At 65.0% G+C, this 922,746-nt stretch carries 797 protein-coding genes, 16 tRNA genes, 6 pseudogenes and 2 riboswitches (2 of these 821 running past the window's edge); of the genes and pseudogenes, 454 read left to right on the plus strand and 365 right to left on the minus strand.

Going from position 1 to position 922,746, the window contains the following annotated elements:
- Both prpB and prpC read left to right on the plus strand, forming a co-directional pair.
- On the plus strand, positions 1-26 hold the 3' portion of the coding sequence (gene prpB, locus FA87_RS04430) for a methylisocitrate lyase (RefSeq protein WP_043692643.1). It extends 862 nt beyond the left edge of the window; only the last 26 of its 888 coding nucleotides appear in the window; its start codon lies off the left edge, out of view; the stop codon is at positions 24-26.
- 12 nt (positions 27-38) lie between these two features.
- On the plus strand, positions 39-1,193 hold the full coding sequence (prpC, locus tag FA87_RS04435; protein WP_036115388.1) for a 2-methylcitrate synthase: 1,155 nt from the start codon (positions 39-41) through the stop codon (positions 1,191-1,193).
- Positions 1,194-1,352: 159 nt separating this feature from the next.
- Here the strand turns inward: prpC and FA87_RS04440 are convergent, their stop codons facing one another.
- The gene (locus tag FA87_RS04440) at positions 1,353-3,371 is read right to left on the minus strand and encodes an NADPH-dependent 2,4-dienoyl-CoA reductase (RefSeq protein WP_043692646.1); all 2,019 of its coding nucleotides are present in this window, start codon (positions 3,369-3,371) and stop codon (positions 1,353-1,355) included.
- A gap of 307 nt (positions 3,372-3,678) precedes the next feature.
- On the opposite strand from FA87_RS04440, the gene FA87_RS04445 reads away from it, so the two are divergent.
- The 6 genes from FA87_RS04445 to FA87_RS04470 all read left to right on the plus strand — a co-directional run bounded on the left by FA87_RS04445 (position 3,679) and on the right by FA87_RS04470 (position 8,695).
- Positions 3,679-4,626 carry a hypothetical protein gene (locus FA87_RS04445; protein WP_036115382.1) on the plus strand — a complete coding sequence of 316 codons (948 nt, stop codon included), beginning with the start codon at positions 3,679-3,681 and terminating at the stop codon, positions 4,624-4,626.
- Between the two features lie 120 nt (positions 4,627-4,746).
- On the plus strand, positions 4,747-5,079 hold the full coding sequence (locus FA87_RS21085; protein ID WP_239708979.1) for a hypothetical protein: 333 nt from the start codon (positions 4,747-4,749) through the stop codon (positions 5,077-5,079).
- The gene (locus FA87_RS04455) at positions 5,076-5,759 is read left to right on the plus strand and encodes a C39 family peptidase (RefSeq protein WP_043692648.1); all 684 of its coding nucleotides are present in this window, start codon (positions 5,076-5,078) and stop codon (positions 5,757-5,759) included. Before FA87_RS21085 ends, FA87_RS04455 begins: the two co-directional genes overlap by 4 nt.
- Positions 5,756-6,292, plus strand: a complete 537-nt coding sequence (locus tag FA87_RS04460) for a hypothetical protein (RefSeq protein WP_043692651.1) — start codon at positions 5,756-5,758, stop codon at positions 6,290-6,292. Before FA87_RS04455 ends, FA87_RS04460 begins: the two co-directional genes overlap by 4 nt.
- 3 nt (positions 6,293-6,295) lie before the next feature.
- Entirely contained in the window at positions 6,296-7,687 is a 1,392-nt protein-coding gene (locus FA87_RS04465; RefSeq protein ID WP_197062361.1) for an acetate kinase, read from the plus strand.
- A gap of 153 nt (positions 7,688-7,840) precedes the next feature.
- On the plus strand, positions 7,841-8,695 hold the full coding sequence (locus tag FA87_RS04470; RefSeq protein ID WP_239708983.1) for a hypothetical protein: 855 nt from the start codon (positions 7,841-7,843) through the stop codon (positions 8,693-8,695).
- An 87-nt stretch (positions 8,696-8,782) separates the two neighbouring features.
- On the opposite strand, the gene FA87_RS04475 is transcribed toward FA87_RS04470, so the two are convergent.
- Positions 8,783-9,460, minus strand: coding sequence for a TerC family protein (locus tag FA87_RS04475; RefSeq protein WP_036115371.1), 678 nt, complete (start codon positions 9,458-9,460; stop codon positions 8,783-8,785).
- Positions 9,461-9,751: 291 nt separating this feature from the next.
- Between FA87_RS04475 and FA87_RS04480 the strand changes: the two genes are divergently transcribed.
- Positions 9,752-11,203 carry a bifunctional 2-methylcitrate dehydratase/aconitate hydratase gene (locus FA87_RS04480; RefSeq protein WP_036115368.1) on the plus strand — a complete coding sequence of 484 codons (1,452 nt, stop codon included), beginning with the start codon at positions 9,752-9,754 and terminating at the stop codon, positions 11,201-11,203.
- Positions 11,204-11,400: 197 nt separating this feature from the next.
- Positions 11,401-12,498, plus strand: coding sequence for an OmpA family protein (locus FA87_RS04485; RefSeq protein WP_043692654.1), 1,098 nt, complete (start codon positions 11,401-11,403; stop codon positions 12,496-12,498).
- A gap of 69 nt (positions 12,499-12,567) precedes the next feature.
- On the opposite strand, the gene FA87_RS04490 is transcribed toward FA87_RS04485, so the two are convergent.
- Positions 12,568-15,000, minus strand: coding sequence for a TonB-dependent receptor (locus FA87_RS04490; protein WP_043692657.1), 2,433 nt, complete (start codon positions 14,998-15,000; stop codon positions 12,568-12,570).
- A 302-nt stretch (positions 15,001-15,302) separates the two neighbouring features.
- Between FA87_RS04490 and FA87_RS04495 the strand changes: the two genes are divergently transcribed.
- The 4 genes from FA87_RS04495 to FA87_RS04510 all read left to right on the plus strand — a co-directional run bounded on the left by FA87_RS04495 (position 15,303) and on the right by FA87_RS04510 (position 18,643).
- Positions 15,303-15,764 (plus strand): DUF3574 domain-containing protein, encoded by a 462-nt coding sequence (locus tag FA87_RS04495; RefSeq protein WP_036115360.1) that lies wholly within the window; start codon positions 15,303-15,305, stop codon positions 15,762-15,764.
- A complete protein-coding gene (locus FA87_RS04500) occupies positions 15,764-17,365 on the plus strand; it encodes a hypothetical protein (RefSeq protein WP_036115358.1) in 1,602 nt (533 codons plus the stop codon). The genes FA87_RS04495 and FA87_RS04500 overlap by 1 nt, the downstream gene beginning before the upstream one ends.
- A 77-nt stretch (positions 17,366-17,442) precedes the next feature.
- The gene (gloA, locus tag FA87_RS04505; protein ID WP_043692661.1) at positions 17,443-17,973 is read left to right on the plus strand and encodes a lactoylglutathione lyase; all 531 of its coding nucleotides are present in this window, start codon (positions 17,443-17,445) and stop codon (positions 17,971-17,973) included.
- Between the two features lie 13 nt (positions 17,974-17,986).
- Positions 17,987-18,643 carry a rhomboid family intramembrane serine protease gene (locus tag FA87_RS04510; RefSeq protein ID WP_043692664.1) on the plus strand — a complete coding sequence of 219 codons (657 nt, stop codon included), beginning with the start codon at positions 17,987-17,989 and terminating at the stop codon, positions 18,641-18,643.
- A 494-nt stretch (positions 18,644-19,137) separates the two neighbouring features.
- Here FA87_RS04510 and rapA read toward each other — a convergent pair whose 3' ends face one another.
- From rapA to FA87_RS04535, 5 genes are all read right to left on the minus strand, one after another.
- Positions 19,138-21,969: an RNA polymerase-associated protein RapA gene (gene rapA / locus FA87_RS04515; RefSeq protein WP_043692667.1), complete on the minus strand. Its 2,832-nt coding sequence runs from the start codon at positions 21,967-21,969 to the stop codon at positions 19,138-19,140.
- A 73-nt stretch (positions 21,970-22,042) separates the two neighbouring features.
- Complete coding sequence (locus FA87_RS04520) at positions 22,043-22,723, minus strand: Fe2+-dependent dioxygenase (protein WP_036115351.1); 681 nt, start codon at positions 22,721-22,723, stop codon at positions 22,043-22,045.
- Between the two features lie 18 nt (positions 22,724-22,741).
- Entirely contained in the window at positions 22,742-25,057 is a 2,316-nt protein-coding gene (locus FA87_RS04525) for a catecholate siderophore receptor Fiu (protein WP_043692670.1), read from the minus strand.
- 187 nt (positions 25,058-25,244) lie between these two features.
- Positions 25,245-26,036, minus strand: coding sequence for an iron export ABC transporter permease subunit FetB (fetB, locus tag FA87_RS04530; protein WP_043692673.1), 792 nt, complete (start codon positions 26,034-26,036; stop codon positions 25,245-25,247).
- Positions 26,033-26,632 (minus strand): ABC transporter ATP-binding protein, encoded by a 600-nt coding sequence (locus FA87_RS04535; protein WP_043692675.1) that lies wholly within the window; start codon positions 26,630-26,632, stop codon positions 26,033-26,035. The genes fetB and FA87_RS04535 overlap by 4 nt, the downstream gene beginning before the upstream one ends.
- Before the next feature lie 194 nt (positions 26,633-26,826).
- Here FA87_RS04535 and FA87_RS04540 point away from each other — a divergent pair, with 194 nt between their 5' ends.
- From FA87_RS04540 to FA87_RS04550, 3 genes are all read left to right on the plus strand, one after another.
- The gene (locus FA87_RS04540; RefSeq protein WP_036118228.1) at positions 26,827-27,492 is read left to right on the plus strand and encodes a response regulator; all 666 of its coding nucleotides are present in this window, start codon (positions 26,827-26,829) and stop codon (positions 27,490-27,492) included.
- A complete protein-coding gene (locus FA87_RS04545) occupies positions 27,489-28,865 on the plus strand; it encodes an ATP-binding protein (protein WP_043692678.1) in 1,377 nt (458 codons plus the stop codon). Before FA87_RS04540 ends, FA87_RS04545 begins: the two co-directional genes overlap by 4 nt.
- Before the next feature lie 167 nt (positions 28,866-29,032).
- A complete protein-coding gene (locus tag FA87_RS04550) occupies positions 29,033-30,136 on the plus strand; it encodes a glycosyltransferase family 9 protein (RefSeq protein ID WP_081996459.1) in 1,104 nt (367 codons plus the stop codon).
- A gap of 58 nt (positions 30,137-30,194) precedes the next feature.
- Here FA87_RS04550 and FA87_RS04555 read toward each other — a convergent pair whose 3' ends face one another.
- On the minus strand, positions 30,195-32,342 hold the full coding sequence (locus FA87_RS04555; RefSeq protein ID WP_043692681.1) for a M13 family metallopeptidase: 2,148 nt from the start codon (positions 32,340-32,342) through the stop codon (positions 30,195-30,197).
- Between the two features lie 241 nt (positions 32,343-32,583).
- Here FA87_RS04555 and FA87_RS04560 point away from each other — a divergent pair, with 241 nt between their 5' ends.
- Entirely contained in the window at positions 32,584-34,299 is a 1,716-nt protein-coding gene (locus FA87_RS04560; protein WP_081996460.1) for an alkaline phosphatase family protein, read from the plus strand.
- Complete coding sequence (locus tag FA87_RS04565) at positions 34,292-35,914, plus strand: multicopper oxidase domain-containing protein (RefSeq protein WP_239708986.1); 1,623 nt, start codon at positions 34,292-34,294, stop codon at positions 35,912-35,914. The genes FA87_RS04560 and FA87_RS04565 overlap by 8 nt, the downstream gene beginning before the upstream one ends.
- A gap of 62 nt (positions 35,915-35,976) precedes the next feature.
- Here FA87_RS04565 and FA87_RS21360 read toward each other — a convergent pair whose 3' ends face one another.
- Positions 35,977-37,041, minus strand: a complete 1,065-nt coding sequence (locus tag FA87_RS21360; protein ID WP_342633149.1) for a hypothetical protein — start codon at positions 37,039-37,041, stop codon at positions 35,977-35,979.
- Between the two features lie 147 nt (positions 37,042-37,188).
- Positions 37,189-37,767, minus strand: coding sequence for a M14 family zinc carboxypeptidase (locus tag FA87_RS21365; RefSeq protein ID WP_342633150.1), 579 nt, complete (start codon positions 37,765-37,767; stop codon positions 37,189-37,191).
- 86 nt (positions 37,768-37,853) lie between these two features.
- Between FA87_RS21365 and FA87_RS04575 the strand changes: the two genes are divergently transcribed.
- From FA87_RS04575 to FA87_RS04595, 5 genes are all read left to right on the plus strand, one after another.
- A complete protein-coding gene (locus FA87_RS04575; protein WP_043692684.1) occupies positions 37,854-38,369 on the plus strand; it encodes a sigma-70 family RNA polymerase sigma factor in 516 nt (171 codons plus the stop codon).
- 2 nt (positions 38,370-38,371) lie between these two features.
- On the plus strand, positions 38,372-38,980 hold the full coding sequence (locus tag FA87_RS19725) for a hypothetical protein (protein WP_052191141.1): 609 nt from the start codon (positions 38,372-38,374) through the stop codon (positions 38,978-38,980).
- Positions 38,981-39,070: 90 nt separating this feature from the next.
- Complete coding sequence (locus FA87_RS04585) at positions 39,071-39,736, plus strand: response regulator (protein WP_036115329.1); 666 nt, start codon at positions 39,071-39,073, stop codon at positions 39,734-39,736.
- Positions 39,733-41,127 (plus strand): ATP-binding protein, encoded by a 1,395-nt coding sequence (locus FA87_RS04590; protein ID WP_043692687.1) that lies wholly within the window; start codon positions 39,733-39,735, stop codon positions 41,125-41,127. Before FA87_RS04585 ends, FA87_RS04590 begins: the two co-directional genes overlap by 4 nt.
- Positions 41,128-41,201: 74 nt before the next feature.
- Positions 41,202-41,720 (plus strand): DNA starvation/stationary phase protection protein, encoded by a 519-nt coding sequence (locus FA87_RS04595; protein WP_036115320.1) that lies wholly within the window; start codon positions 41,202-41,204, stop codon positions 41,718-41,720.
- Between the two features lie 937 nt (positions 41,721-42,657).
- Here FA87_RS04595 and FA87_RS04600 read toward each other — a convergent pair.
- Complete coding sequence (locus tag FA87_RS04600) at positions 42,658-44,553, minus strand: M61 family metallopeptidase (RefSeq protein ID WP_043692691.1); 1,896 nt, start codon at positions 44,551-44,553, stop codon at positions 42,658-42,660.
- 139 nt (positions 44,554-44,692) lie between these two features.
- On the opposite strand from FA87_RS04600, the gene FA87_RS04605 reads away from it, so the two are divergent.
- Positions 44,693-45,136, plus strand: a complete 444-nt coding sequence (locus FA87_RS04605; RefSeq protein WP_043692694.1) for a DUF4442 domain-containing protein — start codon at positions 44,693-44,695, stop codon at positions 45,134-45,136.
- Positions 45,137-45,173: 37 nt separating this feature from the next.
- Positions 45,174-45,500: pseudogene (locus FA87_RS20190) on the plus strand (ester cyclase); the annotation flags it as partial.
- Between the two features lie 96 nt (positions 45,501-45,596).
- Here the strand turns inward: FA87_RS20190 and trxA are convergent.
- A complete protein-coding gene (gene trxA, locus FA87_RS04615; protein ID WP_043692700.1) occupies positions 45,597-46,472 on the minus strand; it encodes a thioredoxin in 876 nt (291 codons plus the stop codon).
- A gap of 171 nt (positions 46,473-46,643) precedes the next feature.
- Between trxA and FA87_RS04620 the strand changes: the two genes are divergently transcribed.
- The 13 genes from FA87_RS04620 to FA87_RS04680 all read left to right on the plus strand — a co-directional run bounded on the left by FA87_RS04620 (position 46,644) and on the right by FA87_RS04680 (position 62,619).
- Positions 46,644-47,255: a paraquat-inducible protein A gene (locus FA87_RS04620; protein WP_043692701.1), complete on the plus strand. Its 612-nt coding sequence runs from the start codon at positions 46,644-46,646 to the stop codon at positions 47,253-47,255.
- A complete protein-coding gene (locus FA87_RS04625) occupies positions 47,252-47,872 on the plus strand; it encodes a paraquat-inducible protein A (RefSeq protein WP_036115302.1) in 621 nt (206 codons plus the stop codon). Before FA87_RS04620 ends, FA87_RS04625 begins: the two co-directional genes overlap by 4 nt.
- Entirely contained in the window at positions 47,869-49,548 is a 1,680-nt protein-coding gene (locus FA87_RS04630) for an MlaD family protein (RefSeq protein WP_036115299.1), read from the plus strand. Before FA87_RS04625 ends, FA87_RS04630 begins: the two co-directional genes overlap by 4 nt.
- Positions 49,545-50,135, plus strand: a complete 591-nt coding sequence (locus tag FA87_RS04635) for a PqiC family protein (RefSeq protein ID WP_036115296.1) — start codon at positions 49,545-49,547, stop codon at positions 50,133-50,135. Before FA87_RS04630 ends, FA87_RS04635 begins: the two co-directional genes overlap by 4 nt.
- 514 nt (positions 50,136-50,649) lie before the next feature.
- Positions 50,650-53,397: a leucine--tRNA ligase gene (leuS, locus tag FA87_RS04640; protein WP_043692705.1), complete on the plus strand. Its 2,748-nt coding sequence runs from the start codon at positions 50,650-50,652 to the stop codon at positions 53,395-53,397.
- A gap of 2 nt (positions 53,398-53,399) precedes the next feature.
- Positions 53,400-53,957: an LPS assembly lipoprotein LptE gene (lptE, locus tag FA87_RS04645; protein ID WP_036115282.1), complete on the plus strand. Its 558-nt coding sequence runs from the start codon at positions 53,400-53,402 to the stop codon at positions 53,955-53,957.
- A gap of 12 nt (positions 53,958-53,969) precedes the next feature.
- A complete protein-coding gene (gene holA / locus FA87_RS04650) occupies positions 53,970-54,980 on the plus strand; it encodes a DNA polymerase III subunit delta (RefSeq protein ID WP_036115275.1) in 1,011 nt (336 codons plus the stop codon).
- Positions 54,977-55,618 (plus strand): nicotinate-nucleotide adenylyltransferase, encoded by a 642-nt coding sequence (gene nadD, locus FA87_RS04655; RefSeq protein WP_043692708.1) that lies wholly within the window; start codon positions 54,977-54,979, stop codon positions 55,616-55,618. Before holA ends, nadD begins: the two co-directional genes overlap by 4 nt.
- A gap of 122 nt (positions 55,619-55,740) precedes the next feature.
- The gene (rsfS, locus tag FA87_RS04660; RefSeq protein ID WP_036115271.1) at positions 55,741-56,130 is read left to right on the plus strand and encodes a ribosome silencing factor; all 390 of its coding nucleotides are present in this window, start codon (positions 55,741-55,743) and stop codon (positions 56,128-56,130) included.
- A gap of 7 nt (positions 56,131-56,137) precedes the next feature.
- Positions 56,138-56,608, plus strand: coding sequence for a 23S rRNA (pseudouridine(1915)-N(3))-methyltransferase RlmH (gene rlmH / locus FA87_RS04665; RefSeq protein ID WP_043692711.1), 471 nt, complete (start codon positions 56,138-56,140; stop codon positions 56,606-56,608).
- 10 nt (positions 56,609-56,618) lie between these two features.
- Positions 56,619-57,176: a Maf family protein gene (locus FA87_RS04670; RefSeq protein ID WP_043692713.1), complete on the plus strand. Its 558-nt coding sequence runs from the start codon at positions 56,619-56,621 to the stop codon at positions 57,174-57,176.
- A 55-nt stretch (positions 57,177-57,231) separates the two neighbouring features.
- A complete protein-coding gene (rng, locus tag FA87_RS04675) occupies positions 57,232-58,716 on the plus strand; it encodes a ribonuclease G (protein ID WP_036115267.1) in 1,485 nt (494 codons plus the stop codon).
- A gap of 30 nt (positions 58,717-58,746) precedes the next feature.
- Positions 58,747-62,619: a YhdP family protein gene (locus FA87_RS04680; RefSeq protein WP_156128492.1), complete on the plus strand. Its 3,873-nt coding sequence runs from the start codon at positions 58,747-58,749 to the stop codon at positions 62,617-62,619.
- Between the two features lie 44 nt (positions 62,620-62,663).
- Here the strand turns inward: FA87_RS04680 and FA87_RS04685 are convergent, their stop codons facing one another.
- Complete coding sequence (locus tag FA87_RS04685) at positions 62,664-63,857, minus strand: sterol desaturase family protein (RefSeq protein WP_052191142.1); 1,194 nt, start codon at positions 63,855-63,857, stop codon at positions 62,664-62,666.
- A 154-nt stretch (positions 63,858-64,011) separates the two neighbouring features.
- On the opposite strand from FA87_RS04685, the gene tldD reads away from it, so the two are divergent.
- Together tldD and FA87_RS04695 are read left to right on the plus strand one after the other, a co-directional pair.
- On the plus strand, positions 64,012-65,454 hold the full coding sequence (tldD, locus tag FA87_RS04690) for a metalloprotease TldD (RefSeq protein ID WP_176167742.1): 1,443 nt from the start codon (positions 64,012-64,014) through the stop codon (positions 65,452-65,454).
- 393 nt (positions 65,455-65,847) lie between these two features.
- Positions 65,848-72,990: a beta-1,3-glucanase family protein gene (locus tag FA87_RS04695; protein ID WP_197062362.1), complete on the plus strand. Its 7,143-nt coding sequence runs from the start codon at positions 65,848-65,850 to the stop codon at positions 72,988-72,990.
- A 481-nt stretch (positions 72,991-73,471) separates the two neighbouring features.
- On the opposite strand, the gene yjgA is transcribed toward FA87_RS04695, so the two are convergent.
- Positions 73,472-74,026, minus strand: coding sequence for a ribosome biogenesis factor YjgA (gene yjgA / locus FA87_RS04700; protein ID WP_043692717.1), 555 nt, complete (start codon positions 74,024-74,026; stop codon positions 73,472-73,474).
- Entirely contained in the window at positions 74,023-74,271 is a 249-nt protein-coding gene (locus FA87_RS04705) for a DUF1653 domain-containing protein (RefSeq protein WP_036115254.1), read from the minus strand. The genes yjgA and FA87_RS04705 overlap by 4 nt, the downstream gene beginning before the upstream one ends.
- A gap of 123 nt (positions 74,272-74,394) precedes the next feature.
- On the opposite strand from FA87_RS04705, the gene pmbA reads away from it, so the two are divergent.
- Positions 74,395-75,744, plus strand: a complete 1,350-nt coding sequence (gene pmbA / locus FA87_RS04710; protein WP_036115253.1) for a metalloprotease PmbA — start codon at positions 74,395-74,397, stop codon at positions 75,742-75,744.
- Between the two features lie 105 nt (positions 75,745-75,849).
- Positions 75,850-76,290 (plus strand): DUF4870 domain-containing protein, encoded by a 441-nt coding sequence (locus FA87_RS04715; RefSeq protein ID WP_081996462.1) that lies wholly within the window; start codon positions 75,850-75,852, stop codon positions 76,288-76,290.
- Positions 76,291-76,393: 103 nt separating this feature from the next.
- On the opposite strand, the gene ispA is transcribed toward FA87_RS04715, so the two are convergent.
- From ispA to FA87_RS04740, 5 genes are read right to left on the minus strand one after another with little or no spacing between them, the layout of a single operon-like run.
- Entirely contained in the window at positions 76,394-77,278 is an 885-nt protein-coding gene (gene ispA / locus FA87_RS04720) for a (2E,6E)-farnesyl diphosphate synthase (protein WP_139382664.1), read from the minus strand.
- Between the two features lies 1 nt (position 77,279).
- Positions 77,280-77,540 (minus strand): exodeoxyribonuclease VII small subunit, encoded by a 261-nt coding sequence (locus tag FA87_RS04725; protein ID WP_036115247.1) that lies wholly within the window; start codon positions 77,538-77,540, stop codon positions 77,280-77,282.
- Positions 77,541-77,588: 48 nt separating this feature from the next.
- Positions 77,589-78,878, minus strand: a complete 1,290-nt coding sequence (gene tilS, locus FA87_RS04730; RefSeq protein WP_052191144.1) for a tRNA lysidine(34) synthetase TilS — start codon at positions 78,876-78,878, stop codon at positions 77,589-77,591.
- Complete coding sequence (locus tag FA87_RS04735; protein WP_036115245.1) at positions 78,875-79,615, minus strand: NYN domain-containing protein; 741 nt, start codon at positions 79,613-79,615, stop codon at positions 78,875-78,877. Before FA87_RS04735 ends, tilS begins: the two co-directional genes overlap by 4 nt.
- Positions 79,616-79,667: 52 nt before the next feature.
- On the minus strand, positions 79,668-80,627 hold the full coding sequence (locus FA87_RS04740) for an acetyl-CoA carboxylase carboxyltransferase subunit alpha (protein WP_043692721.1): 960 nt from the start codon (positions 80,625-80,627) through the stop codon (positions 79,668-79,670).
- Positions 80,628-80,877: 250 nt separating this feature from the next.
- Between FA87_RS04740 and FA87_RS04745 the strand changes: the two genes are divergently transcribed.
- A complete protein-coding gene (locus FA87_RS04745; RefSeq protein ID WP_043692723.1) occupies positions 80,878-81,630 on the plus strand; it encodes a hypothetical protein in 753 nt (250 codons plus the stop codon).
- A 36-nt stretch (positions 81,631-81,666) separates the two neighbouring features.
- Here FA87_RS04745 and dnaE read toward each other — a convergent pair whose 3' ends face one another.
- Positions 81,667-85,212, minus strand: coding sequence for a DNA polymerase III subunit alpha (gene dnaE / locus FA87_RS04750; RefSeq protein ID WP_043692726.1), 3,546 nt, complete (start codon positions 85,210-85,212; stop codon positions 81,667-81,669).
- A 298-nt stretch (positions 85,213-85,510) separates the two neighbouring features.
- Here dnaE and FA87_RS04755 point away from each other — a divergent pair, with 298 nt between their 5' ends.
- Positions 85,511-86,152, plus strand: a complete 642-nt coding sequence (locus FA87_RS04755) for a hypothetical protein (protein ID WP_043692728.1) — start codon at positions 85,511-85,513, stop codon at positions 86,150-86,152.
- Positions 86,153-86,200: 48 nt separating this feature from the next.
- On the opposite strand, the gene FA87_RS04760 is transcribed toward FA87_RS04755, so the two are convergent.
- The 7 genes from FA87_RS04760 to FA87_RS04790 all read right to left on the minus strand — a co-directional run bounded on the left by FA87_RS04760 (position 86,201) and on the right by FA87_RS04790 (position 90,448).
- Complete coding sequence (locus FA87_RS04760; protein WP_036115229.1) at positions 86,201-86,785, minus strand: NUDIX hydrolase; 585 nt, start codon at positions 86,783-86,785, stop codon at positions 86,201-86,203.
- A 61-nt stretch (positions 86,786-86,846) separates the two neighbouring features.
- On the minus strand, positions 86,847-87,737 hold the full coding sequence (locus FA87_RS04765) for a 5'-3' exonuclease H3TH domain-containing protein (protein ID WP_255349731.1): 891 nt from the start codon (positions 87,735-87,737) through the stop codon (positions 86,847-86,849).
- The gene (locus FA87_RS04770) at positions 87,734-88,306 is read right to left on the minus strand and encodes a nitroreductase (protein ID WP_036115224.1); all 573 of its coding nucleotides are present in this window, start codon (positions 88,304-88,306) and stop codon (positions 87,734-87,736) included. The genes FA87_RS04765 and FA87_RS04770 overlap by 4 nt, the downstream gene beginning before the upstream one ends.
- A 14-nt stretch (positions 88,307-88,320) precedes the next feature.
- Entirely contained in the window at positions 88,321-88,899 is a 579-nt protein-coding gene (locus tag FA87_RS04775) for a DUF3106 domain-containing protein (RefSeq protein ID WP_052191145.1), read from the minus strand.
- A 5-nt stretch (positions 88,900-88,904) separates the two neighbouring features.
- Positions 88,905-89,282 carry a hypothetical protein gene (locus FA87_RS04780; protein ID WP_036115221.1) on the minus strand — a complete coding sequence of 126 codons (378 nt, stop codon included), beginning with the start codon at positions 89,280-89,282 and terminating at the stop codon, positions 88,905-88,907.
- Entirely contained in the window at positions 89,279-89,860 is a 582-nt protein-coding gene (locus FA87_RS04785) for an RNA polymerase sigma factor (RefSeq protein ID WP_036118197.1), read from the minus strand. The genes FA87_RS04780 and FA87_RS04785 overlap by 4 nt, the downstream gene beginning before the upstream one ends.
- A 141-nt stretch (positions 89,861-90,001) precedes the next feature.
- On the minus strand, positions 90,002-90,448 hold the full coding sequence (locus FA87_RS04790) for a hypothetical protein (protein ID WP_043692731.1): 447 nt from the start codon (positions 90,446-90,448) through the stop codon (positions 90,002-90,004).
- A 194-nt stretch (positions 90,449-90,642) separates the two neighbouring features.
- On the opposite strand from FA87_RS04790, the gene sufT reads away from it, so the two are divergent.
- On the plus strand, positions 90,643-91,200 hold the full coding sequence (gene sufT / locus FA87_RS04795) for a putative Fe-S cluster assembly protein SufT (RefSeq protein WP_043692734.1): 558 nt from the start codon (positions 90,643-90,645) through the stop codon (positions 91,198-91,200).
- A gap of 17 nt (positions 91,201-91,217) precedes the next feature.
- Here sufT and FA87_RS04800 read toward each other — a convergent pair whose 3' ends face one another.
- Positions 91,218-91,667, minus strand: a complete 450-nt coding sequence (locus FA87_RS04800; protein WP_043692736.1) for a DUF4279 domain-containing protein — start codon at positions 91,665-91,667, stop codon at positions 91,218-91,220.
- 248 nt (positions 91,668-91,915) lie between these two features.
- On the opposite strand from FA87_RS04800, the gene FA87_RS04805 reads away from it, so the two are divergent.
- Positions 91,916-93,769, plus strand: coding sequence for a M4 family metallopeptidase (locus tag FA87_RS04805; RefSeq protein WP_079520773.1), 1,854 nt, complete (start codon positions 91,916-91,918; stop codon positions 93,767-93,769).
- Positions 93,770-94,007: 238 nt separating this feature from the next.
- The gene (locus tag FA87_RS04810) at positions 94,008-95,345 is read left to right on the plus strand and encodes a S8 family peptidase (protein WP_197062363.1); all 1,338 of its coding nucleotides are present in this window, start codon (positions 94,008-94,010) and stop codon (positions 95,343-95,345) included.
- Positions 95,346-95,382: 37 nt separating this feature from the next.
- On the opposite strand, the gene FA87_RS04815 is transcribed toward FA87_RS04810, so the two are convergent.
- From FA87_RS04815 to wrbA, 4 genes are all read right to left on the minus strand, one after another.
- A complete protein-coding gene (locus tag FA87_RS04815; protein ID WP_043692738.1) occupies positions 95,383-95,868 on the minus strand; it encodes an asparaginase domain-containing protein in 486 nt (161 codons plus the stop codon).
- 37 nt (positions 95,869-95,905) lie between these two features.
- The gene (locus FA87_RS04820; protein WP_043692740.1) at positions 95,906-97,546 is read right to left on the minus strand and encodes an acyl-CoA dehydrogenase family protein; all 1,641 of its coding nucleotides are present in this window, start codon (positions 97,544-97,546) and stop codon (positions 95,906-95,908) included.
- A gap of 93 nt (positions 97,547-97,639) precedes the next feature.
- Positions 97,640-98,038: a DUF2069 domain-containing protein gene (locus FA87_RS04825; protein WP_308847161.1), complete on the minus strand. Its 399-nt coding sequence runs from the start codon at positions 98,036-98,038 to the stop codon at positions 97,640-97,642.
- Positions 98,035-98,637 (minus strand): NAD(P)H:quinone oxidoreductase, encoded by a 603-nt coding sequence (gene wrbA / locus FA87_RS04830; RefSeq protein WP_036115205.1) that lies wholly within the window; start codon positions 98,635-98,637, stop codon positions 98,035-98,037. The genes FA87_RS04825 and wrbA overlap by 4 nt, the downstream gene beginning before the upstream one ends.
- A gap of 82 nt (positions 98,638-98,719) precedes the next feature.
- On the opposite strand from wrbA, the gene FA87_RS04835 reads away from it, so the two are divergent.
- The 3 genes from FA87_RS04835 to FA87_RS04845 are packed head-to-tail and all read left to right on the plus strand — an operon-like array spanning position 98,720 to position 100,726.
- Complete coding sequence (locus tag FA87_RS04835; RefSeq protein WP_036115203.1) at positions 98,720-99,991, plus strand: YihY family inner membrane protein; 1,272 nt, start codon at positions 98,720-98,722, stop codon at positions 99,989-99,991.
- Positions 99,988-100,455 carry a TlpA disulfide reductase family protein gene (locus FA87_RS04840; protein WP_052191147.1) on the plus strand — a complete coding sequence of 156 codons (468 nt, stop codon included), beginning with the start codon at positions 99,988-99,990 and terminating at the stop codon, positions 100,453-100,455. Before FA87_RS04835 ends, FA87_RS04840 begins: the two co-directional genes overlap by 4 nt.
- A 1-nt stretch (position 100,456) precedes the next feature.
- The gene (locus FA87_RS04845; protein ID WP_036115200.1) at positions 100,457-100,726 is read left to right on the plus strand and encodes an acylphosphatase; all 270 of its coding nucleotides are present in this window, start codon (positions 100,457-100,459) and stop codon (positions 100,724-100,726) included.
- A gap of 9 nt (positions 100,727-100,735) precedes the next feature.
- Here FA87_RS04845 and FA87_RS04850 read toward each other — a convergent pair whose 3' ends face one another.
- On the minus strand, positions 100,736-101,185 hold the full coding sequence (locus FA87_RS04850; protein ID WP_036115198.1) for a copper chaperone PCu(A)C: 450 nt from the start codon (positions 101,183-101,185) through the stop codon (positions 100,736-100,738).
- Positions 101,182-101,799 (minus strand): SCO family protein, encoded by a 618-nt coding sequence (locus FA87_RS04855; RefSeq protein WP_036115195.1) that lies wholly within the window; start codon positions 101,797-101,799, stop codon positions 101,182-101,184. Before FA87_RS04855 ends, FA87_RS04850 begins: the two co-directional genes overlap by 4 nt.
- 80 nt (positions 101,800-101,879) lie before the next feature.
- Here FA87_RS04855 and FA87_RS04860 point away from each other — a divergent pair, with 80 nt between their 5' ends.
- Entirely contained in the window at positions 101,880-102,257 is a 378-nt protein-coding gene (locus FA87_RS04860) for a DUF423 domain-containing protein (protein ID WP_036115192.1), read from the plus strand.
- Positions 102,258-102,296: 39 nt separating this feature from the next.
- Here the strand turns inward: FA87_RS04860 and FA87_RS04865 are convergent, their stop codons facing one another.
- Together FA87_RS04865 and FA87_RS04870 are read right to left on the minus strand one after the other, a co-directional pair.
- Positions 102,297-103,787: a transglutaminase-like domain-containing protein gene (locus FA87_RS04865; RefSeq protein ID WP_081996464.1), complete on the minus strand. Its 1,491-nt coding sequence runs from the start codon at positions 103,785-103,787 to the stop codon at positions 102,297-102,299.
- Between the two features lie 89 nt (positions 103,788-103,876).
- The gene (locus FA87_RS04870) at positions 103,877-105,403 is read right to left on the minus strand and encodes a transglutaminase-like domain-containing protein (RefSeq protein WP_043692745.1); all 1,527 of its coding nucleotides are present in this window, start codon (positions 105,401-105,403) and stop codon (positions 103,877-103,879) included.
- A gap of 147 nt (positions 105,404-105,550) precedes the next feature.
- On the opposite strand from FA87_RS04870, the gene purT reads away from it, so the two are divergent.
- From purT to FA87_RS04895, 5 genes are all read left to right on the plus strand, one after another.
- Entirely contained in the window at positions 105,551-106,732 is a 1,182-nt protein-coding gene (gene purT, locus FA87_RS04875; RefSeq protein WP_043692748.1) for a formate-dependent phosphoribosylglycinamide formyltransferase, read from the plus strand.
- Positions 106,733-106,803: 71 nt separating this feature from the next.
- On the plus strand, positions 106,804-108,519 hold the full coding sequence (locus tag FA87_RS04880) for a hypothetical protein (protein WP_043692750.1): 1,716 nt from the start codon (positions 106,804-106,806) through the stop codon (positions 108,517-108,519).
- A gap of 20 nt (positions 108,520-108,539) precedes the next feature.
- Positions 108,540-109,358 carry an NAD-dependent epimerase/dehydratase family protein gene (locus tag FA87_RS04885; RefSeq protein WP_342633151.1) on the plus strand — a complete coding sequence of 273 codons (819 nt, stop codon included), beginning with the start codon at positions 108,540-108,542 and terminating at the stop codon, positions 109,356-109,358.
- A 97-nt stretch (positions 109,359-109,455) separates the two neighbouring features.
- Positions 109,456-111,789 carry a penicillin-binding protein 1B gene (gene mrcB, locus FA87_RS04890; RefSeq protein ID WP_043692756.1) on the plus strand — a complete coding sequence of 778 codons (2,334 nt, stop codon included), beginning with the start codon at positions 109,456-109,458 and terminating at the stop codon, positions 111,787-111,789.
- A 3-nt stretch (positions 111,790-111,792) separates the two neighbouring features.
- Positions 111,793-112,305, plus strand: a complete 513-nt coding sequence (locus FA87_RS04895; RefSeq protein WP_043692760.1) for a tetratricopeptide repeat protein — start codon at positions 111,793-111,795, stop codon at positions 112,303-112,305.
- Between the two features lie 109 nt (positions 112,306-112,414).
- Here the strand turns inward: FA87_RS04895 and hemE are convergent, their stop codons facing one another.
- The 4 genes from hemE to FA87_RS04915 form a co-directional block, all read right to left on the minus strand.
- The gene (gene hemE / locus FA87_RS04900) at positions 112,415-113,488 is read right to left on the minus strand and encodes a uroporphyrinogen decarboxylase (protein WP_043692762.1); all 1,074 of its coding nucleotides are present in this window, start codon (positions 113,486-113,488) and stop codon (positions 112,415-112,417) included.
- Positions 113,478-113,741 (minus strand): WGR domain-containing protein, encoded by a 264-nt coding sequence (locus FA87_RS04905; protein ID WP_036115167.1) that lies wholly within the window; start codon positions 113,739-113,741, stop codon positions 113,478-113,480. The genes hemE and FA87_RS04905 overlap by 11 nt, the downstream gene beginning before the upstream one ends.
- A gap of 67 nt (positions 113,742-113,808) precedes the next feature.
- A complete protein-coding gene (gene aroB / locus FA87_RS04910) occupies positions 113,809-114,882 on the minus strand; it encodes a 3-dehydroquinate synthase (RefSeq protein WP_156128493.1) in 1,074 nt (357 codons plus the stop codon).
- Positions 114,882-115,412, minus strand: coding sequence for a shikimate kinase (locus tag FA87_RS04915; protein WP_043697416.1), 531 nt, complete (start codon positions 115,410-115,412; stop codon positions 114,882-114,884). The genes aroB and FA87_RS04915 overlap by 1 nt, the downstream gene beginning before the upstream one ends.
- A gap of 7 nt (positions 115,413-115,419) precedes the next feature.
- Between FA87_RS04915 and FA87_RS04920 the strand changes: the two genes are divergently transcribed.
- Positions 115,420-116,262, plus strand: coding sequence for an NAD-dependent epimerase/dehydratase family protein (locus FA87_RS04920; protein ID WP_043692768.1), 843 nt, complete (start codon positions 115,420-115,422; stop codon positions 116,260-116,262).
- Between the two features lie 110 nt (positions 116,263-116,372).
- Positions 116,373-116,960 carry a pyridoxamine 5'-phosphate oxidase gene (gene pdxH / locus FA87_RS04925; RefSeq protein ID WP_043692771.1) on the plus strand — a complete coding sequence of 196 codons (588 nt, stop codon included), beginning with the start codon at positions 116,373-116,375 and terminating at the stop codon, positions 116,958-116,960.
- A gap of 1 nt (position 116,961) precedes the next feature.
- Here pdxH and FA87_RS04930 read toward each other — a convergent pair whose 3' ends face one another.
- From FA87_RS04930 to FA87_RS04970, 9 genes are all read right to left on the minus strand, one after another.
- Complete coding sequence (locus FA87_RS04930) at positions 116,962-117,615, minus strand: response regulator transcription factor (RefSeq protein WP_081907558.1); 654 nt, start codon at positions 117,613-117,615, stop codon at positions 116,962-116,964.
- The gene (locus FA87_RS19730; protein WP_156128494.1) at positions 117,585-119,150 is read right to left on the minus strand and encodes a sensor histidine kinase; all 1,566 of its coding nucleotides are present in this window, start codon (positions 119,148-119,150) and stop codon (positions 117,585-117,587) included. The genes FA87_RS04930 and FA87_RS19730 overlap by 31 nt, the downstream gene beginning before the upstream one ends.
- An 81-nt stretch (positions 119,151-119,231) precedes the next feature.
- A complete protein-coding gene (locus tag FA87_RS04940) occupies positions 119,232-120,026 on the minus strand; it encodes an ABC transporter substrate-binding protein (RefSeq protein ID WP_043692775.1) in 795 nt (264 codons plus the stop codon).
- A gap of 88 nt (positions 120,027-120,114) precedes the next feature.
- Positions 120,115-121,137 carry a 3',5'-cyclic-nucleotide phosphodiesterase gene (locus FA87_RS04945; protein WP_043692776.1) on the minus strand — a complete coding sequence of 341 codons (1,023 nt, stop codon included), beginning with the start codon at positions 121,135-121,137 and terminating at the stop codon, positions 120,115-120,117.
- 17 nt (positions 121,138-121,154) lie between these two features.
- Complete coding sequence (locus tag FA87_RS20925) at positions 121,155-121,856, minus strand: arginyltransferase (RefSeq protein WP_043692778.1); 702 nt, start codon at positions 121,854-121,856, stop codon at positions 121,155-121,157.
- A 12-nt stretch (positions 121,857-121,868) separates the two neighbouring features.
- Positions 121,869-123,755 carry a PAS domain-containing sensor histidine kinase gene (locus FA87_RS04955; protein WP_036115144.1) on the minus strand — a complete coding sequence of 629 codons (1,887 nt, stop codon included), beginning with the start codon at positions 123,753-123,755 and terminating at the stop codon, positions 121,869-121,871.
- Positions 123,748-124,473 carry a biliverdin-producing heme oxygenase gene (locus FA87_RS19735; protein WP_052191149.1) on the minus strand — a complete coding sequence of 242 codons (726 nt, stop codon included), beginning with the start codon at positions 124,471-124,473 and terminating at the stop codon, positions 123,748-123,750. The genes FA87_RS04955 and FA87_RS19735 overlap by 8 nt, the downstream gene beginning before the upstream one ends.
- A complete protein-coding gene (locus FA87_RS04965) occupies positions 124,474-124,866 on the minus strand; it encodes a hypothetical protein (RefSeq protein WP_036115141.1) in 393 nt (130 codons plus the stop codon). It lies immediately after the preceding gene.
- Positions 124,867-124,902: 36 nt separating this feature from the next.
- The gene (locus FA87_RS04970) at positions 124,903-126,156 is read right to left on the minus strand and encodes an ectonucleotide pyrophosphatase/phosphodiesterase (protein ID WP_043692781.1); all 1,254 of its coding nucleotides are present in this window, start codon (positions 126,154-126,156) and stop codon (positions 124,903-124,905) included.
- Positions 126,157-126,210: 54 nt separating this feature from the next.
- Between FA87_RS04970 and FA87_RS19740 the strand changes: the two genes are divergently transcribed.
- Complete coding sequence (locus tag FA87_RS19740; RefSeq protein ID WP_052191150.1) at positions 126,211-126,639, plus strand: hypothetical protein; 429 nt, start codon at positions 126,211-126,213, stop codon at positions 126,637-126,639.
- A gap of 84 nt (positions 126,640-126,723) precedes the next feature.
- The gene (gene hutU / locus FA87_RS04980; RefSeq protein WP_043692787.1) at positions 126,724-128,394 is read left to right on the plus strand and encodes a urocanate hydratase; all 1,671 of its coding nucleotides are present in this window, start codon (positions 126,724-126,726) and stop codon (positions 128,392-128,394) included.
- A gap of 122 nt (positions 128,395-128,516) precedes the next feature.
- On the opposite strand, the gene msrA is transcribed toward hutU, so the two are convergent.
- On the minus strand, positions 128,517-129,191 hold the full coding sequence (gene msrA, locus FA87_RS04985; protein ID WP_052191151.1) for a peptide-methionine (S)-S-oxide reductase MsrA: 675 nt from the start codon (positions 129,189-129,191) through the stop codon (positions 128,517-128,519).
- A gap of 192 nt (positions 129,192-129,383) precedes the next feature.
- Between msrA and FA87_RS04990 the strand changes: the two genes are divergently transcribed.
- Both FA87_RS04990 and FA87_RS04995 read left to right on the plus strand, forming a co-directional pair.
- Positions 129,384-130,631, plus strand: a complete 1,248-nt coding sequence (locus FA87_RS04990; RefSeq protein WP_036115129.1) for an HD-GYP domain-containing protein — start codon at positions 129,384-129,386, stop codon at positions 130,629-130,631.
- The gene (locus FA87_RS04995; protein ID WP_043692790.1) at positions 130,628-131,878 is read left to right on the plus strand and encodes a GGDEF domain-containing phosphodiesterase; all 1,251 of its coding nucleotides are present in this window, start codon (positions 130,628-130,630) and stop codon (positions 131,876-131,878) included. Before FA87_RS04990 ends, FA87_RS04995 begins: the two co-directional genes overlap by 4 nt.
- Before the next feature lie 57 nt (positions 131,879-131,935).
- Here FA87_RS04995 and coaE read toward each other — a convergent pair whose 3' ends face one another.
- From coaE to pilB, 4 genes are all read right to left on the minus strand, one after another.
- Positions 131,936-132,538 carry a dephospho-CoA kinase gene (coaE, locus tag FA87_RS05000; protein WP_043692792.1) on the minus strand — a complete coding sequence of 201 codons (603 nt, stop codon included), beginning with the start codon at positions 132,536-132,538 and terminating at the stop codon, positions 131,936-131,938.
- Positions 132,535-133,404: an A24 family peptidase gene (locus FA87_RS05005; protein ID WP_043692795.1), complete on the minus strand. Its 870-nt coding sequence runs from the start codon at positions 133,402-133,404 to the stop codon at positions 132,535-132,537. The genes coaE and FA87_RS05005 overlap by 4 nt, the downstream gene beginning before the upstream one ends.
- Before the next feature lie 80 nt (positions 133,405-133,484).
- Positions 133,485-134,750, minus strand: a complete 1,266-nt coding sequence (locus FA87_RS05010; protein ID WP_043692798.1) for a type II secretion system F family protein — start codon at positions 134,748-134,750, stop codon at positions 133,485-133,487.
- A gap of 143 nt (positions 134,751-134,893) precedes the next feature.
- Entirely contained in the window at positions 134,894-136,621 is a 1,728-nt protein-coding gene (gene pilB / locus FA87_RS05015) for a type IV-A pilus assembly ATPase PilB (RefSeq protein ID WP_043692801.1), read from the minus strand.
- Positions 136,622-136,792: 171 nt separating this feature from the next.
- On the opposite strand from pilB, the gene FA87_RS05020 reads away from it, so the two are divergent.
- From FA87_RS05020 to FA87_RS05065, 10 genes are read left to right on the plus strand one after another with little or no spacing between them, the layout of a single operon-like run.
- Entirely contained in the window at positions 136,793-137,653 is an 861-nt protein-coding gene (locus tag FA87_RS05020; protein ID WP_043692804.1) for a glycosyltransferase family 2 protein, read from the plus strand.
- The gene (locus tag FA87_RS05025) at positions 137,646-138,656 is read left to right on the plus strand and encodes a glycosyltransferase family 2 protein (RefSeq protein ID WP_043692807.1); all 1,011 of its coding nucleotides are present in this window, start codon (positions 137,646-137,648) and stop codon (positions 138,654-138,656) included. The genes FA87_RS05020 and FA87_RS05025 overlap by 8 nt, the downstream gene beginning before the upstream one ends.
- Positions 138,657-138,689: 33 nt before the next feature.
- Complete coding sequence (rfbF, locus tag FA87_RS05030) at positions 138,690-139,460, plus strand: glucose-1-phosphate cytidylyltransferase (protein ID WP_043692810.1); 771 nt, start codon at positions 138,690-138,692, stop codon at positions 139,458-139,460.
- Positions 139,457-140,533, plus strand: coding sequence for a CDP-glucose 4,6-dehydratase (rfbG, locus tag FA87_RS05035; RefSeq protein ID WP_043692813.1), 1,077 nt, complete (start codon positions 139,457-139,459; stop codon positions 140,531-140,533). Before rfbF ends, rfbG begins: the two co-directional genes overlap by 4 nt.
- Positions 140,530-141,093, plus strand: coding sequence for a dTDP-4-dehydrorhamnose 3,5-epimerase family protein (locus FA87_RS05040; RefSeq protein WP_043692815.1), 564 nt, complete (start codon positions 140,530-140,532; stop codon positions 141,091-141,093). Before rfbG ends, FA87_RS05040 begins: the two co-directional genes overlap by 4 nt.
- Positions 141,090-142,322 carry a class I SAM-dependent methyltransferase gene (locus FA87_RS05045; protein WP_043692818.1) on the plus strand — a complete coding sequence of 411 codons (1,233 nt, stop codon included), beginning with the start codon at positions 141,090-141,092 and terminating at the stop codon, positions 142,320-142,322. Before FA87_RS05040 ends, FA87_RS05045 begins: the two co-directional genes overlap by 4 nt.
- Positions 142,319-142,807: an acyltransferase gene (locus tag FA87_RS05050; RefSeq protein ID WP_043692821.1), complete on the plus strand. Its 489-nt coding sequence runs from the start codon at positions 142,319-142,321 to the stop codon at positions 142,805-142,807. Before FA87_RS05045 ends, FA87_RS05050 begins: the two co-directional genes overlap by 4 nt.
- Positions 142,807-143,616: an SDR family oxidoreductase gene (locus tag FA87_RS05055; protein ID WP_043692824.1), complete on the plus strand. Its 810-nt coding sequence runs from the start codon at positions 142,807-142,809 to the stop codon at positions 143,614-143,616. Before FA87_RS05050 ends, FA87_RS05055 begins: the two co-directional genes overlap by 1 nt.
- Positions 143,617-143,638: 22 nt before the next feature.
- Positions 143,639-144,379 carry a CmcI family methyltransferase gene (locus FA87_RS05060; RefSeq protein WP_197062365.1) on the plus strand — a complete coding sequence of 247 codons (741 nt, stop codon included), beginning with the start codon at positions 143,639-143,641 and terminating at the stop codon, positions 144,377-144,379.
- Between the two features lie 28 nt (positions 144,380-144,407).
- Positions 144,408-145,895 (plus strand): oligosaccharide flippase family protein, encoded by a 1,488-nt coding sequence (locus FA87_RS05065; RefSeq protein WP_043692830.1) that lies wholly within the window; start codon positions 144,408-144,410, stop codon positions 145,893-145,895.
- Between the two features lie 10 nt (positions 145,896-145,905).
- On the opposite strand, the gene FA87_RS05070 is transcribed toward FA87_RS05065, so the two are convergent.
- The 7 genes from FA87_RS05070 to FA87_RS05100 form a co-directional block, all read right to left on the minus strand.
- The gene (locus FA87_RS05070; protein WP_052191152.1) at positions 145,906-146,955 is read right to left on the minus strand and encodes a glycosyltransferase; all 1,050 of its coding nucleotides are present in this window, start codon (positions 146,953-146,955) and stop codon (positions 145,906-145,908) included.
- Entirely contained in the window at positions 146,931-147,866 is a 936-nt protein-coding gene (locus FA87_RS20195; protein ID WP_043692833.1) for an NAD-dependent epimerase/dehydratase family protein, read from the minus strand. Before FA87_RS20195 ends, FA87_RS05070 begins: the two co-directional genes overlap by 25 nt.
- Entirely contained in the window at positions 147,856-148,968 is a 1,113-nt protein-coding gene (locus tag FA87_RS05080) for a glycosyltransferase family 4 protein (RefSeq protein WP_043692836.1), read from the minus strand. The genes FA87_RS20195 and FA87_RS05080 overlap by 11 nt, the downstream gene beginning before the upstream one ends.
- Positions 148,965-150,953: a hypothetical protein gene (locus FA87_RS05085; RefSeq protein WP_275041264.1), complete on the minus strand. Its 1,989-nt coding sequence runs from the start codon at positions 150,951-150,953 to the stop codon at positions 148,965-148,967. The genes FA87_RS05080 and FA87_RS05085 overlap by 4 nt, the downstream gene beginning before the upstream one ends.
- A complete protein-coding gene (locus tag FA87_RS05090; RefSeq protein WP_052191154.1) occupies positions 150,950-152,959 on the minus strand; it encodes a hypothetical protein in 2,010 nt (669 codons plus the stop codon). Before FA87_RS05090 ends, FA87_RS05085 begins: the two co-directional genes overlap by 4 nt.
- Before the next feature lie 94 nt (positions 152,960-153,053).
- Positions 153,054-153,494, minus strand: a complete 441-nt coding sequence (locus FA87_RS05095; RefSeq protein ID WP_043692842.1) for a pilin — start codon at positions 153,492-153,494, stop codon at positions 153,054-153,056.
- Between the two features lie 302 nt (positions 153,495-153,796).
- Positions 153,797-154,231 carry a pilin gene (locus tag FA87_RS05100; protein ID WP_043692845.1) on the minus strand — a complete coding sequence of 145 codons (435 nt, stop codon included), beginning with the start codon at positions 154,229-154,231 and terminating at the stop codon, positions 153,797-153,799.
- A gap of 223 nt (positions 154,232-154,454) precedes the next feature.
- Here FA87_RS05100 and FA87_RS05105 point away from each other — a divergent pair, with 223 nt between their 5' ends.
- The 8 genes and pseudogenes from FA87_RS05105 (at position 154,455) to FA87_RS20655 (ending at position 163,482) form a co-directional block, all read left to right on the plus strand.
- Positions 154,455-156,548 carry a S9 family peptidase gene (locus tag FA87_RS05105; RefSeq protein WP_043692847.1) on the plus strand — a complete coding sequence of 698 codons (2,094 nt, stop codon included), beginning with the start codon at positions 154,455-154,457 and terminating at the stop codon, positions 156,546-156,548.
- Positions 156,549-156,608: 60 nt separating this feature from the next.
- Positions 156,609-156,932 carry a hypothetical protein gene (locus tag FA87_RS05110; RefSeq protein ID WP_043692850.1) on the plus strand — a complete coding sequence of 108 codons (324 nt, stop codon included), beginning with the start codon at positions 156,609-156,611 and terminating at the stop codon, positions 156,930-156,932.
- A gap of 287 nt (positions 156,933-157,219) precedes the next feature.
- Positions 157,220-157,483 (plus strand): hypothetical protein, encoded by a 264-nt coding sequence (locus tag FA87_RS20640; protein ID WP_156128495.1) that lies wholly within the window; start codon positions 157,220-157,222, stop codon positions 157,481-157,483.
- A 111-nt stretch (positions 157,484-157,594) separates the two neighbouring features.
- Complete coding sequence (locus FA87_RS05120) at positions 157,595-158,098, plus strand: hypothetical protein (RefSeq protein ID WP_043692854.1); 504 nt, start codon at positions 157,595-157,597, stop codon at positions 158,096-158,098.
- Positions 158,099-159,707: 1,609 nt separating this feature from the next.
- A complete protein-coding gene (locus FA87_RS20930; RefSeq protein ID WP_197062366.1) occupies positions 159,708-160,646 on the plus strand; it encodes an RHS repeat-associated core domain-containing protein in 939 nt (312 codons plus the stop codon).
- Between the two features lie 805 nt (positions 160,647-161,451).
- Positions 161,452-161,691 carry a hypothetical protein gene (locus FA87_RS05135; protein WP_043692862.1) on the plus strand — a complete coding sequence of 80 codons (240 nt, stop codon included), beginning with the start codon at positions 161,452-161,454 and terminating at the stop codon, positions 161,689-161,691.
- A 108-nt stretch (positions 161,692-161,799) separates the two neighbouring features.
- Positions 161,800-162,843, plus strand: a pseudogene (locus FA87_RS05145) (IS3 family transposase).
- Positions 162,844-162,957: 114 nt separating this feature from the next.
- On the plus strand, positions 162,958-163,482 hold the full coding sequence (locus tag FA87_RS20655; protein ID WP_156128497.1) for a hypothetical protein: 525 nt from the start codon (positions 162,958-162,960) through the stop codon (positions 163,480-163,482).
- Positions 163,483-163,584: 102 nt separating this feature from the next.
- Here FA87_RS20655 and FA87_RS20205 read toward each other — a convergent pair.
- Positions 163,585-163,794: pseudogene (locus FA87_RS20205) on the minus strand (IS3 family transposase); the annotation flags it as partial.
- 63 nt (positions 163,795-163,857) lie between these two features.
- On the opposite strand from FA87_RS20205, the pseudogene FA87_RS20660 reads away from it, so the two are divergent.
- The 5 genes and pseudogenes from FA87_RS20660 to FA87_RS05180 all read left to right on the plus strand — a co-directional run bounded on the left by FA87_RS20660 (position 163,858) and on the right by FA87_RS05180 (position 169,826).
- A pseudogene (locus FA87_RS20660) lies at positions 163,858-164,988 on the plus strand (IS3 family transposase).
- Positions 164,989-165,102: 114 nt separating this feature from the next.
- Entirely contained in the window at positions 165,103-165,432 is a 330-nt protein-coding gene (locus tag FA87_RS20665; protein ID WP_043692872.1) for a hypothetical protein, read from the plus strand.
- A 1,385-nt stretch (positions 165,433-166,817) separates the two neighbouring features.
- A complete protein-coding gene (locus FA87_RS05165; protein WP_043692875.1) occupies positions 166,818-167,348 on the plus strand; it encodes a hypothetical protein in 531 nt (176 codons plus the stop codon).
- A 530-nt stretch (positions 167,349-167,878) separates the two neighbouring features.
- Positions 167,879-168,262, plus strand: a complete 384-nt coding sequence (locus FA87_RS05170) for a DUF2750 domain-containing protein (RefSeq protein ID WP_043692877.1) — start codon at positions 167,879-167,881, stop codon at positions 168,260-168,262.
- Between the two features lie 1,195 nt (positions 168,263-169,457).
- Complete coding sequence (locus FA87_RS05180; protein ID WP_043692880.1) at positions 169,458-169,826, plus strand: hypothetical protein; 369 nt, start codon at positions 169,458-169,460, stop codon at positions 169,824-169,826.
- A 127-nt stretch (positions 169,827-169,953) separates the two neighbouring features.
- On the opposite strand, the gene FA87_RS05185 is transcribed toward FA87_RS05180, so the two are convergent.
- The 3 genes from FA87_RS05185 to FA87_RS05195 form a co-directional block, all read right to left on the minus strand.
- On the minus strand, positions 169,954-170,784 hold the full coding sequence (locus FA87_RS05185; RefSeq protein ID WP_043692883.1) for a hypothetical protein: 831 nt from the start codon (positions 170,782-170,784) through the stop codon (positions 169,954-169,956).
- 25 nt (positions 170,785-170,809) lie between these two features.
- Positions 170,810-171,931, minus strand: coding sequence for a hypothetical protein (locus FA87_RS05190; RefSeq protein ID WP_043692885.1), 1,122 nt, complete (start codon positions 171,929-171,931; stop codon positions 170,810-170,812).
- Between the two features lie 96 nt (positions 171,932-172,027).
- Positions 172,028-173,053, minus strand: coding sequence for a magnesium and cobalt transport protein CorA (locus FA87_RS05195; RefSeq protein WP_036115060.1), 1,026 nt, complete (start codon positions 173,051-173,053; stop codon positions 172,028-172,030).
- A gap of 261 nt (positions 173,054-173,314) precedes the next feature.
- Here FA87_RS05195 and tssB point away from each other — a divergent pair, with 261 nt between their 5' ends.
- The 19 genes from tssB (at position 173,315) to FA87_RS05290 (ending at position 198,920) form a co-directional block, all read left to right on the plus strand.
- The gene (gene tssB, locus FA87_RS05200; RefSeq protein WP_036115058.1) at positions 173,315-173,830 is read left to right on the plus strand and encodes a type VI secretion system contractile sheath small subunit; all 516 of its coding nucleotides are present in this window, start codon (positions 173,315-173,317) and stop codon (positions 173,828-173,830) included.
- Positions 173,831-173,833: 3 nt separating this feature from the next.
- Entirely contained in the window at positions 173,834-175,327 is a 1,494-nt protein-coding gene (gene tssC, locus FA87_RS05205) for a type VI secretion system contractile sheath large subunit (RefSeq protein ID WP_036115055.1), read from the plus strand.
- Between the two features lie 45 nt (positions 175,328-175,372).
- On the plus strand, positions 175,373-175,879 hold the full coding sequence (locus tag FA87_RS05210) for a type VI secretion system tube protein Hcp (protein WP_036115052.1): 507 nt from the start codon (positions 175,373-175,375) through the stop codon (positions 175,877-175,879).
- 7 nt (positions 175,880-175,886) lie between these two features.
- On the plus strand, positions 175,887-176,390 hold the full coding sequence (gene tssE, locus FA87_RS05215; protein ID WP_036115049.1) for a type VI secretion system baseplate subunit TssE: 504 nt from the start codon (positions 175,887-175,889) through the stop codon (positions 176,388-176,390).
- A gap of 4 nt (positions 176,391-176,394) precedes the next feature.
- A complete protein-coding gene (gene tssF / locus FA87_RS05220) occupies positions 176,395-178,260 on the plus strand; it encodes a type VI secretion system baseplate subunit TssF (protein WP_043697432.1) in 1,866 nt (621 codons plus the stop codon).
- Positions 178,224-179,264, plus strand: coding sequence for a type VI secretion system baseplate subunit TssG (gene tssG / locus FA87_RS05225; RefSeq protein ID WP_043692890.1), 1,041 nt, complete (start codon positions 178,224-178,226; stop codon positions 179,262-179,264). Before tssF ends, tssG begins: the two co-directional genes overlap by 37 nt.
- Positions 179,261-182,032 carry a type VI secretion system ATPase TssH gene (gene tssH / locus FA87_RS05230; RefSeq protein WP_043692893.1) on the plus strand — a complete coding sequence of 924 codons (2,772 nt, stop codon included), beginning with the start codon at positions 179,261-179,263 and terminating at the stop codon, positions 182,030-182,032. Before tssG ends, tssH begins: the two co-directional genes overlap by 4 nt.
- Positions 182,033-182,283: 251 nt before the next feature.
- Complete coding sequence (locus FA87_RS05235) at positions 182,284-182,877, plus strand: hypothetical protein (protein ID WP_156128498.1); 594 nt, start codon at positions 182,284-182,286, stop codon at positions 182,875-182,877.
- 16 nt (positions 182,878-182,893) lie between these two features.
- Positions 182,894-184,450 carry a hypothetical protein gene (locus tag FA87_RS21090; RefSeq protein WP_239708988.1) on the plus strand — a complete coding sequence of 519 codons (1,557 nt, stop codon included), beginning with the start codon at positions 182,894-182,896 and terminating at the stop codon, positions 184,448-184,450.
- A gap of 4 nt (positions 184,451-184,454) precedes the next feature.
- A complete protein-coding gene (tssI, locus tag FA87_RS05245) occupies positions 184,455-186,419 on the plus strand; it encodes a type VI secretion system tip protein TssI/VgrG (RefSeq protein ID WP_043692898.1) in 1,965 nt (654 codons plus the stop codon).
- On the plus strand, positions 186,416-186,961 hold the full coding sequence (locus FA87_RS05250; RefSeq protein WP_052191155.1) for a hypothetical protein: 546 nt from the start codon (positions 186,416-186,418) through the stop codon (positions 186,959-186,961). Before tssI ends, FA87_RS05250 begins: the two co-directional genes overlap by 4 nt.
- On the plus strand, positions 186,958-188,313 hold the full coding sequence (tagH, locus tag FA87_RS05255; RefSeq protein WP_043692901.1) for a type VI secretion system-associated FHA domain protein TagH: 1,356 nt from the start codon (positions 186,958-186,960) through the stop codon (positions 188,311-188,313). The genes FA87_RS05250 and tagH overlap by 4 nt, the downstream gene beginning before the upstream one ends.
- A 12-nt stretch (positions 188,314-188,325) precedes the next feature.
- On the plus strand, positions 188,326-189,666 hold the full coding sequence (gene tssK / locus FA87_RS05260) for a type VI secretion system baseplate subunit TssK (RefSeq protein WP_036115031.1): 1,341 nt from the start codon (positions 188,326-188,328) through the stop codon (positions 189,664-189,666).
- 4 nt (positions 189,667-189,670) lie between these two features.
- The gene (gene icmH / locus FA87_RS05265; protein ID WP_043692904.1) at positions 189,671-190,978 is read left to right on the plus strand and encodes a type IVB secretion system protein IcmH/DotU; all 1,308 of its coding nucleotides are present in this window, start codon (positions 189,671-189,673) and stop codon (positions 190,976-190,978) included.
- Positions 190,975-194,526, plus strand: coding sequence for a type VI secretion system membrane subunit TssM (gene tssM, locus FA87_RS05270; RefSeq protein WP_052191156.1), 3,552 nt, complete (start codon positions 190,975-190,977; stop codon positions 194,524-194,526). The genes icmH and tssM overlap by 4 nt, the downstream gene beginning before the upstream one ends.
- A complete protein-coding gene (gene tagF, locus FA87_RS19750) occupies positions 194,523-195,107 on the plus strand; it encodes a type VI secretion system-associated protein TagF (RefSeq protein WP_052191157.1) in 585 nt (194 codons plus the stop codon). The genes tssM and tagF overlap by 4 nt, the downstream gene beginning before the upstream one ends.
- Positions 195,104-195,835 (plus strand): PP2C family serine/threonine-protein phosphatase, encoded by a 732-nt coding sequence (locus FA87_RS05280; RefSeq protein WP_036115027.1) that lies wholly within the window; start codon positions 195,104-195,106, stop codon positions 195,833-195,835. Before tagF ends, FA87_RS05280 begins: the two co-directional genes overlap by 4 nt.
- Complete coding sequence (locus tag FA87_RS05285) at positions 195,832-198,600, plus strand: bifunctional serine/threonine-protein kinase/formylglycine-generating enzyme family protein (protein ID WP_052191158.1); 2,769 nt, start codon at positions 195,832-195,834, stop codon at positions 198,598-198,600. The genes FA87_RS05280 and FA87_RS05285 overlap by 4 nt, the downstream gene beginning before the upstream one ends.
- Positions 198,597-198,920 carry a hypothetical protein gene (locus FA87_RS05290; protein ID WP_036115023.1) on the plus strand — a complete coding sequence of 108 codons (324 nt, stop codon included), beginning with the start codon at positions 198,597-198,599 and terminating at the stop codon, positions 198,918-198,920. The genes FA87_RS05285 and FA87_RS05290 overlap by 4 nt, the downstream gene beginning before the upstream one ends.
- Positions 198,921-198,937: 17 nt before the next feature.
- On the opposite strand, the gene tssA is transcribed toward FA87_RS05290, so the two are convergent.
- The 7 genes from tssA to miaB all read right to left on the minus strand — a co-directional run bounded on the left by tssA (position 198,938) and on the right by miaB (position 206,427).
- Positions 198,938-199,975 (minus strand): type VI secretion system protein TssA, encoded by a 1,038-nt coding sequence (gene tssA, locus FA87_RS05295; RefSeq protein ID WP_051943878.1) that lies wholly within the window; start codon positions 199,973-199,975, stop codon positions 198,938-198,940.
- The gene (locus FA87_RS05300; protein ID WP_081907554.1) at positions 199,959-200,942 is read right to left on the minus strand and encodes a LysR family transcriptional regulator; all 984 of its coding nucleotides are present in this window, start codon (positions 200,940-200,942) and stop codon (positions 199,959-199,961) included. Before FA87_RS05300 ends, tssA begins: the two co-directional genes overlap by 17 nt.
- A gap of 491 nt (positions 200,943-201,433) precedes the next feature.
- Complete coding sequence (locus FA87_RS05305; RefSeq protein ID WP_043692907.1) at positions 201,434-202,642, minus strand: DUF4105 domain-containing protein; 1,209 nt, start codon at positions 202,640-202,642, stop codon at positions 201,434-201,436.
- Positions 202,643-202,711: 69 nt separating this feature from the next.
- Complete coding sequence (locus FA87_RS05310; protein ID WP_036115017.1) at positions 202,712-203,563, minus strand: transporter associated domain-containing protein; 852 nt, start codon at positions 203,561-203,563, stop codon at positions 202,712-202,714.
- A gap of 76 nt (positions 203,564-203,639) precedes the next feature.
- Positions 203,640-204,104 carry an rRNA maturation RNase YbeY gene (gene ybeY / locus FA87_RS05315; protein WP_043692908.1) on the minus strand — a complete coding sequence of 155 codons (465 nt, stop codon included), beginning with the start codon at positions 204,102-204,104 and terminating at the stop codon, positions 203,640-203,642.
- Positions 204,101-205,084: a PhoH family protein gene (locus tag FA87_RS05320; RefSeq protein ID WP_036115013.1), complete on the minus strand. Its 984-nt coding sequence runs from the start codon at positions 205,082-205,084 to the stop codon at positions 204,101-204,103. The genes ybeY and FA87_RS05320 overlap by 4 nt, the downstream gene beginning before the upstream one ends.
- A complete protein-coding gene (gene miaB, locus FA87_RS05325; RefSeq protein WP_036115011.1) occupies positions 205,081-206,427 on the minus strand; it encodes a tRNA (N6-isopentenyl adenosine(37)-C2)-methylthiotransferase MiaB in 1,347 nt (448 codons plus the stop codon). Before miaB ends, FA87_RS05320 begins: the two co-directional genes overlap by 4 nt.
- Before the next feature lie 159 nt (positions 206,428-206,586).
- Here miaB and FA87_RS05330 point away from each other — a divergent pair, with 159 nt between their 5' ends.
- A complete protein-coding gene (locus tag FA87_RS05330) occupies positions 206,587-207,732 on the plus strand; it encodes a lytic transglycosylase domain-containing protein (RefSeq protein ID WP_052191159.1) in 1,146 nt (381 codons plus the stop codon).
- Positions 207,733-207,742: 10 nt separating this feature from the next.
- Here FA87_RS05330 and FA87_RS05335 read toward each other — a convergent pair whose 3' ends face one another.
- A complete protein-coding gene (locus tag FA87_RS05335; RefSeq protein WP_043692910.1) occupies positions 207,743-208,942 on the minus strand; it encodes a trypsin-like peptidase domain-containing protein in 1,200 nt (399 codons plus the stop codon).
- 217 nt (positions 208,943-209,159) lie between these two features.
- On the opposite strand from FA87_RS05335, the gene petA reads away from it, so the two are divergent.
- From petA to FA87_RS05360, 5 genes are read left to right on the plus strand one after another with little or no spacing between them, the layout of a single operon-like run.
- On the plus strand, positions 209,160-209,759 hold the full coding sequence (petA, locus tag FA87_RS05340) for a ubiquinol-cytochrome c reductase iron-sulfur subunit (RefSeq protein WP_043692912.1): 600 nt from the start codon (positions 209,160-209,162) through the stop codon (positions 209,757-209,759).
- The gene (locus tag FA87_RS05345; protein WP_043692915.1) at positions 209,759-211,048 is read left to right on the plus strand and encodes a cytochrome bc complex cytochrome b subunit; all 1,290 of its coding nucleotides are present in this window, start codon (positions 209,759-209,761) and stop codon (positions 211,046-211,048) included. Before petA ends, FA87_RS05345 begins: the two co-directional genes overlap by 1 nt.
- Entirely contained in the window at positions 211,041-211,796 is a 756-nt protein-coding gene (locus FA87_RS05350) for a cytochrome c1 (RefSeq protein ID WP_176167731.1), read from the plus strand. The genes FA87_RS05345 and FA87_RS05350 overlap by 8 nt, the downstream gene beginning before the upstream one ends.
- A 17-nt stretch (positions 211,797-211,813) precedes the next feature.
- Positions 211,814-212,458, plus strand: coding sequence for a glutathione S-transferase N-terminal domain-containing protein (locus FA87_RS05355; protein WP_036114998.1), 645 nt, complete (start codon positions 211,814-211,816; stop codon positions 212,456-212,458).
- 57 nt (positions 212,459-212,515) lie between these two features.
- Positions 212,516-212,944, plus strand: a complete 429-nt coding sequence (locus FA87_RS05360) for a ClpXP protease specificity-enhancing factor (protein WP_079520840.1) — start codon at positions 212,516-212,518, stop codon at positions 212,942-212,944.
- Positions 212,945-213,030: 86 nt separating this feature from the next.
- On the opposite strand, the gene FA87_RS05365 is transcribed toward FA87_RS05360, so the two are convergent.
- The 4 genes from FA87_RS05365 to FA87_RS05380 all read right to left on the minus strand — a co-directional run bounded on the left by FA87_RS05365 (position 213,031) and on the right by FA87_RS05380 (position 217,143).
- Positions 213,031-213,426 (minus strand): DUF3301 domain-containing protein, encoded by a 396-nt coding sequence (locus FA87_RS05365; RefSeq protein ID WP_036114991.1) that lies wholly within the window; start codon positions 213,424-213,426, stop codon positions 213,031-213,033.
- A gap of 117 nt (positions 213,427-213,543) precedes the next feature.
- Positions 213,544-214,425, minus strand: a complete 882-nt coding sequence (nadC, locus tag FA87_RS05370) for a carboxylating nicotinate-nucleotide diphosphorylase (protein WP_036114988.1) — start codon at positions 214,423-214,425, stop codon at positions 213,544-213,546.
- An 89-nt stretch (positions 214,426-214,514) separates the two neighbouring features.
- On the minus strand, positions 214,515-216,776 hold the full coding sequence (locus tag FA87_RS05375; RefSeq protein WP_036114986.1) for a DUF1631 domain-containing protein: 2,262 nt from the start codon (positions 216,774-216,776) through the stop codon (positions 214,515-214,517).
- A gap of 76 nt (positions 216,777-216,852) precedes the next feature.
- Positions 216,853-217,143, minus strand: a complete 291-nt coding sequence (locus FA87_RS05380; RefSeq protein ID WP_036114983.1) for a Trm112 family protein — start codon at positions 217,141-217,143, stop codon at positions 216,853-216,855.
- Positions 217,144-217,214: 71 nt separating this feature from the next.
- Here FA87_RS05380 and purE point away from each other — a divergent pair, with 71 nt between their 5' ends.
- Positions 217,215-217,730 (plus strand): 5-(carboxyamino)imidazole ribonucleotide mutase, encoded by a 516-nt coding sequence (purE, locus tag FA87_RS05385; RefSeq protein WP_036114980.1) that lies wholly within the window; start codon positions 217,215-217,217, stop codon positions 217,728-217,730.
- Complete coding sequence (locus tag FA87_RS05390; protein ID WP_036114978.1) at positions 217,727-218,881, plus strand: 5-(carboxyamino)imidazole ribonucleotide synthase; 1,155 nt, start codon at positions 217,727-217,729, stop codon at positions 218,879-218,881. Before purE ends, FA87_RS05390 begins: the two co-directional genes overlap by 4 nt.
- A gap of 117 nt (positions 218,882-218,998) precedes the next feature.
- Here FA87_RS05390 and FA87_RS05395 read toward each other — a convergent pair whose 3' ends face one another.
- The gene (locus FA87_RS05395; RefSeq protein ID WP_036114975.1) at positions 218,999-219,577 is read right to left on the minus strand and encodes a Fe-Mn family superoxide dismutase; all 579 of its coding nucleotides are present in this window, start codon (positions 219,575-219,577) and stop codon (positions 218,999-219,001) included.
- Positions 219,578-219,684: 107 nt separating this feature from the next.
- On the opposite strand from FA87_RS05395, the gene grxD reads away from it, so the two are divergent.
- The 4 genes from grxD (at position 219,685) to FA87_RS05415 (ending at position 223,326) form a co-directional block, all read left to right on the plus strand.
- The gene (gene grxD / locus FA87_RS05400; protein WP_036114973.1) at positions 219,685-220,008 is read left to right on the plus strand and encodes a Grx4 family monothiol glutaredoxin; all 324 of its coding nucleotides are present in this window, start codon (positions 219,685-219,687) and stop codon (positions 220,006-220,008) included.
- Positions 220,005-220,778: an SDR family NAD(P)-dependent oxidoreductase gene (locus FA87_RS05405; protein ID WP_043692920.1), complete on the plus strand. Its 774-nt coding sequence runs from the start codon at positions 220,005-220,007 to the stop codon at positions 220,776-220,778. The genes grxD and FA87_RS05405 overlap by 4 nt, the downstream gene beginning before the upstream one ends.
- A gap of 33 nt (positions 220,779-220,811) precedes the next feature.
- Positions 220,812-221,408 (plus strand): YhgN family NAAT transporter, encoded by a 597-nt coding sequence (locus tag FA87_RS05410; protein WP_036118129.1) that lies wholly within the window; start codon positions 220,812-220,814, stop codon positions 221,406-221,408.
- Positions 221,409-221,619: 211 nt separating this feature from the next.
- Positions 221,620-223,326 carry a lysophospholipid acyltransferase family protein gene (locus FA87_RS05415; protein ID WP_043692923.1) on the plus strand — a complete coding sequence of 569 codons (1,707 nt, stop codon included), beginning with the start codon at positions 221,620-221,622 and terminating at the stop codon, positions 223,324-223,326.
- 229 nt (positions 223,327-223,555) lie between these two features.
- Here the strand turns inward: FA87_RS05415 and FA87_RS20670 are convergent, their stop codons facing one another.
- On the minus strand, positions 223,556-223,867 hold the full coding sequence (locus FA87_RS20670) for a hypothetical protein (protein WP_156128499.1): 312 nt from the start codon (positions 223,865-223,867) through the stop codon (positions 223,556-223,558).
- A 39-nt stretch (positions 223,868-223,906) separates the two neighbouring features.
- On the opposite strand from FA87_RS20670, the gene FA87_RS05420 reads away from it, so the two are divergent.
- The 7 genes from FA87_RS05420 to FA87_RS05440 all read left to right on the plus strand — a co-directional run bounded on the left by FA87_RS05420 (position 223,907) and on the right by FA87_RS05440 (position 233,277).
- Positions 223,907-226,369, plus strand: coding sequence for a TonB-dependent receptor (locus tag FA87_RS05420; protein WP_036114967.1), 2,463 nt, complete (start codon positions 223,907-223,909; stop codon positions 226,367-226,369).
- Between the two features lie 699 nt (positions 226,370-227,068).
- On the plus strand, positions 227,069-230,419 hold the full coding sequence (locus FA87_RS05425) for a carboxypeptidase regulatory-like domain-containing protein (protein WP_043692926.1): 3,351 nt from the start codon (positions 227,069-227,071) through the stop codon (positions 230,417-230,419).
- Positions 230,420-230,593: 174 nt separating this feature from the next.
- On the plus strand, positions 230,594-231,991 hold the full coding sequence (gene ppnN / locus FA87_RS05430) for a nucleotide 5'-monophosphate nucleosidase PpnN (protein ID WP_051943872.1): 1,398 nt from the start codon (positions 230,594-230,596) through the stop codon (positions 231,989-231,991).
- A 155-nt stretch (positions 231,992-232,146) separates the two neighbouring features.
- Entirely contained in the window at positions 232,147-232,302 is a 156-nt protein-coding gene (locus FA87_RS20220) for a DUF3309 family protein (RefSeq protein ID WP_079520847.1), read from the plus strand.
- 57 nt (positions 232,303-232,359) lie between these two features.
- Positions 232,360-232,494, plus strand: coding sequence for a hypothetical protein (locus FA87_RS21265; protein WP_255349733.1), 135 nt, complete (start codon positions 232,360-232,362; stop codon positions 232,492-232,494).
- Positions 232,495-232,496: 2 nt separating this feature from the next.
- Positions 232,497-233,099: a DNA-3-methyladenine glycosylase gene (locus FA87_RS05435; RefSeq protein ID WP_036114963.1), complete on the plus strand. Its 603-nt coding sequence runs from the start codon at positions 232,497-232,499 to the stop codon at positions 233,097-233,099.
- Positions 233,077-233,277, plus strand: a complete 201-nt coding sequence (locus tag FA87_RS05440; protein WP_197062368.1) for a hypothetical protein — start codon at positions 233,077-233,079, stop codon at positions 233,275-233,277. Before FA87_RS05435 ends, FA87_RS05440 begins: the two co-directional genes overlap by 23 nt.
- A 12-nt stretch (positions 233,278-233,289) precedes the next feature.
- Here FA87_RS05440 and FA87_RS05445 read toward each other — a convergent pair whose 3' ends face one another.
- On the minus strand, positions 233,290-234,177 hold the full coding sequence (locus FA87_RS05445) for an AraC family transcriptional regulator (RefSeq protein ID WP_043692932.1): 888 nt from the start codon (positions 234,175-234,177) through the stop codon (positions 233,290-233,292).
- A 115-nt stretch (positions 234,178-234,292) separates the two neighbouring features.
- On the opposite strand from FA87_RS05445, the gene FA87_RS05450 reads away from it, so the two are divergent.
- Positions 234,293-235,069: an SDR family oxidoreductase gene (locus tag FA87_RS05450; protein WP_043692934.1), complete on the plus strand. Its 777-nt coding sequence runs from the start codon at positions 234,293-234,295 to the stop codon at positions 235,067-235,069.
- Between the two features lie 170 nt (positions 235,070-235,239).
- On the opposite strand, the gene FA87_RS19755 is transcribed toward FA87_RS05450, so the two are convergent.
- The 3 genes from FA87_RS19755 to FA87_RS05465 all read right to left on the minus strand — a co-directional run bounded on the left by FA87_RS19755 (position 235,240) and on the right by FA87_RS05465 (position 236,355).
- On the minus strand, positions 235,240-235,572 hold the full coding sequence (locus FA87_RS19755) for a hypothetical protein (RefSeq protein ID WP_052191160.1): 333 nt from the start codon (positions 235,570-235,572) through the stop codon (positions 235,240-235,242).
- Positions 235,573-235,697: 125 nt separating this feature from the next.
- Positions 235,698-235,774 (minus strand) — tRNA-Asn (locus FA87_RS05460).
- A 47-nt stretch (positions 235,775-235,821) separates the two neighbouring features.
- Positions 235,822-236,355: a GspH/FimT family pseudopilin gene (locus FA87_RS05465; RefSeq protein WP_081996471.1), complete on the minus strand. Its 534-nt coding sequence runs from the start codon at positions 236,353-236,355 to the stop codon at positions 235,822-235,824.
- Positions 236,356-236,487: 132 nt separating this feature from the next.
- Here FA87_RS05465 and uvrB point away from each other — a divergent pair, with 132 nt between their 5' ends.
- From uvrB to recD, 6 genes are all read left to right on the plus strand, one after another.
- On the plus strand, positions 236,488-238,512 hold the full coding sequence (gene uvrB / locus FA87_RS05470; protein ID WP_036114946.1) for an excinuclease ABC subunit UvrB: 2,025 nt from the start codon (positions 236,488-236,490) through the stop codon (positions 238,510-238,512).
- A gap of 82 nt (positions 238,513-238,594) precedes the next feature.
- A tRNA-Val gene (locus FA87_RS05475) sits at positions 238,595-238,669 on the plus strand.
- A gap of 235 nt (positions 238,670-238,904) precedes the next feature.
- Positions 238,905-239,324 (plus strand): CopD family protein, encoded by a 420-nt coding sequence (locus tag FA87_RS05480; protein WP_036114943.1) that lies wholly within the window; start codon positions 238,905-238,907, stop codon positions 239,322-239,324.
- 37 nt (positions 239,325-239,361) lie between these two features.
- On the plus strand, positions 239,362-242,787 hold the full coding sequence (gene recC / locus FA87_RS05485) for an exodeoxyribonuclease V subunit gamma (RefSeq protein WP_239708991.1): 3,426 nt from the start codon (positions 239,362-239,364) through the stop codon (positions 242,785-242,787).
- Entirely contained in the window at positions 242,784-246,443 is a 3,660-nt protein-coding gene (recB, locus tag FA87_RS05490) for an exodeoxyribonuclease V subunit beta (RefSeq protein WP_239708992.1), read from the plus strand. The genes recC and recB overlap by 4 nt, the downstream gene beginning before the upstream one ends.
- Positions 246,440-248,332 (plus strand): exodeoxyribonuclease V subunit alpha, encoded by a 1,893-nt coding sequence (gene recD / locus FA87_RS05495; RefSeq protein WP_036114938.1) that lies wholly within the window; start codon positions 246,440-246,442, stop codon positions 248,330-248,332. Before recB ends, recD begins: the two co-directional genes overlap by 4 nt.
- Here the strand turns inward: recD and FA87_RS05500 are convergent, their stop codons facing one another.
- Positions 248,333-249,343, minus strand: a complete 1,011-nt coding sequence (locus FA87_RS05500; protein ID WP_043697456.1) for an NAD-dependent epimerase — start codon at positions 249,341-249,343, stop codon at positions 248,333-248,335.
- Between the two features lie 231 nt (positions 249,344-249,574).
- Between FA87_RS05500 and thrS the strand changes: the two genes are divergently transcribed.
- The 10 genes from thrS (at position 249,575) to FA87_RS05550 (ending at position 258,273) form a co-directional block, all read left to right on the plus strand.
- Complete coding sequence (gene thrS / locus FA87_RS05505; protein ID WP_036114935.1) at positions 249,575-251,476, plus strand: threonine--tRNA ligase; 1,902 nt, start codon at positions 249,575-249,577, stop codon at positions 251,474-251,476.
- A gap of 43 nt (positions 251,477-251,519) precedes the next feature.
- Entirely contained in the window at positions 251,520-252,047 is a 528-nt protein-coding gene (gene infC, locus FA87_RS05510) for a translation initiation factor IF-3 (protein WP_303048752.1), read from the plus strand.
- A 166-nt stretch (positions 252,048-252,213) separates the two neighbouring features.
- Positions 252,214-252,411 carry a 50S ribosomal protein L35 gene (gene rpmI / locus FA87_RS05515; RefSeq protein WP_036114929.1) on the plus strand — a complete coding sequence of 66 codons (198 nt, stop codon included), beginning with the start codon at positions 252,214-252,216 and terminating at the stop codon, positions 252,409-252,411.
- Positions 252,412-252,425: 14 nt separating this feature from the next.
- Entirely contained in the window at positions 252,426-252,785 is a 360-nt protein-coding gene (gene rplT / locus FA87_RS05520) for a 50S ribosomal protein L20 (protein ID WP_036114926.1), read from the plus strand.
- 110 nt (positions 252,786-252,895) lie between these two features.
- The gene (gene pheS / locus FA87_RS05525; protein WP_043692939.1) at positions 252,896-253,888 is read left to right on the plus strand and encodes a phenylalanine--tRNA ligase subunit alpha; all 993 of its coding nucleotides are present in this window, start codon (positions 252,896-252,898) and stop codon (positions 253,886-253,888) included.
- A 28-nt stretch (positions 253,889-253,916) separates the two neighbouring features.
- Entirely contained in the window at positions 253,917-256,298 is a 2,382-nt protein-coding gene (pheT, locus tag FA87_RS05530) for a phenylalanine--tRNA ligase subunit beta (protein ID WP_043692942.1), read from the plus strand.
- A gap of 1 nt (position 256,299) precedes the next feature.
- Positions 256,300-256,599 carry an integration host factor subunit alpha gene (gene ihfA, locus FA87_RS05535; RefSeq protein ID WP_036114917.1) on the plus strand — a complete coding sequence of 100 codons (300 nt, stop codon included), beginning with the start codon at positions 256,300-256,302 and terminating at the stop codon, positions 256,597-256,599.
- Positions 256,580-256,936, plus strand: coding sequence for a MerR family transcriptional regulator (locus tag FA87_RS05540; protein WP_036114913.1), 357 nt, complete (start codon positions 256,580-256,582; stop codon positions 256,934-256,936). Before ihfA ends, FA87_RS05540 begins: the two co-directional genes overlap by 20 nt.
- A 46-nt stretch (positions 256,937-256,982) precedes the next feature.
- Positions 256,983-257,059 (plus strand) — tRNA-Pro (locus tag FA87_RS05545).
- Between the two features lie 242 nt (positions 257,060-257,301).
- Entirely contained in the window at positions 257,302-258,273 is a 972-nt protein-coding gene (locus FA87_RS05550; protein ID WP_081996472.1) for a LysR substrate-binding domain-containing protein, read from the plus strand.
- Between the two features lie 127 nt (positions 258,274-258,400).
- On the opposite strand, the gene FA87_RS05555 is transcribed toward FA87_RS05550, so the two are convergent.
- From FA87_RS05555 to FA87_RS05565, 3 genes are read right to left on the minus strand one after another with little or no spacing between them, the layout of a single operon-like run.
- On the minus strand, positions 258,401-260,572 hold the full coding sequence (locus FA87_RS05555; protein WP_043692944.1) for a PQQ-dependent dehydrogenase, methanol/ethanol family: 2,172 nt from the start codon (positions 260,570-260,572) through the stop codon (positions 258,401-258,403).
- A 26-nt stretch (positions 260,573-260,598) separates the two neighbouring features.
- The gene (aldA, locus tag FA87_RS05560; protein ID WP_043692954.1) at positions 260,599-262,038 is read right to left on the minus strand and encodes an aldehyde dehydrogenase; all 1,440 of its coding nucleotides are present in this window, start codon (positions 262,036-262,038) and stop codon (positions 260,599-260,601) included.
- Between the two features lie 40 nt (positions 262,039-262,078).
- On the minus strand, positions 262,079-263,257 hold the full coding sequence (locus tag FA87_RS05565; RefSeq protein WP_043692956.1) for an alpha-hydroxy acid oxidase: 1,179 nt from the start codon (positions 263,255-263,257) through the stop codon (positions 262,079-262,081).
- 274 nt (positions 263,258-263,531) lie between these two features.
- Between FA87_RS05565 and FA87_RS05570 the strand changes: the two genes are divergently transcribed.
- Both FA87_RS05570 and FA87_RS05575 read left to right on the plus strand, forming a co-directional pair.
- Complete coding sequence (locus tag FA87_RS05570; RefSeq protein ID WP_043692959.1) at positions 263,532-264,275, plus strand: hypothetical protein; 744 nt, start codon at positions 263,532-263,534, stop codon at positions 264,273-264,275.
- Between the two features lie 152 nt (positions 264,276-264,427).
- On the plus strand, positions 264,428-265,378 hold the full coding sequence (locus FA87_RS05575) for a sensor domain-containing diguanylate cyclase (protein ID WP_043692961.1): 951 nt from the start codon (positions 264,428-264,430) through the stop codon (positions 265,376-265,378).
- A 44-nt stretch (positions 265,379-265,422) separates the two neighbouring features.
- Here the strand turns inward: FA87_RS05575 and serA are convergent, their stop codons facing one another.
- On the minus strand, positions 265,423-266,658 hold the full coding sequence (gene serA / locus FA87_RS05580; protein ID WP_036114897.1) for a phosphoglycerate dehydrogenase: 1,236 nt from the start codon (positions 266,656-266,658) through the stop codon (positions 265,423-265,425).
- A 115-nt stretch (positions 266,659-266,773) separates the two neighbouring features.
- Here serA and FA87_RS05585 point away from each other — a divergent pair, with 115 nt between their 5' ends.
- On the plus strand, positions 266,774-268,156 hold the full coding sequence (locus FA87_RS05585) for an FAD-binding oxidoreductase (RefSeq protein WP_036114895.1): 1,383 nt from the start codon (positions 266,774-266,776) through the stop codon (positions 268,154-268,156).
- A gap of 18 nt (positions 268,157-268,174) precedes the next feature.
- On the opposite strand, the gene FA87_RS05590 is transcribed toward FA87_RS05585, so the two are convergent.
- Genes FA87_RS05590 through FA87_RS05600 form a run of 3 tightly spaced genes read right to left on the minus strand, consistent with a single transcriptional unit; the run spans position 268,175 to position 271,199 of the window.
- Entirely contained in the window at positions 268,175-269,194 is a 1,020-nt protein-coding gene (locus FA87_RS05590; protein ID WP_081996474.1) for an acyltransferase family protein, read from the minus strand.
- Positions 269,191-270,483 carry an MFS transporter gene (locus FA87_RS05595; protein WP_043692967.1) on the minus strand — a complete coding sequence of 431 codons (1,293 nt, stop codon included), beginning with the start codon at positions 270,481-270,483 and terminating at the stop codon, positions 269,191-269,193. The genes FA87_RS05590 and FA87_RS05595 overlap by 4 nt, the downstream gene beginning before the upstream one ends.
- Positions 270,484-270,485: 2 nt before the next feature.
- Positions 270,486-271,199, minus strand: a complete 714-nt coding sequence (locus FA87_RS05600) for a methyltransferase domain-containing protein (protein WP_043692970.1) — start codon at positions 271,197-271,199, stop codon at positions 270,486-270,488.
- Positions 271,200-271,369: 170 nt separating this feature from the next.
- Here FA87_RS05600 and FA87_RS05605 point away from each other — a divergent pair, with 170 nt between their 5' ends.
- The 3 genes from FA87_RS05605 to pip all read left to right on the plus strand — a co-directional run bounded on the left by FA87_RS05605 (position 271,370) and on the right by pip (position 274,318).
- Entirely contained in the window at positions 271,370-272,566 is a 1,197-nt protein-coding gene (locus tag FA87_RS05605; protein WP_052191161.1) for a glycosyltransferase family 2 protein, read from the plus strand.
- Positions 272,567-272,624: 58 nt separating this feature from the next.
- Positions 272,625-273,284: a polysaccharide deacetylase family protein gene (locus tag FA87_RS05610; RefSeq protein WP_043692973.1), complete on the plus strand. Its 660-nt coding sequence runs from the start codon at positions 272,625-272,627 to the stop codon at positions 273,282-273,284.
- Positions 273,285-273,361: 77 nt separating this feature from the next.
- On the plus strand, positions 273,362-274,318 hold the full coding sequence (gene pip, locus FA87_RS05615) for a prolyl aminopeptidase (protein WP_043692978.1): 957 nt from the start codon (positions 273,362-273,364) through the stop codon (positions 274,316-274,318).
- Positions 274,319-274,415: 97 nt separating this feature from the next.
- On the opposite strand, the gene FA87_RS05620 is transcribed toward pip, so the two are convergent.
- Entirely contained in the window at positions 274,416-277,151 is a 2,736-nt protein-coding gene (locus FA87_RS05620) for a lamin tail domain-containing protein (RefSeq protein WP_081996476.1), read from the minus strand.
- Positions 277,152-277,383: 232 nt separating this feature from the next.
- Between FA87_RS05620 and FA87_RS05625 the strand changes: the two genes are divergently transcribed.
- The 3 genes from FA87_RS05625 to FA87_RS20935 are packed head-to-tail and all read left to right on the plus strand — an operon-like array spanning position 277,384 to position 278,992.
- Positions 277,384-278,040 (plus strand): hypothetical protein, encoded by a 657-nt coding sequence (locus FA87_RS05625; protein WP_156128500.1) that lies wholly within the window; start codon positions 277,384-277,386, stop codon positions 278,038-278,040.
- Positions 278,041-278,045: 5 nt separating this feature from the next.
- Positions 278,046-278,585, plus strand: coding sequence for an ATP/GTP-binding protein (locus FA87_RS05630; RefSeq protein ID WP_036114875.1), 540 nt, complete (start codon positions 278,046-278,048; stop codon positions 278,583-278,585).
- A complete protein-coding gene (locus FA87_RS20935; protein WP_052191162.1) occupies positions 278,579-278,992 on the plus strand; it encodes a roadblock/LC7 domain-containing protein in 414 nt (137 codons plus the stop codon). The genes FA87_RS05630 and FA87_RS20935 overlap by 7 nt, the downstream gene beginning before the upstream one ends.
- A 25-nt stretch (positions 278,993-279,017) precedes the next feature.
- Here FA87_RS20935 and upp read toward each other — a convergent pair whose 3' ends face one another.
- From upp to FA87_RS05650, 3 genes are all read right to left on the minus strand, one after another.
- Positions 279,018-279,653, minus strand: a complete 636-nt coding sequence (gene upp, locus FA87_RS05640; RefSeq protein WP_036114872.1) for a uracil phosphoribosyltransferase — start codon at positions 279,651-279,653, stop codon at positions 279,018-279,020.
- Positions 279,654-279,712: 59 nt separating this feature from the next.
- Positions 279,713-280,027, minus strand: a complete 315-nt coding sequence (locus FA87_RS05645) for a PsiF family protein (protein ID WP_043692984.1) — start codon at positions 280,025-280,027, stop codon at positions 279,713-279,715.
- 151 nt (positions 280,028-280,178) lie between these two features.
- Positions 280,179-281,681 carry an aminotransferase class III-fold pyridoxal phosphate-dependent enzyme gene (locus tag FA87_RS05650; protein ID WP_043692987.1) on the minus strand — a complete coding sequence of 501 codons (1,503 nt, stop codon included), beginning with the start codon at positions 281,679-281,681 and terminating at the stop codon, positions 280,179-280,181.
- Positions 281,682-281,856: 175 nt separating this feature from the next.
- Here FA87_RS05650 and FA87_RS05655 point away from each other — a divergent pair, with 175 nt between their 5' ends.
- The 21 genes from FA87_RS05655 to FA87_RS05755 all read left to right on the plus strand — a co-directional run bounded on the left by FA87_RS05655 (position 281,857) and on the right by FA87_RS05755 (position 306,021).
- Positions 281,857-282,777, plus strand: a complete 921-nt coding sequence (locus tag FA87_RS05655) for an ABC transporter ATP-binding protein (RefSeq protein WP_043692989.1) — start codon at positions 281,857-281,859, stop codon at positions 282,775-282,777.
- Positions 282,774-283,553 carry an ABC transporter permease gene (locus FA87_RS05660; RefSeq protein WP_043692992.1) on the plus strand — a complete coding sequence of 260 codons (780 nt, stop codon included), beginning with the start codon at positions 282,774-282,776 and terminating at the stop codon, positions 283,551-283,553. Before FA87_RS05655 ends, FA87_RS05660 begins: the two co-directional genes overlap by 4 nt.
- 6 nt (positions 283,554-283,559) lie before the next feature.
- On the plus strand, positions 283,560-284,783 hold the full coding sequence (locus FA87_RS05665; protein WP_081996477.1) for a sensor histidine kinase: 1,224 nt from the start codon (positions 283,560-283,562) through the stop codon (positions 284,781-284,783).
- Complete coding sequence (locus tag FA87_RS05670) at positions 284,780-285,916, plus strand: sensor histidine kinase (protein WP_051943865.1); 1,137 nt, start codon at positions 284,780-284,782, stop codon at positions 285,914-285,916. Before FA87_RS05665 ends, FA87_RS05670 begins: the two co-directional genes overlap by 4 nt.
- Complete coding sequence (locus FA87_RS05675) at positions 285,913-286,515, plus strand: response regulator transcription factor (RefSeq protein ID WP_036114856.1); 603 nt, start codon at positions 285,913-285,915, stop codon at positions 286,513-286,515. Before FA87_RS05670 ends, FA87_RS05675 begins: the two co-directional genes overlap by 4 nt.
- 117 nt (positions 286,516-286,632) lie before the next feature.
- Entirely contained in the window at positions 286,633-287,853 is a 1,221-nt protein-coding gene (locus tag FA87_RS05680) for a DUF3142 domain-containing protein (RefSeq protein WP_052191164.1), read from the plus strand.
- Complete coding sequence (locus FA87_RS05685; RefSeq protein WP_052191165.1) at positions 287,850-290,228, plus strand: hypothetical protein; 2,379 nt, start codon at positions 287,850-287,852, stop codon at positions 290,226-290,228. Before FA87_RS05680 ends, FA87_RS05685 begins: the two co-directional genes overlap by 4 nt.
- A 64-nt stretch (positions 290,229-290,292) precedes the next feature.
- On the plus strand, positions 290,293-291,330 hold the full coding sequence (gene queA / locus FA87_RS05690) for a tRNA preQ1(34) S-adenosylmethionine ribosyltransferase-isomerase QueA (protein WP_036118098.1): 1,038 nt from the start codon (positions 290,293-290,295) through the stop codon (positions 291,328-291,330).
- Between the two features lie 82 nt (positions 291,331-291,412).
- Positions 291,413-291,730: an STAS domain-containing protein gene (locus FA87_RS05695; protein WP_043692994.1), complete on the plus strand. Its 318-nt coding sequence runs from the start codon at positions 291,413-291,415 to the stop codon at positions 291,728-291,730.
- A gap of 10 nt (positions 291,731-291,740) precedes the next feature.
- Positions 291,741-292,103: a response regulator gene (locus FA87_RS05700; protein WP_036114852.1), complete on the plus strand. Its 363-nt coding sequence runs from the start codon at positions 291,741-291,743 to the stop codon at positions 292,101-292,103.
- 50 nt (positions 292,104-292,153) lie between these two features.
- Positions 292,154-294,121 (plus strand): chemotaxis protein CheA, encoded by a 1,968-nt coding sequence (locus tag FA87_RS05705; protein WP_043692997.1) that lies wholly within the window; start codon positions 292,154-292,156, stop codon positions 294,119-294,121.
- Between the two features lie 377 nt (positions 294,122-294,498).
- On the plus strand, positions 294,499-295,014 hold the full coding sequence (locus tag FA87_RS05710; RefSeq protein WP_036114845.1) for a chemotaxis protein CheW: 516 nt from the start codon (positions 294,499-294,501) through the stop codon (positions 295,012-295,014).
- An 84-nt stretch (positions 295,015-295,098) separates the two neighbouring features.
- Positions 295,099-296,817 (plus strand): methyl-accepting chemotaxis protein, encoded by a 1,719-nt coding sequence (locus tag FA87_RS05715; protein WP_043693000.1) that lies wholly within the window; start codon positions 295,099-295,101, stop codon positions 296,815-296,817.
- A gap of 3 nt (positions 296,818-296,820) precedes the next feature.
- Positions 296,821-297,696, plus strand: a complete 876-nt coding sequence (locus FA87_RS05720; RefSeq protein ID WP_036114839.1) for a protein-glutamate O-methyltransferase — start codon at positions 296,821-296,823, stop codon at positions 297,694-297,696.
- Positions 297,693-298,352, plus strand: coding sequence for a chemoreceptor glutamine deamidase CheD (gene cheD / locus FA87_RS05725; RefSeq protein WP_051943858.1), 660 nt, complete (start codon positions 297,693-297,695; stop codon positions 298,350-298,352). Before FA87_RS05720 ends, cheD begins: the two co-directional genes overlap by 4 nt.
- A gap of 87 nt (positions 298,353-298,439) precedes the next feature.
- Positions 298,440-299,579, plus strand: coding sequence for a chemotaxis response regulator protein-glutamate methylesterase (locus FA87_RS05730; RefSeq protein ID WP_043693003.1), 1,140 nt, complete (start codon positions 298,440-298,442; stop codon positions 299,577-299,579).
- A 16-nt stretch (positions 299,580-299,595) separates the two neighbouring features.
- Positions 299,596-300,777, plus strand: a complete 1,182-nt coding sequence (locus FA87_RS05735) for a methyl-accepting chemotaxis protein (protein ID WP_036114832.1) — start codon at positions 299,596-299,598, stop codon at positions 300,775-300,777.
- 11 nt (positions 300,778-300,788) lie between these two features.
- On the plus strand, positions 300,789-301,094 hold the full coding sequence (locus FA87_RS05740; protein ID WP_176167735.1) for an STAS domain-containing protein: 306 nt from the start codon (positions 300,789-300,791) through the stop codon (positions 301,092-301,094).
- A 387-nt stretch (positions 301,095-301,481) separates the two neighbouring features.
- Complete coding sequence (locus FA87_RS05745; RefSeq protein WP_052191166.1) at positions 301,482-303,071, plus strand: collagen-like triple helix repeat-containing protein; 1,590 nt, start codon at positions 301,482-301,484, stop codon at positions 303,069-303,071.
- A gap of 82 nt (positions 303,072-303,153) precedes the next feature.
- On the plus strand, positions 303,154-304,815 hold the full coding sequence (locus tag FA87_RS05750) for a ShlB/FhaC/HecB family hemolysin secretion/activation protein (protein ID WP_197062369.1): 1,662 nt from the start codon (positions 303,154-303,156) through the stop codon (positions 304,813-304,815).
- 99 nt (positions 304,816-304,914) lie between these two features.
- Entirely contained in the window at positions 304,915-306,021 is a 1,107-nt protein-coding gene (locus tag FA87_RS05755) for a catalase family protein (RefSeq protein WP_197062370.1), read from the plus strand.
- Positions 306,022-306,024: 3 nt separating this feature from the next.
- On the opposite strand, the gene phbB is transcribed toward FA87_RS05755, so the two are convergent.
- Complete coding sequence (gene phbB / locus FA87_RS05760) at positions 306,025-306,765, minus strand: acetoacetyl-CoA reductase (RefSeq protein ID WP_036118085.1); 741 nt, start codon at positions 306,763-306,765, stop codon at positions 306,025-306,027.
- Between the two features lie 57 nt (positions 306,766-306,822).
- The gene (gene gluQRS / locus FA87_RS05765; protein WP_043693009.1) at positions 306,823-307,710 is read right to left on the minus strand and encodes a tRNA glutamyl-Q(34) synthetase GluQRS; all 888 of its coding nucleotides are present in this window, start codon (positions 307,708-307,710) and stop codon (positions 306,823-306,825) included.
- 192 nt (positions 307,711-307,902) lie between these two features.
- Between gluQRS and htpX the strand changes: the two genes are divergently transcribed.
- The 5 genes from htpX to FA87_RS05790 all read left to right on the plus strand — a co-directional run bounded on the left by htpX (position 307,903) and on the right by FA87_RS05790 (position 314,410).
- Positions 307,903-308,793: a protease HtpX gene (htpX, locus tag FA87_RS05770; RefSeq protein WP_036114822.1), complete on the plus strand. Its 891-nt coding sequence runs from the start codon at positions 307,903-307,905 to the stop codon at positions 308,791-308,793.
- Between the two features lie 65 nt (positions 308,794-308,858).
- Positions 308,859-310,727, plus strand: a complete 1,869-nt coding sequence (gene htpG / locus FA87_RS05775; RefSeq protein ID WP_239708994.1) for a molecular chaperone HtpG — start codon at positions 308,859-308,861, stop codon at positions 310,725-310,727.
- 124 nt (positions 310,728-310,851) lie between these two features.
- On the plus strand, positions 310,852-311,757 hold the full coding sequence (locus FA87_RS05780; protein ID WP_197062371.1) for an AEC family transporter: 906 nt from the start codon (positions 310,852-310,854) through the stop codon (positions 311,755-311,757).
- 39 nt (positions 311,758-311,796) lie between these two features.
- Positions 311,797-312,195 (plus strand): S4 domain-containing protein, encoded by a 399-nt coding sequence (locus tag FA87_RS05785; protein ID WP_036114816.1) that lies wholly within the window; start codon positions 311,797-311,799, stop codon positions 312,193-312,195.
- A gap of 379 nt (positions 312,196-312,574) precedes the next feature.
- Positions 312,575-314,410, plus strand: a complete 1,836-nt coding sequence (locus FA87_RS05790; RefSeq protein ID WP_156128502.1) for a hypothetical protein — start codon at positions 312,575-312,577, stop codon at positions 314,408-314,410.
- 182 nt (positions 314,411-314,592) lie between these two features.
- On the opposite strand, the gene mutS is transcribed toward FA87_RS05790, so the two are convergent.
- The gene (gene mutS, locus FA87_RS05795) at positions 314,593-317,178 is read right to left on the minus strand and encodes a DNA mismatch repair protein MutS (protein ID WP_043693013.1); all 2,586 of its coding nucleotides are present in this window, start codon (positions 317,176-317,178) and stop codon (positions 314,593-314,595) included.
- Between the two features lie 176 nt (positions 317,179-317,354).
- Here mutS and FA87_RS05800 point away from each other — a divergent pair, with 176 nt between their 5' ends.
- A complete protein-coding gene (locus FA87_RS05800; RefSeq protein WP_043693015.1) occupies positions 317,355-318,149 on the plus strand; it encodes a lysozyme inhibitor LprI family protein in 795 nt (264 codons plus the stop codon).
- A 65-nt stretch (positions 318,150-318,214) separates the two neighbouring features.
- Here the strand turns inward: FA87_RS05800 and FA87_RS05805 are convergent, their stop codons facing one another.
- The 37 genes and pseudogenes from FA87_RS05805 to FA87_RS05995 form a co-directional block, all read right to left on the minus strand.
- The gene (locus tag FA87_RS05805) at positions 318,215-318,580 is read right to left on the minus strand and encodes a hypothetical protein (RefSeq protein ID WP_036114807.1); all 366 of its coding nucleotides are present in this window, start codon (positions 318,578-318,580) and stop codon (positions 318,215-318,217) included.
- A gap of 37 nt (positions 318,581-318,617) precedes the next feature.
- Positions 318,618-319,040, minus strand: a complete 423-nt coding sequence (locus FA87_RS05810) for a roadblock/LC7 domain-containing protein (protein ID WP_043693017.1) — start codon at positions 319,038-319,040, stop codon at positions 318,618-318,620.
- Positions 319,037-319,597, minus strand: coding sequence for a hypothetical protein (locus FA87_RS05815; RefSeq protein ID WP_036114803.1), 561 nt, complete (start codon positions 319,595-319,597; stop codon positions 319,037-319,039). The genes FA87_RS05810 and FA87_RS05815 overlap by 4 nt, the downstream gene beginning before the upstream one ends.
- Entirely contained in the window at positions 319,594-320,541 is a 948-nt protein-coding gene (locus FA87_RS05820; RefSeq protein ID WP_043693020.1) for a hypothetical protein, read from the minus strand. Before FA87_RS05820 ends, FA87_RS05815 begins: the two co-directional genes overlap by 4 nt.
- Positions 320,538-321,296: a PAS domain-containing protein gene (locus FA87_RS19760; protein WP_052191167.1), complete on the minus strand. Its 759-nt coding sequence runs from the start codon at positions 321,294-321,296 to the stop codon at positions 320,538-320,540. Before FA87_RS19760 ends, FA87_RS05820 begins: the two co-directional genes overlap by 4 nt.
- Positions 321,297-321,587: 291 nt before the next feature.
- Complete coding sequence (locus tag FA87_RS21270) at positions 321,588-323,165, minus strand: peptidoglycan-binding protein (protein WP_052191168.1); 1,578 nt, start codon at positions 323,163-323,165, stop codon at positions 321,588-321,590.
- A 43-nt stretch (positions 323,166-323,208) separates the two neighbouring features.
- The gene (locus tag FA87_RS05835) at positions 323,209-323,745 is read right to left on the minus strand and encodes a hypothetical protein (RefSeq protein WP_043693022.1); all 537 of its coding nucleotides are present in this window, start codon (positions 323,743-323,745) and stop codon (positions 323,209-323,211) included.
- A 72-nt stretch (positions 323,746-323,817) separates the two neighbouring features.
- Positions 323,818-324,135, minus strand: coding sequence for a hypothetical protein (locus FA87_RS05840; RefSeq protein ID WP_156128503.1), 318 nt, complete (start codon positions 324,133-324,135; stop codon positions 323,818-323,820).
- A 202-nt stretch (positions 324,136-324,337) separates the two neighbouring features.
- The gene (locus FA87_RS05845; protein ID WP_043693028.1) at positions 324,338-324,871 is read right to left on the minus strand and encodes a hypothetical protein; all 534 of its coding nucleotides are present in this window, start codon (positions 324,869-324,871) and stop codon (positions 324,338-324,340) included.
- A 50-nt stretch (positions 324,872-324,921) separates the two neighbouring features.
- The gene (locus FA87_RS05850) at positions 324,922-326,604 is read right to left on the minus strand and encodes a type IV secretory system conjugative DNA transfer family protein (protein ID WP_036114784.1); all 1,683 of its coding nucleotides are present in this window, start codon (positions 326,602-326,604) and stop codon (positions 324,922-324,924) included.
- 78 nt (positions 326,605-326,682) lie between these two features.
- On the minus strand, positions 326,683-328,125 hold the full coding sequence (locus FA87_RS19770) for an XVIPCD domain-containing protein (RefSeq protein WP_052191169.1): 1,443 nt from the start codon (positions 328,123-328,125) through the stop codon (positions 326,683-326,685).
- Positions 328,122-328,640 (minus strand): hypothetical protein, encoded by a 519-nt coding sequence (locus FA87_RS19775; RefSeq protein ID WP_156128504.1) that lies wholly within the window; start codon positions 328,638-328,640, stop codon positions 328,122-328,124. The genes FA87_RS19770 and FA87_RS19775 overlap by 4 nt, the downstream gene beginning before the upstream one ends.
- Before the next feature lie 84 nt (positions 328,641-328,724).
- A complete protein-coding gene (locus FA87_RS19780; RefSeq protein ID WP_052191171.1) occupies positions 328,725-330,215 on the minus strand; it encodes an XVIPCD domain-containing protein in 1,491 nt (496 codons plus the stop codon).
- The gene (locus FA87_RS05870; protein WP_043693029.1) at positions 330,212-330,871 is read right to left on the minus strand and encodes a hypothetical protein; all 660 of its coding nucleotides are present in this window, start codon (positions 330,869-330,871) and stop codon (positions 330,212-330,214) included. Before FA87_RS05870 ends, FA87_RS19780 begins: the two co-directional genes overlap by 4 nt.
- A 13-nt stretch (positions 330,872-330,884) precedes the next feature.
- On the minus strand, positions 330,885-331,484 hold the full coding sequence (locus tag FA87_RS05875) for a hypothetical protein (protein WP_043693031.1): 600 nt from the start codon (positions 331,482-331,484) through the stop codon (positions 330,885-330,887).
- A 30-nt stretch (positions 331,485-331,514) separates the two neighbouring features.
- The gene (locus tag FA87_RS05880) at positions 331,515-332,783 is read right to left on the minus strand and encodes an XVIPCD domain-containing protein (RefSeq protein ID WP_052191172.1); all 1,269 of its coding nucleotides are present in this window, start codon (positions 332,781-332,783) and stop codon (positions 331,515-331,517) included.
- 18 nt (positions 332,784-332,801) lie between these two features.
- Positions 332,802-333,425, minus strand: coding sequence for a hypothetical protein (locus tag FA87_RS19785; protein ID WP_052191173.1), 624 nt, complete (start codon positions 333,423-333,425; stop codon positions 332,802-332,804).
- Positions 333,426-333,466: 41 nt separating this feature from the next.
- Positions 333,467-334,495, minus strand: a complete 1,029-nt coding sequence (locus FA87_RS05890; protein ID WP_081996480.1) for an XVIPCD domain-containing protein — start codon at positions 334,493-334,495, stop codon at positions 333,467-333,469.
- 93 nt (positions 334,496-334,588) lie between these two features.
- Positions 334,589-335,785 carry a glucosaminidase domain-containing protein gene (locus FA87_RS19790; RefSeq protein ID WP_052191174.1) on the minus strand — a complete coding sequence of 399 codons (1,197 nt, stop codon included), beginning with the start codon at positions 335,783-335,785 and terminating at the stop codon, positions 334,589-334,591.
- A gap of 24 nt (positions 335,786-335,809) precedes the next feature.
- On the minus strand, positions 335,810-336,442 hold the full coding sequence (locus FA87_RS05900; RefSeq protein WP_043693034.1) for a hypothetical protein: 633 nt from the start codon (positions 336,440-336,442) through the stop codon (positions 335,810-335,812).
- 3,493 nt (positions 336,443-339,935) lie between these two features.
- A complete protein-coding gene (locus FA87_RS20675; RefSeq protein ID WP_156128505.1) occupies positions 339,936-340,265 on the minus strand; it encodes a hypothetical protein in 330 nt (109 codons plus the stop codon).
- Positions 340,266-342,323: 2,058 nt separating this feature from the next.
- Positions 342,324-342,536, minus strand: a complete 213-nt coding sequence (locus FA87_RS19795) for a hypothetical protein (protein WP_139382870.1) — start codon at positions 342,534-342,536, stop codon at positions 342,324-342,326.
- Positions 342,537-348,844: 6,308 nt separating this feature from the next.
- Positions 348,845-349,324, minus strand: a complete 480-nt coding sequence (locus FA87_RS05920; protein WP_275041281.1) for a type IV secretion system protein — start codon at positions 349,322-349,324, stop codon at positions 348,845-348,847.
- A gap of 826 nt (positions 349,325-350,150) precedes the next feature.
- Complete coding sequence (locus FA87_RS05930; protein WP_081996490.1) at positions 350,151-351,233, minus strand: type IV secretion system protein; 1,083 nt, start codon at positions 351,231-351,233, stop codon at positions 350,151-350,153.
- Positions 351,234-351,317: 84 nt separating this feature from the next.
- Positions 351,318-352,133 (minus strand): hypothetical protein, encoded by an 816-nt coding sequence (locus tag FA87_RS05935; RefSeq protein ID WP_043693042.1) that lies wholly within the window; start codon positions 352,131-352,133, stop codon positions 351,318-351,320.
- A gap of 43 nt (positions 352,134-352,176) precedes the next feature.
- On the minus strand, positions 352,177-354,648 hold the full coding sequence (locus FA87_RS05940; RefSeq protein WP_043693044.1) for a VirB4 family type IV secretion/conjugal transfer ATPase: 2,472 nt from the start codon (positions 354,646-354,648) through the stop codon (positions 352,177-352,179).
- A 63-nt stretch (positions 354,649-354,711) separates the two neighbouring features.
- Entirely contained in the window at positions 354,712-355,023 is a 312-nt protein-coding gene (locus FA87_RS05945) for a VirB3 family type IV secretion system protein (protein ID WP_043693047.1), read from the minus strand.
- Entirely contained in the window at positions 355,016-355,435 is a 420-nt protein-coding gene (locus FA87_RS05950; RefSeq protein ID WP_043693050.1) for a TrbC/VirB2 family protein, read from the minus strand. The genes FA87_RS05945 and FA87_RS05950 overlap by 8 nt, the downstream gene beginning before the upstream one ends.
- A 131-nt stretch (positions 355,436-355,566) precedes the next feature.
- Positions 355,567-356,583 (minus strand): lytic transglycosylase domain-containing protein, encoded by a 1,017-nt coding sequence (locus tag FA87_RS20290; protein ID WP_197062378.1) that lies wholly within the window; start codon positions 356,581-356,583, stop codon positions 355,567-355,569.
- 49 nt (positions 356,584-356,632) lie between these two features.
- A complete protein-coding gene (gene virB11, locus FA87_RS05960) occupies positions 356,633-357,673 on the minus strand; it encodes a P-type DNA transfer ATPase VirB11 (protein WP_043693053.1) in 1,041 nt (346 codons plus the stop codon).
- A 7-nt stretch (positions 357,674-357,680) separates the two neighbouring features.
- Positions 357,681-358,928, minus strand: coding sequence for a TrbI/VirB10 family protein (locus tag FA87_RS05965; RefSeq protein WP_043693058.1), 1,248 nt, complete (start codon positions 358,926-358,928; stop codon positions 357,681-357,683).
- A complete protein-coding gene (locus tag FA87_RS05970) occupies positions 358,925-359,734 on the minus strand; it encodes a TrbG/VirB9 family P-type conjugative transfer protein (protein ID WP_239708995.1) in 810 nt (269 codons plus the stop codon). The genes FA87_RS05965 and FA87_RS05970 overlap by 4 nt, the downstream gene beginning before the upstream one ends.
- Positions 359,734-360,771, minus strand: a complete 1,038-nt coding sequence (locus FA87_RS05975; protein ID WP_079523013.1) for a type IV secretion system protein — start codon at positions 360,769-360,771, stop codon at positions 359,734-359,736. Before FA87_RS05975 ends, FA87_RS05970 begins: the two co-directional genes overlap by 1 nt.
- A 134-nt stretch (positions 360,772-360,905) precedes the next feature.
- Positions 360,906-361,322 (minus strand): annotated as a pseudogene (locus tag FA87_RS05980) (hypothetical protein); the annotation flags it as partial.
- Positions 361,323-362,080: 758 nt separating this feature from the next.
- Positions 362,081-362,632 (minus strand): hypothetical protein, encoded by a 552-nt coding sequence (locus FA87_RS05985; protein WP_043693060.1) that lies wholly within the window; start codon positions 362,630-362,632, stop codon positions 362,081-362,083.
- A gap of 1 nt (position 362,633) precedes the next feature.
- Positions 362,634-363,803, minus strand: a complete 1,170-nt coding sequence (locus FA87_RS19805; protein ID WP_052191178.1) for a peptidoglycan-binding protein — start codon at positions 363,801-363,803, stop codon at positions 362,634-362,636.
- A 12-nt stretch (positions 363,804-363,815) separates the two neighbouring features.
- Positions 363,816-364,481, minus strand: coding sequence for a hypothetical protein (locus tag FA87_RS05995; protein ID WP_043693063.1), 666 nt, complete (start codon positions 364,479-364,481; stop codon positions 363,816-363,818).
- Between the two features lie 283 nt (positions 364,482-364,764).
- Here FA87_RS05995 and FA87_RS06000 point away from each other — a divergent pair, with 283 nt between their 5' ends.
- The 7 genes from FA87_RS06000 to FA87_RS06030 all read left to right on the plus strand — a co-directional run bounded on the left by FA87_RS06000 (position 364,765) and on the right by FA87_RS06030 (position 370,869).
- A complete protein-coding gene (locus tag FA87_RS06000; RefSeq protein ID WP_043693065.1) occupies positions 364,765-365,274 on the plus strand; it encodes a CinA family protein in 510 nt (169 codons plus the stop codon).
- A gap of 97 nt (positions 365,275-365,371) precedes the next feature.
- Positions 365,372-366,412, plus strand: a complete 1,041-nt coding sequence (gene recA / locus FA87_RS06005; protein ID WP_036114733.1) for a recombinase RecA — start codon at positions 365,372-365,374, stop codon at positions 366,410-366,412.
- The gene (locus tag FA87_RS06010; protein WP_036114731.1) at positions 366,399-366,905 is read left to right on the plus strand and encodes a regulatory protein RecX; all 507 of its coding nucleotides are present in this window, start codon (positions 366,399-366,401) and stop codon (positions 366,903-366,905) included. Before recA ends, FA87_RS06010 begins: the two co-directional genes overlap by 14 nt.
- Before the next feature lie 71 nt (positions 366,906-366,976).
- A complete protein-coding gene (alaS, locus tag FA87_RS06015) occupies positions 366,977-369,610 on the plus strand; it encodes an alanine--tRNA ligase (RefSeq protein WP_043693067.1) in 2,634 nt (877 codons plus the stop codon).
- Between the two features lie 302 nt (positions 369,611-369,912).
- Entirely contained in the window at positions 369,913-370,116 is a 204-nt protein-coding gene (gene csrA, locus FA87_RS06020) for a carbon storage regulator CsrA (RefSeq protein ID WP_036114720.1), read from the plus strand.
- Between the two features lie 77 nt (positions 370,117-370,193).
- Positions 370,194-370,286, plus strand: a tRNA-Ser gene (locus FA87_RS06025).
- A gap of 178 nt (positions 370,287-370,464) precedes the next feature.
- Positions 370,465-370,869 carry a globin gene (locus tag FA87_RS06030; RefSeq protein ID WP_043693070.1) on the plus strand — a complete coding sequence of 135 codons (405 nt, stop codon included), beginning with the start codon at positions 370,465-370,467 and terminating at the stop codon, positions 370,867-370,869.
- Positions 370,870-370,973: 104 nt separating this feature from the next.
- Here the strand turns inward: FA87_RS06030 and FA87_RS06035 are convergent.
- Positions 370,974-371,050, minus strand: a tRNA-Pro gene (locus FA87_RS06035).
- Positions 371,051-371,208: 158 nt separating this feature from the next.
- Between FA87_RS06035 and hisS the strand changes: the two genes are divergently transcribed.
- Together hisS and FA87_RS06045 are read left to right on the plus strand one after the other, a co-directional pair.
- Positions 371,209-372,600, plus strand: a complete 1,392-nt coding sequence (hisS, locus tag FA87_RS06040; RefSeq protein ID WP_043693073.1) for a histidine--tRNA ligase — start codon at positions 371,209-371,211, stop codon at positions 372,598-372,600.
- Between the two features lie 33 nt (positions 372,601-372,633).
- Positions 372,634-374,529, plus strand: coding sequence for an aromatic amino acid lyase (locus FA87_RS06045; RefSeq protein WP_043693075.1), 1,896 nt, complete (start codon positions 372,634-372,636; stop codon positions 374,527-374,529).
- On the opposite strand, the gene FA87_RS06050 is transcribed toward FA87_RS06045, so the two are convergent.
- Positions 374,530-375,231: a response regulator gene (locus tag FA87_RS06050; RefSeq protein WP_051943797.1), complete on the minus strand. Its 702-nt coding sequence runs from the start codon at positions 375,229-375,231 to the stop codon at positions 374,530-374,532.
- 149 nt (positions 375,232-375,380) lie between these two features.
- Here FA87_RS06050 and FA87_RS06055 point away from each other — a divergent pair, with 149 nt between their 5' ends.
- Genes FA87_RS06055 through hisIE form a run of 9 tightly spaced genes read left to right on the plus strand, consistent with a single transcriptional unit; the run spans position 375,381 to position 382,713 of the window.
- Positions 375,381-375,698: a YerC/YecD family TrpR-related protein gene (locus FA87_RS06055; protein ID WP_036114643.1), complete on the plus strand. Its 318-nt coding sequence runs from the start codon at positions 375,381-375,383 to the stop codon at positions 375,696-375,698.
- Positions 375,695-376,588 (plus strand): ATP phosphoribosyltransferase, encoded by an 894-nt coding sequence (gene hisG / locus FA87_RS06060; RefSeq protein ID WP_036114639.1) that lies wholly within the window; start codon positions 375,695-375,697, stop codon positions 376,586-376,588. Before FA87_RS06055 ends, hisG begins: the two co-directional genes overlap by 4 nt.
- A complete protein-coding gene (gene hisD / locus FA87_RS06065) occupies positions 376,585-377,892 on the plus strand; it encodes a histidinol dehydrogenase (RefSeq protein WP_043693078.1) in 1,308 nt (435 codons plus the stop codon). Before hisG ends, hisD begins: the two co-directional genes overlap by 4 nt.
- Positions 377,889-378,947 carry a histidinol-phosphate transaminase gene (gene hisC, locus FA87_RS06070; protein ID WP_043693081.1) on the plus strand — a complete coding sequence of 353 codons (1,059 nt, stop codon included), beginning with the start codon at positions 377,889-377,891 and terminating at the stop codon, positions 378,945-378,947. Before hisD ends, hisC (FA87_RS06070) begins: the two co-directional genes overlap by 4 nt.
- Positions 378,944-380,008 (plus strand): bifunctional histidinol-phosphatase/imidazoleglycerol-phosphate dehydratase HisB, encoded by a 1,065-nt coding sequence (gene hisB / locus FA87_RS06075; protein WP_043693084.1) that lies wholly within the window; start codon positions 378,944-378,946, stop codon positions 380,006-380,008. Before hisC (FA87_RS06070) ends, hisB begins: the two co-directional genes overlap by 4 nt.
- Complete coding sequence (gene hisH, locus FA87_RS06080) at positions 380,008-380,598, plus strand: imidazole glycerol phosphate synthase subunit HisH (RefSeq protein WP_036114628.1); 591 nt, start codon at positions 380,008-380,010, stop codon at positions 380,596-380,598. The genes hisB and hisH overlap by 1 nt, the downstream gene beginning before the upstream one ends.
- Entirely contained in the window at positions 380,595-381,347 is a 753-nt protein-coding gene (gene hisA, locus FA87_RS06085) for a 1-(5-phosphoribosyl)-5-[(5-phosphoribosylamino)methylideneamino]imidazole-4-carboxamide isomerase (protein WP_043693087.1), read from the plus strand. Before hisH ends, hisA begins: the two co-directional genes overlap by 4 nt.
- Entirely contained in the window at positions 381,341-382,111 is a 771-nt protein-coding gene (gene hisF, locus FA87_RS06090) for an imidazole glycerol phosphate synthase subunit HisF (RefSeq protein WP_036114622.1), read from the plus strand. The genes hisA and hisF overlap by 7 nt, the downstream gene beginning before the upstream one ends.
- Positions 382,108-382,713, plus strand: coding sequence for a bifunctional phosphoribosyl-AMP cyclohydrolase/phosphoribosyl-ATP diphosphatase HisIE (hisIE, locus tag FA87_RS06095; RefSeq protein ID WP_036114619.1), 606 nt, complete (start codon positions 382,108-382,110; stop codon positions 382,711-382,713). Before hisF ends, hisIE begins: the two co-directional genes overlap by 4 nt.
- Before the next feature lie 131 nt (positions 382,714-382,844).
- Here hisIE and FA87_RS06105 read toward each other — a convergent pair whose 3' ends face one another.
- The 3 genes from FA87_RS06105 to FA87_RS06115 are packed head-to-tail and all read right to left on the minus strand — an operon-like array spanning position 382,845 to position 386,149.
- The gene (locus tag FA87_RS06105) at positions 382,845-384,464 is read right to left on the minus strand and encodes a pseudouridine synthase (RefSeq protein WP_052191179.1); all 1,620 of its coding nucleotides are present in this window, start codon (positions 384,462-384,464) and stop codon (positions 382,845-382,847) included.
- Positions 384,461-385,318 (minus strand): SMC-Scp complex subunit ScpB, encoded by an 858-nt coding sequence (gene scpB / locus FA87_RS06110; RefSeq protein WP_036114613.1) that lies wholly within the window; start codon positions 385,316-385,318, stop codon positions 384,461-384,463. The genes FA87_RS06105 and scpB overlap by 4 nt, the downstream gene beginning before the upstream one ends.
- Before the next feature lie 24 nt (positions 385,319-385,342).
- Positions 385,343-386,149 carry a ScpA family protein gene (locus FA87_RS06115; RefSeq protein WP_176167901.1) on the minus strand — a complete coding sequence of 269 codons (807 nt, stop codon included), beginning with the start codon at positions 386,147-386,149 and terminating at the stop codon, positions 385,343-385,345.
- 394 nt (positions 386,150-386,543) lie between these two features.
- On the opposite strand from FA87_RS06115, the gene dinB reads away from it, so the two are divergent.
- Both dinB and FA87_RS06125 read left to right on the plus strand, forming a co-directional pair.
- Complete coding sequence (gene dinB / locus FA87_RS06120) at positions 386,544-387,731, plus strand: DNA polymerase IV (protein ID WP_043693090.1); 1,188 nt, start codon at positions 386,544-386,546, stop codon at positions 387,729-387,731.
- A 133-nt stretch (positions 387,732-387,864) separates the two neighbouring features.
- Positions 387,865-388,215: a PilZ domain-containing protein gene (locus tag FA87_RS06125; RefSeq protein ID WP_043693093.1), complete on the plus strand. Its 351-nt coding sequence runs from the start codon at positions 387,865-387,867 to the stop codon at positions 388,213-388,215.
- A 129-nt stretch (positions 388,216-388,344) separates the two neighbouring features.
- On the opposite strand, the gene FA87_RS06130 is transcribed toward FA87_RS06125, so the two are convergent.
- Positions 388,345-390,042 (minus strand): AMP-binding protein, encoded by a 1,698-nt coding sequence (locus FA87_RS06130; RefSeq protein ID WP_036114608.1) that lies wholly within the window; start codon positions 390,040-390,042, stop codon positions 388,345-388,347.
- Positions 390,043-390,164: 122 nt separating this feature from the next.
- On the opposite strand from FA87_RS06130, the gene FA87_RS06135 reads away from it, so the two are divergent.
- Positions 390,165-390,599 carry a hypothetical protein gene (locus tag FA87_RS06135; protein ID WP_043693094.1) on the plus strand — a complete coding sequence of 145 codons (435 nt, stop codon included), beginning with the start codon at positions 390,165-390,167 and terminating at the stop codon, positions 390,597-390,599.
- A 79-nt stretch (positions 390,600-390,678) separates the two neighbouring features.
- Here FA87_RS06135 and acnA read toward each other — a convergent pair whose 3' ends face one another.
- Positions 390,679-393,426 carry an aconitate hydratase AcnA gene (acnA, locus tag FA87_RS06140; protein ID WP_043693096.1) on the minus strand — a complete coding sequence of 916 codons (2,748 nt, stop codon included), beginning with the start codon at positions 393,424-393,426 and terminating at the stop codon, positions 390,679-390,681.
- A gap of 194 nt (positions 393,427-393,620) precedes the next feature.
- Here acnA and FA87_RS06145 point away from each other — a divergent pair, with 194 nt between their 5' ends.
- Entirely contained in the window at positions 393,621-394,586 is a 966-nt protein-coding gene (locus FA87_RS06145; RefSeq protein WP_052191181.1) for a LysR family transcriptional regulator, read from the plus strand.
- Between the two features lie 3 nt (positions 394,587-394,589).
- Here the strand turns inward: FA87_RS06145 and hflD are convergent, their stop codons facing one another.
- The 3 genes from hflD to FA87_RS06160 all read right to left on the minus strand — a co-directional run bounded on the left by hflD (position 394,590) and on the right by FA87_RS06160 (position 396,878).
- Positions 394,590-395,216 carry a high frequency lysogenization protein HflD gene (gene hflD / locus FA87_RS06150; protein ID WP_043693098.1) on the minus strand — a complete coding sequence of 209 codons (627 nt, stop codon included), beginning with the start codon at positions 395,214-395,216 and terminating at the stop codon, positions 394,590-394,592.
- An 82-nt stretch (positions 395,217-395,298) separates the two neighbouring features.
- Positions 395,299-396,393 carry a tRNA 2-thiouridine(34) synthase MnmA gene (gene mnmA, locus FA87_RS06155; protein WP_043693101.1) on the minus strand — a complete coding sequence of 365 codons (1,095 nt, stop codon included), beginning with the start codon at positions 396,391-396,393 and terminating at the stop codon, positions 395,299-395,301.
- Positions 396,390-396,878: an NUDIX hydrolase gene (locus tag FA87_RS06160; RefSeq protein ID WP_043693104.1), complete on the minus strand. Its 489-nt coding sequence runs from the start codon at positions 396,876-396,878 to the stop codon at positions 396,390-396,392. Before FA87_RS06160 ends, mnmA begins: the two co-directional genes overlap by 4 nt.
- Before the next feature lie 124 nt (positions 396,879-397,002).
- Here FA87_RS06160 and clpS point away from each other — a divergent pair, with 124 nt between their 5' ends.
- The 3 genes from clpS to FA87_RS06175 all read left to right on the plus strand — a co-directional run bounded on the left by clpS (position 397,003) and on the right by FA87_RS06175 (position 400,389).
- Complete coding sequence (clpS, locus tag FA87_RS06165; protein ID WP_036114597.1) at positions 397,003-397,335, plus strand: ATP-dependent Clp protease adapter ClpS; 333 nt, start codon at positions 397,003-397,005, stop codon at positions 397,333-397,335.
- An 80-nt stretch (positions 397,336-397,415) separates the two neighbouring features.
- A complete protein-coding gene (gene clpA, locus FA87_RS06170; protein ID WP_036114594.1) occupies positions 397,416-399,683 on the plus strand; it encodes an ATP-dependent Clp protease ATP-binding subunit ClpA in 2,268 nt (755 codons plus the stop codon).
- 106 nt (positions 399,684-399,789) lie between these two features.
- The gene (locus FA87_RS06175) at positions 399,790-400,389 is read left to right on the plus strand and encodes an ATP-dependent Clp protease proteolytic subunit (RefSeq protein ID WP_036114591.1); all 600 of its coding nucleotides are present in this window, start codon (positions 399,790-399,792) and stop codon (positions 400,387-400,389) included.
- Between the two features lie 88 nt (positions 400,390-400,477).
- Here the strand turns inward: FA87_RS06175 and infA are convergent, their stop codons facing one another.
- Entirely contained in the window at positions 400,478-400,696 is a 219-nt protein-coding gene (gene infA / locus FA87_RS06180; RefSeq protein ID WP_019466733.1) for a translation initiation factor IF-1, read from the minus strand.
- 88 nt (positions 400,697-400,784) lie between these two features.
- Positions 400,785-401,060, minus strand: coding sequence for a polyhydroxyalkanoic acid system family protein (locus FA87_RS06185; protein WP_036114590.1), 276 nt, complete (start codon positions 401,058-401,060; stop codon positions 400,785-400,787).
- Positions 401,061-401,186: 126 nt separating this feature from the next.
- On the opposite strand from FA87_RS06185, the gene FA87_RS06190 reads away from it, so the two are divergent.
- The gene (locus FA87_RS06190) at positions 401,187-401,960 is read left to right on the plus strand and encodes an FHA domain-containing protein (RefSeq protein ID WP_036114587.1); all 774 of its coding nucleotides are present in this window, start codon (positions 401,187-401,189) and stop codon (positions 401,958-401,960) included.
- Here the strand turns inward: FA87_RS06190 and FA87_RS19810 are convergent.
- Positions 401,950-408,243 (minus strand): neuraminidase-like domain-containing protein, encoded by a 6,294-nt coding sequence (locus FA87_RS19810; RefSeq protein WP_052191182.1) that lies wholly within the window; start codon positions 408,241-408,243, stop codon positions 401,950-401,952. The two genes, FA87_RS06190 and FA87_RS19810, sit on opposite strands and share 11 nt — an antisense overlap.
- A 167-nt stretch (positions 408,244-408,410) precedes the next feature.
- Between FA87_RS19810 and serC the strand changes: the two genes are divergently transcribed.
- The 10 genes from serC to FA87_RS06245 all read left to right on the plus strand — a co-directional run bounded on the left by serC (position 408,411) and on the right by FA87_RS06245 (position 417,102).
- Positions 408,411-409,496, plus strand: coding sequence for a 3-phosphoserine/phosphohydroxythreonine transaminase (gene serC / locus FA87_RS06200; protein ID WP_043693107.1), 1,086 nt, complete (start codon positions 408,411-408,413; stop codon positions 409,494-409,496).
- Positions 409,497-409,576: 80 nt separating this feature from the next.
- Positions 409,577-410,677, plus strand: coding sequence for a prephenate dehydratase (gene pheA / locus FA87_RS06205; RefSeq protein WP_043693110.1), 1,101 nt, complete (start codon positions 409,577-409,579; stop codon positions 410,675-410,677).
- On the plus strand, positions 410,674-411,786 hold the full coding sequence (gene hisC / locus FA87_RS06210) for a histidinol-phosphate transaminase (RefSeq protein WP_081996492.1): 1,113 nt from the start codon (positions 410,674-410,676) through the stop codon (positions 411,784-411,786). The genes pheA and hisC (FA87_RS06210) overlap by 4 nt, the downstream gene beginning before the upstream one ends.
- Positions 411,783-413,087: a 3-phosphoshikimate 1-carboxyvinyltransferase gene (gene aroA / locus FA87_RS06215; RefSeq protein WP_043693112.1), complete on the plus strand. Its 1,305-nt coding sequence runs from the start codon at positions 411,783-411,785 to the stop codon at positions 413,085-413,087. Before hisC (FA87_RS06210) ends, aroA begins: the two co-directional genes overlap by 4 nt.
- Positions 413,088-413,143: 56 nt before the next feature.
- Positions 413,144-413,929: a 3-deoxy-manno-octulosonate cytidylyltransferase gene (gene kdsB / locus FA87_RS06220; RefSeq protein ID WP_036114578.1), complete on the plus strand. Its 786-nt coding sequence runs from the start codon at positions 413,144-413,146 to the stop codon at positions 413,927-413,929.
- A gap of 279 nt (positions 413,930-414,208) precedes the next feature.
- A complete protein-coding gene (gene uvrC / locus FA87_RS06225) occupies positions 414,209-416,032 on the plus strand; it encodes an excinuclease ABC subunit UvrC (protein WP_043693115.1) in 1,824 nt (607 codons plus the stop codon).
- Between the two features lie 49 nt (positions 416,033-416,081).
- Positions 416,082-416,693, plus strand: a complete 612-nt coding sequence (pgsA, locus tag FA87_RS06230) for a CDP-diacylglycerol--glycerol-3-phosphate 3-phosphatidyltransferase (RefSeq protein WP_043693118.1) — start codon at positions 416,082-416,084, stop codon at positions 416,691-416,693.
- 42 nt (positions 416,694-416,735) lie between these two features.
- A tRNA-Gly gene (locus tag FA87_RS06235) sits at positions 416,736-416,811 on the plus strand.
- A gap of 78 nt (positions 416,812-416,889) precedes the next feature.
- Positions 416,890-416,963 (plus strand) — tRNA-Cys (locus tag FA87_RS06240).
- Positions 416,964-417,015: 52 nt separating this feature from the next.
- A tRNA-Leu gene (locus tag FA87_RS06245) sits at positions 417,016-417,102 on the plus strand.
- 57 nt (positions 417,103-417,159) lie between these two features.
- On the opposite strand, the gene FA87_RS06250 is transcribed toward FA87_RS06245, so the two are convergent.
- Positions 417,160-417,456, minus strand: coding sequence for a hypothetical protein (locus FA87_RS06250; RefSeq protein WP_036114428.1), 297 nt, complete (start codon positions 417,454-417,456; stop codon positions 417,160-417,162).
- Positions 417,457-417,556: 100 nt separating this feature from the next.
- Positions 417,557-417,790: a hypothetical protein gene (locus FA87_RS06255; RefSeq protein WP_043693123.1), complete on the minus strand. Its 234-nt coding sequence runs from the start codon at positions 417,788-417,790 to the stop codon at positions 417,557-417,559.
- A gap of 122 nt (positions 417,791-417,912) precedes the next feature.
- Here FA87_RS06255 and FA87_RS06260 point away from each other — a divergent pair, with 122 nt between their 5' ends.
- Entirely contained in the window at positions 417,913-418,176 is a 264-nt protein-coding gene (locus tag FA87_RS06260; protein ID WP_036114422.1) for a hypothetical protein, read from the plus strand.
- Between the two features lie 50 nt (positions 418,177-418,226).
- Positions 418,227-418,302, plus strand: a tRNA-Gly gene (locus FA87_RS06265).
- Positions 418,303-418,361: 59 nt separating this feature from the next.
- Here the strand turns inward: FA87_RS06265 and FA87_RS06270 are convergent.
- Both FA87_RS06270 and FA87_RS06275 read right to left on the minus strand, forming a co-directional pair.
- The gene (locus tag FA87_RS06270; protein WP_079522945.1) at positions 418,362-418,712 is read right to left on the minus strand and encodes a hypothetical protein; all 351 of its coding nucleotides are present in this window, start codon (positions 418,710-418,712) and stop codon (positions 418,362-418,364) included.
- A gap of 86 nt (positions 418,713-418,798) precedes the next feature.
- Positions 418,799-420,376, minus strand: a complete 1,578-nt coding sequence (locus FA87_RS06275; RefSeq protein ID WP_197062379.1) for an MDR family MFS transporter — start codon at positions 420,374-420,376, stop codon at positions 418,799-418,801.
- A 119-nt stretch (positions 420,377-420,495) separates the two neighbouring features.
- Here FA87_RS06275 and FA87_RS06280 point away from each other — a divergent pair, with 119 nt between their 5' ends.
- The 3 genes from FA87_RS06280 (at position 420,496) to FA87_RS06290 (ending at position 422,680) form a co-directional block, all read left to right on the plus strand.
- The gene (locus FA87_RS06280) at positions 420,496-421,158 is read left to right on the plus strand and encodes a TetR/AcrR family transcriptional regulator (RefSeq protein ID WP_051943770.1); all 663 of its coding nucleotides are present in this window, start codon (positions 420,496-420,498) and stop codon (positions 421,156-421,158) included.
- Positions 421,159-421,266: 108 nt separating this feature from the next.
- The gene (locus FA87_RS06285) at positions 421,267-421,476 is read left to right on the plus strand and encodes a hypothetical protein (RefSeq protein ID WP_043693126.1); all 210 of its coding nucleotides are present in this window, start codon (positions 421,267-421,269) and stop codon (positions 421,474-421,476) included.
- 550 nt (positions 421,477-422,026) lie between these two features.
- The gene (locus FA87_RS06290; RefSeq protein ID WP_036114414.1) at positions 422,027-422,680 is read left to right on the plus strand and encodes a response regulator; all 654 of its coding nucleotides are present in this window, start codon (positions 422,027-422,029) and stop codon (positions 422,678-422,680) included.
- Between the two features lie 114 nt (positions 422,681-422,794).
- On the opposite strand, the gene rne is transcribed toward FA87_RS06290, so the two are convergent.
- On the minus strand, positions 422,795-426,295 hold the full coding sequence (gene rne / locus FA87_RS06295) for a ribonuclease E (RefSeq protein WP_052191183.1): 3,501 nt from the start codon (positions 426,293-426,295) through the stop codon (positions 422,795-422,797).
- Positions 426,296-426,644: 349 nt separating this feature from the next.
- On the opposite strand from rne, the gene FA87_RS06300 reads away from it, so the two are divergent.
- The gene (locus tag FA87_RS06300; protein ID WP_079522942.1) at positions 426,645-427,592 is read left to right on the plus strand and encodes an RluA family pseudouridine synthase; all 948 of its coding nucleotides are present in this window, start codon (positions 426,645-426,647) and stop codon (positions 427,590-427,592) included.
- Here FA87_RS06300 and FA87_RS06305 read toward each other — a convergent pair whose 3' ends face one another.
- The gene (locus FA87_RS06305) at positions 427,593-429,068 is read right to left on the minus strand and encodes a CPBP family glutamic-type intramembrane protease (RefSeq protein ID WP_156128506.1); all 1,476 of its coding nucleotides are present in this window, start codon (positions 429,066-429,068) and stop codon (positions 427,593-427,595) included. It lies immediately after the preceding gene.
- 1 nt (position 429,069) lies between these two features.
- Positions 429,070-429,411: a 4a-hydroxytetrahydrobiopterin dehydratase gene (locus FA87_RS06310; protein WP_036114410.1), complete on the minus strand. Its 342-nt coding sequence runs from the start codon at positions 429,409-429,411 to the stop codon at positions 429,070-429,072.
- Between the two features lie 139 nt (positions 429,412-429,550).
- Between FA87_RS06310 and FA87_RS06315 the strand changes: the two genes are divergently transcribed.
- On the plus strand, positions 429,551-430,144 hold the full coding sequence (locus FA87_RS06315) for an NfuA family Fe-S biogenesis protein (RefSeq protein ID WP_036114409.1): 594 nt from the start codon (positions 429,551-429,553) through the stop codon (positions 430,142-430,144).
- Positions 430,145-430,227: 83 nt separating this feature from the next.
- Here FA87_RS06315 and FA87_RS06320 read toward each other — a convergent pair whose 3' ends face one another.
- The 6 genes from FA87_RS06320 to FA87_RS06345 form a co-directional block, all read right to left on the minus strand.
- On the minus strand, positions 430,228-430,578 hold the full coding sequence (locus tag FA87_RS06320; protein ID WP_036114408.1) for a cytochrome c: 351 nt from the start codon (positions 430,576-430,578) through the stop codon (positions 430,228-430,230).
- A 17-nt stretch (positions 430,579-430,595) separates the two neighbouring features.
- A complete protein-coding gene (locus FA87_RS06325; RefSeq protein ID WP_036114406.1) occupies positions 430,596-430,916 on the minus strand; it encodes a cytochrome c in 321 nt (106 codons plus the stop codon).
- 96 nt (positions 430,917-431,012) lie between these two features.
- Positions 431,013-432,248 (minus strand): TraB/GumN family protein, encoded by a 1,236-nt coding sequence (locus tag FA87_RS06330; RefSeq protein WP_043693133.1) that lies wholly within the window; start codon positions 432,246-432,248, stop codon positions 431,013-431,015.
- Between the two features lie 24 nt (positions 432,249-432,272).
- The gene (locus tag FA87_RS06335) at positions 432,273-433,163 is read right to left on the minus strand and encodes a carbon-nitrogen hydrolase (RefSeq protein ID WP_043693136.1); all 891 of its coding nucleotides are present in this window, start codon (positions 433,161-433,163) and stop codon (positions 432,273-432,275) included.
- A 10-nt stretch (positions 433,164-433,173) separates the two neighbouring features.
- The gene (locus FA87_RS06340; RefSeq protein WP_043693139.1) at positions 433,174-434,211 is read right to left on the minus strand and encodes an agmatine deiminase family protein; all 1,038 of its coding nucleotides are present in this window, start codon (positions 434,209-434,211) and stop codon (positions 433,174-433,176) included.
- 72 nt (positions 434,212-434,283) lie between these two features.
- A complete protein-coding gene (locus tag FA87_RS06345) occupies positions 434,284-434,568 on the minus strand; it encodes a hypothetical protein (RefSeq protein WP_239709153.1) in 285 nt (94 codons plus the stop codon).
- A gap of 233 nt (positions 434,569-434,801) precedes the next feature.
- Between FA87_RS06345 and FA87_RS06350 the strand changes: the two genes are divergently transcribed.
- The 8 genes from FA87_RS06350 (at position 434,802) to FA87_RS06385 (ending at position 443,271) form a co-directional block, all read left to right on the plus strand.
- Positions 434,802-436,691 carry an ATP-binding cassette domain-containing protein gene (locus FA87_RS06350; protein ID WP_043693142.1) on the plus strand — a complete coding sequence of 630 codons (1,890 nt, stop codon included), beginning with the start codon at positions 434,802-434,804 and terminating at the stop codon, positions 436,689-436,691.
- 2 nt (positions 436,692-436,693) lie between these two features.
- Positions 436,694-437,668 carry a hypothetical protein gene (locus tag FA87_RS06355; protein ID WP_052191184.1) on the plus strand — a complete coding sequence of 325 codons (975 nt, stop codon included), beginning with the start codon at positions 436,694-436,696 and terminating at the stop codon, positions 437,666-437,668.
- The gene (gene recJ, locus FA87_RS06360; RefSeq protein WP_043693144.1) at positions 437,665-439,374 is read left to right on the plus strand and encodes a single-stranded-DNA-specific exonuclease RecJ; all 1,710 of its coding nucleotides are present in this window, start codon (positions 437,665-437,667) and stop codon (positions 439,372-439,374) included. Before FA87_RS06355 ends, recJ begins: the two co-directional genes overlap by 4 nt.
- A gap of 185 nt (positions 439,375-439,559) precedes the next feature.
- Entirely contained in the window at positions 439,560-439,907 is a 348-nt protein-coding gene (locus FA87_RS06365) for a hypothetical protein (RefSeq protein ID WP_043693146.1), read from the plus strand.
- A 64-nt stretch (positions 439,908-439,971) separates the two neighbouring features.
- Positions 439,972-440,313: a hypothetical protein gene (locus tag FA87_RS06370; RefSeq protein ID WP_043693150.1), complete on the plus strand. Its 342-nt coding sequence runs from the start codon at positions 439,972-439,974 to the stop codon at positions 440,311-440,313.
- A gap of 52 nt (positions 440,314-440,365) precedes the next feature.
- Positions 440,366-441,343, plus strand: a complete 978-nt coding sequence (locus FA87_RS06375) for a multidrug resistance efflux transporter family protein (RefSeq protein ID WP_043693152.1) — start codon at positions 440,366-440,368, stop codon at positions 441,341-441,343.
- Positions 441,344-441,395: 52 nt separating this feature from the next.
- A complete protein-coding gene (locus FA87_RS06380; protein WP_036114384.1) occupies positions 441,396-441,857 on the plus strand; it encodes a hypothetical protein in 462 nt (153 codons plus the stop codon).
- 154 nt (positions 441,858-442,011) lie between these two features.
- Entirely contained in the window at positions 442,012-443,271 is a 1,260-nt protein-coding gene (locus FA87_RS06385; protein WP_081996494.1) for an MFS transporter, read from the plus strand.
- Here FA87_RS06385 and FA87_RS06390 read toward each other — a convergent pair.
- Genes FA87_RS06390 through FA87_RS06400 form a run of 3 tightly spaced genes read right to left on the minus strand, consistent with a single transcriptional unit; the run spans position 443,246 to position 445,616 of the window.
- Positions 443,246-444,136 (minus strand): LysR family transcriptional regulator, encoded by an 891-nt coding sequence (locus tag FA87_RS06390; protein ID WP_081996495.1) that lies wholly within the window; start codon positions 444,134-444,136, stop codon positions 443,246-443,248. The two genes, FA87_RS06385 and FA87_RS06390, sit on opposite strands and share 26 nt — an antisense overlap.
- A gap of 4 nt (positions 444,137-444,140) precedes the next feature.
- Positions 444,141-445,007 (minus strand): acyl-CoA thioesterase II, encoded by an 867-nt coding sequence (tesB, locus tag FA87_RS06395; protein WP_043693155.1) that lies wholly within the window; start codon positions 445,005-445,007, stop codon positions 444,141-444,143.
- Between the two features lie 51 nt (positions 445,008-445,058).
- The gene (locus tag FA87_RS06400) at positions 445,059-445,616 is read right to left on the minus strand and encodes an N-acetylmuramoyl-L-alanine amidase (protein ID WP_043693157.1); all 558 of its coding nucleotides are present in this window, start codon (positions 445,614-445,616) and stop codon (positions 445,059-445,061) included.
- Between the two features lie 45 nt (positions 445,617-445,661).
- On the opposite strand from FA87_RS06400, the gene FA87_RS06405 reads away from it, so the two are divergent.
- The 3 genes from FA87_RS06405 (at position 445,662) to FA87_RS06415 (ending at position 448,815) form a co-directional block, all read left to right on the plus strand.
- Entirely contained in the window at positions 445,662-446,180 is a 519-nt protein-coding gene (locus FA87_RS06405) for an alpha/beta hydrolase (protein ID WP_036114375.1), read from the plus strand.
- Positions 446,177-448,321 carry a bifunctional 23S rRNA (guanine(2069)-N(7))-methyltransferase RlmK/23S rRNA (guanine(2445)-N(2))-methyltransferase RlmL gene (gene rlmKL, locus FA87_RS06410; protein WP_043693161.1) on the plus strand — a complete coding sequence of 715 codons (2,145 nt, stop codon included), beginning with the start codon at positions 446,177-446,179 and terminating at the stop codon, positions 448,319-448,321. Before FA87_RS06405 ends, rlmKL begins: the two co-directional genes overlap by 4 nt.
- Before the next feature lie 77 nt (positions 448,322-448,398).
- Positions 448,399-448,815, plus strand: coding sequence for a hypothetical protein (locus FA87_RS06415; protein WP_036114369.1), 417 nt, complete (start codon positions 448,399-448,401; stop codon positions 448,813-448,815).
- Positions 448,816-448,952: 137 nt separating this feature from the next.
- Here the strand turns inward: FA87_RS06415 and FA87_RS06420 are convergent, their stop codons facing one another.
- Positions 448,953-449,393 (minus strand): DUF6491 family protein, encoded by a 441-nt coding sequence (locus FA87_RS06420; protein ID WP_043693165.1) that lies wholly within the window; start codon positions 449,391-449,393, stop codon positions 448,953-448,955.
- A gap of 182 nt (positions 449,394-449,575) precedes the next feature.
- Here FA87_RS06420 and egtB (FA87_RS06425) point away from each other — a divergent pair, with 182 nt between their 5' ends.
- On the plus strand, positions 449,576-450,844 hold the full coding sequence (gene egtB, locus FA87_RS06425; RefSeq protein ID WP_239708998.1) for an ergothioneine biosynthesis protein EgtB: 1,269 nt from the start codon (positions 449,576-449,578) through the stop codon (positions 450,842-450,844).
- On the plus strand, positions 450,841-451,827 hold the full coding sequence (gene egtD, locus FA87_RS06430; protein ID WP_043693167.1) for an L-histidine N(alpha)-methyltransferase: 987 nt from the start codon (positions 450,841-450,843) through the stop codon (positions 451,825-451,827). Before egtB (FA87_RS06425) ends, egtD begins: the two co-directional genes overlap by 4 nt.
- A gap of 128 nt (positions 451,828-451,955) precedes the next feature.
- Here the strand turns inward: egtD and mfd are convergent, their stop codons facing one another.
- The 5 genes from mfd to FA87_RS06455 all read right to left on the minus strand — a co-directional run bounded on the left by mfd (position 451,956) and on the right by FA87_RS06455 (position 458,593).
- Complete coding sequence (mfd, locus tag FA87_RS06435; protein WP_043693170.1) at positions 451,956-455,405, minus strand: transcription-repair coupling factor; 3,450 nt, start codon at positions 455,403-455,405, stop codon at positions 451,956-451,958.
- A 74-nt stretch (positions 455,406-455,479) separates the two neighbouring features.
- The gene (locus FA87_RS06440) at positions 455,480-456,388 is read right to left on the minus strand and encodes a cation diffusion facilitator family transporter (RefSeq protein WP_043693172.1); all 909 of its coding nucleotides are present in this window, start codon (positions 456,386-456,388) and stop codon (positions 455,480-455,482) included.
- Between the two features lie 33 nt (positions 456,389-456,421).
- Positions 456,422-456,928 carry a Slp family lipoprotein gene (locus FA87_RS06445; protein ID WP_036114354.1) on the minus strand — a complete coding sequence of 169 codons (507 nt, stop codon included), beginning with the start codon at positions 456,926-456,928 and terminating at the stop codon, positions 456,422-456,424.
- A gap of 28 nt (positions 456,929-456,956) precedes the next feature.
- Positions 456,957-457,859, minus strand: a complete 903-nt coding sequence (rlmJ, locus tag FA87_RS06450) for a 23S rRNA (adenine(2030)-N(6))-methyltransferase RlmJ (protein ID WP_043693175.1) — start codon at positions 457,857-457,859, stop codon at positions 456,957-456,959.
- Positions 457,860-457,957: 98 nt separating this feature from the next.
- Positions 457,958-458,593: an NAD(P)H-binding protein gene (locus tag FA87_RS06455; protein WP_043693178.1), complete on the minus strand. Its 636-nt coding sequence runs from the start codon at positions 458,591-458,593 to the stop codon at positions 457,958-457,960.
- Between the two features lie 115 nt (positions 458,594-458,708).
- Here FA87_RS06455 and FA87_RS06460 point away from each other — a divergent pair, with 115 nt between their 5' ends.
- Positions 458,709-459,623, plus strand: coding sequence for a LysR family transcriptional regulator (locus FA87_RS06460; RefSeq protein WP_043693182.1), 915 nt, complete (start codon positions 458,709-458,711; stop codon positions 459,621-459,623).
- 5 nt (positions 459,624-459,628) lie between these two features.
- On the opposite strand, the gene FA87_RS06465 is transcribed toward FA87_RS06460, so the two are convergent.
- The 3 genes from FA87_RS06465 to FA87_RS06475 form a co-directional block, all read right to left on the minus strand.
- The gene (locus FA87_RS06465) at positions 459,629-461,458 is read right to left on the minus strand and encodes a M3 family metallopeptidase (protein ID WP_043693186.1); all 1,830 of its coding nucleotides are present in this window, start codon (positions 461,456-461,458) and stop codon (positions 459,629-459,631) included.
- A 62-nt stretch (positions 461,459-461,520) separates the two neighbouring features.
- Positions 461,521-462,231 (minus strand): AraC family transcriptional regulator, encoded by a 711-nt coding sequence (locus tag FA87_RS19815; protein ID WP_156128507.1) that lies wholly within the window; start codon positions 462,229-462,231, stop codon positions 461,521-461,523.
- Positions 462,232-462,369: 138 nt separating this feature from the next.
- Positions 462,370-462,903 (minus strand): hypothetical protein, encoded by a 534-nt coding sequence (locus FA87_RS06475; RefSeq protein ID WP_036114338.1) that lies wholly within the window; start codon positions 462,901-462,903, stop codon positions 462,370-462,372.
- Positions 462,904-463,363: 460 nt separating this feature from the next.
- On the opposite strand from FA87_RS06475, the gene FA87_RS06480 reads away from it, so the two are divergent.
- The 4 genes from FA87_RS06480 (at position 463,364) to FA87_RS06495 (ending at position 469,287) form a co-directional block, all read left to right on the plus strand.
- Positions 463,364-465,772 (plus strand): TonB-dependent receptor, encoded by a 2,409-nt coding sequence (locus FA87_RS06480; protein WP_043693191.1) that lies wholly within the window; start codon positions 463,364-463,366, stop codon positions 465,770-465,772.
- Between the two features lie 5 nt (positions 465,773-465,777).
- Positions 465,778-468,006, plus strand: coding sequence for a transferrin receptor-like dimerization domain-containing protein (locus tag FA87_RS06485; protein ID WP_043697571.1), 2,229 nt, complete (start codon positions 465,778-465,780; stop codon positions 468,004-468,006).
- Between the two features lie 85 nt (positions 468,007-468,091).
- Positions 468,092-468,733 (plus strand): DUF1345 domain-containing protein, encoded by a 642-nt coding sequence (locus tag FA87_RS06490; protein WP_239708999.1) that lies wholly within the window; start codon positions 468,092-468,094, stop codon positions 468,731-468,733.
- A 128-nt stretch (positions 468,734-468,861) separates the two neighbouring features.
- The gene (locus FA87_RS06495) at positions 468,862-469,287 is read left to right on the plus strand and encodes a hypothetical protein (RefSeq protein ID WP_036114334.1); all 426 of its coding nucleotides are present in this window, start codon (positions 468,862-468,864) and stop codon (positions 469,285-469,287) included.
- Between the two features lie 63 nt (positions 469,288-469,350).
- Here the strand turns inward: FA87_RS06495 and FA87_RS06500 are convergent, their stop codons facing one another.
- Both FA87_RS06500 and FA87_RS06505 read right to left on the minus strand, forming a co-directional pair.
- Positions 469,351-471,984: an excinuclease ABC subunit UvrA gene (locus FA87_RS06500; RefSeq protein WP_043693197.1), complete on the minus strand. Its 2,634-nt coding sequence runs from the start codon at positions 471,982-471,984 to the stop codon at positions 469,351-469,353.
- 40 nt (positions 471,985-472,024) lie between these two features.
- A complete protein-coding gene (locus FA87_RS06505; RefSeq protein ID WP_043693200.1) occupies positions 472,025-472,438 on the minus strand; it encodes a DUF2000 family protein in 414 nt (137 codons plus the stop codon).
- Positions 472,439-472,516: 78 nt separating this feature from the next.
- On the opposite strand from FA87_RS06505, the gene FA87_RS06510 reads away from it, so the two are divergent.
- Positions 472,517-473,026, plus strand: coding sequence for an Lrp/AsnC family transcriptional regulator (locus FA87_RS06510; protein ID WP_043693203.1), 510 nt, complete (start codon positions 472,517-472,519; stop codon positions 473,024-473,026).
- A gap of 44 nt (positions 473,027-473,070) precedes the next feature.
- Here the strand turns inward: FA87_RS06510 and FA87_RS06515 are convergent, their stop codons facing one another.
- The 3 genes and pseudogenes from FA87_RS06515 to FA87_RS06525 all read right to left on the minus strand — a co-directional run bounded on the left by FA87_RS06515 (position 473,071) and on the right by FA87_RS06525 (position 474,315).
- Positions 473,071-473,259 carry a hypothetical protein gene (locus FA87_RS06515; RefSeq protein ID WP_043693206.1) on the minus strand — a complete coding sequence of 63 codons (189 nt, stop codon included), beginning with the start codon at positions 473,257-473,259 and terminating at the stop codon, positions 473,071-473,073.
- A 171-nt stretch (positions 473,260-473,430) separates the two neighbouring features.
- A pseudogene (locus FA87_RS06520) lies at positions 473,431-473,823 on the minus strand (aldo/keto reductase); the annotation flags it as partial.
- Between the two features lie 108 nt (positions 473,824-473,931).
- The gene (locus tag FA87_RS06525; protein WP_043693207.1) at positions 473,932-474,315 is read right to left on the minus strand and encodes a VOC family protein; all 384 of its coding nucleotides are present in this window, start codon (positions 474,313-474,315) and stop codon (positions 473,932-473,934) included.
- Between the two features lie 111 nt (positions 474,316-474,426).
- Positions 474,427-474,632, plus strand: a riboswitch (cobalamin riboswitch).
- 139 nt (positions 474,633-474,771) lie between these two features.
- Here FA87_RS06525 and FA87_RS06530 point away from each other — a divergent pair.
- Genes FA87_RS06530 through mmsB form a run of 5 tightly spaced genes read left to right on the plus strand, consistent with a single transcriptional unit; the run spans position 474,772 to position 480,329 of the window.
- A complete protein-coding gene (locus tag FA87_RS06530) occupies positions 474,772-476,286 on the plus strand; it encodes a CoA-acylating methylmalonate-semialdehyde dehydrogenase (RefSeq protein ID WP_043697574.1) in 1,515 nt (504 codons plus the stop codon).
- Positions 476,287-476,297: 11 nt separating this feature from the next.
- Positions 476,298-477,473 carry an acyl-CoA dehydrogenase family protein gene (locus FA87_RS06535; protein ID WP_052191494.1) on the plus strand — a complete coding sequence of 392 codons (1,176 nt, stop codon included), beginning with the start codon at positions 476,298-476,300 and terminating at the stop codon, positions 477,471-477,473.
- Positions 477,470-478,267 carry an enoyl-CoA hydratase gene (locus tag FA87_RS06540; protein WP_043693209.1) on the plus strand — a complete coding sequence of 266 codons (798 nt, stop codon included), beginning with the start codon at positions 477,470-477,472 and terminating at the stop codon, positions 478,265-478,267. Before FA87_RS06535 ends, FA87_RS06540 begins: the two co-directional genes overlap by 4 nt.
- Positions 478,264-479,409, plus strand: a complete 1,146-nt coding sequence (locus FA87_RS06545; RefSeq protein WP_043693211.1) for an enoyl-CoA hydratase/isomerase family protein — start codon at positions 478,264-478,266, stop codon at positions 479,407-479,409. The genes FA87_RS06540 and FA87_RS06545 overlap by 4 nt, the downstream gene beginning before the upstream one ends.
- Positions 479,406-480,329, plus strand: coding sequence for a 3-hydroxyisobutyrate dehydrogenase (mmsB, locus tag FA87_RS06550; RefSeq protein WP_052191187.1), 924 nt, complete (start codon positions 479,406-479,408; stop codon positions 480,327-480,329). The genes FA87_RS06545 and mmsB overlap by 4 nt, the downstream gene beginning before the upstream one ends.
- Here the strand turns inward: mmsB and FA87_RS06555 are convergent.
- Positions 480,271-481,188 (minus strand): LysR family transcriptional regulator, encoded by a 918-nt coding sequence (locus tag FA87_RS06555; protein WP_043693214.1) that lies wholly within the window; start codon positions 481,186-481,188, stop codon positions 480,271-480,273. The genes mmsB and FA87_RS06555 overlap by 59 nt on opposite strands.
- Positions 481,189-481,330: 142 nt before the next feature.
- Between FA87_RS06555 and FA87_RS06560 the strand changes: the two genes are divergently transcribed.
- The 8 genes from FA87_RS06560 (at position 481,331) to FA87_RS06595 (ending at position 487,759) form a co-directional block, all read left to right on the plus strand.
- A complete protein-coding gene (locus FA87_RS06560) occupies positions 481,331-482,035 on the plus strand; it encodes an SDR family NAD(P)-dependent oxidoreductase (protein ID WP_043693217.1) in 705 nt (234 codons plus the stop codon).
- A 150-nt stretch (positions 482,036-482,185) separates the two neighbouring features.
- Positions 482,186-482,989, plus strand: coding sequence for an alpha/beta fold hydrolase (locus FA87_RS06565; protein WP_197062380.1), 804 nt, complete (start codon positions 482,186-482,188; stop codon positions 482,987-482,989).
- A 211-nt stretch (positions 482,990-483,200) separates the two neighbouring features.
- The gene (locus tag FA87_RS06570) at positions 483,201-484,382 is read left to right on the plus strand and encodes a glycoside hydrolase family 64 protein (protein WP_052191188.1); all 1,182 of its coding nucleotides are present in this window, start codon (positions 483,201-483,203) and stop codon (positions 484,380-484,382) included.
- Between the two features lie 188 nt (positions 484,383-484,570).
- Positions 484,571-485,023 carry a MarR family transcriptional regulator gene (locus FA87_RS06575; RefSeq protein WP_043693224.1) on the plus strand — a complete coding sequence of 151 codons (453 nt, stop codon included), beginning with the start codon at positions 484,571-484,573 and terminating at the stop codon, positions 485,021-485,023.
- Positions 485,023-485,586 carry an isochorismatase family protein gene (locus FA87_RS06580; protein ID WP_043693227.1) on the plus strand — a complete coding sequence of 188 codons (564 nt, stop codon included), beginning with the start codon at positions 485,023-485,025 and terminating at the stop codon, positions 485,584-485,586. The genes FA87_RS06575 and FA87_RS06580 overlap by 1 nt, the downstream gene beginning before the upstream one ends.
- 1 nt (position 485,587) lies before the next feature.
- Positions 485,588-485,917: a hypothetical protein gene (locus FA87_RS06585; protein WP_036114301.1), complete on the plus strand. Its 330-nt coding sequence runs from the start codon at positions 485,588-485,590 to the stop codon at positions 485,915-485,917.
- Complete coding sequence (locus FA87_RS06590) at positions 485,914-487,155, plus strand: MFS transporter (RefSeq protein ID WP_239709000.1); 1,242 nt, start codon at positions 485,914-485,916, stop codon at positions 487,153-487,155. Before FA87_RS06585 ends, FA87_RS06590 begins: the two co-directional genes overlap by 4 nt.
- A 298-nt stretch (positions 487,156-487,453) precedes the next feature.
- Complete coding sequence (locus tag FA87_RS06595; RefSeq protein ID WP_275041266.1) at positions 487,454-487,759, plus strand: M24 family metallopeptidase; 306 nt, start codon at positions 487,454-487,456, stop codon at positions 487,757-487,759.
- Here FA87_RS06595 and FA87_RS06600 read toward each other — a convergent pair.
- The 10 genes from FA87_RS06600 to FA87_RS06645 all read right to left on the minus strand — a co-directional run bounded on the left by FA87_RS06600 (position 487,756) and on the right by FA87_RS06645 (position 496,882).
- Entirely contained in the window at positions 487,756-488,898 is a 1,143-nt protein-coding gene (locus FA87_RS06600) for a glycerate kinase (RefSeq protein ID WP_043693230.1), read from the minus strand. The genes FA87_RS06595 and FA87_RS06600 overlap by 4 nt on opposite strands.
- Complete coding sequence (locus FA87_RS06605) at positions 488,895-489,422, minus strand: gamma carbonic anhydrase family protein (RefSeq protein WP_043693232.1); 528 nt, start codon at positions 489,420-489,422, stop codon at positions 488,895-488,897. The genes FA87_RS06600 and FA87_RS06605 overlap by 4 nt, the downstream gene beginning before the upstream one ends.
- The gene (locus FA87_RS06610) at positions 489,419-490,063 is read right to left on the minus strand and encodes a CoA transferase subunit B (RefSeq protein ID WP_043693235.1); all 645 of its coding nucleotides are present in this window, start codon (positions 490,061-490,063) and stop codon (positions 489,419-489,421) included. The genes FA87_RS06605 and FA87_RS06610 overlap by 4 nt, the downstream gene beginning before the upstream one ends.
- Positions 490,063-490,764, minus strand: a complete 702-nt coding sequence (locus tag FA87_RS06615; protein ID WP_043693237.1) for a CoA transferase subunit A — start codon at positions 490,762-490,764, stop codon at positions 490,063-490,065. The genes FA87_RS06610 and FA87_RS06615 overlap by 1 nt, the downstream gene beginning before the upstream one ends.
- Positions 490,761-492,083, minus strand: a complete 1,323-nt coding sequence (locus FA87_RS06620) for an MFS transporter (RefSeq protein ID WP_052191190.1) — start codon at positions 492,081-492,083, stop codon at positions 490,761-490,763. Before FA87_RS06620 ends, FA87_RS06615 begins: the two co-directional genes overlap by 4 nt.
- Before the next feature lie 21 nt (positions 492,084-492,104).
- Complete coding sequence (locus FA87_RS06625) at positions 492,105-493,433, minus strand: MFS transporter (protein ID WP_043693239.1); 1,329 nt, start codon at positions 493,431-493,433, stop codon at positions 492,105-492,107.
- 73 nt (positions 493,434-493,506) lie between these two features.
- Positions 493,507-494,385 (minus strand): SMP-30/gluconolactonase/LRE family protein, encoded by an 879-nt coding sequence (locus FA87_RS06630; RefSeq protein WP_043693242.1) that lies wholly within the window; start codon positions 494,383-494,385, stop codon positions 493,507-493,509.
- 18 nt (positions 494,386-494,403) lie between these two features.
- Positions 494,404-495,336 carry a 3-keto-5-aminohexanoate cleavage protein gene (locus tag FA87_RS06635; RefSeq protein WP_043693246.1) on the minus strand — a complete coding sequence of 311 codons (933 nt, stop codon included), beginning with the start codon at positions 495,334-495,336 and terminating at the stop codon, positions 494,404-494,406.
- Positions 495,337-495,371: 35 nt separating this feature from the next.
- The gene (locus tag FA87_RS06640; RefSeq protein WP_043693249.1) at positions 495,372-496,160 is read right to left on the minus strand and encodes an SDR family oxidoreductase; all 789 of its coding nucleotides are present in this window, start codon (positions 496,158-496,160) and stop codon (positions 495,372-495,374) included.
- Complete coding sequence (locus FA87_RS06645) at positions 496,157-496,882, minus strand: GntR family transcriptional regulator (protein WP_043693252.1); 726 nt, start codon at positions 496,880-496,882, stop codon at positions 496,157-496,159. The genes FA87_RS06640 and FA87_RS06645 overlap by 4 nt, the downstream gene beginning before the upstream one ends.
- A gap of 937 nt (positions 496,883-497,819) precedes the next feature.
- Between FA87_RS06645 and FA87_RS06650 the strand changes: the two genes are divergently transcribed.
- Positions 497,820-498,761 (plus strand): hypothetical protein, encoded by a 942-nt coding sequence (locus FA87_RS06650; RefSeq protein ID WP_156128509.1) that lies wholly within the window; start codon positions 497,820-497,822, stop codon positions 498,759-498,761.
- A gap of 55 nt (positions 498,762-498,816) precedes the next feature.
- On the opposite strand, the gene FA87_RS06655 is transcribed toward FA87_RS06650, so the two are convergent.
- The 10 genes from FA87_RS06655 to FA87_RS06700 all read right to left on the minus strand — a co-directional run bounded on the left by FA87_RS06655 (position 498,817) and on the right by FA87_RS06700 (position 511,234).
- Complete coding sequence (locus tag FA87_RS06655) at positions 498,817-500,682, minus strand: sugar-binding domain-containing protein (protein WP_197062381.1); 1,866 nt, start codon at positions 500,680-500,682, stop codon at positions 498,817-498,819.
- Positions 500,682-503,060, minus strand: coding sequence for a GH92 family glycosyl hydrolase (locus FA87_RS06660; RefSeq protein WP_052191192.1), 2,379 nt, complete (start codon positions 503,058-503,060; stop codon positions 500,682-500,684). Before FA87_RS06660 ends, FA87_RS06655 begins: the two co-directional genes overlap by 1 nt.
- An 85-nt stretch (positions 503,061-503,145) precedes the next feature.
- Positions 503,146-506,328 (minus strand): TonB-dependent receptor, encoded by a 3,183-nt coding sequence (locus FA87_RS06665; RefSeq protein ID WP_043693258.1) that lies wholly within the window; start codon positions 506,326-506,328, stop codon positions 503,146-503,148.
- A gap of 594 nt (positions 506,329-506,922) precedes the next feature.
- Positions 506,923-507,672 carry a DNA-binding domain-containing protein gene (locus tag FA87_RS19820; RefSeq protein WP_052191193.1) on the minus strand — a complete coding sequence of 250 codons (750 nt, stop codon included), beginning with the start codon at positions 507,670-507,672 and terminating at the stop codon, positions 506,923-506,925.
- Positions 507,669-508,502 (minus strand): DUF692 domain-containing protein, encoded by an 834-nt coding sequence (locus tag FA87_RS06675; RefSeq protein ID WP_043693260.1) that lies wholly within the window; start codon positions 508,500-508,502, stop codon positions 507,669-507,671. Before FA87_RS06675 ends, FA87_RS19820 begins: the two co-directional genes overlap by 4 nt.
- A gap of 50 nt (positions 508,503-508,552) precedes the next feature.
- Positions 508,553-508,822 (minus strand): hypothetical protein, encoded by a 270-nt coding sequence (locus FA87_RS06680; RefSeq protein WP_036117863.1) that lies wholly within the window; start codon positions 508,820-508,822, stop codon positions 508,553-508,555.
- A gap of 91 nt (positions 508,823-508,913) precedes the next feature.
- A complete protein-coding gene (locus FA87_RS06685; protein WP_043693262.1) occupies positions 508,914-509,378 on the minus strand; it encodes a DoxX family protein in 465 nt (154 codons plus the stop codon).
- Positions 509,375-510,124, minus strand: a complete 750-nt coding sequence (locus FA87_RS06690; protein ID WP_043693264.1) for a DNA-binding domain-containing protein — start codon at positions 510,122-510,124, stop codon at positions 509,375-509,377. Before FA87_RS06690 ends, FA87_RS06685 begins: the two co-directional genes overlap by 4 nt.
- Positions 510,121-510,957 (minus strand): DUF692 domain-containing protein, encoded by an 837-nt coding sequence (locus FA87_RS06695; RefSeq protein WP_043693266.1) that lies wholly within the window; start codon positions 510,955-510,957, stop codon positions 510,121-510,123. Before FA87_RS06695 ends, FA87_RS06690 begins: the two co-directional genes overlap by 4 nt.
- Before the next feature lie 7 nt (positions 510,958-510,964).
- Positions 510,965-511,234 (minus strand): DUF2282 domain-containing protein, encoded by a 270-nt coding sequence (locus tag FA87_RS06700; protein ID WP_043693269.1) that lies wholly within the window; start codon positions 511,232-511,234, stop codon positions 510,965-510,967.
- A 188-nt stretch (positions 511,235-511,422) separates the two neighbouring features.
- Here FA87_RS06700 and FA87_RS06705 point away from each other — a divergent pair, with 188 nt between their 5' ends.
- The 4 genes from FA87_RS06705 (at position 511,423) to FA87_RS06720 (ending at position 515,427) form a co-directional block, all read left to right on the plus strand.
- Positions 511,423-511,986, plus strand: a complete 564-nt coding sequence (locus tag FA87_RS06705; RefSeq protein WP_036114244.1) for a sigma-70 family RNA polymerase sigma factor — start codon at positions 511,423-511,425, stop codon at positions 511,984-511,986.
- Complete coding sequence (locus FA87_RS06710) at positions 511,983-512,624, plus strand: DUF1109 domain-containing protein (protein WP_043693273.1); 642 nt, start codon at positions 511,983-511,985, stop codon at positions 512,622-512,624. Before FA87_RS06705 ends, FA87_RS06710 begins: the two co-directional genes overlap by 4 nt.
- A 68-nt stretch (positions 512,625-512,692) precedes the next feature.
- On the plus strand, positions 512,693-513,109 hold the full coding sequence (locus FA87_RS06715) for a heavy metal-responsive transcriptional regulator (RefSeq protein ID WP_036114224.1): 417 nt from the start codon (positions 512,693-512,695) through the stop codon (positions 513,107-513,109).
- On the plus strand, positions 513,106-515,427 hold the full coding sequence (locus FA87_RS06720) for a heavy metal translocating P-type ATPase (RefSeq protein WP_081996499.1): 2,322 nt from the start codon (positions 513,106-513,108) through the stop codon (positions 515,425-515,427). Before FA87_RS06715 ends, FA87_RS06720 begins: the two co-directional genes overlap by 4 nt.
- Positions 515,428-515,493: 66 nt before the next feature.
- On the opposite strand, the gene FA87_RS06725 is transcribed toward FA87_RS06720, so the two are convergent.
- The 4 genes from FA87_RS06725 to gcvP all read right to left on the minus strand — a co-directional run bounded on the left by FA87_RS06725 (position 515,494) and on the right by gcvP (position 522,569).
- Positions 515,494-517,902: a GH92 family glycosyl hydrolase gene (locus FA87_RS06725; RefSeq protein ID WP_239709001.1), complete on the minus strand. Its 2,409-nt coding sequence runs from the start codon at positions 517,900-517,902 to the stop codon at positions 515,494-515,496.
- A gap of 93 nt (positions 517,903-517,995) precedes the next feature.
- On the minus strand, positions 517,996-518,874 hold the full coding sequence (locus FA87_RS06730) for a bestrophin family ion channel (protein ID WP_052191194.1): 879 nt from the start codon (positions 518,872-518,874) through the stop codon (positions 517,996-517,998).
- Positions 518,871-519,536 carry a carbonic anhydrase gene (locus tag FA87_RS06735; protein WP_036114222.1) on the minus strand — a complete coding sequence of 222 codons (666 nt, stop codon included), beginning with the start codon at positions 519,534-519,536 and terminating at the stop codon, positions 518,871-518,873. The genes FA87_RS06730 and FA87_RS06735 overlap by 4 nt, the downstream gene beginning before the upstream one ends.
- A gap of 162 nt (positions 519,537-519,698) precedes the next feature.
- A complete protein-coding gene (gene gcvP / locus FA87_RS06740) occupies positions 519,699-522,569 on the minus strand; it encodes an aminomethyl-transferring glycine dehydrogenase (RefSeq protein ID WP_043693276.1) in 2,871 nt (956 codons plus the stop codon).
- A 42-nt stretch (positions 522,570-522,611) separates the two neighbouring features.
- A riboswitch (glycine riboswitch) is annotated at positions 522,612-522,706 on the minus strand.
- Positions 522,707-522,898: 192 nt separating this feature from the next.
- Here gcvP and FA87_RS06745 point away from each other — a divergent pair.
- Positions 522,899-523,810: a LysR family transcriptional regulator gene (locus FA87_RS06745; RefSeq protein WP_043693279.1), complete on the plus strand. Its 912-nt coding sequence runs from the start codon at positions 522,899-522,901 to the stop codon at positions 523,808-523,810.
- On the opposite strand, the gene FA87_RS06750 is transcribed toward FA87_RS06745, so the two are convergent.
- Positions 523,767-524,489 carry a TetR family transcriptional regulator gene (locus FA87_RS06750; RefSeq protein WP_043693282.1) on the minus strand — a complete coding sequence of 241 codons (723 nt, stop codon included), beginning with the start codon at positions 524,487-524,489 and terminating at the stop codon, positions 523,767-523,769. The two genes, FA87_RS06745 and FA87_RS06750, sit on opposite strands and share 44 nt — an antisense overlap.
- Positions 524,490-524,571: 82 nt before the next feature.
- On the opposite strand from FA87_RS06750, the gene FA87_RS06755 reads away from it, so the two are divergent.
- Positions 524,572-525,705 (plus strand): NAD(P)/FAD-dependent oxidoreductase, encoded by a 1,134-nt coding sequence (locus FA87_RS06755; protein ID WP_043693284.1) that lies wholly within the window; start codon positions 524,572-524,574, stop codon positions 525,703-525,705.
- A gap of 20 nt (positions 525,706-525,725) precedes the next feature.
- Here the strand turns inward: FA87_RS06755 and FA87_RS06760 are convergent, their stop codons facing one another.
- A complete protein-coding gene (locus tag FA87_RS06760; protein WP_043693287.1) occupies positions 525,726-526,460 on the minus strand; it encodes an SDR family oxidoreductase in 735 nt (244 codons plus the stop codon).
- A 147-nt stretch (positions 526,461-526,607) separates the two neighbouring features.
- Here FA87_RS06760 and FA87_RS06765 point away from each other — a divergent pair, with 147 nt between their 5' ends.
- A complete protein-coding gene (locus tag FA87_RS06765; RefSeq protein ID WP_239709003.1) occupies positions 526,608-527,174 on the plus strand; it encodes a TetR/AcrR family transcriptional regulator in 567 nt (188 codons plus the stop codon).
- 1 nt (position 527,175) lies between these two features.
- Positions 527,176-527,556: a DUF6869 domain-containing protein gene (locus tag FA87_RS06770; RefSeq protein WP_052191195.1), complete on the plus strand. Its 381-nt coding sequence runs from the start codon at positions 527,176-527,178 to the stop codon at positions 527,554-527,556.
- 41 nt (positions 527,557-527,597) lie between these two features.
- On the opposite strand, the gene FA87_RS06775 is transcribed toward FA87_RS06770, so the two are convergent.
- A complete protein-coding gene (locus tag FA87_RS06775; protein ID WP_043693289.1) occupies positions 527,598-528,119 on the minus strand; it encodes a YcxB family protein in 522 nt (173 codons plus the stop codon).
- 145 nt (positions 528,120-528,264) lie between these two features.
- Positions 528,265-530,517, minus strand: a complete 2,253-nt coding sequence (gene katG, locus FA87_RS06780) for a catalase/peroxidase HPI (protein WP_036114203.1) — start codon at positions 530,515-530,517, stop codon at positions 528,265-528,267.
- 478 nt (positions 530,518-530,995) lie between these two features.
- On the opposite strand from katG, the gene FA87_RS06785 reads away from it, so the two are divergent.
- Together FA87_RS06785 and FA87_RS20680 are read left to right on the plus strand one after the other, a co-directional pair.
- Positions 530,996-531,250, plus strand: a complete 255-nt coding sequence (locus FA87_RS06785) for a hypothetical protein (protein WP_043693292.1) — start codon at positions 530,996-530,998, stop codon at positions 531,248-531,250.
- 497 nt (positions 531,251-531,747) lie between these two features.
- A complete protein-coding gene (locus FA87_RS20680) occupies positions 531,748-531,900 on the plus strand; it encodes a hypothetical protein (protein WP_156128510.1) in 153 nt (50 codons plus the stop codon).
- A gap of 90 nt (positions 531,901-531,990) precedes the next feature.
- Here FA87_RS20680 and FA87_RS06795 read toward each other — a convergent pair whose 3' ends face one another.
- The 4 genes from FA87_RS06795 to FA87_RS06810 all read right to left on the minus strand — a co-directional run bounded on the left by FA87_RS06795 (position 531,991) and on the right by FA87_RS06810 (position 534,565).
- On the minus strand, positions 531,991-532,593 hold the full coding sequence (locus tag FA87_RS06795) for a pentapeptide repeat-containing protein (RefSeq protein ID WP_043693298.1): 603 nt from the start codon (positions 532,591-532,593) through the stop codon (positions 531,991-531,993).
- 59 nt (positions 532,594-532,652) lie between these two features.
- Positions 532,653-533,237 (minus strand): hypothetical protein, encoded by a 585-nt coding sequence (locus FA87_RS19825; protein WP_052191196.1) that lies wholly within the window; start codon positions 533,235-533,237, stop codon positions 532,653-532,655.
- Positions 533,234-534,316: a DUF4272 domain-containing protein gene (locus tag FA87_RS06805; protein WP_156128511.1), complete on the minus strand. Its 1,083-nt coding sequence runs from the start codon at positions 534,314-534,316 to the stop codon at positions 533,234-533,236. Before FA87_RS06805 ends, FA87_RS19825 begins: the two co-directional genes overlap by 4 nt.
- A 164-nt stretch (positions 534,317-534,480) precedes the next feature.
- Positions 534,481-534,565: transfer RNA gene (locus tag FA87_RS06810), tRNA-Leu, on the minus strand.
- 222 nt (positions 534,566-534,787) lie between these two features.
- Between FA87_RS06810 and rnr the strand changes: the two genes are divergently transcribed.
- The 4 genes from rnr to sugE all read left to right on the plus strand — a co-directional run bounded on the left by rnr (position 534,788) and on the right by sugE (position 539,025).
- Positions 534,788-537,550, plus strand: coding sequence for a ribonuclease R (rnr, locus tag FA87_RS06815; RefSeq protein ID WP_156128607.1), 2,763 nt, complete (start codon positions 534,788-534,790; stop codon positions 537,548-537,550).
- Positions 537,547-538,293: a 23S rRNA (guanosine(2251)-2'-O)-methyltransferase RlmB gene (gene rlmB, locus FA87_RS06820; RefSeq protein WP_043693301.1), complete on the plus strand. Its 747-nt coding sequence runs from the start codon at positions 537,547-537,549 to the stop codon at positions 538,291-538,293. Before rnr ends, rlmB begins: the two co-directional genes overlap by 4 nt.
- Positions 538,290-538,565, plus strand: coding sequence for a hypothetical protein (locus tag FA87_RS06825; RefSeq protein WP_043693303.1), 276 nt, complete (start codon positions 538,290-538,292; stop codon positions 538,563-538,565). The genes rlmB and FA87_RS06825 overlap by 4 nt, the downstream gene beginning before the upstream one ends.
- A 139-nt stretch (positions 538,566-538,704) precedes the next feature.
- The gene (sugE, locus tag FA87_RS06830; RefSeq protein WP_036114186.1) at positions 538,705-539,025 is read left to right on the plus strand and encodes a quaternary ammonium compound efflux SMR transporter SugE; all 321 of its coding nucleotides are present in this window, start codon (positions 538,705-538,707) and stop codon (positions 539,023-539,025) included.
- A gap of 35 nt (positions 539,026-539,060) precedes the next feature.
- Here sugE and phoU read toward each other — a convergent pair whose 3' ends face one another.
- The 6 genes from phoU to rnt all read right to left on the minus strand — a co-directional run bounded on the left by phoU (position 539,061) and on the right by rnt (position 544,473).
- The gene (gene phoU, locus FA87_RS06835) at positions 539,061-539,774 is read right to left on the minus strand and encodes a phosphate signaling complex protein PhoU (RefSeq protein ID WP_036114183.1); all 714 of its coding nucleotides are present in this window, start codon (positions 539,772-539,774) and stop codon (positions 539,061-539,063) included.
- A gap of 25 nt (positions 539,775-539,799) precedes the next feature.
- Entirely contained in the window at positions 539,800-540,543 is a 744-nt protein-coding gene (pstB, locus tag FA87_RS06840; RefSeq protein WP_239709154.1) for a phosphate ABC transporter ATP-binding protein PstB, read from the minus strand.
- An 82-nt stretch (positions 540,544-540,625) separates the two neighbouring features.
- Positions 540,626-541,495, minus strand: coding sequence for a phosphate ABC transporter permease PstA (pstA, locus tag FA87_RS06845; RefSeq protein WP_036114177.1), 870 nt, complete (start codon positions 541,493-541,495; stop codon positions 540,626-540,628).
- Positions 541,495-542,526: a phosphate ABC transporter permease subunit PstC gene (pstC, locus tag FA87_RS06850; RefSeq protein ID WP_051943743.1), complete on the minus strand. Its 1,032-nt coding sequence runs from the start codon at positions 542,524-542,526 to the stop codon at positions 541,495-541,497. Before pstC ends, pstA begins: the two co-directional genes overlap by 1 nt.
- Before the next feature lie 124 nt (positions 542,527-542,650).
- Positions 542,651-543,646, minus strand: a complete 996-nt coding sequence (gene pstS / locus FA87_RS06855) for a phosphate ABC transporter substrate-binding protein PstS (RefSeq protein WP_255349741.1) — start codon at positions 543,644-543,646, stop codon at positions 542,651-542,653.
- A gap of 167 nt (positions 543,647-543,813) precedes the next feature.
- A complete protein-coding gene (rnt, locus tag FA87_RS06860; RefSeq protein ID WP_043693306.1) occupies positions 543,814-544,473 on the minus strand; it encodes a ribonuclease T in 660 nt (219 codons plus the stop codon).
- A gap of 223 nt (positions 544,474-544,696) precedes the next feature.
- On the opposite strand from rnt, the gene FA87_RS06865 reads away from it, so the two are divergent.
- The 4 genes from FA87_RS06865 to FA87_RS06880 all read left to right on the plus strand — a co-directional run bounded on the left by FA87_RS06865 (position 544,697) and on the right by FA87_RS06880 (position 549,111).
- Positions 544,697-546,082: a hypothetical protein gene (locus tag FA87_RS06865; RefSeq protein WP_043693309.1), complete on the plus strand. Its 1,386-nt coding sequence runs from the start codon at positions 544,697-544,699 to the stop codon at positions 546,080-546,082.
- 308 nt (positions 546,083-546,390) lie between these two features.
- A complete protein-coding gene (locus FA87_RS06870) occupies positions 546,391-546,756 on the plus strand; it encodes a hypothetical protein (RefSeq protein WP_036114167.1) in 366 nt (121 codons plus the stop codon).
- A gap of 135 nt (positions 546,757-546,891) precedes the next feature.
- On the plus strand, positions 546,892-547,581 hold the full coding sequence (locus FA87_RS06875; protein WP_036114164.1) for a carbonic anhydrase: 690 nt from the start codon (positions 546,892-546,894) through the stop codon (positions 547,579-547,581).
- 12 nt (positions 547,582-547,593) lie between these two features.
- Entirely contained in the window at positions 547,594-549,111 is a 1,518-nt protein-coding gene (locus FA87_RS06880) for a SulP family inorganic anion transporter (protein ID WP_036114160.1), read from the plus strand.
- Between the two features lie 47 nt (positions 549,112-549,158).
- Here the strand turns inward: FA87_RS06880 and nth are convergent, their stop codons facing one another.
- The 4 genes from nth to FA87_RS06900 form a co-directional block, all read right to left on the minus strand.
- Positions 549,159-549,773: an endonuclease III gene (gene nth / locus FA87_RS06885; protein ID WP_156108850.1), complete on the minus strand. Its 615-nt coding sequence runs from the start codon at positions 549,771-549,773 to the stop codon at positions 549,159-549,161.
- 20 nt (positions 549,774-549,793) lie between these two features.
- A complete protein-coding gene (locus tag FA87_RS06890) occupies positions 549,794-550,402 on the minus strand; it encodes an RnfABCDGE type electron transport complex subunit B (RefSeq protein WP_043693312.1) in 609 nt (202 codons plus the stop codon).
- A gap of 24 nt (positions 550,403-550,426) precedes the next feature.
- Complete coding sequence (metG, locus tag FA87_RS06895; protein ID WP_043693315.1) at positions 550,427-552,541, minus strand: methionine--tRNA ligase; 2,115 nt, start codon at positions 552,539-552,541, stop codon at positions 550,427-550,429.
- 106 nt (positions 552,542-552,647) lie between these two features.
- Entirely contained in the window at positions 552,648-553,094 is a 447-nt protein-coding gene (locus FA87_RS06900) for a DUF2147 domain-containing protein (RefSeq protein WP_036114148.1), read from the minus strand.
- A 184-nt stretch (positions 553,095-553,278) separates the two neighbouring features.
- Between FA87_RS06900 and apbC the strand changes: the two genes are divergently transcribed.
- The 3 genes from apbC (at position 553,279) to FA87_RS06915 (ending at position 555,567) form a co-directional block, all read left to right on the plus strand.
- A complete protein-coding gene (apbC, locus tag FA87_RS06905; protein ID WP_043693318.1) occupies positions 553,279-554,364 on the plus strand; it encodes an iron-sulfur cluster carrier protein ApbC in 1,086 nt (361 codons plus the stop codon).
- A gap of 59 nt (positions 554,365-554,423) precedes the next feature.
- Positions 554,424-554,990, plus strand: a complete 567-nt coding sequence (dcd, locus tag FA87_RS06910; protein WP_036114141.1) for a dCTP deaminase — start codon at positions 554,424-554,426, stop codon at positions 554,988-554,990.
- Between the two features lie 85 nt (positions 554,991-555,075).
- Entirely contained in the window at positions 555,076-555,567 is a 492-nt protein-coding gene (locus FA87_RS06915; RefSeq protein ID WP_043693321.1) for a hypothetical protein, read from the plus strand.
- Positions 555,568-555,697: 130 nt separating this feature from the next.
- On the opposite strand, the gene FA87_RS06920 is transcribed toward FA87_RS06915, so the two are convergent.
- The gene (locus FA87_RS06920; RefSeq protein ID WP_043693325.1) at positions 555,698-556,114 is read right to left on the minus strand and encodes an HIT family protein; all 417 of its coding nucleotides are present in this window, start codon (positions 556,112-556,114) and stop codon (positions 555,698-555,700) included.
- Positions 556,111-556,782, minus strand: a complete 672-nt coding sequence (locus tag FA87_RS06925; RefSeq protein ID WP_043693328.1) for a dienelactone hydrolase family protein — start codon at positions 556,780-556,782, stop codon at positions 556,111-556,113. Before FA87_RS06925 ends, FA87_RS06920 begins: the two co-directional genes overlap by 4 nt.
- A 171-nt stretch (positions 556,783-556,953) precedes the next feature.
- Here FA87_RS06925 and FA87_RS06930 point away from each other — a divergent pair, with 171 nt between their 5' ends.
- The 4 genes from FA87_RS06930 (at position 556,954) to FA87_RS06945 (ending at position 560,768) form a co-directional block, all read left to right on the plus strand.
- On the plus strand, positions 556,954-557,295 hold the full coding sequence (locus FA87_RS06930) for a nucleotide pyrophosphohydrolase (RefSeq protein WP_239709005.1): 342 nt from the start codon (positions 556,954-556,956) through the stop codon (positions 557,293-557,295).
- 283 nt (positions 557,296-557,578) lie between these two features.
- Complete coding sequence (locus FA87_RS06935) at positions 557,579-558,067, plus strand: hypothetical protein (protein WP_156128512.1); 489 nt, start codon at positions 557,579-557,581, stop codon at positions 558,065-558,067.
- Between the two features lie 590 nt (positions 558,068-558,657).
- The gene (gene rimO / locus FA87_RS06940; RefSeq protein ID WP_043693334.1) at positions 558,658-559,974 is read left to right on the plus strand and encodes a 30S ribosomal protein S12 methylthiotransferase RimO; all 1,317 of its coding nucleotides are present in this window, start codon (positions 558,658-558,660) and stop codon (positions 559,972-559,974) included.
- Between the two features lie 5 nt (positions 559,975-559,979).
- Complete coding sequence (locus FA87_RS06945; protein WP_043693337.1) at positions 559,980-560,768, plus strand: DUF3025 domain-containing protein; 789 nt, start codon at positions 559,980-559,982, stop codon at positions 560,766-560,768.
- 10 nt (positions 560,769-560,778) lie between these two features.
- Here the strand turns inward: FA87_RS06945 and FA87_RS06950 are convergent, their stop codons facing one another.
- Positions 560,779-561,414 carry a response regulator gene (locus FA87_RS06950; protein ID WP_036114118.1) on the minus strand — a complete coding sequence of 212 codons (636 nt, stop codon included), beginning with the start codon at positions 561,412-561,414 and terminating at the stop codon, positions 560,779-560,781.
- Positions 561,415-561,498: 84 nt separating this feature from the next.
- Here FA87_RS06950 and FA87_RS06955 point away from each other — a divergent pair, with 84 nt between their 5' ends.
- A complete protein-coding gene (locus FA87_RS06955) occupies positions 561,499-565,116 on the plus strand; it encodes a transporter substrate-binding domain-containing protein (RefSeq protein ID WP_156128513.1) in 3,618 nt (1,205 codons plus the stop codon).
- A gap of 68 nt (positions 565,117-565,184) precedes the next feature.
- Here FA87_RS06955 and greB read toward each other — a convergent pair whose 3' ends face one another.
- From greB to FA87_RS06970, 3 genes are read right to left on the minus strand one after another with little or no spacing between them, the layout of a single operon-like run.
- A complete protein-coding gene (gene greB / locus FA87_RS06960; protein ID WP_036114111.1) occupies positions 565,185-565,685 on the minus strand; it encodes a transcription elongation factor GreB in 501 nt (166 codons plus the stop codon).
- The gene (locus FA87_RS06965) at positions 565,682-566,944 is read right to left on the minus strand and encodes a DUF4013 domain-containing protein (protein WP_043693343.1); all 1,263 of its coding nucleotides are present in this window, start codon (positions 566,942-566,944) and stop codon (positions 565,682-565,684) included. Before FA87_RS06965 ends, greB begins: the two co-directional genes overlap by 4 nt.
- A 2-nt stretch (positions 566,945-566,946) precedes the next feature.
- Entirely contained in the window at positions 566,947-568,467 is a 1,521-nt protein-coding gene (locus FA87_RS06970; protein WP_043693346.1) for a helicase HerA-like domain-containing protein, read from the minus strand.
- Between the two features lie 136 nt (positions 568,468-568,603).
- Here FA87_RS06970 and FA87_RS06975 point away from each other — a divergent pair, with 136 nt between their 5' ends.
- Entirely contained in the window at positions 568,604-570,139 is a 1,536-nt protein-coding gene (locus FA87_RS06975) for a transglycosylase SLT domain-containing protein (RefSeq protein WP_043693347.1), read from the plus strand.
- A gap of 15 nt (positions 570,140-570,154) precedes the next feature.
- Here FA87_RS06975 and FA87_RS06980 read toward each other — a convergent pair whose 3' ends face one another.
- Together FA87_RS06980 and asd are read right to left on the minus strand one after the other, a co-directional pair.
- A complete protein-coding gene (locus FA87_RS06980) occupies positions 570,155-570,598 on the minus strand; it encodes a hypothetical protein (protein ID WP_043693350.1) in 444 nt (147 codons plus the stop codon).
- Between the two features lie 129 nt (positions 570,599-570,727).
- Positions 570,728-571,582, minus strand: coding sequence for an archaetidylserine decarboxylase (asd, locus tag FA87_RS06985; protein WP_036114101.1), 855 nt, complete (start codon positions 571,580-571,582; stop codon positions 570,728-570,730).
- 271 nt (positions 571,583-571,853) lie between these two features.
- On the opposite strand from asd, the gene FA87_RS06990 reads away from it, so the two are divergent.
- Complete coding sequence (locus FA87_RS06990; protein WP_197062382.1) at positions 571,854-577,292, plus strand: autotransporter outer membrane beta-barrel domain-containing protein; 5,439 nt, start codon at positions 571,854-571,856, stop codon at positions 577,290-577,292.
- A 115-nt stretch (positions 577,293-577,407) separates the two neighbouring features.
- Here the strand turns inward: FA87_RS06990 and FA87_RS06995 are convergent, their stop codons facing one another.
- From FA87_RS06995 to FA87_RS07020, 6 genes are all read right to left on the minus strand, one after another.
- The gene (locus tag FA87_RS06995) at positions 577,408-579,351 is read right to left on the minus strand and encodes a CocE/NonD family hydrolase (RefSeq protein ID WP_043693353.1); all 1,944 of its coding nucleotides are present in this window, start codon (positions 579,349-579,351) and stop codon (positions 577,408-577,410) included.
- Between the two features lie 10 nt (positions 579,352-579,361).
- On the minus strand, positions 579,362-582,373 hold the full coding sequence (locus FA87_RS07000) for a TonB-dependent receptor (RefSeq protein WP_043693355.1): 3,012 nt from the start codon (positions 582,371-582,373) through the stop codon (positions 579,362-579,364).
- A gap of 64 nt (positions 582,374-582,437) precedes the next feature.
- Positions 582,438-583,193 (minus strand): DeoR/GlpR family DNA-binding transcription regulator, encoded by a 756-nt coding sequence (locus FA87_RS07005; protein WP_036114096.1) that lies wholly within the window; start codon positions 583,191-583,193, stop codon positions 582,438-582,440.
- The gene (locus FA87_RS07010) at positions 583,183-584,841 is read right to left on the minus strand and encodes an ABC transporter permease subunit (protein ID WP_052191199.1); all 1,659 of its coding nucleotides are present in this window, start codon (positions 584,839-584,841) and stop codon (positions 583,183-583,185) included. Before FA87_RS07010 ends, FA87_RS07005 begins: the two co-directional genes overlap by 11 nt.
- Positions 584,838-585,839, minus strand: a complete 1,002-nt coding sequence (locus tag FA87_RS07015) for an ABC transporter ATP-binding protein (protein ID WP_043693358.1) — start codon at positions 585,837-585,839, stop codon at positions 584,838-584,840. Before FA87_RS07015 ends, FA87_RS07010 begins: the two co-directional genes overlap by 4 nt.
- A 28-nt stretch (positions 585,840-585,867) precedes the next feature.
- Entirely contained in the window at positions 585,868-586,869 is a 1,002-nt protein-coding gene (locus FA87_RS07020; RefSeq protein WP_043693361.1) for an ABC transporter substrate-binding protein, read from the minus strand.
- Positions 586,870-587,006: 137 nt separating this feature from the next.
- Here FA87_RS07020 and hisN point away from each other — a divergent pair, with 137 nt between their 5' ends.
- The 15 genes from hisN (at position 587,007) to FA87_RS07095 (ending at position 605,307) form a co-directional block, all read left to right on the plus strand.
- On the plus strand, positions 587,007-587,798 hold the full coding sequence (gene hisN, locus FA87_RS07025) for a histidinol-phosphatase (protein ID WP_043693364.1): 792 nt from the start codon (positions 587,007-587,009) through the stop codon (positions 587,796-587,798).
- Between the two features lie 6 nt (positions 587,799-587,804).
- Entirely contained in the window at positions 587,805-589,934 is a 2,130-nt protein-coding gene (locus FA87_RS07030; RefSeq protein ID WP_043693367.1) for a phospholipase C, phosphocholine-specific, read from the plus strand.
- Between the two features lie 72 nt (positions 589,935-590,006).
- The gene (prmB, locus tag FA87_RS07035; RefSeq protein ID WP_043693369.1) at positions 590,007-590,927 is read left to right on the plus strand and encodes a 50S ribosomal protein L3 N(5)-glutamine methyltransferase; all 921 of its coding nucleotides are present in this window, start codon (positions 590,007-590,009) and stop codon (positions 590,925-590,927) included.
- 16 nt (positions 590,928-590,943) lie between these two features.
- A complete protein-coding gene (gene aroC / locus FA87_RS07040; RefSeq protein WP_043693372.1) occupies positions 590,944-592,053 on the plus strand; it encodes a chorismate synthase in 1,110 nt (369 codons plus the stop codon).
- Positions 592,050-593,048, plus strand: coding sequence for a D-glycerate dehydrogenase (locus FA87_RS07045; protein ID WP_043693375.1), 999 nt, complete (start codon positions 592,050-592,052; stop codon positions 593,046-593,048). The genes aroC and FA87_RS07045 overlap by 4 nt, the downstream gene beginning before the upstream one ends.
- A gap of 31 nt (positions 593,049-593,079) precedes the next feature.
- Entirely contained in the window at positions 593,080-594,108 is a 1,029-nt protein-coding gene (locus FA87_RS07050) for an aspartate-semialdehyde dehydrogenase (RefSeq protein ID WP_036114081.1), read from the plus strand.
- Positions 594,108-594,398, plus strand: coding sequence for a hypothetical protein (locus FA87_RS07055; RefSeq protein ID WP_043693378.1), 291 nt, complete (start codon positions 594,108-594,110; stop codon positions 594,396-594,398). The genes FA87_RS07050 and FA87_RS07055 overlap by 1 nt, the downstream gene beginning before the upstream one ends.
- Before the next feature lie 168 nt (positions 594,399-594,566).
- Positions 594,567-597,104, plus strand: coding sequence for a FimV/HubP family polar landmark protein (locus FA87_RS07060; protein ID WP_043693380.1), 2,538 nt, complete (start codon positions 594,567-594,569; stop codon positions 597,102-597,104).
- Between the two features lie 494 nt (positions 597,105-597,598).
- Positions 597,599-598,366 carry a tRNA pseudouridine(38-40) synthase TruA gene (gene truA, locus FA87_RS07065; protein ID WP_036114074.1) on the plus strand — a complete coding sequence of 256 codons (768 nt, stop codon included), beginning with the start codon at positions 597,599-597,601 and terminating at the stop codon, positions 598,364-598,366.
- On the plus strand, positions 598,363-598,974 hold the full coding sequence (locus FA87_RS07070; protein WP_043693382.1) for a phosphoribosylanthranilate isomerase: 612 nt from the start codon (positions 598,363-598,365) through the stop codon (positions 598,972-598,974). The genes truA and FA87_RS07070 overlap by 4 nt, the downstream gene beginning before the upstream one ends.
- Before the next feature lie 10 nt (positions 598,975-598,984).
- Positions 598,985-600,196 (plus strand): tryptophan synthase subunit beta, encoded by a 1,212-nt coding sequence (trpB, locus tag FA87_RS07075; protein WP_043693385.1) that lies wholly within the window; start codon positions 598,985-598,987, stop codon positions 600,194-600,196.
- Positions 600,196-600,996: a tryptophan synthase subunit alpha gene (trpA, locus tag FA87_RS07080; RefSeq protein WP_043693388.1), complete on the plus strand. Its 801-nt coding sequence runs from the start codon at positions 600,196-600,198 to the stop codon at positions 600,994-600,996. The genes trpB and trpA overlap by 1 nt, the downstream gene beginning before the upstream one ends.
- 63 nt (positions 600,997-601,059) lie before the next feature.
- A complete protein-coding gene (accD, locus tag FA87_RS07085; RefSeq protein WP_043693391.1) occupies positions 601,060-601,932 on the plus strand; it encodes an acetyl-CoA carboxylase, carboxyltransferase subunit beta in 873 nt (290 codons plus the stop codon).
- A 215-nt stretch (positions 601,933-602,147) separates the two neighbouring features.
- Entirely contained in the window at positions 602,148-602,354 is a 207-nt protein-coding gene (locus FA87_RS07090; RefSeq protein ID WP_043693394.1) for a DUF6229 family protein, read from the plus strand.
- 10 nt (positions 602,355-602,364) lie between these two features.
- Entirely contained in the window at positions 602,365-605,307 is a 2,943-nt protein-coding gene (locus FA87_RS07095) for a type 2 lanthipeptide synthetase LanM family protein (RefSeq protein ID WP_081996501.1), read from the plus strand.
- On the opposite strand, the gene FA87_RS07100 is transcribed toward FA87_RS07095, so the two are convergent.
- The 3 genes from FA87_RS07100 to FA87_RS07110 all read right to left on the minus strand — a co-directional run bounded on the left by FA87_RS07100 (position 605,223) and on the right by FA87_RS07110 (position 609,100).
- Positions 605,223-605,765, minus strand: a complete 543-nt coding sequence (locus FA87_RS07100) for a phosphatase PAP2 family protein (protein WP_043693396.1) — start codon at positions 605,763-605,765, stop codon at positions 605,223-605,225. The two genes, FA87_RS07095 and FA87_RS07100, sit on opposite strands and share 85 nt — an antisense overlap.
- On the minus strand, positions 605,737-606,897 hold the full coding sequence (locus FA87_RS07105; protein ID WP_036114057.1) for a glycosyltransferase family 1 protein: 1,161 nt from the start codon (positions 606,895-606,897) through the stop codon (positions 605,737-605,739). The genes FA87_RS07100 and FA87_RS07105 overlap by 29 nt, the downstream gene beginning before the upstream one ends.
- Positions 606,898-607,021: 124 nt before the next feature.
- Entirely contained in the window at positions 607,022-609,100 is a 2,079-nt protein-coding gene (locus FA87_RS07110; protein ID WP_043693399.1) for a ricin-type beta-trefoil lectin domain protein, read from the minus strand.
- A 204-nt stretch (positions 609,101-609,304) separates the two neighbouring features.
- Between FA87_RS07110 and gltX the strand changes: the two genes are divergently transcribed.
- Genes gltX through FA87_RS07125 form a run of 3 tightly spaced genes read left to right on the plus strand, consistent with a single transcriptional unit; the run spans position 609,305 to position 611,517 of the window.
- Positions 609,305-610,708, plus strand: a complete 1,404-nt coding sequence (gltX, locus tag FA87_RS07115; RefSeq protein ID WP_036114053.1) for a glutamate--tRNA ligase — start codon at positions 609,305-609,307, stop codon at positions 610,706-610,708.
- The gene (locus FA87_RS07120) at positions 610,701-611,003 is read left to right on the plus strand and encodes a hypothetical protein (protein WP_036117827.1); all 303 of its coding nucleotides are present in this window, start codon (positions 610,701-610,703) and stop codon (positions 611,001-611,003) included. Before gltX ends, FA87_RS07120 begins: the two co-directional genes overlap by 8 nt.
- Positions 611,004-611,043: 40 nt before the next feature.
- Positions 611,044-611,517: a transcriptional repressor gene (locus FA87_RS07125; protein ID WP_043693402.1), complete on the plus strand. Its 474-nt coding sequence runs from the start codon at positions 611,044-611,046 to the stop codon at positions 611,515-611,517.
- A 184-nt stretch (positions 611,518-611,701) separates the two neighbouring features.
- On the opposite strand, the gene FA87_RS07130 is transcribed toward FA87_RS07125, so the two are convergent.
- Positions 611,702-613,714 (minus strand): TonB-dependent receptor, encoded by a 2,013-nt coding sequence (locus FA87_RS07130; protein WP_043693404.1) that lies wholly within the window; start codon positions 613,712-613,714, stop codon positions 611,702-611,704.
- A gap of 87 nt (positions 613,715-613,801) precedes the next feature.
- Here FA87_RS07130 and FA87_RS07135 point away from each other — a divergent pair, with 87 nt between their 5' ends.
- The 3 genes from FA87_RS07135 to FA87_RS21370 all read left to right on the plus strand — a co-directional run bounded on the left by FA87_RS07135 (position 613,802) and on the right by FA87_RS21370 (position 615,523).
- Positions 613,802-614,257: a MerC domain-containing protein gene (locus FA87_RS07135; protein WP_043697621.1), complete on the plus strand. Its 456-nt coding sequence runs from the start codon at positions 613,802-613,804 to the stop codon at positions 614,255-614,257.
- Positions 614,258-614,294: 37 nt separating this feature from the next.
- Positions 614,295-615,263 (plus strand): cation diffusion facilitator family transporter, encoded by a 969-nt coding sequence (locus FA87_RS07140; RefSeq protein ID WP_043693407.1) that lies wholly within the window; start codon positions 614,295-614,297, stop codon positions 615,261-615,263.
- A gap of 95 nt (positions 615,264-615,358) precedes the next feature.
- The gene (locus tag FA87_RS21370) at positions 615,359-615,523 is read left to right on the plus strand and encodes a 30S ribosomal protein THX (RefSeq protein ID WP_079522086.1); all 165 of its coding nucleotides are present in this window, start codon (positions 615,359-615,361) and stop codon (positions 615,521-615,523) included.
- 66 nt (positions 615,524-615,589) lie between these two features.
- Here FA87_RS21370 and FA87_RS07145 read toward each other — a convergent pair whose 3' ends face one another.
- The 5 genes from FA87_RS07145 to FA87_RS07165 form a co-directional block, all read right to left on the minus strand.
- Positions 615,590-616,330 (minus strand): hypothetical protein, encoded by a 741-nt coding sequence (locus FA87_RS07145; protein ID WP_043693410.1) that lies wholly within the window; start codon positions 616,328-616,330, stop codon positions 615,590-615,592.
- Positions 616,327-617,346 carry a hypothetical protein gene (locus tag FA87_RS07150; RefSeq protein WP_043693412.1) on the minus strand — a complete coding sequence of 340 codons (1,020 nt, stop codon included), beginning with the start codon at positions 617,344-617,346 and terminating at the stop codon, positions 616,327-616,329. The genes FA87_RS07145 and FA87_RS07150 overlap by 4 nt, the downstream gene beginning before the upstream one ends.
- 116 nt (positions 617,347-617,462) lie before the next feature.
- Entirely contained in the window at positions 617,463-618,701 is a 1,239-nt protein-coding gene (gene hutI, locus FA87_RS07155; protein ID WP_043693414.1) for an imidazolonepropionase, read from the minus strand.
- Positions 618,698-620,050, minus strand: coding sequence for a chloride channel protein (locus FA87_RS07160; protein WP_156128608.1), 1,353 nt, complete (start codon positions 620,048-620,050; stop codon positions 618,698-618,700). Before FA87_RS07160 ends, hutI begins: the two co-directional genes overlap by 4 nt.
- 65 nt (positions 620,051-620,115) lie before the next feature.
- On the minus strand, positions 620,116-621,687 hold the full coding sequence (locus FA87_RS07165) for a bifunctional GNAT family N-acetyltransferase/carbon-nitrogen hydrolase family protein (RefSeq protein WP_036114014.1): 1,572 nt from the start codon (positions 621,685-621,687) through the stop codon (positions 620,116-620,118).
- Between the two features lie 121 nt (positions 621,688-621,808).
- Between FA87_RS07165 and FA87_RS07170 the strand changes: the two genes are divergently transcribed.
- Entirely contained in the window at positions 621,809-623,167 is a 1,359-nt protein-coding gene (locus FA87_RS07170; protein WP_043693416.1) for a formimidoylglutamate deiminase, read from the plus strand.
- Here FA87_RS07170 and FA87_RS07175 read toward each other — a convergent pair.
- Positions 623,131-623,559 carry a hypothetical protein gene (locus FA87_RS07175; protein ID WP_043693419.1) on the minus strand — a complete coding sequence of 143 codons (429 nt, stop codon included), beginning with the start codon at positions 623,557-623,559 and terminating at the stop codon, positions 623,131-623,133. The two genes, FA87_RS07170 and FA87_RS07175, sit on opposite strands and share 37 nt — an antisense overlap.
- A gap of 334 nt (positions 623,560-623,893) precedes the next feature.
- Between FA87_RS07175 and asnB the strand changes: the two genes are divergently transcribed.
- The 15 genes from asnB to treY all read left to right on the plus strand — a co-directional run bounded on the left by asnB (position 623,894) and on the right by treY (position 651,814).
- The gene (asnB, locus tag FA87_RS07180; protein WP_043693421.1) at positions 623,894-625,564 is read left to right on the plus strand and encodes an asparagine synthase B; all 1,671 of its coding nucleotides are present in this window, start codon (positions 623,894-623,896) and stop codon (positions 625,562-625,564) included.
- Positions 625,565-625,747: 183 nt separating this feature from the next.
- Positions 625,748-626,873 (plus strand): peptide chain release factor 2 gene (gene prfB / locus FA87_RS07185; protein WP_139382718.1). Its coding sequence is split into 2 segments (ribosomal slippage): positions 625,748-625,822 and positions 625,824-626,873, totalling 1,125 coding nucleotides; the frame shifts between segments, so codons are not numbered across the junction.
- 90 nt (positions 626,874-626,963) lie between these two features.
- Positions 626,964-628,496 (plus strand): lysine--tRNA ligase, encoded by a 1,533-nt coding sequence (gene lysS / locus FA87_RS07190; protein WP_036114006.1) that lies wholly within the window; start codon positions 626,964-626,966, stop codon positions 628,494-628,496.
- Positions 628,497-628,520: 24 nt separating this feature from the next.
- On the plus strand, positions 628,521-628,820 hold the full coding sequence (locus FA87_RS07195; protein WP_036114004.1) for a YciI family protein: 300 nt from the start codon (positions 628,521-628,523) through the stop codon (positions 628,818-628,820).
- Positions 628,817-629,080: a BolA family protein gene (locus FA87_RS07200; RefSeq protein WP_036114001.1), complete on the plus strand. Its 264-nt coding sequence runs from the start codon at positions 628,817-628,819 to the stop codon at positions 629,078-629,080. Before FA87_RS07195 ends, FA87_RS07200 begins: the two co-directional genes overlap by 4 nt.
- Before the next feature lie 7 nt (positions 629,081-629,087).
- A complete protein-coding gene (gene smc, locus FA87_RS07205; RefSeq protein WP_043693424.1) occupies positions 629,088-632,588 on the plus strand; it encodes a chromosome segregation protein SMC in 3,501 nt (1,166 codons plus the stop codon).
- A gap of 26 nt (positions 632,589-632,614) precedes the next feature.
- Entirely contained in the window at positions 632,615-633,694 is a 1,080-nt protein-coding gene (gene zipA, locus FA87_RS07210; protein ID WP_043693427.1) for a cell division protein ZipA, read from the plus strand.
- 1 nt (position 633,695) lies between these two features.
- Positions 633,696-634,334 carry an FMN-binding negative transcriptional regulator gene (locus tag FA87_RS07215; RefSeq protein WP_043693430.1) on the plus strand — a complete coding sequence of 213 codons (639 nt, stop codon included), beginning with the start codon at positions 633,696-633,698 and terminating at the stop codon, positions 634,332-634,334.
- A gap of 135 nt (positions 634,335-634,469) precedes the next feature.
- Positions 634,470-637,751 (plus strand): maltotransferase domain-containing protein, encoded by a 3,282-nt coding sequence (locus FA87_RS07220; protein ID WP_043693432.1) that lies wholly within the window; start codon positions 634,470-634,472, stop codon positions 637,749-637,751.
- A gap of 3 nt (positions 637,752-637,754) precedes the next feature.
- A complete protein-coding gene (gene treS, locus FA87_RS07225) occupies positions 637,755-641,072 on the plus strand; it encodes a maltose alpha-D-glucosyltransferase (protein WP_043693435.1) in 3,318 nt (1,105 codons plus the stop codon).
- Positions 641,069-643,255: a 1,4-alpha-glucan branching protein GlgB gene (gene glgB / locus FA87_RS07230; RefSeq protein ID WP_043693438.1), complete on the plus strand. Its 2,187-nt coding sequence runs from the start codon at positions 641,069-641,071 to the stop codon at positions 643,253-643,255. Before treS ends, glgB begins: the two co-directional genes overlap by 4 nt.
- 11 nt (positions 643,256-643,266) lie before the next feature.
- The gene (gene glgX, locus FA87_RS07235) at positions 643,267-645,375 is read left to right on the plus strand and encodes a glycogen debranching protein GlgX (protein ID WP_036113989.1); all 2,109 of its coding nucleotides are present in this window, start codon (positions 643,267-643,269) and stop codon (positions 645,373-645,375) included.
- Entirely contained in the window at positions 645,372-647,123 is a 1,752-nt protein-coding gene (gene treZ, locus FA87_RS07240) for a malto-oligosyltrehalose trehalohydrolase (protein ID WP_197062383.1), read from the plus strand. The genes glgX and treZ overlap by 4 nt, the downstream gene beginning before the upstream one ends.
- A 3-nt stretch (positions 647,124-647,126) precedes the next feature.
- Positions 647,127-649,205 carry a 4-alpha-glucanotransferase gene (malQ, locus tag FA87_RS07245; RefSeq protein WP_081996504.1) on the plus strand — a complete coding sequence of 693 codons (2,079 nt, stop codon included), beginning with the start codon at positions 647,127-647,129 and terminating at the stop codon, positions 649,203-649,205.
- Positions 649,202-651,814 (plus strand): malto-oligosyltrehalose synthase, encoded by a 2,613-nt coding sequence (treY, locus tag FA87_RS07250; protein ID WP_043693441.1) that lies wholly within the window; start codon positions 649,202-649,204, stop codon positions 651,812-651,814. The genes malQ and treY overlap by 4 nt, the downstream gene beginning before the upstream one ends.
- Positions 651,815-651,913: 99 nt before the next feature.
- Here the strand turns inward: treY and FA87_RS07255 are convergent, their stop codons facing one another.
- Positions 651,914-652,186, minus strand: coding sequence for an acyl-CoA-binding protein (locus tag FA87_RS07255; RefSeq protein WP_036117804.1), 273 nt, complete (start codon positions 652,184-652,186; stop codon positions 651,914-651,916).
- A 117-nt stretch (positions 652,187-652,303) separates the two neighbouring features.
- On the opposite strand from FA87_RS07255, the gene cmk reads away from it, so the two are divergent.
- The 9 genes from cmk to FA87_RS07300 all read left to right on the plus strand — a co-directional run bounded on the left by cmk (position 652,304) and on the right by FA87_RS07300 (position 661,115).
- Positions 652,304-652,984: a (d)CMP kinase gene (gene cmk, locus FA87_RS07260; RefSeq protein WP_079521488.1), complete on the plus strand. Its 681-nt coding sequence runs from the start codon at positions 652,304-652,306 to the stop codon at positions 652,982-652,984.
- A 171-nt stretch (positions 652,985-653,155) separates the two neighbouring features.
- Positions 653,156-654,829 carry a 30S ribosomal protein S1 gene (gene rpsA, locus FA87_RS07265; protein WP_036113984.1) on the plus strand — a complete coding sequence of 558 codons (1,674 nt, stop codon included), beginning with the start codon at positions 653,156-653,158 and terminating at the stop codon, positions 654,827-654,829.
- Positions 654,830-654,890: 61 nt separating this feature from the next.
- Positions 654,891-655,193, plus strand: coding sequence for an integration host factor subunit beta (locus FA87_RS07270; protein WP_036113981.1), 303 nt, complete (start codon positions 654,891-654,893; stop codon positions 655,191-655,193).
- Between the two features lie 145 nt (positions 655,194-655,338).
- Positions 655,339-655,599, plus strand: a complete 261-nt coding sequence (locus FA87_RS07275) for a lipopolysaccharide assembly protein LapA domain-containing protein (protein ID WP_043693444.1) — start codon at positions 655,339-655,341, stop codon at positions 655,597-655,599.
- Positions 655,596-656,768, plus strand: coding sequence for a lipopolysaccharide assembly protein LapB (gene lapB, locus FA87_RS07280; protein WP_036113976.1), 1,173 nt, complete (start codon positions 655,596-655,598; stop codon positions 656,766-656,768). The genes FA87_RS07275 and lapB overlap by 4 nt, the downstream gene beginning before the upstream one ends.
- Positions 656,765-657,799: a glycosyltransferase family 4 protein gene (locus FA87_RS07285; RefSeq protein ID WP_052191200.1), complete on the plus strand. Its 1,035-nt coding sequence runs from the start codon at positions 656,765-656,767 to the stop codon at positions 657,797-657,799. The genes lapB and FA87_RS07285 overlap by 4 nt, the downstream gene beginning before the upstream one ends.
- A complete protein-coding gene (locus FA87_RS07290; RefSeq protein ID WP_036113973.1) occupies positions 657,786-659,684 on the plus strand; it encodes a nucleoside-diphosphate sugar epimerase/dehydratase in 1,899 nt (632 codons plus the stop codon). The genes FA87_RS07285 and FA87_RS07290 overlap by 14 nt, the downstream gene beginning before the upstream one ends.
- Entirely contained in the window at positions 659,681-660,556 is an 876-nt protein-coding gene (locus FA87_RS07295) for a UTP--glucose-1-phosphate uridylyltransferase (RefSeq protein WP_036113970.1), read from the plus strand. The genes FA87_RS07290 and FA87_RS07295 overlap by 4 nt, the downstream gene beginning before the upstream one ends.
- 154 nt (positions 660,557-660,710) lie before the next feature.
- The gene (locus FA87_RS07300) at positions 660,711-661,115 is read left to right on the plus strand and encodes a DUF2628 domain-containing protein (protein WP_036113966.1); all 405 of its coding nucleotides are present in this window, start codon (positions 660,711-660,713) and stop codon (positions 661,113-661,115) included.
- A 120-nt stretch (positions 661,116-661,235) separates the two neighbouring features.
- Here FA87_RS07300 and FA87_RS07305 read toward each other — a convergent pair whose 3' ends face one another.
- Complete coding sequence (locus FA87_RS07305) at positions 661,236-662,819, minus strand: amidase (protein WP_043693447.1); 1,584 nt, start codon at positions 662,817-662,819, stop codon at positions 661,236-661,238.
- A gap of 100 nt (positions 662,820-662,919) precedes the next feature.
- On the opposite strand from FA87_RS07305, the gene FA87_RS07310 reads away from it, so the two are divergent.
- Together FA87_RS07310 and FA87_RS07315 are read left to right on the plus strand one after the other, a co-directional pair.
- Complete coding sequence (locus tag FA87_RS07310; protein WP_036113959.1) at positions 662,920-663,624, plus strand: c-type cytochrome; 705 nt, start codon at positions 662,920-662,922, stop codon at positions 663,622-663,624.
- Positions 663,625-663,628: 4 nt separating this feature from the next.
- Positions 663,629-664,849, plus strand: a complete 1,221-nt coding sequence (locus FA87_RS07315; protein ID WP_051943735.1) for a cytochrome c — start codon at positions 663,629-663,631, stop codon at positions 664,847-664,849.
- On the opposite strand, the gene FA87_RS07320 is transcribed toward FA87_RS07315, so the two are convergent.
- Positions 664,825-665,355, minus strand: coding sequence for a mismatch-specific DNA-glycosylase (locus FA87_RS07320; protein WP_036113951.1), 531 nt, complete (start codon positions 665,353-665,355; stop codon positions 664,825-664,827). The genes FA87_RS07315 and FA87_RS07320 overlap by 25 nt on opposite strands.
- Positions 665,356-665,426: 71 nt before the next feature.
- On the opposite strand from FA87_RS07320, the gene FA87_RS07325 reads away from it, so the two are divergent.
- Together FA87_RS07325 and FA87_RS07330 are read left to right on the plus strand one after the other, a co-directional pair.
- Positions 665,427-666,545: a mechanosensitive ion channel domain-containing protein gene (locus FA87_RS07325; RefSeq protein ID WP_081996505.1), complete on the plus strand. Its 1,119-nt coding sequence runs from the start codon at positions 665,427-665,429 to the stop codon at positions 666,543-666,545.
- A gap of 118 nt (positions 666,546-666,663) precedes the next feature.
- Positions 666,664-667,218, plus strand: coding sequence for a DUF1003 domain-containing protein (locus tag FA87_RS07330; protein ID WP_036113949.1), 555 nt, complete (start codon positions 666,664-666,666; stop codon positions 667,216-667,218).
- A 55-nt stretch (positions 667,219-667,273) separates the two neighbouring features.
- Here FA87_RS07330 and typA read toward each other — a convergent pair whose 3' ends face one another.
- A complete protein-coding gene (gene typA / locus FA87_RS07335; RefSeq protein ID WP_036113947.1) occupies positions 667,274-669,118 on the minus strand; it encodes a translational GTPase TypA in 1,845 nt (614 codons plus the stop codon).
- Positions 669,119-669,244: 126 nt separating this feature from the next.
- Positions 669,245-671,455: a pilin gene (locus FA87_RS21275; protein WP_275041269.1), complete on the minus strand. Its 2,211-nt coding sequence runs from the start codon at positions 671,453-671,455 to the stop codon at positions 669,245-669,247.
- A 292-nt stretch (positions 671,456-671,747) separates the two neighbouring features.
- On the opposite strand from FA87_RS21275, the gene FA87_RS20685 reads away from it, so the two are divergent.
- The 6 genes from FA87_RS20685 (at position 671,748) to FA87_RS07370 (ending at position 678,642) form a co-directional block, all read left to right on the plus strand.
- On the plus strand, positions 671,748-672,629 hold the full coding sequence (locus tag FA87_RS20685; RefSeq protein WP_156128514.1) for a hypothetical protein: 882 nt from the start codon (positions 671,748-671,750) through the stop codon (positions 672,627-672,629).
- Positions 672,630-672,779: 150 nt separating this feature from the next.
- The gene (locus tag FA87_RS07350) at positions 672,780-674,534 is read left to right on the plus strand and encodes a 3-hydroxybutyrate oligomer hydrolase family protein (protein ID WP_043693449.1); all 1,755 of its coding nucleotides are present in this window, start codon (positions 672,780-672,782) and stop codon (positions 674,532-674,534) included.
- Positions 674,535-674,660: 126 nt separating this feature from the next.
- On the plus strand, positions 674,661-675,167 hold the full coding sequence (locus FA87_RS07355) for a peptidylprolyl isomerase (protein ID WP_043693452.1): 507 nt from the start codon (positions 674,661-674,663) through the stop codon (positions 675,165-675,167).
- 105 nt (positions 675,168-675,272) lie between these two features.
- Positions 675,273-676,472, plus strand: coding sequence for an aminotransferase class I/II-fold pyridoxal phosphate-dependent enzyme (locus FA87_RS07360; protein ID WP_043693454.1), 1,200 nt, complete (start codon positions 675,273-675,275; stop codon positions 676,470-676,472).
- A gap of 37 nt (positions 676,473-676,509) precedes the next feature.
- A complete protein-coding gene (locus FA87_RS07365; RefSeq protein ID WP_036113936.1) occupies positions 676,510-677,493 on the plus strand; it encodes a malate dehydrogenase in 984 nt (327 codons plus the stop codon).
- 207 nt (positions 677,494-677,700) lie between these two features.
- Positions 677,701-678,642, plus strand: a complete 942-nt coding sequence (locus FA87_RS07370) for a cation diffusion facilitator family transporter (RefSeq protein ID WP_036113934.1) — start codon at positions 677,701-677,703, stop codon at positions 678,640-678,642.
- Positions 678,643-678,781: 139 nt separating this feature from the next.
- Here FA87_RS07370 and gnd read toward each other — a convergent pair whose 3' ends face one another.
- Positions 678,782-679,786, minus strand: coding sequence for a phosphogluconate dehydrogenase (NAD(+)-dependent, decarboxylating) (gene gnd, locus FA87_RS07375; protein ID WP_036113931.1), 1,005 nt, complete (start codon positions 679,784-679,786; stop codon positions 678,782-678,784).
- A 79-nt stretch (positions 679,787-679,865) separates the two neighbouring features.
- Positions 679,866-680,828, minus strand: coding sequence for a glutathione S-transferase family protein (locus FA87_RS07380; protein WP_043693458.1), 963 nt, complete (start codon positions 680,826-680,828; stop codon positions 679,866-679,868).
- Positions 680,829-680,986: 158 nt separating this feature from the next.
- Here FA87_RS07380 and FA87_RS07385 point away from each other — a divergent pair, with 158 nt between their 5' ends.
- The 7 genes from FA87_RS07385 (at position 680,987) to FA87_RS07415 (ending at position 691,102) form a co-directional block, all read left to right on the plus strand.
- On the plus strand, positions 680,987-681,481 hold the full coding sequence (locus FA87_RS07385; protein WP_043693460.1) for a pyridoxamine 5'-phosphate oxidase family protein: 495 nt from the start codon (positions 680,987-680,989) through the stop codon (positions 681,479-681,481).
- Between the two features lie 73 nt (positions 681,482-681,554).
- On the plus strand, positions 681,555-683,492 hold the full coding sequence (locus tag FA87_RS07390; RefSeq protein ID WP_043693463.1) for a M1 family metallopeptidase: 1,938 nt from the start codon (positions 681,555-681,557) through the stop codon (positions 683,490-683,492).
- 2 nt (positions 683,493-683,494) lie between these two features.
- Positions 683,495-684,127 (plus strand): Pr6Pr family membrane protein, encoded by a 633-nt coding sequence (locus tag FA87_RS07395; protein WP_036113922.1) that lies wholly within the window; start codon positions 683,495-683,497, stop codon positions 684,125-684,127.
- Positions 684,128-684,221: 94 nt separating this feature from the next.
- Positions 684,222-686,411 carry a catalase gene (locus FA87_RS07400; RefSeq protein ID WP_043693466.1) on the plus strand — a complete coding sequence of 730 codons (2,190 nt, stop codon included), beginning with the start codon at positions 684,222-684,224 and terminating at the stop codon, positions 686,409-686,411.
- A gap of 89 nt (positions 686,412-686,500) precedes the next feature.
- On the plus strand, positions 686,501-688,333 hold the full coding sequence (locus tag FA87_RS07405) for an ABC transporter ATP-binding protein (RefSeq protein WP_043693469.1): 1,833 nt from the start codon (positions 686,501-686,503) through the stop codon (positions 688,331-688,333).
- A 169-nt stretch (positions 688,334-688,502) separates the two neighbouring features.
- Positions 688,503-689,405: a DMT family transporter gene (locus FA87_RS07410; RefSeq protein ID WP_043693472.1), complete on the plus strand. Its 903-nt coding sequence runs from the start codon at positions 688,503-688,505 to the stop codon at positions 689,403-689,405.
- A 68-nt stretch (positions 689,406-689,473) separates the two neighbouring features.
- On the plus strand, positions 689,474-691,102 hold the full coding sequence (locus tag FA87_RS07415) for a serine hydrolase (protein ID WP_052191201.1): 1,629 nt from the start codon (positions 689,474-689,476) through the stop codon (positions 691,100-691,102).
- 56 nt (positions 691,103-691,158) lie between these two features.
- Here the strand turns inward: FA87_RS07415 and FA87_RS07420 are convergent, their stop codons facing one another.
- Positions 691,159-693,594, minus strand: a complete 2,436-nt coding sequence (locus FA87_RS07420) for a DUF3772 domain-containing protein (protein ID WP_052191202.1) — start codon at positions 693,592-693,594, stop codon at positions 691,159-691,161.
- A 159-nt stretch (positions 693,595-693,753) separates the two neighbouring features.
- Between FA87_RS07420 and tpiA the strand changes: the two genes are divergently transcribed.
- The 5 genes from tpiA (at position 693,754) to FA87_RS07445 (ending at position 697,871) form a co-directional block, all read left to right on the plus strand.
- On the plus strand, positions 693,754-694,503 hold the full coding sequence (gene tpiA / locus FA87_RS07425) for a triose-phosphate isomerase (RefSeq protein ID WP_043693476.1): 750 nt from the start codon (positions 693,754-693,756) through the stop codon (positions 694,501-694,503).
- Between the two features lie 24 nt (positions 694,504-694,527).
- Positions 694,528-694,980, plus strand: coding sequence for a preprotein translocase subunit SecG (gene secG, locus FA87_RS07430; protein ID WP_036113913.1), 453 nt, complete (start codon positions 694,528-694,530; stop codon positions 694,978-694,980).
- 33 nt (positions 694,981-695,013) lie between these two features.
- Positions 695,014-695,098 (plus strand) — tRNA-Leu (locus FA87_RS07435).
- Between the two features lie 211 nt (positions 695,099-695,309).
- Positions 695,310-697,364 carry a bifunctional diguanylate cyclase/phosphodiesterase gene (locus tag FA87_RS07440; RefSeq protein WP_043693479.1) on the plus strand — a complete coding sequence of 685 codons (2,055 nt, stop codon included), beginning with the start codon at positions 695,310-695,312 and terminating at the stop codon, positions 697,362-697,364.
- A gap of 60 nt (positions 697,365-697,424) precedes the next feature.
- Entirely contained in the window at positions 697,425-697,871 is a 447-nt protein-coding gene (locus FA87_RS07445) for a hypothetical protein (protein ID WP_043693482.1), read from the plus strand.
- On the opposite strand, the gene FA87_RS07450 is transcribed toward FA87_RS07445, so the two are convergent.
- The 7 genes from FA87_RS07450 to FA87_RS20690 all read right to left on the minus strand — a co-directional run bounded on the left by FA87_RS07450 (position 697,849) and on the right by FA87_RS20690 (position 701,826).
- Positions 697,849-698,415, minus strand: a complete 567-nt coding sequence (locus FA87_RS07450) for a hypothetical protein (protein WP_156128515.1) — start codon at positions 698,413-698,415, stop codon at positions 697,849-697,851. The two genes, FA87_RS07445 and FA87_RS07450, sit on opposite strands and share 23 nt — an antisense overlap.
- Positions 698,416-698,447: 32 nt before the next feature.
- A complete protein-coding gene (locus FA87_RS07455; protein ID WP_043693485.1) occupies positions 698,448-698,795 on the minus strand; it encodes a hypothetical protein in 348 nt (115 codons plus the stop codon).
- The gene (locus tag FA87_RS07460) at positions 698,792-699,436 is read right to left on the minus strand and encodes a sigma-70 family RNA polymerase sigma factor (protein ID WP_052191204.1); all 645 of its coding nucleotides are present in this window, start codon (positions 699,434-699,436) and stop codon (positions 698,792-698,794) included. Before FA87_RS07460 ends, FA87_RS07455 begins: the two co-directional genes overlap by 4 nt.
- A gap of 63 nt (positions 699,437-699,499) precedes the next feature.
- Positions 699,500-700,480, minus strand: coding sequence for an NAD(P)H-quinone oxidoreductase (locus tag FA87_RS07465; RefSeq protein WP_043693488.1), 981 nt, complete (start codon positions 700,478-700,480; stop codon positions 699,500-699,502).
- A gap of 5 nt (positions 700,481-700,485) precedes the next feature.
- A complete protein-coding gene (locus FA87_RS07470) occupies positions 700,486-701,088 on the minus strand; it encodes an HAD family phosphatase (RefSeq protein WP_043693491.1) in 603 nt (200 codons plus the stop codon).
- 8 nt (positions 701,089-701,096) lie between these two features.
- Positions 701,097-701,450 (minus strand): UBP-type zinc finger domain-containing protein, encoded by a 354-nt coding sequence (locus FA87_RS07475; protein WP_036113901.1) that lies wholly within the window; start codon positions 701,448-701,450, stop codon positions 701,097-701,099.
- 100 nt (positions 701,451-701,550) lie between these two features.
- Positions 701,551-701,826, minus strand: a complete 276-nt coding sequence (locus tag FA87_RS20690) for a hypothetical protein (protein WP_156128516.1) — start codon at positions 701,824-701,826, stop codon at positions 701,551-701,553.
- 234 nt (positions 701,827-702,060) lie between these two features.
- Between FA87_RS20690 and FA87_RS07485 the strand changes: the two genes are divergently transcribed.
- The 3 genes from FA87_RS07485 (at position 702,061) to FA87_RS07495 (ending at position 703,496) form a co-directional block, all read left to right on the plus strand.
- Positions 702,061-702,420, plus strand: coding sequence for a DUF1304 domain-containing protein (locus FA87_RS07485; RefSeq protein WP_043693496.1), 360 nt, complete (start codon positions 702,061-702,063; stop codon positions 702,418-702,420).
- 77 nt (positions 702,421-702,497) lie between these two features.
- Positions 702,498-703,013 carry a tetratricopeptide repeat protein gene (locus FA87_RS19830; protein WP_176167796.1) on the plus strand — a complete coding sequence of 172 codons (516 nt, stop codon included), beginning with the start codon at positions 702,498-702,500 and terminating at the stop codon, positions 703,011-703,013.
- A gap of 99 nt (positions 703,014-703,112) precedes the next feature.
- Entirely contained in the window at positions 703,113-703,496 is a 384-nt protein-coding gene (locus tag FA87_RS07495) for a response regulator (RefSeq protein ID WP_052191206.1), read from the plus strand.
- Between the two features lie 19 nt (positions 703,497-703,515).
- Here the strand turns inward: FA87_RS07495 and FA87_RS07500 are convergent, their stop codons facing one another.
- Entirely contained in the window at positions 703,516-704,214 is a 699-nt protein-coding gene (locus tag FA87_RS07500) for an HAD family phosphatase (RefSeq protein ID WP_051944255.1), read from the minus strand.
- A 186-nt stretch (positions 704,215-704,400) separates the two neighbouring features.
- Here FA87_RS07500 and FA87_RS07505 point away from each other — a divergent pair, with 186 nt between their 5' ends.
- On the plus strand, positions 704,401-705,423 hold the full coding sequence (locus FA87_RS07505) for a DUF4105 domain-containing protein (RefSeq protein WP_036113892.1): 1,023 nt from the start codon (positions 704,401-704,403) through the stop codon (positions 705,421-705,423).
- Here FA87_RS07505 and FA87_RS07510 read toward each other — a convergent pair.
- Positions 705,390-706,409 (minus strand): TraB/GumN family protein, encoded by a 1,020-nt coding sequence (locus FA87_RS07510; protein WP_043697639.1) that lies wholly within the window; start codon positions 706,407-706,409, stop codon positions 705,390-705,392. The two genes, FA87_RS07505 and FA87_RS07510, sit on opposite strands and share 34 nt — an antisense overlap.
- An 81-nt stretch (positions 706,410-706,490) precedes the next feature.
- Here FA87_RS07510 and FA87_RS07515 point away from each other — a divergent pair, with 81 nt between their 5' ends.
- The 4 genes from FA87_RS07515 to FA87_RS07530 all read left to right on the plus strand — a co-directional run bounded on the left by FA87_RS07515 (position 706,491) and on the right by FA87_RS07530 (position 708,201).
- The gene (locus FA87_RS07515; protein WP_275041282.1) at positions 706,491-707,240 is read left to right on the plus strand and encodes an NAD(P)-binding domain-containing protein; all 750 of its coding nucleotides are present in this window, start codon (positions 706,491-706,493) and stop codon (positions 707,238-707,240) included.
- Between the two features lie 130 nt (positions 707,241-707,370).
- On the plus strand, positions 707,371-707,640 hold the full coding sequence (locus FA87_RS07520; protein ID WP_036113887.1) for a hypothetical protein: 270 nt from the start codon (positions 707,371-707,373) through the stop codon (positions 707,638-707,640).
- A 66-nt stretch (positions 707,641-707,706) separates the two neighbouring features.
- Positions 707,707-707,943 carry a hypothetical protein gene (locus tag FA87_RS07525; RefSeq protein ID WP_036113884.1) on the plus strand — a complete coding sequence of 79 codons (237 nt, stop codon included), beginning with the start codon at positions 707,707-707,709 and terminating at the stop codon, positions 707,941-707,943.
- 15 nt (positions 707,944-707,958) lie between these two features.
- Positions 707,959-708,201, plus strand: coding sequence for a DUF3820 family protein (locus tag FA87_RS07530; RefSeq protein ID WP_036113881.1), 243 nt, complete (start codon positions 707,959-707,961; stop codon positions 708,199-708,201).
- Positions 708,202-708,218: 17 nt separating this feature from the next.
- Here FA87_RS07530 and FA87_RS07535 read toward each other — a convergent pair whose 3' ends face one another.
- Entirely contained in the window at positions 708,219-708,920 is a 702-nt protein-coding gene (locus FA87_RS07535) for a Crp/Fnr family transcriptional regulator (RefSeq protein ID WP_043693502.1), read from the minus strand.
- Between the two features lie 188 nt (positions 708,921-709,108).
- On the opposite strand from FA87_RS07535, the gene FA87_RS07540 reads away from it, so the two are divergent.
- On the plus strand, positions 709,109-709,291 hold the full coding sequence (locus tag FA87_RS07540; RefSeq protein WP_043693505.1) for a hypothetical protein: 183 nt from the start codon (positions 709,109-709,111) through the stop codon (positions 709,289-709,291).
- Between the two features lie 124 nt (positions 709,292-709,415).
- Here the strand turns inward: FA87_RS07540 and FA87_RS07545 are convergent, their stop codons facing one another.
- The gene (locus FA87_RS07545; RefSeq protein ID WP_043693508.1) at positions 709,416-710,780 is read right to left on the minus strand and encodes an amidohydrolase family protein; all 1,365 of its coding nucleotides are present in this window, start codon (positions 710,778-710,780) and stop codon (positions 709,416-709,418) included.
- Positions 710,781-710,929: 149 nt separating this feature from the next.
- Here FA87_RS07545 and FA87_RS21280 point away from each other — a divergent pair, with 149 nt between their 5' ends.
- Entirely contained in the window at positions 710,930-711,055 is a 126-nt protein-coding gene (locus tag FA87_RS21280; RefSeq protein ID WP_255349736.1) for a hypothetical protein, read from the plus strand.
- Positions 711,056-711,595: 540 nt separating this feature from the next.
- Here the strand turns inward: FA87_RS21280 and FA87_RS07550 are convergent.
- The gene (locus FA87_RS07550; RefSeq protein ID WP_036113872.1) at positions 711,596-711,781 is read right to left on the minus strand and encodes a CsbD family protein; all 186 of its coding nucleotides are present in this window, start codon (positions 711,779-711,781) and stop codon (positions 711,596-711,598) included.
- A 103-nt stretch (positions 711,782-711,884) separates the two neighbouring features.
- Positions 711,885-712,490, minus strand: a complete 606-nt coding sequence (locus FA87_RS07555; protein WP_036113869.1) for an NAD(P)H-dependent oxidoreductase — start codon at positions 712,488-712,490, stop codon at positions 711,885-711,887.
- Between the two features lie 371 nt (positions 712,491-712,861).
- Between FA87_RS07555 and FA87_RS20305 the strand changes: the two genes are divergently transcribed.
- Positions 712,862-713,425 carry a hypothetical protein gene (locus FA87_RS20305; RefSeq protein ID WP_081996508.1) on the plus strand — a complete coding sequence of 188 codons (564 nt, stop codon included), beginning with the start codon at positions 712,862-712,864 and terminating at the stop codon, positions 713,423-713,425.
- 66 nt (positions 713,426-713,491) lie between these two features.
- On the opposite strand, the gene FA87_RS20695 is transcribed toward FA87_RS20305, so the two are convergent.
- Both FA87_RS20695 and FA87_RS07565 read right to left on the minus strand, forming a co-directional pair.
- Positions 713,492-713,653 (minus strand): hypothetical protein, encoded by a 162-nt coding sequence (locus FA87_RS20695; protein WP_156108748.1) that lies wholly within the window; start codon positions 713,651-713,653, stop codon positions 713,492-713,494.
- A gap of 360 nt (positions 713,654-714,013) precedes the next feature.
- Positions 714,014-714,892 (minus strand): LysR family transcriptional regulator, encoded by an 879-nt coding sequence (locus FA87_RS07565; RefSeq protein WP_197062384.1) that lies wholly within the window; start codon positions 714,890-714,892, stop codon positions 714,014-714,016.
- A gap of 148 nt (positions 714,893-715,040) precedes the next feature.
- Between FA87_RS07565 and FA87_RS07570 the strand changes: the two genes are divergently transcribed.
- The 3 genes from FA87_RS07570 (at position 715,041) to FA87_RS07580 (ending at position 717,628) form a co-directional block, all read left to right on the plus strand.
- A complete protein-coding gene (locus tag FA87_RS07570; protein ID WP_036113864.1) occupies positions 715,041-716,153 on the plus strand; it encodes an S-(hydroxymethyl)glutathione dehydrogenase/class III alcohol dehydrogenase in 1,113 nt (370 codons plus the stop codon).
- Between the two features lie 9 nt (positions 716,154-716,162).
- Positions 716,163-716,579 carry a ketosteroid isomerase-related protein gene (locus FA87_RS07575; protein WP_036113861.1) on the plus strand — a complete coding sequence of 139 codons (417 nt, stop codon included), beginning with the start codon at positions 716,163-716,165 and terminating at the stop codon, positions 716,577-716,579.
- A gap of 62 nt (positions 716,580-716,641) precedes the next feature.
- The gene (locus tag FA87_RS07580; RefSeq protein ID WP_043693514.1) at positions 716,642-717,628 is read left to right on the plus strand and encodes an MBL fold metallo-hydrolase; all 987 of its coding nucleotides are present in this window, start codon (positions 716,642-716,644) and stop codon (positions 717,626-717,628) included.
- Positions 717,629-717,661: 33 nt separating this feature from the next.
- Here the strand turns inward: FA87_RS07580 and FA87_RS07585 are convergent, their stop codons facing one another.
- Positions 717,662-718,246, minus strand: coding sequence for an ABATE domain-containing protein (locus FA87_RS07585; RefSeq protein WP_043693516.1), 585 nt, complete (start codon positions 718,244-718,246; stop codon positions 717,662-717,664).
- Between the two features lie 137 nt (positions 718,247-718,383).
- Between FA87_RS07585 and FA87_RS07590 the strand changes: the two genes are divergently transcribed.
- Together FA87_RS07590 and FA87_RS07595 are read left to right on the plus strand one after the other, a co-directional pair.
- Entirely contained in the window at positions 718,384-719,340 is a 957-nt protein-coding gene (locus tag FA87_RS07590) for an alpha/beta hydrolase (protein WP_043693519.1), read from the plus strand.
- 80 nt (positions 719,341-719,420) lie between these two features.
- Entirely contained in the window at positions 719,421-719,645 is a 225-nt protein-coding gene (locus FA87_RS07595) for an RNA-binding S4 domain-containing protein (protein ID WP_036113850.1), read from the plus strand.
- Between the two features lie 69 nt (positions 719,646-719,714).
- Here the strand turns inward: FA87_RS07595 and FA87_RS07600 are convergent, their stop codons facing one another.
- The 5 genes from FA87_RS07600 to lexA form a co-directional block, all read right to left on the minus strand.
- Positions 719,715-720,005, minus strand: a complete 291-nt coding sequence (locus FA87_RS07600) for a hypothetical protein (RefSeq protein ID WP_036113849.1) — start codon at positions 720,003-720,005, stop codon at positions 719,715-719,717.
- Positions 720,006-720,223: 218 nt separating this feature from the next.
- Positions 720,224-723,361, minus strand: coding sequence for an error-prone DNA polymerase (locus FA87_RS07605; protein ID WP_239709007.1), 3,138 nt, complete (start codon positions 723,359-723,361; stop codon positions 720,224-720,226).
- Positions 723,362-723,369: 8 nt separating this feature from the next.
- Positions 723,370-724,779, minus strand: coding sequence for a DNA polymerase Y family protein (locus tag FA87_RS07610; RefSeq protein ID WP_043693522.1), 1,410 nt, complete (start codon positions 724,777-724,779; stop codon positions 723,370-723,372).
- A gap of 73 nt (positions 724,780-724,852) precedes the next feature.
- Entirely contained in the window at positions 724,853-725,482 is a 630-nt protein-coding gene (gene imuA / locus FA87_RS07615) for a translesion DNA synthesis-associated protein ImuA (RefSeq protein WP_036113845.1), read from the minus strand.
- A 2-nt stretch (positions 725,483-725,484) separates the two neighbouring features.
- On the minus strand, positions 725,485-726,111 hold the full coding sequence (lexA, locus tag FA87_RS07620) for a transcriptional repressor LexA (protein ID WP_036113842.1): 627 nt from the start codon (positions 726,109-726,111) through the stop codon (positions 725,485-725,487).
- A gap of 109 nt (positions 726,112-726,220) precedes the next feature.
- Between lexA and FA87_RS07625 the strand changes: the two genes are divergently transcribed.
- Genes FA87_RS07625 through FA87_RS07635 form a run of 3 tightly spaced genes read left to right on the plus strand, consistent with a single transcriptional unit; the run spans position 726,221 to position 728,742 of the window.
- On the plus strand, positions 726,221-727,342 hold the full coding sequence (locus tag FA87_RS07625; protein ID WP_036113839.1) for an MFS transporter: 1,122 nt from the start codon (positions 726,221-726,223) through the stop codon (positions 727,340-727,342).
- A 12-nt stretch (positions 727,343-727,354) separates the two neighbouring features.
- Positions 727,355-727,975 carry an HAD family phosphatase gene (locus FA87_RS07630; protein ID WP_036113836.1) on the plus strand — a complete coding sequence of 207 codons (621 nt, stop codon included), beginning with the start codon at positions 727,355-727,357 and terminating at the stop codon, positions 727,973-727,975.
- On the plus strand, positions 727,972-728,742 hold the full coding sequence (locus FA87_RS07635; RefSeq protein ID WP_036113833.1) for a DeoR/GlpR family DNA-binding transcription regulator: 771 nt from the start codon (positions 727,972-727,974) through the stop codon (positions 728,740-728,742). Before FA87_RS07630 ends, FA87_RS07635 begins: the two co-directional genes overlap by 4 nt.
- Positions 728,743-728,838: 96 nt before the next feature.
- On the opposite strand, the gene ppsA is transcribed toward FA87_RS07635, so the two are convergent.
- Complete coding sequence (gene ppsA, locus FA87_RS07640) at positions 728,839-731,211, minus strand: phosphoenolpyruvate synthase (RefSeq protein WP_043693525.1); 2,373 nt, start codon at positions 731,209-731,211, stop codon at positions 728,839-728,841.
- A gap of 183 nt (positions 731,212-731,394) precedes the next feature.
- Between ppsA and FA87_RS07645 the strand changes: the two genes are divergently transcribed.
- Together FA87_RS07645 and FA87_RS07650 are read left to right on the plus strand one after the other, a co-directional pair.
- On the plus strand, positions 731,395-732,210 hold the full coding sequence (locus FA87_RS07645; RefSeq protein WP_036113827.1) for a pyruvate, water dikinase regulatory protein: 816 nt from the start codon (positions 731,395-731,397) through the stop codon (positions 732,208-732,210).
- Positions 732,211-732,243: 33 nt separating this feature from the next.
- Entirely contained in the window at positions 732,244-732,717 is a 474-nt protein-coding gene (locus FA87_RS07650; protein ID WP_043693527.1) for a DUF1249 domain-containing protein, read from the plus strand.
- 153 nt (positions 732,718-732,870) lie between these two features.
- Here the strand turns inward: FA87_RS07650 and FA87_RS07655 are convergent.
- From FA87_RS07655 to FA87_RS07665, 3 genes are all read right to left on the minus strand, one after another.
- A tRNA-Asp gene (locus tag FA87_RS07655) sits at positions 732,871-732,947 on the minus strand.
- A gap of 69 nt (positions 732,948-733,016) precedes the next feature.
- Positions 733,017-733,092: transfer RNA gene (locus tag FA87_RS07660), tRNA-Glu, on the minus strand.
- Between the two features lie 11 nt (positions 733,093-733,103).
- Positions 733,104-733,179: transfer RNA gene (locus FA87_RS07665), tRNA-Ala, on the minus strand.
- Between the two features lie 205 nt (positions 733,180-733,384).
- On the opposite strand from FA87_RS07665, the gene FA87_RS07670 reads away from it, so the two are divergent.
- From FA87_RS07670 to FA87_RS07685, 4 genes are all read left to right on the plus strand, one after another.
- Complete coding sequence (locus tag FA87_RS07670) at positions 733,385-735,145, plus strand: cation:proton antiporter (protein WP_043693529.1); 1,761 nt, start codon at positions 733,385-733,387, stop codon at positions 735,143-735,145.
- 166 nt (positions 735,146-735,311) lie between these two features.
- A complete protein-coding gene (locus FA87_RS07675) occupies positions 735,312-736,088 on the plus strand; it encodes an FKBP-type peptidyl-prolyl cis-trans isomerase (protein ID WP_043693531.1) in 777 nt (258 codons plus the stop codon).
- Positions 736,089-736,273: 185 nt separating this feature from the next.
- Positions 736,274-736,489, plus strand: coding sequence for a SlyX family protein (locus FA87_RS07680; RefSeq protein WP_036113814.1), 216 nt, complete (start codon positions 736,274-736,276; stop codon positions 736,487-736,489).
- Between the two features lie 22 nt (positions 736,490-736,511).
- The gene (locus FA87_RS07685) at positions 736,512-737,204 is read left to right on the plus strand and encodes a DUF2058 family protein (RefSeq protein WP_043693534.1); all 693 of its coding nucleotides are present in this window, start codon (positions 736,512-736,514) and stop codon (positions 737,202-737,204) included.
- Positions 737,205-737,262: 58 nt separating this feature from the next.
- On the opposite strand, the gene FA87_RS07690 is transcribed toward FA87_RS07685, so the two are convergent.
- Positions 737,263-739,320 (minus strand): 3-hydroxyacyl-CoA dehydrogenase NAD-binding domain-containing protein, encoded by a 2,058-nt coding sequence (locus FA87_RS07690; protein WP_043693537.1) that lies wholly within the window; start codon positions 739,318-739,320, stop codon positions 737,263-737,265.
- A 157-nt stretch (positions 739,321-739,477) separates the two neighbouring features.
- Between FA87_RS07690 and FA87_RS07695 the strand changes: the two genes are divergently transcribed.
- The 11 genes from FA87_RS07695 to recO all read left to right on the plus strand — a co-directional run bounded on the left by FA87_RS07695 (position 739,478) and on the right by recO (position 751,167).
- Entirely contained in the window at positions 739,478-739,960 is a 483-nt protein-coding gene (locus tag FA87_RS07695) for a hypothetical protein (RefSeq protein ID WP_036113804.1), read from the plus strand.
- A 4-nt stretch (positions 739,961-739,964) separates the two neighbouring features.
- Positions 739,965-742,499: a bifunctional diguanylate cyclase/phosphodiesterase gene (locus tag FA87_RS07700; RefSeq protein ID WP_239709008.1), complete on the plus strand. Its 2,535-nt coding sequence runs from the start codon at positions 739,965-739,967 to the stop codon at positions 742,497-742,499.
- A 155-nt stretch (positions 742,500-742,654) separates the two neighbouring features.
- Entirely contained in the window at positions 742,655-743,251 is a 597-nt protein-coding gene (gene rpoE / locus FA87_RS07705; RefSeq protein ID WP_043693539.1) for an RNA polymerase sigma factor RpoE, read from the plus strand.
- The gene (locus FA87_RS07710; protein WP_036113801.1) at positions 743,248-743,886 is read left to right on the plus strand and encodes a sigma-E factor negative regulatory protein; all 639 of its coding nucleotides are present in this window, start codon (positions 743,248-743,250) and stop codon (positions 743,884-743,886) included. Before rpoE ends, FA87_RS07710 begins: the two co-directional genes overlap by 4 nt.
- 156 nt (positions 743,887-744,042) lie before the next feature.
- Positions 744,043-745,470, plus strand: coding sequence for a Do family serine endopeptidase (locus FA87_RS07715; protein ID WP_043693542.1), 1,428 nt, complete (start codon positions 744,043-744,045; stop codon positions 745,468-745,470).
- 131 nt (positions 745,471-745,601) lie between these two features.
- A complete protein-coding gene (gene lepA / locus FA87_RS07720) occupies positions 745,602-747,395 on the plus strand; it encodes a translation elongation factor 4 (protein ID WP_036113799.1) in 1,794 nt (597 codons plus the stop codon).
- Between the two features lie 99 nt (positions 747,396-747,494).
- A complete protein-coding gene (gene lepB, locus FA87_RS07725) occupies positions 747,495-748,397 on the plus strand; it encodes a signal peptidase I (protein WP_036113797.1) in 903 nt (300 codons plus the stop codon).
- Between the two features lie 89 nt (positions 748,398-748,486).
- Entirely contained in the window at positions 748,487-748,864 is a 378-nt protein-coding gene (locus tag FA87_RS07730; RefSeq protein WP_036113794.1) for a DUF4845 domain-containing protein, read from the plus strand.
- A gap of 9 nt (positions 748,865-748,873) precedes the next feature.
- Positions 748,874-749,527 carry a ribonuclease III gene (rnc, locus tag FA87_RS07735; protein WP_036113792.1) on the plus strand — a complete coding sequence of 218 codons (654 nt, stop codon included), beginning with the start codon at positions 748,874-748,876 and terminating at the stop codon, positions 749,525-749,527.
- Positions 749,524-750,453: a GTPase Era gene (era, locus tag FA87_RS07740; RefSeq protein ID WP_036113787.1), complete on the plus strand. Its 930-nt coding sequence runs from the start codon at positions 749,524-749,526 to the stop codon at positions 750,451-750,453. Before rnc ends, era begins: the two co-directional genes overlap by 4 nt.
- Before the next feature lie 21 nt (positions 750,454-750,474).
- Entirely contained in the window at positions 750,475-751,167 is a 693-nt protein-coding gene (gene recO, locus FA87_RS07745; protein ID WP_043693546.1) for a DNA repair protein RecO, read from the plus strand.
- On the opposite strand, the gene FA87_RS07750 is transcribed toward recO, so the two are convergent.
- The gene (locus FA87_RS07750) at positions 751,164-751,904 is read right to left on the minus strand and encodes a response regulator (protein ID WP_036113783.1); all 741 of its coding nucleotides are present in this window, start codon (positions 751,902-751,904) and stop codon (positions 751,164-751,166) included. The two genes, recO and FA87_RS07750, sit on opposite strands and share 4 nt — an antisense overlap.
- 45 nt (positions 751,905-751,949) lie before the next feature.
- Between FA87_RS07750 and FA87_RS07755 the strand changes: the two genes are divergently transcribed.
- From FA87_RS07755 to FA87_RS07815, 13 genes are all read left to right on the plus strand, one after another.
- Positions 751,950-753,977, plus strand: a complete 2,028-nt coding sequence (locus FA87_RS07755) for a hypothetical protein (RefSeq protein WP_043693549.1) — start codon at positions 751,950-751,952, stop codon at positions 753,975-753,977.
- Positions 753,978-753,992: 15 nt separating this feature from the next.
- Entirely contained in the window at positions 753,993-754,598 is a 606-nt protein-coding gene (locus FA87_RS07760; RefSeq protein WP_043693552.1) for a YdbL family protein, read from the plus strand.
- An 88-nt stretch (positions 754,599-754,686) separates the two neighbouring features.
- Positions 754,687-755,985 carry a 23S rRNA (uracil(1939)-C(5))-methyltransferase RlmD gene (gene rlmD, locus FA87_RS07765; RefSeq protein ID WP_043693555.1) on the plus strand — a complete coding sequence of 433 codons (1,299 nt, stop codon included), beginning with the start codon at positions 754,687-754,689 and terminating at the stop codon, positions 755,983-755,985.
- Between the two features lie 13 nt (positions 755,986-755,998).
- Entirely contained in the window at positions 755,999-756,523 is a 525-nt protein-coding gene (locus FA87_RS07770) for a CYTH domain-containing protein (protein ID WP_043693558.1), read from the plus strand.
- Positions 756,517-757,518 carry a beta-N-acetylhexosaminidase gene (gene nagZ / locus FA87_RS07775; RefSeq protein WP_043693561.1) on the plus strand — a complete coding sequence of 334 codons (1,002 nt, stop codon included), beginning with the start codon at positions 756,517-756,519 and terminating at the stop codon, positions 757,516-757,518. Before FA87_RS07770 ends, nagZ begins: the two co-directional genes overlap by 7 nt.
- A gap of 7 nt (positions 757,519-757,525) precedes the next feature.
- The gene (locus FA87_RS07780) at positions 757,526-758,074 is read left to right on the plus strand and encodes a hypoxanthine-guanine phosphoribosyltransferase (protein ID WP_036113767.1); all 549 of its coding nucleotides are present in this window, start codon (positions 757,526-757,528) and stop codon (positions 758,072-758,074) included.
- A 4-nt stretch (positions 758,075-758,078) separates the two neighbouring features.
- Positions 758,079-758,825 carry an S-methyl-5'-thioinosine phosphorylase gene (locus FA87_RS07785; protein WP_043693563.1) on the plus strand — a complete coding sequence of 249 codons (747 nt, stop codon included), beginning with the start codon at positions 758,079-758,081 and terminating at the stop codon, positions 758,823-758,825.
- Positions 758,826-758,963: 138 nt separating this feature from the next.
- The gene (locus FA87_RS07790; RefSeq protein WP_036117760.1) at positions 758,964-759,170 is read left to right on the plus strand and encodes a cold-shock protein; all 207 of its coding nucleotides are present in this window, start codon (positions 758,964-758,966) and stop codon (positions 759,168-759,170) included.
- Between the two features lie 242 nt (positions 759,171-759,412).
- Positions 759,413-759,835 (plus strand): type II secretion system protein, encoded by a 423-nt coding sequence (locus tag FA87_RS07795; RefSeq protein WP_043693564.1) that lies wholly within the window; start codon positions 759,413-759,415, stop codon positions 759,833-759,835.
- On the plus strand, positions 759,832-760,335 hold the full coding sequence (locus tag FA87_RS07800; protein ID WP_197062385.1) for a type II secretion system protein: 504 nt from the start codon (positions 759,832-759,834) through the stop codon (positions 760,333-760,335). Before FA87_RS07795 ends, FA87_RS07800 begins: the two co-directional genes overlap by 4 nt.
- The gene (locus FA87_RS07805; RefSeq protein WP_043693567.1) at positions 760,332-760,556 is read left to right on the plus strand and encodes a hypothetical protein; all 225 of its coding nucleotides are present in this window, start codon (positions 760,332-760,334) and stop codon (positions 760,554-760,556) included. The genes FA87_RS07800 and FA87_RS07805 overlap by 4 nt, the downstream gene beginning before the upstream one ends.
- 8 nt (positions 760,557-760,564) lie before the next feature.
- On the plus strand, positions 760,565-761,590 hold the full coding sequence (locus tag FA87_RS07810) for a N(4)-(beta-N-acetylglucosaminyl)-L-asparaginase (protein WP_043693570.1): 1,026 nt from the start codon (positions 760,565-760,567) through the stop codon (positions 761,588-761,590).
- 2 nt (positions 761,591-761,592) lie between these two features.
- Positions 761,593-762,309: a copper homeostasis protein CutC gene (locus FA87_RS07815; protein WP_043693573.1), complete on the plus strand. Its 717-nt coding sequence runs from the start codon at positions 761,593-761,595 to the stop codon at positions 762,307-762,309.
- A 31-nt stretch (positions 762,310-762,340) separates the two neighbouring features.
- Here FA87_RS07815 and FA87_RS07820 read toward each other — a convergent pair whose 3' ends face one another.
- The 13 genes from FA87_RS07820 to FA87_RS07880 all read right to left on the minus strand — a co-directional run bounded on the left by FA87_RS07820 (position 762,341) and on the right by FA87_RS07880 (position 777,574).
- The gene (locus FA87_RS07820; RefSeq protein WP_043693575.1) at positions 762,341-763,198 is read right to left on the minus strand and encodes a hypothetical protein; all 858 of its coding nucleotides are present in this window, start codon (positions 763,196-763,198) and stop codon (positions 762,341-762,343) included.
- 40 nt (positions 763,199-763,238) lie between these two features.
- Entirely contained in the window at positions 763,239-763,886 is a 648-nt protein-coding gene (gene pdeM, locus FA87_RS07825; protein ID WP_043693577.1) for a ligase-associated DNA damage response endonuclease PdeM, read from the minus strand.
- Positions 763,883-766,333 carry a ligase-associated DNA damage response DEXH box helicase gene (locus FA87_RS07830; protein WP_043693580.1) on the minus strand — a complete coding sequence of 817 codons (2,451 nt, stop codon included), beginning with the start codon at positions 766,331-766,333 and terminating at the stop codon, positions 763,883-763,885. The genes pdeM and FA87_RS07830 overlap by 4 nt, the downstream gene beginning before the upstream one ends.
- Positions 766,290-767,885 (minus strand): ATP-dependent DNA ligase, encoded by a 1,596-nt coding sequence (locus FA87_RS07835; RefSeq protein WP_043693583.1) that lies wholly within the window; start codon positions 767,883-767,885, stop codon positions 766,290-766,292. The genes FA87_RS07830 and FA87_RS07835 overlap by 44 nt, the downstream gene beginning before the upstream one ends.
- Positions 767,885-768,907, minus strand: coding sequence for a ligase-associated DNA damage response exonuclease (locus FA87_RS07840; protein ID WP_043693586.1), 1,023 nt, complete (start codon positions 768,905-768,907; stop codon positions 767,885-767,887). The genes FA87_RS07835 and FA87_RS07840 overlap by 1 nt, the downstream gene beginning before the upstream one ends.
- 74 nt (positions 768,908-768,981) lie before the next feature.
- A complete protein-coding gene (locus FA87_RS07845; RefSeq protein WP_043693588.1) occupies positions 768,982-770,745 on the minus strand; it encodes an ABC transporter transmembrane domain-containing protein in 1,764 nt (587 codons plus the stop codon).
- 55 nt (positions 770,746-770,800) lie between these two features.
- The gene (locus FA87_RS07850; RefSeq protein ID WP_043693591.1) at positions 770,801-771,412 is read right to left on the minus strand and encodes a YigZ family protein; all 612 of its coding nucleotides are present in this window, start codon (positions 771,410-771,412) and stop codon (positions 770,801-770,803) included.
- Complete coding sequence (locus tag FA87_RS20700) at positions 771,409-772,224, minus strand: hypothetical protein (RefSeq protein ID WP_043693594.1); 816 nt, start codon at positions 772,222-772,224, stop codon at positions 771,409-771,411. The genes FA87_RS07850 and FA87_RS20700 overlap by 4 nt, the downstream gene beginning before the upstream one ends.
- A gap of 1 nt (position 772,225) precedes the next feature.
- Complete coding sequence (locus tag FA87_RS07860) at positions 772,226-772,780, minus strand: RNA polymerase sigma factor (RefSeq protein WP_043693596.1); 555 nt, start codon at positions 772,778-772,780, stop codon at positions 772,226-772,228.
- A gap of 11 nt (positions 772,781-772,791) precedes the next feature.
- Positions 772,792-774,582: a VWA domain-containing protein gene (locus FA87_RS07865; protein ID WP_043693599.1), complete on the minus strand. Its 1,791-nt coding sequence runs from the start codon at positions 774,580-774,582 to the stop codon at positions 772,792-772,794.
- 73 nt (positions 774,583-774,655) lie between these two features.
- The gene (locus FA87_RS07870; protein ID WP_036113718.1) at positions 774,656-776,146 is read right to left on the minus strand and encodes a GGDEF domain-containing protein; all 1,491 of its coding nucleotides are present in this window, start codon (positions 776,144-776,146) and stop codon (positions 774,656-774,658) included.
- Positions 776,147-776,279: 133 nt separating this feature from the next.
- Entirely contained in the window at positions 776,280-777,017 is a 738-nt protein-coding gene (locus FA87_RS07875) for an anti-sigma factor (RefSeq protein WP_036113717.1), read from the minus strand.
- The gene (locus tag FA87_RS07880; protein ID WP_036113714.1) at positions 777,014-777,574 is read right to left on the minus strand and encodes a sigma-70 family RNA polymerase sigma factor; all 561 of its coding nucleotides are present in this window, start codon (positions 777,572-777,574) and stop codon (positions 777,014-777,016) included. The genes FA87_RS07875 and FA87_RS07880 overlap by 4 nt, the downstream gene beginning before the upstream one ends.
- A gap of 151 nt (positions 777,575-777,725) precedes the next feature.
- Here FA87_RS07880 and FA87_RS07885 point away from each other — a divergent pair, with 151 nt between their 5' ends.
- The 8 genes from FA87_RS07885 to egtB (FA87_RS07920) all read left to right on the plus strand — a co-directional run bounded on the left by FA87_RS07885 (position 777,726) and on the right by egtB (FA87_RS07920) (position 786,486).
- Positions 777,726-778,676 (plus strand): acyl-CoA desaturase, encoded by a 951-nt coding sequence (locus tag FA87_RS07885; protein WP_043693601.1) that lies wholly within the window; start codon positions 777,726-777,728, stop codon positions 778,674-778,676.
- 1 nt (position 778,677) lies between these two features.
- A complete protein-coding gene (locus FA87_RS07890) occupies positions 778,678-779,943 on the plus strand; it encodes an FAD-dependent oxidoreductase (RefSeq protein ID WP_043693604.1) in 1,266 nt (421 codons plus the stop codon).
- A complete protein-coding gene (locus FA87_RS07895) occupies positions 779,940-780,701 on the plus strand; it encodes a DUF1365 domain-containing protein (protein ID WP_036113706.1) in 762 nt (253 codons plus the stop codon). Before FA87_RS07890 ends, FA87_RS07895 begins: the two co-directional genes overlap by 4 nt.
- A 4-nt stretch (positions 780,702-780,705) precedes the next feature.
- Positions 780,706-781,941, plus strand: a complete 1,236-nt coding sequence (locus tag FA87_RS07900; RefSeq protein ID WP_052191208.1) for a cyclopropane-fatty-acyl-phospholipid synthase family protein — start codon at positions 780,706-780,708, stop codon at positions 781,939-781,941.
- Positions 781,938-782,726, plus strand: coding sequence for a DUF1295 domain-containing protein (locus tag FA87_RS07905; protein WP_043693607.1), 789 nt, complete (start codon positions 781,938-781,940; stop codon positions 782,724-782,726). The genes FA87_RS07900 and FA87_RS07905 overlap by 4 nt, the downstream gene beginning before the upstream one ends.
- Complete coding sequence (locus FA87_RS07910; protein WP_043693610.1) at positions 782,723-783,802, plus strand: cyclopropane-fatty-acyl-phospholipid synthase family protein; 1,080 nt, start codon at positions 782,723-782,725, stop codon at positions 783,800-783,802. The genes FA87_RS07905 and FA87_RS07910 overlap by 4 nt, the downstream gene beginning before the upstream one ends.
- 123 nt (positions 783,803-783,925) lie before the next feature.
- The gene (locus FA87_RS07915; protein ID WP_043693611.1) at positions 783,926-784,303 is read left to right on the plus strand and encodes a DUF427 domain-containing protein; all 378 of its coding nucleotides are present in this window, start codon (positions 783,926-783,928) and stop codon (positions 784,301-784,303) included.
- 23 nt (positions 784,304-784,326) lie between these two features.
- Positions 784,327-786,486, plus strand: a complete 2,160-nt coding sequence (gene egtB, locus FA87_RS07920) for an ergothioneine biosynthesis protein EgtB (protein ID WP_043693615.1) — start codon at positions 784,327-784,329, stop codon at positions 786,484-786,486.
- Here the strand turns inward: egtB (FA87_RS07920) and pgaD are convergent.
- From pgaD to pgaA, 4 genes are read right to left on the minus strand one after another with little or no spacing between them, the layout of a single operon-like run.
- Positions 786,483-786,926, minus strand: a complete 444-nt coding sequence (gene pgaD / locus FA87_RS07925) for a poly-beta-1,6-N-acetyl-D-glucosamine biosynthesis protein PgaD (protein WP_043693617.1) — start codon at positions 786,924-786,926, stop codon at positions 786,483-786,485. The two genes, egtB (FA87_RS07920) and pgaD, sit on opposite strands and share 4 nt — an antisense overlap.
- Entirely contained in the window at positions 786,923-788,173 is a 1,251-nt protein-coding gene (gene pgaC / locus FA87_RS07930) for a poly-beta-1,6-N-acetyl-D-glucosamine synthase (RefSeq protein WP_043693620.1), read from the minus strand. The genes pgaD and pgaC overlap by 4 nt, the downstream gene beginning before the upstream one ends.
- Positions 788,170-790,044 carry a poly-beta-1,6-N-acetyl-D-glucosamine N-deacetylase PgaB gene (gene pgaB / locus FA87_RS07935; protein WP_052191209.1) on the minus strand — a complete coding sequence of 625 codons (1,875 nt, stop codon included), beginning with the start codon at positions 790,042-790,044 and terminating at the stop codon, positions 788,170-788,172. The genes pgaC and pgaB overlap by 4 nt, the downstream gene beginning before the upstream one ends.
- A 5-nt stretch (positions 790,045-790,049) precedes the next feature.
- Positions 790,050-792,101 carry a poly-beta-1,6 N-acetyl-D-glucosamine export porin PgaA gene (pgaA, locus tag FA87_RS07940; protein WP_043693628.1) on the minus strand — a complete coding sequence of 684 codons (2,052 nt, stop codon included), beginning with the start codon at positions 792,099-792,101 and terminating at the stop codon, positions 790,050-790,052.
- A 498-nt stretch (positions 792,102-792,599) separates the two neighbouring features.
- Here pgaA and FA87_RS07945 point away from each other — a divergent pair, with 498 nt between their 5' ends.
- On the plus strand, positions 792,600-793,481 hold the full coding sequence (locus tag FA87_RS07945) for a LysR family transcriptional regulator (protein ID WP_036113692.1): 882 nt from the start codon (positions 792,600-792,602) through the stop codon (positions 793,479-793,481).
- A gap of 15 nt (positions 793,482-793,496) precedes the next feature.
- Here FA87_RS07945 and FA87_RS07950 read toward each other — a convergent pair whose 3' ends face one another.
- Genes FA87_RS07950 through FA87_RS07960 form a run of 3 tightly spaced genes read right to left on the minus strand, consistent with a single transcriptional unit; the run spans position 793,497 to position 795,598 of the window.
- Positions 793,497-794,357, minus strand: coding sequence for a fructosamine kinase family protein (locus FA87_RS07950; protein ID WP_043693632.1), 861 nt, complete (start codon positions 794,355-794,357; stop codon positions 793,497-793,499).
- On the minus strand, positions 794,354-794,821 hold the full coding sequence (locus FA87_RS07955) for a low molecular weight protein-tyrosine-phosphatase (RefSeq protein WP_043697650.1): 468 nt from the start codon (positions 794,819-794,821) through the stop codon (positions 794,354-794,356). The genes FA87_RS07950 and FA87_RS07955 overlap by 4 nt, the downstream gene beginning before the upstream one ends.
- Before the next feature lie 45 nt (positions 794,822-794,866).
- Entirely contained in the window at positions 794,867-795,598 is a 732-nt protein-coding gene (locus tag FA87_RS07960; protein WP_043693634.1) for a glucose 1-dehydrogenase, read from the minus strand.
- A gap of 98 nt (positions 795,599-795,696) precedes the next feature.
- On the opposite strand from FA87_RS07960, the gene FA87_RS07965 reads away from it, so the two are divergent.
- Complete coding sequence (locus tag FA87_RS07965) at positions 795,697-796,095, plus strand: helix-turn-helix domain-containing protein (RefSeq protein ID WP_052191211.1); 399 nt, start codon at positions 795,697-795,699, stop codon at positions 796,093-796,095.
- A gap of 54 nt (positions 796,096-796,149) precedes the next feature.
- On the opposite strand, the gene FA87_RS07970 is transcribed toward FA87_RS07965, so the two are convergent.
- Together FA87_RS07970 and FA87_RS07975 are read right to left on the minus strand one after the other, a co-directional pair.
- Positions 796,150-796,225, minus strand: a tRNA-Ala gene (locus FA87_RS07970).
- Between the two features lie 96 nt (positions 796,226-796,321).
- Complete coding sequence (locus FA87_RS07975; protein ID WP_043693636.1) at positions 796,322-797,449, minus strand: HRDC domain-containing protein; 1,128 nt, start codon at positions 797,447-797,449, stop codon at positions 796,322-796,324.
- A 111-nt stretch (positions 797,450-797,560) separates the two neighbouring features.
- Here FA87_RS07975 and FA87_RS07980 point away from each other — a divergent pair, with 111 nt between their 5' ends.
- Positions 797,561-799,516, plus strand: coding sequence for a formylglycine-generating enzyme family protein (locus tag FA87_RS07980; protein ID WP_043693639.1), 1,956 nt, complete (start codon positions 797,561-797,563; stop codon positions 799,514-799,516).
- Between the two features lie 58 nt (positions 799,517-799,574).
- Here FA87_RS07980 and FA87_RS07985 read toward each other — a convergent pair whose 3' ends face one another.
- The 18 genes from FA87_RS07985 to phaR all read right to left on the minus strand — a co-directional run bounded on the left by FA87_RS07985 (position 799,575) and on the right by phaR (position 812,991).
- On the minus strand, positions 799,575-800,891 hold the full coding sequence (locus FA87_RS07985) for a PAS domain-containing methyl-accepting chemotaxis protein (protein WP_052191212.1): 1,317 nt from the start codon (positions 800,889-800,891) through the stop codon (positions 799,575-799,577).
- Between the two features lie 103 nt (positions 800,892-800,994).
- Positions 800,995-801,621: a dTMP kinase gene (tmk, locus tag FA87_RS07990; protein WP_081996513.1), complete on the minus strand. Its 627-nt coding sequence runs from the start codon at positions 801,619-801,621 to the stop codon at positions 800,995-800,997.
- A gap of 42 nt (positions 801,622-801,663) precedes the next feature.
- The gene (locus tag FA87_RS07995) at positions 801,664-801,918 is read right to left on the minus strand and encodes a hypothetical protein (protein ID WP_036113673.1); all 255 of its coding nucleotides are present in this window, start codon (positions 801,916-801,918) and stop codon (positions 801,664-801,666) included.
- A 71-nt stretch (positions 801,919-801,989) separates the two neighbouring features.
- Positions 801,990-802,334 carry a hypothetical protein gene (locus FA87_RS20965; RefSeq protein WP_043693646.1) on the minus strand — a complete coding sequence of 115 codons (345 nt, stop codon included), beginning with the start codon at positions 802,332-802,334 and terminating at the stop codon, positions 801,990-801,992.
- A gap of 169 nt (positions 802,335-802,503) precedes the next feature.
- Positions 802,504-802,590 (minus strand) — tRNA-Leu (locus tag FA87_RS08005).
- Positions 802,591-802,613: 23 nt separating this feature from the next.
- Positions 802,614-803,192 (minus strand): cysteine dioxygenase family protein, encoded by a 579-nt coding sequence (locus FA87_RS08010; protein WP_036113666.1) that lies wholly within the window; start codon positions 803,190-803,192, stop codon positions 802,614-802,616.
- Positions 803,193-803,315: 123 nt separating this feature from the next.
- Entirely contained in the window at positions 803,316-804,419 is a 1,104-nt protein-coding gene (locus FA87_RS08015) for a homoserine O-acetyltransferase (protein ID WP_043693651.1), read from the minus strand.
- A gap of 3 nt (positions 804,420-804,422) precedes the next feature.
- On the minus strand, positions 804,423-805,094 hold the full coding sequence (locus FA87_RS08020; protein ID WP_052191213.1) for a tetratricopeptide repeat protein: 672 nt from the start codon (positions 805,092-805,094) through the stop codon (positions 804,423-804,425).
- Entirely contained in the window at positions 805,091-805,504 is a 414-nt protein-coding gene (locus FA87_RS08025; protein WP_052191499.1) for a cytochrome c-type biogenesis protein, read from the minus strand. The genes FA87_RS08020 and FA87_RS08025 overlap by 4 nt, the downstream gene beginning before the upstream one ends.
- 116 nt (positions 805,505-805,620) lie before the next feature.
- Positions 805,621-806,163 carry a DsbE family thiol:disulfide interchange protein gene (locus FA87_RS08030; protein ID WP_043693654.1) on the minus strand — a complete coding sequence of 181 codons (543 nt, stop codon included), beginning with the start codon at positions 806,161-806,163 and terminating at the stop codon, positions 805,621-805,623.
- Positions 806,160-808,124: a heme lyase CcmF/NrfE family subunit gene (locus tag FA87_RS08035; protein WP_043693657.1), complete on the minus strand. Its 1,965-nt coding sequence runs from the start codon at positions 808,122-808,124 to the stop codon at positions 806,160-806,162. The genes FA87_RS08030 and FA87_RS08035 overlap by 4 nt, the downstream gene beginning before the upstream one ends.
- The gene (gene ccmE, locus FA87_RS08040) at positions 808,121-808,621 is read right to left on the minus strand and encodes a cytochrome c maturation protein CcmE (RefSeq protein ID WP_051943718.1); all 501 of its coding nucleotides are present in this window, start codon (positions 808,619-808,621) and stop codon (positions 808,121-808,123) included. Before ccmE ends, FA87_RS08035 begins: the two co-directional genes overlap by 4 nt.
- Complete coding sequence (gene ccmD / locus FA87_RS08045) at positions 808,605-808,805, minus strand: heme exporter protein CcmD (protein ID WP_036113652.1); 201 nt, start codon at positions 808,803-808,805, stop codon at positions 808,605-808,607. Before ccmD ends, ccmE begins: the two co-directional genes overlap by 17 nt.
- A complete protein-coding gene (locus tag FA87_RS08050) occupies positions 808,802-809,569 on the minus strand; it encodes a heme ABC transporter permease (protein ID WP_043693660.1) in 768 nt (255 codons plus the stop codon). Before FA87_RS08050 ends, ccmD begins: the two co-directional genes overlap by 4 nt.
- Positions 809,570-809,635: 66 nt before the next feature.
- Positions 809,636-810,322, minus strand: coding sequence for a heme exporter protein CcmB (ccmB, locus tag FA87_RS08055; RefSeq protein ID WP_043693663.1), 687 nt, complete (start codon positions 810,320-810,322; stop codon positions 809,636-809,638).
- On the minus strand, positions 810,319-810,954 hold the full coding sequence (gene ccmA, locus FA87_RS08060; protein ID WP_043693667.1) for a cytochrome c biogenesis heme-transporting ATPase CcmA: 636 nt from the start codon (positions 810,952-810,954) through the stop codon (positions 810,319-810,321). Before ccmA ends, ccmB begins: the two co-directional genes overlap by 4 nt.
- A 59-nt stretch (positions 810,955-811,013) precedes the next feature.
- On the minus strand, positions 811,014-812,393 hold the full coding sequence (locus FA87_RS08065; RefSeq protein WP_043693671.1) for an NAD(P)/FAD-dependent oxidoreductase: 1,380 nt from the start codon (positions 812,391-812,393) through the stop codon (positions 811,014-811,016).
- Between the two features lie 88 nt (positions 812,394-812,481).
- Positions 812,482-812,991 (minus strand): polyhydroxyalkanoate synthesis repressor PhaR, encoded by a 510-nt coding sequence (gene phaR, locus FA87_RS08070; protein WP_043693675.1) that lies wholly within the window; start codon positions 812,989-812,991, stop codon positions 812,482-812,484.
- Positions 812,992-813,455: 464 nt separating this feature from the next.
- On the opposite strand from phaR, the gene FA87_RS08075 reads away from it, so the two are divergent.
- Positions 813,456-817,559, plus strand: a complete 4,104-nt coding sequence (locus FA87_RS08075; protein ID WP_156128519.1) for an AAA family ATPase — start codon at positions 813,456-813,458, stop codon at positions 817,557-817,559.
- A gap of 85 nt (positions 817,560-817,644) precedes the next feature.
- On the opposite strand, the gene FA87_RS08080 is transcribed toward FA87_RS08075, so the two are convergent.
- The 4 genes from FA87_RS08080 to FA87_RS08095 all read right to left on the minus strand — a co-directional run bounded on the left by FA87_RS08080 (position 817,645) and on the right by FA87_RS08095 (position 822,381).
- A complete protein-coding gene (locus FA87_RS08080) occupies positions 817,645-819,150 on the minus strand; it encodes a DHA2 family efflux MFS transporter permease subunit (protein ID WP_051944251.1) in 1,506 nt (501 codons plus the stop codon).
- A gap of 62 nt (positions 819,151-819,212) precedes the next feature.
- Positions 819,213-820,412, minus strand: coding sequence for an efflux RND transporter periplasmic adaptor subunit (locus tag FA87_RS08085; RefSeq protein ID WP_043693679.1), 1,200 nt, complete (start codon positions 820,410-820,412; stop codon positions 819,213-819,215).
- Complete coding sequence (locus tag FA87_RS08090; protein WP_043693682.1) at positions 820,409-821,869, minus strand: efflux transporter outer membrane subunit; 1,461 nt, start codon at positions 821,867-821,869, stop codon at positions 820,409-820,411. Before FA87_RS08090 ends, FA87_RS08085 begins: the two co-directional genes overlap by 4 nt.
- Positions 821,866-822,381: a MarR family transcriptional regulator gene (locus tag FA87_RS08095; RefSeq protein ID WP_043693685.1), complete on the minus strand. Its 516-nt coding sequence runs from the start codon at positions 822,379-822,381 to the stop codon at positions 821,866-821,868. The genes FA87_RS08090 and FA87_RS08095 overlap by 4 nt, the downstream gene beginning before the upstream one ends.
- Before the next feature lie 245 nt (positions 822,382-822,626).
- Here FA87_RS08095 and FA87_RS08100 point away from each other — a divergent pair, with 245 nt between their 5' ends.
- Positions 822,627-823,541, plus strand: a complete 915-nt coding sequence (locus FA87_RS08100; RefSeq protein WP_043693687.1) for a hypothetical protein — start codon at positions 822,627-822,629, stop codon at positions 823,539-823,541.
- Here the strand turns inward: FA87_RS08100 and FA87_RS08105 are convergent.
- The gene (locus FA87_RS08105; RefSeq protein ID WP_043693690.1) at positions 823,517-824,329 is read right to left on the minus strand and encodes a TatD family hydrolase; all 813 of its coding nucleotides are present in this window, start codon (positions 824,327-824,329) and stop codon (positions 823,517-823,519) included. The genes FA87_RS08100 and FA87_RS08105 overlap by 25 nt on opposite strands.
- Before the next feature lie 143 nt (positions 824,330-824,472).
- On the opposite strand from FA87_RS08105, the gene FA87_RS08110 reads away from it, so the two are divergent.
- The gene (locus tag FA87_RS08110) at positions 824,473-825,069 is read left to right on the plus strand and encodes a glycine zipper 2TM domain-containing protein (protein WP_036113634.1); all 597 of its coding nucleotides are present in this window, start codon (positions 824,473-824,475) and stop codon (positions 825,067-825,069) included.
- A 30-nt stretch (positions 825,070-825,099) separates the two neighbouring features.
- A complete protein-coding gene (locus FA87_RS21285) occupies positions 825,100-825,567 on the plus strand; it encodes a glycine zipper 2TM domain-containing protein (RefSeq protein ID WP_043693693.1) in 468 nt (155 codons plus the stop codon).
- Positions 825,568-825,734: 167 nt separating this feature from the next.
- On the opposite strand, the gene FA87_RS08120 is transcribed toward FA87_RS21285, so the two are convergent.
- A complete protein-coding gene (locus FA87_RS08120; RefSeq protein ID WP_036113631.1) occupies positions 825,735-826,169 on the minus strand; it encodes a cell wall hydrolase in 435 nt (144 codons plus the stop codon).
- 492 nt (positions 826,170-826,661) lie between these two features.
- Complete coding sequence (locus FA87_RS08125) at positions 826,662-827,444, minus strand: folate-binding protein YgfZ (protein ID WP_043693696.1); 783 nt, start codon at positions 827,442-827,444, stop codon at positions 826,662-826,664.
- 126 nt (positions 827,445-827,570) lie between these two features.
- Between FA87_RS08125 and FA87_RS20320 the strand changes: the two genes are divergently transcribed.
- The 9 genes from FA87_RS20320 to lolD all read left to right on the plus strand — a co-directional run bounded on the left by FA87_RS20320 (position 827,571) and on the right by lolD (position 833,981).
- Entirely contained in the window at positions 827,571-827,738 is a 168-nt protein-coding gene (locus tag FA87_RS20320; protein ID WP_081996514.1) for a DUF1674 domain-containing protein, read from the plus strand.
- A 60-nt stretch (positions 827,739-827,798) separates the two neighbouring features.
- Positions 827,799-828,191 (plus strand): succinate dehydrogenase, cytochrome b556 subunit, encoded by a 393-nt coding sequence (sdhC, locus tag FA87_RS08130; RefSeq protein WP_036113627.1) that lies wholly within the window; start codon positions 827,799-827,801, stop codon positions 828,189-828,191.
- Positions 828,188-828,574, plus strand: coding sequence for a succinate dehydrogenase, hydrophobic membrane anchor protein (sdhD, locus tag FA87_RS08135; RefSeq protein WP_036113624.1), 387 nt, complete (start codon positions 828,188-828,190; stop codon positions 828,572-828,574). The genes sdhC and sdhD overlap by 4 nt, the downstream gene beginning before the upstream one ends.
- 3 nt (positions 828,575-828,577) lie before the next feature.
- Entirely contained in the window at positions 828,578-830,362 is a 1,785-nt protein-coding gene (gene sdhA, locus FA87_RS08140; protein ID WP_036113622.1) for a succinate dehydrogenase flavoprotein subunit, read from the plus strand.
- A gap of 21 nt (positions 830,363-830,383) precedes the next feature.
- Complete coding sequence (locus FA87_RS08145) at positions 830,384-831,169, plus strand: succinate dehydrogenase iron-sulfur subunit (RefSeq protein WP_043693699.1); 786 nt, start codon at positions 830,384-830,386, stop codon at positions 831,167-831,169.
- A 110-nt stretch (positions 831,170-831,279) separates the two neighbouring features.
- Positions 831,280-831,528: a succinate dehydrogenase assembly factor 2 gene (locus tag FA87_RS08150; RefSeq protein ID WP_043693702.1), complete on the plus strand. Its 249-nt coding sequence runs from the start codon at positions 831,280-831,282 to the stop codon at positions 831,526-831,528.
- On the plus strand, positions 831,500-831,907 hold the full coding sequence (locus FA87_RS20705) for a hypothetical protein (RefSeq protein ID WP_156128520.1): 408 nt from the start codon (positions 831,500-831,502) through the stop codon (positions 831,905-831,907). Before FA87_RS08150 ends, FA87_RS20705 begins: the two co-directional genes overlap by 29 nt.
- A 147-nt stretch (positions 831,908-832,054) precedes the next feature.
- Positions 832,055-833,296: a lipoprotein-releasing ABC transporter permease subunit gene (locus tag FA87_RS08155; RefSeq protein WP_043693705.1), complete on the plus strand. Its 1,242-nt coding sequence runs from the start codon at positions 832,055-832,057 to the stop codon at positions 833,294-833,296.
- Positions 833,289-833,981 (plus strand): lipoprotein-releasing ABC transporter ATP-binding protein LolD, encoded by a 693-nt coding sequence (gene lolD, locus FA87_RS08160; protein ID WP_036113617.1) that lies wholly within the window; start codon positions 833,289-833,291, stop codon positions 833,979-833,981. The genes FA87_RS08155 and lolD overlap by 8 nt, the downstream gene beginning before the upstream one ends.
- Before the next feature lie 73 nt (positions 833,982-834,054).
- Here the strand turns inward: lolD and FA87_RS08165 are convergent, their stop codons facing one another.
- The gene (locus FA87_RS08165) at positions 834,055-834,804 is read right to left on the minus strand and encodes an anti-sigma factor (RefSeq protein WP_043693709.1); all 750 of its coding nucleotides are present in this window, start codon (positions 834,802-834,804) and stop codon (positions 834,055-834,057) included.
- On the minus strand, positions 834,801-835,313 hold the full coding sequence (locus FA87_RS08170; RefSeq protein ID WP_043693712.1) for a sigma-70 family RNA polymerase sigma factor: 513 nt from the start codon (positions 835,311-835,313) through the stop codon (positions 834,801-834,803). Before FA87_RS08170 ends, FA87_RS08165 begins: the two co-directional genes overlap by 4 nt.
- Before the next feature lie 130 nt (positions 835,314-835,443).
- Here FA87_RS08170 and FA87_RS08175 point away from each other — a divergent pair, with 130 nt between their 5' ends.
- From FA87_RS08175 to FA87_RS08185, 3 genes are all read left to right on the plus strand, one after another.
- Entirely contained in the window at positions 835,444-836,520 is a 1,077-nt protein-coding gene (locus FA87_RS08175) for a catalase family peroxidase (protein WP_043693716.1), read from the plus strand.
- On the plus strand, positions 836,520-837,062 hold the full coding sequence (locus FA87_RS08180) for a cytochrome b/b6 domain-containing protein (protein ID WP_043693719.1): 543 nt from the start codon (positions 836,520-836,522) through the stop codon (positions 837,060-837,062). Before FA87_RS08175 ends, FA87_RS08180 begins: the two co-directional genes overlap by 1 nt.
- A gap of 110 nt (positions 837,063-837,172) precedes the next feature.
- Positions 837,173-838,216 (plus strand): aminopeptidase, encoded by a 1,044-nt coding sequence (locus FA87_RS08185; RefSeq protein WP_052191215.1) that lies wholly within the window; start codon positions 837,173-837,175, stop codon positions 838,214-838,216.
- Between the two features lie 61 nt (positions 838,217-838,277).
- Here the strand turns inward: FA87_RS08185 and FA87_RS08190 are convergent, their stop codons facing one another.
- Positions 838,278-839,363, minus strand: a complete 1,086-nt coding sequence (locus FA87_RS08190) for an alkene reductase (RefSeq protein ID WP_043693722.1) — start codon at positions 839,361-839,363, stop codon at positions 838,278-838,280.
- A gap of 125 nt (positions 839,364-839,488) precedes the next feature.
- Between FA87_RS08190 and FA87_RS08195 the strand changes: the two genes are divergently transcribed.
- Together FA87_RS08195 and FA87_RS21290 are read left to right on the plus strand one after the other, a co-directional pair.
- Positions 839,489-840,760 carry a dicarboxylate/amino acid:cation symporter gene (locus FA87_RS08195; protein ID WP_043693725.1) on the plus strand — a complete coding sequence of 424 codons (1,272 nt, stop codon included), beginning with the start codon at positions 839,489-839,491 and terminating at the stop codon, positions 840,758-840,760.
- Positions 840,761-840,849: 89 nt separating this feature from the next.
- The gene (locus tag FA87_RS21290) at positions 840,850-840,975 is read left to right on the plus strand and encodes a hypothetical protein (protein ID WP_275041270.1); all 126 of its coding nucleotides are present in this window, start codon (positions 840,850-840,852) and stop codon (positions 840,973-840,975) included.
- A gap of 9 nt (positions 840,976-840,984) precedes the next feature.
- Here the strand turns inward: FA87_RS21290 and FA87_RS08200 are convergent, their stop codons facing one another.
- Complete coding sequence (locus tag FA87_RS08200; protein WP_043693728.1) at positions 840,985-841,788, minus strand: cytochrome c; 804 nt, start codon at positions 841,786-841,788, stop codon at positions 840,985-840,987.
- Between the two features lie 81 nt (positions 841,789-841,869).
- Here FA87_RS08200 and FA87_RS21125 point away from each other — a divergent pair, with 81 nt between their 5' ends.
- Both FA87_RS21125 and pncB read left to right on the plus strand, forming a co-directional pair.
- Entirely contained in the window at positions 841,870-842,253 is a 384-nt protein-coding gene (locus tag FA87_RS21125; RefSeq protein WP_036113597.1) for a thioredoxin family protein, read from the plus strand.
- Positions 842,250-843,452: a nicotinate phosphoribosyltransferase gene (gene pncB / locus FA87_RS08210; RefSeq protein WP_036113594.1), complete on the plus strand. Its 1,203-nt coding sequence runs from the start codon at positions 842,250-842,252 to the stop codon at positions 843,450-843,452. Before FA87_RS21125 ends, pncB begins: the two co-directional genes overlap by 4 nt.
- Here pncB and FA87_RS08215 read toward each other — a convergent pair.
- The 3 genes from FA87_RS08215 to FA87_RS08225 all read right to left on the minus strand — a co-directional run bounded on the left by FA87_RS08215 (position 843,422) and on the right by FA87_RS08225 (position 845,977).
- On the minus strand, positions 843,422-844,231 hold the full coding sequence (locus tag FA87_RS08215; RefSeq protein WP_043693731.1) for a MetQ/NlpA family ABC transporter substrate-binding protein: 810 nt from the start codon (positions 844,229-844,231) through the stop codon (positions 843,422-843,424). The genes pncB and FA87_RS08215 overlap by 31 nt on opposite strands.
- 70 nt (positions 844,232-844,301) lie before the next feature.
- Positions 844,302-844,976 carry a methionine ABC transporter permease gene (locus FA87_RS08220; RefSeq protein ID WP_036113583.1) on the minus strand — a complete coding sequence of 225 codons (675 nt, stop codon included), beginning with the start codon at positions 844,974-844,976 and terminating at the stop codon, positions 844,302-844,304.
- Positions 844,973-845,977 (minus strand): methionine ABC transporter ATP-binding protein, encoded by a 1,005-nt coding sequence (locus tag FA87_RS08225; protein WP_043693734.1) that lies wholly within the window; start codon positions 845,975-845,977, stop codon positions 844,973-844,975. The genes FA87_RS08220 and FA87_RS08225 overlap by 4 nt, the downstream gene beginning before the upstream one ends.
- A gap of 109 nt (positions 845,978-846,086) precedes the next feature.
- Here FA87_RS08225 and FA87_RS08230 point away from each other — a divergent pair, with 109 nt between their 5' ends.
- Positions 846,087-846,569: a glutathione peroxidase gene (locus tag FA87_RS08230; RefSeq protein ID WP_043693737.1), complete on the plus strand. Its 483-nt coding sequence runs from the start codon at positions 846,087-846,089 to the stop codon at positions 846,567-846,569.
- A gap of 82 nt (positions 846,570-846,651) precedes the next feature.
- Here FA87_RS08230 and dacB read toward each other — a convergent pair whose 3' ends face one another.
- Positions 846,652-848,151: a D-alanyl-D-alanine carboxypeptidase/D-alanyl-D-alanine-endopeptidase gene (gene dacB / locus FA87_RS08235; protein WP_052191216.1), complete on the minus strand. Its 1,500-nt coding sequence runs from the start codon at positions 848,149-848,151 to the stop codon at positions 846,652-846,654.
- Positions 848,139-848,924 (minus strand): enoyl-CoA hydratase/isomerase family protein, encoded by a 786-nt coding sequence (locus tag FA87_RS08240; protein ID WP_043693739.1) that lies wholly within the window; start codon positions 848,922-848,924, stop codon positions 848,139-848,141. The genes dacB and FA87_RS08240 overlap by 13 nt, the downstream gene beginning before the upstream one ends.
- 118 nt (positions 848,925-849,042) lie before the next feature.
- Here FA87_RS08240 and FA87_RS08245 point away from each other — a divergent pair, with 118 nt between their 5' ends.
- From FA87_RS08245 to FA87_RS08255, 3 genes are read left to right on the plus strand one after another with little or no spacing between them, the layout of a single operon-like run.
- Entirely contained in the window at positions 849,043-849,288 is a 246-nt protein-coding gene (locus tag FA87_RS08245) for a FeoA family protein (protein ID WP_043693742.1), read from the plus strand.
- Positions 849,285-851,132, plus strand: a complete 1,848-nt coding sequence (gene feoB / locus FA87_RS08250; protein WP_043693745.1) for a ferrous iron transport protein B — start codon at positions 849,285-849,287, stop codon at positions 851,130-851,132. The genes FA87_RS08245 and feoB overlap by 4 nt, the downstream gene beginning before the upstream one ends.
- Entirely contained in the window at positions 851,129-851,419 is a 291-nt protein-coding gene (locus FA87_RS08255; RefSeq protein WP_043693748.1) for a DUF6587 family protein, read from the plus strand. The genes feoB and FA87_RS08255 overlap by 4 nt, the downstream gene beginning before the upstream one ends.
- A 30-nt stretch (positions 851,420-851,449) precedes the next feature.
- Here FA87_RS08255 and FA87_RS08260 read toward each other — a convergent pair whose 3' ends face one another.
- Positions 851,450-852,922 carry a phospholipase D-like domain-containing protein gene (locus FA87_RS08260; RefSeq protein WP_036113569.1) on the minus strand — a complete coding sequence of 491 codons (1,473 nt, stop codon included), beginning with the start codon at positions 852,920-852,922 and terminating at the stop codon, positions 851,450-851,452.
- A gap of 135 nt (positions 852,923-853,057) precedes the next feature.
- Between FA87_RS08260 and ispG the strand changes: the two genes are divergently transcribed.
- A complete protein-coding gene (ispG, locus tag FA87_RS08265) occupies positions 853,058-854,317 on the plus strand; it encodes a flavodoxin-dependent (E)-4-hydroxy-3-methylbut-2-enyl-diphosphate synthase (RefSeq protein WP_036113567.1) in 1,260 nt (419 codons plus the stop codon).
- A 65-nt stretch (positions 854,318-854,382) separates the two neighbouring features.
- Entirely contained in the window at positions 854,383-855,213 is an 831-nt protein-coding gene (locus FA87_RS08270; RefSeq protein ID WP_043693751.1) for an aldo/keto reductase, read from the plus strand.
- 3 nt (positions 855,214-855,216) lie between these two features.
- Here FA87_RS08270 and FA87_RS08275 read toward each other — a convergent pair whose 3' ends face one another.
- A complete protein-coding gene (locus tag FA87_RS08275) occupies positions 855,217-855,582 on the minus strand; it encodes a hypothetical protein (protein ID WP_043693752.1) in 366 nt (121 codons plus the stop codon).
- A gap of 112 nt (positions 855,583-855,694) precedes the next feature.
- Between FA87_RS08275 and FA87_RS08280 the strand changes: the two genes are divergently transcribed.
- Together FA87_RS08280 and FA87_RS08285 are read left to right on the plus strand one after the other, a co-directional pair.
- Complete coding sequence (locus tag FA87_RS08280; protein ID WP_043693755.1) at positions 855,695-856,126, plus strand: hypothetical protein; 432 nt, start codon at positions 855,695-855,697, stop codon at positions 856,124-856,126.
- A 78-nt stretch (positions 856,127-856,204) separates the two neighbouring features.
- Positions 856,205-856,519, plus strand: coding sequence for a hypothetical protein (locus FA87_RS08285; protein ID WP_043693758.1), 315 nt, complete (start codon positions 856,205-856,207; stop codon positions 856,517-856,519).
- A gap of 20 nt (positions 856,520-856,539) precedes the next feature.
- Here the strand turns inward: FA87_RS08285 and FA87_RS19835 are convergent, their stop codons facing one another.
- Complete coding sequence (locus FA87_RS19835; protein ID WP_052191217.1) at positions 856,540-857,253, minus strand: YdcF family protein; 714 nt, start codon at positions 857,251-857,253, stop codon at positions 856,540-856,542.
- 119 nt (positions 857,254-857,372) lie between these two features.
- On the opposite strand from FA87_RS19835, the gene FA87_RS08295 reads away from it, so the two are divergent.
- Genes FA87_RS08295 through FA87_RS08340 form a run of 10 tightly spaced genes read left to right on the plus strand, consistent with a single transcriptional unit; the run spans position 857,373 to position 868,660 of the window.
- Entirely contained in the window at positions 857,373-857,996 is a 624-nt protein-coding gene (locus tag FA87_RS08295) for an XrtA/PEP-CTERM system exopolysaccharide export protein (protein WP_081996515.1), read from the plus strand.
- A gap of 10 nt (positions 857,997-858,006) precedes the next feature.
- The gene (locus FA87_RS08300; protein WP_043693761.1) at positions 858,007-859,536 is read left to right on the plus strand and encodes an XrtA system polysaccharide chain length determinant; all 1,530 of its coding nucleotides are present in this window, start codon (positions 858,007-858,009) and stop codon (positions 859,534-859,536) included.
- Between the two features lie 3 nt (positions 859,537-859,539).
- On the plus strand, positions 859,540-860,304 hold the full coding sequence (locus FA87_RS08305; RefSeq protein ID WP_239709009.1) for a polysaccharide biosynthesis protein: 765 nt from the start codon (positions 859,540-859,542) through the stop codon (positions 860,302-860,304).
- A gap of 28 nt (positions 860,305-860,332) precedes the next feature.
- Positions 860,333-861,697, plus strand: a complete 1,365-nt coding sequence (locus FA87_RS08310; RefSeq protein ID WP_043693764.1) for an outer membrane beta-barrel protein — start codon at positions 860,333-860,335, stop codon at positions 861,695-861,697.
- 2 nt (positions 861,698-861,699) lie between these two features.
- Positions 861,700-862,419 carry an alpha/beta fold hydrolase gene (locus FA87_RS19840; protein WP_052191218.1) on the plus strand — a complete coding sequence of 240 codons (720 nt, stop codon included), beginning with the start codon at positions 861,700-861,702 and terminating at the stop codon, positions 862,417-862,419.
- Complete coding sequence (locus FA87_RS08320) at positions 862,419-863,252, plus strand: alpha/beta fold hydrolase (protein ID WP_043693765.1); 834 nt, start codon at positions 862,419-862,421, stop codon at positions 863,250-863,252. Before FA87_RS19840 ends, FA87_RS08320 begins: the two co-directional genes overlap by 1 nt.
- Positions 863,249-864,253, plus strand: a complete 1,005-nt coding sequence (gene galE, locus FA87_RS08325; RefSeq protein WP_036113549.1) for a UDP-glucose 4-epimerase GalE — start codon at positions 863,249-863,251, stop codon at positions 864,251-864,253. Before FA87_RS08320 ends, galE begins: the two co-directional genes overlap by 4 nt.
- Positions 864,250-865,989: a hypothetical protein gene (locus FA87_RS20975; RefSeq protein ID WP_197062387.1), complete on the plus strand. Its 1,740-nt coding sequence runs from the start codon at positions 864,250-864,252 to the stop codon at positions 865,987-865,989. Before galE ends, FA87_RS20975 begins: the two co-directional genes overlap by 4 nt.
- Positions 865,986-867,533 carry an oligosaccharide flippase family protein gene (locus FA87_RS08335; protein WP_043693770.1) on the plus strand — a complete coding sequence of 516 codons (1,548 nt, stop codon included), beginning with the start codon at positions 865,986-865,988 and terminating at the stop codon, positions 867,531-867,533. Before FA87_RS20975 ends, FA87_RS08335 begins: the two co-directional genes overlap by 4 nt.
- Positions 867,530-868,660, plus strand: coding sequence for a GNAT family N-acetyltransferase (locus FA87_RS08340; RefSeq protein WP_043693773.1), 1,131 nt, complete (start codon positions 867,530-867,532; stop codon positions 868,658-868,660). The genes FA87_RS08335 and FA87_RS08340 overlap by 4 nt, the downstream gene beginning before the upstream one ends.
- Before the next feature lie 66 nt (positions 868,661-868,726).
- On the opposite strand, the gene FA87_RS08345 is transcribed toward FA87_RS08340, so the two are convergent.
- From FA87_RS08345 to FA87_RS08425, 17 genes are all read right to left on the minus strand, one after another.
- Complete coding sequence (locus tag FA87_RS08345; RefSeq protein WP_043693776.1) at positions 868,727-871,813, minus strand: CusA/CzcA family heavy metal efflux RND transporter; 3,087 nt, start codon at positions 871,811-871,813, stop codon at positions 868,727-868,729.
- Positions 871,813-872,901, minus strand: a complete 1,089-nt coding sequence (locus tag FA87_RS08350) for an efflux RND transporter periplasmic adaptor subunit (RefSeq protein WP_043693778.1) — start codon at positions 872,899-872,901, stop codon at positions 871,813-871,815. Before FA87_RS08350 ends, FA87_RS08345 begins: the two co-directional genes overlap by 1 nt.
- Positions 872,898-874,169 carry a TolC family protein gene (locus FA87_RS08355; RefSeq protein ID WP_081996518.1) on the minus strand — a complete coding sequence of 424 codons (1,272 nt, stop codon included), beginning with the start codon at positions 874,167-874,169 and terminating at the stop codon, positions 872,898-872,900. Before FA87_RS08355 ends, FA87_RS08350 begins: the two co-directional genes overlap by 4 nt.
- Before the next feature lie 73 nt (positions 874,170-874,242).
- Complete coding sequence (locus FA87_RS08360; RefSeq protein WP_043693781.1) at positions 874,243-874,611, minus strand: hypothetical protein; 369 nt, start codon at positions 874,609-874,611, stop codon at positions 874,243-874,245.
- Between the two features lie 105 nt (positions 874,612-874,716).
- Positions 874,717-875,901: a hypothetical protein gene (locus tag FA87_RS08365; protein WP_052191219.1), complete on the minus strand. Its 1,185-nt coding sequence runs from the start codon at positions 875,899-875,901 to the stop codon at positions 874,717-874,719.
- Between the two features lie 2 nt (positions 875,902-875,903).
- Entirely contained in the window at positions 875,904-877,064 is a 1,161-nt protein-coding gene (locus FA87_RS08370; protein ID WP_043693782.1) for a glycosyltransferase family 4 protein, read from the minus strand.
- Positions 877,061-877,642: a polysaccharide deacetylase family protein gene (locus FA87_RS08375; protein ID WP_239709010.1), complete on the minus strand. Its 582-nt coding sequence runs from the start codon at positions 877,640-877,642 to the stop codon at positions 877,061-877,063. The genes FA87_RS08370 and FA87_RS08375 overlap by 4 nt, the downstream gene beginning before the upstream one ends.
- Positions 877,643-877,695: 53 nt before the next feature.
- Complete coding sequence (locus tag FA87_RS08380) at positions 877,696-878,907, minus strand: glycosyltransferase family 4 protein (protein ID WP_081996519.1); 1,212 nt, start codon at positions 878,905-878,907, stop codon at positions 877,696-877,698.
- Positions 878,904-880,025 carry a glycosyltransferase gene (locus FA87_RS08385; RefSeq protein WP_043693788.1) on the minus strand — a complete coding sequence of 374 codons (1,122 nt, stop codon included), beginning with the start codon at positions 880,023-880,025 and terminating at the stop codon, positions 878,904-878,906. Before FA87_RS08385 ends, FA87_RS08380 begins: the two co-directional genes overlap by 4 nt.
- Positions 880,022-881,377: a phenylacetate--CoA ligase family protein gene (locus FA87_RS08390; RefSeq protein WP_043693791.1), complete on the minus strand. Its 1,356-nt coding sequence runs from the start codon at positions 881,375-881,377 to the stop codon at positions 880,022-880,024. The genes FA87_RS08385 and FA87_RS08390 overlap by 4 nt, the downstream gene beginning before the upstream one ends.
- Entirely contained in the window at positions 881,374-882,636 is a 1,263-nt protein-coding gene (locus tag FA87_RS08395; RefSeq protein WP_043693794.1) for an O-antigen ligase family protein, read from the minus strand. Before FA87_RS08395 ends, FA87_RS08390 begins: the two co-directional genes overlap by 4 nt.
- Positions 882,624-883,733: a polysaccharide deacetylase family protein gene (locus FA87_RS08400; protein ID WP_036113519.1), complete on the minus strand. Its 1,110-nt coding sequence runs from the start codon at positions 883,731-883,733 to the stop codon at positions 882,624-882,626. Before FA87_RS08400 ends, FA87_RS08395 begins: the two co-directional genes overlap by 13 nt.
- Complete coding sequence (locus FA87_RS08405; protein ID WP_043693797.1) at positions 883,727-884,857, minus strand: glycosyltransferase family 2 protein; 1,131 nt, start codon at positions 884,855-884,857, stop codon at positions 883,727-883,729. The genes FA87_RS08400 and FA87_RS08405 overlap by 7 nt, the downstream gene beginning before the upstream one ends.
- Entirely contained in the window at positions 884,854-891,231 is a 6,378-nt protein-coding gene (locus tag FA87_RS08410) for a non-ribosomal peptide synthetase (protein ID WP_052191220.1), read from the minus strand. Before FA87_RS08410 ends, FA87_RS08405 begins: the two co-directional genes overlap by 4 nt.
- Entirely contained in the window at positions 891,228-898,004 is a 6,777-nt protein-coding gene (locus FA87_RS08415) for a polyketide synthase (protein ID WP_239709012.1), read from the minus strand. The genes FA87_RS08410 and FA87_RS08415 overlap by 4 nt, the downstream gene beginning before the upstream one ends.
- Before the next feature lie 317 nt (positions 898,005-898,321).
- Complete coding sequence (locus FA87_RS08420; RefSeq protein WP_043693801.1) at positions 898,322-901,261, minus strand: hypothetical protein; 2,940 nt, start codon at positions 901,259-901,261, stop codon at positions 898,322-898,324.
- Between the two features lie 34 nt (positions 901,262-901,295).
- Positions 901,296-903,386, minus strand: a complete 2,091-nt coding sequence (locus FA87_RS08425; RefSeq protein ID WP_043693805.1) for a hypothetical protein — start codon at positions 903,384-903,386, stop codon at positions 901,296-901,298.
- 409 nt (positions 903,387-903,795) lie between these two features.
- On the opposite strand from FA87_RS08425, the gene FA87_RS08430 reads away from it, so the two are divergent.
- Positions 903,796-906,333 carry an autotransporter outer membrane beta-barrel domain-containing protein gene (locus FA87_RS08430; RefSeq protein WP_043693808.1) on the plus strand — a complete coding sequence of 846 codons (2,538 nt, stop codon included), beginning with the start codon at positions 903,796-903,798 and terminating at the stop codon, positions 906,331-906,333.
- Between the two features lie 423 nt (positions 906,334-906,756).
- On the opposite strand, the gene FA87_RS08435 is transcribed toward FA87_RS08430, so the two are convergent.
- Positions 906,757-907,485 (minus strand): hypothetical protein, encoded by a 729-nt coding sequence (locus tag FA87_RS08435; RefSeq protein ID WP_043693811.1) that lies wholly within the window; start codon positions 907,483-907,485, stop codon positions 906,757-906,759.
- An 80-nt stretch (positions 907,486-907,565) separates the two neighbouring features.
- Between FA87_RS08435 and FA87_RS08440 the strand changes: the two genes are divergently transcribed.
- A complete protein-coding gene (locus FA87_RS08440; RefSeq protein ID WP_043693814.1) occupies positions 907,566-908,255 on the plus strand; it encodes a J domain-containing protein in 690 nt (229 codons plus the stop codon).
- Here FA87_RS08440 and FA87_RS08445 read toward each other — a convergent pair.
- The 5 genes from FA87_RS08445 to tviB all read right to left on the minus strand — a co-directional run bounded on the left by FA87_RS08445 (position 908,252) and on the right by tviB (position 914,556).
- A complete protein-coding gene (locus FA87_RS08445) occupies positions 908,252-909,652 on the minus strand; it encodes a TIGR03013 family XrtA/PEP-CTERM system glycosyltransferase (protein WP_043693817.1) in 1,401 nt (466 codons plus the stop codon). The two genes, FA87_RS08440 and FA87_RS08445, sit on opposite strands and share 4 nt — an antisense overlap.
- A gap of 126 nt (positions 909,653-909,778) precedes the next feature.
- Positions 909,779-910,531 carry a 4'-phosphopantetheinyl transferase superfamily protein gene (locus tag FA87_RS19845; protein ID WP_052191222.1) on the minus strand — a complete coding sequence of 251 codons (753 nt, stop codon included), beginning with the start codon at positions 910,529-910,531 and terminating at the stop codon, positions 909,779-909,781.
- Positions 910,532-910,535: 4 nt separating this feature from the next.
- On the minus strand, positions 910,536-912,209 hold the full coding sequence (locus tag FA87_RS08455) for a GMC oxidoreductase (RefSeq protein ID WP_043693820.1): 1,674 nt from the start codon (positions 912,207-912,209) through the stop codon (positions 910,536-910,538).
- 51 nt (positions 912,210-912,260) lie between these two features.
- Positions 912,261-913,271, minus strand: coding sequence for an NAD-dependent epimerase (locus FA87_RS08460; protein WP_043693823.1), 1,011 nt, complete (start codon positions 913,269-913,271; stop codon positions 912,261-912,263).
- A gap of 16 nt (positions 913,272-913,287) precedes the next feature.
- Positions 913,288-914,556: a Vi polysaccharide biosynthesis UDP-N-acetylglucosamine C-6 dehydrogenase TviB gene (tviB, locus tag FA87_RS08465; RefSeq protein WP_036117702.1), complete on the minus strand. Its 1,269-nt coding sequence runs from the start codon at positions 914,554-914,556 to the stop codon at positions 913,288-913,290.
- Between the two features lie 358 nt (positions 914,557-914,914).
- On the opposite strand from tviB, the gene FA87_RS08470 reads away from it, so the two are divergent.
- From FA87_RS08470 to FA87_RS08480, 3 genes are all read left to right on the plus strand, one after another.
- Entirely contained in the window at positions 914,915-915,580 is a 666-nt protein-coding gene (locus FA87_RS08470; RefSeq protein WP_036113486.1) for a response regulator transcription factor, read from the plus strand.
- Complete coding sequence (locus FA87_RS08475) at positions 915,580-917,901, plus strand: ATP-binding protein (RefSeq protein WP_043693826.1); 2,322 nt, start codon at positions 915,580-915,582, stop codon at positions 917,899-917,901. The genes FA87_RS08470 and FA87_RS08475 overlap by 1 nt, the downstream gene beginning before the upstream one ends.
- Positions 917,902-917,983: 82 nt before the next feature.
- Positions 917,984-918,844, plus strand: a complete 861-nt coding sequence (locus tag FA87_RS08480; protein WP_043693829.1) for an aldo/keto reductase — start codon at positions 917,984-917,986, stop codon at positions 918,842-918,844.
- 107 nt (positions 918,845-918,951) lie between these two features.
- On the opposite strand, the gene FA87_RS08485 is transcribed toward FA87_RS08480, so the two are convergent.
- A complete protein-coding gene (locus FA87_RS08485; RefSeq protein WP_043693832.1) occupies positions 918,952-920,250 on the minus strand; it encodes an NAD(P)/FAD-dependent oxidoreductase in 1,299 nt (432 codons plus the stop codon).
- Positions 920,251-920,440: 190 nt separating this feature from the next.
- Between FA87_RS08485 and argS the strand changes: the two genes are divergently transcribed.
- Both argS and FA87_RS08495 read left to right on the plus strand, forming a co-directional pair.
- Complete coding sequence (gene argS, locus FA87_RS08490) at positions 920,441-922,201, plus strand: arginine--tRNA ligase (protein WP_043693835.1); 1,761 nt, start codon at positions 920,441-920,443, stop codon at positions 922,199-922,201.
- A gap of 93 nt (positions 922,202-922,294) precedes the next feature.
- Positions 922,295-922,746 carry the 5' portion of a cyclic nucleotide-binding domain-containing protein gene (locus FA87_RS08495; RefSeq protein ID WP_043693837.1) on the plus strand. It continues 325 nt past the right edge of the window, so the window shows 452 of its 777 coding nt (coding positions 1-452); it begins with the start codon at positions 922,295-922,297; its stop codon lies beyond the right edge, outside the window.

Raw genomic sequence — 922,746 nt, forward strand, 5'->3', positions numbered from 1 at the left:
ACGCGCTGTTCTCTAAGAAGGGTTAAGGAGAGTCACTCATGAGCGACACCGCAACCACCACCGGCCCGAAGCCGAAGAAATCCGTCGCATTGTCCGGCATCGCCGCCGGCAATACCGCGCTGTGCACGGTCGGCCGCAGCGGCAATGACCTGCACTACCGTGGTTACGATATCCATGACCTCGCCGCGAAGGGCTCGTTTGAAGAGGTGGCCTACCTTCTCGTCCATGGCGTCTTGCCGAACTGGATGGAGCTCAACGCCTATCGGGCCAAGCTGAAGCGCCTGCGCGGTTTGCCTGCGCCCGTCAAGGCCTCGCTGGAACTGCTGCCGGCGGCCACGCACCCGATGGACGTGATGCGCACCGGTGCGTCGGTGCTCGGCACCGTGCTGCCGGAGAAGGACGATCACAATGTGACGGGCGCGCGCGACATCGCCGATCGTCTCATGGCGAGCTTCGGTTCGATCCTGCTGTACTGGTACCACTTCAGCCACAACGGCAAGCGCATCGAGACGGAGACCGAAGACGACTCGATCGCCGGGCACTTCCTGCATCTGCTGCACGGTCGCAAGCCGAGCGATCTGCACTCGCACGCGCTCGACCGTTCGCTGGTGCTGTATGCCGAGCATGAGTTCAACGCCAGCACGTTCGCGGCGCGTGTCATCGCCGGCACCGGTTCGGACATGTATTCGGCCATCACCGGCGCCATCGGTGCGCTTCGCGGTCCCAAGCATGGCGGTGCCAACGAGGTCGCGATGGAAATCATCGCGCGCTACCGCGATGCCGGTGAGGCGGAAGCCGATATCCGTGCGCGCGTGGAGCGGAAGGAGATCATCATCGGATTCGGGCATCCGGTGTACACCGTGTCCGATCCGCGCAACGAAATCATCAAGGAAATCGCGCGCAAGCTCTGCACCGACGGTGGCAATCCGCGTCTGTTCGAGGTGTCGGAGAAGATCGAGAAGCTGATGTGGGATCTGAAAAAGATGTTCCCCAACCTCGACTGGTACTCGGCGTCGGCGTACCACATGATGGGTGTGCCGACGGCGATGTTCACGCCGTTGTTCGTCATCGCGCGTACGTCGGGCTGGAGCGCCCACGTGATCGAGCAGCGTCAGGACGGCAAGATCATTCGTCCGAGCGCGAATTACACGGGGCCGGAAGACCAGGTGTATACGCCGATCGAGAAGCGCTGAATCGAGGCGGCATTGCCGCGTCGTTATTGATTCGCGCGCAGGGCGCTCCTACCAAAGCCGCGTTGTCGCTCCTACGAGAGCCGCATTGTAGGAGCGCGCCCTGCGCGCGAAAGGCCGACAGCGCGATGACGCCGCGCCCCGGCTACCCCGCGGACAACCTCAGATCTCCGCCGCCATCCGCGTCGCCCGGTCGATCGCCCGCTTGGCATCCAGTTCGGCCGCGACATCCGCGCCACCGACGAGTCGCACGTCGATACCGCGCTCCAGCAACGCATCGTGCAGGGCACGGTTCGGCTCCTGCCCTGCGCATACGATGATGTTGTCCACCTCGAGCACCTGCGGCTGTCCGTCGATGATCACGTGCAGTCCGGCATCGTCGATGCGTTCATAGGTCACGCCGCCGATCATCTTCACGCGCTTGTTCTTCAGCGTCGCGCGGTGCACCCAGCCGGAGGTCTTGTTGAGACGGGCGCCGGGGCGTCCCGCACTGCGCTGCAGCAGCCACACGTCGCGTTCGGGCTTCTCAGGCTGCGCCGGCATCAATCCTCCCGGCGTCGCCATCGTCATGTCGACGCCCCACTCCTTCGTCCAGCGCGCGATGTCCGTGGTGGGGGAGGGGATTTCTTCGGTGAGAAATTCGGAGACATCGAAGCCGATACCGCCGGCTCCGATCACGGCCACTTTGCCGCCGACCGGCGCATTGCCGTGAAGCACGTCGAGGTAGCTGAGCACCTTGCGATGATCGGCTCCGGGAATCGACAAGGGGCGGGGCAACACGCCGGTAGCGAGAATCACGGTGTCGAATCCTCCGGCCGCCAGCGTGTCCACGCTGGCATCGGCGCCAAGCTGGCGCGTGACGCCCGTTTCCGTCAGGCGGTGATCGAAGTAGCGCAGGGTTTCCTGGAATTCTTCCTTGCCCGGAATGCGTTTGGCCATGTTGAACTGACCGCCGATCTCGTGGGCCCGATCGAACAGCGTGACGGCGTGTCCGCGCTCGGCCAGTGTCGTGGCGGCGGCGAGTCCCGCCGGACCGGCGCCTACCACGGCGACGCGTTTTTTCGCGGTGGTGGGGAGAATCTTCAGTTCGGTTTCATGGCAGGCACGCGGGTTGACCAGACACGACGCGCGGCGATTCTCGAACACGTGGTCGAGGCAGGCCTGGTTGCAGGCGATGCAGGTGTTGATGGTCTGCGGGCGTGAGGCGCGCGCCTTGTTCACCCACTCCGGGTCGGCGAGCAGGGGGCGTGCCATCGACACCATGTCCGCATCGCCGTCGGCAAGAATCCGTTCGGCGACATCGGGCATGTTGATGCGGTTGGTGGTCACCAGCGGAATGCCGACTTCGCCTTTCATGCGGCGCGTGACCCATGAAAAGGCGCCACGCGGCACACTGGTCACGATGGTGGGGATGCGCGCCTCGTGCCAGCCGATGCCCGTGTTGATAATGGTCGCCCCGGCGGCTTCGATGGCCTTGCCGAGCGTGACGATATCCGCCCACGGCTGCGCATCGTCGACGAGGTCGAGCATCGAGAGCCGGTAGATGATGATGAAGTCCTTCCCTACCGCCTCACGCATACGCCGAACGATCTCGATGGGGAAGCGCATGCGATTCTCCGCCGAGCCACCCCAGCGATCCGTGCGCTTGTTGGTCCGCGCGGTCAGGAACTGGTTGATGAGGTAGCCCTCGGAGCCCATGACCTCGACGCCGTCGTAGCCAGCGTCGCGGGCGAGCTTCGCGCTGCGGACGAAGGCGTCGATGGTGCGCTCGACGCCACGTGTGCCGAGCGCCCTCGGCGTGAACGGCGTGATCGGCGATTTGATCTTCGATGGCGCGACGGACAACGGCTGATAGGCGTAGCGACCGGCGTGGAGAATCTGCATGCAGATCTTGCCGCCCTCCGCGTGGACGGCGGCGGTGACCTTGCGGTGGCGCGCCACGTGCCAGGGCATCGACATCGTTCCCGACAACGGCTTCAGCCAGCCCTGGATGTTGGGCGCGATGCCGCCGGTGACGATCAGGCCGACGCCGCCACGGGCACGCTCGGCGAAAAAAGCCGCCAGCTTGTCGTAGTCGGCCGCCTTGTCCTCCAGGCCCGTATGCATCGAGCCCATCAGCACGCGGTTGCGCAGGGTGGTGAAGCCGAGGTCGAGCGGGGCGAGCAGGTGGGGATAGGACACGGTCGGATCCGGTTCAAACGATCGTTCGAATGATTACCGGATCGGGGGCGCGGAGCAAGGGCGGGCGCAGCAATGACCGACGCGGACCGGGCTAACCCATGGGCGTTACGGCGTGTATCGCGGCCGTTACAAATCGCGTCTTCCGTTCAGGTGCGAAAAGCGCCCGAAGCCGCCTCGGAACAGGGTCTCGTGCAAGCGACGACACAAGGCACGCAACTTGCTCCGCCTTATCACCCGGCGCGTTGGCAGGGCGCCCGGCGATCACGACGAAAACAGGGGTTTCGCGTCGCTCACAGGAGACTTTCCCATGCGTAAGACCTTCATTGCCACGGCGATCTGCCTCGCTCTCGGATTCGCCCTGCCGGCCGTTGCCCAGGACAGCAGCCAGACCGGAGCAGCGGGCGCCACCGCCCAACGCAACTCGACGGCGTACCAGTACTCGGACAGCTCGACCTATTCCGATAGCTCGACTCACAGCAACACGACGACGAACACCACATGGGGTTCGTACAACACGACAAATGCCATTTCCGACACCACGCTCAATGGCAGTGTGAGCGGCGTCACCGTCAGTGGCATCGGCAACAACGCCTATAACTACGGGTCCGCGGCAGGTGGACGCGGTGGATCCGGCGGCGCCGGCTACGGGGCCACGGGATATGGCGGCGACGGCGGAGCTGGCGGCAGCGGCGGCAACGCGCGTGCGCGCGGCGCGGTCGGCGGCGACGGCAGTGCGTCGTCCAGCAGTGGCGATGCGGGCTCCCTGACCGCATCGGCAGGCGGGAACGCCTCCGGCAACGGCGGCAACTCCAACGGTGACGGCGGTGCCGCGCGGTCTCGCGGCGCGGGCGGCGGTGCGCCGACGGGTGGTTCCACGGCCGGCACGGGTGGCGCGAGCGCGAGCACCGGTGGCGCGGGCACGTCGGGCGATGCCACGGCCATGGCGGCGGGTGGCGCATCGACAGGAACGGGCGGCGCGGGCGGCACGGCGACGTCCGCCGCGGGCGCCGGAGGTGCGGGCGCGGCGGCGGGTGACGGCACGGGCGGTGCGGGTTCCGGCGCGACCGGTGGCGCGGGCGGCGCGGGCGGTACGTCGATGGCGGACGCGGGCAGCTTCAGCATGGCCAATAGCATGGGCAGTGCGGGCGCGGCAGCGGCGGGCATCTCGAACTTTGCGCAGAACAGCGGCGCGGCGTCGCTGATCCAGCAGGGTGTCAACGTTCAGGCCAATCTCAGCGTGGGCTCGTCGCCCTGACGCATCGGGTGGGCAAAGGGAGCCACGGGGCGCGTGTCGCTCCGTGGCGATCCGAAGGGACATCGAACGACCTTCAGGAGAGCACCCATGTGGCAGCAATACCGGTATCGAAGGTGCGCGGTGCTGAGTTTCATCGGTATCGCGTTTGCCGGCGGAGCGGCGATGGCCGCGCCGCCAGCGGAAAAAACGCCACCGCCGGGCTTTGGCGCGGCGGTCCCCGCCGACACGCTGAAGGCGATGAGTGGCGGCAGCAACGTCACCAACAACGTCAGTCAGCAGACCCTCAACGGGACGATGAGTGACACGGAGGCACGGGACACCGTAAGCGGCGGAAACATTGTGTCCGGTAGCGCGTTCGGCAACGCGGCGGGCCTGCCCACGGTGATCCAGAACTCCGGCAACAATGTGTTGATCCAGAATGCCACGATCGTCAACGTGCGGATGAATCCATGAAGATCGTCTGCGCGCTGGCCCTGCTCGTCATGCTCCCGGCTCCCGCCGTCAGCGCGATGAAGGCCGATGTGCAGACCGGGCAGGGTACGTCGTATCCGGTCCGGCTGACGAGCCTCAAGGAAGCGCGGTTCCGCAACACCATCCGACAGAAATACGACTTCAGCTGCGGATCGGCCGCAGTGGCGACGTTGCTTACGTATCAGTACGGTTATCCGGTCGACGAGCAATCCGCGTTCGACGTGATGTACGCGAATGGCGACCGCGCGAAGATCGGTCGCGAGGGATTCTCCCTGCTGGACATCAAACGCTTCCTCGCGTCGCGCGGCTTTGAGGCGGATGGTTTCGACGTCCCGCTCGACAAACTGGACGTCGACGGCATCCCTGCCATCGTGTTGATCAACGAGCGCGGGTATCACCATTTCGTGGTGGTGAAAGGGTACAAGGCCGGACGTGTCCTGGTCGGCGACCCGGCACGCGGAACGCGCTCGATGTCCAGGCGCCGTTTCGACGCGATGTGGACCAATCACATCGTTTTCGTCATTCACAACGAACGCGACCGCGCCATCTTCAACAGTCCGCGTGACTGGGCGGTCGCTCCCGCGGCACCGATCTCCGGGGGTATCGAGCGAAACGGGCTCGCGCCGATCGTGATGCCCAAGCGCGGACCGGGGGACATATGAACACCCGACTTTTCCGGCGGCTGCCGATCGCGTGCGCACTTGCCTGCGCCAGCGCGCACGCAGTGGACTTTCCGGTAAATCGCGCCGTGGCGGACGCCGAGCTGGACCGCATCCGCGGCGGTTTCGACCTCGGGGACAACCTCAAGGTGTCGTTCGCGCTCCAGCGCACGGTACTCATCAATGGCATGGAGGCGCTGCGCACCACCATCTCGGTGCCGGACGTCGCCGCGATCACCCACGATCAGGCGACGGCGCTGCAGAGCGCGCTGCAGACGATGGTCATCACCAATGGTGCCGGTGGCATCGGGAGTCAGTCGCCGGCGGTGTCGCCTGCGCCAGCGACCGCGGCGGTCGTCACCGCGGTCCTGCCGAACTCGATAACGCCGGGTCTCGTCATCCAGAACTCGCTCGACAATCAGGCCATCACGGCCAACACGACGATCGATGCGTCCGTGAACACGGCACGCATGCTGCAGAACATGCGTGTGGCGGAGTCGGTCAACGATGCGGTGATTCAATCTCGGGGGAACTGACGCATGTATCGCAATGGCAGGGTGATGCAGGCAAAAACGTGCGCGAGCGCCCTGGCGCTTGCGGTTCTGCCGATGTGGATCGGCGCGTGCCTCGCGCAGGAATCCGCGGTGGATCCGGCGCTGCGCGAGAAGATCGAATCGCAGGGACGGAAGATCGACGCGATGCGCAGCCGCATGGCCGAGCAGCTGGCGGAGCTCGAGCAGATGAAGCGCGAGCTGGCGTCGCAGGAGGTGCAGTACAACGACCTGCGCAAGGCGATCGGCCTGAACGCACTGGAGGACGCACGCGGCGGATCGTTGGCGGTCGCTGATCCGGATGCACAGGCACCCTTGCCGCAGGACCGGTCCGGCGGGCTTCCGCCGTCGACTCCCTTGGTGGCGACATCCCCGCAGACGGTAGCGACGCAGCCGGTCGGCAAGCGACCCGAAGAGGACGAGCGGCCGCCCGAGGTCGCGCCCATCTTCGACCAGCCGGGTGTGCTCACGCCACGCGGCAAGCTCATCATCGAACCGTCCTACCAGTACGGTTATTCATCGAGCGACCGCGTGGCGCTGGTGGGCTACACCGTCATTCCCGCGATCCTCATCGGCCTGGTCGATGTGCGCCAGGTCAAGACGACCACGCAGACCGGGGCGCTGGCCTTTCGCTACGGCCTGACCAACCGCATGGAGCTGGAGATACGCGTGCCTTACGTGGACACGCACACCGACACGATCAGCCGGGAGATCTTCACCGGGATGGCGCAGGACAACCTCTTTACCACCAGCGGCAAAGGTATCGGCGACGTGGAGGCCACGTTGCGCTACCAGATCAACGACGGCGGTGCGGACAAGCCGTATTACATCGGCTGGTTCCGCGCAAAGTCGCGCACCGGCCGCGATCCGTTCGACGTCACCAGCGACTGTGTGACGCGCTGCGTACAAAATGTCACGGGCACCGGGCTTCCGTTGCAGAGTCCGACCGGGTCGGGCTTCTATTCGGCGCAGCTGGGATTGACGTGGCTGTATCCGTCCGATCCCGTCGTGTTCTTCGGTAACGTCAGCTACCTGCACAACTTCGAGCGGAAGAACGTCAGCCGCAACGTGTTGCTTGCCGGGAAGCAGTTTCTGGGCGACGTGAAAGCGGGCGATATCGCGGATATCAGCGTGGGCATGGGCCTGTCACTCAATGAAAAGGCGTCGATCAGTATCGGCTACGACCAGGCCTTCGTTGCCCGTACGGAGCGGAACGGGCATCCGCTGCCGGGATCGGCGCGCGCCACGCTGGGGTCGCTCCTGATCGGCGGTTCGTATCGCTACAACGCGAAAGAAACGCTCAACGTCACCCTCGGTGTCGGTGTTACCCGCGATACGCCGGATACGACGATTACGGTTCGCCTACCCGTCACCTTGTGACGCCGGTCGCAATTTCACCTGAATTTCATGGAAAAAAGCCTCGCGTTTCAAACACGCGAAGGTTCCCGTGCACGCCGCGCACACACAACCGTTCGTTAAGATTTCAAACGGGGGTTACTAACAATCTTGAAACATTTGCAGGGAGTTTTGTTCATGCGCACTGGTCACAATCGTTACGGCAAGTTCACCGCGGGTCTTGCCATCGCTTCGCTCGCCGCCTTCGGTGCGGCCGCGCATGCGCAGGACAGCGAGAAGAAGTCGCAGTCGCCGGCTCTCGATAACGTGAGCGTCTGGGTCGGTGGTTACTACACCAACAATGACACCACGATCGGCGCGAAGACCGGCATTCTGAACACCAGCGGCGACGTCAATCTCGAAGACGATCTCGACTTCAAGAAGCACAAGACGGTGCCGCGCGTCCGCCTCGATTTCCTCATCGGCGCCCACCAGGGCTTCGCGTTCGACTATTACGAGGTCGATCGTTCGCACTCCAAGTCGCTGGACGAGCAGATCAATTTCCTCGGCAACCCGATCAGCGCGGCCGCGCAGGTCAAGGGCGACCTGAAGTTCACCTTCGGCAGCGCCGCCTACAAGTGGTGGTTCGGCACGGGCAACGACGTGTTCGGTCTGGGTCTGGGCGCGGCGTACTACAAGATCGACGCCAGCATCGACGCGAACGCGTCGGCATTCGGCCAGAACTTCTCCAGCAGCAACTCCACCAAGACCAACGCCTGGGCGCCCAACCTGCAGATCGGCTGGCGTCACGCGTTCAGCGATCAGCTCCGCATGTACCTCAATGCGTCGGGCGTGAAGAAGAACGGTGGCTCGCTCAACGGCCATATCTATGACGTCGCGCTCGGCCTCGAATGGTTCCCGTGGCAGAACGTCGGCTTCGGTGCGGAATACGCCTATACCCGCATCAAGCTCAACCAGGACAAGAGCCGTTACGACCTGGACCTCGACATGAAGCTCAACGGACCGGCCGCTTACGTCCGCTTCCGCTTCTGACCAGCCGGTTGGCGGGCGGCGTGATGCCGTCCGCCTCGCCGGGGGGAATCCTGGGCCGCCTTCGGGCGGCCCGTTTTTTTTCAGAGCTCAGGCGTGCTTCGCCGCGTTGCGACGGGCCCGGAGCCATCCGCCGCCACAGATACCGATGACCAGCACGGCGTCGAGCAGCCACGGCGCCCAGGGGCGTGCATCGAACCAGGGGGCCACCAGACCGTCGTGGGCGATCATGCGCGCCGCCGTCCATGCGATGGCCGCGGCTCCGATGTAAATCACGACAGGGAAGCGCTCAATCAGTTTCAGAATGAGCGTCGATCCCCAGACCACCAGCGGCACGCTGATGGCCAGACCGAGCACGACCAGACCCATGTGGCCCTTGGCCGCCCCGGCGATCGCCAGGACGTTGTCCAGGCCCATCAGGGCATCGGCAACGACGATCGTGCGGATGGCGGCCCAGAAGCCCGACGCGGCGCTGACCTCGGGGTCGTGGTCGTCGTGCTTGAGCAGCTTCCACGCGATCGGGATGAGCAGGGCGCCGCCGACCAGCATCAGGCCAGGCAGCTTCAGCAGCCAGATGACCGCGAAGGTCAGCAGGATGCGCAGGGCGATGGCGCCGAAGGTGCCCCAGAACACGGCCTTCTTCTGGAGCTCTTTAGGCAGGTTGCGCGCCGCCAGGGCGATGACGATCGCGTTGTCGCCCGCCAGGACCAGGTCCAGCAGGATGATGGCGGCGAGGCCGGAGAAAAATTCGGGGGTGAGGAAATCCATGCTGGGTGGCCTTCGCGCGTGGTGAGATCGAATGCGGCGGCAACGGGTACGCGCGCCCGTCGTCACCACAAAAGTCTCGTTCCTGGCACGGAAGCCACCGCGACGACCGGGGTGCGTGGGGCACCCGTATTGACGACCGTCGCGCACGAAGCCCGGGGACTCCGTGGAACTACTCCCCTTCGGGTTGGTAGTGGGGTGCATTGTGCGGCTTGGGATGCACTGCGGCAAGACATTCCCCCGGGGGCACCGGTTAAAATCGGCGGCTAACCCAACCCCTCGCGAGTGAAATCCATGAGCGCACACGACATCCGTTCCGCCACGCGTCCCGATCCGGACCAGCCGCTGGTGGACATCGCCAACTACGTGGCCGACTACCAGATCGACTCGCAGGAGGCTTACGACACCGCGCGCTACATGCTTCTCGACTCGCTGGCCTGCTCGGCGCTCGCGATGAAGTTCCCGGACTGCGTCAAGCATCTCGGCCCGCTGGTTCCCGGTGCCGTGATGCCGGGCGGTACCCGCGTGCCTTTCACCGCGCATGAGCTGGACCCGGTGCAGGCGGCGTTCGCCATCGGCACCCAGATCCGCTACCTCGACTTCAACGACACCTGGCTCGCGGCGGAGTGGGGCCACCCCTCGGACAACCTCGGTGCCATCCTCTCGGTTGCCGACTACCTCTCGCGCAAGGCAGTGAAGGAAGGCGGCAAGCCGCTCACCGTGCGTGACGTCCTGGGCTACGCCATCAAGGCGCACGAGATCCAGGGCTGCTACGCCCTCAGAAACAGCTTCAACCGCGTCGGCCAGGACCACGTGATCCTCGTGCGCCTGGCGTCCACGGCGGTCGCCACGGCCATGCTGGGCGGCGACAAGGAGCAGATCACCACGGCGGTCTCGCACAGCTGGATCGACAACGGCGCCCTGCGCACGTATCGCCACGCTCCGAACACCGGCCCGCGCAAGAGCTGGGCCGCCGGCGATGCCTGCCGGCGCGCCGTCACGCACGCCATCAACGCGGTTTACCGCAACGTGGTGGGGTACCCGTCGGCGCTCACGGCGAAGACCTGGGGCTTCTACGACGTGGCCTTCAAGGGCAACGCGTTCGAGTTCGAGCGTCCGTTCGGCAGCTACGTCATGGAGAACGTGCTGTTCAAGATCAGCTTCCCGGCCGAATTCCACGCTCAGACGGCGGTCGAGTGCGCCATGGCGCTGCATGGCCAGGTCGCCGACCGCATCGATCAGATCGAGAAGGTGGTGATCGAGACCCAGGAGGCCGGCGTTCGCATCATCGACAAGACGGGCCCTCTGGCCAACTACGCCGACCGCGACCACTGCATCCAGTACATGACCGCCGTGCCGCTGATTTTCGGCCGTCTCACGGCCGACGACTACAACGACTCCGTCGCCGCCGATCCCCGTATCGACGCCCTGCGCGACAAAATGACCGTGGTCGAGAATCCGCAGTTCACGAAGGATTATTTCGACCCTGAAAAGCGCTACATCGGCAATTCGGTGCAGGTTTTCTTCAAGGATGGGTCGAAAACCGAAAAGGTTTCGATCGACTTTCCGATCGGACACCGTAAGCGTCGCGCCGAAGGCATTCCGGTCCTGCTGAAGAAATTCGAGTCAGCGCTGCGTGCCGAGTGGCCTGCGGAGCGGGTTGAGCGGGTTCTCGAGGTCACTTCGTCGGCCGAAAAGCTGGACGCGATGCCCATTCACGAGTTCATGACGCTCTTCACGGCTTGATAATGGCCGTGACTCAAGTATGAACGGCGGTTTTTAGCACGTGTTCAATTGTTTGATTTTTGCTAAACTGCCGCCGCCCGTTGAAGGGGTATCAAAGCGAGGGACGGCATGAAGTCCCCGGATTCGATATGAGATTTACGCGCGATTTCCGTCTGGGGTGGAGCGCGGACGCGAATACCAATAATGAGGAGACACCGATGAAACGTAAGGGCTTGTTTTTGCTGATCGGTTTGGCCCTGGGCGGCGTGGGTGCCGTTCATGCGCAGGAATCCGCTGACACCGCGGGTAACGGCTATGACGGCCGCTGGTACATCGCACCGACGGTTGGCGGTTACTACAACGACACCGACCGCAACACCAACAGCCGCCAGGTTTACTACGGCCTGGGCTTCGGCAAGTTCATCTCGAACAACGCGTCGATCGACATCTTTGCCGATCGCACCAAGCGCGATAACGATGGCAACGGCCACTGGTCGAACAACAGCTACGGCGTTGCCGCTCGTTTCTACGCTGGCGCGTGGGACAGCTGGCGTCCGTACCTGCTGGCTGGCGTGATGGGCTCGTACCACCACAACCCGGCTGACAACGGCTGGTCCCCGGCTGCCGAGCTCGGCGTCGGTGTGTCCAAGACCATCACCGACAGCTCCGACTTCCGCGTCGAAGCCGGCTACCGCTACGATTGGGACGACAAGACTGTCGAGTCCGAGAATGGCTACGGTGACTGGTTCCTCGGCTTCTCGATCGTCTCGCGCTTCGGCGAGCCGCCGGCAGCTCCGGCTCCGGTCGCCGCTGTCGCTCCGGCCGCTCCGGATTGCTCGACGCTCGACAGCGACGGCGACGGCGTGAACGATTGCGACGACAAGTGCCCGGCCACCCCGGCTGGCACGATCGTCGGTCCGGACGGTTGCCCGCAGAAGGTCGTCATCGACCTGCGCGGCGTCAACTTCAAGTTCGATCGCCCGAAGAAGGGTGAGACGAACATCGGTCCGACCCTGCAGGAGCCGACCAGCGAATCGCTGGGCGTCCTCGACCAGGCTGTCGACACCCTGCAGCGCTACCCGGCCGTCAAGGTCACGGTCGCTGGTTACACGGATAGCGTCGGTAAGGACGCTTACAACCAGGGCCTGTCCGAGCGTCGCGCGAAGATCGTGTTCGACTACCTGACCTCGCACGGTATCGGTGCGGATCGTCTGGAAGGCCCGATCGGCCACGGCGAGAACAACCCGATCGACACGAACGACACGGCCGAAGGCCGCGCTCGTAACCGTCGCACGGAACTGCAGGTTCAGCAGTAATCCTTGCAAGATCGGTAACTGTTCCATGAAAGAGCCCGGCGAAAGCCGGGCTCTTTTTTTGTGCCTCACTCACCAGGCGTAACGAACCCGCCCGTACCAGTAGGCACCATTGCTCCCGATCGGGGAGATCACGTCGTAAGGAAAATTGCCCGCATACGCGATGTCCGGGATCGACCGGTCAGGGTACTGATCGGTGATGTTCTGTCCGCCCAGCGCGATCGACAGTCGGTCGGTCGCATGCCACTCTGCCTCGGCATCGATCTGCCAGCGCGCGGCGTACGTCTGCTTCGGAACATAGCCATCGCCGAAATCGAACACGCGCGTCGTCGTCCCCTGGCGCGTGGCACGCGTCAGCAGCGACCAGCGCGCGCTGTCCCATTTCGCGGTAAATGACCCGCGCTGGCGAGGCGCCGCGTCGGTCAACGTGTTGCGTTCTTCCAGACCGAAGAGCACGGCGTCTGCGCCTAGTGCGGCAAGTTCTGCAGGCGTGTCGCGGACCTTCCGGATCGACGTACGGTTGTAGCTGTACGTCGCGGTGAGCGTCAGGTTGCCGCCGTAGACCGGCTGCCGATAGTTGGTCACCAGTTCCGCGCCGCGCGTGCGCGTGTCTACCGCATTGGTGAAAAAGGCGACGCTCTGTACGCCGGGGACGCCGAAGCGCGTGGCGATGTAGTCCTCCAGGCCATCGGGTGCGATGGTCTCCGACAGCGTGACGCGGTGATCCACGTCGATGCGATAGACATCGAGCGACGCGTCGAAGCGATCCCCGATGCGCGCCGTCAATCCGAGGCTGTAGTTGCGCGATTTCTCCGGCCTGAGGTCCTTCGCGCCGAGGCCGCGGGCCACCGGATTGTTGACCGAAAGAATACGTCCCTGCACGAGGGTGCCGTCGGCGCCGTAGCCGGTGGACGTCGACTCGAAACCGACCTGGCTCAGTGAAGGAGCACGCAGGTTGTTCGATGCGGCGCCACGAATCGCGACCGCATCGGTGATCGCATATCGCCCGCTCAGTTTCCCCGTCCAGGCGGACCCGAAGTCGTCGTAGTGCTCGTAGCGCGCGGCGGCGTCGGCGAAGAAACGGTCGGTAACGTCGCCGGAGAGGTCGACGTAGGCAGCGCTGACGTTGCGACGCAGGTCCGCCGTGTCCTGTGGCGTGAGGCCACCGCCGGCCTGGGCTCCCGTCGGGGCACCGACGATGGGTCCGACCGCGTATGAGGCAGGGTCGCCCGCATACGTCTGGAACCCTTCATGACGAAACTCCGCGCCCGTCGCCAGCGTGAACAGCTTCGAGCCCCATTCGACGGATCGACTGAGATCGAGATTGGCGGTCCCCTGGGTGTTGTCGTATTTGCCGATGTTGAAGCGGGTGGGGCTCTCATCGCCGAGCGATACATTGACCGTGTTGCGCAGGTCGTAGTCGAAGGTGTTGCGTCCCCAGGTCAGGCTGCCGTCGATATCCCATTCGCCCGCGCGGCCACGCGCCCCGGCGGTGAGGTTGACGTCGCGGTTGTAGCCCAGCGACTCCGGACGATACCCATCCGGGTAGATCGATGGCACGTTGGCGTCGCTGTCCGGATAGCGAAAGTAGTTGTCGCCGATCGTCCGTCGCTGGGTGTACGTGCCGAAGGCATAGCCACGCACGCTGTCGCCGAAGGGTAGTTCCGCGTTGAACCAGCCACTGTAGTTCTCGTTGCGCGGGTCGCCCGCGGCGTAGTTACGCCTGCCCTGGAGCGCCAGATTGGCGGGTGACGGGTTCTCCCACGAGGGGATCTGATCGGGACCGGCGCGGTTGGTCGCCTGACGGTCGTTGCCCTCGAAACCTGCCCGTAAAAAGCCGCCGTCGCCGCCGAGCTTCGTCCCGGCCTTGGCGCTCACGTAGGCGCTCTGGCCGTCCGTGATGGTGCGATCGCCGGGGCGGAAGTTCGTGTGATACGCGCCGTATGTGGCGTTGACCTCGCCACCGTCCGGCGAATCGTCCAGGATGATGTTGACCACGCCGGCGATGGCGTCGGAGCCGTACTGCGCGCCGGCGCCGTCGCGCAGCACTTCAATGCGCTTGATCGCGCTGATCGGGATCGCGTTGAAGTCGACCGGTGTCGTGCCGCGACCGATCTTGGTGTCGCTGTTGACCAGTGCGGAGGTATGGAAACGCTTGCCGTTGACCAGTACGAGGACCTGATCCGGGCTCATGCCGCGAAGCTGCGCGGCGCGTACATGGTCCGATCCGCCCGAGTTCGACTGGCGCGGGAAGTTGAACGAGGGCAGCAGCGTCGCGAGCGCCTGGCCGAGTTCCCCGTTGACCGCGCCCGCGGAACGCAGGTCTTCCGGGGTGAGCACATCGATCGGCACCGGCGAATCGAGCACGGTGCGATCCTTGGCATGGGTGCCGGTGACCACGACCTGGTCGAGGGTCGACGCGTTGGCGCGGTCGGCTTCCTGCGCGGCGACGGGCAGGGCGGCAAGGGCGATGAGAACGGCGGAGGTAAGGCGGGACGGGCGCATGGAGGGTCCTGGCGGGCACACGGGGTCGTTGCCGCCGAGGGGCGGACGACAAGAAGAGGGGGCTGACGGGTTGCGACGTCAGTCGTGCGCGGCGCGGCCCGGGCGACATCGCGGATCGGCCGCGGGGCGGCGGACGACGATGGCGGGACGGGTTGGGCGCGGGATCACGGCGGGTGGTTCCAGTGGTCGCAGGAACGTGCGAACCTTTCACTATTTGTTGCATTGCGGTGTACGCTGTGTCAATAGCTCGGACGCCTAGCCGTATGGACGTCCGTTTCAGAATGCATGTGCAAGGGGTTCTTATGAAGCTGTTCGCCGGTCTGATACTCGCCGTTTCGCTGTCCACGGCGGGGTGTGCCAGTCCCGCGCAGCGGGCGCCGGGCGCGGTGAACGCGAGCGCGACGCTCAGTGGTGACCTGGCCCATCCGGATGCGACCACGGGCTGGGTTCGCACCGAGTTGTACTTCGGTCTCGGGCTGGCGGACGGACGCGATGGCGTCGACGAAGCCGCATGGCGCGCCTTCCTGGACAAGGAAGTAACCCCGCGTTTCCCCAGCGGCCTCACGGTCATCGATGCCTACGGTCAGTGGCAGGGGAAGCAGCAGTCGCGCCCCGAGCGCCTGCGTTCCAAACTGCTGGTGCTGCTCTACCGGGACACGCCGGCGCAGCGTGAGGCCGTGGATGCCATTCGCAGCGCCTGGAAGGCAAAGACCGGTGACCAGTCGGTGCTCCGCGTCACCCAGCCTGCGGATGTGTCGTTCTGATGGCCACCACGATCGCACCGCGTCGTCGTTTCGGTGGCGGCGACCTCAATGGCGTTCTCGGCCTCGTCGTCGACAATCTCTCGCTCCTGGCGTTTCTCGCCACGGCACTCATCGGGATCTTCGGTATGCCGGCGGATCTGGTCTTCCGGAAGATGTTCCCGGGTACGGCCTTCGGCGTCCTGCTGGGCAACCTCGCTTACACCTGGATGGCACGGAGGCTCGCGGCCCGCACGGGTCGAAGTGACGTCACCGCGATGCCGCTTGGCATCGACGCACCGACGACCATCGGTATGGCCCTGCTGGTGCTCGGTCCCGCCTTCGCCGGCTACCGTCAGGCCGGTATGGACGTCGCCACCGCCGGTGAGGCGACCTGGCACCTCGGCATGGCGTCGCTGGTCGTCATGGGCGTGCTGAAGTTCGTGCTGTCGTTCTTCGGCGCGTGGGTGCAGCGTTCGGTCCCCCGTGCCGGCCTGCTCGGCTCGATCGCCGGTATCGCGCTGGTGCTGATGGGTCTGCTGCCGCTGGTTGAGATTCTTCGTGTGCCGGTGGTGGGCTTCGCCGGGCTTGGCATCGTTCTCTATGCGCTTATCGCGAAGCGCCGTCTGCCGTTCGGCCTGCCGGGTGTGCTCGGTGCCTTTGTCGTCGGTGTGGCGCTGTATTACGGGCTCGGCCCGGTCGGGCTGCTGGGTAGCGGATACCACGCGCCGGCCCCATGGACATGGCGCGTGGGCCTGCCGCTGCCGAGCCTCGGGTTTATCGATGCGCTGCCTGCCACGGTGCCGTACCTTCCGTTGATCCTGCCGTTCGGCCTGCTGATGGTGGTCGGCGGTATCAACGTGACCGAAAGTGCCCGGGCGGCGGGCGACGACTACGCAACGCGCGACATTCTTCTGGTGGAAGCCCTGGCTACGCTCGTGGCCGGTGTCTGCGGTGGCGTGGCGCAGACCACGCCGTATATCGGCCAGCCGGCCTACAAGGCGATGGGCGCGCGGTGGGGTTACACGCTCGCCACGGGCATGATCATCGGCCTCGGCGGCGTGCTCGGCTACCTGTCCAACCTCGTCGAACTGCTGCCGGTCGCGGTGCTCGCGCCCATCCTCGTTTTCGTTTCCATCAGCATCACCACGCAGGCCTTCGAAGCGACGCCGCTGCGGTACGCGGGCGCGGTCGTCTTCAGCTTCTTCCCGCCGATCGCGAGGCTGCTGGCGATCAAGCTGGGCGATCCGACCATCGTCGACCCGGCGCATTTCGGTGCCCTGTTCGCCGATAACGGTCATGGCATCTCGGCGATGGCGGTGATCGTGATCCTCGGCAACGGCTTCATCATCACCTCGATGGTCTGGGCGAGTTTTGTCGTGGCGATGATCGATGGGCAGGTGCGCAAGGCCGCGGGCATCGTGGCGCTGGGCGGTGTATTGACGGCGTTCGGCGTCATCCATTCCGTCGCGCCGATCGGCTCCGTCTACCTGCCGTGGCTGCTCGACGCCGCGTCGCAGGCGCTGGTATGGCAGTTCGTGGCGGCCTATGGCGCGCTGGCGGCGGTGTTGTTGGCGCTGTCGCTGGGCGGCGAGCAGGCGGCCTCACGTCCGGTCGCCCGATAGCGAGGCAAGTCCGCGCAGGCGCTTGAATTGGGCCGTGCGGGCAGCCACCCTTGGGTATTGTCCCAAGGAAAACTCCGATGTCCCTCTCCGACCTGACTTCGCTCCCCGGTGTCACCGCGACCCCGGACGCCGTCACCCATGGCTACGTGTTCAACCACACGATGATCCGCGTGCGCGACCTCGACGTGTCGCTCGACTTCTATACGCGCGTCCTGGGCTTCACCCCGGTGTACAGGCACGTCTACGAGGAAGCCGCGTTCACCATCGTCTACCTGGTGCTGGTCGGCGATCGCAGCCAGATTCCGGATAACGACGAAGAGCGCAAGCGCTGGGTGCTGGCACAGCCGGGCGTGCTCGAGCTGACGCATAACCATGGCACCGAGAAAGACGCGGCGTTCGCCTACCACAATGGCAACAGCGAACCGCGCGGCTTCGGTCACCTGTGCGTGAGCGTACCCGACGTCAACGCCGCATGCGCGCGTTTCGAAGAGCTCGGCGTCACCTTCCAGAAGCGCCTGAGCGATGGCCGTATGCGTCATATCGCCTTCATCCGCGATCCGGATCAGTACTGGATCGAGATCCTTCAGCCCACGCCGCTCGCCGTCTGACGAACACGCCCCGATGCCGACGAACCTGCCACCCATTACCCGCAATCTGCTGATCGCGAACGTTCTCGTCTTCATCGTGCAGACGCTGCTCGGCGACGACAACACCATGGCGGTGAGCCGATGGTTCGCGCTGTGGCCGATCGGTCACGACATCGCGGTGGACATGGGGGGCGGGGACATTGCCGGCCTCGGGTTTCGTGCGTGGCAGCTGGTGACCTACGGCTTCATGCATGGAAGCGTCATGCACATCGTGCTGAACATGTACGCCTTGTACATGTTCGGCGGGCTGATCGAGCGGGTGATGGGGAAGCGGCGCTTCGTCATCTATTACTTCACGTGCCTGATCGCGGCGGCCGTGGCGCAGCTGGCGGTGGTGTATTTCTTCGAGCCGGAGAAGATGTTCCCGACGGTGGGTGCCTCGGGCGCGGTGTTCGGTTTACTTGGCGCGTTCGCGATGCTGTTCCCGCGCGAGAAGCTGATGTTGATTCCGATCCCGGTGGGCATTCCGGCGTGGCTGTTCGTCACGCTTTACGGTGCGGCCGAGCTGATTTTTGGCGTGACCGGCACGGTGTCGGGTGTGGCGCATTTCGCCCATCTGGGTGGGCTTTTTGCGGGGCTGGTCCTGCTTTGGGCGTGGGGAGTGAGGCCGCCGCCGCGGCGGGCTTTTTAGGCTATTGAGGTCGAGGCATGGGCTCCCTTGCGTCGAGGCATGGGCGCCGTTGGGTGCCATTCTCGTCGCTAAGTCCTCCTCCGGCCTTCGCCTACGTGCGGAATCGCTCCGAGAGCGACACCCAACGGCACCCTCCGACTCATGAGGTTGCGGGCTGCAAGAGCGAGGATCACAAGCGATAGCACGAGCACGAGCACAAGCGATAAGCGCGAGCACTAGGCGCAAAGCGGTGCATCGCGCCAATGGATGTGGATTGTCGATCGCCGAGCGCTGCGCGGCCTCAGGCTCTGCTCTTCCGTCAAGTACACGGTCGCGCTGGGAGGGAGTGGTTGGCTGCCGTTCCTGGAGCGCTTCCGCACGAAGGCGAAGGCCGTAGGAGGACTTAGCGACAGGAACGGCAGCCAACCGCTCCCTCGCCCCACGGCGCCCGCCCCAACGCGATGGCGAAGCCGAGCCCTCCGCAGTGAACCTGCGAAGGACCGGCACAGACGCACTCAACGCAGCGCGAGGAAGTCCGGGCTGACCACGAACCGCACAGCATCCAGGCGGAAGCGTGCTTCGGGAATCGCCGCCAGCAACGCATCGCGTTCGGCCTCGACCGCTTCCAGCTCCGCGTCGGTGATCGACGGATTCACCGCGTGCAGCGCGACCAGGCGTGCGTACTCGCCATCGAGCTCTCGTCGCGCCGCTTCCATGGCCTCGAGCTTGATCACTTCCGCACGTGCCTCGGCGAGATCCTGCGCACGCTCGAGCATCGGCGGCACCAGCTTGGAAAGGAACTTGCGATAGCGGGCGACTTCGATGTTGCGGTCGGGCGCACGCCGCATCGCGACATCGCTGGGGCGGAAGCCGGCGCGCTCGCTGAGCTTCGTGTCGACCGTGAGTGCCAGCGGCGTGGTCGGCAGGAAACGGCCCGGATCCAGCGTGCGGTCGGCGACGATCTCGAGCACGAACACCGTCTGCAGCAGTGCGGTACGCACGGGCAGGGCGTCGTCGACGAGGAAGGCCGCGTTGCCGTTGTCGCCGGTGACCAGCAGGTCGACCGCGGCGAGCACCATCGGGTGATCCAGGCGCAGCAGCGGCAGATCTTCGCGGGCGAGAGCGAGCTCACGCGAGAAGGTCACCGAGAGCGGGCCATCGCCGAAGCCGGTGAGGCCATCCGTCGAGAGGTACTGCGGGTCGAGCAGTACGATGTCCCTGGCGAGTTCCTCGGCGTGCACGCCGTAGGTCTCGAACAGCCGCTGGATGAACGTGTCGCGTGCCTCGTCGTCGTCCTCGGCGGCGAAACTGCCGGCGAGATCGTCGGCGTGCGGATCGCGGCTGGCCGCAAGTTCGAGCAGGTGGTCGCGACCGGCGTGAATGAGGGCGGACAGCTCCTCGTGCGCGCCACGCGTTTCCGCGATCAGCGCGTCGAGCTCCTGGTCGCGGGCATCGTCTTCGCGGGCATGCTCGTCGGCCAACGTGGCCAGCAGCTTGCCGAAGCGGCGCAGCAGTTCACGGCCGTCGGCGGGGCTGGAGCGGAAGGCGTCGAGCCCTTCGTCGTACCACCGCGCGAGGATGTGCTGCGCGCTCTGCTCGACCACCGGTACGTGGATGCTGATGTCGTGTTTCTGGCCGATACGGTCCAGACGGCCGATGCGCTGTTCGAGCAGGTCCGGATCCAGCGGCAGATCCCACATCACCAGACGGTGGGCGAACTGAAAATTGCGGCCTTCGGAACCGATCTCGGAGCAGATCAGCAGGCGCGCGCCATCGGGCTGGGCGAAGAACGCGGCGTTGCGGTCGCGCTGGACGATGCCGAGGCCTTCGTGGAAACGCGCCACGCCGACGCCGCTCTTCGTACGCAGCGCCTCTTCGATCGCCAGCACCTTGGCCTGGCTGCGGCAGAGAAGGAGGAACTTGTCCGTGGGATGCGCGTCGAGCAGGCTCAGCAGCGCGGCCAGACGCGGATCGTCGTGGTAGTCGAATTCGTGCAGGGTCGGCGGCTGCTGAAGGTCCGATCGGAATTCGGCGAGCAGGGCATCGCGTCGGCCTTCGTCGAGGCTGTCCGGATCGAGCACGCGGATCTGCGGCACACGGTGCGGAAAACCGCCGATGCCGGCGCGGCGGTTGCGGAACATCGCGCGGCCGGTGCCGTGACGATCGATCAGCGCGGCAAGGAGTTCCTCATTCGCGTCGTTGCGATCGACCAGCCCGAGCAACTCACGGTCGCCCTTGAAGCGGGCCTTGAGCAGGTCGCGGTGCGCATCGCCCAGCGGCTCACCCGCGACGAGCACGTTGGCGATTTCAGACAGCGCGCCGTAGCCCTCGGCTTCGGCAAGGTAGCTGTCCAGATCGCTGTAGCGCTGCGGATCGAGCAGGCGCAGGCGGGCGAAATGCCCGGCGCGGCCCAGCTGTTCCGGTGTCGCGGTGAGCAGGATGACACCCGGCGTCGCGGCGGCCAGTTCCTCGACCAGGCGATAACGCGGGCTGGCGCCCTCCGGCGTCCACTCGAGATGGTGAGCCTCGTCGACGACGATGAGGTCCCAGCCGGCTTCCGTGAGCTGGGCGGCCCGCTTGGGTGACGTCTCGAGGAAGGCGAAGTCGGCGATGACCAGTTGCTCGTCCTCGAACGGATTGCGCCCGTCGTTCGACTGCTCGATGGCCTCGCAGCGCTCCTCGTCGAAAATCGAGAACGAGAGGTTGAAGCGGCGCAGCAGCTCGACGAACCACTGGTAGACCAGGGTCTCGGGGAGCAGCACCAGCACACGGCCGGCACGACCGGCGGCCAGCTGGCGCGAAAGGATCATGCCGGCTTCGATGGTCTTGCCCAGGCCGACTTCGTCGGCGAGCAGGACGCGTGGGGGCCGACGCGCGGCGGCGATACCGGCCACGCGCAGCTGATGCGGGACCAGGCCGATACGGGCCGATTCCAGGCCCCAGGCGGGCGAGCGGCGCGCGTCGGCGCGACGACGCAGGGCCTCGAGGCGGAGGTCGAAGCGATCGTTGGTGTCGGTACGACCGCCGATCAGCCGATCGTCGGCCTGGGAATGGGCTTGCTCGTCATCCAGCTGGCCTTCTTCGAGCTCGCGACCTTCGCCGCGATAGACGAAGAGACCTTCACGCTCGTCGATACGCTCGACCAGAAAAGCGATGCCCTTCCCGGAAACGCGTTGGCCGGCGCGGAATTCGGCGCGGATGAGGGGTGCGCTGTCCGATGCATAGGGGCGCAGGACGCCCGCCTTGGCGAACAGAACCTGCACACTGCGTCCCTCGACGCGGAGAATGGTGCCGAGGCCGAGCTCGGGCTCGGCGGTGGAAATCCAGCGTTGACCGGGTTGGAACATGCTAGGGGAGCCAAGGACTACAAGGGGGCGTTGATTATCCGCCCCCGGGGCCCCGATGCCTACCTTTTACGCCTCAGGTCTCGGCCCAGCGCCGCAAAAGGTTGTGATAAACGCCTGTCAGCTGGAGGATCGCGGCCTGATCCGCGCCCGCGGCGGAGAGAGTGCGGATGGCGGTGTCCATCTCGAGCAGCAAGCGGCGGCCACTGTCGTCACGCACGAGGCTCTGGATCCAGAAAAACGATGCGATGCGCGCTCCCCGTGTCACCGGGGTGACGCGATGAAGGCTGGACGACGGGTACACGATGGCGTCGCCGGCGGGCAGTTTGACCTCATGCTCACCGTATGTGTCGCTGACGATCAGCTCGCCACCGTCGTATTCATCGGGATCGGCCAGGAACAGGGTGCATGAGATGTCGCTGCGGACATGCTCCTCGCCGCGCCCGGTCGACATCACCGCGCCATCGATATGAAAACCGTATTCGCCGCCGCCTTCGTAGCGATTGAAGCGCGGCGAGATCGTGCGCAATGGCAAGACCGCCGCATGATAAAGCGGGTGCCGTGTCAGCGCCGCGACCACCTGGTCGCCCAGTTCGCGCCGCAAGGGCGATGCGTCGGGCAGTTGCAGGTTGCGCTTGACCTTCGCACCCTGCGGACCGACGGTCTGGCGACCGTCGGTCCATTCGGCTTCCGCCAGTGCGGCGCGCATCCCCGCGACCTGTTCCCTGGTCAGGACTTCCGGGATGTGCAGCAACATGACGGTTTCCTCGATCGATCAGAAGCGGACGTTGGCGGTGAGCATCGCCGAGCGCGGTGTACCCGGAGTGTAGCGGTAGCCGCTCTTGTTGATCGCCGCGACGTAGTTCTTGTCGAACAGGTTGTACACGTTCAGCTGCAGATCGAAGTTGCGGTTGATCGGGTAGCTGGCCATCGCGTCGAACACCCAGTAGGCCTTGGTGTATTGCGGCGTGCCGACCGCACCGTCCGTGCCGCGCTGCAGTTCGCCGGAGTAACGCGCACCGCCGCCGATCGTCAGGTTGAAGGGCAGGTGGTAGGTGGTCCACGAGGTGAAGGCTTTTTTCGGGGTGTACGCCAGATCGTCCGAGCCGTTCTGGGTGACGTTGGCACCCTTCTCGACGGTGGCGTCCATGGTCGTGAAGCCGGCACTGATCGCCCAGTTCTCGGTCAGCTTCCCGAGGGCGGAGATCTCGATGCCCTGCACGCGCTTCTTGCCGATCTGGTAATACAGCAGGTCGGTCGGATCCTGCACCAGTTCGTTGGTGACGGTGGTGCGATAAAGCGCGCCGGTCAACAGCAGCTTCGAGTCGAGCAGATCCCACTTCGTGCCGATCTCGGCGGTGCGCGCCTTCTGCGGGTCGAAGTTCGGGTTGTCCGCACTGTTCGCCGACGAAGACAGCGTGAGGGTGTTGCCACCCGGCGGCTCCTGGGACTGGGCGAAGTTGACGTAGATGCTGCCATTGGCGGCGGGCTTGTAGAGCACACCGACCTTGTAGTTGACCAGGTTGTCGCTCTTGCTGGTGTCGACGCCGGGCAAGACACTGCCGGTGGGCAGGGCACCGCAGACCGGGCCGCCACGACCGCCACAGACCACGAGACTGCTGAAGTCGGTCTTGTAGTGATCGAAGCGGACGCCTGCGTTGACCTGCCAGCTTTCGCCGAACTTCACGGTGTCAAAGACATACGCGGCCGCGGTGTTGGTCTTGCCGCCGGACGAGGCGCCCGTTTCGCCATAGCGAAGGCCACCGACGTTCGAATACGGCTTATACAGGTTCGCCGCGGGCCATGTGCTTCCCGCGCGGGCGCCCATGCCGATCGTGCGGGCTTCCTCGTTGGTGAGCTCGATGCCCGTGCTGATGTCCTGTGTCACCGCGCCGGATTCGATCATCGCCGTCAGGTTGGTCTGATTGGTCGCGATACGGTTGGTCTGGTGCTTGAACGTCGGTGTGCTGCGAGCCAGCGTCCAGGTGGAAGGATCGGCCGCGTTCGGCGTGAGCAGGTTGGCGGTCGAGCCCATGAAGGAGGTCAGCAGATAATCCTGCGTCGTGCGGCCCCAGCGTGACGTATTGTGCAGCGCGACCTTGTCGTTGAAGTCGTGCTCGACGATGACCGTGAACATGTCCTGCGTGTCATGGTCATGGTCCTGATTGGTACCGTAGTAATTGTCCTCGTCGACCTTGCCGGCGCTGGTGAGGAAAGCGCGGGTATCGGGCGAGGTATAACCGGGCAGGCCGATGGTCGGGACGCCGCCATCGGGAACGTTGTTCTGCTTGATGTGCAGGTAATCGATGTATACGCGCGTGGGGGTGCCGAGGCCGAAGGCCAGCGACGGAGCGATACCCCAGCGGTTGTTTTCGATCCGGTCGCGACCCGCCACGTGGCTCTTCTGGTCCATGACGTTCAGGCGGAACGCGCCGGTATCGCCCATCTGCTGGTTCAGGTCGGCCGTGCCACGCCGACGCTGGCCGCTGCCCATCTGCACGGAGCCGGACACGCCGTTACCGAGTACGGGCTGCTTGGTGACCAGATTCACCGCACCGGTCGGCGCCGTACGGCCGTATTCCGTGCCGTCCGGACCCTTGGTGACTTCGACCTGTTCGATATTGAACACGTCGCGCGACACGGTGCCGAGGTCGCGCACGCCGTCGACGAAGATGCTGCCCGACGTATCGAAGCCACGCATGTAGATCGAATCGCCCGTATTGGTCGAGCCGTTCTCGCCGACGTAGAACGTGCCCACGCCCGGACTGTTGCGCAGCGCTTCGGTCAGCGTGGTGGCGCCCTGCTGCTGGATCAGCTCGCGGTTGATCACCTGCACGGTCTGCGTCGTATCCAGCAACGACTGGGTGAATTTCGGCGACGAGACCTTGTCCACGCGGTAGTCGCTGGAACGATCCGCCTCGACCTGCATGCCGGGAAGCGCCTGGGCGTCGTTGACCTTGGCCTGCTGCGGCGGGGCGACATCCACGGAAGCGTCGCTGGCGATGGCGCCATGGGCGAGCGAGAGGAGAACGGCGGCGCCGACGGTTCGTGCGGCGGGAGCGGCGTGCTTGCGGCTCTTGATGAAGGCCATGATGATCCTTGCGAGGCTTGGACAAAAAAGTCCGGACCCGTCGCGCGCACGAACTCGCCCGTCGCGAGTCATGGACTCACGTGAGATGCTGGTCGTTGCCCCTGATCGGTGGCGGTGCGCGGGACTTAACCCGGTATGCGCCGCATCGTAAACTTAATGAGAACGATTCGCAATGCTAATGCGAGCTTTAGCCAAGTCGATCGAGGCGAAGCCGCATCCTGTCGTCATGGAGTCGGGCCATCGCTCCATAGGCGGTACCCACCGCGGCAAGGCAACTGGCTCCCGTTAACAGGATCAGCAGCAGAATCTGGTATTTCACCGCATCCACCGGATCGGCACCGGCCAGCAGCTGACCGGTCATCGTCCCGGGCAGGGTGATGACGCCAGCCGCGGCCATCTGGTTGATCACCGGCACCATGGCCGCGCGGATCGATCGTCGCAGCAGCGGTGCGCTGGCGGAGCGAAACGTGGCCCCAAGCATCAGCTGCGCTTCGATCGCGTCGCGCTGATGGCGGACGTTGTCCAGTACCCCGGCCAGCGCGATGCTTGCCGCATTGAGGATGCTGCCGAGCAGGATCCCCACCAGTGGAATCGCGTAGCGCGGGTCGTACCACGGCTGCGGACGAATCGCGGTGAGCAGGGCGAAGCACGTGGTGATCAGGACCACGCCTAGCACGTGAGGCAAGGCGACCACGACGTTGCCGCCGCGGAGACGCCGTACCGGCCGTACGGCCACTTCCCGGACCGCGACGAGTGACATCGCCAGCACCAGCACCGCCGTAAGCCAGGGCGAGTGTTCCGCGAACACATAGCGCAGCAGGTAACCGACGGCTACGAGCTGGACGGCCATACGCACGGAGGCGACGATCAGCGCGCGATGAAAGCGCAGGCGCAACGCGATGGACAAGGCCGCGTCCGCGACGAGCAGGAGGGAGGCCAGGGCGATATCGCCGGCATGCAGTGAGAGAGGCGACGTCATGCGGTGAGCACTCCGCCGATCTGCATTTTCAACGCGCGATCGCCCACACGTGCCGCCTGCGCGGCGTCGTGGGTGACCCAGATCACCGTAGCCCCGCCTGACATCCGTCGCGAGATGACGGTTTCCACCGCCCGGGTGGACGCGGGGTCGAGGGATGCGGTGGGTTCGTCGAGCAGGAGCAAGCGCGGCTCGGCCACCAGTGCACGGATCAGGGCGAGGCGCTGGCGCTCGCCGGTGGATGCCTCCTCGATGGGGCGTTCGAACAGGCGCTCAGGCAGGAACAGCTCCGCGGCCAGGCGGCGGTACGTCGCGTCAGCGCCAGCGGGAAAGTGCTCGCTCACGTTGTCGGCCCACCATCCGCTGCGAGCCGGAACGAATCCCGCACGCCGCCGCCACTCCGCCGCCGGCAGCGACGCCTGCTCGACCCCCTCGAAGCTGACCGCGCCCTCGTGAGGGTCGAGGTCGGCGAGCATGCGCAACAGCAGCGTTTTTCCCGACCCCGAGGCGCCGGTGATGGCGAGGCACTGCCCGGTCGGCACCTCGAACGAGAAGGGGCCAGCGTGCACGCTACGCAAGCCTTCGACGAATAAGCTCATGCGACAACCTTTGTGAACACCGTTGGTTTCGCGACCAAGGTCGCCTGCACCGCTTAGCTGAGCCTTAGGTGCCTCTACTCAGTGACGCCTAAGGTAGCCCTTCGGATAATGCGCCGGGGTTGCCGGAAACGTGGGTGCCTCGCCGCGCACGGATGCGATACCAGAATCTCAGTGCGCTACCGAGGACGTACAACGTGAACATCATCGTGGTCGAGGACGACGCCCGGCTCGGCGCAGCCATCAAGCGCGCGCTGGAGCATCTGGCGTATACGGTCACGTGGCTGCGCACGGGCGCCGAAGGCCTGGAGGCGCTGCGCAGCCAGTCCGTCGATCTGGTCCTGCTCGACCTCGGGCTGCCGGAAAAAGACGGCATCGAGGTGATCACCGAGGCCCGCCGGCTGAAGGTAAAGACGCCTATTCTCGTCATGACCGCGCGTGACAGCGTGGAATCGCGCGTGCGCGGGCTGGACGCGGGCGCCGACGACTACATGACCAAGCCGTTCCATCTCGACGAGCTGGCCGCACGGATCCGTTCGCTGGCGCGACGCGCGCAGGGCCTCGCGGACAATCAGCTTGACGCGGGTGCGTTGTCGCTCAACCTGAGCACGCTCGAGGTCACCTTTCAGGAGCGTCGTGTCGAACTCACCCGCCGCGAGTTCGCCCTGCTGCGCATCCTGATGGAGCGGCACGGCAAGATCGTCCGCCGGGAATCGATCGAGAGTTCGGTCTACGGGATGGAGTCGGACGTCAGCCCCAATGCGCTGGAAGTGCTTGTGCATTCACTGCGGCGGAAACTCAGCCCCGAGGCGATCCAGACCGTGCGTGGGTTTGGCTACATGGTGCCGCGAGACCTGACGTGAGCCAACGCGGCATCGCATCGCGGTTGCGCTGGTCGATCGGCCTGCTTGCGGTGGCGGTGCTCATTCCGATGGGCTGGTTCGCGGCACGGCGCACGCTCGCCGATGTCGACGCGCTATGCGACGCCCGGCTGGCTCAGGCGGCGCTGGGCATGGACGCGATGATCGCGCAGACGGGTCTTGCGCATATCGAGGTGGCGCACGACAGTCAGTCGTTGCCCGATGTGCCAGTCACAGGACATCTCGGAGAGACGCCGACCCATGAGGTCGAGGTGGGCTATCAGGTACTCGGCGCCGATGGCCGTGTGCTGCTGGTTACCGAGAACATGCGAAGGCTGGGTGCGCCGCCGGAAGGCGATGGTGCTTTCGGCGACGTGCACATCGATCGCCGCCACTGGCGCCTCTACACGCATCGGGATTCCGCCCGGGGCATTACGGTCACGGCGGGTGAGCGCTACGACAGCCGGCGTGACGTGCTGCGTGCTCTGTGGATCGAGCACGCCTTGCCGTTGTTGTTGGGTATTCCGTTGCTGGCAGTGGCGGTGCGCTGGTCGGTGCGACGTGCGCTGCGGCCGCTGGATACGCTGACTTCCCTGCTGACGATCCGCACGGCATGGAGTCGCGACACGCTGTTGCTCGCCGGAGCGCCCGAAGAAATACGGCCCATCGTGGAATCTCTGAACACACAGTTCCGCCGGATCGGTCATGCCCTCGAGCGTGAGCGACGTTTCAGCGCCGACGTCGCGCACGAACTACGTACGCCGCTCGCTTCGACCATGATCAATCTCGACAGCGCGATCGCGGAAAAGCGAGGCATGAGAGCGGCCGCCTCGCTTCCGGACGCCTATGCCAGCCTGCAATCGCTCGCTCGACGCACCGATCAGCTGTTGCTGCTGGCGCGACTCGACGATGCGGACGATATGCCGCGTGGCCGGGTCGACCTCTGCGCCGCCGCGCGGGCGGTCGTCGACGAGTTGCGCGCGACGGCTCGCGTGGACGCGCGGCATCTCGACGTGTCGGTACCGACCTTGCCTGTCTGGCTTGTAGCGCACGGACCCGCACTCGATGCGTTGATGCGCAATCTTGTGGAGAACGCCCTTCGGCATGCACCGGCGGGCGGACATGTATGCCTGACCGTGAAGCAGGATGCGAAGGCGACGGTGATCGAAGTCCGCGACGACGGTCCGGGTATTCCTCCGGAACGACGTGAAGCGGTGTTCGAACGGTTTCATCGTGAGGCGACCAGCCTGGGCGATGGCTTTGGTCTCGGCCTGTCGATCGTGCAGCGGGCGGCGCGGCTGCACGGCGCAAGCGTCGATCTGCTCGATCCACCGGATGGGCCCGGACTACTCGTCAGGGTCGGCTTGCCCCATTGAGCCTCGGCGAGCCGGGCGCGAAGGCGAAGCTGCCCTCGCAGCACGACATCGTGCATTCCCAATCCCATGCGCCAGGGCGCGCACGGACGTCGAATCGTCATCCCACGGACAGCAAGGCATAAGCTTGCTGCGGCATCGTTGGCGGCAGACTTCCAGAGAGTTCGCCCATGCCTCCTGTCGCGTCGCTGTCATCGACCACATCGAACGAGCCGGCTCGCACGCCCATGCACGGCAACGCCGCGCTCTGGCGTCGCCGGGTCGCGGCCTGGCTGGCGCGGCACCTGGTCGCTCCGCCGAAAAACCTCGTGGGCGCCGGCCAGCTTCCCGCCGCGGGCATCCAGCGCATTCTGGTCTGCCGCCCCAATCACCGGCTCGGCAACACCTTGCTGCTCACTCCGCTGCTGGTCGAAATCGAACGTCGTTTCCCGGGCGCGGAAGTGGATCTGCTCTCCGCCGGTCCCGCGGCGCATTCGGTGTTTCGCGGGTTCGACATCGTCGGAGACTGCATGACCCTCGATCGACGCGCGGCGCGGCGCCCCCTCGCCACGATCGGCGCGTTGCGCAAGCTGCGCTCGCGTCGCTATGACCTGGTCATCGACGCGGCGGCGGGGTCGTCATCCGGGCGTATCGCCAGTGCCATGGCGAAGGCCCGTTTTCAGTTACGTACGGACGCCATGCCGAACGAGGGTCCGGTGACGCACCTCGCGGCACGGCCGGTGCAGGCGTTGCGCTGGGCGCTGGGTGCCCGTGGTGAGGGGGAGGTTCCGTTGCTCGATGTCAGGCTGACCGATGCGGAACGTCGCTGTGGGCAGGACGCCCTCACGCGGGTGCTTCGCGATGCCAACGAACGCGGCCTGCCGGTGATAGCGATCTTCCCGAACGCGACCGGCTCGAAGCGCCTGCCGACCGACTGGTGGAGCGATTTCGCGAACGCACTGCTCGCACGCATCGGCGATGTCTGCATCGTAGAGCTCGTATCCGCCGATGGTCAGTCGCGCCTTGGTGGCGGCTATCCCACGTATTACACGAGCGATCCGCGCAAGCTCGCCAGCTTCATCGAGGCCGCCGGAACCTACATCAGTGCCGACTGCGGCGTGATGCATCTGGCAGCCGCTACGAACGCGACCACCGTCGGTTTATTCGGGCCTACCGACCCGGGGCGTTATGCGCCGTACGGGCGTAACAACGCCGCCATCGCCTGTGATGACGGGTGTCCGCGACACGCGGCGACGCGAACGGCGGCGCATCTGCAACGTCGCCGTTCGCCATAAAAAAAGCGCCGCACTCTTGTGCGGCGCTTTCGTTTTCAGATCGCGTAATCGAACCGACTTACCAGATCTTCACCTGCTTATCGCCGGCGCGGACCATCTTCGCGCCCGGCTTGCACTGGAACGCCGTGGCGAACGATTCCATGTTCGACGGAGCGCCGATGGCGCGCAGCGAGGCCGGTGCGTGCGGGTCGACGTTGAGGTACAGCATCGCCTGCTTCTCGCGGACGCTGCCGCGCCAAACACGGGCCCAGTTGAGGAAGAAGCGCTGGTCCTGGGTGTAGCCGTCGATCTTGGACTCGGCTTCCTTCGGGTTCTTCTTCAGGGCTTCCTGCAGCGCGTCGTATGCCACGGCGGTGCCGCCCAGATCGGCGATGTTCTCACCGAGGGTCAGCTTGCCGTTGACGTGCAGGTCCGGCTTGTCCTTGATCGGCGCGTACTCATTGAACTGGTTGACCAGCTTCGCGGTGCGCTCTTCAAACTTCTTCTTGTCGGCCGCGGTCCACCAGTTGCTGTTGTTGCCTTCGCCGTCGAACTGGCTGCCTTCGTCGTCGAAGCCGTGGCTGGCTTCGTGACCGATCACGGCACCGATGCCGCCGTAGTTGATCGCGTCGTCGCCGTTGGCGTCGAAGAAGGGCGGCTGCAGGATCGCGGCCGGGAAGTTGATCGTGTTGTCGGTCGGGTTGTAGTAAGCGTTGACCGTCTGCGGGGTCATGCCCCACTCGAGGCGGTCGGTCGGCTTGCCGATCTTGGCGATGTCATAGTGGTAGTTGAACTTGCTGGCGGCTTCGACGTTACCGAAGTAGTTTTCGCCGGACACGTCCAGGCCCGACCAGTCGCGCCACTTGTCCGGGTAACCGATCTTCGGCAGGAAGGTATTCCACTTGGCGATGGCCTTCTGCTTGGTTTCGTCGCTCATCCAGTCGAGCTTCTCGATGCGCGCCTTGAGGGCGTTGCGCACGTTGTCGACCAGTTCGTTGGCGCGCTGCTTGGCTTCCGGCTTGAACACCTTGGCCACATAGAGCTGGCCGAGGCCTTCGCCCATCGACGAGTTGACCGTGCCGAGCACGCGCTTCCAGCGCGGCTTCTGCTGCGGCTGACCGGCAAGGGTCTTGCCGTAGAAGTCGAACTTGTTGTCCTGGAAGGCCTTGGACAGGTACGGCGAGGCGCCGTCGATGGCGTGGAAGCGCAGGTAGGCCTGCCACGTCGACACCGGCGTGGACGCCAGCATCTTGTCGAACTCCTTGAAGAACTTCGGCTGCGACAGCGAGAAGCCCTTGTCGACCGTCACACCCTGGGCGGCGAAGAACTTCTCCCAGTTGAAGTGCGGGGTGATCTTGTCCGCGTCGGCGACGGTCACGAAGTGGTACTGGTTTTCCGGGGTACGCAGTTCGACCGGCGCGAGCGAGGCCGCGGCGAGCTGGGTTTCGAACTTCATGATCGCGTCGGCCTGGGTCTTCGCGTCGGCATCGGAGACGCCGGCGAGGGTCAGCGTCTTGAAGATGTAGTCGACGTAAGCCTTGCGGTTATCCGCCTGCTTCGGATCGGTGTAGTAGTCCTTGGTCGGCAGACCCAGGCCATCCTGCTGCGCGAAACCGATCTGCGTCTTGGCGTTCTTGAAGTCGGCGCCCGCGCCGAAGCCGAAGACGTAGCTGTTGCCATCATTGAAGCTGGCGTCGAGGAAATCGGCGATGTCCTGCGGCGACTTCAGCGCGTCGATCTTGGCCAGCTCCGGCTTGAGCGGCTCGATGCCGGCCTTCTCGATCGCGTCCTCGTTCATGCCCGAGCGATACAGCAGGCCGATCTTCTGCTCGATCGAGCCGGCGGTGGCGCTGGCGGCGCCCTTGTCCATCGCATCGACGATTTCGTGCTGCGTGTTCAGGCTGTTCTCGGCCAGCTGGTCGAAGGCGCCCCAGCGGGTGCGGTCGTCCGGAATCGGGTTGGCGGCCACCCACTTGGCATTGACGAAGCCGTTGAAGTCGTCGCAAGCGTCGATGCTGGTATCGATGTCGGCCACGTTGAACGTGGGGCCGGCCGGTGCGGCGGCGGTCGTCGCGGCCGGCGCGGGCGCGGGTGCGGCCGTGGTCGACGGGGACGGGGTGTTGCCGCCCGGGACGGCGGTATCGGCGTCGTTGTGCTTGCTGCAGGCGGTGCCGGCGAGCGCGATGGTCAGCGCCAGGGCGAGCGGCTTCAGGTACTGCTGGGTCATGGGTGTCCCTCTGTGAAAGTGGCTGCAACGGCGCCCCCGGGCACCGCACTCCCTGAGGATAACGGCTGGAGGGCGGCGGCAGGGCCAACCGTGACGAAGGTCATGGTTCAGTGAACTTCGCAAGTTCTCGCGAGCCAGTGACCCCGGACTGTCACAGGCGGTTCGCAGAATCGGCAGGACCGCATGACAGGGGATGCGGCCCACCCACGCAATTCGGACGTCTACACCGAGGAGCTACGTCATGCGCAAGTTACTGGCCGCGGGCATTGCCTGCGTGCTCACCCTGTCCGGTGCGTCGATCGTCGTCGCGCAGCAGACCGACCCCGCGGAAGCGGCCTCGGCCACGGAAGCCCTCGGCTTGGGTTTCGGTCACGGTGGCCCCGGGAGCGATCCGCGCACGGCCACCCCGATCAGGCACGTGGTCGTGATTTTTCAGGAGAATGTCTCCTTCGACCACTATTTCGGCACCTATCCGTTCGCCGCCAATGCGAAAGGCGAGCCCGCGTTCTACGCGCGGCCGTTCACGCCGCCGGTCAACGGTCTGACGCATCGCCTGTTGACCGATAATCCCAACGCCAGCAACACAGCCAACGCGGATGCCGCCATCAATCCGTTTCGCCTGACCCGCGCGCAAGCGGCGACGGCCGATCAGGACCACGGCTACACATCGGAGCAGCGGGCCTTCCACGGCGGTCGCATGGACCTGTTCCCGCTGTACACCGGTCGCGGCGAAACGCTGCCTGATGGCGATGCGGCGGAAGAGGGCAAGGGCCAGGTCATGGGCTACTACGACGGCAACACGGTCACCGCGTACTGGAACTACGCGCAGAACTTCGCGATGAGCGACAACCACTATGGCACCGGGTTTGGCCCGTCCACGCCGGGTGCGGTCAACCTCATCGCCGGCCAGACCGCCGGCGTGATCGATACGCTCAACGGTACCGGTGCCGAGACCGACGACGGGCACGGTGGTCTGACGATGATCGGCGATCCCGATCCGATCGGCGATGTCTGCTCGTCGCCCACGGCCAATCAGGTGACGATGGGCGGTCGCAACATCGGCGACCTGCTCAACGAGCGCAACATCACATGGGGCTGGTTCCAGGGCGGTTTCGACCTTACCCGGACCAACGCCGACGGCAGCACGGGTTGCACGCGCCGCCACCTGTCGAGTGTGACCCACACCACGTCCAACGATTACAGCCAGCATCACGAGCCGTTCCAGTACTACCCGTCCACCGCGAACCCGACGCATGCGCGTCCGACCTCGGTGGCGACGATCGGCAAGACCGACGCGGCCAACCATCAGTACGATATCGAAGACTTCTACGACGCGCTCGATGCGAACAACCTGCCGGCGGTGAGCTTCCTCAAGGCTCCGGCGTATCAGGACGGCCATGCGGGTTATTCCGATCCGCTCGACGAACAGGCCTTCGTCGTCCACGTGATCAATACCCTGCAGCAGAGCGCCGAGTGGAAGGACACGGCGGTCATCATCGCCTATGACGATTCCGATGGCTGGTACGACCACCAGGCGCCGCCGCACATGAACGCATCGGTCGGCAGCACCGACGCGCTGGACGGCGACGGTGTGTGCAAGGGCCATGGCACGCTGCCGGGCCTCGATGGCAAGACACCGGCGCAGGGCCGCTGCGGTTTCGGTCCGCGCCTGCCCTTGCTGGTGGTGTCCCCGTGGGCGCGCGAGAACATGGTCGATCACAGCGTTACCGACCAGAGCTCGATCACGCGCTTCATCGAAGACAACTGGCTGTCGGGCAAGCGCATCGGCGGCGGATCCACCGACGCACAGGCCGGTCGCCTGGACGGCATGTTCGATTTCTTCCTGCCGCGTCTGTTCGATCGCAAGCTGATCCTCGACGAGTCGACCGGTCAGCCGAAGCAGGCGGGCGGTGGTGGCTGGCCGCACTGGCCGTTCGGGAACGGTGGGCATGGTTGATCGCCGCCGGTTTCTGACCACGGCGGGCTGGGCGGCCGCGGCGGGGTGGATCCCGTCGCGGCTGCTCGCGCATGACATGCACGGCATGCAGGCCGCGCCCGCCGCGAAGGTGGGCAACAACCTGTGCATGCATCCCATGGGTGACACGACGCGGATGCCGGGTCTGGTCGATCCGGGCAAGCTCGCCGCCTTTGTCGATCCGCTGCCGTTGCCCCCGACATTGCACGCCGGGAAGGATAAGCCGCTGCACGTCCGCATGGCCGAGACGACGCAGAAGCTGCACCGCGATCTGCCGCCGACGACGCTATGGACGTACGGCGGCCATTATCCCGGGCCGACGATCGAAGCCCGTACGGGTCAGCCGGTGGATGTGGTCTGGGAGAACGCGCTGCCGACGAAGCATTTCCTGCCGGTGGATCACGCGATCTGCGGTGCGGAGGCGGACAAGCCCGAAGTGCGTGCCATCGTCCATCTGCACGGTGCCAGGGTGCCGCGCGCGGACGATGGTTTTCCGGAGGACTGGTACGTCCCCGGCAAGTCACGCAAGCACCATTACGCCAACGTCCAGGATGCTTCGACGCTCTGGTATCACGATCACGCGATGGGCATCAACCGGCTGAACATGTATGCCGGGCTGATGGGTCTCTACCTGTTGCGCGATGACCATGAGCTGTCGCTTGGCTTGCCCTCGGGCGAGCAGGAGTTGCCGCTGGTGCTCGCCGACCGATGGTTGCGTACGGACGGGCGGCTGTACTACCCGGATTCCGGCGATGCGAATGCGCCGTGGGTGCCCGAGGTGTTCGGCAACCTCACACTGGTCAACGGTGCGATCCTGCCCCGGGCCGACGTGCAGCCGCGTCGTTATCGCCTGCGCGTGCTCAATGCCGCCAATGGGCGGTTCTATCATCTGCGCTTTCGCGACGGCAGACCGTTTCAGGTGATCGGATCGGACCAGGGGCTGCTTGCCGCGCCGGCGACGGTGAAGTCGCTTTTTCTCGCACCGGGCGAGCGTGCGGACCTCGTCGTCGACTTCGCTTCGTTGCGCGGCGCCAGCGTCGAGCTGATGAACGATGCGCTGCCGCTGATGCGTTTTGCCGTGGGGCAGGGCGAAGTGCGGGACGTCAGTCGGGTACCGGACGTGCTGCGCGATCTGCCGCGTGTCACTGAAACCACGGCGTCGAGGTCACGCGAGCTCACGCTGGACGAATACAGCGACTGCGTCGCGACGCCGATGTTGATGCTGTTGAACGGCAAGCGCTGGCACGACCCGGTGACCGAGACAGTGAAGCTGGGCACGACGGAGATGTGGAATCTGGTGAACCTCACCGAGGACACGCATCCGATCCATCTGCACCTCGTTCGTTTCCAGATTCTCGACCGGCGGCCTTATGACGTCGACGAGTACATGGAAAAGAAGACGATCCGCTACGTCGGGCCGGCGCAGGAGCCACCGGCGCATGAACGTGGCTGGAAGGATGTGGTGCAGGTGTATCCGGGGATGATTACGCGTATCGTGGCGACCTTCGATGGCTATGCCGGGCGGTATGCATGGCATTGCCATCTGGCGGAGCACGAGGCGAATGAAATGATGCGACCGTTCGAGGTAGTGGTGTAGGAGCGCGCCTTGCGCGCGAAGCTTCTGATCAGAAGCATCGCGCGCAAGGCGCGCTCCTACAATCAATGGGCGAGTTGTTGCAACGCGGGGGCATCCAGCCGCAACACCGGATAAGCACCCACCTTCTGCACTGTGTACCACGGGCTGCGCTCGTAGAAGAAGGTCAGCCGCGCGCGTGGGCTGGCGGCAAACGCCGCGTCGCTTTTCACCTTCGCGTCGAACTCCGCCTTCAGCGAAGGATTCTCCGCCAGCATCTTCCTCGCCAGGGCCTCGAGCACACGAGGCTCGCCGTATTCCTTCTGCTCGAAGATCCCATTGAGATACCCCCAGCGCAGCACCGAGTCCGGCGCGCGCGCATCGAGCAGGTTCAGAGCGAGCACCGCATCGACGTTATCCGCGCGGACAATCACGGTACCCGGGGGTAACTCGACGGTTTCCTTCGCTGGCGTCACCACGACGTCTTTCAACATGTGATGACCCTCGAACGGCTTATCCGCCCACTTCGGCTGCGTCAGCTCGTCGCGCGTCACGGCGACCTTCGTCGCGGCGGTCGTACGCGTATAAGGGATGCCCTGCGCATCCAGCCGCTCGATGATGTCGGTCCACTGCGGCGGAATCGCCCATGCGGCAGGGATTGGTGCCGAGACATCCGGCAGCAGATCGTTCCAGCTCTGGATGTCGTAGGTCTTGTTGGTCTTCGGGTCGTACTGGACCCAGAGGTCGCCGGAGATGTCGCTCTTTGTCTGGGTGAACGCGTAACCCTTAAGCTGGAACGGTTTCGGCGTCGGGTCCAGCTTGAAGGTGACCGGCAACGAAGCACCTGGCTGCGCGGAAAGTGACGACGCCCAGCGATCCGCATCCTTCGACGCCTGCAGCAACGCGGCAGGATCGGCGTTGATCACCTCGAACATGCTGCGCACGACGTCGTACGTCGCGCGCACGCGAACTTCGTATGACTTCAGCATGTGCGTTTCGATCAGCAACCCGGCGCGATTGCGGATCGCCGCGTAACCGGTCGAGAAGCGCGGACCCGAGCCGAAGTTTTCGATGCCCTTGGTGATATCGCGCCCGTCGCGGAACTCGAGGTAGGGCGAAGCCAGATGACCGAGCTTTTCGTAGCGGGGCATGGTCTGACCGGCAAAAGCCTTCGCCTGCCAGGCGGCGATCGACGGTGGCAGCTTATGTGCATCCTCCGCGTACCACGTGAGGTCGTACTGATAGTCCGCGCCATCCGTCGTATGGATGTCGATGAGCAGGTCGGGCTTCCATGCGTTTCACAGTGTCAGCCACGCGCGGGTTTCCGGCGCGTCGGCCTTGACGTAGTCGCGGTTGAGATTGAGGTACTGCGACTGGCCACGGAAACCCATTTCCTCGGGACCGTTCTGGTTGATGCGGAAATACGGGCCGGAGTTCTCGTGCCCGTCCACGCTGTACACCGGGATGTAAACCAGCACGGCGTGATCGAGCAGATGGGGCAGGCGGCCCATGGTGGCGAAGTCGCGCAGCAGCATCAGCCCCGCGTCCTTGCCTTCGATCTCGCCCGGGTGGATGCCCGCCTGCAGCAGCACGATGGGCTTGCCCGCCGCGCGGGCGCGCTCGGGTGTGAGGTCGCCGTCCTTGCCGGCGACGACCACCGTCATCGGGCGGCCTTCCGGCGTGGTACCGAACGTCTCCAGACGGATCGTGTCCGGCGCGGCGCGGGCCAGCCGGCGCAGGAACGCCTGCGTCTCCGCATACGATGGCGTGGTCCGGAACGAGGATGCTTCGGCGGGCGTGGTCCAGGTGTCTTTCGCGTGGATCGTCATCGGGGTCACCGCGATCAGGGCGAGGAGAAGTCGTGCTTGAAGCGTCACGGTCAGGCCAGCCTTCGGAAAGGGAATCGGGTCATTGTGTGATTTTTTTCGCGCCACGGCGAATCATGGGGGAAAGAGGAGGCGTCATGGCGGATCAGGCGAGGCGGCGCGAGTGTGAGGCGCTGCTCCACACCCATCGGAAAATCCTGTTCAAGGTCGCGGCGGTGTATGCCCGCGGCGAGGAGGACCGGCGCGACCTCGCTCAGGAGATCGCATTGCAGGTCTGGCGCTCGTTCGCCAGCTATGACGTCGCCCGCCCGTTTTCCACGTGGATGTATCGCGTGGCGCTCAACGTCGGACTTTCGCATGCCCGGCGCGAACGCGAGCGGCACCAGCCGCTGGACGAAGCGCTGATCGACACCCTGGGTGGCGGTACACCCATCGATGAGCCGGACGAGCGGCTCGCGCTGCTGGCCAGGGCCATCGAAGCACTCGCGCCACTCGACCGGGCGCTGGCCATGCTTTACCTCGACGAGCTGCCGCATGCCGAGATCGCGGCGGTGCTGGGTATCGGCGAGTCCAACGTCGGCACGCGTATCGCGCGCCTGAAGCAACGCCTGCGCCGGGATATGACCGGCCGGGCATCCACGAGAGGAAGTTGATCATGGAACTCGACGAACTGAAGGCGGGATGGGCGGAGCTCGACCGGCGGCTGGATCGGATCGAGGCGGCCGTCTTGGTGTCGGGCCGGCGCCGAGGCGTGAAGTCGGAACTGCGCGCGCTCGTGGCCTGGCAGCTGATACAGCTGATCGCGGGCCTGATGCTGGCGGTAGCGGCCGGGTCGTTCTGGGTCGATCACCGGGCGCAGCCGAGCCTTCTGGTGACCGGCGTTCTGCTGCATCTTTATGGCGTCGCCATGATCGTCGCCGCCGTCCGCACTCTCGTCCTCGTAGCCCGGGTGGACGAGGCCTCGCCCGTGCTGACGCTGCAGGCGCGGATCGCCGACCTGCGGGCGTGGCGCATCCGCGAGGGCCGCTGGTTCGGTGTGGTCGGGTGTTTCATGTGGGTCGCGATGGTGATCTGGGCGTTTGGCTTGCTGGGCGTGGATGTGGTGGCGGCGAATCCGGCCTTCGTCGGCTTGCAGCTGCTCACGGCGGTGGTGTGCCTCGGCGTCTTCATCGTGGTCTCGCGACTGGACGGAAAGCCGGAAGGTTCCGCGGTACGGCGGGCGCAGGAGCGGCTGGACGAGATCGAGCGGTTTCGTTTGGGGTGACCGGGTCGTGACCCGGGCAAGGACAACGGATCCATAAGCTGGCGCTAAGCCGGGCATAGGGATAATTTGGGCCCATACGGAGGCTCTCCCTTGCACATCATCCTCGTCGAAGACGACGCCCAGCTGGGCGATGCCATCCGCCGCGCGCTGGAACGACTGGCCTATACGATCAGTTGGTACCGCGACGGCAACGAGGCGCTGTCCGCGCTGCGCGACCACGACGCGGACCTGGTCCTGCTCGATCTGGGCCTACCCGGGCGCGATGGCATGGACGTGCTCAGCGAGGCGCGTCGTCTGCGCGTCACCACACCGGTGATCGTCATGTCGGCGCGCGATGCCCTCGATTCGCGCATCCAGGTGCTCGATGCGGGTGCGGACGATTACCTGATCAAGCCGTTCCATCTCGATGAGCTGGCGGCGCGCATCCGTTCGCTGGCCCGTCGGGTGCGTGGCGCGGCGGTGAACAAACTCGAAGCCGGCGCTCTGAGCCTCGACCTGGGCACGTTCGATGTGGTCTGGCACGGACAGAAGGTGGAACTGACCCGGCGTGAGTTCGCGCTGTTACAGGCGCTGATGGAGCGGGCGGGCCGGATCGTCCGTCGCGAGTCGCTGGAGACCTCGCTGTATGGGCCGGACAGTGCGATGAGCACCAGCGCACTCGAGGTGCTCGTGCACTCCCTGCGCCGTAAGCTGAGCCACGAGGCGATCCAGACGGTGCGAGGCTTCGGTTACATGATTCCGCGGGAACCGCTTTGACGCCGCTGAGTCTCCGATCGCGGCTGCTGATCCTGATCGTCATCGTTCTGGCGGCCGTGCTGCTGCCGCTGGGTGTACTCAGCGCCAAGCGCACACTCGAAGAAGTGGACGAACTATCGGACGGTCGTCTCGCGCAGGCGGCCCGCACGCTGGAAGTTCTGGTCGGCCGCATCGGTGTCGAGCAGCTGCGCAGCCAGCGCGACGCGCGGCTGCTGGTGCCGAGCGTGTCGAATCATCCGCAGGAACTCACGGTACAGGGGCGCACGTTCGAATCCGAAGTGGGCTTCCAGGTCTTCGATCGCGACGGCCATCTTTTGCTGGGTACCGAGAATCTGGCCGGATTGCCCAACACGCATGCCGCCGATGGCGCGTTCGAGGATGTCGAGACCGGGCATCACGAATGGCGCGTCTTCACGCTGATCATGGAAAGCGAAAACATCACGATCCGTGCCGGCGAGCGCTACGACAGCCGTCACGAGATCACCCGCGCGCTGTGGATCGAGCACGGTCTGCCCACGTTGCTCGGTCTGCCGCTGCTGGCGATTCTGGTGGGCTGGGCCATCCGTCGCGGTCTGGGACCGCTGGAGGCGTTGGCCAGTGCGCTTGCCCGACGCGAGCCCGGCAGTCGCGAGCCCATTCACCTGTCCGACGCACCGACCGAACTGCAGCCGGTGCTGACGGCTCTCAACGACCAGATCAGTCGGCTCGAAAGCGCGCTGGATCGCGAACGCCGCTTCAGTGCGGACGTGGCGCACGAACTGCGTACGCCACTCGCCTCGACCATGATCAACCTCGAGGATGCGATGGCGTCCGCACAACCGGACGAGGCTACGCGCTCCGCGCTGGAGGCCGCACGCGCCTGTCTGGTCTCGCTGGCCCGGCGCACGGAGCAGCTGCTGGCGCTGGCGCGCCTGGAAGTGGGTGCCGCGTCCGGCCCGCGCAGTCGCGTGGATCTCGGCGAACTGGCCCTCGAGGTGATCGATGAACTGGCGCCCCTGGTCGGCAAGGGCAGTGTCGAGATGAGTGTCCGCGAACTGCCCGACCACCTGTTCGTCGAGGGCTACGGCGTCGCTCTGGGTGCCCTGCTGCGTAACCTGCTGGAGAATGCCTTCCGCCATGTGCCGCAGGGCGGTCATGTGGAACTGGCCATCGGTTCGGTGGACGGCATGGCGCGGATCGAGGTGGTCGACGATGGCCCCGGCATCCCGCCGGACCGCCGCGCGGCCATGTTCACCCGTTTCCAGCGGGGCGTGGACACCCACGGCGAGGGCTATGGCCTGGGCCTGTCGATCGTGCAGCGCGCCGCCGAACTCCATGGCGCGTCCATCGAACTGCTCGATCGCCATGGCGGGTCAGGCCTGCGCGTCGTTGTGACGCTGCCGGCGGCATGACCGACAGGAAATCCGTGCAATTCTGCTAACAAACCCCGGCGCATACTCGTAGTCCCTGTCCAAGGAGCGCTCCGATGAAGAACCCGCAAGCGACCAAAAACCTTCGCAAGGCCGACCTGCGCACGCCCAACGGTCTGGGTGCCGACGCGACACGTGACATTGCCGCCGAGGTGAATGCTCTGCTGGCGGATACCTTCGCGCTGTACCTGAAGACGAAGAATTTCCACTGGCACATGTCCGGCCCGCGTTTCCGCGACCTGCACCTGCTGCTGGACGAGCAGGGCGAGCAGATCTTCGCCATGACGGACGATCTTGCCGAGCGCGTGCGCAAGCTCGGCGGCACCACGCTGCATTCGATCGGGCACATCGCTCGTCTGCAACGTCTGTCCGACAACGACGCCGACTTCGTCACGCCGCAGGACATGCTGGCCGAGTTGCGTGAGGACAATCAGCGCCTCACGGGCTTCATGCGTGAGACGCATGCGCTGTGCGACGAATACAACGACGTCGCCACGGCCAGCCTGATCGAAAACTGGATCGACCAGACGGAGCGCCGCGTGTGGTTCCTCTTTGAGGCGGCGCGCGAGAGCTGAGGGCTCGGCTTTGCCATCGCATTTGGCTTTGTCGCGGCGTGCGGTGTGGTCGTTAAGAGCCGGCGGTGGTGACCCTCGAGGCCACGCCTTCGGCGACCCCTCAATGAAAGGCGGCTACCGCCGCCGTATATCAATGGCCTTCGGCCGGGTCGGGCTTCGCCTGGGGGTTTTCGAGTCGGCTGTCCCTGCCTCCCCGAAAACGGCCGGTCATCCCTGACCGGCCCCGCTTCGCGGCCTTGTCCAGTCGAAGCCCTCGCCTGCGGCTACCGGCCGCGAGGGTCACCCCCGCCGTCTCTTTGGTGTACCGAGGTGGGTTGGTGGTCGAGCGGGGTGTGGCTTCTTCGCTTCGTTGGCTTTTCGCGCGCAGGGCGCGCTCCTACAGGCCGCCATGTATCCCACCATTGCGGTCGCCGTGCGGTAGGAGCGAACCCTGTTCGCGAACCCTCAGCCTGACTAAGGCGAATGAGGCCATACACCCCAGGCAAGCGAGCGGTCCCAGCCAACGAAGCGCACCGCCGCTCGTCCCACCCGCAACCTCAGTCCCCCAAAGAGCCGGCGGGTGCCACCCTCGCGTCCGGTAGCCGCAGGCGAGGGCGCCGACTGGAAGAGGCCCGCAGGGGGCCGGTCAGGGATGACCGGCCGTTTTCGGGGAGGCAGGGACAGCCGACTCGAAAACCCCCAGTCGGAGCCCGACCCGGCCGATGGCCATTGAGATACGGCCGCGGAGCGGCCTTTCCCTGAGGGGTCGCCGCAGGCGTGGACGCGAGGGTGGCACCCGCCGGCTCTTCCATGCGACACCACACGCCGCGACAAAGCCAAACGCGAAGGCGACAGCCGAGCCCTCAATAACGCCACCAGCGGCGCAAAAAAAAGCCAGCGCGAATGGCGGAACATACGCCGCCATTCGCTCCGACCCTATGTCTCCCCGCGCGCCTCGTTACTTCTTAGGCGTAGCGATCGCGCCGATCAGGTCCTTGCCCTCACCACGCACGAGATGCGGATACTTCAGCCCCTCGTGGTAATCGACCTTGATCGTGGCGTAGTCGTCGGTGCTCTTGATCAGGAACTCGATCGGCGTGCTCGTACCCTTCGCCGCGGTCACGGCGTCCTTCAGGACCTGCGCCGAGTAATCCTTGCCGTTGATGGCGACCAGCTGCACGCCCGGCACGAGACCGGCCTTCGCGGCTACACCGTCCCACTGCGCGTCGGTAACCGAGCCTTTGTCGTTAACCACGATGCCGAGTGAGTATGCGAGGTTGACCGACTTACGGATCTTTTCCGCCGTCTTCGCGAACGCGGTCGGCTTGTCGTCGTAGACGAGTTTCCAGCCACCGCCCTCGATGCCGTGCTCGGGCAGGGTGTCGCCCGTGTAATCGAGGCGCTGGCGCAGGAAGCTCGCCCAGTCGAACGGCTGGATGCCGTTGAGTGTCGAGACGACGTCCTCGAACGTATAGGTTTTCGGCGTGTAGCTGCCGTTGTCCATGCCGTAGAAGGCCTTCGCGAATTCGTCCAGCGTGTGCTTGCCGCCGGACAGGTCGCGCATCTTCGTATCGACGTCCAGCCAGAGTAGCTGGCCTTCCGGATAGTAGTCCGAGCTGCGACGCAGATTGCCCCAGCCCGGGCTGCCGCCACGCGAGGACAGCGGGATGCCGTCGGCCGTGTCCTGCAGCGAGCGCCACGAACGGCCCGTGCGTGCGGACATGTCGGCGGCGATGCCGGCCAGCGAGTCACGCCACTGGTCGGTGGTCCAGATGCCCGAGCGGGCGGTCAGCACGCCGGCCCAGTAGTCGGTCAGGCCTTCGTAGACCCAGAGCAGGTCGTCCTGCATGGGCTCGGCGAAGGTCGGCGTCCACAGGTCCGCCGGACGACGGAACTTGCCGTTCCACGAATGGATGTACTCGTGCGGAAGCAGGGTGCCCGCGGCCACGTTGACGTCGGCGTCGGTGAGGAAGTTGGCGAAGAGGCGATCGTCGCTGGACTGGTGGTGCTCGAGCCCGAAATGGCCCGTGTGATCCGAGGTCACCAGCAGGAAGTCGTAATGACCGTAGTGGTGCGCACCGAACAGTTTGTTGGCCTGCACGATGAGGTTACGCTGTACTTCGATCTGCTTGTCGGTGGCCTTGACGCCCGCGGCGGTATCGCCGGTGATGTCGAGGTGCACCTGCGTTTCCTGGCCCGGAGCGAGGTCGATCCGGTTGAAGTACTTGCCGCTCATGACCGGCGAGTCGACCAGGTTCTCGTAGCTCACGGTCTTGAAACTGACTGTGTTGCCGCTCTGAGACGCGGTCTCCAGCGCGGATGCGTACTTCCAGCCGGCAGGCAGGGTCACGCTCGGATCGACCTTGATCTGGCTCGCGTAGTAGCCGGCCGGATAGAACGACACTTCATTGAAGGAGAGTGGCACGTAGTTCGGCGTCGCCGGGGCGAGATAAACGAACGAAAGCTCGAGCTTGTCGGTGCCTTCGGGTACGTCGACGTGGAAGGCATACATTTCCTGCAGGTCGCGACGCCACGGGATCTTCTTGCCGTTGGCGGTGACCTGGATGCCGGCGACGTTGGACAACGGGCCCGAAGGGCCGTGCACGCCCGGGATCCACTTCGGGTAGTGCAGCACCACGTGTCCGGCGGTCACCGGGATGGTTTCCTTCACCCGGAAGATGTTCTTCGCGGCGTCGGACAGGTCGACGTTGAGCGTGAGATTGCCGGCGTAAGGTTTGTCCACGGCGGCGGGAATGGCTGGCGAAACGGCCGGGGCTGCGGATGCGGCGGCGGAGATAGCCATCGCCGACAAGACGGCGGCGGCGAGGGTGGCACGACGAAGCGGCAGGCGCATGGCTCTGGGTTCCCCTTGGCGGACGAGATCGTTGTCGCCCGATAGTCGGGGCCGCGTTCCGGAGCGACCTGTGCCAAAGGTCATACCTGTTTTAAACGGGGTACTTCGCCCACCGCTCAGCCGCGGCTAGCATGGCGCCATGAAAGCATCGACCCTGCGCCGCATCTTCAATGCCTGGCCGCCCTTCCTGTTCGCCGGCATCCGCGTGGTGAAGATGGACGACTACCGCTACGTCAGGGTGAAGCTCAGGCTTGCCTGGTACAACCGCAATTACGTGCGCACACACTTTGGCGGCAACCTGTTCTCGATGACCGATCCGTTCTGGATGATCATGGTGCTCAAGTCGCTGGGGAGCGAATACATCGTCTGGGACCAGGCCGGGGAAATCCGCTTCGTCGCGCCCGGTCGGGAAGATGTCTTCGCGGAGTTCCGCGTCGACGACGCGCTGCTCGATGAGATCCGCGAGATGACCGCCGACGGCGAGAAGCACCTGCGCTGGTTCGATACCGATATCCGCACCGCGTCGGGCGAACTGGTCGCTACTGTAGGCAAGCAACTGTACGTGCGCCGCAAGCGGCGCTGAGCTACGCTCGGTCGATATTCCCATCGGCGTCGTGCTCATGAGTGAATCCGACGCGCTTCGCGACCTCTATCGCGCGTACATCGACTGCCTCAATCGGCGTGCATGGCCCGAACTCGGTCGACACGTGCATGACGACGTGCGATACAACGGCGAGTGCGTCGGCCTGCCAGGCTACCGCGCGATGCTCGAGCGCGACGTTCGCGACATCCCCGACCTGCGGTTCGACATCGCGTTCGTGATGGCGGAGCCACCGCATATCGCCTGCCGTTTGCGCTTCGACGTGACGCCCGCGGGCCGGTTCATGGGCGTCGCGGTCGATGGTCGGCGAATCGCTTTCAACGAAAACGTCTTCTATCGATTCGAGGCCGGCCGAATCGTCGAGGTCTGGTCGGTGATCGACAAGGCGGCCATCGAAGCGCAATTGGCGAGAAGCGCGCGGCGAATGCCGCGCGGGTGTCGATCAGAAGACCAGCGACGCCATCTTCCGCCGGTAGACGCTGACCAGCGCCGCGTCGTCAAGGGTGGCGAAGGCGGCGAGCAGGCGCTTCTTCGCCTGGCCGTCCTGCCAGTCGCGCTGGCGCTTGAGGATGTCGAGGAACTGGTCGAGGCCGGCGGCACTATCGCCTTCGATCAGCAGACGCACGCCGAGCAGGTCGCGGGCTTCCCAGTCGTTGTTGTTGGTCTGCACGCGCTCGCGCAGGGCCTCGAGCGGCGGGGCGCCCTCGAGCGCACGAGCCAGCTCGAGCTGGCTGCGCAGGCGGACGGCCCGGGCATCGGTGGCGAGGTTGGCGGGCAGGGCGTCGAGCTCCGCCTGTGCCGGCTGCACCTGACCGGCCCGCATCAGGGCCAGCGCGAGATCGAGCTTCAGCTCCGCGCGGTCGGGCTCGGCGGCGATCGCCTGCTGCAGGCGGTTGATCGCGTCCTCGGCGGTTTCCGGCGGGGCCACGTCCGCGGCGACGTCGTCATTGGCGGCTTCCGCCGGCTGGACGCCGTGCTTGGTCAGGAATTCGCGAATCTGGCCTTCCGGCAGCGCGCCGGCGAAACCGTCGACGACCTGCCCGCCGCTGATGAGGATCACCGTGGGGATGCTGCGCACGCCGAACATGGCGGCCAGCTGCTGCTCGGCGTCCACGTCGATCTTGGCCAGGCGGAAAGCGCCGTTGAACTCGCCCGCCAGCTTTTCGAGGATCGGGCCCAGCGACTTGCAGGGGCCGCACCATTCGGCCCAGAGGTCCACGAGGATCGGCGTTTCGAGCGAGGCCTGGATGACGTCGGTCTCGAAACCGGCGGTGGTCGCGTCGAAGACGTGTTCACTGCGGGTCGGGGCACTGCTCACGGGCTAACTCCTGGGACGGTATGTCGATGCCCCCAAGATCGGGGAAGGGCGGGAGCATATCAAGGTCGCACGCGCTTTTAGGATCAGACCTAGGGCGCTCGTCATGCGCCGTTTACGCGGATTTGCGATCATACGCCGGTGGGCCAGCCGGCCCGGAACCGCCGGGTTGGCATGCGTAAGGGTCAGGACCTCATCATCTGCGAGCATTGCGACTCCGTTTACCGGAAGCGTCCGCTGGCCCGTGGACAGGTTTCCGACTGCGTCGTCTGCGGGGCCGTGCTCGATCGCCATCAGTGGCTGAGCGTGGACGGCCAGTTCGCCCTGATCGTCGCCTCCCTTATCGTTTTCGTCATCGCCAACGTGTCGCCGATCGTTACCCTGGGTCTTTCGGGGATGACCGCCGCGACCACCTTATGGGGCGCGGTGATCGCCATGTGGCAGGATGGGGCGCAGATCGTCGCGGTGCTGACGGCGCTGACCCTGTTCTTCTTCCCGCTGGCCCAGATCACGATCTTCGGCTGGGTGCTGTTCTTCGCCCGCGACGGTCGGCGGGCGCCGGGGTTCTCCCGGGCCATGTCGTCGCTGGTCCGGGTCAAGCCCTGGAGCATGATCGAGGTCTTCATGCTCGGCACGCTGGTCGCCGTGGTCAAGGCACACACCTATTTCGACGTGGTCACGGGGCCGGGTATCTGGGCGTTTGGCTTCCTCACCCTGCTGATCACGGTCTTCTCCACCCACGATCCGCGCCACCTGTGGGATGTCACGAAGGACGCCAACGCATGAACGCGCCACCCCGGGCCGTGGACATGGGCATCATGTCCTGCCACGTCTGCCGACTGGTCACCGCCTATACCGACGACAAGCACGCCCATTGCCCTCGTTGCGGCAGCCCTTTGCACGGTCGTAAACACGCCAGCGTCTCCCGGTCATGGGCCCTGCTGCTGGCCGCCGCGATGTTCTACATCCCGGCCAACATCTTCCCGATCATGCGCACGCAGAGCCTGTCCTCGAAAGACGACAACACCATCCTCAGCGGCATCATCGAGCTGTGGCGGGCCGGGTCGCCGGGCCTGGCGGTCATCGTCTTCACGGCGAGCATCATCGTCCCCATGCTCAAGTTCATCATCATGGGCTACCTGCTCGTCTCGGTTCAGCGATCGAGCGACATGGTGGCCCGCCAGCGGTCGAAGCTGTATCGCTTCGTCGAGCTGATCGGGTACTGGTCGATGCTCGACGTCTTCGTCGTCGCGATCCTGTCCGCGCTGGTGCATTTCAAGATACTGAGCCGCGTCGAACCCCTGCCCGGCGTGGTGTATTTCGGCATCGTCGTCGTGCTGACGATGCTGGCGGCCATGAGTTTCGATCCCAGGTTGATCTGGGACAAAAGGAAATCGCAATGAGCGACACCCACGAGGGAAACACGCCGTCTCCCGACGAACTTCCGCAGCCGGAGGTGCGCAAGTCCAAGCTGGGCTTCTCGCTCATCTGGCTGGTGCCGATCGTGGCCGCCCTGGTCGGTATCTCGCTGCTGGTCAGCCACGCGCTGTCCGCCGGCCCGCAGATCACCGTGACCTTTCTGACCGCCGAAGGCATCGAAGCGGGCAAGACACAGGTCAAGTACAAGAACGTGGTGATCGGTAAGGTCACCACGATGCGCCTGTCGAAGGACCGCACGCATATCTCGGTCGTAATCGACCTCGAGAAGGATGCGAAGGCCTTCGCGACCAAGGGCACCCGCTACTGGGTCGTGCGTCCCCGTATCGGGGCCAGCGGCGTGTCGGGCATCGACACGCTGCTTTCCGGCGCGTTCATCGGCGCCGACGCGGGCGACTCCGAGGAAGACCAGGCCGATTTCACCGGCCTCGAAACGCCGCCCGCGGTGACCCATGGCGCGCCAGGCCGTCGCTTCGTGCTTCATTCCTCGGATCTGGGCTCGCTGGATATCGGTTCACCTGTCTATTACCGCCGCATCCAGGTCGGCCGCATCGTTTCCTATGAGCTCGACAAGGACGGTAAGGGCGTCTCCCTGCAGTTGTTCATCGACGGTCCCAACGATCGCTTCGTCAGCAAGGATGCCCGTTTCTGGAACGCCAGCGGTGTCGACGTGTCGCTGGGCGCCGACGGGCTCAAGCTCAACACGCAGTCGATCGCCACGGTGATCGCGGGCGGCGTGGCTTTCCAGTCCGCACCGGGTCCGCACGACGAGACGCCGGCCGACGAAATGGCCGAGTTCACCCTCTTCAACGACCAGCAGACCGCGCTGGCACCGCCCGACGGCAAGCCGCTCTACATCCGGATGACCTTCCAGCACTCCCTGCGTGGCCTCGCACCGGATGCGCCGGTGGAATTCCTCGGGGTGAAGGTCGGCCGCGTGGTGTCGGTCAATCTCGACTACGACCCGGTCAACAAGACCTTCCCGGTGGTCGTGGGTGCCCTGGTATACCCGCAGCGCCTCGGCAAGGCCGACGAGAAACTCCGCGCGGCGGTGGGCGGCAACGAGGAGCAGCAGATGCCGCGCATCCTGCACGGCATGGTCGACCACGGGCTGCGTGCGCAGGCACGCACCGGCAACCTGCTCACCGGCCAGCTCTATATCGCGATCGACTTCGACAAGAAGGCGCCGAAGGTCGCGTTCAACGAAAGCACCAAGCCGCTCGAAGTACCCACGATGGCGGGCGATTTCGATCACCTGCAGGAGCAGATATCCAGCATCGTCGACAAGGTCGAGAAGATCCCGTTCGACTCGATCGGCAAGAATCTCGACGGCAGCCTGCAGGAGCTGCACGGCACGCTGAAGCAGGTCAACGGCGAGCTGTTGCCCGAGGCGAAGAAGACCCTGCAGGGTGTGAACAAGACGGTCGGCACGGCCAACGACGCGCTGTCCGAAGACTCGCCGTTGCAGCAGAACATCGCCAATACGCTCGAGGAGTTGCAGCGCACGGTACGTTCCGTGGGCGCCCTCACCGACTACCTCGGCCGTCACCCGGAAGCGCTTCTGCGCGGACGCGGTGCCGATGCGCCGCCGAAGGTCATCCTCCCGTCGACTCCGAAGCAGGGCAAGGACGTACAGCCATGATCCGCACATTCCGCCTCGCCACCGCCGTCACCCTGCTGGGCACGCTAGCCGCGTGCTCTTCGGCGCCCACGCATTTCCATACGCTGATCCCGCCGTCCGCGGCGCTGGCGTCCGCCGCCGCACCGTTCGTCATCGACGTACAGGCGGTGGCCGTCCCGCCGCAGGTCGACCAGCCGGCCCTGGTGCTCCGTCAGGGTGCCAGCGGCATCGCCGTGCTCGACGGCGAACGCTGGGCGTCGCCACTGGGCGACGAAATCCGCGGTGCCCTCGCGGCCGACCTGTCGACGCGCCTCGGTACCCACGATGTCCATGGGCTGCCGCGCGCCAAGGACAGCAAGGTCGTCCGCGTGCAGTTCGATGTCCGTCGTTTCGATTCGGAGGTGGGCGGCAATGCCACCCTCGAGGCCAGCTGGTCGGTCCGCGCCGCCGATGCCGCCAGCACCTGCGCTTCCCGCGTCAGCGAGCCGGCCGGCAGCACCTACGACAGCCTGGTCGACGCTCACCAGCGCGCGCTGGCCAAGGCCGCCGACCAGGTCGCGGCGGCCGTCAGGGCCGTGGCGGCGGGGCAGGCGGGGGCTTGCCAGTAACGGGGGCGGTTAGCCTCGGCTGCGCCGTCGGGCTTGACGCACAGCGCGTCGAGGCATGGGCGCCGCCGGGTGCCATTCTCGTCGCTAAGTCCTCCTCCGGCCTTCGCCTACGTGCGGAAGCGCTCCGAGAACGACACCCGGCGGCACCCTCCGACCGGTGTCGTTTCGTGTTGAAAAGCGGATGGGCGCAAGGTGCTCAGGCGCTCTTAGGATTGCGACAACCTCAGGCCGGAGCCGCGCTCGTCGCCGCCGGACGAGGCACCCATCGTGCCTTGCTCGCCTCGCAACCTGCTGTAGCGCCGGAAGGGGGGCGTGGGCTGCCGTTCCTGGAGCGCTTCCGCACGAAGGCGAAGGCCGTAGGAGGACCTAGCGACAGGAATGGCAGCCCACGCCCCCCTTGCCTCAGTCCCGCCAGACGCTTTTGCCTTGAACACCCCCCGTAAGCTAGTCTCCCGCGATTGAGCGCCGCGCTTTTTCGTGCGGCCACCTGAGCATCCGACCGGTACCGAACACCATGCAGGACACCCAAGACCAGGGCACGCGCGAGCAGGGCGGTTATACGCCGGCCGCCGTCGAGACCGCCGCCCAGCACTTCTGGAATGAAACGCGTGCCTTCGAAGTCGTCGAAGACGCTGGCAAGCCGAAGTTCTACTGCCTCTCGATGCTGCCGTACCCCTCCGGCGCGCTGCACATGGGCCATGTCCGCAATTACACGATCGGCGACGTGATCAGCCGTTTCCAGCGCCAGCAGGGCAAGAACGTGCTCCAGCCCATGGGCTGGGATGCGTTCGGTCTGCCCGCTGAAAACGCCGCGATCAAGAACGACACCGCGCCGGCGAAGTGGACGTACAAGAACATCGATCACATGCGCGAGCAGCTCAAACGCATGGGCTTCGCGTACGACTGGACCCGCGAGGTCACCACCTGCCGTCCGGAGTACTACCGCTGGGAACAGCAGATGTTCACCCGGCTGATGAAGAAAGGCCTGGTGTATCGCAAGAACAGCGTCGTCAACTGGGACCCGGTCGACCAGACCGTGCTTGCCAACGAGCAGGTCATCGACGGCAAGGGCTGGCGCTCGGGCGCCGTGGTCGAGAAACGGGAGATCCCCCAGTGGTTCCTGAAGATCACCGCTTACGCGCAGGAGCTGCTGGACGGCCTGGACACGCTGCCGGGCTGGCCCGACGCGGTCAAGACGATGCAGCGCAACTGGCTGGGTCGCTCCGAAGGCCTGGAAATCACCTTCGACGTCGACGGTCAGGCTGAGCCGCTGACGGTGTTCACCACGCGTCCGGATACCCTCATGGGCGTCTCGTACCTGGCGGTCGCCGCCGAGCACGCGATCGCCACGCGCGCCGCCGAAGGCAATCCCGGCCTCGCCGAATTCATCGAAAGCTGCAAGGCCGGCGGCGTGTCCGAGGCCGAGCTGGAAACACAGGAAAAGCGCGGCTACTACACGGGCATCGATGCCACGCATCCGCTCACGGGCGAGAAGGTGCCCGTGTGGGTCGCCAACTTCGTTCTGATGGGCTACGGCACCGGCGCCGTGATGGCCGTGCCCGGTCACGACGAGCGCGACTGGGAGTTCGCCCAGAAGTATTCGCTGCCGATCAAGATGGTCGTCGTGGATCGTGGCGTCGTCGACGCCGTCGCCGAGCTCAGGCGCGACCTCGCCGCCGACGGCACCGACACCGTGCAGAACGCGCTGGACGGCGGTTCGTCGGACGCTTACCAGTCCGCGGCCGCGGTCGAGACGATCAAGACCTTCGAAACCAACATCCAGACGGCCGGCGCCTATACGGATTACGGCACGCTGATCAACTCGGGCGAGTTCGACGGCCTGGAATTCAGGGAAGCGTTCGAAGCCATCTCGGCGAAGCTGGCTGCGGCGGGTCGTGGCGAGCGCCGGGTCAACTGGCGCATCCGCGACTGGGGCGTCAGCCGCCAGCGCTACTGGGGTTGCCCGATCCCGGTGATCTACTGCCCGAACTGCGACGCCGTGCCGGTTCCCGAAGATCAGTTGCCCGTGGTCCTGCCGGAGGACGTCGCGTTCTCCGGCGTGCAGTCGCCGATCAAGGCGGACCCGGAATGGCGCAAGACCACCTGCCCGAACTGCGGCGGTCCGGCCGAGCGCGAGACGGATACGTTCGATACCTTCATGGAATCCAGCTGGTATCCGGCGCGATACACCAGCCCGGGTGCCGACGCCATGGTCGACGAACGCGTCAATTACTGGATGCCGGTCGACCAGTACATCGGCGGCATCGAGCACGCGATCCTGCATCTGCTGTATTTCCGCTTCTACCACAAGCTCATGCGTGACGAGGGCCTGGTGAACAGCGACGAGCCGGCCACCAACCTGCTCTGCCAGGGCATGGTCATCGCCGAAACCTACTTCCGCAAGGCGGACGACGGTCGCCTGACCTGGTTCAACCCGGCGGACGTGGACGTGCAGCGCGACGAGCGCGCGCGCATCGTGGGCGCGATCCTGCGCACCGATGGCGAGCCCGTGGAGATCGGCGGCATCGAGAAGATGGCCAAGTCGAAGAACAACGGTGTCGATCCGCAGTCGATGGTGGAGAAGTACGGCGCCGATACGGTGCGTCTGTTCTCGATGTTCGCCGCGCCGCCGGACCAGTCGCTGGAGTGGAACGAGGCGGGCGTGGAAGGTATGGCGCGCTTCCTGCGCCGCCTGTGGCGGGACGTCTCGGCTCACGCCGAGACCGCTGCTGGCGATCAGGGCGATAACCCGGCCGGCGAGTCGGTGCGCAAGACCGTCCGTCGTCAGCTGCACGAAACGATCCAGAAAGTCACCGACGACATCGCCCGTCGCCAGTCCTTCAACACGGCGATCGCCGCGCTGATGGAGCTGCTGAACGCCCTGAGCAAGTTCGACGATGCCAGTGTCGCCGGTCGCGCGCTTCGCCAGGAGGCCTTCACGGCCATCGTCCAGCTGATCAACCCGTTCACCCCGCATCTGTCGCATGCGCTGTGGCAGGTGCTGGGTCACGGCGAGACCCTGGTCGAGGACGCGGGCTGGCCCGCCGTCGACCCGGCCGCCCTGGTCCGCGACTCCCTGACCTACGCGGTGCAGGTCAACGGCAAACTTCGCGCTACCATCGAGGTGCCGGCTTCGGCCTCGAAGGATGAGGCCGAGACCATGGCCCGTGCCGAGCCCGCCGTGGCGCGGTTGCTGGAAGGGCTGACCGTGCGCAAGGTGATCGTCGTGCCCGGCAAGATCGTCAACATCGTCGCAGGATAATCATGAGCCCGAACCCGCTTCGCTTGCTTCGTGTCGCCGCCCTTGTCGCCATCGTGGGACCGCTCAGTGCCTGCGGTTTCCACCTGCGACAGTCCGCGGCGCTGCCGCCCGGCATGCAGAAGATCCACCTGACGGTGGCCGGTGGCGGCCGACTCGAGCGCGAACTGTCCCGCGCCCTGTCGAACGCCGACGTCACCGTAGTCGATCATGCGGCGGTCGACGCGGCCGAGCTGGCGATCACGTCGAACAACTTTCGCACGGATTCGCTCACCGTCAGCGGCACCGCGCGTGTCACGGAATACGCCGTCCGTTACCACGTCGACTTCAATGCGAAGGCGGGCGACGGCACGGTGATCATCGCGCCGCAGGGTGTCGATATGTCCCGTGAATTCAGCTACGACGCCACCAATACGATCGGCACCGCCAGCCAGACCGAAGAACTGCAGCGCAGCCTGATCGGCGACATGGTCCAGGCCATCCTGTTCCGGCTCGAAGCGGCCACCGTGCATCCGGCGGCGGCCGCCGCGGGTGCGCCGGCCGCGCCCGCATCGTCGAACTGACCGGGTAGCGACGTGCCGTTCAACCCGGCCCAGTGGCAGAAACATCTTGCAGGCGACCGGATGGCCCCGGTCTACCTGCTCGCCGGCGAAGAGCTTCTCGTCCTCGAGGCGGCCGATGCCGTGCGCGCGATGGCGCGCAGGCTGGGCTACAGCGAGCGCGAAGTGCTGGAAGCGGACAGCCGCTTCGACTGGGACGATCTGGCCCGCTCGTCCGCGGGTCTGTCCCTGTTCGCTACGCAGCGTCTGCTCGACCTGCGTCTGGCCGGCGGCCGCGCGGGCAAGGACGGCAGTGCGGCGATCAGCGAATTCGCGGGCCATCCGCCGCCGGATACGACGCTGCTCATCACGGCTACCGAGTGGAGCACCAAGCACGAGGCGGTCTGGACCAAAAACGTGGACCAGGCGGGCATCCAGGTGGTCTTCAATGCGCCCCGGCCGAACGAATGGGTGCAATGGGTGGGCCATCGTCTTGCCTCGCGAGGGGTCAAGGCCAGTCCTGACGCCGTCGCGCTGCTTGCCGAGCGTGTCGAGGGAAATCTGCTCGCCGCCGCCCAGGAGATCGACAAGCTGGTCGTCCTCGCCGGCGATCAGCGTCTCGACGCCGCCGCGCTGGAAAGCCTGGTCGCGGACAGCGCTCGTTTCGATGCCTTCAAGCTCACCGATTCGGCGTTCGCGGGCGAGGGCGGGCGCGCACTGCGCATTCTCGCCGGCCTGCATGCCGAGGGCGACGAGCTGATCGCCCTTATGGGCTGGATCGTCAATCAGCTGCAGCTGGCGCTGCGTCTGGCCAATGCCCGCGATTTCGCGGCGCAGGCCAAGGTCGAGCGCCTGTGGCCCGCGCGCGAACAACTGTTCCGCAAGGCGCTGCGTCGTGCGCCGCGCGAGCACTGGATGGCCTGCCTCGCCCGTGCCGCGCGGATCGACCGCATGGCCAAGGGTCGCGAGCAGGGCAATCCCTGGCTCGAGGCCGAGCGGCTCATCGCGGCCATCGCCGAGCCGCGTGCCGCGGTGGCGTTCGCATGAGCGAGGCGCGACCGCTCGCCATTCTCGGCGGCACGTTCGACCCGATCCATAACGGTCACCTGCGTGCCGCCTGGGAGGCCGCCGAGGCCCTGGATGCCGAGGTTCGTCTCGTGCCGGCCCGCACGCCGCCGCACCGTCCGCCGCCGGTGGCCGATGCGGCCGGCCGCGTGGCGCTGTTGCGCGCGGCCCTTTCCGGTCAGGACCGGCTGCGCATCGACACCCGCGAACTCGACCGGGACGGTCCCTCGTACAGCGTGGACACCCTGGCGTCGCTGCGCGCGGAGATCGGCCCGGATCGTCCGCTGGTGTTGCTTGTCGGCGCCGACGCCTTCGCCGGTCTGGCGTCGTGGCACCTCTGGCGCGAGTTGTTCACGCTGGCGCATGTCGGGGTGCTCAACCGGCCGGGCGTCACGCATGAGCCGTCGGCCGAACTCTCGGCGTTTATCGCCGATCGCCGCGCTCCACGGCCGCATGGGCCCGCGGGGCGGGTGCTCGATATCGCCATCACGCCGCTGGATATCGCCGCGACGGCGATCCGGGAGTCGTTCGCGGGCGGGAACGAACCGCGCTTTCTGATGCCGTCGGAGTGTTTTGCCGAAGACGCGTTGCTGGCACCTTACCGTGCCCTCGGGCGCTGATCGCCCGCCAGCTGGGCCCCGCCGGCGCCGCTTTAGCTGCCAAGGCATTTGACGCGCCCCGTGCCCGGCGGAGGTATACTCCGCCCCAGCGCCGGCATTCCGCCGTACGAGGTTTTCGCATCTTGAGTTCGTCCGCATCCCGTAAGGCCAAGTCCACCGTCAGCAACGAGCACCTCCGCCAGCGCGTGGTCGCGGCCCTGGAAGACCTCAAGGCCAAGGACGTCCGCGAAATCGACGTCCGTGGCAAGACCTCCATCGCCGACATCCTGTTCATCGCGTCGGGCACCTCGGCCCGTCACGTCAAGTCGATCGCCGACGAAGTCATCAAGTTCGCCAAGGAAGCGGGCGTCATGCCGCTGGGCGTCGAAGGCCAGACCGAGGCGGAGTGGGTCCTCGTCGACCTGGGCGACATCATCGTCCACGTCATGATGCCGCGTATCCGCGAGTTCTACGGCCTCGAGCGCCTGTGGACCGTCGGCGACGACGGCTACGAAGCCTCGCACCACGCCTGAGTCCGTCGTGCGGGCCCGCCTCATCGCCGTCGGCGAGCGCATGCCGGCCTGGGTGGCGGAGGGCTTCGCCGAATACCGCAAGCGGCTCTCCCACGAGCTGCCCCTCGATCTGACCGAGATCAAACCCGGCACGCGTGGCAAGGGCCGCGATGACGTGCGTGCCACGCTCGACGAAGGCGCGGCGATCCTCGCGGCACTGCCGCGCGACATCCACGTCGTCGCACTCGATGGCCGGGGCAGGACGTGGTCCAGCGAAGACCTCGCCCGGCAGCTCGAACAATGGCGCATGGGCGGTCGCGATCTGGCCTTCCTGATCGGCGGTCCCGACGGCCACGCGCCCGATGTGCTGGCACGGGCCGACCAGCGCTGGTCGCTCGGCCCGCTGACGCTGTCGCACATGCTCGTCCGCCTCGTGCTCGCGGAGCAGCTCTACCGCGCGACCACGCTCGTGGCCGGTCACCCTTACCACCGGGCCTGAAGGAATCGCCGTGCTGTACCTGGCTTCGCAATCCCCGCGCCGTCGGGAACTTCTCGCGCAGATCGGCGAATCCCACCGCACCCTCGACGTCGATGTCGAAGAAATCCGTCAGTCCGGCGAATCGCCCGACGATTACGTCTCCCGCGTCGCGCTGGACAAGGCCCGTGCCGGTTTCGCGCGGGTGGCCGCGGAGGCGGGCGCCCGTGTCCTGGGCGCCGACACCGAAGTGGTGCTCGGTGACGACGTCTTCGGCAAGCCCCGCGATGCGGCCGACGCGGCCGACATGCTGAGGCGGCTTTCGGGTATCGAGCACCGTGTGGTGTCCGCCGTGTGGCTCGTAGAGGCTGTCGGCGAGCGTCGGGTGGTGTCGGTATCGACGGTGCGCTTCGCGGCGCTCCCGGAGGCCGATATCGCGTCCTACATCGATACGGGCGAGTGCTTCGGCAAAGCCGGCGCGTATGCCATCCAGGGACGTGCCGCCGCTTTCGTGGAACATCTTTCCGGAAGCTACACGGGCGTCATGGGCTTGCCTTTGTTCGAAACGTCCCGACTGCTTCGCGGACCGTGACAGGCGCGGGACGCGCGGGCTATAAAGCACGATGACTCAAGGAAAAGGGCGCGCGGTGAGCGAGGAAATCCTGATTAATGTCACGCCGCGTGAGACGCGCGTGGCCGTTGTCGAAAACGGCATGTTGCAGGAAGTCCACGTCGAACGTGCGACCAAGCGCGGCTATGTGGGCAACGTCTACAAGGGCCGGGTGCAGCGCGTCATGCCCGGCATGCAGGCGGTGTTCGTCGAGATCGGACTGGAGCGCGCGGCGTTCCTGCATGCTTCCGACATCGTCCGTCCGTCGCTGCCGCCGACCGATGCCACCGAAGGCAAGTCCAACGGACACGGTCCGGTGCCGCCGATCAGCGAACTGGTGCACGAAGGCCAGGAAATCGTCGTTCAGGTGGTCAAGGATCCGATCGGCAGCAAGGGCGCGCGGCTGTCCACGCATCTCTCCATCCCGTCGCGTTACCTGGTACTGCTGCCCCATTCGCGCACGCTGGGCGTGTCCGTGCGCATCGAGGAAGAAGCCGAGCGCCAGCGGCTGAAGGACATCATCCTTCCGCTGATCGGCGAGAACCACCTCGGTTACATCGTGCGGACGAATGCGGAAGGCCAGTCGGAAGAATCGCTGGCGTTCGACGTGACCTACCTCAGCAAGGTCTGGCGCGTCGTGCAGGAGAACATTCAGAAGGCGAAGGTCGGCGAGCGCGTCTACGAGGAACTCTCGCTGCCGCTGCGTTCACTGCGCGATTCGCTCAACGACGGCATCGAGAAGGTACGCGTCGATTCACGCGAAACCTACGAGAAAACCGTCAAATTCGTGGCCAAGTTCATGCCGGTGCTGTCCGACCGCATCGAGCACTACGCGGGCGAGCGTCCCATCTTCGATCTCTACGGCGTGGAGGACGAGATCCAGCGCGCGCTGCGCAAGGAAGTCCCGCTGAAATCCGGCGGTTACCTGATCGTCGACCAGACCGAAGCGATGACCACCATCGACGTCAATACGGGCGGCTACCTCGGCAGCCGCAACCTCGAGGAAACGGTGTACCGCACCAATCTCGAGGCGGCGCAGGCGGCCTCGCGCCAGCTGCGCCTGCGCAATCTCGGCGGCATCATCATCATCGACTTCATCGACATGATCGACGACGAGCACAAGCGGCAGGTGCTGCGCATGCTCGAAAAGGGCCTGGTCAAAGACCACGCCAAGACCACGGTCTATCCGATGTCGGCGCTGGGTCTGGTCGAGATGACCCGCAAGCGCACCACGGAAAGCCTGGAGCGGCAGCTGTGCGAACCATGCCCCGCATGCAGCGGCCGCGGTACGCTGAAAACGGCCGAGACCGTGATCTACGAGATTTTCCGCGAGATCACCCGCGCCGTGCGCCAGTTCAATGCGCAGAAGCTGCTCGTCATGGCCAGCCCGAAAGTCGTCGGCCGCATTCTCGAAGAAGAATCGGCGGCGGTGGCCGAGCTCGAGGAATTCATCGCCAAGAGCATCCGCTTCCAGGCGGAAGAACACTATTCGCAGGAACAGTTCGATGTCGTTCTTCTTTAAGCCCGGCGATCGTCGCCGGAACGTCGGCCGGTGAGTGCCGGCTGGCGCCATCGCCTGAGACGCCTGCGGTTCTTCCTTCTGGGTCTGGTCGCGAGCGTGCTGGTCGTGCTCGCGCTGATCATGGCGCTTGGCCAGCTGCTGCTGCCGCTGGCGGCGCGGTATCCCGATCGTGTCGCGGCGATGCTGAGCGACGCCTTGCACAGGCCGGTTCACTTCGCGTCCCTGCAAGGGTTCTGGCGACCTTCCGGCCCGTTGTTCGTGATGCGCGATGTGACGGTGTCGCCCACCGACGGCGGTGAGCCGCTGCGTCTGCCCCAGGCGGCGGTGAAACTCGATTTCGGTGCCTTCATCCTTCCGTCGCGTCACCTGATCAACCTGCGGCTCCGCGATCTGCGACTGGGGCTGCGCCGCGCGCCCGACGGTCGCTGGAGCATCGACGGTTTCGCCACCGGCGGCGGCACGCAGAAAGTCTCGCTGGATAATCTTTCAGCGGACCTGTGGCTCAGCAACCTGCGCCTCGACATCAATGACGAGACCACGAAACGACACTACGGGCTGATCGCCGATCAGCTGCGTGTCAGTCTTGAGGACAACGCGTTGCGCATCGGCGGCACCCTGCGCCGTGAAAACGTCAGCACGGTGCTCACGGCCGCGGGGCGGTTCGCCGCCGACGGTTCGCATGGCCGGGTGTACGTGAAGGGTGCGGACGTGGATTTTGCCGCGCTCACCGGCGACTTCGAGGCCGGTGGCTACGCACTCGCCGGCGGCAAAGGAAATATCGAGACCTGGCTGGACTGGCGCGACGCCAGGGTCGTGCGCATGACGTCGCGTATCGATCTCGATGGTCTCGCGGTACGAGGCCCGGCGCGCACGGTAACCACGGCAGGCCTGCACGGTATCGTCAGCCTGCATCGCACGGCCAACGGTCAGCGCGTGGACTGGGCGGGGCGTGACGGTGGCGATCTCGCGCTGCTGCTGAACACGGTCGGCGACCGGACGGATGGCACCCTGGCGGGGCGCCGTGTCGACCTCGCGCCGCTGCTGCCGTGGGCGGGCATCCTTCCGCAGATGTCTCCTTCGCTCGCCCGATGGCTTGGCGAAGGGCACCCGCGCGGTCGCTTCGACGACCTGCGTGCCGACTGGAATTCCATCGACGGTATCGAATTCGTCCGCGCCGGCTTCTCCGGCCTGGGCATCGACGCGAGCGGTACGCTGCCCGGCATCGCATCGCTCAAGGGCGAAGTGCTTGGCGACGCCGAGGCGATGTCGCTCAGCCTGCCGACGCAGACGACGACGATCGACGCCACCGGCATCTTCCGCAAGCCCTTCGTCATGAAGTCGCTGGGCGGCGACATCGCCGTGTACAAGGATGAGGGCGACTGGCACATCGGTCTCGATCCGCTCGATTTTCGCGGCGAAGGCTTCGGCGGTCAGGCGCGGGGGGAATTCGTTCTGCCCGCCGCCGACACGGGGCCTTTCATGGATATGTACGTCGCGCTGGGCGAAGGCGACGTGGCCGCGGCGAAGCTGTTCTGGCCGATTCACTCGATGTCGGAAGGCTCGCAGAACTGGCTCAACCGCGCGATCGTTTCCGGGCGTATCGAAAGCGGTTCGGCCCTCATTCGCGGCAACCTGCGCGAGTTTCCGTTCAGGAATCACGAGGGGCGCTTCGAAGGTCGCGCCGTCATCGACGACACCGTGCTCGACTACGGCACGGGCTGGCCACGTGCCGAAGGCATTTCCGCGGTCGCGAGCTTTGTCGACAACGGCATGTCGATCGACGCCTCGGAAGGCCATTCGCTCGGCAATGCCATCAGCGCGGCATCGGCGGTGATCGCCGACTTCGGTGAGGGCGTGCTCGATCTGAAGCTGAGCGGTGCCGGGACAGGTGGCAGCTACCTCGATTTCGTGAAGAACAGTCCGGTCGGCACCAGCAGCCGCGAAACGCTGGACAAGATGAAGCTCGGTGGCACCGGTGAATTCGGATTCAACCTGCTGTTGCCGCTGAAGGACACGAAGGACTTTACCCTCGACGGCAGGGCGACCATCAAGGATGCGGATCTCGTCGCCGACGCGTGGAAGCTGCGCCTGGATAAGATTACCGGCCCCATGAGCTTCGACGGTAAGGGGTTCACGGCGCAGGGTCTGAAGACGCTGTTCCGCGGCCAGCCCGCGAACCTGGACCTTGCCATCGCGGGCGGCACCGGTGATCCGGCGAAGATCGTCGACGCGACGGTCACGGGCGCGTTCACGATGGACGAACTGGTAGGCCAGTACGAAAACCTCAAATGGCTGGCGGACATCGCCAGGGGCCGCGGCACGTTCCGGGTCGGTTTCGACCTCAGCAAGACAGGGGAGGGGGATGCCACCGCGCAGACCCTGACGGTCGACTCCGACCTGCGCGGCGTCGAGCTGCTGATGCCGACGCCGGTGAAGAAAGCCGCCAGCGTGCCCCAGCCGCTATCGGTGCGCGTCGGTCTGCCGGTCGACGGTGCGCGTCTCGATGTCGCCATCGGCGATGTCGTGCGCGGGCGCCTGCGTCTGCCCACCGACAAGGTTCCCATCGCCGCCGCCTTCAATCTCGGCACCAGTGTGCCGGCCGCCCTGCCTGCACAGGGTTACCTCATCGGTGGACATGCCGCGAAGCTCGACGTATCCGGATGGGTGCAGTACGTCGTAGGCCTGTCGACGGGCGGGACAGGGCCGGGGCTGAGTTCGCTCGATCTGGTGACCGACGACGCCGAGGTTTTCGGCCAGCATTTCGCCGACATGCATATCGTCGCCAATCCCGGTCCGCAGGCGCTGGCGCTCAAGGTCGAGAGCGACGCTCTCGCCGGCCAGATGACCGTACCTAACGAAGAAATGCGGCGCCGTGGCATCACGGCACGGATGGATCGCATCTGGTGGCCATCGGCCGACGATGCCGCGGACGCCGCGAAGAAGGGCAAGGCCGCCGCGGGTGCGGCCGCTACGGTCGCCTCCACGGCGGCCAGGGCCGAAGAAGCCAAAGACAATGCCGCTGCCGCCAGGAAGCCGGCCGATGCGAACGAGGCGGGTGTCGCTCCGTCCAGCCTGCCACCGATGCATCTGCAGGTCAGCGATATGCGTCTGGGTAAGGCGAAGCTCGGCGAAGCCCGGCTGGAAACCTGGCCGACGGACGAAGGCATGCATATCGACCAGCTGCGCGCGCAGTCGAAGAACGTACAGATCACCGCGTCGGGTGACTGGAACGGTGACGAAAAGCGCAGCAGGACGCATCTGGCGATGGACTTCGCCTCCGAGGACGTGGCGCGCATGTTCGACGCGCTCGGTTTCGCAGGCATCCTGCAGGGCGGGCGCACGTCGGCACGGCTCGACGCGACGTGGCCCGGTGGCCCTTCAGCGCTTGCGCTGGCGAACATGGACGGCACGCTGAAGGTCGACGTGGCCAAGGGCCGGATCCTCGAAGTGCAGCCCGGCGTCGGTCGTCTGTTCGGCCTGGTTTCCGTGACCGATCTGCCGCGTCGCATGGCGCTGGATTTCGGTGATGTGCTCGGCAAGGGTTTCGCGTTCGATTCGATCACCGGCGACTTCCGCTTCGCCAACAGTGACGCGAGCACCAGCAATCTCAAGATTCGCGGCCCCGCCGCGGAGATCACCATCACCGGCCGGGCGGGCCTGAAGGCACGTGATTACGATCAGGAGGTGCTGGTGGTGCCGCACCTCGGCAACAGCCTGCCGGTCGTCGGTGCGCTGGCCGGCGGTCCCGTCGGCGCCGCGGCGGGTCTCGCCGTTCAGGGCATTCTGGGCCGCGGTCTGAATCAGGCGGCGCGCAAGCGATACCACGTCACGGGCAGCTGGGATAAACCCGTGTTCACCCCGATCGAGAAGGGCGAGCCCTCCACGGCCACCAAGCCGTTGTAGGAGCGCGCCCTGCGCGCGAAAAGCATGCCGGATCCGGACGCGCTTCAGGTCTTCGTTTTGCTGAACGGAAACAGCTGCTGCCTCACGAACCCATCCGGCATGTAGTCACCCACCACGCCGTATTTCTCCGGAAACTGCTTCGTCGACTTGACGGCGGTACCGAACGCATAGTCGATGAAGGCGTAATGCGCCGCATAGTTCTTGTCGATCGCTTCGTCGTCCGACGCGTGATGCCAGTGATGGAAATCAGGTGTCACGAGGACATACTTCAAGGGACCCCACGGCAGATGCACGTTGGCGTGGTTGAACACCGCCTGGAAGCCGACCACCAGAATGTACGCGTTGGTTACCGCTTCGCTGAAACCCAGCACGTAAAGCGGAGCCAGCACGCAGACGCGGGTGAACAGCAGTTCCAGCATGTGCTGGCGTGAACCCGCCAGCCAGTCCATCGTCTTCACACTGTGGTGTACGGAATGGAAGCGCCAGAGGAAAGGCACCTCGTGATACGCACGGTGCGTTGCATACTGCGCCAGGTCGGCGACGAGAATGCACAACAACAGCTGTGGCACGAAATGGATGCTCGCGACCATGCGCTGGAAGTCGCTGTTCACCAGCCAGGTGAACGCGTGGTGGATCAGGAAGTTCACCACGAGCAGCGCGAGGCCCACCGCAAAGTGATTCACGGCGAAGTGCTTCATGTCGGTCTGCCACTCGAAGCGAAATACCGACTGGCCACGGTAAAGCGGAAACAGTTTTTCGATCACGACGAACAACACCGTCGAGCCGAGCAGGTCGAGGATTAACCAGTCGAGGCCGATGTAGGGCGTGTGGTCGGGGAATGCGCCTACCGGCACGCGCGACCCGCCGAGCGCGACGGCGGCGAGTACCATGGCGAACGCGGCGATATTGAGGTTGCGGCGGCCGAGGATGACGTTCGCCAGCGACAGGCCGCCGGCGATCAGCAGCGCACCCAGCAGTGCCTGACGCAGGACATCCACCGAATACTTGTGCCGCAGATCGGGCGTGGTCAGGTACTGGGGGAAATGAAAGGCAATGACGGCCAACAGGCAGAGGAAGCCGAGCGACAGCGCGATCGCCGTGCTGACCATGGCCTTGCGGGGGTCGAGGTGACCGCTTTTGTTCAACAGGTCCCGTGTTTCGTCGACGACCGCTTCCGCACGACGGACAGGCGCCGTCGCGACACGACGGGCGATGGCCCGCTTCTTTCCCCTGCTCATGGAGGCTCCGTTCCGGTGAGTTGGGACGAATCCTAGCACCCGGCCGGCCTGGGGGCTGCCTGGGCCGTCCGCCGCCGGTGACGCAGGAGGGACCAGGGTTTAAGCTGACCCCATCCGACCCCACCTGTGGGGTTCCCCATCTCTACCGGCGAACCTGATGGACTCCCTGATTTCCCTTGCCGAACGGCGCCTGCTCACCCCCGGCGGCCTGGCTTCCACCGACCTCGATCGCGTCTTTTCCCAGCTGATGGGGCCGTCGATCGACGCGGCGGATCTGTATTTCCAGCACTCGCGCAGCGAGTCGTGGGTACTGGAGGAAGGCATCGTCAAGGATGGCAGCCACTCGATCGAGCAGGGTGTGGGCGTGCGCGCCATCTCCGGTGAGAAGACCGGTTTCTCCTACTCGGACGAAATCGTGCTTCCGCAGCTGCTCGAAGCCTCCCGTGCCGCGCGCGCGATCGCGCAGGGCGGCGCGGGTGCCGGCAAACCGCTGGCCATCGCTACCGGGCGCGGGCTGTATCCGGCCATCGACCCGGTCGAGAGCCTGCCCAACGAAGCCAAGATCGCGCTCCTGCGCGAGGTGGATGCCTATGCGCGTTCGCGCGATCCGCGCGTCAGGCAGGTCATCGTCAGCCTGGCGGCCACGCTCGACACGATCCTCATCGCCGGCTCGGACGGCACGCTGGCCGCCGACGTACGTCCGCTCGTGCGTCTCAACGTCCAGGTCATCGCCGAGCAGAACGGCCGCCGCGAGCAGGGTCATTCCGGTGGCGGCGGTCGTTACGGCTATGGCGAACTGATCGAGAACGGTCGCGCCCACGCCTTCGCCGAGGAAGCGGTGCGCCAGGCGCTGGTCAATCTCGAAGCGGTGGATGCGCCGGCCGGCAACATGACCGTCGTGCTTGGCCCGGGCTGGCCGGGCGTGCTGCTCCACGAGGCCATCGGCCATGGTCTCGAAGGTGACTTCAACCGCAAGGGCAGTTCCGCCTTCACCGGTCGCATCGGCCAGCGTGTCGCGGCCGACGGAGTGACCATCGTCGATGACGGCACGCTGCCGGGTCGCCGTGGCTCGCTGAGCATCGACGACGAAGGCACGCCGACCGAATGCACCACGCTGATCGAGAACGGCATCCTCAAGGGTTACATGCAGGACAAGCTCAACGCGCGGCTGATGGGTGTCAGGTCCACCGGTAACGGTCGTCGCGAGTCCTTCGCGCAGCTGCCGATGCCGCGCATGACCAACACCTACATGCTCGCCGGTAACCGTGAGCCGGAGGAGATCATCCGGTCGGTCAAGCGTGGCCTCTACGCCGTGAACTTCGGCGGCGGTCAGGTCGACATCACCAACGGCAAGTTCGTCTTCTCGGCGAGCGAGGCCTACCTCATCGAAGACGGCAAGGTCACGCGTCCGGTCAAGGGTGCCACCCTGGTGGGCTCCGGCCCCGAGGTGCTCACGCGCGTCTCGATGATCGGCAACGACCTCGCGCTCGACGAAGGCGTGGGCGTGTGCGGCAAGGACGGGCAGAGCGTGCCCGTCGGTGTTGGCCAGCCGACGTTGCGTGTCGATGGCATGACCGTCGGCGGCACCGCGGCCTGACCGCCAATACGTTGACGTGGAACGTTTTCGTGACATACCTCGCAAGAGGTATGTCACCAAGGAACGCATGCAACATGCGTTCCGGTCTTGATCGAAGCTATCCTCTGCCGGGCAAACCGGACGCCCGTCACGGAATGCGAACTCACTCTGCGAAAAGTCGTGCTTCGAGCACCCTCTAGTATTGTGAGTGACATTCAGCAAGCGGAAGATCCGCGCTGACAGCGTATGGATGGCTAAAGCCCGGGGCAAGGCGGGTCCGCCTCCACTCACCGCGAAACGAACGAAGACCGCCGGCGCGACATGCGCTGGCGCAGGCGTTCGTGCGCGCCTGGGAATGTGCTGTCGATCACGCGGCTCACCTCACACGTGGCACATACAGGGGACCCCTCGTCCATGAAGCGACAACCCACATCACCCCACGGTACGCCGAGGCTGGCGAGGCTGGCGAGGCTGTCCGCCTTGCTCGTCATCGCGCTCCTGGGCGTGACCGCGACGGCGCAAGCCGTCACGCTCGCGCCCTCGGACCGGCAGGACATCAATCTCGGTGCCCGGCCCTGGAAATACACCAAGCAGGCCATCACCAACCCCAATGATCCGGTGACCTACGCGCCGCTGCCCAACGGCGACGACGGCGCCCTGGTCAACTACAACGACAGCGCGTGGCTGACCGTCGGCATCCCGCACGCGGCCAACGACTTCACCACCTTCATCAACCAGGAGTCCGGCGGTGGCCAGGGCAGCCTGGACGGCGAGACCAGCTGGTATCGCGTCAGGCTCGACGACTCGGCGAAGTTCGCCGGCAAGAAGGTCATGGTCGAGTTCGAAGGTGCGCACACGGGTGACCGTGTCTACATCAACGGCCATTTCGTTCCCGGCACCGGCGTGCTCAACCAGCCAGGCCAGAAGGACGCGCAGGCGACCCACGTCATCGGCTTCGTGCCGCACATCGTCGACCTGACGCCTTTCCTCAAATTCGACGGCACCGACGTGCTGGCCGTCAAGGTCAGCCGCAGCGGCGGCGGTTTCTTCGAGGACCCGGGTTTCTCCGGTTCCTTCCGTTTTGGCCAGGCCGAAGCGGGCCTGTTTCGCCCGGTAAAGCTGCACGTCACCAACTTCGTGCACATCCCGGAAAACGTCTACGCGGGTCAGAACACCTGGGGTACCTACGTCGGTACGCAGAGCCTGAGTGCCGACCACACCTCGGCCGTCGTACGCGTGCAGACCAACGTCGCGAACGAAACCGCCGCCGCGAAGACGGTCACGCTGACGACCCAGATCGTCGACGCCGACGGCAACGTCGTGACGTCGGACCAGCAGCAGAAGTCGCTGCCGGCAAACTACGTGCCCAGCGACCAGACACCCGTTTTCGACGAAACATTGCAGGTGAGCAACCCGCACCTGTGGTTTCCGAACAACAGCCTGGACGGCAAGCCGTACCTGTACAAGGTGCTGCACACGGTCAGTATCGACGGCGTCGTGGTCGATGCGAAGCAGAGCACGCTCGGCATTCGCGTGATCACCTGGGACAAGGACTTCCCGTACATCAACGGCAAGAAGCAATACATGTGGGGCGGCTCCGGCCGCTACGACTACCCCGCGCTCGGCTCGTCCGTGCCGGAAGAACAGCAATGGCGCGATCTGCAGCAGCTGGCCGCCGGTGGCGGCAACCTGTGGCGCCCGGGTCACTCGCCGTCCAGTCCCGAATTCGTCGAGGCGGCGGATGCGCTGGGCGTATTCATCGTGCAGCCCAGCGGCGACGGCGAGAACGGCTTCGCCACGCCCTGCGCGACCGGCGACCGGGCGTGTAACGACATGTGGACGATCAAGCGCGAGGTCCATCGTGACATCGTGATCCGCGATCGCAGCCACCCGTCGATCCTCGCGTGGGAGCACGACAATGGCGTGATGTCGACACCGTTCGCGGTGGAACTTCGCGCGCTGGCACGCACGTGGGACAGCATCGCACCGCGCGCCGCGGCCGACCGCACGCCCGATGCCGCCAATGGCGACATCCTCAGCTGCTCGAAGGCCGGTTGCGAAACCTACCTGCATTCGAACGAATTCCCGAACAAACCGGCCTGGGGCGCGGAATACTGGGGTCCGGGTACGCTGCGTCATTCGTACGACTACGAGCTGGCCTTCGCGCTCAACTACCTCGTGCCGTATTCGCAGGCGCGCAAGGTCGGTACGTTCGGCATGGCGCAGTGGTACATGTCGGATACGCCGGGCGAAGTCATCGAGATGGTCGAAGGTCTCGAGGACGCGACGCACTGGACCTACCAGCGCAACGCGGACGGAAGTATCGCGACGCACGCCGACGGCAAGCCGATCAAGGGCTTCCGCCACAACGTGCGCGGCAACAACGCATCGATGACCGATGCAAACCGCTTTCCGCGCATGCTGTACTACATCTACGAATCGGTGTGGGTACCGTACGAACTGCGGCCGGTGGTCAAGCTGGCCAATCACTGGAATCGCCCCGGCAATATCCAGGTGAATGCATTCAGTAACTGCCCGAAGGTGCGCCTGCTGGTGAATGGCGTGCCGCAGGGCAGCGATCAGGTGCCCAATACCTGGGACACCATCGACGAAGCGTCTTACGCGCTCGAGAACGGCCCGGTCGACGAAGAAACCGGCAAGATGGTCGGTGCCGACAAGGCGCAGGCCACCACCAAGCTGCCCGGCCAGGTGCACTGGAACCTCACGTGGCAGTCGGGTACCGCCACCGCGCAGTGCCTCGACGCACTGGGCAACGTGCGCACCGATGCCAACGGTCAGTCCGTGCAGGATACGCTGACCACGGCAGGCACCGCCGATCACATCGAGCTCGACGTCGTGCCGAACGTGGTCAAGCCCGATGGCTCGCGCTTCCAGGTCACCGCCAACGGCTCCGACGCCGCGTTCATCGTGGCGAAGGTCGTCGACAAGAACGGCGTCGTCGTACCGACGGCGGCGCAGAAGGTGACCTTCGAAGTCACCGGCGGCGCGTCCATCGTGACCTATCAGGGCGGTACGCAGCAGTACGTCGATTACAGCGCCGGTGAAGTGCCGGACAACAATGGCGGCATCCCCGAGCCGATTCACAGCTATCACTCACCGGGTTCGCCGGAGCTGCAGTTCGAAGGTGGCCTGCAGAAGATCGCCCTGCGCTCGAAGTTCACCGCCGGCCAGGTCACGGTCACCGCCACGGCGGCCGGCCTCACGGCAGGCACGGCGACGTTCAATATCGTCGACGTTCCCGCGGCTCCGAATGCTTCGGGTCCGCCGTCGATCATCGCGCAGCCCATCGGGCAGGACGTGACCGAGGGCGATGTGGGTCACTTCTCCGTGACCGCGTCCGGCACGCCGCCGCTCACGTTCACCTGGAAGAAGAACGGCGTCGCCATCGCGGGCGCCACCAGCGCGAGCTATGTGACACCGGCGTCGACGCGTGCGGATGACGGCAGCAGCTATACGGTGGTCGTGCACGGACAGGGCCCGGATCAGGAGTCGGCCCCCGCGCTGCTGAAGGTGTTTGCCTTCAGCCCGGTGACCATCACGACGCAGCCCATCGCGCAGAACGTCGACGAGGGCCAGCAGGCGCACTTCCAGGTGGTCGCGTCGGGTTCGCCCACGCTCAGCTACCAGTGGATGAAAGGCGCGGCGGAGATCCCGGGTGCGAATGGCCCGAGCTATGTCACGCCGAGCCTGACCGTGGCCGACAACAACGTGAACTACGCTGTCGTCATCAGGAACTTCGGCAGCAATGCGTCGTCGGTGCCCGCTCACCTCACCGTGAATGCCGCGCGTCCGCCGGTGTTTACCGGTGCGCTGGCCGATGTGCGTGCCAACCCGGGTCAGCCGGCGACGTTCGACGCGTCCACGCTCGTAGCGGGCACCTCGCCGTTCCACTACAAGTGGTCGGTCGGTGGCGTCGCGGTGGGCGACGATCTGCCCACGCTCACGTTGCCCTCCGTGCAGCAGAGCGATGTCGGCACGTATACCGTGTCGGTGACCAACATCACCGGCGTTGTCGCGACCGCCTCGGCGAAGCTCACGCTGGCGCCGCCGGGAGCCAATCTCGCCCGGGAGAAGGCGACCTCGTCCACGGAAGTGGAGAACGTCAACGGCACCGCCGCATGGCAGGCGGTGGATGGTGACGAGACCACCCGCTGGGGTTCGAAGGTCGGCGACGACAACGCGAACATCACGGTCGATCTCGGCTCGTCACGGACCTTCAACCGCGTCGTGCTGAAGTGGGAAAACGCGCACGCCAGCGAGTACAAGATCCAGTACTCCGACAGCCCCGACGGCGGCTTCCAGGACGCGTATCACACCGATACGAGCAACGGTGGCACCGAGGACTTCACCTTCGACCACCCGGTGAAGGGTCGCTATGTCCGCATGCAGGGCGTCAAGCGTGCCACGGACTACGGTTACTCGCTGTATGAGTTCGAGGTGTACAACTCGCCCGGTTGCTGCGCCATCACGGATCGCTACACGTCCGCGACGGGCTCGACGCTGGTAACGGACAACCTCAGTGGCCTGCAGTGGGATCGCGTGCAGCGAGGCTTCGCCGACCAGGGTGCGCAGTTCACGCAGTCCATCGCGATCCAGACCTGCGCGCAGGACGGCATGCGTCTGCCTACCGTCGACGAGGCGCTGGCGATCAGCGGTCAGCATTACTCCAGTGCCGCGTTCCCGGGCGCATGGAATACGTGGACCGATGGCAAGGATCCGACCGACGCGACGTTCGCCTTCCAGGTGAGTTCGCTGGGCGATATCCGTCGCGAAGTGGCCGAGAACAATCCGGGCCATGTGCTCTGCGTCAAGGGCACGAAGGTGGTCGCGCCGAACATCACTGCTCAGCCGGGCGCCCAGAAGGCCGGTGTCGGTCGTTCCGCGCACTTCGCCGTGACGGCGACGGGCGTGGGTCCGCTCAGCTACGACTGGTACACGGTGACCAGGGACGCCAACGACCAGGACGTGCTCACGTTCGTCTCGAGCACGGCTGACGGTACCTATGCCACGCGTGCCCTCACGGCCGCGCAGAATGGCACGGTGTATCGCGTCAATGTCGTCAGCGCGCAGGGCATCACCGCGGCAAGCAACAACGTCGTGCTGACGGTTGATAATTCGACGGATGGCTTCGATCCGCCGGCATGGGCCGGCCCGGTGACGCAGCCGGGTGGCGGCAACGACAACGGCGGTGGCAATCCGGCCAGCCCGGGTAAGCCGGGTGACGGCAAGGGTGGCGTGAACATCGCGCTCGCTTCCGCCGGTGCGTCCGCGTCGTCGTCCCTCGGTACCGAGCGTCCGGACCTGAGTCCGTCCGCCGCGATCGATGGGGACTTCGATACGCGCTGGGGTTCGGTGCAGCAGGTGGATCCGGTCGACCTGGTGGTCAACCTGGGGTCGGTGAAGAGCTTCGACCACGCGATCATGCGCTGGGAGAACGCGTCGTCGGCGCAGTACACCATCGATGTCTCCAGCGACGGCAAGTCGTGGAACACCATCGTGGGTCCGGTTGTGGGCAAGGGTGGCGTCGACACCCAGACGTTCCCGGTGCAGACGGCGCAGTACGTGCGCATGAACAGCCTGAAGCGCAACACCGGCTACGGTGTCTCGATGTTCGAGTTCGAGGTGTATGCCGCCGCGCCTCCGCCGTCGTTCATCACCCAGCCGCAGTCGCAGAGCGTGACGGCGGGGCAAGCGGCGAGCTTCGGCGTCAGCGTCAAGGCGAGTAGCGCGGTCAGCTATCAGTGGCGACGTAACGCCGCCTCGGTGGCCGGTGCCACATCGGCGACCTTCGGCTTCACCGCGACGACCGCGGACGCGGGTAGCTACGATGTGGTCGTCACCGATGCGTCGGGCCGCAGCGTCACCAGCAGCGCGGCGACGCTGACGGTGCAGCAGCCGGTCGCCTCGCAGGATCCGGCACCCGCCAGTGGCAACCTGGCACTGAATCGACCGGTGCTGGCATCGGATACCGAGAACGCCGTGGCATTCAAGGCAGCCAACGTCAACGACGGTGACGCCGGTACGCGCTGGTCCTCGGGCTTCACGGACGACCAATGGATCCGCGTCGACCTCGGCTCGGTGAAGTCGGTGAACAAGGTGGTACTGAACTGGGAGAACGCGCATGCCACCAAGTATCTGATCGAGGTGTCGATGGATGGCCAGTCCTGGAGCACCGCGTACGCGAAGGCCGGCAGCACCGGTGGGGTCGAAACGCTGACCTTCCCGGCCGTCTCGGCCCGATACGTGCGCATGCACGGCCAGACGCGTTCCACGCAGTACGGCTACTCGCTGTGGGAGTTCGAGGTGTACGGTGCGGACGCCGGCACGACGCCGACCGATCCGTCCAATCCGGGCACCGGCACGAACGATCCGTCCACGGGCTTCGACTACGACGTGTACCCGGGCTTCATCGGTACGCAGCTGCGCAACGCGACCAACGGCAAGTGGCCCGACGACAAGGTGTTCGTCGCCGTCATCGGCCGCGACCCGACCACCAACGTGTTCTCATGGGTGAAGCCGGACGGCACGACCGTGCCGCTCGCCGTGGAGGACAACGATGGTTCGGGTCACCTGACCAAGAACGGACAGAACTATCCGAACTACTTCTTTACGCTCGCGCAGTCGAAACTGCTCAAGCTGCCGAAGCTGAGTTCGGGGCGTATCTTCGTCTCGGTCGGCGAGCCGATGTACATCAAGGTGCTCAAGGCGGCCGATAACACCATCGGTTTTGCCGGTCCCAACCCGCTTAACGCGACGGACCCGAACATCGACGTGTACTACGACTGGTATGAGTTCACCTGGAACGACGATGCCATCTTCATCAATACGACGCAGGTGGATCAGTTCTCCATCCCGCTGTCGCTCGATGTGTACGGCGGTAACAAGACCCGTCACGTGAGCTCGGGTATCACGCAGACACGTGCGCAGATCTTCGCCGAGTACAACCAGGAGGTGCCGGCGGAGTTCCAGATCGCCGATGCCGATCCGATCCGGATCCTGGCCCCGGGTAAGGCGGCGTTCGATGTGGGCAAGCCGCAGGAGCATTACTTCGACGATTACATCGACCAGTCGTGGACGTACTACCAGTCCCACGTGCTGCAGATGAGCATCGGTGCCAAGCAGTTCGAAGGTTCCGTGGTCGATGGCGTGCTGGTGTTCAGACACACGAACTGGGCGGACACGCACGAGCCGGACGAGCCGCAGGGCATGCTCTTCAACGTGCAGAAGCCGACCACGCAGGATGTGCTCGAAGGTAAGGGCACGCTGGCGCGATCGAACGATCCGTGGGGCGTGGAAGGCCAGCTCGAGGCGCAGATCTGTGCGGCGTTCAACCGTCACGTGATGGAAGACAACAGCGAGTGGAAGGACGCCGGTGCGTTCTACCTGCAGTCGCCGGCGAACTACTACGCGCGCTTCTGGCACCTGCATGGGGTGAACGGCAAGGCGTACGGTTTTGCGTATGACGATGTGTCGGATCAGAGCTCGACGCTGATCGAGACCCAGCCGGAGCATCTGGATCTGGGGATTGGTTGGTAAGTTGAGTACGTGAAAAAGGAAAAGGGCGGCGGAGTGATCCGTCGCCCTTTTTGTTTGTCTTTCTCGGGATGGCTCGGCTTCGCCATCGCTGTTCGCTTCGAAGCGTTCGCACTGAGGGAGGGCGCCGCCGGCTGCCATTCCTGTCGCTAAGTCCTCCTACGGCCTTCGCCTTCGTGCGGAAGCGCTCCAGGAACGGCAACCGACGTCACCTCTGATCGGTGAGGTATACCGAGCTGAAAGCGACCGCTTGCTCACCCGCTGCCGTCCGCCTGCCACCGCCCGCCCGCGACCGCCCGCCACCGCGCACCCGCTACCGCTGTTGTAGGAGCGAGCCTGCTCGCGACACGGGATTACCGCAGCCCCCGAAATCAGCCGCATTTTTCGGAATTGCCCCAAAGTCAGGGCGCGGTCCATGCCGTCATGCATGAAACCAATACACGAACACCTCAAAGAAAAAGCCCGGCATCGGCCGGGCTCATCTTCATTCCGCAGCGTCGTCCGCCTGCGAAGCTTCGAGCTCTTTCAACAGCCGATAAATCTCGCGGAACGCATGCAGCGGCTTGTTCGCGTCGCGCTCGACGCGTGCCTGACGCACGATCGATCGCACGTGCTGGCGATCGAGATCGGGGTACTTGTCGAACAGCTCGCCGAGCGCTTCGTCACCGCCGGTCAGCAGTTTTTCACGCGCCGCCTCCAGGCGATGCATGTGCGCGGCTTCCTGACGCTGGCGATCACGGTCTTCACCGAGCGCGGCGCGGGCGTCGACGAAGGCGGCGTCGCCATGGCGGCGCATCTGCTTGGCCAGGTAGGCGAGCTGACGCTTGCGGGCGATGTGCGCCGTGATTTTCCGGGTGCGGCCGATCTCGTCGACGATGTCGTCGGGCAGCTTCAGCTTGGGGATGCGGCTGGGCGGCAGGTCCATCAGCTGGCCTGCGAGCTTCAGCATATCGAGCGCGTTGCGGCGCAGTTCGCTGCGGCTGGGGCCGAAGTCTTCTTCTTCCTCGTCCGTGCGCGGACGGTCGTCATGCGGCCTCATGCCTGGGTCTCCTGAATGGCGAGCGGATCGGTGGCGTCACGCTCGAAGGCGAAGCGCGGTACGGTGTTGCCGTCGTGCTGGACGGTCTCGGCGAACATGCTGGCCGGGCGTACCCAGAGGCCGTGTTCGCCATAGAGGGCCTGATAGACGACGAGTTCTTCCATCGTCTCGCTGTGCCGGGCGGTGCCCAGTACGCGATAGGGCATGCCCTTGAAGTGGCGGTAGTAGCCGACACGGATGCTCATAACGGTTCCATGGCACCATGGACGGTGCGCTGCGTTGCTTTTGATCGGGTCACGCGGCCCCATATCCGATGGGTTGGCCGCGTGCGGCCCGTCATTCTAACCCAGCCCTCCGGGAAGCCCTAAGTGAGCCTCGTTTCCACCGCCGACAGCAGCCAGCAGGACCTCGACCGCCTCGCCACCCTTGCCGAGGACACCATTCGCCGGGCCCGCGCGGCCGGCGCCAGCCAGGCGGAGGTTTCCGCCAGCATTGACACGGGACTGAGCGTCAACGTCCGTCTGGGCGAGGTCGAGACCGTCGAGCACACCCGTGACCGCGGCTTCTCGCTGACCGTGTACTTCGGCCAGCGCAAGGGCTCCGCGAGTACGGCGGACCTCAATCCGGACTCGATCCAGGCCACGATCGAGCAGGCCTGCGCCATCGCCCGGTTCACCGAGGAAGACCCGGCGGCCGGTCTGGCCGACGCCGACCGTATGGCCACGAGCTTCCCCGACCTCGACCTCTGGCACCCATGGGACCTCGACGTGGATCAGGCCATCGCGCTGGGCCAGGCCATTGAGGACGGCGGTCGCGAGGTGGCGGGCATCACCAATTCCGACGGTTCCAGTGTCAACACGGGCCGGAGCCTGTCGGTCTACGCCAACTCGCATGGCTTCCTCGGCCGCGAGCGAGGCACGCGCCATTCGCTGTCCGTCGCGCTTATTGCGGGCGAGGACGACGCCATGCAGCGCGACTACTGGTACGACAGTGGCCGCCGCGCGCAGGACTTCATGGACCCCGCCGAGATCGGTCGCAAGGCCGCCGAGCGCACGCTCTCGCGTCTGAATGCGCGTCGCCTGGGTACGCGCCAGTCGCCGGTGCTGTTCGCACCGGAAGTCGCCCGCGGCCTGCTCGGACACCTGCTCGGCGCGATCAGTGGCGGATCGCTGTACCGCCGGTCGAGCTTTCTCGTCGACCACGCGGGTAAGCAGATCCTGCCGTCGTGGTTCCGGCTCGATGAGAAACCGCTCATTCCTCGCGGTCTGGGCTCGTCCGTTTTCGATGCCGAAGGCGTCGCCACGGTCGAGTCGCCGCTGGTCGTGGATGGCGTGTTGCAGCGTTACATCCTCGGCAGCTATTCGGCACGCAAGCTGGGTCTGCAGTCCACCGGCAACGCCGGTGGCGTGCACAACCTGGTCGTGAAGACGGGTGACGACGACCTCGCCGGCATGCTGCGCCAGCTCGGTACCGGCCTGCTCGTCACCGAGGTGATGGGGCAGGGTGTGTCGATCGTGACGGGCGATTATTCCCGCGGCGCGTCGGGTTTCTGGGTAGAAAACGGCGAAATCGCCTACCCGGTCGAAGAGATCACCATCGCGGCGAATCTGCGTGACATGTACGCCGGCCTGGCGGCGGTCGGTGCCGACGTGGATCGTCGCTCGCACGTGCTGACCGGGTCCTGGCTCATCGAGAAGATGACCATCGCCGGCGAATGACCGGGTCCGGGCCGTCCTGACGGACGGCCCGCCCCTGCCGGAAGTCTGCTTGACAGGCTCACGGCGCTCTCCGACAGTGGGCGCGACATCTTACGGAGCAGCGCCATGAGTACGCCATCCGACCACATCCCGCCGACACCGCCGCCGCCTGCACCTCCGCCGCCGTCGCCGCCCCCGTATGGCGCCCCGCCGTACGAACCGGTGCCGCCCGCCTCCGCGCACACCAACGACGACAAGAACCTGGCGATGCTCACGCATCTGTCCGGGCTGATCCTCAGCATCATCGTGCCGCTCGTCGTCTGGCTGATCAACAAGGACAAGGCGGACAAGGGCTACCTGGTGACCGAGGCCAAGGAAGCGCTGAACTTTCAGCTGACCGTGCTTATCGGTTACGTGATCTGCTGGATCCTCACGGTGATCCTCATCGGTGCCTTCCTGCATCTGGTTCTGTGGATCGTCAACATCGTCTTCTGCATCCTCGCCGCGATAAAGGTGAGTCAGACGGGAACGTATCGGTATCCGTTCGCCTTGCGGCTGGTGAGCTGATTCGAACCGTTGTGACGGAAAGAAAAAAACCCGCTCAGGCGGGTTTTTTTCGTTCGGCGGCAGGGCTGGGCCTCACCGTCGCGTTGCCTCGCGCCGTGGGCGGTTAGTGGCCGCGGTTGGCGGAATAGCGGGCGAGGTCCGCCAGCCATTCGGCACGAGGACCGAGCGGGGCGATGGCGTCGAGAGCATCGTCGACCAGGGCGGTCAGGTGTGCTTTCGAGGCGTCGAGGCCGATGATCGACGGGAACGTCGGCTTGTCGGCTGCCGCGTCCTTGCCGGCGGTCTTGCCGATGACGGCGGATTCGCCCTCGATATCGAGGATGTCGTCGCGGACCTGAAACGCCAGTCCGACGGCATGGCCGTAACGGTCCAGTCGTTGCAGCAAGGCGTCATCACGGCACCCGGCCGCGAGAGCGCCGAGGCGAACCGAGGCGCGGATCAGGGCGCCGGTCTTGTAGGCGTGCATGCGCTCGAGCTCATCAAGCGACAGCCGGGTACCCACCGCCGAAAGATCGAAGGCCTGGCCGCCGGCCATACCTTCGGCACCGCAGGCTGCGCCGAGGGTGCGCAGCATGGCGATCCGTGACATGGCGTCGTCCTCGGAACCGAACGGCGTGGCCAGAATCTCGAACGCCAGCGCCTGCAGCGCATCCCCGGCGAGGATCGCCATGGCCTCGCCAAAGACGATGTGGCAGGTCGGGCGGCCGCGGCGCAGGTCGTCGTCGTCCATGGCCGGCAGGTCGTCGTGCACGAGCGAATACGCGTGGATGATCTCCACGGCACTCGCGGGCGCGTCGAGGATCCCGCCGTCGCAACCGAGGGCATGGCCCGCCGCGTAGACGAGCAGGGGGCGCAGACGCTTGCCACCGCCCAGCACCGCGTAGCGCATGGCGCGATGGAGTTCGGTGGGGGCGAGGTCCTCGGCGGGCAGCGCGCGCGCGAGCGCGTCGTCTGCACGGCCGACCAGCGCCTTGAGCGGCGCGGGCAGGTCAGTCGGTGCGGGAGTCAAAGGCTTCGGCGGTTTCGGGGGCTTCGGGATCGAGCAGGAGTCGCACGCGCAGTTCGGCCTGCTCCAGCGCCGTCTGGCAGTGGCGATAGAGGCCGATGCCGCGCTCGAAGGACTTGAGGGACTCGTCGAGACTGAGTTCGCCGCCTTCCATCCGTGTGACGAGTTGCTCGAGTTCGTCGAGCGAATGCTCGAACTCGGCGATCGAGGGAGTGGCGGCGACAGGGGCGGACGACTTCGGCATGGCCGCAAAACTAGCTCACATAGGCTTTTTGATCAATCGCGCGGCGAATCAGGCGTCCTCATCCCACGTGAGGACCCCACCCGCTTCCTGGAACAGCCGTCGGCCGCGTTCGCTCATCCAGCGGGATCCGACGGCGACCAGTTCCTTGCCTGACCACAGCAGCGGCATGCGCGGACGGCGCCACGGCGGCACCGCGCCCTGCTGGAACAGGTCACGCAGTTCGCGGGTGTGCCGGTCCCCCTCGGGACGCAAGGTTTCGCCGCCGGAGCGATAGCGCACCTGGAGCGGCTCCCGTAGTCGCGCGGAGCCCAGGGTGAGCGTGCCCCCACCGGGCAGCGCCAGCGGCTCACCCGACCATATGGCCGACCATTCGGTATCGAACGAGGGCAGGCGCCGCATGGCCCACAGGCGGCCGCGCCAGACACGCACCTCGGTATCCAGCCAGCCGACCAGCGGAAGCTTTTCGGCGCCACCTTCGCGGGCCTGACGTTCCAGTTGCAGTCGCTGTCCGGTCGTGGGGGCGGACAGGCCCTGCGTGTGCAGCCAGTGCTCGAGCAGTGGCGTCCGCCACGCCGACTGAAGCGCGAGCCAGCCTTCGGCGTCCAGTGTTCCCTCGGGGCGGCGCACGGTTTCCAGTGCATCCATCCACCCATCGCGCAGGCTGTCGGCCGCTTCCATGCATAGCCGCGCGCTGTGCGCGATGCTGGTGCCAGCCTGAGGCCAACGTTCGAGAAGCACGGGAAGCACGCTGCCGCGCAGGTAGCCACGGGCGATCGACGGGTCGTCGTTGGACGGGTCGTGAATCGTCGACAGGGCATGCGTGGCGACATGCTCGAGCAGCGCGTCGCGCGGCAGGTCGAGGAGTGGCCGCCAGAGCATCCCCGCGCCTGACGGACGCAGCGGACGCATGCCGCCCAGGCCGTCGGGCCCCGCGCCACGCAGGAGTTTCAGCAGCACGGTCTCGACCTGGTCGTCCCGATGATGTGCCAGCACCATGCGCTCGCCGGGACGCAGCGATGCAGCGAAGGCGGCGTGCCGCGCACGTCGCGCGGCGGATTCGACCCCTTCGCCGCGACTGAGATCCACGGAGACACGGGATACCTCGAGAGGTATTTCCAGACCGTCGCAGAAGCGTCGGCAGTGCGAAGCCCACGCGCCGCTTTCGGCATGCAACCCGTGGTCCACATGCAACGCACGCAACGGCGGGCGTGGCGAATGGGTCGCCAGGGCGTGCAGGAGGGCGCTCGAGTCCGGCCCGCCACTGAACGCGACGACGAGCGCAGCCCTGGGAGCGTCACTGAGAGCGCTCGCCACGTGATCGGTCAGGGAACGGCTCATTTGCCCTTGCTTCGCATGCGCACGTAAAGGTGTTTGGCATTGCCGAACTGACGCTCGTCCACGTCGAACAGGCCGATGCCGTTGATCAGGCCGCTCAGTTTGGCGTAGCCGTAATTGCGTGAATCGAAGTCGGGTGAGCGCTTGCTGAGGATGCTGCCGATGCCGCCGAGCGCGGCCCAGCCATTTTCATCGGAGGCGGCTTCCACCGCGTTGCGCAGGCGATTGACAAGCTTGGTATCGCCGCGCAGTTCGCTGGCGGACTTCGGTGCGGGCGCTTCATCGCCCTCGTTTTCGCTGGCGCCCACCAGCACCTCGGTGTAGATGAACTTGTCGCACGCGGAGACGAACGGTTTGGGCGTCTTCAGTTCGCCGAAGCCGTAAACGATCAGCCCCGCCTCGCGAATGCGCGACGCCAGCCGCGTGAAGTCACTGTCGCTGGAAACGATGCAGAAGCCATCGAAGCGTTCGGAGTACAGCAGGTCCATCGCGTCGATGATCATCGCGGAGTCCGTCGCGTTCTTGCCGGACGTATAGGCGAACTGCTGGATCGGCTGGATCGAATGATCGAGCAGGGCGGCCTTCCATCCGTTGAGGTTGGGGCCGGTCCAGTCGCCGTAGATGCGCTTCACGTGCGCGGTGCCGTACTTCGCCACTTCGGCGAGCAGGCCGTCGACGATGGCGGGGCGGGCGTTGTCGGCGTCGATCAGGACGGCGAGTTTGACGAGGACGTCGGCCATGGCGCATGTCCGCTGGGGAGATGCGCCGATGGTAACCGCAATGCCGGGACGATCAGCCCTCGGTGAAGGCGCCGTAGCCGCGCAGGCGCTTGTAGCGGTTTTCGAGCAGGGCTTCGACGGGCTGCGCTTCGAGGGCGTCCAGCTCGTTGAGCAGCACGGCCTTGAGACGAACCGCCATCGACTGCGGGCTGCGATGCGCACCGCCCAGGGGCTCGCGGACGATCTTGTCGATCAGGCCGTTCTCGAGCAGGCGCGGCGCGGTGAGGCCCATGACCTCGGCGGCATCCTTGGCCTTGTCGGCGCTCTTCCAGAGGATGGACGCGCAACCTTCGGGCGTGATGACCGAGTACGTCGAGTACTGCAGCATCAGCGTGCGGTCGCCTACGCCAATGGCCAGCGCGCCGCCGGAACCGCCTTCGCCCGTCACGGTGCAGATGATCGGCACACGCAGCTCGGCCATCTCCAGCAGATTGCGGGCGATGGCTTCGGACTGACCGCGTTCTTCCGCATTGATGCCCGGCCACGCGCCGGCCGTATCGATGAAGGTGAAGACCGGGATCCTGAACTGCTCGGCCATCTTGAACAGCCGCAGCGCCTTGCGATAGCCCTCGGGGCGCGGCATGCCGAAGTTGCGCTTCACCTTGGACTTGGTGTCGCGGCCCTTCTGGTGACCGACCACCATGACCGAGCGGCCATTGATACGGGCGAGGCCGCCCACGATGGCCTGGTCGTCCGCGAACATGCGGTCGCCCTTGAGCTCGTGGAATTCCTCGCACATCGCCTGGATGTAATCGAGGGTGTACGGACGTGCCGGGTGGCGCGATACCTGGCTGATCTGCCACGGGGTGAGATTGCGGAAGATCTCGTTGGTCTTGATCTTCAGCTTTTCACGCAGACGGCCCACTTCCTCGTCGATGTTGAAAGCCTGCCCACTGCTGGCATGACGAAGCTCTTCGATCTTCGCTTCCAGCTCGGCAATGGGTTGTTCGAAATCGAGGAAGTTGGGATTCATGAATACGAAGCATCCGGACAAGACCGCTGATTATACCCAGTGGCGCCCTGGGACGTGTGCGCGAGGGTACGGTCGGCCCGGGAGGTAAGAATTGCCCGAAATTCATGTAGGTACGACTGGCGCCGCTGTGAGGCGGTCCCCCGGGACGTGTGATCTTTGCTTCAATGCGTCGGCGGGCACGGCTGCCCGCGGCCCTGCCTCGACCTTCGCGTCGACGGGAGGATCACCTCTTCTGACGAAAGGAATCATCATGCCCGGTGCAATTCACCGTATCGCAAAACGCCGCCGCTTCTCGCTTCTGATGGTCGGCCTGGTCGCCAGCGTCTCCGGGGCGAACGTGGCGTTCGCCGAGATCCCCGGCCCCTACGCGATCCATCGCATGCCCGAGTGCGACATCGCCGCGGAAGGCCAGATCTGCCGGCTCACCGTGCCAAACGGTGACTTTGAAGGCGTAAACGACGCCTTCTGGCATGGCGAGTACCAGTGGTTCGGGTTCAACACGAAGCGCCACGCGATGGCCGATCACCTGGCGCCCTGGGTCTTCGAAGGACCTGGCGCCGACAGGTACAACGCGTCGCTGGCGCTCTACGACACGGCGAATAACCGTTATCGGACGGTGCGCCTGGCGGAGCCCGAAGACAGTGTGACCCAGTGGGTCGCCCTCCCGCCCGCCGACGCCGACGATTTCGTCTACACCGTCCACGCGCATGTCGGTGCCGAGCAGGGCGGTGCCACGGTCCTCATGGCCACCGCGTTCGACGACGGCGACAAGAAGTGGAACGCGGCGCATAAGACACAGGCCATCAAGGGCGAGTTGAACTCGGGGGGCTGGCCCTCGGGCGAACTTATCGACAGCGTCCTCGTCCCGGCAGGCTCGCATGTCCGGCATATCGGCGTGAGGATCCAGAAAGTCGACGGCGTCGGTGCGATCAAGGCGGACGATGTCGTCGTTGTCCGTTCCTACCCCGGCCAGATTCCCGTCCAGCTGTCGGCGTCCGAATAGGCGGCGTATCGCCCGGCCGGCAGGAGCGGCCGGCGCTCAGTCGGCCGGCCGTACCATGCGCAGCTCGGTCCCCAGAACACCGGGGATCGTCCGCAAGGTGCGCACGAGGTCGGGGAGGGCGCGCACGCGCCACTGATCGCCCAGCTCCAGGCTGGCCTGGCCTTCCGCGTTGCGGTAGCCGGCCAGCATCAGCGGGGTACGTCCCCCACGATAACCCATCAGGGCCTGACGCAGGTGCTGCGGGAAGTCCGGACCGACGCCGTTGAGTTTCAGCGTGAGCAGGCGGCCGAAGTGCTCCATGGCATCGGACAGCGCGTAGGCCTTGCGGGCACGCAGCTGATAGCCGCCGGCGAAGTCGTCGATACGCAGGCCCCCTTCGACCACGATCATGCTTCCGCGCGTGAGCAGGGGGGCGGCGTCGGTGAACACGTCACGAAAAAAGCTCGTCTCGAGCATGCCGGTCGCGTCCTCGATCTGGACGAACGCATCGCTCTCGCCACGCTTGCGCATGCCCACCACCATGCCGGCCACGGTCCACGGCGTATCCGGGCCGCGACGGAAGCGGTTGGCGTTTTCGTCGTCGTCGTTACGGCGCGGTTTGGGCGGCTGGTAGCGCTGCGGAATCTCGCCGATGGGACAGCTGCCCAGCTGCGCCAGTTCGGCCTTCCACGGGTCGGTGGGGTGACCGGACAGGTAATGGCCGAGCGTGTCGTGCTCGCCCTGCAGCAGCTGTTCGAGTGGCCACTCCGGCACCGAACCGGAGAGTTCGATGATGCTGGGGGCTTCCGCCTCACCGAACGCGTTGCCGAAGATATCGACCTGTCCCGAAGCGCGGTTCTTCGCTTCCTGGTCGGCGGCGCGCATCGCTTCGGGAATGTGCTTGACCAGGGTGGCGCGGTTCTCGCCGAGCGCGTCGAGCGCGCCGGACTGGACCAGCGCTTCCATGGTGCGCTTGTTGAGCTTGCTCGAGCCGACGCGCTGGCAGAAGTCGACCAGTCCGCGGAACGGCCCCTTCGCCTTGCGTTCGGCGACGATTTCCTCGCAGATACCCTGGCCGACGCCCTTGATCGCGCCAAGGCCGTAACGCACCACGCGCGGTTCCACCGCTTCGAACATCCAGTCCGACGCGTTGACGTCGGGCGGCAGCACCTTTATGCCGATCGCCCGCGTTTCTTCGAGGAAGGTGACGGCCTTCTCGGTGTTGTCCATGTCCGACGAAATCGTCGCGGCCATGAACTCGGCGGGGTAGTGCGCCTTCAGCCAGGCGGTCTGATACGACACCAGCGCATAAGCGGCGGCGTGCGACTTATTGAAGCCGTAGCCGGCGAACTTCTCCATCAGGTCGAAGATCGCGTCGGCCTTGTCGCCCACGATCCCGTCCCTGGCGGCGCCTTCGCGGAAGGTCGCGCGGTGCTTGACCATTTCCTCGGCTTTTTTCTTACCCATCGCACGGCGCAGCAGATCGGCGCCGCCGAGCGTGTAACCGCCCACGATCTGCGCCATCTGCATCACCTGCTCCTGATAGACCATGATGCCGTAGGTCTCTTTCAGGATGGGTTCGACGCGCGGATCCGGGTATTCCACCGCTTCGCGCCCATGCTTACGCGCGCAGAAGCTCGGGATCAGATCCATCGGGCCGGGGCGGTACAGCGCCACCAGCGCGATGATGTCTTCGAAACGGTCGGCCTGGGCCTCTTTCAGCATGCCCTGCATGCCGCGCGACTCGAGCTGGAAGACGGCGACGGTCTGCGCTTTCTTCAGCAGGTCGTAGACCTTGGGATCGTCCAGCGGCAGCGATTCGATCACCAGCGCGTCCGTGCCTTCCTTCGCCCGGCGCCTGTTGATCGCCTTGACCGCCCAGTCGATGATCGTGAGCGTGCGCAGGCCGAGGAAGTCGAACTTCACCAGGCCGACCGCCTCGACGTCGTCCTTGTCGTACTGCGTGACGACGCCTTCGCCGCTGGCTTCGCAGTACAGCGGGGCGAAGTCGGTCAGCGGTGTGGGCGCGATCACCACGCCACCCGCGTGCTTGCCGGCGTTGCGGGTGAGACCTTCGAGGCTGAGCGCCAGATCGATCAGCTGGCGCGGCTCTTCTTCCTGATCGTAGACGTCGCAGAATTCCTTGACGACGCGATCGGGTTCTTTCCTGGCTTTTTCCGTACGGCCGAGAGCGTCGCCGAGGGTGAGGTCGAGCGGACGGTTGGGAATGAGTTTGGCGAGACGGTCGACCTGACCGTAGCCCATGCCGAGCACGCGACCGGAGTCGCGCAGCACGGCCTTCGCCGCCATCGAGCCGTAGGTGATGATCTGACTGACGTGATCGCGACCGTACTTGCGCGCCACGTAGTCGATCACCTCGTCGCGGCGATCCATGCAGAAGTCGATGTCGAAGTCGGGCATCGACACGCGTTCGGGGTTGAGGAAGCGCTCGAAAAGCAACTCGAACTGCAGCGGATCCAGGTCGGTGATCTTCAGCACCCACGCCACGAGCGAGCCCGCACCCGAACCTCGGCCCGGGCCCACCGGAATACCGTTGTCCTTCGCCCAGCCGATGAAGTCCGCAACGATCAGGAAGTAGCCGGGAAATCCCATCCGGATGATGACGTCGACTTCGCGATCCAGGCGCGCCTGATAATCCTCCAGCGTCTTGCCGGCGGCGATGGGATGCTGGCTGAGGCGCTCTTCGAGTCCCTTCTGCGCGAGATCGCGGATGAAGGTGTCGAGCGTGTGGCCTTCGGGGACCGGGAAGTTGGGCAGGTAATACGTGCCGAACTCGAGCACGAGATTGCAGCGCTTGACCAGTTCGACCGTGTTTTCCAGCGCCTCGGGAATGTCGGCGAACAACGCCTCCATGTCCTCGGGCGACTTGAAGTACTGCTCTTCGCTGTAATCCTTCGGGCGCTTCGGATCCGCGAGGACGCGGCCCTGGTTGATGCAGGTGCGGGCTTCGTGCGCATCGAAGTCTTCGCGCAGCAGGAAGCGCACGTCGTTGCTCGCGATTACGGGCAGCTCGTTATCGCCCGCCAGCGCCATGGCGGCGCGCACCCAGTTTTCTTCGTTCTCACGGCCCGTGCGGGTCAGTTCGAGGTAAAGACGGTCGGGGAACAGGCGCTGCAGGAAGCCGAGGCGCAGGGTCGCGGCGGGAAGACCCGCCGTCAGCGCGACGCGCGCGACTTCACTCTCGCGACCGGCGATGGCGATCAGGCCGCGTACGCTCTCCGGATGCATCCAGGCGCCATCGACGAGCGCGCGGCCGGTACCCTGGCCTTCGCGCCAGGCGCGTGAAACCAGCCGGGAGAGATTGAGGTAGCCGTCGCGATCCTGACAGATCAGCGTGAGACGCCAGGGGCGCGGATCATCGGGGCTTGAGACCCAGATGTCGCAGCCACCGATCGGCTTGATGCCCGCCGCCGTGCACTGCTTGTAGAACTTCACCAGCCCGAACATGTTGTTCTCGTCCGTCAGCGCGACGGCGGGCATACCCGCCCGTGCGCAGGCGGCGACCAGCTGCTTGATGCGGATGGTCGAGTCGACCAGCGAGTACTCGCTGTGCAGGTGGAGATGGGCGAAACGAACGGACATGGGCGGCGCCGGGCAGAGCAGAGGGAAGGCTACGCCGGGAAGGGGGCGGGGACAAGAATTGACAGGACGGATTTGTCCGCCGGGCAGCCATCTGGCGGCCTCGGCACGTGATATAGCGGGTCCGTGTAGGTGGTCGCCGCGAGGTTGCTGCGGCCTATGCCGTCAGGCCTGTCAGCAGGCCACAGTTTCCTGAGCAATCGGCCGACAATCCCGTCGGCTGGCGCCTGAGCTATCCCCCTCCCTCGCCCTGGCGCCAGTGTCCGTACTACCCCTCATCACTCACAAAGGAATGTAAGTCATGCGCAAGCACTCTTCTCACCGTCGGTGGGTCGCCACGGCGGCGATCGCGACCCTGCTCTTCACCGGTCACGCGCTGGCGGCTCCGTCACTGGAAAATCTCCCCGGTTGCAGCGGCTCGATCGATGCCATGGCACAGGCAGCCTGCCGACTGAAGACCGACCACGGCTTATTCGATCGGACCTCGATGTGGCAATCGTTCGGCCACCCTGGCGAGCAGATCGACGGAGGCGTAGGCCCGGCGTGGCGCGCTCCGACCATGACGGTCCGTGGGTTTACGCCCCTCGGTACGACGTATTACGGCGGCGACGTCAGTTACACCGTCCAGTTCAACGCAGGTCTCACGCAGGTCCAGGGCGGCGCGCTCGGCAAGCTGCGAGTGAATTTCTGGCTGGGTGACGATCAGGGGCGTCACCGACTGGAGCTTGGCGAGAAAAGGGCCACGTTCGGCGGCGATGCCGTCGGCACGTTCCGCTTCACCGTGCCGGGCCAGAACGTCGGGTTCGATCCCAACTTCCTGTATGTCGACATCCAGTCGGAGGAGCGGCTCTCGACGCCGGGAGGCCATGAGATGTGGATGGAAGGCGGCTCGGTGTCGATCCAGAACGTGCACGTCAGCGTCCAGCCGACCGCGGCGAATTGATCGTCACCCACTCCGGCCACCCGGCCGGAGTGGGTTTGCCGGTCGCTGTCAGCGCATGTGCGCTTCGGGATGCTCGATGAACCAGAGCCCCGCGAACAGCTTCGCGTCGATGGAGAAACCTTCCTTCGCACGGTCGAACAGCCACTTGCCGGCTTCGGCACGTGGCACTTCGTGAACGATGATGTTTTCCGTCTCGTCACCGCCGCCCTTGCCCACCCTGGACAGGTCCCAGGCGCGTGCAAAGGCGATCATCTCCGTGCTCATGCCGGCCGACGACGGGCCCTCATGCACGAACTCGATGCTGCCGCAGGCGTAGCCGGTTTCTTCTTCCAGTTCGCGGCGAGCGGCCAGCAGTACGTCCTCGTCCTCGGCACCGGCAAGATCGCCGACGAGGCCGGCGGGCATCTCGATGGTGTTCTTCAGGATCGACACGCGGTACTGCTCGACGAAGACGACCTTGTCGTCGGGCGTCACCGCGAGAATGATTACCGCGCCACCCGGATTGTTGCGTTCGGCGTATTCCCAGCGGCCGCGCTTCTTCAGGGTCAGCCACTTCGCCTTGTGCAGGACCTCTTCCGGCGCACTGGCGTCATCGGGGATCGGCGAGGCATGGGGCAGCGGACTGGTCTGCATGGCGGGTTCCTTGGAGGGATAAGGGAATATCCGACCAAGGGTATATCGACTGGGTGACGTATTACATCAAGGCGCGCAGGCGTGACCGGGTCAGCGGTCCGAAGCGCAGGCGCTCGCACAATTCGTCGATCGTGGCGGCTTCGCCCTGACGGCGGCTCAGGGCATCGGCGGTCTCGGCGACGGCGATATCCAGCGCGATGCGGGTAAGGCGACGGCACAGCAGCGCCTGTTCCGCATGTTCACGCAGACGAGCCGCACAGGCCGCGGCGCCGCGGATGCGCAGGTACGGCACCTCGTCGATGCGATCGAGCAGGTTGTCCAGGCTGCCGAAGTGGGCAAGCAGGGCCGCCGCGGTCTTCGCGCCGATGCCAGGTACCCCGGGGATGTTGTCGACCGCGTCACCGCACAGCGCCAGATAGTCTGCGACCTGGTGTGGATGCACGCCGAGCTTGTCGAAGACGCCGGAAGGCCCCCAGCGCACGTTCTTCGCAAAGTCCCATTGCTCGTCGTGCTCGCCGAGCAACTGACCGAAGTCCTTGTCGGCGGAAACGATGACGCCGCGGAAGCCATGCGAGCGCAGGCCCCACAGCGCGCTGCCGATCAGGTCGTCGGCCTCGTACTGGTGATCGTTGAGCACGGTGAGGCCAAGGGCTGCGGAGATCTCGCGGCACAGCCCGAACTGACGGACCAGATGGGGCGGTGGCAGGTCGCGGTTGGCCTTGTACGCCGGATAGATCGTGTTGCGGAACGAGGTGGTGAGCGACGCGTCGAACGCCACCGCGATGTGCTCCGCACGGCTGCGCTCGAGCAGCTCGCAGAGGAATCGCGTGAAGCCGTGCACGGCGTTGACCGGCTCGCCTTCGTGGTCGTGAAATTCGTCGGGCATGGAGTGCCATGCCCGGAACACATACAGGCTGCCGTCGACCAGGTGGACGAGGGAGTCGTCGCTCACGGCGACCACACGCTCACGATGTCGTCGTACGACGGACGATCGCGCTCCGGCGCGTCGATGGCGGCCGTGCCGATGTGGATGAAGCCGACGATGTGTTCGCTTTTCTTCATGTCGAGCAGCTTCGCAACCTCACGGTCGTAGGCGGCCCAGCCGCTGAGCCACTGCGCTCCGTAGCCGAGCGCCTGCGCGCCGAGCAGGATGTTATAGGCGACGCAGCCGGCGGTAAGGTCCTGCTCCAGCTCGGGGACCTTGCTGTCGGTGTCGATCTTCGCCGAAACGACCAGGACCAGCGGGGCGAATTCGTAGCGGCGCTGTTCTTTCTCGCGCTTGGATTCGGACAGGCCCGGATTGGCTTCGACCGCCAGCTTAGCCAGCTTGCGGCCGAAGGCCAGTTTGGCCTCGCCGCGCAGCACGCGGATGCGGAAGGGTTCGAGTTTTCCGTGGTCGGGCACACGGATCGCGGCCTCGAGGAGGCGGCGCAGCGTGGCGTCATCGGGGGCGGGTTCGCCGAGCTGGCGCGAAGGCACCGAACGGCGGTCGTTGAGGAAAGCCAGGTCGTTTTCGGTCATTGCCCCAGTTTAGCTCACTCCCCCGGAGGGGGAGGCGGCCGGCGATCGCCCGGGCCGTCGGGGCTGCCCGGACCGCCGTGGGGCGGGGGCACGATGTCGTTCGGGCCCGCGTGGTCCACCGCGTCGCGGCGCTGATCGGGTGTCATGTTGCGCCACTTTTCGATCAGCGCATGCCGCTGGTCGGGCGTGAGGTTCCTGAAACGCTCGAAGGCGTCGTGCAGGCGGGCGCGCTGATCAGGGGAGAGGTCCTGGAACTTCTGCTGGTTCCGGCGTGCCTCCGCGCGCTCCTCCGGCGTCATGTGCTGCCAGCGTTCGATGCGGTCGCGGATTTCCGCACGACGATCCGGCGGCAGCCCGCGCCAGCGCTGGGCTTTCTCGAGCATCCGCGACTGGCGCTGCGGCGGGAACGTGTCCCAGTCATGCGCCAGCGGCGCGAGGATGTCCTTTTCGTCGGCCGACAGCGCGCTCCACGGACGGGGCGGCGGCAGCGGCATCTCACCGCCGGGCGGCGGTGGGGGGCGATCCTGCGCGCTCGCCGTCAGCGGCGCCGCGAAGGCCATGAACAGGGCGAGGACGAGCGGAAGGCGGCGCATGGGGCTCACTTGCGGGACGGGGACGAGGGCGCGTCGTTGTAGGCGAGCCAGCTGTAGAACTGCATGTCCTTGTACAGCGCGGGGTCCGCGCTGTCGGCATCGGGCGGCAGATCGCTGGGCTCCGCCTCGGCGGACTGCTGGGTGGCCACCGGCATGTCCGAGGGGGATACCCGCGGCTGCCAGATCATCAGCGAAGCGAGAGCGACCACGGCGAAGGCACCTGCGGGGAGTAGCAGGCGTCGCGTCATGGACGGTTGCGGACGGGCGAGCGCGGTGCGCCGCGCCGCGCGCAGGCGGCCCGCGGTGGCCGGATCCACGTCGCGGCTGGCCCGCAGGTACAGGTCCCGGGCGCGACGTTCGAGTTCTCGATCGTGCTGGCTCATCGCCAAGCCTCCAGTTGATCGCGCAGCGCATGCATCGCGCGCGAAAGGTGGGTTTTCACGCTGCCGTCCGAGCAGCCCATCGCGGCGGCCGTCTCGGCCACATCCAGGCCTTCCATGATGCGCAGCGTGAACGCTTCGCGCTGGCGCCGGGGCAGCTTGCGCACGGCCGTCACGATGTCGCCGTAGGCCTGCGTGTCCTGCAACCGGGCCGAGGGATCCGGCGCGTCGTCCGCCGGCTCCCACATCGGGAGTTCGTCGCCTTCGTCGTCGCGACCGCCGCCCATCCAGCTGACGACGATGGACCGGACCTTGCGGCGCCGCTGCAGATCGACGATGCGTCGGCGCAGGATGCCCCAGAACAGCGGCGTCCACTCACCGGCGGGCTTACCCGCGTAATGGTTGACGAGTCGCAGCATGGCGTCCTGGACGGCATCCATGGCGTCGTCCTTGTTGCCCAGGTGGATTTCGGCCATACGCCAGGCGCGTCGCTCGATACCCGCCAGGAAGGCGTCCATGTTCGCCGGGACCTCGCGCAGATCCTCGAGCGATGCGCTGTCGAGTGCGAGGGAGCCGTTCACGGCTTTCTCCGCATCGTCGTGTTTCGCATCCTCGTGCTCCATATCGCCAGGTTCACTCCGGTAAACGCGGTCATCGACCGCCGGTTGACTGTTACTTCCCCGCAATATCTTTCCCGTAGGGGGATTTACCGCTTATGAAAGTCAGTCGCCGCGCGGCTTCCGCCGTCCCAGCGGCCAGGCGGTAAGGGCCGCGATCAGGGCTCCGGTCAGGTAGAGCGACAGGTCGACCGGGCGCTGCGCGAGACGGGCGAGGTCCAGCAGCATGGCCGGTCCGGCGTCGGCGATGGCCTGGCCGAAGCCGATGCCCATCATCCCGGAGATCGTGGCGGCGACCACCAGGCACGCCGTGTACAGGGCCGCCAGCAGGGTTGCCGCGCCGGCCAGGACGGCGCCGACAGGACCGCGGAAGCGCAGCCAGCGGCGCACGACGAGACCCAGCGCCCAGCCCACCGGTAGCACGAGGGCCGGGAGGGCGCGGCCGAACATCATCGAGGGGAGCATCCAGACGGCGCCCGCGGCGAGGCCGAACATGGCCGCGCAGAGTGCACCGAAGAGGAAACCGGGAAGGCCTGTGCGCTCAGCCGGCATGGATTTCGGTCAGGTCGCGCATGGGATCCCGGGTGCGGCAAAAAGGGGGCCATCATAGCGGGGCAAGCGGCCGGGCGCTCTTGTGCCCCGACGCGTGCGCCCCGACGTTAAGCCGGTAGGTGCCTACCCCCGCTTCGCGGGCGGGCGCATAATCGACGACTTTGCGGCCGCGGCGCGGCCTTTACAGGACAGCAATGAGCGGTTTCAGCCTCAGCAGCGAGCCCTTCACCCTCGAACGTGACTGCCAGGCAGTCATGGTGCCGCAGGGTGAGACGGTGACGCTTCCCGCCGGGCAGATCGGCTACATCACCCAGGCCCTCGGCGGCAGTTTCACCGTTTACGTGGAAGGCAACCTGTTCCGCATCGCCGGCGACGACGCCGACGCGCTGGGCAAGGAGCCGCCGCGCCCGATCGAACTCGAGGACGGCGCGACGGACGATGACGTGGAGAAGCTGGTCTGGCAGCAGCTGCGCACCTGCTTCGATCCCGAGATTCCCATCAACGTGGTGGAGCTGGGTCTGGTCTATGACGTCAGCCTCGAATCCACCGACGAGGGCTCGCGCCGCGTTTACGTGAAGATGACGCTGACCGCGCCGGGCTGCGGCATGGGCGACATCCTCGTCGACGATGTCCGCACCAAGGTCGAGCTCATTCCCACGATCGTCGAGGCCGATGTCGATCTCGTATTCGACCCGCCCTGGAATCACTCCATGATGTCCGATGCGGCGAAGCTCGAAACCGGGATGCTCTGATCCCGGCGACGCCGTCCTCAGCCGTTCGGCTCGGCGAGATGAATCTCCGTGCCGAGCGACGCACCGTATGTCGCGATGGCTTTCACGTTGGCGGGTGACAGGTAGCCGGTCGGGATGCGGTCTTCATAGATGTCGGTGTCGAGCGCGACGTGTGCGTCGAGTTCGAGTGCTCTGGACAGCGCGACGATCTCGTCGCGATGCGGCGCAAGCGCGTGCAGCAACTCCGTCAGCGCGTCGTCCAGCATGTACGTGCGTTGCGGCGGCAGTTCGAAGCACCAGCCGTTGGTCCGCCGCTGCAACGTCGTCGAGGCGATGCTTTCGCCTTTTTGCCACGTGACGGCACCCTCGATGCCGACCTCTCTCAGCAGATGATCCAGCGTGTGCCGCTCCGACGTGAGACGGAACGCGGCGCGCACCGTCGGCGTCAGTCGACGCAGGTCAAGGTCCAGATCCGATAAACGCGCCATGCGTCGCCCCCTTCGCAAGTTCGTGTTCGCAATTCGTGCGTAGCATCGCGTTTTTTGCCGCCCTAGGGAAATCCCTAGGTAGTCGGTCGCGAATTCTTGCGCTAGGTTGATGAGGACTTCCGGTTGGGGGACCGGTCGTCGCGACAAAAAACGGGCATCGCGCCGCGGCGCGAATTCAAATCGTTCGGAGTGTGGTCCTCACGGTCCGCCATGGCGGAGTGCGGCCCATTCCTGGAGGAGGAACGTTAATGGCAACTCATGTTCGCTTGAAACTCCTGGTCGCATCCCTCGGGATCGCCGCCACCTCGGTCGCATCGGCGGCTACCGAACAGGCACTGCGTGCGCAGAGCCTGGGTGCCGTACCGGCCAACCAGCTGGCGACAAAACTGGGACTTTCCGCCGACAACGGATTCGTCGCACAAGCCTCGCTGCCCACGGTAAAGGGCACGCAGACCGTCCGCATGCAGCAGACCTTCAAGGGCGTGCCGGTCTATGGCCGCAGCATCGCCGTCGAGCAGGACACGCAGGGGAATGCGCTGGTGGCCAACGGTGCGGTCACGTCCGACCTGCAGGTCGATATCGCCTCGGTCACCCCCAGGCTGGACGGCACGCGCGCCGTCGCCTTGCTCAGCAAGCAGGCGCCGTCGCTGGCCGGCGTCGCCACCGTGAAACCGGAGAACGTCAAGGCGGATCTGTACATCTATCCGGGTGACGGCGCTCCCGCGCGCCTGGTCTATCTCACCTCGTTCTTCTCCGGCGGTGACCATCCCACCCGCCCGACCGCCCTGATCGACGCCAACACCGGCGAGATCATCGAGCAGTGGGAAGGTCTGACCTACGCCGAGATCGATGCGACCGGTCCGGGCGGCAATCAGAAAACCGGACAGTACACGTGGGGTGCCGGCGGCAAGCCCGCGCTGCGCGTGACGCAATCCGGCACGACCTGCACGGCGCAGAACGCCTACGTGAAGTCGTACAACATGAAGAAGGCGACGTCGGGTAGCGGCACGCTGTGGAGCTTCACCTGCAGCGCCGGATCGAGCGGTGACGCGGTCAACGGCGCTTACGGCCCGATCAACGATGCCCACCACTTCGGTGGCGTGGTGCACGACATGTACACCTCGTACACCGGCGCGGCGCCGCTGAACCAGGTTCTGATCATGAAGGTGCACTACGGCAGCTCCTACGAGAACGCGTTCTGGGACGGCAGCTCGATGACCTTCGGCGACGGTGCCAGCACGTTCTACCCGCTGGTCGCCCTGGACGTGACCTCGCACGAGATCAGCCATGGCTACACCGAACAGCACTCCAACCTGGCCTATAGCGGACAGTCGGGCGGCATGAACGAGGCCTACTCGGACATCGCCGGTGAAGCGGCCGAATACTACGACCGCGGCAGCAACGACTTCCTCGTCGGTGCCGACATCGTCAAGACCAGCGCCGGTATCGGTAACGCGTTGCGCTACATGTGCACGCCGTCGCAGGACGGTGGCTCGATCGACAATGCGTCCGATTACTACAGCGGTCTCGACGTGCATTACTCGTCGGGTGTCTACAACAAGGCGTTCTGCCTGCTGGCCAAGACCAGTGGCTGGGACACGGTGAAGGCATTCAAGGTGTTCGCCCGCGCCAATGCCCTGTACTGGACCGCCAGCTCCACGTTCAACTCCGGTGCCTGCGGTGTCGCCAGCGCGGCGACCGATCTCGGCTACTCCGCGACGGATGTCGCCACCGCCTTCACCGGCGTGGGTGTCAGCTGCTCGACCGGCGGCGGTGGCGGTACCGGTGGCACGGCGCTGCAGAACGGTGTGGCCAAGACCGGCCTTGCCGGCAGCTCGGGTACCGAACTCAGCTACACCGTCGTGGTGGCGGCTGGCGCGAAGAACCTCAGCATCGTGACCAGCGGTGGTACCGGTGATGCGGATCTCTACGTCAAGTTCGGTTCCGCACCGACCACCTCCAGCTACAACTGCCGTCCGTACGTTTCGGGCAACAACGAAACCTGCACCTTCGCCACCACCCAGGCGGGCACGTATTACGTGAAGGTCCGCGGTTACTCGACGTTCTCGGGCGTCTCGCTCAAGGCAACCTGGACGCCGTAAGCGACCCCTCTCGCTTGCTGCGTCGGGGCCCGGACGGAAACGTCCGGGCCCTTTTTTGTGCCCGCGTCGGGAGGATGCCTGTCTGCACACTTCGCTGCTCGCAAACCCTTTAACGTGCATCCCCATTTCGCCTACATGCCTTGATGAGCGTCGGCGCGTACTGGCCGGGAACGGATCGGCCTACGTTGTAGCGACTGCGGCGTCGCCGCGTTTTCCCAGGGTGTCCGAGATGCGATCGATGACGTATCCCCGTTTAGCTTTACTCGTCGCCGCGGCCTGCGTGCCCGTACCTGTCGCCATGGCTGGCGAGATGCCCGCCGATCGATACATCGTGCACTTCAGCGACAGGGTCAGTGCGGCAGCCGCAAGGCATCCACGTGTATCGCACGCGCGTTCCACGCGCATCGCCCAGCCCGTGCATGTGCGCACCCTTGCGGCGGGCGGCGAGGTTTTCGACGTGCACGGCCTGGATCCGGGTGTGCTCGCATCGATGGCGGGTGTCATCGATATCGAAGAAGACCGCATCGTCACGCCCGCAGGCCGCCTTACGACGTTATGGCATCGCCAGTGGTACATGCACGATCCTCGTGTCGGCATCGACGCGGAGGTGGCCTGGCGTTACACGAAAGGCGCCGGATCCGTGGTGGCCGTACTCGACACCGGCATCGCACCGCATCCGCAACTCGTCGGCCAGCTTTTGCCGGGCTACGACTTCGTCAGCGATGCCGCCGCGGCACGCGATGGTGACGGGCGCGATGCGAATCCCGCGGACGAAGGCGACTGGAGCGACGCGGGCGAGTGTGGTTCGTCAACGGCGTCCGAATCATCGTGGCACGGCACGCATGTCGCCGGTCTCGTGGCGGCGAGGTCACCCGATGGTCGCGGGATGCTGGGCGTCGCGCCCGAGGCGAAGGTGATCCCCGTGCGGGTGATGGGCAAGTGCGGGGGCCGTCTCTCGGATGTGGCGGACGCGATCGTCTGGGCGAGCGGTGGTGAACTGCCGGGTGTTCCCGCGATCGCCCGCCGCGCCGACGTCATCAACCTGAGCCTGAGGACGCCCGGTGCCTGCGGGACGGCGCTGGCGACGGCCATCGGACAGGCGCGCTCGCGTGGTGTCGCCGTCGTAGCGGCGGCAGGTAACGACGGCATCCGTGCCTCCGCGGTCTCTCCATCCAATTGCGCGGGCGTCGTGAGCGTGAATGCGCTGGCACGCGACGGATCGATGGCCTGGTACTCGAACCACGGCGACGGCGTCACCCTGGCTGCGCCGGGTGGCTCGCTGACGACGTTCGGTGCCGACGACATCCTGTCGACCGTCGATGGCGGCAAGCGCGGCAGTGAGGGCAGGCCTCTTCTCAAGTACTACGCGGGCACATCCATGGCAGCGCCCCAGGTTTCCGCGCTGGTGGCGCTGATGCGATCGGCGGATCCCGCGATCGGTGTGGAAGCGATCACGCGTCAGCTCGTCGACAATGCGCGGCCTTTACCCGGTCCCTGCCCGAAAGGCTGTGGTGCGGGCCTGATGGATGCGGGCGCCACGGTGGACGCCGTCGTCGAAGATCGTGGCAAGCCCTGACCGGCGCGTTCAGGCCGGCGTATCGGATCGCTTCGAATCAGATGGCTTCGAAGCGGTTCGCGTCGCGGTTCTTGCGGACGCTTTCCGGATTCCACACGCGGCCGTTCATGGCGATGTACACGCCATCGGTCAGCGTCTGTACCGCGCCCACCGCGCAGCCGATGTTGAACACGGCGTCCGACCCCTGAAAACGAGCCGGATTCAGGGCGCCGGTCAGCACGATCACCTTGTTGAGGATGCCGGCGAGTACACGCGCGGTTTCCACCATGGTGTCGGTGCCGTGGGTCACCAGCACATGACGATGCGGCTGGGCCTCGATGGTGCTGCGCATGAGCGCACGGTCCTCGTCCGTCACGTGCAGGCTGTCCTTGCGCAGGATCGGAATCACGTCGAAGCGGAACGCGACGCCGAGCTGGGTCAGGATGTCGCCGATTTGCGGGGAGCCGATCTGGTAATCCGACTTGTCGTCGAAGTAGACCTTGTCGATCGTGCCGCCGGTGGTGACGATGGTGAGCTGCTGCATGGTTGACCTGGGAAGCCGGGTGAAACGGGCGCCTATCTTACATGCTGCCGGCGAGCAGGCTGTCGCCCTCGTTGTCGGGAAGAGCCAGACGATCGAGGCCGCGGGCGACGAACCGGCGGAGAGCGGCTGCCGGGCGGGCGTCGCCGGCCGAATCGCCCGCCCGTGCGGCACGGGCGAGCAGGGCCGCCGCCATACAGCGTGCGAGGGTGAAGGCGATGCCTCGCGCCGACGCCTCGAGGGACGCCCGGTCGGCCGCCACGTCGCCCAGAAGGGCTTCGGTCGCATCGAGCGTCCTGTCGATGGCGCGCCGTTCGGGGCTCCCTTCGTCGGCCAGCGCGGCGACCGCGCCGCGGATCGGGGCGACGCCGACGCTGCCCAGCGCGCGCAGCATGTCTAGCGACAGCACGTTGGTGGTGCCTTCCCAGATCGCGTAGACCTGCGCGTCGCGCAGGAGCTGCGGCAGGCCGGTGTCTTCGATGTAGCCCGCGCCGCCGAAACACTCGAGCGCTTCGGAGACGACGCGGATGGACACCTTGGCCGTCCAGAGTTTGGCCAGCGGCGTCAGCAGCCGGAGCAGGGGAGCGTCCAGGGGGCCGGCCTGGCCGTGCTCGACGTGCCCGAGCAATTCGGCCACGTGGAAGGTCAGGGCGAAGGCGGCCTCGTATTCGGCCTGCATGTCGGCCAGCGTGCGCGCGTGCAACGGGTGGTCGATGAGACGCGCGCCGAAAGCGTATCGGCGTGTCGCGTAGTCTCGCGCCAGGGAGATCGCGCGGGCCATGCTCGCGACCGCGCAGACGGCGTTCCAGGTACGGGTGACGTTGAGCATGGGTGCGATCTGGCGCACACCGTGGTCGACGGGGCCGACCGGGATGGCCGGCAGACCGTTCAGATGGATCTCGGCGGTGGGCAGTTCATGGGTGCCGAGTTTCTTCTTGAGCCGGTCGATGGTGATCTCACGCCACGCACCGTGGTCGTCCTTCGTTTCCACGTAGAAGAGCCCCAGCGCGGCGGTGCCCTGCCCAGCGCCTTCGGGGCGCGCAAGGGCGAGCGCGGCCTCGCCGACGACGGCGGAGCTGAACCACTTGCGGCCGTAAAGCCGCCACTGACCGTTCGCGTCCTGCCGGGCGACCGTCTCGGTACGGCCGACGTCCGAGCCGCCGGGCGTCTCGGTCATCCACTGGCCGGAGAGCCAGAACGAGGCCGGGTCGCGGCTGAGGAAGTGCGGCAGTGCCCGCTCGATCAGCGCCGCGTTGCCGGAGGCGCGGATCGCCGTGGCGGCGCCGTCGGTCATCGCCAGCGGGCAGCAATAGAACTCGCTCGACACGTGGTAGATGTAAACCCGGAAGAACTCCTCGACGCGCGCCCAGGGCGAGGCTTCGTGACCTGAAGCGAGCACCGCGTGGCGTGTGGTGATGGCCGGGCCTTCTTCCCACGCCGGCGTCAGGGCGATCCGGTCGACGCGGTTACCCCACGCATCCCACGAGGTGAGCACCGGTTCGGTGCGCGGGGTGCGGTTACGCCGTTCCCAGGCCATGACGGCGTAGTCGCCGAGGGCATCGAGGTCCGGGCGCACGGCCGCGGCGCGCTCCGCGGGAAGCCGTTGCGCGAGCCATGCCTGGAGCACGCGATCATGCTGAAACGGGTGCGCCAGCTGCGGCGCGTGCTGCACGAATGCCATCGTGACGTCCTTGGCGTGTCGATCGGATAGCCAAGCCTGCATCCTGCGGACGCCCGCGTCGATACGCGGAGCAGCATGACGCCCGGTTGGACCTTACCGGCGACGGCGCACGCCTGCGCCGAGGGTGCCGATCAGCAGCAGTGTCACGACGATTTCTAGGATGCCGAGCCAGCGATCGTTCGCGGAGCTCCAGGTTTCCGCCACGCCGTGGCAGAAGTAGAACAGCGCCAGGATGCCCACCCAGAGCAGCGCGCGGGTGACGCGGGGCAGGGACATCAGCGGGAGCAGCAGCGGCGGAACGGTGATCGCGAAGGCCACCCACGTCGGTATCGAGACCGGCGGGTACAGCGAGTACCAGAGCAGCTGAATGACGATCAGTGCCGCCCAGGCGGTCAGTCCGGTCTTCTGGCTGGCGCTGAGGCCGTTCATCCCGCCCATGCGCGCCGTGCGATGCCCGGCTGAGCCGCCCGTGCCCTGTGGCGTTTCGTTCATGCCGGGGTGCCGAGCCGCCGCGCGATGTCGGCCAGACGCTTGCCCAGCGCGCGGGCAAGGTCGCGTTCGTGCTCGCTGATCGCGTTGTCGCCACGGGAGCCGGCGACGTGGCTGGCGCCGTACGGCGTGCCACCGGTGGTCGTGCTGGACAACGCCGGCTCCGTGTAGGGCAGGCCGACGATCACCATGCCGTGGTGGAGCAGGGGCAGGGCCATGGTCAGCAGGGTCGATTCCTGCCCGCCGTGCATGGTGCTGGTCGAGGTGAACAGCGCGGCGGGCTTACCGGCCAACGCGCCGGATGCCCATTCGGCGCCCGTCGTGTCGAGGAAATGCTTGAGCGGGGCCGCCATGTTGCCGAAGCGGGTCGGGCTGCCCATGGCCAGACCGACGCACTCGACCAGGTCCGTCCGGCTGACGTACGGCGCGCCTTCCTCGGGTTCCGGCGGCATGGCGGTTTCGGTCACCGGGGCCACGGGAGGTACCTGGCGCAACCGAGCGCGCATGCCGGGGACTTCCTCGATGCCGCGGGCAACGAGTCGGGCGAGCTGGGCCGTGTGGCCAGTGCGGCTGTAGTAGAGTACGAGAACGTCGTGGGACATGGATGAGTGCCTTTGCGAAGGCACTAGTCTCGCAGAACTGTTTACGTTCCCAAACCACCGGGACCAGGATTCAAGGACCACCATGCCGCTGCGCTTCGACCGCGACCGCGCCCTGAGCTTCACCCGCTTCACCTGGCTGCGTTTCGTCGACGACAAATGCTTCGAGACCGCGGGCGCACTGTCTTACACGACGCTGGTCTCGCTGGTGCCGCTGACCGTTGCGATCTTCGCCATCCTTTCGGCCTTCCCCGTGTTCGCGGAATGGCGCGGCTCCCTGGCCAACTACGCATTCCAGAACTTCGTGCCGGCCACCGGCATGAAGATCCAGGAGTACATGCTGGCCTTCGCCGACAAGGCCAGCCAGCTGACCGGCATCTCCATCCTGGTCATGCTGTTCAGCGCGGTCTCGATGATGATCAGCATTGAGGATCGTCTCAACCGGATCTGGCGTGTGCGCAAGCCGCGCGGCTGGACCTCGCGGCTGCTGCTTTACTGGGCGGCCCTCACCCTCGGGCCGATCCTCGTCGTCGGCGGTCTGGCCCTGTCGTCCTATATCACCGCGTTTCCGCTGCTGCACGCGGCGGCCGATCAGATCGCCTCGCAGTTCCGGCTGATCAGCCTGCTGCCCTTCGTCATCACCTTCGTGACGCTGGTGCTGATGTACACGATGGTGCCCAACCGCCGCATCTCGTGGCGGCATGCGGCCATCGGTGCGCTGCTGGGGGCGATCCTGTTCGAGTTCGCGCGCTGGGGTTTCACCCAGTTCATCCGCAACTCGCCCAACTACGAAGAGATCTACGGCGCGCTCGCCGCGATCCCGATCTTTCTGCTGTGGATCTACCTGTCGTGGATCATCGTGATCCTCGGCGCCTCCATCGCCGCGTCGATTTCCGCTTTCGAGTACGTCGTACCGACCGAAGCCTTGCCGGAAGGCGCGGAGTTCATCGGTCTGCTCGTCGTGCTGCAGCATTTCGTCGAGGCGCAGCGTCGCGGTGACAGCGTCGATCCGGCCATCATCCGCCTGCGCGAGCCGTATCTTCCGTCCAGCGCGATCGCCTGCTATTTCGAAGACCTGCAGCGCGCCGACATGATTCAGCGTGGCGAGGCCGGTGGCTGGTTGCTCAGTCGCAGCCTCGACACGACCGAACTCCTGCGCGTGTACCGTTGCACGCAGTACCGTCTGCCGTTGCGCCCGCGCGAGCAGGTCGAGCGCATGGGCATCTACCTTCCGCCCGACCTGCTGGTGTTGCTGGACAACCTAGCGGCGGCGCTCGACGCCACGCTCGGTGCGCGACTCGACCAGCTGTTCCCTCCGACACCCGCACCCGTTTCCATCGAGGATTCCCCCGCATGATCCTGCGCACACTCGCCGTCGTCGCCCTGGCACTCGCCACGCCCGCGATGGCGGCCACCGCCGCCAAACCCGAGCTCAAGGTCACCACGCTGGAGGGCAAGCCGTTCGATCTTTCCGCTCAGCACGGCAAGTGGGTGATCGTGAATTACTGGGCCACCTGGTGCGTGCCGTGTATCAAGGAGATGCCCGACATTTCCGCGTTCGTGAAGAGCCGCAAGGACGTCGTGGCGATCGGTCTCGCCTTCGAGGACACCGACGCGAAGGAGATCAAGGCCTTCGTCGACAAGCATCCGGTGGTCTACCCCATCGCTCAGCTCGACGTCACGGCACCGCCGAAGGACTTCGACCCGCCCAAGGGTTTGCCCACCACCTACCTGATCGCGCCGGACGGCCACGTCGCCCAGCGCTTCGTCGGCCCGGTGACGGGCGAGAAACTGAGCGAGGCCATCGCCAGGGGGTCATGAGATGAAAGCCGCACGCTTCATCGTGAGAGGCAAGGTGCAGGGCGTGTTCTACCGCGCTTCGGCGCGCGAGCGGGCCGTGGCGCTGAAGCTTACCGGCCATGCGCGCAATCTGCCGGATGGCAGCGTCGAGGTGGTCGCTTACGGTGATGCCGCGGCGATCGACCAGCTCGAGGTCTGGCTGCGTGACGGACCGGAACACGCGCGGGTGGACGAGATGTATCGCGAGGACATCGGGGCGCACGATGCGCCCGTGGATTTCCTCATCCGGTAGGAGCGCGCCTCAGTCCTTCGGGCCCGTGGCATTCGCCGGCCGCGCGATGAACGTCACCGGCAGCTTCTTCCCGTCGGACAAATCGAAGGTGATGGTCAGCGTATCGCCCGCCTTCACCGGATGCTTCGGCTTCTCCAGCATCACGTGATAGCCGCCCGGGTTGAACTCGACTTTGCCATTCGCGGGCAGGGGCACGCTGTCCACCATTTCCATGCGCCCCATGCCACCTTCGGTACTGCTGCGGTGGATCATGGCTTCGGCGTAGTCGGCGCTCTCCGCACCGACGATCTTCAGTGCGGTCGTCGACCGGTTCTCGAACGTCACGTACGCGCCGGCGGGCAGGCTGCCGGGGAGGACGCGGATCCATGCGGCGCTGGCATCGACGACAGGCGCGGTATCGGCGGCATGCGCCGTCGTGGCGAAAACGAGCAGAGCGGCGGCGAGCGAGCGAAGCATCATGCGTGGGGTTCCAGCGAGGTGAGCAGGGTCAGGTCGTGGACCATGTCGTCCTGTGACGCCGACGGTGTGGCAAGCAGGCGTGCCTTGCCCTGGGCATCGAAGAAGTAGATGGCCGAACTGTGACTGACATCATAAGCGCCGTCGCCCTTGTCGGGCTCACGGGTGAATGCGGAGCGATAGCGTTTGGCCAGCGCTTCCACATCGGCATCGGAGCCGACCAGGCCCACGGCGTGCTTGTCGAAGGCGTTGACGTAGTCGTGCATGATCTGCGGGGTGTCGCGCGCCGGATCCACGCTGACGAAAAGGATGCGGACCTTGTCGGCGGCAGGCCCGAGGCGGCCGAGCACGACGTGCAGCTGCGTCAGGGTCAGCGGGCAGACGTCCGGGCAGTGGGTGTAGCCGAAGTACATGAGCGTCACCTTGCCGCGGTAGTCGGCACCGGTCACCGCCTTGCCGTTGTCGTCGGTCAGCCTGAAGTCCAGGTCGGGAAGGTGGCCCGACACATCGTTCAGTCGCCACTCGGGCTGAGGCTCGTGCTGGCAGGCGCTCAGCGCAGCCAGTGAGACGAGGGCGAGCAGGGTCAGCATGACCCGGCGGGCAAGGAACGGCTTCATGCGACACTCCGCGGGATATCCTGCGCAGGATACGACACCCGTGCCGGTTCCCAGGCACGCCCTTATCCGGAACGAACCGAATGCGACAACCTGTCAGTGGTGCCCATGCTCTTCTCGTCGGCGTGGCCGGTGCTTCGGCCGTGGGACTGGGTGCTTTCGGTGCGCACGCCCTGCGTGGCGTGGTCGATGATGCCGGGCTGCAGGTCTGGCACACCGCGGTGCAGTATCACTTCTGGCATGCGCTGGCGATGTTCGTCGCGGTGGTCGGGCTGGCGCCGGGACGGGCGCGATCGGTCGCCGTCGCGCTGCTCGCGGTGGGCATCGTGCTGTTTTCGGGGAGCCTCTACGCTCTGGCACTGGGGGCGCCACGGTGGACGGGGGCGATTACGCCGTTTGGCGGGGTGGCGTTTATCGTTGCGTGGATCGCGGTCGGGCTGTCCTTGCGGCGGGCGCCGTAGGATCGCCAGCAGGGCCGGCTCCCTGCAAGAGCGTCTCCATCACCCGCCTTTGCCAGCTCCGCCGCCCATGTCACCCATGCTCGGTGCCGGCATGTCCATCAGCGACGATGCCGGGATGGCGCGCTCGATGCGGACCCTGCCCAGGACCGACATCGCCGAGAAGAAGCGCCACGGTTCGCCGTCACCCACGCCCAGTGCGATATGCGTGGCGTCGAAGCGGCGTTGCGCGGAGTCGAAACTCACCCAGCGGTTTTCAATCCACGCCTGTGCCCAGGCATGCGGGATGAAGACCCGGTTTACGCCGCCAAATCGCTCGACGTAGACGATGCCGGTGACCACGCGCGTGGGAATGCCCAGCGAGCGGGCGAGGGCGGTAAGCAACACCGCGTGTTCCGTGCAATCGCCACGCCGGGTCTGGATCGTCTCCAGCGCCGAGGCGTAACCGACGTCCAGCCCTTTCTCCGTGATGTAGTCCGAGAGGTAGGAGCGCAGGCGTCGCATGCGTTGAATATCGGTCGCCGCGTCGCCCACGATCGATCGCGCCATGCTGAGTACTTCAGGCGAGTCGGATTGCACCCAGGGATTGGGCGCCGTGTCCTCCGGAAGCGGGCCGGGCTCGCCGCTGTGCGACTGGGAAAACCCGATGTCCAGCTGGTAGAGCCCGTCGCCGATCGGGGTGACGCGTTGCTCGTCGGTCTGCACAAACGGACTGGTGTAACCGCCGCGCACGAGGATCGTATATCGGACCGGTGCGAAGCGAAGGTTGGCGGTCATGGGGCGGGGTGCGCCGATCATCGCCGCGCGCAGCAGGTCGACGTCCTGGTCGGGTGCACTGGCACAGGCCTCATCGCATGCCGTCATTTCCATGCGGAAGCCGAGCAACGGTGCGATGCCGCGACGGACGAAGCCCTGGTCGTCGACCCACAGATCGACCGACGGGTTGTTCTTGCCCGAGGCCAGGGTCTGCCGAAGGTGGTGCAGCGACTCGCGCCCCAGCGGCATGTCGACCATCTCGTCGCCGATCACCTCCATGTCGACGGTGGCGACCTGCTGCTTCACCGCATCGAAGCTGCGCATACGGTACGTCGTGCCCGGCTTGAAACCATGAGTGGCCATGGTCAGTCGCTGGCCTTCGATCAGCGCCGCCCCGGATGGCCAGATCAGCAGGTTTACCTTCGACTGGCCGCCCACGGTGTTGGATACCTGAAAGGCCCCGTCGTCGCGAACGGTGCCCTCGACGGTGTTCTCCTGCGCGGACATCTTGCTACGCGCGTAGAACGCGAGGGGAGCACCGGCGATGGTCTCGACCGAGCGAACATCGGTATGCATCGCAAGCGGCGTCTTCACGCGGGTGAGGCGGAAATCCAGGCTCTGCGAGGTAGTCACCCGGTCGCCCACGACGTCACGCTCGATGCGGACCTTGCCGACCTTGCGCCCGTCGAGCAACACGGTCATCCAGGTCTCCGTCGCCAGCGCACACGCGGGCAGGAGACACAGCAGTACGGCGAGAACGACTGGATACCGTCTCATGTGCGTACGTCCGGATGGGCGGGGACGGCTCCATCACAGCACTTTTGCCGTCACAGTCAAGCCCCCCGTGGGCGGGGGGCATGCCCGGATCAGCGACGGCCGCCCGTCTGGCCGACAGGGCCCACCGGGTTGAACGATGGGGTCGCGGGCTGCTGCGACGGCGCCGGACCCTGCATGAAATCGGGCATCGATCCGGAGATCTTGACGTCGGCGACCTGCATGCGTCCCAGCGATGCCATCGACGCGAAGAAGCGCCAGGGATCGCCGCTGCCGACGCCGAGAGCGATATGGGTGGCGTCGAAGCGCGACTGCGCGGAATCGAAGCTTTCCCAGCGCCCGTTGATCCACGCCTGCACCCAGGTGTGCGGGACGAAAACCCGCGATGCGCCCGCGAATCGCTGTGCATAGACGAGGCCGGTGACGATGCGCGTCGGAATGCCTTGCGATCGCGCCATGGCCGCCAGCAGCACGGCGTGTTCCGTGCAGTCGCCACGGCGCGTCTGGATAGTTTCCAGCGCGGAGGCATAGCCGACTTCCAGACCGGTCTGGTCGATATAACTGGTCAGGAAACTGCGCAGGCGGCGCATCCGGTTCAGATCGCTGGATGCGTTGCCGACGGCCTCCTTCGCCAGCGCGATCACCTCGGGTGCGTCCGACTGCACCCAGGGGTTGGACGCCGTGTCTTCAGGCGTCGGGCCGGGTTCGTCGTCATGCCTCTGCGGATGGCCGACGGTGATCTCGTAATCGCCGTTCGACAGCTTTTTCACCTGCTGCTCGTCCGTGTTGACGAACGGTGCCGGCAGATCGTCGCGCAGGTGAAAGCGATACGTCATCGCCTGACCCTGCGACCCGTTCGGAATGATCCGTGGCGACTGCAGCATGGCCGAGCGAAGCACGTCGATGTCCTGGTCGGGCGCCGTCGCGCAGGCTTCGTCGCACGCGGCGACTTCCATACGAAAACCGAGCAGTGGCGAGATGCCGCGACGCACTTCACCGCGGTCGTTCACCCACATGTCCAGCGACTGTGCGCCACTGCCGCCGGCCAGCCGCTGGCGCAGATGATGGAGACGTTCCGTGCCGCCCGGCAGGTCGATCATCTCGTCGCCGATCACCTCGACGTCCAGCGTCGCGACCTCCTGCTTCATGGCGTCGAAGGTCTTCAGCGGGTAGTGGCTGCCCGCCTTGAAGCCGCCGGCGACGATGGCTAGCCGCTGTCCTTCACTGAGCACCGCGCCTGGCGTCCACGCCAGCAGGCTGACGTGCGCATCGTCGCCGACGCGCGTGGTCACCTGAAACGTTCCGTCGGGGCGCGGCTGGCCGTCGACGGCGTTCTCCTGCGATGAGCCGGTCTTGCTGGCGTGGAACGCCAGGGGCTTGCCGTCGAGGCTCTCCGTCGCGACCGCTTCGTTATGGGTGACCAGTGGCGTGCTGCCACGCGTGACGCGCAGATCGATGGCCTGGCGGGTGGTCACGGTGTCGCCGGTGACCGAGCGTTCCGTGACCAGCTTGCCGACCTTGCGCCCGTCGAGCATCACGCTCATCCAGGTCTTCGAATCTTGTGCATGGGCGGTGGCGAGGCTCGACAGGAGCGCGAGCGCGACGATCTGACGACGCATGGGCATACATCCACGTTGTAAGGCCAGATCGCATGAAAGCACGATTAGCTGTCGTGTCAATGATGCAAACCTTCATGTAAGGCCCGCTGGCACCCCCGTGGCGCGACACCTAGAATGTGCGATCACGCTTTCCTGGACCTCCCTCGCATGAATACCTTCGGCACGCCGCACTCCCATACCGCCCTCAAGGTGCTCCTGCTGGGCTCCGGCGAACTGGGCAAGGAAGTCGCCATCGAGTTGCAGCGCTTCGCTGTCGAGGTGATCGCCGTGGACCGCTACGCCAATGCGCCGGCGATGCAGGTGGCCCACCGCAGCCACGTCATCGACATGCTGGACGGCAAGGCCCTTCGCGCGCTGATCGAGGAAGAGAAGCCGCATCTGGTGGTGCCCGAGATCGAGGCGATCCACACGCCCACGCTGATCGAGATGGAGAAGGAAGGTCTCAGGGTCATCCCCACCGCGAAGGCGGCCTGGCTGACCATGGATCGCGAGGGCATCCGTCGCCTCGCCGCCGAGGAGCTCGGCCTGCCGACCTCGCCTTACCGCTTCTGCGACACCTACGAGGAGTTCGTCGACGCGGTGAACGTCCTCGGTACGCCGTGCGTCACCAAGCCGGTGATGAGCTCGTCGGGCAAGGGCCAGAGCGTACTGCGCACGCCCGCCGATGCGCAGGCGGCATGGGAATATGCGCAGGCCGGCGGTCGTGCCGGTCGGGGCCGGGTCATCGTCGAGGGCTTCATCGACTTCGATTACGAGATCACCCTGCTGACGGTGCGCCACCGGGACGGCGTGTCGTTCTGCGCGCCCATCGGCCATCGCCAGGAAGACGGCGACTATCGCGAGTCGTGGCAGCCGCAGCCGATGAGCGATACCGCGCGAGCGTCCGCCGAACGCCAGGCCGACGCGATCACGGCCGCGCTCGGTGGCTGGGGGGTGTTCGGGGTGGAGTTCTTCGTCCGTGGCGACGAAGTGATCTTCTCCGAAGTCAGCCCGCGGCCGCACGATACCGGCCTGGTCACCCTGATCTCGCAGGATCTGTCCGAGTTCGCCCTCCATGCCCGCGCCATCCTTGGTCTGCCTGTGCCGGAGATTCACGCTTTTTCGCCCGCCGCCTCCTGCGCGGTGCTGGTGGAAGGGGAGGGGCACTCGCCCACCTACCACGGCGTGGCGGAAGCCCTGGCCGAGACCGGCACCATGCTGCGTATCTTCGGAAAACCCGAAGTGCGCGGCCGTCGCCGCATGGCCGTGACGCTGGCGCGCGCCGCGACGGTCGACGAGGCCCTCGAGAAGGCCAAGCGCGCGGCCAGCCGGATCCGCGTCGAAATCTGACGTGCGCGGCCTACAACGGCCGTTCACGCCTGAATGTTAAGCTGCTCCGCTCCTAGGGAAGACCCACGCCCATGAGCGGACGCAAAGACAACCACGATCACGACCATCGCGGTCGCACCGAGCCGACGCTCGGCCGGCTGGATGACCTCGACCGTCCGGCCGCGCCGGTGGACGACGGCCTGCCTCACATCGTCGTCGACGAGCCGCGTCGGCGTACGGGTGGACCTACGCCACCGCCGCCACGGCGCGAGCGCAAACGCGGCTGGCTCATTCCGGTGCTGGTTCTCGTGCTCATCGGTGGCGTCACCGGCCTGTGGTTGCAGCAGGACCGGCTGCGCAATCTGATGCCGGCGACGGAGCTCAACGATCTCCTCGGTCAGGCCAACCAGGCCCTCGCGGCCGGCAAGCTCGATGGCACGGCGGGTGACAGCGCCCGCGAACTGTTCGAAAAGGCGCGTGACCAGCAGCCCGACAGCGACCAGGCGCGCGACGGCCTGCGCCGCGTCGGCATGGCGGAAGTGGCTCGCGCCGACGCCGCCCTCAGCGCGGGCAACCTTGACGAAGCCGAAGCCGCGCTCAACGTCGCCCGCGAACTGCTCGGGGGTGGCAGCGACGTCGAACGCCTCACCCAGCAGCTGTCGCAGGCGCGTAATCCGCAGGGCCACACCGAATCACTGATCGACCGTGCGCAGGCGGCGTTCGCCGCCGGCAAGTTCGACGGTGACGACGGTGCGGGGGCGCTTTACCGCCGGGTGCTCGACGCCGACCGCAACAACACGGTGGCGGCACGCGGTCTCGATCGTGTGGGCGACGCGCTGGCGGCGCAGGCAAGGCAGGCGATTTCCGACAACGATCGCCCCAGGGCCAATGTGCTGGTCGATCGTATCGCCATCCTCGTGCCCGGCTACAGCGACCTTCCGTCGCTGCGTGCCTCGCTGGCGGAAACACGCAAGCAAGACGACCAGGCGATCGCCACGCTCATCCAGCAGGGCAACGATGCGATGCGCGCGGGGCGCTTCACCGGTGACGGCGACGACACCGCGCTGGCGCGCTTCAACGCCGCGCTCGCCGCGGACCCCGACAACGCGGGCGCGAAGGCCGGACTCGGCCAGGTGGCGCAGGCGCTGATCGTGCAAGCCAATGCCGCCCTCGACAGCAATGACGACGCCCAGGCGGCGAGGCTGCTCGATCAGGCGACGAAGCTCGCCCCGAAATCCGCCGAACTCGCCGCCGCACGCGCACGACTGGGTGGTGGCGACGGGCATGCGGCCGCTGGTGTCCCGCCCGTGGCGGGCGCGCAGGCAGGTGACGACAACGCACCGGAAGCCTCGCTCGCGGTCAGTCCGGAGCAGAAAGCCAAGGTCGCCGATCTGGTTCGTCGTGCACAGGCCGCGGCGTCGCGCGGCGACATCATGGATCCCCCGGGCGACAGTGCCTACGACCTCTACCGAAACGCCCTGGCGATCGACGGCAACGACCCGACCGCTCGCGCGGGCCTGCAGGGCTTGCCCGCACAGGTCGAGAAGCAGATGCAGCAGGCCGTCGCCGCTGGCAACGTAAAGCGCGCCGAAGATCTGTACGGCACCCTGTCGGACCTGGCGCCGGGCGATGCTTCCCAGGGCGAGATGCGTCATCGCCTCGGCAGCGCCCTCATCGATAACGCGCTGCAGCGCGCGTCCAGCGGCGATCGCCAGGGCGCCTTCCAGTCGCTCGACCACGCACGACGCTACGTGCCGGACGATCCGCGGCTGCAAAGCGCCTATGAGCGCATCGCGACAGGGCGCTGAGCACGATGACGGTATTGGTGATGGGCGCGTCCGGCCAGATCGGGCACTTTCTACTTCCGCGACTCGAGGCGGAGGGATATGCGTGGATGGCGGTCAGCCGGCGCCCGCCGGGCAACGACTCTCGCTGGCGGTCGGGTCATCTTCCGGACGGCATGCCGGAGCTGCCGCCGCTGCAGGCCGTCGTCTCGCTGGGGCCCATCGATCTGCTGGCAAAGTGGCTTGCCGAGATGCGGTTGCCGGGCATTCCCCACATCGTCGCCACGTCGTCGATGAGCGCCGAAACCAAGCGCGAATCGCAGGTGCCCGAAGAGCGGGAAGTGTCGCGCCGCCTGCGGGACGCGGAAACGATGCTGATCGCGACCTGCGCATCGCGCGGTATGCCATGGACCGTCTTCCGGCCGACGCTTATTTACGGGGCCGGCATGGACAAGAGCCTGACGCCTATCGTGGCGTCCGCCCGCCGGCGCCATATCTTCCCGCTGCCGGCAGGTCGGGGGCAGCGCCAGCCGGTGCACGCGGACGATATCGCCGCGGCCGTCGTCGCCGCTCTGCGGACACCGGCGGCGCGCGGCCGCACCCTCTCCATGGGCGGCGGTGAACGGCTCACGGCCGCGGACATGTTCCGGCGGACGCAGCGGAGCGCCGGCGGGTTCGTGCTGCCGCTCCCGGTCCCTCGCCTGGTGCTCGAACTTGCCGCGTCCGTGTCGCCGCTCATGCGCGGACCGGTGAACAGGCTCGATACCGACCTGATTGCCGACAATACGGACCTGGAGGCCATCCTCGGTGTGCATCCGCGGCCTTTCCGGCCGCAGCCCGGAACCTGGCAGCCGGTCCGCTGATCCGCATCGCCCTCACTTTGCCCGCATCCGTTCAGATGGGCGCCGGTGAACTGCCCCTATCATCGGTCTCCGACCTCTCTCGCAGGACTTCCCCGCGTTGGCTTTCCTGAATCGTCTTGGCTCCCTCCTGCGCACGGCCTGGCCGTGGCTGCGTATTCCCTTCTGGCTGGTGATGGGACTGCTGTTCGGCTTCCTGCTGCCCTACACGCTGATTCTCAATGCGCGCCTGCAGGAGCGCTTCAACGACCTCGTGTTCGCGGTCCCCACCCGCGTCTATGCGCGGCCGCTGCCACTGGAACCGGGCAAGGCACTGACGCCGGCGGCCCTCGAGCTGGAACTGACCTTTGCCGGCTACACCACCGAAGGAGCCGGCAAGGTCCAGGGCAGCTACTCGAAGAACGGCTCGCGCTTCATCATCGCTTCGCATGGCTACTTCGGTCCGGATGGCGGCGAGCTGCCGCACCGCATCCGTGTCGTCCTGGCCAATGGTCAGGTCGCCTCGGTGGTGGACGACACCAATGACAAGCCGATCAAGTCGATCCATCTGGATCCCGCACGTATCGCGACGTTGTATGGCGCGCAGCAGGAAGAGCGTCGCATCGTGCGTCTGGAGAACGTGCCGCCGCTGCTCGTGCAGGGCCTGCAGGCGGTCGAGGACCGCGACTTCAAGAATCACATCGGTCTGGATTTCTCGGCCATCGCGCGCGCGTCCGTCGCCAACATCCGCGCCGGTCACACCGTGCAGGGCGGCTCGACGCTGACCCAGCAGCTGGTGCGCAACCTGTTCCTCGACCGCGACCAGAACATGCTGCGCAAGGTCAACGAGGCCATTCTCTCGTTGCTGATGGAGGCGCATTATCCGAAGGGTCGTATCCTCGAGGCCTACGTCAACGAGGTCTTCCTGGGCCAGCAGGGTAATCAGGCGGTGCACGGTTTCGCCGCCGGCGGCGAGTTCTTCTTCGGCCGCCGTCTTGAAGACCTGCGTCCTCAGGAGATCGCCCTGCTGATCGGCCTGGTCAAGGGCCCCAGCTATTACGATCCGCGTCGTTATCCGGACCGTGCCCTGTCGCGTCGCAACCTCGTCCTGCAGCAGTTCCACGACACCGGCCTGCTCGACGACGCGCAGACCAGGGCGGCGCAGGCCGCGCCGCTGGGCATCGCGCCCAACGCACAGCTGCCGCACAACCGCTTCCCGGCCTTCATGCAACTGGTGCGGTCGCAGATCACGGCGGACTTCGACGAAGCCGCGCTGCGCGACGGCAGCCTGAGCATCTTCACCACGCTGGATCCGACGGCGCAGCTCTATACCGAGCAGGCCATCGTCACGACCATGAAGAGCCTCGGCAAGCGGGGCGCCGCCGCGCAAGCCGCCGCTGTGGTGACCGATACCACCAACGGCAGCGTGCTGGCCGTGGTCGGTTCGCGCGATCCGGGTGAGCAGGGTTTCAACCGTGCGCTCGATGCCCGTCGCTCGATCGGTTCGCTGGTCAAGCCGCTGGTGTATCTCGTCGCGCTGGCGCAGCCGTCCAAATGGTCGCTGGCGTCGATCGTCGACGACTCGCCGATCAACATGCGTCAGCCCGACGGTACCCCATGGACGCCGCAGAACGATGACCGCGAGGTCCACGGCCAGGTACCGATGCTGGACGCGCTGGTCCATTCGTGGAACCTGGCGACGGTCAACCTCGGCATGCAGGTCGGCGTCGGCCGGGTGAAGGGCTTTCTCGAGTCGTTCGGGCTCGAGGGCGTCAATCCCAGTCCGTCGCTCCTGCTCGGCGCCATCGACATCTCGCCGCTGCAGGTGGCGCAGCTGTACGAGTACATCGCCGCCGACGGGCACGCCTTGCCGCTGGTGGCCGTGCGCGGCGTCATGGACAGCAAGGGCCAGGCGATCAAGCGCTACGAAGTGAAGGAGGGCGAAGGCGAGTACCAGACCGCCGCGCGCCTCACGACATGGGCCATGCAGCAGGTGGTCAACGGCGGCACGGCTGCGGCCATCGGCAATTCGAACCTCGCCTATCTGCACGCGGCGGGCAAGACCGGCACCAGCGACAGCCAGCGCGATGCCTGGTTCGCCGGCTTTACGGGCGACCGTCTCGCGGTGATCTGGATGGGCCGTGACGACAACAAGCCCACCGGCCTCTACGGCGCTACCGGCAGCATGAAGGTCTGGCAGGAGCTGTTCCGCAAGCTGCCGACGCGTCCGCTGTCAGCGGCGCCGGGCGAGGGCCTGGAAATGGCCTATGTGAATCCGCAGACGGGTAAGCGCACGGACCCGTCGTGCGAAGGCGCGCGTCAGTTCCCGTTCGTGTCCGGTTACGTGCCGGAAGCGGAAGAGGGCTGTTTCTGGCAGCGATTCAAGGGTATGTTCGGCGGCGGTGACGGAGCTGCCCAGCCCGCGCCGCCCGTTCCCAGTAATCCTACGGATTGACCCATGCATCGCTTTCGCTTCTGCGCCATTGCCGCCGTCACCCTCGTCGCCGCCTGCAGCCAGCCGGCGCCGCCGCAAGCCACCCGCCCCAGCAAGCCGTCTTACGACATCGTGGCGCAGATCCGCGCCGCGGGTGAGCGTGAAAAGTCGGCGATCGAAGTCGCGCCGCTGCGCGATCCGGGCGTCCAGGGCCTGCAGCAGGCCGCCTCGGCCGACGAGCGCGCGGGCAACTATCCCGATGCCGACGCCAAGCTCGCGCAGGCGCTGAAGCGCGCACCGGACGCGCCCGAGCTGATCCAGGACCGCGCGGAAATCGCCGTGCGCATGCAGGATTTCCCGCGTGCGGAGCAGCTGGCCAAACAGTCGTTCGAGATGGGTCCGAAGTCCGGCAGCCTCTGCGCACGCAACTGGCAGACGGTGGTCGAGATGCGTCTGCAGGCGAACGATCAGGCCGGCGCCGCGTCGGCGAAGACCGAGCTCAACAAATGCCACATCGCGGGACCGAACCGGTTCTGAGATAAGACCCCGTAGGAGCGCGCCCTGCGCGCGATATCCTCTGGCGCGAACAGGTTCGTGGTCAGAAGCATCGCGCGCGGGGCGCGCTCCTACAGGGGTAGAGGGGGCCTCAGCTTCCCCGGATCGCCCGGCCGTGGGAGTGCACGGTATCGACGAGAACCTTTACGTTCTCCGGATTCACTTCCGGGGTGATGCCGTGGCCGAGGTTGAACACGTGGCCTGGATGGTTGCCGAACGAATCCAGCACCGCGCGGGCCTCACGCGCCACGATCTCCGGTGACGCGCGCAGGACGGCGGGGTCGAGGTTGCCCTGCAGGGCGACCCGGTCGCCCACACGACGGCGCGCCTCGCCGATGTCGATGGTCCAGTCCACACCCAGGCCATCGCAGCCGGTATCGGCCAGCGCTTCGAGCTGACCGTGCGCGCCTTTCGAAAACAGGATGACCGGCAGGTCGCGGCTGACCGGGTCGGCCTTCAGTGCGTCCACGACCCGGGCCATGTAGCGCAGCGAGAACTCGCGGAACGGCGCGGGACCGAGCAGCCCGCCCCAGGTATCGAAAATCATGAGGGCTTGCGCCCCGGCGTGGGCCTGAGCGACCAGGTAGGCCGCGACCGAACGCGCGATGGTGTCGAGCAAGCGGTGGGCCAGCGCGGGATCGTTCCAGGCCAGCGCCTTGACCTGCGCGAAGTCCTTCGAGCCCTGACCCTCGACCATGTAGCAGGCGAGCGTCCACGGACTGCCGGAGAAGCCGATCAGCGGCACCCGTCCGTCGAGCTCCTTGCGGATGAGGCGCACCGCGTCCATGACGTAGCGCAGCTCGCCATCCATATCGGGCACGACCAGCTTGTCGATCGCGGCGGCGTCGCGGACGGGGCGCGCGAAGCGCGGACCCTCGCCCGCTTCGAAGGACAGGCCGAGACCCATCGCATCGGGAATGGTCAGGATGTCCGAAAACAGGATCGCGGCATCCAGCTCGAAACGCTCGAGCGGCTGCAACGTGACTTCGCAGGCGAATTCAGGATTCGTCGCCAGGCCCATGAAGCTGCCAGCCCGCGCGCGGGTGGCGCGGTATTCCGGCAGGTAACGGCCGGCCTGGCGCATGACCCAGATGGGGGTGGTGTCGACGGGTTCGCGACGAAGCGCGCGGAGAAAACGGTCGTTACGCAGGACGTCAGCGGCCATGCGCCGACTCCTGACCTTGGCTGAACATCACTTTGAAGCCTTTCTTCAGTTGCGCGTCTCGCGCTTTTTCGAATGCCGCCAGCGCGCTGTCGCGTTCGATGTGTACCTCGCGCTTGAGCGAGGCCTTGCCGCCTTGCACGCCGCTTTCGCGGTACAGGGTCCAGCCGCCGAACAGGTCCTGTTCGAGCGTGATCTGAACGTAGCGGGGTGCTTCGGTCCCCGCTTCGGGCATGGTTTGCATGTAGATCCGCATCGAGCGATCCGGGCTGGCGCAGGGCCGATCATTGTAGGCGCTCCCCCGGAAGGGCGCACCCTGTGCGTCAAATGAGCACGCCGAGGACGTCGTCCTCGGCCACCCCGGCGACGATCTCCGCCCGGCCGATACCTCGCCAGAGGATCAGTCGCAGCGTTCCGGCCGTGTTCTTCTTGTCCAGCCGCATCAGTTCCAGAAGCCGGCTGGCGGCATGCTTGCCCGAGGGTTGCGTGGGCAGGTCCAGTCGCCGCAGCAGGGTGACCAGACGCTGCGTATCCGTCGCCGGGGCCATGCCCAGCCGTTCGGAGAGTTTCGCCGCCAGCACCATGCCGATGGCGACGCCTTCGCCGTGCAGGATCTCGCTGTAATTGCCCGCGGTTTCCAGCGCGTGCCCGAAGGTGTGGCCGAGATTGAGCAACGCGCGCTCGCCTTGCTCGGTTTCGTCCCGCGCCACCACACCCGCCTTGTAGCGGCACTTGCGGGCGATCGCCTCGATAAGGGGGCCGGTTTCGCGCCCGCTCAGCGCATCGGCGTGATCTTCCAGCCAGGCAAAGAAGTCCGGATCGCCGATGGCCGCGCCTTTGACGATCTCGGCCAGCCCTGCGCGAAACTCGCGCTGCGGTAACGTATCGAGCACATAGGTATCGGCCACCACGGCGCGCGGCTGGTGGAAGGCCCCGGCCAGGTTCTTGCCCGCGGGCAGGTTCACGCCCGTCTTGCCACCAACCGACGAGTCGACCATCGCCAGCAGGGTGGTCGGGATCTGCACGAAGTCGATGCCGCGCATCCAGCAGGCGGCGGCGAAACCGGCAAGATCGCCGACGACGCCGCCACCCAGCGCGATCACGCAGGCGTCGCGTGTGGCGCCGAGTTCACCGAGCGCTTCGAGCACCTTGCCGACGTTGGCGAAGGTCTTGTGCGTCTCGCCGTCCTCGAGCAGGTACGACGACCAGCGCAGACCATCCAGCCCCTGGGCCAGCGCATCGAGATAGAGCGGCGCGACGGTCGTATTGCTGACCACCAGCACGTGGCGGCCGCGGATCGCCGTGCGCCAGCGTGCGTTGTCGGCCAGCAGGCCGGGACCGATCCAGACGGGGTAGCTGCGACCGGCAAGGTCGACGTCGACGGTTGCGATGTCCATCAGGGGCGTTTCCAGTGACGGTCGAGGAGGGCGACGGCGCGGGGCACCGCGGCGTCCACGTGTTCGTGGCGACCGTGGAAGATCAGGTCGGCGATCTCTTCGTAGAGGTGGTTGCGATGTTCGGCCAGCGCTTCGAGTTTGCCCCGCCGGTCGGTGCCCGCGATCATCGGCCGTGCCCGGTCGTGCCGCAGACGGTCGAACTGTTCGTCGACGTTGACTGACAACAGCAGCACGGTGCCGCGCTCCGCCAGCGTCACGCGATTGCCTTCGTCGAGCACGGCGCCCGCGCCCGTCGCGAGCACGATGCCGTCGGCGCGACTAAACTCGTCCAGATGCGCGGATTCCAGCGCGCGAAACGCCGCCTCACCTTCGCTCTCGAAGAGGCTGGCAATCGTCACGCCGAGGCGGGCTTCGATCTCCACGTCGAGATCGACGAACGGCAGGCCATAATGCGCCGCGAGGCGTTGTCCGATCGTGGTCTTGCCGGCGCCCGTGGGGCCGACCAGAAACAGGTTGGGCGAGGGATTCATCGCATCCATGCTAGCAACAAGCCATCCCCAGAGGTACGAAACCGTGCTCGTCGCGGGCGCGGGTGACGTCGGCACGCGCGTCGCCCGGCGTCTCGTCGAGGCGGGGCATCGCGTCTTCGCCCTGCGCCGGAGCGAACGGCGGGACGGCGACGGCATCCGCTGGCTGCGTGGCGATCTCACGCGCCCCGACACCCTGAAGGCCCTTCCTCACGCTGATGCCGTGGTCTACGCGCCCACGCCCGGCGCGCGCGACGAAGAGGCTTACCGCGCCATCTTCCCCGACGGTCTGCGTCATCTGGTCGATGCGTTGCCTGCGCCGCCGCGTCGAACCGTATTCGTCTCGTCGACGGCTGTTTACGGTGAGCATGGCGGCGACTGGGTCGATGAAACGACCGTGCCCGCGCCGATGGGATTCAACGGGCGCGTGTTGCTCGAAGGGGAGCGGTGGCTCGCGTCGCGCGATATCGGTGGTGTCAGCGTGCGTCTGGCGGGCTTATACGGACCGGGGAGGACGCAGTTGCTCGACCGGCTACGTGAGGGGAAGGTCGTGGTGCCGAGAGGGCGCGGGATCTACGCCAACCGGATTCATGTCGACGATGCCGCGGCCGCGCTGGCGCTGGTGCTTTCGCTGGAGCAGCCCGCGCCGGTGTACGTGGGGGTGGACGACACACCCCTGCCGATCGACGTGTTGTATGACCATCTGGCGGGATTGCTCGGCGTGGCGTTGCCGGGCGAGGGGCCGGGGCCGGCGGGCGTGGGGAACAAGCGCTTGTCGAATGCGTTGTTGCGGGATGCGGGGTTCCGGTGTCGCTGGAGGGATGCGCGGGATGGATATGCGGCGTTGATCTGAGAGGCGTATCGCCGACGGCGCTGGCTCCCGCGGGCGCGCTCCCGCGGGTCGGGTGGGCGCGACGAAACGTCCGGGGACACCTCGACCGGGCGTGCTAGCATCCGGACACTATGCTGACTTCCGACATTCTCGATACCTTCCGCGGCCTGCTCGACGAGGCGAAAGCCAGCGGCGACCGCGAGCCGACGGCGATGAATCTCGCCACGTCCGACGCCAGTGGCCGGGTGCACTCGCGCATCGTGCTGCTCAAGGGCATCGATGAGCACGGCCTGCGTTTTCACACCAACCGCGAAAGCGCGAAGGGCCGGGAGATCGCCGAGCATCCGCAGGTCGCGCTGTGCTTTCACTGGAAACAGATCCGCGAGGGTGTGCAGGTGCGTTTCGAAGGCTGCGTGCAACGGCTCGACGACGCGGAATCGGACGCTTATTTTGCCAGCCGTCCGCGTGGCAGCCAGATCGGTGCATGGGCGTCGAAGCAGAGCCAGACGCTTCCGGACCGCCAGACCTTCGAGGAGCGCGTCGCGCATTTCGAGCAGGAGTTTGCCGGGCGTGACGTTCCGCGCCCGCCGCACTGGGGTGGCTACCTGATGAAGCCCGACCGCGTGGAATTCTGGTACGGCGCCACCTTCCGTCTGCACGAGCGCATCGTGCACGACCAAGACGATTCGCGGTGGTCCACGCGCATGTTGTACCCCTGAGTTACAGCAGCAAACCCAGGTCTTCGGCGCGACGCACGAGTTCCACCGTGCTGTGTACGCCGAGGATCTGCATGATCATGTATTTGTGCGCCTCGACCGTTCGTGCCGACAGGCCCAGCTGTTCGGCGATCTGCCGCGAGCGCAGGCCGGTTCCGACCAGACGCAGCACCTCGCGCTGTTTGGGCGTGAGCTCGCGCAACTCGTTCGGTGGCCGGCTGGTGGAATGCACACCGAGCGACGGCGTGACATACGTGCTTCCCGCGAGCACTTCGCGCAGTGCCAGCAGCAGTTCTTCGCCCGCGGCCATCTTCAGCACATAGCCGTTGGCGCCGGCCTTCATCGCCATCGCGGCGAGCGCCGGTTCGGCATGCATGGTGAGGAAGACGAACGGCGTATTGTCGCCGCGTGCGCGCAGCGCCTTGAGCACTTCTAGCCCGTTGCCGCGTGGCATGTTCACGTCGGACAGCACGAGGTCGGGCGCCTCGCGGGCGATCGCTTCCATCAGCGTGCCACCGTCCTCGACCAGGGCGACCAGGTCGTAGGTGTCCTCCAGCAGGCGCTCGATACCCTGGGCGACCATGCGATGGTCGTCCGCGAAGACGATGCGCGGTGGTCCATCGTGATTCAAGGGTGATGCAACGGTATGCGTATGCATAGTTCGACTCCTTTACCTGGTGCACTGCGGAGGTCGAAGCTGCCACCCAGCAGCTTCGCCCTTTCACTCATGCTGATGAGACCGATGCCGGAGCGGTGAAACCGAAGTTCGTCCGGGTCGAATCCCTGGCCGTCGTCCGCGATCCTCAATACCGCCTGTCTGTCCGAAACTGCCACCGCGATGTCGACGCGGGAGGCCTCGGCATGACGCAGCGCGTTTCGTAAGGCTTCCTGGGCGACCCGATAGAAACACAGAGCGACCTCGCCGGGTAACGCGGCAACCTCAGGCGGTACCGACAAGCTTACATCGGGTTCGCTGGCGTGCCGCGGCGAGGCGCACAACGCCTGCAGCGCTTCGCGCAGTCCGGCATGGCTCAGCCAGCCCGGATGAAGCTGGTGCGACATCAGCCGGAGGTCCTCCGACAGCTCGATGACCTGGTTCTGCAGGGTGTCCACGTCGGTCGAGGCGGGTGGTGGAAGGCGGCGCCGCAAGGCGCTAAGGCCGATGGATGTCGCAGCAAGTCGTTGATTGATATCGTCATGAATGTCGCGCGCCAGGCGCGCGCGCTCCTGCTCCTGGGTGGCGATCAGGTGGCCGGCCAGCTCGCGCATGTCGATCCGCGCGAGGTCCAGGGCACGCTGGCTGGCGTGGCGTTGTTCCACGATGGCGCTGACGACCAGGGCGCAGAACGTGGCGCCGAGCGTCCACAGCTGCACGCCGAGGGTCGTGCTCTGCAGGCTGTCCGAGACGAAGGGGCCGTGCCGGTCGACGCTCAGATGGGCGGCCATCACGACGATGACGAACATCGCCGCCGCGCTGCCGGCCATCTGGGCACGCAGGCAGGCGGCCGTGAGGATCGGTGCCGGGGCAAGGCACAAGAGCGGCAGCAGACCGGGCCGGTCGCCGAACGCGTACCAGACCGCGCCAAGCAGGGCGATGGACGCGGCCATTCCCAGCAGGAAGACCACTGACAGCGGGCCCGAGTGACGGACGGCGGCGTCGGAACTGCGCACGCTGATCCAGGCCGGCACGTACAACACGTAGCCCAGCGAATGGGCCAGCGCGACGTTGAGCCAGTCGCTGAGGATGACGCCGGGGAAGACGGTGTACGGGGCGACCAGTCCGATCAGCGTCGCCGACCCGGCCGGCAGGGCGACGATGGCGATCGCGCCGAAGGCCGTCAGCTTGCCGAAGTCCTGCAGCAGCGGCGCGTCGCCCCGCACCTGCAGCAGCAGCCACGCCGCGGGAGGGACGAGGGCCATGGCCGCGACCAGGACCATGCAGGTATCGAGCACGGGCAGGCGGAACAGGCCGACGCAGGCGCCGATCAGACCGGCCAGCGCGGATGCCGTCAGCCACGGCCAGCGACACGGCGGCGAGACGAGCAGGGCGCCGAGCAGCACGGCGCCCGGGAACCAGACGATGTGTGTGCCGCCCTGCTGACTCCACAGCGCGGCCGACAGCAGCTGCGCGGCCGCTGTGCCGACGAGGACGCCGCCGCACCACTGGGCGGTGCTGCCCGTCGCGCGTTTCATGCGCTGCGGCACAGGCCCTCCCGACACGTCCGCAGGGCCGGACCCGGCGCGCCGCGGTCATACCAGTCTGGCGTGCGCGTGTCAGACATGCCGGGCGCTCCAGCCGTGAATGATCCGGCGCAGCTCGGCCAGGCCGTCGGTCAGTGCCGCCGGACCCGGCTGCAGGATCAGCGGCGATTTCACCTCGTGGAGTTCGCCGTCGCGGATTGCCGGGACGTCCTCCCACCCCGCGCGTGCGGCGACGTGCTCGGGGCGGAAGCGCTTGCCGCACCACGAGCCGATGATGATCTCGGGCGCCGTCGAGACGATCTCCTGCGCGTCGCCGATGATCCGGTCCTTCGCCAGCGGCTGGGTGGCGCGATGCGGAAGCACGTCGTCCCCACCGGCCAGCGTCACCAGTTCGGAGACCCAGCGAATGCCCGAAATGTAAGGCTCGTCCCACTCCTCGAAATACACCCGTGGCCGTCGTGGCAGACGCGCGGAGGCTTCCCGCGTGGCGTCGAGGCCGCGCTCGAGCTCATCGGCGAGCGCGTTCGCGCGGGTGGCCGCACCGACGAGCGCGCCGAGGCGGCGGATGTAATCGAGGATGCCTTCCACGCTGCGGTGGTTGGAAATCCAGACCTCGACGCCGTCCTTGATCAGCGCCTGGGCGATGTCCGCCTGAATATCGGAAAAGCCGATGGCGAGGTCGGGTTTCAGCGCCAGGATCCGGTCGACCTTCGCGCTGGTGAAGGCGCTGACCTTCGGTTTGTCGCGGCGCGCTTCCGGCGGGCGCACGGTAAAACCGCTGATCCCGACAATACGGTCCTGCTCACCGAGACGGTAAAGCGTTTCGGTGGGTTCCTCGGTGAGGCAGACGATGCGGCGCGGGCCCATGGCGGTTCCGGTGCGGGACAGACCCCGATTGTCGTCGCTCGTGGAGCCGGGAGCCAACGCGGGGCTTTTCACAGATCGGCAGCCTGCGTCAAAGCTTTACCCGGTCGCCCTGGCCGATAACGACATAACGGACACCGGTGGTGTCGCCTTCGGACAGCTCGCGGGCGATCAGGGCGCGCGGGTCGCGCCCCGGTTCCAGGCTGGGCTTGATGTGGTCGATGATGACGGGAAGCCCGTGCAGGGCAAGGGGGTCACCCGCCTGCGTGGCCAGGGCCGCCAGCTCACGGTGAAGCCATGCGGGCGTCATGTGTCCGAACAGCTGTGCGTCGGGTACATCGCCGGGCGACGATACCTCGATCTGCAGGCCCTTCAGCCGATGGGCGCGCACCAGTGGCGCCAGCACCTGCCAGATGTCGGCAAGCCGATGCTGCCCTTTCGAAAGCGCGTCCGGGCCGGTATCGCCGAAATACGCGTAATACGCGTCCCCGTGGCGCAGCAGGATCATCGACGACACGGCGCTGTCGTGCCACAGCGGATAGATGGCCGCCTGCATCGAGGTACCGGCGACCTCGAACCAGCGACCGGGCGGTTCGGCGGTGAGCGTATACCGGCCGATGGCGGGCGCCTTGCCGGTGTTGGCCAGGTTGGGCCAGGCGTCCCAGTTGAAGTAATCGGCGCTGAGGCGTTCGGTGGTCGAGGCGAGCCCGTACAGCGGCTTGCTGCCGCGATCGTCGGGCGATGCGATGACGAGGCCGGCGATATGGTCCAGATGCGCGTGGCTGATGAAATAGCCCGCGATGCCGTTGCGCAACACGTTCCCGGCCGCCGCGAGATCGCTGCCATGGGCCTCCGGCAGCGCGCCGTGCGCCAGGGCGACCTGGATACCCGAGACCAGCGTTCCGGCGTCGAGGCCGAGGTACCTGTCGTCACCGGTGGCCTTGAGCAGGTACGCCGAGAGGTTGTCGGTGCGGATGCCGCCTTCGACGCCGAGCGCGACCAGCTCGAACGAGGGCGCGACGTCGGTGGGAGAAGGAGGCGATGCCGTGGCTGCGTCGGCTAAGGGGAAGGCGAGGGCGAACCACGCCGCGCGGATCAGGGGCAGGGATGTCATGCACGCATGATCGCCGCTCAGGGCGTCTCGATCCAGCGCCCATGCTTGCGGATTTCCAGCGGATGGAAGCGCCGCTTGTAATCCATCTTGGGATGCCCCGCGATCCAGAACCCGAGGTACACGTACGGAATGCCGCGGCGCTTTGCGAGCGCCACCTGCTGCAGGATGCCGAAGGTCCCCAGGCTTCGCGCCGATTCGTACGGATCGAAAAACGTATAGACGGCCGAGACACCGGCCAGCGCGATGTCGGTCACCGCGACGCCGAGCAGACGTTCGCCCTGGCGCATTTCCAGAAACACGGTCGGGCTCCAGGGCGCGGCGAGAAAGCGCTGGAAATCCTCCGCATCCGCCGCGTCCATGCCGCCGCCAGGATGTCGCGCGCGAAGATAGCGCTCGTAGAGTTCGTGGCGTTCGCTGGTGAAGCCCGGCAGCGTCTCGGTCACGCTGATATCGGCGTTACGCGAGGCGCAACGGCGCTGGGTGCGGTCCGGCGTGAACCGATCGGCGTCGATCCGGCAGGGCACGCAGGCCTGGCAGGCGGCGCACTGCGGCAGGTAAAGGTGCCCGCCGGCGCGGCGAAAGCCCTTGGCCAGCGCGGGCCCGTAGAGCTTGTCCAGATGCGGCGCGCCGGGATCGACCACCAGGTTCTGTGCCGTCCGCTCGGCGAAATAACCGCAGGAATGCGGCAATGTCTGAAACAGGCGGACTCGATCGGTCATGGACCGATCTTATTACGCCCGGTGGTGGACGGACATCCAGTGCGTGATGGTGCCGGTGGCATCGGTGACCGGTTCGAGTTCCAGGCGGCCCTGCAGCACGCCGCCGTCGGCCTTGCGCAGGGCGACATCGATGCGCGCGGCTTCGGCGGCGTCCAGCGTACCCGCGCGACGGGCGAACATGGCGTCATCGCCCACCAGAATGCTGCCGATATGCAGGCCCGCCAGGCTCTCGACGCGATGCCCGGTGGCGCGGACGAAGGCGTCGTTGACGAAGACGATCTGGCACTGGCGCCAGTCGGCATGGCTCGCGTCGGTGATGACGATGGCGTCGGGCAGGCGGGAGAGCGACGCACGCATCAGCGCGAAGCTTTGCTGGTAATGCTTGCGCTCCATCATCTCGATCAGCACGCGCAGGCCGCGGGCGGAGTCGAGGTGCTGGCGCGACCATGGCCGCGAGCGACCGCGCACCGTTTCCTGCCACGACGAAAAACTCTGCCGGGGCGACAGGCGCGCGCCGGGGATGACCTCGAGCTTGGCCAGTGAGGGGTTGCCTGCCCAGCGTACGTTGCGCACCTGCTCCGCGCGCGTCCAGACCACCGCGTTATGCGAGTCGGCCTGCAGCGGCATGAAGATCACGCCCGCCGCGAGACCGGCGAATTCGGGTCCGGCCAGCTCGGGATAGTGCCTGCCGACCTCGTCGGTATTGAGCACGCCGGTGATGCTGTCGGCCATCATCGGCGTATCCGACGTGCCGACGACATCGCGGATTCGCAGTAGGGCGGCTTCGTCGGGCAGATGGCCATGGCGGATGACGCGGTTGCCGGCGAAGATCGCCACGCCATCGGCGTCGACCACCTCGAGCAATTCCGGTGCGAGCGTGGCCAGCAGTTCGGGATCGATGCGATCGCTTTCGTTGAACGCGGTGATCAGCTTTTCGCGGACCGTGAGCAGGGTGCTCTCGACCTCGATCTTATCCATCTCCTCGATCGCGGCGACGCGCGTGGCGAACGCGCGCGCGACGGAATCGGCCACCTGACGCATGCGGTGGTCGCAGAAGAACGGGCTGTAGTGATGGCAGGCGATCAGGCCCCAGAGGCGGCCGTTCGCGATGATCGAGGCAACCAGTGTGGCGGTGACCCCCATGTTGCCGAGGTACTCCAGATGCACCGGCGAAACGCTGCGCAGTGAGACATCGCTGAGGTCGGTGGCTTCGGACGTCTGCGGATCGTAGGGCGGGAGAATGCGCGATGGGATGTACTTGCAGTCGCTGATCTGGCGGACCCGGTTGCGCAGGTACAGCGCGCGCGCCTGCACCGGAATGTCGGTGGCGGGATAGTGCAGGCCCAGATAGGGCTCCAGCTCGTCCTTGCGCGACTCCGCGACGACTTCGCCGTGCCAGTCGTGATCGAAGCGGTAGACCATGACGCGGTCGTAGCCGAGCAGGCCACGGATGGTGCGCGCGACACGCGTCGCCGCGCGCTGCACGTTGCCGTCGATTTCCAGCTTGTGCGTGAGGTCGTAGGCGACGCGGAGCGGATCGTCGTCGAAATAGTCTTCGCGCGGCTCGATCTCGATCATCCAGCGCGTGTCATAGGCATGCACGGTGGCATACCAGCCCGACTTGTCCACGTCGTGCGGGAACACCACGGGGACCCAGGAGCTGTGCGCCGGCCGCTCATCGTCGATGAACAGGTCGTCGGGGAGGCCGATCACTTCGTGGAGCGGCGCGTCCAGCACGGCGTCGAGGTCGACACCCAGCACGTCGGCCGCGTTTTCGCTGATTTGCAGAATCGTCCGCGTCGCCGCGTCGGCCACGATCAATACCCCATGGGGCTGGATCGAGCCGGGGATGTGGATCGGCTCGCGGTCGCAGGCGTTGAGGTCGGGCAGGTCAGACATGCGCGGCAGGCTCCATCAGGGTCTGTCGAAAGCGGGCGAACATGCGTCGCGCACCGTCAACGGCGGCGCGACGCGAGGCGTCGTCATGCAGCTGGGTGTCGAGGATGTGCTGGAAACGGCGCCAGGCCGAGGGGGCTTCCTCGCCGATGGCGTAGAAGCGGTGGTCGCGGTCCGGGTAGAGTTCGCGTAGGCGGCGGACGATCAGGCGACCGCCGAGGGCGGAGCCTTCGATGACGTAGAGTTCGCCCCAGCAGGTCGCGGAGTCGCGGGTCGAATCGCCGGAAGGGCTGGCTCCTACAGGGGCAGAGGCAGGAGCGTCGCGAGCGGGGCTCGCTCCTACGGGGGCAGGGGCAGGGGCAGGGGCAGGGGCATCGCGAGCGGGGCTCGCTCCTACAGGGGGGGCGTGACGTTCGACGGGGCGGCTCGTGTAGGAGCGAGCCCCGCTCGCGACAGCCAGATCGCCCCGCAGCAACGACGCCCGCGACACATAGCTCCAACCCGCCTGAGGTACGACGTCAGCCAGCCACCCGGCACGATCCGCCTCCCACTCATCAAACAACCCCAGCTGCGCACGCAGCAGCGCCTCATACCCCGCCACGTCCAGCTCACCGTCCATCAGCCGGCGCATGCCGCCCGAGGCTTCGGTGTCCTCGTGCGCTTCGCGGGTTTCCTCGCGCAGCAGGAGATGGGCGGGGCGCGGCGCCACGATGTCGTCCACTCAGAGGACCTGGGTGGCCTTGAGGAACACCACCAGCATCACCCCGGCGACGATGGTCAGCACCATCAGGCGCACGCGGGACGCGGTGCGCTGCGCGACCGGACGGCGGTCCGGCGTGCGGTGCAGCTGGAGTTCCTCCTGGAAACGCACGACCGGTTCGATGCCGATGTCCTTCAGCAAGGCGCGGGCCTGCGGAAAATCGTCGGCGCTCTTTACCCACACCTGCGGCCAGGTATCGCGGTCGGACTGGCGCTGCGAATAGCTGAAGCGCTGGTAGGTCGGGCGATTCCAGGTCGAACGGTTGGTGACGGTCGTCTCGATCGCGTGCTCGGCGAGCAACGCGACGATCCGGTCGATGTTTTCGGGGCGGGGGGAGGTATAGATCTGGCGCATGGCCCGATTCTACGGGATTGCCGCCCCGTCCGCCGTTCAGTGAGCCGGTGTCGCCAGCACGCCCTCGACATCCTTCAGGTGCCCGTCGTTCGGCAGCGGTTCGATGCCGATCAGGTGGGCGAGCAGCGGGTAGACGTCGACGTTAGGGAACGGCGCGATGGTGACGCCATGGCCGATCGACGGACCGTGGGCGACGAACAGCGCGCGCATGGTCGGGTCGAGATTGTCGTAACCGTGCTCGCCGCGCGACATCGGCCCGTTCCGCTTCGCCAGCTGCTCGTGGCTGGTGATCGCCCAGCCGGTGTCGGCGAGGCACAGCAGCGCCGGTACGCGGCGGTGGGTGCCGTAGTTCAGCCGCGCCGGCAGGTCTTCCTTCCGATAGCAATGCATGTGCTCGTGCGGACCGAGCAGCCGCGCCACGGCGGCGGACGAGTCACGATCCGGCTTCGGGTTGAAGGTGGCCATGACACCGAACGACACCGCGTCGAGCGCGTCGAGGTCGGTCTCCTGGTCGGCGAAGACGATGTTGCCCCTTGGCACGTCGGCCATGCCGTGGTCGGACAGCACGATCAGGTTCATCCGGTCGTAGAGCCCGCGCTGGCGCAGCTGGGCGATCAGGTAGCCGAGCGCATCATCCACTTCGCGCAGTGCGGCGTTCACCTCGGGGGAATCCGGCCCGAACTCATGGCCCGCGTGATCGACCGCGTCGAAGTACAGCGTGTCGAACACCGGCTTCGGACCCGCCTCGTCGATCCATGAGAGCAGCTTGTCGACGCGGGCGCGTGAGGTCAGCGAATCGTCGAACGGAATCCAGTGGTCCGGGCGCACGCCGTGAATCGCGGCCTCGGTACCTGGCCAGAACATCGTCGCCGTATGCAGACCCTGTTTCTGCGCCGTCACCCAGATCGGTTCGGCATCGGCCCACCAGCGGCCGTCGCTCGTCGCCGCGCGGTTGGCCAGGCTGAAGCTGCCCAGCGCCGGATCGCTCATCGTGTTGTTGACGATGCCGTTGTGGTCCGGCACGCGTCCCGTCACCAGCGTGTAGTGGTTGGGGAAGGTCAGGGACGGAAACGACGGCAGCATGTAAGGCGCACGGGCGCCGTCTTTCGCCATGGCGATTAGGTTCGGGGTCAGTCCCCGGTCGAGATAGTCGGGGCGGAAGGCGTCGATCGAAACCAGCAGAACGGGGGGATGGGCGGGAGCGGTAACCGGACGCGTGGCGCAAGCGGTGACGGCCAGCGTGGCGATCAGCGTGAAGATCGCGGCGAGGCGGGAAAACGTGACGTTCATGACGGAAAACGTAGGCTCTGAGCTAATCAATACCTACCATCATGGCGGACTCTCATGACCAATTCATCACGCAACATCTTGCTGTCGGTGCTGTTCGTCGCCGTGCCCGCGCTTGCGGCCGCGCAAACCCCGCCCGCCAAGCCCGCCCGGCCCGCCGCGGCCGCTCCGGCTGCGACACCGCCTCCCCGCGCGGTGGTGTCCACGCCGTCGCAGACGGCGCAGTTTCAGCGTCAGGTCGATCGTCAGCAGCTGCAGAACGCGCAGAACCAGAGCAATGTGCGCCAGCAGCTGCAGCAGAACAACACGGCGATCCAGCGGACCAATACGACTGACCCGGCCATGCGCAACCAGCTGGACAACGCACAGCGCAGCCAGCAGCAACTGAACCGCGCGCAGCAGGATTCGGCCGCGCGCAAGTACGAGACCACGCCCTCCAACCGCGGCGCCGTCGCCCCGTCGCGACCGTCCACCAGCGGCCAGTAAGCGCCGGCTTTGCTGCGCCGCCGCTGGCGGGTGGTGGCGCGGCGCGCCCATAATCCGGGATTCCCCGAGCTCCGGAGCATCCCGATGACGGCTGTCACGCGCATCGACACCACCCGCACCATCCGCGCGCCGCGCGGCACCGAACTGACCTGCCGCAGCTGGCTGACGGAAGCGCCGTTCCGCATGCTGCAGAACAATCTCGATCCCGAGGTGGCGGAAAACCCGGCGGAACTGGTGGTCTACGGCGGTATCGGTCGTGCCGCGCGTAACTGGGAATGCTTCGACGCCATCCTGCGCAGCTTGCGCGAACTCCGCGACGACGAAACGCTGCTGATCCAGTCAGGGAAGCCGGTCGGGGTGTTCCCGTCGCACCCCGACGCGCCGCGCGTGCTGCTTGCCAATTCCAACCTGGTGCCGGCGTGGGCCGACTGGGAGCACTTCAACGAGCTCGACCGCAAGGGCCTCATGATGTACGGCCAGATGACCGCCGGCTCATGGATCTACATCGGCTCGCAGGGCATCGTGCAGGGTACCTACGAGACGTTCGTCGAGATGGGGCGTCAGCATTACGGCGGATCGCTGGCCGGTCGCTGGATTCTGACGGCGGGCCTTGGTGGCATGGGCGGCGCGCAGCCGCTCGCCGCCTCTCTGGCAGGCGCCTCGTCGCTGACCATCGAATGCCAGCAGAGCCGCATCGATTTCCGCCTGAAGACGCGCTACGTGGACGAGCAGGCCAGCGACCTGGACGACGCGCTAGCGCGGCTGGATCGCTACGCGAAGGAAGGCCGCGCCGTGTCCGTGGCGTTGCTGGGCAACGCGGCCGACGTGTTGCCGGAGCTCGTACGCCGGGGCGTCCGTCCCGATGCCGTCACCGACCAGACCAGCGCCCACGACCCCGTCAACGGCTACCTGCCGTCCGGCTGGACCGTCGAGGAATGGTTCGAGCGCCGTAAGGCCGATCCGACCGGCACCGCCCATGCCGCCAAGGTGTCCATGCGCCGTCATGTCGAGGCCATGCTCGCCTTCCATCGGCAGGGCGTGCCGACCTTCGACTACGGCAACAATATCCGTCAGATGGCCAAGGACGAGGGGCTGAGCGAGGCGTTCGCGTTCCCCGGCTTCGTGCCCGCCTTCGTGCGACCGCTGTTCTGTCGCGGCGTCGGGCCGTTCCGCTGGGTCGCGCTGTCAGGCGATCCGGAAGACATCTACAAGACCGACGCCAAGGTGAAGGAGCTGATTCCCGACGATCCGCATCTGCACCGCTGGCTGGACATGGCGCGCGAGCGGATCAGCTTCCAGGGCCTGCCGGCGCGTATCTGCTGGGTGGGTCTGGGGCAGCGGCACCGGCTGGCGCTCGCCTTCAACGAGATGGTGCGCAACGGCGAACTGAAGGCGCCCATCGTGATCGGCCGCGACCATCTCGATTCCGGCTCGGTCGCCAGCCCGAACCGGGAAACCGAAGCCATGCGCGACGGCAGCGACGCGGTCAGCGACTGGCCGTTGCTCAACGCGATGCTCAACGTGGCGGGCGGGGCGACCTGGGTCAGCCTGCACCACGGCGGCGGTGTCGGCATGGGTTACAGCCAGCACAGCGGCGTGGTGATCGTGGCCGACGGCAGCGAGGCGGCGGACAAGCGGCTGGCCCGCGTGCTGTGGAACGACCCCGGCACCGGCGTGATGCGTCACGCGGATGCGGGCTACGAGGATGCCGTGGCCTGCGCAAGGGAGCAGGGCCTGAACCTGCCCATGATCTAACCCCAAGATGTAGGAGCGCGCCTGCGCGCGACCCGGATATCGCGCTCCGCGACCCGGATATGGCCACGCGCGCGACCCGGCTATCGCGCGCAGGGCGCGCTCCTACACGAGATTGCGGGTTCTCAGCGGCCGTTGGCCCAGCCGGCCACGTACCGCTCCGGATAAATGCGCTGCAGGGCCAGCACCTTCGGCCGATCGTTGATTGCGATGTACATCGCGTCCGGATTCAGACGCATATAGTCCTGGTGCTCGTCTTCCGCGAGGTAAAAGCCCTTAAACGGCGTTACCTCCGTCACGATCTTCGACGAAAACGCGTGCGCCGCGGTCAGCTGGGCGATATACGCCTCCGCCACCTTCTTCTGCTCCGGCGTCGCATAGAAAATCGCCGACCGGTACTGCGTGCCCGAGTCGGGCCCCTGCCGGTTCAGCAGCGTCGGATCCTGCGCCACCGAGAAGAACACCTGCAGCAGCTGCCCGTACGACACCTGTGCCGGATCGTAAACGACCTTCACCGATTCGGCGTGTCCGGTATCACCGTCGCTGACATCGTCGTAATTGGCGTGGGCGGCGTCACCACCCGAGTAGCCGGTGCGGACGCTTTTCACGCCGCGGACGTGCTGGAACACGCCCTCGACGCCCCAGAAGCACCCACCGGCGAAGACGGCGGTGGCGTCGCCAGCGGCCGGTGCGGCATCGACGGTGGGGGTGGGCAGGCGGACACCCTCGTCGCGCGCCGAAGCGGCCGAGCAGGCGGTGAGGGCGAGGAGCAGAGCGGGGATCAGGGAAAGGCGCGGCATGAGTTTCTCCCGGTCGACATGACCTGATAGACCAGACCGGTGTACCCGGGAAAACCTGACACGGCGTGAAGGCCGCCTTCACAACTCTGTACCTACAGAATCGGGGTGCAGGGCCGATAAGCCATCGACACGCGCAACACGCTAGAGTCGTGCGCGTATTCGGCCAGCGTGGCTAAAGGAGCGAGGGGAAACGTGGCGTACGATTTAGTGGAGCGACGTGTCTTCGTGTCCGACCTGGAGGTCGGCATGTATGTCAGTCGCCTGGACTGTGACTGGTCCGACACGCCCTTTCCGTTGCAGGGCCTGCCCATCGAGTCCCGTGAGGACATCGAGTCGCTCAGTCGTTTCTGCAAATACGTCTTCGTGGACATGCACCGTCAGGTCGTCCCCGACAGCCGGTTCACCCCGCAGCGCATCGCGCCGAAGGCCGTTGCCACCCCCGCACCGCGTGCTGCGGCGAGCCTGCGTCTGGTCAGTCGACACGCGTATACCGACACGGCCTCGTTCGACGATGAGATGCCGCGCGCCAGAGAGGCGTTCGACACCGTCGCCGAGTTCGCCACGCGCATGGTCGACGACTTGCGGCATGGTCGGCCGGTCGAGCCGCAGGCTGTCGAGAACGCGGTGCGCCCCATGGTCGAGAGTGTGCTGCGCAGTGGTGACGCGTTCTTCTGGATCGAAAGCCTGCGGCGGCGCGATGGCTACACCTATCAGCACGCGATCGGCTGCAGCACGCTCGCCGCGGCCTTCGGGCGGCACATGGGCTTCGAAAGCGACGCTATCGTTAGTCTCGCCGCCGGCGGCCTGCTGATGGATGTCGGCAAGTCGCAGCTGCCTGAGGAACTGCTTAGTCGCGACGGACCGCTGAACGACGATGAATGGGGCCTCGCACGTCAGCACGTCAATGAAGGCGTCGCCATCCTCGATCACTCCGGTGTCGTCGACAACGAAGTGCGCGACATGGTGCTCACCCACCACGAACGTTACGACGGTACCGGCTATCCCTCGGGACTGGCCGGCACCGCCATTCCGCTCGCCGGGCGTATGGCCGCGATCATCGACACCTACCACGCGATGTCGACGCCGCGTCCGTACCGTTCGGCCGTGTCGCAGCATGTCGCCTTACGCGAGCTGTACGCCGGCCGCGACCGCGAATTCCAGGGCGAGCTGGTCGAACAGTTCCAGGCCTGCCTGGGGGTCTATCCCACGGGGACGCTGGTCGAACTCAACACCGGTGAGGTGGCCATCGTGATGGTGCAGAACCAGTCGCGCCGCCTGCAGCCGCGCGTCGCGATTCTCTCCCGGCCCGACAAGAGCGCGCTCGACGATTTCCTGATCGTCGATCTCATGCGCCAGGTGGATCTGGTGCGCCGTGAGATTCTCCGCACCTTGCCAGCCGGTTCGCACGGTATCGATCCGCGCGAGTACTTCGTCGCATGAGCGAACGGGCTTACATCCTGCCGGCGGTCCAGTCGATTCTCGACCGGTCGTCACCGGATGCCGGCCCGTGCGCCGTCCTGATCGTACGTCTGCAAGGTATGCGCGAGGCGCAACTGCGTTTCGGTTACGACTTCGGCAGCGACATCATGCTGGCCTCGCGCGAACGCATCGTCGATGCCGTACGCCATGTCGACACCGTCTTCGTGGCGGGAGATGACACGTTCGTGGTGGTTCTTCCGATGGTGCGTAACCGCACGCACGCGTTGCTTGCGGCGACCCGCATCGTCGGCGCGTTCGATGGCCCGCTGATGCAGGGTGAGCGTCCCTGGCACGGTCGCGCCGTCGTCGGTGTGGCCATCCATCCCGAGCATGGTGTGACCGCCGATTGGTTGTATCGCCGCGCGGAGCTGGCGCACGACGAAGCCCTGCGCATCGGCGAGGCCTTCGCCATCTACAAGCCCGACGTGACACCGGTAGAAATCCTCTACGGCGAGTTACGCGAGGACATCGAAGCCAACCGCCTGCAGGTCGCCTTCCAGCCGCTGCACGATCTGCGCTCGGGTGAAATGAACCGCGTGGAGTCGCTGGCGCGCTGGACCACCGCCGCCAACATCATCGTCCCGCCCAGCGATTTCATCCCCTTTGCCGAGCGCAGCGACCTCATCGTGCCGCTGACCCGCTGGAGCATCAACGCCTCGCTGCGGCATGCGGCGGCCCTGCATCGGGGTGGCTGTGCGCTCGACGTGGCGATCAACCTGTCGCCGCGTGTGTTCGTCGAGCAGGGCTTCGCCGAACAGGTGCTGGGCGCCATCGATATCTGGGGCGTGCCGCCCCAGTCCGTGATCGTGGAAATTACCGAGACGGCGCTGCTCACCGATCTGGACATGAGCGTGCGCGTCCTGCGTCGCCTGCGCGACTGCGGTGTACGCGTCGCCATCGACGACTTCGGCACGGGGTACGCGTCGTTCGCCTACCTGCGTCACTTCCCGGCGACCGAGCTGAAGATCGACCGCAGCTTCGTCGACGCGATGACCGGCGACAGCCGTACCGAACTGCTGGTGCAGGCGATGATCGACGTCGCCCACCGCCTGGGGCTGGAAGCGATCGCCGAGGGCGTCGAGGACGAGGCCACGCTGCGTCGCCTCGTCGAGATGGACTGCGATCTGGTGCAGGGCTATCACATCGGCCGACCCACCCCTGCGGAGTCGTTCGTCAGCGAAAGGCTGACCGCCGCATCAATGGTGTAGGCGCGCGCCTGCGCGCGACAAGGTTTCGCGAGGTCGTTTCGCGCGCGGGGCGCGCTCCTACAACGACAGGGTGCGGTAGCGGCGGTCGAGCATCTCAACCTGCGCGTCCAGGTTCGCCTCGTCGCCATCGTTGACCAGCACATCATCCGCGATCGCCAGGCGGTCTTCCCGGCTCGCCTGCGCCGCGATCATCTTCCTCGCCAGCGCCTCGTCGATACCATCCCGACGTACCAGCCGGTCGATCCGCACCGCCTCCGGCGCATCCACCACCAGCACCCGGTCGACCCACGCGTAATGGCGGTGGTTCTCCACGAGCAGCGGAATCGACAGGATGCAGTAGGCGCCCGTATCGGCTGCGACAGCCTCCCGCAACCAGTCACGAATGCGCGGATGGAGGATGCCCTCCAGTGTCGTCCGGGCCGACGGATCGTCGAACACGCGCCGGCGCATGGCCGCGCGGTCAAGGCGGCCCTCGTCGTCCAGCGCCCCGGGCCCGAACACGCGCGCTACCTCGGCAAGCGCCTCGGATCCCGGCTCAACCACGGCCCGCGATGCCGCATCCGCGTCGTAGGCGTGCACACCGCGCGCTTCGAAGCGGCGCTCGACCGCGCTCTTGCCCGATGCGATCCCGCCGGTAAGCGCGACGACGATGCCGCTCATCGGATGCCGCTGACCTGCATGTAGAGGGCGAGCAGGCGATCGCCCACCAGAAACCAGACCCAGCCCGCCGCGGCGAGATAGGGCCCGAAAGGAATCGGCACCTCGCGTCCGTGGCGACGAAACAGAATCAGCGCGCCGCCGACGATGGCACCGATCAGCGACGACAGCATGACGATCGGCAGCAGCGCGACCGGGCCCATCCAGGCGCCCAGCGCAGCGAGCAGCTTGAAGTCGCCGTGGCCCATGCCTTCCTTCCCGGTCAGCAGCTTGAACAGCCAGTAGACGCTCCAGAGGCTGAGGTAGCCGAGCAGGGCGGCGAGGATGGCGGAGGTCGGGGCGATCGGCAGGGGTTGCCAGGTGGGGATCAGACACAGGCCGAGACCGATCCACAGCAGTGGGTAGTTGAGCTCGTCCGGCAACAGTTGCGTGCGCGCATCGATGCCGGACAGCGCGATCAGGAAATACGTCAGCACCAGCCCGGCCAGGGCTCCCGGCGTCGGCCCGAAACGCCAGACCACGGCGGCACTGGCCAAGGCCGCCAGCAGTTCCACCAGCGGGTACTGGATCGAGATCGGCTCGTGGCAATAGCGGCAGCGGCCGCGCAACATCAGCCAGCCGAACAGCGGGATGTTGTCCCGGGCGGCCAGCGGGTGCTTGCACTTCGGGCAGTGCGACGACTCTTTCACCACGCCGGGCGGCAGCGCCTCGTCCACGGCGTCCAGTTCGAGGACTTCACGCGCCTGCTTGCGCCATTCCGCCTGCATGCGCGCAGGGACGCGGAGGATCACGACGTTGAGGAAGCTGCCGAACAGCAGGCCGAAGACACCGGCGAGGCCGATCCAGAGAGCGAGGGGCAAGTCGGGCATGGAAGATCCGTGGTCAAGAAAAAACCCTCCGCCCGCGAGGGCGAAGGGTTCCTATTGTGCATGGCTCGGCGGGTGTTCGGTCAGACCGTGCCGGCGAGCTTGAAGATGGGCAGGTAGAGGGAGACCACCATGCCGCCGACGAGCACGCCAAGGATCACCATGATCATGGGTTCCAGCAGCGTCGCCAGATTGTCCACGGCGTTGCTGACTTCCTCCTCGTAGAACTCCGCGACCTTGAAGAGCATCGCGTCGAGCGAACCGGATTCCTCACCGATGGCGGTCATCTGGACCACCATGTTGGGAAACAGCCCAGCCTGACGCATGGACAGCTGCAACTGGTGACCGACGGCGATATCGTCACGCATCTGCATGACCGCCTCGCCGTAGATCACGCTGCCAGTGGCACCGGCCACGGCTTCGAGAGCCTCGACCAGCGGTACACCCGCGTGGAAGGTGACGCCAAGCGTACGCGCGAATCGGGCGATGGCCGACTGGTGCATGATGTTGCCCATCACCGGCAGGCGCAGCATCACGCGCTCCAGGAAATGGGCGAACTTCGGCGAGCGTTTCTTGAAGTAGATCAAAGCAGAGACGCCGCCCACGATGCCACCGATCACCATCCACCAGTACGACTGCATGAACTCGGACGCGCTGACCACGAACTGGGTCGGTGCGGGGAGTTCCGCCCCGGCATCCTTGAACGTCTGCTGGAACACCGGTACCACGAAGAGCAGCAGGATCATGGACACCAAAAGCGCGACCACGAGAACCATGATTGGGTAGAAGAGCGCCTTCTTGATCTTCTTCTTAATGCTCTCCATGCGTTCTTTGTAGGTCGCCACGGTGTCCAGCACCGTATCGAGTACACCGGCCGCTTCGCCAGCATGAACCAGGTTACGGTAGAGCTCGTCGAACTCCACGGGATACAGGGCCAACGCCTCATGCAGCGACGAGCCGCCCTCGATCGACTGCTTGACCTCGATCAGCATGTTCTTGAAACGAGGGTTCTTCTGGCCGCCGGTGATGATCTCCAGCGCCTGCACCATGGGCACGCCGGAGGCCATCATGGTGGCAATCTGGCGGCTGAAGATGGCGACATCGCGCGCCTGCACTTTCTTGCCAGAGGCGCCAAACAGCGGTTTCGAGCGCTCGCGCACCGTCTGAGGGTTCATACCCTGCCGACGGAGCTCCGCTTTGACGAGCGAGGCATTCTTGGCCTGCATCTCGCCCTTCATGCGCTTGCCGCGCTTGTCCAGCGCGGTCCAGTCGTAGACGATCAATTGACTTACTGATGCGCGCGCAGCGCCGATGGCGCGCGCGTTCTTGGTGGCGGTGGCAATGGCCATGACGCGGTGTTCCCCCGGGTGGATGCCTCAGGTGGCCGCCGGCTGGCGGTCGGCCCCTGTTCTTATTCTAGTGTGAACGCAACGCGAGGTGGCTTTCTGCCATCCAGCGCACATCTTCACACGTCTCGTCCCCTGACGAGATGTCAGTCCTTGGTGACGCGGTTGATCTCGGCCAGACTGGTGACGCCGTTGCGGACCTTCAACAAGGCTGATGCCCGCAGATCGTTGATGCCGGCTTTTTTGGCCACCTCAGCGATCTGCATGGCGTTGCCGCCCTCCAGAACGATCTTCTGGATGTCCTCGACCATCGGCATGACCTGATAGATACCTACGCGGCCCTTGTACCCCTCGTTACAGCTGTCGCAGCCGACGGCCTCATACACGGTGATGCCAGCGTCGATTTCTTCCTGGGTAAAACCCTCGGCGAGCAGTGCGGCCGGTGGCAGGCTGATTTCCCTTTTGCAGTCGTGCAGCCGGCGGGCAAGGCGCTGGGCGATGATCAGGGTGACCGACGAGATGATGTTGTACGGGGCGATGCCCATGTTCATCAGGCGCGCGATGGTCTGCGGCGCGTCGTTGGTATGCAGGGTGGACAGGACCATGTGACCGGTCTGCGCGGCCTTGACCGCGATTTCTGCGGTTTCCAGATCGCGGATTTCGCCGACCATGATCACGTCCGGATCCTGGCGCAGGAAGGAGCGCAGAGCGGCCGCGAAGGTCATGCCGCGCTTGACGTTCTGCTGGACCTGATTGATGCCCTCGACGCGGATTTCGACCGGGTCTTCCACCGTGGAGATGTTGCGCCCCTCGGTGTTGAGGATGTTAAGGGCCGTATACAGCGACACCGTTTTACCGGAACCGGTCGGGCCGGTCACCAGGACCATGCCGTAGGGCTTTTCGATGGCATCGAGGTAGAGATTCTTCTGGACCTCCTCGTAGCCGAGTTTGTCGATGCCCAGCTTGGCGGACGAACCATCGAGGATACGCAGCACGATCTTCTCGCCGAACAGGGTCGGCAGGGTGCTGACGCGGAAGTCGATGGCGCGGGTCTTGGTCAGGTTGAGCTTGATACGACCGTCCTGCGGGACGCGGCGCTCGGCGATGTCCAGACCGCTCATGACCTTGAGGCGCGAGGCGATGCGGTTGCCCAGCTTGATCGGCGCCGTGGCGACGACGCGCAGGATGCCGTCCATGCGCAGGCGTACGCGGTAGACCGTTTCGAACGGTTCGAAGTGGATATCCGAGGCGCCGCGCTTGATCGCATCGACCAGGACCTTGTTGACGAACTTGACGATCGGGGCATCGTCGTTGGCGTTGGCATCGATGCCGGTGGCGACATCGCCGTCCTCGTCGGCACCCTCGAGCGCCAGTTCGTCGAGGTCGCCCTCACCGAAGGCCGGCACCGAGTTGTTCATCGCCGACAGGGCGCTGTCGATCACCCGGCGCAGCTGCGACCGGTCGACCAGTACCGGCTCGACCATGTGGTTCGAGTGGAATTTGATTTCGTCCAGCGCATGCGACTGCATGGGATCGGCGATGCCGACGAACAGGCGCTTGCCGCGCTTGAAGAGCGGCAAGGCCTGGTGCTTCGCGATGAGTGCCTCGGTCACCAGATCAAGCGGCATGTTGGCTGGGACCATTGCGCCGATGTCCATCAGCGGCATGCCGAACTCGGAAGACGCCACCTGGGACAGCTTGGCGCTGTCCACCAGGTTGTGGTCCACCAGCCACGCGGACAGGGACGAGCGCTTTTCGGCGGCGTCCTGGACGGCCTTGCGAACGTCGGCCTCGGCCATGACGCCCTCGGTGACGAGGCGCCGGGCCATGCCGGTAAGACCCGCCAGCATGGGCGAATGCATTTGTGAAGCCATGTTGGGTCCCGTTTCCCCGAGATACGCGCCTGAATCTACTCCAGATTGTTCATTTGGTCACGCGTGGACCTGTGAAGCCTGTCGCGATTCCTCCTGACGGAAGGCCGCGGAGAATGTCTCGTTTCGCCGCAGGGATATCCCTTATCATTCAACGACCAAAGGGGAGTTCTCTTGAGCCGTATAAGCATCATCCTGCCCGCCAAGAATGAGGCGGCTGCCTTGAAAGACCTGTTGCCGCGTCTAGTCGCCGCACAGCCGGGTGCCGAGATCGTTGTGGTGGACGATGGGTCGACCGACGACACTCCGGCGGTATGCGCGGCCGCAGGTGTCACCTGTCTTTCATCGCCTTATTCGATGGGCAACGGTGCGGCGATCAAACGCGGTGCCCGTGCGGCAATCGGTGAGATTCTCGTCTTCATGGATGGCGACGGGCAGCACGACCCTGAGGATATTGCCCGGTTGCTGGCCCGGCTCGATCAGGGTTACGACATGGTCGTCGGTGCGCGTGACTGGGAGAGCCAGGCGGGGGTGGGGAGGGGTGTCGCGAATACGGTTTACAATTGGCTTGCCAGTAAGATGACTGGGCAGCCGGTGGCGGACCTTACTTCGGGCTTTCGCGTCGCCCGCGCAGGGCGCTTTCGCGAGTTCATTCATTTATTGCCGAACGGGTTCTCGTATCCGACCACCAGCACGATGGCGTTCTTTCGCAGTGCCTATGGCGTGGCTTACGAGCCGATCAAGGCGGCGCAACGTGTTGGTAAGAGTCACATCAAACCGCTGAAGGATGGCGTGCGGTTCCTGCTCATCATCTTCAAGATCGCGACGCTGTATTCGCCGCTGAAGTTGTTTTTTCCGGTGAGTCTCGTTTTTTTTCTGCTTGGCTGCGCCAACTATGCGTGGACGTTTGTCCACGAGGGGCGACTGACTAATGGCAGCACGCTCATGTGGAGCGCGACGGTCATCGTATTTCTTATCGGCCTGGTCTCTGAGCAGATCACGTCGTTGATGTACGTGAAGAGTCGTGATGCCTGACGTCGCGCCAGACAGGGCGAACACCGTGCCGCGAGTCCAAGTTTTCATTCCCACCTATAACCGGCTGGGTCGACTGGGGGACGCCATCAGCAGCGTCTTGTCGCAAACGTGTGCCGGTATCGAGATCGTGGTATTGGACAACGCCTCTTCCGATGGTACAGCGGAGGCCCTAGGCCGATGGGCCGAAAAGTACCCCCAGATCCGCCATGTCAGGCACGTCAGCAATATCGGGATGATAGCCAATTTCAACGCCATCGCCGGGCTCGTTGACGCGGATTTTTTCACGGTCCTCACCGATGACGATACGTATGAACCGGATTTCATCGCAACCGCGCTAGGGTTGTTTGACGCGTGGCCATCGATCGACATGGTCGCTTGTGATGCGCCGACGCGCGTACATGGTGTTGTCAAGGGTAGCCAGCTTGACTATTGGCGCGAGGGGTTTTACCCCGCCGGGTCGGCATTGATGAAATGCTTTCTAGGCCACTACCCCTTGATTACCAATTGTCTTTATCGCGCTGCGCTTCGCGAAGATTTTTATTTTCATCCGGCGCTGGGCAACACTGGTGATGGCTATATCCTTACGTCGATTCTTGCCTCGCATGACGCCTACGTTTCTCGGTTCCGGTCTGGTTACTGGAACAATGACGGGGATAACGCCTCGTCCCTGCAGGCATTTGATCCGGTTCTCATCGCAAACACCGCCATTTACGAGTACGGGCTTTACCGGGCGCTGGTCCAGGCAGGGCGGTTGGCCAAGCTCTGGCTGCTGATTGCATGGTGCAAACGATGGACGACGTTACTTGTTGCCGCAGACAAGGCAGGATTTGACCAACTCCGGGTACAAACGAAAGTGGACCAGTCATTTGGCCCTTTCTCGCGGTTGTTGCTCAAGCTTCTGTGGCGTTTGCGCGTCATCCGGATCGTTCCGGGGATATTATCCGCGCTCAGGAGGCGGCAACGGGCGCGTCACAGGCAGAAGGACGGTCCCCGTGCGCGTTGACTCTACCGTAGAGACTTTTTCCAGAGGCATTCAATGAAAGCGGTCATTCTGGCAGGTGGTCTCGGAACCCGTATCTCGGAGGAGACCCATCTCCGCCCCAAGCCCATGATCGACATCGGTGGGAAGCCTATCCTTTGGCACATCATGAAGATGTACTCGGCACACGGGGTGCACGACTTCGTGATTTGCTGCGGTTACAAGGGGTACATGATCAAGGAGTATTTCGCCAATTACTTCTTGCACACTTCTAATGTCACATTTGATCTGGTGCAGAACCGGATGGAGGTTCACGAAAGGCACGCTGAGCCGTGGCGCGTCACGCTAGTGGACACAGGTGATACCACCATGACAGGTGGCAGACTGAAGCGCGTGGCGCCCTATCTTGCCGGCGAGGATGCGTTTTGCTTTACCTACGGCGATGGGGTGGCCGACCTCGATATCGGTGCGCTGATTGCTTATCACAAGGAGCATGGCAAGCTGGCGACCGTGACGGCGGTCAGACCCCCGGGGCGCTACGGTGCACTGCGTATGCAGGGTAGCGGCGTTACTGGCTTCACCGAGAAACCTGACGGGGACGGTGGCCGGATCAACGGTGGTTTCTTCGTCCTCTCGCCCGCCTGCCTCGATCTGATCGAGGGTGATTTCACAAGCTGGGAAGTCGGCCCTCTCAACTCGTTGGCTGAGAGTGGTCAACTGCGAGCATTCGAGCATGGGGGTTTCTGGCAGGCCATGGACACCTTGCGCGAGCGAACCCTGCTGGAGCAACTCTGGGCCTCGGGCGAGGCACCGTGGAGAGTCTGGTGACACTTGCTCCTGACGCGTGGCGCAACCGTTCTGTCTTCGTTACCGGGCATACCGGGTTCAAAGGCGGATGGCTGTCGCTCTTGCTCGACCGGCTAGGTGCGCGCGTGCATGGCTATGCGCTGGACCCGGATCCTTCGCCGTCGATGTTTGACGTAGCAAATGTGGCTCGATCTCTCGTCAGCGACATCCGTGCCGATCTCGCCGATCTCGCGAGCCTGCGTAACGCGGTGTCGGATGCGCGCCCGGAGGTGCTTATCCATCTGGCTGCCCAACCGCTGGTGAGGCAGAGCTACCTTGCGCCGTTGGAGACCTTTGCTACCAACGTGATGGGGACGGCCCATGTCCTTGAAGTGGCACGTGACGTACCCAGTGTCCGGGCGGTGGTGATCGTGACGACCGACAAGGTCTACGCCAACAACGGTATGGGCGCCCGCTTTATCGAGACCGATGCGCTTGGTGGGGATGACCCGTATAGCGCCAGCAAAGCAGCTGCCGAACTGGTGTCTGCCAGTTATCGACGGAGCTTCTTCTCGGGGGCGGAAAGCGCCCGCGTTGCATCGGCTCGCGCGGGCAACGTTATAGGCGGGGGTGACTGGGCGACGGATCGTCTGGTTCCCGACTGCATGCGTGCCTTCGCGCATGGACTTCCCGTGCACTTGCGCTACCCGTCGGCCAGTCGGCCATGGCAGCATGTGCTGGAACCACTTTCAGGCTATCTGCAACTGGCCGGACACTTGCTCGGAAATGACGGCAAGGCGTTCGCGCACGGGTGGAATTTTGGTCCCGGCGTCACCGATCAGGCGACGGTGGGTGATGTCGCCCAACGAATGGCCCGACTCTGGTCGGGCGACGCGAGGGTTGTGCTCGATACGCAGATGCACCCCCATGAGGCAGGCTCGTTGGCCCTGGACAGTTCGGCGGCTGCCGCCGATCTCGGCTGGCATCCACGTTGGTCCCTTGACGAAGCGCTGGGCGCAACGGTCGCCTGGCAACGTCAGTGGCTTGCGGGGGCCGACATGCATGCATTCACTCAGCGTCAGATCGCTGATTACCTGGAAGGTAGCCCTGCATGAGTCAGCGACTTGTATCCGTCGGAGAGCCTCTGGCCTCCTTGCGTGTTTTCGAGCGAGTGCCCGCCGGGGATGGCCGCGGTTTCCTTGAGCGCTTGTACGAGCATGGCGGCGGTTGCGACTTTCCCGGTTTCGGCAACGTAGCCCAGGTCAATCGAACGGTGACGACACGGCGAGGGACGGTACGTGGCATGCATTTCCAGCGTCCGCCTTTTGCCGAGTCGAAACTAGTGCATTGTCTGCGCGGTTCGGTGTTGGACATCGCGGTCGACCTGCGCTTTGGCTCGCCTACGTTCCTGCAATGGCACGGGGAAGTGCTGAGTCCCGGCAATCATCGCTGCATGTGGATTCCGGAAGGGTTTGCGCACGGTTTCCAGACCCTGGAGGACGATTGCGAACTGCTATATGTACATAGCCAGCCCTACCGTGCGGAACACGAAGGTGGGGTGCATCCTTGCGATCCGCAGGTCGCGATTCAATGGCCCATGGAAATCGCCGCGATATCGGAACGGGATGCCAGTCATTCGTTCATCGACAACAGTTTCGTAGGAGTCCAGGTGTGAAGTGCCGACATTGTGGTGAACTGCTCAGCGAGACGCTGATCGATCTCGGAAGTGCGCCGCCGTCGAATGCGTATCTCACCGCCGCGACGCTCAAGCATCCTGAAACATGGTTTCCCTTGACCGTACTTGTATGCAGCCGCTGCCGCTTGGCGCAAACGGAGGATTTTTCGCGCGCGGATGAGCTTTTTGATGCGGACTATGCCTATTTCAGCGGATTTTCAGCCAGTTGGCTCGCTCACTGCGAACGCTACGCGGATGAAATGATCGCGCGGTTCGACCTGGATGCGTCGTCGTCAGTGATCGAAGTCGCTGCCAACGACGGTTCACTGCTCGGTTTTTTCCACGATAAGGGCATCCGCAGCCTCGGCGTCGAACCGACTACCAGTACAGCGGCCGCCGCCAGAGTGCGCGGACTGGATATCGTCGAAGCATTTTTTGGGGTGGCGCTTGCGCAATCGTTGGTGTCCAGCGGTGTCAGGGCCGATCTCATAGCGGCAAATAACGTTCTGGCGCATGTTCCCGAGATAAACGACTTTGTTGCCGGCTTTGCGATACTCCTTGCCGAGCAGGGCGTGGCGACGTTCGAGTTTCCCCACTTGCTCAATCTCGTGCGTCAGCGCCAGTTCGATACGATTTACCACGAGCATTATTCCTATCTTTCTCTGATCGCCGTCGATCATCTGTTCGAGGCTAACGGCCTGAGGGTTTTCGATGTCCAGTTGCTGCCTACGCATGGCGGGAGCCTGCGTGTTTTTGCGCAACGGGCCGATTCCGGTGCGCACGCGGTCAGCTATGAGGTAGCACGCGTTCGCGCAATGGAAATCGAGGCTGGTATGGACCGGCCCGAGTTTTACCGGCAATTCCAGTCGGCGGCCGAGGACGTCAAGGACACTTTCCTGACTTTCCTGCTCGAAGCCAGGCGGGCGGGTAAGACTGTGGCGGCCTATGGTGCCGCCGCCAAGGGCAACACCCTGCTGAATTTCGCGGGAGTGCGGCCAGACCTGCTCTCCTTCGTCGTGGACCGTAACCCGCACAAGCAGGGGAAGTTTCTACCGGGAAGCCGGATCCCCATCCTCGCCGAGCAGGCGTTACGTGAGGCGCGACCTGACTACCTGGTTCTGCTTCCGTGGAACCTGCGCGAGGAGCTTGCTGTTCAGTTGTCCTATATCGGCGAGTGGGGTGGTCGCTTTGTCATCGCCATTCCTTCGCTGAAGGTGTTTGACGCATGATCTCGATCGACCCTAGCGCACGTATCTCTCCACTGGCGGATCTGGAAGACTCCGTCCGGGGAACTCGCATCGTCGTCGGACCCGGCGTCACCATTGATGCATTCGTCAAGATCAAGCCAGCGGGCGGCATCGGTGATGTCACCATCGGTGCGGGATCCACGATCAATTCGGGTTGCGTGCTCTACTCCGGAAACGGAATCGACATCGGGAAGAACGTGGCTATCGCCGCCAACTGCACGTTGGCGCCGGTCAATCACGCATACAAGCGTGCTGACGTTCCCATCGTCTCGCAGGGATTCGGTCCCTCCAAAGGTGGAGTCACAGTCGGCGACGACGTATGGATCGGCGCAAATTGCGTGCTGCTCGATGGCACGCGCATTGGTGTGGGATGCGTCATTGGTGCGGGCTCCATCGTGCGCGGTGAGCTTGAGCCTTTTGGCGTCTATGGCGGCAGTCCGTTGCGGCTCCTCGGACATCGCTCGTGATGTTTACGGTGTTCGGTGCTACCGGCTTCATCGGTCGCGAACTCGTCGCTTCACTGCGCGAGAGTGGGGCCCAGGTTCGCACGCCTGAGCGAGGCGATAACTTACCCGATGGGTCGCTCGGTCATGTCATTTACGCCGTGGGTGTTACGGCCGACTTTCGTCAACGTCCGTTCGATACGATCGAAGCGCATGTGTCACTGGCCAGCCGCCTTCTTCGCAGTACGGACTTCGATTCATTCCTTTACCTGTCATCGGCTCGGTTGTACAGGCACGCAGCGGATACCCGCGAATCGGCCCGAATCACGATCGATCCAGCAGAGGCAGAAGACTTTTACGACTTGACCAAGCTGACCGGGGAGTCGATCTGCCATCGATCCGGTCGCGATAATGTGCGTGTCGTCCGGCTGTCTAACGTTATTGGGCGCGATTTTAGCTCGAGAAACTTCGTCTTCGACGTGATGAGGGAGGCGTGGGAAGAGCGTCGGGTGATGCTTCGTTCGGCTCCCGACTCCGCCAAGGACTACATCCTCGTCGAGGACGTGGTGCGCATGCTGCCGCTGATCGCTGCCGGTGGCACCTATTCCTGTTACAACCTCGCCAGCGGCGTGAACCTGTCGCACGCTGCGGTACTGGCGCCTATCCTTCATGCTTCCGGTGCCGAACTGGTCCTTGACCACAAGGCGCGAGCGCAAGCGGCACTACCTCTGGATATTGGCCGGCTGCAAGCCGAGTTCGGTTTCGTGCCGGGCACCGTGCTGTCGCAACTGGAATCTCTGACTTACGAGTTCGGAAAATCTCTCAATGCTTAAAATCGATATGGAGCGTGGCCTCGTGCAGCTCGACGGGCCGGAAGGTTCGATTGAAGTGGCCATCGGTTCACCTGAGGCTTTCAGCGCGATCTCCAAGGCCTGGCTGCGTAGCGGTTGGGACGCGAAATACGTGTACGGCTTCAGCTGGATGGGACGTCCGATCATCCAGCTTCCCGAAGACATGATGCGCATCCAGGAGCTGATCTACGCCCTGCGCCCCGACGTCGTGGTCGAAACGGGTATCGCGCATGGGGGCAGCCTCATTTTCTATGCGGGTCTGATGACCGCGATGAATCATGGTCGCGTCATCGGGGTCGACATCGAAATACGTCCGCACAACCGTGAGGCGATGCTTGCCCACGAAATGATCGCGCGAATCGAGATGATCGAGGGGTCTTCAATCGATCCTGCCGTCGTCTCCGACGTTCGCGCACGTATTCGTCCCGGCGAGAAGGTACTGGTGCTGCTGGACTCGAACCATAGCCGCCAACACGTCCTCGAAGAGCTTCGTGCCTATGGCGATCTTGTTTCCGAGGGCTCGTACATCGTGGCTTGCGACGGCATCATGCAAGAGGTCGTAGGCGGTGAGCGCACCGCCGCCGATTGGGATACGAATAACCCGCAGTTCGCTGTTCGAGACTTTTTGGCGGAGCGCAGCGATTTCGTTCTCGAAGAGCCTGTTTTTCCGTTCAACGAGGGCCGCATTCATGAGCGGGTGACGTACTGGCCTAACGCATACCTGCGTCGGATCGCGGCTGATTGAGACTGGTGCGGGCAATCGGGAAACCCGTATGGCCCTAAGGCGCAACATACTGGCTAACTACATCGGCGCAGGCTGGACCGCGCTGATGAATGTCGCCTTCGTTTCCGCCTACATTCGGTATCTCGGGGCCGAAGGTTACGGGCTCGTGGGGGTATTTGCACTGCTCATCGGGCTCCTTACGCTTGTCGACCTGGGCATGGCGCCAACGGTCAGTCGCGAGTTTGCCCGAATGCGCGCGTCGCCCGACGGTGGGGCTAGCGACATGGCCCAGCTTCTGCGTGGGGTCGAATGCGTCGTTGGCGTACTCGCTACGGTCATTGCTGCGGTCATCTGGTGTGGTAGCGGCTGGCTTGCCGAGCATTGGCTTGGCACGCGAGGTATTCCCGTCGATGACGTGGCATCCGCACTTCGAGTAATGGGTGTGCTCGTTGCTCTACGGCTCGTAGAGAATGTTTACCGCAGTGCGCTCATCGGCCTGCAGCGCCAGGTAGCCCTGAATGTGGTGTTGGCGTGCTCGGCGACATGGCGCAACGCCGGGGCCTTCGTAGTGGTCGCGTGGTTCTCTCCCACCGCTGCCGCCTTCTTCTACTGGCAGTTGCTTGCGGGCGTGGCGACCGTCATTGCGTTTGCCGCGGTCGTTTATACAATTCGTCCCGCGGTCGATGCCCCACGACATTTCTCGTTCGGCCCATTGCAAGCTGCCTGGCGTTTTGCTGCCGGGACCATGATGGTGGCCAGTATGTCGGTCGTACTGGGCAATATGGACAAGGTTCTGCTTACCCGTCTGCTTTCGCTCGAGGCTTTCGGCTACTACGCGCTGGCCGTTGTAGTGGCTCAGACACCTCTTGGACTCGTCGCGCCCATCGCCCAGGCGTTCTACCCGCGCTTCACCCAGTTGTTCGCTCAAGGCTCGGTCGAGCTGTCCGATACGTATCATTTGGCGTGCCAGCTGGTGAGTGTGTTACTGGGCACGGCGACCGTTTTCCTGGTGCTGCTTGGCCACCCTCTCCTCCTTTTGTGGCTACACGACCCGACCACGGTGGACCATGTGCAGTCGTTGGTTTCCATTCTTGCCGTCGGTAGCATGCTCAATGGCATGATGACCCTTCCGTATTATCTGCAGCTCTCGGCGGGCTGGACCGGGCTTACCATTCGCTTGAACCTTCTCGCGATTACTATGGTGGTACCGGCGTTGCTATTGTTCGTTCCCATGTATGGGCCGATGGCCGCCGCGTGCACGTGGCTTGGATTGAACGCAGGCTATACGCTCGTGGTGGTCCCGCTCATGCACAGGCGATTACTTCAGGGCGAGCAGGGCATGTGGTATCTGCACGATGTTCTCCGGCCGTTGCTTGCGGCAACCTTCCTGGGCAGCCTATGGCGCCTGGCTGCTCCTGACACGATTTCCGGTATCGGCGGCTGGTTTTGGCTCGCCATGGCCGGCACGACGATGCTGGTTGCGGCGGCCATGGCCGCCCCTCGGTTGCGCCGACTCATCCGGAGCCAGCCGGTCTGATCGGCGGTCGTCAGCGAGTGAGCTTTGGCCAGCCGTATCGAAACAGCATGATCAGCTTCCTGGGTATCGGGCGGAAGGGCTGGAGGTATCGGATCAGTCCGAGGTGACGCAAAGCCAGATTGCTCGCTCTCACGCTCATGAGCATCTTCCGGTTCCGGCGCAGTTCGATCGGTACGTTGAGGTAGATGTCGCGGAACACTGAACTATCCCGGCGTACGAATGCTAGAACGCCGCCTTCCACAAGCAGCGCAAACAGATGTACGGCAAGCAGCGGCCACACAGCGATTCCCGGAGTGCACGTGACGAGCGTAAAGGTTTTATTACGCTCGCTTAGGCGCCGGCGACGCACGGTGGACGACAGCACATTTTCGTGGACGCGATTTCCCCCGAACGTCTTTCCCTGCCAATGGCGGTATCCGCTTTCGTTCAAGGCGATTACGTGCGCTCCGTGCAGGCGCGCCGCGCAGCAAAGGTAGAGATCTTCACCTATGGATTCCATCCAGGCGGGAAATCCACCCAGGCGATTCCAAAACGTGCGCTTGATCCAAAGGCAGGCGCCAATGGTCATGGCGACCTCGCGCTCGCCGACGGCCGTATTCGGTATGGGATTGTAGGATGGATCGAGCATACATCCACGGTCCACAAGAGCCTCGGATTGCCAGTCATACTGAGGCAGCGTCAGGACAAGCTCGTCAGACGTCGATCGCGCCTTCGTCAGCAGCGATGCCAGCGCGCCCGGCATCAGGGCTGCATCGTTGTTCAGCAGGAGTAGATAGGATGCCCGGGTGGCTGCTGCCATGCGGTTGTTGCCAACGCAAAAGCCGACGTTGGTCTCACTGACGATAACCCTCACCTGCGGATAGTGTTCGCGCAGGAATACAACGGAGTCATCCGTGGACGCATCGTCGTGGACGATGATCTCGACGGTCGCCGCAGACTCCTGGGCAAGGATAGAGTCGATGCAGTCCGCCAGCAGGGCGCGCCCGTTGTAATTAGCGATGCATACAGCGCAGTCGGGAGCGGCGGCTACCGGGGTCAGCCCTCCGTCGAGCGAATCCATCGCCAGGTCTCCTCAAGGCCGGTCTTTAGCGACATTCGCGGCATCCATTCCAGTTCCTTCGCTGCGACCTGAATGTCGATGGCCACGCGGTCGGCATCCACCGCACGCTGGGGAAAATAGGTCCGTTTAAGCGGTAATCCGCTTGTGCCTTCGAGAAGGGTAAACAGGTCATTGAGGCTGGTGCTTGAACCGCTGGCGGCATTCACCGTCAGGGCGCCTGAGCGTGCCGGGCGCCGCAGGGCGGCGACGCACAGATCGACTACATCGCTGACAAAAATATAGTCCCGTGTCTGGCTTCCATCACCCCATACGTCCATGCTCAAGCCGCGAAGCATTCTCGCGAAGGCGTTCGGGATCACGCCAAAACCGGGCCGGGGCTCCTGGCCGGGTCCATAGACGTTTGAAGGGCGAATGATCGTCGCCGTGCCACCGAATTGCGCACACCATGCCCGAATGAAATGCTCCGCGGCAACTTTGCCCGCGCCGTGGTAGGAGCGCGGATCGACCAAGTCGGACTCCGCACTGGAGCCGCTTTGCTTCGCACCGTAAAGCGATCCCGCCGAGGACATGTAGTGCAAGGGGATATGCGCGTGACTTTGCAGTGCTTCCAGCAGTGTGAATAAAGGAAGCAGGTTTTGAGTCAGTTCGGCTCTTGGCGCACCCGCAGAACTACCCGGATTGGAACCGCTCGCAAGGTGCATCACCGCACCGACGGACGCAACCTGTTCCGTCCATGCGTGCAGGTCGTCTCCCAGCGCTTCTGCCGAAAGTTGTTTGGCACGAGGATCTATCGGCGCCTGACCACGCCGGGTGATTGCAATTACGCGTTTACCGCTGTCGAGCAGAGCGCGCGTGAGGTGGCGCCCAACAAATCCGGCGGCGCCTACCAGAAGGAGTGGCTCATTCGCCATGCGGGTTCCCGAGTGTCGCGTAAATGGAAGCGTATCTTGCTGCCGCATCGTCCCAGCTGCCGAAGGTTTCTTTAGCCCATTGTCTGCACTGCTCGCTGACGCGTTTGGCGGTGTCGTCGCTTTCGAGTGCGTGGATCGACGCGGTGAATTCCGTCGGACTGCTACACAGGAAACCCGTTCGCTCATGCTCGATGATAGTGGCATGGGCGGGCATGTTGGAGGCGATGATCGGCAAACCGGATGCCATAGCCTCCAGCATGGTCTGTGGGCGGCCCTCGGCGTGCACGCTTAGGGTAATAAGGCCACGAGCGTCGGGAAACCACGTCGTGGCCAGATCTTCCGGTGTGGCTGCTCCGTGGTAATGGACCCACGGTGGGATGTCGGTGTGTTCCTGCATGGGCCCGAAAAGATGGAGCTCGCGCTCGCTCCCGGAAAATAGTGGTTCTGCCCATTGGAACAGCGGCCCGAGTTTGTTCGCAGTGAGCCGCGTCACGGCAATCCAGCGGTTAGGCCGCACAGGGGCTCGATGTATTTTGAACCACGCGTCGTCAATACCGAAAGAGACTGGCACGATGCGCGCGATGTCGCCGAAAGCCTCCTTCAGCAGCGGTACCATCCACTCCGCATTCGGGCAGAGCACGCTCTCGCGCTTGCGCAAACGTCGACGCAACAACATCTTGATCCCGGGCAGGCGAAGCAGGTTCAGGTCGTTCCCGAGAATCGACACAACGGCGGGCTTGCCATCGTTAGGAAGGGGGAGGGCGCATTGCAGCCAGTTGATATGATAGATGTCGGTCACCGTCTCGCGCTTATAGCAGGCCCGTAGTCCGGCGATCAGGCGTACGGGTGCGAGTCCGGCACGCCAGCCATTCTCGCGCATGAGATGCGAAATGCCGCCAGCGACCATCAGTGCCTTCAACCAGTTCGCTTCCCGTGGCGTGGTGGCAGCCTCGACGCCGTACGGCAACACGCCGGGTGGCGACCACAGGCGCAGCCGCGTTCCAGGCAACCGTGCGATGCCAGCGGCAAGATGTCGGATGAAGACGCCTCGCCAGTCGCGTTCGTCGGCGGGATACGACGTGCTGACCATCAGGATGTTCATCGAGCCTCCACGGGAGCGGCATCGTGCTCCTTGTTTGCCAGCGTCGAACGCAGCGGACTCAGTGTCGACGACAGGCGACCGCCGACGTTCAACCGTTCAAGCGCCGCGATCTGCAGGCGCGCGGTAGGCAAGTCGTTAAGCGCAAGCGCTTGTCTCGCCGCGGTGATGTGATATGCGGGCTCATTGGGTTCCGTCTGGGCCGCTAGCTTTGCCATGTCATAGCCAAGCTTCTGGTCCTGCAATGCGGTCCATGCGAAATCGCTATAGGCGCCGATAAGACGTGCGTGCGGGTTGTCGTGGGACAAGGCGGTAACGTAAAGCTCGAGCACTCTCTGCGGATCGAGGTCGCATTCGCCGCTCATTTTACATGCCGCCAAGGACATGATCGCGCTTTCGTCCTCGATGGCGACGGGACCGATCTCCAGTTTTTTGCGCATCGATGCCCACCACTCGTCCTTTATAGGCAGGTGCATGCGGGCGTTGAGAAAGATCAGGGCCTGCTCGGACAGCGTTGACGATCGCGGGAGCGAAGCTGACTTTTCGAGCACTTTATAGGCGGGTTCAAGGTACGGTGAATCCGGCTTGTAGCCCGTGGCGATGACGTAAACGCGGCCCAATCCGTACTGGGCGCGTGGGGACATCGGCCCCCTCACTGCGAGCTCGGTCGGTAACCGCAGCGGATCACCGCCCCATTTGTAGGCGGTGAACGCCGTAAATGAAAGCCATGCGAACGAGGCAATGACGAGCAACGCCGCTCGGGGTCGCACGGCTTCATCGTGGATCCGGTCCGGGTTCCCACCGCCTGCAAGCAGGGTGACCAGAACGATGATGATGCCGAGGCTGGCAAAATAGTTGCGATGCTCATAAACGAGCTCGAGAGGGATGATGGTGGCCGTCAACAGATGGCAGGCGAAGAAAAAGCCGATGCCCAGTGCTACGAGGGGCAGCCGTCGCCGGATCGCGATGGCGAAAATGGCAAGCGCAGCCAGCAGCATTGCACTGGCTAGGGTGGTCCAGGGGGCGAGCCATCCCGTCGAGACCTTCAGGTCGTCGTGATAGAACGACAGTCCGCCAGGAGACGGCAGCAATGTCCAGCGAAGGTAGGAGGCGACAATCCTGCACTCGGTGAAAAGCCGCTCGCTGAGCGTGAAAGGGCGGGGTGCCCAGGTAGCATCGGCGAGTAGGCGCGGAACGATCACGACAGCGCCTATGGCGAGGGGCAACGCCAACGTTACGATAAAGAGGGCGATAACGCGGCGGCTTGGACCGTCGCGCCGGCTTTCCCGCGGCGATCGCTTCCAGCGAAACACCGTGGCTTCGATCAGAAGCGCGTAGAGGGGTGTAAGTATGGCGGTTTCTTTCGCCAGTATTCCGACGGCACTGGCCAGCACCATGCCACCGGCTGCGAGCACGCAGCCGTTGCCGTTGCCGTTGCCGTTGCCGTCCGCCAGCATGCGCCGACGGCCGGATGCGTAAGAAAACAGGCCAAGCAGCACGAAGAGATTGGCCAGACTCTCCATGCGTTGCACCACGTAAAGCACCGCGGTGAGATTGATCGGCAGGGCCATCCAGAGGAAGGCCACGATAACCGCGCGCCAGGTGTCGCCTAGGGTCACCTGTCGTGTTGCGCCAGCCATAAGGAGGCGGACGAGCAGAAACGCGATCCAGCCATTTAGCAAGTGAATGACGACGTTGGTCGCCTTCATGGGTTCGGGATTCAGGCCCGAAGCCAGATAGTTGAACGCGAATGACAGTGACGCCAGGGGGCGTTTGAATTCGCTCGATGGTGAGGACAGTGCCGCGGAGGTCAGCGAGGCGATGCTTGCATCGCCAGGTTGCACGCCTCGGTTGTCGACGATGTTGGGATAATCGTCGAAAAACCAGCCGCCAGACAATCCTGGCAGATAGGCGGCCGCCACCACGAGGCTCAACACGATCATCCACAACCAGGGAGAGCGCGCCAGCGACCTGAGCGAAGTGTTCAATGGGCGATGTCCCTGCTTGATGGGTTATGTATGTCCTCGAGCAGAGCGGCCTTCAGGTGTGCGTTTTGTTTCGCCCAGTAATCCTGATAGTCCAGGACCCAGGCGTGCACCGAAGGCATGCCCGGACCGGCCGGAGCCACCTGATGAGCCACGCTGTCAAATAGTTGCAAGTGAGCTAGTCCCTCGTTGGCGAAACCCGCCGAGCCCAACAGGGCGGCTTGCTCCAGAGCAATTCCCGGACGAGGATCGGCCAGGAGTGCCGCATTGTAATCGGCAAGGGCCGAGCGGCCATCGCCGCGGGCCAGCCTGATCGACCCACTTACATTAAGCAGATCTTGTCGGCGGCCACTGCTGAAGCGTGGATTCGAGAGGCCTGCCTGCGCGATGCTGCCCAGAGCATCGAGTCCGAGCGCGGGGCACTCGCCATGCTTCGCAGCCGTGATCGCGCGCCCGAACCAAGTGACGATCAGGGAGCCTGGGTCCGCGCTGGTCATGAGCGCCTGGCGCGCGTGGCGGATGTCGTCGTCCGAGGCCGTCCCGGCGGCGCATTCCGCGGCCAGCAGGTTGAACGCGACCTGGACTTCGTCGGGATGCTCGACAAGCATCGGTTTGAGCCGTTTGACGGCCTCCAGAGGGCGCCCCTGTACAAGGTCTGCCTGGGCGGCATTCACTGCCGCGCGCCTTGATGCGGGGTTCATTCTGGCCCAGAGTTCAGCCTGATCGCGCGTGTCGCCCCACAGCGAAGCGTTGAGCCAGGTCATGGTGGCTAGCGCTAGCAACAGGATGGCTGCCAGGCTAGTGCGCAGGAGGGCGGATACCGGTTGCCTGCCTGAGACGAGCCCGCTCAGCCATAGCCCAAGAGGGAAGAACATCAGAAGGGCGGGCACGTAGTTCCGGTGCTCGAAATAAAGCTCAAGCGGCACCGTAGTGCCTTCCATGGCATGCCCGACAAGAAAAAACCCCAGCGCCAAAGCGATCGATGGCGCGTACTTCCGGATACGAACGGTCGCTACGACGAGGGCGATGAGTCCCACCATGGCGATCGGCGTTGTCCAGGGATGCCACAGTGAAGTGGATGCGTTCAACTGGTCATTGAATACGCCGGCGGTATACGGATGCGGGAGCCACAGCAGTCGGAGGTAATCCCACAGCACGCGTGGCTCGGTGATGACTCGCTGGCCGATGGTCCATGGCCGCTGCGGGGGCGCACCGTGAAATGCGTAGACCATCACCATCAGAATGACGGCGGCCGTAACACACCAACCAAATGCCAGCGCGATGCGCATCTGCCAGGGGAGCGAAGGAGACCACGGTAGGATCTTGCGCGTGTTGGCGGATGCTCCGGGATAAGTCGCTTCAACGATGAAGATCAGGGCGGGAAGAAGGGCGCCGTTGGCTTTGGACAGGATGGCCAGAGCCGTGCACCCCACCATCGCAGTGAGGGCTGTCAGTGATCCGCGCGTGCGATGTCCAGCGTCCATCTGTGACATGCCCGTCAGCCAGCCCAGCAGGCCGGCCAGAACAAACGTGGCGACGAGCATCGCCTCACGTTGGACGATATAAAGGGTGGTCGAAACGAACAAGGGATGAAGCAGCCAGGCACCCGCTGTAAACGCGGCGGCCAATACCAGGCGGCCCGAAGGCTGCGATCCGGCAGGATCATAGCGTCTGCCCAGCAGCAGGCAACACACGAACAGCATCACTCCATTAAGCAAATGGAGTAACACATTGGTGCGCTTGAACGCGCTGGCATCCGCGGGCCAATCGTGCGCATCCATCAGAAAGCTGGCCAACGCCACCGGGCGTCCGGTGGGGTCCGCGCCCCCGGACGTCAGGTAGCGGGCCAGAGCCGCTCCGTTATCGACAGGACCTGTCGCCCCGAGAGCAGGCAGATTGGCATAGTCGTCGAAAAGGAAGGGGCCATGTATGCCGGGGTGGTACGCGAACCACGACAGGGCAAGCACAATCATGAGTCCGGCCACGCCGGCGTAGGAGCGCGATGTCATGAAAAGAGTTTACGTCAGCGCGAGCGAATTCTCGTGGCAAAAAAAAGGAGCCTCTTCAGGCTCCTTTTTTCTGTACGAGATGCTTGGCGCGAAATTAAGCGCGGCAGTTCGACGGCAGGTAGTTCGGCTTGATGCCAGTGCCGTTCTTGCAGACCCACTGGATGCTGCCGACGTTCGTGATCGGCGAGAGAACCAGCGTCGACGTCGCCGGGATCTTGCTGCTGGCCTTGGTGCCGCCGTAGTAGGCAGTGATCAGGCCGCCAGCCGACACGTTGATCTGCGAAACGTACTGGCCCTTGATGCTGGCCTTGTCAGCGAGACCGGCCGAGGCGTTGCTGCCCGGCATGGTGCCCTTGTTCTGGAAGAACTCGGCAACAGCCGTCTTGGCGCCGTCAGCGAGGACCGGGCCTTCCGACACCTGGGCGCGGATGGTGTAGTCCTGGTAAGCCGGGATAGCGATGGCGGCCAGGATGGCGATGATCGCGACGACGATCATCAATTCGATCAGGGTAAAACCTTTCTGCACGTTCTTCATGGCGTTTCCTATCTTTGTGGTGGTTAGCTAACCGATTGTGATGCCCCCTGAGCCCCGGTTCCGAATCCCCCTAGGAAGGGTCGGCCCCCTTTCTCACTCACGTGGTCAGGAACGACCAGGAAGCTCGTGATGTCACCTGCATGTTGCGTGCCACGGGTGACGGCGCGTATTCCCTCATATTACGCCTGCCGGAATTGTGCCCGTTGTCACGTCTGGCGAGCAACAGGAAAATTTCCCGGACATTCAACATGATGCGCTGTGACGCATAGGGTCATAAGGTGACACGAAAGGTCACATTCGACTTAGCGGCACGACGAGGGAAGATAACGCGCGTCCATCGGCGACCCCTTGCAAACCCAGGCGATGCTGCCAGCGTTTGTAATCGGGGAAAGCGTCAGCACGCCGTTTTGAACGTGGGTATTTGCGCTGGCCGTCTGAAATTTCACAGCAATCGCGCCGTTCGTTACTTTGACGGACGATACGTACTTGCCAGCGATGGACGTTTCGGCCGCCAGTCCCGCGGACAGATTTCCCGGCGGGAGTCGGCCCTTATCGGCAAAGAAATCCCATACCGCGGTTTTCGCGCCGGTAGAGAGATTGATTCCCTCGGACACCTGGGCGCGGACGGCGTAATCCTGATAAGCCGGAATGGCAATAGCGGCAAGAATGGCGATGATCGCAACGACGATCATTAACTCGATCAAGGTAAAGCCTGCGGCATCGCGGCGTTGGTACATAGTTCTGAGTTCCCCTGGAAGCTACAAAACGTCACAGCAGGTTTTGTACCAAATGGCCTTCGCGCCTACCGGCTGCATGGCCAAGCGTGATCCGCATCACCTAATCAGCGTTAGTGGATGGCCTGATCGCGAATAGATGTCAGGACAGGTAGACGGGGGCGGCGCTTGCGCCGGCTTTCGTCAGGCCTTACCGTCGCCAGCGGCCATATCAAGGGAAGTACCCATGAAACCACTCCTCGCCGCGCTGGCCCTCGCCCTCGCGTCCGGCCCAGTCCTGGCCGCCGACGCCGACAGCGCCGCCACGCACCCGTTCTCCATCCGCGACCTCGTCATGATGGACCGGGTAGGCGACCCGCAGCTCTCGCCGGACGGCCGCTATGCGCTCTTCACCGTGCGAGCCACGGACTACGCCGCGAACAAGGGGGTGACCTCCATCTACCTGATGGACCTCAATAAGCCGCCGCAGCCGGTCAAGGTGGTGGAGAAGGGCTCCTCGCCCCGTTGGGCGCCGGATGGGCAGTCCATCTATTACACGACGCCAAAGGACGGCGTGGCCCAGGTTTTCCACCGTAGCTTTGAGGCGGACAACACCAAGAGTCTGGCGCTGACCGTCCGCGCCGGTGACGCCGTGACCGACGGTCCGCTGGACGTCGGCTCGTTCAAGCTATCGCCCGATGGCACGAAGCTGCTGTTGAGCTACGAGGTCTTCACCGACTGCGCCGACCTGGCCTGTACCAAGGAGCGCCTGGATGGCCGGGAAAAGGACAAGTCCACTGGCACGGTCTACGACAAGCTGTTCGTCCGTCACTGGGATACCTGGGCCGATGGTCGCCGCAACCAGCTTTATATCGCTGATGCGTCGGCCCCCTCGCAGCCCTTGTTGCTCAGCCGCGGTATCGATGGCGACGTGCCGAGCAAGCCCTTCGGCGGCGAGGACGAGTTCACCTTCTCGCCCGACGGCAGGACCGTCTACTTCGATGCCCGCATCGCCGGCACGACCGAGCCATGGTCGACCAACTTCGACGTCTACAGCGTTCCGGCCGATGGTTCGGCCACGCCGACAAACCTGACGGCGGACAACCTCGCGTGGGACGCTAACCCGCTGGTGTCGCCGGACGGAAAGACGCTTTTCTATACAGCCATGAAGGATCCGGGCTCGGAAGCGGACCGCTTCGGTATCTGGGCGCTGGATATCGCCACGGGCGCGAAGCGCGAGATCGATCCGTTGTGGGACGCTTCGGCAAGCAGCCTGCAGATTTCGGCGGACGGCAAGACGCTTTACACCACGACCGACGACAAAGGCCAGCATCCGCTGTTCGCTGTGGACGTCGCGACCGGTAAGGCGACCATCCTGGTGACCGACGGTGCGGTGGGTGGCTTCTCTGCGGGCACGAAGAAGATCCTGTTGACGCGCGACGACCTCAAACGTCCGGCGGATCTGTACACCGCCGACCTCAAAGGAAAGGGTCTCAAGCAGGTGTCGCACTTCAACGCCAAGCGCATCAAGGGCGCACAGACAGGCGACTTCGAGTTCTTCACCTTCAAGGGTGCGAACAACGACAGCGTGCAGGGCTACGTGGTCAAGCCGGTCGGCTACAAGAAGGGCAAGACCTATCCGGTCGCCTTCATCATTCATGGCGGCCCGCAGGGCGCGATGACCAATAGCTGGAGCTATCGCTGGAACGCCCAGACTTATGCGGGGCAGGGCTTCGCGGTGGTGACGGTGAACTTCCACGGTTCAACCGGATACGGTCAGGCCTTTACGAACGCTATCTCGGGCGACTGGGGCGGCAAGCCGCTGGAAGACCTGAAGCTCGGCTGGAGTGCCGCGCTGTCGAAGTACAGCTTCCTCGATGGCGATCGTGCCTGCGCTCTGGGCGCGAGCTACGGCGGATACATGGTGTATTGGATCGCCGGTGTGTGGAACCAGCCCTGGAAGTGCCTCGTCGATCACGACGGCGTCTTCGATGCGCGTGCCATGTACTACGACACCGAAGAACTCTGGTTCGAAGAGAAAGAGAACGGCGGTACGCAGTTCGATCATCCCGAGAACTACGAGCGTTTCAACCCGATCAATCATGTGAAGGACTGGCGCGTGCCGATGCTTGTGATCCACGGCGGTAAGGACTTCCGCATTCCGGAAACGCAGGGACTGGGGGCGTTTACGGCACTGCAGCGTCGTGGCATTCCGAGCAAGCTGTTGCACTTCCCGGATGAGAATCACTGGGTGGTGAAGCCGCAGAACAGTGTTCAGTGGCATGAGACGGTGAATGCGTGGTTGAAGGAGTGGACGGCTCCCGGGGCTGGCGCGAAGTAAGCGTAGTCATTGAGCGGCGGCCTTAGGGTCGCCGTTCTTTCATGGACGAGGAGGTGGTGCATGAGAGAGCCGGGTGACGAGCGTATTTTTTCGACGCTGGATAAGCGTGTCTTCCAGGCATGTGGGCTCCTTTTGCTCGTCGGGGCGCTCGCGGTGGCTGTATCGCAGATCCGGCCGGCTGACGACTGGATTCATATCCTTGGCACCTCGTCGATCGCCGTCGGGTTCGTGGCGGCCTTCGGCATTTTGCCGACGCTTATGACCCGGGACCTTGTGCGGACAGCCGACGGCGCGTTGCGGTTGGGCGCTGACCAGTGTGGAAGTCTTGTGAGGGCATACGGGCACGATGCATACGGTCAAACCGAACTGGTGGGTGACAGCTGATGCGCCGCCTTTTCTTGTTAATGTTTCTTGTCTCGCTTTTTGCTAGTGATTGTGTAGCTAGCGATCAAGGAAGTTTGGAGTCTACTTTCTTTCGCGGGCGCACCTATGTCCAGCGTATGTCAGAGTTTCGAAACTATCGGGTTGACACTCAGTTAGAGTTGTTCTTCTACGGGAACCAAGTGATTCATCCCCCGGCGACTTACCTTGCCTCATGTTTCGCGATGAACGGGCCATCTGGCGTGAGGGTGATTCGGCGGAGGCTCTCCGGACATCTTACGACTCTAGAGATGCGCGATATCGCTTTGCTCCTTGAGACGATGCAAGCTATGGGCACCTACAGCGTTCGTGACGATGAGACGCTCATGGCTGCAATAGAGAAAAGCGTGTCGGAAGTTGCAGAAGGCGGATGGAAAGAGTCCATTGACGGCATGGTTGAGCAGATCAAGAGCGGGCGCGTTCGCGTTCGATCTGTTAATTCCCATTGCGGGGTTCGAGAACGAGTCGAAGGCAAGGGTATCGATCGGATCGATGCCCAAAAACAGATTGAGTAGCACCCCGGTTTCGAGTCAATCCACTGCGGGAATGAGATTGGACATGAAGAAGCGTTTTTTAAGAACAGATCATTGGCTTCCTGCGTGAGCCCAAGGCAGGCATGCCGATTCATGACCGGAAAAGAGCAAGAGAATCTTATGAAAAGGCTTTCTTTGTATCTGTTGTTTTTTGTCCTAGGCGCATCGTTCGGTATGCTTCTCTGCTGGTATGCCAGTCCTGTATGGTCGTACAACGAAGCGATTCGCTCTCGCGAGGATCTCGTGGATGCTTCGGTGTTGCAGTTTCGGGGTGGGCGGGTCGCCGAAGCGGCGGTACTGATGCAGCAAGCCAACGAGGTCGCGTCGCGGCCGGATCAGTCTTGGCCATTTCTGTTTCCCTGGCACGCGGCGGTTCTGCGTGTAACGGGGGTCTTTTCCGGCATTCACGTTTCGAAGGAATATCGCGCGGCAGAGACCGCCTATCTCTTTCGCATGTCTGGCCAGCATGATCGTGCTGGTCCGTATTACGAGCGCTTGCAGAAACAACGCGGCCGAACAACCGAGCAGTTAGACGTTTCGGCTTCCGCGTTCCTGCGTTCTGCATCAGCGTTCCAAGAGGAACAGGTGAAAGAGTGAGCTCAGAGAACTACGGGAAGTTCGGCTGCCTTTTCGAATCAAAAAAAGTATTGACCGCTGTGCAGTGGAGCGATCGCTTATAGAGATCCGTTCATCTGGCGCCGGCGCATTCTTGATGCGTACGCTCGCCTGCATCTAGAGGGGGCATTTAGCATCGCTCAGGTACGTCGGGAGGGCCTCGACCGTTTTGGGGCGGGATCTACGTCTCAACGGCTGAGCATGCATCGTCCGATCCATATGGGTATCGCTTTGTGCCGCGAGCGTCGAAAGACGCTAATTCAATGACTAATCGGTTTGCACAACAGTGGACGCGCATTCCTAATGTATTCAAGCGTGGCGCCGGAAGTGCGATTTTCGGTGCCCGCCGCGCGGCTGACTCCGGTAATTGAGGAAACTATGCGTTTAAGAAGCCTGTTCAGTTTTTCACGAGAGCGAGTGCTTCCTTTCGAAGCTGAGGTTCTTGCGGCACTCGAGCTGTCTTTTTCTCCTGCGCTACTGCCGCGACTGAGGGCGCAGTTGGGTGAAATAAACAAAGTTCAGCGGTTGACCAAGGGTCGAGAAGTCAACTTCTATCGAATGAAAATGGGGCGGCCCAGTTTTGACGGGGCAGCCCGCATTCCGACGGAGCACCTCGAGGCCGTAGTGGCACAAGTTAAAGTTAGACTATTAAGCACTGACGATCTAATCCAGGTTTCTGTAGCCTTGAGCAAGTCGGTACCTTGACAGGCTAATTTTAGGGAGAACTTCGCTGTCGAGTCGTGTCTGATCTCGCACGACGTCTTGAGTCCGGTTGGCGCTTCGCAAAGGCCGCAGGGAACGGCTCCTTCGGGCCTCGCTCAATGGTGTTTGGATGGGGCGATAGACTCTTGGCGGGAGGCGATTGGCGCGGCCGATCGTTCTGTCAAGCTGTCAAATTTGCGGACCGCCCTGCCGCGAGATTACCTCGACGTCCTTGAGATATCTGATGGATTCTCGTCCGGTCGGGTCAGGGTGAACGGAGCGGCAGAACTCGGACCGACAGCAATGGATCACGGAAGCATGGTTTTTTTGGCTGAAGTTGGTGAGATCTTTGGTGTCGGTGTACCTCAAGATGTCCCGAGCTTCGCGCTTCAGATAGTAGATTATTCAACAGGCGACATCTCGTATGCGGTCAGCATCGAGCTTCGCGATGCCATAATCGAGGGGATTATTTTGTCTGACCAGCGATCAAATCGACAGCGATAAAAGCTTTGCTCCGTGGGTATAGGGGAGTTCCGTTTGGGTTCTAACGTGTAATGAACGGAATGCGGGTTAGATGGAAGGCTGCCTCCGCGGAACGGCCGGCAGCCTAGCCCATGCCTTCTGCGTGGTGACGCCGAGAACGAGGCGTGTGAATGTCAGCTTTTTAGTGTGCGGGCTGTTGATTTGTCGCCTCCCGGCAGGCTGATGCGCATGGGGATCCAGTGCACCGCCCGGGCACACGCCCGGAAGTGCTGGGAGCGGGACAGGATCTGATGCATCATGGCTGTCCATTGTGCAGGGGATAGCCATGGAGACGAAGGGGGTGCATGTGTCGGGTGCTCAGGGAATAGAATAGGCCCTGTCCCCGTTAGGGATTTCCAGGCGATATGTGGGGAATGCGCGAAATCAGCTAGTTGAAGTCAAGGAGGGTGAAACTACTGTCCTCTCATTCAGTTACGACCCGTTGGGGCGAAGGGCGACAAAGAGTACGAGCGGAGCTGTTCCCACCCGCTATCAATGCGACGGCATCGATGTTGCCAGGACATCGGGTGGCAACGGGTCGAGATCCTACGTCAACGGCCCTTTCGTCGACGAGCATCTCTGGGCCAGAGGTGCGACCAGTGACTTCTTTCTCGCCGATGGTCTGAACAGCACCGTAGGGCTTGCCGATCCGGGCGGAGCCTTGATTGGAAGGCTTAACTACGGTGAGTATGGCAGTACAACCGGCCAGGCTTCGGTCCAGGAGCGGTTCCTTTACACAGGTCGCGAGATGGATGACGACGATTTCTACTACTATCGCTTCAGATACTATGAGCCGTCGCTTGGTAGGTTCATCAGCGAAGACCCCACACGATTAGCTGCAGGACCTAACTCGTACGGATATGTCCTTCAGGATCCGATCAATAACATCGATCCCTTGGGCCTCTGGACTCTTCAGATCGGATTTCAGGTCAGTTACTCGGTAACTTTCTTTGGGGTCGGAGTTTCTGGCACGCTTGGTATGGGCGCAGCCATCGACGGGCATGGAAACGTTGCCGCGTTCTCATACGATGGGCTTGGTGGAGCGCTGGGTACGCCGGGCGCGTCGGCTGGCGTGCAGACGGCGGTATCCGACGGCGATACGATTTGCGCTCTAGGGGGCAAGTTCAATAACGCTAGTCTTGGAGGTGGATGGGGGCCTGATGCAACCGGCGACGCTTTCTGGGGGCCGGGCGAGCATGGGCAGCCCGTGGTGGGCGCAGGGGTAACCATCGGTGCCGGTATAGGAGCCTCGGGATCTGTAGGTCAGACCGATACCACCCTAGGCGATGTGGGGCACTTATGGTGAGCCTTGCAAGATGGAGGGATGTTGCCGGTGGAATCGCGGCATCGTCCTTCGTTGTCGGAAAGCTGATATATGGGAGCATCTTGCAGACCGCACCTCGCACTCAAGATGCTGTTCACAGTATTGCGGTCCCTTTTAAAAGTTACACTGTGTACCTGAGCGAGTCTCAAGAAAGATGGAATGATGGACCTACGATGGTCGCGGTAAGCTTTGCCGCAGTGGCATGTGTACTGACTGTGATCATCTGGTCCCGCGATCGTTGATACGGATATATGCACTGCTACGTCATTCATCGCTTTGGTGGGTACAGCAAAGAAAAGCACGTGCCGTGCTTCGTGGCGGGGATGACGTGAACTGGGCAAGCAGTAAATTCTACGTATACGCCAAAATCCGTGACTGGAATTTTCGTTTGCAAGACTGCGTACGGGCGGTTACGAGTGTTCCCTGTGAGCTCTCGAACTGGTCGCCAAACTACCGGCGACACCCGCCGATCGACACGGAGGGGCGCGAGGCGTCCGTAGGGGCGCTAAATATTGTCTTCGGGCCCAACATGCAGATAAGGAGCACGTGCCTTACGAAGAGGCTGGTGCGTGTACCGCGGAATGCTGCACGTACGGCCGATGGATTGCCCGAACCGACACTGTCACGCGCAAAGCCCCCTCTGACACAGCAGCGTCATCGGGTATGGTGCGGCGAGGGGAGGTTGTGCAGGCGATGCGTGGGACAGTGGTAACGACGGTGCCCGGTGTGACCCGCGTCGTGGCCCCGGTGAAGCTGGGCTACAAGAAGGGCGGAGACGCACCTCTGCTTGATCTGGTGCCTGGCGGTGACGCTGTACCCCGTGGGGGAAGCCTGCGATCGCTTCTGGTATCGCGGTGAAGTCTATTCGGATCAGATCGACCTGCCGGAGGACGCCTTCGGCGATCCACCTTTCAGCAAGCAGCTGAAGGTGATCTCGCGGCCCGTGTATGCCTGGTGGGCCGAGGTCCGGCTGACGTCGGGGCGGACGGGGTGGGTCGTCGTCGATGCGACGTCCCCCCAAATTTGAGTAGCGCCCCGGTTTCGAGTTCAATCCCCCACGAGAAGGAGATTGGACGTGAAGAAGCGTTTTACCGAAGAGCAGATCATTGGCTTCCTGCGTGAAGCCGAGGCGGGCATGCCGGTCAAGGACCTGTGCCGCAAGCACGGCTTCAGCGAGGCGTCGTACTACCTTTGGCGAAGCAAGTTCGGCGGCATGAGCGTGCCCGAGGCCAAGCGGCTGAAGGATCTGGAGTCGGAGAACGGCCGACTTAAGAAGCTGCTGGCCGAGCAGCTCCTGGAAAACGAGGTCATCAAGGAAGCGCTGCGAAAAAAATGGTGAGCGCACCGGACCGGCGCGAGCTGGTGCGCTATCTGATCGGCCGAGAACTGAGTGAGCGTCGGTCACTAGCGATCGCCGGCATAAGCGCAAGCGTTTACCGATACCAACCGCGGCGCGACGCTAACGTCGAGCTGCGCGAGATGATCTGCGCGCTGGCGAATCGCCAAAAGCGCTACGGCGTCGGCATGATCTACCTCAAACTCCGCCAGGCCGGTCAGATGGTCAACTACAAGCGAGTTGAGCGCCTGTACAAGGAGGCGAACCTGCAGGTGCGCCGACGCAAAAGGAAAAAGGTGCCCCCGGCCGAAAGGCAGCCACTGCTCCGGCCCGCAGCGGCGAACGAGGTTTGGTCCATCGATTTCGTCTTCGACCGCACCGCCGAAGGGCGCGTCCTGAAGTGCCTGACGATCGTCGATGACGCCACGCATGAGGCAGTCGCCATCGAGATCGAGCGGGCGATCTCAGGTATCGGCGTAACGCGCGTCATGGACCGCCTGGCCGTCACACGGGGCCTGCCGAAGATCATTCGCAGCGATAACGGAAAGGAGTTTTGCGGCAAGGCCATGGTCGCGTGGGCACACGAACGCGGCGTGCAGCTGCGCCTGATCGAGCCTGGCAAGCCGAACCAGAACGCCTACATCGAATCGTTCAACGGAAGGCTTCGCGATGAATGCCTCAACGAACACTGGTTCCCCAGCCTGCTGCATGCCCGGGCCGAAATCGAAAGCTGGCGACGGGAATACAACGAAGAACGACCGAAGAAGGCGCTCGGCGGGTTGACTCCCGCGGCTTACGCGAAACAGTTACATTAACCCCGGACTCGAATCGGACCGCTACTAAAGGCGGGGGGACGTCGCCTGAGCCTCAGGCCCCACCGCCTCCCGACAACCACTTCCCTTGGGCCGGGATGGATTTCTCCGGCGCGGGCTTTCAATAGCTACCGGGTTTTAAGCTATGGATGACAGTGCTACATTCAAATATGGGAGGCTTGCGTGGCTGGTGCTGCTTGTTTCGCTGGCCATAGTCAGCATGGCGACCTATGCATTCATCCGCGCAGCTCAGCAATTTCGACCGGGTGACTTGCCTTTCTTCATCGTGGGTATCCCCTTAGTCACCGTATGTGTGGTCAGCCCTCTTCTCGCCTATCGAGACGTAGTAATTTCTTCCAAAGGGATCGGAAGATCCTTTTTTGGAGTTTGCACGGGTCTCATTCCCTGGGAACGCGTTACCAGCGTTCGTTGCGGCGTCCTGTCTGGGAATGACCAGTCGGTCAATACATACCATCTCCGTGTCGGCAACCGCGCCATCTTCGGAGGGGTACGTTTGATGACGATGATTGACGACGTCGACGAACTGATAGCGAAAGTCAGTGCGGAAGTCGAGCGACGCGCGATTCCCGTGACAGCTTGGCATGCTAATAAATTGGTTACCTTGGAGCGGTTGCCACCCCCGATAAAGGGACCGGCGGCGTGGGAATGAGTTTTAGAGAGGGTTCCGGACAATCTGGTCACGTCACGTCGTTAGCAAGAACCCATGACAAGCGTCATGATGGCCGTTGGATCGCCCTACTTTCATAGACACTCAGTAGCCGGTTTGCACGGAATGCCGGTCGCGTTCTACCGGTGATAGATCGGCGGCCAAATCATGTCGGCGTACTGGATTGCAGAACATCTCGATGTAGTCAAATATATCCGACGATGCGGCCGCGCGACGGGGATAGATCCGGCCCTTAATTTGGTCCTCCCTCAGCAGGCTAAAGAACGTCTCAGCAACGGCGTTGTCATGGCAGTTGTGACCTGCCCCACTGGGCCATACCACGTGAAGCTGTAAAGTTCGTCGACCACGAGGACGAACATGAAGAAGAGTCGTTTCACCACCGAGCAGATCATTGGCTTCATCAAGCAGGCCGACGTGGGAATGGTGGTCTCGGAGCTAGCCCGGCAGCATGGCTTCAGCCCCGCGAGCTTCTACGCCTGGCGGGCCAAGTACGGCGGCATGGAGGCCGAGGACGCCAAGCGACTGAAGGAATTGGAGTCCGAGAACGGTCGGCTTAAGCGTCTGCTCGCAAAGGCCCATCTGGACATCGAGGCTCTGAAGGTCGGGTTCGGGGTAAAACGCTAGCGTCGCAACGCAAGCGCGAGGCAATCCGGCGCATGTGCGAGTTGACGCCGATCAGCGAGCGCCGGGCTTGCCGCCTTCCGGGGCTGTCCCGCGATGCTTTCCGTCATGAGCCGATACCCACGCCCGCCACGCAGGCGTTGTCGCTGCGACTGGTCGAGTTGGCGCAAGCACGCCGCCGCTTCGGTTACCGCCGCCTGCACGACCTCTTGAAGCCGGAATTCCCGACGGTGAACCAAAAGAAAGTGTATCGCCTGTAACAGGGGGCCAAGCTGTCGGTGCGCCGTCGCCGTAAGGCGAAGCGTCCAGTCGGCGAGCGCCAGAAGCTGCGCGTATCACGCCGGCTGAACGAGACCTGGAGCATGGGCTTTGTCTTCGATGCACTAGCCCACGGGCGCCGGATCAAGTGTCTGACTGTAGTCGATGACTTCACTCGTGAGAGCGTGGATATCGCCGTGGATCATGGTATCAGCGGTGCCTACGTCGTACGGCTTCTCGATCAGGCTGCCTGCTTCCGTGGCTATCCACGCGCCGTACGAACGGACAACGGGCCGGAATTCACCAGTCGCGCTTTCATCGCCAGGACGCAGCAGCATGGCATCGAGCACATCCTCATCGAACCGGGCTGCCCTACGCAGAACGGCTACATCGAAAGCTTCAACGGCAAGTTCCGCGACGAGTGTCTAAATGAGCACTGGTTCACGTCGCTGACCCAAGCGCGTGACGTCATTGGAAGCTGGCGTCGGGATTACAACGAGGTTCGGTCCCATGGCAGCTGTTGCCGCATCCCACTATCGTAATTCGCTGCCCATCACCGCGCACAATCCGACAACAACAGTAATCTTCAACCCCGGACTTTCACTGTGATCACTGGTACGGCGGCTGGGGGCAGGTCACCAGCCCTGGGTCACGTTGCAGTCTTCGAATGTCTCGATTCCGACATCGGGGCTGAAATAATTCGTTTACGCACCAGGAAACGCGGTGCTGTTTCAGGGGCTGTTCTACTCCAGCGGCCAGTCATCGATCCATTTACCCAGCCTGTCGGGCACCGGTACGTACCTGGTGCTGTTCTCGGTCGGTCAGGGAAGCGCCAGTTTCACGGCCGGTGTCCAGAGCGCAACGAAAGTGACGGACGCGGTCACCACACTCTCGGTTCAAGGGGCATCGCAGAGCGTGCGTGGCACGTTCTCGGCGCAGGGCGGCGACACGCTTGCTCTGAAGATCGTCGGCGCCACCACCAGCCCGGTCAACGCGAACGTCGGTTATGAAATACAATCGTTTTCCTTTTGTCGGTCGAGAGTTGGACGATGACGACTTATACTATTTTCGCTCACGCTATTATCGGCCGTCACAAGGTCGATTCATAAGCGAGAAATCTATTGGTTTCGCATCTGGCCAGCGAAACCTATACCAATACGTTGATGGATCTCCGACTAACTATATGGATCCCACGGGTCATTGCCCGCAGTGCATCGTTGGAGCCGTCATCGGCGGTGTCGCAGGGGGCCTTTCTGGTGGTGGGCGAGGCGCGCTTGCAGGCAGCATTATCGGTGCGGTGACCGGCGGTTGCGGTGCGTTGGCTGGCCCGGCAGCGGGTGCGGCTGGTGGCGATGCCATGACCGGTGTCGTTGGTGAGGCCGTTGCAGCGATGGTGGGGACTTCGGTTCGCGGGCTAGCTACGGGCGTGTATGTCGCAGCATCGGGCTAAGTCAGTACTATGGCCGGGAACGTAACCGCCGGTAAACCAGCTAACAAGCGCGCCGGGTGCGACGCTGCGTTCGGTTTTGCCGCACCTTGCCGTTCCGGTGAAGCGTTAGTCGCCACGCAGGTCGCGGAGTCTTCGTTAGTCACTGGCGGTGCCCTCGGAAGAGCGTCGCGAATTATCGGTCCTGTGGCTAGCGCCGCAGATCCACTCGGTGATTGCTGGACTCAACCCCCGCCCGGTGGTTATCACTTTCCCTACGGCAGCATGTATTTTTGATGCATATGAGAAATGTAGACGTCTTTAAGTACGGTTCGGCACGCTGGCTTGTCCCGCTGATGAGTCTGTCCATGCTCGCCGTTATTGGGTTTCTAACTACGCGTGTGTTCGAGCAGTGTCGCGAGGGCGATGGATGCATTCATTTGTGGTTCCTGTCAATGTGCGCTTTGCTGTTCATTTGGCCACCGCTTGCATACCGTGATGTAGTTGTGTCGACAGAGGGTATCGGACGCGCCTTCCCTGGGCTGCCAGGCCGTTTGGTCCCTTGGGGAGAAATCGTATCTGTTCGCTGTTTTTTTCTTACGGGCCCGGAGGGAAGGGCAAAGTCCTACCAGTTGCAAACCAGGCGCGGGAGCGACTTCGGGGCCGTGACAGTAAGAACCGTCATCGCTGATATTGATCGTTGGGTTGCTTTTGTGGATGCTGAAATCGCGCAGAGAGGTATACCGATTATGGCTTTGAAATCCGGAGTACTTACAAAACTCGAAAGATTGCCACCGCCGCTCAAGGGGCCTGAAGCATGGCGGTGAAGATTCGCCATCTCACCGAAAACTGTAGTGATCGTCGCATGCCTCACTGTGGACCGCCCAGACTTTCGTATTCCAATAGGGCCGTCGTCCATGTCGCATCGTTCGATGGCACCGATGGGTGCGAGTGAGATTCAGAGAACGTGCGCATCACATGGAACGGCATTTGGGGTCAGAGCTAGACGATCATGAAAAATGTTGAAGTGTTCAAGTTTGGGGTCATGCGTTGGCTACTCCCGATAGTTTCTCTGGGAGTGATCGTTTTTTTTGTCGCCGCGATCGTCGACTTGACCCCGAAAGACCGCTCGGAACACTGGTTTCTGGTGCAGGTGCTTTTCCCCTTCGCCGTCATTTTCCATGTGTGTCTGGCGATGATATGCCGCGATGTGGTGATCTCGAACGAAGGCATTGGACGGTCCTTTCTTGGATTGCGAGGGCGCTTTCTACCGTGGGACGCCATCAGTTCCGTTGACTGCTCTCCGCTCCCTTCGTCAGATGGAAAAGCGAAGTACTACCACCTAAGGTGTCGGGGCCAGCGACGCCGCGGCGGCGTTACCGTGTGGAGCGCGATCGATGACGTCGAGCGGCTTGTCTCTCTGATCGAGGTCGAGATCAAGCAGCGGAAGATTCCCATTCTTAAGCGTAACGCGCTGGACACCGGGATGGTTGAGATGGAACGCATGCCGTCACCTGTCACGGATTACAGAGCGTGGAGCTGAGTGAGTAATGGTGAGATCTGCTCTCGATGCGCTAGCAAGAGCGTTCGTAGCGATCTGTGTGCTTCTGCTATTTGGCTACCTCCACCTCACGTCGGTCTATTATCCCGGGTCCCCGCGCTCTCGATAGATGGTCAGCCTTCCTGGCAAAAAGATGTCTCGTCACTGGGGCCGGAACTGGAGACAGCGATGGACAAAGGGCTGCACGAGGTGTTCGAGGCATCGTCCGACGTTCTCCACCAAAAAATGACTGGTGGGAGCCTTCTCGTGACATTCTGGCTCGAGGGCTTTATAAGATCGAACGATTCGGATGCGATCTTAAAGAGGGGCACGGTGTAGGTAGCATCGTGTGCGCTGTATGGATCTGGGTGTGGTGCATCTGTTTTGCTTAAGATCGATCAGGGAATGGGATTAGGAGTTCCGATGCTCGACGACAACTAAGGGATGGATCTCGGAAGCGAGCAGGTAATGGACGAGATTGAACGGGTGTCATTGCCCATCACGGGTGCGACGCCTGGAGGTAGTACCCGAGTATGAGTCTTAACGAAAAAGAGATATCCGCGGTCTCCGCGTTGTCGCGTGATGAGCGTCTTGGATATTTTATCAAGCGAGCGGCAGATTTCGAGCGGGTCTGGGGCATCGACGAAGCAGGCTGGGTTCTCTCTGCGCTCAACGACGGTCGGCCCGTGTTTCAGCTTTGGCCGTTTGCAGACTACGCGGCGTTGTGTTGCGTGGGTGAGTGGGCATCCTGTGCGCCCAAAGCGATCGATCTCGATGACTTCATGGAATCCTTTCTGGCCGACTTTGAAGAGAGCGGGGTGCTGATCGGCATCTTCTATACGCCACATGATGCAGGAGCCATCCTTACTGCCAGCGAGCTTCGCGGTTTCCTCGAAGATGAACTGGAGAAGTACTGATCATGCACGTGGTGAGAGACGAAGCGAGTATTCCAGCGCTCTACGGGAAATGAGAAGAGATCAGCCCGGGCACGGCAATCGCAGGAAGGCGATGACATGTCGGGGCACGGGACGCTGGGCGCTTCAGGCGGTGCTCTCGGGTTTCGCTTCGTGCTCGACGTTTTTTCTGTGCATTGCGCGCGAATGAATGATCTCGTCGCTGAGTCGTTCCGATTTTCAGGTCACCTAGTCGCAGGCAGTGCAAACCTTTTCTTCATTTCCATTGAGCGGCAGCGAGAACGCAATGCTCTTGAAGCTCCGAGACACATGTCTTTATGTAGCCGTCTTCGCATTCGTCATACGAGTGATCATCTTGGGATCGCGGGGCTATAACTCGACTCAGCCCGGATCCAGTGTACGTGGTCGCCGTTCCGTTCAAGGCATTTCCTTATATCTGACCGAGCGCGAGATGGCCTGGAATGAGCGCGCCATCTGGGCGTCAGTCGCGGCGATGCTGGTCACTCTGGTTGCTTGGGTCAAAGTATTTCGGACCCAAGATCGGATCGCTACTGAAGGCGGAGGGAGTTCGTGCTGACCCATCGCTTTTCTCGCATCATTGTCTGCACCGCATGCTCAGCGATAAGCTGGTCATACGCGAAAGGCCTTGCAGCGTGAACTCAAACCTTAAAATCAGCGCTTCGCTTGCAATTTTTGCCCTCGTCCTCACTGGAAACTGTATCCATGCGAAATCGGCTTCGACGTCACACGATAGTTCTGACACACACCGAGTTTAAGTGGCACTAGCCTACGATGAAAATACCTCGTTATCCGCGAAGTCGCTACATGCATGGGATGCGCGTTACTTTGCCGGTCCTTCGGCGAAAGAATGTGTAGGCAAATCCGCCCGTATCACAATCGTGCCGAAGAAGGTTCGCGTTGAACGGGACAAGTTTTCTGAGTCAGATGTGGTGGTCGTTGAGATGACCTCGTCCGATGGGTCGGCGTTGACGCGACTAACATCGGAGGCCGTGAAGCATGGCTCTCGCCAGGAGTTCGTGCTGATTGGCGGGAAGATAGTCATAAGCGCATTCGTATACGCGCCGTTCGAGGGGAGTGAGTTGTGGCTCGATCCCTCGTCGGATGACTAGGCAAGGGGTATCTCCCCGCTTCTTTCCGCTGACGGGAAGAATTGAGAATATTCATTGGATAACAACGCATGCGCGCTGACGAGCTTGGGCATTACCTGGAGAAGAAGGGGCTGCTTCACGACTGTCTCTTATCGTGGCGCGAGCTGGGCGAGGGTCGGCTATCCGTCGAGGTGTCCGATGTCAATGCGGCGACTCACGGTCTGCCCGAGTACCCAGGTGCCAGTCGTTTGATCCTGGAGCTGGAGGGCGTTTGCGTGAAGGAAATGGTCGCGCCGGCCGATGAGCTGAGGGTATTCGAGGCGTCGGCGAGGTTGTCCGGTGAGGCGGCCTCCCTCGGCGAATTCAGGGTGACGTTCTGGCCGGCAGGTCATATGACACTCTCGTTCGCGGCTGCTCGAGTGACGGAGCGACCTGTCAGAGAACTGAGCCCGAGGTAGTCCGGCTGATGGGCCGTGTCTCTCGGCACGGGATAGCATCGGTCAGCTGCCTGGTTGGGGGCGGCTTCAAGAAGATTCAGACACCGATGCGGGCCGGCCACGCCTTTCGGTGGCCGGCCCGCAAAAATCACATCCGCGGACAAAAATTATCCGCAATCTTCCCCGCCCGCTCGTTCTCCACCCGCAGATGAAAGTCCCGCAACATCCGGTTCTTCGTCATCTGAAACAACCGCACATCCCCGGTCGCTCCCGGCTCATACGCCGGCAGATGAATCACATGGATATTCACGTGATAAGCATCCGAGAAAATCTGAAACGCCTTCCGGCAAGCCTGACATGGCGGCTGTGACACCCACGCCGCGATAACCCCGCCCCGTGGAATGTTCCCCGCCAGAATATCGCGCTCGATCGTGCGCAACGCGCGCATCTCCGCGTCATACCCACGCCCGAGACGGGCGGTCGAGTCACCCGCCATCGACTCCTCGAGAATGGAGTGCTCGCCGTCGGGAATCCGCGCATACACGTTCGGATTCACATCGGAGTAGTACTGGGCCCAGTCCGGCATATCGAAGCTCGGTACCGCTACGCCCGCCTCGTGCGGCAGGGCCGCCGCGGCCACGCGCCCGGACAGACCGTGATAAAGCGTCGTGCGTGGGCGCCCCGTGCTGTCGATCCACCTGTACTTCACCTGCGCCGCGGTGGCCTTGGCCCATTCCATGCGGAACCCAGTGTAGGCGCGCTCCGTGGTCGTCGCCGGCCCGTGTGCCGCCGCGTAGCGCTGCGCACCGCGAAGGTGGTACTTGAACGTGCTGACCAGATTTTCCTTCGCGGCGAGCATCGCCTCGGGGGATGTCACTTCGATGTACTTCACCGTTCCCGCGACGGTGATGGATGAGGCGAGAAGCAAGGCGACGGCGGCAGCCGCGCGAAACGAGCGAAAAGAGCGAAACGATGTCATACGTAAGTCATCCATGATGGAAGGTTCAGAAGCGGCGGCAGAGAAGTCCGGACGAGCGCTCCTCCAGCGCGAGGGCTTCCTCCTCTTCGATCTCACCGGAGGCGGCGAGATCTTCCGCGGCCAGGGTCTCGACGAATTCCGCGGCGGCAAGGACGTCCAGCACGACACCGAACGGGACGAGCAGGGCGAGCACGTTCGCCAGCGGCGACTTCTCGGGCTGACTCTCGCGAACCAGGCCGGCCTGCCGGCGAAACTCTTCGTTGTACCAGGCGTAGACGGCGCGGTCGCTGGCATCGACGAAGCACACCGGGCCCTGCGTGGGGTCGAGGCTAGCGACGCCTTCGCGATAGCGGAAGGTCTCCGTGCAGGGCGGCGCGACATACGACTGATTGTCGCGATACGCGGCGGCGACGCGCGCGATGCGGAACGGCGTGCCGATCTCGCGCAGGCCGCGAAACGATGACCGGGCGACGGTGTGTCGGTTCACTTCGCTCTCGAGGACGTCGCGGAGATACTGCGCGTCATAGGCATCGAGTGAGCCGCCAGCCGGGGTGGCCATGAAGCGTTCGAGCACGTCCGGCTCGACGTTGCGGACCTCCTGCTGGTCGACCGGCGTCGCGGCGATGCGTTCGCGCAGGATCTGCGCCGCCACGGCGTACTTGGCGGCAAAGGTGCTGTGTGCGTTGCCGAAGATGGCTATCGACTGGTTGAAAATGTCCGACTCGACGCCCGCCTTGATCGCGCTCAGGGCCGAATGTTCGGACCCGTAGCCGGGGAAGGCGTGGGGCAGGCCTACGTGCTCGGGGTGCGCCTTGGTGAAGCCGAGGTCCCATTGCAGGATCTCCCACGCCTGCTGCCAGTACAGAGGTCGGCCTGGGCGATCGAGCCGTGCCGCGGCGGCGGCGAAGGCGGGATCGATCTGGGCGGCGTCAAAAGCGGCCGGCTCGGTATAAGCGTGTGAGGGCAGATGGCTCGGGCGGAGCAGGCGCTCTTTCCAGTACGCGTCGTTGAAGCCGGCATCGTAGGCCTCAGCGGGCGTGTGGCGCTCCGCGAGATAGGCCTTGAGGAAATCGACCGGAGGAAGGTCGGCGGCCATGGCCGGCAATGGGAGCAGGGCGAGGGCCAGGAGTTTGGGATTGAGGTGCATGGCATCCGTGTCGGGGGCGTCCCTTCATTGGGACGGGCGACATTGGATCGGATATGCCCTGGACGGTCTGTCGGTGAAAGGGGGTGAAGCGTGTGGTCAGAACCACTTGTTCCGTTTCAGCGCGATGAAGATGCCGCCGACGATGCACGCGACCAGACAGGTGATAGCGGGATACGCCCAGGGCTTATCGAGCTCCGGCATGTGCGTGAAGTTCATGCCGTACCAGCTGGTGATCAGCGTCGGCGCGGCGAGCATGGCCGCCCAGCCGGCGAGCTTTTTCATCACCTCGTTCTGACCGAAGGTCACCAGCGCCAGGTTGACGCTGATGGCGGCCCCGAGCATTTCCCGCATCGCCGAAATCGACTCGTTTACGCGGAACACGTGATCGTAGATATCGCGGAAGTACGCCCGCAGGTCGTCGTGGATCAGGTGCGGATGCAGGCGTACCAGCTGCGCGACGATGTCCTGCAACGGTACGACCGCCAGCCTCAGCGTCATCAGTTCGCGCTGCATGTCGTACAGGCGCTTGATGGTCTGCCGGTTGTACGTCTCGGCGAAGATATCGTTTTCCAGCTCGTGCAGCTCTTCCCGGAAGTCGCGCACGATCGGCAGGAAGTTGTCGACGATGAAGTCGAGCACCGAATACAGCGCGTAGCTCGGGCCCATGCGCAGCAGCTCGGGCGACTGCTCGCACGTGCGGCGTGCCGGTGCATACGACAGCGACGCCCCATGCCGCACCGTCACGAAGTACCTCTGCCCCACGAAGATCTGCGTTTCGCCGAAGGCGATGTTGCCGCCGACCAGCTGCGCGGTCTGCGCGACGATAAAGAGCGAGTCGCCGTACGTCTCGATCTTGGTGCGCTGGTGGGCCAGCTGCGCGTCCTCGATGGCGAGGTCGTGCAGGTTGAATTCCTCCTGCAACTTCAGCAGCAGGGTTTCATCGGGTTCGTGCAGTCCGACCCAGACGAAGGTGTCCGGTTCCTTGAGGACATCGCTGATGGCTTCGATGCTGATGTCGCCGATACGGCGGCCATCGGTGCGGTAAGCGACGCAGTTGACCACCATGCCGCCCGAGGGGACGTAGGTGGGCGCGGATTCGGGAAGGATCGAGACGGAAGCCATGGCGGGCATGATGCCGGGCCGGATGTGACGCGGCAATCGCGACCCGGCGATCCACCGAAAAAGCGCAGGGACTTGCGGCTCAACGCCCCGTGAGGCGTGCAAAAAGTTCCGCCCGGCGCCATCACCTGTGCTTATGCCACCCATAACGAGCAACGATTTCAGCGAAATCCGGGGCTGGCCGACAATGACCCTTCGATTGATGGCATGAAATACAGCCGTCATGTTCATTCATTGCGTCTATTGAAGCCGTAGGAAACCACGATGGCCAAATCGAGCAGCCAGAAGTTCATCGCGCGCAATCGCGCCCCGCGCGTGCAGATCGAATACGACGTCGAGCTTTATGGCGCCCAGAAGAAGGTGAGCATTCCCTTCGTCATGGGGGTGATGACCGACCTGTCGGGTGCCAGCGCGGGCGACCTGCCTCCGGTGGAAGAGCGCAAGGCGCTGGAGATTGACGTCGACAACTTCAATGACCGTCTCGAGTCGACGCGTCCGACCGTTTCCTTCGATGTGCCCAACACGCTGACCGGCGAAGGCAACCTGGCCATCGAGATGCGCTTCAGCCATCTCGACGACTTCTCGCCGGCCGCCATCGCGCGCAACGTCGAACCGCTCGCGAAGCTGCTCGAGGCGCGGATGCAGCTGGCCAACCTGGGCACGTACCTCGACGGCAAGCTCGGTGCCGAGCGGCTGATCGCCCAGGCGATCCAGGATCCGGCGTTGCTCGCGGCCCTTGCCGCGAACCGTCCGGCCACTAACGACGCCAAGGAGGACTGACCGATGGCGACCACGCAGACCCAGGCCGCCGAGGCCCTCGTCGATACGACTGAAGGCAGCGACTTCTCCGCACTGCTTACCAAGGAATTCCGCCCGAAGAGCGAGCGCGCTCGTACCGAGGTGGAGTCCGCCGTGCGTACGCTGGCCGAGCAGGTGCTCGATCGTGCGGATATCGTGTCCGATGACGTCACGCAGACGATCAACGCGTACATCGCCGAGATCGACCGCAAGCTCAGCGAGCAGATCAACCATATTCTTCACCACCCGGACTTCCAGAAACTGGAAGGGGCTTGGCGTGGCCTGCATCACCTGGTGACCAACACCGAGACGGATCCGCAGCTGAAGATCCGTGTGATGAACCTCTCCAAGAACGACCTCGGTCGTACGCTCAAGCGGTACAAGGGCACGGCGTGGGACCAGAGCCCGATCTTCAAGAAGGTGTACGAAGAGGAATACGGCCAGCTGGGCGGTGAGCCATATGGCTGCCTCATCGGCGATTACTACTTCGACCACGGTCCGCAGGACGTCGAATTGCTGCGCGGCATGGCCCAGGTGGCTGCCGCGTCGCATGCCCCGTTCATCGCCGCCGCCGCGCCGGGCCTGCTCGGTATGGACAGCTGGGGCGAACTCGCCAACCCGCGCGATCTGGCCAAGATCTACTCGACGCCCGACTACGCCGCCTGGCGCTCGCTGCGTGACGGTGAGGATGCGAAATACGTCGCGCTGACCATGCCGCGCACGCTGTCGCGTCTGCCTTACGGCGCCAAGACGGACCCGGTGGAAGAGTTCGATTTCGAGGAAGACACCAGCGGCGCCGACTCGTCGAAGTACACCTGGCAGAACGCCGCGTACGCGATGGGTGTGAACATCAACCGCTCGTTCAAGCAGTACGGCTGGTGCACGCGTATTCGTGGTGTGGAATCGGGCGGTACGGTGGACAACCTCCCGGCGCACGTCTTCCCGACGGACGACGGCGGCGTGGACATGAAGTGCCCGACCGAGATCGCGATCACCGATCGTCGCTCGGCGGAGCTGGACAAGATGGGCCTCATGCCTGTCGTGCACCGCAAGAACTCCGACATGGCCGCCTTCATCGGTGCGCAGTCGCTGGCCCGTCCGGAGGAGTACGACGATCCGGATGCCACGGCCAACGCGGCGCTCAGCGCACGCCTGCCGTACATGTTCGCCTGCTCGCGCTTCGCGCATTACCTGAAGTGCATCGTGCGGGACAAGATCGGTTCGTTCAGCACGCGTGAGCAGATGCAGGACTGGCTAACCCGCTGGGTCCTCAACTACGTCGATGGCGACCCGATCAACTCCAACGAAGAGACCAAGGCGCGCAAGCCGCTCGCCGCGGCACAGGTAGTAGTCGAGGAAGTGGAAGGTAACCCCGGTTACTACACCTCCAAGTTCTACCTCAAGCCGCACTACCAGCTGGAAGGCCTCACCGTCTCCCTGCGTCTGGTGGCACGCCTGCCGTCCGGCAAGACCGGCTGACCCTGAGTCTCTCCCTCTTCACGCGACACACAAGGAAAAGCGTTCATGGCATTCGACATGCACATCAAGTTCGGCCCCGGTCAGGTCAAGATCGAGGGCGCGTCCAACCACGCCAAGCATAAGGATCAGGTGCCGATCATCGCCTGGTCGTGGGGCGCCAGCAACGCCGGCAACCTGCACACCGGTGCGGGCTACGCGTCCGGCGGTAAGGCCAACGTGCAGGACATCGTGATCACCAAGTACGTCGACTCGTGCTCCAACGCGCTGCTCAACGCGGTGTGCACCGGTGCGCGCGTCGACAGCGCCACGCTGTACGTCACCAACGCCACGGGTGAGCAGACCGACTTCGTCACCATCGAACTCACCGAGGGCGTGATGATCACCTCGGTATCCACCGGCGGTAGCGGCGGCGACGAGCGTCTGACCGAGAACGTCACGCTGCACTTCGGCAAGTTCAAGTACTCGTTCCAGCCGCAGGACGACAAGGGCAAGGCGACGGGCGGTACCAAGGACTTCACGTACGACATGCAGCAGGTGAAGGGTCAGGCCTGATCGCCGCATGGCCGAGCTGACCAACCAGGAGCGTCTCCAGCCGTCGTTACTGGATCGCCTGCGCGACGACGAGCCCCACGTCGCGCAGGAGAGCCGGGAGAAGCGTGTCATGACCGCGGCACGTCTGCGCGAGTACGTGGTGCGCGACCTGGCCTGGTTGTTCAACTGCACGCGGCACTGGTCATCCGAGGAACTGGCGGGACTGCCGTACGTCGAGGCTTCCGTTCTCGACTACGGCATCCCGGATCTCACCGGGGCGGCCATCGCGGGCATGGATATCGAGGTACTTCGCCAGCGCATCCGCGCCGCGATCGCCACGTTCGAGCCCCGGCTCGATCCGGCCACGCTGCATGTCGATGTGCATGCCGACACCGCGCGGATGGACCGCCTGACGCTGTCCTTCAGCATCGAGTCGACGATGTGGGCGCAACCGTTGCCCCTCAACCTTTACCTGAAGACCGAGGTCGATCTGGAAACCGCGCGTTTCAGTGTTTTCGACGGCCTCGGCTGAGATCATGGACCCCCGACTTCTCCGCTACTACAGCCAGGAACTCCAGCACGTCCGCGAGACGGGTGCGGAGTTTGCCAGCGCCTATCCCAAGATCGCCGGCCGCCTTGGCATGGAGGGGATGGAGTGTGCGGATCCTTATGTGGAACGTCTGCTCGAAGGCTTCGCGTTTCTCTCCGCGCGCGTGCAGATGAAACTCGACGCGCAGCACCCGGTGTTTACCCAGCACTTGCTGCGCATGCTGTACCCGCAATACCTGGCACCGGTGCCCTCGATGGCGGTGGTCGAGATGACGCCGGACCATACCGAGAGCGTGCCGGGCGAAGGGCATCGGGTGCCACGTGGCACCGCGCTGCGCAGCCAGATCGGCTTTGGCGAGCGCACCGCCTGCGAATACCGCACGGCTCATCCGGTCACGCTGCTGCCGCTTTCGCTGAGTGACGCCCGTTACTTCTCGACGCCCGCGGCGATCGCCGCGGCGGGCCTCGCCGTTCCGGCGGGCAAACAGCCCCGCGCGGCCTTGCGCCTGCGCTTCTCATTGAGCCCGGGGGTGACTCTGGATGCCTTGTCATGCGACGAACTGCCCGTGTTCTTCGCGGGGTCCGGCGATCTGGCGAGTCTGCTTCACGAGCAGGTACTGGGTAACGGCATCGGTTTTTCCGTCGTGGCCGGCGAGCACATCCGGCATCTCGAGCCGTCGCAGATCGAAGCGCGCGGCTTCAGCGACGGCGAAGCCCTGCTGCCGCTGAGCGACCGTTCGTTCAGCGGTTACCGCTTGCTGCAGGAATATTTCGCCTGTCCGCAGCGCTTTCAGTTTGCGGCGTTCACGGGGCTGCGCCGGGCACTGCCTCGCTCCACGGGCCATACCTTCGACATCGTCGTCTGGCTGGATCGCGCGGTCGCAAGACTGGACAACGCGGTGGACGCCTCCTATGTGCGCCTGCACTGCACGCCGGCCATCAACCTTTTCCCGCGCCGCTCGGATCGCATCCATCTGCGTGAGGGGGCGGCGGAGTACCACGTGCTGGCCGACCGAACGCGCCCCATGGATTTCGAGGTGGTGGATGTCGAGGATGTGCAGGGCTTCGGTGACAGCCAGGACCCCGAGCAGACGTTTTTCCCGTTTTACGGGGGCAACGCGCGCACGTGGCATCAGCCGGCGTCCGCGTTCTACACGCTGAGGCGCGAACCACGCGTTTCCTCGCAGCGGCAACGCCGCGACGGACCGCGTTCGAGTTACGTCGGTGGCGAAGTGTTCCTTTCGCTGGTGGATGGGCGCGAGGCGCCGTACGCGAGCAGCCTGCGTCAGCTGGGCATGCGGCTGCTGTGCAGTAATCGCGACCTGCCGCTGCACATGCCGGTGGGGAAGGGTGCGACCGATTTTCTGCTCGATACGGATGCGCCGGTCCGGTCGATCCGTTGTGTCGCGGGGCCAACGCGTCCGCGCGCCGCGATGGCCGAAGGGCAGGCGGCCTGGAAGGTCATCAGTCATCTGCAGCTCAACTATCTGTCGTTGCTTGAGCACAGTGACGGTGCCGCCGCCCTGCGCGAGATGCTGTTGCTCTACAGCGACGAGTACGACGCCGCCTCACGACGTTTGATCGAAGGCGTGCGCGACGTACGCTCGGCACCGATCGTGCGTCGCCTGCCGATTCCCGGTCCGGTGACGTATGGCCGCGGACTCCAGATCACGCTCACCTGCGAGGACCGCGCCTTCGAGGGAACGGGTACCTACCTGTTCGGGTCGGTCATGCAGCACTTCTTCGCCCGGTACGTCTCGCTGAACTCGTTCACCGAGACCGTGCTGCACACCCACGAACGCAACGAGGTGGCCCGGTGGACGGCTCGCTCCGGCACGCGCCCGATCCTCTGACGCTCTTCGAAGCGTTGCGCGGGGACCCGTCGTCGTTCGACTGGTTCGAAGCGCTGCGCCGCGTGGAGTGTGTGCACGCCGACCGCCCGCGGCTGGGTCGCTCCGTGCGACCGGCGGACGATCCGGTGCGTCTGGCGCATACCCCGTCGCTCGACTTCGCACCCCGTTCGATCGACCGCATGGAAATCGCGGCCGGACGCCCGCCGCGTATTCACAGCCTGATGCTGGGGCTGTGGGGCCCCAACGGCGCGCTGCCATTGCATCTGACTGAATACACGCTGGAACGCGAGCGTGTGGCACGCGACGGTACGTTTACCGCCTTCGCGGACGTCTTCCATCACCGCATGCTGAGCCTGTTCTACCGGGCCTGGGCGGACTCGCAACCGACCGTGCAGATGGATCGTCCCGATGAGGACGCCTTTGCGCATTTCCTCGGCGCGCTGGTGGGCATCGACAGCCCCGCGCTGGCCGGACGCGATGCTCTGCCGGATCGTTTCAAGCGCTATATGGCCGGCCGCGTGCTCAGCCAGGCCCGCAATGCCGAAGGGCTTACGGCCTTTCTCGGCGCGTTCTTCGAGGTGCCGGTCCACGTGGAGGAGTTCGCCGTGGCGTGGCTCACGCTGCCGGACGAGGGGCGCCTGCGCATGGGCGTCGCGATGGCCGGGATGGGCACCACCGCCGTGTTGGGCGAGCGGGTGCGTGACGCACAGCACCGTGTTCGCCTGCGCCTGGGGCCGATGCGTTTCGCCGACTACCGCCGTTTCCTCCCGGGCGGCGACGCGCTGGACGAGCTGATCGCCGCGCTGCGCTTCTACGCGGGCGACGCCGTCGACTGGGACGCGCAACTGGTCCTGCGCCGTGAAGAAGTGCCGCTCACTCACATGGGGCGGGCGGGTCGCCTCGGCATGTCGTCGTGGATGGGTCGCTTCGCCGGCCCCGGCGATGCCGGGGATCTCGTCGTGCAACCCATGACTCTGCCGAATCGATCGAGGAAACCATCGTGACCGACATTCGTCGTACCGCCCTGTTCGGAAAGCTCAACAGCGTGGCCTACAAGACCATCGAAAGCGCGACCGTGGCCTGCCGGTTGCGCGGCCATCGCGACGTCGAGCTGGTCCACTGGCTGCAGCAGATCCTGGGACTGGGGGATTCGGATCTTCATCGTCTCATTCGTCATGCCGGCATCGATCCGTCGCGTCTCGCGCGCGATGTCACCGAAGCGCTGGACCGGCTGCCGGGCGGCGCGTCGTCTGTCAGCGACCTGTCGGCGGACATCGAGGAAGCGGTGGAACGCGGCTGGGTCTACGCGACGCTCAGCTTCGGCGAATCACAGGTGCGCACCGGCTACCTCATGGCGGGCATCGTGCGTACGCGGCGCCTGCGGCACGTGCTGATGGATATCTCCAAAGAGTTCGCCAAGATCCGCGTGGAGGGACTGGTCGAGGACCTTCCCGCGATGATCGCCGGCTCACCGGAAGAGCGTCTCGGCGCGACCGATGGGTTTCGCATGGGCGACGGTGCCGCCGATTCGGGCGACACACCCGCGCCGGCGGCGATGGGGAAGCGCGACGCGCTGAAGCGCTATACCGTCGATCTCACGGCACAGGCCCGCGAAGGCAGGATCGATCCGGTCGTCGGTCGTGACGACGAGATTCGCCAGGTCGTCGATATCCTCATGCGCCGCCGGCAGAACAATCCGATGCTGGTGGGCGAGGCTGGCGTCGGCAAGACGGCCGTCGTCGAAGGCTTCGCACAGCGCATCGTCGCGGGCGACGTGCCACCGTCATTGCGCGAGGTGGAACTGCGCGTGCTCGACGTCGGCCTGCTGCAGGCCGGTGCAAGCATGAAAGGCGAGTTCGAAAGCCGACTGCGTCAGGTCATCGACGAGGTGCAGGCTTCCGCGACCCCGGTGATCCTGTTCATCGACGAAGCGCATACGCTGGTCGGCGCCGGTGGCGCCGCGGGTACCGGCGATGCCGCCAACCTGCTCAAGCCAGCGCTCGCGCGTGGCAGCCTGCGCACGATCGGTGCCACCACCTGGGCGGAATACAAGAAACACATCGAGAAGGACCCCGCACTGACCCGGCGCTTCCAGACGGTGCAGGTCGGTGAGCCGGATGAAGCGAAAGCGGTGCTGATGCTGCGCACCGTGGCGGGCGTGATGGAGACGCACCACGGTGTGCAGGTGCTGGACGAGGCGATCGAGGCGGCGGTCCGGTTGTCCCACCGTTACATTCCCGCACGCCAGCTGCCCGACAAGGCGGTGAGTCTGCTCGACACGGCCTGCGCCCGCGTCGCCGTCAGTCACCATGCGGTTCCTGCGCGGGTGGCCGATAGTCGCCGTCGTATCGAGGCGCTGGAAGTGGAGCGCGAGATCGTCCGACGTGAGCGAGCGGTGGGCATCGATGTGACGGAGCGGCAGACGGCCGTCGATGCCGCGCTGTCGACCGAGACGTCCCGGCAGACGGGACTCGAGGCGGCGTGGCACGAGGAACGCCGGCTGGTCGAGGAAATCCTGGCACTGCGTGCCCGGCTGCGTGGGACGGGCGAACCCGTGGAAGGCACCGGTACGCCGCTGGAACGGGCGGCGCGGGCAGAAGCCGCGGCGATCGTTGTCGATGACGACGGACGTGACGCGGTCCTCGCCGAGTTGCGCGCCCTGCAGGCGACGTTGGCGGAACGGCAAGGCGAGAACCCCATGATCCTGCCGGCGGTCGATCAGCAGGCCGTCGCGGCGGTCGTCGCCGACTGGACCGGCATCCCCGTGGGTCGCATGGTCCGCAGCGAACTCGAGACGGTGATGAACCTCGCGTCGCTGATGGGACAGCGCGTCATCGGTCAGGACCATGCCATGGAGATGATCGCCCGGCGCGTGCAGACCTCGCGTGCGGGCCTGGACAATCCCGGTAAACCGATCGGCGTGTTTCTCCTGGCGGGAACCTCCGGTGTCGGCAAGACCGAAACCGCGCTGGCGCTGGCCGAGACCCTTTACGGCGGCGAGCACAATCTGATCACCATCAACATGAGCGAGTTTCAGGAGGCACACACGGTCTCCACGCTCAAGGGCGCGCCTCCCGGCTACGTCGGTTACGGCGAAGGCGGCGTGCTCACGGAAGCGGTAAGGCGCCGGCCCTATTCGGTGGTGTTGCTCGACGAAGTCGAGAAGGCGCATCCGGACGTGCACGAGCTGTTCTTCCAGGTGTTCGATAAAGGCGTGATGGAAGACGGCGAAGGCCGCCGCATCGACTTCCGCAATACGCTGATTCTTCTTACGACCAATGCCGGTACGGAGACGATCGAGCGCCTTTGCGCGGACACCTCACGCGTGCCGGAGGTCGAGGCGATGGCCACGGCCCTGCGCGCGCCGCTGCTCGACGTGTTCCCGCCCGCGTTACTGGGGCGCCTCGTCGCCGTGCCGTACTACCCGTTGAGTCGGCGCATGCTTGGGGAAATCGTGCGGTTGCAGGTGGCGCGGATCAAACGCCGCGTCGAGGAACGTTATCGCGTGCCTTTCGAGTGCACGGAAGCGGCGACCGCGCTGGTCGTCGGTCGCTGCACGGAAAGCGAGAGCGGTGGCCGCATGATCGACGCCATCCTGACCAACACGATGCTGCCTGAAATCAGCCGCGAGCTGCTGATGCGCACGATCGGTGGCGAACCTGTGGGCCGTGTCGTCGTGGACGCCGGGCACGACGGTTTTGTCTATAGATTCGACGCGGTCACGGCCGACGCAGCCGCCGACGCATCGTTGGCGACGACGGAGGCCGCATGACAGCCTGTCTTTCGGGTCGCGGGTTCTGTCAGGGTCCAGCGAGCACCGGGCACCGGTGCCTCGACTGCCAGAAGGCGGCGCTTGCGCCGCGGCCCGTCGGCGGTCCGGCATCCGTAACGAATGCGACCATCCGCCCCGCGATCACCCCGGCTGCTGTGCCTGCGGCCGTCACACCCGCTGCGCCGCCCCCGCGCGCAGGCACCCCCGCACCGGTCGGTGGCCCTGGTGCCACCGGTAGGCCCGCGCCCGTCATGCCGCCAGCCAGTGTGGCTCCGGAAGGGGGGAGCGACGCGCCACGGGTGGTCTATCGCGGCGACTCACGTCTGTTGACGGACCTGCCGCGTGGCTTCGAGGCACGGGTGCCGCTGGAACTGGAAGCGGCGCGCGATTTCATACGGCTCTATACGGGTGTGAAGCAGCTGAAAGACTGCGCATTCGCCGAGGATGTCAGGAAGCGCCGGATCACTCTCGAGAGTGATAGTCCCACCGCCGTGCATACGCCGGTCGATCTGGTCCGGCTGATCATTGCGAGCCGGATTCCGGGGCCCGCCGTTTCGACCGACCCCGACGTCGCCTGTGGCGGTTACGCCAGCGGGCGGCAGATCTACCGCATCGACACGAGCCATCTGCGCGTGGTGCCCTGGAGCGAAGCGGTGCCCGGCATGGCGCAGCGGCAGACGTCGTTCTGGCCTCAGCTCCTGCTCAACCGGGACGCCCGTTCGCTCGACGACGCGACGACGATCGCCGTGTGGAACGTCAAGGGAGGTGACACCCGCGAGGTCATGTTCCTCACACCCATCCCCCGCGACACGATTGCGACGCACACCTCCGCCACGGCCGCTTGACTTCAAGGAAACCGACATGCCGGATCTCTACCCCAGTCTTCCCAAGCTGCCCTTCACGTATCAGCAATGGTTGCAGCAGACCTCGAAGACGCTGCGTCCCCGCAGTCCGCGACAGGTCGCGCTGGATATCCTGGTCGACGCCTATATCCGCACGCCCAGCGGAAACAACCTGCGTTACCTGAAAAACGGTTTCAGGAACTGGTGTGAAGCGCAGGGCGCCGGCGACGCGTGGATGAAGGCGAAGCGCAACGACCCCGCCAGCCTGCCGTACGTTTCACTCAACGCGGCGCTCAACAAGGACGGCGATACCGATGCCGCGCTCAACGTGCCGTCCTTCATGCAGGCGGACCTGGTGAGTACGCGTCTGGGCCTGCTGTACATGTTCGGCCGGCTCGAATGCGACAGGGACTATTTCAAGATCGTCACCACCGGCGTACTGGACATGGCCGGCGCAGGCCTGGACTACGGCAACGACGTCGGTAGCGACGGTGCCAAGGAAGTCATCGGCAACGTGAAGACCGGCATGGGTGTGGTCCGTCCCGGATTCGACAGCGCCGCCGAACGCCTCGACGACGCCCGGAAGGGAAGCGCGACGCGCAGGACGTTGCCAAGCGGCAGTCGCGATGTGGGCATCATGGAGATGGAGCAGATGCGCACGGTCGACGCGCGCCGCCTGCTGGGCGCGCCCAAGCCGTCGCTCAATCCCAACGACAAGCGGACCAGCGACGCTCTGTACGAGCAGTTCCGTCGTGCGTGGGAGTTCACCGTTGGCGTGTGGGATGAGCACGCGGGATCCGCCCTGCGGCAGCTTTGCGACTTTCTCACCGGGCGCTATCTGTCGGAGGCGATCGCCGGCACCATCGGCGGGTCGTTCGGGGTGGCGTCCAATCTGATCAAGCTCATCGAATCCAGCTTCGAGCGTTATCGCGTCTGGGCCACGGGTAAGAAAACGCAGGTCTTGCTGGGCACGCCTACCGCGATCGTGGATGGCATCAAGCGTGCGATCGACCTGGCCGTGGCCAGCGACCTCTACGCGACCCTCAAGAGCGGCGCGCAGCTGGGCATGCAGATTGCCTCGGTCGGCGCGTCCACCCTGGTCAACCTGGTCAGCTCCATCATCGAGATCCTGATCAAGACCGCATGGCGCTTGTTCGAGATCCACCGCCTGCGCAAGTTCTTCGCCGAAGCGCAGCAGAAGTGGGAAAGCCGCGATACCGAGCAGCTGCATACGCATCCCATCGCCTTCAATCGCTGGTTCCGCGGCTACGCGCTCGGCACGCCGATGATCGCCGCCCTCGCGCTGAACAGCGGCATCTGCAACAAGATGCACTTTCTGCAGATGTTCCCCGACGGCAAGGCACCGATCAGCCAGGCACAGTACGACGCGGGTGCCGTGCACATCGCCGGCCTGAAGAACTGGAGCTCGAGTTACATCGAGGAATCCGGCTATCACCTGCACAGCACCGACGGCCTGATCATGGAATGGATCAAGCCGAGCCAGCGCGAGGCCGAAACCTCGGTGCGTCGCCACTTGCTGAATCCGATCCTCGGCTTCTTCGAGGGAGGCGGCTGAATTCATGGCGCACGCGATCACGCTGAAGTCCAGCCTGGGCAAGACGTTGCTCTTCGCCAACATGACGGCCGGGGAAGAGCTCGGCCGCCTGTTTTCGTGGGAGCTGGAAGCGATCAGCAAGGATCCCGGCGTGGACCTGCGCGCGCTTCTGGGGACGTCGATGACGGTCACGGTGACGACGCCCCAGGGCTACGTGCGCTACTTCAACGGCATCGTATCGGAAGCGGCGCAGGGTGCCTTCATCAACATCGATAACGTGCGCTACGCGGTATATACGTTCACCCTGGTGCCCCGGCCGTGGTTGCTGCGCAACACGTCCGACTGCCGTATCTACAAGAACAAGACGGTACCGCAGATTGTCCGCGACGTGCTCTCGGAGTTCGGCTATGGCGACGTGCGGCTGAGCCTCAGTGCGAATTACCCGGCCCGCGAGTACTGCGTGCAGTACCGGGAGAGCTATTTCGACTTCATCAGCCGGCTAATGGAGCAGGAGGGCATCTATTATTTCTTCACCCACACCAGCGGCGCGCACACCATGGTGCTCGCCGATGCGCTCGGTGCGCATACCACGGTGCTAGGCTTCGAAACCATTCCTTACGCACCGCCTACCGAGCGCGGCCACCGGATGAAGTCGTCGATCAGCGACTGGACATCCGCCCGTTCGGTCAATCCCACCCGTGTCCGTCTGGACGACTACGATTACCAGCGACCGCGACTCTCGCTGCTGGCCAATGAGCAGGTCAGCGACAGTGCCGACACTCACAATGTTTCGGGGCTGGAGATCTACGACTATCCCTACGGTTCCGTGGGCTACGCGCAGAAGAATGCCGACGGTCAGCGATTCGCCCAGGTGCGCGTCGATGCGCTCAGCGTGCCGCAGGCGACCTCGTCGGGATTCACGGATGCGGTGGGTCTGGCCACGGGCGCGCTGTTCCGCCTGAAGGACTTTCCGCTGGCCCAGGCCAATCAGGAATACCTCGTGATCGGCGCCACGACGCGTCTGGTGGAGGTCGATTACCAGGGCGGCGGCGTCGAACCGGACAAGGACGAGTCGCCGTTCGCCTGCCATTTCCGCGTGATTCGCAGTCGCCAGCCGTTTCGTTCCGCGCAGGTCACGCCGCGCCCTTCCATTGCCGGCATACAGACCGCCGTGGTGTATGGCCAGACCGATGAGGACATCGAGGTCGACAGCCAGGGGCGCGTGCAGGTCACCTTCTTCTGGAACGCGCCGTCCAAGCCGAAGGCGGATCAGTCGTGTCCGGTCCGCGTCGCGTCGGGCTGGGCCGGCAAGCGCTGGGGCGCGCAGTTCATCCCGCGTGTCGGCCAGGAGGTGGTGGTGGGCTTCCATGAAGGCGACCCCGACCGGCCGTTGCTTCTGGGCAGCGTGTACAACCAGGAGCATATGCCGCCTTACACGCTGCCCGGGGACAAGACGCGCAGCGGCGTGGTCAGCCGGAGTCTGCGCGGGGCGGCGGGGGAGGCCAACGAGATTCGCTTCGAGGATCGCAAGGGCGCCGAGGAACTGCTGTTTCACGCGCAGCGCGACCTGCGGCACGAGGCCGAGAACGACCACTTCTCGACGATCGATCGCGACGAGACCGAAGAAGTGAAACGCGACCGTTCGCACGAGGTCGGTCGCGACGACACGCTGAAGGTCGGTCGCCGTCTGCGTATCGAGGCGGGCGAAGAGATCGAACTGGTCACCGGCCTGGCGCGCATCGTGATGAAGCGGACCGGCGAGATCCAGATCGTCGGCAGCACACTGCGGGTCAACGCCATGGCGGCGATCAATCTGATGTCCGGCGGCGCGACGTCTCTCACGTCCGGCGCGGCGGTTTCGGTGACGGCCGGCGCCACGGTGACGATCAATGCGACCGCGGCGATCGCGGTCACCTCGGGCGCCGCGCTGATGCTTTCTTCCACGCTGGGACCGGCCGTGCTGAAAGGCATGCCGCCGCTGCTGCTATGAACGGCCCGTCCCTCACGATCGGAACCGCCGCGCGGGAGATGGGTCTCGATTCCTCGCTGCTGCCGTTGCTGCGCGACGACATGAGCGAGCGCGCCGCGGTCCGGACGCTGCTTGCGCATGGCGACGTTCCCGCCGCGCTCCGCCTCGCGATGCGCCTCATGCCCCGCGGCTACGTCGTGCCATGGCTGTGCCAGTGCGTGCGCGACAGCGCGCCCGATGACGCCACACACGAGGGTCTGACGCTGGCCCAGGCATGGCTCGATGAGCGCAGCGAGACACGTCGCCGCGCCGCACTGGCCTATGCGGCGGCCTGCCACTACGTCGGGGCCGGTGCGCTGATCGCGGCCAGTGCGGGCTGGTCGGAGGGCTTCCTGCTCGATGGAGAGGGCAGGGACGTGGCGCCTGTGGCCGTACCCCTGATGGCCGTGGTCGCGGCGGCCGCGCTCCTGACCCTGGCTTCGTCGTCTCCCGATTTCGATGTCCATTGCCGCGCGTTCGTCGGCTCGGCGATGGAGCTGCTACCACCGGAGGATTTCGCATGAACCGTTCCACCGGACCGAGCCTCGTGCTCTCCATCCTGGGCGACCACGCGGGCGACATCGCCGAGCGCACCTCCGTACGTGCCGAGGCTCACGATCTGAGCATCGGCCGCGCCGAACATTGCGACTGGGTCTTGCAGGCGCAGGGTGTCTCCCGTCAGCACGCCTTCGTCCGCCATCTCAACGGGCTGTATTTCATTGAGGACCGCAGCACCAACGGCATGCTGTTGAACGGCGCGCCGTTGCGCGGTGGCGAGCCGGTCTCGCTCGGCGACGGCGACCGCCTCCAGCTGGACACCTTCGAGATTCTCGTGGCGCTGGAGTCAACCGTCGACGAGCAGGCGACGGCGCGACGCGAGCACGACCGCAGCCTGCAGACGCTTCGTGTGCCGCACACGTCGCCGGCATATCACGACTCGCCGTTGCCGCTGGGCACGGCGCCATCGCTGATCACCGGTGATGCCCACGGCGGGTCGTCGCTGATTCCCGGGACCGCCGCGGCACCGCTGGACCCGATGGCGTGGTTCCAGACCGTCATGCCCGTGGTGGATCATGCGTCGGCCGCCGTCGAGGCTTCCGGGCACTGGAACCATGCATCGCCGATGACGGACCGCTTCGATGCACCCACGGTCGACTCTGACCCACCGCGCGTGGCACCCGTGCTGCCCGAGCACTGGGACCGCACCCGAAGCCTGTTCCAGATGCCCCCCGACGTCGCGACGGCCGAAGCGCCCATGGCAGCAGCACCCGCCGAACCCGCAGCCCCCCCTGTAGGAGCGCGCCCCGCGCGCGACCCCACCGCCGATCCGGTCACATCCACCCCCGCTCCAACACCGACACCACCCAGCCCCACCACCGGCATCGAACCCCTTTTCGCCCTCGTCCTCGACGGCGTCATGGACGTTCTGCGCGCACGCGCCGAACTGAAGAACGGGTTCCGCCTTCCCGCGACCCTGATTCAGCGACGCGAGAACAACCCGCTGAAGTTCGCCCCCACCGGCACCGAAGCACTGGCACGTGTGCTCGCCGCGCCCAACGAGGCCTTTCTCTCCGGAGAGGCGGCGATCGTCGACGCCATGGACGACATCCGCGAACACCAGGTGGCCTTGCTCGCGGGGGTAAGGGCCGCCTTCGACGATCTGATCGCGCAGTTCGACCCGGCGCGTTTCGAAGAGGGGGACACGCGCCGCTCCCGGTTCGGCTTTGCGCCGGCCAGCGGCCCGTGGGAACGCTACCGCGCCCATTTCCAGAAGCTGGCCATCGACCCCGAAGAACGTTTCCGTCGCCTTTTCGGTGACGAATTCGCCCGCGCCTATGAAGACCAGCTCGTGCGCGCCAAGCGCGACAACCGCTGACCGGAACCGACGATGACCGCATTCAACAAGGTGGTGTGGAGCGAAGGTCTGTTCCTTCGCCCGCAGCACATGCAACAGCAGGATCGCTACACCGAACGCTACGTGGAGTTGCGGGCCGCCACCCTGCGTTCGTACCCCTGGGGGTTCGACGAACTGGAACTCGAGCGCGACCTGCTCGCGATCGGCAAGCTCGGCATTCGTCGCGCACGCGGCGTGTTCCCGGACGGCACGCCGTTCTCGATGCCCGATCGCGATCCGTTGCCGCCGCCGCTGGAGATCGACGCCAACTGGCGTGACCAGGTGATCTACCTGACCTTGCCGCTGCGTTCGCCCGCGCAGGCCGAAAGCCTGTGGCCCGATACGCAGGCGCCGGGCCAGCTTGCCCGTTTCGCCGTGCGTGAGGCCGAGGTGGTCGATGCCTCGGGCAGCACGACGGGGACGGTGGTGCTCGAAGTCGGTGGCCTCAGTACGCGGGTGATCGCTACCGCGCAGGCGCGCGAAGGTCTGGTCGAGCTGCCGCTGGCGCATCTGGTCGAATGTCGCGCCGACCGGCGCGTGGTGCTCGACGACGGCTTCATGCCCAGCGCGCTCGCGTGCCGCGCCTCGGAGCGTCTGACCCTGTTCCTGACCGAGCTGCTCGGTCTGCTTCACCAGCGTGGCGAAGCGCTCGCCGGGCGTGTCGGCGGTGCGGACCGTGCGAGCACGGCGGAACTCACGGACTTCCTCATGCTGCAGGTGGTCAACCGCTACCAGCCGCAGCTCGCGCATCTCGCCGAGGCGCCGCTTCTGCACCCCGAGGATCTGTATCGCCTTCTGCTCGGCATGGCGGGTGAACTCGCTACGTTCACCACGCCGGGCAAACGCAGCGTGACGTTTCCTCCGTACCGTCACGACCGCCTGCGCGAGAGCTTCGAGCCCGTGATCGCCGCGTTGCGACTGAGCCTCAGCGCGGTGCTCGAGCAGACGGCCGTGCCCGTCCCGCTGCAACAGCGCAAATACGGCGTGTGGGTGGGCACGGTGGCGGACACGACACTGCTCGATGGCGCCTCGTTCGTGCTGGCGGCGAAGGCCGATATCGCCGCTGCGGACATGCGCCGGCGTCTGCCCACGCAGTCGAAGATCGGGCCTGTCGAAAAGATTCGCGACCTGGTCAACCTGCAGTTGCCCGGCGTATCGGTGGCGTCGCTCGCCGTGGCACCGCGGCAGATTCCGTATCACGCGGGCTACCAGTATTTCGAACTGGATACGGCCTCGCCGATGTGGAAGACGCTGCGTACCTCCGGCGGCGTGGCCCTGCATTTCGGCAACGGCTTCGAGGGACTGGAGCTCGAGTTGTGGGCCGTGAGGACCTGAGCCGATGAACTACGACGAGAGCAACGCGAAACGCGACGCGGACGCCACCGTGGTACGGGCCAGTGCCGCGCGCCAGGACGTACCAGCCCACCCACCGGTACGTGAGCACGAGCCGGAGCGTGACCTTGCGCGCAGCGTGCAGGACCTGCCGTCGGCGGGCGGAAATCCGCTCGTTCGTGCCGCCAATCCGTTACTGCTGCTGGCCGCGCAGCTGCGCAACAGCGCGGAAGCGCCCGATCCCGGCCTGCTGAGGGATCGCGCCATCGCCTATATCCGGCGCTTCGAAGAGATCGCCACACGTGCCGGTGCCGACGCGCAGACCTCGGTCGCCGCGCGCTATGTGCTGTGCACGATGATCGACGAGGCGGTGCTCGATTCGCCCTGGGGGGAGCAGACCGGCTGGAGCCGGCAGACCTTGCTCGTGACCTTTCACGGTGAGACCTACGGCGGCGAGAAGTTCTTCGCCATCCTCGACCGGCTGTGCCAGGACATGGTCCGACATGCCGATCTGGTGGAGCTGATGTATCTGTGCCTGGCCCTGGGTTTCGGCGGCAAGTACCTCGTCGAGCCCGGCGGTGTGGCGCGCCTCGCCGATCGCCGCGAAGACGTATACCGGCGGATCATGGCTTATCGCGCGGCGACGCCCGTCGCGCTGTCGCCGCGCTGGGAAGGTGTCGATCGTCCACTGAAGCCACGGCGTGGCATCCCCATCTGGATGGCCGCGCTGGTGGCGGTGTGTCTGCTTTGCGGGACGTGGATCTACCTGCATGCGCGGCTCAACGGACGTACCGAGCCGGTCAGCGCGAAGCTCGCCGCGATCGGCCTGCGTGGTGTGCCGTTGCCCGTGGCGGCCGCGCCACCGAAGCCGCAGGCGGTGAGCTTGCGTCAGTTGCTGGCCGATGACGCGCGCAGTGGTGCGCTTTCCGTCGAAGAGAAACCCGACGGCCAGGCGACGATCCGCCTGGCCGCCTCGGAAATGTTCCCCTCGGGAGGCGCCGATGTGGCGCCCACACACGCGGCGATGCTGGAGCGCGTCGCCAGGGCGCTGAACCGGGTGCATGGCCGGATCATCGTCGTGGGGCACACCGACGACCAGCCCATCCGCTCGCTGCGATTCAAGGACAACTTCGAACTCTCCGCGGCACGTGCACGCAACGTCAGCGCGCTGCTGACGAAGCAGCTGGACGATCCGCGACGCGTGGAGGCCAGTGGGGCGGGCGCCTCGCAGCCCATCGCCACGCCGGCGAACCTGCCGGCCAACCGCGCGCGCAATCGCCGGGTCGAGATTCTCTTCGTTCCGGAGGCCGGATGAAACGTTTCAACGACATGTTCCGTCACGTGTGGCTGCGCACGGCGATCGGCATCCTGCTCTGCGCGCTGTTGATCGCCTTCGGCGGACCCTATCTGGGAATCGGCGATCGCCAGCCGCTCGCCAGCGTGGCCGCACGCGTCATCGCGATCGCCGCCGTGGCGGCGATCTGGATCGGCGCGGTGTTGCTGCGCCAATGGCTGGCGCGGCGTCGCGACCGGCGCATGGGCGATGCGCTGGCCGGCGAAGACGACGCGCGACGCAAGGACGTCGACGCCCGCATCCAGGCGGAGCGGGACGGTCTGCGTGCGCGCTTCCTCGACGCGCTCGCCGTGCTGCGCAAGCGCCGCGAGGGTGGCGGCAAGCTGGAAGACCTGCCCTGGTACGTCGTGATCGGTGCGCCGGGATCCGGCAAGAGCACCTTGCTCGAGCATTCCGGGCTCGACTTTCCCCTGGCCAGCACGGCGGGCAAGCAGTCCCTGGCCGGCGTCGGCGGTACACGCCAGTGCGACTGGTGGTTCACCGATCAGGCGGTGTTCCTCGACACCGCCGGCCGCTACACCACACAGGATTCCGATCCCGGCGTGGATGCACCGGCGTGGCACGATTTCCTGCGTCTGCTGAGCCGGTACCGTCGTCGTCGCCCGGTCAACGGCGTACTGCTCACGGTCAGTGTCACCGAACTCCTGACGATGGACGTGGCGGGGCGGCAACGTCTCGCCGACACGCTGCGCGAGCGTCTGGACGAACTGGGCAACTGGCTGGGCGTGACCTTGCCGGTCTATCTGGTCTTCACCAAGGTCGATCTGGTCGCCGGCTTCCTCGAAGCGGTCGACACGCTGGATGCCGCGGGACGCGCGCAGGTGTGGGGTGTGACGTTCACGCCGGAGCGCAGCCTCGACGGCGGTGCCTCGTCGCTGCTCGGCGGCGAGTTCGATGCGCTGCTGGAGCGCATCGATGCGGGGACGATCGAACGCATGCACGCCGAACGCGACGTGCGCCGTCGCGCGAGGATCCTTTCCTTCCCGCAACAGTTGCGTCACCTGCGCGAACTGGCCGTGCCGCTGGCCGCCGCCATCTTCGGCAGTCATGCCTACGGGCGTGCACCCGTGCTGCGTGGCATGTACCTGACGTCCGGCACCCAGGAGGGCACGCCGATCGATCGTGTGCTTTCGGTGGTCGGTCATTCGTTCGGTATTCGTTCGTCGGTTCAGGGCACCACGCGTTCGCCACGGCGTACCTTCTTCGTCGAACGACTGCTCAACGACGTGATTCTTCCCGAGGCGGGTTTCGCAGGGTCGGACCCGCAGCGGCTGCGCCGTCGCCGCCTGGCCGAAGCGGGGGCCATCGCGGCGATTGCCGTGCTGACGGCCGGCTTGCTGATCGGCATGTTCACGAGCGCCGCGCGCAACGCGGATTTTGTCGCCCGTGTCGACGAGGCCTTGCGTGATTATCCGGACGACTCGCGCGTGCCGGTGCCGTCGTCGTTGCGTCAGTACGATGCGCAGGCGCTGCAGAGGCTCGATCCACTTGGCCGCACCGAACAGGTGGCGGCGCAGGTACGCGCGGAACGGCCGTGGTCGATGCGCTTCGGCCTGTTCCAGGGCGACGCGTTGTTCGATGAAGTGCGTGCCGCGCACGTGCGCGAGATCAATGCGAGCGTCGTACCGGGGCTGGCGCTGCAGTTCCGTGACGGCCTGCGCGATGCGGCGGGCGATCCGCAGCGACTCTATTACGTGCTGAAGGGCTACCTCATGCTGGGCCAGCCGGAGCACCGCGATGGCGAAGCGCTGTCGTTGCTGGCACGCGAGCGCTGGCGTGAGGTATTCCCGGATGAGGACGGGCTGGCGGATGCGCTCGAAGGACACTTCCGTCTGCTGTTCGACGGGCACGACGGGCTGCGCAGCTTGCCTGTCGACGTCGCGCTGGTGGAAGCGGCGCGTGCCTCGTTGCGCGCGGCGGACCTGGCGACGCTGATCTACGGCGGTCTGAAGCTCGACAGTGAGACGCGTCAGGACATGCCGGTACGCCTGGATCGCACACTCGGGCTGCTTGGCAATGTATTTCGTCGCCGTAGCGGTGCGCCCCTGGCCAGGCCGCTGCCGGCGCTCTACACGCGCCCCGTGTTCGCCAACCTCGTGCAGGAGGGCGGCAGTGCCGCGCTGGGCACGCAGGGCGGGATCGCGAAAGCGGTGGATCGTTTCGTGAAGGATGACTGGGTGTTCGGTGCGACGACGGCGGATCCCCTGCGTCGTGCCTCGCTCGTCGCTCAGGTGCAGACGCTATACGTCGCCGACTACATCCGTGCGTGGGACGAACTCATCGGCGACCTGCAGTTGCAGCCGGTGACCAACGTACAGGAAGCCAGTGGTGTGGCGGCACGCCTGGCCGGGCCGGGGTCGCCGCTGAAGGCCTTGCTGATGCTGGTCCGCGACAATACCAGCGATCTGCTGCGCCAGGCCGCACCGGACGGCGGCGGCAAGGTGGCGACGGTGGCCGAACGCCGGGTGGTCGACCGGGTGAAGAGTCGCAGCGAGATTGCGCGCGTGATCGCCGAAGGCAGCGCACCGGCCGAGCGTGCGACCGTTCAACGTCCCGACGCGACCATTTCCGATCATTTCGCCACGCTCAATCAGCTGACCGATGGCACGCCCGGCAGCATGCCGGTGGATCGCGTGCTCGGTGTGCTGGACCAGATGAGCAAGACGTTGCTGACGCTGCGGCCGGGCGTGGACACCTTCGGACAACCCGACCCCGCTCTGGCGGTGGCGCGGCAGGAGGCCGGTCAGTTGCCTCCGCCGCTCTCGACGTGGCTGGGCAGTCTCGTCGGTTCGAGCCAGAGCCTGGTGAGCAAAGGCGCCGACGGCGCGCTTGCCGATGGGTTCCGTCAGGCGGCGGGCGGGGATTGCTCACGCTTCGTGCAGGGGCGCTATCCGTTCGCGGCAGAGAGCCGATCCGACATCCCGGTGCAGAACTTTGCCGAGCTGTTCGGCAACGGGGGGCGCTTCGACACCTTCTTCAAGCAGACGCTCTCGCGCGCGGTCGACAGCAGTGGCGGCACATGGACGTTCCGCGACGCGGATGGTGCCCGCTCCGGCGGTGCCGTGCTGGCGCAGGCGCAGCTCGCCGACGCGATCCGGCAGGCGTATTTCCGCGACGGCCCCGCGCCACAGGTCGGCTTCACGCTGTCGATCACGACGCCGCCGGCCGGTATCGGTCGCCTGCTGGTGGAGATCGACGGCCAGAAGTTCGAGTACAAGGCGGGCGAGGACAGCGCGCCGGTCGCGATGCGCTGGCCGGGCCCGACGCCGGGAAGCACGCGCGTCAGCGCCTGGGACACCGCCGGCAATCCGCTGCCGGTCCTGGAGTACCCCGGCGAGTGGGGCTGGTTCCACGCACTCGATGCCGCGTCGCTCCAGCGGCGTACGGAGACCCGCTTCGGTGCCAGCTTCGGCTTCGGCAGCGTGCGGGCCAATGTCGACATCGAGGCGTCCAGCTTGCGCAATCCGTTCGGCGACACCAGCGTGCGCCGCTTCCGGTGTCCGACATGACGCGGGTACTTGTAGGTTTCCACGGCAAGCTGCCCTGCGCGGGAGATTTCGTGCAGCGCCGTCTGCCGGTCGGCTTCGTGGATCGCTGGGATACCGCCATGCAGGCTTCACTGGCCGGTATCGCCGAGGCGCTGGGCGAGGGCTGGAAGGACCGCTTCGGCGCGGCGCCATGCTGGCGATTCGTTCTGGCCGCACACGTATGCGGGCCGCTGGCGTGGGCCGGTGTTATCGCGTCTTCGCACGACCGCGTCGACCGGCCGTTCCCGCTGATGCTCGGCGCCCCCGTGCCGCGCGGACAGAACGGATGGCCGCGGCCGCCTCGTCCCGCGTGGTTCCACGCGCTCGACGCCGCGATGGAGCGCTCGCGTGATGCGGTCAGCGTGTCGATCTTCGACGCGGTGGTCGCCATGCTTCCCGAGCCGGTCGCGGGCCCGCACGATCTGCCCCGCATGCCCGACCACACGCGAAGTCTCTGGTGGCGGGACGATGTTCCCGGTGACGGCATCGCCATGTCGGCTCTTCCCGGTGTTCCCGATTACCTGCGCCTGCTCGGCGTCGACCGCCTGGAGCCTTTCGCGTGAGCATGCCCTATGTATCCGCCGGCCGGACGGAGACCGGCCATGTGCGTCGTCACAACGAGGACGCGATCCTCGTCGCCGAAGAACGTGGCCTCTGGGCCGTCGCCGATGGACTGGGCGGCCACAGCGCCGGCGACGTCGCCAGTTCGCTGATCACCGAGCGGCTGCGCGCGTTGCCTCTCGCGCACGACGTGACCGACACGATGGACGCGGTCGAAGACGAACTGCTGCGCATCAATCAGCGTCTGCGCGCGCTCGCCAGCGACAGGCGCGTGGACGCCGTCGCCTCGACGGTGGTGGTGCTCGTACATACGCGCGATCTGGTGGTGGTCGGCTGGGTCGGCGACAGCCGGGCGTACGCGTTTGAAGACGGACGTCTGTGGCAGGTGACCCACGACCACGTGCACGGCGACCGCGCCGACGAGACACGGTTCGGCGCACAGACGGCGCAGAAAAACGCCGGTGCACTGACGCGCGCGGTCGGCGCGGAAGATCACCTGTTTGTGGACTGGGTCGTCCATCCGCGCCGTCCGGGCACGTGTTTCGTGCTGTGTTCGGACGGCATCAACAAGGAGCTGACCGATGCGGAGATCGAGGTGCACTGCCGGCGTCATTCCGACCCGGCCGGCCTGATCGATGCGCTGGTCGGTACGGCATTGAATCGCGCCGGCAGGGACAACGTATCCGCCGTGGCGATACGACTGGACGATTACGAGGAGTCGCACCCATGACGCAGCATCCTGGCGACGACGAAACCCGCGTGCTGCCGTTGTCGCCGTCGACACCGCCCCGTGCGGACGATGACGATGATGCGACGGTGTTCAAGCCGCTGCATACCCAGGCCGGTGACGGCGCGGCATCGTCCGCAGCCACGACGGCATCCGCATCGCAGGGCACCGGCGATACCTGGCGCCGCATGTCCGGCATGGCCGAAGGCGAGCGCATCGCCGTCGGCAGCCTGCTCAAGGGTCGCTTCCTCATGGAGCGCGAACTCGGGCGTGGCGGGATGGGCGTGGTGTACCTGGCGCGCGACGAGCGCAAGGTCGAAGCACGCGACCGCGATCCGTATGTCGCGATCAAGGTGCTCAACGACGAATTCCGCAAGCATCCGGACGCACTGATCGCCTTGCAACGCGAGTCGCGCCGTGCGCAGCATCTGGGCAACGACCACATCGTCCGTGTGTACGACTTCGACAAGGACGGCAGTAACGTCTTCATGACGATGGAGTACGTCGAGGGCGACGACCTGCGCACGGTCATCCGCTCGCGCGCGCGTGACGGTATGCCGTTCGATCAGGCGTGGCCCCTGATCGACGGTATGGGCGAAGCGCTGTCCCGCGCGCACGCGGCGGGTATCGTGCATTCGGATTTCAAGCCGGGTAACGTGATGATCACGCCATCCGGCGTTGCCAAGGTCTTCGACTTCGGCATCGCGCGCGCGGGTCAGATCGGCCTCGAAGCGGCCGACGACCGCACCGTTTTCGATGCTGGCACGCTGGGTGCGATGACCCCCGCATACGCCAGCCTGGAGATGCTCCAGGGTAGGTCGCCGACGCCCGGCGACGATGTGTATGCGTTCGCCTGTGTCGTGGTCGAACTGCTCACCGGGCGCCACCCTTTCGACAAGGAAAGCGCGGAAGAAGCCATGAACGCGGGGCGTCGTCCGCCCGCGGTACCGGGACTGGACAAGCGCCAGTACAAGGCGCTCTGCGATGGACTGGCGTTTACGGCGGATAAGCGCACGCGCGACATCGGCGACCTTCTGGCCGGCCTGCGCAAGCGGCGCTGGCGCGAACGCGCGACGCCGTGGCTCGCCGGGGCGGTGTTGCTCACGGTGGTCGCGGTAGGCTTCGCCTGGTATGGCGCGATGCGGATCCACCAGCAGCATGTCGTCGACACATTGCGGCGTTTCGGTCCCGGTCAGGCGGACGGTTTCCGCAACGAAGACGATGCACGCGTCGCCCTGGCGGCGCTCGATGGCGACGAGCGTCGGCGTGTCGTGGTCGACGGTGCGGACGCCATCGACGGTTTCCTTGTCCGGCTGGTGGCGAACGACTGGGATCCCGCGCATGGCCGCTACGACTACGCGGGGGCTCAGGAAGCGTTCCGTCTGCGCGGTGAACTGAAGACCTTCGCACCGCGTCTGGACCGTCGCCGCGAAGAGGTGGCGCACGAACGCGACGACGCGCTCAATCGACTGGATACGTCACTGAGCCAGGCCATGCTGGCCAATCGGCTTACCGGCACGAGCGACGACGCGGTACCGGCCATCCTGAGCAGAATCCGCGCCATCGATCCCGCGAGCCCCTTGCTTTCCAGCCCGGAGCTGAAACTGAAACTCGCCGCGGTCGCACCGGCGTCGACCGCGGCGCCACCGCCCACGTCGCCTGATATCCGCGCCGCCGAGCAGGCGTCGAGGCTGGAGTCGCTGCGACGCGCTTCCGCGGCAGGGGATCTCGACAAGGCCAGCGACAGCTTTCGCCAGCTCCGCGCGACGCAGGACGGCACGGGAAGCGTGAACGACGAAGCCGCCGATCTGCTGGCGCACGCCTATCTGGGGGCGGCCCGTGCCGCCTGCGCCGCCGGGCATTGGAAAGAAGCGGCCGATCGTATCGCCGCGGGCGTTACCCAGCTTCCGGGGCGCGCCGACCTGGCCGCCGCGAACAATCGCTACCAGCTGGCGCTCGCGGTGATGACGGCTGCCAGAGCGCCGACCGTCACGGCGGCCGATCAGGACGGATTGCGTAAGCGGGTCGAAGCGGTGGCCAAGGACGACCCGGAAGGCCTTAAGAATCTGGAAGCGGCCATGGCCGCGTCGAAAGCGCTTCCGGACGGCTCGCTGGCCAATGTGGTGAAGAAACTGCGGACGGTGGCGCCGGTCGCCGATCCATGCGCACTGCGCGGGCTGGCTGGCAGCGGGCGCGAATGTTTCGACACGTTTTCCGCCGGCGCCCACGGCCCGGCCATGGTCGTCGTACCTCGTGGCCGCAAGCCGTTCGCGATGATGCGTACCGAGGTACACATCGCCGATCTCGACCAGTTCTGCCGTGCCACGCGGACGTGCGCGATCAAGAAGGACAACCCGCTGACCGATCCCGCGCGCTCGATCGACGCGGCCTTCGCCCGCCGCTATGCGGCGTGGCTGTCGCAGGTCAGCGGGCACGTGTATCGCCTGCCTAGCGAAGACGAGTGGCTGCTGGCCGCGCGGGCGGGCGAGAACTGGGATGCGAAGGAATCCAACTGCGGCGCTTCGTCATCGGGCCTGGGACGGCTGATGCGCAGCGACGAACTGACCAGCAAGGGCATCGTCAATCCATGGGGACTGATCGATATGACCGGTAGTGTCTGGGAATGGGTGACCCGCGGCGACGCGCTGGTGGTGCATGGTGGCAGTTTCCGAAGCGGTCCGGCGGTCTGTTCCGTCGCCAGCGTGCGCCCGAGCAACGGCTCGCCGGAACGGGATGTCGGCTTCCGGCTGGTGAGGGACATCAAATGACGGCATGGGAGCGGAGCGTCAATCGCGAGCTGAGCGACCTCAACGACGCCCACAGTGCGGCGCGTATCGATACGCCTGAGTATCGTCGTCGGCGCCGTGCGCTGCTCAATGCGACGTTGCGGCAGGAGGGCACGGCATCGCATACGTTGCGCCGCCCCGCCGCGGCGACGTCCCTGAGCATCCGCGCCGTTCGCGACATGCCGACGCGCCGCGCGATGGTGCGCTCGCGGCGAAGTCTGCGCGGCATCGCCTGGTGGGTGGGCGCGGGGGTCGTGGGTGCTGGAGCGGTCGTCTGGCTGCTGCTGTTTCCGCCATTCTGACGCCGGGTCCACACACGTCACGGGTTTTCGTCGTCCCCCGCCAGCGACTGGAATTCGGACAGGCCACCCGGCGCGAGCGTCCGCAGCAATTCCGCGAAACTCAGTCCCACCAGGCGACTGGCGCGGCGGAGTAAAGGCGGTACGGGACTCGACGGCTCGTGCCGCGCATACCACGCGCAGATCTCTTCGAGCATCCGTAGTACGTCGTCGGTGTTGCGCACGGGACCGCGTGCGGCGACATGCTCCGTCTCCGGACGGATGGCGTCGCCTTCTCCCGCGGCCTCCGCGTCCTGGCTGGCAAGGGCTTCCGGTGCACGCGACGCGACCTGTGCACGCAGGAACAGATGCAACTCACGCAGGTCGCGTTCGAGCGTGTCGAGGTCGGGGCCGGCACCTGGCGTGCGCATCTCGAACACGTGTCCGATCGCCTGTACCTGTGAGACGGCCTCAGCAATCGCGGCGTCCGTCGCCAGCAGTTCCGCGATGTCGACGTGCTGCACGACGGCGTCGACGATCTCCTGCGAGACCGCCCCGTCGTCCGCCGTCGGTGCGTCGCCCGGCTTCAGCGTTCCGTTGAGCAGACGCAGGTCGCGCAGGGAGAATGCTCCGATGCGTTCGGCGCGCAGGAGTGGGGTACCGCGCAGATAGCCAGCGGTGCCATCCACCGCCGACAGCGACGCGAGCGCATTGATCCGCTCGGTCGGATCGTCGCCGTCGAGGCGCGGGTGCACGTCGTCCCAGTAGCGCTGAAGCAACCCGGCGATGAGGCCGATGCTCGCCGCCCAGGCTACGACACCGGCGGTCTTCAGCCGTGCGTTGCCCAGGTGAACGGCGACCCGCAGATCGTGCGTACGCCCGGCGACCTGTTCGGCCTGTCGCGCGACGTCGCGCCAGTCGGGTTCCTCGGCCTGCTTCACGGTATCGCCGATCGCGCGCTCCGGCCGGGGTGCCGCCAGGCTTTCCAGCGTGAGGAAGGCGGCGTCGTATTCGAGATTGGGGCCGCATGGCGCTTCGGCGTCCAGCGGTTCCAGCAGGTGATCAGTGGTATCCGTCACGGAGATGCTCCAGTGGAGGGAAGGGATAGATCTGGCCGCCCGTATGCCGCGTGGGATGCAGTCCACGGCTGATGCGCGTGAGTTCCTCGCGTAGCCATCGGTGGGCCGGTTGCTTGTCGAGCCGGCTGTGCCAGGCCATCGCCAGCGCGGTGTCGGGGATGTCGAAAGGCAATGCGTAAGCTTCGATACCCGCGCCGAGCGAATCGAACATGCTCTGCGGCACCGTGCAGACGAGATCGGTCGCATTGAGCATGGGGCCGATGCTTTCGCCGTTGGATGCGGAGACCAGGACGTCGCGCGTCAGGCCCCGTTGCTTCAGGTGCTGGTCCAGCAGACCTTCGAGGCGGCCCGAGGAGGAAACCACCATGTGGCTTAGCGAGCAGTATTCCTCGACGGAGAGACGGTGCGTGCCACGCGGGTGCCCCGCACGCTGCACCATGACGAACTCGTCGGCCATCAGCTGGCGCATTTTCAGCGAGCTGGGTACGTCCTCGTTCGGAACGAGCAGGATGTCGATCTCGCCGCTTTCGAACAGGCCGAGCACGTCCTGGTCTTCGTATCCCGCGCGGAACGCCACTTTGAGGGCACGGTTGCCTTTTTCCTGAAAGGACTGAATGAGGGGAAGCGCGAAGGTCCCCACGGCGCTGGTCGAGCCGGCGATACGAAACGTGGCCGCATCCCGCACGGGATCGAAGACACCGCCCGGGTCGGCCAGCGTGCCGAGTTGTGAAAGCGCGTCGCGCAGCGGCGCAGCCATTTCTTCGGCTTTGGGCGTAGGCACCATGCCGCGACCCGTTTCGGACGGAACGAGCAGTGGATCGTTGAACAGGCGGCGAAGCCTCGCCAGTTGCGCGGAAAGCGCAGGCTGGCTCACGTGAAGCTTCGACGCCGCGCGGGTGACGTTACGTTCCTCCAGCAGCATGTCGAGAGAGACGAGTAGGGGCAGGTCGCTCGGTTTGAGATTCATGAATACCGCTGGTCAAACGCGTCGGGGAAGCGCGCAGGTGGCGGGAAAGCAAACGCACCCTCGGGTTGCGCTGCGGCTATTTGTCAGTCAATTCGATGCGCGACGTGAGTCGCGTCATCGCTAACGCAAATTCCTTCCGTGCCGGGGTTTATACGTGGATACATAGGTCATGACATCGTCCACCCGCAGTTGCGTAAACCTGGCCCGAGCGTGACGGGCAAGTGTGACATCCTGACAGTCATGACCGACCATACGCAGCCGTCCGTTTCGTGCGGAACGCGTTCTTGCGATGGACTTCGCGTTTTCGCCATGCACGAAATCGGTGACCGACGGCCGTCAGAGTCAGGGAGGGGGATGTCCGTGACCTGCGTCGCACAACCGCGTGCGGCGAAGCCTCGTCAGGGTGCGTTCATGCCCTGGGCTTCGTCTGGAATTAGCCGTCTATTTGCGTGCTTTGACGCGGTGGCGTCAATTACCCGAAAGAGGGAGTGTCAGTCGTGGCGACGGCCGAATGTGGCGAACAACGCGGCCCAGCAGGGCAGTGCGAAAAGCAGCCAGGGCATGTTGCGCTGCGGGAAATCGGGCCATAGATGTAGCAGCAGACCGATGATGCAGGCGGCGAACGAGATTGCTGCGATGCGTGTGCTGAAACGCCCCATCGGGCGACCGGCGCGACGCAGGCGCCAGATGCCGGGTATCAGTAGAAACGCCAGCGGCTGGTAGGCAAGCAGATTGAAATTGCCCCAGGCCGAGCGGTGCAATGTGAAGGCCCACAGTCCGATCATGAACAGACCGGCCACGCCAGCGAAGACGCTGAACAAAGTGCCGGCGATCACGAACGTGAACCGGGCCTCGCGATGCCGCGTGAACGCGGGCAGCGCCAGTGGAATCGCAAGGAGCAGCCCTGCGATCAGCAGGGGCCAGCGGAGGTCTGGGGCCTCGAATGGCGGCGGCAGTAGTTGGCCCGTCGCGAGGATTTCCTCGCCGTCGACGAGAGGACGTTCGGTCGCGCCGTTGCCGATGCGCACACGACGCAGTTCGGCCTCGAGCTCCATCGGCAGGAAAGCTTCCTTCCAGGCGGTCATCGGCTGGTCGGCGTACGGCCCGAGGCCCAGGTCCATGCCGAGCATCAGCCAGGTCTGGTTGCTCATCAGCCGCGAGGTGTGCTCGCGGTAGGTCATGTCGCCGCCCCAGGAGCCCAGCTGGCGGCCAAGCGCGCCGCCGAGTGCCGTGTCGAGTGCGTCGCGCACGCGTGTCGTGCAGTTGTCCGTGTAGTAGTCGTAGTGATAGCCCGCGTTCTCCGGGCGGATGTTCCACAGCATGAACCGGCGCAGTGCGTCTTTCTGTGCGATATCCAGGCTCAGGTGCTGGCGGTGCACATAGCGCCCTTCGCCCGCGTAGAACTCCACATCGGACTGCGTGGTCTCGGCATCCATGCGGTAGGCCATGATGCCGCGCGCGAAGTTGAGGATGAAGCCCTTCTGATCGAAGTCGAAGACGCCGTAGTTGAACGCGATCGCTTCGCCACTGACGCGGTCGCGGATCTCCAGTGCGTCGTGTCCGAACCGTTCCCAGTAGATGTCGCCCGGCCCGTAGGTCATCAGGGAGATATCGAGATCCGCGGCCGGTGCATCGACGATGCCGGCGCGGGCCATGGGAACGACACAGAGGGCGAGCAGGAAGAGCAGGGCGTGGCGCATGGTCGGGCTTGGATCCTTGCCCGCAGGCATGGCTGTCAGGGGCCGCCGGCCATACGGCCGGCGGTGACGTCATGCGCCGCCGTTGGCGTGCGCGACGTGGAACTGCTGGACGCGACGGTCGTCGGCTTCGGTAACCCGGAAGAGGAAGTCGCCCATGGCGATTTCTTCGCCGGCCGCCGGGAGGTGGCCGAACTCCGAGGTGATCATGCCGCCGATGGTATCGAACTCCTCATCGGAGAACCGTGCACCCGCTATCTCGTTGAAGTCGGCGATGGGGGTGAGGGCGCTCACCGCGAAGCCGCCTTCTTCCAGTGCCTGGACCAGGACCGGATCTTCCTCGTCGTCGTGCTCGTCGTCGATCTCGCCGACGATCTGCTCGAGAACGTCCTCGATCGTGATCAGGCCGGCGACGCCGCCGTATTCGTCCACCACGAGCGCCATGTGATTGCGCGTCAGGCGAAATTCCGCCAGGAGCACGTTCAGGCGCATCGATTCGGGAATGAGCACGGCCGGACGGAGCAGGGCGCGCACATCGCCGCCTTCGCTCTGTCCATAATATTTCAGCAGGTCTTTCGCCAGCAGGATGCCCAGCACTTCGTCCTTGTCTTCACCGTGGACGGGGAAGCGGGAGTGCCCGGACTCGACGACGGCGGAAAGGATCTCGGGGAGGGAGGCATCGGCGGCGAGGCTGACGATCTGGGCGCGGGGCACCATGACATCGTCGACGCTGAGCTCGGTCACCTTGATGGCACCCTCGACCATGGTCAGGGTGTCGTTGGAAAGCAGGCCGTTGGCCTGGGCGGTACGCAGTTCCTCGATCAGTTCGTCGCGGTTGCGTGGCTCGCCGGAAAACATATGGCCCAGACGGTCCCACCAGGATCGGTGAGTCGGGCCATGGGTACTACCAGGTTCCTCGTTCATCACTCTTTGCGTTTCTGCCCAAAATGAGCGGAACGGTCAGTCTAACGGAATTCCTGTGACGATTCAGGGCGTGTCCCTACACGGTCTCGTAGGGGTCCGCAATTCCCAGACCCGCCAGCACGCGGGTCTCCAGCGCTTCCATCGTCTCGGCCTCGGCGTCGTCGATGTGGTCGTACCCCAGCAGATGCAGCGTCCCGTGCACCGTCAGGTGCGCCCAGTGATCCGCCGCCTTTTTTCCCTGCTCGGCGGCCTCGCGCGTCACCACGGGCGCGCAGATGACCAGATCGCCGATCAGCGGCAGGTCGACCCCGGGCGGCAGTTCGGCCGGGAACGACAGCACGTTGGTGGCGTAGTCCTTACCGCGGTACTGCAGGTTCAGTGACTGGCCTTCATCCGCATCGACGATGCGGATCGACAGCTCGGTGCCCTTGCGACGGCGCGCGCCCTTCAACGCCGCCTCGACCCAGCGACGGAAGCTGGCCGGCGCCGGCACACCCTTGCGCGCGGTGGCATAGCCGACGGCAACGTCCAGCTGACTCACTTCGCGGCGTCCTGCTTGTCTTCGAACGCCTCGTAAGCACGGACGATCTTGGCCACCAGCGGATGGCGGACCACGTCGCGCGAGGTGAAGAAAGTGAAGCTGATGCCGTCCACGCCGCGCAGCACTTCGACCGCGTGACGAAGACCCGAGCGGATGTGGCGGGGCAGGTCGACCTGCGAGACGTCGCCCGTGATCACCGCGACCGAGCCGAAGCCGATACGGGTCAGGAACATCTTCATCTGTTCGACGGTGGTGTTCTGCGCTTCGTCGAGGATGACGTAGGAATCGTTGAGCGTGCGGCCACGCATATACGCCAGCGGCGCGATCTCGATCACGTTGCGCTCGATCAGCTTGCCGACCTTCTCGAAGCCGACCATCTCGTACAGCGCGTCATACAGAGGGCGCAGGTAGGGATCGATCTTCTGGCTGAGGTCGCCGGGCAGAAAGCCGAGCTTTTCGCCGGCCTCGACCGCGGGGCGCACCAGCAGCACGCGCTGTACGCGGTTGGCTTCCAGTGCCTCGATGGCGCTGGCCACGGCCAGATAGGTCTTGCCGGTACCGGCCGGACCTACGCCGAAGTTGATGTCGTGCGTGGTGATGGCGTGCAGGTAGCGCGCCTGATTGGCGCCACGGCCTTTGATGACGCCGCGCTTGACCTTGATGACGACTTCCTGCGAAGACTCCGCCGACTCGTCGTTGATCGCGTCGATGCCCGATTCGGCCAGATGCAGATTGATCGCGGCACCGTTGAGCACTTCGGTTTCCGTCGCGGCGTACAGCGCGCGGATGACTTTCTCGCCCGCGCGTGCCGAGCCTTCGTCACCGATGACACGGAAGATGGCGCCGCGATGGTCCACCTCGACGCCCAGGCGCAGTTCGATCTGGCGCACGTGTTCATCCAGCGGGCCACACAGGTTCGCCAGGCGGGTGTTGTCTTCGGGATCGAGGGTAAAATCGCGTTGCGAAAGACCAGGATTCATGCGACCGCAACCTCGTCCGCCAGCAGCACCCGACCACGCAGCGAGTTGCTCATCGCCTCGGTGATCGTGACGTCCACGAACTGGCCGATCATCCGCGGATGTCCCGGGAAGTTCACATAGCGCATGTTTTCCGTCCGCCCGCTGAGTTCGTTGGGATCGCGGCGGCTGGGCTTCTCGACCAGTACCCGCTGCACGGTGCCTACCATGGCCTCGTTGATCTTGCGCGCGTTCTCGTTGATCGCCGCCTGCAGCCGGCTCAGACGCGCGTGCTTCACCTCGGCCGGAGTCTCGTCGGCGAGGTTTGCCGCCGGCGTACCGGGTCGCGACGAAAACACGAACGAGAAGCTCTGGTCGAAGCCGATATCGTCGATCAGCTTCATCGTCTTCTCGAAGTCGTCGTCCGTCTCGCCGGGGAAGCCGACGATGAAGTCCGACGACACGCAGATATCCGGTCGCACCGCGCGCAGCTTGCGGATGCGCTGCTTGAATTCCAGCGCCGTGTAGCCGCGCTTCATGGCCGCGAGGATGCGATCGGAGCCCGCCTGCACCGGAAGGTGCAGATAGTTGGCCAGCTGCGGCACGTTGGCGTAGGCCTCGATCAGCGAGTCCGAGAACTCCAGCGGATGCGATGTCGTGAAACGAATGCGGCCGATACCGTCGATCTGCGCGATGGCGTGGATAAGCACCGACAGGTCGGCGACGTCGCCGTCGTGCATCGGGCCACGATACGCGTTGACGTTCTGGCCGAGCAGGTTGACCTCGCGTACGCCCTGTTCGGCGAGCTGGGCCACCTCGACGATCACATCGTCGAACGGCCGGCTGATCTCTTCGCCGCGCGTGTAAGGCACCACGCAATACGAGCAGTACTTCGAGCAGCCTTCCATGATCGAGACGAAGGCCGTCGGGCCCTCGGCGCGGGGTTCCGGCATGCGGTCGAACTTCTCGATTTCCGGGAAGCTGATGTCGACCTGCGACTTGCCGGTGGCGCGCTGGGCTTCGATCATCTGCGGCAGGCGGTGCAGGGTCTGCGGGCCGAAGACGAGGTCGACGTGCGGCGCGCGCTTGAGGATGGCGTCGCCTTCCTGCGAGGCGACGCAGCCGCCGACTCCGATCAGTACGGGCTTGCCGTTGGCCTTGTGCGCCTTCCAGCGACCGAGCTGGCTGAAGACCTTCTCCTGCGCCTTTTCGCGGATGGAACACGTGTTGACGAGGATGACGTCGGCCTCGTCCTCGTTCTGCGTGAGTTCCAGGCCATGGGACGCCGCCAGCACGTCGGCCATCTTGGCCGAGTCGTACTCGTTCATCTGGCAGCCGTGGGTCTTGATGAAAAGCTTGCCGCTCATGGGCCGGGTTACCGTGTTTCGTGGGGAGTTTCCGAACCGCGCAGTTTACTCTGCCCCCGGGTCCGTTGCCAGTTGGCCGCCGTGGATCAATGACTTGCGTGAAGAACGTCACGTTTGCGGCCCTTGGCAGGGCAGGGGTGCTCGGGCAAACTCGCGCCCATGGTTGACGACGCGACGCCAGGGGAAAGCGCCGGCCATCACGCCCGCCGTTTCCTGACCTCCCGGACGGCCCTGCGAAGGGTCGCGGGCGCCTGCGTCCTGCTGCTGGGATTGCTGGCCGGGCCGGCGTCGGCGGGTGCGCTCTACCGTTGCATCGGTAGTACGGGCGAGACGGTTTTCTCCGGCGGCACCGCGGGCTACAAGGACTGCAAGCGCATCGGCAGCACGGGCCCCTCGCGTCCGGCGCGGCCCATCGCATTGCCCGCCGCGCCGCAGAAGGCCGTCTTCGAACCGGTCGCCGGGCCCCCGTCGCTTAAAGGCGTGATCGGCTCCGTGGTGCTGGCGCCTGCCGCCGCCGTGCCTTCGCTGGCAGGCGTGACTGGTGGCGTGGTCGGCGGAGCGGATGGTACCGAGCGCGAACCGCTGGCCCTGCCTCCCGTGACCGCGCCGAAAGGGCAGTGGGACTATAAGGAGTCGGCGAGTACCGATTTAACGGCGGCGGTTGCGCCTGCCGCACCTCAGGGCTCGCGGGTCTTGCGTGGCGCGGTCTACCGGATCACCCGGGCGGACGGCGGCGTCGAGTACACCAATATTCCGCCGGGCGGCGGCGGTCAGGGATCGAGCATCAAGATGCTCTTTACTTATATCGCCACCTGCGCCGCCTGCGACGTGCATTCGAAGGTCGACTGGAACAACGTCGGTCTGAATCTGGTCGCGTACGGCGACGCGATCCGCTCGGCGAGCAGCGAGTTCAGCGTGGACGAAGCGTTGCTGCGCGCGGTCATTCACGCCGAAAGCGCGTTCAACCCGCGCGCGCTGTCGGTGGCTGGCGCGCAGGGCCTGATGCAGCTGATTCCGGGCACCGCCCGTGACATGGGCGTCCTGGATGCCTTCGACGCCAATCAGAATATTCGCGGCGGGGCGCGTTATCTCGCGCTGTTGCTGAAGACCTTCAATGGCAACGAGCGCCTCGCCGCGGCGGCGTACAACGCCGGACCCGGTGCGGTGCAGAAGTACAACGGCGTGCCGCCTTATGACGAAACGCAGGTCTATGTCGAGCGCGTCGGCGTGCTGCGCAAGCGCTATGGCGACCTGTTGAAGAGCCGCCCCAGCACCGGCGTCCCCCTGGCCGACAACCGAATGTAGCAGCGCGCTCCTACCGGGCCGCGCCCTGCAGCGCCTGCATCGGTGCCGTGGGCGGCCTCTGCGCCGGCGTCACGGTCGTGTTGAACGCCGCACCGTTGCGCAGCCCGGAGACCTGCACCGGATCGCCCGGTTTCAGCGAGGCCTCGTGCCGGCGCAGATCCGACGGGTCGAGGATGTCCTCATCGCCGATGCGCAGCAGCACGTCGCGTTGCTGGATGCCCGCGAGGGCGGCGGGGCCGCCCGGGGACACGTCGTTGACCACGACACCGCGCGCCGCCGAAGGCAGGCCGCTGTCGGCGGAGACCGGGACGGCGCCGTAGTCGGCACCGATCCAGCCACGCACGACGTGGCCCGTCTGTATGATCTGGTCCAGCACCTCGCGTGCGCTCTGCACGGGGATGGCGAAACCGATGCCTTCGGCGCCGACCGCCTGACCGATCAGCGACGTATTGATACCGACGAGCTCGCCGTGCGCATTGACGAGCGCGCCGCCCGAGTTGCCGAAGTTGATCGCGGCGTCGGTCTGGATGAAGTTTTCCAGGCTGGACAGATTGAGCTGGCGGCCGATGGCACTGACGATGCCCATGGTCACCGTCTGGCCGATGCCGAAGGGGTTGCCGATGGCCAGCACCACGTCGCCGACCCGGGGACGGCTTTCGGCGTCGGTCATGTGGATCGCCGGCAGGTTGCCCGCGTCCACCTTGAGTACCGCAAGGTCCGTCTCATCGTCCGAGCCCACGACCCGGGCCTTGGCCACCCGGCCGTCGTAGAGCAGCAGCTGGATGTCGTCGGCGTTGGCGATCACGTGGTTGTTGGTCAGGACGTAGCCATCTTCCCTGACGATGACGCCCGAGCCGAGGTTCTGCTGACGCCGCGTACGCGCCGGGCCGGTGGGCACGCTGAAGATGCGCTGCAACACGGGATCGGAGTAGAGCTCGCGCGGCTGCTCGGTCACCAGCTTGTTCGCATAGATGTTGACGACCGACGGCGCGGCCTTGGCCACGGCATCGGCATACGACACGGGACCCGTGCCCGCCCCGGGAGCGGCCGGCTCGACCGCGGCAGGCTCGTGTTCGGTGACCGGCGGCGTGAAACGCTCACGAAGAAAAGCGCCGCTGCCTGGCCAGAACAGGCCGATGACGAAGGCGACGGCAAGGCCGAGCACGACGAAACGGGCGACGAAGGCAAGCGTACGAGCGGCGTGGTTCATGGAGTAGCGAGGGGTCCTGTCGTCCGGTTTTGCCGAATTTTCCGCATCCTGGCGGGCACTTGGCAGCCCCATCCGTCATGGGGGACAGGGGAAGGTTCAGTTTATTGTACGTGGCTGGTGCTGCCGTTACACTGACTCGATTTAGCGGAAGCCGATTTCCGATACGAGCCGGCGATAGGGGTCCGCATTCTCAATGGCATAAGTTCCGGAGAGCCTGATGGCGAACGAATTCGTCGATCACGGCCGCCGTCGCTTCCTCACCACAACGACCGCGGTCGTTGGCGGAGTCGGGGTAGTCGCGGCGATCGTGCCCTTCATTAAGTCGTGGGAACCAAGCGCAAGGGCAAAGGCAGCAGGAGCGCCTGTTACGGTCGACATCAGCGCCATCGAGGCGGGGCAGAAGGTCACCTTCGCCTGGCGCAGCCTTCCGGTCTTCGTCGTCAATCGCAGCAAGGAACAGCTGGCCCAGCTGAAGGGCCTCGAGCCCCGTCTGCTGGACCCGCAGTCGTCCGATTCGGCGCAACAGCCGAAGTACGCGACCAACGAGAACCGTTCCATCAAGCCCGAGTGGCTGGTCGTCATCGGCCTGTGCACCCACCTGGGCTGCGTGCCGGACTTCGTGCCCGACATCAAGCCCGAGCCGTTCGACGCGAACTGGAAGGGCGGCTTCTACTGCCCCTGCCATAAGTCACGCTATGACTTGTCGGGCCGTGTCTTCGCCGGCGTTCCCGCCCCGAAGAACCTCCCGGTGCCCCCTTATCACTTCGTGGATGACTCGCACATCCAGATCGGTGTCGACCCGGAGGGCAAAAGCTGATGGCCAGCCTTTTCGATTGGGTCAACGAACGCGCGCCGAACCTGGCGCCGACGTTCCGCAAGCACATGACCGAGTACTACGCGCCGAAGAACTTCAACCTCTGGTACTACTTCGGTTCGCTCGCCATGCTGGTTTTGGTCAACCAGATCGTGACCGGCATCTTCCTCACCATGAACTACAAGACGAGTGCGCTCGAAGCGTTCAACTCGGTCGAGTACATCATGCGTGACGTGGAGTGGGGCTGGCTCATCCGCTACATGCACTCTACGGGTGCGTCGCTGTTCTTCGTGGTGGTGTTCCTGCATATGTTCCGCGGGATCATGTACGGCTCGTTCAAGCGACCGCGCGAGCTGGTGTGGATCCTGGGCATGCTGATCTTCCTCGTGCTGATGGCGGAGGCCTTCATGGGCTACGTGCTGCCGTGGGGCAACATGTCGTTCTGGGGCGCGAAGGTCATCATCTCGCTGTTCGGCACCATTCCTTATATCGGCTCGTCGCTGGTGGAATGGATCATGGGCGATTTCCTGCCCGCCGACGCCACGTTGAATCGCTTCTTCGCGCTGCACGTCATCGCGCTGCCGCTGGTGCTCCTGCTGCTGGTGGTGCTGCACCTCGCCGCGCTGCACGAGGTGGGTTCGAACAACCCGGACGGCGTCGACGTCAAGCATGGCCCGAAGGGCAATCGCTGGGACGCCTACAAGCCGAAGGATGCCGTGCCGTTCCATCCGTATTACACGGTGAAAGACCTCTTCGGCGTCGGCTTCTTCCTCACCATCGCGGCGTTCATCATCTTCTTCGCGCCGACCTTCGGTGGCTGGTTCCTGGAGCATGACAACTTCACGCCAGCCAACAACCTGGTGACGCCGAGCCACATCAAACCGTCGTGGTACTTCACGCCGTTCTACGCGATCCTCCGCATGATTCCGTCGTTCTTCGGCACGGCGATCTGGGGCGTCATCGGCATGTTCGGCTCGATCCTGCTGCTGGCGCTGCTGCCGTGGATCGATAAGGGAGCGGTGCGCTCCGTGCGCTACCGCGGCCTCGGTTTCCGCATCGCCCTGGGCGTGCTCGTGGTGTCCTTCCTGTCGCTGGGCGCGGTAGGTGCGGGCGTCACGGCGGAGCTGATTCCCGCCTGGTTCCCGCATGCCGACGTCACCACGTGGGAGAACGCCTTCGGTCGCCTGATGGCGCTGGGTTACTTCGGCTTCTTCCTCTTCGTATGGGTCTACACGCGCTTCGGTTTCGAGAAGACCAAGCCGGTTCCGGAACGGGTGACGATGCATGATTAAGCGCTATGTTTTCTCAGTCGCTCTTGCTCTGGGTCTGTTTGTCGCCACGCTGCCCGTCCTTGCCGCCGAAGGTGGCGAGGACCTGCCGTCCGCCGGCACCAACGTCAACGACAGGGCCGCGCTACAGCGCGGTGCCAGGCTCTTCTTCAACTACTGCGTGGGCTGCCACTCGCTGAAGTACGTGCGCTACTCGCGCCTGGCGACCGACCTCGGCCTGTCCGAAGACGAGGTGATGTCCAACCTCAACTTCACCGGTGCGAAGTTCGGCGAACCGGTGCTTTCGCACATGCCTGCCGACGGCGCCAAGGCCTGGTTCGGCAAGGAGCCGCCGGATCTCTCGCTCGAGGCGCGCGCCAAGGGCGTGGACTTCATCTTCAACTACCTCAACGCGTTTTACCTCGACCCGAGCCGGCCGGTGGGCTGGAACAACACGGTGTTCCCGAATGCCTCCATGCCCAATCCCCTGTGGGAATTGCAGGGCCTTCAGGTGGCGGTGCACGGTGAAGCGAAGCCGGGGCAGGAAGCCACGGTCGAGAAGCTCGAGCTGCAACGTCCGGGTCGCATGACGCCGGACGAATTCAGGGGCGCCACGCGCGATCTCGCTACCTTCCTCGAGTACACGGCCGAGCCCGCCGCACTCGAGCGCCAGTCGGTCGGTGTGTGGGTGATCCTCTTCCTGGCTGGCCTCACGTTTCTCCTGTACCTGGTGAAGCACGAGTACTGGAAAGACGTTCACGAAGAACATTAAGTTAGGGAGGTCGATGCATGGTCCAGAATGCTCGTTCGCGTGCGGCGCTGACTCTGTACACCAGCGCCGACGACATCCATTGTCACCGGACGCGCCTGGTCCTGGCCGCGAAGGGGGTGGCCTATGACCGGATCATCCTCAAGGCGGACGAGCCCACGCCCGACCTGCTCGATCTCAACCCCTACGGCACGCTGCCGACCCTCGTCGACCGGGACCTGACCCTTTACGACACGCTTGTCGTGGTCGAATACCTCGACGAACGCTATCCGCACCCGCCGCTGATGCCGATCGACCCCTTGTCCCGGGCGCGTCTGCGCCTGGCCACGTGGCGGATCGAGAACGACTGGCTGCCCGAGATCGAGACGATCGGGGAGGGCGGTAAGGCGGCGGAGGGCGCGCGCAAGCGATTGCGCGAGCATCTGTTGCTGTCGGAACCGCTGTTCCGTGCCTCGCGGTTCTTCCTCAATCCGGAAATGAGCCTCATCGACTGCCTCGTCGCCCCCGTGGTCTGGCGCCTGCCGCACCTGGGTGTGGAGCTGGGCAAGGAAGGCAAGGCCATCGTGGACTACGGCGAGCGTCTGTTCCATAGCCAGGGATTCGCCCGCAGTCTCACCCCGGAAGAGCGCGACATGCGCCCGGACTTCAATTTCCTGCCCGGTTAGCGTCTTTCGCCGCGTATCCCTTAAACTGTCGTCATGGATACCAATGAAACCGCAGGCATGACCTCCAATCGGCCTTACCTGCTGCGTGCCATCTACGACTGGATCAGCGACAACGGTCTGACCCCGTACGTCCTCGTCGACGCCGGGCAGCCGGGCGTCAAAGTGCCCGCCCACGTCGTGAAGAACGGCCAGGTGGTGCTGAACCTCGCCATGCGCGCGGTGGCCAATCTGGATCTGGGCAACGACCGGATCGGCTTCCAGGCCCGTTTTTCAGGCGTCAGCCAGCAGATCGTCATCCCCGTGCAGGCCGTATTGGCGCTTTACGCGCAGGAGAACGGCCAGGGCATGATGTTCCCGGTCGACGAGAACGACACCGCGCCGGCCACGGCGATCGAAGCGGTCGACGACACCGACGCCCCACCGCCCACCGGTGGCGACGATGACCGGCCCAAGCGCGGCGCGCCGCACCTTCGGGTCGTCAAATAAAAGAAACCCGCCGGGAGGCGGGTTTTTTGTGCCGGGCGACAGGCCAGCTCCGGTAGGAGCCAGCCCTGCTGGCGATTCCGTATCCCTCAGTGCAACCGCCGCCGATCCGCCAGCGAAATCACGTTCGCCCCATGCACGATCGAATCGGTAGCCACCACGGTCTCCAGCTCGGGCGAATCGGTTCCCGGCAGCGAATAGCTGGCGATCTCGTTCCCCGCCATCCAGAGACGCGCCATCTGCCGCGACTGGCCGTCGATGCTTACTTCAAAGCCGTAGCAGCGCTCGAGGCGGCGGACGCCATCGACCCCCTGGAGCCGCACGCCGCGCAGCCCGACCGACTGATCGAGCAGCTGCAGGCCGTAGCGTTTGCATAGCCCCGTCGCGGCGCGTACGGCGACTTCCCTGGCTCGCGTCAGTCGGTACCAGCTCGCGATACCGCCTGCGAGGACGAGAAGCCAGAAAAGATCGCTGAAAGATGCCATGGCGTCAGTGTGTGGCCGATTCCGCGTGTCTACAAGTCCCTGAGCTGGAAGCTTGCCGCAGGAGCGCACGACAGGGCGCTCCGTCGCAGGAGCGCGCCCTGCGCGCGAAAAGCCAACTCAATCCCCCGGATGCTTCACATCCAGCCGCAGCGACAGATCGATCGCCCGCACATGCTTGGTCAACGCGCCGCTGGAGATGAAATCCACGCCGGTCCGCGCGATCGCGTGAATCGTGTCCAGCTCCACGTTACCCGACACCTCGAGGGGAATCCGCCCGGCGGTATACGCCACGGCCTCGGTCAGCATTGCCGGAGTGAAGTTGTCGAGCAGCGCGCGATCGGCACCCGCCGCGATGGCTTCCGCCAGCTCGTCCATGGTCTCCACCTCGACGATCAGCGGCAGCGTGGGGTGAATGAGGCGCGCCGCGTTGACCGCCGGCCGGATGCCGCCCGCCGCGATGATGTGGTTTTCCTTGAGCATCATCGCGTCGAACAGGCCGATGCGGTGATTGGTACCGCCGCCACAGCGAACGGCGTACTTCTGCGCGCGACGCAGGCCCGGCAGCGTCTTGCGGGTGTCGAGGATACGAGTTGGCGTGCCGGCCAGCGCGTCGACATAGCGCGAGGTCACCGTCGCCGTCGACGAGAGCAGCTGCAGGAAGTTGAGCGCCGTCCGCTCGGCGGTGACCAGGGCACGTGCCTGCCCGGCGAGACGGCAGATGGGCGAGCCGGCGGTCACGCGATCGCCGTCGTGGGCCAGCCACTCGATGCGCACATCCGGGTCGAGCTTGCGGAACGCGGCGTCGAACCAGGCGGTGCCGCAGATCACGGCATTCTCGCGACAGGTCAGGACGGCTGTGGCGGTGGCCTTGGGATCGAGCAGGTCGGCCGTGGCGTCGCCGGGGCCGATGTCTTCGGCGAAGGCGCGATCGATATCGGCAAGGATGTCGGCCGCCGGCGGCAGTGCGTCGGTCAGCGATGGCGAAGCGGTGGAGGTCATCGGAAGGATGCGTCCGTGGAAGAGGGCGCTACCTTATCAAGACTGACCCGCGCGCGGTGTAACCCGCGCGGGTCGGATCAGGCCCTGGCTTAGGCCTCGGGCGTACGCAGCCGCTCGACGATCGCGTCCATCGCACGGTCGAACAGCATCGACGAATCCAGTACGCGCGCGTGGCCGTTGGCGAAGGCCTGCGCGAGACCGCCCAGGCTGTGATCGGCGACCTTCAGACCGCGACGGTTGACGAAGAGATAGCGGCCGCTGATCGGGCTGACCCACGAAAGCTTCGCGCGATCGGTGCTGCCGTCTTCGGCGGTGAACTCGAGCCACTGGCCGACTTTCAGTTCACGGGCCTGAGCGAGATTGCGCTCGTCGAAGGCTTCGTCAGGGAGCGATTCGTCCTCGGGCTCCGGTTCGACCGTTGGTTCTTCGATCGCCTGGATGGCCTCGGGCAAGGGCATCACGCTGGTGACGAGCGTGCCCGATTCCGTCTCCGGCACGGACTCGCCGAGCTGCTGGCGATAGAACGCGTGCAGCTGGGCGAGCAGTTGCTCGGTGTCGGCCTCCTGAAAGGCGACGGCGGCGAGACCGCGACGCAGCGAGCGTTCGATCGACGGCAGAATGGCCCGAAGGTCGCGTCGGCCGTTGAGGTCGTAGACCGGACGCGCGCTGGCGATGAAATCGTCGATGAAGCGCAGCGAGTCGCGGAATTCCTGGGCTTCTTCGCCCTGACGCAGGAGGGTGAGCACGATGTAGTTGGCCCACGCCCGCGTCAGCACGCCGTAGATCAGGGGCGGCAGCGCGGCACCGTCGACGCGGCCGACGATTTCCTGAGCGGCGCGGCGGCGCGCGTGCTCGAGCTTCTCGCGACCGCGGGTGGATTCGGCGACACGCTGCTCGGCGAGTTCCGCGCGCTTGCGGCTGATGTCGAGGAAGTCCTGTAGCTCGGCCGCGAGACGGTTGAAGACGGCGACGTCGTCGTCGAAGTCATGCAGCAGCCGCTCGACGATGGATTTGATCTTGTCGAACAGGCGGCCGTCGCGATCGGCTTCGGCGGACCAGCCCTTGGCCGCATCGGCCAGGGCGTCGAGCAACTGACGCGCCGGGTGCGACTTGTGCGCGAACATCCGGCGGTCGAGCAGCGCGACCTTGAGGTAGGGGATCTGCAGACGCGCGAGCATGACCTGCATCTCGGCCGGCAGGTTGTGATCTTCGAGGATGAACTCGAAAAGCATGCCGACGAGGTCGATGGTGTCTTCGTCCACGCCCGACACGTGTGCGGTCTGCTGACCGCGCAGCTGGCCGATCTGCGCGAGCAGCTGTTCCTTCAGCTGGGCGACGTCACGCGTGACGTCGGCCTGGCTCGCCATCGGCACGGCAGTCCCGGGCATGCCGGCGATCTGGCTCTGCAGCAGGGTCAGCGCACCGAGCAGCTCGGCTGCGCTGGGCAGGGGACCGGTAGGCATCGAAGCGCCTCCGGCGAAGCCCTCGGTGCCGGCCGTGGTACCGCGACGCGCCGAGAACATGGCGTGCAGCGACTGCATGAACTCCGCCGCGGCGGCATCCGTCACCGGTGCGGCCGCCTGCGGAGCGGCCACCACCGACGAGGCCGGGCCCGTCGGGGCGGGCGCATCGCTGCGACGGGTGACGATCTCGTGGCGCAGCTGCGGCAGGACGCCCGCGGCGGCGAGCTCGTTATTGATGTCGTCGTAGAGCTCGTCGATGCCGGCGAGCACGTAGCGATCGAACAGCTTGTAGATGATCAGCTTGACCCGGACCTCGACCATCAGCTCGCGCATGGCCTGGCGGAACGCGGCGGCCAGCGAGGCGGGGCCTACCGGGTTGGACGCGTCGTCCATCCGGGCGCCGCCGCAGATCACCGACAGGCGCTGATTGACGGCAAAGAGGGCGCGCGCAAGGCGCTGCTCGTTCTTGCCGATCATGCTGGTGATCGCGAGGGATTCCTCGAGTTCGTTTTCGCCGACAAGGCTGAGCTCGATATTGGCGAGGGGGCGGGCGTGGGCGTCGGCATCGGGTGCGCGCGTGCGCCCGGCGGAAAAATCGGCCAGATCCCGGGCGACCTGACCCAGGAAGGTGCGCTCGACGATGGCGCGCTTCTTGCGCACTTCACGCATGCCGTCGAAGAACTGGGTCTGCGCGGCGTTGTTCTCGGCCTTTTCGGCCAGATCGAACAGAGCGTCGTCGATGTTCTCGAACATGTTGGTGGCCAGCGCGTGCAGCCGCTTGGTCGCCAGGCCACGCACCGTGACCAGAAGCGCGCCCACACTCTCGCTGCGCGGATCCAGGCGCTGGCTGAGATCGATCACATTGGACGGCTCGCTCGCGTTACTCATCGCGCATCTCTGGATTCAACGGCCCCCGCCTGAGGGGCCATTGTGCGGGAACGAATGCTTTAAATTGTGACGGACGTCACGGATTCTGCGCGAGACCGGATTCCGGAGTAAAGCCCGTCAACTGGAGGGTGCCGATACCCGCTTCGGGGAGCATGACGGGGATGCCGTCCTCGACCCGGTAGACGAGCTGGCCGTCGGTGGTGATCAGGCCTTCGGTCAGTGGCTCGGCCACTTTTTCCCCGGCGACGGTGTCGACCGAGCCGGCGCGGATGGCGCCGTTGAGGTTGTCGCGCTCGGCGGCCGTCAGCGGACGCAGGGGGCGCTTGCTGACCGGGCAGCAGAGGATATCGAGGAGACGCTTGTCCATGAGAGCGGCCGCGGAGGCCAACCTGTAGATCGGGAATGCACTTACAATAGCGACTTTTGGGTGCCCGGGCCATGATTTCCAACGAAGGTAACGAAGCGAGCGCGCCGCGCGTGGGCGTGGTGATGGGCTCGCGATCGGACTGGGAAACGATGGAGCATGCCTCCGCCACGCTGTCCCGTCTGGGCATCGTCCACGAGGTCCAGGTGGTCTCCGCCCACCGCACCCCCGACCTGCTTTTCAGCTACGCCGAAGCGGCCCGTGGCCGTGGCATCCAGGTGATCATCGCCGGTGCCGGTGGCGCCGCCCATCTGCCGGGCATGATCGCCGCCAAGACCGCGCTGCCGGTGTTCGGGGTGCCGGTACAGTCCAAGGCGCTGAACGGTATGGATTCCCTGCTTTCGATCGCGCAGATGCCGGCCGGTATCCCGGTCGGTACCCTGGCGATCGGCCGTGCCGGCGCGACCAATGCCGCCCTGCTGGCCGCCTCGGTCCTGGCGCTGCACGACCCGTCCGTCGCCACGGCACTCGACACGTTCCGCAGCGATCAGACCCGCACCGTCCTCGATAACCCGGATCCGCGCTCGTGAGCCGCAAGCTTCCCACGGTGGGCATCCTCGGCGGCGGGCAGCTGGCGCGCATGCTGACCCTTGCCGCGGCACCCCTCGGCATCCGCACGCTGGTGGTCGACGGTACGTCCGACGCCTGCGCCGGCCAGGTGGCCGAACTGATCGTCGCCGACTGGTCCGACGACGCCGCGCTGGCTGATTTCGCCCGGCGGGTCGACGTCGTCACCTTCGATTTCGAGAACGTTCCCGCCGCCGCCGCCGAGCGTCTGGCCGGGCTGGTCGACGTCTTCCCCAATCCGCGTGCGCTCGCCGTGGCGCAGGATCGTCTCAGCGAGAAGACGCTGTTCCGTGAGACCGGCCTGGACACGCCCGAGTTCGAAACGGTCGACACCCGAGAGGACCTGGTCCGCGCGGTGGCCCGTATCGGCGCCCCGGCCATTCTCAAGACCCGTCGGCTCGGTTACGACGGCAAGGGCCAGTTCCGTCTGAAGACGGCCGACGACATCGACGCGGCCTGGGCCGCTCTGGGTGAAGCGGCGGGTAAGCACGGGCTGATTCTGGAAGCCTTCGTTCCGTTCGATCGCGAGCTGTCGGTGGTGGCGGTGCGTGGCCGCGATGGCTCGTTCCGCGCCTGGCCGCTGACGCGCAACTGGCATGTCGACGGCGTGCTCTCGCTGAGCCTCGCTCCCGCGCCGGGTACGTCCGACGAGCTGGAGCAGGCGGCCACGGCGCATGCCCACGCCATCGCCGAGAAGCTCGATTACGTCGGAGTCTTCGCGCTGGAGCTGTTCGTCCGCGGCGGCGACCTGCTTGGCAACGAGATGGCGCCCCGCGTGCACAACTCCGGCCACTGGACGATCGAAGGCGCGCACACGAGCCAGTTCGAAAACCACATCCGTGCGGTGCTCGGCCTCCCGCTGGGTGACACCGGTGTGCGCGGCGCGAGTGCGATGCTGAACTGGATCGGCGACATGCCGGATCCGGCGCCGGTGCTTTCCGTGGCCGATGGCCATTGGCACGACTACGGCAAGGAGGCGCGTCCGGGCCGTAAGGTGGGCCATGCGACGCTGTGCGCTTCGGATGCCGGCAGCTTGCGGGCGAAGCTGGCCGAAGTCGGTGTCGGCCTTGGACGGGAGAGCCAGGTAGCCCCGGCGGTCGAGCTGCTCGGCTAACCGGTTGCGCAATGGCGCAAGCCGAGCCCCAAAAGCCGAACCATCGGAGCGCCGTACCCGGTAAACAAAAAGGCCAGGTCTGAACGACCTGGCCTTTTCATCGCAGCAAGATAAACCTCAGGCGAGATTCTTGGCCGCGAAGTCCCAGTTCACCAGATTCCAGAACGCTTCCAGGTACTTCGGACGCGCGTTGCGGTAATCGATGTAATAGGCGTGCTCCCACACGTCCGCCGTGAACAGCGGCTTGTCGCTGCCGGTGATCGGGGTGGCGGCGTTGGACGTGTTGACGATGGCCAGCGAGCCATCCGGACGCTGCACCAGCCAGGTCCAGCCCGAACCGAAGTTGCCGGCGGCCTGCTTGGCGAACTCTTCCTTGAACTTGTCGACGCCACCGAAGGCCTTGGTCAGCGCGTCGGCGAGCTTGGCCGGCGGCTCGGCGCCGCCGGGGGCGCGCATCGAGTTCCAGTAGAAGGTGTGGTTCCACACCTGGGCGGCGTTGTTGAAGATGCCGCCCGAGGACGACTTGACGATCTCTTCCAGGCTCTTGCCTTCGAACTCGGTGCCCTTGATCAGGTTGTTGAGGTTCGTGACATAGGTCTGGTGGTGCTTGCCGTAATGGAACTCCAGCGTTTCAGCGGAGATGTGCGGCTCCAGGGCATTCTTTTCATAAGGGAGCGGGGGAAGTTCGAACGCCATAGCGGGACTCCTTAGCGGTGGCTGGGGGGAAAGGGCGTGGCGAGGGGCGCGGGGCCCACACTGCTACACTACGCAACTAATCGCATTCTAATGATGAAACCCGACCTATGGACGTCGTAGACGAGATCAAGGCCATCGTGGCGGCCCATCCGATCGTGCTTTTCATGAAAGGCACGCCGGAATTCCCTACCTGCGGCTTCTCCGATCGCGCCGTGAAAGCGCTCGACGCCGCGGGTGCGGTCTTCTTTCCGGTCAACGTCCTGGCCGATCCGCGCATCCGTGCCGGCCTGCCGCATTACTCGAACTGGCCGACCTTCCCGCAGCTGTTCCTGCTGGGCGAGTTCATCGGCGGCTGCGACATCGTGGAAGACCTGCATTCGGCCGGTGAACTCAAGCGCATGGCGGCCGACGTCGCCGGAGCCGATTCGTGAGTTCGTTGCCGTCAACGCGTCTTCCTGACGACTGGTCTGCCGCGCCGGGCCTGCTCGCGGGTCGTGTGCTGGTGATCACCGGTGCCACGGGCGGCCTTGGCGGCGAGACGGCGAAGGCGGCGATCCGCGCTGGCGCCTCCGTCGTGATCACGGGCCGCAAGGTGCGTGCGCTCGAGAAGCTTTATGACGAGCTGGTCGCGCTCGGCGGTACCGAGCCGGTGATCCATCCGCTGGATCTCGAAAGCGCCACGCCGGCCGACTACGCGTCGCTGGCCGAGGGTATCGAAAAGGAATTCGGTCGCCTGGACGGCATCGTGCATGCCGCCGCGCACTTCAATGAACTGACGCCGATCGCCATGCACAAGCCGGACGACTGGCTGCGCGCGATGCAGGTCAATGTCTCGGCGCCGTTCGCGCTGACCCAGGCCTGCATGCCCCTGCTGGGCAAGGCCGGGGACAGCGCGGTGGTCTTCGTGCTCGACGACCCGGACCTGCTTTCCCGCGCCCATTGGGGCGGCTACGGCGTGTCCAAGGCGGCGGTCGAGCGTATGGCGTCGGTGCTCCATGCGGAGAACGCGCGCGGCGCACTGCGCGTGCATGCCGTGCTGCCGCCGCCGATGCGCACGGCCCTGCGCCGTGCCGCGTACTTCGGCGAAAACACCCTCGACAAGCCCATGCCGACCGCGTCGGCGGAGGCCATCGTCTATCTTCTGTCCGGTGCCGGCGCGGAAACCCGCGGCACCGTACTCGATCTTCGCCCGACCCACTGACCGCGTTATAGGAGTTACCCCATGGAAGCGCAGATGACGACGTTGTCCGCGGGCATCCTGCTTTTCCTGATCATGGACCCCCTGGGCAACATCCCGTTGTTCCTGGCCCTGCTCAAGGATGTGCCCCCCCAGCGCCGCCGCAAGGTGATGGTGCGCGAACTGCTCATTGCCCTCGGCGTGCTGATCGGCTTCCTGTTGGGCGGTCAGTACATCCTCAAGGTGCTGCAGCTGCGCCAGGAGTCGGTGAGCATCGGCGGCGGTATCGTGCTGTTCCTGATCGGCATCCGCATGGTCTTCCCGCCCGTGGAAGGTGGCGTATTCGGCAAGCCGGGCGAAGGTGAGCCCTTCATCGTGCCGATGGCGATCCCCGGTGTCGCGGGTCCGTCGGCCATGGCGGCGCTGTTGTTGCTGACCAATTCCCAGCCGGGCCGTACAGCGGAGTGGGGCATCGCCCTGTTCCTGGCCTGGCTCGCCACCTCGGTGATCCTGCTCAGCTCCACCTTCCTGTTCAAGTGGCTGGGCGAGAGCGTCCTGACCGCGCTGGAGCGGCTGATGGGCATGCTGCTGATCGCCTTGTCGGTGCAGATGTTCCTGACCGGGCTGTCTGCCTACCTGCACATTGCCGTGTGACCTTCCGCCCATTGTCGCAGGAACGTACGCGGCGGTAGGGTTGCTGTCATAATTGCCCGCGAGCATGCACGGGACGGGCGCGGTCCGTCCGGGGCATGCGTCGATGGCCCTGACGAGGGGCAGCTGAGGACGTTCGAAGGCTTATGAGAAACCACGACTGCGCACCGGCCCCGTTCGGTTTGATCCGTTCGACGTCAAGGGAGCCTAAGTCATGCTGAGCATCGATCAGACCCTCCAGGAACGTCTGCCCTGGCTGGCCCAGCACCCGCTTATCCGCAAGCCGCTCGTCGGCATGCTGGAAAAGCTGGCGCACGAGACCCGCTTCAACAAGACGCTGGATCACGCCGGCGCCGCCCTTGGCTTCGACTTCTGCGAACGCACCCTCGACTACCTCGGGGTCAGCTGTCGCATCACGGAGCGAGAGCGCGAGAACATTCCCGTCGAAGGCCCGCTGATCGTCGTCGCCAACCACCCGCTGGGCATGGTCGACGCGATCGCGCTGCTGCAGATGATCGGCTCGGTGCGCCGAGACGTTCGTATTCTCGGCAACGACGTCCTGGCTGCCGTACCGCAGCTGGGCCCGCTGCTGCTGCCGGTCGACGTGTTCGGCAAGGGCTCGGCGTCACGCATGCGCAACGTCTTCCGCGCCATCCAGGCGGGTGAGGTGCTGGTCATGTTCCCGGCCGGCGAAGTGTCGCGTGTCGGTCCGTCCGGCGTCCGTGATGGCAAGTGGTCCGACGGCTTCGCGCGCATAGCGATGAAGTCCGGCGTGCCTGTCCTGCCGGTGCACATCGCCGCGCGCAACTCCGTCGCTTTCTATGGCCTGTCGATGCTGGCCAAGCCGCTGAGCACCGCCATGCTTCCGCGCGAAGCCACGTCGGGCCACCAGCGCGTGACCTTCCGCATCGGCAAGCTGGTCGATGCCGATGAACTCAAGCAGGTCAGTGGTGGGTCGGCCGAGCAGGCCGCCAAACTCATGCGCCGCCACGTTTACCGTGTCGGCCGCGGCCGCGATCTGGTCTTCGGCGGGCAGACCCCGCTGGCGCATCCGGAGCCCGTCGAGCGCGTCGCGGCGGAGCTGGACAAGGCCGAACTGCTGGCCGAGCTGGCGGATGGCAAACGCATCCTGCTGATGCAGGGCTCGTCCGACAGCTACGCGCTGCGTGAAATCGGGCGCCTGCGTGAGCTCACCTTCCGTCGCGTGGGCGAGGGCACCGGCAAGCGCCGTGACCTCGATGCCTACGATCCGTACTACGAGCACCTGGTGTTGTGGGACGCCAAGGCGTTGCGCATCGTGGGTGCGTATCGCTTTGGTCACGGCGGTCGCCTGATCGCCGAGCGCGGCATGACCTCGCTCTACACGTCGAGCCTGTTCGATTACTCCCCGGCGCTGGAATCGCGTCTGGCGCAGGGCCTCGAGCTTGGCCGCAGCTTCATCGCTCCCGCTTACTGGCGCTCACGTGCGCTGGATCAGCTGTGGCAGGGCATCGGCCTGTACCTGCAGCGCCATGCCGACGTGCGTTACCTATTCGGTCCGGTGAGCATGTCGGTCAGCATGCCGCGCGAGGCGCGTGAGTGGATCGCCGCCGCCCACCAGCATTTCTTCGGTGTGCAGGGGCTCGCGGCGGCCCGCCAGCCGTTCGTGATTCCGCAGTCCACTATCGAGTCGGTGCGCGCGGAGCTCGAGGGACTGGATCCGGCGAGCGGCCTGGGCCGCCTCAAGCATCGCCTCGATGCCCTGGGTGTCACCTTGCCGGTGCTCTACCGTCAGTACGTCGATCTGGTGGAGCCGACGGGCGTGCAGTTCCTCGCCTTCGGTGAGGACCCGGACTTCGCCGGTTGCGTGGATGGACTCGTGATGCTGGATCTGGCGTCGCTGAAGCCGGCGAAGCGGTCGAGGTATCTGGGGAAGGGCTGACTGGGTCCTCTTGCGACCGTCGCCTGGAGAACCGCTTGGGAGACCGGGCGGTTTTTTTTGTCGCTGCTTCTTCGCTGCGTTGGCGGTCGCCAGCAGGGCTGGCTCCTACAGAGCGGCGCGGGGTAATAATGAGCCGGGGTTACGGGGTGATGGCCGCGCTGATTTGCCGCGCTGGAAAAATGCCTATTCCCGATCTGTAAAAAAAGGTCAGATAATCGCTAAACTGTCATTATGTGAGGCTAAGGTGAGGCTTAGCGCTCCGGTCGCGGCGCTTGGTGCGCAACGGCTCTGAAGGCTCCCCAATCCGGTCGTTTCCTTTCGTCCCGCTCATCGAAGTGGGCAATTCGCTGTGGCCGGTCAAAACGTTTTTTCTTGCGGCGATCGTAATAAATATCGAAGAGAAATAATCGAACTTATTTACGATCAGGGTATTAATTGCATAAACGCGGAAATTAAATAACGGCCTCGCAAGAGGTTCGTCAGGGAAGGCTTTTGGCTTGACTGCCGCGACGCGCACGAGGGGTGTGCGGCGCGAACTCACGATTTCACCCTCAAAACCACGTTCTTTCAGGAAACTGCGATGACCCGTAACTCACTCTCGGCCGCGATCGCCTTGACCCTTCTTGTGGCTACCGGCGCCGCTTCGGCCCAGGACGCCCAGAGCACCCAGGCCAGCAGCACGCAGAGCCAGCGCGCCACGGCGACCAGCACGTCCAACACCTCCAATGACAACGCTACGCGTCGCGCATCACAGGCGATGGAAGCCGTGCAGGTGAAGGCCGACTCGCTGTCGCTCGGCGGTGGTCTGATGTCGATCCAGGACGCGCCGAAGGCCGTGTCCACGGTTTCCCGCGATGCCATCATTCAGGCGGCGCCCGGCGTCAACTTCACCCAGGCCATCGACTCGATCCCGGGCGTCGTGTCGTCCACCGATGACTACACCGGTCTGAACGACGGTAACGCCTCGGTCCGCGGCTTCGGTCTCGACGAAGTGGGCGTCACCGTCAACGGTGCACCGATCAACGACAGCGGCAACTACAAGATCTACGCCTCGGAGTACGGCGACGCCGAGAACATGGGCGACGTGACCGTGCAACAGGGTTTTCCGGATAACAGCACCCCTATCTCGGGCGCGGCCGGTGGCTCGATCGCGTGGGTGACGGTCGATCCGTCGCACACGGCGGGTCTGGACGTCGCACAGTCGGGCGGCAGCAACAGCTACCACCGCACCTTCATTCGTCTGAACACCGGTGACATCGGTCCGGTGCGTTCTTGGTTGTCGTACTCGGACAACGAGACCAACCTGTGGCGCGGCCGCGGTAAGTCGAAGGTGACCAAGGTCGACGAGAAGTCGGTCTGGCGCATCGACGACAAGAACTCGGTGACCTTCTCGGTGCAGTACAACCGCGAAGTGAAGACCAACTACGAGTCGCTGACCAAGGCACAGGCCGCTGCTGACTATAAGCAGAGCTACCTCGGCACTTACACGCCGGGCAGCACCAGCAGCAACTACTACGCGCTTCACCAGAACCCGTTCCGTAACTACCTGGCCAGCCTGGACGGAGAGTTCACCCTGTCCGACAACCTGCGCCTGTCCGTGGTCCCGTACTTCCAGTACGGCCTGGGCGGCGGCGGTTCCGGCTCCACGTTCACCGAGAACCCGCTCGCCACCGGTAACTACTACAAGTCGGTGCCGTACGACCTCAACGGCGACGGCAAGATCAGCGGCACGCAGCTGGTCAACTCGTACAGCTACTCGACGACCTACCGTCCGGGCATCATCGCCAAGTTCAATCAGGATCTCTCGGACAGCAACAGCCTGGAATACGGCGTGTGGGCCGAGCGTCCGCGTCAGAGCCAGGGTCAGGTCTTCGTCCCGGTCGACTACGCCACCGGCGTGCCGATCGATACGTGGGCCGAGAAGGGCTCGCGCATCAAGTACCCGGACGGCAGCACGCAGAAGGCGTACAGCCAGTACACGACGACCACCAACGCCAAGGCGTTCGTGACCGACAACTGGAACCCGACCGACAAGCTGACCCTGACCGGCAGCGTGGCGTACATCTGGTCCAAGCGTGATGGCGAAGTGGCGGAATTCCCCGGCTCGGCCGGTGCGATCAATGCCGCCGGCAAGGTCACCGTCACCCCGACCAACGTCGGTTACGGTTCGTCACCGGTGGACACGTTCCACAAGTGGACGCCGACGGCGGGCGCCAAGTACCAGCTCAACGACGAGAACCAGCTGTATTTCGGCATCGGCAAGACTTTCCGTGCGCCGATCAACGGCGCGGTGCTGAGCAACTCGCTGTACGGCTATGGCACAGCCAACGCCGGCGCGCTGCCGAACAAGCCGGAGTCGTCGACCAGCGCCGACCTCGGCTGGCGCTACTACGGCGAGCGCGCGTCGCTCAGCGTCGACGCGTTCGCGGCCAACTTCAACAACAAGCAGGTGTCGGGCTACGACGAGGTCACCGGCCTCAGCGTTTACACGCAGCTGGGCAAGGTGCACAACCGCGGCATGAGCCTCGAGGGTAGCTTCAAGTTCGACGAAAACTGGTCGGTGTACGCCAACTACACCTACCTGCAGTCGCGCATGGAAGACAACCTCGACTCGCTGGGCGACGGCATCTATTACACCAAGGGCAAGACCCTGCTGAATGCTCCGCGCAACGCGGCCTACGTCGCGCTGAACTACAAGAACGGCCCGTTCTGGGCTGCGCTGAACGCGAAGTACCAGGGTGCGATCTGGGGTGACTGGTCGAACACCGAGAAAGTCGGCGGTTACACCACCCTCAACCTCAACGCGGGCTGGGATTTCCCGGACTTCTCGACCACGTTCCGCAAGCCCTTCATCAAGATCAACGTGTACAACCTGACCAACCGTCAGGCGCTTACGTATGCCAGCAACGCCGGCGCCTTCCTCGCCAGCAACCCGAACAAGATCAAGGACGCGAACGGCACCACACTGTTCACCTCGGCGCCGTACTACTCGGTGCTGCAGGACCGCACGTTCATGGTCACGGTCGGCGCTTCGTTCTTCTGACAAAAGCCGGGGGAGGGCGATACCGCCCTCCCTTCTCAGCGACACGACGATCGCCCCTCGAAAGAGGGGCGATTTTTTTTGCCCGGCGTTTGCACCGTTCCGGCTTCTCCCCGCTTGCCCGATACGGCTTTTCTCCGATCGCACGATTCGGCTTTCCCCCGGGCGCCGGATTCGGCTTTTTGTAGGAGCGCGCCCTGCGCGCGACCGGTGCTGGCGGGACCCTCGATCGCGCGCAAGGCGCGCTCCTACAAGAGCCGGTTGGATTCGTGTTGGGCTGGAAACCGCAGCGTTTCGCGATTTGGATCGTGACGATCCACGACGCGCCCACGTGTTGTTGCGACTCACATGACCGCGATTCGTTGCGACCGGCTGTAGTGGTTCTTACACGAAGCTCGCGTAACCTGCCGTTGAAAAATAAATATCGACCAAAAACGGCAAGTTAGACGACAAAACGGCCTGGCTAGGAAAAAGTGGTATTTATCAAACTGGCGTGAAAACGTTACAAATCTGTCATACAATGCCGTTAAAGTTGGCTTAACAACTGTCGCCACCGGTCGCAAGGATGTGAACCGGGTCACACGAGACGACACAGCCACAGATTGGGGAAAGCTCAAGCGAATCGCACCGCCCGGCTCCGGCCGAGCCGCCCTTCGTTTGGCAAAAACTTTTTTCGTTGCAAGCCACAGGGTCGACCATTAGATGAATAGCCGAATCCGCGCCAAACTCCTGCCGCTGGCGATCGCCTCGCTCTTCGCGGCACCTGCATTTGCGCAGGAAACGTCCTCCACGATCAGCGGTCGCGTGCTCGACGCCGCCGGTCAGCCGGTGGCCAACGCTACCGTCGTCATCGTCCACGAGCCGTCGGGCACGACGAAGACCACCACCACGGACGCCAGCGGCCGTTATTCGGCCCAGGGTCTGCGCGTCGGCGGCCCGTTCGACGTCACCGCCACCAAGGACGGCACGCCGTCGGCCCGCCAGGACAACGTCTACCTGCAGCTGGGTTCGGACACCTCGGTCAACCTGAGCGCCGGCACCGCCGCCAGCGCGGCTGACGCGACCGCGCTGGATGCGGTCACCGTGTCGGCCGTGTCAGGCCAGTTCTCTTCGGAGAACAAGGGTCTGGGCACGAACATCTCGCAGCAGCAGCTGAAAAACACCCCGTCGCCAAGCCGCAACATCGCGGACATCGCGCGTCTCGATCCGCGCGTCAATGTCGACCACGGCACCGGCGCGATCTCGGCCAACGGCCAGAACACCCGCCTGAACTCGATCAAGGTCGACGGTCTGGGCGTCGGCGACCCGTTCGGTCTGAACTCCACCGGCATGCCGACCGTCGGCTCGCCGGTGTCGATGGACACCATCGACTCGTTCAACATCTCCACCGCCAACTATGACGTCGGCTCCGACACCATCGGTGCGGAAATCAACGCCGTCACCAAGTCGGGTACGAACGACTTCCACGGTTCGGCGTACTACGGCTTCAAGAACGCGAGCAGCATGGTCGGCGAAGCCGGCTGGCTCGACCGCGGCAAGGACTACACCGAGTTCGACCGCAACTGGACGGCGGGTGCCACCGTCGGCGGTCCGATCATCAAGGACAAGCTCTTCTTCTTCGCCGGTTATGAGAAGGAAGAAGTCACGGGCCTCAGCTCGGGCGCCGTCACCGGCCTCGACCCGACGCTGACCGGCTTTTCCACGGCCAACAAGATCTCGCAGACGGATCTCGACCGCACCATCGCCGCCGCCACCGGTCGTGGTCTTTCGCCCGGCACGACCGGCGCGAACGCCGGTACCCTGACCGACAAGCGTTACATCGCCAAGATCGACTGGAACATCACTGACGGTCACCGCATGAACCTTGCGTACTCGCGTACCAAGGAAGTGAAGCCCAATCCGCAGGGCAACTCGACCAACAGCGTCGGTCTCTCGAGCTACTGGTACACCGTCAACACCGACATCAAGAATTACACGCTGCAGTCGTTCGACGACTGGAACGACGTGTTCTCGTCGGAGGCCAAGGTCGGCTACAGCGATTACTCGCTGAACCGTTCGGTCGATCAGCAGCAGCCGATGGTCCAGGTTCGCCTGAACCAGGGCGTCGGCACGTCGGGTCCGTCGGTCTACCTCGGCGAAGACCAGTTCAGCCACTACAACTCGGCGTCGGTGAAGACGCTGAACGCCATGTGGGCGGGCACCCTGTACCTCGGCGACCACACGATCAAGGGTGGTTTCGAGTGGGAACGTAACCGTATCTACAACCTGTTCGGTCGTACCGAGTTCGGTTCGTACCTCTACGACGGTTACGCCAACCTCGCCGCCGGTCGCTACACCAACTATTCGCTGTACCAGCCGGCGCCGGGCTATTCGCTCAACGACATCGCGGCTCAGTGGGAACTGCGTCGCAACACGTTCTTCCTGCAGGATACCTGGCAGGCGAGCGACAACCTCTCGGTGCAGTTCGGTGTGCGCGTCAACAAGTACCTGACCGACGACAAGCCGCTCTACAACGCGACGTTCGCGTCGAAGTACGGCTTCAGCAATGCCAGCACCATCAATGGCAGCCAGCTCGTCGAGCCGCGTCTGTCGTTCAACTACACCTTCGACAGCGAATACAAGACTCAGCTGCGCGGTGGCGTTGGCCTGTTCCAGTCCGATCCGCCGACCGTGTGGATGACCAACCCGTACCAGAACAACGGTATCAACATCGTTACCTACTCGTACAACCGTCAGGGTAACAACTGCACGCTCGGCAATGGCCCGGCCATTCCCTGCCCGGCGTTCAGCGCGAATCCGCTCGCTCAGAACACGAGCGGCGCGGGCACGGTTCCGCAGATGGCGGTCGATACCGTCGACAAGGACTTCCAGCTTCCGAGCGTGTGGAAGTCGTCGCTGGCGTTCGATCGTGAACTGCCGTGGGATGGCATCATCGCGAGCATCGAATGGCAGCATCTCGATACGCGCGACGGCATCTTCTATCAGAACCTCAACATCGGTAATCCGACGGGTATCCTGCCGGACGGTCGCAACACGTACTTCGGTTGCATCGGCGGTGCGCAGGCCGTCGGCGGCGCCACCGGCCGTAACTGTGCGGCGTTCCCGGCGGGCGCGCCTTCCGCGGGGAGCACGACCAACACGGCTCGCTCGCGTTCGGACAACCGCTTCGCCCAGGCCGTTACCTACCTGACCAACACCTCGAAGGGCAAGGCGGACTCGGTCACCCTGTCGTTCAGCAAGGCGATGGAGAACGGGTGGGCGTGGAGCGTGTCGGCCACCGGCGGCCACGCCACGGAAGTCAATCCGGGCACCTCCAGCCAGGCCAGCTCGAACTACTCGAACAACGCGTGGACCAACCCGAACGAAGACATCGCGTCGACGTCGAACACCAACATCGGCAAGCGCCTCAACGCGTCGCTGACGTGGCAGCACAAGTTCTTCGGCGACTACGCCACGACCATCAGCGCGTTCTACGACGGTCATGACGGCGTGCCGTACAGCTGGGTGTTCTCGAACGATGCCAACGGCGACAGCTACTCGCGTGACCTGGCCTACATCCCGAACCGTGGCGACGTGATTCTGCGTAACGCGGCCGGCACGGCGGGCGCCTCGCAGCAGCTGCAGGACCAGTTCTACCAGTACATCCAGGACGACAACTACCTGCGTAAGCGTCAGGGCAAGATCGCCGGCCGTAATGCCACCAAGGCCGCCTGGGTCAACCAGATCGACCTCGGCATCAGCCAGGAAATCCCGGGCATCTTCAAGGGCAACAAGGGCGAGATCCGTCTCGACGTCTACAACTTCCTGAACCTGGTGAACAAGGACTGGGGCCAGCAGTCGTACGTCGGCTTCCCGTACACCCGTAACTTCGCGGCCTTCGGCGGCGTGGATCCGGCCACGGGCAAGTACATCTACAACCTGCCGACCGACGCCAACGGCAACTACCAGCCGGGCACGAAGGCGGTGTATGACGCCCCGACCGACAATAGCGCGACCAAGGTCAACCCGGTCTCGCGTTGGTCCGCCATGCTGACCGTCAGGTACACGTTCTAAGCGAAGGATTCGCTGCTCGATCCCGAGGCCGGTACCCGTGAGGGTGCCGGCCTTTTTTTGCGCCGCCCGGGCCCGGTCTTGACCCTCCGCCGCCGGACGGTGATCCTAGGCGGTCCGCTCCCGATCCGGAGCGGGGTTCGCCGCTAATTCGCGGTCAGAAGGACGAGTAACTCCATGAATGCCATCCATTTCGGGGATCCGGTCAACGGCAGGACAGTCAGCGCGCGGGTGTCCCCGGCCGGCGGCCTCGATATCCTGTCCCGTAATGAGGTCGCGCGCCTGCGCGACGCCAGCGGCTCCGGCCTGCACCAGCTGCTGCGCCGTTGCGCACTGGCCGTGCTGACCTCGGGCAACCTGTCGGACGATCCCGGCACGCTGTTCGAGCAGTACCCCGATTTCGACATCCAGGTGCTGCAGGAAGACCGCGGCATCAAGATCGAACTGAAGAACGCACCGGAACAGGCGTTTGTCGACGGCCGCATCATCCGCGGCATCAACGAGCTGCTGGTCGCCGTCGTGCGTGACATCGTCTACGTGTCGACCCAGCTCGAAACGGGCGCGTTCGATCTCGATGACACCGTGGGCATCACGCACGCGGTGTTCGAGATCCTGCGCAACTCGCGCATCCTGCGTCCGCAGGTCGATCCCAATCTCGTCGTCTGCTGGGGCGGTCACTCGATCTCGCGCGATGAGTACGAGTACACCAAGCGCGTGGGCTACCAGCTCGGACTGCGTGGGATGGACATCTGCACGGGTTGCGGCCCGGGCGCGATGAAGGGCCCGATGAAAGGCGCGACCATCGCGCATGCCAAGCAGCGTCGCAAGGGCAACCGCTACATCGGTGTGACCGAGCCGGGCATCATCGCGGCCGAGTCGCCCAACCCGATCGTCAACAACCTGGTGATCATGCCGGACATCGAGAAGCGTCTCGAAGCGTTCGTGCGTCTGGGTCACGGCATCATCGTGTTCCCGGGTGGCGTGGGTACGGCGGAAGAGATCCTCTACATGCTCGGCATTCTGTTGCTGCCGAAGAACAAGGGCATTCCGTTCCCGCTGATCTTCACCGGCCCGAAGAATTCCGCCGCGTACTTCGAGCAGATCGATCGCTTCCTTCGTCTGACGCTCGGCGACGACGTGTCCCGGTTGTACAAGATCATCGTCGACGATCCGGCGGCGGTCGCGCATGCCATGGTGTCGGGTATCGAGAAGGTGCGTAACCATCGTCTCGACAACAAGGACGCGTTCTTCTTCAACTGGGCGCTCGACATCCCGCTGCCGTTCCAGCAGCCGTTCCGTCCGACACATGAGGCGATGGCCGGTCTGGCCCTGCATCGCGACCGGCCGAAGCATGAACTCGCGGCGGATCTGCGTCGCGCGTTCTCGGGCATCGTCGCCGGCAACGTCAAGGAAGAGGGCGTGCGTGCGATCGAACAGTTCGGTCCGTTCGTGATCGACGGCGAGCCGGAAATCATGCGCGCACTGGACGAGATGCTGAAGGCGTTCGTCGAGCAGCACCGTATGAAGCTGCCCGGCGGTACGGCGTACGAGCCGTGCTATGTAGTGCGTACCTGAAGTCGCTACTTAAGTACTTTCAGGCCGGATTCGCCCGCGGCGATCCGGCCTGCCATTAGCTGAACGTGACGTGGAAACGGGGCTTCCGCGTCACATGCTCTAGACGGTTCCACAAGCGACGATGGCTCCCACGCACCGCTGCCCGGAGAGTCACCATGCTTGTCACCATCCTGCTCATCGTTCTGGTTCTCGCCCTCATCGGTGGTCTTCCGACCTGGGGTTATTCGAGCTCGTGGGGCTACGGTCCCAGCGGCGGTATCGGCGTCATTCTCGCCATCGTCCTCATTTGCTGGTTGCTCGGCGTATTCTGATCGGGCTTCGCGTCGTCGGTGCCCGCCAGACGCGGGCACCGACCACCGGAGAATGTCATGCATCGAACTCATCGACCCGTTCCCGACACCGACAGCGTGCCACCGGGAACCGCGCCGCCTCCCTACGACCCTGAGCCCGTGAAGCGCCCGGGTCCCGATCCGGATACCGACGGCGCGCCGGTGGAGCCTTAACGTTGGCTCGTCGCCGTCGTTGGCCTGGGGACATCGTTCCGCGATCCTTCTTCCATCGCGATGCACGCGAGGTAGGGCCCCAACTTCTGAACAAACTTCTCGCCAGCGAAGACGGGCGCGCAGGGCGCATCGTCGAGGTCGAGGCTTATGTCGGGGCTATCGATCCCGCCGCGCACACCTTTCGTGGCAAGACCCGACGCAACGCGGTGATGTTCGGTCCCCCGGGCCACATGTATGTGTACTTCACCTATGGCATGCACTGGTGCTGCAACACGGTGTGTGGCGACGAAGGCGAGGGCTCGGGTGTGTTGATTCGTGCGCTCGAACCCGTCAACGGCATCGAACGCATGCGTGCCGCACGACCGCGCATACGCAAGGATCGCGAACTGTGCAGCGGCCCCGCACGACTGACCCAGGCGATGGGCATTACCGGCGAGCAGAACGGTATCGACCTTGTCGCGGCGCGAGACGGTTACACGATCCTGGACGACGGCACGCCGCCTCCCGATGAGGTGCCCGGCTCCGCGCGCATCGGCATCCGTGAGGGTACGGATCTGTTATGGCGCTGGTTCGTCGCGGGGAATGTCAACGTCTCGCGTGCCTGAGCGCAGCGAATGGGCTTCCCTTCGCAGTGTCGCGGGTAAGCCAGATCGCGAAACGCCGATCGAATCGTCTTCCGGCGGGCTCGAAGGCTATCGTCTCGAGTATTTTAAAGGCCGTAAGTCGGTGCAGATCGAGATCGTCAACGGCCGTGTTCGCTCGATCACGCAGATCGACAGCTGATCGTCGCGCCGGTCAGGCGGCGCTGCTACGAAGCTGCTCGACGTCGCGCCGCGGCGGCGCCCCAAACATGCGCGCGTACTCGCGGCTGAACTGTGAAGCGCTTTCGTAGCCGACGCGGTACGCGGTGGTTTCCACATTGCTGTTTTCGGCGAGCATCAGCCGTCGCGCCTCGAACAACCGCAGCTGCTTCTGGTACTGCAACGGTGTCATCGAGGTCATGCGCTTGAATTGTCGATGGAACGCGGACGCGCTCATTCGCGCAATATCGGCGAGGTCGTCGACACTGACCGTTTCCGCGTAGCGGTCGCGCAGTGCGTGGATCGCGCCGATGATCGAGGCCTGATGCTCGTTGGCCAATGCGAGTCGTGCGATGGCGCCACCCTGTGGCCCTGCGAGCAGCCAGTAACTGAGCTCGCGCATGATGGCCGGATAGAGCACGGGGATGGCTGCGGGGGTGTCCATGAGGCGGATGAGCCGGGTGACGCAGTCGCCGATTCCGCGGTCCAGGTCGGCAACGAAGACGCCCGCTTCCGCGTCATCGACGTCATCCGGCGGCTGGATGGCCACGAGGACGTCGCGCAGGATCCCCAGATCGAATTCCACGATGGCGCCCAGGTACGGCTCGTCCGGACTGGCGGCGGTAACGCGCCCGAGAGCGGGTGTTTCCACACTGACCACCAGCGCCTGTCCCGCGCCGTACTCGATGTGGCGGTCGCCGAACAGCGCCCATTTGGACCCCTGGGCGACGATGCAGAGCGCGGGCTTGTAGATCAGCAGGGCGGGCATCTTCTCGTGAGGCGAGCGTAGCAACGTAAGGCCCGGTACGCCCGTCGACAGAGGGCTTTGCCCGATGGCGCGATCGGTCTGGTGAAGAATCGCGTCGCGCAGGGCTGCAAGCATGGGGGCTCCGGAATCGTCGTGCAGGATCGGGCAGGAAGCGGGTGGGTTCCGGCATTCAGGGCAACGCCCCGTCTGCCTAAGCTGTGATGACTCTTTCCCTGATGGACATGGCGTCATGACTTCAAAAGACAATAACAGTGCCCGCCGTATCGCGGTGGTGACCGGCGGCAGCCGTGGCCTGGGTCGTGCGACCGTGCTCGCCCTTGCCAGGCGCGGCGTCGACAGCGTGTTCACCTACCAGAGCCGTCGAGCGGATGCCGAGGCCGTGGTCGCCGCTGTCGCCGACCTCGGTTCGCGGGCCATGGCGCTCCCGCTCGACGTGGGAGTGGCGTCGTCCTTCGGCGCCTTCGCAACCGAGCTGGCTTCGACGCTGTCGTCCCTGGGCGCCGATCGCTTCGACTACCTCGTCAACAACGCGGGCATCTCGTTGCACAAGGCGTTTGCCGAGACCACGGAGGCCGAACTGGATGCGGTGTTCAACGTCCATTTCAAAGGCACGTTCCTGCTCTCGCAGACCTTGCTGCCGCTGATTCGCGACGGTGGACGCATCGTCAACCTGTCGTCCGGCCTGGCACGCGTCTCGGCGGCACCGACGGCCGCCTACGGCGCAATGAAAGCCGCTGTCGAGTCACTGACACGGTACATGGCCAAGGAGCTGGGTCCGCGCGGTATCAACGTGAACGCGGTGGCTCCCGGCGCCATCGCGACGGACTTCAGCGGCGGCATGGTTCGCGACAACCCCGAGGTGCAGAAGATGGTGATCGCGAACACGGCGCTTGCGCGGATCGGGCAGCCGGACGATATCGGCGAGATGATCGCCGCGCTGCTCGGTGACGAGAATCGCTGGGTCAACGGGCAGCGCATCGAGGTCGCTGGCGGGATGGCGCTTTAAGCGCGTCGTGCCCGGTCAGGCACCCATGGGCGAGCAGATCTCGACGATCACGCCGTTGAGGTCACGCAGATGGCCGACGCGCTGACCCCAGGGCTTTTCCTCCATGGGACGAATGGCCGAAGCGCCCTGTGCAATCGCCTTATCGAAGTCGGCGTCGGGCGCGCCGACGCTTAAGAGACGTTCCGAACCATCGCGGCGACCGGTGGCGTATCTCCGAATGTGACGTGGATGGAGCCGGATGCTGCTTTGTAGAGCCCGAACAGCATGGCCAGAAGTCCGGCGCCACCCAAAATCAGCGATTTCCACGTTTTCAGATCGTCAACGTCTTTTTTCGTCGCCGCTGCCAGATCTTTCAGGTATCTGAGCTCGGTCTCGATGCGCGGAATCGCATCCTTGATCTGGAGCAGGATGGACGTTGCGGTGTTGTCGGTCAGGAATGGACCTCGGGAGGTGGTCGACTCGCCATTCGCGGCTGCATTCCGGTCGTTGGCAAAGGTGTCCATGTCCGCGCGCTCTCCTTGTGTGTGTGCGAGACCCGACTATAGGTGCGCAGCTTTCGCTTGTCCGTAGGCGAACATCGTGCCGACAAAAGAAAAGGGCCTGCATCGCTGCAGACCCTTTCAAAACCTGGCGCCCGAAGTTGGACTCGAACCAACGACCCCCTGATTAACAGTCAAGTGCTCTAACCGGCTGAGCTATTCGGGCGGGGAGCCACGTATTTTGTTGATAACGGTGGGGGCTGTCAAGCGTCTCTAAGCATTTCGTGAAGGACGGCGGGAGCAGGCGGTGGCATCGTCCGACGGAGCGGTGTCGCGCCGGACGCGACCCGCATTGGATATGACGATGCTGAGCGCTGTCTGCGGCTTGCCGCGCAGGCAGAGGGTGATCCGCTGGTTGCCGCCGCCAGCGCTTCCATCCGGCTGAAAGTCGATCACGGGCGGCTTGCCGTGTCGGGCGGATGCGATGCGCGCTGGGACAACGTCGGACGCGTCGAAAAGAGCGAGGACATCCCGGTCGCGTGAAATCCAGCCATGATTCCAGCCCGAAGCGGACGAACAGGTCCGCCCATCCGCACTGGCGCACACACGGGTGGAATGTCCGCGGCGGATGGCGGTGGCCCTGGCCCGCTCCAGAGAACCGAAAAGGGCATCCCCGGTCGCCCTGAGCTGATATCGCCCGATGGCCTCCCCGGCACCGCATATCGCGGCCACGGCAAGCACGGCGGTCACGGCCAGGACGGTCATCAGTTCCGGCAGGGTGAAACCCTTTGGGGGCCAGGGAGGCATGGCGGCTCGCGTCCGGGAGGGGGGCGCCTGATCGTGACTGCTGACACCTGCTGTCAGCTGTAGGGGGAAGACGTCACGTCGTGTAGGCGCTGGAGCTTTAAACTCGACCTCCGAACCAGCATATCGTCAGCCATGACCGATCGCTTTCAGCTCGTTTCCCCGTACAAGCCCTCCGGCGACCAGCCCGAGGCCATTCGTCGCCTGACCGAGGGTTTCGAGTCCGGCCTGGCCGCGCAGACCCTGCTCGGCGTGACGGGCTCAGGCAAGACCTACACGATCGCCAACGTGGTCGAGCAGATTCAGAAGCCGACCATCGTGCTGGCGCCGAACAAGACGCTGGCGGCGCAGCTGTACGGTGAGTTCAAGGAGTTCTTCCCGCATAACGCCGTGGAGTATTTCGTCAGCTACTACGACTACTACCAGCCGGAAGCCTACGTGGTTGCCTCGGACACCTTCATCGAGAAGGACTCGAGCATCAATGACCACATCGAGCAGATGCGGCTGGCCGCGACGAAGGCGCTGCTTTCACGCCGCGATTCACTGATCGTGGCGACGGTGTCGGCGATCTACGGTCTGGGTGACCCCGAGGACTACATGAGCCTCCGGTTGATCCTGTCGCGTGGTGAGCATATCGCCCAGCGTGCGCTCATCAAGCAGCTGACCGAGCTGCAGTACGTGCGCAATGAAATGGAGTTGCGGCGCGGTACGTATCGCGTGCGGGGCGAGGTGATCGATGTGTTTCCGGCGGAATCGGAAGCGGAGGCACTGCGCATCGAGCTGTTCGATGGCGACGTGGAGAACCTCTCGCTTTTCGACCCTCTGACGGGTGAAGTGCTGCGCAAGGTGCCTCGCTACACCGTCTATCCGAAGACGCATTACGCCAGCACCCGCCAGAGCGTGCTCAACGCGATGGAGACGATCAAGATCGAGCTGTCGGAACGTCTGGAGCAGTTGTATCGGGACAACAAGCTCGTCGAGGCGCAGCGGCTGGAGCAGCGCACGCGGTTCGACCTCGAAATGATGGCGGAGGTCGGGTTCTGTCAGGGCATCGAGAACTATTCCAGGCATATGACGCGTCGGGGTGCCGGCGAGCCGCCGCCGACCCTGTTCGATTACCTGCCGCCGGACGCGCTGATGGTCGTGGACGAGTCGCACGTCACCGTGCCGCAGCTGGGCGCCATGTACAAGGGCGACCGCTCGCGGAAGGAAACCCTTGTGGAATTCGGCTTCCGTCTGCCGTCGGCGATGGACAACCGTCCGCTGCGTTTCGAGGAGTGGGAGCGCAGGGCGCCGCGTGCGATCTACGTATCGGCGACACCCGCGAAGTACGAGCTCGATCGCTCCGACGACAACATCGTCGAGCTGGTCGTCCGTCCGACGGGCCTGATCGATCCCGAGGTCGAGGTGCGTCCGGTTCGCACCCAGGTCGACGATCTGCTTGGTGAGATTCACAAGCGCGTGGCGATGGGCGACCGGGTGCTGGTGACCACCCTGACCAAGCGCATGGCGGAAAACCTGACCGACTACCTGTCCGAGCACGACGTGCGCGTGCGCTATCTGCATGCCGATATCGATACGGTCGAGCGCACGGAGATCATCCGTGACCTGCGTCTGGGTGAGTTCGATGTGCTGGTAGGCATCAACCTGCTTCGTGAGGGCCTCGACATGCCCGAGGTCTCGCTGGTGGCGATTCTGGATGCGGACAAGGAGGGTTTCCTGCGCTCGAACCGTTCGCTGATTCAGACCATCGGCCGGGCAGCCCGTAACGTGCGTGGCAAGGCCATCCTTTATGGCGACACCATCACGGGGTCGATGAAGGAAGCGATGGAGGAAACGGCCCGCCGCCGGGAAAAGCAGATCGAGTACAACACGGCCAATGGCATTACCCCGACGACAGTCGTCCGCCGCATCGCGGACATCATGGAGGGGGCTCGCTCCGATCTGGGCTCGCGAGGCGGTAAGGGGCGCAAGGGCAAGGAAGCGAAGAAGGTCGCCGAGGAACAGGCCGACTACAGTTCGCTGACGCCGGAGCAGGTGGGCTCCACGATCAAGAAGCTGGAGACCCGCATGTACAAGCACGCCCAGAACCTCGAGTTCGAGGAGGCGGGTAAGCTCCGCGATGAGATCCACAAGCTGCGTGAGCGCGCCCTGCGCTGAGCCGCCGGAAAGGTTCGGGTGAAATATTTCACCCGAACCTCTTGCAGACGCGTGCGGGCGTCGGTAAACTGCGCAGCTCTTCGGGCGGTTAGCTCAGCGGTAGAGCACTACCTTGACATGGTAGGGGTCACAAGTTCGATCCTTGTACCGCCCACCACTTTCTTTTGTGGAAGTGGCACGAAGAAGCTGAAAAAAGGAGCCTGAGGCTCTTTTTTTTGTGCCTGTTTTCCGGATCCTCGCGATCGCGTGCGACGCCTGCGGCACTTCCCGGCGCGGCCCGTCGGTTCCAGGGCTTATGGGCATAAGTGTCGTGGCATCGATGCGTCCTCACGCCGCCGGTCGGCGCGACGGAGAGTCGCTACACTCACACTATTTCCAGTGGAGCGGCATCCGTGGGCTACCTGCTGATCAAATCCCTGCACATCGTCTTCGTCATCGCCTGGATGGCGACGGTGTTCTACCTGCCCCGAATCCTGATCAACATCGTCGAGGCGGGCAACGAGCCGGCTGTAAAAGCGCGGCTCGAGCTGATGGGTCGGCGGCTCTATAAGTTCGGCCACGGCATGTTTGGCATGGCCGTTCTCTTCGGGCTCGTGCTGTGGTTCTATTTTCATATCTACGGCGCCTGGCTGCACGCCAAGCTCGCGCTGGTCGCCGTCATGCTGGCGTATTACATCTGGTCGGGGCGTCTCCTGAAGCGGAGCATGGCGGGCGGGGCGTTGCCGCCGTCCAGAACGCTGCGCATCTTCAACGAACTGCCTGTGCTCGTCCTGCTCGGCATCGTCTACCTCGTGGTCGGGAAACCGTTCTGAGCTTTCGTGCCGCCCCCTTGTTCACCGGAGTCCGACCTTGAGCGCAGGGAACGACGTCGCCCCGGGCCTCATGGTCCTGCATGGCAACCGACTGGAAGAGCTGCGTGACGTTCTGGTCGCGTGGCTTCGCCGTGCACCGTTGCGACCACTGGAAGACGAGTGGGTCCTCGTCCAGTCCAACGGTATCGCGCAGTGGTTCCGTCTGGCGCTGGCGCGCGCGGTCGAAGACGGCGGCCTCGGAATCGCCGCCGCCGTCAACGTGCAGTTGCCGGGTCGTTTCCTATGGGTGGCGTATCGCGCCGTGCTCGGCAAGGACGCGGTACCGCCCGAATCGCCGTTCGACAAGTCGCGGCTCGTCTGGCGACTGATGCGGCTGCTGCCGTCGCTGGCGGGCGAGGACGGGTTCGCGCCCCTGGCCGCATTCCTTGGTTCGGATGGCGACGCGCGCAAATGCCACCAGCTCGCCGAGCGACTCGCCGATCTCTATGACGGCTATCAGGTGTATCGCGCCGACTGGCTCGACGACTGGGCCGCTGGACGCGATGTGCTGCGTGACGCGCGTGGCGCGGCGCCGGCAATGGCCGAGGGCGATCGGTGGCAGGCCCTGCTCTGGCGTCGCCTGCTCGACGATGTAGGGCCCGGGGAGGCCGACGGTCATCGCGCCGCGGTGCATGAGCGATTCCTGCGCGCCGTGGCCGCCGCGAGCGAGAGGCCTTCGGCGCTTCCGCGGCGCATCGTCGTATTCGGCATGTCCACGCTGCCGCGACAGACGCTCGAAGCGCTTTCCGCATTGGCGCGTTGGTCGCAGGTCGTTCTCGTGGTCATGAACCCCTGTCGGCACTACTGGGCCGATATCGTCGACGACCGCGAGCTCCTTCGCGCCGAGCGTCGCCGGCAGGAAGCGAAGCCGGGCATGCCGGCTCTGCCGTCCGACGCCGACATGCATCTCTATGCCAATCCGCTGCTGGCGGCCTGGGGCAAGCAGGGCCGGGATTACATTCGTCTCCTTGATGAATTCGATCATCCCGAAAGTTACCGTGAGCGCTTCACGGCATGGGATCAGCGGATCGACCTGTTCGCCGAGCCTGCCTCCGACACCTTGCTCGGCCAGGTGCAGGCAGCGATTCTCGACCTCGAGCCGCTACCGGCCGAACCGCGGCCCGTCGCGACGGACGACACGTCCATCGTTTTCCATCTCGCTCACGGTCCCCAGCGCGAAGTGGAGATCCTTCACGATCAGCTGCTCGCGCGTTTCGAGGCGTCGGCGGACCGGGGCGATCCCATTCTGCCCCGCGACGTCATCGTGATGGTGCCCGACATCGAAACCTATGGCCCGCATATCGATGCGGTCTTCGGGCGCGTGCCTCGCGACGATCCGCGCTTCATACCCTTCAGCGTCGCCGATCGGGCGGCGCGCGGCACCGTTCCCCTCGTGATGGCGCTCGACATGCTCATGGGCATGACCGAGTCGCGCTTCGCGGCAGGGGAGATGGCCGACCTGCTCGACGTTCCGTCGGTGCGTCGCCGTTTCGGATTGAAGGAAGACCACCTGCCGTTGCTTCACCGCTGGATCGAGGGCGCGGGGATTCGCTGGGGACTGGACGCCGCCCAGCGTGGTTCACTGGGTTTGCCGGCGCTCGGGCAGAACACGTGGACGTTCGGGCTGCGTCGCATGCTCCTGGGCTACGCGGTCGGTGCCGGCGAGGCATGGGGCGACATCGAGCCGTTCGACGAGGTGGGCGGTCTCGATGCGGCGCTCGTGGGCCCGCTTGCCGACCTGCTCGACGCGCTCGGCCGTCACTGGCGTCACATGGCGGATCCCGCACCGCCGACGGTGTGGGCCACACGCCTGCGCCAGCTTCTGGACGACTTCTTCGACCGGTCCGATGCCGACGATGCGAAACTTGTCGAGCGCCTGCTCGACGCCCTGGACGTATGGGAGGGTGCCTGCGCCGAAGCCGCTTTCGACGAGGCGCTCCCGGTGGACGTCGTTCGCGAGGCCTGGCTCGGGCAATTCGACGATGCCGGCCTGTCGAAGCGATTCCTCGCTGGCGCGGTGAGCTTCGGCACCCTGATGCCGATGCGCGCCATTCCGTTTCGCGTGGTCTGTCTGCTCGGCATGAACGACGGCGACTACCCGCGCGCGCGGCCGCCGATGGACTTCGACCTGATGTCGCGCGCCGGCGCCTGGCGCCCCGGCGACCGGTCGCGGCGCGAGGACGATCGTTACCTGTTTCTCGAAGCGTTGCTTTCGGCACGCGATGCGTTGCACATCGGTTGGGTGGCGCGCAGCGCCCGCGACAACAGCGAGCGCGCGCCCTCGGTGCTGGTGGGCCAGCTGCGCGACTACCTGGCCACGGCCTGGCGCGCGTCGTCCGTCGGGGAGACCCTGCTGAACCGGCTTTCCGTCGAGCACCCGCTGCAGCCGTTCAGTCGCGCCTACTTTCGCGAGGGCGATGCGCGGTTGTTCACCTACGCCAGCGAATGGCGTCAGGCGCACGATGCGGCGCCGCATGCGGACCATGTCGAACTTCCCGCTCTGGCGGTCGAGCGTCCGGTCGGCCTGGCGGTGCTTCGCCGGTTTCTTCGTCATCCCGTCAGAGAGTTTTTCCAGGCAAGGCTCGGCGTGCGGTTCGAACTGGCGGACGTCGCGGGCGATGACCTGGAGCCGTTTGCGGTCGATGCGCTCGGTCGCTTCGGCATGACCGATACGTTGTTGCGTGCAGCCCTCCACGACGAGCGTGACGCCACGGGTGCGATCGATGCCGCCGCGTCGCGTCTTCAACGCAGCGGCCTGTTGCCGATGGGCGCTTTTGCCGCGCCCGTGCGCAGGGATCTGACGGCGGCGGCTTCCGCGGTCTTCGGCAGGTTCGTCACCGAGCGCCGCGCATGGCCGGTCGATGCCGGTAAACGCGAGATTCGTGTCGAAGTGGATGGCGTGGTCATCGAGGACTGGCTCGCCGATCTGCGCGCGAACGAGCAGGGCGACCTCGCGTCGTTTCTCCTGTCGCCGTCGAACGTGCTGGATCTGGACGGCAGCCCGCGTGCGCATCGGCTGGTCATGCCCTGGATCGATCACCTCGTGGCGCAGGCAGCGGGTCTGGCCGTCGAGACGCGGTATGTCGGACCGGACGCGACGATCGTCCTCGCTCCCGTCCCGCTCGATCCTGCCACCGCGATGCTGCACACCCTGGTGAACGCCTGGCGCGAAGGCATGCGCACGCCCTTGCCGGTCGCCGCGCGCACGGCGATCGCGGCGCTTTCCGCGCCGGAGGACGGTGCCCTGCAGGCGGCACGAACCGCCTATGACGGCGTACACGATCGCGCGCGCGGCGAAGTCGACGGCGACCCCTATCTGACACGTGCCTGGCCGAACTTCGATGCCCTGGCGCAGGCGGGCTTCTCTGGCTGGTTGCAGCCCTACCGCGATCTTCTCGGTCTGTTGCGGGTGGATCGGTCGTGAGCATCGATATTCAGCCCCTGCGGCCCCTCTCGATGCCCCTGGACGGGGTACGCCTGATCGAGGCGAGCGCCGGCACCGGCAAGACCTGGACGATCGCTGCGCTTTACGTGCGCGCGGTGCTCGGTCACGGACTGGCGCAGCCTTTGCTTCCACCACAGATTCTGGTCGTCACGTTTACCGAGGCCGCGACGCAGGAACTGCGTGAGCGTATCCGGGCGCGTCTCGTCGAGGCCGCGGCCGCGTTCCGCACGGGACACGCGGCGGAGCCTTTTCTCGGCGAATTGCTGGAGGCGTACGCGCCGGATCTGCACGGCGCCTGCGCGCGTCGGCTCGACCTCGCGGCCCAGTGGATGGACGAGGCGGCGATCTTCACCATCCACGGCTGGAGCCAGCGCATGCTGGTGCAGCACGCGTTCGGCAGCGGTCACGCCTTCGCGCAGACGCTCGAGCCTGACGAAAGCGAGCTGCTCGCCGAGTGCGTTCGCGATTACTGGCGCAAGGCGTTCTATCCTCTCGACGAGGCCCGGCTCGCGCCGATTCTGGAAGAGTGGCGTACCCCCGATGCGCTCGCCCGTGCGCTGCGACCGCTGTTGTTCGGTGGCGAGGCGACCTTGCGCGTCAATGGTGAGGTGCTCGCGCCTGGTGGCGATACCGATGCCGCGCTGGCCGAGCGCGCGGCGTGGGACGAGGAAGACCGGCGTCGGAACGAGGAGGCCGCGCGCAGCTGGCTGGCGGATCGCGAACGCATCGAATCCATCATCGTCGATGCCGTGCGCGACAAGATTCTGCATAACGGCTGGTACAAGCCCGACCGCATGCCTGCCGACCTCGCCGCCATGCGGCGCTGGGCCGAAGGCGCGGAGCGGGCCGACTTCGATATCGCCCGTTATTCGGTAACGCGCCTGGGCCGCGCCACCGGCAAGGGCAAGAGCCGGCCGGAACACCCGGCTTTCGCGGCGCTGGAGCACTGGCAGGAGTGGCAGGCCGGCAAGGTCAGCATCAGACACCTCGTACTGGCGGATGCCCTCGTCTGGGTGCGCGAGCGCTTCGCCGCGCAGAAGCGCCGTCGCGCGCAGATCGGATTCGACGACCTGCTGCTGCGCCTCGATCAGGCACTCGCATCGGACGTCGGCGCCGGTGTCGCCGACACCATCGCCCGCCAGTTTCCCCTGGCGCTGATCGACGAGTTTCAGGATACCGACCCGCTGCAATACCGGATATTCCGCGGCATTTACGCTGTCCGGGAAGAGACGGGGCTGCTGCTCATCGGCGATCCCAAGCAGGCGATCTACGCATTCCGCGGCGCCGACATCCAGACGTATCTCGCCGCGCGTGCGGAGGCGGTCGCGCCACACTACAGCCTGGATACGAACCACCGTTCCAGCGAGGGCATGGTGGCGGCGGTCAACGCCGTGTTCGGCCACGCGGAAGCGCACGCGACGGGCGCCTTCCACTTTGCCGACCGGGGTCTGCCCTTTGTGCCGGTGCGGGCGCGTGGCCGTGCGGAGCGCTTCGTCGTCGACGGTGCGACACCCGCCGCACTCCAGGTCTGGCTGCTCGACGACGAACAACCGGTAGGCGTCCGGATCTATCGCGAGCAGATGGCTGGTGCGTGCGCTACCCGTATCGTCGATCTGCTGACGGCCGCAGAGCGCGGCGACTGCGGGTTCGTCGGTGGCGAGGGTGTGCTCACGCCCTTGAAGCCGGCCGATATCGCCGTCCTCGTGCGCAGTCACAACGAAGCGGCCGAGATCCGCGATGCGCTGTCCGCGCGTAATGTGCGCAGCGTGTTCCTTTCCGATCGCGATTCCGTGCTCGAAGGCATCGAAGCCCACGACGTGGTGCTCTGGTTGCGGGCTGTGGCGGAGCCGTCATCGGACACGGCCATGCGCGCCGCGCTGGCCACGCGCAGCCTCGACCTGGGCTATGGCGAACTGGAACGGCTCAACGTCGACGAGCGGCACTGGGAGCATCGCGGCCAGCAACTGTTCGAGTTGCGGGAGACGTGGCGACGTGGCGGCGTGCTTGCCATGCTGCACCGGTTCCTGCACGTCTTCGACCTGCCGGCACGACTGCTTTCAAAACGGGGCGGCGAGCGAAGTCTGACCAATCTGCTCCACCTGGCGGAGTTGCTCCAGCAGGCGTCGTCGACCATCGACGGCGAGCAGGCACTGATTCGCCACCTGGCCGAACGTATCGCCGATACCTCGACGCATTCCGGGGACGATCAGATCGTCCGGCTGGAAAGCGACGACGATCTGGTCAAGGTCGTCACCATTCACAAGTCGAAAGGTCTCGAGTACCCCCTGGTATTCCTGCCGTTCGCCTCCGCCGCCGCGGGCGTCCGGGCCGGGCAGGGCTACCGCTATCACGACGGCACCGGCGCGCAGCTCGAGTTGCTGTCGGCCAGTCAGGAAGGGGCCGGTGATTCCGTGCGTGATGCGAAGGACGCCGCCGAGCGCGCCGCGCTGCAGGAAGACCTTCGCCTGCTCTACGTCGCACTGACGCGTGCCCGCCATGCCTGCTGGGTCGGCGTCGCGCCGGTCAGTCATCAGGCGGCGAAAAAACCCCAGCTGCACAAGGCGGCGCTGGGGCACCTCCTGACGGGCGGCGCTGAAATCGACAACGGCGCCATCGAGGGGCTGTTGCGCCGCCTTGCCGACGGCAAGCCCTTCATCAACGTCGATTATATGCCCGCGCCCGAGGACCGTCCTTACACACCGCCCTCGCGGATCGAGCGTCCCCTGCCTGCACGGACGGCGCGCGCCTCGCGCGCGGAGCGCTGGTGGATCGCAAGCTACAGCGCGCTGCGACACGCGGAAGATGAGATCGTCGCTCCGGAAACGGCCACCGACGACGTCATCGTCGAATACACGGCCGAGCCGATGGCGGTGCCCGCCCCAGTCGCGGGCGGGGGCATCCACGGGTTCGAGCGCGGCGCGGAAGCCGGTACCTTTCTCCACGACCTGCTCGAATGGATCGCTGAAGAAGGATTCGCCACGATTGCCGCCGATCCCGCGCGCCTGCGCGACATGGTCGCGCGTCGTTGCGAGCGGCGTGGCTGGTTGCATGCCATCGACCTTCTGACCGACTGGTTGCTCGTGTTGCTGGCCACGCCGCTTGCGCTGCCGGACGGGGGTTCACTGACGCTGGGTGCGCTTGACGACCCCGCCCGTTATCGCGCGGAACTCGAGTTCCTGTTCGAGGCGAAGGGTGTCGATACCCTCGCACTGGACCGTATCGTCCGGACGCATACGTTGGAAGGCGCGGCCCGTCCCGCGCTCGCCGCCGACCGCGTCAATGGCATGCTCAAGGGCTTTATCGATCTCATCGTCGAACACGAGGGGCGCTGGTACGTCGCGGATTACAAGTCCAACTGGCTGGGGCCGGATGAATCGTCATACACGCCCGAGGCGATGCGTCGCTCCATCCTCGACGCGCGCTACGAACTGCAATACGCGCTCTATCTCCTTGCCCTGCATCGCCAGCTGCGTGCGCGCCTCGGCGACGTCTACGACTACGACACCCACATCGGCGGAGCGGTCTACCTGTACCTGCGGGGCGTGGATGGCCGAGGTCACGGTGTGCACGCCGAACGGCCGCCGCGGGCCATGATCGACGCGCTGGATGCGCTTTTCGAAGGAGGCGTCGCATGACGACCGAGGTCAGTCTGGTCGACGCCATCGGCTGGCTCGACACCGGGGTGGCGGAAGGCCGCCTCCGGGCGGTCGACCGTGCTTTCGCCCGTTTTCTCCTCACGCTGGACCCGGAGGGTGACCGCCGGGTTCTCCTGGCGGCTGCGCTGCTGAGTCGCGAGCTCGGCGACGGACATATCTGCGTCGACGTACGTGACTGGGCGGAAGACGGCGACGCGCTGGCAGGCGTCGACGCCGCGCTCGCCATGTCGCCGCTGGTGGCGGGGCCCGAAGGCGATCCGGCCGCACCGCTGGTGCTCGATGGACACCTGCTCTACCTGCGCCGTTTCTGGCGTGACGAAGCGCGGGTGGCCGAATCGATCATGAGTCGTCTGACGCGTGTGGCGGTCCCGGACGATCTGGCCGGGGAACTCGACCGGCTGTTCCCCGCCGGTGACGACGGTCCCGACTGGCAGAAAATCGCGTGTGCCATCGCGGCGCGCGCCGCATTTGCCGTCATCACGGGTGGGCCGGGCACCGGCAAGACCACGACGGTCATCCGCTTGCTCGGGCTGCTCCAGACGATCGCGCATCGCGCCGGTCAGCCGCGCCTGCGTATTCGTCTGGCGGCGCCGACAGGCAAGGCGGCGGCGCGACTGAACGCGTCCATTGCCCTGCAGATCGAGCAGTTGCGGGTCGATGAGGCGGTGAAGCAGGCGATCCCCGCGGAAGTGACGACCTTGCATCGTCTGCTGGGCAGTCGTCCGGACAGTCGGCGGTTCCGCCACGACGCCGATAATCCGCTTCACCTCGATGTGCTCGTCATCGACGAGGCATCGATGATCGACCTCGAAATGATGGCGGCAACGCTCGATGCCTTGCCTCCGCAGGCGCGCCTCATTCTTCTGGGCGACAAGGATCAGCTCTCGTCGGTGGAGGCGGGCGCCGTCCTCGGCGACCTCTGCGCACGCGCCGATCGCGGGCACTACGACGAGCGTACGCGCGAGTGGTTGAGCGAGGTGGCCGGTGTGGACGTCACCGCCTGGACCGTCGAAGACGACGCCCGGCCGCTCGACCAGCAGGTCACCATGCTTCGTCGCAGTCGCCGCTTTGGTGCCGACAGTGGCATCGGCGCACTGGCGCTCGGGATAAATCGGGGTGAGATGGCCGGCGCGATGGCCAGTTTTTCCGCCGCGTCGGGTGATGTCGCGATGCTTCCGCCATCGACGTCCGCCATCGCCAGCCTGGCCATCGAGGGGCGCGGGCAGGCACCGGGATACCGGCATTATCTGGACTGGATCGAAAAGCGACGGCCTGCGCTCGATGCGGCGTTCGGTGATTTCGAGGCGTGGGGCGCCGGGGCACTCGCGGCGTACGCGCGCTTTCAGCTGCTGTGCGCTACCCGCCATGGCGACACCGGCGTCGACGCACAAAACGAACGTATCGCCAGAGGACTACTCGAGCGTGGCCTGATCGATGCCGTCACGGGCTGGTACGAAGGCCGTCCCGTCATGGTGACGCGCAACGACTACGCGCTGGGCCTCATGAACGGCGACGTGGGTGTGACGCTCTGGGTGCCGGACGGGCAGGGCGCCATGGCGTTGCGCGTGGCGTTCTCCGTCGCGGACGAGCAGGCGGGCGAGCGCATCCGTTTCGTGGTTCCGAGCCGCCTCTCCGCCGTCGATACGGTATTCGCCATGACCGTGCACAAATCGCAGGGCTCGGAATTCGAGCACACCGCGCTCGCTTTGCCGCCCGAACCGTCTCCCGTCCTCACGCGCGAACTCGTCTACACCGGTGTGACGCGGGCGCGGAAGGCATTCACCCTGCTGGCATCGGCCGACATCCTCGGTTATGCCATCGCTCGCAAGACCCGCCGCGCCTCCGGGCTGTTGCGTCGTCTTATCTGATCATCCGACCTTGTAAAAGTCCTTGTACCACTCGGCGAACTTCCGCAGCCCTTCGTCGATCGACGTCGATGGTGCGTAACCCACATCCCGGCGAATCGCCGATACGTCGGCCCAGGTATCCGGTACATCGCCCGGCTGCATCGGCAACAGTCGCTTCTCCACCGTCCGCCCGAGGTGCTTCTCCAGCAGGCCGATGAAATCGAGCAGCTGCACGGGCTCATCGTTGCCCAGGTTGTAGACGCGATACGGAGCCGCCGAACTTCCCGCATGCGGATCCACGGGGTCGTAGGTGGGGTCAGGCTGCGCCGGATGGTCCAGCGTACGGATCAACCCCTCGACGATATCGTCGATGTAAGTGAAATCGCGGCTGTGATTTCCGTGATTGAACACGTCGATCGCCTCGCCGCGCACGATGCGGTTGGCGAAGAGGATCGGCGACATATCCGGACGACCCCATGGGCCATACACGGTGAAGAAGCGCAGGCCCGTCGTGGGCAATCCGAAGAGATGGCTATAGGTATGCGCCATCAGCTCGTTGGATTTTTTGGTGGCGGCGTAAAGGCTGACCGGATGGTCCACGGCATCCTCGACGGCGAACGGCATCTTCCGGTTCGCGCCGTACACCGAACTGGACGAGGCATAGACCAGATGCCCCACGGCGTGGCGACGGCAGGCCTCGAGGATGTTGACGAAGCCGACCAGGTTGCTCTGCGCGTAAGCATGCGGGTGGGTCAGCGAATAACGCACGCCGGCCTGCGCGGCCAGGTTGACCACGCGCTCGGGCTGGATCTCCGCGAAAGCCTTATCCACGGCCGCCTGCCCGGCGAGGTCGGCGCGGACATGAGTGTAATTCGGGTGATCCACGAAACGGGCGACGCGTGCCTCTTTCAGGCCCGGGTCGTAGTAATCGTTGTGATTGTCGAATCCCAGCACGGTATCGCCGCGCGCAAGGAGGCGCTCGGCGAGGGCCGAGCCGACGAAGCCGGCGGTGCCGGTGACCAGGATGCGCATGGGGATGTCCTGCCAGTGGAGCGAGTCGCCCATTGTAGCGGACGCCCGGATTGACACGGCAGCGCCCCTGATCTAGCTTTTACGGGTATCCAACCGACGAGGTGGCCCGCGGCAACGCTGGCCGAGTGTGCGACATGCGGACTACGCGCTCTTCAATCTGACCCCCCGCCACGTCTTCGTCATTGTCGAAGGGCGCATGGCGCCCTTTTTGTTTGTCCGGAATTCGCATTCATGATCCAGATCACGCTACCCGACGGCAGCCAGCGCCCGTTCGATCACCCCGTATCCGTGCAGGACGTCGCCGCCTCGATCGGTGCCGGCCTCGCCAAGGCGACCCTCGCGGGCAAGGTCGACGGCAAGCTGGTCGATGCCAGCTTCACGATCGATCACGACGCCGCCCTCGAGATCGTCACCGAAAAGAGCCCCGAGGCGCTGGATATCCTGCGTCACTCCACGGCCCACCTTCTGGGTCAGGCCGTGCAGCGGCTGTTCCCCGGCGCGCAGGTCACGATCGGCCCGGTCATCGACAACGGTTTCTTCTACGATTTCGCCTACGAGCGCCCGTTTACGCCGGACGACCTGGAGACCATCCAGGCCGAGATGGAAAAGATCGTCAAGGAACAGATTCCGGTCACGCGCTCGGTCAAGAGCCGCGACGAGGCGATCACCTTCTTCCGCGGTCTGGGTGAAGAGTACAAAGCCCAGATCATCGAGAGCATCCCGGCGAACGAAGAGCTTTCGCTCTACACGCAGGGTGAGTTCACCGATCTCTGCCGCGGGCCGCACGTGTCCAACACCGGCAAGCTCCGCGCGTTCAAGCTGATGAAGGTCGCCGGCGCCTACTGGCGCGGCGATTCCAACAACGAGATGCTGACGCGCATCTACGGTACGTCGTGGTTGAACGACAAGGACCTCAAGGCCTACCTGCTGCAACTGGAGGAAGCCGAAAAACGCGACCATCGCCGCATCGGCAAGCAGCTCGACCTCTTCCACATGCAGGAAGAAGCGCCGGGCATGATCTTCTGGCACCCGAAGGGGTGGGCGATCTGGCAGGCCGTCGAGCAGTACGTCCGCGGCGTTTACAAGAAGAGCGGTTACCAGGAGGTCCGTGGTCCGCAGATCATGGACGTCAGCCTGTGGAAGAAGTCCGGTCACTGGGACAACTATCAGGAAAACATGTTCTTCACCGAGTCGGAGAAGCGCACGTACGCCCTGAAGCCCATGAACTGCCCGGGCCACATCCAGATCTTCAACACCAACCTGCACAGCTACCGCGACCTGCCGATCCGCTACGGCGAGTTCGGCGGCTGTCACCGCAATGAGCCCTCGGGCGCGCTGCACGGCATCATGCGCGTGCGTGCCTTCACGCAGGACGACGGCCACATCTTCTGCACCCCGGCGCAGATCGAGGGCGAAGTCGCGGCCTTCCACGCCCAGGCCATGAAGGTCTACGAGGACTTCGGGTTCAGCGACATCGCCATGAAGATCGCCCTGCGTCCCGACAAGCGCATCGGTGCCGACGAGGTCTGGGACAAGGCCGAGCACGCCCTGCGGGCGGCCCTGCAGGCGGCTGGCGTCGAGTGGGAGGAACTGCCGGGTGAGGGCGCCTTCTACGGTCCCAAGATCGAGTACCACATGAAGGACTCCATCGGCCGCGCCTGGCAGGTGGGCACGATGCAGGTCGATTTCATGATGCCCGAGCGTCTGGGCGCCGAGTACGTGGACGAGAACAGCCAGCGCCAGCACCCGGTCATGCTGCACCGGGCCATTGTCGGCTCGATGGAGCGATTCATCGGCATCCTGATCGAGCACCACGCGGGCTTGCTTCCCACCTGGCTCGCCCCCATTCAGGCAGTTGCGTTCAGCATTACGGACGCTCAGGCCGATTACGTGCAGGACGTGGCCCAAGCCCTTGTCGGACAAGGGTTCAGGGTAAACTCCGATTTGCGCAACGAAAAAGTCGGATATAAAATCCGCGAGCACACGTTGCAGAAGGTGCCTTATCTGATCGTGGTCGGTGATCGCGAGAAAGAAACGGGTACCATCTCCGTACGTACCCGCGGCGGCGAGGACCTCGGCAGCATGACCGTGGCCCAGTTCGTCGAACGTTTGGAAGCCGAGACCCGCCGCTGAGCGGGGGTCCGGTATTTGGATCATTCTTCTGGAGGATAGCGGTATCGCTACGACCGATAACAAGGGCAATCGCAAGAACAGAGACATCCGTGTCCCGCAGGTCCGCGTGCTTGGCGCGGAAGGCGAGCAGCTCGGAATCATGCGGACTGATGACGCCATCAAGGCCGCTGAAGAGCTGGGCATGGATCTCGTCGAAATCCAGCCGAACGGCGATCCGCCGGTCTGCAAGATCATGGATTACGGCAAGTTCAAGTTCGAAGCCCAGAAGAAGGCCTCGGCTGCCAAGAAGAAGCAGAAGCAGGTAGAGATCAAGGAAGTGAAGTTCCGTCCCGTCACCGACGAGGGCGACTATCAGATCAAGCTGCGCAAGATGCGCGAATTCCTGGAAGAAGGCGACAAGGTCAAGGTCACGATCCGCTTCCGCGGTCGTGAAATGTCCCATCAGGACCTCGGTCAGAATCTGGCCCGCCGGGTCCAGACGGACATCGGCGAAGACGGTGTGGTGGAGTCCTTCCCCCGCCTCGAAGGCCGCCAGATGGTCATGATGATCGGACCGAAGAAAAAGATCTGATCGAACGAGAAGGGCGCTCCGGCGCCCTTTTTCGTTTGAATTCATGTATGATCGCCGGCTCGGCCCGTATGGATGGGCCGAATCACCGTACCCGGCAGGAAGGAAAGTGCTTGTCCCGCAAGGGCTTGCCGCCGGATCAGTCAGTCACCGAATACGGAGCATTCCGATGCCCAAGATCAAGACCAACCGGGCGGCAGCGAAGCGTTTTCGCAAGACCGCATCCGGCAAGTTCAAAGCCGGTCACGCCTTCAAGTCGCATATCCTGACGAAGAAGTCGACCAAGCGTAAGCGCGGCCTGCGCGCTCCCAACCACGTCAAAGCGTGCGACACCAAGGGTGTAGCTCGCATGTTGCCGTATCTCTAAGGGAGGGTTGAACCATGGCTCGTGTTAAGCGTGGCGTTACCGCCCGTCGTCGTCACAAGAAAATCCTCGGCCGTGCAAAGGGTTATTACAACGCCCGTCGCAAGGTCTTCCGCGTAGCCAACCAGGCCGTCATCAAGGCTGGTCAGTACGCCTACATCGGCCGCAAGCAGCGTAAGCGTCAGTTCCGCGCGCTGTGGATCGTGCGTATCAACGCCGCCGCCCGTCAGTTCGGTCTGTCCTACAGCCGCCTGATCAACGGCCTGGCCAAGGCTGAGATCGCCGTCGACCGTAAGGTCCTCGCCGACCTCGCCGTGCACGACATCAAGGCGTTTGGCGCGATCGCAGAGAAGGCCAAGGCCAGTCTGGCTGCGTAATCCGCTTTAAACGCGCGGTAGTCTTATCGCGCGAAGATGGATGACGTGGGGAGAAGGCCTTGCCTTCTCCCCACACTTTTTTGTGTGCCTCGAAAAAGTCAGGAAAACCGATGGAATCGATCGAGCATATCGACGCCTCCCTGCGCGACATCGAGTCGGCGGCCTCCCTCGAGGCGCTGGATGCCGTGCGTGTCTCCCTGCTGGGAAAGAACGGTGCGGTGACCGCCGCGCTGAAAGCCCTGGGTCAGTTGTCGGGTGACGAACGCAAGGCGCGTGGCGCCGAAGTCAACCGGGTCAAGGAGCGTCTCACGGACGCCATTGCCGCGCGCAAGCAGGCTCTGGAACAGGCCGAACTGGATCGCCGCCTCGCTTCCGAGCGAATCGACGTCAGCCTCCCGGGGCGCGACGGCGAGTACGGTGGCATCCACCCGATCACCCGCGCGCTCGAGCGCATCGCCGATATCTTCGGTCGTCTCGGTTACCAGCGTGCCGACGGTCCCGAGATCGAGGACGACTGGCATAACTTCGAGGCGCTGAACTTCCCGCCGCATCATCCCGCGCGCGCGATGCACGACACCTTCTATTTCGGCGACGGTCGCCTGCTGCGTACGCATACCTCGCCGGTGCAGATCCGTTCGATGCAGGGGCGCCAGCCGCCGATCCGCATCATCGCCCCGGGCAAGGTCTATCGCAGCGATTCCGACCAGACCCATTCGCCGATGTTCCACCAGATCGAAGGTCTGCTGGTCGACGAGACCTCCAGCTTCGCCGACCTGAAGGGCACCCTGGCTGAATTCATTCGCGCGTTCTTCGAGCGCGATTTCGAGATGCGCTTCCGTCCGAGCTACTTCCCCTTCACCGAGCCCTCGGCCGAAGTGGACATCCGCTGGGACGCCGAAGACGGCTCCACGCGCTGGCTCGAAGTGCTGGGTTGCGGCATGGTCCACCCGACCGTGCTGAAGAACTGCGGCATCGATCCGGAGCGCTACACGGGTTTCGCCTTCGGTCTCGGCGTCGAGCGTTTCGCGATGCTGCGTTACGGCGTGGGCGATCTGCGCGCGTTCTTCGAGAACGACCTGCGCTTCCTCCGTCAGTTCGCCTGATAGCCCTCCGGATTAGAGAGTCGCTCCCATGAAATTCTCCGAAAACTGGCTGCGCGAGCTGGTCGACATCGACGCGGATCGCGCGGCGCTGGTTCACGCACTCACCATGTCCGGCCTGGAAGTCGAGGAAGTCACCGAGTTGGGTGATGGTCTCGACGGCGTGGTCGTCGCCAGGATCGTCGAAGCCACCAAACATCCCGAAGCCGATCGCCTGCAGGTATGCAAGGTCGACGCCGGCACGGGTGAGCTGGTGCAGATCGTCTGCGGCGCGCCGAACGCGCGCGCGGGTATCCACGTACCGCTGGCCACTGTCGGCAGCACGCTGCCCGGCGACGTGCACATCAAGGCGGCCACGCTGCGCGGCGTCGAGTCGTTCGGCATGCTCTGCTCGGCGAAAGAGCTTCGCCTCGATGCGGATGCCTCCGGTCTGCTCGAACTGCCGGCCGATGCGCCGGTCGGCAAGCCGCTGGCGGAATACCTCGGTCTGCCCGACGCCAGCATCGAACTCAAGATCACGCCGAACCGTCCGGACGTACTCGGCCTCAACGGTCTGGCGCACGATGTGGCGGCGCTTTTCGGCAGCCGCGTCAAAGCGATCGGTGTGGGCGACGTCGCCGTCACCGCCAGCGCCACGCGTCCGGTCCGTCTCGAAGCCGGTGCCGACGCGCCGCGCTACCTCGGTCGCATCATCGAAGGTATCGACGCGAGCACGGCGTCGCCGTTGTGGATGGCGGAGCGTCTGCGCCGCGCGGGTATCCGTCCGATCAGCGCGGTGGTCGACGTCACTCAGTACGTGATGCTCGAGCTCGGTCATCCGATGCATGCGTTCGACAACGACAAGCTGACGGGCTCGATCGTCGTCCGTCATGCGGGGCAGGGCGAGACCCTGAAGCTGCTGGATGGCAGCGAAGCCAAGCTCGATCCGTCGTTCGTCGTGATCGCCGATGAGGCCGCTCCGCTTGCCGTCGCCGGGGTGATGGGCGGTTTCGACTCGCGCGTCACCGATGCGACGCGCACCATTTTTCTCGAGGCTGCGCACTTCGCGCCGTCGGCCATCATGGGTCGCGCGCGCAAGCTCGGGCTCCACACGGACGCCTCGCATCGCTACGAACGCGGTGTCGACCCGGCCCTGCCGAAGCGCGCGATGGAACGCGCCACCGAACTGCTGCTGCAGATTGCCGGCGGCCAGGCCGGTCCGGTGACGGTCGCCGAGCGACTCGAAGACCTGCGCGAGCACGCGCCTGTCGTTCTCCGTCATGCGCGTCTGCGTCGCATCCTCGGTATCGACGTCGCCGCCGCCGAAGTGACCCGCATCTTCACCGCGCTGGGCATGGGCGTCGAGGAAATCGCGGACGGCTGGAAAGTCACGCCACCGAGCAGCCGCTTCGACATCGAGCGCGAGGAGGACCTGATCGAAGAGGTCGCCCGTATTCATGGTTACGAGCGCATCCCGACCCATATCCCCGCCGGTCAGATCGCCCTGCGGTCCGAGCCGGAAGCGCGCCTGAGCGAGATGGCGCTGCGCGACCAGCTGGCCGCGCGTGGCTATTTCGAGGCGGTCACGCTCTCGTTCCTCAGTGCCGACCTGCTGAAAACCTGGGGCGTGGATCACGCCTGGGTACCGCTCGCCAATCCGCTGTCGGCCGACCTCGCCGTCATGCGTACCTCGCTGTTGCCGGGTCTGGTCGAAGCGCTGCGTCACAATCGTGCCCGCCAGCAGGAGCGCGTTCGTCTGTTCGAAGTGGCGCGCAGCTTCCACGCGACGGGCGGTGCCCCGGACGAGATCGGCCGGGTGGCCGTCGTCGCTTCAGGCAATGCACGGGCGGAGCAGTGGGGCGAAGCGTCCCGCACGGTCGACTTCTTCGACCTCAAGGGTGACCTCGACGCGCTGATCGCTCACACGGGTGAGCCGGCCCGCTGGTCGGTCGACACCGACGATCTGCCGTCCTGGCTGCATCCCGGGCGTGGCGCACGCGTACTTCGCGACGGACTGCCGGCCGGTTACTTAGGTGCCCTGCACCCGGCACTCGCGAAGGCCCTGGATCTCGGTCCGGATGTTCATGTGATGGAGCTGGCCCTCGAGCCGGTACTGGCCCGACGCCTGCCCAGCGCGGCGCGCGTGGCCCGGTTCCCCGCCGTGCGTCGCGATATCGCGGTCGAACTGCCTGACGACGTCTCCTGGTCGGCCGTCGAGGCAGCCGTTCGTGGCGCCCTCGGCGAGGTCCTGCGTGAGATCCGCCTGTTCGACCGATACGCCGGGAAAGGGATCGACGAAGGGCGAAAGAGTCTCGCTATGGGCTTGATTTTACAGGACGCTTCACGCACCCTTACCGACGAAGATGCCGACGCTCGTGTGGCAGAAGCGGTGGGGGCATTGGAGAAGACATGCAAGGCAAGATTGCGAGGATAAGATGGCGCTGACCAAGGCGGAAATGGCCGAGCGGCTTTTCCTCGACGTAGGTCTCAACAAGCGTGAGGCCAAAGAGTTCGTTGACGCGTACTTCGAAGTCGTTCGTGAAGCTCTCGAGCGGGGCGAGCAGGTCAAGTTGTCGGGCTTCGGCAATTTCGATCTGCGTCAGAAAAATCAGCGGCCGGGTCGCAATCCCAAGACCGGCGAAGAAATTCCCATCTCTGCCCGGCGGGTCGTCACCTTCCGTCCTGGCCAGAAACTCAAGGTAAGAGTCGAGGGCTATGCTGGATCCAGGGAATAACACCGAACTTCCGGCGATCCCGGCGAAGCGCTACTTCACCATCGGTGAAGTAAGCGAGCTTTGCGGCGTCAAGCCGCATGTCCTTCGCTACTGGGAGCAGGAATTTCCGGCCCTGAAGCCCGTCAAGCGTCGCGGCAACCGCCGCTACTACCAGCGTCACGACGTGCTGATGATCCGCCAGATCCGCTCGCTGCTGTACGACGAAGGTTTCACCATTACCGGTGCGCGCGCACGCCTCGAGGGCCCCCAGGCCCGTATGGAAGCGAGCATGTCGCACCAGATCGTCCGCCAGGTCCGCCTGGAGCTCGAAGAAGTCCTGACCCTGCTTCGTCGCTGACCCGCTTCCGCAGATCGCGGCGTTGCTGTTACAATCGTTTGCTCGTCGGGGTGTAGCGCAGCCTGGTAGCGCACTACGCTGGGGGTGTAGTGGTCGCGAGTTCGAATCTCGCCACCCCGACCATTATTCGAAAAGGCGTCCCTCACGGGGGCGCCTTTTTTCGTTGTGGCCGTACCAGCCACTGGCGCAGCCGTGAACTCCCGGACCACCGATACCTTTTTCGACTTCCGCTGGAACTCCGTCGTGACCTCCAGACGCGAATGCTCCGTCGCGACGTCGCAGCGCTGCTGGCAACGTGGGCGCGCTGATCTTCAATTCCTTGCGTACGCTGCTAATGTGACCTTCTGAAAAACAGAGGCCCGCGGATGAATTTTCCACGCCGTCCGTCGAACGACGGGCTCGATCACCGGTTGCACTCGCTCGAGCAGAACAACGTACGTCTGCCTTCGACGGCGCATCTGAGGGCGCTGGAAGCCGCCGCACGATTAGGCTCTTTCGAACGCGCGAGTTATGAGCTGGCAGTCACGCCCAGCGCCGTCGCCAAACGCGTCGCCGGACTCGAGTCCCTACTCGGTGTAAAGATGCTTTCGCGTACAGGCCGCGGCGTCGAGCCCACCGCTATCGGCCGCGAATACCTCGAGCAGGTCAACGTCGCGCTCGGTCTGCTGACGCGCTCCGCGTATCACCGCCGCGATTCATCATCACGTCGACGGCTGCGTGTCGCCACGCCACCGACGTTCGGGCGCGATCTTCTCGTCCCGCACCTGCATGCTTTCACTCAGCGGTATCCGGACATCGAACTCGAGCTGATGCCGTCCATCCCGTATCTCGACATCACGGCGCCGGGTTGGGATGTGGAAGTGCGCTTCGGTGACGGACGCTTCGAGGGCGTGGACAGTGAGCGCCTCACCAGCGAGACCGTTTTTCCCGTGGCGAGTCCTGCTTACCTCGCGCAGATTCGTTTCGACTCGCCGGCCGACATGATTCGCCGCGCGATCCTGCTGCGCTGTCCGCTCGAGCCTTGGGGGCCATGGATGCGCGCCGCCCGCACCGAGACGGGGCAGGGCGATACCGCCGAACCGACGGACGGCCATCGGCTGATGGACCTCGGCATGTTGATGGAGGCGGCGCTGAATGGTCATGGGGTGGCGCTGGTGCGGCGGAGTCTTGCGCGGCGGCATCTGCAGAACGGCAAGCTGATCAAGCTGTTTGCGATCGAAGCGGAACCGGCGTATGCCTATCACCTGTGCTGGCACCGCGTGGCGGAGCCCGACGAGGCGCGAGGTGCGTTTATCGCGTGGTTGCGGGAGGTCTGTGTGGAGGCGCAGAGGCCTTAACCGCGATGACCCAAATGTAGGAGCGCGCCCCGCGCGCGATGCTTTTCCGTGTGGAAAGGCATCGCGCGCAGGGCGCGCTCCTACCGATCAAGGGGAATCGCGCGTGGGGCGCGATCCCCGGGATTTATTACGGCTGTTGCGCGGCGCGCGGTTCCCTGGTCGGCGAGTCCTTCAGGTCGTGGGCCCGCTTGATCAGGTACTGATGCACTTCTTCCACCTGCTGCATGGTGAGGCCGTCGGCGAACGAGGGCATGCCGTCCATGACGCGGGCGCCGTAGACGATGGCGGCGAAGCGCGCGTGGTTTTCCTTCGACAGGAGGCGCAGGTCGGGCAGCACGCCGCCGGAGACCGCGTTGATGCCGTGGCACTGCGAGCAGTTGGCACCGAACGCCTTCTGGCCTTCGGCGATCTGTTCCGGTGTGCCCGTGAGAGGCGGCGGATCGAGCTTGTGGTCGGCGTACTTGTACTTGAAGTCCGGCAGCTTGGCGGTGCCGCCTAGCTTGTAGGTTAGGACCTGTGCGTTAGGCAGCACACCGGCGTTGAGCGAGATGCCGCCTTCGAAGGTGGAGAACGCGCCGCCCCAGCCGACCATGAAGGTCACGTACTGCTCGCCGTCCACCGTATAGGTGATCGGTGCGGCCATGACGCCCGTGTTGGCCGGCTGCTCCCAGAGTTTTTTACCCTTGTCGGCGGAGTACGCCACGACGCGACCGTCGGCGGTGCCTTCGAAGACGAGGTTGCCCGCGGTGGACAGCACGCCACCGTTGAAGATCGTCTTGTACGGGACTTCCCAGACCATCTTCTGCGTCTTCGGGTCCCAGGCGGTGAGCTTGCCGCTCCAGGTATTGGCCAGTTCGCGCAGCTCCTTCTCCGCCTCGGGCACCATGCCGGCATCCGCACCGAGCTGATAGGCGCTCTTGAACTTGCGACGCGGCGGTTCCTTAGCCAGATCCTGGTAGTACGCCGACATGATGTGCGTCGGGATGTAGACCAGACCCGTATCCGGGCTGTACGACATCGGCTGCCAGTCGTGCGCGCCCCAGAACGCGGGCTGTACCAGGTGCGGCTTGTGTTCCGGATCCTTCCAGTATTCGGCGCTTTGATTGACCTTCGGACGACCGGTCTTCATGTCGACACCACTGGACCAGCTGAGCGGGATGATGTTCTTCGCCGACAGCAGCTTGCCGTTGGTGCGATCGATGACGTAGAAGTAGCCGTTCTTCGGCGACTGCATGGCCACCTTGCGCACTTTGCCGTCGATCTTTATGTCGGCAAGGATGATGTGCGCGGTCGCCGTGAAGTCCCAGGCGTCGCCCGGGGTGGTCTGGTAGTGCCAGGCGTACTCGCCGGTGTCCGCATGGATCGCCACGATGGACGACAGGAACAGGTTGTCGCCCTTGCCTTCGCTGCGGAACTTCGGATTCCACGACGACGCGTTGCCCACGCCGATGTAGAGCAGCTTCAGTTCGGGGTCGTACGACATCGAATCCCATACGGTACCGCCGCCACCCTGCGTGACGAACGCACGACCGGTCCACGTCGGACGGGCGATTTCCATCGCCTTGTTCTCGGCCGGCTTGTCCGGATCGCCCGGTACCGTCCAGAAGCGCCAGTCCTGCTTGCCGGTCTCGGCGTCGTACGCGGTGATGTAGCCGCGCGTCCCGTACTCGGCGCCACCGTTGCCGATGATCACCTTGCCTTCGACGATGCGTGGCGCGCCGGTGATCGAGATACTGCGCGTGGTGTCGTAGCGCGTATCGACCGACCAGACCTTCGTGCCGGTCTTCGCGTCGATCGCCTCGAGGCGGCCGTCGAGCACGCCCACGTAGACCTTGCCATTCCACACGGCCACGCCGCGGTTCACCGCGTCGCAGCAGGCTTCGCCTGCGCGTGCACGGTCCGACTTCGGGTCGTACTTCCATTTCAGCTGGCCGGTCTTCGCGTCCAGTGCGTAAACGATGGAGAAGGGGCCCGTGGTGTACATCACACCGTCGACGACGATGGGTGTCGCTTCGACGCCGCGATCGATGTCGATCTTGTACGTCCATGCCAGGCCGAGCTTGTCGACGTTCTTGTCGGTGATCTGCTTCAACGGGCTGTAGCGCTGCTCGTCGTACGTGCGTCCGGTGGTCATCCAGTTGCCGGGTTCCTTGTCGGCATTGACGATGCGCGCGCCGTCGACGGCGGCCGGTCCCCTGGCGGCATCCTGGGCAAAAGTGGTGGACCCGCCGACGAGGGCGAGGGCGAGTGCCGTCGTCATCGTCAGGAACCGGGCTGGCTTTCCGCTTGCTGGTTTCATGGTGTCTCCCCTCGTGTGTCGCGCCATCAGTCGTGCTGGATGTAGACGACGTGCGTTTCGGTGTATTCGTAAAGGCCGTGCTTGCCGTCGGCGCCGCCGATGCCCGACTTGCGACGACCGGCGTGGAAGCCCTGCATGGCTTCGAAGTTTTCGCGGTTGACGTACGTTTCGCCGAATTCGAGATCGCGCACACCACGGAAGGCGCTGTTGAGATCGCGCGTATACAGCGACGAAGTAAGGCCGTAGTCGGAGTCGTTGGAGTAGGCGACCGCCTGTTCCAGACCGTCGACCAGCACGATCGGCAGGACCGGACCGAAGGTCTCCTTACGGATGATTTCCTGATCGTTGTCTTTCGCAATCAGCACGGTCGGCTCGTAATGGAAGCCCTGGCCGAGGTCGGCGACCTTGCCGCCCGTGATCACTTCGTTGCCCGCGGCGACGGCTCGCTCGACCGCACCGCGTACCTTGTCCAGGCCTGCCTTGTTGATCAGCGGGCCCATGCCGACGGATGCATCCGCGCCGGGATCGCCATAGGTCGTGGCGACCATGTTCCGGCGAAGCTTCTCGACGAATTCGTCGGCGACCTTGCGGTCGACGTAGACGCGCTCGGCGCAGTTGCACACCTGTCCGGTGTTGATCACTCGCGAATCGGTGATGGCCTTCGCGGCGAGGTCGAGGTCGGCATCGGCCAGCACGATCGCCGGCGCCTTGCCGCCCAGTTCCAGGTTCACGCGGGTGAGGTGCTTGCCCGCCGTCTGCATGATGCGGCTGCCGGTCTCGACGCTGCCGGTGAAGCTGATCAGGCCGACGCCCGGGTTGTCGGTCAGTGCCGCACCGGCCTTGGCACCGGTGCCGCCGATGAGGTTGAACACGCCCTCGGGCAGGTCGGTCTCCGCGACCAGCTTCGCGAACTCGAACGCATTGAGCGGCGTTTCTTCGCTGGGCTTGATCACCACGGTATTGCCGGTGACCAGTGCGGGAGCCATCTTGCGGGCGATCAGGAAGAACGGGAAGTTCCACGGCAGGATGCCAGCGACGACGCCGATCGGCTTGCGCAGCAGAAAAATGCTTTCGCCCGGGCGGTCGCTGGTGAGCACCTCGCCTTCGAGACGGCGCGCCCATTCGGCCATGTAATCGATGTAGTCGGCGGTGAAGTCGACCTCGACCGCGGCGAGACCCTGCGTCTTGCCTTGTTCGGCGACGATCAGCGCGGCCAGGCGCTCGCGATGCTGGCGCACCTTGGCCGAGATCGCGCGCAGTGCATTGGCGCGCTGGATGGCGGGCAGCTTCGACCACGCCGGCTGCGCCTTGCGCGCGGCGTCCACGGCGGAGGCCACGGTACCGGCGGAGGCTTCCGGCACATGGCCGAGCACGGCCTGCGTTGCCGGGTTGGTGACCTCGACGCTGCCATCGGACGAGTCGCTGACGAACCGTCCGCCGATGTAATTCTGGTAGCTGCTGCTCATGTCGTTTCCTTGGGTACGCGCGCCATACGGCGCGGGGTGTTCAAGCGGTGGGGCGAAGCGGGAGCCAGGGCTCACCGCGTTCGTCGAGAAGAATGGAACGATCGAGGGCGCGCACCGAGGTGTTGCCGGTCAGCGCCATGCTGACATCCAGCTCGCGCCGCAGGATCTCGATCACCCTGGTCACGCCTTCCTGGCCCATGGCACCGAGGCCGTAGAGGAAGGCCTTGCCGATGAGGCCGGCACGCGCGCCGAGGGCCAGCGCTTTCAGAAGCGCCTGGCCGGTCTGGATGCCGCCGTCGAAAAGGACCTCGATGTCGTTGCCGACGGCGTCGACGACACGGGGCAGGGCGTAAGCGGAAGCGACGGCGCCATCGAGCTGCCGCCCGCCATGGTTGGAGACGACGATCGCGTCGACGCCCGCCTTGACCGCTGAGCGTGCGTCATCGGGCTCCATGATTCCTTTGAGGATCAGCTTGCCCGGCCACAGGTCGCGGATCCAGCCGATGTCGTCCCAGGTCAGTCGCGGATCGAACTGATTGCCGATCCACTGCGCGAGCGTCGTGAGGCCATCCGCCCCGTCGATCTGCCCGGCCAGATTGCCGAACGAGCGACTCGGCGCGGACAGGACGCCGCTCACCCAGCGTGGCTTGCCGAGGATGTCGACGAGATTGCGCATCGTCAGCTTCGGCGGCACCGTCATGCCGTTCTTGATCTCGCGATGGCGCTGACCCTGGATCTGCAGGTCGGCGGTCACCATCAGCGCGGAGCAGCCCGCCTCGCGGGCACGGGTGATGAGCGACCTGGTAAAGCCGCGGTCGCGCATCACGTAGATCTGAAACCAGAACGGGTCCTTCACCGCCGCGGCGACCTGTTCGACCGAGCAGATCGACATGGTGCTCAGGCAGAAGGGAATGCCCGCGGCCGCCGCCGCGCGGGCGGCGAGGATCTCACCCGAGCCGTGCGTCAGGCCGGTGAGGCCGGTCGGCGCGATCGCCAGCGGCACGGACAGCGGCTGACCGACGACGTCGGTGGTCAGGTCGCGGCGGTCCACATCGATCATGACTCGCTGGCGCAGGTGGATCCGGTCGAAGACGGCGCGGTTGTCGCGCAGCGTCACTTCTTCATAAGAGCCGCGGTCGTCGTAGTCGAAAAACGCGCGAGGCACACGTTTGCGGGCGAGATCCCGAAGGTCGGCGACGCAGGTGATCGGAGTGGGCATGCTGGACCATCGAAACGAAAAACCTGCCGGATGCTAGGCAGGCGGTCGCTGCGCCTGAACGAAATAATTTCCTGTCAGGCAAGCGCTCGTGGCGGGTCTTTATGCTGCGGTGCGGAAGGAATGGCGCAGACGCTCTGCAGCGCCGCCCGTTCGCCAGATCGCAGCGCAGCATAGGCGTGCTGCGCATAGCTGGTTTTGTTTCGTAAGCGTTTTAACCCCGGAGGGGCGGCAGGGGCGTTGAACAGGAGGTCACCCCGTCGAGGTCGCGAAATCAATGAAGTCTTTCGTAAGCCGCCTGTTGCTTGCAGCCTCGTTCGTCGCCTCTCCGGCGGTGTTCGCCTGCACGCCCGTGTTCTGGCAGCCCACCGGTTTTTCCGTCGGCTACTCGGCCAGCGGCGCCGAACAGAACCTGCCGTCGAATGCGCGGGGTGCCCTGTATGTGGACGTTCGCGATGGTGTGCCTCACGCGCCCTCGCCGGATGATTTCATCGTCACCGACCGCACGACCGCTGAACGCCTTCATACGCATGTCGTGGGCCTGAAACGCCCGGACCGGGATGGCTACTACCTCGTCGCGCCCGAGGGCGGCTTCAGGTCGGGCCATGTATACGAGATCGCCACCTCCGGCTCAGCGCAGCCCGGTTCGACCTTCGCCCCATCGGTCCGCGTTGCCGTCGGTCCGCCGCTATCGCCCATCGAATTGGCCGATGGGGTACGGATCGTGACCCGAAGGGATAGCGGCGGAGGGCAGGCGACGGTGGTGGTTGACGTCGCCTATTCGGGCGAGGCCGAGCGCTACGCGCCGCGTCTGGCGAGGCAGGTCACGGCGCCGCGCATGGGCGACGTCGACGAAATCATCGGCCCCTGTGGGCCCGGGCCGCAGCTCCTGCTCGAGTCACCGGGCGGCTGCCATATCGTTTCGGCGCGCGTGGACTTCCCGGAGCTGACCGACGATCCCGTTACGGTGAAGGGGCTGGCATGCATGGGCTGGTTCGCTATTCCGTTGCCCGCCGCATGACCCGCCGAGAGTTTGCTCCAGCCTTCGGCCAGATGGCATGGAAGACCTGGCCGAGGCGGTCGCGCGGTGTTCTGGCGAGGATCCACTGGCGCCCACGTCGACAGCAGGCGATCATTCCGTCCGCGGCGAGCCTGCCGCATCGGGGGGAATGCATGAGTATCCAGGACATCGTTCGCGACGACGACGTCGCGGTATACAAGACGCTGCTCGAATCGACGCGCGCCATTCCATGGAAGATCGACTGGGCGACGCTGCGTTTTGCCTATGTGGGACCGCAGATCGAGGAGCTGCTCGGCTGGGCACCCGAATCCTGGATGACCGTGCAGGACTGGGCCGATCGCATGCACCCCGAGGACCGCGCGTGGGTTTTCGACTTCTGTGTCTCGCAGTCGATGGCGGGCATCGATCACGAGGCCGATTATCGCGCGCTGCGCAAGGACGGCACCTTCGTCTGGATTCGCGATGTCGTGCATGTGGTGCGCAATGAGGACGGCACCCCGAATGCGCTGGTCGGCTTCATGTTCGACATCAGCGAGCGCAAGCGCACGGAAGAAAAGCTGCTCAATATGCAGCGCGAGCTCGAAGAGCTGTCCTTCAAGGATGGGCTGACCGGCGTGCCCAACCGTCGTCGTTTCGACACCATGATGGAGACGGAATGGCGCGACGCCAGAGACAGTCACAAGCCCATTTCGCTCGTCGTCCTCGATATCGATTTCTTCAAGCAGTACAACGATCACTACGGGCATCTGGAGGGCGACGAGTGCCTGAAGCGCGTTGCTTCGGCGCTGTCCGACATCGTGCGTCGACCCGCCGACCTCCTGTGCCGCTTCGGTGGTGAGGAGTTCGTGCTGTTGTTACCGGATACCGACGAGGCCGAAGCGTTGGCGCTGGGATGGCGATGCCTCGATCTGGTCGACAAGGCACTGATCCCGCATGCGGGCATCGGTTCGGGCAAGCGCGTCACCATGAGCGCGGGCGTCAACAGCATCGTGCCGAAGGAGGGCGATGAGCTGTCGGCCTTCATCAAGCGCGCCGACCAGCGGCTCTACATGGCCAAGCAGCGGGGTCGTGCCCGGGTGGTCGCGGATGACCTGACCGTCTGAGAGGCCGGCTGGCTGATCCAGCCGGCTTTTCCAGTCATGGGATTTCAGTAAAGCACGCGTGCCCGAAGCGTACCCTCGATCGCCGCCAGCTCGTTACGCAGCGCCACGGCATGCTCTTCGCTGGTGGTCACGTCGATCACGACATAACCGACTTGCGGCGAGGTCTGCAGATACTGGCCGTCGATGTTGACCGCCGCTTTGGAGAACACCTCGTTGACCCGCGACAGCACACCCGGAATGTTCCGATGGATGTGCAGCAGGCGGCGGCTGGTCGGATGGCCCGGCAGGGACACTTCGGGGAAATTCACCGCCGAGAGTGTGCTGCCGTTGTCGCTGTAACGCACCAGCTTGGACGCCACCTCGATACCGATGTTCTCCTGCGCCTCGGCCGTGCTGCCGCCGACGTGCGGGGTCAGGATGACGTTGTCCATGCCGACCAGTGGCGAGACGAACGGATCGGTATTGCCCTTGGGTTCCACCGGGAACACATCGATCGCCGCACCGGCGAGGTGCTTCGTACGCAGGGCGTCGGCCAGTGCGTCGATATCCACCACGGTGCCGCGCGAGGCGTTGATCAGCATCGAGCCGGGACGCATGCGGGCGATCTCGGCAGCGCCGATGAGGTTCTTCGTCTGCGGTGTTTCCGGCACGTGCAGCGTGATGACGTCGGCGCGCTCGAGCAGGTCGTCCAGACTGGCCGCGGGGCGTGCATTGCCCAGCGAAAGCTTCGGCTCGACGTCGTGGAAGATCACGCGCATGCCCAGCGATTCGGCGAGCACGCCGACCTGGGTACCGATGTGGCCGTAACCGACGATGCCGAGCACCTTGTCGCGGACCTCGAAGCTGCCGGCGGCCGACTTGGACCAGCCGCCGCGGTGGCACTCGGCGTTCTTTTCCGGGATGCGGCGGACCAGCATGATCGTTTCGGCGATGACCAGCTCCGCCACGCTGCGCGTGTTGGAGTAGGGCGCGTTGAAGACCGGCACGCCCAGTCGCTCGGCGTCGACCGTATCTACCTGGTTGGTGCCGATGCAGAAGCAGCCAACGGCGATCAGGCGGCGGGCCTCCGCAAGCACGTCGGCGGAGAGATGCGTGCGCGAGCGGATACCGACGATGTGCGCATCGGCGATGCGCTCTTTCAGCTCGTCCTCGGGCAGTGACTTCTCGTGAAACTCGATCTGCGAGTAGCCGGCCTGGCGGAAGGTGTCGAGCGCGCTGCGGCTGACGCCTTCGAGGAGCAGCACCTTGATGTCTTCTTTCGGGTACGACGTGCGCTTCATGGCTGACGCTTCTGCTTCGCGGATTCAGGGCTGACCACTATGCCAGATCGTGACGCCCATGTTGCAGCGCACCCGGCGGACTGGCACCCTCGGTGGATACCCGAGCGAGACTCCCATGACCGACCCGCGCCTGGCCGAACTGGCCCGCCTCCTTCCCGAACTCAGGCTGTCGACCGATCCGGGCGACCTCGAGCACCATGGCCGCGACTGGACCCGTCGCTGGACGCCCGCGCCGCTCGCCATTGCCTACCCGGCGACCGTGGAAGAGGTGCAGGGCATCGTCCGCTGGGCGAGCGGGCAGGGCGTGGCCCTGGTGCCTTCGGGCGGCCGGACGGGCCTTTCCGGCGGTGCCGTGGCGGCCAACGGCGAGCTGGTGGTGACCCTCGACCGGATGAACCGCGTGCTCGACTTCGACCCGATCGACCGCACCCTGACCGTCCAGCCGGGCATCGCCCTGGAGGCCGTGCACAACGCGGCGAAGGAACGCGGATTGCTTTACCCGGTGGATTTCGCCGCGCGGGGCTCCTGCCAGATCGGCGGCAATATCGCGACCAACGCCGGCGGCATCCGCGTGATCCGTTACGGCAACACGCGACAATGGGTCGCGGGTCTTAAGGTCGTTACCGGGACCGGCGAGCTGCTGGATCTCAACCGGGGCCTGATCAAGAACGCGTCCGGCTACGACCTGCGCCATCTGGTGATCGGCTCGGAAGGCACGCTCGGCATCGTCGTCGAAGCCACCCTGAGCCTCACGTCACCGCCGCCGCCCTCGCAAGTGATGCTGCTCGCGGTTCCGGCGATGGACGCACTGATGAAGGTCTTCGCCGAGGCGCGCCACCGTCTCCCACTCGGCGCGTTCGAATTCTTTACCGATCGTGCATTGCTGCACGTGACGGCGCACGGTACGCAGCGCCCGTTCGACGAGGACTACCCGTTCTACGTCGTCACCGAATTCGATACCCCGGACGAGGCCGCCGAAGCCGCGGCACTGGCGTTCTTCGAGTTTTGTCTGGGCGAAGGCTGGGTGGTCGATGGCGCGATCAGCTCCAGCGATGCGCAGGCGGCGTCGTTGTGGCGTCTGCGCGAAGGGATTACCGAGTCGCTGGCGCCGCATAAGCCGTATAAAAACGACGTCTCCGTGCGGATTTCCGCGGTCCCGGCGTTCATGGCGGAGATGCAGGCGTTGCTGTCCGCTGAATACCCCCACTTCGATGTCGTCTGGTTCGGCCACATCGGTGACGGCAATCTGCATATCAACGTGCTGAAGCCGGCCGATCTCGACAATGCGGCCTTTGTCGAACAGTGCGAGCACGTCACCTCGCTGCTGGTCGACACGCTGCAGCGCCACGGGGGCAGTATTTCCGCTGAGCACGGTATCGGCCTGGTCAAGAAGCCCTGGCTAGGTAGTGTCCGCAGCGAAGCCGAGATCGCCCTGATGCGCGGGATCAAGTCGGTGTGGGACCCGAACGGCATCATGAATCCCGGGAAGCTGCTCTAAGGCGCTCCGAGCCAAGCGTCAGGCGACGCGCCGCAACAGCGGTATTTTCCTTGCCAGGTGAATCACGAGAGCCGTCGAAACGAAGACCGCGAGCCAGACGATCGGGATGCGGGCCCACCGCGTGGTCAGATCACTGTCGACGCGCAAGTGTTCCACATAGAGCCACAGGATCATGGGATGCAGCCCATAGATGCCGAGCGAACCGTCGGCGATCCACCGGATCGGCGTCATCAGCGGTGTCGGTACCCGGGTGATGGTCGTCAGCCATACGAAAGCGGACACGGACGACATCGCGACCAGAGGCGTCTGGTACGCGAAGAAGAACTCGTTCGGCTCGCCCCGGTATCCCGAATACAGGCACGTCGCCACGACGATACCCCCCACCGATGCCACGAAGACCAGCAGACATCGCCATCGGTCGGCCGGCGAGACGACCGAAGCGTAGCGAGTGAGATAGGCTCCCAGCACGAAGTAGCCGACGAATCCTGAGAACAGCTGCACGCCCAGGAACGATGGCGGATCCCAGTCTTCCGACACCAGCAGGCGCACCTGGTTGAGCACGCAGGACACCAGGAACCATAGCATCAGGAAGACCCTTGTCTCCGCTGGCGTCGACGCTCGCAACATCCTGCTCAGGAAGGGTGCGGAAAGATAGAGGCCCAAAGCCACGTAGAAGTACCAAAGGTGTCGGTACGGCTCCATGAGGTAATGGGCGACGTGAGCGGTCCATGAAACGGAGCGGTCACCGAAGACGACGACATACACGACGGTCCAGAACACCAGGGGCGGCACGACGCGCGACGCGCGGCGGCGATAGAACGTCGGGATCGGCTCGTCCTTCCACAGCAGCAATGCCCCGGACAACATGAAGAAGATCGGAACCGCAGCCCTGGCGACGGCGTCGTATGTCACGGATGGCAGCCACATCGGCCCGAACGCATAGAAATAGGTGGCGGCGGTGTGGACCAGCACCACCATGGCGCAGGCGACCGCTCGTGTGACGTCCATGGCGGGCGAGCGACCCGCTTGCGGTGTCATCCGACCGGTCTCGACGTCGAAGGACTCGACCGATGAGCGCGGGAGTCAGCGTGTAAAGCGGCACCGAGTCGATGCACATGCAGTGCCCCCAGGAGCACGCCAAGCGTGATCGCCAGCGACAGGATCAGGGTCGCGGATTCGAAACCCAGCGCGTCCATGAGACCGCCGGTCAGCAAGGCAGCGATGGGCGTGCCACACAACGTGGCCGCCGCAAAACGTGTCATCTCCTGGCCCACATCGCGTGACGGAACATGGCGTTGCAGCCACGACTGCGACTGGACGCCATGGCGGGCGGCGGCGACGGCAAGCAGGAAGAACGCCAGCAGCGTCATCGCCGGACCGCTTGCCTGATGAAGAACCAGGTAGGCGGAAGATGCGACGGCCCAGCAGGCCAGCATCCGGCGCACGGTACCTCGGAAGGAAGGCGCGACGCGCAGGGCGACCGCGCTGGCCACGCCGACACCGATGCACTGCACGACATAGATCAGCAGATAACTCCCGCCTCGATATCTGGCCAGGATCAAGGGCAGCAGGACCTGCACCGGACCGAACACGAGTACCGAGCTGGCGAAGACATAGGCATGGAACACGCGTGGGATGGCTGCGGCCCCGGTCGTGTCCGACGGTGTGACCCGTGGGCTCGATGGCCCGCCGGGCGATCGGCGGATCGGGGCATGGCGGCTCAGCGCAGCCAGCAATGGCAGGGAGCAGAAGACGCAGATCGCGTCGATGCCGAATGCCACGGCCAATCCCGCATCTCCCCGGGTGCCGAAGACCAGCCATCCGGCAACCAGCGGCAGTACCACGGTCGCCGCCGCCGAGACCAGCGCGAAGATCGCGTTGCCGATCGACAGCCAGCCTTTGCGGACATACAAAGTGAACACGGCGCGCCCGGCGGGAAATGCCACGGCCCAGACGACGCCACCGAGTACGGTCGACACGTATACGACGACGATCGACATGCCACCCAGCCAGACCAGCGACGCGATCGCCGCATTGGCGACGACGAAGAACCACCGACACAGGCGCAGCGTTCGCAACGGGTCGACGCGATCGAGCAGACGCGGGAAAGCCAGCAACAGACAAAGGCCCGGCGCAGCCTCGATCGCCATCGTGATGCCGAGGTCCCATGCTTTTCCGGTCAGCCGCATGACCAGAAACGGCAAGGCGACCAGCGTGAAACTGGCTCCGAGCGTGGTCGTCAGATTGTCCAGAAGCAGCAGCTTGAAACGTGGCTCCCTGCGGCCAATGCACCACACCCGCCGCAACCGGTCCATCGCTCCGATCATGCTCACGATCCGCTGGATCGATCCGCGTGCCGCATGAAGAACACATCGCCGTCGCTGTCCAGTCGCAGGCCGAACGCGGTGGCGATCGTTCGCAGTTTACGCTCGTCGAGCAGCCAGGCGGGCTCGACATCATCCACGCCGACATCGAGCACCCATCGCATACCGAGCCAATGCGTGAGGATGACGCCATCCTCCGCCAGTGCTTCGGCGATCGCAGCGAAGTAACGCTCGAAGTGCTTCTGGCAGCAGGCAAAGCTGCTCAGGTTGTTGTCGACGATGTAATCGAACGACCTTGCATCGAAAGCGTTGGCGAAGGCTTCGCCATGCTTGTTCATGAGCAGTGGCGTATAGCCGGGCAGGTCGAGCATCTGTGCATGTCGCAATTCATCGACGGACACCGTGACCGCGACAATGGCGCCGACTTTGTCCGCCAGCAGACTGGCGAGAGACGAATTGCCCGCCCCGACATGCAGGATGCGTTTGCCCGCCAGCGGAGCGTGCGTCAGCCAGCGATTGATGGCGATCTGGTCGTCGGTAGGCGGGCAGGACGAATAATCGATCAGTGGCCATGAAATGGCATCCGCGGCCGCGTTGTGGCGTTCGACCGTTGGCTCGATGCCGCAGTCGCCGAGAATGACACCGATGTCAAATCTTCCTGCGGACGACGGCGTGCAAGGCACGTTTTCGGAAAGAAGCTTTGGAGAAGAGGGTGCCATGTCGCCGGACTCCGCGAGGACGGATGATCAATGCAGGTGCAGCTTTCGCCGCCGTAAAAGGTGCCTGGATAAAAGACACTCGTCGGGGGATGGAAACTGTGCGGCTCCTCACAGATTGCCGCAGACCGGAACGACATGCTCGACGCCGACCTCATGACATCGTTGTCAATATGATCAGTCTATCGGTGCTTCTGGGCTTTATCGGCTTTTCGACTTTGCTTCTGGCGCTGTGTCTCTTGTTTCTGCTTGTCTGGTCGGTGGTGAAGGCGTTTCGTCCCGTGCAGGTCGCCACCCCGGGGGCGGCGACCTATCCGTTCGTTTCCGTTCTCGTGCCGTTCTTCAACGAACCCGAGGACTCGTTTCTGCGTACGCTCGACGCGATCGAGGCGACCGACTATCGCGGAAAGATGGAAGTCATCCTCATCGACGACGGTTCGAGCAATGCGACACCCGGCTGTCTTGCCGAATGGTTGCGACATCCCCGACGGAAGCACTACGTGCTGTGTTCGCTCGCGCGAAACAGTGGTGCCAAGGGGCGAGCGCTCGATGCGGCACTCCCCTTGATTTCGGCCGAGTCCGATGTCGTGACGGTGATCGACAGCGACACTGTCATTCTGCCGGGAGCCCTGCGGCTGGCGGTGGAGGCGCTGTACGCGTCGCCCACGCACGCGGCGGCCTGTGGCCTCATCGTGCCAGCCGGTCGCCACGATTCCTGGCTGCACAGCTTCCAGTTTTATGAGCATGTCGGCGCACTGGCGACGATCCGATTCGTTCAGAGCCGCATGGGGATGGTCAACGTCGTCGCCGGCGCGTTCTCCTTGCACAAGACCGCCGTGATTCGGGAGCTGGGTGGCTGGGGCGAGTGGCTGGTGGAGGACATTGCCTGGACCTGGCGAGCACTGGCACACGGCTACACCATCGGCTACGCGCCGGATGCCATCGCCTATACGGTCTGTCCTTCGACCTTGTTCGGACTGTTCCGGCAGCGACGTCGCTGGGCCCGTGGCAGGCTGGAATCGTTCCGTGTCGCCTGGCGGATATCCCGCGCGCATACGATGAAGATGTTGCCCTGGTGGCTGCTCTGGGCGCAATCGGCCCTTCTGCCGACGCTACTGCTCAGCATCGCCGCCGCCTGGCTCTACGACAGCAGGCTGCTGTTCGGTCTGGCTGTCGCGAACTGGGTGGTGATGGCTCTGCTGAACGGAGTCGCCTGTCTGCAGGCACGCCACAGGCTGAAGCTCGGCTGGCGGGACATGCTGCTGGTTTCGCTCTACAACACCGGCATCGATACCTTGTTGCTGCCGGCCAACGTGATCGGCCTGGTCGACGAACTGCGCGGCGGACGCAAGAGCTGGCTGACCCGCTGATCAGCGCCGGATGCAAGGCGAGACCAGGCTACGCTGCCCTTCTACCTGACGACACGGCATGGATTACCACGCATTTCTCTCCCAGTTTCCGGATACGTACATCGGCCGTGGTCGCACCGATCGACGCGAGATCGCTTTGACGTTCGACGACGGCCCGGGACGGGCGACATCGGCCTTGCTGACGACGCTGCGCGAGTGCGACGTGCAAGCCACCTTCTTCTGTGTGGGCGAGAAGGCACGCCGTGCGACCGACACGGTGCGGGCCATCGCACGTGACGGGCACGAGGTAGGCAATCACGGTTTCACTCATCGCGATCTGCGAGCGCTCGATCCCAGGACGTTCTGGATGACCGAGGTTCTGCCGGCCCGCTCGCTGCTGGAGGATGTGTCGGGCACGCCGGTGACGCTGTTTCGTCCACCCTTCGGCGAGATTTCCCCGGCCCAGACGGGGCGCCTCGCCGAAGAAGGCGTGACGCTCGTCGGCTGGTCGATCGATCCGCGCGACTGGGACGAGGTCGAGGCAAAGGACCACACCGGCCGTGTCGTGCGTCACGTGATCGAACAGGTGCACCCCGGCGCGATCGTGCTGCTTCACGATGGTGACGAGGGCGAAAGGGCCCGTCCCGCGATCGCCGAGGTCGTCAGGCTCGTCGTGCCCGCGCTGCGAACGATGGGTTTCAGCTTCGTCACCGCCGGTCGCCTGCGGGACGCCCGGTAGCCGCAGCGCTTCAGGTTGGCAGGCGGCGGTGCGCCCATTAGCCTATTGGGCCCGCCTTCTCCACAGGACCCGCCCCCATGGCCCAGGATTCTCCCGACCTCTACCCGTCGATCGAGCCCTTCAACAGCGGCACGCTCGCGGTTTCGCCGCTGCACACGCTCTATTTCGAGGAAAGCGGCAACCCTCAGGGCAAGCCGGTGGTCTTTCTCCACGGCGGCCCGGGTGGCGGCACGAATCCGCGTTGCCGTCGCTTCTTCGATCCGAAGAAGTACCGCATCGTGCTCTTCGACCAGCGTGGCTGTGGCAAGTCCACACCGCATGCCGAACTCACCGACAACACGACGTGGGATCTGGTCGCCGACATCGAGCGCCTTCGCGAGCATCTGGGTATCGACACGTGGCAGGTCTTCGGCGGCTCGTGGGGCTCCACGCTGGCGCTGGCCTATGCCGAGACGCATCCGGATCGCGTGAGCGAACTCGTTTTGCGCGGCATCTTCATGCTGCGTCGTTCGGAACTGGAGTGGTTCTACCAGGGCGGTTGCGACCAGCTCTATCCCGATGCCTGGGAGACGTATCTGTCGGCCATTCCGCAGGCGGAGCACGGCGACCTGATCAGCGCCTACCATCGCCGGCTGACCAGTGAAGACCCGGCGGTCCGCGTGGCCGCGGCACGGGCGTGGTCGGTGTGGGAGGGCGCGACCAGCTACCTGTACCAGGACGAGGGGCATATCGCGTCGAGCGGCGAGGACGAGTTCGCGCTCGCGTTCGCCCGGATCGAATGCCACTACTTCGTCAATGCCGGCTTCTTCGAGGTCGACGGCCAGCTGTTGCGCGACGTGAGCAAGATTCGCCATATCCCCACGGTGATCGTGCAGGGACGTTACGACGTGGTCTGTCCCGTGCGTAGCGCATGGGATCTGCATCGCGCGTTCCCGGAAGCCGATCTGAAGATCGTGCAGGACGCGGGGCATTCGGCGTTCGAGCCGGGGATCATCCAGGAGCTGGTACGGGCTACGGATCGGTTTGCCGGCTGACAAAACAGGTAGGAGCGCGCCCCGCGCGCGAAAAGCCCGTTCGCGACAGAGCGTCGCACAGGGCCTTTCGCGCGCAGAGCGCGCTCCTACACGGGGCTTAGAACAAGCCCAGCGGCAGCGTCACCATGTCGACCACGAAACCATCGTGGTCCGATGAGCCCAGCGCCTTCTTCACATCGGTCGCCGACGCGGAATCGTCCAGCGTCTGTACCGGTGCGTCGAGGTTGCCGCGGCCGTACTGCATCTTGAGGAACAGGCCACGGGCCACCGTGTTGAGCAGCGCATGGTCGAGTACCTGGTGCGTCGGCACCGAGCGCGGGGCCTGGCCCTGGATGTTGCCGAAGTTCTCGGTGAACAGGAACGAATAACGATCGTTCGCCGGTACCGAATCCACGGCGTTCCACAGTGCCGGCCTGACCAGGTTCTTGCCCAGCTTCAGCAGGTTCTGGCTGTCGTCGTAGCGACCGGATATCAGGCCGACTACGTCGGTGAAGCCATCGCTGAACTGATACGCGTTGAAGTCACCGACGACCAGCAGCGGCGCGAGAAGGTTCTTGCGGTCGGTCTGAATCGCCTGGACCTGGGTCGCCAGCGACTTCGCCTGCAGGAAGCGCTTTTCGCGGTCGCGATCGGCGGTGGTGCCGGTCTTGTCCACGTTCTGGCGTGCCTTCGGGTGCACCGAGATCACGTTGATGCGCATCTTGCCGAGGATCGACGGTACTTCGGCGGTCAGCAGCAGCGGCGGATGGTCGTGCACGAAGGCGGTCGAACCCTGATCCTGCCAGGTTTCATCCGCGCCCAGCTGGCGCACGTCGAGCACGCGTACGCGGTCGGTACGCACCAGGAAACCGACGTTGATACCGCTCGGATCGTGGCCTTCCTGCAGGAACGCTTCGTACTGTGCCGGGTAGTCGTCACCCAGTTGCCTGGCGAGGCCCTGCAGCACGGCGAGGCTCTTCACTTCTTCCACAGAGAGGATGTCGGGCAGCTTGAGCACGCCGCCGATGTATGCGGACAGGCGCTGCGTCTTAAGTTTGACCTGATCCGCCGTCGGCTCGGTGTCGCCGCCGCTGCAGGTAAAGGTCGTGTTGAAGTTGGTGTCGCAGAAACGCTCGGTGTTGAGCGCGCCCACCCGCACCGCGTAGAACGCATGCGAGTCCACGGGACGCGGCAGTTCGACCGCTTTCTTCACCGTGACCTTGGTCGGGATCAGCGTATACGCACCGAACGCGTACGACATGACGCCTTCCGCGCGGAACGTGGTGCCCGCGTTGAATGGCGTGTTGGCCGGCACGGCACCGTAGTCGGCGGTGTTCATCTTGAACACTTCCGGGTTGCCCGACCAGTTCGGCAGGTTGACGCCGTCGGGCACGGCTACCGTGTAGCGCACGCCCGGCTTGCGCAGCGAACGCTGGCCATTGGCGGTGATGTACACCTCGGCGAACGGTTCGTTGCTGAAGCGCAGGTTGCCTGTGGTGATCATGCCGTTGTCGATGGCGACACGCATGCCGACATAGCACTGGAAGTTGGTGTCGCCGCAGGAAAGGGCGTTGGGATCCGTGGAGGGGATCTTGTCATCGAAGACGACGGCGGCCGGCAGCTTCGCGCCGTGCATCGTCGTGACGACCGTGGCGCTCTTCAGCTCAGGCAGGTTGTAATAATTGTCGACCGTCGCTTCCACGTTCACCAGGTCACCGATCTTGACCGTCGGTGCCGAACTGGTGAACACATAGATGCCGTTGGAGGTGAGGCGGTCGTCATCCGCACGGTTGTCCGGCGTCTGGATGGTGAAGCCCGCGGGGCCGACGGCGGTCACCACGTTACCCGTCGTGGCGACACGCTTGCCGACCAGTGGCGAGACCTGACCGCGACCGGTGACCTGCCAGATTTCGGCGGCGATGGGGATCTGATTGAGGATGGCGCCGACCGCCGTGTCCTTCGCCAGCGTCACGTCACCCGTCGCGTTGGACAGGCTGACGCGCAGCGCCTTGTCCGGTCCGGCCGCCCTGGCTCCGTGCACGTTCACCGTGAGGGTCGTCGTGGTCGAACCGGCCGGAATCGTGAGCGTCGTGTCCACGGCGTCGTAGTCGCCGGCCGCCACGGTGGCGGTGTCGTCGGCGGTCCGGGCATGCACGGTGACGTCGGTGTCCGCCGGCTCGCTCAGCGTGACGGAGAACGGCATCGGCACGTCGTCGCCGTTACGCAGGCTCACTGTGGCATCGGCGATCGACAGGCTGGTGCCCTGGACCGTGCAAGGCGATGTGCTTGCGCGCGGAGCGGTCGGTGCGACCTTCACCCAGTCCGCCGAGTTGTCGCCAGTGGACTGCGGCAGGCCCGCGCCGTTGACCTTGCGCTGGTAACCCTGGTCCGAATTGCCGGTGCCCAGCGTCGTCAGCGCCGTGCCGAGCTTGTACGCCGAACCCGCGCTGAGGCCTACCTGATCGATGACCGAGCCCGAGGCGTCGAGCAGAGCGAGGCCACCGTCGTCGGTGACGCCGGTGGAGTAGCTCAGGTCAGGCGTTACCGTGCCCGAATAGCCCGATGCCGCCTTGTTGGAAAGCAGCAGGAAGCAGCCCGGAGCGACCGATGTCCCGGCAGGGAAGGTGAAGCGTGTGCCGGTCGTGCCGCTCGCGTTGGATGCGTTGAACTTGTAGCCGGACACGTCCAGCGCGGCGGTGCCGGTGTTCTGCACCTCGACGAATTCGTCGTTGCCGCCGGCGGGCCCGCGTACGCGGAACTGGGTGATGGAAAGGTCCGCCGCCTGCAGCGGAAGGACGGCCATGAGGCCTGCCAGCGCCGCCCATGTGGCGCGCTGTGACGTGGTCAAACGCATTCGAATGTCCCCTCGAGTCGTTGGTTGTACGCGACCCACAGCGTCGCCCGGTCCTCGCGCGACGTTCCCCCCGTGAAGGTCCGTACCGGCGAGTCTGACGCAAATTTATGACAGCGGAATGTGACGCACCGGATGTGTGACGAATGTCGCGCTATTCGCCTGCCGTGCTGGCTAATCTCACTCCCAGCACGGTGGCGAAAACACCGTTTTCAGCGCGTTATCGGGGGATTTCGTGAACAGTGATGCGCTTTTCCGGCAGGAACGGCGAGGGCTGACGTTCGAGTGCCGGGACGTCGAGACGCGACATGAAATGGTGCTGCGCTCGCTGATGCGGGTGATCGATGGCCGGCTTCGTCAGCGCTGGATCGCTACGGCGGTCGAAGGCGATCTGGTGGTACGCAGCGAAGACAATCGCATCGCACTGCAGCCTATCGGAAGGGGTGCCTACGCGGACGCGACCCAACACAGCCGGGTGCTGGCGTTCCCCTTCAACTATCACACGCTCGAAGATACGTTGAACGAACTGGGCGACCTGCTCGAGCAGGCATCGCCGGCGCTGCCCTCACGCATCGACCGTCATGCGATGGCGACCAACAGCTTCCGGCTGCGCCACTGGCCCGAAGCCGGACTGGTCGCGACGCGGGAGCGCATGCGCATGTCCGCGGTCCTGCTGCGTGCGGACGTCAGCGCCGGCGAGCTCACCCGGATGATCGGCTGCACCGCCGGCGAATGCCGCCAGTTGCTCACCGACCTGCATGACGCGGGGTTGCTGTCCAGCGAACCGCTCGCCGCCGGAAAACGCGATATCCAGAATCCGTTTCTGTCGAGCCTGACCGTGCGTGAGCGCGTCGGTGTGATCGGGCGTATCCGTGCACGACTGGGACTCTGATAGCGATGCCTGAATTCAAGCTTGTGTTCACCGGCACCACCGGCGCCGGCAAGACCACCGCGATAGCCGCGGTCAGTGACGTCGCGCCGATGGCCACCGAAGCACGCAACATGGATGCGGGTTTCGCCAAGGCGACCACCACGGTCGGTATGGATTACGGCGAACTGGTGCTGGCCGATGGCGAGACGCTGCGCCTTTACGGTACGCCGGGCCAGGAGCGTTTCGACTTCATGTGGAAGATCATCGGCCGCGGCGCGCTCGGTCTGATCATCCTCATCGACAACAGCCGGCCGGCTCCGCTCGAGGACTTTTCCCGTTACCTCGCCGGCTTCGCCGACCTGTTGCGCACGGCACCCTGCGTGGTGGGCATCGGGCGCACCGAAGGGCATCCGCTGCCGGGTCTCGATGCGTTCGTCCGCGTGGCGGCACGCCACGGCGTCACCTGTCCGGTGATCGCGGCCAACGCGACGCGCAAGGACGATGTCCTGCAGCTGATCGATCTGCTGCTCTGGCAGCTGACCGCCCATGCGGAGGTCGCGTGCTGACGGTCGACGAGGAATCCCGCACATTATGCGAACGGACGGCCGATCGCCTGCTGCGTGACGTCCGGGGCGTGCGCGCCGTGATCGTGACCACGAGCGATGGCTTGCAGCTGGCGTGCCGGGTCGAACCGGGCGACGATCCGGCCCGGCTGGCCGCCGTCGCGGGCTCGCTCGCCGCGCTCGGCGAGCTGGGCAGTCACGAAGCGCATCTGGGGGCGTGCCGGCACGTATGCATCGAAGCGGAAGGAGGGCACGTCGTGCTTTGCCAGGCGCGCAGCGAGCATCTCGATGTCGTCGTCTGCGTCGCCGGTGGTACTCACTCGGGACTCGGGCAGATGCTTTACACGACGCGGCAGCATGCCTCCCGGCTGGCGGCCGCGCTCGACGCCCGCGAAGCCGTCACCAGCTGATTCGCGGTGCGACGTTCGTCAGGACTCAGGTCTTCTGCTTGGTGCCGAAGATCTTGTCGCCCGCGTCGCCGAGGCCGGGCAGGATATAACCCAGTTCATTGAGATGGTCGTCGATGGAGGCGACGTAGATCTCGATGTCCGGATGTGCGGCCTCGATGCGTTTGAGGCCTTCGGGTGCGGCGACCAGGAACAGGCCCTTGATCCGCTTCGCGCCGGCCGCCTTGAGCATGTCGACAGTGGCGACCAGCGTGCCCGCGGTCGCCAGCATCGGATCGACGATGATCGCCGTGCGCTCGTCCATGCCGCCACTGAGCTTTTCGTAGTAGGCGACAGGCTCGAGCGTTTCCTCGTCGCGCTGAAGACCGACCACGCTGACCTTCGCCGCCGGGATCATTTCGAGCACGCCGGTGAGCATGCCGAGGCCCGCGCGCAGGATCGGAACGATGGTGACCTTCTTGCCCTTGATGTGGGTGACCTCGACGGGGCCAGCCCAGCCCTGGATGGTCTTGCACTCGGTTTCCATGTCGGCCGTGGCCTCGTACGTCAGCAACGCGGCGACCTCGGAGGCCAGCTCACGGAATTCCTTCGTGCTGATGCCCGCGGCGCGCATGAGGCCGAGCTTGTGCTGGATGAGGGGGTGACGGACTTCGACGATTTTCATGGACGGAAACAGGACAGTGGGCGACGCGCCATTCTCGCACGCGGCGCCCGGTCTGTTGATCAGCCCTTGAGACAGGTGCTCATGTAGTGCTTGCGTTCGTCGCCCTTGAGGCTCTTTGCCGATGCGTCGGCGTTACACGATTTCATCTTGTCCTGCTGCGTCGCCTTGGCCGGCTGCTCACCCTTCAGGCAGCTGCTCATGAAGGCCTTGCGTTCGTCGCCCTTCTTGCCGGTGGCTTGCGTATTGCAGGTGCTCATCCGCTGTTGCTGCGGCGTGAGGTCCTTTTTGGCGGGCGCCTGCGGCGAGGCCGCGATGGCGCCTGTGGCGAAGGCGAGAAGCGAAGCTACGGCAAGGACACGAATCTGCGTACGCATGGCGAACCCCTACGTGACGCCGGGCCAATCCGGCGGTCCGAGCTTAACCTGTAGGAGCGCGCCTCGCGCGCGATTTTTCGGGGCTACGCAATGGCGGTCGGGGCTCATCGCGGTCGGGGATCGCGCGCGAGGCGCGCTCCTACAGGGACTGTTACGCCGCCTTGGTTGACGATTCCGCCCGGCGCGGGCCTTCCTTCAGCGCATGGCGGATCTCCTCGATGATGAGGTCCACCTCGGCGCTGGTCACCTGGAAGTGCGGGGTGAAGCGCAGCGAGTTGGCGCCGCCGTGAATCACACCGATGCCGCGCTCGCGCATGTATTCCTCGGTGGAGCCCTCGCCATAGCACTTGAACTCGGGGGCCAGCTCGCAGGAGAACAACAGGCCCGTGCCCTGGACCTTGGTGATCAGGCCGCCGAGTTCGTTCTTGAGGCCCTCGAGCTTCTGCACGAATTCACGGCCACGCGCCACGATGTTGTCGCGTACCGTGTCGGTCAGTTCGGCCAGCGTGGCGACGGCGACGTCGAGGGCGCGCGGGTTGGCGGTCATTGTGTTGCCGTAGATGCCCTTGCGATACAGGCCGGCGGTGCGCTCGGTGACGGCGAGGACGGAGAGGGGGTACTGGCCAGCGTTGAGCGCCTTGGAAAAGGTCTCCATGTCCGGCGCTTCCATCGACTCGAAGCCGGGGTAATCGACGATCGACAGCACGCCGTGCGCACGCAGGCCGGCCTGGATCGAATCGACCAGCAGCAGGGTGCCGTGCTCGCGGGTGAGTTCGCGTGCGGCGGCGTAAAACTCCGGCGTGAGCGCACGGCCCGGATCGCCTTCGCCCATGACCGGCTCGAGGAACATCGCCTCGATGAACCAGCCCTGGCGATCGGCTTCGGCAAACGCGGCCTTCAGACCCGCGACGTTATAGGGCTCGACCGTGATCAGCGAGTCTTCGTTACGGAAGCTGGCCAGGTGCTGCTGGTAGTTGCGACGCGATGAGTCGGAATAGAGCGCCGGACGCTCGGTGCGGCCGTGGAAGGCGCCTTTCACGGCGAGACGCTTGATGCTGCGACCCGCGTGACGCGCGCCCGGGTCCGTCATCACACGTGCGTTGACGTCGGCGATGCGGCCGGCGAGCGTGACCGATTCCGAGCCGGAGTTGAGACAGAGGAAATGCGTATACGGGCTGCCGCCGCGTGTGCGACCGAGTTCCTTGCGCAGAGCGGCGCAAAGACGCGTCTGCGCGACGTTGGCCGTCATCACATTGGCCATGACCTGCGGACGCGACATCGCTTCGATGATCGCCTCCGGGTTGTGACCGAAGCCGAGCATGCCGTAGCCGCCGTTGTCGTGGACCACGGCACCTTTCAGCGTGACGACCCACGGGCCGCGAGCCGCGGCGGGCACATACGGATTGAGACCGTCGTCGGGATAGAAGTTGACGAGGCTCGACTGCAGCTGGTGGATCTGTTCGGCTTCGTCCAGGCGGAGGAAGTCGGCCATGTCGGTACGCAGCGCGCGGTGATAGGCAACCGCCTCTTCGATGGCACGGACCAGCGCGGGGTCGGAGGAGGCAAAGCGGGCGATGGTCGTATCCGGGAGGCCCCGCGTACGCGCCGAGCCACCGAATTCACGCAGCTCACGCAGATGACCGATAACGTCCATAACGCACTCCTTCGACCGCTAAGTGTTTATATGTAAAGGGTTTAATGGCCCAGCATAGCATGCGGTTTTTGGCCCCGTAACCCCCGGGTGACGCTTGTCACACTCGCACAATGACGCAAGCGACTGCCACCAACGGGTTGCGTCCGAATATGGTGCGACGCAAGGGAGGGCACTCATGAACAACGACACCTGCATTGCACGTCTGGACCATGTCGGCAAGCGCTACGGCAACCTCGTCGCGCTCGACGGCATCGATCTTTCCATTCACCGTGGCGAGTTGCTGGCGCTACTCGGGCCCAATGGCGCCGGTAAGAGCACGAGCATCGGTCTGCTGCTGGGTCTCATCCGCGCCGACAGCGGTACCGCCAGCCTTTTCGGCCGCGATCCGCAGGACATCGACGCGCGTCGGCGTATCGGCGTCATGTTGCAGTCGGCGAGTCTTCCGCCCACCTTGAAGGTGCGCGAGTTGCTCACCCTCACGGCGAGCTACTACCCGGAGCCGCGCCCCGTCCCGGAGTCCGCCGCGCTGGCCGGCATCGTCGACTTGCTGGGCCGGAAGTACAGCGATCTGTCGGGCGGTCAGCAACGCCGTGTGCAGTTCGCCATGGCGCTGGCGGGGCGTCCCGAAATCCTCTTTCTCGACGAGCCTACGGTCGGCATGGATATCACGGCCCGCCAGGCGCTGTGGACCGCCATCCGCAAGCTGGTCGCCGGCGGGTGTGCCGTGGTGCTGACCACCCACTACCTGGAAGAAGCCGAAGCGCTGGCGGACCGCGTCTGCGTCATCGCCAAAGGCAAGGTGATCTCCGAAGGCACGGTCGATGCGCTACGCGCGCATGTCGCTGTGCGCCGTATTCGCTGCGTCACCACGATACCCACGGACGTCATTGCGCAGTGGCCCGGGGTGACCTCGGTCGACACGCATCAGGGGCGTCTGACCATCGCCACGACGCAGGCGGAAGGTGTCGTGCGCCGCCTGCTCGATGCGGATCCGACACTGTCCGAACTGGAAGTGCAGCGTGCCGGTCTGGCGGAGGCCTTCACCGAAATCACCCGCGAATCCGAAGCCGGCGACATCGCCCGGGAGGCCGCATGAACACGATCGAAAGCACCGCCGTGCCGGCGATGACCGCCGGGCGCCTGATCAACGCTTATCTCCAGGAAGCCCGGGCGGAATGCCTGCGCTACCTGCGCAATCCCGGATTCCTGCTGCCGACGCTGCTGTTTCCGTCGGTGTTCTACGTGATGTTCGGCATCTTCCTCGCGCATTCGAACAGCGCCGATGCGCCACGCTATCTTCTTGCCTCGTACGGCACGTTCGGTGTCATGGCGCCGGGGCTGTTCGGCTTCGGCGTATCGCTGGCGCTGGAGCGCGATACCGGGCTACTGACACTCAAGCGCGCCTTGCCCATGCCTCCCGGCGCATACCTCATCGGCAAGATGTGCATGGCCGTGCTGGTGGCCGCCATCATCTCGATCATCCTGCTGTGCCTGGCGACCTTCGTCGCCGGCGTATCGTTGCCCGCATCGCGCATCGCCGCCTTTTTCGTACTCCAGGTGCTCGGCGTCCTGCCTTTCTGCGCACTGGGCCTGCTGATCGGTACGCTGGTGAAGGGGCAGGGCGCGCCCGGGGTGGTCAACCTGATCTACCTGCCGATGGCGTTCCTGTCGGGCCTGTGGATTCCGTTGCCGGTGCTGCCGTCGTTCCTGCAGTCCATCGCGCCGTTGTGGCCTGCGTATCATCTCGACCGGCTGGCGCTCTCGGTGGTGGGTCTGGGAGAGGGCGGTGACGCGATCCACGCGCTTGTCCTACTCGGGTTCACCGCGGTGTTTCTCCTGATCGCGACGCGCCGCCTGCGCCGCTACGGTTGAAGTAGCATGACGCCACGCCTTTCCTCGGACACCCGTATGGCCCGCTCGTGGTTCACGCCAGCACCGGACTCGCTCTGGAATCGCTTCCGCGACAAGCCGCGCCTGCGCGTCGCCAGCCTGTTTCATCTGGTCTGGACGGTCTACGTCTTCGGCGATCTTGCGTTCGCAAGGACGCTTTCGCCGCACTGGTGGCTCGTAACGGCGACTTCGTTTCCGGTGTTCCTCGGCCTGTATGCGCTCTGTTACACGCGGTCGCTGAGATGGTCGCCCTGGCTTGGCGGCGCGGCCGCGCTGCTGGGCTTTGCCGTCATGGGGGTCAATGCGAGCGCCGGGGGGTGTTATGTCATCTATGCCTGCGCGATGGTCGGCTTCGACGGTTCGCCAAAACGGTCATTCAGTGGCATGGGCGGCGTGCTCGGTGCGTTTGTCCTCGTGGGCTGGTACGTCTATTCTTGGCCTCCGGCGATCATCGCCGGCATCACCTTCATTGCGTTGTGCGTCGGCTCGATCAACGTGATCTACCGGTACAACGCGCAGCGTGACGCGGAACTCAAGCTGTCCCACGACGAGGTCCGCCGCCTTGCCGCGATGGCCGAGCGAGAGCGTATCGGCCGCGACCTGCACGATCTGCTCGGTCACACCTTGTCGCTCATCACGCTGAAACTCGAGCTGTCGCGCCGGCTGCTCGACAAAGACGAAGCGGCGGCGCGCCGTGAGATGGAGGAAGCCGAGCGCGTAGCCCGGCATGCCCTCGCCGAGGTGCGTTCCGCGGTCACCGGTATCCGCGCCTCGGGCATCGCCGCCGAACTGGCCTCGGCGCGTCTTCTGCTGAATGCGTCGATGGTCGGCTTCGAGTACACCACCGAACTGCCCGTCCTTTCCGAGCGGATCGAAGCCGAGCTGGCTCTCGTCCTGCGCGAGGCGGTCACCAACGTGCATCGTCACGCGCGCGCGTCGATCGCCGAAGCGCGCGTCGAGGTGCACGGCAAGGAACTGGTACTCACCGTCATCGATGACGGTAAGGGTGGCGTATCGGATGAAGGCAACGGTATCTGCGGCATGCGCGAGCGCGTGCGCAAGCTGGGGGGCACGCTTTCGTTCGAGTCGGCTCGCGGTGCCGGCACGCGCGTGCGCATCACGGTCCCGTTGAACCCCGGCGACCGTCTGGTGACGCCGCCTCGTGGCGAACTGCCGGGCGCGCTGCCCGGTAACCAGCGTCTCGCGTCATGAAGTACTGGCCGGCTACCCACCCGGATTCGCTGCTGGCGAGTTTCCGTTCCCCGACCTACCTGCGCTGGCAGGCGGGCGTGCAGATGTTCTGGCTGATCGGCCTGGTCCAGGGGCCATTGGCCGTCCACGGTTTTCAGTGGTCGTGGATGGCGCCGACACTTGCCTCGATCGTGGTCTACGTGGCTTGTACGGTGGGCGTTTTCATCGGCCCGTTGTGCCGGTTGCCGTTTTACGCCGCTGCCATCGTCGCACTCGGTTTCGTCCTGTGGCTGGTCAATCCCATCTCGTTGGGCTACGTCGTGCTCGGCGTGTCCCTGTTGGCGTACGCCCGTCGACCGTGGTTCTGGCTGGTGGGCACGCTGGCCGCCACGGCGATGACCCTGGCCTGGGCGTTCGCCTTCGGCATCCCTTTTCTCCATGTATCGATCGTGTTCGCCGCCGGGTTGATTTCAGGTTGCGGCAACTACCTCTACGTGCGCGGCGCCCGCCGCGATGCGGCGCTGCGGCTTTCGCAGGACGAGGTGCAGCGTCTCGCCACGCTGGCCGAGCGCGAGCGCATCGGGCGCGACCTCCACGATCTGCTGGGCCATACGTTGTCGCTGATCACCCTAAAATCCGAGCTGGCCAAGCGTCTCGCGCTGGCCGATCCGGTGCGGGCGCAGCAGGAAATGGAGGAAGTCGAGCGCGTCGCGCGGCACACACTGGCCGAGGTTCGCAGCGCGGTGACCGGTCTTCGTGCCGGCGATCTCGCCGGGGAAATCGTTTCCGCACGCGTCATGCTGGAAGCGTCCGGTATCGCCTTGTCCGCCGAGCTACCCGATCGCTTCGATCTCGCACCCACGGCGGAGGCCGAACTGGCTCTCGTCCTGCGCGAGGCCGTCACCAATATTCACCGACATTCGAGTGCCACCGAGGCACGTGTCGTCATTACCCGGAATGGAGAGGAATTTTCGATGCGCATCACGGACAACGGCTGCGGAGGACTGGCGGCCCATGGCAACGGCGTATCGGGCATGCGCGAACGCATCCGGCGGATCGGTGGCCGGCTGGCCATCGAGTCCCCGGCGCGCCAGGGCACGCTGCTCGCGATCAACCTGCCACGCGCTCGTGGCCTGGTGGAGCGCTCCGCATGATCCGGGTACTTCTTGCGGAAGATCAGGCGATGGTGCGCGGCGCGTTGTCGGCGCTGCTCAACCTGGAGTCCGATATCGAAATGCTCGGCACCGCCGCCGATGGTGAGACGGCCTGGCGCGAGCTCCAGCGTCTGAAGCCCGATGTGCTGGTCACCGACATCGAGATGCCCGGGCTGACCGGGCTGGAGATCGCGCAGCGGGTGCATCGGCATGAGCTGCCGATCAAGGTCGTCATCGTGACGACGTTCGCTCGTCCGGGGTTCCTTCGTCGTGCCCTCGACGCGGGCGTCAGTGGCTATCTGCTCAAGGACGCGCCGGCGGAGAACCTGGCCGATGCCTTGCGCACCGTGCATCGTGGTGGTCGCGCCATCGATCCCCAACTCGCGCTGGAAGCCTGGTCCGATGCCGACCCGCTGAACGATCGCGAACGGCAGGTCCTTCGCCTCGCCGGGGAGGGGCAGTCGGCCAGCGACATCGGTACGCAGCTGAACCTGTCCCACGGCACGGTTCGGAATTACCTGTCAGAAGCTATCGGTAAACTCGGCGCCGCGAACCGGATCGAGGCCTACCGCCTGGCCCGCCAAAAAGGGTGGCTCTGAGGGGCGATCCGCCGGGTAGAATGCACCTGCCCACGCCAGCCGGCGTCACGGAGATCCACTCGCATGCGGCGGCACTCAGGGCCCAATGTAGGAGCGAGCCTGCTCGCGAACACACGCATGAACAGGTCGCGGCCTCCGCGTCTTCGTCCGGCGATCGCTCTGGCGCTGTGGACGCTTCTGTCCGCCTGCACCCACCCGCCCGCGCCACTCACCCACGACGCCTACATCTGGCAGCGTCAGTGGACGCCTTCGCTGCGTGAGTCCGTGGCGTCCTCGTCGGATCTGGTTCGCGACTGGCGCGTACTTGTCGCACAGGCCGACAGCGACGGCAGCTTTCATGTTTTCACCCCGGACCGCGCCGCGCTGGCCGCCACCGGACGGCCGGTGGTGTTCGTGGTGCGTATCGACGGCCGTCTTTCGCGTTTCGACGAGGCGTCTCTGGTGTCCCGGGTGGTCACGCTCGTGCGCGAAACGACGGCGACAGCGGCGGGCGTCGAGATCGACTACGACTGCCCCACGGCGCGCCTGCCGGCCTATGCCAGCTTTCTGCGCCATCTGAAAGGCGAGCTTGGCGGCGTGCCACTATCGATCACGGCACTTCCCACCTGGATAGGGTCGCCCGATCTCGACACCGTGCTCGCGGTGCCCGATGAGTCCGTCCTGCAGGTGCACGCCGTGCAGGCACCGCAAGCGGGTCTGTTCGATCCGGACGTGGCGATCGGCTGGATCGCCGACTTCGCCCGACATACCCATAAGCCGTTCCGGGTCGCCCTGCCTACGTATGGATCCCGGGTGAGCTGGAACGCCGACGGCACCTTGCTCGCGGTCGAAAGCGAGCAAGGCGCACGCGCGGCAGGTGCCGTCGCTTCCGAACTCTACGCCTCACCCGTCGCGGTGCGCGGGGTGGTCGACCGACTCGCTCGCGCCCGGCCGGCAGGTCTGGTCGGCGTGGCCTGGTTCCGCCTTCCGACACCGGAGGACACGCGTGCCTGGAGCCTCGCCACATGGCGCGGCGTGGTAACGGGGAAACTGGACGCACCGGCGCTGCGGGCCACGCTTCGTCCCGGCACCGGCGACGCGGCCGCCGACGTGCTCATCGACAACCCCGGCGGTATCGACGCCGTCGCGCCCGTCGCCGTGCGGCTTCCGCATGGCTGCGATGTCGCCGATGGTGTCGACGGATATGTCGTACGTCGCACCGACGACGGCCTCGAACTCGTTTCACGGCAAGCCCGTCCACTGCCCGCACACGTTCAGCGGCCGATCGGCTGGGCGCGCTGCCCGGCGGGTTCGCCCGTCACCTTATCCATCCGCGCTGAAGGAGCGCCGCTTTCATGATGAAGTCCCATTCGCTGGCCGTCGGCACGGCGCTGGCTCTGGCAGGCGCGGTCGCCCTGGCCTGCGGCCCGTGGTTCCCGTCCCAGATGCTGGACGACCGCGCCGCCACCCTGGCGGCCGTGCCGCAGAACACGTTCGCGTTCGAGGCGGCCCATCTGCTGCCGTCGACCGATTCGCTGGTCGCCGTCGAAGCCAGTCGCTACGGCGAACGGGATACGAAGCCCGATCTTCCGCCGGATCAGGCCGAGCGGGTGAAAACGCTCATGGCATCGGCGAGCGGCGCGGACGCCTTCGTCGCGGGAGAGGGTCTCCCTCAGGACGTGCGCGGCTACGTGGCCGGCGCGGTCGACTGGAAGCGCGCGGTGGCCGATTGCCCGGAGGCGCCCGAGGTCAACTATCCGGACGTCGCCGGCCGGCCGCTCTGCACCGACTTCGACGGCGACGCGCTCGCCAAGGCTCAGGGCCAGTTCGAAGCGGTGGCGGCACTGGCACCGGACCAGGCAAAAGCGCGCGGCGCGTGGGCGGCTTACATGCTTGGCGAGGTTCACGCGCTGCGCGCTGGCAAGGCGTTCGGTACGCCTGCGTTTGCCGCCGAACGCGCGGCGGCGGTGAAAGCCTTCCAGGACACGCGTGCCCGCGTGCTCGCCGGCGCCTCGGATGCGCAGGGCCTGGCGGTCGCCAGTTTCGGTGAGGAGGCACGCCAGAGCCTGTACGCGGGTGGGAAACCGTGCCTCTGGGCCGAGATGGTCAGCGGCGACGACTGCATCGCCGATATCCCGGCCGCCGATCTCAAACACGCGATCGCGCTGTACGCCGCGCAAGCCGGTCACGGCTCCGGCATCGCGGTTGAATCGCTTGCCGCCCTGGCCGGCGCGGTCCTCGCCGTGCCGGAGCAGGCGCAGGCACTCGTCGACGGTCCGATCTCCCAGCGCCTGCTCGTTACCTACGCGCTGGCTCGGGTCGCTCCTCAGACGACCGACGGCCAGCCCGATCCCACACTCAGCGCGCTCGTCGATGCCATCGGCAAGGTGGCACCGGACAAGGTCGCCGCGGCGGATCGCCTGGCCTCGCTGACGTACTCGCTGGGCAGGTACGACGACGCCGGGAAACTCGTTGCGCACGCGGACGGTCCGCTCGCCGCCTGGGTTCGCGCCAAGCTGGCACTGCGCAAGGGCGATCGCAACGCGGCCGCCGGGGCCTATGCGGAGGCGGCGAAGGCCTTCCCTCGCGCAGACGATCCCAAGGCCGCGCTCGAGCCCGCCAGCGTGCATCAGCTGATGGGCGAACGCGGCGTGCTCGCGCTGGCCCGCGGCGACTACGTCGAAGCGATGACGCGCATGTATGAGGCTTCCACCGCCGTCGGTGGCGACGGCAACGTTTATGGCGAAGATGGCGAGGGCGTCGGCGCAGGCTACGGCAACGACACGATGTACATCGGCGAGCGCGTTCTCACCGTCGATGAACTGAAGAGCTTCGTGGATACGAACGCGCCCACGGCGACGCCCGCGCCGAAGGCCGATGACAAGGATGCTGCGCTCGCGTCGCCGTACTCGCTCACGCTGGGCGATCGCCTGCGCTGGATGCTCGCGCGTCGCCTGATGCGTGCCGGCCGTTTCGACGATGCTTATACGTATTTTCCCAGCGGTGTGGACAAGCGTTACGCGGAGGTCGACCTGCGCGCCACCGCGAAGGCCTACGCCGACGACCTGCATGATGGCGATCACCGCTGGACCGATATCGGCAAGGCCGAGGCGCGTTTCGCGGCGGCGAGGATCGCCCGCGAGCACGGCATGGAACTGCTCGGTTACGAGCAGGGCCCGGACTATCGCGACGAAGGCGGCAGCTACCCGGGCGGCAGCGGCCAGACGGCGGCGACGCTGAAGGGCGACCTGGTAACCGGCGGGGAGCGTCAGCGCTTCGCGGATAGCACGGCGCAACCCGACCAGCGCTTCCACTACCGTTACGTCGCGGCCGATGAAGCCGTATCCGCCGCCGACCTGCTGCCGCCGCGCTCCCAGGCCTTCGCCGCGAGCCTGTGCGTCGCCGCAGGATGGATGCTCGACGGTCCGCCCGGTTACGACGAGCCGGAAGAGGGCGAGGCAGGCAAACCGGTCAGCGAACGTCAGCGTCGCGCCGAGGCTTACTACGCGCGTTACGTGAAGCAGGGCCCGTACGTCGAATGGGCCGACGACTTCGGTCGGACGTGCGAGCAGCCGGATTTCGATCGGGCTCGGGAACTCAAGCGTGCGCAGCAGGTGAGGGCGGTCAAACACTTCATCCGTAAGCATCTGATCGTCGAAATCATCGTGCTGGCGCTCGTTGCCGCAGGCTTCGGCTGGGTCATCGTCCGGCGTCGACGGAAGCCCCGCGTCTGACGAGGTCGCCCCGGAGGCGGGTGTGGGCGATAATCCCCACCCGTTACCCGATGCTGCCCTTGCCGTGAAAAAATCCGATTTCGACTTCGAACTCCCGCCCGACCTGATCGCCCAGGCCCCGCTGGCCAGGCGCTCAGGCAGCCGGCTGCTCGTGGTCGATGTCGCCGCGCGCAGCAAAAAAGACCGTAAGTTCGACGAACTCCCGGAAATGGTTCGTCCCGGCGACCTTTTGGTGTTCAACGACACCCGTGTCCTGCCGGCGCGTCTTTACGGCCGCAAGGAGTCCGGCGGCGCCGTGGAGATCCTGATCGAGCGCGTCACCGGACCCCATGAGGCCCGTGCGCAACTGGGTGTCAGCAAGAAGCCGAAGGAAGGCGGCAGGATCGAACTGGCCGACGGCAGCATGATCACGGTGCTCGGCCGGGAAGGCGAATTCTTCCTGCTGCGCTTCGAGTCCGAAGAACCGCTGGAGCGCCTGCTGTCCCGTCTCGGCGAGATGCCGCTGCCGCCCTACATCGAGCGCACCGCCGATCAGTCGGATATGGAGCGGTACCAGACCGTGTTCGCTCGTGAGCCCGGCGCGGTTGCTGCGCCTACCGCAGGCCTGCATTTCGACGAGCACCTGTTACAGCGCCTGCGCGACGTGGGCGTCGATATGGGTTACGTCACGCTGCACGTGGGCGCAGGCACGTTTCAGCCGATGCGCGCCGACGACGTGCGTGACCACGTGATGCACCGCGAGTGGCTGAATGTGGGCGCGGCGCTGGTCGAGAAGATCCGTGCGACGCGCGCCGCGGGCGGTCGGGTCATCGCGGTGGGGACGACCGTAGTCCGCGCACTGGAGAGCGCGACGGTGGAAGGGGTGCTTCGCCCCTTCGCCGGTGAGACCCAGATCTTCATCTTCCCCGGCTACAAGATCACCAGCGTCGACGCGCTGATCACCAATTTCCACCTGCCGCAGTCGACCCTGCTGATGCTGGTCTCCGCGCTGGCCGGTAAGGAAACGATTCTCGACGCCTATCGCTACGCGGTGCTCCAGCGGTACCGGTTTTTCTCCTACGGCGACGCGATGCTGATCTACCCGGCAGCGACGCCCGCATAAGCGGCAAGGCAGCCGCCCTGGCCTAAAGCTTTGCCAGGGTGGGCCGATAAGCCCATCGAACGACCCACCCACGGTACGGACGATGGCGAAGAAATCCTCCAAAGACGCGACCAGCGCGCCGCTCACGCTCGATGCCGACCTGCGCATCGCCGCGGCGCCTGCGCTGCGCGATACCCTGTTGGCGGCGCTCGCCACCGGCGGCTCGGTCGAGATCGACGGCGGCGCGGTGGCCCAGGTGGACACCGCCGCCCTGCAGCTGCTCGCCGCGTTTTCCCGCGACGCAAAGGCGGCGGGGCATGCGGTCACCTGGACGGGCGTCAGCGACTCCCTCCAGCGCGGCGTAGCCGTGCTGGGTCTCAACGGCTTGATTGAACTGCCGGCTCGCGCCGGCGTGAACTGAAGGTGCTTCGATGGCTAAGATTCTTGCGGTAGACGACTCGGCCTCCATGCGCAGCATGGTTGCTTTCACCCTGCGTGGCGCCGGCCACGACGTCGAAGAAGCCGATAACGGCCAGGCGGCGCTCGATTCGGCTGCCGTGCACAAGTTCGACCTGATCCTGGCCGACGTGAACATGCCGGTGATGGACGGCATCACGATGGTCCGCGAGATCCGCACCCGTCCGGACTACCGTGGCGTGCCGATCCTCATGCTGACCACCGAGTCCAATCCGGAAAAGAAGATGGAAGGCAAGGCGGCTGGCGCGACCGGCTGGCTGGTCAAGCCGTTCGATCCGGAACAGCTGCTGGCTACCGTCGGCCGCGTGCTCGGCTGATTCTTCGTAAACGGCTCTTCCTCAAGTTCCGGTAATCCAGGGTTACTTCCATGTCCAAAGTCGATCTGGCGCAATTCCACAAGGCGTTTCACGAAGAGAGCCTCGACGGTCTCGACGCCATGGAGCAGGCGCTCCTCGCGCTGGACGAAGGCGCCGAGGATCCGGAACTGATCAACGTCGTGTTCCGTGCCGCCCACTCGATCAAGGGCGGCGCGGCCACGTTCGGTTTCACCGACGTGGCGGCGTTCACCCACGTGGCCGAAAACCTGATGGACGAGGTCCGCAGCGGCCGCCGTCCGATGGAAAAGGCCGTCGTGGAGCTGCTGCTGCGCTCGGGCGATACCGTGCGCGACATGCTGTCGCTGTCGATGGCCGGCCAGCCGGCCGCCACGGCGGAGAGCCAGGCCCTGCTGGCGGAACTCTCGGCGATGGTCTCCGGTGCGCCTGTGGCGGCACCGGTGGCGGTCAAGGCCGCCGCGCCGGTCGAGGCGATCGAAGGCTGGGACATCGCGTTCCGTCCGTTCGATTACCTGCTCAAGACCGGTAACGATCCCGCGCGCATGTTCCGTGAGCTCGAGGCCATGGGCCCGCTCTCGGTCACCTGCGACGCGAGCAAGCTCCCCGCGCTGGCCGATATGGACGCCGAGTCGTCCTACCTCGGCTGGACACTCCATCTCGCCGCCGGTGCCAAACGTGCCGCCGTCGAAGGTGTATTCGACTGGGTCGATGGCGATTGCGAGCTGACGGCGACACCGCGCATCGCCGCGGCCGCGCCGGTCGCCGCCGCGGCCGCGGCCCCGGCCGCCCCCCGTGCCGTGCGCGAGCCCGCCGTCAACAGCGAGGCGAGCTCGGTTCGCGTCGGCATCGAAAAAATCGACACCCTGATCAATCTCGTCGGCGAACTGGTCATCACGCAGTCGATGCTGACCCAGTTCAACGACGGTGTGGATGCCTCGCAGCTGGAAATGTTCCGCCAGGGGCTGGCCCAGCTGGGTCGCCATACGCGCGAACTGCAGGAAAGCGTCATGAGCATCCGCATGCTGCCCATCAGCACGGTGTTCAACCGCTTCCCGCGTCTGGTCCGCGACCTCGCGCAGAAGCTCGACAAGAAAGTCGTGCTCGACATGCGCGGCGAAACCACCGAACTCGACAAGACGGTGCTGGAGAAGATCGGCGACCCGCTGGTGCATCTGGTCCGCAACGCGATCGACCATGGCCTCGAAGTACCGGCTAAACGCCAGGCCGCTGGTAAGGGCGATACGGGCACGCTGCGTATGGAAGCCTTCCACCGCGGCGGTTCCATCGTGGTCGAAGTGGCCGATGACGGTGCGGGTCTGAATCGCGAGGCCATCGTCGCCAAGGCGGTCTCGCGCGGCATCATCGCCTCGGGCGATCACATGTCCGACGACGCCGTGGCCGACCTCATCTTCGAAGCGGGCTTCTCCACCGCCGCCGCCACGACCGACCTCTCGGGTCGTGGCGTAGGCATGGACGTGGTCCGTCGCAATGTCATGGACCTGGGCGGTACGGTCAGTATCCGCAGCGTCGAGGGCAAAGGCACCACCTTCACCATCACCTTGCCGCTGACGCTGGCGATCATCGACGGCCTGACGGCCGCGGTGGGTGAAGAAACCTACATCGTGCCGCTGGTTTCCATCGTCGAATCCGTGCAGGTGAAGCCGGATGCGATTCGCAGCGTGGCGGGCGGCGGCGAGCTGTTCCGCTTCCGCGATCACTGGCTGCCCATCGTGCGGCTGTTCGACGCGTTCGGCTGCGCCGGTCAGCGCCGTGCCATCGACGACGGTATCGTCATCGTGGTGGAAGGCGAGGGCAGTCGCATCGGTCTGTTCGTCGACGAACTCATCGGCCAGCAGCAGGCGGTGGTGAAGTCGCTGGAAGCCAACTATCGCCGGGTCACCGGCATCTCCGGCGCGACGATTCTGGCCGACGGCTCCGTCGCGCTGATCGCCGACGTCGCCGGGCTGGTGCGTCTGCAGGCGCGTCGCAAGGCAGCCTGATCGCCGTGGGTTGAACGGGGTCGCGCGCAAGGCGCGCTCCTACAGCCGCCGGCCATCCCCGCCGCGCGGTGCCCCATGCGTTAACACCGTGCTGTACTCCCGTGCGGTGGCCCGTGCGGCACCCCGTCAGGTATCCCCGTGCGGTGTACCGCCGCGCGGTAGGAGCGCGCCCTGCGCGCGAAAAGCCGACAAAGCAATGAAGCGGCACCCCCGGTTCCCCATTCCGGCTCCCCATCCCCGACTGTCCCACCCCCATCACGCCCCCACACCCCACCGGATGCGGCACCGCAAAATTGCCCCTCAAGTCCCCACCGGAATAGCCGATACCCCAAGGGAAGGGGTCCCGAACCGCCGATCCGATCCGCCGTGGGAACGACATGAATCAAGCAGCCAATACCGCCATCGACGCGTCCGACGAGGCCGCGCAGTACCTGACCGTCAACCTCGGTAACGAGGAATACGCGGTGGATATCCTCGCCGTCCGCGAAATCCGCGGCTGGACACCGGTGACGCGCATCCCGCAGGCACCGTCCTATGTGCTGGGTGTGCTGAACCTGCGCGGCGCGATCGTGCCGGTGCTCGATCTTCGCCTGCGCTTCAATCTGGCGCGCGAGGAATACACCGCCACCACCGTGACCGTCATCGTCATGGTCAACGGCCGTCAGTTCGGCGTGGTGGTCGATGCCGTCTCCGACGTGGTGGAGGTCGCTCCCGGCGGCATCCGTCCGGTTCCCGACATGGGCACCACCGTCGATACCGAATACCTGAAGGGCCTCACGTCCGTCGGCGAGCGCATGGTGTTGCTGCTCGACGTCGACCGTCTCCTGCAGCCGCAGGACGCCCAGATGCTGGAAGCCGCGCTGGCTTCCACCGACGTCAAAGCCGTCGCCTGAGCGTAGAGGCGCCGTGGCGGCTTCGGTCGCCGTGGCGTGAGATGCCCGGTTTGCCACTGCCGCACTTTGCCGATTGGAATCGCAATGAATAAGTTCAAGTTCAAGATGCCCGCCCTGACCGTCCGTGGACGCCTTTACGGTGTGCTCGGTCTTTTGGGCGTCATGCTGATCGGCGGCGCCGCCGTCGGCCTCGGTGCCATGTACTTTCAGAACGAAGGCCTGCGCAAGGTCTACGAGGAAGAACTCGTTCCGTCCGAGATGCTCAGCCAGGTGAGCACGCGCGCCCTGATGGCCTTCGTGGTCATGGGTGAAGCCGCGGCGAAGGTGTCCGAGAAGGATCAGGTCAACCAGAAGCTTGCCGAGTTCCAGAAGCTCCAGGACGAGATGGCCAAGCTGAAGGACGATTACAAAAAGATGCCGATGTCGCCGGAGATCAAGAAGCTCTACGACCGCTGGCAGTCGTCCAACGACGAGTACAACTCGGCCAAGAACGACATGCTCGACGCCCTCAAGCAGGGTGACGAGGGCGCGCTCGACGTCATGGAGATGTCCGTCCGCCCGATCCTCATGGATCGTCAGGCGCAGCTCGCCAAGCTGGTCACCGCCAAGCGCGACGAAGCCGCGGCGATCTATGAAAAGCAGGCCGCCCAGTACAAGACGATCCGTGCCTTCTGCATCATTGCGCTGTCGCTCGGCCTGATCGTCAGCCTGCTGATCGGCGTGCTGGTGATCCGCTCGATCCTCCGCACGCTGTCGGTCACCGTGAACGTCGCCAACCAGATTGCCGAAGGCAAGCTGGGTCACGACGTGCAGGTCACCCGTCAGGACGAACTCGGCCAGCTGCAGGGCGCGTTCCGCGCGATGGACGAGCGCCTCAGCGCCATCGTCACCGAAGTGCGTCACGGTTCCTCGTCGGTCAGCACCGCCGCGCAGCAGATCTCGCGCGGTAACGACGACCTCTCGCAGCGCACGCAGGAACAGGCGTCCAGCCTGGAAGAAACCGCTTCGTCGATGGAAGAAATGACCTCGACCGTCAAGCAGAACGCCGAGAACGCCAGCCACGCCAACCAGCTGGCCCGCGGTGCACGTGAGCAGGCGGAGAAGGGCGGCGAAGTCGTTGCCCAGACCGTTGTCGCCATGCGCGAGATCAACAGTTCCAGCAAGAAGATTTCCGACATCGTCAGCCTCATCGACGAAATCGCTTTCCAGACCAACCTGCTGGCGCTCAACGCCGCGGTCGAAGCCGCGCGTGCGGGTGAGCAGGGTCGCGGCTTCGCCGTGGTCGCTACCGAGGTGCGTAACCTCGCCCAGCGTTCGGCGGGTGCGGCCAAGGAAATCAAGGGCCTCATCAACGACAGCGCGAGCAAGGTCAAGGCCGGTTCCGAGCTGGTCGACCAGTCCGGTAAGGCGCTCGCCGAGATCGTCGAGAGCGTGAAGAAGGTGACCGACATCGTCGCCGAGATCGCCGCCGCCAGCTCCGAGCAGTCGGCCGGTATCGACCAGGTCAACCACGCCGTGCTGCAGATGGACGAGATGACCCAGCAGAACGCCGCACTGGTGGAAGAATCCGCCGCCGCCGCCCGTGCCATGCACGAGCAGGCGACCGAGCTGAGCCGTCAGGTGTCGTTCTTCCAGGTCACCGGTACAGTGGCTTCCGCACCGGCCGCCAGGGCGCCGCGCAAGGACGCCACGCAGGAGGAGATGGAAACGGTGTTCGCCGCGGTGCGCAGTACGCCGGACGCCCCCGTGCGTCCGTCGCGTCCCGCCGAGTCGGCTGACTCCGGCGTTTGGAAGGAGTTCTGATCGATGAATGCGCTCGTCAACAACGGCGACAGCGTCGTACCGGCGAGCGCAGCGGGCCCGAGCCTGGGCGACGCGGACTTCGCCTTCCTTCGCGACTTCGTGCTTCAGCATTGCGGTATCTCGCTAGGCGAGCATAAGCGCCAGCTGGTCCAGGGGCGTCTGCTCCGCCGGCTGCGCACGCTGCGCCTCGACGGTTTCTCGGCGTACTGCGATCTGCTTCGTCGCGATCCGGACGGCGAACTGGGTGAACTGGCCAGCTGCATCAGCACCAACGTCACCTCGTTCTTCCGTGAGATGCACCATTACGACCTGCTCGTGGACGAGCTCCTGCCACGCTGGCTTGAAGAAAAGCGCAACGGTGGACGCCTGCGCATCTGGTCGGCCGGTTGCTCCACGGGCGAAGAACCGTACGCCATCGCCATGGTGCTGGCCGAGGCCATGGAGCGGATGGGCGTCAACATCGACGCGAAGATTCTCGCGACCGACCTGTCACCGCAGGCGCTGGAATTCGGGCGCAAGGGCGTCTACCCGGTCGACCGCCTGACGGGCGTGAGCGAAGCGCGTCGCAAGCGCTGGTTCCTGCGCGGCGAAGGCTCGTTCGACGGTTTCGCCCAGGTGCACCCGCGCCTGCGCGAGCTGGTCACCATCCAGCCGCTCAACCTGCTTCACGACTGGCCCATGCAGGGCAAGTTCGACGCCATTTTCTGCCGCAACGTCGTCATCTATTTCGATAAGCCGACCAAGCAGCGCCTGTTCTCCCGTTATGCCGGCATGCTGGAAAGCCGCGGCTACCTTTTCCTCGGTCACTCGGAATCCATGTACGGACTGTCCGAAGACTTCGACCTCATCGGTCGAACCGTTTATCGGAAACGCACATGACAGACGCGTTCGCGACCCTGCCACGCACGTTCGTCGGCTTCGATCCAAAGAGTGTGCTGCCGGGGTTCGAACACGTCCGCCGGTTCTGGGATCCCGCGCAGGAAGTGGTGACGGTCAAGATTCTGCCTGGCGAATACTACGTCAGCACGCAGGAAGAAATGATCTCCACCGTACTGGGGTCGTGCGTGTCGGCCTGCGTGCGCGACACGAAACAGCGCATCGGCGGCATGAACCATTTCATGCTACCCGAGCCCGCGGGCGAGCGTGACAGCTGGAGTTCCACCGTCGGTCGTGCCGCGCGTTACGGCAACGACGCGATGGAGCAGCTGATCAACTCGATCCTCAAAGCCGGCGGCCGTCGTGACGATCTCGAAGTGAAGATCTTCGGCGGCGGGCGTGTGCTGGCGACCATGACCGATATCGGTCAGCGCAATATCGCCTTCGTGCAGCGTTATATCGCCACCGAGAAGCTGCGCCTCTGCGCGGCCGACGTCGGCGACATCTACCCGCGTCAGGTGCAGTTCTTCCCGGTCAGCGGCAAGGTGCGTGTGCGCCAGCTGCGTGCCGCACACGACAACAATCTTGCCGATCGCGAGAAACGATACCTCAAGCGATTGGCTGACGATCCGATAAAGGGAGAGGTGGAGCTTTTCTGACGCGCCGCGCGGAAAGCTTTCCTCAAGACATTCAGTACCGGTCGGTCCACCGACAGGGACGTTACGCCACCCGAGTTGCCAGAGCCCATGCACAAAGTACGCGTTCTCATCGTCGACGATTCGGCCCTGGTGCGTAAGGTGCTGTCGACCATGCTCGAGTCCGATCCGGGCATCGAGGTGGTCGGTACCGCCGCGGACCCGCTGATCGCGCGTGAGAAGATCAAGCAGCTCAATCCCGACGTGCTCACGCTCGACGTCGAGATGCCGCGCATGGACGGCCTGACCTTCCTCGAAAACCTGATGCGCCTGCGTCCGATGCCGGTGGTGATGGTGTCGACGCTGACCGAGAAGGGCGCGGACGTCACGCTGCGCGCGCTCGAACTCGGTGCCATCGACTTCTTCACCAAGCCGTCGGCGGACCTCGCCAACACCTTCATGGAGCACGCGCCGGAGATCTGCGCCAAGGTTCGTCTTGCCGCCGGCGCGAAGCCGCGCGAGCGCTCCGAGGTGATGCAGCTGGATCATCCGCGCCACGAACCGCGTCACGACGCCGCTCGCCTCGAAGTGCCGCCGCGCCTTTCCGCCGACGCGGTGCTGCCGCGCGCGCAGACCGCCGGCAGCCGTGGCGGCACGCGCATCATCGCCATCGGTGCCTCCACCGGCGGTACCGAAGCCATTCGTGTGGTGCTCGCGGCCATGCCACCGACCGCACCACCCATCGTCATTACCCAGCACATCCCGGCCGCGTTCAGCGGTCCGTTCGCCGCGCGCATGGATACCTGCTCGGCGATGCGCGTGTGCGAGGCCCGCGACGGGCAGCCGATCCAGCCTGGCCACGCGTACATCGCGCCGGGCAGCCAGCACCTCCTCGTGATGTGGGACGGGGCCAGGCACGTGTGTCGTCTGCACGACGGCCCCCCGGTCAATCGCCACAAGCCGGCGGTCGACGTGCTGTTCCGCTCCATGGCCGCCAGCGTCGGCGCCGCCACCATCGGCGTGCTGCTGACCGGCATGGGCGATGACGGTGCACGCGGCCTCGGTGAACTCAAAGAAATCGGCGCACCCACGCTGGTCCAGGACGAAGCCAGTTCGGTCGTCTGGGGCATGCCGGGTGCCGCCTGGAAAGCCGGTGCCGCCAGCGAGATGCTGCCGCTGGACGCCATCGCCGCGCGCTTGCTCGCGCTCGCCCAAACCCCCGTTTCCGCCGCCGCGCGCGTCGGCACCTGAAGAACGAGACGTCATCATGGTCAATCCCAAGAACGAACGCAGCATCGGCTTCATCGCCAGTGCCATCGCCCTGGTCACCGTCCTGGTGTTCCACGCCGCCTGGGTCGCCCCGGTCGTCGTGGCGCTGCTGACGGCCACCTGGATCGCGATCAGCCTCGTGCCCGCACCGCTGCCCGATGTCGAGGTCGTGCTCAGCTCGACGGCATCCAACGACGAAGCGTCCGTGCGCGAAGCGATGGAAGACGTTCGCAGCGCCATCGTCGACGAGCTCGGTCACGCCAGCCGCGAACTCCATCAGGCACTCGACCTGGTCCGCGACGCGGTCGCCGAACTGGGCGGCGGCTTCAACGGCCTGTCGCACAAGACCGGCAAGCAGCAGAAGCTGCTCAGCCAGATCATCGAAAGCGGCGGCCAGGGCATCTCGGTGCAGGACTTCGCCGATCGCACCGCCGGACTGCTCGAGCATTTCGTCGGCCTGATCGTCCAGCTGTCGCGCGAGAGCCTGCGCATCGTCTACCGCATCGACGGCATGGCGAAGGAAATGGACGCCGTGTTCGCGCTGCTGAAGAACGTCAACACGATCGCCGAAGAGACCAACCTGCTGGCGCTGAACGCGGCCATCGAAGCGGCACGTGCCGGTGAGTCCGGCCGCGGCTTCGCGGTGGTGGCCGGCGAGATCCGCAACCTCGCCCAGCACAGCAACCAGTTCAACGAAAAGATCGGTACCCACGTGGAGCGTTCGCGCACCGCGATGGAACAGCTGCGCGAGCTGGTCGGCCACATGGCCTCGCAGGACATGAACGTGGCGCTGTCCGCCAAGGGCGACATCGACCAGATGATGTCGACCATCACCGAGTCCAACCAGCGCACCAGCGCCGCGGCGGACGAGGCGGCCATGATCAACCGCGGGCTCGGCACGGACGTCTCGACGACCATCCGCTCCCTGCAGTTCGAGGATATCCTCAGCCAGCTGCTGCACCAGACGCGCTCGCGTCTTGTCGAGCTGCAGGAAATCACCGCCGACTGCACACGTGACATCGAAGAACTCGCCTGCGCGCCGTCCGATCCGTCCGAGCTCGGCGCCCGCGCCCAGCGCGTCCGCTCGCGACTGGCCGAACAGCGTGAACGCGCCCGCCTGCGTGCCCGCGGCCCCGCCCTCCAGCAGTCGATGGCTGCCGGCGACATCGACCTGTTCTGAGGGAAGACACCATGGCCATCAACGTCCACAACGATACCGATCACGGCTGCCTGACCCTGCACCTGGGCGAGCGCTTCGACTTCTCCATCCATCGTGCCTTCCACGATGCCTGCCTGGGCGACGTGGCAGCGGCCCGCAGCTACGTGCTGGACCTCGAGCAGGTCACCAGCATGGACAGCTCCGCGCTGGGCATGCTGATGCTTCTGCGCGAGCACGCCGGCGGCGACCGCGCCGAGATCCGCATCGTCAACGCCGGTGCCGACCTGCGTAATACGCTGCGCATCGCTGGCTTCGATAAGCTTTTCACCGTGCACTAAAAGCGGCTCAAAGACCGGCTTCGGTTTCACGGAAACGCCCTGGCTTGCCGGGGCGTTTTTTTGTGGCCCGGTGAATTGCGACGGCGAAGCCGAGCCCGACGAAGAACACGTCGTTTCCCCCATCCGCCAGCCGATTTTCCGACGGAAAAAACAGCAGTTACCCGAATTTCGCGTTTCGCTCGATCCAGTGCGCCGTCGCTTTGACGCCCGTCAACATTTGGCCGAAATAGCGTTGAAGATGCCCGTTTATCCGCCATTTTTGCGTATTTCAGCGCAGGGCCTGCGAGTCTCATGAATTCACCGGCTGTGACGTGGGTCACATTCGATGTTCAGCTCCCACATGGCAGGGGGCGCTACCCAGAGCGCTGTGCGCTCGAGGAGTGAATCATGAGCGAGCACAAATTCAGCAAGGTTCTCACCCGCACTTTCTTCGTCAGCTGCCTGCTCGCAGGCGCGGTGTCGATGACGGCATGCAGCGGTCATGGTTCGACGCGTTCCGGCGGCGGGTCCGGTACCAGTGTCAATCCGAGCGGGCAAGGTGGAACCGGCGGTGGCGGCGATAACGGTGGCGGCACGGGAGGTACCGGCGGCACCGGCGACAACGGCGGCGGTACGGGTGGCGCAGGCACCGGGGGTACCGGCGGTGGTGGAGCGGGCGGCGGCGGAGCGGGCGGCACCGGCGGCACCGGCGGCGGCGGTGGCGGCGATGGTGGCGGTACCGGCGGTGGCACCGGCGGCGGAACCGGTGGCGGTGGCGGTGGCGATGGCGGCGGAACGGGTGGCGGCGGTACGGTTCCTCCTCCGGTCGTCCGCACCACCGCGGGCACCGCGGCGTCGGGGCTTGGCGGCATCATTGCCGCCATCGGCAACACGGTGTCGGACGTCGGTTCGACCATTCCCGGCGTGAGCGTCCTGGGTGGCACCACGGGCCTCACCGACGGCCTGGGTAACGCTGTCGATGGCCTTGGTGGAGCGGTTACCACTTTGGGCAACGGCGTGACCAGCGGTCTCGGTCAGATCGGCAATACCTCGGATCCGGTCGGTACCACCACGGATACGCTGGGCAACGTCGTGACCCAGGTGGGCGGCGCGGTGAACGATCTGGGTGGCGGTGTCAGCACGGTGGGCGCGGGCACGCCGATCACCCCGATCACGGCGGCGGTCGGCACGGCGGTCTCGATGGTCGGCACGGGCGTCGAGCAGCTCGGTTCGTCGCTGGGTGGCGCGCTCAATTCCAACTCGGCCAATGGGCTGACGCAAACGCTCAGCAATGTCGTCACGCCGGTTGCGATGGCTTTGGGTGACAGCGCGTCGCCGATCAACTCGGGCAACCTGGTCGCGGCGGTCGGTACGGGCGGCGGCAATCTTGTCAGTGGCACGAGCACGGGCGTCAGTGCCCTGGGCGCCAGTATCGCCGCGGTGCAGGCACCGGGCGCGGCCGGTGGCCTCACCACGACAGCGGGAACGGCGGTACAGAACGTGGGAGCGGCGCTGGCTCCGATCGGCAGCGGGCTTTCCAACGGCCTGGGCAAGGCGGGCACTGGCGCAGGCGACACGGTCGGCACGACGCTCGCGGGTGTGACCAGTGGCGTATCCGGCGTGGGCGCCACGGTCTCCGGTCTCGGCACCGGCGCGCTCGCTCCGCTGGCACCGGTTACCACGGGTCTGGGCAATACGGTCACCGCCGTCGGCAACGGCGCCACGGCAGCGGTCTCTGGCGGCGGTGCATTGTCTGGCGTGACCGGCGGCGTCAGCACGGTCGTCAACACCGTGGCCGCGGCCACTGGCGTGGGTGCCACCGCAGGTGGCGGCTCGACGGGTTCGGCAGGCCTCGGCAATGCGCTGGCCGGTGTGACCAATACCGTGGGCAGCTCGGTCGGCGGTCTGGTCGGTGGCCTCACCGGTGGCGCTTTGCAGAACAACAACGACAACCCGAAGCTCGGCCTCAAAGGCCTGCTGGGTGGTGGCAACCGCTGAAAACTGAAAGCGTGGGAAAGACGGGCGGCGCACACGCGCCGCCCGTTGTCGTAGCAACATGGAAAAAATCAGGGGAAAGTCCATGAATCGATGGTTCGGGTGCCTTCTTGGCATGACCGTCGTGTGTTCCGCGCAAGGGCAGGTCCGCGCCCCTGCCAATCCGTTGCAGACCCTTCCCCGAACGGAAGCGCCGAAGCAGGCGCCCGTGAAGGTCAACGTGGAAGCGCCCACGCAGGCTATGGAAGCTCTGCTCGCCAGCCACCTGACACCGACGCGTTTCGACGTGACCGGTGTCAGGTCCATTCCGTTCGCGAAAGTCGCGGCGGAATTCGCGCCCATGCGTGGCAAGGACACCTCGGTGCGCGAACTGATCGCCGCGGCCGACCGTGTCACGGCGATGTACAAGCAGGCCGGCTACGCGTTGTCGTTCGCCTTCGTGCCGAACCAGAGCTTCGCCGGCGGCGTCGTGCACATCGCCGTGGTCGAAGGCTACGTCTCCGAAGTCAGCGTGACCGGCGACACCGGCAACATGGATTCACGCGTCCGGGCCATCGCATCGCACGTCGTCGGCGAGCGTCCGCTGCGGCAGGAGACCTTCGAGCGCTATACCCAGTTGCTCGGGCAACTGCCCGGGCTCACGGTCGGTGCCAACGTCCCCCCGCCGACGACGACGGATGGCGCGACGAAGCTCGAGCTCGTCGCCAAACGCCAGCGCTACGACGTCAACTACGGTATGGACTTCAACCATCCTGGCGCGCAGGGTGTCTTCACCCTGCTGGAAAACGGAGCGACACCGCTCGGTGAGCAGCTCAGCCTGTCCACGCTGTTCCCGAACGGGGGAGGGCAGCGACTCTATTCGCTCGGTTATATGGAGCCGTTCGGCTCGGAAGGCTGGCAGGGCAAGATCGATGCGACCCGCTATTGGGGCTCCCCCGACACCGATAACCAGTTGCCGGCGTATCTCGATCACCGGCTGACGCAGGATCGTCTGGCGCTCTCCACCGTCTACCCCATCGTGCTGACCAATACCCGGCGGCTGAGCCTCACGATGGGCATTTATGCGTCCAGACAGGACGACCGTTATCGCAACACGGACAATGGTGCGATGGTGGCGCTGCAGTCCAGCATCCGGGTACTTAATGCGGAACTGGCATGGCTTCAGGCAGGCACGCAGCGTACCGGGCAGTTCAGCATTGCGGCGGCGCATGGCTTCGCCGGCATGGGTGCGTACTCGCGTGCGGTAAGCAACAACGGACCGCTGGCGATATCCACCCCCGACGTCAGCTTCACCCGCTACACCATGAACTTCGCCTGGTCGGAGCAGTGGAAACACAAGTTCGGTACCGTGGTTCGCGGGACCGGCCAGTACAGCGACAACGCCTTGCCCTCGACCGAGCAGATCAACTTCGGCGGCCCGAGTTACGCCTATGCCTACGACCCGGGCGATGCCGCGGGGGACAGCGGCTGGGCGGCGTCGGCCGAGGTCAATCGCGGCTTTGTCTCCGGTACGAAGTGGATCAAGTCCGTGGTGCCTTATCTGGTCTACCAGACCGCTCGCGTCTACCTCAATGGCTCACGTCCGCTGATCGACAAGCTGGATTCGGCGGCCGTTGGCGTGCGCGTGTCGGACAACAAGCACTACTCCCTGGATTTCGCTCTGGCCAGGCCGACGGGCGACCGTCCCCCGGAAAGCGACGACCGCGAGACCCGGTGGAACCTCACCTTCAGCTACAAGCTGATGTAGCGGCGGCGATGCGCCTTCACGTGGCGTGCCTCGTGCCGACCGGACGTTCACAGCGGCGGCGGCACGATCCACCGACGCCACCTGACCGGAAGCCGCCCTATGCCCCTCTCGTTGACCCCGCCGCCGATCCTTTTCGACGAATCGCTCGAGCACATCGAGGCGGATGAGCCGGAGACCGCGGAGCAGCTCGTCGAGACACTGACGAAGATCAACCAGACCACGCTGGAGCACGAGAACCACGCGTTCCGCTCGGTGCACGCGAAAAGCCATGGGTTGCTCACCGGTGAGCTGATCGTCCCGGACGATCTCCCCGTGGAACTGGCGCAGGGCATTTTTTCGAAGCCCGGACGGTATCCGCTGGTCATGCGCCTTTCCACGGTGCCGGGCGACATCCTCGACGACAGCGTTTCGACGCCCCGCGGCATGGCGATCAAGATCCTGGGTGTCGAAGGCGAACGTCTTCCCGGCAGTGTCGGCGACGCCACGCAGGACTTCGTCATGGTCAATGGCCCGGCGTTCTCCGCGCCAAACGCGAAGAAGTTCGCCGGCACGCTGAAGCTCGTGGCTGCCACGACCGATCGTGCCGAGGGCGCGAAAAAAGCCTTGTCAGCCGTGTTGCGCGGTACCGAGCGCGTGATCGAGGCCTTTGGCGGCAAGAGTTCCACGCTGCTTGCCCTGGGCGGTCAGCCGGAAACCCATCCGCTGGGCGACACCTACTACAGCCAGGCGCCGATTCGTTTCGGCGACTACGTGGTGAAGGTGTCGGTCGCGCCGCACTCACCGAACCTGACCGCGCTCACGGGTGCGGAGCTCAACGTCAACGGCAAGCCCAACGGCCTGCGTGACGCGATGGTCGAGCACTTCGCCCGCGAAGGCGGTGAGTGGGATCTGCGCGTCCAGTTCTGTACCGATGCCGAGAGCATGCCGATCGAGGACGCCTCGGTGGCCTGGTCGGAAGAAAAGAGCCCGTACATCGACGTGGCGCGCATCGTGCTTCAGCCACAGGAGGCATGGAGCGAAGTGCGCCAGCAGGCGATCGACGACGGTCTGTCTTTCAGTCCGTGGCATGGCGTGGCCGCACATCGCCCACTGGGTTCGGTGATGCGTGCCAGGCGTGTGGCGTACATGGTGATGTCGAAGTTTCGTGCGCACCACAATCACCGCACCATCGGTGAGCCGAACTCGCTGGACGACCTCGGGCTCTAGGACTTACCAGCCCATGTAATGGCCGCCGTTGATCGCGAGATTGGATCCGGTGATCCAGCCGGATTCTTCCGAGGTAAGGAACGCCACGGCGTGGGCGATCTCTTCGGGGCGGCCCAGCCGTCCCACGGGGATCTGCGCAACGATCTTGGCGCGGATGTCTTCCGGCACGGCCATGACCATGTCGGTGCCCACGTAACCCGGCGACACCGTGTTGACCGTGATACCGAAGCGCGCGTTTTCCTGTGCCAGCGAGATGGTGAAACCGTGCATGCCGGCCTTGGCCGCGGCGTAGTTGGCCTGGCCGTACTGGCCTTTCTGGCCATTGATCGAGCTGATCTGCACGATACGGCCCCACTGACGCGAGCGCATGCCTTCGATCACCGGGCGGGTGACGTTGAAGCAGGCATTGAGGTTGGTGTTCACCACCTCGGTCCACTGCTGGTAGTCCATCTTGTGGAAGGTGGTGTCGCGGGTAATGCCGGCATTGTTGATCAGGATCTCGACCGGACCGGCCAGCGCTTCGACCTCGCGGACCATGGCTTCGGCGGTGTGCGGCTCGGAGACGTCCCCGGGCACCATGACCACGTCGATGCCGTCGCGGATCATGTCCTCGCGCCAGGCGGCGGCACGGGCTTCGTCGCGGTAATTGGTCGCCACGCGATGACCCTGACGGGCAAGGTAGCGCACGAGCGCCGTACCGATGCCGCCGGTGCCTCCGGTGACCAGGGCCGTGCGTTGCGTGATCCCTTGCTTCATTTCTGACCTGTTTCGGTGGTGGCCCGTTTTGCGGGCAAACGACTTTTATAGCGTCGGGGCGGGGGTAAGACTACTGCGGCGAAGCGACGCAGGCGAAAATCCATCGAGCGCATCGCGCAGGATCCGCTCCGGACGGGTGGCCGCGGAGCGGATGTCCACGCCCAGCCACGCCAGGGCGCGGCGCAGGGGGGGCAGCGGATCCCCGGCATCGACCGGAAGGGAGGCTGCGGACTTCGACAGTTTGCGGCCTTCCGCGTCGAGCACCAGGGGCAAATGCAGATAATCCGGTGTGGGCAGGCCCAGCAGGCACTGGAGATGAATCTGCCGGGCCGTCGAGTCGAGCAGGTCGGCGCCACGAACGACCTGGGTGATGCCCTGGTCGCCGTCGTCCACGACGCAGGCCAGCTGATACGACCAGAGCCCCTCCACACGGCGGATCACGAAGTCGCCCGCCGTTTCCCGGAGGTTTTCGCGCTGGGGTCCCTGGAGGTCGTCGTGCCACGTGACGGTCCGGTCGGGCGTGCGCAGGCGCCACGCGGGCGGGCGTGACGGGTCCGGCGGCGCGATGCAACGTCCGTCCCGATGAATGCCTCCGTGGATGGCCAGGTCGGCACGGCTGCACCAGCAGGGGAAGACCCGATCGGCCGCCTGCAGGCGTGCGAAGGCGGACTCATACAGATCGTTCCGGCGCGACTGGTACGCCGGGGCTTCGTCGGCGATCAGGCCGAACCCCTCCAGCGTGGCGAGGATCGACATGGCCGATCCGGGAATCTCGCGTGGCGGATCGATGTCCTCTACGCGCACCAGCCAGTCACCGCCCGCGCGCCGCGCCATCAGCCAGCTACCTACGGCTGCGACCAGCGAGCCGAAATGCAGGGCGCCGGTGGGAGAGGGAGCGAAGCGTCCCCGGTAGCGTGGAGGGTTCGATGACACGAAAAGTTGAGCAGTTTCTCAAGGCGTGCGGGACGCGGATGACTCAGTGTAGGCGATGACGCCGCCGACGGACCCGCGTCAGGGCGCGGCCCGGCTGAACGCGGCGCATGCGGGCATTGAATCGTTCAGCGTCTGCCCCGAAAACTTCGCCAGGGCGGCGCCACACAGCCAGCCGTCATAAGAGAGAAACCCATGTTCAAACGCATCGCTCTTTTCGTTGCCACCAACCTCGCCGTCATCCTTCTGCTGATGTGCGTGACCCATGTGCTGGGTATCGACCAGTGGGCCGCGCAGCGCGGTATGGGTATCGGCGGCCTGATCGTCTTCGCCTCCGTCTTCGGCATGGGCGGCGCCTTCATTTCGCTGGCCATCTCCAAGTGGACCGCGAAGATGAGCACCGGTGCCAGGGTGATCACGCAGCCGGCCAATGAGACCGAGCGCTGGCTCGTCGAGACCGTCCGCCGTCACGCCGAAAAAGCCGGCATCGGCATGCCCGAGGTGGCGGTCTACGACGCCCCGGAGATGAACGCCTTCGCCACGGGCATGAGCCGCAACAACGCCCTGGTGGCGGTCAGCAGCGGGCTGCTCCAGCAGATGGACCGCGAGCAGGTCTCGGCCGTGCTCGGCCACGAGATCGGGCACGTCGCCAACGGTGACATGGTCACCCTCACCCTGATCCAGGGCGTCCTGAATACGCTGGTGATCGTGCTGGCCCGGATCGTCGGCCGCGTGGTCGACAGCTGGATGAGCGGCGGCCGCGAGCGCGACGGGGAGGGCGGCATCGGGTATTTCGTCGTGGTCATGGTGCTGCAGATCGTTTTCGGCCTGTTCGCCTCGATGATCGTCATGTGGTTCTCCCGCTGGCGCGAATTCCGCGCCGATGCCGCCGGCGCCAGCCTGGCGGGGCGCGCGTCGATGGTTTCGGCCTTGCAGCGCCTGTCCGGCAACCATGGCGATACCTCCCTGCCGCAGACGATCCAGGCCTTCGGCATCTCCGGCCATCTGGCCTCGGGCTTCAAGCGGCTGTTCATGAGCCACCCGCCGATCGAGGAGCGGATCGCGGCACTGCAGAGGGCGGCCTAACCTTTTTTCCTCACGGAGCCGCCCCCATAATCCGCTGCCAGTCCATCCCATGAAGGAACGGCATCGTGAGCCAGGAAACCCGTAAGTTCGAAGCCGAGGTCGCCCAGGTCCTGCATCTGGTCACCCACTCCCTTTACTCGCACAAGGAAATCTTCCTTCGCGAGCTGATCTCAAACGCCTCCGACGCCTGCGACAAGCTGCGTTTCGAGGCCCTGGCGCAGCCCGACCTGAGCGCCGACGACGCGGACCTGCGCATCCAGATCACCTGGGATCCGGATGCGCGCACCATCAGCATCCGCGACAACGGCATCGGTATGAGCAAGGACGAGGTGGTCGCCAACATCGGCACCATCGCCAGCTCCGGCACCCGTCGCTACCTCGAAGCCCTATCCGGCGAGCAGAAAGCCGACGCGCGCCTGATCGGCCAGTTCGGCGTCGGTTTCTACTCCGCCTTCGTCGTGGCCGACAAGGTCACCGTGATCACCCGCCGTGCCGGCGCCGCGGACGTCGAAGGCGTGCGCTGGGAGAGCGACGGCAAGGGCGAGTACGTGCTCGAGGACATGACGGTCTCCGAGCGCGGCACCACCGTCGTGCTGCACCTGAAGGCGGATGAGGACGAATTCCTCAAGGCCTGGCAGCTGCGCTCGCTGGTCACCAAGTATTCCGACCACGTGGCGTTCCCGATCAGGATGCCCGTCGAAAAGGACGGCAAGCCGGACCCGACCGAGTGGACCACGATCAACTCGGCGTCCGCGCTGTGGTCACGCCCGAAGAGCGAGATCACGGACGAGGAATACCAGAACTTCTACAAAGCCCTGGGCCACGACTTCAACGACGCGCTGGCCTGGACGCATAACCGCGTCGAGGGCAGCCAGAGCTTCACCACGCTGCTCTACGTGCCGGAACAGCCGCCGTTCGACCTGATGGGCGGTGGCGGCCGCGAAGAGCCGAAGGGCCTCAAGCTGTACATCAAGCGCGTCTTCATCATGGACGCCGCCAAAGAACTCCTGCCCACCTACCTGCGCTTCGTGCGCGGTGTGGTCGACGCCGACGATCTGCCGCTGAACGTCAGCCGCGAGATCCTGCAGCAGAACCGTCAGCTGGAGCGCATCAAAGCGGCCTGCACCAAGCGTGTGCTCGATCTGCTGGAGAAGATCTCGCGCGACGAACCGGAGAAGTTCGCCACGTTCCTCGCCGGTTTCGGCAATACGCTCAAGGAAGGCATCGTCGAAGACACCGCCAACCGCGACCGCATCGCCAAGCTGCTGCGCTTTGCCTCGACCAAGGGCGAGGGCTCGGCCAAGACGGTATCGTTCGACGAGTACATCAACCGCGCCGCGGTCGGTCAGGACACCATCTGGTACGTCACCGCCGATAGCTACGCCGCCGCCGCCGGCAGCCCGCAGCTGGAGGCGCTGAAGTCGAAGGACATCGAAGTCCTGCTGATGTTCGACCGCGTCGACGAGTGGATGCTCGGCTACCTCACCGAGTACGACGGCAAGCGCCTGCGCAACGTGGCCAAGGGCGAGTTCCCGCTGGACGAGGCCGACAAGGCGAAGCAGGAGGCCGCCAGCGAAGCCGCCGCGCCGCTGATCGATCGCGCCAAGGCGCTGCTCGGCGACCGCGTCGGCGACGTCCGTGTGTCCGCACGTCTTACCGATTCGCCGTCGTGCCTCGCGCTCGCCGACTTCGATCTCGCCCCGCATCTGGCTCGTCTGCTTCGCGAAGCAGGGCAGGACGTGCCGGAATCCAAGCCCGTGCTCGAACTCAACCCCGAGCATCCGCTGGTGAAGCGTCTCGCCGCGGAAGCCGATGACACCCGGGCGGCCGATCTCGCCGGGTTGCTGCTCGAGCAGGCCGAGATCACCGCCGGTGCGCAGCTGTCCGACCCCGCCGCCTTCGTGCAGCGGATGAACCGGGTGCTGCTGGGCTAGAGGCGCCGAAGAATGTAGGAGCGCGCCTGCGCGCGACACACCTGGCGACCACGTGCCGATGGTGAGCCGTGTCGCGCGCGAGGCGCTCCTACATCTGACGGGGCGGGCTGCTATCGTTCGCCCCATGTCAGCCTTGCTCATCCTCTTCGTCTGTCTGGCGCTCGGCATCCTCTGCCGGCGTTACGCCAACCTGCCCGAGGGGATGGTTCCCGGTATCAACTGGTGGGTGCTGAACGTCGCGCTGCCAGCGCTGGTTCTCGCGCTGGTACCGCATGTGACGGTCGATGCGCACCTGTGGTTTCCGGTGGTCGGGATGTACGTCACCTTCTTCGGTGCATGGGCGCTTTTCGCGCTGCTTGGCCGGGTCCTGGGCTGGTCGGCGCAGCGGATCGGCTGCCTCACGCTGGTGAGCGGCCTGGGCAACACCTCGTTCATGGGCTATCCGTTGATGGAAGCCCTGCACGGTAAGCCGGGTCTGTCGATCGCGGTCATCGCCGATCAGTTGGGCTGCTTCCCCTTGCTGGCAGCGGGCGGCATCGTGGTCGCGTCGATCTACTCCGGCAAGGGTGCGAGTGTTCCGACTATCGTCCGGCGGGTACTGACTTTTCCGGCCTTTCTGGCCTTGCTCGTGGGTATCGTCGTGAGCGTGTCTGGGGGCTGGCCGTCGGCGATCGAGAAGGTTCTTCTGCAAGTCGGTCAGACCCTGACGCCGCTGGCGCTCTTCTCCGTCGGCTTGCAGTTCAAGCTGCACCTGCGCAGGGAGGAGGCCGGGCCTCTCGCCGCCAGCCTCGGCTGGAAGCTGCTGCTGGCGCCGTTGATCGTCCTGAGTATCGGCCTCGCCGTTGGCGTAAGCGGCCTGATACTCACCGTGGGCGTGCTGCAGGCAGCCATGGCTCCGATGATTTCGGCGGCGATTCTCGCCGACCAGCACGGACTGGAGCCGCGTCTGGCGAACACCGTCCTGGGCGCAGGCATTCTGCTGTCACTCGTGACCATTCCGCTGGGCAACCTGTTTCTCCCCGCCGGCTGACCGCTTGGATTTCGGGCGGGCCGTCCGCACACTCTTCGCATGACCGATCAGACCAGTTCCGCAGGTGTGCGTGCCGATGTGTGGCTGTGGGCCGCGCGCTTCTTCAAGACCCGCAGCCTGGCCAAGCAGGCGATTGAAGGCGGGAAGGTTGAGCTCAATGAGGGCACCTGCAAGCCCGCCAAGCTAGTGGCCGTCGGCGACACGTTCAAGATCACCCGCGGGGAAGAACGCCTGACCTGCATCGTCGCCGCGTTGTCGGGCAAACGCGGACCCGCACCAGAGGCGCGCAAGCTCTATACGGAAACCGACGAAAGCGTTGCCGAACGCGAACGTCAGCGCGAGGATCGCCGCCTCACCGGCGGTGCGTTGCTGCGCCCGGACTCGCGCCCTGACAAGCATGCACGGCGCCTGATCCAGGACCTGAAGAAAACCCTGTAAATACCGTTCCCATCGGTCATGGCAGGTTGATAGGGCGGCGGAAAAACTTCGATGAGCCGTGACTGACCTCTGGGATCGGCGCCGCTTGTTCCCGTGACCCTTTCAGTGTCCAATCGGCGGATGCCGGCTGGCAGGATCATTTTCAGGGAACAAGGACAGCATGATGTTTTACGGTCTACGCGAGCGATCCCCTCGATCCATCGCTTCAACGTGCCTATCGGGCGTGGCGGCGCTAGTTTTTCTGTCACTCTGTCCTGCCGTTCGGGCCGCGGACACGTGTGAGTCCACGTTCAAGTCCTCCGGAAGTCTGTTTTCCGGGAAGGTTTTCGAGGCACATTCGATCGCTCCTGGCGTCACGGCGCAGGGCGCAGTCGCGCAGATGAAGGCCATCGCACCGGGCGAGGACTTTGAAGTCGGCCAGGACACGCTGACCGGATCGACTGCCACGCTTGCTCTCACCAACAAGGCGCAGGCCAATGCGCGAGGATTTCCTGTCGAGTTTTCAGCTGATGACAAGGGGCAACTCGTACTCAAGGCCAGTCTGCCCGCCGGGATGGGGGCCAGTGAAAAGGACATGCGCGCGTCAATGTGCGGCATTCTTGCGCGGGTAAAGTCCGGCGGATCACAGCCGTCCGTCGCGGCTGCAGGCATTTCCGGCGCACCTGCGCTACAAAGTGGATCGGGCGCGTTACCCGACCCCATTTCCCCAGAGGATTCCACACGCCTCTGCGAGGCGAACTTCACAGACGAAACCGATGTGGTCGGTGGAACCCGTTCCGTCTTCGGTACGTGGACATTGACCTCGTCCGGAGAAGACGCGCGGCAAGCTCTGGCTCGTCTCAAGGCGTTCCTCGCCAAGACCCCGGACGCGCGCATGGTTCGGGAGGAGTATCACGGCAAGAAGGGCGCCATGGACATTGCGCTCACTAGTGCCGCCTACGTTCGCTCGACGATCATGGATGTGCCCGATGTCAGGCCGTTTCCCGTGCGAGTGGAGTTCGATGGCGACATGGGGGCGGCATCTCTCGTGCTTCGTACGTTCTCGAAGCAGCAAGGGTCGCGCGACGTGCTTCGCACTGCGGCTTGCGCCATGGTGGCAGCCGCAGTGGCTGGCGCCGCCCCGTCATCACCCAGCCGCACTGGGAGTGCCTCGCGGTTCCGAAACCCGTTCAAGCAGGCCGAAGATCCTGCGATGGCGAAACGCACGGACGACCTGAAACGCCGAAACGATGGTATCGAAGCGCTTTTCGTGCGTGCGATCCATGCCGGCAAGGCGTTTGTCGCTGTGCCATCCCTGTTCGTATCCAAGAAATACCAGGCCATGGGAGTCGACAAGCTCAGGGAAGAACAACTGGTCAATTACTGGATCGACCTCACGGCTACGACTGAGTGGCGTCGTACGGATGATCCGGCCGATGTACTGCGTACGGGCTCCATGTCGAGCATGATCGAGCAGGGCTTGCATGGGTTTGCGTACAGGTACCCGGGCGGCAGCGGCAACTCGGAGTATGGCCTGTTTATCGTGGATCCCGGCACCTATGACTTGAAAGGCACCAGCGCAGAGTTTCGCCGTTCGCCCATGCCGGACATGTCGGGGAAGGCTGCTTCGGCGAGGTCGCCGTTGGGCACGGCATCGTTTGTGTCCACGCAGGATACCGAGTACTACAAGACCCAGGTGTGGCAGAGCGCCACGTATCAAAACGGCAGTTATACCGGCACCTATTGCGCCCTCATGGATGCCACGACGGGCGGATGCGCCGGCTTCGACGTCGGCACCCGAAGCTATTCGAAGCAGGCGACCGCAGGGGGATACCAGACCGTGCTGCGCGACAAGCAAGTCAGCGGGCTGCTGGTCACGACGCAGCTGTTGCATGCGTTTGCGTCGTTCCGGGTCGGCAAGGGCGATGTGGTTTATGTCGACGGTTTTGTCGTGGACGGCGCCAGTGTCGTCATCGATCACGACGCATGCAGGCAGTCCGATGGCGACATGGCGACCTGCGCCCTGAAGTCGTTCAACCTGTTGCGTATCCCCGCCACGGCTGAGCATGTTGCGGAATGGCAACGAAGCGGTTTGCTTGCTCCGTCGCTGGCTGACCTGCTCCGCGCGGCGAAGCCGGCCAGGCTGACGCTCGGTGCCGGCGTTAGCGCCCTGCCTCAGAAGCCAGGTACGTTCGAGTCCGGTTGGGCGACGCGCTACGCTTTGGAAGGCAGGTAGATAAAAACCGCCCCCCGAATTCCAACCCCGGGCTGCTGACTCGGGATGGGAGCGGGGGGCGTCACGGAGCCGAAGATGGAGAGTCGTAAGACTCCGTGAAATGGAACGACCCCACTATAAGAACAGACGTCGCTTAGTGGAATTCGATTGTTCAGATCGATCCCATAGGGTCCTTCAATGGTTCAGCGCAGCATTTTCCGCAGCCTGTAAAGCTGATCCAGCGCCTCCCTGGGTGTGAGGTCATCCGGATCGACCGCCCGCAGTGCCTCCTCGACCGGCGACGGCAACGGAGGCGCGAACAACCCCATCTGCGGCGCCGCGGCAGGCGGTGTCGCGACGGCCGCCGTGACCTCGTGGCCCTGCTCGAGCGCAGCCAGATAACGACGCGCGTCCGCGATCACGGCCTTGGGCAAACCTGCCAGCGCGGCCACCTGCAATCCGAAACTTCGATTGGCCGGGCCATCTTTCACCGTGTGCATGAAGACCAGCTGCTCGCCGTATTCGACCGCGTCGAGATGCACATTGGCGATCGTGCGGTAATCGCCGGCCAGTTCCGTGAGCTCGAAGTAGTGCGTGGCGAACAGCGTGTACGCACAACTCGTCGCCGCAAGATGCACCGCTGCCGCGCGTGCGAGCGACAAGCCATCGTACGTGCTGGTACCGCGACCCACTTCGTCCATCAGTACGAGGCTGCACTCGGTCGCGTTATGCAGGATGTTAGCGGTCTCGCTCATTTCGACCATGAAGGTCGACTGGCCTCGCGACAGGTCGTCACCCGCGCCGATACGCGTGAAGATGCGATCGATCGGTCCGATCGTCGCGCCCGACGCGGGCACGTAACTGCCGACGTGCGCGAGCAGGACGATCAGCGCGTTCTGGCGCATGTAGGTCGACTTACCGCCCATGTTCGGGCCGGTGATCACGAGCATGCGACGATCGCTGTCCAGTGCGAGGTCATTCGGCTCGAAAGGCTCGTCGCGCACCTTCTCCACGACGGGATGGCGGCCGCGGTCAATGCGGATGCCGGGCACGTCGGTGAGTTCGGGCGCGGCCCAGTCGAGCGTCTCCGCGCGATCGGCGAGGTCCGCCAGTACGTCCAGTTCAGCCATCGCCGAGGCGGCGATCTTCAGTTCCGGCAGGCGTTCGGTGAGCTTGTCGAGCAGCAGTTCGTACAGGGCTCGCTCGCGCATCAGCGACCGTTCCTTTGCCGACAGCACCTTGTCTTCGAACTGCTTCAGTTCTTCGGTGATGTAGCGCTCGGCGTTCTTTGTCGTCTGCCGCCGCGTGTAGTGCTGTGGCGCCTTCTCGGACTGCGCCTTGGAGATTTCGATGTAATAGCCGTGTACGCGGTTGTAGCCGACCTTCAGCGTGGCGATGCCGCTGGCCGCTTTCTCGCGCTCCTCCATGTCGACGAGGAACTGGTCGGCATTGGTGGACAGCTGGCGCAGTTCGTCGAGCTCGTCGTCATAGCCTTCGGCGAGCACGCCGCCGTCGCGCAGAAGCACCGGCGGTTGCGCGATCACTGCACGGGCGAGCAGGGCGGCGGTGTCCGCGTGGTCGCCGATACGCTCAACCAGACTGTGCAGCAAGGGGCTGTCCAGGCCGGCGATGTCTTCGCGCAACGCCGGTGCGGCAGCCAGGCCGTCGCGTAGGGTGGACAGATCGCGCGGACGCGCGGAGCGCAGTGCCACGCGCGCCAGGATGCGCTCGAGGTCGCCAATGCCGCGAAGGCGTTCGCGCAGCGTCGCATGACGGCGCGTATCGATCAGGCTCCCGATCGCCTGATGGCGTCCGCGCAGGACGGTGCGATCGCGCAGCGGACGATTGAGCCAGCGACGCAGCAGACGCGCACCCATCGGCGTCACCGTCTCGTCGAGCACGCCGAGCAGCGTGTTCTCGACGCGGCCGCTCTGGTGCGTGTCGATCTCCAGGTTACGGCGCGTGGCGGCGTCCATCGCGATCGTCTCGCCCGCGTTCTCCACGGCCATGCCGGTGAGATGGGGCAGGGCGGCCTTCTGGGTTTCTTCGACGTAGCCAAGCAGACAACCCGCGGCGGCAACGGCAAGCGGCATACCGTCGACACCGAAGCCACGCAGGTCGCGCGTTCTGAAGAAGCGGCAGAGCTCACGCGTGGCGGCATCCCCGTCGAAATGCCACGGCTGCCGCTTGCGCAGGCCCGGCAGCGAGGAGACCAGCTTCGGCCATGCGACGTCCTCACCGACCAGCGTTTCGGCCGGCTGCAGGCGTGCGAGTTCGGCGGCAAGACCTTCGGCGCTGCCTACTTCGGTCAGCAGAAAACGCCCGGTCGACAGGTCGACCCATGCCAGGCCATAGCCTGTCTGGCCAGCGGCGATGGACAGCAGCAGATTGTCGCGGCGCTCTTCCATCAACGCCGCATCGGTCACGGTACCCGGGGTGACGATGCGGACGACCTCGCGCTTCACGGGCCCCTTGGAGGTGGCCGGATCGCCGATCTGTTCGCACAGCGCCACGGACTCACCCAGCCTGACCAGGCGCGCCAGGTAATTCTCGACCGCGTGATAGGGCACGCCGGCCATCGGAATGGGGGCGCCCGCCGACTGGCCGCGCTGCGTCAGGGTGATATCGAGCAGCCGCGCCGCCTTGCGGGCGTCGTCGTAGAACAGCTCGTAGAAGTCGCCCATCCGGAAGAACAGCAGGATGTCCGGATACTCCGCCTTCGCCCCGAGGTACTGGCGCATGAAGGGCGTATGCCCGGCGGCCGAGCGGTCGTCGTCTGGTAAAGCCATGATTTTCCGAGGGGTTGCGATGGGGCAGGGCGCCTGTGATGGCGCGCTGGCCGTGCATGATACCGCCCGGCGCGATTCTCTACAGATCACGCGCTGAGTTAGGATTCCGGTCGCCCGACGTCGCGAGGCGTGGACTCAGCGCTGGGTCGTGGCGGAGCGCAAACAAGGAGAAGTGAATGAGCAGGATTCTGATCGGGTGCTTATTGCTGCTGTTCGTCGGCAGTGCGGTAGCGGAGCAGGTACGAAACCCCTATCTGCCCACCCAGGGCGGAGTCACGGAGGGCTATACCGCTTGTCTCCTTGCCGCCGGCAATGGCGACCATAACGTCTGCCTGGCGTCGGAATTTGACCATCATCAGGCCACGCTGGATATCGAGTATTCGGTACTTTTCAGCAAACTCGACCCGGCGGCCCAGAAAGCACTGGATGCCGAGCAGAAGCGGTGGGTAGCCGACCGGGCGAAGAGCTGCGGGGTCGCGGACACACCCGAGGGCGTTGCGAAGAACGCATGCGCGGTCAGCCGGACGCTGCAGCGCGCTCATGTCATTGACGGGCGGCTCAACGCTTTCGGACCCGGTGACGCGTCGGTGGTGGGAAAGTGGGGATACCGCAGCCGATGCGACATGGGTCATTTCGTCGAATTCGCGGCTACGCAGCAGGGAACCGACGTCAAAGGCACCTGGTCGGACGGCACGGATACCGGGGGTAACGACGGTGAGTTCAGCGGCGCGTGGCGCAGTGGTCGCTTGTATGTTCGCTTTTGCGCCAACGCGGCAGAGCGAGGCGGCTATCCCGTTTGCCCCGCATATGGCAATGAAGATGCTTACTTCGTGCCGGAGGCCGGCAAGCTTGTCTGGTATCGCTCGAGTGGACCAGCCTCCGACCACGTCTTCGAGAAGTATGTCTCGCTGAATCGCAAGCCGCAGAACGGTGAGATACCGTTCGACATGCACTGTTCGTCATCGAACTAGGCGACGACGAAGCATCTCTGGCGCGCCCGGAACGCCGGGGGCGCCAGAGGCCACGCATCGCTACATCAGATCGCGACAGCCGCCGACACGTCAGCCGTACGGCGACGCGCCAGCGCCAGATTCGACTTGGCGCGGTCGAGCACCACGTACAGGAACAGGCCCGGGTACTTCGCGACCGGATTGATCACGTGGTACTGCTTTTCCAGCGTGATCAGCATGTCTTCGATCGCTTCCTTGATGCCCAGCGACTGCATCGTCTTCATCTTCGCGCGGACCACTTCGGTGTTACCGGCGGCGGCGATGTCGAGGTCGAAGGTGCCGGTGTTGCCTGCGGTGCCGAGGCACATGCCGCTGTTGGAGTCGACCAGCGCGGCGCAGACGGCGCCATCGGTGGTCATCAGTTCGGCGAGCGATTCTTGCAGAGTAGCCATGGTGTTTCCCCTTGTTTGTGTTCGTAGGTTGTTCCGGTCAGGGCCGGAGCGATTCGCGGATCTGGGTGGCGCATTCGCGGATAGCCCACAGGCTGCTGCCCAGGAGCACGTCCGCGCGGGCGACGAGTGCGAGTACGTAGTCGCTTCGTTCGCCACGGATGGAAACGACCTGCATCTGCCGGTCGCTGAACTGGAGGCTGATGATTTCCAGCCCGCCCGCATCGATCTGCGCGCCGGCCGCTTCACCCAGCGCGCAAAGCGAGCTCATCACGGCCGCGACGCGGTTCTGCATGGTCTCGTCCAGCGCACCCGAGAAGGCCGATGGAAACCCGTCAGCCGTGGCCAGCATCGCCCCTTCGGCTCCATTGATCCGTTCGATCATCACCGACAGGAACTGCTCGAGCACGAAACGCTGGGTACGGGACAACGACGACATCGGCGCAGCAAATGAGGTGTTCATGGGGCGAGTTCCAGGGCAGCGCCGTCCGTGCGGCCTTCCAGCTGCACGAACAGTACGTCGAGAAGCAGGTGGACGTCTGCGCGCTGGCGCACGTCTACGGAAAAAACCGGGGTGGTGTAACCGCGGGAGGCGAGATGTTCGATGAAGTCGTCCGTCGGGACGGCACCGGGCACGTCACCGCGACCCACACCGAGCACGGCTCGCTGATCGCGCAGCAGGTGCCCGAAAGCCTCCAGGAACGGGTCGAGGGCGGCCAGTGCGTCGGGCGCCGCGGCGTCGGCCAGCAGGACCGCCCCCAGCGCGCCCTTGCCGACCATGGGCCACATGAAGGAGAAGCGGGTCTGTCCGGGCACGCCATAGAGGCGCAACAGACCGCCGCCTTCGATCACCACTTCGCCGTAGTCCAGAGCGACCGTGGTCGACGCCTTGGCATGCGCCTCCCGATCCGTATTGCGCACCTCGGTGACGACCGGTGGCTTGCTGCTGATCGCGGTAATCGCGGTCGTCTTGCCAGCCCCCATGGGACCGATGAAGACGAGCTTGTAATCCTTGCTCATCGGCTCGCTTCCTTCATACCCAGGGCGCGGCGGATCGCACCGACCGCCGCGTACAGGCGGCTCGGTGCGGGTGCGACGACCGGGGGCGGTGTGTCGTCGATGTCGGCGGTGACCTCCAGCCATCCGCACAGTCGGCAGCCGGCGAGGAAGACGAGGAGATCGTCGCGATCTTTCGAAAAGGTCGTGAGCAGGGCATGTAGCGAGGTCGGCTGACGGGTCAGGCGGGACGCCACATGCAGAAAGGTGTCGCGTCGCTCGAGCGAACCGAAGTCCGGCCAGCGCCGCAGCTTGAGGCGGCGGTCGCCGGGAATGCCCAGCGCGTCGGGTTGCCAGTTGCCGGTCAGCGCCAGCGCCCACAACACGTGCGCGAGCGATGAGCGTACGGCCGTCGACGGCGGAATGCCGCGTGGCACGCTGGACAGCATCACCTGACCCTCGCCAAGTACTTCGGCGAGGCGACCTACGGCCGACGGCGCCAGCCAGGCGCAGCGATTGGCCGGGTCGAGCAGCGCGGTCGGGCCCGATGCCGTAGACACGTGGACCATGCGGTCGCGCGTTTCCGCTCGTGCCACTTCGTCCAGCCAGCGATCGAGCGGGCTGGGAGGAAGGGCGGCGGTCATGTGGGGCGAATTCGCGGCGGCGGGCAGGTCGCGCACCGGCGTGCGAAGCAGCGACATCACATCGGACATCTGGCTGATGTTGGGCCAGCGATCCAGGAAGATGGCGGGAACCGACGAGGCGCGACGCGGACCCGCGATGACACAGCGCGGGCCGCCACGGACGGCGGGCGGGAGGTCGCCCAGGCTCACCGCGAAGAACACGTCGCATTTCTCACGTGGCGCGGTGTGCCATGTGATGCCCGCCAGACGGAGTCCCGCACGTAGCAACATGGCGTCGCCCAGTGGCATGGGGCCAAAGGCGATGGCAAGGGCGGCCTCGCTCATGCGGCCCCCGTACCGACCAGGGTGCGATCGCGACGCTCGCGGACGATACCCACGAGCCAGCGCACCTCGTTGTGATCGTCCGACACCGGCGAGACGTAAAGCTCGTTATCGAACGCTTCGCCATTCTTGCGGTAATTGCGGACCACGACCTGGGTGGCCTGCTTGAGTGCGATCGCACGACGCAGCGCCGAAATCGCCTGGGGATCCGAATCCGGACCCTGCAGGAAGCGGCAGTTGCGCCCGATGCACTCCGCGGCTGTGTAGCCGGTCAGCTGTTCGAAGCGACGGTTGACGAAAGCGATGGGCTGATCGACCGCCTGTGCGTCGACCATGATGACGCCCGCACCGATCGCCTCGAGCGTGCTCTGCAGATCGCTGAGACGTCCGCGGCTGACGCCGAAAAGACTGACATCCATGACGCTGATGACGCGGAACCGCTCGCCCCGCTGAGTGACGGTACGCGCCTGGAAAAGAAGAAATTTCTCAATCGCGCCATCGCGGCGAAGCTGGCCTTCGGTGCTCAGCTCCGCACTGTCGATGTCCAGCAAGGGGGCGGCCTGGGACAGCATGAGGGTGGCCGGCATGCGAAGGCGCAGCTCCGCGCCGAGCAGGTCCTTTTCATTGATGCCCAGCCGATCAGCGAAATCACCGGCCGTCTGTACGACCCGACCCGATGCGTCGGTGATGCAGAGGCCGAGCCGGGTGGCCCGTAATCCCTCACGAAGAAGCGCGTTCTCTGCTTCCAGATAGTCCATGACTCGCGTAACCCCTGTCCGGCGTGCGATTGGATCGATTTAGGCAATTTTGCCGAATTTTACTACTTAAGTGTGACTTAGTGCACATATACGGCCGTCGCTCCCGGGACTTGAGGACGCAAATGTGAAGACGCCCCCAGTGGGGGCGTCTGATTTCGTCTGCTATGCGCGGCCACTGGGCGCGACTGGTCAACCCAGTCGTGCCATTTATGTGCATTCTGAGGTACGAGCGGATGGCGTGCTGTGACCGGCATCCGCTTATTGAAAATCGTCCCTCGGGTCACCCTCCCGTCATGTCCGGGAGGGGGCGCTCTGCACAGCTTCGTGGCTCTGCGTGATCGACTGCGACGGCTGGGCTTGCTGGCGCGCCAGGTCGCTCGCAACGAATGCCTCGGCGCTGCTCTGCGCCAAGGGTGTATTGGCCGCTTTCACCACATCGACCTCCGCATGCTGCTTGAAGGGAGAGTTTTCGGCGCCCTGCATGGCATACACCTTGGTTGCGTCCTGGTTGAGAACGACCTGATCGATGCTCCTCATCCCGGCGACGGTCGCCGCCGACGTGAGCGAGCCCGCGATGTTGGTGGTGTGCGGGCCGGACTCGCGGCCATGCTGTGCATCGAGCCCCTGCACACGTTCGAGCGCCTGACGGAACATGCCGTTGGCGGGATGACTTGCGTCGGCGAGTGACGGTATGCCCGCCTGGCGTTGCGCGCTTTCGATCGCCTGGAAGGTCTTCGGGCCTGCTATACCGTCGGCCTCGAGGCCATGCGCACGCTGGAAAGACTGCAGCGCTTCCCTGGTCTGCGTGCCGAAGTGTCCGTCCGCGGCAAGCGGGCGCCCGTTCGAGCCGGTGATGCCCTGATCGCGCAGGTGGGCTTGCAGCGCTTCGACCGACGCGCCCGTGGCGCCTTCGCGCAGCGAAGCTGCCGTCGGCGAGTGTGTTGCGGAGGGTGTTGCCGGTGCCGGTGCCGGTGCCGCCGGTGCCGCCGGTGCTGCCGGCGTTGCGGCGGGCTGCGCCTTGTCATGCTGCAGGTTCTGTTCGAGCGCCTTCAGCGTGGCCGGTCCGACGATGCCGTCCGCCTTGAGATGATGGTCCGTCTGGAACCGCTCGATGGCGAGCTTGGTTTCCTTGCCGGCGTGGCCGTCCACGACCAGTGGCTTGCCGTTGGTGTCGGTGTAGCCATGGGCGTTGAGCAGGGTCTGGACGTGCTCGGCTTTCTCTTTGCTCATCCGGTGGCCGCCGCCACCGGCCAGCGGGATCGGATCCGGACCGCCGGGCTTGTAGCCCTTGTCTAGCGCGCCTTCCCATGCCTGCGCGGCGTTCTTACGCTCGGCAAGGCCGTTGTGGCCGCCATTGATGTCCTTGCAGGCGCCTGTGACATCGGTCTGATGACCGTGGGGCTGGACGCGATCCTTCCAGTAGTGGATGGCGATCTTTGCGGCGACATCGCGATCGGCGGCCAGCTCGGGGTGGTTGGCCAGATCAAGCCCCAGCTCCTTGCCGACGGCCTCGTAGTTCGCACGGCCGGTCAGCTGCACATAGCCGCGACCGTGGAATTTCCAGCCGTCGCCCGGCTCGGTGTTTCCAAGATTTTTCTTGCCCCAGCCACCGCCGTAGATTTCGTTGGCGATCGCCTCCTGACCACCCGCGGCGACCTTGTTGGCTTCAGCGAGCGTGTTCATCCCGTTGCGGCCGGGGAAGACTTCGAGCAGGCGACTGCCGGAGTAGCCCAGGCCTTCGTTCATGCTCGAGTAGCCTCCGCACTCCACCTGCATCTGGCCCATGAAATTGGCCAGTTCCCTGGGGTCGGTAATGCCCGCCTTCGTGGCGGCGTCCATCAGATAGTCGGCGTTTTCTTTCGCGGACATGGTGTAACTCCTGGTTGACTTAAAAGGGAAGGTCGTCCGCGGCTTATTGCCCCGGGACGCCGTTCTTCTCGATCGCCGGATCGCTCTTGAGCTTGAGCGTCGCGTCGATCAGTGCATCGTCATCCGTGTCGGTGACCTTGCCCGCCTGGCAAGCGCTCTGTTTCACCGGTTTGTCCTGGCCGTCCTTGAGCACCACCAACCCGCCGTCTTGCAGGTTGTTCGAGCCTGAAACCGAATAAACGACGTATTTGAACCCAGCGTTGGTGAACGAATAGGCATAACCGCCGGTATTACCAGCGAAGCCCAGGTGCGTACGCGTGAATTCGGCCGGAGCATTGGCAGCGGGATAGGTCAGCTCCGGCTTTGCCGCATCGCGTCCGTAGGCGTAGTAGAAATGGCCGCTGCCGTGCGTAACGTCGCCCGCCGCGCACATGGAGACCGTCTTGCCGCCTCCGGCAAGCGGGCACGAAAACACCGGTTTGTCGCCCCTGGCGCACATCGTCGGCGCTGGCGCGGCAGCGCCGATAGCGGGGGCGATGAGTGCGGCGGCGAGCAGAAACGCGTTTGCATAGGTCTTCATGGTGGAACTCGACTCCTGGATGACGTGGTGGCGGGACGTTCGCGCCAACCTCAGATGTTAAGTGGCTCGACCTTAGCTTTTTCCATCAGCCGCGAGGTGAAGTACTTGTCTTCGTAGTAACGGATGTACGTCACCCTCCTTGCCCTCGATGTGCCCCGCTTCCTTATGCAGGATGAGCATGTCGCGCTGCCTGGTGGCACCGCCGCTTTCATTCTCAAAAACGGCTACGGCATCGGCACCGTCGGCGTCGCCGCTGGATTTGAAGGCGACGAGCTTCGTACCCGCGGGAGCAAAGGCGGCAACCTCCGTTGGCGCAGAGGGCTGCGCGGCCGCCGCTATCAGGGTAGCGGGGAGGGCTATCGCTACGATGGTTACCAGGGCAATGCGCATGCTGCGGACATCCTGTTCGACGGGATGAATCGTGGTCATTTTATGGCGGGTATTTCGACAGTCGCGCATCTATGCCTGCGCATATCATTGTTCGCCTGGATTCTGTGCCAGCCGGTAACTCGGTGTCCGCGGCGCACATATTCTGCAGGGTCATGCCACACATAGGTGTAACTCCTGTTGAAACGCCATAATCGATGGTTCGTTATGGCGTGGGCACGCCCTGGACCTCGATCTCCGGATCGCTCTCCCACTGCAGGGTCTTTTCTATCAAAGAACGGTCCGGCGCAACGCTGACCTTGCCGGCTTCGCAGCGGGATTGCCTGATGGGCTTCGTCTCGCCGTCTTTCAACACGACCAGCCCCTGGTCTTCCAGATTGTTTGACCCAGAAATCGAGTAGATGACGTACTTGAATCCCCTATTGGTGAAAGCGTATGCAAAGCCGCCGGTATTACCGCCGAACATCAAGTGAGTTCGAGTGAACTTGGCCTCGTCGCCCGCACCGGGATACCGCAGCTCCGGTTTCGAAACGTCGCCTCCGTAGGCATAGTAAAACTGACCTCCACCATGGGGTTCGCCAGCAGTGGCACAAAGTGAAACGGTCTTCTTGCTTCCGGCCAGGGGACACGAGAAGACCGGCTGGTCGCCCCTTGCGCACATCGTCGGCGCGGGCGCGGCGCCGACAGCGGGAGCGGTGAGGGTGGCGGCGAGCAGAAGCGCGCTTGCACAGGTCTTCATGATCGAATTCGACTCCTGGATGACGTGGTGGCGGGACGTTCGCGCCGACCTCAGATGTTAAGTGGCTCGACCTTGGCTTTTTCCATCAGCCGCGAGGTGAAGTACTTGTCTTCGTAGTAACGGATCTTCTCGCAGAGGACCGGATGCGGAATGCCTTCGTAGAGGAATACTTCCTTGTCCGTGCCCATCGCCTTGAGTTCCTGCGGCAGCATGAGCGCGCGCTTCTCTTCGGTATGGCTGGTCGAGACGTCACCCTTCTTGCTCTTGGTGATGTTCTCGCGACGCACCGTGGTGTAGCCCAGCATGTCGGAGTAGTCGTTGGCGTCCTGCTGCTCGCGCGGGGCGAAGACGATCTGCAAGGCATGGTTGGTGATGACCGTGCGTGAGACGTCCTTGCCGTAGGTCGCGTCCAGCTGCGCCATGCTCTGGATGATCGGTAGCAGACGGATGTTATAGCCGGCCATGTACGAAACGGCCGAGGCGATGATTTCGACCTTGCCGATAGAAGTGAACTCGTCCATGAGCAACAGGCACTGATGCTTCAGCTCCTTGTTGTTCTGCGGCAGTTCCTTCGTGTTGAGGTTGATCAGCTGGCTGAAGAACAGGTTTACGATCAGTCGGCTTTCGGACAGCTTGTTGGGCTGGATGCCGATATAGATCGTCATCTTCTTCTTGCGGACATCGGTCAGCAGGAAGTCGTCTTCGCTGGTGGCCGCGTCCAGCACCGGGTTGATCCAGGCGTTCAGCGGCTCCTTGAAGGTACCGAGGATCGAGGCGAACGTTTCGGCCGCCTGCGAAAGCATGTTGGCGAAGGCCGACTGGGCATTCGAACTCAGGAACGGCTGCTTCGACAGGGTGGTGTACAGCTCCCGCAGGTCGGTACCGTCGCCCGACGACAGACGATAGATCATGCCGAGCGTGGGCTTGCTGCGCAGCATCAAGGGCAGGTTGTTCTTCTCGTCGAACTCCCACTTCTCGCAGAGGTAAAGCGAGAAGGCCATGAAGGCGTTACGTGCCTGGCTGACCCAGAACTTCTGGTCATCGGAGCCGTCCGGGTACAGCATCGTGGCGATGCTCATCAGATCGGACACGCGGAAGGCGGGGTCCTTTGAGACATAACTCAAAGGATTCCAGCGGTGCGTGCGACGGTCTTCCGCAAACGGGTTGAACAGGTAGATTTCCTGTCCCTGGGATTTACGCCAGCCGCTGGTCAGGTCGAAGTTTTCCTGCTTGATGTCCAGGACCACGATGGATTCCTGGTAGTCGAGCAGGTTGGGGATGACCACGCCCACGCCCTTGCCCGAACGGGTCGGGGCGGCGAGGATGACGAACTGCTGCCCCGGCAGGCGGACGAGGTCTCCCTTGAACTTGCCGACGAGAATGCCGTTGTCCGCGGGGGAGAGCATCTTTTGCTTGCGCAGGTCCGACGCATGGGCGAAGCGTGCGTCGCCGTGCATGGCTTGCTGCTTCTTCTTCATGAGGAAGTAAAGCGCCACGAACCACAGGATCAGCGGCAGGCCGAAGCCCAGGCCACCTGCGGTCTTGATCTTCCACGCATAGGGCGCGACCTGCGGCAGGCCCAGTGCCCGGACGTATTCGTAGTAGGTGGCGAACCTCAGCGGAATCTGCCCCAGGCCGAGAAACAGCAGGGTCAGGTACCCCGAGAGCACCTCACCTGCGAGGAGCGCGATGACGAACAGGCCGGCGGCCCAATATCCCCTGGTCTTACTCATGCTCTATTTACCTTCCTGGCACGGTTGGATTGCGGGCGGAAGTGTAACGTTGCGATTGGTTTTTGGCATGGGCTCATCTCAAAGCCCATGGCTCGGTTGGGAGGGATCGCGCGACGGCGGTTGTTGCTGCGCCACCTGCGCGCCCTGCCGCCCCTGCGCGGCTTGTGCCGCGGCGATCCAGGCGTCGCTGCTCTCGGCCACGCTGGTGCGGGCCGCCTGCTCCGTCGGCAGCTCGGCGACGCGCTTGAGCGGCGACTCCATCGCGCCCTGCACGCCATAGATGCGCGAGGCGTCGTCGCTGAGCACCGCCTTGTCGATCCGCTCAAGCCCGTCCTGCCGCGCCTTGACCACCATGCTGCCGGCGATGTTCTCGCTGATGCCGTCCGGCTGACGTCCCTGGGCACGGTCCAGTTCGTGAACGGCGCTGCGCGCCTGCCTGAACATCGGATGGTCGGGGTGATCCGGGTCGTTCAGGGGCACGCTCGGCTTGTCGTGCGCGAACCAGGAACCGGGGTGGGTGAGGGTGTTCCAGGCGCTGTGGGCTTTTTCCTCGACTGCGTGGATGCCCTGGGAGATTTCGTGGCCGACGTGTTGGACACCTTCCTTCAGGTCCTCGAAGCCATGTTCGACAGCCAATACGCCTGCGCCCACGGCGTCGACGACGCGGTGCTCAACGGCGTCCTTGAACTCGCCGATCGCCTTGGGAATTTCCCACGCGGCCGACAAGCCCATGCGGATGTCGCGGACATCGTTGCGATAGCGGTCGACCATGCCTTCGTGGGCCCGATACCGAGCCTGGCTTTCCGCATCCATGATGGAGTGACCGAGGCGCGGATTGATCGGCGTGAAGTTGTCGATGGCATGCGCATCGAAATCGATGGCCTTGACCGGGTTGCGAGGACTCAGCAGCGTGCTGTCGTCGCGGTATCCCGCCTTGCTTAGGGTGTCGATGTCCTTCTCGGTCGCGTAGACACGCACTTCCCCAAAGTGCGGACTCGCTGCGGCGACAACGTCGCCGGCGCGAACATGGTCGATGACCTGCGAGCCACCTGACGGAATGCCCTGATTCAGGCCGGCCGCGCCGTAAGCATTGAACGTTTCGCCGTGCAGGCCGAACCGCGACGCGTTGATCTCGGCCAGCGTGCCGCCCAGCGAATGGCCGGTGACGGTGACATTCAGAGGCGTGCCATAGGTCTCTGACTTTTCCTTCGCCGCCGCAAGTACGCGCTTCGTAAATGCTTCGGAGTCCGCGGTTTGAAGGTTGATGCCCGTAAGCACCATGGCGGCATCGACACCACCATCCTGGACCGGTTCGCGATCGAACTCGGTGCCTCGATAAGCAATCACGACCTCGCCGGTGTCCACGCGCTCGTACGCGGTGGCCTGGAAGCCGGTCCGCGGATTGTTCATGGTGTCGATGGCCTTGTACTCGACGCCGTCCAGGATGGTGCTCTTGTCGAGCACCGGGTCGTTATATGCGTCCTGTGCGAGTAAGGCGTAATCGGTCGACTTGAATGTCATGGCTTGCGCTCCTCAGCCTTCATCGTGACCGAGAACAAACGGCCGGCCCCGTGGAACTGGCTGCGGTCGGCAATACCGGTGTCGACTCGGACAGTCTGCGACTTCGTGTACGAACCTTCCGCGAAGTAGCGAGGGATGGCATTTCCGGTAAGGAGATCGTCATGGAACAACGATGCGCTGAACGTTACCGTCGCATGGGTGAGTTCGATACCTGCCGCCATCAGCGCCCAGTGACAGGTGCCCTTGCCAAAGTAATCTTCATCCTGGAGCAAATCGAGATATACCGTCGCGCGATAGATGTTGTCGTGATCGTGACGGAATTCGATGTCGGCGCGTTTTTCAGGGACGATGCGCGCGCCCATGACCGGCGTCGGCGGGACGCACAGCTCGTTTGTGACGCGATAGTCGGCGATGCCGTGGATTCGATCGAACGGACCCGGCGCGCCATCGATCGTCGCGGTGATCTCGTACCGCATTTTGGGGGCCGGATTCTGCTTGATGTCGGGCTGGGTCATGTTGGCACCGTAAGCGTTGAGATGGATGGCGAATAAAGAAAGAAAGGGTAGGGCGAGTCGTCGGTTCATGGTTGGCTCGTGCTCCTATCGGCCCATGGCGGAGCCGTAATGAATCGTCGGCGTTTCGGTCTGCGCGGTTTGCTGCATTGTCGGCGGGTTGTGGTGCGCTACCTGGGGCACCTGCGCGGCGACGGACTGAAGCACGGCGGTGCTTCGATCAATGGACGTGGATATGCCTGTTTCTGTCGGCACCTCCACCATCTTTTTGAAAGGGGAGTTCATATCGCCCTGGACGGCGAACGTACGGCTGAAGTCGTCGTTCATCACGACATGGTCAATCCGGCTAAGCCCGTGCAGGCGTGCTTCGGCTGTCAGCGCACCGGCCAGGTTTTCGCTCATGTGATCGGGCTTACGGCCGGTGCTGGCGTCAATCGCATGCACTCGCTTGAGTGCATCGGTATACATGGCATGGTCTGGGTGACTCGCGTCGGTAAGCCTTGGGGGATGGAGAAGGCGATCGAGCTCGGCTGAGCCCGTGTCTGAACCCCACACGCTCCGTGCAACTGACTCGGGGATCATGTCGAACGCGCGGGCGCCGTGTACGCTTGCGGCAGCGACGTGGCTTGCAGCTGCGTCAATCGCCCGGGAGGCTTCGATGGCCCCCTGTCCAGCCGCTCGTGCCGCTGGCGCGGAGCGGTCGGCGAGTTCGTGGAGATCCCGTTCGACGCGGTTGGCGTACAACGCCGCGGCGTGCACGGCAAGGGACGGGCCGACGATGGCCGGGTTTTCCAATGCGTGCGTGTACGTCTCGCGCGCACGAAGGACATCGGACCGGTAACGGTCGATCATCCCGCTGTTGGCCCGGTAACGCGCTTCACCCTCAGGGCCGATCAACGCCGTTTCTCCCTCCCTCGGAACGAAGTTGCTCATGGAATGCGACTTGAGCGCTATCGCGCTTACCGTGTCGCCCAAGGTGGTGTTCTCACGGCCGTAACCGGCACGCTGCAGCGTGCTGATGTCATCGGCTGTCGCGTAGACGCGCACTTCGCCAAAATGACGGTTCGCTGCGCTGACGGGGTCGCCGGCGCGAACATGGTTAATGACCTGGGTGCCTCCCTCAGGTGCGCCACCTATCAGGCCTGCGGCGCCGTATGCATTGAAGGTCTCGCCTGTGAGGCCGAACTTTGCTGCGTTGAGTTCGGCCAGGCCGCCGCCTAGCGAGTGGCCGGTGACGGTGACGTCCATCGGCTTCCCGGCTGTTTCCGCCTGCTTTTTTGCGTCGGCGAGAACTCCTCGTGTGAATATTTCCGACTCGAACTGCTGGAGGTCCAGGCGGGAGCTCGCCATGCCCAGGTCTATTAAGCCGTCGGATACATCGTCAGTCCCGCGATACGCAATAATGGTCCTTCCGCTCGAGACGTCGCGATAGGCCACAGCGTAGAATCCCGTCAATCCGTCCATTGCTACTCGATCGACGATGTAATCGTGATCGCCGCGCCGAAGTTCCTTCCCTTCGTTAGATACGGTATAGCTGTCGAGAGCCAGTGCCGCGTACTCCCGGGTGCGCGTACTCATCGGCGTGCCTCCCTGGCCGACACTTGCACGGAAAATGTTTCAGAAGGATGCGGGTACGCTGCACGGTTCTCGTTGCCCGTGTTCAGCAATGCAGTGTTTGCGTCGTTGTACGAGGCGAAAGAAAAGTAGTTCGTTATCCCGCGTTCTTCGAAGAACCGCGGAACAAATAATGGCGTGACAAACTGCATTCTTCCATGGGATGCCTTGGCACTTACGGCGACCAGCGACCAGCGGCACAGTCCCTTGGAGAAGTAGTTCTCGTCCTTGATTTGATCGATGTACAGATCGGTCTCGTATACCCCCTCGTTGACTCGGTGAAGGTCTAGCCACAGTTGCTTGCTGGGAAGAATCGTTGCGCCCGAGATGGGCTGCTCAGGAACGCAGTCGCGATTGGTTACCTCGTATTGCGCCGATGCCTTGATGGTATCGAACGCGCCCGGTGCTCCGTTAAAAGCAATGGTCACGACGTAATGCATCGCCGGATGCGGATTTAGTTCGATCTTTGGCTCTTCCATGTTTCCACCACATGCAGTCAGCAAGAGAAACAGGCCGGGGACGGCGACCTGCACGATTTTCCGGGCCACCCTTGCGGGGGTAGCCCAGGTAAACGCGCCAGGGACGAATCGCGCGAAACGGTTGATGCGAATGCTGTTCATAGGACGGGCGCGATCACGCGCCCGTATCTTCGGGTTTCAGCCCCATCGAGTATTCCTCGAGATCCTTGCCGTCGATCCATCCTGTCGCGCAATCGCCCGCGTAGTGGCCATCAGGTTTGAGCGTGCAAGCGGTGCCGCTCACCGGGCGTTTCCACTCCACATGCGTATCCGCGTCCTTGCAGGCGTCGTTGCCCTTGCAGTTCTTCACGGTGGCCGTGGGGACCACCTTTACCAATGCGCGGATGAGTTCGCCTTCTTTGCGCTGAGACGCGAGGAGGCATACGAGCTGGTTCTTGCCGACGTGCGCGACCGGTCTGGCTCCGGCGCTCCTGAAGTTGTCCTGCAGCATCGTTCCCTTATCGTTAGCGATGCCACCGAAGGCCAGGTTCGACGTGCAGTCATCGCCGACGTCGACAGCCTCGCCATCGATAGTGCAGGCGACGTTGCCGTACGAATCCTTGCCGCATGCCACCTTGGAACCGTTTGAAGACGACTGCAGCAGCGATTGGTAGTTCTGTGCATCGGCCTTGGCGGCGAAAGCCGGTGCGGCCGTCACTAGCAGTGGTGCGGCGATGCAGAGGAGGAGGGCGAGGCGATGCCTGGCGATAGTCATAGTTACATCCTTGCTGACGGCCGGAAGGCCTCAGGCGGTCTGGCTCGGCGCATGGGAGGGCGTCGCCTGCGTCGGAACGTTAGTTGCGAGCTGCGACTGCTGAGCCGAAGCTTGCAATGCCTGCTTGCCGCTTTCTTCAAGAGACGTGTTTGCCGCTTGCTGTGTCGACGCTTCGGCAACCTGCTTGAACGGCGAGTTCAGCTCGCCCTGGACGGCGTAGACCTTGCTGGCGTCTTCGTTGAGGACGGCATGGTCGACCCGGGTCATGCCCTGTGCGATGGCTTTGCCGGTAAGGACGCCAGCGATCTGGTCGCTCTGTACATCGGGCGTGCGCTGATGCTGCGCGTCGAGACGATGTACTGCGTCACGCGCCGTCTGGAAGACGGGGTGGGCGGGGTGCGCCGCGCTATCTAGTCGTGGCGTCGCCGTGTGCAGGGCTTGCATCGTGGCTTTGCCGACGATGCCATCGGCTTCGAGGCCGTGCGCACGCTGGAACTTCTCCACCGCTGCCTTGGTGTGTTCGCCGAAGTGACCATCGGGTTTGATCGCGTGGCCGTTCTCGTCCTTGTAACCGAGGCGGCTCAGCGATTCCTGCAGAGCCGTGACCTTGGTGCTCTCGTCACCCTTGCTCAGGGTGTCGGGATGATCAGTCGGAGTGTTTGCAGCCTTTGCGACCGCGTGGGAGGGCTCCGCCTTTGCGTGCGTTGCGACCGGGGCGGCTGTGTCGGCCGGGGCTTTGCCGTGAACCGGTTCGTGGGTACGGAATTCAGGCTTGGCGCGGAGGGCGCCGACGATCTCCATGTCCTTGCCCCAGAACTTGTCCGGCATGATCGTGACGGGAGCGGGGCCGGTCGAGGTCTGGGAGCCGATAAACTGGATGTGGCCCTCGGCGTCGTAGCCCTTGAATATGGCGACGTGCTGGTCAGAGCCATGCTTGCTCTTCAGCATGAGGACGTCGCCGGGCTGCAGGTCGCCCGGCGTCTTTCCCGCGTCGGTCTTCGAGATCACATCGAAATGCTTTTCCGCATACGCGGTCGTGTGATTACCGTTGTACAGCGTGTGCGTACTAAAAGGCTGATCACCCACGTCGTAACCCGCGTTCTTCATTCCTCGCCAGACGAAGGAGGAGCAGTCGACGCCACGGTATCCGTCGCCATCGAGATCCTGTTCCGTGCGGCTGGAGTCGATCAGATGGTTGCCGCGGCTGTTGCTGTGGCGCATATCCGGTCGTCCGTACTCGAACTTGAGCCCGGAGCGGAAAAAATGTTCTTCGGCGGCGTCGAGGATGTCTTTGCTCATTGCGGTCTTCCTTATGCGTCAATGCATGCCCATGGAGAACTGTTCGACTTTGTCTTCGTCTACCCATCCTGCGGCGCAACCACCCGAAAAATCGCCATCGTGGCCGATCCACTTGCATTCGTCGGCTGGCTTCGGCGCGATCCATTGCACGGCATGCGAGGCGCACAGATGGTTGCCCTTGCACGCCGCGACACGCTCGATGGGAAGCGCCTCAACGTAGAGGCGAGTAGTGGCTCCCTCCTTCTCCGCGGTCGCAGCAATGCACAGGAATTGCCCGTCAGCGAGTTGCGCCACCGGTTTTGCCTTGTCGGGAGCAATCGCGTCGCCGAGGGTCGCTCCCGGCTTACGAAGCACCTGACCGAAGAAGCTGTCGCCGCGATCGTCGCACCCGGTCACATCGACGTCATAGCCACCGGCTGTGCAGGCGGGATTGCCGTACTTATCCGTGTGACATTCCACAGTGGACGAGTTGTCCATTTTTGCCAAGCGTGCCTGGAGCGCGGCGGGCGTAAGCTCTGGAGCCGCAGGAGCGCCGGAAGCCATGGTCTGCGCCATCGGCACAAGCAGGGCCAGGAGGAAGGTCAATGCCGACCTCGGGACGGATGGTGCGGTGGCGTGGTCGGGGTTGCGATTTAGCATCATGGATTTCCGGGAAGTTCCGTCAATGGAGGAAGGGGGCGCTCTCAGCGACCGGGTGTTGGGGCGTCTGGCGTTTGCTTCGGACGTTGTTCGTCAGCCGTCGGGGAGCTCAGCTTTGCCACCTCGGCACTGCTCTGCTCAACGGGCGTATTGACGGCCTTCGCCGTATCCACCTCCACCATGCGTTTAAGCGGTGAATTGAGGTCGCCCTGCACGCCATACGCACGGCTGCCATCGTCACTGAGTACGACGTGGTCGATCTTCGTCAGGCCCTGTTTCTTTGCTTCGAGCACGACGGAACCGGCGAGCTGATCGCTCTGCGTATCCGGTGTGCGTCCGTAGTGAGCATCGAGGCGATGGACGGCGGCGCGCGTCGTTTCGAAGAGTGCATGGTCGGGGTGAGCGGGGTTGTCCAGGCGGGCAGGGCTGATCCGGGTCTGCGAGGCAGGTGGCGTCTCCTGGGGCTGGCCCACGTTCCCGTCCGCGAGACGCTGCATCACTTCGGGCGTCAGTCGTCGCTGCCAGTCCTCGAAGCGGTTCTCGCGGTCGTCCAGCCCAGCTGGTCGGCCATTGAGTGCCTGGGTAGCGGCGCGGACATCCTCTCGGGCGTCCTGCGGCACCTGCTTCTCCCAGTACCACGCGGCGATCTTCGAGGCGTGCTGCGGGTCGGCCGCGAGGTCCGGCTGCCTGACCAGATCGAGGTTCAGCGCTTCGCCAGCGGCGCGGTAGTTGTCCTTGCCGATGAGGGGGACGTAGCCGCGGCCGTGATACTTCCATCCGTCGCCCGGCTCGTCGTTGCCGAGACGTCCGCCGTACATCAGTTCGGCCAATTGCTCTGGCTTGCCCATCAGGGCCTGTTTGCGCGCGGCGTCCAGGGCGTCGTTGCCCTCGCGCCATGCTTCGGGCACCGAGATCTGGGAGATGTTTCGCGTATAGCGAAAACTCTCCTCGAGCCGGTTCAGCCCGTTGGATTCGTGAGTGACCTGGGCCATGAAGTTGGCCAGTTCCCTCGGGTGGGTGATCCCTGCGGCCGTCGCATCCGTCAGCACCTGGGTTTCGCGGTCAAGCGGCATCTACAACTCCTGGTTAGCTCCTATGCCGTCGTGCTCCTTGGGGCCTGGCAACTCCGCCGTCCGTGGCGGAAGCCATCAGCGATGGATCAGGAACTACGGGCCGTGATGCGCCGCCGGTGCGGGCGGTGCAGCCGGGGCAGCTTGCTGTGCATGCCCCTGGCTCTGCTGCGCGACCTGCTGGGTCTGGCCCTGCACCGCGTTGCGGGCGAGATGCTCGTCCGCAACCTCGGTGCTCTGGGCGAGTGGTGTATTGAGGCCGCGCATCACATCCACCTCGGCGACCATCTTGAACGGCGAGTTCAGATCGCCCTGAACGCCGTACAGCTTGCTGGCGTTGTCGTTGAGCATGACGTGGTCGATGCGGCACATGTTGGCGGCCGCAGCGGAGGCCACGAGCGAGCCTGCGAGCTGGCCACTCTGCAGCGACGGTTCGCGACCATGCTCGCGGTCGATCTTGTTCACACCGGTTTCCGCCTGCTTGAACATGCCATGGGCCTCGTGCTTCGGATCGGCCATGGTTGTGGCCGGGGCCTTCTGCTGCGCTTCCTTGATCGCTTCCAGCGTCCTGGGGCCGGCGACGCCGTCGTCCTTCAGGTGATGGTCGCGTTGGAAGGCTTTCAGGGCAAGATCGGTGTTGCCGCCGAACTTGCCGTCCGTACCGAGCGGCGTACCGTTGGGGTTGGTATAGCCTAGGTTTTTCAGCGACGTCTGAAGCTCGGTGACGGGGGTACCGACGCTATGCATCCGCAGGTAGTCGTCCTTCGGCTGCGCATGGCTCTTGCCCTGCGCATGGTCGGGTTCGGCCTGACCCGTCGCCAGCGCGATGCCCTTGCGCATGGTGGGGCCGTTGGCGATTTCGATCAGGTTGGCGGCGTACTTAGGATCGGTGGCGTAGCCGGCCGCCTGTAGCGCTTTTGCTTCACCCTCGAGGTTGCCCTTTACGCCGGGATCGAACAGGCCATGCTTCGCGTAAGTCGGGTTTTCCTGGACGAACTTGATGCGGTCCTTGATCGACTCTTCGTACGAGCCATACACCCGGAACTTCGACGTCTCCATGACGTCCTTGCCGTTCTTGTGCTCCCAGGCGGTCACCGACTTCGACTCGCCGTGCCAGCTGGAGTCGGCCTTGATGTTGTACAGATTGTGGGTGCCGTGCAGGGTCTTCTGGCCCCAGCCCGTTTCCGCGGCGGCCTGGGCAAGAAGAAGTCGCTCGGAAACACCGGTTTCCTGCGCGATTTTATGAATCGAGGGATAGATTTCGGCGATGAACTGCTGCTGCGGTGTCGACATCACGTGGCTCCTTGTGTCCGGCGATCAGTGGGATTCGTGCGCGGGCACGGACATCGTGAACGGGATGCGCTTGTTCGCATCGTTCATGAGGAAGTATTGGCCTGAAATCTTCAGCTGGCCGGATACCTCGTGAAAGCCCTCGGTGCCGTTGTCGACCCACGCCGAGTACGCGTCCTCCACACCCGGGAGTTCTTCATCCCGCGTGGTCTTGATCGTGCCGTCGGTGGCCGAGAGCTCGACAACGCTGAGCAGGGTCTGGTTCAGCGAGGTCTGCTGGTGCATGTCCGTCTGGACCAGCACGAACAACGAGTCACCGATGGCGACGCAGTGTGTCGCGCGGTTCTGGTAGCGCCGGGGCGGCAACGGAATCGACTTGATCCACTTGACCTGACGGGAGGTCGGGTTGTCTACATAGACGGTGGCACGCTCGTTCATGCCTTCCTTCGTGACGGCGCCTGCCACGCATTCGCCGCCGTTGAACGGGGTCGATCCGTAAGCACTGAAGGACTTGGGCACCTTCGCAACCGAGGCTGCCGTGGCCGCGGCTGGGGCTGCATCGTAAGCGTGCGCGAGCATCGGGACCCAAACCAGTTGGGCGACCAGAGCAGCCGCGAGGGCCATGGTGCGTACGCGCTTTCCTGAACGATCGATTGTCATGTGTAGCTCCTGTTTGACGAACGGGTAAGTGGTTGGCACGAGGAACCGCGCCTATCCGTAGGGCGGATAACGGTGCCGGCAAATGCGGGCTGAAACGGCTTGAGGTGAACTTGGCGCAGCAAAGGCGCCCGCGAGCATCGGCATGCTCAAGCGGAGAAGAAGCGCGCGCACGGGCGCAGTGCCGGTGTGCACCGGCCTGGAACGGTCAATCGTCACGTGTAACTCCTGTTTGATGATCGCCTGGCTTTGCCTCCTGCTGGCCGATCCCGCCGTCCTGATGGGATGTCGCGGGGCGCCTCAGCGAAGTACCCTGTGCCTTTTTAGCACAGGTACGCTGCTGTCTTCAGCGTCTTGCCGTATTTCCCCATGGCGCCAGTCCATGCCGATCGATGCCTCAGGGGCCCGCGATTCAGGCCTAGCGCTTAGCGAGTATAGATTTTTTTGGAGGCTAAAACCGTGCGGCCCCCGCAATTTCGGGTTGGCGGCGAGCTTAGCGCGGGCGCTGCGAGGCAAATAGCGTGATTGTCAGTAGCAGGGCTTTCATAAGCTTCGGTCGACACCGCCTCACCCTGTCGGTATTCCTTGAGTGGGGGCAGTTTCCGCAAGCGCATTATAAGGGCTGAAATTGCCCTCGAGGGTTGCAGAACCATGCTGCTGATGTCGTCGGTGTTACCGATGCTAGCGCAGGCTTTAGGTCAGTTCACTCGTTCTGAAACACAAAAGCCCCACGCGGGTGCGGTGCGGGCGACTTTCTTCGGTTTGCGCGCTCGTCGGCAGCGCCTTGAGCGCTTGCTTTGACGCTTTTAGCAATCGCGCCGCATGAAGTCGGACGCAGAACGTGATTGGTCAAACGCTGGGAAACAAGTTAACGCCATTATCAGCGAAGGCGCTTATCGAACGCGTACAGGATGTGCACATAGCGTAGACGTCACTTCGCAATCCTTGCCGTTACCGCAATGACGAGGAGCCCGCGTGGATGCCTCATTCGTATCTGTCGTGGTGGCCGGATAGGCCAGTCCGTCGCTTGGTAGTCGATGGCGATCGCACCCCAACGGTCCTCCCACACGGGAGCAGGACCTGCGTTGGTACGCGGAAGATTCGGATTGCCTGATTGCTCGTACGGAGAGCCGGGTGCCGTTGGAGGGATGCATCCGGGATTGCCGGCACCGCACTGTGCCGACCCAAACGGGGTGTAAGCCACCATCAGAAACCATAGTAGGGTCTTGGACTTCACACTTTAAGCTCAGTCGGAGTTCTGAGTGCCCATCTCCGAGGTGTTCGCGGTGGGGATCCCGCCCCCAAGCTCTAATGGGCTAACGTGGATGGTGCGAGTCGACCCGCCTGGGTTGCGTGCTACATCCTGGCCACCCATTCGGGGGCGGGCCGTCAGTGCTGCCGAAGCCAGCGAACGTCGCGAGGTATCTCGCGGCGGCGATGGCCTTCATCAATTGCATCTCTGTAGTGACTATCTTGGACCGTACGACGAGCGCGAACATGGTTCCTATCCTGATAATCGACGACAGTGATCCGAACACATCGTACGACGTTAGCGTAGGTTCTAGGGGTACTGCACTTGCTATAGAGCACGTGGAAAGTATTTTCTGATCTGCAACCACGCAATGCGCGGCGCCCCGGCCGCGCGAGAAAATCCACTGGTCCAGACGGTTACGCTATTAGTATACTCGCCGGGGTACCGTGCATTTACTGTAAATAACCTGGCAGGTCCCCCGGCAGGCAGAAAGTGCTCGCTGTTCCGCAACTCCGGTGGATTCACCAGTGTCCCAGTTCAGGCCGCCCCCGTTTATCTTTTGGGTGAACGCCGCGCATTGGTTGTGAAAAGCAAATATCACTTCGCACTTTACGCCGCCTCCGCGGGCGCACGTTTCAACGGCCAATCGCTCAGCTTCACTGCGGGATTGCCTGTTTTCTACAGTTCCCGCTTCACCGGTGACGTCATCCATAGCGAACGCCCCCCATGTCTCCTCCCATACCGGTTGGGGGCCGACGGACTGGATACCTGACGCACCGCTGTCAGAACCTTGTGAATACGGCGAATTCGGCGCCGTTGGCGGAATGCAGCCTGGGTTACCAGCGCCCGGGATTCCTGGCGCGCATTGCGACCAGGCTGACGAGGCATAGGCGCAAGCAAATAGCAAGAAGGGCAGAGCCTGTTTCATCACGCGATTTCCCAAATTACGTGGAGCTGCCGGTTTTCACCGTATCTGAATTGGTGGGTCGATTATTCCCACATGACCCAACGTGAGTCACCGGCCGCGCTTGATCCCGCTGCGCGGGCTGCGTGTTACCGCTCAAACCCGGCGCACGCGTACTCATTGCATCCGGCCGACGCTGAGCATTGGCACTTGATCTTGCCACCGAGCTAGGATTGCTCACGGTATCAAACGACGAGTACGCTGCAAATGGCCCCAGCTTACCCTGGAAGAGTGCGGCAGCCATCGGCGGCGCCATGACGATGAAAGTGGAAAGCAAGAGACCGACGCCGACCTGCTGTAGTGCTTCGACGATACTTATCCGACCTGGATCTCGCGCTTTTAGCGTACGGGGTGGGGGCGCTGCACTTGCTATAGATCACGTGGCAGTCGTTCCTGATTTGCGGAGAACCCGGTACTGTTGGAGGGATGCATCCTGGATTGCCAGCGCCAGGAATGCCGGCGTCGCACTGTGCCCATGGTGCCAGAGGTGAAAGCAGTACGAGTAACAGCGCGGCTTGGCAACCGTTCGGAATCATTCGATGTCCCATCGGATGTGTTCGTCCGTTGGCCGTCGGTTTGACCACGATCCGTCGTGTGGAGCGTGCAAGAAGTGCTTGTTCATGCTTGATCCGAGTCCCCGAGTCCCCGAGTGCTTCCGAATTCTGCGTAACAAGCGTTCGCCACCCGAAAAACCAATATCTTGACGTTCATATCCACGTCGATACGCATGGGCACGAACTGTCGGCTGCGACGACTTACCAGGCAAAGCTGTGACGCGAACGCAGTCGGTTAGTTCACTCGTTCCGGCATGCTGCAGTCACTATAAACAACGCGGCAAGATGAATCGCCGCATTCGGTCAGTGCGTTCGATTTTGCCATGCTGACGGTTGGCGCAGTTGATGTGCCCATGATTCCGCCGGATGGCTTCTGCGCGATCGCCGCGCACTGGTTGTAATACGACACTGCGATGTCGCACGACGTCCCGCCACTTGAACTGCACTTCTGGAGCGCGTCGTGTTCGGCGGAAGACTTACTCACTGCCCCGGTAACGATACCTACGTGTCCCCGTGGGTCGACCGAGACCGCCCCCCATCTGTCTTCCCATCTGGCAGTCGGAGCAGGTTGGGCCGGAAGCTGATCGCTCCCCTGATAATAAGGCGATCCCTGTTGGGTAGGAGGTACGCAGCCCGGGTTGCCAGCGCCTGGGATTCCAGGAGCACACTGCGCCCACACCGCGCAAGTCATCAGTGTCGCGCTAACGAATGCCAGGAGCTGTTTCATCATTGTGGAGTCTTTCCGGTTCCGGTGAGTGACGTAAATTTACTGCCGTCCTGGACGAATCGGGAGCTACTCGCTCCGGAACATGCGGCGGAATCGAGCGAATCATAGCTAGACTGCCCATCGTGCCTATTTTCCACAATGGTATTTGCAGGCTGAGGTGGCGGCGTAGTCACCGCAGCCTGCTTACCGTGAGCAATGGCCGCCTGATCCTGCCCACCAAGCTGGGATCCGACGCCATTGAGCGACGAGTACGAAGCAAACTGACCCAGCATGCCCTGGAAGAATGCGGCGGCCATCGGCGGTGCTATGGCAATCAGCATCGGTGTCAAGGCCGATGCCACCCAGTTGCAGGGGTACGCTGTCGATCCTGTCGTTGTTGCCGATGCCTGCAAAAGCTCCCGGTCAGTTCACTAGTTCCGACATGCTGCAGCCAGTATAGACAACTCGGCAAGATGAATCGCGGCATTGGGTCAGCGCAGTGGATCTAGCAATGTCAATGGTCGGTGCCGATGCAGTACCCATGGTTCCACCCGACGGTTTTTGAGCGATGGCGGCGAACTGGTCGTGATACGACACAGCGATATCACACGCAGTTCCGCCGTTGTCACTGCACCGCTGAAGGGTTCTTGCTCTGCTGACCACTTACTCACGGCCCCTGTGACTATGCCTGCACGCCCCGATGGAGCGACCGCGACAGCCCCCATCGACGCTCCCAATGGCCAACTGGAGCAGCTGGGGAAGTTTGCGCCGGGAGTTGATCGCTCTCCTGGAAGTATGGGGAAGCCGGTTGCGTTGGAGGTATACAACCGGGATTGCCGGCGCCTGGAATGCCGGGTGCGCACTGTGCCCAGACTGCATCGCTCAAAAATAGCGTGATTGTCAGTAGCAGGACTTTCGTAAGTTTCAGTCGACTCCACCTCACCCTGTTGGAGCTCATTGAGTAGGTGTAGTTTCCGCAAGCGCGTTATAGGAGCTGAAATTGCCCTCAAGGGTTGCAGAACCATGTTGCTGATGTCGTCGGTGGTGCCGATGCTGGCGAAGGCTCTCATTCTGAAACACTGAAGCCACGCGCGGGCGCGCTGCGGAAGACCTGCTTCGGTTTGCATGCTCGTCAGTAGTGCCTTAAGCCCTTGCGTTGAGGCCTGTAGCAAACGCGCCAAATGGACTTGGACAAGGAGTGGCCACAGGCCTAACGTCGAGAGCAGGCCAACACGGTTGTTCGCGCAGCCTCTTACTGAACGCGTGCGGCATATGTACACAGCGTAGCTTTGACTTTGCAAGCCTCGCCGTTACCGCATTTGCGAAAAGCTCGCGCAGTTGCTTCATTCGTATCTTCAGCAGTAGCTGGATATACCAATCCACCGCCCGTTTTCTGAACGATCGCGGCGCACTGGTTTACGAACGATACCGTGACCTCACACCGCGTGCCACCGGAATGCTCGCATCTTTGCATCGCCAGTTGGATAGCTTCGTCTTCTGACCTTCCCTTATCCGCGCCGCCCGCTGCCCCATTTTGATAGTCAATGGCGATCGCACCCCAACGGTCCTCCCACACTGCACCGGGACCTGCGTTGGGAGACGCAAGGTTCGGATCGCCTGGTTGCGTGTACGGAGAGCCAGGTGCTGTTGGAGGGATGCACCCCGGATTGCCGGCGCCAGGAATTCCGGCGCCGCATTGTGCCCATGCTGCCAGAGGTGAAAGCAGTACGAATAACAGCGCGGCTCGGCAACCGTTCCGCATCATTTCATGTCCCATCTGATGTTTTCTCCGCTTGATCGTCCGGATCTACTGAACGCGGACAGGAAGTGCGCACTGGCTATAAAGAATTCTGCATGTTCGCTCATCCCCGCATTTCGCCATGACTCGCGATTCCGCGCGAGATTTTGTAGCTGCAGTCGCGCTGCTAAAGATGCCCTTGGCCGACTGTGTGATGGCGGCACATTGGTTGTAATACGTGAGTACGACCTCACAATGCGTTCCTCCTTGACCCTCACAGTCTAAAAGTGCGGCTCGGCTCGCGCGTTCTTCAGTAGGGCTGTCTGAAACGGACCCGCTCGCGCTTGCTTTGTAATCCATCGCAACGGCGCCCCACCGATCCTCCCATACCGGTGGAGCAGCCGCCGGGGGTAACTCGCCCGAAGCTGGCGTCTGCCCATAGGGTGAGCCGGGAGCGGTGGGCGGGATACAGCCCGGATTTCCGGCACCGGGTATTCCGGGAGCGCATTGCGACCACGCCATAGGAGCGTAAGCAAGGAATGCATAGGTAATCAGGACGAATTTCATCATGCTTGATCGCGATCCGTTGTGCGATATTTAGTGGTATTTTCAGCGGATATAGCACTGCCTGCCGCATGTACGCCGCCCATCTGCGCTTGCTGCCTCTGCGTCAAACGCGAATTCGAGTTGTCCTGACCTCGCGGAGGTGGGCGGCGTACCCCGAATTCCCCACACCCATCCTGCCCTGAGCCATCGCCTGCTGATCCTGATCAGAAAGCTGCGAGTCCATGTTACCGAACGACGAATACGACGCAAACTGCCCCAGCGTGCCCTGGAAAAATGCTGCGGCCATCGGTGGCGCCATGACAATCAGCGTCGACAACAGAAGGCCTGCGCCTCCTGCTGCAAGGCCACGCTGTTGATACCGTCTGTGCTGCCGATATTGTCGAACGTCGCGAGGTACTTTAGCGCGCTTACGAGCACGACGGTCAGGAGGTGCGAGTGAGCTCGCGGTGTCTATGCCGCATACCAACTATCTCCCAATAGTACCTTGGCCTGCTCAAAGAGCAGGCGGATTGATGGGATAGGACCTAAACCAACGACGAAGGCCAAGGTGGCCTTATTTAGTAGCAGCGCGTCGGCTGTGGCGACGTTTTCCATTTGGGCGAGGTCGTCGTATGGACTGGAACGGGCTGGTACGGTCTGCCGTTTGGTTTACTGCTCGATACGGCGCGCGAGGTACCTTGGCGGCATTCCATCACGAAAAGCGGATTGGTATGACCGTGCGTTAAGCGCCCATATCAGTTCACTCGAACGGCATATGTACACACGTTGTACAGGACGCGGCAGTGGCTCTTTCCGCATCGGTTTAGTACCCGAGCGGTCGCCTCAGTAGCGTCGGCGGCGGTGGCGCTGCTAATCACACTGCTGCCCGGTTCCTGAGCGACCGCTGCGCATTGGTTAACGAAGCTGACGACTATTGTGCAGTGGTCGCTGCTGCCACCTGATTCGACGCATCGCTGCGTCGCAACCTTTAGCGCTTCGCTCTTTGAGGTGCCGTCGATGTCGCCACCAGCAGCTCCATTCATACGATCTATCGCGATAGCTCCCCATCGATCCTCCCAGATAGCTGGCGGCGCGGGTGGCGCAACAGCTCCGGTCTCGCCCGGTTGACCGTACGGTGATCCGGGAGCACTCGGAGGTACACATCCTGGATTGCCGGCCCCCGGAATTCCCGGGGCACACTGTCCAAAACTTAGCGGGGAGTAAGCGATCATAAGAATCGCAAATAACCTAAGAGATGTCATGAACGGAATGATCCATCACAATTTGGCGAACGATATTTAATAGAGTCGGCTTGCGCAACCTGTGAGCTGTTTCCCAGATTATTTCCGATATTCAGATTCTGCGCTGCATTCGCACGATATCCACTGGAGTCACCCCCTCCGTCGCCCGAAGTGCGCACAGACGGCATATACCCGGACCCCCGACATGCATCCTACCCTGAGCTATCGCCTGCTGATCCTGCCCCCCCCGGAGCTGGGATCCGACGTTACCGAACGACGAATACGACGCAAACTGCCCCAGCGTGCCCTGGAAGAACGCGGCGGCCATCGGTGGCGGCATGACAAGCAGTGTCGACAACAAGAGACCGACGCCGCCCTGCTGCAGTAATTCGACGATAGTGATCCGACCTGGATCTCAGGCTTTTAGCGTACGGGGTGGGGGACACTGCACTTGCTATAGATCACGTGGCAAGTCGTTCCTGATTTGCAACCATCCAATGCGCGGCGCTCCGCCCGTTCCTGGGTCGCACCAGTGTTACCGTTTATTGCACCGCCACCAGCCTCCTGGACCATGGCGGCGCACTGACTATTAAAAGTCGCCAACACTTTACAGTTGCTTCCACCGTTCCTCCGGCACATATCCAGTGCGATACGTTCTGCTTCGCTCTTCGTATCCCGGTCCTCTACCGTTCCACCTCTGTTTTCTGCGTCCATAGCTATCGCGCCCCAACCGCCAACCCAGTGCACGGCAGGCGGGGCGTTAACGACCGGCGCGTCTCCAGCTTGATGGTAAGGAGAACCCGTTGCTGTTGGAGGCATGCACCCTGGATTGCCGGCGCCGGGAATTCCGGCTCCGCATTGTGCCCTTGCTGCCAGAGGTGATAGCAGTACGACTAACAGCGCGGCTCGGCAACCGTTGGAAATCATTCCATGTCCCATCTGATGTTTTCTTCCGTTGACCGTTGAGATCCACTGAACGCGGACGGGCAGTGCGCACGGACTGTAAGGAAATCTGCATGTCCGCTCGTCCCCACATATTGTCACGACTCGCGATTCCGCACGAGATCTTGTAGCTGCTGTCGCGCTGCTGAAGATACCCTTGGCTAACTGCGTGATAGCGGCACACTGGCTGTAATACGTGAGTACGACCTCGCAATGAGTTCCGCCTTGCTCCTCACATTGTAAAAGCGCCCTCCGGCACGAGATATGCGGGAAGCATACTGCGACCATGCCAAGGCCCGTAAGCAAGATAAACGAGGGTGATTATGAAGTTTTTCTTGCCAGCTCGCGATTCGTCGTGCGGTACGTAGTTGACTCTGATGCGGCCAACTTCTTGCAACCTTTTGACGGACGAGGCGCGGCGGACACTGCGAGGCGTTAGTCGACTCTCTCAGCGAGGCTGCAGGCACTGTAGACGATTTGGCACGAAGCCGTATCTCCACACTCTTCCTTGGCAGCAGCCTTGGCGACTTCAAGGCTCGGACCGCTAGCACTTCCCATCACTCCTCCCGTGGATCGCTGAGCGACGGCGGCACATTGATTGCGATACGCGACGGAAATGGCGCAGGCCTGCCCTCGGTTCTCGCGGCATTGGTCCAAGGCCTCACGCTTTGCCTCGGCCTGCGTCTTCATGCCTGTCGATACCCCGGCGCTTCCAGTGCTGGCATCCAGGGCCACGGCGCCCCAGCGTTCTGACCATCGCGCTGTGGGAGGTGGAGAGCTAGACGAGGACGAACTGGCATCTCCCTGTTGGCCGTAAGGGGAGCCAGGTTGCGTCGGAGGAATGCATCCCGGGTTCCCGGCGCTCGGAATGCCGGGAGCGCACTGCGCCCAGACAGCATTGCTGGCAAATAGAGTGATTGTCAGTAGCAGGATTTTCGTAAGTGTCACTCGACCTCGCCTCGCCCGGTTGGAGCTCTCTGAGTAGGTGTAGTGTCCGCAAGCGCGTTGTTAAGAGATGACATTGCCCTAAAGGCTTGCAGGACCATGCTGCTGATGCCGTCGGTGTTGCCGATGCTGGCGAAGGCTCTCGTTCTGAAACACTGAAGCCACGCGCGGGCGCGCTGCCGGAGACTTGCTTCGGTTTGCGTGCTCGTCAGTAGAATCCTTGGCCCGGGCTTTCTGCTTGGGGATGAGTGATGCTGCGCCATGCCAGCAATCGCTACTGCACGCGAACAGGCAGGCTGCACGAAGAGTAGTACGAATGGCAGTCATCTTGACCAGAACGCAAGCACTCTTTCATCGCGCGCTTCGTTGCCTCGGTTTCGCTCGGTGCGGATTCGATCTTTGTGCCGCCGCTGCCAGCAACCACTGCAATGCATTGATTTCTAACGGTTCCCATACTTTTGCATGTTTCATCTCCGTCAAGGCGGCAGTCCGCGATAGCAGCATCTATCGCCTCGCGCTCTGTTTTCTTTCCGCTTGAGCCACCAGCGATTTGCCCTGAGTCGGTAACTGCCAACGCACCCCATCGATCCTCCCAGCGCTCGCTTGGGCCGGATCGTGGCGACTGCTGGGTACTTCCGGGGATGGGCACGCATGTCTGCCATCCTTGCCCCGACTGGGGATATTGGCCTGGAGGACAGCCACCCTCGGCATGTGAGTAGCCAGACGCACATATGAGCAAGAAAATGGCGGCCATAGCCTTCGTCATCGATCTTTCCATGTGTTATGGGATTGCATTTATGCCCTCGACGTCTTCACGTCATCGTTTTAGCGACGGCCCCAACGGTTGTGTTGCACGCCCCCCATGCATCGTGGCCTGCATTTGCTGATTAGGGTTTCCTGCTCCGACGCTGTTAATTGGGTTGGAGGCGTAGACCGGTGCGCCCGGCGGCTGCCCCTGAGGCCCCGGTCGACTACCCGCACCCTGGAACACCGGCTGATTCCCCATCAACGTGCTCAGTCCACGCTAGACCCAGAACGTGATGCTTACCGGTAGGGCCCATTCCCTGATTATGCGGTTCTCGAGCGATCGGTCTCCTCGTTCAGGACAATCCTTGGATCTTAGGATATGTCATGATCGCTGGACGGGTAAGCTGCAGGCCGAGTAATACACACGACAGTTCGTGTCGCCGTTATTGCAACTATGCTTGGCCTTATTCTCAGCCTCTTCCTTTGTGCCGCCGGATCCGGTGGTGAGTAGCGAGTCTCCGACTACCATCGCAACGCAGCCATTACCGTATGAGATTGCGACAGTGCAGTTGGTGCCGCCTTTCGATTTGCAATCGTCCAAGGCGAGTAGTTCCGCCGCTTTCATTGTGTCCGCGTTAATCGATGTTCCGAGAACGCCCTTCCCTGAATCGGTGGCAATCGCTTGCCCCTGCGCTCCGGGCCGGCCATTGCCGCCGGGGCCTCCGAACACCGAATAGCGTGCGAATCTACCCAGCGTCCCCTGGAAGAATCGCCGTCATAGGCGATTCGGAGACGCCCACGATGCTGAGGAACAAACCGTTGTCACCTTGTTACATCGCTACGCTACTCAAGCCCTTGGGCTGATCTCCCGTCAGCGAATTCCATTCTTGAGTGACCCGGAACGCGATGCTTATGCGAATCGTCAATTCAAGAAGCATGGCGGCGACCGCACACAAGGCTGCCATAGAAAATATCGCGCATATGCAGTGACTCAGTCAGCTCTGGAGTGCAGCAGATCACGAGTAGGGCGTATGGGCGGCGGGTATCTATTGAATCCGAACTGGCGGACTGCACTCAGCGTAGTGAACGGTGCACTGGGAGTTGGTGCGGCTACATTGCTCGTAGGCAGCGAGCTTCGCCTCGCTCTCAGTGGCTGCACTCTTGAAGTTCAGGGTCTTTTCGCCAACGACCATCACAATGCAACCGTTCTTTGCTGATACTTGCAGTTCGCAAGCAGTGCCTCCTTTTTCTCGACAGTCATTTATAGCTTGTTTCTCAGCATCACCTGCATTCGCAAGCCCCTTGGACGTCCCTAGAATGCCCTTGGGTATATCAGCTGCAGTTGCCTGCCAGCGATCGGCCCAGCGTGCTACAGGCACTTGCTGCGTTTGCTGTTGCTGCCCAGGAATGGGGACGCAAGTCTGGAAACCCTGCCCATTCTGAGGATACTGGCCTGGCGGGCAACCGCCTTCCGCACGAACGGGAGCGGCTACGAAGAACAGTAGCGCAAGTGACAGCACAGAAAGGGAGGAGCGAATCACAGCGAGACCCTCATGTTTTCGAAAATTGCTTCGTTGCATCTGCTTGTGCGACAGGAGTGGTACCGGAAAGGCGTGGCTCGAAGCCTCCGGCTTGTTGATCCCCCGTTTTTTGCGCGTGGCCCGCGTAACTTGGTGCCTTGATCATGCCCGGCGGCTGCCGCTGCGGCCCCGGTCGACCACCCGCACCCTGGAACGCCGAGTAGGTCAGCGCACAACCCAGCGTCCCTTGGATGAATATCGCCGTCATGGGTGGAACTGAGACAACGAGAATAGTAATTCTTTGCCGGTTTCGTGTCGTAGTTACCCCGAACGAAGTTGGCCCCGTTGATGTGCATATGAAGGCTTGCTGCGGGCGAGATTCTGGACCACCAACCACTATGCCGTTTTATCTTCCTCGGCGATGAGGTTGCTGGCTCCCTTCTTTGTCAGCTATTAAGCGAACCTCATTCGCCATCGCAATGCTGCGAGTACCTCAATTAGTGCAGTTTATTGCAATCTTACTGGTGGGCTACACGATGAGTAATATACCCTGCAATTCACATCGTCCTTATTGCACAGTGCAATGCCTTTATCTTCCGCTTGCGCCTTCGTTGGTGCGTCATTCGTATTCATCACGTTATCGCCGACGACCATCGCGACGCAACCATTCGCGTTCGTGATCCGAACTGAGCAATCAGTTCCACCCTTCGATTGGCAATCGCTTATAGCGGTACGCTCGGCAGCCTCTTCGCTTTTCTGATTCGTCGCGGTTCCGAGAATTCCCTTTGGCGTATCACTGGCGATTGCTTGCCACCGAGACTCCCACCTTACGGGCGGTTGTGAAGCGGTACGGTTGTCGCTACCTGGGATTGGGACACACGTTTGCCAGCCTTGACCAGACTGTGGATATTGGCCAGGGGGGCAACCGCCCTCGGCGGCTGCCGGCTTACAGCCTAAACCGCTCAAGATTAGGAGAGCGATCGAGAAAAGATACTTCATAAGGCTTAAGTCCGAGCAATTTGATTATTCGTCTCATTACGCAGCGTGATCGTAGGAGACGGAGTGGTTTGGGCGCCCGTGAGTCCCCTGTTCCCTGATTTCCTGATTCCGAATGAGTAGTCCTGCTTGCAGGTGCAGGTACAGCCCCGGAAGGAGTATCCCAACCGCCGGATCCTGGTGGCTGCCCCTGAGGCCCTAGTCGGCGACCCGTGCCCCGGAACAACGGGTAAACCAGCGCCGCTAACTCGTCCCTACTTCTGGGGGGCTGTTTTCGTAATGTCCAGCTGCGGTGCAGCCTGCTGGCTCTGCGTTCTCACGAATGCGCCGCCGGAATCACTGGCGGTACTGGGCTTCTCCGCGCTTTGAGGCTGATATCCCAGCCCTGATCCGGCTGGCTGGCCCTGCGGCCCCGGCCTACCACCCGCACCCTGGAACACCGAATACGTCAATGCACTACCCAACGTACCCTGGAAGAACATCGCAGCCATCGGCGGCACCGAAATAATCAACGTACTCAACAATAGCCCAATACCGCCCTGTTGCATGGCGATGCTGCTCACACCTTCGGACTGATTGCCCACGAGAGCATGCGTCACCCAGAAGGCGGCGCTGATGCGGATCGTCAGTTCCAGCACGATGCTCGAAACGACGCTGAGCAGGACCATCGAAAAGGTCGTGCCCAGGCCGTACATCAGCCATCGTTGGAAGAGCGATTTGGTCTGGTCGAATATGAGGGAACGGAAAAGTGGTAGCTAAAGGATAATGGGGTTGCGTGGGTGAAACTGCTCTCACTGTCAGTGATTCGGATGTGCTGCTGGTCGATACGAACACTGCCCGAGATTAGTCAGCTCCTCCCTGACCTCCGTCACTCATCGCTAAGGGGCGTTTATCCGAATAGCCGCCCACCCTTCATCCATGCGCGCAGTGGTGGACTGATACATATGTGAAGCATTGAATCCGCCTGCGAACATGGATGAGCTGTTGCGAACATGCGAAGCAAAGGTGCTCTGCTGTTAAAGCGGTGGGACACATTCCTTGTGGGTTTCTTGGCATTGGCTAGCCTAGTTAGTTCTCACGGGCAGGCTGCACTCAGCATAGTAGACCTTGCAGTTCTTATCTTCGGAACGGCACATGCGTATCCCTTTCTGCGCGGCTTCGTCTTTCGAAGCGCCGCTGTTCGTGTTCATTACTTTGTCGCCAACGACCATGGCGATACAACCGTTGCCATGCGAGATTTGAAGGGTGCAGTCAATACCGCCTTTCTTGGTGCAGTCCGCCATTGCTGCCGCTTCAGCAGATCGCTGCGTAGGAAGATCCTTTGATATGCCGAGAATTGCCCGTGGCGCGTCTGTAGCGATAGCCTGCCATTGATCTTGCCATGTCACCTTTGGGGCTGTTGCTTCGGGTTGGGCCTGGCTCCCAGGTACGGGGGCGCAGTAATTCCAGCCCTGTCCGACCACAGGATATTGTCCGGGCGGGCAACCCTGGGCGTGCACACTCCCCCATGCCCAAGCTAAGAGGAGAATAAGAATGCGACAAATTGATTTTTTGTACATCTCAATAGTTCCGCGAGGGCGTGCCCGTCTTCACTTCATTGTCTTGCGGTGCTTGTGCTGGCTGGTAGGAACGTGTTCCTCCAAAAGCGCTCCCGCCTACATTGGCCTGCGTCTCACGGCCGGAAATTTCCGTTGGACGATGTCCGCCCTGCTGCGATCCGGCTGGCTGCCCTTGCGGCCCAGGCCGACCACTACCGCCCTTATCAAAAACCCCGTAAGGCGAGAAGCTACCCAACGTACCCTGGAAGAACATCGCAGCCATCGGCGGCACCGAAATAATCAACGTACTCAACAATAGCCCAATGCCACCCTGTTGCATGGCGATGCTGCTCACACCTTCGGACTGATTGCCCACGAGCGCATGCGTCACCCAGAAGGCGGCGCTGATGCGGATCGTCAGTTCCAGCACAATGCTCGAAACGACGCTGAGCAGGGCCATCGAAAAGGTCGTACCCAGGCCGTACATCAGCCATCGTTGGAAGAGCGATTTGGTCTGGTCGAAGATGAGGCACAGGATGAAGAGTGGCCCCAGTCCGATGAACAGCGCCATAGCGAACTGGTAGAGCAGCAGCATGGCACCGGCGGCCATGGGCGGGGAGGCGGTGCCGAAGGTCGCGATGAACAGCGAGCGTTCCTTGGCGTTCTGCATCTCCTGGTCGCCTTCGACCACCTGGATGTTGTTGATCGTCGAGAGGGCAAGCTGCGTATAGGCCAGATTCTTGTCGATCGAGGACGACGTGGTGGCGTCGTCCTTGCCGGTGAACAGGCCGTTGATCTCTTTGTCCAGGTCCACGGTCAGGAACTGGTGCAGGCCGGAGCCCGCGAAGGCCATCGTGGTCGCTGCGCCAATGACCACGGCGATGCGGCCCAGGTTGAGCACGGTGGCCATCAGAGGCTCGCGCGACTGACCGGTGAGAATACGAAAGCCCTGGAACATGATCCACAGGGTGACAAGAACCAGAGCGATCGCGCTGGCCCAGCTCATCAGGTTCTTCATCAACGTCATGCCGAACGTACTGATCTCATCGCTGAGATAGTCGTAGACGAGCCGGTAATAGACGTAGTCAGCAATATTGGTTGGCATTTGATCCGTGTTTCCCATGCCGGCAGGCTAGCCTGCAGCGGTCTTGCGTGTTTTATGGACGTCCGTGACTGCTGGCGCGACGCGTTACTTGCCTACCGTAAATGCTCCCTTCAGTACGGCAGCACCTACGAGCTCGCCGATGATGGTCGGTTGGCCGTTAATGGCGCGGCGCGTCAGGATTCCTTGCTGCTTCTTGAGCAGGTCGATTTCGGCATCCTGTTGGCGAAGCTGCGCCTCCCAGGTCGATTTCGCGGTGCTGATATTGGCTTCATAGCGAGCGGTATCGCCGGCCAGTGCTTCCATATTTCCCGGTGACTGGTCAATCGCCGAAAGGCGCAGCGTCTGCAATTCGACGAGCGAATTCGTGTCCTTCGTCAGCTGCTCGAAATACTTCACCGTGAAGTTGTATTTCTTGTTGTCAGCCATCACCAGCTTGGCGCAGATCGCGGTCTGCTGATCATTGATGCTTCCATCGAAGCTGAGCGACGCGGGAAGCGCGGACTTCAGCAAGTCTGTGGCGGTTCCGAGAATGCCCTTGGACGCACCTGGGCAACGCTCCGGCACGCCGTAATATTCGTCGATTTCCACGTATTGTTGATCGAGTTTGAACAGGTCGTACTGCAGCCCCTTGATCTTCACCAGCTGCTGCTGCCAGAAGGCGACCTGGTCGGCATAGTGCTTCAGGACAGAGACATACTGCGCCTTGGTTTCAATCCAGTTCTGGCTGCGTTCGACAAACTGCTCTGCCGACTGGAGAATGGCGCTGACATCGACTACCGGGATGCCCGTCGCTTCCGCGCGCTCGGCCGGAGCCCAGCTTGCCAGCGCCAGTGCCAGTGCCAGCGTCCCCTTGAGGAGCGGCTTGTTCGTGAGCTTTCGATGTAGGTTGCGCTTGATCATGATGTTCCTATCCCAATGCGATGCCGTGGTGACGAGCGATGGATTACGCGACGCGCGCGGACGATGAGGACGAAGAAGAGGTCGGGCGTGTTGGCCTGCCTTTGCCACTTCCCTTGCGATTTTCGTAGAACGCTTCCAGCCACTGGTCGGGGCGGAGGTCGTTGGTAGATACACCTGCGTTCTCGGCGGTGACCTGCAGAATCTCGTGCATGATTTCAATGTTGTCCGTCGAGGCGGAGATCACCGCCAGGGCGTCATCCAGGCCGCGCAGGTTCAGCTGGCATACGGCCGAAGCGTGGCCTTGCTTCACGACGAAGCAGCGCGAACGCTCATCCAGACCGACCACCACCTGGTACTCGGCTTCGGTCAGTTTCAGGCCGTCGACATAGTCCTCGCGGCTGGCGTTCGGATTAGGCAGCAGAATCATGGTGGCAGTCTGCTCGATCAGCGCGGCCGAGATGTCGCTGGCCAGCGCATCTTCCGGGCTCTGCGTCGCGAAGATGCCCATACCGTTCTGCTTACGGATGGTCTTCTGCTTGTTCTTCGCGAACTCTTTCAGGCCGCCCTTGCCGTCGAGGATCTTCCAGAATTCGTCCATGACGTAGATCAGGCGGCGGCCGTCGATCAGCGCTTCGAGGCGATGCAACAGGTAGTTGATGACCGGGGCGCGGACTTCCGGATTGTCGATGATATCGGTGTAGTCGAAGCCGATGATGTTTGCCTTGGTCAGATCCACGGTATCGCGCGGATTATCGAACACCCAGCCGAGCGAGTTGCCGGCAGTCCACTTGCGCATGCGGATGAACAGACCGTCGTCGCCCAGATTGGGCAGGCTCTTCTGGAAGTTCGTCATGTTGCGGAGGTGGATGGGCGTGTCGAGCATGTTTTCGACGGCGCGGAAGATGTCCTCTTCCTCGCGCGAGCTGTATACGCTCTTGCCGGCCAGTACTTTGATGAGGTTTCCCAGGAACTGGACGTTCTCTTCGCTGCGTTCGCACTGAAACGGATTGAATCCGGTGGGCTGGCCGTTCTCGAGCGCGAGGTAATTGCCGCCGCAGGCGCGCACGAAAATCTCCGCGCCACGGTCCTTGTCGAAGAAGAAAATTGTCGGCGCGGGGTCGAGCTTCTGCACCTGGCTCAGCAGAAAGTTGATCAGCGCGGTCTTGCCGGTACCGGACTTACCGATGACCATCGTGTTGGCGATCGCCTTCTCACCCAGCGAGTTCTCGGCGGGGTGGGTGGCGTGAAAATTGAAATAGTACGGCTGGCCATTGGTCGTCTGCAGGGTGGTGACGCACTCGCCCCACGGATTGTTCTCTTTCTTACCCGTGGCGAAGTTGTGCAGCGGCGACAGGCCGAGGAAGTTCAGCGAGCTGACGTTGGCCAGTCGGGTACGGAACTTCCAGTTGCCGGGGAACTGCGCATAAAACGCGGACGTGACGGCCAGATCTTCCTTCACCGTGACGAAGCCGGCGTTGGACATCTCCGCGCGCGTCGATGCGATCTGCTGCGACAGCAGGTCCTGGCTGGGCGCGTAGATGGCGATGGTGAAGTGATACTCGCCAAGCACGAAGTTGCCCGAGGCCAGCTGATCCATTGCATGGTCGAGCTCGATGATCTGACTGACGGCCTTATCGCCCGAGGAGATCATCATGCCCTTGGTTCGCTCCAGCGCGGACAGCGCGCTCGTGCGGCCCATGGGTGTGAACGAATGGGTGATGACGTACTCGAAATCCAGGTACTTCAGTCCATTGAGGATGCCTGGATAGGTGCCGTCGGTGTATTCCTTGATGTTGAGTAGCGCGCCAAAGTGATTCACGCCACTGGGTGTGGTCAGTACGAAGTCGCCGGTCTTGGCCGAAAAACGCTGGCGGCTGATGGCAAGGTAGTCGTAGACAGGCGCGTTCAGCGCAGGCACCGGCTCGTCCACACGGTTGAGGATGAATCCGTAGAGTTCGAGAATTTCGGAGAACACGATGCCGTTCGAAGCTTCGTACAAGCCAAGACGGTACGGTGCGTAATCCTTGAGTACGGCTTCTACGTTGCCCGCAAGCTCGAGAATGGTTGTGATCGCGTGTGCCTGCTCCTGCTGGAGCCGGTCGACGCTCGTGGATTTCTCCGCCAGTCGACGGTTCTCCGGCATCGGGCGGTACATCATGGTCAGGTAGAGCTCGTTCTGCATGAGCTTCTGCCCGGACAATGCGTCGAAGTACTGATCCGACATGTCCTGGTTGAACTTCTGGCCGAACTTCGACGAGTCGCGCAGGGTGCGACGACGACGGATGTCGTGCACCCAGAAGGCGACGTTGGTGTAGTCGGGCGCACGCAGCGTCTGCAGCATGCGGTTGAACGTGTTGTGACGGTGTTCGATCTCCCACTCTTCTCGCCCGACGAAAGGTAGTCCTCCAAGACGCCACACCAACAGAAAGTCGCCGCCGGTCGTTTTCACGACGGTGGGGGAGACGTGGCTGGAGAGAGTGATGTGGGCTGAGATGGGCGCGTCGGGTGTGAACATGGTGGTCGATACCGTGAAAGCCGAAAGGCCCTGGCACCAGGTGCCAGGGCGTGGGTCCTTGATTTACCGCTTGTCCTTTTTGCGCGGGTCGCGATAGTTGTTGGGTGTAAACACCCACATGCCGTCGTGTTCCCGTACGTTCCTGACCCTTGTCTTGAACTGAAAGCGCAAGCCAAGCAGGCGGAAGATCAATTCGTCGCGACGCGCCATCTGGCGCATCACGAAGATCACCACCGGGATGAGGAGGAGGAAGAAATAATTGAAGTACATGGCCAGCAGCAGACACGAGCCGGCACCCATGAAGAAGGGCACGTAAGGCACGCCCATGAACATGGGCGGGCGCGTGCAGCCGCGGAACAGTACGTTCTTATGCATGGAACGACACGAGGTGGATCGCGGAGTTGATCACGTCCATGAGGAACAGAGACGTGCCGCTGGTGGCGCCGCACTCATCATTGTCCGAGCCGACCACGGTCTTCGCGATCTGGGCAGCCGCACCGATCATCACGCCGCCGATCAGAGCCGGGGTGACGTCCGCGATACGCTTGTGCGCGAAGGCGATCTGGTAGCCGGAGAAGATGACCGCGACGGTCACGACCACGATGGAAGCGGCGTTCAGGATGGTCTTGATGCTTCCGAAGAAGCCGCAGACCTTGGTCTGGGTGGTGTCGTCAGCAAGCGCCAGCTCCGGCAGGAAGGCCAGGGCAAGTAAGGCGAACAGGGCGACCGTGTTGAGCAAGGGGCGCTTGGACTTGGCGATCGTGGTGCTGAGGGCGGACAGGGCCATCTTTCGGTTCCTTCGTTGCGATTGAATCAAATTGCGCCGACGCAACATGCGACGGAGCGGATAAAGCTGCGTGCCGCGCAGCCAACGGTGCCATGGCGCCGCCCGGAATCCGTCCGGCACGGGCCTGCGTATCAGAAGACAAAAGCGTCATCGCCTGACTGCGTTCGGGTATCGGCGTTGTCGACAGGTCGTCCCTGGGGTTGTTGCATCTGGCGTACGGCGCCCGGCGGTGGGTCGTTGGGTCCGTGCACCTGCGGTACGAAGATGCCGCCGGTATCCTGTGCGGGCGGTGCGGCCTGCGCACCGGTCGGTGACGCGGCCGACACACCGATCTGCGACATTGCCGCGGCGGTCGATGGATCGGTCTGGATCCGTCCGGCCTGCGACGGCGTATTGACCTGCGGCAGGCGTGCGCCGATCTGCGACATGATGGCGGCGGTATCGGGATCGGTGACGATCGCGCCGGGCGCCGTTTGTGGCGTCTGCACCAGCACGGGGTTAGTAACAGGTACCGTCTGCATGGCGACCATGCGACTGGAGGGCGCGACGCCCGTGGCGGTGCCGATCATCGCAGCGGCGGCGCTGTCGAGCACGCTGCTGCGCATGGCGACGCGGTAGCTGGGGCTGTCTTCGACCACGCCCCTCATGCCATTGCCGACCTTGACGACGCGTACCGGGACCGGCCTCGCCTGAAGCGGAATGGCCGCTGCGACCGCGGTTCCCGCGCTGCGCGCCATTGAGGCGAATATCTTCTGCACGTAACCGTGCTGGTACCCGGTGACGAAATTGCCGGAGTAGTAGCAGCTGAATGCCTTGCCCCAGTCCTTGCCCGCGCTGTCGTAGCATTCGCGGAGGATGCGAGAGCCGGCTTGCAGGTTGGGGCAGAAGTCAAAGGCCTTCTCGAAGGTGTCCAGCCCGTACTTGCCGAGATTGGCGCGATTCACCTGTGCCGCGCCGACCGAGTAGTTGTAGCCCTGATCCTCGAGCGACTTGACCGTCGCGATGGCTTCACCGAGGTTCTGGGGCTGACGCACGAGCTGACCGCCCACTACGCCGATGGCGTACGGGTTGCGGCTGGACTCCACGTTGACGACGTGCTGCATCACCTCCGCCGGTACGGCAAGGTTGGGGCACGCCATCATTTCCATTCCCGGTATCACCGTTACAACTCCTGTCTAATGACCGATGTCTTAAGTGTTACCCCCCGTCCGCGCTCAGTGCGCGAGCCGGGTTGAAGTCGATGCCGGTGATATAGCGCCGGCCCGCATGTGCCTTGATGTGTACGACGATGTCGATGGTGAGCATAAGCAACCGCTTGATCGTCGCGAATTCCAGTCCAGCGCCTTCTGACGAGGCCTTCACCATCAGTGCCAGCTGGTCCCAGGTCTGCTCTACGCTGCCTGCGTGGCAGCTTGTGATCGAACCAGGGTGGCCGGACGCGCAATTTCGGATGAAATAAAACGACTCGTCACCGCGCAGCTCCGCCAGGATAATCCGGTCGGGCTTCATGCGCAGGCAGGCTTCCATGCAGCTCTTCGCCGTTACATTGGCTGCACTCTGGCCGCCTTTGGAGTAGAGCAGGTGCACGACGTTGGGCTGGTCGATGAACAGCTCGCGGGCATCTTCAATGGTAACCAGCCGCTCGTCGTCTGGGATGTGACCGACCAGCGACTTCATGAATGTGGTTTTGCCGCTGCCGGTTGCACCAGCCACCACGATATTCTTCTTGCTGAGCACGGCATGGCGAAAGAAGTCCGCATAGCGACGCTCGGCACGTAGTTCGAGCAGTTCCTTGTCGGCCTGGCTGATCGTGTTCGCACCTTCGAGAATTTCGTCGAAGAAACCGTCTTCGCTGTACTGGGCGAGGGTACGCGTCTGCTTCGACGGAAGACGGATGGTGATCGACACACGACCGGCTTCCACGGCGGGCGGGATGACGAACTGCGCGCGCTGGCCGGTGGGGAAGGTCAGCGACACCACGGGATCCGTGTCCGTGATGCGCTGACCGGTATTGCTTTCGTTGACGACGGCGGTACAGAACTGCCGCGCACGCTCAAACGTCAGCGACGGGACGTCCACGCGCTGCCAGCCGCCCTTGCGCTCCAGATAGAGCTCGCCGGGGCGGTTGATGCAGATTTCGGTCACATCCGAAGACGCAAGGAAATCCCTCACGCCCAGCACTTCGTACTGGTAATCGAGGAAGTCGTTGCTGACCTGTGCTAGCGCGCCTTCGTCCATAGCTCCCTCAATACCTCGCGACCACGCCGGTGAAGTCGACATCCTTGGCGACGTAGATTGCCAGCACCGTACCCTGGTTGATCGTGACAGTCGCCGGGCGGTTGGCCTGGCGCTGCACGGCCTGATTGGCCAGCTGCTGGATGGTGTCCGCGGTATTGCTCTCGAAAGGTGTCTGGGTGACGACACCATTGGTGATTGTCGTGCTCTTTGGGCCGTGTTCCGCAGCTTCATACTTGAACGCGTCGCTGAGCAGGCTGATCAGCAGGGCGGCGCCGATACGGCTACCCCAGTGCGCGTTGTAGTAACCCGGATGACCGGCGCCACCGAGCGCGTCGATACCTGGGCTAGCCATATTCACGTCGATACCCGTGGGCGTGACGATACGGTCCCAGATGACCGCGACACGCGGGCCGCTGGGTTCCATTTCGTACTTGCCCATCACCTTGCTGCCCTTGGGCAGAAGCAGGCGCTTGCCGGTGAAGGAGTACACCGGCTCGGTCACGACGCAGGACGTGAAGCCCGGGATGTCCGTGATGATCCGGGTCTCGAGCACGCAGCGGATAAACGTGCCGCGCAGCATGATCGTGTCCGGGTGCGTGAGCGGCGAAGCGCTCGACACGTCGGGCAGTTCCTTTGCGGTATAGGCCAGATTGCCATTGGCGCTCATCTGTGGGGGCGGAGCTGCCTGCTGACCGAGCAGCCCCGGCGGCAAGTTGAATCCAGGCGCTTCGGAGGACGGTGCGTTTGCAACACCGCTGGTACCACCGTTAGACGCAGCGATGCGACGTTCGAGCAGGCTCGGCCCACGCGGCGCTTCCGGCTGCGTCGGCATGGGCGGCATCTGCGACGGGACCGGCGGTGCCTTCAGTGCGATGGGATCCGCGGGCGGCGGAGTCGGCGCATTCTCGGGCGGCATCGGCGGCGGAGCGCGCGGTGCCTCGGGGATGCTGACCGTTTCTTCGCGGACCTTCGGCGGGGTCTTGGTGCTGCTGCCGCCGAATACCCAGAAACCGATCACCAGCAAGAGCAAGGCAATGCTCGCCAGCAGGCCCAGCGCCTTACGATTCATGCGCTGCATGTCGTTCGAGGTCAGCTGCGGTGCGGCGCTGTCGAGGTCCGGCTGTCGCGTCTGACGCGCATTGTTCGAATACGGGTTGTTTGCCAGTGGATCGTGCTGCTCGGCGGCACGATCCTGCGGCGGCACGTTGCTGCCGTTGGATTCTTCGTCCGGGTGATAGGGGTTGTTCGGGCTCACTTCTTTGTGTTCCTTCGCAGACCGACGACATTGCTGTCGTGGCGGATGACCAGGTAGGCGTACGTGCCATGGACGACGATGGTGTTGCCCTCGACGGTGGTATTAACCACTGCGTCTTCGCCGTGTTCCTTCTCGCGCATGTACACCGTGGGGAAGTTTCCCGTGGGGAACTGCTTGAGGTCCGGCATCTTGATGTACGTAAAGCGGCCGTCGTCGTACACGTTGATCGGCACGAGCCAGGGCGGCGTCTTGCGCGTCTTTGCGAAGTCGTAGTCGAAGTTGTAATCGCGACCCTTGACCAGCGAGGTGTCGAGCGCAGGCGCCTGTTCGACCTTCTTGGCTTCCGACATGAAGCTGGTGTCGGACGGATAGGTAAACACGACCTTGTACTGCACGCCGGCACGGCGAGCCTGGTCAAGGGTCTTCCAGTCCGTCGCCACGACCTTCAGCTCGAAGATGTACGAGTGGGTCGCCGTACGGATCATCATGTTGGTGTCGACGTCGACGTTCTTCGGCTTGACGTAGAACACATTGTCGCGCCGGGTGAGATCCCAGCCCGTGCTGAAGCCGGTGCTGTAGTCGAGGATCTTTTCGTTCGGGCTGAGTTCGATCTGGGTGGAAATGCCGAGGCCGGTGCGTACCTGATAGATGCGATCGGGCTGGTATTCATAGGACGTGACGCCGGTCACCGCCTGCATCGCGGCCGTGGGAGCACTCTGCTCGGTCTGGGCGATGGCGAACGGCGCCAGGCACATCGCGGCTGCACCAACGGCGGTGCGCAGACTCAGCTTGATTGGTCGATTCATCAACGGCGCCCTCCATTGGCGGCGCTACGGGGCGAACGAGCCGCAGGTGCGGCGTTGGAAGGCACGGGAACCGGGGTTCCTGCGGAGGGTGGTGCGGCGTAGGCGCCGTCGACCGGAATGGGAGCCGTCGGCATCGCACTGCGCTGAAGGGTGTCGTTGGTCGCCGCGCCGGGCGCGTAACCCTGCGGAGCAGCGCTCTGGGGCGCCGCACCCGCGGCGGGCAGGTCGTCGGGATCCACGCCCGGGGCGGTCGGCGCGACGGGCGCGTTCGGGTTGACCGTAGCCGCTGGATTGACCTGTACTTCGGCCGGCGGCGTCGAGCCGTAATCGTTGTCGACTCGATAGCTCGTGACCTGGAAGCCGAGCGGATTCTCGACGCGGCTCTGATCGTCCATGCGGAGGTTCGGGTTGTAAGAGAACTCCATCGTCGCGATTTTGTTGTCGAGAACTGACGTGGCGCCGTTGGTCTTGTCGTAGATGCTGCGCTGGAAGCGCACGGTGGCGCCCTTCGGGGGCGAGCCCTGGCCACCGCCAATGAGCACGATGCTGAGTATCTTGACGCGAACGGCCTTGTTCTTGCCGTACAGCTTGTAAGGGCTGTTGTCGTTGTTGGTCGAGTGCAGATTCATGTAAGGCCGCGCAACGTCGGGTGCGGCCATGGTCAGCACGGTGGGCCAGTCGCGCATGTTGGTCAGCGCGATGTCATAAGCCTCGCGAGCCAGGACGAAGTGCGCGATGTTGCTGCGATTGACGGCTTCGTTCGTAGTGACCCGCTTGTTGACCAGGTCTTCGGTGAGGCGCGCGAGCGAGCTCGTACCCGAGTACGGGTCGGCCATCACGATGTACGGCACCTTTTCCTTGAGCGGCAGCATGTAGAAATAGCCACCCACAAGAATGCACGAGACCCCGAGCGAGCAAAGCGCAACGATCCAGGCCCGGCGCTCGCTGCGCCTGGCCATGTCGGCAACGGTAACTTCGAAGTTGACGCTTTGCTGCACGGCGGCGTCGATCTTCGGCGAACTTTTCTTCTTGAGCATGTGAGTGCGCTGCCTGGCGGTTACTTCGAATCGGGCGTCGCGGCGACGTTGCCCGCATCGCCTGTGGAGACGGCGGCGTTGGGCGCCGATGCCGGAGCCGGCGCGGCAGGCGCGGTCGGCGGGGCGATCGCGCTCACTTCCTCGACGATCAACTGCGGTCCGTCGACGACCACTGCGACGCCCTGCGCGGCGTAGATCGCGCTGAGCTGTGACGCGGCGTCGCGGACCTCCGTCGTGTGTATGGCGGACGTGGTTTTGGGCAGCGTGAAGTCGGAGCGGAGCTTGTACGCCAGCTTCATGCCGGTATCGGTGGTCCACCGAGTCAGCATCGTCTTCAGCGTCCCGTCCATCGGCGCCGCGTAATACGTGTACGGCACGGCGAGCGGGATCTCGACCACCTTGTCGTCGTACTTGTTGACCGGACGCCAGCGACCGCCGAAGTCCTTCGCCGGCGGCGTGCCGCATGCGGACAGCAGCAGGACAAACCCGGAGACGAGGAAGAGAGTAAGGGCAGGGTGCAGGATTTTTTTCACGCGTGGCTCGTAAGTCATGAAAAGCAAACAGAAAACATCAGCGGCCCTCGTCGCGGAAGCCCGGACGCGGGGTCGAGAAACCGTTTACATCGCTACGAAAATGACGACGGAACGTGCGGCCTGGCGACTTGCCAGACCGGTATCGGTCGATGAGCCGTGGCGCGACGCGCGCCAACGGCAAAGGACTCCCCTGGAGGAGCTGGAACCTCGGGCCAACCGGCCCCGAGCGATATGCAAATCATCCATAGAACATCCTGTATCGAGCGCCTGCGCGCCCTTGCATTACGTGCCAGCAAAGAATGGCCGCACGACCCCCGGAGCGATAGAGATATCGCCACTCGCAGTTGCCGCACCGAACCAGTGATTCCCCAAAACGCTTCTGCGGATCTCAGTCCACGTTGTTAAGATAGCGCAACGTCGCATTCCTGACTAGTGGGCTGTATAACCGTTTTCTGTGGCGAATATCACACAAATCCAGCCCTTATCATGTCTTGAACTAACCGAAAGTTGACGCAGATCACATTCTTGCCGTGCGTTAAGGCTTACGAGAACGTTTGGAATGTGTATGTCTCGTGAAGGTTGCGCTTGAAACCAAGACGCACGCTTCCGGGGGTATGCAAACGTTGTCACTTTGCGATGTCACTCGTGCGACAGCCGTGTCTCTGGCTGAGTTTTTGCCGCATTCAAAAACGGGGGTGCCATGCTGAAGGAGGAGCGCCGGTGATGGCAATGTGCGCCGCCCTGAAAAACATGTGAGCAACGGCCAACCGGTGCCCTCAGTGGCCCAGGCGGTGCCAGCGTTTACCGACGTAGACGCACACGCCGCCTTCAGGGCAGGGTTGCAGGCGCCCATGCGCGCGCGCTTCCTGCACCTCGTCGAACCACGCGGCGTCGTCCATACGCTTGTAAGTCGTCCAGCTGAGCACGCAGGCGCCACAGATCGCGAAGGCCGCCGCCGCGCCTGCGGCGGCCAGCGCCTTCCACGCGCTGATGGCGTGCAGGCGTCTCAGGGCGTGGACGTTCGCTTCCAGCGCCGTACTTGCACGTGTCAGCCGGGTCGACGCCTGCGTCATCGCACGCTCGAGATCGCCGGCGGCAGCGGCGGCGCTGGCGACGATCGCGTCGCCAGCGCGCAGGGCAAGTTCGGCGGTCGCGTCGCGTGCGCTTGTCTCCGCGGTCAGTGCGAGCGACTCCGCCGCGCGGACAAGTTCGGCGTGCGACAACTCCGCCTGTCGCGTCAGGCGCTCGCCCAGGCCCTGCAGGCCGGAAGCGAACATGCCGAGCTTGACCGTGATCTCTTCAGCGTCGGTCCGGGTCATCGGCAGCATGTCAGAGCGCCATCGCTGGAGCGCTTTGCTCCGCGACCTGAGTAGGTGCCTGTTCCGCTGCGGGCTGCACCGGGAGCGAATCGGTCAGGGCCTGCTGGTTGCTCCGTTCTCCCTGAAGTAGCCAGGTCTGCCCGTCCAACGTTTCGCCATAGATCCGACCGACCCGGCACAAGGCGTCCACGTCGCCCTCGGCGCCCGAACGGCACAATGCCTCGAACATGTCGTGCGTCGACGTCTGCCGCGTGACATTTCCATCAGGTCTGTCGGGTGCGCTGACATATGGGCCCCTGTTCTGCATGAGCGTTTCATGCGCCGTCCTGGCTTGATCGAGCGTCCGCAATCCCGCGATCCCGTCGACGACCAGGTCGTGGTTCTGCTGAAACGCCATGACGGCGAGCCGCGTGGCGTTGCCGTAAGCGCCATCCGGGCGCACCGCGTAGCCGAGGTCATGCAGTTGCGTCTGGAGTTCACGGACCCGATCCCCACGAGCGCCTTCGCGCAGCGTGGAAGAAGTCGGCGCCTGGTGCGACGCACTCATCGCCATGAGGTCTTCGGTGCCGATGGTCTGGTTACGGATCCCTTCGACGAGCTCGGGCGTGATGACGGTCGACCAGTGATTCACCGCCGCGACGCGCTCGGCGTAGCCATTGCTGCCGCCATTGATGGCCTTGGTCGCCGCGCGTACGTCCGTAGGATCGATGTCTCTGCATCGTTCCTTCCAGTAGGCGATGGCGACATCGGCGGAAACGTCGGGGTCGCTGGCAAGGTGCGGGTGCTCGACCAGGTCCACGCCCACGAGTCGCCCGAACTTCTCGTAATTGGAGCGTCCGGTCAGCTGGATCACGCCGCGCCCGTGAAAACGCCAGCCATCCCCGGGCTCCCGGTTACCAAGCGTGGGGTGGGTGTCGTAAAGGAGGTTTGCGATGGTCTCGGGATCTCGCGTAGCCAGTGCCGCGTCGACCTCCTCGCGGGTGTGTCTGGAACCAAGGCCTTTGATCTGGCTGAGCGCGCGATCGGCGCTCGAATACATCATGCTTTCGTTCACGCGGTGAAAGTTCATCGACTCCACCGAGGCCTGGCCCATGAGATTGGCCAGCTCGGCGGGCGAGGTGATTCCTTTGTCGATCGCGCGCTTCAGCAGTGTCGTCGAGTGTTGGTTGAATGTGCTCACGGTTCCCTCCGCTCAGAACGTGGTTGAGGTGTGTTTGACGAGCAGAGGCCAGAGGCGGTCGGGATCGAGGTCTTCCATCGGAGTGACGGGAAAGTCGCGAGGCGAGACGATTTCGCCGTGGGCGGCGCCTAGGGGCGCGTCGGGGTCGGCTGAGCGCTCAACAGGGAAGTCCTGGGTCATCGCATGGACGATCCACCGCTTTCTGGTGCCGTCGTAAGTGAACTCGAACGTGTGATGTTGGCGATGGGTCGCGTTTGCCCAGCGGATGGTGCCGGCGGCGATTTCCAGGTCGTAAATGCCCATCATTTCCTGCGGGCGACTCATGTAAGGGTTGTTGACGCAGTCAACCGCGCTGTCGCTGCGAGCCGTTTCCTTCCACGTGCCCTCGTGATCGGTGAACACGATCAGCTTGCATGGGTTGTTTCCGCCATGACGGGGCTCTTCCACGTAACGTGCGCCGGGGTAGACGGCAACGACGAGCCCTTTCGTGCCGTTGCCGGTCAACTCGCCGGTTTTGAAGGCGAGCACCAGGTCGTCGGGCGCGAGAGCGGCGCGGACGTCGTCCGGGACGGTCGGCAGCGGCGGCGCGGGCAGCGCGAACGGCCGCGTGCTGACGAACAGGGCGGTGGCGACAGCGACGCGAAGCCGCGCCACGTTGCGAGTGACGTTCCTTTTCATGAGGGTGCTTCTTCCTGCGCCTGCCGAAGCAGACGGTTTGATGGGCAGTACGCGTTGGTAGGGGAGGGCGGCGCTCTGGACCGGCTTGCGACGACGGATTGGCAACTCAGGATCGTCGTTGCATGCCAATCATGGGTTGCCATCGTAGCGGCGTTGGCCGGACGCGACAATGCGTCGTACATAGAACTTTTCTGAAAAATCGTCCGGATTGGGGTTGGCTTCGCATCGACAGCCCGCCACCTTCCGGGTTAGAAGTTCTCTCTTTGCCCGACAGGATCCCCGGATGGCCGTTGACCTCATGCCCACCGATGCCGAACTCATGGCGCTGGCCCAGGAGGTCGCCGCCGCCGCCGAGGAGCGCCGGGTGATGGTCGCGACCGCCGAGTCCTGCACGGGCGGCTGGATCGCCAAGACGCTGACCGATCTGGCCGGTAGTTCCGCGTGGTTCGAAGCCGGCGTCGTGACCTACAGCTATAGCGCGAAAGAGTCGCTGCTCGGGGTCAACCCGCGCACACTGGAGCGGACGGGCGCCGTCAGCGAGGAGACCGTGCTGGAAATGGTGTCCGGTGCACTGGCCCGGTATGGCGCCGGGGTCGCGGTGGCGGTGACCGGCATCGCGGGCCCGTCCGGCGGCACGCCAGACAAACCTGTCGGCACCGTTTGGATCGGCTGGAAGCGCCGCGGGGGCTATGCCCACGCCACGCTTCACCATTTCGATGGTGACCGCGAGGCGGTGCGGCGGCAGACGGTCGCGGCCGCACTTGCTGGAATGACCGCGGAACTGAAGGGCTGAACCGTCCGGGCTATGGCAAACTTGGGGATTGCGGATCGCAGTCCCTGAGACGACGGTCCGGCAAGATACTCACCTACACACGAGACCGGATACCACGATGGACGACAATAAGCGCAAGGCGCTGGCGAGTGCCCTCGGCCAGATTGAAAAGCAGTTCGGCAAGGGTGCGGTCATGCGTCTGGGCGACCGTGTCGACGACAACATCGATACCGTGTCCACCGGTTCGCTCGGCCTCGATATCGCCCTGGGCATCGGCGGCCTGCCGCGTGGCCGTGTGGTCGAAATCTACGGCCCGGAATCCTCCGGTAAGACGACCCTGACCCTGCAGGCCATCGCGTCCTGCCAGCGTAACGGCGGCACGGCGGCCTTCGTCGACGCCGAGCACGCGCTCGATCCGAGCTACGCCGAGAAGCTGGGCGTCAACGTCGCCGATCTCCTCGTCAGCCAGCCGGATACCGGTGAGCAGGCGCTCGAAATCGCCGACATGCTGGTTCGCTCGGGCGCCGTGGACATGGTCGTGGTCGATTCGGTGGCCGCGCTGACCCCCAAGGCGGAAATCGAGGGCGAAATGGGCGATTCCCACGTCGGCTTGCACGCCCGTCTGATGAGCCAGGCCCTGCGTAAGCTCACGGCCAACATCAAGAAGACCAACTGCCTCGTCATCTTCATCAACCAGATCCGTATGAAGATCGGCGTGATGTTCGGCAGCCCGGAAACCACCACCGGTGGTAACGCGCTGAAGTTCTACGCCTCGGTTCGTCTGGACATTCGCCGTATCGGCGCGGTCAAGAAGGGTGACGAAGTCATCGGTTCGGAGACCCGCGTCAAGGTCGTCAAGAACAAGGTGGCTCCGCCGTTCCGCCAGGCCGAGTTCGAGATCCTCTACGGCGAGGGCACTTCGCGCGAAGGCGAGATCATCGAGCTGGGCGTGCGGGAGAACCTGATCGACAAGTCGGGCGCCTGGTATAGCTACAAGGGCGATCGCATCGGCCAGGGCAAGGAAAACGTCCGCCAGTTCCTGCGCGACAACCCGGCCATGGCCAACGAAGTCGACGCGGAACTACGCGCGCGTCTGCTGGTCAAGGCCGGTCCGAAGTCCGAAGCCTCGACCGAGGCCGACGAGCTTGAGGAAGTCTGATAAAGGCGCGGGGAAGGGCGACGGCAAGGCCGATCGCCCCACCCGCACCGCGTACGACAAGGCGCTTGGGCTGCTTGCCCGGCGCGAACACTCCCGCCGCGAACTCAGGCAGAAGCTTGATCGCGGCGGTTTTACGCGTGACGAGTCGACCGCCGCCGTCGAGCGGCTGGGCGACCAGGGCTACCAGGACGACGATCGCTTCGCCGCCTCGTTGTTCCGCAGTCGGGCCGGGCAGGGCTATGGGCCGGCACGGATCCGGGCCGAACTTCGCAGTCAGGGCGTCAGCGATGCCACGATCCGCCAGTTGATGGAGGAAACGGACATCGATTGGGACGATCTGGCCGCCGGTCAGCTGCGTCGGCGCTATGGCGGATCCTCGGCCGACCCCGCTGAACGGGCGCGGCGGGCGCAATTCCTCTTGCGTCGCGGCTTCGCCGCCGCCACAGTACGTGGTCTAACCCACGCCGATGCGGAAGACGCCGACGACGACTGAAGGCAACGAGCCTTGATTCTGGACGGAGCGTCGACGTAACGCGTCTCGCAGCTTCCAAGCCACGATCGCTCATGAAAACCGCCGAAATCCGTTCGACCTTCCTCGAATTCTTCCGTTCCAAGGACCACACCATCGTGCCTTCGGCATCGCTGGTGCCGTCGAACGATCCCACGTTGCTGTTCACGAACTCGGGCATGGTGCCGTTCAAGAACGTGTTCCTCGGCAGCGAAAAGCCAGGCTACGTCCGTGCGGCCGACGTCCAGCGCTGCCTGCGGGCGGGCGGCAAGCACAACGACCTCGACGCGGTGGGCTACACCGCCCGCCACCACACCTTCTTCGAAATGCTGGGCAACTGGTCGTTCGGCGACTACTTCAAGCGCGACGCCATCCGCTTCGCCTGGGAGCTGCTCACCGACGTCTACAAGCTGCCGGCCGAGCGCCTCTGGGTCACCGTGTACCACACGGACGACGAGGCCTTCGATATCTGGAACAAGGAGGTCGGTGTCCCGGTGGACCGCATCGTCCGCATCGGCGACAACAAGGGTGCGCCGTTCGCCTCCGACAACTTCTGGCAGATGGCCGACACGGGCCCCTGCGGTCCGTGTACGGAGATCTTCTTCGACCACGGTGCCGACGTGGCCGGTGGCCCCCCGGGCTCGCCCGACGAGGATGGCGACCGCTACATCGAGATCTGGAACCTGGTCTTCATGCAGTTCGACCGTGCCCCGGACGGCACGCTGACGCCGCTGCCGGCGCCCTGCGTCGACACCGGCATGGGTCTCGAGCGCCTGGCCGCCGTGCTGCAGCACGTGCATTCCAACTACGAAATCGACCTGTTCGCCCATCTGATCGCCGAGGCCGGTCGTCTGACCGCCACCGCCGACCTCTCGAACAAGTCGCTGCGCGTCATCGCCGACCATATCCGTGCCTGCTCGTTCCTCATCGTCGACGGCGTGCTGCCCTCCAATGAAGGTCGTGGCTACGTGCTCCGCCGCATCATCCGTCGCGCCCTGCGCCACGGCTGGATGCTGGGCGTGCGGGGCGAGTTCTTCTGGAAGATGGTCGCGCCGCTGGTCGCCGAGATGGGTGAGGCCTATCCGGATATCGCGAAGAAGCAGGCGTTCGTTGAGCAGGCGCTCAAGAACGAAGAAGAGCGCTTCGGCGAAACCCTCGAGCACGGCATGCGTCTGTTCGACGACATCGCATCCCGGGCGGAAAAGGTGATTCCCGGCGTCGACGCTTTCCGTCTGTACGACACGTACGGCTTCCCGGTGGATCTCACGGCCGACATCGCCCGCGAGCGCGGCATGAGCGTCGACATGGACGGCTTCGAGCAGGCCATGGGCGAGCAGCGCACGCGTGCTCGCGCCGCCAGCAACTTCTCGACCAGGGCCCAGTTGCCCGCGGAAGTCGCCAGCGCGGTGTCGCCGACGGTTTTCACCGGCTACGACAGCCTCGAGCTGAGCGATGCCCGGGTGCTCGCGATCGTCCGTGACGGCAAGTCGGTGGATCGCCTCTCCGACGGCGAAGAAGCTTTCCTGTTGCTCGACCGTACACCGTTCTACGCGGAGTCGGGCGGCCAGGTGGGCGATACCGGCGTCCTGCGCAATCCTTCGGGCGCGCTGGCCGTGGCCGATACGCAGAAGGTCGGTGGCGCGTTCTTCGCGCACTTCGGAACCTGGCAGGGGTCCGCGCCGCTGAACAAGGGCGACATCGTAGGCGCCGCGGTGGACGCCTCGCAGCGTCAGGCCACGGTGCTGAATCATTCGGCGACCCATCTGTTGCACGCCGCGCTGCGCACCGTCCTGGGCGACCACGTTTCGCAGAAGGGCTCGCTGGTGGCTCCTGAGCGCCTGCGTTTCGATTTCTCCCACTTCAAGGCGCTGACCGCCGACGAGCTCGCGCTGATCGAGCGCATGGTCAACGACGAGATTCGCCACAACGACGCCGCCGAAGTGCACAACATGGCCTACGACGAGGCCATCGAGTTCGGCGCCATGGCGCTGTTCGGCGAAAAATACGGTGCCGAAGTGCGCGTGCTGAAGATGGGCGACTTCTCAACGGAGCTTTGCGGCGGTACGCACGTGTCCCGGACGGGCGACATCGGTCTGTTCAAGATCGTGGCGGAATCCGGCGTCGCCGCTGGCGTACGACGCATCGAGGCGGTGACCGGCGCGGGAGCCATGGCACGTGTTTCGGATGAAGAACGCGTCCTCGGCGAGGTCTCCGGACTGCTTGCCGCGACCGGTGACGAAGTTGTCGAAAAACTCCGTCAGCTGTTCGATCGACAGAAGAAGCTCGAGCGCGAAATCGAATCCTACAAGGCCAAGGCGGCCAGTTCCGCCTCGGCCGATCTCGCCGCCTCGGCGGTGGATGTCGCCGGTATCAAAGTCGTTGCCGCCCGTATTGAAGGTCTCGATGCCAAGTCGCTGCGCGACAGTGTCGATGTGCTCAAGCAGCAGCTCGGCGATTGCGCCATCGTGCTGGCAGGTGCGGTCGATGGTCGCGTTGCACTCGTGGCAGGCGTCGGCGGCGCCGCGCTGGGCCGGGTCAAGGCCGGCGATCTGGTGGGCGAAGTGGCCTCGAAGATCGACGGCAAGGGCGGTGGCCGCCCTGACATGGCCCAGGGTGGCGGCGTCGACAGCCCGGCGCTTCCCGGTATTCTCGAAAGCATCCCTGCGTGGGTGGAAGCTCGTCTGCGCTGAACGGGAGATAGATGGACCCGTACCAAAGTGCCGTAAAGGCGCTTTGGTACACGTCTTCACGGCTGTGTGCGTTGCTTACGCTGGATTGGCTCAGCTAGTATGATCCGAATGCCGAACGTAATTTTCGGTGTCGGTCCTTCGGATCGGAATGGCAGGACAGCTGGTCAGCGACACACACAACTAGAGCCGGGGAAGGCAGTTCGGCCTTCGATGGTCGAAACGTCAATCCATCGACGGCAAGCACTCGGGGTGAGGTTGTCGTTGGTGGGGAAGCCAATACCTGATTTTATGGAGTATCAATCATGCTGATTCTGACCCGCCGGGTCGGTGAAACCCTGATGATCGGCGACGAGGTGACCGTCACCGTTCTGGGTGTCAAAGGTAACCAGGTGCGCATCGGCATCAATGCACCGAAGAATGTCGCAGTCCATCGCGAAGAGATTTACCAGCGCATCAAGAACGAAGGCGACGCCGGCGGCCATTCCGGGGACGACCACGACCAGTAAGGTCTGAGGCTTTACGAGTCGACCAAGGTTAAGTATCCTTGCCGGCTCGTGAAGGCAGGTCCTTTACGAAACATCCCGGAGAGTTGCCCGAGTGGCCGAAGGGGCTCCCCTGCTAAGGGAGTATAGGGTCAAAAGCCTTATCGAGGGTTCGAATCCCTCACTCTCCGCCAGTTACGCAAGACGCCCCTAACGGGGCGTTTTGCGTTTCCACACCACCGTTTCCAGAGTCATGTAGGAGCGCGCCCCGCGCGCGACCCGTGACCCTCGCGCCCCATAATTTGACCGAGGTCGGGGCAGCCCGCGCCGCACCTTTCTAAGCTCGCAGCTTTTGTCCAAAGCGAGCCTCCCATGTCCTCCGGATACGACGACCTTCAGGTCAGCTACGGTCGCTGCCTGCGCACGCGCGGTTTCATCGGGCGCTTCTACGAGATACTCCTGTCCCGCGACCCCGGCCTCGCGCTCCTGTTCGCCACGACCGACTTCCAGAAGCAACACATGGCCCTGCGCCGCGGCATCAGCCTGGCGATCTCCTGGGCCGCCGGCGACGGTATGGCGAAACGCCCGGTCGATGAGATGATTCGCGTCCATGCCCGCACGGGCAGGGCGCCGGTACCGCCGGAGTACTACGCGTACTGGCTCGACAGTCTGCTGCAGGCGGTACGTGAGCGTGACGATCAGCTCACGCCGGAACTGGAGGTGCGCTGGCGTGCGGCGATGAGCGCCGTGACGCACGCCTTCGCCGTCGCCTACTGACGCGGATCGCCAGGCGGCTGTGCCTGCGGGTCGTTCGCAGGCCGGATCCCGCGCAAACAAAAACGCCGGCACTAGGCCGGCGTTTTCATAATGAACGAATTCATTGGTCGGGGAGACAGGATTCGAACCTGCGACTTCTACGTCCCGAACGTAGCGCTCTACCAGGCTGAGCTACACCCCGACGGGAGCCGCGTATATTAGCCATGCTCCCGATCAATGGCAACAGGTCGCTTCAACTTTTTTCACGCATTGCCTACCGGGGCGGGGCTGTGGCCATCTGCTAATCTATGCGGCTGCCGCGTGGCGGCCTCCGTATAAGCCTGTCCGAAGAGGAATTGCATGGCACTCACCCCGGCCCGCACCATGCCCGGTGTCCTCGAGCTCCTGCCGCTCGATCAGATCGCGTTTCAGCGCATGCTGGACACGATCCGCCGTAACTATGAGAAATTCGGCTTCCTGCCGATCGAGACGCCGGTGATCGAGCACAGCGATGTGCTGCTGACCAAGACCGGCGGCGAGACGGAGCGCCAGGTTTACTTCGTGCAGTCCACCGGTGCGCTGGGCGCGGCGGCGGAGAAGGACAAGGGCGGCGTACCCGAGCTGGCCCTGCGTTTCGACCTCACCGTGCCGCTGGCGCGCTACGTGGCCGAGCACGAGCACGACCTCAGCTTCCCGTTCCGTCGCTACCAGATGCAGCGCGTCTATCGCGGCGAGCGCGCGCAGCGCGGACGCTTCCGCGAGTTCTATCAGTGCGACATCGACGTGATCGGCAAGGACTCGCTTTCGGTGCGTTACGACGCCGAGATTCCGGCGGTCATCTACAGCGTGTTCCGCGACCTCAACATCGGTCCGTTCACCATTCAGCTGAATAACCGCAAGCTGATGCGCGGTTACTTCGAAAACCTCGGCATCGCCGACGCCGAGCAGCAGATGCTCGTGCTGCGCGAAGTCGACAAGCTCGACAAGCGCGGTCCGGACTATGTGCGCGACACGCTGACCGGTGAGGCGTTCGGCCTGTCGGCCGACGTGGCGGCGAAGATTCTCGCCTTCGTGCAGGTACGTTCCACCTCGGTCGATAACGCCTTTGTGCATCTCGACGCGCTGGGTGCCGGTTCGGAAACCTTTGAGCAGGGCAGGGCCGAGCTGAAGGAAGTCCTGACGATGATCCGCGACTTCGGCGTGCCGGAGACGCATTTCGCACTGAACCTGTCGATCGCCCGCGGCCTCGATTACTACACGGGGACGGTCTACGAGACCACGCTGAACGATCATCCCGGCATCGGTTCGATCTGCTCGGGTGGCCGCTACGAGAATCTGGCCGGTCAGTACACGAAGTCGCATCTGCCGGGCGTCGGCATCTCGATCGGCCTGACGCGCCTTTACTGGCAGCTGCGTGACGCCGGCCTGATCTCGACCGCGCAGAGCACGGTGGACGTGCTGGTGACGCAGATGGACGCGGCGCAGTTGCCGACCTATCTCGCCGTCGCGACGGAACTGCGCAACGCGGGCATCGCCACCGAGGTCGTGCTCGAGGGCGGCAAGCTCGGCAAGCAGTTCAAGTACGCGGACAGGGCGGGCATTCGCTTCGTCGTGGTGCTGGGCGAAGACGAGATCGCGAAGGGCGTGGTCACCGTGAAGGATCTTCGTCGCGAAGATCAGTTCGAGGTGGCTCGCGCCGACCTGGTCAAGACGTTGCGCGTCGAACTGGCCCAGGCCGAAATCGGTCGCTGAGCTTTCTCATACCCCCACCGCACGGCATTCCCCATGACCAGCAGCATTCTTCTCGACGGACGTAGCCTCACGCGCGCCCAGGTCGCCGCTATCGCTCGCCACGGCGCTTCGATTCGTCTCGACGACGCGCAGCTGGTGAAGGTCAGGCGCGCGGCCGACTTTCTCGCCGAGAAGGTCGGTGGGGGCGAGCCGATCTATGGAGTGACCACGGGCTTCGGCAGCAATGCCGACAAGCTGCTCGGTGCGCATCGCGTGCGCGACGAGTTGCCCGGCGGTAATCCGGAGCCGCGCGAAGGCACGTTGCTGGAAGAACTGCAGCACAACCTGATCATCACCCACGCGGTGTGCGTGGGTAAGCCCTTCGCTGAAGACGTCGTGCGCGCGATGCTCGCCATCCGCGTCAACACGCTGATGAAGGGACACTCCGGCATTCGCGTGGAAACCCTGCGTGCGCTCGCCGAGCTGCTCAACCGTAACATCATCCCGGTGATTCCGGAAAAGGGCTCCGTCGGCGCCAGTGGCGATCTGGCTCCGCTCTCTCATCTGGCCATCGTGCTGCTGGGTGGTGGCGAAGCCTTTTATCAGGGCGAGCGCCTGCCCGGTGCCGAGGCGCTGAAGCGTGCCGGTCTCGAACCGGTGCGCCTGTCCTTCAAGGAAGGTCTTGCGCTCAACAACGGCACGACGCAGATGCTGGCCACGGGCGTGCTCGCGCTCGACACGATGGACATGCTGATCCGCACGGCGGACCTGGCGGCCGCGATGACGCTCGACGCGTTCGCTGGCCGTACGGGCGCTTACGCCGAACAGGTGCATGCGCTGCGCCCCCATCCGGGGCAGGTGGCGGCGGCACGCAACATACGCGGTCTGCTCGAAGGTTCAACGCTGGCGGACATCGCGTACCACATGGTGCCGCGCTTCCGTCCGTGGCTGTCGGACTCGTGGGCGGATCCCGCCGACCAGACGTATCGCTTCGACATCGGCTGGGACTGGGTACCGGCCACGCAGCGGCACGGCAAGGAAGCGTTCTACTCCCGCTTCCTCCCGTTCAAGGGCGGCAAGAAGCATCAGCCGCAGGACGCGTACTGCCTGCGCTGTGCGCCGCAGGTGCATGGTGCCGTGCGCGACGCGTGGGAGCAGGCGTGTCGCGTGTTCGACGTCGAGCTCAACGCCGTCACCGACAACCCGCTGGTCTTCCCCGATGCCGAGAACGCCGAGGTCATCGAGGATCAGGTGATTTCCGCCGGTCACTTCCATGGCATGCCACTCGCGCTGGCGATGAGCTACGTCAAGGCGTCGATTCCGGTACTCGCCTCGATCTCGGAGCGTCGCACCGCCAAGCTGGTGGATCCCGCGAATAACGACGGCCTGCCGGCCTTCCTGATCGGCAATGAAGACGCCACGGATTCCGGTTTCATGATCGTGCAGTACACCGCGGCGGCGCTGGTCAACGACCTCGCCACGCGCGCGCACCCGGCCTCCGTCTATTCGGTGCCGACCAGCGCCAACGCGGAAGACCACGTGTCCATGGGTGCCAACGAGGCCCGTCACGTGCTGGAGATGACCGAGGACCTCGGCCACGTGCTGGCGATGGAGCTGTATACCGCCGCGCAGGCGCTCGAATACCGCCAGGACATGCTCAACGCCGCGCGTACCCTTGCGATGCGCGGTGACTGGCAGGCGCTCGCGTCGAAAATCGCCGGAGCGCCGCGTACCGACTCGCCGCACTACGCGCGCTTCGAAACCGAAGTGCGCGCGCTGATGGACGCCCTCGCAGTCGCCGAGGATTTCCATGGCGGTGTCGCCGTGCGCGAGGCACTGGCGGCTCTTCGCCAGCACATCGCCTTCATGCAGCGCGATCGTGCGATGGATGGCGAAGTCCGCCTGATGTGCGAACTGGTGGCCTCCGGGCGTCTCGTCGCCGCGGCCTGATCACGGCGGGAAAAAGTTGAGGCTGGCGGCGGCCTCGTCGGTCGGGGACCAGTCGTCGAGTTTGTCGGCGCGGATGCCGGCCAGGTAGTGATAGAGCTGGGCGTCGTTGACGAGGCCCAGCTTGCTCATGGCCGAGCGCTTCTGCCGGCTGATCGTCTTGATGCTGCGACCCATGGCCGAGGCGATCTCGGGCAATTGGTAGCCCTGCGCGTACCCGCGCAGCACCTCGATTTCACGGGGGGACAGCCGGGTGGCGAGTTCTTCTTCCTGCGCCGCCGCGCAGTCCGCCTCGTGGAAGAGCCGGCGGATGGCCGGGCTGAGGTAGGAGCGCCCGACGTTGGCCGCATGCACGGCGACCGGGATGTCGCGCAGATTGGTGCGCTTGTCGAAGATGGCCGCCACGCCCGCGTCGAGCAGGCTGCGCAGCATGGCCGTGTTCGACAGCATGGTGAGTACGACGATGCCGGTGTCCGGACGCATCGCACGGATGCGCCGGATCATGGGCATGCCATCCGGGCGGCTGCCTTCGGGCATGGAGAAGTCCGTCACGACGACGTCGCACGGGTAATCGGCCAGGGCGTGGAAGAGGGCGTCGGTGTTGTGGACGCGCGCGACGATGTCGTAGCGATGCGACTTCAGCACGGTTTCGACCCCCGCGACCACGACCGGGTGGTCGTCCGCGATGATCACGGTACTACGCATGGATAAGGCTCACGGCTTGGAGATGGCCGCCATGTTGGCCGGGTGCTGCGATGCGGTATATGGAAGAAAAGCGCAATTCTCTGTCGGCGCTTGCCACGAACCGGTTGCTCAAGTTAGGATGCGTTATCGTATTAACGCATTAGTACACTATGAAGCGTCGCTCACTCGACCCTGAGACGCCCGCCGATTCGGCGGAAACCAGCCTGTGCGAAGCCCTGGCCGGCCTGGCCACGATCGAGGAGATGCGAGCCTTTCTGCATGACCTCTGCACGCCGGCCGAGATCGAAGTCATGGTCGATCGCTGGCGCGTGGTGCCATTCCTGCTCGAAGGCCGTTCGTACCGCGAAATCCATGAGCGTACGGCCGTCAGCATCACCACCATTGGCCGGGTCGCCCGGTACCTCAACCAGGGCAGCGGGGGCTACATGGCCGCCGCCGCCCGCCGCAATGCCGGGAGTGCCGTATGAAGCCGCGTGATCGACTGCGCATCGCCATGCAGAAATCGGGGCGCCTCACGGAGCCCGCGCAGGAGTTGCTGGCCCGTTGCGGCCTCAAGTTCCGCCAGAGCCGCGACAAGCTGTTCTGCTTCGGCGAAGGCGAGCCGGTGGACCTCCTGCTCGTTCGCGATGACGACATTCCCGGCCTGATCGCCGAAGGCGTGTGCGACCTCGGGATCGTCGGTCGCAATGTCCTGCGCGAATTTCAGCTGTCCAATCCCGAGGCCGGCACGGGCATCGACGAACTGCGCTCACTGGGTTTCGGTCACTGCCGTCTGTCCATCGCCGTGCCGCAGGAAGACGCCTACGAAAGCCCGGCGCAGCTCGAAGGACAGCGCATCGCGACGTCATACCCCGGGCTGACCGGCGAATGGCTGCGCGCGCACGGCGTGGATGCGAAAGTCGTCATGCTCAATGGCTCGGTGGAAATCGCGCCGCGCCTCGGCACCGCCGACGCCATCTGCGATCTCGTCTCCAGCGGCGCGACGCTGGTCGCGAACCAGTTGCGCGAGACCGCCGTGGTGATCGAGAGCGAAGCCGTCCTCGCCGGCCACGCGGAATTGCCGCTGGACGAGCGCGGTGAGATCGCCGAACTGCTGCTGCGTCGTCTGGATGGCGTCATCCAGGTGCGCGACTCGCGCCTGATCCTGATGCAGGCGCCGCGCGCCGCGCTGGCGGAGATCACCCGCCTCCTGCCAGGGACGCCGGTGCCCACGCTCACGCAGGTCGACGGCTCGCCCGATCAGGTCGTGCTGCAGGCGCTGTGTGCCGGCTCGGTGAGCTGGCGCCAGCTGGAAGACATGAAACGCGCCGGTGCCCGCGACATGCTGGTGCTGCCGGTGGAGAAGATGCTGGCATGAAACGGATCGACTGGAAGACCCTCGACGAAAATGGCCGCGACGCCGCGCTCGCCCGCCCGGCGCAGTCCCGCGCGGCGGAACTGCGTGATGGTGTGGAGGCGATCATCGCCGACGTGCGCGCCCGCGGTGACGATGCGCTGCGCGAACTCACCGCACGCTACGACGGCACGACGCTCGACGACCTCGCGGTCACCGAGGCGGAGTTCGCCGCGGCGGAAGCGCGTCTGTCGCCTGAACTGAAAGCGGCGGTGCGCGAAGCCGCGGAACGTATCGATACCTTCCACCGTGCCGCCGCACCGACCGAAGTCGGTGTGAATACGGCGCCGGGCGTGCGCGTCGAACGCGTGCTTCGTCCCATTCGCCGCGTTGGCCTGTACGTTCCGGCCGGTGGCGCGCCGCTGCCGTCGACGGCGATCATGCTCGGCGTCCCCGCCGCCATCGCCGGTTGCCGCGATGTGGTGCTGTGCACGCCGGTGCAGGCCAACGGCCGCTGCGACGATGCCGTGCTGTTCGCGGCGAAAACGACGGGCGTGCACCGCGTCTACAAGCTCGGCGGTGCGCAGGCGATCGCCGCGATGGCTTATGGCACGGCGTCCGTTCCGCGTTGCGACAAGTTGTTCGGTCCCGGCAATGCCTGGGTGACCGAAGCCAAACTGCAGGCGGCCGGCGATCCCTCCGGTGCCGCCATCGATATGCCCGCTGGCCCGTCGGAAGTACTGGTGATCGCCGACGCCGGCGCCGACCCGCGCTTCGTTGCCGCCGACCTGCTGTCGCAGGCAGAGCATGGGCCGGACTCTCAGGTCTTGCTGGTCAGTCCGTCAGCCGGTCTTCTCGACCGCGTCGAGGCGGAAGTCGAGCGTCAACGCCGGGAACTCCCGCGTGCCGAGGTCGCCGCCATGGCGCTGTACGAGAGTCGCCTGATCCTCGTGAGCGATCTCGCGGAAGCCGTCGAGGTAAGCAACCGCTACGCGCCTGAGCACCTGATCATCCAGACGGCCGAACCGCGGGCGCTGCTCGACGACGTCGAATCCGCCGGCTCGGTCTTTCTCGGCGAATGGACGCCCGAATCCGTCGGTGACTACTGCAGTGGCAGCAACCATGTCCTGCCGACCTACGGCTACGCGCGCAGCTACAGCGGTGTCTCCGTGGGCAGCTTCCAGAAACAGGTCACCGTGCAGGAAGTCACCGCCGAAGGCCTGCGCAACATCGGTCCGTGTGCGGCGATCCTCGCCGAAGCGGAACAACTCGAAGCCCATCGTCGCGCGGTGACCCTGCGCCTTGCCGTTATGGATGCCGTCGCATGAGCGTGCTCGATCTCGCCCGTCCCGATATCCGTGCCATCACGCCGTATTCCAGCGCCCGCATGGAAGCGCAAGGGGGCACGGTGCTGCTCAACGCCAACGAGTCGGCCCGTTCGCCGAACGTGCCCGGGGGCGAAGGCCTGAATCGTTATCCCGACCCGCAGCCGCGCGGTCTCGTCGAAACGCTCGCCGATCTTTACGGCAGCACCAGCGAGCGCCTCCTGGTCACCCGGGGCAGCGACGAAGCGATCGACCTGCTGGTCCGCGCGTTCTGCCAGGCAGGTCAGGACTCGATCGCGATCTCGCCGCCGACGTTCGGCATGTATGCCGTCTGCGCACGTGTACAGGCGGCCGGGGTGATCGAATCGCCGCTGGATGCGTCCGGCAAGCTCGATCCCGACGCCTTGCTCGCCGCCGTCACCGACACGACGAAGCTCGTCTTCGTCTGCTCGCCGAACAACCCCACCGGCAACCTGGTCGAACTCGCCACCATCGAACGCCTGGCCCGCGAGCTGCAGGGCAGGACGTTACTGGTCGTCGATGAGGCCTATCTCGAGTTCAGCGGCACGCGCAGCGCCGCCTCGCTGATCGACGACTTCGACAACATCGCCGTGCTGCGAACCCTGTCCAAGGCCTGGTCGCTGGCAGGTGCTCGCGTCGGCACCCTGATCGCACGGGCCGAGGTCGTGGCCCTGCTTCGCCGGATCATTCCGCCGTATCCGCTGCCGTCCCCGTGCGTGGACGCGGCGCTGGCGGCGCTGTCGTACGAAGGACGCCGCGTGCAGCGCCATCACGTGCACGAACTGCTCAACGAGCGCGCCCGGATGGCCAGGGCGCTCGCCACGCAGCCGGGTGTGCGTGAAGTCCTCCCGTCGCACGCGAACTTCCTCGCCGTACGCTTCGACGATGCGGCGGGTACCTATCGCCGACTGCTCGCCGCCGGTGTCGTGGTGCGCGACATCACGAGATACCCGGGCCTCGGCGACGCGTTGCGCATCACCATCGGCACGGGCAACGAGAACGACCGCGTGCTTGCCGTGCTGGGAGCCGGGGCATGAGCCGCAAGATCCTCTTTGTCGACCGCGATGGCTGCCTCATCGAAGAGCCCGCGGACCAGCAGATCGACAGCTACGAAAAGCTGGCGCTGTTGCCGGGCGTAATCGCCGCGCTTCAGCGCTGTGTCGCGGCCGGCTACGAACTGGTGATGGTTACCAACCAGGACGGCCTCGGGACGGATGCCTTCCCACAGGCCTCGTTCGATGGTCCGCATGCGTTGCTGCTGCGTATTCTCGCTTCGCAGGGCATTACCTTTCGCGAGCAGCTGATCGACCGCAGCTTCGCTCATGAAAATCTCGATACACGCAAGCCGGGTGTCGGTCTCGCACGGCACTGGCTGGCGGACGACGGCTGGAGCCGTGCGCAGTCGGCCATGGTCGGGGATCGCGAGACCGATCTGGCGTTCGCCGCGAACATGGGCGTGCGCGGTCTCCGGGTCGGTCCCGAGGGCATGAGCTGGGCCGAGCTGGCGCACGCGTTGCTCGATGCGCCGCGTACCGCCGAGGTCGTGCGCAAGACGAAAGAAACGTCGATTCGCGTGTCGGTCGATCTCGACCGCGTGGCGGATCCGGAGATTCACACGGGTCTGGGCTTCTTCGATCACATGCTCGAACAGATCGGCAAGCACGGCGGCTTCGCCCTGCAGCTGCGCTGCGATGGCGACACCCACATCGACGAACACCACACCATCGAAGACTCCGCGCTGGCGCTGGGGCAGGCCCTGAAGCAGGCCCTGGGCGACAAGCGCGGCATCGGCCGCTACGGCTTTGCGTTGCCGATGGACGAGAGCGCGGCGCGCGCCGAGCTGGATCTGTCGGGGCGTCCGTATTTCGTGTTCGAAGGCGAGTTCCCGCGTGAGCGCGTCGGCGATGTCCCCACTGAGCTCGTGCCGCATTTCTTCCGTTCGCTGTGCGAGACGCTGGGCGCCAACCTGCACCTCACCGTGCACGGCGATAACGCGCACCATATGGTCGAAGGCTGCTTCAAGGTGGTCGCGCGTACGCTGCGCCAGGCGATCCGTCGCGAGGGTGCGGACCTGCCGAGTACCAAGGGGAGTCTCTGATGCGCGTGGTCCTCGTCGACGCGGGCGGTACCAATATCGGTTCGGTGCGGTACGCGCTCCAGCGTCTCGGCACCGATGCCGAACTGACCTCCGACGCGAATCGCATCCGTAACGCCACGCACGTGATCCTGCCGGGCGTGGGTGCGGCGGCTCCCGGCATGCGCATGCTGCGCGAGGCGGGCCTGGTCGATGTCATGCGCGGGCTGACTCAGCCGGTGCTTGGCGTGTGCCTCGGCATGCAGCTGCTGTGTGCCCGTTCGGAGGAAAGCGACACGGAGTGCCTGGGCATGATTCCCGCGACGGTGCGTCGCTTCGCGGAGCAGCCGGGTTTACGTGTCCCGCACATGGGCTGGAACACTCTGGTGGCGACCGGCGATCATCGTCTGACGGCCGGTCTGAGGCAAGGCGACACCGCGTATTTCGTCCACAGCTACGCCGTGCCCACGGGCGATTACACGCTGGCGTCGAGCGAGCACGGGACCCCGTTCTCCGCCGTCGTCGCGTCCGGTAATTTCATGGGTATGCAGTTCCATCCCGAGCGTTCGGCCGGTGTCGGCGCCCAGCTCCTGCGGAATTTTCTCTCGCTATGACACTTCCCATTCCTGCCATCGATCTGCGCGAAGGCAAAGTCGTGCGTCTGTTCAAGGGTGACTATGCCCAGCAGACGACCTTCGCCTTCGAGCCTGAAGCGCTTGCCGCGCATTACGCCGACGAGGGTGCTTCGTGGCTGCACGTGGTCGATCTCGATGGTGCCCGCACGGGCCGCTTCGAGAACCTTTCCACCCTCGCGGGTATCGCTTCCAGCGGACGTTTACGCGTACAGGCCGGTGGTGGCGTGCGTGACGAAGACGGTGTCCGTCGTCTGATCGACGCCGGCGTACAGCGCGTCGTGGTCGGCAGCATCGCCATGCGCGATCCTGAAACCGTCGCCGCATGGATCGGTCGCTACGGCGCGGAACGCATCGTGCTGGCGCTGGATACGCGTTTCCGCGATGGCCTGTGGAAGCTGCCGAGTGCGGGCTGGACCGCCGACGAGGAGCGAACGCTCGACGACCTGGTGCCCTGGTATCGCGCCGCCGGTGCGCGCCACCTGCTGTGTACGGACATCGACCGCGACGGCACGATGACCGGGCCCAATCTCGCGCTGTATCGCCACCTGGCGACGCTGGCGCCGGGCATGGATGTGCAGGCCTCCGGCGGAGTCCGTTCGCTGGAAGATATCGCCACGCTCGCGCTGCAGGACGTCGCCGGCGTGATTCTCGGGCGTGCCCTCCTGGAAGGGGCGTTCGCCCTGTCCGATGCCTTCGTGGCCGCCGAAAAGGCGAACGCATCATGCTGAGCCGTCGTATCGTTCCTTGCCTCGATGTGCGCGACGGGCAGGTGGTCAAGGGTGTGCGATTCCGCGATCACGTGGTGGTCGGCGAGATCGTCGAGCTCGCACTGCGTTACCGCGATGAGGGCGCCGACGAGCTTGTGTTTTACGACATCACCGCGAGCCCGGAAGGCCGCCGTGTGGATCGCGACTGGGTCGAACGCGTGGCGCGCGAAATCGATATTCCCTTCTGCGTGGCCGGAGGCATCCGCAGCGTCGATGACGCGCGTGACGTGCTGCATGCGGGTGCCGACAAGATTTCCATCAACTCGCCGGCACTGGAGCGTCCTGAACTGGTCGCCGAAATCGCTGACGCCTTTGGCGTGCAATGCGTGGTCGTCGGCGTGGACAGCCTGCGCGATGACGACGGGGAGTGGCGTGTGCGCCAGTACACGGGCGATCCGTCGCGTACGAAAGCGCTGCGCAAACGCACTCTCGACTGGATCGAGGAAGTGCAGGCGCTGGGTGCGGGTGAAATCGTGCTGAACTGCATGGGCACCGACGGGGTGCGCCGGGGTTATGACATCGAACAACTGGCAGCCGCGCGCGCACTGAGTCGCGTGCCACTGGTCGCGTCGGGTGGCGCGGGCGCGCCGGATCATTTCACCGAGGTGTTCCGCCTCGCGGACGTCGATGCGGCACTCGCCGCCAGCGTCTTCCACAGTGGCGACATCGGCATTCCCGCGCTCAAGCGCGAACTGCGTGCGCAGGGTATCGAGGTAAGACTATGAGCGAGACGACGACACCGGATTTCGCCAAGGGCGACGGTTTGCTCCCGGCCATCGTGCAGCATGCGCGGACCGGCGAGGTGCTGATGCTGGGTTACATGGATGAGGCCGCCCTGGCGAAGACGCGCGAGGTGGGTCTCGTGACGTTCTTCAGCCGCAGCAAGCAGCGTCTGTGGACGAAAGGCGAGACGTCAGGCGATACGCTGACGTTGGTCGACGTGCGTCTGGACTGCGACGCGGACACGTTTCTCGTGCGTGCGGTGCCGGCCGGGCCCACCTGCCACAACGGCACGACAAGCTGTTTCGGCGATGACGTGGCGCCGTCGCTCGGTTTTCTGGGAGAGCTCGACGCGCTGGTTGCATCGCGGCATGCCGAGCGGCCCCAGGGCAGCTACACGACGAAGCTGTTCGAGGGCGGCATCCGGCGTATCGCGCAGAAGGTCGGCGAGGAGGGCGTGGAAACCGCGCTCGCCGCCGTCGCCGAAGACGACGACGCCTTGATCGGCGAAGCGGCCGACCTGGTGTTTCATCTGATGGTGGTACTGCGTGCCCGCGGTATCGGCTTCGACGCGGTGGCGAAGAAGCTGATCGAGAGACACCGCTGAGCCGATGCGGAAGGGTAAAGCCGTCCGGCAGACGGCTTCTGTAGGAGCCAGCCCTGCTGGCGAATCAATCTCGCCGGAGACCTGAATCGCCAGCAGGGCTGGCTCCTACACGAGCGTTTGGCATTCAGCGCTTAGCGGTTGCCGCCGCGGTTACCGCCACCGCCGCCGCTGCGATTACCGCCGCCGCCACCCGGACGCGGACCGCGATTGCCGCCGCCACCGGGGCGCTGACCGCCGCCGGTACGATTGCCGCCGCCGGCACGGTTGCCCGCGTTGCCGCCGCCACCCGGACGACCGCCGCGGTTGCCGCCGCCTTCGAAGCGGGCGCCGCCGCCCGGAGCGGCGCGATTACCGCCACCCTCGAAGCGCGAACCGCCGGACGAAGCGCGGTTGCCGTCGGCACGACCGCCGCCAGCGGCACGATTACCGTCGGTGCGCGGACCGCCCGTGCGGCTGCCGCCCGGACCGGCCGAACGGTTGCCGTAGCCACCGCCGCCACCGGCGTTGCCGGTATTGCCGCCAGCGCGGCCACCCGGACGCGGACCACGGTTGCCCGTGCTGTTGCCTGCGGAGTTGCCCTGGCCACCACCGGTGCGCGAGTCGCCCGCGAACCACGTGCGCACGCCCGGCAGTTCCTGGCCCGGGGCGACGCGACGCTTACGCTGGCCACCCGCGGCGTTGCCGCGCTCCGGACGATCGACGTTGCCGTTGACCTCGCGACGCGGAGCGCCGCCACGGCCACCGGCACCGCCGGCACGACCACCACGGCCGCCGCGCGGATTGTCATCGCGCAGACGATCGAAAGCGGTCAGCTCACGGGCTTCGTCATGACGTGCCGAGCTCCACGCGCTGGCACCGCCGGCGTTGGGCTTGTACTCGGTGACGTGGCGCGGCGCGCGGCGCTGGTGCACCACGGCGCTCAGCGTCAGCACCGGGGCGGGTGCGCCCAGGCCCGAACGCTCGCGCAGTTCCTTGATGGCGGTTTCGTCGAGCGACTCGCAGTCGCCACGGCGCAGGGCGCGCGGCAGTTCGACGGTGCCGTAGCGAATGCGCTTCAGGCGGCTGACGAGGAAGCCGGCCGAGTCCCACAGGCGACGGACTTCGCGGTTGCGGCCCTCGCGGATGGTGACGCGGAACCAGCTGTGGCTGCCGCCACGGCTGATCGTGGCGATTTCGTCGAAGCGGGCGGGGCCGTCTTCCAGCTCCACGCCGGCCTTCAGGCGCTCGATCGTCTCGTCCGGCACTTCGCCGTGGACGCGGCAGAGGTATTCGCGCTCGAGGCCGCTCTTCGGATGCATCAGCGCGTTGGCGAGTTCGCCGTCGGTCGTGAGCAGCAGCAGGCCGGTGGTGTTGATGTCGAGGCGACCCACGGCGACCCAGCGCGCGCCCTTCAGGCGCGGCAGCTGTTCGAACACGGTGGGGCGGCCTTCGGTGTCTTCGCGGGTGGTCACCACGCCTTCCGGCTTGTGGTAGACGAGCACTTCGGCGTCGTTGCGGTTGTCGGTGGCGACGACGAACTGCTTGCCGTCCAGGACCACGCGGTCACCGGCATGCACGCTGGCGCCGATGGTGGCGACGGTGCCATTGACTTCGACTTCGCCGGCCTGGATGCGTTGTTCGAGCATCCGGCGGGAGCCAAGGCCGGCGTTGGCCAGGACCTTGTGCAGGCGCTCTTCGAGCTGCGGACCGTCTTCGGTGGTGCGGCTCTCGCCGCGCTTCAGGCTGAGTAGGGAACGTTGCGGCGCATTCATGCGCGTGACTCCTCGGTATCTTTGCCGGCGTCGTCGTCTTCGACGTCGCCTTCGGGGTTCTCTGCCTCTTCGGCAGTGGGGGAAGCCGCGGCGACGTCATCGTCGCCGGCTGGCAGCTGGGTCGCGACTTCGACGTCGTCGCCCTCGGGGGGCGCGGTCTCCGCGGCGGTGTCTTCGATCGTCGTGGCTTCGGCCACGACATCATCGTTGTCTTCGGTATTCGTCAGGCTTTCGTCGTCTTCCACGTCGACGGGCAGATCGGTCGGCATCGCCGCCTTGGCGGGAACGCCGTCCGCATCGCCCAGGCGAAGCTGGGGGTTGAGCTCCTCCAGATCGCGGATCTCGGAGAGCGGGGGCAGGGCATCCAGCGACTTCAGGTTGAAGTAGTCGAGGAACAGCCGGGTGGTGCCGAACAAGGCCGGCTTGCCGGGAACGTCGCGGTGTCCGACGACGCGGATCCATTCGCGCTCTTCGAGCGTCTTGATGATGTTCGAGGAAACCACCACGCCGCGGATCTGTTCGATCTCCGGGCGGGTAATGGGCTGGCGGTAAGCGATCAGTGCCAGCGTCTCGAGCAGTGCGCGGGAGTAGCGGCTCGGCTTTTCGGCCCACATCCGCGAAACCCAGGGATGAACGTCGCGGCGGACCTGGTAGCGCCAGCCGGTGGCGACCTCCATCAGTTCCACGCCGCGACCGTCGGTGTCATGCGTCAGCGACTTAAGCGCCACGACCAGGTCGTCGTCGGTCACTTCATCCTCGTCGACGAAGATCGCCTTCAACTGCGCGACCGTCATCGGCTGGGTCGACGCGAGAAGCGCCGCTTCCACGATGGGTTTGAGTTGTTCGGGTTGCATAGGCCTTTCGGATGCGTGCTTGGGTCAGGCGAGCGCTTCGTCGCGCGCGGCCTCCGTCTGTACCTTCGTTTTCAGGTAGATCGGCCCGAGGGCCTCTTCCTGAACGATCTCGACGAGCATTTCCTTTGCGAGCTCGAGCATGGCCAGAAAGGTGACCACGACTCCGAGTCGGCCTTCGCTGACGTCGAACAGCGTTTCGAACCGGCGGAAACCGCCGCCTTCACTCAGCGTGCCGAGCAGGTCACCCATGCGCTGACGAACGCTGAGCGGTTCGCGCTGGATCGCATGGTGGGTGAACAGGTCGGCACGGCCGAGCACATCCTTGAGCGCGAGCAACATCTCCCTGAGGTCCAGCGGCGGCGGCACACGTACCACGTTGTGCTCGCCGACGAAGGCGTGGACCACCGCCGTATCGCGTTCCAGCCGGGGCAGTTCGTCGATATCCGCCGCGGCCTTCTTGAAGCGTTCGTATTCCTGCAGCCGACGGACCAGTTCGGCGCGGGGATCCTCTTCCAGTCCTTCCTCGGCGGGCGGCCGTGGCAACAGCAGTCGGGATTTGATTTCCGCCAGGATCGCGGCCATCAGCAGGTATTCCGCCGCCAGCTCGAGCCGCATCACCTCGCGCATCATCTCGATGTAGTCCATGTACTGCCGGGTGATCTCGGCGACAGGGATGTCGAGGATGTCCAGGTTCTGCCGGCGGATCAGGTAGAGCAAGAGATCCAGCGGGCCTTCGAACGATTCGAGAATGACCTCGAGCGCGTCCGGCGGAATGTACAGGTCCTGAGGCATCTGCAGCACCGGCTGCCCGCGCACGAGCGCAAGGGGCATTTCCTGTTGCTGCGGAATGCCCGCGAAGGCACCCTGAATGTTTTCGACCACCTGGACGTCGGTTGTCTCGTTAGTCATCGGCACACGTCAGAAGGGCCGCGAGTGCGACCGGGAACGCAACAATCGATGCCGTCCGGCGGCTTTACCGCCACCTCGCCCGGCCATGCCTCGCATCGTCGCCGACGAGCGGAAGGCTTTGCCGCTGGACACCCCAGGAGGGTCACCGCCTGTGAAGAATCGTCGGAAGCTGTCCGCCGCCGGTCCCGTCTGTCGGACCGGTGAGGGCGTGACGCCCGAATAAGTTCACCCGAATGGACACAGGGTATCGCCTGTTTCCGCGCAAGTCCAGCGGGCGTAGACGCCCGTCCTTCATCGTTTTGGCACAATACGCCTTATGCCTGCTCCCGATCGCGCCATCATCCACGTCGACATGGACGCCTTTTACGCGTCCGTGGAGGAACTGGACGACCCGACGCTCATCGGCAAGCCGGTGGTCGTCGCCGGTCTGGGGCGCCGCGGCGTCGTTTCGACCTGTAATTACGAGGCGCGCAAGTACGGCGTGCGGTCGGCCATGGCTACCGCCGAGGCCCGTCGGCGCTGCCCGGACGCGGTCTACATCTTCCCCAGGCATGACCGTTACGCGGAAATCTCCGCGATCGTCTTCGGCGTCTTTGCCGAAGTCACGCCGATGATCGAGGGCCTGTCCCTCGACGAAGCCTTCCTCGATGTCACCGCCAGCCTGAGACTTTTCGCATCGATCGAGGCGATCGGTCGCAGAGTGAAGGAAACCATCAAGGCGCGGACCGGGCTGAATGCGTCGGTCGGGATGGCGCACAACAAGCTGCTCGCCAAGCTGGCCAGCGAGCTGTCCAAGCCGGACGGGTTTCTCGTCATCCCGCCCGATCAGGTGCGCGGTTACCTGGACCCCCTGCCGATAGGGCGTATGTGGACGGTAGGCAAGGTGGCGGAAGAGTCGCTGCAGAAGGTCGGCATCCGCACCATCGGCGACCTGATCCGCTCCGACGCCTGGCGTCTGAACAAGGCCGTGGGCGAGCGACATGCCGCTCAGCTGCGGTTGCTGTGTCAGGGTGATGACCGCCGCCCGGTGGTTACGGACGCACCCGAGGTATCGATCGGCTCGGAGTGGACCTTCGAGTACGACGTCGAGGAGTTCGGTGTGGCGGAAGCCTGGTTGCTGCGCCAGTGCGAGCGGGTCGGTGCTCGAGCCAGGGGCAGGGCGGTCGAGGCGCGGACCGTCTCGGTAAAACTGCGAGAGCCACCGTTCGTGACGCACAGCCGACAGGCCCAGCTTCCCGTGCCCGGCAACGGAACCCCCGAAATCTTTGAAGTGGCACGCCGCTTGCTTCACATTTGGTGGGACCAGCACCCCCGGCCGAGTTTGCGGCTGCTCGGGGTGACGCTTTCGGGGTTCGATGCACGGCGCGGCGACGAGCAACAGGATATGTTCGCGGCTCCGGCTTCTAAAAAGCCTTCGGATGGCGTACAGGATTTGATAAACGGCCGCTTTGGCGCCGGGGCGCTGGTTCGCGCTGGTGTGTTGAAAACGCGTGGTAGCGAGTGAACGCCGACAGGATGGGCGGAACCTGCGACTGCGCTAATGTGTCCGTTTGTGACACGCAAGGTAAGTCGGTCGAGGTGCACTCATGCACGTTGCCACGAGTACAGACGTTAAACCGGTATGGACAAATACGTTGATGTCGTCTGACAAGGAAGGAACGCGCTATCGCCACGCGCGCATGAAAGTCCACAGTGCCGTCCTCATGAGTCGCGGCGGTGAAGCGCACCCGACCGATCTGGTCGACATCTCGGCTACCGGCGCACTGCTTCGTCGTCCGCTGGGCTGGCGGGGCGAGGCCGGCCAGACCTGGGTGCTGGACATGATCTTCGGCCACGACCTCCACATTCATATGGAGGCGTGCGTCGCGCGGGTGTCCGCCCGCCAGATCGGCCTGGAATACACGCTGATCCCGGAAGACAAGCAGGCCCCCCTGTGGGAGCTGCTGGGCGGCTACGCCGATACCCTTGAGGCCTGGCAAGACGAGTAGCTGGGAGGACGAGTAGGAGCGCGCCCTGCGCGCGACATGTTTCAGGGCCATGTCCGGGAGCTCGCGCGTAGTCTTGAAGGCAGCGCCAGCGTCAGAAGGCGTCGCGCGCAGGGCGCGCTCCTACACTTGTCAGGCTTTTGCGGCAGCGCGTTTCTTTCGGTCCTCGTCGCGCAACTCGCGACGGAGAATCTTGCCGACATTCGTCTTCGGCAGGCTGTCGCGGAATTCGATCTGCTTGGGACGCTTGTAACCGGTGAGGTTCTCGCGGCAGTACTCGCTGAGGGCTGCTTCGGTCAGTGAGGGGTCCTTGCGGACGACGAAGAGCTTCACCACTTCGCCCGAGTGCTCGTCGTCGATACCGACGGCGGCCACTTCGTTCACGCCGGGGTGGCGAGCGACGATGTCTTCGATCTCGTTCGGATACACGTTGAAACCGGAGACCAGGATCATGTCCTTCTTACGATCGACGATGTAGACGTAGCCGTTTTCGTCCATCTTCGCGATGTCGCCGGTGCGCAGCCAGCCGTTGGCGTCGAGCACCTTGGCGGTTTCGTCGGGACGGTTCCAGTAGCCCTTCATCACCTGCGGGCCCTTGATGCAGAGTTCGCCGACTTCGCCGAAGCCGAGCACGTCACCGTCATCGGACCAGATCTGCACGTAGGTGGACGAGATGGGCAGGCCGATCGAGCCGTTGTATTCCTTCAGATCCAGCGGGTTGATGCAGGCGGCCGGAGACGTCTCGGTGAGACCGTAGGCTTCCGCCAGCGTCACGCCCGTCGTCTTCTTCCAGCGCTCCGCCACCGCGCGCTGCACGGCCATGCCGCCGCCGAGCGAGAGATGCAGGGCCGAGAAGTCGAGGTCGGCGAAGCCCGGCGTGTTGAGCAGGCCGTTGAAGAGCGTGTTCACGCCGGTGATGGCGGTGAAGCGCTCTTTCGAGAGCTCCTTGACGAAGCCCTTCATGTCCCGTGGGTTGGTGATCAGCAGGTTCATCGCGCCCATGCGCGTAAAGACCAGGCCGTTCGCCGTCAACGAAAAGATGTGATACAGCGGCAGCGCGGTGACGATGATCTCTTCGCCGGCCTTGGCCGAGCCGCTGATCCAGGCATCCGCCTGCAGCATGTTCGCCACCATGTTGCGGTGGGTGAGCATCGCACCCTTGGCCACGCCGGTGGTGCCGCCGGTGTACTGCAGAAAGGCGATGTCGTCGTGACCGACTTCCACGGGCGGCAGAGCGTGCGACTTGCCGCGCTCGAGCGCGTCTTTGAAGCGGATGCTGGATGGCAACTTGTACGCAGGCACTTCCTTGCGGATGTGCTTGACGACGAAGTTGATGATGTTGCCCTTGGGAAAACCGATCAGGTCGCCGACGCCGGTGGTGATGACGTGGTGCACCTTGGTGCCGTCCAGGGCCTGCTGCACCGTCGCCGCGAAGTTGTCGAGGACGACCAGTGCCTTAGCACCCGAGTCTTCCAGTTGGTGATGGAGTTCGCGCGCCGTGTAGAGCGGATTGGTGTTCACTACCGTCAGGCCGAGGCGCAGTGCGCCGAACAGCACGATGGGGTACTGCAGGAGGTTGGGCAGCATGATCGCGATGCGATCGCCCTTGACCAGGCCGAGTTCGCCGGAAAGGTAGCCGGCAAACGCGGTCGAGAGTTCGTCGATCTGCCCGTAGGTCAGAACCTTGCCGAAGTTTTTGTAGGCGGGACGGTCACGAAATTTCTTAAAGGATTCTTCGAAGACGGCCGCCACGGAGCGGTAGGCGTTGACGTCGATATCGGCGGGGATGCCGGCCGGGTAGTGGGCAAGCCAGGGACGTTCAATGCTCATGAATCGGACGCGCTCCGTAAAATGACTGTCGCACGGCACACGTCCCGTACGATGCGGCATTGGAGCATACGCGTGCGTATAGCGGCAAGCCGCAACGCAGCGTGAAATCAACCGGAGAAGCCATGAGATTGCCGTCGATCCTCGCCTTCGTTTTCGCCCTTGTCATCGCGCTGTCCGGGTGTCATCGCACCCCGGATGACGAGCGGATTCGTGAGGCCATCGCGACGACGGCGGCGGGAGCCGAAGCGGGCAAGGCGTCCGACACGGTCGCCGCGCTTAGCGATGACTTCGACGGTAACGCCGGACAATTCGACAAGCGGGCGTTGTCGAACATGGTTCGCCTGTTCGCATTGCGCGGGCAGGGCATCCACGTGCTGATGGGGCCGGTGACGGTCGAGCCGCGTGGCGAGCGGAGAGTGGCGAGGTTCACCGTGACGCTTACCGCCGGTAGCGGCGTGTTGCCGGATAACGCGGGGGCGTATGACGTCGAGACGGGATGGCGTAAGGACGGTGGGGAGTGGCGCTGTTTTACGGCTAGCTGGAAGCGGGCGTTGTAGATGAGATCGCCAGCGGGGCTGGCTCCTGCAAGAGCGGCGCGATGCCTGCTCTGGCAGGAGCCAGCCTCCTGGTGGTGCTTTAAGCGGCCTTGGCCAGCTGACGCAGCACGTACTGCAGGATGCCGCCGTGGCGGAAGAACTCGCGCTCCTTCGGGGTCAGCAGCAGCACCTTCACGGTGAACTCCTTGACCGAACCGTCCGGACGCACGGCCTTCACCGTCGCCGTCTTCGACTCGCCGCCATTCAGGCCGGTGATGTCGAACACTTCGTCGCCCTTCAGACCGAGCGTCTGCGCGTTCTCGCCGTCCTGGAACTGGCAGGGCAGCACGCCCATGCCAACCAGGTTGGACCGGTGGATGCGCTCGAAGCTCTCGGTGATCACCGCCTTGACGCCCAGCAGCAGCGTGCCCTTGGCCGCCCAGTCACGCGACGAGCCGGTGCCGTATTCCTTGCCGGCGAGCACGACCAGCGGCGTACCGTCGGCCTTGTACTTCATGGCGGCGTCGTAGATCGCCATTTCTTCGCCGGTCGGGATGTACCGGGTGAAGCCACCCTCGACGCCGTCGAGCATCAGGTTCTTGATGCGGATGTTGGCGAAGGTGCCGCGCACCATCACGTCGTCGTTGCCGCGACGCGAACCGTAGGAGTTGAAGTCCTTCGGCTCGACGCCACGCGAGATCAGGAAACGGCCCGCCGGGCTGTCCTTCTTGATCGAGCCGGCCGGCGAGATGTGGTCGGTGGTGATCGAGTCGCCGAAGATGCCCATGGCGCGCGCACCGTGGATGTCTTCGATGGTGCCGGCTTCGGCGGACATGCCGTCGAAGTAAGGCGGGTTCTTGATGTAGGTGGAGTCATCCCACGCGTAGGTCTGGCCATCCGGCGAGGCGATCTGGTTCCAGCGGCTGTCGCCCTTGAAGACGTCGGCGTAGCTGTCCTTGAACATCTGCGGATTGATGGCGCCCGCGATGGCGTCGGAGATTTCCTGGTTGCTCGGCCAGATGTCCTTGAGGTACACGGGCTGACCGTCGCTGCCGTTGGCGATGGGATCCCTGGTCAGGTCGATGTTGAGCGTGCCGGCGAGGGCGTACGCGACCACCAGCGGCGGCGACGCCAGGTAGTTCATCTTGACTTCGGGATGCACGCGGCCTTCGAAGTTGCGGTTGCCCGACAGCACGGACGCCACAGCGAGATCACCCTCGGCGATGCCCTTGCTGATCTCGGCCGGCAGCGGACCGGAGTTGCCGATGCAGGTGGTGCAGCCGTAGCCGACCACGTAGAAATTGACCTTTTCGAGCTCTTCGAGCAGACCGGTCTTCTTCAGGTATTCGGTGACCACGAGCGAGCCCGGGCCGAGCGAGGGCTTCACCCACGGCTTGGAGGTCAGGCCGCGCGCGGCCGCCTTCTTCGCCACGAGGCCGGCGGCCAGCATGACGGCCGGGTTGGACGTGTTGGTGCACGAGGTGATCGCGGCGATCACGACGGAGCCGTCGTTGATGCGGAACGACTTGCCGTCCTTCTCGACCAGCACGCCGCCGTCTTCGCCGACGTTGTTGGCTTCGTTGCCGACCGCGGTGCCACCGCCTTCATTGCTGAAGCTGGCTTCGCCGTGGCTCTTCGGCTTGCGGTTGGCGGTGAGCGGACCGACCACGTCGAGGAAGCTCTGCTGTACGCCTTCGAGCAGCACGCGGTCCTGCGGACGCTTCGGGCCGGCCATCGACGGGCGCACGTCGGCCAGGTCGAGTTCGAGCACGGTGGTGAACTCGGCTTCCGGCGTGTCGGCGTCGTGCCAGAGGTTCTGGGCCTTGGCGTAGGTCTCGACCAGCGCGATCTGCGCTTCGTCGCGGCCCGACAGGCGCATGTAGTTCAGGGCTTCCTGGTCGATCGGGAAGATGCCGCAGGTCGCGCCGTATTCCGGCGCCATGTTGGCGATGGTCGCGCGGTCGGCCAGCGGCAGGTTCTGCAGGCCGCTGCCGAAGAACTCGACGAACTTGCCGACGACGCCGAGCTTGCGGAGCATCTGGGTCACGGTGAGGACGAGGTCGGTGGCGGTGACGCCTTCCGGCAGCTTGCCCTTCAGGCGGAAACCGACGACCTGCGGGATCAGCATGGACGACGGCTGGCCGAGCATGGCGGCTTCGGCTTCGATACCGCCCACGCCCCAGCCCAGCACGCCGATGCCGTTGATCATCGTGGTGTGCGAATCGGTACCGAAGACGGTATCCGGATAGGCGAACGACTCGCCGTCGACTTCATTGGTGAAGACGACGCGGGCGAGGTTCTCCAGGTTGACCTGGTGGACGATGCCCGTGCGCGGCGGCACGACCTTGAAGTTGTTGAAGGCCTTCTGGCCCCAGCGCAGGAACGAGTAACGCTCCTGGTTGCGCTCGAATTCGATGGCGACGTTCTCTTCCAGCGCGCTTTCCGAACCGAACGCGTCGACCTGCACCGAATGGTCGATGACCAGTTCGGCCGGCGCCAGCGGGTTGATCTTGTTCGGGTCGCCGCCGAGCTTGGCGACGGCGTCACGCATGGCGGCCAGATCGACCACGCAGGGCACGCCGGTGAAGTCCTGCAGCACCACGCGGGCGGGCATGAAGGAGATCTCGGTGTCCGGCTCGGCCTTGGCGTCCCATTTGGCCACGGCCTCGATTTCCTTCGAGGTGACGTTCACGCCGTCTTCCTGGCGGAGCAGGTTTTCCAGCAGGATCTTCATGGAGTACGGCAGGCGCTTGATGTCGTGCTGCGCGCCGAACTTGGCGAGGCTGGCGATCGTGTGGCGCTTGCCGTTGACTTCGATGCTGTCTCGTACCGAGAACGAATCTTTCATGCTGTACTCCTGGCGTGACGTTCTTTAGCTGGGGAGGCCTGGAGAAACCCCGCAAGGGTTCCGCCAAAGCGTCGATTATCGCGCAGTCCGCTGCCCCTGTGCGACCGCCATGAGTCTGGCGTCGGGCTAGAATGGCGGGCTTCGGGGCAGGGCCGGGCGATGATTCGGCGGCGAAAGGATGGAGCGGTAAGCGGATGGGCGCAAACGTATTTGATGGCACGCAGCGTTCGATGATTTCGATGGCCCTGTCGTCGGTGTCGCTGCGCGACCTCGCGCTGGTCCAGGCGGTGGCGCGCGAAGGCAGCTTCACCAGCGCCGCGCGGGCCATGTACATCAGCCCCTCGGGGCTCTCGCATCAGGTGCAGAAGGTCGAGCAGGCCCTCGGCGTCCCCTTGTTCGAGCGCGGTGGCCGGCGGGTCGTTCCGACCGTCGGCGGCCAGCGCCTGCTGGGTTATATCGAGGCCGTGCTGGGGTCGGCCGAACACCTGGAGCACGCCGCGCGTGCCGGGGACGTGGCGTTTGGCGGGGAACTGCGCCTCGGCGTGCCGTCCACACTGGGACCGTATCTGCTGCCGCATTTCATCGAGCCGTTCCCGCAGCGTTTTCCGGGCGCGCGGCTGACGATCTCCGAGGGCAAGCCACGCGGGTTGCTGCGCCGCCTTCACGAAGGCGAGCTCGATGCCGTGCTGGCGCCGCCGAGCACGACCGCCACCGGACTCGAATCCGCGGCGCTGTTCTTCGAGCCGTACGAGTTGATGCTGAACGCGTCGCATCCGTTGGCGGGACGGGCCTCCGTGGCGCTCACCGCCCTCGATGCCGCCGATGCCACCCTGATGGCCGAGAGCCATGGCAATGGCGTGTCGGATCTGGGCATGGCCGGCGCGGCGCGGCCGGAGCGGATTCAGGACCTGAGCCTGGAAAGCCTGGCGTCGCTGGTGGCGATGCGCGGCGGCTACACCCTGGTGCCGATTCTTGCGCACGAGCGGCTGGGGTCGATTAGCAACGTGGTGCTGGCGCAGGTGGAGGGGGCACGACCGGGCCGTCATATCGCGCTTTACTGGCGGAGTGCCACGCCATGGCGTGAGGATCTGGACCGGTTCGGGGACTTGTTGCGGGAGCTGGCGGGGTCGATTCCGGGCCTGGATGCGGCCGCTTCGTAGCCCTTAACCCCCGTCGTCCAGCGTGGACCCCGTCAGCAACCCCCTCGCCAGCATCGCGCATTGCTTGCGATAGATCAGCAGATGCCACTGCCGCCCGCCGATCTGGTGGTACAGCACCGCCGACCGCACAGCCGCCAGTAACGACGCCCGCACCCGATCCACGTTCGGCTTCTGCTGCAGGTGCGTCGGGTTGCCGGTCACCATCACGCGCGGCTTCAGCGTCGACAGCGTGGTCGAATAGACCTCCGCCAGCCGCGCCGCGACATTCGGGTGCTCGATCCCGAAATGCTCCACCTGCCGCTGCGTGGCGACGATGCCCTCGCGCAGGCGATCGAGCAGACCGCGATGGCGCGACAACGAGCGCTCCAGCCGCAGCACCGTGATCGCCATCCGCATCACCGCGATATCGCGGGTCTCGTCCTCGAACTGAGCCACGAGGGTGCGCAGGCCACGGCGCACGCCGCTGACGCCGCCATAGACGGACGCGACGGAATCCGCGTCGATACGGAACACGCTACCCACGCTCGCCTCGAATGCGGCATCTTCGCAACGGCCTTCGGTAGCCAGTTGCTGGGCCAGTGAGGCACCCTGGAAAACCCCCGCGAGGGCGAGGACGCGTTCTTCGTTCATGGGTAAAGCCTGGAAAAAATGAGAGGGGATCGCGCGCAAGGCGCGCTCCTACAGCGTAGAGGGGGCGTGTAGGGGCGCGGGGTCATGTCAGGCCGCCGTAGGTGGCGTCCGTGGCGGCGATCACCGCGCCGCCGAGGCAGGCCTCGCCGTCGTAGAGCACGACGGACTGACCGGGGGTGACGGCGCGCTGGGGCTCGTCGAACGACACATATAAGGTGTCGCCGCGGATCTCGACGGCGCAGGCCTGGTCGGCCTGCCGGTAGCGCGTCTTCGCCGTGCAGCGGAAGGCGGGGGCGGGCGGCTCGCCGGCCACCCACGTCAGATCGGTGGCCGTGAGCCGGGTCGACTGCAGCCAGCGGTTCTCGCCGCCCTGGGCGACGATCAGCGTGTTGGCCGCGACGTCCTTGCCGACCACGTACCAGGGCTCGTTAGGCGCGTCGGCGCGGCCGCCGATGCCGAGGCCGTTGCGCTGGCCCAGCGTGTAATACATCACGCCCTGATGCTCACCGATGACGCGCCCGTCGGGATCGACCATCGGACCCGGCCTGGCCGGCAGGTAGGCGGACAGGAAGGCGCGGAAGTCGCGCTCGCCGATGAAGCAGATGCCGGTGGAGTCTTTCTTCGCATGCGTGGGCAGCGCGGCTTCGCGTGCCATCTCGCGCACCAGCGGCTTCTCGATCTCGCCGACCGGGAACAGCGTGGCGGCGAGCTGCTTCTGCCCAAGCGCGTGCAGGAAGTAGCTCTGGTCCTTGGCGGCGTCCACCGCGCGGAGCAACCGGTAGCGCCCGTCGTGAAAATCCACGCGCGCGTAGTGGCCTGTCGCGATCTTCTCCGCGCCCAGAGCCTGCGCGTGCTCGAGGAAGGTTTTGAACTTGATCTCGCGATTGCACAGCACGTCGGGGTTGGGCGTGCGGCCCGCCGCGTACTCGGCAAGGAAGTAGGCAAAGACGCCGTCCCAGTACTCGCCGGCGAAATTTCTTGCGTGAAACGGAATGCCCAGCCGGCCGCAGACGGCCACGGCATCCTTGCGGTCGTCGTCGGTGGTGCAGGGGCCGGAGCGGTCGTCCTCCTCCCAGTTCTGCATGAACATGCCTTCGACCTCGTGTCCGGCCTGCTGGAGCAGGAGGGCCGCGACCGACGAGTCCACGCCGCCGGAAACACCAAGGATCACCTTCACGCGGAGGGCTCGGGCAGGCGGCTGGTGACGGCGTCCAGCGGAAGGCGGCGTCCGTCCAGCCAGGCGTCGATGGTCTCGAGCACGAGCGGGCTGCGCAGGCGCGAGCCCAGCGCCTCGATCTCGTCGCGTCGCAGCCAGATGGCCCTGCGAATACCCTCATCCAGGGGGCGATGCTCATCGTATGAGGTGACATGACCCGCAAAACCGAAACGCAGCACTTGTTCGCCGTGCTCCGGGCTTGCCCACTGCCAGACGCCGAGGAAAGCGTCGAGCGCGATGGTGTGGCCGGTTTCTTCCAGGGTTTCGCGGATCGCCGCGGCCTGCAGGCTCTCGCCCGGATCCAGATGACCGGCCGGCTGGTTGTAAGCGACTTCGCCGAAGACGTCCTCTTCGACGATCAGGTAGCGATCGCCGCGCGCGACGACGCACGCCACCGTGGCACGGGGGCGCCAGACGTTTTCAGGCTGGTTGGAAGTCGGCGGCATCGGCGGAAAGGTCGGGTGGGCTCTGGAAAAAGGCATATTGTGCCATCACCTGTGGAAATCGAGCCGGAGGACGACGGAATTCCGGTGTATATAATCGAATCGCGTACCGACAGGTTGTCAATTAATGTCCCAGGAACACGAACACGATCAGGAAAGCGATCGCGGCCACGGGCTGGCGATCGAGACCGTTCGTCCGGAAACGGCAAAGCCGCCGCTCTTCCAGGTGGTTTTGCTGAATGACGATTTCACCCCCATGGATTTCGTGATCGAGGTTTTACGTACGTTTTTCGGCATGGATCAGGAGCGGGCGGTCCAGGTGATGCTCCATGTGCACACGCGAGGGAAGGGCGTGTGCGGCGTGTTCACTCGCGAGGTGGCAGAAACCAAGGTGACTCAGGTCAACGAGTACTCACGGTCGAATCAGCACCCGCTCTTGTGCACTATGGAAAAAATGTAGGCGCTCCCCCATCTGGTGTTCATGCGGCAATGAAACATGGGGCTGGTCCCCGCCGCCCACAGCTATCGGAGACGGTCCGTATGTTCAGCAAGGATCTCGAAGTCACCATCGGGCACTGCTACAAGCAGGCCCGTGAGCAGCGCCACGAATTCATGACCGTCGAGCACCTGCTCCTCGCGCTCACTGAAAACACCTCAGCCCTGGCCGCCCTGCGCGCCTGCGGCGTCGATCTTCCGCGACTTTCGGCCGATCTTCAGCGAATCATCGCTGAAACGGTGCCGGTGCTGCCGGCCGGTGACGAGCGTGACACGCAGCCCACGCTGGGTTTCCAGCGCGTGCTCCAGCGCGCCGTCTACCACGTGCAGTCGTCGGGCCGTAAGGAAGTCACCGGTGCCAACGTGCTGGTCGCTATCTTCGGCGAAAAGGACTCTCACGCCGTGTACTTCCTGCATCAGCAGGAAATCACCCGGCTGGACGTGGTCAATTACATCTCGCACGGCATCGCCAAGATTGGCGACGAGTCGGCAGCGGCCGCTCAGAACCCGGAGCGTGACGGCGAGGAAGGCGGCGAAGGCAAGGGTAACCCCCTGAGCGAATACGCCGCCAACCTCAACGAACTGGCGATCCAGGGCAAGATCGACCCCCTGATCGGCCGCCAGGACGAGGTCGAGCGCACGATCCAGGTGCTCTGCCGCCGTCGAAAGAACAACCCGCTCTACGTCGGCGAAGCCGGCGTGGGCAAGACCGCTCTGGCCGAAGGTCTGGCCAAGCGCATCGTCGAGGGTCAGGTGCCGGAAGTGCTGGAAGACTGCACGATCTGGTCGCTGGACCTGGGCGCCCTCGTTGCTGGCACCAAGTATCGCGGCGATTTCGAAAAGCGGCTGAAGGCGGTCATCGGTCAGCTGAAGAAGCAGCCCAATGCCATCCTCTTCATCGACGAGATCCACACCATCATCGGGGCGGGCTCGGCCTCGGGTGGCACGATGGATGCCTCGAACCTGATCAAGCCCATGCTTGCCTCCGGAGAGCTGCGCTGCATCGGCTCGACGACGTTCCAGGAATTCCGGGGCGTGTTCGAGAAGGACCGTGCACTTGCTCGTCGCTTCCAGAAGATCGACGTGGTCGAGCCCACCGTGGCCGACTCCATCGAGATTCTGAAGGGCCTGAAGACCCGCTTCGAAGAGCATCACTCGGTGGAGTACACCGGTGAAGCCCTGCGCGCGGCCGTGGACCTCTCGGTCAAGCACATCCCGGATCGCCTGCTGCCGGACAAGGCCATCGACATCATCGATGAAGCCGGCGCCCGCCAGCGGCTGCTCCCGGAAGACGAGCGCACGGGCAAGGTCGACGTGCCGGAAATCGAATACATCGTGGCCAAGATGGCGCGCATCCCGGCCAAGCAGGTCTCGGCCTCGGATCGTGACGTGCTGCGCAATCTCGAGCGCAACCTGAAAATGGTCGTGTTCGGGCAGGACGGTGCGATCGAAGCGCTGTCCTCGTCGATCAAGATGGCGCGTTCCGGCCTGGGCGATCCGTCCAAGCCGATCGGCAGCTTCCTGCTCGCCGGCCCCACGGGTGTCGGTAAGACGGAGGTGACCAAGCAGCTCGCCATGCAGCTGGGCATCGAGATGGTGCGCTTCGACATGTCCGAGTACATGGAGGCGCATTCGGTCTCGCGCCTGGTCGGTGCGCCTCCGGGATACGTCGGCTTCGACCAGGGCGGTCTGCTCACCGAGCAGATCACCAAGCATCCGCACTGCGTGCTGCTGCTGGACGAAATCGAGAAGGCCCACCCGGACGTCTACAACATCCTGCTCCAGGTCATGGATCGCGGTGTACTGACGGATACGAACGGTCGAGAGGCGAACTTCAAGAACGTGGTGATCGTCATGACCACGAACGCGGGTGCGCAGCTGGCTTCGCGCCGCGGTATCGGCTTCGTGAAGCAGAACCACGCGACCGACGCCATGGAGACCATCCGTCGGATGTTCACGCCCGAATTCCGCAACCGTCTCGATGCGGTCATCCAGTTCAACGCACTGGACTTCGACCATATCCTGCGCGTGGTGGACAAGTTCCTGATCGAGCTCGAGGCCCAGCTGACCGAGAAGAAGGTGAGCGTGGACGTAACGCCGGAGGCCCGTCGCTGGCTGGCGGAACACGGCTTCGATCCGCAGATGGGTGCCCGCCCGATGGCTCGCGTGATCCAGGACAAGGTGAAGCGTGCGCTGGCCGACGAGTTGCTGTTCGGCAAGCTCGCCGATGGCGGCAAGGTGACGCTGTCGGTGGACGGCGACGAGCTTCACGTGGAAACTGAGTCGGCTGAGCCGGCGGCCCTGACGGCTTGAGTTGGAATGATGGTTTGAAAGACATGCTGGCTTGAGAGAAAGGGCGGCCTGCGGGCCGCCCTTTTTTGCCGCCAGAAGTAAATACTGCCCCATGGAGATAACGCACATGTTCAGCAACGAAACCGAGCCCAAGCCGACCGCCGGTCAGGGCCAGGGCAGCACGTTCCTCGAAGAGAAAGCGTTCCGCGCGCGTACCGTGCTGGTTTTCGGCACGATCACCGACTCGGTCGCCGCCGATACCGTCCGTCGCCTGCTGGCGCTGGATGCCGAATCCGACGCCCCGATCGACATGATCGTGTCCTCGCCGGGTGGTCACCTGGAGTCGGGCGATGTGATCCACGACGTGGTCCGCTTCATCACGGCGCCGGTCAACATGATCGGCACCGGCTGGGTCGGCAGCGCCGCCACGCATCTGTACCTCGGTGCGCCGCGCGAGCGTCGTGTCTGCCTGCCGCAGACGCGCTTCCTCATCCATCAGCCCAGCGGCGGCGCGGGTGGTCAGGCCAGCGACATCGCGATTCAGGCCAAGGAGATCATGAAGGCGCGCGAGCGCATCGCCGGCGTCATCTCCCGTGAGAGCGGCCAGCCGATCGAGCGCGTGCGCGAAGACATCGAGCGCGATCTCTGGATGTCGGCCGAAGACGCGGTGAAGTACGGCCTGGTCTCGCGCATCGTCGAGCATCGCAAAGACGTGCGCCGCGACTGATTTCCCTCAGGAATCGCGACAACAAAAAAAGCCGCGGCGAAGGCTGCGGCTTTTTTTCGGCACCTACCCGGTGCAGCGCGAGACGCGCTTACTTCATACGGTAGGTGATACGACCCTTGGTCAGGTCGTAGGGGGTCATCTCGACCTTCACCTTGTCGCCGGTGAGGATGCGGATGTAATGCTTGCGCATACGGCCGGAGATATGGGCAGTAATGACATGCCCGTTCTCGAGCTGCACGCGGAACATGGTGTTGGGCAGGGTCTCCTGGACCGTGCCTTCCATTTCGATGACGTCGTCTTTTGCCATGTGTTCCGGGTCGATGAACGGCCGGAATGGCCGCATAAGTCCCTTAGTATGCCATGCCCCCTCGCCCGAGTCACCCCACGAGGCGGTCTCAGGCGAAGTGCTCGTCCAGCTTCCTGCGGATTTCTTCTTCGATGGTGCCCTTGAGCGGCGAGAGCAACATGCCCAGCTCGGCGGTCACGTGCACGTCGGTATCCGAGACGGCGATGGCGCCTTTAACGCCGGACCGGGCGAAGCTCATGGTGTCGCCATTCCAGCTGCCTTCGGTGCCGAACTTCTCGCTCATGCGGGCGGCCACTTTCTCGACCACGGCGCGCGCCTCGGCCACGGTCCTGCCGTGCGGGCGGCGGATGTCGATCTTCGCCATGGGAGTCTCCTGTGCGTGGAAAGCGACGGAGTCTAGCAGGACCGGCATCACGCTACGTCGACACCTTTAAGTTCAAACAGATACCGCACTCTGCTAAAGTCGCTTCGTCAACGTCCCGGTTCCTCCATGCGCATCGAATTCGTCAGCTCGGCTCGCGGTGATTTCCACTGGTCACGGCCCGTGCTCACGATCGGCCGTGGTGAGGACAACGACCTGGTCGTGTCCGAAACCCAGGTGGCCGCGCGTCACGTCACCATCCATCGCGACCGCCGCGGCCTCGTCCTCGAGGTGGCCCCGGAGACGGGCCGTGTCTACGTCAATGCCCGTCCCGTGCGCGAGCGTGCGCTGCTGCGTCCGGGCGACAGCCTGTCGCTTGGCGACTGCCGCATGTTGTTGCGCGACGATGCCGACCTCGATGCCCGCGAGACGGTCGAGCCCACCGAAGCCCGCTGCACCGTCGCCTTGCGCCCGGTGGCGGGGCCGTTGTCCGGCCGCGTCATCGCCGTGGGCGACCGGCTCGAGCTCGGTGCCACCCATGGCGCGCTGCCGCTCGAGCTGCCCGGCAACGATGCCGCCTTGCTCGTACTCGCCTGGGAAGGCGGTGAACTCATCCTCGACGGGTCCCGCGTGCCAGCGAGGCATGCGGTCAGGGTCAACGGCGTCAAGCTCGTCCGCGCCGTGCTGCAGCCAGGCGACCAGATCGGTCTGGCCGCACACCGCTTCGTCGTCGATGGCCCCGGCTGGTCGGCAGAGCCTGTCGTCGTCATGCCGGAGCCGGAGGTCGAAGCCGACGCGGCGAACGACGAATCCGGCGGCGCCCGCGGCGACGTCTGGTGGCTGATCGTCACCGCCGCGCTGCTCGCGCTCGGCATCGCGCTGGTGCTCTTCGTCAAGCTCTGACCCGTCGTGTCGTAGCGTCCTCCTGGATCGTGTACCTCACATGCAGGATGGCGTCGGTGATACTCAGCAGCATCTCCCGTTGCGGCCGGTCGGCAGGGTCGGGGAAACTCAGGCGGATCTCGCCTGGGTCGTCGACCGGGATGCCTTCGAACGGAAGGTAGCGCGCATCGTTGAAATCGAGGACAAATTGCCCGCTGTCGGCCAGCCCCCGCGAGATAGCCACCGCCTGGCATCCACGCGGCATGTCGCCGGCATAAGCGCCGTCATAGCCGAGTAGTGCGCGGATATCTTCGTAGGGGCCAAGGAGGGCGGGCAGGGTCAGTGCCATCGACTTGATCCGTCGTGCGTTGCCTAGGTTCATCGAGGCCGGGTAATCCGTCGCGATGCCCGCATCCTTGAGCGAGAATGAGATATCGAGTCCCTGCTTGCCGTACTCCACCTTGAGCGCTCCACTGTCGCGAATGCTCATGCCCTCGCCCGCGTCTGCCCCCATGACCTCTGCGATCAGGTCGGCCAGTGGCTGGTCGGCGAGCGCCGCCAGCGATACCGTCCGTTCCACTTCCAGTGGGCGGATGTTCTGCTGCTGGAATGCCTGTTCCATACGTTGCAGACCAAGCAGCAATCCCTCTCCAGCCAGCAGGCCCTGATGCAGGTCATCCCAGACCCCGGGAAGAATGAACCCCTCCGGCTGCCTCGTTTCATAGGCGTAGGCACTTTGCGCCTCACCACACAGACCAAGTGCCATGTCGTACAACTGGTAATACAGCGTGCTGGCGCGGCTCGCCTGCCAGCCGAACAGCTCCTGCGAACTGAAACGGGTGGCGAGCAGGTCGCGCGTTGCCCTGGCATGCTCGTATTGCAGGTCGAGCAGTTCGCTCGCATCGATGGCTTGTCGCTGTTCGCTGGCGTTGATTTCCAACTGGATATCGATTTGTTCGATGTCGCCTTCGGCCAGTGTCTTTTGCGTGTTCCATTCGTCGCGGCGTACGGCGTAGGCCGCTTTCTGTTCAAGGCCGGCTGCGACCGACTCCATGCCGGCCGCTTCGAGCTGCATGCCCTGGACGACGGCGTTGCCGACCGCCGACCATTTGATGCCGCCGACACCGAAAGACATTCCCCCGATGTAGAAATTGGGCGCGGTGTCCAGGAATGCCGCAGCGGCGCCAGCGCCGGCCGTCAGATGGTAGAGCGGGGGCAATGCGTAACGAATGATCTGCGCCGCCATCTCCTCGGACAGAAGGTTGCGATCGATCAGGGATTGGTAGTGATCCCGTCGCTGTTCGGCGCGAGCCCGGCTTTGTTTCAGCCCTCGCTCGGTCGTCTCCAGTTGCCGCTGACGATCGAGGTAGTCGTCTTTGATCAGCGCCTGGATAGCGACGGCTTGATCCTCGCGCAACGCGCCCATGGCATCGCCGTCTTTTCGTTCCATCAGTGACTGCAAGGTCATGCCGAATTGCATGACCTCGCGAACGATCGAGCGCGCGCGTTCGAGCGCATAAAGGAAGCGGTAGACAGGCATGGCCGGCACTGGTCCACCGAGGTTTCGGCCATTCGCACCGGCCGCCAGGCGCCGTTGCTGCAGCTCGCGTGGCGACACGGGCGTCTCATAGAGAGGCAGAACCAGTGGCCGGCCATCGAGCGACAGACCGGCACGCAAATAACGCAGGCGCATCGCGATTCGTGGCCACCACTGCAAGGTGTCGTCGTCCAGGGGTGAGAGAAACACGCCGTCGATGAGATCGATCTGGCCACGAGGGCCCGGGTCGGCAGGCAGTTCCTCGCCGGGTTCGACCGTGCCCTCGAGAACATCCAGCGCGCCGAGGGTCGATGTGGCAGCTCTCGAGAGCGTGGGGTTGGGCCATAGCGATCCGGGCACTTCGTGAAAGTACGGCTGCTCACCCAGCAGTTGCGACGCCTGCACGTACCACATCTTCGCTTCGGTCAGCGTGTCGCGCGTCTGTTGCCGGTAGGCGCGATCGCCGCGGTCGAGGTAGAGCTTCAGCCAGCGCTGGAAGATGGCCAGCTTGTAGTGCATGGGGTCGAGCATCGCGATGATGTCGGGGTCGTCGGTGCTTTCCGTCCCCGTTGAACCCCAGCTGACGTCGTCTTGCAGCGGGAGTGGATTCCAGTAGAGCGGCTTGTTGGCACTGTCGAGCAGCGGGGCGCCGTTGGTGCCGATATACCCGGACGGAGAAAAAAGCCGGCTTAGCCAGGTAGTGGCTTCGTCGAAATCCTGTTCGTCGATCAGGCGGCTCGCGATGAGCAGCGGGGCGTGGAGGAAGAGCTCCCACAGATAGTACCCATATCCAGTATGCCAGGCAGGCCAGTCGGACGGCATGTCGTGCTGAGTACGATAAGCCAGAAACGTCTCGATGCCTCGGGATAGCGCTGCAATGAGGTGGCTGGAAACCGAGCGATGGGCGATGACAATGTTCGTACCGATCAGGTCAAGAGTTACTTTGCCAAAGGCTTTTCCTGGGTACTCGAAAACAAGGCTCGCATGGGGAAAGTCATCGTGGTAATTCGATACTTTCATTGAATTGACTTCGTCGTCTGCTACGACTCCGTCGTCGTCACTACTATTTTCAAGCTCTCTGTAATGAAGCGTTTGCCTTACGTGGATTCGCCCGGGGACGTCACGTACGGTGAGTGAGAAATTATTATGTAAAGGCCATTCGCTCTCGGGTTTCTTCGTCATGTCGGGGGAGACGATAAGAAAGCGTGTCATCACCGTTCCCGTGAACAAGGCCGCTACGATGCCGAAGCTGTAATCTCCGGCGACGCCTACGGTCCCGTCCGTGTAGAGCGTGAACTTCTCTCCGCGCACCACGTCATAGGTGTAGGACGTCCATCCGCTATCCGTCGTTTGGACGGCAATCATCAGGGTTATGTCGTAAAGGGGTGTCGGCTCAGTGCTGGCCTCGCTGCTGGGACGGATGCACCACCACGCAACGTGAAGCCGTGACCGATATACGAAGATGCTTGGTCGCACCAGTTCCCTGGTGCCCGGTTGAAACGTAATTTCGTGCCAGTCAGACCATTTCCACGCCGAAACGTAGGGATTGTCCGCGCGTTGCCAGAAGTACCGCCGCGGGTTCTGTTCCATGTGACCTAACATGAATATGTGAGTATTTTTTCCGTCCTCCACGAGGAACGCCGAGTCATACCGCATGTCGAGACGATCGCACGTAGCGGCAACGAATTCGCGAAATACCGTTTCGGTGTGCTCCTTGCTCAGCCGGGCTGATGCCAATGCATTTTCCAGCTTGCTGAATGCTTCGGTTTTTCGGTATCGCAGTGCGGGATCGAGAAAGCTGCCCGGGTATCTGAGAAGCCGCTGGAGGCCCGCCCATGTGCCGTAGCGCTTGTGATAGGCGTCCCAGTAGTCAAAATAGCCTCCAGGCCGCTTCAGCTCGGCGAGTGCCGAGGCGATCACGTCGGGTTCCATGCCCTCCCTGCAGCGATGCAAATAGAGCTGCACGCTGGCGATCGCTTCGGCCAACCGGGAAGTGGTGGGCTTCGCGGTGACGAGCGGATCGAGCAGGAGATACTCGTAGAGGTCGTCCGGCGTGTTGATGCGGCCTTTCAATGTGCCCCAGTCGTTCAGTCGGATGTAGCAGGCGAGCCGCGCATCGCGCAGACGCTCGGCGCAGGCCTCACTCACTCCGCGCTGCGCGGAGGCTGGCGCGTGGTTGAGGGCGGCACGCGCGATGGCCGCGTGCTGGCCGCGATCGGTGAAAGTCGGCTCGGCTGAGTCCATCAACGCGAACGTCGACTCGAAAACGGTGAGTTGCGGATGGTCGATGCTCAGCAGGTCGCATTGAGCCAGTCGCGCCTGAATTCGACGTATATGGGACACGGTGCTTATTTTCGATTCGAGTTCGCCGGTGAAAATATGTTGCGTATCGTCGACGGGCCACGCGTTCAGGATGGCGAACTCGGTGACGTCGTATTCGCCTTTCTTCGCCTGTACCGCCTCGACGAGCTTCAGTCTGGCCTGGCTGATATCCCCTTTGATGCCGTCTCGCCATGCTGCGTACCAGGCCAGGTGAAAAAGCGTGGGCAGGCTCAGTGCGGGTGTCTTTCCCTTGTAAACCGGTGATCTATATCCGTTCGGTGCGATGATGAGGCGTATGTCCTGTTCCTCGAAGCCATAGCGGCAGCAGACTTCGGCGAACTGGGTGAGCACGCGCACGTACTGGATGAGCTTTGGAGGCAGGTCGTCGCGGCCCAGCGGATGCTTGGTCTGCGGGTTGGCGAATGCGTCTTTCCAGAACGTCGCGGAACCGTATCCCTCCAGGTCCGGATCCGCTTCCACGATCACTTCGTCGACCCAGGAGAGCATGGCTGCTGCCGCTTCGGCCTTCATGCCGAAATGCGTGGCGACGTGTCGGGACAGTTGCGAGATCATCCTGGCCTGCGTTAGCGCGTCACTCAAACCGTGCCCTTCCGCGTCGGTTCCCTCCTGCGCACTCTGATGCAGATTGGCGACAAACTTCAGGATGTTGTCGTCGACGGTCGTCGCGTGCGTCCGCGCCGTCAGGCGGACGAGAGTGTCCACGTCCATTTTTTGTTCGCGAAGCCAGCAGGCGACGGTGTACGTGCATTTGAGGATGCGAATGGATCGTTCCGCGAGATTGGATGCGCGTGTTTCGAAGAGCTGCTGAACGAGAGTCGTTTCCATCTGATCCCACAACGCCAGGGTTTCACCCATGGTCAGGCCGACGAGCCTGGCAATAAGGGAGGCGCGGTAGAGACCACTGAGCAGGTGCACATTGACTTCGACCTGTCTGGTCGTCGCAAAGCCCTCTCGTATGCAACGTTCGACCTGGTCCGGGAGCATGCCCAGTGCCTCGCAAATGCACTTCATGGGACTGTTCTCTGCCAAACCGGCACTTGCCAGGAAATCGTACTTCTTGCCGAGCATGGGAAGAATGGCAGGCGAATAGACGGTGCACAGGAACGACGCTTCTCTCGGACGACCGTAACTGTTCAGGTCGCCGACGAGTCCGGCGAATGCGTTTGCGGAAAGGCCGTGGAGATCGCGAATCTGGCTGAAGGCCGTATAGAGCCTTGCATGTGCACGGAGGTCGGTGACGTCATAATCGATTTGTCGACCTATCCAGTCGATGTCTTCGAAGGAGATGCCGAGAGATCGCTGGATGGCGATCGACCAGAGCATGCGGGCCCAGTTGTCAATGCCTCCGTTGACGATCTTGCCAGGGTCGCCGGGTTTGTCATGCACGATTTCGAACGCGGCGGGCGGGAGGGGGTGGTTGCCATCGTGGATGAAATAGGCGCCGTAGGTTTTCGGGTTCGTGCGCAACCCGTCGGGTCCGAACGCTGGCTCGACTGCCAGGAGATCGTGCACTTGCCCGACAGATAACCCGGTCTGTCGCGTCAGGTCGGTCACCCTATCGGGAGTCGGCGTCCGCCAGGGCGTCGCGCCCTTGGCCAAGGTTGCCATACGCGCGGGGGCCCAGCGCAGCGTCGCCCGGCAAAGTTCCGGCGTTACGCGCCAGGGCGCACTGTCGTTGTAAGACACCGCCGGTTCAAATGCGTCGGCAACATCATCGAACAAAGCATCCAGTATGGATGCCTCCGTGGTTCCGAGGGATCGGATCCACTCGTCGACGAGATCGGCGTCGGCATCGTACGGAAGCTCGAAGGGCGGGGACTTTTCTTCCTTGAGATTCCATTTGGCGTCGACGGCGGTAGCGAGGATCTCATTGACCAGGGTCAGGTTGGGTACCTCGTCATCCATATTGGCCTGGCTGAGTACGAACGTCGCCAGATCCGGTCGGCGTTTGTCGATGTGAAACACGCTACTCACAAGGTGCAGCCTTTTCGCCTGCCGATAGAGGTCGACGAGGTAACTCGCAGGCGAGAACAGGCTGGCCACCGAGTCCGTGGCGGCGTAATTCCCGGCGCGTGCGAACCAGTCGTCGTATTGCGTGCCATCGCCGATGGTGGCGACGGTTCGCTGTCTCGCGTCCCCCGCGTCCAGCTTGCGGAGGGCGCGAGTGGTCGGGGACTGGCGGGCAATGAGGCGGTTATGCCACTGGGCCAGCGATGAGGCACGGCTCAGCGCGGCGTCGTAGAGCGCATCGGCGTCGGTCGGGGTGTCGGCGCCCGCAGGCGTGTCGATCGTTCGGGCGTGTTCGAGAAAGGCTTGTCGTCCCTGGCGGACGACGTCCAGGCAGGAGATGAATCCGAGGCGGCTAAGGCCCGAGGCCAGGTCACTCGCGGAGATCCCGGTGCTCGGGATGGCATGGGTCGGCATGTTCGCTTCCTTGCGTCGAGGGCGGCATCCTTTACCGCTTACGGTATGGATTACAGTCCTTAAAGCATTCAGCCGTCGTGAAATTCGCTAATGTCTTGACGCAAAGTCAGGCGCGATCGAGGGCACTTTTCGGCATAATCGAGGCCTCCCTTCTGAGTGGACTCACAATGTCGCGAGCATGGAATTTCAGTGCCGGTCCGGCAGCGCTTCCCGAAGCGGTGCTGCGACGGGCGCAAGCGGAGATGCTGGACTGGAACGGCTCCGGGGCATCGGTCATGGAGCTCTCGCATCGCGGCAAGGCCTTTATGATCCTCGCAGCGGAGGCCGAAGCGTGTCTTCGCCGGCTGATGAGCGTGCCGGCCGGGTACAAGGTGCTTTTCCTGCAGGGTGGGGCGACCCAGCATTTCGCGCAGATACCGATGAACCTGGCACCCGTGGGCGCGTCGGCCGACTATGTCGTTACAGGGCACTGGGGCGAGAAGGCCGTACGTGAGGCTTCGCCGTACATCACGGCACGCGTGGCAGCGACGTCGGAATCGGCGAATTATCTTGCGCTGCCTGCACGTGACACGTGGGATCTCGATCCGGGAGCGGCCTACCTGCACTACACGCCAAACGAGACGATCCATGGGGTCGAATTTCATGACGTGCCGGATGCCGGTGGTGTTCCCCTGGTGGCGGACATGTCATCGAACATCCTCAGCGAGCCGGTGGACGTCTCGCGCTTTGGAATGATCTACGCTGGCGCGCAGAAAAACATCGGGCCGTCGGGGCTGGTGGTGATGATCGTGCGGGACGACCTGCTGGCACGCGCGGGCCGTCCGATGGCCAAGATTTTTCGCTACGCGGAGCACGCAGCGAACGACTCCATGCTCAACACGCCGAACACCTGGGGCTGGTATCTCGCCGGGCTCACGTTCGAATGGCTGGAAGAGCAGGGCGGTCTCGTCGCGATGGGCGAACGCAATGCGCGCAAGGCGTCGACGCTGTATGACGCGATCGATGGCTCGGACGGCTTTTATCGCAGCCCGGTCGAAGTGAGCGCTCGCTCGCGCATGAATGTGCCATTCACTCTTCACGACAGCGCACTGGATGCGGCTTTCCTCGCCGAATCCGAGGCAGCCGGCCTGCTGGCGCTCAAGGGCCACAAGGCCGTCGGTGGCATGCGTGCGTCGCTTTACAACGCGGTGCCGCAGGAGGCTGTCGACGTCCTCGTGAATTTCATGCGGGACTTTATGGCGCGGCACGGTTAAAGTCGGGAGTCACCGCACTGCAGCATGCTGTTTGCGGTGATAACCGTTTCATTTGCAACCACTTAGCCGCCTGGAAGTCCATGAGCAAGACCCCCACCGATAAGCAAGCCACGCTCGTCGAAGCGCGTACGCGCATCGACAGCATCGACCAGCAACTGCAGTCGCTCATCAGCGAGCGCGCCCGTTGGGCACAGCAGGTCGGCCGGGCCAAAGGCCCGTTGAAGGCTGCGGTGGAGTATTACCGACCCGAACGGGAGGCCCAGGTCCTGCGCGGCGTGATCGACCGTAACGACGGCCCGCTGCCCAATGGCGAGCTGGTCCGTCTGTTCCGTGAAATCATGTCGTCGTGTCTGTCGCAGCAGCAGCCGCTGAAGATCGGCTTCCTCGGCCCGGAGGGGACCTTCAGCGAGCAGGCCGTGCGCAAGCATTTCGGTCACGCCGCCTACGGTCTGCCCCTGGGCAGCATCGAGGAAGTCTTTCAGGAAGTCGCCGCGGGCAATGCCGATTTCGGCGTCGTCCCGGTCGAAAATTCCGGTCAGGGCATGATTCAGATGACGCTGGACATGTTCCTCGTGTCCAAAGCCACCATCTGCGGCGAAGTGGAGCTGCGTGTCCACCAGAACCTGCTCTCGCTCACGGGCGAGCTCAAAGACGTCAAGCGCATCTACTCGCACCCGCAGTCGCTGCAGCAGTGCCAGGGCTGGTTGCGCGTCAACCTGCCCAACGCCGAGCGCATCGCGGTGTCGAGCAATGCGGAGGCTGCGCGCACGGCGAAGCTGTCGCCGGAGTCCGCGGCCATCGCTGGCGAGACGGCGGGGCGTGTGTACGGTCTGAAGACCGTGGCCGGCCCCATCGAGGACCGCTCGGACAACACGACGCGCTTTCTCGTCATCGGTCGTTCGATCTTCCCGCCGTCGGGTAACGATCGCACGTCGCTGCTGGTGTCCGTGCGTGACAAGCCAGGTGCGTTGTACGACGTCCTCAGCCCGCTGGCGCATCACGGCATCAGCATGAACCGCATCGAGTCGCGTCCGGCGCACACCGGCAAGTGGCAGTACGCGTTCTTCATCGACGTCTCCGGCCATGTCGAAGACGAGTCGATGAAGGCCGCCCTCGAGGAAATGAAGCCCGCGGCTGCCGACGTGCGCGTGCTCGGTTCCTACCCGGTCGCCTTGCCGTGACCGGCGTGTTCGACGCGGCGGCGCTCGCCAACCGGGCGACGTCGGCGCTGCGTGCCTACGATCCCGGTCATGACCTGCCCGCGCTGCGCCGTCGTTTCGGTGCGGTGATTTCCGAGCTCGGCTCCAACGAGAATCCGCTCGGCCCGAGCCGCCTCGCCACGCAGGCGGCGACGCGCGTGCTCGAGGAGATGTGGCGCTATCCCGATCCCAGCGGCAAGTCGCTCAAAGAGCGTCTGTCGTCGGAACTGGGCGTCCCGCTGGCCGGCATCACCCTGGGCAACGGTTCGCATGAACTGCTGATGTTGCTGGCGCAGTGCTTCGCCGATGCGGATCACCCGGTGGTGTTCTCGCAGTATGGCTTCGCGGTGTTTCCCATCGCGGCGGCTGCCGCCGGCGCGCCGGGTATCGCCGTGCCGGCGTTGCCGGCCGATCATCCGGAGGCGCCGTACGGTCATGACCTCGATGCCATCGCCGCGGCGGTCACGCCGACGACGCGGCTGATCTATCTGGCCAACCCGAACAACCCGACCGGCACATGGTTCACCGACTCCGCGCTTGAAGCCTTTCTCGAGCGCGTGCCAGACGAAACGATCGTGGTGGTCGACGAGGCCTACCACGAGTACGTCGACGCGGCGGGCCTCAGCACGGCGCTGCACCTGCTGGGTCGCTTCCCCAATCTGGTCGTGACGCGCACCTTCTCCAAGGCGCATGGTCTGGCCGGGCTGCGTATCGGCTACATGTTGAGTCATCCGTCCGTGGCTGCGGTGTGCGAACGCCTGCGTGAGTCCTTCAACGTGAATGTCGTGGCGCTCGCCGCGGCCGAAGCGGCGCTGGGCGATCACGAGCATCGCGCCCGCGTGCGCGAGGTCAATCGTCGCGATCGCGCGTGGCTGACCGGGGAGCTCACGGCGCACGGCATGCGCGTGCTCCCATCGCAGACCAACTTCCTGCTCGTCGATCTCGGTCGCGACGCCGCCTCGTTCGAGGCGCACCTCTTCGAGCGCGCCGTCATCGTGCGCCCCATGGGGGGCTATCGCCTGCCCGACACGGTACGCATCAGCATCGGCAGTCGCGCTGAATTACAACGTCTTCTGGAGAACCTGCCATGAGCCGCATGGACTGGCAAAGCCGCGCAGGCACCGCCCTGCACGGCGACATCGTCGTACCCGGTGACAAATCCGTATCCCATCGCGCCTTGATGTTCGGTGCCCTGGCTGAAGGTGTGACCCATATCCGTGGCTTCCTGGAAGGTGAGGACACCCGCGCCACGGCGGCGATCCTCGGCAAGCTCGGCGTGCGCTTCGAAACGCCGGCGCCGGGCGAGCGTGTCGTTCACGGCGTGGGCCTGCACGGCCTGCGCGGCACGGCGGACCATCTGGACTGCGGTAACGCGGGCACGGGGATGCGTCTTCTTGCCGGCCTGCTTGCCGGTCAGGCGTTCGGCAGCACGCTGGTCGGTGATGAATCGCTGTCGCGCCGGCCGATGCGTCGCGTAACGGATCCGCTCGCTCTGATGGGCGCGACCATCGACACCGAGGACGGCAAGCCGCCGCTACGCATCCACGCCGGCGCGAAGCTCAAGGGCATCAGCTACCGGCCGCCCGTGGCGAGTGCCCAGATCAAGTCGGCGTTATTGCTGGCCGGCCTGTACGCCGAAGGCACGACGGAGGTCATCGAGCCGCATCCGACCCGCGACTACACCGAGAGCATGCTCAAGGCGTTCGGCTGGCCCATCGAGTATTCGCCGGGCAAGGCGAAACTGGAGGGCGGTCACCGCCTGACCGCGGTCGACGTGGACGTCCCGGCCGACTTCTCCTCGGCGGCGTTCTTCATCGTCGCAGCCTGCGTGGTGCCCGGTTCGTATGTACGGATCAAGGGTGTGGGCCTCAATCCACGTCGCACCGGTCTGCTGGCGGCGCTCGAACTCATGGGTGCGGACATCGCGGTCGAGAACGAGCGCAGCAGCGGCGGTGAAGACATCGGCGACCTCGTCGTGCGCTATCGGAAGCTTCACGGGGTGGCACTGCCCCTCGATATCGTGCCCGACATGATCGACGAGTTCCCGGCCTTGTTCGTCGCGGCGGCGGTCGCCGAGGGCATGACCACGATCCGTGGCGCGGCCGAACTCCGGGTCAAGGAGTCCGACCGCATCGCCAGCATGGCCAACGGCCTGAAGGCCTGTGGCGTGCTGATCGACGAACTGCCGGACGGCGCGATGATCCGTGGTGGCACGATCGGTGGCGGCAACGTCGACAGCCACGGCGACCACCGCATCGCGATGAGTTTCGCCATCGCCGGCCTCGTCGCTTCCGCGCCGATCTCGATCGGCGACTGTACGAATGTCGCCACGTCATTCCCGGGGTTCATGGAGCTGGCCAACGGTCTGGGCTTCAATCTCTCGGTTGTCTGATTCCGCCGTGCGGTCATAGGGGGTACGCTTCCGTCTCCCCGAGACCGGAAGCCCTCATGGCCGAGAAGATTCCCCCGTTTGTCGTCGTCGTACCCGCACGTTTCGGGTCGACCCGCCTGCCGGGCAAGCCCCTGCTGAAGATCGCCGGCGAGTCCATGATTCGTCGGGTGGCGGCGCGGGCAGGGCAGGCGGGTGCCGCCCAGGTCGTGGTGGCCACCGACGACGAGCGCGTGGCGAAGGAGCTGCGCGGCTGCGGCGACATCCTCGTCTGCATGACGCGCGAGGACCACGCGTCCGGCAGCGACCGCATCGCGGAGACGGTCAACCATTTCGGCTGGCCGGAAGACACCATCGTGGTGAACCTGCAGGGCGACGAGCCGTTCGCGCCCGCCGCGGGTATCCGTGCCGTGGTGGCCACCCTGGCCGGGGACGACGCGCCGATGGCCACCCTGGCGACCCCGATCGAGCACGCCGAGGAATTCTTCGACCCGAACATCGTCAAGGTGGTCCGGTCCGGGAACGGCCGGGCGCTGTATTTCACCCGGGCGCCCGCGCCCTGGGCCCGGGACGAGTTCGCGAAGGACCGCGGCGTCCTGCCGCCTCATGTCCCGTTTCTGCGCCACATCGGGATCTACGCCTACCGTGCGGGCTTCCTGCGCCGTCTGGCGGCTCTGCCGCGTACGCCGCTGGAGCGGATCGAGTCCCTGGAGCAGCTGCGGGCGCTGGAGCACGGCTATGCCATCTCGGTCCGGCCGACGCCGGAGCCGTTCCCGCCGGGGATCGACACGGCGGAGGATCTGGAGCGGGCCGAGCGCTGGGTGGCGGCGCAGCTGAAGGGCTGAGCCGGCGCGATTGGCCCGCCGAGGCCTTGGTATTGCGTAGGAATCGATCCCGTCGTGCCGGCGTGTAGGGGATCGCTGACGCTGGGCCGAGGCGCTTGCCTAGGCCCGGCGTCGGCCTCCGCCGGGCGCGCGGCGTAGGGCGGCGACGTAACCTATCCCTGTCGCCAAGCTCTCCCCCTAAGGACGGCGACGCTCCCACGGAAGGTCCGGCGCCGGCATGATTCATCCCATGCCGGCGTTTTCGCGTCCGGCGTACACGGACGCGGTAAAATGACCGCTATGGAGCACACCGAGTCGCATCCGTTCGACGGCAAGGCCTTCGTTCGTCATCTCACCACCTCGCCTGGCGTCTACCGCTATTTCGACGCGGAGGACGAGCTGCTGTACGTGGGTAAGGCCGCCAATCTCAAAAAGCGGACCAGTAACTATTTCCTCAAGCCGCCGATGGATCCGCGCATCGCCTCGATGGTGTCGCAGATCGCGCGCGCGGAAGTGACGCTGACCCGCACCGCGGGTGAGGCGCTGCTGCTCGAATCGCAGCTGATCAAGTCGCTGAAACCGCGCTACAACATCGTCCTGCGCGACGACAAGAGCTATCCCTACATCTACCTGTCGAGCACCGACGAATACCCGCGACTGGCTTTCCATCGGGGCGCGAAGACGGGCCCCGGCCGTTATTTCGGGCCGTACCCGAGCACGTTCGCCGTGCGCGAGAGCCTCGGCCTCATGCAGAAGCTGTTCAAGGTGCGCCAGTGCGAGGACAGCTATTTCAGGAATCGTTCCCGGCCCTGCCTGCAGCATCAGATCGGCCGCTGCAGCGCACCGTGTGTGCGCCTGATCGACGTGCCGGATTACGCGAATGACGTGCGCCACGCCGAGATGTTCCTCGAAGGGCGCAGCAGTGCGGTGATCGATGAACTGGCCGTGGCCATGGAAACCGCCAGTCAGTCGCTCAATTTCGAGCGCGCGGCGACGCTACGCGATCAGGTCGCCGCCCTCCGCCGACTCCAGGCACAGCACTTCGTGCAAGGCGCGAGCGCCGATATGGATGTGATCGCCTGCAGCATGGAGGGCGGCATGGCGTGCGTCAGCGTGCTGTTCTTCCGTAATGGCGTCAGCCTGGGATCGCGCGATTTCTTCCCGCGACTGGGTACCGATGCGTCGCTGGGCGACGTCCTCGCGCAGTTCATCGCGCAGTACTACCTCGAGCGGCAGGTGCCGCGTGAGCTGATTCTCAGCGACACCGTCGAGGACATCGACGTGCTCGCGTCCGTCCTCTCCGAGCATGCGGGTTATACGGTTTCGCTGAAGCCGAGCGTGCGCGGTGAGCGTGCGCGCTTCCTGGAGATGGCCCAGCGTAACGCGGGCGCCGCGCTCACGTCGCGGCTCGCCAGTCGGCACACCCTGCTGGCGCGCTTCGACGATCTGCAGAAGGTGTTGGCACTGGACGTCATGCCGCGTCGCATCGAGTGCTTCGATATCAGCCATACGATGGGTGAGGCGACCGTGGCCTCGTGTGTGGTCTTCGGCCCCGAAGGTCCTGAAAAATCCCATTACCGTCGTTTCAATATCGCAGGCATCACCCCGGGCGACGATTACGCCGCCATGCACCAGGCGCTGACGCGCCGGTTCAAGAAGGTCGTTGAAGGCGGAGTCAGGCCTGACATCCTGCTGATCGATGGTGGCACGGGGCAGGCGGCGCAGGCGGTGGACGTCCTTCGCGAGCTGGGCGTGGAAGGCATTCGCGTGGTCGGTGTGGCCAAGGGGCCGGGTCGCCGCGCGGGTGAAGAAACGCTGGTTCTCGCGGAAAGTGGGAAGACCCTGCATCCCGGCACATCGTCGCCCGCACTGCACCTGGTTGCCGCGGTTCGTGACGAAGCGCACCGTTTTGCGATCAGCGGGCATCGCCGTCGGCGTGAGGCGGCCCGCGAACGCAGTACGCTGGAAGACGTGGCCGGTGTCGGCGCACGTCGTCGCGCGGCGCTGCTGAAGGCTTTCGGCGGGCTCGCCGGCGTGGAAGCGGCAGGCGTCGAAGAACTGATGAGCGTAAAGGGCATTGATCGCGGGCTCGCCGAACGCATCTATGCCATGCTGCATCCCTGATCGAACGGAGGTGTCGGCTCGCACCGACCTCTCCCGTACTGGCTGACCTATGCGCATCAACCTCCCGACCTGGCTGACCCTCTTCCGCGTGCTGCTGTTGCCGGTGATGGTTGTCGTCTTCTACCTGCCGTTCCGCGGGGCGAGCCTGACCGCCGCGCTGGTTTTCGTCCTGGCCGGTTTCACCGACTGGCTCGACGGCTACCTCGCACGTCGCATGAATCTGACCTCGGCCTTCGGCGCCTTCCTCGACCCGGTCGCGGACAAGCTGATGGTGGCGGTGACGCTGTTCCTGCTGGTGCAGTCGCACCCCGGCGGCTGGCAGGGCATCCTGCTCGCGGTCACGGCGTCGGTGATTGTGGGGCGTGAGATCAGTGTCTCGGCCTTGCGCGAGTGGATGGCCGAGATCGGTGCGCGCTCACGGGTGAAGGTCGCCTTCCTGGGCAAGCTGAAGACCGCCATGCAGATGGTCGCCCTCGTCGTCCTGCTTCTGCAGCACGACGCCGAAACCCTGCGCCTGTACCACATCGGCGAGGCCCTCCTGGTTATCGCGGGCATCCTGACCATCTGGTCCGGTCTGGACTACCTGCGCGCCGCGTGGCCCGCGCTGCGGGGCGATGCGGAGGATGAGAACGAAAATGAAAAAAAAACCCGTGCAAGGTAGTTGACACATTGCCGTCGTGATTTAGAATAGCTGGACAACGACGCGGGAATAGCTCAGTTGGTAGAGCACGACCTTGCCAAGGTCGGGGTCGCGAGTTCGAGTCTCGTTTCCCGCTCCAAAGATTTTACGAAGCCTCGGTCACCCGAGGTTTTGTTTTTTAAGCGCCACGCGATACTCTTCGCGCTGCGCAAGCGATGGCCGGGTGGCAGAGTGGTCATGCAGCGGACTGCAAATCCGCGTACGCCGGTTCGATTCCGACCTCGGCCTCCATCGCATTCCAGGGCGCATCCGTTAACGCGGTTGCGCCTTTTTTCTTTGTGACGCCCGGATGGCGAAATCGGTAGACGCAAGGGACTTAAAATCCCTCATCCGCAAGGGTATGTCGGTTCGAGTCCGACTCCGGGCACCAGGGATACCGACGGCTTTCGTGCGTCGCAACGACGTCAGTGCATCCGACTCGTAAACGTCACGGCAGGCGCCTGGCGGATTGCCTTTCGACCAGAGCGCCGATCTGCTCCGCGATATTGAGAATGCCGTAGCCGAAGCCGGCTTCCGGCGTAGTGCCCACCGCGCCCAGACTTCGGTGTGCCGTGGCCGCCGCCGACGCAAGCGCGTCGTAACCCGCTGTCATGGCCTTCTCGGTAATCATCTGAGCGCGAAAGCGCGCCTCGTCGTAGTCGCCAGCCAGGGCCGCCTTGTTCAGGGCTAGTGCGTCGTTCGCCAGGTCCGCGAGGGTGAGCACTTTTTCGTCTGATAGTCGCATATCGAACGCATTGTGCCGACCCGAAATTGCGCTGTGAAGCTCGCCAGTAGTGGCATAGGTTCTTTTGTGCGACCACGTCACGCTATCAGCGGTCGGCGCTTCAAAGCGTGCACCCCATCGCCTCATAAGCCTGCGCCAACCGTCGATTCAGTCCGTAGCCGGCCGTCTGTCGCTTCATCTGGATCTGGCTGCATGTCAGGAAGTCGCCGATACGTTCGATGGACTTCCGGATGCTGGATGGGGGCGCAAGATCGACACCGCGTACTTTCGAACCGTTCGCATAGCCGGGTAAGGCGGGCACATGTTTCGTGCTGTCGGAAGACAAGGCATGCATGATGCCCGGATCGCCATAAGGCTGACGGCCCGTGCTTGTACCCGACCGCGCATCCGCTTCCAGGCCAGGTCACATACGCATAACTCCCCATGTGCGACACGTAGGAATTCCGGAGGTAGCCCATGCCCGGTTCCAACCGTACCGCGCAGAAAGGACCGGTGACGGAACACGTCAAACCGCTACGTGTCTACGTCTTCTACCCTTCGATCAATCACCGCTCGTGGTGGGTCTTGCTCCCGGGCTCCGTGAAACAAGTGTTCGGCTCCGAAGGCGCGGCGGTCGATTTCGCGTTCACGCGTGCTCGCGAACTGAGCGGCCATGGTCGCCCGGTCGAAGTGCTGCAGGAGAAGATTTCCGGATCGTGGATGTCCGTGCGCGTCTCCTGATCGAAGGGCTTGCAATGCCCCGGCATCTTCCATAGAATTGCCGGCTCGATGCGGGAATAGCTCAGTTGGTAGAGCACGACCTTGCCAAGGTCGGGGTCGCGAGTTCGAGTCTCGTTTCCCGCTCCAGATTTTTAAAGCCCCGGTGAAAACCGGGGCTTTTTTTGTGTCCGATCCGGAAGGGGGAGCTAGTCCTCGGCCACGACCCACAGAGCCGGCATGTGCAGTTCCGTGCAGCCATGCCGGCAGGCGAAGGTGCTGTGGTCCCCGACGAGGAAAACGTGTTTGCCACCCGCAAGGGTCAGGTCGACGGTGCCGGACACACCCGTGGGCCCATGCGTGGTCGTTCGGCTGATCGCCGTGACGGCTTCCGCAAACGACTTCGGTCCCCACTGCCAGGTGACCGTTCCGCGTTTGCCGGACAACGTGATGTCCGCCGGATCGGCGCCCTTGCCGGCGAGATGGAGGTCGTTGCTCCCGCAGCCGGCGAGCAGTAGCAGAGAAAGCAGGGCGATGCCCGATACGCGATGGCGTTTCACATGATGTCCAGCCGGAGGGTCGCCTGATGTAACGGCCGCGCGACCGCGCGCTTGATGGGCCATGCCGAATGCGCGCATCGTGATGTTCAGCTTCCCGCCTCGGCCATCCGCTCCTCCGCGGCGACCGGCTTGCCCGTCGCGACCGGCGCAGCCGGGCGGGAGGCGCGGCGCAGTGGCATGTCCTTCATCCACCAGGCGAAGAAGAAAGCGACGGCGATAACGCACGCGCCCACGTCGTACACGGTATGCAGCGACGCACCGAACGCCTCGAGATAGCGTGCGTGGACGTCAGGTGGCAGTGCATTGACGGCGTCCGGGCGCAGCGAGTGCGGCGCGGGCACGCCGGCCGGCATCATGTCGGCCAGCCGCGACTGCAACCCGTTACTGAACACCGCGCCGAACACGGACACGCCGACAGAGCCGCCGATCGACCGAAACAGTGTGACGCCGGACGTCGCCACGCCCATGTGTTTCATGTCGACGCTGTTCTGCGTGGCGAGGATGAGGACCTGAAGGACCATGCCGAGGCCCAGACCGAGCAGGCCGGCGTAGGCATAGAGCAAGGCGATGGGGCTGTCGTTGTGCAGGGTGCCGAGCAGGGTCAGTGCGACCGTGGCGATGAAGGTGCCGACGATCGGAAAGATCCGGTAGCGGCCGATACGACTGATCACCCGTCCGCTGACGATGGAGCTGACCAGCACGCCGCCCATCAGCGGAAGCAGCTGCATGCCCGCGCCGGTGGGTGAGACCCCCTTCACGACCTGCAGGTACAGCGGCATGAAGGTGGTCGACCCGAACAGGGCGGCACCCACGAAGAGAGCGATGATGCAGCTGAGCAGGAACGTGCGGTGACGGAACAGGCCGAGCGGGATGATCGGTTCGCTGGCGATCGACTCCTCGTAGATGAAGCCGATGACGCCGACGACGGCAAAGGTGAGGATGAACCACAGTTCCGCCGCGTTCCAGGGCAGGATCGTGCCGCCCTCCGTGGTGAACAGGATCAGGCAGCTCAATGCGAGGGTGAGCCAGCCGGCGCCCCAGTAGTCGATGGTGTGCTTTACGTGTCGAACGTGAGGATGAAACGCCGCGGCGATCACCGCAACGGCGATCAGACCCAGCGGCAGGTTCACGTAGAAGATCCAGCGCCACGAAAGGTGGTCGACCATGAAGCCGCCGACCAGAGGCCCGAGCACGGTGGCCAGCCCGTATACGCCACCGAAGAGGCCCTGGTACTTGCCGCGCTCGGCCGGTGGGATGACATCGCCGATCGACGCCATGGCGACCACCAGCAATCCGCCACCGCCGAGGCCCTGCAGAGCGCGCATGGCGATCAGCTGATCCATATTCTGGGCGAGCCCGCACAGTACCGAGCCCAGCAGGAAGAGGGCGATGGCTGTCTGCAGGACGATCTTGCGCCCGAACAGGTCGCCGAATTTACCGTAGAGCGGGACCACGACGGTCGAACTCAGCAGATAAGCGGTGACCACCCAGGACAGCTGGTTGAAACCGCCCAGTTCCGTGACGATGGTCGGCAGCGCCGTCGATACGATGGTCTGGTCCAGCGCCGCCAGCAGCATGACCAGCATCAGCGCGGGGAACAGGACGCGCAGGGACGGCGATGAAGTGGGTGAGCTGGCCGTTTCCGGAGGGGAGGAGGCGGTCACGAGGCGTCCAATGAATTTAATTAATGGGTAAGTTAATATAAATGCGACACCGTGGCCGGTCAATCGGTCCGGCGGTCGTGGTATTCAGGTCGTCGTCTTCGACGCTGTCAGGAGTTTGCTTGGTTACTTCCGCTCCCCGCCGTGGCCGTCGGCCCGGCCGGCCACCCCTGCAGCCCGATGGACCCGATCAGCGTCAGCGTCTGGTCGACATCGCGCTGGAGCTGATCGCCCGTAAGGGTTACGCCGAAACTACGCTGGCCGGCATCGCACGGGCGGCGGGCATGACCTCGGCCGCGGTGCATTACTACTTCAAGACCCGTGAGCAGTTATTCGACGTCCTGTTCGACGAGCGCATCGCTCCGATGCGGAAGCGACTCGAAGGCATCTTTCTCGACAACGCGGAGGATCCCGTCGCCGCATTCAGCGAACTTGCCCGGCGCTTCGTCACGATCGCCGGCGACTCGCCGTGGATGGGGCCGGTGTTCTTCGGCGAGATGCTGAGCGACAACGATCTGTTCAAGCAACACATGCAGAAACGTTTGGGCGACTCGCGCCAGATCGTCGTGATCGACACGATTCGACGCTGGCAGGAAGAGGGCCGTCTGAGCAAGGGGCTCGATCCGGCGTTGCTGATGACCACGGTGCTGAGCCTGACCGTGCTGCCGATGTCCGCGATTCGCAAATGGAAAGACGATCCGCTCCGCGGGCACATCGACGCCGAGGTCATCACCCGTCATGCGATCGCCGTATTGTCAGCTGGCATCGCCACGCCGCCAGGCTGAATGCAGAGGTAAATACCGCCTAGTCGCTGGCTTCACGCGCCTGCCATGTCGCAGCGGTAAGTCTGTGTGTCAGCGCAGTCAGCGCACCGATGAAACGGGGAAGGCATCATGGCCAGCACGACGGGTTCACACGTCAATACGATCGGTTCACTGGCGGCAGGCAGGTTGCTCGCGCAGGCAGCCGGAGGGCGGTGGGGCCCGGTTATTCTCATTCTTGCGGGCATCGTCCTGTTGAGGAAGCGTGCCGCCAATCGCGCGGCGCGCCGTTTACGGGCTGATCTGAAGTCCGGCGATCACCGCATCGACGCGCTGCGCTAAGAGCGACTACTTACTGCTCTGATTGTCTTCGCCCGTGTCATCGACCGGGTCGCCGGAAGAATTCGTTTCGGGCTGCTCCGTCGGACCGCGCTTCTCTGACGGCGCATCGTTCTGTCCAGGATGCTGCGGCGGGCGATTTTTCTCATTAGCCATGGTCATCTCCTCGAGTGAGCGACCAGCTTCGCGCCATCCCGTTGACGGTGGCGTGCCCCCTGCGTGACGGGTATGTCGCCTCGGATAAGTGGAGCCAGGGGCGGCCACGTCCATTCCGTCCCAGTGCGCTTCTTCCGGCAATAACCGCGTCATCCCTATCGTCCATCTTTGAGTGTAGGGGAAACCCTATAGATCAGCGCGGACGGCGCCTACACGACCATCGGGTCGCATCGCCTCACGACGGTGGGAGATTACCGCTACAGGCCTCGAAGGCATTCCATGATCATACCGTCACGCTGGTTGTCTCGCCTGCACATCTGGCATTGTATGCATTCGCAGGCAGCGTGCGGGCCACACCGCGCGCATAGAAGTACAGTCGGCCCAGGGAGGGCAAAGAATGATTAATGTTGTTTTGGTCGACGACCACGAACTGGTCAGGACCGGCTTTCGGATGATCCTGCAGCAGCAGGCGGACATCCGTATCAGGGGTGAAGCCGGTTCAGCGGAGGAAGGCCTGCGTCTTATCCGTTCCCAGTCGCCGGATATCGCGCTTGTCGACGTCCACATGCCCGGTATGAGCGGCGTGGAACTGACGGAACGGGTGATCCGTGCGAAATTGCGCACCAACATCGTGATTCTCACGGTGGTGGACGACGCGCGCTTTCCCAAGCGCCTGCTCGACGCGGGTGCGCTGGGCTATCTCACCAAGGGTTGCTCGTCGGACGAGCTGCTCAGCGCCGTGCGTCAGGTCGCATCCGGCCGGCGCTACCTCGCGCCCACGGTGGCGCAGCAGCTGGCCCTGGCGACCCTCGACGGCTCGGATTCGCCGTTCGATACGCTGTCTACGCGTGAGATGGAGGTATCGATGATGCTGGTGCGCGGCATGCCGCTCACGTCCATCGGCGAGCGTCTGAATCTCAGTCCGAAGACCGTATCGACCTACAAGCAGCGCCTGATGGAGAAGCTGCACGTGGAGCACGTGGTCGGGCTGGCCCACCTCATGACCGTTCACGGCCTGCTCGATACGCACAATCACCAGGTCGGCACCTGATCGGTCCCACGACCGGCTCGCTGTAACGAAAAACGCCGGGCTTCTCAGCCCGGCGTTTTTCGTTTGGAACGACGAGTCAGTCAGCTTTCGGGGAGGCCGAAGCCTCCCGCAGGCTTACGCGTCGTCGCGTGGCGTATCGCCGGAGGACGGCTCCTGACGCGGACGCGTCAGCAGGTCGCCCTGGGCCGGCAGCGGCGTCGACGCAGGCCTGGGTGCGGCAGGCGGGGTGTGCGACACCGGCGACACGTTGGAAGCCTCAGGCGACTTCGGGGCGGCCGCCGTCGGATCCGCAGGCGCTGCCGAAGGTGCTTTTCCGTGCTCGATCGCATCCTCGTCGGCCTTGACCGCCGGGCTCTCGACGACGACCGGTGCGCTGGCCGTCTGGGCAGGGGTGGGGGCTGGCGTCGGAGCCTGAGCTGGCGCCGGAGTTGGAGCCGGAGCCGGAACAGGCGTCGCGGCCGGAGCTGGCGTCGGAACCGGAGCAGGCGCCGGTGCCGCGACCGGCGCGGGAGCAGGAGCAGGAGCCAGAACTTCCGCCGGGACAGCAGCTTCGACCGACGTCTTCACAGGAGACGAGGTCGGCGTTTCTGCCGGAGCCGGAGACTTAGCCGGAGCCGATACGGCGGCCTCCGTCACAGCCGCCGGGGCCGGCGTCGTCGCCTTGACGCCTGCGCGGGCCTCGTCAGCTTCGGTCGGCAGCATGCCGCGTGCCGGGGCGTCGAGCACCGACGGCTGGCTCGCGGGCGAGGCCGCGGGCTGGATGGCGTCTTCCGTTGTGACGACCGGAGCCCGCGCCGCAGCGGGCACCGAAGCCGAGCCTGTGGCCGGGGCGGAGCTCAGCGGAGCATCCGACTCGGTCTGGCGACGCTCGGTCGTCCGGGTCTGTGCCGAGTCGGCCGGGGTGGCCGGGTCGACGACGGAGCGCGACGGCGCGGGCGCCGGGGACTGACCCGGGATCGGCGGCAACTTCGGCAGCGACGACAGCGTCAGTGCCGACGGCACGTTCTCATCTTCCGCGTTGCCCGCAGTCGAGGCTGCCGGAGCAGACGGAGCAGACGGAGCAGGGCGAGTCGCCTCGTGGCGGGGAGCCTCGACCGCGAACGCGTTCTCGGCGGCCGCGGCGGTGTCGAGCATCGGCGGGACGCTGGGGCTGGAACGGCCGGTATCGGCCTGGCCTTCGTCGTCACCGTCTTCGTCGTCGAGGTCGTCGGCACCCGCGGCGCCTTCGACGCCACCGGCTGCCGTGCCTTCTTCCTGGCGACGACGGCGGCGGCCACCACGACGGCCGCGACGGCGGCGCTGGCCACCTTCGGTGTCCTTGCCGGCATCGGTCGACGGCGCGTCGCCGTTGACTTCACCCGTGGCGGTCGCGTCGACACCCAGTGCCTCGGCGTCGAGAATCAGCTTCTCGTCATCGTTGAGGACCGGCGCAGTCACCGGCTTCTCGGCCGGATTGCGCGGAGCGGCGACCGGAGCGACGTTGACGTTCGCCGCCTTCTCGACCTTCTCGCCCTGCGGCTGGCGCTCGCCACGCGGCTGCCTCTCGCGGCGGCCGGTGCTCTCGCCGCCCTGCGGCTGTTCCTGACGGCCACCCTGGCGACCCTGCTGCTGGGCGTTGTCTTTCTGGCGCGGAGCTTTCTCGTCGCGGACTTGGGCCTGCTTGCCGCCCTTGGGCTGCTGCTGACCCTTGCCCTGCGCGGGCAAGGCATCGCGGTCCTTGCGCTGGCCCTGCGGCTGGCGCGGCTCGTTGTTGCGACCACGGCCCTCGTTGCCACGACGATCGTCGCGGTCACGGCGGTTGCCCCGATCGTTGCGGTCGTTGCGGCCGCCGGAGCGCGATTCCTCGCGACGTGCGGGTGCGGCCGGCTGCGGCGCCGCTGCCGGCTGGGCGTTGCCGCCGCCGAACAGGCTGCCGAAGAGGCGCGAGAAGAAGCCGCCGGTCGGAGCGGCCGGGGCGGAAACGCGCGGCGCGGGTGCCGCGACGGGGACCGGCTCGGCCACTTCCTCACGGATGGGGGCGGGCGACGCCGGCACGACGCCGGTCACCAGCGGCTGCTCGCCGCTGCCAAGGGCCTGGCCCATCTTCGGCAGGGCCTGGGCGACCACCGGGGTGGTGCGCTCGTAGCTCGGCTTGCTGTGCTCGCCCATGTCCGCTTCGCGGATGCGAGTGATCTCGAGGTGCGGCGTTTCCAGTTTCTCGTCGGCGACCACGACCACGTGGACGCTGTGGCGCAGCTCGATCTCGACGACGCTGGCGCGCTTCTCGTTGAGCATGAAGTTGGCGACCGCGGACGGTGCCTGCACCAGGACCTGCCCGGTGTTTTCCTTCATCGCGTGTTCTTCGATCAGGCGCAGGGTCGACAGCGCCAGCGACTCCACGCTGCGGATGTGGCCGTGGCCTTCGCAACGCGGGCAAACGTTCTGGGTGGCTTCGCCGAGGCTCGGGCGCAGGCGCTGGCGGGACATCTCCAGCAGGCCGAAGCGCGAGATACGACCGATCTGGACGCGGGCGCGGTCCGCCTTCAGGGCGTCCTTCAGGCGCTCTTCGACCTCGCGCTGATGGCGCGGGCTGTCCATGTCGATGAAGTCGATGACGATCAGTCCGCCGGCATCGCGGATGCGCAGCTGACGGGCGATCTCGGTGGCGGCTTCGAGGTTGGTGTTGAACGCCGTCTCTTCGATGTCGCTGCCCTTGGTGGCTTTCGACGAGTTGATGTCGATGGCGGTCAGGGCTTCGGTCTGGTCGATGACGATGGAGCCGCCCGAGGGCAGGCGCACGTTACGCTCGAAGATGCTCTCGATCTGGGTTTCGATCTGGTACCGCGAGAACAGCGGGGTCGGATCCTGGTAAAGCTTGAGCTTGCGCAGGTTGTTCGGCATCACCTGCTGGACGAAATCGCGGGCGTCCTGATACAGCGACTCCTCGTCGATGAGGATTTCGCCGATGTCGTTACGCAGGTAATCGCGCAGGGCGCGGATGAACAGCTTCGATTCCTGGTAGATCAGGAACGGCGCCTTCTGCGAGTTGGCGGCGCCGGAGATCGACTTCCAGAGCTGCAGGAGGTAGTCCAGATCCCACTGGAGTTCTTCGGCGTCGCGGCCCATGCCGGCGGTGCGCACGATGAGACCCATTTCGTCGGGCACCTCCAGGTGCTCCATGGCTTCCTTCAGGGCCTGGCGGTCCTCACCCTCGATGCGGCGCGAGACGCCGCCGGCACGGGGGTTGTTCGGCATCAGGACCATGTACCGGCCGGCGAGGCTGATGAACGTGGTGAGGGCGGCGCCCTTGTTACCGCGTTCTTCCTTCTCGACCTGGACGATGATCTCCTGGCCTTCCTTGAGGAGATCGCGGATGTTCGACTTACCTTCCGCATTCGGATTGAAGTAGTCGCGGGAGATTTCCTTCAGGGGAAGGAACCCGTGGCGCTCGGCGCCGTAGTCGACGAAGCAGGCTTCGAGGGAGGGCTCGACGCGAGTGATACGGCCTTTGTAGATATTGGCCTTTTTCTGCTCGCGGGACGGGATTTCGATATCGAGATCGTAAAGGTTCTGACCATCGACGATGGCCACACGCAACTCTTCGCGCTGAGTCGCGTTGATAAGCATACGCTTCATTGTAATTTCCTCGGCCTTGCCGCGCGGCCGCGGGCCGCGGTGGCGCCTGATTGGCGGCCTGCCGGGGATCGCGCCGCAGCGGTGAGGCTTCAAGCGGCATGGGATCCGGGACCGATACCTGGACCCGGCGTGATTCGTGATAAGCGCCTTGCAACCGGTCCGCGTCCCTACGGATTAGCCGGACAACCGCAACCCGAACCGTTACGATGTGGGGTGTCTTCGCGTTCCGTCCCCTCGGACGGACCCGCGCGACACTCGCCTTACGTGACGGTACAGGCACCCCGCGAGAGATAAGTCTTCAGCGGAGCCTGGCGCTGGCCGAGTATCCTATCAATTTCGAGTTTTATCAATGCAGACGGCAACTTCCCTCGACGGCGGCCAAGGTGTGCGCATCGTCGAAATCGGACCCGAAAGGGACGGTCAGCGCGTGGACAACGCTCTGATGACCCTCCTGAAGGGAGTGCCGCGCAGCCTGGTCTACCGCATCCTGAGAACCGGACAGGTTCGCATCAACGGCAAGCGGGCCAAGCCGGAAACGCGCCTCGCCGCCGGCGATATGCTGCGAATTCCACCGGTACGCGTCGCGGAGCGCGATGAGACGGTGGCGCCCTCGGGCATGGTCCGTGCGGTAGCCGACTCGGTCATTTTCGAAGACAAACACTTCCTGGTGATCGACAAGCCCGTGGGCATCGCGGCGCATGGCGGCAGCGGCGTGAGCCACGGCGCCATCGAGCTGCTGCGCGCGGCCCGTCCGAACGAGCACCTCGAACTGGTCCACCGGCTGGATCGCGACACCAGCGGCGTCCTGGTCCTGGCTCGCTCGCGTCCGGGTCTGACCGGCCTGCAGGCCTTGATCCGCGACAACGAGGTGGTCAAGCAATACCTCTGCCTGATGACCGGTACGCCGCGTAAGGCGAAGTTCGACGTCAATCAGCCGCTGCTGAAGTCGGTGATGCACGGCGGCGAGCGGATGGTACGGGTCGACGACGCAGGCAAGCCCTCGCTTACGTTCTTCCAGGAACTGGAGCAGTACCCGGCCTCCCGCCTGATGCAGGCGACACTGGGTACGGGTCGTACCCACCAGATCCGCGTTCACGCTCAGTATGTCGGCCATCCGCTCGCGGGCGACCCGAAATACGGCGATGAGGAGGCCAACAAGCGGTTCCGCGCGAAGGGCCTGAAGCGGATGTTCCTGCACGCGGCCCGCATGAGCTTCGATCTTGGCGGCAAGAACTACGACTTTTCGGCGCCGTTGCCCGACGATCTGAAGGCGTTCCTCGACAAACTGCGCGATTGATCAGGCAAGGAACCGCGCGCTGACCTCGAGCGAGCGCAGCAGGCCGCCCGCGACACAGGCCTGGAGGATCACGGCGCTTAGCGCATGTGCCACGGCCACGGGCAACAGGGCACGGTGGCGCAGGTACCACCAGGCCCAGCCCAGTTCGGCGACGAAGCAGAGCTGCATCAGCAGCCCGTTGGGTGTGTGCAGCAGCGCGAAGGCGAGGGCGGCCAGCAGGACGGCGACCGCTCGGGGGACCGCCCGGTCGAGCAGGGCGGCCACGACGGCCAGAATCAGCCACTGCTGAAAAAGCGCCCACCCTATATAGAGGAGGGTGCGCCCGACAGGAGGCCATGCGGGCGAATGCCCCGCCGCGAGGGCGATGCCGCCGGCGACCGCGACAGCCAGCAAGGGCCAGCCCGCCTGGCGCCACGCGTCTGCCCAGTGCCACGACGGCAACTGCCGCCGCGCGCCCAGCGTCACCGCGTAGCCCACGCCGATAACGAACGCCGCGATGCCAGGCGGCGCCGGCCGCAACGAGAGCCCCAGCCCCGCGATGAACCACAACGGGCCCGCCAGGACGAGCACCACGTCGAGTCCGGCGCCGGCCAGAGCTCGCCAGCCCGCGTGGGAGCCGGTCCCTTCGTCGACAGGTCGACGTGCGCGATCGCCCTGGCGGCGCCACCCGACGACCGACACCAGAGCCAGATAAACCCCGGCCTCCACCCAGCCAGGCCAGGCCGGTGAAGGGTAAGACTCCACCGACGTGGCACGTACCCGCCCCAGAGCCTCACCGAACGCCACCAGCGGATCCGCCGCACGCTCCCGGTCCCGGAGTGCCAGCAGGCCCTCCGCCGACAGGCCATCGGGCAGCATCACCGGAGGTGGCAAGGAGGCCCCCTCCGCCAACGCCAGCCGCGCGCTGCGTAGACTCAGCGTCGCGCCCACCGGCAACACAGCCCGAATGCGCAGCATGGCGGCCCGACGCGGTGGATCGACGGCGCGGCCCTGATCGTCGGTCCAGGACAGCCTGTCGAGCCTTACGGGCCGGCCAACCTCCGCGGGCGTCAGCGTACCGAGGTCGGCATGTCGTCCCGGACTCGTCAGCGTTTCCCTCACCGCAAGCGCGTAGCGTCCCGTCGCCGATGCCGTGGCGTCCAGATAGAACGTGTCGAGGCGGACGAGGTCGGCATCACGCCGCAACACCAGGCCGATCTCGAAGCCGCCCGCGTCTGTCGCCTGGACGCTCAGTCCAGGAGGCGACGTCGCGAGTCGGCCGCCGCCAAACGCCCGACCGGCCACCACGTCCTCGACGTCAGAGAAGCGCCACGACCACGGCGAGCGGCCTTCGGCGAACGCGACGCGATCGTTTGCGCTTTCACGCTCGATCGCACCCTGCACCACCGTGGCGGCGAACCGGGGGAGGGCGAACAGCAAGGCGACCGCCGCGGCGAGCGTCGCCGCGACCATCCAGCGGGAGGCGCGGGGTGACACGTCAGCGATCGAGCAGGGCCTCGACGCGTGCGGCGCAGATCACGTCGTTGAGTGAGAGGCCGCCGACGTCATGCGTGGACCAGAGCACCTGGCAATGGCCGTAGCCGGCTTCGAGGTCCGGATGATGGTCTTCCTGGTTAGCCATGAAGCCGACCGCATTGATGAAGCCCAGCGTGTGATGGAAGTCCCTGAAGGAAAAGTCCTTCACGATGGCCTTGCCGTCCGCGGTCACCGTCCAGCCCGGCAGACCGGCAAGGTGCTGGTCGAGCGTCGCCCGGTCGAGCGCATTCTCCGGGCCTTTGCGTGGCTGGCAATGCTGGGTCGCGAGCGGGGAGAGGGTCATGGCGGGCATCCGGCAGAGGAAAGCGCGAAGCGTCGACGCTTGCGCCTGAATTGTCAAAAGGCGGCATCCCGGAGGAAACAGTACTAGAATGGTGCTGTATTCCGGCGCTCCCCACGCCGGACCCGATACCGGAGCCCCCATGATCGACATCACGGAACGCGCGCAGGCGCATTTCCAGCGCCTGATCGCCCAGCAGGGTGATGATGGCCTCGGCGTTCGCTTGCGCGTCGTCGAGGCCGGGACGCCTGCCGCCCAGTGCGAACTCGAATTCTGCGAAGCCTCGGAGCTGACCGGCGACGAGTGGACGATCGAGTGCACCGGCTTCAATCTCTACGTCGACGGCGAGAGCATGCGCTGGCTCGATCCAGCCAACATCGACTACGAGATGACGCCTACCGGCAGCCAGCTCAACATCCGTGCGCCGCGCATCAAGGGCGACGCCCCGGGTGAGGGTGCTGGCGTGGTCGAACGGGTCAAATACGTCCTCGAGTCCGAAGTCGCCCCGCAGATCGCCTCGCACGGCGGTCGCATCTCCCTCGTCGAGGTCACCGCCGACGGCATCGTCGTGCTGCGTTTCGGTGGCGGTTGCCACGGCTGCGGCATGGTCGACGTCACGCTGAAGAACGGCGTGGAGAAGACCCTGCGCGAGCGCGTGCCGGAGATTACGGAAGTGCGCGACGTCACCGATCACGAAACCGGCGACGCCCCCTATTTCGCGAAAGCAGCAGGCTAAATGTAGGAGCGCGCCTGCGCGCGAATGACACGCGCGCATTGGAATGAAAAACATCGCGCGCAGGGCGCGCTCCTACAGGGCGGTCAGTCGCCCTGGATGTGGTGCTCGAGCCCCTGCAGTTTCGACGGCATCGTCGCGAAATACGCCGACACGTCGTCGATGTCCTGATCGGACAACGTGGCCGCGAAGCCCTTCATGATGGCGTTGCCACGGCGTCCGTCCTTGTACTCGTGCAGGGCCTGCGCGAGGTAGTCGGCGTACTGGCCGGCCAGGCGGGGATACTGCGGGTCGACGGAATTGCCGTCCTGCCCATGGCAGGCGACGCAGGTGGCGATCTTGGTTTTGCCGCGCGCCGGGTCACCGGCGGCGAAGGTCTGGGTGGCGGTCAGCGCGAGCAGCGCGCCCATGGCAATCAGGGAGAAACCACGGATCATCATTCGTCCTCGGCGGCTTACTTGGCGATACTGGAGAGGTAGGCGGCGATGTCCTCGATTTCCTGATCGGACATGCTCTGCGCCTGGGCGCCCATCGTCGGGTGCGTGCGCTCGCCACTCTTGTACGCCTTCAGGGCGTTGACGATGTACTGCTCGTTCTGGCCGACGATGTGCGGCACATGGTATTCGGGGTAGGCGTTGGCATAGCCGGGCACGCCGTGGCAGCCATTGCAGGTGTAGACGAGCGTCCGTCCCCGGGCCTTATCCCCTTCGGCATGCGCCGCGGATGCGGCACACAGAGCTACAGCGATCAGACCAACCAGATGCAGACGCTTCATTAAGAGTTCCCTGGGTGCCGGGCGGGGCCGGGGTTGAACAGCCGTCGAAGTATAGAGGGCTGTCGCAACGGGGAACAACTCAGGCGTAAGTCCGCGTCAGAGAAGACTTTTGATGATGTGGAAGCCCGCGATGTACTCGCCGGCGATGGTGCCGACGCAGACCAGGAAGAAGTTGAGCAGGGTGCGGGCCACCCGATTCTTCCACCAGCCGGTCCAGTGCGTGATGTCGTCACGCAGGTGTTCGAAGTCGAGCACGCGCGGCTTGCGGACCCACGCTTCGGCCATGGCGCTGAAGGCGCCGGACGGGATGCCGGGCCGGAAAGGCTTGAGCGGACCGGCGATGAACGCGGCGATGATCGACAGCGGATGACCGCCCGCGATCAGGGCGCCGAGCGCGGAGAGGCCGCCCGTCAGCAGAATCCAGCTCTTCACGGCGTCGGCGCCCAGGCTCGGGCTGCGGTAGAAGGCGAAGCCGATGGCAGCGAAGATCGCGAGCACCACGCCTACGGCGACGATCTTCGGCCAGTGCGAGGCGGGTGGCGTGACAGCGAGGTCATCCGCCGTCGAACGGGCATCTCCCTGCTGATCGGCAAGCTGCCTGCTCATGCCCTTCAGGTGGCCGGCACCGATGACGACGAGCACCTTGCGCGATGGCGCGGCAGCATCCATCCGCTGGCCGTTTTCGCGCAGGCGCGCGGCCATGTATTCGTCGCGCTCGGCGATCAGTGCGCGATAAAGCGGCGCCGAGCCCTGGGCGAAATCGCTGAAGGCGCTTTCGAGCAGATCCGCCTGCTTCAGTTTCTCGATGTCTTCCTCGGGGATCTCCTCGCGCTCGAACACGCTGCCGAGCATGCCGGCCATGAGGCCGAAGCGCTGGAAGAAACCGACGCTGCGCCAGGCGCGCTTGAGCGTGGTGCCGACTTCGCGATCCACCAGCCACACCGGAAGGTTGCGCGCGTCGGCGCCGTCCATCGCGGCCTTCATTTCCGCGCCCGGCTCGATGCCGTATTGCGCGGCGAGACGTTTCTGGAAGCCGCCGAGCACGAGGCTCGCGGCGACCATGCCGGCCTTGCCCTGACGGATGACCTGGAACAGATCCATCTGCTTGAACGCTTCCGGATCGCGGATGCCATGCGCACGACTGGCGCACAGTTCCACCGCCACCGCGTCGAAGTGCTCCGTTTCCAGCAGCGCATCCACCGCCTGCACGCTGGCGCGTGACACGTGCGCGGTGCCGAGAATGACGTAGTCGACGCCGTCGCGCGTCATGCGCTCGAAGGGTTGGCCTTCCAGGGCGGCGGGCAGGGTGACGTCGTTCTCGGCAGGAATCATGCGCTCGGGTGTCCGTTGGATGTCTTAATCGCGAAAGCGCTTGGTGAGATCGGCATAGGCGTCGATACGACGGTCGCGCAGGAACGGCCAGATGCGGCGCACGTGCTCGCTGCGTTCCATGTCGACATCGACGATCAGCAGTTCACGACCGTCCGTACCGGCCTGGGCGAGGAACTCACCCTGCGGACCGGCGACGAAGCTGGAGCCCCAGAACTGGATGCCGTTGCCGACGCTGGTCGGGTCCGCCTCGTAGCCCGTGCGATTGCACGAGAGCAGGGGCAGGCCGTTGGCGACGGCATGGCCGCGCTGCACGGTGATCCATGCCTCGCGCTGACGCGCTTTTTCTTCGTCGGAGTCCTTCGGATCCCAGCCGATCGCGGTCGGGTAGAACAGGATATCGGCGCCGGCCAGGGCCATCAGGCGCGCGGCTTCGGGATACCACTGGTCCCAGCAGACGAGCACGCCGAGCTTGCCGACCGACGTCTGGATCGGATCGAAGCCCAGGTCGCCCGGCGTGAAGTAGAACTTCTCGTAGAACGCCGGATCGTCGGGGATGTGCATCTTGCGGTACTTGCCCGCGATGGCCGACGAGCGATCGAAGACCACCGCGGTGTTGTGATACAGGCCGGTGGCGCGCTTCTCGAAGATCGAGGCGACGACGACGAGCCTGAGCTCTTCGGCAAGCTTGCCCAGGCGCTCGGTGCTTGGGCCGGGAATGGTCTCGGCGAGGTCGAACAGGTCGACGCTTTCGTGCTGGCAGAAGTACGGGCCGTTGTGCAGTTCCTGAAGCAGCACCAGCTCGACGCCGGCTCCGGCCGCATCGCGCAGGGCCTGCTCGATCGCGTCGAGGTTGGCGTCGCGGCTGCCGCGGTCGGTTTCCTGGAGGAGGGCGACCTTGAGAGTCTTGCGGGACATGACTTCTTCCTTACTTGGCGATGGCGGCGGGCAGCTGCATGGTGATGCAATGCAGGCTGCCGTTCTGCCAGATCAACGGACGGCAAGGTACCTGGACGATCTCGCGGCCCGGATGGGCGAGGCCGATGATCCGCGCCGCTTCCGCGTCCGCCGGATCGCCATACGCCGGCACGAGCACCGCGCCGTTGACGATCAGGTAGTTCGCATAGGACGCGGCCAGTCGACGACCATCGTCGAGGATCGGCTGCGCCCAGGGCAGCGGGTGCAACGGGTACGGCTTGCCATCCGGGGTGCGCAGTTCGGCGAGTTCCGAGGCCATCTGGCCCAGTTCCTCGAAGTGCGGATCGCTGGCGTCGTCGCACGCCTGATGCACGATGCCGCCGTCTTCGGAGAAGCGGGCCAGCGTGTCGATATGGGCGTCGGTGTCGTCGCCTTCAAGGTAACCGTGGTCCAGCCAGAGCACGCGGTCCGCGTGCAGCGTGGTGGCCAGCGTTTCGGTCATGGTTTCGCGCGACAGGTCCGGGTGACGCTGGTTGAGGCACTTCCACGTGGTGAGGATGGTGCCGCGACCGTCGCTCTCGATGCCGCCGCCTTCCAGCGCCCAGTCGATCCGCTTGTGCGGCAGACCGGACAGCACGCCACGCTCGAGCAGGCCGGAGATCAGCGCGTCGTCCTGCTCGGCGCCGAACTTGCCGCCCCAGCCGGTGAAACGGTAATCGTTGAGCAGCACACCGTCGGGGCCGGTCAGCGTGATCGGGCCGGAGTCGCGCAGCCAGGTATCGTCGTAGGGCAGTTCGATGAAGTGCAGGCGTGACATGTCGGCACCGGCCTGCCCGGTGAGCAGCCGCGCGCGTTCACGCAACTCGCCATCGGCGACGATGACGTGCAGCGGTTCGAAGCGGGTCACGGCGGCGGCCAGCGCCACATAGGTGCTCTCGACCTCGGCCAGACGGTCGGCCCAGTCGGTATCCGCGTGCGGCCAGGCGATCAGAACGCCGGCCTGCGGCTCCCATTCGGCGGGCAGGCGATACGAAGTGCGGTCGGTCATGGCGGGCAACGGGGCAGCAAAGGAAGCCGACCATTGTAGGGCTTCCTCGTTACCGCTGCTGTAATCCGCCGGTTACCTCGCGGCTTGCGGATTCAGGTTGTTGCCGGCCGGCGTATTCAGCACCGTGTGGACCACGTGGCTGCGCTCGAAATAGACGATGTAGCCCGGGTACATCCAGCGATTGATGACCGGCTGCTTCGCACTGCCGCCGCCGCGCGAGTCGAGTCTGGACGTCGGCGCGCCGAACTGGCGTTCCACCTGGGCCATGCTCATGCCCTTCCTGGGCAGGTTCATGGCCTGCTCCTGCTGGACGCGGTTGACCAGCAGGCTGTCGCCCGCGTGAGCGGCCGGGACCATGGCGGCGGACACGAGCGCCAGGGCGATCGCGGTGAAAACAGGCTTGAAGGTGTTCATGATGGCTCCGTCGCGCTCCCCATGCGGCGCAGGACGTCGTTTTAACAGATCGCCTTCACGCACGCCATGGGGCGCGCCGCGCCGCCTTCACGGCTGTGTGCTGCGTCGCGTTTCCGGACGCGGGCAGGGCGGGGCAGTTATCATGGACGGTCGCTAGCCGCCAGTCTCCCCAATCCATGATCTCGTTTCGCAATCTTGCCCTTCGCCGGGGCAGCCGCACCCTGCTGTCGCAGATGGACCTCACCATCCAGAGTGGATGGAGCCTGGGTGTCATCGGCCGTAACGGCTGTGGCAAATCCACCCTGTTCGCCGCGCTCAAGGGCGAGCTCGAGCCGGAGGTGGGCGAGCTGGACATGCCTTCCAGGGTCCGGCTGGCGTCCGTCTCGCAGGAGACTCCGTCGCTGCCCGATCCCGCCATCGACTACGTGCTGGGTGGCGACGTCGAGGTCGCCGCGGCGCTCAAGGCCGAAGCCGAGGCCTATGACCGCGAAGACTACGAGGCCGCCGCCGTGGCCAACCACCGTATCGAGGAACTCAACGGCTACGACGCGCGCGCCCGCGCGGGCCGCCTGATGCATGGCCTGGGTTTCAGTCCGGAAACCCACGAGCGCGCCGTGTCCTCCTTCTCGGGCGGCTGGCGCGTGCGCCTCAATCTGGCTCGCGCGCTGATGGCGCCGTCCGACCTGCTGCTGCTCGATGAGCCCACCAACCATCTGGATCTGGACGCGGTGCTGTGGCTGGAAGAATGGCTGCGCCGCTACCCGGGCACGCTGCTGATCATCTCGCACGATCGCGAATTCCTCGACGGCGTGATCTCGCACACCATGCATCTGCATGACGGCACGGCCAAGCTCTACACCGGCAACTACACCGCCTTCGAACGCCAGCGTGCCGAGCATCTGCGTCAGCAGCAGATCGCGCATGTGCGCGAGCAGGCCGAGCGCGCTCATCTGCAATCCTTCATCGACCGCTTCAAGGCCAAGGCCAGCAAGGCCAAGCAGGCGCAGTCGCGCATGAAGCGCCTTGAAAAGCTGGCCGGTACCGAAGCGGTGCGCGCCGAGCGCAGCTTCAGCTTCTCATTCCCCGCGCCGGATCGTCTCCCCACGTCGATGCTTCAGCTCGATCACATCGATGCGGGCTACGGCGATCACGTGGTGTTGCGCGACGTCGCCTTCGGTCTCGAGTCGGGCGACCGCATCGGCCTGCTCGGTCCGAACGGCGCCGGTAAATCCACGATGGTGAAGTCGCTGGTCGGCGAACTGGAACCGTTGAAGGGCGAGCGGTCCTTCCACAAGGACATGAAGATCGGCTACTTCGCCCAGCACACGGTCGAAAGCCTGCACGAAGGCTGGAGCGCGTTCGATCACCTGCAGGAAAAGGCACCCACTGCCGGTCAGCAGGCATTGCGCGATTACCTGGGTACGTGGAACTTCCCCGCCGACCGCGTCTTCGAGCCGGTGGATGCGTTCTCCGGTGGCGAGCGCGCGCGTCTCGCGCTTGCGCTGATCGCGTGGGACAAGCCGAACCTGCTGCTGCTCGACGAACCGACCAACCATCTCGACCTCGACATGCGCGAAGCGCTGGCCGATGCGCTGTCCGGCTTCGACGGTGCGCTGGTGCTGGTGTCCCATGACCGCCATCTGCTCGGCATGGTCTGCGACGAGTTCTGGCGCGTGGCCGACGGCGATGTCGAAGCCTTCGATGGCGATCTCGACGATTACGCCAAATGGCTGCGCACGCGCGCCACCACGCGCAAGACCGCCGCCGTCGCCTCGGCCGCACCGGAAGCGCCGATCCAGGCCTCGGCCAAGGAAAAGCGCAAGCTCAGCGCCGAAGAGCGCGAGAAGGAAAAGCCGCTGCGCGCTCGGGTGAAGAAGATCGAGACCCTCATCGCCACGATGGACAAGGAGCTCACCGCGATCGAAAGCCAGCTCGCCGACCCCAGGGTCTACGACGGCCCGACCGCGGAGATGATGACGCTCAGCCAGCGGCAGTCCGCGTTGCGCGGCGAAAAGGAAACCCTCGAGCTCGAATGGCTCGGCATCCTGGAACAGATCGAGGAGTAAGCATGGCCGCCGTCCTCAACGTCCTGTTGCCGGGACGCGACAAACTCGCCCACCTCGCGCCGTTCGCCGCCTGGCTGGCGCGCGGCACGACATTGCCGGCGGCGTTGCCCGGTTACATGGTCGCGATGGCCGAGCACTTCCGCTGGCCCGGCGGCGCACTTCCGGCTGCGGCGGTCATCCGTCAGTCGGTCGCGGGCGACGCGGGCGACGCGCTGTGGTTGTCCGCCGATCCCGCCTGGGTGCAGCCCGAACTGAGCGGGGCGCGGCTGCTCGCCTGCGGCAACCTCGGCCTCACGGTGGAGGAGTCCGCGAGCCTCGTCGCCGCGCTGGCCGAGACCTTCGAAGCGGAAGGCATGAGCCTGCACGTCGGTGACGCACAGCACTGGCAGCTGCGTCTGCCCAGCTATATCGACGTACCCGCCTTCCCCGAGCCGGAAGAAGCCCTCGGCGCCGACCTGTTCGAGCAACTGCCCAAAGGCGAAGCCGGCCGTCGCTGGCGTGCCCTGATCAACGAGGCGCAGGTCGTCCTGCACAACCACCCGGTCAACCGCTCGCGTGCCTCGCGCCACCTGCCGCCCGTCAACAGCGTCTGGCTGTGGGGCGCCGGCGTCCTCCCCGACTGGGTCGAATGCGGCCTCAGCCGCATCTACAGCGACGACCTCCTGCCCTGGGCCCTCGGCCACAAAGCCAACGTCGACGTTCAGGCCCGCACTGCCTTTCCTGCAGGTCCCGGGCCCGCTCCTGCAGGAGCCAGCCTGCTGGCGAAGGGTGCTGGCGACGGCACAACCCACGCAGCACTTTCCCCCTATACCCTGCTGGACCTCCAGGACACCCAGCCCCACGACTTCGACCAGACCTGGTGGCCCGCCCTGGAAACCCACCTGACCGAAGGCACCGAACTCCGCCTCGCCTTCGCCGACGGCCTCCGCATGGTCCTGAAGAAGAACCACCGCCTGCGCTTCTGGCGCAAGGCATGACCACCCGCGTCTGGCGACAACGCATCGCCACCGCCGCACCCAGCGGCTGGCCCGCGCACATCCATCCCGTGATCCAGCGTATCTACGCCGCACGCGGCGTAAGCACCCCTGACGGCGCCGAGCATCGCCTCGCGCGGCTCCTGTCGCCCAGCCTGCTCGGTGGCATGGATCGCGCCGTCGCCGTACTGATGGACGCCATCGCCAGCGACAAGCGCATTGTCGTCGCCGGCGATTACGACTGCGATGGCGCGACGGGCACGGCGGTCGCCGTGCGCGGCCTCCACCTGCTCGGTGCGAAACACGTCGCCCATGTCGTGCCCAATCGCTTCGTCCACGGTTATGGCCTCAGCGAAGCGCTGGTCGAATCGTTGCAACCGTCACCGGACCTGATCGTTACCGTCGATAACGGCGTGGCCAGTGTCGCCGGTGTCGCGGCCGCGCGAGCGCGTGGTATCGGCGTACTGATCACCGACCATCACCTGCCGGGCGATACCTTGCCCGATGCCGATGCGATGGTGAATCCGAACCTCGACGGCGACGGCTTTCCGAGCAAGGCCCTGGCGGGCGTCGGCGTCATGTTCTACCTGCTGCTGGCGTTACGCGCATCGATGCGTGACGCCGGGCAGTTTCCGAACGGCGAACCCGACCTCAGCGCGCTGCTCGATCTGGTCGCGCTCGGCACGGTGGCCGATCTGGTGCCGCTGGATTTCAATAACCGCGTACTGGTCGAAGCCGGCCTGAAGCGCATGCGCGCGGGCAAGGCATGCGCGGGTGTCACGGCGTTGATCGAAGCCAGTGGCCGATCGCTGTCCACCATCGCCGCAACCGATCTCGCGTTCGCCATCGGCCCGCGCCTCAACGCCGCCGGCCGACTGGAAGACATGTCGCTAGGCGTCGCCTGTCTGCTCACCGATGACGTCGGCATCGCGCGTCGTTACGCGGAACAGCTTTCGGCCATCAATCAGGAACGCCGCGAGATGCAGGCGGGCATGGTCGACGAAGCCGAGCGCATGGTCTCGCTGGCGAAACATGTCGATGCGGTGGGCGTGGCGTTGTTCGACGAAGGCTGGCATCCCGGCATCGTCGGTCTCGTCGCCTCGAAGTTGAAAGAGAAGCTGCATCGCCCCGTGCTGGCGTTCGCGCCGGCCGGCGACGACACGGATGAGCTGCGCGGTTCGGCACGATCGATTCCCGGGTTCCACATCCGCGATGCGCTGGCCGAGATCGACGCGAAGCATCCGGGTCTGATCCTGCGCTTCGGCGGCCATGCGATGGCGGCAGGCCTGAGCATGCGGGCGCGCGACTTCGAGCGCTTCGCCGCCGCGTTCGACGCGATCGCACGCAAGCATCTCGACGACGATCATCTGCAGGCACTCGTGCATACCGATGGTGAACTCGACTACCGTGACCACACACTCGATCTGGCGAAGCAGCTTCGGCACGCCGGGCCGTGGGGGCAGGCGTTTCCGCCGCCGGTGTTCGAGGCGCGCTTCGAGTGCGCGTCATGGAAGCCGATGGGTAGCCGGCATCTGCGTTTGCATCTGCGCCACACGCAGGGCGGTGCACCGCTGGATGCGGTGATGTTCAACTGCTATGACGGTACGCCGCCACCCGCGCGGATGCGTGTCGCCTACGAACTGTCCGTCAACGACTGGCAGGGCAGGGAGAGTGTTCGGTTGCTGGTGACGCATCTCGAGGCGATTTGACGGCAACGTCGCGACCATTTGCCTGCCTTTGGCTGCGTCTGGCTGCGTCGACCGGAAGAGCACGTCGCCATGTTCCGGCAGACTGACCCGGGACCTCGCGCACTCAACGACTTGCCCGAACTACCTCAGGCAAACCTGCCGTCCCGTCCACATATCTGAGACTACCCCCGCTTAATCTCGGCCCCATGGCCAAGGTGAACTGGGTACAGATGGGCGAACGGCAGTACGCGATCCTGGAAGGGACCTCGCGGGCCTTCGCACGGGTCAGCCCGAAGGATGGCCGCTGGGTGGTCCGCTGGCGCTACGGGCCTCGCGGCGGGCAGGGCGCGACGCTACGGGGCGTCTCCCTCATGCAGCGCATGGTGATGCGCTGGGCCGAACATAACGAGGCCCGGCTGCGGAAACTGATCCCTCCGCCGGTCCGGGCCTACGGGCCGCCCAGCGAGGCGGAACGGTATTTCTACGACGCCATCTGGCCCGGCTACGTGCCGGCTTCACGCCGGCCGAGGCGGGAGGGGCGGGAGCACTATTGAGCCAGGGCCCCATCCCCCACACATAGGGTGCATCCCCAACCCGTCTTCTGAGCAGGTGGCACCCATGTCCCCCGAGCGTTTCGTTTTCGCTCTCCAGAACACCGTGGTCCGCGACAACCTCGCGGTCTACTCCGAGCTGTTCCGCAGCACCCCCGTGGAGATGGCGGTGGACCCGCACTGGGTGCGCGCGCTCGAACTGTTCAACGGGCTGGACGAGGACGACAAGGAGGTCTTCCTCCAGGTGATCTGCCACACGATGATCGATACGACGGCGAACCTGCTGGGTATCGTCGACGGGTGTTGCCCGGTTTCCGGGATCGAGGGCGACGTGACGCTTTGTGTGGACGGGAAGCCGATCGGCGGGGAGTTGCAGGAGTTGTTTCTGGAGCTTAACGAAGCGGGCTGACGCGCCTTTCCATCACTGGCACACTCGGACCTCGTTCGAATCAAGGTCCACCATGCGTTCCCGTGCACTCCAGGCCGTCGCGATCGCGCTGCTCTCCGCGCTGTTCTTCACGCTGACCTATGTCCTCAACCGCGCCGTCGTCAGTGGGGGTGGGCACTGGCAGTGGGCGGTGATCCTTCGTTACCTGATCACGCTGCCGCTGCTCGCGGCGGTTCTGCCGTTTCAAGGCGGGCTGGGTTCGCTTCCTCGCGAACTTCGCGCGCACACGCGCACGTGGCTCATCTGGAGCAGCATCGGCTTCGTGCTGTTCGGCCTGCCGCTCACCTGGGCGGCCAGCAGTGGTCCGTCCTGGCTGGTGGCGGGAAGTTTCCAGACAACCGTCCTCGCCGGACCCTTGCTTGCCCCCTTCATCTATCGCGATGAGCGTGCTCGCTGGCACGTCGGCGCCTTGTCGATTGGCGCCCTGATCGTCATCGGCGTGATGTTGCTGCAGCTCGGCAATGCCCGCGGATCGCTCGACGCGTCGGCGTGGCTGGCCGTCGGCGCGGTCGTCCTGGCCGCCTTCGCCTATCCGCTGGGCAACCGGAAAATCCTGTTGCATCTCGAGCGCACCGGCACGCGCCTCGGTGCCGTGCAGCGGGTGTTCGGGATGACGCTGGCGAGCTGGCCCCTCTGGATCGTCCTTGCGGTCGCCACGTGGTTCAGCATCGGGCCGCCGTCCTGGCGGGAGATCTGGCTGGCCGGTGGCGTGGCGTTGTCGTCCGGTGTCATTGCGACGGTGCTGTTTTTCCACGCGACCGAGATGGTCGGTCGCCAGCCGACCGCGCTGGCCGGCGTGGAAGCCATGCAGGCCGCCGAGCTGCTGTTCGCGACGGTCATCGGCGTGATCTTCCTGCACGAAGCCGTGCCGGGCCCGATGGCCGCCATCGGCGCGGTCGCCATCATCGTGGGCATCGCCTTGTTTGCCTGGGTCAGCGGCAGGGAAGGGCACGTCGCCCCGGACGAGGTCGCCGCCGACCGGGGCGCTTGACGCCATCGCGACACGGGAAGCGTACGCTGCTCCCATCGTCCGGAGGTATGCCATGAAACCTGTCGCTATCGCTTTCCTGCTGCTCGGTTTCAGCGTCGCCGCGTCCGCCGCCCAGACGCCTCCCGGTACCCACGGCGAGCGCGCGCCGGCAGCTGAGCCTATGAAGCGTTTTGCCTGGCGTGACGAAGCCGCGGGTTACACCTTCGTCGCTCCGCCACGCTGGACGGGCAAGGTAACGGCGGTGCCACTGGATTCCGCGGCACTCGCGAAGTCGGGTGCGACCAGCGGCGTGCGTTTCGTCGCGGGTTCGAAGACGTTGCTGGTGCTGCTGTCGTCCGATGACGAGCGGGCGCATGCGATGGCGACGTCCGGGGCACGCGAGTTGTCGCGTAACGACGGGCACGTGCTCTCGGTCAAAACCGAGGCCGAATCCGGCTCTCTGGCGCTGACCGAGCAGGAGCTCGCGGATGCGGTGCAGTGGGACGGTGCCGCTTCGGGCACCGCAGTGCGCTAGCGCCTACGCGCTGGCACGTCGCCGGATACGCGGTCACCGAACTGCCAGTCACGTTGCACGTCTCGCAACGGGTCTCTTATTGATACGCAGGACATATCGAAGCGGACGCGTTCGGGTATCGATTCGACTTAATTCAGGGTCTAGCCTTATTCCCATGGCTCATTCCCTGGAGGTTCCCGTGGACGGCTCGTCCCTCGCCGCGTCGGCGGTCATCGTCGATCGACGCATCCGTCATGGCACGCCGGCATTCCGGCGCACCAATCTGGCCTTGTTCTCATCGGGTTTCGCGACCTTCGGCCTGCTCTACTGCGTCCAGCCGCTCATGCCCGCGTTCTCTCACGGGTTCGGGGTGGACGCGGCGAGCAGCAGTCTGTCGTTGTCGCTGACGACCGGCGTACTGGCGGTGGCCATGCTGTTCGCGGGGGCGATCTCGGATGCGTTCGGTCGAAAGCCGATCATGCTGGCGTCGTTGCTGGGTTCGTCGATTCTCGTGTTGCTTTCCGCCATGGCGCCGACCTGGGGCTCGTTCCTGGTAATCCGAGCGTTGCTCGGCATCACGCTGGCAGGGCTACCCGCGGTCGCCATGACGTATGTGAGCGAGGAGATTCACGGCGATTCGCTGGGCTTCGCGATGGGTCTCTACATAGGCGGTAACGCCATTGGCGGCATGGGTGGGCGACTGATCTCCGGTTTCGCCGCGGATCATTCGTCGTGGCGTGTCGCCGTGGCGGTGATCGGCGTGCTTGGTCTCCTTGCGTCGTATCTCGTATTCCGCGGGCTGCCCGCCTCCGTGCATTTCGAGAAGCGTCGCGCCCATCCGCGTGCGTTGATCGCGTCGTTCGGTTCGCTGTGGCGCGACAAGGGTCTGCCGTGGCTGTTCGCTGAGGGCTTCCTGCTGATGGGCGCCTTCGTCACGATCTACAACTACGTGTCGTATCGCCTGCTTGCGCCGCCGTTCTCACTGTCGCAGTCGCACGTGGGTGCGATCTTCATGGTGTACCTGATCGGTGTGGGCAGCTCGGCGTGGATGGGCTCACTGGCTGGCAAGCTGGGACGTCGCCGTGTGCTCTGGACGACCTTCGTGATCATGCTGGCAGGCGTGGCGCTGACCGCGAGCTCATCGCTGTGGGCCATCGTCGCCGGTATCGCGATGCTGACCTTCGGTTTCTTCGGTGGGCACTCGATCGCCAGCAGCTGGGTGGGCAGGCGCGCGGTGTATGCCAAGGCGCACGCCTCGTCCTTTTATCTGTTTTCGTACTACATGGGTTCGAGCATCGCCGGCTCGGTCGGTGGTCTCGCCTGGACTCATGGAGGCTGGAATGGCGTAGCGGGTTACGCGGCTCTGCTCGTGCTCGGTGGCCTCGCCATCGCCTTGAAGCTGCGCACGCTTACGCCTTCAGCATCAGCGTCGTAAAGGCTCTAACCAGCGGCGAGGTGTCGTCGCGGCGATGCGTGACGTGGATCGCGCTCGCCGCGTCAGGCGAATCGATGGCGACATAGGCGACGCCGTCGACGCGGACGTGGCGCAGGGAGTCAGGCAATACGGCGACGCCCATGCCCGCGGCGACGAGGCCGATCATCGTCGATGATTCACCGGCCTCCTGTGCGATGCGCGGCGCGAAGCCCGCATTGCGACACATCGTCAGCAACTGATCGTGTACGCCGGTACCGGCGGCACGGCTGAACACGACGAAGCGTTCGTCGGCGAGTTCTTCCATACGCAGCTTGCGACGTTTGCGCTTCGCCAGGGGATGGTCCGCACGAAGCACGGCTACCAGCGGGTCGTCGACGAGCTTGTGCGAAACCAGCGGGGCGGGCAGCTTGCCGCCGCGAAGCAAACCGATCTGCTGGCGATCGTCGAGCAGGCATTCGACCTGCTGCAGCGTGTTCCGCTCGACGAGCACCAGCCGCACGGCGGGATACGCATCGCGAAACGCGCGGATGGCCTGAGGAAATTTCTCGATGAGCGGCGTGGAACGGGTGAAGGCGACATGCAGTTCGCCGATCTCGCCGCGCTCGGCACGACGCGCCATGTCGGCGGCGTCGTCGACGCGCGTGACGATGTCGCGGGCGGCATCCAGGTAAACCCGGCCTGCGTCGGTCAGCTCGACGCGGCGGTTGGTACGGCGCAGCAGTCGCAGGCCCAGCATGGTCTCCAGATCGCGGATCTGCTGACTGAGCGGCGGCTGGGACATGCCCAGCCGCTCGGCGGCGCGGCTGAAATGGAGCTCGTCGGCGACGGCGATGAAGTAGCGCAGATGCCGCAGCTCGATGCTCATGGGATCAGTCCGGACGGACGCGGATCAGGCCTTCCTGCGCGGTGGAAGCCACGAGCACGCCGTCGCGTGTGTAGATCATGCCGCGTGCCAGGCCGCGTGCTCCCTGCGACGTCGGGCTGTCGAAGGAGTAGAGCAGCCAGTCGTCGATACGGAACGGGCGATGGAACCACAGCGCGTGATCCAGGCTCGCCATCTGCATGTTGCGCGTTAGGTACGAGATCCCGTGGGGCAGGGTGGCGGTGCCGATCAGATGGAAGTCCGAGGCATAGGCGAGCAAGGCCTGGTGCAGGCCGAGCGCGTCCCCGATCGGCGCGGTCAGGCGAAACCAGATGTGCTGATAAGGCGGGCGCTTGGCCGGACGCAGTTCGTCGCGCGGCCAGACGTGGCGGAACTCGAAAGGCCCGTCGATGCCTAGCCAGCGCTGGGTTTTCTCCGGCAGACGGCTGAGCTGTTCGGCGGTCATCGACGGCATGGGCTCGACGTCTTCCGGCGCGGGAACCTCGGGCATCGACATCTGGTGTTCGTAGCCGGTCTCCGGCACCTGAAACGAGATGGAGCCGTTGAGGATGGGCTGGCCGTGCTGGATGGCGACGACGCGGCGGGCCGAGAACGAACCACCGTCGCGTGTGCGCTCGACGCTGTAGACGATCGGAGCGTTGATGTCGCCGGCACGCAGGAAGTAGGCGTGCAGCGAGTGGGCCTCCCGGCTCGGGTCCACGGTGCGCTGAGCGGCGGACAGCGCCTGGCCCAGCACCTGGCCGCCGAAGACGAATTTGGTGCCGATGTCCCGGCTCTGGCCGCGGAAGAGGTTGTCTTCGAGACGTTCGAGCTCGAGCAGCTCGACGAGTTCGCCGACGTGGTTGTCCGTCATGGGGTTACCTGGTGTGCGGGGTGGCGACATGGTCGGAAAGTATAACGGGCCTCAGCCTTCGAGCCGCCCGAGGCGGCCGGCGTCGTACGCGCGCGACCACGGGAATTGCGGGCCCGGATCGCGCTTGCGCGGCACGCTGTTTTCCTCATCGTCGCTGGCCGGCACCAGCGCGGTATCGAGGTCTTCGTGGCCGGCGATGTGGCGCAGCGACGGGAAACGGACCACCAGTTCGTCCAGCAGGTCGCGCAGGGCGGCGATCTGCTCGGGCGGGTAGGGCTCGGTCATTTCCTGCTTCGCGGAGTGGAACCAGTCCGGGTACCGGCCGAGGTTGACCAGCTCGATGCCGATCGATCGCGGGTTGTAGCCGCGGGTGTGATTGGCCACGCGGTTCGGGTCGACGTAGCAGAGGATCGAGCCATCGCGGTCGATGTAGTAGTGCCCGCTGGCGCCGGTGACGCGATCTTCGTACAGCACGCGCTCGCCGTATTCCCGGGCCATGGCCAGGTCGGGCAGCTCGGTGCAGTGGATGACCACCAGGTCGACGGTGTCGGGCGCCCGCTCGGGGAGCAGGCGTTCATAGGGCAGGGGGGCGTAAAGTATGTCGATCATGGCGCTTTGATAACATAGGCGGTCATTCCGCGTACGGAGTCCGCCATGCGCGGCAACATCATTCTCTCCCACGGGTCCGATTCCGGTCCCGACGCCACCAAGGTCAGCGCGCTGGCCGCCGTGGCCGAATCGCTCGGCTGGACCACGGTCCGCCCCGATTACCGCGACGACGACGCCCTCGGCCATGCCGGTTGCGTCGATCCGCGTCTGGCACGCCTGGCCGAGGCGGTCGCCGCGTCGCCCGCGCCGCCGGTCCTCGTCGGGTCCAGCATGGGCGCGTTCGTCTCCGGCCTGGCCTCGCTGGACGCCCCGGTCGCCGGTCTGTTCCTGCTGGCCCTGCCGGCACGCATCCCCGGCTACGGTCGCGCGTTCGCCACCGCCACCGGCGTGCCGTCGTTCCTCATCCATGGCTATGCGGACGACGTCTGCCCCGTCGATGAGGCCATCGGCTACGCCCGTGCCCACGCGTCGCCGCTGCTGCTGGTGCAGGACGACCATCGCCTGAGCGATTCGCTGCCCGATATCGAGGCCGAGTTCCGCCGTTTCCTCGGAGGCCTGGCATGAGCCACTTCTTCGCAACCTGCCCCAAGGGTCTGGAGTACCTGCTCAAGGACGAACTGATCGCTCTCGGCGCCGGTGACGTCCGCGAGGCGCTGGCGGGCGTGTCGTTCACCGGCAGCATCGAGACGGCCTACCGGGCCTGCCTGTGGTCGCGTATGGCCAGCCGGGTGCTGCTGCCGCTGGCCGAGTTCGACGCCGCCGATCAGGACGCCCTGTACGCCGGTGTGCAGGACATCGACTGGTCCGAACATCTGGCGCCGCACGGCACCATGGCCGTGGACGCCAACACGGCGCAGAGCAAGCTCAACCACAGCCAGTTCATCGCGTTGAAGACCAAGGACGCCATCGTCGACCAGTTCCGCGCCGCCAGCGGCGCGCGCCCCGATGTGGATCCGGAAGAACCCGATCTGCGCGTCAACGTGCGCCTGCGCCGCGACCGCGCCACCCTGTCCATCGACCTTTCGGGTCTGCCGCTGCATCGCCGTAACTGGCGCGAGCAGCAGGGCGAGGCTCCGCTGAAGGAGAATCTCGCCGCCGCCATGCTCGTCCGTGCCCAGTGGCCGCGGATCTACGCCGAAGGCGGCGCGCTGGTCGACCCGATGTGCGGCTCGGGCACTCTCCTGATCGAGGGCGCCCTGATGGCTGCCGACGTCGCGCCGGGCTTGCGTCGCGACTACTTCGGTTTTCTCGGCTGGGCAAAGCACGACTATTCGCTGTGGCGCACGATTTACGACGAGGCCAGGGCTCGCGCCGAGGAAGGCCTGCGCGCCCTGCGTCCGGTGTTCTTCGGCAGCGATTCGGATGCGCACATGGTCCAGACCGCGAAGCGCAATGCGCAGAGCGCGGGCGTCGCCGGTTTCGTTCATCTGGACAAGCGCGACGCCGTGCATGTCGCGCCGCCGCCGGAGACCCCGCTGGGTCTGGTCATCACCAACCCGCCTTACGGCGAGCGTCTGGGCGACCGCGCCGAGTTGCCGGTGCTCTACCGCGACCTCGGCCAGGCGCTGAAGGATCGTTTCCAGGGCTGGCGTGCCGCCATTCTGGCCGGTGACGAGGAGCTGGGCCGCGCCCTCCGCCTCAGCCCGGACAAGCGCTACGTGCTGTTCAACGGCGCGCTCGAGACGCCGCTGCTGACCTTCGCGCTGCGCCCGCGCGATGCGGCGCCCCGCGAGGCCAGGCCGTTGTCGGCCGGCGCGGAGATGCTGAAGAACCGTCTCGAGAAGAACGTCCGCCATTTGCGCAAGCGGCTGACCCGCGAGGGCATTACCTGCTGGCGCGCATACGACCAGGACCTGCCGGAGTACGCGGCGGCGATCGACGTCTACGAGGACTGGCTGCACATCCAGGAATACAAGGCGCCGCAGGACGTGCCGGTCGATGTGGCACGCATCCGCATGCGCGAGATCGGTCGCGTGGCCAGCGAAGTCTTCGGGATTCCCCGCGAGCGGATCGCCGTGAAGACGCGCGAGCGCGGCAAGGGCGGCTCCAAATACGGTCAGTTCGACCAGAAGGGCGAATTTGTCGAAGTGGGTGAGGGCGGCCTGCGCTTCCTGATCAACCCGACCGACTACCTCGACACGGGCCTGTTCCTCGATCACCGCCTGGTCCGGGCCAAGATCCGTGAGCTTGCCCCCGGTAAGCATTTTCTCAACCTGTTTGCGTATACGGGTACGGCCAGCGTCTACGCGGCGGCCGGCGACGCGCGCGACACGACGACGGTCGACCTGTCGGGCACCTACCTCGATTGGGCATCGCGTAATCTCGCGCTGAACGGCTTTGAGGGCGCACGTCACCGGCTCGTGCAGGAAGATTCCCTTACGTTCCTCGAGAAGCGCTCGATGCAGTACGGGCTGATCTACGTCGACCCGCCGACGTTCTCCAATTCCAAGCGGGCCGACGACTTCGACGTCCAGCGTGATCACGTCAAGCTGTTGATGCTCTGCCTGGACCGCCTGTTGCCGGACGGGGTCATTGTTTTTTCGAACAATTTCCGCCGGTTCCAGCTTGACAAAGCCGCCCTCGAACCCCATTTCTCCATTGAAGACTGGAGTGCTCCCAGCATCCCGTTCGACTTCGCCCGCCGCCACAACATCCATGGCTGCTGGCTGCTTCGGAAGCCGTACGTGAATCCGTGGAAAACGTGAATTGAGAGTGTAGAAAACTTCAGATTGGATTCAGTGGCAGAGCGCGAATCTGCGCTCAACACCCGGAGGTAACTGTCATGAAAGGTAAGTTCGTAAAGTCCGCCCTCGTCCTCGCCGCTGCGGGTCTGATGGCGTTCGCTCCCGGCGCGTTCGCGCGTGGTGGGTATTACGGCGGCTACCATGGTGGCGGTTACGGCTACCACGGCGGTGGTTACTATGGCGGTCGTGGCGGTTATTACGGTCGCGGTCACTACGACCACGCCGGCCGCTGGATCGCTGGCGCGATCGTCGCCGGTGCGGTGGTGGGTCTGGTCGCGAACGCGACGGCACCGCGCACCGTCGTGTACGACAACGGCCCGACGTATTACGCGCCGCGCCGCACGGTGGTTTACGAGGACGCGCCGCCGGTGGTGACCCGCCGCGTGACCACCACGACCACCTATGTGGACGATGGTTACGGTGGCACGCGCTACATCCGCGACGACGGGTATTGATCGTCGGCAGTCGCTGAATCAGCAGTCGCTGAAACGTTAAGAGAGAGGCCCGGCATTGCCGGGCCTCTTTTTTTGGTCCGCTCTGGAAGACGGTCGCGCTGGAGACAGCTGAGGGCCAGTGAGCGGACCGGGTCACGTCAGCGCACGGCCCCATTCGGCTCCGCGCCCGACCCACGCCGCTTCGCCTTCTTCTTCAGTGTCTCGAACTGCGCCTTGTCGATGGTCTCCACCGACTGGATCTGGCACGGCGGATCGTCTCGTCGCACGATCTTCTCGTCGATCCCGCCGCAGATGCGCATCTCGCCCATGGCCTTGTCGCTGTTGGACGATTTGAAGTGGATGCCTCCCCCAAGATCCATGCGCGGGCAGTCCGTACTGGTCTTGATGAGGAAGTGATTGGGCCCATTGCGCACGGCCACCGTACGGGCGTCGGCGACGGCCCATTCGTTGATACGGTCGGTACGCATGCAGTCGTTGAATGGAAGCTCGTTGCGCGGAACTGGCGGGGCGTTCTGGGCATGCGCGGACGAGGCACAGGCAAGCAGCACGGAAGCGGCGATCAGGGTGCGGACATTCACGGCGTGGTCCTCCGGGGGAATGTCTCACGTTAAGCCCGAAACGGCCTGGAAGCGAGAGGGGACAGGGCCGGGTGCACCTTTCGTTAAGGTCGTGAAGGGGTGTGCTCACATTCGTTGAACGTTTGCTCGGCCATCCTTTCCGTCATGACTGACGCTCTTTCGGCCGCACAGGAGGCCAGCGCATGATGGTCCGCCCGCTTGGCCTCGAAACCCCCTCATCGGCCCCCGCGGATCTAGCACAGCGCTACCTTGGCGTCCGCCATCGCACTATGGCACTGGCGGCCCGGCTGCGACCCGAAGATACCGTGATCCAGTCCATGCCGGATGCGAGCCCCACGAAGTGGCATCTCGCCCATACGACCTGGTTCTTCGAGCAGTTCATCCTGGCTCGTGACCCGGCGTATGTTTCGCCCCATCCGGAATGGCACTATCTGTTCAATTCGTACTACCAGTCGGTCGGTCCGATGCACGCGCGTCCGCGCCGCGGCATGATCACCCGGCCGGGTCTGGACGAGGTGCTGGATTATCGATCCCGCGTGGACGAGGCCATTGCCGGGCGCATCCAGCGCGGTGACGACGAGGCCTTGTCGATGCTGATCGAGCTCGGTTGCCAGCACGAGCAGCAGCATCAGGAACTGCTGCTCACCGATATCAAACATGCGTTCTCGCAGAACCCCCTGGAGCCAGCCTTCGCTCCGGATGCGCCGCGCGCGCTTTCCGTTGCGGCTCCCGCCCTGCGCTACATTCCCTTCGACGAAGGCGTCGTCAAGATCGGCTACGAGGGCGAGGGCTTCCATTTCGACAATGAGGGCCCGCGCCATCGCGCGTACCGGCAGGCCGGTTCGCTGGCGAATCGTCCTGTCACCAACGCCGAGTACCTCGCTTTCATTCAGGACGGCGGTTATCGCGACGCCATGCTGTGGCTGTCCGATGGTTGGGCGACGGTCAATGCGGAAGGCTGGCAGAATCCGTTGTACTGGGACGAGGCCTGCGAGACCGAATTCACCCTGCAGGGCCGACGCGCGATCGACCCGCACGCGCCTGTGTGTCACATCAGCTATTTCGAGGCCGATGCCTTCGCACGCTGGGCCAGCGCTCGCCTGCCGACGGAAGTCGAGTGGGAGACGATGGCTGCCGACGTACCCGTGCGCGGAAACCTTCAGGACAGCGGGGTGTTCCAGCCACGTGCCTCGTCGTTCGAGACCGATCTTGGACAGATGTACGGCGACGTTTGGGAATGGACCATGAGCCCTTATGTCAGTTACCCGGGCTTCCGTCCGCTGGACGGAGCGCTGGGCGAATACAACGGAAAGTTCATGAACGGGCAGTGGATCCTTCGCGGGGGCTCCTGTGCTACGCCCGCCGATCATGTTCGCGCCTCTTACCGCAACTTTTTTCCTCCCCATGCCCGCTGGCAGTTCACGGGGATACGACTGGGAAACGATCGATGAGCGCTCAACCGAAAGACATCCGTGTCGACGACCGCCACCCGGATGTCGAGGACACCCTCGAGACCGTACGCCGCGGCCTCGGGGCGAAGATCAAGAAGCTGCCTTCGCGACTCTTTTATGACGAACGTGGTTCGGCTCTGTTCGAGGCAATCTGCGAACAGCCCGAGTACTACCTCACCCGCACGGAGATCGCGATCATGCGCGATCATGCGGGCGATATCGCCGATGTCATCGGGCCGGACGTGCGTCTGGTCGAGTACGGCAGCGGCAGCGGCATCAAGACGCGCATGCTGCTCGAACACCTCGAGACGCCGGTGGCTTACGTCCCGGTGGAGATCTCTCGCACCGCGCTGATGGAAAGCGTCGCCGAACTTGCGACGCGTTTCCCCAACGTGCCGATGCAGCCGGTGTGTGCCGACTTTACGCAGCCGCTTCGCCTGCCGGTCGCGTCGCGCTCGCCACGTCGCACCGTGATCTATTTTCCGGGGTCGACCATCGGCAATTTCGAGGCGAAGGACGCGGTGAAGATTCTTCGCCAGATGCGTGCCGAGATGAGCGACGGCGGCGGCGTGCTGATCGGCGTCGATCTGAAGAAGGACGTCGCGGAGATCGAGGCGGCCTACAACGACGAGGCAGGCGTCACGCGCGACTTCACCCTCAACATGCTGGTTCGTCTCAACCGGGAAATCGGGACCGACTTCGATGTCGACGCTTTCCGCCACCGCGCGCGTTACAACGTTCTGGCAGGTCGGATCGAGACGTCGCTCGTGAGCACGAAGCAGCAAGTGGTGCACGTGCGCGACGAGGCCTTCAGCTTCCGCGCGGACGAAGCGATGCATGTGGAATACAGCTGCAAGTATTCGCTGGACGATTTCGCGCAGATGGCGAACAAAGCCGGGCTGTCCGTGGCGCAGGTCTGGATGGACGAGGACCGCCGTTTCAGTGTGCAGTATCTGGTCCGGTCGACACCGGTGGTGGCCTGAAGCCAGCGGTAGCTTTGTAGGAGCGCGCCCCGCGCGCGAAAACGGTCTGCGTCGCCGTGTGATGGTGCCGCGCGCTCGATGTCGCGCGCGAGGCGCGCTCCTACAAGGGGTTACGCTAGGTTGGTGGGTTAGCCGGGGCGCCTCGCCCCCAGGGATACCAGCAAGTCCTGCGCCGTGCGAATTCGCTCGGCCGAACCCGGCAGCTCAAGAATGACGCGCAGCTTGTCCTGACCGTCCATCTTGAACACCCGGGGCTGCTGCTGAATCAGCTTGATCAGCGCCATCGGGTCGATATCCGGTTTATCGCGGAAGGTGATACGTCCGCCATTGGCACCGAAGTCCACCTTGCGGATACCCAGCGGCGTCGCCATCAGCTTCAGCTGGGCGACTGCGAACAGACACTTGATCTGATCCGGCAGAAGGCCGAATCGATCGATCATTTCCACCTGCAACTCGCGCAACCCATGTTCGTCGCGCGCGCTGGCGATGCGCTTGTAGAGCGTCAGTCGCGCATGGACATCCGGCAGGTAGTCCTCCGGAATCAGCGCGGGAAGATGCAGTTCGACCTCCGTCTCGTGCTCCGAGGTGAGATCGAAGTCCGGCACTTTGCCCGACTTCAGTGCACGTACGGCGCGGTCGAGCAGTTCCGTGTACAGACCGAAACCGATTTCCTGGATCTGGCCCGATTGTTCTTCGCCGAGCATCTCGCCCGCGCCGCGAATTTCGAGATCGTGCGTGGCGAGCGTGAAGCCGGCGCCGAGTTCTTCCAGCGAGGCCAGCGCTTCGAGACGCTTCTCCGCATCGGCGGTCATCGCCTTGCGGTCGGGCACGATCAGGTACGCGTAGGCGCGGTGATGCGAACGACCGACGCGTCCGCGCAGCTGGTGCAGCTGCGCGAGACCGAAGCGATCGGCGCGGTTGACCACGATGGTGTTGGCGGTCGGGATATCGATGCCGGATTCGATGATGGTCGTCGACACCAGCACGTTGAATCGCTGGCGGTGGAAGTCCGCCATGACCTGTTCGAGGTCGCGCTCCGGCATCTGTCCATGGGCGACGCGAATGCGCGCTTCAGGTACCAGTTCGCCCAGCTCGCGTGCGATGCGCTCGATGGATTCGACTTCGTTGTGCAGGAAGTAGACCTGTCCGCCACGGGCCAGCTCGCGCTGGATCGCTTCTCGGATCAGGGCGGGCTGGTACGTGGAGATCAGTGTGCGCACGGCGGTCCGGTGGGCCGGCGGCGTCGCGATGATCGACAGGTCGCGCAGCCCGCTCATCGCCATGTTGAGCGTGCGCGGGATCGGCGTGGCGGTCAGGGTCAGCAGGTCGACCTCCGCACGCAGTTTCTTCAGCTGCTCTTTCTGGCGGACGCCGAAACGCTGCTCCTCGTCGACGATGACCAGGCCCAGATCCTTGAACCGGATCTCGGGGCCAAGCAGCTTGTGGGTGCCGACGATGACATCGATCTGCCCTTCGGCGAGGCGCTCCAGCGCGCCGTCCACTTCCTTCTTCGACTTGAAGCGCGAGATGACGTCCACCCGGACCGGCCAGTCGGCGAAGCGATCGGCGAAGTTGCGGTAATGCTGCTGGGCGAGCAGGGTGGTGGGCACCAGGACGGCCACCTGTTTGCCGGCCGTCGCGGCGGCGAAAGCGGCGCGGAGTGCCACCTCGGTCTTGCCGAAGCCGACATCGCCGCAGACGACGCGATCCATTGCACGGGGTGCGGCGAGGTCGACGATCACGGAATCGATGGCGGCCTGCTGATCGGGTGTTTCCTCGAAGGGGAAGGTCGCCGCGAATTCCTGGATCATCTGGCGGTCGACCGACAGTGACTGGCCCTGACGCGCCTCGCGCTGCGCGTAGATGCCAAGCAGCTCGGCCGCCACGTCGCGCACCTTTTCGGCGGCCTTCTTGCGCGCACGTTCCCAGGCATCGCCGCCCAGAGAGTGCAGCGGCGCCAGTTCGGGCGCGGTGCCGGTGTAGCGGCTGACCAGGCCCAGCTGGGCCACGGGCACGTAGAGCTTGTCGCCCTTGGCGTACTCGATGGTCAGGAACTCGCCCGGCATATCGCCGACATCGAGCGAAAGCAGGCCCTGATAGCGGCCCACACCGTGGTCGATATGGACGATGGGCGAGCCGATGGACAGCTCGGTCAGGTCCTTGATGATGCTTTCGGGATCGCGGGCGGCACCGGCACGGCGCTTGCGGTCGGTGCGCACACGCTCGCCGAACAGTTCGCGCTCGGTGAGCACGGTGAACGCGGGCCTGGTGATCGCGAAGCCTTGCTCGAGCGAGGCGACCGTAATCGCCAGCTTCTCGTCGCGGGCAAGGAAGTCTTTCCAGCCGTCGAGGATGGCCGGCTTCAGCCCCGCGCCCGCGAGCTGTTCGATCAGGGCTTCGCGGCGGCCGGCGGAATCCGCGGCGATCAGAACGCTGCCCTTGTAGCTGGCGAGGAAGTGCCGCAGCGCGGTGCCAGGTTCTTCGCCCTTGCGGTTGAGCGGCACCTCGGGCGCGGGCTGCGTGCCCAGGTCCACGGCGTGCTCGTGATCGCTGGCCACGACATCCACGCGCACCTGCTTGTTCAGGCGCTCGCGCAGTTGCTCGGGCGGCAGGTAGATCTCGGCCGGCGGCAGCACCGGGCGTTCGATATCGTGCGCGCGCTGGTCATAGCGCTCGGCGGTATGGGTCCAGAACTGCTCCGCCGACGCCAGCGCACCTTCGCCCAGGACGAACATCGCATCGCCCGCGATGTAGTCGAACAGCGTTTCGGTGGCGGGGAAGAAAAGCGGCAGGTAGTACTCGATGCCGCCCGGTGTGACGCCTTCCTTCATGTCCTGATAGAGCGGGCAGCGACGGATGTCGATCGGAAAACGTTCGCGCAGGTTGGCACGAAAGTTTTTGGCGGCGTCTTCGGTCAACGGGAATTCGCGGGCCGGGAGCAGGTCCACGCTGTCGACCTGGTGCGTGGAGCGCTGGGTTTCGGTGTCGAAGCTGCGGATCGACTCGACCTCGTCGTCGAACAGTTCGACGCGATACGGCTCGCTCGCGCCCATGGCATAGATGTCGATCAGCGCGCCGCGCACGGCGAAGTCGCCGGGCTCGGCCACCTGCGGCACGTTGCGGTAGCCGGCGGCTTCGAGGCGACGCTGCTCGGCGCCCAGGTCCAGCTTCTGACCCTTGCGCAGCACCAGGCCGGAGCCGGTGATGTGCGTGCGCGGGGCGATGCGCTGCATCAGGGTCGCCACCGGCACGACCAGCACGCCGCGCCGGGTGCTGGGTAGCCGGTAGAGGGTCGCGATGCGCTGGGAGACGACTTCCGGGTGCGGGCTGAAGACGTCGTAAGGCAGCGTTTCCCAGTCCGGGAAGTGCAGCACGGGCAGTTCGCCCGCGAACACCGCCAGTTCGCTTTCGAGGTTATCGGCGCTGCGGGTGTCGCGGGTGACCACGACCAGCAGGCCTTCGTGCGCGCGCGCCGCCTCGGCGACTTCGAGAGCCCAGGCCGAGCCATGGGGTGTGGCCCAGTAGCGGCGTGTCTTGGCGGTGGCGGGCAGCGGCGGGCGGGTCAGAGCTAGAGGCATGAAGTCGGCTTGGTCGCTTGCGGACAAGCCGACGATTGTACTACCCCGGGGTGAAGCGGCTGGCTAGGCCAGCCTCAGTCCGCGATATCCGGCTCGAAGAAGCTCCACCGCACGTCCTTGAACTCCGCCTTGAAGTCCGCCTCCACGATGTTGATCGCTTCGACCATGGCGCGCGCGGTCGGCGCCGCGGCCATCTTCGCCTTGATCGCCACCATCACCTCGTTGCCCATCTGCACGGTCAGCAGGTTGTAGACCGTGTCGATTTCAGGCCGACCCTGGAGGAAAGCCATCATCTGCACGCGGCGCCTTGGCTCCACGCCCTGGCCGATCAGCAGCGCCTTGACCTCGCGGGCGACCGCGACGGCTACCACGATAAGCAGCACGCCAATGGCGATCGTGCCGATAGCGTCGAATATCAGGTTGCCGGTCAGCATGGTCAGCAACACGGCGATCAGTGCCAGGCAGAGGCCGAGCAGAGCGGCCAGGTCTTCACCGAAGATCACCAGCAGCTCGCTCGCCCGCGTCTCGCGAAACCACTGCCACAGAGGCTGGTCGCCGCGCGCCTTGTTCACTTCCTGCATGCAGCCATGCATGGAAACGCCTTCGGTGATGATGGAAAACACCAGCACGCCGACGGCCAGCCATGCCCATTTGAGCGGCTCGGGATGGGTGAGCTTATGGACGCCCTCGTAAACCGAGAACATGCCGCCCACGCTGAAAAGCAGGATGGCGACGAGAAAAGACCAGAAATACAGCGCACGCCCCCAGCCCAGTGGGTACTCGGACGACGGCGGCCGCTTGGCCTGCTTCATGCCGAGCAGCAACAGGCCCTGGTTGCCGCAATCGGCGAGCGAATGCACCGCTTCCGCGAGCATCGCACCGGATCCGGTAAAGAGGGCCGCGACGAGCTTGGCGACGAAAATGGCGAAGTTGGCGCCAAGCGCGAGAAAAATCGCGCGCTTCGAATCGGAATGTCCCGACATGTGATCCCTGTCCCGGTAAGTGATCGAAAGATCTTACCGTATGACGCCGACACCCACGCCGAAACTGATGTTCGGGTGGCCACCCGACATTTCCTTGGCCGTCCACACGTGCGACTGGTTAACCGAAACCAATGGGAAGGTGTAAGACGCCTGCCCGACATTGGACGCGCGCGTGCCATTCAGGCGACCCGCGACCGTCACCAGGCCGCCGGCCGGGTAGTCGAGGCTTTCGACGTAGCCAGGCATGGCGGCGATAAACCGGCCGTTGCCGGTGTCGTTCGCCTGCGGCCGCTGCGAACCATCGAGCGGATAGGCGAGGATCTCGATCTCGCTGTGGTCGGCAAAGTTGCTGACCCTGACGATGCGGCCACCCCAGATCACGTCCGAGTTGCCGTAGCGTTCCGGCTCGCGCGCCACCTGGGAGGGCGGCACGGCGGCGTTGTTTGCGGTGGCCTTGTAAATCGGCGCCGGCGCGCAGGCGGACAGCGCGAGGGTGAGCAGGGCGGCAGGAACGGCTAAACGAACGATGGTCGGGCGCATGGGTCGGCTCCTGGCATGTATCGCCAATTTAGCGCCGACGGACTGAACGGGGCGCGTGCGGACTGTGGGCAGGCTCTTCATCCTTGCCTTCTTCCACCAGCCAGGTCAGCCGGTATTCGGATTCGCCCGGCTTCCCCAAAAGCTTCGGCAGCAGCTTGAGCGAATCGCGGATCGTTTCATCGAGTTTCCACGGCGCATTCACGATCGCGATACCCGTGCCGTTGAGACGCAGCGGGGAGTCGTCGGGACGCAGCAGCAGTTCGGCGACCAGGACGCGTTTGGCGCCACACTTGGTCAGCCAGCGATGGAACGGCTGCACGTGGCTGCGCAGCTTGATCGGGTACCAGACCGCGTAGACGCCGGTCGGCCACTTTTCCAGCGCGGCCTTGAGCGTCTTCTCGATGATGCGGAACTCGGCTTCCTGAGCCTCGAACGGCGGATCGATCAGGACCAGGCCGCGTTTTTCTTTCGGCGGAACGAAGGCTTTCATCGCCTCGTAGCCATCACGCTCATGCACATGGATGCGCTTGTCGTGGTGGAACAGCTGGCGGAGTGCGCCTGACTCGTCATTGCGTACGTCGACCATCTGCGCCGAGTCGGTCTCACGCATCAGATGAGCGGCGATCCACGGCGAGCCGGGATAGAAGCGCAGCGAGTCGCTGCCTTCGTTCAACGCGCGGACGATCTCGAGGTACTTCCACAGCAGGGGCGGCAGGCCGGAGGCGGTCTTGAGGACGCCGAAGCCTTCGTCGGCCTCGGCGGTCTTGCGCGCCTCGTTGCCTTGCAGGTCGTATCGACCGCTGCCGGCGTGAGTGTCGATGTAGCAGAAGGGCGACGCCTTCTGCTTCAGCGAGTCGATCAGGGCCACGAGCACCATGTGCTTGAGGACATCGGCAAAGTTGCCGGCATGGTAGGCGTGGCGATAATTCATCGGGGGATTATAGCGGCCAAAAGCCGCCAATCCCCATGTAGGAGCGCGACCTGCGCGCGACTCCTCGTGCGCGCGATTCCTCATGCGCGCGATGCCCCTCAATACGCGAAGGTCACCCGCTTCTTCACCGCATCGCCCTTCTCAATCCGGTCCAGCACGCCGATGGCAAAGTCAGCGGTCGAAATCCGGCTGTGCCCGTCACCATCCACAAGCAACTGATCGCCACCTACCCGGAAGCTCCCCTTGCGTTCACCCGGTGCGATCTCCGCCGCCGGGCTGATGTAAGTCCAGTCCACACGGGCATCGCTGCCGCGGAACGCCTTCAGCGCCTCGATCTGCGAGTTCGCCGAGGCCTTCCAGGCTTCCGGAAAGTTCGGGTCGTCGATCACGCGCACGCCCGGTGCGGTCTCCAGGCTGCCCGCGCCACCGACCCAGGCGAAGCGCTTCACACCGGCCGCCGCGAGTGCGTCGAGCAACGCGGTCGCCTGCTTCGGCACATTGGCCGGCGTGGCATGGTCGTTCAGGCTGGCGATGGCGGCATCGGCCCCGGCAAGGGCGGGGGCAAACGAGGTGGCGTCGGCCACGTCACCTTTGACGACCTCGAGCTTCGGGTTCTTCGTGGCCAGTTTCGCAGGATCGCGAACGACGGCGGTGACCTCATGCCCGCGGGCCAGAGCCTCGTCGAGGATCACGTTGCCGATGTTGCCGGTGGCGCCGAACAGAACGATCTTCATGGGAATGGCCTTGGTGTCGGAAGTCAGGCAGCTAGGATGCGCCGGCGATCGTTTCCGAAAAACGCCCCACCGCGCAATTCATCGTAAAGTATCGCTTTACGACAGGGACCGACTCATGGCCGCCGCCGACGTCAATCTGAACCGCCTGGCCGTCTTCGTCGCCCTCGTCAGGGCGGGGTCCTTCACCGCCGCGGCCGGGCAGCTGGGGACGACCAAGGCCATGGTCAGCCAGCACCTGGCAAAGCTGGAAGACGAGCTCGGCGTCGCGTTGATGGTGCGCAGCACGCGGCGGATGGCGCTGACCGACGCCGGTGAGCGCTTCCACGAAGACTGCGCCCGCATTCTCGCCGATGCCGAAGATGCGATCACCCGGCTGGGCGAGTGCCGTGACACGCCGATGGGCGTGCTTCGCGTCACGGCTGCCAGCGACCATGGCACCACCGTCGTCGCCCCGGCGCTCGCCGAGTTCGCCGAGCGCTATCCGCAGGTGAGGGTGGAACTGGTCGTCACCGACACCGTGTCCGATCTGATCGCCGAGCGGTTCGATCTGGCCATCCGTATCGGCTGGCTGCGCGACTCGAGCCTGCGTGCCGCCCGGCTGGCCGCCTTCCGCGAATGCCTCGTCGCCTCGCCGGCCTATCTGGAAAAATACGGTACGCCATCGGTCCCCGGCGACCTCGCCACGCATCGCTGGATCGCCGTCACGGTGCTGGCTTCGCCGACGCGATGGACCTTCACCGATGGCCACGGCGATGAGTACTCGGTACAGACCCGTGTCATCGCCAGTGCCAACAGCGCGGCCGTCGCCTATCGTTTCGTGCTCGAGGGTATGGGCATATCGGTGCTGCCCGACTACGTCGTCAATGCCGATCTCGCATCGGGGCGACTGGTCGCATTGCTTCCTGGCTTCACGCTTCCCGAAGGCGGTGTGCATGCGGTCTATCCAGGTCGCCAGCCGCCGGTGAAAGTGCGTGCGTTCATCGACCTGCTGAAGGAGCGCCTGGCATCGGATCGGCCCGGTGCCGGATAGCGGATTCAGCGGTAAAGCTTGCCCAGATCGACGGTTTTTGCGCGAATGACCTGCATGTCCGCATCGACCAGGTCCGATGGGGTGAGATCGCGACCGAAGAACCGTCGCAGGATTTCCCTGGGCGGCGCATCGAAACCCACTGCCATCATCGCCGCATAGCGTTTCTGAAAGTCGTGCGGGTCCTTTGTCGCCATGGCGAACATCTTCGTCGCGACGAGGCCGGCGTAGAGGTAGTTGGCGAGGTAAAGCGGGTCCTGAAACATCAGGCGTTTTCCGATCCATGCATGTTTCAGTTCCGGGTCGATGCCGGGCCAGATCTCGAAGCGGCTGGTAACGGCGAGCGTCAGGGCATCGAGATCGGCTGCGCCACGGACCTTTCCGCTCGTCACGCCGTCATAGATCGACTCTTCCAGCTGCGCTTCCTCAGCGGACGTGAAAATCTCAAAGGTCATCTCGTCGAGCTGAGCTTGCAGGAAGTACGCCCGGGTCGATGTATCGGGTGCGTGTCTGTAGAGATACTCGTAGAACAGCATCTCGTTGAGAATGGCCAGGGCTTCGTGCATCCAGCTGGGGCCGTGGTTGTAGAAGGCGGACACGCCGTGCGCGCTCATCAGCTCGCTATGCAGTGCATGCCCGCCTTCGTGCGCGACCACACTCGCGCCCTTGAGGCTCGAGTCCCATTGCCCCAGAAACAGGCCCGGCGGGACGCCAGAGGCCGCGATCGAAAACGCATCGTTTACGCGGTTTCCGCTCGCGGCGGCAAGATCGGTACGATGCGCGGCCGGGTCGAGTAAGGCGGTAAAGCGCGCCACGTAGTCACGCCCCAGGGGCGCGAGCGCGGCCGGGACGGTGAGACGGATTCGTTCGTAATCGAAGGTCGGAATCGTGAAGCCCTGGGGCGGCAAGCTCATGTCCCAGCTATGCACATCGGCGATCGCCGCGCTGCGACCGATCTGGCTGGCGCGCAGGCGCTGATAATCCATAAGGACCGACGCGTTTCGCTGCACGGCGAGCGCTGTCGCATCGACGTCCGCACGATCGAACTGGCGCGAAAAATAGGCGGCGTCGGGTGCATCGGCGAAGTGCTCCAGGTGCGCGGTGCGGTCATTGATTCGCACCACGCCGATAAGCAAGGCCGCATAGGTCTCCGCGTTGGCTGCGGTCGCTGCCTGCCGCTGCCGCCAGGCCTGTTGCCGGATCTCGCGACTGGCATTCGCGCCGAGCCGATCCGCGTCCTTGCCTGCATCGAGGTCGCCGTCAGCCGTGTGCACGCTGCCGTAGACGGTGGCACGCCGCGTCTTCTGGTAGGTGTTCCACAGCGCGGTGCTTCCCTCGTCGGCGAGGTCGTCCACGATCGTTTGCTCCGCGGGTGGCAACTCGTGGGGCAGCCCGCGGACGGCGCGGTCCAGAACGTAGGCATAGTGCGTGAGCGCTGGCTCCGACTTCGCTGCGTTATCGAATCCCGCTTTGCCAACGCTTCGCAGTGAGCTCTTGACCTTGGCCATGAGCGTGTTCCCGTCGTTCTGCGATGAGCGGTAGGCATCGGCGGCGTCATGATCGTCGATATCGAGCGAAGCACGAAGATGAAGGTAGGCCATGTGCCGCTGGTTATCGGTCAGCAGGCTCTCCGTGCGCCTGAGGTACGCGAGCAGATCACCAGGCGGCGGTGAGGCAAGTACGGGCAGCTCGGCAATCTCCGTTTCGAGCGCGCTGCGTGCGGCGGTCTCGGTCGTGGGCGACGCAAAATAGAGCGTCGGATCGATCCGATACGTCTCGGCGACGGCGAGGCCGGGCACCGAGAGGAGGAGGGCGGTGATCAGGTGGTATGAGCGCATGGCCGCACCGTAGCAAGCGCTGCCGGTCAATGCTTTACTCTGATTAGCGTCGTTTCCCCGGGTTAGCGGACGGCCTGTCGCCAGGCGGTGGGCGTGGTCGCGTATACCGCACGAAACGAGCGCGAAAACTGGGCTGCCCCGGCAAAACCGCACTCCAGGGCGATATCCAGTAGCGGCCGGCGCGAGCTGCGTAGAAGCTCGGCAGCGCGATCGACACGAAGGCGGCGCAGATAGTCGCCCATCGTGCATTGATGGACGATGCGAAAGGTGCGCGCGAGGTGCACCGGATGGCGTTCCGCGATCGCTGCCAGTTGCTCGAGCGTGCTTTCGCGCGATGGATCTTCATGGAGGAAGTCGCGTACCCGCCGCAGCCATACGGGCTCCTGGCGTAGGCGCAGGTCCAGCCCTCGCCCGGCGAGCGCCAGAGCCTCGAGCGTCAGTCCCTGGGCCGACAGGGTGGAGAACACATCGCCAACACTGAGTTCGGCGGCAATCCGCTGGCCCAGGCGGAGCAGGTCCGCAGATCGGCGCAACAGCGGCCGGCCGTCGAGCCTGGCCGCGTGTTCGGTGAGCACGTCCGTGGTCGCCGTGTCGGGCGAGAAAATCACCTTCCGAGCCCCTTCGCGACCAAATCGCTGCGCGTGCACGGCGTGGGCCGGGCAGAAGAGCAGGTCGCCGGGATCGTGCTCGTTGGTTTCACCCAGGATGCGCTCTTCATACCGGCCGTCGATGACAAGGCAGAACCAGCCCTCATCATGGGCGTGCAGGTCCATCGATCCATGCGGGGCGTAATACGACACGTGCAGGTCGTTGATCCCACTCACCAAGCATCTCCTGGCCAGAATCCCGCCGAAGAATATGCGCGCACGGAGTGGGCCGGAGCAAGACCCCTCCGTGCGTTGCTCTCCGAATCAGGTCACCTGACTGCCCAGCCGGAGGTTGATCCCCAGGGTCGCCGCCAGCTGGCGCATGTGCTCGTCGTCGCGGGAGGAGGTGATCCAGCCGGCGTACACGTCGTCTTCCTCGGCCTCGCGCGCCCAAAGGGTGTAGCCGTACTGATTGAGCTGGTCGAAGGCGCGGCTGAAGATTTCCGGACCGTCGATGTCCTCGTGAAACTCGTCTTCGCTCGGGTCGCCGTCCCAGTCGATGGTGACATCGCTCCAGCGCGACACCAGCTCCATGATGGCATCGACGAGGGTGCGGGTGTCGTCGGCATCCACCTCGAAACTCGACTGCCAGTCGGTGACTTGCGCCACGATGCGGATGGGGTCGTCGTCGCCCTGGTCCTCGATCTCCGCGCGATACACGGTGAACTGGCGCAGCGCATTCTCCTCGTCGCCGGGATTGATCAGCAGCAACAGCTGCCAGACCTGGGACTCGACGGTGTCCTCGCCTTCTTCATCGTCGTACTCGCGTTCTTCGGGGTAATCGTCGTCGTAGCTCATGGGGAATGGCCTGTGGGATCGGGTGGAATCATCGCACGATGCGCGTCATAGCGCCGCAGGTCTTGAAATGGACGTCCAATCGCACAGGTTGACAAACTTGCGACGCGGTGCAACAAATGACATCCGGGCCACTGCCAACCATGCCGTTCCGGCGGCTTACTTCAGGTGTAACACGCTCCCAGTGAACGCATACGACTTCCACGCGCACACCCTCCCGATGACGTCGCCGGCCATGCCGCGATGTTCGGTGGCGGCATGCGCGTGTCGTTCGTGTCGACTGGTCTGAGCGACCCACACCGCGCGTACTGCGCGTTCCGCTAAACCCGCGGAGCACATCTCGCCATTTTCTCCGTCACGTCGACGGGTGACGCCCCGGAGCGTTGCCGCGACCTGCCGTCACTCATTTCCGTCGCCCCCGGGGCGTCGGCGCACTTTCCGTTTCCAGGGGAATTCCGTACCCATGTTGTCTTTCGCTCATCGCCGCAAGCCGTTGTTTGTTGCACTCGCCGTCGCGCTCAGCGCCTCGACCGTCCATGCGCAACAGGCCGCGCCGGCCGACACGACCGAGCCCGCCAAACCCAGCAACCTCGACACCGTCATCGTCACCGGTACGCGCAGCACCGAGCGCACCGTATCGAGCTCGCTGCAACCGATTGACGTGATCACCCCGCAGCAGCTGCAGCAGAGTGGGGCCACCCAGCTCGCGGCGGCGCTGGCGCGTCTGGTGCCCTCCCTCAACTTCCCGCAGCCGACCACCATCAGCGGGGCAGAAGTGGCCCGGCCGGTGACACTGCGCGGTCTCAGCCCGGATCAGGTCCTGGTGCTGATCGACGGCAAGCGGCAGCATTCGGGCGCCTTTCTCAACCTCGGTGGCGCCATCGGCCGCGGTTCGAACCCCGTCGACCTGAACGCCATTCCCGTGTCGGCGATCGAGCGTATCGAGGTGCTGCGAGACGGCCAGTCGGCACGTTACGGTTCCGACGCCATCGGCGGTGTGATCAACGTGATCCTGAAAAAGTCGGGTACGGGTGGCCAGGTGACGGCCAAGTTCGGCGGCTATGACGCGGGCGATGGCCTGCAGCGACAGCTCTCGGCGGATACCGGTTTCAAGCTGGGCGACAAGGGCTCGATCCATGTGGCGATCGATACCCAGAACAACGATGGCAGCAATCGCGCAGGGCGCGATCAGACCGCGGCGTCGGTCGGTACCACGTACGGCAAGAAGGTGTACTGGCTCGGCGATCCGGCCGTGCAGTCGAACAAGGTGTCCGTGGTCGGGCAGTACGAGTTCAGCAAGGCGGCCGAGGTCTATTTCGAAGCGCTTTACCGGCGTGACCGCGACGAAACCGCCAGCCTCTATCGTCACCGCGGTGATTCGACCAATGTCGCCTCGATCTATCCCAGCGGCTACCTGCCGGTGAGCATTCCGATCGTCAACGACACCACGCTGACCGCGGGCCTGCGCGGTGAGCTGGGCGACGGCTGGCATTACGATGCCTCGGTCAGCCATGGTTCGAACGAGTACGACCAGCGCAGTCATTCGATCAACGCCGACTATTACAGGGCGTTCGGTGAGACGCCGTTCTTCATCCAGGGGGCCGATTACAAGACCAATCAGCAGGTCGCCAACCTCGATATCAGCAAGGAAATCACGACATCGTGGCTGCCCAATCCCGTCAGCGTGTCGTTTGGCGCGGAGTATCTGCGTCAGGCTTACAAGGTGACGCCGGGCGATGCCGTCTCGCAGTACGGTGCGAACGGAGGTATCACGGGCGACCTGCAGGGCAACTGGCAGCGGCATGACACGTCCGAGTACATCGATCTCGAGACGAACCTGACCGACCGTTTCGCCGTGTCGCTGGCGGGACGCCACGAGAACTACAGCGATTTCGGCGGCACGACGTCCGGATCGTTGTCCGGTCGTTTCGACTTCACGCCGCGCGTCGCCGTCCGCGGCAGCGTCGGCACCGGATTCCGTGCGCCGACGCTGGTGCAGCAGCACTATGCGGATATCTCCTCGCAGTTGCAGGACCTGGGGCAGGGACAGGTGCTGGTGCAATCCGGTACGTTCCCGGTGGATGCGGCAGCCGCCAGTCTTCTGGGTGCAGAGAAGCTGAAGCCCGAGAAGTCGCGCAGCGCCACGCTCGGCCTCGTGCTCGAGCCGCTCAACGGCTGGAACGTCAGCGTCGATGCGTACTACATCAAGATCAACAATCGCATCAATCTGTCGTCGAACATTCCGGTCAGCACACCGGCCGTCAACGCCTACCTCGCCGCCAACGGCGTGGACGCGAACTATCAGTCGATTCGTTACTTCACCAATGCGGTGGACACGCGCACGCGCGGCCTCGATGTCGTGAGCCAGTACGGCTTCGATTTCGCCAACGGCGATCGCCTCAACACCACCGTGGGCTGGGCGTACAACGAAAACGAGGTGACCCGGGTCAAGCCGAATCCGGCCATCCTCGATGAGCTCGGCGTGGCGGTGCAGCGTGTGGAGCGTCGCGAGCGTCTCGGCCTGTTGGGCGATACCAATCCGCGCACCAAGCTCGACGTCGGCTTCGATTACCTGCACGGCCGCTGGGCGGGTCACGCCAACGTGCAGCGCTACGGCAGTTATACCGTCTACAGCAACAGTGGCAATGCGCTGGACCAGAACTTCGATCATCGCTGGACGCTGGATCTCTCGGCCGATTACAACATCGACCACTGGACCCTGAGCGCCGGTGCGGACAACGCGTTCAATGCGCGCCCGGAGCAGGTCAAGTACGCTAATTCCACCAGCGGCAACTTCAAGTACAGCCTGTTCTCACCGCTGAGCTGGAACGGGCGTTACTACTACGCCAGCGCCACGTACCGGTGGGACTGATGCGCATGCGTACGCTATTTTTCGCCCTTTCCCTCACCGTCGCCGCTGGCGCCCATGCCGCTCCCGCCGAACCGACCGCCGGCTTCGGCGGCGCCTCGACGCAGGCGGAACGCGACGTGGAGCAGCGTGTCGACGCGTCCATCGGCAGCGCCGATCTCGACGGCTGGTTGCGGCGGTTGACGTCGGCGCCCAACCAGGTCGGGTCGCCGCATAACGACGACAACGCGCGCTTCATCGCGGACAGCCTGCGTCAGTGGGGCTGGGACGTGAAGGTTGAAGCGACCCGTGTGCTTGTCGCCTATCCCACCGTGCAGAAGCTTTCGTTGCTGGGCGGCGAGCACTATGCGGCGGACTTCACCGAGCCCGCGGTCGCCGGCGATCCGGACACGGCGAAGCGGGATGGCGTGCTGCCGGGCATGGAGTCGTACAGCCCGGACGGCGCGGTCGATGCGCCGCTGATCTACGTCAATGAGGGCCTGGCCAAGGACTACGCCGAGCTCGAACGCGCGGGCGAGTCCGTGAAAGGCAAGGTGGTCCTGATCAAGTCGAGCGGTGCCGGGCGCTGGGTGAAGCCACGTCTTGCGCAGGAGCACGGCGCGGTCGGCGTGGTGATCTACTCCGATCCGGAAGCCGACGGCTTCGTGAAGGGCGACGTGTACCCGGACGGCGCGTGGCGCACGCCGCGTACCGTGCAGCGCGGCACGCTCGGCATCGACAGCGTGCTGGATGCGGCAAGTGCGAAGACGATCCAGGCCGCGAAGCACACGGCGGACCTGACGATTCCTGTGGTTACCATCGGCTATGGCGACGCCGAACACTTCCTGCGGGCGCTCGGCGGGCAGGCCGTGCCGGACCGCTGGCAGGGCGGTCTGCCGCTGACCTATCACGTGGGGGGCAATGCACGTGTTCATCTGGAAGTCCGTTCGCCGTGGGAGTGGCGCACGCTGCACAACGTGATTGCCACGTTGCGCGGCAGCGAGCATCCCGACGAGTGGGTGATTCGCGGCGTGCATCATGACGCCTGGATCTACGGCGCGTGGGATCCTCTCGCGGGCACGACGGCCCTGCTGGCCGAGGCCAGGGCTATCGGCGAGCTGGCCAGGGCAGGCGTGCGACCGAAGCGCACCCTGGTGTTCGCCAGCTGGGATGGCGAAGAGCTGGGCATCCTGGGCTCCAAGGCCTGGACCGCGCAGCACGCCGCCGAGCTGTCGAAAAAGGCCGTGTTCTACCTCAATAACGACACCACCGGGCGGGGCTTCCTCGCCGCGCAGGGTGACCCGTCGCTTTCCACTCTGATCGACGGCGTGGCCGCCGATCTGCAGGATCCGGAAACCGGCGCCACCGTCCAGGCACGTCGCCTGGCCAAGCGTGCGGTGGATGCGGCGGAGAAGGGAAAGGATGTTTCCGGCCCAATCATCCCGTCGCGTGTGGGTACGGGCTCCGATTACCTGTCGTTTGCGCATCGTCTCGGCGTGCCGTCGCTGCACGTTCGCTATGGCTATGACCGCGACGGGGACGACGAGAGTGTGCCGGTGTACCACTCGCTCTATGACACGTACACGCATTACCAGCGCTTCGGCGATCCCGGCCTTGCGTATGTCGGCTTGCTGGCGAAAACCAACGCGCGACTCGTCCTGCGTGTCGCCAATGCGGACGTGCTGCCGTGGCGATACACCGGCTTTGCCACGGCGCTCGGCAAGGACATCGACCGCTTGCAGGCGAGCTCGGAAACGGCGCACAAGGAAGCGCAGCGCCATAACGCCCTGGTGGACGACGGTTCGTACCACCTGGCCGATGTGGCCTATCGGAAGCTGCAGCCGCCCACGCGCGTGGACGATGCGTGGCAGGCGGTGAATCTCGATGCCCTGCGGGACGCCCAGCGCGACCTATTGGTGGCCGCTACCGCGTTCGACGCGGCCGCGACCGCCGCCGGAGCATCGGGGGCGCCTCCGCTCTCATCGGCGCAGACGGCGAAGGTCAACCGTTCGCTGCGAGATGTGGCGCCCGCGTTCCTCCAGACATCGGGCTTGCCCCAGCGCACCTGGTATCGGCACCTGCTGCAGGCCCCGGGTCGCAAGGAGGGCGAAGACGTCGCGCCGCTTCCGGGTATCGGTGACGCCATCGACGCGAAAGCCTGGGATCAGGCGAGTGCGGAAGTGACCCTCACCGCCAACGCGACCCGGAAGGCCGCCGAGGCTTTGCGTCAGGCGACTGTGACGCTGACGCAGCCGTAAGAGGTTATAGTCCGCCGCATTCGCCGGGTGGACAGCTTTTTTCATGACCGAAACGCCGCAAAAATCAGCGCCTCATCGCAGGAAAGTGTGGGGTCCGATCCGCTACGCCCACGCCCGCCCACGCCTGCTGGTGGGCGCCGCCGTGGCGGTGGTTGCCGCGGCGGCGCTGGAATTCAGCGGCATGCCACGGTCGTTGCCGCTGCTGCTGGGATTCGATCTGGGTGCCGTCGTGTACTTCGTCCTGCTTTTGCGGATATTCGTCGGTGCCAGTCCGGCCACCATGCGGCGGCAGGCGAAGCAACAGGACACCGGCCGGTGGACCACGCTGCTCAGTGGTGTGGTCCTCTCCGCCGTCGTGCTCGGCGCGGTCACGACGGAGCTGAACTCCAGCGACAAGGGCGGGGCACTGGCCATCGCGGTGGCCGCGACCACCATCATCCTGGCGTGGACCTTCATGAATACCCTGTTCTCCCTGCATTACGCCCACGGGTATTACGGAGAGTTCGGCAAGCCACACCAGGGGCTCGATTTCCCCGGTGATGAGGAACCCGATTACTGGGATTTCGCCTATTTCGCCTTCACCATCGGCATGACTTTCCAGGTCTCCGATGTCCAGATCACCACCCGGTACCTGCGCCGGATCGGGCTGATGCACAGCGCGATCGCGTTCTTCTTCAACGTCTTCATCATCGCCATCAGCGTGAACATCGCCGCCGGCAAGGCCTGATCGGGAATAAGTTCACCCCCTACTGCCCATTTTTCTTATTGACGCGACGCCGCAAACGCGGTGTCCTTCGATTAGCCGTCCATACGGCAGGGGCCCTGACGGGCTTGAGAAGAGAAGGGGGAAGCCAAATGACAATCCAGACGTTCGCACGGGCGGCGGGGGTCGCCCTGGTCCTCGTTATCGCCAGTAACGCGGCGGTCGCTCGCTCCGAGGACGACACACCACCCGAGTCGATCTGCTCGGTGCTCGGCACGGCCGCCCGCTACCTCAACACGACGGTGACCGTCCGTGGCGTGGCCAGCAGCGAGGGCAAGACGACGACGCTGTCAGATGCGCAGTGCAAGGGCGCGGTGGACCTCGCAATGGACGACAAGTCCGCGGGTAAGCGGGATGTGTCCTCATTCCGACGCACGGTGAGCAATAAAGGCACCCGTGCCGATGCCACGGTGTTCGGACGCTTCAAGGCGACTGGCGACGCGCAGCATCCGTATGCCATCGATGTATACAGCGTGCGTGACGTGAGCGAGCTGCCGGCGGTTGCCGAGGGAAGCTGAGGGCAGCTCCCACGAGGGCAGCGCCCGGTCGTCGATGGGGCCTGCCCCTGTCGGCGCCGCCGTTCACCCGAGTACCCGAGCCAGATAAGGCGCCGTACGGCTCGTCGTCTCGCTGGCGACCAGCCGCGGTGGCCCGCAGGCGACAATCTTGCCGCCCTCGTCACCCGCGCCGGGACCGACGTCGATCACCCAGTCGGCTCCGGCGACCACGCGCATCTCGTGCTCGACGACGACCACTGTATTGCCGGCCGCCACCAGCTCCTGCAACTGCGCCACCAGCTTGTCCACATCCGACGGATGCAGCCCGGTGGTCGGCTCGTCCAGTACGTAAAGATTGCTCCCGCGCTGCGACCGCTGCAGTTCCGTCGCCAGCTTGATCCGCTGCGCCTCGCCGCCGGATAGTTCCGTGGCGGGTTGTCCGAGGCGCAGGTAGCCAAGCCCGATGTCATAGAGAAGCGACAGCGGCTTCATCACCGCTGGCTCGTCGACGAAAAACTCGCAGGCTTCCTCGACCGTCAGCCGCAGCACGTCGGCGATGTTCTTGCCGTTCCACTGCACTTTCAGCGTGGCCTCGTTGTAGCGCGCACCGTGGCACGCGGGGCAGGGTGCATAGACGCTGGGCATGAAGAGCAGCTCGACGCTGACGAATCCCTCGCCCTCGCAGGTTTCGCAGCGCCCCTTCGCCACGTTGAACGAAAAGCGCCCGGCGTCGTAACGTTTCGCCTTGGCCGCCTTTGTCGCGGCAAACAACTTGCGCACGTGGTCGAAGAGTCCGGTATACGTCGCGAGGTTGGAGCGAGGCGTGCGCCCGATCGGCTTCTGGTCGACCTGGACCAGTCGCGTGATGGCGTCGGCGCCCTTGTGGATGCGACCGCCGGTCTTCGTGATGACGCTGGGTGCCGCGTCATCGCCTTCATCCTCCGGGGCGGGCAGCTCGTGGCCCAGGTGCTCACTGACCAGTTCCACCAGCGCCTGGCTGACCAGACTGGACTTGCCCGAGCCGGAAATGCCGGTGACCGCGGTAAACAGACCGATGGGGAAGGCGGCATCCAGATTATGGAGGTTGTTGCGTGTGATGCCGCGGAGATCGAGCCAGCGCGATGCCGGGCGAGGTGACCGCTCGAGAGGCCGCTCGTGACCGAACAGATAACGCGCGGTACGCGACAGCGCCACATCGGCGAGACCATCGGGAGGACCGCTGTAAAGAATCTCGCCGCCGCGCTCGCCTGCATCCGGGCCGACGTCGACCAGCCAGTCAGCGCGACGCATGACGTCCATATCGTGCTCGACGACGAAGATCGTATTGCCCGATCGCTTCAGTTGCTCCAGCGCGGTGAGCAAGGCCTCGCCATCCGCCGGGTGAAGGCCGGCCGACGGTTCGTCGAGCACGTAGACGACGCCGAACAGGTTCGATCGGATCTGCGTGGCCAGGCGAAGCCGCTGCAACTCGCCGGGTGACAGCGTGGGACTCGATCGGTCCATCGACAGGTAGCCAAGGCCGAGTGCCTGGAGCGTACCCACGCGGGCAACGAGATCCTGTGCGATGCGCTGAGCAGCGATACGTTTTTCCTCGGACAGGTTGGGGGTGCGCCGCACGTCCGATGACCCGTCGTGCGCGGCGCCGCCGGCGGCTACGCGCTTCGCATTCGCGCGCTTGCCCGCGGCGCGGCTGCGTGTCGTCGACTCGGCCAAATCGTCGAACCGCCCCTCGGCTGCCGGTTTCAACGTATCGACGAGTGCATCGAATGACAACGCGGACAGGCTTCCGATGTCCAGCCCTGCAAAAGTCACGGACAACGACTCGCGCTTCAGGCGCTTCCCATCGCAGACCGGGCAAACGCTGCCGATCATGTAGCGCGACACGCGCTTCTTCATGAGCGGACTTTGCGTCGTGCTGAAGGTGTGCAGCACGTAACGCCGCGCACCCATGTACGTGCCCATGTAGCTGGGTTCGGTCTTTCGCTTCAGTGCCGCGCGGGTTTCCGCTGGCGTGAAGCCGGCATAGACCGGGACCGTCGGGGTTTCCTCGGTGAACAGAATCCAGTCGCGCTGCTTCTTTGGCAGGTCCTTCCAGGGCACGTCCACGTCGTAGCCGAGGGTGACCAGAATGTCGCGCAGGTTCTGACCGTGCCATGCCGGTGGCCATGACGCGATGGCGCGTTCGCGCAGGGTCAGCGTGGGATCCGGCACCATCGACGCCTCCGTCACCTCGTACACGCGGCCCAGGCCGTGGCAGTGCGGGCAGGCACCTTGCGGCGTGTTGGGCGAGAAATCCTCGGCGAACAACATGGCCTGGCCGGCGGGGTACGAGCCCGCACGCGAGTAGAGCATGCGCACGAGACTCGACAGCGTGGTTACGCTACCCACCGATGAGCGTGCTCCGGGCGTGCCGCGCTGCTGCTGCAATGCCACCGCGGGCGGCAGCCCCTCGATTTCGTCGACGTCCGGCACGCCGACCTGGTCGATCAGGCGTCGCGCATAAGGCGCCACCGACTCGAAGTAGCGTCGCTGCGCTTCCGCGTACAGCGTCCCGAAAGCGAGTGACGACTTGCCCGATCCCGACACCCCGGAGAACACGACGAGCGAGTCGCGAGGGATCACGACGTCGATGTTCTTGAGGTTGTGCTCGCGTGCGCCACGTACACGCACGAAGCCATGGAGGTCGGTCGAAGAGGGCGGGGATCTACGCTTGGTCATCCAGGGATTATCGCAGCCCCGGCTTGCGGTTCCCGTGAAATCAGGTGTGCAGGGGCACGCCCTTCGTGGCTTTCTCGATCGCCTTGCGAGGCCCGCGTAACGCGATGCCGACGAGGCGGGGCGCGTCGGCATCTTCCGCCAGGAAGGCTTCGCGGTTGGCGGCGTCGTGGCCGGTGGAGAACATCGCCTCGACATAGATCGCGCGGGTCACGTCGCGTTCGATGGCGACGCGATGCGCATGGGCGAGCTGCGTCGCATCGGCACCGAACACGAGCATCGGCTGCCCGAGCAGGCGCGCGTAGTGACGTCCGGCCGCATCGATGTATGGCTCGCCCATGGCATCCGCCGCCGCTCCGGCGATGCCGGTGGCCAGGAAGGCGGTGACGTTGAGCTTCTGCCATGTCAGCAAGTCGCTGCGGACGAGGATGGCGACGCGGGTGTCGAAGGTGGTCATGTCAAAGATTCTTCGCAGTCTGTTAGGCTGATTCAGTAAAACGCCGAATGTCATTCGGCGAAAGGGCAACAGACTGCCATGACGAAAAAAACGAAAGCCATTCCGGGCGATACCCCCGACGCGGTCCGGCTCGACGCGATCGACCGAAAATTATTAGGCGCGCTCTCCACCGATGCCACCCTCAGCTACGCGGAGCTGGCCGAACGGCTGCATCTCTCCGCACCCGCGCTGCATGAGCGGGTGAAGCGGCTGCGCAGGGATGGGGTCATTAAGGCCACCGTGGCTGTGCTCGATGGAGTGAAGGTCGGGCGTCCGTTGCTGACCTTCGTCCACGTGGACACGACCAGCTGGGCGGTGACACGCCAGCTGCTGGCGCTGCAGGCCTTTCCCGAGGTGGAGGAAATCCACACCGTGACGGGAGAGAGCGCGATGTTGCTGAAGGTGCGGACGGCCGATACGCGGGGGCTCGAGCACCTCCTGGAGCGGATTCACGCGATGGAGGGATTCAAGGGGACGCGGAGCTATATCGCTCTGTCGACGTATCTGGAGCGGGGGCCGAGTGCGGAGGAGGCTTCCGGGGCGACATAAAAAACCCCGCGGTGCGGGGTTTCTGACGCCGACTTACGGGAGGCTCAGCGATCGCGTCGCGCGCGAACCTTGATCCGCTGCATCCGGCGCTGCTGCATCATATTGAACCAGAAGGCCGTCTCCGTCACGACGCCAGCGGCGACGAGCAGCAACGTCCCTGTGACCGAACCGGCGAGAAAGAACACGACGGCCAGGGCGAACAAGGCGGCGAGGACGAGATAACGTTGGCTCATGGGTGACTCCTGCTTGCTGCGCGGCCCCGGGACCCGGGCGCGGCCTGATTCGATCCTCGGCTACCTACGAGATGGTGTCAATCGCGGAAACGTCAAGGGATTGTGGGCGATTCAGCCACGATAACGTCGCGCATCCACCAGCAGGGTCAGTGCGGGGGAGGTCTGCCGCCGGTTCGGGTCTACACGGTGCTGATAGAGCAGATCGATCTGCTCGATGCCCAGACGCTTGAGCGATCCCTCGGCGGCCTTGCGAATGTTCTCCGGGCGGCTGTCCAGACCCGTCTGCTTGTTCGTTTCCGGATCGAACGCGACGCCGAACTTCGTCGTGATGACGACGCGGTCGCGCATCGGCGCAAGGGCCTTACCGACGATTTCCTCGTTGGTGAACGGGCCATAGACCTCGGCCGTATCGAAGAAATCGACGCCCAGGTCCACCGCCTCGCGGATGAGCTTGACTGACTCGTCGCTGCTCAGCGCGTGGCTATAGCTGAAATTGAGGCCCATGCAGCCAAAGCCGAGGGCTGAGACCTCCAGGCCGCTTTTACCGAGAACGCGCTTTTTCATGGTGATCTCCAGAAGGTAGCCATGACGCCATGCTACCGACCGGGGGTCCAGCCATTAAGTGGGATAAACGGCTCGAGCCTGTGCGGGCAGTTCATCAATGATTTTCCATCAGCCGGCGTGAAACACCGCCTCGATGTTGTGGCCATCCGGATCCAGCACGAAACCGCCGTAATAGCCTTCGTGATAGTGCGAACGCGGGCCCGGCGGACCGTTGTCCCTCGCGCCCGCATCCAGCGCCGTCTGATGAAATAGCCGCACCAGCTGCTGCGAACTCACTCGAAAGGCGACGTGTACCGGCGGCTGATTGGGTGTGCCCTGGTAGATCCAGAAATCCGGCTTGCCGTCTTCGCCGAAACCCGCCACGTCGGTACGTCCCGTTTTCGAGGCGGGGAAGTGCACGATCAGTTCATAGCCGATGGAGGCCAATACGGTCGTATAGAACTGCTTGCTGCGCTCGAAGTCGCTGACGGTGGCGCCGGTGTGGTCGATCATGAGGATCTCCTGGGCGTGGAACGGCTGATCCGCGCAGCTTAGTCGGAATCCGTGGCGGCATCCAAGGCGCCTTTACTGCATCGCAGCGTGTCGCTCGCCGCGTCGCCGCCTACACTCCCGCTGGCCACAGGTGTCCTGCCGCCGCCATTCCGGTGCGCAGGGTGAAACGGGAAGCCGGTCCGATGCCGGCGCTGCCCCCGCAACGGTAGGCGAGAAAACCCGACTCAGAACCACTGCGGCAACGCGGGAAGGTGTCGGGGTGATGCGGATCGCATCGCTCGCAAGCCCGGAGACCGGCCCGTGGTGGGCACCGCTTGCGGTGTCTTCCTCGGGTGTTGCGGTGGGCAACCGGACGAGCTGGCTCGATGCGGCGTCCGTGGCCTCGAACCGACTTGTCTCGCTCACGCACGCCCGGTTTCGCGGGTGAGCGATATGGAGACAAGCATCATGAACGAGATGAATCGTGCCGCGACCGATGTCGCGACCGTCAAACTGCTGATCGACGGTGAGTTCGTCGAGTCGGCGACCCCACAATGGCGCGATGTGGTGAACCCGGCGACGCAGATCGTCCTGGCTCGTGTACCCTTCGCCACGTCCCGGGAGGTGGATGCGGCCGTCGCCGCCGCCCGGCGCGCGTTCGCCACCTGGCGCAAAACGCCCATCGGGACGCGGGCCCGCATCTTCCTCAGGTACCAGCAACTGATCCGCGAACACATGGCGGAACTGGCGGCGATCCTCACGGCGGAGCAGGGCAAGACACTGCCGGACGCCGAAGGCGACGTGTTCCGTGGCCTCGAGGTGGTGGAGCACGCGGCGGCCATCGGCAATCTGCAACTCGGCGAGCTGGCCAACAACGTGGCCGGTGGCGTGGACACGTACACACTGCTGCAGCCGCTGGGTGTCTGCGCCGGCATCACGCCGTTCAACTTTCCGGCGATGATCCCCCTTTGGATGTTTCCGATGGCCATCGCCACGGGAAACACCTTCGTGCTGAAGCCGTCGGAGCAGGACCCGATGGTCACCATGCGGCTGGTCGAGCTGGCGCAGGAGGCGGGCATTCCCAGGGGCGTGCTCAACGTTGTGCACGGGGGCGAGGAGGTGGTCAACGCCATCTGCGATCACGTCGACATCAAGGCGGTGTCTTTCGTCGGATCGACAAAGGTCGGTACGCACGTTTATCACCGTGCATCGCAAGCCGGTAAGCGCGTGCAGTGCATGATGGGGGCGAAAAATCACGCTGTCGTTCTGCCCGACGCCAACAAGGAGCAGACGCTCAATGCCATGGTCGGTGCCGCCTTCGGTGCGGCCGGGCAGCGTTGCATGGCGGCATCGACGGCGGTGCTGGTCGGTAACGCGCGGGAGTGGATTCCCGACATCGTCGCCAGAGCGAAGGCGCTGCGGGTGAACGCAGGCATAGAAGCGGGCACCGATGTCGGTCCACTGATCTCATCAGCAGCGCGTGAGCGCGTGGAGCGCCTGATCGACGCCGGTGTGGTGCAGGGGGCGACGCTGGAGCTCGACGGTCGCGGCTTTCGCGTGCCGGGTTACGACGAGGGCAACTTCGTGGGGCCGACGATTTTCTCGGGCGTGAAGCCTGGCATGCGTATCTACGACGAAGAGATCTTCGGGCCCGTGCTGGTCGTCCTCACGGTCGACACGCTGGACGAAGCGATCGATCTGGTCAACGCCAATCCCAACGGAAACGGTACGGCCGTGTTTACGCAGAGCGGTGCGGCTGCCCGTCGCTTTCAGGAAGACATCGATGTGGGGCAGGTCGGTATCAACGTACCGATCCCGGTGCCGGTGCCGCTGTTCTCCTTCACGGGATCGCGCGCGTCCAAACTAGGCGACCTGGGCCCTTACGGCAAGCAGGCGGTCATGTTCTACACGCAGACCAAGACGATCACGTCGCGCTGGTTCGACGATGACACGCGCGGCCACGGCGTCAATACGACGATCAGTCTCAAGTGATGGCGGCCGTCATGGACATTCCTGTGATGGGGCACGGTTTCGGCTTCAGCGACGAGCAGATGGCGTTTCGCGAGGCGGCGCGCGATTTTGCGGCATCCGAACTGGCGCCGCGTGCGGCGCACTGGGACGCCGAGAGCATCTTTCCGCGTGAGGCCATCGGCAAGGCGGGCGAACTGGGTTTCTGCGGCCTGTATGTCGACGAAGCGGCCGGCGGCAGCGGGCTGACCCGGCTGGATGCGGCGATTGTGTTTGAAGAACTCGCCGCCGCCGATCCATCCACCGCGGCGTTCATCAGTATCCACAACATGGCGACGTGGATGCTGGCGACGCATGCACGTTCTTCGTTGCGTGCCGAATGGGGTCCGACGCTGTGCAGTGGGGCGAAGCTTGCGTCGTACTGCCTGACCGAGCCGGGCGCCGGTTCCGATGCGGCGTCTCTGCAGACGCGCGCCGTGCGTGATGGTGACGCGTACGTGCTCCACGGCAGCAAGGCCTTCATCTCGGGAGCCGGCGCTACCGACATGCTCGTGGTCATGGCCCGCACGGGGGGCGAGGGTGCGCGTGGTATCAGTGCGTTCGCCGTACCCGCCGACGCCGAAGGCATTACGTATGGGCGTAAGGAGGACAAGCTCGGCTGGAACAGTCAGCCTACGCGGGGCATCACGTTCGACGGCGTTCGTGTGCCGGCGTCGAACCTTCTGGGCGAAGAGGGTGAAGGGTTTCGGATTGCCATGAAGGGTCTGGACGGTGGGCGGATCAACATCAGCGCCTGTTCACTCGGTGCCGCACAGGGCGCCCTGGACGCCGCGCGGCGTTATCTCGGTGAGCGGCGGCAGTTCGGGCGCAAGCTGGGCGAGTTCCAGGCCTTGCAGTTCAAGCTGGCCGATATGGCGACCCAGCTGGTCGCCGCTCGACAGATGGTGCACACGGCGGCGCGCAAGCTCGACGCACGCAGTCACGACGCCACGGTGTGGTGCGCCATGGCCAAGCGCTTCGCCACCGATGCGGGATTCAACATCTGCAACGACGCCCTGCAGCTCCATGGCGGCTATGGCTATATTCGCGAGTACCCGATCGAACGGTTGCTGCGCGACAGCCGTGTGCATCAGATACTGGAAGGCACCAACGAAATCATGCGCGTGATCGTGGCGCGCCACTTGCTCAACACTGAAGAGGAGTTGCGATGACCGGTTACAAGGACACCGACTGGACGGGGCTCAGGCTGGCGTTCGAAGGCCACACGGCCATCGTGACGCTGATCAACCCGCCAGCCAACACCTGGACGGTACATAGCCTTTCCGCGCTTCGCGATCTCGTCGCGGCGCTGAATGCGGATCGTGATGTCTACGCCCTGGTGGTGACGGGCGAGGGGGAGAAATTCTTCTCGGCCGGCGCCGATCTCAAGCAGTTCGCGGATGGCGACCGCGCGCTGGCGCGTGAAGCCGCCCGTCGGTTCGGTGAGGCCTTCGAGGCGTTGTCGGCGTTCCGTGGCGTGAGCATCGCGGCCATCAACGGCTATGCGATGGGTGGCGGCCTCGAATGTGCACTCGCATGCGACCTTCGCATCGCCGAGGAACACGCGCAGATGGCCTTGCCGGAAGCGGGTGTGGGACTGCTGCCGTGTGCCGGCGGTACACAGAACCTGCCGCGCCTGGTCGGCGAGGGCTGGGCGAAGCGGATGATCCTGCTCGGCGAGCGAGTCGATGCCGCGACGGCCTTGCGCATCGGATTAGTGGAAGACGTGGTTCCCCCAGGCGAAGGGTTGAATACCGCGCTCGCATGGGCAGCGCGTGCCGCGAAGCAGAGCCCCACCAGCGTGACGGCCTGCAAGCGCCTGGTGCAGGCGACGCGCACTCAGACGCACGCCGCCGCGCTCGTCGCCGAGCGCGAAGCCTTCGTCGACCTGTTCGACAGCGCCGATCAGACGGAGGGCGTACACGCCTTTCTCGAGAAGCGCCCGGCAGAGTGGAAGAACGCATGAGCGACGTGCTGTTCGAAGAGCGCGACGGGCGTGATGGCCGACGTATCGGCATCGCGACGCTCCATGCTCCGAAGACCCTCAACGGGCTCTCACTGACGATGGCGAGCCTGCTGGATGCCCAGCTTCGCGCATGGGCCGACGACGACGCTATCGCGGTGGTCGTCCTGCAGGGAGCCGGCGACAAGGCCTTCTGCGCGGGCGGCGACTTGCATGGCCTGTATCGAAGCATGGTCGACTACCGGGACGCAGGCGGCGGTGAGATCACGCGTAACGCGTATGCCAGTGAGTTCTTTTCGACCGAGTACCGGCTGGACTATCGCATCCACACCTATGCCAAACCGATCCTCTGCTGGGGGCACGGCATCGTCATGGGTGGCGGCATTGGACTGATGGCGGGAGCAAGCCACCGTGTGGTCACCGAGCGGTCGAAGCTCGCCTTCCCGGAAATTACCGTGGGACTCTATCCGGACGTGGGAGGCAGCTGGCTGTTGTCGCGTGTGCCCGATCGCGGCGGCATGTTCCTGGCCCTCACCGGCGCGCCGCTCGGCGCGGGCGATGCCATCCATGCGGGTCTCGCCGACCACTTCATTCCCGAGGATGCGCGTCCGGAGGTCATGAACGCGCTGTCCAACGCGAACTGGTCGAGTTCGGCGAGCGCCAACCACGACAAGCTGACTGCGGTTCTACGCTCCATCGAGCAGCCGGTGTCACCCGGTCCGCTGCAAGCGCACGCGGCTCTGATCCGCGAGGTCTGCGGCAACGAGCGGCTCGACGATATCGTTGGCGCCATCGATGCGATCCAGGATGACGATACCTGGCTGCAGAACGCAAGGACGGCGCTGCTTGGCGGTGCGCCTGGCTCCGCGCGGCTCGGCTTCGAGCTGCAGCGCCGCGCGTCGACGCTTTCTCTCGCCGATACCTTTCGCCTCGAATACATCGTGTCGCTGCATTGCGCCGCACACGGCGATTTCGCGGAGGGCATCCGTGCGCTGCTGATCGACAAGGACCGCCAACCGCGCTGGAACCCGGCAACGCTGGCCGAGGCGACATCGAGCTGGGCCGAATCTTTCTTCAATACACCGTTCAGCGCGGAAGCGCATCCGCTTGCCGATCTGGGCAGTCAACCGGAGTCGTACGCATGAGTCGCATCGCTTTTATCGGGCTGGGCAACATGGGTGGCCCGATGGCCGCGAATCTGCTCAAGGCAGGGCATGCCCTGCGGGTCTTCGACCTCGTTCAGTCGGCGGTCGATACGGCGGTTGCCGCAGGAGCCTCCGCGTCGGCGAGCGCTGCCAATGCGGTGAGCGACGCTGAGATCGTCATCTCGATGCTTCCCGCCAGCCGGCATGTGGAAGCGCTTTATCTGGGAGACGCGGGGCTGCTGGCCGCCATTCCCGATGGTGCACTCGTCGTCGATTGCAGCACGATCGCACCGGCATCGGCGAAAAAGGTCGCGCAGGCGGCCCATGGTCGCGGGCTGGCGATGATCGATGCGCCGGTTTCTGGCGGCACGGCAGGTGCGGCAATGGGAACGTTGACGTTCATCGTCGGGGGTGACGCCGCGGTGCTGGATCGTGCGCGGCCCGTATTAGAAGCTATGGGGAAAAACATCTTCCACGTCGGCGCGAGCGGTGCGGGGCAGGTGGCCAAGCTATGCAACAACATGGCGCTCGGCGTGATCATGGCCGTTACCGGTGAAGCACTCGCCCTGGGCGTCGCGCACGGTCTCGACGCGGGCGTGCTGTCGCAGATGATGGCGGTGAGCACGGGGCGCAGCTGGGCTACCGAGGTGTGCAATCCGTGGCCGGGTGTGCTGCCGAACGCGCCGGCATCGCGTGGTTACACCGGTGGCTTCGGCAACGATCTGATGTTGAAGGATCTCGGGCTGGTCACCGAGGCGGCAGTCGGTGTGGGGGCCTCGATTCCACTCGGGGAGCTGGCGCGCAATCTTTATGCGTTGAATAGTAAGGCGGGGAATGGGGAGCTGGATTTCTCCAGCGTGATCAGGCTGATGTCAGCTGCGCAAGACGATCCTGGCAAGCCTCGCGCACCAACTGTCTGAGCCAGCGATGTCCAGCCTCGTTCTCCAGCCTTGGATGCCACATCTGCGACACCGTGATGGTCGGCGTTTCGACCGGCAGGTCGAAGACGCGAACGGTATCGGGCGGGCTGGCAAGAAACGAGGCCGGAACCAGCCCGATCAGGTCGGATGCCAGCGTCACCGCCAGAGCCGCCTGACAGCTCGGCACGACCGAAACGACGTCGCGCTGAAGACCCCTTGCGGCCAAGGCGGCATCGACCGGACCCTCGCTGCGGCCTGCACGTGAGGCGACAACGTGGCCGTACGCCACGTACGACTCGGGCGTCATCGGATCGACATCGGCCAGCGGATGGCCGCGCCGGATCACACCGACGAAACGGTCGCGAAACAACGCCTGCACGCGGACTTCGGGTCCCATGCCGCCGAGGACGCCGATCTCGAGATCGGCCAGTCCTTCGCGGAGCGGCACCGCGGACTTCTCCGCTTTCGGGGCGAAACGCAAGCGGACGCCAGGCGCTGCGCGGCTGGCCGCGCCGATGAGTTCGGCCGCAAACACCTCGACAAATCCATCGTTGGCGCGGATCGTAAACGTGCGCCGGAGGGAGGCGATCCCGTCTTCGGTGACCGCCGGGCGGAGAACGCTTCGCGTGTCCTGGAGCAGGCCGTGGGCGCGTTCGCGCAGAGCTTCGGCGTGCGGCGTCAGCACCATACGCCTCCCGGCCCGGACCAGCAGTTCGTCCTGTGTGGCGGCGCGCAAGCGCGTCAGCGTGCGACTCATGGCCGACGCGCTGAGCCCCAGGCGTCGTGACGCGCCTGCGACGCTCGCTTCGGCCAGCAGAGCGTCAAGGGCGACGAGGAGGTTGAGGTCGGGTTCGTCCATGACCCATCGTATCGCGATCGGATCAGATAAGGCGTTTGGTGCAGGTATGGACTGACTGTCGCGCGTCTTCCGCCCCGGTTGCGTCGTCGCTACGTTGGGAGGACCGGCCCGGAGCGCGGGCCCCTCGTAACCGGAGTAGCTCATGCAAGCACCGTCCTCACAGAAAACCATTCTCCTGATTGGCGCGTCGCGCGGCCTCGGATTCGCGATGGTCGAGGAATACCTCGGGCGTGGCTGGCACGTCATCGCTACGGGGCGGGCCAGCTCAACCGGAAAGCTGCGTGAACTGGCAGCGTCGTCCGACGGCGCACTTGAAGTCGAGGTCCTCGATACGACCGTGGTCGAGGATGTCGCCGCCCTCAAGGCCCGACTGTCATCGCGGACGGTGGACGTGCTTTTCGTCAACGCGGGGGTGACCAACGATGACGCGGAGACGATAGCCGACGTGTCCACCGACGAGTTCATCCGCGTGATGGTCACCAATGCGCTCAGTCCCATGCGCGTGATCGAGTCCCTGCAGGATCTTGTGACAGTCGACGGGACGATCGGGATCATGTCGTCAGGGCAGGGCAGCCTCACCAACAACACCAACGGCAATCACGAGGTTTACCGAGGCAGCAAGGCCGCACTCAACATGTTCATGCGCAGCTTCGCCGCACGTCACAAGGACGACCCGCGCACGCTCTTGCTCATGGCGCCGGGCTGGGTTCGCACCGACATGGGCGGCCCTGAGGCGCGTCTGACCATTCAGGAGAGCATTCCGAACCTGGTCGACACCATGACGACGTATGCGGGGCGCCAGGGGCTGCATTACCTCGACTATCTGGGGCGTGTCGTGCCCTGGTGAGCGGGAAAAGCAGCGCGACGCTCCGGTCAAGGTATCCCGCTCTAGCGTTAGGTGCCGTGGCGAACCTTCTTTCGCGGCAGCTTTCGCGTCCGTATGCTCGGCGCTCTCCTGCGGGGGCGGGAGCTGATATCGACTGAAGGGTATTCATTCGTGAATGATTTGTCCGCACGCGCTCCAGATGCCATCCACGTCGTGCGCTCGGGGCCACCGGGTGCGTCGCCGATCGTGTTTCTTCACGCACTGGGGCTCGATCTCGGTATCTGGGATGCGCAGTTCGCGGAGTTCGCGGGCGATCGAGATGTCGTAGCGCTCGACCTTCCGGGTCACGGTCTGTCCGGCGCTCCCGACAGCGCGCCGACATTCGAGGCCATCGGGACGCAGGTGGCGGAGACGTTAGCCTCGCTGGATATCGCATCCGCCCATGTCGTCGGCATCTCGTTCGGTGGCATGGTCGCTCAGGCCCTGGCGATCGAGCAGCCATCGATGGTCCGGAGCCTGACACTCGTTGCCACATCCTGCACGTTCCCCGAGACGGTCAGGCAGATGCTGCGTGATCGTGTGCGCGCTACGCGTGACGGCGGCATGGCGATCATGGCAGAGGCGCATCTGGCGCGATGGTTCCCCGAAGCGTTTCGTGCACAACATCCCGAAGTGTCCGACCGGTTCCGGAAGCTGCTGCATAGACAAGACCCGAGCTTTCACGCTTCGCTATGGGATCTCGTTGCGACGCTCGACCTCAAAGACCGGCTGGCGGCACGATTCGCCGAGACGGCTATCCCATTGATGGTGATCGTGGGAGAAGACGACGCGAGTGCACCGGTTGCCGCGGGTCAGCTCATGTGCGATCAGGCATGCGGTGCCGTTCTGCATGTCGTTCCGAAGTGCGGACATTTTCCGCCTGTCGAATATCCCGAGCGCTTCAATGCCTTTTTGCGTGAGTTTCTGCGCGACTAACATGTCGCCGACGCCACGTTAACGGCGGTCGCACGAATGGGAGTGAAGTCCCGTCACAGTACGGGCCATTGCGCCGGTCATGCGGTCCGCTTATCCGAAATAAGGCAGACATTCCTGCCTGCCATGCGCATGCTCTCGTTTCGTTAACGCAAGGAGATGCTTCATGGTGACAACGAATATTCAAACCGCTCGTTCCGCAGGCCGCCGCCGTATGCTGGCTTTGGTCCTTCCACTGGCCACGCTGGCGGCGGGTGTATGTGCAGCGCTTCCGGCTTACGCCGACGTGCCGACAATCGTTCAGAACAACACGGCCGGTGCCTTTGCCGATGATCAGGTCTACGTGACGATCCTGGGCAAGGATCCCGTCACGGGAAATCTCTCCTGGGTATCCGCCGACGGCCAGCTTGTGGCGGCCTCGGTGGGCGACAACGATGCGGACGGCCATCTGAGCAAGAATGGACAGAACTATCCGAATCATGGCTTCACCCTGGCTCAGGCGCAGAACCTGAAGCTGCCAAAAATGTCGTCAGGCCGCATCTACGTGTCGGTCGGTGAGCCGGTCTATCTGAAGATTCTTGTCGCGGCGGATGGCCTGACGGGTTTCGCCGGTCCCAATCCACAGAACCCGACCGACGCGAACAACGACGTCAAACTGGACTGGTACGAGTTCACCTATAACGACAGCGGTCTCTGGATCAACACCACGCAGGTCGACCAGTTCGGTTTTCCGCTTACGCTGAACGTCACCGGTGAAGGTGGATTTCAGAAGCGCGTCGGCATCGAGCAGTCGCGTGCTTCGATTTACGCGGCTTTCAAGGCCGAAGTCCCGCCGGAGTTCGTCTCCGAGGCGGACAGCGACACGCGCATCCTGGCGCCCGGAAAGTCGACATTCGACACGGGGCAGCCCAACGAGCATTACTTCGACAGCTACATCGACCAGGCGTGGGCGGACTACAGCACGCGGCCGCTCGTGATCGATCTGTGGGGCGGCGCGCGTCGCTTCAGCGGGCAAGTGCAGGGAACCACGCTGGTTTTCAACGAGGTCGACCTTGGCAACGGTGCGTATGTCGGTGGTCAATATCTGGTCCAGAAGCCGACGACGCAGGATGTCCTGGAGGCCAAGGGTAGCCTTGCGCAGGGCAACGACGCCGAGAAAGCGCTGGAAACGCAGATCTCCGCCGCGTTCAATCGGCACGTCATTTCCGACGTAAGCAAGTGGAGCGACCCGACTGCATGGTATCAGGCCGCACCGGCCAACTATTACGCCAGGTTCTGGCACGACCATTCCATCGATCGGCTGGCGTACGGGTTCGCTTATGACGACGCGCAGGAGCAGAGCTCGACGGTGAATACCGCTGCGCCGACGCAGATTACGTTGGGCGTGGGCTGGTAAGCAGTTTGCTAACACGCTGATCGCGGCCTGGCTCTGGTAGGAGCCAGCCCTGCTGGCGACAGGGTGCTTGCCGCGACCTGCCATCGCCAACAGGTTTGGCTCCTACCCGAGCCAAGCCATTACCTTAGCTGCTGGCCTGTATACAGGTAGACTGTACATATAACCTGTACGCATGCTACCGTGGGTGCATGGTCAAACCCTCGTCCACTCCCGATACCGCCCCCTCCGTGGCCCTCGCCGGTGACCTGCGCATCACGCTTGGCAAGCTCATCCGCCGGGTACGTGAGCAAACCCAGGCACACGACCTGACGGCCGCCCAGAAATCGGTGCTGCTCCGCCTTGAGCGCGACGGCCCGGCCACGGTGTCCGCTCTGGCCCGGGCCGAAAGCGTGCGCCCGCAGTCCATGCGGGTGACCGTGGGCACGCTGGAAACGATGAAAGCCGTGACGGGCACGCCGGATCCGACCGATGGGCGGCAAACGCTTATCGAGCTGACGGCGGGGTTTCGCAAGAAAGTCACCGAGGTCAGAGCCGCCAAGGAAGACTGGCTGTTTCGCGCGCTTGAGGCGCAGCTGTCGCCACAGGAACGTCGCGAATTGGCGGCCGCCGTGAAACTGTTGCAGCGGCTGGCGGACTTCTGATGGCGCTTACGAAGCTTGATCCGCAGACGGCGCTGATCGTCGTCGACCTGCAGAAGGGCATTGTTGGCGCCGTGCTGGCCCATCCCATCGAGGATGTCATTGAGCGCTCGCGCGCGTTGCTCGCGGCATTCCGCCAGCGAGCCCTGCCTGTGGTGCTGGTGAACGTGGCAGGTGCCGCGCCCGGTCGCACGGAGCGACCACCTCGCATGACATCCCGGCCGCCAGGCTGGACCGATTTCATCCCTGAGCTGGATCAACAACCCGGCGATATCGTCGTGACGAAGCGAACCTGGGGTGCTTTCGCCAGCACTCACCTCGAAAGCACATTACGAGCGCGCGGTGTGACCCAGGTAGTCGTGGCCGGCGTGGCGACGGGGACCGGTGTCGAATCCACGGCGCGGCAGGCCTACGAGCAAGGCTTCAACGTCACCCTGGCGATCGACGCGATGACTGATGCGCGGCCCGAAGCACACGAATACAGCATCAATCACGTTTTCCCACGGCTGGGCGAGACGGGAGCGACGAAGGAAATCATCGATCTACTCGATACGAGGAGTGTCTGACATGCCCTGGCAGCATCTGGTTTCGTTGTTTTTCGGGGGTGCATTTCTGTCCAATGCCGTGCCGCATTTTGTCGGCGGCGTGATGGGTGAGTCGTTCCAGAGTCCGTTCGCCAAGCCGCCGGGCAAGGGGCTGTCTTCTTCGACGGTGAACGTGGTGTGGGGTATTGCCAATCTGGTGATCGGCTACGTGCTGGTCTGCCGTACCGGCGACATCGACATGAAGAAGACGGTAGATGTCGTGGTTCTCGGTCTTGGCGTGCTCGTCATGAGCCTGCACTCGGCCCGGCACTTCGGGCAGTTTCACGGTGGCCGTGTGCCTGAGCGCTCGTGAGTGCCGCGAAAACACGTGTTTTTCGTTCACTGAAAAGCCCTAACTACCGCATGTGGGCGGCGGGTGCGCTGGTGTCGAACATTGGAACGTGGATGCAGCGCACCGCCCAGGACTGGCTGGTTCTCGCGCAACTCACTCACCATGACGCCGCAGCGGTCGGTACCGTCATGGCGCTGCAGTTCGGACCGCAGTTGCTCCTGTTGCCGTGGACGGGTTTCGCCGCCGATCACTACGACCGCCGTACCCTGTTGATGGCGACACAGGCGACGATGGGTCTGCTCGCCCTTGCACTCGGGCTGATGACCGTGCTCGGCGTCGTGCAACTGTGGCACGTGTATCTGTTCGCGTTCGCTTCCGGCTGTGCCTCGGCTTTCGACGCCCCGGTACGCCAGACCTTCGTGGCCGACCTCGTTGGTGATGATGACCTGCCGAACGCCGTGGCGCTGAATTCGACCTCGTTCAATGCGGCGCGCATGATCGGGCCGGCCGTCGCCGGTCTGGTGATCGCTTCAGTGGGCACGGGCTGGGCGTTCCTGCTTAACGGCATCAGCTTCTTCGCGGTGTTGGGGTCGTTGTTTTTCCTACACGTGGACAGCTTGCATGCGAGGACGCGTGCCGTACGCACCAAAGGCAGTCTTACCGATGGGCTGCGTTACGTGTGGGGCAGGCCCGATCTCAAGGCGATTCTGGTCATGCTGTTCCTGATCGGAACGTTCGGTATGAATTTCCCGATCTTTATTTCGACGATGGCCGTCGGGGTGTTCCATACCGACGCGCGGGGCTATGGGCTTCTGTCGTCGATCATGGCTGTCGGCACGCTGGCCGGCGCCTTGCTGGCAGCCGGGCGCGATAAGCCGCGCTTTGCGTCGTTGCTGGTCGGTTCGGCGGTCTTCGGTCTGGGCTGCGCACTGGCCGCAGTGGCGCCGGGCTACTGGTTTTTCGCCGCGGCCCTTGTCGTCATCGGTGTGGCCGCCCTGACTTTCACCAATACGACCAACAGCCTCATGCAACTGACTACCGCCGCCGCGATGCGGGGCAGGGTCATGGCGCTGCGTCTGGGTATCGCGCTGGGCGGGACACCGATCGGGGCACCTATGGTCGGATGGGTGGCCAATCATATGGGGCCGCGCTGGGCGCTGGGCGTGGGGGCGGCTTCGGGGCTGATGGCCGCTGGCGTCGGGATTTATACGATGCTGTCTGACGCGCACCATGAAGCCAGCTTTCGCAGGTCTGGTTAAATATCTCAACTCAATCGGTCAGCGCCTTACTGCATCACACGTCCTCCATACGGCGTGATCCCGGTCGCCTTTTCTCATTTCTACCCACGCATTTCCGGCAGCAGGCCACGTTGTGCGCTGCGTCACACTTGGCCGACATCCGTCGCAGCATGCTGGAGGCGTCCACTTCCCCCTGTGTGGACCGAGAGGCGCCGGCGCACGATGCGCTGGCGCCTTTCACTTTTCCGGGGGTTGATCGTCGGCCTCGCCTGCCTTTGTACGGCATAAATGCTTCGAATATGATCCATATACGTTACGTATGCCCTGCAGAACCTCGGGAGGCCCCATGGGCGGCCGGGAGATGCACGAGGATCCCCAGATCCTCCATTACGGCCGTCGCGGTACCGGCCTGGAGCTACGCGAGGGCATGGTGTTCACGATCGAGCCGATGTTGAATCAGGGCCGCTCCGCCATTCTCTCGCGCGACGGCGAATGGCCCGTGTATACGCGCGATGGCAGTCTTTCCGCCCAGTTCGAACATACGGTAGCGGTCACGCGAAAGGGCGTGCGGGTGCTGACACTTCGCCCGGGTGAAGTACCTCTGTGCCTGTTGGACGAGGCCTAACGCGTAGGGTGCGAGGCATCCATCAGCCGCGCCACGTCCCGGGCCAGACTCGTAAGCAACGAGGAGGTGTCGGTCATGGCCTCCGCCAGCGACATCGGCCGCGAGACCAGCGAGAACGCCGCGGTGAGGCCGTGTCCGTAGAGGTCCCGATAGCCTTCGCCGAGACTGCCGACCAGGGCCACCACAGGCACGTTCCGGCCCTTCGCCAGGCGCGCGACACCGAAGGGCACCTTGCCCCTGACAGTCTGGGCGTCCATACGGCCTTCGCCGGTGATGACGAGGTCAGCGCCATCGATGGCGTCTTCCAGGCCGTTCATCTCCGCAATCAGCGCCACGCCGGGGCGCAGCGTCGCCCGAAGCACGGCGAGCATCGCCCAGCCGGCTCCGCCAGCCGCACCGGCACCGGGCGTTCCGCTCCAGTCCTTGCCGGTTTGCGCTGCGTGTACGGACGCCAGTCGAGCCAAAGCGGCGTCGAGCTGCGGTACCAATGCGGCATGGGCGCCTTTCTGCAACCCGAACACCGCCGACGCCCCTGACGCGCCGCACAGCGGGTTGTCGACGTCGCTCGCTATGATCAGCTCAACGTCACGCAGACGTGGGTCGAGGTCATCGAGGATGAGCCGGTGCAGTGCGCCCAGCGCGAGGCCGCCGGGCGGCAGGGCACTCCCCGTGTCATCGAGAAAGCGCACGCCAAGCGCACGAAGCAAACCGGCGCCACCGTCGTTGGTCGCGCTACCGCCGAGTCCGACGACGATGCGCCTTGCACCGTGATCGAGTGCGGCACGCATGAGTTCGCCGGTGCCGTAGCTGTCGGCCCGCGCCGCATCGCGGCGATCCGGCGGCACACGCATCAAGCCGCTGGCTTCGGCGATCTCGAGGGTCGCCGTCCTCGTGTCGGCGTGCCAGGCCCATGTAGCGTCCACGAGATCCCCCAGCGGCCCGCACACTTTCCGGGAAAGACGTTGCGCACCCGTCGATGCGATCACGGCGTCGACGGTTCCCTCGCCACCATCGGCCATCGGCTTCAGCACGTAGTCGGCATCGGGCCACACATCGGCGAGGCCATCACGAATGGCCCGCGCAACCGATAAGGCGTCGAGGCTTTCCTTGAAGGAGTCCGGCGCGATGACGATCTTCACGCATCGTCCTGCGGCGTCAGCCCGGCGGCGAAACGCGCGGCATTGGCGACGTAGTGGGCCGCGTTCTCTTCGAGACCCTGGCGCTGCTCGTCGCTGAGTTCGCGTACAACCTTTGCCGGGGAGCCCACGACCAGCGAGCCGTCGGGAATCTGCTTGCCCTCGGTCACCAGTGCATTCGCACCGATGATGCAGTGCTTGCCTATGACGGCGCCGTTGAGCACCACGGCGTTGATCCCGATCAGCGTGTGATCGCCCACGGTGCAGCCGTGGAGCATGGCGTGATGACCGATGGTGACGCCCTTGCCGATGGTCAGCGGTGATCCGGGATCGCTATGCAGGACGGCGGCATCCTGTACGTTGCTGCCTTCGCCGATGACGATGGGCTCGTTGTCGCCGCGTACCACCGCGTTGAACCACACGCTGGCGCCCGCGTGCAGGTGAACGTTGCCGACCACCACAGCCTGGGGTGCGATCCAGCTGTCCGGATGTGCGTTTACGCGAGTGTCGCCGAGCTGGTATTTCATGGGGTGTTTCCATCTGGGGCGTGCACGGTACAGCCGGTGGCTTCACGGAATTCATCGAGGGTGACATCGGGCGCGAGCTCGACCAGTCGCAGGCCATCGGCCGTGACATCGAGTACGCCCAGATCGGTGATGATCCGGTCGACGACCGCGACGCCGGTCAAGGGCAGGCTGCACTCGTGGAGAATTTTATGCGCCCCCTTCGCCGTGTGTTCCATCAATACCACGACACGCTCGACGCCCGCGACGAGGTCCATGGCGCCTCCCATCCCTTTGACCATCTTCCCCGGGATCATCCAGTTGGCGAGGTCGCCCCGTTCGGACACCTGCATCGCGCCGAGGATGGCGAGGTTCACGTGACCACCGCGGATCATGCCGAAGCTGAGTGCGCTGTCGAAGAAGCTCGAGCCGGGCAGGGCGGTCACGGTCTGCTTGCCTGCGTTGATGAGATCGGGATCGACGGTGCTCCTCGTGGGGAACGGGCCGATGCCCAGCAGGCCGTTCTCCGACTGAAGCCATACGTCCATGCCCTCGGGAATGTAGTTGGCCACCAGCGTCGGCAAGCCGATGCCCAGATTGACGTAGAAACCGTCGGCCAGTTCGGCGGCGGCGCGGCGCGCCATATCGTCGCGATCCCAAGCCATCAGTTTGCCTCCGTCACGGTGAGCTTCTCGATACGCTTTTCAGGCGTCGCGTTCAGCACCAGGCGCTGGACGAAGATGCCCGGCAGATGAATATCGTCGGGATGCAATTCGCCGTTTTCCACGATGCGCTCCACCTCGGCTACGCATTGCTTGCCGGCCATCGCGCACAACGGGTTGAAGTTGCGCGCGGTGCTGGCGAAGCGCAGGTTGCCCGAACGATCGGCGACGGCGGCTTTCACCAGCGCGACGTCGGCGCGGATCGACTCTTCCATCAGATACGTTTCGCCCGCGAAGTCGCGGGTTTCCTTGCCCTTCGCCACTTCGGTGCCAACGCCGGTACGGGTGAAGAAGGCGGGGATGCCGCAACCACCGGCGCGCAGCTTCTCGGCGAGTGTGCCCTGTGGCGTGAATTCGAGTTCGAGTTCACCGGCAAGATACTGACGCTCGAACTCCTTGTTCTCGCCCACGTAACTGGAAACCATCTTGCATACCTGCCGCGATTCCAGCAGCACACCCAGCCCGAAACCGTCGACACCGGCATTGTTGGAGACGACGGTGAGGTTGGTTGCGCCATGCTCGCGCACGGCGTCGATCAACGCTTCGGGAATGCCGCACAGGCCGAAGCCGCCGACAGCCAGGGTCTGTCCATCGGCCAGCAGGTCGGCCAGGGCCGCCTGGGCGCTGGGGTAGAGCTTGTTCATCGGTTCACCTTGAGAAGATCGGGGGAAGGAGTCGCGCGTTCCTCGCTGCCATGGCGCAGTCGCGTCGCGGCGATAGCGGAAAGCAGGAGCAGTCCGGCGATGACGATCAGTCCGTCATGCGTGCTGCCTGTATGCGCTTCCACAGCGCCCATCAGGGAGGGGCCGAGGAAGCCACCCAGCAAGCCGCAGGTGTTGATAAACGCCAGACCGCCCGCGAGTCCGCGGCCGGTCAGTCGCGACGTGGCGTAGGTGAAGATCAGCGACTGCACGACGAAGAACAGGAAGGCCGCCAGACAGAAGCCGAGCATCGCCACGAGCGGACCGGTCCATGCGGCGATCAGAAGCCCGGCGGCCATCAGCACGAGTCCGCCGCGCAACAGCCACGCACTGCGTGCGGGCGTGTTCGCCAGCCGGGGTATGGTCATCGTACCGATCGCCGAGGCGAGCCAGGGCAGGGCGCTGAGGCAGCCCACCTGAAGATCGCTCAGCTTTCCGTAGCCGGCGATGATGCCGGGCAGGAAGAAGATCACGGTATAGATGGCTATCTGATGGCAGAAGTAGACCAGGATCGCCAGCAGGATCTGTGGGTCGGTGAAGCACCGGGCCAGCCCACTCGCTCCCTTACCGCGCTTCGTTTCAATCGCCACGGACTCATCAGCGATCCGCCGTTCCAGCGCATCGCGCTGTGCAGGCGTCAGCCAGCGCGCCCGGGCAGGGCGGTCAGGCAGGGTGATGAAGACCACGGCGGCAAAGGCTGTCGCCAGCAGGCCCTCCACCGCGAACATCCACTGCCAGCCATGAAGCCCGAGCTTCCCTTCCAGCCCCAGCAAGGCACCGCCCAACGGTCCACCGATGACATTGGCAAGACTCACGCCGACGAGGAAGTAACCCGTGGCCCGGGCGCGCGATGCTTCGCCGAACCAGTAGGTCAGGTAGAGCATCACGCCCGGGAATAATCCGGCCTCCGTGGCGCCGAGCAACAGCCGCAGCACGTAGAACGAGGTCTCGCCCTGGACGAGCGCCATGGCGGCGGAGACCAGTCCCCACGTCGCCATGATCCGCGTGATCCAGAAACGCGCGCCCACGCGGTGCAGGATCAGGTTGCTGGGTATCTCAGCCAGCGCGTAGGTGAGGAAGAACAGACCTGCACCTACTCCGTAGGCCACGGTCGACAGGCCAAGGTCGACCTGAAGATGCGTCTTGGCCAGCGCGATGTTGCTGCGATCCAGGAAACTGATGATGTAAGCCACCACCAGTACCGGCATCAACTTGCGCATGACCAGGCGTTCGGTGTCTTGTGACGGGCTGAGGATGCTCATGGCTGTTCTCCGGGGATCCGGTCAGGCGGCCGCCTGTGGGTTGTGGTGCTGGCTGCCGTATCGCGTAAACAGCTGCAGCAGCACACCGGCGAGCGCGCATCCGGCCATCACGAAGAAGCAGACGATGTACCCGCTGAGGTTCTTCCAGCCGCCGCCCATGGAGATGAGTCCGCCCATCAGTACCGGTGCGATACCGCCACCGATGAACATTGCCGTGGTGATGATGCCGTTGGCCGTCGACGTGGCACGCGGCTCGGCGGAGTCGGAAGCCACCGCGTAGTAGATCGGCCATACCGCGTTGGCCACAAGGCCGAACAGCAACTGCGTCGTGATCAGCATCGCCATGTTCTGGGCGAAGTAGAACGCCGCTACCGACGCGGCCATCCACGCGCCGCAGATCACCAGCGTGATTTTCCGGCCGATGATGTCCGACAGGCTGGGCCAGATCAGCTGACCGAGAATGCCGGTGATGGTGAAGACCACGCTCATGCCCGCGGACTCCGCCAGCGACAGGCCGGAGATGTTGTACAGGTACGCCGGCAGCACCACGTTCACGCCCATGTAGACCACCTGCGTGAGCATCGTGTTGCCCGCGGTGAGCGCGATGTTGCGGTTGGTCAGCGTGGCGACAAAGGTCTTCCAGGTTTCGCCCTTGGCGACCTTCACGCCATCACCCAGATCCGGGGGCGTCATACCCTTCTCGGCGATATCGGCGTACAGCGTGTCGACGCGTGCGGCGGTCGAATAGCGAGCCCAGAAGATCATCAGCGGAATGGCGACGATCAGGGCGAGGAAGAACACATAGCGCCAGTGACCCTCGCCGAAGGTGCTGATGACGAAGCTGGCGATCAGGCCGCTGAGCATCGCCCCGACGGGGTAGCCCGTGTGATGCGCACCCAGCGCGAAGCCACGGCGCTGCACCGGCCACCATTCGGCGGTGTTGCTGACGCCGACCGGTTCACCCCAGCCCGCGCCGAGGTTCACACCGACGCGCAGCGCGACGAACGACCAGAGCTTGCCGGTCAGTGCCTGGAAACCCGAAAGGAACGAGATGAAGGTGTAACCGAGGACCAGCGGCACCTGAAAGCGTGCACGCTTCCAGCCGGCGCCATAGCGGTCGCTCATGATCGAGCCGGGGATATCCAGCAGCGCCAGAGCCAGCATGACCACCGTGACCACGGTGCCCCACTGATCGGGGCTGAGGTTGAATTCCTTGGAGATGGTAGGGCCGAGTCGAAGGATGATTTCCCGGTCATAGGCATTCAGGACCCAGATCAACCAACAGACCAGCAGGGAGACCCACGAGAAGCGATGGATCTTCTTCAACGGTGCTTCGGTTTTTTTGAACATGACACTCCCCCCGGCGCGTCACGGCACCGTTAGTGAGATGGATCGGATCCTGTGGAAATCCCGTGCGCGAGGCTCAGGAGGCGAAGCGGCGCTCCGGCACGCCTCGTATACCCAGACCGGTGATGGCGAACAGCGAACCGCGCTGCTGGCCGTCGCCGGGGAACCTCGGCAAGGGCGGCTTGCCCATCGAGGTGACGTACAGGACGTCCATGTCCGGGCCACCGAACGCCACGCTGGTGACCTTGCGCACCGGCATCTCGATCACGCGGTCCACCTCGCCATCAGGCGTGTAGCGAATCAGCTTGCTGTCGTAGACCAGCGCCTGCCAGACGCAGCCTTCGGCGTCCACCGTGGCACCGTCCGCGGCGCCGCCGCCCGACGTATCGACCCGGGCGAACGTGCGACGGTTGCTTACCTTGCCGCTGGCGTTGTCGTAGTCGTATGCCCAGATCTCGCCTGTCCACGTATCGGCGAAGTAGAAGGTCTTGCCGTCCGGGCTCCAGCACGGACCGTTCGAACAGATGATGTCTTCCTCCAGCACGTGCAGCGAAAGATCGGGGTCGAGACGAAACAGTTTTCCCGAGCCCTTTTCTTCCTGCATGTCCATGGAGCCCACCAGAAAGCGCCCGTGGCGATCGACCTTGCCGTCATTAAGCCGGTTGTTGGTCATGCCCGGCTCGGGATCGACGATGAGTTGCAGGTCGCCGTTGCCCAGATCGAGGTCGTGGATGCCGTTCTCCATGGCGACCAGTGCATGGTCGCCATGTTTGCGCAGCGCCATGGAACCGATCTTCTGGCCGACTTCCCAGCCGCGTAATTCGCTGCCTTCCGCGGTGCAACGCAGGATACGGCCGTCCATGCTGTCCACCCAGTACAGCCGCTGCTGCTCGACGTCCCACTGCGGGCCTTCACCCAGGGTGGTCTTGATGTCGACGAGTACTTCGATCTTCATGACGCTCTCCCGGGATGCTTAGAAATCGACCTGGTTGCGGCCCTTGAGCTGCAGGATCTCGCGCGCTTCGTCAGGTGTCGCCACGCGGTGGCCCAGTGCTTCGATCACGGTGCGGATGCGGCGGACCTGGTGAGCATTGCTCGCGGCGAGCTGGCCGGGGCCGTCCCACAGCGAGTCTTCGAGCCCGACGCGTGCATTGGATCCGATCGCCAGGCCCATCGTCGCCAGCGGAATCTGGTTGCGCCCGGCGCCGAGGATCGACCAGACATAGTCCTTGCCGAGCAGACGATCTGCCGTACGGCGCATATGCATCAGGTCCTCCGGATCGCCACCGATACCGCCGCGCAGACCGAACACCGACTGCAGGAACACAGGAGTCTTGAGCAAACCACGCTGCACGAAGTGCTGCGCCGCGTAGATGTGGCCGATGTCGTAGCACTCGACCTCGAAGCGCGTGCCGTTCTTCGTGCAGCTTTCGAGAATGTAGGTGATGTCACGAAACGTGTTGCGGAAGATGCGGTCGTCGCTCTCTTCGAGGTACGGGCGTTCCCAGTCGTATTTGAAATCCTGGAAGCGTTGCAGCATTTCGTACAGACCGAAGTTCATCGAGCCCATGTTGAGCGATGCCAGTTCGGGCTTCAGCAACAGGGTGGGCTGCAGGCGCTCTTCCACGCCCATGTTGGGCGCGCCACCGGTGGTGATATTGATCACCACGTCGCTCTGCTTCTTGATCTGCGGGAGGAACTGGCGGAACAGGTTCACGTCCTGGCTGGGCTGGCCGTTTTCCGGATTGCGCGCGTGCAGGTGGACGATGGCGGCACCTGCTTCTGCCGCGCCGAGCGCCGCATCACGGATTTCATCGGGCGTGATCGGCAGATGGGGCGACATCGATGGCGTGTGGATCGCACCGGTGACGGCGCAGGTGATGATGACGGGCTTGGCCTTGGTCATGGGGAGACTCCGGAACGAAAAGGGAGGAAGGGGGCTCAGAGGTATTCGACGTTGCCGTCGACGCTGATGGCCTGGCCGGTCACGTTGCGCGCGGCGGGCGAGCAGAGGAACAGCGCCATGGCGGCTACGTCCTCCGCAGTGACCATGCGGCCCAGCGAGATCTTCTTCAGGTATTCCTTTTCCATTTCCGGATACGGCAGGCCCAGCTGGGTGGCGCGATCGCGGATCACGCCTTCCATGCGGGGCCCTTCGACGATGCCCGGCAGCAGGGCATTCACGCGGATATCGTCAGGGCCGAGTTCAGACGCCAGCGATTTCATGAGACCGATCACGGCCCACTTGGTCGCCGCATAGGGTGTGCGCCACGCATATCCGAGACGCCCGGCCACCGACGACATGCACAGCAGCTGCGCCCGGTCGGACTGCTTGAGCAGCGGCACGGCGTGGTGGGCAAAGCGGTACTGCGCATTGAGGTTGATATCGACGGTGGCCTTCCAAGCGTCAGGCGAGATAGCGTCGATGCCGCCGGTGGGTCCTGCGATACCCGCGTTGTTGATCAGGACGTCGAGACCGCCGAAGCGCTCTTCCTGCACACGGAAGACATTCGTTACCTGGTTGGCATCGGAGACATCGGCCAGCGTGGCGAGCGCACCGGGACGCGCCGCGTTGAAGGCGTCGACGGCCTTGGCGCTGACGTCGCACACGTGCACGGTGGCGCCCGCTTCGATATAGGCATCCGCCAACACCGCACCGATGCCGGACGCGCCGCCCGAGATCAGCACACGCAAGCCAGGCTGGGGCACCATCCGATCGAGAATCGTCATGCTTCGGTTCCTTTCTTCTTTTGTGTGGGGGCGCGGCCGCTGCTGTCGGCCAGCAAATGCGTGAGGGAGTCGGCGGCCTGCATGATGTCGTCGGCGACGGCGGCCCTCGCGGCGGGGCCATCACGATCCACCAGTGCCTCGACGATGCGGCGATGCGCCTCCATCGAGCGGCGCAGATGCGCTTTGTCCGGCGCGACGAGCCCGAAGCACGGGCCCATGTGCAGCCAGAACGTCTCGACGGCGGCGATCACCAGTTCGGTGCGCGCGACGGCGTAGATGCGACGGTGGAAGGCGAAGTTGGCCCAGAGGTAATCCGGAACGTTCACGCTCGTGACGGCGGCCTGCATCTGCTTGTAGATCGCGCGGATCTCGGCGAGATCGTTCTTGTCGATGAGAGCCGCGGCTTTCTCCGCCAACAAGCCTTCGAGGGCGACGCGGGCATCGCGGATTTCACGAAGGCGGGCGACGGTCATGACCGGAACGCGGATGCGCGCGGTCTGCGTCACTTCAAACGCGCGCTCCGCGTGCAACCGATGCAACGCTTCGCGTACCGGCATCGGGCTGGACCCCAGCGCCTCGGCCAGACCTCGGATCGTCAGCGGCTGGCCGGGCTCGAACCGACCGCTCATCAGGGCGTCCCGCAACTGCCGATACACCTGGTCCACGAGGGTGGAGCGGGTGACTTCGGTCAGCGAGGGGAGGGCTTTGGCATCGACGCTCATCGTAGGACCTTCGTTGCGACGTTTGATATGTGATCACAAAAATGGAGGCGTCGAAAAGCTGCAGCGCAACATGCGCGTTCTCGGTACCACGGAGGTTTGGCGCTACGTAACCCGGCGAAGGGTCGAGCAGTCTTGCCTGGATCGATTCGGTAACGTTGGCGGGTGGTCCCGGCGATGGAGCCAGCGCATCACCACGGAAGGCGGCGGGCTGCGCTTCTGCTCAGAGACGGCTCAGGGCCGCTGCACCTTGGCAGCGCGCTCACTTAAGGACGGGTTGCTGAGGCACGGAGGGAGATCTCCTGTCGGGATTGATGTCGTTCGCCTACATCCAGGTGAGGGTCGATACAGCGATCATTTCCCGGGCACAACACCAACCTTTCGGTACGTGCGCCACCAGCCAACCTTCTTCCCAGGGTCTCACATGAAAATGATTATTCTTGCTGGAGCATTCGCTCTGGCACTGAGCTTCGATGCGTGCGCGTCGAGTTATCAACCACAGAACGAAGCAGCCTCTTCTGAAGAGGTCCTCGACGCGATAAGTGCTCCTATTCGGACCCGGGCGCAATTGGACGCTTATCTGGCCGTCACGCCAAATTCCCCCATTCATCGGCTTGGAGAGGCGAAGATGAAGACATTTCTCGCATCGCTGATGTTCTCTCCGCGAGGACTGGGTTCGTATTCGAGCGTAGAGCTTGAGGGTATGCATTCTTCGGAGGTCTACAGCATCCTGGCGCTCTTTGGATTGCAGACGACGACACGAGCCGTTCGGACGCGTCGTGCAACAACCGAGGATGACAATCGAGTCGAGCGTCGTTTGAGGCGGTCACTTCCACCTACCCGTGGGGGCGCAGCGTGCCTCGTACACAAGGGCGGTAGCAGCCATGTTTGTGAGCGGCTCGAAGGTGCGGTCTGCTCGTATCTTTGTCGGACTCACTAGGTGAAAAACCGTCCTGATTCGCGAACATGTCGGAGCGGCGCCCTTTGGGTTCTTTCGTTTCTGGCGTTTTACGCGTCGCCCGTACTCAGCGGCGTGCGTCATTCGGGCGATGTGCTGTGGTCCGAGGTTTCATCGATCCGTCTCTCGGCGATTACTCCCAAAGCGAAGTCGTTGGCACTGAAGCGGCTCTATAAAAGGTCGCTGGCGGAGTGGATTGCCAGCCTGGAAGTACAGCAGGAAGCGGATCTTCGCATGCTCTTCCGCATGCTGAAGACCTCGAGTTTCTTCGCGCAAGCGGGAGACTACGATGCGAGAAGTTTGTATCTGCATGGCATGCGCGACGTACTGAAAGAGCTTCGGCGGCGAAACATTGCAGCCGAAAGTGAAGTCCAGGCGTACTACGAAGCTCTGATTACGGCCAGGGATTTTGTCGCATCGGCCCAGCTGAGACAGGCATACCCCGAGGATGATTTCTACGACTATCGCCATTTTGAAGTCACTACGGCGCCAGGGCCGGGCCATCCGATGGGATATGTCGAGCATGACGGCGGCCTGAGTCTGGTTGAGCCGACCACACCGGCAAAGGGCACGTACGTGGTCGTCGTCATTGGGTGTCACTTCGCCGAGGATGCGGCCTCGAAAGTGCTACGCGATGCCGAGCTGGCCGGGATGTTCAACAAATCCAACGTTACCTGGCTGATCAGTGGCGCGGAACTGGACCGCGAGGTTCTGACCGAGTGGAATCGACGGTTTCCGATGTTCCCGGCGATGATCGCTTTTGATAACGCGGCCTGGAAGGGCGTCGACTTCACTGCCTCGCCTACGTTCAATGTCTTCCGTGACGGGAAGGTCGTGGAATCGATCTCAGGGCTTGATTCTGCTGAGAATGTTGAACGTCTTCGGCGAATACTGGCCTCACATGACGAAGAGGCGGAAAAATAAAAAAAGAGCCCCGGATCGCTCCGGGGCTTTGGGAAAAAGGAACAACTGTTGAAACTCAGAGGGACGGGCTACCCGCCTCGATGGTCGCCTCATTGATCGCGCGGACTTTGGCTTCGTCGACCTTTTCGATTTTCCGGTCGTACGTATACAAGCCGTTGTGCTCGCCTTCGACATCCGTAATCTGCGTGTAGACCGAACCGGAGACTCCGATACCGGGGCCCTTGTCACGAAGCACAGCAGTGTTTGCCACATAGCCGGCGTTCAATGCGGCGTTGTCCTTCACCTCGCCGTACGGATTGATCGGTGTGTTCGGCCACACGTGACCCGGTACGCCGAGCGTCAAGCCGCCGTGCTCGCCATCGATGGATGCACGGGTCGCATCTGGCGCCGGCAGGCCGGGACCCTGATAATCATGGATGTCGTACACGTCACCGGCATGCGGGTCGCCCTTGGTATCGCAGCAGTTCGCGCCGCTGCGTGCATTGACCAGGCGCGAAGGATCGAGTTGCTTGATCTGCGTGGCCAGTTCACCGGCGGCGGGGATGCTCCACTGACCCCAGCCTTCGTTGAACGGGATCCAGCCGATGATCGAGGTCTCACCCTTCAGCTGTTCGACGATGGCGGTGACATCGGTCTTGAAGCCGGCCTTGGCGGCATCGCTGAGCTTCTCGTTGTGGCCGTTGGGCAGGGCGGGCATGTCCTGCCACACCATCAGGCCGATGTGATCGGCCCAGTAGTACCAGCGCGCCGGCTCGACCTTGATGTGCTTGCGGATGGTGTTAAAGCCGAGGTCCTTCGTCTTCTGGATGTCGAACCTCAGTGCCGCGTCGGTCGGAGCGGTATGGATGCCGTCGGGCCAGTAGCCCTGGTCGAGCGTGGCGAGCAGGAAGGTCGGTTTACCGTTCAAGACGATCCGGTTGAGCCCGCCGACCTTTGCGAGGCCGATGGTGCGCAGGCCCGCGTAGCTGGTGACATCGTCGTGCTGGTCGCCCTTGGCGAGCGTCGCCTTGAACGTGTACAGGAACGGGTCTTTCGGGCTCCATAGGCGCGGATGGGCGATCCCCAGATGAAGCGGAGCATTGGCGGGTCCGGTCGCTTCGCCGACGGGCTTGCCGTCTGCGTAGGCCGTGACATGCAGGGTGGCATCGGTCGTGTCACCCTGAAGCTTCGGGGTCACCGTAAAGGCATCCAGGCTGGGCGCCGGGGTGAAGGTCAGCTGTGCGAGGCTGGTCGCACCGACGGGTTCGATCCACACGGACTGCCAGATGCCCGAGGCCGGGGTATAGAAAATGCCTTCGGGCTTGAGGCGCTGCTTGCCGACCATTACGTCTTCGCCGTCGACGGGCGCGTGTACCGTGACGACGATTTCCTGAGGGCCTTTGGCCTTCAGCGCCGAGGTGATGTCCGCAGCGAACGAGGTATAGCCGCCCGTGTGCTTCGCGACCTGCGTGCCGTTGACATAGACGACGGCGTCCTGCGCGACCGCTCCGAAGTTCAGCATGACGTGTTGACCATGGGCGGTGAAGTCGGCGGGGACATCGACCGTGCGGCGGTATGTCATGAAGTCGGCATGTTTCTGCACGCCCGAGAGCACGGACTCGACCGGGTAGGGCACGAGCACCTTGTCCTTCAGTGCCTGGCCGAAGGTCGGCTTCGTCTCGGTGTCGCTCGCCGCGTACTGCCAAAGCCCGTTGAGACTCAGCCACTGCGGGTGTTCCAGCGAGGGGCGCGCGAGCTGCGGGCGCGGGTATTCCGGCAGCGCGTTGGTGGGCGACACCTTGCCCGTCCAGGGCGTGGCCAGCGGAGCGGCTTTACCGCTCCAGGTCGAGGCCTTGTCCGTGGATGCCGCCATGGCGACCGGAGCGAAGGCGGCAGCCATCCCAATGGCGAGGCAGGCGTGCCGCAGGTGGGTCGTACGCATCATTGAGGATCCTTTTTTGCGGCCGACATGGAGGGCGGCGCGTCGTTCGGGTCGGTGCCCCAGGTCTTGCTGGGTGCGGGACCCATCGTGAGCACCAGTGTGGCGCCCTCGGCGATATCGGAATGACTGAACCATGGTTTGGTCCACGGCTTCCCGTTGAGCATGGCGGACTGAATGTACGGATTACGGTCCGAGTTGTTCCGGGCAACGATCTCAAAAACCTTGCCGTTGCCAAGACGCAGACGGACACGGTCGAAGATCGGGCTACCGATGATGTAATCGGGCGTCGCCGGGTCGACGGGATAGAAACCCATCGCACTCAGGGCGTACCACGACGACGTCGATCCCTGATCGTCCATCCCCGGGTAGCCGTAGCCCGAGGCGTCGCTGCCGTACAGGTCGGCGAGAATGCGACGTACCAGCGCCTGCGTCTTCCACGGCTGACCACTCCACGCATACAGATACGGCGCCTGCTGGTCCGGCTGATTACCCTGCACGTATTGCCCGATCACTCCGGTGCAGTCACGGCAGATGCCTTTGGGCTGGTAAGGCGTGGAGAAGAACGTATCCAGCTTGGCGTTGAACGCGTCTCGGCCGCCCAGCAGGTTCATCAGTCCCTGCACGTCATGCGGCACGAGCCACAGCGTCGACCAGCCCGAACCTTCCTTCATCATGAAGTTGTAGTAAGGCTCGGCGGGATCGAACGGCGAGATCCATTTGCCGTCGTCGGTGCGCCCGCGGAAGAAACCTGTCGACGGATCGAACACGTTTCGATAGTTCACGGAACGGCGCTCAAAGAGGTCGGCATCGTCTTTCTTACCCAGGCGTCGTGCCACGTCGGCCAGCGCATGGTCGTCCCACGCATATTCCAGCGTGGTGGCCACGCCGGCCTTCCCGCCGGCGTAGGGCGGACTCGGGTTGCCGGCAGGGACGATGTCGGAGATCCAGCCGTTCTTGTCGTATTCCGCGAGATAACCGCGCGGGCCCCTGGGGTCCGTGGCGTTCTTGCGTAACGCGTCGTAGGCGGCTGCATAATCGAACGGAATGCCGCGCTGCATGGCACCGTCGTACAGGAACACGGCATGGTCGCCGTGGAACGAGGTGTTCATGTAACCGCGTTCGTGCGCGCGATCCAGCTCCGAGCGCATGATGTCCTGGACGACGCCAGGCTCGAGCAGCATCAGCAGCGTGATCTGGTTCCGGCCGGTGTCCCAGAAGGGCACCGGTCCGTAATGATCGTATGCCGCCACCTGATCCTTGCCCGCGGCGTCCGTGTAGTGCTCACCCTTGCGGGCGATCATGCGCGGGCTGGCGAACGAGTGGTAGAGCGTCGAATAGAACAGTGTGCGCTGCTTCGGGGTGCCGCCACTCACTTCCACGCGATCGAACAGCTTTGCCCAGGCCGCGCGTGCGCTGGCGTGTACGCGGTCGAAGTCCGTATCGCTGTCCTGCGCATGCAGTCGCTGATCCGCTTCTTCGGCGCTGTGTCCGTGAGCGATGCGTACGACCACCTGATCGCCCGCCTTCGTGTCGAAGGTGACATAGCCACCCGCGTAGCTACCCGACACGTTGCGTCGTCCGGCCTGTACGTCTTCGCCACCCAGGCCTTCGCCCTTATCGCTCAGGTTCGCGTGAAACGTGCCGAAGCTGGCGAAAGGCCGGGAGAACTCCGCGACAAAATAGGGACCATCCGCGTCGTGGTCGCGACGTCCCGCGGTGGCGACACCGCGAATCGTGTGGTCGTTGACCACTTCCACGTCGCCGCCGTCCCGGCGCAGGTTGATCACCACGTTCGAACGACGGCTTTCCGGGAATGTGAAACGCATGAGGCTGGTCCACCGCGACGCCGTCAGCTCCACCTTCGTGTGGAATGTGGCGAGATCGACGGCGTAGTAGCCGGGCGACGCTTTCTCGGTGGCCTTGTCGTAGTACGAGGTGGCGTAGTCGGGCGGTACGGTCCAGTCGCCGACGACCGGCATGACCATGGGTGCGCCACGTGCGCCATAGGTCGATCCGCCGCCGGTGAAACCCACCATGGCGGGACGTCGGTAGTCATAGGCGACGGGCACGCCCGTGGGGAAGCTGAGGTCGGCGTTGATGTTGACCGGCGCCGCTTCGGTCGCGCTTTGCGGCAGGCTGGCGCCGGGCGTGGTCATGCCGGTGTAGAGCGGCTCACCCGGGGGCGGGGCATTCCCGATCAGTTCCTTCCGATCCAGCGAAGCGGTGCCGACCAGCGGGTTCGCCAGATCGAGCGACGATCCGGGCGGCGTGGCGGCTGTCTTCTCTCTGGCTTGCCCGTCGCCGATGGCGCCGAACAGAAGCAGCGACAGCGCGACGGCGAGAGCACGGCCGGGAAGGCGTGCCTTATGCGAATTCATGGTGTTTTTCCTTCGACGGAGTGGGGAGGCATCCGTTGAAACGGAAACGGGGTCAGGCGATGCGCCTGACCCCGTCTGTTTTTACTCAGGTACCGTCGCCGAACTTGTACGTCACACCGACGTAGTACTGGCGGCCGGCGTACTCGAGCGAGACCAGGCGTGCCCGGGTGTCGCCACCGAGGTACTGGTGAGGCGTCGCCTTGTTCAGGTTGATCACCGAGGCGGTCACCATGACGTGCTTGTTGAACTCGTAGTCGCCATTCAGATCGATCTGGTGGTACGGCTGCGAGTAGATCGGGAGACCTGACGCCAGACCCTGCATGGTACGGCCCGTCCAGTTGTCACTGGCGCGTAGCAGCAGGCCGTTCTTTTCGTAGAACACCGAGACGTTGGCGGCGTACTTGGCGCTGCCGATCAGCTCGGCCTTGCCTACCGCGGTGTCGCCCAGGGTCACGGCCGTTTCGTTCGTCTTGTTGAGCGTGTAGTTGCCGATGTAGCCGAAGCCCGACTCCCAGGTGTGCTGGGTGTAGAGCTCGATACCCTTCGACGTACCCGAACGGCCGTTGGCGTTGGTGCTGTACTGCAGGAAGTTCTCTTCCGTGCCGCCGACGTTCACCGTGAGGTTGTTCACGGTCACGGGCACGACGAAGTTCTTCACCTTCTTCTGGAACAGATCCAGGCCGAGCACCGAATGCTCGGCGTAGTACCACTCGCCGGCCAGGTCGAACTGCGTCGCCGTGAACGGCTTCAGATCGGCGTTGGCGCCGCTGCCGTACCAGCCGGGCAGGGGAGCACCGAACTGCTTGCGGTCGTTGTAGTACTCCTGGGTGTTGTTGGTCAGGCTGCCCAGCTGCGCCAGATCGGTGTAGTTGGCACGGGCGAGTGCCTGCGAGCCGGCCGCGCGAACCAGGAAGTCGTCCGTCACGTTCCACGCGATGTTGAAGCTCGGCAACAGCTTGTTGTAACGCTTGGACGTCGTGGCGTTGGTGTAGTTCTGGATGACCGCGACTTCACGGGGCAGGTACTGGAAGTCACCTGCCGCGCAGGCGCCGCCGCCGGCATTCACACCCGATGCCGGGCAGATAAGGATGTTGCCCGCCGGATCGTGGTAGTACACCGCGTTGTTGGTCGTGATCTGATCCGCGACTGTCAGGTCCTGCTTGGTGCTGACGAAACGCAGGCCGACGTTGCCGCGAATCGTACCCGTGTCGAAGTTGGCCTGGACGTACGCCGCGGCGATCTTCTCCTGGATCGACGACTTGTTCTCGGGATGGTTGTACAGCACCCGGTCGTACGTGGAGTTGAGGTAGTTGTAGTACGCCGGGAAGTTGATCGCCGGGAATGTATTGTCGTTGTAGACCTCGCTGCTGCCGTCCAGGCTGTTGGCCTGCAGGAAGCCCGCGGGCAGCTGGCCGGCGTTCGGGTCGCAGGTCTGGAACTGCGACTCGGTGCCCTTGCAGTACCAGCGCACCTCGTTGCTCTGCTGCTCGGCCTTGTTGTCACGGTATTTCACGCCGAACTGCAGCGACTGCATCCAGCTGTCGTCGAACGCCCAGGTGAAGTCCGCCTGTGCGAAGTTCTGCGATGTCGTGGTGTTGACCATGTTGGAACCGGTCGAGCCCAGGTCGACCTGGCCGGCGCCGTTCTGCATGGCCTGCAGTACACCCGGAGCCGCGGTGAGGGTCGGCTTGCCGTCCAGGGTCCATGCGGCACCGTTGCTGCCATCGACCCACGCGCCGTTGACGAAGTTACGCGGCTTGGCGGCCATGCCCAGTTCGACCGACGGTCCGCCTTTGGCCCACGTGCGGCCGACGTTGAACGTACCGCTGAGCGCGCCGCCGTTGTCCCACTCGCCTTCGAGATTGAGCGTCTGCGAGGTGGCTTTCTCGACGGAGTAATTGCCGGTGACCCAAGGGATTTCCGTGGAGCACACGTCGACGGCCTGGCGTACCGCACCCGTGCTCGGGTTGACCGTGGCGTTACAGCCCGTGCCAGCGGGTGGCAGCACGTAGTTGGCACCCGTCACGACGGTGTGCGACGGATCGAAAGACAAGCCGTTGTTCGCGAGCAGACGGCCCTGCTGGTCGGCGTAGTTGCTGTTGCCCGGCAGGCCCCACTCGGGCACTTCCAGCGTGTTGGTGATCTGGGTCTGCTCACGCTGAAAACGGAAGTAGTTTCCCGTCAGCAGGAAATGATCGCTCGGCTTGAATTGCATGGTCGCCTGGGCGCCCTTGGTCTTCAGGTCGAGCTGGTTCCGGCTGGTCGAGAACTGCTGCGGCATCCAGTAACCGTTATAGGTATTGCCACCCTGATCGACGACGCCACCGCCGGACCAGAGGTCGATATTAGGTGCGACGTCGCCTCCGTACGGCTTGCCGTGTATATCCGTGGGTGGCGCGGTACAGGTGGCGTGGTCGGTGCAGTCATTGCCCCACCAGTGCCAGCTGTTGGCGTTGGCGGTGTAGTTGATGTCACGACGCTTCTGTTCGGAACCGGCGACGAGGAAGCCAAAAGTCTCGTCTTTGTTCTTCCAGGACCAGAGCGCGGAAACCTGGGGCTTGATCTTGCTGCTGTTGTCCGAGCCGGCCATGTTCGCGGAGACGAAGCCGTCGTTAGCCTTCATTTCCAGCGGACGGCGGGTGCGCAGGTCGACGTTGCCGCCGATGCCGCCTTCGTCGAGGCGCGCCTCGAGGCTCTTGTAGAGCTTGATGTCGGAGAACATGTTCGCCGGCATCAGGGTGTAGTTGAACGAGCGCGTCAGACCGGCGGAAGTATCGGCCGAGGCCACGTAGTTGCCGTTCAGTTCGGTGAGGGTCAGTTCGGGCGCGAGGCCGCGGATACTGACCGTCTTGCCTTCGCCGGACTCGCGGCTGATGACGACGCCAGGGACGTGGGCGAGCGCGTCGGCGATATTCTTGGCCGGAAACTGCGCGATGTTCTGCGCGTTGATCACTTCGACGATGGAGTTGGCTTCGCGCTTGTCCTGGACGTTCTGGTCGATGGACTGGGCATACGTCGTGACCACGACGGCGTCGAGGTTAGTCGTGCTGTCGTCCTTTGCCTTGTCGGTTTTTCGGGTCTTTTCGTCCTGTTTCGCTTTGGCACCATCGGTGGTCTGCGCCGTGGCGTCGGAGCTCGTCGCGACGGGTGCGGCGGCCTGCGCAAAGGCGGTCGCCGGAACGGCGAGCAGGCCCGCGAAGGACAGGGTGGCTACGGCGAGTGCGGCGCAGAGCGGCTTGCGCTTGAGCATGTGTGGCAGATAAGTCATTGCGATTACTTCCCTCAGTAATGTGCGCGCACGTTGAGACGGCGCGTTGATCCCCGTTTCATCACTGCAGATACCCGGTCTAGTTCTGCACACGGCCTCCTGCTGGAACCAGTTACATCGATCCAAAATTCCACGCCCGACAAGCCCCCGCTTGTCGGTGATGGTCTCTCTGCGGTTTTCTATGGGTTAAAGCGGATGCCCGCCTGCGCAACCACCGTTTTCCAACACGGGGTCGTAGGAGCGCGCCTGCGCGAGACCCGTGTAACGGTCAGCATCCCTCACCGTGGGAAACAGGCAGCACTCCTCGCGCAGGCTCGTTTCACGGCGATACGATCGTTTCGTGCGTTCATGCGACAGCTTCCCAAATCCCCACCCAAGGCCCGACAGGAAGCAGCGTTGTGGGAAGCCACGCTTTATGCGTCATCCCCAGACTGTCCCCACCCCACGATCCAGGTCGTCCACGTCATCGCTTGAGCGACGTGACGTGGATCACACACTTAGATCGATCTAAATCCCCTGTGGAGAATTAAGCCGTTATTGCGCGTTTGTGTCACGCTGCGCTGCAAAAACTCGGGCTCGAAAATGGACGAGGGGTCAGCCGGTTTCCCGCACACCGGTAATCAACCCGTCGGTCGCCCAGGCACGAAGCAGCGATCCTGCCGCCGAGGCGACGTCTTTCTCACGCGCCGTCGAGGACAGCCACTCGCAGACTTCGCCAAACGTTGCGCCCGCTACCACGAGGTCGAGGCACGCGTGTTCCGCACGCGTCATGGAAACGAAACGTGGCGTCAGCTCATGCCGCCAGACGCGGACGCCGTGACCGTTATCGGTCGCGCTGTCGGATGGACGTGTATGTATTCCCTGGCCGGTCGCGATGCCGGCCCAGAGAGCGGGTGCGTTCGTGTGCAGCTGTCGGTACATGAGGGTGGGAACGAACGAGAACTGGACGCCATCCCAATCCTTCACGTGCAGTTCCTCGAGCGCTAGGCCTGAAGCGTTTCTTCCTGAAAATGCGGTGCGAAGCGCCCATTCGAGCCACGCCAGTTCACTCAGTTCGAGCCTTTCCGGGAAGGCTCGCGCGAGATAGTCCGGAAAGTCGCTGCCGTAATGATCCAGCGACCAGGACGTTGAACCGTGTGCTTCGATATAGGCCCTGGCGTGCACGTGGAAGACGTCGTCGCCCAGCCACGCCTCGCATTTCTCGTAGGTATCGCGCAACGCGGCCAGCAGCTGACCGCGCACGTTGTTTGCATACACGCGCTGGCCCGCCGCCGACAACTCGGGCACCGGGCGTCCGGTCATGACCGCCGTGAGCAGGCGGCGCTGGAGGTCGCCCAGACTCATGGCGTCGCGACGATCGCCGGTTGTCGCGCCCGGTCGAGTTCCGACAGCAACTCGGGCAATGGCGGAATGTGGTCGTCACGTTCAATCATGACGGCCACCTCCCCGAGGCGAGGGACGAATCGCCGGTACAAATCCCAGACGGCGTCGGGCACCGGGGCGTCGTGCGTGTCGACGAGCATGTCTACGCCAAGGCTGTGACCTGCCAGATGGATCTGGCGTACACGGTCCAGGGGTAAGCGCTCGATCCATGCTTCGGTATCGAGTCCATGATTGGTCGCGCTGACGACGATGTTGTTGACGTCGAGAAGAAGAAAGCATCCCGTGCGTTCGCACAGTGCCTTCAGGAAGCCCGGTTCATCCATGGTGTTGTCGGAAAACGACAGATAGGTCGACGGGTTCTCGAGCACGAGTGCGCGTCCGAGGGCGTCCTGCGCATCGAGCGTGTTTCTGACGAGGACATCGAGCGCTTCGACCGTGTAGGGAAGCGGGAGCAGGTCGTGGGAGTTGATGCCGCCGACACCGGTCCAGGACACGTGATCGGATAGCCACAGGGGCTCTATGGTGTCGGCCAGCGCGCGCAGGCGTCTGAGATAGTCGAGGTCGACACCGTCGTCCGAGCCCAGATTCATGGATACGCCGTGCAAAGCGACTTCGTAGCGGTCACGGATGCGCGCAAGCGTATCCAGGGGCCGGCCGCCTTCGACCATGAAGTTTTCCGAGATGACTTCGACGAAATCCACCGGCTGCTGACGCGCGAGGAATTCGGCGTAGTGAGGTACGCGAAGCCCGAGCCCGTAACCCTGAAACGGTGGAGGTATGGTCGGTTGCATCGACAGTCCTTCAAGGTGGCCCGGCCGTGTATATCGGCCGGGCCCGACGATCAGGCCGCGGGCGGCGTGGTGCTGCCGTTCTGTGCCTTGCACTCCTGCACGGAGACGGCCTTGAAGCCCTGGCCCTTGCATTCGTTCTGCCCCTTGCACTGGTGATTGCCCGACTTGCAATCGGACGTCCCCTTGCAGCTGTTGATGCCATAACAGTGAACGGTCTTGCCGGCTGCCTGTTCGGCGGCCTGTGCCGGTGCGCTGATGGCGGCGGCGGAGACGGCGAAGAGGGCGGCAGCCGCGGCGATGCTGTGGGTGGCGGTATTCATGGCGTTCTCCAGAAGGTGTGCCGGAAGTGGCATTGATTGATTCGTTGCCGGTGGCTATTCGGTTACAGCTGCCCGCACTATCTTTTCGCGTTCAGCGAATGCCGAATGCATGATCGAGCGACACGCGTCCGCCTCCGCGTGCGATCAGGTACAGCAGGATGGCCGCCCAGGACAGATGGGTAGGCCATGCGTCGGGATACACGAAGATCTCGATGATGGTCGTCATGCCGAGGAGAACGGTGGCGGAGAGGCGCGTCATGATGCCCAGCACCAGGAGTACGGGTACAAAGGTTTCGACATAGGCGGACATGTGCGCCGCGATTTCCGGCGGCACCAGCGGAAGCTTGTATTCCGTGCGGAACAGTTCGTACGTGCTCTCCGTGATGGTCAGAAAACCTTCGACCTTCGTGCGTCCGGACTGGAAGAAGATCGCGGCGATGGAGACGCGGGCTACCAAGGCCAGGAAGCTGTGGCCGATGTGGGATTCGACCGCTCCGGCGATCGCGTTCCACCGTGCGCGCAGCGAGTTATCGGAGAAAGGGCGTGTTTCGGTCATGGCGATCGGATCCTTCGGGATGAGGCGAAAGCACCCGCCTCGATGAGGAGGGCGAGAAGCAGGTCGATACGGGTGTCGGGATGACCCTGGGTGGTTACACGGATCGCATCGGCCAGAGACAGGCCGTCCCGACACGCATGCAGGAAAGACAACACGGCGGGACTGGCTGGCGTGACGCGCACCCCGTGGTCGCGCCGGGTGACCAGCACGGCTTCCGGCTCCCACACGAGGCCGCCATCCACCGCCTCGCCGGCCCGGCTGGGTGACCAGATGGAGAAGGCGGGCAGGTCGGAGGCAAAGGTACGAGTCGCCGGATGGATGGTGAGATGCCATGACGTCATGGCGGTGGGGTCCGCCTGCCGCAGCGGTTCCAGGTCGAGGTGCGGTGCATCCGCCGCGATGTAGCTCTCCGTCCATAAGCGGTCTATGCGCGCGACGTCAGGTAGATAAGGCAGTTCGGAAGCGGGTGCGAACCTTGCGAGGAAGTCGGCAAAGCGTTCACCGTAGGCCACCAGGCGTGCGTCACGCGGGGGCTCCTCGCTGGCGAAGATGGCCGCTGCCGACCTGAACCAGTCGCGTCCGACGAGGCACGATACCGCGGGGTAGTTGGCTTCGAGTGCGTCGATGCAGCCACGCATGACCGTGTTGCGATAGACGGCGAAGGCAGGATGGTCGGAGACCCCCGTTCGGCTGCCATCCGCCCTTAAAGCCTCCGCGAACGTTTGCTGAAAAGACGCGGACGTCATGGCGTCCGTCCGTGGGCGTTGGCGAGGATCGACTGAGCGATCTCGCGCTCGGCCAGCAGCGTGGAGAATGACGGAACTTTGCCATCGCGTTCTATTAGTGTCGGCATCGGACCTGTCTTTTGCAGTGTGTAGCTGTAGAGATTCCATACGTCGCTGGCGATCGCCGCATCGTGCGAATCGATGAGCAGCCCATCGAGTTCCTCGTCGGGTGCATGCCCGGCGAGATGGATCTCGGTGACGGAAGAAAGAGGGAAAGCGTCGATGTATCCGTGAGCGTCGGTGCCGAGATTTTCGGCACTGACATAGACGTTGTTGACGTCCAGCAACAGACCGCATCCCGTGCGTTTGGCCAGTTCGGCGAGAAACTCTGTCTCGCTCCACTCATGCCCGTCGATCGGGAGGTAATGGGATGGGTTTTCAAGCGAGATGCGCCGCCCGAGTGCCGTCTGCGTCCGGTCGACGTGCTCGACGATTCTCGACAGGGCCTCGTGCGTCCGGGGGAAGGGAAGCAGATCGGGAAGATAGTTCCCGTCCCACGATGACCACGCGAGGTGCTCCGATACCAGAACGGGCTGCGTTCGCTCGACGAGGGTCCTCAGTCGCCGCAGCCACACGGGATCGGGCGGGGTCTCCCCGGCCAGTGACAGGGAGACCCCGTGTAGCGACAGCGGGAACCTCGACGCGAGCGCATCCAGCAGCGCCAGTCGCGGCCCACCATCCACCGCGTAGTTTTCCGGATGGATCTCGAGCCAAAGGGCCGGCGACGCACAAGCGAAGACGTCGTCAGCGTGCTGGGGCTTGAAACCGATACCCGCGGTGGGTGCGAGGGTCATGGCGAGCTCAACCGACCTTGGTCAGGGAGCCGTTGCCCTTGGGGGTCTTGATGGCGGTACACGTGCCGACCGGGACGTTCTTCCACGCGTTCTTCTGATAATCCGCCTTCGCGGTACCAGCGCAGGTCGTACCGGGGCCGGCGGCACAGTCGTTCTGGCCGGCCTTGGCGACACCCCAGCATTTTTCGACGGCGGGTTTGGCGGCGTCGGCGTGAGCGACACCGGCGGTCAGGGCGGCGAAGGTCAGGGCGAGGGAAGCGATGTGGCGATGGTTCATGGCGGTCTCCTTGGATCCGGACACGGCGTCCGGTACAGGAGAATTCGCTCGAAAGGGCCCGCTGGTTACACCCGGACATCGCGAGGTGTAACCGGATGGGGCGCGGACGCGAATAGTGACTATGAACTCCCGTTACCTCCAGCGTTACACTCCGCGATGCCCGTGTTCGGGTGATCACAGGCGGGACGATGTCCGATAATGACGCCACCACCTCCGCCGAGGTCGAACTGCGCTGGTGTTTCCTGCAAGGGCTGAGCGGTGATGCCGCGCAGTACCGCCTTTTCCTCGGCAGGCTGTCGTCGCACTTGCGTGCGTACCTGCGTCGCCGACTGCCGAAGGCTCCGGCCGATGTCGAGGACGTACTGCAGGAGGCCCTGCTGGCCATTCATAACGCACGGCACACCTATCAGGACGATCAGTCACTGACGGCCTGGGTCTATGCCATTACCCGGTACAAGCTGATGGATTTCTTTCGCGCGCACGCGCGACGCGAGGCATTGCACGAGCCCCTCTGGGAAGACGATAACCTCTTCGGTACCGTCGACCTGGAGCCGGCTGAAGCAAGGCGCGATCTCGGCGAGTTACTGGTCACCCTGCCTGAGCGCCATCGCCTTCCGATCGAACTGGTCAAGCTTCAGGGCTTGTCCGTGGCCGAAGCCGCGTCTCGCAGCGGACTGTCCGAATCGGCGGTCAAAGTCGGCATACACCGCGGCCTCAAGGCCCTCGCCACGCGCATTCGAGGCCTGACATGAAGACCGACGATCTGATCTCCCTGCTGGCAAGCCAGACGACACCGGTCGATCGGCGTGTCCCGCCCTGGCGCTTCGCGGTAGCCATCCTCATCGGATTGTCGTCAGCCACGGTGTTGATGGCGGTCTTTCTGGGGATCCGTCCGGATCTCGGCGAGGTGGTCTCCATGCCGGTCTTCTGGTTCCGGCTCGGATTTGCGGTGGCCCTCGGCGGCGGTGCCCTGCTCGTGACGCTCCGGCTGTCGCGTCCGGGCGTGTCGGTGGGTGCGGGATGGACCGCCGTCGTGATACCGGCCGTGATCGCCTGGATCGCCGCAGGCATCGTGCTCGCCGGCTCGGATGTCGATGCCCGCGTGCCGTTGTTGCTCGGTCATACCTGGAAGGTGTGCTCGATCATCATCGCCGTCCTGTCCATACCGCCGTTTGCCGCGATGTTGTGGGCTGTGCGCGGCATGGCGCCCGTGCGGCTGCGCCTGGCGGGAGCCGCTGCGGGATTGCTGGCTGGTGCGACCTCCGCCGTTGCCTACTGCCTGCATTGCCCGGAAATGGCGCCGCCGTTCTGGTCGGTCTGGTATTTGCTTGGGATGCTGGTGCCCGCGGCGCTGGGTGCGCTGCTCGGGCCGCGGGTTTTGCGTTGGTAGGTGGGGTGGTCGCCCCATGAGCCCAATCGCTTGACTCTGGACCTGGATAAAGGGTCTAGACTTATCCCATGACCAGCCAAAGCTCCCTCACCATCGGCCGCATCGCGCAGAGCGCGGGCGTCGCCATCGACACCATTCGGTTCTACGAGCGGGAAGGCCTCCTTCCCGAGCCGAAGCGCCGCCCCTCGGGTTACCGTGAATACGACCAGGGTGCGGTGTCCCGCCTGCGCTTCATCCGTCGAGCGAAGGACCTTGGCTTCACCCTCGAGGAAATCCGCGAACTGCTGGCCCTCTCGGCCGACCGCCACGGCGGTGTCGTGGGCGTCCGCGAACGCGCCGCAGCGCGCCTTCAGGCCATCGACGAGCGCATCGCCGAACTCCAGCGTGTCCGCGATGGCCTCTCTGAACTGGTCGAGGCGTGCCCGGGACACGGTGCGCCTGAAGACTGTCCCATCCTCAAGGCGCTGGCGGAGCCGAACGCATGAGTTCCTGCTGCGCGCACCACGCGGCCGCCGAGCCGGCGACCGCGATCGATCCCGTGTGCGGCATGACGGTAGATCCTGCAAAGACCGCACACCACGCGACGCATGACGGCCAGGAGTATCACTTCTGCTGCGGCCGCTGCCGCGAACGATTCGCCGCCGACCCGATGGCCTTCCTCGGCCCGAAGACCCCGGCGGCACCTGCGCCCGCCGGGACGATCTACACCTGTCCCATGCACCCGGACGTGCGGCAGGAGGGCCCGGGCTCATGCCCGAAGTGCGGCATGGCGCTTGAGCCGGCGATGCCGAGCCTGGATGACGACGACGGTGAGGTGCGCTCGATGGGCCGTCGGCTGGCGCTGCTTGTCGCCTTGACGGTGCCCGTGTTCCTGATCGCCATGATTCCGCATCTTGCGGGGCAGGCATGGCATCAGCCGTGGGCGGCGATCCTCGGCTGGGTCGAGGCGATCCTGGCGACGGTCGTGGTGCTGTGGGGCGGCGCGCCGTTTTTCGTCCGTGGCTGGCGGTCGCTCAAGCCGTGGTCGCCGAACATGTATACGTTGATCGCGCTGGGTACGGGCGTCGCCTGGCTTTACAGCACGATCGCTTTTCTTCTCCCCGGCAAGTTTCCCCCGGCCATGCGCGACATGCATGGGCAGGTCGCGGTCTATTTCGAATCCGCGGCCGTGATCGTGACACTGGTGACGCTGGGTGACTTCCTCGAGCTGGGCGCCCGTCGGCGCACCGGCGAAGCGCTGCGAGGTTTATTGGGTCTCGTGCCGAAGACGGCACGTCGCGTCGGCAGCGATGGCCACGAAGAGGATGTCGCGATCGATGCCCTGCGCGTCGGTGACACGCTTCGCGTGCGTCCGGGCGAGAAAGTACCGGTCGACGGCACCGTGCTGGATGGCGAGAGCCACGTCGATGAAGCCATGCTTACGGGCGAGGCGATGCCCGTGGCCAAGCATGCGCATGACCGGCTGACCGGCGGCACGCAGAACCAGCACGGCGCACTGACGATGCGCGTCGATCATGTCGGTACGGACACGGTCTTATCTCGCATCGTGGCGATGGTCGCCGAAGCGCAACGCTCGCGCGCGCCGTCGCAGCGCGTCGCGGACAAGGTGGCGGCGTGGTTCGTCCCGCTCGTCGTCGTCGCCGCGATCCTGGCGTTCGCGGCCTGGTGGTGGGTGGGCCCGCAGCCAGCGTTGACGCATGCACTGGTGGCGGCCGTCTCGGTTCTCATCATCGCGTGTCCCTGCGCCCTCGGCCTTGCGACGCCGATGTCGATCATGGTGGCGAGCGGTCGTGGTGCCCAGGCGGGCGTGCTGTTTCGCGATGCCGGAGCGATCGAGCGGCTGCGGGATATCGACACGCTGGTCTTCGACAAGACCGGCACGCTGACCGAAGGCAAGCCGACGCTGGCCGATGTGCGTACGTTCGGGGTCGATCGTGCCACCGCGTTGGCAATGGCCGCTGCCGTCGAGCGTCCCAGCGAGCATCCGCTGGCGGCGGCTATCGTCGCGGCGGCGGAAGGGGAGGGCGTAACCATCGCCGCCGTGTCGGGATTCCAGGTCTACGTGGGGCGCGGCGTGAGCGGTCGCGTCGAGGGCCGCGATGTAGCCGTAGGCAACGGCCGGCTAATGGAAAACGAGCGTGTCGAACTCGGTGCCGCGCATGACGTGGCTTCGAAAGCACGTGCAAGGGGCGCCACCGCGATGTACCTCGCGATCGATGGACGACTGGCGGGGGTTTTTTCCTTCTCGGACGCGGTCAAGCCGTCGACGAAGCCGGCGCTCGAGGCCTTGCATGAGGCCGGCGTCAAGCTGGTGATGCTGACGGGCGATAATGCGGCCACCGCGAAAGCGGTAGCAGCCTCGTTGCCAATCGATGACGTACACGCCGGCGCATCGCCGGAAGACAAGGCACGCATCGTGGCGTCGCTGAAGGCAAACGGTGCCGTCGTGGCCATGGCGGGCGACGGTGTGAACGATGCCCCGGCGCTGGCGGTGGCCGATATCGGTATCGGCATGGGCAATGGCAGCGATATCGCCATCGAGAACGCTTCGGTTACGCTGCTGAAGGGCGACCTCGCCGGCATCGCCCGTGCTCGCGCTCTGTCGGATGCGACCGTGAAAAACATCCGGCAGAACCTGTTCTTCGCGTTCGTCTACAACGCGGTAGGTGTGCCGGTAGCGGCTGGCGTGTTGTACCCGGTGTTCGGGTTGACGCTGTCACCGATGATCGCCGCACTGGCGATGAGTCTGAGCTCGGTGTCGGTGGTAGCGAACGCACTACGCCTGCGCCACAGCACTTTGTAGGAGCGCGTCTTGCGCGCGATAGGGGCTGCAGCAGACCCCGTCGCGCGCAGGCGCGCTCCTACATAATCAGTGCTTCCTGGTGTCGAACGACGGCGGGGCGTCCGATGCCTTGCTCGCCCAGCTCTTGTTCGGCTTGTCCGACAGGTCGAACTCGAGCTTGCCGCCGCCGGTCGCGAACGACTCCGGCAGCCATGAGCGGGGCGTCGTCTTCCCGTCGACTTTCAGCCCCGTGACATACGGCTTGCCCGCGCCCGCATTCGGCGCTTCGATCACCACATCGCCGCCTTCGCGATGCACGGTGGCCTTCGTGAAAATCGGGCTGCCCACGATGAACTCCGCGCGTCCCGGGATATTCGGGTAGATGCCCAACGCCGCAAACACATACCACGAAGACATCTCGCCCAGGTCGTCATTGCCGGGGATGCCGTTCGGACCGTTGACCCAGATCGTATCGAGGACGCGGCGCACCAGCTCCTGTGTCTTCCATGGCTGGCCGGCGTAGTTGTAAAGCCAGGGACCACCGATCGACGGCTCGTTGTCGAGCTCCGCATGCAGCGGCCCGGACTTCGTGACCGCGAAGGTGCCATCGGGCTGATAGAAATAGTTGTCCAGACGTTTGCGCGCCTTGTCCATGCCACCCATCGCGTCGAACAGGCCGTGCACGTTGAACGGCACCATCCACACGTATTGCGCGGCGCTGCCTTCGACGAAGCCGTCTTCCGTGGATGGCGTGAACGCGTGGGCCCCCTTGTCGTCATCATCCTTCACCAGCGCCCAGCTGCCGTCGGCGTTGCGGTTGCGGATGTAGCCGCCGTCCGGAGCGGCCTTCGGATCGAACAGGTTGCGCCAGTACTGGGCTCGGTCCAGGAAACGCGTGGAAGTGGCCTTGTCGCCGAGCCGGTCGGACAGGGCGCTGAGGGCGAACTCGGCGGCGACGATTTCGAGCGTATCCGCGGCGGGCCCCCACGACGGTGCGCCCACGGGGATGTAGTGCAGCTTGAGCCACGATTCGAGACCCGGGCGCTGGCCGACGCACTCGACCGGACACCCATCCATCGACTTGTCCAGTTCAGTCGGGTTGTCTGCGGCATGCACGAGCGAGGCAAAGGCGCCCTTGACGTCGAAGTCCCTGCCACCGAACGCGTAGATGCCGGCGATCGACGGCGCGGCGGGATCGCCGTTCATGACGTGCGTCGCGCCGTTGTTATGCGTCCAGCGGTCCCAGACGCCCTTGTTCTGCTGCGCCTGGTTGTAGAGGCTTTGCGCGATGTCGCTGCCGGTCTTCGGGTCGAGCCAGGTCACCAGCGGCAGCTGCGAGCGGTACACGTCCCAGCCGGAGAAATTCGCGTACTGCGCTTTCTGCGTGCCGGAAACCTTATGCACCTGTTGATCGAAACCCATGTACTCGCCATTGGTATCGCTGAAGACGTTCGGCGTCATCGATGCGTGGTACAGCGCGGTGTAGAACACGGTGCGCTGGTCCGGCGTGCCACCTTCGATGTCGATGCGTGACAGCTGCTTGTTCCACGTGGCGATCGCGTTATCGCGTACGGTATCGAACGAAGTGCCTTTCGGTACTTCAGCATCGAGGTTGGCTTGCGCGTTCGCCGCGCTGACGTAAGAGATGCCGACGCGCAGGTTCACGTCCTTCGTGCCCCTGGCGAAACCGACCCATGCGCCGGAGCCTTTGCCCTCGGCAGGGAAGCCCTTTTCACCGTAGCCCGAGCCGCCTTCGCTCTTTGTGCCGCCCTTGGTCACGGCGGTGTCCTTCCACGTGCCCGTGCTGGCGAACGGCTGGTCGAACTCGATGACGTAATGAATCGTGTAGTAGCTGTGGCGGTCCGCCTTGTCGATATAGCCGCAAAAGTTACCGCTGGTGACCGAGCCGCTGATGCGACGGTTCGCCTTGTCGACCACGACGTCCGCGTTCTCCGAACCGACCTCCGAATCGGACGCGCGCACGAGCACGTTGGCCGGCTTCTCGGCGGGGAAGGAGAAGCGTGCGGCACCGCTGTGCAGCGCGGCGGTGAGATCGGCGGTGACGCCGTTATCGAGCGTTACGCGATACTGGCCCGCTTTAGCCGTCTCATGGTCGTGGCTGAACTTCGATGCGTACGCATGGCGGAAGTCGGTGCTGGGTGAGGTCGTCACGTCCCCGGTGATCGGCATGATCGGTACATCGCCCGAGCCACCCGCACAACCCCAGCCTTCGACGTTGGTCAGGCTGAAACCGCGAATCGCATCGGCGCGATATTCGTAACCCCCCGGTGCGGCGATCGGGGCCTTCTTGCCCGGCAACGGCGAGGCCTCGGGACTGAACTGCAGCATGCCGAACGGCACGACGGCGCCCGGGAAGACGTTGCCGCCGTTGGTGGTGCCGATCAGTGGGTTGACGAGGTCGGCGGGGCCGGAAGCGGCGGCGACAGCGGCCGGCAGAACGGCGGCGGCAAGGACGAACGGGCGAATCGCGCGCAAGGGCAGATCTCCGGGACCGGTATTTATATCGATTGAAATCCGAATCGGAGGCCGGGTCGTGTGCCAGGCGTCATGGATGCAGCGCAGCAATCGCTACCAGAGAATCCCGTCGTTCGGCTGCACGGGCTTCAGCCCATGCGTTTCGCCGAGCGAGTCGCGCAGGTCGATCTCGATGCCGCGGGTGAGCGTGGTGAGTGGCACGTCGTCTTCGAGGTTCTCGAAGGGGTTCTGCATATCGTTGCCGATCTGCAGCAGGGCGAGGAAGAGGAAGCCCGCGACCGTCGAGCCGAGCGGTGTCAGCAGGCCCAGCGTCTCGACCAGGCCGAGGGGCAGCAAGATGCAGAAACCGTGCGTGAAGATGGCCGGGTAGGTCGCGTACTGCTGCGGCAGAGGCGTGTTCTTGATCCGCTCCATGCCACCCTGAGCGTTGGAGATGTCCGACAGCGTCCGCGCGAAGGCCGCCTGAATGATCGGATCGGGGCGGGTGTCGGCAATGAGCGCCGCGGTGCGCGCATGGATCGCGTTAGGCACGTTGAGGACGCCGCGCAGTCGTTCGACTTCCTCCGCCGGCAGCCGCGCCGCGAGTTCGTCCCACGGCGCCTGTCGACGCAGATGCATGCGCAGCGCGTGCACATAGGCGATCTGTCGATGCGCGACCGTGACGCCCATGCCGCGGTCCGGCAGGAGCGTGACCGCCTCGCGGGCGAGTGTCCGCGAGGCGTTGACCATCGCTCCCCAGAGGGTGCGCGCTTCCCACCAGCGCGCGTACGCCGTGGTGTTGCGGAAGCTGAGGTACACCGCGACGGCCGAGCCGAGCAGAGTGAGCGGCAGGGCGGGAAACTCCGCCGTGAGCCGCGGATGCATCACGTACCAGAAGGCGGTGACCGCCACATCCCACGCAAGCAGCCAGATCAACGGCTTGCCCACGTAACGCAGGATGTGGCCCAGGTGCGCCCGCCCCGGCAGGATCACGCCTTGTGTTCCCGCTTGATCGCCTCGGCCAGCGGGATGAACTCGTCGTGTGCCTGGTCGAGCACCGAAACGGTACCGTCGCCGATGTCGTACACCCAGCCCTGCAACGTGATCGCCTTGTTGGCGAGCGCGGCGGTGACCGCCGGATGCGTGCGCAGATGGGCCAGCTGGAGGCGGACGTTTTCCTGGGTCACGGCGTTGAGCAGGGCAGGGCCCTCTATCTGGCGTGCGAACACCGCGCTCTTGGCGGCGGCCGCGTTGCGTAGCCAGGCCTCGACCGTAGGCAGCGTCCGGGTGGAGTCCGGGTTGAGCAGGCCCTTCATGGCGCCGCAGTCGCTATGACCGCAGATCACGACATGACGGACATGCAGGACGGCGACCGCGAATTCGACCACGGCGGACACGCCACCGAGCATTTCGCCGTAGCCGGGCACGATGTTGCCGATGTTGCGGCAGACGAAGAGATCCCCTGGCTGGGTCTGGGTGATCATCTCCGGGACCACGCGTGAATCCGCGCAGGTGATGAACAAGGTGTGCGGGCTCTGGCCTTCGGCCAGCTCGCTGAAGAGCTCCTGCGTCTCGGGGAAGACGTTGGCGCTGAAGTCCTCGACGCCCCTGAGGAGGCCGAGGAGGCTTTGGTCGCGAAGAGTTTCCTGAGTCATGCGCTTACCTTGGAAAGTGCGCCGCTGCGGAGGTGCGGCGGTCAGGTTTCCAGTTTAAGACAAAGCATGGCCGAAGGGATTCGCGGGGGTATGGAGCGAGGGATTCGGGAGCCAGCCTGCTGGCGATGGCTCCCGCCCTGAACGCTTTCAGCAGCGAAAGCCTCAAACCTCCGCATCTTCCTTGTAGGCATCGATGGGGATGCAGGCACACATCACGTTCTTGTCGCCGTAGACGTTGTCCACGCGCGACACCGGCGGCCAGTACTTGCTGAGTTTCAGCGAGGGCAGCGGGAACGCGGCCAGCTCACGCGGATAGGCGTGCGTCCACTCGGTGCCGGTGACCATGGCAGCCGTATGCGGGGCATTGCGCAGCGGGTTGTCCTCGCGATCCAGACGGCCATCTTCCACCGCGGCGATCTCTTCACGGATCTGGATCATGGCGTCGATGAAACGGTCCAGCTCATGCTGAGACTCGCTTTCGGTCGGTTCGACCATCAGCGTGCCCGCGACCGGGAACGACAGGGTCGGTGCGTGGAAGCCAAAGTCGATGAGGCGCTTGGCCACGTCTTCCGCGCCCACGCCCGTGACGTCCTTGAGCGGACGCAGATCGAGAATGCACTCGTGCGCGACCAGGCCGTTACGACCCGTGTACAGCGTCTTGTAATGCGGAGCGAGGCGCTTCGCGATGTAGTTGGCGTTGAGCAGCGCGACCTGGGTCGCCTTGCGCAGGCCTTCGGTGCCCATCAGCGTGATGTACATCCACGAGATCGGCAGGATCGACGCGGAGCCGAAGGTGGCCGCGCTGACCATGCCCACGTCGCCCTCGGCGCCGAAGGCACGCGGCAGGAACGGCGCGAGGTGCGACTTGACCGCGCACGGGCCGACGCCCGGGCCGCCACCGCCGTGCGGAATGCAGAAGGTCTTGTGCAGGTTGAGGTGCGAGACGTCCGAACCCCACTTGCCCGGCTTGGCCACGCCGACCAGCGCATTCATGTTGGCGCCGTCGGTGTACACCTGGCCGCCGTGCTTGTGCACGACGTCGCAGATGGCGACCACGTCTTCCTCGAACACGCCATGCGTGGACGGATAGGTGATCATGATCGCGGCGAGGCGATCCGAATACTTCTCCGCCTTGGCGCGGATGTCGTCGACATCGACGTTGCCGTTGGCATCGCAGCGCGTGACCACGACGGTCATGCCGCACATCTGCGCGGACGCCGGGTTGGTGCCGTGCGCGGATTCCGGGATCAGGCAGATGTCGCGATGGCCTTCGCCACGCGAGCGGTGGTACGCGCGGATCGCGAGCAGGCCGGCGTATTCACCCTGGGCGCCGGAGTTCGGCTGCAGGCTGACGGAGTCGTAACCGGTGCACTCGACCAGCATCGCCTCGAGCTCGTCGATCAGCTGCTTGTAACCCTGCGCCTGACTGGCCGGGGCCAGCGGATGGATGTTGGCGAACTCCGGCCACGTCACCGGGATCATCTCGGCGGTGGCGTTGAGCTTCATGGTGCAGGAGCCCAGCGGGATCATGGTGCGATCCAGCGCGAGATCCTTGTCGGCCAGGCCGCGCAGGTAGCGAAGCAACTCGTGCTCGCTGTGGTGCGTGTTGAACACCGGGTGCTGCAGGAAGTCGACATCACGCAGCAGGGCGCCCGGCAGCGCGTCGTCGGTCGCGGCATCGAGTGCGTCGATGTCGTTCACGCTCGCACCGAACACGCCGGCCAGCGCGGCGATGTCCGCACGCGTGGTGGTCTCGTCGAGGCTGATGCCGACGCTGTTCGCGTCGATCGCGCGCAGGTTGAGGTCGGCGGCTGCGGCCTTGGCGTGCAGCGCCTTCGCGTCGACTCCGGTCACATGCAGCGTGTCGAAGAAGTCGCCACCGACGGCAACGCCGGCCTTGCCGAGCGCACCGGCGAGGATCGCGGTGAGACGATGCGTGCGGCGGGCGATGCGGACGAGGCCTTCCGGACCGTGGTACACCGCATACATGCTGGCCATGACGGCAAGCAGCACCTGCGCGGTACAGATGTTGGACGTGGCCTTTTCGCGGCGAATGTGCTGCTCGCGGGTCTGCAGGGTGAGGCGGTACGCCGGCTTGCCCTCGGTGTCGACGGAGACGCCGATCAGGCGACCCGGCATCGAGCGCTTGTACGCATCGCGGCAGGCGAGGTACGCGGCGTGCGGGCCGCCGAAACCGTACGGCACGCCAAAGCGCTGCGTGTTGCCGACGACGATGTCCGCACCCCAGCTGCCCGGTGAAGCGATCAGCGTGAGGGCGAGCAGGTCGGTGGCGACGCAGATGATGGCACCGCGCGCGTGGGTCGCGTCGGCGAGCGCCTTGTAATCGTTGATGCGACCAAAGGTGTTCGGGTACTGCAGCAGCACGCCGAAGCTGTCGACCGTCGTACCTTCGCTGTCGTCACCGACCTGCAGCTCGATGCCGATTCCGTCGGCACGCGTGCGCAGCACTTCGAGGGTCTGCGGATGGACGTCCTTCGAGACGAAGAAGACGTTCGACTTCGACTTGGCCGAGCGCTTGGCCAGCGTCATCGCTTCGGCCGCGGCGGTGGCCTCGTCGAGCAGCGACGCGTTCGAGATGTCCATGCCGGTCAGGTCGGTGACCATGGTCTGGAAGTTGATCAGCGCCTCCATGCGGCCCTGCGAGATCTCCGCCTGGTACGGCGTATAGGCCGTGTACCACGCCGGGTTCTCGAGCACGTTGCGCAGGATGACGTTCGGCGTGAGCGTGCCGTAGTAGCCCTGGCCGATGAAGCTGCGGAAGACGGTGTTGCGGTCGGCGATCGCGCGGATCTTGGCCAGCGCCTCTTCCTCGGTCACCGCTGCGGGCAGCGACAGCGGGGCGGGCGACTTGATCGAGCCGGGGACGATGGCGTCCGTCAGCGCATCGAGGTCGGCGTGGCCGACCACGGCGAGCATCTCGGCGATCTCGGCGTCATTCGGGCCGATGTGGCGCTCGATGAACGCGCCATGGTTCTCGAGCTCGCGCAGCGAAGGAGAGTTTTTCTGGCTCATGACTTTGGAGGCATCCGAAAGAACGTGCCGTGCCGGCACGTGGGGCGCCCCTCTGTCCTTTTGCCTGAGAGTTTGGAGGCGGATGGCCTCTTGCACCTTCGGCGCCGGATCTAACCGGTCTCTCCAGAGTGATGAAGCACGCCGGTGGTCATGGGAGCCTGAGCGATTACGGGCGTTGCGCCTTCGGCAGCGGGTCCTTCCGCTTCTCCCACCGGGTGTTGCTGGGCACGATTATACAGAGGCGGGGCCGAAGATGACGGTTTTCACTTGCACCCGGCCATCCCGTCAATCAGGCTTATCCGGCACCCATCGATGCGGAATCCCGAACAATGCACAAGGCCGGGCTGATCGAACTTCAGGCGGTACTGGCGGTGGCCAGCCACCAGAACTTCCGACGGGCCGCCGTGGCCCTGGGCATGTCCCCGTCGGCGTTGAGCCACGCGGTCGCGGCCCTGGAGCAACGCATGGGCGTCCGCCTGTTCAACCGGACGACCCGCAGCGTGTCGTTGTCCGAAGCCGGGGAGCAGTTCGTGGCACGGGTGCGCCCGGCACTGGGCGAGATATCCGCCGCGATGGAGGCCGCCAACGCCTTCCGGGACAGCCCGACCGGGACGCTGCGGATCAGTGCGGCGGAAGGCGGCGCGGCCATGATCCTCGAGCCGGTCATCCTCGAGTACCTGCGCCGCTATCCGGAGATGCGCCTCGACCTCAATACCGAGGGACGATTCATCGACATCGCGGCGGAGGGTTTCGATGCGGGTCTTCGTCTGGCTGACGACGTGCCGCAGGATATGGTCGCCGTGCGCTGCTCGGACAAGCTGCGGCTGATCGTGGTCGGCTCACCGGCGTACTTCAAAACCCACGGCAAGCCGAAGGTTCCGGACGACCTCACGAAGCACGTCTGCATCCGGGGCCGCCTGCCGAGCGGGACGATCTACCGCTGGGAGTTCGAGAAGCGCGGCGAGCAGCGGCGTATCGAGGTTGACGGTCCGCTTGGCCTGGACAATCACAATCTGATGGTTGCGGCCGCCGTCGACGGCTTCGGCCTGGCGTGGACGTGGAGCAATGGCCCGGGCGTTCCCGAGCATCTCGCCGCTGGCCATCTGGTAAGTGTTCTCGACGACTGGAGCCCCGGCTTCCCTGGTCTCGCGGTGTACTACCCCGCGCACCGGCATATGTCCGCTGGCCTCCGTGCCTTCATCGATCTGGTGCGTGAGCGCACGGACTTACTTCCTCCCTGATCACGCCCCTTCGTCCGCGGACCCCGCCAAGAATCAGATCGATCCCCGCCAGAAAATCCGCGCGATCGTCATGCTCACGCAGAGGCCCCGCCATACTCCGCACAAACGGAAAGGCCTCTTCGTCGAGCTCGGACCAGGTCGCAGCGACACTCGACAGGAAGGCCAGGCGGTCCGTCCCCAGCGTTCTGCCGACATGCGCATTGGCCGCGTTCTGTCCCGCCACGCCGAGGATGTAACTCAGCAATGCCGACACCGTCGGCCACTGCCTCTCGGCCGGAACGTCAAGCGCGCAGAGGGCCTGGCCGAGTCCTTCGAGTATGCGAACGGCAGGCAGCTGCCCGGGCGCGCGCGTGAGCGCGGAGCCCACCCATGGATGCGCGTCGATGGCGTCGAAGAGCCCGAGAGCCAGCGCGCGGATGTCGGTTTCCGGCGACTCGCCAGCCACTGCGATAGTCATCGTCCGGCTGACGATCGCGTCGCACGCGGCTGTCAGCAACTCGCCTTTGTTAGCGACGTGCCAGTAGATCGCGCCCGGGCCCGTGGCGAGCCGCCCCGCCAGAGCGCGAAACGTCAAACCGCTCTCACCCTCGGCGTCGAGGAGTTCGATAGCCACGTCGACGATGCGGTCCCGGGAGAGGGAGTCTTCACGGCGCGGGGCGGGGGCAGCTTTCTTGACCATGAGCCATCTTGACATGGATGGAACGTCGTTCCAAGATGATTGGAACGACGTTCCATAAGCCCTCCCGCAAGGTCTTCCCACAATGCATACCCCCATAGCGATCGTTGGTGCCGGTCTTGGCGGCTTGATGCTGGCGCGCGTTCTCCACGTCCATGGCGTCGCGTCGACGGTGTTCGAGGCAGAGGCCTCGGCGACGGCACGTACGCAGGGTGGCATGCTCGACATCCACGAACGCGATGGTCAGCGGGCAATCAGGGCGGCAGGTCTCTTCGATGCCTTTCAGGGGCTCGTTCACTCTGGCGGTCAGCAAACGCGCGTGCTCGACGCGGACGGTCGCGTCCTGTTCGACGAGCCGGATGACGGCACCGGTGGCCGCCCGGAAGTGCCTCGTGGCGAGCTTCGCCGCATGCTGATCGAGTCGCTGCCGGATGGCGTCATTCAGTGGGGGCGCAAGCTTGTCAGTGCATCGCCAGCGGGAGGTGCGCAGCATCGCCTGACCTTCGTCGACGGCTCGAGCGTGACGACCGACCTTCTCGTCGGTGCCGACGGCGCTTGGTCGAAGGTGCGTTCGTTGCTGTCGGATGCCAGGCCGGCCTACGTGGGCATGTCGTATGTCGAGACCTACCTCTACGACAGCGACGAGCGCCACAAGGCGGCAGTGGATGCGGTTGGTGGTGGCGCCATGTTTGCCGCGATGCCTGGCAAAGGCATCCTTGCGCACCGGGAGCCGGATGGCGCGCTTCATACCTATGTGGCGCTCAGGCGATCCGAAGCCTGGATGGCCGAGATCGACGTCTCCGATCCGGCGGCAGCAAGGGCTCGCGTGGCCCTGGAATTCGACGGCTGGGCATCGGGGCTCACCGCGCTGATTACCGATGGTGAAACGGCGCCCGTCCTCCGCATCATCCATGCCTTACCGGGCGATCATCGTTGGGATCGCGTTCCCGGGGTGACCTTGCTCGGCGACGCCGCCCACCTGATGGCGCCCTCGGGTGAGGGCGCCAATCTGGCGATGTGGGATGGCGCGGAACTGGCTGAAGCCATCGTGGCTCATCCCGGCGACATCGAGGCGGCGCTTGCCGCATACGAGGCGACGCTGTTTCCACGCAGCGCCTCGGCGGCGGCGGACGCGGACGAACTCCTCGACATCTGTTTCGGCGAGCGTGCCCCGCACAGCCTCGTCGAGATGTTTACGCAGATCCCGTCCGCGACCTGATTACCTCGCGAGCTTGGCGCTCACCACGGATCCGGACCTTCCTTGCTGGTGAACGCGCCGGTCGGGCCATCGTCGGGAAGCAGCGCGACTCGCACGGCTTCCTGCGCACCCTCGGCCACGGTCTGATGGCCACTGTTGCCGTTGAGGTCCGTTGCGGTGTAACCGGGATTGACGACGTTGACCTTGATCCCGGTGTCCTTCAGCTCATCGGCGAGGATCACGGTGAACATGTTCAGCGCGGCTTTCGACGCGTTGTAGCCGATCAGCTTGACCGCGGCATAGTCCCACGTCGGATCGGCATTCAGCGCGATGGAGCCGAGGCCGCTCGAGATGTTGACGATGCGCCCCGAGGCGGACTTCTTCACCAGCGGCAACAGAGCCTGGGTGACTTCCACCGTCCCGAAGAAATTCGTCTCGAAAGTGGTGCGCACGGCGTCCATCGTCGCGGTGCTGGTGTTGCCGTCGCCTTGCACGGCGACGCCAGCATTGTTCACGAGGACGTCCAGACGGCCTTCGTTGGCTTCGATATCCGCCGCGGCTGCCTTGATCGATGCCGGGCTCCCGAGATCGAGCGAGACGAAACGGACGTCGATGCCTTCGTCGCTGAGCGTTTTGGCGGCCTGCTGGCCACGGCCGGTGTCACGGGCGCCTAGCAGGATGCGATGGCCGGCCTTGCCGAGCTGGCGGGCGATTTCGAGACCGATACCCTTGTTGGCACCGGTGATGAGGGAGATGCGTCGATCGGTGTTGCTCATGGCGTTTCCTTCTGGATTAGGTGGCGGGTGGCGCTATGAGTTAATTTATGAATCATCCTTCGGTTTTTACATTCGCATATGGCCGTTGTCCCTTCAGACCCCCTCAAGCCGCGTAAAACCCCGCGTCAGGCCCGCTCGACCGCGACGGTGGCGGCGATTTTCGAGGCGACGTTTCAGGTTTTGCTGTCCGACGGCCTCGTCAAGCTGACCACTACGCGGGTGGCCGAGCGGGCAGGGGTGTCGGTGGGCACGATGTACCAGTACTTCCCGCACAAGGAGGCGCTGCTGTACGCGGTGCTGGAGCAGTACCTGTATGAGGTGGTGATCGCGACCGAAAAGGCGTGCATGCAGCTGGAGGGTGCGCCACTGAGCGACATGGCCGATGGTCTCGTGCACGCCTATCTCGAAGCAAAGCTGCGCCACATGCCCGGTTCGCGTGTGCTGTACACGGTGGCTGCCGAACTCGACACCGATGACCTGATCGACGACATCGTCCGCCGCGCCGACCAGGCGATCGAGCGGCTGCTTGCCAGCGCGGCCGACGCCCACTTCGACGACCTGCCGACGGTGACGTTTGCCGTGCGTACGATTCTCGTAGGAACGGTACGCGAAGTGCTGGAGAAGGAAGCGCCGGTGTCTTCGCTGGCGATGCTGAGGGCGCAGCTGCCGATCATGTGTCGCGCCTATCTGATGGCGGTATCCAGGAGAGCCTGATATGACGATGAGCGATGCGGAACTCGAAAGCTGGGCGACGGCATACATCGAGGGTGTGCAGGACCCTGCGCGATTTCAGGAGGATCATCCTCTGTGGTGGTCGATCGAACGATTCCACGACACAGACACGCCTGGCGATGACATATGGAACGTCATTCTGCACATTCTGGCGAAATCGCCTCCCAAGGAGGTTCTGGGGATGCTCGCCGCCGGTCCTTTGGAGGACCTGATCCACTATCGCGGGGCGGACTTCATCGACCGCATCGAGATACGGGCGCGGCAGGACCCAGCGTTTCGTGAGTTGCTGAATGGTGTATGGGAAAGCAGTTCGCCTGACGTATGGGCCCGGGTAGAGCGCGCTTGCGCGCGGACGACGTTCTGAGCGGCTAGTGCGCGACAGCCAGCTTCACGGCATCGAGCACGTCAGGCAGCGCGCGCTTTACGCGTCATCGCAAAACCATGCGCGGCGGCAAGTTCCGCAATGACCTGCTCATCGCCATTTTTCAAGTCTCGGCGATCGATGAACCAGGCAGCATTTTTTGAAACGTAGAAGAAAATAGTTCGCTTGGTCGTCCGGACTCGCACGATGGCCGGCCACTTGATCTGCGTAGTAAGCGACCTGTTGTTGCATACGAGGCCCTCGGCATCCAGTTCGAACTGAAGCGGGCCGCCTTTCCTGGAGAGTCGGACGATCTTCCACGCCTGGTAGGCGAAGAGGATCGGCAGCATGATGGCGACCCATGCAAAGCCGCCCGCTGCGGCGGTGCCCCAGTGCGACGGTTGGTGGAACGCGAATGTCATGACGCCGGCGAGTACGGCGATATTGATATACCCGGACGCTCCAGAAAACCAGAGCTGCACCATGACGAGGAATGTGCGTGAGAATGTCCGGGTGGCATTGATGGTGACGCGTTCGGACTGGCTTTCGTCGAAATTCCTTTCCATGGATCCCCTTGACGCTGTGTAAGACCGTGGGCCGAGTCTTCGTGCCGGCACCCTTCGTGTCAAGAGCTGGGTGGATGGTAAAAAAAGAAAGCCGACGGGACGTTGGTCCCGGCGGCTTTCGGGTAAAACGGCAAACGTATCCCGCTTACTTCAGATCGAAGCGATCCAGATTCATCACCTTGGTCCATGCCGCCACGAAGTCCTTCACGAACTTCGCCTGCGCATCTTCCGTCGCATACACCTCGGCAATCGCACGCAACTGCGCATGCGAGCCGAAGATCAGGTCGACACGCGTACCGGTGAACTTGCGCTCGCCCGACTTGCGATCGACGCCTTCAAACACATCCTGTGCCGATGACATCGCTCTCCATTCCGTACCCATGTCGAGCAGGTTGCGGAAGAAGTCGTTCGTGAGCGTGCCCGGCCTGGACGTGAACTCGCCATGCTTGTCGTTACCTGAGCGCACACCCAGCGCGCGAAGGCCACCGACCAGCACGGTCATCTCCGGCGCGGTCAAGGTCAGCAACTGGGCCTTGTCGATCAGAAGGGCTTCGGCGGGTACACGCCACTTGCGCTTGAGGTAATTGCGGAAGCCATCGGCCTTCGGCTCGAGCGCGCCCACGGATTCGACATCCGTCTGGTCCTGTGTGGCATCGCCACGACCGGGGGAGAAGGGCACGGTTACGGCGTGACCCGCATCCTTCGCGGCCTTTTCGATGCCGGCGTTACCCGCCAGCACGATGAGATCGGCGATGGAGACTTTCTTGCCTGCGGCATCCGAGTCCTTCTTGATGCCTTCGAGGACGTTCAGCACCTTGGCGAGCTGTTCGGGCTGGTTGGCTTCCCAGTCTTTCTGCGGTGCCAGGCGAATGCGCGCGCCGTTAGCACCGCCGCGCTTGTCGGAGCCTCGGAAGGTGGACGCGGAAGCCCAGGCCGTGGTGACCAGTTCGGCAACGGTCAGACCCGACGCAAGGATCTTCTCCTTCAGCGCGCCCAGGTCGGACTCGCCGATGAGCGGGTGATCGACCGCCGGAATCGGATCCTGCCAGTCGAGCACCTCGGCCGGCACTTCCGGCCCCAGGTAACGGGCGCGGGGTCCCATATCGCGGTGGGTCAGCTTGAACCACGCGCGGGCGAACGCGTCGGCGAACTGGTCCGGATTTTCCAGGAAACGGCGGGAGATCTTTTCGTACGCCGGGTCCACACGCAGCGAGAGGTCGGTGGTCAGCATCGTCGGACGCTGCTTCTTCGACGGATCGAAGGCGTGCGGGATGGTCTCCTCGGCGTCCTTCGCGATCCACTGATGGGCGCCGGCCGGGCTCTTCGTCAGCTCCCACTCGTGACCGAACAGGTTCTCGAAAAAGCCGTTGCCCCACTTGGTCGGGGTGCTGGTCCAGGTGACCTCGAGGCCGCTGGTGATGGTATCCGCGCCCTTGCCGCTGCCGAAGCTGCTCTTCCAGCCGAAGCCCTGATTTTCAATGTCGGAACCTTCCGGCTCGGGACCGACGTTATCGGCCGGGCCGGCGCCGTGCGTCTTGCCGAAGGTGTGACCGCCAGCGATCAGCGCGACGGTCTCCTCGTCGTTCATGGCCATGCGGCCGAAGGTTTCGCGGATGTCGTGCGCAGCCGCGGCCGGATCGGGATTGCCGTCCGGACCTTCCGGGTTCACGTAGATGAGGCCCATCTGCACCGCGCTGAGCGGGCTCTCAAGGTTGCGGCCGCCATCGGTGCGGCTCTGTTCTTCACCGTGCTTCTCGGCGTCGGCGACCAGGACGCCGCCATCGTCGTCCTTACCCGCGGCACCCTTGCCGTAGCGGACGTCGCCACCCAGCCAGGTTTTCTCGTTACCCCAGTACACGTCCTGGTCGGGTTCCCAGGTGTCTTCGCGGCCGCCGGCATAGCCGAAGGTCTTGAAGCCCATGCTCTCCAGAGCGACGTTTCCGGTCAGGATGTAGAGATCCGCCCAGGAAATCTTCTGGCCATACTTCTGCTTGATCGGCCACAGCAGACGGCGCGCCTTGTCCAGGCTGACGTTATCGGGCCAGCTGTTCAGCGGCGCAAAACGCTGCTGACCGCGACCGCCGCCGCCACGGCCGTCGCCGACGCGGTAGGTACCGGCGCTGTGCCAGGCCATGCGGATGAACAAGCCGCCGTAATGACCGAAGTCGGCGGGCCACCAGTCCTGCGAGTCGGTCATCAGCTTGGTCAGGTCGGCCTTGACCGCCGCCAGATCGAGGCTCTTGAACGCTTCGGCGTAATTGAACTGCTCACCCAGGGGATTGGACTTGTTCGAATGCTGGGCCAGCAGGTCGACACGTAATTGTTTGGGCCACCAATCGCGATTGGTCGTACCGCCGCCGGCGGTATGGTTGAACGGGCACTTGGCTTCATTGGTCATGCGCTCTTTCTCCTTGGGACAGGTCCCAAATGCTGGCGTTACGGGGTGTCAGGCTTGCACGGAGTTCCGACGCGGAGCGCCGGAGGGACAACGATGTTGGGCAGCGTGACTGCCGGAGGGTCGACCAGAGCATCGTTGGCCCGCATGCAAAGGGCACTGGATGCAACAAATGGGGCGCGTTGGCTGGTAGGCATGACGCGAACCTGTGGAAGACCTCGTCGGAGTGTACGCTTGGCCGTGATGCGTTCGGAAACTGATTGAATCTATCGAACCCATAGAGTCGGACTATCGTCATTCTGCTGCGGGGCACAAGAGTGGACTACGAAGGCACAGAAAAGATTGTGGCAGGTGATCCTGTCAGTTTCGGGGGCGGTTTCGCTGCGCGTTCCCGGCAAGGGGAGCACGGCGCCGGTAGGAACCCTCGACGAGGTGCCCGACGAGGTGTCGCGTCTAGTGGTCCGACCCATAGGAGCGCGCCATGATTGTCTTTGTGTTGACGCTAGAGGGCTGGGATCGCTGGCGCCATGTGGCAGCGGGCCATGCTTCGATATGGCTCAACGGCGGTGTCGCCGATCCGGCGGAGGTGTCGGAGCTTCGGCGTCAGGGCCTCGATCTGACGATCATGACGCGTCGACTCGATCCGCTAGACGGAGCCGGAATTGATGACGAGCTGGTCACCATTCGAGAGCACTTTCCTGGGCACGTTTTGTTTATCGAGCGGAGTGAATCATAGAAGTCGCTACGCATCCCATGCGAGGTGCCTACGAGCTACCTGCGGTGGTTCGGTTCGTTCGGATTCGATCTGCGATTACCGCGCCGGGTATCGCACCCAACAGACAAAGCGGCGCGGCCCACTGATCGAGTCCCCACGCTTTCGCCACGTGGACTCCCGCTTCGCGAAGTCCGGCGGGAACGAAGATGATGATGCCGGCTGCCGCGAGAATGCCGAAGAAGGCACCAGCGCGCCAAAGAGCGAATCGGGGTGATAAACGAGCGGTCATCCTTGATACCTCGTGGGGTGTGGATCGGATCATAGCCGGGAACGTCACAAGGCTAGTGTGCTTTGCCGGTTCGTCACGTAAGTCGACAAGTTCTTGCGATCATGCCGGCGTACATTGAGCGGCACAAAACCTTGGGGCGCCAGGCATGAAGGCTGATCGGACGTATTGGTTCGGGAAGAAGCGATTTGGCTGGGGAATCGGTCCTCGCAGCTGGCAGGGGTGGGTGACCATGCTGGTGTACACCGCGCTCATGATTGCGCTTTCGCGGCTGATCGATCCCGGGCTGCACTACGCCCTTGCGCTTGCATCGAGGATCGGAATTACACTGCTTCTGTTCGCAGTGATCGCCATCAAGGGCGACTGGCGACGATCCCGGGCTTGATTATCCCAGCGGCACGCGGAGGATCGGTCCAGGCAGGTATTGAAGGGCGCGCCATAGGAGCGCCTTGACCAATGCCTGCGGTCCCTGGCTTTAGTCGACCAGCTCGATACCCAGACCGTAGAGAAGCCCCGATGCCTCCGTCCGCGTGAACTTGGCCCCTCTTATCTGGTTCTCGCGAATGTCCATGACGTAGTTGGTCGCTTCGCTGAAGTCCGCGCCCATCAGCTTCGTCTTGCCGAACATGCTCTCGGCGAAATCGGAGTAGGTGAAGTTGGCTCGCGCGAAATCGCCCTGGCGAAAGTCGACGTTGCGTGCCTTGCACTCTTCGAGCACCAGCTCCTGAAGATTCAGGTCGAAGAACGACGAGTAGTTCACCACTGATTTTCGGAATGCCAGTTTGGCTGGTGCCGCATAACGAGGCCAGTCCGCCCGCGCCCAGTCCACGCCGATCACCTTGCATTCGTTGAAGGTCACGCCCTGAAACTTGCTGGCATTGACCTTGACGTTGCTCAGATCGCAGGCGTTGAACGTGCAGTCGATGAACTTGCAGTGGTCGAGGACGGCGTCGCTGAAAGAGCATCGGGTGAACGTGCATTCCTCGAAGGTCTTGGAGGCGAGCTTGCCTTCGGCGTAGTCGAGGCCGTGAAAGGCCTTCAGATAGAACTCCGCTTCTTCGCCGATCAGGTCGTTCATGAGCCAGGAGGTCCGTTGGGGCAGGGCGACATTATCCGGCCTAAGGGCTCGATTTCCTCTTACTGAGGATCGGCCGCTCGGCGACAGATCTCGCGGACGAGGCGATCCGCCAGCATTTCAGGATCATCGATATGGGACTCGATGATCGGGATGGCCCACTCGGCGCCGGACAGGATGGCGTGCTCTTTCCAGCCGGGCCAGTCCCGCCATTCGCGCAGCGTCATCCGTCGCGATCCGCCCCGCTCGGCGTGACCGCCACCGATGGACTCGCCCACGGCGAAAAGAGCTTCGCTGAAGGCGTGGAGATAGATGCCATAGACGTGATGCGTGGCATCTTCCTCGGTCGGTGCCTGGTTCTTGTAGCTGAGGCGAAGGGCATGATGCTCGAGGGTGGCTTGCGTGACGGGTGCGGAGTTGTCGTACAGGTAGTCGGCCGTGACGTTACCTAGCAGGGGCCACGTTAATGCGCTTTCGCTATATGAGAAATGTTTGAAGGTCTGGGGATAGGCCAGCTGCGGCCAGCCCATCTCTTCCCGGGCCACGGACGCATTGAACAGGCGTATGGTCCCGTCGTCGAAAACGATGGCCAGTTGCCAGACCTCGTTGGGGACGACCGATTTGATCTTTCGGGTTGGTGAGTTCACGTCGGCGTCGTCACATCATCCCAATCCGCGCGCTCGAAACGAACGAGCCAGTTCAGGGCGTGGTGCCGTTCCCTGATGACGCCGGGAATGACGTCGGGCGGGAATTCGCGTCGTCCGAGTTCGGCTTCGCGAATGACCCAGTGCCATCGGATCGTCTCGTCGAGCGCGTCGAGAATCTCGTTTGCAGGCCGCAGGCCATGGGTCGGCGGCAGACCATGTGCTGACGCATCGAGCAGGTGCCCGGTCAGGCCGGACACGTCGCATATCTCGCCGGGAGACGGTAGTTCCGGCCACAGTCCCGCCGCCCAGGCGAGGATCGCCGTGCTCTCATAACGCCACCCCATCTGGATGACGACGTGCGTGTCGGGCGTAGCGGCCTGCAGGAACGCTTGTTCGGCCTGCGAGAAATACGAAAAGGCGGCCGGGAGCCGTTCACGTATCTGTTCGAGGTCGAGCGGGTCGTTGTCCCGTATGCCCTCGGCAAACGCGCTCACGGCCAGAAGGGCCATCACGCGTCCGGCCACCTCATCGGCAGTGCGCCACTGGACCTCGTGCTCACCGATGATGGGCGGCAGGCTGCCAGGCACGGCGATACCATCCGCCAGCAGCCTTGCTTCGCTGCGCGACTTTCGTTCCAGCGCGTCGGTGGGGTAGGGCGACTCCGCAGCGGGATCTCCCGCGCCCTGGCTGTCGATCAGCACGCGGCCCTCGGGATCGCAGATCCTGCCGTCGTCGTGGAAGACGATCGCATTCGCCTGGCAGGCCCATCGAGCGAACTCGGGGAGCGCATTCGAGGACAGCATCAGGCTGACATGGTGTTGCACCCGTTGAAGGTGCCGCATCACGTGGTAACGGGTGTGAGTCATTTCCCCGTCGCCACGGCTGAGTGTGTAGCCGATGAACCCCTCGAGGTGACCGTGCAATTCCGGATCGCTCAGATCGCGCTCGCCGAGGAGCGTGTGAGGGAAGCTTGGCTTCGGCAGCGGGCTGACGGTGGCATAGACATTGAGGCGGATATCGTTTTCCGCGCTGCTGTTGCCCCCGGACGTTGCGAAGATGGACTTCAGGCGTGTGAACACGTGGGCTTCCCAATGCAGTGTCACCGGATTCTCGGCGAGTCCGTCGCCGGTGCCAAGAGAGACCTATGGCAGCTGCACATCGTGCCCGCGCTGTACGCCAGACGCGGCTTTCTGAACCCCAGATACAACAAAGCCCCGCATCGCTGCGAGGCTTCGTCTATAATTGGTGCCCAAGAGAGGACTCGAACCTCCACGGTTTTACCCGCTAGTACCTGAAACTAGTGCGTCTACCAATTCCGCCACCTGGGCAGGTGTCCCGAAGCATCGCTGCCCCGTGAGCCGCGTAGATTAGGTAGGTCGGGGAAACTTGTCAACGATTTTGCACACCGGATGTGAAACTATTTCGCGTCCCCCTTCAAAGGTTCATACGTGACAAAGAAAACTAAAGGTTCGGATGCCGCCCGCGGCCCCCGTAAACCCAAGTCCAGCCGCTCCGGCAAGGCGCTGGATCAGCACGGCCCGGCGCGCGCCGTGGTCGACCCCCATGCCGATCGCGAAGCTCAGCGCTACGAGAAGCCGATCCCCAGCCGCGAGGCCATCCTGGCGCTGTTCGAGGAGCGGGGCGAGTTGCTGGCCGAGTACGACATCGCCCGCGCCCTGAGGCTGTTCGACGAGTACGAAATCGTCGCCCTCAACCGTCGCCTGGGCGCCATGGTCCGCGATGGCCAGCTGCTGCGTAACCGCCGCGGCGACTACGCACCCGCCCAGAAGCTCAGCCTGCTGCCGGGCCGGGTCATCGCCAACGCCGAGGGCTACGGCTTCCTGCGCCCGGACGAGGGCGGAGAAGATCTCTACCTGTCGCCGCAGCAGATGCGCAGCGTGCTTCATGGCGACCGCGTGCTCGCGAGCGTCGTCGGCATCGACCGTCGTGGCCGCCGGCAGGGTGCCATCGTCGAGGTGCTGGAGCGCCGCTCGCCGCGCCTGGTCGGCCGCGTGGTCATCGAGAACGGCGTGACCCTGGTCGAGCCGGACGATCGCCGCCTGCACCAGAACATCATGATTCCTTCCGGCCGCGACGCCGGCGCCCGCTCGGGCGAGATCGTCGTGGTGGAGATCACCGATCCGCCGACCCAGCACCGTGGCCCCATGGGCACCGTGCGCGCCGTCCTCGGTGAGCGCCTGCAGCCGTCGCTGGTGGTCGAGATGGCCATTGCCAGCCACGACCTGCCGCATGAGTTCCCGCCGGAGGTCATCCGTCAGGCTGAGGAAGTCGAGCCCAAGGTGACGTCCGAAGAGCGCAAGGGCCGCACGGACATCCGCAAGCTTCCGCTGGTCACCATCGATGGCGAAGACGCGCGTGACTTCGATGACGCGGTGTATGCCGAGTCGCTGAAGGACGGCGGTTTCCGTCTCATCGTGGCGATCGCCGACGTCTCGCACTATGTGCCGGTCGGTACGCCGCTCGACGTCGAGGGCTACAACCGCAGCACGTCCACGTATTTCCCGGGCTTCGTCGTGCCGATGCTGCCCGAGACGCTTTCCAACGGCATCTGCTCGCTGATGCCAAGGGTCGAACGTCTGTGCATGGTCTGCGACATGGAGATCGACGAGGACGGCGACGTCGTACGCTCCAAGTTCTACGACGCGGTGATGTTCTCGCACGCGCGCCTCACCTATAACAAGGTCTGGCAGGCGGTGGGCGAGCGCAACGCGGACGTTCGTGACGAGATCGCCGACGTCCTGCCGCAGGTCGAAACGCTGCACAAGCTCTACAAGGTCATGGCGAAGGCGCGCAAGCGTCGCGGTGCCATCGATTTCGAAACACCGGAAGTGAAGTTCCGTCTCGGTCCCGCGGGCGATGTCGAATCGATGGGCGCGTCCGATCGCAACGATGCGCACAAGATGATCGAGGAATGCATGATCGCCGCCAACGTGCAGGCGGCTCGCTTCCTGACCAAGCGCAAGATCCCCGCGCTGTATCGCGTGCATGCGCCGCCCCCGGCGGAAAAGTACGACGACCTCCTGCAGTTCCTGAAGGAGTTCAAGCTGAAGATGCCGCCGGCGGACGAAGTCACGCCGGCCGATTTCTCGGCGTTGCTGAAGAAAGTGCAGGACCGCCCGGAAGCGGAGCTGATTCAGTCGGTGCTACTGCGTGCGCAGAGCATGGCGATCTACCATCCGGAGAACCAGGGCCACTTCGGTCTGGCGCTGGACGCGTATGCCCACTTCACGTCGCCCATCCGCCGTTATCCCGACCTGCTGGTACATCGTGCCATTCGCTACGCGCTGACCCGCGGCAAGCCGGCCGATTACATCTACAGCGATACGCAGATGTCCGCGATGGCGATCCATTGCTCGCAGCGTGAGCGCCGTGCCGAAGAGGCCGAGCGCGACGTGGATGAGCGTTTCAAATGCGCGTGGATGGAGAAGCACGTCGGCGAGGAATTCGCGGGCACCATCACCGGCGTCACCTCGTTCGGTCTGTTTGTCGAGTTGTCGGCCTCGCGCGTATCGGGTCTGGTGCATGTTTCGCAGCTGCCCAACGATTACTACAAGTTCGATCCCGTACGTCACCTGTTGCAGGGTGAGCGCACGGGCGTGGCGTATCGCCTCGGTGACTACGTCAGCGTGCAGGTGCTGCGCGCCAGCCTGGAGGATCGCAAGATCGACTTCCGCCTGGTCGCACGTCTGGCCGAGTTGCCGAAGCCTGCGCCGAAGGTCGTGGCCGCGGCCAAGCCGGCGCCTCGCTCGGGCATGCTGGAAGCGGGGATGGCGATGGGACGTGCCGCGAAGAAGGCCGTCGGCCGGATCTTCGGCAAGAAGACGGCGGCACCGGTTGCGGTTGAAGAGCCGGTTGAGCATCATGCGCGTCCCGTGCGGGCGCCCAGGCGCGAGGCGGAGGCCGAAACATCGTCACGAAAGCGCGGCTCCTCGGCCGGCGGTTCGCGTCAGGGCTCGTCACGCCAGGACGCGGCGCCGCAAGGTGGCTCACGCCAGCGCGGCCCGCGCCAGGCTGACGAGGCACGTGCGGAGGATGCGCGTCCGTCAGGTCGTCGTGGCGCTCGTCGGGACGACAGTCGCGATGCGTCTCCCGATACCTCGGCGCGCAAAGTCACATCGAGGCGCCGTGCGGCGTCCGACGTCGCGCAGGCGCCCGTCGCGAAGAAATCCACGGCGAAGAAAGGCGCCGTAACGAAAACGGCGGCCGGTCCGGCGCCGGCGGACCAGGCCCCCGCGAAGACATCCGCAGGTCGGCGTGGGCCGCGTAAACCCAGGAGCAAGCCGCAAGCATGAGTGAGACGTGGATCGTAGGGATCAATCCGGTCGAAGGCTCTCTCGCCAACGACCCGGATCGTGTCCGTGAAGTACTGATCGAGCAGAACTCGAGGAACGCCCGTGTCAACGAGATCGCCGCGCAGGCGCGCAAGCTCGGGCTCATCGTCAAGACGGTGAGCAAGGAGCAGCTCGAGAAGCTCGGCGGCGAAGCGCGCCATCAGGGCGTCATCGCGCGGTACGAAACACCGCCGCTCCGCGACGAGAGTGCGTTGCCCGGTCTGCTCGAGGCGGCCGGTGCGGACGCGCTGGTGCTCGTGCTCGACGGTGTGACGGATCCGCATAACCTCGGCGCCTGCCTGCGCAGCGCGGCGGCCGCGAACGTCACCGCCGTGGTGATGCCTAAGGACCGCGCGGTCGGCATTACCCCCACGGTCCGTCGTGCGTCGGCCGGCGGCGCGGATCTGGTGCCGGTCATTGCCGTCACCAATCTCGCCCGCGCCCTGCGCCTGCTCAAGGACGCAGGCGTGTGGATCACGGGGATGGACGGCGATACGGATCAGTCGCTCTATGCCATCGATCTGAAGGGTCCGGTCGCGCTGGTCATGGGTAGCGAAGGTGACGGCATGCGCCGCCTTACCCGCGATACCTGTGACTTCGTGGCGAAGATCCCGATGCCGGGTGGCATGGAGAGTCTCAACGTGTCCGTCGCTACGGGTATCGTGTTGTTCGAGGCGCTGCGTCAGCGAGGTGCGAAGAAATGAGTTCGATGTTCTGGCATGACTGGGCCGGCCTGGTCGGCGTTGCGCTGGTGCTGGTCGCGTTTCTTCTGCTTCAGGCACATAAGCTGTCGGGGCAGGGGTATACGTACCAGGTGATGAACCTGCTGGGTGCCTTCGGCATCCTGCTTTCCCTGATCTTCGGCATGTTCAACCTGTCCGCGTTCGTGCAGGAACTGGCCTGGTTCCTCATCAGCGTGTACGGCATCGTGCGTGGTGTCCGGGCGCGCAAGGCGGTCGTTCCACCGGTCGTCTGAGGCATTCGGTCAGCGGGGGGTTACACCTCCTCCGTATAATGCAAAACGGACCGGCGCAATGCCGGTCCGCCCCTGGGGACGACCCCGGGGCGCGCACTATCTCCGCGGGGACGACCCCGCTCTTGCGGAGCTCACTCCCATGTATTGGTTCATCCTCGTCCTTGCCGGGCTGTTCGAGATCGCCTGGGCGGTCGGCCTGAAATACACCGAAGGGTTTTCGAAGCCGCTACCCAGCGTGCTCACGGGTGGCGCGATGCTCATCAGCATCGTCCTGCTCGCCTGGGCGACGAAAAAATTGCCGCTCGGTACGGCTTATGCGGTGTGGACAGGCATCGGTGCCGTCGGCGCCGTGACGCTCGGCATCATCCTGTTCGGCGAGTCGGCGCAGCCGTTGCGGCTGCTTTGCGTCGGACTGATCGTCGTCGGGATTATTGGGTTGAAGCTGACGTCGGCGACGTAAAACGCCGGCAGGGCGGTTGCCCTGCCGGCCGCCTCTTATTTATCGAAATCCGGATTCGCGGTGGTGTCGCGCTTGGTGCGCGGGGCCACCAGCGGCTCGCCGTGGACGACGAACCAAACGTTCTCGGCGATGTTGGTCGCGTGGTCGCCGATGCGCTCGATGTTCTTTGCCATGAACAGGAGGTGGGTGCAGGGCGTGATGTTGCGCGGGTCTTCCATCATGTACGTCAGCAGCGCGCGGAAGACGACCGTATAGGCCTCGTCCAGATCCGCATCCGACTTCCACACTTCATAAGCGGCTTCGGCGTCCTGCTCGTCGTACGCCTTGAGCACGTTGCGCAACTGGTCCGCGGCCAGCTCGGCCAGGTTTTTGAGGCCGCCGGCGGCGGTGATCGGGGCGACGCGGCTGAGCGGGATGGAACGCTTGGCTACGTTGGCGGCGTAGTCGCCGATGCGCTCGATGTCGGCGGCGATACGCAGCGCGGCGAATACGTTGCGCAGATCGCCGGCGATCGGCGCGCGCAGGGCGAGCAGACGCACGACGTCCTGGCTGATTTCCTGCTCGAGTGAATCGAGTGCGTCGTCGTTGTCGACCACGCGCTGGGCGGCGCGCTCGTCACGACGTTCGACCACGTCGATGGCGGCTTCGAGCTGCGCGACGGCGATCTCGCCCATGCGGACGATTTCGCCGGTGAGACGCTTCAGTTCGTCGTCGTAGCTCTTGATGATGTGCTGGTGCGGAGTATTCATCGCGGGACCTCGAAATAGGGGGCGCTCAGCCGAACCGGCCGGTGATGTAGTCTTCGGTCTGCTTCTTGTCCGGCTTGGTGAAGATCTTCTCGGTCCGGTCGAACTCGATGAGCTCGCCCATGTACATGAACGCGGTCATGTCCGAGCAGCGCGCCGCCTGCTGCATGTTGTGCGTCACGATGACGATGGTGAACTGGCTCTTGAGCTCCTCGACCAGCTGCTCGATGCGGCTCGTGGCGATCGGATCCAGCGCGGAGGTCGGCTCGTCGAGCAGCAGCACTTCCGGCTTCAGGGCGATGCCGCGGGCGATGCACAGACGCTGTTGCTGGCCGCCGGAGAGGCCGAGTGCGCTCTGCTTGAGCTTGTCCTTCACCTCGTCCCACAGTGCGGCGCCACGCAGCGCCTGCTCGACACGGCCCTCCATGTCGGTGCGGTTGAGCTTTTCGTGGTGACGAATGCCGTAAGCGACGTTCTCGAAAATCGTCATGGGGAACGGCACCGGCTTCTGGAACACCATGCCGACCTTGCTGCGCAGGCGGTTGAGCGAGTACTTCGGGTCGAGGATGTTCTCGCCGTCGAGCACGATCTCGCCGCTGGCGCGCAGATTCGGGTAGATCGCGTAGATGCGGTTGAAGATGCGCAGCAGGGTGGACTTGCCGCAGCCCGACGGACCGATGATGGCGGTGACCTTCTTCTCCGGTACGTCCATGGCGATGTGCTTCAGCGCATGGAACTCACCGTAATGGAAGTTGAGGTCGCGCACGGTCATCTTCGCCGGCACCTGGCCGAGGTCGACGGCGGCGGCATGCGGCGAGGTGCCGAATCCCGGCTTGGAGGCGACTTCGTTCATCTTAGTCATGGGACACCTTGGAACGCGAGAAGGCGAGGCGGGCGATCAGGCTGAGCGCCAGCACGAACATGGTCAGGACGAAAGCACCGGCCCAGGCGAGCGTGTTGATGTCCGGGCTCGGGTCCTTGGTGTATTCGTAGATGACCTGGGGCAGGCTCGGCATCTTGTCGATCGGGTTGAACGTCATGAAGTTGTTGCCGAACGCCGTGAACAGCAGCGGCGCGGTTTCACCGCTGATGCGGGCCAGGGCCAGCAGGATGCCGGTGACGATACCCGAGCGCGCCGAACGCACCAGGATCTGCATCGTCAGCTTCCACTGCGGGACACCCAGCGACAGTGCCGCTTCGCGCAGCGTGCCGGGTACCAGGCGGAGCATTTCATCCGTGGTGCGGACGATGACGGGCAGGGCGATCAGCGCCAGCGCGATGCCGCCAGCGATGCCCGAGAACGTCACGTCGCCATTGGTCAGCCACTTGGACGGCAGGACGATCACCGTGTAGACGAACAGACCGAGCACGATCGACGGCGCCGACAGCAGGATGTCGTTGAGAAAACGGATCGTGGGACCGAGCTTCGAGCGGCGCGAATACTCGGCGAGCCAGGTGCCCGCGGCCACGCCGATCGGCGTGGCGATCAGGATACCCAGCACGTTGAGGATCAGGCTGCCGACCATGGCATTGGCCAGGCCACCCTCTTCGCGATACGCCGTGATCTTGGTGAACAGCTGCGGCTTCAGTCCCGCGAGCCCCTGGCTCAGGGTCTCCCACAGGATCCACGCGAGGAAGAGCAGGCCTATGCAGGTCGCCACGATGCTGAAGGCCATCGCGAGGATGTTCTTGATCCGGCGCCTGGTATAGAGCGAGGCGGACATCAGTTGCCCTCCTTCGACGCCAGGCGGCGGAGCATGAGTCTCGCGATCATCAGCACGATGAAGGTCACTACGAAGAGCAGGAAGGCGATCGCCATGAGCGCGGACTTCTGCAGACCCTCGGCCTCACCGAACTGGTTGGCGATGGTCGAGGCGATCGTACTACCGGTTTCGAGCAGCGACGGCGTGAACTTGAAGGTGTTGCCGATGACGAAGGCCACCGCCATCGTCTCGCCGAGCGCCCGGCCCAGGCCGAGGAACACGCCGCCGATCACGGCCGTGCGGGTGTAGGGGACGACGATGTCCCAGACCACTTCCCACGTGCTGGAGCCCAGGGCGTAAGCGGACTCCTTCAGGCGGGTGGGCACGGTCTGGAAGACCTCGCGCATCACGGAAGAGATGAACGGGATGATCATCACCGCCAGCACCAGTCCCGCGGTGAGCACGCCGGCGCCGAAGAACGGGTACTCGCTGGAGAAGAACTTCGCGATGAATGGCACGTGCTGGACCAGCCACGACACCTTGCCGTCCGGCGGGTCCGCGCTGAAGTTGTTCATCAGCCACGGCTTGACGTTCTCCGCCACGAACGGGGCGAAGATGAAGAGACCCCACATGCCGTAGATGATCGAGGGAATGCCGGCGAGCAGTTCGATGGCCGAGCTGACCGGACCGCGCATCCAGCCAGGGGCGATCTCGGTAAGAAAGAGGGCGATGCCGAAACTGACCGGCACGGCGAATATCAGGGCGATGATCGCGGTGCCGACCGTGCCGACCACCGGCACCAGGGCGCCGTACTGGTTATTGCTCGGATCCCACACGGCGCTGGTAAGAAAGCCCCAGCCGAAGGTGGCGAACGCGTCGCGGCCCAGCCAGAGCGTGGAAGCGGCGGCGCCGACGAGGCAGAGCAGAACGAGCAGGGCGCAGGCCTTCAGGGCCCAGCCGAACAGCCGGTCGTTACGCGTATCCCGCGCGTTCCGGGACGCTTCCGCCTGACGTTCCTGGTCGGGCACGGCGTTGCTGACGGTGGCGTGCATGATGGGTTCGGGTTCCCGGGAGCCTATGCAAACGTGTGGGTCGCCGTCCCTGTCGGAACGGCGACCCCCTTGGACGATACTCTGGACCGGCTATATGACAGCCGGTCCGTTGAGACCGGATGGATCAGTTCTTGAACTCGGCAGCCCAGTAGGCTTCGATCTGCTGGACGAGGGCCGGCGGCAGCGCGACGTAGTCGAGCGAAGCGGCCTGCGACTGACCCTTCTCGAGCGACCACTTGAAGAAGTCGAAGGCGACCTTGCTGTGCGAGGCGTTCTTGGACTTCTTGTACATGATGACCCACGTCGTAGCCGTGATCGGCCACGCCTGGGCGCCCGGGGCGTTGGTCATGATCAGGTTGAAGTCCTTGGCCGACTTCCAGTCCGCCGTGGAGGCGGCAGCGGCGAACGCGTCGGCGTTCGGCTGGACCCACGTACCGGCAGCGTTCTGCATCTGCGTGTACGAGAGCTTGTTCTTGGTGGCGTAAGCGTATTCGACATAGCCGATCGAGCCCGGGATCTGACGGACGTACTGCGAGACGCCCTCGTTACCTTTGCCGCCGACGCCGGCCGGCCATTCGACGGCCGTGCCGAACTTCACCTTTGACGCCCACTCCGGGTTGACCTTGGACAGGTAGTTGGTGAAGTTGAACGAAGTGCCCGAACCGTCCGAACGGTGCACGACGGTGATCTTGACGTCCGGAATCTTCACGCCCGGATTCAGGGCGGCGATGGCCGGGTCGTTCCAGCGGGCGATCTTGCCCAGGTAGATGTCGCCCAGCAGCTTGCCGTCGATCTTCAGCTGGCCCGGGGCGATGCCCTGCAGGTTGACGATGGGCACGATGCCACCGACGACGACCGGGAACTGGCCCAGACCGAATTTGGTGAGGTCTTCAGCGCTCATCGGAGCATCGGACGCGCCGAAGTCGATGGTGCCTTCCTTGATCTGGGCGATACCCGCACCCGAACCGACGGACTGATAGTTCAGCTTGTTGCCGGTGGCTTCGGCGTACGTCGCCGACCACTTCGACAGGACCGGGTAAACGAAGCTCGAGCCGGCGCCCGTGATGTCGGTGGCCTGGGCGGACATGCCGAACAGGGAAGCGGCGACGAGCGCAGCGATGCGGAGTTTACGTGTGAACACGGAGTAGTCCTCGGATGGATGAGTGTCAGGCGTTGACCGCCTGGGGCCGTATTGCAGCCCTGCCGTGTTGCAATGAGACGTACTGAATGTTGCAGCGATATGACAGCATCCGATTTGCTGTCATATTCATGAACTTACGAAATGCCTCAGACCTCGATCGGGGCGCTCTGATCGCGCTCCGCGAGCTCCAGGCGGCGCCAGCGATTGACGATTTCACAGAAAAGCTCGGCGGTGCGCTCGGCGTCGTAGATCGCCGAATGGGCTTCGCGGCTGTCGAACGGGATGCCGGCGGCCAGTACGGCCTTGCTCAGGACCGTCTGTCCGTAGGCGAGGCCGCCCAGCGTGGCCGTGTCGAAGCAGCTGAAAGGATGGAACGGATTGCGCTTGTGCCCCACGCGGCGCACGGCCGAATTAAGGAAGGCCAGATCGAATGCGGCGTTATGGCCCACCAGCACGGCGCGCTGGCACTCCGAGGCCTTGACCGCCTCGCGCACCGCATTGAAGACGTGATCCAGGGCCTGACGCTCGGGCAGGGCGCCGCGGAACGGGTGGTCCGGATCGATGCCGGTGATCTCGAGGGACCGCGGGTCGATATTGGCGCCCGGGAAGGGCTCCACGTTGGCCGCGACGGCCGGCTGGGGCACGAGCAGGCCCGAGGGCTCCATGGTGACGGCCACCACGGCGATCTCCAGCAGCGCGTCACGCTCCGAATCGAATCCCCCGGTTTCCACATCCACGATCACGGGCAGAAAGCCCCGGAACCGCGCGGCCATCGTCGAAGCGGTGCTGTTACTGGTCGTATCCATACGTGAAGGATATCAGCCGGGGGGCCCATCCGGCGTCCGTCTGTGCCGTCCGTGTTAAGCGGATGTGCGCATGTCTCCGATCTGTAACAAAAATTGCATTGAACGGTAAACGCCACGGCCCATCCTTCGCGCCGTTGGCCCCGCTTGAGGTTTTTCGGACAGAAAAAGCTCAGTGGGGACACAGGGGACCACACACATTCTAAAAACCAAGCGGAGAAATCCCATGCGTTCCAAGTTGCTCACGGTGGCCATCGCCGCCGGTCTGGGCCTGACGAGCTTCTCGGCCCTCGCCGCGACGCAGAAGTCGCAGCAGCCGGCCCGCGTCACGGTCGACGCCGCCACCCTCCAGCAGCTGCAGGCGCAGCTGGCCGCCCTCCAGAGCCAGGTCGCCGACCTTCAGGCGAAGCAGGAAGCCCAGGCTGACGCACAGATCGAGACGGCCAAGGCCGTGAACGACGTGCAGGTGACCGCCGCCAAGCCGGCCGACGAGCTCGCGAAGAAGCTCGACGCACTGAACAAGCTGGTGGACAACACGAAGATCGGCGGCACGATGTTCTTCGACGTGACCAATCAGGATCACGACGAGAAGATCGGCAACGGCCGTTCGATCCAGAAGGATGGTCACGGTTCGGTCAACGGCACGGGTTTCGACGTCAAGCGCTTCTACCTGACCGTCGACCACAAGTTCAACGACATCTGGTCGGCCAACCTGACGACCGACTTCAGCTACCAGTCGTCGCTCTCGTCCACGAGCCTGTTCGTGAAGAAGGCCTACGTGCAGGGCAAGTTCGACCAGCTGTTCACGGTGCGCTTCGGTGCGTCCGACATGCCCTGGATCCCGTTCGTCGAGAAGTGGTACGGCTACCGCTACGTCGAGAACACCATCACCGATCGCTCGTTTGAAGGTGGTCGCAGCGGTGGTACCGCAACCGCCGGCGGCGTCGGCGCCTTCGGCAACTCGTCCGACTGGGGTATCCACGCGATGGGTGCCACGACCGGCGACAACTCGGTCAACTACCAGGTGTCCGTGGTCAACGGTCGCGGCTACCGCAACCTGAGCCGCTCCAAGAGCGTCGACACGGAAGCCCGCCTCGGCTACTCGCCGATCGAGCAGATGGTCATCGCCATCGGCGGTTACAGCGGCAAGCGCGGCAACGACGTCGAGGCCGGCGCCCCGACCCGTACGGCGACTCGCGGCGATGCCCTGCTGGCGTGGCGCGACAAGACCTGGGGCGTCGGTGCGGAATATTTCCACACCGAAAACTGGGACGACATCCTGAAGTATCAGGGTACGGGCGCCGGCACCGGCGTGGCCACCGGCACGACCAAGGACAAGGCCGACGGTTACTCGCTCTGGGCTGACTGGAAGTTCTACGACCAGTTCGCCGTCTTCGCTCGTTACGACAAGGTCGACTACAAGTACGACAACCTGGTCAACGTCGAAGAGAAGATCAAGGACAAGTACTACAACGCCGGCGTCTCGTACGACGTGCTGAAGAACCTGAAGCTGGCCCTCGTCTACAAGCACAACAAGCTCGACGGCCCGTTCGCTACCCCTTACCACTACAAGACCAACGAAGTGGGCTTCTGGGGCATGCTGACCTTCTGATCGATATCGGAACGGAGTTCTGCTCAGGGACGAACCGGACGGCGGGCGCAAGCCCGCCGTTTTTTTGCCTGACGCGGCCATGCGTTCGTGGTAACTGACGCTGTCAGCGAATTCTCGTTGCGAATGATCTCAGGCAGCCAATGGTCTTTCGGACGTCCATATCTGAATAAGCGCAGGCCGCTTCGTGCCCCGTCACCGGCAAAAAACCGTTGCCACGTCACGTTTCAGCACACAAAAATGCCCCAAGCCTGAATTTGTTGCATCGCCACACTTGCGAACGTCATGAAGCCTGTCGTAGGTTCGGGCTCATGCAGACCCTTTTCGCCCCCGCCATGCGCCGCTTCGCGAGCACGATTTTCGTGTTCTTCGCGTTGTTCGTCGCGTGCGTCGGCGTCAATGCGGCGCCCTCCGCCAGCGGCCTCGCCGCGGCGGTGGCTTCCCAGGAACACGCGGCGCAGCACGCGCTGGCGGTTGCCGACGACACGGCCTCGTTCGACGATCAGGATCCCGTGCCGTCGCTGGAAGACAACAGCGGCGGCCTCGACGATACCTTCGACGTCCCCCCTCAGCATGTCGTGACGATTCCCCACGTCAGCACCTCCCGTCATGCGGACGTCCGGCCGGCGCCTCACGCGCATCATCCCAGCCTCGAGCTGCGGCCTCCGATCGTCTGATCGGTCCGGCGCCTTCGCGCGCCGACAGCCCCACCTTCTTTTTCTCACCTGCAGTTTTCGTGCGCTGGCAATCCGCCAGCCGCCGCGAGCGTGCGCGCTCGTGCCTTGTTTTCGCCAACGAAGAGAGAAACCACTATGGAACGTCTCATCCAGGGCTTCGATAATTTCCGCCGCAACATGACCGACGATCAGCGCGAGGTATTCGCCAAGCTGGCGTCCGGCCAGACGCCGCATACGATGTTCATCACGTGTGCCGACTCGCGCATCATGCCGGAGCTGATCTTCAACGCTCAGCCGGGCGACCTGTTCGTTTACCGCAACGTCGGCAACATCGTCCCGCCGTACGCTCAGCACGTCAGTGGCGTGGTCGCCGCCATCGAATACGCGGTGACGGCGCTGAAGGTGCAGCACATCGTCATCTGCGGCCACTCCGACTGCGGCGCGATGAAGGCGCTGCAGAACCCGGCGGCGCTGAAGGGCAAACCGTCGGTCGAGCAGTGGCTGAAGCACGCCGACGTGGCTCGCTACGTCGTCGCCGAGAATCGTCCGACCATCCTGGGCGAGGAGGGTCTGCGTTATCTCACCGAAGAAAACGTAGTCGGCCAGCTCGAACACATGCGCACGCTGCCCGCCGTCGCAGCCGCGATCGCCAACGGCAGCCTGCGTATTCACGGCTGGATTTACGACATCGCCAACACCGAAATCACCGCCTTCGATCCGTTGGAAGGAAGGTTCCGTCCCCTCGTCGCCGGCGATGCACACGCGCCGGACGCGACACCGCACGCGCGTTTCTCCACGCCCGTGCCGGTAGCAAACGCCGCTTAAGGAAGGCACGACATGCGCGCATATTTCTCCCAGGGCCTCTTTGGCCGCGACCTCCTCGGCTCGGTGGTCGTCTTTCTTGTCGCTCTGCCTCTGTGCATGGGTATCGCGATCGCGTCGGGCATGCCGCCCAGCGCAGGACTGATCACCGGCATCGTGGGCGGAATCATCGTCGGTTCGATCGCGGGGTCGCCGCTGCAGGTCAGCGGTCCCGCGGCGGGCCTCGCGGTCCTGGTGTTTGAACTTGTGCGCGAGCACGGCGTGGCCGCTCTTGGCCCCGTCGTGCTGCTTGCCGGCCTGATTCAGATCGTCGCCGGTCTGTGCAAAGTCGGCGTCTGGTTCCGGATGACGTCGCCCGCGGTGGTCGCCGGCATGTTGTCCGGCATCGGCATCCTGATCGTCGCGTCCCAGTCCCATGTGTTGCTGGACGCGATTCCGAAAGCACGCGGTCTCGAAAACTTCGCGGCGCTCCCCTCCGCAGCGTGGGAATCGGTCACCGGTGCCGCGGAAGGGCAGGCCCCCGCCGCCCTGATGATCGGCCTGGGCACCATTGCGATCATGCTCGGCTGGGAGAAGCTGCGCCCGGCGAAGCTCCGCTTCGTGCCGGGTGCCTTGCTCGCGGTGGTTGCGATGACGCTCATCGCGCAACTGACGGCGGTGGACGTCAAGCGAGTCGACGTGCCCGCGAACCTGTTTTCGGCGGTGAGCCTGCCGAGCATGGGTAGCCTCTTCGGACTGTTCGACGCGTCGCTGCTGGTCGCGGCGGCGACGTTTGCGTTCATCGCCAGCGCGGAGACGCTGCTCTCCGCGGCAGCGGTGGATCGCATGCACAACGGCGTGCGTACGAACTACGACCGCGAACTGACGGCGCAGGGCGTCGGCAATCTGATCTGCGGTTTCCTCGGTGCGTTGCCGATGACGGGCGTGATCGTGCGTAGCGCCGCGAACGTGCAGGCCGGCTCAGCCACACGTATGGCGTCGATCCTGCACGGCGGCTGGTTGCTGGCCTTCGTGATGCTGCTTCCGTGGTTGATGCGCATGACGCCCATCTCCTGCCTGGCCGGCATCCTGGTCTTTACCGGCGTGAAGATGGTCAATCCCGGCCAGATCAAGACGCTGGCGGCGTACGGCAAAGGTACGGCGGCGGTCTATGTCGCGACGACCGTGGCTATCGTTGCCACCGACCTGCTGACCGGCGTGATCGTCGGCTTCGGTCTCTCCCTGTTCCGTCTGGCGCTGCTGTCGTCGAAGCTCAAGATGGACGTGCAGCACCACGACGAGCCGGGTCAGGCGACGCTCCACCTCGAAGGTTCTGCGACGTTCCTCAAGGTGCCGACGATGGCACGCAAGCTGGAGGCCGTGCCGGCCAATACGCGCCTCAGCGTGCGGATGGATCGCCTGGTGCATGTCGACCAGGCGTCGCTGGAGCTATTGCGGGAGTGGGGGCAGAACGCCTCGAAACGCGGCTGCGAACTCGTCGTGGACTGGCACGAACTGGGACGGCGGGTCGAGGGTTCCAGACAGGCTGCGTAGGAGCGCGCCTCGCACGCGACATTCCCTCGCGAAGAAGAAAAGCCGGCTCAGGCCGGCTTTGTCTTCTGTTTATAAGCGCACAGGTCGATGATCGCGCAGTTCGGACACTCCGGCTTACGCGCCTTACAAACATAACGCCCGTGCAGGATCAGCCAGTGATGCGCATCCTGGATGAACTCTTTCGGGATGACCTTCTCGAGCTTGTCTTCAACCTTGCGTACATCCGGCCCGGGTGCCAGCCCCGTGCGGTTGGCCACCCGAAAAATGTGCGTGTCGACGGCAATCGTCGGCTGGCCGAACGCCGTGTTGAGCACCACATTGGCGGTCTTGCGACCGACGCCCGGCAGTTCTTCGAGCGCCTCGCGTGACTGCGGTACTTCGCCGTCGTAACGATCCACGAGAATCCGGCTCATGGCGATCAGGTTCTTCGCCTTGTTGTTGTAGAGCCCGATCGTGCTGATGTACGTCTTGAGTTTTTCGAGCCCCAGATCGAGGATCTTCTGGGCCGTATTGGCCACCGGAAACAGCTTGCGCGTCGCCTTGTTCACGCCGACGTCGGTGGCCTGCGCGGACAGCGCCACGGCGGAAAGCAGCTCGAACGGCGTGGTGTATTCGAGTTCGGTTTTCGGATGCGGATCCAGCTCGCGCAGGCGGCTGAACATCTCGACCACGTTGGCTTTCTTCACGGAGTATCCTTCTTCCGCAGCCTGGCGCGGGCGAGCGCTTCGAGGACCGCGTTGCGTGCGGTGGGCGCGGCGACTACGGCCTTGTTCGCTTCGAGCTGGCGTTCGCGCTCGGCACGCTCGTGAGAGAGACGTGCCTCACGGCGCTGGAAATGACGTCGCGCCGCGTCGGCATGCTCGCGGTCATCCGCCTGTGCCAGCGGCATCGGATCGAGCCGGATGCAGTCGACGGGGCAGGCGGGTACGCAGAGTTCGCAGCCGGTGCACAGATCGCTAACCACGGTGTGCATCACTTTGGATGCACCGAGGATCGCATCGACCGGGCACACCTGGATGCACTTGGTGCAGCCGATGCAATCGGCTTCGACGATGCGCGCGAGCGTGCGCGGCTTCTCCACGCCATGCGTCGGATCGAGCGGCACCACGGGACGATCGAGCAGGGCGGCCAGACGGGCGATGCCGATGGCACCACCCGGCGGGCAGCGATCGATGCCCGCTTCATCGGCGGCGATCGCCTCCGCGTACGGGCGGCAGCCATGGAAACCGCACTGCTCGCACTGGGTCTGCGGCAGGAGCGTGTCGATGCGGTCGGCGAGCGTTGGCGTCATGGCTGGCGCGTTGCCGGGTCGTGTTTAGCGGACGGTGGCGCCCGGCGCCGCACCCTGGTCGGCGTCGAGGAGGAACAGGTCCGCACCGCCTTCACCGGCGGACAGGATCATGCCCTCGGACAGACCGAAGCGCATCTTGCGCGGCGCGAGGTTGGCGATGAAGACCACGTTGCGGCCGACGAGCTTCTCCGGCTCACCGTACGCGGCACGGATGCCCGAGAAGATCTGGCGCGTGCCCAGCGTGCCGGCATCCAGTTCGAAGCGCAGCAGCTTGTCCGAGCCTTCGACAAACTCGCAGACGGTCACCTTGCCGATACGCAGGTCGAGCCTCGCGAAGTCGTCGATGGAAATGGTGGCGGCGGTATCGGTGGAGGCGGTAGCGGTGGCGTCGGTCATGGGCTTCGGAGCTTCTTTGGGTTTCTTGGCGGGCCTGGCTTCCGCGGCGGCTTCGCGAGCCTGCTCGGCGGGAGTCAGCGATTCTTTCGAGGCGTCGACCATGGCGGCAATCTTCTTCGGATCGAGACGGCCGAACAGCGGCGAGAACGCATTGACGGTGTGGCCGAAAAGCTCGCGGCGTGCGTCGGCGAACGTCGCGATCGGCGCGCCGAGGAATGCCTCAGCGGCGGCGACGGTGGTCGGCACGATGGGCTTGAGCAGGCCGGACAGCAGGCGGAACGCGTTGATCGCGAACGAGCAGACCTGCTGCAGTTCGTCGCGGCGCGCCTCGTCTCTGGCGATCACCCAGGGTGCCTTGGCTGCGATGTAGCCGTTGACCGCATCGGACATCGACACAAACCGGCGCGTCGCTTCGGCATATTCGTCGGCTTCGTAGACGGCTTCGATGCCTTCGTACTGTGCCAGGAGGTCCTTCCACAGTGCGGTCGCCTCGTCGTCGAAGCGATCGGACAGCTTGCCGGCGAAATGCGTGTGCAGGAAGCCCGCCGTACGGCTGGCGATGTTCGCCCACTTGCCAACCAGATGCGAGTTGACGCGTTCCTCGAACGACTTGAGGTCGAGGTCGACGTCGATCGGCTGCGGGCCAAGCATGGTGGCGAAGTAGTAGCGCAGGGCTTCCGGGTCGAGGCCGGAGTCCAGGAACGTGCGCGCCTGAATGAAGGTGCCGCGCGACTTGGACATCTTCGCGCCGTTGACCGTCAGGTAACCGTTGGTATGCAGCGCGGTTGGCACGCGCATACCCGCGCCGTGCAGCATCGCCGGCCAGAACAGGCCATGGAAGTTGATGATGTCCTTGCCGACGAAGTGGTGCATTTCGGCGGTGCTGTCGGCACGCAGGAAGTCGTCGAAGACGATGCCCTTGCGCTCGCACAGTGCTTTGAACGAGGCGAGGTAACCCGCCGGTGCGTCGAGCCACACGTAGAAGAACTTGCCCGGCGCGTCGGGGATCGGAAATCCGAAATATGGCGCATCGCGCGAGATGTCCCAGTCACGCAGGCCGCCGTCGATCCATTCCGCCAGCTTGGCGACGACGCTGCTGTTGGCGGTGGGCTTACCGTCGGTGTACTTGCCCGCGAACCAGTCGCGCAGCAGCTGCTCGAACTTGCCGAGCTCGAAGAAGTAATGCTCGGAGTCACGCAGCACGGGGGTAGCGCCCGACATCACCGAGTACGGGTTGATCAGATCGGTCGGTGCGTAGGTGGCGCCGCAGTTCTCGCAGTTGTCGCCGTACTGGTCTGGCGTGCCGCAGTTGGGGCAGGTGCCCTTGATGTAGCGGTCCGGCAGGAACATGTCACGCGTGGGGTCATACAGCTGCTGGATATCGCGGCGGGCGATATACCCGGCGTCACGCAGGCGCACGTAGATGTCCGTCGCGATTTCCCGGTTTTCCGGGGAATGCGTCGTGTGGTACTGGTCGTAGCTGAAATGGAAGTCGGTGAAATCCGCCTCGTGCGACGCACGGATACCCGCGATGTATTCCTCAGGCGTCAGCCCGACCTTCTCGGCGGCGAGCATGATCGGCGTGCCGTGGGCGTCCTCACCGGCGACGTACCAGACCTCGTTGCCCTGCATTCGCTGCGCCCGCGCCCAGATGTCGGCTTCGATGTAACCGAGCATGTGGCCCAGATGAAGCGGGCCGTTGGCGTAGGGTAGAGCGTTGGTAACCAGGATGCGGCGGGCCATGAGGATCGCGGTCTGCTTTGGGACCGGGGATTATGGCATGCGAAGGGGGCGACGGGCCCCTGGGCCCCCGCCCCCGTAGGAGCGCGCCTGCGCGCGATGTCTTTGATTATTCCGCCCGCACCCATTCCTGGCTGCGACCGATCAGCGAAAACCCGATATACCCATGGACATCGAGCTTCTTGCCGCCGTCCTCGAGCTTCAGGGTCACCTTGTAGATCTTGCCCTTGGCCGGATCGAGGATCTGGCCGCCGGACCACTCGTCGCCGTCCTTCTTCAGGCCCCACATGATGGTCATGCCTTCGATGGGCTTGTTCTTGCGCTCCCCATCGCACTCGGAGCAGACCGGGTGAGGACCGTGGTCGGATTTGAGCACCTCCACGACCTTGCCTTCCAGCAGACCGCCGTGCTCGGTGATCTCGACGATCGACTTCACTTCGTGGGTCTTGTCGTCGATGGTCTTCCACTTGCCGACCGGGGTATCCGTGGCGGCGAAGGCGGGGAGGGCGCTCGCGACGAGGGCGAGGGCAGCGGCGGTGCGGATCAGGGACTTCATAGGATGGCGGTGCTCCCCATACGGTAAGGTACGGCCGGAGCCTGACGAGCGGCGGCAGCCCCGTCAAGCTGCATCGCGCCACGAGGCAAGGCAGCGGCCCCGGGGCCCCGCGCCAACGTGCCGGCCCGGTCGAGGCACGCTAGCTGGCATAATGGGCGATCTTCGATTTTGCTCAACTCTCCTCATGACCCAGCCCAGCGAATCCCTCGTCCGCGGTGTCCTCGACCGCGTTATCGACCCGCACTCGGGACAGCCGTTCGGCGCCGCCGTGCGTGCGGTGGGCGTCGATGGCGACCGTGTCTCCGTCGACATCCAGCTCGGTTACCCCGCCGTGGGCTATGTCGCACAAGCGGCGGAGCAGGCCCGCCAGGCCCTCGAGGCCGAGCCGGGCATCGCCTCGGCCGCCGTGTCGGTCACCTGGCGCGTGCATCCCCACAAGGTGCAGGGCCAGCTGTCTCCCATGGCTGGGGTGAAGAACATCATCGCCGTCGCGTCGGGCAAGGGCGGGGTAGGCAAATCCACGGTGTCAGTGAACCTGGCGCTGGCGCTGGTGGCCGAAGGCGCCCGGGTCGGCATCCTGGACGCCGATATCTACGGCCCCAGCCAGCCGCGCATGCTCGGATTGTCAGGAAAACCGGTTTCTCCTGACGGCAAAAGCATCGAGCCGATGCACGCCCATGGCCTGCAGGCGATGTCCATCGGCGTACTGATCGACGAAGACACCCCCATGATCTGGCGTGGTCCCATGGTCACCCAGGCGCTGATGCAGTTGCTGAACGACACGCGCTGGGACGACCTGGATTACCTCATCATCGACCTGCCGCCGGGAACCGGCGACATCCAGCTGACCCTCTCGCAGAAGGTGCCGGTCTCCGGTGCCGTCATCGTTACCACGCCGCAGGACATCGCGCTGCTCGACGCGCGCAAGGCGCTCGGCATGTTCCGCAAGGTGGAGGTGCCGGTGCTTGGCGTCATCGAGAACATGGCGACGCACATCTGCACGAACTGCGGTCACGAGGAGCATATCTTCGGCCACGGCGGCGGCGCACGGATGGCGGAAGAAGCCGGTATCGCCTATCTGGGCGATCTGCCGCTCGACATCCGCATCCGTCAGCAGTCGGACGACGGCAAGCCCACCGTGGCGGCGATCCCGGAATCCGATCTGGCCGGGCGTTATCGCGCCATCGCGCGTTCCACGGCGGCGAAACTGTCCCTGCAGGCCCGTAACAAGGCGATCTCTTTCCCCAAGATCGTCATCCAGAACACCTGAAAGTAGCGTCTTCGACGACGTTCCTATACCTTTCCGGCTCCAGCGAGGGAGACAAGTACGTGAGCATCAAGTCCGACAAGTGGATCCGCCGCATGGCCGAGCAGCACGGCATGATCGAGCCGTTCGCGCCCGGTCAGGTCAAGGAGCGCGACGGTCACCGGCTGGTCTCGTATGGCACCTCGAGCTACGGCTACGACGTCCGTTGCGCCGATGAGTTCAAGGTGTTCACCAACATCAACTCGACCATCGTCGATCCGAAGGCGTTCGATGAGCGCAGCTTCGTCGACGTCAAATCCGACGTCTGCATCATTCCGCCGAATTCCTTCGCGCTGGCGCGCACGGTCGAGTACTTCCGCATTCCGCGTCAGGTCCTGACCATCTGCCTCGGCAAGAGCACCTACGCCCGCTGCGGCATCATCGTCAACGTGACGCCGCTCGAGCCGGAGTGGGAAGGCCACGTCACCCTCGAGTTCTCGAACACGACGCCGCTGCCCGCAAAGATTTACGCCAACGAGGGCGTTGCCCAGATGCTCTTCCTCGAATCCGACGAGGAGTGTGAGGTGTCCTACGCCGATCGCGGCGGCAAGTACCAGGGCCAGCGCGGCGTCACCCTGCCGAGTACCTGAACGGCCTTCCGGTCGCATCCGCGCCCGACAGGGGCGCGGGGTAAACTTCCCACTTTCACGAAACGCCGATCCACGGAGACACCGCATGATCCGAGTTCCCGACCTCCTGTCCCGCGCCGCCGCGGCGATGCTCCTCGCCAGCATGCTGGTGCTCGCCGGTTGCCACAGCGGTGCCACGAAGAACGACCCCGTCGCCAAAGAGCAGGGCCAGTTCGACGTCACGATCAAGGCCTATAAGAGTGGCCAGTTCGTCGTGGACAACGCGGTGCTTTCCGCCGCCGACACCGGCAGCCATTTCGCCTACCTGAAAGACCAGGGCAAGCTGCCGAAGACGGTCCTGCTGATCCCGAGCGACGACTCCAAGATCCGTGACATCCATCTTGGCTTCATGGCCCGCATGCAGCTGGATTACGGCTTTGCCGTGTACTACGACAAGAAGGGCGAGCTCACCCGCCTGAACGCCGTGGAAGAAAAGGCACGCCAGCTCGAGGACACCCCGCAGAAGGCCGCGTTGCCGGACCGCATGCAGGGTAAGGAAGCCTCCAGCGGCGCCTACGACCCGCAGACGCAGCAGTAAGCCCTCAGGTCTTCTGCTCGAAAAAAGCCCGGAGGCTCGCGCCTCCGGGCTTTTTTGTTCTTGCTGGCGCCGTCTCGGCTGTCCCCGGCTCTTGCAGGAGCCAGCCCTGCTGGCGATGGGTGGTGCGGTATCAGCTCAGGCCGAGCAATTCCCGCAACGCCTCGACCCGCTTCTCCGCCTCACGATCCGCATAAGGCTCCGCCTTGCCAAACCCCCACACCGGCCCCGGCCACGCCGCATCGCCCTCGGTTCTGGCGACAACGTGGACGTGGAGCTGGCGCACGATGTTGCCGAGCGCCCCGATATTGAGCTTGTCGCACGGTGCCACGGCACGAAGTGCGCTCCCGGCGAGGCCGGCTTCCTGCCAGAGCAGGGCACGTTCCTCGTCGGGAAGATCCGAAACCTCGACCAGCCCCGCCTTCCGAGGCACCAGCACCAGCCAAGCATAGCGCGCGTCCCGCATCAGCAGGACGCGGCTCAGCGGCAGGTCGCCGACGACGAGGGTGTCGCCGGCGAGCCGCGGATCGAGGTCGAACGCCTCGCTCATGCCAGTTCGCGGGCGAAGAAGGCGAGGGTGCGTTCCCAGGCCAGCTTTGCGCTCGGCTCGTCGTAGCTGGCGCGTGCGTCGCAATTGAAGCCATGGTCGGCCGGGTAGACCCAGGTATCCATTTCCGGTTTCAGCTCACGGTGCTTCTCGACCATCTCGGGCGGGATGGAGTGGTCGCGCTCGCCGAAATGGAAGATCACGTTGGCCTTGGCCGGTTCGCTCAGGAAGGGCACGTTGCGCGAGCCGTAGTAGCTGGACGAGGGCAAGCCGAGACGCAGGGCCGCCAGCGCCGCGACGGTACCGCCCCAGCAGTAGCCCACCGTGCCGACCTTGACCTTGTACTGGTCGGCGATCAGCTTCGCGGCGATGCCCACATCCTGCATCGGGCGCAGAAGACCCAACTCGCCGATGAGCTTGACGCCCTTCTGCATACCGTCCTGGTCGTAGCCAAGCTCGACATCCTTCTCGACCGGGTCGAACAGCGCCGGCGCGATGGCGACGTAGCCTTCGGCCGCGAAACGGTCCGCCACGCTGCGGATATGGGCGTTGACGCCGAAGATCTCCTGGATCACCACGACGCCACCCTTCGGGGTGCCGGTCGGCTCGGCGAGGTAGGCGTCCATGCTTTCGTGCGGGCGTGAGGTGTCGAGGATCAGGGTGCGGCCCATGGGGCGAATCTCCGGAGGTGGTAGGAATACCCGTAAGGGTAACCCGGCCACATGTCGGCGGGATGTGCGTGAAGGCCTGTCTGGGCCCGGTGGTCGCGAGGCAGCACTGGTTTGGCAGCGGCGGGCGCGTGTAGTGTTCCGCCGTATCCAACACGAAAATGGAATCAGCCTGTGGCAGTCGCCAGCATGAAATTCAGTGAACTTGAGACCTCGGCACTAGAGCTGAACGTGCTCTACGAACAGCTTGAGGTCAAGCGGTGGGGGCGTGTCTGGACGACGCAGGAACTCGCCCTTGGTTTCGTAGGTGACGTCGGCGATCTGGCCAAACTGATTCAGGCGAATGCGGGTGTCCGGGACATCGATGACTGCAAAGCCAAACTCGGTCATGAATTGTCGGACTGCTTATGGTCGATCATGGTACTGGCCAACAAGTGCGGCATCGACCTGGAAAACGAGTACGTGAGAAACACCAGCGAACTGATCGAATACGTCTCTGGCGAGCTGCGCACCTGAGAAAATGGCCGTGTTCAAGGAAGAAGCAATGACTCACGGACAGCGCAACAATTTTGATGCACTGAGGCTATTTGGCGCCTTCCTCGTGCTGATCAGCCATCAGTTCGCCCTGTCCGGACGCGCTTAACCAAGGTTTGTCGGGGATGATCCGCCAAGACACCTCACCAACGGATCACTGTGGACCATTCCGTACGAGGTCTATTGTTACGGGCTGCTTCTCGTTGCCGGAGTTGCAACGCGGCGTCCATCTATCGTGTTGGCTGTGGGAGTCTTTGGTTACTTCGTGCTTTCCGGCCTGCAGTCCGGGGAGAGTTTTCTCGCTGACTTCGGGCTCTTCTTCGCCGCAGGAAGTCTGTTGCGGGCCTGTCCGTACCTCCGCAAACCCCTGCCGACCCTGTCATCCCTGGTCATCGGCTACGCACTCATCCGCATTGATCAGACCAATCTTGGGCTCGCCTTCGTCGTTCCGTCACTGACAATTGCGATTGGCGTGCGGTCATGGGCTGGTCTGCGAAACATTTCAAAAGTCGGAGATCTCTCCTATGGCATTTACATATACGCATGGCCCGTGCAGCAGATAGGAGTCGCACTTTGGGGGCGGGAAACGCCTTACCTTGAACTGCTGTCCATCACCGTGCCGGTAACCGTTGCTCTGGCCGCTGCCTCGTGGCACCTCATCGAAAAGAAGGCCTTACGCTTCAAGCCGGGTCGGCCATTTGGAAATAGCGCGCCAGGCAGGGCACGCGTCGTTTCGGAAGCGGACCTTCATTAAGCTATTCGCCCACGTGTTCATTTCGGAGATTTGGGTGCGCCTCGTTTCCCTGTGCTTACTGCTCGCGTTCTCTGGACTGGTACGAGCAGCTGACCCAGTCACACCCAGCTGGATGGTTGGCTTGTGGCAATTTGATGATCGAACGGTCTGGATAAAGATCGATCCCGACGGTTCCGCATTTCAGTGCCGGATAGCGCCGGGCGGAACGGTCTTCAAATCGGACGGTCGCTTCAGCGCGCCTCAGTCGATTCGCTGGAAATCGATGTGGGGAACTGACGAAGTCACGAAACATGAGGATCAATTAGTCTTCAGCGGAAAGTGGGGCAGCTCTCCTCATCATCGCGCCATTGTGCGCATGAGTCCTCGCTGTTTCGGCTCGTAAGTTTTGTGAGCGTGACTCCGTTGAACGGTAGACACTCAGAAGGCGATCCGCGTTCCAGGACGACATCCGGAAGCGATTCCGGTACAACCCCGGCGGGGCTGCGCCTGAGGCCTGAAAGGCCTGGGGATCTGGTGTGAAGAGCCGTTCGGCCCCGTGCCCGCCAACCCGCTATAATGCCCGGCTTCCTATACCCCCGGTACCCACGGCAATGTCCCAGGCCGCTCCCAAAGTCGGTTTCGTCAGCCTCGGCTGTCCGAAAGCCCTCGTCGACTCCGAACGCATCCTCACCCAGCTGAAGGTCGAAGGCTACGAGATCGTGCCCAGCTACGGCGAGGCCGACGCGGTCGTCGTCAACACCTGCGGCTTCATCGACTCGGCCGTTCAGGAATCGCTCGATGCCATCGGTGAGGCGCTTCACGAGAACGGCAAGGTGATCGTCACCGGTTGCCTGGGTAAGCGTTCGGAGCTGATCCGTGAGAGCTACCCCGACGTCCTGTCCATCTCGGGCCCGCAGGACTACGTCAGCGTGATGAGCGCGGTGCATCAGGCCATTCCGCCGACGCGGAACAAGTTCCTCGATCTGGTGCCCGACACCGGGGTGAAGCTGACGCCCAAGCACTACGCGTACCTGAAGATTTCCGAGGGCTGCAATCACCGCTGCAGCTTCTGCATCATCCCGTCGATGCGCGGCGACCTCGTCAGCCGCCCGGTCGACCAGGTGCTGATGGAAGCCGAGAAGCTGGCCCGCGGCGGCGTGAAGGAGTTGCTGGTGATCTCGCAGGACACCAGCGCCTATGGCGTCGACGTGCGCTACGCCGAGCGCGAATGGCGTGGCAGGTCGTACCGTACGCGGATGACCGAGCTGTGCGAGGGCCTGTCCGAACTGGGCATCTGGACCCGGCTGCACTACGTCTACCCGTATCCGCACGTCGACGAAATCATGCCGCTGATGGCGGACGGCAAGATCCTTCCGTACCTCGATATCCCGTTCCAGCACGCCAGCCCGCGCATCCTCAAGCTGATGAAGCGCCCGGGTAACGTCGACAAGACACTGGAACGTGTGCAGAACTGGCGTCGTCAGGTGCCCGATCTCACCATCCGCAGCACGTTCATCGTGGGCTTCCCCGGCGAGACCGATCAGGAGTTCCAGGAACTGCTCGGCTTCCTGCGTGAGGCCGAACTCGATCGCGTGGGTGCGTTCGCGTATTCGCCGGTCGACGGCGCCAGGGCCAATGACCTGCCCGGTCAGATCGACGAAGAACTCAAGGAAGACCGCCTCGAGCAGTTCATGGCGGTGCAGGCCGAGATTTCCGCCGCCAAGCTGCAGCGCAAGGTGGGCAGGACGATCAGGGTGCTGGTGGACGAAATCGATACCGATGGCGCCTGGGGGCGTTCCAGCGCCGATGCGCCGGAAATCGACGGTGCCGTGCGCATCGACGATGGCCAGCTGCTGAAGCCTGGCCAGTTCGTTGACGTCGTCGTCGAAGAAGCCGACGCCCACGACCTCTACGGTCGTCTGGCTTAAGTCCCATGCGTTACGTGGCGCCGACGCGGCATTCGCTCGATCGGAGCGTGTTCGCGTCGCCGCCGCTTTCCGCCTGGGGTGAGTACACGTCGCTCCTCGACGGCGATACGTGGCCCGATACCGCGCCGCTGAATGCCTTGCTCCCGCCCGGTTCCGCCGTGCGCTTCGTGACGCAGGATAAGGCCCTGCTCGACGACGGACTGCACTACGAAGAGCGCATCGCCCGCAAAGGCGCGATAGCCACGCGTGCCGAGAACTGGCACGACCTGTTCAACGCGCTCATCTGGCTGCGCTACCCGTCGCTCAAACGTGCACTCAACGCGCGCCAGATGGATGAGATCGCGCGTATGGGACCGCGGGAGCGCTCACGTCCGCAGTGCGCGCTGACGCATTTCGACGAAGCGGGAATGATCGTTTCGCTGCGGGATCCCGAGATGCTGCGCGCCTGGGATGCACACGACTGGTCGACGCTGTTCTGGACGCATCGCGAGGCCTGGCTGCGCGGCGAAGCGAGCGTCGAGGTGTTCGGCCATGCGCTGCTCGAGCATGCCCTGACGCCGGAGAAGCTGCTGGTGGGGAAGGCGTTGGTCGTCATGGACGGGCGCGATGCGCGTGCCGTCTGCGCCGAGGCGATTCACCGCGGTGCCGTTCTCAACGATCCGCAGGAACTTCGGCCGCTGCCGGTATCCGGCGTGCCGGGCTGGCACGCGGATACGGGGGAGGCGTCGTTCTACACCACGGCGCCGTGTTTCCAGCCGCTGCGCGCGGGGCGGATCTACCCGCCACCGCTTTAGCGAAAAGCGCTCAGCTCAGTCCGTGATCCCGCACGTAGTCGCCGAGCAGGCTGTCGTGATCGACGCCCAGCTTGCGCATGGCGTCCCGCTTCTGGCGGCTGATCGTCTTGACCGACTTGCCTTCGCGGTCGGCGATCTGCTGAAGCGACATGCCGTTGACGAAGGCGCGGATGACTTCCGTCTCGCGGGGTGACAACGGCGCACCCGGCATGGCGACCGAACTCTCGTCGGCCTCGTTGAGGATGTCGAGCAGGGTTTCGCTGAGGTAGGTTTCGCCGTCGGAGACCGCACGTGCGGCCGTGGCCAGCTCGTCCATCGGGGCACGTTTGTCGACGATGCCGCGTGCGCCGCGTGAGAGCATCGACTGAAGAGCGGCGGGGCGGTTGATCATGGTCAGGACGATCAGCGCGATATGCGGATAATCCTTGGCGATCGCTTCGAGAAGGGGGAATCCGTCGTCCTGCCGATCGCTCGGCATGAGAAAATCCGTAATTACGACGTCACATTCGCGGTCGGCGAGCATGGCCAGAAGTTCGTCGGCCGCCTTCGCCGCACCGACCACTTCGATATGCGCATTCTCGAGCGCAAGCCGCCCGCCAACGAGAACGAGGGGGTGATCGTCTGCCAGAATGACCTTGAGTGGCATGCCTTGCGTTCTCCTGAATACGTTGCGACACATTGAGCTTCGAACCGATTATGCCCAGAAGGTTACCTTGACGAAGCCTCCCACGTGATCCGACGCCTGCTCCCGTTAATTTTGTTTGTGCTTGCCAGTGTGGCGATGGCCACCCCGGACGTGCCGTTGCGTCCGGAGGATGCCGAATGGCTCCGCCACCACCCCGTACTCACGGTCGGCGCCTACCCGGAGGGCTATCCCCCCTTCGAGGAGCTTCGTGACGGTGAACTCGAGGGTCTGGGCCCGGACTACCTGCGCGAGATCGCCGCGGAGCTCGGCGTCACGTTGCAGACTCGCGAATATCCGAGCTGGCCGGCGCTCCTGGCGGGTCTGGCCAGGGGCGAGATCGATGTCGCCACGTCGGTCACGCCGCTGGAACAGGGCATGCCCGGCATTCGTGTGGGTGCGACCTACTTCGAATCCCTCCCGGCCGTGGTGGAGCGTGTGGACGCGCCCATCGTGCACCGTCCCGGCGATCTGGTCGGCAAGCGCCTCGCCGTCCATACCGGCTACTTCGATATTTCGGCCTTGCGTCGCGAGCTGCCTGAGACGACTCTGGTCGAGACCGCCTCGACGGCCGAGGCGCTGGAGCGCGTGCGCAGCGGTGACGTCAACGCGTACCTGGACAACCCGTATTCGGCACGCGAGTTCGTCTCGCGTCTGCGGCTGGACCATGAGCTTCGCGTCGGGGCGCCGCTGGCGCTGCCGATCAGCGCGTTGGCCTTCGCTGTGCCTGCGGAGCGTGCTCCACTGGGGCGGGCGCTGGACCACGCCCTGGGTGAGCTCACCGCCGCGGATCACGGCCGCCTGCGCGCGCGCTGGGTGGGGCGGGATATCGCGCCGCGGCCGAGGGAGGCCGGTATCCCTCTCAGTGAAAAGGAGAAGAACTGGCTGCAGGCGCTGCCGCCTCTGCGTCTGGGGGTGGATCCCAGCTATGCGCCTTTCAGCCTGATCACGGGGCAGGGTGAGGCGGAGGGCCTTTCGCTGGATTACGTGCGCGAGATCGCGGCCGAACTGGGTATCCGCGTCACTCAGGTGCCCAGCGAGAACTGGGCGGGCACGGTCGAGCGGGTGCATCGGGGCGATGTCGACCTCGTCGCGGCCATCAATCCACAGAGTGCGACGGCGCCGTTCCTCGAACCGAGCGTGCCTTACCTCGACTTTCCGATCATGATCGTGACGCGTGAGGGCTCGCCCACGGTGGCCGGCCGCGACGATCTGGTGGGTAAACGCGTTCTGGGTAATACCACGCGCGAGCCGATCCGGCGGCTGCTCTCGCGCATTGCCGGCGTGCAGATCGTCTCCGTCGATACCGAGGCGGACGGCCTGCGCCGCCTTGCGGCCGGTGAGGGGGATGCGTTCGTTGGCAATCTGGCCTCGGTCGATTACCTCATCCGCGAAAATTTCCTCGGCCAGCTGAAGGTGGCCGCTCCCACCGGCGACAACGAAGCGATCGCCATCGGTGTGCGGCGTGAACTCGCGCCGCTGGTTCCGCTGGTCAACCGTGTGCTGGTCAACCTGTCGACGCACCGGCAGCAGGAGATCCGCAACACCTGGTTCGCCTCCCACTACGTGGTGGGACCGACATGGCGTGAAATCGCGGGGCGCGTGCTGCCCTTCGTCGCGGTGTTGCTGGCTTCGCTGATCGCCATCAGCTATGCGTACCTCAATCTGCGTCGCGAGACGCGCCGACGCGAACGCACCGAGCGGCGTCTCGCCGAGGTCACGGCGCATGTGCCCGCGGTGGTCTACGAGGCGGTCCGCGGCGTCGACGGCGCTTATGCGATGGCGTATGTCGGTGGCGATCCGCAAAGCATTCTCGGCATGGAGCCGGGCGAGCTGCTCGCCGGCGGCGAAACCATGCTGGCGCCCGTGCCGGACGAGGATCGCGAAGCGCTGCGCGAAGCGTTCGAACGATCCGCCCGCGAACTCACGCCGCTGCATGTCACCGTTCGCGCCCAGGTCGGCGGGCGCACGCGCTATCTCAGCTCCGATGCGGTGCCGCTGGCCGCGGCAGACGGCAGCGTGCGCTGGAACGGCTACTGGGTCGACGTGACCGCGCAGGAACTGGCCGCGCGCGGCGTCGCCCATGCACGTGACGAAGCGGAAGCCGCGACCCGCGCGAAGAGCGATTTCCTCGCGACGATCAGCCACGAAATCCGCACCCCGATGAACGGCGTGATCGGCCTGCTCGACGTGCTCGAGCGCACGCCGCTGGATCGGGAGCAACGCAAGATGGTGTCGACCATCGAGCATTCGGCGGAGGCCTTGCTCCACATCCTCGACGACGTGCTCGACTTCTCGAAGATCGAAGCCGGTCATCTGACGTTCGACCCGCGGCCCGCGGATCCACGCGCCATCGTGGAGGGCGCCGTCGCCATCATGGCGGCGCAGGCGGAGGCGAAAGGACTGCGCGTCGACGTGACATTCGACGAGACCCTGGCGCCTGCGCTGATGGTCGACGACGGGCGCTTGCGTCAGGTCCTGCTCAACCTGCTGGGTAACGCGATCAAGTTTACGGCGCGTGGCGCCGTAAACGTGGCGTTACACGTCGACGAAGAACATGGCGCGCGCCAGCGCCTGCGCTTCGTGGTCAGCGACACCGGTATCGGCATTCATGCGGCCAAGCTTCGGCATGTCTTCGCCCCGTTCAGTCAGGCCGAGTCGTCGACGACCCGCCGCTTCGGCGGGACGGGCCTCGGCCTGGCGATTTCGCGGCGTCTCGTGGAACGCATGGGTGGGCACATCGCGATCGAGAGCGAACCGGGACGGGGCACCGTCGTTACGGTGACGCTCGAGCTGCCTGTCACTACGCTACCGCTGTCGCAGGATACGGAGGTCGACGACAGGGCCACTGTCGCCGCCACGCCTCGTGACGCGCGCATCCTGCTGGCGGAAGATCATCCGGTGAACCAGGAGCTCGTCCGCGTGCAGCTGGCGCTTCGGGGTTACCGGTGCGATGTGGTCGACGACGGTGTCGCCGCGCTCGGGGCCCTCGACGTCGGCGACTACGACCTGTTGCTGGTCGATTGCCACATGCCCCGCATGGACGGCTATGCCGTGGCGCGCGAGGTGCGCCTGCGCGAGGCGGGTGGCACGCGGCGTCTGCCCATCGTCGCGATGACCGCCGATGCACGCTCGGATCAGCGGGAGATTTGCCTCGCGGCAGGCATGGACGACCTTCTTCGCAAGCCGATCCGGCTCGAGGCGTTTCATGAGACCGTGGCGCGCTGGCTTGGCGCGCGGGGTCGTGTCGACCTAGACGTCCATCTCGACGACACGCATGACGGCAACCACGCGATGGCGCCTTCGGTCAGCGTGCCCGACCTCGGAATCGACATGGATCGCATGCGCCGCGCGTTCGGTTCCGACGCCAACGTCGTCAGCGTGATTCAGGCGGGTGTGCAGGCGACGCGGGATGCGCTGACGAGCCTCGATGTCGTAGCGGCTCGCGCGGATCGCGATGAGGTCGCGGGATGGATTCACCACGTGCTGGGCGGCGTGAACGTCTTCGGGCAATCCGAGGTGGGCGAGCAGGGGGAGCGGATGGAGCTGGCGTTGCGGGAAGGCAGTGACGTCGACCGGGTCGCGTTGCGAGACTTCGCCGCGGGCGTCGGGCGTTTTGCCGATGGGCTGGAGGCGTTTGCCGGGCGGCTGGTGGCGGCTTCGTAGAGTCGCCGACAAGGCTGTCTCCCCGCCTGTTCCGGGTGGGTTTCTGCCCGTTTCAATCCCTGCCTGTCTCAGTCGTACGCCACCGCCAGAATCGCAAACCGCGTCCGTCCACCCGGCAGATCCGCCTCGAACTCATCATCCAGCCGCTTCTTGAGTACCGCGCGCGCCATGGGCGAATCGATACTGATCCACCCTTTGCGTGCATCGGTTTCATCCGGTCCCACGATGCGGTAACGCACCGTCTCGCCGGTTTCCACATTCTCGAGTTCCATCGTGGCGCCGAAGAAAACCGCATCGCGCTGAGAAGGCGCCGCTTCGACGACCTTGAGCACCGGAATGCGTTTGCTGAGATAGCGCGCGCGACGATCGATCTCGCCGAGTTGCTTCTTGCGGTACGTGTACTCCGCATTCTCGGACCGGTCGCCTTCGGCGGCAGCCGCGGCGAGTGCCTTGACCACTTCGGGACGTACCGTGTGCCACAGATGGTCGAGCTCCGCCTTGAGTCGCTCGAAGCCCTCGCGCGTGATGATCGCCGTCGACGACGGCGAAGGCGGGCGCCAGCGGCTCATGGCGACACCCCGTATGTCGGGCTCAGCGTCGCCAGCAATGCTTCCAGGTCGGATCTCACGGGATGTTCCGGATAGTCGGCAAGCAGCCGGCGAGCGAGCCGTGCCGATGACACGGGGTCGCCGAGACGGTCGTGCAGACGCGCCGCCAGCAGTCCGTAGCTGGGCGCGCCCATGTCACGCGGCCAGGTCGTCAGGTAGCCCTGCGCGAGGTGCAGCCCCAGCCGAACCATGCCGCCATGCGCGGCGACATCCGCCAGCGGTCCGCACGTGCGGGGATCGTCAGGGAGAAAGGCGGGATCGACGTCGAGGCAGTCCTGAACCACGCCCAGGGCACGTCGGGTTTCCTGCCCGGCGATCAGCGCGGCGATCCAGATCTGTCCATGGACGAGCAGCTCGGGAAGCCGGTCCTGCGCACGTAGCAGTTCACGGTACCGGGTATGCATCGGGACGGGTGCGAGGCCTTCTCTCAAGCGCTCCGTAAGAATGTCGGTGGCGCCGGGAATGTCGTCGCGCGCGATCAGGTTGACGTGCTGAAGCAGTGCGTCGTCGTCATCGGGTTCGGTAGCCTCGCGCAGCGCGATGGACGAAGGGAAATAGCCCAGCGTCTCGTGTTTGTGGTGAATCAGAGCGCCCATGAGATGAAAGTTGTAGATGGTCAGGTAATTGGCCACCGCGTAATAACCGAGCGTGCCGATGAACGTAGGGCCGTGATCTTTCATGGCGTACTGCGCGCCCGCCTGGAGCAGGCTGGTCAGCATGACGATGGCGAACAGCAGCAGGTAGCTCGGACCGAAATGGGCGATGGCCGCGACCCAGTTAGCCGGGTTCAGCGCCGCGCCGACACCGTCGAAGGTGAGCGACATCGTGATCACCGGCAGGACGAAAGCGAACACCAGTGAGACGAGCAATCCGGGAATGCCGAGGAAAAACGGTGCCAGCACGGCCAGTGCGTTGCCGGTGAGCTGAATCAGGATCAGTGCGACGCCGGTGCTGTCCTCGGTGTTGAGCGCGAGCTCCGGCGGATCGGCGAAGCCATCGGCCGTGTGCCGGAGGCATTCGAACGCGTAGACGTAGATCGCCATCCAGCCGATGAAGATCACCAGCAGTTTCAGACCGGTCACCGGCAGGAACGAGAGCGCCTCCAGCAGCGTCACCGCGATCAGCGTCAGCCGGGCGCCGCTACCCAGGGGGTAGCGGAACCCGTCGATCGCACGCTGCGAAAACGGCGTGTCGGCGTCGGCGAGCGCGTGTCGCGGCATGCTCAGCGCTTTCCGCCGAAGATGCTGCCAAGAATGCCGCGCACGATCTGCTGACCCGCACGCGTTCCGGCCGCGCGCACCATCGACTTGGCCATGGTCTCGACCATACCCTGCCGCCGTCGGGTTCCGAAGACGGCGTCACGCACGGCGCCGCCCCAGCCCGCGTCGTCTTCACCCGCCTTGCTGGCGGAGTCGCCGGCTTTGCCCGTGGACTTCACCGGCGGCGCATCGTCGGCGTTCTTCGCCGTGGCGCGCGCGGCGAGGCGTTCCTCGGCCGATTCCCGGTTGACCGACGTGTCGTATTTCGCGCCGACGGGCGAGCGCGCGCGAACGGTCGCGCGCTCGTCATCGGTGATCGCGCCGATGCGGCATTCAGGCGTCGACACGAGGATCTTCTGCACGGGCGAGGGGATACCGCCATCACCGAGGGTCGATGCCAGGGCTTCGCCGGTGCCGAGCGTGCCGATGCTTTCGACCACATCGAGTTTCGGGTTTCGCGCGAACGTTTCGGCGGCGGCTTTCACCGCTTTCTGGTCGCGCGGGGTAAACGCGCGCAGCGCATGCTGTACGCGATTGCCGAGCTGGCCGAGGATCTCGCCGGGTACGTCGTCGGGATTCTGGGAGCAGAAGTAGACGCCCACGCCCTTGGAGCGGATCAGCCGCACCACCTGTTCGACACGCTGGCGCAGGGCGGCCGGCGCGTCGTCGAACAACAGGTGCGCTTCGTCGAAGAAAAACACCATCTTCGGCACGTCCAGATCGCCCACTTCAGGCAGCTGCTCGAACAGCTCCGACAACAGCCACAGCAGGAACGTCGAATACAGGCGCGGCTTGAGGATCAGGGTATCCGCCGCCAGCACGTTGATCACGCCACGGCCGCTCATGTCCTGACGCATCAGATCCGGCAACTCGAGCGCCGGTTCGCCGAAGAAGGCGTCGGCACCGTCCTGCTCCAGCTTCAGCAAGGATCGCTGGATGGCGGCGACGCTCTGTGGACTGATCAGGCCATAGCGCGACGAGATGTCCTTGGCGTGCCCGGAAGCGAAGCCCAGCATCGCGCGCAGGTCGGGCAGGTCGAGAAGCAGCAGGCCTTCATCGTCGGCGACCCGGAAAATCACCTCGAGGACGCCCTCCTGCGTGTCGTTCAGCTCCAGAATGCGGGAGAGCAGGGTCGGGCCCATCTCCGACACGGTGGCACGTACCGGGTGACCGGCCTTGCCGTAGATGTCCCAGAACACCACCGGATTGGCCTGCGGCTTCCAGGTCGTGAGACCGAGCCTGGTCAGGCGGGCGGTGAGCTTTTCCGACGGAGCGCCGGCGGCTTGTGACAGGCCGGCGAGGTCGCCCTTGGCATCAGCCAGAAAACAGGGCACACCGAGACGGGAGAAACCCTCCGCGAGCAGCATCAGGCTGACCGACTTTCCGGTACCCGTGGCTCCGGCGATCATGCCGTGGCGGTTGCCGTAGCGGGAGTCCAGTTCGACAGTGGCCTCGTCGTTGCGGCCAATCAGGATCGTGGGCATGGTTTCATCCTTAAGAATCTCCTGAATAAGTGTACGCAACGATATGCCGTTACGGAGAAAATTGACGCACGACCGCTTGAGTCCGGGCGGTCCGGCGGGTAACGTGGCCGCCACTGCCTGACCCTGAGTTTCGTACATGTCCTTTCGCGTGCCGCGTCCGCTTCTCCTGCTTCCCCTGGCGGTCCTCGCCGGTTGCGCTTCCAGCGGTACGCCCCGTCCGGGCAGGGCCACGCCCGAGGTCAATGCGTTGTACGACCGGATGAACCAGGCGAGCAAGGGTTACGAGAGCTCGATCGACCAGGCTCGCCGGGGCGATACCCCGCAGGCGGCGCAGACGCGCAAGCAGTCGCTCGACCAGCTCAAGGACGCGTCGGCCCGTTGCAGCCTGACCCCGGGTTGCGACCCGCAGCGGTTCGCCGCGGTGTTCGATCGTCTGCTGCGCCTGAAGGACGGCAGCTTCATCGAAGGCGAAGATGCGGACGATACGGAGCAGGGTGCCGAAGTCGGTGCGCAGCCGGGCGACGCGAATCTGCCGGGCTCCGTCGCGATCGGTTCGTTACCGGCGGCGCAGCGCGCCGTCACCATGCTCAAGGGCCAGCAGTTTTCCGACCTGATGGTGATGAACGGTCCGGTCAAGGCGGCACTGGAGCTCTGGCTGACCCAGCTGCGTCCCAACCTGATGGACGCTTACGTCAATTACCAGATGATGCGCTACAAGATGTGGCCGGCCTACAAGAAGGCCGACCTGCCCGAGGCGCTGCTCTTCGGCATCATGGCGAAGGAGTCGGGTGGCAAGGTGCACGCGGTCTCGCGCTCCGGCGCATCCGGCCCCCTGCAGTTCATGTACGCCACCGGCTTGCGCTTCGGCCTGAGCAACTCGGACGGCTTCGACCAGCGCTTCGATCCGACGATGGCGGCGCAGGCCAATGCGGAATACATCGACGAGCAGCTGGCCGCCTTCAACAACAATCTCGAGCTGACCCTGGCCGCCTATAACGGCGGCGAGGGGCGCATGCGCCGCATCGCGGCGAGCAGTCCCGGCGCGAGCTTCTACGACCCGCAGATCTATGGCCAGATGTCGGCGGAAACGCGTGACTACGTCCCGATGGTGCTGGCCGCGGCATGGTTGTTCCTGCACCCTGACAGCTATCACCTGAAGTGGCCGAAGATCGACGGTGAGCCGGGCCAGATCACGTTGAAGCGCCCGGCCTCCCTGAGCGAACTGACGGTCTGCCTCGGCTCGACGCAGGACATGCCGGAAGGCTGGTTCCGCACGCTGCGCAACCTCAACCCCCGCCTCGATCCGCAGATCAGCCAGCCGGTGGGTATGCGACTCGAAGTACCCAAACAGCTCGAGAAGGCCTACGCCTCCAGCTGTGCCGACGGTCCGTGGCCCATCCTCGCGGCCGACCTGCACAATGCGGTGAAGATCATCGCTCCACCCCCGCCGGCCGCCACATCCGCCGCGCTGGCCGGTGGTTCGTCGTCGTCGACACCGTCGAAGTCATCGTCGTCGGCTTCGAAGAGCTACACGGTGCGCCGGGGCGACACGCTCGTCAGTATCGCTCGCAAGAGCAACTGCGCGGATGTCGAGGACATCGCGCGTATGAACGGCCTCAAAGGACATCAGCTGAAAGTGGGGCAGGCGCTGCGCGTACCGGTTTGCCGGTAGTCTTTCTGAGAAGAATCAGGCGACCGCGTGCGGTTCCATCCACGCGTCGGCGGCATCGCGCTTATCCGGTGTCGAGAGTTCCTTGATCTGACGCATCAGGCGAAGAATCTGCCGGTGCAGGTCTTCCATGCCAGGACGGCGGGAATCGAGGGTCTCGTGATACACCGAGGCGATCCACAGGGCGACGCCGCGTGTGGCGATCAGCGGATTTTCCGAGCGTGCCTTGCCCAGGCCGACATCCGGCCCGTGACCATAGGTGCTGTAGCGTTCTTCCGGCGGAGTGCCGTAGAGATGCGGGAAGTCACATGCTGCGGCCTGCTCCATCTCGCGCCTGACCAGCTGCTGCAGGTCGGCGTGTGCCCGGACGGGAAGAGCAAGCACGACGCGCTCGATGTCGGCCAGTTGCCGTTTCAGGCGGATTTCGCGATTGACGGCAATGAGATGAGTGACAAGACGCATGGACGACTTCCCCTGGGCGGATGCTTCTTATGACCCCGGCGCTTCCCCCTAAGAGGCGCCGGAGCCACGGAGCATACGCTGACGTCGCGTCAATTTGAAGACATATTCGTCACATTGTGACGCGGTGGGTCAGTCGCGCGTGCCGGCGCCCACGTATTGGCCCAGACGCTGGCCGACGACGACCTGCTGCTGGGGCTGGAGGTCGTCGAAGCGGTAGCCCTCCGGCAGCAGGAGGATCACGGTCGAGCCCATGTTGAAGCGGGCCATCTCGCCGAAGCGATCGATGTGGACGCCTCTGCCGCGGCAGTCCTTGCGGATGATATCCGCCGCGTACGGCGGGATAGCCATGCCGTCCCAGACCGTGGCGACGCTCGAGACCAGGATCGCTCCCACCATCACCGAGACGAAGGGGCCGTGTTCGCCGTCGAAATGGCAGACGAGGCGTTCGTTACGTGCAAAGAGGCGAGGGATGTCGGCCACCGCGAACGGGGCGACGCTGAAGATGCGACCCGGCACGTGTGTCGTGCCGGTCAGAGTGCCCGACAGCGGCATGTGAACGCGGTGGTAGTCGCGCGGGGACAGGTAGATCGTCGCGAAGCTGCCGTTTCGGAAAGGGGCGGCAGCTTCGTCGCTGCCCAGCAGTTCGGCCGCCGTGTATTCCTGGCCCTTGGCCTGGAAGATCCGGCCGTCGCGAATCGGGCCGCACTGGCTGATACGTCCGTCAGCGGGACAAAGAATGGCCTGCGGATCGGGCGCGGCGGAGCGTGCGCCCGGCTTCAGCTTGCGCGTGAAAAACGCATTGAAATGCTGATAGGCGAGCGGGTCGGGCTGCGCCGCCTGACTCATGTCGACGTCGTAGCGCTGGACGATCTCCCGGATCAGGAAATTTTTCCAGGGCGTCCATTCCCAGCGGGTCGCCCAGTAGACGATTCGCGAAAGAAAGCGGTGCGGGAGGATGTACTGCAGCAGGACCTTTGGCTTCATCGGGGAAGTATAGGCGAGGCCCGCGTTTCCCGCTGCTGCGGTAAGACTGTGCAAAAACTATGCGCATATTCGGCAAATAAATGCACGTTTTTTTCATGGCCTGCCGAATATACCTAAGTAATGACCGACGCGTCTTCGACACGTCGCTGCTTCGCACGGGGCCCAGGAGGGCCACGGTGAACGGGTGAGGGGGCTCGCGTCGCGGGGTAAGGGAGTGCCAGTCGTGCTTCACGGTGCCGGGATCGGCGCCCGATAGGGATACGTACCAAAAATGAGCTCCCAGGTTATTTCGCGCCGCGCCATGATGGGCGGCCGCCGTCGCGCCAAATTGTTTCTCGCCGTCGCCGCGGCACTGACGGGTGGTCCGGTCGTCGCTCAGACCGTCACCCTCGACGCCTATTCACCCACGAAGAACGACAACCAGCAGTACGCCACGGTACTGACGCCCGGTCAGGTGGTGACGATCTCCGGCCCACAGCTTTTCGCCGCGGGTGACACCGGCACGCGCAATACGACCATCGCCGCGCTCCAGGGGCTTGGACGGATCCAGTCGGGTTCCGAGTGGATCGGTGCGGCACGTCTGAACCCCGGCACCCAGAACTTTGGCGTCAGCGTGCCGGATCCCATCACCGGTGGCCGGCGTGTCGTCTCCACGTACAACAGTGCCAACCTGGTCGGGCTGAGCGCCGTTGACGGCAGCACCGCGGTGCCGGACGTGGTCAACGTCAACGGGCAGCAGTACATCGACGCGCGCGTCGGCACGGTGACCAGTGGTGGCGGCGCGCTCACCGTCGACATCGGCAGTCCCGGCGTGCCGACGGACTCCACCACCAACGGCTGGACCATGGCGGCGAAACAGACCTCCCTGTTCTACGCGGACGGCACCGGGAGCGCGGCCAGCACCATCGACTGGACCTCGCGCAATCGCATCGCCTTCAACGGTGACGTGGCCAACCCGGCCCAGCCGCAAAACCTGTACGTGAGTTACGTTTCGCATTACGGCGGCACGTTCGATGTCACCACCGTCGACGGTGTGACGAGTTCACACACCGTCACCAATGACGCGCAGCTGCGTGATTACAACAATTTCCTCATCGCCAACCTGCAGACGGGGAATCTCGCTCCCACCTCGTACGCATCGTTGTTCGCGAAGGGCTACAGCGCGACGACCGAGCAGATCAGCTACGGCATCAGCGCCGACGACGCAGCCGATGAAGTGGCGCAGCCCATCGGTAATCGCATCGTCATGCAACTGGTCGGCCCCAACGCCTCCGGCACGGTGGCTTCCGGCGCGACGCTGGAAGCCGTCAACACCAACGGCGGCACGGTGCGCGGCGAAGCCGGCGCGAACGTGACGATCAATGGCACGCTGGCGGCCACGCATAACACCGGCGACGGCTCGGCGCTGGTGCTGACGGGAGCGGGTACGACGGGTACCAACAATGGCGTGATCAACGGCAACTTCTTCCGTAATGCCGACAACACCATTACCAACGGTGCCATCGGGTCCACGGCGGTCGATCTGCAGTCCGGCGGTACGTTCACCAATGGAACCAACGGTATTCTCAACCTCGCCACCGGCTCGGCCAATGGCGCGGGCAAGTCGATCGGTGTGCGCGTGGGCGCCAATGCCAGCGCGACCAACAACGGCATCGTCAACGTCGGCGTGACGGGTTCGCGCTCGAACGGCTCGATGGACGGCATCGCGCTGGGCGATCCCAGCGCCATCTTCACCAACGGAGCGGCGGGCACGATCTATATCGGTCGCGGGCCGCAAACGTCACCCGCGACGCCGGCGGCCGACATCGCGGTCAACCAGGGCACGATGACGACAGGCATCTACGTACCTTACGCGGCGATCGCGCGGAACCAGGGCACCATCACGCTTGGCTCGCTCACCCAGAACGCCGCGGGCATCCTCGTGACGTCGCCGGGTGCGAACGTCGACAGCTCGGGGACGATCAACGTCAACGGCGCGGCCGCCGCGGTACCGCGCGAAAACGATGGCATCCTCGTACAGAACGGCGGCGCCACCGGTAACGTCGTCAACAGCGGAACCATCAACCTCAATGGCGTGAACGGGACGGGTATCAAGGCGCTCTCGACCGGCGCGACGGCATCGCTGGTGAGCAATACGGGCACGATCAATGTCGCCGGTGGCGCGGATCCCGCCAGTGGCACGCGCAATTACGGTGTCTGGGCCGAAGGGCAGGGCAGCGCCACGGCGAGCGCGAACGTGCAGGGTGCGGTAAACCTGCTCGGCGACGGCGCGATCGGTATCCATGCGCGCGGTCGCGCCACGGTCGATGTGGCTGCCGGCGCGGCACCGAGTTTCGCCAGCGGCACACGGCAGATCGGCTTCTTCGCCTACGGCGATGACGCACATATCAACGTCAACGGCGGCAGCCTGCTGAACGTCTCGACGGCGCAGTCGACGCTGTTCCGGCTCGACTCGGGCGCGGATTTCGATGGCACGGGGCTGAGCATGGTCGCTTCCGGTGCGCAGTCGACCGGTATCCTGGGCACCGGCACCGGTTCACTGGTGAACACCCGCAACGCCGGTATCACGGTCTCCGGCAACGGCGCGCAGGGCGTGGTGGCGGAGGGTGGCGCGGTGGCCACCATCGACGCGGCGACCAACGTGAATCTTGCTGGCGCTGGCGCCATCGCCGGCGTGGCCGACGGCCAGAAACACAGCATCACCGGCGCCAGCCAGGGTGCGGTCGTCACCAGTACGCAACTCAACAGCCTGGCGAATCTCACGTCCGCAACGAGCGGGGTCACTGGCTACATCGCACGGAACGGTGCCAGCCTCGTCAATGCCGGTGCCATGACTCTGACAGGGGCGAACACCACCGGGTTCATCGTCGAGACCAACGGCAAGGCCATCAACAACGCGGCGCTCAATCTGTCGGGCCCGGGTGCCACGGGCGCCTTGCTGCGCTCGGGCGGCACGTTCGCCAACAACGGCAGCATCCATGTGGGCAGCGGCACCGGCGTGCGCGTGGAAGGTGCGGGGACGCAGCGGCTCAATCCCGCCGGGTCGATCACGGTGGATGATGGCGTGGCGGGCGTGCAGCTGACCAGCGGTGCCGGCCTCGTGCTCGGTTCGGGTGACTCCGCGATCGTCACCAACGGCAGCGCGCACGGCGTACTGCTGGACACGGGCGCCGTCTCGCTCAACGCGACGGGCACGACGATCACCACGCTGGGTACCGGTAACGCGATCGAGAACGCCGCGGAGACCGGTGCGATCACGCTCCGCGGCGCGACGCTTCGCGTCGTCAACGGCGCGGGACTGCGTACCGCGACGGCGATCGATCCCTCGTCCACGGCGACGTTCAACGTCGACGGCTCGGGTGTGGGCTACGCGTTCCGCCGCGCCGACGGCAGTCCGGCCGACGGTAACCTTTCGATCGGCAATGGCTTCACCGTCAACGGTAACGGTGCGGGCGCGACCGGTATCCAGGCCCTGACCACGGGTTCCGTGGCCAATGCCGCGTCGGTGAATATCCTTTCGCCGGCCGGTGGATCGGCGCTTGTGGCAGGGACGGCGTCCTCGGTATCCAACGCCGGGGTGCTGACGTCCGCAAGCACCGCGTCGCCCGTCGTGGATCTTGCCAATGGGACGGGCACCCGCTTCGTCAACAGCGGCACGATCCGTGCGGCGTCGCCGTCGGCGCAGGCCGTGCGCGGTAGCGCCGGTAACGATACGGTCGGTCTCGTCAGCGGCAGCGTACGCGGCGACATCGGCACGGGGGAGGGATCCGACACGTTCGCCTGGACGGGCGGCACCCTGCAGGGCGGCCTGACCATGGGCAATGGGACGGGCAACCAGGCGACGGTGGGCAAGGTCGATACGTCCGGCACCTATCATCTGCTGGCCGGGACCGGCGGCGGTAACTCGCTGACGTTCGACGGGACACAGACACGCGGCGGCACGTTCGCCTACGACGATCTTGCGAAGGGTATCAACCTCGGCAACGGCTGGAACACCGTCTCGCTCGCGAACGGCGCGCAGTTCACCCTTACGGACAACCTCAAGCTCGCCAACAGCGACGTAGACATCGATCCCACGTCCACCCTCTATGCCGGTAACGGTGTCTACCCGGTGATCTCGGGCGCGTCGCCGGGCTCGGCCAACGTGAATAATGCCGGCCTGATCGACCTGACCCAGGGCAGCGGATCGCCGGGCAATCGACTGACGATCGACGGCAACTATGCGAGTTCGGGCGGTCGGCTGAATCTGGTAACCAACCTCAACGCCGGTGGCGCCCTGGCCCAGCAGCAGACCGATCGCCTGCTGGTGCAAGGGAATGCATCGGGTGAAACGGTGCTCGATGTCACACCTGCCGCGCTGAGCACGGGAGCGCTGACCGATACCGATCGCAATGGCTACGTGCGTGCCGATGAAGGTATCTCCCTCGTGCAAGTCGCGGGCACGTCGACGGGCGGTGCTTTCCGGCTCAAGGGCGGTTATGTCGCGGCAGGTCCGTGGCAGTACGGCTTGTACGCCTTCCAGCCTGGCAGCAGCGATGCGTCGCAGCGCGTCGTGGGTGGTGCGACCACCGGCAACGCGTTCTGGGATTACCGGCTGGCCAACGTCCTGGTGTGCGACGGCCCTTGCCCCACGCCCACCACGGTTACACCGGCGCCTACGCCAGCGACGGGCCTGCCTTATCCCACGCCACAGCCGGGATCGATCGGCGGATTCGTGCCGGCAGGCGATGCTCGCCCGGCGGTCGTGCCACAGGTGCCTTCGTACATTCTCTCGCCGACCGCGCTGGCCATCTACGGTTACAGCACGATCGACAACCTGCATCGCCGGCTCGGCGAGATTCGCGATATGAACGATGCGGGAGAGGGTCTCGGCGGTGAGCCGTTCGTGCGTTACATCGGTGGCGACTACAGCTACTCCTCCAACCGGTCGTTCAGCCAGTACGGCTACGACGCCGATATCGACACGCATGCGGTGCAGGTGGGCGTGAACATCTTCGCGCTCGATGCGGACCGGTCAGCCCTGCGGGCGGGTATCGCCTATACGCACGGCACGACGCGGCTCGAACCGAAAGCGGCCGACGGTTACAGCCGTACGAAATTCGATACCAACTCGGTCGCCATGTTCGTTACGTGGCAGCACGTGAGCGGTTTCTATATCGACGCGATCGCCCAGGGCGACCGCCACGTCGGCGACGTCGATACCGCTCGCTCGAAGGGTACGGCGCGCATCCGTGGTTCGGGCTGGAACGGTTCGCTTGAGGCCGGGTACCCGTTCAAGTTCGATGGCGGATGGGAACTGGAGCCGCAGCTTCAGCTGACGCGTCAGCACATCGCGCTACGTGATCAGACGGATACCGATGGCGCCACCACGCGGTTCAACGACCTGTCGCAGACGATCGGAAGAGCCGGCGTGCGTTTCGATCGCACGTGGGTGACGGATAGCGGCAGCAAGGCCACGCCTTATGCGCGGGTGAACTACATCAAGGGCTGGGGCGGCAGTTCGTCGGTGAACGTGGGCGCCGAGGGCTACGACATCTCGCAGCAGTTTGCCGGCGGTGCTTTCGGCCGGATGGTGGAGGTGGGGCTGGGCGGTACGTATGCCTGGACCAACCGGATCTCGCTGTATGGCGAGGCGGACTGGCAGAAGAAGCTGGGTGACGCGGGAACGCGTGGCTGGGGCTTCAATGTCGGGGCGCGCTGGGACTTCTGAGTCCTCCGGGCTGAGGCGATCGCGTATCGCCAGCCAGCTGGCCTCCATCAGCGCCGGCTCCCACCAGGGTGTCGCAACCTGGTGGGGGTCGGCCTGCCGTTGACCGGTCGTCCCTCTATTTCACCACGGGTAACTCGACGTAGGTTCCTTCCTGCCCGTCGCGATAGATCTTCTGCGTCGCCTTCCGGTAATCCCCCGGCTTCGCGTTGAAGATGTTCGGTACGAAGGTCTGCGGGTTCCTGTCGTACAGCGGGAACCAGCTCGACTGGATCTGCACCATCACGCGATGCCCCGGCTGGAACACATGGTTCACGGTCGGTAGCGGAAACCGGTACTCCTGCGCGGTGTCCGGTTGAAGCGGCTTCGGCTTGTCATAGCCCTCGCGGTAGCGGCCGCGGAAGATCTCCATCGCTACCGGCAGCTCGTAGCCACCCATCGACGGCTTCTCTTCGACCTCGTCCGGATACACGTCGATGAGCTTGACCACCCAGTCACTGTCCGTGCCACTCGTCGACGCGAGCAGATGAAACAGCGGCTCGCCGGCGACGCCCATCGGCTTATCCAGCACGGGGGACACATAGGTCAGCACATCGGTCCGCGACGCGAAATCGCGCTGGTCATCCACGAGCCATTCGGGCCACGAGTCTTCGCGATCGGCCACGCCGTGCGACCACGACTGAATCGGGCGCACGCGGTAGGGAACGGGCTTCGCGGGATCCGATACGTATTCGTCGTCGCCCTTGGCGGGTGCCGCCGTCCCCAGCGCGCCGTCGGCCCCGACGAACCAGCGCTGCATCGCAGGTACACATCCGTCACGGCAGCCGGAGGGCCACGTATTCAGCTTGCGCCACGTGTTCTCACCTGTAACGAACGCATTGACCGGCGCGATGTCCGCTTTCGGCGCGTCGTCCTTGAGGTACTGGGCGAGAAACGGACGCAGGATCTTCTGGCGAAACTCGGTGCCCGTATCGCTGCCGAGATCGATCGCGCCGATCGTGTTGGCTTTTTCCCATGTCTTCGCGTGACGCCACGGTCCCAAGACCAGCCACAACTTCTCATGCCGGGGATCGCGCGGCGCGAGGGCGCGGTAGACCGCCATGTCGCCGTAATTGTCTTCCTGATCCCACAGGCTGTGCACCAGCATGGTCGGCACGGTCATCGGCTCGTTCGCCGCGACCTTGTCGATGGCCTGCTCGGACCAGAAGCGGTCGTACGCGGGATGCGCAAGAATCTTCTGCCAGAATCCCAGCGATTCCATGCCGTAGGCGCGGCCGATATCGCCAGCCGAACCGCCGCGAAGGTACAGGTCGTAGTCGTCGCGGTAACCCGTCGTCCAGCCGATGTCGCTACCGCGCGAATTCACCATGCCATAGATATAGGGGATCATCTGCTGGCGAAACGCGCCACGATGAAACCAGTCGTCGCCCATCCAGCCGTCGATCATGGGATTGATGGGCACGGCGACCTTCAACGCCGGATGAGGGCGGATCGTCGCCACCATCGCCTCGAACCCGTCGTACGAAATGCCGATGATGCCGACCTTGCCGTTCGACTCCGGCACATGTTTTACCAGCCAGTCCACCGTGTCGTAGATGTCCGAGGACTCATCCACGGCGGTCGGATTGCCATGGCCGATCGGCGGGCGGTTCATGACGAAGTCGCCTTCCGAACCGTGCTTGCCCCGGATGTCCTGGATGACGCGGATGTATCCGTCCTGGACGATGATGTCCGCCGGGTTGTCGTAGCCGCGCAGGGCGGTATCCAGATGCGGACTGTCGCTGCGGTGACCCATGCCATCGGCGCCGTAAGGCGTGCGCGTGAGCAGGATGCCTGCGTGTGCCGTGCCCCTTGGCATCAGGATGACGGTATGCAGTTTGACGCCATCGCGCATCGGGATCTCGACGGTGCGGCGCACGTAGTCGAAGCCGGGGTTCGTCGGCGTGAATCGGGCCGGCGTTTCCGTCGGCAGGTCTTTGTAAGTCTTCTCGCCACCGACCGCCGGAGTCGCGAGGACTCCGGCGGCAAGCGCGACGATACCCAGTCGCAGAAGTGGATGCATGGACGCTCCGTCAGAAGTCGTAGGTGACGCCAAACCGGGCGTAACGCGGCTGGGTGTAGCTGATGACCTGCTGGTAGCCGTCGTTCACCGAGTTGGTGCTGCCCGACACCGGGTTGGTCCGCTGCGAGCGCTGCTGGTTGAGGATGTTGAACACCGATACGGTGAAGGCCAGCTTCTTGTCGGCCCAGAGCGGACGGTACTCCGCATTCACGTCGACAAGCTCTTCCCACGGCTCGCGACCCTTCGCGCCGTATGCCGAAGGCACACCGAAGCAGAAGTGATAGTAGCTGCCGTAACCGGAAGGGTCGCTCTCGTCCGCACCGTAGCGGCCGAGGCACGACTTCGGCAGTCCGGACTGGATCAGGATGTTCGCCGAGAGCAGCCATTCGGGAGCGATCTGGTAGGAACCGTAGAGCTTCAGCTGGTGCTTGCGATCGTTGCCCAGGTCGCCGTTGGCGTAGTTCATCAGCGTGGCGTAATCCCAGTCACGCGATGCCGCGACCGAGCCCTGGCCCACGTCCGAGCGCACCTGTCCTTCCGTGTTGCCGTAGCTGCGCGAGTACAGGTAGTCGATCTTGCCCGACCACGTGCCGTCGAACGGATGCGACAGGTAGAGGTCCAGACCGTAATAATTGCGCTTGAGGTGAGGGAAGCCGAAATCGGCGTTGGTCACGGTGACATTCGTGTAGCCGCCGTTCGCATTGGCGAGCTGGTACACGTTCGCGCGGCCCGGATTCGACAGGTAGCAGCTACCCACCGTCACGGCGTCGATGTCGGCACCTTGTGCGATCGCCGCACGGGTGATCGCGCCGTTGTCGCAGACGTCATCCAGCGCGTTGCGCAGGTGACGCACGGTAGCCTTCGCGCCCGCCACCCAGTCGGCGTTGATCTGCTTGTCCAGGCCGAGAATGTATTCGTCCTGATACTCCGACTTGATGTTCTTCGCGCTGACCGTCTTAGGGTCGGGCGGCTGTCCGTATTCGCCGTTGGGAGAGACCGCACCACCGGTGGCCGACTGGATGAAGTTGACGCCGGTCGGCAGGCCGTTCGCGTCGATGCCGGTATAGGTGAAGTACTGGTTGGTCGCCAGCGAGCCGGCGGAGGTACGCAGCGCCACGGAGGCCGGCATGGCGAGGAAGTAACGACCGGCATTGCCGTAGATCTTCATGCTCGAGTCGCCGTTGACGTCCCAGCTGAAGCCCAGTCGCGGCGCCCACTGCGGGCGGGTCAGCTTGAGATACGGCTGGCCGGACGGGTTGTAGTTGGTGAACTGATCGTTGCGCAGGCCGAGGGAGAGCAGCAGGCGGTCGGTGACCTGCCAGTCGTCCATGATGTATTGCGCACGCTGTCTGACGCGTACCGAGGCCAGCGTGTTGTAGTGGCGGTAGTAGCCGTAGTAACCGGTCTGGCCACCGGGATAGTTGGCCGGCTTGTCGACGAAGGGGCTGTCGCTGATGTTGAGATTGGGATCGCCCTTCGCATACCAGAGTTCGTAGCCGTCGCCACCGATGGTCGTACCGTCTTCGATGTCCTGCGAGTCCTGATTGTCGATACCGGCGGTGATCGAGTGGCTGCCGATCTTGTAGTTGAGGTCGACGCGCAGGTTGCGGTTGGTCGACTCATGATCCGGGTTGTCCACCGTATCCAGCGTCTGGCCGTTGGTGATCGGCGTGCCGCCATTGAGGGCCGGGTTCTGCTGACTGACGTTGCCGATGAACGGGCCGGAGACGCCGGTGGCCGGCGGCTCGTTGTAATAGGTGAGCTTCGACTTGCCGTACAGGGCGGTGAGGGTCAGGTCATCGGTAATGTAGCTGGTGAACTTCGCCACATAGACCATCGCTTTGGTCTTGTATGTCGAGTCCGTGCTGGCGAAATCGCCCACCGTATCGGTCGGGTAATCGTAGGTGTACTTGTTGCCGTTGGAGCGATGCGTCTGGTTGACGCCGGTCAGCTCGAGGATGTTGTTATCCGTGATGTTCCAGTCGAGCTTGCCGTACCACTTCGGATCCTTGTACGTGTACCGGGTATCGTAGGCGTGGTTGACGTCGCCGATGCTGTTGCCTTTGCTGCGCTCCATTTCCACCGCGGCGAAAGCGTACAGCTTGTCCTTGACCAGCGGGCCGCCGGCGTACGCACTCACGGTCGTGGTCCACTCGTGGTTTTCGTCGTTGCGCTGGTTGATCGTGCCCGGGGGCGCCGGGTTGTCGTGACCGTAGGTGATGTTGCGCGCGCTGGCGCGTGCGAAATCCGGCTCCCAGAGCACCTGCGCACCGAAGTGCCACTCATTGGTGCCGCGCTTGCCGACCTGGCTGATCACGCCGCCGTCCGAGCGGCCGTACATGGCGGAATAGCCGCCGCTGAGGATTTCCTGCTGATCGACCGCACCGTAGGGCAGGGTCACGCCACCGAAGCCGCTGAGCGGGTCGGTCGTGTTCATCCCGTTGATGTAGTAGGCGTTCTCGGAGACGGCCGAACCCGCGAAGCTCACGAGGCTGCCGCCAAACGCGTTCTTGAAGCCGGTGTAGCCCGGCGAGGCGCCGGGAGCGAGCAGGGCGATGGCTTCGGCCGAACGCTGCAAGGGCAGCCGGGCGAGATCGGCGGAGGTGACCACCGTGCTCGATGCGACGGTGGCGACATCGATCTTCGCCGCCTGCGTGGCCGAGACGGTCACCTGATCGAGCTGCTGGGCATCCTGCGAGGAGGCGGCGGCGAACGACACGTCCGTTGCGGCGCCCACGCGCAGGGTGACGTTGTCGCGGGTATCGACGATGTTGCCGTTGGACTTCAGTGACACCTTATACGTCGCCAGCGGCAGGGCCTCGGCGACATAACGACCGCGCGAGTCGACCGCGACCTCGCGGGTGATGCCATTGCTGCCTTCGATCACCACGGTCTCGCCACTGGCGACAGGCGCGCTACCGGCGATGCGGCCGGTGGTGGCCTGACCATAGGCGAGGCCGGTCAGTGACGCCGCGACGGCGGCGCACAACAGGGTGCGTCGGAGATTGGGGCGGGGAATCATGGGTTGCTCCGGGAAGGACATGGGGTTGTGATGGGTGAGTTGGCCTTCCTGGCACGTTGTTGTTTCAGGCGTATTCGACATCGCCGATCGCCTTACTGATGGCGGCGATACCGCGCGACTTTTCCGAGCGGCGGTCAGTGACCAGCACGTCGATCCGGTCCGCGGGACACCAGGCGACGCGACTGCGTACGCCGATTTTTGAATGGTCCGCCGCGATCACGATGCGTCGTGCGCTGGCGCACATCGCACGGGCGATCTCGGCTTCCTCCATTTCGAAACTGCTGGCACCGGCCTTCGCATCGATGCCCACCGGCGAAAGGATCGCCAGGTGGGGCTGATAGCGGCCGATCTCGGCGATCGTCGCCGATCCGTTGGTACAACCGATCTGCGCATCGAAGCGACCGCCGAGCAGATGAACCTCGTTGCCGGGGCGTGACGCGAAGCGCGCCGCCACGTCGACCGCATTGGTGACGATGGTGAGCCCGCTTCGTGTCGCCAATGCTTCAGCGACGAGCGTCATCGTGCTGCCCGCATCCATGAAGATGGTCTGGCCGCTCTCGACCAGGCTGGCGACCTTCTTCGCGATGGCGCGTTTTTCGCGTACGCGGGTAGCATGGCGCACGGCGATCGGCGGCTCATCGCCGGTCAGCACGGCACCGCCGTGCACACGGCGGATTTCTCCGAGCGCGGCCAGTTCGACCAGGTCGCGGCGAATGGTTTCGCGCGACACGCCGAGCTCGGCGACGATGCGCTCCACGGAGACCTTGCCGCTGGCGCGGAGCAGGTCACGGATACGGGTGTGTCGTTCTTCATGCCACATGGCGTCGGTCCTTGAGTGTGTGGAGGATGAGGCGCATGGCGCCCAGTGCGAGGCCGCCGGCGAGGACGACGCACATCGCGTACGCCGCCGCCTGCGCCAGGAAGCCGTTTTCGTCCAGGCGCATCACCGTGACCGAGGCAAGGCCAAGGTCGGGCGTCACCAGGAAGATCACGCCCGACAGGGTCACCAGTGAGCGCATGAACAGATAGAAGAAGGTCGCGACAGCGGCGGGCGCCGCGAAAGGCAGCACCGCGTCGCGAACGACGTGACGTGTGTCGCCGCCGAACACCGCCACCGCGTCTTCCAGTGCTTCCGGAACACGACGCATACCGGTCTGCAGCGTAAGAAAGGATGGCGCGTGATAGTGATAGAGACTGCATGCCGCGACGATCGCCACGCTGCCGTAGAGCCACGTCGACAAGGCGCCGTGATTGAAGGTGAGCACGTAGCCGAGTCCCAGCACCATGCCGGGCACGGCGGCGGGAAGCGAAGCCAGCACCTGCACCGGCCGGGCAACCCAGCCGGGCAGTCGACGCAGCCCGGCGGACAGCGCGAAGACCAGGACGACGCCGGCGAGTGCCGCCAGCAGCGAGACCCATAGCGACGTGCCCACCGGTCCATATCCGTCGGGCATGCCGCCGAGGTAGTTGGCCAGGGTGAGGGTGCGGTTGTACGGCCAGAGTTTGACGAGACTGACGTAGGCGACGGTGCCGACGACGGCGACGATGCCGAGCACGGCCAGCAGCGTCACGGCGCCGAGTACGCTGTCGCGCCACAAGTTGCGCTCCGGCACCAGCGCGCGGCCCGGACTCGCGTCACCCATGTCCTGCCGGCGCTTCGCCAGGCGACCCAGCCAGACCGAGAGCACGGCGGGCGCGAGCAACAGCACGCCGAGCGTCGCACCCATCGGGAAATCGAGCTGGCCCACCACTTCGCTGTAGATCTCCATGGCGAGTACGCGATAGCTGCCGCCGACGACGACCGCGCTGCCGAAGTCCGTCAGCGTTTCGGTGAAGACCAGAAACGCGGCGGCCATGACGGCGAAGCGGATGCGTGGCACCGTGACGTCGACGAACTGGCGCCAGGGCGTGGCACCCATCGATGCGGCGGCGTCGTAGTGGCGGACAGGGGTGCGCTCCAGTGCGGCCGACACGATGATCACGACCTGCGGCAGCCCGTAAAGCAGGTTGGCAAGCAACAGGCCCCAGAAGCCGTAGATGTCCGTGGGCCATCCGGTCAGGCGGTGGACGAGGCCATTGCGGCCGAGCAGGCACACCAGCCCGAGGCCGAGCACGAGCGAGGGGGCGAGCATCGGGAGCAGCAACGCGCCGCGAATCAGCGCCTTGCCTGGAAGCCGCGAGCGGTGCAGGGCCATGGCGACGCACACGCCGGTCGCGATGGTACCGAGTGTCGTCGTCACGCCGATGACCAGACTGTGCAGCGCCGCACGCGGCAGGCCGGGATCGTCGAAGAGCCGCGCGTAGTTCGACAGCGTGATGGCACCATGGGCATCGGTGACACTCCGCCACAGCACCGTCAGCAGGGGATAGAGGAAAAAGCCGCACAGGCCCAGCAGCGGCAGCACGATGAGCAGGATGCCCGCCATGTGGCGTCGTGTGTGCACGGCGGCCAGTGTCAGTGCACTCATGCGGCGACCCACGCGGCGCGGGTCGCATCGACCGATACGGCCTCGCCCGGATTCAGGTTGCTGCGCCCCGGCAGTTCGACGAGTAACGAGCGGCCACGCCAGGCGATGCGCGCGTGGGCAAGGTTGCCCATGAATGTGAGTTCCTCAACCACGCCTTCACCGCGTGGATCGGCGACGACCTTCAGGTCCTCCGGCCGCAGGCAGAGGTCGAAGGTGGCTTCGGCACCCGGAGGGCGCCGTTCGAGGAATGCGGGCATCGCCTCGCGCACGAGCGCCGTGGACAGGAGGTTGGATTTGCCGATGAAGCTGGCGACGAAGCGCGTGCGCGGCCGCTCGTAAAGGCAGCGCGGCGTGCCGATCTGCTCCACGCGTCCCTCGTTCATGCAGACGATGGTGTCCGCCATGGCCAGTGCCTCGTCCTGATCGTGCGTGACCATCAGGGTCGGAATGCCCAGTGAGCGTTGCAGCGAGCGGATCTCCGTGCGGAGCTGTGTCCGGATGGCCGGATCCAGCGCGGAAAGCGGCTCATCCAGCAGAAGCATGGCCGGATCGCTGGCGAGTGCCCGGGCCAGCGCCACACGCTGTTGCTGACCTCCGGAAAGCTCGTCCGGATAGCGCGCGGCGAGTGCGCCCAGGCCCACGCGATCGAGCAGGTCGGCGGTGCGCGAGATGACGGTCGCGGGTACCTCGCGGCGCAGACGCATGGGGTAGCCGACGTTGGCGGCGACGGTCATGTCCGGGAACAGCGAATAGGACTGAAACACCAGGCCCATGCGACGGTCGCGCGCGGGCAGCCGGGTGATATCGCGTTCGCCGAGGATGACCCGGCCGGCATCGGGCGGCGTCAGTCCGGCGACGATGCGCAGCAACGTCGTCTTGCCGCAGCCGCTGGGGCCGAGCAGGCAGACGAAGTCGCTCTCACCGGCGGTAAAGGACACGCCGTCGAGCACGGTCTGCCCGTTCCAGGCCTTCGCGATGTCGTCGATGCGAAGATGCATGTTCCCCTTGACTCCCCGGGCCGGCGCGTCAGCGCGTCAGCCGCTTGTATCTGGCAATGAGCGCCGCGCGTTCGCGCGCCGCCGTGGTGAAGTCGCGGGCGGGCAGCGTCGCGACGAGGTCGGCGGGCAAGCCCTGCCGTTGTTGTTCTTCGGTCGGTTTGCCGCCGGGCGCCGCCACGATTTCCTTGAAACCGCGGTACAGCGACGCGGCTTCCGGCGACGCGGTCCAGTCGAGGAAACGGCGGGCGTCCGCGTCGTGCGTGGCGTCCTTCATCAGGGCGGAACCTTCGAGTTCGTAGCCGGCGCCATCCGACGGAATCACCATCGTCACCGGATATCCCTGGCGGATCGACTGCATCGCGGAAAACGCGAACGACACACCGATCGGAAATTCGCCGATGCGTGCGAGCTTGCACGGCGCCGAACCCGAGAGCGTTATCTGGCCCACGTTGTGTGCGATCGCGGTGACCAGCGCCATGCCTTTCGCGCTGCGCCCGGCATCGCTGAGCGAGGACAACACCATGTATCCGGTGCCCGAGGATGCCGGATCGGGCATGGCGATCTGCCCGCGGTAACGCGGCGAGGTCAGGTCCTGCCACGTCCGCGGCACAGGCAGTCCGCGTTCGGCCAGCGCTTCACGGTTGACGCACAGCGCGGCCAGATAGCCCGTGGGTGCGAACCAGCTGGCGTCCGCACCGCGAAAACGGGCGGGCATGCGGTCGATGTTGTCCCCGTGGATGGGTGTGAGCAGTGCCGCGATGCGTGGGTCCAGCATGTCGGTGACGGCCATACCCCAGATCGCGTCGTTGCGCGGCTGGGCCGATTCGGCCAGCAGGCGCGCGGCAAGATCGCCACTGGACAGACGCAGCACATGTATGTCCAGATCGGGCAGGGCTTTCTTCGCCGCAGCGAGATAGGTGGCGATTTCGTCGCTCTCAAGCGCGGAGTAGACGGTGACGCTGCCCGCATTCGCCACGCCACAGGCGGCGCCCAGGGCGACGGTGCAGGCGATCTGGCGGTATGGACGCATCGATGTCCCCGGGCTGTGGCGCTGAAACAACATACCCCACCTGTGTGGCGTTTTGGGTATATTTGCAAAGCTGGGGACTTAGATCCAGCAGAGAATTTTCGTTTTTGTCATCAACGCGAAACGTTGGAGTGCTGTCGATGGAATCGTTGTCCGCCGCCGGGCGGAAGGAATTCGAGGCGTTTGCCGTGGGTATCGCCGACAACGCCCGAGCCTTGTCGCTGCCGCGTTTCCGCCGTCCCGTCGATGTCACCCTGAAAGGCGACATGAGTCCCGTGACGGCCGTGGATCGCGGCGTGGAATCCATGCTGCGCGAGCGCATCGAGCAGGCCTGGCCGGGCCATGGCCTGCTGGGTGAGGAGTACGGCGCGACCCGTATCGACGCCGAGTTCGTATGGTCGATCGATCCGATCGACGGCACGCGCAGTTTCATTTCCGGCTGGCCGCTGTGGGGCACCTTGCTCGCATTGCTGCATCGCGGTCGTCCCGTGCTCGGCCTGCTGGACATGCCGGCGCTCGACGAACGCTGGATCGGCCACGTCGGGGTAGGTACCACGATGAACGGACATCCGTGTCGCACCAGCGTGTGTGAAGCGCTGGCGGAGGCGACGCTGTACACCACGACGCCGGACATGTTCACGCCGGAAGAGTGGGCGAAATTCGACCGTACGAGCCGCGCCGCCTACACCCGTCGCTTCGGTGGCGACTGCTACGGCTACGGCATGTTGGCGTCCGGTCATATCGATGCAGTGATTGAAGCGAATCTTATGCCGTACGACTACCTCGCCATCGCACCGGTGGTCGAAGCGGCGGGCGGCGTGATCACCGACTGGGAGGGGCGTGCGCTGGGCCTCGACAGTGGCGGTCGTGTCGTCGCGGCCGCGACGCCGGCCTTGCACCTGGCCCTCATCGAATCCCTGCGACAGGACTGAGTTTCCATGGTTTCACGCGATCGGCGCCGTTTCCTCCAGACCGCGGGTGCGACGGCGGTGGCCTCGCTGGTCGCGCAGGGTTTTCCCGCCGCTATCGCGAAAGCGCTGGCCACGCCGCCGGACCGTCGCACGGGCAGCATCGCGGACGTCGAACACGTGGTGATCCTCATGCAGGAAAACCGGTCGTTCGATCACTACTTCGGCAGCCTGCGCGGTGTGCGCGGTTTTGCCGACCCGCGCGTACTCGAACTCGGTAACGGCGATCCGGTATGGAAACAACCCGTCGGCGCCGCTCGCACGAAATACTGGAAGTCGCGCGGCATCGGCGACGATGTGGCCTGGGTCTATCCGTTCCACCTCGACACCCATGCCAGCGGCGACCATCACGAGGGGACCGATCACGGCTGGAGTACCGGCCACGGCGCGTGGAACCTCGGACACAACGATCGCTGGATCGAGCAGAAACAGGACGTGCTGACCATGGCGTACCTGCGCCGTGACGATGCCGCGTTTCATTACGCGCTCGCCGACGCGTTCACCGTCTGCGATGCGTACCACGCGTCCGCGCTGGCCGATACGGCGATCAACCGCATCTACCTGTGGAGCGGGACGTGCGATCCCTCGGGGCGGCTGAGCCGCAAGCCGAATGGTCCCGGCACGGAAGAACGCGCGGATGCCAATGGCTATACGTGGACGACGTATCCCGAGCGTCTGGAGAAAGCCGGCATCAGCTGGCGCGTTTATCAGGGCGGCACGGGTGAGCCGGGTTCGCCCACCGACAATTACACCGACAACTCGCTCGAATTCTTCGCGGCCTATCAGGTGAAGGAAGGGGCGGATCCGAACGGCTCACTCGTGCGCAATGGTGTTTCGACGCACACGTTGCGTGACCTGTGCGACGACGTCATCCATGGCCGGCTGCCGCAGGTCGCCTGGATCGTCGCGCCCTACAAATACAGCGAGCATCCGACGTCCTCTCCGGCCGACGGTGCGTTCTACATCCGCAGCGTGCTCGATGCGCTGACCGTGAACCCGAAGGTCTGGGCGCGTACCGTGCTGTTCCTCAACTACGACGAGAACGACGGTTTCTTCGATCATGTCGTGCCGCCCGCCCCGCCGACCGGGAGCGGTGAGGACGGGCAGGGCGTCGTATCGGACGATCTTGTCGCCTCGCTCGACGACGAGATCATGGATCTCGACGCGCATCCGAAGATTTCCGCGCCGCTCGTGCCTGGCAGCGATCCACGGGGCAGACAGCCGGTGGGACTCGGCAATCGGGTGCCGATGATCGTGGTCTCTCCGTGGACACGTGGCGGCTGGGTATGTTCGGAAACGTTCGACCACACCTCGGTACTGCGCTTTCTCGAGAAGCGCTTCGGTGTCGAGGAACCGAACATCAGTGCATGGCGCCGTTCCGTATGCGGCGATCTGACCAGCGCGTTCGATTTCACCGGTGTCGCCGACGACCGGGTGCCCCGGCTCGGTGTGCCATCCGGATCCGACGGCAAGCTGCCCATCGAGGTCCCGCGCGTACAAGCGATGCCGGTGCAGGAGGCGGGCAGCCGTCCTGCGCGCGCACTGGGCTACGCGTGGTCCGTCGAACACTCCCTGGACGCGGATGGCAGTCGACTCGTCTTCCGCAACACGGGGCGTCTGGGCGCCGGTTTCCTGGTCTACGACGGGTTGCAGCGGGATGCCCCACCGCGCCGTTACGCGGTGAGTGCGGGCAAGCGCATCGAGGATCGCTGGCCTCTGGCGAACGCAGGCGATGCATATGATCGACGTGTGCACGGTCCCCATGGATACCTGGCGCATCTTCGCGGCTTCGCCGGCGATGCGGTCGAGGCCGTTCTCGCCGGTGTGCCTGGCGCGCGTCGTGTGGAGGTCCGGCTCAGCAACGTTGGAACGGCCACGATACCGATCCGCGTACGTAACGCGTATGCGACGGAAGACGCACGCGAGCTGGATCTGGCGGCGGGCCAGTCGGTGACGTTGTCGTTCGACCTGCAGGCGAGCGCGGGCTGGTACGACATCGACATCGTCTCACCGGAGCAGCCGCGCTACCTGCGACGGTTCGCTGGCCATCACGAAGACGGTCAGCCGGCGACGAGCGATCCGGGACCGCGGGCCGTCTGACCGGTCCGGGCGGCCCCGCCTATCTCCCGGACGGCTATACTCCGTGGTCAGCCCCATCGAAAGCCGTATCCCGTGACCAGCGAACTCTCCTCGATCATCGATTTCATCCGCTACGGCGCCAGCCGTTTCTCGGCCGCCGGCCTGACGTTTGGCCATAGCCACGACAATCCGATCGACGAGGCCACCCATCTGGTGCTGGCCGCGCTGCACCTCCCGCCGGATATCCCGCCGGCTTACGGCGCAGGCAAGCTGATCGCGGAAGAGAAGGCGAAAGTGCTGGCCCTCATCGAACGCCGGGTCACCGAGCGCGTGCCCGTCGCGTATCTGGTCGGCGAAACCTGGTTCGCGGGCATGAAGTTCAAGAGCGACCACCGTGCGCTGGTCCCGCGCTCGCCCATCGCCGAGCTGATCGAAGGCCGCTTCACGCCGTGGCTCGACGACCGCCACATCGAGCGCGCGCTGGACCTGTGCACCGGCTCGGGCTGCATCGGCATCGCCATGGCCGAGTACAACCCCGACTGGCAGGTCGACCTGATCGACGTCAGCGACGACGCGCTGTCGCTTGCCAACGAGAACATCGTCTTCCAGCATGTGGAAGATCGCGTCCGCGCCATCAAGTCCGACCTGTTCGACGGCGTGAAGGGTGAGGTCTACGACCTCATCGTCTCCAACCCGCCGTACGTCACTCATGCCGAATACGCCGCCATGCCGGCCGAATACAGCCACGAACCCGTCCTCGGGCTGACATCCGGCGATGATGGACTGGACATCACCCTGCGCATGCTCGATGAGGCCGCGGACCATCTCAGCGAAGACGGCCTGCTGATCGTCGAAGTCGGCGACAGCGAGCACGCCCTGGCGGCGTTGCTGCCGCGCGTGCCCTTCGTCTGGCTGGAGTTCAAGGTCGGTCAGATGGGCATCTTCGCGCTGGAGCGGCGCGACCTTATCGAGCATGCCTCGGATATCGCAGCCGCACGCGCGGCAAGAAACTGAATCCATCGGAAGTACCGTGTCCTCCAATACGTTCGGCAAGCTGCTCTCTGTCACCACCTTCGGCGAAAGCCACGGCCCGGCGATCGGGTGCGTGGTCGACGGGTGTCCCCCGGGTCTGGCACTGGAGGCGTCCGAATTCCGTGCCGACCTCGAGCGCCGCGCCACCGGGCGCTCGCGGCACACCTCGCAACGCCGCGAGGCGGATGACATCGAGATCCTCTCGGGCGTCTACGAGGGGGTGACCACGGGCACCCCGATCGCGCTTCTGATCCGCAATACCGACGCGCGGTCAAAGGATTACGGCAATATCCTCGACACGTTCCGCCCTGGACATGCCGACTACACCTACTGGCAGAAGTACGGCGTGCGCGACCCGCGCGGCGGCGGCCGGTCCTCGGCGCGCGAGACCACCATGCGCGTGGCGGCAGGTGTCATCGCCAAGAAGTGGCTGGCCCAGCGCTATGGCGTTACCGTTCGCGGCCACGTGTCCCAGATCGGCGAGATGGTGCCGCGTGGTTTCGACGCCGATGCCATCGAGACCAGCCCGTTCTTCTGGCCCGACGCGGCCCAGATTCCCGAACTCGAGTCCTATATGGACGCCCTGCGCAAGTCGGGCGATTCCGTGGGCGCCAGAGTCACCGCGGTCGCCGACGGCGTGCCGGCGGGCTGGGGCGAGCCGATCTACGGCAAGCTGGACGGCGAACTCGCCGCCGCCATGATGTCGATCAACGCGGTCAAGGGTGTCGAGATCGGCGACGGCTTCGCCGCCGTGGCCCAGCGCGGTACGCAGCACCGCGACGAACTCACCGCCGACGGTTTTCTCTCCAATCACGCGGGCGGCATCCTGGGCGGCATCGCCTCGGGCCAGCCTGTCGTCGTCTCGGTGGCCTTCAAGCCGACCTCCAGCATCCTGATCCCGGGACGCAGCGTCGACCGGGCAGGGCAGCCGGCCGAGGTCGTGACCAAGGGCCGCCATGATCCCTGCGTGGGTATCCGCGCCGTGCCTATCGTCGAGGCCATGCTGGCTCTGGTGCTGATGGATCAGGCGCTGCGCCATCGTGCGCAATGCGGCGATGTGGGCGAGGTGCCCCCGCGGATCCCCGGCGTCGTACAGGACAACGCATGAGCAAGCCAGTCGTCTGGGTCTCGCGACCCTTCTTTCCCGATATCGTCGACCGTCTGCGCGAGCACTTCGACGTGCGCGCCGAGACCGAAGAACGGCCGTTCTCGCCAGCTGAGCTGGCGGAACGCCTGGCCGACGCCGACGCCGCGATCGTCGGCCTCGCCGACAAGATCGATGGCAAGGTGCTGCAGGGCGCGCCGAAGCTGCGCTTCCTGGCCAATCTCGCAGTGGGGTACAACAACCTCGACATCGATGCCCTGACCAGCGCCGGTGTCGGTGCGTCGAACACTCCGGACGTGCTCAACGAGACGGTAGCCGATTACGCCTGGGCCCTGATGCTGGCCGCGGCCCGCCGGGTGGGCGAGTCCGAACGCTGGCTGCGTGACGGGCAGTGGCATGGCTCTCGTTTCGAGGGCTGGCTGGGCGCCGACGTGCACGGCAAGACCATCGGTATCCTCGGCATGGGCCGGATCGGGCAGGCCATCGCGCGCCGCGCCTCCGGTTTCCGCGCGCCGGTGATCTACCACAACCGGTCGCGCCTCGAGGCCTCGATCGAGCGCGACTGCGGGGCCCGGTACGTCGACAAGGCCACGCTGCTCGCCCAGTCGGACCACCTGATTCTGGTGCTCCCGTTCACGCCGGCCAATCGCCATACGATCGGCGAGGCGGAGCTGAAGGCCATGAAGCGGACGGCCACGCTGGTCAATATCGCCCGTGGCGGCATCGTCGATGACGCGGCCCTGGCCCGGGCGCTGACCGACGGGACGATCGCCTCGGCCGCCCTCGACGTGTTCGAAGGGGAGCCCCAGGTGCACCCCGACCTGCTGAAAATCGAAAATATCGTGCTCAGTCCGCACATCGCCAGCGCAAGTCGCGACACACGTCGCGATATGGCGGCGCTGGCTGTGGACAATGTGCTGGCGGCGTTTGGACATGGTCCCCACGCCGGCCGGCCACCCACGATTCTCAATCCGGGTGTACTGGCCGACGCCAGCTGACCTGTTTCCCACGCCCTGACGAAAGCGACTGATGAGCAAGAAGACGAGTTACAAGGTAGCCATGGTGGGTGCGACCGGCGCGGTCGGCGAAACCCTCCTTTCGATCCTCGCCGAACGGGACTTCCCGGTCAGCGAACTGGTGCCCCTGGCGAGCGAGCGCTCGGCGGGCGGTACGGTCGATTTCGCTGGAAAGCCTTACGTCGTCCAGGATCTCGCCAAATACGACTTCGACGGCGTGGATATCGCCTTCTTCTCCGCCGGCGGCTCCGTCAGTCGTGAGCACGCGCCGCGCGCCGCGGCGGCCGGTGCCGTGGTGATCGACAACACCTCCGAATTCCGCTACCAGGACGACATTCCGCTGGTGGTGTCCGAGGTCAACCCGCACGCGATCGCCGATTACACGGTGCGCGGCATCATCGCCAACCCGAACTGCTCGACCATGGGCATGCTGGTGGCGCTGGCGCCGATCCATCGCGAGGTGGGCATCGAACGCATCAACGTGGCCACCTACCAGTCGGTGTCGGGTGCGGGCCGCAGCGGCCTTGAAGAGCTGGGCAAGCAGACCGCGCAGATGCTCAACTTCCAGGACGTCGAGACGTCCAAGTTTCCCAAGCAGATCGCCTTCAATGTGATCCCGCACATCGACGACTTCCAGCCCAACGGCTACACCAAGGAAGAAATGAAGATGGTCTGGGAGACCCGGAAGATCCTCGAGGATCCTTCGATCCAGGTGAACCCGACGGCGGTGCGCGTGCCGGTGTTCTACGGTCACTCCGAGGCCGTGCACATCGAGACCCGCGACAAGATCACGGCCGAGCGCGCCCGCGAACTGCTGGAGCAGGCGCCGGGTATCGTCGTACAGGACGAGCGCAAGGCCGGCGGTTATCCGACCCCGGTCGGCGATGTCGCCGGCAAGGATCCCGTGTTCGTGGGCCGTATCCGGGAGGACATTTCCCATGAGCGCGGCCTCGACCTCTGGGTCGTGTCCGACAACATCCGTAAGGGTGCGGCGCTGAATGCCGTGCAGATCGCGGAGATCCTGATCGAGGACTATCTGTAATGAAGCATCGCGCCGTTGCCGCTTGCCTGCTCGTTCTGGTTTCGCCTTTTGCGATGGCCGGGCAGCGGGCGGCGGCGCCGGCGCAAGCTGAAGATGCGCAGGCCGCCCGGGCCAGACTGGATGCGACGCACCGGGAGGTCACGGCGCAGGATGCCAGTGTGAAGCGGCTCAAGGCCAGGGTCGACACGCTGGAGTCGAACTCCGACGCGGCGGCGAAAGCCCTGGCCGAACGCGATCGGAAGATCGCCGAGCTGGAAAAGCAACTGGCCGCCGAGCAACGGCCGCGTTAACTGTAAGGGGGGCGTGTACGGGATTCGCGAACGACCGCAACGTTGTCGCGTAACTACCCGTGTTCGCTATTGTTAGTTGTTGCTGGGGTGCACTAAAGTGGCGCCTTCGCGGTTGATCGCCCGAAAGAGGCGCACCGCCGGCATGATATTCGTTCGGGGGAAGCAGTAATGAACCGCACATTGAAGTTGTCGATCATGCTGGCGCTGGTGACGGGGGGCGGCCACGCGATGGCCCAGAACCTGGGTCCGGTCCAGATGCGCTCCACCATGGAACAGCCGTTGGTCGCGGAAATCCCGCTGACCGGCGTGTCGGGTAGTCTCGACAACGTCCATGTCGCTCTGGCCTCGCCGGAGGCTTTCTCCCGCGCCGGGCTCAATCGCGACGGCCTGCCCGTGGCGCTCAGCTTCGCGGTGGCCAGGAATGCCAGCGGCCAGCCGGTGATCCGGGTGACCAGCAGCTCGCCGGTCCGCGACACCTATCTCGATTTCCTCGTCGAGGTCTCCAGCGGGAGCAACAAGGTCGTCCGCGAGGTGACCATGCTGCTCGATCCGCCGGGTACCCCGATTTCGGCGCCGTCCACGGGTGCACCGAAGCCGACCTCGCGCCCGTCGCGCACCTCGGACGTGCCGTCCCGCTCCTCGTCAGATGAATCGCGTCCGTCGCGCAGCGAAGCGGCCGCTCCGGCCAGATCGCCATCGCGCAGCAGCGCGCCGGTTTCCGCCGACGGTAGCTACGGTCCGGTCCAGCGCGGCCAGAGCCTGTCCGCCATCGTGCGCGCGCACGGCAACGGCGGCGACATGAACCAGATGCTGCTGGCCCTGCACAAGGCCAACCCGGATGCGTTCTACCGCGACAACATCAATGCGCTGAAGACGGGCGCCGTGCTGCGCGTGCCGTCGCCGGAAGACGTGCAAGCCCAGTCCGCCGCGTCGGCCCTGGCCGAAGTGCGTCGCCAGAACGAAGAGTGGCGCTCGGGCTCCACCCGCAAGCCGTCCGTGGTCGCCGATGGCGCCTCGACCGGCGCGGCACAGGACACCGGCAAGGCCGCCGCGCCCGCCAACGATCGCCTCGCCATCGTGCCGTCCAAGGCCGGTGGCGATGCCGCGTCCACCCGCGCGGGCACGAAGGACGGCAAGGGCGATGCCCAGGTCGCCGGCCTCAAGCAGGAGCTGACGACCCAGCAGGAAAACGTCGCCTCGCTGAAGCAGCAGGGCGCCGAGCTGAAGTCGCGGATCAGCGATCTCGAAGAGATCAACACCAAGAACGAGCGCCTCCTGAGTCTCAAGGATTCGGAAATCGCCGAGCTGCAGCGCAAGCTGGCCGACGCGCGCAAGACGGGTGGCCAGCCGGCCCCGGCGGCTTCCGCGCCGACCCCGGCTCCGACGCCTGCTCCCGCACCGGCACCGGTCGCTGCCACGCCCGCGTCGACCCCGGCCGCTACCGTATCGGCTCCGGCGGCCACGCCGGCACCGGTACCGTCCGCCGCCGCCACGGTGGCAACGACGCCGTTGCAGGCACCGGCGGCCGCGCCTCAGGCGCCTGCGCCCGCGCCAGTGGCTGCCGCCAGGCCGCCGGTCAAAAAGGCGACTCCGGTCGCGCCGGTCCCGGTCGAAGAAGATCCCTGGTACATGCAGCCGTGGGCATGGGGCGGCGGCGCCATCGTCGTCCTCCTGCTGCTGGTCGCGGCCGTGTTCGGCCGCAAGAAGCCCAGGCCGGCCGCGGCGAGCGCGAGTTCGCTGGCCGATCGCTTCGGCCACGAGCCGAGCTTCGGCGAATACGGTCATAACGATGCCATCGACCAGGATCAGCGCGAGATCCTCGACGCCCTGGCTGAACACCCGGACGACATCGGCCTGCACCTGGAGCTGGTCAGCCTCTACTACGGCCGCCGCGACGTCGAGCATTTCGAAGCCGCCGCCGAGGCCATGCACGCGCACGTCGCCGATCCGGAACAGCCGGAATGGCGCGAAGTCGTGATGATGGGTGAAGACCTGGCCCCCAGCCATCCGTTGTTCGGCGGCACGCCGGTCGACGCGGTGGAGGAGCCGTACGACACGTACACGGCGGCCACGCCGCACACGGCCGACGAGGCCGCCGCGCTCGAAGAATTCGACCTGGGCAGCTACGTGACGGGTCCGGACGAGGGCGAGATCCCGCCGCGTCCGGCACCGCAGAAACACAGCGAATACCACTTCAACTTCGACCTCACGCCGGTGCAGCGTGCCGAGGCGGATCGCCGTCCCAACGCACCGGACGTCTTCGATGTCGATGCGCCGGAATCGCCGTACAGCGAAACCCCGCTGCACGACGAGCCCGCCCACGGCTCGACCTTCGGCGACATCCTGAGCGAAGAGACGAAGACGCACGAGGAAGAGCGTTCGACGTGGTCGTTCGACGAAGACCATGATCTCGCCTCGCCCAGGCCGTCGGATCCGCCGCGTTTCGACGAGCCGCCGCGCTTCGACGAGCCGCCGCGCTTCGACGAACCGCCGGCGTTCCCGGTCTTCCCCGACGAAGAACCGCTTACCGACCATTCGGCGGACAGCTTCAGCGACGACCCGGTCGACACCAAGCTCGACCTGGCCCGTGCCTACCTTGACATGGGCGACGCCGAAGGCGCCCGCCTCATGCTCGAGGAAGTCATCGCCGAGGGCTCGCAGATGCAGAAAGACACCGCGAAGCGGATTCTGAGCGATATCGTCTGAGTCATTCGTAGGCCGTGATGCTGGAGCCCCGGTTGTGCCGGGGCTTTTTTTTGTGCTCGGCTTCGCCATCGCGTTGGGCGCGAATGCGTCGAGGCAGGGGCGCCGCCGGGTGCCATTCTCGTCGCTAAGTCCTCCTTCGGCCTTCGCCTACGTGCGGAAGCGCTCCGAGAACGACACCCGGCGGCACCCCTCCGACCGATGAGGTTTCGTGTCGCAAAAACGATCGAGGAGCATAGGCGCAGGCCGCAAGATCGCCGCGCTCTGTTTTGCTCGCCCACAATCTACCGTTGCGTTGGGAGGGAGTCGTTGGCTGCCGTTCCTGGAGCGATTCCGCAGGGAGGCGAAGGCCGGACGAGGACTTAGCGACAGGAACGGCATCCAACGGCTCCCCAGCCTCAGCGCAACCGCTGCCATCCCCCATACGCCCCCGAACGCACCCCCAGCCCCCCGAGTGGTACTCTTTCCCGTTTCCACCGCCCCAAGAACCCCGCCCCATGCGCATCGCCCTTGGCGTCGAATACGACGGCACCGACTTCTTCGGCTGGCAGCGGCTCAGCCATGCGAAGACCGTGCAGGGTTCGCTGGAGGCCGCGCTCGCTTTTGTCGCGCAGACGCCCATCGAAGTGACCGCGGCCGGTCGTACGGACGCCGGGGTGCACGGTCGCTGCCAGGTGGTGCATTTCGATACCGAGGTGGTGCGCGACATGCGCGGCTGGATCCTCGGCGCCTGCTCCAATCTGCCGCATACGGTGGCGGTGACCTGGGCGCAGGTGGTGCCGGACGACTTCCATGCGCGGTTCTCCGCACGGGCCCGACGCTATCGATACCGCCTGCTGCCGCGCTTCGTGCGCCCGGCGCTGGATGCGCGGTTCGTCGCCTGGGAGCGCCGTCAGCTCGATGCGGAGGCCATGAACGAAGCCGCGCAAGCCATCGTCGGCGAGCATGATTTCACCGCGTTCCGCGCGATCTCCTGCCAGGCCGCGCATGCGCGGCGCAACGTGCGCTCGATCCGCGTGTTTCGCGAAGACATCCATGTGGTCGTCGAGATCGAGGCGAATGCCTTTCTCCATCACATGGTGCGCAATATCGTCGGTTCGCTGCTGCGGATCGGCCGTGGTGAAGAGAGCGTCGGCTGGATGGCCGAACTGCTGGCCGGCCGCGATCGCGAGGTCGCCGGCGCCACCGCACCCGCGGAAGGGCTGACCTTCCTCGGACCGCTTTACGAAGCCCACTGGGGGCTGCCACAGGAAGTGACGCTATGACCCGGATCAAGTTCTGCGGGCTGACCCGCCTCGACGATGTACGCCTCGCGGTGAACCTCGGCGTGGATGCCATCGGCTTCGTGATGACGCGCAAGAGCAAGCGCTTCGTCGAGCCGGCCGCCGCCGCGCAGCTGCGCGATGCCGTTTCGCCGTACATCACCACGGTTGCGCTGGTGATGGACGATGAGCCTGCGTTTATCGATGAGGTGCTGCGCGTGCTCCGTCCCGACATGCTTCAGTTCCACGGCGCCGAAACCGACGACGAATGCGCCCGCTACGGCGTGCGCTATACCAAGGCTATCGCGATGGGTGAGGGTGAGGCGGCGCTGGCGCGTCTGCACGAATATCCGCGCGCGGCCGGGCTGCTGCTGGATGGGCATGGGCTCGGCGAGCAGGGCGGCAGCGGGCAGCGTTTCGACTGGTCGCGGATGCCGAAACATCTTGCGCAACCCCTGATCCTCGCGGGTGGGCTCGGCGCCGACAACGTGGCCGAGGCCATCCGCATCGCACGCCCCTGGGCCGTCGACGTCTCCAGCGGGATCGAGACGTCGCCCGGTATCAAGGATGGGGCTAAGATGGAACGCTTCATTTCCGCTGTACGACGATAACGAGAAGGCAATGACCGAAATCACGGATTTTCACGCCTACCCCGATGCGCATGGCCGCTTCGGTGACTACGGCGGCATCTACGTGGCGGAAACGCTCATGGAGCCCCTGGCCGAGCTGACCGCCGCGTATGAAAGACTGCGTGTCGATCCCGCCTTCATCGCCGAGCTCGATCGCGACCTCAAGTACTACGTGGGCCGTCCCAGCCCGGTGTACTTCGCCGAGCGGCTGACGAAGCACGTCGGCGGCGCGCGGATCATCCTCAAGCGTGAAGACCTGAACCACACAGGCGCGCACAAGATCAACAACACCGTGGGTCAGGCGCTGGTCGCCCGGCACATGGGCAAGTCGAGGATCATCGCCGAGACCGGTGCGGGCCAGCATGGCGTGGCGAGCGCCACCGTGGCCGCGCGTCTGGGCCTGAAGTGCGTCGTCTACATGGGCGCCGTCGACATCGAGCGGCAGAAGATCAACGTCTATCGTATGCGCCTGCTCGGCGCCGAGGTGGTCCCGGTCACCTCCGGTTCGAAGACACTGAAAGACGCCCTCAACGAAGCGATGCGCGACTGGGTCACGAATGTCGCCGACACCTTCTACATCATCGGCACCGTGGCGGGCCCGCACCCGTACCCGCAGATGGTCCGCGACTTCAACGCCATCGCCGGTCGCGAAGCGCGCGAGCAGACGCTGGAGCAGTTCGGCCGTCTGCCGGACGTCATCACCGCCTGCGTCGGCGGCGGATCGAACGCCATCGGCCTGTTCCACGCCTTCCTCAACGACCGCGACGTGCGCATCGTCGGTGCCGAGGCGGCGGGCGACGGTATCGGTACGGGGCGTCATGCCGCCTCGCTTGCGGCGGGCAAGCCGGGCGTACTGCACGGCAATCGCACCTACGTCCTCTCCGACGCGAACGGCCAGATCGTCGAAACGCATTCCGTTTCCGCGGGCCTCGACTATCCGGGCGTCGGCCCGGAGCACGCTTTCCTGAAGGACGCCGGTCGGGCGGAATACGTCGGCGTGACGGACGACGAAGCGCTCGAGGCATTCCACTTGCTCGCCCGCACGGAGGGCATCCTTGCCGCGCTGGAATCGAGCCACGCGATCGCCCAGGCGATCAAGCTGGCCCGTGAACTGCCCAGCGACGGCCTGGTGCTCGCGAACCTTTCCGGTCGCGGGGACAAGGACGTCCACACCATCGCCGAGCGTGAAGGGATCGAGATCTGATGAGCCGCCTTGAAAGCCGTTTCGCGGCACTGAAAGCCGCCGGTCGTACCGGCCTGATCACCTTCGTCACGGCGGGTGACCCGCAGCCGGACGCCATGGTGCCGATGCTGCATGCGCTGGTCGCCGCGGGCGCCGACGTGATCGAACTGGGCGTGCCGTTCTCCGATCCCATGGCCGACGGCCCGGTGATCCAGCACGCCAGCGAGCGGGCCATTGCTAAAGGCATCGGCCTGCATAACGTGCTGGCCTGGGTCGCGGCATTCCGTGAGACCGACAACGAAACGCCGATCGTCCTGATGGGCTACCTCAACCCGGTCGAGATGTACGGATACCCGGAATTCGCCGACGATGCCGTGGAGAAGGGTGTCGATGGCGTGCTGATGGTCGACTGCCCGCTCGAGGAGGCGCACGTGCTCGCGCCGCTGCGCGATGCTGGCCTCGACCAGATCCTGCTGGCCTCGCCAACGACCACCGATACCCGGCTGCAGGCCTTGTGCGAGGCGGCTTCGGGCTTCCTGTATTATGTGTCGTTCGCTGGCATCACCGGCGCGGCCCAGCTCAGCACGGCGGATATCGCCGAGCGCGTGGCCGGCATCCGGGCGACGTCGAAGGCGCCGGTCGCCGTCGGCTTCGGGGTGCGCGACGCCGCGAGTGCCGCGGCCATCGGTGCGTTCGCCGATGCGGTCGTCATCGGCAGTGCCCTGGTCGAACGTCTGGCCGGTGCGACGTCCGCTGACGAGGTGGCAAAACGGGCCAACGATTTCCTGGCCCCGATCCGCGCCGCCCTCGACGCGCGCTGATCGAAACGAGCTTCATGTAGGAGCGCGCCCCGCGCGCGACGCGACACCAATCGGAGACGCACGATGAACTGGCTGCAGAAAATCATGACGCCGAAGACCCGCGCACCCAGCGCGGCCGGCGGTAAGGGCAAGGTGCCCGAGGGTGTGTGGGAGAAGTGCGCCGGTTGCGGCACGGTCCTTTACAAGCCGGAGCTCGAAAAGTCGCTGATGGTCTGCCCGAAGTGCGGCCATCATCACGCGATCTCGGCCCGCGTGCGCCTCAACGCGTTCCTCGACGAAGGCAGCGCGAAGGAACTCTGGCCGAAGCTGGAGGCCGTCGACGCGCTCAGGTTCAAGGACCAGAAGAAGTACAAGGACCGCGTCGTCGCCGCGCAGAAGTCCACGGGTGAAAAGGATGCGCTGATCGCGATGTCCGGCACGCTGCTGGATCGTCCCATCGTTTCGGTCGCCTTCGAGTTCGCTTTCATGGGTGGCTCGATGGGGTCGGTGGTCGGCGAGAAATTCGCACGCGCCGCCGAGAAGGCGCTGGCGGAAAACAGCGCACTCGTCTGCTTCGCCGCCACGGGTGGCGCACGCATGCAGGAAGGCCTGTTTTCGCTCATGCAGATGGCCAAGACGTCGGCCGCACTGGCGCGCATGCGCGATGCCGGTGTGCCGTACATCTCGGTGCTTACGCATCCGACCACCGGCGGTGTGTCGGCAAGCCTTGGCATGCTGGGCGACCTCAACGTCGCCGAGCCGAAGGCGCTGATCGGTTTCGCCGGCCCGCGTGTCATCGAGCAGACCGTGCGCGAGACCCTGCCGGAAGGTTTCCAGCGTCCGGAGTTCCTGGTCGATCACGGCGCCATCGACATGATCGTCGACCGTCGCGAAATGCGCGAAAAGCTCGGCTCAATTCTCGGCATTCTCGAGAAGGCGCCGCGCGCGGCGGCGTGATCCCGGCTTCGTAAGTAAGCAAAACAAGGAAGGCCCCGGAGAAATCCGGGGCCTTCTTCGTTTGCGGCCGTCACTTTTGCGGCTCATGCCGAAAACACGTAACGACGCATGGCGTTGGCCCTTGTGCCGTATCCGGGCGCACGACAAGAATCGGCCGGGGTGAGGGCACCGGAGTACGTACGTTTTTCCATTCCATACCGCAAAGGATGAATCCGATGAACAACGACATGAACTTCGCTTCCAACTCCGTCAGCCGTGCCGCGCAATGGCGCACGCAGGCGGACAAGAACAACCCGGCGGGTGCGCTCTTCGCCAACGAATTCGCCGAGGCGGATATCATCGGCGGCACCGATATGCTCGTCACCGATTGTGCGATGTGTACGGGCTCCATCAAGAACACCATCCACATCTACTGCGCCTGATCCTCTCGCCGTGACGTCCTCCACGGACGCCGACGATTTCAGCGAATCGCTGGGCTGCCTGATCGCCGATGCCATGGTGGATCTTGCAGCCCGGCTCGCCGGGTTAGCCGGCCTGACGTGCGCCGAACGCGGCGTCGTCGCCGACGCGACGCGCGCTTCGCTGACGGAAGCGCTGCATGGCCGACTCGGTCGTGTCCTGTTGCTCGAGTTGCATGCGGCCGTCGAAGACGGCTTGCTCGTCGCTGCCGACAGCGCGGGCCGCTGGCACGAATTCATTGCGCGCTCGTCGACTCCCGCGTTCTGGGAGGAACTGACGACGCATTATCCGACGCTGATGGATCGCGTGAATCGCCTGGTGGAACAGCGTTGCGCAAGCGCGCTGACGTTCGCCACGCATTTCGCGACGGACCGCGAGGCGCTCGACGTATTTCACGGTAGCCCGCTCGGCGAACTCGTCGCCCTGGCGATCGGCGCGGGCGACAGTCACCGCGGTGGAAGGACCGTGGCGTTGCTCACCTGCGCCCGCGGCCGTATCGTCTACAAGCCACGATCGGTGGGCATCGACGCGGCCTTGTCCCGCTTTATCGAGCCGCTCACAGCGCAGGGCGCCAGTCTTCGTGTACCACCCGTCGTGGAGCGGGATGGATACGGTTGGGCCGCGTTCGTCGAACACCGCTACGCCGCCGACGACGGCGAACTGACCCATTTCTATCGCGGACTGGGCGAGTGGCTGGCCGTCATGCGTCTGCTCGGCGGTAGCGATCTGCACGCCGAAAACCTGATCGCGCACGGTGCGCATCCGTTCGTCATCGATTGCGAGACGCTGTTCACGCCGCATCCGCCGGTCACACCCTCGGGCATGGGCCTGGCGCACGACCGCGCCGCGGGCATGGTCGAAGGCAGCGTGCTGAGCATGGGGTTTCTGCCGGGGCGCGGCGCGGCGTTGGCCTGGCGTGGCGTGGATTCGTCCGGCATGGGTGCCTTGCCGGGGCAGCAGCCCAGTGTGGAGGTGCCCGCCATCGTCGACGCGGGTACGGATCGTGCGCGGCTGGGCACCGTCATGGTCGAACCCGGCGGCGCCGCGAATCATCCGTCACGCGCGCCCGCGCTGGCCGCGCACTGGCCGAAGGTCGTTGAAGGCTTCGATCAGGTGACCGCCTGGCTGCGCTCCGAGGACGCGGCGGGGAGACTGGCGGGCCGGTTGCGCCCGTTTGCGGGCTGCGAAGTGCGTGCGGTCGTCCGGTCGACCGAGGTGTACGCCGAGCTGGCGCGGATGCTCTGGCACCCAGTGTCGCTGCACGCACCTGACGAAGCGACGCATCGCGCCGCCGCGTTGTTGCGTCGGATGGGTCTGAACCGAGCGATTTCGCCCGATCGCGACGACGTGATCGCGGCCGAGATCGCCGACCTGCTCGACGGCGACATTCCGCTGTTTTCGACGATCGTTAGCGAAGGGTGGCTGGCGGGCCCTCGCGGCACGTCGTGGCTCGATCCCCGCGACCTCGCCGAGGATGCATTGCGACGCTGGCGCGAGGCAGATCTCGCGCTCGAACGTCAGGCTATCCGCGCCTCGCTGGCCAGCGCCTATGCCGACGGTGACCGCGACGAAGCGCATGCCTCCCTGCGACCGGTACGCCTCGCGTTGCACGATCTCGACCGCCGTCGCCGTCGGCTCGCCGCAGGTGTCATGAAAGGCATCGTGAGGCGTGCGATCCGCGGTGACGATGGCAGCGTGGCGTGGATCGCTTCCGTGCTGGGCCCCAACGGGCGCAGCGTGCAACCGATCGCTCAGGATGTATACGGAGGCATCGCAGGCATCGCGTTACTGGCTCATGGTTATACGCGCGAGCGCGATGCGGGGAGGGCGGACGATGTGACCGGGATCGATGCAATCGCCGCGGCGGCGGTCGACACGATGCGATGGGCCGAAGCGCAGCTATGGGAGCGTCGTACCCATGTGGCGCGGCCGCGCCCGGTGCCTCCCGGTGGGTACATCGGTCTCGGCTCCCAGATCGCGTCGTGGCTGCTACTGGAGGTCTGGGGCGCGACGGCGGCGGGTGAGGGCGTCGAGCGGGCGCAGCGTCTCGCCGGACTCATCGCGGAGTCCGTCGCGGCGGACGATACGCGCGACCTGCTTACCGGCAGCAGCGGTGCTATCGCGCCGCTTCTTACGCTTCACGAGCGCACGAAGGATGCGAGCCACCTGACCCAGGCGATGACCGTGGGCGATGCACTGATCGAGGCGGCGCGTCGGCAGGACGGCCGCGCCTGGTGGCCGCACGAGCGATGGCCCGATGGACTTGGCGGATTCGCCCATGGATCGACGGGCATCGGATGGGCACTGGCGAAGCTGGCGCAGGCGTCCGGACAGGATCGCTTTCTCGCGATGTCGCGGGCCGCGCTCGCGTTCGACGCGTCGTTGTTCGATCCGGCGACGGGCTGGCGCGACCTTCGTGGTGGCGACCCGGCGGCCGCGTGGTGCCACGGCGCGGTCGGTATCGGGCTGGCGCTGGTGGATCTGGATCCGGCACTGGATAACGCCGATCGGCGTGCCCAGTTCCGCGTCGCTTCGACGCTCGCCTGGCAGAACGGTATCGGTGGCGGTCATGGGCTATGCCACGGCGATATGGGGGCGTGGGAGCTGCTCGACATCGCCGTGCGCACGGGATTCGCTCCCGCAGGCTGCGACAGCGATACGCTGAAGGCCACGATCATCGGCAGCATCGAAAGCCACGGAGCCCGGTGCGGCAGGCAGAGTGAAGACCTGTCACCGGGCCTGATCGCCGGCCTGGGCGGCGTCGCGTGGCAGTTGCTGCGGATGCATCCCGAAAGCGCTCTGCCTTCCGTCCTGCTTCCGTCCTTCGCGAATCAGACCAGCGCACGCTCCGCCCACAGCGACAACGTGCCGAGCCCGCCACCGATGACGGTCGCGGCGAGCACATCGCTGGGGTAGTGCAGACCGAGCACGACGCGTGAGGCACCGATGAGCGCGGCGAAGCCGATCAGGAAAGGTGCGAGCACCGGGTAGTGCGCGACGGCGACGACGGTAAACGAGACCGCCTGCAACGTGTGTCCCGACGGAAAGCTGAACTCATCCAGCGGGGGCACGTGGGCGATCACGCCGGGACAGGTGCGGAAGGGGCGTGGGCGACGCGTCCAGCGCTTCAGTACGCGATAGAGCATCAGTGCGGTCAGTCCGGTGATCGCCATCTGGACCGCCACGGCCACACCGTGCCAGCCGCCGACGATCGCCATGACCGTCATCAGCGAATACCAGAAGACGCCATCACCGAGGCGGCTGATGGCGCCGAAGAAGATGCCGATCGCACGACGCGCGCCCCAGCGGTTGGCGGCGACGCACATGCGCCGGTCGAGGCTGGCCCTACGCGGCGACGGCGGTGCTGCGTTCATGGACGCTCTCCTCGGCCATTGATTGCATGATGGATTCGAATTCGGCGATGACCGAATCGGGTGATGAACCGGCAAGCGAGAGACGTGCGGCGCCGCCCATCGCCCGGCACGCGTGGATGTCCGCACCGAGCGCCGCGGCGCGTTCGATCAGTCCGCCTTCGTTGCCGGGCGCGACGCGGATGCCGTTCTGGCCGTTGCGGATGAATTCGCGAGCGGCGGCTTCCGCATAGGCCACGACGGGTGTCCCCGACGCCATCGCCTCGAGCACCACGTTGCCGAAGGTCTCCGTGAGGCTCGGAAAAACGAACAGATCGGCACTGGCGTAGTAAGCGGCCAGGTCGTCGCCGCGGCGGACGCCGGCGAAAATCACATCGGGATGGGCCGCCTCGAGCGCGGCACGACCCGGACCGTCACCGACGATGACGCAGCGGGCGCCGGGAACGCGACGCTGCAGGGCACGGTAGGCATCGATCACGACGTGCAGGTTTTTCTCCGGCGCCACACGGCCCACGCTGAGCATGACCGGCGTATCCGGACCCGCGCCCCATGACGTGCGCAGGTCGTCGTTACGGCGTTCCGGATGAAAACGCTGCGGGTCGACAGCGCGGCGAAGCACGCGTACGTCGTGGACACCGAGGTCGTTGAGCTCACCGGCGAGCTGGCCCGTGGGCACCAGGGTGGTCTGCGCGCGACGATGGAACCGGGCGAGGTAGTTGCGTACGAACGGGGTCAAGGCGCCGAAACCGTAATGGCCGACGTAGAAGTCGAAGCGCGTGTGGAAGCCTGTTGCGACGGGGATGCCGAGGCGGCGGGCGGCGCTTACCGCGCTCCATCCCAGCGGGCCTTCGGTGGCCACGTAGATCGCATCCGGGCGGTCCGACCGCCAGCGGCGTTCCAGGCGAAAGCGGGAGGGCAGGCCGAAGCGCAGGCCGGCATAGCGGGGGACGGCGGCACCTTCGACGGCGAGGACATCCATGCCCGCATCGGCCATGGCCGGCGTGTCGGGGTGGATCGGGCGAATGAGGTCGACGGTGTGTCCGCGGCGGACGAGTCCGCGGGCGAGAGACTGGACGGTAAGGGAGACCCCATTGACGTCCGGTGCATAGGTCTCGGTGACGATGCCGACTCGCATGGCGGTGCCCCTGTTGGCCTGAGCTTGGTCCAAGCTTCGCGCGCAGGGATGTCGCGGGCATGATGGTGATATGACGCTGGCGTTACCGGAACGGGCCCGGCGATCGACCGCCGGGCCCGCTTTGTCACTTGATGCCGAAAATGAGCGGGATGGCTGCCCAGCGCTGCCCGCTGTCGACATCGCCGAATGCGAGATAGGCATCGGGGATCGGTTCGGCCTGGAAGTTGAAGCCGGGAATGTAGTCGCCCCTGCGTGGCTGCAACGGGTAGGTCGTCCACGGCGGCAACAGTGCGTTGGTCGCATTGACCGGCAGCAATGCGTCCTTACCGGGGCGGAACGCCGTCGACAAGCCCGATGCGTCCGTATGCAGGCGCAGGCGGCCACCTTCGAAACGGGAATGGATGCGGTCGGCACGCCATTCCCACTGTTGCGCCAGTGTCTGCGTGCATGCCGTGGCCCTCACGCCACCGAACGCGGTATCCGTCTCCAGGCACATGCCGCTGCCACGGTTCACGTATCGTCCGGCCTCGTCCATCATCCATTGCTGAACGCGATGGCCTTCGGTGCGGTCGCAGGTTTCGAGGGTGATCCGGGCGGACGCGTCGGGCTGCGTGATGCAGCGGTTGGCGTCGCCCAGGGACTGCAGCAGCACCGTCGGCGTGCGCGTGAGGTAGGGCGTGCCAAGGTCCATGATCACGCTGGCAATCGGCTGCCCCGTGGCGACGAATTCCCGCCTGTCCGACGGGCCGCGGCTGGTGACGATCGAGAGTTCGCACGGCGTCGCATCGAGAACGACGACTTTCTCATGGCAGTCGATGGCATCAGCGGTCGTTTTGGCCTGGTGATGGAAGTAGCGGTTCATCACGGTGGCGGCGCTGGTGACCTTGATCGGGCCTTCGTACGTACCGTCGACCCGCCACGTGGCCGCGGTTTCCAGCCCCGCGTGTTTCATCATCCGACTGCGCCCCCCTGTCGTGGCGGGTTTACCGAAGTAGGCGGGTTTGGCTGAAATGTCATCGGCCAGGGCGAAACGCCACGATGCCTCGGTTTGATTTTCCGCCTGGAATTCGGAGAACGCGGCGCTGTAGTCGTCGAGCGTGATCGTTACGGATTGCTCGTCCGTGTTCGTTTCGCTGTAGGAAAACGATGCGGGGAATTTGCCGGCCGACGAAATCTTGCCATCGGCGAGCCCACGGGTCGTCTCGGGCGATACCGACACCCCCCATGTCGAGGTGGTGACATGTTTGTCGGTGATTGTCCGGGCGGTACGGCCGTCAGTCATCGGGTGATAACTGAGCAAGCGGGCGTTCGGCGTTGCATCTTCCGGCCACATGAGCCACGTCGACAAGCCGTACTCGCCAGGCACGTAGATGCCCGCGCCGTGGGGCAGGGACGGAAACGGCCAGATCGGCACCCACCATAAGGGATTGTTCTTTCGGGTATCCAGCCCTCGCTGATGGGGGATGACCTCGGCGGTGCTCTTTACCGTGATCAGTTTGGAGTCGTGCGTGCGGCTGGTATCCCGGGTGACCGTCGCGATCAGCGCCACGCGCGATCCATTGGTGTGGGTCTTGGATGCGGCCCAGGGACGCACGGGCGTCGCGCGCGCGGGCGCCGTCTGCGATGCCTGCGCGGGACCGCGCGTGACAGGGGCAAGGCGTGACCTCGATGCTTCTTCTGCGTCAGCCATCGCCAGACGTCTGGCGTCCTCGACCACGTGGCCGGCGATGGCCGCCAGGGCCAGCGGATCGACCGTATCTTCGAACAGATGCAGGTGAACGCCGCCATGGCGCAGTGGCTGGTAGAGCACGGTCGCTTCGGTGGCTTCCACGCCGAACAGGGCGATTTCGTAGCGTCGCTCACCTGTTCGGGCGGTAACGAGCAGGGCGACGCCTGAGGAGACGATATCCAGGGCCTCGGCCCGGGCGTGGGGCGAGGCCAGTGCCGAGGCGGGTACCCATGCGATGACGGGATCGGCCGACGCTCCGGATTGCGACAGTGCCGTGCCCTTCAAGGCTGCCGGTGTCCGCCAGGCGGCTGGGTCGCCGCCGGTCGCCGTCAGGATCGCCGGGAGGTCCGAAAGGCGCAGATAGCGCACGTCGAGGCCGACCACCTGGGCGTCCGTGGGCGGTGACTGCGCGACGATCGGCGCGGACAGGCCCAGGGCGATGGCGACGACCGCGTGGCGTAGGGGGGTCTTCATGGATGCATCCTTGCAGTTGGGGAGTGCTTACAGCATGCGCGGGCGAGCCCGTGCGCAGCATCCGGCTCATGGTCTTTTTGTGTGTAGGAATGACTGCAGCGGGGCACTGGCAGAAAGGCAGGCACGCTGTAGGGGATGACCTCGAAACCACCCCGGTGCCCGATCGGTTAAAATCCCGTCCTTGTCCGTCCGATGACCTCAACGATGACCGTCCGTACCCGTTTCGCCCCCAGCCCCACCGGCTACCTCCACATCGGCGGTGCCCGTACCGCGCTCTACTGCTGGCTGGAGTCGCGCCGCCGCGGTGGCGAATTCGTACTGCGCATCGAGGACACCGATCGCGAGCGCTCCACGCAGGAGGCCGTGCAGGCCATCCTCGACGGCATGCAGTGGCTCGGCCTTACGCATGACGAAGGTCCGTACTATCAGACGCTGCGCATGGACCGTTACCGCGAGGTGGCCGACCAGCTGCTGCGCGAGGGCAAGGCGTATTACGCCTACGAGACCAAGGAAGAGATCGAGGAGATGCGCAACGCGGCCATGGCAGCCGGGGTGAAGCCGCGTTACAACGGCTATTACCGCGACCGCAACGAGCCGCTGCGTGACGATCCGAACCGCGTCATCCGCTTCAAGAACCCGTCCACGGGTTCGGTGGTGTTCGACGACAAGGTGAAGGGGCGCATCGAGTGGTCGAACGAAGAGCTCGACGACCTCGTGATCTTCCGCTCGGACGGCTTCCCGACGTACAACTTCGCGGTCGTGGTCGATGACATCGACATGGGTATCACCGAGGTGATCCGCGGCGACGACCACGTCAACAACACCCCGCGCCAGATCAACATCTACAAGGCGCTGGGTGCGCCCGTACCCGAATTCGCGCACCTGCCGATGATTCTGGGGCCGGACGGCCAGAAGCTTTCCAAGCGTCACGGTGCCGTCAGCGTCATGCAGTACCGCGACGACGGTTTCCTGCCGCATGCACTGCTCAATTATCTCGTCCGCCTGGGCTGGTCGCATGGCGATCAGGAAATCTTCTCGGTCGATGACATGAAAACGCTGTTCGACGTCTCGGACGTCAACAAGGCCGCATCGCGCTTCGACGTGACCAAGCTCTCCTGGCTCAATCAGCATTACCTGAAGACGGATGACCCGGCGACGCTCGGGCCGGAACTGGCCTGGCACCTCGGCAAGATCGGTATCGACGCCTCGGCTGGCCCGAACCCCGCCGATGTGGTCGTGGCCCTGCGCGACCGCGTGCAGACGTTCAAGGAAATGGCCGAGCGCGCGAAGATCTGGTACGGCCCGATCGTCGAGTGGGACGACAAGGCCATCGAGAAACACCTGCGTACGGACACCGCGCCCGCCGCGCTCGAGAAGGCGAAGTCCGAACTCGCCGCTCTGTCTGAGTGGACGCCGGAGACCGTGCACGGCGCCGTCGAGCGCGTGGCCGCGGGCCTCGAACTGGGGATGGGCAAGGTGGCCGCGCCGCTGCGCGTGGCGATGACCGGCACGCAGGTGTCGCCGTCGATCGAACACACCATCTACCTGGCCGGTCGCGACGGTGCGCTGGCGCGCATCGACGAGGCGCTCGCCCGCGCTCGTGGATGAGATCCTGGCCAAGGCGATGCGGGGCGTTGATCCTGACGACCCCGGGGCTTTCCTGGCGATCTTCACCAACCTCATGGCCGCGGTGCCATGGGGGCAGCTGATCCTCTGGCAGATCGTTTTCATCGTCGTCGGCGGCGTGCTGGGCTGGTGGCGCGGGCGCTTCGTCGCCGGCATCGTCGCCGCGCTGGTGCTGGGGCCGTTCGGCTGGGTGGTGCCTTTCATGCCACGCAAGCGGCCCCCGCCTTTACCGCCGCGTGGCGGTCCGCCGCCGCTGCCCGGGTCGAAAAAGCGCTGACGGGCCCTCATGTTAGAATGAGGGATACGAGGATTTCGATGTGACCACGCACGCCGCGCACAAGCACACGCACGAACACCATGACGATGCCCGCGGCTTCGTCGCGGCGGTCGAACACGCCTCGCTGGAGCGCGGTCTGCGCCTGACGCCCCTGCGTCGTGAGGTGCTGGAACTGGTGGCGAGCGCGGGCAAACCCGTAAAAGCCTACGATCTGCTCGATCGCCTGCGCGAGAAGCACGGCAACGCCGCGCCGCCCACGGTCTATCGGGCGCTCGATTTCCTCCTCGAAAACGGCTTCATCCATAAGCTGGAGTCGATCAACGCGTACGTGTCCTGCCACCATCCGGCGGAAACGCATCAGGTACCTTTCCTGATCTGCGACAAATGCCAGTGCGCGCAGGAAGTCTGCGACGAACGCGTCGCGGAGCTGATCGAGGCCCAGGCCAAGGCGCTGGGGTTCCGTCCGCAGGCGCAGACCCTCGAAGTGCACGGCATCTGCAAGAACTGCCGGTAACGCCCCAAAATCGGTAGGAGCGCGCCCTGCGCGCGAAAAGCCTACACAGCGAAGAAGCGGCACCCCACCATCGCTAGGAGCGCGCCCTGCGCGCGAAAAGCCTACACAGCGAAGAAGCGGCACCCATCATCGCTACGCAGGCTTTTCGCGCGCAGGGCGCGCTCCTACACGGTTTTTTTGTCGTTCAGAAGAACGCGCGCACGCCCACCGACACATTCCGCCCCGGCATCGGCGCCACATCCTTGAACAGCGACGTCGCCGGACGGGCGTTCTGGTTGGTCAGGTTGTTGCCGTCGACGAACGCTTCCCACTGGCTGCGTTCGTCGTTGACGAACGTCCATGCGAAGTGCGCATTGACCAGCGTGTAACCGGCGGTGTCGGTTTCGAACGCGGCGATCTTGTCCTGCTTCATGTAACGCACGGCGCCGAGGCTGGCGCGCAGGCTGTCGGCAGTCCAGCTCAGCGTGGAGCCCACGCGACCGGCGGGAATGCGCGGCACGTTGCCGGCACCGTCGGATAGCGTGGCGCGCACCGTGTCGCCGAACACGCGCAGATCCCAGTTGCCCGACGTCCCCTTCGAAAGGTGGAACGTGGCTTCCGCTTCCGCGCCGCGGAACGTCGCGTCGTTCTGCGACCAGATGCGTACCGGCAGGTCGTCCTCGACTTCGCCGGTGTCGGCGAGATAGATGAAGTTCTTGTACTTGTTGTAGTAGACCGCGACCTTGCCCTCGACCACGTCACCGTGGAAGTGAAGGCCCAATTCGGCCTGGTTGGATTTTTCCTTGTTGAGGTCGCTGCCGATCTCGAAGGTGTTCGAGGCTTCATGCGGGCCATTGGCGAAGAGTTCCTCTTCCGACGGCGCGCGCTCGGCGTGGTCGAGGTTGAGCGACAGATGCCACTGGTCAGCGAAACGCCACGCGGCGCCTGCGGAAAAACTGTTCGGGTTGTAGTCGCGCCTGGCGCCGCTATCGGGCTGGACGGTCTGCTTGTCATGCCGCGCGCCAAGCTCGACCTTCACCGGCCCAAAGTCGCGCTGCTCGGTGAGGAATACACCGACGCCCTTGGTCGTCGTCGCGGGTACGAAGGTCTCTTCGCCCACGGCGGAGAACTGACGATGCTGGGTCTGCACGCCGAAGGCACCGTTCCATCCGGCGAGTTCTTCGTGCGTGACGACGAGGCGGCCCTGGTTGCTGGTCGTCGCAAACGTCGTGCCCGGCGTATCGCCTTCGAACTCCACGTGCTGGTAAGCGCCGTGGCCGAGGTTGAACTCGATCTTCGCGATGCCGTCGATCGGCTGGATGAAGCCTCCCTTCAGACTGTAATTGGTCTGCGCCATCTTGATGTGCACGGGATCTTCGCCCTCCGCCGGATCGCCTGGCTCGGCGGGGCTGCCGTAGAGATCCATGAAGCGCGAGACCGACAGGCCGAGGTAGCCCCACGATCCGAGCAGCGACGCGCCCACCGCGCCGGACGTGGTCTTCACCGCGCTGTTGGCGAGGGTGCCGCCCGGGATATCGTAATCCTCGTTGTCGCGATGCATGCCGTCGACGTGGATGGCGAACCTGTCGTTACCCGCGTCGAGGCGGAGCAGGCCGGTCTTACCGTCCGACACGGAATCGCTGCGCACTTCGGCGCGGCCGGCGAAACCGTTCTCCGGCGCTTTCTCCGGCACGCGGCCGTCGACGACGTTCACGACGCCACCGATCGCGCCGGAACCGTAAAGCAGGGTGGCGGGGCCCTTCAGCACTTCGATCTGATCGGCGAGGAACGGCTCGAGGGTCACCGCATGATCCTGACTGACATTGGATACGTCCTGCGACGACAGTCCATTTTCGAGGACGGCGACGCGGGGACCGTCGAGACCGCGAATGATCGGACGACCGACCGCCGTACCAAGTGCCGAGCTTTGCACGCCCGGAATCGCCGAGACGGTCTCGCCGAGCGACACGGCCTTGGCGTCATCGAGAGCCGAGCCGGCCAGTACGGCCACGGGAGCCACGATCTGGTCGGCGCTCTGGCCCAGGGGCACCGCGTTGACGACGATGGCGTCGAGCTTTTCGGCGTTCTTGCGCGATTTCCCCTGGGTCTCTCTGGCGCTCGCGGGCGCCGAAGCATCCTGGGGAGCGTCTTCGGCCATGGCGGGGAGGGCGCTACCGAACGTGGTAGCCAGCGTCAGGGCGAGAAGGGTTCTGCGCATCGGGGTGAAACTCCGTGGTGTGTTTTGAGATGTTATAAAGTATCATTACTTGCCTGGACCCGTGCAAGAAGTCACGCTATGCATCCCATGACCGATCTCCCTCTCGAATCCGACGCTCAGCAAGTGCCCCGACGCTGGTGGCATGTGGCCGACCGCTTCGGCGCCACGGCCTCCTTCCTCTGCGCGATCCACTGCGCGGCGTTGCCCTTCGTGATCGCGCTGCTGCCTGTGCTCGGCCTGTCGTTCCTGGCCGATCATCGGTTCGAAACCGGCTTCGTCGCCTTCGCCTGCGTCCTTGCCTCGCTGGCCCTGATCTCCGGGTATCGGCGCCACCACCGACGTCTGCCACTGGCTCTGGCGATACCCGGCCTGACCCTGCTCGTGCTCGGCGTAACCTTTCTGCACGGCGGGTCGCTCGTGGTGCACAGCGTGCTCGTGACCTGTGGCGGGCTGCTCGTCGCTTCCGCGCACTTCGTCAATCTCCGGGTCGACCACAGCGAGCATGCGGGCCATATCCACGGCCCCTCCTGCGCGCACCCGTGATTGTGTAACCGCGCCCCGAGCACCTAGCCTTTCGTTCATGGCACACGATCACGCACACGCCCACGGCCATTCCCATGGCCACGCGCATACCCACGACCACGACCACAGTCATGCCGCCGGCGGCAGTGAACGGAAGCTGCTGTTCGCCTTCGTACTGACGACGCTGATGCTGGTGGTCGAAGCGGGCGGCGGCATCCTTTCCGGCTCGCTGGCGCTGCTGGCCGACGCCGGCCACATGCTGGTCGACGCGCTCGCCCTGCTGCTGGCGTTTCTCGGCGCGCGCTTCGCGGCGCGCCCGGCGGATGCTCAGCGCACCTACGGTTACGGCCGCATCGAGGTGCTGGCGGGCTTCGTCAACGCACTGACCCAGTTCGCGCTGGTGGCGTTCATTGTCTACGAGGCGGTGATGCGCCTGTTCAATCCGTCGCCGATCCTCTCCGGCGTGATGTTCGTGGTCGCCGCCGTGGGACTGGTGGCCAACGTGGTGGTGCTGCGCACGCTGCATGGCCACGACCCCGACGACGTCAACATCGCCGGCGCCAGCCTGCATGTGCTGGGCGACCTGCTGGGCTCCATCGCCGCGGTGCTGGCCGCCCTGGCGGTGCGCTGGCTCGACTGGAACTGGGCCGATCCGGTCCTGTCGATCCTGGTCTCGATGCTGATCCTGCGCAGCGCGTGGTCCCTGGTGCGACGTTCCGGCCACATCCTGCTCGAGGGCACGCCTGAAGGCGTCGATCTGGCGGACGTGAGAAGTCAGCTGGAGGGCCTCGATCCGGGCATCCTCAGCATCCACCACGTGCACATCTGGCAGGTCACCGCGGGCTCGCGGATGGCCACGCTGCACGCCGAACTCAAGCCCGGGGCCGATCCGGCCCGCATTCTCACGGTCATCAAGACGACCCTGAGCGAGCGCTGGCGGGTGGGGCACGCGACGGTCCAGGTGGACCCGGGTCATTGTCCGGACGACCTCGAGGGCTGCGGCCAGGACGGCCGGCACACTCACTGAACTGCCCGCCTGAACGGCTGGCGCTTGCCATTTACGCGGCCGCTGATACGATGACCGGCCGTTCCTCTCTACTTTTTCGAATCAAGGAGTTTCCCATGGGCAAGGGCGATCGTCGCACCCGTCGCGGCAAGATCTACCGTTCCAGCTATGGCAAAGCCCGTCCGCACGTCGACGTCGTGACCGGCGCCGCTGTTGCCAAGCCGGCCGCCGCCAAGCCTGCCGCTGCCAAGAAGGCAGCCGCGCCGCGCAAAAAGGCGTAAAGCCGTTCTTGCGTGAGACGAAAAGCCCCGCTTCGGCGGGGTTTCTCGTTTCCGGGGCTTTGACCCCTATAACTCGACGAGGTCCGTAAAGTCGACGTTGCCGCCCGCCGATGCGGCGATCACGTTTTGCTGGACCACGCCCGGAAACAGGTTCTGGGCGACGCCGGCGTGGTTTTCCCTGTTGAACAGATAGGGCAGGTGCGACCACACGCGATACCCGAGCGCCTTGATCGCTTCCACTTCGCCGGCTGCCTTTTCGCTTCCGGAAAGCCGGGCGTAAATCAGGGGCCGATACGTCTTCAGCGTTTCGACACCGCCCGCGATGAGGTCGATCAAAGCATCCGTTTCGTTGATCTTGAGCAACTGCAGCGACGCCAGCCGGAGACTGTCGAGTGTCACGCCGCGAACGCTCTCGTCCGGGCGACCGTCGCCACGGAGTATGTGCGGGCCACGTGAGCCTCCCAGCCACACCGCATGGGCAAACACGTTATCCAGACCGTTGAGCGCGATGGTCGCGCACGATTGCTGGAACCGGATGCGTCGTGGCTCGACCATATGCACCTGACCCCCGGGGCCCACGGCCCGCGACATCCAGAGCGCGTGCGCGGCGTACTCCGCACCGAACTCGAGCACGACGTGCCGCTCATCGACGAGGGCGCTGAGCAGGTCCGATGTCTGTTCGGTCCATTCGCCGTAGGTTTTCAGCGATCGGGCGATCATGTTGTCCGTGGGCACAGCCGCGGCGATGCCGTAGCGGGTGGACCAGAAAGGCGTGGAGGGATCCTGCGGAGACGTCGTAACGGTCATGAAGAAGGCTCGCCGGGCAATGACGGGATGGATTCGCGGATGCTTTCGTAGAACGCGGTGATCTCCTGCCGGCACGCCGCAGCCTGATCGGTGAGGGACGGCTCCTGTTCCGCGAGGAAAGCATGCAGCAGCGCCAGGGAGCACACGTCCCGCGCATCGATGCCCGATAGCAGGCGCGCGCGTGCGAGCGCCGTCCGCGCGATGAGTAACGAGATGGATGGATCGGGCTGTCCGGACCCGGACGCGGTCATGGCGCGGCACAACCGTTCGACCTCCGCCAGGCGCGCCTTGAGGGCGTCACCGCGTACCCAGGACGCCCAGGCGAGGTGGACATCGATCAGGGCATGGATGCCAGCTCGATCGCGAGGTTCGTTCTCGCCCGAGTACCGCGCGACGAGCTCACGTACGGCGAAGAGACGCCTCGCGCCGGTCAGGCATTCGACGTCGCCGAGTGCGCTGCGTATGGCGAACGAGATGGCGATGTCAGGCGACGGCAGCGGCAACAGGTCGACCGATTCCGGCACCATGTACAGCAGCGGCGTTTCGAAAGGGGATGTGCGGTAGACCCACGTCGGATGCGAGGGGATGCCCTGTGCGTCGGTCCTGCGCACGATGGGGCTGTCGCTGAAATGCGCGGCGATGGACAGCGGTTGCGACAGTGGACGGAGGCGTCGCTTGCGTCGCCATCGTCGGATCGCGATCGCGGCGACGCCGGAACCGAACGTGGCAAGGCATGAGACGATCCACGATGCGGGAGCGTCGGTTCGCCCGCTTGTCTCTGCTGAGGGACGCGAGGCCGGTGCGCCCGGTGCCGGTGTGCGGGTGGCGTCGACAGGTCGCCTCGCGTTTTCCTGCGTCTCCATCGCATCGAGCATGCGCGAGACGTCGCGCATCTGGCGTGCGCGCCGCGCGCGCAGCTCATCGCGGTCGTCGGTTTCCTTGCAGGCCACGAGCATGCAGGCGAGCAGGGAAAGCACGCCCGGCGAAAGGCGGGGAAGTTTGGGAAAGAGCAGCATCGCGAATTCGACATCCGTGGTCGCCGACGCCCGGATGGGCGAGGGGACTGCGATCTTAGGTGGCGATGCCGGTCGAAATCGATGGAAGTTTTCGGAAAAATCGGACCAATGTGACGCTAAACGGCTCCCACACGCTCACCCGCAACCCAGCGCTGGCGCAGCAGGTCGCCGCCGATCCAGTAGCAGAGCTCCGGCAGGTGCCTGACGTCCCATGCGACGAGGTCGGCACGCTTGCCCACTTCGAGCGTCCCGCGATCATCCAGTCCCAGCGCGTGAGCCCCGTGGACGGTAGCCCCGCGCAGTGCTTCCTCCGGCGTGAGACGGAAGAGCGTGCAGGCCATGCTCATCGCCAGGCGTAGCGAAAGCAGGGGCGAGGTGCCCGGGTTCAGATCGGTGGCCACCGCCATGGCCACGCCATGCTCGCGAAAGCGGTCGATGGGCGGCGGACGCGTATCACGCAATGCGTAGTACGCGCCGGGCAGGAGTACGGCGACCGTACCGGCCGCCGCCATCGCCCGGACGCCTTCCTCGCTGGTCCATTCGAGATGGTCGGCGGACAGGCCTCCGTACTGTGCGACGAGTGCCGCGCCGCCGAGGTCGGAGAGCTGTTCGGCGTGCAGCTTCACCGGCAGGCCGAGTGCGGTCGCTTTCGCGAACAGCCGGTCCGTCTCCGCATGCGTAAAGCCGATGCCTTCGCAGAAGGCGTCCACCGCGTCGACCAGACCTTCGTCCGCGAGCGATGGCAGCATGGTGTCGCAGACCAGCGCGACGTACTCGTCGCGCCGTCCGGCATATTCGGGAGGCAGGGCATGCATGCCGAGAAACGTGGTGCGTACATCGACGCCCAGCGTTTCCCCGATGCGTCGTGCAACGCGCAGCATACGCCGCTCGGCATCCGGCTCCAGGCCGTAGCCGGATTTGATCTCCAGCGTGGTGACGCCATCCGCGAGCAGGGCCCGCGCACGGGGCAGCGATTGGCGCAGCAGTTCGTCCTCACTCGCTGCCCGCGTGGCGCGCACGCTGGATACGATGCCGCCACCGGCGCGGGCGATCTCCTCGTACGTGGCGCCTTCCAGTCTTTGCTCGAACTCCTGCGCGCGATCGCCGCCGAAGACCAGATGCGTGTGGCAATCGACAAGACCGGGCGTGACCCAGCAACCGGGCAGCGACTCGACACGATGGGCGAGCGCGTGCGGATCGCCGGGCAACTCGGCGCGAGGTCCGACAAAGGCAATGACGCCGTCGTGCCAGCCGATGGCGCCTTGCTCGATCGCACCGTAAGCCTTGCCGTTGTCGGTCAGCGTGGCCAGCCCGACATCGAGAAGGAGGTAGTCCCAGCGGGTATCGGCGGTCATGGCGAGGCGCTCGTCTCGGGAGTGGGAGGCGTTTCGCGACGCGCGCGCTCGGCTTCGTATTGCACGATCAGTACGTCGGCCAGAGCCTTGTACACCGGAACGCGGCAGACCAGAGCCGACGCGCCGCGCGCGAGCAGGCAGGCGGCCATGATCGGCAGGGCCATCATGTGGTTGGCCGTCAGTTCCAGCGAGATCACCGTGGCGGTGAGTGGTGCCTGGGTGACGCCGGACAGATACGCCGCCATGCCCAGAAGCACCACGGCGGAGGTGTCCGCGCCGGGCAGCAGCTGAGCGATGTTGCCACCGAAGCCCGCGCCCACCGCCAGTGCGGGCGAGAAAATGCCACCGGGAATGCCTGCCCACGCCGACGCGATGTTGCCCAGAAACTTGAGTACGCCGAACAGCGGGCCGGTGTCGCTATGCCCCTGCAGGATGTCCTGTGCCTGCGCATAACCGGTGCCATACAGACCGTTGGCGCTGAGCAGGCTGAGCAGCACCAGGGCCAGACCGCAGGCCGCGGCGAAGACGATCGGCTGACGCGCGCGCAGACGGCCCATCGCACCGCGCAGTCCCAGCGTGGACGGAATGATCAGCCGGGCGAACAGGCCACCGGCCAGACCGCCGACGAGGCCGGTGAGCAGCACGGCGATCCACGCGCGACCGAGGGGCAGGGTGGCCGTGATGTCGCCGAAGTAGGCGTAGTTGCCGACGATGCCCAGGGAGACCACGCCGGCGACGAAGACGGCGGTGAGCAGCGTGCCGCTCATGCGGTGCTCGAAAGTGCCGGACATTTCCTCGATGGCGAACACGATGCCCGCCAGCGGGGTATTGAACGCCGCCGCCAGACCGGCCGCCGAACCGGCAAGAATGAAACGGCCCGCAGCGGCAGGGTCGTCGAAGCCGAAGCGCCGGCCCATCGAATACAGCAGCCCCGCACCGACGTGCACGGTGGGGCCTTCGCGGCCGACCGAGGCGCCGCCGAGCAGCGCGGCAAGGGTCAGAGCCATCTTGCCGAGCGCGACCTTCAGCGCCAGCAGGCGGGAACGAAAACCCTCGTCCTCGACCTTCAGTGCCGCGATGGCCTGCGGAATACCCGAGCCCCGCGTCGCTTTCAGCGCCCCCTGTGTCAGCCAGCAGAGCAGCGCGAACATCGGCGGAGTGATGAACAACGGTACCCACCAGCCATGCGACGCCACGCTGTGAAACAGCTCGAAGGCGTAATCCGCGGCCTTGGCGAAGAAGACGGCGGACAGGCCGACGACGATGGCGCCCGTCCAGAACAGGATGCGTCGACGCCACTGCCTGGGCGACAACCATTCGTGCCGGCGCAACTCACGCAGGCGGGTCATGCGCGATGGATGCCCCGGTGCGGGTTCGGCGCCCGGCGTCGGGTCGATGTCGGGAGGGAGTTCGTTCATTTGCCCTCCAGATGTCGTGCCCAGCGTACCTGGTAGAGGTCGAAACGACGGTCCTTAAGGTTCTGCACGGCGCCGGCATTGCGTGCGCGCGCAATGCTTTCCAGCCGCAGATCGGCGAACAGCACCGTCTCGATATTCGGGGTGGAATCCGCGGCGATACCGTCGCGCGCGAACGGGAAATCACTCGGCGTCAGGATGCAGCTCTGGCCGTACTGGATATCGAAGTTGTTCACGCCGGGCAGGTTGCCTACGTTGCCCGAAAGCACCACGTAGCACTGGTTCTCGATGGCGCGTGCCTGCGAGCAGTAACGCACGCGCAGGTAGCCCTCGCGCACGTCGGTGCAGAACGGGACGAACAGAATCAGCGCACCCTGGTCGGTGAGGTGACGGGCCACCTCGGGGAACTCGGAGTCGTAGCAGATCATCACACCGATCGGACCGCAGTCGGTCTGGATGGTCGCCGCGCTGTCGCCGCCGGTGATGTTCCAGACGTTTTTCTCGCTGGGCGTCGGATGCAGCTTCTCGCGCTCGTGGATCGAGCCGTCGCGCAGGCAGACGTAGCAGACATTGTGGATGTCGCCATTGGGCTGCCGGGTCGGGTGCGAGCCACCGATGATGTTGATGTTGTAGTGCACGGCCAGGCGATGGAACAACGCCTTGACCTCGTCGGTGTACTCGGAGAGCCGGCGGATCGAATCCACCGGGGACAGCTCGGCGTTTTCGATCGACAACAGCTGCAGCGTGATCAGCTCGGGGAAGACGACGAAGTCGGCGTCGTAATCGGCGGCGATGTCGACGAAGTATTCCACCTGGGTGGCGAACTCGGCGAACGAAGCGATGCGCCGCTGCTGGTACTGCACGGATGCCACGCGCACCGAGTCGGGCAGTCGATGCGACTGCGACACCTTCGGCGTGTCCGGATGGTTGAGCAACTGCGGGTTGCGCCAGACCAGATGCGCCGCATAGCCGAGCGATTCGTGGTCGGACGGCACGTACTCGCGCAGCAGCCCGATGACCTCGAAGCCGTTACGCAACTGAAAGCTCAGCGTCGCGTCGCGGCGGCTGCCGTCGACGATGGCCTGGACGTAAGCCTCGGCGCTGCCATAGCGGCCGATGGCTTTGGAGAGGCCCGGCAGGCGACCGCCGAATACGATGCCGCGCAGCTTGAGCTCGGTGCACAGACGTTTGCGGGCCATGTACAGCCGCTGGCCGATGCGCATGCCGCGGTAGTCGGGGTGCACCACGACTTCCATGCCGTAGAGCCAGTCGCCTTTGGGGTCGTGGCGCGAGGCGAAACCGCCGCCGGTGATCTGCATCCACGTATGCGGCGCCAGGGCCAGCGCCTCGTTGATCCGGAAGGTGGCGCAGAAACCCACGATCTTCCCCTCGTACTCGACCACGAACTGGCCTTCGGGGAAGTGGGTCTGCTGGCCTTGCAGCATCTCGGCGGAATGACCCCACTCGGCCGTGTAGACACGGGCGGTGAGGGCGACGAGTTCGGGCACGTCGGCGAGGCGTGCAAGCCGAAGCGTGAGCTTCGGCGCCTGAGCGGAGTTGATCTCGGTCATCCCCCCATTATGCGCCCGCGCGGTGAAATCGCCGACAGATCCGCGATAGCCTGCCGTCCCCATGCAGGAGCGGGCCCCGCCCGCGATACCATGTCGAGATACCCCCCAAGGACATCTCCCCATGTCACATCAGAAGCTCGCCGCCGACTATCTCTGGCACGACCGCGGATGGCGCTCGGGGGAGGGTGGTATCGCGGTGGCCGCCGGTCGCTTCGCCGATGCCTCACCGGCCCCGGAAGAGCGCATCGGCCGCTTCGTGCTGCCGGGCATGCCCAACCTCCACTCGCACGCGTTCCAGCGCGCCATGGCCGGCATGGCCGAACGTCGCGGTCCGGGCGAGGACAGTTTCTGGACCTGGCGCGAGACGATGTACGCCTTCGCGGAGGCGATCGACCCCGACGACATGAAGGCCATCGCGACCCAGCTCTACATCGAGATGGTCAAGGCCGGCTACACCCAGGTCTGCGAGTTCCATTACCTGCACCACGGTCCCCGGGGCGTGCCCTACGCCGATCCGGCCGCGATGTCGCTGGCGCTGATCGAGGCGGCCAGGGAAGCCGGGATCGGCCTCACGCTGCTCCCCGTCCTGTACATGACGGGCGGATTCGACGGCCGGGCACTGAACGAGCGCCAGCAGCGGTTCCGCAACGACGTGGGCCAGTATGTCGCGTTGCTGGAGCGCCTGGCGCCTCTGCAGAACGACATGCTGCGTCTGGGTGTGGCCCTTCATTCGCTGCGCGCCGTTCCCGAGGAGGCGATGCGTGCGCTGCTCGCCACGGGCGTCTGCCGTGACCTGCCGATCCACATTCATATCGCCGAGCAGATCGGCGAAGTGCAGGATTGCCTCGCCGCGCGTGGCGCGCGTCCGGTGGAATGGTTACTCGACCACGCGGACGTCGACGCGCGCTGGACGCTGGTCCATGCCACCCACCTGACGCCGCACGAAACCGACCGGCTCGCGAAGACCGGTGCCGTCGCCGGGCTATGTCCGACGACGGAAGCGAACCTGGGGGACGGCCTGTTCCCGCTGGCGGCCTATATCGATGCGGGCGGCAAGCTCGGCATCGGCTCCGATTCGCACATTTCGGTGTCGCCGGTGGAGGAATTGCGCTGGCTCGAATACGGCCAGCGCCTGCTGACCCGGCATCGCAATGTGGCGGCGCGTCGGCCGGAAGAAAGCGTGGGTACGGTCCTGTGGCAGCGCGCGCTGGACGGCGGCGCGCAGTCGGCCGGCGTCAACGTGGCACGTCTTGCGCCCGGCTCACGGGCGGACATGCTCGTCCTCGACGATCGCTCGCCGTTGCTGGCGGCGCGCGGCGAAGCGGACGTGATCGACAGCTTCCTGTTCGCCGGCAACACGCCGCTGGTGCGTGACGTGATGGTGGGCGGCACGTGGCGTGTGCGCGACTTCGCGCACGCCGCCGAAACGCGTGCCGCCGAGGCTTATCGCGGTGTGGTCGAAAGGTTGGTCGCCGCCTGAGCCGCCGGGCCCGACGGGCATTTCGACTTGCCGTAGAGGCCTTCCGCGGCGGGCTCGTTCCTGGCCAGCGCATCGGGCGACGCGTAGATAGATACGGCGAGGTCGCACCGGTTGTCGCGCAGCGTGAAGCGCACGGTGTCGATGCGGGTCGGCGGCTCATCGTCGAGCCTGCAGGCAGTGTTCTTTGCAAGACGGATCGTGAGCGTGTTGTCCTTCGCGTCGACGACATCGAAGTGCGCGTTCTGGCAGCCGTGCCAGGTGAGCGAGTCCTTGCCGACGGTGAGGATGCGCAGACCGGTGAAGGCGTTGCTGTAAGGATCCCAGTCGCCGGCGATCCATGCCGGCGCGGTCTGGGCCGTGGAGAGAAGAGCGAGCGCGAGGAGGGGAGTCATGGGATGCCTCGGTTCCGGAAGTCGTGTAGGAGCGAGCCCCGCTCGCGATGCTTTTTTTGCGGAGTGCCGCCCCCGCAACGTGACATCGCGCACAGGGTGCGCTCCTACAGAGTAGCAATCGCGGGGGAGGGTGTTGCATTGCAGCGATCTTCATGCTCTATTCGACTCATGACCCGCCTCGCCGCCAATAACGCCAATACCAATAATGCCCGTAACCTCGGGAGGGTCGGCGTGTAGGCGGTTGCGAGACAAACCACCAGACACCAAAGGCCCGCCCTCACCAGGCGGGCCTTTTTCTTTGCGCGTTTCCCCATTGATAGCCAGGAGCAAGACCATGTGTTCGATCTTCGGGATGTTCGGCCTCGCGGCCGGTGATGACCTGGTCGCATTGCGCCGTGAGGCGATGTCGCTTTCGCAGCGGCAGCGCCATCGCGGGCCGGACTGGAGCGGTGTCTACGTCGACGACGGCGCGATCCTCGTTCACGAACGCCTCGCCATCGTCGACCCCGCCAGTGGCGCCCAGCCGCTGCGTTCCCCAGAAGGCGACCTGGCCCTGGCCGTCAACGGCGAGATCTACAACCACCGTGAGATTCGCGCCGCCAGCAGCTATCCGTTCACCACGGGCTCCGACTGCGAGGTGATTAACGCGCTGTACCGCGAGCACGGGGCGGACTTCCTCGGTCAGCTCAACGGTATCTTCGCTTTCGCGCTCTGGGACGCGGGCCGCCAGCGTTACATCATCGCCCGCGATCCGGTCGGCGTCTGCCCGCTGTACTGGGGCCACGATCGCGAAGGCCGCCTCTGCGTCGCATCGGAAATGAAGTCGCTGGTCGGTGTCTGCGCGGACGTGGCGCCCTTCCCGCCGGGCCATGTCTACGACAGCCAGACCGGTGAGGCCGTGCGTTACTGGACGCCTGAGTGGCGCGACTACGATGCGACCGTCGGCAAGACCATCGACCCGAAAGATCTCCGTACCGCGTTCGAAGCCGCCGTGCATCGCCAGATGATGACCGATGTGCCCTATGGCGTGCTCCTGTCGGGCGGTCTGGATTCGTCGCTGGTCGCCGCGGTCGCCGCGGGTTATGCGCGCCGCCGTATCGAAGAAGACGACCGTGGCGAAGCCTGGTGGCCGCGTCTGCACTCGTTTGCCATCGGCCTCGAAGGCTCGCCCGACCTGAAAGCCGCCGAGATCGCGGCCGAGGCGCTGGGTACCGTCCATCACGGCTTCCGCTATACCTTCGAGGAAGGCCTCGACGCGCTGCCCGAAGTCATCCGCCACATCGAGACCTATGACGTCACCACCATCCGCGCATCCACGCCGATGTTCCTGCTGGCGCGACGGATCAAGGCGATGGGCGTGAAGATGGTGCTCTCGGGCGAGGGTTCCGACGAGGTCTTCGGTGGTTACCTGTACTTCCACAAGGCGCCGTCGGCCCGCGCCTTCCACGAGGAAACCGTACGCAAGCTGGATGCGCTGCATTATTACGACTGCCTGCGTGCCAACAAGTCGATGTCCGCCTGGGGTGTCGAAGCCCGCGTGCCCTTCCTCGATACGGAATTCCTCGAAACGGCCATGTCGATCGACGCCGAGGCCAAGATGGTCGCCCGCAAGGGTATCGAGAAGGGCCTGCTGCGCGAGGCCTTCGAAGGCGCCTTGCCGGATTCGATCCTCTGGCGCCAGAAGGAGCAGTTCAGCGATGGCGTGGGTTATGGCTGGATCGACGGCCTGAAGGCGCATGCCGAGAAGATGGTTTCCGATCGTGAGTTCGCGGCCGCCGCGGCCCGCTTCCCGGTGAACCCGCCGGCGACCAAGGAGGCATTCTTCTACCGTACCGTCTTCGAGACCCATTTCCCGGGAGAGGCCTGTGCGGCCACGGTGCCCGGCGGCAAGTCCATCGCCTGCTCGTCCCCGGCTGCGCTGGCGTGGGACCCTGCCTTCGCGGCCGCCGCCGACCCGTCGGGCCGGGCCGTGCGTGGCGTTCACCAGGAGGCCTTGCCGGCCTGAGGGCAGCCGCTCGTCTGTAGGAGCCCGCCCTGCGGGCGATGGGGTCTTGCCGCAGTCCCATCGCCCGCAGGGCGGGCTCCTACAGGAGCGGCCTGCGCCCGCCATGCGGCCCACCCCAGGATTTGTTAAGATCGGCCGCTTTAGTCGGCGCCTTCCGCGCCGCGTCATCAGGCCAGACACACCATGATCGAGACCAATCCGATCCTTGCGCAGATTGCGGACCTCAAGGGCCGCGTCGAGTCGCTTAGGGGGTATCTTTGACTACGCCGTCAAGAAAGAACGCCTAGAAGAAGTCAATCGCGAGCTGGAGAGTCCCACCGTATGGGATGACCCCAAGCGCGCTCAGGAGCTCGGCCGCGAACGCGCCCAGCTCGACGGCATCGTCACCGGCATCGACGAGATGTCCGGCACGCTCGACGACTCCGGTGAACTGCTCGAGATGGCGGCCGCCGATGGCGACGACGCCACCGTTCAGTCCATCGTCGACGACCTGAAAAAGGTCGACGCCCGCGTCGGCAAGCTCGAATTCCAGCGCATGTTCTCCGGCGAGCTCGACTCGGCGGCGGCCTTCGTCGACGTCCAGGCAGGTGCCGGCGGTACCGAGGCTCAGGACTGGGCGGAAATCCTCCTGCGCATGTATCTGCGCTGGGCGGAGTCGCGCGGCTGGAAGACGGAAATGATGGAAGTCAGCGCGGGCGAAGTCGCGGGCATCAAGTCCGCCACGTTCCGCGTCGAAGGCGACTACGCCTACGGCTGGCTCAAGACCGAGATCGGCGTGCACCGCCTGGTCCGCAAGAGCCCGTTCGACTCCGACAACCGCCGGCACACCAGCTTTACCTCGGTGTTCGTTTCGCCGGAAGTCGACGACAACATCGAGATCGACATCAATCCGGCCGACCTGCGTACGGACGTCTACCGTTCGTCCGGCGCCGGCGGTCAGCACGTCAACAAGACCGAATCGGCGGTGCGTATCACCCACGTGCCCACCAACACGGTCGTGGCCTGCCAGACCGAGCGCAGCCAGCATGCCAACCGCGACCGCGCGATGAAGATGCTGAAAGCGAAGCTGTACGAGCTGGAAGTCCAGAAGCGCAATGCCGAGAAGGACGCCCTCGAGGCGACCAAGTCGGACATCGGCTGGGGCAGCCAGATCCGCAACTACGTGCTCGACCAGTCCCGCATCAAGGATCTGCGCACGGGCCTCGAACGCTCCGATACGCAGAAAGTGCTCGACGGCGATCTCGACGAATTCGTCGAGGCCAGCCTGAAGTCCGGCCTCGAAGCCGGTTCCAAGCGCGTCGACGCGTGACAGCGGTAGGAGCGCACCCTGCGCGCGATTGGAGAGCATCGCGCACAGGGCGCGCTCCTACTTTCATCCATCAAACATGTTGCCCTTTCCATGACTGACGATACCCGCGATGCCACGCCCGCCACCGCCGCCGACGAGAACCGCCTCATCGCCGAGCGTCGCGAGAAACTGAAAGCGCTGCGCGCGCAGGGCATCGCCTATCCCAACGACTTCAAGGTCGACAGTTTCGCGGGCGACCTGCAGGACGAGTTCGCGGACAAGGACACCTGGACGGCCGAGGCCATCGAGGGTGCGCCGCGTCGCGTGACCGTGGCCGGCCGCATCATCCTGATGCGCGGGCAGGGCAAGGTCAGCTTCGTGCAGATGCAGGACGGCACCGGCCGCATCCAGCTGTTCGTTCACCAGGGCACGCTGGGCGAAGCGTCCTACGACGCCTTCAGGCGCTGGGACCTCGGCGATATCGTCGGTGCCGAAGGCCTGTTGATGCGCACGAAGACCGGCGAGCTGTCGATCAAGGTCGACGCCATCCGTCTGCTTACCAAGTCGCTGCGCGGCCTGCCGGACAAGCACCACGGCCTGGCCGACGTCGAGCAACGCTACCGCCAGCGCTACGTCGACCTGATCGTCACCGAGGAGTCGCGCCGTACCTTCGCGCTCCGTTCGAAGATCATCAGCCACGTCCGTCGCTGGCTCGAAGCCGAACCGCGCCGCTTCATGGAAGTGGAAACGCCGATGATGCACGTGATCCCGGGCGGCGCCACCGCGCGTCCGTTCACCACGCATCACAATGCGCTCGATATCCCGCTGTTCCTGCGCGTGGCGCCGGAGTTGTATCTCAAGCGCCTGGTCGTGGGCGGCTTCGATCGCGTCTACGAAATCAATCGCAACTTCCGTAACGAGGGCGTGTCCACGCGACACAATCCCGAGTTCACCATGCTCGAGCTGTACCAGGCGTACGCTACCTACCACGAGATCATGGACATCACCGAGGGCATGATTCGCTCCTCGGCCGAGGCGGTCATCGGCCAGACGTCCATCGAGTGGGACGGCGCGACCGTCGACCTGGCTCCGGCGTTCCGTCGCTGGCGCATGGAAGACGCCGTGCTCGAACTCAATCCCGAGATCAAGCCGGCCGACCTGCGCAACCGTGACGTCATGGCCGCGCACGCCGCGCGGCTGAAGATCCAGGTCAAGCCGTCGTACGGCTGGGGCAAGCTGCTGCTGGAGATCTTCGAGGCGACGGTGGAGCACACGCTGATCCAGCCGACCTTCATCACCGATCACCCGGTGGAAGTCTCGCCGCTGGCGCGCGAGAGCGATACCGACAAGGGCATCACCGACCGCTTCGAGCTGTTCATCAACGGCAAGGAAATCGCCAACGGCTTCTCGGAGCTCAACGATTCCGAAGACCAGGCCGCGCGTTTCCAGGCCCAGGTGGACGCCAAGGATGCTGGCGACGACGAAGCCATGCACTACGACGCCGATTACATCCGTGCGCTCGAAGTGGGCCTGCCGCCGACCGGTGGACTCGGCGTCGGCATGGACCGCCTCGTCATGCTGCTGACCGGTTCGTCGTCCATCCGCGACGTGCTGCTGTTCCCGACCATGCGCCCCGAGGCCTGACCGGCCTCGCTACCGGAGACATCGATGTTCTACGCCATCGTCGCACTGGATCACCCGAATTCGCTGGAAAAGCGCCTTGCCGCGCGCCCGGCGCATCTGGCGCGCCTCAACGCCCTGAAAGACGAGGGCCGCCTGAAGCTGGCCGGCCCGTTCCCGGCCATCGATTCGAACGACCCGGGTGAGGCTGGATTCACCGGCAGCATGATCGTGGCCGAGTTCAGCGACCTGGCGGCCGCCGAAGCCTGGGCTGGCGCGGATCCTTATGTCGAAGCCGGCGTGTATCGCGACGTGACGGTCCGCCCGTTCCGCGCCGTGCTGCCGTGACGGCCGAGAAAGTCGAGCGCATCCGGGTCCTGCTGACCGGGGCCCTGGCCCCGGTCGAGCTGGACGTGATCGACGAGGGCCACAAGCACGCCGGGCATTCGGGCGAGGGCAGGGGGCATTTCTTCGCCCGTATCGTCAGTCCGGCCTTTGCCGGCAAGAACCCGATCCAGCGGCATCGCATGGTCTATGCTGCGCTGGCCGAGATGATGCCGGACGGCATCCACGCGCTGGCGATCGAGGCCAAGGCCCCCGGGGAATAAAGAAAACATGCGTCTGACCACGATCAAGCTGGCGGGATTCAAGTCGTTCGTCGACCCCACCACGCTGCACCTGCCCACCAATATGACCGGCGTCGTCGGTCCGAACGGCTGCGGCAAGTCGAACATCATCGACGCCATCCGTTGGGTCATGGGTGAATCCGCGGCCAGCCGTCTTCGCGGCGACTCCCTCACTGACGTCATCTTCTCCGGCTCCAGCGCGCGCAAGCCGGTGGGCCAGGCCACGGTCGAACTGATCTTCGACAACAGCGACGGCACCATCCAGGGCGAGTACGCCAGCTTCGCCGAGATCTCGGTCAAGCGCATCGTCAGTCGTGACGGCCAGTCCTCGTATCACCTCAACGGCGCGCGTTGCCGTCGCCGTGACATCACCGACCTGTTCCTCGGGACCGGCCTGGGCCCGCGTTCCTACTCGATCATCGAGCAGGGCATGATCAGCCAGATCATCGAGGCGGCGCCGGAAGAACTGCGCACCCATCTCGAAGAAGCCGCCGGCATCTCCAAGTACAAGGAGCGCCGCAAGGAAACCGAGAGCCGCATCAAGGCCACCCGCGAGAACCTCGACCGCGTGCGTGACGTGCGCGACGAGGTCGACAAACAGCTGGACCACCTGAATCGCCAGGCCCGCGCCGCCGAGCGCTGGAAGGCCTTCAAGGAAGAGCACACCCGCCGCGAAGCCGAGCTCCGCGCGCTGGAGTACCGCACGCTGCATCGCCGCCACGAAGGCGAAGGCTCCGGTCTGCGCGAGGCGGAACTCGAGATCGAGAAACACCTCGCCGGCCAGCGTCAGGTCGAGGCGCAGATGGAAAGCGTGCGCGAGCGCCACCAGGGCGCCAGCGAGCACCTCAATCAGGTTCAGGCCGAGGTTTACAAGGTCGGCTCCGAGATCGCCCGTGTCGAGCAGCAGGTGCGGCATAGCCGCGACCTCAGCGAGCGACTGACGCGCGCGCGTGGCGAAGCCGAGCGCGAATTCGAAGAACTGCAGGGCCACATCGGCGCCGACCGCGAGCAGGTGGAGACCCTGCGCATGGCACTGGCCGAGGGCGAGCCCAGGCTCGAAGCCCTGCAGCAGATCCAGGACGAGACGGGCGACGTGGTTCGTGCCACCGAGTCGAAGCTGGCCGACTGGCAGCAGCGCTGGGATACCCATACGCGGGGTGCGTCGGAGTCCAGCCGCGCGGCCGAGGTCGAGCGGACAAAGCTGGCCTATCTCGACCGACAGACGGTCGACCTGTCGCGTCGCAAAGAGGCGTTGGATGCCGAACAGAAGGCGACCGACATCGCCGCGCTCGACGCCGCCTCCGAACAACTCGATGTCGAACACGATACCCAGCGCGAGAAGGTGGAGCAGCTGGGCGGCGTGCTCGACCAGCACAAGGTCGCGTACGAGCGCGTGCTCGACGAAGAGCGCCAGGTGCAGACCGCACTGAACGACGGGCGTCAGCAGTTGCAGACCGCGCGCGGCCGCCAGGCCTCGCTCGAAGCCCTGCAGAGTGCCGCGCTGGGCCAGGAAGAAACCGCGGCCAGTGGCTGGCTGTCGCGCCTTGGCCTCGACCGCTCGCGTCGCCTGGGCGAATCGCTGCAGGTCGACACCGGCTTCGAGTCGCCGGTGGAAACCGTGCTCGCCGGCGTCCTCGACGGGGTGCTGGTCGATTCGATGGAGGCCTTGCTGCCCGAATTCGAAGCGCTCGGGCAGGCCGATGTCGCGCTGTTCGCGAGGGAGCAGGGCGGCCCCGGCGCCCCCGGTACCCTCGCCGAGCACGTGCGTGGGCCGGTGGCCGCCGTCGCGCTGCTGAGCAATGTCTTTGTCGCGGAGTCGGTGGAAGCCGCCGCCGCACGGCTCGCTTCACTGCAGCCGCACCAGTCCGTCATCACGCGCGATGGCGCATGGATGGGGCCGGGCTGGGCCCGCGTGCTGCGGGCGCAGGGCAATCAGGTCGGCGTGCTCGCCCGCGAACGCGAGATCCGCCAGCTCGCCGGGCAGATCGAAACCCTCGAAGCCACTCTCGAAGAACGTACCGAACAGCTGGAAGCCCTGCGTACCAGCAAGTTCGAGACCGAGCGTCAGCGTGACGACGCCCAGCGCGATCTCTACGCCGCGCATCGCCGTCTGTCCGAGCTCGCCGGTCAGTTGCAGAGCCATCGCGGCAAGATGGAGACGGCGCGCGCCCGAGCCGAGAAGGTCGGCGGCGAAATCTCCGTCATCGTCGATCAGCTCGACGAACTGCAGGGCCAGACCCGTGATGCCCGCGCGCGCCTCGATGAGGCCGTCGGCCACATGGGCGATCGCGAGGACGAGCGCCGTGGTCTCGAAAACGAGCGTCGCGAGTTGCTCGAAGCGCGCGAAGAAGCCCGTATCAATGCGCGCGAAGCGGCTGACCAGTCGCACCAGCTCGCACTGAGCATGGAGTCCAAGCGCTCGGCGCTGGGGTCGCTCGAACAGGCTCTTGCGCGTCTGGATACCCAGCTGCGCCAGGTGACCGCTCGCCGCGATGAGATCGATCAACAGCTGGCTGCCGGTTCCGATCCCATTGCGGAACTCGAAGCCGAGCGGCAGACCTACCTCGACCAGCGTCTGCTGGTCGACAAGCAGCTGGTCGACGCACGTCGTGCGCTCGAAGACTGCGACGCCGAGTTCCGCCGGCTCGAGCAGGAGCGTCAGCGCGTCGAGCACGTGCTCAATCAGGTGCGTGAAAACGTGTCCGAAAAGCGTCTCGCCGCGCAGGCCTTGCAGCTGCGTGCCGAACAGCTGGCTCAGGCCATCGTGGCGTCGGGTCTCGAACTCGAAGCATTGCTCACCGAACTGCCCGAAGACGCCGAGCCGGAGCGCTGGCAGCAGCAGCTGGTCGATCTTTCCGGCAAGATCGCCCGTCTGGAGCCGGTCAACCTGGCCGCGATCCAGGAGCACGCCGAGCAGTCGCAGCGCAAGGAATACCTCGATGCGCAGCTGCTCGACCTGACCAGCGCGATGGAGACCCTCGAGGGCGCGATCAAGAAAATCGATCGCGAGACCCGCCAGCGCTTCAAGGAGACCTTCGACCGCGTCAATGCGGGTGTGCAGGAGTTGTTCCCACGGCTGTTCGGCGGCGGCCACGCCTACCTCGAGCTCACCGGCGAAGACCTCCTCGACACCGGTGTGTCGATCATGGCCCGGCCACCCGGCAAGCGCGTCTCCAACATCACGCTGCTGTCCGGCGGTGAGAAGGCGCTCACGGCAGTCTCACTCGTCTTCGCGATATTTGGCCTCAACCCGGCGCCGTTCTGCCTGCTCGACGAGGTGGACGCACCGCTGGACGAAGCCAACGTGGGCCGTTTCTCGGCCATGGTCCGCGAGATGAGTGAGAAGGTGCAGTTCATCTTCGTCAGCCATAACAAGGCCACGATGGAGGCCGCCCATCAGCTCTGCGGCGTTACCATGCGTGAGCCGGGCGTGTCGCGCCTCGTCCAGGTCGATCTGGCCGAAGCGTCCAAGCTCGTCGGCGCCGCCTAAGTACCGTTCTTGAAGGAAATCGAACCATGAATCCCGCCATCGGCCTCGCCTGGAATCCCGCAGTGGGCATCCCGATGCTCTTCGTCGGCATCGTCGTGATGGTGCTGCTCTGGCTGTTCGGTCAGCCGCGCAAGGAGCAGGGTCGCCGCAAGCCGGTGCCGGAGCAGCCCGAGCGTGGCCGCGAGCGCCGCGAACCGGTCTTCAGCGACGAGGACGGTGGCGTCGATGCGCGCGAGGCATACGACGAGCGGGACAACGTGTCCTTCAGTGCCCGCGACGAGCTGCGCGAGGACGACGCCAACGACCCGCTGTTCAATCCGCGGCCGAAACAGGCCGAGCTCGATGTGGACCTGAGGGCGGAGCTGGAGCGCCTCGGCGCATCGCTGGCCGGTGAGCGGACGGCGTCCGCCGCGCCCGTGGCGCCGGCGGCACCGGCCCCGGCGGCGTCCGCGCCCGTGGCGCGTCCCGCCCAGCGCACCGAGCCACGTTTCGATCTGGACCTGCCGTTCAATCTCGACGACGAGCCGCGCATGGCCGCGTCTGCGCCGGCGCCTGTCCCGGCCCCCGCGCCGGTGCCGGTGCGCCCCCCCGCGCCGGCTCCGGCACCGGTGGCGAAGACCCCTCCGCGCTCGGATCTCGGCCGCCGCCCGCCGCACGCGCCGGTCGAGCGTATCGTCAGTCTGTACGTCGTCGCCCGCGAAGGCACCCGGTTCAACGGTTCCGATCTCGTCGTGGCCGCTGAAAAGGCCGGCCTGGAGTTCGGCGACATGGGGATTTACCACCGGCTCGTCGACGGCCATCCGGAACAGGGCCCGATTTTCAGCGTCGCCAACCTGACCAAGCCCGGCAACTTCGACATGGCGCGCATCGCCACGTTGCAGACCTCGGGTCTGTCGTTCTTCATGGCGCTGCCGGGTCCCGTGCCCGCGCTGGACGCCTGGGACGCAATGCTGCCCACCGCGCAGCGCCTGGGCGAGTTGCTCGACGGCCTGGTCCTTGACGAGGAGCGCAACGCGCTCGGCCGCCAGCGCATCGCACACATCCGCGACGAGCTGCGTGGCTGGGACCGCGGGCACGAAGGCGAAGAGATCAAGTTCGGCCAGTAACGTGTACACGCCCCGAGCCTTCGCCGAAGATCGTCTGCCCGTCCTGCACGAGGCGATCCGGCGCCATCCGTTCGGCACGTTGGTGACGGCCGGTGAGGGCGGCATCGAAGCGAGTCACGTTCCTTTCGTGCTGGCGCCGGACGAGGGGCCCTACGGCACGCTCTACTGCCATGTGGCGCGCGGCAACGACCATGTGACACGTCACGTCGGGGAGGCGCTGTCGATCTTCGCGGGTCCGCACGCCTACATCTCACCCAACGGGTATCCCGGCAAGGCTGAACACCACCGCGAAGTCCCGACCTGGAACTACATCGCGGTGCACGTCTATGGGCACCCGGAGACGTTCACGGAGCCGACCTTGCTCCGTGCCTTGCTGGACCGTCTGACCGCCCAGTCCGAAAAGGATGCTGCGCAGCCCCTGCCGTGGCAGGTGGGCGATGCCCCGGCCGAGTATCTGGCCGCCATGTACCGCGGCATCGTCGGTATCCGCATCGCCATCGACCGCATCGAGGGCAAGTGGAAGCTGGGCCAGAATCGTACGGACGCCGATCGCACAGGAGCCGCGACGCTGCTTGCCGAGCGCACCGGTGACGACGAACAGGCTATCGCGGCGGCGATGCTTGCCGCTCGAAACGTGTGAATTAACGGCACCATATTCACGCTGCCGCAACACCCCTCTGCGTCACTGTGAAGCCTTCGCGTGTCCGGGTATTGGCACGATGCATACATCCTGCCCGGCATGCTTGTGTCCTTCCCCCAGAGGAATGCGATTCACATGTCGGAAAGCACGCGAGCGCCTTTCAGAATCTACTATCTGCATCCGCTGCTCGCCGGGCCGATGACCGCCTGGAATGCGTGGATCGAACACGCGGCATCGCTGGGATTCCGGCAGCTGCTGGTGGCACCCCCGTTCGATGCCTCAGTCACAGGTGACGTTTTCGTTACACGCGACTTCGACCGGCTGAACGGCGCGGTGGCGGACGACGGCGATGCGGTCACCCGGCTTGCGCAAATCGCGAAGGCCTGCCGCAATCATCGCATGGAGCTGTGGCTCGACCTTTCTCTGGACGAGGTGGCCTCGGATGCGCCGGTTCGCCAGGAGCATCCGGAATGGTTTCGCGCGGTTGCCGCGCAGCACGGCACGCCAGATCCACGCTGGACCCCCGCGGAGAGCGACAGCGTCCGCTGGCGCCTCAACGACCCCGAGGTTGCCGAAGCGGCCACGCAATGGTGGGTCGATCGCCTGCATCGCTGGACCGCCGCGGGCGTCGAAGGCTTTCGCGTCGTGCACCCGCAGCGGCTGCGCGCGTCGCGCTGGAAGAGCCTGATCGATGCGGTGCGCAACACGCACGCCGATGCGTCGCAGGCCGCGTTCCTCGCCTGGACGCCCGGGCTTTCCGCTGACGATCTCGCCAACCTGAAAGGTGCCGGATTTGACGCGGTCGTTTCGTCGGCCAACTGGTGGGACTTTCGTGCGCCGTGGTTCGCTGAAGAAGCCGCGCGTCTCGCCACCGTCGCGCCGGCGCTGGCTTGCGTGGAGGAGCCCTTCGCGAAGCGGCTCGGCGATGAACTGGGCGAGGAGAACCAGCTCGAGCACGCCTATGAGCGGGCGATCGCGTTCGCGGCGACATCGCCCGGGGGCTGGATGATGCCGGTCGGTTTCGAGTTTGCCCAGCACGATGCGCTGGATCCGCGACGTGGCCTTGCGGTCACGCCCGCCGCGCTCTCTACAAATGCCGCCCTCGACCTGACGGCGACGGTCCGTGCCGCCAACGCGGCCGTGGGTGACGATGTGCCGGCGGCCCCCCTCATCACGACGGGCCGCGATGTCGCCGTGTTCCTGACGGTCGATGGACCCGACGCGCGAAAGGCCTCCAGTGCCACCCTGACCCTGGTCAACGCGTCGCTGGACCGTGACGCACCGGTCGGTGCCGCGCAGGCGCTGGCGGGCGCGGCCGCGCACTTCGCTCCCTGGGTCACGCCGGACGGACGCAAGGTGTTCGACCAGGGCGACGGGATGCTTCTGGCACCCGGCGCCGTTCTGACCCTCACCGGTGTGCCGTCCACGCCAGCTAAACGAAAGATGGGAGCGAGTGTGCAGAAGGAATTTCTACAGGCGGCCTCGCGTGCGCCTCGCGTCATGATCGAAGCCGTGCAGCCAACGGTGGACGCGGGCCGCTTTCCGGCCAAACGCGTCGTCGGTCAATCGGTGGAGGTGACGGCGGACATCTTCATGGACGGCCACGAGGTGCTGGCCGCACGCCTGCGTTACCGCGCACAGGACGAGCGGACATGGCGCGAAGTCGTCATGGAACCGGTGGACAACGACATTCATTCGGCGAGCTTCGTACCGACGCGTGTCGGCCGCTATGAGTTCCAGGTCGAAGCCTGGCATGACCGCTTCGCCAGCTATCACCACGAGATCGAAGTGAAGCACGCTGCCGGTGTCTCCCTCGCACTGGAACTGGAAGAGGGACGCCTGCTCGTCGAAGCCCGGGCCAAAGATGCCGCTGGTCCCAGGGCGAAGGCCTTGCGTAACCTGGCGGCGGCACTCGGCAAGGCCGATGACGCACAGCGACTCGAGCTGCTGCTCGATGAGACGACGGTGGCGCTCATGGCGGCGACCGATCCCCGGAACCGCTCCAGCGTCACCGACACGTATCTGCTCGAGGTGGATCGCCGCGAAGCGGTCTTCGCCAGCTGGTACGAACTGTTCCCGCGTTCGATGACCGATGACAAAGCCAGGCACGGCACCTTTCGCAACACCATCGCGCGCCTGCCGGCGATCCGCGACATGGGTTTCGACGTGCTCTACTTCCCGCCGATCCATCCGATCGGCACCGCGTTCCGCAAAGGTCCCAACAACACGCTGACGCCCGGTCCCGATGACCCGGGCAGTCCGTATGCGATCGGCTCCCCGGACGGCGGCCATAACGCCATCCATCCGCAACTGGGCACCCTCGGGGACTTCCGCGCGCTGCGTGACGCCGCGCACGAACACGGGCTCGAGCTGGCACTGGACTTCGCCATCCAGTGCTCGCAGGACCACCCCTGGCTGAAGGAACATCCGGAGTGGTTCGACTGGCGTCCGGACGGCAGCATCAAATACGCCGAGAACCCGCCCAAGAAATACCAGGACATCGTCAATGTCGATTTCTATGCCGACGGCGCGATCCCCTCGCTCTGGCAGGCGTTGTGCGACTCCGTCCTGTTCTGGGCCGCGGAAGGCGTGCGCACCTTCCGTGTCGATAACCCCCATACCAAGCCTTTCCCGTTCTGGGAATGGATGATCGCCCGCGTGCGGGCAAAGTACCCGGATACGCTGTTCCTTTCGGAGGCATTCACCCGACCCAAGCCGATGTATCGCCTGGCCAAGGTCGGCTTCAGCCAGTCGTACACGTATTTCACCTGGCGCAATTCCAAGCAGGAGTTCATCGACTACCTGACCGAGTTGACGACGACGGCACCGAAAGACTTTTTTCGGCCCAACTTCTTCGTCAATACACCGGACATCAACCCGTACTTCCTGCAGACCTCGGGGCGCCCGGGTTTCCTGATCCGCGCCGCGCTGGCGACGACGCTGTCCGGCCTCTGGGGTATGTATTCGGGCTTCGAGATCTGCGAGTCCGCGCCGATGCCCGGCAAGGAGGAGTACCTCGATTCCGAGAAGTACGAAATCCGCATCCGCGATTTCAACGCCCCCGGTAACATCGTTGCGGAAATCACCCAGCTCAACCACATCCGGCGCGCGCACCCGGCGCTGCAGTCGCACCTCGGACTGCGCTTCCTGCCGGCCAGCAACGATCAGGTCCTTTTCTTCGAGAAGCGTTCCGGTGACGATCTCGTGCTTGTCGCGATAAGCATGGACCCGCACAACGCCCAGTCCGCGGACCTCACGCTGCCGCTCGGCGACTGGGGCCTGAGCGACGACGCCGCGATCGACGTACACGACCTTCTGCATACCCAACCCATCGCCTGGCGCGGTGCCCGTCAGAACGTATGGCTCGGCCTCGGCCAGCCCTACGCGATCTGGCACGTCCGTCTCCCTGGAGTCTGATCCATGGCAACACGCGGTAAGGGAAAGAAACAGACGATCGCTCCCGATTTTTCGAGCGATCCGCTCTGGTACAAGGATGCGATCATTTATCAGGTCCATCTGAAGTCGTACTTCGATGCCAATGACGACGGCGTGGGCGATTTCGAAGGCCTGATCCAGAAGCTGGACTACATCGCCGAGCTGGGCGTCAACACATTATGGCTGCTGCCGTTCTATCCGAGTCCGCGGCGCGACGACGGCTACGACATCGCCGAATACAAGTCGGTGCATCCCGACTACGGCAAGCTCGCCGATGCGAAACGGTTCATCGCGGAGGCCCACAAGCGCGGCCTGCGCGTGATCACCGAGCTGGTCATCAACCACACCTCCGACCAGCACCCGTGGTTTCAGCGGGCGAGAGAGGCGAAGAAAGGTTCCGCAGCGCGCAACTTCTACGTCTGGTCCGATACCGACCAGGCCTACGACGGCACCCGCATCATCTTTCTCGACACCGAAAAGTCCAACTGGACCTGGGATCCGGTGGCCGGTCAGTACTTCTGGCACCGTTTCTTCTCTCATCAGCCGGATCTGAACTTCGATAACCCCGCGGTGATCAAAGCGGTGCTCGAAGTCATGCGCTTCTGGCTCGACCTTGGCGTCGACGGCCTGCGACTGGACGCCGTGCCCTATCTGATCGAGCGCGAAGGCACCAACAACGAGAACCTTCCCGAAACGCACGACATCCTCAAGCTGATGCGTGCGGAGATCGACCAGCATTACCCGGATCGCATGCTGCTCGCGGAAGCGAACCAGTGGCCGGAGGATACTCAGGACTACTTTGGCAACGGCGACGAATGCCACATGGCGTTCCATTTTCCGCTGATGCCGCGCATGTACATGGCGATCGCACGCGAAGACCGTTTCCCGATCACCGACATCATGCGTCAGACGCCGGCAATCCCCGAGAATTGTCAGTGGGCTATCTTTCTGCGTAACCATGACGAGCTCACGCTCGAGATGGTGACCGACAACGAACGCGATTACCTGTGGCAGACCTACGCGGCCGACCGTCGTGCTCGTATCAACCTGGGTATTCGTCGGCGTCTCGCCCCCTTGCTCGAGCGCGACCGTCGTCGTATCGAACTGATGAACGCCTTGCTGCTATCGATGCCGGGCACGCCGGTGCTGTATTACGGCGATGAGATCGGCATGGGCGACAACATCCACCTGGGTGATCGTGACGGCGTACGCACGCCGATGCAGTGGTCCGTCGACCGCAACGGCGGATTCTCGCGGGCCGATCCGGCCAGCCTGGTGCTGCCGCCGATCATGGATCCTCTTTATGGCTTTCAGGCCATCAACGTCGAGGCGCAGGGGCGCGATCCGCACTCGCTGCTCAACTGGACGCGCCGCATGCTGGCTGTGCGAAAGCGTTACAAGGCCTTCGGTCGCGGCACGCTGAAGTTTCTCTATCCGGGTAACCGCAAGGTGCTGGCGTATCTGCGCGAGTTCGAGGGTGAACACCTGCTCTGCGTCGCCAACATGTCCCGTTCGCTGCAGGCGGTCGAGCTCGACGTGGCCGCGTTCGACGGGCAGGTTCCCATCGAGATCATGGGCGGCTCGTCATTTCCGCCGATCGGTCAGCTCCCCTATCTGCTGACGCTGCCGGCATACGGTTTCTACGCCTTCCAGATCTGCCCCAACGCGCAGATGCCGGAGTGGCACGAAGTACCCGCCGAACCGCTGCCCGATTACGAGACGCTGGTGCTACGCGGCGCGCTGGTCGAAGGGCCGGTCATGGCGCATCACCGTGGCGTGATCGAGAAGCAGGTGCTGCCCGGCTACCTCGGAGTGCGTCGCTGGTTCGCCTCGAAGGATCGTGGCATCGAGAGCTCGAAGATTCTCTATGCCGTGCCGTGGCCGGACCATGGCGACGATCTCGTCTTCACCGAGGTCGAAGCGACGCTTGCCGACGGCGGTACCGAGCGCTACAGCCTGCCCGTCGGCATCGTCTGGGAAGACGAAAGCCCGACAGCGCGTGCCCAGCAACTTGCGTTGGCACGCGTGCGTCGCGGTCGTCGCATCGGCTTGCTCACCGACGGATTCGCGCTGCACGCCTTTGCCTCCGGCCTCCTGATCGGGCTGCGTCAGGGAACCGAGTTGCCGGTGAACCATGGCGTCGTGCGTTTCGAGACGACCGATGCGTTCGCCGGCGTCACCTTCGACCCGGCCATCGAAAGCCGGTGGCTGACCGCTGAGCAATCCAACAGCTCGATGATCATGCACGACGCCGGTGTGGTGAAGTTGTTCCGACGCACCTCTGTCGGCGTCAATCCGGAAGTCGAGATGGGTCGCTTCCTTACCGAGCACGGCTACGCCAACACCTCGCCGTTGCTCGGTGAGGTGGTACGCATCGGCGAAAACGGCGACCGCACCACGCTGGCCGTGTTGCAGGGCTTCCTGCGCAATCAGGGCGATGCCTGGCGGTGGACGCTCGACTTCCTTCGTCGCAGCTACGACGAATACAGTCACTCCGACGAAGAAGCGCGTAAGGCGGAGATCGAGGCAGGGTACGACGCGTTCGCGACTGCCGTGGGCACGCGTCTTGGCCAGTTGCACGCCTTGCTTGCGCAGCCATCGGGCGTTCCCGCGTTCTCTCCGGAAAAAGCGAGCGCCGCCGACGCCGACGCCGTGCGCGACAGCATTCGTGCCCAGATCGGCCGTGCGCTGATGTCGATCGATCATCTTGCCGATCTGTCGGAGGCCGTGGCGGCCGACGTCGAGGCCCTCAGAGGTCTCGTGGGCACGCTGGACGAGCGCGTGGTCAAGCTGGCGAAGGCGGGCGTATCCGCCCTCAAAACCCGGGTGCATGGCGACTTCCACCTCGGCCAGATCCTTGTGGTCCAGGACGACGCGTACATCATCGACTTCGAAGGCGAACCCGCTCGTTCGCTGGACGAGCGCCGGGCGAAGGGCTCCCCGTTGCGAGATGTCGCCGGTTTCCTGCGTTCGCTCGACTATGCGGCCGCCATGGCGCGCCGGGGTGAAGACGGACTTGCTCCGATCGAGGACGAAGGCTTCGGCGATTACCTGTCCCGATTCCGCGAGCGTTCGTCGCGCGTCTTCCTGGCGGCCTATCGCGCCGTCCTGGACGCGGCACCGGTACGCTGGGTCGATGGCGAGACGCTGGCACCCATCCTGGAGCTGTTCGTCATCGAGAAGGCGGCGTACGAAGTGAACTATGAAGCGGCGAACCGGCCCGGCTGGGTCGATGTGCCGGTGCGCGGGCTGCTGCACGCCTCGCGCGGTGAGACATCCCGAGAATTGAAGGAAGAGACGTGACCGATCTTCGTACCTATGGCCTGACCGATGCCGCTGCCGTCGACGCACTTGTCGACGGACGGCACGGCGATCCCTTTGCTTTGCTCGGCCCGCATCGTGTCGAGGGGAGGCGGGTCGTGCGCAGTCTGCAGCCGGGCGCACAGGGTGTGGAACTGATCGATGCGACCGGCCGGTCGCTGGGCGAGCTTAAGCGGGTACACGACGGCGGCTTGTTCGCCGGTTTCCCGGAGTCCGACGACGACTACCGCTTGCGTGTTCATTGGCCTGCGGCCGCCCACGACATGCACGATCCTTACAGGTTCGGGAACCTCCTCAGCGACGACGACCTGCAACGTCTGTCCGCGGGAACGCATACGGAGCTGTTTCTCTGCCTCGGCGCGCATCCGGTCACGGTCGACGGCGTGAACGGCGTCCGCTTCGCCGTCTGGGCGCCGAATGCGCAGCGGGTCAGCGTCGTGGGCGACTTCAACAGCTGGGACGGTCGTCGCCTGCCCATGCGCAAACGCGTACCGGCGGGTGTCTGGGAACTCTTCGTGCCCGGCTTGCTGCCCGGCGCACGTTATAAGTACGAGATCTGGGGTGCCGACGGATCGCTGACCCAGCGCGCCGATCCGGTCGCCCTCGCGGCCGAGCTGCCGCCGTCAACGGCGTCGATCGTGGCCGACCCGACCGCGTTCCGCTGGACGGATGACGAGTGGATGCGTCACCGTGGTTCGTTGCATCATGCGGGCTCCCCGCTGTCGATTTATGAGCTGCATGCCGGATCGTGGCTGCGCGGTCCCGATGGGCGCGAGCTGCACTGGGATGAACTGGGCGAACGCCTGATCCCGTATGTGGCGGGCATGGGTTTCAGCCATATCGAACTGCTGCCGGTGTCGGAGCACCCCTTTGGCGGGTCCTGGGGTTATCAGCCACTGGGCCAGTTCGCCCCGACGTCGCGGTTCGGTACGCCCGAGGCATTCGCGCGCTTCGTCGACCGCTGCCACGAGGCGGGCGTCGGCGTCATCGTCGACTGGGTACCCGCGCATTTCCCCACCGATATCCACGGTCTGGCGCACTTCGACGGCACTCCGCTCTACGAACATGCCGATCCGCGCGAGGGTTTCCATCAGGACTGGAACACGCTGATCTTCAATCTCGGCCGGAACGAGGTATCCGCGTTCCTGGTCGCCAGCGCGCTGGCCTGGCTCGAGCGCTTCCACGTCGACGGCCTGCGTGTGGACGCCGTGGCGTCGATGTTGTATCGCGACTACTCGCGCAAGCACGGCGAGTGGGTGCCGAACCAGTACGGCGGCCGCGAAAACCTCGAGTCGATCGCCTTCCTGCGCCGGGTGAACCAGCTCGTCGCGGAACGGCATCCGGACTGCATGACCATCGCCGAGGAATCGACCGCGTGGCCGGGCGTGACCCAGCCGGTGGAGCAGGGCGGCCTCGGCTTCGACTTCAAGTGGAACATGGGCTGGATGCACGATTCGCTCGAGTACATGTCGCGCGATCCGTTGTACCGCCAGTTTCATCATGGCGAAATGACCTTCAGCATGGTCTATGCCTATTCCGAGAAGTTCGTGCTGCCGCTGTCACACGACGAAGTCGTGCACGGCAAACGGTCGTTGCTGGGACGCATGCCAGGCGACGAGTGGCAGCGTTTTGCCAACCTGCGAGCCTACTACGGTTTCATGTGGGGTCATCCGGGCAAGAAACTGCTGTTCACGGGTGGCGAAATCGCGCAGCCACACGAATGGAACCACGATGCGCAGATCGCCTGGGAGTTGCTGGACAACCCGCTGCACCTCGGTGTGCAGAAGACCGTGCGCGACCTCAACCAGCTCTATGCGTCGACGCCGGCCCTGCACGCATGGGATACCGATCCGCGCGGCTTCCGCTGGGTGATCGGGGACGATGCGTCGCAGAGCATCTTTGCCTGGCTTCGCTTCGCGGAGAATGGACGGCCGGCCCTGGTCGTCAGCAACATGACGCCCACGCCGCGTCACGGCTTCCGCCTAGGCGTGCCCGACGGCGGCCGCTGGAAGGAAGCGTTCAACTCGGATGCTTCCGACTACGGCGGCTCCGGCGTCGGCAACGAAGGCGAGCGGCATACGCAGGATGTGCCATCGCATGGCTTCGATCGTTCGCTGGTGCTGAGCCTGCCACCCCTTTCCACGGTCATCTTCGTGGCCGACTGACGAGGAATCCGATGCCCGCACTTCCCGAGCGCATGCAGTCCGGTACGCCGCATCCCCTTGGCGCCACCTGCGACGGCATGGGAACGAATTTCGCGGTGTTCTCCGCCCATGCGGAGCGCATCGAACTGTGTCTCTTCGATCCGTCCGGTAAACGCGAGATCGCGCGATACGACCTCCCCGAATGCACCGATGAGGTGTTTCATGGCTACCTGCCACGTGTACGTGGCGGGACGCTTTACGGTTTCCGGGCTTATGGGCCGTACGAGCCGGAAGAGGGACACCGGTTCAATCCGAACAAGCTATTGCTGGATCCTTACGCCCGTCTGCTCCACGGACAGGTTCGCTGGTCCGATGCGCTTCACGGCTACCGTGTGTCCTCGCCACGTGCGGACCTTTCGTTCGATCGTCGCGACAGCGCCGCGGCGATGCCCAAGGCGGTCGTGGTCGACGAACCGATGCACTGGACGCAGAACAACCGTCCGCATACCCCCTGGAATGAGACGGTCATTTACGAGACCCATCTCAAGGGGATAACGCGAACGCTCAAGCGTATCCGGCCGCACGAGCGCGGCACCTTCATCGCGCTGGCCGATCCTTACGTCATCGACTATCTGGTCAAGCTGGGGATCACGGCCGTCGAACTGCTGCCCGTGCATGCGTTTCTCCAGGACCGGCGTCTCGCCGAGATGAAGCTGCGCAATTACTGGGGTTACAACACGCTGTCGTTCTTCGCTCCGGAACCGGCGTATCTTGCCGAGGGTGCGCTCAACGAGATCCGTGCCGCGGTGCAGGCGCTGCATGCGGCGGGCATCGAAGTGATCCTGGATGTGGTCTACAACCACACCTGCGAGGGCAGCGAACTGGGCACCACCATGTCCTTCCGGGGCCTGGACAACAAGAGCTACTACCGTCTGATGGCGGACAACCCGCGTTACTGCATCAACGACACCGGTACCGGCAATACGGTCAATACGGCACACCCGCGCGTGCTGCAGATGGTGATGGATTCACTGCGCTACTGGGTCCAGACCTTTCATGTGGACGGCTTCCGCTTCGATCTCGGCGTCAGTCTGGGACGCGAAGAACATGGGTTCGACCCCTGTTGCGGCCTGTTCGATGCCATGCGGCAGGATCCGGTGCTGGCCAACGTCAAACTTATTTCAGAGCCGTGGGACATCGGTCCAGGCGGTTACCAGCTGGGCAATCATCCGCCGGGATTTGCCGAGTGGAACGGCAAGTTCCGTGACGATATCCGGAAGTTCTGGAAAGGCGACTCGAACATGCGCGGTGCGCTTGCGGGTCGGCTTCAGGCGTCCGGCGAGCTCTTCGACCACCAGAAGCGCAAGCCGTGGGCATCGGTCAATTTCATCACGGCGCACGACGGTTTCACGCTGGAAGACCTGGTCAGTTACAACGACAAGCACAACGATGCCAACGGCGAAGAAAACCGTGACGGTGGCAACGACAACGAAAGCTACAACCACGGTGTCGAAGGGCCGAGCGACGATCCCGCCATCCGCGCCCAGCGCGACCGGCAGAAGCGCGCGATGCTGGCGACGATGTTCTTCTCGCACGGCACGCCGATGCTGCTCGGTGGCGACGAGTTCGGTCGCACGCAGAGCGGCAACAACAATGCCTATTGCCAGGACAACGAGTTGTCCTGGTACGACTGGAAGCTGGCCAGCTCGGATCCGGGTCGCGAGTTGTCCGAATTCGTTTCCCGCCTGATACGCCTGCGCGAACAACATCCCACCTTGCGGGCCGCGCACTTCCTGCGGGGCGACAAGGAGGTCGCGCCCGGCATGCGCGAGGTGGTGTGGTTCGACGAGAGCGGTGCCGAAATGACACTGGAGACCTGGGGTTATACCGAAGGGCGCCTGCTGGCCCTGCGGCGCGCCCAGGCGTACGGAGAGAAACGAGCCGACGTGACGCTGATTCTGATCAATGCCACGCCTGAGACGCATGTCTTCCACCTTCCGCAGCCCGCCGCCAACTGGCGCCTGCGTTGCAACACTGCCGCGCCCCTGGCGCCGGAGCTACCGTGGACCGAGCCGACGATCGAAGTGGAGGGACGGAGCGTCCTGTTGCTGGCAGCGACAGTGCGGACCGAACCCGCGTGAGCGCGCGTTACGTACATGCCATGCCTTATGGCGTGAAGCCGTTGGGCGAGGGCAAGGCGCGCTTTCGTCTGTGGGCACCCGATGTCGACAGCGTGTCGATCGAGTGCGATACCGGGCACACGTCGACGATGCGCGCGCTGGACGATGGCTGGTTCGAATGCATCTGCCCCGCGGAGATTGGATCGGGCTACCGCTTTCGTCTGCCGGATGGCACAGCGGTACCCGACCCCGCGTCGCGCCGGCAGCGAGGCGGCGATGTGCACGGCTTCAGTGTGGTGACCGATCCGCAGGCCTTCGAGTGGCGGAACGGCGCCTGGCAGGGGCGTCCCTGGCAGGACACCGTGATCTACGAATTGCATGTCGGTGCGCTGGGCGGCTATCACGGTGTGGAAATGGTGCTGCCGCATCTCGCCTCGCTGGGCATCACGGCCGTGGAGCTCATGCCGGTCGCCGAATTCCCCGGTGAGCGGAACTGGGGATACGACGGCGTCCTCCCGTATGCCCCGACGGACGCGTTCGGCTCACCCGAAGACCTCAAGTCGCTGATCGACACAGCGCACGGCCTCGGCCTGATGGTGTTTCTCGATGTCGTCTACAACCATTTCGGTCCCGACGGCAATTATCTGGGCGCCTACGCATCACCGTTTTTCGATGGCTCCGTACATACTCCCTGGGGCGCGGCGATCGGCGTGTCCACGCCGCAGGTCGGCGACTTCTTCGTGCACAATGCGCTTTACTGGCTCGAGGAATTCCGCTTCGACGGCTTGCGCTTCGACGCGGTGCACGCGATAGGCAATCCCGGTTGGCTGGGCTCGCTCGCGGCGCGCGTGCACGGCGCCATGGGACCGGACCGTCATGTGCACCTGATTCTGGAGAACGAGGCGAACCAGGCCAGCCTTCTCGGCAGGGGACGCTTCGATGCGCAATGGAACGACGACTTTCACAATGCCCTGCACGTGCTGCTGACGGGTGAGGCCGAGGGTTATTACGCGCACTACGAAGCGGCGATGCCCAAGCTTCTGCGCAGCCTGCAGGAGGGTTTCGTTTTTCAGGGCGAGCCGATGGGCGGCAAGCGTCGCGGCGAATCGAGCGCCCATCTGCCGCCGTCGCGCTTCGTCAACTTCCTGCAGAATCACGATCAGGTGGGCAACCGTGCGTTCGGCGACCGCCTGACGACGCTGATTGACGCCGAGACGATGGAGGCCGCGCTGGCCCTCCTGCTGCTTGCGCCTTTCGTCCCCATGCTGTTCATGGGAGAGGAGTGGGCCAGCCGCACGCCGTTTCTCTTCTTCACCGATTTCCAGGATGAGGACCTTCGCAAGGCGGTGCGCGACGGTCGGCGTCGCGAGTTCGAGGCATTCACGAGCTTCGGCGGCGAGGAGATTCCCGATCCGAACGACTACGACACATTCACCGCGTCCATTCCCAGCCGTGAGGAAGGAGCGGGTGAAGCGCGCCGGCAACTGGTTCGCGAACTGATCGCCCAGCGGCACAAGCACGTCGCTCCGCACATAGGCGATGCCAGGGCGGCGGGAGCGGAGGCAGTCGGCGACCGCGCCTTTACCGCCGCATGGAAACTGGGACCGGCGACGCTTACCTTGTACGTCAACCTCGGCGACGCCGACGTCACGATCCAGCGGCCACCATCGGCGTCCGCGGCATGGCTCCATGGCGATGCCGCGGATATCGCTTCCGTTTCGCGCGGCCTGCTTCCCGCTCGCCGTACCGTCGCCTGCCTGGAGTCCTGAGCCGTGAACGCCCCCCTCGACGATCGTCTCGCTTTGCTTGCCGAACAGGCTGGCATCGATGTCGACTGGCGCGACGCGCTGGACCGCCCGCAGACCACGCCGGCCAGCACGCTTCGTGCCGTGCTTCGCGCGATCGGCCTGCCTGCGGACAACGCCGATGATGTTTCCTCGAGCCTGCATCTGCTCGAGCAGGAGCGCAGCGGCCGACGACCGCCGCGCATGATTACCGCCGATGCGGGCGCACAGGTAGCCATTCCGCCCGTACCGCGCGGTCGCGTGTGGAAGCTGCTGGACAGCGAAGGCGGCCAGGTGGCCGAGGGCGCGTTGCCGTCGGGCGAGGCTGGCATTGCGGCGCCCTCGACACCCGGCTATTACACGTTGATGCTCGACGACGACGAGGTGACGCTGGCGATCGCACCGCCGCGAACCTTTGGCGTCGGCGACGTCGCCGGTACGCGCCGACCCTGGGGCATGGCCGTGCAGATGTCCGCGCTCCGTCGCCCCGGCGATGGCGGCTTCGGCGATTTCACGGCGCTTGAGCTTTGTGCCCGCGCCGCGGCGGAAAAAGGCGCGGATGCGCTCGCGATCAGCCCGTTGCATGCATTGTTCGCCGCCGCTCCCGAGCGTTACAGCCCCTACGCGCCGTCGAGCCGCCTTTTTCTCAACGGTCTGTATGTCGACCCGGTGAAAACCAGTGGTGAGCAGACCGTTCGCGCGGTGATCGACACGCACAACCTGCGTCAGGAACTGGCCGAACTCGAATGGCTCGAGCTGATCGACTGGCCGCGCGCGGCCCGTGCGCGTATGACCATTCTGCGGTCGTTGTTCGAATGGGCGTCGGTGGATCTTGCCCACTCGGAGCGTTTCAGCGCTTTCAGGCGGGAGCAGGGCGAGCCTCTCGAGCGGCACGCACGTTTCGAGGCGCTGCATGGGCATTTCACCGCACATGGCCGGCCCGGCGGCTGGCAGGGCTGGCCCGCGGAATTCCACGACCCGGCCGGCAACGAGGTCGCTTCGTTCGTGCGCGAGCATGGTCGCGAAGTGGCCTTTCACGCCTGGCTGCAGTGGCTGGCCGCGCAAGGGCTCGAAGGTGCGCAGAAAGCGGCGCGTGACGCGGGCATGGCGATCGGCCTCGTCGCCGACCTCGCCGTGGGGGCGGACTCGGGTGGCAGCCATGCGTGGGCGCATCAGGCGGAGATGCTGCGCGGCCTGTCGGTGGGGGCACCACCGGACGCGCTGAACCGGCTGGGACAGGACTGGGGTCTGACGACGTTCTCCCCGCGTGGCCTGCGCGAAACCGGTTTCCGTGGCTTCATCGGCATGTTGCGTGCGGCGCTCGCGCACTCGGGCGGTGTCCGCATCGATCACGTGCTCGGCCTGAAACGCCTGTGGCTGGTCCCGCACGGCGCCGGCGCCACCGAGGGGGCCTATCTGCGCTATCCGCTCACCGACATGCTGCGGCTGATCGCACTCGAGTCGCATCTGCACCGCGCCATCGTCATCGGCGAGGATCTGGGCACCGTACCCGCCGACTTCCGCCATGCCATCGCTGATAAAGGCGTGCTCGGTATTCGCGTGCTGTGGTTCGAGCGTGCATCGGACGGCGGTTTCGTGTCGCCACGCGAATGGTCGGACAATGCCATGGCGACGACGAGCACCCACGATGTCTCGACCGTGGCGGGATGGTGGAGCGGGCGCGATGTCGAATGGCGTAAGCGCACCGGCCTGGACGATCCCGCTGTCGACGAAGCGGCGCAGCGTGAGAAGGAACGCGCGGCGCTGTGGCGTGCGATGTGCGCGTCGGGCTCGGCCTGGAACGAGGATGCGCCACCCGCGACGGACGATATTTCTCCTGTCGTGGTCGCGGCGGCGCGCCACGTGTCTCAGGCGCCCGCACCGCTGGCGATCTTCCCCGTGGAGGACATCCTCGGCCTGCATGAGCAGCCGAATCTTCCGGGCCCCACCGATGCCATTCATCCGAACTGGCGGCGGCGCATGCCCGACTCGTCCACCCGCCTGTTCGATGGCCCGATTGCCAACGCGGTCTGCGCGGCGATCGACAAAACCCGGAACCGGACATGAGCCCGCCGCGCGCGCTGGCTCGCCTGCAGTTCCATGCGGGCTTCACTCTGGACGACGCGGTCGGCGTCGTCGGCTATTACGCCCGGCTGGGTGCGAGTCACCTCTACGCGTCGCCGATCCTTAAGGCGCGTGCGGGTTCGACGCATGGCTACGACGTGGTCGACTGCCACGAAGTCAACCCAGAGATCGGCGGTGAGGACGCGTTGCGCCGTCTGGTCGCCGCCCTGCGCGAGCACGGCATGGGTCTCGTGGTCGACATCGTGCCGAACCACATGGGCGTCGGCACCGGGAACGCCTGGTGGATGGACGTGCTGCGGAACGGGCGTGAGAGCCGTTACGCGGGTTACTTCGATATCGAATGGACCGCGCCGGATCCGCTGATTCGCGGTCGCGTGCTCTTGCCGATCCTCGGTGCCGGTTACGAGGAAACCTTGCAGTCGGGGCATCTGCGCCTGCGCCGTCGCGGCGATACCTGGATGTTGGGCATCTACGACGATCGTCTTCCGCTGTCGCCAGCCTCCGTTGCCGGACTGGGCGATGACGCGGTCGACGAGCACGACCCATCGACGGAGACGGGCAGGGCGAAGCTGCATGCTCTGATCGAAAAGCAGCATTACCGGCTTGCGTTCTGGAAGCTGGCCAGCGACATGGTCAACTACCGTCGTTTCTTCGACATCAACGAACTGGCGGGTCTTCGCATCGAGCGAACGGCGGTGTTCGAGGATACGCACAAAACGATTTTCCGGCTTTACGCCGAAGGGCTGATCGATGGCGTGCGCTGCGACCATGTGGATGGCCTCGCCGATCCGCGTCGCTACTGCCGGCAGTTGCGCCATCGGCTGGAAACGCTGCGTACGCAACGGCCGCCCTCCGCGCCGCATGACGCCGCTTATCTCGTCGTCGAGAAGATCCTGGCCGAAGACGAAGATCTCCGGCTGGACTGGCGCACCGACGGCACCACGGGCTACGAGTTCATGGACCAGGTCTCGGCCGTCCTGCACTGCCAGCGCGGCGAAGCGCCACTGACCGAACTGTGGCGCAAGCTCACCGGTGAGTCGGCGGACTTCGGCACACAGGCGGTGCGGGCACGCCGGCAGATTCTGGTCGACAGCTTCGAATCCGAGCTCGATCGCACCGCACGAGCGCTGTTCACGGCCGCCCGCGCCAACGTCGCCACGCGCGACGTGTCGCTGGCCGCGGTACGCCGGGTGATCGTCGAGCTGCTGGTGCACTTCCCCGTCTACCGCACGTATGCGGGTGGCGCGGGGCGGGACGCCATCGACGAGGTCTTCTTCGCCCGAGCGGTTGAAGGCGCTTCACGGACCCTGCGGCTCGAAGACAGCGACCTGCTGCAACTGGTGTCGTCGTGGCTTGGCGGCGTAGCGCCCCGATCGCTGCCACCGGGCCCTGTACGCCGGGCACGCGAGCGCGCCATCGCGGTGTTCCAGCAGGCGACATCGCCGGTGGCCGCCAAGGCCGTCGAAGACACCGCCGGCTACCGCTACGGTCGGCTGCTCTCGCGTAACGAGGTGGGTGTCGACGCCGGGCGCATGGCCATGTCGATCGAAGACTTCCATGCGCGCTGTGCGATGCGTGCCGATACCTTGCCGCACAACTTGCTGGCGACGGCGACGCACGACCACAAACGTGGCGAAGACCTGCGCGCCCGGCTGGCGGTACTGTCCGAAGTAAGCGAACGCTGGGTCGTCACCGCGGAGCGCTGGCGTGTTCGCCACGCGGACTTCCGGCAACGGGCGGATGGGCGCATGGCGCCTTCGGCGGGCGATGAGCTGATGCTGTATCAGATGCTCGTAGGCGCCTGGCCTCTGCACCTGTCGCCCGACGATACCGACGGCGTCGAACGGTTCGCCTCGCGTATCGCCGCCTGGCAGCGCAAGGCACTGCGTGAGGCCAAGCGCTGGACGCGCTGGACGTCGCCCAACGAGCCTTACGAAGATGCCTGCGAAGACTTCCTGCGGGCGATCTTGTCCAGCGATGTCGCGGCGGAGTTCGCGGCTTTCGCCAATTACATCGCCACGCCTGGCGCGGCGAATGGTTTGGCCCAGACCGTCCTGCGACTGACGACGCCCGGCGTACCCGACCTTTACCAGGGTACGGATTACTGGGACTTCAGTCTGGTCGATCCCGACAACCGGCGACCGGTCGATTTCCTCGCGCGCGCCTCATCCCTTGAACTGGCGGAGACTCCCTTCGAGGCGTTGACGCACTGGCGCGACGGCGCGATCAAGCAGGCGGTCATCGCCCGCCTCCTGGCGACGCGCCGCGAGCACCCGGAGCTGTTTGCCCGGGGCAGCTATCGCGCTCTGGCGGCGGAAGGCCCTGCCTCGGAGCATGTCCTTGCGTTCGTCCGGGAGCATCGCGGGCAGCGGCTGTTCATCGCCGTCGCCCGGCACACGGCGGAGTGGATTGCCGGCAGCGACGCGCCAGTGATCGGCGCCAATCACTGGGAGGGGACGTCGCTGACGCTTCCTGATGGGCGCTGGATGAGTGTTTTCGGAGAAGGACGGGTCGACGGCGGGGCGATCGAGGTAGCCAGTCTGTTCGGCGAATTGCCGGTTGCGGCGTGGCTCGCGCAGCGCGCTTCATAGCAGTCACCGGCGTGCCCCGCCGAACCGCGCTATCCGGTGAACGCCGGTTCGGTGGGAACTTCCCTCGTCAGGGCGGCCCGGGGCCCCCTGAGACCGCCATCAGCCCGTCCCCTCGGCCCCTAACGACCTGACCAGTGCGACGTATTCCTCTTGCGCCTGTGCCTGTGGCATCCCCGTCAGCTTCACCCATGCCTCGTACTTGGCTGTGCCCACAAAATCGAAGAAACCCGGCTTCGGCCCGACGGCGTCGCCCTCGGAGCCCTGTTTATAGAGGGCGTAGATCCGCAGCAGCGTGTCATTGTCCGGTCGGCGCCCCAGACGGGTGATGTCCAGGTAAGCCTGCTCGAACTGGCTCTGGAGGTCGTCGGACATGGAAGGGCGCCTGGTCGATCGTTCGGGCGCTTGTAGCACGCAAGGGCGGTCGCGTCCATGCGCCGACTGCCGGGCGTCGACGCGATATCATGCTCGTTTCGCGAACGAGGTTTCCCCATGGCCCCATCGGCTGCTGCCCCTGTCCTGACCATCGATGGGCCCTCGGGCTCGGGCAAGGGCACCATCAGCCGCCTGGTGGCGGAGAAACTCGGCTGGCACCTGCTGGACTCCGGCGCCCTCTACCGGGCGGTGGGCTACGCGGCGGGCGAGGAGGGCATCGATCTGTCCGATGTCGACGCGGTGACCCGCTGCGCTCAGACCGTGAAGATCCGCTTCAAACCCAGTCCCAGTGGCGATGAGACCTACATTCTGGTCAACGGCCACAACGCCACGGACGAGCTGCGGACCGAGACGGCCGGGGCCGCGGCCTCGGCCATCGCGGTGATCCCCAGCGTCCGCCAGGCCCTGGTGGACATGCAGCACGGCTTCCGCAAGGCCCCGGGGCTGGTCGCCGACGGCCGGGATATGGGGACGGTGATTTTCCCGGATGCGGCGCATAAGTTCTTCCTCACGGCCAGTGCCGCCGAGCGCGCGAAAAGGCGCTATAAGCAGTTGAAGGATAAGGGGCTGAGCGTTACACTTGCCGTCCTTCAACGAGAGATCGAGGCTCGCGACGAGCGTGACGCGTCGCGGCTCGTGGCCCCGTTGAAGCCCGCCGAGGGCGCCGTGGTGATCGATACCACCGGCATGCCGATCGACGTGGTGGTGGAAAGAGTATTCGCCGTGGTGCGTCCGTAAGGGCGCATCCGGCACGACCCCCGCGCAGTGTGCGCGGGATATTGGCAACGGCGCGGAGCGGCCCCATAACGGCCCTCTTATTGCGCCCACAACCGGTGGGTCCCCTGTCCGCACGCGTTCATTGATGTTACGCAGGCGCCGGGTACGACCTTTCATAACCCTGGAATCAACATGACTGAAAGTTTTGCCGAACTGTTTGAACAGAGCCAGCAGGCCATTTCGAAGCTGAAGCCCGGCTCCATCGTCACGGGTATCGTTGTGGAAATCCGCAACGACGTGGTGGTGATCAACGCCGGCCTGAAAAGCGAAGGCATCGTCCCCATCGAGCAGTTCAAGGACGAGAACGGCGCGCTCGAAGTGGAAGTGGGCGACGAAGTCAAGGTCGCGCTCGATGCGCTCGAGGACGGCTTCGGCGAGACCAAGCTCTCCCGTGAGAAGGCCAAGCGTTCGATGGTGTGGGACGACCTCGAGCAGGCGTTCGACAAGGAAGAGACCATCACCGGCAAGATCTCCGGCAAGGTCAAGGGCGGCTTCACGGTCGACATCAAGGACGTCCGCGCATTCCTGCCGGGCTCGCTGGTCGATGTGCGTCCGGTCCGTGACCCGGTTTACCTCGAGGGCAAGGACCTCGAGTTCAAGATCATCAAGCTCGACCGCAAGCGTAACAACGTCGTCGTCAGCCGCCGCGCGGTTGTCGAGACCGAGTTCTCGGAAGAGCGCGAGAAGCTCCTTGAGCGTCTGACCGAAGGTGCTGTCGTCAAGGGTGTGGTCAAGAACCTCACCGATTACGGCGCATTCGTCGACCTCGGCGGCATCGATGGCCTGCTGCACATCACCGACATGGCGTGGAAGCGCGTGCGTCACCCGTCGGAAGTGGTCAACGTCGGCGACGAGCTGGACGTCCGCGTCCTCAAGTACGACCGCGAGCGCAACCGCGTTTCGCTCGGCCTCAAGCAGCTCGGCGACGATCCGTGGGTCGCCATCGCCCGCCGTTACCCGGTCGGCAGCCGTCTGTTTGGCAAGGTCTCCAACGTCACCGATTACGGCTGCTTCGTCGAGATCGAGCCGGGCGTCGAAGGCCTGGTGCACGTCTCCGAAATGGACTGGACCAACAAGAACGTCAACCCGGCCAAGGTCGTGCAGGTCGGTGACGAGACGGAAGTCATGGTCCTCGACGTGGATGAAGAGCGTCGTCGTATCTCCCTCGGTATCAAGCAGACCCGCTCGAACCCGTGGGAAGCCTTCGCCGCCATGCACAAGAAGGGCGACAAGGTTTCCGGTCAGATCAAGTCGATCACCGATTTCGGTATCTTCATCGGTCTGGAAGGCGGCATCGACGGTCTCGTCCACCTGTCCGACATCTCGTGGCAGGCTTCGGGTGAAGACCTCGTTCGCAACTTCAAGAAGGGCGACGAAGTCGAAGCCGTGGTTCTGGCGGTCGATCCGGAACGTGAGCGCATCTCCCTCGGCATCAAGCAGATGGAGCAGGATCCGTTCGGTCAGTTCATGGCCACGAATCCGCGCGGCACCATTCTGAATGGCACCGTGAAGGAAGTGGACGCGAAGGGTGCGGTCATCGACCTCGGTGAAGGCGTCGAAGGCTATATCCGCGCCAACGACATCGCCAAGGAGCGCGTGGAAGATGCCACGACGCACCTGAAGGTCGGCGATGCCGTCGAGGCGAAGTTCACCGGTATGGATCGCAAGGGCCGTCAGCTCCAGCTGTCGATCCGTGCGAAGGACGAAGAGGACGTGGCTGACGCCATGGCCGATTACGCTTCGGCTGCCGGTGGTACGACCAAGCTCGGCGCTCTCCTCAAAGAGCAGATGAACAAGGCCGACTAACCGTCGGGCGAGGGGCGGTTCGCCGCCCCTCGCTGTTTGCTTGACAGGAACCAGGGGACCCATGACAAAGTCGGAACTGATCGAGGCGCTGGCGCGGCGCCAGACCCACCTTGCGTTCAGCGACGTGGAACTCGCCGTCAAGAGCGTGCTCGAACAGATGAGCCATGCCCTGTCCACGGGGGAGCGCATCGAGATCCGCGGCTTCGGCAGCTTTGCGCTGCACTTCCGTCCGCCACGCATGGGGCGTAACCCCAAGACCGGCGAAGCGGTTGCCCTACCGGGTAAGCACGTGCCACATTTCAAACCTGGCAAGGAGTTGCGCGAACGCGTAAACCTCGTCGAGGAAACCAACGCCGCGCTCTGACGCGGCGTTTTTTTTGGTCGCGGGGCGGGGTGACCTCCGTCTTGCCGCCTGGCATCCATCGGGCACGACATTCCCGTCTGGCCAACCTGTATGAAAGGCCAACCGCGCCGCACCATCGCGTTCACGATTCGGGTACAGTCCGGGAATGCGCCTTCTTGTCATACTTTTCCTATTGCTTTTCGTCGCCGTGGGCGTCGTGTTCGGTGCGCTGAACGCCGATCTCGTGACCTTCGATTTCGGCTTCGCCAGAGGCTCCCTGCCCAAGGGCGGCACGATCCTCGCCGCCGTGCTCGTGGGCTGGATTCTGGGCGGACTCACCGCCTGGCTCGGCACGTCGTTCGCCCATCGGCGCCTGCGCCGTCGCGAGCGCAAGGAACGCAAGGTAGGCAGCGCGACGACCGCATGAATCCGATCTGGTTGCTGGCGCTCGTTCCACCCCTGGCCTTCGCCAGCGGCTGGTGGTTTGCCCGGCGTACTCATACGCGACGCTCCGGCGAGCGAGTCAATGAGCTTTCCTCCGATTACTTCCGGGGCCTGAACTACCTTCTCAACGAGGAGCAGGACAAGGCGCTGGAAGTGTTCCTGCGTCTGGCGGAATACAACCGGGACACGGTCGAGACCCATCTCGCGCTGGGTAACCTGTTCCGCAAGCGCGGCGAGGTGGATCGGGCGATTCGTCTCCACCAGCACCTGGTATCCCGGCAGGGTCTTTCGGACGAAATGAAGACGGTGGCCTTGCTCGAGCTGGGTGAGGACTACATGCGGGCGGGCTTGCTGGATCGCGCTGAGACCCTGTTTTCCGATCTGGTCGCGATGGATGCGCTGGCACCCTCGGCCCTCCGGCATCTGATCGCGATCTATCAGCACGAGCGCGAATGGCATAAGGCCATCGACCACGCGCGTCGGCTCGAAACCATGACGAGCGAAGATGAGTCGGCGATGATCGCGCAGTTCTACTGCGAGCTGGCCGAACAGTCGCGACAGCATGGCGCCCGTACCGAAGCCCGCGAGTACATCCGCGAAGCGTTCGCCTGCCAGCAAGACTGCGTACGGGCACACATGATCGCGGGTCGTCTCTCGTCGGAAGACGACGATCTTCCGGGTGCCATCGGCTCCTACGAGGCCGCCATCGCCGCCGACATCGCGTTCGTTCCCGAGATTCTGCCGCCGCTGCTCAACTGCTACGCGCGTTCCCAGCAGATGGACCGCGCCGAGACCTTTCTGCGCGAGATCATGGAGCGCTATCACGGTATCTCACCGGTGCTGGCTCTCACCCGTTTGTACGAGGGCAGGGACGGCGAACGGACGGCCATCGACTTCCTGACCGGGCAGCTGCGCAAGCGTCCGTCGGTGCGTGGCCTGATGGCGCTGATCGACGCGACCATGGACAAGGTCTCCGGCGAGGCCCGCGAGAACTATCTTATCCTGCGCGACCTCACCCGCAAGCTGCTCGAGGGGCAGGCGATGTATCGCTGCAGCCGCTGCGGCTTCGGCGCCAAGGCCCATCACTGGCAGTGCCCGAGCTGCAAGAGCTGGGGTACGGTCCGGCCCATCCATGGCGTCGCCAACGAATGACGCCCGTCCTCAGTATCGGTCCGACTCTCGTCGCCTGTGTCCTGGCCGCGTTCGTCGTCTCCTTCGCTTCGGTCCGCGCCACGATTGCCTATGCCCATCGACGCGGCATGCTCGACGAGCCGGGGCGCCGGCGCTCGCACAGCATCCCGACCCCTCGCGGGGGCGGCATCGGCATCGTGCTCGGCGCTCTGGCGGGCATGCCGGCAGGACTGCTTTTGTTGCCTGTCTCGCCAGGGGCTGCGACGGTTGGCGCCTTTTCCGTGGCGACGATCGCCATCGCCGGCATTGGCTGGCTGGACGATCACGGTTCACTGCCGATCAAGCCGCGCCTGTTGATTCAGCTGGCGGCGACCCTGCTGCTGTGCGTGGCCGTGGCATCGTCCACGGCAAGCCTGTGGTGGGCGCTTCCCCTGCTGCTGGCGGGCGTCTGGTGCGTCAACCTGCACAATTTCATGGACGGCATCGACGGTCTGGCCGCGCAGCAGGCCGTCTTCTTCGGTGCCGCCTCCGCCGCCCTTGCCTGGTCGGCGGGTAGCCCGGCCATTGCCGGTGCGGGGTTGGCCATGGCCGCGGCTTCGCTGGGTTTCTGGTGGTTCAACCGGTCGCCGGCCCGTATTTTCATGGGGGACGTCGGCAGCGCCACCCTCGGCCTCATGGTGTTCGCCCTGTCGGCCATGCTCTGGGCCTGGCGCACGAACTTGCTGTGGCCGGCGCTGATCTTCTCGTCGGCCTTCGTCATCGACGCGACTTTGACGCTGCTCGTGCGAATGCTGCGCGGTGCGCGCTGGTACACTCCGCACCGCGAACACCTTTACCAGTGGTTCGTGAGGCGGGGTTCGTCACATCGAAGGGTAGCCCTGGGCTACCTCGCATGGAACGTTCTCGTCTGCGTTCCCGTCGCATGGATCGCGTTCCGCTACCCGGCGGTGGCGCCCGTGTGTTTCGGGGCGACATACGTGTTGGGGGCAGCGGTCTGGCGTACTGGCAAGCGTTACGGCTTGCGTCGAAGGGAGCGACATGTTTCTGCGTAAGTTCATCGGCATCATTCATCCACGTACGGCGGTCGTCGCGCACGACCTGGCCATGGCGGCGCTCGCCTGGTGGATTGCAAAAACGCTGCGCTATGCGCTGATGCCGGATCTGGCACCGGTCTCGTACCTGCCGATGGAATTCCCCATCGTGTTGCTGGTGCAGGGTGCGGTGTTCAACTGGACAGGCCTTTATAAAGGTGTCTGGCGCTTCGCCAGTCTGCCCGATCTCTGGAACATCATCCGCGCGACCGTCATCGGCGCCCTGATCATCGGCCTGGCCATGGTCATGTACGCGCGCCTCGACGGCGTGCCACGCTCGGTCCTGCTCGTCTATCCGGTCGTGCTGGTGGTGCTGCTTGGCGTCCCACGCCTCAGCTACCGCTTCTGGAAGGACAGCCGTATCGACCTGTTCCAGTCGGCGCCGACCAAGCGTGTGCTTATCGTCGGTGCCGATCGTGCGGGTGAGGCGCTGTCTCGCGACCTGCGTCGCGACAGCCGCTACAGCGTCATCGGCTTCGTCGACGACAACCTGGCCCTGCGCGGCGCGCAGATCGGCGGCATTCCCGTGCTGGGCACCGTCGACCAGCTGGCCGAATTGTCGAAGGCCGTCGCGGTCCAGATGCTGCTGATCGCGGTACCGGGCGCCACGACCGCGCAGATGCGTCGCATCGTCGCCTTCTGCGAAAGCACGGGCCTGCCATTCCGTACGGTGCCCCGCCTCGAGGACGTCGTCGCCGGTCGTGCCCAGTTCAACGAGATCAAGGAAGTCGCCATCGAGGATCTTCTCGGCCGCGACGCCGTGGAACTCGACTGGACGGCCATCCGCGAGAACATCAGCGGCGGTCGTGTGCTGGTCACCGGCGGTGGCGGATCGATCGGTTCGGAGCTTTGCCGTCAGGTCGCGCGCCTGGGCGCCGCCTCACTGACCGTGGTCGAGATGTCCGAATACAATCTTTATCGGATTGGTCAGGAGCTGACCTCGGCCTACCCGGAACTGATCTTCAACGGCGTGCTGGCCGATGCCCGCGATGCCACGGCGATCAATCGCCTGTTCCAGGAGACGCAGCCGCAGATCGTCTTCCACGCGTCCGCCTACAAGCACGTGCCCATGTTGCAGGGTCAGCTGCGCGAGGCGTTCCGCAACAACGTGCTCGGCACCCGCGTGGTAGCCGACGCCGCCGTGCGCTGTGGTGCCGCATCGTTCGTGCTGATCTCCACCGACAAGGCGGTCAATCCGACGTCGGTGATGGGCGCCTGCAAACGCATGGCGGAAATCTGGTGCCAGAACCTCGCGGCGCATACCTCTACACGTTTCATTACGGTTCGCTTCGGTAATGTTCTGGATTCCGCCGGTTCGGTGGTCCCATTGTTCCGCCGGCAGATTCGCCAGGGCGGTCCGGTGACGATCACCCACCCGGAGATCTCGCGCTACTTCATGACCATTCCCGAGGCCTGCCAGCTGATTCTTCAGGCGGCGACCCTCGGCAAGGGTGGCGAGATCTTCGCGCTCGACATGGGTGACCCGGTGAAGATCCGCGATCTGGCTGAACAGATGATCCGTCTGGCAGGCAAGCGTCCCGGCTCTGACATACAGATTGTTTATACGGGTCTTCGCTCGGGTGAGAAGCTGTTCGAAGAATTGTTTCACCCGTTGGAGAATTATACGAGCACGACCCACGCGAAGATTTTTCAGGCGCAGCATCGCCAGGTCTCGTGGGAAATGCTTCAGGTTCAGCTGGCCAGGGCCGAAGAGGCCGTGGCGGCGTTCGATGAAGAAACCCTGCGTCGGTGCGTGTCGCAGCTGTTGCCTTCGTTCCGCTGGAGCGAGCCGCAGAGCGACAACGTGCTGCCGCTACGCCGCAACGAAAGTGGAGACATCGCATGACCCAACCCCTGCGCAAGGTCGTATTTCCCGTCGCTGGCCTCGGTACGCGCTTCCTCCCGGCGACCAAGGTGGTGGCGAAGGAAATGCTGCCGGTGCTCGATCGGCCGTTGATCCAGTACGCCGTGGACGAGGCCGTGGACGCCGGTGCCGACACGCTGGTGTTCGTCACCAACCGTTACAAGCACGCCATCGCGGACTACTTCGACAAGGCTTACGAGCTGGAAGAGAAGCTGGCCGAAAAGCACAAGGATGAGCTGCTGGAAATCCTTCGCGGCATTCTTCCGCGTCACGTGCGCTGCGTCTTTGTGACCCAGCCCGAAGCTCTGGGTCTGGGCGACGCCGTCGCGCGTGCCCAGGCTGTCGTCGGTGATGAGTACTTCGGCGTGGTGCTGCCGGACGATCTGATCTGGTCGCGTGGCAAGGGTGCGCTTCGCCAGATGGCCGAGGCGGCTTTCGAACACAAGGCCGGCGTCATCGCGGTGGAAGACGTTCCTGCCACCGACACCGACAAGTACGGCATCGTGGATGCGCTGGAGAAGGTCAACGACCGCACCACCATCATCAAGACGATGGTCGAAAAGCCGAAGCCGGAAGACGCTCCGTCGACGCTGGGCGTGGTCGGCCGTTACGTGCTGCCGCCGCAGATCTTCGATTACCTGAAGAACACGCGCCCGGGCGCAGGTAACGAAGTCCAGCTGACCGACGCCATCGCCAATTACCTCAAGGACGAAGGCAAGGTGCTCGCCTATCGTTTCTTCGGCGATCGCTACGACTGCGGTAACAAGGCGGGCCTCGTGCGCGCGACGCTGGCCATGGCGATGGAAGATCCGAAGCTCGCCCCGATCGTCCGCGAGTTTGCCAACAAGCCGTAAGGCGACGTCGGTACCCGCCCATAAGCCCGCACTCCTGTGCGGGCTTTCTTTTTTGTGCGCACCGGAACCGCGATTGCATCGTTACGTAACGCCGTTACGTGCGTAACATCCCGCGATCGCGCATCCCGCGCGGCATCCCAGCAGGAGTTAAATCATGGCGGAAGCCGAATTTGTCAGCGACCCGAGCCTCAACGCGAAGTGGAATACGCGCTTCGCTTTCTTCGAGCGTTTCGGCGGTCCCAGTTCTCCGCAGTACAAGGCGGAGCTGAAGAAGCTTCCCTTCAGACAGAAGCTCATCGTCAACGGTAACTTCTTCGCGTTCTTCTTCGGGCCGATCTACTTCTTCATTCTGGGTCTCTGGAAGAAGGCCCTGGTGATCCTCGGTCTCGAAGTCGCCATCATCATCGCGCTGATGATCTTCAATGCACCCGATGGTTTCTACCGCGGCGTCGGCACGGGTTTCAACGTGTTCTACATGCTGGTCGCCAACTACGCCTACTACCTGAAGCGGGTGAAGGGTCAGGACAACTGGAGCCCGTTCGAGGGCATGCGTCTCTGACGACGGACGTCTGCCGCTTCCGGCAGGAGCCAGCCCTGCTGGCGATGGGTGCTTGCGACAGGGCCCATCGCCGACAAGGTTGGCTCCCTCCAGAGCCATGGCATCGGCAGGGTTGCTGGCTTACTTGATCGGTACCGTCGGCAGGAACTTCGGGCGCTGGTAGGCCTGGGCTTTTTGCTCGACGCCGTAAGCAATGCCGATCAACGTCGGCTCGCTCCATTTCGTGCCGAAGAAGACAACCCCCACGGGTAGCTCGTGCGCGAACTCCACCGGCAGGGTGATCGACGGATACCCGGCGATGGCCGCGGGAGCGGAAACCCCGCCAACGGTAGGATCGCCGCTGACCACATGGTCGCCAAGCACCAGATCGTTGACGAACGCCGGGCCCCAGCTCGGCGCGAGCAGGGCGTCGAGATGGTCTTTTGCCAATGCCGCATCGATGCCTTCCGGACCCGCGAGACGCTGGTTGCGATCGCGCATCTCGATGTACTTCGGATCGGTGGTGTCGCCCTTGTCCTGCGCCTGCAGGAACAGTTCCTGCCCGAACCACGGCATCTCCTTCGCGGCTTCGCGATTGTTGAACGCGATGAGGTCGGTGAGGTTCTTCATCGGCTGATCAGGCCGGCTGGCGAGATATGCGTCGATCCCGTGTTTGAACTCATAAAGCAGTACGTCGATCTCGTGTTCGCTCAGTTCCTTCAGGTGAGGGATCTCGACGTTGTCGACCACCGTCGCGCCTTGTGCTTTGAGTAGCGCGATGGTGTGTTCCAGCGCGCGATCCGCGTTCGGCTCGATACCCGCCAGCTGACGCACCACGCCGATGCGCTTGCCACGCAGCGCATTCGGATCGAGGAACTTCGTGTAGTCGGTGGCGTGCTTGTCCGCATCCTTTGTGGCGGGGTCGCGCGGGTCACTGCCGGCGATGGCGCCGAGCACCGCCGCCGCGTCGGCCACGCTGCGTGCCATCGGCCCCGCGGTGTCCTGGCTGCTGGAGATGGGGATGATGCCGGTGCGGCTGACGAGGCCTACCGTGGGCTTGATGCCGACCAGTCCCGTCATCGACGCAGGGCAGATGATCGAGCCGTCGGTCTCGCTGCCGATCGCCGCCGTGGCGAGGCCTGCCGCGACGGCGGCGCCTGAGCCCGCGCTGGAACCGCAGGCGTTGCGGTCGAGGACGTAGGGGTTGAGGGTGAGGCCGCCGCGCCCGGTCCATCCGCTGGTCGCATGGTTGGAGCGCATGTTGGCCCATTCGCTGAGGTTGGTCTTGCCGAGGATCACGGCACCGGCCTTGCGCAGCTTCGCCGCCACGGCGGAATCGTGAGGCGCGGGCTTCGTCGCCAGGGCCAGCGAGCCAGCCGTGGTGAGCATGCGGTCGCCGGTGTCGATGTTGTCCTTCAGCAGGATCGGGATGCCCGCCAGCGAGCCTTTGCGCGGCGCCTTGCCGGCGATGGACAGTGCGTCCGGATTGACTTCGATCACGGCGTTGATCGACGGCCCGGCCTTGTCGAGCGTCTCGATACGATGGAGGAAGAGTCGGGTCATGCCCGCCGGCGTCAACGCACCCGTGGCATAGGCTTGCCGCAGGGTCGCGATGGAGGCGAAGGCGTCATCGTCACCGGCGTCGCGCGCTTTGGCTGCACCGCAGCTCGAACTGAGTACGAGCGCCGCGGCGAGCGCGGCCGGCCTGATCCCTACATGCTGCATATGTCTTTTCCCCCTGGCGACACGGTGATGGCTGAGGCCAATCTACCCCAAGTCGCGCGTGGCTATACTGGCCCGATGCCTCGTCAGCCAGGGAGTGCCCATGCGTCGTCTCCTCAGCCGGTTCGCCGCTGCCGCTATCGCCTGTTTCGCCATATCCGTCGGGGCGGAGGACGCGCCGACCGTACCCGACACGCTGCTGCAACGCATCGCGGCATGCACGAGCTGCCACGGAGTGCACGGGGAGGGTGGCGACAACGGCTTCAACCCACGACTCGCCGGCAAGCCGGCGGGCTACCTGCACCGGCAGATGCAGGATTTTCAGAAGGGTCTGCGTCACTACCCGATCATGGAGTACACCGTCGCTCCGCTGAGCGACGAATACATGCGCGAGATCGCCGACTACTTCGCCGCGCAGCAGGTGCCTTATACGAAGCAGCCGGCCCCCGCGATGTCGCCCCAGGCGACCGCACGCGGGGAGGAGCTGGTGACGCGCGGTGACCCGGCGCGCGGCGTGCCTGCCTGCATGGCGTGTCACGGCGCCAACCTCACGGGCGTGCAACCCGATATTCCCGGGCTGGTAAATCTGCCGTACGACTACATCAGCGCGCAGCTGGGTTCCTGGCGTACGAATACCCGCAACACCATCGCGCCCGACTGCATGGCGACGATCGTCAGTCGCCTCAGCGATGCCGATATCAGCGCGGTGTCGGCATGGCTGGCGACCCGGCCGGTCCCTGCGGACGCGCATGCCGAGGTGGCGGGAAGTGTGACCCCACCCATGCGCTGCGGCGTGCTCGGAGGCTGAGTCGATGACGCTGACGATCCGACTCATCGCTTTTCTTGCCCTGGCCCTCGCGACTGGCGTCGCCCCGGCCAGCGACATCATCGAACGAGGTCGTTACCTTACCCTGGCCGGTGACTGCGCCTCTTGCCACACGACGCGCGGCGGGGCGCCGTTTTCAGGCGGACGGGTGATCGGTACGCCGTTCGGTGCGATCCCCGCACCCAACCTCACGCCCGACCGGGACACCGGCCTCGGTGCGTGGAGCGCGGACGATTTCTACCGTGCGATGCACAACGGGAAAGGGCACGACGACCGCTCGTTGTATCCCGTCTTTCCCTTTACGTCGTATACGAAGGTCACGCGTGCCGACACCGATGCCATCTTCGCTTACCTGAAATCGCTGCCGCCGGTGAAGCGCGCTTCCATCGAGCCGATATTGCGCTGGCCTTACAGCATGCGGTCGCTGATCGCTTCGTGGCGGCTGCTGTATTTCGACGAAGGCGAGTTCGTCCATGACCCGAAGCGGTCCGCCGCGTGGAACCGCGGCGCTTATCTGGTGCAGGGCCTTGGCCATTGCAACGAGTGTCACGCGAACCGCAACGCGTTCGGCGCGATGGTGTCGGAGCCGTATCTTGCCGGAGGCATCATTCCGGTACAGAACTGGTACGCGCCGGATCTGTCGATGGGCCCCAACGGCGGGCTGGCGGGATGGAGCGAAGCCGATGTGGTCGCGCTGCTGAAGACCGGACGCTCGGCGAAAGGTACGGCGTTCGGGCCCATGGCGGAGGTGGTTTTGCAGAGTACGCAGCACCTGACCGACGACGACCTCGCCGCGATGGCGACGTACCTCAGGTCATTGCCGGAACGCGATCCTCCCGCGCAACGCGAGTCGGCCGCCAACGCTCGCGATCTCGCACGCACCGGTCAGAAGGTCTACGTCGAACAATGCGCGGACTGTCATGGCGTCGACGGTCATGGCAAGGGCGATGCGTACCCGCCGCTCGACCTTAACGCTTCGGTGACCGAACCTACGGGTATCAATGCGATCCGCATGGTGCTGAGCGGTGGATTCGCTCCGGCGACGCGCGACAATCCACGCCCGTATTCGATGCCACCATTCTCGCAGAAGCTCAGCGACGATGACGCCGCCGCGGTGGTGACCTATATCCGCCAGGCCTGGTCGAACAAAGCGGCTTCGGTGTCGCCGAATGACGTGCGCGCTTACAAGTCGACGCCGGGCGGCTGAGCACGCACGACGTCCGCCAGCTCCTGCCACAGACTGATGTCCCAGGAGCGGCGGGCCTGTCCGGAGGGCGAAGGCAAGACGAACACCATGGTGTCGCCGATGTTCGTTGGCTGTCGCCCGTAGGTCGCCTGCCTGCCGAGTGCATGGCGTCCGGCATGCTTGCTGGTAAAGGCAAGTACGCGGGGAGCGAAGCGAAGTACCTTGGCACGCAGCGCGTCGATATCGAAAGCCTCCCGCGGCAGCTCGTTGTCGTTGCCGAAGTGAAATTTCGACAGGTCGGTCAGGCCGATACCGAAGCCCGGCATCGACGGATATTCGGACGGTGCGAGCAGGCGCGGCGTCAGACCGACCGCGTGCACCGTGCGCCAGAACATGTTGCCCGGATGCGCGTAATAGGCATGCTCCCGTGCCGACCGCGTACCCGCGGCGGTGCCACAGAACACCAGAGCGAGCCCCGGTTCCAGGACATCGGGGAGCACGAAAGCAGGGTTGTCGGCGGCGGTCATTTCGCTACTTTACCTTTACATTGCTGCGTCACAACAAAACGTGGACATCCGGGGGCTTAGGCTGGGCTCCCATGAACTTCTCCGACTGGATGCCCGATCTCTCGCATCCGTGGACACGTTTCGCGCTGACCGTTGTGGTCGCGCTGGCGGTCGCGGGTCTTCTTCGCCGCGCCGTCGACATGGTGCTGCGTCGCTTCGCCCTCCGCCATCCGCGTGGGGCGAGCATCATCGCCCGCGCCAAGGCGCCTATGGATGTGATCGTTCCGCTGGCGATGCTGCTGCTGGCCTTCCGCGGCGCGCCCGACGAGCCCGCGCGCCTGATCGACGGCATGGAGCATGTCATCGCGGTCGTGCTCATCGGGGCCTGCACGTGGTTTCTGGTCCGCTGCATCGGCGCGCTGGAAGCCACCGTATCGCGCTTCAACCCTATCGATCTCGAGGACAACCTCCGCGCTCGTCGCTTGCAGACGCAGGTGCGCGTGCTGTCCCGTACCGGCATGGTCGTCGTTATCGTCCTCGGCCTCGGCGTTGCCCTGATGACGTTCCCGGTCGTGCGCCAGTTCGGGGCCAGCCTCCTGGCATCGGCGGGTCTGGCCGGGCTGGCGGTCGGTCTCGCTGCCAAGCCGGTGCTCGGCAACCTGATCGCCGGCATTCAGATCGCGCTGACCCAGCCGATCCGCATCGACGATGTAGTGATCGTCGAAGGGGAGTGGGGAAGGATCGAAGAAATTACGAGCACGTATGTCGTGGTGGCCATCTGGGACGAGCGGCGGATGATCGTGCCGCTGCAGTATTTCATCGAAAACCCGTTCCAGAACTGGACGAGGACCAGCTCGCAGATCCTGGGTTCGGTCATGCTCTGGTTCGATTACGGTATTCCGCTGGACCCGCTTCGCGACGAGTTGCAGCGCATCTGCAAGGACGCCAACGAATGGGACGGTCGTGTCATCGTCCTGCAGGTGGTCGACGCCAGTGACAAAGCTATGCAACTGCGTGCATTGGTCAGTTCGTCGAATTCGGGCAAGTCGTTCGACCTGCGCTGCAAGGTTCGTGAGGGACTGATCGCCTTCGTCAGGCGTGAATTCCCGGAGTATCTGCCGCGCCTGCGCGGCGAACTCGAGAGCGAGCTCCGCGGTGTCGACGCCGCATCGCCCCCCTTCGCCAGCAAGCTGGCGAACGTACGCCGCTAGCGATCGACGGTTGTGTAGGAGCGACCCTGGTCGCGACCCCCATCGCCTCAAGCCCCCACCGTGATAGCTTTCCCGGCAAGAACCCCGTGCCGTCAACGCATCACGCCAGGAGCCCCCGATGGCAGCTAACGAACACCCTCACGAACACGCCGCTCAGCACTGGTTCGCCAAGGGCCTGAACGACCTGGGCCACGCCGAACGCCGCCTGATCGACCGACTCATGCAGCGCAAGCTCGTCGCCGAGAACGTCAACGACGTCTTCGGCTCGGACATGACCTTCGGCGAGCGCCTCGCCGACAAGGTGTCGCGGTTCGGCGGTTCGTGGACCTTCATCATCGTGTTCGCCGTGATCCTGGCATCCTGGACCGGCTTCAATTCGTGGATCCTGCACGCGCCATTCGATCCCTATCCGTACATTTTCCTCAACCTGCTGCTCTCGATGCTCGCCGCCATCCAGGCGCCCGTGATCATGATGAGTCAGAACCGCCAGGCCGAGAAAGACCGTCTCGACGCCGCCAACGATTACAAGGTCAACCTCAAGGCCGAGATCGAGATCATGGGCCTGCACGAAAAGATCGACCAGATGCGTACCGATCAGCTCGAGCGCATGCTGATGAAACAGCAGGAGCAGATCGACCTGCTGCTTAAGCTGGTCCGCGAGCGAGACGAGTAAACGAAAAAAAGCCCGGCAATGGCCGGGCTTTTTTCACATCGCGATGTCGCCGCAATTAACCGCGCGACGCCTTCTTACGATCGCCTTCCGTCAGGAACTTCTTCCGCATGCGGATTTCCTTCGGGGTGACTTCGACCAGCTCGTCGTCGTCGATGAAGTCCAGGGCTTGCTCCAGCGTGAACTTGGTCGCCGGGGTCAGCTGAATCGCATCGTCCTTACCGGAGGCGCGCATGTTGGTCAGCGGCTTCGGCTTGATCGCGTTAACAGTGAGGTCGTTGTCCTTGGCATGGATACCGATGAGCTGGCCTTCGTACACCGCGTCACCTTCGGCGGCGAACAGCTTGCCACGCTCCTGGAGGGGTCCGAGCGAGTAGGCCGGGGTGTTGCCGCCGGCATTGGCGATCATCACACCGTTCTGGCGCTTGGCGATGGGAGCCGGGGTGTACGGACCGTAGTGCTTGAACACATGGAACAGCAGGCCCGAGCCCTGGGTCAGGGTCTTGAACTGGTTCTGGAAGCCGATCAGGCCACGGGCGGGAATCTCGTACTCGAGACGCACGCGACCGTTACCGTCCGACACCATGTTCTTCAGTTCACCCTTGCGGATGCCCAGGCGCTCCATCACGCCGCCCTGGTGGATCTCTTCGATGTCGATCACCAGTTCTTCGATCGGCTCCATCTTCTGGCCGTCGATTTCCTTGAGGATGACTTCCGGACGCGACACGGCCAGCTCGTAGCCTTCGCGACGCATGTTTTCGATCAGCACCGAGAGGTGCAGTTCACCGCGGCCCGAGACCAGGAACTTGTCGGCGTCGGAGCCGTCTTCGACGCGGAGGGCGACGTTGTGCACCTTCTCGCGATCCAGACGCTCACGCAGCTGACGGCTGGTCAGGAACTTGCCGCCCGACAGGTCCTTGTTGCCGACGAACGGCGAGTTGTTGACCTGGAAGGTCATGCTGATCATCGGCTCGTCGACGCTCAGCGCGGGCAGCGCTTCCGGCGTATCCGGCGCGGTCAGCGTGTCGGAAATGGTCAGGTCGGGAATGCCCGAGATGGCGACGATGTCGCCGGCTTCGGCACTGTCCTGCTCGATACGCTCGAGGCCCAGGAAGCCCAGCACCTGGACGATCTTGCCCTGACGCTTCTTGCCTTCGCGATCGATGACGGCGACCTGCATGCCCTTCTTCAGGGTGCCGCGCTGCACGCGACCGATGCCGATCACGCCGACGAAGTTGTTGTAGTCCAGCTGGCTGATGCGCATCTGGAAGGGGCCTTCCGGATCGACGTCCGGCCGCGGCGCGTGCTGCATGATCGCTTCGTACAGCGGGGTCATGTCACCTTCGCGGGCGTTCTCGTCGAGCGAGGCATAACCGTTGAGCGCCGATGCGTAAACGATCGGGAAGTCCATCTGCTCATCGGTGGCGCCGAGCTTGGCGAACAGGTCCCAGACCTGCTCGACGACCCACTCCGTACGGGCGGCGGGGCGGTCGACCTTGTTGACGACGACGATGGGCTTGAAGCCCATGGCGAAGGCCTTCTGGGTGACGAAGCGCGTCTGCGGCATCGGGCCGTCCATCGCGTCGACCAGGATCAGCACGGTGTCGACCATCGACAGCACGCGCTCGACTTCGCCACCGAAGTCGGCGTGTCCCGGGGTGTCGACGATGTTGATGCGGTTCTTGACGCCCGTCTTCTTGTCTTCCCAGGTGATGGCCGTGTTCTTGGCCAGGATCGTGATGCCACGTTCCTTTTCCTGGTCGTTCGAATCCATGACGCGCTCGGCGAGCACGGTACGCTCGTTGAGCGTGCCCGACTGCTTCAGAAGCTGGTCGACGAGGGTGGTCTTGCCATGGTCGACGTGAGCGACGATGGCGATGTTGCGCAGGAATTCGATCGACATGCGTTATGCGCCGGCGTAAAGCCGGATCGCCTCTTTGGTTTGGGAAGCCGCCGATTATAAAGGAAATTGACGACTTTCGCATGACGGGCGAGGCTCCGTTCAGGAACCCCGCCCGGCAGACCGGTTTCAGAGCCCCGGCAACGCGTCCCGGCAGCTTGCCGGCAGGTATTTCTCGTCGATGCCTTCGCCCGAGCAGGTCCAGCCGACCTGGCCGCCTTCGACCCTGGGCAGCAGGATCAGCTGGCCGCCGTCGAGCTTGGCATCGGCCTTGTGCGGGGCTTCGCCGTCGAGGTTGACGGTGATTTCGCCACCCTGTCCGACCTCGACCGAGCTGACGTAGTCGTTACCGAGGGCTTCCCCATCGTCCAGGCCAGCCGCCTTGTTGCTGGCGGGAAACTTCCCCGTGGTCAGGCGGTGCTCGGCCACAGCTGTCTTGACCGGGTCGGCGGCGGAAAGGGCGCCGGCCACCTGGCTGCGCAGCGTGTACTCCTGATACTGGGGGACGGCGATGGCGGCGAGGATGGCGGTGCCGGCGATGACCGTGGCGCCGCCACCTTCACCGACGAGCTCGACGGGGGAGTGCTCGTAGGTGAGCGAGAAGCCCAGAGTGTCCTTGTCGGCTTCGAGCGCCGCGCCCAGAACGCCCTGGTCCGGAAGGCCAAGTGTGTGAGCCGATGGCAGGGTGCTGATGTCGGCATCGGAACCGGTGGCCCCCGCGACGAACTGCAGGAGCGACAGATACAGATAGTAGGCGTCGCGCTGGGCTCCATGGGTGGTCGCGGTGAAGCCCGCCACCGTGCGCTGGCCCGGGTAAGACCTTGCCTTGAACCAGTCATCCAGCGAAGTGTCGGGTCCGGCGGCCGCGCGATCGGACAGGGCCTGAGGGACTTTGGCAAAGACAGCCCAGTCGCCTTCTTCCGTCCACCATGTACGGCCGCCGAAGCGATCGACCATCTGCATGAACGCACGCATGGACGGGTCGCTGTCCGGCGGCAGGTTCGTGGCAGCCTGTCCTGGGATCGACAGCCAGTGCACCTCGGCGCCGTCGACCTTCGCCGTGCCGGTCTTCCAGCCGTTGCCCTTGTTCTGGTCAATCAGCTCGTGCCAGCCCTTCCAGTCGCGGACGCGTGTAGCGTAGTAAAGGCCAGCATCGTCGGCGAAGACGACCGTCTCCGGGCCGAACCAGGCCGTGTATCGCTCAGGATCGAAGTGGTAGCGCTTCGAGAGGCGGTCGACGCTTTCGTGGAATGCCTTCGCGCCTTCCGCTCCGAAGTCGAGATTGAGATTGCCTTCGAAGGCTTTCCACGTCTCGGCGGTCGGCGTATTCAGGGTGACGGCCCAATGGGGCGCGCCGACGCTCTTTACCGTCGGCGCAAAGGACGTCGGCGACAGGTACTGCAGCAGGCGGGCCTGAGGCGCGTGCACCAGTAGCTGAAGCTGCCCGCGACCATTGACGGTGCCTGCGCCGAAGGCCACGGCGTCCGCCTTGGAAGCGAAGTCGGCCGGCAACCGGCCCAGCGGGGAATCGCCGGCCTGTGCCGCGGCAACGGCGCCGATGCCGCGCATGCTGATCCAGCCGAAGAAGCCCTCGCCCGAGGTGTCGATGCGTGGCTCGAGCGCCGAGAGGCTGGCCGGTGCCGTAGCGGCCGTGGCCTTGTCGACGTCGGCGATGAGCGTGGTCAGGGCGGTTCCGTCGATGCCGGGCTGCTCGGCGGCGAGCCCTTTCATGTGTCCAGTCACCCAAAGACGGCGCGTGGTGACGTCGTAATGCAACGCTCCGCCGTCGGACGCGAGTTGTCCGTTGCCTTGCGCGTCGAGCGGCGCCTTGAGTAGCGGGGTTTCGCCGCCGAGGCTCTTGAGGCGCGCGTTAAACGCATCGACCGACGGGAAGTCGAGCACGACTGTGACGACCACGCGCGACGTGAAAGAGGGGATGCCGAGGGGATCGACGATGATGCCCTCGATCGGCGACCGCAGGTCGCCGAGCAGGAGATTCGCAACCGGCGCGATTTTCAGGTCGGCGAGCAGTTTGTCCTTGCCGATGCTTTCGCGGATCTTCGCGATCGCATCCAGGTGCGCCTTCGTCGACAGGGCGGCATCCAGCGGGCGTCCTGCCGGGACCGCGCCGAGCATGCCCCACGGCGAAGGAATTCGCAGATACGCGACGGTCTGGGCGGGCAGGTGCTGACGTAACCATGCGGGCGAAGCGATGACGGCCTGCGCGGCGGCAACGGCCTTCGGATCGGCGGCGGGTGCTTCGTCTTTCTTGTGGCAGGCAGCCAGTCCCAGACCCGCGACGATCGCGGCGGACAGCAGGACGTTACGACGGGCAGTCATTGCTCAGTATCCCCTTGGGTTCTTCCGGCTCCTGCCGGGATCCGGAGCATACCTTGGCGCGCTGCGATATTTCGCGAGAACTTGCGCATAATCGACGTGCTGTTGCCTCCAAAGAAACGTGCTCGCTATGACTTGTCCGTTTCGGCTGGTGGGGTGGCGTCCTGTGGAGACGATGTTCGCAGCTATTGGCGGCAGGCGGAGATTCCCTCAGACTTCGGGCTGTCGCTACTGGCGATCGGGGAGATCCATGGACAGGAACGAGAAGCGCGGCCCGCGTTTATTGATCTGGCTGATGACGGCCTCGCTGGTCGCGACGGGCGTGTTGTTTCGCAACCTTTCGGCCGAAGGTGCCGAGGGCAGCGGTATAAGCGCTGTCGCTGCGGGTCCAGATCCCGGCGAGGCGGTCCAGCGCACTTTTTCGGGCCCTCGTCGAACCGGCGCCGGGCCAGGGACCAGGGGCGCTTCCGTTCCTGTAGCGGCAGGGGCATACGTACTGCCAGGCGACACTTACGAGACCGTCGTTGCCCGGCTCGCGCCGCGTGCCGCCACGGACAGTTCGGCGCTTCTCGTGCTCTACGATGCCGCAGCAGCGTGTGCGCAAGCGCCGCTGCCGGGGTGGCGTGGGCGCGTGTCGTCAGATCCGAGAGCCAGGATATTCCTCGACTGGAAAGAGCGCTTCTGCCAGGGGCGTGTGACGACGGTCGAACGCGGTGTTTATGAGGCGAGTCGCCTGGCCGGCATGATCGCGCGTCATCCGGACTGGAGCACTTTCGACGAGGATCACGCCGTTCCTTATGAGATCGTGCTCGACTCGCCCAACCTCGAAGACGCCGATCTGATATCGGGCTTGTTGGAAGCGGATGCGGAGCCCTGGCCATTCGCCATGGATCTTGTCGAGGGAACGGCATACGAGAAGAAGGCGCACGTGTACCAGCACATCGCGCTGGAAGACCTCCGATGTGGCGAAACGGGAGAATGTGGCCCCGATGGTCCTCGTACGGCGTGGCTGTGCGCGATCAATCTGAATGCGGTATGCAAGGCCGGACAGAGCGTCGCTGACATGTGGCGAGACGAGTTCAGCCCGGACGAGTTGAACATCATTGGTGAGATCGAACAGCGCATCGTGGATGAGCGGCTCCGGCGTCAGGCAGGCCTGGCAGGGCACGACAGGTAATAGCCAGATGGTGGAGAAGTGCGGGCGGGGGATCGTCTGGCTGGCGACCGAGAGGCGGTTACGCTGGAACGCCCGTCGCATCGGCAAGCTCAGCCAGCGCCGCTGACCGGTATGCTCGGCATCCCGGCGTTCCCCACGAGATAGCGCGTCATGTCAGCACCCGACACCTTCGGCGATGTCCGCGTCACCACCCATCGGGATGGCGACGATCTGCTCAGTGCCGGTCTCGGCTTGCGCGGACTGACGGGCACGTCCACGGCGTTCGCGCAGCCAACGTCGCCGACGCCTGCGGAGCTCCGCCGACGGGCTATCCAGAGCAGTTGGAAAGGCATAGCCGATCTGGGTCCGCTCGGCGGCTTCGGCACGCTTTACGGACAGGTGCCGGATGTACCAGGGCGCGAGTACACCGCGTTCGCCACGCTGTCCGGTGCACGTGCGTCACATCGTGTGCTGGCGCAGATCCCCGATGATTTCGATCACGCGCAGCGCTGCCTGGTCGTCACCGCCTCGTCGGGATCGCGTGGCATCTATGGTGCGATCGCCCTCGCCGGAGGCTGGGGTCTGTCGCGAGGCTGCGCGGTGGCGTACACGGACAAAGGCGCGGGCGCGGGGTATTTCGATACCGCCGATAGAACGGGTGTGGCGCTCGACGGAACCCGGGCGAAGGCGGGGGAGGCGTCACTCGAATTCGAAGCTCAGGACGCGCCGCACGACGCGGGTATCGCGGTGAAGCACGCGCACTCGGGCGACAACCCGGAAGCGGACTGGGGTCGACACGTTTTGCAGGCGGCGCGTTTCGGCCTCGCCATGCTCGACCGCGCGTTTCCGGACGAGGCGCCGTTCACGCCAGAGAACACGTGCATCATCGCTACCGGTCTCTCGAACGGCGGCGGCGCCGTGCTGCGTGCCGCCGGCGATGACGCTGAGGGCATCCTCGCGGCGGTCGTCGCCCTTGAGCCCAACATCCACGTCGAAGGGCATGGGCGGCCGTTCTACGACTATGCGACCGAGGCGGCCCTGCTGTTGCCTGCCGCCCTGGCGGCGCGTGAGTTCGACGGCGTGCCATTCGCGCGGGTCGGTGCGGTCTCGCCCCCGGCCTGGGCTTTGCGAGGTGCCGCGCTTCGTGCGCATGGACGGCTGAAGGCTTTCATGCCGGGCCCGCAGGCCGACGAAGCGCTGGCCATGCTGCGGGCGTCAGGCTGGGACGACGACGCCCTCAAGGTGGGCGCGTCGTCGACCTCGCTGGATCTCTGGCGCGCGGTTACCGCGGCCTATGCCTCCGCCTACCTGCGACGCCCGGCGGGCTCGATGCCATGCGGGTTTTCTTATCGCGCGCAGCATGCCGGCGGCCTGGCCGGTCCGGCGGAGGCGATCATCCGGGCCGCCTGGTGGGCTGAGGGTTCCGGGGTACCCCCGGGCGCCGGGGTCATCCTTGCCGGCGGCACCGACTTCTCGCTCGACCCGACCCTGCCCGGCCATCTGAGTCTGCGTGACTTGTGGACAGGGCAGGGCGAGGACGGTGTCGGCCTGCGCGCTGGTGTAGCGGCCACAGCGGCGACGCTGCCACGCGCCGCGCTCCCGATCCTCATCGTGCACGGGGCGCAGGACGGTCTGATCCCCGTGGCCTTCACCTCGGAGCCCTACGTAAAGTGGCTGCGCGCTTCCGGCCGATCGCCCGTGTTCTGGAAGGTGCCGTACGCCCAGCACTTCGATTCCTTCCTGGCCTTCCCGGACTTCGGAGACGGCCACGTGCCGCTGCTGCCTTACGGCTACGCGGCGCTGGACCGGGCCTGGGCGCACCTCCTGGAGGGCAGGGCGCTGCCTGAGGACGCCGCCGTGCGCGATACCCGCCCTCGCGGTGCCGGTCCTCTGACCGCCGAAGCGCTGGCCCTGCCACGGACCTGAACGCACCATCACGCTTTACCGCTTGAACTGTTGGGCAGGTGGCGCCATCTTCGTTAGCCTTTGCAGCCCACCGGACCGGCCGCTCGCAGTGGATAGTCCGATTTTCAACGAGTTACAGGAATTGCGATGACCATTACCGTCACCATGAAGACCAACAAGGGCGATATCCATCTCCGCCTGCACGACGACAAGACCCCGGTTACCGTGGCCAACTTCGTCAACCTGGCCAAGCGTGGCTACTACGATGGCAAGACGTTCCACCGCGTCATCCCCGACTTCATGATCCAGGGCGGTTGCCCCGAGGGTTCGGGCCGTGGCGGTCCGGGCTACAAGTTCGGTGACGAGTTCGACGCCAGCCTCAAGCACGACAAGCCGGGCATCCTGTCCATGGCCAACGCCGGCCCGGGCACCAATGGCTCGCAGTTCTTCATCACCCACGGCGCCACCCCCTGGCTCGACGGCAAGCACAGCGTCTTCGGCGAAGTGGTCGGCCCGGACGACCAGGCCGTGGTCAACAAGATCGCCGGCGACGACACCATCGAGACGGTGACCGTCGAAGGCGACGTGGACGCGCTGCTCGAAAAGCAGGCCGCCCAGGTCGCGAAGTGGAACGAAGTGCTCGACAACCGCTGAGCGCCCGTCCGGCGTCAAAGCGTTTGAAACGCCGCCTCCGGGCGGCGTTTTCTTTTTGGGGCGTGTTAAAATGCCGCACTTTGCCCCACCCCCGACGAGGAAACGATGCCGCAGCTCGCCACGCGAATGGGTCGCGCCAAACCCAGTGCGATCATGGTCATTGCCGAGAAAGCCAAGCGCCTCAAGGCTGAAGGCCGCGACATCGTCAGCTTCTCGATCGGTGTCCCCAACTTCCTTCCCGGTGAGCACGTCTATGCCGCCGCCCGCGAGGCGTTGTCGAAGGACTCCGGCCAGTACGGCAGCAACCGTGGCGCCGATGCGCTGGTCGATGCCTTCCTGGCCCACATCGACGCTTTGGGTCTCACCGGCTACAAGCGCGAAAACGTCTCCACCGGCGTCGGTGCCAAACAGATCCTCTACAACCTGGCCGAAGCGCTGCTGGACGAAGGCGACGAAATCGCTTTCCCGGCCCCGTACTGGACCAGCTACCTCGACATCGCCGAGATCGTCGGGGCAAAGATCAACATCCTGCCGTGCCCGCCCGAGCAGCACTACAAGCTCACGCCCGCGCAACTGGACGAAGCGCTGGCGCGCAAGCCGCGTGTGTTCCTGTTCAACAACCCCTCCAACCCGACGGGCATGGTCTATACGCGCGATGAAATCGCCGCGCTGGCCGACGTCATCGCGAAGTATCCGGATACCTGGGTCATCACCGACGACATCTACAACACGATGGTGTTCGACGGCGTGGGTTACCACAACTTCGTGCACGTCCGTCCGGAGCTGAAAGACCGCACGATCTTCGTCGATTCACTGTCGAAGACCTACGGCATGCCCGGCTGGCGCGTGGGCTTCATCGCCGCGCCGGAAAGCGTCGCCAGGGCGGTCACCACGCTCAACTCCAATCACATCACCAGCCTGCCGGAAGTGGTCACCGCCGCCGCCGTCGCCGCGCTGGCCGGTCCGCAGGACGTCCCCGCGCAGAAGTGCGTCGAGTTCGCCGCGAAGCGCGACCGCGTCTACAACGCGCTGGTGTCCATTCCGGGCGTGGTCTGCCCACGTCCGCAGGGCGCGTTCTACGCGTTCCCGGACATCTCCGTGGCCTTTGGCAAGAAGCACAACGGCGTGGAGATCACCTCCGACGTCGACTTCTGCGCCGTGCTGCTCGATGCCAAGGGCGTGGCCTGCGTGCCGGGTTCGGCCTTCGGCGAGCCGCGCGCCCTGCGTATTTCCTATTCGTGCCCGGACGAGGCACTCGACAAGGGCATGGCCCGCATCGTCGAGTTCTTCGCCGAGCTGAGCTGATCGTCAGTCCCCCGCGATATCCCTGAGGAGTCGAAAGATGAAAGCACCCGTTCGCGTTGCCGTCACCGGCGCAGCCGGCCAGATCGGTTATGCCCTCCTGTTCCGTATCGCCGCCGGCGACATGCTGGGTCCCGACCAGCCGGTGATCCTGCACCTGCTCGAAATCACCCCGGCGCTGCCCACGCTGCAGGGCGTGGTGATGGAGCTCAACGATTGCGCCTTCCCGACCCTCGCGGGCGTGGTCGCCACCGATGACCTCAACGTCGCCTTCAAGGACGTCGATTACGCACTGCTGGTCGGCGCGCGTCCGCGTGGCCCCGGCATGGAGCGCAAGGACCTTCTGGAAGCCAACGGCGCCATCTTCGGTCCGCAGGGCAAGGCGCTGAACGACCACGCCAAGCGCGACGTGCGCGTGCTGGTCGTCGGCAATCCGGCCAACACCAATGCGCTGATCGCGCAGCAGAACGCTCCGGATCTCGATCCGAAGTGCTTCACCGCGATGGTTCGTCTCGACCACAACCGCGCGCTGTCGCAGCTGGCCGAGAAGACCGGTACGCACTCCACCGACATCAAGAAGCTGACGATCTGGGGCAACCACAGCTCGACCCAGTATCCGGACCTGCACACGACCACCGTCAAGGGCAAGCCGGCGCTCGATCAGGTCGACCAGGCCTGGTACGAGGGCGAGTTCATCCCGACCGTGCAGCAGCGCGGCGCGGCGATCATCAAGGCGCGTGGCGCATCGTCGGCCGCCTCGGCCGCTTCGGCCGCCGTCGATCATATGCGTGACTGGACGCTCGGTACGGCCGAGGGTGACTGGGTCTCGATGGGTATCCCGTCGGATGGCTCGTACGGTGTGGAGCCGGGCGTGATCTTCGGTTATCCGGTGACGGTCAAGGACGGCAAGTACGCCATCGTCCAGGGTCTGGAGATCAACGCGTTCTCGCAGGCGCGTATCGACGCGACCGAAAAGGAACTGCGCGAAGAGCGCGCTGGCGTGGAGCATCTGTTCGCGAAGTAATTCGCGACGGGTTTTGCGTTTGGGAAAGAGCCGCTCCGGTTGGGGCGGCTTTTTTTATGTTTTACCTCGTCGCATGGGTGGAGTTTCCGCGTCCGCGCATCGTTGGCTTTTCGCCCGCAGGGCGGGCTCCTACGGGTGAGCTGCCCTGCGGGCGAGGCTTGCTCATGCTTTACTTGCGGAACACACCCTGTCCGCGACGATGACCCCATGGCCGAAGGTTCAAAACTCGTCGTGTACGTCGCGCTCGCGTCCAATGTCGCGATCGCTGTCGCCAAGTTCGTCGCCGCGGCGATCACCGGCAGCTCCGCGATGCTGTCCGAGGGCGTGCACTCCCTCGTCGACAGCATCAACGAGATCCTGCTGCTCTATGGGCTCAAGCGCTCCCAGCGACGTCCGGACCGCCAGCACCCGCTGGGTTTCGGTCGTGAACTCTACTTCTGGAGTTTCATCGTCGCGCTGCTGGTGCTGTCGCTCGGTGCCGGCTTCTCCTTGTACGAGGGCGTCAACCACATCCTGACGCCGGAGCCGCTCGAGGATCCGAAGACCGCTTACATCGTCCTCGCCGTGAGCGTGCTGTTCGAAGGCTCATCGTGGTGGCTGTCGCTCAAGAGTGTGCAGCGGAAGAAGGGCCGGCTCGGGTACTTCGAGGCGTTCCGTCGAAGCAAGGACCCGACCACCTACTCGGTGCTGTTCGAAGACACCGCGGCGTTGCTCGGTCTGGGCATCGCGGCCATCGGTATCTATCTGTCGCACGCGTTCAACGATCCGCGCATCGATGGCTGGGCCTCGGTGGGTATTTCGGTCGTGCTGGCGCTGGCGGCGATCGCGCTGGCTCGCGAGAGCAAGGAGCTGTTGATCGGTGAGCCCGCGCAGCCGAAGCTTCTGGCGCAGGTGTGCAATATCGCGGGCGAGGTACCCGGCATCGAGGCGGTCAATGGCGTGCTGACGGTGCAGGTCGGCCCCGACCACGTGCTGGTGGCGCTATCCGCGGCGTTCGACGATGCGTTGACGACGGTGCAGATCGAGGAATGCGTGCGCGAGATCGAGCGGCGGACGAAAGAGGCGAAGCTGCCGATCGTGGCGTTGTTCATCAAGCCGCAGACGCCGGAGCGGTGGCGGGAACGCCTGAACGAGCTGGACGGCAGGTAGGAGCGCGCCCTGCGCGCGAATGGGAGGGTGCTGCTGGCGCCCATCGCCCGCAGGGCGGGCTCCTACAGAAAATCGCACGATCCGACACAGATCGCGCGACCCAAAAAAAATCCCGCCGAAGCGGGATTTTTCATGCCTTTCAGGAATGATCGCCTTCTTTCGGCGGCTTCCCGCGACCTTCGATGTGACCACCAAAGCCCATGCGCATCGCCGACAGCAGGCGCTCCGCATAGGTGTGGTCCTGACGCGAGCGGAAACGGGCGAACAGGGCGGAGGTGAGTACTTCGGCAGGGACGGCTTCTTCGATCGCGGCGTTCACCGTCCAGCGGCCTTCGCCGGAGTCGTCGACGTAGCCGGAGTAGTTGTCCAGCTCCGGACCCTTGGCCAGCGCGCTGGCCGTGAGATCGAGCAGCCACGAGGACACGACGCTGCCGCGGCGCCAGACTTCGGCGATGTCGGCCATGTCGAGGTTGTAGCGCTCGCGCTCGGGCAGCTGCGTGCCGTTACGGTTCTTCAGGATGTCGAAGCCTTCCGCGAAGGCCTGCATCATGCCGTACTCGATGCCGTTGTGGATCATCTTGACGAAGTGGCCGGCACCGGCGGGACCGGCGTGCATGTAGCCGTTCTCGACGCGCGGGTCACGGCCTTCACGGCTCTCGGTGCGCGGGATGTCGCCGGCGCCCGGCGCGAGGGTCTTGAAGATCGGGTCGAGGAAGTCGACGGTCGGCTTGTCGCCGCCGATCATCATGCAGTAACCGCGATCGAGGCCCCACACACCGCCGGAGGTACCGACGTCGACGTAGTGCTGACCCTTGGCGGCGAGCTCTTCGGCACGGCGGGCATCGTCCTTGTAGAAGGTGTTGCCACCGTCGATGATGATGTCGTCCTTGCCCAGCAGGCCACTGATCTTGGCGATCGTGGTCTCGGTGATCTCGCCCGCCGGCAGCATGACCCAGACGACCTTGGGCGAGGGCAGGGCCTGGACCAGGGCCTCGAGCGACTCGACGGCTTCGCCGCCGTCCTTCGCCAGCGTGGCACGCGCGTCGGCGTTGTTGTCATAGACAACGGTCTGGTGACCGTCCCTCATCAGGCGACGGGCGATGTTGCCGCCCATCTTGCCCAGACCGATCAAACCGATTTTCATGCGTGGGGTCCTCGTGTGTTTATCGGGGGAATATGTGGCTACCCGGTCAGGATGCAAGGCATATCAACGTGTCAGGCACTCAAAGCGGTGCCTCGAAGTCGATATCCGGTCCGGCGGGAACGATCCCGGTCGGGTCCAGCCAGGGGTGGCTCAGGTAATAGTGCTTTTTGATGTGCCCGAAGTCGACCGTTTCGCGAATGCCCGGCTCCTGATACAGCGCGCGCGTATACGCCCAAAGCACGGGATAGTCGATCAGGCGGCGCAGGTTGCATTTGAAATGTCCGTGGTACACCGGGTCGAAGCGGAGCAGGGTGGTGAACAGTCGCCAGTCGGCTTCGGTCAGGCGGTCGCCACACAGGTAGCGACGGTCCGAGAGGTGCATCTCCAGCCAGTCCAGTGTGTCGAACAGCGGGACGATGGCTTCCTCGTAAGCGTCCTGGCTGCCGGCAAAGCCGGCCTTGTACACGCCATTATTCAATGTGTCGTAGATCCGCGCATTGTACCCGTCGATCTCCGCGCGCAGGTGTTGCGGATAATAGTCGCCGCGCCGGGCGCCGACGCCATCGAAGGCGTCGTTGAACATGCGGATGATGTCGGCCGACTCGTTGCTGACGATGGTGCGCCTCTGTTTGTCCCACAGCACGGGGACGGAGGCCCGGCCCGAGACCGCCGGATCGGCCCGTTTGTAAAGCTCGTAGATCCGGCGCACTCCGTTGACGTCATCGGGCACGACGCCCTCGGCGAGCTCGAAGGTCCAGCCCTCGTCGCCCATGAGCCAATGTGTCACGGAGAGGCCGATCATCTCGTCGAGGCCTTTGATGGCCCGGAAAATCGCCGTGCGGTGTGCCCATGGGCACGCCCGTGCGATGTACAGGTGGTAGCGCCCGGCTTCGGCGGCAAAGCCGCCTTCGCCGGTCGGACCCGCCGAGCCATCCGGGGTAATCCAGTTCCGGAAACGCGTCGGCTCGCGCTCGAAGCGGCCCCCACTCTTGCCGGTGTCGTACCCCGCGGTGGTCCAGGTGCCTTCGACGAGCAGCCCCATGGGCGTCATCCTCGGTGGGAAAACGCCTTGATAGCGCAGGGGGAGAGAAAATTCCGTCATGTGAGGGCGATGTCTGTCCCTCGGGGGAGATGCTTGACGGGTTCTTCAGTGGCTCAGTGGGAGGGTGCGGCTTTCCATTACCTTCAAAGGAGCCTCTCATGACCGACGCACGCCAGCAGGACAACGAGAAGATCTGGTCGCTGATCAAGGACGCCCGCGTCGCCATGCTGACCAGCGAGCGCGACGGCCGGCTTTACAGCCGCCCCATGGTCGCCTCGCAGAAGGCCTTCGATGGCAGCCTCTGGTTTTTCACCCGCAAGAGTTCGCCGAAGGTTGCCGAGGTGGAGGCGCATCGCCAGGTCAACGTCGCGTATGCCAGTTCCTCCGACAACAGCTATGTTTCGCTGTCGGGCGCCGCTGTCGTGGTCGACGACCGCGCGTCCATCGATGCGCACTGGAACGAGTGGATCAAAACCTGGTTCCCGGATGGCAAGGACGACCCGGACATCGCGCTGATCCGTGTCGACGTCGACACCGCCGAATACTGGGATGCGCCCTCGTCGAAGATGGTCGTCGCGTTCGACTATCTGAAGGCGCGTCTTTCGGGAAAGACGCCCGACCTTGGCGAGAATCGCAAGATCGACGTCCGTTGACCTGACTTCTGGCACGGTAGAGGCGGGCTTCGTTTGCCGGTTACGCTCAGGGGTCGTTCCCAGGGCGTCCCCGATGAAAAACGTTGCCCGTCTGTCGCTCGCCAGTGTCGCCCTTGCGGGTTCGCTCGGCGCCGCGGCCGCGACCTTCGATCCGCGCGAAGCGTTCGCTCCGTTCGATTATCCCCAGCCGGCAACGGCTTATCGCTCCGGCAGCGGGATGCCGGGTCCGCTGTTCTGGCAGAACCGGGCGGACTACGATCTGTCCGCCACGCTAGACCCGGTCAGGAACACGCTGGTCGGTAAGGCCACGATCCACTACACCAACAACAGTCCTGACGCGCTCGACGTGCTCTGGCTGCAGATGGACGAGAACCGTTTCACCCGCGAGGCCCGCGGCAACTTCACCGGCGGACGGCAGCCGGCGGACAAGCAGCACACGGATGGTTACCGTATCGCGAGTGTGAGCGTCGAGCAGGGTGGCAGGACCGCGCAGGCGACGTATGTGGTCAGCGACACACGGATGCAGATCCGCCTGCCAGAGGCGGTTTCCGCGAAAGGCGGCAAGGTCTCGGTGACGATCGAATATTCTTACGATCTGCCGGGCGATTTCGGTGGCCGTACGGGCTTCGCACCGTCAAAGAACGGCAATATCTACGAGATGGCGCAGTGGTACCCGCGCATGTGCGTATACGACGATCAACGTGGCTGGGACACCGCCCCCTATCTCAACAGCGAGTTCTACCTCGAGTACGGCGACTTCAACTACGCGATCACCGTGCCATCGGACATGATCGTGGCCGGCTCCGGCGAACTGGTCAACCCGGACGACGTGCTCACGGCCGCGCAGCGCGACAGGCTGGCCAAAGCACGCGAGAGCGACAAGACGGTGATGATCCGCACGCCCGCGGAAGTGACCGATCCGGCCAGCCGGCCGAAGAAGGGCGGTACGCTCACCTGGAAATTCCAGATGAAGAACACGCGTGACGTCGCGTTCGGCGCGTCGACCAGCTACGTGTGGGACGCGGCGCGGATCAATCTGCCCGAAGGCAAGAAAGCCCTGGCCATGTCGGTGTACCCGGTGGAGAGCGTCGGTGACGCGCAGTGGGGTCGTTCGACGGAATACCTGAAGGCTTCTGTCGAGCACTTCTCGACAAAGTGGTACCCGTACCCGTACCCCGTCGCGATCAATGAAGCCGGCGACGCGGCCAGTGGTATGGAATACCCGGGCATCGTCTTCGATCCGATGAAGGCGTCGCCGAAGGACCTCCACATGGTGACCGCGCACGAGATCGGTCACACCTGGTTCCCGATGATCGTCGGTTCCGACGAGCGTCGTAACGCCTGGATGGACGAGGGATTCAACACCTTCATCGACGTGTATGAGGCGGACGCGTTCAACCGGGGCGAATTCGCGCCGAAGCGCGACAGTGAGTACTCGCCCAAAGGTGGCAATCCGGTCGACGAGATCCTGCCGCTGCTGGCTGATCCGGAAGCGCCGAATCTGCTGATCGGTGCCGACATGGTCAAAGAGAAATACCGGCACCCGGCGACGTACTTCAAGGCGGCCCTCGGCCTGGTGCTGTTGCGCGAGCAGATCGTCGGTCCCGAGCGTTTCGATCCGGCGTTCCGTAAGTACATTGCCACCTGGGCCTATAAGCATCCGACACCGTCGGACTTTTTTCGCCTGATGGAGAGCGAAACCGGCGAGGACCTCGGCTGGTTCTGGCGCGGCTGGTATGCCAACAACTGGCAGCTGGACCTTGCGGTGACGAAGGTGGATGGTGCGAAGGTGACCATCGCCAATCTGGATCGGCTGGTGATGCCTGCGACCCTGCGGGTGACCTTCGAGGACAAGACCACGCGCGATATCCGCATCCCGGTGGAGACCTGGCAGCAGCACACGGCCTTCGACGTGACCGTCCCGGGCCAGAAGAAGATCGTGGGCGCCGTGATCGATCCGGATCACACGCTTCCCGATCGCGACCGCTCGAACAACGTCTGGCCGCACTGACCATGTCGCCCCGGGTTGCCGCTGTCTCAAATCTTTTCGCGATTATCGTCGCAGCGGTCGCCTGGCCGACGCTGATGCTCCAGTACTGGCTGATGCTCTGGTCGGGGCCGGTACTGGAAGTGACGCTGCGTTTCTTCAGCTTCTTCACCATCCTGTCGAACCTTCTGGTCGCGCTGGTCGCCACCTCGTCGGCGACGGGTGGTGAATGGGCTCCCCTGCGGATATGGCGTGGCCCGCGCGTGCGCGGACTGGCGGCCTTGTCCATTTCGGTGACCTGTCTGATTTACGCGGTGCTCCTGCAGTCGCTCTGGCACCCGATGGGGCCGCAGCTGGTCGCCGATCGTTCGCTGCATTACGTCGTGCCGTTTCTGTTCGTCGTGTGGTGGCTTGCGTTGCTCCCGCATGGCGCACTGGTTTGGGGTGACGCGTTGCGCTGGATGGTGTTTCCGCTGGCTTTCCTGGTATGGACGCTGGGTCGGGGCGCCGTGGTGCATGAGTATCCCTATCCGTTCATGGACGTGGCTCACCTGGGTTACGTCGCGGTGCTGCTCAACAGCCTTCTCGTGGGGGCTCTGTTTCTCGGTCTGGGCCTCGCGCTCGTCGCCCTCGACAAGGCGCTGGCGCGCCACGCCTGATACCTACGTAGAAGTGTGGCCTTTGCACTGGCTTGACCCGCGATTCACGGGGCCGCTGCCATATACCTCCCGTTGAGAACACGCGAGGTACATCATGAGCAAGGCGCCCAAAGCCCCAGCCGACGATTCACGCAAGCACTCCTCCGCCGTCCACGACGATCCCAAGCGCGCCGATCTGGCGAGGGATACCGTCGATGCCGCCGGCGCGACGATGACGACCGATCAGGGAACGCGCATCGCCGACGACCAGAACTCGCTGAAGGCCGGCGAGCGCGGCGCGACGCTGCTGGAGGATTTCATCCTCCGCGAAAAGATCACCCACTTCGATCACGAGCGCATCCCGGAACGTATCGTCCATGCGCGCGGTGCCGCGGCGCATGGCTATTTCGAGGCCTACGATTCGCTGGCATCGGTCACGCGCGCGTCCTTCCTGGCACAGAAAGGGAAGCGCACGCCGGTTTTCGTCCGCTTCTCCACCGTGGCGGGCTCCCGCGGGTCCACCGATCTCGCCCGCGACGTGCGCGGCTTTTCGGTGAAGTTCTATACCGAGGAAGGCAATTACGATCTCGTCGGCAATAACATCCCGGTGTTCTTCATTCAGGACGCGATCAAGTTTCCCGATCTGATCCATGCGGTGAAACCCGAGCCGCATAACGAGATTCCGCAGGCCGCCAGCGCACACGACACCTTCTGGGATTTCATCTCCCTGATGCCCGAGTCGATGCACATGATCATGTGGGCGATGTCGGACCGTGCGATTCCGCGCAGCTACCGGATGATGGAAGGGTTCGGCGTCCACACGTTTCGTTTCGTCAATGCGGCGGGCAAGTCGACCTTCGTCAAATTCCACTGGAAGCCGAAGCTCGGTCTGCACAGCGTGGCCTGGGACGAAGCGCTGAAGATCTCCGGCAACGACCCCGACTTCCATCGGCGCGATCTGGCCGATGCCATCACGGCGGGCGATTTCCCGGAATGGGAGCTCGGTGTACAGCTGGTCGACGAGGAAGACGAGCACAAGTTCGATTTCGATCTGCTCGATCCGACCAAGCTGATTCCGGAAGAGGTAGTGCCCGTGCGCCTCATCGGCCGCATGGTGCTGGACCGCAACCCGGATAATTATTTTGCCGAGACCGAACAGGTCGCGTTCCATCCCGGACACGTCGTGCCGGGTATCGATTTCAGCAACGATCCCCTGCTGCAGGGACGCCTGTTCTCGTATACGGACACGCAGCTCTCGCGCCTGGGCAGCCCTAACTTCCACGAGCTGCCGATCAATCGTGCCGTGGTTCCGGTCCGCAATCACCAGCGCGATGCCCACATGCGGCACACGATCGACAAGGGGCGCGTCGCGTATGAGCCCAACTCGCTGGGCGGCGGGTGTCCGTTCCAGGCCTCCTGGAAGGATGGCGGATTCACGTCGGTGAACGAGCGCATCGACGCGCGGAAGGTACGTGCGCGTAGTGAAACGTTCCTCGATCACTTCACGCAGGCGCGCATGTTCCTGCACAGCCAGTCCGAGGCCGAGTACAACCATATCGTCAGCGCGCTGCGCTTCGAGCTGGGCAAGGTACAGGAGCCGACGGTACGGCAACGCATGCTGTTCATGCTGGCTCAGGTCGACACGGACCTTGCGGCGAGCGTGGCGCAGGCGCTCGGCATTCCTGTCCCGAAGAAGAGCGACGGGCCGCTCAACCGAAGCGTGCCAGCCGACGCGGATCCGAAGAGTTATCAACCGACGCCGGCGCGTGACGTGCCGGTCTCCCCGGCGCTCAGCATGCGCCACCGGCCAGGCGACACCCTGGCGACGCGCAAGGTGGCGGTGCTGCTGGCCGATGGCTTCGCGGCTGATGACGTCGCTGCGGTACGCAAGGCCCTCGAGCAGAGTGGGGTACAGGTCAAGTTCGTCGCACCTCAGCTTGGTTCGATTCGCTCGAACGGCGATTCCGTCGAGGCCGACTTCAGCTTCCTCACGAGCAATTCGGTGCTGTTCGATGCGATCTACGTGCCGGGCGGCCGGGGTAGCGTCGATCTGCTGAAGCGCGTGCCGGATGTCGCGGACTTCATCAAGGACAGCTGGCGCCATTGCAAGGCCATCGCTGCCAGCGGTGAAGGCGCCGAGCTTCTCGTCGGTCTGCCCGGCGGTGTCGCCGTCGGCGAAAAAAAGGACGTCCGCAGCGAGCACGGCGTGGTCGTCACGGGCGGAAAGGCCAGCGATGGGTTCGCGAAGGGCTTCGTGCAGGCGCTGGCCGCGGGACGGCACTGGGAGCGTGAAACGCTCTCCTGACCGGGGCCCTGGCCGGGGGATACGTGGACCACGTATCCCCCGGTGCCTTACGACATCGACGTGACTCCATACCGGTCTACAATGCCGGCATGATATTCCGATGGTTCGAATCCCTGATCGACATTTTCCGCGAGGTCCCTGATCGGACCCCGCCGAAGAGTGTCGTCCGCTTCTATGCCCATTACCTGCGTCAGGTATGGAAGATCTTCGTCGCAGCCCTCGTGGTGGGGCTGGCCGTCGCCCTGATCGAAGTCGCCATGTTCGACTTTCTGGGGCGCCTGGTCGACATGGCGCAGAAGACGCCGGCGGCGACTTTCTTCCAGACGCACGCCGGCACGCTCGCGTGGATGGCGTTCGTCGTGGTCGTCCTGCGTCCCCTCTCGATCGGAATTCACGATCTTCTGGTCAACCAGACACTCAATCCCGGCATGACCAGCATGATGCGCTGGCAGCATCATCGCTATGTGCTCAAGCAGAGCCTGTCCTTTTTCCAGAACGACTTCGCCGGGCGCATCGCCAATCGCATCATGCAGACGGCGCCCTCGCTGCGGCAGTCGGCCGTGCAGGTGGTTGACGCCCTCTGGTACGTCACCGTCTATGCCGGCACCTCGATCTACCTGTTCGCCAAAGCGGACATCTGGCTGGCCGTTCCGCTGATCTGGTGGATCGCTGGCTATATCGGCATGCTCGTGTTCTTCGTGCCGCGGGTGAAGGAGCGTTCGTGGAAGGCGTCGGAGGCCCGCTCGAAGCTGATGGGGCGCATCGTCGACGGCTACAGCAACGTGATGACGCTGAAACTCTTCGCCCATACGAATCGCGAGGAAGCCTATGCGCGTGAAGCCATCGTCGAGCAGACCGAGAAGGTGCGGTCGTCGAGCCGCATGGTCACGACGATGGATGTCTCCATCACGACGCTCAACGGCCTGCTGATCGGCTTCACCAGCGCACTGGCGTTGTGGCTTTGGTCGCGTGGCACGGTGACGACGGGTCAGGTGGCGCTCGCCGTGGGCCTGGTCATCCGTATCAACAACATGTCCGGCTGGATCATGTGGGTGGTCAACGGCATCTTCGAGGATGTCGGTACCGTCCAGGATGGCATCACCACGCTCTCGCAGGAACGTACGGTGGTCGATCGGGCCGACGCCGTGCCGCTGGTGGTGTCGAAGGGCGAGGTCCGCTTCGACGATATTCATTTCCATTACGGCAAGGCCGGCGGCATCATCGGCGGCCTCGATCTGGTCGTGCGTGCGGGTGAGAAGATCGGACTGGTCGGCCCGTCGGGTGCCGGCAAGTCCACGATGGTGAACGTGCTGCTGCGTCTCTACGACCTCGAGGACGGGCACATTTACATCGATGGGCAGGATGTCGCGAAGGTCACCCAGGAATCGCTGCGCTCGAAGATCGGCGTGGTGACGCAGGATACTTCGCTGCTGCATCGATCGATCCGGGACAACCTGCTTTACGGGCGTCCGGATGCGACCGACGCGGAGATGGCCGAGGCCGTCCGGCAAGCTCGTGCGGATGAGTTCATCCCGCTGCTGTCGGATGGCGAAGGTCGCACGGGTTACGACGCCCACGCCGGCGAGCGTGGCGTGAAGCTATCGGGTGGCCAGCGGCAGCGTATCGCCATTGCGCGCGTCCTGCTGAAAGATGCGCCCATTCTGGTTCTGGACGAAGCCACCTCGGCGCCGGATTCCGAAGCGGAGGCAGCGATCCAGGAGAGCCTCGAGACGCTGATGCGCGGCAAGACCGTTATCGCGATCGCCCACCGCCTGTCGACCATCGCGAAGATGGATCGTCTCGTCGTGATGGAACACGGGGCCATCGTGGAGACCGGCACGCATTCGGAGCTGATTGCGCGTGGCGGCCTTTATGCGCGCTTGTGGGCGCATCAGACCGGTGGCTTCGTCGGGGTGGAGTAGGGCGGCCTCCCAGGCTCCAGGGTTTCCCGCTCCGCCCGCTCAGTGAACGCAAGGGAAGGGGAGGGACGCATGGCAGGCATGAATCGGGCGATAGGCAGCGTTGCAAAGAACGCGCTTGTCGGCCCCGTGGTTCCGGCGACAATGAGGGCCAGACACAAGTGAGGTTCGTATGTCCGCTGCCACCGATGCCCCCGTCGATTCGATCACGCCGACCGCCACGCGGGACTGGCGTACACCGGTCGAGCTGGTGGCCCTGGGCGCCATCTGGGGCGGCTCGTTTCTCTTCATGCGCGTGGCCGCGAAAGACTTCGGCCCGTTCCCGATGGTGGCGACGCGCCTGCTGTTCGGTTCGGTGATCCTGCTGCCGCTGTTGTGGCGCGCCCGCGGCACCCTGCGCTTTTCGCATCTGTGGAAGATGCTGGTACTCGGCGCGTTGAGCGCGGCCGTCCCGTTCACCCTGTTCGCCTGGGGTGCGGAGCGCGCACCGGCTGGCATTGGCGCCATCGCCAACAGCATGACGGTCCTCTTCGCGGCCCTCGTCGCCTTCGTCGGCTTCGGTGAGAAGATCGGCACGCGCAAGGCCATCGCCCTGGTCGCCGGCTTTATCGGCGTGGTGATTCTCGCCAGCGGCCGCACTGCGGGTGACAACGTGGCACCGGCCGCCCTGGCGGGCGCCGCGGCGTCGTTCTGCTACGGACTTGCCGGCAATCTGATCAAGCGCTACCTGTCCGATATCGCGCCCACGGCAGTAGCGGCCGGGTGCCTGCTCGGTGCGACCCTTCTGACCGCGCCGCTGGCCGTGCTGACATGGCCCGACGCGCCCATTCCCGTGAAGTCGTGGGTCGCCGTCACGGCGCTGGGTGTGCTTTCCACCGGTCTGGCCTACGCGTTCTACTTTCGCCTCATCCAGCGTATCGGTGCGCCGCGCGCCGCCACCGCGACCTATCTGGTGCCCCTGTTCGGCGTGGCCTGGGCCTGGATGTTCCTCGGTGAGGCGCTCACCCCGACCATGGCGCTCGCCGGCGCGATCATTCTCGGCAGCGTGCTTTTCAGCCAGAAAAGCAAGGCCTGAGAGAAGTCTTTCGCCGGACGGCGATGCGTGGAATAGTCCCCACACCGTTTTGCCTGCAGGGGCTTTCCATGTCGCGTCTTCGTTATCTTCTCGCCTTCGGCGTCACCAGCTTCGCGTTCGCACTCGCCGCGCAGGGGCAGGACGTGGGGCCGTCGCCCGCTTCCGCCGCCACGGCATCCCGTCCGGCGGCGCTGGCCGACTTCGACGCCTATGTCGATGCGACGCGCAAGCAGTTCGACGTGCCGGGTATCGCCGTGGCGATCGTCAAGGACGGCAAGATCGTCCTCGAGATGGGCTCGGGCGTGCGCAAGCTGGGCGACCCTGCCAAGGTCGATGCGCATACCCAGTTCGCCATCGCCTCGAATACCAAGGCGTTTACCGCGGCGTCGCTGGCTATCCTCTCCGACGAGAACAAGCTGGACATGAACGACCGGGTGGTCGACCGGCTGCCCTGGTTCCAGATGTCGGATCCCTACGTGACCCGCGAGATGCGCGTGCGCGATCTGCTTGCGCATCGCAGCGGCCTCAGCCTTGGCGCGGGGGACCTGCTGTACTGGCCCGCGACGACGTACACCACGAAGGAAGTGGTGCAGCGTCTTCGTTACGTGCCTCTGACCAACAGTTTCCGTGCGGAGTATGCGTACGACAACATTCTCTTCGCGGTGGCGGGCCTGGTGATCGAGCAGGTCTCGGGCAAGCCCTGGGCCGACTTCGTGCACGATCGCATCTTCGTTCCGCTGGGCATGACCGAGTCGCAGACGCATGCGCCGGAAAGCATCGGCCCGAACGACGACATCGCTACGGGTCATGCCAAATTCGACTTCAAGGACCTGAAGCCGGTCGCGCCGATGTCGTGGAACAACAATCCTTCGGCGGGCGGCATCTACTCGAGCGTGCACGACCTGTCGAAGTGGCTGACCATGCAGCTCGATGGCGGCACGTACAAGGACGGCAGCGGCAAGGAACAACGTCTCTTCAGCGAAAAGCGTCAGGCCGAAATGTGGTCGTTGATCACGCCGATCCGTATCCCTGAGCCCACCGTGCCCGAACTCAAATCGGCCAGACCGAACTTCTCCGGCTACGGCGAAGGCTGGTTCGTTTCCGACTATCGCGGTCACAAGCTGGTCTGGCACACCGGTGGCTGGCCCGGCATGGTCTCGCGCGTCACGATGGTTCCCGACCTCAAGCTGGGTATCGTGGTGCTGACCAATCAGGAGAGCGGTGCCGCGTTCCAGGCGGTGACCATGCGTGCGCTGGACGCATTCACCGATGCGCCGAAGACCGACTGGATCGCCGCATACGCCGCCGGCGTCAAAAAGGCGGAAGGTAACGCCGACGACAGCATGAAGAAGCATGAGGCGGCGCGCATGAAGGGTGCGAAGCCCTCGCTGCCGCTCGATGGTTATGTCGGTACGTATCGCGATCCGTGGTACGGCGACGTCAAGGTGTCGAAGCAGGGCGGCAAGCTGTCCATGACCTTCAGCAAGACCGCGCAGCTCAGCGGCACGCTGGAGCCGTGGCAGCACGATACCTTCATCGCTCACTGGACGGATCGGTCGCTTAACGGCGATGCGTTCGTCAACTTTTCGCTGGATCCGGATGGCAAAGTCCGCGAAGTGCGGATGGAGCCCGTCTCACCGTTGACCGATTTCAGCTTCGACTTCCAGGATCTGCGCCTGGTGCCGGTCGAGAAATAAGACTTACAGGAGCGCCTTTCGCGCGATGTGAAGAGCATCGCGCGCAGGGCGCGCTCCTACGACGAAGGATCGTCCGTGGACGCCTTCGGCGCAGCCGCACCCGTCGGCCCTGGCATCTCTGGCGTATTCCCTCCCGAGCGCAACACCAGATCCTGCGGTCGGAGCAGCGGAATATCCGCCCCGCGCAACCGGGCGATGATGTCGAACAACAGATCGCTCTTGACTCCGCCGACGTCGCGCGGGCTACCCACATAGCACGTCGCCACGAACATCATCGCGGTGCGGTCGATGCTGTCCAGCGTCACCGACGGCGCGGGCGTATCCTGCACGGCGCTATGCGCGGTCATCGCTTCCAGCATGTGATCGCGCACGTGCACCGGGTCACTGTCCAGCGGCATCGGCAGCTTGATCTGCACGCGCCCCTGCGGATTGGCCATCGTCATGTTCCGCACCGGTTTGGTGATGAACGACGAGTTCGGCACGATGATGGTCGAGCGGTCGCCTACCTGGATTTCGGTGGCACGGACATTGATCCGGCGGATGTCGCCCTCGGCATCGTCCAGCACGACCCAGTCGCCGACCTTGACCGGTCGCTCGGCCAGCAGGATGAGGCCTGAAATGAAGTTCTGCACGATCGCCTGCAGGCCGAAACCGATACCGACCGACAAGGCCGAGGCGACCCACGCCACGTTCTGTACCGAGAGACCCATCGCCAGCAGCGCGATGGCGACGACGATGACGACGCCGACGTAGCCGAGCAGTGTGGTCAGCGAACTGCGCATGCCCGGGTCGAGGCTGGTTCGCGGCAGGTACTGGTCGGACAGCCAGTTCTTCGCTACGCGCACCGCCATCAGGCCGACGAAGAACAGGCCGATCGCCGTGAGGATCTGATCGGGTTTCAGCTCGACGTTGTAGATTTTCAGCGACTGCAGTTTGCCGCCGAGTTCCAGCAGGTCCGGAACACTGCCGCCGGCACCGGCCGCCGCGGCGGAGAGACCGAGCAGGAACAGACCCAGCCTCACGACGCCGGAGAGCAATACGCCCGCCTGGTCCAGCATCTTGGGATGCGTGCCGAAGACCGCCTGCGCACGGGCGCTCATCGGCCCCTTTTCCGACAGCAGCGTCTCGAAGAGGTCGTCGACCAGACGCATCGCAAGATATGTCGCGGCGATCACGATGGTGATCCAGACCACGCGTCCGGCCATGAAGGCGGCGAACGAGACATAGCCCAGAAGCAGACCGACCCAGGAAGCGATGATGGCGATCCACGCCGCCGCGATCAGCAGGCTGGCCCAGATCGGACGGGCGGCCGTGGCTTGCCCGGCATCGTCGCTGTCGGCGTCTGCCTCCGTCTTGTGTGTACGGCTGAGGCGGATCAGGGCGAGGGCGGCGAGGATGGTCAGTACCACCGCTTGCACGCTGCTGGTCATGACCGTTGCCGCGAGGCTCGTGCCGATCGTCCGGTTCAGCAGGTCGAGAAAGCGGAACAGCACGATCGCCAGCGAGAACAGCATCGGAAAACGCCGCAGCTGGAGGGCGGTCTCGTCCGAGAGTGCGGGCAGTCGCCACGAGGGCTTCTTGGCGGAGATCAGTGCGCGGCCCAGTCCGGCGACGAACGCACCGAAGAACACCAGTCCGACGATGTGCTTCGCGATCTCGTCGGTGTCGTGGCTGAGCGTGTCGTTCCAGTTGATGCCGAGATAAAGGAGCTGGGTGCCCAGCCCGGTGGTGAGTGTCGAGGTCAGCGCAATGCCCAGGATCAGTGCCGAGCGGCGCAGGCGGCCTGGCGGCATGCGGTTGGCCGTGAGGTGGCGCACGCGATGTTCGATATAGAAGCGAACGCCCGTCATCAGAAGCAGGCCGAAGAACACGCAGACGATCAGCGCGACCCGGTTGCCCTGGGTCCAGCTGGCGGCAAGGTCGGTTCTGGCCTGGTTTCCGAAATCGCGAAGATTGGCCAGGTCACGGGGAAAGGCGTCCGCCGGATCGGACCAGAACGCGCGGGACACGGGGGAGTTGGTCCGCTGGGAGATGGTCTGCTGGAAGCGGATGCGCCGCAGATCCGCCAGCTGTCCGGAGGTCTGCTGCGCCTCGAGCGCGATGCCGTCCGCCTGCTTGATCTGAGCGTCGACCGCGTTGAACGCCTTGGTGGCGTCCTTGCGGGACGCGGCGAGCTCCGGTGCTTCTTTCGTCCCGTTGGCGGGCGCGGGGCCCATCTGGTCGAGGCGGGCCTTGGCCGCGTCCCGGCTGGACTGCAGGGCGCTCGACACCTTCTGTGCGTTGGAGACGATGTCCGTCGCCTTGCCGCGCAGGTCGTCGATCTTGCCGTCGGTGATCTGCTCGTCCTTCATGGACTTCTCGACCTGGTCGAGCTGGCCGCGCAGATCGTCGATCTGCTGCGCCGGTGTGGTCGTGGCGTCGTCGGTCTGGGCAAAGGCCAGGCCGCTCGTGAAGACGAGCAGGGCGATAAAGAGAATTCTCAGGGTGCGCATACGGGGATCATAAGACAGGCCGGATCAAGGCAAATGCCCGATTCATGCATTACCCTCGGTGAATGGCGCGTGCGCGCCCTCCGTGCGGCAATGCAGCTTTGCCGCCGGGCGGCCCGCCGCTATCCTGCCGCCCCCTTACCCCGCACGGAATCCTGACCCATGCGCACGAAGCTCGTCGCCGGTAACTGGAAGATGCATGGCTCCCGCAAGATGGCGGACGACCTCGTTCGCGAGTTGGTGGAGAACCGGCCGGACGGTCCCGACCTGGTGGTCTTCCCGCCGGATGTGTTCCTGCAGGAGCTGACGCACAAGTACCGCGACCGGGGGCTGCGCTTCGGTGCCCAGGACCTGAGTGAGCACTCGGCGTCGGGTGCCTTCACCGGTGAGGTGTCGGGCAGCATGCTGCGGGACGTGGGCGCGACGTGGGTGCTGGTCGGCCATTCGGAACGTCGTCAGTACCAGCACGAGTCGGACGCGGTCGTGGCCGGGAAGGTCAAGGCAGCCCTCGAGGCAGGCCTGACTCCCATCCTTTGTGTCGGTGAGACCCGTGAGGAGCACGAGGCCGGGCAGGCCGAGGCCGTCATCGGTCGCCAGCTAGAGGCCGTGTTGGTACACGTGGGCATCGAACCGTTCCGTCAGGCGGTCATCGCGTACGAGCCTGTCTGGGCTATCGGGACGGGTCTGACGGCCACTCCGGACAAGGTGCAAAAAATTCATGCCTTCATCCGTAGCCAACTGGCAAAAAAGGATGTTAATATCTCGCTCCTGACCCGGGTGCTTTACGGTGGAAGCGTCAAGCCGGCCAATGCGGCCGAACTTTTCGCCCAGCCTGATGTAGACGGGGGACTCATCGGCGGTGCGGCTCTCGTAGCGTCCGATTTCCTGGATATATGCGCCGCGGCGCGATAATCGCGACACGGCAAACAAGAAGATATGTTCATCCTCTTCAGCGTTTTCTATATCCTGATCGCCGCGGCGATGATCGTGCTGATCCTCATGCAGCGCGGCGCCGGTGCGGATGCAGGTTCGGGTTTCGGTGGCGGCGCGTCCGCAACCGTGTTCGGTGCGCGTGGTTCGTCGAGCTTCATGACGCGAGCTACCGCGATCCTGGCGGCACTGTTCTTCGTGCTTAGCCTGGGTATGGGTATCTACCTCGGTCGCACGGGTGCTCCCCAGCCGGCCGCGGATCTTGGCGTGATGTCTGGCGTTACCACGCCGGCCGCTCCCGCCAACAACGCTCCGGTGAAGCCGGTCGCGTCGGATGTGCCGCAGGCACCCGCCGCCAACGGTGACACCCCGGCCGCCACGGCGCCGGCAGCGACCAACGATGTTCCGGCTGCGAAGCAGGAAGCCACCCAGGCTCCCGCCGAACCGGCCAAGAAGTAATCAGCGACACACGCAACACGCTGTAAAGGTTATGCCCAGGTGGCGGAATTGGTAGACGCACTACCTTGAGGTGGTAGCGGCTTAGGCTGTGGGGGTTCGAGTCCCCCCTTGGGCACCAACGCAAGATCCGGAGTACCTCAACCGGATCGCAATCAAACCCGCGGAAGCGGGTTTTTTTGTGTCTGCGATTCGATCCCGATCAGCGGCGGTAGCAGTTCTGAGCAGATGCAGAGTTTCCGCATCATCCCCCGCTCAAGAATTCGGTAAATTTGCCGACACATCCTCGACGGCCGTATTCGATGGCCACAGCAGGCCTGGCAGATTCCCTCATGCTCGCAAGCAGTTACAGCGGCATCCTCGTTTTCTTCTCGCTGATCGTCGCGGTCCTGGCGTCTTACACGGCGCTCAACATGGCTGGCCGCGTCGCGAGCACGCGTGGGCTCGCATCCAGGTTATGGCTGATCGGCGGCTCGGTGGCCATGGGTTTCGGCATCTGGTCCATGCATTTCATAGGCATGCTGGCATTCCGTCTCCCGATCGCCATCGGTTACGACCTGGGTCTGACGACGCTGTCGCTGGCGATCGCGGTGGGCTCGTCGGCGTTCGCGCTGTGGCTGGTCTGTCTCGAAGAACTACCGGGGCGCCGCCTGTGTGGTGGTGCTCTGCTCCTCGGTGTCGGCATCGCCGCGATGCATTACACCGGCATGGCCGCCATGAAGATGGAGCCGGGGGTGATCTATGAGCCCTGGCTGTTCGCCGCGTCGATCGCCATCGCGGTGCTCGCTTCGGGTGCGGCGCTCTGGATCGCTTTCCGACTTCGTCGCGACGCCGAGCGTGTCGTGCTCCCGCGCGTAGGTGCATCGCTGGTGATGGGTTGCGCTATCGTCGGGATGCACTACACCGGCATGGCCGCCTCTCAGTTCCCGCTGGGCAGCTGGTGTGGTGCGGCCAACTCCGGCCTCGATGCGAAATGGCTCGCGGTCGTCGTGATCCTGATCAGCCTGATGGTCTTCGCCATCGCTCTGATCATCGCGATGCTCGACGTGCGTGCCGATGCGTTGGCCTCCTCGCTCGACCGGGCGAACAGCGAGCTCGTGCAGCTGGCGCTCCATGACAACCTGACCAGGCTGCCCAATCGCGTCCTGCTCGGCGATCGCATGGAGCAGGCGATTCACACGGCAGCGCGCGAGAAGCGGCAACTGGCGGTGTTGTTCATCGATCTCGATGGTTTCAAAGCGGTCAATGACGTGTTCGGACATCACGTCGGTGATCTTCTGCTCAAGGCGGTGTCACGCCGGATCCTCGCGATCAAGCGCGAGCATGACACGGTGGCTCGCCTGGGCGGCGACGAATTCGTAGTGGTGCTGGACATCGGTACGCCCGAAGATGCCGCCGTGCTCGCGCAAACGGTGGTCGACCAGCTGGGTGCGGTGTACAGCATCGACGACAACACCGTGCACGTCGCGGCGAGCATCGGTATCGCGATCTATCCCGAGAATGGCCGGACCACGCACGAGCTCATGGTCAACGCCGATGCGGCGATGTACCACGCGAAAGAACAGGGCCGCAACGGTTACTGCTTCTTCGAAAGTGCGATGAACGCCAACGTTCACCAGCAACTGCAGCTCCAGCAGGACCTGCGCCGGGCGGTGGATCGGGGTGAGTTCCTGCTGCACTACCAGCCAAAGCTCGTCTCGCCGAATGGCCCGATGGTCGGCGTTGAAGCATTGCTGCGCTGGCAGAAGCCGGATGTGGGACTCGTGCCACCCGATGAGTTCCTCTCGGTCGCCGAGCGCACGGGGCTGATCGTGCCTATCGGCAACTGGGTGATCGACGAGGCTTGCCGGCAGATGCGCGCCTGGCAGGATGAGGGGCACGACGACTGGACGGTCGCGGTCAATCTGTCGACCGTGCAGCTGACCCATGTCGGTCTGGTCGACGTGCTCAGGGAGGCCCTCGAACGTCACGGTATCGAGCCGCGCCATCTCGTGCTCGAGGTCACCGAGTCGACCGCGATGCGCGATGCGGAGGCTAGCCTCGCGATTCTCAATCAGCTGGCCGCGCTGGGCGTAGGCATATCCATCGACGACTTCGGCACCGGCTATTCGAGCCTGCTTTACCTCAAGCAGCTGCCGGCCGATGAGCTGAAGATCGACCGTGGTTTCATCACCGAACTGACCCAGGGCAATGACGACGAGGCGATCGTTTCGGCGATCATCGCGCTGGGCAAGACGCTGGGTCTGAAGATCGTGGCCGAGGGCGTGGAGACCGTCGAGCAACAGGAACTGCTGACGCGACTGGGTTGCAACGCGCTGCAGGGCTACCTGCTGGGTGTGCCCGTCGCGGCCGATCAGTTGTCGCGGGCGAACCGGGCGGTGGCGTAAAGTCGCAACGCCGCCCGCTGTGCATTAGGATGCCGTTTCACGACATGCGGGGAACGACCGATGGCCCAGACCGACGACCAGATTGAAAACCTCTTCAGGTTCACCGCCCGGTTCGCGCAGGAGATGCTGTCCGAAAGTGGTGATTTCTATCCGTTCGGTGCCACGATCTCGGCGGATGGAAAGATCGCCGCGGTGAGTGGCGATGTCGGTGGAGAAGAAAATCCGCAACCGCGCGATGTTTATGAATCGATTTCGGCGCAGCTGGTGCGTATCGGCGCCGCGGGCGGCGTCGAAGGTGTCGCTCTGGTTGCCCAGGTCGACATTCCTGACGACCTTGGCGCTCAGGTGGAGAAGGGCATCCGCGTGCATATCGAGGGCGACGGTTTCGCCCGCTTCATTTACATTCCTTACGAGATTCGCTCCGCGGGCGAGCCGGCCGTGCATCTGCACGAACTGCTCGCCGTCGAGGTCCAGCCCCAGTTCTTCAAGGCTCAAAGCCCAGATTGACCGGTGCTGGCGGAAGGTTGGGGTGGTCCATGCCTGTCGTGGGCACGTCGTTGCCGACGACGTCCAGCTTGAACGGACGGGCATCCACGCCGCCCTTGCCGTCGAGCAGGAATCCGAACGCGATTGCCGTCGCCGCATCCGGCACGTCGAGCACGATGCTGCACGGCGTCCAGTCCGAGGTACCCCGCAAGGGATGGCGGTCCATGTTGTCGAAGCCCAGCAGCTTGCTCGATGTGCCATCGATGCGCATCCACATCTGCGCCTTGTCGGCGTTTTGAGTGCGTAGCGCGCCGGTCAGGCGTACTCGCTTGCCGCGGTAGGCGGTGGCGTCGATCGTCTGCATGAGGGTACCGAAACCATTCGCACCGGGCCTGGCGTGGATGAACGCCTGCCAGCCGTCGCGGACGTTGGGTGCCTGCGCTGTGCCCATGTCGTAGTCCCTGGGCGAGGAGCCCGCCACGTGCCAGCCGTTAGGAAGTGTCGCCGCGTTCGCGACGGACGTAAGGGCCAGTGCGGCGAGGGAAGCAAGCAGGCGCATTTTCACGGGAAATGTCCTTCGAAGAGATGAGACGGGTTCTACGGGGTACGCGTCGGGTCGCGCAGGGTGCGAGTGGCAGCGGATGGCGGCGGATCGATATCCATGCTGCGCAGGAACGCGTTGGTGCGTCCTTCCTCGTAACCTGCGGGCAGGGCGGATGCCATGCCGGTGGGTACATCCTGAGGCGGCGGGGAGGTGCCATGCATGCCGAGCCAGAGGGCTGCCGAAGCGGCCAATGCGAGCGCAAGCCAGCCCCCCGCTTGCCGCGAACGCTGCCTCGCGGCCGAACGAGCGGCGAGTGCCAGCATGGCGTCATTCGTCCGCTTTGCCGGCGCTTCGTGCGCGTGCCGTCGATAAAGATACGCGAGCTGGTCGAGGTCGTTCACTGCCAGGCCTCGAGCGCTTTACGAAGTCGGACCTGGGCATAACGAAGTCGGCTTTTGACCGTCTCGCGCGATGTCCCGGTGATAGAGGCAATCTGGTCGAGCGTTAGTTCGCCTTCCGCTTTCAACAAGAAGGCCTCGCGTTGAAGCGGCGGCAGCGCCGCGATCGCCTCGAGCAAAGCAACTCCTAGCGCTTCGCTGTGAGCGACGCGCTCCGGAGCGATGGCATCGGTGGCCACCAGGTCGTCGATGCCAGCCTCATCTTCGCTATCGCTACGCCATTCGGGCGCATGGCGGTCCAGCAGGCGAAACCGGTCTGCCGCGCGTCGATGGGCGATCGCGAAGAGCCAGCTGGCAAATGATGTCTGGGCGCGAAAGTCGCCGCGGCCGCGAATGACGGCGGCCCAGACGTCCTGGAATACTTCTTCGGCATCCGCGGCGCGGTTGGCGAGTCGTAACAAATAACGATGAAGTCGCTTGTGATAGCGCTCGTACAGTTCGCGGAACGCATCGACATCGCCATGCCGGTAGCGGTGCATGAGCGTAGCGTCGTCATCCGGCACCGAGGGCATCGGATCCTTGAAGCCGGTGGTCAGCGCGAGCACAAGCGCGTTGAGGTGATGTTCCGGAGCGATGGCGTACATGGTCCCGATCCTGTGGGTCTGTCTACGTAGTCGCCGACAGTCACCGGATGGGGTTACCCCGGGTCACATCGTCAGAATGATTTTGCCCGTGCTCTGGCCCGATTCCATGTGCCGGTGCGCCTCGGCGGCCTGGCTGAGCGGGTATTCGCTGTCGACCACCGGGCTGAGCGTGCCGTCGGCGAAGCGGTGCAGCCAGCGCTCGCGGAAGCGTCGTGTCATGGCCTGCTTCACCGCGGCGGGGCGCGATTTCATGACGGTGCCGATGATTTGCAGGTGCCGGTACAACAACTGGTCGAGGGGCAACGTCGTTCCGTTGCTGCCACCGAGCAGGCCCACCTGGACGAGACGGCCGCCGTGATTGAGTGAGGCAAGGTTGCGCTCGAAATACGGCGCGCCGATGAAGTCGACGATGACATCGACCCCTCGCTTGTCCGTTTCCCGTGAGACCACCTCGGCGAAATCGTCGCTGCGGTAGTCGATGGCGATCCCGGCGCCAAAACCACGTACCCGGTCGAGCTTGCCGCCGCTCGCGGTGGCGAACACCCTGGCACCCGCCGCACGGGCGAGCTGGATGGCGGCCGAGCCGACGCCGCTGGCGCCGGCATGGATGAGGATGCTGTCCATAGATTCGACGCGGCCGAGATGGAAGGCCGCCTCGTGCGCGGTGACGAAGGCTTCGGGGATGGCGGCGGCTTCCACGTAGCCGAGGCGGTCGGGAATGGTCATCGCCATGCGATGGTCGATGCGCGCGACCTCCGCGTAAGCCCCGCCGCCGACGATTCCCATGACGCGGTCGCCGACCGCATGGCCGTGCACATTGCGGCCGATCGCGATGATCTCGCCGGCGATCTCCAGGCCCATGATCTCGGAGTCGCCGTAGCTTTCGCCCTTGTAGCCGCCATTGCGCTGGATGATGTCCGCACGATTGACGCCCGCGGCGTATACACGCACCAGCAGGTCGTCGTCGCGAGCCACGGGCTGATCGACGTCGGTGAGGTGCAGGACGTCCGCGTCGCCGAACTGATCGAAGGTGATGGCTTTCATGAAGGTTACCTGGTTAGGAATCGCTGGATCTCATCGCGGAGCAGGGCTTCCGAACGGAAGTGGTGCCCGTGCATGCCGACCCGCTTCGCGCCCTCGACGTGACCGGCGGTGTCGTCGATGAATAACGTATCCGCCGGTCGCCAGCCGAGATGCCGCGCGGCCGACTCGAAAACGGCGGGGTCCGGCTTGGCCGCGCCGAACTGACCGGCCACAAGCGCCCGAGCGCCGAATAATTCGGCCAATGCAGGAGCGATGGTGGGCAGGGGTCGGGCGAGTATCTGGCCGTTGTTCGTCAGAATCGCTGCGTCGGCGCGAGGCGGGAGTGAAGAAGCCAGCGCGATGGCCCAGGGGCGTACCCGGGTCGCTTCCCTGCGCGCTGCTGTCCACTGAGCGCAGGAGACCGAGGTGTCGAGCGCCGCACCAAGGCGACGAAGGTATTCATCGGCATCGATGCGCCCGGCATCCGAGTCGTCCTCGATGCCCGAATCGTAAATGGCCGCGTGTACGGAGTCAGGTGAGCGGTCGAGCGCCGCCGCCAGGTGGGCGACGCGGATGCCGGGTTCGTAATCGACGAGCACGCCGTCCATGTCGAAAAGCACGTGTTTCATGGATCGGATCAGCCCTCGCTCAGAACACGCTGCCAGTTGCGCGGCACCTTGCCCGCCGGCCCCGGCGTCGGCTGGTCCGACGGATGGCTATGAGGCGGCGCGAGCGACGGCCCGTCGACTTCCGAGTCCGTGCGGTAGTCGTAGAACCAGTCTTCGCCGGGCTCGAAGCTCTGGATGATCGGATGTCCGGTGGCGTGCGCGTGTTTCGAGGCGTGCTTGTGCAGTGAATCGTCGCAGCAGCCGATGTGTCCGCACTGCGCGCAGCGACGAAGGTGGAACCACCAGGTGTCGTTGGCGATGCATTCAGCGCATCCGGCGCCGCTGGGTTTTGCCGTGGGGTCGATGCCGTCGGTGGGACTCATGGATAGATACTCCGTGCAGGTCCGTCCGATCCTAACCCAGGTGGAAGGGCGCGGCGGAGGACGCGCGTGCCGTCATTTGTCGCTGGCCGCCGGGCCGGACTCAGAGGATGCGGCCGGCCCGGTTCAGTGCGACGACCTGCATGTGATCGACCGAGGCGGTCAGAAAACGCAGAGCGCGGCGTAGGGCGACGCTGTCAGGGCAGCCGTGTTGCAGGAGTGCTTCGATCCGCTCGGCCGCGTCGGCCACGGAGAGGTGTTCGTGGCGAAGGGCATGCCGGGCGACATGGCTGGCCCTGAACTGCGCCTCGTCGTAATCACGATGCAGTAATGCCTGAAGCAGCCCGAGAGCTTCCAGGGAGATCTCCTGCGCTGCCATAACGTTCCGCATGACGCTAATGAAACCGTCATGCCGGCCTTCGTGCAATCTGACTTCCGGCCTATCGGATGCACGGGATTCCACGACGTTTCGGGCGTTTTTTGCCTTGCAGTAGTTTTTCGGTAGACGCCGTCCGGTGCGGCGACGATCCTTGCGGGGCAGCGACACCATCCGGTGCGGAATGGAGGTCTTTGCGGCTATCCTTGCCGCCCTCCGCATCGGGAAGGATCGTCCATGCACCTCGTCGCCATCGTACTCACCGTCCTGGTGATCCTGATACATATCTACATCGTCATCCTGGAGATGGTGCTGTGGCGATCGCGCGGTCCGCGCGTTTTCGGGATCACCCCGCAGTTTGCCGAACAGAGCGCGACCCTGGCGTCCAATCAGGGGCTTTATAACGGGTTCCTGGTGGCCGCGCTGCTGCTTGGCGTACTCCTGCCCGAACCGTTCGCATCGGCGTTCGTGTTTTACGGTCTGGGCTGCGTCGTGGTCGCGGGCCTCTGGGGCGGCTTTACCGCCAGCCGCCGCATTCTGTACGTGCAGGCCTTGCCCGCCGCGCTCGCCCTGGCGGCACAGTGGCTCGCCCGTTGATTTGACGCGGTCGCGTCATAGGCGACAAGCTGTCCGGCACGGTGATGTGACAGGAGCAGGCGATGGTGATTTCGACGATGCGGGTTCCCCTCATGGCGGGCCTGCTCGCGCTGGCGGGTTGCGCCGCTCACGGAACCCTCCCCGAACCGCCCCGCATGCCGGATGTGCAGCAGCGGGAGCTCGAGGCCGACCGGGCGTATGCGCAGGGCGACATCCAGCATGCGGCCGATCTGTACGAGGCGATCGTGCAGGTGCTGCCTGATGATGCCGATGCCTGGTTCCGACTGGGAAATGCGCGTTTTCGGCTGCAACGGCCCGATGACGCCGTCGCCGCCTACGGGAGGGCGATCCAGATCAAGCCGGATCACGCGCGTGCGCTGTACAACATGGGCGTCGTCCGGCTGAAGCAGGCGCAGGCCGCGATGATCGCCAGCGCGCAGGCGGGAAGGCCGGGTGACCCGTTGCGCCGCGATAGCGGCCACATCGCGCAGCGGCTGGCCAGGGTGGGCGATGACCTCGGCTCACAGGGCAAGGGCGACGGCGGCGCGCCACCGTTTATCGTCGAATCGTCCGACGCGACGGCGTCCCCGTAGCGGCGCGCGGCACGAAGCCGGTCGAACGATGTATGGCCGGCTGAGTCAAAGCGGAGTAGCGTCGGACCGCGAGTTTTTTCGCTTGAGCTCGAGGGGACCATGAGTCGTACTCACGTCACAGGGCGGGCGCTTGTCTTCGAAGATCACCCCGGTCTGGCGGCTGCCCTCGCCGACCTGCTCGAGGAGCGGCTGGGCTACGCGGTCGCCGCATCGGCATCGTGCATCGAAGAGGCCATCCGGCTCGCCCATGTCGAACACTGCGATGTGGCGGTGGTCGACCTCGACCTGCAAGGCGTGATGGCGTATCCCGCGCTCGACGAGCTGAAGCGCCGCGGTATTCCCTACGTGCTCGCCACCGGTACCCTGCCGGTGGATATCCCCGGGAGATACCGCGCACCGCTGGTCTACAAACCCTATAGCCTCAGGGAACTGGAGGACGCGGTGCATGAAGCCTGCACGGGCCGCCATCGTATGGGGGCGTGATCGCGGCGTGCGAGGACGATCAGTGGGCCGGTGCCTCGCTGGGACTCGCGCCACAGACCTCGCGCAGCCAGAGGTTGACGTCGTCGAGACCGGTGACCACGGTCGCGCACAGCCGCCGCAGCTCGGCCGAGGGCTGCTGCAGGTCGGGCACCATGATGGTTGGCATGCCCGCGGCGACCGCGGAACGTACGCCGGCCTGGGAGTCCTCCAGCGCGAGGCAGACGCCGGCGGCCTTGTTGAGGATGCGGGCCGCACGGAGGTAGGGATCGGGGAAGGGTTTGCACCGCTCGCAGTCGCCGGCCGCGACGAGCGCGTCGAAGCGGTCACGCAGGCCGAACGCTTCGAGGTGATGAATCGCGGTCCGGTGCGGGGACGATGTAGCGATGGCGCGGGGCAGGCTGAGCTCATCGAGTGTATCGAGCAGCGCGGTGACACCGGGTTTCAGACGCAGGTCGGTGTCCATCATGGCGTGGTAGCGCCGCGAGGCACTGTGCCAGACGGTATCGAGGTCGAGTTCGTCGCCGACGTGCTCGCGCAACAGCATGCGCGCCGCGTGGCCGTGCAGTCCGACCATGCGCTGGCAAAGTGACAGCGGCAGATGGATGCCTGCCTCCTCGGCCGCTGCGAGAAGGGCATCGCGGTAGAGCGCCTCGGTATCGAAGAGGACGCCGTCCAGATCGAAGACAATCGCCTGCGGTATCGCCGGAAAACGGACCATGCCACCCCCGAAATCGGCCGGACCGGGCGCGACGCCCGGTAACGTCACGAAAATAACGCGGTTTTCGATGCGATGCCATAGACCGAACGGGCAAACGATGTCGTGGTGTTTGCGTTCGCGGTCGTGGCGGGCGACGCTTATGCGATCTGTCCTTCGAGTCCATGAGCCTCCATGAGAAAACGCCGGATGTTTGCCCGTGGCCTGGCCGGCGCGTTCGCGGGGCTGCTGCTGTTTCTTTCCGGTGCCTGGGGTGCCATCGCCCTGGTTTACCAGTTGCCGGGGCCGCAGGCCGCAAGGATCGCGGGCGCCTGCGTGTGGAGTGTCCTGTGGCTCGGGCTGGCCGCCGCGCTGTTCGGCTGGCGTGTGTGGTGGGCGCCGCTGGCCATGCTGGTCGCCTTGATCGCTCTGCTGGGATGGTGGACGACGGTCCGGCCCACTCATGACCGTGTCTGGGCCGACGATGTGAACCGGTTGCTGTCAGGTGAGGTGAGCGGGTCACGGGTCACGTTACACAACGTGCGTGATTTCAGCTGGCGTACCGAGACCGACTACGACCAGCACTGGGAAACCCGCGAGTACGACCTCGACCACCTGACCGATGCCGACGCGATCCTGTCTTACTGGTCCAGCGAAGCCATCGCGCACGCCATGCTGTCGTTCGGATTCGACGATGGCCGCCACGTGGTGTTCTCGGTCGAGATCCGGCGTGAGCGCGGAGAGGCCTTTTCCGAAATCGGCGGCTTCTTCAAGCAGTTCGAACTGATCCTGCTGGCGGCCGACGAGCGGGACATCGTGCGCGTCCGCACCAATGTGCGTGGCGAGGACGATTACATCTTCCCGCTGCGCATGCCGCGCGAGGCGATGCGTTCGTTATTCGTTTCCTACGTGGAGGCAGCGAATCAGCTGGTCAGGCAGCCCCGGTTCTACAACACCGTGACGTCCAACTGCACGACCATCGTGTACCGGATGGCGCGGCGCATCGACCGTGGTCTGCCGCTCGATCCCCGACTGTTGCTTACCGGCTATCTGCCGGAATATCTGATGGACAACGGTACGCTCGACCGGCGTCTGAGCGTGGAAGAGTGGCGTCGGCTCGGGCGCATCACCGACCGTGCGCGAGCGACGGAGCAGGGGGATGATTTCTCCGCCGCGATCCGGGTTGGCGTACCACCCGCTCAGTCGCCCTCATCGGGTGCGAGCACGCTGTAACCCTTCGCCTTCAGTGCGCTGAGGTAGCCATTGCCGCCGAGCAGGTCGTCGAGCGGCACGATGGCGATGGTCTGCGTATTGCTCGCCATCGCGGCATCCACGGCGGCGAGCCAGCGTTCGCGCACGGCCCTGGGTACGTCGGTCAGGCCGATCTGCTGCGCTACGCCGCTGTCGGTGGCCGCGTTCATGCAGGTGATCCGCTGCTTCGCCGTGCGGTCGTCCTGGAGCGCGGCGATGTCGCCCGTGGCCCAGGCGTTGGCGCGTGCGGTCATGTCGGCCAGCTGAGCATCGATGTTGTCGATGCTCTGGGCGAAGCAGGAGACATCGTCCAGGGTCGATTTCTTGAACGACTTCACCGCCGCACGGGGGTCGTCGACCAGCAGGGTGTATTCGACCGGCACCTGCTTTACGCCATGTTTGGTCGCCAGGTCCATGACCGTGCGGGTGACGCCCCCTGACCTCGCCAGTCCGCTCTGGCGCACAGCCGACTTGTACAGTTCCAGCACGGCAAAAATGGGCCGGTAACGCTCGACCTTGCGGTCGTCGCCGATGTACTTCGCCTTGACGGTCAGCCACCGCGCGTAGACGTCCGGGGGAACGGATTCCTGCAGCGTCTTGCCGTCGGGCGAATTGCGTACGCCGATCAGGGACGGCAGCAGGACCAGGCGGCCGAAGAATCCGGTGTTCGGCTTGATCTCGACTTTCGGCGGGAGGATCAGGGCATCGGTATGGCTCAGAGCGTCGTCGATCTCGGCGGTCTGCCAGCTCATGTTCTTTGGCAACGGCGTCAGCGTGCCGAGAATCAGCAACGTGTGCTCCCCTCGCGTCACCTTCCAGAGTCCCGGGCCCGGCTGCACGCCACTGACGGTCACCGCCTCCAGCGTGGGCACGGACGAGGCAGGCGCCGGCAGGGTCGTCTGGGCGAGGGCGGGCGCCATCGCCAGGAGGAGGGAGCCGAGCAGGGCGAGGGTGCGGGTCGGGGTCATGGGCGAGAAGGCTAAAGGGAAGACGATGAACGGACGAGTGTCGGTCGGCACAGCTGGGCAATCACCAGGTGCTCGCCCGCCATTCACGGCGGATCACGAACATGGACGTCTCCCCCGGACTGGAGTTCCTTCGCTATGAAAATCGGCATTATCGGCGCTGGCAATATCGGGCAGGCTCTGACCCGGCGGTTTCGCGAAATCGGTCACGAGGTGCTGATCGCAAATTCGCGCGGCCCGGAAACGCTTTCCGGCCTGGCGAAAGAGACGGGTGCGGTAGCCGTCACGGCCCACGAGGCGGCGCGCGGTGGCGAGGTCGTTATCGTCACGATCCCGGAATCGCGCATTCCCGGCCTCCCCTCGGACCTCTTTGCCGGCGTCTCGCCGGAGACCGTGGTCGTCGACACCGGCAACTACTACCCCCGCGAGCGGGACGGTCGTATCGCACCCATCGAGGAGGGTGTCCCGGAAAGCCAGTGGGTCGCCGATCAGCTCGGCAGGCCCGTGATAAAGGCGTTCAACAATATTTACGCCGAACATCTGCGCACTCACGGCAAGCCCTCCACGGCGGATAAGCGCATCGCCCTTCCGGTGGCTGGGGACGATTCCAACGCCAAGGCCACGATCCTGAAGCTCGTCGACGAGCTGGGTTTCGATGGAGTGGATGCGGGCACGCTCGCGGAGTCCTGGCGGCAGCAGCCGGCCAGTCCGGTTTATGGCACCGACCTCGACCTCGAAGGGGTGCGGCAGGCTCTGCTCGATGCGACGCGCGAGCGGCGTCCCGAATGGCGGGCGACGTCGGAGAGTCCGGGCACCTACGACGCGCCGAAGTGAGTTGCGTCGTGACCGCTATGTGAAGGATTTTCGGGCATTTCTTCCATTGTGGGGACACGTGCGAACGGATAACCTTGCGCATCCATCTCCGCAGCCGACCTTTCTCGCGATACGCGAAGGCGTCTGCGGAATGCACGAGGTTACGCATTTCTTCATGGCCCTGGTGATCTACGACATTCCGTTCAGCCCCGACCTCGCGGGCTTGTGGCACGTCCAGATGAATGGCGTGCCGATGGAAAACTTCGAAACTCGCGTCGCCGCGATAGCGTACGCCGTGCAGCAGTCCAAGCTGCTCGGCGTGCAAAGCGGCCTGCAGGTGCTCGTCTCCGTGGAAGGCGCGGACGGTATCTGGCGGGAATTCGAATCCAACGCCAAGCGGCCCGTCGCCGGTCTGCAATAGCACGGCTGCACGTCACGTTGATCCGCGATGCATACGATGGAGGGAAGAAGGAGGAACATCCCACCCATGACGCATCGAAAGATTGGTTACTTCGACGTGGAAGGCACGTGCTACGTTGCCAAGCCCGGCCGCTGGCGCGGTAAATACGTCATCAGCGAGGACGGCGACGAGATCGCCGAGAAGCTCTGCGTTACCCTCCACGAGAATGAAGAAGACGCGTGCGCGGAGGGCATGACCCTTGGTGTCGCGGCGGCGCGCACGTTGATGAAGGAACGCGAAGGCTTCGATCCCGGCGACGAGTAGGGCTGGAATTTCGGCATGACCGATCCGAACGACGCTTTTCGTCAGGACCTCGCCAAGCTCGCCACCGCGATCATGCCCTTCGGTAAGTTCAAGGGAAGGGCGATCGCCGATCTGCCGGGCAACTATCTCGCGTGGTTTGCCCGGGAGGGCTTTCCTCCCGGCGAACTCGGACGCCTGCTGGCGATCATGCTGGAGCTCGACCATAACGGTCTGCGTCGCCTGCTCGATCCCCTGAGGTCCGGGCCGCCCCGTGCATGACGCGGGCGGATCGATCGCTAGCCGCGCAGAGCGGCCTCGTCGGTGACCTCGATACCATTTGGAAGGATGGCGATGGCACCCTCGGCGCGGAGCTTCCCCAGCATGCGCGTAACGGTGGCCGAGCTCATCCGGAGGTAGGAGCCGATATCGTCGCGGGACATGGGCAGGGGAACGAAAGGGCTGGCCCCTTCGAAACGACGCCGCCGGTCGAGCAGGTCGACCAGGAAAGAGCGAACGCGCGACGCGGCCAGCCCGTCCGCCGCGTGGGCCGCACTGACTCGTTCACGCCGGCGCAGCGAGCGTAGGTGTCGGGTCAGCGCGTCGTTGTGCTCGCAGAGTTCGTCGGTCGCGGCGCGCGGAAAACGGCAGAACCACGTCTTGCCGACGGCCACGACGGATGCGTTATGTGTGCCGGTCCTGGCGACGTCCAGCGCGAAGAGTTCACCCGGCAGATGAAACGCGACCACCCGGCCATCGCCGACCGTTTTGGCCATGCCACTGACGACGGCGAAGGCGGCGCGATGCGGGGCATCGGGCTGCACCAGCCGGTCGCCTTCGGAAAACGGACCGACGCGTTCGACTACGCCACGCATGTCGAGCAGCTCGGGATCGCCGCCACGTGTTGCTTCGCAGACGGCGGCGTAACGACACGACGCATTGCAGTACACCGACGGACGGCGGGCGACGGACTGACTGGCGACGGCCTGGGCCTGGTACACGATGGGACCTCCCGCGCGCCGGAAGCGGCGCGTGAGTGGATTTTAGGCCTCCGCCGGGATGTCCTCCGCGAAAATCAGTCGGGTGCGCCTTTTTGTCGCAGATTTTTTCGGCTCAAGGATTGACGTGGCCCGGTTTTTGCCTTAGTAAGAGCGATGGGGGAATACCAGAAAAGGGGGCCTTCAAGGCCATGGCACGTCGATCCACGCTTTTGCCCGACATCGATACCGACATCGCCTCTTTGCCCGACGGGTTCGTCCCGGGAACGGTGGCACCTTTCGTGATGCGCTATGGCACCGATTTCCTGGTGGCCATGCAGCGCGCGGCGCAGGTGCACGATGCCGAGCGACCTGCGGAACCTGAAACGGCCTGACGCTAAGGCGCCGTCGGCCCCAGCAAATGGGGGCCAGCGAGCGGAGCATGGCTTTGTCTTCGACGAGCAGCACACGCTGGCCGCACCGTGACACTCGACGGGCTCGATGTGGGTGGGTTGGGCATCAGGGCGTGAACGCGTCGACCTTACCGCTGACCTGGCGGCCGCGCTGCCACACCGCGGAAATTTTCGTGGTCGCTTCGATATCGCCCGACGGATCGGCGTCGAGAACGATGAAGTCGGCCCGCTTGCCCCTGGCCAGGACGCCGCGGTCGTCAAGACCCAGGAGTTCGGCGGCACGCTGGGTTGCGATCTGAATCGCCTGCATCGGCGTGAGGCCCGCATCGACCATGAGGGCGAGCTCACGGTGCTCGGCAAATCCGGGAATGCGTAGCGGCATCGCACCGGCATCGGTGCCGAAGCCGATCCTCACACCTGCGTCGTAAAGTGTCTTCAGGTTCTTCAGATTGGTTTGCAGCGCTTCTTCGTTGGTCCTGGTGGAGCCGTCGTTCTGCACGCGATCGCGCCACGCGGTATCGGCGAACTGCCTGGCCAGGGCGGGCTGCACTGCGTGGGTGAAGAAGGGCTGGTCCATCCACGCCGGATGACGGGCATAGATATAAGCGGCCTCGTTGAGATCGAGCGTGGCGATATACCAGGTCCCGTGCTGCTTCATCGCCTGGACGAAGGCGCTGTCCACCGGTCGGTCGCGTACACCGTGAGCGAGTATGTCGACGCCCGCATCCACCAGCTGGCGTGCATCGTCGAGGTAATAGACGTGCGCCGCGACGCGCAGATGTCTGGCGTGCGCCTCATCGATGACCGCGTGCCAGATCTCCGGTTTCATCTTGACGGGCAGGCTGCCGTTGAAGTCGTCCACCCAGATCTTGACGATGTCGGTGCCGCGTTCCGCTGCGGCGTCGACGGCGGCGCGTGCCTCGTCGGGGGTGGAGGGGCGGTCCAGCTGATTCGGGCCGACCTGCATCATCTTTGCCGGCGGCGCACCGTTGGGCACGCCGATCCCGCGATCCGCGCCGAAGAGATCGGCGCCGTCCGCTTTACCCGCATGCAGGTCGGCACGCAGCGGGTAGAACACGTCGGGGTTGTTGACCCCGAGCGAGGTGACCGTGGTGACGCCGTAGGCACGCCACTGCCTCAGCTGGCGCAAGGCGTTGTCGCGCGTGTATAGATCCGGCGTACCACTGCGGGTCCCGTCGACCGAGCCGATGTGACCGTGGTCGGAAATCAGTCCCGGTACGATCGTCTTGCCGGTGTAGTCGACGACCGTGGTGTCCTTCGGCATCTTCACCCGGAGACCGGCGCCCAGCATCGTGATCCGGTCGCCGTCGATGACCATCGTGACATCCTCCCGCGCGGGGCCGCCGGTGCCGTCGAGAAGGCGCGCGCCCCGGATCACCGTGGCCGCACCGGCGGCAGGGCACGCGGCGACCAGAGCAAGAGCGAGCAGGGTAGGACGGAGCAGATTCATCGTAAATCCTTGAGGCGGGTACCCGTCACGAATAATGCACGACGTGCGAAGACGGTGTCGTTGCGAAAACGGCGGTGGCGACGAAATCACACCCGTTGCACGCGCCCCGATAGACGCTTGCGCCCTGACACAATGCGGAGGGACGTTCGATGGATGAGGAAAAGAGTGTGGTTCCGGAAAAGCAGAAGGGTGGCATCGGCTACATTCTGCTGTGGTTGCTGGGCGTGCCGATCCCCGTGCTGCTGCTGATCTTCCTGGTACGCGGCTGCACCTGATCGACGCCATGCGGTAGCGCGCCCTCAAACGGCGCGCTACCGCTGTCCTACCTCGACCCTGTCCGAAGTTTCGACGTTTCCGCAGGACCGCATGCTCTCGGCTTCGTCTTGGAAGCCGGCATGTCCCGCTCCATCCTCCCACGTAGCCCCGGCATTGACATGCTGCGCGGCCCCAGCATCCTGCTGGTGGTCTCCCATCATCGCGTTCCGCGCAGGTTTGCTCTCGCCGCGCCGTGATGGAGAGTTCGTCCGTCTCTCACGGGCATCGGTTTGATGCCGCTGGACGTGATGATTTTCTGGCGGGGGGGCATGCGCTGCGCTACCGCCACATGCGGATACTGATCGGCGCGGCGACCGCCCTCATGCTTGCCTCGCCGGAAGCGGGCCGTGCATGGTCCGGGAGGGGGCGGCTACCGGGCGGGCGAGTTACGAGATCTGAACCGATGGATACGAGACTGCGTGGTGCGGCCAGGTAGTACCGGCGCTGACGTCGGCTGAAAGGCGCGGGGGATCCTGAGCGGACCCCCCGACGCAAAGCACTTAGTGCTTGCGGCTTTCGTCGCGTACCTGGTCCGCAGCCTTGCCTACTTCTTTCTGGACCTTGCCGGCATTCTTTTCGATGTTGCCCGCGGCCTCTTTCGCGTGATTGCCCGTAACCTTGCCGACGCCTTCCTTCACGGCGCCCTTGATCTCGTGCTTCATGCCTTCGGTGCGATTCTTATCCATGGTGCGTTCCTCTTCAGGCTCTGCGTCATTCGCAGCGTGACCTGTTTACGCCCTCTCCCCATGAGTGACCTGTGAAGCGTGCGTTTCGTCGAATTCACCGTGCTCAGGGTGCAGGATAGTTCGACGCCTTGAGAAGCGTGGCGAGATGCGCGGCGTTGGTCGTCAGCGTTGCGATCGTTTTGGCCACCTTTTCCGGGGTCTTCTTCAGATCGATGTAATTGGTGTCGGACATCGCTTCGCCTACCCAGTAGGCCGAGCTGCCTGCGGGAATCGTGAAGCCGACATCGGCGAGCGCCTGGTAGATCTCCGCGGTCACGTGGTGCGCGCCGTCCTCGTTACCGACGACACCGACCAGACCGACCTTCCCGAACGTGGGATACCGTCCGTCATCACCGATATCGCCGAGGATTGCATCCATGCGTTCGAGCACGCGTTTGCTGACGCTCGAAGGCTGACCCATCCAGATCGGTGTGGCGATGACAAGAATATCCGCCGCCATGATGCGCTGGCGCAGCGCCGGCCACTCATCACCCTCGCCCTCATCGTGACTGACACCGGGTTTGATGTTCAGATCGACGACCCGTACGCTTTCGGTCTCGACGTCGTACTTTTTCAGGCCGTCGAGCAACTGATCCAGCAGCTTCTGACTTGATGATGGCTTGGGCGAGGCACTGAGCGTGCAGTTCAGGCCGAGGGCTTTCAGTGTCATGCGCGTGCTCCGTGGACAGGTCCAGGAACGTTGGGCAGGCGTCCGTGTAACGAGCGTCGTTCCCGCGTGCATGACGTGGGAATGACGATCGGATCACGCGGGGCGGGGCAGTCTCGCTGGACGACGCCGCCGATGGACACGCCACCATGCAAAGCCCTTACATTCCCGAAACCCCTGGTCGCTCGCCAGTGATACCTGAAGAGGCTCCGGTGACTCCTCGACCGGAAATGCCCGGCGGCAACCCCGGCTCGGATCGACCGCAGGAAACGCCGCCCCATCCAGATGACCCCGAGGGCGATGCCCCGCCGCCTGAGGCGCCGGAAGCGTTGGCGATCCGAATTCCCTGAAGCGACTGCCGGAGGAGACACGCCATGCCTGAGAAAAAAACACTCGCCAGGGCAAAAAAGGACAAGCGCGAAGGTAAGTCCTCGTCGACCCAGGCGGGCGAATTCGTTCACGAGGAAATAGAGCACATTCGCGAGGGCAGGCACGGCGCCCGGTCGGCAAAGCAAGCCATTGCGATCGGGCTATCCAAGGCGCGGCGCGCTGGTATCAAAGCGAAACCCGCCAGGACGGCGAGTAAGGCGACGAAGAAGAAGGCTGCCCAGGACACCAGGGCGTCCGCTAAAAAATCCGCCACAACGAAGGCGCCGGCGAAACGCCCGGCTGCCCGGAAAGCGGCGCCGAAGAAGACTTCAGTCGTGAAGGAGACCTCCGCCGCCCGTTCCCGGGCAAGCAGCAAGGCGCTCAAGCGCGAGGGTAAGTCCGCTGCGTCTGAGCGGGCGCTGTCAGTGCAGGCGAGAAAAAGTGCGTCGAAGCGGACGGCCACAAGCCGCTCGACCGCCGCGAAGAAAGCCGCTCGCACCAAAGGTGCTACGGGAAGGAAAACCGCCGCGAAGAAAGCAGCGAAGACACGGGCGCGTAAGACGCCCTGACGCAAGAAGGCCCGCCGCGTGGCAGGCCTTCTGCTTATGCTCGACCGGCCAGGTGGCGCAGGCGCCTTAGACCGAGTCGCCGCTCAGACGGCTGGCGACTTCGCCGAGCCAGTCGTAGCCGTCCATCTCACCGCCGAAGAGGTCGAGACCGGTGCTGCTGTCGCCGGCCTGGAAGCCCGTCGAGTATTCGAAAGTGGTGATGCCGTAATCGTTGCGAAGTTCGTTCATAGTCGTTTCTCCCAGTCGTCAGTGACCGGATATCGAAAGCGTGGGCACCTGCGCCGCCGGTCTTTGGCGCGGTGTGGACCCGCTGATATCGCTGGTCCGTTTCGTTTGGTGAACAATCGGTTCGTTAGTCTTTCGTCATCGCCCTATCGGCTTAATTTCTGAACTAACGAGTTTAGTACACGCCCTTTCTATGGGCGCCCTGGGACATTACAAGGGGTCTCAGGCATCGAATCGTTGGACAGCGCTTGTAAGGAAAAGGTTCAAACGATTTTCCGGTCGAGCCGACCGAGGACCTCTTTCGAACCCTTACCTGCGGCTTTCGTTCGCCGTTTCAGCCGTATCCGTTAACCCTAGTTTAACTCAAACGGGTGTTTGACGCCACGGGGGTGTTGCCAGCCGTTCAACAAGGAAGTCGGCAAGCTGGCGCACCTTGGGCGACAGGTGGCGGCTCTGGGGATAAACCAGCCAGACGGAGCCATGGTCATAGCGCCAGCTGTCGAGCACGGACACCAGTGAGCCGTCCGTCAGGGCTTGCTCGACGTAGAAGTCGGGCAGCTGCGCGATCCCAAGTCCGCGACGGACGGCGTCGAGCAGGGCCTGCCCGGAACTGGCGCGATATCGGCCACGCACAGGCCGCTGTCGGGGCTGTCCGTGCTCGGCGAAGATCCAGTGGCTTGCCGACCCGAGCAGCAAGGTATGACTCGTCAGATCATCAGGGGTTGCCGGTGCGGGATGGCTGGCGAGATACGCGGGCGAGGCGACCACGAAGAGCCGACGCTCGCCAAGACGGCGCGCCACCAGGTTCGAGTCGGGCAGCAACCCGGTGCGTACCGTCAGGTCGTAGCCCTCCTCGATCAGGTCGACCGTCCGGTTCGAGAAATCCATGTCCACGCCCAGCTGAGGGTGTGCGGCAAGAAATTCATTGACCAGCGGGGCAACGTAACGCTCGCCGTAGGTGGTCGCCAGGCTGATCCGGAGGTTGCCGCGCAAACCGTCCTGAAAGTCCACAATCGCCTGGTCGGCGGCATCGAACCCTTCGAGGAGGTGTCTGGCGTGCTCATAGTAAAGACGGCCGGCGTCGGTGAGGCGGAGTTTGCGGGTGGTCCGGTGCAGCAACTGGGTGCCCAGCCGCTGCTCCAGCGCGCTGACCGCCCGGCTGATGAAAGCCGTCGAGAGGTCGAGGCTGCGGGCTGCAGCCGAGAAGCTGCCCAGCCGCACGACCTCGACAAAGGCGTCCATCCCATCCCATGCGCGCATCGATCTTTGCTCTCAGGTAAAAATGCTTCACGTGCCGGATGGCTAATCGATCGGGCGCGGCATGACTAAAATCCCCGATTCACCGGCGCTGGCGCCGGGTCCATCGTCATTGTAAGAGGAAGATCCGACCATGAAGTCTCGTGCCGCCGTTGCCTGGGAAGCAGGAAAGCCGCTGTCCATCGAAGAAATCGACGTCCAGGGCCCAAAGGCGGGCGAGGTGCTGGTCCGCATCGTCGCCACGGGCGTGTGCCATACGGATGCCTACACGTTGTCAGGCGACGACCCGGAAGGCGCCTTCCCGGTGATTCTCGGGCACGAAGGTGGCGGCATCGTGGAAGAGGTCGGCGAGGGCGTCACCTCGCTGAAGCCCGGCGATCACGTGATCCCGCTGTACACGCCGGAATGTGGCGAGTGCAAGTTCTGTCTGTCGGGCAAGACCAACCTCTGCCAAAAGATTCGCGTGACGCAGGGCAAAGGGCTGATGCCGGACGGCACCTCACGTTTCTCGCTGGGTGGTAAGCAGCTGCTGCACTACATGGGCACCAGCACCTTCAGCGAATACACGGTCCTGCCGGAGATCTCGCTGGCGAAGATCAACAAGGATGCGCCGCTGGACAAGGTCTGCCTGCTCGGCTGCGGCATCACCACCGGCATCGGCGCTGTGCTGAACACCGCCAGGGTGGAGCCGGGTTCGACCGTCGCGGTCTTCGGCATGGGCGGCATCGGTCTCTCGGTGGTGCAGGGCGCGGTCATGGCGAAGGCCAGCCGGATCGTCGTGGTCGATACGAACCCCTCGAAGTTCGAGATGGCGAAGATGCTGGGCGCGACCGACTGCATCAATCCGCGCGACTACCCGGATACGCCGATCCAGCAGGTGATCGTGGACCTGACCGACGGTGGCGTGGACTATTCGTTCGAATGCATCGGCAGCGTCGATGTCATGCGCGCCGCGCTCGAGTGCTGCCATAAGGGCTGGGGCGAGTCGATCATCATCGGCGTCGCCGGTGCCGGTCAGGAGATCCGAACCCGGCCTTTCCAGCTGGTGACGGGTCGTGTGTGGCGTGGTTCCGCGTTCGGCGGCGTGAAGGGGCGTAGTCAGTTGCCCGGCTATGTAGACCGTTACATGGGTGGCGAGATCAAGATCGATCCGATGATCACGTATACGATGGGGCTGGAAGACATCAACCGTGCCTTCGACCTCATGCATGAGGGCAAGGCCATCCGCTCCGTCATTCTTTTCTGAAAAAAGCCGATGAACGAAACTCTCGACCTGATCCGCCGCTATTACGACGCCTTCAATCGTGCCGACTGGACCGCGATGCTCGATCTGCTCGACGAGCATGTGGCACACGATATCAATCAGGGCGGCCGCGAATCCGGCCGCGCCCGCTTCGCGGCTTTCCTGGAGCGCATGAACGTGAGCTACAGCGAGCAGCTGAAGAACATCGTCGTGATGGCGAACGCGGAGGGTACGCGTGCGGCCGCCGAGTACATCGTCCACGGTGAGTACAAGGCGACCGACGAAGGGTTGCCCTTTGCCCAGGGCCAGTCTTACGTTCTGCCGGGTGGTGCCTTCTTCGATGTCGCGAACGGCCGGATCACCCGCGTGAGCAACTACTACAACCTCGAGGACTGGCTCGCCCAGGTCCGGCGCGTCGAGGTGGACTAGGCCTTGAACGAGGCGAAACGGGCCGCAGGTCTTTCTGCGACCCGTTTCCGAGCACGCCACGCATGGCATGGACCAATCCGTTTCACGATCCCTCGAAGCCTCATCACACCGCGGAGGGATTCCGTAACCTCGAACCGGAAACGCGTCCACCGGACGGCCTCAGGCGCTGGCGAAGGGAACGCAAGGAGCAAGGCCTGCCCAAGCCGCCCGAGGGCGGTTACGAGTCTTTCTCACGCCGCTGGTGGCAGGGTGCGGATGTGTCAGGTGACGCCGATGCGGCGTGGTGGCTGGGTCATGCCACGGTCCTCGTGCGCAAGGCGGGGCTTACGGTCCTGACCGATCCGGTGCTCAGCCGCCGCGCGTCGCCGCTGTCGTTTCTCGGGCCAGCGCGCCGCACCGTGGCCCCGGTGGATGTCGCATCGCTGCCGGCGATCGATGTGGTGGTGATCTCTCACAATCACTACGACCATCTCGACAAGGCGACCGTGCACGCGCTCTCGCGGCGCTTTCCCGATGCCGTCTTCCTGGTGCCGCTCGGCCTCAAGCGCTGGTTCGATCGTCAGCGTATCGGCAACGTACGGGAACTGGACTGGTGGGCGACCACCGACGTGCGTGGCGCAACGTTTACCTTCGTCCCCGCGCGGCACTGGAGCGCGAGAACCTTGTGGGATCGCAACCGCTCACTATGGGGTGGCTGGGTGATGGCTCATGAGGGCTTTCGTTTCTGGTTCGCCGGCGACACGGGCTACTCGGACAAGCTGGCCGAGATCGGCCGTCGCACCGGGCCGATCGATCTGGCGGCCATTCCCATCGGAGCCTACGCACCGCGCTGGTTCATGCATGGCCAGCACGTGGATCCGGCCCAGGCCGTGCAGTTGCATCGCGAGATCGGGGTGCGGCGCTCCATCGCCATTCACTGGGGCGTTTTCGAACTGGCGGACGATCCGCTGGACGAGCCGCCGCAATTGCTCGGCGAGGCGCTGACGCAGTCGGGCCTGTCCGCGGACGACTTCATGCTGCTGCCGATCGGCGGACGCACGTCGCTCTGAGTTTTCGCTCTGAGCTCCGTCGCGAGACGGGGCTCAGCCGCGTTTGCGGGCGCGGAAAGCGGCGACTTTCATCCGATTGCCGCACATTGCCTGACTGCACCAGCGGCGGTGGTGTGACTTCGTGCGGTCGTGAAACCACAGCGTGCAATCGTCGCTCTCGCACTGGCGGACCAGGTTGAAATCGGCCTTCACCAGGAGGGACGCGATCGCCTCGGCAACGGGCAACAGGGCGGCCACGGGGCCGTCCGCGCGCTGGCGATCGATAAGCGCGGGCGCTTCGCCGGTCGACCAGTCGAGCTGACGATAGGCACTGCTCTGCGCGAGAACCGCGTTCAGCGGCTCGGCATTGCCATGCTCTCCGCGTTTGCGCAGAGCGACCAGATCGCGGGCGTTGTCACGAAGGACGCGGGCGGACGCCAGCAGCGTATCCGGCTCTTCCCCTGTAAGGGGCGCTGTCGGCAATCCGGCGGCGGAGAGCCAGTCGTACAAACCCTGCACGGTTTGAAAATGGTCGTGCCGCGCTTCTCCGACGCCATAGCTGCTGTTGATGAAATCCAGTGCCAGGTCGTCGCCGACGAAGTGAGGCGCGGGCGAGTTGTGGTCGGTCGGGGTCTTCATGAATGAGTCCGCGTGGCGTGGTGTGCAGTGTAACTTGCAAAGTATCTATTGACCAGTTACTCATAGCTGAGTAACCTTCAAAAACGCAACTAACAAGTTACATCCTTGCCTCACGACCGCCTGCCCGGAGAATTCTCATGCACTTCAGAACCCTGCTAGCCAGCAGCATCCTGTCCGTCGCCGCCGTCGGCGGGGCGACCGCGGCGCCGTCACCGTCGACGGTCGACACCACCGTTCACTACCGTTTCGCCGAGGCGGACGGCGTCAGGGTGTTCTACCGCGAAGCCGGCGACCCGAGGGCTCCCACGGTCCTGCTGCTGCACGGCTTTCCCACCTCGTCATTCATGTACCGGAATCTGATCCCGCTCCTCGCCGATAGGTACCATGTGGTCGCGCCCGATCTGCCGGGCTTCGGGCTGACCGAGGTGCCCGACGGTGCGCGGTACACGTATACGTTCGATCGTCTCGCCACTACTGTGAATGCCTTCACCCAGGCACTGGGCCTGAAGCGCTATGCCATCGAGGTTTTCGACTACGGCGCACCGGTCGGCTGGCGCCTCGCGGCCGCTCATCCCGAGCGAATCACGGCGATCGTTACGCAGAACGGCAATGCCTACGAGGAGGGCCTTAGCACCGGCTGGAATCCGATCCAGACCTACTGGAAGGAGCCGACGGACGCTCACCGACAGGCCTTGCGCGAGTTCCTTACGCTGGATGCCATCAAGTGGCAGTACACCCATGGCGTCGCCGATCCGACGCTGGTCGCGCCGGAAACCTATGCGCTGGATTTCTCGCAGGTATCCCGCAGGGGCAATGCGGATATCCAGCTCGACCTGTTTCTGGACTACAGGAACAATGTGGCGAAGTATCCGTCGTTCCAGGCCTATTTCCGGAAATACCAGCCGCCTCTGCTCGCTGTGTGGGGAAAGAACGATCCCTTCTTCCTGCCGCCGGGTGCGGAGGCGTTCAAGCGCGATCTGCCCCGGGCCGAGGTCAGGTTCTACGACACGGGCCATTTCGCGCTGGAGACACATGGCGCGGAGATCGGTGCGGAGATCCGCCGTTTCCTCGACAGGGTCGTGCCGCGGGATTGACCTGGGAGATCGGGCGATTGCGTTTCCGGGTGGCCGGGAGTGTTCTAATGGCGCACCGATACTGAAGCGAAGCCACCGTCATGCCGTTCCATGAATTCCGCCTCGAAGGCGACTATGTCGAACTCAACCTGCTACTCAAGCTCACCGGCATCGTCGCCAGCGGTGGCGAGGGCAAGCATCGGGTCGCCGACGGTCTGGTTGCCGTGGACGGGGTGACGGAGATGCGCAAGACCTACAAGGTGCGTGCCGGACAGGTCGTGACGATCGGCAGCGACGAGATCAGCGTCCTGCCCGAAATCGACTGACGTTTTTGTCGCATGCATGAAAAAACCCGGGGCCGTGAGGCCCCGGGTTTTTGCGTTCCAGCAAGCGAATTACATGCCCGAGCTGGACGACTTGGCCGGCTCGGTGCCGGTCGTGGTGGTGGCCTTCTTGTGCTTCTTGTGGGTCGACTTCATCGCGCCGCTGGAATCGGCAGCCTTGGAGTCGCCGCTCATCGAGCTGTTGCTGTCCATTTTCATGGAATCGTTGCTCGTATGCGTCTGCGACCCGGCGGTGGAGGCCGGCGTGGGCGCGGGCTTCGAAGCGGCGTCCTGAGCCATGGCGGTACCGCCGAAAGCCATACAGCCAGCCAGCATCGCGACGATCAGTTTCGTGTTGCGCATGACGAAATCTCCTGGAACTTATGGCGCCTTGGGGAAACATTGCGACGCGCGGCGCATGCGCATCGCTCACCGGTAGACCGGACCTGACGGGTTTAGCAAACGCTATCGCGTTTTCACTGAACGTTGCTCCTGCAAAGCAGCAATTTCTCGGGGAACCGTTCAGCCGAAAATTAGCGTGCATTAAGTGACGGCAAGGGTCGCAGGGCGTGAGGGGGGTGTCAGTGAAAATCGCGGGAGACGGAGCCCAGTTGCGGAAGCAGGTCGCTGAAGTCATGCAGGCGGCTGGCAACGAGATGGCGCACGCCCTCGATCGACTGCCACTGGCCGTCGACCGCCAGCAATACCGCGTCCAGCAAGGCCTGACGGCAGGCTTCGGCCACCCTGGGCCGCACGATCACATTCACCTGTCCGGTCTCGTCCTCGAGCGTGACGAAGGTGATGCCACTGGCCGTCTGGGGGCGCTGACGCACGGTGACGAGACCGGCGTGTCGCAGCCAGATGCCGTTGCGTTCGCCTTCGAGGTCGCGCGCCCGCCGGACCCGACGCGCCTGCAAGTTCTTGCGAATCAACCCTAACGGATGAGCGGTGAGTGAAAGGCCGACCGTGGCGTAATCGGCGAAAACATTTTCGGCAGTCGTCGGAGGGCGCAGCGTGGCATGTTCCTCGGCAACCGTATCCAGCAAGGGCAATGTCCGTTCGATGCCTGAGCTTTCCCAGCGGGCGCGGTGTCTGTGACCACTGAGCACACGGAGTGCGCCGGCATCGGCGAGGCGTTCGCGTTCGAAACGGTTGAGACCCGCACGGCGGGCCAGATCCGCGAGATCGCGCAGCGGCGAGGCCTCGCGTGCACTGACGATGCGCGCGCCCAGATCGGCCGACAGGCCGGCGATCTGGCGCAGGCCCAGGCGCAGGGCGAAGCGATCGTCCTTCCATGGCTCGAGCGTGCAGTCCCAGTGGCTGGTGGTCACATCGGGCGGCCGTACTTCAAACCCGTGGCGGCGCAGGTCCGCGACGAGTTGCGCGGGCGCGTAGAACCCCATCGGCTGGCTGTTGAGCAGGGCGCAGCAGAAGATCTCCGGATGGTGACATTTCAGGTAGGACGAGGCGTAAGCGATCAGGGCGAAGCCGGCCGCGTGCGATTCGGGAAAGCCATAGCTGCCGAAGCCCTGGATCTGGTCGATGATCTGCTGGGTGAACTCCGGCGTGTAGTTGTTCTTCGCCATGTTCCGGCGGATCTTCGGCTCGAATTTCTGCAGCCCGCCGCGTCGTTTCCAGGCGGCCATCGAACGGCGCAGGTCGTCGGATTCGCCAGGCGAGAAATCCGCCACCACCTGCAGGATCGCCATCACCTGTTCCTGAAAAATCGGTACGCCCAGCGTACGCTCCAGCACCGGCCGTACGCCGTGTTCGTAGTGGATCTCCCCGGACGGCATCTGTCGCCGCTGCAGGTACGGATGCACCATGCCACCCTGGATCGGACCCGGGCGAACGATCGCCACCTGGATCACCAGATCGTAATAGCAGGCCGGCTTCAGACGCGGCAGCATCGACATCTGCGCGCGCGATTCGATCTGGAACACGCCGACGGTATCGGCCCGCTGGATCATCGCGTAGGTCGGACCGTCGTCCATGGGGATGTCGGCCAGGCGCCGGTAGTCGATACCGCGATGCGTACGCAGCATGTCGATCGCCTTGCGCATGCAGGTGAGCATGCCCAGCGCCAGGCAATCCACCTTGAGCAGCTTCATCGTCTCCAGGTCGTCCTTGTCCCACTGGATGATGGTGCGGTTATCCATCGCCGCGTTCTCGACAGGCACGAGGTAATGCAACGGCGTATCGGAGATAACGAAACCGCCCACGTGCTGGGACAGGTGACGTGGCATGCCGCTGAGTTCCTGCACCAGTACCACCAGCTGCCGGATGGTGCGACTGGCGATATCGAAGCCACGCTCCTGCAGGCGCTGGATGATGGAGACCTCGCCATGCGCATGGGAATACGCATGACTGAGCTGGTCGAGCTGGTCTTCCGAAAGACCGAGCGCACGACCCACATCGCGTGCGGCGCTCTTGGGCCGGTAGCTGATCACCGTGGCGGCAAGGGCGGCGCGCTCACGGCTGTACTTGTCGAACACGTACTGCAGGACTTCTTCGCGACGCTCGTGTTCGAAATCGACGTCGATATCCGGCGGCTCGTCGCGTTCCAGGGAGATGAATCGTTCGAACAGGGTGGTGATCTGGTCGGGATTCACTTCGGTGATGTGCAGGCAGAAACAGACCACCGAGTTCGCCGCCGAACCGCGTCCCTGGCAGAGGATTCCGCGTGAACGCGCAAAGCGCACGATGTCCTGCACGGTCAGGAAGAAGGCCTCGTAGCGCTGTCGGGCGATGAGGTCCAGTTCCTTCTCGATGCGCTCGACCAGCGCGGATGCGACGCCATCGGGCCAGCGCAACGCCGCGCCTTCGTAGGTGAGCTGGCGCAGCCAGGCGGCGGGGTCCTTGCCTTCGGGAACCAGTTCCCGGGGGTAGACATAGTTGATCTTGCGAATGTCGAAACCGATGCAGCGCGCGGCGACGACGGCGGTCTCGTCCAGCATGTCGCGCGGGTAGATGCGGTCGAGCGTCTCGCGCCGGCGCAGATGGCGTTCTCCGTTGGGAAACAGATCGTGGCCCGCCTCGGCCACCGTGCGGTTGAGACGGATCGCTGTCATGACGTCCTGCAGGGCGCGCCGGCGACGCAGGTGCATGTGTACATCGCCTGCCGCGACACAGGGCAGGGCGTGGCGCGCGGCAAGGTCGCGCAACGCGTCCAGTTCGGCCTCGTCGTGCTGGGACCGGTGCAGTTCGACGGCCAGCCACGCGCGGCTTTTGAAGTGCGTTGCCACCCATGCCGCCCGGCTCTCGTGTGTCGCCATGCCGGTGGCCGCCAGCGGGCCGGGCGCCCAGAGCAGGCACAGTCCGTCGGCGAGATTCTCCAGATCGGCACGATGCAGTTCGTAATGGCCCTTGGTTGCACGTCGCCGACCCAGCGTGATCAGCCGGCACAGCTCGGTATAGCCGTCCTGGTTTTCGACGAGGAGAACGATGACGGTGCCGTCGGAGAGTCGGAATTCGCTGCCGACGATCATCGGTAAACCGACTTCGAGTGAGGCCTCGAGACCTCGAACGATGCCTGAGAGCGAGCATTCGTCGGTGATCGCCAGTGCGGTGTAGCCGATTTCCCTGGCTCGCTCGAAGAGCTCGCGTGCGCTCGATGCCCCGCGCTGGAAACTGAAATCGCTCAGCGCATGCAACTCCGCATACGCCGGGACGTCGACATCCCCATCGTTGGCGGGCAGTGTAAGTACGAGAGGCAGCACAGCGGGACCTACGCGAACCAGCCGTGCAGCATCCAGCCGTCGAGTGTGCCGGGCGGCAGGTAGGCCCAGGCTTGCTGTCCGTTTGCGGTGCGCACGATGTAGTAATCGCGTCGCGTGTCTTCACCGTCCCACCAGCCGCTTTCGATACGCTCGGGGCCGGCCAGTACGGCCGTGGGCTCGGGGCGCATCGGCAGAGGGCGGGGCAGGAGCCATAAGGGACGACGTCGGCGCGGCGGCGAAACCGTGCTGTCCGGCGTGCCGTAACGCATGGCGCGTTCGGGCCGATGGTCGGCCACGAGCGCGATCTGCCGAAGCGCGGCGTCGCCCAGTCGTGCCCGCAAACGTTCGTCGAGGGTGGGCCAGTCGAGACCATCGCCGCGGACCGGTTCGAACAGATCGCGCACCGGTGGACGGAACACCGGCAGTTCTTCGGCATCCAGTTCGATGGCGCGCGCCGGTGCGGGCAACACGGTGCGCTCGAGGCGCGTGCGGGCCAGTTCGAACAGGCGCTCCGCGTCGCGTTGCGGCGCTGCCATGGCGACGACGACGCGTGTCGTGGCACCGCGTGCATGCTCGAGCGTCAGGGTGAAACGCTGTACGCCGCCATCCCGTGCCGCGAGCAGATTGGCCAGCGCACGGGTGAGGCGCCGCAATGGAAAGAGCAGGGGCTGACTGCCATCCAGTTCGCTGTCGAACTCGATCTTCTGCTGGAAGTTGGCGGGTGGCTGCCAGGCGGCCAGGGGGTGGGTGGCTTGCCCGCGGATGCGATCGAGCCAGTTCACGCCATCGCGGCCGATGCGCCGGGTGAGTTCCGGACGAGGGAGGCGAAAGACTTCGTCGAGACGACGAAAGCCCATCGCGTGCAGCGATTTCACCGTGGTTGCCGGCAAGCCCGCCCGATCGAGCGACAAGGCGCCCAACATGCGTATGACGCCTTCGCGCTCGGGCAGCACCATGCCGTCCGCATGGGCGGCGAACACCCATGAGGCGGCCGGGAAGGGAGTGGCGGCCATGGTGTGTGCATGACCTTGCTCGCTAAGGCCTTGGCACAGGCGTTCCGCCAGCACGGGCCAGCCGTCGAACAGGCGCAGACTGGCACCCAGTTCCATGAGGATGGCACCTGGCGGGACCAGGCTGACATGACCACTGAACTGGTAGCACCACGCGGCGAGTTCGGCGAGCAGACGCGCCTCGGCCTCACGGTCGCGAGGGCGGACTTCCAGGGCGGGGCAAAGCGCGCGTGCGGCGGCGAGGCTCTGCCCACGGCGCACACCGAATGTGCTGGCCTCCGGATTGGCGGCGGCGATCAGGCGCTGGCGCGCACGGGTATCGAGCAAGGCGGAGGGGCCTGCCTCCGGTGTCGCGGCAAAGGCGGCGGAGAACGCCAGACCGGGAAAACGGAGACAGGCCCAAAGCATGGCTGCGTATAAGAAGCGACGACGGAGCGTCCGTCATGACGGCGAGCGGGAAGCGGCGTCATGACGGTTTCCATCAGGCCCGCATGCGCAGCAGCGGAGCAGTGGTGGTCAGCAGTCCTCGCGACTTGAGGACATCCACATAGGTGGCCTCGTCGCTGTTGCTGACCTTGAGGCGTAGTGCCGCCGGGCTGTTCTGCTCGGCGTGCCCGGCCGGGCGGAAGATCATGGCGCAGGCGTCGCCGCTTTCGGCGGCCAGCTGCAGGCGACGCAGGCTGCGGTAATCGATGTCGGGCAACCAGCCGACCACGGCGCCGCAGCAGCCGGAACGCAGGCACTGCTCCATGCTCCATGCGGCCTCGGTGCTGCCGGCATGGATTTCGTGCAGGAAGCGCAGGTCGACACCGGCCGCCGCCAGCGCGGGTGCATAAGGCAGGTAGGGCGGTGCGACGAAGATCACGCGACGGTGTTCCTGGGTGAGCGCGGCAAGCGCGGGCATCACCAGATCGAGCTCACCCAGCCCATCGTGTTCGAACAGGATTTCGCTCAGCGCGCCTTGCGGCCAGCCCCCGCCGGGCAGTTTCTGGTCCAGGGAGGTCCAGCCGGTGGACAGCGCACGTACGCGCGGCTGACGGTCAGCGGAACGGCGCCAGATACCGGGATGGTCGAGCACCTGGGCGAGGGTCGGAGTGGCGATGGCGTTCATGGTCAGGTCCTGCGGATGATGCCGACGTAACGCCCTTCGATGGCGAACGCATGGCGACGGGGATCGACTTCGATCGGGCTGAAGTCGGGGTTTTCGGGCAGCAGCAGAAGACGGCCGCGCTCGTGCCTGAGGCGTTTGACGGTGACTTCGTCGTCCAGCCGGGCGACCACGATCTGGCCATCGGTGGCGGTGGCGGTCTTGTGGACGGCGAGCAGGTCGCCGTCGAGGATGCCGGCGTCGCGCATGCTCAGACCCACCACGCGCAGCAGGTAATCGGCGCGCGGACGAAACAGGGAAGGATCGACCTCGAGCTGCGACTCGATGTTTTCCTCGGCCAGGATGGGCGAACCGGCGGCCACGCGACCGATCAGCGGGAGGTCGTTAGCGGCGGCGGTACGCATGATGGCGGCGTTGCCTGCCGAAAGGCGCAGGCCACGATGCTGCGGGGAACGTTCCAGCACGCCCTTGCGGACCAGCGACTCGACGCAGGCCTGTGCGGAGCTGTGGCTGGGGAAGCCCAGGGCATCGGCGATTTCGCGCAGCGTGGGCGGCAGGCCTTGCGTCTGCAGGTATTCCTGCAGAAATGCGAGGGTCTTTTGCTGACGCTCTGTGAGGGTAGGTGTCGACATGTGTACATTTGTACATAGGTCGGGCAACCGGTGCAAGAGGGGTGCGCTCTATTGCACGTTTATGCATGATTGAATACATTGATGCGCATTCCTCGTCCCCGGAATTTGCATGAAGCCTGTACGCGCTACCCGATTGATCTTCCTGTTATCCGGCATCGGCATGGCCAGCTGGGCACCGATGGTCCCCTACGCCAAGGCTCGTCTGGGTCTGGACGATGCCACGCTGGGCCTCGTTCTCTTGTGCATGGGGTGCGGAGCGACAGCGGCGATGCCACTGGCCGGTTTCTTCAGCCATCGCTTCGGCCACCGCGATGTGATCGGCGTGAGCGGGCTTCTCGTCTGCCTCGCCTTGCCCTTGCTGACCCTCGCGCCGAATGTCTGGTGGCTTGGCGCGGCGCTCCTGTTTTTCGGTGCATCCCTCGGTGTGGTCGACGTCGCCATGAATGCGCATGCGGTCGACGTCGAGAAGCAGCAGGGCAGGCCGATGATGTCGGGCTTCCACGGGCTTTTCAGCGTCGGAGGTCTGGCCGGTTCCGCCGGTATGGCCGCCTTGCTTCGGTTCGGTGCGCCATTGACCGGCAGTGCCATCGCGGTCTCCGTGCTGATGCTGCTCATCGTGGGTACCCAGTGGCGACACTTCCTTGTCCGGCACGACGATGGCTCGGGCGACGTGCATGCGGGTTTCCGTATGCCGAGTGGCGCCGTCTTCCTGCTTGGCTTCCTGTGCATGGTCGTCTTCCTTGCGGAAGGTGCGATGCTCGACTGGAGTGCGGTATTCCTGCGCTTCTCGCGTGGTTTCGATCCTTCCGTGGCTGGCCTGGGGTACGCGGCGTTCTCCGTCGCCATGGCGATCGGGCGCCTGCTGGGCGATCGCATCACGGCCTCGCTGGGAGCGACCACCATCGTGCGGATGGGCAGCCTGATCGCCGCGGCCGGCTTCTTCCTTGCCACGCTGTTGCCCTGGGGCCCCGTCGCCTTGCTGGGTTTCGTCCTGGTCGGTATCGGCGCGTCGAACATCGTGCCCGTCCTGTTCAGCGCGGCGGGGCGGCAGAAGAACACCTCGCCGGGTATCGCCATCGCCACGGTCACCTCGCTGGGGTATGCGGGGATGCTGGCCGGGCCCGCGGTCATCGGTTTCGTCGCCCACGCCAGCAGCCTTTCGATCGCCCTGGCGGGGGTCGCCAGTCTGCTCGTCGTGGTTTCCCTTTGCGCCTCCATCGTGCGCCGTTGAACGGAGTTTTCCATGCATAAGAAACGCGATGTCGTGATCTTCGATTTCGGCGGTGTCCTGATCGACTGGAACCCGCGCTACCTCTATCGCAAGCTGTTCGGTGACGATGAACAGGCGATGGAAACCTTCCTTGCCGAAGTCACCACGCCGGAATGGAACCTGCGACAGGACGCGGGTCGTTCATGGGATGAGGCGGTTCGCCTTCTTACCGACGAACATCCCACCAAGGCCGAACTGATCGCCGCCTATCAGCACCGCTGGGAAGAAACCCTGGGCGGCGCCATCGACGACAGCCTGCACATTCTGCGTGAGCTGAAAGAGGCGGGTCATCCGCTGTATGGCCTGACCAACTGGTCGCACGAGACCTTTCCGTTCGCGCGGGAACGCTTCGATTTCCTGGGCCTGTTCGACGGCATCGTCGTGTCGGGCGAAGAGGGCATGATCAAGCCCGACCCCAGGCTTTACCAGACACTGCTCGAGCGATATGACATCGATCCGGCGACGGCCGTCTTCATCGATGACAACAAGGCCAATGTCGACGCCGCCGACGCCCTGGGCATTCATGGCATCCATTTCCACACGCCGCGTCAGTTGCGCGACGAACTGATTGCCCTGGGTTTCCTGTCGGCATGAATGCGTCGGTCGACATTACGCTGCCTCGCGAGCGTCAGCAGCTGATCCTCGAGCGTCTGCGACGCGACGGGAAAGTCGTGGCGGCGGAACTCGCGCAGGAATTCCGGGTGTCGGAAGACTCCATCCGGCGTGATCTGCGCGATCTGGCGGGGCAGGGTCTGTGTCGGCGCGTTTACGGTGGCGCGTTACTGGCGGTGAGCATTCCGCCGCTGGGCGAGCGCCATGCGGAGCGCACGGAACTGAAGCGGGCGCTTGCACGTACCGCGATCGGTCTGGTCGGTAGCGGCCAGATTCTTTTCATCGATGCGGGCTCGACCAACACGGTTCTGGCGAGGATGCTGCCGGAGCACCATGACCTGACCGTGGTGACCAACGCCCCCGACGTCGCCCTCGCGGTGCTGGGACGACCCGGTTTCGACGTGATCCTGCTCGGCGGCAAACTCGATCCGGCCATCGGTGGCGCGATCGGCTCACGTACGGTGCGACAGGCGCAGGATATTCGCGCCGATCTGTGTTTCCCGGGCGTCTGCGCCATCGATCCGCAACGCGGCTTATGGACGTACGACGAGGAAGAAACCGTCTTCAAGCAGGCGATCATCGAGGCGAGTGGTGAGACGGTGGCGATCGCCACCCCGGACAAGCTGGTGGCCTCGGCGACACATCACACGGCGCCGATCAGCGGCGTCTCGCATCTGGTGGTGGCGGCGGATACGGATCCGGCAGTGGTGGAGCGGTATCGGGTGGCGGGCGTGACGGTGCACCTGTAATCGTCAACAGGTACGGCTCCCACCGGGGTGTGATCGCCCGGTGGGAGCCAAGCCTGCTGGCGATGCTCTTTCCGGACTAAGGAAAGAGCCGATCCATCAGCCGGCCTTCTTCCTGGCCAGACGTAGCCACGTATCGACCACGGTGTCCGGATTCAGCGACACCGACTCGATGCCCTGTTCCATCAGCCACTCGGCAAGATCCGGGTGATCCGACGGGCCCTGGCCGCAGATGCCGATGTACTTGCCCTTGGCCTTCGCGGTCTTGATCGCCATGGCCAGCAGCTTCTTCACCGCCGGGTCGCGCTCGTCGAACAGGTTGGCGACGATGCTTGAGTCGCGGTCGAGGCCGAGGGTCAGCTGGGTGAGGTCGTTCGAGCCGATCGAGAAGCCGTCGAAGATGTCGAGGAACTCGTCCGCCAGCAGGGCGTTGGAAGGGACCTCGCACATCATGATGACCTTCAGGTCGTGCTCGCCCTGGACCAGGCCGTTCTTGCGCAGTACCTCGATGACCTTGCGGCCTTCGTCCAGCGTGCGGACGAACGGAATCATGACCCAGACGTTGGTCAGGCCCATGACCTCGCGCACGTACTTGGCGGCCTTGCACTCCAGCGCGAACGATTCGGCGAAGTCCGGCGAAACATAGCGGCTGGCGCCGCGATAGCCGATCATCGGGTTTTCTTCATGCGGCTCGTAGCGCGAACCGCCGAGCAGACCCGCGTACTCGTTCGACTTGAAGTCGGACAGGCGCACGATCACCGGCTTCGGGTAGACCGAGGCGGCGATCGTCGAGATGCCTTCGGCGAGGCGGTCGACATAGAAGGAGACCGGATCCTTGTAGCCGGCGATGCGCGCGTCGATCCGGGCCCGGGTCTCGGCATCCTGCTTGCCGTACTCCAGCAGCGCCCTGGGATGCACGCCGATGTGGCTGGCGATGATCATTTCGAGGCGGGCCAGACCGATACCCGCGTTCGGCAGCATGCCGAAGTCGAAGGCGCGCTCGGGGTTGGCCACGTTCATCATGATCTTGAGCGGGGCCTCCGGCATCGCGCCGAGGTCGGCGGTGATGCGGTCGAACTTCAGCAGGCCTTCGTAGATCGTGCCGGTATCGCCTTCGGCGCAGGAGACGGTGACTTCCGCGCCATCCGGGATCGACTCCAGCGCATTGCCGCAACCGACCACCGCGGGCACGCCCAGCTCGCGGGCGATGATCGCCGCATGGCAGGTACGACCGCCGCGGTTGGTGACGATGGCCGCGGCACGCTTCATCACCGGCTCCCAGTCGGGGTCGGTCATGTCGGCCACCAGCACGTCACCGGGCTGCACCTTGTTCATGTCGGCCAGCGACCGGATGACGCGAGCCTTGCCCGAACCGATCTTCTGACCGATGGCGCGGCCTTCGGTCAGGACTTTGCTCTTCTCGTTGAGCTGGAAACGCTCGAGCGTGGTCGCGTGCGAGCGCGACTTCACGGTCTCGGGGCGGGCCTGCACGACGTAAAGCTTGCCGGTGTTGCCGTCCTTCGCCCACTCGATGTCCATCGGGCGGCCGTAGTGCTTTTCGATGACGAGGGCCTGGCGCGAAAGCTCCTCGACGTCGGCATCGTCAAGGCAGAACCGATGACGCAGCTCGGCCGGGGTTTCTTCGATGCGCACGCGCTCGCCGGGCTTATCGGAATAAACCATGCGCTGCTGCTTGGCGCCCAGGCTGCGGCGCAGGACGGCAGGCTTGCCTTCCTTGAGCGTGGGCTTGAAAACGTAGAACTCATCCGGGTTCACCGCACCCTGGACCACCATCTCGCCCAGACCGTACGAGCCGGTGACGAAGACGACGTCACGGAAGCCGGATTCGGTGTCGAGCGTGAACAGTACGCCCGACGCACCGACATCCGAGCGGATCATCAGCTGCACGCCGGCGGACAGGAAGACGTCCTCGTGCTTGAAGCCCTGGTGCACGCGATAGGCGATGGCCCGGTCGTTGTACAGGGAGGCGAAGACTTCCTTGACCTTATGCAGTACGTCGTCGATGCCGACCACGTTGAGGAAGGTTTCCTGCTGGCCGGCGAACGAGGCGTCGGGGAGATCCTCGGCCGTGGCGGAGGAACGCACGGCCACGGCGATGTCGTCGGCGCCGGCATCCTTGCAGAGCTTGATGTAAGCGTCGCGGATGGCCTGCTCGAGGTCGGCGGGCAGGGCGGTGTCGACGATCCAGCCACGGATTTCCTTGCCGCCGCGAGTCAGTTCATCCACATCGTCCACGTCGAGCGTGGCCAGGCGCTCCTGGATCCGCTTCGCGAGGCCGCTCTTTTCGAGGTAGGTCTGGAAGGCGTCGGCCGTGGTGGCGAAGCCACCCGGCACGGAGACACCCAGTTTCGCCAGGTTGCCGATCATCTCGCCGAGGGAGGCGTTCTTGCCACCCACCTTGCCGAGGTCGGTCATGCGTAGCGCGTCGAGCCAAAGTACCAGGTCGCTCAAAGGAAGTTCCTCACATCGGTTGGGCGGCGGGCCGCGCTGGAAAATCGGCGCATTGTCGCGGTGGTATGGTCTGGCTGACAAGCGGCGATGCACAAATCGCCCGTGATAATGCGGGGTGGATGGTTATGAAGACGTATTGGTCTTAAGGTGGCGGTCACGGAACCAACCCAAGGAAACCGTTCGATGCGGCGTACCGTCTTCTTCATTTCCGACTCCACCGGCATTACGGCCGAGACTATCGGCAACAGCATGCTCGCCCAGTTCGACGGCGTGCAGTTCGATACCCACCGGCTGCCCTTCATCGACAACGCGCAGAAGGCCGAAGCCGCCTCGCTCCGGATCAAGACCAAATACGCGCAGGACGGACACCGCCCCATCGTCGTCAATACGATGACCTCGAGGGCACTGTGCGACATCGTGGCGGGTAGCGGCGCGCTGATGCTTGACGTGTTCGCGCCTTTCATCGAGCCGCTCGAGGCGGAACTGGGGGCCAAGCAGTCGGGTGCGGTGAACCGCTCTCATGGTCTGGTCGATTTCGAGCGTTACGAGGCTCGCATCGAAGCGACCAACTACGCCCTGGCTCACGACGATGGCCTCGACGTGGACTACAACCAGTCCGATGTCGTGCTGGTGGGCGTGTCGCGGTCCGGCAAGACGCCGACCTGCCTCTACATGGCCTTGCATTACGGCGTCTGTGCCGCCAATTATCCGCTCACGGACGACGATCTCGACAAGCTGGAACTGCCGACGCGCCTCCGCCCCTATCGCAGCCGGCTCTTCGGGCTCACCATCGACCCGGTCCGCCTGGCGCAGATCCGCGAGCAGCGCCGTCCCGGCAGCCGCTACGCCACGTTGAAACAATGCCGCTGGGAACTGGAGCAGGCCGACAAGGTGATGCGGCGGGAGAACATCCCGGTCCTCAACACGACGCACACCTCGATCGAGGAAATCTCGAGCAAGATCTTCGAATACCTGGGGATCGAGCGACACATGTATTGACCGAGCCACGGTTTACGGAGACCCGCCCACGTTATGACCGCCGTCATCGACCGCCCAACGCCGCTGATCCCGGGACGCTTCGAGTTCCTGATGGGTCTGTATGCGGAGAACTACCACCGTCTGGCGCGTCTGTTCGCGCCACAGCGGCTGACGCCCGGCCGTTACATTTCCGATGTCGACGATGGGCTGAAGGTGCGGCTGGACGTGCAGGAAAAGCATCCGTATACGCTGGAGCTCGAGCTGACCTATGACTTCGTCGACGAGGTCACCGGGCAGCCGTCGCCGTCCGCGCAGCTGCGCATGTACACGGATGCCCACGTGGCCGAAGCCATGCATTGCCATCCCGGTCGTAAGCTGTCGCAGGTACTGGGGCCGTTTCCGGCGGCACATACGGTGTTTCAGCATCGTCTGAGGATGAACGGGTTCCTCAGCCGCTGGCTGGAATACCTGGCCGAGCAGGGCCATTCGATCGGGACGCTGGCGCGTGTCGACGACCCGCTTCCGTAGGAGCGCGCCTCGCGCGCGAGAGCTTTTCGCGACGAGATCAGGTTGTGTATGTATCGAGGGGCGGAACCGGTCGCGCGCAGGCGCGCTCCTACAGTTCCGGAGAAATTGCAGGCAAAAAAAATCCGCCAGATGGCGGATTCCTTTTAGAAGTAATGGCGGAGCGGACGGGACTCGAACCCGCGACCTCCGGCGTGACAGGCCAGCATTCTAACCGACTGAACTACCGCTCCACACTACGTTCCAACTCTTCCAACAACTACCAACTTCTCCGTCCATTCACTTCCTGGCGGACCAGAAAGTGGCGTCCCCACGGGGATTCGAACCCCGGTCGCCACCGTGAAAGGGTGATGTCCTAGGCCTCTAGACGATGGGGACGTCTTAGAAGTTGGTGGAGCCAGCCGGGATCGAACCGGCGACCTCCTGCATGCCATGCAGGCGCTCTCCCAGCTGAGCTATGGCCCCCTGCTGGAAGCCGCAAAGATTACGTCCGACCCGTCGCTTCGTCAAGCATTCGTTACACTTTTTTTGAATTTATTTTCGACAAATTCAGAATGACGAGGTGCAGCAATCACTTGCGTGTGTCATGCATCGATCGTTGTTTTGGCTGCCGCGTCCCTCGATCACGAAACACGGGTTAACCTGTCTGTTCGCACACACAGGGACAAGCATGCACGGCATCGTTTTCATCCAGGATCTCGCCACGGTGATGCTCGTCGCCGGACTGACGACGGTTATTTTCCAGCGTCTCCGGCAGCCGGTCGTGCTTGGCTACATCATCGCGGGTTTGCTGATCGGGCCGCACACGCTGCCGGTGATCTTCATCCACGACGAACAGACGATTCGAACGCTGTCCGAACTGGGCATGATCCTGCTGCTGTTCGCGCTCGGTCTCGAGTTCAGTCTTAAGAAGCTGCGCGCGGTCGGCGGAGCGGCGCTCGTGGCCGCGTTCTCCGAAATCGTGCTGATGGTCTGGATCGGTTACGAGATCGGCCGGTTCTTCGGCTGGTCGGCGATGGATTCGATCTTCCTGGGCGCGATGCTTTCGATCTCGTCGACGACGATCATCATGAAGGCGCTCGAAGACCTGGGGCTGAAGCGCGAGCGTTTCGCACAACTCATGTTCGGGATCCTCATCGTCGAGGATCTGCTCGCCATCGTGTTGATGGCCTTGCTCACCGGTATCGCCAGCACCGGCGGCGTCGAGGCCGGGCAGGCCTTCGCCGCGATCGGTCGCCTCGGTCTGTTCATGGCTGTTTCGCTGGTGGTCGGACTGCTGCTGGTGCCGCGCGTCGTCGACTACATCGCACGGGTCAGCCGCAACGACGTGCTGCTGGTCGCCGTGCTGGGTATCTGCTTCGGTTTCTGCCTGCTGGTCACCGAAATGGGCTACAGCGTGGCGCTGGGGGCTTTCATGATCGGCGCGATCGTCGCCGAGTCGGACAGCGTGGCGCGCGTCGAGCGGATCATCATGCCGGTGCGCGACATGTTCAGCGCGATCTTCTTCGTCGCTATCGGCATGCTGATCGATCCGGCGCTGCTGGCGCAGTACGCGTGGCCGATCACCATCGTCACCATCGCGGTCGTCGTGGGCAAGGTCATTACGTGCAGTTTCGGCAGCTTCGTCGCCGGCAACGATGGCCGCACCTCGCTGCGGGTCGGCATGGGGCTGGCGCAGATCGGTGAATTCTCCTTCGTCATCGCGTCGCTGGGCCTCACGCTCAAGGTCACGAGCAATTTTCTCTATCCCGTCGCGGTGGCGGTCTCCGCCATCACGACGTTCCTTACGCCCTATCTGATGCGCGCGTCCGATCCGCTGGCGAGTTTCCTCGCGCGCAAGCTGCCGTCACGGGTGACCGGCGTGTTCGGCGCCTATACGGAGTGGATGGGCAGCCTGGGCCTGCAGGGGCAGGGCGCCATCGTGATGAAAATGATCCGCCGGCTGGTCTGGCACGTGATCATCAACACGGCGCTGGTGGTCGCGGTGTTCATCGCGGCGGCCTTCGCTTATCGCCGGGGCTTCCTCCATCTGGACATCGTCAACACCGATGCGACCGTTCAGCGCACTCTCGCCTGGTCGCTGGCGGCGCTGGTCTCGCTGCCGATGATCGTGGCGACCTACCGCAAGGCCGAGGCGCTGGGCATGCTCCTGGCCGAACTGTCGGTGCCCGACCGCTTCGGCAGCCGGACCTACCGGATCCGGGCGATCCTGGCCCGCATCGTTCCTCTGATGTCCATGCTGATCATGGGCCTGCTGGTCGCGGCGCTGGCCTCGACGATCCTGCCGCCGCGCGAAGTCGCGGGGGTGCTGATACTGGTCGGCATCGGCCTGGCGTGGCTGCTCTGGCGGGTGCTGGTGCAGGTGCACGCCCGGCTTCAGGCGGCCCTTCGCGACACCCTGGACAAGCCCGGGCAGGACCACCATGAGTGACCCGTGTCCCGTTTTTTGAAAGGTTTCTGAACTTTCCATGTGAAACCTTGTCTTTCGACCCGTCATTGCAAGCAGGATGCGAACCACCGCACAATGGCGATTCTGCCTCCACAAGGAGGTGTAAACCGGCGGCGTCGCCGAATCTTTCCAAGAGAGGGAGTATTCAATGAAGCACTTTTTGCGTCCCACGATGACGGCCGTCGCCCTGGCGGTTGCGCTGGGTACGGCTGCGGGCGCATCCGCCCAGGCCGCCAAGCCGGCTGCCTCCGCGGCACCGGTCGATAAGCAGAAGGCCAGCTACGTCGTGGGTTGGGACCTTGCCAGCTCGCTTCCGCCGCTCGTCGCGAAGGAAGTGGATGCCGCCACGGTAGCCAAGGCTCTGCAGGCTGCCCTGTCGGGCCAGAAGCCGACCATGTCGGAGGCGGAAGCCAAGTCCGTCCGTGAGGCCTTCGTGGCCCAGCTGAAGGTCAAGGCCGAGGCTGAGTACAACAAGGTCGCGACCCAGAACAAGACCGAAGGCGACGCCTTCCTGGCGAAGAACAAGTCGGCTCCGGGCGTGAAGGTCACGGCCTCCGGCCTGCAGTACCAGGTCGTCCAGGCCGGTACCGGTCAGCGTCCTGGCCCGAACGACACGGTCAGCATCAACTACACCGGTACGTTCGTGAACGGCGAGAAGTTCGACTCCTCGGCCGACCACCAGCCGCCGGGTGCGGCCCAGATCCCGCTCGCCGCGGTGATCCCGGGCTTCCGCGAAGGCCTGCAGCTGATGCAGACCGGCGGCAAGTACAAGCTGTTCATCCCGTCGAACATCGCTTACGGCGCCAAGCCGGAAAACGGCTTCCCGCCGAACGCGACGATCATCTTCGACGTCGAACTGCTGAAGACGGGTCCGACGCCTGCTGGTCAGGGTCCGCAGGTTCAGGACAAGGGCGGCGCGAAGTAAGCCCCTCTCGTTCTACCGGCGTGATCGAAAAGGGCGCGGAGCAATCCGCGCCCTTTTTCTTTGTCCCGGTTTCTTTGATCCGCGGCACCGGCGGATTACAATCGACTGTTACCACATGCTCGCCTGAGCTTCCTGGAGCCGCATGAACGCCTCGATGTCCAGATTCCGACTCGCGGAACGCCGCCGTGGCTGACCACGACGACGATCGCCTGACCGAGCTCGAGGTGCGTCTTTCCTTCATCGACGACACGGTGAACGGACTTTCTTCCGCCGACACGGAAATCGCCCGGCGACTGGACCGGCTGGAGCGCGCGGTGCGCGACCTTCGCTCGGATCTGGTCAACATGCGCACCGGCGTTGGCAGCGACGCGGCGAACGAACCGCCGCCCCCGCATTACTGAAACACGGAACGAGTCTTACCGAATGGCAGAGTCCCTGCGCGACCAGTTGTTGAAGAGCGGCCTCGTAAAGGAAGTCCGCGAAGAAAAGCGTGCGTCCACGCCGCCACCGAAACAGGGTGGCGCGAGCGGTCAGCCTTACGCGGGCAACAATCCGCGTCATGGTGGCAAGCCGAAGCAGGGGCAGGGTGGCCGGCCTCAGGGTGACCGCGTCGGCGGCGGTAAGGGCGCGGGAAACAACCGTCCGCAGGAAGGACGACGCGGACAGGCTGCTGGCCGGCCGCAGAGCGCGAAGTCGGCACGCACCGATGGCGAGATGGATCTGGCCAGGGCCTATGCCATTCGCGCGCAGACGGAGTCGGCCGAGCGTCGCAAGGCGGAGGCCGAAGCCGCTGAAGTGGCGCGTCTGCGTAAGGAAAAGAAACGCAAGGTTGAAGAGTTGCTTAAGGGTAAAGCGCTCAACCTCGCTGACGCCGATCAGGTGCGTCACTTCCCGTACGGTGAAAAGATTCGTCGCGTGCACGTCGATGCCGCGCAGCTCACCGCGATCAACGCGGGCGAACTGGGTGTCGTCCAGCAGGGCGGTCGTTACCTGGTGGTCGACAAGTCCGTCGTTGACGCGCTACGCGAGCTCGCCCCGGAGTTCATCGCGTTGATGGTGGATCCGAACGCGGTGAGCGAGGCGGATGACGGCGTGCCAGACGATCTGATGTGGTAAATCGGGGTGAGCGTCGGGCCGCTCGCGCGGCCCTCGCCCCCAGGATGATCTCGCGCCGTTATGCGGGCGGGCTCGACAGCTCCGGGTTATCCCAGCCTTCCTTCTTCGCGAAGCGCGCGCCGTGCTTCTGTTCGAGCTTCGCCAGGCGCTCGCGGATCGCCGCCACGCCTTCGGTGCGCACGTACTGAATCGGGCCGCCCCGGAACGGCGCAAAGCCGGTGCCGAAGATCACGCTGGCATCCAGGAGGTCGGCATCGTCCACCACGCCTTCGGCCAGGCAGGCGATGGCCTCGTTGACCATCGGCAGGATCATGCGGTCCTGGATATCGGCCGGCGGCACATAGTCGGGATCGACATCCGGTTTGTCCGGCTTGCCTTCCTTCCAGACGTAAAGGCCTTCGCCGTCTTTCTTGCCGCGTTTGTTGGCGGCGAGCTTTTCCTCGAGGCCTGCCGGGATTTCCAGACCGAGGAAGGGTGCCAGTTCCTTGCCCACCGAGGCGCATACGTCGAGGCCGACCGTATCGGCCAGCTCGATCGGCCCCATCGGCATGCCGAACTTCTTCGCCTCGCGGTCGAGCACCGGGCCGGGCACGCCTTCGTTGTAGAGGCGCATCGCTTCCATCAGATAGGGCATGAGGATGCGGTTGACCAGGAAGCCGGGCGTGCCCTTGACCGGAACCGGCAGCTTGCCGATGGCCTTGCAGAAGGCCAGCGCGCGCTTCTCGATCGCCGGATCGAGCGCGTCGTGGCGCACGACTTCGACCAGCGGCATCTGCGCCACGGGATTGAAGAAGTGCAGCCCGAGGAAGCGCTGCGGTGCCTTCAGGCCCTGGCGCAGTTCATCGAGCGGGATCGACGACGTATTGCTCGCGAGGATCTCGTCCGACTGGAACTGTGGCTCGATGGTCGCGTACAGGGCGTGCTTCGCTTCCGGGTTCTCGAAGATCGCCTCGATCGCGAGGTCGGCATCGGCGACGCCCTTACCCTCGACGTCGGCGCGCAGGCGCGCGACGGCGGCTTCGAATTTGGCCGGTGCTTTCAGCTTCTTCTCGAACAGCGTGCGGGCCCGCGCGATCGCCGGCTCGACGAAGCGCAGCTCGCGGTCCTGCAGCGTCACGTCGAACCCTTTCAGTGCGGACCAGGCGGCGATGTCGCCACCCATAGTGCCGGCGCCGACGACATGCACGTGCTTGATGCCATGGTCGGTGCCGCCGCCGAGGCCCTTGAGGCGTTCCTGCAGGAAGAAGATACGGATGAGGTTGCGCGCGGTGGGCGTGGTGGCGAGCTTCGCCACCGACTTCGCTTCGAGTCTGAGTCGTTGCTGGATGCTCGACCCGCCGCGTGCCCAGACGTCGATGAGCGCGAACGGCGCCGGGTAATGTTCTTTACGTACCTTGGCCGCCGTCTGCTTGCGCACCATCGGCGCCAGGATCGCGCGTGCGGGCAGGGTGTTGGTCGCCCAGGCCTTCGCGCGCTGCGCGAGCGGGCGCCGTGTGGGGCGGCGTGCGAGCTGTCTGGCTTCCGCGAGCAGTTCGTCCGGGCGGGCGACGCGGTCGACCAGCCCGACCGCTTTGGCGCGACGGGCGTTGAACGGCTTGCCCGTAAGCATGGCCGGCAGCGCATCGGGCGCACCGATCAGACGTGGCAGGCGCGCCGATCCGCCCCAGCCCGGATGGATGCCGAGCATCACTTCCGGCAGGCCGATCTTCGTCGCCTCGTCGTCGGCGGCGATGCGCAGGCGGCAGGCGAGGGCCAGTTCGGTACCGCCGCCCATGCAGGCGCCGTGGATGGCGGCCACCGTCGGACACGGCAGGCGGGCGAGGTTATCGAAGACACGCTGGCCGTTCTCGATGTTCTCGAGCACCGTGCCGGTGTGCGCGTACTCGACGAATTCGCGGATATCGGCGCCTACCGCGAACCCGGAAGGCTTGGCGGAATGAATCACCACGCCGCGAGGGCCCTCGATGGTGAGGCGCTCGACGAGCTTGTCCAGTTCATCCAGGACCTCGCGGGACAGCGCGTTGGCGCTGGAACCCTCGCGGTCGAACGTCAGGACGACGATGCCGTCGTCGCCCACGCTGGTCTTCCAGTGCTTGAATCGGAGTCCTTCGAACATGGCGGCGTCGTGCGGTGGCGAATGAGCGCATCACCATACCTTCCCGCCGGGCCGAATGCGAGATACCCGCCCGTATGGTGGGCGAATTCACGTCGGTGACTGGCGGACTCCCCTGTATTGGATCGATACTGAACGTCTCTTCATCCAGCGATGCCTCATGCCACCCGATGCCCTAGCAGCCACGGACGTCTTCGACCGGATCCTCGCGGCACCGGGCCCGTTGGTCGCCTTGCAAGCGCCCGATCTGGCCTCGCTGGTCGACCAGTTCCGGCTGGTCGCACGCCGGTCGGGGCAGGCGGTTTATCTGTGGCGGAATGCCGAGGGTCTGGTCAGCCTTCGCGACGCGCAGATGCGCGTTCCCGGTTGCCTCCGACTGGGCGACGCACTTCGCTACATCCTGCAGAGCCTGCACTTCGGGGTGTACCTGCTGGACATGCCGCCGGGCGTGCCCAGTGCGACGGACGGTGCGTTGCTGCGGCAGCTGGCGCGGACCAGCACCGGCCATGTGCGGCGCGTGGTCCTGATCGGGGCCAGCGCGAGCCTGCTGGCGACTTTCGAAGACGACGTGGTCCAGGTCGACGCCGACTGGCGCTCCCGCACGGCGGCGCCGCGCCTGCGCGACGGCCGCTGGATCGTCTGACGTCGTGGCCACCATTTCCGAGCCCCTTGGCGTTCTCATCTTTACCCCGCGTCGCGATGTGCGGCGTGCCATCTTCGATGCCCTCGACCTCGACGGCGATTTCGTGCTGCTCAGTGCGCGCGATGCCGCCCAGCTCGAAACCCTGATGGCCGACGCGCCGCCGTTGCACGTGATCGTGGTCGGGGAAAATGACAGTGCCGATATCGCCCAGGGCCTTCGCATCCTGCGCGCATCCCCGGCATACGCTTCACTGCCTGCGGTATACGTCGTCGACGATATGCCGGGCGTCGCACCCGAGGGGGGTGTCGACTGGCTACGCGAAGGCGCCATTCCCACCGAACTGGCCCAGCGAGTGCGTCAGGCGACCCAGGGAACGACGGCGTCGGCCGTGCCGGCCACGCCCATCCGCGACTACCGCTTTGCCTTCGATGCGGGTGCCGCGTGGGTGATCGCTTCCACGCCGGACGGCTGCATCGTCGAGACCGGAGAAGCCATGGAGCGTCTCTGCGCGGGCGACGGACCGGTGCAGGGGCGGACCCTCGCGGAGCTCTTCGACCTCGCCCATGACGCCACATGGCCGCTTCCGGACGGCGACGCCATCGCATGTACGTTGCGCCGCCGCGACGGTGTCGAGATCACCGGCGAGATCGACGTGCGTCACCGCAAGGATCATGGCGAACACCGCATCGCCGTGGGCTTCCGGGACCTGCGCGCCACCGATATGGCGGCGCGGGCCCTGTCGCTGCTCGCCGTGCTCGAAGGTTGTCCCAGTGACGACGAAGGCATGAATGAAGCAGCTGCAATGCTGGCCGACGCGCTCGAACTGGACGTCGTGGCGATCTGGTCGGCCTTGCCCGAAAGCGACGCCGGCCCTGAGATTCTCGCCCGGATCTGGAACGGTCCCTCGCCCGCGACCTGGCCGGAGGCCGGCGATCTGCCGCTGTTGCGGGTATGTCTGGGCGGCGAGTCGCTCTCGCGTCTGGTCGAGGGCGAAGGGGCCGCGCTGAGCGACCCGCTCATCGAGGCGCTCGGCCTCACCGCGTTCGCGCTGCTGCCCCTTCTGGATGAACGGCGCAGTGTGCTGGGTGCCATGCTTGCCGGGCGTCGTCGCAGTGGCGGTGACGGCCGTGTACTGGCTCAGGCGCTGCGCGCCGCGACGGCGCGTTTCGCGTCGGCGCTGGAATTGCGCCGGGCACGGGAGCAGGGCCGGGTGCGTGGCCTGATCGACACCCTGACCGGATTGCCCAACCGTCTGCTGTTCAACGATCGCCTCGAGACCACCATCCGTGAGGCGGAACGTACGGGTGAACTGTTCGCGACGTTGCTCGTCGACCTCGACCGGTTCAAGAGCATCAACGAGTCGCTCGGTCATGCCGTCGGCGACCAGGTGCTCAATGCCGTCGCGCGCCGCCTGCGTGCCAGCGTCCGCGCGTCCGACACCGTGGCCCGGTACGCGGGCGACGAGTTCACCATGATCCTGCGCCACATCATCAAGCGCGACGACGTGCTCCGCATCGCGGAGAAGGTCGTGCAGACGATGGAGATGCCGCTTGCCCTGGACGACGGCTCGGAGCTGCAGGTCACCGTGTCGGTCGGCATCTCGTTTTTTCCCGACGATGCCGCCGAAGGCGAGTTGCTGCTGCGTCACGCCGATGAAGCCATGTACGGCGCGAAAAGCCTCGGCCGCAACAACTATCAGATTTACGCGGCGAGCGTGGATGCTTCGCAGCAGCAGAACGCCGAGCTCAAATCGCGGCTTCGGCATGCCGTCCGTAACAACGAGCTTCGCGTGTTCTATCAGCCCCAGGTGGCCGCGGCGAGCGAAGACATCGTCGGCATGGAGGCTCTCGTCCGCTGGGAGCATCCCGAGCTGGGCATGATCAGTCCGGCGTTCTTCATTCCCCTGGCGGAGGCGAGTGGCCTCATCGTGCCGATCGGCGAATGGGTCCTGCGAACGGCGTGCGCTCAGGCCAAGACGTGGGAGGACCGGTTCGGCCTCAAGCTGCGTCTGGGTGTGAATCTGTCCGCGGTGCAGCTGATGCAGCCGAACCTCGCCGAGGTGGTGGCCACGGCCCTCCGCGATACGGGCTTCCCCGCACACCTGCTGGAGCTCGAGGTGACCGAGAGCATCAGCGTGAAGACGGTGCCGCATCTGGTCGAGACCCTCGATGCGCTGCATGCCATGGGCTGCCATATCGCCATCGACGATTTCGGTACCGGCGCCGCCTCGCTCGATTATTTGCGGCGCCTGCCGGCGGACCGGATCAAGATCGACCAGAGCTTCGTGCGCAACATCGGTGTCGATCCCGACGACGAGGCCATCGTGCGCGCCACGATCGACATGGCACATCGCCTGAAGCGGGGTGTCGTGGCCGAGGGCGTCGAGATCGAACAGCATCTGCAATTCCTGCGCGCCAACGGCTGCGATGAATTGCAGGGCTATCTGTTCTGCCGCCCGCTGCCGGTGATCAGCTTCGAAAAGCTGCTGGGCGAGCGGGAGCGCATCATCCATGACGCGAGGGCCGCGGTTCCCGCCTGACGGAAGCAAAAGGCGAGGACCAAACTTGTGGTTCAGCCAGCGGTCCGCATATTTTCCGGATGCGACGGGAGGGGAAGGGCGAATGAACTTGCCCTCCCTGAGCTTGTCTCAGCTGCGCCCGCGACGGCCCCGAAAGAGTTAAGGAGACGGCCCGGATGGGCGAAAACGAACTGGATCAAGCACTTGTTGAACGTGTGCAGCAAGGAGACCGCCGCGCCTTCGACCTGCTTGTCCGAAAATACCAGCACAAGGTGATTGCGCTGATCTCGCGCTACGTGCACGACCGGAGCGAGTGCGAGGACATCGCCCAGGAAGCTTTCGTGCGTGCGTGGCGCGCCCTGGCCTCCTTCCGTGGCGAAAGCGCGTTTTATACGTGGCTTTACAAGATCGCCGTGAATACGGCGAAAAATCATCTGGTAGCCATGGGACGCCGCCCGCCCACGGGCGATATCGACATCGAGGATGCCGTGTACGTGCCGGGCGCCACGCGCATGCACGAAAGCGCCACCCCCGAGCGCGAACTCATGCGTGAGCAGGTGGAACAAACGGTATTTTCTACTGTCCAAGCCTTGCCTGAAGAACTTCGGGTCGCGATCACCCTGCGCGAGGTGGACGGCAAGAGCTACGAGGAAATTGCCGCCGCCATGGACTGTCCCATCGGGACTGTCCGTTCGCGTATTTTCAGGGCTCGCGAAGCCATCGACGAAAAACTGCGGCCGTTGTTGTCCGACCGCGAGGATCACAGCCCATGAGTGAAGCCAATCGGGAAATTCTTTCCGCCGGTATGGACGGAGAGCTGTCACGGGAGGAACTCCGCTTCCTGTTGCGCCGCATCGAGGCCGATGCCGGTCTGGCGGACGTCTGGTCGCGTTATCACGCGGGACGTGACGGTCTTCGCGGTGAGGACCGGCCGTCGGTGTCGCCCGACTTCGCCAGCCGGGTCATGGCGGCTATCGACGCGGAGTCGGTGGTCGTGTCGGCCGCGCCGCGCCGCCGCTGGCTCCACTGGTCCGCCGGTGGCGCGATTGCCGCGAGCGTGGCCGTGGCCGCGCTGATGTTGTCGCAGCCCGCCGGCCGGCACTCGGCCGCGACGGACGTCGCGCAGCACGCCCCGGCGGTGGAAGGCAACGAAGTGGCGGACGTGTCGGCGGCGACGGCTCCCGTAGCGCCTCAGTGGCTGACGGGTAACAACGCCTCGCAGTTCACGCAGAAGGCCGCCTTCGACGGGTCCAGTGAGGGCGGCGCCACGTACCTTCCCCGTTCGATGCCCTATCAGATCCATCGTGCCCGGGCTGCGGAGAGCCCGGACGGCAACGGTTACATGTTGCTGACCCGTCCCGACGGTAGCCGTTATGTCCAGCCGGTGGCCGTCCCGCAGGCTCGCTAGGCCCGGCCCTGGTGGAGCCGCTGCCGGTGTTCAGCCCCGGTGGAAGCCAGCCCTGTTGGCGACAGGCTCCCCAGCGCCATATCCCCATCCCCAGCATTCCAACCCCGCGCGGCGAATACCGCACGGGCAGCCGTAGCTAAAAAAAGGAGAATTTTGATGGCTTTCTGGCATGTGCGCGCCCTGATGACTGGCGCACTGGTTGTCGCAAGTGCGGGCGCACAGGCGCAGGCGCTGCCGGACTTCACGGGCATCGTGGAAAAGAACGCGCCGGCGGTCGTCCACGTCGAAGCGAAGACCAGCGGGAACAAGAAGGGCAGAGCGGCGCCGGACGGCGGCGCGCAGGACGACCAGCAGGAGCTTCTCCGGCGCTTCTTCGGTATGCCGGGTATGCCGGGCATGCCGGCCCCGCCGCGCGACCAGACGTCGCTGGGCTCGGGATTCATCATTTCCGCCGATGGTTATGTACTGACCAACGACCACGTGGTCGACGAGGCCGACGAGGTCAAGATCCGGCTGCAGGACCGACGCACGTTTACGGCCAGGGTGGTCGGCAAGGACCCTCAGTACGACATCGCGCTGCTCAAGATCGACGGCAGCTCGTTGCCGACGGTATCCATCGGCGACTCGCGCAGCGTCAGGCGCGGCCAGTGGGCGCTGGCCATCGGCTCGCCCTTCGGGCTCGACGCGACGGTCACCCACGGCATCATCAGCGCGGTCGGGCGCAACCTCGGCAGCGGCGACCAGCCCTATACGTCCTTTATCCAGACGGACGTGCCGATCAATCGGGGCAATTCCGGCGGCCCGCTGTTCAACCTCCAGGGCCAGGTGATCGGCGTGAATTCGCAGATCTACTCCACCTCGGGCGGCTATCAGGGCCTGTCGTTCTCGATTCCCATCGACGTCGCCATGAACGTCGTCCAGCAGATCAAGGAAAAGGGCTATGTATCGCGCGGCATGCTGGGTGTGACGGTGCAGCCGGTCGACCAGTTCGTGAAGAACCTCGACCTCCCGGATGCCAACGGGGCGCTGGTCGCCCAGGTCACGCCGGGGAGCGGTGCCGACAAGGCCGGCATCCGCCAGGGCGACGTCATCCTGTCGTTCAACGGGACGCCGATCACCCAGTCGCCCGACCTCCCGCCGCTGGTCGGCATCACGCGTCCGGGGTCGACGGCGAAGGTCGAGATCCTCCGTGACCACAAGAAGCAGACACTCGACGTCAAGGTCGGTGAGTTGCCCCGGGACAAGAACGCGCTGGCCGAAGCCGGTGCGGCCGCCGGCGGTGGGTCGGGCAGCTCGGCGGCTCTGGGTCTGTCCGTTCAGGACATCGATGCGTCCACGCGCTCCGAGCTCGGGCTCAAGCCCGGCGAAGGTGTCGTGGTCAGTAAGGTGACCGGCCGGGCCGCCGCGGGCGCCGGTCTGCAGCCGGGCGACGTGGTGCTGATGGTCAACCAGAAGCGGGTGGGCTCCTCGGCGGCCTTCCGTGACGCGAGCAAGGACATCAAGCCCGGTGATACCGCCATGTTGCTCGTTCGCCGCGACGATGCCACCCGGTTTGTCGGCGTTACCATCCCCAGCGACCGCTGATGCGGCCGTGGGCCACTCGCCGGTCGGCGGCGGGTGGCCTTCCATGCGATAATGCCGGATTCGCAGCGGCCCTCACGGCCGCTGCACGTCGTTCGCGCCGCGAGCGATGGTGAACGTGACCACGGCGCTCCATGGAACTCATCCGCAACTTCTCCATCATTGCCCACATCGACCACGGCAAGTCGACGCTGGCCGACCGCATCATCCAGTTGTGCGGCGGCTTGTCCGAGCGCGAAATGGAAGCGCAGGTCCTCGACAACAACCCGATCGAGCGCGAGCGTGGCATCACGATCAAGGCCCAGTCCGTTTCGCTGCCGTACAAGGCGCGGGACGGCAAGACCTACCAGCTGAATTTCATCGATACCCCGGGCCACGTGGACTTCTCCTACGAAGTCAGCCGTTCGTTGTCGGCGTGCGAGGGCGCGCTGCTGGTGGTGGATGCCGCCCAGGGCGTCGAGGCACAGTCGGTCGCCAACTGCTACACGGCCATCGAGCAGGGCCTGGAAGTCATTCCGGTGCTCAACAAGATCGACCTGCCGACGGCGGACCCGGAGAAGGCCAAGGCCGAGATCGAGGCCGTCATCGGTATCGACGCCAGCGACGCGATCGCTGTCAGCGCCAAGACCGGCCAGAACGTCATTGAAGTGCTCGAGGCAATCATCCATCGCATTCCGGCCCCCAAGGCGGGCGATACGGACAAGCTCCAGGCGCTGATCATCGACTCCTGGTTCGACAACTACCTCGGCGTCGTCTCGCTGGTCCGCGTCATGCAGGGCGAGATCAAGCCGGGCGACAAGATCCTGGTCATGTCCACGGGGCGCACGCACCTGGTCGACGACGTCGGCGTGTTCACGCCGAAGCGTAAAAAGCTCGAAAAGCTTTCCGCCGGCGAAGTCGGCTGGATCAATGCGTCCATCAAGGATGTGCATGGCGCGCCGGTCGGCGACACGCTCACGCTTGCCGGTAAGCCTGCCGAAGCACCGCTGCCGGGTTTCCAGACCATGCAGCCGCGCGTGTTCGCCGGCCTGTTCCCGGTGTCCGCCGACGACTATCCGGCACTGCGCGAAGCGCTCGACAAGCTGCGCCTCAACGATGCCGCCATGTTCTTCGAGCCGGAAAGCTCCGAGGCCATGGGCTTCGGCTTCCGCTGCGGCTTCCTCGGCATGCTCCACATGGAGATCGTGCAGGAGCGCCTCGAGCGCGAATACGACCTCAACCTGATCACCACCGCGCCCACCGTCGTGTACGAGGTCGCCAAGACCGATGGTACCGTGCTGGCCATGGACAACCCGGCGAAGCTGCCCCCGCCGCAGCAGATCGTCGAGATCCGTGAGCCGATCATCGTCGCCAACATCCTCACCCCGGGCGAATACGTCGGGAACGTGATCAAGCTGTGCGAGGAAAAGCGCGGCGTACAGCGCACCATCCAATATCTGGCCACCCAGGTGCAGGTGACCTACGAGTTGCCGCTCGCCGAGGTCGTGCTCGACTTCTTCGATCGCCTGAAGTCCGTATCCCGCGGCTATGCGTCCATGGACTACCACCTGGAGCGCTTCGATCCGGGTCCGTTCGTTCGCGTGGATGTCCTCATCAACGGCGATCGCGTCGACGCGCTCAGCCTGATCGTTCATCGTTCTCACGCGGACCGCCGCGGGCGGGAACTTGTCGAGCGGATGAAGGATCTCATTCCCCGCCAGCAGTTCGACGTGGCTATCCAGGCCGCCATCGGCGCGGCGGTTATTGCCCGCTCCACGGTGAAGGCACTGCGCAAGAACGTTCTCGCCAAGTGCTACGGCGGCGACGTCTCGCGTAAGAAGAAGCTCCTGGAGAAACAGAAGGAAGGCAAGAAGCGCATGAAACAGGTCGGCAGCGTGGAGATCCCCCAGGAAGCCTTCCTTGCCGTGCTCAGGCAGGACAACAAGTAAGCTCGCCGCACGGCGTAACCCCTCGAACTTATGGAAGGCCGGCGCCGGATGCGCCGGAACGGGCCGTCAGGGCCCCTCGACACGACTTACGGAGTTGGCATGGCGTCATTCGATTTTTCCGCGATTCTTCTCGGCCTTACGGTGCTTTTCGGCGTCATCTGGCTGATCGACTGGCTGTTTCTGGCCAAGTCGCGCCGTGCCCGCACCGAAGCGTCGGGTACCGAGCAGCCCGAGCCGTGGCCGGTCGACTGGGCGCGCTCGCTGTTTCCGGTCATCCTCGTCGTGCTGCTGCTGCGCTCGTTCGTCGCCGAGCCCTTCCGGATTCCCTCGGGTTCGATGATGCCGACGCTGGACGTCGGCGATTTCATCCTGGTCAATAAGTTCGCGTACGGCCTGCGCATGCCGGCCTTCAACAACAAGCTGCTCGAAAACGGCGAACCGCGCCGCGGCGATGTCGTGGTGTTCCGGTTCCCGGGCTACGTCTGCACGGACGAAAGCGGCCATACGATTCGCAGCGGCGACGTGACCTGCGCCAATCCTCACGAGCCGGTCCCCGGCGAAAACTGGATCAAGCGCGTCATCGGCTTGCCTGGCGACCGTATCGAAACCCGCGGCAGCGAGCTCTACATCAATGGCGAACGCGTCGGTGCCGATGAAATCGGTCCGTTCAAGGGCAGCATGACCCGTCCGGAAGACCGCCTCCTGATGACCTTCGGCTCCAAGCTGTATACCGAGCATCTGGGCAGCATCAACCACACGATCGCGCTGACCCCGGCTTACAACATGCCGATGGACATCCCGAACGACAAGGTGCCGTCCGAAGTACCCAAGGGCTGCTACATCGTCATGGGCGACAACCGCATGAACAGCACCGACAGCCGCTGGTGGGGCTGCATGCCGGAACAGAACCTGGTCGGCAAGGCCTTCTTCGTCTGGCTGGCGTGGCGCGGTCTTGACAACGGCATCCTCGATTTCTCGAAGATGGGCAAGGTCATCCATTGACCGGATTAGTGGCGTCCGTCACGCGGGAGGGCGTTGCGGACGGCCGCGGACAAGGTAATCTGCGCGTATTCACGGGGGGACAACAACGCATGAAATCCAGGCAGTCGGGTATTACCCTTATCGGCTTCGTCATCGTTCTGCTGGTACTGGGTTTTTTCGCCTTCATGGCGATGAAGCTCGTTCCGTCGTACATCGAGTACATGGGCGTGGTGAAGGCCATGAACCAGATGTCGACCGAGGGCGGCAATGAGGACGTCGGTCAGGCGCGTCGTCAGCTCGCTTTCAAGATGAGCTTCCAGTACGTCGACGATTCGACGATCAAGCCGCAGGACGTGACCGTGACCCGGGCCAACAACGGCGCCGTGCTCAACGTGAACTACGACAAGGAAATCCCTTTCCTTTACAACATCTCGTTCCTGTTGCATTTCGACCATTCGGTCCCGCTGAAGAGTGCCGTTGGGCAATAATGAGGCTTCGTGCAGTTTCCGCATTCCTTCCGTAACCCGACCCTGGCCACCCTGGCGCTCACTCACCGAAGCGTCGGGAAGCCGAACAACGAGCGGATGGAGTTCCTCGGTGACGCCCTGCTGGGCGCGATCGTGGCGGAACTGCTTTTCGAGGTTCATCCGAAAGCCAGCGAGGGCGAGCTGTCGCGTCTGCGCGCCCAGCTCGTGAACGGCGAGGCCCTGGCCGTCATCGCCCGTGAACTCGAACTGGGCGACGTCCTCAAGCTCGGCCCGGGCGAGCTGAAGAGTGGCGGTTTCCGTCGCGACTCCATCCTTGCCGACGCGTTCGAGGCGCTGATCGCCGCTGTCTACATGGATGACGGCTTCGATGCCTGCCGCCAGGTCGTGCGCAGGCTTTTCACGCCCCGCGTGGCAGAACTCAAGCGCTCCAGCAAGGACGCGAAAACGCGCCTGCAGGAGTGGCTGCAGGGCAGGGGTTTGCCGCTGCCCACTTACGAACTTACCGACAGCTCCGGCGAAGACCACGCCAAGATCTTCGACGTCAGCTGCTGTATCGACGAACCGGAACCGATCCGCGTGGAGGGACGCGGTGGCAGCCGGCGGGCCGCCGAACAGGATGCCGCGGAAGCGGTGCTGCGCCGATTGCTGGAAAAAAAGACATGAACGACAACGACACCCCCGAGAACGACACCCTCGTCGACGACGACTTCCGCTGTGGCTATGTGGCCCTGTCGGGCCGACCCAACGTCGGCAAGTCCACGCTCCTCAACGCCCTCATCGGCGTTCGTCTGAGCATCGTCAGCCATCGTCCGCAGACGACCCGCCACCGCATCCTCGGCATCTCGACCAAGCCCGAGGGACAGATTCTCTACGTCGACACGCCCGGTCTCCATCGTGGCGCGAAGCGTGCGATGAATCGCAGCATCAACCGCGCCGCCCGCGCTGCGATCACCGAAGTGGACCTCGCGGTGCAGGTGATCGAGGCCGGTCGCTGGACGGATGAAGACGCCGCCATGTACGACGCGCTTGCCCAGCAGGACATGCCGAAGCTGCTGGCGATCAACAAGGTCGACCTGCAGAAGGACAAGACGGCGATGCTGCCGTTCGTGGCCGATCTGATGGCGAAGCATCCGTTCGACGACGTCTATTACGTCAGCGCGCTGAAGTCCAAGGGGCTGGACGGCCTCGAGAAGGGCATCCTCAAGCGTCTGCCGGAGCAGCCCGCGGTGTACGGCGAAGACGAGATCACCGATCGCAGTGAGCGCTTCCTGGCGTCCGAGATGATCCGTGAGCAGCTGATGCTGCGTCTCGACCAGGAGCTTCCGTACGCCACCACGGTCGAGATCGAGCGTTTCGAAGACCGTCCCGACGGGATCGCCGAGGTCCATGCGGTGATCTGGGTGGAGCGTGACGGCCAGAAAGCCATTGTCATCGGTGACGGTGGCGCTCAGCTCAAGGCCATCGGCACGTCCGCACGCAAGGGCATGGAGCACCTGTTCGAGCGTAAGGTGTTCCTCAAACTGTGGGTCAAGGTGCGCGAGGGCTGGGCGGACGACGAAAACCTGCTCAAGCGTTTCGGCTACGAATAAACCCGACGGGCCTCCCGCGCCATGCGTGTCGAGCAGCAACCTGCGTTCGTTCTGCACGCCCGGCCGTACCGGGAAACCTCACTGCTGGTCGAGTGCCTGACCCGCGACCACGGCCGTATCGGCGTGGTCGCGCGCGGCGTGCGTAACGAGCGGGCGCGCCTCCAGAGGGCCCAGCTCGAGCCCTTCCAGCGTCTCGCGTTCGACCTGATCATGAAGGGCGAACTCGCGACGTTGCGTACCGCCGAGCCCTCGGGCGTGGCGCAGCGCCTGACCGGCGACGCCGGCATGGCCGGCCTCTATCTCAATGAGCTCGTGGTCCGCCTCACGGGCCGTCAGGATCCCAATCCCGACCTCTTCGATCACTACGAGCGCACCTTGCGGCGCATGGCGGTGGGCGAGCCGCTGGCGTGGACCCTGCGCCGGTTCGAGCGCGACATGCTTGAGGCGCTGGGCTATGCGTTACCGCTCGACATCGACGCGATCGACGGGGAACCGCTCGATCCCTTGCTGACCTATTTCTACGATCCCGAATCGGGCGTCCTGCCCGGACGCGCGGGCGACGCCCGTGGCATTCGTGGCGCCGATCTGCTCGCGCTGGCCGCCGATCGGGCTCCGGATACGGCCGGTCTCGCTTCGCTGCGCCGGATGATGCGTCAGATCATCTCGTTTCATCTCGGCGGGGGAGAGCTGAAAGCGTGGCGCGTGCTTCGCTAAGCGGGGCGCGGCGGAAGGGCGGCGAGGGCCTTTCTCAGTTCGATGCGGAAGCGGTCGATCGCCGCCGGCACAACGGCCCGCGTTTCCAGCAGATGATTTTGCAACGCCTTGGCCTGAGCGCCGAGTCGGGCCGTTCCGCAAAAGCCACACGCGGAGCGCAGCCGGTGCATGCGCTCGATCAACTCGGTGGGGCGGTCGGCAAGTGCGTCCAGGGCCGCATCGAGTTCGGTCAGTTCCTCGCGCAGCAGCTGACGTAACGCCAGAAGCGTTCTCGCGTCGCCGCTCGCCGCGTGGCCCAGCTCGTCGTCGAGTACGCCCAGGTCTTCGTCGATGCCGAGGGTCGCGGCGAGCGCATGCCTGAGTGAGGTGATCTGGCAGGGCTTTTCGATGACGCCGGCGAAGCCTGCGGCGAGCAGGCGGTCGCGAAGCTCCGCGGGCACCTCCGCGCTGGTCGCCAGCGCCACGGCGCCGCGCGACAGGGCTGACGCATCGCCACGGAGCGCGGCAAGCACGGTCAGAGCGCCGCCCCCGGGCATGCGGCAATCCAGCAGCATGGCCGCGAACGACTGCGTCCGACCCAGTGAAACCGCGCGCTCTCCATCGTCGGCCAGCGTCGGCTGATAGCCCAGCGAACGGAGCGCCAGATCCAGGAACTGCCGGGTCGGCGCGTCGTCATCGGCGACGAGAATCGCGCGTCCGGGGGAAGCAAAAGAAGGGGGCGTACCGTACTCGACCATGCAACGTTCCGTGTTGTTCATCTTGATTTGGCAGAATGGCGGAGCATGCTTCCGGTATCAACCCGCACGTTCGCCCTTTTTCTCGCCGCCTGGATCGCGCTGACCTGGGCCGACGGCGCGCGGGCGGGCCTTTCCGTGGGCGCCGACAGCGTTGCGGTGCCCGGCCTGAGCATGACGGGCGTGGAAGCCGACATTGCGCCGGTCTCCGGGGGCACGGGCGTGACACTCGCGCTGACGGCCCAGAAGGCGGACATCGCCGCCATGGGTTGGCGCAAGATCGGCCTGGACCTTGCCGGCAGGCTCGACCGCGACGAACTGGGTCGATGGAACTTCGACGGTGACCTTCGCCTGCGTGGCGCGCCGGGAGGCGCATGGACGCGGGCGACCGTGCACATGGCCGCCGATGAATCGGCGAACACGCTCGAGGTATCGATTCGCCAGGACAGCTCGCTGGCCCAGGTCGCGTTGCCGATGGACCAGACCAGCCATGCTCAGATAACGCTCAAGAATCTGCCGGCCGGCTGGCTGCAGGGGCTTCTCTCGACCGTGTGGTCGGGACGTACGACCACGGGCCGCGTCAATGCGGATCTTGCGCTCGATGTGCTCGACGGCGGATTGCAGGCGGGGGGGCAGTTCGCCCTCGACGGCGTCGGCTTCGACAGCCCGGGAGGCAAGCTGGCGGGAGAAAAGCTGTCCGGCAGCGGCCGCCTCGGCGTGGACAATCAGGCGGACGCTACCGTGATCGACCTCGATGCGGCGTTGCGCGGCGGCGCTCTGCTGCTGGGACGGTTGTACGCGGATCTCCCGGGGCACGCCGTGCAACTGTCGCTTTCAGCGCGGTCACAGAAGGGCGCGCTCGCCGTGCGGAAGCTGCGGCTGACCGATCCGGACGCGTTGCAGCTGGAGGGCGAGGTGGACTTCGCCGCTACCGGCGATCTTTCCGTCCTCCGGCTGGATCGCTTCAACGCTCGGTTTCCCGCCGCCTACACGCGTTACGGGAAGGGCCTGCTGCGCAGCATGGGTGTGGAGTCGCTCGACGCGGACGGCGACGCGTCCGGCCATCTCGCCTTGGGACCGAAGGGCCTCGAGTCGTTCGCCGTGCAGACGGTGGGACTCGACCTTGCCCGCGGCGATGGCCAATTCGGCGTGCAGGGCCTGCACGGAGCGATCGACTGGAACGTGACGGACGATCGTCCCGCGACGAAACTCGGCTGGCGGGCGCTTCAGGTGCAGCGCATCCCCAACGGTGCCGCGGACGCCACCCTGCGCAGTACGGGCGGCACGCTGGCCTTGCAGAAGCCGTTCGCCATTCCGGTACTCGATGGTCAGTTGCGCGTGCAGAGCCTCGCCTGGAAGCCGGCCGCGACGCGTGGCGACCGGCTGCAGACCTCGCTTGCACTGACTCAGGTCGACATGGCGGCGTTCTGTCGGGCGCTCGGCTGGCCCGAGTTCAGGGGTACGGTAGGCGGTGCGGTGCCCTCGCTGCGTTACGTCGACGATCGTGTCGAACTGGCCGGCGGTCTCTCGCTCAACGTCTTCGACGGCTTCGTCGACATCACCGGGATGAGCCTCGCGCAGCCCTTCAGCGCGGCGCCGATACTCACGGGTGACATTTCGCTGCGTAAGCTCGATCTCGCGCTGATGACCTCCGTCTTCGACTTCGGCAGCATCACCGGTCGCCTCGACGGCGGGATCGACGACCTGCGTCTGGTCGGCTGGAAGCCTGCGGCGTTCAAGGCCCACCTGCTGGCGGACAGCGGTGGCCGGATCAGCCAGAAAGCGGTGAACAACCTCACCTCGGTCGGTGGCGGCGGTATCGCCGGCGGCCTTCAGGGCACGGTGCTGAAGATCTTCAAGACCTTCGGCTACAAACGTATCGGCCTGTCCTGCACGCTCAAGGGCGACCTCTGCTCCATGGGCGGGCTGGGCGCGGCGAAGGATGGCTACACTATCGTCGAAGGCAGCGGATTGCCGCGGCTGACGGTCGTCGGGCATCAGCGCGAGGTCGACTGGCCGACGCTGGTCCGTCGTCTCGAAGCCGCCACGCAGGGCGACGGCCCGACCATTCATTAGGAAACGGAGGAAGGAATGACGCGCAAGCCTTTGATCATCGTGATGCTGGCGGCCGCCGTAGCCCTCGTCGGCTGCGTCACCATCAATGTCTACTTCCCCGAGGCCGCCGCCCAGAAGGCGGCCGATCAGTTCATCGGCACGGTCCTCGACGACAGCGGCGTCGCCAAGCCGTCCGGCGAATCGGACAAGCCGAAGCCGGCGCCCGGTAAGCAGCCGTCCGCGTCGCTGCTCGATCTGGTCATCCCGGCGGCGCAGGCGGCGGAATCGCCGGATATCCAGGTGCGCACGCCGGAGACCGATGCCATCCGTCAACGCATGACCAGTCGTTTCAGCGGTCAGCTCAAGGGCCTGTTCGACAGCGGCGCGGTCGGCTTCACATCCGACGGCCTGGTCGCCGTGCGCGACGCCGGTGCGTTGCCGCTGGATCAGCGTTCGCAGGCCAATGGCATCGTCGGGCAGGAGAACAACGACCGCGATGCGCTGTATGCCGCGGTGGCCCGCGCCAACGGTCATCCGGAGTGGGAGCCGCAGATCCGCAAGGCGTTCGCCGATGGCTGGGTCCAGCGCGCGCCGCCGGGCTGGTATTATCGGGACGCCTCCGGCGCCTGGAAGCGCAAGTAGGCTTCCGCCAGGACCGCCCGCCGCGCAGGCGCGGGCTTCCTCCCAGCCAGCCCGGACCGTCGTCGTCCGGGCTTTACGTTTTGAGCGCATGACCGAATTCGAAGCCACCATCACCGGCCTCGGCCACGACGGCCGGGGCGTCGCCCGCATCGACGGCAAGGCCACCTTTGTCTCCGGCGCGCTGCCGGGCGAGCGGGTGCTGCTCAAGTACTACAAGCGTCATCGTCATTACGACGACGCCGAAATCGTCAGCGTACTCGATGCCTCGCCCGATCGCGTCGAGCCGAAGTGCCGGCACTTCAGTCAGTGCAGCGGCTGCTCATTGCAGCATATGGATTCCGCCGCGCAGATCGCCGCGAAGCAGCAGGTGCTCGCCGACAACTTCGAACGTATCGGCAAGGTCACGCCCGGGTCGTGGCTGCCCCCGTTGACGGACCAGCCATGGGGCTACCGCCGCAGGGGGCGGTTCTCGGTGCGTTACGTGGCCAAGAAGGAGCGCGTGCTGGTCGGCTTCCGCGATGAGGCCAATCCGCGCTTCGTCGCTGAGATCGAGCACTGCGAAGTGCTTCATCCTGCCCTGGGGCCGAAGGTCGGGTTGCTCGCCGAGCTGGTCGGCGGTCTGGCCGCGGCGCGCGACATCCCGCAGATCGAGTTCGCCGCGGGCGACGACATGATCGCTCTGGTGTTCCGGCACATGTCGGCGTTGAGCGACGCGGACCGCGATGCGCTCATCGCCTTCGGCAAGGCGCATGGCTTCGCGATTTATCTTCAGCCCGGCAATCACAGCAGCGTCCATCCGATCTGGCCGGAGTCGCCGCGGCTCGCGTTCGCGGTGCCGGCCGACGACGTCGAGCTGGAGTTCCAGCCGCTGGATTTCGTCCAGGTCAACGCGGGGATGAACCAGCGCATGCTCGCGCGCTCGCTGGAGCTGCTGGACCTCAGACCCACGGACCGTGTGCTGGACCTGTTCTGCGGCCTCGGCAACTTCACCTTGCCCATCGCGCGCCATGCGGGCGAGGTGGTCGGCGTGGAAGGGGAGCATGGGCTGGTCGAGCGCGCCGCCGCCAACGCCGCGCGCAACGGCCTTTCCAACGCATCGTTCCGTGTCGGCAATCTGTTCGACGACCAGCGCAACGAGCCGTGGGCCACCCAGCGCTGGGACAAGCTATTGCTGGACCCGCCGCGTGCCGGCGCGGACAAGGTGCTCGAGTACCTCCCACGCAAGGGCACCGACCGCGTGGTCTACGTGTCGTGTCACCCGGCCTCGCTGGCGCGTGACGCGGGCATTCTCGTCGGCAAGGGCTTCCGCCTCGTGTCGGCGGGCGTGATGGACATGTTCCCGCACACGGCGCACGTCGAATCCATCGCGCTGTTCGAGCGCCGCTGAGTACCGGAGACCCATGGGTATCGAGATCGAACGCAAATTCCTCCTCGCCGGCGACGGCTGGCGCCCGCTGGTCGAGCGCAGCGAGCGCATGGCGCAGGGTTATCTGGTCAGCGGTGCCGCCGTGGCCTCGGGCCAGGCGAAATCGTCGGTCCGGCTTCGGGTCTCCGGCGAGCAGGCGTGGCTCAACATCAAGTCGGCCACGCTTGGCATCGAGCGTCAGGAATACGAGTACGCCGTGCCCCTCGCCGATGCCCGCCAGATGCTGGACGACCTTGCCGACGGGCGGGTGGAAAAGATTCGTCACCATGTCATGCTCGACGGCGCACACTTCGAGATCGACGAATTCCTGGGCGATAACGCCGGGCTGATCGTCGCCGAGGTGGAACTGCCATCGGCGGACGCCGCTTACCCGACACCCGACTGGCTGGGTGCCGAAGTCAGCCACGCGGTCCGCTATTACAACGTCAACCTGATCGACCATCCTTTCAAGGCGTGGTCGGCCGCGGAACGGGAAGGGAAGGAGGACGCAGCATGTTGATCGTCGGCCTGGCCGGCACGCAGCTCGAGGCGCATGAGCATGCCTTGCTCACGGCGCCCGGCGTGTCCGGGGTCATTCTCTTCTCACGCAACTTCGTATCGCGGGAGCAGGTCAGCGCGCTCATCGAGAGCATTCGTGATGTGGCGGGTGAGGACGTCCTGGTCTGCGTGGATCAGGAGGGCGGCCGCGTTCAGCGGTTCCGTGAGGGCTTCACACGTCTGCCGCCGCTGGCTGCCATCGGCCGGTTGTACGACACCGATCCGGGTGCGGCGATCGATCGTGCGGAAGAACACGCCTGGATCATGGCCAGCGAAATGCGCGCCATCGGCGTGGATTTCAGCTTCGCACCGGTTGCCGATCTCGATCGCGGCAGCGCGGCTATCGGCAATCGCGCGCTGCATGCCGACCCCGTGGTTGCGGCCGATCTTGTCCAGGCCTACGTGCGTGGCATGCACCTTGGTGGCATGGCCGCCGTACTCAAGCATTTCCCCGGACATGGCTCGGTCGCGGAAGACACGCACCTGTCGTCCGCGATCGATCCGCGCAGCAAGCACGAGATCCTCAGCACCGACCTGCTGCCCTTCGTCGCGGGCATCGAGGCACGTGCCGAGGCCGTCATGGCCGCGCATGTCGTCTATACGGCCGTGGACGACCAGCCGGCCGGCTACTCGCATGTGTGGATCGACGAGATCCTGCGCGGCGAGCTCGGCTTCCGCGGTTGCGTGATCGGCGACGACATCAGCATGGCCGCGGCCGGCAGCGTCGGCGGTGTCGCCGCACGCGTCAGCGCCAACCTCGATGCGGGCTGCGATCTCGTGCTCGCCTGTTTTCCCGACGTCGTTCCCGAGGCGATCGCGGCGGTCAAGGGCCGCCGTCCGTCGCCGGTCGAGCGTATCGCCCCGCTGCGCGGCGCGATCGGCTCGACCTGGGAAGGCCTCGTCGACAATCCCCAGCGCGAACGATTCATCGCGCGCGTGACCGCCCTGGAGCCCTGATTCCACCATGACCGCCCAAGCTTCGCTCGAGTACGCGCTCGCGCACTCCGATATCCTGTTCACCCGCGAACAGCTCGACACTGAAATCGCCCGCCTGGGCCGCGAGATCGATACCGCTCTCGACGGTGAAGTGCCGGTCTTCCTCACCGTCATGCACGGCGCGCTGGTGTTCGCCGGCCAGCTCGCCCTGGCGATCCGCACCGACCTCGAATTCGACTACGTGCATGCCACCCGCTATCGCGGCGAGACCAGCGGCAGCGATCTGCACTGGCTGCGCCGTCCGGAAGTCCCGCTGCGTGACCGTACGGTGGTCCTCGTCGACGATATCCTCGACGAAGGCCATACCCTCAAGGCGGTCCGCGACGCCTGCCTCGCGATGGGCGCGAAGAAGGTCCTGCTCGCCGTGCTCTGCACCAAACAGCACGACCGTCGCGCGCACGGGATCGAAGCCGACTTCAACGGCGTCGACCTGCCGGACCGTTACGTCTTTGGTTACGGCATGGATTATCACGAGCAGGCCCGCAACCTGCCGGCCATCCACGCGTTGAAGGACTGACCCGATGACCATCGATCTCGCCGTCATCGGCGGCAGCGGCCTGTACCAGTTCGAAGGCCTCGAGAACACGCAGCGTCACAGCGTGGAGACGCCCTTCGGGCCCGCCTCCGGCGATGTCGTCACCGGCGATTTCCGCGGGAAGCGTCTGGCCTTCCTCGCACGGCATGGCGAAAGCCACACGGTGCCGCCGCACCGGGTGAATTACCGCGCCAATCTCTGGGCACTGCATGCGCTGGGCGCTCGCCGGGTGGTCGCGGTGAATGCGGTCGGCGGCATCCGCGACGACATGGGCCCGCGTGCGCTGGTCGTGCCCGATCAGATCATCGACTACACGCACGGTCGGTACACCAGTTTCAATGACGTGGACGGAGCCGAAGTCCGCCATATCGACTTCAGCGCGCCTTATACGGAGAGCCTGCGCCAGGCGATCCTGTCGGCGGCGCGTGCCGAGGGCCTGGCGATCATCGACGGTGGCTGCCACGGGGTGACCCAGGGGCCGCGTCTGGAAACGCGTGCCGAAATCGCCCGTATGAAGCGTGACGGCTGCGATCTGGTCGGTATGACAGGTATGCCTGAGGCGGCCCTGGCACGCGAGCTCGATCTCGAATTCGCCTGTCTGGCGCTGGTGGCCAACTTCGCGGCCGGGGCCGGTGATGAGGCGGAAATCAGCATCGAGGAGATCTTCGCCCACCTCGCGGCGGCCACGGCCAATGTGGCGCCGATCCTCGGCCGGTTGCTGTCGGGGGCCTGACCCCGAAAAAATCCCAGTTGCGCTTTGCGCCGAAACTTGATGATACTTGCCACCGCCGCGGGGGCAGGCATCAGGGGATCCATGGGGAACGCCTCGCCATATCCGGGCGCTTCCAATTCCATGTATGAGGTCTCCGCAATGCGTTTCGGTACCGTCAAGTGGTTTAACGACGCCAAGGGTTTCGGTTTCATCGCGCCCGAGGACGGTGGGGAGGACGTATTCGTCCACTTCTCCGCTATCAACTCCAAGGGCTTTCGCAGCCTGCAGGAAGGCCAGCGCGTGAAATTCGAAGTCACCACGGGCCCGAAGGGCGCGCAGGCTTCGGGCGTCGAAATCGCGGCTTGATTGTCACGGTCTGGTGTCTTGAAAACCCCGCGCCCTGGCGCGGGGTTTTTTTCGACGGGTCAATGGGCTTTACGGAGCGGCAGTGCCGCTCCCCGAGGCCCAAAGGCGTGCACCTTCCGCGCGAAGGCATCGCGCATGCACGACAGCGCGGGCACATCGCGTGCGACGTATGGGAGACGACTGACTCCAGCGGATTGTGGAAGCGCGCATCGACGCGGCGATAGTGGTCGCAATCTATCGGCATGAAAGATTCCTGCCGTGGTGCATCGCTCATCGAATCGCTCGTTGCGTTGGCCGTGTTCGCCATCGGCAGTGCGGCGACAGGCACGTGGTTCAGCACCTGCATCGAAGCTGACGCGAAGGCATCACGACTCATGGCGGCGGTGTCGGCGATTGCCGACTTTCGCGAGCGCATGCATTCGAACCCCGCCGGAGTGGGGTCAGGCCACTACCACGGCGTAACGGCTCGTCGCTCGCCTGGCTGCGGGAACGGCTGTGCGCCGGCGGAACTTGCCATGGACGATCTGGACCGGTTCGACCAGACGTTGCACGAGCAACTGGGCCCGGCTGCGCGGCACACGCTGCATTGCATGGATCGATCGGTGTGCGTCGTGCGCATCTCATGGGACGGCCGTCCTCTGGTCGCGATGTCGTTTCAGCCATGAAGCATCGTGGTTCCAGTCTCGTGGAGCTTCTCTGCTCTATGGCGGTCGCCGGTATCGTCGCGGGTGTGGTGGCGGTCTCACTCGGATCGGCCGGTCTGGCGTCGCGTCGGCATCTTCGCTCGATGGAGCGGAGCGATGCGGCTCGCCAGGCATTGGCCATCCTCGCGGACGACCTTGCCGAATCGAAGGCATGGGGCGTCTGTACCGATGCGCGCGATTGCCCGCTCATTCCGGCGGGCAGACCTTACCGTTCCTACGTCGTGCACACCGATGCGGCCGACTGGCTCGTCGGCAAAGGCCTGCGACGGTGTGTCGAAGCCTGCGATGCGTTGGTCGATGACATCGTCGGTCTCGATGTGCTCGCGGACGTACCCGATGAGAGCGGTCGGGTGCGACGCGTTCGCTTCCTGCAGTGGCATGGCAACGCGGCGCGGCTGCTCGAGGTATCGATCCGGTTCGCCGATGGCACGCGCTTCTCTCGCGTGGTGGCTAAGCAATGAGTGCCTGCCGCGGTTCGATACTCGTCTTCGTCCTTGTCATGCTGGCGGCGATGGGTGTGCTCGGTGCGACCCTGTCGCGGCACGCCGCCTGGCGGCGGTTGGTCGCGGCGGAATACCGCGACGCTCTCTGCGGCCCGGGGCCGCATCCGGCTGGCTGGCAGGATGGCGTCGCCCCATGCGAACATCGGACGAGGCGCGAAAAACGCGTGGCTGAAGACTGAGGGGTTTCATGGATCGCAGGCGATTTCTCCAGGGGGCGACGGTCGCCTCCGGTGTGGCGTTGACCGCCAGAGGGTTGGCGGCGGACGCCAAAGCGCCGTCGGTGACGGGCGGCGGCGTGCTGCCTCGCGTGTGTTCCACCTGGGACTTCGGCGTGGCTGCCAATCAGGCGGCGTGGAAGGTGCTGGCCGGTGGTGGCCGGGCGCTGGATGCGGTGGAGGCGGGGGCACGCGTGCCCGAAGCCGATATGCGCAACCACAGCGTCGGTCGTGCCGGTTACCCGGATCGCGATGGTAAGGTCACGCTCGATGCCAGCATCATGGACGAGAAGGGTAACTGTGGCGCGGTCGCGGCCATCGAGCACATTGCGCACCCGATATCGGTCGCGCGACGGGTCATGGAGCGGACGCCGCACGTATTGCTGGTCGGCGACGGCGCGTTGCAGTTCGCCCTCGAGCAGGGATTCCCGCGCGAGGAGCTGCTGACCCCGGAATCGGACAAGGCCTGGCACGAGTGGCTGAAATCCGCGAAATACAAGCCGGTCGCCAACAGCGAAGTCAGGAGCTACAACGCCGGTCCGGGTGGTACACCGGGCGACGCGAGCAACCATGACACGATCGGCATGCTCGCCATCGACGCGAAGGGCAACCTGTCCGGTGCGTGCACCACGAGCGGCATGGCCTGGAAACTCCACGGTCGTGTCGGCGACAGCCCGATCATCGGCGCGGGACTCTATGTCGACAACGAGGTCGGCGGCGCCACATCGACCGGCGTCGGTGAGGAAGTGATTCGCAATGTCGGCAGCTTCCTCGTCGTCGAGTTGATGCGGCAGGGACGTTCGCCGGAGGATGCCTGCCGCGAAGCGGTCGAACGTATCCTCAGGCGCAAGCCGGAAGCGAAAGATCTCCAGGTCGGCTTTCTTGCCCTGGACAAGAAAGGCAATGTCGGTGCGTGGTCGATCCAGAAAGGTTTTTCGTACGCCGTGTGCGATGCGACAAAGCAGGATGCGCTGATCCCCGGCAAGAGCACCTACTGATCATGGCCTTGCTGGAAGTCGCGGCCAACTCCGTGGCCTCGGCGTTCGCCGCGCAGGAAGGCGGGGCAGGTCGTGTCGAACTGTGCGCCAGCCTCGACGAGGGTGGAGTCACACCCTCGCACGGGACGATCACCCTCGCTCGCGAAGGCCTGACGATTCCGCTGTATGTCCTTATTCGTCCTCGCGGGGGCGACTTTCTCTATGAAAACGTCGAGATCGAAGCGATGCTCGACGACATCGAGCACTGTCGCGATCTGGGTTGCGATGGCGTCGTCGTCGGCGCGCTGACCGCCGACGGCGAGATCGACACCGAGGCGTGTGGGATGTTTATCCGCGCCGCGGGAACGATGGGTGTGACCTTCCATCGTGCGTTCGATCTGGTGGCCGATCGCAGCGCGGCGCTGGAAGTCCTGATCGACCTTGGCTTCGAGCGGGTACTGACCTCGGGGGGCATGCCGAGTGCCGTGGCCGGAGCGGCATCGCTGGCGAGGCTCGTCGCCCAGGCAGGCGGGCGTATCGTCGTCATGCCGGGCGCCGGTGTCGAGCCAGGCAACGCCGCGGCACTGCGTGCGACCACGCGTGCGCGGGAGTTTCACGCCTCAGCCAAGCGGCGGCTTCCGTCGGGCATGCAACTGCCGGTCGATCCACTCGGCATGGGCGCGGGTGAAACGCGCACGGACGTCGACACCGTGCGCGCGATCGTCGCCGCGCTGGCTTGATGGCGGGAGAAGCGTCGACCCAGCTCGCGCGCTAGCCCTTCGACACGGGCGTCGTCAGCTTCAGACCCGTACCGACGAGCTGGATCTGACCGTCGGGCAGGGCGTCGGTGCCGCCACCAGCCGCGCTTTCGTCATCGGCCCACGAGACGCGGTCTTTCGGGCCCGGTACATAGGCCTGCCACGTGGCGTATTCGGCGTCGGGGCTCGTCCGTTCGGTTCGGTACACGATGGGCACGCGCGTTACGTAATAGGGATCGTTGGCATGCAGCCCGGTGGTCGGAATGTGGAACGTCCAGTGCCTGGCGGCGGACACGGAGGGGCTCGCCAGCACTTTCCGCCAGGCCTTCATCTCAGCGTCGCTGGAAACGATATTGAGGTTGACCTGTTCCGCCTCGGCATCGACCACCTTGCCGTCGCGCCCGATGCGCAGCAGGACGTAGACCGTTCCTCCCACGTGACCGCGCGCTGCGACCTGGGGATAGACGGGCGGATTGCGTTCGAGATAGGTGATCTGGTCCGTCGACGCGGCGCCGTAGTCACCGAAGGTGGCGCCCGAGATGCGTGCCGTGTAATCGCTGCTATCGGGCGTTTCATGTTTTGCGACGACGCGCAGCGACATGCGGGCTTTCGCCGTGACCGCCTGACCGTCACGCATGACCGGATCGAAGTGCCATTGCTGCGTCGCGTTGCTCACGAGGGCGGTGATATTGGCGGGAATTTTTTCCGCCTTATCCAGCTCGTAAGATTTCACGCTTCCATCGGGCGCGACGACGATCGTGCCGGTGAGCAGCATGCTGGCCTCGACCTGTTTGCGTACCGCGCCCGGGCCAGCGGCCAACGCCAGTCCCGTGATGGCAAGGGACGTCACACCAACGATAAAACGCTTCATGCGTATCACTCCGTGTCGGGATGTCGGCGGAGTATGCCATCTAAACCATGACAGGTAACAATCCGGCAGGGGTCACCGCGACGATGCGCCGACCGGGTTTTGCCGGCGTTTCGTGCAGGCCGGTCAACGTACCGAAGGCGGGCAGCATGGCCACCTCGCGATCGAAGACGAAGGCGGGCAAGCGATGTTTACGCCAGCCGTCGCGGACGACGACGCCCGGGTGCACGTGTCCCGATAGCGTATAGCCATCGACGTGCGGCTCCGGATGATGCGCGAGCACGAACGGTGGGACCAGCAGCCGGTCCGGTCGTACGTCGATACCGAGCAGACGCACGTCGAAGTGACGGTCGTGATTGCCGGCGACCAGAATGATGGCAATATCCGCATGCGCCTGTCGCCACTGACGCACACGTTCCACCCAGACACTGCGCTCCGTGGCCGCGCCATGCACCAGATCGCCGAGCACCACGATCGTCGCGGGAGCGAACGCGGCGATCAGGCCGTCGAGTCGTGCCAGATCGTCGTCCGTGTCGCCGCTGGGTACGGCGATGCCGGCGCGACGGAAGACGGCGCCCTTACCGAAATGCACGTCCGACACGAGCAGCATGCGTTGCGCGTGCCAGTAGATGGCGCGTTCGCTGTGCAGGGTGAGGCGTTCACCGGCAACCTTGATCTCGTGCGTCGTCATCGGTCGGCTCCCGCTTCGAGCGTCGCCAGCATGCGTTCCACCCGGCTTTTCCAGTCGTCCGCCGCGATGCCTCCACGAAGCCGTTCGACCCACAGCGGAAAGGCCAGCGGCGTGAGCCGCTTCGGTTCGTTCCACAGCAGGCGTGACCGCGCGACGCGGACGAGGCAGTGGCGCAGCCGCGTGTAGTCGAGCTGCTGGTCCAGCACCTCGCGCTCCGCCTGCCAGAGCAGCGGGTGCTCCGGATCGTGGCGACGGAGCACGTCGTAAAGCAGTCCACTGGAAGCCTGTAGCTGACGCATCGTCTTGTTGTGCGCCGGGTAACCGTTGAACACCAGGCCCGCCACGCGTGCGATCTCGCGGAACTGTCGTTTCGCCAGTTCGGAAAGATTGACACTCGAGCGAATGTCGTCGCGAAGTCCCGCCGGATGCAGCAGCATGCGCATCGTTTCCGCATCGATGGCAGGCATGCGCGCGGCGGTGATCGTGAGCCCGTAGTCATTGACGGCGTAGCCATAATCGCCGGGCTGGATGCGCGCGAGCCTGAGTGCGATCACCGCCGCGAGGCCTTCATGCGCGAGGCGCCCCGCGAACGGATACACGAACACATAGTCGCCTTCGCGCGTACGCGTGCTTTCGCAGAGCGTCTCATGAAGGTCGGGCACGCTCGAATGCTGGCGCTGGATGGAGAGCAGGGGAATCAGTGCGCGCATTTCGGCTTCCCGGCCTTGCCCCGCCAGGGTGCGTCGCAGTTCGTCCGAAAGCTCGCCCGATAGCGGCAGCCGTCCACCCATCCAGCGGGGAACGCCGCCGCGACGGTTCGGTGCGGCACGTACGTAGGCCGTCATGTCGCGGACGCGAACCAGCTCGAGGTGGCGTCCGGCAAACAGGAAGCGGTCGCCGGGACGCAGTCGCGACAGAAAACTTTCCTCCACCGTGCCAAGCCGCGCGCCTTTCATGTAGCGCACGGCGAGGCTGCCGTCGGAGGTGATCGTGCCGATCGACAGGCGGTGCATGCGTGCGATGCGGCCGCTCTCCACGTGAAAGCGACCGTCGGTTGTCGCGAGCTTCTGGTATTCGGGATAGCTTGCGAGTGCCGAGCCGCCGGTGCGCAGGTATGCAAGCACGGCGTCGAAGCGTTCGCGCGGCAGGGAGGCATACGCCAGCGATGAGGTGATTTCCGCATACGCCTCGTCCGCCGTGAATCCGCCACCGAGTGCCATCGTCAGCAGATGCTGCGCGAGCACGTCGAGGCAACCGCGCATCGGGTGACGCGGTTCGAGGTGCCCCTCGTCGAGCGCGCGTCGTGCCGCGGCGATTTCAGCCAGTTCAAGCAGATGGGTGGGGACGCAGAGGATCTTCGACGGCACGCCGGGACGGTGGCCGCTGCGACCGGCACGTTGCAACAACCGCGCGACGCTCTTCGGGCTGCCGATCTGGATGACGCGCTCGACGCTGGAAAAATCCACGCCGAGGTCGAGGCTGGAGGTGGCGACGACACAGCGCAGCGCGCCGATGCGCAGTTTCTCTTCGGTGGCCAGACGCAGCTTCGGATCGATCGAGCCGTGATGGAGGGCCAGCGTCTCGGGGGCTTCCGGCCAGACGGAGGCGAGCGCCTCGTGCCAGAGCTCGGCCTGAGAGCGGGTATTGGCGAAAACGAGGCTCGTGCGCGCGTCGAGCACCGCCTTGAGTACACGCGGAAGCTGCGACAAACCGAGATGGCCTGCCCAGGGAAACCGTTCACCGCCTTCGGGCAGCGCGGTCTCGATCGACGTCTTCTTCCGGCCACCGCCGCCGATCATGACGCCGTTGCCCTCGCCGTTGCCGACCAGCGCGCCCAGGGCTTCATCGAGATTGCCGAGCGTGGCCGAGAGGCCCCAGGTGCGCAGCTCGGGAAGCCAGTGGCGCAGGCGGGTCAGGCCGAGCTGGAGCAAGGTGCCGCGTTTGTTGCCGAGCAACTCATGCCATTCGTCGACGACGATGCCGCTCAGCGTGGCGAAGCGTTCGCGCGCGTCGGGATAGCTCAGTAACAGTGCCAGGCTCTCGGGTGTGGTCACCAGCAACTCGCAGGCGCCACGCCGCAGACGGGCGCGCTCGGCGCTGCCACTGTCGCCGGTGCGGCGAAGTACGCGCCAGGGCAACTCCATCGCCTCGACGGCCGCCGTGAGGTGCTGGGTGGTGTCGGTGGCCAGCGATCGCAGTGGCGTGATCCACAGCAACTGCAGACCGGTTCGTGGCCGGAGCAATCCGTCGATCAGAGGGCCACCCGCCGCGGCCAGCGTCTTGCCGGTACCGGTGGGCGCATGCACGAGCCCACTTCGGCCCTCCGCCCAGGCGCGCCATGCGGCGCGCTGGAACGGGGCCGGTCGCCGCTCCTGCGCGGCGAACCAGGCGACGAGGCGAGCCTCAGCCCGACGCCAGGCGGCGGAGGTCGTCGAGTTTGTCGGCATCGCGTATCGCGAGGTCGGTGCGCCAGCGGAGGATGCGCGGGAAACGCACCGCGACGCCGGCTTTGTGGCGGCCGGAGGCCTGGATCGCCTCGAAAGCGAGTTCGAAGACATGGGTGGGCTCGACCGAACGCACAGGGCCGAAGCGGTCGATGGTGTGAGCACGTATCCAGCGGTCCAACTTGCCGATTTCGCTGTCGTCGAGGCCGGAATACGCCTTGGCTACGGGTACCAGCGTCTCGCCGTCCCAGACGCCGAACGTGTAATCGGTGAACAGTCCCGAGCGCCGACCGTGGCCCGGCTGCGCGTACAGCAGGACGGCATCGACGGTGTACGGGTCCACCTTCCACTTCCACCAGTCGCCGCGCTTGCGTCCGACGCGGTAAGGAGAGTCGGTGCGTTTCAGCATCAGGCCTTCGGTGCGGCGTTCGCGTGACTCCGCGCGCACCTCGGCGAGCGATGCCCAGTCCGGCGCGGACACCGCGGGCGACACGGTCAGCGTCGGACCCCGTCCCTCCAGGAGGCTTGTGAGAAGGGCGCGGCGCTCGGCCAGCGGGTGTTCGCGCAGATCCTTCCCATCGAGTTCGAGCAGGTCGTACGCCATCAGGCGCACGGGTGTATCGGCGAGCAGCTTCGGGCCGGGCTTCAGTTTGCCGATGCGCTTCTGCAAGGCGGCGAAGAGCAGGGGATGCGCCTCGTCCGGTAGCCAGGCCAGGATTTCGCCGTCGATCACGCAGCCGTCAGGCAAGTCGGCGGCGGCCTGTTCGAGTTCCGGGAAGCGGCCATCCATGCGTTCTTCGCCACGGGACCAGATAAGTGCGCCATCGGCACGACGCATCAGCTGAGCGCGGATGCCGTCCCATTTCCATTCCGCCAGCCACTGGTGGATGTCGCCGAGGTTCTCGACACCCTGTTCCAGCGGTGAGGCAAGGAAAAACGGGTACGGACGTTCGCCCGCATGTTCGTCATCGCGTTCCGGACCGGCCAGTGCGCGAAAGGCCTCCGCCCCCGGCTTCCAGGTGCCGCTCAGACGGTGGGCGATGAGATCGGTGGCAAGGTCGGACCACTGTGCCAGAGCCTGTACCACCAGCCGCTGCGACACGCCGACGCGAAGCGAGCCCGTAAGGAGCTTGTTGACGAGGAAGATCTGTTCCCTGGGCGTGGATCGCCACCATTCGCGGAGCAGGGCGATTCGCTCGCCCGGTTCGAGTTTGCCGATGGAGGGAAGGCGCGCTTCCATCCATACGTGCAGTGGCGTGTCTTCGCCCTCGTCGTCGATCGCCGGCAACATCAGCGCGATCGTTTCGGCAAGGTCGCCGACGTGCTGGTAACTGTCGTCGATGAGCCAGTCGGCGTAGCCCGTTTCGTCGGCGAGGGCGGTGCGCAGCTCGGTCGAGCTGGCGGTGCGTCTGAGCTTGCCGCCACCGAGGACATAGACGGCCCACGCCGCATCTTCAGCGGGCGCCACCGCGAAGTAAGCCGCCATGGCGTCGCGCTTTGCCGACGTCGATGCGGTGCGGTCCAGCGCTTCGAAAAGCTGGGCGAAGCGGCGCATCAGTCGCCTTCCTCACTGCTGCGTTCGTCCGGCATGGCGCCACCCAGTGACCGCAGCGGTCGCGCATCGTGACCCGTTTCGCGGAGATGGCGGATCAGTGCTTCCCCGTCGCCGTGGGTGACATAGATGCGCTTCGCGCCGCAGTCGTCGACACTGCGGATCAGGCCCGACCAGTCGGCATGGTCGGAGACGATGAAGCCACGGTCGTATCCGCGTCGGCGCCGCGCGCCACGTACCTGCATCCAGCCCGACGCGAAGCCGGTGGACGCCTTGGAGAACCGCTTCATCCATGGCGAGCCGGCGGCCGACGGCGGCGCCATCACCAGCTCACCCGCGAAGTCGCGCCCCTTCGCCGAATCGCTCACCGGCACCGTGGGCAGCATGTGGACGCCGGCTTCGCGGTACGCCTCGACGAGGCGGACCATGGCGCCGTGCAGATGCACGGTACGGTCGGTGCGCGTGGCCAGTTCGGCAAGGATGCGCTGAGCTTTTCCCAACGCGTAAGAGAACAGCACGGCAGGTACGCCGCGCGCGGCGCATTCGTCGAGCCATGCAAGGATCTCTTCGACGACGCCCGACATGGGTGGCCAGCGGTAGATCGGCAGACCGAACGTGGATTCGGTGACGAAGATGTCGCACGGCACGGGTTCGAAAGGCACGCACGTCGGATCGGGATCGCGCTTGTAGTCACCCGAAACCACCGCGACGAGGCCTCGGCCTTCGATGCGGATTTGCGCCGCGCCGAGCACGTGCCCGGATGGATGCAGCGACAGCACGGTTTCACCCAGTGTGAATCGCTCGCCATAGGCGAACTCGCGGATGTCCGATGCGGCGCCCAGACGCTCGCGCATGAGGCCGCCGCCGGCCCGGGCGACATGATAGAGACCGCTGCCCGATCTCGCATGATCGCCATGGGCGTGCGTCACCACGGCCCGCGGTACCGGTTGCATCGGATCGATGTAGAAGTCCCCCGCCGGGCAGTAAAGGCCTTCAGGTCGGGGTAGCAGAAGGTCGCTATCCATGAGGCGACGTTAGGCAGACGGGCGTCAACGCGGTGTGCGGATGACGGCAAGAGCCCCAGTCTCCGCTGGTGACCTCAGGCCACGAACTGCAGCCTGGCCAGCTCGGCGTAAAGCCCGCCCTCACGCAGCAGCGACTCATGCGTTCCCTGCGCCACGATCCGCCCACCATCCATGACCACGATACGGTCCGCCCGCTGCACGGTCGCCAGCCGATGCGCGATCACCAGGGTGGTCCGGCCCTTCTCCAATCGCTCCAGGGCGTGCTGGATCGCCGCCTCCGATTGGGCATCGAGCGCGGAGGTCGCCTCGTCGAGCAGCAACAGCGGCGCATCGCGCAGGATCGCGCGTGCGATCGCGATGCGCTGTTTCTGGCCGCCGGACAGGCGGACACCACGCTCGCCCAGCGCCGCTTCATAGCCTTCCGGCAAGGCGCTGATGAAGCCATCGGCTTCCGCGAGACGCGCGGCTTCACGGACCTCGTCGTCCGTCGCATTCTCGCGGCCGAAGCGTATGTTGTCGGCGGCGCTGCCGCCGAAGATCACGGTTTCCTGCGGCACCAGCGCAATCGCGCCGCGCAGCTCGGGAAGAGCGAGGGCACGCAGGTCGACGCCGTCGACACGAACCGCTCCGGAGACCGGATCGTGGAAGCGCAGCAGCAGGCTGAAGACCGTGCTCTTGCCGGCTCCCGAAGGGCCGACGAGCGCGACCGTTTCACCGGGCGAGATCTCCAGGTCGAAGTCGGACAGGGCAGCCACATCGGGGCGCGACGGGTAGCGGAACTGCACCCGGTCGAAGCGCAGGGCGCCCGTGACCGGCCGCGGCAACGATTCGGGAGCGTCGGGCGTCGCGATGGTCGCCTTCTCGGCGAACAGCTCGCCGATGCGCTCCATGGCGCCGGCCGCGCGCAGCACGTCACCCCATACTTCCGAGAGGCCAGCCACCGAGCCCGCCGCGAAGATCGCGTAGAGGACGAACTGGCTGAGAATGCCGGGTTCCAGCGTACCCGCGATGACGTCACGGGCGCCGGCCCAGAGCACCAGCGTGATGGCGCCGAAGATCAATACGATCACGGCGGCGGTCAGCAGTGAACGCATACCGATACGACGACGCGCGGTAGCCAGTGCGAGCGAGATGGCATGCGCGTATCGACGGCTTTCCGTCGGCTCCCGCGCATAGGCTTTCACGGCCTGAGCCGCGTTCAGCGTCTCGTTGGCGACGGCGGCGGCGTCGGCTATGCGGTCCTGGCTGGTGCGCGACAGCTTCTGCACCCGGCGGCCGAAGATCAGGATCGGGAGCATCACGGCCGGAATCACGAGCGTGGTGAGCCCCGCCAGTCGCGGGCTGGTCCAGGCCATCGCCGCCGCGGCACCGATGAGCATCACGGCGCTGCGCAGCGCGACGGAAATGCCCGAGCCGATCAGGGTCTGGACGACCTCGGTGTCGGTGCCGAGGCGGGAAGTGAGCTCGCCCACGCGTGTGCTTTCGAAGAAGCCCACATCCAGCTGGATGACATGCTTGTACAGAGAGGTCCGCAGTTCGGCCAGCGAGCGCTCGCCCAGCAGGGCGATGCAGTAGTAACGCGCGGCGGTGGCGATCGCCAGCACGATGGCCACGCCGAACAGCGCCAGGAAGGTGCCGTTGATGGTGGACAGGTTGGCCGCGAGGAACCCGCGGTCGATGATGTGCCGCACGGCCACGGGAAGGGTCAGCGATGCACCTGAGGAAATGGCGAGGAAGATCAGCCACCCGATGGCCAGGCCCCTGTGCGGCTTGATGAAGGGCCACAGATTGCGCAAGGCACCGATTTTGCGTGACTTCTCCCTGCGTTCGACGGTCATGCGCGGTGGCTTCCTTTAGTCATTCGCCAACGGATGGGGCCTGGCGGTGCAGTATTCAACGCTCGTCGACTGCGTCGGCGCGTCGCGGCTGGATCTTGCCACGGGATACGTCGACGATGCGGGACGCGATCGCGTCGAGACGGTCGCGTGGCGCGCTCACCACCAGATCGGCGCCGTCGGCCACGAACCGCTCGCTCTCGATCAGGCCGTCCATGTCGCGGATACGTGCGGAGACCAGGGCGAGTTCGGAGAAGTCGCAGTGCAGGAGCAGCTGCCCCCGCAGCACGATGGGCGTGCGGGGTGCCAGGCGCAGGCATTCGGCGGCGCTGCCGCCATAAGCGCGGGCGAGGCCACCCGCACCCAGTTTGATGCCGCCGTACCAACGGGTGACCAGGACGGCGACGCGATCGCAACCCTGGCCATCGATGGCCGCGAGGATCGGCCGGCCGGCGGTGCCACCGGGCTCGCCATCGTCATTGAAGCGGTAGGCGTCGCCGATGCGGTAGGCCCAGCAGTTGTGCGTGGCGGCGGGGTCGCCCGCCTCGTCGAACCACGCGAGGGCTTCCGCGGGCGAGGAGACCGGCGACGCCTGGGCCAGGAAACGGCTCTTCCTGATGTCCTCTTCGTGCTGCCAGGGGGCTGCGAGGGTGTCCAGCGGTGTGCTCAAGGATTCAGATCGCGGAGGTCTTGGGGCAGGTCGTAGTGAGGATAACGGCGTCGGAAGTCGCGCAGCTGGCGGATTGCCTCGTCGCGCTGTCCCTGGTTGAGCAGCCGGCGAATGTCGCCGATGCGGTCGTCGGGCGGGAGATCGGTCTTCGGCTCCGGAGTGATCAGGCCCTCCGACGGGACAGCGCCGCGATGGCTATCGCTGTCGCCGGATGCGCTGGCGGGCGCTGGTTCCGCGAGAGCCGACGGCGCGGGCGGTGCAGGAGGTGCAGGAGGTGCAGGCGGCGGCGCGGGCACCGGAGCCATGTCAGCCTCGGCCGGTGCCGGTGCCGGTGCCGGTGCCGGTGCCGCCACGGGAGCGGACGATACGACAGGCGCCTCGGTGGCGACGCGGGCACTGCGAACGGCGTGGTGAGGCGTCGGCGCGACCGTGCTCGCCTTCATCGACAGCCTGGCCGCTTCGGCGGTTGTCCCGTCGACGCCCGTGTCCGTCCGGACGGCGGAAGTCTTCGCTTCTTCGGCCGTGTGCGCCGCGGCCGGCGCGGCAGGAGCGGCCTCGGGACGCACGGTCAGGGGCGTCGTGTCGCGCACCTGCCAGGCCACCCCTACGGCCAGCAACAGCACCGCGGCGGAGCCAAACGCCACGGGCCACCGCGGCCGGCGCCGCACCGGCGTCGCACGTGTCGCCTGGGCGAAGACGGCCGCATCGAGCGACGTGTCGGGTTCGACTTTCGGCAGGCGCGCGTAGAGTGCCCTGAGCGCCTGCTCGTCGGGCAGATCGTCGTCGCTGGGTGGAGGCGTGTTCGGATTCATGTCATTCGGCTACGAGTTCGCGGATGCGGGCCATGGCGTAGCGAAGTCGCGACTTGGCGGTTTCGCGTCCCACACCGGTGATGGTGGCGATCTCCTCCAGGGAAAGTTCGTTCTCCATGCGCAGCACGAACGCCGTGCGCTGCTCGTCGGGCAGGCTTTCGACCGCGCGCTGCATACGCCGGCGCAGTTCGAAATCGGACAGGGCATGCTCGGGTTGCTCGCGTTCGGGCGCGGCCTGCGCGGCGAACACCGCCTCGGTTTCCCGTTCGCCCGCCTGCGGTCGCTGGCGGCGGAAACTGTCGATCGCCAGGTTGTGCGCGATCTGCAAAAGCCAGGTGCTGAATTTCGCGTCGGGGCGGTAGCGGTCGCGCGCCACGATGACGCGGCTCCAGGTTTCCTGAAAAAGCTCGTCCGCCAGCGCGCGGTCTTTGACCGTCTTCAGCAGGAAGCGGTACAGCGGGCCCTTGTGCCGGCTGTACAGCTCCCTGAACGCGGCCGCGTCCCCACCTGTCCAGGCGAGCATCAGTCCGCCATCGTCGGTCAGGGGAGCGTCCATGGCCGGGAAGGTTACGGCATTGCCACCGGCTCCGTCTGCATCCCACCGGCCAGTTCGGCAAGCCGCGCCATTTCCGCGCGATACCCGCCCTTGTCCGCGCCCAGCGACGCACGCGCCAGCGCCGTCACCTTCGAATAATCGAAGCCTTCCGCATACTTCCCGCCACGCAGGTTCTCGGCAAACGCGGCCACCGCGGCGGCGAACCGAATCCGCTCGCTCGGCGCCGCCGACACCACCGGAAAAAGCGGCTGCTCGATCAACCGACTCGCACCGCCTTCGGGCGACTTGTAGCGCATCCGCAGCAAGGCGAGTTCGTTCCCCGCCGAGGCCGTCGGCTTGTCGCCGTAACGCAGCGGATCCATCCGCGCACCCTTCGCACCCTTCAAGGTGATCTCGTAAAGGGCCGTGACATTCGCACCGGCACCGATCTCGCCGGCATCGACCGCGTCGTTGTTGAAATCCTCGCGAGCCAGTACACGCTTCTCGTAACCGATGAGGCGGTACTCGGCGACGACACCGGGGTTGAACTCGACCTGGATCTTCACGTCCTTCGCGATGGTAAGCAGCGTCGCCGACATCTCGTCGACCAGCACGCGGCGGCCCTCCTCGAGGCTGTCGATGTAATGATGGCTGCCGTTGCCGGCATCGGCCAGTTCCACCGCCATGTCGTCATTGTAGTTGCCTTCGCCGAAGCCCAGCGTCGTCAACGCGACACCGCTTTTGCGCTTCTCGGCGATACGATCCTTCAGCTCATTCACGCCCACCGTACCGACGTTGAAATCACCGTCGGTGGCGAGGATCACACGGTTGACGCCGCCCTTGATGAAACCCTTCGCCGCCTGCGCGTAGGCAAGATCGATACCCGCGGCACCGTTCGTCGACCCACCCGCGCCGAGCGCATCGATGGCAGCGTTGATGGTCGCGTGCTGGTCGCCCGGTGTGGACCGCAACGCGACGCACGTCGCGCCGGCGTAGGTCACGAGCGAGATGCGGTCCTGGGCGCGCAGCTTCGGCACCACCTGCTTCAGCGAGGCCTTCAACAGCGGCAGCTTGTCTTCCTCGCTCATCGAACCCGACACGTCGACCAGGAACACGAGGTTGGCCGCCGGAATCTCGCTGGCCGGCACGGCGTAGCCCTGAATACCGACAAGCAGCAACTGACGATCGGTGTTCCAGGGAGACGGTGCGAATTCGGTGGTGACGCTGAAGGGACGCGCACGCGTGGTGGGTGGCGTGTAGCCGTAGTCGAAGTAGTTGATGAATTCCTCGGTACGCACGGCGTCGGCAGGCGGCAGGCGCCCTTCCTTCAGCATGTGCCGCACGTTCGTGTACGAGCCGGTATCGACATCGATGCTGAAGGTGGACACGGGATCGGCGGCGGCGAGATGCACGGGGTTGGCGTCGCGGTGTGCGTAATGGTCGCGGTCGATCGCCCCCGCGGCCATCACACCTTGCGAGGGCGACGCCCTGGCGGCCTCCAGCGAGGCGATCGGTGCCGCCGATAGTTGCGCCCCGGCCTCCGGTGAAGGTGCCGGCGGAGCAGGCGGTGCAGGCGGTGCAGGCGGTGCAGGCGGTGGCGCGGGCACCGCGACGGGTGCCGCGGCGTATGCCCCGTTCATGGGCCCACCATGTCGGAAGCGCGGCGGAAACGCCTGGGCGGAGCAGTCATTGCCCGTGTCGACCGGCTCGGGCAGGGATGCGCGTGAGCGTGGCGCCGCCGTTTGTCCGGACGACGCGGCGCTGCCGGCGGCGGCGACCAGGCCGGCCAACAGCAGGGGCAGAGTGATGCGTAGCGTATTCATCGTGCACGACCTCGTGGGGGACATGACGGTGAAACGCGGAAGCAAGGCAAACGGGGTTAAAGCAATGACGCGATCAGGCCCGCGAGCTTTCGTTACGTGGTTCGACCGGCCCGCCGGCACGATTGCGACCGGCGTGCTTGGCGCGGTACAGCGCACGGTCGGCGGCGTTGAGCAGGTCCAGCGGGCCGCTGTTGGCCGATGGCTGCGACGCCGCGACGCCGATCGTGATCGTCAACACGCCGAACGGGCTCATCGGGTGGATGATCGCCTGGGCCTCGACGTGCGCGCGCAGATCATCGGCGAGGGCCAGCGCTTCCTCGAGCCGTGTGCCCGGGGCGACCACGGCGAACTCCTCACCGCCGAAGCGTGCGATGAAGTCGCTGGGGCGCAGGCCACGTGCGGTCAGTGTCTCGGCGAGCGCGCGCAGGCAATCGTCGCCGGCGAGATGACCGTAGCGGTCGTTGTATTCCTTGAAGTAGTCCACGTCGATCATCAGGAGACCGATGGGCTCGCGCTGTCCCGGCCGATGCCATTCGCGCAGGAGGCGCTCGTCGAGCGCCCGGCGGTTGGCCAGTCCGGTAAGAGCGTCGACGAAGACCAGTCCCTGCAGTTCCTCGCGACTGCGCGACAGGCGGTATTCCTCTTCCACCAGATCCACCTGGGCAAGCGTGCCGCGCAGACCGATACCGATCACGGCGGCGATCGCGCCGGCGATACCCAGCGAGGGATAGCCGGGAATGACCATCAGGCCGAAGCCCAGAACACTCATGGCCAGAAACGTCGGGCTGGCGCTCTGCACGAAGCGCACGAGATAGACGGGCGGATGCCAGTGGCGCTGCGGAAGGCGCACGGCGATGGCGACGAACAACGCGAGAAAGGGGACGTCCAGCAAGGCGTCCCACGGCGACGTACCGAAATCCGGATGTCCGCCGAGTGCGACGTAGTGGTTGTAGAAGTAGCCGGCGAACGCGTAGCTGACGAAGAAGAACATGACCGATCGGAAGAAGGCGTGGTCGTCGCTACGGTCGGTGGCCAGGAAACGCAGCGAAGCCGCGACGGCCAGGCACGCGTTCTCGAAGTCGAGCATGTACGCGACATCGATGGCCTGTTGCGGACCCATGGCCCCTTCGAGCGAAACGATCGAGAACGTACGTACGTAGAACAGCACGCCCAGCAGCGCGGCCAGTATCAGGTCGATCCCCATGGCCCAGTGTTTCCGTGCGGCCACCGGCGCGGACGACACGGCGACCAGTACCGGCAGGACGTACAGGATGTAGAAGAACATGCTGTCGCCAGGGGCGGGATTCGAGTTGTCGAGTGCGTAGTTCTGCCGGGCGGACAGCGACATGCCGATGACCCAGAGCGCGAGGCTGGCCAGGAGCAGCCACCAGCGCCGGTCGCGCGGCGGCCCCGAGCGACGCCAGGCATGCACGACGCTGCCCATCGCCAGCGCGGCCACGGAGAAAAAGAAAACGTACGACACCGCCATCCCGCGCGCGGGGAAGAGCGCGAGACCGGCAACGTGAGCCGCGACGATGAGGGCCGCGGCGGTGAGCGCTTTCATTGGCGTCCTTCCCCCGACTGCAACGCAGTAGTCATATCGGCGGGAAGAGCGGCAGGTTGAGGGCCATGACGCCATTGTTACGGCACGCTCGCCAAAAAGTGTGAAGTTCGCAGCCAGCGGGAGCGCCTCCGCGTCACGCGGCGCGGATTGCCCCCTTGGCAATGACCGGACCCGTGGGCTGGCCGGTAGGCGAGCCGCCGACCGGTTCCAGCGAAACCGCCAGCGCGGCTGTCGGGCCGAGCCGCTCGAGGAGGGCCTTCTCCAGGTGGAACCGCTTGGGATCGGTGGGCGGGAAGACGCCGACCGAAATCGGTTTGCCGCCCTCCGGAATCAGCCAGAGTTCGGTGTTCCGATCGGAGGCGACCGCGTCGGGGCTTGCCGGTACCACGAGCAGTTCGGAACGGCCGATGTCCATGGTTGCGGTCCAGCCGGCGACACCGCTTTCGCCGGCGATGGTGGAGACCATGAGCGTCGTCGGGCCGCTGGGCGCCGTCACGACCGGTGGAGCGACCGGCGTAGTCGGCCGGGTGACGGTCAGCACGAGCAGGCAGGCGGCCACGGCGGTGGCGCCCAGACCCAGCCAGCGCCACAGCGCGACGTTGTCCCAGACACTGGTACGGGGGTGTTCCGCGGGAGCGTCGAAACGGAGGCGACGACGGATCGCGGCCCATACGTGCGGGGGCGGCACCTTGTCGGCGATCTCCAGGGCGAGCGGCGTCAGATGCCGCTGCCACAGCGCCACCGCGGCGGCGGCCTCGGGGCTGGTCTCGACCTCCCGTGCCACGGCGGCGCGCGCATCCGCATCGAGCAGGCCGAGAACGTACTCGGCATACCGTAAGTTGTCCTTGTCCGCTTCGAAAGTACTGTTCATGGATTGAGGCATGCCCTGAGCTGCAGGAGACCGCGACGGATCCAGCTTTTCATGGTGCCCAGGGGCACCTTTGCACGTTCCGCCAGCTCGTTATACGTAGCGCCGCCGAAAAAGGCTTCACGGATCGAGCGACGCTGTTGTTGCTCGAGCTCGGACAGGCAGGCACGCAGGCGGCGGTACTCCTCATCGTTCTCCGCGTCGTGGGCGGGACCGGGTGTGTCGTCGATCATGGCGTCGAAGTCGACGTCGTGCTGCTGGCGCATGTCCGGGCGCTGTCGAAGGCGATCGATGGCCTTGTTGCGCGCCACGGTCATCAGCCAGGTGACGGCGCTGGCCAATGCCGGGTCGAAGCTGCCGGCGCGCTTCCAGACGGTGACGAAGGCTTCCTGAAGGACCTCCTCGGCCTCGTCGCGATCGTTCATCACGCGCACGCACACGCCGAACAGGCGTGGTGACATGCGACGGTAAAGCTCGGCGAAGGCGCGTTCGTCCCCGGCCGCGGTGCGTTGCAGAAGTCGGTTCAGCTCGTCGCGCTCGGCGGGGCTGGTGGCGGGCATACGTCGGGTTCCTTGGTCGGACGGGGCCGGTCAGCGTTGCATCACGTTCTATAGCATGAACCGTGTGCCCGGAGCATCGCGGCCAGGATCGTGCATCCGCCTGACGCCTCGTCCCGTATAGAGTGGAGAACCCACGGGAGCAGCCACGAACATGTCCTTCGATGCCATCCAGAACGCCCCCCTGCCGCCTCGCAAGGCGGCATGGCGTCGCTGGTTCGATACGTCCGTTGCCGATGCGTCCGATGAGGCCCGTGCCGACCGGATCGACTGGCTGCGCGCGTCGCCGTTCGTGGTCATGCATCTCGCCTGCCTTGGCGCGATCTGGACCGGGGTGTCGCCCATAGCGATCGGTGTCGCCGTCGCGCTGTATGCGCTGCGGATGTTCGCGCTTACCGCGTTCTATCACCGGTACTTCTCGCATCGCACGTTCCGTACGTCGCGTGCGGTGCAGTTCGTCTTCGCGGTGATCGGCGCGAGTTGCGTGCAGCGCGGTCCGCTGTGGTGGGCGGCGCACCACCGCCATCACCATAAGCATACCGATACCCCGCTGGACCCTCATTCGCCGCGCGTCCATGGGTTTCTCTGGAGTCATGCGGGATGGTTCCTGACGCCGCGCGGCTTCCGGACGCAGATCGACCGCGTTCCCGACCTCGCCGTCTACCCCGAGCTGCGCTGGCTGGACCGTTTCGACACGGCCGTGCCGGTGCTGCTGGCCGTCGCCCTGTTCGGGCTGGGCAAGCTCCTGCACTATCTGTCTCCCGGCCTGGGTACGGACGGCTGGCAAATGCTGGTCTGGGGATTCTTCATCTCCACCACCGTGCTGTTTCACGCCACGGTCACGATCAACTCACTGGCTCATCGTTATGGGCGCCGGCGTTTCGAGACCCGTGACGACAGCCGCAACAACCTCTGGCTGGCCCTGATCACCTTCGGCGAGGGCTGGCACAACAACCACCACTTTTTCCCGGGCACCGTTCGTCAGGGCTTTCGCTGGTGGGAGGTCGACATGACGTACTACGGCCTGGTCGCCATGTCGTGGCTGGGTCTGGTCCGTGACCTGAAGCCGATTCCCGCGTGGGTCGCGGCAAAGGCGAGGGGCTGACATGCGCGTGGCCGTTGTGGGATCGGGTATCGCCGGACTGGCTTCCGCCTGGCTGCTGTCGCGACGTCATGAGGTCACGCTGTTCGAGGCCAACGATTATCCCGGCGGCCACACCCATACACACCGGGTGAGCCAGGCGGGTCGCGAATACGCGGTGGATACCGGCTTCATCGTGCACAACCGGGCGCACTATCCGCTGTTGTCGGCGTTCTTCGACGAACTCGGCGTGGCGACCCGGCCGACGACGATGAGCTTTTCGGTCCGCAACGATGCCACGGGCCTCGAGTACAACGCGACCACGCTGGACACGTTGTTCTGCCAGCGGCGCAATCTGGTGTCGCTGCGCTTCCTCGGGATGCTCAGGGACCTGGCGCGGTTCTATCGCGAAGCGCCGCGCCTGCTCGATGTGCCTGGCGAAGGCCCCGCGCTGGGGGCGTACCTCGAAGCCCATGGTTACGGCGAAGCCTTTCGTGATGAGCACCTGGTGCCCATGGCCTGCGCGCTGTGGTCGTCGCCGTCGTCGTCGATCCTCGGCTTCCCGGCGAAGTACCTCGTCAAGTTCATGGCCAATCACCACATGCTCCGGCTGACCGACCGGCCGGAGTGGCGCGTGGTCGAAGGCGGTTCGCGCACGTACGTCGACGCGTTGCGCTCACGCTGGGACGTACGGGAGCGCCTGAATACGCCGGTGGTCGGTGTTCGTCGCCACGACGATACTGTCGAAGTCGTGACGCACGCGGGCACGGAAGCTTTCGACGAACTCGTGCTGGCCTGCCATAGCGACCAGGCGCTGGCGCTGCTCGGCGACGCCGATGCGGTCGAGCGATCCGTGCTTGGCGCCATGACGTATCAGGCCAACGATACCGTGCTGCACACGGATGCCTCACTGCTGCCGAGGTCGCGCAAGGCGTGGGCCGCCTGGAACGCTTTCGTCCCCGCGGAACCGGGTGCCGCATGCACCGTCAGCTATTGCATGAACCTGCTGCAAGGCATCGATTCGCCCGATCCGTTCGTCGTGACGCTCAACCGGACCGGCGCGATCGACCCGGCGCGCATCCTGCGGCGCATGAGTTACCACCATCCGGTCTACACACACGCTTCGGTCGCCGCTCAGTCCCGCAAGGACGAGATCCAGGGCCAGCGTCGCACCTGGTTCGCCGGGGCTTACTGGGGCTGGGGCTTCCACGAGGACGGCATGCGCAGCGCGGTCGAACTCTCGCACGACTTCGAGCGCGTGGCGGCGCTACGTCGCGAGGCTATGGCATGACCGGTCGCTTCGCCAGCGCGATCTACGAAGGCGTGGTGACACACCATCGCCACGCGCCTCACGACCATGCATTCACCTACCGCATGGCGCAGGTGTACCTCGATCTCGACGAGGTCGATCGCGTCTTCGCGCGGCGCTGGTTGTGGTCGAACGGTCGGCGCAACCTCGCGGAGTTCCGTCGTTCCGACTATTTCGGCGATCCCGCCACGCCCCTGGCCGATGCCGTACGCGATCGCGCGGCCGAGGTACTGGGTCGCCGCCCGGCGGGGCCGGTGCGTCTGCTGACCCATCTGCGGTACGCGGGTATCGCATTCAATCCCGTGAGCTTTTATTACTGCTACGCCGCGGACGGGGTGACACTCGAGTGTGTGCTGGCGGAGATCACCAACACCCCCTGGCGCGAGCGGCACAGCTACGTGCTGGCGGCGGATGCCTCCGGGGGGCACGCGATCGATGCCGGGTTCGACAAGGTCTTCCACGTGTCTCCCTTCATGCCGATGGAGCGCGCCTACCGGTGGCGGTTCACCGTACCTGGCGACACGCTGGCCGTTCATATGGACGTGCTGCGCGACGGTGAGCGCGAATTCGACGCGCATCTCGCGCTGCGGCGCCTGCCGCTCACGGGCGCATCGCTGGCGCGTGTCCTCTGGCGGTACCCGCTGATGACCGCGAAGGTCATCGGCGCCATCCATTTCGAAGCCATGCGCCTGTGGCTGAAACGCAATCCCGTTTACGACCACCCGATGAAACAGGGCTGAGACCATGAATCGCATCGCTCGCACGGAAGAATTCGTCCCCGATTCGCGTAGCCACCGCTTCCTGCGGCGGATGTTGCTGGCGCGCATGGAGGGACTCCGGCATGGCCGCCTGACGATCCGCGATGCGCTGGGAGGCACCACGTTCGGTGAGTTCGTCGAGGGTGCGCCCGATGTCAGGATCGACGTGAACGATCTGGCGTTCTACAAGGCCGTGGCCGCCAACGGCAGCGTCGGTGCGGGCGAGGCGTTCATGGAGGGTCTCTGGACCTGCGACGACCTGGTCGGCCTGATCCGGCTGCTGGTCCGTAACCGCGACCGCCTCGACGGCATGGAGACCGGCCTGGCGCGCGTGGGCGGTATCGCCATGAAGGCATGGCATGCGTTGCGCGAAAACACCCGCGTGGGCAGTCGTCGAAACATCGCCGCGCACTACGATCTCGGCAACGATTTCTTCCGGTTGTTCCTCTCGTCAGACCTGATGTATTCCTCGGCGCTCTGGGAGAGTGAGGACGATACGCTGGAGGTCGCTTCCACGCGCAAACTCAATCGCATCTGCCAGTGGCTCGACCTCAGGCCCGGCGACAGCGTTCTCGAGATCGGTACGGGCTGGGGCGGCTTCGCCGTGCACGCGGCGCGCTATTTCGGTTGCCACGTGACCACCACCACGATCTCGCGTGAGCAGTTCGCGCTGGCGAGCGAGCGCGTCGCCGAAGCCGGGCTCGAAGATCGTGTGACGCTGCTGCTGGAGGACTACCGGGATCTTCGTGGCACCTACGACAAGGTCGTGTCCATTGAGATGATCGAGGCGATCGGCGCAAAGTACCAGGAGACCTATTTCGCCAAGATCCGTAGCGTGTTGCGGCCAGGTGGTCGCGCGCTGATCCAGGCGATCACCATCGAAGACGATCGCTACGCACAGGCGCTTCGCTCGGTGGATTTCATCAAACGCCATATTTTCCCCGGCAGTTTCATACCGTCAGTGCAGGGCATGCTGGCGGCCAAGACCCGGGCGACCGATCTGGCGCTGGTTCGCTTTGAAGACTTCGGCCAGTCCTATGCGCGGACCTTGCATGCGTGGCGCGCGCGCTTCATGGCCAGTCTGGTCGAAGTGCGCGGCCAGGGGTTCGATCAGCGGTTCATCCGTATGTGGGAGTTTTATCTCGCGTACTGCGAAGGCGGTTTCATCGAGCGGTCGATCGGTGTGGCGCACCTTCTCTTCGAAAAGCCGCGCCTGTCATGAGTACGTCACACACCTTCCTCGCCATATGGCTGGCCGCGGCATGGATGATGGCCGCTGGCTGGGCCTGGCAGTGGCGCAAGAACAATGCCGGTATCGTCGACGTTCTCTGGTCGATCGGCGTGGGTGGCGCGGCTGTATGGGCGGCGCTGGCAGGATCGGGCGCGGGAGCGACGCGCGCGGTGCTGGCGATCCTGGGTGGATTGTGGGGCGGGCGTCTTGCGCTGCACCTGTGGCGGCGTGTGCGTGGTGAGGCCGAAGACGGGCGATACCGTGCGCTTCGTGCTCACTGGCACGGACACCAGGGCAAATTCTTCGCGTTTTTTCAGTTTCAGGCCTTCCTCGTCGCGCTCTTCGCGGTGCCGTTCGTCGCCGTGGCGGCCAACCCGGCGACCCATGTCGGCTGGATCGGCGTAGCGATCGCGGTCTGGCTCGTCGGCGTGGTGGGTGAGTCGCTGGCCGACCGGCAGCTCGCACATTTCCGTGCGCAGCCGGCGAACCGCGGCAAAACCTGTCGCGACGGATTCTGGCGTTACTCACGCCACCCGAACTATTTCTTCGAATGGCTGCACTGGTTCGCCTATGTCGCACTCGCGGTGGGCTCGCCGGTGGGCTGGCTGGCATGGAGCGGTCCGCTGGTGATGTTCCTGTTTCTGCGCTTCGTCAGCGGGGTGCCGTACACGGAGACCCAGGCGCTGCGTTCGCGTGGCGATGAATACCGGCGATACCAGCTCGATACCCCGATGTTTTTCCCCTGGTTTCCCTCACGGCATAGCGAGGACACATGAACACAACGGCCGATTCCACCCGTTACACCCGTGAGGATCAGGCGGCGTCCGGACTGCTCGGGCTCGCCGAGCGCGGTACGCTGCCCGACGCGCTGATTCGCGCGGGCATCCGGCGACTCTGCGCGAAACGCCTGGCGGAGGAAGGCGAGGGCGGCCTGACCACGGTGGCCGCCCGCTATCAGTCGCGCATCGATGCACTCAGGCAGAGTGCGGTTGCCGTCCATACGGACGCCGCCAACGGCCAGCATTACGAGCTCCCGGCACGCTTCTTCGAGCTGTGCCTTGGGCCGCGCCTGAAGTATTCCGGCTGTCTGTATCCCACCGGTGCGGAGACGCTCGCGCAGGCCGAGGATGCGATGCTCGACGTCTACGGCCGACGTGCGGAGCTGGCGGACGGGCAGACCATTCTCGAGCTCGGCTGTGGCTGGGGTTCGCTGACGCTGTGGATGGCGCGCCGCTTCCCCAATGCGCGGATCACCGCCGTATCCAATTCGCAGGGGCAGCGTCGGCACATCGAGGCGCGATGCGTCGAGCTGGGGCTGGACAACGTCCGGGTGATCACGGCGGACGTCAACGCGCTGGAGCTCCCTGCGGGCGGGTTCGACCGCTGCGTGTCGGTCGAAATGTTCGAACACATGCGCAACTACGAGACCCTGCTGTCGCGCATCGGCACCTGGCTCCGGCCCGGTGGCAAGCTCTTCGTGCATATCTTCGCCCATCGCCAGTTCATGTACCCCTTCGAGACGGACGGGGAGGACGACTGGATGGGGCGGCACTTCTTCACCGGCGGCCTCATGCCGGCTTCCGACACCCTGCTCTGGTTCCAGCAGGACCTGAAGATCGAGGATCGCTGGCACGTGGAAGGAAGCCATTACGAGCGCACCGCCAATCACTGGCTGGCCAATCAGGACGCCGCCCGCGACGAGGTCATGGCGGTGCTGCGTGAAGCCTACGGGGACGCCGCGGGGCTCTGGTTCCAGCGCTGGCGCATATTCTGGATGTCCTGCGCCGAGCTTTTCGGGTACGCGAATGGACAGGAGTGGCTCGTCGCGCACTACCGGTTCGCGCGGTCGTAAGCTCCAATCCAGTCATCTGTGCCTGCGGGTAATTTCACCTTTTCCGGTTTGTCGCCTTGGATTCGTCGCCGTCCGGTCGCAGGATGACTGGTCTGCGGCGATTCCGCCGCGAAGGAGAGTGAAATGTCCTCACGTCACGTCAGGATCCCCGGCCCCGATCATCCCATCACCGTGACCCCGGCCGGCGGTCGCGTCGTCGTCCGCGACGGCGACCGCGTCATCGTCGACACCCGCGACGCGCTGCTCCTTCAGGAGGCCAGCTACGCGCCGGTCTTTTATCTGCCACGCAAGGATGCCGATATGCAGGCTCTGAGCCGTACGGCCCATCACTCCTGGTGCCCGTACAAGGGCGAGGCGTCGTATTACAGCCTGCCCGGCGACAGCGAGCGGGCGGTCAACGCCATATGGACCTACGAGCAACCCCATGACGCGGTCGCGTCGATCGACGGCCACCTCGCGTTCTACGCGGACCGCGTCACCATCGAGCACACGCCCGACTGAACCGCCCGCAAGGAAGACGACCCATGCAAGCTTTTCTCGAAGACGTCACCCCGGCGTGCGCGCGATGTACGCCGGGGGAGAGTCTCGGCGCGACTTACGAACGCGTGCGCGCTCACACGGAGTCCCTGGTATCCGCGCTCGGTCCGGAAGACATGGTGGTTCAGTCCATGCCGGACGCCAGCCCGGCCAAGTGGCATCTCGCGCACACCACGTGGTTCTTCGAAACCTTCGTCCTCGGCCCCAACGTTCCGGGCTACGACGTGTTCGACGCGGACTTCGGCTATCTGTTCAATTCCTATTACGAAGCGGTCGGTCCGCGGCATCCCCGACCGATGCGCGGCCTGCTGACACGGCCGACGAGCGAGCACGTGATGGCGTACCGGCATCATGTCGACATGCATATGCGGTCGTTCCTGCGCACAGCCCCGGGTGCCGACGTCGAGGCGCTGGTCCGGCTCGGCTTCGCCCATGAGGAGCAGCACCAGGAACTCCTGGTGATGGACGCGCAGCACCTGTTCGCCCAGTCGCCCCTGCGACCGGCTTTCGATCCGGCGTGGCCTGCGCCCGCGGCCGGACCCGGCGGACGCTTTCATCGGGTCACCGGAGGCCCGGTGCGCATCGGTGCCGCGGATGAACCGTTCGCCTTCGACAACGAAGGGCCACGTCATACCGTATGGCTGGAGCCGTTCGAGATCTCCGACCGCCTCGTCACCAATGGCCAGTGGCTCGCCTTCATCGCCCTGGGTGGCTACCGTCGCCCGGATCTGTGGTTGTCGGATGGCTGGGCGCAGCGGCAGGAAGACGACTGGACGGCACCGTTGTACTGGCGGCGCGAGGGCGACGTGTGGTCGCACATGACGCCGGGTGGCTGGCGGCCGGTGGATCCCGATGCACCCGTAACGCACGTCAGTTACTACGAAGCGGACGCCTTCGCGCGCTGGGCGGGTGCGCGATTGCCGACAGAGGCCGAGTGGGAACATGCCGTTCGCACGCACGGCAGGCTCGAGCAGATCGACGACGTCGCCTGGCAGTGGACGGCCAGCGCCTATCTTCCGTATCCCGGCTTCCGGGCGGCTGACGATGCCGTGGGCGAATACAACGGCAAGTTCATGGTCGGGCAGATGGTCTTGCGCGGTGGTGCGAGCGTTACCCCGCACGGACATTCGCGTCCGTCATACCGCAACTTTTACCGGCCCGGTCAGCGCTGGATGTTCAGCGGCGTTCGTCTCGCCCGCGATGTCCACGGCTCGCCCGACAGCGAACGCTTGACCTTCCTTCGCGATACGCTCGCCGGGCTTTCGGCGGAGCGCAAGCACTTCTCGCCGAAGTATTTCTACGACGGTGCGGGGTCGGCGCTGTTCGAGGCGATCTGCCGCACGCCCGAGTATTACCCGACACGCACCGAAACCGCGCTGCTGCACGCCATCGCCGACGATCTCGCAAGCACGATTCCGCAAGGCGCGGTCCTGCTGGAACTGGGGAGCGGGGCCAGCGAGAAAACGCGGGTGCTGCTCGATGCCGCGCCGTGGATTTCGGCGTATGTTCCCGTGGATATCAGCGCGGACGCCCTGCAGGGGGCGGTGCAGAGCCTCGCAGCGAACTATCCCGCGCTGCCGGTCCATCCGGTCGCCGGCGATTTCACATCGGGAATCGACGTGCCGGTGGCCGTGGCCGGTCGCCCACTCGTGGCGTTCTTTCCGGGTTCGACCATCGGTAACGTCACCCCGACTGAAGCGATCGCACTGCTGCGTTCCATACGCGAACGGCTGGGTGCCGACGCGCACCTGATCGTCGGCGCCGATCAGGTGAAAGACGCCGATGTGCTGCTGGCCGCTTATGACGATGCCGAAGGCGTCACGGCGGCGTTCAACCGCAACGTTCTGGTGCGGATCAATCGCGAACTTGGTGGCGATATCGATCCTCTGTCGTTCGAGCACAGTGCCGTCTGGAATGTGGCGCTGGAGCGGATCGAGATGCATCTGGTAAGCCGCGAGGCGCAACAGGTGCAGGTGGCGGGGCAGACCTTCGCCTTCGCCGCGGGCGAGTCGATCCACACCGAGAACTCGCACAAGTTCACACCGGCGTCGTTCGCACGGCTGGCCGAGGCGGGCGGGTGGACCGTCGAGCGGCAGTGGATATCGCCCGATCCCGCCTTCGGCGTGTTCGTCCTGAGGGCCCGCTAGCGCACGTCCTGCACGGTCATGTAGCCCTCGTCGGAGACGCTCACCACGGCCCGGCGATGGGCCTGAATGCGCAGGGCGTCGTCGGTGCTGGCGCCGATCTCCCTCGCGGTTTCTTCCACGGTGAACGGCTTGTTGCCACGGCGTTTCTGCCTGCCGGCGAAGCGCGCGTGGTTATAGCCCGACCACGACGTGAAAACGAGCGCGCAGAGCAGAGCGACGAGGAAGATCACGTCGATGTCGCCGCCATCGCCGATGCGGTTCTCGACATAGAACTGCACCCACGCGGAGCGGGCCCCGAAGACCCAGGCGGCGAAGGTGATCAGCGGCATCCACAGAAACGCCCAGGCCACCCAGGCGAAGACGGTGACCGTGCCGAAGACGGCCTTCTGCACGCGCGACTGGCGTTCCGGTCGCTGGATAACGATCGCTTCGGCTTTCATCGCAGTCCCCGGTCCGGGCTGACCCATACCGCACGCTTGCCTTTGGGCTTCATCAGCGCCTTGGGCATCGCGACGATCGAGGTCGCCGTGTTGAGCAGCCAGTACACCAGCGGGTACCAGATCATCCAGTAATAGTTGCGGCCGATGCGGGTTTCGTAGCGGCGGTCGACCAGCAGACTGATCAGGAACTGCAGCAGGCAGATGATCCCGAGCACGACGCCGTGCCAGTGCGGCAGCAGAGTGTCGACGTAGTACTCGCGGGGCAGCTCGACGAACTTGCCGAGCGCCCACAGCGTGACGATGACGGCCATGGTGTACGACCAGACCAGGCTCATCACATACTCGAGCGCCACCGGCCACATGCGACGTTGCCGCCAGCGCATCAGCTTGCCGGTGTAGCGAAGCAGGACTTCGGAGCCACCCTGTGCCCAGCGCAGGCGCTGCTTCCACAGGCCGCGCACCGTTTCGGGCATGAGAATCCAGCACAGCGCATTGGGTTCGTAGCGGATTTCCCAGTGACGCATCTGGAGGCGCCAGCTGATGTCGATGTCTTCGGTCACCATGTCGGTATTCCAGTAACCGACGTCGTGCAGCGCGCTCTTGCGAAACGCGGCGATCACGCCGGACACCGTGAAGATACGGCCGTACACCCGTTGCGCCCGCTTGATCAGTCCGATGATCGAGGAGAACTCGCCCACCTGCAGCTTGCCCAGCAGCGTGGAACGATTGCGGATGCGCGGATTGCCGGTGACCGCGGCGACCCGAGGACTGTCCAGCATGTGCGAGACCAGCCAGTGCGTGGCGTAGTCATCGAGCAGCGCGTCGCCGTCCACGCAGACGAAGAAGTCGGCGTTGGAAGCGAGTGCGGCGGCGCGCAGACCCATCGCCTTGCCCTGGTTGCTGGCCATGTGGATGACGCGCAGCTTCGGGTACTGGTCCAGCAGCTGGTCGAGCTGCGCCCCGGTGTCGTCGGTCGAACCGTCGTTGACCGCGATGATCTCGAAGTTGGGGTACTGCTGCGACGCCAGGTGCGCGATCGTTTCGCGCACCTGCTCGCCCTCGTTGTGGCATGGCACGATGAGGGTGACCATCGGGTAGTCGGCCAGGTCCGGCGGCCTGACCCGGATCGGCTCGTTGCGTTCCCAGCGCAGGAAATAGATGACGCCGCCGCTCATCCAGATGAGCGACATCACCAGCGGATAAAAGAACGCGAATTCGAGCAGGGCATGCAGAACGCCGCCGTTCATCGTGCCGGCGCCGGATAAGGATAGTCGGAGGCGGAGATGAACGGACGGATCGTCTCCAGGTCGGGATGGTTGTGCAGGAAATCGTCGGGGTAATAACCGATGTGACGCGCGCCCTGCGCCTGGACCGCGCGCATGCGCGCGGCAAGGTCGAGATCGGGGATCGGCTTCTTCGTGCGCCAGTTCATCGTGGCGAATTCGAACAGTGTCCGCTCCATGGCTCCCGGCACGGCGGCGACTTGTGCGGTCAGCTTGCGATACCAGCCCAGGCGGTCCGATTGCTGATCCAGCTGCGGCATCGCCATGATCGCGGTCATGTCATAGGCGGCGACGAATGCGGGCAGGCTCTGCGCCATCCAGGCCTCCGCCTGCGGCTGCAGCACCGGGCGCGCGTAGAGATTGCGCGCTGTCAGTACCTGCGGACGCCAGCGGCGCATGCGCTCGGTCAGTTCCTTCGTGAAATCGATGAGCGCCTGCGTGTTCTGGGCAGGCGTGTTCTTCGCCCACGGGCCGAGGTTGTCGGTATCGCGGATGTACGCGTCGTCGGAGAACAGGATGCCCGCCTCGTCGGCATGCATCGCGAGGTCTTCGTACACATCGCCGATCATCCTGCGCACGCGTGGGTCATACGGCGCGAGGCGGAAATGATCGCCGCCGGGCTTGGGCTCGCCCGCGAGGGAAGGCAGATCCTTGCCGTCCGGGAACCGGAAAGCCAGCACGGGCATCCACGCGTAGACACGCACGCCGGCGCGGGTACGCAGCTGCCATGAAACTCGCGAGAACAGGTCCGCCCGCACCGGCAGGTGACGGTTGGGGAAATAGACGGCATCGGCCACGCCGTCACCGTCCGGGTCCGCGTAGGCCTGCAACCAGACCTGGCTGGGGTGCATCCGCTTGATCCGGTCGAGCAGCTTCGACAGGTTGCGGTTCTGCTGCGCCGGATCGGGGTCGTAGATGTAGTCGAGGTCGACCTGTACGGCGCGCGTGGCGTCGACACGGGCCTGATGGCGCATCAGCCAGCCGAGGCGGTTGGCGGTGACGTTGCCGCTGACCAGCAGTCGCGGGATCGTCTTGCCCGGGATCAGCGTGGGGACGCTGTCGCCCAGGCTCAGCGACACGCTCATCCCGAGGTCGGCGGCGACTTCGCGACCCACGCGGGTGTAGGCACCGTAAGGCCACACCGCCGCGCGCGGGCGCACGCCGGTGTGCGCGGCGATCTCATCCGCGCTGTGTGAGAGATCCTTACGGACGCGCGCGGCGTATTCGGCTTCGGTCTCGTAGTGCTTCGTGGCGTTGTCGTAAGCGATCGAGGCGGCCATGGGCATCTGGTTGCCCTGTGGGTTGCCGTTCTGCCCCTGATGCATCTCCCACGTATGCGAGCCGAACTCGACGAGGCCGGACTTCTGCATCTCGGCGACCTGATCCCACGTGAGGAAACACGAACGCGTGCAGTCACCGCCGTTGTACGGCATGTGCTTGCCGTCGGGCATGTCCATCCACGAGCCGACCAGCGCCTGCAGCGCGGGATAGTGATAGGCACGCAGGAGCGGATACACGCGGGTGTAGAAACTCTCGAGGCCATCGTCGAAGGTCAGGAGTACGGCGTCCTTCGGCAAGGGCTTGCCGCCGTTGCTGGCGTCCACGACCTGCGACAGGCTGACCATGTTGTAGCCGTTGGCGCGCAGCCAGTCGAAATGAGCGATGAGATGATCGGTGCTGGTCGCATCCGGATCGTGATCGGCCTGGAGGCCGACGTCATCGCGCACGTCGTGGTAGGCCAGCACGATGAGGGTGGGGTGCGGGGCGGCGACCGGCTGCGCGGCGGCGGACAGTGCCGCTCCGAGCAGGATCAGCAGAAACAACAGCGGACGCATGACTCTCATTCTCCCCAGTGCATCGTCAGGTCGAGGACGAAGCGGTGTTCGCGTTGACCATCGTAAGGTTGGTTGTGCCAGCCGATTCCCCAGCCCAGCCGGATACCGGCGCGTGGCTGGAACGTCTGACCGTAGCGGATGGTGGCCATCCAGTCGGTCGCGTAGCCCTGTTCGGCGTACTGTCCCACGGCGACGTCGATCCGCTGTGTGACCGAGCGCTCGTAGAACTGGCCCAGCAGGTTCTGCAGGCGGCCTGTGATCGCGTAGCTCTTGTCGCGGCGCGGGTTGAAGTAAGGGCGATCGGTCAGGGTGTTCATCGAGCCACCCAGTTCGATGCCGCCGTCCAGCGCCAGATTGGGAGCGGTGTGCAGTCGCTGGGTCAGCGAGGCGGTCCATGACGTGCGCTTGTTGTCGTCGCTGAAGTTGTCGCGCGACAGGCCCACGCGCGCCTGGGTCAGCTCGCTCGCCCTCCAGGTGACGGCGGTATCCAGCGTCTTCGCTGAAATGCCGTAGTACTGTCCACGGAGCGGCGCGTCTTCGCCCGCGGTGCTGTAATCGGTCGCCCAGGTCCAGTGATCGGTGATCGACCAGTCAAAGCCGGCCTCGAGGGCGGTCTTGCCGACATAACGGTCGGCGGCGGGAAGGGCTCGCACATATGCCTCGAGGCCACGGGCATAGCCGATCACGCCCACGCCGACGCGTGAGCGACGCACGTCGCCCTCGGGCAGGTCGGCGGTCGAATAGCGGGCCAGTGCCAGCACACGCCAGTGATCGTCGATCAGCGGGCTGGCGGCCGACGCCTGGGTCGTGGCGTCGCGGTCGCCGAAGTCGGGGCTGGAGCCCTTGCCCTGTTCGGTGCTCAGATCGAACTGCCAGCCGCGCTCGCGGTTCCACGACTGCACGGCGCGGGCGACGCGCCCATTGCGGTCGGCCAGGGTCTGCGCGACGCCCAGGTCTTCGTCCACGCTTTCATAATCGTTGAGCACGCGCGCGGCATCGGCTTCACCGATGTAAGCGCCGACATCGCGGCGGTCGAGCGTGCCGGCGATGTTGAAGTCTTCCTGCGCGCGGCGTGGCCAGCCGCGCGCCAGCTCGACCATGCCGAGCTCGCGACGGATCTGCGAGTTGGCGGGCGCCTCGCGCGACAGCGGAAGAAGGCGGTCGTACGCGTCGGCCGGCATGTCGACGTATTCGCGGAGCGTGGCCGCGTTGAGATCGGCATCGACCTTGCGCTGGTTCTGGATCGGCGCACGGATACCGGGCACACGCGTCCATGTCGGCTCTTTCGCGGCGAGCGCATCGATGGTCTGGATGGCCTTGTCCGTCTGCCCGGATTCCAGGTAGGCGTACATCAGGCCGATGCGTGGTTCGAAATCGGCGGCGCCATAGGGACCCGGGTCCTTGGCAATGCTGTCTTCGTAAAGGGTTGCGGCTTCCGCGGGCCGGCGCCTGACCAGCAGCGCATCGGCGACGGCGCGCTCGACGTAAGCGGGCAGGGCGACGTTACGCTGGCGAAGCGCGTCGTAACGCGTGACCACCTCGTCCGCGCGACCGGCCTGGTCCAGCGCCACCAGCAGATCCAGCTCCGCGCGCTGGCGCAGGCCCTCGTCCAGCTGAGGATCGTCCGCGAGGCGACGGGCATCGGCCACGGCGCGGTCGGCCTCGGCGTAGGGTGCGCGCGGATCGGCGGGCTCGCCGTTAGCCCAGCGTATCTCGTGGGCGATGTGATCGGCGTCCAGATGAACGCGATCGCCCACGCTCTGGGGCGGCTGCAAGCGAGCCGCCAGTTCCCTGGCGCGCGTCGTCGCGCCCATTTCCGTCAATAAAGCGACGTTGAGCGTCTGTGCCTCGCGATCGTCCGGCCAACGGGCCAGTACCTCCTGGCAGTGCGCCAGCGCGTCGACGCGGTGCCCCGCGCTACGCTCGTCGCGTGCCTTCGCCATCAGTGCGTCGCGTTCGGAAGGCGCCGCGGCCAGCGCCAGAGGCCCGTGCAGAGCCAGCGCCAGTGCGAGACACAAGCGTGCCCTGGGCACGCGCGCGGTGCGCGGCGGTGTCATCGAATTGATTCCCATCCTGCCAACATGACCTGTATCAGCCACTGCGAATGTCCATCCCCGGCAAGTGGCGGTAAGCGTTTGAGGCACCGAATCCCGTTCGCGCCGGCGCAGCCTGCCATGGTAAAGGCAAGCTGCATGCCAAGTGATGCATCAAGTACCGGATCAGCCGGGCTTCGGCGTCGCGCGTTCAGGTCCACGATGTTCGAGGACACGTCAGCGGACGCGACACCGTGATGACCGTCACCGGCGACGTGAAGTACGGCCCGACGACTGTTTTGGATGCGCACGGCTTCGCCGGTGGTTGCCGAATCGCGTGGGCAGTACGGGGCGACCGTGCAGGTGGATGGGCGCCTCGATCGCCTTGCGGAGGCGGGGACTATCGTTATTCCAGGCTGCTTACGTTTCGCGGGCGATTACGACTAGCAGCCCTGTGCGTGAGGGTCGATAATGACCATAAGTTCGCTCGCGCGAATAATCTCTCACGGATAAGAGAATCTTATGATTCAACCGCAATGGCTGGAGAGCTTCCGGCAGCTTGCCGACCTCGGTAACTTTACCCGTGTCGCCGAGCGACTGGGTGTCACCCAGGCCGCCATCAGCCAGCACATCCGTCAGCTCGAGGACCGGCTGGGCCCCCTGGTGATTCGCCGGCCCCGAAGCATCGAACTGATGCCAGCCGGCCTCGCGCTACTGGACTACTGCCGTGACGTGGACCGCGCCGACAAGGCGCTGAAGCTGCGCCTGTCGGATGTCGACGCGCTGGAGGGCGAGGTCAGTCTGATTACGCCTGGAAGCATTGGCTTGTCGCTGTATCCGCTATTGCTGGATCTGCAGCAGGCGAATCCGGGGCTTGTCATTCGCCATCGCTTTGCCCCGGACAGCGAAGTTCGCGCGGCGGTGATGGAAAGCCGCTATGAAATCGGTCTGATGAGGCTGCGGCCCGATGACGAATCGCTGGCCGCCGAGCCGTTTACGACTGAGGCGCTGGAACTGGTCGCTCCTGCCGACCGCGCTGTGAAGGGTTGGAAGGATCTCGTCCAGATTGGCTTCATTGACCATCCCGACGGTCAGGCGATGGCGACGCGGCTCCTGGCGCGTCAGTTTCCCGGTGCCGGTGGTCTTAAGGGTGTTCCCGTCGCAGGGTTCAGTAATCAGATCGGGCTGATTCTGGAGCCGGTAGCGCGCGGACTTGGCTTCACGGTGATTCCGGAGCATGCGCGTCGTGCGTTTGCGCGGCAGGAGGCTATCCAGGTGGTGAGTGGAGCCGATCCTGTCGTTGATACGCTTTGGCTGGTGCGTCGAGCGGAGTGGGCGTTGTCGATGAGGGCGATGCGGGTGGTGACGTATTTGCGCGAACGCCTGGGTGCGTCGAGTCGCTGACGGCCGGACGAATCGTCAGACGCCCAGTTTTCCGAGTGTGCTGTCGAGCGGGGCGTGGTACGAGCCGCCGAACAAGCGCACATGCATCAACAGCGGATACAGCTGGTAGAGGTGCCGCCTCGTCGTCATGAATCCGCGTTCGAGCGGCCGGATCTCGTTATACCCCTCGAAGAAGGCCGGTCCGACACTGCCGAACAGCGTCGCCAGCGCAAGGTCGACCTCACCATCACCGCGATAGATGGCCGGATCGATAAAGCAGGCGCCGCCGTGCGCGGTCGCCAGCATATTGCCTCCCCACAGATCGCCATGTACGAGCGACGGCTGCACCGCCGGATCGATCCACTCGCCAAGACGCTGGGCCACCTTGTCGATGCGGTGACGAAACGACGAAGGCAATTCGCCGGCTTCATCCGCGAGTCCCGCCATATAAAGCAGGCGCCGGTCGCGAAAGAACGCGATCCAGTCGCGATCGAACGTATTCGGTTGCGGGATGCTGCCCATCACCGTGTCGTGCCTATATCCGAACTCATCGCCCACGGGCTGCGCATGCATGGTCGCGATAGCGCGACCGGCGGCGCGCTGCACCTCGTCGTCGAAGCCACGGCCGCCATCGCCGACCCACGCCAGTACGAGTGCATCGTCATCGACCGCCAGCGTCTCGGGCACGGGGAGCCCGGCGGCACGCAAGTCATCGAGCATGCTCGCCTCGAGCGTCAGCGCGACTTGTCCCGGTCGACGGAACTTGGCCATGACGTGGCTGCCATCCTGCCGCTCGACACGAACGCTGCGCGCGATGTCGCCGCCGGAGAGCGTATGCAGGCGGGCAGGGCGCTCGCCCAGGAGCTGCCCGAGATGGTCGAGTTCCGAAACGGTCACCGTGCGGCGGGCTCTCGGAGCTTACGAATCACGCCATCGACGCCGCGCTCGATCATGTCGAACGCGTGCACGAAATCCTTCGCCGAGCCGTACCACGGATCGGGCACGTCGAGGCCTTTCGGACCGTCCGCATAGTCCATCAGCAGCCCGACCTTGTCCGCCGCGTCGGGTGCGACACGGCGGAGGGCGTCGATGTGTGACCCGGTCATGCCCAGCACGAGGTCGTAGTCCTCGAAGTCCCTGGCGGTGACGCGGCGCGCGCGATGTGTCGGCATGGCGACGCCACGTCGACGCAACTCGGTCAGCGCGCGCGAGTCGGGCGGATTGCCGATCTCTTCACCGCTGACGGCCGCGCTGTCGACGCGGACGTCCCAGCCCAGTTCGGCCGCCTTGTGCAGAAGCAGGGCATGGGCGGTGGGCGACCGGCAGATATTGCCGGTGCAGATGAAAAGGACGGAAGGCATGGTTTTGAGGTCGGGAGTCATCCCATGACCTTAGAACAAAACCGGTCAGACCTGTGTCATGCCGCCGTCGATGCACAGTTCCGCACCCGCGATGAAGCTGCTTTCGGACGAGGCCAGGAACAACGCCGCCGCGGCGACCTCCTCGGGTCTGCCCATGCGGCCGAGCGGTATGCGGGCGGTCAGCGTCTCGCGCACCTCATCGGATGCGGCAGCCATCATTTCGGTGTCGACCGGGCCAGGGCTGAGCGTGTTGACGCGGATGCCGCGACTGACCAGCTCGGCGGTCCAGGTGCGGGCATACGAGCGCAGCGCCGCCTTGCTTGCGGCGTAGGTGCCGTAGCCATACACGCCGATCGCATCCGCGATGGACCCGATCAGCACGATGGTGCCGCCCGGGGGCATGTGCGGTACCGCTTTCTGCACGGTGAATGCCGCGGCACGGACGTTGAGGTCGAAGATGCCGTCGAAGTGCGCTTCGGTGATGTCGTCGACCAGGCTGTATTCGCTGATGCCCGAGTTGACCACGAGGGTGTCGACGCGACCCTTGCGTGCGACGACCGTGGCGAAGACGCGGTCTAGCTGGTCGGCGTCGGTAACGTCGGCCTGCACGGCTGCGGCGTTGGCCCCGAGGCTGGCGATGGCGTCATCGAGTGTCGCCTGGCGGCGGCCGACGATGAAGACATAGGCACCTTCGTTGACGAAGCGCTGGGCGATGGCGAGCCCGATCCCGCTGCCACCACCGGTAACGACGGCGATTTTTCCACTGAGTTGCGACATGACGATGCTCCGAAGGACTTGAAGCATCATGGTATACGTCGTATATCTACGGTCAATTATGCACTTTGAAGTGCGTAGGTATACGCGAGGTTATCTCCATGCCGCCCAGGCTTCCGCTCCCCGACGACGAAGTCGCGCTGATCGACGTGCGCGAAACCAAACCGATCCTCGACCAGATCGCCAACAAGTGGTCGGTGATGATCCTCAGCGTGGTCTGTGAAAACCCTGTGCGATTCAATCAGCTGCTGCGTCGGCTGGAAGGGATCACGCATAAGGCTCTGACCGAGGCGCTGCGACGGCTGGAGCGGAACGGTCTGGTTGCGCGGCGCGTGCTGCCGCTGTCGCCCGTCGCGGTGGAGTACTCGATCACCCCGCTGGGGCGTACGCTGAAGGATCCGTTCGATGCGCTGTGCATCTGGGCCAGCCGACACGGGCATGCGATGGCGCAGGCGCAGTCGGACTACGACGAGCGCCGGCTGGACCACGAGGCCTCGTAAAACAAAACAGCGCGAGGTGCCGAAGCACCACGCGCTGTTTTGTCGATATCGGATTGGTGGAGCCTGGGGGGATCGAACCCCCGACCTCGTCATTGCGAACGACGCGCTCTCCCAGCTGAGCTAAGGCCCCACACGAGCCACAAATGTTAGCAGGGGAACAGCGGGTCGCCAAGCCCTAGGGTCGCGGCAACGAGTAAGACCTGCCGGCGGCGGGTACGCAGCGACGTCACGCCCGGTCGGGCAACAACGCCGACAACCGGTCGTAAAGCACCCCACGACGCCAGCCTTCCAGCGCCTCGGGCCACAGGCCGCCGCTCATCACGAACTCTTCCATCGAGCGGCGTGCGCAGAGCAGGCCGGGCGGAAGGTCGAGTTGCGTGGCCAGCGTATCGATGGCGCTGCGCATCTCGTTGATGGCGCGCTTGGCGTCGCCCATCGGATGGCCGGTGATTCTCACCGTCGTCTCGACTTCCGTGGCGTCGACCGGAACACGCAACAGGTCGAACAACTCCTGGCGCTGCGCCGAACGCAGGGCGCGCGTCCCACGGACACGCTCGTCGAGTTCGGAGGGCGTCTGCGGGATCTTCGACACCAGGTCGAGTGCATGGTTGTCTTCGAGCAGCCAGGAGCGGGGCTTGTCGAGGGCACGTGCGGCGGCTTCACGCCAGCGCAGCACGCGGCGCAGCAGCGCCTGTTTCTCCGGCGCCCATTCGCTGGCCGCCTTGAATCCTCGCTGGGGCTGCGGATCGCCCTCGCGCTGGCTGGCGCGGCGCTTCATGCGTGCGCAGTCTTCCGCGTGCCATCCGCCGCGCCCGCGTCCGGCCAGGCGTTCGCTGAGGATCGCGTGGACCGGATGCAGGTGCACCACGTCGAGCGTGGCGTACAACTTCTGTGAGTCGGTCAGAGGCCGTTGCAACCAGTCGCTGCGTGTCTCGCCCTTGTCCAGCTCGGCGCCGACCAGCTCGGCGACCAGCGCGCGATAGCTGATGCCCAGCCCCATACCGACGAAAGCGGCGGCGATCTGCGTGTCGAACAGCGTGTGCGGGCCATCGGGCAGGCACGGAGCCATGGCTTCCAGGTCTTCGCCTGCGCTGTGCATGACCGTGACGACGGGTTGGGCGGCGAACGTCGGTGCGAGCGCGTCCTCCAGCGGCACGGCAAGCGGATCGATGAGCGCGTAGCGGCCTTCATGCGCAAGCTGGAGCAGGGCGAGCTGAGGATAGAACGTGTTGCGCCGCATGAACTCGGTATCGAGTCCGACGACGGCGGCGGGGGCGATCGGGGCGAGCCATGCGTCGAGAACCTCGCGGTTGTCGATCCAGGGAGCGGTGTGAGCGATGTCGCTCGTTGTCATGCATGCGTCCTTGTTCGGTCAGGGGTCACGTCGACGCATCGTGTTGCCCTGTCGAGCGCGATTCCCTATGGTTGCAACGCACGATAGCAGGCTCGCACGGAACCGCCCACCATGCCCAACACCGAAACCGTCCAGCGACAGCGCGCCATCGGCGGCGCGTTGGGTGTGGCCGTGCTCGGTTTCGCCTTGTTCTATCACTTCTTTCCGCAGCTTCTTCACGTCTCGCCGACGCAGAACACCCCGCGTTCGCCCATGCGCGGCCAGCCGACGACCATGGGGTTCGACCAGCGTCCGCAGGCCGCGACGCCGGCCGTCGTGTCCGAGATCGACGCCGGGCCACCGATCATGCTGGCGCCCGCGGCGGTTATCGCCGCCCGCCGCCGCGACAAATCGCCCGAGGTACCGTTGCCGGCGCAGAAGAGCCCGGACACGCCGGAGATCACTGCCGCGCTCGATCGCGGTGACAAGGCGTTGGCCGCCGATCGTCTGGTCGGAGGCAAGGACAGCGCGGCCTCACTCTTCGCCGCCGTGCTCAAGGAAAAAGCGGACAGTCAACGCGCGCTCGCGGGCATGGACGAGGTTCGCGCACGTCTTGCGGCCGAGATCGAGCAGGACATCGCACTGGGTGATGCCGACGCGGCGCGTGAGTCATTGACGGCGCTGAAGGCTCTGCCCGACAGCACCGCCGACGTCGCCCCGCTGCAACAGAAACTCGCCGTGCTGGACAAGGTGCGGCCGCTGCTGGGCAAGGCCGCCGCGCAGTTGCAGGAGGGCAAGGCCGACCTCCCGCACGGCGACAGTGCCCTCGACACCTACCGCGAGGTGCTGCAGCTGGACGCGGACAACGCAGTGGCGGAACAGGGCATTACGCAGGTGCAACGCACCGTGTTGGACAAGGCGCTGGCCGCGGTGGCGCAGAACGACTTTGCGGCGGCGGACACCGCGCTGGCGGAGGCGGCGGCGATCCAGCCAGAATCGCAAGGCCTGCAGGACACCCGTGGCCGCATCGAAGGCATGCGTCGGCAGAGCGCCACGGCGATGCTCGCGCAGGCGCGCTCCGCGCTGGACTCAGGCAATCTCGAACTGGCGCGGCAACTGGCGGACAAGGCTCAGCAGATCAGTGCCGATCTCGCCGGTCTGGATGATTTTAACGAGCGGCTGACCAACGCCCGGCTCTATGCGAGCTACAAGCCGGGTCAGGTCTTCGCAGACCGCTTCGTCGACTCGACGGGCCAGGCGCCCGCCATGGTCGTCGTGCCGACCGGCAAGTTCCTGATGGGTTCGCCCGATGGCGAACGTGGTCACGACGCCAACGAAGCGCCGGTGCACGAGGTGCAGATCGACAAGGGTTTCGCCATGGCGCGCAGCGCGGTCACCATCGGTCAGTTCCGCGACTTCGTACGCGCCACCGGCTACGTGCCGCAGTCGCAGTCGCTGCAGGGCGGCAGCGTATACGACGAACAGAGCGGGGGCCTGCGCGATGACGATGCGGCCACCTGGCAGGACGATTACGCAGGCAAACCCGGGCAGGAGCGTCTGCCCGTGATCAACGTCTCCTGGAACGATGCGAAGGCCTACGCGGACTGGCTGTCCCAGCGGACCGGCAAGAAATATCGCCTGGCCAGCGAGGCGGAGTTCGAATACAGCTTGCGCGCGGGCAGCACCACCCGGTACTGGTGGGGCGACGACACGCCGACGTCACGCGTCGAAAACCTCACCGGCGGGAACGATCGTTCGGGTTCCGGCCGCCGTTGGAGCAACGCCTTCAACGGTTACAAGGATGGCTTCTGGGGGCCGGCGCCGGTGATGAGCTTCACGCCGAACGCGTTCGGCCTGTACGACATGGGCGGAAACGTCTCCGAGTGGGTAGGCGACTGCTGGCACGACAACTACATCCGTGCGCCACGTTCGGCCGATGCGTGGGTCAATCCCGGGTGCGGACGTCGGGTGATCCGCGGCGGCTCCTGGGGCAGCGCGCCGGAGATGGTTCGCTCGGCGTACCGGCAGGGCGCCTCGGCGGATCTGCGCAGCGCGCGCGTCGGCTTCCGCATCGTGCGCGAGCTCTGACGCACGCCGGGTTCGAGACCGGTAACGACCACCGGCGTCGAACGCGCAGCGCTGGCCGTCAGAGATTTCCGTAGACCGCCTCGAGCTGCGAGACGGCGGCGTTGACCCGCTGGATTCCCGAAGACTGGCGCTCGGCGCTTTCGCTGATGGCCCCGGTGACCTGAGTAACGTTGCCGATAGCGGCGAGGATTTCCTCCATCGTGTGTCCCGCGGTACCGACCAGGCTCGCTCCTTCGTCCACGCGGCCGCGGGCGTCGCCGATCAGCTGATGAATCTGCTTGGACGCCTCGGCGCTGCGTACCGCGAGCCGGCGTACCTCCTCGGCCACCACGGCGAACGCCTTGCCGCTCTCGCCCGCGCGCGCCGCCTCGATGGCCGCATTCAGCGAGAGGAGGTTGGTCTGGAACGACAGCGAGTCGATCAGTTCGAGGATTTCCTCGATGGAGCGCGTGCCTTCCTGGATGCCGCCCATGGTACGTACGACATCGCGCATTACCGCACCGCCGCGCTCGGCCGCATGCCGCGCGCCACCCGCAAGAGCCTCGGCCTTGCCGGCCTTTTCCGCGTTGTCGACGACGGCGCCCGACAGCGACACCACTTCGCGCTGAAGCGTCTGCGCGGCGAGCGTCTGCGCCGTGATGTCGGTCGCGTACTTGATGATTTTCATCGGTACGCCGTTGAAGTCGAAGATGGGGTTGTAGGTCGCCTGAATCCATACAACGCGACCATCGCGACCGAGCCGACGGTACAGCGCGGCGTCATGGCGGCCTTCGCGCAGTCGTGCCCAGAAGGTCTGATAGCCGGGCGAGGAGGCTTCGGTCGGATCGACGAATATCCGGTGATGGCGACCGATCACTTCGTCCCGTGTGTAGCCCATGGCGCCAAGGAAGTTGTCGTTGACCTCGAGGATCGTGCCATCCAGATCGAACTCGATCGTCGCCTGAGCGCGATCGATCGCCCGGAGGCGCCCGTCCATGTCCGCGGCGGCGAGATGCTGGGCGGTGACGTCGGTCGCGTATTTGATGACGCCGATGACGTTGCCGTTGCGGTCGGTCAAAGGGCTGTATGACGACTGCAGCCACACGTCGCCTCCGTCCTTGCGCCGGCGGCGGTACAGCCCCGTGTCGCCGCGTCCCGCACGCAACCCTTCCCAGAACGCTCGATAGTCCGGGCTGTCGGCATCGGCCGGCGCCACGAACGTGCGGTGATGGGCGCCACGGATTTCGTCCATGCCATAGCCCATGGCCTGCAGGAACAGGGCGTTAGCGTGGCGTACGTGCCCGTCCGGGGTGAACTCCACGATCGCCTGGACCTTGTCCAGCGCGGCGAGCTTGGTCCGCGACTCGCGGTTTCTGTCGATCCAGTAACGAAGCATTCGGTGACCCGGGGAATGTGGTGTTGACCACATCGGCGGGCGAATTGGTTACTTGAGTAAAAGTGACAAAATCGGTTCAGCTCTCGTCCATGAAATCGGCGCGTCAGTCCGGATGTCCCTGTTTGGCCGCCAACGCCTCGCGGACATGGCCAAGCGCTTCCTGCGCGACCGCTTCGGCGGTCTGCGTCGCGTCGATGACGACCGTATGCCCGAGGCCCAGGCCGCGGAAGATCGAACGGCAACGGTCGAGGTTGTCCGAGGTCTCGAAATGATTCGGCTTGTCGCCGCGCTTACGGATGCGCTCCAGACCTACCCTGGGTTCCAGGTCCAGCAGCAGCAGCAGGTCGGGGCGAGGGGCGAAGGCATTGGCTTCTAGCAGGGCGCCGGTGTCGAGCCCGGCCGCGCCCTGATAGGCCACATTGGACGGGAAATAGCGGTCGAGGATGACGATCTCGCCACGGGCCAGGGCGGGGCCGATCAGTTCGGCCACGTGCTCTTTCCGGTCGAGAATCAGGAGGCGAAGTTCTTCGTCCGGCGTCAGCCGTCCGGTGGATGCGGAGGCGCGCATCCGCATGCCCCACTGGCCGGTCGTCGGTTCCTTGCTGAGCGCCACAGGGGTGCCGGCCGGTGCCAGCGTGTCACGCAAGGTATGGGCGAGCGTCGTCTTGCCTGCACCATCGATGCCTTCGATGGCAACGAGCAGGCCACCGGGAATAGGGAGAGGTGCCATGGGCGGGGACTTTACCGGATCAGATCCGGACTTTCACCACCGTCAGGCCCGGCGTGCGACTTCCGCGGCGACGCGAGCATCACGTGTCAGCAGGTCGAACATACGCTTACCCGTTGCCGTGGCGCTCCAGTAACCGAATTCGTCCTGCGAGGCGAGGCCGCGGCGCAGAAGTCGGACGCACGCCGTTTCGTTGAGGCTGCTCACGGCAAGAAACGCTGTGGAGCAGAGTTGCTGGAGCGCGAAACGCGCTTCCGGATCGATGGTCGGTTCGTGTCGCGTTCTTTCGTCGGTATGCACGTCATTCCCCCCGTTGATGCCCCGCTGGCGATTCTGGGGCTTCCCTCGGTTAAGGCCCCGTGAGCGAATACTTACGTACGTCCCCCCCAGGTTGGGCAGGTGTCGTCTCCTGTGGAGGAAGCGACGTCACGCAGGGCCACCCCGGTCGCAGGTTCGCAGAGGGCTGGCAGCGGCATGACGACAATTTCGGCCACACGATCGGCGTCCAGCCATCCCCGGCTTTTCTGGAGACGGTGTTCCAGCGCCCAGGCGCACATGGCCGTCATGGGCCCACCGGAGAGGAGGGTCTCCAGGCGACGTGCGGTGAAGGCTGGCCCGAGGTATCTCGCCATGGCGTCCTTCCCATGAAATCCTTCGCTCACCAAACGTGCAGCGATAGCTTGCATGTTGCGCAAGCGGGCGGACTGGATCGACATCGACGGCTACTTGAGTGGAAGGAGCGGCACATTAAGGTCGGCGAGTCGGGCGCTTTGCACCTATTCGGCAGTCGACATCCGGCGCCAGACAAGCCCGTCACATTAGTGAAGGCGGGGTGCCGGCATTCAAAAAAAACCCGCCACGTGGGCGGGTTTTTTTTGAAACGCGTGGTGCCGAAAGAGGGACTCGAACCCTCACTGTATCACTACAAACGGATTTTGAGTCCGCCGCGTCTACCGGTTCCGCCATTTCGGCACGGGCACGCGATTATGCGGGAATCAATGGATCTGGTCGAGACCCAGTTTGCGTTCGGCGCGCTGGTACCAGTCGTCGCCTTCGGGGTTGAACACGGCGCACTGGGTCATGCGGCCCGAATAGATGTGCAGGCTGACCGCGACCGCGTCGTCGCTGGGATTGCGGATGGTGTGGTACTCGTGCGGCGGGATCAGGCTGCCAGCGGAACCGGGGCCTGCCTGGATCGAGCCGACCGGGCGGAAGTGGTAGCGCTCCGCCTCGTGGCCCAGCAGCTCGTACTGGACGATTTCGAGCGCGCCGTTCCACACGCCTTCGACGCACCACATGCCGCTGTGGTCGTGGATCAGGGTGCCCTGACCGGGACCCCAGGTCATGGCGACGACGCTGTAACCGTGTTCTTCGCTGCGATAGAGCTCGCGGCGGGCGTAGTGGTCGCCGGCGGTCTCGAAGACGCAGGCGGGCAGGATGACTTCCTGCGAACGGATCAGCCGGCACAGCGCGTTGCGCAGGGTGTCGGTGATCGCCGGTGTGCTCGGCTGCGCGACGGAAGCGTCGATCGCATCGATGAGCTTGCGGCTGCCCTGGAAATCGACCGTGATCATGCGTGGTACCTCTGGAGGCGATGGTGGCGTGGGGACGCCGGGTCGCTTCCGATCATAGCAGGGCGGGCGGGGCGGGAGCGTCAGCGGCGTGCCGCCGCACCCGACTGACGTGGGGCCGTGGTGTCAGAGCGAACCGAGGAAGCCGCCAATGGCCTTGCTGTAGTTGGCGATGTCGACGAGGAAGGCATCGTGGCCCTGGGGCGAGTCCAGCGCGACGAACTCGACCGCCGCGCCCGCGGCCTCCAGCCCCTTGGCGATGGTTTCCTGCTGCTCCAGGGGAAACAGGATGTCCGTGCTCACGCCGATCACCATCGCGCGTTCGACCTGGATGCGGGCCAGGCCGCGCATGACGTCGCCCTCGCCGTGCTCGGCGATATCGAACCAGTCGCTGGCGCGCGAGAGGTACAGATAGCTGTTCGGGTCGAACTGACGGTTGAATCGCCGCGCATGACCTTCGAGATACGACTCGACCTGGAACTCGAAACCGAACGGTTCGTTTTCTTCACGCTGCTCCGCGTCGAGCCGGATGCGCGCGAAGCGGCCGTTCCATTCCATCGCGGAGCGATAGGTGATCACGCCCAGCTTACGCGCGATGCTCATGCCGTGTTCGGGCCATTCGTCGCCTTCGTATTGTCCGCCCTTCCAGTGGGGATCGAGGCGGATGGCCTCGCGCTGGAGCGAGCGGATGGCGATGGCGAACGGTTGCGCCTGCGGTGCGGTGTCGACGCTGATGTGCGTGCGCACCGAGGCGGGGTGCAGCAGCATGTACGCGAGTGCGCTCATGCCGCCCATCGAGCAGCCGACGAGGCAGGCGAGCTGTGAGATACCGAGGCCGGTGATGGCTTCGTGCGCCGCATTCGCCACGTCCTCCAGCGACAGCTCGGGAAAGGTCAAGCGGTACGGCGCGCCGGTGGCGGGATCGACCGACGCGGGGCAGGTCGAGCCTTTATCGCTGCCCAGCGAGTTAACGCAGACGACGAACCAGCGATCGGTATCGAAGGCCTTGCCGGGCCCGATCATGTCCTGCCACCAGCCGGCGGTGGGATCCTCGTCGTTGGATGCCGCGTGCGCACTGGGCGACAAGCCCGTCAGAATGAGGACGGCATTGCCGCGCGACGCATCGAGCGTGCCCCACGTCTCGAAGGCGACACGCGCGCCATGCAGTTCACCGCCCCTCTTCATGCGGAACGGTGAGGACAGCTGGTGGTAGCGGCGGGCGTCACCCATGGGTCATTCCTTCGGTTTGCCACCGACGCGCTTGTCGGCTTCGGCGATCTGTTGTGCCACCGCATGCGCCACGTTCGAATCCGGATCCAGCAGCGGCTGCAGTTTTTTCCAGGTGGCCGACGCGTCCGCGAAGTGCTCCTGCTGAAATTGTGCGATGCCCAGCAACCACAGTGCCTTCTGGTTTTGCGGATTGTCGGCGACGGCGGCCTGCAGCAGGTCGAACGCGCGTCCGACGATCAGGTGATCGCCACGCACGAGCGAGTCCGCCTCGGCCCAGCCGACCATCGCGGGGCCGTTCTTCGGGTCGGCCTTGAGCGCACCGTCGTAGGCTTCGCGGGCATCCGCCGGCTGCTTCAGCATGGCGTAGGTCTGGCCGAGCAGCAGCCAGCCCTGCGTATCGTCCGGATGCTCTTTCAGTCGCGCCTGCAGCGCGGCGATCGCCTGACCGACGTCCATTTCCTTCGGTGGCTCGACGCCGCCGAGCGTGGCCGGCGTGCCGACCAGCAGATAGATGCCGGCGCTGCCCAGAGGAACCAGCACCGCAAGCGCGACGACGAGCACGAACACGCCCTTCGAGCGCCCGTGCATCCGGCCCTGACGAATGAGCGGCACCAGGATGAGGGCGAGCGCGACGGCGAGCATGGCCCCGGCGGCAAGATAGAACGGAAGGGTCACCAGTCGTCCTCGGTGTCGTTCGCCGGCACATTGCCGACGGGGTTCTGGCGCGCACGGCGGCGTACCTGTATGGCGACGACGAGGCCGCCCACGGCAAGCACGATCAGCGGCCCGAACCAGAGCAGCCAGGTCTTCGGTTCCACCGGTGGCTTGTACAGCACGAAATCCGAGTAGCGGTCGACCAGATATGCCTTGATCTCGGCGTCGCTCCTGCCTGCCTGCATCATTTCGAAAATCTGTCGGCGCAGGTCGTGTGCGATCGGCGCGTTGGAATCCGCCAGGGTCTCGTTCTGGCACATCGGGCAGCGCAGTTCGGCGCTGAGATGCTGGAAGCGAAGTTCTTCGGCGTGGTCGCGGAAGGGCAGCGGCTGGATGGCCTGGGCGATCGAGAGCAGCGGCAGGAGAAGCATGAAGGCAATCGCGAGGAGCTGTCGCGCGCGGGGCGCGCTCCTACCTTCTGCGGCAGGACCCTGACCGTTACCGGCACGCTGTAGGAGCGCGCCCCGCGCGCGACCGTACCTGCTCACTAGCCACCTTCCTTCGACAGCGCCGCCAGCGCCGGCCGGAATTCCTTATCGACCACCTCAGGCGTAATCGGCCCTACGTGCTTGTAACGAATCACACCCTTGCCATCGATCAGAAAGGTTTCCGGCGCGCCGTACACGCCAAAATCGATGCCGGCGCGTCCGTCACGGTCGGTGATGACGAGGTCGAACGGGTTGCCGTGTTCGTGCAGCCAGTTCATCGCGTCGGACGGTTCGTCCTTGTAGTTCAGGCCAACCAGGCGCAGGCCCAGCGACTTCACCTCACCCGACAGCACCGGATGCTCATGCACGCATTCGATGCACCAGCTGCCGAACACGTTGAGGAAATACGGCTTACCCAGCAGCGATGCCTTGCCAACCGTGCTCATGGGCTGACCCAGTTCGGGCAACAGGAAGTCCGGCGCTGGCTTGTCGATCAGCGGCGAGACGATCTCGTGCTGATCGTGCTGCGTGTTCCACCAGATACCGAAGCCGAACAGACCGCACAGCGCGAGGAACACGAACAAGGGCATCAGGCGACTCATGCGAGCGATTCCTTCGCGGGCACCGCGGCGGTCGCGGCGGCCTTCTTCGCGCGGAAGCGGCGCTCACCCGCGGCAAGGAAGCCGCCGAGCATCATGAACAGGCCGCCGAGCCAGATCCAGCGGACGAACGGCTTGTAGTAGAGCCGCAGCGCCCAGGCGCCCTCTGCATCGGTCGCCTGCATCGGCTCGCCGAGCGCTACGTAGATGTCGCGGAACAAGCCCGCGTCGATGGCGGATTCGGTCTGTACCTGGCCGCGCGAATACGTGCGTTTCTGCGGTTTCACGGTCGCCATCGTCGTGCCATCGCGCTGGATGGTGACCGTGCCTTCATCGGCGCGCCAGTTCGGTCCCTGGGTTTCGTGGACACCATCGAAGCGGAATACATAGCCACCGATGGCCTGCGTGTCACCGGGCGCCATACGTACGTCGCGCTCGACACTCAGCGATTCGGAGAGCATCACGCCGATGATGAAGATGGCGACGCCCGTGTGAGCGACCAGCATGCCGGCCATCTCGGCCGGATAGCGGCGGCCGCGCGGCATCTCGCGCCAGCGCTTGAGGATGTACGACAGGGTGCCCGCGGCCACCCAGACGGCGCCCGCGATGCCGGCGATCGCACGCAGGTGACCCTGGGCGACAAAGGCGGCGACGATGGCGCAGATCACGGCGGCGATACCGGCACGCAGGGCGAGCGTCGTCAGCTGGCGGCCCTCGGCGCTGCCCCAGCGCAGGTAGGGGCCGAACGGAAGCAGGAGGACCGCGGGCGCCATCAGCGCGATGAACAGAAAACTGAAATAGGGTGGTCCGACCGAGATGCGGCCGAGGTTGAGCGCGTCGCCGATCAGCGGGAACAGCGTGCCCAGCAGCACCATGGCTGCCGCCGTGGTGAACAGCAGGTTGGCGATCATGATGCCGGTCTCGCGCGACAGTGCCGCGAACGGCTTGCCCGTCGCCACCCTGGGCGCACGGATGGCATAGAGCAGCAGCGAGCCGCCGATCACCACGATCAGGAAGCCGAGGATGTACAGGCCGCGACGCGGATCCGAAGCGAACGCATGTACCGAGGTCAGCACGCCCGAGCGCACGAGGAAGGTGCCGAGCAGCGACAGCGAAAACGCGAACAACGATAACAGCACCGTCCACGCGGGGAGCGAGCCCCGTTTCTCGGTCACCGCCTGGGCGTGGATCAGCGCGACGCCGACCAGCCAGGGCATGAACGACGCGTTCTCGACCGGGTCCCAGAACCACCAGCCGCCCCAGCCCAGCTCGGCGTATGCCCACCAGCTGCCGGCGACGATGCCCATGGTGAGGAACGCCCACGAGACGTTGGTCCATGGGCGAGCCCAGCGCACCCAGGCCTGCTCGAGCTCGCCGCCCAGCAGCGCCGCGATGGAAAATGCGAAAGCCACCGAGAAACCCACGTAGCCCATGTAGAGCACGGGCGGGTGGAAGGTCATGCCGGGATCCTGCAGCACCGGGTTGAGGTCGCCGCCGTCGGATGGCATCGGCAGCTCACGCAGAAACGGATTCGAGGTAAACAGGATGAAGGCCAGGAAGCCGACGCCGATGAGGCCGAGCACGCCGAGTACGCGGGAGACGAAAGGCGTCGGCAGGTGGCGGCTCAGCACCGCCAGCGCGAGCGACCAGACGTTGAGGATGAAGACCCACAGCAGCATCGAGCCTTCGTGCGCGCCCCACACCGCGGTGATCCGGTAGTACCAGGGCAGCGCGAGGTTCGAGTTGTCGGCGACATAGGCCACCGAGAAGTCGTAGACGAGAAACGCGTGGATCAGCACGCCCATCGCCAGGAACACGAACACGGCCTGGCCGGCCGCGGCGGGTCGCGCCACGGCCATGAGCGCGGCGTTGCCACGCCACGCGCCGAGGATGGGAAGCACTCCCTGGACCAGCGCCAGCAACAGCGCGAGGACGAGCGCGAACTGGCCAAGCTCCGGAATCATTTCGGCGTACCCGGTGCCGTGGCCTTGTCAGTCATGGCCTGATCGCCCATGCCCTTGTCGTCGATCTTGCGGTTCTCATGCGCCTTGGCCATGGCGTCCTTGAGTTCCTTCGGCATGTAGTTCTCGTCGTGCTTGGCGAGCACTTCGCTGGCGATGAAGCGGGCGTCGTCCATGCGACCCGTCGCGATGACCGACTGGTTGTCGCGGAACAGGTCCGGCAGGATCCCGGTGTATTCCACCGGCATGGCGCCCTGGTCGTCGACGACGATGAAGCTGACCTTCAGGCTGTCCTTCGCGCGCTGGATCGAACCCGCCTTGACCATGCCGCCCAGCCGGAAGCTGCCGTACTGCGTGGCCTGGCCTTGCTGCACCTGGCTCGGCGTGAAGAGATAATTCATGTTTCGCTGCAATGCGAACACGGTCAGACCGACCGCCACGATGGCGGCGGCGATCACCGAGATCACGATGGCGAGGCGACGCTTACGGGTGGGATTCATTACGGGGAGCGGTTCCGGGACGGCGGCGGTTCTCCTGGCGCGCGAGGCGCGCGCGGAGATCGCGCAGGTTGCGTCGACGCCTCGCCAGTGGCGCGAGGGTATCGATCAGAAGGACGAGGAAGAAAACGGCGAGCGAGGTCCAGACGTAGAAGCCGTACTGGCCCATGGCGAGGGCGGCGGTCATGCGGCGTCGTTCCCCGGCGTGTTCAGGGCGAGATCGCGCACCCAGCCCTTGCCGCTTTCCGCGACGATGAAGTCGGCGCGCACGCGTGCGAACAGGCTGGCGACGTAATACAGCTTGGTCGCCGCCATCATCGTCAGCAGGGGCCACAGCATGCTGGCATCGATATGCGAGGGCCCGAGCAGACGCACCGTCGAACCCTGGTGCAGCGTGTTCCACCAGTTCACCGAGAAATGCACGATCGGCACGTTGACCGCGCCGACCAGCACCAGGAACGACGCGGCGCGCGCGCCCTGACGCCGGTCCTCGAAGGAGTGGTACAGACCGACGATGCCAAGGTAGATGAAAAGCAGCACCAGCTCGGACGTGAGGCGCGCGTCCCAGGTCCACCACGTGCCCCACATCGGCTTGCCCCAGAGCGAGCCGGTGACCAGCGTGATCAGGGTGAAGGCGGCGCCGACAGGGGCGGACTCCATCGCCACGGTTTCGGCGAGCTTGATCCGCCAGACCAGACCGATGAACGCGGCGACGGCCATCACGCCGTAGATGAACAGGCTCATCCAGGCGCTGGGTACGTGGATGAAGATGATCCGGTACGCGTCGCCCTGCTGGTAGTCGGCGGGCGCGACGAACAGGCCGCCATAGAGCGCCACACCGCCGAGAAGCAGGGCGAGGCCCAGCGCCCATGGACGGACGGCACCCGCAAAGCGGTAGAACACCGGCGGGGAGCTGAGACGGTGCAGCCAGAGGGGAACCCAGTTAGCCATCGGTCCTCGTTGCCGTTTGGTGCGAGAAAGGGTGAGTCCGGATTCCGGTCCGTACGGTGGCGCGCATCATGAGTCCATCGCGATACGCAGCGCCGCGGCGCACGCAAGCGGTGCCAGCACCAGCGCCAGAACCAGTCCGGCGCCGAGCCACGCCACCGGCGCGACCCAGGGCAGGCCGTCCTGCGCGGCTGATACAGCCCCCGCGGCGAAGATGACGACCGGCACGCAAAGCGGCAGAAGCATGAGCGCGAGCAGCATACCAGAGCGTCGCGAGCCGGCCGTCAGCGCGACGAGGATCGCGCCCAGGAGGCACAGCAACGGCGTGGCCAGCGCGAGGGTGGCCACGAGCACGGGCATGGCCGGCGCCGGAAGCTTCAGCATGCTGGCCAGCAGCGGTGCGACGACGATCAGCGGCAGCGACGAGACGATCCAGTGAGCGAGGATCTTGACGCCCACGAGCAAGGCCAGCGGCTGCGGTGCGAGCATCAGCAGCTCCATCGAGCCGTCCTCGATATCGCCGCGGAACAGGTTGTCGAGCGAAAGCAGGATGGCCAGCACGACCGTGACCAGCACGACGCCACCGGCGATGCGGGCGAGGAGGGCGGGCTCGGGTCCGAGGGCGAACGGGAACAGTGTCGCGACGATCACCGCATAGAGCACGGGCATGGCGATGTCACCGCGCCGGCGCCAGGCCAGGGTCAGGTCGCGGCGCAGCAGGGCGGCGCAGGCGGCGGGTGTGCTTCCGGGCGTCATGCGTGCAGCCGGATGCGGCGTGGTGCGTCGCCGGCGAAAGACACCGCCCCGTGGCTCGTCACCAGAGCGGCACCGCCGCGCGCCGCATGGCGCTCCAGCAGGCGGTTGATCAGGGCGATGCCTTCGCGGTCGAGATTGGCGTAGGGCTCGTCGAGCAGCCACACGCGTGCGGGCAGGATCAGCAAGCGGGCGAGAGCCACTCGCTTCTTCTGTCCGGCGGAGAGGCGGCGTACGGACTCGTCTTCGTATCCGGCGAGGCCGACCTGGGCGAGGGACACATCGATATCGGCGCCGCCGCGCAAGCCGTAGAGTCCGGCGGCGACACGCAGGTTCTCGCGAGGCGAGAGGTCGAGTTTCAGGCCGGGATGGTGGCCGAGAAAGACCACGGCCCCGGCGACGGTATCGAGCGAGAACGGAGCGCCGTCGAGCAGGACCTCCCCCGAGCCGGGGCGAAGCATGCCGGTAAGCACACGCATCAGCGTGGTTTTACCACTGCCGTTGTCGCCCTCGATCAGCGCGATTTCGCCCTCGCGCAGTGCGAAATCCACCGGACCGAAGACCGGCTCATCCTGGCGCAGGAAGCACAGGGAGCGCGCTTCAAGCAGGACAGCGTTGGCGGCGGCGACGGTCATTCCGACGATTGTCCGGGCCATGCGGCGGCTTGTCCATGCGTGACGGTGTCGCGGCTTCCTCAGCCCCGATCGAACGCCTCAGCCGGCAACGGAGGCAAAGTCGCCTGCAGCGCCCGCACAGCCGCCTCGATGTCCACCGACGCCACGCTTTCATGCCCCAGCAGGAGCTGCTCCACCAGCACGTCCTGCGCCTGCCCACGCTCCAGCGCGTAGCGGTAAGGCAGATGCGTAAACGTCACCATCCGGTAGCGCGGCAGGTAGTGCGTCGGGCAGCGCTCCGTCAGCAGCGCACCCAGCTCGCGCTTGCGCAGGAACACGGGATCCGCGACCTTGTCGCGCATCTCCACGTAGTTCTCCAGCGCCATCCGGGCGATCGCGTCGGCATTCGGCTTGCGCGTCGCTTCGAAGGCGGCGAACACGGCCGCCGGATCGGACGGATTCGCCGCGAACAGGTCCGCCAGTTCGGCCGCGTCTTCGAATCCGCAGTTCATACCCTGACCGTGAAACGGCACGATCGCGTGCGCGGCGTCGCCGATCAGCAGGGCACGGCCACCGATATGCCAGCGATCCAGGTAAAGCGTCGCCAGTGTGCCGACCGGATGGGCCGCCCAGTCGTTCGTGAACTCGGGCATCAGCGCCAGCGCATCGGGAAATTCCGTGCGGAAAAAGCCCTCGGCGGCGGCCGCGCCTGCGATCGTACGGAAGCTGGGGTGCTCGCCATCGTTGGGCAGGAACAGCGTTACCGTGAAGCTGCCCTCGCGGTTCGGGAGGGCGATGCACATGTAATGGCCGCGCGGCCAGATATGCAGCGCGTTGCGTTCGATGGCGAAAGGCGCGGAGGGATCCTTGCCAGGAGGAATCTCGAGTTCCTTGTAGCCGTGACCCAGCTCTTCGATCCGTTCGCCGAGCGGCGAATGTCGGTGCATCTCGGCGCGCAATGCCGACCCGGCGCCATCGGCACCGATGATGACGGGCGCGTTGATGCTGCGCTCGGTTCCGTCCATGCTGCGCAGCATGAGTCTGCCCGCGTCCAGATCGGCCCCGGCCAGGCCCTGGTCGAAATGGATGGTCGCGCCGGCGGCTTCGGCGGCATCGAGCATCAGGTTATTCAGGCCACCTCGCGACACCGACCAGATCACTTCGGAATCGTCCACCCCATAGCGCTGCAGGCCGCTGTGGCCGGCCGGATCGTGCACCATGCGGCCGCGCATCATGACGGCCTGCTCGAGCACCTGCGCGGCGAGACCGGTGGCGCGCAAGGCATGCAGGCCGCGTTCGGCCAGGGCGAGATTGATCGAACGGCCGCCCTGAAAGCCCGCCTTGCGGGGATCGGAGCGCTTCTCGAAGACGGAGACGCGGAAACCGCGTTGGGTCAGCAGGGTGGCGACCATGGCGCCGACCAGTCCGGCGCCGACCACGGCGATGTCGTTACGGGGCATGGCGGCCTGTTTTTGCTGCGCAATATTGCGGGGCAGCGCATCGTGCGCCGCAGCGCCGCCGGGAGCAAGTCCCTGGCGGCGGGATGCGTCAGCTTGCCTTCTTACCTGGCCGCGACGCCTGGCTCTGACGCGAGGCGGGCTCGGGCGGCTTGGCCGTGGCGGCATCGAGGAAACCGCGCTGCATCGACTTCCAGACGTCGAGGTTGCGCTCGGTCATCTCGTTGAGCATCGACCACGGGGTCTGGCCCATCAGGCTGTTGAGCTGGGTACGGAACTGCTGCTGCTGGTCGAGGAAGACCTGCAGGCTGCGCTCCAGATAGGGGCCCATGAAGCCCTGCAGGGAGTCGCCGTAGAAGCGGATGATGTGCGACAGCAGCTGCGGGGAGAGCATCGGCTGACCGTGCTCTTCGTGTTCGGAGATGATCTGCAGCAGGACGGATCGGGTCAGGTCGTCACCGGACTTGGCGTCGCGGACTTCGAAAGTTTCCCCGTCGAGGACCAGCTGGCGGACTTCTTCCAGCGTGATGTAGCTCGAGATCTCCGTGTCATACAGACGACGGTTCGGATACTTCTTAATGATGCGTAGGGATTGTGCCATGCGGCGAAAGCTACCACGTGGTATTGCGTCGCACCAGTTGTCGCACCGTCTTGTAAACGTTTGCGGTTTCACATATGGGATTGGAACGATTTAAATAACACAAACTTAATAAATGCGAGTTCGGACGGCTAGGTAGCGGCGGCGGAGCGCTAGCAGACACTCTTTGCAAGGTTACGAGACGGTGCCAAAGCGATAGTCAGCTCTAGCGAAGGCAACGACAGGCCAGACTCTCAATGGTCGGATCACTTCCTACTATAGTCGCCGCGCCGCGCCGACTCGCGGGTGGCACCGAACACGAATAGATGAACTCGATGGCCGCCTTTTTTAGGTGTCAGTATGCTAGTCGGTAGGGCGAACGGGTACCGGGTCGACCGTTTTTGAGGCCCAATGCGTGCGCTCTCACTCTTAAGCAGTGGAGGTGCCGGTAGCGGCAGAGTTTTAAGGGACAGGGACATTGCGTTGATATGAATGCAGATGATGAATCGAAATTCGGCGTTGAAGATTACATTCCACGTGCTGAGCTTGCGCGTCAGGCCGTCGATGCGCTCCGCGGATATGCATATCAAGTGACAGTCGCTTCACTTGCTTGGCTGGACTTAGGTGAACGATCAACGATCTTTCTTGAGGTCGCGGAGGATTACGCCACTTTCGCTGAGGGAATTCTTCATGCTGTGCAGGTAAAAGATACGCAGGCTTCGACTACAGTCACCCTAAACACACAGAGTATTCGTGAAGCAATTTCCAACTTCGTGCATCTATCCGAGGAGAATCGAAATGTAGAGGTGCACTTCGAGTACTTCACGACTTCCGAAATAGGCACCGAAAAGGCTTCAATAGGATGTCCGATGAAGGAGGCAGGGCTGTCTTATTGGCGGACTGCTGCAAAAGCCGGCGACGTCACCCCTATACGCACGCTTCTGGAGAGCGAAAATTTCTCCAAGAAGGTTAATGAATTTTCTCGTAGTCGCGACGACGAGGCCTTGAGGAGCGAGCTGCTCCGCAGAATTCGGTGGAGTTGCGGAAAGCCGAATATTGCGGCGCTGCGTAAAGAGTTCGATGAGCGACTGACAGTGGTTGCTAGGGACCGATTTCAAGTGCCCGTCGCGGAGGCGAAAAGTCTAGCAAACGTACTTCTTTATCATGTGCTTGAGACGAGCGTGATGAAGAGTGCGAAGGAGCGATCGCTTACGAGAGTCAAGCTGACAGAAGTCATAGACGAAGCAACGCGTACTTCGATCTCCAGATCTATGCTCGGCGTTCTCTTAAAGGCTTCGGCAGAATTGGCGACGTCACGGTCGAGCTCTCATGGCTCCGACATTCCTGTTTCTGTTGGCGAGCTCTCTTGGCTTGCCGATTCGGTCTCGCTCCCTGATTCTCTTGTCCAGATTTCTCGGGATTGTGTTGTGCTCGCTGTGGAGGATCGACTTCGGAAATTCGGAGCGGCCGTTATAACAGGTGCCAGCGGGGTGGGGAAGACGAGCGTGGCTCGAGAAGTTGCGCGAAAAATCGGCGGTGGATTCATCACTATTGACCTACGTGACGTTGAATTTTCCGAGGCGTCCAATAGGCTCGCTATCCTACTGTCCCGGCTTGGAAGCTTGACGGTCCAAACGGTCGTGATCGAGGACTTTAATTGCATTAATGACCCTCGCCTTGGCCTAACGCTTGCCCAACTAATGGAAGCGATTAGTCGACGATATATGACGGCAATTGTTACATGCTACAACGCGCCTAGTGCTAAAGCGCTCTCAGGCTCTGGTCTGAGTTTGGCGTGTATATATGCTTGTCCGTACTTCACGGAGGAGGAGGCATGCGATCTAGTTTCTTTGAACAACGGGGATCGGGAGTTATGGGGAAGGCTCTCGTTTGTTAGTGGTGCCTGGGGGCATCCCCAGCTCGTCCACGCTTTCGTTTCTGGAATGGCCGTTAGAGGATGGCCACAGGCGGAAATACCGGACGTTCTGAGCTTGGGTCTGTCGTCTGGCGACGTAGAAACGGAGCGCGAGGCTGCAAGGCGTGCGGTGGCGCTGAAGTTGCCGGAGCACAGTCGTACGCTGTTATATCGATTGAGCCTGTTTATAGGTGACTTCGATCGGGATCTCGCTATGCAGCTCGCGGATGCTCCGCCGCCACTGTGTTCGTCTGGCGAGGCTTTGGATGAGCTTATTGGATCTTGGATCGAGGTTAGAGGGATAAATCGCTATCGGGTGTCACCTCTTGCCGCTAAGTTCGGTCGAGAGATGATTCCACCGCAGCTTCAAGTTAAGTTACATAGCGGAATCGCTACGAGTCTTCTATCCGTGAGGGCGGTTCACGCTGATGACATCGACAAGATCGTTACGCATGCCTATTTAGGCAAGAACACGGGTGTTTTAGCGAGTCTGGCAACAAAACTTCTTCACGGAAATTCGGAGGTAGTGGATTTCCTCGCAGAGAATTCCTCGATCCTCCGTTTGCTGCCTACTGAAGGTCCTCTTTATCCCGAGAATATCGCTGTTTCATCGATGCTTCGATTGGTGCAGGTGAAGGTAATTGCTGCGAGTAGCGACAAGTCGTGGCTTCCCCGCTGCGTCCAGGCTGCCAAGGAAGAAATATGTCTCCACTCTGAGGGCGAGGCTCGGGATACCTTTCACGTTGCTCTGTTAGTGACAGTCCTGAACGTGATTGGGGTGGCCAACCACCTCGATGACTGGTTTGGGCTTTTGCGTGAGTTCCGCGCGCTTTCCGCAAATAACGAGCACTTCTCCCTAATCTTTGGAGGAGGTTCATCACGGTACTCAAATCCCTATGAGGCTGTTTCGGTGCTCTTCGCGATCGGAAGCTCGCAGCTGGGCAGCGTGCGTGCCTTGGAGCGTATAGTGGACGAACTCGACGCAATATCGGTTGCGGAGAGAGCGCTGTATATGAATATGCTCACTAAGACGATTCCAGATCTCTCAGTGTTTGTCCAGGGACCCTGCGTTATCGCCAACCGCGACTCATTTGACGTGGAAGACGCAGCGGAGCGATACCTGCGCATGGCACGCAAGACGGCCGGCTGGGAGCAGCAGGCAGTAGCAACACAGTGTTGGATTGCTCGCGCGATAATTTTCGATGAATTTAGCGGCGATCGACAGCGTGCGCTCGATGTCATCGATGATGCAACATCGGCTCGCGGCGAGAATGTGCTTCTAACTAGAGCACGCGCAAGAATATATTGGCGTGCACAAGATCATGATCGTGCATTCGAATTGCTAAGTAGCATAATTGACTTGGTGGGCAAGGATAACTCGATTGAACGAGCGTTTACTCTGAGGGAAGCAGCAATTAGCTCGGCGAAAATCGGAGACTGGACCCGAGCTGAGGAGTGGTTTCTCGAGAGTAGAAAATCTGCCTTGGTTGTTCAGTCGAATGACATGAACGCTATGGCTGCCGGCCTTCTTGCTGACGCGGCTGCGGCGGCTCTTATGGCTGAAAGCACGAGTCGGGCATTGCAGCTGTTGGCTAAAGCGCTCTCTGAATTGGACTCTCTTGAGGCGAGCTCCTCGCATCGCGCTGCATTCGCGCACCACATAATCAGGCATCTGGTCTTATGGTTCATGTCAAGGCTCGATGATCTATCATTCGCCGTGGACCCTCAGAATATTGTCATGGATCCGGGTTGTTGCAGCAATCCCGATCCAGATATTAGTTTCGGGGAACGCCCGCTCGCTTCGATCGACGTGGCGTGGTACATGCTAGCTGAGATGGATATCCAGTCCCGAACACACCACGACTTCGTTGCGGTCGTGCACGATCGACTCAACGGATACATGCTCCCGTCTTTTGAGTTCAGCCTTCGCGCAAAACTCATCTTTAACAGTGTGGAAGATTTGGATGTTGGGAAGTTTGCTCAGCACTTGGCTGGTTATGTAACCATCGGCCTGTCGCACGGTGACTACATCCGTCGCGTAAGCGACGGGGCGGCATTTGATGTGCTTTGCCCGAGCAGAGAGTTGTTGCCTCGGGAGCAACCGGGGTCTTGGCCGCAGGGTGCCATCGATTTCCTCAATGGTGCGATTCTTTGTTTTGTAATCGGAGCGGCATGCAGGGGACGTGCCGAAATAGTGCTTTCTATGCCATCGGCTGTGGCTGGTCGGCTTGGGGATGAGGTCCTGTCCGAGACGGTCCTTGCTAAGATTGATGGTCTGCGGAATGGGGCGTCTGCTGAGTCATTTGAGGAGCAGGTGTTAGAGAATTTACTCGTCTTTGCTTCCGGCCGTAAAGCGACCCCCAAAGAATATTTCATCGCTTCAGTTCGCTCACTGCAACAGGCCGATAGGTCCCACTTGAAGCGGGACATTATTCGAATCGTAGCAGCTTGGCAGCGTGATGCCTGGGCGCAGATCGTTGCCACTCAGTCGTTTTATTTGAATCAGCCAAGGCTCGTGGTCCCTTATATCGAGGCCACATTGCGCGAATGCGAAAACGATGAGAGATTCATTCTTGATCTTATTCTGACTACTGCAGATGCGGTGGGAATGGCCCTTCCGCAAGGTCTCCGGGCAGACTACGAAAAGAGGAGAAAGGAGTTTGGCGGGGGTAACTAGCTAGAGCGCGGAGGGAAGGCTTTCCACACTGCGGCGACGTTTTTCCAATTGACGTGTGGTTGTGCCGGAATTGGTGCGAAATATTTCAGTGCGCCGCCGCTCCTCCGGCATTCCCGAACGGCGGCTTCGCCAACCAGAGAATCGGTATCAGTGCCAGAAAAAGGATCCCGCACAGCCAGAACACGTCGTTGACGGCCAGGGTCAGCGCCTCCCGGTTGACCACCTGGTCCAGCACGGTTCGCTGTGCCTGTCCATGCAGGTTCATCATCTGCAGCCGGTCGACATAGGCCATCGCCGCCGGGGACGCCGGATTGACGTATTCGGTCAGCGAGGCATGGTGCGCTTCGCCGCGATGCTGCCAGATCGTCACCGTGAGCGCGGTCGACACGCTCGACGCGAGCGTGCGGCAGAAGTTGGCCAGCCCCGACGCACCGGCGATCTGGTCGGGCCGCAGGCCGGAAAGGAAGATCTGGTTCAGCGGAATGAAGAAGCACGCGATGCCGATGCCCATGACGAAGCGAGGCAGGACCAGCGTGGCGAACGACGCGCCGCTGTTGAAGGTCGAAAACCAGAACGCGGTGAACGCGAACACGAGGAAGGCGAAGGTCACCACCGCGCGCAGTTCCAGCCGCTGGATGTTCTTGCCGATGATGGGCGACATGAGGAACGCGAGGATGCCGACGGGCGCGGTCGCCAGGCCTGCCCATGTCGCGGTATAGCCCAGCGTCGTCTGCAGCCACAGCGGGAACACCACCGTGATGCCGAAGAAGCCCAGCATGCCCAGCGACAACGCGCTGACGCCGACGGCGAAATTGCGCCGGGTGAAGAGCGACAGGTCGACCACCGGATACTTCGCGGTCAGTTCCCAGATGACTAGGAAGGTCAGCGCGACCACCGCGATGAGGCCGAGCGTCAGGATCAGCGGCGACGCGAACCAGTCGTGGTCGTTGCCGTTGTCGAGCATGAACTGCAGGCAGCCCACACCGAGCACCAGCAGGAACAGGCCTACCGAGTCGATCGGAGCGCGCACGATCTTCGTTTCACGGGTGCGCAGGATCGCCCAGGTGATCACGCCCGCCGCGGCGCCCACCGGTACGTTGATGTAGAAAATCCACGGCCAGGAGAAATTGTCCGTGAGGTAGCCGCCGAGGATCGGGCCGAAGATCGGTGCGACGACCACGGTCATCGCCCACATCGCCAGCGCGATGCCTTGTTTGTCTTTCGGATAGCTCGCCAGCAACAGCGACAGCGACAACGCCACCATCGGGCCGGAGCCCGCACCCTGCAGCAGACGGAACAGCACCAGCATCGGCATGCTGGTGGCCAGGCCGCACAGCATCGAGAACGCGACGAACAGCGCGACGGAGAAGCAGAAGGTCTTCACTTCGCCGAAGCGCTTGGCGATCCAGCCCGTCAGCGGCTGCATCACCGCGCTGGCCAGCGCGTACGAACTGATCGCCCACGTGCCCTCGTTCGAACTCACGCCCAGACTGCCCGCGATATGCGGGACGGCCACGTTGACGATCGTCATGTCGAGAATCTCCATGAACGTGGAGAACGCGACGGCGATGGTCAGCAGGACCAGCTGCATGCCCTGCAGCGGTTTCGGGCCCGCCGGTGCGGGCGCGGCGTCCGGAATGGCGACGGCGTCGCTCAAGGCGCACTGGCTCCCAGGTTCTTGCGCACGATCTCGTCGGCGGCGGCATCGGCCTTCGCGGCCACCTCGTCGTAGACGGTGGTCTGCGCGACCGGTGTCGTCGACGGAGCCCTTGCCAGGACGTCGCCATCGTCGTTGGAGATATCGAGCGTCACGGCGGTGGACAGGCCGATACGCAGCGGGTGCTTGTCGAGGTCCTTCGAGTCCAGCGCGATGCGAACCGGGATGCGCTGCACCACCTTGATCCAGTTGCCGGTGGCGTTCTGCGCGGGCAGCAGCGAGAACGCGCTGCCGGTGCCGGCGCCGAGACCGACCACGTGCCCGTGGTATTCCACGCCACCACCGTAGATGTCGGCTTCGATCTTCGCCGGCTGGCCGATGCGCACGTGGCGCAGCTGGCTCTCCTTGAAATTCGCCTCAACCCACAGGTCGTGCAGCGGGATCACCGTCATCAGCTGCTGGCCGGGCTGCACGCTGTTGCCCACCTGGACGCTGCGCTGCGCGACGTACCCGTCGATGGGTGCAACGATCGCGTTGCGTTGCGACGCGACCCAGGCCTGACGGAAGTTGGCGCGTGCCTGTTCGACCGCCGGATTGGACTCGACATCGCTGCCGTCGATCAGCGCGCGCGACGCATCGGCCTGACGCTGTGCGGATTCCAGTGCGGACTGCGCGGTGTCCACCGCGTCGCGGGCGTGCTGCACTTCTTCCGGTGCGACGGCTTTTTCGGCGAGCAGGGGCAGACGACGCTTCAGGTCGTCCTGCGCACGCTTCAGATCGTTGCGGCGTGCGCCGAGCGCGGCGTCCGCGCTGGCGGCCGACTGCGTCTGCTGGCGGACCTGACGAACCGCCTGCGCCAGGGCGCTGCTGGCTTTGCGCAAGGCCACATCGGCGTCGGTAGCGTCCAGGCGGACGAGCACCTGACCCGCGTTGACCCGCTGCGTGTCGTCGGCGAACACGCCGGTGACGATGCCGGGCACCTGCGCCGAGATACCCACCTGGTTACCACCCACATAGGCGTCATCGGTGGTCTCGCGGATCGAGAACACGAACAGCCACAGCAGGAACCACGTCGCCGCCGCCAGGAGGAAGACGATCAGGGCGATCAGCAGCGCACGGCCTCGCTTGCGCTTGTCCCTGGGCGCGTTGCCGCTTTCCACCGGGGTGCGCTGGGTATCGGTCGGGTTGGCGCTCATGGGCTCTGGGTTCCGTTCGTGCTGGGCGTGGAAGAGGTGTCGACGGGTTCGGCGCGATAGCCGCCCCCGAGGGATTTGATCAGGGCGACATCGGTGGACAAGGCCTGGCCCTGGAGGTCTGCGTCCATGTCCAGCTGCTGCGCCAGCGAGGCTTCGGTGGCAAGCGACTCGCGGTCGTCACGCACGCCGCGTGCCGCCCGCGCCTTCGCGCTGGCGAGCAGGGTATTGACGGCATCGATCTGCGCGGCTTGCTCGGTGCGTCGGGCGGCGATCTGCTGCGCACCGAGCGCCTGCGTAGCGACGTCGCGTGCGGCCGAGGCCACGGTGGCGTTGTACTGAGCGACGGCGGCGCCGAGCTGCGCCTGGCTGACGCCGTGGTTCGCCTCGAGCGTCCCGCCTTCGAAGATCGGCAGGTGCAGCGCGGGCGTCAGCGAGAACACGCGGCTGCTCGCGGAGAAGAGCTTGTCCATGTCGATGCTGGACAAACCCGCCATGCCCGACAGGCTCACATCGGGGAAGAACTGGGCGCGTGCGGCGTCGGTCTGCCGTAGCGCGGCTTCGACCTGCCAGCGGCTGGCCGCGATGTCCGGTCGGCGCGCCATCAGATCGGTGCCGACGTTCGCGGGCAGGCCGGGGGCGACGGCGGGAAGCGCACGCGGCGTAAGCGCGGGCAGCTGTCCGGGCGAGACGCCGACCAGCGTGGCCAGCGAGGCGCGACGGATGTCCGCCGATCCCTGCAACGCCACACGCTGCTGGCGGGCACCGGACAGCTCGGCGCGTGCCTGCTGCACGGTATCGGGTACGTCCACGCCCTGTTTCACGCGAAGGTCGGCGATACGCAGCGCGCGTTCGCGGACGGCGATGAGCCGGTCCGCGATGGCCACGCGCGACATGTCCGCGAGCCAGCCGAAGTAGGTGTCCGCGACGACCGCCTGGATCGCGAGGGACGAGGCCGAGCGCTCCGCTTCCGCCGCCCGCGCGCTGTCGATCGCGGACTCGAGGGTGAAACGTTTCTTGCCCCACCAGTCGAAGTCGTAGCTGACCTGCACGCCGAGGTCGGCCTGGTTGTACCAGGTGAAGCCGAGGAACTGCGCCGGAATCAGGCCATGTTCGCTCATGCGCTGCCGTGCGACCTGCGCACTGCCGTCCACGCGCAGGCCCGCCTGCGCCGCCGCGACGCGAATGTTCTGCTGCGCGCTGTCGACGCGCGTTTTCGCCTGGGCGAGGTCTGGCGCGCCGCGCAGGGCCATGTCCATCAGCATGTCGAGCTGTGGGTCGCCGTACGCACGCCACCATTCGGCGGCGGGCCAGCCCGGGCGGTGGTCGGTGACGAGGCCGGCCAGTGGCACGTCGTCGCCCAGGGCAGGGCGGTCGATCTTCGCGGGCACGTGGCAGGCCGCGAGCGACACGGCCAGCATGCCCGCCAGCAGCGTGGGGCGGAACGGTAAGGGTTTCATGGGGTTTCCGCGGTATCCAGATGCAGGGCCAGCTTTTTCAACAGCCCTTCGAAGGTCTTTCGTTCCGTAGCGCTGAAGCAGGCGAACTTCGACACCACCTCGGGGAACATCGGCGGGAGCAGCGTGCGCACGAACTGCCTGCCCTCGGTCGTGATCGTCAGCACGATCTGACGGCGGTCCTGCGTCGCATGCGAGCGGGTGATCAGGCCGCGTTTGGCGAGCAGATTGGTGATACGGGTCATGTTGGTCGGCTTCTGCTCAGCCAGCGCGCAAAGCTCGCTGGGCGTCGAACTGCCGTTCCGGGACGAATACAGCATCATCAGCGTGCGGAAATCGCTGTCGTTGAGGTCGAACGGCCTGAGCCTGGTCTCCACGTTGCGCTGCAGCGCTTCGCCCGTCAGCAAAAGCAGTCGGATGAGAAGGACCTCGCATTTCGGCAAGCCGTCGATGTTCTCGGCGACCCGGTCGACGCCCTCGTAGAGCGCGTCGACGCATGGTTTCAGGGTGGACATTACGCTGGCTAATAGTTCGCTGGTGAACTATTAGCCTAGCAAGCACTGACTTCAGGCAACAAGTGCCGTCGTGCCCTGGACCGCTGCGGCGACTAAGCGCGCCCCATCAGCCGCATCGGGCGCAGCTGCCGAATTCGGATGCCGAAATGAATCGACCGCATCATCGAGCGGCTGTTCGCCGCCTCTTTGGAGGCGCATAGTCATTTTGCATGAGGACCATGCAGCCATGGGAAAAGGAGAGCCATATGACGACCGACAAGTCATCGGACGCGGCCGACACTGCCGAACAGCTGCGCAACGCTGACAGCGCGCCTGCTGCCGAAGCCCCGCAAGATCGCTGGACCATTGCTATGCCTTCCTGGCCGGAAGGGTATGCCAACCCGAGGCGAGGGCGCGAGGGGGCCCCGGAGCCCGTGTCGGCCGCGTCGTCGTTCCCTGCCGGCGGCGACGGTTCCTCGAGGGTATCCAGACTCAGGCCGAGCGGGCGCGATCCCATCCATGTCGATCCCGGTGCGCGGATTGCTGACCGCGGTGTGGTCGCCACCGACCCCTATGGCGGCCTGGTAGGCGGAGAGCTCATCGCCTGGCAGGTCGAGCCCGGCGACCCTCATGCCGAAGCGCAGGCACATTTCCTCATCGACGGTCGCCCGTCAAAATACGCCAGCGCCTACACTGATTCCGGTGGTCGGGCGTTGCCGCCGGTGCCGCTTATCGCATCGGGGTTGCCGGGTGACAACTTCAAAGTCCGGGCATTCACGGTGAACGCGCCCATCGATCGCAAGGTCGAACACGAATTCTTCGTCCGTGTCTCGTCGAATGTGCCAACTACGCTCGACGGAGAGTTTTATGGCACGCGTAAGCTGGCTGCGGGTATGTCGCACGATCTCGACGGACTCTTCGAGCTAAAGGATCAGGACGGGAAACATTACGATTTCGGATCGCTCGTCTTCGAAATTCTCGACCCATACGATGCTCCGGCGTTTCTGGGGTTCGCGCCTGGATCACTCGTCGGTGTTCCGCTGAATGGGACAAAGCTGCAACTCGAGGGAGGGCTCCGGGTGAACGTGTGGCCGGCCACCGTCGAATCGCCCTTCATCATCCGGGTTAGTCGGTATGGGCTGCTTCCGAAGGATTTTCAGTTCTGGTCCGTTCCGCGCTGACGAGCGTCGTCGACTCGTGCGCGCCCGAGCGAGAAGAGACGATCGGCATTGCGTGTCGTGACCTCGGCAACCTCCTCGCGGCTGATGCCGCGCAGGACCGCCACGGTGTCCACGACATCGGTCATGAACGCCGGCTCGTTGCGTCGGCCGCGACGATGCATACAGGGCTGATCGGGTGCATCTGTTTCGAGCAAAAGCCACTCCGGCGGCATGGTCGCGACGACGCGCCGGATCCGGTGAGCCCGGTCGTAGGTGACCGGGCCACCGATGCCGATATGAAAGCCGAGGTCGAACAGCTGTCGGGCTTGCTCCTCGCTTCCCGAGAAGCTGTGCACTACGCCACGCAATCCGCCGATCCGGCGAAGCGTATGGATGACCTCCTCGAACGCCCGGCGTGCATGCACGATCACCGGAAGGTCGTGCTCCTTGGCGATGCCCAGCTGGCGGGCGAACACGTCGCGCTGCCGCACCGGATCCAGTCCTTCGACGTACCAGTCCAGCCCGATCTCGCCCACGGCCACGGCGCCGCGGCCGTCGAGCCAGTCGGGCAGTTCGGCGAGGTGCTCGTCGCGATGCCGGTCGATGAACAAGGGATGGAGGCCGTAGGCGGGGAAAATACCGTCTCTCTCACCGGCGAGTCGCTCGATCGTTTCCCAGTTGCCGCGATCGATCGCCGGCACGATCCAGCGGCGAACGCCCGCGGCGGCTGCGCGCTCGTACATCCCCCGCCGGTCGCTGTCGAACGACGCGTCGTCCAGGTGTGCGTGGGTGTCGACCAGATCGACCATGTAAGCGTGATGCCTGAATGAAGGTGGCGACAGTCTAAGGCCTCATTCAGTTTAACGAATGTCAAATGTCCTCCGAGGCGACTTCCGGGAGATGGGGCTCATGCGCCATCGAGGTCGCGGACCTTCGTTAGGAGAGTAGGGTTATGAGCAGTCTGAAGATTTCCGTCCTGAACATCGCGTTGGGCGCGGCGCTGGTGTGCGGCCTGTCCGCGTGCAACCGCGACGCGAATGCCGACGTGTCCTACCGTGGCGACGGCGCCGCGGCTTCTGCTCCCGCGCCCGCACCGGCCGGCCCGAAGTACGGCCGCGTGGTCAGCGTCGATCCGGTCCGCGAGGCGGCCTCGTCGCCGCAGCGCGAGTGCCACGACGAGGTGGTGACCCGCCACGTGCCGGTCAGGGACCAGCATCAGATCGCCGGTACGGCCATCGGCGCGGTCGCCGGCGGTCTGCTCGGCAACCAGATCGGCGGAGGCAAGGGGCGCACCCTGGCGACGGTGGCCGGCGCGGTCGGTGGCGGCTATGCGGGCCACGAGATCCAGGAGCGCCGCCAGGAGACGAACACCACCACGAGCACGGTGCGCAAGTGCAGCACCGTGGCCGGCACGTCGGGTGACAAGATCGTCGCTTATGACGTTCGTTACGAATACAACGGCGTGACGCGTTCGGTGCGTATGGATCACGATCCGGGCGATCGCGTCGAGGTACAGGAAGGCGTGTCGGTCGTTTCCGACGCACGCTGATTCTCCAACGCGTTCCCAGAGGCTTCATCCATGTACAGCATTGTCCGCAAGTCAGGCCTCGTCGCCGCCGCCGTCGCCACGCTGTCGTTGACGGCGTGCTATGAGCAGCCACGTCGTGTGTATCGCGAGGATCGCGTCGTGTATCAGGGCGCGCCGCGAGGGTGCGAGCAGTGCGGCGTCGTGGACGACGTCGAGCAGGTCTATACCCAGCGCGACTCGTCGCCGCTCGGTGCCGTCATCGGTGCGGTCGCCGGTGGTTTGCTGGGCAACACCATCGGCAAGGGTGACGGTCGTTCGGCCGCCACCGTCGGTGGTGCGGTGGTCGGCGGCGTGGTCGGTAACCAGGTCGGCAAGCGCAACGGTGCCGATCAGGTCGCTTTCCGCGTGAGCATCCGTCTGGACGACGGTCGCCGGGCCACAGTGACCCAGGTGGAAGATCCGCAGCTGCGTCGCGGCGATTACGTCGAGGTGCGCGGGGATCGCGTCTATCGTCGTTGATCGTTTAGACGTATGGACGGCTAAATAAAAACCCGCTTCGGCGGGTTTTTTATGATCGATGAGAAAATCGGGCGCAAAAAAAAACCCTCATCCGAGGGCCCCTTTTCCCGGGAAAGCACAAGCTGCCCGCTCTGCCTTCCTTTTCCCCTCACGTTGTAGAGCCGTTGTCAGTTCACGGCGTAGAACGCGTGGTCGCCGATCTTGCGAACGATGCGGCTTGCGGACCAGTTCGGCGAGACGGCAGCCGTGGCGAAGTGGTCGGCCTGCGGAACATAAACGAGTCGTTCACTCTTTGGCAGGCTCCAGTTATTCAGGGAGTCGCCTGCCACCTTCCATGCCTTGGACCAGGAGACGAGATCCGTGATCTCGAAATCCTTCGGCGTGGTGGTGATCGCAAACTGATGTGGCGCCGAAACGACGTCGCACACCTTGTCGCCGCCCATGCCGCGGTCGCGGCGTCGAAGGGCGACTTCCGCCACGGCGTACTGGCCGATAGTGGGTTCGCTACGTGCTTCGAGGTATACCGTCGTCGCCAGGCACGTCTGGTCAGCGAGGTGGCTCGGGAGGACGGACGCCATCCAGAGCAGCGCGGAAAGTTTCATGTGTATCTGCCTCCAACGAGCTTTTCCGTCACTTGCGGCTTTCTTTCGGAAAGAGCCATGGGGGACGTATGAGCGGTAGACGGGCGGGCAGGCCGTTACTACCTGGACCAACCGACGACATCCGATGTTGTGTTTGGAGAAACACGGATGAGGCGGGCGTCACACACTGTGACTGTACTGGGCGACTGTCCGGAGTCGCCCGGTATGGGGGTGCACCGAAAGGGAGCGGCTCGCAAAGGCGGCGGCTCCGTCGGCTGACTACGCGCTACTCATGGGCTGCGCGCTGCTCAATCTCCGGCTTTCGCCGGGTCGCGCCAGAACCGTCATCATCGACGGATCGTCGCGGGTGTAACCGTGGAGAAACACCACGACCACTTAAATTGGATCGGCGGAGCCTAGTGGCGCTGCACGAATTCTGCAAGTGCGTGAGCTGTCCGGTTCAGCTTTAACTCACACATTGCGTGAGACACATTCTTGCGAATCTGCGGAAGATCACGCTTCGAATGTCGATAAGATGTGTAGGTGCTTGTCATCTATTTCAAGAGGCTCTGCCGATGCAACGCTGTCGTCGAGTACGACAAGCGATATAGGTGAAGGTTGCGATGCCGCATGCATCAGCACGATACCTATGTCGCGGCCGTTAACGCGTAGCGTCTCGCCCTCGCGCAACGTGTCATCGCTTCGCACGACGTGCAGATGCTTTTTGTGACCGCCCAGAAAATGCAGTCGCGCAGCGATTTCCTGTCCAGGAAAGCATCCCTTGTCGAATACGACGGCACCCAGTCGCTCCATCGACAAGGCGGGCGGAAGCAGTGCGTCGATCGCCTCGTCGGGAAGCCACGCATATCCTTTCCGTATGTGACGCGCGTACCAGGTGTCTCCACCTTGCGTCGTATTTATACGTGTCGATGTATCGCCTTCACCGAAATACAGGGCGTCATCTTCTTCGCGTACATCGCCGTCGCCGATCGCGTTACCGTCGGATACATGCAGCACGTCGGATACCGCGATCTTCACCTTCGAACGAAAGACGAAACGTTTCAGGTCGGAAGCCAGCGTCTCGGCATCGCCGCCACGCGGAACGACGACGAAGCGGTCGTCTTCGGGGTGCGCGATCTGAAGCAGGGCGCGAACCCGACCCTTGGGATCGAGCCAGCCGCTCCATTGCCAGCGACCCACCCCAAGAGAGAGCACGGCGCTGCCGAACTGGGCATTGGCGAAAGCGGCCGCGTCGGGGCCGGTGAGGGTGATCGTGCGAGTGGTACGGCTCGGCATGGGGAGGCGCAAGTCGGGGCGGAGGCGTAGGATATACGGTCAGCCCAAGGCCAAACCAAGGTTTGGCCCGATCGTCAAGGTTGTGCTGATTTGCCACAGGTATTACCCTTTTGGGGCTTTATAACCATGTCCGACAATCCCTCCAAGTCCGAAGGCCCGAACGATTCCGCCCCGGCGAAGCCGCTCGTACCGCCACTCGTCCCCACGAATGGCGAGCCAAAGGTCGAGAAAGCGCCGCTGGACCCCACGCGTTATGGCGACTGGGAAAAGAACGGACGCTGTATCGACTTCTGAGTCCAGGAAGGCAAGGGTAGGTGCGTCGGGCATCAGCGATTCCAATCCAGGATAGCCGCCATGGCACAAACGGGACGACCGCTCTCACCCCATCTCCAGATCTACAAGTGGCAAGTGCAGATGGTTTCTTCCATCCTGCACCGCGCCACCGGCATCATCAATGCCGTGGGTAGCCTCATCATCGTCTGGGGGCTCGCGTCTCTCGCCGCCGGTCCTGACACCTTCGGAACCTTCACCGGCATCGTCGGGAGTCCGTTCGGTACGGTCGTCATGGTCGGCTGGACGCTCAATTTCTTCTATCACCTGTGCAACGGCATCCGCCATCTGGCGCAGGACGCCGGGCAGGGATACTCGATCCAGTCCTTCGTACGTTCCAGCTGGCTGGCGATCGTCCTGGCCATCGTGCTCACCGCGCTGGTGTGGGGCTACATCCTGATGGGAGCGCACGCATGAGCAAGGACCTGCGCAATCCGCTTGCCCGCGCCCGTGGCCTCGGCTCGGCGAAAGAGGGCGTCAGCCACTGGATGCTCCAGCGCCTCACCGCGGTCGGGTTGATTTTCCTGACCCTCTGGTTCGTCATCACGGTGCTGAGCCTCATTCACGCCGACTACGCCACCGCCCGCGCATCCATCGCCAGGCCGTGGAACGCGGTGATGCTCATCGCTCTCATCGTCACGATGTTCAGGCATGCCGTCCTCGGCCTGCAGGTCGTGATTGAAGATTACGTCCACACGCGCTGGCTCGAAGTCGCGTCGCTGGTGGCCATCAAGTTCATCGCCGTACTCGCCGCGCTCTCGGGCGTGCTGGCCGTGCTGCGCATCGCGCTCGGAAACTGATCGATGGAAGCCTATAAGGTTCAGCAACACAAATACGACGTGATCGTGGTCGGCGCCGGTGGCGCAGGCCTTCGCGCCACCTTCGGTCTGGCCGAGAAGGGCCTCAAGGCCGCGTGCATCACCAAGGTCTTCCCGACCCGTTCGCACACCGTGGCGGCGCAGGGCGGTATTTCCGCCGCGCTCGGCAACATGGGTGAAGACGACTGGCGTTACCACTTCTACGACACCATCAAGGGCTCCGACTGGCTCGGCGATCAGGACGCCATCGAATACATGTGTCGTGAGGCCATTCCGGCCATCATCGAGCTCGAACACTACGGCGTGCCGTTCTCGCGTACCGAGGAAGGCAAGATCTACCAGCGTCCGTTCGGCGGCATGACCACGCACTACGGTCAGGGTACCGCGCAGCGCACCTGCGCCGCGGCCGACCGTACCGGTCACGCCATCCTGCATACGCTTTACCAGCAAGCTCTGGCGCACGACGCCACGTTCTTCATCGAATACTTCGCTATCGATCTGGTCTTCGAGGATGGCAAGTGCGTGGGCGTGCTTGCCCTCGACATGAACGAAGGCACCCTGCACCTGTTCCGTGGCCATGCCGTGGTCATGGCCACGGGCGGCTACGGTCGCGCGTACTTCAGCGCCACCTCCGCGCATACCTGCACGGGCGATGGCGGCGGCATGGTGCTGCGCGCCGGTCTGCCGCTGCAGGATATGGAGTTCGTGCAGTTCCACCCGACGGGCATTTACGGTGCCGGCTGTCTGATCACCGAGGGTGTCCGAGGCGAAGGTGGTTACCTCACCAACTCCGAGGGCGAGCGCTTCATGGAGCGCTACGCGCCCAACGCGAAGGACCTCGCTTCGCGCGACGTCGTCAGCCGCGCCATGACCATCGAGATCCGCGAAGGCCGCGGCGTGGGCCCGAACAAGGACCACATCCATCTCAACCTGATGCACCTCGGTCCTGAGGTCATCAACGAGCGCCTGCCGGGCATCGCCGAGTCCGCGCGCATTTTCGCCGGCGTCGACGTCACCAAGGAGCCGATCCCGGTCCTGCCGACCGTTCACTACAACATGGGCGGCATTCCGACCAACTATCACGGCGAAGTCGTGACCAAGCGCGACGACGATCCGGATTCGATCGTCCCGGGTCTGTTCGCGATCGGCGAAGCGGCCTGCGTATCGGTGCATGGCGCCAACCGTCTGGGTTCCAACTCGCTGCTCGATCTGGTGGTGTTCGGTCGCGCCGTGGCGCATCGCTGCGCCGAGCTCATCAAGACGGGCACGCCGCACAAGGATCTCCCGGCCAATGCGCTGGACAAGATCCTCGGTCGCTTCGACGCGCTGCGTAACGCCGACGGCACGCTGCCGACCGCGGCGATCCGCGCCGAGATGCAGAAGACCATGCAGTCCGACGCCGCCGTGTTCCGCACGGGCGAGACGCTGAAGGAAGGCAAGGCCAAGATCTCCGAGGTCTTCACCTCGTTCGAGAAGGTCAAGGTCAGCGACCGCTCGCTGGTCTGGAACTCCGACCTGATCGAAACGCTGGAGCTCTCCAACCTGCTCGCGCAGGCGGTGGCTACCATGCATTCGGCCGAACAGCGTCCGGAAAGCCGCGGCGCGCATGCCCGCGAGGATTTCCCGGATCGTGACGACCATGACTGGCAGAAGCACACGCTGGTGTGGATCGACGAGGCCGGCAAGTCCAGCTTCGACTTCCGCCCGGTGCACATGTACACCCTGACGGACGACGTCGAAGTCGTGCCGCCGAAAAAGCGCGTTTACTGATACCGGACCGGAGAGGCAATCGTGGCAGAGTTCACGCTACCCAAGAATTCCAAGATTACGGCCGGCAAGCATTTCCCGGCGAAGGGCGCGAAGAACACGCGTACCTTCAAGATTTATCGCTGGACGCCGGACGACGGCCAGAATCCGCGCACCGACACGTACGAGGTCGATCTCGATACGTGCGGTCCGATGGTTCTCGACGCCCTGCTCAAGATCAAGAACGAGATCGACTCGACGTTGGCGCTGCGTCGCTCGTGTCGTGAAGGCATCTGCGGTTCGTGCGCCATGAACATCGACGGTACCAACACGCTGGCGTGTACGCGCGCCATCGAGGAGTGTGGCGGCGGTACGGTCAACATCTACCCGCTGCCGCACATGCCGGTGGTGAAGGACCTGGTGCCGGATCTCACTCACTTCTACGCCCAGTTCGCGTCGATCAAGCCGTGGATGCGCACGCAGAGCCCGGCGCCGGCCGATAAGGAGCGCCTGCAGTCGCCGGAAGACCGCAAGAAGCTCGACGGTCTCTACGAGTGCATTCTCTGCGCCTGCTGCTCGACCTCGTGCCCGAGCTACTGGTGGAACGGCGACCGTTACCTCGGTCCCGCCATTCTGCTGCAGGCTTACCGCTGGATCGTCGACAGTCGTGACGAGGACACCGGTAACCGCCTCGACGACCTCGAAGATCCGTTCAAGCTCTACCGTTGCCACACGATCATGAACTGCGCGCGCACCTGCCCGAAGGGTCTCAACCCGGCCAAGGCGATCGCGGAGATCAAGAAGCTGATCGTGCAGAGGCGGTCGGCTTAAAAGGCCTCTGTAGGAGCGCGCCCCGCGCGCGATGGTTTTGCGGTATCCCTTGAGGGAATCGTTAAACCCATCGCGCGCGGGGCGCGCTCCTACAGGATGCCGTTCCCGCTATGGAAGACGCCCGCCTCAAACGCCTCCGCTGGCGTACCCGACGTGGTACCCGCGAACTCGATCGCCTGTTCGGGTGGTGGCTGGAAGAGCGTTTCGCCGACGCCGATGAAGCCGGAAAGACGGCATTCGATGCGCTTCTGGACGTGCAGGATCCCGATCTCTGGGATTGGGTGATGGGCCATGCCCGCGCCCCTCGCGACGACTGGCAGGCGATCATCGATGACATCCGCGCAAGGCATCAGATTTGAGATAAAGCCGTCGGCCACGCTGAACGCATGGCTTGTCGTGGTGGTTTGTCTGGCCACGCTCGCACCTTTATTCACCTCGCTGCCGTTGTTCGCCCGCTGGTCGTCGATGGCGGTTGTCGGCGTAATCGGCATGCGTCGGGTCCGCCGGTATCGGCACCCGCGGCTGCGTCGGTTGCATTGGGCCGTCGATGGCGTGTGGAGCGTGACGGATCGCCGCGGGTTGGCCATGCCTGCGGAACTGTTGCACGTTCGACGGGTCGGATTGGCGGTGTTTCTCCGGTTTCGCTGGCGCGGCGGGGCAGGGCATGTGTTACTGATGCCTGACAGCACGCCGACGGAACACCTCCGTCTTTTGCGCGGCCGTTTGAAACGGGCGTGAGGGCCTGTAAGCGTATCCCGGCGAAAGCTGAAGGATATCTGCCCGGTCTATTGTTCCAGCTTGCCCCGACGGGCCGCATCGGGCACTCTGCCGCGCGGTGCCTGCCTTTCGCGGTGGCCCCCTCCTTCAAGGCTGCGATCGACAGGTATGTTCAGACCCCTCGAACTCTTCATCGGACTGCGCTACACGCGCGCCAAGCGTCGCAACCAGTTCATTTCGTTCATCTCCACGGTGTCGATCGTCTGCATCGCCATCAGTGTGACCGCGCTCATCACGGTCATGTCGGTGATGAACGGCTTCGATAACGAATTGCGTAACCGCATCCTGGGCGCCGTTTCGCATATCACCGTGTCCGGTATCGACGACACGGTGCAGAACTGGCAAACGGCCGTGAAGACCGCCGAAGCCACCAAGCATGTGAAGGGCGCCGCGCCCTATGTCGAGATCCAGGCGTTTCTGCAGGCCCGCCGACCCAGCGGCGCCCTGATCCGCGGCATCGTGCCGTCGCTGGAGCCGAAGGTCTCCGACATCGATACGCATATGGTCGAAGGCAAGATGACCGACCTGACCGATCGCAGCTGGAAGATCGCGCTGGGGCGCGAGCTGGCCATGACGCTCGGTGTGCAGGTGGGCGACAAGGTGACGGTCGTGGTGCCTCAGTTCACGGCGACGCCCATGGGTGCCGTGCCCAAGTTGCGCAGTTTCACGGTCAGCGGCATCTTCGAGCTGGGCATGCAGGAATACGATGCCAACCTCGCCCTGATTTCCATGGAAGACGCCCAGCGTCTCAACGGCCTCAATGGTCCGACCGGGATCCGCCTGAAGCTGGACGACCTCCGCGCCGCCTGGCCGGTGGCGCAGGACCTGGTCAACAAGCTCGGCCAGACGTACCGCGTCGAAACCTGGATGGATACCCACGCCAACTTCTTCCGCGCGATCGACATGGAGAAGACGGTGATGTTCGTGATCCTGTCGCTGATCATCCTGGTCGCGGTGATCAACCTCATTTCCATGCTGATGATGCTGGTGACGGACAAGCAGGCTGACATCGCCATCCTGCGCACGCTCGGCTCGACGCCGCGCAGCATCATGGGCATGTTCATGGTGCAGGGCCTGCTCGTCGGCATCGTCGGCATCGGCGCGGGCGTCGCGCTCGGCGCGTTGCTGTCGTACAACCTGCCGGCCATCGTGAAGTGGATCGAGCACGTCACGGGGCAGAATTTTCTCTCGCCCGACGTGTACTACATCAGCGAGCTGCCCAGTCAGCTGCTCTGGTCCGACGTGGGCTGGGTGGTGCTGGTGACCTTCGCTTTCTCGCTGCTGGCCACGCTTTATCCGGCGTGGCGTGCCTCGCGCACGCAGCCCGCCCAGGCGCTCCGTTATGAATAAGCCCAACGACGATATCGTCCTGCGAGCCACGGGCGTCGCCAAGGTGTATGAAGAGGGCGACCTGCGTACGGGCGTCCTGTCCAACGTCAATTTCGCCCTGCGTCGCGGCGAGACGATGTCCATCGTCGGCGCATCGGGCTCGGGCAAGTCGACCCTGCTTCACATCATCGGTGGGCTCGATACGCTCACGGCCGGCAAGGTCGAGGTGAACGGTCGTGTGCTGTCCGAACTGTCGGACGCCGAGCGCGGTCGTGAGCGCAATCGCTCACTGGGCTTCATCTACCAGTTCCATCATCTGCTGCCGGAGTTCACGGCGCTGGAAAACGTGTGCATGCCGCTGCTGATTCGTGGCGTGTCGATTGCGCAGGCGCAGAAGGAAGCGACCGCGTTGCTCGAGCGCGTTGGGCTGTCATCGCGGCTACGGCATCGTCCGGCCGAGATGTCCGGCGGTGAGCGTCAGCGTTGCGCCGTGGCGCGTGCGCTGGTGACGCGTCCGGCGTGCGTGCTGGGCGATGAGCCGACCGGCAACCTGGACGAAGCCAATGCGGCTCACGTTTATGAGTTGATGCTGGAACTCAATCGGGAGATCGGTACCAGCTTCGTGCTGGTGACGCACGACACGCGGCTGGCGGGGCGGATGGATCGGACCCTTGAGCTGCACAACGGGGAATTGCAGGAGCGCTGAGGTCCGTCGTCGTCCTGTCGGGCGGATCGCCGGGAGGGTTGGCGCAGACCGGGCGCGGGTGCCGGATCGCTCGTCAGATCGTTCTGGCCGTCATGCGCTGAGCGGCGGCTCGGCCGGCTTCATCAGCCATGGCAACCACGGCGTAGTTGTGGCCGCCTTGTGACCAGTAGTCGGCCAGCAGGCCGCTGTCTTCGCGGGTGCCTCGCGGCAGCAGGTGCCGGGCGACGCCCGGCGGCCTCACGTAGAAACTCACCGTGTGGCCGCTGCCGTCGTCATAGAGGACCATGGCCGCCGGACCCTGGTCGGTCGCGAACAGGCGGCCGCCGATCGGACGAAAGCCGGCATCGGCGAGGTCGGGCAGGCGGACGCTGGAGCCGACGCGGCCGGCCAGCCAGGAGCGGAGATCGCCCTCGTTGGCCGTCGTGATGTCCATGCCCACGCCGTGATCCAGCGCCAACAGGCGATAGGCCTGCATCGCATCGGCCATGGGCTTTATGGCGCCCGGGCCCATGCCGCGCGCGGCCCAGCCGGCCATGCCGCCCACGGCGAGACAGAACAGCAGGCTGGCCGCCATGGCCAGACGAACGATGCGACGGCGACCGGCGCGCGCTCTGACCAGGGCGGGATCGAAAGCCGGGGCAGGGGCGAGATCGCCCGCCAGCAAGGTCCGCAGCTGCTGGGCGTCCTGCCGCCAGCCCTGTACTTCGTCAGCGCGCTCGGGATGACGGGCGAGATACCGTTCCACCTCGCTACGGTGCGGCGAGTCCAGGTGACCGTCGACGTAGGCGTGGATGTCGTGTTCGCTGGGGGGCGTGTGGGTCATTTCAGCAGTCGCAGGGCAGGTGTTTCGGGGACGCCCTCGCCCAGCCGGCGCAGCGCGCGGCGGGCCCGGGACAGTCGGGACATGACGGTGCCGATAGGCACTTCGAGGATGTCGGCTACCTCCTGGTAGCTCATGCCTTCGACGGTGATCCAGATCAGCAGGCTCCGTTGCTCGACCGGCAGCGAGGCGAACGCGGCCAGGGTCGAGTGCGCCACGGCGACCCGCTCGGCCGACGGCCAGGTCGGCTCTTCCCGGCCCAGCATGCTCAGCAGGCGGGCGTAACGGCCGGACCGTCGCTTCCCGTCGAGGAACAGCCGGTACAAGATCGAGAACAGCCATGCCCGCAGACTCTCGTCGTCGCGTCGCGCATGCCATTTCGACAGCGCGCGCTCGATCGTGGACTGGACCAGATCGTCCGCGGCGTGTTCGTCGCGGGCAAGCCACAGCGCGAAGCGCCGCAGTCGCGGCAGCATCGAGCGTAGGGCTTCGTCGATCTTGGGGTCGGACATTCCGGACCTCGGTCGGTGGTGTCGGACGTTAGACGCCCGGTTCGAAGAAATATTCCCCTGCCCGGGAATAAAAGTCGTGGACGTACGTCCCACCCTGAGCACGACCACCCTGGAAAACGGAGAAAGACGCATGCAAGACACCGAGAATCGGCGCCCTCCGGCGCACGTCGGTTGGCGCTGGGCCCTGATCGGACTGGCGGTCGCCGGCTCCGCCGTCGCTTTTGGTTACGTCGGCGGCTGGCTGGCACCGGAGCGCCTGTCGCCGAAGAAGATCGTCGATTCCCTCGAGGCCAACGGCGGCGCGCACCCCGGATACCGTCGCAACCATGCCAAGGGCATATGCGTCGGCGGCTATTTCGAGGGCAACGGCGCGCTGCAGAGTTTTTCCAGTTCGGCCGTCTTCGCGAAGGAAAGGACGCCGGTCGTCGGGCGGCTGGCCATTCCCGGCGGAAATCCCTACGCGGCGGACAGCTCGGTGCCCATCCGCAGTTTCGCGCTGCGCTTCGATCTTGCCGATGGCGAGCAGTGGCGCACCGGCATGAACGCGATGCCGGTCTTCCCGGTCTCGACCCCGCAGGCGTTCTACGACCTTCAGGTCGCCACCCATCCCGATCCGAAGACCGGCAAGCCGGATCCGGCGAAGGCCGGTGCGTTTTTCGGATCGCACCCGGAGACAGGTGCCTTTCTGGGCTGGGCGAAGACGGCAAAGCCGCCGGCCAGCTACGCCACGGAGACCTACCAGAGCATCAACGCGTTCTACCTGCGCGACTCTGCGGGTGAGCGCCGTGCCGTGCGCTGGAAGATGGTGCCGGAGACGCCGGAGACCGGCGACGGCTCGCCAGCGGCGGGCGACACCGACTATCTTGCCGCCGATCTTTCGAAGCGGCTTGCGGCAGGTCCCCTCCGCTGGCATCTGATCATGACGTTCGCCAGCGACGGCGATCCCATCGACGACGCCGCGAAAGCCTGGCCGGATGACCGCAAATCGGTGGATGCGGGCACGCTGGTGATCGACAGCTGGCAGGATCAGGCGACCGGTCCATGCCGCGACGTGAATTACGATCCCACGATCCTGCCGAAGGGCATCGAGACATCGAACGATCCGCTGCTGGCGGCACGTTCCGCGGCGTACGCCGATTCATACCTGCGTCGAACCAGCGAAGAAGGTCATCTTCCCGGTGCCGCCCGTCCCAAGGAGGCCAAGTGATGAGCCGCGAACAGACGTTCCACCCCTTCGCACGCGCCTTGCACTGGCTGATGTCGATCATGGTGCTGTCGATGCTTTTCATCGGCGCGGGCATGGTGAGTACCGTGGCCGAAAAGCACGACTGGCTGCTGGCGATCCACCGTCCGTTGGGCATCGTGATCTTCGTGCTGGCACTGATCCGGCTTGCCTTCCGACTGACGCATCCCGCCCCACCGCTGCCGGCGGATCTGCCTCTGTGGCAGAAGCTGGCCGCACATGGCTCGCACGTGCTGCTCTACGCCCTCATGATCGCGATGCCGCTGATCGGCTGGGGCATGCTTTCGGCGGGTAACTATCCGGTGACGATGTTCGCTGGCGTGCACCTGCCGAAGATCCTGCCGACCGACCCCGCCCTGTTCGCGTGGTTGCGCGAGTCGCACCGGTATCTGGCCTGGTTGTTCTTCCTGACCTTCCTTGCGCACATGGGTGCGGCGCTCATGCACGGCCTGATTCGCCGCGATGGCGTGCTGCAGAGCATGACCGGGGGCAAGGCCCCCCGCTGACGCGGGCGCGCCCGGCCTGGGTAAGAGCGAGCCCTGCTCGCGATGGGGGCTCGCCGCGACGTGGGTCGCGAGCGGGCCTCGCTCCTACGCCGTTTACGGCAGAATGGGGTATGCGTCTCTCGGTCATTGCCATCGTTGTTCTAGCCACACTCACCGGCTGCCGCTCGCTCGGTTACTACGCGCATGTCGCGCATGGTCAGGCGTCGCTGCTCGCCGGACGACGGCCGATCGCGAACGTGCTGCGCGATCCGAAAACACCGGAGAAAACACGCCACCGCCTGGAACTCGCCAGCGAGGCCCGGCGGTTCGCCTCGGCGAGCCTCGGCTTGCCCGACAATCGCAGCTACACGTATTTCGTCCAGCTCGATCGTCCGTGGGTGGCCTGGAACGTCTTCGCCGCGCCGGAACTGTCCGTTGCACCTGTCACGCATTGTTTTCCGATTGCAGGCTGCGTCGCGTACCGGGGGTACTTCCGCAAGGATCTTGCGGACCGGGAGGCGGCCAGGCTGAAGACGGCGGGGGACGACGTGGCGCTGGGTGAGGTCCCCGCGTATTCCACACTGGGCTGGTTCGCCGATCCGATCATCAGCAGCATGCTTTACTGGGATGACGATACCCTCGCGGGTACGATCTTCCATGAGCTGGCTCATCAGAAGTTCTACGTGAAGGACGATTCGTCGTTCAACGAATCGTATGCGAGCTTCGTCGAAGAGGAAGGTGTGCGTGAGTGGCACACCGCGCGGGGGCTACCGCCGCCGGACGAGAAGGATGGCGAGCTCGACGGCTCTTTTACGGCCCGTGTTCTTGCGCTGCGCGACCGGCTCGGCTCGATCTATGCGACGCAGGACAGCGACGAGACGAAGCGTGTCGCCAAGGCGGAAGCTTTCGAGGTGTTTCGTGGCGACTATGTCCAGTGGCGGGCGACGGTCGCGGGCGGCGATCGCCGGTATGACCGATGGATGGCGAAGCCGCTCAATAATGCCGCGCTGTTGCCGTTTGGGCTTTATGACACGTGGAAACCATCGTTCGCCGCGCTGTTCGAGCGATGCGGGCGAAAGTGGCCGGTCTTCTTTGCGAGGGTGAAGGAGCTCGGGAAGAAGGCGCCGGCTGAGCGGACGCGTGAACTCGAGGCGTTGAAGTCGTCAGCACGCTGACGCGGGCAGGGTTCGCTCCCGACGACGGAGCCAACCCTGCTCGCGATGGATCGGCGGCGACTTACCCGGCAAACGCCGGATAATCCGTATAACCCTCCGCACCGCCCCCATAGAGCGTCTTCGGGTTCGGCTTGGCCAGCGGGTGCCCTTCACGCAACCGGTCGACCAGGTCCGGGTTGGCGATAAACGGACGTCCGAACGCCACCAGGTCGGCGTGCCCGCTGCGCACCGCATCGACGGCCATGGCACGGTCGTAACCGTTGTTGACCATCCAGGTTCCGCCGTGCCGGACGCGGAAGGCGTCGTAGTCGAACGGAAGGACGTCGCGAGGGCCGCCCGTGGCGCCTTCGATCACATGGGTGTAAGCCAGATGCCGTGTTTTCAGGTCGTCGATCACCGCATTGAACAGCTTCGTCGGCTCGGAGTCAGCGATGTCGTTTGCCGGCGTCGTCGGCGAGATGCGGATGCCCGTACGGCCGCTGCCTGCCACGCCGATGACGGCATCCAGGACGGCGCGGAGGAAACGTAGACGATTGGGGATACTGCCGCCCCAGGCATCGTCGCGACGATTGGTCTTGTCGCGCAGGAACTGATCGATCAGGTAACCATTGGCGGCGTGCACTTCGACGCCGTCGAACCCGGCGTCGAGAGCGAGTTCGGTCGCGCGGCGGTAGTCATTGACGATCAGCGGAATCTCACCGGCCGTGAGCGCTCGCGGCGCGGAGACCTGTTCCATCCCGTGGGCCGTGAAGGTCTTGCCGTCGGCGCGAATCGCCGAAGGTGCGACCGGCGCTTTACCGCCGGGTTGAAGGCTGGTGTGTGAAATGCGGCCGACATGCCACAGCTGAAGGACGATTTTTCCTCCGCGGGCGTGCACGGCGTCGGTAACGCGCTTCCAGCCGCGGACCTGCGCGCTGTTGTAGATACCCGGCGTATCGAGGTAGCCCTGACCCTGCGGTGAAATCTGCGTCGCCTCGGATACGATGAGCCCGGCGGTGCTGCGCTGGGCGTAATATTCGACCGCGAGTGCACGCGGCACGCGATCCGGACCCGATCGGTCGCGGGTCAACGGCGCCATGACGATACGGTTGGCGAGTTCGATGTCGCCAGCACGAAAGGGCTGGAAAAGCACGTTCTGGTCGGTCATGTATGCTCCTTCGAGGTATATCAACCCCTCAGCGTTCGCGAGAGGAAACACAGCGTTCGGGATTGGCCGTCCAGACGGCTACACCGCGTTGTATCGTGATTCATTGCCCTTGCCTGGCACGTCTCATGTCCTTGTTCACATCGTGGTTCCGCGTCCGCTTCTGGAAGCGGGTAGCGGCGGGTTTCGTCCTCGGCGCGCTGGCCGGCTGGCTCATCGGGCCCGACGCAGCGACGTGGTTCGGCCCGCTCGGCACGCTCTATGTCACGTTGATCAAGATGATCGCCGTGCCTCTGGTGTTCTTCGCCGTACTACACAGCGTGTCGAGCCTGCACGGCGTGAAGGATGTCGCTGCATTGGGTGGACGCACGTTCGCGTGGTTCGCCGCGACGGCGAGTCTGGCGGTGTTCGTGGGATTACTCGTTGCGCATGTCCTGCAGCCGGGACTCGGTGTCGAAGGTCTGACGACGCCGACCGGCTGGCATCCGAAGGACGTGCCCGAGCCAGTGAAGGTGCTGCTCGACATCGTGCCTGCGAACCCGTTCAAGGCCCTGAGCGAAGGGAAAATTCTGCAGGTCATCTTCTTCGCCGGCCTGCTTGGCCTTGCGCTCGTGAAGATCGGCGACAAGTCGGCCCGGTTGCGGGCCCTGGCAGGCGAGGCGAACGACGCGATGATCCAGGTCACGCGCTTCGTGCTCGAGGTGACGCCGATCGGCACTTTCGGTCTTATCGCCGCGCTGGTGGGAAGTTATGGGTTCGAGAAGCTGCTGCCCCTGGCGACCTTCGTCGGCGCGCTGTATCTCGCCTGCGCGCTGCAGATCGTCTTCGTCTACGGTGGCCTGTTGCTGACGCACGGCCTCAATCCGGTGAAATTTTTCCGTGCCGCATTTCCGGCGATGCAGGTGGCCTTCACCTCGTCGTCGAGCTTCGCCGCCATGCCCATCGCGCTGCGTAGCGTGGTGCGCAACATGGGCGTGAAGGAGGAATACGCCGCATTCGCGGTGCCGCTAGGCGCGAGCATCAAGATGGATGGGTGCGGAGCGATTTACCCGGCGATCTCGGCGGTTTTCATCGCGCAGTATTTCCATCTCGACCTGCAGCCCGCGCAGTACGTGGTGATCCTGCTGGCCTCGGTGCTGGGTTCATTCGGCACGGCGGGGGTGCCAGGTACGGCGACGGTCATGGTGACGCTGGTGCTGAGTTCGGCCGGCTTGCCACTGGAGGGCATCGGCTACCTGGTCGCCATCGATCGCATTCTGGACATGATGCGTACGATGACCAACGTGACCGGGCAGATGGTGGTGCCGGTGCTCGTGGCTCGGGAGCGCGGGATTCTCGATCTCGAGGTTTATCACCGGGCGTCGAGCGAGTTGATCGTGGAGGGGAGGCCGGTGGCGTGACGCCGTCGCTCAGGGCGCGGCCTTTTTCCCCGCCATATGCTTCAGATACGCCACCAGATCGTCCAGGTCGGCATCCGAGAGTGCATTCGATGACCAACGTGACCGGGCAGATGGTGGTGCCGGTGCTCGTGGCTCGGGAGCGCGGGATTCTCGATCTCGAGGTTTATCACCGGGCGTCGAGCGAGTTGATCGTGGAGGGGAGGCCGGTGGCGTGACGCCGTCGCTCAGGGCGCGGCCTTTTTCCCCGCCATATGCTTCAGATACGCCACCAGATCGTCCAGGTCGGCATCCGAGAGTGCATTGCGGTCGAACCCCGGCATCTTCGCCTGCGGCCAGTGACGCAGGTCCTGCGGGTTGCGGACGAGTACGCGGAACAGGTCGTCGCGCAGGTATTCGGTCGGGCTGTGCGGGACATTCAGATCCGGCCCGAGTTTCGCGTCGCCCTGGCCATTGAGCGTGTGGCAGGTGATGCAGTCGCGCTGGAACACCGCGAACCCTCGCATCACCGGATCGCTGGTGGCAAGGCCGGGCGCCGGGCGCATCTTCGGGAACCGGGACGCCGGGTCCGCCAGCACGCGGATGGTCGCCACCTGATAGGGCCACTGCTCGGAGCCGACGTGGCCCGCCTCCGGATGCAGCCAGACCAGGTAGAACGGGCCAGCGCCCGGCTTGTCGGGGCCCAGCTTTGGCCAGGGCGCGTCGGCAGGCTCGATCGCCAGCCAGGCCTCGGCGCGAGCCTGCAGCGCCAGCGCCGCGGGAATCTCGGCCGCGAAGCCGTCCAGGGCGACGAACTGGAGATGCGCCGCGGGATCCACCCCGCCCAGCAGGGCCTTCAGCGGTATGGCCCGATAATGCATGGTCGCGTGGTACGACACGTCGCCAGGCACGTCGATGGCGCGCACGTCGGGCCGGGCCAGCAGCTGCTCCGTGGTGATCCGCTGAGGCCCCTTGCCCGTGTCCAGGGTCAGCGTGGCCGCCTGAGTGAGCGAGGCGGTGAGGAGCAGGGCGAGACCGATGAAAGCGCGCACGGGGAATCCTTGGCGGTTGTACCCTCGGATTATCCCCTCATCGTCCCCACCTCGGGGGATCGACCCGATCACGGATTCACCATGGCCGACACCACCGTTCCCCGCTTCTTCGAACAGTTCCCGATGCAGAAGGTGGTCGATACCGCCCTCGACGCCGAGCTGGCGACCGACGACAACCGCATCGCGATCCTGTTCCTGTGGGGGCGCGATTGTCCCAACTGCGACATCGCCAAGCGACAGATGCTGCTTACGCCCGAAAGCTTCAGCTGGCCGCAGGTGCGCTGGCTGCACGATAACGTGTATGACGATCCGACGATGGCCACGCGTTTCGGGCTGCATGGCATCCCGGCGTTCTTCCTCTTCCATCGCGGCCGCAAGCTGGGACGGATTACGTCGTGGCCCGGTACGGAAGCCTTCGTGGACGCGGTCGACAAGCAGATCGGGCTGACCGGGGCGAGCGCATGATCATCACCTCGCTGCTGGACACCGACCTCTACAAGTTCACGATGATGCAGGTGGTGCTGCATCAGTACCCGGCGGCTCAGGTGGAATATCGCTTTCGCTGCCGCACGCCGGGCGTCGATCTGGTCCCGCTGATCGGTCGTATCCGCGAGGAGCTCGATGGCCTGTGCGCGCTGCGATTCACCGACGCGGAACTGGATTATCTGCGTGGTCTGCGCTTCATCGAGAGCGACTTCGTCGACTTCCTGGGTCTCTTCCACCTCAACGCCAAGTATGTGTCGATCGCGCCCTCGGCGGAGGCCCATGGCGAGATCGACATCGTGATCGAGGGCCCGTGGTTGCACACGATCATGTTCGAGGTGCCGCTGCTGGCGATCGTGAACGAGCTGTACTACCGCGCGACACAGCCGGACATCGATCTGACGGAGGGCAGGGCGCGCCTGGAGGCGAAGATCGCGCTGCTGCGCGACACCCCGGGCTTCGAGCGCGTACGCATCGCCGACTACGGCACCCGTCGTCGGTTCTCGCAGGCATGGCATGACGAGATGCTGGCGACGCTCGCCAGGGGGCTGGGTCCGCAACTGGCGGGTACGAGCAATGTGTGGCTGGCGATGCGGCAGGGTCTGGTACCCATCGGCAGCATGGCGCACGAATACCTGCAGGCGTTTCAGTCGCTGGGACCGCGTCTGCGCGACTCGCAGACCGCCGCGCTCGAGGCGTGGGCCCGCGAATACCGCGGCGATCTCGGCATCGCGCTATCCGACGTCTACGGACTGGAGGCGTTCCTGCGTGACTTCGACATGTATTTCTGCAAGCTGTTCGACGGTGCGCGCCACGACTCCGGGGACCCCTTCGTATGGGGCGACCGCGTACTGGCTCATTACGTGGCGAACCGTGTGGACCCGCGGACCAAGACGCTCGTCTTCAGCGACAGCCTGGACATTCCGCGTGTGATGGACCTCTACCGTCATTTCGACGGTCGCTGTCTGCTGTCGTTCGGCGTCGGCACCAACCTCACGAACGACGTGGGGCCGGCGCCGATCAACATCGTCATCAAGATGACCCGATGCAACGGTCAGCCCGTGGCGAAGATTTCAGACTCGCCGGGCAAGAACATGAGCGACGACCTGGAGTACGTCGCTTACCTGCGCAAGGTGTTCGACATGCCGGTTCAGAACGCCGGCAGCACGGCGCCGCCGTAGTTCTTCTCGATGAAGGCCTTCACCTCGGGCGAGGTGAGGGCCGCGGCGAGCTTCTGCACGCGCGGATCGTCCTTGTTGTCGGCACGGCTGACCAGGAAGTTCACGTACGGCGAGTTCTTGTCCTCGATCAGCAGTGCGTCCTTGACCGGGTTGAGCTTGGCGGCCAGCGCGTAGTTGGTGTTGATCAGGGCGAGGTCGACCTGGTCGAGCACGCGCGGCAGCATGGCGGCCTCCAGCTCGCGGAATTTCAGGTGCTTCGGGTTCTCGACCACGTCTTTCAGCGTGGCGAGGCGATCGTCGGGATTCTTCAGCTTGACCAGGCCGTGCCCGGCCAGAAGCAGCAGCGCGCGGCTGTTGTTGCTCGGGTCATTGGGGATGACGACATCGGCGCCGTCCGGCAGCTGGTCGATCGAGGTGAACTTCTTCGAGTACGCGCCGAAAGGTTCGATATGCACGCCCACCACCTTGACCAGATTGGTACCGCGCTCTTTATTGAAAGCGTCGAGATACGGCTCGGTCTGGAAGAAGTTGGCGTCGATCTGCTTCTGCGCGACCTGCATGTTCGGCTGGACGTAATCGGTGAACACCTTGATCTCGATGTTCACACCCTGCCGGGCCAGCAGAGGCTTGATCTCCTTGAGGATCTCCGCATGCGGCACGGGTGTGGCCGCGATGGTGAGCGTCGCCGAAGGATCCGCCTTGCCGCCGTCCGTGCTGCCTGAACAGCCCGCGACGAAAACGGCGAGGGCGGCGGTAAGGGGCAGCAGGTACTTCTTCATGATGGACGTCCGTGGCGGATGGTGCGGTGCGCCAGCATAGACGTCCATACCGCCGTATGCAAAGAACGACTCAGCGGCGGGTATAGCGGAGCACCAGACGGTCGCCCAGCGACTGCAGAATCTGCACCAGCACCACGAGCAGGGCCACCGTGACCAGCATGTAGTCGGGTTTGTAGCCGTTATAGCCGTACTGATAGGCCAGGGCGCCCAGACCACCCGCGCCCACGATACCGCCCATCGCGGTATAGCCGACCAGGGCCACGGCGGTGACCGTCGTCGCGGCGATCAGCCCCGGACGTGCCTCGGGCAGAAGTACGCGCGTGACGATCTGGATCGTCGTGGCGCCCATGGCCTGGCTGGCTTCGATAACGCCGCGCTCCACTTCGCGCAGCGCGGTTTCCACGAGACGGGCGAAGAACGGTGCGGCGCCGATCACCAGCGGCACGATGGCGCCACGGATGCCGATGCTGACGCCCGTGATCGCCTGAGTCAGCGGGATCAGCAGGATCATCAGGATGATGAAGGGGATCGAGCGCAGGACATTCACCACCAGCGACAGCGCCGAGTACAGTTTTGGCCGGGCGTGGAGCTGGCCGCGGGCGCTCAGGAACAGCCAGATACCCAGTGGCAGCCCCAGCACCAGCGTGAACAGCAGGGAGCCGCCCAGCATCAGCAGGGTGTCGACGCAGGCCTGGCCGATTTCCGGCCAGTCGATGTTGGGAAACAGGGTCTGCATGGGGCTCATCGGGCCACCTCCTCGATGTCGACGCCCGCGGCGCGGATCTGCGCCAGCGCGTCCTCCAGGCGTTCGCCGTTCATGGCCAGGGTGAGCTGGCCGTAAGGTGTGTCCTTGATCCGGTCGACGCGGCCGGAGAGCAGGTTGTATTCGATGCCGGTATCGCGCACCACGCGAGAGAGCAGGGGCGAGTAGGTCGCGTCGCCACGGAACGAGAGTCGGAACAGGCGCCCGTCGACACCCGGAAATTCCGGGCCACGGCCTTCACGATGGTCGGCTTCCGCGACGAAGCGTCGTGTGGTGGGATGCTGCGGATGCAGGAAGACATCGGCGACGTCGCCGACTTCTACGACGCGTCCCGCATCGAGCACCGCGACGCGGTCGCACACGCGACGGATCACATCCATCTCGTGTGTGATCAGTACGACGGTCAGGTTGAGGCGACGGTTGATATCGGCTAGCAGTTCCAGCACGGATGCCGTGGTCTGCGGGTCGAGCGCGCTGGTCGCTTCGTCGCAAAGCAGGATGGATGGCTTGCTGGCCAGCGCGCGCGCGATGCCGACGCGCTGCTTCTGGCCACCGGAAAGCTGTGCGGGGAATTTCCGCGCATGTGCGGTGAGACCCACCAGCGAAAGCAGTTCGTCGACGCGTGCGGCGATCTCGGCGTCGCTCATGCCACCGTGCAGGCGCAGCGGGAACGCGACGTTGTCCGCCACCGTCCGCGACGACAGCAGATTGAAGTGCTGGAAGATCATGCCGATGCCCGCGCGAAGGCGACGCAGGTCGGCACCCTCGGCGTGCGTGACGTCACGGTCCTCGATGAAGACCTGGCCGGCGGTGGGCCGTTCGAGCAGGTTGATCAGGCGCAGCATGGTGGATTTGCCGGCGCCGGAATGACCGATGATGCCGAACACCTCGCCGCGCTCGATGGTGAGATCGACGGGCTCGAGCGCGGGGACGAGCGCTCCCTCGACACGATAGGACTTGGAAGCGGCGGCAAAACGGATCACGGGGCGTCAGGCTCCAGCCGGAAAGACGTCCATGGTAGCCCAAGCCAGCCCATGGCCGGAGCGGCCGGCGTAGACTTGGCGGGTCCATTCCCTTTCAAGGAAAGCCCGCATGACCAGCATCTATGATTTTTCGGCCCGCGATATCGACGGCAACGAGCGGTCGCTGGCGGAGTTCAAAGGCAAGGCCTTGCTGGTCGTCAACGTGGCTTCGAAGTGCGGCTTCACGCCGCAGTACAAGGGCCTGGAGTCCCTGCAGAAGGAATACGCCGCGCGCGGCTTCGAGGTCCTGGGTTTTCCGTGCGATCAGTTCGGTCATCAGGAGCCCGGCGACGAAGCCGAGATCCGCAACTTCTGCTCGCTGACCTATGACGTCAGCTTTCCGATGTTCGCCAAGGTCGAAGTCAACGGTGAGCATGCGCATCCGCTCTATCGGTGGCTGAAGGCGGAGAAAAAGGGCTTGCTGGGGACCGAAGGCATCAAATGGAACTTCACCAAGTTTCTGGTGAATCGCGAGGGGCAGGTGGTCGAGCGCTACGCGCCGACCGATACGCCGGAGAAGATCGGGAAGGATCTGCCCAACGTGCTGGGCTGAGACGGCCGGCCGACGGGCATCGCTAACGGCATTCGCTTTCGCCGGGTCACGGTGCAAAGGTGCGAGCCGGTTCCCAAGCCGGTCACGGATTGCCCTCGGCCTCCGCCAGCATCACCGCAACCGCATCGACCTCGGACGAGACCGGAGGTACTGTCTCCGCGCTACGCGGCGGTGCCCGGTAGTTGTTGAGCATGATGGCGAAGGCCAGCCGCTTTCCGCTTCGGGTCGTGACGTAGCCGGCCAGCGTGTTGACGAAGCTCATGCTCCCGGTCTTCGCCTGTACGTTGGCTTCAGCCGCCGTCCCGCGCATGCGGTTGACGAGCGTGCCGTCGACCCCTGCGACGGGCAGCAGATCGCGCCATGCGGCAGCCTGAGGAGATCTGTCCATGACGGTCAGGAGTCGCACCAGCGAAGCGGGCGTGGTCAGGTCGTGGCGGGAGAGACCGGTGCCTTCGTCGAGCGTGGTGGAGGACGGGCCTATGGCTTTGGTGGATAGCCACTGGGTGAGTGCTTCGGCGGCGAGGTCTTCTTTGGGGACTGTGGCAAGGTTGTTTCGCCAGCAGGGCTGGCTCCTACCTGAGCCGGGGCCATCGGGCGAGTTGGCGAGGGAAGTCTGAGCGCTACAGGCTTCCGCGGTTTCCAGCCCGGTGAGCAGGAAGACGCTCTGCAGGTAGAGGTTCTGCGAACGTTTCAGGCCTGTGCGAAGGATGTCGCCGAGGGTCGGCGACGGGACGCTTGCGATGGTTTCGCCCGTGGGTGCGGCGACCGGCCAGTGGACGCTTCGTGCCTCGCCATCGACACGGATGCCTTGCCTGATCAGCGCGGCTTGCAGGCGCCGCGCCGCGCTGAGCGCCGGGTCGGGCAGGGACAGGCGGATGCGCTTCGTGGCGCCGCCCTCGGCGACGCCGCCGAGCACGTGAACCGTCGACGAGCCCGGCGCCCGGTAAAGCTCCAGGCCGTCCCGTGTCTGGGCGGCGACGGTGACGGCCGCGTCGGCGGGTGCGACGTCCACACCGCTTTGCGAGAGGGCGACCGTCATCGTGTTTTCGTCGACGTCCAGCCCACCCGCCGCCGCGCCGTACGCCGTCTGAAGGTCGGATGCTTCCCAGCCCGATCCGATCGCGGGCCCCGAGAAAGCGGTGTCGTCGCCGATCACCGCGCCATCCACGCGGCGGATCCCGCGTTCGCCGATCCGGGCCGCCAGTCGCTCGGCCCATTCGTCGCCGGACAGGGTCGGGTCGCCCCGACCGCGCAGGACGAGTGAGCCGTGCAGGCGCCCGCGTGCGATCGAGCCTGCGGCGAGGACATCGGTATGCGTGCGGTAATCCGCCCCAAGGCGATCCAGAGTGAACGCTGCCGTGTAGAGCTTGGCCGTCGACGCGGGCAGCAGCAGGCGCCCTTCGTCGTGCGCGTACACGGTATGCCCGTCCTCCAGCGAGACCACCGCGATGCCCCACGATGCCGCGGCGAAGCGTGGCTGGGCGATATGGGCGTCGATCCGCTCGGTGAGGCTTTCCGCCGCGATGCAGGGGGCGGCGGCCAGCAGGATGGTCGCGATGCCGTAACGGATCAGCGCAACCAAGACGGAGATGCCTTGTCGAGGAAGGCGGACAGTCCGTCCTGCCCCTCGGCGGAAACGCGCAGTTTCGCAATGAGTGCCGCGTTGACCGCGTCGGTCTTCTCCATAGCTTCCGGCGACTGACCGCCCATGCTCAGGGCGAGGCTCTTCGCCTCACGCTGCGCGGCGGGGCCACCCTTGCTCAGCGAGCCGACAAGCCGGTCCACCGCGCCGTCAAGGTCGTTGCCCGGGACGACCTCATGCACGAGCCCGTGCGCCAGGGCGGCGGCGCTGTCGAAGATCTCGCCGGTCAGGAACAGACGACGCGACTGGCGCAGGCCGATCGCCGCGACGACATACGGCGAGATCACCGCGGGGACGAGTCCGAGCTTCACCTCGGACAGGGCGAAGCGTGCGCCCTCGACCGCCACGGCGATGTCGCAGCAGGCGATCAGACCCACGCCGCCGCCGAACGCCGCGCCGTTGATCCGCGCGATGGTCGGCTTCGAAAGAAACTGCAGTCGGCGCATGAGCGTCGCCAGCCGCAGCGAGTCGGCGAGATTGTCCGCCTCGCTGGCGGCCGCCATGCCGCGCATCCAGTGGAGGTCGGCACCGGCGGAGAAGCTCGCTCCGGCGCCGGTCAGCACGACGGCACGCACGCTGTCGTCGCGGTCGAGCTCGTCGATCGCGGCGGTCAGGTCCGCGATCAGACCGTCGTCGAACGCGTTATGCACCTCGGGCCGGTTCATGACGAGCCGGGCGGTGCTGCCTTCGCGGGTGAGTTCGACAGCTGACATGGGCGTTCTCCGGGGACTGAGGCGCAAGATCATAAACGCCTGACTCCCGATCCTGCGCATTGTGCAGCCTTCGCGCTAAAGGCATACAATGCGAACAGTTCTTATTTGAGTAATCCCAGTGCGCCTCTCCGACGCGCCGAAAGGTGCCAAAGCCGTGGTCCAGTCCGTCACCGATGCCCATCCCGCCGATCCCATCGCCCAGCGCCTGCGCGACCTGGGCTTCGTGTCCGGCGAGCCGGTGCGCCTCGTGGCACGGGGCCCCCTCGGTGGAGATCCGCTGTTGATCCAGATCGGTTCGACCCGTTTCGCCTTGCGCCGCACCGAAGCCGAGCGCGTGATGATCGCCATGGACGGTGCCGCATGAGCGCTTCCGCGATGCGCATCGCCCTCGTGGGCAACCCCAACTGCGGCAAGACGGCGCTGTTCAACCAGCTCACCGGCGGCCGGCAGAAGGTGGCCAACTACGCCGGTGTGACCGTCGAGCGCAAGGAGGGGCGCTTCGTCGCACCGTCCGGTCGCACGCTGCATATCCTCGATCTGCCCGGCACGTACAGCTTCGATGCGACCAGCCCCGACGAGGCGATCACGCGCGACGTCTGCTATGGCCGTTATCCCGGTGAAGCGCCGCCGGATCTGATCGTCTGCGTGGCCGATGCCACCAACCTGCGCCTGCACCTGCGTTTCGTGCTCGAAGTGCGCCGTCTGGGTCGCCCCGTGGTGCTCGCACTCAACATGATGGACGCGGCGCGCCGTCGCGGCATGGTCATCGACGTCGACGCGCTCTCACGTCGGCTCGGCGTGCCCGTGGTCGAAACGGTCGCGATCAGGCGTGGTGGTGCGCAGGCCCTGATCCAGCGCATCGATACCTCGGTGCCGGCGATCGAGCCGGCCGACATCGACAACGCCGGGATCGAGCAACTGCATGCCGAAGTGCGGTCCATTCTCGCCGACACGGTCACGTTGCCGCGGGATACCGCCGCCGTCGACGACGCGATCGATCGCTGGGTGCTGCACCCGGTATTCGGACTGCTGATTCTCGCCGGCCTGATGTTCATGATCTTCCAGGCGGTGTTCTCCTGGGCGCAGCCGGTCATGGATGGCATCCAGGCGGGCATCGCCGCGCTGGGCACGGCGGTCACGGGTTTCCTCCCCGGGGACAGCGCATTGCACAGCCTGCTCAACGACGGTCTGTTCGCGGGTCTGGGCGCGGTGCTCGTGTTCCTGCCGCAGATCCTGATCCTGTTTCTCTTCATCCTCGTGCTGGAAGAATCGGGTTATCTGCCGCGCGCGGCCTTCCTTCTCGACCGCATGATGTTCCGCGTCGGCCTGACGGGCAGGGCGTTCATTCCGCTGCTGTCGAGCTTCGCCTGCGCGATTCCCGGCATCATGGCCACGCGCAGTATTCAGGATCCGCGCGATCGCCTGACCACGATCCTGGTCGCGCCGCTGATGACCTGCTCGGCCCGTCTGCCGGTGTATACGCTGCTGATCGCCGCGTTCATCCCCGACCGGACGGTGTGGGGCATCTTCAACCTGCAGGGCGTGGTGCTTTTCACGCTGTACTTCGCGGGTATCTTCAGCGCCTTGCTGGTCGCCTTCGTGATCAAGCGACTGCGCAAGGATCGCAGCGAGCACGCGCTGATCATGGAGTTGCCGTCCTACCGCCTGCCCAACGTGCGAGACATCGGCCTGGGTCTGTGGGAGCGCGCGCTGATCTTCCTCAAGCGCGTCGGCGGCATCATCCTCGCGCTCACCGTGTTGCTGTGGTTTCTCTCCAGTTTCCCCGGACCGCCGGAAGGAGCCACGGGGCCCGCCATCGATTACAGCCTGGCCGGCCGCCTCGGCAGGCTGCTGGAATACGTGTTCGCGCCGATCGGCTTCAACTGGCAGATCTGCATCGCGCTGGTGCCCGGCCTTGCCGCGCGCGAAGTGGCGGTGGCGGCACTCGGCACGGTGTATGCCATGTCGGGAAGCGACGATGCGGTCGCCTCGCAGCTCGGGCCCGTGATCGCGCACTCGTGGTCGCTGGCCACGGCGTTGTCGTTGCTCGCGTGGTACGTGTTCGCGCCGCAGTGCATGTCGACGCTGGCGGTCATCCGCCGCGAAACCAATTCCTGGCGCAACGTGGCGGTGGCCGCGGGCTATCTGTTCGGCCTGGCATATCTCGCTTCGCTCGCCACTTACCAGATCGCGAGGGCGCTTTCATGAGCACGTTCGAACTGTTTCAGGGCTTCGTTATCGGCGTGGCTGTCGCGGTCGCGGCGTATGTGGCGTTCCGGAAGCTGCTGCCGAAGACGTCGACGCGGGTGCTGGCGCGGGTGTCGGCATGGCTCAATCGCGACGGCAGGCCGGTGATGGTCCGGTCGCTGGGAAAGCGTGTGCAACCTGCCGCGGCGACCGGAAGTTGCGGGGACGGGTGCGGGTCGTGTGGGAGCTGTGGGCCTGTGGCGCCGAAGAGTGCGGCGCAGCCGCTGGAGTTCCGGCCGCGCGGCTGATCACCTTGCCATGAGCGTCGACGATGGCTGTCAATCTTCGTGCGGCGCTTCCGTGGCGGCCTTCGCCACGCGCTTGCGGCGCAGTGTCCACCAGCTCACTGAAAGATTGACGGTAAACCATGCGCCGATCAGAGCCAGCGGCCATGCGATCACCGCGGGCCAGAGGATGGCGACGAGGGTCAGCACCGCCGCCGCGATGAAGCCTGCCAGCAACGGCCCGGTTTCGGTATCGCCCAGCACGCGATGCTGCGAGATGGCCGCGCCCACGGTATTGGCGATGCGCAGGGCCCCCGCGGCGGCGCGGCTCGAACTTCCACCACCGTGACGCGGCCTGGGCGGGTGCGGGGCACGGCTGCGGACGCGCTCGTTTCCGGAGCGGCGGCGCCTGGGATGCAGCAGGATCTCGGTCGCGTTCTCCAGGTCCTTCTCGTACTGCGCCTCCAGTTGCGTCGCGAAGCCGACGTCCTCGATAGCCACGTCGATCTCGCGGTTGCTCAGCCAGCTGGCGATGTTGAGATTGGATGAGCCCACGCGTGCCCAGCGGCCATCGGCCACGGCCGTCTTGGCGTGCAGCATCGTGCCGTTCCATTCGAAGACGCGGATGCCCGCCTTCAGCAGGGGGCGGTAGCCCGACCGCGACATCCCGGCGACCATGGGAATGTCGCTGGTGCCGGGCACGAGCAGCCTGACGTCGACACCGTCGCGAGCGGCGGCGGAGAGGGCCTGCACATAGGGCGCCACGCCGACGAAATAGGCGTCGGTGAGCCACAGCGTCTTCGTCGCCATCGCCGCGACCATCTGATCGAGGCGATACATGCCGGCCGTGCTGGGCTGTGTCGCGATGACGCGCAAGGACACCTCGCCGGCGTGGGTGGCGCCGGCGACAGGCGACAGCCGGGGGTCGTCGGGTAGCGGTTCGCCGGCTTCACGCCAGCTGTCCGCGAAGGCCTGTTCGATCTCGGCGACGGCGGGACCGCGCAGGGCGACGCCGGTGTCGCGCCACGGCGGCACGTCGTTGGCGGGGTCGCCCAGCCATTTTTCGCTGAGACAGACGCCGGACAGGAAGCCGACTTCGCCGTCGACCACCAGAACCTTGCGATGGTCGCGGCTGATCCAGCCGAACGAGCTGCCCAGCTGTGGCGGGTTATAGATCCGTACCTGTCCGCCGGCTTCACGCAGGGCCGCCCAGAACGACGAGCGTGACTGGCCGAGACAGCCGCCCCAGTCGCCGATCACCGCGACGAAGACGCCGGCCTTCGCGCGTTCGACCAGCGCGTCGCGGAAAGCCTGGCCGATCCGGTCGTCGCGGATGATGTAGTTCTCGAGGAAGACATGGCGCTTCGCGTTGGCGATGGCCTTGAGCCAGGCGTCGAAGTGAGCCTGGGCATCGATCAGCAGCTCGACGGCGTTCCCCCCGATGAGGGGCGCGCCGGCGCTGCGGCTGAGGGCCTGTTCGGCGAAGAGGCGGCTCGAGAAGCCGTGGGTGCGGTGACGTGCGTTCATGGGGGGCGAGTTTATCGGGCCGGAGGATGAGCAGGGGGTGAGGCGGGTCGAATGGCCGACCGGGAAGGGCGCTCACCGCCGGGTTGCCGCAGCCAGTCGGATTCCAGTCACACCATTGCGCTAAAATGCCCCGCTATGACCGAAGACCTTCTCAGCCGCCCGCGTCCCGCGGAAGCCGGCGCCCGCCGTCCCAGCACCGGTGTTTCCGTCGATCGTATCCGGGTCGGCGGCGGCGCGCCCATCGTCGTCCAGTCGATGACCAACACGGACACCGAGGATGCCGTGTCCACGACCAGGCAGGTCGCGGAACTGGCCCGGGCCGGCTCCGAAATGGTCCGGATCACCGTGAACACGCCGGCCGCGGCCGCGGCCGTGCCGCGGATTCGCGAACGGCTTGACATGATGGGCGTGTCGGTCCCGCTGATCGGCGACTTCCATTACAACGGTCACCAGCTGCTCGAAGGCGAGCCGGCCTGTGCCGAGGCCCTGGCCAAGTACCGTATCAATCCGGGCAACGTCGGCTTCGGAAAGAAGAAGGACGCCCAGTTCGCTTCGATCATCCAGATGGCGATCCGCTACGACAAACCGGTCCGCATCGGCGCGAACTGGGGTTCGCTCGACCAGAGCATGGTCGCGGCGCTGATGGACGAGAACGCCGGCCGCGCCGATCCCTGGGACGCCGGCCATGTCGCCCGTGAGGCGCTGATCCGCTCCGCGCTGGATTCCGCCGCCCGCGCCGAGGACCTCGGCCTGTCCCGCGACCGCATCATCCTGTCGTGCAAGGTCTCCGGCGTGCAGGAGCTGATCGCCGTCTATCGCGATCTCGCCCGCCGCGGCGATTACGCCCTGCACCTGGGCCTGACCGAGGCCGGCATGGGCTCGAAGGGGATCACCGCGTCCAGCGCCGCGCTGGGCGTGCTCCTGCAGGAAGGCATCGGCGACACCATCCGTATCTCGCTGACGCCCGAACCGGGCCAGTCGCGTACCGCCGAAGTCATCGTCGCGCAGGAACTCCTGCAGACGATGGGCCTGCGCGCGTTCACGCCGCTGGTCACCGCGTGTCCGGGCTGCGGCCGGACCACGAGCGAATTTTTCCAGGAACTGGCGAAGACCGTGCAGGCGCATGTGCGCGAGCAGATGCCCGTGTGGCGCGTGAAGTACGACGGCGTCGAAAACCTCACCCTCGCCGTGATGGGTTGCATCGTCAACGGTCCCGGCGAATCCAAGCACGCCAATATCGGTATTTCGCTGCCAGGTAACGGCGAAGCTCCGTCCGCGCCGGTGTTCATCGACGGTGAAAAGGCCATGACCCTGCGCGGCGAACACATCGCCGACGAGTTCGTGGCCATCCTCGACAACTACGTCGAAACGCACTACGCCAGCCGCGGCGACTGACCCGTCACGCGTTGAATGCGGGGCCGCCGTCATGATATCGGGCGGTTCCCTGCAGGAGATGACGCATGACCTCTACCGTTCCGGTCCTCGACCTCAACGACGGCAACAAGGCACCGCAGCTGGGCTTCGGTGTCTTCCAGATTCCCGACGGCGAGACCGCCGACGCCGTATCCGCCGCGCTGGCGGCCGGTTATCGCTCGATCGATACCGCAGCCATCTATAAGAACGAAGCCGGCGTACGCCAGGGCATCGAACGCTTCGGCGTCGCCCGCGGCGATATCTTCCTGACCACCAAGCTCTGGAACTCGGAGCAGGGCTTTGATGCCACGCTCAAGGCCTTCGATGCGAGCATCGCGAAGCTCGGCACCGACTACGTCGACATGTATCTGATCCACTGGCCGACGCCGAAGCACGATCGCTACGTCGATACCTGGAAGGCGTTCATCCGTCTGCGCGAAGAAGGCCGCATCCGCTCGATCGGCGTGTCCAATTTCCAGCCCGCGCACCTGGAGCGCATCGTGAAGGAAACCGGTGTGGCGCCGGTGGTTAACCAGATCGAACTGCATCCCGATTTCGCGCAGAGCGATGTCGTCGCGGCGAACGCGAAGCACAACGTCATCACCGAGGCGTGGAGCCCGCTGGGTCAGGGCGGCGACTTGCTGAAGAACGAGACCCTCGTCTCGATCGGCAAGACGCACGGCAAGTCACCGGCCCAGGTCGTGCTGCGCTGGCACGTGCAGCTCGGCCATATGGTGATTCCGAAGTCGGCGACGCCGGAGCGCATCAAGTCGAACATCGACGTGTTCGACTTCGAACTGTCGGCCGATGAAATGAAGGCCATCGCCGCGCTCGATGCAGGTAAGCGCATGGGCCCGGATCCCGACGAACTGAACTGAGCTTCAGTCCATCGTGACGTCGATCTCCAGCGGATAGGGGGTCGGCGTCTTCGGCGGTTTTGGCAGGGTCCAGGTGGCGAACTGCCCGGCAAAGCAGGTCGCCACCGTCGACTTCGGCCGTACGTCGACATCGCTGCTGCGCCCGTCCGCGGCCACGCGGGCCACCAGGGTGAAGGGGCGGCGGTCGGCCGCCGGCATATTGCTGGCGATGCAGCCCTTCAGCGCGTCCGTCGCGGGATTGCCGATGCTGTCCCACAGTCTGCCCTGCCAGATTTTCCCCTCGGCGTTGTTTTCGAGCATCTTCGCGGTGTGGACACGCGCGTCGAAGGCGTTGTCGGTGGCCAGGGCGAGGGCAAGGGCAAGCAGCATTCCAGGTCTCCGAAGCAGGATCGTGGAAGCCTAACAGGGACGCGCGGGCTTCACACCGGAGGGGTTAGCGTGGATCTGTCACGCGCCGCTGTTGGCGCATCGAGGAAACGCCATGCGTCCGCGTCCCATGTTCCTGCTATCCCTGGTCTTCGCCGCCACGGCCGCCATGGCACAGACGGCGACGGATCCGCCCTCGTCGCAGACAGGGAATCCGGCCAGCGCGCCCGCTCCCAAGCCGGTCACGGCACCCGCTTCGTCGCCGGCTCCACTGGTCGGTTCACCCGGCATGCTGCATCAGGCGAATCCCGCGGCTGCCGCTGTGCCTGCACGTTCGGAGGCGGGTGCGACGGAGCGGGGCCTGAACACCACCGGAGCTGCCGGCAACGCGGCAGGCACGGATGGCGCGGCGACAGGCGTAACCCAGCGGGTTCAGCGTGCGAATGCCCACGGCGTCGATGCGCAGGGACATACGCTGGATGCTCACGGCAAGCCGGTCGGTCAGGCAGCCGTCCCGATGCCAGCTCCCGCGACCACGGTTCGTTGATCCGGCGAGGTCGCATGGACTTGCGCCGGTGCGTTACCATCCGGTGAATGCCGACCCATGCGAGGTATGCGAGTGAGGATGAAGCAGGCGATCGTCGTGGCCGTCCTCGCCCTGGGGGTTGCCGGTTGTGCGGGGATGGCGTCGAAGGTCGCCCGGCTCGACGTGGGAATGCCCCGTGACGAGGTGCTGGATCGACTCGGCCCGGCCGATTCCGATCGCACGATCATCGGTTTCGAGGTGATGAGCTGGCTCGATCGCCGTCCGGGCCGCTTCTCCTTCTCCCATAAGGACTACACCGTTGTGCTGAAGGACGGAAAGGTCACCCAGTTCGGTCCGGGGCTCGTTCGTCGCGACAGCAAGACGTCACTGCAGATCGAGACAGGCGACCGCTGAGAGTGCCGGACCGCTACGGGCTATATCCATTGGCGGCGTTTGTAGATCCATAAGGCCACGTACTCGTGCAGAGCGCGGGCGGTCAGGGTGAGCGCTCCGCGTGTCGGGATCCATGGTGGTGCCGAGGCCAGCGTCGCATGACGATCGTCGGCGGGCACAGGCGTCACCTCGATACCCTCATGCCTGAAGCACCCGGCCGCCCGCCGCATATGAACCGCCGAGGTCACCAGTAACACATGGCGCAGCCCTTCGGCTTTGAGTATGGCGGCCGAGTTGCGCGCGTTCTCGTGCGTGTTCCGGCTGGTCGCTTCGATGCGAAGATCGCCATCCGGCATGCCCGAGTGTCCGAATCCCTGCGCGAGATCCATCGCCTGGTCGCTGCCCGATACCAGCACCATCGGAGCCCATCCGGCACGCCATAACGACAGCCCCATGCCTGCCCGGGTCGTGGTGCGTGACCAGTCTCCGACCGGAAGCTTGCCGCCGCCAAGTACGACGATCGCATCGGCGTGCCGCGACGTCTCCGGCGCACTGGCGACAAGCCCATCGCGCAGACGCAACGCCAGCGCTGGCGTCGCGGCCAGCCAGATCCATATCAGCGCGATCGCCGCGAGTGCGCACGCCGCACGCGGACGCCGACACAGCACGAACGCCGTCGAACACAGAGCCAGCAGCAACGCTTGCACGGCGGGATGGAGGAGGCGTGCGGCGATATCCATGTTGGACGCGATCATGGCTTAAAACGCCGCGGATCACCCGTCGGTCGAATGGCATAGGCGGGCTGTTGAATGGACGCGGCCCCCGGTTGAAATGACGATACGGACCGAGCGAAGTCACAGGGGTAGGTGTCCGTATGAAGCGTTGGAATCGCGTCGCCGCCGTCGCAGCCACTCTCTGGCTGACGGCCTGCGCCACCGGGGGAAGCAACCTTCCACCACCGAAGATGGACGCGGCCAGCCCGGTCGTCGCGTCCTATCTGATCGGCGTGGACGACCAGTTGCAGATCACCGTCTGGCATAACCCGGACCTGAGCGTCAGCGTGCCGGTCCGTCCCGACGGCAAGATCACCGTGCCGCTGGTCGGCGACGTTGCCGCCGGTGGGCGTACGACCGATCAGGTCGGTGCGGAAATTCAGCAGAAGCTGGTGCAGTACATCCGCGATCCTCAGGTCGCCGTGATCCTCACCGCGTTGCGCAGCCATGAGTACCTGTCCCGTGTGCGGGTGACGGGCGCCGTGCGCAGCCCGATCTCCATGCCGTACCGGCAGGGCATGACCGTGCTGGACGCGGTGCTTGCCGCTGGCGGCACCACCGAATTCGCGGCGCCCGACCGCACCGAGCTCTATCGGCACAACGAGGCCGGTGCCACCCAGGCATACGCCGTGCGGCTGGAAAAGATCCTGCAGCAGGGCGATCTTGCCAACAACTACCCGGTACAGCCCGGCGACGTGATCACCGTGCCGCAACGCGCCTTTTAAGGGGACATCGATGAGCGGGGAACTCGTTCCTTTCGCGGGCATGCTGCCCGCACTGATCGGCGAGGCGCGCAGACGGCGCGTCGCGATGGGCGTCACCTTCGCGGTGATCGCGCTGGCCGCGCTGGGTATCGGAGCGGTATGGCCGAAAAAGTACGAAGCATCCACGACCATCCTCGCGCAGGACGCGAGCATCATCACGCCGCTGATGGAAGGCGCGGCTTCGGCGACGGCGAACAAGAACCGCGCAGGCATGGCACGCGACGTGATTTTCAGCCGCCGCGTGCTCGATGAGGTGTTGCGGACCGGCGGGTGGCTGGCCTCTTCACCGTCCCCGATCGAGCGCGACAAGCTCATCGAGAGCATCAAGGCACGCACGAAGATCGTCAACAACCGTGAGAATCTGATCACCATCAGCTATTTCGACTCCGACCCGCGGCGTGCCTTCGAGGTGACCCGTGCCTTCGGCCAGCTGTTCATCAGCGAGAGCCTGCTCTCCAAGCAGCGGGAAAGCCGCGACGCCTACGAGTTCATCAACAGTCAGGTCGAGGCCTATCGCGGCAAGCTCACCGACGCCGAGGACAAGCTGAAAGCGTATCGCAATGCCAATGCCGATGCGCGTCCCGGTAGCGATATCGACACCAATTCCCGCATCAGTGCCCTGCGTACGCAGATCGAGAACAACCGCATGGACGCGATGCAGAAGCAGTCCCAGGCCGCGGCGCTGAATGCGCAACTCAGCGGCGAGTCCGAGGTCAACGCCGTGCAGACCGTCGGCGGCATCTACCAGGCCCAGCTGGCCGAGATGCAGTCGCAGCTCGACAAGCTCCTGCTCACCTATACGGACTCCTACCCGGACGTCGTCCGCCTGCGTCACCAGATCGAGGATGTGCGAACGCAGATGCAGAGCGCCGACGCAAGCCGTGCGGTGGGTGGCGGCACGGTCGACCGGATGGTCACCATGAATCCGGTCAACCAGCAGATGCGCGTGCAGCTGGCGACGATCCGCAGCGATGCCGCCGCCGCCTCGGCACGGGTGAGCGCCAGCGAGTCGATGCTTCAGTCCGAGCTGGAGCGCAGCAAGCGCATCGCCAACTCGGAAAACGTGACCGCCGAGCTGACGCGCGACTACACGGTCAACCGCGACGTCTACCAGGATCTGCTCAAGCGGCGCGAGAACGCGCGCGTCTCCATGAATCTCGACGCCGAGCAGCGCGGGCTGACCTTTCAGGTGCAGGATCCGGCCGTGTTGCCACTGGTGCCGTCGGGCCTGCGTTTCATGCACTTCGGTCTGGCGGGTGTCGCGTTGTCGCTGGCGGTTCCGTTCGGTCTGCTGTTCGCGGTGGCGCGTTTCGATCCCCGCGTGCGTTCGGTCGGCCAGCTCGAACGGGCCACGGGTTTTCCCGTGCTGGCCACCATTCCGTTCTATCCCACGCCGCGCGACCGCCGCCGTGAGCACCTGCAGAACATGCTGCTGGTGCTCATCGTCACCGGCGTCGGTGCCGTCTACCTGCTGCTGTTCTGGTTGAGGATGAAGGGCTGACTCATGAACAAACTGGCCGCCGAACCCATCGAACCCGGGCATGCCGAGCACCCGCACGTCGACCCGCGTACCACGCCGGGTCACTCCATCGCGCGCATGCGCGAGGCGGACGGGGCGCTGGCGCCGATCGACTGCGAGCGCAAACGCCTCATCCATCGCGAGGAATCCGTCCGACAACAGTCCGATGCCTTCCGGGGGATCCGCACGCGGTTGCTGGAGATGGCGGGCGAAAACAACTTCATCACCCTGGTCGTGGCGGTGAGCCCGCGGTCGGGAGCGAGCTTCGTGACGCGCAACCTGGCCACCGCGTTCGCTTTCGACGAGTCGAAGACTAGCTTGCTGGTCGACTGCAATCTGCGCTATCCGAATCAGCACAAGGCGTTCGGTATCGAGCCACACACGGGCGGTCTTATCGATTTCCTCGAGCATCCGTCACGCGGCATCGCCTCGATCATGTATCCGACCGGCGTACCGCGGATGCGCCTGATTCCTGCCGGCAGGTCGCGCGAGAACAGTGGCGAGTACTTCTCGTCGTTCCGCATGCGCGCCGTGCTCGACTCGTTGCGTTGTCGCTACAGCGACCGCTACCTGTTCCTCGACGGTCCGTCCGTCAAGGGCTCGCCGGATGCGCGCATCCTGGCCGATCTCGCCGACTTCGTCGTGGTGGTCGCGGGCTATGGACGCGATACGCCCGCGGCGATCAATCAGGCGGTGGCGAATTTCGATCCGGCCAAGCTGGCGGGCGTCGTCTTCAATCAGTCGCCGTGACGCGGACCGAAGGGCAGGGGGAGGGATCATGCCGGCATCGACCAGGCTCGCGCAGGCCATCGTGATCGGGCTCGCGGTCGCACCGACGGCGGTGCTTGCCGGAACCTTCGATTACACCCTGTATGGGGGGATCGAGCACAGCAACAACATCGCCTTGTCGTCGGACCGGCCCCTGAGCGAGAACGTGCTGACGCCAGGGGGGACATTCCAGTTCACGCAGCTGGGTTCGACGTTCCAGGCCAACGTGGCGGGAACCTTCGAATACCGCAAGTACCTCGAGAACCACTTCGATTCGCAGACGCAGACACAGCTCGGCGCGCAGGCCAACTGGACGATCGCCCCGGAGCGGCTGGACTTTTCGGTCGAGGACTATGCGGGCGTGCAGCCCGTGGATCAGTTGTCGGCCGACTCGCCCGACAACCAGCAGCAGACCAACGTGATCGTGCTCGGCCCCACGCTGCGCATGCGCTTCGGCGATGCGGCGCGCGGTCAGTTCGAACTGCGGTACATCAACAGCTACGCATCGAAGGTCGATGAGTTCGATTCGTCCCGCGGCATGGCCGCCTTTCGTGTCTATCGCGACCTGAGCCCGACCGATCAGCTCTCCGGCAACGTGGAGTTCCAGCGGGTCGGTTTCACCCATCAGCCGAGCACGGCCGATTACGATCGCAAGGAGGCCTTCGTGCGCTACACGAGCACGTTGGCGCATTTCGATGCGGACGTGCTGGTGGGCGGTACGCGACTGTCGTTCGACCAGGGACGCAGCACGTCGGCTCCCGTCGTACGACTGCAGGTCGGCTGGCAGCCGACCCTGCGCAACGCACTGACCGTGGCGGGTGCCTACCAGTATGCCGACGCCGCGCAGGATCTGATCACGACGCCAGGGGCCTATGGCGCGGGCCTGACCGCCGATCGCGCCGAGGCGATCGATCCGTTCGCCAACACGGGCGGACTGGGAAGGGGGGCGACCGGCACGGGCATCGGCGTGGGCAGCGCGGTGATCGGCTCGGAGGTGTACAAGGAGCGCCGTCTCGAAGCGACCTGGAACTGGCGCGGTGAGCGGCTGACCATGACCGTATCGCCGGCCTTCAACAAGCTGAGTTATCTGGACGATCCCACCTTCGACCAGACGGGACGCGGGCTGAGCGTGGGTATCGGCTACCGCCTCAACCCCACGCTGACGCTCTCGGCCTTCGCCACCTACGACCGCGTGACCTACGACACGCTCAGCCGTAAGGACAATACGGTCCGGCTGGGCCTGGATCTGGGCAAACAGATCAATCGGCACTGGAGCTGGCACGCCTCCGTCGCACGCGAGCGGCGTACGAGCGATGCCGTGGGCCAGAGCTATCGCGAGGCGGAATTCTTCATCGGCGTGGTCTACCGGAGATGAGCATGCATGGCGACCTCGACCTGCCGTTCTTTTTCGGTGCCGACGACGGCCTGTTCGGCATGTATCACGCGGGTACGCCGACCGCGCGTCGCGCGTTGCTGATGTGCCCCTCGCTGGGGCAGGACCTGATCCGCTGCCATCGCCTGTATCGTCAGCTCGCGCAAGCGCTGGCGATGCAGGGCGTCCCCGTGTTGCGCTTCGACTACCACGGTACCGGCGACGCCGCTGGCAGCAGTCGCGAGGTGGACTGGTCGCGCTGTGTCGAGGACACCGTGACGGCCGCCGCGGAGTTGCGCGGACGCGCCGGTATCGACCGCGTCGTCGCCTTCGGTGCACGGCTGGGTGGCAGCATCGCCATGGCCGCGGCGGGTCGGGCCGGTTTCACGGAAGTCATCGCATGGGATCCCGTGCTCGATGGCGGCGATTATGTGGCGGCGCTGGACGCCATGCAGGCCGCCCTGCGCGAGGACGCCGAGCGGTTTACGCGACCGCGCAGCCACGCCGATTTGGCCGAGCAATGGCTGGGCTTCGACATCGGCGACAGCTTGCGGCGTCAGCTCTGCGAGTTACGCGTCGGCACGCCGGCCGTACCTACGCTCGTGCTGGATGCGCAGTCGCTGGGTCAGTCCGCCCCATGGAACGACTTGCGGCGACTCGAGACCGCGATCCTGTCGCAGCCGCTCATCCAGGCGGTCACCGGTCGTCTGAAGGAGGTCGCGTGATGCGTGAGGAAGCTCATCGATTCGGTCGTGCACGGCACCTGGTCGGTATCGCGGGTGTGCCGGAAGGCGCGCGCGGAGAGACCGGCGTCATCGTGCTGAACGCCGGACTGGTGCATCGCATCGGTCCCTTCCGGCTGCACGTGGAACTGACCCGCCGGCTCAACGCGGCTGGCTACCCGACACTTCGATTCGACATGTCGACGCTCGGCGACAGCGGTGCCACGGGCGGCGGTATGACCCGTATCCAGCAGGTCTGCGCGGATCTCGACGACGCGATGGTTCTGATGAAAAACCGGGCGGGGTGCGAGCGTTTCGTGCTGGTCGGCCTGTGTTCGGGCGCGCAGAACGCACATGTGGTGGCATCGACCGATCCGCGTGTCTCGGGAGCGGTATTCCTCGACGGATACGCGTATCGCACGCTCGGCTACAAGCTTCGTCACTACCTGCCGCGTGTGGCGGATCCCGGCCGCTGGGCGCGCTGGCTGCGCGGGCGTCCGGGTGGCGGCGGTGCCGACAAGGCGGCACCCGAGCCCGTGTTCGCGGTGGCACCCGCGCCCCGCGATCAGGTGATCGCCGATTTCACCGGCATGGTGGGGCGGGGCATGAAGCTCTATCTCGTCTACTCGGGTGGCATCAGCAACTATTTCAATCACGCGCGTCAGTTCCGCGAGTGCTTTGGCAAGGTGATGAGCCATCCGGCGGTCACCACGCGGTACCTGGCCGAGACCGACCACACGTACATCCTCACCGGCGACCGCGCCCGTCTGCTCGACGGCATCGGCGGCTGGCTTGCCCGCAACTTCCCACCGGCCACGGCCGGGAGGTCTCCATGAATACGGTCCTGGTCACCGGCGGTGCCGGCTATATCGGCAGCCACACGGTGCAGCAGCTGGTCGCGCGGGGCGACCGGGTCGTCGTGATCGACAACCTCTCCACCGGATTCCGCGAGGCCGTGCGCGGCGCGTCCCTGGTCGAAGGCAATGTGGGCGACGGCGACCTCGTCTCGCGGGTTCTGGAAGCGCATCGCGTCGATGCGGTCCTGCACTTCGCGGCACATACGGTGGTGCCGGAGTCGGTCAGCGATCCGCTGAAGTACTACGGCAACAACACCTGCAATACCCGCAACCTGCTGGCGGCGTGTGCGGCGGCCGGCGTGGACAAGTTCATCTTTTCGTCGACGGCGGCGGTCTACGGTGCCACGGAGGCCGGCGTCGCCGATGAAACGACGCCGACGTGTCCCGCCAATCCTTACGGCACGTCGAAGCTGATGTCCGAAACGATGTTGCGCGACTGGTGCGCAACCGGAGCGATGCGGCATGTCATCCTGCGCTACTTCAATGTCGCCGGTTGCGACCCGCTCGGACGCATCGGCCACAGCACTCCGCTGGCCACGTTGCTGATCAAGGTGGCGTGCGAACACGCCGTGGGTAAGCGTCAGTGCGTGTCCATCTACGGCACCGACTACGACACGCCGGACGGCACGGGCGTGCGTGACTACATCCACGTCGACGATCTGGCCGCCGCGCATCTGAGCGCGCTGGATCATCTGCGCGACGGTGGCGATTCACTCACCCTGAACTGCGGCTACGGGCACGGTTACAGCGTGCGCGAGGTCGTGGATGCCGTGGCGCGCGCGGGCGGCCATGCGCTCAACGTGCTGGAACTGCCGCGCCGGCCCGGAGACATCGGCAAGCTCATCGCGTGCAGCGACCGGCTGCGCGACGTGCTCGGCTGGCGACCGCGCCACGACGATCTCGACTTCATCGTCCGTACCGCGCTGGACTGGGAATACCGCCTCGCGGGGCTGCACGCGCCTGTCGCGTCGGTCGCATGAACGCACGTGCCTTCCAGCGTCGGCGCGGCTGGCACGGCGTCGTGCGCGAGACACGGCGAGCGACGCCGGGCGCACCTCAAGCGATGTCCCGCCACGTGCTCATCGTCATCGGCCTTCTGCTTGCCGCCGTCGCGGCGGGCCTGTCACCCGCCAGCGGCGCGTCACCCGCTCCGGCAGGAGCGACCCTGGTCGCGAAACAACCTGGCCCCGGTACTCGGCAAATCACGGTAACCCGCCGCACTTCCGACACGGCCCCCGTCCAGGTCACCGTAGGCATCCCTTTCCCACCCGACACCCTCCGCGACCCCAGGCTTCTTCGCATCGTCGACGTCAAAGCCAACGAAGTCCCCGCGTCCGTCATCCCGACCCTCCAGTGGCACACCGGCGCCGGCGGCATCCGCGCCGTCCGCGTCCAGTTCCGCGCCACCGCCGGGATTTATCGCTTCGAACTCGGCACACCTCGCGCGATGGACGCTCCCGGCTGGCCCTACGCGCAAGGCCTGATCGATGACAGGCCCAAAGCGATCGCCGTGCTCACGCCCGAATGGCTCACCGCCTCACTGATCGCCGGCCCGCAGTCGGTGGCCGCCCGCGACGAACCCTACGCGCGCTACGTGGACGCGCAGTTCCGCTGGGCGAAGGAACTCCCGGTCAAGGACAGCACCGCCTGGCTCTTCGACCGGCCTTCCACGTTGTTCAAGGCGTACGTGCGCACCGGCCGCGCCGATTATCTCGAGGCGGCCGAGGCGAGCTATCGCTGGTACATGGCGGGCATCAAGCGTGACGGCGTTCCAGTCAGCCCGTCATGTGCCGGGGGATGGCTGCCCGACGGCAAGCCGTGCGACGTGAAGTACGTCTATATCGAACCCATTCTGCTCGCGGTCGCCCTGAGCGGAGACGACTCGATACACGACGCCGCCCTTGTCGGCAAGATGGCCGACCTCTGGCACAGCGGCGGCTGGAACGGACCGCCGGGTCCATACCGGCACCCGACTGACTACTTCACCGAGCGTCTCGCCGGCCTCGGACTTGTCGAGACGGTCGCCGCGTACGAGCTCACGGGCGACGCTCGTTATCGCGATCGCGTACTGGCGCGCATCGGCTGGCTCGACGAGCAGCAACGACATAACCCCGACGGGCTCGGCGACGACGGCTCCTGGCGCAACAGCTGGAACGTGCATGAAAACGATCCCGACGGTGCCGATGACGTGCGCGGTGCCTCGCCCTGGATGAGCGAGAACATCGTGGACGGTCTCTGGCATGCATGGCTGGTGACGCAGGATCCGCGCATCCCTCCGATGATCACCGCCTTCGGGCGTTACCTCGAACGCTACGGCTGGATCGACCCGGCGTTGCTCGTGCATCCGCACGACTGGCGCAACGAGTGCTCGGGGCCGGGCGGGCAGATCGCCTGGTACTGGTCGTCATCGAAGGCGACACCGGCAGCCCTGATGAAGATCCAGGAGTCGGAGGGCTGGTATAGCGACGGGCACAATGTCGAACTGGGCCTCCCCGTCGCGGCCGCCTACTACTTCGAGACGGATCCGGCGCAGGCCGCGCTGCTTAAGAAGCGGTTTGCCGCCTTGTCGTCGTCGTACGCACCGTCATGCGCGGCCATTTCGGACACGTTACGCCGGTTCAACTGGAACAACCGCGGTGCGGGCGTGGCGCAGTGGATGATGCGCCAGCCGGCGGGCGCGGGGCTGACCGACTCGCTTGCGCGGACGTCGCCATGACCCGCCGCCTCGACGTCCTGCGCAGCGTGGGCATCGTCACGGTGTCCACGTACATCGAGTACGCGCTCGGGCTGCTGATGAGTGTGTGGATCGCTCGCGCGCTGGGTCCGGGCGACTTCGGCCGCTATGCGTTCACCGTGTGGCTGTGTGGCTGGCTGATCGTCTGCTCCAACCATGCGCTGACCACGTCATCGACCAAGTTCATCGCCGAGGCGGATGGCATGGGCGACCTCGGGCTCGCGTCCAGTCTCGCGGCGCGCTTTTCACGAATCCAGACGTGGAGTTCGGCGAGCGTCATCGGTCTGTTCCTCGTGATCGGCTGGTTGTTCCGGCCCGCCGAGTGGGATGCGTCCCTTCTACCGATCATGGCGCTGGTCGTCGTGGCCGTGGTCGCCAAGGCCAACTACGCGGTGCTGGTGGCCATCGGCAAAGGACAGGAGCGCTTCGAGCCCGAAGCGGTGGCGACGGTGACCGGCGGCATCCTGGGGATGCCGCTCGTGCTTGCGGCCATGCTCATGCATGCCGACCTGGTCTCGTTTGTCGCGCTGTTCGCGGTGGCGTGCCTGATCCTCAACCTGGTCAACCGGCTGGTCTACCGCCGTTATTGCCGGGATTTCGCTTCCGGACCGATTCCTCCCACGCTCAATGCGCGGGTGAACCGCCACCTGAAACTCACGGCCGTGCTGGTGTTGATGGGCTCGTTTCGTGTGGGAACGATCGAGATCTTTCTGCTCAACACGTTCTCGGGATCGGTCGCGGTGGGTTACTTCGCGATTGCGGGCACGCTGACGCGCGGCGCGGTGCAGTTGTTCTCGGTCGGGCTCACGTCGACGCTGCTTCCCTACATGGCCAAGTCGTACGGGGAGAGCGGCAGTGCGCGCGCGGCGCGTTTTCTTGCCGAGGCGACGCGATTCTACTGGGCGGTGGGCATCGCCATCGCCGGGCTCGGCCTGGTCACGACGCCCGAGATCGTGCGCCTCATGTACGGCACGCGCTACCTCGATGCGATTCCCGCGATCGAGGCCACGCTGGTGTTGGGTGGCCTGCTGTTGATCGGCAATGGTATCGCGGCCTTTCAGACCGTGGTGGACCGGCAGGACGACCGTGTACGCATCGCCACTGTCGCGCTCGTCGCCAACGCGGTTCTCGGTCTGGCGCTGATTCCTGTTCTCGGGCTATCCGGCGCAGTCGTGACTTACGCGGGGACACGTGTCGTCGAGATGGTGCTTGCGGTGCACTACCTGCGCAAGGCGACCAGCGGCGCACTGCCGGTGGCGGCCATGACCCGCCTGTTCGCAGTGGGCAGCGTGGCGACGCTGGCGGCATGGGCGACCACCGCCGCCATACCGTCACGGGTCGGCTTCCTCGGCGGCTGCGCCGTGTTCGTTGTGCTTTACGTGCCGGGTAGCGTCCTGGTTCGTTACTGGACCGGAGACGACGTGCAGCTGATGGCCGGCATCGGCCGACGCCTCGGCCGGCCGGGTCGCTGGTTGATCCGTGCCCTCGAATTCATCCCGCCGGCAGTGTCCAAGGCCAGCCCATGAGTTACGTCTGTTGCATCGTACGTTCCCTCGAGACCTTGCGCGGCTACCGCGATGAGCTGGCCCGCGTCGCTGAACTGCCCGGCGCGGCCAGCGGTATCGTGCAGCATCCGGACTGGATCGCATATGAGGTCGAGAGTCGCCGGGATGGCACCGTGCCGCATGTGATCGTGGTGCGCGATGCCGGGGGGAGGGTGGTCGGCTACGCACCGTTGCTTGCGATCGAACACACGGCGCGGCTGGATCTCGCGGGGCGGCGTGTGCGCCTCTATCGCGGGGCGGCGTTGCGATTGCTTGGGTCTGGCGTCGTGGCCGGGGAGGCCGAGCGCGGCGTCGTCAGCGTCGCCGTGTCACGCCAGCTGGCGGGGGACAGTAGCGTCCGTGTGGTGCGCGTGCAGGAGGCGGACCTGCCCAATCCGTTTGCGGACTCACTTGCTCGCGGCGGGTTTCATACGGTGGCTGCGCATCTGCTGGATCAGCTGCACTGGTCGATCGATCCGCAGGTTTCGTCGGAAGCGTGGCTTTCGGCGATGGACAAGAAGAAGCGCACGGATCTGACCCAGCGTGTGGGCCGCGCCTATCGGAAGCTCGGCTGCGACGCGGCCTTGCGCACGTTCGACCGGCCCGAGGACATGCCCGAATACTGCCGCCTGATGAACGAGGTGTACGCGAAGACCTGGCACCATGACGACCTGCCGATGGACTGGGAGGCGCCTGAGCGGGTCGCGTTGTTCGAAAGGCTTACCGCCGCCGGGCAATTGATCGGTCATGTCGTGCTGCGCGACGGCAGACCGCTGGCCTACGTCCACGGTTATCGCCTCGGGGGAACCTACCTCGTTGACGACCTCGGCTATGACGAAGAGGTGGCGAAGGTCGGCATCGGGTCGGTGGCCGTGTTTCAGGCCGTGCGGGCGCTGCTCGATCGTTTCCCTGGCGAGCGGATCAGCTTCGGCTACGGAGATAACCAGTACAAGCGACTGCTGGCGACGCGCGCGGAGGCTTGCGGCTCGTTGTACGTCGTGCGCGCGACCCGTGCGACGGCGGGCTTCCGGATGTATGCGCCGGTGCGATGGATTTACCGGGGACTGCATCGCGTTCGCTCGGATCTGCGGGCACGTCGCAAGGGCTGAGCCGGGACGGCCCTCGAGACGAGGGCCGGTGACGACTGCGGTGGGCCTCCACCGCAGCCGGACGGTCTAGCGGCGTCGGGCCCTTGCCTCCATCCATTCGTACACCACCGGCAACAGCACCAAGGTCAGGAGCGTCGAGGTGATCAGCCCGCCGGCAACGACGGTGGCCAGCGGTCGCTGCGTCTCAGCGCCGACGCCGCTGGACAGCAACATCGGTAGCAACCCGAGGATCGCCACCGTGGCAGTCATCAGCACGGGGCGCAGACGCAGCGCGCTTCCGAGCAATACTGCCTGGCGGAGGTCACCCCCTTCGTCACGCTGCCGGTCCAGAAAGCTGACCAGCACGATGCCGTTGAGCATGGCCACGCCGAATACCGCGATGAAGCCGACCGCGGAAGGTACGGAGAGATATTGCCCGGTGATGAACAAGCCGATGACGCCGCCGATGACTGCGAACGGCACGTTGGCAAGAATCAGCGCCGCATGCCGGAATGAGCTGAACGCGGTATAGAGCAGCACGAAGATGCAGAAGATCGTCAGCGGCACGATCAGTGCCAGACGCTTCATGGCCCGCTGCTGGTTCTCGAATGCGCCGCCCCACTCGGTGTAATAGCCTGTCGGCAGGGTGAGTTCCGAGGCCAGCCGTGCCTCCGCCTCACGCACGAACCCGTCGATATCCCGGCCGCGCACATCGAGTCCGATGACGGCGAAGCGTTGCAGCGCCTCGCGGCGGATGAACGAATACCCCTCGGCCTGGGTGACGCGGGCGACCTGGGACAACTGCACCAGCGCGCCGGTCGGGGTGCGTAGCGGAATGCGCCCGATCGTTCCCGGCGAGGCCTTGCTGGCGTCGTCCAGTCGCACCGCGATGTCGAAACGGCGTACACCGTCGATAAGGCTGCTGACGGGTTCGCCACCGATACCGTTGCGAACCACGGTGAGTACATCGTCGGCATTGAGCCCGTAGCGAGCCAGGGCGGTGCGGTCGACCTCGATGCGCAGCTGCGGTTTGCCGAGGTTGGCTTCGAGCGCCAGGTCGGTTGCGCCCGGTACCGTCGCCAGCACGTCGCGCGCCCGGGCACTGAGCCGGTCGAGTGTGGCCAGATCGGCACCGTAGATCTTCAGCGCAAGGGTGGCGCGGACGCCGGAAATCAGCTCTTCGATGCGCATTTGGATGGGCTGGGTGTAGCTGACGACCGCGGTAGGCAGGGCCTCGGTGAGTTCCTCCTGCATCGCCGCCTCGATGGACTCGAGCGTCTGGCCATCGCGCCATGCCGACGCGGGCTTCAACGGGGTGTAGACCTCCATGTAGTTCACGTCCGCGGTTTCACCTTTCTCGGCGCGTCCGATCATGGCCAGCGTCGTTTCGACCTCGGGTACGTTGGCCTTGATCCGCTCGGCGACCTGACGCGAAAGGTCGATCGACTCCTCGAGAGAGGCCGAAGGGATCGACGTGATCCGCCACATGATGGCGCCCTCGCGCAGGTTGGGCATGAACTCCTTGCCGAGGAAGGGGATAAGGGCGAATGTGCCCAGAAGCACGACCACGGCGCCGCCCAGGACGATGCGCCGGTGGTCGAGCGACCAGTGCAGCAGATGCTCGTAGTGGCTCTTGAGCCAGCCGACTAGCCTCGTATCCCGCTCCGGTCCCGGCTTCAGAAGCAGAGTGGCGAGGACGGGGACCAGCGTCAGGGCGAGCACCAGCGAGCCCGCCATGGCGAAGCCGATGTTGAACGCCATCGGACGAAACATCTTTCCTTCCAGGCCCTGCAGCCCGAACAGCGGAAGAAAAACTACGATGATGATGAGGATCGCGAAGGCGACCGGTGTCGCCACTTCGCGAGCGGCCTGCAGCACGGCGGCGCCCCGGTCCACCGCGTCGCCTTGCGCGGCACGCTCGCCCATGATGCGGAGAGCGTTCTCCACCATGACTACCGCGCCGTCCACCATCATGCCGATACCGATGGCCAGCCCCGCGAGCGACATGAGGTTGGCGGACAATCCCCACCGTTCCATGCCGATGAACGCGATCAGCATCGCCAGGGGCAGGGTCGCAACGACGATCAGGGCGCTTCGCAGCTCGCCCAGAAAGAGAAATAGCACGACGGCGACCAGCAGGGCGCCTTCCAGCAAGGCGCGCGATGCCGTACCGACCGCCGCGTCCACGAGATCCGTGCGCTCGTAGACCGGTTTGACGACGGTGCCGGGAGGCAGCGCGCGACGCACCGTATCGAGCTTCGCCTTGACGGCGTCGACCACGCTCTTCGCGTTTTCGTCGATGCGCGCCAGTGCCTGGCCCAGGACGACCTCCTTGCCATCGCGCGTGACCGCGCCGGTCCGGGGTGCGCCTGCCTCCACGACGGACGCCACGTCACGGATGTACACCGGTGTGCCATCGTCGCTCTTCAGCACGATGGAGCCGATGTCCTCCGCGTTGCGCAGCAAACCGACGCCTCGCACGAGGTATTGCTCCCGGCCGATGTCGATCGCGTTGCCGCCGACCTGTGCATTGTTCGATTCGACGGCCTGCATCACGTCCCTGAGTGCGAGTCGGTGCGCGACCAGGCGCATCGGATCGACGCGGACCTGAAACTGTCGCTCCTGCCCGCCCCACGATGTCACGTCGTCGACACCGGGTGCCGTGCGCAGCACCAGGCGGACGGTCCAGTCCTGCAACGCACGGAGGTCCATGTCGGATGCGCTGCCGTCGTCGGTCTCGACGGTGTACCAGAAGACCTGTCCCAGGCCCGAGGTATTCGGACCCATCTCGGGCTTGCCATAGCCATCGGGTAAACGGGCGGCGACCTGTTGCAGCCGTTCGTTCACGAGCTGGCGGGCGAAGTAGATGTCGGTGTCGTCATCGAAGTAGACGGCGACGTACGACAGCCCGAACAGACTCACCGAGCGGATGGTTTCCACGCGGGGCAATCCCGCGAGGGCCGCTTCCACAGGAGTGGTCAGCAGGCGCTCCACGTCCTCGGCGGCCAGTCCGGAGGCCTCGGTGTAGACGTTGACCTGCACCGGCGTGACATCGGGGAAGGCATCGATGGGGAGCCGCCTCAGTGAGGCGACGCCAAGGGCGGCGATCGCCAGAACGCCCAGGATCACCAGCAGTTTGTAACGGAGGGAGAGTTCGACGAGACGGACGAGCATCAGTCGTCTCCCAGTTGTGAGCGCAGGAGGCGTGCTTTCAGGGCGAAGGCGCCTTTGCTGACGTAAGCGGCTCCCGCGGTCAGGCCACGGCGCACGACGGTCCAGCCGTCGCGTGTTTCGCCGACGTCCACCGCCATGGGCTCGAACGTTCCGGCCTCCTTGCCGCGCACGAACACCGTCGGTTCGTTTTTCAGCAACACCACGGCTTCCGCGGGCACGGCGAGAACGCTGGCGGTCGCCGAAGTGGCGATACGCGTTTCCACGAGTTCCCCCGGGTGGAGCAGGTCGTCCCGGTTGTCGACACGAAGGCGCACGCTGGTGGTGCGTGTGGCCTCGTCGGTCCGATGCGCGCGCTGGATGACGCTGCCGGGCCGTTCCGTTCCGTGCGCGACGATGGTTGCGGCTGCGCCGGGCCGTATCGCATCCGCGGCCGCGGGCGAGAGACGCGCCTCGACCCAGACGCTGTCCTCGGTGACCAGCGTGAACAGCGGTTTCCCCGCTTCGATGCGCTCGCCCACGAGGAAGTCGTCGGTCGTAATACGTCCCGCCTTCGGTGCGATGAGCTCGAACTGGCCGTCCGCGGCCGCCGAGCCCCGCGCGACGATGCGGGCGATCTGTCCGTCGGTCAGTCCGTAGGCACGTAACGCGGCGCGAGCCTGGTCGCGTGCGATCTTCGCTTCGCCGTAGCGACGTCCGGAGACGGCCTGGGGACCCAGTGCCGAAACGCGTGCCCAGTCCTGGCTGGCGACGATGAGGCGGCCCTGGGTTTCCGCCACCTCGATGCTCGACAACACCACTAGCGGGGTGCCGGCGGCGACCACGTCGCCGAGCTTCGCTTTTCGCTCGACGACCTGGACGGCGACGCGTGGCGAGACGAGCAGGGTGGAATAGGCGTCGACCCTGACTTCGCCCGGCGCGGTGAGGGTGTCGGTCAACTGGCGGGAGCGAAGCGTGTCGACGACGATGCCGGCATCGGCGATGGCGCGCGCGTCGAGTTTCAGCGGGTTTGCCGCTTCTTCGGCGCGTACGGGCACAAGGGACAGTGCCATCGCGAGCGCGAAAGCGATCTTCAGAAGGGGGCGATTCATGGGGTGGCATCCGTTGCGGGGCCGTCGATCCACTCGGGAAGACGGCCGGCGGCGGCGAGGTAGTCGAACCAGGCCTGCCAGGTCTGCGCTTCCAGCGTGAGCGTGGACAGCGCGGTATCGAGGTTCTGCTTGAGCTGGACGAGGTAGTCGGAGGTGTCGAGTTCACCGGCCTGCCAGAGGCGTTCGAGTAGCGCGGCGCGCTCGCCCAGGGCTCCCGTTCGGGCTTTGCGCAGTGTTTCCGCGGTGCTTCGTAATGCGCGATAGGTCATGGCGGTCTGACGTAGCGTCGCTTCCGCTTTCCATGCGGTCGCCTGTCGATCGGCGAGCGCGGCATCCGCTTCCGCCTGCGCCGCCATCACCTCTGCGCGGCCGGTGTTGCGCACCGGCAGCGGCATCGAGACGCTGATGCCGATGACCGGATCGCTCCGGCTACCGCTGCGGACCCGCCCGCCCGTGAGACTGATCGTGGGATCGGACAGCCGCGCGCGGCGGGCCACGGTGACGGCGGCATCGAGGCGTTGCTGCTCGGCACGGGCCCGCCGCAGTTCGAGGCGGTCGTCGAGGGCTTGTGCATCGATGCGATCGGGGCTGGCGGGCAGCGCTTCAGGTAGCGCAGGCCATCCGCCCGCCCGCCCGTCGTCTCGTTCGCCGCCGATAGCCGTCAGGGAGGCCAGCGCCGCCGCGAGTTGCCCCTCGATAGCGGCTTGTTCGATGCGCGCCTCGGCCAGTGCCTGCGCGGCCAAGTCCCGCTCCGGTGCGCTGATGTCACCGACACGCAGACGGTCCGCGGCGAGATGGTCGAAGCGTGTCATCGCCACGATGCGTTCCTCGCCAAGGCTGCGCTGCCGCCGTGCGAGTTCGGCCGAGGCCCACGCCTTGAGCCATTCGGCGGCGATATCGCGACGGCGCAGCGCGTAGGCGGCCTCGCTGACGCGTAAGGCGGCTTCGCCTTCGTCGACCCGGGCGCGTCGCTTATCGCTCAGATCGAGCGACAGGCTGGCCGATGCCGTGCGGCGATCCACGTCGGCGTTCTCGCCCTCGAGGGACAGCGTAGGGTTGTAGACGGGCTGCGCCGCGGCGCGGACACGGGCTTCGGCGGCGCGACGCTGGGCGTCCGCCGCCTGGATGGCTGGGTTGTCGGCCCACAACGCGTGGATGCGGTCACGCACGGCGGGCGATGCTCGGTCGAGTGGCAGAGCGCTCGCGTGGCCCGCGGCGCACAGGCACACGCACGCGGCGCCGGAAAGCGCGATGCGTAGAGAAAACATGGATGGATCTCCGGAAGAACGGACGCGAATCGACGCGACCGCTCAGGCGGTCGGCATCGCACGGTGGCGTTCGTCAGGCGATCGGGGGGCGGAGCGGGGAGCGCTCGTAGGTCGGCGTCACACCGGTACGGAGCGTCGCGGTGACGTGTACGTGCGGCACGCCAGCGAGCAGGGCGGGCATCGTCGAGGGTACGGCCACGTTATGGGCGCAGCTGCAGTGGCAGCCGCCGCCTTCGTTCAGAACGCAGATATCGCCCGGTGCGGTGTCGCTGGTGGCGACGGCGATCGTGGCACCCGCCGTGTCGACGGACGCGGCCGTCGGTCCGTCGAGCAGGCAGAACGTCGCCATGGTCAGCTTGAACAGCAGCACGGCCAGCGCGAGCACCCACACGCCGCGATGGCGGCGAAGTCGGGTGAACAGGCGTGGCGTGGCGAGATGCATGGATTGCGATGCTACTGGACGGCGCGGCTGTTAGACAATTTCAGCCGTGGGGGCGGCCTGTCGGGGGTGGCGTTGCCGGCGCGATGGTCGCGCGCAGGCGCGCTCCTACACGGTGGTTGCGGCGGTCTCGTGGGCGACCGGCTGCTTGCCCGGCTTCGGCAGCTCGAAGTCGCGATAGCGGCCGGGGTCGCCGGCGAGGCCGGCTTCGGCGGCTTTGGCGATGTTGTACATCTCGCGGGCGGTGACGTAGTGGAGGACGTAGTTCACACCATCGTTGTAGACCGCCTCGAGGTGGTCGTGCATGGCATCGGCAGGAGCGCCGAGCAGCGTGTCCATGTCGCGTTCCTGGGTGCCGTGGGTGTGCACCTTGACGAAGACCCACTCGGGGCGGCCTTCGACGTGGATGCCCGTATCGACCCATTGATCGACACGCGAGGGCGTCGGTGGGCAGCCTTTGCGCACATCGGAGTTCTCGATACGTGGGATGACGCCGAAGCGCCGGTCTTTCCAGTTGAGGCCCAGCGGCCCCTGGATAATCAGCAGGTCGCCACTCGGTTTGCCGCCCACGCGCATCGGCACGCCGGTGTCGTGCGATTTGCAGCGCTGCGGGTCGTCGGTGGCGTAGTAGATCGCATTGGACATCCGCGTCTGCGTGTCGCTGGGGGCGGAGGGCAGGGTGAAGTCCGCGTAGCAACCCAGCTCGCGCAACAGGATCAGCTCGTTGTCGATGCCGCACCAACGGCCATCGGCGCGTGAGTTGTCCAGGCACCAGTTACCGTGGATGAAGGCGAAGCGCAGCTGTCCCGTCACTGGGTCACGGGGCAGTGCGTTGTGCTTTTCATGAAGCAACTCATTGAAGCGGTCGATGGTCGCGACGAAATTCGCTTCCGTATCGTTGTCGTGATGCAGATGAATTTCGATCTCACCGTAGCCATCCGCGCAAAGCGACTGCAGCTTGTCGAGGTGTTCCTCGACGTATTCCTCTTCCGGGTAGAAGAAACTGTGCTGTGCCACGCGGCCATCCGCGTCGCGGTGGCGCGCCGCCAGTGCGCGATAATCGCTGCACCAGCGGTCCACGCGACGCCGCTGCGTATCCATGTCCACACGGCCCCAGTTCGGCTCGAAATGGTCGACGAAGCAGAACAGCACGTGTTTCGGTCCTTGCACCTTCGGCGGCTTGCGCCGGGTCAGATAGCCCCACAGCCAGTACTGCATGTTGCGTGCGCGGATGGCCACGGTGACCGCCGCCGCGACCAGCAGGAGCAGGACGAGCAGGGCGATGACGATCACATTCAGGCTCCGGCCGGGACGAGGGTGAGCAGCTGTTCGGCGTTGTTGCGCCACTGCCGCTCGCTGGCGATGTAGTCGCGGGCGGCGTCGCCCACGCGCTGGCGTTCGTCGGCATGGCGCGCCAGCGCGAGCACGCGCTCGACGCAGGCGGCGGCGTCACCGTGCGGAAACAGCCAGCCCGTGCGGCCATCGGCGATCACTTCCGCCACCGGCGCATAGTCGGGCGCGACCACCGCGACACCCATACCCATGAACTCGAACAGTTTCATGGGAGACCCGTAGTGATTGGAATTCGGCAGCACGGCATAGTCCATACAGGCGATCCAGCTGGCGACCTCGTCGTGCGGCACCCGACCCGGCAGCAATACCCGGTCGGCCAGACCGCGATCCGCGATCAGCGCCCGGACCGCGGGCAGCGTCTTGCCATCGCCGACGAAGACCAGGGCCAGTTCCGGCACGGCATCCAGCTGCCCGGCGATGGCTTCGACGAAACCATCCACACCGTGCCAGTGGGCGAAGGCGCCGATATGGCCGCACACCACCCGGCCGGTCAGGCCGCGCGAGGCGCGCAGTGCGGCGACATCGAAGCGCGAGGGATCGAAACGCGGCAGGTCGACCGCATTGGGCGAGACCACACTGGGGGCGATAGCGCCGTATGCGCCGCGCGCGACGTCACGAAAGTACGTGGAGATGAAGACCAGTCCCGTCGCACGCCGCAGGCACCAGCCCTCGATGCGCCGGGCCAGCCCTTTCATCGTCAGCGGGCGCACCCGGTCGACCAGCGCCGAGTCGTTGATCTCCAGCACCAGGGGGATGCCGCGCCGGCGTGCGAGCCAGATGGTGGCGAACAGGAACAGGGAGTAGCGTTCGTAGATCAGTGCGGGCGGCGCCTTGCGCCAGGCGCGTGCCATACGAAACCACGTCACCACGTTGTAAAGCAGCTCGAACATCTCGAAGACGACGCCAGGCAGTCGCGTCACCAGCGTGGCGATGCGACCGCGCTTACCGGGCGAGGCGTCCTCGACCTCCCGCTCGGGATCGGCGCCCGGAAACGACATGACGGAAACGTCGTGCCCCAGCTCACGCAACGCCTGCACGATGCCGCGGATGTGCACTCCCTCGACGTGTCGACCGCGCGTGCGGTGGTGATAGAGGATGTTCATGGTGCCGACCCTTCCAGCGCCGCGAAGCCGAAGCCCTGCGACAGCCACTCAGGCAGCATCACGTCGAGTGCCTCGGCCGCCTTGTCGCTGTCGTCGTGCATGAGCACGATGTCGCCGGGCGCGGGCGGGTCGTTGCGCAGGCGGGCGATCAGGGTTTCCACCGGGGCGTCCTGATAGTCGAGACTGTCGTAGGACCAGTAGACCAGATTGCGCTTGCGCCGCGCGAAGTGCAGCAGCAACTGCGCGCCCACGTAACCACTGGGTGGGCGCATCCGGTGATGCGGGCGGTCGTCGAACAGCCGCAGCAGTGCGTCGGTGCGATACACCTCGTCCAGCTGTTTCGTGAGGGTCATGTTGCTGAAAGACCAGTGGCTGTACGAGTGATTGCCGATCATGTGGCCCTCGGCGACGATCCGCTGCACGATCTCCGGGTACTGCTCGATCTTCTCGCCGACAAGGAAGAAGCTGGCTTTGACGCCGTGCTTCGCGAGGGTGTCGAGCAGGCGCGGCGTGTGGCCTGGCTCGGGGCCGTCGTCGAAGCTGAGGTAGCGCAGGCAGGTGTCGCGTGTCCGGGTCATCACCAGGGTTTCGGGGAGAAGCCCGAGGAGTTCGAGTTTTCTGGGTTTTCGGATCATGGTGTCGGCGGGTGGCGAGGGTGGGCGCGTGCCGCGAGGTGGGGGCCGCGCGCGTGGCGCGCTCCCACATGGGCGACGTGGGTGAGGATGCGCTCGAGGCGGTCGATGTTTTCGTCCCAGCGGAAGGTGGCGGCATGGCCGGCGATGGCGGTTGCGTCGAAGTGGCGTTCCAGGGCTTCGATCAGTGCGGTTCCCAGTTCGTGCGGCTGATGGGGCGGAACGAGGATACCCGCGTGCCTTGGGACCACTTCAGGGATGCCGCCCACGTGGGTGGCGACGATGGGCGTGCCGCAGGCCATCGCTTCCAGTATCACGTTGGGAACGCCTTCGTTGTGGCTGGGCAGGCAGAGGACATCCGCCGCACGGAACCAGTCGGCGGTGGCTGCGTGGTCTACCGCGCCCTCGAAATGCACGGCGGTGGCGCAACACAGCGACGCCGCGCGATCTTCGAGGTGAGCGCGGCTCGCACCGCTGCCGACGAAGACCAGACGTGCGTCGTGATGACGCCCGACCAGCTGCGGGAAGGCGTCGATCAGATCGTGGCAGCCCTTCGTCGCCTTGAGGTTGCCGACGTAAAGGACGAGCGGTACCTCGGGCGGCAGCCCCAGCCGAAGCCGCGCGGCGGTGCGATCGCCGCGATGAAACACCCGCGTGTCGACCCCGTTGTACAGCGTCTCGACGGTGTTGGCGTGCGCGCCCAGCGACACCGCACGCGCGGCGAGCGCGCGACTGACCGCGACGACGCCGGCCGCGCCACGCAGGGCCTGCCGGATCTGCGGACGCCGGAGACGCGCCTCCGCCTGCACGTTGAGGTCGCTGCCGTGCACCTTGACCACGTACGGAATACCGAGCAGGCGCGCCATCCACGCGCCGGCTACCGCATCCGGGAAGGCCCAGCTGGCGAGTACGACGTCATAGCGCGCGGCACGGATCTCGCGTCCGCGCTGCCACATGACGCAGGCGAAGAAGCACAACGCGTTGAGGAAGCGGCCGAAGCCCGGCGGGTGATAAAAGGTGAACCAGTCCTCGCGGACGCCCGACACCCGCGTTTCGCCCTGGCGCCCCGCCATGCGCTCGCGAAATTCCACTGCGGTGAGTACATCCACGTCGTGACGCTCGCCGAGGCGCTGGAACTGCTGCCGGTTGAACGTGCCGCGCCGCGGATCCCACGGCGTGGGGAACAGGTTGGTCAGGACGAGGACTTTCACGTCACGGCCTCCCTGTCGCCGAAGTACAGGCGGCCATAGCGCGCCGCCATCGCGTCGAGCGAGCCATGCGCCTCGACCCAGTCGCGCGCGGCACGGCCCAGACGCGACGCGCGCTGCGATTCATGGAGCAGACCGAGCATCGCTTCGGCCAGTGCCGGGGGATCGCAGGCGGGCACGATATTCCCCGTCGCCCCATCGCTGACGATCTCCGCGTTGCCGCCGACGTCGGTGGCGACGATGGGCAGGCCGGTGGCGCAGGCCTCCAGCAACGCCATGGAGTAGCCCTCCGTGATCGAAGGCAGCACGAACAGGTCCAGGCCCTGCAGCAGTTCGCGTACGTCGTCGCGGTCGCCGAGAAAATGCACGCAGCCGGCGACGCCTTCATCGTAGGCGCAGGCGCGTAAGGTCTCGCGAAGCTCGCCGTCGCCGATCAGCACGAGCGCGGTATCGGGTCGCTTGTGGCGCACCAGGCGGAACGCGCGGATCAGACTGGCCTGATCCTTCGCCCAGTTGAGCCGTCCCACGGTGCCGATGATCCGGGTGGCGTCGGGAATCTTCAACAGGTTGGTCAGGCGTTCGTGCATGGCGTCGGACGCCACGTCGAAGCCTTCGACGACGATGCCGTTTGGCACGACGCAGGTTTTCCTGGCCGGCGCGACGCCGCGGCGTACCGCATCGCGGCGGGCGGCTTCGCATACCGCCACGACTGCGTCGGTCGCCTTCAGGGCGCGGCGAAACAACCATTCGCGGCGGCCACCCTTGCGGTTGGCACCGCCCATGCCATGGCGCGTGTTGACCACCTGGCGGATGCCCATACCCGCGCTGGCCAGCACCGCCTGGTAGTGCGCCACCGCGTTATGCGTGTGCAGCACCTCGGTGTAGTGCCCGGCGATGAACTGCCGTGCGCACGCGAGCGCACGGAGGTCCAGTCCCGTCTTCTTGCCGCAGGCATGTACCGGAATACCCAGCCTGTCGAGCTCGCATGCCAGCGAGCCGCGCTCGAACAGGCAGACCACCTGGACCTTGTCACCCTGACGGTGCTGCGCCTTCACCAGGTCGATGACCATGCGCTCGAGGCCGCCACGGTTGAGGTTCTCGACGAAGTGCGTGATGTTCACGAGGCAAGCTCCGAGACGGTGACACGCAACTTGCCGCTGCGGGTGAGCGGAATGTCGTCGACGAAATGGCAGTGCAGTTCGGCGCTGTCGCCGATGACCTTGCCCACTTCACGACGGATATAGGCGAGCGAGGCGTCGTCGAAGCCGTCGCCACGCACGATGGAAAGATCGAGCCGGTCGAGACGGCGTTGTACCAGCTGAAAGCGCTGCAGCCCCGGCACGTCCTTGAGCATGTGCGGAAAGAATTCTCCCGGCAGAACGTGACCGGCCGGGGTGCGGATGGCATCGAGCTTGCGGCCGTCGACCGACGCGAGCATGGGCAGGCCGCGTCCGCATGGGCAGCGGTGCTCGGCGTGGGTCGCCATGTCACCGTTGACGTAGCGAATGAAGGGCATGCCGCGATTGAACAGGTCGGTGATGGCTACTTCGCCGCTGCCGTGGGTGACCGGATGGCCATCGACGAGGGTCTCCACCACAAGGTGGTCCGCATTCACATGCAGCCCGTCGCGGTGCTCGCACTCGGAAGCGATCAGCATGAACTCGCGGCAGCCGTAGGTGTTGAAGGCCGGTGCGCCGAACGCGCGTTCGATGATCTCGCGCTGAAACGGGTGCAGGGCCTCGGCCGCCCCGATGATCGAAGCAGGCCGCGCGATATGTCGCCCGGTAGCAAGCAGCCATTCGGCAAGACGTACCAGCGGGCCGACGTAGCCGACGAGTACTTCCGGCTTATAGGCGTCGATGGCTTCCGCGTAGGAGGCGAGGTTGGCCTCGCTCATGTGGAAGCTGTCGAGCAGCTTGCGAGCGAAGACCGCGTTGTAGATCCGGTCCTTGATCCGGTGCGCCGTCGAGGGGCTGCCCACCGCTCCACCCCAGAGGAACAGCGTGCGCCTTCCCATACGCGATCCGGCCCAGCCGTAGCCACGCCACATCACCGCGACGCGGCGGTCGTTGCTCTCGCGGGTGAAGCCGAAGCGCAGCGGTTCGCCGGTCGAGCCGCCCGTCGCCTTGTAGCCGAGGGTGTCTTTCAGTGATCTCGCCTTCAGTTCGTCCGCATGGTGGCGGATATCGGCCTTGGTCAGTACGGGTAGGGTCGCGAAGTCGGCCATGCTGCGGATGTCGCCCGGCCGCATGCCGATCTCGGTCCAGCGGCGTCGGTAGTAGGGCACCTCGTGCCAGCACCAGTCCAGCAGCGAGCGCAGCCGGTCCATCTGCAACGCCTCGAGCCGCGCCGGTGGCAGCCACTGGTCACGTTCATAGGCATGCATATGTTGAGGCGTATCCCGCCGACGAAGGCCGCCTTCGTAGGCGGGCCAGACGACGCGGCGAAGCAAGTTTTCGTAGACGGTGCTCATACGGTCCTCAACAGGACGGCCACGAGGACGAAGAAGCCCGCGATGGTGCCCATCGCAGCGGGGACCCAACGCCAGCCGCCGTCGGACAGACGGAAGAAGGGGAGCTCCGGCCAGCGGCGACGCGCACCCACGTAGTGGCCGGCGACCATGGCGGCGATGAGGTACATGACGATCATGTAGCTGCGGCTGAGGAAGAACGCCGAGGCGAACAGGCCGCACAGCGACAGCAGCAAGGTCAGCGCCATCTGCCGCTCGGTTGCCCAGTCGGCTTCGACGGCCGCGTCCTTCCCGGGCACGCGCACATGCCGCACGATGGTCAACATCATCCAGAAGCCATACCCGACGAAGGCAAGCCACAACACGAAGCCGACGAACCCGGTTTCCGCGATGACCAGCACGAACGAGTTATGAGCGGTGAGCTCGTTGTACTCGGTGAAGTTGCCGGCGCCGACGCCGAAGATCGGGTTGTCGCGGAACATCTCGAGTCCCGCGTACCAGGCATCCACGCGACCGGCCGCGGACTCCTCGCCGGCATCCAGCTCGTCCATGCGCGATGACAGCAGCTTCATCACCGTGAGGCCGATGATGCCGAGTACGCCGGCCACCGCGATGCCGCGCTTGTACCAGACGTAGCAGCCAGCCACGACGAGCACGGCAAGCATCGCGCCGCGCGAATTGGTCAGCAGTATCCCGTACAGAAGCAGTGCGGCGGCACCGAGCCAGACAAGGCGCATCGTGCCCGCACCGGGTCGGCCCAGAAACATCGCCATCGGCAGCGTGGCGGCGAAGAGCAGGCCGAGATCGTTGGGGTCGTTGAAGATGCCGACATACTGGATGCGGCCGCCTTCGCCGATCGGGATGCCGGTCCAGCCCATGCCGGTCTTCGCCTGTTCGATGCCGTGCAGCGCGAGCACCGCCGCGCAGATGACGAACACGGTCATCGCCGTCCGCACACGCTTCTGCGTGCTGCATGCGGCACCGAGGACGAAGAACGCGATGACGGCCGGGCCGAACCTGGCGAGCTCGTCGACCGCGCCACCGGTCCATCCGTTGGCGACTTCCGAGACCATCAGGATCAGCAGGAAGGCCGGGAGGATGATGAATTGCGGCGCCTGGAAGGTCTTGTCGCGTGAGATCAGCCACGCGCCGAACGCCAGCATCAGTACCACGGGCAGGATCGGCACGAGATCCAGCCCCGGCACGTAATCCTGCGGCCGGATGATGGTGAGCACCACATAGACCAGGATCAGAGGGAACATGGTTGCGCCTGTGGTCCGGTGGCTTCGTGTGCGGCGGTGGGGTAACTCATGAGCTGCGGCAGCGCGAGCATCGCCGCGAACCAGCCCGGTCCCATGTTCGCTTCCACCGGCAGACGGTGCAGGGCGTAGCGATTCTCGCTGGGCTCCGGGTTGGTGCCGCAGATATAGCTGCACGCGAGCCGGAACCCCGCATTGCGTGTGGCCGCGATCACGGCTTCGTTGTAGGCACGATCGCCGCCGACCGGATAAGACATCAGGATCGACGGGTGGCGCAGCTCGCGGTCGAGCGTCGCTTTCGAGGCCCGGATCTCGCGCTCCATTTCATCTTCCGGCAGCCGGGCCAGCATGCGGTGATGCACGCCATGCGAACCGAACTCGTGGCCGCTGGCCTCCATCTCCCGGGCCTGGTCCCAGGTCATCGGACGGCAGTCGGGCGGTCGCGCGTCGGCGGACGGCATGTTCCATTCCTGCTCGAGCCGTTCGGTCATCGCGGTCTGACCCAGGGCGTCGAGCCATTTCATGCGCAGCAGCACGTTGCCGGCGATGCGTCGACGGGAGGCGCGATCCGGCGGCAGGGCGATGTCGATACCGAGTTCGGGCAACTGCAGGCGTGGCGCGCGGGTCACCAGAATCATGTGGACGAGCCAGTCGTATCCATACGGGCGACCGGTATCGAGATGTCCGGTGGATACGAAGAAGGTCGCAGGCACGCCCACCTCATCGAGGATGGGTGCCGCGATGCGGTAGTTGTCGTCGTAGCCGTCGTCGAAGGTGATCGCCACCGTATCCGGCGGCAAGGCCTCGCCAGCGTCGAGCGCGGCGGCGATGTCGGTCAGCCGCATCGGTCGGAAGAACTTCCTGATCCGGATCATCTGCTCGCGGAACTCCGCAGGCGGCGTGCTGATCAGTTCGAGGTCGAACTCGTAGGTATCCGGATCCGGCAGCGGCATCACCCGGTGATAGGCGAGGATGCGCAGGTCGCGCTGCCACCATGCCCGTACGCGTTGCAACGGATGCAGCAGGCCACTGGAGTAACAGAGTTCGCCGAGTCTGCCCCGGATACCGGGTGCGCCACGAAGGGGCCTATCGATCACCATAAGTGCAGCCTTCGGTTACGGGCGAAGGCAACGAGCGCCTGCGCCGCGAAGAGGTTGAGATAGAAGAACGCCAGCGCGATACGCAGCGGAAACCAGCGTCCCAGGGGGGGGCGGAACTTCGCGAGCGCGACCATGGCGGCACAGACGACCAGTCCGCCGAACGCAACCGCGTACATCGGATGCCGTGTCACCAGCAGGCCGGTGCTGCAGGTGAGTGCAACGAGCAACCATGGCGCCAGCAGCCGCAACACCTTGTGGCTGACGAAGCGGAACCACAGCGGATTGGGCCAGGGCAGCAGCAGCCACGGCGCCAGCTGGATCAGCTGGAAATTGCCGGCGAGCGTACGGATCTTGCGGCGCTTCTCGTCCTCCGCTCCCTGCGACGGCTGGTCCCAGGCCATCGCCCTGGGTTCGAACACCACACGCTTGCCCTGAGCGGCGACCCGCATCGGCACCAGCACGTCGTCGAGCACGGTACCGGCGGGAAGCGGCCGGAACAGGTGGCGACGCATGGCGTACAGCGCGCCGCTGACGCCGACGGTCGAGCCGGACAAGGCCTCCGCATGGCGTATGCCTTTCTCGTAACGCCAGTAGAAATCCACACCCTGGGCGAAGCCGGTGCGCACGTTCTCCATGTGCAGTTCGCCGCCCACCGCGCCGACGGTCGGGTCGGCCAGGTTGGCGACCAGCTCCTTCAGGGCGACCGGCGAGAGTTTCTGGCGGACATCGGTGAACAGCAGCACCTCGCCTCGCGTGAGCCCGACGGCGTCGTTGAGGCAGGCGGCCTTGCCGCGACGGTTCGGGAAATCGAGCACGGTCAGCCGTGGATCCGTCGAACGCCGCGCGAGCAGGACGGTCGCGTCGTGGCAACCGTCGCAGGCGATCACGATGTCGATCAGCTCGGCGGGGTAATCGAGTTGCTGCAGGCTGGCGAGCTTGGCGCGGATGAACCCGGCGCCGTCGTGCACGGCGACGACGATGCTCACGGTCGGCAGGATGCCGCGTTTCGCCACCGGGAGCGGGCGCAGGCGCGAGAGCAACCAGACCCACAGCGGATAGCCCACGAAGACGTGGACCAGCAGGATGGCCGATGTCCAGCAGACGATCCAGGCGAGATGCGTCATGGCGTGGTGCGTCCGAGCAGGCGACTGAAAAGGCCGCGCTTTGCCGTGATCGCCGGTGCGGGCGTGGCGATGGCGAGTTCGGCGGCAAGCGTGCCGAGGGTGCCGTTGGCGATATCCAGCAGATTGAGCTGGATACCGCTCAGCTTCTGCACGCGCTGCGCCATGTCGACCGCTAGCAGGGAGTGGCCGCCGACATCGAAGAAGTTGTCGCTGGTGCGGACGCGGCCCACGCCCAGCAGCTCCCGCCAGACACTGGCGAGGAGACGCTCGCTCTCGGTATGCGGTTCACTGTCCACCGTGTGTCCACCGGGCGCGCCGTCGTCGGGCACCGGCAGCGACGCGATATCCGGCTCGCCGGTGGGTAACAGCGGCAGCGCGTCCAGCATGGTGATGTGAGCCGGCATCGAGGACGCCGGCAGGGACGTCGCGAGCGAGGCACGCAGGTCGTCGGTGTCCGGCGAGTAGCCCGGAGCGGCCAGTGCGTATACGTCGATGCGCGTCAGACCGTCGCGGTCGCGACGCGGCACGGCGATGGCGCGGACGATGCCCGGCTGGGCGAGCGTCAGTGCTTCGGTGGCCGCCGGTTCGACGTCGAGACCATGGCGGCGAACGCGACGGTCCTCCCGTTCGAGCACCTGCAACTGGCCGTCGGCCAGCCAGCGTCCGCGGTATCCCGTCCGGGCCAGCCGACCGTCGGCTGGCTGGCGACCGGCCTGCGTGCGGTGGCCGAAAGGCATGGAGAGCGCGAGGCCGGCGATGGCAACGTGGCCCGTCGCGCCGATGGGGCAGGGTTCGCCGCCGTCGTCCAGGATCCACGCCTCGCTGTTGGCAAGCGGCCGGCCTTCGTGCAGGGCGTCGGCCGCGCGTTCCACCTGGCCGCATGCCGCGACGGGCGCGGACATGGCGTCGCCGAACAGGGTCCACAGGCCGGCGGTGGCGCCCGCGACATGCGTGGCCAGTTCGGCGGTGGGCAGGCCCCCGGCGACCACGGCGCGCATGCCCGGATCGCCGGACCAGCCCTTGCGCACGACTGCGTGCCAGGTTTCAGGTGTGGCGATGAAGACGTCCATGGCATCCAGGCGTCCGTGAGCGAGATCGTGGGCGTCCTGCTCGAACCAGGTGGCACCGTGGGCGAGCGCGAGCAGGGGCTCGACGACGGACATCGCATCGGAAGGCGACGCGTCGCCGGCGATGCGCTTGCCGGGACGCACGCCCAACGTGCCGGCCAGTGCCTGCAGCGTGTTGGCGAGCGCACGATGCGACAACGCCGCACCGCGTGCCTTGCCCTCGACATCCGGAGCGTAAAAGGCGATCGCCGCATCGTCGGGCGAGGGCCGCACGGCAGACGGCGCAACGTCCCACGTCGCGACGTCCGCTTCTCCCTCGTGCAGGTCGAGCCACACGGCACAGGCGCGCGGCCAGTCGAGCATGGCCTCGAGCGCCACGTCGCCCACCATCACCGTGGCCCGTGCGTCGGCAAGGATGTCGCGCAGGCGGGCCGCCGGGTCGGCGCGATCGAGCAGCAGCGCCGTCGCACCGGTCAGTCCGATAGCGAGCAGGGCCGCCACGCGGTCCGCACCCGGATTCACGCACAGGCCCACGACCTCGCCCGCATGCGCACCCCGCTCGTGCAGCAGCGCCGCGATCCGTGAAGCACGCTCCAGCAGGGCGTCGTAGCGGAGCGTGCGCGTATGCTGGACGATCGCTACCGCGTCCGGGTTCGTCTTCGCCGCCGCCGCGACCATGCCATACAGGTCGACGGGCAGGACGATGTCGGTATCCGTCGCGTTCCAGTGACGCATGCGCTCGCGCTCGGCCGGGGTCGCGGCCGTGAGTGCGCCGACCGCGATGGCGGGATCGGCGGCGACCGTACGCATCATGTCGAGGTACCGCTCGCGCATCAGCCGCGCCGTGGCGGCCTGTAGCAGGTCGGCGTTGTAGGTCACGCCGCCGACCATGCCGGCGTGGCTCTCGAGGAACCACAGGCCGAGGTCTTCCGTGGCGCCACTCTGGAAGAGCAGGATCTGCTCGTGCTCCAGCCCGCCCCAGTCGACCGCACGCTGGCGGGCGTCCTGGAACGAAAACAGCGCCTGGTACAGCGTGGCGCCCGCTCCTTGTCCGATCTTGAGCTCACGCTGCAGGTATTCCAGGGGGACGTCCGGATGGCCGAAGGCCTCGATCGCCTTGCGCCTGACCAGACGGACGAACTCGAGGAACGACAGCGCGGGATCGACCGACACGTGCAGCGGCAGCAGATTGTTGAAATAGCCCATGACCGATTCGACCTCGGTCTGGTTACGGCCACGGACCGGTGTGCCGACCACGAGTTCACGTTGCCCGGCCGAGCTGGACAGCATCGCGAAGTACAGCGCGAGCAGCGTCATGTTGAGGGTGGCGTCGGCCTGCCGTGCCACGTCGTGCATGGCGTCGGTCTCGGCGCGCGACACGCGGATCCACTCGGTGCGTCCCAGTCCGGACATGCCGGGCCGGCGCGGATGGTCGGTCGGTAGCGCCCGGACGTCGCCCATCTGTGCAAGACGTTCGCGCCAGAAGCCCAGCTGCGCCTGGAACGCCGCGGACTCCAGCCAGTGCGCGTGCCATTCGGCGAAGTCGCCGTAGCTTACCGGGAGGGCGAGTAGTGGCGAGGGCAGACCGGCCACGAAGCTGCGATACAGCGCCGACAATTCGTTGTACAGGATGTCGAACGACCAGCCGTCCCAGATGATGTGGTGCGGCATGAAGAACAGCGCGTGCTCGGTATCGCCCAGGCGGAACAGGCGCGCACTGAACAGCGGTGCGCGGCGGAGGTCGAACGGCGTGTCCGTCAGCTGCTGCAGACGCGCCATCAGCGTCGCCTCGCGCTCCTCGTCCGGCAGGTGACTCAGATCCTCCGCCGGGAACAGCGGGTACGTCAGTTGCGGCTCGATCACCTGGACGATGTCGTTGCCCACGTCGCGGAACGCCGTGCGCATGCTGGACTGCCGCTGGATCAGGGCCTGGAAAGCCATGTCGAAGGCATGTTCGTCCAGACGACCGCGAAGCCGGTGCGCCGATGGCGCGTTATACGTGACCCGGCCGGGATGCATGCGCTCCAGCGCCCACAGGCGGCGCTGCATCAGCGACAGCGGCGCGTGGTGCTGATCGCTGCGGTGGCCGATCGGCTCCGCGGCGGGCGCCGAGCCGCTGGCGACCTGCGATCCGATGGCGGCGGCAAGTTGCTCGATCGTGGGAGCGTCGAACAGCGTCCGGAACGACAGGCTCACGCCGAACTCGCGGTTGAGCTTCGCCGTGAGCTGCGCGGCCAGCAGGGAATGCCCTCCGAGCGCGAAGAAGTCGTCGCGCACGTCGAGGTCGGGCAGGCAGAGCACCGCTTCCATCGCGAGGGCGACCCGTCGCTCGTCGTCGTTGCGCGGCGCGACGCGCGCACCCGGTGTCGCGACGGAGTGCGCGATCGGCGGCGGCAACGCCTTGCGGTCGGTCTTGCCGTTGGGCAGCAGCGGCACGCTGTCCAGCACGAGGATGTGCTGGGGCAGCATGTAGTCGGGCAGGCGCGAGCGCAGGTACGACCGTAGCGATTCCTCCTCCGGGACGATGCCGTCGCGGCCCACTACGTAGGCCACGAGGCGTACGTCGCCGGGACGGTCTTCACGCGCGATGACGACGGCGCGGGCGACCGCGGGCACGTCGGCAAGCACGCTTTCGATCTCGCCGGGCTCGATGCGATAGCCGCGCACCTTCACCTGAAAGTCGAGACGACCCAGATGTTCCAGGACGCCTTTCGCTGTCCACCGGCCACGATCGCCCGTGCGGTACATACGCGAGTCGGGCGCCTCCGACCAGGGATCGGCGATGAATTTCTCGGCGGTGAGTTCGGGGCGGTCGAGATAGCCGAGGGTGACGCCCGCGCCGCCGATGTGGATTTCGCCCGGCACGCCGAGCGGGCAATGATGGCCGCGCTCGTCGAGGATATGCACCGTGGTGTTGGCGATGGGGCGGCCGATGTAGATTCCCTCGCGCGGATCGGAGACACGCCAGTAGGTGGAGTAGACCGTCGTCTCGGTCGGGCCGTAGCCGTTCCAGACCTCGCCACAGCGGTCCAGCAGCGCCTCGGCGAGATCGACGGGCAGCGGTTCGCCGCCGGAAACGGCACGGAAAGCGGGACGCCCGTGCCATCCCGCGTCGACCAGCAGTCGCCACCCGGCGGGCGTGGCCTGCATCATCGTGGCGTCACAGTCCTCGATCAGGCGCCGCAGCTGTTCGCCATCGCGCACGTCGTCGCGACCGGCGATGACGACTTCGGCGCCGCTGGTGAGCGGCAACATCATTTCCATGAAGGCGATATCGAACGACAGGGTGGTCACGGCGACCAGACGGTCGTCCGGCGCGATGCCCGGCACACGCTGCATGCTGGTGAGGAAGTTCGCGGCCGCGCGGTGCGGTACGCGCACACCCTTCGGCCGTCCGGTCGATCCGGAGGTGAAGATCACATAGGCCACGGAATCCGGTGTGCCCGCGCGACGGTCGCGTGCGGGGCGGTCGAACGACGCGTGGACCACCTCGTCGCTGTTCAGTGCGATGACGCGGCGTGCATCGAACTCGAACGCCAGGGGTGTTTCGTCATCGACAACCAACGCGGCAAGCCGCGCGTCCTCGGCCATGAAGGCCAGGCGTTCGGCGGGGAAGGCGGGGTCGAGGGGCACATAGCCCGCACCGGATTTGAGTACGCCCAGCACGGAGGCCAGCATGTCGAGTCCGCGGCCGAGCGACAGCCCGACCAGGGCACCGTGACCGACGTCGCGGGCGCGCAGTGCGTTGGCGATGCGATTGGACCGTGACTCCAGCGCCGCATAGGTCAGCGTACGGTCGGCATGACGTACGGCGATGCGCTCCGGCGCGCGGTCGCACTGCTGCTCGAAGAACTCGTGCGCGAGGCGCAGTTCCGGAAACGGCGTCGGTGCCGGTTGCAGACCGGCGAGTTCGCGATAGACGGCGTCCGAGACGACCGGCAGTGCGATCGCTTCGGTCGTGGGCGCATGCGCCGCGTGACGCAGCAAGGTGGCATAGGCGTCGAGCCAGCCCTGTATCGTGGCTGCGTCGAACAGGTCGGCGTTGTACTGGCACTCCAGACGGAGTCCGCCCTCGACCTGCACGGCATTGACGAACAGTTCGAAGTTCTCGAACTCGCGAGGAATGGCGTCCACGTCGAAACGAAGGTCCGGGAACGGCGCGCTGGTCTCGTCGAGTTGCGCATCGAGGTTGAACAGCACGGAGACCAGCGGCAGCCGGGACGGATCGCGTGCCAGCGAGAGCCGGGCGAGCAGGCTGCCCAGCGTATAGCGCTGATGATCGAATGCATCGAGAAGGTCGCCGCGCACGTTGCCGAGGACGTCCGCGAAGCTCGCGGCATCGTGGATCCGGGCGCGCAGGGGTAGCACGTTGACGCAGTGACCCACCAGGGTATCCAGCCCTTCGCTGGCCTGACCCGCCGATGGTATGCCGATCACGACATCGTCCTGCCCCGCGATGCGGCGGAGCAGGACGGCGAAGCCCGCGATCAGCGTGGCGTAGAAGCTGGCCCGGTGTGTCGCAGCCAGGCGCCTGATCGCCTCCACGTCCATGGCGTCCAGCAGACGGTCTTCGCGCCGTGAGGTGAACGTACGACGGCGGGGGCGGGGCCGGTCCACGGGGAGGTCCAGTACGGGAAGCGTGCCGGCGAAGCGGCCCAGCCAGTACTGTTCGTCCTCGCGAGCCGTGCCGCTGCCGCCGTGCGCCGCCTCGGCCAACGCGAAGTTCGAGAACGCGCCCGCCGGTGCCGGGCCGGGGCCCTTGCCGAGGCGTTGCGCGTAAAGCGCGGCGAGATCGCGGACGATCACGCCGAACGACCAGCCGTCGCACACGATGTGGTGTGCGGCGAGGGTCAGCAGATGGCGGTCGGCGGCAAGGCGGAAGATCTCCGCCCTGACCAGTGGGCCGTGTTCGAGATCGAAGGGTGTCGTAACGATGCGCGAGAATGCTGCCTGCAAACGTGCGTCGCTCTCGAACGGTGGCAGCGGCGAAAGGTCGTGGCTCGCGATGGGCAGCGTCGTGTGGTCGGCCACGAACAGCTCCTCGCCGTCCCGGCTGAGTGTGGCTCTGAGGGCTTCATGACGGTCGACGACCGCCTGTAGTGCCCCCATGAGGGCCGGCACGTCGAGCAAGCCCTTGAAGGTCAGCGAGACCGCTTCGTTGTACGCCAGCGAGGCTTCCGGCTCCAGCCGGGATGCCAGCCACACCTCGCGTTGGGGCTCGGTCGTCGGCAGCACGTGCGAGAGCGGCGCGGCGGCGAACGGATCGTAGTCGACCGCTGTGGCGGCGGCCAGCTCATTGGGCGTCATGCGGTCACCCTCAGGTACTTGCCCGGCGCGTCCGGGTTGGGAACGAACCAGGCGGGACGGCCTTCGGGGTCCTTGCCCAGGCGTGCGCCCGCTATGGGCGGACGCTCGGCATCGAAGGACGCGGTCTCGCGGCGGCGGGGCAGGAATTCGGCTTCCTGCATTTCGAGAATCGATTCGCGGAACGCGGTGGCAATGGCGGCGAAGTCCGCCTCACCGTGCGCGGTGGTGAAGAAACAGGGGAAGTTGTCGAGGATGTGGATGCCGCGGCTTCGCATCATCGCGAACAGCAGATCCTGCAACGGGTGGTCTTCGGTGAACGTGGTCTTCCACACCGAGGCGAAGTGCACGACGTGCACCGGTGCCCCGACGCTTGCGCAGAACGCGTTGAGCTCGCCCACCATGGCGGCGACCTTCGCGTTGAGCGTGGCCTGCAGCTGGCCGCCTTCCTTCGTGAGATGCGTGAGCACGGCATGTGCGGCGGCGAGGGCCAGCGGGTGGCGTACGAAGGTGCCCGCGAAATAGGTGACGCCGACGGTCGGCGTCGAGTCGTCGCCGAACTGCCAGTGACCGCCATCCAGCGCATCCATGAAACGACGCTTGCCCGCGATGACGCCGATGGGGAAACCGCCACCGACGACCTTCCCGTACGACGCCATATCGGCATCGATACCTAGCACGGCCTGCGCACCGCGCGGATGGGCACGGAATCCGGTGACCACCTCGTCGAAGATCAGCAGCGAGCCTGCCTCTTCGGTGATCGCGCGCAGCTCCTGCAGGAACTCCACCGGCTGGAAGTCCGGACGACGGCTCTGCACCGGCTCGACCAGTACCGCGGCGATGTCATGAGCACGCTCGCGGATGATCCGCAGCGATTCCGGTGTGCCGTAGTCGAGGACCAACACATGTTCGGAGGTGTTGCGCAGGATGCCCGGCGCGGCCGGTACGGACTTCAGTTTCTTCGTGCCACGAACGATCACCTCGTCGAAGATGCCGTGGTAAGAACCGGTGAAAATGACCAGGGTGTCGCGACCGGTCACCGTGCGCGCCACCCGCACGCAGCCCATGACCGCCTCGGAACCGGTGTTGCACAGCGCCGCGCGATCGAAGCCGGTGAGGTCGCAGACCTGCTTCGCCACGATGCCGGCCAGCGGATGCTGCGGGCCGATCTCATAGCCTTCATCGAGTTGCTTGCGCACGGTGTCGAGCACGAAGTCCGGCTGCCAGCCGAACAGGTTCATGCCGAAGCCGTTCAGCGCATCGACGTAGCGATTGCCATCGAGGTCCCAGACGTTGGCGCCTTTGGAGCGCTCGATCACGATCTGGTAGATGATTTCCTTCAACAGCGGGCGAAAGCCGTTGACCACCCGCGGATCGGCCAGATGTGGGCGGTGTTCTTCCGTATACGCCTTCGAGGCCTTGGTGCGCTCGATGTACCGGCGCATGAAGGCATCCAGCCGCGCACGCTGGCGGGCGCTGAGGTCCGTCCCGCCGTGGTGAATCCGTGCGATGGCGCCGAAGGCCTTCCTGACGTCGTAAGTGGTATGCGCAAGCGCGGCCTCTTCGCCGTCGTTGGCCGCCACGGTTGCCTCATTCGGTGCTTGCGGTCTGCCAGGAGCCGGGGTTGGCACTGCCACAGGGCCTGCGGTTCCCGCCAGCAACGCCAACTGCTCCCGCATGATCTGCATCTGCTGGGCAATGATGTCCTGCACCAGTCCAGCCCCGGCGGTGCTCAGCGCCGCCGCTCCGGTAGGAGCCAGCCCCGCTGGCGATCCGGCAAAGCTGGCCAGCTTGCCGCCAGACCCGTCGCCAGCCGCGCTGGCTCCTGCAACAGCCTTTGCATCGGGCGCCGCCACTGCCTCAGCCGGCAACAACCGGTCGATATGCGCCGCCAGACTTTCAAACGACGAACACCCATCCATCAATTCGCGGAAGGTGATCTTCAACGCGTATGTCTTCTGCAGCTGCAACGCCACCTGGGTCAGCGACAGCGAGTCGAGCCCCAGCTCGACGAAGTTCGACGCAGGATCGACGCCCTCGAGTTCAGCCCCCGACACATCCTCGAACAAGGCGAGCAGCTCACTGACAAGGCGCTGGGGCCGGGCGGATACGGGCGAATTGGGCATGGAGAGCTCCAGGGACTGGGGCGAGACGATGTCGTGGTGATCTGACTGGTCTGGCGAGGTGGTGTCCGGGTCGCGCGCGGGGCGCGCTCCTACGGGGGGCGGTGCGTCGGATGGCTGTGCGATGCCTGCCATGCCGGCGGCAACCTGCGAAAGCGACACCCCCGCCGCGATCGCCGTCACCGAGGCCGCCACCCGCGCCTCCACCCAGTGCCGCTTCCGTTCGAACGGATACGTCGGCAAACGCACACGCCGCCGTTGCGCACGGTGGTCGAGCGCCGCGACGGCAACCGTCACGCCTGCGCTCCACAGCGCACCGGCGGCGCCAAGCAGGGCGGCGCGCTCATCGGAAGGGCCATCCCCCAGACTCGGAACGATCGTGCGACCGCGTGCCTGTGCATGCTGGCGACCCAGCACCGCGAGGCTCGGCCGGGGACCGACTTCGAGAAAGGCCGCCGAGGTGTCTTCGAGTGCATGCAGAAGCGCCGGCGAGAACCGCACGCTCTCACGCAGATGACGCGTCCAGTAGTCGGGTGAGGTCGCCTCGGCGTCGGTCAGCGGGACGCCGGTCAGTGTCGACACGATAGCGATGGTGGGCGAGGAAAGCGGCACGGCCGCGACCTCCGCACGAAACGCGTCGAGCACCGGATCCATCATGCCCGAGTGGAACGCGTGCGAGGTGTGCAGGAGGCGGCAAGCGATCCCTTCCACGTCGAGTTCGGCCCGGAACGCCTCGATCTCGCCGTAGGGCCCTGAAACGACGCTCGCGTTAGGCGCATTCTCCGCTGCAAGGGACAACGTGCCCGGAAGCCGCGCACGCAGTTCCGCCGCTCCCAGACGAACCGAAAGCATGCTGCCTGCGGGCAACGCCTGCATCATTCGCCCGCGACGCGCGACGAGGCGCGCGGCCTCGGCCAGCGGCATCACACCTGCCAGTGCGGCCGCGGTGAACTCGCCTACGCTGTGCCCGATCAGGGCGACGGGATGGACACCCAGGCTCATCCACAGGCGGGCGAGCGCGTATTCAAGCGCAAACGTCGCAGGCTGCGTGAGTGCCGTCGCCTTCAGGGCATCCGCATCGTCGTCGAACATCCGCTCCCGGAGATCGAAGCCCAGTTCGTCGCGCAAGGCGCAGGTGACCTCGTCCAGTGCCGCACGGAACACCGGCTCCGTCGCATGCAGTTCGCGACCCATGCCGGCGTACTGCGAGCCCTGGCCAGGGAACAGAAATACGACGCCGGGCGACGGATCGCTGCTGGTACGGCAGATCGCGGCAGCTGCCACGTCACGAAGCTGCGCTTCGGCTTCGCCATGGGACACCGCGACGACGTGAGTACGCTGTCCGAAAGATTTGCGGCCGCTGGCCAATGTCCAGGCCGTGTCGGCGAGATTGCTGTCCGGATGCATGGCGATGTGGTCGGCCAGCCGCGCCGCGGCGGCGGCGAGGGCGGCCGGCGTGCGTGCGGACAAGGTCAGCAACTGCGGGCCGGTCGCGGCATCCGACGGTGCACGCGCCGGCGCTTCGCCAAGGATCACGTGGGCATTCGTCCCGCCCACGCCGAACGAACTGACGCCGGCCAGCAGCGGACCGGCGCTCTGCCACGGCCGCAGCGTATCGTTGACGACGAACGGCGACGCCGCGAGATTGAGCCGGGGATTGGGGGCGGTGAAATGCAGCGACGGCGGGAGACGACGCTCGCTCAGCGCCAGGGCCGTCTTGATGACGCCGGCCGCCCCGGCGGCCATGACCAGGTGGCCGACGTTGCTCTTCAGCGACCCGATCGCGCAGAAGCCCGTATCGTTCGTGGTCTGCCGGAAGGCCTCGGTGAGTCCTTCGATCTCGATGGGATCGCCCAGTGGCGTGGCCGTACCATGGGCTTCTATGTACGAAATATCACGCGCGGCCACGCCGGCGTCGTTAAGCGCCATCGTGATGACGGCTGCCTGGCCCGCGGCGTTGGGCGCGGTGAAGCTGGCCTTGACCGCGCCATCGTTGTTCACCGCCGCGCCGCGAATGGTGGCGTAAATGGGGTCGCCGTCGCGCACCGCGTCCGACAGCCGCTTTAGTAGAACGACCGCCGCGCCATCGCTGAACACCGTGCCCTGTGCGTTCACATCGAACGTCCGCGTATGGCCGTCGGGCGAAAGCATCGAGCCCTCCTGCGCAAGGTAACCGCTGTTCGGCGGGCAGGCTATCGACGAACCGCCGGCCAGCGCCATAGCGCAGCGACCGGCGCGCAGTGCGTCGAACGCCTGCACGATCGCCACCAGTGACGTGGAGCAGGCCGTGTTGAGGCTGATGGCCGGCCCGGTGAGATTGAGTTTGTGCGCGACACGCGAGGCGACGTAATCCTTTTCGTTGCCCAGCATCACCTGGAAGGCACCGAGCTTTTCGATCAGGTCGGGGCGGCCGCTGATGTGCTTCTGAAAGTACGTCGCATTGTGCATACCGCCGAAGATGCCGACGGGTGCCTCCTGCCCATCCGGTACATAGCCGGCGCGTTCCATGCACTCCCAGCACAGTTCCATGAAGAGGCGCTGCTGCGGGTCGGTCAGCTCGGCTTCGCGCGGCGACATGCCGAAGAACGAGGCGTCGAAGTCGCCCACGCCGTCGAGGACGCCGCGCGCCGGCACGTAGCCTGGATCGTCGCGCTCCGAGGCAGGTATCGCGGCATCGAGTTCGTCGGGCGCGAAGAAGCGGATCGTTTCGCGACCTTCGCACAGGTTGTCCCAGAACGACTCCACGTCGGGCGCGCCCGGAAACCGGCCGGCCATAGCGATAATCGCCACCGGCTCGCCTGCCGTCGACGTACCGCTGGCGAGCCGGCTCGACAGTGCGTGCCGCGAGGTTCGCCCCCCGATCACCGCGGCGACGGCGGCGGGCGTGGGTTCCGCGAAGAAACCGACGAGGGTCGGGACAGCGGACAACTCGTTGTGGATGCGCGTCATGACGCGCGTCGCCAGCAGCGAATTGCCGCCGAGGTCGAAGAAATTGTCGTCGCGGCCCACGCGCTCCACGCCGAGCGTCGCGGCGAAAAGATCGCACAGCGCGCGTTCGACATCGCCACGCGGTGCGACAAAGGTGGCGGCCAGTTCGGGACGCGAACGATCCGGGGCGGGCAGGGCATGCCGGTCCAGCTTGCCATTGCCATTGATCGGCAGTGCATCCATCCGCACCCACGCCGTCGGAATCATGTAAGCCGGCAATAGGACGCTGAGCTGGTCGCGCAGAGCACGTGCGGCGCTGCCCGGGCCCTGGCTTTGGTAGGAGCGAGCCTGCTCGCGATCGGAGATGCGGTCACCTCCCACCACGTAATAAGCCACCAACCGCCGATCCCCTGGCTCATCCTCGCGAGCCACCACGGCCGCGTTAGCCACCCCAGGCAACGCACGCAATGCGAACTCCACCTCACCACACTCGATCCGGTATCCGCGAATCTTCACCTGCCCATCGGCCCGTCCTATGAAGGCGAGATTCCCATCGGGAAGAAAGCGAGCCAGATCGCCCGTGCGGTAAAGCGTTCCGTGCTTCGATGAGACAAAGCGCTCGGCCGTCAGCTCGGGGCGGTTGAGGTAACCGCTGGCGACGCCCGAGCCACCGATATACAGCTCACCGATGTCCCCGTCGGCCACCGGTTCACCCTGTTCGTTCCACACATGCAGCGAGGTCTCGCCGATCGCGCGCCCGATGGGAATCGCACCGGCATCCCCCGGAAGGTCACGCGGAATGCGATAGGTCGTAGCGAATGTGGTGCATTCGGTCGGGCCGTAGCCATTGATCAGCGTGGTCGCCGGGAGAGCCGCGAGCGCCCTGCGCACATGAGGCACGGATAAGGCTTCGCCACCTGTAAGGACGCAGCGCAGCCCGGCAAGATGCGATGCATCGTCATCGACGATCGCGTTGAACAAGGCCGCGGTCAGCCAGGCCACCTCGGCACCGTGTCGTTCGACGGCGCGCGCGATGCCGCAGCCTGTCGGAACCCGGTCTCCATAAACCACACAGGTGCCGCCGTTCAACAGCGGCCCGAAGATCTCCAGCGTCGACGCATCGAAACCCAGCGGCGCCGCATGTAGCATTTTCAGGGCGTCGAAGTCGAGATAATGGGACTTCAGCACCAGCCGAAGAATCGACTCATGCCGGATCTCCACGCCCTTCGGCTTCCCCGTCGACCCCGAGGTAAACATGCAATAAGCCAGCGAGCTCTCCTGTAGGAGCGCGCCCTGCGCGCGACCGCTAGCCGAGCCACCCACAAGATCCCGCAAACCAAACACCGGAATCTCATCCAAGCCCGGCGCCCCGGGCCGATCCGCGATCACGGCGGCGACGTCCGCGTCCGTCAGCGCGAAGCGAATGCGATCCTCCGGCCACGAACCATCGATCGGCAGGTAGGCCGCACCCGCCTTCAACACGCCAAGGATCGCAACGATCGCTTCCGCCGATCGCTCCATCAGTAACGCGACATAGCTCCCGGATTCAACGCCGGCGGATCTCAGCCCGGCGGCGACCCGATCGCTTTGCGCGTCCAGTTCGGCATAACTCAGGCTCAGTTCGTCGGAAGCGACGGCCAGATGTTGCGGATAGAGCGCGGCAATACGCACGAAGCGCGCATGTACCGTGGTATCGGGAGTATCGGGGAAAATCGCATCATTCATGACCATGCCCTGCGCAGGTGGACGTCCGGCGCAATGGCATAGGCCGAACGGCCAGGGTCGAAGTGGTATGGCCGGCCTTGCCGGCTGGCGTGCCACCTTGCATCCCTTTTCCCCTCGTGCTCCACGCCATCCTGTCGACCTTCATGCGATCCCCCGTGAACTACCGCAGTGCCAGTGGCACCTGCATTCGCGAGATCATTTATAGGCTTTGAAAAGCGCGGGGCCTATACAACCAGCGTGCTAGCCGGGTGGGGCATTTGGCCGATAAGCCAATGAAGAAAACCCGCCGTATGGGCGGGTTGTCCTGGTCTTTTCGATCACCTTTTGAATTTGAAGAAGTCGAGGTGGATCGAGTCCTTGCAGACAATTTCTATCCACTTGACCTTCTTTCCGGCAACGACGTCATTTCTCACTTCGGCGTACTGGCCGTTGCCGCTCCCCGCGTTGAGTGTCTTTTTTCCGCCGATCATGTTGCCCGATGCATCCTGAAACGAGATGTACACCGGATCGTCCATCGAACTGACCGCGAAGCGCACTTCCGTCCATTCCTCGAACAAGTTGAAGAGGACGGTTTTTAAGATAAGCTCGTTGTTTGTCGGGTGTCCGATCCAGAGGATGTCGCCCTTGTAGTAGTCGTCGAGGCCAGCGCCAGAGTAGGGCTTGACGCCGATGAACTGCTCTTTCTCGACATGGTGGTTCCTGTCGAACATGACGTGGAACACTTTGTCGAACTCAAGTTTGTCTTTCGTCTCGGACGATACGCTTCGCGTTTGCTCGCCGTCGAAATCGAACGTCGCATCCCACTGATCGCCTCCTGGCGTGACGAACACGCTGAGCGGCGCAGACACAGGCAAAGTGGTACCGCCGCGCGTGACGGTGTACGTGCTCACCACGGTCCTGCCGCGCTCCGCCGCGATCATGGCGGCGGTGATCTTAAACGGATCCAGGGCCGGCGAGGCCGTCTTTGTCGGCAAGGCGTGGGTACCGAATGACGCTGCGACGCTGTCACCGCTCAGCAAGGGCGCGGTGGGCGGGACCTCCAGGTCTGCGGACGTTCTGTTGCCGTCGAGCCGCGACGCGATGGCCTGCGGAATGATCGGCGCCGGGAAGGCCGGTGGCGCGACCGTGGCACGAACCGTGTAGGCGAGCGAGGTGAATTTTCGTGCCGTCGCCTGCGCGCCGCCATCGAAGGCGACTTCCAGTGTGAGGACGAGCGGTGTCTGGTCGGAGAGGGTGTTCAGCCACAGGCGCGGCAGCGGCTCCGAGAACGCGCTCCCGCCGGTGACCGGTTTGGCCGTGGCAATGACTTGCGAACTGTTTGCCGTCGACGCCGTAAGCCAGTACAGCTGCCCAGTGGCCATCAATGGCCATTTGGGTACGTCGATCGTCGCGTCGCCGACGAACTGGTTGAGATCGAGGACGCTGGTACCTAGCGCTTGCCGGATGACAGGCTTGCCGACGCGCGGGTCGTTCGGCTGGAAGTCGATCACGTTGAAGTTTGCGATCGGCGAGGACTTCGCTGCGCCGCCGGCCTTGGGCGTGACGCTGTATTGCACAGTGATCGCATGGGCCAGGTTCTTCGCCACGACCGCCGGCCCGATGTCGATCTTCATGCCTGACGGGTTGCCGGTTTGCGCGGCGGTGGTCTCCTGCCCACCTGGACCCGCCACAGTCACGATCACATCGTCGCTCGCGCGGATATCGGAGGACGCCGGAATGGAGGCGGTGATTCCGTTGGGCGCCGCGGGCGGATCGATCTGATTAGCGACCGCTTCGACGATGCCGGGAAGGGGAAGGTTCGGCACCGCAGGGGGCAGGATGCCGAATGGATAGGGAAGCGACGTCGCGGAGTAGTTGGGCCCGGTTACCGTATAGGTCGCCGTGGCGGGCGAGCCGGCGTTCGGCGCGATGAACGCCGTTCCCGTCAGCGTGAATTCAGGGGGTTTCGACGGATCGCTCATGGCTTTGGAATCTGTGAACGGCACAGGCGCGGCGATATTGGCGGTAACCCGGTCGCCCCTTGTCTGCGGCGGAATGACCAGGTGGGCGACGCCAAGTTCGGCGGGAATCGTGTAGTTGATCGCCTCATCCACCTTAGGAGCGGGTAGCTCGCTGCCGATGACACGCAGATCCCTGCGTTTCGACTGAACCGGCGTGTCCCCGGGATTGGTCCGCTTGTACGCGACACTGGCCTTGCCGCCGCCGGCCGTGCCGCCTAGCGCTGCGACTTCGGCATTCGGGATGATGAATTCAGGTACCTGGTAGTCGTAGGTGAGCAACTGGGGTGGCGGCGAATAAGGGCGGGGCGTGGTCCCGTCTTCCGCCACGCCCGTCCATGTCACGGTGATGCTCGCGCCCTTCAGGCCGCCGTTGTTGACAGGCTGGACGGTAACGTCACCGGTACCCAGCTTGCCCAGGTCGATAACCGTCTGATCGATGTCGGCTTCCTCCACGCGAGGCGCGGGCAGCGCACCCGGATCGGGCAGGGGCACCTGCACCTGCTTATGCGGCGCCCACTTCGAACTGTTGGTCACGCGGTCTAGGATGCGGTACGTGACGGTCGCCGGACCCTCGCTGACCTGCCTGATCTCGTCCTCGGGTATATCTATTTCGACCGACGGCGCCGTCGCGTCCGCTGACGACACCGTGATCTCATGCTGGAAGCCATGCCACGAAGCCGTGACCCTGTCGCCTGCTTCGATGTTGAGGTACCTGGCCACGACGACGCGCACGTTGCTCAGGTCCGCCCCGAGCGGCCAGGGGAGGACTTCCGGCGGTTTCAGTCCCTCATTGATGGTTTCGGTGCTCGGGTCGGGGTCGAGGCCGCCCGGGACGCTCAGTTTGACTTCGACCGAAAGGGAAGGCGAGTAAACCACCGTGCCCGATGCGCCCACATTTTCGTGCACTACATCGTAGATGCCTGCGCCGATGGCATGGATGGCCGAAGCACGAACGGTGACCGGAATGGCCTTGCCGTTGTCCTCGGCGTTGATGAGTCGGCTCCCGACGACCGGTCCCGTCGTGCCGCCCCAGCGGATACGGGCGATGTCTCCATCGGCGAAGCCATCCCACGGGCCGACGATCACGCCAATGCTTCCCGCGGCGTTAGGGCCCACCAGGTCGTACCCGAGACCGCCGTTGGCGTCGACCTCGTGAATGAGCGGGGGCGGGAGCGCCGCATCTGGCACGATTGTGTCTGCGGCGGCGCCACCGTCGGCGAGTGGCGGTGAATCCGGGCGTTCGTGTTCGGTTTGCATGGAACCTCCTTGATCCACCGTCGCTCGTAACGCATCAGTTTCCCGTGCGTACATCCATCAGCACGTTGTCCTGAACGGCCTCTACCTTGCCGGCCTGGTTTTCGATCGTATAGTCGAAATAACCGTGACCGAAATTGACGGGCAGAAGAACGCCCGGGACCAGCAGGATGTCGACGAAAGCACGCTTCTCCGTGATCGGTTTTGCCGGTGGCTTGGGAAGCGAACTGTCGTCCCTTTCGACGAGATCGTTCTTTGTGATGATGTGCGATCCGCTGTCGCTTGTCGGCTGTCCCGGCGGTTCGAAGTCCGGCGTTCCCACGAATTTCCACGTGATGGTATCGCCTTCGCCGACATTGGTCTGGTCCAGGCGAATGCGCACGAGTGTCCCGTTTCGGGCGTCGTCGATGTTGATGCCATAGGCCCGCCTGCCCGCTGCCTTCACGAAGGTGGCGGCATAGAGCGTGCCTCCTCCGGGCAGTTCGCCGGCGGTCTTGATGGTGATGGCCCGCGACGGGGAGAACGCCGGGATATCCTCGCCGCTCTCCAGTTTACGGGTCGCACCGTAATAAAACTGGTGCGCGCCGGAATGGCTCTGGAGGTCGGCACTCTGAACCGTAATCTCGAGATCGGCAGCCTTGGTGACGTCGTCGCCGGTAACCTTGTATGCGGCACCCACGGCGCCGCCTTCTTTGGCATCGATGTAGAGCTGAATGACATCGTCTTCCTTGAACGCTGCAACCGGCGTAGCGGAAAGGTCGAGCCAGGGCACGATGCCGGTAGCGTCCTTCTCGGCATCGTCCGCCGGAAGATCGTTGTCCGCGCCGCTCTCACCCCGGAGGGTAGGCCGTTGCAGATTCTCGTTCGGATTGGCAGGCAGACCTGGATCCGGGTTCGGCAGCGGGTCAGGATTGGGGTCGGGATTGCCGGGCAATGAAAGATCGAAGTCAACCGGTTTGATCTCGGACGGACTCGACAGACCGCTTCGCATGACCTGATAACGGACATCGGCCGTGAAAATCGGTGCGGGCGGGCTGCCGTCGTTGGTGGACGGAAACAGCAGCGTGTAAGGGAAACCCAGCTCGAGTAGCGGATCGTTGTCGATGTCTGAAGCCTTCAGCGGGCTGGTGACGACGCTTTGGTCGCCGACACTGACGATGAAGTAATCGCCTTCCTTAGGCGTTGGCGTGTACCTGGGAATCTGAATCACCATGGCGGGTCGAGCGTCAAGATCGGTGATCAGCTTGTCTTCTTCGGGGTCGAAGCGGGGGATCAGCGGTGCCGGAATGGTCTCAGGAGCGTCCCTGATCAGCATGTTGACCGGGGTTCCCGGAGCCGGCCCGTGTTGATTGCCGACGTCGTCCGTCGCGGCATAGTAAAAATCGACAATACCGGCCCCATCGACCTTCTCGAGTACCGTGCGGTCGTAGGTGACCTTCGTGCCACCGCTTTTACTCGTGGTGACGACGGTTCCGGCGTCAATCTGAATGCCGTCACTACGAAGCTTCATGAAGAGGTTGATGGTGTCGCCTTTCTCCTGGAATTCGTAGCTGGGGATCGTACCTTCGAGCACACCACCGAGCTGACCGAGCAACTTGGCGAGGGTCAGGCCGTTATTGTCGATGTCCTCATCGAAATCGATCGCCGGCGGCAGATCGCCGCCCGGTGGCTGCTTGTCGAAGATGGGCGAAACGAACTTGTAGTAGTACTTGATGCCGAGCAGGGTTTCGATCTGCATGCGAAGGGGAACCGTTTGCACGGTTCCCTCAGCGATGGCAGCCATAAAAGCCACCGGCACATGCAACTCGATCGTCTGGGGGTACGGTGGACTCGAAGGAAGTTCGAACGAATCAAGCTCCGTCTCGCCGTACATCAGACTGTAAAGGTCGTTTGGCTTCGAGTTGGTCCAGGTCTCGCAGGTGACCAGAAGAGGAGACAGCATCTTTGTGCGCGGAATCTTATCGTTGGGTAACGCGTCGGGCACCAGAGTGGGCAGGCCGATGTTTTCGTCCTGGGGCGAAGCGGCGGCGATACCAGCCACGGCATTATTGCCGATGGAAGGCTGGGCGGTAGTGTCGAGCATAAGCTGTGCGCGACGCGGAGGGTTTGCGGTGGGCTTTCCTTGCATGTTGTATCACTCCTGTGATTCGAATAATGGCGCGGCTTCGATGCTACTCGCCCGTATAGTGCTGCTTCGATAGTCCGGACGTCGTAGGCGCGGTGTGCCGGAAATCGGCATGTTCGAGCTTAAATTGGGAGGATCGACGCGCTTCACGTCACATGGACGTGTACAGCGATAAGGATGCGACTCTTGCCGGATCACGCGCCGGAACCGCGCCCGGTCATCGCAACGAGATCGGAAAGGCTGGGAGGGCCGCACCACACCGCATCCACTTTTAGGACCACGCCCAATAGCGAGGTCGGCCGCGAGTGGCTGTAATGCCCTCTCTCGTGGCGTCGACCTGTGTCCGCCGCGTCCGTCGCCAGGACCTCATGTCCGGCGACTCCTTGTCTTGGTTCCGAAGCAGGAAAACGCCATGCATTGCACTTTGTCCCGAGTTGCGCGCCGCGCGACGCTTTCGGCCGCGATCGTCGCGGCACTTTCGACGTCTTCCTATGCGATCGCGCGCGATGTCGGCGCGGGTCAGACCGTCGTGCTCGATAACGAGAACGCCTCGCCGGAGGTCTTCAATGTGCGGGCGTCCGGTACGTTGCGTGTGCTGAATGGGTCGACCGCCGGCGCCGTGCATACGACGTTCGGTACGCTCGTCATCGACCGCTCGACGATCACGTCCGCGTCGGGCGTCGGCGTGGATGGATACAACGGATCGAACCTGACGATCACCGATTCCACGATTTCCCCGGGAACGACGGGTCGCTTCCAGCGAGGCCTCCTGCTGTCGGAAAGCAACCTGCCCGAAGGCAAGGGCATGGCGGCACACGTGTCCGTCGCACGCAGCGTCATCAACGGAAATGACTACGCCGCCAGTATCGCGGGCAACGGCGTCATTGACGCTTCGGCCACCCGGTTCATCGGTCAGGGTGCCGGTTCCGCCGGTATCGCGATGTACAACGGCAGCCTGACACTGACTGACGGCAGTCTGGTGCAGGGGCAAGGTCAGGGCTTGCAGGTGACGACAACGCGCGCTGTCTACGCGCCCTCCGTCGGCAGCACCCTCATCGTGGACGGCTCCACGGTACGTGGCCTGGGCGGCAGCGCCATCCAGGTGTTCAGTCAGGATGACACGCCAGTCGATCCGACGATCATTCTGCGTAACGGCGCATCGCTCGAAGGTGCGAACGGCGTCGCGCTGGGCATGAACGACGGGACGCACGCGACCATCCAGCTGGACGATAGTCGAATCGCCGGTGACTTCCAGCTGGCGGGCAGTGCCTCCGCGGACGTTTCGCTGACCAATGCGGCGACGCTTACCGGTAGCGTGACGGGCGACGCGACGATGACGCTGGCAGCGGGCACCGCATGGGCCTCGACGGGAAACTCGACGATCGCTTCGCTCGCCCTGAACGGCGGCAGCGCATCCTTTACGCCGGTCAGCGGCGCGGCCTATCGAAGCACGACCGTGCGTGGCGACTTCTCGGGGAGCGGCGGCACCATCGGGCTCAACGTCCTCCTGAATGAGGGCGGGGCTTCGTCCCATCAGCAGACGGACCGGCTGTTGATCCTGGGTAACGTGACCACGACGGGCGTGACCGATATCGTTGTGACGCCGGGCGGCGCCGGTGCCGCTACCGACACCAACGGCAACGGGGTGATCGAAGCTGACGAGGGCATTTCACTGGTGCAGGTGGGCGGCGCTTCGCGGGCCGATGCGTTCAGGCTTCGCGGGGGCTATGTCGCCGTCGGTCCATACCAGTACACCCTGCACGCGTTCGGCCCAGGGCAGGCCGATCCGGCGCAGAATCAGCTGGGTGGTGCACCATTGAACTGGGACTACCGTCTCGCCAACCAGGTGGTGTGCGAAGGAGGCTGTACACCGGTGGATCCGGGTGGTCCGGGCCCTGGTGATGGTGGCGACCCGGGCAATCCCGAGGATCCCGGTGTTCCGGGTGACGGCGGCGACCCCGGTATCCCCGAAACCCCGCGTGAGCGATTCGCCGTGGCTCCGCAGCTGCCTTCTTATCTCTCCGCCCCGGCCGCGCTGCTCACCTATGGCGACATGATGAACGACGGTCTGCACCAGCGGCTAGGTGACATCCGCCAGGGCGCATCGGACAACCCGGTCGGCGGCGAAGTATTCGCGCGCTACCTCGGTGGCCAGCTGCGCTACAGCTCGAACCTGTCGTTTCAGCGTTACGGCTACGACTTCGATCAGCAGATCAATGCGCTGCAGCTCGGCGGCAGCCTGATCGCGCTGGATGGCGACAACGGTTCGCTGCGTGCGGGCTGGGCCGCCGACAAGGGGACCACGCGCGTTACCCCCAACGCGGTCGATGGCAACAGCAGCGCGAAATACCATGCCAATGGTGTATCCGGCTGGATCACCTGGCAGCACGGCAACGGCTTCTGGGTAGACGGCGTCATCGGCGCCACGCGGTACCGTGGCGATGTCGGCACGGATCTGCGCGGCTCCGATGTCGGCAATCTCCGCGCGCACGGCTGGACCACGTCGATCGAGGCGGGTCTGCCGATCGCGATCGGTGGCGACTGGACGGTGGAGCCGCGGTTCCAGCTGAAGCACCAACAGCTGAACTTCCGGGACTTCAGCGACACCGATGGACTCGAGATCCGGCTGGGCACGGCGAAGCAGACCAGCGCCACGCTTGGCGGTCGTGTTACCCGGACGGCGCAGCCGCGATTCATGCCCTATGCCAGCCTGGACCTGACACATACGAGCAATGGCGATCCGGGCGTGGACGTCTCCAGCGAAGCCTTCCATACCGGCGACCGCTTCGGCTCGGGTCGTGTGGGTAATGCGTATCGTGTTGCCGCGGGTGCGGTCAGCCAGCTCGGTGAACATGTGCAAATTTACGGCGAAGGCACCTATCAGCACTTCGTCGGCAGCTACGGCATGCGCGGCTGGGCCGGCAACGTCGGTGTCCGCGTGTCATTCTGACGCGCGGCCACAAAAGACCACGGCATGTCGCGTTGACGACATGCCGTGGAGGTCGTGCAGTTCCCCAGTTCGATACCGCTAAACCGCTGGCGAGTCTTGCAACATTCCTCGCATTCCTCGTGACACTCCGCGCTGTGCATCCGTGCACCGGGGCGACATGCATGTCGCTTGCGTGGACGTGCTCCCTGCACGGTCCCTGTCATCTGGCTCGTCGCGGTTCAGTGGTATCGAGGAATTAGGCTATCGTGTTGTTTCGCATATAAAAATAGGTCTTTGGTTGTAGGGGTGAACGTCCGGTTCCGGACACCCCGGAGCGCTTCTTGCCGCCTTTGCGGACAGGCGTGACCCGGGTCGCGAGCAGGGTCGAAAGCTTACATTCGACTTGCCGTTTTTCACTGTCCGGATCCGGACAGTGAAATGCCGTCACTGGATGGCGATCAGCCACAACGCCGCGCCCTGAACCGGTGCCACGGTCCAGTGCACGCGGTAGGTGCCCGCGGTCTCCACCTGTCGCCATGCCACCGCTCCCTGCACACCGCTCTCGTCGGGCAACGTGACGAAGGCATCGATCAGCCGGAAGCCGTCGCCCGGACTCACGGTCATGTGCTTGACGCCACCGTCGCCCCACCAGAACGCCAGCAAGGTGGCGGGTCCGTTCACCGTCACGGTGTCGCTGGCTACCTGCAAGGCGCCATTGGCGTAGGAACGTGCGACGGCAGCCACGCGTGTGCCGTGACGTACTTCGACGAAGGGCAGGGAGAGTTCGCCGCGGGGTTCGCCGCGTTTGTCGATCGAAACCGAATGCGCCGCGCCGCCTTTGCCGTCGGTGACGACATAGCCCTGCACCGTGAACCGGTCACCGTAGTTCGCGTACGTCTGCGCCCCGCCCAGGGGCTTCCAACGGTTCCCGTAGGTATCGCGCGGCGTGGCATCGTTGCTGGCATACCCCGCGTTGAAAGCGATGAACACGCTGCCACTGACCTGCGTGTCGACCGGCGCCGTGGTCGCGGGGGTAACCCCGAGACCTTCGCCCTGGCCGAGGAAAACGTGCGCGCCTAAGGCGGGCGGCGGCATGTCGGCGGCGGTGACGGCGCCGCTGCTCAGGACGAGCAGCAGCGTGGCGGGGAGGGCGGCGCTGTGGGGCAGGCGCATGCGTATTCTCCATAAGTTGTACTTGTCACGCCGTGGTTGCTGCGCCACGCTCTTGGCTGCGGAGCGAGGGGAGCTCGACGGTGGCGGACGAAACCGATTTTCTGGACCTCTACACCCGGCTCCGGCTGGAGCCTGGGTGCTCGCTGGCCGAGTTCAAGCAAGCCTACCGGCGCCATGTCGCACAGTGGCATCCGGACCGCCGTGCCGACGGTCATGCCGACGCGCTGGCGGCACGTCGCCTGCAAAGGCTTACCAGGCAATATGGCGCGGCCATGGAATTCCACCGGCGACATGGCCGTCTGCCGGGGGGCGCACCGCTGCCAGGCGTAGCCGTCGCGACACCGGAACCCGCTGCCGCGATCGAGGACGGTACGCCGGCCACTACGGTGATCGCCGATACGGAGTCGTTGCCACGGCGACCGCTGGGCACCTGGTGGTGGCTCGCGATCGGCGCGATCGGCGTCGCGGTGCTCGCCTGGTCGCTGATGCCCGCTGCCAGCGAATCCGACGCAGAAGACAACGCGGAAGCGGCCATCGTTCGAACGACCGGCGTACCGGCGGCGAACTCCGCCTTCGCGGTCAGCGGACCGTTGTCGCTGGGGATGAGCGAAGACGAGGTCATCGCACTCGAGGGCGAACCCACGCAACGCGCGGACGGTCGGTGGGAATACGGACCCTCCTGGGTCCGCTTCGACAACCACGCGGTCAGTGACTGGTACAGCTCGCCACTTCGCGGTCTGCACAGCGAGAGCCCGCGCCCGCGTCACTAACGCGCACCACGGCCGAACAGCACCACCTCCACCGTCTCGATCAGGATCACCATGTCGAGGAAGAGGTTGTGGTTCTTCACGTAGAACAGGTCGTATTTCAGCTTCTCGGCAGCGTCTTCTTCGGAAGCCCCGTACGGATAGCTGAGCTGCGCCCAGCCCGCCAGGCCCGGTTTGATACTGTGCCGCAAGCTGTAATAACGAATCTTGGTTTCCAGGTCCGACACGAACTGCGGGCGCTCGGGTCGCGGGCCCACGATGCTCATGTCGCCACGGATCACGTTCCACAGCTGCGGCAGCTCGTCGAAACGAAGCTTGCGGCAGATGCGGCCCACGCGCGTCACGCGATCGTCGTTGCTCTTCGCCCAGCGTGCCACGCCGTCCAACTCGGCATCGGTGCGCATGCTGCGGAACTTGTACAGCCAGAACGAGCGCCCGTGTTCGCCGACGCGCTCCTGGCGGTACAGAATGGGCTGTCCGCGACCGGATTCGATCCGGATGGCGGCGACCACCGCCAGCATGACCGGCCAGCAGAGCAGGGCGATCGTCAGCGATGCACCGATGTCGAAGGCGCGTTTCACGAAGAGCGCGAAAGGCGACGCGTTGAAGCCGCCTGAAAACACCAGCCATGACGGATCGAGCATGGTCAGCTGCACGCGACCGGCTTCGCGCTCGACGAACGTGGTGAGGTCGGTGATCTGCACGCCGAGCTGGCGGCAGGCCAGCAGGTCGTCCATGGGCAGGCTCCCACGCCGGTCGTCCACGCCGACGACGATTTCGTCGAGCTTCACACGGCGCGCATAGCCTGCCAGTGACTCACGCGTGTCGAGCAGCAGTTCGGCGGGCACCAGTATGTTCTCGTTGGGCCCTTGCACATATCCGAGCAGGCAGAAGCCTCGACGGTCCGAGCGGCGGCGCATGCGATTATGGATCTGCGCCGCGCGTTGTCCGGCGCCCAGCACGATCACGCGCCGTTTCAGGGCTTCCAGCTCGACCAGACGCATGAAAAGCGCACGGAAAGCGGCCGTGGCGATAAAGCCGATCGCCAGCGCCATGCCGAGCACGCCGCGTCCCACGTACGCCTGCGGTACCACGTAATAACCGACCACGAGCACCAGGCCGCCCAGTGCGAAGGCGATGGCATGTCTCGCCAGCTGACCTCGCCAGCTCATGCGCAACGTTGACCGGTATTCGCCGAGTGCCGCCATGCCGAGGAAGATGACCAGCGCGAACATCACCGCGCGTGCGGTAAGCATCTGCATCGATGCTTCGAGGTCGTCCGGCGACGGTGCGAAGCGAATGTACGTGGCGACGTTGAGCGACGCGGCAAGCAGGAGCAGCTCGCATCCACCCATCAGGGTGAGCCAGCGTACGATCGGCTGTCGAAGCAAACGAATCATCGTGTTCCCCTTGCACGCCGCGTGTCGACGTGCCGATGACGGAAGGCTAGGCATGTGCGCCGGGAGTGTCGATTGCACTTCCGGTCGTGACGCGGCTAGGCCGTATGGCCGTGTGTAACGTCATCGTTACAGCGTGTGCAGACGAATGTCCCGGATCGCCGGCGGAGCGGCGAAGGCCGCGACCCAGCGATCGCAGCCCTCGAGGTTGCGCGTGATGCATGGCGGGTAGTGCGCCGCCTCCGGGGGCGGGAGCAGAAGATGCGTCGCGGGCGCCGGTGTCGTGGCGGGATCGGTAAGCAGTCCGACACCGAAGGCTTTCAGCAGCGCTTCTTTCCGCGTCCATAGTTCCATCTGTGCCCAACGCCTCGCGACATCGTCGAGAACCGACAGCTGTGCTATTTCCGCTCGGGTACAGAACACCGGCATCAGCGTGTCCATATCCACGCGCGGAGGGTACGTCTCGATGTCGACGCCGATCGTCGCCGCCGGCGAGACCGCCAGCGCCACCACATCGCCGCTATGGCTGAGGCTGGTCGACAAGGCGGTTCCGGGAAGGCGGGGCTGCCCATCGGCGGTGCGTGCCAGCGGCACGTCCGATGGCGCCAGGCGCAGGCACTCGCCGAGCACGATACGCCACACGGCATGCGCAAGAACGTAGACATCGCGGTCGCGGGGGTAGTGGAAGCGAAGTGCCCGTGCCCGTTCGGTCCGGTCGAGCAGGGCGTTGGCATCGCACACGTCGTCGCGGAGAGCGAGGGCGTCGAACACGAGGACACGGGCCTGATCGGCGCGCGGCGCATCGAAGCCCGTGTCGGCAAGGCGGGCGACGACCCGACCGGAGAAGGTGTCCCTTCGGGACGCGTGGGCCAGTGCGGTCATCCGGCTATCCGAGTCCGCCCGTTTCGCAGGCTTGCAGCAAGGTCCGCAACTGACCGGCAAGGCGCAGACTCAGCGCGATCAGCGTAAAGGTCGGAAACGCCCAGCCGCCGGTGGGGAAGACCGAGCTCCCCGCGACATGGAGATTGCCGACGCCGAAGACCTTGCCGTTCGGGTCGACGACACCCTGAGCCGGATCGTTCGCCATGCGTGTGGTACCCATGTGGTGCGCCGTGCCATGTACATCCGGTGGCAGGGCGGGATCGATCGCCCACGCGGCCGGTTCGAACCGGCCGTCGCAGGCATGGGCCAGCCGGTCGCCGGTCAGCACGGTGAGCGTGCGATAGGTGTGTCGGTCCAGATCGGTCAGTCGCCAGTCCACGCTCACCCGTCGCAACCCCAGCGCGTCGCGGCTCGTATCCAGGGTGATCCGGCTGTCGCGGTTGGGCGCCTGCTCGAAGAAGCCGACCAGGGCGACGCGGTCGCTATGGACGGTGGGGCGGTCGTTCGCCTTCTGGGCGGCCGCCCGGACGATGTCGCCGATATGCAGGCCGAGGCGCATCGTGCTCAGCGCCAGGTTCCGCGGTGAGACGGCGACCGCGCCACCGGGCCCGTTCTGCAGCGCGGCGTTGAGCCGGGCCTGGAGCAGCGAGCCTTCGTCGCGTACGGGACCACGTAAGGCGGCGCGAAGATCGCGCAGGGCGCGAATACCGCGCGGTACCTCGCCTTCCACCGCGAAGGGATGCACGCGGCCGTTCAGGGTTTCGTGACGTTTCTGGGCCGCCATCGACAAGCCGATCTCGGGAGACACGGGTGCCCGTGCCTTGCCGATGGTGCGCTCGTAGGGCCGCGTGAGCCGGTCGGGCGTGTCGGACCGGATGCTGCCGAGCGTGCCGCTGGGATGATCCATGAAATATCGTCCGACCAGATCGCGGTCGTTGCCCAGGCCGCGGGTCGCCACGCTGTCCGACAGCAGCAGGATGCGCGCATTCTCGATGCCACCGGCGGCGAGGACGTAACGCCGCGCGCGGATACGGCCACGGCGGCCGTCGAGCGAGCCGATGCGCACTTCGGTCACGTGGCTCGCCGTGTCGTTGGAACGCAGCTCCATCACGTTGGCGTGCAGCAGAACGGTGATGTTGGCCGCCTGGCCGAGCGGCTCGCGGTAGGCTTCCCCGAACAGGATCGGACTCCGCGCGAAGATGTAGTTGGTCATCACGTCCGGATCGAGGTCGAGCGGCTTGCGTGCCACCGGACCCTCGAACGACCCCTGGCCGAAACGGTACGACGCGTCGATGTGACAGAAGGCTCGCGCCTTCTCGTACCAGGGTGTCAGCTCGGCGTAGCGCAGCGGCCACCCACTCCCGGGCACCCAGTCGCGCGGGGCCATGTCGTCGTCGCCGAGCGGTATGCAGCCGCCGCCCCAAAGGGTGCAGCTGCCGCCGAACACGCGCATGCGCGAGGTGCCGGCATCGAAAGGCATGTCGCCGGTCGAGCGGCCGTTGTAGAGGTCCTGGCTGCGATTCTCACCCGTCAGGCCGCCGCCCTCGACGAGGCAGACGGTGATCGACGACCCGATGAAGGACTGCGCGATGGCGATACCGGCCGGTCCCGCGCCAATGACGCACAGGTCCGCCTGCAGATCGGCAGGTGCCGACGGGTCGAGGTAATCGATGAGCACGGCGCATCTCCCAGAAATGTCGCGTCGCGTTGGAAAGTCTTCGTCGCCGCGCTAGGCCCGGTAATACGCGCGGTACCAGTCGACGAAATGTCTGACGCCGGAGCGGACATCCACCCGCGGCGCGTACCCCGTGGCCTGCACCAGCGCCGAGACATTGGCTTCGGTGTCGGGTACGTCGCCGGCCTGCAAGGGCAACATCTCCATGCGTGCCTTTCGGTCGAGACACTCTTCCAGCGTGTGGATGTACTGCAGCAGCTCCACCGGCTTCTCGTTGCCGATGTTGTAGATGCGGTAGGGCGCGACGCCGCTGCTGCCCGGGTCGGGGCGATCGCCCGACCACTGTTCGTTCCTGCCGGGCAGCTGATCGAGCGTGCGCAGGATCCCCTCGACGATGTCGTCCACGTAGGTGAAGCTGCGCTTGTGGTGCCCGTGATTGAACACCCGGATCGGCTCGCCCGCCAGGATGGCCTTGGTGAACAGGAACAGCGCCATGTCGGGTCGGCCCCAGGGGCCGTACACCGTGAAGAAGCGCAGGCCGGTGCAGGGCAGGCCATAGAGATGCGCGTAGCTGTGCGCCATCTGCTCATTGGCTTTCTTCGACGCGGCATACAGGGTCAGCGGGTGCTCGGTCGGCTGATGCTCGGAAAATGGCATCCGCGTGTCGGCGCCATAGACCGAACTGGTCGACGCGAACACGAGATGTTCCACGTCGTGATGGCGGCAGCCCTCCAGTACATGCAGAAAGCCGGTGACATTGCTGGACATGTACACGTGCGGATTGGTGGCGGCGTAACGTACGCCTGCCTGTGCCGCAAGGTTGACGACGCGTTGCGGGCGGTAGGTGGCGAAGACTTCTTCCACCGCCTCGCGGTCGGCGAGATCGGCGTGGATATGGGTGTAGCCCGGGTCGTCCGCGAAGCGTCGCAGACGTGCCTTCTTCAGCCCTACGTCGTAGTAGTCCGACAGGTTGTCCAGCCCTATCACCTCGTCGCCCCGCGCGAGCAGCCGCAGGGCGAGGTGGGAGCCGATGAAGCCCGCGGTGCCGGTGACGAGGACTCTCATGGATGCCGTCTCGCGGTCACAGGCGCCCGTCCACCGCTTCCCGCGGCAGTACGTACTTGACGTCGTAAACGACGGAGGCCGGCTTGCCGAACGCGCGGATGCCTTCCGCGCCCCATGCGATGAATTCCTTATGGCCCACCGCGACCAGGACGGCGTCGTAGCTGCCCGCCTCAGGTACGTCGACCGGGGTGATTCCGTATTCGTGCCGTGCTTCGCTGGCCCGCACCCAGGGGTCGTGTACGTCGACGTGCACGCCGTAGCCATCGAGGGCGCCTACGATATCGACCACGCGTGTGTTGCGCAGGTCGGGGCAGTTTTCCTTGAAGGCGAGGCCCAGGATCAGCACGCGCGCCTGCACGGGGTTGATGCCCTTGCGAACCATCAGACGGACCAGCTCGCTGGCGATATACGGACCCATGCCGTCGTTGGTGCGGCGACCTGCCAGAATCACGTCGGGGTGGTGGCCGACCTGCTGCGCCTTGTGGGTCAGGTAATAAGGATCGACGCTGATGCAGTGCCCGCCGACCAGGCCGGGGCGAAACGGCAGGAAGTTCCACTTGGTGCCGGCCGCTTCGAGGACTTCGAGCGTGTCGATACCCAGTTTGTTGAACAGGATGGCCAGGTCGTTGACCAGGGCGATATTCAGATCGCGCTGGGTGTTTTCGATGACCTTGGCGGCTTCGGCGACTTTGAGCGAACTCGCGCGGTGCGTGCCGGCGGTGATGACCGAACGGTATAGCGCGTCGACGGTATCGGCGGTTTCCGGCGTCGAACCCGACGTGACTTTGAGAATGCTGGTCACTCGGTGTGTCTTGTCACCCGGGTTGATACGTTCCGGGCTGTATCCGACGAAGAAGTCCTTGTTGAAGACGAGGCCCGACACGGCGGCGAGAATGGGAACGCAGATCTCCTCCGTGCAGCCGGGATACACCGTGGACTCGTAGACAACGATGTCGCCGCGCTTGAGAACTTTGCCCAATGTTTCGCTGGCACGGCGCAGTGGTGCGAGGTCCGGGCGACGCGCGTCGTCGATCGGCGTCGGGACGGTCACGATGTAGATGTCGCAATCGGCCAGTTCATCCAGGGCGTCCGAGAAGCGCAGGCGCTTCGAGGCCGCCAGTTCGCCCGCGTCGACTTCCAGCGTGACGTCGCAACCGGCGCGCAGTTCATCGATGCGGCGGGAATGTATGTCGAAACCGAGGGTTGCGTATTGCTTGCCGAATTCGACTGCCAGGGGGAGACCGACGTAGCCGAGGCCGACCACGCCGATGCGGGCGGTAGCCAGCGCGCGTGGTGGCGCGGTCTCGGCGTCGGAATAGGGACGAGCTTCGGCCGACGCCTCGTGTACGGCGCTACCGGCCTGTCTGCGGCTAACGATGTCCATACGCGTCCTTCCCCTGATGGCCCGGAAACCCCGTGAAACGAGGCCAGAGAAGGTTAGCAACGCGCCTTCGCCTTGCCTGTATGGCTTACGTGGGTGGACGAATGGCCGATGGCACCATGCCTGAACGTAGGGCTAGCGCGACATCGATTGACGTGTGAAGCAAGCGTTTACAAGGCTCGGTCGCCGCGATATCTTGCCGTCGGTCCCACTACGTATCGGTGGGCGTATGACTACAAGCATCTCCCCATCTGGTCCACTCATGTCCGCGCGAAGCTATCTGGGCTCGGTGCGCGTGGCCTTACTGGACGACCATGCGCTCGTCCTCAAAGGGCTGGTCGCGCAACTGGAGACGTCCCCCTCCATCGTGATTCTCGGCAGCTTTTCGAGCAGCCGGCCTTTCCGTGCCTTGCTGGCCGAGACGCCCGCGGACGTCGTGCTGCTCGATTATTCGCTGGCTTTCGACGACCTCGATGGTGTCGCGTTGATCCGGCTGCTGCGCAAGGCGTACCCGCGCATGAAGATTCTCATCGTCTCGGCGCATGACGAAGGCCTGATCGTGCGCAACCTGCTTCAGGCCGGCGCGGATGGCTTCGTGGCGAAAAGCCAGGATCCCTCGGAGATCATCCATGCGATCGACGTGGTGATGACCGGCGGCGTCTACCGGCCGCCGCAGCGTGTCGGCATACCGGGCGAGGGCGCCGCGGGCAGCAAGACTGGGAAGCAGCTGTCGCTGCGCGAGTGGGAAGTGGTCCGCTGCCTGCTCGACGGACTGGGCGTGACGCAGATCGCGGTGAAGTTCGGCCGTAGCATGAAGACCATCAGCGCACAGAAGTCGGCGGCGTACCAGAAACTCGGCGTCCGCTCGGACAGTGAGTTTCACAGCCTGAAGGAACACATCCGCGCGCTGGCGAACCAGCCGCCGTGATGCGCCGTTTCGCATGGATGCTGGTTGGCTGCATGGTCGCAGCGGTCGCGGTCGCCCAGGACGTGCCGGACGAGGAGACGCGCGCGCGCTGGGTGAAAGCGCACCCCGTGCTGCGTATCGCCCTGGATCCTCAGCAGGGCGCCGAGATCGGTGCCGGCAAAGCGAACCCCCTAGTGACGGAGTACCTCGCGCTTGCGGCGCGTAAGGCGGGCATGCGCTTCGAGCCGGTACGCACGCGTTCCTGGGCGGAGTCGGTCGCCGCATTCAGGGCGCATCGGGTCGATGTGCTTCCGTCCACCGCCGATCGGATGCTCACCGCCGATCTGGGCAGCTCGGCGCTGCTGTCGTCGCCTTTCTATGTTGGCCGTACGCTGATCGTGACGCGGACGGTCGGACCCGCCGAAATGGACCTCTGGCATCTGCAGGGGCGCACGGTGGCCTTCAAGGGCGGAGGCCAGTACGAGGCGTGGCTCGAGCGCGAGCACCCCTCCATCACCCGGCTTCCCCTGGCCGATATCCATCAGGTGCTCGCCGCCGTCGAGAGCGGCGTGGCCGACGCGGCGATCGGTGTGGACGTAGCCTACTACCCGATCGTGCGCCGCGATTACGCCATGAGCCTTCGCGTGGCGGGGACGGTGCCGGACATGGCGGTGTCGGTCCGCGTCGCCGTCCAGCGCGACGAGCCCGAGCTGCTCGCCATTCTGGAGCAGAGCATGCGCGGGCTGTCCTCGGCGGACAACATGGCGGTGATCGAGCGGTGGCTCGAGACGGCGTATCTGCGCCAGCCTACCGTGTCGCAGGTACTCTCGGCGTTTCGCGGCGAGCTGGGTCTGGGTGTCGCACTGATAGCCGCGCTGGTCTTCGCGCTATGGCAGATGCGCCGTGCGCAGCTGGCGTCCCGTCGCGGCGAGCAGCAGAAGACCATGCTGCTGGCGGTGATGAGTCATGAAGTGCGCAACGCGGTCAACGCGGTCACGTCGTCGATCGACCTCATGGCACGCGAACCTCAGGATGGTCCCCAGCGTGACCTCATGGCGATCGCACAGGTCAGCAGCCGGAACCTGCAGAACCTTCTGAAGAGTGCCCTCGATTACACGCGCTCGGAAGTTGAGGGTTTCACCCCTGACCCGGTGCCCTGCGACGTGCAGGCGATCGCGCGTGACGCGATCGAGGCACAGCGTCTGGCGATCGAGGCCAAGGGCCTCGCGGTGCGTCTGGATCTGCCGATGGGGCCCTTGCCGTGGCTGCTGGTCGACGAAGTGCGGGTCAGGCAGCTTCTGGAAAACCTGTTCGCCAACGCGGTGAAGTTCACCGAGCGCGGCCACGTGGGAATCGCTCTCTGGCAGGGTGCCGGTGAAAACGAAGACGGGGTGCGTCGCCTGCTGATCGAGGTGTTCGACACGGGTATCGGTGTCCCCGCGAACCGGCAGCGTCAGCTGTTCAAGCCGTTCGCCCAGGCGCGTGGGCGTCTCGACGTCCGTCTTGGCGGCAGTGGCCTCGGCCTGGCGATCTGCAGGGATATCGCGACCAACCTGGGTGGCACCCTCGAATTCAACAGCGAGGCGGGCGTGGGTACGGCCGTCCGCGTCACCTTGCCGACGAGTCTGGTGCCCCGCACGACCTCGTCACCACCGTCGCCAGCCGCCGACACGTCGATGTGCGGCGAACCGGGCGGCATCGTGCTGCTGGTCGAGGATCACCCGGCCAACCGGCAGATCATCGTTGCCCAGCTCAAGTTCCTCGGTTACGCCACCGAAGCCGTGGATCATGGCCAGGCGGCTATCGACCGTTTCGTGCCCGGGCGCTTCGTGGGCGTTCTCCTGGACTGTGAGTTGCCCGACATGCAGGGTTACGACATCGCTTCCGAATTGCGCGCGCGCGAGGCCGAGGCTCGCGTCACTCCCACCCGATTTATCGCCATTTCGGCCAACCAGGGCAGCGATCATGTGCGCCGCTGCGCGGAGAGCGGCATCGACATCGTGCTGGGAAAGCCGCTTTCGCTGGATGCGCTGAAGTCGGCGCTGGCCGGTCCCGTCTCGCCCATGGCGGAGCAGGCGGTTTCCCCCACGCCCGCCATGCAGGCCGCCTTTCGTGAGGAGACCCGGCACGATCTTGCGCTGACCTGCGATGCGCTCGAGCGGGGCGACTTCGCGCGAGCACTGCATCACGTCCATCGCGTGAAAGGGGCCGCGCTGGTCTGCGGCATGGTGGCGATCGCGGACATCGCCGAGCGGCTGGAAGAATCGCTGGGGGCGGGTGGGGGCCTTGCCGATGCCGAGCCCTTCATGGAAGCCATCGCGCGGCATCTCGACGGTGACTGAGCCGCCACCACGCCCTTTAAACGTCTCATCGCGTACCAATGTGTGTCTGTGACTTTCCTCGTCCCACTCATGGAGTCATACGATGACAACCCCCAACGCAGCAGCAAGCGGCACGTTCAGCATCGGCGGTGATCTCGAGGTCAATCGCCTCGGTTTCGGCGCCATGCGTATCACCGGCAAGGGCATCTGGGGCGACCCGGCCGATCCCGCCAAGGCGCGGGCCACGCTGGCGAAGCTTCCCGAACTCGGGGTCAACCTCATCGACACGGCGGACAGCTACGGCCCCTACGTCAGCGAGGATCTGATTCGCGAGGTTCTGCACCCGTACAAAGGCCTCGTTATCGCGACCAAGGGCGGCCTTACGCGTCACGGTCCCAACGTCTGGCCCCCGCTGGGCCGACCGGAATATCTGCGCCAGTGCGTTCTGATGAGCCTGCGCCGTCTCGGCGTCGAACGCATCGACCTCTGGCAGCTGCATCGCATCGACGCGAAAGTGCCGCGCGATGAGCAGTTCGGCGTGATCAGGGACATGCAGAACGAAGGGCTGATCCGCCACGTCGGCCTGTCCGAGGTCAACGTCGAGGAAATCGAAGCCGCCTCGAAATTCTTCAAGGTCGCGACGGTGCAGAACCTCTACAACCTCGGTAACCGCCAGAGCGAAGCGGTGCTCGACTACGCGGAGAAAAACGGCATCGGTTTCATTCCGTGGTACCCGCTGGCGGCGGGTGAGCTGGCGAAAGAGGGCTCGCTGCTGTCGAAGATCGCGAAGAAGCTCGGCGCGACGGACGGCCAGGTGGCTATCGCGTGGCTGTTGAAGCGTTCAAAGGTGATGTTGCCGATCCCGGGTACCGGCGATCCGGGCCACCTCGAGGAGAACGTCAAGGGTGCGAGCATCGAGCTGTCGCAGGAAGACTTCGAGGCGCTCGAGCACGCGGTGAAGTGACGTGCTTCGGGTGAGCTGAGGGACCCGGCCACCGCCAGCAGGACTGGCTTCCACCCAGGCCGCCCGGCCCAGGTGGAAGTCGGCTCCGCCAGCGGAGCCCGCTGGCCTCAGTGCAACTTCACCGGCGGCAGCGTCGTGTTCCGCAGCCAGTCCGCCAGCCACAGTGCCGTCGCACGGGGCCAGCCGTGCAGCGTCGCGCGATGCCTCTGCTGCAGTGACACGTACACCAGCTTCGCCAGCCAGCCGCGCATCGGGATCACCGACTTATGGCGGCCCGACGGCAATTCGCCGGTCGCCTGGCGTACGCCCAGGGAGACGAGCGTTCCCTTCGAATGGAAGACGAACGCTGCGGGTGTTTCGCCTCGCGATACCTTGATCAGCGCGTCCGACAGATATGTCGCCTGCTGATGCGCCGCCTGTGCCGTCGGCGGCACGCTGCGTCCGTCGGGTGTGGCGGTGAACGCGCAGTCGCCAAGAGCGTAGATACCCTCGACGCCCTTCGCCGCGAGGTGCTCATCGACGACGATGCGCCGGTCGCGCGACAGCTCGAAATGGCCGAGGCCCTTGACCATGTCATGCCCGGTGACACCCGCGGCCCAGACCTTGATGTCGCAGGGAATGACGCTGCCGTCGGACAGGTGGAAAGCGTCCGACTCGACGGCGTTGACGCCGACGCCAAGGCGCAGGTTGACCTTCATGCGCTCCAGGATCTGCTGCGCGGAAGCCGACGTGTCCGGATCCACGGCGGGCAGCACGCGTGGCGCCATATCCATCAGGGTGACGTCGAGTTTCGCGGCGGAATCCAGGCCGCCATAGCGATGCATGTCGTTGAAGGCGTGGTGCAGCTCGGCGGCGAGCTCGACACCGGTGGCGCCCGCGCCGACGATGCCGACGCGGATGCGCTTGTCCGGGTCGCCCGCGCTGCGCAGCGCGAGGGCCAGGATCTTGCGGCGTAACGCGATGGCCTGGGCCGGGCTGTCCAGCATGTCGCAGTTCTCGAGCACGCCGGGCGTGCCGAAGTCGTTCACGCGGCTGCCGAACGCCAGCACCAGGGTGTCGTAGGTCAGGCTCCGCGGTGGCAGGATCAGCTCGTCCGTGTTGGGCAGGTGCACCGCTTCGAGGTCGATCGTTTTTTCCGCGGCGTTCAGGCCCAGCAGGGCCCCCGGTTCGAAGCGATAACCATGCGCCTGCGCGTGCGCAAGAAAAGGCACCGCTTCTTCGCCGTCGCCCAGCAGGCCGGCGGCAAGCTCGTGCAATCGCGGCTTCCAGAAATGGCTGGAATCGCGGTCGACGAGCGCGACATCGAAGGCCTGGCTCTTGCCCAGCCGGGTGGCCAGTTCGATGCCGGCGGCACCGCCGCCGACGATCACGACGCGATGTGCGCCGGGCCGCTTGGTTGAGTTCATTGCGAAGTCTCCGTATCAGTCTGAAACGAGCATACCCAGCGTATCGTTCGCGGCTTGCGAAGACCCACCGTGTCGTGTAAACAAAGCGCATGTTCCCGCGCATCCTTCTCCGACGACGAATCGCCCAGCTCGCACTGAGCTGAGCCGACGGCGCGCCTTGCGCCGCCTTTCATCGTCCCTGGAGAAACCCATGTGCCTGTCCCCGGCGTCGCGGATCGACGTCCTGCTTACCGCTGCCTTCCTGTCGCTCGACCTGCCTGCGGCTCTCGCCAGGGCGGTGCCTGCCACACGCCCGGACCTCGGCGATTTTCAGTGCAACGGCGCGCTTGCTGCCGCGGCGCTCGTCGGCCGGACGGGGCGCGCCATCGCGGAAGACATCGCCGCGTACCTGCGCCAGGAACCGGCTTTTGCCGAGGTTAGCGTTGCCGGTCCGGGTTTCATCAACCTGCGGCTATCCGCCGCGTTCATCGCGCAGGGTCTTGACGCCGTGGCCGCGGATGACCGGCTGGGTATTCCGGATGAAGGCCGTGCGCGGCGTGTCGTGCTCGACTTCGGTGGTCCCAACGTCGCGAAACCGCTGCACGTAGGGCATTTGCGCTCCCTCGTGCTTGGCGAGAGCCTGCGGCGGATTCATGCGGCACTGGGCTGGTCGACGCATGCGGATGTGCATCTCGGTGACTGGGGCTTGCAGATGGGCATGTTGAGCGCGGCGATACGCCGCACGGACCCGACTCTGGCGTTCTTCGATTCCGAGGCGGTGGCGCCGTTTCCCGCGACCGCGCCGGTCACGCTCCGTGAACTCGAACGGCTCTATCCCGAAGCCGCCGCGGCGTGCCGGGAGGACCCTGGCCGGATGGCTGAAGCCCGCGCGGATACGGCGGCCTTGCAGGCGGGCGACCCGGGACTCATGGCGTTATGGCGCTCGTTGCGTGCGCTCAGCCTGACCTCTCAGGTAGCCGACTTCGAGCAGCTGGGCGTGCGCTTCGACGCTCTGGATGGCGAGAGCGACGTGCGGGATGCGATCGCGCCGCTGGTCGCCCGGCTGCGGTCGTGCGGTGTCGCGACAGCAAGTGAGGGCGCCGTGGTCATTGAAGTCGCCGAGCCCACGGACAGCTCGCCGGTGCCGCCGTTGCTGCTGGCAAAGAGCGACGGCGCCGCTCTTTATGCCACGACCGATCTGGCAACGCTCGAGGCTCGTGCGTCGGTGCCCGGGTTGGCGCGTGTCGTATACGTCGTCGATCAACGGCAGGCACTGCATTTCGAGCAGGTCTTCCGCGCGGCGCACAAGGCAGGCATCGCCCGGGGTGTCGAGCTGGTCCACGCCGGTTTCGGCACGGTGAACGCGCCAGACGGCAAACCTTTCAAAACGCGCTCGGGCGGTGTGGCGCGGTTGGCCGAACTGCTGGACGACGCCGTCGCCCGCGCCGCGGAGCGCCTTTCCTCTTCCGGCTACGGCATGGACCTGGACGGTGCGCAACGCGAGACGCTCACGCGCCAGGTGGGCATCGCCGCCGTGAAGTTCGCCGATCTGTCGGGGGATCGTCTCTCGGGGTATGTCTTCGACCCCGGGCGCATGGTCGCGTTCGAGGGGCGCACGGGTCCGTACCTGCAATACGCCTGCGTGCGCCTGCGGTCGTTGCTCGCCAGGGCCGCCGGTGAGGTCGCGGGGCCCGCGCAGGCGTCGGCGCCGGTGGAGCGCGACCTCGCGCTGCATTGCCTGTCATTCGGTGACACGGTGTCGGAAGCCGCCCGGCTCTGCCAGCCCGGTGTACTAGCGGCCTACGCGTATACGCTCGCCCAGCACTTCAGCCGCTTCTATGGCGAGTGCCCGGTGCGGTCGGAGCCGGTTCCCGCCGTGCGTGCTGCCCGGCTGGGACTCTGCGCGCTGACCGAGCGCGTGCTTACCCGCTGCCTCGACCTGCTGGGTATCGAGGTGCCGCTGCGGATGTAGGAGGACCTATCGTCGCAGGCACCGCGCATCCGGCCTCCCCACGCGCGCGCGCCTGTTACCGTCCGTTCGACCTATCGCATCGGGGTAACTGACATGTCCGAGTTGCACGACGTCGCCACGCGCCACGGCTGCGTGGCCTGTGGGCTGCACGACGTCTGTCTGCCTGCGGGTATCGAAGGCGAGGCGCTCGCGCGCGTCGACCGTATGACCCGGGACCGCCGCACGCTGGTCCGGGGCGAGCCGCTGTTTCGTCAGGGCGAGGTGTTCCACTCGCTTTACGTCCTCCGGTCGGGCGCGACGCGCAGCACCATCGCCGATGCCGAAGGCGTGCATCAGGTCATCGGCTTCGGGTCGCCGGGCGATATTCTTGGCGTGGACGGGTTGCTCGACGAGGCGTACCGCACCGAGGCGATCGCGCTGGAGCGCAGCACGCTGTGCGAGGTACCGTTTGCCCGGATGGAAGCGGCTCTGACCGAAGTGCCGTCGTTGCACCGGCGCATGTTGCGCGTACTCAGCGGCGAGGTCGCCGCCGATCAGGATCATCT

The organism is Luteibacter sp. 9133, assembly GCF_000800155.1.
Classification (GTDB): Bacteria; Pseudomonadota; Gammaproteobacteria; order Xanthomonadales; family Rhodanobacteraceae; genus Luteibacter; species Luteibacter mycovicinus.

What these genes read in the sequence shown, in the direction of transcription:
- prpC (WP_036115388.1), top strand. Translation starts at nt 39, where the DNA reads ATGAGCGACACCGCAACCACCACCGGCCCGAAGCCGAAGAAATCCGTC.
- FA87_RS04445 (WP_036115382.1), top strand. Translation starts at nt 3,679, where the DNA reads ATGCGTAAGACCTTCATTGCCACGGCGATCTGCCTCGCTCTCGGATTC.
- FA87_RS04455 (WP_043692648.1), top strand. Translation starts at nt 5,076, where the DNA reads ATGAAGATCGTCTGCGCGCTGGCCCTGCTCGTCATGCTCCCGGCTCCC.
- FA87_RS04460 (WP_043692651.1), top strand. Translation starts at nt 5,756, where the DNA reads ATGAACACCCGACTTTTCCGGCGGCTGCCGATCGCGTGCGCACTTGCC.
- FA87_RS04465 (WP_197062361.1), top strand. Translation starts at nt 6,296, where the DNA reads ATGTATCGCAATGGCAGGGTGATGCAGGCAAAAACGTGCGCGAGCGCC.
- FA87_RS04470 (WP_239708983.1), top strand. Translation starts at nt 7,841, where the DNA reads ATGCGCACTGGTCACAATCGTTACGGCAAGTTCACCGCGGGTCTTGCC.
- FA87_RS04475 (WP_036115371.1), bottom strand. Translation starts at nt 9,460, where the DNA reads ATGGATTTCCTCACCCCCGAATTTTTCTCCGGCCTCGCCGCCATCATC.
- FA87_RS04480 (WP_036115368.1), top strand. Translation starts at nt 9,752, where the DNA reads ATGAGCGCACACGACATCCGTTCCGCCACGCGTCCCGATCCGGACCAG.
- FA87_RS04485 (WP_043692654.1), top strand. Translation starts at nt 11,401, where the DNA reads ATGAAACGTAAGGGCTTGTTTTTGCTGATCGGTTTGGCCCTGGGCGGC.
- FA87_RS04490 (WP_043692657.1), bottom strand. Translation starts at nt 15,000, where the DNA reads ATGCGCCCGTCCCGCCTTACCTCCGCCGTTCTCATCGCCCTTGCCGCC.
- FA87_RS04495 (WP_036115360.1), top strand. Translation starts at nt 15,303, where the DNA reads ATGAAGCTGTTCGCCGGTCTGATACTCGCCGTTTCGCTGTCCACGGCG.
- FA87_RS04500 (WP_036115358.1), top strand. Translation starts at nt 15,764, where the DNA reads ATGGCCACCACGATCGCACCGCGTCGTCGTTTCGGTGGCGGCGACCTC.
- gloA (WP_043692661.1), top strand. Translation starts at nt 17,443, where the DNA reads ATGTCCCTCTCCGACCTGACTTCGCTCCCCGGTGTCACCGCGACCCCG.
- FA87_RS04510 (WP_043692664.1), top strand. Translation starts at nt 17,987, where the DNA reads ATGCCGACGAACCTGCCACCCATTACCCGCAATCTGCTGATCGCGAAC.
- rapA (WP_043692667.1), bottom strand. Translation starts at nt 21,969, where the DNA reads ATGTTCCAACCCGGTCAACGCTGGATTTCCACCGCCGAGCCCGAGCTC.
- FA87_RS04520 (WP_036115351.1), bottom strand. Translation starts at nt 22,723, where the DNA reads ATGTTGCTGCACATCCCGGAAGTCCTGACCAGGGAACAGGTCGCGGGG.
- FA87_RS04525 (WP_043692670.1), bottom strand. Translation starts at nt 25,057, where the DNA reads ATGGCCTTCATCAAGAGCCGCAAGCACGCCGCTCCCGCCGCACGAACC.
- fetB (WP_043692673.1), bottom strand. Translation starts at nt 26,036, where the DNA reads ATGACGTCGCCTCTCTCACTGCATGCCGGCGATATCGCCCTGGCCTCC.
- FA87_RS04535 (WP_043692675.1), bottom strand. Translation starts at nt 26,632, where the DNA reads ATGAGCTTATTCGTCGAAGGCTTGCGTAGCGTGCACGCTGGCCCCTTC.
- FA87_RS04550 (WP_081996459.1), top strand. Translation starts at nt 29,033, where the DNA reads ATGCCTCCTGTCGCGTCGCTGTCATCGACCACATCGAACGAGCCGGCT.
- FA87_RS04555 (WP_043692681.1), bottom strand. Translation starts at nt 32,342, where the DNA reads ATGACCCAGCAGTACCTGAAGCCGCTCGCCCTGGCGCTGACCATCGCG.
- FA87_RS04560 (WP_081996460.1), top strand. Translation starts at nt 32,584, where the DNA reads ATGCGCAAGTTACTGGCCGCGGGCATTGCCTGCGTGCTCACCCTGTCC.
- FA87_RS04565 (WP_239708986.1), top strand. Translation starts at nt 34,292, where the DNA reads ATGGTTGATCGCCGCCGGTTTCTGACCACGGCGGGCTGGGCGGCCGCG.
- FA87_RS21360 (WP_342633149.1), bottom strand. Translation starts at nt 37,041, where the DNA reads ATGCCCCGCTACGAAAAGCTCGGTCATCTGGCTTCGCCCTACCTCGAG.
- FA87_RS04575 (WP_043692684.1), top strand. Translation starts at nt 37,854, where the DNA reads ATGGCGGATCAGGCGAGGCGGCGCGAGTGTGAGGCGCTGCTCCACACC.
- FA87_RS19725 (WP_052191141.1), top strand. Translation starts at nt 38,372, where the DNA reads ATGGAACTCGACGAACTGAAGGCGGGATGGGCGGAGCTCGACCGGCGG.
- FA87_RS04595 (WP_036115320.1), top strand. Translation starts at nt 41,202, where the DNA reads ATGAAGAACCCGCAAGCGACCAAAAACCTTCGCAAGGCCGACCTGCGC.
- FA87_RS04600 (WP_043692691.1), bottom strand. Translation starts at nt 44,553, where the DNA reads ATGCGCCTGCCGCTTCGTCGTGCCACCCTCGCCGCCGCCGTCTTGTCG.
- FA87_RS04605 (WP_043692694.1), top strand. Translation starts at nt 44,693, where the DNA reads ATGAAAGCATCGACCCTGCGCCGCATCTTCAATGCCTGGCCGCCCTTC.
- FA87_RS04620 (WP_043692701.1), top strand. Translation starts at nt 46,644, where the DNA reads ATGCGTAAGGGTCAGGACCTCATCATCTGCGAGCATTGCGACTCCGTT.
- FA87_RS04625 (WP_036115302.1), top strand. Translation starts at nt 47,252, where the DNA reads ATGAACGCGCCACCCCGGGCCGTGGACATGGGCATCATGTCCTGCCAC.
- FA87_RS04630 (WP_036115299.1), top strand. Translation starts at nt 47,869, where the DNA reads ATGAGCGACACCCACGAGGGAAACACGCCGTCTCCCGACGAACTTCCG.
- FA87_RS04635 (WP_036115296.1), top strand. Translation starts at nt 49,545, where the DNA reads ATGATCCGCACATTCCGCCTCGCCACCGCCGTCACCCTGCTGGGCACG.
- leuS (WP_043692705.1), top strand. Translation starts at nt 50,650, where the DNA reads ATGCAGGACACCCAAGACCAGGGCACGCGCGAGCAGGGCGGTTATACG.
- lptE (WP_036115282.1), top strand. Translation starts at nt 53,400, where the DNA reads ATGAGCCCGAACCCGCTTCGCTTGCTTCGTGTCGCCGCCCTTGTCGCC.
- nadD (WP_043692708.1), top strand. Translation starts at nt 54,977, where the DNA reads ATGAGCGAGGCGCGACCGCTCGCCATTCTCGGCGGCACGTTCGACCCG.
- FA87_RS04685 (WP_052191142.1), bottom strand. Translation starts at nt 63,857, where the DNA reads ATGAGCAGGGGAAAGAAGCGGGCCATCGCCCGTCGTGTCGCGACGGCG.
- FA87_RS04695 (WP_197062362.1), top strand. Translation starts at nt 65,848, where the DNA reads ATGAAGCGACAACCCACATCACCCCACGGTACGCCGAGGCTGGCGAGG.
- yjgA (WP_043692717.1), bottom strand. Translation starts at nt 74,026, where the DNA reads ATGAGGCCGCATGACGACCGTCCGCGCACGGACGAGGAAGAAGAAGAC.
- FA87_RS04705 (WP_036115254.1), bottom strand. Translation starts at nt 74,271, where the DNA reads ATGAGCATCCGTGTCGGCTACTACCGCCACTTCAAGGGCATGCCCTAT.
- FA87_RS04715 (WP_081996462.1), top strand. Translation starts at nt 75,850, where the DNA reads ATGAGTACGCCATCCGACCACATCCCGCCGACACCGCCGCCGCCTGCA.
- FA87_RS04725 (WP_036115247.1), bottom strand. Translation starts at nt 77,540, where the DNA reads ATGCCGAAGTCGTCCGCCCCTGTCGCCGCCACTCCCTCGATCGCCGAG.
- tilS (WP_052191144.1), bottom strand. Translation starts at nt 78,878, where the DNA reads ATGAGCCGTTCCCTGACCGATCACGTGGCGAGCGCTCTCAGTGACGCT.
- FA87_RS04735 (WP_036115245.1), bottom strand. Translation starts at nt 79,615, where the DNA reads ATGGCCGACGTCCTCGTCAAACTCGCCGTCCTGATCGACGCCGACAAC.
- FA87_RS04740 (WP_043692721.1), bottom strand. Translation starts at nt 80,627, where the DNA reads ATGAATCCCAACTTCCTCGATTTCGAACAACCCATTGCCGAGCTGGAA.
- FA87_RS04745 (WP_043692723.1), top strand. Translation starts at nt 80,878, where the DNA reads ATGCCCGGTGCAATTCACCGTATCGCAAAACGCCGCCGCTTCTCGCTT.
- dnaE (WP_043692726.1), bottom strand. Translation starts at nt 85,212, where the DNA reads ATGTCCGTTCGTTTCGCCCATCTCCACCTGCACAGCGAGTACTCGCTG.
- FA87_RS04755 (WP_043692728.1), top strand. Translation starts at nt 85,511, where the DNA reads ATGCGCAAGCACTCTTCTCACCGTCGGTGGGTCGCCACGGCGGCGATC.
- FA87_RS04760 (WP_036115229.1), bottom strand. Translation starts at nt 86,785, where the DNA reads ATGCAGACCAGTCCGCTGCCCCATGCCTCGCCGATCCCCGATGACGCC.
- FA87_RS04770 (WP_036115224.1), bottom strand. Translation starts at nt 88,306, where the DNA reads ATGACCGAAAACGACCTGGCTTTCCTCAACGACCGCCGTTCGGTGCCT.
- FA87_RS04775 (WP_052191145.1), bottom strand. Translation starts at nt 88,899, where the DNA reads ATGCGCCGCCTTCCGCTCGTCCTCGCCCTGTTCATGGCCTTCGCGGCG.
- FA87_RS04780 (WP_036115221.1), bottom strand. Translation starts at nt 89,282, where the DNA reads ATGAGCCAGCACGATCGAGAACTCGAACGTCGCGCCCGGGACCTGTAC.
- FA87_RS04790 (WP_043692731.1), bottom strand. Translation starts at nt 90,448, where the DNA reads ATGCCGGCTGAGCGCACAGGCCTTCCCGGTTTCCTCTTCGGTGCACTC.
- sufT (WP_043692734.1), top strand. Translation starts at nt 90,643, where the DNA reads ATGAGCGGTTTCAGCCTCAGCAGCGAGCCCTTCACCCTCGAACGTGAC.
- FA87_RS04800 (WP_043692736.1), bottom strand. Translation starts at nt 91,667, where the DNA reads ATGGCGCGTTTATCGGATCTGGACCTTGACCTGCGTCGACTGACGCCG.
- FA87_RS04805 (WP_079520773.1), top strand. Translation starts at nt 91,916, where the DNA reads ATGGCAACTCATGTTCGCTTGAAACTCCTGGTCGCATCCCTCGGGATC.
- FA87_RS04810 (WP_197062363.1), top strand. Translation starts at nt 94,008, where the DNA reads ATGACGTATCCCCGTTTAGCTTTACTCGTCGCCGCGGCCTGCGTGCCC.
- FA87_RS04815 (WP_043692738.1), bottom strand. Translation starts at nt 95,868, where the DNA reads ATGCAGCAGCTCACCATCGTCACCACCGGCGGCACGATCGACAAGGTC.
- FA87_RS04820 (WP_043692740.1), bottom strand. Translation starts at nt 97,546, where the DNA reads ATGGCATTCGTGCAGCACGCGCCGCAGCTGGCGCACCCGTTTCAGCAT.
- FA87_RS04825 (WP_308847161.1), bottom strand. Translation starts at nt 98,038, where the DNA reads ATGAACGAAACGCCACAGGGCACGGGCGGCTCAGCCGGGCATCGCACG.
- wrbA (WP_036115205.1), bottom strand. Translation starts at nt 98,637, where the DNA reads ATGTCCCACGACGTTCTCGTACTCTACTACAGCCGCACTGGCCACACG.
- FA87_RS04835 (WP_036115203.1), top strand. Translation starts at nt 98,720, where the DNA reads ATGCCGCTGCGCTTCGACCGCGACCGCGCCCTGAGCTTCACCCGCTTC.
- FA87_RS04840 (WP_052191147.1), top strand. Translation starts at nt 99,988, where the DNA reads ATGATCCTGCGCACACTCGCCGTCGTCGCCCTGGCACTCGCCACGCCC.
- FA87_RS04845 (WP_036115200.1), top strand. Translation starts at nt 100,457, where the DNA reads ATGAAAGCCGCACGCTTCATCGTGAGAGGCAAGGTGCAGGGCGTGTTC.
- FA87_RS04850 (WP_036115198.1), bottom strand. Translation starts at nt 101,185, where the DNA reads ATGATGCTTCGCTCGCTCGCCGCCGCTCTGCTCGTTTTCGCCACGACG.
- FA87_RS04855 (WP_036115195.1), bottom strand. Translation starts at nt 101,799, where the DNA reads ATGAAGCCGTTCCTTGCCCGCCGGGTCATGCTGACCCTGCTCGCCCTC.
- FA87_RS04860 (WP_036115192.1), top strand. Translation starts at nt 101,880, where the DNA reads ATGCGACAACCTGTCAGTGGTGCCCATGCTCTTCTCGTCGGCGTGGCC.
- FA87_RS04865 (WP_081996464.1), bottom strand. Translation starts at nt 103,787, where the DNA reads ATGAGACGGTATCCAGTCGTTCTCGCCGTACTGCTGTGTCTCCTGCCC.
- FA87_RS04870 (WP_043692745.1), bottom strand. Translation starts at nt 105,403, where the DNA reads ATGCGTCGTCAGATCGTCGCGCTCGCGCTCCTGTCGAGCCTCGCCACC.
- purT (WP_043692748.1), top strand. Translation starts at nt 105,551, where the DNA reads ATGAATACCTTCGGCACGCCGCACTCCCATACCGCCCTCAAGGTGCTC.
- FA87_RS04880 (WP_043692750.1), top strand. Translation starts at nt 106,804, where the DNA reads ATGAGCGGACGCAAAGACAACCACGATCACGACCATCGCGGTCGCACC.
- FA87_RS04885 (WP_342633151.1), top strand. Translation starts at nt 108,540, where the DNA reads ATGGGCGCGTCCGGCCAGATCGGGCACTTTCTACTTCCGCGACTCGAG.
- FA87_RS04895 (WP_043692760.1), top strand. Translation starts at nt 111,793, where the DNA reads ATGCATCGCTTTCGCTTCTGCGCCATTGCCGCCGTCACCCTCGTCGCC.
- hemE (WP_043692762.1), bottom strand. Translation starts at nt 113,488, where the DNA reads ATGGCCGCTGACGTCCTGCGTAACGACCGTTTTCTCCGCGCGCTTCGT.
- FA87_RS04905 (WP_036115167.1), bottom strand. Translation starts at nt 113,741, where the DNA reads ATGCGGATCTACATGCAAACCATGCCCGAAGCGGGGACCGAAGCACCC.
- aroB (WP_156128493.1), bottom strand. Translation starts at nt 114,882, where the DNA reads ATGGACATCGCAACCGTCGACGTCGACCTTGCCGGTCGCAGCTACCCC.
- FA87_RS04915 (WP_043697416.1), bottom strand. Translation starts at nt 115,412, where the DNA reads ATGAATCCCTCGCCCAACCTGTTTCTGGTCGGCCCCACGGGCGCCGGC.
- FA87_RS04920 (WP_043692768.1), top strand. Translation starts at nt 115,420, where the DNA reads ATGCTAGCAACAAGCCATCCCCAGAGGTACGAAACCGTGCTCGTCGCG.
- pdxH (WP_043692771.1), top strand. Translation starts at nt 116,373, where the DNA reads ATGCTGACTTCCGACATTCTCGATACCTTCCGCGGCCTGCTCGACGAG.
- FA87_RS04930 (WP_081907558.1), bottom strand. Translation starts at nt 117,615, where the DNA reads ATGCATACGCATACCGTTGCATCACCCTTGAATCACGATGGACCACCG.
- FA87_RS19730 (WP_156128494.1), bottom strand. Translation starts at nt 119,150, where the DNA reads ATGAAACGCGCGACGGGCAGCACCGCCCAGTGGTGCGGCGGCGTCCTC.
- FA87_RS04940 (WP_043692775.1), bottom strand. Translation starts at nt 120,026, where the DNA reads ATGGGCCCGCGCCGCATCGTCTGCCTCACCGAGGAACCCACCGAAACG.
- FA87_RS04945 (WP_043692776.1), bottom strand. Translation starts at nt 121,137, where the DNA reads ATGACATCCCTGCCCCTGATCCGCGCGGCGTGGTTCGCCCTCGCCTTC.
- FA87_RS20925 (WP_043692778.1), bottom strand. Translation starts at nt 121,856, where the DNA reads ATGACCGATCGAGTCCGCCTGTTTCAGACATTGCCGCATTCCTGCGGT.
- FA87_RS04955 (WP_036115144.1), bottom strand. Translation starts at nt 123,755, where the DNA reads ATGTCTGACCTGCCCGACCTCAACGCCTGCGACCGCGAGCCGATCCAC.
- FA87_RS04965 (WP_036115141.1), bottom strand. Translation starts at nt 124,866, where the DNA reads ATGCGCCAGATCTATACCTCCCCCCGCCCCGAAAACATCGACCGGATC.
- FA87_RS04970 (WP_043692781.1), bottom strand. Translation starts at nt 126,156, where the DNA reads ATGAACGTCACGTTTTCCCGCCTCGCCGCGATCTTCACGCTGATCGCC.
- FA87_RS19740 (WP_052191150.1), top strand. Translation starts at nt 126,211, where the DNA reads ATGACCAATTCATCACGCAACATCTTGCTGTCGGTGCTGTTCGTCGCC.
- hutU (WP_043692787.1), top strand. Translation starts at nt 126,724, where the DNA reads ATGACGGCTGTCACGCGCATCGACACCACCCGCACCATCCGCGCGCCG.
- msrA (WP_052191151.1), bottom strand. Translation starts at nt 129,191, where the DNA reads ATGCCGCGCCTTTCCCTGATCCCCGCTCTGCTCCTCGCCCTCACCGCC.
- FA87_RS04995 (WP_043692790.1), top strand. Translation starts at nt 130,628, where the DNA reads ATGAGCGAACGGGCTTACATCCTGCCGGCGGTCCAGTCGATTCTCGAC.
- coaE (WP_043692792.1), bottom strand. Translation starts at nt 132,538, where the DNA reads ATGAGCGGCATCGTCGTCGCGCTTACCGGCGGGATCGCATCGGGCAAG.
- FA87_RS05005 (WP_043692795.1), bottom strand. Translation starts at nt 133,404, where the DNA reads ATGCCCGACTTGCCCCTCGCTCTCTGGATCGGCCTCGCCGGTGTCTTC.
- FA87_RS05010 (WP_043692798.1), bottom strand. Translation starts at nt 134,750, where the DNA reads ATGGCCATTGCCACCGCCACCAAGAACGCGCGCGCCATCGGCGCTGCG.
- pilB (WP_043692801.1), bottom strand. Translation starts at nt 136,621, where the DNA reads ATGGCTTCACAAATGCATTCGCCCATGCTGGCGGGTCTTACCGGCATG.
- FA87_RS05025 (WP_043692807.1), top strand. Translation starts at nt 137,646, where the DNA reads ATGCCTGACGTCGCGCCAGACAGGGCGAACACCGTGCCGCGAGTCCAA.
- rfbF (WP_043692810.1), top strand. Translation starts at nt 138,690, where the DNA reads ATGAAAGCGGTCATTCTGGCAGGTGGTCTCGGAACCCGTATCTCGGAG.
- FA87_RS05040 (WP_043692815.1), top strand. Translation starts at nt 140,530, where the DNA reads ATGAGTCAGCGACTTGTATCCGTCGGAGAGCCTCTGGCCTCCTTGCGT.
- FA87_RS05050 (WP_043692821.1), top strand. Translation starts at nt 142,319, where the DNA reads ATGATCTCGATCGACCCTAGCGCACGTATCTCTCCACTGGCGGATCTG.
- FA87_RS05055 (WP_043692824.1), top strand. Translation starts at nt 142,807, where the DNA reads ATGTTTACGGTGTTCGGTGCTACCGGCTTCATCGGTCGCGAACTCGTC.
- FA87_RS05065 (WP_043692830.1), top strand. Translation starts at nt 144,408, where the DNA reads ATGGCCCTAAGGCGCAACATACTGGCTAACTACATCGGCGCAGGCTGG.
- FA87_RS05070 (WP_052191152.1), bottom strand. Translation starts at nt 146,955, where the DNA reads ATGGATTCGCTCGACGGAGGGCTGACCCCGGTAGCCGCCGCTCCCGAC.
- FA87_RS20195 (WP_043692833.1), bottom strand. Translation starts at nt 147,866, where the DNA reads ATGGCGAATGAGCCACTCCTTCTGGTAGGCGCCGCCGGATTTGTTGGG.
- FA87_RS05080 (WP_043692836.1), bottom strand. Translation starts at nt 148,968, where the DNA reads ATGAACATCCTGATGGTCAGCACGTCGTATCCCGCCGACGAACGCGAC.
- FA87_RS05090 (WP_052191154.1), bottom strand. Translation starts at nt 152,959, where the DNA reads ATGACATCGCGCTCCTACGCCGGCGTGGCCGGACTCATGATTGTGCTT.
- FA87_RS05095 (WP_043692842.1), bottom strand. Translation starts at nt 153,494, where the DNA reads ATGAAGAACGTGCAGAAAGGTTTTACCCTGATCGAATTGATGATCGTC.
- FA87_RS05100 (WP_043692845.1), bottom strand. Translation starts at nt 154,231, where the DNA reads ATGTACCAACGCCGCGATGCCGCAGGCTTTACCTTGATCGAGTTAATG.
- FA87_RS05105 (WP_043692847.1), top strand. Translation starts at nt 154,455, where the DNA reads ATGAAACCACTCCTCGCCGCGCTGGCCCTCGCCCTCGCGTCCGGCCCA.
- FA87_RS05110 (WP_043692850.1), top strand. Translation starts at nt 156,609, where the DNA reads ATGAGAGAGCCGGGTGACGAGCGTATTTTTTCGACGCTGGATAAGCGT.
- FA87_RS20640 (WP_156128495.1), top strand. Translation starts at nt 157,220, where the DNA reads ATGCGCGATATCGCTTTGCTCCTTGAGACGATGCAAGCTATGGGCACC.
- FA87_RS05120 (WP_043692854.1), top strand. Translation starts at nt 157,595, where the DNA reads ATGACCGGAAAAGAGCAAGAGAATCTTATGAAAAGGCTTTCTTTGTAT.
- FA87_RS20655 (WP_156128497.1), top strand. Translation starts at nt 162,958, where the DNA reads ATGGATGACAGTGCTACATTCAAATATGGGAGGCTTGCGTGGCTGGTG.
- FA87_RS05165 (WP_043692875.1), top strand. Translation starts at nt 166,818, where the DNA reads ATGAAAAATGTTGAAGTGTTCAAGTTTGGGGTCATGCGTTGGCTACTC.
- FA87_RS05170 (WP_043692877.1), top strand. Translation starts at nt 167,879, where the DNA reads ATGAGTCTTAACGAAAAAGAGATATCCGCGGTCTCCGCGTTGTCGCGT.
- FA87_RS05180 (WP_043692880.1), top strand. Translation starts at nt 169,458, where the DNA reads ATGCGCGCTGACGAGCTTGGGCATTACCTGGAGAAGAAGGGGCTGCTT.
- FA87_RS05185 (WP_043692883.1), bottom strand. Translation starts at nt 170,784, where the DNA reads ATGACATCGTTTCGCTCTTTTCGCTCGTTTCGCGCGGCTGCCGCCGTC.
- FA87_RS05190 (WP_043692885.1), bottom strand. Translation starts at nt 171,931, where the DNA reads ATGCACCTCAATCCCAAACTCCTGGCCCTCGCCCTGCTCCCATTGCCG.
- FA87_RS05195 (WP_036115060.1), bottom strand. Translation starts at nt 173,053, where the DNA reads ATGGCTTCCGTCTCGATCCTTCCCGAATCCGCGCCCACCTACGTCCCC.
- tssB (WP_036115058.1), top strand. Translation starts at nt 173,315, where the DNA reads ATGGCCAAATCGAGCAGCCAGAAGTTCATCGCGCGCAATCGCGCCCCG.
- tssC (WP_036115055.1), top strand. Translation starts at nt 173,834, where the DNA reads ATGGCGACCACGCAGACCCAGGCCGCCGAGGCCCTCGTCGATACGACT.
- FA87_RS05210 (WP_036115052.1), top strand. Translation starts at nt 175,373, where the DNA reads ATGGCATTCGACATGCACATCAAGTTCGGCCCCGGTCAGGTCAAGATC.
- tssE (WP_036115049.1), top strand. Translation starts at nt 175,887, where the DNA reads ATGGCCGAGCTGACCAACCAGGAGCGTCTCCAGCCGTCGTTACTGGAT.
- tssF (WP_043697432.1), top strand. Translation starts at nt 176,395, where the DNA reads ATGGACCCCCGACTTCTCCGCTACTACAGCCAGGAACTCCAGCACGTC.
- FA87_RS05235 (WP_156128498.1), top strand. Translation starts at nt 182,284, where the DNA reads ATGCCGCCAGCCAGTGTGGCTCCGGAAGGGGGGAGCGACGCGCCACGG.
- FA87_RS21090 (WP_239708988.1), top strand. Translation starts at nt 182,894, where the DNA reads ATGCCGGATCTCTACCCCAGTCTTCCCAAGCTGCCCTTCACGTATCAG.
- tssI (WP_043692898.1), top strand. Translation starts at nt 184,455, where the DNA reads ATGGCGCACGCGATCACGCTGAAGTCCAGCCTGGGCAAGACGTTGCTC.
- FA87_RS05250 (WP_052191155.1), top strand. Translation starts at nt 186,416, where the DNA reads ATGAACGGCCCGTCCCTCACGATCGGAACCGCCGCGCGGGAGATGGGT.
- tagH (WP_043692901.1), top strand. Translation starts at nt 186,958, where the DNA reads ATGAACCGTTCCACCGGACCGAGCCTCGTGCTCTCCATCCTGGGCGAC.
- tssK (WP_036115031.1), top strand. Translation starts at nt 188,326, where the DNA reads ATGACCGCATTCAACAAGGTGGTGTGGAGCGAAGGTCTGTTCCTTCGC.
- icmH (WP_043692904.1), top strand. Translation starts at nt 189,671, where the DNA reads ATGAACTACGACGAGAGCAACGCGAAACGCGACGCGGACGCCACCGTG.
- tssM (WP_052191156.1), top strand. Translation starts at nt 190,975, where the DNA reads ATGAAACGTTTCAACGACATGTTCCGTCACGTGTGGCTGCGCACGGCG.
- tagF (WP_052191157.1), top strand. Translation starts at nt 194,523, where the DNA reads ATGACGCGGGTACTTGTAGGTTTCCACGGCAAGCTGCCCTGCGCGGGA.
- FA87_RS05285 (WP_052191158.1), top strand. Translation starts at nt 195,832, where the DNA reads ATGACGCAGCATCCTGGCGACGACGAAACCCGCGTGCTGCCGTTGTCG.
- FA87_RS05290 (WP_036115023.1), top strand. Translation starts at nt 198,597, where the DNA reads ATGACGGCATGGGAGCGGAGCGTCAATCGCGAGCTGAGCGACCTCAAC.
- FA87_RS05300 (WP_081907554.1), bottom strand. Translation starts at nt 200,942, where the DNA reads ATGAATCTCAAACCGAGCGACCTGCCCCTACTCGTCTCTCTCGACATG.
- FA87_RS05305 (WP_043692907.1), bottom strand. Translation starts at nt 202,642, where the DNA reads ATGCGCCACGCCCTGCTCTTCCTGCTCGCCCTCTGTGTCGTTCCCATG.
- FA87_RS05310 (WP_036115017.1), bottom strand. Translation starts at nt 203,563, where the DNA reads ATGAACGAGGAACCTGGTAGTACCCATGGCCCGACTCACCGATCCTGG.
- FA87_RS05320 (WP_036115013.1), bottom strand. Translation starts at nt 205,084, where the DNA reads ATGAATCCTGGTCTTTCGCAACGCGATTTTACCCTCGATCCCGAAGAC.
- miaB (WP_036115011.1), bottom strand. Translation starts at nt 206,427, where the DNA reads ATGAGCGGCAAGCTTTTCATCAAGACCCACGGCTGCCAGATGAACGAG.
- FA87_RS05330 (WP_052191159.1), top strand. Translation starts at nt 206,587, where the DNA reads ATGGTTGACGACGCGACGCCAGGGGAAAGCGCCGGCCATCACGCCCGC.
- FA87_RS05335 (WP_043692910.1), bottom strand. Translation starts at nt 208,942, where the DNA reads ATGAACCACGCCGCTCGTACGCTTGCCTTCGTCGCCCGTTTCGTCGTG.
- petA (WP_043692912.1), top strand. Translation starts at nt 209,160, where the DNA reads ATGGCGAACGAATTCGTCGATCACGGCCGCCGTCGCTTCCTCACCACA.
- FA87_RS05345 (WP_043692915.1), top strand. Translation starts at nt 209,759, where the DNA reads ATGGCCAGCCTTTTCGATTGGGTCAACGAACGCGCGCCGAACCTGGCG.
- FA87_RS05350 (WP_176167731.1), top strand. Translation starts at nt 211,041, where the DNA reads ATGATTAAGCGCTATGTTTTCTCAGTCGCTCTTGCTCTGGGTCTGTTT.
- FA87_RS05355 (WP_036114998.1), top strand. Translation starts at nt 211,814, where the DNA reads ATGGTCCAGAATGCTCGTTCGCGTGCGGCGCTGACTCTGTACACCAGC.
- FA87_RS05360 (WP_079520840.1), top strand. Translation starts at nt 212,516, where the DNA reads ATGACCTCCAATCGGCCTTACCTGCTGCGTGCCATCTACGACTGGATC.
- FA87_RS05365 (WP_036114991.1), bottom strand. Translation starts at nt 213,426, where the DNA reads ATGGCATCTTTCAGCGATCTTTTCTGGCTTCTCGTCCTCGCAGGCGGT.
- nadC (WP_036114988.1), bottom strand. Translation starts at nt 214,425, where the DNA reads ATGACCTCCACCGCTTCGCCATCGCTGACCGACGCACTGCCGCCGGCG.
- FA87_RS05375 (WP_036114986.1), bottom strand. Translation starts at nt 216,776, where the DNA reads ATGAGTAACGCGAGCGAGCCGTCCAATGTGATCGATCTCAGCCAGCGC.
- FA87_RS05380 (WP_036114983.1), bottom strand. Translation starts at nt 217,143, where the DNA reads ATGGACAAGCGTCTCCTCGATATCCTCTGCTGCCCGGTCAGCAAGCGC.
- purE (WP_036114980.1), top strand. Translation starts at nt 217,215, where the DNA reads ATGATTTCCAACGAAGGTAACGAAGCGAGCGCGCCGCGCGTGGGCGTG.
- FA87_RS05395 (WP_036114975.1), bottom strand. Translation starts at nt 219,577, where the DNA reads ATGGCGTTCGAACTTCCCCCGCTCCCTTATGAAAAGAATGCCCTGGAG.
- grxD (WP_036114973.1), top strand. Translation starts at nt 219,685, where the DNA reads ATGGACGTCGTAGACGAGATCAAGGCCATCGTGGCGGCCCATCCGATC.
- FA87_RS05410 (WP_036118129.1), top strand. Translation starts at nt 220,812, where the DNA reads ATGACGACGTTGTCCGCGGGCATCCTGCTTTTCCTGATCATGGACCCC.
- FA87_RS05415 (WP_043692923.1), top strand. Translation starts at nt 221,620, where the DNA reads ATGCTGAGCATCGATCAGACCCTCCAGGAACGTCTGCCCTGGCTGGCC.
- FA87_RS05420 (WP_036114967.1), top strand. Translation starts at nt 223,907, where the DNA reads ATGACCCGTAACTCACTCTCGGCCGCGATCGCCTTGACCCTTCTTGTG.
- FA87_RS05425 (WP_043692926.1), top strand. Translation starts at nt 227,069, where the DNA reads ATGAATAGCCGAATCCGCGCCAAACTCCTGCCGCTGGCGATCGCCTCG.
- ppnN (WP_051943872.1), top strand. Translation starts at nt 230,594, where the DNA reads ATGAATGCCATCCATTTCGGGGATCCGGTCAACGGCAGGACAGTCAGC.
- FA87_RS20220 (WP_079520847.1), top strand. Translation starts at nt 232,147, where the DNA reads ATGCTTGTCACCATCCTGCTCATCGTTCTGGTTCTCGCCCTCATCGGT.
- FA87_RS21265 (WP_255349733.1), top strand. Translation starts at nt 232,360, where the DNA reads ATGCATCGAACTCATCGACCCGTTCCCGACACCGACAGCGTGCCACCG.
- FA87_RS05440 (WP_197062368.1), top strand. Translation starts at nt 233,077, where the DNA reads ATGTCAACGTCTCGCGTGCCTGAGCGCAGCGAATGGGCTTCCCTTCGC.
- FA87_RS05445 (WP_043692932.1), bottom strand. Translation starts at nt 234,177, where the DNA reads ATGCTTGCAGCCCTGCGCGACGCGATTCTTCACCAGACCGATCGCGCC.
- FA87_RS05450 (WP_043692934.1), top strand. Translation starts at nt 234,293, where the DNA reads ATGACTTCAAAAGACAATAACAGTGCCCGCCGTATCGCGGTGGTGACC.
- FA87_RS19755 (WP_052191160.1), bottom strand. Translation starts at nt 235,572, where the DNA reads ATGGACACCTTTGCCAACGACCGGAATGCAGCCGCGAATGGCGAGTCG.
- FA87_RS05465 (WP_081996471.1), bottom strand. Translation starts at nt 236,355, where the DNA reads ATGCCTCCCTGGCCCCCAAAGGGTTTCACCCTGCCGGAACTGATGACC.
- uvrB (WP_036114946.1), top strand. Translation starts at nt 236,488, where the DNA reads ATGACCGATCGCTTTCAGCTCGTTTCCCCGTACAAGCCCTCCGGCGAC.
- recD (WP_036114938.1), top strand. Translation starts at nt 246,440, where the DNA reads ATGACGACCGAGGTCAGTCTGGTCGACGCCATCGGCTGGCTCGACACC.
- FA87_RS05500 (WP_043697456.1), bottom strand. Translation starts at nt 249,343, where the DNA reads ATGCGCATCCTGGTCACCGGCACCGCCGGCTTCGTCGGCTCGGCCCTC.
- thrS (WP_036114935.1), top strand. Translation starts at nt 249,575, where the DNA reads ATGATCCAGATCACGCTACCCGACGGCAGCCAGCGCCCGTTCGATCAC.
- rpmI (WP_036114929.1), top strand. Translation starts at nt 252,214, where the DNA reads ATGCCCAAGATCAAGACCAACCGGGCGGCAGCGAAGCGTTTTCGCAAG.
- rplT (WP_036114926.1), top strand. Translation starts at nt 252,426, where the DNA reads ATGGCTCGTGTTAAGCGTGGCGTTACCGCCCGTCGTCGTCACAAGAAA.
- pheS (WP_043692939.1), top strand. Translation starts at nt 252,896, where the DNA reads ATGGAATCGATCGAGCATATCGACGCCTCCCTGCGCGACATCGAGTCG.
- pheT (WP_043692942.1), top strand. Translation starts at nt 253,917, where the DNA reads ATGAAATTCTCCGAAAACTGGCTGCGCGAGCTGGTCGACATCGACGCG.
- ihfA (WP_036114917.1), top strand. Translation starts at nt 256,300, where the DNA reads ATGGCGCTGACCAAGGCGGAAATGGCCGAGCGGCTTTTCCTCGACGTA.
- FA87_RS05540 (WP_036114913.1), top strand. Translation starts at nt 256,580, where the DNA reads ATGCTGGATCCAGGGAATAACACCGAACTTCCGGCGATCCCGGCGAAG.
- FA87_RS05550 (WP_081996472.1), top strand. Translation starts at nt 257,302, where the DNA reads ATGAATTTTCCACGCCGTCCGTCGAACGACGGGCTCGATCACCGGTTG.
- FA87_RS05555 (WP_043692944.1), bottom strand. Translation starts at nt 260,572, where the DNA reads ATGAAACCAGCAAGCGGAAAGCCAGCCCGGTTCCTGACGATGACGACG.
- aldA (WP_043692954.1), bottom strand. Translation starts at nt 262,038, where the DNA reads ATGAGCAGCAGCTACCAGAATTACATCGGCGGACGGTTCGTCAGCGAC.
- FA87_RS05565 (WP_043692956.1), bottom strand. Translation starts at nt 263,257, where the DNA reads ATGCCCACTCCGATCACCTGCGTCGCCGACCTTCGGGATCTCGCCCGC.
- FA87_RS05570 (WP_043692959.1), top strand. Translation starts at nt 263,532, where the DNA reads ATGAAGTCTTTCGTAAGCCGCCTGTTGCTTGCAGCCTCGTTCGTCGCC.
- FA87_RS05575 (WP_043692961.1), top strand. Translation starts at nt 264,428, where the DNA reads ATGAGTATCCAGGACATCGTTCGCGACGACGACGTCGCGGTATACAAG.
- serA (WP_036114897.1), bottom strand. Translation starts at nt 266,658, where the DNA reads ATGAAGCGCACGTCGTACCCGAAAGAAGACATCAAGGTGCTGCTCCTC.
- FA87_RS05585 (WP_036114895.1), top strand. Translation starts at nt 266,774, where the DNA reads ATGACCGACCCGCGCCTGGCCGAACTGGCCCGCCTCCTTCCCGAACTC.
- FA87_RS05590 (WP_081996474.1), bottom strand. Translation starts at nt 269,194, where the DNA reads ATGACACCGCAAGCGGGTCGCTCGCCCGCCATGGACGTCACACGAGCG.
- FA87_RS05595 (WP_043692967.1), bottom strand. Translation starts at nt 270,483, where the DNA reads ATGATCGGAGCGATGGACCGGTTGCGGCGGGTGTGGTGCATTGGCCGC.
- FA87_RS05600 (WP_043692970.1), bottom strand. Translation starts at nt 271,199, where the DNA reads ATGGCACCCTCTTCTCCAAAGCTTCTTTCCGAAAACGTGCCTTGCACG.
- FA87_RS05605 (WP_052191161.1), top strand. Translation starts at nt 271,370, where the DNA reads ATGATCAGTCTATCGGTGCTTCTGGGCTTTATCGGCTTTTCGACTTTG.
- FA87_RS05610 (WP_043692973.1), top strand. Translation starts at nt 272,625, where the DNA reads ATGGATTACCACGCATTTCTCTCCCAGTTTCCGGATACGTACATCGGC.
- pip (WP_043692978.1), top strand. Translation starts at nt 273,362, where the DNA reads ATGGCCCAGGATTCTCCCGACCTCTACCCGTCGATCGAGCCCTTCAAC.
- FA87_RS05620 (WP_081996476.1), bottom strand. Translation starts at nt 277,151, where the DNA reads ATGCGTTTGACCACGTCACAGCGCGCCACATGGGCGGCGCTGGCAGGC.
- FA87_RS05630 (WP_036114875.1), top strand. Translation starts at nt 278,046, where the DNA reads ATGCCTGAATTCAAGCTTGTGTTCACCGGCACCACCGGCGCCGGCAAG.
- upp (WP_036114872.1), bottom strand. Translation starts at nt 279,653, where the DNA reads ATGAAAATCGTCGAAGTCCGTCACCCCCTCATCCAGCACAAGCTCGGC.
- FA87_RS05645 (WP_043692984.1), bottom strand. Translation starts at nt 280,027, where the DNA reads ATGCGTACGCAGATTCGTGTCCTTGCCGTAGCTTCGCTTCTCGCCTTC.
- FA87_RS05650 (WP_043692987.1), bottom strand. Translation starts at nt 281,681, where the DNA reads ATGGACGTTATCGGTCATCTGCGTGAGCTGCGTGAATTCGGTGGCTCG.
- FA87_RS05655 (WP_043692989.1), top strand. Translation starts at nt 281,857, where the DNA reads ATGAACAACGACACCTGCATTGCACGTCTGGACCATGTCGGCAAGCGC.
- FA87_RS05660 (WP_043692992.1), top strand. Translation starts at nt 282,774, where the DNA reads ATGAACACGATCGAAAGCACCGCCGTGCCGGCGATGACCGCCGGGCGC.
- FA87_RS05665 (WP_081996477.1), top strand. Translation starts at nt 283,560, where the DNA reads ATGACGCCACGCCTTTCCTCGGACACCCGTATGGCCCGCTCGTGGTTC.
- FA87_RS05670 (WP_051943865.1), top strand. Translation starts at nt 284,780, where the DNA reads ATGAAGTACTGGCCGGCTACCCACCCGGATTCGCTGCTGGCGAGTTTC.
- FA87_RS05675 (WP_036114856.1), top strand. Translation starts at nt 285,913, where the DNA reads ATGATCCGGGTACTTCTTGCGGAAGATCAGGCGATGGTGCGCGGCGCG.
- FA87_RS05680 (WP_052191164.1), top strand. Translation starts at nt 286,633, where the DNA reads ATGAACAGGTCGCGGCCTCCGCGTCTTCGTCCGGCGATCGCTCTGGCG.
- FA87_RS05685 (WP_052191165.1), top strand. Translation starts at nt 287,850, where the DNA reads ATGATGAAGTCCCATTCGCTGGCCGTCGGCACGGCGCTGGCTCTGGCA.
- FA87_RS05695 (WP_043692994.1), top strand. Translation starts at nt 291,413, where the DNA reads ATGGCGAAGAAATCCTCCAAAGACGCGACCAGCGCGCCGCTCACGCTC.
- FA87_RS05700 (WP_036114852.1), top strand. Translation starts at nt 291,741, where the DNA reads ATGGCTAAGATTCTTGCGGTAGACGACTCGGCCTCCATGCGCAGCATG.
- FA87_RS05705 (WP_043692997.1), top strand. Translation starts at nt 292,154, where the DNA reads ATGTCCAAAGTCGATCTGGCGCAATTCCACAAGGCGTTTCACGAAGAG.
- FA87_RS05710 (WP_036114845.1), top strand. Translation starts at nt 294,499, where the DNA reads ATGAATCAAGCAGCCAATACCGCCATCGACGCGTCCGACGAGGCCGCG.
- FA87_RS05715 (WP_043693000.1), top strand. Translation starts at nt 295,099, where the DNA reads ATGAATAAGTTCAAGTTCAAGATGCCCGCCCTGACCGTCCGTGGACGC.
- FA87_RS05720 (WP_036114839.1), top strand. Translation starts at nt 296,821, where the DNA reads ATGAATGCGCTCGTCAACAACGGCGACAGCGTCGTACCGGCGAGCGCA.
- cheD (WP_051943858.1), top strand. Translation starts at nt 297,693, where the DNA reads ATGACAGACGCGTTCGCGACCCTGCCACGCACGTTCGTCGGCTTCGAT.
- FA87_RS05730 (WP_043693003.1), top strand. Translation starts at nt 298,440, where the DNA reads ATGCACAAAGTACGCGTTCTCATCGTCGACGATTCGGCCCTGGTGCGT.
- FA87_RS05735 (WP_036114832.1), top strand. Translation starts at nt 299,596, where the DNA reads ATGGTCAATCCCAAGAACGAACGCAGCATCGGCTTCATCGCCAGTGCC.
- FA87_RS05740 (WP_176167735.1), top strand. Translation starts at nt 300,789, where the DNA reads ATGGCCATCAACGTCCACAACGATACCGATCACGGCTGCCTGACCCTG.
- FA87_RS05745 (WP_052191166.1), top strand. Translation starts at nt 301,482, where the DNA reads ATGAGCGAGCACAAATTCAGCAAGGTTCTCACCCGCACTTTCTTCGTC.
- FA87_RS05750 (WP_197062369.1), top strand. Translation starts at nt 303,154, where the DNA reads ATGAATCGATGGTTCGGGTGCCTTCTTGGCATGACCGTCGTGTGTTCC.
- FA87_RS05755 (WP_197062370.1), top strand. Translation starts at nt 304,915, where the DNA reads ATGCCCCTCTCGTTGACCCCGCCGCCGATCCTTTTCGACGAATCGCTC.
- htpX (WP_036114822.1), top strand. Translation starts at nt 307,903, where the DNA reads ATGTTCAAACGCATCGCTCTTTTCGTTGCCACCAACCTCGCCGTCATC.
- FA87_RS05780 (WP_197062371.1), top strand. Translation starts at nt 310,852, where the DNA reads ATGTCAGCCTTGCTCATCCTCTTCGTCTGTCTGGCGCTCGGCATCCTC.
- FA87_RS05785 (WP_036114816.1), top strand. Translation starts at nt 311,797, where the DNA reads ATGACCGATCAGACCAGTTCCGCAGGTGTGCGTGCCGATGTGTGGCTG.
- FA87_RS05790 (WP_156128502.1), top strand. Translation starts at nt 312,575, where the DNA reads ATGAAGGCCATCGCACCGGGCGAGGACTTTGAAGTCGGCCAGGACACG.
- mutS (WP_043693013.1), bottom strand. Translation starts at nt 317,178, where the DNA reads ATGGCTTTACCAGACGACGACCGCTCGGCCGCCGGGCATACGCCCTTC.
- FA87_RS05800 (WP_043693015.1), top strand. Translation starts at nt 317,355, where the DNA reads ATGAGCAGGATTCTGATCGGGTGCTTATTGCTGCTGTTCGTCGGCAGT.
- FA87_RS05805 (WP_036114807.1), bottom strand. Translation starts at nt 318,580, where the DNA reads ATGGCTACTCTGCAAGAATCGCTCGCCGAACTGATGACCACCGATGGC.
- FA87_RS05810 (WP_043693017.1), bottom strand. Translation starts at nt 319,040, where the DNA reads ATGAACACCTCATTTGCTGCGCCGATGTCGTCGTTGTCCCGTACCCAG.
- FA87_RS05815 (WP_036114803.1), bottom strand. Translation starts at nt 319,597, where the DNA reads ATGAGCAAGGATTACAAGCTCGTCTTCATCGGTCCCATGGGGGCTGGC.
- FA87_RS05820 (WP_043693020.1), bottom strand. Translation starts at nt 320,541, where the DNA reads ATGAGCGAGGCCGCCCTTGCCATCGCCTTTGGCCCCATGCCACTGGGC.
- FA87_RS19760 (WP_052191167.1), bottom strand. Translation starts at nt 321,296, where the DNA reads ATGGACTATCTGGAAGCAGAGAACGCGCTTCTTCGTGAGGGATTACGG.
- FA87_RS21270 (WP_052191168.1), bottom strand. Translation starts at nt 323,165, where the DNA reads ATGTCCGCGAAAGAAAACGCCGACTATCTGATGGACGCCGCCACGAAG.
- FA87_RS05835 (WP_043693022.1), bottom strand. Translation starts at nt 323,745, where the DNA reads ATGAAGACCTATGCAAACGCGTTTCTGCTCGCCGCCGCACTCATCGCC.
- FA87_RS05840 (WP_156128503.1), bottom strand. Translation starts at nt 324,135, where the DNA reads ATGCGCATTGCCCTGGTAACCATCGTAGCGATAGCCCTCCCCGCTACC.
- FA87_RS05845 (WP_043693028.1), bottom strand. Translation starts at nt 324,871, where the DNA reads ATGAAGACCTGTGCAAGCGCGCTTCTGCTCGCCGCCACCCTCACCGCT.
- FA87_RS05850 (WP_036114784.1), bottom strand. Translation starts at nt 326,604, where the DNA reads ATGAGTAAGACCAGGGGATATTGGGCCGCCGGCCTGTTCGTCATCGCG.
- FA87_RS19770 (WP_052191169.1), bottom strand. Translation starts at nt 328,125, where the DNA reads ATGACATTCAAGTCGACCGATTACGCCTTACTCGCACAGGACGCATAT.
- FA87_RS19775 (WP_156128504.1), bottom strand. Translation starts at nt 328,640, where the DNA reads ATGACCCAGCCCGACATCAAGCAGAATCCGGCCCCCAAAATGCGGTAC.
- FA87_RS19780 (WP_052191171.1), bottom strand. Translation starts at nt 330,215, where the DNA reads ATGAGTACGCGCACCCGGGAGTACGCGGCACTGGCTCTCGACAGCTAT.
- FA87_RS05870 (WP_043693029.1), bottom strand. Translation starts at nt 330,871, where the DNA reads ATGAACAGCATTCGCATCAACCGTTTCGCGCGATTCGTCCCTGGCGCG.
- FA87_RS05875 (WP_043693031.1), bottom strand. Translation starts at nt 331,484, where the DNA reads ATGACTATCGCCAGGCATCGCCTCGCCCTCCTCCTCTGCATCGCCGCA.
- FA87_RS05880 (WP_052191172.1), bottom strand. Translation starts at nt 332,783, where the DNA reads ATGAGCAAAGACATCCTCGACGCCGCCGAAGAACATTTTTTCCGCTCC.
- FA87_RS19785 (WP_052191173.1), bottom strand. Translation starts at nt 333,425, where the DNA reads ATGATGCTAAATCGCAACCCCGACCACGCCACCGCACCATCCGTCCCG.
- FA87_RS05890 (WP_081996480.1), bottom strand. Translation starts at nt 334,495, where the DNA reads ATGCCGCTTGACCGCGAAACCCAGGTGCTGACGGATGCGACGGCCGCA.
- FA87_RS19790 (WP_052191174.1), bottom strand. Translation starts at nt 335,785, where the DNA reads ATGTCGACACCGCAGCAGCAGTTCATCGCCGAAATCTATCCCTCGATT.
- FA87_RS05900 (WP_043693034.1), bottom strand. Translation starts at nt 336,442, where the DNA reads ATGACAATCGATCGTTCAGGAAAGCGCGTACGCACCATGGCCCTCGCG.
- FA87_RS05930 (WP_081996490.1), bottom strand. Translation starts at nt 351,233, where the DNA reads ATGCCAACCAATATTGCTGACTACGTCTATTACCGGCTCGTCTACGAC.
- FA87_RS05935 (WP_043693042.1), bottom strand. Translation starts at nt 352,133, where the DNA reads ATGATCAAGCGCAACCTACATCGAAAGCTCACGAACAAGCCGCTCCTC.
- FA87_RS05940 (WP_043693044.1), bottom strand. Translation starts at nt 354,648, where the DNA reads ATGTTCACACCCGACGCGCCCATCTCAGCCCACATCACTCTCTCCAGC.
- FA87_RS05945 (WP_043693047.1), bottom strand. Translation starts at nt 355,023, where the DNA reads ATGCATAAGAACGTACTGTTCCGCGGCTGCACGCGCCCGCCCATGTTC.
- FA87_RS05950 (WP_043693050.1), bottom strand. Translation starts at nt 355,435, where the DNA reads ATGGCCCTGTCCGCCCTCAGCACCACGATCGCCAAGTCCAAGCGCCCC.
- FA87_RS20290 (WP_197062378.1), bottom strand. Translation starts at nt 356,583, where the DNA reads ATGGAAATGATGGCGTGCCCCAACCTTGCCGTACCGGCGGAGGTGATG.
- virB11 (WP_043693053.1), bottom strand. Translation starts at nt 357,673, where the DNA reads ATGGACGAAGGCGCGCTAGCACAGGTCAGCAACGACTTCCTCGATTAC.
- FA87_RS05970 (WP_239708995.1), bottom strand. Translation starts at nt 359,734, where the DNA reads ATGAATCGACCAATCAAGCTGAGTCTGCGCACCGCCGTTGGTGCAGCC.
- FA87_RS05975 (WP_079523013.1), bottom strand. Translation starts at nt 360,771, where the DNA reads ATGCTCAAGAAGAAAAGTTCGCCGAAGATCGACGCCGCCGTGCAGCAA.
- FA87_RS05985 (WP_043693060.1), bottom strand. Translation starts at nt 362,632, where the DNA reads ATGCTGCCGATGACCCGGACCGACGCTGAAGAGATCACGGTCAAGCTC.
- FA87_RS05995 (WP_043693063.1), bottom strand. Translation starts at nt 364,481, where the DNA reads ATGAAAAGGAACGTCACTCGCAACGTGGCGCGGCTTCGCGTCGCTGTC.
- FA87_RS06000 (WP_043693065.1), top strand. Translation starts at nt 364,765, where the DNA reads ATGGCCGTTGACCTCATGCCCACCGATGCCGAACTCATGGCGCTGGCC.
- recA (WP_036114733.1), top strand. Translation starts at nt 365,372, where the DNA reads ATGGACGACAATAAGCGCAAGGCGCTGGCGAGTGCCCTCGGCCAGATT.
- alaS (WP_043693067.1), top strand. Translation starts at nt 366,977, where the DNA reads ATGAAAACCGCCGAAATCCGTTCGACCTTCCTCGAATTCTTCCGTTCC.
- csrA (WP_036114720.1), top strand. Translation starts at nt 369,913, where the DNA reads ATGCTGATTCTGACCCGCCGGGTCGGTGAAACCCTGATGATCGGCGAC.
- FA87_RS06030 (WP_043693070.1), top strand. Translation starts at nt 370,465, where the DNA reads ATGTCCTCCGGATACGACGACCTTCAGGTCAGCTACGGTCGCTGCCTG.
- hisS (WP_043693073.1), top strand. Translation starts at nt 371,209, where the DNA reads ATGGCACTCACCCCGGCCCGCACCATGCCCGGTGTCCTCGAGCTCCTG.
- FA87_RS06045 (WP_043693075.1), top strand. Translation starts at nt 372,634, where the DNA reads ATGACCAGCAGCATTCTTCTCGACGGACGTAGCCTCACGCGCGCCCAG.
- FA87_RS06050 (WP_051943797.1), bottom strand. Translation starts at nt 375,231, where the DNA reads ATGCGTAGTACCGTGATCATCGCGGACGACCACCCGGTCGTGGTCGCG.
- FA87_RS06055 (WP_036114643.1), top strand. Translation starts at nt 375,381, where the DNA reads ATGAAGCGTCGCTCACTCGACCCTGAGACGCCCGCCGATTCGGCGGAA.
- hisG (WP_036114639.1), top strand. Translation starts at nt 375,695, where the DNA reads ATGAAGCCGCGTGATCGACTGCGCATCGCCATGCAGAAATCGGGGCGC.
- hisD (WP_043693078.1), top strand. Translation starts at nt 376,585, where the DNA reads ATGAAACGGATCGACTGGAAGACCCTCGACGAAAATGGCCGCGACGCC.
- hisC (WP_043693081.1), top strand. Translation starts at nt 377,889, where the DNA reads ATGAGCGTGCTCGATCTCGCCCGTCCCGATATCCGTGCCATCACGCCG.
- hisB (WP_043693084.1), top strand. Translation starts at nt 378,944, where the DNA reads ATGAGCCGCAAGATCCTCTTTGTCGACCGCGATGGCTGCCTCATCGAA.
- hisH (WP_036114628.1), top strand. Translation starts at nt 380,008, where the DNA reads ATGCGCGTGGTCCTCGTCGACGCGGGCGGTACCAATATCGGTTCGGTG.
- hisA (WP_043693087.1), top strand. Translation starts at nt 380,595, where the DNA reads ATGACACTTCCCATTCCTGCCATCGATCTGCGCGAAGGCAAAGTCGTG.
- hisF (WP_036114622.1), top strand. Translation starts at nt 381,341, where the DNA reads ATGCTGAGCCGTCGTATCGTTCCTTGCCTCGATGTGCGCGACGGGCAG.
- hisIE (WP_036114619.1), top strand. Translation starts at nt 382,108, where the DNA reads ATGAGCGAGACGACGACACCGGATTTCGCCAAGGGCGACGGTTTGCTC.
- FA87_RS06105 (WP_052191179.1), bottom strand. Translation starts at nt 384,464, where the DNA reads ATGAATGCGCCGCAACGTTCCCTACTCAGCCTGAAGCGCGGCGAGAGC.
- scpB (WP_036114613.1), bottom strand. Translation starts at nt 385,318, where the DNA reads ATGCAACCCGAACAACTCAAACCCATCGTGGAAGCGGCGCTTCTCGCG.
- FA87_RS06115 (WP_176167901.1), bottom strand. Translation starts at nt 386,149, where the DNA reads ATGCCCCTTGCGCTCGTGCGCGGGCAGCCGGTGCTGCAGATGCCTCAG.
- dinB (WP_043693090.1), top strand. Translation starts at nt 386,544, where the DNA reads ATGCCTGCTCCCGATCGCGCCATCATCCACGTCGACATGGACGCCTTT.
- FA87_RS06125 (WP_043693093.1), top strand. Translation starts at nt 387,865, where the DNA reads ATGTCGTCTGACAAGGAAGGAACGCGCTATCGCCACGCGCGCATGAAA.
- FA87_RS06130 (WP_036114608.1), bottom strand. Translation starts at nt 390,042, where the DNA reads ATGAGCATTGAACGTCCCTGGCTTGCCCACTACCCGGCCGGCATCCCC.
- FA87_RS06135 (WP_043693094.1), top strand. Translation starts at nt 390,165, where the DNA reads ATGAGATTGCCGTCGATCCTCGCCTTCGTTTTCGCCCTTGTCATCGCG.
- acnA (WP_043693096.1), bottom strand. Translation starts at nt 393,426, where the DNA reads ATGAAAGATTCGTTCTCGGTACGAGACAGCATCGAAGTCAACGGCAAG.
- FA87_RS06145 (WP_052191181.1), top strand. Translation starts at nt 393,621, where the DNA reads ATGGGCGCAAACGTATTTGATGGCACGCAGCGTTCGATGATTTCGATG.
- hflD (WP_043693098.1), bottom strand. Translation starts at nt 395,216, where the DNA reads ATGAACGAAGAACGCGTCCTCGCCCTCGCGGGGGTTTTCCAGGGTGCC.
- FA87_RS06160 (WP_043693104.1), bottom strand. Translation starts at nt 396,878, where the DNA reads ATGCCGCCGACTTCCAACCAGCCTGAAAACGTCTGGCGCCCCCGTGCC.
- clpS (WP_036114597.1), top strand. Translation starts at nt 397,003, where the DNA reads ATGTCCCAGGAACACGAACACGATCAGGAAAGCGATCGCGGCCACGGG.
- clpA (WP_036114594.1), top strand. Translation starts at nt 397,416, where the DNA reads ATGTTCAGCAAGGATCTCGAAGTCACCATCGGGCACTGCTACAAGCAG.
- FA87_RS06175 (WP_036114591.1), top strand. Translation starts at nt 399,790, where the DNA reads ATGTTCAGCAACGAAACCGAGCCCAAGCCGACCGCCGGTCAGGGCCAG.
- infA (WP_019466733.1), bottom strand. Translation starts at nt 400,696, where the DNA reads ATGGCAAAAGACGACGTCATCGAAATGGAAGGCACGGTCCAGGAGACC.
- FA87_RS06185 (WP_036114590.1), bottom strand. Translation starts at nt 401,060, where the DNA reads ATGGCGAAGATCGACATCCGCCGCCCGCACGGCAGGACCGTGGCCGAG.
- FA87_RS06190 (WP_036114587.1), top strand. Translation starts at nt 401,187, where the DNA reads ATGCGCATCGAATTCGTCAGCTCGGCTCGCGGTGATTTCCACTGGTCA.
- FA87_RS19810 (WP_052191182.1), bottom strand. Translation starts at nt 408,243, where the DNA reads ATGCCGACCCATGCCATCCCGAGCACCGGGATCTCCGCGAGTGACCTG.
- serC (WP_043693107.1), top strand. Translation starts at nt 408,411, where the DNA reads ATGTCGCGAGCATGGAATTTCAGTGCCGGTCCGGCAGCGCTTCCCGAA.
- pheA (WP_043693110.1), top strand. Translation starts at nt 409,577, where the DNA reads ATGAGCAAGACCCCCACCGATAAGCAAGCCACGCTCGTCGAAGCGCGT.
- aroA (WP_043693112.1), top strand. Translation starts at nt 411,783, where the DNA reads ATGAGCCGCATGGACTGGCAAAGCCGCGCAGGCACCGCCCTGCACGGC.
- kdsB (WP_036114578.1), top strand. Translation starts at nt 413,144, where the DNA reads ATGGCCGAGAAGATTCCCCCGTTTGTCGTCGTCGTACCCGCACGTTTC.
- uvrC (WP_043693115.1), top strand. Translation starts at nt 414,209, where the DNA reads ATGGAGCACACCGAGTCGCATCCGTTCGACGGCAAGGCCTTCGTTCGT.
- pgsA (WP_043693118.1), top strand. Translation starts at nt 416,082, where the DNA reads ATGCGCATCAACCTCCCGACCTGGCTGACCCTCTTCCGCGTGCTGCTG.
- FA87_RS06250 (WP_036114428.1), bottom strand. Translation starts at nt 417,456, where the DNA reads ATGCGACTATCAGACGAAAAAGTGCTCACCCTCGCGGACCTGGCGAAC.
- FA87_RS06255 (WP_043693123.1), bottom strand. Translation starts at nt 417,790, where the DNA reads ATGCATGCCTTGTCTTCCGACAGCACGAAACATGTGCCCGCCTTACCC.
- FA87_RS06260 (WP_036114422.1), top strand. Translation starts at nt 417,913, where the DNA reads ATGCCCGGTTCCAACCGTACCGCGCAGAAAGGACCGGTGACGGAACAC.
- FA87_RS06285 (WP_043693126.1), top strand. Translation starts at nt 421,267, where the DNA reads ATGGCCAGCACGACGGGTTCACACGTCAATACGATCGGTTCACTGGCG.
- FA87_RS06290 (WP_036114414.1), top strand. Translation starts at nt 422,027, where the DNA reads ATGATTAATGTTGTTTTGGTCGACGACCACGAACTGGTCAGGACCGGC.
- rne (WP_052191183.1), bottom strand. Translation starts at nt 426,295, where the DNA reads ATGAAGCGTATGCTTATCAACGCGACTCAGCGCGAAGAGTTGCGTGTG.
- FA87_RS06300 (WP_079522942.1), top strand. Translation starts at nt 426,645, where the DNA reads ATGCAGACGGCAACTTCCCTCGACGGCGGCCAAGGTGTGCGCATCGTC.
- FA87_RS06310 (WP_036114410.1), bottom strand. Translation starts at nt 429,411, where the DNA reads ATGACCCTCTCCCCGCTCGCGACCCAGCATTGCCAGCCACGCAAAGGC.
- FA87_RS06315 (WP_036114409.1), top strand. Translation starts at nt 429,551, where the DNA reads ATGATCGACATCACGGAACGCGCGCAGGCGCATTTCCAGCGCCTGATC.
- FA87_RS06320 (WP_036114408.1), bottom strand. Translation starts at nt 430,578, where the DNA reads ATGATCCGTGGTTTCTCCCTGATTGCCATGGGCGCGCTGCTCGCGCTG.
- FA87_RS06325 (WP_036114406.1), bottom strand. Translation starts at nt 430,916, where the DNA reads ATGAAGCGTCTGCATCTGGTTGGTCTGATCGCTGTAGCTCTGTGTGCC.
- FA87_RS06330 (WP_043693133.1), bottom strand. Translation starts at nt 432,248, where the DNA reads ATGATTCCTGCCGAGAACGACGTCACCCTGCCCGCCGCCCTGGAAGGC.
- FA87_RS06335 (WP_043693136.1), bottom strand. Translation starts at nt 433,163, where the DNA reads ATGTCCCGCAAGACTCTCAAGGTCGCCCTCCTCCAGGAAACCGACCGC.
- FA87_RS06340 (WP_043693139.1), bottom strand. Translation starts at nt 434,211, where the DNA reads ATGACCGACCGCACTTCGTATCGCCTGCCCGCCGAATGGGAGCCGCAG.
- FA87_RS06345 (WP_239709153.1), bottom strand. Translation starts at nt 434,568, where the DNA reads ATGGTCCCGGCCGCTCACGCGGGCGACAGCCTGCTGGTCAACCGCGTC.
- FA87_RS06350 (WP_043693142.1), top strand. Translation starts at nt 434,802, where the DNA reads ATGATCTCGTTTCGCAATCTTGCCCTTCGCCGGGGCAGCCGCACCCTG.
- FA87_RS06355 (WP_052191184.1), top strand. Translation starts at nt 436,694, where the DNA reads ATGGCCGCCGTCCTCAACGTCCTGTTGCCGGGACGCGACAAACTCGCC.
- recJ (WP_043693144.1), top strand. Translation starts at nt 437,665, where the DNA reads ATGACCACCCGCGTCTGGCGACAACGCATCGCCACCGCCGCACCCAGC.
- FA87_RS06365 (WP_043693146.1), top strand. Translation starts at nt 439,560, where the DNA reads ATGGCCAAGGTGAACTGGGTACAGATGGGCGAACGGCAGTACGCGATC.
- FA87_RS06370 (WP_043693150.1), top strand. Translation starts at nt 439,972, where the DNA reads ATGTCCCCCGAGCGTTTCGTTTTCGCTCTCCAGAACACCGTGGTCCGC.
- FA87_RS06375 (WP_043693152.1), top strand. Translation starts at nt 440,366, where the DNA reads ATGCGTTCCCGTGCACTCCAGGCCGTCGCGATCGCGCTGCTCTCCGCG.
- FA87_RS06380 (WP_036114384.1), top strand. Translation starts at nt 441,396, where the DNA reads ATGAAACCTGTCGCTATCGCTTTCCTGCTGCTCGGTTTCAGCGTCGCC.
- FA87_RS06385 (WP_081996494.1), top strand. Translation starts at nt 442,012, where the DNA reads ATGGCTCATTCCCTGGAGGTTCCCGTGGACGGCTCGTCCCTCGCCGCG.
- FA87_RS06390 (WP_081996495.1), bottom strand. Translation starts at nt 444,136, where the DNA reads ATGAGCATCGAGCTGCGGCATCTGCGCTACTTCATCGCCGTCGCCGAC.
- tesB (WP_043693155.1), bottom strand. Translation starts at nt 445,007, where the DNA reads ATGACGGACAACCACGTCGGCGAACTCGTCGAGCTGCTCGAGCTCGAA.
- FA87_RS06400 (WP_043693157.1), bottom strand. Translation starts at nt 445,616, where the DNA reads ATGATCGACATACTTTACGCCCCCCTGCCCTATGAACGCCTGCTCCCC.
- FA87_RS06405 (WP_036114375.1), top strand. Translation starts at nt 445,662, where the DNA reads ATGCGCGGCAACATCATTCTCTCCCACGGGTCCGATTCCGGTCCCGAC.
- rlmKL (WP_043693161.1), top strand. Translation starts at nt 446,177, where the DNA reads ATGAGCCACTTCTTCGCAACCTGCCCCAAGGGTCTGGAGTACCTGCTC.
- FA87_RS06415 (WP_036114369.1), top strand. Translation starts at nt 448,399, where the DNA reads ATGAAAGGTAAGTTCGTAAAGTCCGCCCTCGTCCTCGCCGCTGCGGGT.
- egtB (WP_239708998.1), top strand. Translation starts at nt 449,576, where the DNA reads ATGATGGTCCGCCCGCTTGGCCTCGAAACCCCCTCATCGGCCCCCGCG.
- egtD (WP_043693167.1), top strand. Translation starts at nt 450,841, where the DNA reads ATGAGCGCTCAACCGAAAGACATCCGTGTCGACGACCGCCACCCGGAT.
- mfd (WP_043693170.1), bottom strand. Translation starts at nt 455,405, where the DNA reads ATGCCTCTAGCTCTGACCCGCCCGCCGCTGCCCGCCACCGCCAAGACA.
- FA87_RS06440 (WP_043693172.1), bottom strand. Translation starts at nt 456,388, where the DNA reads ATGTCGGGACATTCCGATTCGAAGCGCGCGATTTTTCTCGCGCTTGGC.
- FA87_RS06445 (WP_036114354.1), bottom strand. Translation starts at nt 456,928, where the DNA reads ATGCGCCCGACCATCGTTCGTTTAGCCGTTCCTGCCGCCCTGCTCACC.
- rlmJ (WP_043693175.1), bottom strand. Translation starts at nt 457,859, where the DNA reads ATGAATTATCGCCACGCCTACCATGCCGGCAACTTTGCCGATGTCCTC.
- FA87_RS06455 (WP_043693178.1), bottom strand. Translation starts at nt 458,593, where the DNA reads ATGAAGATCGTTCTGTTCGGCGCCACCGGCAACATCGGCAACGTGATC.
- FA87_RS06460 (WP_043693182.1), top strand. Translation starts at nt 458,709, where the DNA reads ATGGCCGCCGCCGACGTCAATCTGAACCGCCTGGCCGTCTTCGTCGCC.
- FA87_RS06465 (WP_043693186.1), bottom strand. Translation starts at nt 461,458, where the DNA reads ATGCGCTCATACCACCTGATCACCGCCCTCCTCCTCTCGGTGCCCGGC.
- FA87_RS19815 (WP_156128507.1), bottom strand. Translation starts at nt 462,231, where the DNA reads ATGGACCTGCACGCCCATGATGAGGGCTGGTTCTGCCTTGTCATCGAC.
- FA87_RS06475 (WP_036114338.1), bottom strand. Translation starts at nt 462,903, where the DNA reads ATGAGCTACGACGACGATTACCCCGAAGAACGCGAGTACGACGATGAA.
- FA87_RS06480 (WP_043693191.1), top strand. Translation starts at nt 463,364, where the DNA reads ATGTTGTCTTTCGCTCATCGCCGCAAGCCGTTGTTTGTTGCACTCGCC.
- FA87_RS06485 (WP_043697571.1), top strand. Translation starts at nt 465,778, where the DNA reads ATGCGTACGCTATTTTTCGCCCTTTCCCTCACCGTCGCCGCTGGCGCC.
- FA87_RS06495 (WP_036114334.1), top strand. Translation starts at nt 468,862, where the DNA reads ATGACAATCCAGACGTTCGCACGGGCGGCGGGGGTCGCCCTGGTCCTC.
- FA87_RS06500 (WP_043693197.1), bottom strand. Translation starts at nt 471,984, where the DNA reads ATGACCAAGCGTAGATCCCCGCCCTCTTCGACCGACCTCCATGGCTTC.
- FA87_RS06505 (WP_043693200.1), bottom strand. Translation starts at nt 472,438, where the DNA reads ATGACCACCTTCGACACCCGCGTCGCCATCCTCGTCCGCAGCGACTTG.
- FA87_RS06510 (WP_043693203.1), top strand. Translation starts at nt 472,517, where the DNA reads ATGACGAAAAAAACGAAAGCCATTCCGGGCGATACCCCCGACGCGGTC.
- FA87_RS06515 (WP_043693206.1), bottom strand. Translation starts at nt 473,259, where the DNA reads ATGAGCCAACGTTATCTCGTCCTCGCCGCCTTGTTCGCCCTGGCCGTC.
- FA87_RS06525 (WP_043693207.1), bottom strand. Translation starts at nt 474,315, where the DNA reads ATGATCGACCACACCGGCGCCACCGTCAGCGACTTCGAGCGCAGCAAG.
- FA87_RS06530 (WP_043697574.1), top strand. Translation starts at nt 474,772, where the DNA reads ATGAATCGTGCCGCGACCGATGTCGCGACCGTCAAACTGCTGATCGAC.
- FA87_RS06535 (WP_052191494.1), top strand. Translation starts at nt 476,298, where the DNA reads ATGGACATTCCTGTGATGGGGCACGGTTTCGGCTTCAGCGACGAGCAG.
- FA87_RS06540 (WP_043693209.1), top strand. Translation starts at nt 477,470, where the DNA reads ATGACCGGTTACAAGGACACCGACTGGACGGGGCTCAGGCTGGCGTTC.
- FA87_RS06545 (WP_043693211.1), top strand. Translation starts at nt 478,264, where the DNA reads ATGAGCGACGTGCTGTTCGAAGAGCGCGACGGGCGTGATGGCCGACGT.
- mmsB (WP_052191187.1), top strand. Translation starts at nt 479,406, where the DNA reads ATGAGTCGCATCGCTTTTATCGGGCTGGGCAACATGGGTGGCCCGATG.
- FA87_RS06555 (WP_043693214.1), bottom strand. Translation starts at nt 481,188, where the DNA reads ATGGACGAACCCGACCTCAACCTCCTCGTCGCCCTTGACGCTCTGCTG.
- FA87_RS06560 (WP_043693217.1), top strand. Translation starts at nt 481,331, where the DNA reads ATGCAAGCACCGTCCTCACAGAAAACCATTCTCCTGATTGGCGCGTCG.
- FA87_RS06570 (WP_052191188.1), top strand. Translation starts at nt 483,201, where the DNA reads ATGCTGGCTTTGGTCCTTCCACTGGCCACGCTGGCGGCGGGTGTATGT.
- FA87_RS06575 (WP_043693224.1), top strand. Translation starts at nt 484,571, where the DNA reads ATGGTCAAACCCTCGTCCACTCCCGATACCGCCCCCTCCGTGGCCCTC.
- FA87_RS06580 (WP_043693227.1), top strand. Translation starts at nt 485,023, where the DNA reads ATGGCGCTTACGAAGCTTGATCCGCAGACGGCGCTGATCGTCGTCGAC.
- FA87_RS06585 (WP_036114301.1), top strand. Translation starts at nt 485,588, where the DNA reads ATGCCCTGGCAGCATCTGGTTTCGTTGTTTTTCGGGGGTGCATTTCTG.
- FA87_RS06595 (WP_275041266.1), top strand. Translation starts at nt 487,454, where the DNA reads ATGCCCTGCAGAACCTCGGGAGGCCCCATGGGCGGCCGGGAGATGCAC.
- FA87_RS06605 (WP_043693232.1), bottom strand. Translation starts at nt 489,422, where the DNA reads ATGAAATACCAGCTCGGCGACACTCGCGTAAACGCACATCCGGACAGC.
- FA87_RS06610 (WP_043693235.1), bottom strand. Translation starts at nt 490,063, where the DNA reads ATGGCTTGGGATCGCGACGATATGGCGCGCCGCGCCGCCGCCGAACTG.
- FA87_RS06615 (WP_043693237.1), bottom strand. Translation starts at nt 490,764, where the DNA reads ATGAACAAGCTCTACCCCAGCGCCCAGGCGGCCCTGGCCGACCTGCTG.
- FA87_RS06620 (WP_052191190.1), bottom strand. Translation starts at nt 492,083, where the DNA reads ATGAGCATCCTCAGCCCGTCACAAGACACCGAACGCCTGGTCATGCGC.
- FA87_RS06625 (WP_043693239.1), bottom strand. Translation starts at nt 493,433, where the DNA reads ATGTTCAAAAAAACCGAAGCACCGTTGAAGAAGATCCATCGCTTCTCG.
- FA87_RS06630 (WP_043693242.1), bottom strand. Translation starts at nt 494,385, where the DNA reads ATGAAGATCGAAGTACTCGTCGACATCAAGACCACCCTGGGTGAAGGC.
- FA87_RS06635 (WP_043693246.1), bottom strand. Translation starts at nt 495,336, where the DNA reads ATGACCAAGGCCAAGCCCGTCATCATCACCTGCGCCGTCACCGGTGCG.
- FA87_RS06640 (WP_043693249.1), bottom strand. Translation starts at nt 496,160, where the DNA reads ATGACGATTCTCGATCGGATGGTGCCCCAGCCTGGCTTGCGTGTGCTG.
- FA87_RS06645 (WP_043693252.1), bottom strand. Translation starts at nt 496,882, where the DNA reads ATGAGCGTCGATGCCAAAGCCCTCCCCTCGCTGACCGAAGTCACCCGC.
- FA87_RS06655 (WP_197062381.1), bottom strand. Translation starts at nt 500,682, where the DNA reads ATGCGTACGACCCACCTGCGGCACGCCTGCCTCGCCATTGGGATGGCT.
- FA87_RS06660 (WP_052191192.1), bottom strand. Translation starts at nt 503,060, where the DNA reads ATGAATTCGCATAAGGCACGCCTTCCCGGCCGTGCTCTCGCCGTCGCG.
- FA87_RS06665 (WP_043693258.1), bottom strand. Translation starts at nt 506,328, where the DNA reads ATGACTTATCTGCCACACATGCTCAAGCGCAAGCCGCTCTGCGCCGCA.
- FA87_RS19820 (WP_052191193.1), bottom strand. Translation starts at nt 507,672, where the DNA reads ATGAGTCTGGGCGACCTCCAGCGCCGCCTGCTCACGGCGGTCATGACC.
- FA87_RS06675 (WP_043693260.1), bottom strand. Translation starts at nt 508,502, where the DNA reads ATGCAACCGACCATACCTCCACCGTTTCAGGGTTACGGGCTCGGGCTT.
- FA87_RS06680 (WP_036117863.1), bottom strand. Translation starts at nt 508,822, where the DNA reads ATGAATACCGCCACCCACAGCATCGCCGCGGCTGCCGCCCTCTTCGCC.
- FA87_RS06685 (WP_043693262.1), bottom strand. Translation starts at nt 509,378, where the DNA reads ATGACCGAAACACGCCCTTTCTCCGATAACTCGCTGCGCGCACGGTGG.
- FA87_RS06690 (WP_043693264.1), bottom strand. Translation starts at nt 510,124, where the DNA reads ATGACGTCCGCGTCTTTTCAGCAAACGTTCGCGGAGGCTTTAAGGGCG.
- FA87_RS06695 (WP_043693266.1), bottom strand. Translation starts at nt 510,957, where the DNA reads ATGACCCTCGCACCCACCGCGGGTATCGGTTTCAAGCCCCAGCACGCT.
- FA87_RS06700 (WP_043693269.1), bottom strand. Translation starts at nt 511,234, where the DNA reads ATGAACCATCGCCACATCGCTTCCCTCGCCCTGACCTTCGCCGCCCTG.
- FA87_RS06705 (WP_036114244.1), top strand. Translation starts at nt 511,423, where the DNA reads ATGTCCGATAATGACGCCACCACCTCCGCCGAGGTCGAACTGCGCTGG.
- FA87_RS06710 (WP_043693273.1), top strand. Translation starts at nt 511,983, where the DNA reads ATGAAGACCGACGATCTGATCTCCCTGCTGGCAAGCCAGACGACACCG.
- FA87_RS06715 (WP_036114224.1), top strand. Translation starts at nt 512,693, where the DNA reads ATGACCAGCCAAAGCTCCCTCACCATCGGCCGCATCGCGCAGAGCGCG.
- FA87_RS06720 (WP_081996499.1), top strand. Translation starts at nt 513,106, where the DNA reads ATGAGTTCCTGCTGCGCGCACCACGCGGCCGCCGAGCCGGCGACCGCG.
- FA87_RS06735 (WP_036114222.1), bottom strand. Translation starts at nt 519,536, where the DNA reads ATGACTCAGGAAACTCTTCGCGACCAAAGCCTCCTCGGCCTCCTCAGG.
- gcvP (WP_043693276.1), bottom strand. Translation starts at nt 522,569, where the DNA reads ATGAGCCAGAAAAACTCTCCTTCGCTGCGCGAGCTCGAGAACCATGGC.
- FA87_RS06745 (WP_043693279.1), top strand. Translation starts at nt 522,899, where the DNA reads ATGCACAAGGCCGGGCTGATCGAACTTCAGGCGGTACTGGCGGTGGCC.
- FA87_RS06750 (WP_043693282.1), bottom strand. Translation starts at nt 524,489, where the DNA reads ATGGTCAAGAAAGCTGCCCCCGCCCCGCGCCGTGAAGACTCCCTCTCC.
- FA87_RS06755 (WP_043693284.1), top strand. Translation starts at nt 524,572, where the DNA reads ATGCATACCCCCATAGCGATCGTTGGTGCCGGTCTTGGCGGCTTGATG.
- FA87_RS06760 (WP_043693287.1), bottom strand. Translation starts at nt 526,460, where the DNA reads ATGAGCAACACCGATCGACGCATCTCCCTCATCACCGGTGCCAACAAG.
- FA87_RS06770 (WP_052191195.1), top strand. Translation starts at nt 527,176, where the DNA reads ATGACGATGAGCGATGCGGAACTCGAAAGCTGGGCGACGGCATACATC.
- FA87_RS06775 (WP_043693289.1), bottom strand. Translation starts at nt 528,119, where the DNA reads ATGGAAAGGAATTTCGACGAAAGCCAGTCCGAACGCGTCACCATCAAT.
- katG (WP_036114203.1), bottom strand. Translation starts at nt 530,517, where the DNA reads ATGACCAATGAAGCCAAGTGCCCGTTCAACCATACCGCCGGCGGCGGT.
- FA87_RS06785 (WP_043693292.1), top strand. Translation starts at nt 530,996, where the DNA reads ATGATTGTCTTTGTGTTGACGCTAGAGGGCTGGGATCGCTGGCGCCAT.
- FA87_RS20680 (WP_156128510.1), top strand. Translation starts at nt 531,748, where the DNA reads ATGCTGGTGTACACCGCGCTCATGATTGCGCTTTCGCGGCTGATCGAT.
- FA87_RS06795 (WP_043693298.1), bottom strand. Translation starts at nt 532,593, where the DNA reads ATGAACGACCTGATCGGCGAAGAAGCGGAGTTCTATCTGAAGGCCTTT.
- rlmB (WP_043693301.1), top strand. Translation starts at nt 537,547, where the DNA reads ATGAGTGAGACGTGGATCGTAGGGATCAATCCGGTCGAAGGCTCTCTC.
- FA87_RS06825 (WP_043693303.1), top strand. Translation starts at nt 538,290, where the DNA reads ATGAGTTCGATGTTCTGGCATGACTGGGCCGGCCTGGTCGGCGTTGCG.
- sugE (WP_036114186.1), top strand. Translation starts at nt 538,705, where the DNA reads ATGTATTGGTTCATCCTCGTCCTTGCCGGGCTGTTCGAGATCGCCTGG.
- phoU (WP_036114183.1), bottom strand. Translation starts at nt 539,774, where the DNA reads ATGAATACTCCGCACCAGCACATCATCAAGAGCTACGACGACGAACTG.
- pstB (WP_239709154.1), bottom strand. Translation starts at nt 540,543, where the DNA reads ATGACCGTGCGCGACCTCAACTTCCATTACGGTGAGTTCCATGCGCTG.
- pstA (WP_036114177.1), bottom strand. Translation starts at nt 541,495, where the DNA reads ATGTCCGCCTCGCTCTATACCAGGCGCCGGATCAAGAACATCCTCGCG.
- pstC (WP_051943743.1), bottom strand. Translation starts at nt 542,526, where the DNA reads ATGCACGCCACCGTCAGCAACGCCGTGCCCGACCAGGAACGTCAGGCG.
- rnt (WP_043693306.1), bottom strand. Translation starts at nt 544,473, where the DNA reads ATGGATACGACCAGTAACAGCACCGCTTCGACGATGGCCGCGCGGTTC.
- FA87_RS06865 (WP_043693309.1), top strand. Translation starts at nt 544,697, where the DNA reads ATGCGTTCCAAGTTGCTCACGGTGGCCATCGCCGCCGGTCTGGGCCTG.
- FA87_RS06870 (WP_036114167.1), top strand. Translation starts at nt 546,391, where the DNA reads ATGCAGACCCTTTTCGCCCCCGCCATGCGCCGCTTCGCGAGCACGATT.
- FA87_RS06875 (WP_036114164.1), top strand. Translation starts at nt 546,892, where the DNA reads ATGGAACGTCTCATCCAGGGCTTCGATAATTTCCGCCGCAACATGACC.
- FA87_RS06880 (WP_036114160.1), top strand. Translation starts at nt 547,594, where the DNA reads ATGCGCGCATATTTCTCCCAGGGCCTCTTTGGCCGCGACCTCCTCGGC.
- nth (WP_156108850.1), bottom strand. Translation starts at nt 549,773, where the DNA reads ATGTTCAGCCGCCTGCGCGAGCTGGATCCGCATCCGAAAACCGAACTC.
- FA87_RS06890 (WP_043693312.1), bottom strand. Translation starts at nt 550,402, where the DNA reads ATGACGCCAACGCTCGCCGACCGCATCGACACGCTCCTGCCGCAGACC.
- metG (WP_043693315.1), bottom strand. Translation starts at nt 552,541, where the DNA reads ATGGCCCGCCGCATCCTGGTTACCAACGCTCTACCCTACGCCAACGGC.
- FA87_RS06900 (WP_036114148.1), bottom strand. Translation starts at nt 553,094, where the DNA reads ATGAAGTCCCTGATCCGCACCGCCGCTGCCCTCGCCCTCGTCGCGAGC.
- apbC (WP_043693318.1), top strand. Translation starts at nt 553,279, where the DNA reads ATGACCCAGCCCAGCGAATCCCTCGTCCGCGGTGTCCTCGACCGCGTT.
- FA87_RS06915 (WP_043693321.1), top strand. Translation starts at nt 555,076, where the DNA reads ATGATCCGAGTTCCCGACCTCCTGTCCCGCGCCGCCGCGGCGATGCTC.
- FA87_RS06920 (WP_043693325.1), bottom strand. Translation starts at nt 556,114, where the DNA reads ATGAGCGAGGCGTTCGACCTCGATCCGCGGCTCGCCGGCGACACCCTC.
- FA87_RS06925 (WP_043693328.1), bottom strand. Translation starts at nt 556,782, where the DNA reads ATGGGCCGCACCCTGATCCTCGACACCTCACGCCCGCACGAAAGCATG.
- rimO (WP_043693334.1), top strand. Translation starts at nt 558,658, where the DNA reads ATGTCCCAGGCCGCTCCCAAAGTCGGTTTCGTCAGCCTCGGCTGTCCG.
- FA87_RS06945 (WP_043693337.1), top strand. Translation starts at nt 559,980, where the DNA reads ATGCGTTACGTGGCGCCGACGCGGCATTCGCTCGATCGGAGCGTGTTC.
- FA87_RS06950 (WP_036114118.1), bottom strand. Translation starts at nt 561,414, where the DNA reads ATGCCACTCAAGGTCATTCTGGCAGACGATCACCCCCTCGTTCTCGTT.
- greB (WP_036114111.1), bottom strand. Translation starts at nt 565,685, where the DNA reads ATGAGCCGCTGGCGCCCGCCTTCGCCGTCGTCGACGGCGATCATCACG.
- FA87_RS06965 (WP_043693343.1), bottom strand. Translation starts at nt 566,944, where the DNA reads ATGCCGCGACACGCGCTCGCCGACGCCGACACGCCGTTTTCGCAGCGT.
- FA87_RS06970 (WP_043693346.1), bottom strand. Translation starts at nt 568,467, where the DNA reads ATGCCCACGATCCTGATTGGCCGCAACGACGAGGCCACTGTCGAACTG.
- FA87_RS06975 (WP_043693347.1), top strand. Translation starts at nt 568,604, where the DNA reads ATGTCCTTTCGCGTGCCGCGTCCGCTTCTCCTGCTTCCCCTGGCGGTC.
- FA87_RS06980 (WP_043693350.1), bottom strand. Translation starts at nt 570,598, where the DNA reads ATGCGTCTTGTCACTCATCTCATTGCCGTCAATCGCGAAATCCGCCTG.
- asd (WP_036114101.1), bottom strand. Translation starts at nt 571,582, where the DNA reads ATGAAGCCAAAGGTCCTGCTGCAGTACATCCTCCCGCACCGCTTTCTT.
- FA87_RS06990 (WP_197062382.1), top strand. Translation starts at nt 571,854, where the DNA reads ATGAGCTCCCAGGTTATTTCGCGCCGCGCCATGATGGGCGGCCGCCGT.
- FA87_RS06995 (WP_043693353.1), bottom strand. Translation starts at nt 579,351, where the DNA reads ATGCATCCACTTCTGCGACTGGGTATCGTCGCGCTTGCCGCCGGAGTC.
- FA87_RS07000 (WP_043693355.1), bottom strand. Translation starts at nt 582,373, where the DNA reads ATGATTCCCCGCCCCAATCTCCGACGCACCCTGTTGTGCGCCGCCGTC.
- FA87_RS07005 (WP_036114096.1), bottom strand. Translation starts at nt 583,193, where the DNA reads ATGTGGCATGAAGAACGACACACCCGTATCCGTGACCTGCTCCGCGCC.
- FA87_RS07010 (WP_052191199.1), bottom strand. Translation starts at nt 584,841, where the DNA reads ATGAGTGCACTGACACTGGCCGCCGTGCACACACGACGCCACATGGCG.
- FA87_RS07015 (WP_043693358.1), bottom strand. Translation starts at nt 585,839, where the DNA reads ATGCATCTTCGCATCGACGACATCGCGAAGGCCTGGAACGGGCAGACC.
- FA87_RS07020 (WP_043693361.1), bottom strand. Translation starts at nt 586,869, where the DNA reads ATGCGTCCATACCGCCAGATCGCCTGCACCGTCGCCCTGGGCGCCGCC.
- hisN (WP_043693364.1), top strand. Translation starts at nt 587,007, where the DNA reads ATGGAATCGTTGTCCGCCGCCGGGCGGAAGGAATTCGAGGCGTTTGCC.
- FA87_RS07030 (WP_043693367.1), top strand. Translation starts at nt 587,805, where the DNA reads ATGGTTTCACGCGATCGGCGCCGTTTCCTCCAGACCGCGGGTGCGACG.
- FA87_RS07045 (WP_043693375.1), top strand. Translation starts at nt 592,050, where the DNA reads ATGAGCAAGCCAGTCGTCTGGGTCTCGCGACCCTTCTTTCCCGATATC.
- FA87_RS07050 (WP_036114081.1), top strand. Translation starts at nt 593,080, where the DNA reads ATGAGCAAGAAGACGAGTTACAAGGTAGCCATGGTGGGTGCGACCGGC.
- FA87_RS07055 (WP_043693378.1), top strand. Translation starts at nt 594,108, where the DNA reads ATGAAGCATCGCGCCGTTGCCGCTTGCCTGCTCGTTCTGGTTTCGCCT.
- FA87_RS07060 (WP_043693380.1), top strand. Translation starts at nt 594,567, where the DNA reads ATGAACCGCACATTGAAGTTGTCGATCATGCTGGCGCTGGTGACGGGG.
- truA (WP_036114074.1), top strand. Translation starts at nt 597,599, where the DNA reads ATGCGCATCGCCCTTGGCGTCGAATACGACGGCACCGACTTCTTCGGC.
- FA87_RS07070 (WP_043693382.1), top strand. Translation starts at nt 598,363, where the DNA reads ATGACCCGGATCAAGTTCTGCGGGCTGACCCGCCTCGACGATGTACGC.
- trpB (WP_043693385.1), top strand. Translation starts at nt 598,985, where the DNA reads ATGACCGAAATCACGGATTTTCACGCCTACCCCGATGCGCATGGCCGC.
- trpA (WP_043693388.1), top strand. Translation starts at nt 600,196, where the DNA reads ATGAGCCGCCTTGAAAGCCGTTTCGCGGCACTGAAAGCCGCCGGTCGT.
- accD (WP_043693391.1), top strand. Translation starts at nt 601,060, where the DNA reads ATGAACTGGCTGCAGAAAATCATGACGCCGAAGACCCGCGCACCCAGC.
- FA87_RS07090 (WP_043693394.1), top strand. Translation starts at nt 602,148, where the DNA reads ATGAACAACGACATGAACTTCGCTTCCAACTCCGTCAGCCGTGCCGCG.
- FA87_RS07100 (WP_043693396.1), bottom strand. Translation starts at nt 605,765, where the DNA reads ATGAACGCAGCACCGCCGTCGCCGCGTAGGGCCAGCCTCGACCGGCGC.
- FA87_RS07105 (WP_036114057.1), bottom strand. Translation starts at nt 606,897, where the DNA reads ATGCGAGTCGGCATCGTCACCGAGACCTATGCACCGGACGTCAATGGG.
- FA87_RS07110 (WP_043693399.1), bottom strand. Translation starts at nt 609,100, where the DNA reads ATGAAGACCCCCCTACGCCACGCGGTCGTCGCCATCGCCCTGGGCCTG.
- gltX (WP_036114053.1), top strand. Translation starts at nt 609,305, where the DNA reads ATGACCGTCCGTACCCGTTTCGCCCCCAGCCCCACCGGCTACCTCCAC.
- FA87_RS07130 (WP_043693404.1), bottom strand. Translation starts at nt 613,714, where the DNA reads ATGCGCAGAACCCTTCTCGCCCTGACGCTGGCTACCACGTTCGGTAGC.
- FA87_RS07135 (WP_043697621.1), top strand. Translation starts at nt 613,802, where the DNA reads ATGACCGATCTCCCTCTCGAATCCGACGCTCAGCAAGTGCCCCGACGC.
- FA87_RS07140 (WP_043693407.1), top strand. Translation starts at nt 614,295, where the DNA reads ATGGCACACGATCACGCACACGCCCACGGCCATTCCCATGGCCACGCG.
- FA87_RS21370 (WP_079522086.1), top strand. Translation starts at nt 615,359, where the DNA reads ATGGGCAAGGGCGATCGTCGCACCCGTCGCGGCAAGATCTACCGTTCC.
- FA87_RS07145 (WP_043693410.1), bottom strand. Translation starts at nt 616,330, where the DNA reads ATGACCGTTACGACGTCTCCGCAGGATCCCTCCACGCCTTTCTGGTCC.
- FA87_RS07150 (WP_043693412.1), bottom strand. Translation starts at nt 617,346, where the DNA reads ATGCTGCTCTTTCCCAAACTTCCCCGCCTTTCGCCGGGCGTGCTTTCC.
- hutI (WP_043693414.1), bottom strand. Translation starts at nt 618,701, where the DNA reads ATGACCGCCGATACCCGCTGGGACTACCTCCTTCTCGATGTCGGGCTG.
- FA87_RS07160 (WP_156128608.1), bottom strand. Translation starts at nt 620,050, where the DNA reads ATGACCCGCCTGCGTGAGTTGCGCCGGCACGAATGGTTGTCGCCCAGG.
- FA87_RS07165 (WP_036114014.1), bottom strand. Translation starts at nt 621,687, where the DNA reads ATGACCGAGATCAACTCCGCTCAGGCGCCGAAGCTCACGCTTCGGCTT.
- FA87_RS07170 (WP_043693416.1), top strand. Translation starts at nt 621,809, where the DNA reads ATGTCACATCAGAAGCTCGCCGCCGACTATCTCTGGCACGACCGCGGA.
- FA87_RS07175 (WP_043693419.1), bottom strand. Translation starts at nt 623,559, where the DNA reads ATGACTCCCCTCCTCGCGCTCGCTCTTCTCTCCACGGCCCAGACCGCG.
- asnB (WP_043693421.1), top strand. Translation starts at nt 623,894, where the DNA reads ATGTGTTCGATCTTCGGGATGTTCGGCCTCGCGGCCGGTGATGACCTG.
- lysS (WP_036114006.1), top strand. Translation starts at nt 626,964, where the DNA reads ATGACTGACGATACCCGCGATGCCACGCCCGCCACCGCCGCCGACGAG.
- FA87_RS07195 (WP_036114004.1), top strand. Translation starts at nt 628,521, where the DNA reads ATGTTCTACGCCATCGTCGCACTGGATCACCCGAATTCGCTGGAAAAG.
- smc (WP_043693424.1), top strand. Translation starts at nt 629,088, where the DNA reads ATGCGTCTGACCACGATCAAGCTGGCGGGATTCAAGTCGTTCGTCGAC.
- zipA (WP_043693427.1), top strand. Translation starts at nt 632,615, where the DNA reads ATGAATCCCGCCATCGGCCTCGCCTGGAATCCCGCAGTGGGCATCCCG.
- FA87_RS07220 (WP_043693432.1), top strand. Translation starts at nt 634,470, where the DNA reads ATGTCGGAAAGCACGCGAGCGCCTTTCAGAATCTACTATCTGCATCCG.
- treS (WP_043693435.1), top strand. Translation starts at nt 637,755, where the DNA reads ATGGCAACACGCGGTAAGGGAAAGAAACAGACGATCGCTCCCGATTTT.
- glgX (WP_036113989.1), top strand. Translation starts at nt 643,267, where the DNA reads ATGCCCGCACTTCCCGAGCGCATGCAGTCCGGTACGCCGCATCCCCTT.
- treY (WP_043693441.1), top strand. Translation starts at nt 649,202, where the DNA reads ATGAGCCCGCCGCGCGCGCTGGCTCGCCTGCAGTTCCATGCGGGCTTC.
- FA87_RS07255 (WP_036117804.1), bottom strand. Translation starts at nt 652,186, where the DNA reads ATGTCCGACGACCTCCAGAGCCAGTTCGAGCAGGCTTACCTGGACATC.
- cmk (WP_079521488.1), top strand. Translation starts at nt 652,304, where the DNA reads ATGGCCCCATCGGCTGCTGCCCCTGTCCTGACCATCGATGGGCCCTCG.
- rpsA (WP_036113984.1), top strand. Translation starts at nt 653,156, where the DNA reads ATGACTGAAAGTTTTGCCGAACTGTTTGAACAGAGCCAGCAGGCCATT.
- FA87_RS07270 (WP_036113981.1), top strand. Translation starts at nt 654,891, where the DNA reads ATGACAAAGTCGGAACTGATCGAGGCGCTGGCGCGGCGCCAGACCCAC.
- FA87_RS07275 (WP_043693444.1), top strand. Translation starts at nt 655,339, where the DNA reads ATGCGCCTTCTTGTCATACTTTTCCTATTGCTTTTCGTCGCCGTGGGC.
- lapB (WP_036113976.1), top strand. Translation starts at nt 655,596, where the DNA reads ATGAATCCGATCTGGTTGCTGGCGCTCGTTCCACCCCTGGCCTTCGCC.
- FA87_RS07285 (WP_052191200.1), top strand. Translation starts at nt 656,765, where the DNA reads ATGACGCCCGTCCTCAGTATCGGTCCGACTCTCGTCGCCTGTGTCCTG.
- FA87_RS07290 (WP_036113973.1), top strand. Translation starts at nt 657,786, where the DNA reads ATGTTTCTGCGTAAGTTCATCGGCATCATTCATCCACGTACGGCGGTC.
- FA87_RS07295 (WP_036113970.1), top strand. Translation starts at nt 659,681, where the DNA reads ATGACCCAACCCCTGCGCAAGGTCGTATTTCCCGTCGCTGGCCTCGGT.
- FA87_RS07300 (WP_036113966.1), top strand. Translation starts at nt 660,711, where the DNA reads ATGGCGGAAGCCGAATTTGTCAGCGACCCGAGCCTCAACGCGAAGTGG.
- FA87_RS07305 (WP_043693447.1), bottom strand. Translation starts at nt 662,819, where the DNA reads ATGCAGCATGTAGGGATCAGGCCGGCCGCGCTCGCCGCGGCGCTCGTA.
- FA87_RS07310 (WP_036113959.1), top strand. Translation starts at nt 662,920, where the DNA reads ATGCGTCGTCTCCTCAGCCGGTTCGCCGCTGCCGCTATCGCCTGTTTC.
- FA87_RS07315 (WP_051943735.1), top strand. Translation starts at nt 663,629, where the DNA reads ATGACGCTGACGATCCGACTCATCGCTTTTCTTGCCCTGGCCCTCGCG.
- FA87_RS07320 (WP_036113951.1), bottom strand. Translation starts at nt 665,355, where the DNA reads ATGACCGCCGCCGACAACCCTGCTTTCGTGCTCCCCGATGTCCTGGAA.
- FA87_RS07325 (WP_081996505.1), top strand. Translation starts at nt 665,427, where the DNA reads ATGAACTTCTCCGACTGGATGCCCGATCTCTCGCATCCGTGGACACGT.
- FA87_RS07330 (WP_036113949.1), top strand. Translation starts at nt 666,664, where the DNA reads ATGGCAGCTAACGAACACCCTCACGAACACGCCGCTCAGCACTGGTTC.
- typA (WP_036113947.1), bottom strand. Translation starts at nt 669,118, where the DNA reads ATGTCGATCGAATTCCTGCGCAACATCGCCATCGTCGCTCACGTCGAC.
- FA87_RS21275 (WP_275041269.1), bottom strand. Translation starts at nt 671,455, where the DNA reads ATGACTGCCCGTCGTAACGTCCTGCTGTCCGCCGCGATCGTCGCGGGT.
- FA87_RS20685 (WP_156128514.1), top strand. Translation starts at nt 671,748, where the DNA reads ATGACGGCCTCGCTGGTCGCGACGGGCGTGTTGTTTCGCAACCTTTCG.
- FA87_RS07350 (WP_043693449.1), top strand. Translation starts at nt 672,780, where the DNA reads ATGTCAGCACCCGACACCTTCGGCGATGTCCGCGTCACCACCCATCGG.
- FA87_RS07355 (WP_043693452.1), top strand. Translation starts at nt 674,661, where the DNA reads ATGACCATTACCGTCACCATGAAGACCAACAAGGGCGATATCCATCTC.
- FA87_RS07360 (WP_043693454.1), top strand. Translation starts at nt 675,273, where the DNA reads ATGCCGCAGCTCGCCACGCGAATGGGTCGCGCCAAACCCAGTGCGATC.
- FA87_RS07365 (WP_036113936.1), top strand. Translation starts at nt 676,510, where the DNA reads ATGAAAGCACCCGTTCGCGTTGCCGTCACCGGCGCAGCCGGCCAGATC.
- FA87_RS07370 (WP_036113934.1), top strand. Translation starts at nt 677,701, where the DNA reads ATGGCCGAAGGTTCAAAACTCGTCGTGTACGTCGCGCTCGCGTCCAAT.
- gnd (WP_036113931.1), bottom strand. Translation starts at nt 679,786, where the DNA reads ATGAAAATCGGTTTGATCGGTCTGGGCAAGATGGGCGGCAACATCGCC.
- FA87_RS07380 (WP_043693458.1), bottom strand. Translation starts at nt 680,828, where the DNA reads ATGGGGCTGCTCGTCGAAGGCACCTGGACCACCGCGGGGTACGACACC.
- FA87_RS07385 (WP_043693460.1), top strand. Translation starts at nt 680,987, where the DNA reads ATGACCGACGCACGCCAGCAGGACAACGAGAAGATCTGGTCGCTGATC.
- FA87_RS07390 (WP_043693463.1), top strand. Translation starts at nt 681,555, where the DNA reads ATGAAAAACGTTGCCCGTCTGTCGCTCGCCAGTGTCGCCCTTGCGGGT.
- FA87_RS07395 (WP_036113922.1), top strand. Translation starts at nt 683,495, where the DNA reads ATGTCGCCCCGGGTTGCCGCTGTCTCAAATCTTTTCGCGATTATCGTC.
- FA87_RS07400 (WP_043693466.1), top strand. Translation starts at nt 684,222, where the DNA reads ATGAGCAAGGCGCCCAAAGCCCCAGCCGACGATTCACGCAAGCACTCC.
- FA87_RS07405 (WP_043693469.1), top strand. Translation starts at nt 686,501, where the DNA reads ATGATATTCCGATGGTTCGAATCCCTGATCGACATTTTCCGCGAGGTC.
- FA87_RS07410 (WP_043693472.1), top strand. Translation starts at nt 688,503, where the DNA reads ATGTCCGCTGCCACCGATGCCCCCGTCGATTCGATCACGCCGACCGCC.
- FA87_RS07415 (WP_052191201.1), top strand. Translation starts at nt 689,474, where the DNA reads ATGTCGCGTCTTCGTTATCTTCTCGCCTTCGGCGTCACCAGCTTCGCG.
- FA87_RS07420 (WP_052191202.1), bottom strand. Translation starts at nt 693,594, where the DNA reads ATGCGCACCCTGAGAATTCTCTTTATCGCCCTGCTCGTCTTCACGAGC.
- tpiA (WP_043693476.1), top strand. Translation starts at nt 693,754, where the DNA reads ATGCGCACGAAGCTCGTCGCCGGTAACTGGAAGATGCATGGCTCCCGC.
- secG (WP_036113913.1), top strand. Translation starts at nt 694,528, where the DNA reads ATGTTCATCCTCTTCAGCGTTTTCTATATCCTGATCGCCGCGGCGATG.
- FA87_RS07440 (WP_043693479.1), top strand. Translation starts at nt 695,310, where the DNA reads ATGCTCGCAAGCAGTTACAGCGGCATCCTCGTTTTCTTCTCGCTGATC.
- FA87_RS07445 (WP_043693482.1), top strand. Translation starts at nt 697,425, where the DNA reads ATGGCCCAGACCGACGACCAGATTGAAAACCTCTTCAGGTTCACCGCC.
- FA87_RS07460 (WP_052191204.1), bottom strand. Translation starts at nt 699,436, where the DNA reads ATGTACGCCATCGCTCCGGAACATCACCTCAACGCGCTTGTGCTCGCG.
- FA87_RS07465 (WP_043693488.1), bottom strand. Translation starts at nt 700,480, where the DNA reads ATGAAAGCCATCACCTTCGATCAGTTCGGCGACGCGGACGTCCTGCAC.
- FA87_RS07470 (WP_043693491.1), bottom strand. Translation starts at nt 701,088, where the DNA reads ATGAAACACGTGCTTTTCGACATGGACGGCGTGCTCGTCGATTACGAA.
- FA87_RS07475 (WP_036113901.1), bottom strand. Translation starts at nt 701,450, where the DNA reads ATGAGTCCCACCGACGGCATCGACCCCACGGCAAAACCCAGCGGCGCC.
- FA87_RS20690 (WP_156128516.1), bottom strand. Translation starts at nt 701,826, where the DNA reads ATGGCAGCGCAGGAGATCTCCCTGGAAGCTCTCGGGCTGCTTCAGGCA.
- FA87_RS07485 (WP_043693496.1), top strand. Translation starts at nt 702,061, where the DNA reads ATGCACCTCGTCGCCATCGTACTCACCGTCCTGGTGATCCTGATACAT.
- FA87_RS19830 (WP_176167796.1), top strand. Translation starts at nt 702,498, where the DNA reads ATGCGGGTTCCCCTCATGGCGGGCCTGCTCGCGCTGGCGGGTTGCGCC.
- FA87_RS07495 (WP_052191206.1), top strand. Translation starts at nt 703,113, where the DNA reads ATGAGTCGTACTCACGTCACAGGGCGGGCGCTTGTCTTCGAAGATCAC.
- FA87_RS07500 (WP_051944255.1), bottom strand. Translation starts at nt 704,214, where the DNA reads ATGGTCCGTTTTCCGGCGATACCGCAGGCGATTGTCTTCGATCTGGAC.
- FA87_RS07505 (WP_036113892.1), top strand. Translation starts at nt 704,401, where the DNA reads ATGTTTGCCCGTGGCCTGGCCGGCGCGTTCGCGGGGCTGCTGCTGTTT.
- FA87_RS07510 (WP_043697639.1), bottom strand. Translation starts at nt 706,409, where the DNA reads ATGACCCCGACCCGCACCCTCGCCCTGCTCGGCTCCCTCCTCCTGGCG.
- FA87_RS07520 (WP_036113887.1), top strand. Translation starts at nt 707,371, where the DNA reads ATGCACGAGGTTACGCATTTCTTCATGGCCCTGGTGATCTACGACATT.
- FA87_RS07525 (WP_036113884.1), top strand. Translation starts at nt 707,707, where the DNA reads ATGACGCATCGAAAGATTGGTTACTTCGACGTGGAAGGCACGTGCTAC.
- FA87_RS07530 (WP_036113881.1), top strand. Translation starts at nt 707,959, where the DNA reads ATGACCGATCCGAACGACGCTTTTCGTCAGGACCTCGCCAAGCTCGCC.
- FA87_RS07540 (WP_043693505.1), top strand. Translation starts at nt 709,109, where the DNA reads ATGGCACGTCGATCCACGCTTTTGCCCGACATCGATACCGACATCGCC.
- FA87_RS07545 (WP_043693508.1), bottom strand. Translation starts at nt 710,780, where the DNA reads ATGAATCTGCTCCGTCCTACCCTGCTCGCTCTTGCTCTGGTCGCCGCG.
- FA87_RS21280 (WP_255349736.1), top strand. Translation starts at nt 710,930, where the DNA reads ATGGATGAGGAAAAGAGTGTGGTTCCGGAAAAGCAGAAGGGTGGCATC.
- FA87_RS07550 (WP_036113872.1), bottom strand. Translation starts at nt 711,781, where the DNA reads ATGGATAAGAATCGCACCGAAGGCATGAAGCACGAGATCAAGGGCGCC.
- FA87_RS07555 (WP_036113869.1), bottom strand. Translation starts at nt 712,490, where the DNA reads ATGACACTGAAAGCCCTCGGCCTGAACTGCACGCTCAGTGCCTCGCCC.
- FA87_RS20305 (WP_081996508.1), top strand. Translation starts at nt 712,862, where the DNA reads ATGCCTGAGAAAAAAACACTCGCCAGGGCAAAAAAGGACAAGCGCGAA.
- FA87_RS20695 (WP_156108748.1), bottom strand. Translation starts at nt 713,653, where the DNA reads ATGAACGAACTTCGCAACGATTACGGCATCACCACTTTCGAATACTCG.
- FA87_RS07565 (WP_197062384.1), bottom strand. Translation starts at nt 714,892, where the DNA reads ATGGACGCCTTTGTCGAGGTCGTGCGGCTGGGCAGCTTCTCGGCTGCA.
- FA87_RS07570 (WP_036113864.1), top strand. Translation starts at nt 715,041, where the DNA reads ATGAAGTCTCGTGCCGCCGTTGCCTGGGAAGCAGGAAAGCCGCTGTCC.
- FA87_RS07575 (WP_036113861.1), top strand. Translation starts at nt 716,163, where the DNA reads ATGAACGAAACTCTCGACCTGATCCGCCGCTATTACGACGCCTTCAAT.
- FA87_RS07580 (WP_043693514.1), top strand. Translation starts at nt 716,642, where the DNA reads ATGGCATGGACCAATCCGTTTCACGATCCCTCGAAGCCTCATCACACC.
- FA87_RS07585 (WP_043693516.1), bottom strand. Translation starts at nt 718,246, where the DNA reads ATGAAGACCCCGACCGACCACAACTCGCCCGCGCCTCACTTCGTCGGC.
- FA87_RS07590 (WP_043693519.1), top strand. Translation starts at nt 718,384, where the DNA reads ATGCACTTCAGAACCCTGCTAGCCAGCAGCATCCTGTCCGTCGCCGCC.
- FA87_RS07595 (WP_036113850.1), top strand. Translation starts at nt 719,421, where the DNA reads ATGCCGTTCCATGAATTCCGCCTCGAAGGCGACTATGTCGAACTCAAC.
- FA87_RS07600 (WP_036113849.1), bottom strand. Translation starts at nt 720,005, where the DNA reads ATGCGCAACACGAAACTGATCGTCGCGATGCTGGCTGGCTGTATGGCT.
- FA87_RS07610 (WP_043693522.1), bottom strand. Translation starts at nt 724,779, where the DNA reads ATGCTTTGGGCCTGTCTCCGTTTTCCCGGTCTGGCGTTCTCCGCCGCC.
- imuA (WP_036113845.1), bottom strand. Translation starts at nt 725,482, where the DNA reads ATGAACGCCATCGCCACTCCGACCCTCGCCCAGGTGCTCGACCATCCC.
- lexA (WP_036113842.1), bottom strand. Translation starts at nt 726,111, where the DNA reads ATGTCGACACCTACCCTCACAGAGCGTCAGCAAAAGACCCTCGCATTT.
- FA87_RS07625 (WP_036113839.1), top strand. Translation starts at nt 726,221, where the DNA reads ATGAAGCCTGTACGCGCTACCCGATTGATCTTCCTGTTATCCGGCATC.
- FA87_RS07630 (WP_036113836.1), top strand. Translation starts at nt 727,355, where the DNA reads ATGCATAAGAAACGCGATGTCGTGATCTTCGATTTCGGCGGTGTCCTG.
- FA87_RS07635 (WP_036113833.1), top strand. Translation starts at nt 727,972, where the DNA reads ATGAATGCGTCGGTCGACATTACGCTGCCTCGCGAGCGTCAGCAGCTG.
- FA87_RS07645 (WP_036113827.1), top strand. Translation starts at nt 731,395, where the DNA reads ATGCGGCGTACCGTCTTCTTCATTTCCGACTCCACCGGCATTACGGCC.
- FA87_RS07650 (WP_043693527.1), top strand. Translation starts at nt 732,244, where the DNA reads ATGACCGCCGTCATCGACCGCCCAACGCCGCTGATCCCGGGACGCTTC.
- FA87_RS07670 (WP_043693529.1), top strand. Translation starts at nt 733,385, where the DNA reads ATGCACGGCATCGTTTTCATCCAGGATCTCGCCACGGTGATGCTCGTC.
- FA87_RS07675 (WP_043693531.1), top strand. Translation starts at nt 735,312, where the DNA reads ATGAAGCACTTTTTGCGTCCCACGATGACGGCCGTCGCCCTGGCGGTT.
- FA87_RS07685 (WP_043693534.1), top strand. Translation starts at nt 736,512, where the DNA reads ATGGCAGAGTCCCTGCGCGACCAGTTGTTGAAGAGCGGCCTCGTAAAG.
- FA87_RS07690 (WP_043693537.1), bottom strand. Translation starts at nt 739,320, where the DNA reads ATGTTCGAAGGACTCCGATTCAAGCACTGGAAGACCAGCGTGGGCGAC.
- FA87_RS07695 (WP_036113804.1), top strand. Translation starts at nt 739,478, where the DNA reads ATGCCACCCGATGCCCTAGCAGCCACGGACGTCTTCGACCGGATCCTC.
- rpoE (WP_043693539.1), top strand. Translation starts at nt 742,655, where the DNA reads ATGGGCGAAAACGAACTGGATCAAGCACTTGTTGAACGTGTGCAGCAA.
- FA87_RS07710 (WP_036113801.1), top strand. Translation starts at nt 743,248, where the DNA reads ATGAGTGAAGCCAATCGGGAAATTCTTTCCGCCGGTATGGACGGAGAG.
- FA87_RS07715 (WP_043693542.1), top strand. Translation starts at nt 744,043, where the DNA reads ATGGCTTTCTGGCATGTGCGCGCCCTGATGACTGGCGCACTGGTTGTC.
- lepA (WP_036113799.1), top strand. Translation starts at nt 745,602, where the DNA reads ATGGAACTCATCCGCAACTTCTCCATCATTGCCCACATCGACCACGGC.
- lepB (WP_036113797.1), top strand. Translation starts at nt 747,495, where the DNA reads ATGGCGTCATTCGATTTTTCCGCGATTCTTCTCGGCCTTACGGTGCTT.
- FA87_RS07730 (WP_036113794.1), top strand. Translation starts at nt 748,487, where the DNA reads ATGAAATCCAGGCAGTCGGGTATTACCCTTATCGGCTTCGTCATCGTT.
- era (WP_036113787.1), top strand. Translation starts at nt 749,524, where the DNA reads ATGAACGACAACGACACCCCCGAGAACGACACCCTCGTCGACGACGAC.
- recO (WP_043693546.1), top strand. Translation starts at nt 750,475, where the DNA reads ATGCGTGTCGAGCAGCAACCTGCGTTCGTTCTGCACGCCCGGCCGTAC.
- FA87_RS07750 (WP_036113783.1), bottom strand. Translation starts at nt 751,904, where the DNA reads ATGGTCGAGTACGGTACGCCCCCTTCTTTTGCTTCCCCCGGACGCGCG.
- FA87_RS07755 (WP_043693549.1), top strand. Translation starts at nt 751,950, where the DNA reads ATGCTTCCGGTATCAACCCGCACGTTCGCCCTTTTTCTCGCCGCCTGG.
- FA87_RS07760 (WP_043693552.1), top strand. Translation starts at nt 753,993, where the DNA reads ATGACGCGCAAGCCTTTGATCATCGTGATGCTGGCGGCCGCCGTAGCC.
- rlmD (WP_043693555.1), top strand. Translation starts at nt 754,687, where the DNA reads ATGACCGAATTCGAAGCCACCATCACCGGCCTCGGCCACGACGGCCGG.
- FA87_RS07770 (WP_043693558.1), top strand. Translation starts at nt 755,999, where the DNA reads ATGGGTATCGAGATCGAACGCAAATTCCTCCTCGCCGGCGACGGCTGG.
- nagZ (WP_043693561.1), top strand. Translation starts at nt 756,517, where the DNA reads ATGTTGATCGTCGGCCTGGCCGGCACGCAGCTCGAGGCGCATGAGCAT.
- FA87_RS07780 (WP_036113767.1), top strand. Translation starts at nt 757,526, where the DNA reads ATGACCGCCCAAGCTTCGCTCGAGTACGCGCTCGCGCACTCCGATATC.
- FA87_RS07785 (WP_043693563.1), top strand. Translation starts at nt 758,079, where the DNA reads ATGACCATCGATCTCGCCGTCATCGGCGGCAGCGGCCTGTACCAGTTC.
- FA87_RS07790 (WP_036117760.1), top strand. Translation starts at nt 758,964, where the DNA reads ATGCGTTTCGGTACCGTCAAGTGGTTTAACGACGCCAAGGGTTTCGGT.
- FA87_RS07795 (WP_043693564.1), top strand. Translation starts at nt 759,413, where the DNA reads ATGAAAGATTCCTGCCGTGGTGCATCGCTCATCGAATCGCTCGTTGCG.
- FA87_RS07800 (WP_197062385.1), top strand. Translation starts at nt 759,832, where the DNA reads ATGAAGCATCGTGGTTCCAGTCTCGTGGAGCTTCTCTGCTCTATGGCG.
- FA87_RS07805 (WP_043693567.1), top strand. Translation starts at nt 760,332, where the DNA reads ATGAGTGCCTGCCGCGGTTCGATACTCGTCTTCGTCCTTGTCATGCTG.
- FA87_RS07810 (WP_043693570.1), top strand. Translation starts at nt 760,565, where the DNA reads ATGGATCGCAGGCGATTTCTCCAGGGGGCGACGGTCGCCTCCGGTGTG.
- FA87_RS07815 (WP_043693573.1), top strand. Translation starts at nt 761,593, where the DNA reads ATGGCCTTGCTGGAAGTCGCGGCCAACTCCGTGGCCTCGGCGTTCGCC.
- FA87_RS07820 (WP_043693575.1), bottom strand. Translation starts at nt 763,198, where the DNA reads ATGAAGCGTTTTATCGTTGGTGTGACGTCCCTTGCCATCACGGGACTG.
- pdeM (WP_043693577.1), bottom strand. Translation starts at nt 763,886, where the DNA reads ATGACGACGCACGAGATCAAGGTTGCCGGTGAACGCCTCACCCTGCAC.
- FA87_RS07830 (WP_043693580.1), bottom strand. Translation starts at nt 766,333, where the DNA reads ATGCCGACAAACTCGACGACCTCCGCCGCCTGGCGTCGGGCTGAGGCT.
- FA87_RS07835 (WP_043693583.1), bottom strand. Translation starts at nt 767,885, where the DNA reads ATGCGCCGCTTCGCCCAGCTTTTCGAAGCGCTGGACCGCACCGCATCG.
- FA87_RS07840 (WP_043693586.1), bottom strand. Translation starts at nt 768,907, where the DNA reads ATGGATAGCGACCTTCTGCTACCCCGACCTGAAGGCCTTTACTGCCCG.
- FA87_RS07845 (WP_043693588.1), bottom strand. Translation starts at nt 770,745, where the DNA reads ATGACCGTCGAACGCAGGGAGAAGTCACGCAAAATCGGTGCCTTGCGC.
- FA87_RS20700 (WP_043693594.1), bottom strand. Translation starts at nt 772,224, where the DNA reads ATGAATCCGAACACGCCTCCACCCAGCGACGACGATCTGCCCGACGAG.
- FA87_RS07860 (WP_043693596.1), bottom strand. Translation starts at nt 772,780, where the DNA reads ATGGACGCTCCCCTGACCGACGATGGCGGACTGATGCTCGCCTGGACA.
- FA87_RS07865 (WP_043693599.1), bottom strand. Translation starts at nt 774,582, where the DNA reads ATGAATACGCTACGCATCACTCTGCCCCTGCTGTTGGCCGGCCTGGTC.
- FA87_RS07870 (WP_036113718.1), bottom strand. Translation starts at nt 776,146, where the DNA reads ATGAAAGCGCTCACCGCCGCGGCCCTCATCGTCGCGGCTCACGTTGCC.
- FA87_RS07875 (WP_036113717.1), bottom strand. Translation starts at nt 777,017, where the DNA reads ATGAACAGTACTTTCGAAGCGGACAAGGACAACTTACGGTATGCCGAG.
- FA87_RS07880 (WP_036113714.1), bottom strand. Translation starts at nt 777,574, where the DNA reads ATGCCCGCCACCAGCCCCGCCGAGCGCGACGAGCTGAACCGACTTCTG.
- FA87_RS07885 (WP_043693601.1), top strand. Translation starts at nt 777,726, where the DNA reads ATGTCCTTCGATGCCATCCAGAACGCCCCCCTGCCGCCTCGCAAGGCG.
- FA87_RS07890 (WP_043693604.1), top strand. Translation starts at nt 778,678, where the DNA reads ATGCGCGTGGCCGTTGTGGGATCGGGTATCGCCGGACTGGCTTCCGCC.
- FA87_RS07895 (WP_036113706.1), top strand. Translation starts at nt 779,940, where the DNA reads ATGACCGGTCGCTTCGCCAGCGCGATCTACGAAGGCGTGGTGACACAC.
- FA87_RS07900 (WP_052191208.1), top strand. Translation starts at nt 780,706, where the DNA reads ATGAATCGCATCGCTCGCACGGAAGAATTCGTCCCCGATTCGCGTAGC.
- FA87_RS07905 (WP_043693607.1), top strand. Translation starts at nt 781,938, where the DNA reads ATGAGTACGTCACACACCTTCCTCGCCATATGGCTGGCCGCGGCATGG.
- FA87_RS07910 (WP_043693610.1), top strand. Translation starts at nt 782,723, where the DNA reads ATGAACACAACGGCCGATTCCACCCGTTACACCCGTGAGGATCAGGCG.
- FA87_RS07915 (WP_043693611.1), top strand. Translation starts at nt 783,926, where the DNA reads ATGTCCTCACGTCACGTCAGGATCCCCGGCCCCGATCATCCCATCACC.
- egtB (WP_043693615.1), top strand. Translation starts at nt 784,327, where the DNA reads ATGCAAGCTTTTCTCGAAGACGTCACCCCGGCGTGCGCGCGATGTACG.
- pgaD (WP_043693617.1), bottom strand. Translation starts at nt 786,926, where the DNA reads ATGAAAGCCGAAGCGATCGTTATCCAGCGACCGGAACGCCAGTCGCGC.
- pgaC (WP_043693620.1), bottom strand. Translation starts at nt 788,173, where the DNA reads ATGAACGGCGGCGTTCTGCATGCCCTGCTCGAATTCGCGTTCTTTTAT.
- pgaB (WP_052191209.1), bottom strand. Translation starts at nt 790,044, where the DNA reads ATGCGTCCGCTGTTGTTTCTGCTGATCCTGCTCGGAGCGGCACTGTCC.
- pgaA (WP_043693628.1), bottom strand. Translation starts at nt 792,101, where the DNA reads ATGACACCGCCGCGCACCGCGCGCGTGCCCAGGGCACGCTTGTGTCTC.
- FA87_RS07945 (WP_036113692.1), top strand. Translation starts at nt 792,600, where the DNA reads ATGATTCAACCGCAATGGCTGGAGAGCTTCCGGCAGCTTGCCGACCTC.
- FA87_RS07955 (WP_043697650.1), bottom strand. Translation starts at nt 794,821, where the DNA reads ATGCCTTCCGTCCTTTTCATCTGCACCGGCAATATCTGCCGGTCGCCC.
- FA87_RS07960 (WP_043693634.1), bottom strand. Translation starts at nt 795,598, where the DNA reads ATGTCGCAACTCAGTGGAAAAATCGCCGTCGTTACCGGTGGTGGCAGC.
- FA87_RS07965 (WP_052191211.1), top strand. Translation starts at nt 795,697, where the DNA reads ATGCCGCCCAGGCTTCCGCTCCCCGACGACGAAGTCGCGCTGATCGAC.
- FA87_RS07975 (WP_043693636.1), bottom strand. Translation starts at nt 797,449, where the DNA reads ATGACAACGAGCGACATCGCTCACACCGCTCCCTGGATCGACAACCGC.
- FA87_RS07980 (WP_043693639.1), top strand. Translation starts at nt 797,561, where the DNA reads ATGCCCAACACCGAAACCGTCCAGCGACAGCGCGCCATCGGCGGCGCG.
- FA87_RS07985 (WP_052191212.1), bottom strand. Translation starts at nt 800,891, where the DNA reads ATGCTTCGTTACTGGATCGACAGAAACCGCGAGTCGCGGACCAAGCTC.
- tmk (WP_081996513.1), bottom strand. Translation starts at nt 801,621, where the DNA reads ATGGCACCTCTCCCTATTCCCGGTGGCCTGCTCGTTGCCATCGAAGGC.
- FA87_RS20965 (WP_043693646.1), bottom strand. Translation starts at nt 802,334, where the DNA reads ATGTCGATCCAGTCCGCCCGCTTGCGCAACATGCAAGCTATCGCTGCA.
- FA87_RS08010 (WP_036113666.1), bottom strand. Translation starts at nt 803,192, where the DNA reads ATGATCACGGTCGATTTCCAGGGCAGCCGCAAGCTCATCGATGCGATC.
- FA87_RS08015 (WP_043693651.1), bottom strand. Translation starts at nt 804,419, where the DNA reads ATGGGTGACGCCCGCCGCTACCACCAGCTGTCCTCACCGTTCCGCATG.
- FA87_RS08025 (WP_052191499.1), bottom strand. Translation starts at nt 805,504, where the DNA reads ATGCTTCTCCTGCCGCTGCTCTCGATCGCCCAGGCCATCCAGCCGCTG.
- FA87_RS08030 (WP_043693654.1), bottom strand. Translation starts at nt 806,163, where the DNA reads ATGAGTCGCCTGATGCCCTTGTTCGTGTTCCTCGCGCTGTGCGGTCTG.
- FA87_RS08035 (WP_043693657.1), bottom strand. Translation starts at nt 808,124, where the DNA reads ATGATTCCGGAGCTTGGCCAGTTCGCGCTCGTCCTCGCGCTGTTGCTG.
- ccmE (WP_051943718.1), bottom strand. Translation starts at nt 808,621, where the DNA reads ATGAATCCCACCCGTAAGCGTCGCCTCGCCATCGTGATCTCGGTGATC.
- ccmD (WP_036113652.1), bottom strand. Translation starts at nt 808,805, where the DNA reads ATGACCGCCGCCCTCGCCATGGGCCAGTACGGCTTCTACGTCTGGACC.
- FA87_RS08050 (WP_043693660.1), bottom strand. Translation starts at nt 809,569, where the DNA reads ATGGCTAACTGGGTTCCCCTCTGGCTGCACCGTCTCAGCTCCCCGCCG.
- ccmB (WP_043693663.1), bottom strand. Translation starts at nt 810,322, where the DNA reads ATGACGCCCGGAAGCACACCCGCCGCCTGCGCCGCCCTGCTGCGCCGC.
- ccmA (WP_043693667.1), bottom strand. Translation starts at nt 810,954, where the DNA reads ATGACCGTCGCCGCCGCCAACGCTGTCCTGCTTGAAGCGCGCTCCCTG.
- FA87_RS08065 (WP_043693671.1), bottom strand. Translation starts at nt 812,393, where the DNA reads ATGCCCCGTAACGACATCGCCGTGGTCGGCGCCGGACTGGTCGGCGCC.
- phaR (WP_043693675.1), bottom strand. Translation starts at nt 812,991, where the DNA reads ATGGCACAATCCCTACGCATCATTAAGAAGTATCCGAACCGTCGTCTG.
- FA87_RS08075 (WP_156128519.1), top strand. Translation starts at nt 813,456, where the DNA reads ATGAATGCAGATGATGAATCGAAATTCGGCGTTGAAGATTACATTCCA.
- FA87_RS08080 (WP_051944251.1), bottom strand. Translation starts at nt 819,150, where the DNA reads ATGCAGCTGGTCCTGCTGACCATCGCCGTCGCGTTCTCCACGTTCATG.
- FA87_RS08085 (WP_043693679.1), bottom strand. Translation starts at nt 820,412, where the DNA reads ATGAGCGCCAACCCGACCGATACCCAGCGCACCCCGGTGGAAAGCGGC.
- FA87_RS08090 (WP_043693682.1), bottom strand. Translation starts at nt 821,869, where the DNA reads ATGAAACCCTTACCGTTCCGCCCCACGCTGCTGGCGGGCATGCTGGCC.
- FA87_RS08095 (WP_043693685.1), bottom strand. Translation starts at nt 822,381, where the DNA reads ATGTCCACCCTGAAACCATGCGTCGACGCGCTCTACGAGGGCGTCGAC.
- FA87_RS08100 (WP_043693687.1), top strand. Translation starts at nt 822,627, where the DNA reads ATGACGACCGACAAGTCATCGGACGCGGCCGACACTGCCGAACAGCTG.
- FA87_RS08105 (WP_043693690.1), bottom strand. Translation starts at nt 824,329, where the DNA reads ATGGTCGATCTGGTCGACACCCACGCACACCTGGACGACGCGTCGTTC.
- FA87_RS08110 (WP_036113634.1), top strand. Translation starts at nt 824,473, where the DNA reads ATGAGCAGTCTGAAGATTTCCGTCCTGAACATCGCGTTGGGCGCGGCG.
- FA87_RS21285 (WP_043693693.1), top strand. Translation starts at nt 825,100, where the DNA reads ATGTACAGCATTGTCCGCAAGTCAGGCCTCGTCGCCGCCGCCGTCGCC.
- FA87_RS08120 (WP_036113631.1), bottom strand. Translation starts at nt 826,169, where the DNA reads ATGAAACTTTCCGCGCTGCTCTGGATGGCGTCCGTCCTCCCGAGCCAC.
- FA87_RS08125 (WP_043693696.1), bottom strand. Translation starts at nt 827,444, where the DNA reads ATGCCGAGCCGTACCACTCGCACGATCACCCTCACCGGCCCCGACGCG.
- FA87_RS20320 (WP_081996514.1), top strand. Translation starts at nt 827,571, where the DNA reads ATGTCCGACAATCCCTCCAAGTCCGAAGGCCCGAACGATTCCGCCCCG.
- sdhC (WP_036113627.1), top strand. Translation starts at nt 827,799, where the DNA reads ATGGCACAAACGGGACGACCGCTCTCACCCCATCTCCAGATCTACAAG.
- sdhD (WP_036113624.1), top strand. Translation starts at nt 828,188, where the DNA reads ATGAGCAAGGACCTGCGCAATCCGCTTGCCCGCGCCCGTGGCCTCGGC.
- sdhA (WP_036113622.1), top strand. Translation starts at nt 828,578, where the DNA reads ATGGAAGCCTATAAGGTTCAGCAACACAAATACGACGTGATCGTGGTC.
- FA87_RS08150 (WP_043693702.1), top strand. Translation starts at nt 831,280, where the DNA reads ATGGAAGACGCCCGCCTCAAACGCCTCCGCTGGCGTACCCGACGTGGT.
- FA87_RS20705 (WP_156128520.1), top strand. Translation starts at nt 831,500, where the DNA reads ATGACATCCGCGCAAGGCATCAGATTTGAGATAAAGCCGTCGGCCACG.
- FA87_RS08155 (WP_043693705.1), top strand. Translation starts at nt 832,055, where the DNA reads ATGTTCAGACCCCTCGAACTCTTCATCGGACTGCGCTACACGCGCGCC.
- lolD (WP_036113617.1), top strand. Translation starts at nt 833,289, where the DNA reads ATGAATAAGCCCAACGACGATATCGTCCTGCGAGCCACGGGCGTCGCC.
- FA87_RS08165 (WP_043693709.1), bottom strand. Translation starts at nt 834,804, where the DNA reads ATGACCCACACGCCCCCCAGCGAACACGACATCCACGCCTACGTCGAC.
- FA87_RS08170 (WP_043693712.1), bottom strand. Translation starts at nt 835,313, where the DNA reads ATGTCCGACCCCAAGATCGACGAAGCCCTACGCTCGATGCTGCCGCGA.
- FA87_RS08175 (WP_043693716.1), top strand. Translation starts at nt 835,444, where the DNA reads ATGCAAGACACCGAGAATCGGCGCCCTCCGGCGCACGTCGGTTGGCGC.
- FA87_RS08180 (WP_043693719.1), top strand. Translation starts at nt 836,520, where the DNA reads ATGAGCCGCGAACAGACGTTCCACCCCTTCGCACGCGCCTTGCACTGG.
- FA87_RS08185 (WP_052191215.1), top strand. Translation starts at nt 837,173, where the DNA reads ATGCGTCTCTCGGTCATTGCCATCGTTGTTCTAGCCACACTCACCGGC.
- FA87_RS08190 (WP_043693722.1), bottom strand. Translation starts at nt 839,363, where the DNA reads ATGACCGACCAGAACGTGCTTTTCCAGCCCTTTCGTGCTGGCGACATC.
- FA87_RS08195 (WP_043693725.1), top strand. Translation starts at nt 839,489, where the DNA reads ATGTCCTTGTTCACATCGTGGTTCCGCGTCCGCTTCTGGAAGCGGGTA.
- FA87_RS21290 (WP_275041270.1), top strand. Translation starts at nt 840,850, where the DNA reads ATGACCAACGTGACCGGGCAGATGGTGGTGCCGGTGCTCGTGGCTCGG.
- FA87_RS21125 (WP_036113597.1), top strand. Translation starts at nt 841,870, where the DNA reads ATGGCCGACACCACCGTTCCCCGCTTCTTCGAACAGTTCCCGATGCAG.
- pncB (WP_036113594.1), top strand. Translation starts at nt 842,250, where the DNA reads ATGATCATCACCTCGCTGCTGGACACCGACCTCTACAAGTTCACGATG.
- FA87_RS08215 (WP_043693731.1), bottom strand. Translation starts at nt 844,231, where the DNA reads ATGAAGAAGTACCTGCTGCCCCTTACCGCCGCCCTCGCCGTTTTCGTC.
- FA87_RS08220 (WP_036113583.1), bottom strand. Translation starts at nt 844,976, where the DNA reads ATGAGCCCCATGCAGACCCTGTTTCCCAACATCGACTGGCCGGAAATC.
- FA87_RS08230 (WP_043693737.1), top strand. Translation starts at nt 846,087, where the DNA reads ATGACCAGCATCTATGATTTTTCGGCCCGCGATATCGACGGCAACGAG.
- FA87_RS08240 (WP_043693739.1), bottom strand. Translation starts at nt 848,924, where the DNA reads ATGTCAGCTGTCGAACTCACCCGCGAAGGCAGCACCGCCCGGCTCGTC.
- feoB (WP_043693745.1), top strand. Translation starts at nt 849,285, where the DNA reads ATGAGCGCTTCCGCGATGCGCATCGCCCTCGTGGGCAACCCCAACTGC.
- FA87_RS08255 (WP_043693748.1), top strand. Translation starts at nt 851,129, where the DNA reads ATGAGCACGTTCGAACTGTTTCAGGGCTTCGTTATCGGCGTGGCTGTC.
- FA87_RS08260 (WP_036113569.1), bottom strand. Translation starts at nt 852,922, where the DNA reads ATGAACGCACGTCACCGCACCCACGGCTTCTCGAGCCGCCTCTTCGCC.
- ispG (WP_036113567.1), top strand. Translation starts at nt 853,058, where the DNA reads ATGACCGAAGACCTTCTCAGCCGCCCGCGTCCCGCGGAAGCCGGCGCC.
- FA87_RS08270 (WP_043693751.1), top strand. Translation starts at nt 854,383, where the DNA reads ATGACCTCTACCGTTCCGGTCCTCGACCTCAACGACGGCAACAAGGCA.
- FA87_RS08275 (WP_043693752.1), bottom strand. Translation starts at nt 855,582, where the DNA reads ATGCTGCTTGCCCTTGCCCTCGCCCTGGCCACCGACAACGCCTTCGAC.
- FA87_RS08280 (WP_043693755.1), top strand. Translation starts at nt 855,695, where the DNA reads ATGCGTCCGCGTCCCATGTTCCTGCTATCCCTGGTCTTCGCCGCCACG.
- FA87_RS08285 (WP_043693758.1), top strand. Translation starts at nt 856,205, where the DNA reads ATGAAGCAGGCGATCGTCGTGGCCGTCCTCGCCCTGGGGGTTGCCGGT.
- FA87_RS19835 (WP_052191217.1), bottom strand. Translation starts at nt 857,253, where the DNA reads ATGATCGCGTCCAACATGGATATCGCCGCACGCCTCCTCCATCCCGCC.
- FA87_RS08295 (WP_081996515.1), top strand. Translation starts at nt 857,373, where the DNA reads ATGAAGCGTTGGAATCGCGTCGCCGCCGTCGCAGCCACTCTCTGGCTG.
- FA87_RS08300 (WP_043693761.1), top strand. Translation starts at nt 858,007, where the DNA reads ATGAGCGGGGAACTCGTTCCTTTCGCGGGCATGCTGCCCGCACTGATC.
- FA87_RS08305 (WP_239709009.1), top strand. Translation starts at nt 859,540, where the DNA reads ATGAACAAACTGGCCGCCGAACCCATCGAACCCGGGCATGCCGAGCAC.
- FA87_RS08310 (WP_043693764.1), top strand. Translation starts at nt 860,333, where the DNA reads ATGCCGGCATCGACCAGGCTCGCGCAGGCCATCGTGATCGGGCTCGCG.
- FA87_RS19840 (WP_052191218.1), top strand. Translation starts at nt 861,700, where the DNA reads ATGCATGGCGACCTCGACCTGCCGTTCTTTTTCGGTGCCGACGACGGC.
- FA87_RS08320 (WP_043693765.1), top strand. Translation starts at nt 862,419, where the DNA reads ATGCGTGAGGAAGCTCATCGATTCGGTCGTGCACGGCACCTGGTCGGT.
- galE (WP_036113549.1), top strand. Translation starts at nt 863,249, where the DNA reads ATGAATACGGTCCTGGTCACCGGCGGTGCCGGCTATATCGGCAGCCAC.
- FA87_RS20975 (WP_197062387.1), top strand. Translation starts at nt 864,250, where the DNA reads ATGAACGCACGTGCCTTCCAGCGTCGGCGCGGCTGGCACGGCGTCGTG.
- FA87_RS08335 (WP_043693770.1), top strand. Translation starts at nt 865,986, where the DNA reads ATGACCCGCCGCCTCGACGTCCTGCGCAGCGTGGGCATCGTCACGGTG.
- FA87_RS08340 (WP_043693773.1), top strand. Translation starts at nt 867,530, where the DNA reads ATGAGTTACGTCTGTTGCATCGTACGTTCCCTCGAGACCTTGCGCGGC.
- FA87_RS08345 (WP_043693776.1), bottom strand. Translation starts at nt 871,813, where the DNA reads ATGCTCGTCCGTCTCGTCGAACTCTCCCTCCGTTACAAACTGCTGGTG.
- FA87_RS08350 (WP_043693778.1), bottom strand. Translation starts at nt 872,901, where the DNA reads ATGAATCGCCCCCTTCTGAAGATCGCTTTCGCGCTCGCGATGGCACTG.
- FA87_RS08355 (WP_081996518.1), bottom strand. Translation starts at nt 874,169, where the DNA reads ATGTTTTCTCTACGCATCGCGCTTTCCGGCGCCGCGTGCGTGTGCCTG.
- FA87_RS08360 (WP_043693781.1), bottom strand. Translation starts at nt 874,611, where the DNA reads ATGCATCTCGCCACGCCACGCCTGTTCACCCGACTTCGCCGCCATCGC.
- FA87_RS08370 (WP_043693782.1), bottom strand. Translation starts at nt 877,064, where the DNA reads ATGAACATCCTCTATCACCACCGCACGCGCGGTCGACACGTCGAGGGA.
- FA87_RS08375 (WP_239709010.1), bottom strand. Translation starts at nt 877,642, where the DNA reads ATGACCCGGACACGCGACACCTGCCTGCGCTACCTCAGCTTCGACGAC.
- FA87_RS08390 (WP_043693791.1), bottom strand. Translation starts at nt 881,377, where the DNA reads ATGAGCACCGTCTACGAAAACTTGCTTCGCCGCGTCGTCTGGCCCGCC.
- FA87_RS08395 (WP_043693794.1), bottom strand. Translation starts at nt 882,636, where the DNA reads ATGTTCCCTCTGATCCTGGTCTATGTGGTGCTCACCATCATCCGGCCG.
- FA87_RS08400 (WP_036113519.1), bottom strand. Translation starts at nt 883,733, where the DNA reads ATGGTGATCGATAGGCCCCTTCGTGGCGCACCCGGTATCCGGGGCAGA.
- FA87_RS08405 (WP_043693797.1), bottom strand. Translation starts at nt 884,857, where the DNA reads ATGACGCATCTCGCCTGGATCGTCTGCTGGACATCGGCCATCCTGCTG.
- FA87_RS08410 (WP_052191220.1), bottom strand. Translation starts at nt 891,231, where the DNA reads ATGACGCCCAATGAGCTGGCCGCCGCCACAGCGGTCGACTACGATCCG.
- FA87_RS08415 (WP_239709012.1), bottom strand. Translation starts at nt 898,004, where the DNA reads ATGAATGATGCGATTTTCCCCGATACTCCCGATACCACGGTACATGCG.
- FA87_RS08420 (WP_043693801.1), bottom strand. Translation starts at nt 901,261, where the DNA reads ATGCAAACCGAACACGAACGCCCGGATTCACCGCCACTCGCCGACGGT.
- FA87_RS08425 (WP_043693805.1), bottom strand. Translation starts at nt 903,386, where the DNA reads ATGCAAGGAAAGCCCACCGCAAACCCTCCGCGTCGCGCACAGCTTATG.
- FA87_RS08430 (WP_043693808.1), top strand. Translation starts at nt 903,796, where the DNA reads ATGCATTGCACTTTGTCCCGAGTTGCGCGCCGCGCGACGCTTTCGGCC.
- FA87_RS08435 (WP_043693811.1), bottom strand. Translation starts at nt 907,485, where the DNA reads ATGCGCCTGCCCCACAGCGCCGCCCTCCCCGCCACGCTGCTGCTCGTC.
- FA87_RS08445 (WP_043693817.1), bottom strand. Translation starts at nt 909,652, where the DNA reads ATGATTCGTTTGCTTCGACAGCCGATCGTACGCTGGCTCACCCTGATG.
- FA87_RS19845 (WP_052191222.1), bottom strand. Translation starts at nt 910,531, where the DNA reads ATGACCGCACTGGCCCACGCGTCCCGAAGGGACACCTTCTCCGGTCGG.
- FA87_RS08460 (WP_043693823.1), bottom strand. Translation starts at nt 913,271, where the DNA reads ATGAGAGTCCTCGTCACCGGCACCGCGGGCTTCATCGGCTCCCACCTC.
- FA87_RS08470 (WP_036113486.1), top strand. Translation starts at nt 914,915, where the DNA reads ATGTCCGCGCGAAGCTATCTGGGCTCGGTGCGCGTGGCCTTACTGGAC.
- FA87_RS08475 (WP_043693826.1), top strand. Translation starts at nt 915,580, where the DNA reads ATGCGCCGTTTCGCATGGATGCTGGTTGGCTGCATGGTCGCAGCGGTC.
- FA87_RS08480 (WP_043693829.1), top strand. Translation starts at nt 917,984, where the DNA reads ATGACAACCCCCAACGCAGCAGCAAGCGGCACGTTCAGCATCGGCGGT.
- FA87_RS08485 (WP_043693832.1), bottom strand. Translation starts at nt 920,250, where the DNA reads ATGAACTCAACCAAGCGGCCCGGCGCACATCGCGTCGTGATCGTCGGC.
- argS (WP_043693835.1), top strand. Translation starts at nt 920,441, where the DNA reads ATGTGCCTGTCCCCGGCGTCGCGGATCGACGTCCTGCTTACCGCTGCC.